898 protein-coding genes, 7 tRNA genes and 11 pseudogenes (2 of these 916 only partly in view) are annotated in these 901932 nt (G+C 69.6%); 585 read left to right on the top strand and 331 right to left on the bottom strand.

Annotated features, from left to right (window positions below):
* A protein-coding gene (locus ACFQVD_RS28990; protein ID WP_343980922.1) for a hypothetical protein crosses the window boundary here: on the bottom strand, window positions 1-410 show its 5' portion. 67 nt of this gene lie to the left of the window's left edge; only the first 410 of its 477 coding nucleotides appear in the window; its start codon is at window positions 408-410; its stop codon lies beyond the left edge, outside the window.
* A gap of 257 nt (window positions 411-667) precedes the next feature.
* On the opposite strand from ACFQVD_RS28990, the gene proC reads away from it, so the two are divergent.
* The 9 genes from proC (at window position 668) to ACFQVD_RS28945 (ending at window position 9295) form a co-directional block, all read left to right on the top strand.
* Window positions 668-1462 carry a pyrroline-5-carboxylate reductase gene (gene proC / locus ACFQVD_RS28985; protein ID WP_343980926.1) on the top strand — a complete coding sequence of 265 codons (795 nt, stop codon included), beginning with the start codon at window positions 668-670 and terminating at the stop codon, window positions 1460-1462.
* Between the two features lie 74 nt (window positions 1463-1536).
* The gene (locus tag ACFQVD_RS28980; RefSeq protein ID WP_343980929.1) at window positions 1537-2775 is read left to right on the top strand and encodes an MFS transporter; all 1239 of its coding nucleotides are present in this window, start codon (window positions 1537-1539) and stop codon (window positions 2773-2775) included.
* A 244-nt stretch (window positions 2776-3019) separates the two neighbouring features.
* A complete protein-coding gene (locus ACFQVD_RS28975; protein WP_343980932.1) occupies window positions 3020-4183 on the top strand; it encodes an acetoin utilization protein AcuC in 1164 nt (387 codons plus the stop codon).
* Window positions 4184-4325: 142 nt separating this feature from the next.
* Entirely contained in the window at window positions 4326-5165 is an 840-nt protein-coding gene (locus ACFQVD_RS28970; protein ID WP_343980934.1) for a phosphatase, read from the top strand.
* Window positions 5166-5487: 322 nt separating this feature from the next.
* Window positions 5488-5691: a helix-turn-helix domain-containing protein gene (locus tag ACFQVD_RS28965; protein WP_012887307.1), complete on the top strand. Its 204-nt coding sequence runs from the start codon at window positions 5488-5490 to the stop codon at window positions 5689-5691.
* 302 nt (window positions 5692-5993) lie between these two features.
* Complete coding sequence (locus tag ACFQVD_RS28960) at window positions 5994-6092, top strand: 30S ribosomal protein bS22 (protein ID WP_018654693.1); 99 nt, start codon at window positions 5994-5996, stop codon at window positions 6090-6092.
* A gap of 23 nt (window positions 6093-6115) precedes the next feature.
* On the top strand, window positions 6116-7141 hold the full coding sequence (locus ACFQVD_RS28955; RefSeq protein ID WP_343980956.1) for an NAD-dependent epimerase/dehydratase family protein: 1026 nt from the start codon (window positions 6116-6118) through the stop codon (window positions 7139-7141).
* Window positions 7138-8109: a lysophospholipid acyltransferase family protein gene (locus ACFQVD_RS28950; RefSeq protein WP_343980959.1), complete on the top strand. Its 972-nt coding sequence runs from the start codon at window positions 7138-7140 to the stop codon at window positions 8107-8109. The genes ACFQVD_RS28955 and ACFQVD_RS28950 overlap by 4 nt, the downstream gene beginning before the upstream one ends.
* A gap of 160 nt (window positions 8110-8269) precedes the next feature.
* Complete coding sequence (locus tag ACFQVD_RS28945; RefSeq protein WP_343980962.1) at window positions 8270-9295, top strand: alpha/beta fold hydrolase; 1026 nt, start codon at window positions 8270-8272, stop codon at window positions 9293-9295.
* 48 nt (window positions 9296-9343) lie between these two features.
* On the opposite strand, the gene ACFQVD_RS28940 is transcribed toward ACFQVD_RS28945, so the two are convergent.
* From ACFQVD_RS28940 to ACFQVD_RS28930, 3 genes are all read right to left on the bottom strand, one after another.
* The gene (locus ACFQVD_RS28940) at window positions 9344-10228 is read right to left on the bottom strand and encodes an HAD family hydrolase (RefSeq protein WP_343980964.1); all 885 of its coding nucleotides are present in this window, start codon (window positions 10226-10228) and stop codon (window positions 9344-9346) included.
* 96 nt (window positions 10229-10324) lie between these two features.
* Window positions 10325-10912: a DUF5667 domain-containing protein gene (locus ACFQVD_RS28935; protein ID WP_343980967.1), complete on the bottom strand. Its 588-nt coding sequence runs from the start codon at window positions 10910-10912 to the stop codon at window positions 10325-10327.
* Window positions 10913-11185: 273 nt separating this feature from the next.
* The gene (locus ACFQVD_RS28930; RefSeq protein WP_343980970.1) at window positions 11186-11830 is read right to left on the bottom strand and encodes a sigma-70 family RNA polymerase sigma factor; all 645 of its coding nucleotides are present in this window, start codon (window positions 11828-11830) and stop codon (window positions 11186-11188) included.
* Window positions 11831-12253: 423 nt separating this feature from the next.
* On the opposite strand from ACFQVD_RS28930, the gene ACFQVD_RS28925 reads away from it, so the two are divergent.
* Window positions 12254-13855, top strand: a complete 1602-nt coding sequence (locus ACFQVD_RS28925; RefSeq protein WP_386368702.1) for a putative quinol monooxygenase — start codon at window positions 12254-12256, stop codon at window positions 13853-13855.
* A gap of 50 nt (window positions 13856-13905) precedes the next feature.
* Here ACFQVD_RS28925 and ACFQVD_RS28920 read toward each other — a convergent pair whose 3' ends face one another.
* Complete coding sequence (locus ACFQVD_RS28920) at window positions 13906-14154, bottom strand: glutaredoxin family protein (RefSeq protein WP_343980976.1); 249 nt, start codon at window positions 14152-14154, stop codon at window positions 13906-13908.
* A 296-nt stretch (window positions 14155-14450) separates the two neighbouring features.
* Between ACFQVD_RS28920 and ACFQVD_RS28915 the strand changes: the two genes are divergently transcribed.
* The 6 genes from ACFQVD_RS28915 (at window position 14451) to ACFQVD_RS28890 (ending at window position 21215) form a co-directional block, all read left to right on the top strand.
* Window positions 14451-15158 (top strand): redox-sensing transcriptional repressor Rex, encoded by a 708-nt coding sequence (locus tag ACFQVD_RS28915; protein ID WP_343980979.1) that lies wholly within the window; start codon window positions 14451-14453, stop codon window positions 15156-15158.
* Between the two features lie 121 nt (window positions 15159-15279).
* Window positions 15280-16620, top strand: coding sequence for a glutamyl-tRNA reductase (locus ACFQVD_RS28910; protein WP_343980983.1), 1341 nt, complete (start codon window positions 15280-15282; stop codon window positions 16618-16620).
* A 5-nt stretch (window positions 16621-16625) separates the two neighbouring features.
* Complete coding sequence (gene hemC / locus ACFQVD_RS28905; RefSeq protein WP_386274388.1) at window positions 16626-17537, top strand: hydroxymethylbilane synthase; 912 nt, start codon at window positions 16626-16628, stop codon at window positions 17535-17537.
* Entirely contained in the window at window positions 17534-19114 is a 1581-nt protein-coding gene (locus tag ACFQVD_RS28900; RefSeq protein WP_343980989.1) for a bifunctional uroporphyrinogen-III C-methyltransferase/uroporphyrinogen-III synthase, read from the top strand. The genes hemC and ACFQVD_RS28900 overlap by 4 nt, the downstream gene beginning before the upstream one ends.
* Before the next feature lie 280 nt (window positions 19115-19394).
* Window positions 19395-20381 (top strand): porphobilinogen synthase, encoded by a 987-nt coding sequence (gene hemB, locus ACFQVD_RS28895; RefSeq protein WP_343980993.1) that lies wholly within the window; start codon window positions 19395-19397, stop codon window positions 20379-20381.
* Between the two features lie 192 nt (window positions 20382-20573).
* The gene (locus ACFQVD_RS28890) at window positions 20574-21215 is read left to right on the top strand and encodes a bifunctional DNA primase/polymerase (protein ID WP_343980997.1); all 642 of its coding nucleotides are present in this window, start codon (window positions 20574-20576) and stop codon (window positions 21213-21215) included.
* A 24-nt stretch (window positions 21216-21239) separates the two neighbouring features.
* Here ACFQVD_RS28890 and ACFQVD_RS28885 read toward each other — a convergent pair whose 3' ends face one another.
* The 3 genes from ACFQVD_RS28885 to ACFQVD_RS28875 all read right to left on the bottom strand — a co-directional run bounded on the left by ACFQVD_RS28885 (window position 21240) and on the right by ACFQVD_RS28875 (window position 25245).
* On the bottom strand, window positions 21240-21881 hold the full coding sequence (locus tag ACFQVD_RS28885; RefSeq protein ID WP_343981000.1) for a response regulator transcription factor: 642 nt from the start codon (window positions 21879-21881) through the stop codon (window positions 21240-21242).
* Window positions 21878-23869, bottom strand: a complete 1992-nt coding sequence (locus tag ACFQVD_RS28880) for a sensor histidine kinase (protein WP_343981003.1) — start codon at window positions 23867-23869, stop codon at window positions 21878-21880. Before ACFQVD_RS28880 ends, ACFQVD_RS28885 begins: the two co-directional genes overlap by 4 nt.
* Before the next feature lie 149 nt (window positions 23870-24018).
* Window positions 24019-25245 (bottom strand): sensor histidine kinase, encoded by a 1227-nt coding sequence (locus ACFQVD_RS28875; RefSeq protein WP_343981006.1) that lies wholly within the window; start codon window positions 25243-25245, stop codon window positions 24019-24021.
* Window positions 25246-25405: 160 nt separating this feature from the next.
* Here ACFQVD_RS28875 and hemL point away from each other — a divergent pair, with 160 nt between their 5' ends.
* Complete coding sequence (hemL, locus tag ACFQVD_RS28870) at window positions 25406-26704, top strand: glutamate-1-semialdehyde 2,1-aminomutase (protein ID WP_343981009.1); 1299 nt, start codon at window positions 25406-25408, stop codon at window positions 26702-26704.
* Here hemL and ACFQVD_RS28865 read toward each other — a convergent pair.
* The 3 genes from ACFQVD_RS28865 to ACFQVD_RS28855 all read right to left on the bottom strand — a co-directional run bounded on the left by ACFQVD_RS28865 (window position 26701) and on the right by ACFQVD_RS28855 (window position 28910).
* Window positions 26701-27306, bottom strand: coding sequence for a Uma2 family endonuclease (locus ACFQVD_RS28865; RefSeq protein WP_386272558.1), 606 nt, complete (start codon window positions 27304-27306; stop codon window positions 26701-26703). The genes hemL and ACFQVD_RS28865 overlap by 4 nt on opposite strands.
* Window positions 27307-28078: 772 nt before the next feature.
* Window positions 28079-28738 carry an ATP-binding protein gene (locus tag ACFQVD_RS28860; RefSeq protein ID WP_343981015.1) on the bottom strand — a complete coding sequence of 220 codons (660 nt, stop codon included), beginning with the start codon at window positions 28736-28738 and terminating at the stop codon, window positions 28079-28081.
* A complete protein-coding gene (locus tag ACFQVD_RS28855; RefSeq protein WP_343981019.1) occupies window positions 28623-28910 on the bottom strand; it encodes a hypothetical protein in 288 nt (95 codons plus the stop codon). Before ACFQVD_RS28855 ends, ACFQVD_RS28860 begins: the two co-directional genes overlap by 116 nt.
* 90 nt (window positions 28911-29000) lie before the next feature.
* On the opposite strand from ACFQVD_RS28855, the gene ACFQVD_RS28850 reads away from it, so the two are divergent.
* The 5 genes and pseudogenes from ACFQVD_RS28850 to ACFQVD_RS28830 all read left to right on the top strand — a co-directional run.
* Window positions 29001-29960, top strand: coding sequence for a helix-turn-helix domain-containing protein (locus ACFQVD_RS28850; RefSeq protein WP_343981022.1), 960 nt, complete (start codon window positions 29001-29003; stop codon window positions 29958-29960).
* A gap of 33 nt (window positions 29961-29993) precedes the next feature.
* Window positions 29994-30206, top strand: a complete 213-nt coding sequence (locus ACFQVD_RS28845; RefSeq protein ID WP_386272554.1) for a DUF397 domain-containing protein — start codon at window positions 29994-29996, stop codon at window positions 30204-30206.
* Between the two features lie 52 nt (window positions 30207-30258).
* Window positions 30259-30462, top strand: a complete 204-nt coding sequence (locus tag ACFQVD_RS28840; protein WP_343981026.1) for a DUF397 domain-containing protein — start codon at window positions 30259-30261, stop codon at window positions 30460-30462.
* Between the two features lie 290 nt (window positions 30463-30752).
* A complete protein-coding gene (locus ACFQVD_RS28835; protein ID WP_343981030.1) occupies window positions 30753-32822 on the top strand; it encodes a sensor histidine kinase in 2070 nt (689 codons plus the stop codon).
* A gap of 240 nt (window positions 32823-33062) precedes the next feature.
* Window positions 33063-33326 (top strand): annotated as a pseudogene (locus ACFQVD_RS28830) (hypothetical protein); the annotation flags it as partial.
* Between the two features lie 20 nt (window positions 33327-33346).
* On the opposite strand, the gene ACFQVD_RS28825 reads toward ACFQVD_RS28830, so the two are convergent.
* A complete protein-coding gene (locus ACFQVD_RS28825; protein ID WP_343981033.1) occupies window positions 33347-34360 on the bottom strand; it encodes an EamA family transporter in 1014 nt (337 codons plus the stop codon).
* 74 nt (window positions 34361-34434) lie between these two features.
* On the opposite strand from ACFQVD_RS28825, the gene ACFQVD_RS28820 reads away from it, so the two are divergent.
* A complete protein-coding gene (locus ACFQVD_RS28820) occupies window positions 34435-35406 on the top strand; it encodes a LysR family transcriptional regulator (protein ID WP_343981036.1) in 972 nt (323 codons plus the stop codon).
* Window positions 35407-35531: 125 nt separating this feature from the next.
* Here the strand turns inward: ACFQVD_RS28820 and ACFQVD_RS28815 are convergent, their stop codons facing one another.
* Window positions 35532-36398: a DMT family transporter gene (locus tag ACFQVD_RS28815; protein WP_343981039.1), complete on the bottom strand. Its 867-nt coding sequence runs from the start codon at window positions 36396-36398 to the stop codon at window positions 35532-35534.
* A gap of 135 nt (window positions 36399-36533) precedes the next feature.
* On the opposite strand from ACFQVD_RS28815, the gene ACFQVD_RS28810 reads away from it, so the two are divergent.
* The 5 genes from ACFQVD_RS28810 to ccsA are packed head-to-tail and all read left to right on the top strand — an operon-like array spanning window position 36534 to window position 41155.
* Complete coding sequence (locus ACFQVD_RS28810) at window positions 36534-37172, top strand: histidine phosphatase family protein (protein ID WP_343981041.1); 639 nt, start codon at window positions 36534-36536, stop codon at window positions 37170-37172.
* A 56-nt stretch (window positions 37173-37228) separates the two neighbouring features.
* Window positions 37229-37798, top strand: coding sequence for a TlpA family protein disulfide reductase (locus tag ACFQVD_RS28805; RefSeq protein ID WP_343981044.1), 570 nt, complete (start codon window positions 37229-37231; stop codon window positions 37796-37798).
* Window positions 37799-37810: 12 nt separating this feature from the next.
* Window positions 37811-38545: a cytochrome c biogenesis CcdA family protein gene (locus tag ACFQVD_RS28800; RefSeq protein WP_343981048.1), complete on the top strand. Its 735-nt coding sequence runs from the start codon at window positions 37811-37813 to the stop codon at window positions 38543-38545.
* Window positions 38545-40194, top strand: coding sequence for a cytochrome c biogenesis protein ResB (resB, locus tag ACFQVD_RS28795; protein ID WP_343981052.1), 1650 nt, complete (start codon window positions 38545-38547; stop codon window positions 40192-40194). The genes ACFQVD_RS28800 and resB overlap by 1 nt, the downstream gene beginning before the upstream one ends.
* Window positions 40184-41155 (top strand): cytochrome c biogenesis protein CcsA, encoded by a 972-nt coding sequence (gene ccsA / locus ACFQVD_RS28790; RefSeq protein WP_343981056.1) that lies wholly within the window; start codon window positions 40184-40186, stop codon window positions 41153-41155. The genes resB and ccsA overlap by 11 nt, the downstream gene beginning before the upstream one ends.
* 59 nt (window positions 41156-41214) lie before the next feature.
* Here ccsA and ACFQVD_RS28785 read toward each other — a convergent pair whose 3' ends face one another.
* Entirely contained in the window at window positions 41215-41514 is a 300-nt protein-coding gene (locus tag ACFQVD_RS28785) for a PLDc N-terminal domain-containing protein (RefSeq protein ID WP_343981059.1), read from the bottom strand.
* Between the two features lie 224 nt (window positions 41515-41738).
* Between ACFQVD_RS28785 and ACFQVD_RS28780 the strand changes: the two genes are divergently transcribed.
* Together ACFQVD_RS28780 and ACFQVD_RS28775 are read left to right on the top strand one after the other, a co-directional pair.
* Window positions 41739-42476, top strand: a complete 738-nt coding sequence (locus ACFQVD_RS28780; RefSeq protein ID WP_343981063.1) for a hypothetical protein — start codon at window positions 41739-41741, stop codon at window positions 42474-42476.
* Between the two features lie 10 nt (window positions 42477-42486).
* Complete coding sequence (locus tag ACFQVD_RS28775; RefSeq protein ID WP_343981066.1) at window positions 42487-42726, top strand: hypothetical protein; 240 nt, start codon at window positions 42487-42489, stop codon at window positions 42724-42726.
* Between the two features lie 122 nt (window positions 42727-42848).
* On the opposite strand, the gene ACFQVD_RS28770 is transcribed toward ACFQVD_RS28775, so the two are convergent.
* Entirely contained in the window at window positions 42849-43088 is a 240-nt protein-coding gene (locus ACFQVD_RS28770; RefSeq protein ID WP_012887349.1) for a BldC family transcriptional regulator, read from the bottom strand.
* Window positions 43089-43353: 265 nt separating this feature from the next.
* Between ACFQVD_RS28770 and ACFQVD_RS28765 the strand changes: the two genes are divergently transcribed.
* Window positions 43354-43551, top strand: coding sequence for a DUF4229 domain-containing protein (locus ACFQVD_RS28765; RefSeq protein ID WP_343981075.1), 198 nt, complete (start codon window positions 43354-43356; stop codon window positions 43549-43551).
* Here the strand turns inward: ACFQVD_RS28765 and ACFQVD_RS28760 are convergent.
* Complete coding sequence (locus ACFQVD_RS28760) at window positions 43535-44800, bottom strand: delta-60 repeat domain-containing protein (RefSeq protein WP_343981078.1); 1266 nt, start codon at window positions 44798-44800, stop codon at window positions 43535-43537. The two genes, ACFQVD_RS28765 and ACFQVD_RS28760, sit on opposite strands and share 17 nt — an antisense overlap.
* 78 nt (window positions 44801-44878) lie before the next feature.
* On the opposite strand from ACFQVD_RS28760, the gene ACFQVD_RS28755 reads away from it, so the two are divergent.
* The 19 genes from ACFQVD_RS28755 (at window position 44879) to ACFQVD_RS28665 (ending at window position 64299) form a co-directional block, all read left to right on the top strand.
* Window positions 44879-45604, top strand: coding sequence for a demethylmenaquinone methyltransferase (locus ACFQVD_RS28755; RefSeq protein ID WP_343981081.1), 726 nt, complete (start codon window positions 44879-44881; stop codon window positions 45602-45604).
* A 150-nt stretch (window positions 45605-45754) separates the two neighbouring features.
* Window positions 45755-47032, top strand: coding sequence for a geranylgeranyl reductase family protein (locus tag ACFQVD_RS28750; protein ID WP_343981084.1), 1278 nt, complete (start codon window positions 45755-45757; stop codon window positions 47030-47032).
* Complete coding sequence (locus tag ACFQVD_RS28745) at window positions 47029-47151, top strand: hypothetical protein (RefSeq protein WP_343981087.1); 123 nt, start codon at window positions 47029-47031, stop codon at window positions 47149-47151. Before ACFQVD_RS28750 ends, ACFQVD_RS28745 begins: the two co-directional genes overlap by 4 nt.
* Window positions 47152-47153: 2 nt before the next feature.
* A complete protein-coding gene (locus ACFQVD_RS28740) occupies window positions 47154-47513 on the top strand; it encodes an NADH-quinone oxidoreductase subunit A (RefSeq protein ID WP_343981091.1) in 360 nt (119 codons plus the stop codon).
* Between the two features lie 2 nt (window positions 47514-47515).
* Window positions 47516-48067 (top strand): NuoB/complex I 20 kDa subunit family protein, encoded by a 552-nt coding sequence (locus ACFQVD_RS28735; protein WP_030916695.1) that lies wholly within the window; start codon window positions 47516-47518, stop codon window positions 48065-48067.
* Window positions 48068-48129: 62 nt separating this feature from the next.
* Window positions 48130-48807, top strand: a complete 678-nt coding sequence (locus ACFQVD_RS28730) for an NADH-quinone oxidoreductase subunit C (protein WP_030916692.1) — start codon at window positions 48130-48132, stop codon at window positions 48805-48807.
* A 65-nt stretch (window positions 48808-48872) separates the two neighbouring features.
* Window positions 48873-50129 (top strand): NADH-quinone oxidoreductase subunit D, encoded by a 1257-nt coding sequence (locus tag ACFQVD_RS28725; RefSeq protein ID WP_343981182.1) that lies wholly within the window; start codon window positions 48873-48875, stop codon window positions 50127-50129.
* Window positions 50126-50854 carry an NADH-quinone oxidoreductase subunit NuoE gene (gene nuoE / locus ACFQVD_RS28720; protein WP_343981096.1) on the top strand — a complete coding sequence of 243 codons (729 nt, stop codon included), beginning with the start codon at window positions 50126-50128 and terminating at the stop codon, window positions 50852-50854. The genes ACFQVD_RS28725 and nuoE overlap by 4 nt, the downstream gene beginning before the upstream one ends.
* A gap of 67 nt (window positions 50855-50921) precedes the next feature.
* Window positions 50922-52208 (top strand): NADH-quinone oxidoreductase subunit NuoF, encoded by a 1287-nt coding sequence (gene nuoF / locus ACFQVD_RS28715; RefSeq protein WP_343981099.1) that lies wholly within the window; start codon window positions 50922-50924, stop codon window positions 52206-52208.
* A gap of 67 nt (window positions 52209-52275) precedes the next feature.
* Window positions 52276-54759, top strand: coding sequence for an NADH-quinone oxidoreductase subunit G (locus ACFQVD_RS28710; protein WP_343981101.1), 2484 nt, complete (start codon window positions 52276-52278; stop codon window positions 54757-54759).
* Complete coding sequence (nuoH, locus tag ACFQVD_RS28705; RefSeq protein WP_343981104.1) at window positions 54759-56108, top strand: NADH-quinone oxidoreductase subunit NuoH; 1350 nt, start codon at window positions 54759-54761, stop codon at window positions 56106-56108. Before ACFQVD_RS28710 ends, nuoH (ACFQVD_RS28705) begins: the two co-directional genes overlap by 1 nt.
* Window positions 56095-56610, top strand: coding sequence for an NADH-quinone oxidoreductase subunit NuoI (gene nuoI, locus ACFQVD_RS28700; RefSeq protein ID WP_343981107.1), 516 nt, complete (start codon window positions 56095-56097; stop codon window positions 56608-56610). Before nuoH (ACFQVD_RS28705) ends, nuoI begins: the two co-directional genes overlap by 14 nt.
* Window positions 56603-57439 (top strand): NADH-quinone oxidoreductase subunit J, encoded by an 837-nt coding sequence (locus tag ACFQVD_RS28695; protein WP_343981110.1) that lies wholly within the window; start codon window positions 56603-56605, stop codon window positions 57437-57439. Before nuoI ends, ACFQVD_RS28695 begins: the two co-directional genes overlap by 8 nt.
* Complete coding sequence (gene nuoK, locus ACFQVD_RS28690; protein ID WP_030916671.1) at window positions 57436-57732, top strand: NADH-quinone oxidoreductase subunit NuoK; 297 nt, start codon at window positions 57436-57438, stop codon at window positions 57730-57732. The genes ACFQVD_RS28695 and nuoK (ACFQVD_RS28690) overlap by 4 nt, the downstream gene beginning before the upstream one ends.
* Before the next feature lie 66 nt (window positions 57733-57798).
* A complete protein-coding gene (gene nuoL, locus ACFQVD_RS28685) occupies window positions 57799-59661 on the top strand; it encodes an NADH-quinone oxidoreductase subunit L (RefSeq protein WP_343981185.1) in 1863 nt (620 codons plus the stop codon).
* On the top strand, window positions 59661-61190 hold the full coding sequence (locus ACFQVD_RS28680; RefSeq protein ID WP_343981116.1) for an NADH-quinone oxidoreductase subunit M: 1530 nt from the start codon (window positions 59661-59663) through the stop codon (window positions 61188-61190). Before nuoL ends, ACFQVD_RS28680 begins: the two co-directional genes overlap by 1 nt.
* On the top strand, window positions 61187-62737 hold the full coding sequence (gene nuoN, locus ACFQVD_RS28675; RefSeq protein ID WP_343981118.1) for an NADH-quinone oxidoreductase subunit NuoN: 1551 nt from the start codon (window positions 61187-61189) through the stop codon (window positions 62735-62737). The genes ACFQVD_RS28680 and nuoN overlap by 4 nt, the downstream gene beginning before the upstream one ends.
* Window positions 62738-62751: 14 nt before the next feature.
* Window positions 62752-63747, top strand: coding sequence for a polyprenyl synthetase family protein (locus ACFQVD_RS28670; protein WP_343981122.1), 996 nt, complete (start codon window positions 62752-62754; stop codon window positions 63745-63747).
* A gap of 150 nt (window positions 63748-63897) precedes the next feature.
* A complete protein-coding gene (locus tag ACFQVD_RS28665; protein ID WP_343981125.1) occupies window positions 63898-64299 on the top strand; it encodes a MarR family winged helix-turn-helix transcriptional regulator in 402 nt (133 codons plus the stop codon).
* Window positions 64300-64303: 4 nt separating this feature from the next.
* On the opposite strand, the gene rarD is transcribed toward ACFQVD_RS28665, so the two are convergent.
* Window positions 64304-65224, bottom strand: a complete 921-nt coding sequence (rarD, locus tag ACFQVD_RS28660) for an EamA family transporter RarD (protein WP_343981128.1) — start codon at window positions 65222-65224, stop codon at window positions 64304-64306.
* Window positions 65225-65360: 136 nt separating this feature from the next.
* On the opposite strand from rarD, the gene msrA reads away from it, so the two are divergent.
* Together msrA and ACFQVD_RS28650 are read left to right on the top strand one after the other, a co-directional pair.
* Complete coding sequence (msrA, locus tag ACFQVD_RS28655; RefSeq protein ID WP_343981131.1) at window positions 65361-66050, top strand: peptide-methionine (S)-S-oxide reductase MsrA; 690 nt, start codon at window positions 65361-65363, stop codon at window positions 66048-66050.
* Between the two features lie 361 nt (window positions 66051-66411).
* Complete coding sequence (locus ACFQVD_RS28650; RefSeq protein ID WP_343981134.1) at window positions 66412-67233, top strand: Fic family protein; 822 nt, start codon at window positions 66412-66414, stop codon at window positions 67231-67233.
* A 326-nt stretch (window positions 67234-67559) separates the two neighbouring features.
* Here the strand turns inward: ACFQVD_RS28650 and ACFQVD_RS28645 are convergent, their stop codons facing one another.
* Entirely contained in the window at window positions 67560-67865 is a 306-nt protein-coding gene (locus ACFQVD_RS28645; RefSeq protein ID WP_343981137.1) for a hypothetical protein, read from the bottom strand.
* A gap of 839 nt (window positions 67866-68704) precedes the next feature.
* On the opposite strand from ACFQVD_RS28645, the gene ACFQVD_RS28640 reads away from it, so the two are divergent.
* Together ACFQVD_RS28640 and ACFQVD_RS28635 are read left to right on the top strand one after the other, a co-directional pair.
* Window positions 68705-69175, top strand: a complete 471-nt coding sequence (locus tag ACFQVD_RS28640; RefSeq protein ID WP_343981140.1) for a hypothetical protein — start codon at window positions 68705-68707, stop codon at window positions 69173-69175.
* Window positions 69172-69528, top strand: coding sequence for a hypothetical protein (locus ACFQVD_RS28635; protein WP_343981143.1), 357 nt, complete (start codon window positions 69172-69174; stop codon window positions 69526-69528). The genes ACFQVD_RS28640 and ACFQVD_RS28635 overlap by 4 nt, the downstream gene beginning before the upstream one ends.
* Before the next feature lie 204 nt (window positions 69529-69732).
* On the opposite strand, the gene ACFQVD_RS28630 is transcribed toward ACFQVD_RS28635, so the two are convergent.
* On the bottom strand, window positions 69733-71508 hold the full coding sequence (locus ACFQVD_RS28630; protein WP_343981146.1) for a sensor histidine kinase: 1776 nt from the start codon (window positions 71506-71508) through the stop codon (window positions 69733-69735).
* The gene (locus ACFQVD_RS28625; RefSeq protein WP_343981149.1) at window positions 71505-72191 is read right to left on the bottom strand and encodes a response regulator transcription factor; all 687 of its coding nucleotides are present in this window, start codon (window positions 72189-72191) and stop codon (window positions 71505-71507) included. The genes ACFQVD_RS28630 and ACFQVD_RS28625 overlap by 4 nt, the downstream gene beginning before the upstream one ends.
* Before the next feature lie 90 nt (window positions 72192-72281).
* Between ACFQVD_RS28625 and ACFQVD_RS28620 the strand changes: the two genes are divergently transcribed.
* Both ACFQVD_RS28620 and ACFQVD_RS28615 read left to right on the top strand, forming a co-directional pair.
* Window positions 72282-73013: a L,D-transpeptidase gene (locus ACFQVD_RS28620; RefSeq protein WP_343981152.1), complete on the top strand. Its 732-nt coding sequence runs from the start codon at window positions 72282-72284 to the stop codon at window positions 73011-73013.
* Window positions 73014-73043: 30 nt separating this feature from the next.
* Window positions 73044-73250, top strand: coding sequence for a hypothetical protein (locus tag ACFQVD_RS28615; RefSeq protein ID WP_343981155.1), 207 nt, complete (start codon window positions 73044-73046; stop codon window positions 73248-73250).
* 309 nt (window positions 73251-73559) lie between these two features.
* On the opposite strand, the gene ACFQVD_RS28610 is transcribed toward ACFQVD_RS28615, so the two are convergent.
* Window positions 73560-73748, bottom strand: a complete 189-nt coding sequence (locus ACFQVD_RS28610; RefSeq protein WP_343981158.1) for a hypothetical protein — start codon at window positions 73746-73748, stop codon at window positions 73560-73562.
* Between the two features lie 25 nt (window positions 73749-73773).
* Here ACFQVD_RS28610 and ACFQVD_RS28605 point away from each other — a divergent pair, with 25 nt between their 5' ends.
* The 5 genes from ACFQVD_RS28605 (at window position 73774) to ACFQVD_RS28585 (ending at window position 77384) form a co-directional block, all read left to right on the top strand.
* Window positions 73774-74316, top strand: coding sequence for a CGNR zinc finger domain-containing protein (locus tag ACFQVD_RS28605; RefSeq protein WP_343981160.1), 543 nt, complete (start codon window positions 73774-73776; stop codon window positions 74314-74316).
* 482 nt (window positions 74317-74798) lie between these two features.
* On the top strand, window positions 74799-75338 hold the full coding sequence (locus ACFQVD_RS28600) for an RNA polymerase sigma factor (RefSeq protein WP_343981163.1): 540 nt from the start codon (window positions 74799-74801) through the stop codon (window positions 75336-75338).
* Window positions 75335-76261, top strand: coding sequence for an AzlD domain-containing protein (locus ACFQVD_RS28595; protein WP_343981166.1), 927 nt, complete (start codon window positions 75335-75337; stop codon window positions 76259-76261). Before ACFQVD_RS28600 ends, ACFQVD_RS28595 begins: the two co-directional genes overlap by 4 nt.
* A 488-nt stretch (window positions 76262-76749) precedes the next feature.
* On the top strand, window positions 76750-76953 hold the full coding sequence (locus ACFQVD_RS28590; RefSeq protein ID WP_386272530.1) for a hypothetical protein: 204 nt from the start codon (window positions 76750-76752) through the stop codon (window positions 76951-76953).
* A 56-nt stretch (window positions 76954-77009) separates the two neighbouring features.
* Complete coding sequence (locus tag ACFQVD_RS28585) at window positions 77010-77384, top strand: YciI family protein (protein WP_364150475.1); 375 nt, start codon at window positions 77010-77012, stop codon at window positions 77382-77384.
* Here ACFQVD_RS28585 and ACFQVD_RS28580 read toward each other — a convergent pair.
* Complete coding sequence (locus ACFQVD_RS28580) at window positions 77309-78187, bottom strand: MerR family transcriptional regulator (protein ID WP_386272528.1); 879 nt, start codon at window positions 78185-78187, stop codon at window positions 77309-77311. The two genes, ACFQVD_RS28585 and ACFQVD_RS28580, sit on opposite strands and share 76 nt — an antisense overlap.
* Window positions 78188-78249: 62 nt before the next feature.
* Here ACFQVD_RS28580 and ACFQVD_RS28575 point away from each other — a divergent pair, with 62 nt between their 5' ends.
* Both ACFQVD_RS28575 and ACFQVD_RS28570 read left to right on the top strand, forming a co-directional pair.
* On the top strand, window positions 78250-78912 hold the full coding sequence (locus tag ACFQVD_RS28575) for a hypothetical protein (RefSeq protein WP_343982845.1): 663 nt from the start codon (window positions 78250-78252) through the stop codon (window positions 78910-78912).
* A gap of 64 nt (window positions 78913-78976) precedes the next feature.
* Window positions 78977-79084: pseudogene (locus ACFQVD_RS28570) on the top strand (transposase); the annotation flags it as partial.
* 246 nt (window positions 79085-79330) lie between these two features.
* On the opposite strand, the gene istB reads toward ACFQVD_RS28570, so the two are convergent.
* The 4 genes from istB to ACFQVD_RS28550 form a co-directional block, all read right to left on the bottom strand.
* Window positions 79331-80110, bottom strand: a complete 780-nt coding sequence (istB, locus tag ACFQVD_RS28565; protein ID WP_364159275.1) for an IS21-like element helper ATPase IstB — start codon at window positions 80108-80110, stop codon at window positions 79331-79333.
* Entirely contained in the window at window positions 80107-81636 is a 1530-nt protein-coding gene (gene istA, locus ACFQVD_RS28560; RefSeq protein ID WP_386274280.1) for an IS21 family transposase, read from the bottom strand. Before istA ends, istB begins: the two co-directional genes overlap by 4 nt.
* Before the next feature lie 306 nt (window positions 81637-81942).
* Window positions 81943-82440: an SRPBCC family protein gene (locus ACFQVD_RS28555; RefSeq protein ID WP_343983796.1), complete on the bottom strand. Its 498-nt coding sequence runs from the start codon at window positions 82438-82440 to the stop codon at window positions 81943-81945.
* Window positions 82437-82799, bottom strand: a complete 363-nt coding sequence (locus tag ACFQVD_RS28550; RefSeq protein WP_364150484.1) for a metalloregulator ArsR/SmtB family transcription factor — start codon at window positions 82797-82799, stop codon at window positions 82437-82439. The genes ACFQVD_RS28555 and ACFQVD_RS28550 overlap by 4 nt, the downstream gene beginning before the upstream one ends.
* Window positions 82800-83230: 431 nt before the next feature.
* Between ACFQVD_RS28550 and ACFQVD_RS28545 the strand changes: the two genes are divergently transcribed.
* From ACFQVD_RS28545 to ACFQVD_RS28535, 3 genes are all read left to right on the top strand, one after another.
* Entirely contained in the window at window positions 83231-84436 is a 1206-nt protein-coding gene (locus tag ACFQVD_RS28545; protein WP_343982411.1) for an NAD(P)/FAD-dependent oxidoreductase, read from the top strand.
* On the top strand, window positions 84433-85353 hold the full coding sequence (locus tag ACFQVD_RS28540) for an RNA polymerase sigma-70 factor (RefSeq protein WP_343982408.1): 921 nt from the start codon (window positions 84433-84435) through the stop codon (window positions 85351-85353). The genes ACFQVD_RS28545 and ACFQVD_RS28540 overlap by 4 nt, the downstream gene beginning before the upstream one ends.
* Window positions 85354-85558: 205 nt before the next feature.
* Complete coding sequence (locus ACFQVD_RS28535) at window positions 85559-86230, top strand: hypothetical protein (RefSeq protein WP_343982405.1); 672 nt, start codon at window positions 85559-85561, stop codon at window positions 86228-86230.
* An 83-nt stretch (window positions 86231-86313) separates the two neighbouring features.
* Here ACFQVD_RS28535 and ACFQVD_RS28530 read toward each other — a convergent pair whose 3' ends face one another.
* Window positions 86314-87180, bottom strand: a complete 867-nt coding sequence (locus ACFQVD_RS28530) for an alpha/beta fold hydrolase (RefSeq protein ID WP_343982402.1) — start codon at window positions 87178-87180, stop codon at window positions 86314-86316.
* An 87-nt stretch (window positions 87181-87267) separates the two neighbouring features.
* On the opposite strand from ACFQVD_RS28530, the gene ACFQVD_RS28525 reads away from it, so the two are divergent.
* Both ACFQVD_RS28525 and ACFQVD_RS28520 read left to right on the top strand, forming a co-directional pair.
* On the top strand, window positions 87268-87729 hold the full coding sequence (locus ACFQVD_RS28525; RefSeq protein ID WP_343982399.1) for a MarR family winged helix-turn-helix transcriptional regulator: 462 nt from the start codon (window positions 87268-87270) through the stop codon (window positions 87727-87729).
* A gap of 151 nt (window positions 87730-87880) precedes the next feature.
* Complete coding sequence (locus tag ACFQVD_RS28520; RefSeq protein ID WP_343982396.1) at window positions 87881-88366, top strand: hypothetical protein; 486 nt, start codon at window positions 87881-87883, stop codon at window positions 88364-88366.
* Window positions 88367-88535: 169 nt separating this feature from the next.
* On the opposite strand, the gene ACFQVD_RS28515 is transcribed toward ACFQVD_RS28520, so the two are convergent.
* Entirely contained in the window at window positions 88536-89519 is a 984-nt protein-coding gene (locus tag ACFQVD_RS28515; RefSeq protein WP_343982394.1) for an NAD(P)-dependent alcohol dehydrogenase, read from the bottom strand.
* A gap of 147 nt (window positions 89520-89666) precedes the next feature.
* On the opposite strand from ACFQVD_RS28515, the gene ACFQVD_RS28510 reads away from it, so the two are divergent.
* Window positions 89667-90428, top strand: a complete 762-nt coding sequence (locus tag ACFQVD_RS28510; protein ID WP_343982391.1) for a DUF2306 domain-containing protein — start codon at window positions 89667-89669, stop codon at window positions 90426-90428.
* An 82-nt stretch (window positions 90429-90510) separates the two neighbouring features.
* On the opposite strand, the gene ACFQVD_RS28505 is transcribed toward ACFQVD_RS28510, so the two are convergent.
* Both ACFQVD_RS28505 and ACFQVD_RS28500 read right to left on the bottom strand, forming a co-directional pair.
* Complete coding sequence (locus ACFQVD_RS28505; RefSeq protein WP_343982388.1) at window positions 90511-91167, bottom strand: response regulator transcription factor; 657 nt, start codon at window positions 91165-91167, stop codon at window positions 90511-90513.
* The gene (locus tag ACFQVD_RS28500; RefSeq protein ID WP_343982385.1) at window positions 91164-92210 is read right to left on the bottom strand and encodes a sensor histidine kinase; all 1047 of its coding nucleotides are present in this window, start codon (window positions 92208-92210) and stop codon (window positions 91164-91166) included. The genes ACFQVD_RS28505 and ACFQVD_RS28500 overlap by 4 nt, the downstream gene beginning before the upstream one ends.
* A gap of 345 nt (window positions 92211-92555) precedes the next feature.
* Here ACFQVD_RS28500 and ACFQVD_RS28495 point away from each other — a divergent pair, with 345 nt between their 5' ends.
* The 5 genes from ACFQVD_RS28495 to ACFQVD_RS28475 all read left to right on the top strand — a co-directional run bounded on the left by ACFQVD_RS28495 (window position 92556) and on the right by ACFQVD_RS28475 (window position 99600).
* On the top strand, window positions 92556-93248 hold the full coding sequence (locus tag ACFQVD_RS28495; RefSeq protein ID WP_386272516.1) for a DUF998 domain-containing protein: 693 nt from the start codon (window positions 92556-92558) through the stop codon (window positions 93246-93248).
* 56 nt (window positions 93249-93304) lie between these two features.
* Window positions 93305-93679, top strand: a complete 375-nt coding sequence (locus ACFQVD_RS28490; protein ID WP_364150475.1) for a YciI family protein — start codon at window positions 93305-93307, stop codon at window positions 93677-93679.
* 226 nt (window positions 93680-93905) lie between these two features.
* Window positions 93906-95273, top strand: coding sequence for a PAS domain-containing protein (locus ACFQVD_RS28485; RefSeq protein ID WP_343978693.1), 1368 nt, complete (start codon window positions 93906-93908; stop codon window positions 95271-95273).
* 54 nt (window positions 95274-95327) lie between these two features.
* A complete protein-coding gene (locus tag ACFQVD_RS28480) occupies window positions 95328-98384 on the top strand; it encodes a BTAD domain-containing putative transcriptional regulator (protein ID WP_343978690.1) in 3057 nt (1018 codons plus the stop codon).
* Window positions 98385-98436: 52 nt separating this feature from the next.
* Window positions 98437-99600 (top strand): FAD-dependent monooxygenase, encoded by a 1164-nt coding sequence (locus tag ACFQVD_RS28475; protein ID WP_343978686.1) that lies wholly within the window; start codon window positions 98437-98439, stop codon window positions 99598-99600.
* On the opposite strand, the gene ACFQVD_RS28470 is transcribed toward ACFQVD_RS28475, so the two are convergent.
* Both ACFQVD_RS28470 and ACFQVD_RS28465 read right to left on the bottom strand, forming a co-directional pair.
* On the bottom strand, window positions 99569-100270 hold the full coding sequence (locus ACFQVD_RS28470) for a VC0807 family protein (protein ID WP_343978683.1): 702 nt from the start codon (window positions 100268-100270) through the stop codon (window positions 99569-99571). The genes ACFQVD_RS28475 and ACFQVD_RS28470 overlap by 32 nt on opposite strands.
* A complete protein-coding gene (locus ACFQVD_RS28465; protein ID WP_343978680.1) occupies window positions 100267-100890 on the bottom strand; it encodes a TetR/AcrR family transcriptional regulator in 624 nt (207 codons plus the stop codon). Before ACFQVD_RS28465 ends, ACFQVD_RS28470 begins: the two co-directional genes overlap by 4 nt.
* A 143-nt stretch (window positions 100891-101033) precedes the next feature.
* On the opposite strand from ACFQVD_RS28465, the gene ACFQVD_RS28460 reads away from it, so the two are divergent.
* On the top strand, window positions 101034-102311 hold the full coding sequence (locus ACFQVD_RS28460; RefSeq protein ID WP_386368697.1) for an RNA polymerase sigma factor: 1278 nt from the start codon (window positions 101034-101036) through the stop codon (window positions 102309-102311).
* Window positions 102312-102321: 10 nt separating this feature from the next.
* Here ACFQVD_RS28460 and ACFQVD_RS28455 read toward each other — a convergent pair whose 3' ends face one another.
* Complete coding sequence (locus tag ACFQVD_RS28455) at window positions 102322-103203, bottom strand: NmrA/HSCARG family protein (protein WP_343978677.1); 882 nt, start codon at window positions 103201-103203, stop codon at window positions 102322-102324.
* Between the two features lie 86 nt (window positions 103204-103289).
* Between ACFQVD_RS28455 and ACFQVD_RS28450 the strand changes: the two genes are divergently transcribed.
* Entirely contained in the window at window positions 103290-103871 is a 582-nt protein-coding gene (locus tag ACFQVD_RS28450) for a TetR/AcrR family transcriptional regulator (RefSeq protein ID WP_343978674.1), read from the top strand.
* Between the two features lie 49 nt (window positions 103872-103920).
* Here the strand turns inward: ACFQVD_RS28450 and ACFQVD_RS28445 are convergent, their stop codons facing one another.
* From ACFQVD_RS28445 to ACFQVD_RS28415, 7 genes are all read right to left on the bottom strand, one after another.
* Window positions 103921-105261, bottom strand: a complete 1341-nt coding sequence (locus ACFQVD_RS28445; protein WP_343978671.1) for a cytochrome P450 — start codon at window positions 105259-105261, stop codon at window positions 103921-103923.
* Entirely contained in the window at window positions 105258-105866 is a 609-nt protein-coding gene (locus ACFQVD_RS28440) for a GTP-binding protein (protein WP_386272506.1), read from the bottom strand. Before ACFQVD_RS28440 ends, ACFQVD_RS28445 begins: the two co-directional genes overlap by 4 nt.
* On the bottom strand, window positions 105847-106203 hold the full coding sequence (locus ACFQVD_RS28435; RefSeq protein WP_343978665.1) for a DUF742 domain-containing protein: 357 nt from the start codon (window positions 106201-106203) through the stop codon (window positions 105847-105849). The genes ACFQVD_RS28440 and ACFQVD_RS28435 overlap by 20 nt, the downstream gene beginning before the upstream one ends.
* Window positions 106200-106634: a roadblock/LC7 domain-containing protein gene (locus tag ACFQVD_RS28430; RefSeq protein ID WP_343978662.1), complete on the bottom strand. Its 435-nt coding sequence runs from the start codon at window positions 106632-106634 to the stop codon at window positions 106200-106202. Before ACFQVD_RS28430 ends, ACFQVD_RS28435 begins: the two co-directional genes overlap by 4 nt.
* Before the next feature lie 96 nt (window positions 106635-106730).
* Window positions 106731-108332 (bottom strand): sensor histidine kinase, encoded by a 1602-nt coding sequence (locus tag ACFQVD_RS28425; protein ID WP_343978659.1) that lies wholly within the window; start codon window positions 108330-108332, stop codon window positions 106731-106733.
* Window positions 108333-108812: 480 nt separating this feature from the next.
* Window positions 108813-111311 (bottom strand): discoidin domain-containing protein, encoded by a 2499-nt coding sequence (locus ACFQVD_RS28420; protein ID WP_343978656.1) that lies wholly within the window; start codon window positions 111309-111311, stop codon window positions 108813-108815.
* 251 nt (window positions 111312-111562) lie between these two features.
* On the bottom strand, window positions 111563-112963 hold the full coding sequence (locus tag ACFQVD_RS28415; RefSeq protein ID WP_343978653.1) for an FAD-binding oxidoreductase: 1401 nt from the start codon (window positions 112961-112963) through the stop codon (window positions 111563-111565).
* Window positions 112964-113181: 218 nt separating this feature from the next.
* Here ACFQVD_RS28415 and ACFQVD_RS28410 point away from each other — a divergent pair, with 218 nt between their 5' ends.
* Entirely contained in the window at window positions 113182-113673 is a 492-nt protein-coding gene (locus ACFQVD_RS28410; protein ID WP_343978650.1) for a GNAT family N-acetyltransferase, read from the top strand.
* Window positions 113673-117227 carry a BTAD domain-containing putative transcriptional regulator gene (locus tag ACFQVD_RS28405; RefSeq protein ID WP_343978646.1) on the top strand — a complete coding sequence of 1185 codons (3555 nt, stop codon included), beginning with the start codon at window positions 113673-113675 and terminating at the stop codon, window positions 117225-117227. The genes ACFQVD_RS28410 and ACFQVD_RS28405 overlap by 1 nt, the downstream gene beginning before the upstream one ends.
* A gap of 128 nt (window positions 117228-117355) precedes the next feature.
* Here ACFQVD_RS28405 and ACFQVD_RS28400 read toward each other — a convergent pair whose 3' ends face one another.
* Entirely contained in the window at window positions 117356-117664 is a 309-nt protein-coding gene (locus tag ACFQVD_RS28400) for a hypothetical protein (protein ID WP_343978643.1), read from the bottom strand.
* A 125-nt stretch (window positions 117665-117789) separates the two neighbouring features.
* On the opposite strand from ACFQVD_RS28400, the gene ACFQVD_RS28395 reads away from it, so the two are divergent.
* The gene (locus tag ACFQVD_RS28395) at window positions 117790-118281 is read left to right on the top strand and encodes a GNAT family N-acetyltransferase (protein WP_343978640.1); all 492 of its coding nucleotides are present in this window, start codon (window positions 117790-117792) and stop codon (window positions 118279-118281) included.
* Between the two features lie 39 nt (window positions 118282-118320).
* Here the strand turns inward: ACFQVD_RS28395 and ACFQVD_RS28390 are convergent, their stop codons facing one another.
* From ACFQVD_RS28390 to ACFQVD_RS28380, 3 genes are all read right to left on the bottom strand, one after another.
* Window positions 118321-118677, bottom strand: a complete 357-nt coding sequence (locus ACFQVD_RS28390) for a DUF742 domain-containing protein (protein ID WP_343978637.1) — start codon at window positions 118675-118677, stop codon at window positions 118321-118323.
* The gene (locus ACFQVD_RS28385) at window positions 118677-120575 is read right to left on the bottom strand and encodes a sensor histidine kinase (protein ID WP_343978634.1); all 1899 of its coding nucleotides are present in this window, start codon (window positions 120573-120575) and stop codon (window positions 118677-118679) included. The genes ACFQVD_RS28390 and ACFQVD_RS28385 overlap by 1 nt, the downstream gene beginning before the upstream one ends.
* A 578-nt stretch (window positions 120576-121153) precedes the next feature.
* Window positions 121154-121606, bottom strand: a complete 453-nt coding sequence (locus ACFQVD_RS28380; RefSeq protein WP_343978631.1) for a barstar family protein — start codon at window positions 121604-121606, stop codon at window positions 121154-121156.
* Between the two features lie 118 nt (window positions 121607-121724).
* On the opposite strand from ACFQVD_RS28380, the gene ACFQVD_RS28375 reads away from it, so the two are divergent.
* From ACFQVD_RS28375 to ACFQVD_RS28295, 17 genes are all read left to right on the top strand, one after another.
* Window positions 121725-122597: a DMT family transporter gene (locus ACFQVD_RS28375; protein ID WP_343978628.1), complete on the top strand. Its 873-nt coding sequence runs from the start codon at window positions 121725-121727 to the stop codon at window positions 122595-122597.
* Window positions 122594-123217 (top strand): GntR family transcriptional regulator, encoded by a 624-nt coding sequence (locus tag ACFQVD_RS28370; RefSeq protein ID WP_343978625.1) that lies wholly within the window; start codon window positions 122594-122596, stop codon window positions 123215-123217. Before ACFQVD_RS28375 ends, ACFQVD_RS28370 begins: the two co-directional genes overlap by 4 nt.
* 58 nt (window positions 123218-123275) lie before the next feature.
* Complete coding sequence (locus ACFQVD_RS28365; protein WP_343978622.1) at window positions 123276-123626, top strand: hypothetical protein; 351 nt, start codon at window positions 123276-123278, stop codon at window positions 123624-123626.
* Between the two features lie 168 nt (window positions 123627-123794).
* The gene (locus ACFQVD_RS28360) at window positions 123795-125321 is read left to right on the top strand and encodes a sugar transferase (RefSeq protein ID WP_386272494.1); all 1527 of its coding nucleotides are present in this window, start codon (window positions 123795-123797) and stop codon (window positions 125319-125321) included.
* Entirely contained in the window at window positions 125321-126388 is a 1068-nt protein-coding gene (locus tag ACFQVD_RS28355; protein WP_343978616.1) for a glucose-1-phosphate thymidylyltransferase, read from the top strand. The genes ACFQVD_RS28360 and ACFQVD_RS28355 overlap by 1 nt, the downstream gene beginning before the upstream one ends.
* Entirely contained in the window at window positions 126385-127620 is a 1236-nt protein-coding gene (locus tag ACFQVD_RS28350; RefSeq protein WP_343978613.1) for a class I SAM-dependent methyltransferase, read from the top strand. The genes ACFQVD_RS28355 and ACFQVD_RS28350 overlap by 4 nt, the downstream gene beginning before the upstream one ends.
* Window positions 127617-128414, top strand: coding sequence for a sugar phosphate nucleotidyltransferase (locus ACFQVD_RS28345; RefSeq protein ID WP_343978610.1), 798 nt, complete (start codon window positions 127617-127619; stop codon window positions 128412-128414). Before ACFQVD_RS28350 ends, ACFQVD_RS28345 begins: the two co-directional genes overlap by 4 nt.
* Window positions 128411-129061 carry a PIG-L deacetylase family protein gene (locus ACFQVD_RS28340; RefSeq protein WP_343978607.1) on the top strand — a complete coding sequence of 217 codons (651 nt, stop codon included), beginning with the start codon at window positions 128411-128413 and terminating at the stop codon, window positions 129059-129061. The genes ACFQVD_RS28345 and ACFQVD_RS28340 overlap by 4 nt, the downstream gene beginning before the upstream one ends.
* A 5-nt stretch (window positions 129062-129066) precedes the next feature.
* Complete coding sequence (locus ACFQVD_RS28335) at window positions 129067-130116, top strand: NAD-dependent epimerase/dehydratase family protein (protein WP_343978604.1); 1050 nt, start codon at window positions 129067-129069, stop codon at window positions 130114-130116.
* A complete protein-coding gene (locus tag ACFQVD_RS28330; RefSeq protein WP_343978601.1) occupies window positions 130106-131395 on the top strand; it encodes a DUF4910 domain-containing protein in 1290 nt (429 codons plus the stop codon). The genes ACFQVD_RS28335 and ACFQVD_RS28330 overlap by 11 nt, the downstream gene beginning before the upstream one ends.
* Window positions 131392-132414: a hypothetical protein gene (locus tag ACFQVD_RS28325; protein WP_343978598.1), complete on the top strand. Its 1023-nt coding sequence runs from the start codon at window positions 131392-131394 to the stop codon at window positions 132412-132414. The genes ACFQVD_RS28330 and ACFQVD_RS28325 overlap by 4 nt, the downstream gene beginning before the upstream one ends.
* A 34-nt stretch (window positions 132415-132448) precedes the next feature.
* Window positions 132449-133954, top strand: a complete 1506-nt coding sequence (locus ACFQVD_RS28320) for a lipopolysaccharide biosynthesis protein (RefSeq protein ID WP_343978595.1) — start codon at window positions 132449-132451, stop codon at window positions 133952-133954.
* Between the two features lie 28 nt (window positions 133955-133982).
* The gene (locus tag ACFQVD_RS28315) at window positions 133983-134894 is read left to right on the top strand and encodes a glycosyltransferase family 2 protein (RefSeq protein WP_343978592.1); all 912 of its coding nucleotides are present in this window, start codon (window positions 133983-133985) and stop codon (window positions 134892-134894) included.
* A 19-nt stretch (window positions 134895-134913) separates the two neighbouring features.
* Window positions 134914-135810 carry a hypothetical protein gene (locus ACFQVD_RS28310; RefSeq protein ID WP_343978589.1) on the top strand — a complete coding sequence of 299 codons (897 nt, stop codon included), beginning with the start codon at window positions 134914-134916 and terminating at the stop codon, window positions 135808-135810.
* 115 nt (window positions 135811-135925) lie between these two features.
* Window positions 135926-136735 (top strand): hypothetical protein, encoded by an 810-nt coding sequence (locus tag ACFQVD_RS28305; protein WP_343978586.1) that lies wholly within the window; start codon window positions 135926-135928, stop codon window positions 136733-136735.
* 98 nt (window positions 136736-136833) lie between these two features.
* On the top strand, window positions 136834-137547 hold the full coding sequence (locus ACFQVD_RS28300; protein ID WP_343978583.1) for a hypothetical protein: 714 nt from the start codon (window positions 136834-136836) through the stop codon (window positions 137545-137547).
* On the top strand, window positions 137544-138950 hold the full coding sequence (locus tag ACFQVD_RS28295; protein ID WP_343978580.1) for an O-antigen ligase family protein: 1407 nt from the start codon (window positions 137544-137546) through the stop codon (window positions 138948-138950). The genes ACFQVD_RS28300 and ACFQVD_RS28295 overlap by 4 nt, the downstream gene beginning before the upstream one ends.
* Here the strand turns inward: ACFQVD_RS28295 and ACFQVD_RS28290 are convergent.
* Window positions 138889-139437 carry a dTDP-4-dehydrorhamnose 3,5-epimerase family protein gene (locus tag ACFQVD_RS28290; protein WP_343978577.1) on the bottom strand — a complete coding sequence of 183 codons (549 nt, stop codon included), beginning with the start codon at window positions 139435-139437 and terminating at the stop codon, window positions 138889-138891. The two genes, ACFQVD_RS28295 and ACFQVD_RS28290, sit on opposite strands and share 62 nt — an antisense overlap.
* Window positions 139438-139530: 93 nt before the next feature.
* Between ACFQVD_RS28290 and ACFQVD_RS28285 the strand changes: the two genes are divergently transcribed.
* The 3 genes from ACFQVD_RS28285 to ACFQVD_RS28275 are packed head-to-tail and all read left to right on the top strand — an operon-like array spanning window position 139531 to window position 144132.
* The gene (locus ACFQVD_RS28285) at window positions 139531-140367 is read left to right on the top strand and encodes a WecB/TagA/CpsF family glycosyltransferase (protein ID WP_343978574.1); all 837 of its coding nucleotides are present in this window, start codon (window positions 139531-139533) and stop codon (window positions 140365-140367) included.
* Between the two features lie 11 nt (window positions 140368-140378).
* Window positions 140379-142688, top strand: a complete 2310-nt coding sequence (locus ACFQVD_RS28280) for a glycosyltransferase (protein WP_343978571.1) — start codon at window positions 140379-140381, stop codon at window positions 142686-142688.
* Window positions 142689-142701: 13 nt separating this feature from the next.
* Entirely contained in the window at window positions 142702-144132 is a 1431-nt protein-coding gene (locus ACFQVD_RS28275) for a hypothetical protein (RefSeq protein WP_343978568.1), read from the top strand.
* Here ACFQVD_RS28275 and ACFQVD_RS28270 read toward each other — a convergent pair.
* Window positions 144129-144968 (bottom strand): ATP-binding protein, encoded by an 840-nt coding sequence (locus tag ACFQVD_RS28270; protein ID WP_343978565.1) that lies wholly within the window; start codon window positions 144966-144968, stop codon window positions 144129-144131. The two genes, ACFQVD_RS28275 and ACFQVD_RS28270, sit on opposite strands and share 4 nt — an antisense overlap.
* Window positions 144969-145845: 877 nt before the next feature.
* Between ACFQVD_RS28270 and ACFQVD_RS28265 the strand changes: the two genes are divergently transcribed.
* On the top strand, window positions 145846-146667 hold the full coding sequence (locus ACFQVD_RS28265) for a helix-turn-helix domain-containing protein (protein WP_343983808.1): 822 nt from the start codon (window positions 145846-145848) through the stop codon (window positions 146665-146667).
* Complete coding sequence (locus tag ACFQVD_RS28260) at window positions 146658-146870, top strand: DUF397 domain-containing protein (RefSeq protein WP_364150574.1); 213 nt, start codon at window positions 146658-146660, stop codon at window positions 146868-146870. Before ACFQVD_RS28265 ends, ACFQVD_RS28260 begins: the two co-directional genes overlap by 10 nt.
* 63 nt (window positions 146871-146933) lie before the next feature.
* On the opposite strand, the gene ACFQVD_RS28255 is transcribed toward ACFQVD_RS28260, so the two are convergent.
* Together ACFQVD_RS28255 and ACFQVD_RS28250 are read right to left on the bottom strand one after the other, a co-directional pair.
* A complete protein-coding gene (locus tag ACFQVD_RS28255; protein WP_343983814.1) occupies window positions 146934-147272 on the bottom strand; it encodes an XRE family transcriptional regulator in 339 nt (112 codons plus the stop codon).
* Entirely contained in the window at window positions 147269-147628 is a 360-nt protein-coding gene (locus tag ACFQVD_RS28250; protein ID WP_343983811.1) for a type II toxin-antitoxin system RelE/ParE family toxin, read from the bottom strand. Before ACFQVD_RS28250 ends, ACFQVD_RS28255 begins: the two co-directional genes overlap by 4 nt.
* A 132-nt stretch (window positions 147629-147760) precedes the next feature.
* Between ACFQVD_RS28250 and ACFQVD_RS28245 the strand changes: the two genes are divergently transcribed.
* The gene (locus ACFQVD_RS28245; RefSeq protein ID WP_386272480.1) at window positions 147761-148063 is read left to right on the top strand and encodes a DUF397 domain-containing protein; all 303 of its coding nucleotides are present in this window, start codon (window positions 147761-147763) and stop codon (window positions 148061-148063) included.
* Window positions 148064-148241: 178 nt separating this feature from the next.
* On the opposite strand, the gene ACFQVD_RS28240 is transcribed toward ACFQVD_RS28245, so the two are convergent.
* Both ACFQVD_RS28240 and ACFQVD_RS28235 read right to left on the bottom strand, forming a co-directional pair.
* Window positions 148242-148985 carry an MBL fold metallo-hydrolase gene (locus tag ACFQVD_RS28240; protein WP_343965028.1) on the bottom strand — a complete coding sequence of 248 codons (744 nt, stop codon included), beginning with the start codon at window positions 148983-148985 and terminating at the stop codon, window positions 148242-148244.
* 304 nt (window positions 148986-149289) lie between these two features.
* Window positions 149290-149916, bottom strand: coding sequence for a TetR/AcrR family transcriptional regulator (locus ACFQVD_RS28235; RefSeq protein ID WP_343965026.1), 627 nt, complete (start codon window positions 149914-149916; stop codon window positions 149290-149292).
* A 111-nt stretch (window positions 149917-150027) separates the two neighbouring features.
* On the opposite strand from ACFQVD_RS28235, the gene ACFQVD_RS28230 reads away from it, so the two are divergent.
* Together ACFQVD_RS28230 and ACFQVD_RS28225 are read left to right on the top strand one after the other, a co-directional pair.
* Window positions 150028-150681 carry a hypothetical protein gene (locus tag ACFQVD_RS28230; RefSeq protein WP_343965024.1) on the top strand — a complete coding sequence of 218 codons (654 nt, stop codon included), beginning with the start codon at window positions 150028-150030 and terminating at the stop codon, window positions 150679-150681.
* 26 nt (window positions 150682-150707) lie between these two features.
* Complete coding sequence (locus ACFQVD_RS28225; protein WP_343965022.1) at window positions 150708-151637, top strand: CPBP family intramembrane glutamic endopeptidase; 930 nt, start codon at window positions 150708-150710, stop codon at window positions 151635-151637.
* A gap of 24 nt (window positions 151638-151661) precedes the next feature.
* Here ACFQVD_RS28225 and ACFQVD_RS28220 read toward each other — a convergent pair whose 3' ends face one another.
* Window positions 151662-152177 carry a hypothetical protein gene (locus tag ACFQVD_RS28220; RefSeq protein ID WP_343965020.1) on the bottom strand — a complete coding sequence of 172 codons (516 nt, stop codon included), beginning with the start codon at window positions 152175-152177 and terminating at the stop codon, window positions 151662-151664.
* Window positions 152178-152481: 304 nt separating this feature from the next.
* On the opposite strand from ACFQVD_RS28220, the gene ACFQVD_RS28215 reads away from it, so the two are divergent.
* The 3 genes from ACFQVD_RS28215 to ACFQVD_RS28205 are packed head-to-tail and all read left to right on the top strand — an operon-like array spanning window position 152482 to window position 153266.
* Window positions 152482-152904, top strand: coding sequence for a hypothetical protein (locus ACFQVD_RS28215; RefSeq protein ID WP_343965018.1), 423 nt, complete (start codon window positions 152482-152484; stop codon window positions 152902-152904).
* Between the two features lie 6 nt (window positions 152905-152910).
* Window positions 152911-153123: a hypothetical protein gene (locus tag ACFQVD_RS28210; protein WP_343965016.1), complete on the top strand. Its 213-nt coding sequence runs from the start codon at window positions 152911-152913 to the stop codon at window positions 153121-153123.
* Window positions 153120-153266: a hypothetical protein gene (locus ACFQVD_RS28205; protein WP_343965014.1), complete on the top strand. Its 147-nt coding sequence runs from the start codon at window positions 153120-153122 to the stop codon at window positions 153264-153266. The genes ACFQVD_RS28210 and ACFQVD_RS28205 overlap by 4 nt, the downstream gene beginning before the upstream one ends.
* Here the strand turns inward: ACFQVD_RS28205 and ACFQVD_RS28200 are convergent.
* Together ACFQVD_RS28200 and ACFQVD_RS28195 are read right to left on the bottom strand one after the other, a co-directional pair.
* Window positions 153251-154018, bottom strand: coding sequence for an SDR family NAD(P)-dependent oxidoreductase (locus ACFQVD_RS28200; RefSeq protein WP_343965012.1), 768 nt, complete (start codon window positions 154016-154018; stop codon window positions 153251-153253). The genes ACFQVD_RS28205 and ACFQVD_RS28200 overlap by 16 nt on opposite strands.
* A gap of 182 nt (window positions 154019-154200) precedes the next feature.
* Window positions 154201-155223, bottom strand: a complete 1023-nt coding sequence (locus ACFQVD_RS28195) for a zinc-dependent alcohol dehydrogenase family protein (RefSeq protein WP_343965010.1) — start codon at window positions 155221-155223, stop codon at window positions 154201-154203.
* Between the two features lie 242 nt (window positions 155224-155465).
* On the opposite strand from ACFQVD_RS28195, the gene ACFQVD_RS28190 reads away from it, so the two are divergent.
* Both ACFQVD_RS28190 and ACFQVD_RS28185 read left to right on the top strand, forming a co-directional pair.
* The gene (locus ACFQVD_RS28190) at window positions 155466-156374 is read left to right on the top strand and encodes a helix-turn-helix transcriptional regulator (protein WP_343965008.1); all 909 of its coding nucleotides are present in this window, start codon (window positions 155466-155468) and stop codon (window positions 156372-156374) included.
* 212 nt (window positions 156375-156586) lie between these two features.
* The gene (locus tag ACFQVD_RS28185) at window positions 156587-157234 is read left to right on the top strand and encodes a DNA alkylation repair protein (protein WP_386274386.1); all 648 of its coding nucleotides are present in this window, start codon (window positions 156587-156589) and stop codon (window positions 157232-157234) included.
* 116 nt (window positions 157235-157350) lie between these two features.
* Here the strand turns inward: ACFQVD_RS28185 and ACFQVD_RS28180 are convergent, their stop codons facing one another.
* From ACFQVD_RS28180 to ACFQVD_RS28165, 4 genes are all read right to left on the bottom strand, one after another.
* On the bottom strand, window positions 157351-158289 hold the full coding sequence (locus tag ACFQVD_RS28180) for an NAD-dependent epimerase/dehydratase family protein (protein ID WP_343965004.1): 939 nt from the start codon (window positions 158287-158289) through the stop codon (window positions 157351-157353).
* A gap of 149 nt (window positions 158290-158438) precedes the next feature.
* A complete protein-coding gene (locus tag ACFQVD_RS28175; RefSeq protein WP_343965002.1) occupies window positions 158439-159485 on the bottom strand; it encodes a 2-oxoacid:ferredoxin oxidoreductase subunit beta in 1047 nt (348 codons plus the stop codon).
* Between the two features lie 10 nt (window positions 159486-159495).
* Window positions 159496-161349 carry a 2-oxoacid:acceptor oxidoreductase subunit alpha gene (locus tag ACFQVD_RS28170; protein WP_343965000.1) on the bottom strand — a complete coding sequence of 618 codons (1854 nt, stop codon included), beginning with the start codon at window positions 161347-161349 and terminating at the stop codon, window positions 159496-159498.
* Window positions 161350-161725: 376 nt separating this feature from the next.
* Window positions 161726-163201 (bottom strand): polysaccharide deacetylase family protein, encoded by a 1476-nt coding sequence (locus tag ACFQVD_RS28165; protein ID WP_343964998.1) that lies wholly within the window; start codon window positions 163199-163201, stop codon window positions 161726-161728.
* Between the two features lie 168 nt (window positions 163202-163369).
* Here ACFQVD_RS28165 and ACFQVD_RS28160 point away from each other — a divergent pair, with 168 nt between their 5' ends.
* From ACFQVD_RS28160 to ACFQVD_RS28140, 5 genes are all read left to right on the top strand, one after another.
* Window positions 163370-163741 carry an NADH-quinone oxidoreductase subunit A gene (locus ACFQVD_RS28160; protein WP_343964996.1) on the top strand — a complete coding sequence of 124 codons (372 nt, stop codon included), beginning with the start codon at window positions 163370-163372 and terminating at the stop codon, window positions 163739-163741.
* Between the two features lie 43 nt (window positions 163742-163784).
* Window positions 163785-164282, top strand: a complete 498-nt coding sequence (locus tag ACFQVD_RS28155; RefSeq protein WP_425580374.1) for an NADH-quinone oxidoreductase subunit B — start codon at window positions 163785-163787, stop codon at window positions 164280-164282.
* Window positions 164275-164817: an NADH-quinone oxidoreductase subunit C gene (locus tag ACFQVD_RS28150; RefSeq protein ID WP_343964993.1), complete on the top strand. Its 543-nt coding sequence runs from the start codon at window positions 164275-164277 to the stop codon at window positions 164815-164817. Before ACFQVD_RS28155 ends, ACFQVD_RS28150 begins: the two co-directional genes overlap by 8 nt.
* Window positions 164818-164868: 51 nt before the next feature.
* Complete coding sequence (gene nuoH / locus ACFQVD_RS28145; protein ID WP_343964991.1) at window positions 164869-165825, top strand: NADH-quinone oxidoreductase subunit NuoH; 957 nt, start codon at window positions 164869-164871, stop codon at window positions 165823-165825.
* A 125-nt stretch (window positions 165826-165950) separates the two neighbouring features.
* A complete protein-coding gene (locus ACFQVD_RS28140; RefSeq protein ID WP_343964989.1) occupies window positions 165951-166919 on the top strand; it encodes a hypothetical protein in 969 nt (322 codons plus the stop codon).
* A gap of 69 nt (window positions 166920-166988) precedes the next feature.
* Here the strand turns inward: ACFQVD_RS28140 and ACFQVD_RS28135 are convergent, their stop codons facing one another.
* Window positions 166989-168389: a serine/threonine-protein kinase gene (locus ACFQVD_RS28135; protein WP_343964987.1), complete on the bottom strand. Its 1401-nt coding sequence runs from the start codon at window positions 168387-168389 to the stop codon at window positions 166989-166991.
* Window positions 168390-168633: 244 nt separating this feature from the next.
* Between ACFQVD_RS28135 and ACFQVD_RS28130 the strand changes: the two genes are divergently transcribed.
* From ACFQVD_RS28130 to htpX, 7 genes and pseudogenes are all read left to right on the top strand, one after another.
* Window positions 168634-169380, top strand: coding sequence for a NuoI/complex I 23 kDa subunit family protein (locus tag ACFQVD_RS28130; protein ID WP_343964985.1), 747 nt, complete (start codon window positions 168634-168636; stop codon window positions 169378-169380).
* The gene (locus ACFQVD_RS28125; RefSeq protein WP_343964983.1) at window positions 169377-169913 is read left to right on the top strand and encodes an NADH-quinone oxidoreductase subunit J family protein; all 537 of its coding nucleotides are present in this window, start codon (window positions 169377-169379) and stop codon (window positions 169911-169913) included. The genes ACFQVD_RS28130 and ACFQVD_RS28125 overlap by 4 nt, the downstream gene beginning before the upstream one ends.
* Window positions 169914-169915: 2 nt before the next feature.
* A pseudogene (gene nuoK, locus ACFQVD_RS28120) lies at window positions 169916-170218 on the top strand (NADH-quinone oxidoreductase subunit NuoK); the annotation flags it as partial.
* 266 nt (window positions 170219-170484) lie between these two features.
* Complete coding sequence (locus ACFQVD_RS28115; protein WP_343964981.1) at window positions 170485-172398, top strand: NADH-quinone oxidoreductase subunit 5 family protein; 1914 nt, start codon at window positions 170485-170487, stop codon at window positions 172396-172398.
* Between the two features lie 162 nt (window positions 172399-172560).
* Window positions 172561-174276, top strand: coding sequence for a complex I subunit 4 family protein (locus ACFQVD_RS28110; RefSeq protein WP_343964979.1), 1716 nt, complete (start codon window positions 172561-172563; stop codon window positions 174274-174276).
* Window positions 174273-175907, top strand: a complete 1635-nt coding sequence (locus tag ACFQVD_RS28105; protein ID WP_343964977.1) for an NADH-quinone oxidoreductase subunit N — start codon at window positions 174273-174275, stop codon at window positions 175905-175907. The genes ACFQVD_RS28110 and ACFQVD_RS28105 overlap by 4 nt, the downstream gene beginning before the upstream one ends.
* 73 nt (window positions 175908-175980) lie before the next feature.
* Window positions 175981-176832, top strand: coding sequence for a zinc metalloprotease HtpX (htpX, locus tag ACFQVD_RS28100; protein ID WP_343964975.1), 852 nt, complete (start codon window positions 175981-175983; stop codon window positions 176830-176832).
* Window positions 176833-176851: 19 nt separating this feature from the next.
* Here the strand turns inward: htpX and ACFQVD_RS28095 are convergent, their stop codons facing one another.
* From ACFQVD_RS28095 to ACFQVD_RS28080, 4 genes are all read right to left on the bottom strand, one after another.
* Complete coding sequence (locus ACFQVD_RS28095; RefSeq protein WP_343964973.1) at window positions 176852-177730, bottom strand: hypothetical protein; 879 nt, start codon at window positions 177728-177730, stop codon at window positions 176852-176854.
* Between the two features lie 178 nt (window positions 177731-177908).
* On the bottom strand, window positions 177909-178484 hold the full coding sequence (locus tag ACFQVD_RS28090) for a pyridoxamine 5'-phosphate oxidase family protein (RefSeq protein ID WP_343964970.1): 576 nt from the start codon (window positions 178482-178484) through the stop codon (window positions 177909-177911).
* Between the two features lie 21 nt (window positions 178485-178505).
* Window positions 178506-179495 carry a hypothetical protein gene (locus ACFQVD_RS28085; protein WP_343964968.1) on the bottom strand — a complete coding sequence of 330 codons (990 nt, stop codon included), beginning with the start codon at window positions 179493-179495 and terminating at the stop codon, window positions 178506-178508.
* Window positions 179496-179590: 95 nt separating this feature from the next.
* A complete protein-coding gene (locus tag ACFQVD_RS28080) occupies window positions 179591-179983 on the bottom strand; it encodes a TetR family transcriptional regulator C-terminal domain-containing protein (protein ID WP_386272466.1) in 393 nt (130 codons plus the stop codon).
* Here ACFQVD_RS28080 and ACFQVD_RS28075 point away from each other — a divergent pair.
* On the top strand, window positions 179960-180133 hold the full coding sequence (locus ACFQVD_RS28075; RefSeq protein ID WP_386272463.1) for a hypothetical protein: 174 nt from the start codon (window positions 179960-179962) through the stop codon (window positions 180131-180133). The genes ACFQVD_RS28080 and ACFQVD_RS28075 overlap by 24 nt on opposite strands.
* A 369-nt stretch (window positions 180134-180502) precedes the next feature.
* Here ACFQVD_RS28075 and ACFQVD_RS28070 read toward each other — a convergent pair whose 3' ends face one another.
* Entirely contained in the window at window positions 180503-180997 is a 495-nt protein-coding gene (locus tag ACFQVD_RS28070; protein ID WP_030925087.1) for a YajQ family cyclic di-GMP-binding protein, read from the bottom strand.
* Window positions 180998-181469: 472 nt separating this feature from the next.
* Here ACFQVD_RS28070 and ACFQVD_RS28065 point away from each other — a divergent pair.
* Both ACFQVD_RS28065 and ACFQVD_RS28060 read left to right on the top strand, forming a co-directional pair.
* Window positions 181470-181551: transfer RNA gene (locus ACFQVD_RS28065), tRNA-Tyr, on the top strand.
* A 224-nt stretch (window positions 181552-181775) separates the two neighbouring features.
* Window positions 181776-182075 (top strand): DUF4291 family protein, encoded by a 300-nt coding sequence (locus tag ACFQVD_RS28060; RefSeq protein WP_343964963.1) that lies wholly within the window; start codon window positions 181776-181778, stop codon window positions 182073-182075.
* Here the strand turns inward: ACFQVD_RS28060 and ACFQVD_RS28055 are convergent.
* Entirely contained in the window at window positions 182000-182509 is a 510-nt protein-coding gene (locus ACFQVD_RS28055; protein ID WP_343964961.1) for a transposase, read from the bottom strand. The two genes, ACFQVD_RS28060 and ACFQVD_RS28055, sit on opposite strands and share 76 nt — an antisense overlap.
* Window positions 182510-182772: 263 nt before the next feature.
* A pseudogene (locus tag ACFQVD_RS28050) lies at window positions 182773-183000 on the bottom strand (helix-turn-helix domain-containing protein); the annotation flags it as partial.
* Window positions 183001-183233: 233 nt separating this feature from the next.
* On the opposite strand from ACFQVD_RS28050, the gene ACFQVD_RS28045 reads away from it, so the two are divergent.
* The 4 genes from ACFQVD_RS28045 to ACFQVD_RS28030 all read left to right on the top strand — a co-directional run bounded on the left by ACFQVD_RS28045 (window position 183234) and on the right by ACFQVD_RS28030 (window position 186043).
* Entirely contained in the window at window positions 183234-184010 is a 777-nt protein-coding gene (locus ACFQVD_RS28045) for a class I SAM-dependent methyltransferase (protein WP_179824066.1), read from the top strand.
* The gene (locus tag ACFQVD_RS28040) at window positions 183925-184443 is read left to right on the top strand and encodes a DUF4291 family protein (RefSeq protein ID WP_343964958.1); all 519 of its coding nucleotides are present in this window, start codon (window positions 183925-183927) and stop codon (window positions 184441-184443) included. Before ACFQVD_RS28045 ends, ACFQVD_RS28040 begins: the two co-directional genes overlap by 86 nt.
* A gap of 133 nt (window positions 184444-184576) precedes the next feature.
* A complete protein-coding gene (locus ACFQVD_RS28035; protein ID WP_343964955.1) occupies window positions 184577-185137 on the top strand; it encodes a DUF6461 domain-containing protein in 561 nt (186 codons plus the stop codon).
* Between the two features lie 390 nt (window positions 185138-185527).
* Window positions 185528-186043 (top strand): hypothetical protein, encoded by a 516-nt coding sequence (locus ACFQVD_RS28030; RefSeq protein ID WP_343964953.1) that lies wholly within the window; start codon window positions 185528-185530, stop codon window positions 186041-186043.
* 285 nt (window positions 186044-186328) lie between these two features.
* On the opposite strand, the gene ACFQVD_RS28025 is transcribed toward ACFQVD_RS28030, so the two are convergent.
* Both ACFQVD_RS28025 and ACFQVD_RS28020 read right to left on the bottom strand, forming a co-directional pair.
* Window positions 186329-186892, bottom strand: a complete 564-nt coding sequence (locus ACFQVD_RS28025) for a GNAT family N-acetyltransferase (protein ID WP_343964951.1) — start codon at window positions 186890-186892, stop codon at window positions 186329-186331.
* A 457-nt stretch (window positions 186893-187349) separates the two neighbouring features.
* A complete protein-coding gene (locus ACFQVD_RS28020) occupies window positions 187350-187835 on the bottom strand; it encodes a DUF6609 family protein (protein WP_343964949.1) in 486 nt (161 codons plus the stop codon).
* A gap of 402 nt (window positions 187836-188237) precedes the next feature.
* Here ACFQVD_RS28020 and ACFQVD_RS28015 point away from each other — a divergent pair, with 402 nt between their 5' ends.
* The 6 genes from ACFQVD_RS28015 (at window position 188238) to ACFQVD_RS27990 (ending at window position 193913) form a co-directional block, all read left to right on the top strand.
* Window positions 188238-188891: a response regulator transcription factor gene (locus tag ACFQVD_RS28015; RefSeq protein WP_343964947.1), complete on the top strand. Its 654-nt coding sequence runs from the start codon at window positions 188238-188240 to the stop codon at window positions 188889-188891.
* A gap of 143 nt (window positions 188892-189034) precedes the next feature.
* Complete coding sequence (locus ACFQVD_RS28010) at window positions 189035-190345, top strand: sensor histidine kinase (RefSeq protein WP_343964945.1); 1311 nt, start codon at window positions 189035-189037, stop codon at window positions 190343-190345.
* 136 nt (window positions 190346-190481) lie between these two features.
* A complete protein-coding gene (locus ACFQVD_RS28005) occupies window positions 190482-190889 on the top strand; it encodes a hypothetical protein (protein ID WP_343964943.1) in 408 nt (135 codons plus the stop codon).
* A gap of 34 nt (window positions 190890-190923) precedes the next feature.
* The gene (locus tag ACFQVD_RS28000; RefSeq protein ID WP_343964941.1) at window positions 190924-191865 is read left to right on the top strand and encodes an ATP-binding cassette domain-containing protein; all 942 of its coding nucleotides are present in this window, start codon (window positions 190924-190926) and stop codon (window positions 191863-191865) included.
* Window positions 191862-193475: an ABC transporter permease gene (locus ACFQVD_RS27995; protein ID WP_343964939.1), complete on the top strand. Its 1614-nt coding sequence runs from the start codon at window positions 191862-191864 to the stop codon at window positions 193473-193475. Before ACFQVD_RS28000 ends, ACFQVD_RS27995 begins: the two co-directional genes overlap by 4 nt.
* A 102-nt stretch (window positions 193476-193577) precedes the next feature.
* Window positions 193578-193913 (top strand): hypothetical protein, encoded by a 336-nt coding sequence (locus ACFQVD_RS27990; protein WP_343964937.1) that lies wholly within the window; start codon window positions 193578-193580, stop codon window positions 193911-193913.
* Between the two features lie 216 nt (window positions 193914-194129).
* On the opposite strand, the gene ACFQVD_RS27985 is transcribed toward ACFQVD_RS27990, so the two are convergent.
* The 3 genes from ACFQVD_RS27985 to ACFQVD_RS27975 all read right to left on the bottom strand — a co-directional run bounded on the left by ACFQVD_RS27985 (window position 194130) and on the right by ACFQVD_RS27975 (window position 196847).
* Window positions 194130-194330, bottom strand: coding sequence for a ferredoxin (locus tag ACFQVD_RS27985; RefSeq protein ID WP_343964935.1), 201 nt, complete (start codon window positions 194328-194330; stop codon window positions 194130-194132).
* A 73-nt stretch (window positions 194331-194403) separates the two neighbouring features.
* On the bottom strand, window positions 194404-195618 hold the full coding sequence (locus tag ACFQVD_RS27980) for a cytochrome P450 (protein WP_343964933.1): 1215 nt from the start codon (window positions 195616-195618) through the stop codon (window positions 194404-194406).
* A gap of 53 nt (window positions 195619-195671) precedes the next feature.
* Window positions 195672-196847: an NAD(P)/FAD-dependent oxidoreductase gene (locus tag ACFQVD_RS27975; RefSeq protein ID WP_343964931.1), complete on the bottom strand. Its 1176-nt coding sequence runs from the start codon at window positions 196845-196847 to the stop codon at window positions 195672-195674.
* Between the two features lie 166 nt (window positions 196848-197013).
* Between ACFQVD_RS27975 and ACFQVD_RS27970 the strand changes: the two genes are divergently transcribed.
* A complete protein-coding gene (locus tag ACFQVD_RS27970; protein WP_343964929.1) occupies window positions 197014-197565 on the top strand; it encodes a helix-turn-helix domain-containing protein in 552 nt (183 codons plus the stop codon).
* A gap of 395 nt (window positions 197566-197960) precedes the next feature.
* Here the strand turns inward: ACFQVD_RS27970 and ACFQVD_RS27965 are convergent, their stop codons facing one another.
* Window positions 197961-199394 (bottom strand): Ig-like domain-containing protein, encoded by a 1434-nt coding sequence (locus ACFQVD_RS27965; RefSeq protein ID WP_343964927.1) that lies wholly within the window; start codon window positions 199392-199394, stop codon window positions 197961-197963.
* Between the two features lie 448 nt (window positions 199395-199842).
* Between ACFQVD_RS27965 and ACFQVD_RS27960 the strand changes: the two genes are divergently transcribed.
* Together ACFQVD_RS27960 and ACFQVD_RS27955 are read left to right on the top strand one after the other, a co-directional pair.
* Window positions 199843-200958 (top strand): WD40/YVTN/BNR-like repeat-containing protein, encoded by a 1116-nt coding sequence (locus ACFQVD_RS27960; protein WP_386272446.1) that lies wholly within the window; start codon window positions 199843-199845, stop codon window positions 200956-200958.
* Window positions 200959-200966: 8 nt separating this feature from the next.
* The gene (locus tag ACFQVD_RS27955; RefSeq protein WP_343964923.1) at window positions 200967-201251 is read left to right on the top strand and encodes a MoaD/ThiS family protein; all 285 of its coding nucleotides are present in this window, start codon (window positions 200967-200969) and stop codon (window positions 201249-201251) included.
* A gap of 93 nt (window positions 201252-201344) precedes the next feature.
* Here the strand turns inward: ACFQVD_RS27955 and ACFQVD_RS27950 are convergent, their stop codons facing one another.
* The 4 genes from ACFQVD_RS27950 to ACFQVD_RS27935 all read right to left on the bottom strand — a co-directional run bounded on the left by ACFQVD_RS27950 (window position 201345) and on the right by ACFQVD_RS27935 (window position 204399).
* Window positions 201345-201884 (bottom strand): hypothetical protein, encoded by a 540-nt coding sequence (locus tag ACFQVD_RS27950; protein ID WP_343964921.1) that lies wholly within the window; start codon window positions 201882-201884, stop codon window positions 201345-201347.
* Window positions 201881-202585 carry a hypothetical protein gene (locus ACFQVD_RS27945; protein ID WP_343964919.1) on the bottom strand — a complete coding sequence of 235 codons (705 nt, stop codon included), beginning with the start codon at window positions 202583-202585 and terminating at the stop codon, window positions 201881-201883. Before ACFQVD_RS27945 ends, ACFQVD_RS27950 begins: the two co-directional genes overlap by 4 nt.
* A 117-nt stretch (window positions 202586-202702) precedes the next feature.
* Complete coding sequence (locus tag ACFQVD_RS27940) at window positions 202703-203551, bottom strand: hypothetical protein (RefSeq protein ID WP_343964917.1); 849 nt, start codon at window positions 203549-203551, stop codon at window positions 202703-202705.
* Between the two features lie 68 nt (window positions 203552-203619).
* On the bottom strand, window positions 203620-204399 hold the full coding sequence (locus ACFQVD_RS27935) for a GntR family transcriptional regulator (protein ID WP_343964915.1): 780 nt from the start codon (window positions 204397-204399) through the stop codon (window positions 203620-203622).
* A gap of 777 nt (window positions 204400-205176) precedes the next feature.
* On the opposite strand from ACFQVD_RS27935, the gene ACFQVD_RS27930 reads away from it, so the two are divergent.
* Together ACFQVD_RS27930 and ACFQVD_RS27925 are read left to right on the top strand one after the other, a co-directional pair.
* Entirely contained in the window at window positions 205177-205428 is a 252-nt protein-coding gene (locus ACFQVD_RS27930; RefSeq protein WP_343964913.1) for a hypothetical protein, read from the top strand.
* Window positions 205425-205745 carry a hypothetical protein gene (locus tag ACFQVD_RS27925; RefSeq protein WP_343964911.1) on the top strand — a complete coding sequence of 107 codons (321 nt, stop codon included), beginning with the start codon at window positions 205425-205427 and terminating at the stop codon, window positions 205743-205745. Before ACFQVD_RS27930 ends, ACFQVD_RS27925 begins: the two co-directional genes overlap by 4 nt.
* 51 nt (window positions 205746-205796) lie before the next feature.
* Here the strand turns inward: ACFQVD_RS27925 and ACFQVD_RS27920 are convergent, their stop codons facing one another.
* The 11 genes from ACFQVD_RS27920 to ACFQVD_RS27870 all read right to left on the bottom strand — a co-directional run bounded on the left by ACFQVD_RS27920 (window position 205797) and on the right by ACFQVD_RS27870 (window position 217376).
* Window positions 205797-206234, bottom strand: a complete 438-nt coding sequence (locus tag ACFQVD_RS27920) for a hypothetical protein (protein ID WP_343964909.1) — start codon at window positions 206232-206234, stop codon at window positions 205797-205799.
* A 10-nt stretch (window positions 206235-206244) separates the two neighbouring features.
* Window positions 206245-207327, bottom strand: a complete 1083-nt coding sequence (locus ACFQVD_RS27915) for a DUF6745 domain-containing protein (RefSeq protein ID WP_343964907.1) — start codon at window positions 207325-207327, stop codon at window positions 206245-206247.
* Between the two features lie 231 nt (window positions 207328-207558).
* Window positions 207559-207810, bottom strand: a complete 252-nt coding sequence (locus tag ACFQVD_RS27910; RefSeq protein WP_343964905.1) for a hypothetical protein — start codon at window positions 207808-207810, stop codon at window positions 207559-207561.
* Between the two features lie 46 nt (window positions 207811-207856).
* A complete protein-coding gene (locus ACFQVD_RS27905; protein ID WP_343964903.1) occupies window positions 207857-208279 on the bottom strand; it encodes a YchJ family protein in 423 nt (140 codons plus the stop codon).
* A gap of 97 nt (window positions 208280-208376) precedes the next feature.
* A complete protein-coding gene (locus ACFQVD_RS27900) occupies window positions 208377-208961 on the bottom strand; it encodes an HPP family protein (RefSeq protein WP_343964901.1) in 585 nt (194 codons plus the stop codon).
* Between the two features lie 103 nt (window positions 208962-209064).
* Window positions 209065-209799, bottom strand: coding sequence for a respiratory nitrate reductase subunit gamma (narI, locus tag ACFQVD_RS27895; RefSeq protein WP_343964899.1), 735 nt, complete (start codon window positions 209797-209799; stop codon window positions 209065-209067).
* Between the two features lie 48 nt (window positions 209800-209847).
* Window positions 209848-210528: a nitrate reductase molybdenum cofactor assembly chaperone gene (narJ, locus tag ACFQVD_RS27890; RefSeq protein WP_343964897.1), complete on the bottom strand. Its 681-nt coding sequence runs from the start codon at window positions 210526-210528 to the stop codon at window positions 209848-209850.
* On the bottom strand, window positions 210525-212309 hold the full coding sequence (gene narH / locus ACFQVD_RS27885; RefSeq protein ID WP_343964895.1) for a nitrate reductase subunit beta: 1785 nt from the start codon (window positions 212307-212309) through the stop codon (window positions 210525-210527). The genes narJ and narH overlap by 4 nt, the downstream gene beginning before the upstream one ends.
* Entirely contained in the window at window positions 212309-216025 is a 3717-nt protein-coding gene (locus ACFQVD_RS27880) for a nitrate reductase subunit alpha (RefSeq protein ID WP_343964893.1), read from the bottom strand. The genes narH and ACFQVD_RS27880 overlap by 1 nt, the downstream gene beginning before the upstream one ends.
* 531 nt (window positions 216026-216556) lie before the next feature.
* Window positions 216557-216805: a hypothetical protein gene (locus ACFQVD_RS27875; RefSeq protein WP_343964891.1), complete on the bottom strand. Its 249-nt coding sequence runs from the start codon at window positions 216803-216805 to the stop codon at window positions 216557-216559.
* Between the two features lie 256 nt (window positions 216806-217061).
* Window positions 217062-217376, bottom strand: coding sequence for a hypothetical protein (locus ACFQVD_RS27870; protein WP_343964889.1), 315 nt, complete (start codon window positions 217374-217376; stop codon window positions 217062-217064).
* A gap of 55 nt (window positions 217377-217431) precedes the next feature.
* Between ACFQVD_RS27870 and ACFQVD_RS27865 the strand changes: the two genes are divergently transcribed.
* Entirely contained in the window at window positions 217432-220740 is a 3309-nt protein-coding gene (locus ACFQVD_RS27865; protein ID WP_386368690.1) for a BTAD domain-containing putative transcriptional regulator, read from the top strand.
* 105 nt (window positions 220741-220845) lie between these two features.
* Here the strand turns inward: ACFQVD_RS27865 and ACFQVD_RS27860 are convergent, their stop codons facing one another.
* Window positions 220846-221487 carry a hemerythrin domain-containing protein gene (locus tag ACFQVD_RS27860; protein ID WP_343964885.1) on the bottom strand — a complete coding sequence of 214 codons (642 nt, stop codon included), beginning with the start codon at window positions 221485-221487 and terminating at the stop codon, window positions 220846-220848.
* A gap of 324 nt (window positions 221488-221811) precedes the next feature.
* Here ACFQVD_RS27860 and ACFQVD_RS27855 point away from each other — a divergent pair.
* The 8 genes from ACFQVD_RS27855 to ACFQVD_RS27820 all read left to right on the top strand — a co-directional run bounded on the left by ACFQVD_RS27855 (window position 221812) and on the right by ACFQVD_RS27820 (window position 227135).
* Window positions 221812-221884 (top strand) — tRNA-Thr (locus ACFQVD_RS27855).
* 201 nt (window positions 221885-222085) lie between these two features.
* Window positions 222086-222159 (top strand) — tRNA-Met (locus tag ACFQVD_RS27850).
* An 80-nt stretch (window positions 222160-222239) separates the two neighbouring features.
* A complete protein-coding gene (gene rpmG / locus ACFQVD_RS27845) occupies window positions 222240-222404 on the top strand; it encodes a 50S ribosomal protein L33 (protein WP_030921771.1) in 165 nt (54 codons plus the stop codon).
* A gap of 271 nt (window positions 222405-222675) precedes the next feature.
* Window positions 222676-223122, top strand: coding sequence for a MaoC family dehydratase N-terminal domain-containing protein (locus tag ACFQVD_RS27840; RefSeq protein ID WP_343964870.1), 447 nt, complete (start codon window positions 222676-222678; stop codon window positions 223120-223122).
* Window position 223123: 1 nt separating this feature from the next.
* Window positions 223124-223552, top strand: a complete 429-nt coding sequence (locus ACFQVD_RS27835) for a MaoC family dehydratase (RefSeq protein WP_343964868.1) — start codon at window positions 223124-223126, stop codon at window positions 223550-223552.
* A gap of 223 nt (window positions 223553-223775) precedes the next feature.
* Window positions 223776-225053, top strand: coding sequence for a glycosyltransferase (locus tag ACFQVD_RS27830; RefSeq protein ID WP_343964866.1), 1278 nt, complete (start codon window positions 223776-223778; stop codon window positions 225051-225053).
* A 36-nt stretch (window positions 225054-225089) separates the two neighbouring features.
* The gene (locus ACFQVD_RS27825; protein ID WP_343964864.1) at window positions 225090-226142 is read left to right on the top strand and encodes a UDP-N-acetylmuramate dehydrogenase; all 1053 of its coding nucleotides are present in this window, start codon (window positions 225090-225092) and stop codon (window positions 226140-226142) included.
* Window positions 226143-226565: 423 nt separating this feature from the next.
* Window positions 226566-227135, top strand: coding sequence for a TMEM165/GDT1 family protein (locus ACFQVD_RS27820; RefSeq protein WP_343964862.1), 570 nt, complete (start codon window positions 226566-226568; stop codon window positions 227133-227135).
* A gap of 30 nt (window positions 227136-227165) precedes the next feature.
* On the opposite strand, the gene ACFQVD_RS27815 is transcribed toward ACFQVD_RS27820, so the two are convergent.
* The gene (locus tag ACFQVD_RS27815; RefSeq protein ID WP_343964860.1) at window positions 227166-227402 is read right to left on the bottom strand and encodes a glutaredoxin family protein; all 237 of its coding nucleotides are present in this window, start codon (window positions 227400-227402) and stop codon (window positions 227166-227168) included.
* Between the two features lie 127 nt (window positions 227403-227529).
* On the opposite strand from ACFQVD_RS27815, the gene ACFQVD_RS27810 reads away from it, so the two are divergent.
* The 5 genes from ACFQVD_RS27810 to ACFQVD_RS27790 are packed head-to-tail and all read left to right on the top strand — an operon-like array spanning window position 227530 to window position 234753.
* Complete coding sequence (locus ACFQVD_RS27810; protein WP_343964858.1) at window positions 227530-229170, top strand: ABC transporter substrate-binding protein; 1641 nt, start codon at window positions 227530-227532, stop codon at window positions 229168-229170.
* Window positions 229167-231134 (top strand): S9 family peptidase, encoded by a 1968-nt coding sequence (locus ACFQVD_RS27805; RefSeq protein WP_343964856.1) that lies wholly within the window; start codon window positions 229167-229169, stop codon window positions 231132-231134. Before ACFQVD_RS27810 ends, ACFQVD_RS27805 begins: the two co-directional genes overlap by 4 nt.
* Window positions 231134-232096 carry an ABC transporter permease gene (locus ACFQVD_RS27800; RefSeq protein WP_343964854.1) on the top strand — a complete coding sequence of 321 codons (963 nt, stop codon included), beginning with the start codon at window positions 231134-231136 and terminating at the stop codon, window positions 232094-232096. Before ACFQVD_RS27805 ends, ACFQVD_RS27800 begins: the two co-directional genes overlap by 1 nt.
* Window positions 232097-232124: 28 nt before the next feature.
* Complete coding sequence (locus ACFQVD_RS27795) at window positions 232125-232964, top strand: ABC transporter permease (protein WP_343964852.1); 840 nt, start codon at window positions 232125-232127, stop codon at window positions 232962-232964.
* Between the two features lies 1 nt (window position 232965).
* Window positions 232966-234753 carry an ABC transporter ATP-binding protein gene (locus ACFQVD_RS27790; protein WP_343964850.1) on the top strand — a complete coding sequence of 596 codons (1788 nt, stop codon included), beginning with the start codon at window positions 232966-232968 and terminating at the stop codon, window positions 234751-234753.
* A gap of 19 nt (window positions 234754-234772) precedes the next feature.
* Here ACFQVD_RS27790 and ACFQVD_RS27785 read toward each other — a convergent pair whose 3' ends face one another.
* From ACFQVD_RS27785 to ACFQVD_RS27775, 3 genes are all read right to left on the bottom strand, one after another.
* Window positions 234773-235372 (bottom strand): helix-turn-helix domain-containing protein, encoded by a 600-nt coding sequence (locus tag ACFQVD_RS27785; protein WP_343964848.1) that lies wholly within the window; start codon window positions 235370-235372, stop codon window positions 234773-234775.
* A 46-nt stretch (window positions 235373-235418) separates the two neighbouring features.
* Entirely contained in the window at window positions 235419-238289 is a 2871-nt protein-coding gene (locus ACFQVD_RS27780; protein WP_343964846.1) for a helix-turn-helix transcriptional regulator, read from the bottom strand.
* 113 nt (window positions 238290-238402) lie between these two features.
* Window positions 238403-238564 (bottom strand): hypothetical protein, encoded by a 162-nt coding sequence (locus tag ACFQVD_RS27775; protein WP_343964844.1) that lies wholly within the window; start codon window positions 238562-238564, stop codon window positions 238403-238405.
* Window positions 238565-238861: 297 nt separating this feature from the next.
* On the opposite strand from ACFQVD_RS27775, the gene deoC reads away from it, so the two are divergent.
* From deoC to ACFQVD_RS27755, 4 genes are read left to right on the top strand one after another with little or no spacing between them, the layout of a single operon-like run.
* Window positions 238862-239800: a deoxyribose-phosphate aldolase gene (gene deoC, locus ACFQVD_RS27770; RefSeq protein ID WP_343964842.1), complete on the top strand. Its 939-nt coding sequence runs from the start codon at window positions 238862-238864 to the stop codon at window positions 239798-239800.
* 9 nt (window positions 239801-239809) lie between these two features.
* Window positions 239810-241237, top strand: coding sequence for an aldehyde dehydrogenase family protein (locus tag ACFQVD_RS27765; protein WP_343964840.1), 1428 nt, complete (start codon window positions 239810-239812; stop codon window positions 241235-241237).
* Window positions 241230-241427, top strand: coding sequence for a hypothetical protein (locus ACFQVD_RS27760; RefSeq protein WP_343964838.1), 198 nt, complete (start codon window positions 241230-241232; stop codon window positions 241425-241427). The genes ACFQVD_RS27765 and ACFQVD_RS27760 overlap by 8 nt, the downstream gene beginning before the upstream one ends.
* Complete coding sequence (locus ACFQVD_RS27755; protein WP_386272429.1) at window positions 241420-242376, top strand: aldehyde dehydrogenase family protein; 957 nt, start codon at window positions 241420-241422, stop codon at window positions 242374-242376. Before ACFQVD_RS27760 ends, ACFQVD_RS27755 begins: the two co-directional genes overlap by 8 nt.
* Before the next feature lie 62 nt (window positions 242377-242438).
* Here ACFQVD_RS27755 and ACFQVD_RS27750 read toward each other — a convergent pair whose 3' ends face one another.
* From ACFQVD_RS27750 to ACFQVD_RS27700, 11 genes are all read right to left on the bottom strand, one after another.
* Window positions 242439-243845: an amidase gene (locus ACFQVD_RS27750; RefSeq protein WP_343964836.1), complete on the bottom strand. Its 1407-nt coding sequence runs from the start codon at window positions 243843-243845 to the stop codon at window positions 242439-242441.
* A gap of 47 nt (window positions 243846-243892) precedes the next feature.
* The gene (locus ACFQVD_RS27745) at window positions 243893-244105 is read right to left on the bottom strand and encodes a hypothetical protein (protein WP_343964834.1); all 213 of its coding nucleotides are present in this window, start codon (window positions 244103-244105) and stop codon (window positions 243893-243895) included.
* Window positions 244098-244949: an SPFH domain-containing protein gene (locus tag ACFQVD_RS27740; RefSeq protein WP_343964832.1), complete on the bottom strand. Its 852-nt coding sequence runs from the start codon at window positions 244947-244949 to the stop codon at window positions 244098-244100. The genes ACFQVD_RS27745 and ACFQVD_RS27740 overlap by 8 nt, the downstream gene beginning before the upstream one ends.
* A gap of 225 nt (window positions 244950-245174) precedes the next feature.
* Window positions 245175-247760 (bottom strand): ATP-dependent helicase HrpB, encoded by a 2586-nt coding sequence (gene hrpB / locus ACFQVD_RS27735; protein WP_343964830.1) that lies wholly within the window; start codon window positions 247758-247760, stop codon window positions 245175-245177.
* 164 nt (window positions 247761-247924) lie between these two features.
* Window positions 247925-248365 carry a hypothetical protein gene (locus ACFQVD_RS27730; protein ID WP_343964828.1) on the bottom strand — a complete coding sequence of 147 codons (441 nt, stop codon included), beginning with the start codon at window positions 248363-248365 and terminating at the stop codon, window positions 247925-247927.
* Window positions 248366-248390: 25 nt separating this feature from the next.
* A complete protein-coding gene (locus ACFQVD_RS27725) occupies window positions 248391-249602 on the bottom strand; it encodes an FAD binding domain-containing protein (RefSeq protein WP_343964826.1) in 1212 nt (403 codons plus the stop codon).
* A complete protein-coding gene (locus ACFQVD_RS27720; protein WP_343964824.1) occupies window positions 249595-250611 on the bottom strand; it encodes an amidohydrolase family protein in 1017 nt (338 codons plus the stop codon). Before ACFQVD_RS27720 ends, ACFQVD_RS27725 begins: the two co-directional genes overlap by 8 nt.
* Window positions 250608-251345, bottom strand: a complete 738-nt coding sequence (locus ACFQVD_RS27715) for an ABC transporter ATP-binding protein (RefSeq protein ID WP_343964823.1) — start codon at window positions 251343-251345, stop codon at window positions 250608-250610. Before ACFQVD_RS27715 ends, ACFQVD_RS27720 begins: the two co-directional genes overlap by 4 nt.
* 29 nt (window positions 251346-251374) lie before the next feature.
* Entirely contained in the window at window positions 251375-252202 is an 828-nt protein-coding gene (locus ACFQVD_RS27710; protein ID WP_343964821.1) for an ABC transporter permease, read from the bottom strand.
* Window positions 252199-253053 carry an ABC transporter permease gene (locus ACFQVD_RS27705; protein WP_343964819.1) on the bottom strand — a complete coding sequence of 285 codons (855 nt, stop codon included), beginning with the start codon at window positions 253051-253053 and terminating at the stop codon, window positions 252199-252201. Before ACFQVD_RS27705 ends, ACFQVD_RS27710 begins: the two co-directional genes overlap by 4 nt.
* Window positions 253050-254045 (bottom strand): ABC transporter substrate-binding protein, encoded by a 996-nt coding sequence (locus ACFQVD_RS27700; RefSeq protein ID WP_343964817.1) that lies wholly within the window; start codon window positions 254043-254045, stop codon window positions 253050-253052. Before ACFQVD_RS27700 ends, ACFQVD_RS27705 begins: the two co-directional genes overlap by 4 nt.
* Window positions 254046-254252: 207 nt before the next feature.
* Here ACFQVD_RS27700 and ACFQVD_RS27695 point away from each other — a divergent pair, with 207 nt between their 5' ends.
* Window positions 254253-256088 carry a helix-turn-helix domain-containing protein gene (locus ACFQVD_RS27695; RefSeq protein ID WP_343964815.1) on the top strand — a complete coding sequence of 612 codons (1836 nt, stop codon included), beginning with the start codon at window positions 254253-254255 and terminating at the stop codon, window positions 256086-256088.
* A gap of 95 nt (window positions 256089-256183) precedes the next feature.
* Here ACFQVD_RS27695 and ACFQVD_RS27690 read toward each other — a convergent pair whose 3' ends face one another.
* Entirely contained in the window at window positions 256184-257014 is an 831-nt protein-coding gene (locus ACFQVD_RS27690) for an undecaprenyl-diphosphate phosphatase (protein ID WP_343964813.1), read from the bottom strand.
* Between the two features lie 327 nt (window positions 257015-257341).
* Here ACFQVD_RS27690 and ACFQVD_RS27685 point away from each other — a divergent pair, with 327 nt between their 5' ends.
* The 3 genes from ACFQVD_RS27685 to ACFQVD_RS27675 are packed head-to-tail and all read left to right on the top strand — an operon-like array spanning window position 257342 to window position 272669.
* Entirely contained in the window at window positions 257342-260836 is a 3495-nt protein-coding gene (locus ACFQVD_RS27685; protein WP_343964812.1) for an amino acid adenylation domain-containing protein, read from the top strand.
* On the top strand, window positions 260833-272481 hold the full coding sequence (locus ACFQVD_RS27680) for a non-ribosomal peptide synthetase/type I polyketide synthase (RefSeq protein ID WP_343964810.1): 11649 nt from the start codon (window positions 260833-260835) through the stop codon (window positions 272479-272481). Before ACFQVD_RS27685 ends, ACFQVD_RS27680 begins: the two co-directional genes overlap by 4 nt.
* Window positions 272478-272669, top strand: a complete 192-nt coding sequence (locus ACFQVD_RS27675) for an MbtH family protein (RefSeq protein ID WP_343964808.1) — start codon at window positions 272478-272480, stop codon at window positions 272667-272669. The genes ACFQVD_RS27680 and ACFQVD_RS27675 overlap by 4 nt, the downstream gene beginning before the upstream one ends.
* Before the next feature lie 139 nt (window positions 272670-272808).
* Here ACFQVD_RS27675 and ACFQVD_RS27670 read toward each other — a convergent pair whose 3' ends face one another.
* Together ACFQVD_RS27670 and ACFQVD_RS27665 are read right to left on the bottom strand one after the other, a co-directional pair.
* Window positions 272809-274308, bottom strand: a complete 1500-nt coding sequence (locus ACFQVD_RS27670; RefSeq protein ID WP_343964806.1) for a M28 family peptidase — start codon at window positions 274306-274308, stop codon at window positions 272809-272811.
* A gap of 98 nt (window positions 274309-274406) precedes the next feature.
* Window positions 274407-275963, bottom strand: coding sequence for a M28 family peptidase (locus tag ACFQVD_RS27665; protein ID WP_343964804.1), 1557 nt, complete (start codon window positions 275961-275963; stop codon window positions 274407-274409).
* 216 nt (window positions 275964-276179) lie between these two features.
* On the opposite strand from ACFQVD_RS27665, the gene ACFQVD_RS27660 reads away from it, so the two are divergent.
* Both ACFQVD_RS27660 and lipB read left to right on the top strand, forming a co-directional pair.
* Complete coding sequence (locus ACFQVD_RS27660) at window positions 276180-276365, top strand: PspC domain-containing protein (protein ID WP_343964802.1); 186 nt, start codon at window positions 276180-276182, stop codon at window positions 276363-276365.
* 15 nt (window positions 276366-276380) lie between these two features.
* Window positions 276381-277019 (top strand): lipoyl(octanoyl) transferase LipB, encoded by a 639-nt coding sequence (gene lipB / locus ACFQVD_RS27655; RefSeq protein ID WP_343964800.1) that lies wholly within the window; start codon window positions 276381-276383, stop codon window positions 277017-277019.
* A gap of 52 nt (window positions 277020-277071) precedes the next feature.
* Here lipB and ACFQVD_RS27650 read toward each other — a convergent pair whose 3' ends face one another.
* A complete protein-coding gene (locus ACFQVD_RS27650) occupies window positions 277072-278631 on the bottom strand; it encodes an amino acid permease (protein ID WP_343964798.1) in 1560 nt (519 codons plus the stop codon).
* Window positions 278632-278640: 9 nt separating this feature from the next.
* A complete protein-coding gene (locus ACFQVD_RS27645; protein ID WP_343964796.1) occupies window positions 278641-279579 on the bottom strand; it encodes a phosphotransferase in 939 nt (312 codons plus the stop codon).
* Between the two features lie 105 nt (window positions 279580-279684).
* On the opposite strand from ACFQVD_RS27645, the gene ACFQVD_RS27640 reads away from it, so the two are divergent.
* The 3 genes from ACFQVD_RS27640 to ACFQVD_RS27630 all read left to right on the top strand — a co-directional run bounded on the left by ACFQVD_RS27640 (window position 279685) and on the right by ACFQVD_RS27630 (window position 285950).
* Complete coding sequence (locus tag ACFQVD_RS27640) at window positions 279685-282219, top strand: GcvT family protein (RefSeq protein WP_343965030.1); 2535 nt, start codon at window positions 279685-279687, stop codon at window positions 282217-282219.
* A 307-nt stretch (window positions 282220-282526) separates the two neighbouring features.
* Complete coding sequence (locus tag ACFQVD_RS27635) at window positions 282527-283528, top strand: hypothetical protein (protein ID WP_343964794.1); 1002 nt, start codon at window positions 282527-282529, stop codon at window positions 283526-283528.
* Between the two features lie 196 nt (window positions 283529-283724).
* Window positions 283725-285950: a heavy metal translocating P-type ATPase gene (locus tag ACFQVD_RS27630; RefSeq protein WP_343964792.1), complete on the top strand. Its 2226-nt coding sequence runs from the start codon at window positions 283725-283727 to the stop codon at window positions 285948-285950.
* Between the two features lie 4 nt (window positions 285951-285954).
* On the opposite strand, the gene ACFQVD_RS27625 is transcribed toward ACFQVD_RS27630, so the two are convergent.
* The 4 genes from ACFQVD_RS27625 to ACFQVD_RS27610 all read right to left on the bottom strand — a co-directional run bounded on the left by ACFQVD_RS27625 (window position 285955) and on the right by ACFQVD_RS27610 (window position 288403).
* A complete protein-coding gene (locus ACFQVD_RS27625; RefSeq protein WP_343964791.1) occupies window positions 285955-286608 on the bottom strand; it encodes a hypothetical protein in 654 nt (217 codons plus the stop codon).
* A gap of 51 nt (window positions 286609-286659) precedes the next feature.
* The gene (locus tag ACFQVD_RS27620; protein WP_343964790.1) at window positions 286660-287364 is read right to left on the bottom strand and encodes a hypothetical protein; all 705 of its coding nucleotides are present in this window, start codon (window positions 287362-287364) and stop codon (window positions 286660-286662) included.
* Between the two features lie 187 nt (window positions 287365-287551).
* A complete protein-coding gene (locus tag ACFQVD_RS27615) occupies window positions 287552-288073 on the bottom strand; it encodes an STAS domain-containing protein (protein ID WP_343964789.1) in 522 nt (173 codons plus the stop codon).
* Window positions 288074-288163: 90 nt separating this feature from the next.
* A complete protein-coding gene (locus ACFQVD_RS27610) occupies window positions 288164-288403 on the bottom strand; it encodes an HGxxPAAW family protein (RefSeq protein WP_343964788.1) in 240 nt (79 codons plus the stop codon).
* 133 nt (window positions 288404-288536) lie between these two features.
* On the opposite strand from ACFQVD_RS27610, the gene ACFQVD_RS27605 reads away from it, so the two are divergent.
* Window positions 288537-289019, top strand: coding sequence for a MarR family winged helix-turn-helix transcriptional regulator (locus tag ACFQVD_RS27605; protein WP_343964786.1), 483 nt, complete (start codon window positions 288537-288539; stop codon window positions 289017-289019).
* A gap of 31 nt (window positions 289020-289050) precedes the next feature.
* On the opposite strand, the gene ACFQVD_RS27600 is transcribed toward ACFQVD_RS27605, so the two are convergent.
* A complete protein-coding gene (locus tag ACFQVD_RS27600; protein WP_343964784.1) occupies window positions 289051-289335 on the bottom strand; it encodes a YiaA/YiaB family inner membrane protein in 285 nt (94 codons plus the stop codon).
* A gap of 158 nt (window positions 289336-289493) precedes the next feature.
* Between ACFQVD_RS27600 and ACFQVD_RS27595 the strand changes: the two genes are divergently transcribed.
* From ACFQVD_RS27595 to ACFQVD_RS27585, 3 genes are all read left to right on the top strand, one after another.
* Entirely contained in the window at window positions 289494-290051 is a 558-nt protein-coding gene (locus ACFQVD_RS27595; protein WP_343964782.1) for an MFS transporter, read from the top strand.
* Window positions 290052-290147: 96 nt separating this feature from the next.
* Window positions 290148-290798 (top strand): copper chaperone PCu(A)C, encoded by a 651-nt coding sequence (locus ACFQVD_RS27590; RefSeq protein ID WP_343964780.1) that lies wholly within the window; start codon window positions 290148-290150, stop codon window positions 290796-290798.
* Between the two features lie 21 nt (window positions 290799-290819).
* Window positions 290820-292040 carry a Dyp-type peroxidase gene (locus tag ACFQVD_RS27585; RefSeq protein ID WP_343964778.1) on the top strand — a complete coding sequence of 407 codons (1221 nt, stop codon included), beginning with the start codon at window positions 290820-290822 and terminating at the stop codon, window positions 292038-292040.
* Window positions 292041-292062: 22 nt separating this feature from the next.
* Here the strand turns inward: ACFQVD_RS27585 and ACFQVD_RS27580 are convergent, their stop codons facing one another.
* A complete protein-coding gene (locus ACFQVD_RS27580) occupies window positions 292063-294600 on the bottom strand; it encodes an ATP-binding protein (protein WP_343964776.1) in 2538 nt (845 codons plus the stop codon).
* Between the two features lie 172 nt (window positions 294601-294772).
* On the opposite strand from ACFQVD_RS27580, the gene ACFQVD_RS27575 reads away from it, so the two are divergent.
* Together ACFQVD_RS27575 and ACFQVD_RS27570 are read left to right on the top strand one after the other, a co-directional pair.
* Window positions 294773-295192, top strand: coding sequence for a rhodanese-like domain-containing protein (locus ACFQVD_RS27575; RefSeq protein ID WP_343964774.1), 420 nt, complete (start codon window positions 294773-294775; stop codon window positions 295190-295192).
* A 213-nt stretch (window positions 295193-295405) separates the two neighbouring features.
* Window positions 295406-296179, top strand: coding sequence for an SDR family NAD(P)-dependent oxidoreductase (locus tag ACFQVD_RS27570; RefSeq protein WP_343964772.1), 774 nt, complete (start codon window positions 295406-295408; stop codon window positions 296177-296179).
* Here the strand turns inward: ACFQVD_RS27570 and hpnH are convergent.
* From hpnH to ACFQVD_RS27530, 8 genes are all read right to left on the bottom strand, one after another.
* Window positions 296145-297149, bottom strand: coding sequence for an adenosyl-hopene transferase HpnH (hpnH, locus tag ACFQVD_RS27565; RefSeq protein ID WP_343964770.1), 1005 nt, complete (start codon window positions 297147-297149; stop codon window positions 296145-296147). The genes ACFQVD_RS27570 and hpnH overlap by 35 nt on opposite strands.
* The gene (locus tag ACFQVD_RS27560) at window positions 297052-297774 is read right to left on the bottom strand and encodes a phosphorylase family protein (RefSeq protein WP_386272412.1); all 723 of its coding nucleotides are present in this window, start codon (window positions 297772-297774) and stop codon (window positions 297052-297054) included. The genes hpnH and ACFQVD_RS27560 overlap by 98 nt, the downstream gene beginning before the upstream one ends.
* The gene (shc, locus tag ACFQVD_RS27555; protein WP_343970165.1) at window positions 297771-299672 is read right to left on the bottom strand and encodes a squalene--hopene cyclase; all 1902 of its coding nucleotides are present in this window, start codon (window positions 299670-299672) and stop codon (window positions 297771-297773) included. The genes ACFQVD_RS27560 and shc overlap by 4 nt, the downstream gene beginning before the upstream one ends.
* A 1-nt stretch (window position 299673) precedes the next feature.
* Window positions 299674-300687 carry a polyprenyl synthetase family protein gene (locus tag ACFQVD_RS27550; RefSeq protein ID WP_343970162.1) on the bottom strand — a complete coding sequence of 338 codons (1014 nt, stop codon included), beginning with the start codon at window positions 300685-300687 and terminating at the stop codon, window positions 299674-299676.
* Window positions 300684-302009, bottom strand: a complete 1326-nt coding sequence (gene hpnE / locus ACFQVD_RS27545) for a hydroxysqualene dehydroxylase HpnE (RefSeq protein WP_343970158.1) — start codon at window positions 302007-302009, stop codon at window positions 300684-300686. Before hpnE ends, ACFQVD_RS27550 begins: the two co-directional genes overlap by 4 nt.
* On the bottom strand, window positions 302006-302899 hold the full coding sequence (locus tag ACFQVD_RS27540; RefSeq protein ID WP_343970155.1) for a squalene/phytoene synthase family protein: 894 nt from the start codon (window positions 302897-302899) through the stop codon (window positions 302006-302008). Before ACFQVD_RS27540 ends, hpnE begins: the two co-directional genes overlap by 4 nt.
* Window positions 302886-303713, bottom strand: coding sequence for a squalene synthase HpnC (gene hpnC, locus ACFQVD_RS27535; RefSeq protein ID WP_343970152.1), 828 nt, complete (start codon window positions 303711-303713; stop codon window positions 302886-302888). The genes ACFQVD_RS27540 and hpnC overlap by 14 nt, the downstream gene beginning before the upstream one ends.
* Before the next feature lie 200 nt (window positions 303714-303913).
* Window positions 303914-304699, bottom strand: coding sequence for a polysaccharide deacetylase family protein (locus ACFQVD_RS27530; RefSeq protein WP_343970150.1), 786 nt, complete (start codon window positions 304697-304699; stop codon window positions 303914-303916).
* A 29-nt stretch (window positions 304700-304728) separates the two neighbouring features.
* Between ACFQVD_RS27530 and ACFQVD_RS27525 the strand changes: the two are divergent.
* Window positions 304729-305205 (top strand): annotated as a pseudogene (locus ACFQVD_RS27525) (MGDG synthase family glycosyltransferase); the annotation flags it as partial.
* 41 nt (window positions 305206-305246) lie between these two features.
* Here the strand turns inward: ACFQVD_RS27525 and ACFQVD_RS27520 are convergent.
* Window positions 305247-305594, bottom strand: a complete 348-nt coding sequence (locus tag ACFQVD_RS27520) for a hypothetical protein (protein WP_343970147.1) — start codon at window positions 305592-305594, stop codon at window positions 305247-305249.
* A 208-nt stretch (window positions 305595-305802) separates the two neighbouring features.
* The gene (locus ACFQVD_RS27515) at window positions 305803-306642 is read right to left on the bottom strand and encodes a DMT family transporter (protein ID WP_343970144.1); all 840 of its coding nucleotides are present in this window, start codon (window positions 306640-306642) and stop codon (window positions 305803-305805) included.
* Between the two features lie 491 nt (window positions 306643-307133).
* On the opposite strand from ACFQVD_RS27515, the gene ACFQVD_RS27510 reads away from it, so the two are divergent.
* On the top strand, window positions 307134-307481 hold the full coding sequence (locus ACFQVD_RS27510; protein ID WP_343970141.1) for a pyrophosphatase: 348 nt from the start codon (window positions 307134-307136) through the stop codon (window positions 307479-307481).
* On the opposite strand, the gene ACFQVD_RS27505 is transcribed toward ACFQVD_RS27510, so the two are convergent.
* Window positions 307459-307608, bottom strand: a complete 150-nt coding sequence (locus ACFQVD_RS27505; RefSeq protein ID WP_343970138.1) for a hypothetical protein — start codon at window positions 307606-307608, stop codon at window positions 307459-307461. The two genes, ACFQVD_RS27510 and ACFQVD_RS27505, sit on opposite strands and share 23 nt — an antisense overlap.
* Before the next feature lie 373 nt (window positions 307609-307981).
* Here ACFQVD_RS27505 and ACFQVD_RS27500 point away from each other — a divergent pair, with 373 nt between their 5' ends.
* Both ACFQVD_RS27500 and ACFQVD_RS27495 read left to right on the top strand, forming a co-directional pair.
* A complete protein-coding gene (locus ACFQVD_RS27500) occupies window positions 307982-309088 on the top strand; it encodes a hypothetical protein (RefSeq protein WP_343970135.1) in 1107 nt (368 codons plus the stop codon).
* Between the two features lie 199 nt (window positions 309089-309287).
* Window positions 309288-309653 carry an iron chaperone gene (locus ACFQVD_RS27495; protein WP_343970133.1) on the top strand — a complete coding sequence of 122 codons (366 nt, stop codon included), beginning with the start codon at window positions 309288-309290 and terminating at the stop codon, window positions 309651-309653.
* Window positions 309654-309656: 3 nt separating this feature from the next.
* Here ACFQVD_RS27495 and ACFQVD_RS27490 read toward each other — a convergent pair whose 3' ends face one another.
* Together ACFQVD_RS27490 and ACFQVD_RS27485 are read right to left on the bottom strand one after the other, a co-directional pair.
* Entirely contained in the window at window positions 309657-311075 is a 1419-nt protein-coding gene (locus tag ACFQVD_RS27490; RefSeq protein ID WP_343970131.1) for a pyridoxal phosphate-dependent decarboxylase family protein, read from the bottom strand.
* Window positions 311068-311670: a helix-turn-helix domain-containing protein gene (locus tag ACFQVD_RS27485; RefSeq protein WP_343970128.1), complete on the bottom strand. Its 603-nt coding sequence runs from the start codon at window positions 311668-311670 to the stop codon at window positions 311068-311070. The genes ACFQVD_RS27490 and ACFQVD_RS27485 overlap by 8 nt, the downstream gene beginning before the upstream one ends.
* Window positions 311671-312129: 459 nt before the next feature.
* On the opposite strand from ACFQVD_RS27485, the gene ACFQVD_RS27480 reads away from it, so the two are divergent.
* Complete coding sequence (locus ACFQVD_RS27480) at window positions 312130-312651, top strand: phospholipase (RefSeq protein ID WP_343970125.1); 522 nt, start codon at window positions 312130-312132, stop codon at window positions 312649-312651.
* 455 nt (window positions 312652-313106) lie between these two features.
* On the opposite strand, the gene ACFQVD_RS27475 is transcribed toward ACFQVD_RS27480, so the two are convergent.
* Window positions 313107-313631 carry a hypothetical protein gene (locus ACFQVD_RS27475; protein ID WP_343970122.1) on the bottom strand — a complete coding sequence of 175 codons (525 nt, stop codon included), beginning with the start codon at window positions 313629-313631 and terminating at the stop codon, window positions 313107-313109.
* Window positions 313632-313851: 220 nt separating this feature from the next.
* Here ACFQVD_RS27475 and ACFQVD_RS27470 point away from each other — a divergent pair, with 220 nt between their 5' ends.
* Window positions 313852-314877 carry a MaoC family dehydratase gene (locus ACFQVD_RS27470; protein WP_343970117.1) on the top strand — a complete coding sequence of 342 codons (1026 nt, stop codon included), beginning with the start codon at window positions 313852-313854 and terminating at the stop codon, window positions 314875-314877.
* Between the two features lie 293 nt (window positions 314878-315170).
* Window positions 315171-315881, top strand: a complete 711-nt coding sequence (locus ACFQVD_RS27465) for a GntR family transcriptional regulator (RefSeq protein WP_343970114.1) — start codon at window positions 315171-315173, stop codon at window positions 315879-315881.
* A 100-nt stretch (window positions 315882-315981) separates the two neighbouring features.
* Here ACFQVD_RS27465 and ACFQVD_RS27460 read toward each other — a convergent pair whose 3' ends face one another.
* Complete coding sequence (locus ACFQVD_RS27460) at window positions 315982-316932, bottom strand: alpha/beta hydrolase family protein (protein ID WP_343970111.1); 951 nt, start codon at window positions 316930-316932, stop codon at window positions 315982-315984.
* A gap of 159 nt (window positions 316933-317091) precedes the next feature.
* Here ACFQVD_RS27460 and ACFQVD_RS27455 point away from each other — a divergent pair, with 159 nt between their 5' ends.
* The 4 genes from ACFQVD_RS27455 (at window position 317092) to ACFQVD_RS27440 (ending at window position 321559) form a co-directional block, all read left to right on the top strand.
* Window positions 317092-317688 (top strand): TetR/AcrR family transcriptional regulator, encoded by a 597-nt coding sequence (locus ACFQVD_RS27455; RefSeq protein WP_343970108.1) that lies wholly within the window; start codon window positions 317092-317094, stop codon window positions 317686-317688.
* A 240-nt stretch (window positions 317689-317928) separates the two neighbouring features.
* Window positions 317929-319107, top strand: a complete 1179-nt coding sequence (locus ACFQVD_RS27450) for a CaiB/BaiF CoA transferase family protein (protein ID WP_343970104.1) — start codon at window positions 317929-317931, stop codon at window positions 319105-319107.
* A gap of 46 nt (window positions 319108-319153) precedes the next feature.
* Window positions 319154-320314, top strand: coding sequence for an acyl-CoA dehydrogenase family protein (locus ACFQVD_RS27445; RefSeq protein ID WP_343970101.1), 1161 nt, complete (start codon window positions 319154-319156; stop codon window positions 320312-320314).
* Window positions 320315-320410: 96 nt separating this feature from the next.
* Window positions 320411-321559, top strand: coding sequence for an acetyl-CoA C-acetyltransferase (locus ACFQVD_RS27440; protein ID WP_343970098.1), 1149 nt, complete (start codon window positions 320411-320413; stop codon window positions 321557-321559).
* A 44-nt stretch (window positions 321560-321603) separates the two neighbouring features.
* Here the strand turns inward: ACFQVD_RS27440 and ACFQVD_RS27435 are convergent, their stop codons facing one another.
* Window positions 321604-322845 (bottom strand): RNA-guided endonuclease InsQ/TnpB family protein, encoded by a 1242-nt coding sequence (locus ACFQVD_RS27435; protein WP_343970095.1) that lies wholly within the window; start codon window positions 322843-322845, stop codon window positions 321604-321606.
* Between the two features lie 31 nt (window positions 322846-322876).
* Here ACFQVD_RS27435 and ACFQVD_RS27430 point away from each other — a divergent pair, with 31 nt between their 5' ends.
* Window positions 322877-323062 (top strand): hypothetical protein, encoded by a 186-nt coding sequence (locus tag ACFQVD_RS27430; protein WP_343970092.1) that lies wholly within the window; start codon window positions 322877-322879, stop codon window positions 323060-323062.
* A gap of 223 nt (window positions 323063-323285) precedes the next feature.
* Here ACFQVD_RS27430 and ACFQVD_RS27425 read toward each other — a convergent pair whose 3' ends face one another.
* The 9 genes from ACFQVD_RS27425 to ACFQVD_RS27385 all read right to left on the bottom strand — a co-directional run bounded on the left by ACFQVD_RS27425 (window position 323286) and on the right by ACFQVD_RS27385 (window position 330667).
* Window positions 323286-323981, bottom strand: coding sequence for an ABC transporter ATP-binding protein (locus ACFQVD_RS27425; RefSeq protein WP_343970089.1), 696 nt, complete (start codon window positions 323979-323981; stop codon window positions 323286-323288).
* Window positions 323968-324765, bottom strand: a complete 798-nt coding sequence (locus ACFQVD_RS27420) for an ABC transporter ATP-binding protein (protein ID WP_343970086.1) — start codon at window positions 324763-324765, stop codon at window positions 323968-323970. The genes ACFQVD_RS27425 and ACFQVD_RS27420 overlap by 14 nt, the downstream gene beginning before the upstream one ends.
* On the bottom strand, window positions 324762-325670 hold the full coding sequence (locus ACFQVD_RS27415; RefSeq protein ID WP_343970083.1) for a branched-chain amino acid ABC transporter permease: 909 nt from the start codon (window positions 325668-325670) through the stop codon (window positions 324762-324764). Before ACFQVD_RS27415 ends, ACFQVD_RS27420 begins: the two co-directional genes overlap by 4 nt.
* Window positions 325663-326535 carry a branched-chain amino acid ABC transporter permease gene (locus ACFQVD_RS27410; RefSeq protein ID WP_343970080.1) on the bottom strand — a complete coding sequence of 291 codons (873 nt, stop codon included), beginning with the start codon at window positions 326533-326535 and terminating at the stop codon, window positions 325663-325665. The genes ACFQVD_RS27415 and ACFQVD_RS27410 overlap by 8 nt, the downstream gene beginning before the upstream one ends.
* A gap of 192 nt (window positions 326536-326727) precedes the next feature.
* Entirely contained in the window at window positions 326728-327246 is a 519-nt protein-coding gene (locus ACFQVD_RS27405) for a VOC family protein (RefSeq protein WP_343970077.1), read from the bottom strand.
* 112 nt (window positions 327247-327358) lie between these two features.
* Window positions 327359-328543 carry an ABC transporter substrate-binding protein gene (locus tag ACFQVD_RS27400; protein WP_343970074.1) on the bottom strand — a complete coding sequence of 395 codons (1185 nt, stop codon included), beginning with the start codon at window positions 328541-328543 and terminating at the stop codon, window positions 327359-327361.
* Between the two features lie 170 nt (window positions 328544-328713).
* Window positions 328714-329703, bottom strand: a complete 990-nt coding sequence (locus tag ACFQVD_RS27395; RefSeq protein WP_343970071.1) for an aldo/keto reductase — start codon at window positions 329701-329703, stop codon at window positions 328714-328716.
* 41 nt (window positions 329704-329744) lie between these two features.
* On the bottom strand, window positions 329745-330200 hold the full coding sequence (locus ACFQVD_RS27390) for a MaoC family dehydratase (RefSeq protein ID WP_343970068.1): 456 nt from the start codon (window positions 330198-330200) through the stop codon (window positions 329745-329747).
* On the bottom strand, window positions 330197-330667 hold the full coding sequence (locus tag ACFQVD_RS27385; RefSeq protein ID WP_343970065.1) for an FAS1-like dehydratase domain-containing protein: 471 nt from the start codon (window positions 330665-330667) through the stop codon (window positions 330197-330199). Before ACFQVD_RS27385 ends, ACFQVD_RS27390 begins: the two co-directional genes overlap by 4 nt.
* A 154-nt stretch (window positions 330668-330821) precedes the next feature.
* Here ACFQVD_RS27385 and ACFQVD_RS27380 point away from each other — a divergent pair, with 154 nt between their 5' ends.
* Window positions 330822-331766, top strand: coding sequence for an LLM class flavin-dependent oxidoreductase (locus ACFQVD_RS27380; RefSeq protein WP_343970062.1), 945 nt, complete (start codon window positions 330822-330824; stop codon window positions 331764-331766).
* A gap of 29 nt (window positions 331767-331795) precedes the next feature.
* Here the strand turns inward: ACFQVD_RS27380 and ACFQVD_RS27375 are convergent, their stop codons facing one another.
* Complete coding sequence (locus ACFQVD_RS27375) at window positions 331796-332248, bottom strand: PPOX class F420-dependent oxidoreductase (protein WP_343970059.1); 453 nt, start codon at window positions 332246-332248, stop codon at window positions 331796-331798.
* A 142-nt stretch (window positions 332249-332390) separates the two neighbouring features.
* Between ACFQVD_RS27375 and ACFQVD_RS27370 the strand changes: the two genes are divergently transcribed.
* Genes ACFQVD_RS27370 through ACFQVD_RS27360 form a run of 3 tightly spaced genes read left to right on the top strand, consistent with a single transcriptional unit; the run spans window position 332391 to window position 335105 of the window.
* Window positions 332391-333332: an alpha/beta hydrolase gene (locus tag ACFQVD_RS27370; protein WP_343970056.1), complete on the top strand. Its 942-nt coding sequence runs from the start codon at window positions 332391-332393 to the stop codon at window positions 333330-333332.
* Window positions 333329-334117 carry an SDR family NAD(P)-dependent oxidoreductase gene (locus ACFQVD_RS27365; protein WP_364146707.1) on the top strand — a complete coding sequence of 263 codons (789 nt, stop codon included), beginning with the start codon at window positions 333329-333331 and terminating at the stop codon, window positions 334115-334117. Before ACFQVD_RS27370 ends, ACFQVD_RS27365 begins: the two co-directional genes overlap by 4 nt.
* Before the next feature lie 49 nt (window positions 334118-334166).
* The gene (locus tag ACFQVD_RS27360; RefSeq protein WP_343976025.1) at window positions 334167-335105 is read left to right on the top strand and encodes an NAD-dependent epimerase/dehydratase family protein; all 939 of its coding nucleotides are present in this window, start codon (window positions 334167-334169) and stop codon (window positions 335103-335105) included.
* 71 nt (window positions 335106-335176) lie between these two features.
* On the opposite strand, the gene ACFQVD_RS27355 is transcribed toward ACFQVD_RS27360, so the two are convergent.
* Genes ACFQVD_RS27355 through ACFQVD_RS27345 form a run of 3 tightly spaced genes read right to left on the bottom strand, consistent with a single transcriptional unit; the run spans window position 335177 to window position 339297 of the window.
* Window positions 335177-337135 (bottom strand): AMP-binding protein, encoded by a 1959-nt coding sequence (locus ACFQVD_RS27355; protein WP_343976029.1) that lies wholly within the window; start codon window positions 337133-337135, stop codon window positions 335177-335179.
* On the bottom strand, window positions 337132-338109 hold the full coding sequence (locus ACFQVD_RS27350) for a cyclase family protein (RefSeq protein ID WP_343976032.1): 978 nt from the start codon (window positions 338107-338109) through the stop codon (window positions 337132-337134). Before ACFQVD_RS27350 ends, ACFQVD_RS27355 begins: the two co-directional genes overlap by 4 nt.
* Window positions 338110-338163: 54 nt before the next feature.
* Window positions 338164-339297 (bottom strand): alpha/beta hydrolase family protein, encoded by a 1134-nt coding sequence (locus tag ACFQVD_RS27345; RefSeq protein WP_343976035.1) that lies wholly within the window; start codon window positions 339295-339297, stop codon window positions 338164-338166.
* 376 nt (window positions 339298-339673) lie between these two features.
* On the opposite strand from ACFQVD_RS27345, the gene ACFQVD_RS27340 reads away from it, so the two are divergent.
* Window positions 339674-342670: a BTAD domain-containing putative transcriptional regulator gene (locus ACFQVD_RS27340; protein WP_343976038.1), complete on the top strand. Its 2997-nt coding sequence runs from the start codon at window positions 339674-339676 to the stop codon at window positions 342668-342670.
* Window positions 342671-342818: 148 nt separating this feature from the next.
* Here ACFQVD_RS27340 and ACFQVD_RS27335 read toward each other — a convergent pair whose 3' ends face one another.
* From ACFQVD_RS27335 to ACFQVD_RS27320, 4 genes are all read right to left on the bottom strand, one after another.
* Window positions 342819-343967 (bottom strand): amidohydrolase family protein, encoded by a 1149-nt coding sequence (locus tag ACFQVD_RS27335; protein ID WP_343976041.1) that lies wholly within the window; start codon window positions 343965-343967, stop codon window positions 342819-342821.
* Window positions 343968-344091: 124 nt separating this feature from the next.
* Window positions 344092-345273, bottom strand: a complete 1182-nt coding sequence (locus ACFQVD_RS27330) for an alpha/beta hydrolase family protein (protein ID WP_343976044.1) — start codon at window positions 345271-345273, stop codon at window positions 344092-344094.
* A gap of 39 nt (window positions 345274-345312) precedes the next feature.
* Window positions 345313-345792, bottom strand: coding sequence for a flavin reductase family protein (locus ACFQVD_RS27325; protein ID WP_343976047.1), 480 nt, complete (start codon window positions 345790-345792; stop codon window positions 345313-345315).
* Complete coding sequence (locus tag ACFQVD_RS27320; RefSeq protein ID WP_364146714.1) at window positions 345789-346940, bottom strand: acyl-CoA dehydrogenase family protein; 1152 nt, start codon at window positions 346938-346940, stop codon at window positions 345789-345791. The genes ACFQVD_RS27325 and ACFQVD_RS27320 overlap by 4 nt, the downstream gene beginning before the upstream one ends.
* Before the next feature lie 159 nt (window positions 346941-347099).
* Between ACFQVD_RS27320 and ACFQVD_RS27315 the strand changes: the two genes are divergently transcribed.
* Genes ACFQVD_RS27315 through ACFQVD_RS27295 form a run of 5 tightly spaced genes read left to right on the top strand, consistent with a single transcriptional unit; the run spans window position 347100 to window position 352451 of the window.
* A complete protein-coding gene (locus tag ACFQVD_RS27315; protein WP_343976056.1) occupies window positions 347100-347993 on the top strand; it encodes an SDR family NAD(P)-dependent oxidoreductase in 894 nt (297 codons plus the stop codon).
* 1 nt (window position 347994) lies between these two features.
* The gene (locus ACFQVD_RS27310; RefSeq protein WP_343976059.1) at window positions 347995-349584 is read left to right on the top strand and encodes a class I adenylate-forming enzyme family protein; all 1590 of its coding nucleotides are present in this window, start codon (window positions 347995-347997) and stop codon (window positions 349582-349584) included.
* A complete protein-coding gene (locus ACFQVD_RS27305) occupies window positions 349581-350813 on the top strand; it encodes an acyl-CoA dehydrogenase family protein (protein WP_343976062.1) in 1233 nt (410 codons plus the stop codon). Before ACFQVD_RS27310 ends, ACFQVD_RS27305 begins: the two co-directional genes overlap by 4 nt.
* Before the next feature lie 34 nt (window positions 350814-350847).
* Window positions 350848-352017 (top strand): acetyl-CoA acetyltransferase, encoded by a 1170-nt coding sequence (locus ACFQVD_RS27300; RefSeq protein ID WP_343976065.1) that lies wholly within the window; start codon window positions 350848-350850, stop codon window positions 352015-352017.
* A complete protein-coding gene (locus ACFQVD_RS27295) occupies window positions 352014-352451 on the top strand; it encodes a Zn-ribbon domain-containing OB-fold protein (protein WP_343976069.1) in 438 nt (145 codons plus the stop codon). Before ACFQVD_RS27300 ends, ACFQVD_RS27295 begins: the two co-directional genes overlap by 4 nt.
* Before the next feature lie 90 nt (window positions 352452-352541).
* Here the strand turns inward: ACFQVD_RS27295 and ACFQVD_RS27290 are convergent, their stop codons facing one another.
* Both ACFQVD_RS27290 and ACFQVD_RS27285 read right to left on the bottom strand, forming a co-directional pair.
* Complete coding sequence (locus ACFQVD_RS27290) at window positions 352542-353726, bottom strand: alpha/beta hydrolase family protein (protein ID WP_343976072.1); 1185 nt, start codon at window positions 353724-353726, stop codon at window positions 352542-352544.
* Between the two features lie 224 nt (window positions 353727-353950).
* Complete coding sequence (locus ACFQVD_RS27285; protein WP_343976075.1) at window positions 353951-355195, bottom strand: LLM class flavin-dependent oxidoreductase; 1245 nt, start codon at window positions 355193-355195, stop codon at window positions 353951-353953.
* Window positions 355196-355361: 166 nt separating this feature from the next.
* Here ACFQVD_RS27285 and ACFQVD_RS27280 point away from each other — a divergent pair, with 166 nt between their 5' ends.
* From ACFQVD_RS27280 to ACFQVD_RS27260, 5 genes are all read left to right on the top strand, one after another.
* Window positions 355362-356384, top strand: coding sequence for a fumarylacetoacetate hydrolase family protein (locus ACFQVD_RS27280; protein WP_343976078.1), 1023 nt, complete (start codon window positions 355362-355364; stop codon window positions 356382-356384).
* Window positions 356384-358111, top strand: coding sequence for a CocE/NonD family hydrolase (locus tag ACFQVD_RS27275; RefSeq protein ID WP_386272384.1), 1728 nt, complete (start codon window positions 356384-356386; stop codon window positions 358109-358111). The genes ACFQVD_RS27280 and ACFQVD_RS27275 overlap by 1 nt, the downstream gene beginning before the upstream one ends.
* A gap of 201 nt (window positions 358112-358312) precedes the next feature.
* A complete protein-coding gene (locus ACFQVD_RS27270) occupies window positions 358313-358939 on the top strand; it encodes a carboxymuconolactone decarboxylase family protein (RefSeq protein ID WP_343976084.1) in 627 nt (208 codons plus the stop codon).
* A complete protein-coding gene (locus ACFQVD_RS27265) occupies window positions 358936-359718 on the top strand; it encodes an enoyl-CoA hydratase/isomerase family protein (RefSeq protein WP_343976087.1) in 783 nt (260 codons plus the stop codon). Before ACFQVD_RS27270 ends, ACFQVD_RS27265 begins: the two co-directional genes overlap by 4 nt.
* Entirely contained in the window at window positions 359715-359945 is a 231-nt protein-coding gene (locus tag ACFQVD_RS27260; RefSeq protein ID WP_343976090.1) for a hypothetical protein, read from the top strand. Before ACFQVD_RS27265 ends, ACFQVD_RS27260 begins: the two co-directional genes overlap by 4 nt.
* Before the next feature lie 64 nt (window positions 359946-360009).
* Here ACFQVD_RS27260 and ACFQVD_RS27255 read toward each other — a convergent pair whose 3' ends face one another.
* The 3 genes from ACFQVD_RS27255 to ACFQVD_RS27245 all read right to left on the bottom strand — a co-directional run bounded on the left by ACFQVD_RS27255 (window position 360010) and on the right by ACFQVD_RS27245 (window position 363210).
* Complete coding sequence (locus tag ACFQVD_RS27255) at window positions 360010-360915, bottom strand: SDR family NAD(P)-dependent oxidoreductase (protein ID WP_343976093.1); 906 nt, start codon at window positions 360913-360915, stop codon at window positions 360010-360012.
* A 445-nt stretch (window positions 360916-361360) separates the two neighbouring features.
* Window positions 361361-362644: an MFS transporter gene (locus tag ACFQVD_RS27250; RefSeq protein ID WP_343976096.1), complete on the bottom strand. Its 1284-nt coding sequence runs from the start codon at window positions 362642-362644 to the stop codon at window positions 361361-361363.
* A complete protein-coding gene (locus ACFQVD_RS27245) occupies window positions 362641-363210 on the bottom strand; it encodes a winged helix-turn-helix domain-containing protein (RefSeq protein WP_343976099.1) in 570 nt (189 codons plus the stop codon). The genes ACFQVD_RS27250 and ACFQVD_RS27245 overlap by 4 nt, the downstream gene beginning before the upstream one ends.
* A 186-nt stretch (window positions 363211-363396) precedes the next feature.
* On the opposite strand from ACFQVD_RS27245, the gene ACFQVD_RS27240 reads away from it, so the two are divergent.
* The 3 genes from ACFQVD_RS27240 to ACFQVD_RS27230 all read left to right on the top strand — a co-directional run bounded on the left by ACFQVD_RS27240 (window position 363397) and on the right by ACFQVD_RS27230 (window position 365282).
* Window positions 363397-363591 (top strand): hypothetical protein, encoded by a 195-nt coding sequence (locus tag ACFQVD_RS27240; RefSeq protein ID WP_343976103.1) that lies wholly within the window; start codon window positions 363397-363399, stop codon window positions 363589-363591.
* A gap of 132 nt (window positions 363592-363723) precedes the next feature.
* The gene (locus ACFQVD_RS27235) at window positions 363724-364752 is read left to right on the top strand and encodes a hypothetical protein (protein WP_343976106.1); all 1029 of its coding nucleotides are present in this window, start codon (window positions 363724-363726) and stop codon (window positions 364750-364752) included.
* 227 nt (window positions 364753-364979) lie between these two features.
* Window positions 364980-365282, top strand: a complete 303-nt coding sequence (locus ACFQVD_RS27230) for a hypothetical protein (RefSeq protein WP_343976109.1) — start codon at window positions 364980-364982, stop codon at window positions 365280-365282.
* Between the two features lie 250 nt (window positions 365283-365532).
* Here ACFQVD_RS27230 and ACFQVD_RS27225 read toward each other — a convergent pair whose 3' ends face one another.
* The gene (locus tag ACFQVD_RS27225) at window positions 365533-366078 is read right to left on the bottom strand and encodes a hypothetical protein (RefSeq protein ID WP_386272378.1); all 546 of its coding nucleotides are present in this window, start codon (window positions 366076-366078) and stop codon (window positions 365533-365535) included.
* A gap of 133 nt (window positions 366079-366211) precedes the next feature.
* Window positions 366212-367051, bottom strand: coding sequence for a class I SAM-dependent methyltransferase (locus ACFQVD_RS27220; RefSeq protein ID WP_343976116.1), 840 nt, complete (start codon window positions 367049-367051; stop codon window positions 366212-366214).
* Between the two features lie 151 nt (window positions 367052-367202).
* Here ACFQVD_RS27220 and ACFQVD_RS27215 point away from each other — a divergent pair, with 151 nt between their 5' ends.
* Both ACFQVD_RS27215 and ACFQVD_RS27210 read left to right on the top strand, forming a co-directional pair.
* Window positions 367203-367880: a winged helix-turn-helix transcriptional regulator gene (locus ACFQVD_RS27215; protein ID WP_343976119.1), complete on the top strand. Its 678-nt coding sequence runs from the start codon at window positions 367203-367205 to the stop codon at window positions 367878-367880.
* A 375-nt stretch (window positions 367881-368255) separates the two neighbouring features.
* Window positions 368256-368582 (top strand): hypothetical protein, encoded by a 327-nt coding sequence (locus tag ACFQVD_RS27210; RefSeq protein WP_343976122.1) that lies wholly within the window; start codon window positions 368256-368258, stop codon window positions 368580-368582.
* Window positions 368583-368710: 128 nt separating this feature from the next.
* Here ACFQVD_RS27210 and ACFQVD_RS27205 read toward each other — a convergent pair whose 3' ends face one another.
* Both ACFQVD_RS27205 and ACFQVD_RS27200 read right to left on the bottom strand, forming a co-directional pair.
* Window positions 368711-370036 (bottom strand): ABC transporter permease, encoded by a 1326-nt coding sequence (locus tag ACFQVD_RS27205; RefSeq protein WP_343976125.1) that lies wholly within the window; start codon window positions 370034-370036, stop codon window positions 368711-368713.
* On the bottom strand, window positions 370033-370821 hold the full coding sequence (locus tag ACFQVD_RS27200) for an ABC transporter ATP-binding protein (RefSeq protein ID WP_343976128.1): 789 nt from the start codon (window positions 370819-370821) through the stop codon (window positions 370033-370035). The genes ACFQVD_RS27205 and ACFQVD_RS27200 overlap by 4 nt, the downstream gene beginning before the upstream one ends.
* Window positions 370822-370889: 68 nt before the next feature.
* On the opposite strand from ACFQVD_RS27200, the gene ACFQVD_RS27195 reads away from it, so the two are divergent.
* Window positions 370890-371471: a TetR/AcrR family transcriptional regulator gene (locus ACFQVD_RS27195; RefSeq protein WP_343976131.1), complete on the top strand. Its 582-nt coding sequence runs from the start codon at window positions 370890-370892 to the stop codon at window positions 371469-371471.
* Window positions 371472-371948: 477 nt separating this feature from the next.
* On the opposite strand, the gene ACFQVD_RS27190 is transcribed toward ACFQVD_RS27195, so the two are convergent.
* Entirely contained in the window at window positions 371949-372545 is a 597-nt protein-coding gene (locus ACFQVD_RS27190; RefSeq protein ID WP_343976134.1) for a hypothetical protein, read from the bottom strand.
* A gap of 289 nt (window positions 372546-372834) precedes the next feature.
* Here ACFQVD_RS27190 and ACFQVD_RS27185 point away from each other — a divergent pair, with 289 nt between their 5' ends.
* The 8 genes and pseudogenes from ACFQVD_RS27185 (at window position 372835) to ACFQVD_RS27150 (ending at window position 381318) form a co-directional block, all read left to right on the top strand.
* Window positions 372835-373278: a hypothetical protein gene (locus ACFQVD_RS27185; protein WP_343976138.1), complete on the top strand. Its 444-nt coding sequence runs from the start codon at window positions 372835-372837 to the stop codon at window positions 373276-373278.
* A complete protein-coding gene (locus ACFQVD_RS27180) occupies window positions 373275-373631 on the top strand; it encodes a helix-turn-helix domain-containing protein (protein WP_386272371.1) in 357 nt (118 codons plus the stop codon). The genes ACFQVD_RS27185 and ACFQVD_RS27180 overlap by 4 nt, the downstream gene beginning before the upstream one ends.
* Before the next feature lie 453 nt (window positions 373632-374084).
* Window positions 374085-374429 (top strand): type II toxin-antitoxin system RelE/ParE family toxin, encoded by a 345-nt coding sequence (locus ACFQVD_RS27175; protein ID WP_343976144.1) that lies wholly within the window; start codon window positions 374085-374087, stop codon window positions 374427-374429.
* Window positions 374430-374434: 5 nt separating this feature from the next.
* Window positions 374435-374734, top strand: a complete 300-nt coding sequence (locus tag ACFQVD_RS27170; protein ID WP_343976147.1) for a helix-turn-helix domain-containing protein — start codon at window positions 374435-374437, stop codon at window positions 374732-374734.
* Window positions 374735-375321: 587 nt separating this feature from the next.
* A complete protein-coding gene (locus ACFQVD_RS27165) occupies window positions 375322-375627 on the top strand; it encodes a hypothetical protein (protein WP_343976150.1) in 306 nt (101 codons plus the stop codon).
* Window positions 375628-375987: 360 nt separating this feature from the next.
* A pseudogene (locus ACFQVD_RS27160) lies at window positions 375988-376875 on the top strand (IS481 family transposase); the annotation flags it as partial.
* 1121 nt (window positions 376876-377996) lie between these two features.
* Window positions 377997-379802, top strand: coding sequence for an IS481 family transposase (locus tag ACFQVD_RS27155; RefSeq protein WP_343982206.1), 1806 nt, complete (start codon window positions 377997-377999; stop codon window positions 379800-379802).
* Between the two features lie 118 nt (window positions 379803-379920).
* Window positions 379921-381318, top strand: a complete 1398-nt coding sequence (locus tag ACFQVD_RS27150; RefSeq protein WP_343981644.1) for a hypothetical protein — start codon at window positions 379921-379923, stop codon at window positions 381316-381318.
* Window positions 381319-381323: 5 nt separating this feature from the next.
* Here the strand turns inward: ACFQVD_RS27150 and ACFQVD_RS27145 are convergent, their stop codons facing one another.
* Window positions 381324-382616 carry a hypothetical protein gene (locus ACFQVD_RS27145; RefSeq protein WP_343981647.1) on the bottom strand — a complete coding sequence of 431 codons (1293 nt, stop codon included), beginning with the start codon at window positions 382614-382616 and terminating at the stop codon, window positions 381324-381326.
* 346 nt (window positions 382617-382962) lie between these two features.
* Between ACFQVD_RS27145 and ACFQVD_RS27140 the strand changes: the two genes are divergently transcribed.
* On the top strand, window positions 382963-383253 hold the full coding sequence (locus ACFQVD_RS27140) for a hypothetical protein (protein WP_343981650.1): 291 nt from the start codon (window positions 382963-382965) through the stop codon (window positions 383251-383253).
* A gap of 264 nt (window positions 383254-383517) precedes the next feature.
* Entirely contained in the window at window positions 383518-384249 is a 732-nt protein-coding gene (locus tag ACFQVD_RS27135) for a GntR family transcriptional regulator (protein ID WP_343981653.1), read from the top strand.
* A gap of 43 nt (window positions 384250-384292) precedes the next feature.
* On the opposite strand, the gene ACFQVD_RS27130 is transcribed toward ACFQVD_RS27135, so the two are convergent.
* Window positions 384293-384694 carry a hypothetical protein gene (locus tag ACFQVD_RS27130; RefSeq protein WP_343981656.1) on the bottom strand — a complete coding sequence of 134 codons (402 nt, stop codon included), beginning with the start codon at window positions 384692-384694 and terminating at the stop codon, window positions 384293-384295.
* A 200-nt stretch (window positions 384695-384894) separates the two neighbouring features.
* On the opposite strand from ACFQVD_RS27130, the gene ACFQVD_RS27125 reads away from it, so the two are divergent.
* The 7 genes from ACFQVD_RS27125 (at window position 384895) to ACFQVD_RS27095 (ending at window position 390451) form a co-directional block, all read left to right on the top strand.
* Window positions 384895-385335, top strand: a complete 441-nt coding sequence (locus tag ACFQVD_RS27125; protein WP_343981659.1) for a plasmid replication, integration and excision activator — start codon at window positions 384895-384897, stop codon at window positions 385333-385335.
* The gene (locus ACFQVD_RS27120; protein WP_343981662.1) at window positions 385335-385613 is read left to right on the top strand and encodes a hypothetical protein; all 279 of its coding nucleotides are present in this window, start codon (window positions 385335-385337) and stop codon (window positions 385611-385613) included. The genes ACFQVD_RS27125 and ACFQVD_RS27120 overlap by 1 nt, the downstream gene beginning before the upstream one ends.
* 81 nt (window positions 385614-385694) lie before the next feature.
* Window positions 385695-387134 (top strand): FtsK/SpoIIIE domain-containing protein, encoded by a 1440-nt coding sequence (locus ACFQVD_RS27115; protein WP_343981664.1) that lies wholly within the window; start codon window positions 385695-385697, stop codon window positions 387132-387134.
* The gene (locus ACFQVD_RS27110) at window positions 387134-387328 is read left to right on the top strand and encodes a hypothetical protein (protein WP_343981667.1); all 195 of its coding nucleotides are present in this window, start codon (window positions 387134-387136) and stop codon (window positions 387326-387328) included. Before ACFQVD_RS27115 ends, ACFQVD_RS27110 begins: the two co-directional genes overlap by 1 nt.
* Window positions 387325-389028 (top strand): replication initiator, encoded by a 1704-nt coding sequence (locus ACFQVD_RS27105; RefSeq protein WP_343981669.1) that lies wholly within the window; start codon window positions 387325-387327, stop codon window positions 389026-389028. The genes ACFQVD_RS27110 and ACFQVD_RS27105 overlap by 4 nt, the downstream gene beginning before the upstream one ends.
* Window positions 389025-389279 carry an excisionase family DNA-binding protein gene (locus ACFQVD_RS27100; protein ID WP_343981672.1) on the top strand — a complete coding sequence of 85 codons (255 nt, stop codon included), beginning with the start codon at window positions 389025-389027 and terminating at the stop codon, window positions 389277-389279. Before ACFQVD_RS27105 ends, ACFQVD_RS27100 begins: the two co-directional genes overlap by 4 nt.
* Window positions 389279-390451 carry a tyrosine-type recombinase/integrase gene (locus ACFQVD_RS27095; protein WP_343981675.1) on the top strand — a complete coding sequence of 391 codons (1173 nt, stop codon included), beginning with the start codon at window positions 389279-389281 and terminating at the stop codon, window positions 390449-390451. The genes ACFQVD_RS27100 and ACFQVD_RS27095 overlap by 1 nt, the downstream gene beginning before the upstream one ends.
* Before the next feature lie 80 nt (window positions 390452-390531).
* On the opposite strand, the gene ACFQVD_RS27090 is transcribed toward ACFQVD_RS27095, so the two are convergent.
* Window positions 390532-390605 (bottom strand) — tRNA-Gly (locus ACFQVD_RS27090).
* 119 nt (window positions 390606-390724) lie between these two features.
* Here ACFQVD_RS27090 and dcd point away from each other — a divergent pair.
* The 3 genes from dcd to ACFQVD_RS27075 all read left to right on the top strand — a co-directional run bounded on the left by dcd (window position 390725) and on the right by ACFQVD_RS27075 (window position 393467).
* Window positions 390725-391300: a dCTP deaminase gene (gene dcd, locus ACFQVD_RS27085; protein WP_030924559.1), complete on the top strand. Its 576-nt coding sequence runs from the start codon at window positions 390725-390727 to the stop codon at window positions 391298-391300.
* Window positions 391301-391844: 544 nt separating this feature from the next.
* Window positions 391845-392462, top strand: a complete 618-nt coding sequence (locus ACFQVD_RS27080) for a DUF47 domain-containing protein (protein WP_030924556.1) — start codon at window positions 391845-391847, stop codon at window positions 392460-392462.
* The gene (locus ACFQVD_RS27075) at window positions 392463-393467 is read left to right on the top strand and encodes an inorganic phosphate transporter (protein ID WP_343981679.1); all 1005 of its coding nucleotides are present in this window, start codon (window positions 392463-392465) and stop codon (window positions 393465-393467) included.
* A gap of 52 nt (window positions 393468-393519) precedes the next feature.
* On the opposite strand, the gene mshD is transcribed toward ACFQVD_RS27075, so the two are convergent.
* On the bottom strand, window positions 393520-394452 hold the full coding sequence (gene mshD / locus ACFQVD_RS27070) for a mycothiol synthase (RefSeq protein WP_343981682.1): 933 nt from the start codon (window positions 394450-394452) through the stop codon (window positions 393520-393522).
* A 131-nt stretch (window positions 394453-394583) separates the two neighbouring features.
* Here mshD and ACFQVD_RS27065 point away from each other — a divergent pair, with 131 nt between their 5' ends.
* Window positions 394584-396380, top strand: coding sequence for a bifunctional metallophosphatase/5'-nucleotidase (locus ACFQVD_RS27065; RefSeq protein WP_343981685.1), 1797 nt, complete (start codon window positions 394584-394586; stop codon window positions 396378-396380).
* 183 nt (window positions 396381-396563) lie between these two features.
* On the opposite strand, the gene ACFQVD_RS27060 is transcribed toward ACFQVD_RS27065, so the two are convergent.
* Window positions 396564-397277, bottom strand: coding sequence for a response regulator transcription factor (locus ACFQVD_RS27060; RefSeq protein WP_343981688.1), 714 nt, complete (start codon window positions 397275-397277; stop codon window positions 396564-396566).
* Between the two features lie 206 nt (window positions 397278-397483).
* Here ACFQVD_RS27060 and ACFQVD_RS27055 point away from each other — a divergent pair, with 206 nt between their 5' ends.
* The 9 genes from ACFQVD_RS27055 to ACFQVD_RS27015 all read left to right on the top strand — a co-directional run bounded on the left by ACFQVD_RS27055 (window position 397484) and on the right by ACFQVD_RS27015 (window position 402257).
* Window positions 397484-397735: a MoaD/ThiS family protein gene (locus tag ACFQVD_RS27055; protein ID WP_343981691.1), complete on the top strand. Its 252-nt coding sequence runs from the start codon at window positions 397484-397486 to the stop codon at window positions 397733-397735.
* 96 nt (window positions 397736-397831) lie between these two features.
* A complete protein-coding gene (locus ACFQVD_RS27050; RefSeq protein ID WP_343981694.1) occupies window positions 397832-398512 on the top strand; it encodes an LmeA family phospholipid-binding protein in 681 nt (226 codons plus the stop codon).
* A gap of 48 nt (window positions 398513-398560) precedes the next feature.
* Window positions 398561-399073, top strand: coding sequence for a sigma-70 family RNA polymerase sigma factor (locus ACFQVD_RS27045; RefSeq protein WP_030924537.1), 513 nt, complete (start codon window positions 398561-398563; stop codon window positions 399071-399073).
* Window positions 399070-399888, top strand: a complete 819-nt coding sequence (locus ACFQVD_RS27040) for an anti-sigma factor family protein (protein WP_343981697.1) — start codon at window positions 399070-399072, stop codon at window positions 399886-399888. The genes ACFQVD_RS27045 and ACFQVD_RS27040 overlap by 4 nt, the downstream gene beginning before the upstream one ends.
* Window positions 399889-400052: 164 nt before the next feature.
* The gene (locus ACFQVD_RS27035; RefSeq protein ID WP_343981700.1) at window positions 400053-400466 is read left to right on the top strand and encodes a TlpA family protein disulfide reductase; all 414 of its coding nucleotides are present in this window, start codon (window positions 400053-400055) and stop codon (window positions 400464-400466) included.
* 64 nt (window positions 400467-400530) lie between these two features.
* On the top strand, window positions 400531-400644 hold the full coding sequence (locus ACFQVD_RS27030; protein WP_364220308.1) for a putative leader peptide: 114 nt from the start codon (window positions 400531-400533) through the stop codon (window positions 400642-400644).
* Between the two features lie 63 nt (window positions 400645-400707).
* Window positions 400708-401106, top strand: a complete 399-nt coding sequence (locus ACFQVD_RS27025; protein WP_343981704.1) for a DUF4395 domain-containing protein — start codon at window positions 400708-400710, stop codon at window positions 401104-401106.
* Between the two features lie 15 nt (window positions 401107-401121).
* A complete protein-coding gene (locus ACFQVD_RS27020) occupies window positions 401122-401961 on the top strand; it encodes a sulfurtransferase (RefSeq protein WP_343981707.1) in 840 nt (279 codons plus the stop codon).
* Window positions 401904-402257: a DUF1416 domain-containing protein gene (locus ACFQVD_RS27015; protein WP_386272357.1), complete on the top strand. Its 354-nt coding sequence runs from the start codon at window positions 401904-401906 to the stop codon at window positions 402255-402257. Before ACFQVD_RS27020 ends, ACFQVD_RS27015 begins: the two co-directional genes overlap by 58 nt.
* 86 nt (window positions 402258-402343) lie before the next feature.
* Here the strand turns inward: ACFQVD_RS27015 and ACFQVD_RS27010 are convergent, their stop codons facing one another.
* The gene (locus ACFQVD_RS27010) at window positions 402344-403372 is read right to left on the bottom strand and encodes a DsbA family protein (RefSeq protein WP_343981714.1); all 1029 of its coding nucleotides are present in this window, start codon (window positions 403370-403372) and stop codon (window positions 402344-402346) included.
* 60 nt (window positions 403373-403432) lie between these two features.
* On the opposite strand from ACFQVD_RS27010, the gene ACFQVD_RS27005 reads away from it, so the two are divergent.
* The 5 genes from ACFQVD_RS27005 (at window position 403433) to ACFQVD_RS26985 (ending at window position 411656) form a co-directional block, all read left to right on the top strand.
* Window positions 403433-403984, top strand: coding sequence for a TetR/AcrR family transcriptional regulator (locus tag ACFQVD_RS27005; RefSeq protein WP_343981717.1), 552 nt, complete (start codon window positions 403433-403435; stop codon window positions 403982-403984).
* Window positions 403985-404209: 225 nt separating this feature from the next.
* Window positions 404210-406159: a hypothetical protein gene (locus tag ACFQVD_RS27000; RefSeq protein ID WP_343981719.1), complete on the top strand. Its 1950-nt coding sequence runs from the start codon at window positions 404210-404212 to the stop codon at window positions 406157-406159.
* Window positions 406160-406436: 277 nt separating this feature from the next.
* Window positions 406437-409409 carry an ATP-binding protein gene (locus tag ACFQVD_RS26995; protein WP_343981722.1) on the top strand — a complete coding sequence of 991 codons (2973 nt, stop codon included), beginning with the start codon at window positions 406437-406439 and terminating at the stop codon, window positions 409407-409409.
* Window positions 409410-409663: 254 nt separating this feature from the next.
* Window positions 409664-410950: a MurT ligase domain-containing protein gene (locus tag ACFQVD_RS26990; RefSeq protein WP_343981725.1), complete on the top strand. Its 1287-nt coding sequence runs from the start codon at window positions 409664-409666 to the stop codon at window positions 410948-410950.
* Window positions 410940-411656 carry a type 1 glutamine amidotransferase gene (locus ACFQVD_RS26985; RefSeq protein WP_343981728.1) on the top strand — a complete coding sequence of 239 codons (717 nt, stop codon included), beginning with the start codon at window positions 410940-410942 and terminating at the stop codon, window positions 411654-411656. The genes ACFQVD_RS26990 and ACFQVD_RS26985 overlap by 11 nt, the downstream gene beginning before the upstream one ends.
* Window positions 411657-411703: 47 nt before the next feature.
* On the opposite strand, the gene ACFQVD_RS26980 is transcribed toward ACFQVD_RS26985, so the two are convergent.
* Window positions 411704-412066 (bottom strand): DsrE family protein, encoded by a 363-nt coding sequence (locus ACFQVD_RS26980; protein ID WP_343981731.1) that lies wholly within the window; start codon window positions 412064-412066, stop codon window positions 411704-411706.
* Between the two features lie 371 nt (window positions 412067-412437).
* On the opposite strand from ACFQVD_RS26980, the gene ACFQVD_RS26975 reads away from it, so the two are divergent.
* The 4 genes from ACFQVD_RS26975 (at window position 412438) to ACFQVD_RS26960 (ending at window position 415419) form a co-directional block, all read left to right on the top strand.
* A complete protein-coding gene (locus ACFQVD_RS26975; RefSeq protein WP_343981735.1) occupies window positions 412438-413094 on the top strand; it encodes a LysE family translocator in 657 nt (218 codons plus the stop codon).
* Window positions 413095-413176: 82 nt separating this feature from the next.
* Window positions 413177-413686, top strand: a complete 510-nt coding sequence (locus tag ACFQVD_RS26970) for an FABP family protein (RefSeq protein WP_343981739.1) — start codon at window positions 413177-413179, stop codon at window positions 413684-413686.
* Window positions 413687-413773: 87 nt separating this feature from the next.
* Window positions 413774-414079, top strand: coding sequence for a DUF2470 domain-containing protein (locus ACFQVD_RS26965; RefSeq protein ID WP_343981742.1), 306 nt, complete (start codon window positions 413774-413776; stop codon window positions 414077-414079).
* Between the two features lie 401 nt (window positions 414080-414480).
* A complete protein-coding gene (locus tag ACFQVD_RS26960) occupies window positions 414481-415419 on the top strand; it encodes an NAD(P)-dependent oxidoreductase (RefSeq protein WP_343981745.1) in 939 nt (312 codons plus the stop codon).
* A gap of 473 nt (window positions 415420-415892) precedes the next feature.
* On the opposite strand, the gene ACFQVD_RS26955 is transcribed toward ACFQVD_RS26960, so the two are convergent.
* Both ACFQVD_RS26955 and ACFQVD_RS26950 read right to left on the bottom strand, forming a co-directional pair.
* Complete coding sequence (locus ACFQVD_RS26955; RefSeq protein WP_343981747.1) at window positions 415893-417302, bottom strand: tyrosine-type recombinase/integrase; 1410 nt, start codon at window positions 417300-417302, stop codon at window positions 415893-415895.
* 9 nt (window positions 417303-417311) lie between these two features.
* Window positions 417312-417683 (bottom strand): hypothetical protein, encoded by a 372-nt coding sequence (locus tag ACFQVD_RS26950; RefSeq protein ID WP_343981750.1) that lies wholly within the window; start codon window positions 417681-417683, stop codon window positions 417312-417314.
* 799 nt (window positions 417684-418482) lie between these two features.
* Between ACFQVD_RS26950 and ACFQVD_RS26945 the strand changes: the two genes are divergently transcribed.
* From ACFQVD_RS26945 to ACFQVD_RS26875, 15 genes are all read left to right on the top strand, one after another.
* Window positions 418483-418926, top strand: a complete 444-nt coding sequence (locus ACFQVD_RS26945) for a helix-turn-helix domain-containing protein (protein ID WP_343981753.1) — start codon at window positions 418483-418485, stop codon at window positions 418924-418926.
* On the top strand, window positions 418923-419054 hold the full coding sequence (locus ACFQVD_RS26940) for a hypothetical protein (RefSeq protein WP_343981756.1): 132 nt from the start codon (window positions 418923-418925) through the stop codon (window positions 419052-419054). Before ACFQVD_RS26945 ends, ACFQVD_RS26940 begins: the two co-directional genes overlap by 4 nt.
* Window positions 419055-419143: 89 nt before the next feature.
* Complete coding sequence (locus ACFQVD_RS26935; protein ID WP_343981759.1) at window positions 419144-419308, top strand: hypothetical protein; 165 nt, start codon at window positions 419144-419146, stop codon at window positions 419306-419308.
* A complete protein-coding gene (locus ACFQVD_RS26930) occupies window positions 419305-419730 on the top strand; it encodes a DUF6197 family protein (protein ID WP_343981762.1) in 426 nt (141 codons plus the stop codon). Before ACFQVD_RS26935 ends, ACFQVD_RS26930 begins: the two co-directional genes overlap by 4 nt.
* Entirely contained in the window at window positions 419723-420517 is a 795-nt protein-coding gene (locus ACFQVD_RS26925; protein WP_343981765.1) for a hypothetical protein, read from the top strand. The genes ACFQVD_RS26930 and ACFQVD_RS26925 overlap by 8 nt, the downstream gene beginning before the upstream one ends.
* The gene (locus ACFQVD_RS26920) at window positions 420514-420741 is read left to right on the top strand and encodes a BldC family transcriptional regulator (RefSeq protein ID WP_343981768.1); all 228 of its coding nucleotides are present in this window, start codon (window positions 420514-420516) and stop codon (window positions 420739-420741) included. The genes ACFQVD_RS26925 and ACFQVD_RS26920 overlap by 4 nt, the downstream gene beginning before the upstream one ends.
* Window positions 420741-421157, top strand: a complete 417-nt coding sequence (locus tag ACFQVD_RS26915; RefSeq protein ID WP_343981771.1) for a helix-turn-helix domain-containing protein — start codon at window positions 420741-420743, stop codon at window positions 421155-421157. Before ACFQVD_RS26920 ends, ACFQVD_RS26915 begins: the two co-directional genes overlap by 1 nt.
* Window positions 421154-421303: a hypothetical protein gene (locus tag ACFQVD_RS26910; RefSeq protein WP_343981774.1), complete on the top strand. Its 150-nt coding sequence runs from the start codon at window positions 421154-421156 to the stop codon at window positions 421301-421303. Before ACFQVD_RS26915 ends, ACFQVD_RS26910 begins: the two co-directional genes overlap by 4 nt.
* Window positions 421303-422070: a Rad52/Rad22 family DNA repair protein gene (locus tag ACFQVD_RS26905; RefSeq protein ID WP_343981777.1), complete on the top strand. Its 768-nt coding sequence runs from the start codon at window positions 421303-421305 to the stop codon at window positions 422068-422070. The genes ACFQVD_RS26910 and ACFQVD_RS26905 overlap by 1 nt, the downstream gene beginning before the upstream one ends.
* Complete coding sequence (locus ACFQVD_RS26900) at window positions 422067-422411, top strand: hypothetical protein (protein ID WP_343981780.1); 345 nt, start codon at window positions 422067-422069, stop codon at window positions 422409-422411. Before ACFQVD_RS26905 ends, ACFQVD_RS26900 begins: the two co-directional genes overlap by 4 nt.
* Window positions 422408-422905 (top strand): hypothetical protein, encoded by a 498-nt coding sequence (locus ACFQVD_RS26895; RefSeq protein WP_343981783.1) that lies wholly within the window; start codon window positions 422408-422410, stop codon window positions 422903-422905. The genes ACFQVD_RS26900 and ACFQVD_RS26895 overlap by 4 nt, the downstream gene beginning before the upstream one ends.
* Before the next feature lie 70 nt (window positions 422906-422975).
* Complete coding sequence (locus tag ACFQVD_RS26890; RefSeq protein WP_343981786.1) at window positions 422976-423116, top strand: hypothetical protein; 141 nt, start codon at window positions 422976-422978, stop codon at window positions 423114-423116.
* 196 nt (window positions 423117-423312) lie between these two features.
* Window positions 423313-423441 (top strand): hypothetical protein, encoded by a 129-nt coding sequence (locus ACFQVD_RS26885; protein ID WP_343981788.1) that lies wholly within the window; start codon window positions 423313-423315, stop codon window positions 423439-423441.
* 17 nt (window positions 423442-423458) lie between these two features.
* Window positions 423459-423815: a hypothetical protein gene (locus ACFQVD_RS26880; protein ID WP_343981791.1), complete on the top strand. Its 357-nt coding sequence runs from the start codon at window positions 423459-423461 to the stop codon at window positions 423813-423815.
* A 74-nt stretch (window positions 423816-423889) separates the two neighbouring features.
* Window positions 423890-424309, top strand: a complete 420-nt coding sequence (locus ACFQVD_RS26875) for a DUF6205 family protein (RefSeq protein ID WP_343981794.1) — start codon at window positions 423890-423892, stop codon at window positions 424307-424309.
* Between the two features lie 105 nt (window positions 424310-424414).
* Here the strand turns inward: ACFQVD_RS26875 and ACFQVD_RS26870 are convergent, their stop codons facing one another.
* Window positions 424415-424708, bottom strand: a complete 294-nt coding sequence (locus tag ACFQVD_RS26870; protein WP_343981797.1) for a helix-turn-helix domain-containing protein — start codon at window positions 424706-424708, stop codon at window positions 424415-424417.
* Between the two features lie 171 nt (window positions 424709-424879).
* Between ACFQVD_RS26870 and ACFQVD_RS26865 the strand changes: the two genes are divergently transcribed.
* The 25 genes and pseudogenes from ACFQVD_RS26865 to ACFQVD_RS26745 all read left to right on the top strand — a co-directional run bounded on the left by ACFQVD_RS26865 (window position 424880) and on the right by ACFQVD_RS26745 (window position 436709).
* Complete coding sequence (locus ACFQVD_RS26865) at window positions 424880-425122, top strand: helix-turn-helix transcriptional regulator (RefSeq protein WP_343981800.1); 243 nt, start codon at window positions 424880-424882, stop codon at window positions 425120-425122.
* A complete protein-coding gene (locus tag ACFQVD_RS26860; RefSeq protein WP_343981803.1) occupies window positions 425119-425928 on the top strand; it encodes a hypothetical protein in 810 nt (269 codons plus the stop codon). Before ACFQVD_RS26865 ends, ACFQVD_RS26860 begins: the two co-directional genes overlap by 4 nt.
* Window positions 425925-426293 carry a DUF6915 family protein gene (locus ACFQVD_RS26855; protein WP_343981806.1) on the top strand — a complete coding sequence of 123 codons (369 nt, stop codon included), beginning with the start codon at window positions 425925-425927 and terminating at the stop codon, window positions 426291-426293. The genes ACFQVD_RS26860 and ACFQVD_RS26855 overlap by 4 nt, the downstream gene beginning before the upstream one ends.
* On the top strand, window positions 426290-426817 hold the full coding sequence (locus tag ACFQVD_RS26850; protein WP_343981809.1) for a hypothetical protein: 528 nt from the start codon (window positions 426290-426292) through the stop codon (window positions 426815-426817). Before ACFQVD_RS26855 ends, ACFQVD_RS26850 begins: the two co-directional genes overlap by 4 nt.
* A gap of 47 nt (window positions 426818-426864) precedes the next feature.
* Window positions 426865-427110, top strand: coding sequence for a hypothetical protein (locus ACFQVD_RS26845; protein ID WP_343981813.1), 246 nt, complete (start codon window positions 426865-426867; stop codon window positions 427108-427110).
* Window positions 427111-427132: 22 nt separating this feature from the next.
* Window positions 427133-427450, top strand: a complete 318-nt coding sequence (locus ACFQVD_RS26840) for a hypothetical protein (protein ID WP_343981817.1) — start codon at window positions 427133-427135, stop codon at window positions 427448-427450.
* On the top strand, window positions 427447-428007 hold the full coding sequence (locus tag ACFQVD_RS26835; protein ID WP_343981820.1) for a hypothetical protein: 561 nt from the start codon (window positions 427447-427449) through the stop codon (window positions 428005-428007). Before ACFQVD_RS26840 ends, ACFQVD_RS26835 begins: the two co-directional genes overlap by 4 nt.
* Entirely contained in the window at window positions 428004-428399 is a 396-nt protein-coding gene (locus ACFQVD_RS26830) for a hypothetical protein (protein WP_343981824.1), read from the top strand. The genes ACFQVD_RS26835 and ACFQVD_RS26830 overlap by 4 nt, the downstream gene beginning before the upstream one ends.
* Before the next feature lie 86 nt (window positions 428400-428485).
* Window positions 428486-428992, top strand: coding sequence for a hypothetical protein (locus tag ACFQVD_RS26825; RefSeq protein WP_343981828.1), 507 nt, complete (start codon window positions 428486-428488; stop codon window positions 428990-428992).
* Window positions 428989-429159 carry a hypothetical protein gene (locus ACFQVD_RS26820; RefSeq protein WP_343981830.1) on the top strand — a complete coding sequence of 57 codons (171 nt, stop codon included), beginning with the start codon at window positions 428989-428991 and terminating at the stop codon, window positions 429157-429159. The genes ACFQVD_RS26825 and ACFQVD_RS26820 overlap by 4 nt, the downstream gene beginning before the upstream one ends.
* Window positions 429156-429866 carry a hypothetical protein gene (locus ACFQVD_RS26815; RefSeq protein ID WP_343981832.1) on the top strand — a complete coding sequence of 237 codons (711 nt, stop codon included), beginning with the start codon at window positions 429156-429158 and terminating at the stop codon, window positions 429864-429866. The genes ACFQVD_RS26820 and ACFQVD_RS26815 overlap by 4 nt, the downstream gene beginning before the upstream one ends.
* The gene (locus ACFQVD_RS26810) at window positions 429859-430014 is read left to right on the top strand and encodes a hypothetical protein (RefSeq protein WP_343981835.1); all 156 of its coding nucleotides are present in this window, start codon (window positions 429859-429861) and stop codon (window positions 430012-430014) included. Before ACFQVD_RS26815 ends, ACFQVD_RS26810 begins: the two co-directional genes overlap by 8 nt.
* Entirely contained in the window at window positions 430007-430498 is a 492-nt protein-coding gene (locus ACFQVD_RS26805) for a hypothetical protein (protein WP_343981838.1), read from the top strand. The genes ACFQVD_RS26810 and ACFQVD_RS26805 overlap by 8 nt, the downstream gene beginning before the upstream one ends.
* Complete coding sequence (locus ACFQVD_RS26800; protein WP_343981841.1) at window positions 430495-430866, top strand: hypothetical protein; 372 nt, start codon at window positions 430495-430497, stop codon at window positions 430864-430866. Before ACFQVD_RS26805 ends, ACFQVD_RS26800 begins: the two co-directional genes overlap by 4 nt.
* A complete protein-coding gene (locus ACFQVD_RS26795; protein WP_343981844.1) occupies window positions 430863-431027 on the top strand; it encodes a hypothetical protein in 165 nt (54 codons plus the stop codon). The genes ACFQVD_RS26800 and ACFQVD_RS26795 overlap by 4 nt, the downstream gene beginning before the upstream one ends.
* A 47-nt stretch (window positions 431028-431074) precedes the next feature.
* Window positions 431075-431488: pseudogene (locus ACFQVD_RS26790) on the top strand (DNA cytosine methyltransferase); the annotation flags it as partial.
* Window positions 431487-432266: a hypothetical protein gene (locus ACFQVD_RS26785; protein WP_343981847.1), complete on the top strand. Its 780-nt coding sequence runs from the start codon at window positions 431487-431489 to the stop codon at window positions 432264-432266. The pseudogene ACFQVD_RS26790 and the gene ACFQVD_RS26785, both read left to right, overlap by 2 nt.
* Window positions 432263-432448 (top strand): hypothetical protein, encoded by a 186-nt coding sequence (locus tag ACFQVD_RS26780; RefSeq protein WP_343981850.1) that lies wholly within the window; start codon window positions 432263-432265, stop codon window positions 432446-432448. The genes ACFQVD_RS26785 and ACFQVD_RS26780 overlap by 4 nt, the downstream gene beginning before the upstream one ends.
* Before the next feature lie 71 nt (window positions 432449-432519).
* A complete protein-coding gene (locus ACFQVD_RS26775; protein WP_343981853.1) occupies window positions 432520-433092 on the top strand; it encodes a hypothetical protein in 573 nt (190 codons plus the stop codon).
* Window positions 433089-433421 carry a hypothetical protein gene (locus ACFQVD_RS26770; protein ID WP_343981856.1) on the top strand — a complete coding sequence of 111 codons (333 nt, stop codon included), beginning with the start codon at window positions 433089-433091 and terminating at the stop codon, window positions 433419-433421. The genes ACFQVD_RS26775 and ACFQVD_RS26770 overlap by 4 nt, the downstream gene beginning before the upstream one ends.
* Window positions 433422-433539: 118 nt before the next feature.
* The gene (locus tag ACFQVD_RS26765) at window positions 433540-434655 is read left to right on the top strand and encodes a hypothetical protein (RefSeq protein ID WP_343981859.1); all 1116 of its coding nucleotides are present in this window, start codon (window positions 433540-433542) and stop codon (window positions 434653-434655) included.
* 28 nt (window positions 434656-434683) lie between these two features.
* Window positions 434684-434956 (top strand): hypothetical protein, encoded by a 273-nt coding sequence (locus tag ACFQVD_RS26760; protein WP_343981862.1) that lies wholly within the window; start codon window positions 434684-434686, stop codon window positions 434954-434956.
* 189 nt (window positions 434957-435145) lie between these two features.
* Entirely contained in the window at window positions 435146-435472 is a 327-nt protein-coding gene (locus tag ACFQVD_RS26755; RefSeq protein WP_343981865.1) for a WhiB family transcriptional regulator, read from the top strand.
* Window positions 435469-436299 carry a hypothetical protein gene (locus ACFQVD_RS26750; protein WP_343981868.1) on the top strand — a complete coding sequence of 277 codons (831 nt, stop codon included), beginning with the start codon at window positions 435469-435471 and terminating at the stop codon, window positions 436297-436299. The genes ACFQVD_RS26755 and ACFQVD_RS26750 overlap by 4 nt, the downstream gene beginning before the upstream one ends.
* Complete coding sequence (locus ACFQVD_RS26745; protein ID WP_343981871.1) at window positions 436296-436709, top strand: WhiB family transcriptional regulator; 414 nt, start codon at window positions 436296-436298, stop codon at window positions 436707-436709. Before ACFQVD_RS26750 ends, ACFQVD_RS26745 begins: the two co-directional genes overlap by 4 nt.
* Window positions 436710-436714: 5 nt before the next feature.
* On the opposite strand, the gene ACFQVD_RS26740 is transcribed toward ACFQVD_RS26745, so the two are convergent.
* Window positions 436715-436969, bottom strand: coding sequence for a hypothetical protein (locus ACFQVD_RS26740; protein WP_343981874.1), 255 nt, complete (start codon window positions 436967-436969; stop codon window positions 436715-436717).
* A 168-nt stretch (window positions 436970-437137) separates the two neighbouring features.
* Here ACFQVD_RS26740 and ACFQVD_RS26735 point away from each other — a divergent pair, with 168 nt between their 5' ends.
* From ACFQVD_RS26735 to ACFQVD_RS26670, 14 genes are all read left to right on the top strand, one after another.
* Complete coding sequence (locus ACFQVD_RS26735) at window positions 437138-438301, top strand: hypothetical protein (protein ID WP_343981878.1); 1164 nt, start codon at window positions 437138-437140, stop codon at window positions 438299-438301.
* Window positions 438298-438900 (top strand): zinc finger domain-containing protein, encoded by a 603-nt coding sequence (locus ACFQVD_RS26730; RefSeq protein ID WP_343981881.1) that lies wholly within the window; start codon window positions 438298-438300, stop codon window positions 438898-438900. The genes ACFQVD_RS26735 and ACFQVD_RS26730 overlap by 4 nt, the downstream gene beginning before the upstream one ends.
* A complete protein-coding gene (locus ACFQVD_RS26725) occupies window positions 438897-439157 on the top strand; it encodes a hypothetical protein (RefSeq protein ID WP_343981884.1) in 261 nt (86 codons plus the stop codon). The genes ACFQVD_RS26730 and ACFQVD_RS26725 overlap by 4 nt, the downstream gene beginning before the upstream one ends.
* On the top strand, window positions 439154-439486 hold the full coding sequence (locus ACFQVD_RS26720) for a hypothetical protein (protein WP_343981887.1): 333 nt from the start codon (window positions 439154-439156) through the stop codon (window positions 439484-439486). Before ACFQVD_RS26725 ends, ACFQVD_RS26720 begins: the two co-directional genes overlap by 4 nt.
* 199 nt (window positions 439487-439685) lie before the next feature.
* Window positions 439686-440522 carry a DNA adenine methylase gene (locus ACFQVD_RS26715; RefSeq protein ID WP_343981890.1) on the top strand — a complete coding sequence of 279 codons (837 nt, stop codon included), beginning with the start codon at window positions 439686-439688 and terminating at the stop codon, window positions 440520-440522.
* Window positions 440519-440824, top strand: a complete 306-nt coding sequence (locus tag ACFQVD_RS26710; protein WP_343981892.1) for a hypothetical protein — start codon at window positions 440519-440521, stop codon at window positions 440822-440824. Before ACFQVD_RS26715 ends, ACFQVD_RS26710 begins: the two co-directional genes overlap by 4 nt.
* Window positions 440821-441366: a hypothetical protein gene (locus tag ACFQVD_RS26705; protein WP_343981894.1), complete on the top strand. Its 546-nt coding sequence runs from the start codon at window positions 440821-440823 to the stop codon at window positions 441364-441366. Before ACFQVD_RS26710 ends, ACFQVD_RS26705 begins: the two co-directional genes overlap by 4 nt.
* Window positions 441363-441656, top strand: a complete 294-nt coding sequence (locus ACFQVD_RS26700) for a hypothetical protein (RefSeq protein WP_343981898.1) — start codon at window positions 441363-441365, stop codon at window positions 441654-441656. The genes ACFQVD_RS26705 and ACFQVD_RS26700 overlap by 4 nt, the downstream gene beginning before the upstream one ends.
* A gap of 127 nt (window positions 441657-441783) precedes the next feature.
* Window positions 441784-442116, top strand: a complete 333-nt coding sequence (locus ACFQVD_RS26695) for a hypothetical protein (RefSeq protein WP_343981901.1) — start codon at window positions 441784-441786, stop codon at window positions 442114-442116.
* 61 nt (window positions 442117-442177) lie between these two features.
* Window positions 442178-442399, top strand: coding sequence for a hypothetical protein (locus ACFQVD_RS26690; RefSeq protein WP_343981904.1), 222 nt, complete (start codon window positions 442178-442180; stop codon window positions 442397-442399).
* Window positions 442396-442806, top strand: coding sequence for a hypothetical protein (locus tag ACFQVD_RS26685; protein ID WP_343981907.1), 411 nt, complete (start codon window positions 442396-442398; stop codon window positions 442804-442806). Before ACFQVD_RS26690 ends, ACFQVD_RS26685 begins: the two co-directional genes overlap by 4 nt.
* Before the next feature lie 156 nt (window positions 442807-442962).
* A complete protein-coding gene (locus ACFQVD_RS26680; protein WP_343981910.1) occupies window positions 442963-443247 on the top strand; it encodes a hypothetical protein in 285 nt (94 codons plus the stop codon).
* A gap of 148 nt (window positions 443248-443395) precedes the next feature.
* On the top strand, window positions 443396-443671 hold the full coding sequence (locus tag ACFQVD_RS26675) for a hypothetical protein (RefSeq protein WP_343981913.1): 276 nt from the start codon (window positions 443396-443398) through the stop codon (window positions 443669-443671).
* On the top strand, window positions 443668-443889 hold the full coding sequence (locus tag ACFQVD_RS26670; protein ID WP_343981916.1) for a DUF6011 domain-containing protein: 222 nt from the start codon (window positions 443668-443670) through the stop codon (window positions 443887-443889). The genes ACFQVD_RS26675 and ACFQVD_RS26670 overlap by 4 nt, the downstream gene beginning before the upstream one ends.
* A gap of 4 nt (window positions 443890-443893) precedes the next feature.
* Here the strand turns inward: ACFQVD_RS26670 and ACFQVD_RS26665 are convergent, their stop codons facing one another.
* Window positions 443894-444151, bottom strand: coding sequence for a hypothetical protein (locus tag ACFQVD_RS26665; protein WP_343981919.1), 258 nt, complete (start codon window positions 444149-444151; stop codon window positions 443894-443896).
* Between the two features lie 104 nt (window positions 444152-444255).
* On the opposite strand from ACFQVD_RS26665, the gene ACFQVD_RS26660 reads away from it, so the two are divergent.
* The 11 genes from ACFQVD_RS26660 to ACFQVD_RS26610 all read left to right on the top strand — a co-directional run bounded on the left by ACFQVD_RS26660 (window position 444256) and on the right by ACFQVD_RS26610 (window position 448818).
* Window positions 444256-444696, top strand: coding sequence for a hypothetical protein (locus ACFQVD_RS26660; protein WP_343981923.1), 441 nt, complete (start codon window positions 444256-444258; stop codon window positions 444694-444696).
* 87 nt (window positions 444697-444783) lie between these two features.
* Complete coding sequence (locus ACFQVD_RS26655; protein ID WP_343981926.1) at window positions 444784-444996, top strand: hypothetical protein; 213 nt, start codon at window positions 444784-444786, stop codon at window positions 444994-444996.
* Between the two features lie 38 nt (window positions 444997-445034).
* Window positions 445035-445265 (top strand): hypothetical protein, encoded by a 231-nt coding sequence (locus ACFQVD_RS26650; RefSeq protein ID WP_343981930.1) that lies wholly within the window; start codon window positions 445035-445037, stop codon window positions 445263-445265.
* Window positions 445266-445344: 79 nt separating this feature from the next.
* Window positions 445345-445554 (top strand): hypothetical protein, encoded by a 210-nt coding sequence (locus ACFQVD_RS26645; RefSeq protein ID WP_343981933.1) that lies wholly within the window; start codon window positions 445345-445347, stop codon window positions 445552-445554.
* Between the two features lie 207 nt (window positions 445555-445761).
* Window positions 445762-446241 carry a hypothetical protein gene (locus ACFQVD_RS26640; RefSeq protein WP_343981937.1) on the top strand — a complete coding sequence of 160 codons (480 nt, stop codon included), beginning with the start codon at window positions 445762-445764 and terminating at the stop codon, window positions 446239-446241.
* A 205-nt stretch (window positions 446242-446446) separates the two neighbouring features.
* Window positions 446447-447025, top strand: a complete 579-nt coding sequence (locus ACFQVD_RS26635) for a DUF262 domain-containing protein (protein WP_343981940.1) — start codon at window positions 446447-446449, stop codon at window positions 447023-447025.
* A gap of 72 nt (window positions 447026-447097) precedes the next feature.
* Entirely contained in the window at window positions 447098-447544 is a 447-nt protein-coding gene (locus ACFQVD_RS26630) for a hypothetical protein (protein ID WP_343981944.1), read from the top strand.
* Entirely contained in the window at window positions 447541-447813 is a 273-nt protein-coding gene (locus tag ACFQVD_RS26625; protein WP_343981947.1) for a hypothetical protein, read from the top strand. Before ACFQVD_RS26630 ends, ACFQVD_RS26625 begins: the two co-directional genes overlap by 4 nt.
* Window positions 447810-447989 carry a hypothetical protein gene (locus ACFQVD_RS26620; protein ID WP_343981950.1) on the top strand — a complete coding sequence of 60 codons (180 nt, stop codon included), beginning with the start codon at window positions 447810-447812 and terminating at the stop codon, window positions 447987-447989. The genes ACFQVD_RS26625 and ACFQVD_RS26620 overlap by 4 nt, the downstream gene beginning before the upstream one ends.
* Window positions 447986-448399, top strand: a complete 414-nt coding sequence (locus ACFQVD_RS26615) for a helix-turn-helix domain-containing protein (protein WP_343981953.1) — start codon at window positions 447986-447988, stop codon at window positions 448397-448399. The genes ACFQVD_RS26620 and ACFQVD_RS26615 overlap by 4 nt, the downstream gene beginning before the upstream one ends.
* Window positions 448396-448818, top strand: a complete 423-nt coding sequence (locus tag ACFQVD_RS26610) for a phosphatase domain-containing protein (RefSeq protein ID WP_343981956.1) — start codon at window positions 448396-448398, stop codon at window positions 448816-448818. The genes ACFQVD_RS26615 and ACFQVD_RS26610 overlap by 4 nt, the downstream gene beginning before the upstream one ends.
* A 174-nt stretch (window positions 448819-448992) precedes the next feature.
* On the opposite strand, the gene ACFQVD_RS26605 is transcribed toward ACFQVD_RS26610, so the two are convergent.
* Window positions 448993-451107: a hypothetical protein gene (locus tag ACFQVD_RS26605; protein ID WP_343981959.1), complete on the bottom strand. Its 2115-nt coding sequence runs from the start codon at window positions 451105-451107 to the stop codon at window positions 448993-448995.
* A 222-nt stretch (window positions 451108-451329) separates the two neighbouring features.
* Between ACFQVD_RS26605 and ACFQVD_RS26600 the strand changes: the two genes are divergently transcribed.
* The 50 genes from ACFQVD_RS26600 to ACFQVD_RS26355 all read left to right on the top strand — a co-directional run bounded on the left by ACFQVD_RS26600 (window position 451330) and on the right by ACFQVD_RS26355 (window position 484295).
* Window positions 451330-452241: a hypothetical protein gene (locus tag ACFQVD_RS26600; protein WP_343981962.1), complete on the top strand. Its 912-nt coding sequence runs from the start codon at window positions 451330-451332 to the stop codon at window positions 452239-452241.
* Between the two features lie 32 nt (window positions 452242-452273).
* A complete protein-coding gene (locus ACFQVD_RS26595) occupies window positions 452274-452435 on the top strand; it encodes a hypothetical protein (RefSeq protein ID WP_343981965.1) in 162 nt (53 codons plus the stop codon).
* A gap of 125 nt (window positions 452436-452560) precedes the next feature.
* A complete protein-coding gene (locus ACFQVD_RS26590; RefSeq protein ID WP_343981968.1) occupies window positions 452561-452827 on the top strand; it encodes a hypothetical protein in 267 nt (88 codons plus the stop codon).
* Window positions 452828-453110: 283 nt separating this feature from the next.
* The gene (locus tag ACFQVD_RS26585; protein WP_343981971.1) at window positions 453111-453584 is read left to right on the top strand and encodes a hypothetical protein; all 474 of its coding nucleotides are present in this window, start codon (window positions 453111-453113) and stop codon (window positions 453582-453584) included.
* The gene (locus tag ACFQVD_RS26580) at window positions 453584-453856 is read left to right on the top strand and encodes a hypothetical protein (RefSeq protein WP_343981974.1); all 273 of its coding nucleotides are present in this window, start codon (window positions 453584-453586) and stop codon (window positions 453854-453856) included. The genes ACFQVD_RS26585 and ACFQVD_RS26580 overlap by 1 nt, the downstream gene beginning before the upstream one ends.
* Window positions 453853-454074 carry a hypothetical protein gene (locus tag ACFQVD_RS26575; RefSeq protein WP_343981976.1) on the top strand — a complete coding sequence of 74 codons (222 nt, stop codon included), beginning with the start codon at window positions 453853-453855 and terminating at the stop codon, window positions 454072-454074. The genes ACFQVD_RS26580 and ACFQVD_RS26575 overlap by 4 nt, the downstream gene beginning before the upstream one ends.
* Complete coding sequence (locus ACFQVD_RS26570) at window positions 454074-454277, top strand: hypothetical protein (protein ID WP_343981979.1); 204 nt, start codon at window positions 454074-454076, stop codon at window positions 454275-454277. Before ACFQVD_RS26575 ends, ACFQVD_RS26570 begins: the two co-directional genes overlap by 1 nt.
* 86 nt (window positions 454278-454363) lie before the next feature.
* A complete protein-coding gene (locus ACFQVD_RS26565) occupies window positions 454364-454537 on the top strand; it encodes a hypothetical protein (RefSeq protein WP_343981982.1) in 174 nt (57 codons plus the stop codon).
* A gap of 356 nt (window positions 454538-454893) precedes the next feature.
* Window positions 454894-455058 (top strand): hypothetical protein, encoded by a 165-nt coding sequence (locus tag ACFQVD_RS26560; RefSeq protein ID WP_343981986.1) that lies wholly within the window; start codon window positions 454894-454896, stop codon window positions 455056-455058.
* A 65-nt stretch (window positions 455059-455123) separates the two neighbouring features.
* On the top strand, window positions 455124-455747 hold the full coding sequence (locus ACFQVD_RS26555) for a hypothetical protein (RefSeq protein WP_343981989.1): 624 nt from the start codon (window positions 455124-455126) through the stop codon (window positions 455745-455747).
* Between the two features lie 100 nt (window positions 455748-455847).
* Window positions 455848-456357 (top strand): hypothetical protein, encoded by a 510-nt coding sequence (locus tag ACFQVD_RS26550; RefSeq protein WP_343981992.1) that lies wholly within the window; start codon window positions 455848-455850, stop codon window positions 456355-456357.
* Between the two features lie 14 nt (window positions 456358-456371).
* Window positions 456372-458603 carry a hypothetical protein gene (locus ACFQVD_RS26545; RefSeq protein ID WP_343981995.1) on the top strand — a complete coding sequence of 744 codons (2232 nt, stop codon included), beginning with the start codon at window positions 456372-456374 and terminating at the stop codon, window positions 458601-458603.
* A 9-nt stretch (window positions 458604-458612) separates the two neighbouring features.
* Window positions 458613-458948, top strand: a complete 336-nt coding sequence (locus ACFQVD_RS26540; RefSeq protein WP_343981998.1) for a hypothetical protein — start codon at window positions 458613-458615, stop codon at window positions 458946-458948.
* A gap of 479 nt (window positions 458949-459427) precedes the next feature.
* On the top strand, window positions 459428-459580 hold the full coding sequence (locus ACFQVD_RS26535) for a hypothetical protein (RefSeq protein ID WP_343982001.1): 153 nt from the start codon (window positions 459428-459430) through the stop codon (window positions 459578-459580).
* 299 nt (window positions 459581-459879) lie between these two features.
* A complete protein-coding gene (locus ACFQVD_RS26530; protein WP_449343693.1) occupies window positions 459880-460335 on the top strand; it encodes a phage terminase small subunit in 456 nt (151 codons plus the stop codon).
* A 90-nt stretch (window positions 460336-460425) separates the two neighbouring features.
* On the top strand, window positions 460426-461994 hold the full coding sequence (locus ACFQVD_RS26525) for a hypothetical protein (protein WP_343982007.1): 1569 nt from the start codon (window positions 460426-460428) through the stop codon (window positions 461992-461994).
* A gap of 5 nt (window positions 461995-461999) precedes the next feature.
* A complete protein-coding gene (locus ACFQVD_RS26520) occupies window positions 462000-463529 on the top strand; it encodes a phage portal protein (protein WP_343982010.1) in 1530 nt (509 codons plus the stop codon).
* Window positions 463530-463532: 3 nt separating this feature from the next.
* On the top strand, window positions 463533-464483 hold the full coding sequence (locus ACFQVD_RS26515) for a hypothetical protein (RefSeq protein ID WP_343982013.1): 951 nt from the start codon (window positions 463533-463535) through the stop codon (window positions 464481-464483).
* A 95-nt stretch (window positions 464484-464578) separates the two neighbouring features.
* Window positions 464579-465388 (top strand): hypothetical protein, encoded by an 810-nt coding sequence (locus ACFQVD_RS26510; protein WP_343982016.1) that lies wholly within the window; start codon window positions 464579-464581, stop codon window positions 465386-465388.
* Between the two features lie 19 nt (window positions 465389-465407).
* A complete protein-coding gene (locus ACFQVD_RS26505; protein ID WP_343982019.1) occupies window positions 465408-466259 on the top strand; it encodes a phage major capsid protein in 852 nt (283 codons plus the stop codon).
* A 46-nt stretch (window positions 466260-466305) separates the two neighbouring features.
* Complete coding sequence (locus tag ACFQVD_RS26500) at window positions 466306-466674, top strand: hypothetical protein (RefSeq protein ID WP_343982021.1); 369 nt, start codon at window positions 466306-466308, stop codon at window positions 466672-466674.
* 74 nt (window positions 466675-466748) lie between these two features.
* Entirely contained in the window at window positions 466749-466961 is a 213-nt protein-coding gene (locus ACFQVD_RS26495) for a hypothetical protein (RefSeq protein ID WP_343982024.1), read from the top strand.
* Between the two features lie 250 nt (window positions 466962-467211).
* Window positions 467212-467556 carry a hypothetical protein gene (locus ACFQVD_RS26490; RefSeq protein ID WP_343982027.1) on the top strand — a complete coding sequence of 115 codons (345 nt, stop codon included), beginning with the start codon at window positions 467212-467214 and terminating at the stop codon, window positions 467554-467556.
* Entirely contained in the window at window positions 467553-467945 is a 393-nt protein-coding gene (locus ACFQVD_RS26485; protein ID WP_343982031.1) for a DUF6093 family protein, read from the top strand. The genes ACFQVD_RS26490 and ACFQVD_RS26485 overlap by 4 nt, the downstream gene beginning before the upstream one ends.
* Window positions 467946-467948: 3 nt before the next feature.
* Entirely contained in the window at window positions 467949-468329 is a 381-nt protein-coding gene (locus ACFQVD_RS26480; protein WP_343982035.1) for a hypothetical protein, read from the top strand.
* Window positions 468330-468352: 23 nt separating this feature from the next.
* The gene (locus tag ACFQVD_RS26475; protein WP_343982038.1) at window positions 468353-468736 is read left to right on the top strand and encodes a hypothetical protein; all 384 of its coding nucleotides are present in this window, start codon (window positions 468353-468355) and stop codon (window positions 468734-468736) included.
* A 62-nt stretch (window positions 468737-468798) separates the two neighbouring features.
* On the top strand, window positions 468799-469125 hold the full coding sequence (locus tag ACFQVD_RS26470; protein WP_343982041.1) for a hypothetical protein: 327 nt from the start codon (window positions 468799-468801) through the stop codon (window positions 469123-469125).
* 8 nt (window positions 469126-469133) lie between these two features.
* Window positions 469134-469361 carry a hypothetical protein gene (locus ACFQVD_RS26465; protein WP_343982045.1) on the top strand — a complete coding sequence of 76 codons (228 nt, stop codon included), beginning with the start codon at window positions 469134-469136 and terminating at the stop codon, window positions 469359-469361.
* Between the two features lie 4 nt (window positions 469362-469365).
* Window positions 469366-469857, top strand: coding sequence for a phage tail tube protein (locus ACFQVD_RS26460; protein WP_343982048.1), 492 nt, complete (start codon window positions 469366-469368; stop codon window positions 469855-469857).
* A complete protein-coding gene (locus ACFQVD_RS26455) occupies window positions 469857-470408 on the top strand; it encodes a hypothetical protein (protein WP_343982051.1) in 552 nt (183 codons plus the stop codon). Before ACFQVD_RS26460 ends, ACFQVD_RS26455 begins: the two co-directional genes overlap by 1 nt.
* A 53-nt stretch (window positions 470409-470461) precedes the next feature.
* Window positions 470462-470773, top strand: coding sequence for a hypothetical protein (locus ACFQVD_RS26450; RefSeq protein WP_343982054.1), 312 nt, complete (start codon window positions 470462-470464; stop codon window positions 470771-470773).
* A 468-nt stretch (window positions 470774-471241) separates the two neighbouring features.
* Window positions 471242-475135 (top strand): hypothetical protein, encoded by a 3894-nt coding sequence (locus tag ACFQVD_RS26445; RefSeq protein ID WP_343982057.1) that lies wholly within the window; start codon window positions 471242-471244, stop codon window positions 475133-475135.
* Window positions 475136-475180: 45 nt separating this feature from the next.
* Complete coding sequence (locus ACFQVD_RS26440; protein WP_343982059.1) at window positions 475181-475432, top strand: hypothetical protein; 252 nt, start codon at window positions 475181-475183, stop codon at window positions 475430-475432.
* A gap of 9 nt (window positions 475433-475441) precedes the next feature.
* Window positions 475442-475915, top strand: a complete 474-nt coding sequence (locus tag ACFQVD_RS26435; protein ID WP_343982063.1) for a hypothetical protein — start codon at window positions 475442-475444, stop codon at window positions 475913-475915.
* A 67-nt stretch (window positions 475916-475982) separates the two neighbouring features.
* Window positions 475983-476477 (top strand): hypothetical protein, encoded by a 495-nt coding sequence (locus tag ACFQVD_RS26430; protein ID WP_343982066.1) that lies wholly within the window; start codon window positions 475983-475985, stop codon window positions 476475-476477.
* On the top strand, window positions 476478-477164 hold the full coding sequence (locus tag ACFQVD_RS26425) for a hypothetical protein (protein WP_343982069.1): 687 nt from the start codon (window positions 476478-476480) through the stop codon (window positions 477162-477164). It abuts the gene before it with no gap.
* 11 nt (window positions 477165-477175) lie between these two features.
* Entirely contained in the window at window positions 477176-478249 is a 1074-nt protein-coding gene (locus ACFQVD_RS26420) for a phage distal tail protein (RefSeq protein ID WP_343982072.1), read from the top strand.
* A 151-nt stretch (window positions 478250-478400) separates the two neighbouring features.
* Window positions 478401-480074, top strand: coding sequence for a hypothetical protein (locus ACFQVD_RS26415; protein ID WP_343982075.1), 1674 nt, complete (start codon window positions 478401-478403; stop codon window positions 480072-480074).
* Window positions 480071-480487, top strand: coding sequence for a hypothetical protein (locus ACFQVD_RS26410; RefSeq protein ID WP_343982079.1), 417 nt, complete (start codon window positions 480071-480073; stop codon window positions 480485-480487). The genes ACFQVD_RS26415 and ACFQVD_RS26410 overlap by 4 nt, the downstream gene beginning before the upstream one ends.
* Window positions 480488-480603: 116 nt before the next feature.
* Window positions 480604-480963 carry a hypothetical protein gene (locus tag ACFQVD_RS26405; RefSeq protein WP_343982082.1) on the top strand — a complete coding sequence of 120 codons (360 nt, stop codon included), beginning with the start codon at window positions 480604-480606 and terminating at the stop codon, window positions 480961-480963.
* Window positions 480963-481172, top strand: a complete 210-nt coding sequence (locus tag ACFQVD_RS26400) for a DUF7620 family protein (RefSeq protein WP_343982085.1) — start codon at window positions 480963-480965, stop codon at window positions 481170-481172. The genes ACFQVD_RS26405 and ACFQVD_RS26400 overlap by 1 nt, the downstream gene beginning before the upstream one ends.
* A complete protein-coding gene (locus ACFQVD_RS26395; RefSeq protein WP_343982086.1) occupies window positions 481165-481485 on the top strand; it encodes a putative phage holin in 321 nt (106 codons plus the stop codon). Before ACFQVD_RS26400 ends, ACFQVD_RS26395 begins: the two co-directional genes overlap by 8 nt.
* A complete protein-coding gene (locus ACFQVD_RS26390; RefSeq protein ID WP_343982089.1) occupies window positions 481482-481631 on the top strand; it encodes a hypothetical protein in 150 nt (49 codons plus the stop codon). The genes ACFQVD_RS26395 and ACFQVD_RS26390 overlap by 4 nt, the downstream gene beginning before the upstream one ends.
* Entirely contained in the window at window positions 481628-482362 is a 735-nt protein-coding gene (locus tag ACFQVD_RS26385; RefSeq protein WP_343982093.1) for a CHAP domain-containing protein, read from the top strand. Before ACFQVD_RS26390 ends, ACFQVD_RS26385 begins: the two co-directional genes overlap by 4 nt.
* A 253-nt stretch (window positions 482363-482615) precedes the next feature.
* Window positions 482616-482984, top strand: a complete 369-nt coding sequence (locus tag ACFQVD_RS26380) for a hypothetical protein (protein ID WP_343982096.1) — start codon at window positions 482616-482618, stop codon at window positions 482982-482984.
* 126 nt (window positions 482985-483110) lie between these two features.
* A complete protein-coding gene (locus ACFQVD_RS26375) occupies window positions 483111-483296 on the top strand; it encodes a hypothetical protein (protein WP_343982100.1) in 186 nt (61 codons plus the stop codon).
* A 188-nt stretch (window positions 483297-483484) separates the two neighbouring features.
* Window positions 483485-483558 (top strand) — tRNA-Met (locus ACFQVD_RS26370).
* Between the two features lie 203 nt (window positions 483559-483761).
* The gene (locus tag ACFQVD_RS26365) at window positions 483762-483914 is read left to right on the top strand and encodes a hypothetical protein (protein ID WP_343982103.1); all 153 of its coding nucleotides are present in this window, start codon (window positions 483762-483764) and stop codon (window positions 483912-483914) included.
* Between the two features lie 40 nt (window positions 483915-483954).
* Window positions 483955-484173, top strand: a complete 219-nt coding sequence (locus ACFQVD_RS26360) for a hypothetical protein (protein ID WP_343982106.1) — start codon at window positions 483955-483957, stop codon at window positions 484171-484173.
* Window positions 484173-484295 carry a hypothetical protein gene (locus tag ACFQVD_RS26355; protein ID WP_343982109.1) on the top strand — a complete coding sequence of 41 codons (123 nt, stop codon included), beginning with the start codon at window positions 484173-484175 and terminating at the stop codon, window positions 484293-484295. Before ACFQVD_RS26360 ends, ACFQVD_RS26355 begins: the two co-directional genes overlap by 1 nt.
* A 196-nt stretch (window positions 484296-484491) precedes the next feature.
* Here the strand turns inward: ACFQVD_RS26355 and ACFQVD_RS26350 are convergent, their stop codons facing one another.
* The 3 genes from ACFQVD_RS26350 to ACFQVD_RS26340 are packed head-to-tail and all read right to left on the bottom strand — an operon-like array spanning window position 484492 to window position 485296.
* Window positions 484492-484755: a hypothetical protein gene (locus ACFQVD_RS26350; RefSeq protein ID WP_343982111.1), complete on the bottom strand. Its 264-nt coding sequence runs from the start codon at window positions 484753-484755 to the stop codon at window positions 484492-484494.
* Entirely contained in the window at window positions 484752-484898 is a 147-nt protein-coding gene (locus ACFQVD_RS26345) for a hypothetical protein (RefSeq protein ID WP_343982114.1), read from the bottom strand. Before ACFQVD_RS26345 ends, ACFQVD_RS26350 begins: the two co-directional genes overlap by 4 nt.
* Window positions 484895-485296: a hypothetical protein gene (locus ACFQVD_RS26340; RefSeq protein WP_343982118.1), complete on the bottom strand. Its 402-nt coding sequence runs from the start codon at window positions 485294-485296 to the stop codon at window positions 484895-484897. The genes ACFQVD_RS26345 and ACFQVD_RS26340 overlap by 4 nt, the downstream gene beginning before the upstream one ends.
* Window positions 485297-485526: 230 nt before the next feature.
* Between ACFQVD_RS26340 and ACFQVD_RS26335 the strand changes: the two genes are divergently transcribed.
* Window positions 485527-486162 carry a hypothetical protein gene (locus tag ACFQVD_RS26335; RefSeq protein ID WP_343982121.1) on the top strand — a complete coding sequence of 212 codons (636 nt, stop codon included), beginning with the start codon at window positions 485527-485529 and terminating at the stop codon, window positions 486160-486162.
* 64 nt (window positions 486163-486226) lie between these two features.
* On the opposite strand, the gene ACFQVD_RS26330 is transcribed toward ACFQVD_RS26335, so the two are convergent.
* The 5 genes from ACFQVD_RS26330 to tgmA all read right to left on the bottom strand — a co-directional run bounded on the left by ACFQVD_RS26330 (window position 486227) and on the right by tgmA (window position 489600).
* The gene (locus tag ACFQVD_RS26330) at window positions 486227-486529 is read right to left on the bottom strand and encodes a hypothetical protein (protein ID WP_343982124.1); all 303 of its coding nucleotides are present in this window, start codon (window positions 486527-486529) and stop codon (window positions 486227-486229) included.
* Window positions 486526-486843 (bottom strand): hypothetical protein, encoded by a 318-nt coding sequence (locus tag ACFQVD_RS26325; RefSeq protein ID WP_343982128.1) that lies wholly within the window; start codon window positions 486841-486843, stop codon window positions 486526-486528. The genes ACFQVD_RS26330 and ACFQVD_RS26325 overlap by 4 nt, the downstream gene beginning before the upstream one ends.
* Before the next feature lie 376 nt (window positions 486844-487219).
* A complete protein-coding gene (tgmC, locus tag ACFQVD_RS26320) occupies window positions 487220-488350 on the bottom strand; it encodes an ATP-grasp peptide maturase system methyltransferase (RefSeq protein ID WP_343982130.1) in 1131 nt (376 codons plus the stop codon).
* Between the two features lie 2 nt (window positions 488351-488352).
* The gene (gene tgmB, locus ACFQVD_RS26315; RefSeq protein ID WP_343982133.1) at window positions 488353-489327 is read right to left on the bottom strand and encodes an ATP-grasp ribosomal peptide maturase; all 975 of its coding nucleotides are present in this window, start codon (window positions 489325-489327) and stop codon (window positions 488353-488355) included.
* A 6-nt stretch (window positions 489328-489333) separates the two neighbouring features.
* Window positions 489334-489600, bottom strand: coding sequence for a putative ATP-grasp-modified RiPP (gene tgmA, locus ACFQVD_RS26310; protein ID WP_343982136.1), 267 nt, complete (start codon window positions 489598-489600; stop codon window positions 489334-489336).
* A 121-nt stretch (window positions 489601-489721) separates the two neighbouring features.
* On the opposite strand from tgmA, the gene ACFQVD_RS26305 reads away from it, so the two are divergent.
* Window positions 489722-491062, top strand: a complete 1341-nt coding sequence (locus ACFQVD_RS26305; RefSeq protein WP_343982139.1) for a hypothetical protein — start codon at window positions 489722-489724, stop codon at window positions 491060-491062.
* A 132-nt stretch (window positions 491063-491194) separates the two neighbouring features.
* Here the strand turns inward: ACFQVD_RS26305 and ACFQVD_RS26300 are convergent, their stop codons facing one another.
* The 14 genes from ACFQVD_RS26300 to ACFQVD_RS26235 form a co-directional block, all read right to left on the bottom strand.
* Window positions 491195-492328 carry a helix-turn-helix domain-containing protein gene (locus tag ACFQVD_RS26300; RefSeq protein WP_343982143.1) on the bottom strand — a complete coding sequence of 378 codons (1134 nt, stop codon included), beginning with the start codon at window positions 492326-492328 and terminating at the stop codon, window positions 491195-491197.
* Window positions 492325-492969: a hypothetical protein gene (locus ACFQVD_RS26295; protein ID WP_343982146.1), complete on the bottom strand. Its 645-nt coding sequence runs from the start codon at window positions 492967-492969 to the stop codon at window positions 492325-492327. The genes ACFQVD_RS26300 and ACFQVD_RS26295 overlap by 4 nt, the downstream gene beginning before the upstream one ends.
* 306 nt (window positions 492970-493275) lie before the next feature.
* Complete coding sequence (locus ACFQVD_RS26290) at window positions 493276-493752, bottom strand: lamin tail domain-containing protein (RefSeq protein ID WP_343982149.1); 477 nt, start codon at window positions 493750-493752, stop codon at window positions 493276-493278.
* Between the two features lie 145 nt (window positions 493753-493897).
* The gene (locus tag ACFQVD_RS26285) at window positions 493898-494197 is read right to left on the bottom strand and encodes an HU family DNA-binding protein (RefSeq protein ID WP_343982152.1); all 300 of its coding nucleotides are present in this window, start codon (window positions 494195-494197) and stop codon (window positions 493898-493900) included.
* Between the two features lie 152 nt (window positions 494198-494349).
* Entirely contained in the window at window positions 494350-495339 is a 990-nt protein-coding gene (locus ACFQVD_RS26280) for a tyrosine-type recombinase/integrase (protein WP_343982155.1), read from the bottom strand.
* Window positions 495340-495538: 199 nt separating this feature from the next.
* Window positions 495539-497647: a hypothetical protein gene (locus tag ACFQVD_RS26275; protein WP_343982158.1), complete on the bottom strand. Its 2109-nt coding sequence runs from the start codon at window positions 497645-497647 to the stop codon at window positions 495539-495541.
* Between the two features lie 28 nt (window positions 497648-497675).
* Window positions 497676-499127, bottom strand: coding sequence for a hypothetical protein (locus tag ACFQVD_RS26270; protein ID WP_343982161.1), 1452 nt, complete (start codon window positions 499125-499127; stop codon window positions 497676-497678).
* Window positions 499124-500461, bottom strand: a complete 1338-nt coding sequence (locus tag ACFQVD_RS26265; protein WP_343982164.1) for a DUF2637 domain-containing protein — start codon at window positions 500459-500461, stop codon at window positions 499124-499126. The genes ACFQVD_RS26270 and ACFQVD_RS26265 overlap by 4 nt, the downstream gene beginning before the upstream one ends.
* The gene (locus tag ACFQVD_RS26260) at window positions 500458-500679 is read right to left on the bottom strand and encodes a hypothetical protein (protein ID WP_343982167.1); all 222 of its coding nucleotides are present in this window, start codon (window positions 500677-500679) and stop codon (window positions 500458-500460) included. Before ACFQVD_RS26260 ends, ACFQVD_RS26265 begins: the two co-directional genes overlap by 4 nt.
* On the bottom strand, window positions 500679-500879 hold the full coding sequence (locus ACFQVD_RS26255; RefSeq protein WP_343982170.1) for a hypothetical protein: 201 nt from the start codon (window positions 500877-500879) through the stop codon (window positions 500679-500681). Before ACFQVD_RS26255 ends, ACFQVD_RS26260 begins: the two co-directional genes overlap by 1 nt.
* Before the next feature lie 80 nt (window positions 500880-500959).
* Window positions 500960-501292: a hypothetical protein gene (locus ACFQVD_RS26250; protein WP_343982173.1), complete on the bottom strand. Its 333-nt coding sequence runs from the start codon at window positions 501290-501292 to the stop codon at window positions 500960-500962.
* Window positions 501289-501516 carry a hypothetical protein gene (locus ACFQVD_RS26245; RefSeq protein ID WP_343982175.1) on the bottom strand — a complete coding sequence of 76 codons (228 nt, stop codon included), beginning with the start codon at window positions 501514-501516 and terminating at the stop codon, window positions 501289-501291. Before ACFQVD_RS26245 ends, ACFQVD_RS26250 begins: the two co-directional genes overlap by 4 nt.
* 211 nt (window positions 501517-501727) lie before the next feature.
* Entirely contained in the window at window positions 501728-501919 is a 192-nt protein-coding gene (locus tag ACFQVD_RS26240) for a hypothetical protein (protein WP_343982178.1), read from the bottom strand.
* Window positions 501916-502146, bottom strand: a complete 231-nt coding sequence (locus tag ACFQVD_RS26235) for a hypothetical protein (RefSeq protein WP_343982181.1) — start codon at window positions 502144-502146, stop codon at window positions 501916-501918. The genes ACFQVD_RS26240 and ACFQVD_RS26235 overlap by 4 nt, the downstream gene beginning before the upstream one ends.
* A gap of 191 nt (window positions 502147-502337) precedes the next feature.
* Between ACFQVD_RS26235 and ACFQVD_RS26230 the strand changes: the two genes are divergently transcribed.
* Window positions 502338-502592, top strand: a complete 255-nt coding sequence (locus ACFQVD_RS26230) for a winged helix-turn-helix domain-containing protein (protein ID WP_386368679.1) — start codon at window positions 502338-502340, stop codon at window positions 502590-502592.
* A gap of 5 nt (window positions 502593-502597) precedes the next feature.
* On the opposite strand, the gene ACFQVD_RS26225 is transcribed toward ACFQVD_RS26230, so the two are convergent.
* Window positions 502598-502849 carry a hypothetical protein gene (locus tag ACFQVD_RS26225; protein ID WP_343982186.1) on the bottom strand — a complete coding sequence of 84 codons (252 nt, stop codon included), beginning with the start codon at window positions 502847-502849 and terminating at the stop codon, window positions 502598-502600.
* A gap of 151 nt (window positions 502850-503000) precedes the next feature.
* On the opposite strand from ACFQVD_RS26225, the gene ACFQVD_RS26220 reads away from it, so the two are divergent.
* From ACFQVD_RS26220 to ACFQVD_RS26210, 3 genes are all read left to right on the top strand, one after another.
* On the top strand, window positions 503001-503849 hold the full coding sequence (locus ACFQVD_RS26220; RefSeq protein ID WP_343982189.1) for a helix-turn-helix domain-containing protein: 849 nt from the start codon (window positions 503001-503003) through the stop codon (window positions 503847-503849).
* A 10-nt stretch (window positions 503850-503859) separates the two neighbouring features.
* Complete coding sequence (locus ACFQVD_RS26215) at window positions 503860-504072, top strand: DUF397 domain-containing protein (RefSeq protein ID WP_343982192.1); 213 nt, start codon at window positions 503860-503862, stop codon at window positions 504070-504072.
* A 760-nt stretch (window positions 504073-504832) separates the two neighbouring features.
* Window positions 504833-505246: a Fur family transcriptional regulator gene (locus tag ACFQVD_RS26210; RefSeq protein WP_343982195.1), complete on the top strand. Its 414-nt coding sequence runs from the start codon at window positions 504833-504835 to the stop codon at window positions 505244-505246.
* 26 nt (window positions 505247-505272) lie between these two features.
* Here the strand turns inward: ACFQVD_RS26210 and ACFQVD_RS26205 are convergent, their stop codons facing one another.
* Together ACFQVD_RS26205 and ACFQVD_RS26200 are read right to left on the bottom strand one after the other, a co-directional pair.
* Window positions 505273-508212 (bottom strand): poly(A) polymerase, encoded by a 2940-nt coding sequence (locus tag ACFQVD_RS26205; protein WP_343982198.1) that lies wholly within the window; start codon window positions 508210-508212, stop codon window positions 505273-505275.
* 2 nt (window positions 508213-508214) lie between these two features.
* Window positions 508215-510047 (bottom strand): RNA ligase family protein, encoded by a 1833-nt coding sequence (locus tag ACFQVD_RS26200; RefSeq protein WP_364146816.1) that lies wholly within the window; start codon window positions 510045-510047, stop codon window positions 508215-508217.
* A 309-nt stretch (window positions 510048-510356) separates the two neighbouring features.
* Here ACFQVD_RS26200 and ygfZ point away from each other — a divergent pair, with 309 nt between their 5' ends.
* Window positions 510357-511340 (top strand): CAF17-like 4Fe-4S cluster assembly/insertion protein YgfZ, encoded by a 984-nt coding sequence (gene ygfZ / locus ACFQVD_RS26195; RefSeq protein ID WP_343968547.1) that lies wholly within the window; start codon window positions 510357-510359, stop codon window positions 511338-511340.
* 89 nt (window positions 511341-511429) lie between these two features.
* Here the strand turns inward: ygfZ and dtd are convergent, their stop codons facing one another.
* Window positions 511430-511855, bottom strand: coding sequence for a D-aminoacyl-tRNA deacylase (gene dtd / locus ACFQVD_RS26190; RefSeq protein ID WP_343968545.1), 426 nt, complete (start codon window positions 511853-511855; stop codon window positions 511430-511432).
* A gap of 58 nt (window positions 511856-511913) precedes the next feature.
* Here dtd and ACFQVD_RS26185 point away from each other — a divergent pair, with 58 nt between their 5' ends.
* Window positions 511914-512855 (top strand): asparaginase, encoded by a 942-nt coding sequence (locus tag ACFQVD_RS26185; RefSeq protein ID WP_343968543.1) that lies wholly within the window; start codon window positions 511914-511916, stop codon window positions 512853-512855.
* 38 nt (window positions 512856-512893) lie between these two features.
* Here ACFQVD_RS26185 and ACFQVD_RS26180 read toward each other — a convergent pair whose 3' ends face one another.
* Window positions 512894-514561 (bottom strand): DUF2207 domain-containing protein, encoded by a 1668-nt coding sequence (locus tag ACFQVD_RS26180; RefSeq protein ID WP_343968541.1) that lies wholly within the window; start codon window positions 514559-514561, stop codon window positions 512894-512896.
* A 134-nt stretch (window positions 514562-514695) separates the two neighbouring features.
* On the opposite strand from ACFQVD_RS26180, the gene ACFQVD_RS26175 reads away from it, so the two are divergent.
* From ACFQVD_RS26175 to ACFQVD_RS26160, 4 genes are all read left to right on the top strand, one after another.
* Window positions 514696-515724 carry a neutral zinc metallopeptidase gene (locus tag ACFQVD_RS26175; RefSeq protein ID WP_343968539.1) on the top strand — a complete coding sequence of 343 codons (1029 nt, stop codon included), beginning with the start codon at window positions 514696-514698 and terminating at the stop codon, window positions 515722-515724.
* A 239-nt stretch (window positions 515725-515963) separates the two neighbouring features.
* The gene (locus ACFQVD_RS26170) at window positions 515964-516602 is read left to right on the top strand and encodes an SGNH/GDSL hydrolase family protein (protein WP_343968537.1); all 639 of its coding nucleotides are present in this window, start codon (window positions 515964-515966) and stop codon (window positions 516600-516602) included.
* Window positions 516603-516943: 341 nt separating this feature from the next.
* A complete protein-coding gene (locus ACFQVD_RS26165; RefSeq protein WP_343968535.1) occupies window positions 516944-517270 on the top strand; it encodes a hypothetical protein in 327 nt (108 codons plus the stop codon).
* 554 nt (window positions 517271-517824) lie between these two features.
* Window positions 517825-519237, top strand: a complete 1413-nt coding sequence (locus ACFQVD_RS26160) for a pentapeptide repeat-containing protein (RefSeq protein ID WP_343968533.1) — start codon at window positions 517825-517827, stop codon at window positions 519235-519237.
* A gap of 152 nt (window positions 519238-519389) precedes the next feature.
* On the opposite strand, the gene ACFQVD_RS26155 is transcribed toward ACFQVD_RS26160, so the two are convergent.
* The 16 genes from ACFQVD_RS26155 to ACFQVD_RS26080 form a co-directional block, all read right to left on the bottom strand.
* Window positions 519390-521030: an endo-1,4-beta-xylanase gene (locus tag ACFQVD_RS26155; protein ID WP_343968531.1), complete on the bottom strand. Its 1641-nt coding sequence runs from the start codon at window positions 521028-521030 to the stop codon at window positions 519390-519392.
* A gap of 263 nt (window positions 521031-521293) precedes the next feature.
* A complete protein-coding gene (locus tag ACFQVD_RS26150; protein ID WP_343968529.1) occupies window positions 521294-522856 on the bottom strand; it encodes a cellulase family glycosylhydrolase in 1563 nt (520 codons plus the stop codon).
* Window positions 522857-522972: 116 nt separating this feature from the next.
* Window positions 522973-525537: a glycoside hydrolase family 9 protein gene (locus ACFQVD_RS26145; protein ID WP_386274381.1), complete on the bottom strand. Its 2565-nt coding sequence runs from the start codon at window positions 525535-525537 to the stop codon at window positions 522973-522975.
* A 120-nt stretch (window positions 525538-525657) separates the two neighbouring features.
* On the bottom strand, window positions 525658-528597 hold the full coding sequence (locus ACFQVD_RS26140; protein ID WP_343968525.1) for a glycoside hydrolase family 48 protein: 2940 nt from the start codon (window positions 528595-528597) through the stop codon (window positions 525658-525660).
* A gap of 404 nt (window positions 528598-529001) precedes the next feature.
* The gene (locus ACFQVD_RS26135; RefSeq protein WP_343968523.1) at window positions 529002-530570 is read right to left on the bottom strand and encodes a cellulase family glycosylhydrolase; all 1569 of its coding nucleotides are present in this window, start codon (window positions 530568-530570) and stop codon (window positions 529002-529004) included.
* Window positions 530571-530859: 289 nt separating this feature from the next.
* Window positions 530860-531039 carry a hypothetical protein gene (locus ACFQVD_RS26130; RefSeq protein WP_343968521.1) on the bottom strand — a complete coding sequence of 60 codons (180 nt, stop codon included), beginning with the start codon at window positions 531037-531039 and terminating at the stop codon, window positions 530860-530862.
* Window positions 531040-531385: 346 nt separating this feature from the next.
* On the bottom strand, window positions 531386-532771 hold the full coding sequence (locus ACFQVD_RS26125; RefSeq protein WP_343968519.1) for a serine/threonine-protein kinase: 1386 nt from the start codon (window positions 532769-532771) through the stop codon (window positions 531386-531388).
* Window positions 532758-533762: a LacI family DNA-binding transcriptional regulator gene (locus ACFQVD_RS26120; RefSeq protein ID WP_343968517.1), complete on the bottom strand. Its 1005-nt coding sequence runs from the start codon at window positions 533760-533762 to the stop codon at window positions 532758-532760. Before ACFQVD_RS26120 ends, ACFQVD_RS26125 begins: the two co-directional genes overlap by 14 nt.
* Before the next feature lie 105 nt (window positions 533763-533867).
* A complete protein-coding gene (locus ACFQVD_RS26115) occupies window positions 533868-534422 on the bottom strand; it encodes a GNAT family N-acetyltransferase (protein WP_343968515.1) in 555 nt (184 codons plus the stop codon).
* A 79-nt stretch (window positions 534423-534501) separates the two neighbouring features.
* Window positions 534502-534828 (bottom strand): DUF2516 family protein, encoded by a 327-nt coding sequence (locus ACFQVD_RS26110; RefSeq protein WP_030924443.1) that lies wholly within the window; start codon window positions 534826-534828, stop codon window positions 534502-534504.
* Between the two features lie 229 nt (window positions 534829-535057).
* On the bottom strand, window positions 535058-535477 hold the full coding sequence (locus ACFQVD_RS26105; protein WP_343968514.1) for a hypothetical protein: 420 nt from the start codon (window positions 535475-535477) through the stop codon (window positions 535058-535060).
* A 3-nt stretch (window positions 535478-535480) separates the two neighbouring features.
* On the bottom strand, window positions 535481-536008 hold the full coding sequence (locus ACFQVD_RS26100; RefSeq protein ID WP_343968512.1) for a helix-turn-helix domain-containing protein: 528 nt from the start codon (window positions 536006-536008) through the stop codon (window positions 535481-535483).
* A gap of 107 nt (window positions 536009-536115) precedes the next feature.
* Entirely contained in the window at window positions 536116-537051 is a 936-nt protein-coding gene (locus ACFQVD_RS26095) for a M56 family metallopeptidase (protein WP_343968510.1), read from the bottom strand.
* A complete protein-coding gene (locus ACFQVD_RS26090; RefSeq protein WP_084195977.1) occupies window positions 537052-537420 on the bottom strand; it encodes a BlaI/MecI/CopY family transcriptional regulator in 369 nt (122 codons plus the stop codon).
* Between the two features lie 118 nt (window positions 537421-537538).
* The gene (locus ACFQVD_RS26085; RefSeq protein ID WP_343968506.1) at window positions 537539-538330 is read right to left on the bottom strand and encodes a class I SAM-dependent methyltransferase; all 792 of its coding nucleotides are present in this window, start codon (window positions 538328-538330) and stop codon (window positions 537539-537541) included.
* A 3-nt stretch (window positions 538331-538333) separates the two neighbouring features.
* On the bottom strand, window positions 538334-539071 hold the full coding sequence (locus ACFQVD_RS26080) for an SDR family oxidoreductase (protein ID WP_343968504.1): 738 nt from the start codon (window positions 539069-539071) through the stop codon (window positions 538334-538336).
* A 98-nt stretch (window positions 539072-539169) separates the two neighbouring features.
* Between ACFQVD_RS26080 and mshA the strand changes: the two genes are divergently transcribed.
* From mshA to ACFQVD_RS26065, 3 genes are read left to right on the top strand one after another with little or no spacing between them, the layout of a single operon-like run.
* Window positions 539170-540453: a D-inositol-3-phosphate glycosyltransferase gene (gene mshA / locus ACFQVD_RS26075; RefSeq protein ID WP_343968502.1), complete on the top strand. Its 1284-nt coding sequence runs from the start codon at window positions 539170-539172 to the stop codon at window positions 540451-540453.
* Window positions 540454-540475: 22 nt separating this feature from the next.
* Window positions 540476-540955 (top strand): type III secretion system chaperone family protein, encoded by a 480-nt coding sequence (locus ACFQVD_RS26070; RefSeq protein WP_343968500.1) that lies wholly within the window; start codon window positions 540476-540478, stop codon window positions 540953-540955.
* Between the two features lie 34 nt (window positions 540956-540989).
* Window positions 540990-541733: a phosphoglyceromutase gene (locus tag ACFQVD_RS26065; RefSeq protein ID WP_343968498.1), complete on the top strand. Its 744-nt coding sequence runs from the start codon at window positions 540990-540992 to the stop codon at window positions 541731-541733.
* 89 nt (window positions 541734-541822) lie between these two features.
* Here ACFQVD_RS26065 and phoU read toward each other — a convergent pair whose 3' ends face one another.
* Window positions 541823-542482 (bottom strand): phosphate signaling complex protein PhoU, encoded by a 660-nt coding sequence (gene phoU / locus ACFQVD_RS26060; protein ID WP_343968496.1) that lies wholly within the window; start codon window positions 542480-542482, stop codon window positions 541823-541825.
* A gap of 158 nt (window positions 542483-542640) precedes the next feature.
* On the opposite strand from phoU, the gene ACFQVD_RS26055 reads away from it, so the two are divergent.
* Together ACFQVD_RS26055 and ACFQVD_RS26050 are read left to right on the top strand one after the other, a co-directional pair.
* Complete coding sequence (locus ACFQVD_RS26055) at window positions 542641-543825, top strand: sensor histidine kinase (RefSeq protein ID WP_343968565.1); 1185 nt, start codon at window positions 542641-542643, stop codon at window positions 543823-543825.
* Complete coding sequence (locus ACFQVD_RS26050) at window positions 543822-544511, top strand: response regulator transcription factor (protein ID WP_343968494.1); 690 nt, start codon at window positions 543822-543824, stop codon at window positions 544509-544511. The genes ACFQVD_RS26055 and ACFQVD_RS26050 overlap by 4 nt, the downstream gene beginning before the upstream one ends.
* Before the next feature lie 169 nt (window positions 544512-544680).
* Here ACFQVD_RS26050 and ACFQVD_RS26045 read toward each other — a convergent pair whose 3' ends face one another.
* Window positions 544681-545256 carry a copper chaperone PCu(A)C gene (locus ACFQVD_RS26045; protein ID WP_343968492.1) on the bottom strand — a complete coding sequence of 192 codons (576 nt, stop codon included), beginning with the start codon at window positions 545254-545256 and terminating at the stop codon, window positions 544681-544683.
* A gap of 261 nt (window positions 545257-545517) precedes the next feature.
* Here ACFQVD_RS26045 and ACFQVD_RS26040 point away from each other — a divergent pair, with 261 nt between their 5' ends.
* The 4 genes from ACFQVD_RS26040 (at window position 545518) to ACFQVD_RS26025 (ending at window position 547289) form a co-directional block, all read left to right on the top strand.
* Window positions 545518-546000: a CarD family transcriptional regulator gene (locus ACFQVD_RS26040; protein WP_030924410.1), complete on the top strand. Its 483-nt coding sequence runs from the start codon at window positions 545518-545520 to the stop codon at window positions 545998-546000.
* Between the two features lie 17 nt (window positions 546001-546017).
* On the top strand, window positions 546018-546476 hold the full coding sequence (ispF, locus tag ACFQVD_RS26035; RefSeq protein ID WP_343968487.1) for a 2-C-methyl-D-erythritol 2,4-cyclodiphosphate synthase: 459 nt from the start codon (window positions 546018-546020) through the stop codon (window positions 546474-546476).
* Between the two features lie 187 nt (window positions 546477-546663).
* Complete coding sequence (locus ACFQVD_RS26030; RefSeq protein ID WP_343968485.1) at window positions 546664-546930, top strand: GlsB/YeaQ/YmgE family stress response membrane protein; 267 nt, start codon at window positions 546664-546666, stop codon at window positions 546928-546930.
* Between the two features lie 92 nt (window positions 546931-547022).
* Complete coding sequence (locus tag ACFQVD_RS26025) at window positions 547023-547289, top strand: GlsB/YeaQ/YmgE family stress response membrane protein (RefSeq protein ID WP_343968483.1); 267 nt, start codon at window positions 547023-547025, stop codon at window positions 547287-547289.
* Between the two features lie 11 nt (window positions 547290-547300).
* Here ACFQVD_RS26025 and ACFQVD_RS26020 read toward each other — a convergent pair whose 3' ends face one another.
* Both ACFQVD_RS26020 and ACFQVD_RS26015 read right to left on the bottom strand, forming a co-directional pair.
* Window positions 547301-548512 (bottom strand): fumarylacetoacetate hydrolase family protein, encoded by a 1212-nt coding sequence (locus ACFQVD_RS26020; RefSeq protein ID WP_343968481.1) that lies wholly within the window; start codon window positions 548510-548512, stop codon window positions 547301-547303.
* A gap of 61 nt (window positions 548513-548573) precedes the next feature.
* Window positions 548574-549875, bottom strand: coding sequence for a DUF2637 domain-containing protein (locus tag ACFQVD_RS26015; RefSeq protein ID WP_343968479.1), 1302 nt, complete (start codon window positions 549873-549875; stop codon window positions 548574-548576).
* Window positions 549876-550068: 193 nt separating this feature from the next.
* On the opposite strand from ACFQVD_RS26015, the gene cysS reads away from it, so the two are divergent.
* The 4 genes from cysS to ACFQVD_RS25995 all read left to right on the top strand — a co-directional run bounded on the left by cysS (window position 550069) and on the right by ACFQVD_RS25995 (window position 553162).
* The gene (gene cysS, locus ACFQVD_RS26010) at window positions 550069-551466 is read left to right on the top strand and encodes a cysteine--tRNA ligase (protein WP_343968477.1); all 1398 of its coding nucleotides are present in this window, start codon (window positions 550069-550071) and stop codon (window positions 551464-551466) included.
* A gap of 23 nt (window positions 551467-551489) precedes the next feature.
* Entirely contained in the window at window positions 551490-552458 is a 969-nt protein-coding gene (rlmB, locus tag ACFQVD_RS26005) for a 23S rRNA (guanosine(2251)-2'-O)-methyltransferase RlmB (protein ID WP_343968475.1), read from the top strand.
* Between the two features lie 72 nt (window positions 552459-552530).
* A tRNA-Thr gene (locus ACFQVD_RS26000) sits at window positions 552531-552603 on the top strand.
* 139 nt (window positions 552604-552742) lie between these two features.
* The gene (locus ACFQVD_RS25995; RefSeq protein ID WP_364146857.1) at window positions 552743-553162 is read left to right on the top strand and encodes an NUDIX hydrolase; all 420 of its coding nucleotides are present in this window, start codon (window positions 552743-552745) and stop codon (window positions 553160-553162) included.
* A gap of 170 nt (window positions 553163-553332) precedes the next feature.
* On the opposite strand, the gene ACFQVD_RS25990 is transcribed toward ACFQVD_RS25995, so the two are convergent.
* Complete coding sequence (locus ACFQVD_RS25990; protein ID WP_343968473.1) at window positions 553333-553719, bottom strand: hypothetical protein; 387 nt, start codon at window positions 553717-553719, stop codon at window positions 553333-553335.
* A 426-nt stretch (window positions 553720-554145) separates the two neighbouring features.
* Here ACFQVD_RS25990 and ACFQVD_RS25985 point away from each other — a divergent pair, with 426 nt between their 5' ends.
* The 11 genes from ACFQVD_RS25985 to ACFQVD_RS25935 all read left to right on the top strand — a co-directional run bounded on the left by ACFQVD_RS25985 (window position 554146) and on the right by ACFQVD_RS25935 (window position 564853).
* A complete protein-coding gene (locus ACFQVD_RS25985) occupies window positions 554146-554646 on the top strand; it encodes a hypothetical protein (RefSeq protein ID WP_343968471.1) in 501 nt (166 codons plus the stop codon).
* Between the two features lie 759 nt (window positions 554647-555405).
* Complete coding sequence (locus tag ACFQVD_RS25980) at window positions 555406-556329, top strand: hypothetical protein (protein WP_343968469.1); 924 nt, start codon at window positions 555406-555408, stop codon at window positions 556327-556329.
* Between the two features lie 205 nt (window positions 556330-556534).
* Window positions 556535-558442: a glycosyltransferase family 2 protein gene (locus tag ACFQVD_RS25975; protein ID WP_343968467.1), complete on the top strand. Its 1908-nt coding sequence runs from the start codon at window positions 556535-556537 to the stop codon at window positions 558440-558442.
* A 133-nt stretch (window positions 558443-558575) separates the two neighbouring features.
* Window positions 558576-559625, top strand: coding sequence for an energy-coupling factor ABC transporter permease (locus ACFQVD_RS25970; protein WP_343968465.1), 1050 nt, complete (start codon window positions 558576-558578; stop codon window positions 559623-559625).
* 47 nt (window positions 559626-559672) lie between these two features.
* Window positions 559673-560389, top strand: coding sequence for a cobalt ECF transporter T component CbiQ (gene cbiQ, locus ACFQVD_RS25965; RefSeq protein ID WP_343968462.1), 717 nt, complete (start codon window positions 559673-559675; stop codon window positions 560387-560389).
* Window positions 560386-561123 carry an energy-coupling factor ABC transporter ATP-binding protein gene (locus tag ACFQVD_RS25960; RefSeq protein ID WP_343968460.1) on the top strand — a complete coding sequence of 246 codons (738 nt, stop codon included), beginning with the start codon at window positions 560386-560388 and terminating at the stop codon, window positions 561121-561123. Before cbiQ ends, ACFQVD_RS25960 begins: the two co-directional genes overlap by 4 nt.
* Before the next feature lie 103 nt (window positions 561124-561226).
* Window positions 561227-561565, top strand: a complete 339-nt coding sequence (locus ACFQVD_RS25955) for an STAS domain-containing protein (RefSeq protein ID WP_343968458.1) — start codon at window positions 561227-561229, stop codon at window positions 561563-561565.
* A 124-nt stretch (window positions 561566-561689) separates the two neighbouring features.
* Complete coding sequence (locus ACFQVD_RS25950) at window positions 561690-562463, top strand: SDR family oxidoreductase (RefSeq protein ID WP_343968456.1); 774 nt, start codon at window positions 561690-561692, stop codon at window positions 562461-562463.
* Window positions 562464-562472: 9 nt separating this feature from the next.
* Complete coding sequence (locus ACFQVD_RS25945; protein WP_343968453.1) at window positions 562473-563237, top strand: crotonase/enoyl-CoA hydratase family protein; 765 nt, start codon at window positions 562473-562475, stop codon at window positions 563235-563237.
* Window positions 563238-563392: 155 nt separating this feature from the next.
* Window positions 563393-564049, top strand: coding sequence for a rhomboid family intramembrane serine protease (locus ACFQVD_RS25940; protein WP_343968451.1), 657 nt, complete (start codon window positions 563393-563395; stop codon window positions 564047-564049).
* Window positions 564050-564445: 396 nt separating this feature from the next.
* A complete protein-coding gene (locus ACFQVD_RS25935) occupies window positions 564446-564853 on the top strand; it encodes a BlaI/MecI/CopY family transcriptional regulator (protein ID WP_343968449.1) in 408 nt (135 codons plus the stop codon).
* Window positions 564854-564933: 80 nt separating this feature from the next.
* On the opposite strand, the gene serC is transcribed toward ACFQVD_RS25935, so the two are convergent.
* Window positions 564934-566043 carry a phosphoserine transaminase gene (serC, locus tag ACFQVD_RS25930; RefSeq protein WP_343968447.1) on the bottom strand — a complete coding sequence of 370 codons (1110 nt, stop codon included), beginning with the start codon at window positions 566041-566043 and terminating at the stop codon, window positions 564934-564936.
* A 222-nt stretch (window positions 566044-566265) separates the two neighbouring features.
* The gene (locus ACFQVD_RS25925; RefSeq protein ID WP_343968445.1) at window positions 566266-567372 is read right to left on the bottom strand and encodes a citrate synthase 2; all 1107 of its coding nucleotides are present in this window, start codon (window positions 567370-567372) and stop codon (window positions 566266-566268) included.
* 169 nt (window positions 567373-567541) lie between these two features.
* On the opposite strand from ACFQVD_RS25925, the gene pdxH reads away from it, so the two are divergent.
* The 5 genes from pdxH to ACFQVD_RS25900 all read left to right on the top strand — a co-directional run bounded on the left by pdxH (window position 567542) and on the right by ACFQVD_RS25900 (window position 573540).
* Window positions 567542-568195: a pyridoxamine 5'-phosphate oxidase gene (gene pdxH / locus ACFQVD_RS25920; RefSeq protein WP_343968443.1), complete on the top strand. Its 654-nt coding sequence runs from the start codon at window positions 567542-567544 to the stop codon at window positions 568193-568195.
* 55 nt (window positions 568196-568250) lie between these two features.
* On the top strand, window positions 568251-569498 hold the full coding sequence (locus tag ACFQVD_RS25915; RefSeq protein WP_343968440.1) for an MFS transporter: 1248 nt from the start codon (window positions 568251-568253) through the stop codon (window positions 569496-569498).
* Between the two features lie 159 nt (window positions 569499-569657).
* Window positions 569658-570362 carry a metal-dependent transcriptional regulator gene (locus ACFQVD_RS25910; protein WP_343968437.1) on the top strand — a complete coding sequence of 235 codons (705 nt, stop codon included), beginning with the start codon at window positions 569658-569660 and terminating at the stop codon, window positions 570360-570362.
* 117 nt (window positions 570363-570479) lie between these two features.
* Window positions 570480-572705 (top strand): ATP-binding SpoIIE family protein phosphatase, encoded by a 2226-nt coding sequence (locus ACFQVD_RS25905; protein WP_343968435.1) that lies wholly within the window; start codon window positions 570480-570482, stop codon window positions 572703-572705.
* Between the two features lie 52 nt (window positions 572706-572757).
* Window positions 572758-573540, top strand: coding sequence for an alpha/beta fold hydrolase (locus ACFQVD_RS25900; protein WP_343968433.1), 783 nt, complete (start codon window positions 572758-572760; stop codon window positions 573538-573540).
* On the opposite strand, the gene ACFQVD_RS25895 is transcribed toward ACFQVD_RS25900, so the two are convergent.
* Window positions 573537-573698 carry a hypothetical protein gene (locus ACFQVD_RS25895; protein ID WP_343968431.1) on the bottom strand — a complete coding sequence of 54 codons (162 nt, stop codon included), beginning with the start codon at window positions 573696-573698 and terminating at the stop codon, window positions 573537-573539. The genes ACFQVD_RS25900 and ACFQVD_RS25895 overlap by 4 nt on opposite strands.
* Window positions 573699-573799: 101 nt before the next feature.
* Between ACFQVD_RS25895 and ACFQVD_RS25890 the strand changes: the two genes are divergently transcribed.
* Window positions 573800-574324 (top strand): hypothetical protein, encoded by a 525-nt coding sequence (locus ACFQVD_RS25890; protein ID WP_343968429.1) that lies wholly within the window; start codon window positions 573800-573802, stop codon window positions 574322-574324.
* Between the two features lie 83 nt (window positions 574325-574407).
* On the opposite strand, the gene ACFQVD_RS25885 is transcribed toward ACFQVD_RS25890, so the two are convergent.
* Window positions 574408-575553 (bottom strand): acyl-CoA dehydrogenase family protein, encoded by a 1146-nt coding sequence (locus ACFQVD_RS25885; protein WP_343968427.1) that lies wholly within the window; start codon window positions 575551-575553, stop codon window positions 574408-574410.
* Window positions 575554-575794: 241 nt separating this feature from the next.
* Between ACFQVD_RS25885 and ACFQVD_RS25880 the strand changes: the two genes are divergently transcribed.
* The 3 genes from ACFQVD_RS25880 (at window position 575795) to ACFQVD_RS25870 (ending at window position 580658) form a co-directional block, all read left to right on the top strand.
* Window positions 575795-577234: a hypothetical protein gene (locus ACFQVD_RS25880; protein ID WP_343968425.1), complete on the top strand. Its 1440-nt coding sequence runs from the start codon at window positions 575795-575797 to the stop codon at window positions 577232-577234.
* Between the two features lie 12 nt (window positions 577235-577246).
* The gene (locus ACFQVD_RS25875; protein ID WP_343968423.1) at window positions 577247-578095 is read left to right on the top strand and encodes a class F sortase; all 849 of its coding nucleotides are present in this window, start codon (window positions 577247-577249) and stop codon (window positions 578093-578095) included.
* A gap of 1339 nt (window positions 578096-579434) precedes the next feature.
* Window positions 579435-580658 (top strand): glycerophosphodiester phosphodiesterase family protein, encoded by a 1224-nt coding sequence (locus tag ACFQVD_RS25870; protein WP_343968421.1) that lies wholly within the window; start codon window positions 579435-579437, stop codon window positions 580656-580658.
* Window positions 580659-580721: 63 nt separating this feature from the next.
* Here the strand turns inward: ACFQVD_RS25870 and ACFQVD_RS25865 are convergent, their stop codons facing one another.
* The 7 genes from ACFQVD_RS25865 to ACFQVD_RS25835 form a co-directional block, all read right to left on the bottom strand.
* On the bottom strand, window positions 580722-581888 hold the full coding sequence (locus ACFQVD_RS25865; RefSeq protein ID WP_343968419.1) for a PQQ-dependent sugar dehydrogenase: 1167 nt from the start codon (window positions 581886-581888) through the stop codon (window positions 580722-580724).
* A gap of 153 nt (window positions 581889-582041) precedes the next feature.
* Window positions 582042-584144, bottom strand: coding sequence for a xanthine dehydrogenase family protein molybdopterin-binding subunit (locus tag ACFQVD_RS25860; protein ID WP_343968416.1), 2103 nt, complete (start codon window positions 584142-584144; stop codon window positions 582042-582044).
* Window positions 584141-585151, bottom strand: a complete 1011-nt coding sequence (locus ACFQVD_RS25855) for an FAD binding domain-containing protein (protein WP_343968412.1) — start codon at window positions 585149-585151, stop codon at window positions 584141-584143. The genes ACFQVD_RS25860 and ACFQVD_RS25855 overlap by 4 nt, the downstream gene beginning before the upstream one ends.
* On the bottom strand, window positions 585148-585708 hold the full coding sequence (locus tag ACFQVD_RS25850) for a 2Fe-2S iron-sulfur cluster-binding protein (RefSeq protein ID WP_343968409.1): 561 nt from the start codon (window positions 585706-585708) through the stop codon (window positions 585148-585150). Before ACFQVD_RS25850 ends, ACFQVD_RS25855 begins: the two co-directional genes overlap by 4 nt.
* Before the next feature lie 142 nt (window positions 585709-585850).
* Window positions 585851-586933, bottom strand: a complete 1083-nt coding sequence (locus ACFQVD_RS25845; protein ID WP_343968406.1) for an ABC transporter permease — start codon at window positions 586931-586933, stop codon at window positions 585851-585853.
* Window positions 586934-586959: 26 nt separating this feature from the next.
* The gene (locus tag ACFQVD_RS25840; protein WP_343968404.1) at window positions 586960-588525 is read right to left on the bottom strand and encodes a sugar ABC transporter ATP-binding protein; all 1566 of its coding nucleotides are present in this window, start codon (window positions 588523-588525) and stop codon (window positions 586960-586962) included.
* Window positions 588522-589190, bottom strand: a complete 669-nt coding sequence (locus ACFQVD_RS25835; RefSeq protein ID WP_343968402.1) for a DUF2291 family protein — start codon at window positions 589188-589190, stop codon at window positions 588522-588524. Before ACFQVD_RS25835 ends, ACFQVD_RS25840 begins: the two co-directional genes overlap by 4 nt.
* Before the next feature lie 365 nt (window positions 589191-589555).
* On the opposite strand from ACFQVD_RS25835, the gene ACFQVD_RS25830 reads away from it, so the two are divergent.
* The 3 genes from ACFQVD_RS25830 to ACFQVD_RS25820 all read left to right on the top strand — a co-directional run bounded on the left by ACFQVD_RS25830 (window position 589556) and on the right by ACFQVD_RS25820 (window position 592661).
* The gene (locus ACFQVD_RS25830; protein WP_343968400.1) at window positions 589556-590479 is read left to right on the top strand and encodes a hypothetical protein; all 924 of its coding nucleotides are present in this window, start codon (window positions 589556-589558) and stop codon (window positions 590477-590479) included.
* A 13-nt stretch (window positions 590480-590492) separates the two neighbouring features.
* On the top strand, window positions 590493-591341 hold the full coding sequence (locus ACFQVD_RS25825; protein WP_343968398.1) for a class F sortase: 849 nt from the start codon (window positions 590493-590495) through the stop codon (window positions 591339-591341).
* A gap of 174 nt (window positions 591342-591515) precedes the next feature.
* Window positions 591516-592661, top strand: coding sequence for an acetyl-CoA C-acetyltransferase (locus tag ACFQVD_RS25820; RefSeq protein ID WP_343968395.1), 1146 nt, complete (start codon window positions 591516-591518; stop codon window positions 592659-592661).
* Window positions 592662-592743: 82 nt separating this feature from the next.
* Here the strand turns inward: ACFQVD_RS25820 and ACFQVD_RS25815 are convergent, their stop codons facing one another.
* Both ACFQVD_RS25815 and ACFQVD_RS25810 read right to left on the bottom strand, forming a co-directional pair.
* Window positions 592744-592923: a hypothetical protein gene (locus ACFQVD_RS25815; RefSeq protein WP_343968392.1), complete on the bottom strand. Its 180-nt coding sequence runs from the start codon at window positions 592921-592923 to the stop codon at window positions 592744-592746.
* Between the two features lie 282 nt (window positions 592924-593205).
* Window positions 593206-593916, bottom strand: a complete 711-nt coding sequence (locus ACFQVD_RS25810) for a class I SAM-dependent methyltransferase (protein WP_343968390.1) — start codon at window positions 593914-593916, stop codon at window positions 593206-593208.
* 383 nt (window positions 593917-594299) lie between these two features.
* Between ACFQVD_RS25810 and ACFQVD_RS25805 the strand changes: the two genes are divergently transcribed.
* The 3 genes from ACFQVD_RS25805 to ACFQVD_RS25795 are packed head-to-tail and all read left to right on the top strand — an operon-like array spanning window position 594300 to window position 597711.
* Window positions 594300-596336, top strand: coding sequence for an ATP-binding protein (locus ACFQVD_RS25805; protein ID WP_364146900.1), 2037 nt, complete (start codon window positions 594300-594302; stop codon window positions 596334-596336).
* 42 nt (window positions 596337-596378) lie between these two features.
* Window positions 596379-596951, top strand: coding sequence for an RNA polymerase sigma factor (locus tag ACFQVD_RS25800; protein ID WP_343968386.1), 573 nt, complete (start codon window positions 596379-596381; stop codon window positions 596949-596951).
* Window positions 596938-597711, top strand: a complete 774-nt coding sequence (locus ACFQVD_RS25795) for a hypothetical protein (protein WP_343968384.1) — start codon at window positions 596938-596940, stop codon at window positions 597709-597711. Before ACFQVD_RS25800 ends, ACFQVD_RS25795 begins: the two co-directional genes overlap by 14 nt.
* On the opposite strand, the gene ACFQVD_RS25790 is transcribed toward ACFQVD_RS25795, so the two are convergent.
* The gene (locus ACFQVD_RS25790; RefSeq protein ID WP_343968382.1) at window positions 597700-598719 is read right to left on the bottom strand and encodes an adenosine deaminase; all 1020 of its coding nucleotides are present in this window, start codon (window positions 598717-598719) and stop codon (window positions 597700-597702) included. The genes ACFQVD_RS25795 and ACFQVD_RS25790 overlap by 12 nt on opposite strands.
* Window positions 598720-598984: 265 nt before the next feature.
* Between ACFQVD_RS25790 and ACFQVD_RS25785 the strand changes: the two genes are divergently transcribed.
* Both ACFQVD_RS25785 and ACFQVD_RS25780 read left to right on the top strand, forming a co-directional pair.
* Window positions 598985-601090 carry an ATP-binding protein gene (locus ACFQVD_RS25785; protein WP_343968379.1) on the top strand — a complete coding sequence of 702 codons (2106 nt, stop codon included), beginning with the start codon at window positions 598985-598987 and terminating at the stop codon, window positions 601088-601090.
* On the top strand, window positions 601090-603129 hold the full coding sequence (locus ACFQVD_RS25780) for an ATP-binding protein (protein ID WP_343968377.1): 2040 nt from the start codon (window positions 601090-601092) through the stop codon (window positions 603127-603129). The genes ACFQVD_RS25785 and ACFQVD_RS25780 overlap by 1 nt, the downstream gene beginning before the upstream one ends.
* 98 nt (window positions 603130-603227) lie before the next feature.
* Here ACFQVD_RS25780 and ACFQVD_RS25775 read toward each other — a convergent pair whose 3' ends face one another.
* Window positions 603228-604433: a pyridoxal phosphate-dependent aminotransferase gene (locus tag ACFQVD_RS25775; protein ID WP_343968375.1), complete on the bottom strand. Its 1206-nt coding sequence runs from the start codon at window positions 604431-604433 to the stop codon at window positions 603228-603230.
* 246 nt (window positions 604434-604679) lie between these two features.
* On the opposite strand from ACFQVD_RS25775, the gene ACFQVD_RS25770 reads away from it, so the two are divergent.
* From ACFQVD_RS25770 to truA, 50 genes and pseudogenes are all read left to right on the top strand, one after another.
* A tRNA-Trp gene (locus ACFQVD_RS25770) sits at window positions 604680-604752 on the top strand.
* Window positions 604753-604827: 75 nt separating this feature from the next.
* Window positions 604828-605076 (top strand): preprotein translocase subunit SecE, encoded by a 249-nt coding sequence (gene secE, locus ACFQVD_RS25765; protein ID WP_329089906.1) that lies wholly within the window; start codon window positions 604828-604830, stop codon window positions 605074-605076.
* A 72-nt stretch (window positions 605077-605148) separates the two neighbouring features.
* Entirely contained in the window at window positions 605149-605937 is a 789-nt protein-coding gene (gene nusG / locus ACFQVD_RS25760) for a transcription termination/antitermination protein NusG (RefSeq protein ID WP_343968371.1), read from the top strand.
* A gap of 162 nt (window positions 605938-606099) precedes the next feature.
* A complete protein-coding gene (gene rplK / locus ACFQVD_RS25755; protein ID WP_343968369.1) occupies window positions 606100-606531 on the top strand; it encodes a 50S ribosomal protein L11 in 432 nt (143 codons plus the stop codon).
* A gap of 176 nt (window positions 606532-606707) precedes the next feature.
* Window positions 606708-607421, top strand: coding sequence for a 50S ribosomal protein L1 (rplA, locus tag ACFQVD_RS25750; protein WP_030923988.1), 714 nt, complete (start codon window positions 606708-606710; stop codon window positions 607419-607421).
* A 143-nt stretch (window positions 607422-607564) separates the two neighbouring features.
* Entirely contained in the window at window positions 607565-608395 is an 831-nt protein-coding gene (locus tag ACFQVD_RS25745; RefSeq protein ID WP_343968366.1) for an LppX_LprAFG lipoprotein, read from the top strand.
* Between the two features lie 320 nt (window positions 608396-608715).
* Window positions 608716-609240 (top strand): 50S ribosomal protein L10, encoded by a 525-nt coding sequence (gene rplJ, locus ACFQVD_RS25740; protein WP_343968364.1) that lies wholly within the window; start codon window positions 608716-608718, stop codon window positions 609238-609240.
* A gap of 81 nt (window positions 609241-609321) precedes the next feature.
* Window positions 609322-609711 carry a 50S ribosomal protein L7/L12 gene (gene rplL, locus ACFQVD_RS25735; protein ID WP_030923997.1) on the top strand — a complete coding sequence of 130 codons (390 nt, stop codon included), beginning with the start codon at window positions 609322-609324 and terminating at the stop codon, window positions 609709-609711.
* A 232-nt stretch (window positions 609712-609943) separates the two neighbouring features.
* Window positions 609944-610945, top strand: a complete 1002-nt coding sequence (locus ACFQVD_RS25730; RefSeq protein WP_343968359.1) for an ABC transporter ATP-binding protein — start codon at window positions 609944-609946, stop codon at window positions 610943-610945.
* Between the two features lie 202 nt (window positions 610946-611147).
* Window positions 611148-611666, top strand: a complete 519-nt coding sequence (locus ACFQVD_RS25725; RefSeq protein ID WP_343968357.1) for a hypothetical protein — start codon at window positions 611148-611150, stop codon at window positions 611664-611666.
* Window positions 611663-612187 carry a hypothetical protein gene (locus ACFQVD_RS25720; protein WP_343968355.1) on the top strand — a complete coding sequence of 175 codons (525 nt, stop codon included), beginning with the start codon at window positions 611663-611665 and terminating at the stop codon, window positions 612185-612187. Before ACFQVD_RS25725 ends, ACFQVD_RS25720 begins: the two co-directional genes overlap by 4 nt.
* A gap of 443 nt (window positions 612188-612630) precedes the next feature.
* Entirely contained in the window at window positions 612631-616098 is a 3468-nt protein-coding gene (rpoB, locus tag ACFQVD_RS25715) for a DNA-directed RNA polymerase subunit beta (RefSeq protein WP_343968353.1), read from the top strand.
* Between the two features lie 26 nt (window positions 616099-616124).
* On the top strand, window positions 616125-620012 hold the full coding sequence (locus ACFQVD_RS25710; RefSeq protein ID WP_343968351.1) for a DNA-directed RNA polymerase subunit beta': 3888 nt from the start codon (window positions 616125-616127) through the stop codon (window positions 620010-620012).
* Between the two features lie 541 nt (window positions 620013-620553).
* A complete protein-coding gene (rpsL, locus tag ACFQVD_RS25705; protein ID WP_012887826.1) occupies window positions 620554-620925 on the top strand; it encodes a 30S ribosomal protein S12 in 372 nt (123 codons plus the stop codon).
* A 2-nt stretch (window positions 620926-620927) separates the two neighbouring features.
* Window positions 620928-621398, top strand: a complete 471-nt coding sequence (rpsG, locus tag ACFQVD_RS25700; RefSeq protein WP_012887827.1) for a 30S ribosomal protein S7 — start codon at window positions 620928-620930, stop codon at window positions 621396-621398.
* An 87-nt stretch (window positions 621399-621485) separates the two neighbouring features.
* A complete protein-coding gene (gene fusA, locus ACFQVD_RS25695) occupies window positions 621486-623534 on the top strand; it encodes an elongation factor G (protein WP_386274379.1) in 2049 nt (682 codons plus the stop codon).
* A gap of 158 nt (window positions 623535-623692) precedes the next feature.
* Window positions 623693-624886, top strand: a complete 1194-nt coding sequence (gene tuf, locus ACFQVD_RS25690; protein WP_343968342.1) for an elongation factor Tu — start codon at window positions 623693-623695, stop codon at window positions 624884-624886.
* A gap of 334 nt (window positions 624887-625220) precedes the next feature.
* Entirely contained in the window at window positions 625221-625529 is a 309-nt protein-coding gene (gene rpsJ, locus ACFQVD_RS25685) for a 30S ribosomal protein S10 (protein WP_030912931.1), read from the top strand.
* Window positions 625530-625543: 14 nt separating this feature from the next.
* On the top strand, window positions 625544-626197 hold the full coding sequence (gene rplC / locus ACFQVD_RS25680; RefSeq protein WP_343968340.1) for a 50S ribosomal protein L3: 654 nt from the start codon (window positions 625544-625546) through the stop codon (window positions 626195-626197).
* Window positions 626194-626841: a 50S ribosomal protein L4 gene (gene rplD / locus ACFQVD_RS25675; protein ID WP_343968338.1), complete on the top strand. Its 648-nt coding sequence runs from the start codon at window positions 626194-626196 to the stop codon at window positions 626839-626841. The genes rplC and rplD overlap by 4 nt, the downstream gene beginning before the upstream one ends.
* Complete coding sequence (rplW, locus tag ACFQVD_RS25670; RefSeq protein WP_030912923.1) at window positions 626841-627143, top strand: 50S ribosomal protein L23; 303 nt, start codon at window positions 626841-626843, stop codon at window positions 627141-627143. The genes rplD and rplW overlap by 1 nt, the downstream gene beginning before the upstream one ends.
* A gap of 90 nt (window positions 627144-627233) precedes the next feature.
* Window positions 627234-628069 (top strand): annotated as a pseudogene (gene rplB / locus ACFQVD_RS25665) (50S ribosomal protein L2).
* Window positions 628070-628080: 11 nt separating this feature from the next.
* On the top strand, window positions 628081-628359 hold the full coding sequence (gene rpsS / locus ACFQVD_RS25660; RefSeq protein WP_012887835.1) for a 30S ribosomal protein S19: 279 nt from the start codon (window positions 628081-628083) through the stop codon (window positions 628357-628359).
* A gap of 85 nt (window positions 628360-628444) precedes the next feature.
* The gene (gene rplV, locus ACFQVD_RS25655) at window positions 628445-628798 is read left to right on the top strand and encodes a 50S ribosomal protein L22 (RefSeq protein WP_030912916.1); all 354 of its coding nucleotides are present in this window, start codon (window positions 628445-628447) and stop codon (window positions 628796-628798) included.
* A complete protein-coding gene (gene rpsC / locus ACFQVD_RS25650) occupies window positions 628798-629655 on the top strand; it encodes a 30S ribosomal protein S3 (protein WP_326635525.1) in 858 nt (285 codons plus the stop codon). Before rplV ends, rpsC begins: the two co-directional genes overlap by 1 nt.
* Before the next feature lie 2 nt (window positions 629656-629657).
* A complete protein-coding gene (gene rplP / locus ACFQVD_RS25645; RefSeq protein WP_030912912.1) occupies window positions 629658-630077 on the top strand; it encodes a 50S ribosomal protein L16 in 420 nt (139 codons plus the stop codon).
* Window positions 630077-630313, top strand: coding sequence for a 50S ribosomal protein L29 (rpmC, locus tag ACFQVD_RS25640; RefSeq protein WP_030912909.1), 237 nt, complete (start codon window positions 630077-630079; stop codon window positions 630311-630313). The genes rplP and rpmC overlap by 1 nt, the downstream gene beginning before the upstream one ends.
* Window positions 630306-630587 carry a 30S ribosomal protein S17 gene (rpsQ, locus tag ACFQVD_RS25635; RefSeq protein WP_030912907.1) on the top strand — a complete coding sequence of 94 codons (282 nt, stop codon included), beginning with the start codon at window positions 630306-630308 and terminating at the stop codon, window positions 630585-630587. The genes rpmC and rpsQ overlap by 8 nt, the downstream gene beginning before the upstream one ends.
* A gap of 181 nt (window positions 630588-630768) precedes the next feature.
* On the top strand, window positions 630769-631137 hold the full coding sequence (rplN, locus tag ACFQVD_RS25630) for a 50S ribosomal protein L14 (RefSeq protein ID WP_012887841.1): 369 nt from the start codon (window positions 630769-630771) through the stop codon (window positions 631135-631137).
* An 8-nt stretch (window positions 631138-631145) separates the two neighbouring features.
* A complete protein-coding gene (gene rplX / locus ACFQVD_RS25625; RefSeq protein WP_063766231.1) occupies window positions 631146-631442 on the top strand; it encodes a 50S ribosomal protein L24 in 297 nt (98 codons plus the stop codon).
* A complete protein-coding gene (rplE, locus tag ACFQVD_RS25620) occupies window positions 631442-632011 on the top strand; it encodes a 50S ribosomal protein L5 (RefSeq protein ID WP_030912902.1) in 570 nt (189 codons plus the stop codon). Before rplX ends, rplE begins: the two co-directional genes overlap by 1 nt.
* A gap of 2 nt (window positions 632012-632013) precedes the next feature.
* Complete coding sequence (locus ACFQVD_RS25615) at window positions 632014-632199, top strand: type Z 30S ribosomal protein S14 (RefSeq protein ID WP_012887844.1); 186 nt, start codon at window positions 632014-632016, stop codon at window positions 632197-632199.
* Window positions 632200-632345: 146 nt separating this feature from the next.
* Window positions 632346-632744: a 30S ribosomal protein S8 gene (rpsH, locus tag ACFQVD_RS25610; RefSeq protein ID WP_343968325.1), complete on the top strand. Its 399-nt coding sequence runs from the start codon at window positions 632346-632348 to the stop codon at window positions 632742-632744.
* A gap of 17 nt (window positions 632745-632761) precedes the next feature.
* On the top strand, window positions 632762-633304 hold the full coding sequence (gene rplF / locus ACFQVD_RS25605) for a 50S ribosomal protein L6 (protein WP_343968323.1): 543 nt from the start codon (window positions 632762-632764) through the stop codon (window positions 633302-633304).
* 2 nt (window positions 633305-633306) lie between these two features.
* On the top strand, window positions 633307-633690 hold the full coding sequence (gene rplR, locus ACFQVD_RS25600; protein ID WP_030912897.1) for a 50S ribosomal protein L18: 384 nt from the start codon (window positions 633307-633309) through the stop codon (window positions 633688-633690).
* A 61-nt stretch (window positions 633691-633751) separates the two neighbouring features.
* Window positions 633752-634384, top strand: coding sequence for a 30S ribosomal protein S5 (gene rpsE, locus ACFQVD_RS25595; protein ID WP_030912894.1), 633 nt, complete (start codon window positions 633752-633754; stop codon window positions 634382-634384).
* Between the two features lie 3 nt (window positions 634385-634387).
* Window positions 634388-634570, top strand: a complete 183-nt coding sequence (gene rpmD / locus ACFQVD_RS25590) for a 50S ribosomal protein L30 (protein ID WP_030912892.1) — start codon at window positions 634388-634390, stop codon at window positions 634568-634570.
* 2 nt (window positions 634571-634572) lie between these two features.
* Window positions 634573-635028, top strand: coding sequence for a 50S ribosomal protein L15 (gene rplO / locus ACFQVD_RS25585; RefSeq protein WP_343968319.1), 456 nt, complete (start codon window positions 634573-634575; stop codon window positions 635026-635028).
* Between the two features lie 179 nt (window positions 635029-635207).
* On the top strand, window positions 635208-636527 hold the full coding sequence (secY, locus tag ACFQVD_RS25580; protein ID WP_343968316.1) for a preprotein translocase subunit SecY: 1320 nt from the start codon (window positions 635208-635210) through the stop codon (window positions 636525-636527).
* Window positions 636527-637177, top strand: coding sequence for an adenylate kinase (locus ACFQVD_RS25575; RefSeq protein ID WP_343968314.1), 651 nt, complete (start codon window positions 636527-636529; stop codon window positions 637175-637177). Before secY ends, ACFQVD_RS25575 begins: the two co-directional genes overlap by 1 nt.
* A gap of 123 nt (window positions 637178-637300) precedes the next feature.
* Entirely contained in the window at window positions 637301-638119 is an 819-nt protein-coding gene (gene map, locus ACFQVD_RS25570) for a type I methionyl aminopeptidase (protein WP_343968312.1), read from the top strand.
* Window positions 638120-638169: 50 nt separating this feature from the next.
* Window positions 638170-638607, top strand: a complete 438-nt coding sequence (locus ACFQVD_RS25565; protein WP_343968310.1) for a DUF1707 SHOCT-like domain-containing protein — start codon at window positions 638170-638172, stop codon at window positions 638605-638607.
* A 405-nt stretch (window positions 638608-639012) separates the two neighbouring features.
* Complete coding sequence (infA, locus tag ACFQVD_RS25560) at window positions 639013-639234, top strand: translation initiation factor IF-1 (protein ID WP_012887858.1); 222 nt, start codon at window positions 639013-639015, stop codon at window positions 639232-639234.
* 23 nt (window positions 639235-639257) lie between these two features.
* A complete protein-coding gene (gene rpmJ, locus ACFQVD_RS25555; RefSeq protein WP_003956441.1) occupies window positions 639258-639371 on the top strand; it encodes a 50S ribosomal protein L36 in 114 nt (37 codons plus the stop codon).
* Window positions 639372-639581: 210 nt separating this feature from the next.
* Window positions 639582-639962: a 30S ribosomal protein S13 gene (rpsM, locus tag ACFQVD_RS25550; RefSeq protein WP_012887859.1), complete on the top strand. Its 381-nt coding sequence runs from the start codon at window positions 639582-639584 to the stop codon at window positions 639960-639962.
* Between the two features lie 45 nt (window positions 639963-640007).
* Window positions 640008-640412 carry a 30S ribosomal protein S11 gene (rpsK, locus tag ACFQVD_RS25545; RefSeq protein WP_012887860.1) on the top strand — a complete coding sequence of 135 codons (405 nt, stop codon included), beginning with the start codon at window positions 640008-640010 and terminating at the stop codon, window positions 640410-640412.
* 19 nt (window positions 640413-640431) lie between these two features.
* On the top strand, window positions 640432-641058 hold the full coding sequence (gene rpsD / locus ACFQVD_RS25540) for a 30S ribosomal protein S4 (protein ID WP_030912875.1): 627 nt from the start codon (window positions 640432-640434) through the stop codon (window positions 641056-641058).
* A gap of 99 nt (window positions 641059-641157) precedes the next feature.
* Window positions 641158-642174, top strand: a complete 1017-nt coding sequence (locus ACFQVD_RS25535; protein ID WP_030912872.1) for a DNA-directed RNA polymerase subunit alpha — start codon at window positions 641158-641160, stop codon at window positions 642172-642174.
* Between the two features lie 89 nt (window positions 642175-642263).
* Entirely contained in the window at window positions 642264-642794 is a 531-nt protein-coding gene (gene rplQ / locus ACFQVD_RS25530; RefSeq protein WP_343968302.1) for a 50S ribosomal protein L17, read from the top strand.
* Between the two features lie 88 nt (window positions 642795-642882).
* Window positions 642883-643761 (top strand): tRNA pseudouridine(38-40) synthase TruA, encoded by an 879-nt coding sequence (truA, locus tag ACFQVD_RS25525; protein WP_343968300.1) that lies wholly within the window; start codon window positions 642883-642885, stop codon window positions 643759-643761.
* Here truA and ACFQVD_RS25520 read toward each other — a convergent pair.
* The 3 genes from ACFQVD_RS25520 to ACFQVD_RS25510 form a co-directional block, all read right to left on the bottom strand.
* Entirely contained in the window at window positions 643751-645457 is a 1707-nt protein-coding gene (locus ACFQVD_RS25520) for a hypothetical protein (protein ID WP_343968298.1), read from the bottom strand. The two genes, truA and ACFQVD_RS25520, sit on opposite strands and share 11 nt — an antisense overlap.
* 95 nt (window positions 645458-645552) lie before the next feature.
* Window positions 645553-646479, bottom strand: coding sequence for a hypothetical protein (locus tag ACFQVD_RS25515; RefSeq protein WP_343968296.1), 927 nt, complete (start codon window positions 646477-646479; stop codon window positions 645553-645555).
* 35 nt (window positions 646480-646514) lie between these two features.
* On the bottom strand, window positions 646515-647219 hold the full coding sequence (locus ACFQVD_RS25510; RefSeq protein WP_343968294.1) for a CAP domain-containing protein: 705 nt from the start codon (window positions 647217-647219) through the stop codon (window positions 646515-646517).
* 483 nt (window positions 647220-647702) lie between these two features.
* Between ACFQVD_RS25510 and rplM the strand changes: the two genes are divergently transcribed.
* The 5 genes from rplM (at window position 647703) to ACFQVD_RS25485 (ending at window position 657979) form a co-directional block, all read left to right on the top strand.
* Entirely contained in the window at window positions 647703-648146 is a 444-nt protein-coding gene (gene rplM, locus ACFQVD_RS25505; RefSeq protein WP_343968292.1) for a 50S ribosomal protein L13, read from the top strand.
* Between the two features lie 69 nt (window positions 648147-648215).
* Complete coding sequence (gene rpsI, locus ACFQVD_RS25500; RefSeq protein WP_030912863.1) at window positions 648216-648737, top strand: 30S ribosomal protein S9; 522 nt, start codon at window positions 648216-648218, stop codon at window positions 648735-648737.
* Between the two features lies 1 nt (window position 648738).
* Window positions 648739-650094, top strand: a complete 1356-nt coding sequence (gene glmM / locus ACFQVD_RS25495; protein ID WP_343968289.1) for a phosphoglucosamine mutase — start codon at window positions 648739-648741, stop codon at window positions 650092-650094.
* A gap of 417 nt (window positions 650095-650511) precedes the next feature.
* Window positions 650512-657243 carry a DUF7927 domain-containing protein gene (locus ACFQVD_RS25490; RefSeq protein ID WP_343968287.1) on the top strand — a complete coding sequence of 2244 codons (6732 nt, stop codon included), beginning with the start codon at window positions 650512-650514 and terminating at the stop codon, window positions 657241-657243.
* Between the two features lie 82 nt (window positions 657244-657325).
* Window positions 657326-657979, top strand: a complete 654-nt coding sequence (locus tag ACFQVD_RS25485) for a hypothetical protein (RefSeq protein ID WP_343968285.1) — start codon at window positions 657326-657328, stop codon at window positions 657977-657979.
* A 64-nt stretch (window positions 657980-658043) separates the two neighbouring features.
* Here ACFQVD_RS25485 and ACFQVD_RS25480 read toward each other — a convergent pair whose 3' ends face one another.
* The 7 genes from ACFQVD_RS25480 to coaA all read right to left on the bottom strand — a co-directional run bounded on the left by ACFQVD_RS25480 (window position 658044) and on the right by coaA (window position 664119).
* On the bottom strand, window positions 658044-658760 hold the full coding sequence (locus tag ACFQVD_RS25480; protein ID WP_343968282.1) for an ABC transporter permease: 717 nt from the start codon (window positions 658758-658760) through the stop codon (window positions 658044-658046).
* Between the two features lie 2 nt (window positions 658761-658762).
* Window positions 658763-659677: an ABC transporter ATP-binding protein gene (locus ACFQVD_RS25475; RefSeq protein WP_343968279.1), complete on the bottom strand. Its 915-nt coding sequence runs from the start codon at window positions 659675-659677 to the stop codon at window positions 658763-658765.
* Entirely contained in the window at window positions 659674-660552 is an 879-nt protein-coding gene (locus ACFQVD_RS25470) for an ABC transporter permease (protein WP_343968277.1), read from the bottom strand. Before ACFQVD_RS25470 ends, ACFQVD_RS25475 begins: the two co-directional genes overlap by 4 nt.
* Entirely contained in the window at window positions 660545-661450 is a 906-nt protein-coding gene (locus ACFQVD_RS25465) for an ABC transporter ATP-binding protein (RefSeq protein ID WP_343968275.1), read from the bottom strand. The genes ACFQVD_RS25470 and ACFQVD_RS25465 overlap by 8 nt, the downstream gene beginning before the upstream one ends.
* 74 nt (window positions 661451-661524) lie before the next feature.
* Window positions 661525-662475, bottom strand: coding sequence for a DUF389 domain-containing protein (locus ACFQVD_RS25460; protein ID WP_343968273.1), 951 nt, complete (start codon window positions 662473-662475; stop codon window positions 661525-661527).
* Window positions 662476-662521: 46 nt separating this feature from the next.
* Window positions 662522-663049, bottom strand: coding sequence for a DinB family protein (locus ACFQVD_RS25455; protein WP_343968271.1), 528 nt, complete (start codon window positions 663047-663049; stop codon window positions 662522-662524).
* 134 nt (window positions 663050-663183) lie between these two features.
* Window positions 663184-664119, bottom strand: coding sequence for a type I pantothenate kinase (coaA, locus tag ACFQVD_RS25450; protein WP_343968269.1), 936 nt, complete (start codon window positions 664117-664119; stop codon window positions 663184-663186).
* Between the two features lie 122 nt (window positions 664120-664241).
* Here coaA and glmS point away from each other — a divergent pair, with 122 nt between their 5' ends.
* From glmS to tsaD, 12 genes are all read left to right on the top strand, one after another.
* Window positions 664242-666083, top strand: a complete 1842-nt coding sequence (glmS, locus tag ACFQVD_RS25445; protein ID WP_386368670.1) for a glutamine--fructose-6-phosphate transaminase (isomerizing) — start codon at window positions 664242-664244, stop codon at window positions 666081-666083.
* A 178-nt stretch (window positions 666084-666261) separates the two neighbouring features.
* Window positions 666262-667677 carry a PhoX family protein gene (locus tag ACFQVD_RS25440; RefSeq protein ID WP_343968264.1) on the top strand — a complete coding sequence of 472 codons (1416 nt, stop codon included), beginning with the start codon at window positions 666262-666264 and terminating at the stop codon, window positions 667675-667677.
* A 129-nt stretch (window positions 667678-667806) separates the two neighbouring features.
* Complete coding sequence (locus ACFQVD_RS25435) at window positions 667807-668157, top strand: holo-ACP synthase (RefSeq protein ID WP_030912838.1); 351 nt, start codon at window positions 667807-667809, stop codon at window positions 668155-668157.
* Between the two features lie 10 nt (window positions 668158-668167).
* Window positions 668168-669763 carry an NAD(P)H-hydrate dehydratase gene (locus tag ACFQVD_RS25430; protein WP_343968260.1) on the top strand — a complete coding sequence of 532 codons (1596 nt, stop codon included), beginning with the start codon at window positions 668168-668170 and terminating at the stop codon, window positions 669761-669763.
* Window positions 669760-670887 carry an alanine racemase gene (gene alr / locus ACFQVD_RS25425; RefSeq protein ID WP_343968257.1) on the top strand — a complete coding sequence of 376 codons (1128 nt, stop codon included), beginning with the start codon at window positions 669760-669762 and terminating at the stop codon, window positions 670885-670887. Before ACFQVD_RS25430 ends, alr begins: the two co-directional genes overlap by 4 nt.
* Window positions 670888-670907: 20 nt before the next feature.
* Window positions 670908-671984 carry an alpha/beta fold hydrolase gene (locus ACFQVD_RS25420; protein ID WP_343968255.1) on the top strand — a complete coding sequence of 359 codons (1077 nt, stop codon included), beginning with the start codon at window positions 670908-670910 and terminating at the stop codon, window positions 671982-671984.
* Window positions 671981-672478: a tRNA (adenosine(37)-N6)-threonylcarbamoyltransferase complex ATPase subunit type 1 TsaE gene (gene tsaE / locus ACFQVD_RS25415; protein ID WP_343968253.1), complete on the top strand. Its 498-nt coding sequence runs from the start codon at window positions 671981-671983 to the stop codon at window positions 672476-672478. The genes ACFQVD_RS25420 and tsaE overlap by 4 nt, the downstream gene beginning before the upstream one ends.
* A 169-nt stretch (window positions 672479-672647) precedes the next feature.
* Complete coding sequence (locus ACFQVD_RS25410; RefSeq protein WP_343968250.1) at window positions 672648-673325, top strand: hypothetical protein; 678 nt, start codon at window positions 672648-672650, stop codon at window positions 673323-673325.
* A 6-nt stretch (window positions 673326-673331) separates the two neighbouring features.
* Window positions 673332-673886 (top strand): class F sortase, encoded by a 555-nt coding sequence (locus tag ACFQVD_RS25405; protein ID WP_343968248.1) that lies wholly within the window; start codon window positions 673332-673334, stop codon window positions 673884-673886.
* Between the two features lie 116 nt (window positions 673887-674002).
* Entirely contained in the window at window positions 674003-674686 is a 684-nt protein-coding gene (gene tsaB / locus ACFQVD_RS25400) for a tRNA (adenosine(37)-N6)-threonylcarbamoyltransferase complex dimerization subunit type 1 TsaB (protein ID WP_343968246.1), read from the top strand.
* Entirely contained in the window at window positions 674683-675135 is a 453-nt protein-coding gene (gene rimI, locus ACFQVD_RS25395; protein WP_343968243.1) for a ribosomal protein S18-alanine N-acetyltransferase, read from the top strand. Before tsaB ends, rimI begins: the two co-directional genes overlap by 4 nt.
* Complete coding sequence (gene tsaD / locus ACFQVD_RS25390) at window positions 675128-676159, top strand: tRNA (adenosine(37)-N6)-threonylcarbamoyltransferase complex transferase subunit TsaD (RefSeq protein ID WP_343968241.1); 1032 nt, start codon at window positions 675128-675130, stop codon at window positions 676157-676159. The genes rimI and tsaD overlap by 8 nt, the downstream gene beginning before the upstream one ends.
* 106 nt (window positions 676160-676265) lie before the next feature.
* Here tsaD and ACFQVD_RS25385 read toward each other — a convergent pair whose 3' ends face one another.
* Window positions 676266-677324: an alkene reductase gene (locus tag ACFQVD_RS25385; protein WP_343968238.1), complete on the bottom strand. Its 1059-nt coding sequence runs from the start codon at window positions 677322-677324 to the stop codon at window positions 676266-676268.
* Between the two features lie 107 nt (window positions 677325-677431).
* Here ACFQVD_RS25385 and ACFQVD_RS25380 point away from each other — a divergent pair, with 107 nt between their 5' ends.
* Entirely contained in the window at window positions 677432-677959 is a 528-nt protein-coding gene (locus ACFQVD_RS25380; protein WP_343968235.1) for a MarR family winged helix-turn-helix transcriptional regulator, read from the top strand.
* 51 nt (window positions 677960-678010) lie between these two features.
* On the opposite strand, the gene ACFQVD_RS25375 is transcribed toward ACFQVD_RS25380, so the two are convergent.
* Both ACFQVD_RS25375 and ACFQVD_RS25370 read right to left on the bottom strand, forming a co-directional pair.
* A complete protein-coding gene (locus ACFQVD_RS25375; RefSeq protein ID WP_343968233.1) occupies window positions 678011-679270 on the bottom strand; it encodes a hypothetical protein in 1260 nt (419 codons plus the stop codon).
* Window positions 679271-679462: 192 nt separating this feature from the next.
* Entirely contained in the window at window positions 679463-680629 is a 1167-nt protein-coding gene (locus ACFQVD_RS25370; protein ID WP_364146961.1) for a class I SAM-dependent methyltransferase, read from the bottom strand.
* A gap of 242 nt (window positions 680630-680871) precedes the next feature.
* Between ACFQVD_RS25370 and groES the strand changes: the two genes are divergently transcribed.
* The 4 genes from groES to ACFQVD_RS25350 all read left to right on the top strand — a co-directional run bounded on the left by groES (window position 680872) and on the right by ACFQVD_RS25350 (window position 684094).
* Window positions 680872-681183, top strand: coding sequence for a co-chaperone GroES (groES, locus tag ACFQVD_RS25365; protein ID WP_030912806.1), 312 nt, complete (start codon window positions 680872-680874; stop codon window positions 681181-681183).
* Window positions 681184-681273: 90 nt separating this feature from the next.
* Complete coding sequence (gene groL, locus ACFQVD_RS25360) at window positions 681274-682896, top strand: chaperonin GroEL (protein WP_343968231.1); 1623 nt, start codon at window positions 681274-681276, stop codon at window positions 682894-682896.
* 273 nt (window positions 682897-683169) lie between these two features.
* On the top strand, window positions 683170-683808 hold the full coding sequence (locus ACFQVD_RS25355) for a sigma-70 family RNA polymerase sigma factor (RefSeq protein ID WP_343968229.1): 639 nt from the start codon (window positions 683170-683172) through the stop codon (window positions 683806-683808).
* A gap of 142 nt (window positions 683809-683950) precedes the next feature.
* A complete protein-coding gene (locus tag ACFQVD_RS25350) occupies window positions 683951-684094 on the top strand; it encodes a hypothetical protein (protein ID WP_343968227.1) in 144 nt (47 codons plus the stop codon).
* Between the two features lie 55 nt (window positions 684095-684149).
* Here the strand turns inward: ACFQVD_RS25350 and ACFQVD_RS25345 are convergent, their stop codons facing one another.
* On the bottom strand, window positions 684150-684527 hold the full coding sequence (locus tag ACFQVD_RS25345; protein ID WP_030912798.1) for a DUF5319 family protein: 378 nt from the start codon (window positions 684525-684527) through the stop codon (window positions 684150-684152).
* A gap of 292 nt (window positions 684528-684819) precedes the next feature.
* On the opposite strand from ACFQVD_RS25345, the gene guaB reads away from it, so the two are divergent.
* On the top strand, window positions 684820-686301 hold the full coding sequence (gene guaB, locus ACFQVD_RS25340) for an IMP dehydrogenase (protein WP_343968223.1): 1482 nt from the start codon (window positions 684820-684822) through the stop codon (window positions 686299-686301).
* 72 nt (window positions 686302-686373) lie between these two features.
* Complete coding sequence (locus ACFQVD_RS25335; protein WP_343968221.1) at window positions 686374-687492, top strand: GuaB3 family IMP dehydrogenase-related protein; 1119 nt, start codon at window positions 686374-686376, stop codon at window positions 687490-687492.
* A gap of 72 nt (window positions 687493-687564) precedes the next feature.
* Here the strand turns inward: ACFQVD_RS25335 and nagA are convergent, their stop codons facing one another.
* Window positions 687565-688701, bottom strand: coding sequence for an N-acetylglucosamine-6-phosphate deacetylase (nagA, locus tag ACFQVD_RS25330; protein WP_343968220.1), 1137 nt, complete (start codon window positions 688699-688701; stop codon window positions 687565-687567).
* Between the two features lie 291 nt (window positions 688702-688992).
* Here nagA and abc-f point away from each other — a divergent pair, with 291 nt between their 5' ends.
* Window positions 688993-690627, top strand: coding sequence for a ribosomal protection-like ABC-F family protein (abc-f, locus tag ACFQVD_RS25325; RefSeq protein ID WP_343968218.1), 1635 nt, complete (start codon window positions 688993-688995; stop codon window positions 690625-690627).
* A 200-nt stretch (window positions 690628-690827) separates the two neighbouring features.
* On the opposite strand, the gene ACFQVD_RS25320 is transcribed toward abc-f, so the two are convergent.
* Entirely contained in the window at window positions 690828-692435 is a 1608-nt protein-coding gene (locus ACFQVD_RS25320) for a hypothetical protein (RefSeq protein ID WP_343968215.1), read from the bottom strand.
* 496 nt (window positions 692436-692931) lie between these two features.
* Between ACFQVD_RS25320 and ACFQVD_RS25315 the strand changes: the two genes are divergently transcribed.
* The 3 genes from ACFQVD_RS25315 to ACFQVD_RS25305 all read left to right on the top strand — a co-directional run bounded on the left by ACFQVD_RS25315 (window position 692932) and on the right by ACFQVD_RS25305 (window position 697142).
* Window positions 692932-694383, top strand: coding sequence for a DUF2079 domain-containing protein (locus tag ACFQVD_RS25315; protein ID WP_343968212.1), 1452 nt, complete (start codon window positions 692932-692934; stop codon window positions 694381-694383).
* Between the two features lie 211 nt (window positions 694384-694594).
* Entirely contained in the window at window positions 694595-696079 is a 1485-nt protein-coding gene (locus tag ACFQVD_RS25310) for an MFS transporter (RefSeq protein ID WP_343968210.1), read from the top strand.
* A gap of 184 nt (window positions 696080-696263) precedes the next feature.
* Window positions 696264-697142 carry a DMT family transporter gene (locus ACFQVD_RS25305; RefSeq protein ID WP_343968208.1) on the top strand — a complete coding sequence of 293 codons (879 nt, stop codon included), beginning with the start codon at window positions 696264-696266 and terminating at the stop codon, window positions 697140-697142.
* Window positions 697143-697290: 148 nt separating this feature from the next.
* On the opposite strand, the gene ACFQVD_RS25300 is transcribed toward ACFQVD_RS25305, so the two are convergent.
* From ACFQVD_RS25300 to ACFQVD_RS25280, 5 genes are all read right to left on the bottom strand, one after another.
* Complete coding sequence (locus ACFQVD_RS25300; RefSeq protein ID WP_343968206.1) at window positions 697291-698157, bottom strand: ABC transporter ATP-binding protein; 867 nt, start codon at window positions 698155-698157, stop codon at window positions 697291-697293.
* Between the two features lies 1 nt (window position 698158).
* On the bottom strand, window positions 698159-698989 hold the full coding sequence (locus ACFQVD_RS25295) for a hypothetical protein (protein ID WP_343968204.1): 831 nt from the start codon (window positions 698987-698989) through the stop codon (window positions 698159-698161).
* Window positions 698986-699687, bottom strand: a complete 702-nt coding sequence (locus ACFQVD_RS25290) for a hypothetical protein (protein ID WP_343968202.1) — start codon at window positions 699685-699687, stop codon at window positions 698986-698988. Before ACFQVD_RS25290 ends, ACFQVD_RS25295 begins: the two co-directional genes overlap by 4 nt.
* A 69-nt stretch (window positions 699688-699756) precedes the next feature.
* Complete coding sequence (locus tag ACFQVD_RS25285) at window positions 699757-700602, bottom strand: hypothetical protein (RefSeq protein WP_343968200.1); 846 nt, start codon at window positions 700600-700602, stop codon at window positions 699757-699759.
* Entirely contained in the window at window positions 700586-701176 is a 591-nt protein-coding gene (locus tag ACFQVD_RS25280; RefSeq protein ID WP_343968198.1) for an RNA polymerase sigma factor, read from the bottom strand. Before ACFQVD_RS25280 ends, ACFQVD_RS25285 begins: the two co-directional genes overlap by 17 nt.
* A gap of 182 nt (window positions 701177-701358) precedes the next feature.
* Here ACFQVD_RS25280 and ACFQVD_RS25275 point away from each other — a divergent pair, with 182 nt between their 5' ends.
* The 3 genes and pseudogenes from ACFQVD_RS25275 to ACFQVD_RS44855 form a co-directional block, all read left to right on the top strand.
* Window positions 701359-703110, top strand: coding sequence for a glycerol-3-phosphate dehydrogenase/oxidase (locus ACFQVD_RS25275; protein WP_343968196.1), 1752 nt, complete (start codon window positions 701359-701361; stop codon window positions 703108-703110).
* Window positions 703111-703421: 311 nt separating this feature from the next.
* Window positions 703422-703847: a hypothetical protein gene (locus ACFQVD_RS25270; protein ID WP_343968194.1), complete on the top strand. Its 426-nt coding sequence runs from the start codon at window positions 703422-703424 to the stop codon at window positions 703845-703847.
* A gap of 130 nt (window positions 703848-703977) precedes the next feature.
* Window positions 703978-704219: pseudogene (locus tag ACFQVD_RS44855) on the top strand (IS982 family transposase); the annotation flags it as partial.
* Between the two features lie 20 nt (window positions 704220-704239).
* Here ACFQVD_RS44855 and ACFQVD_RS25265 read toward each other — a convergent pair.
* A complete protein-coding gene (locus ACFQVD_RS25265) occupies window positions 704240-707146 on the bottom strand; it encodes a M36 family metallopeptidase (protein ID WP_343968192.1) in 2907 nt (968 codons plus the stop codon).
* Between the two features lie 210 nt (window positions 707147-707356).
* Window positions 707357-709390 (bottom strand): beta-propeller domain-containing protein, encoded by a 2034-nt coding sequence (locus ACFQVD_RS25260; RefSeq protein WP_343968190.1) that lies wholly within the window; start codon window positions 709388-709390, stop codon window positions 707357-707359.
* Window positions 709391-709479: 89 nt separating this feature from the next.
* On the opposite strand from ACFQVD_RS25260, the gene ACFQVD_RS25255 reads away from it, so the two are divergent.
* On the top strand, window positions 709480-711045 hold the full coding sequence (locus tag ACFQVD_RS25255; RefSeq protein ID WP_343968187.1) for a succinic semialdehyde dehydrogenase: 1566 nt from the start codon (window positions 709480-709482) through the stop codon (window positions 711043-711045).
* A gap of 143 nt (window positions 711046-711188) precedes the next feature.
* On the top strand, window positions 711189-712880 hold the full coding sequence (locus ACFQVD_RS25250) for a GMC family oxidoreductase (protein WP_343968185.1): 1692 nt from the start codon (window positions 711189-711191) through the stop codon (window positions 712878-712880).
* A 51-nt stretch (window positions 712881-712931) separates the two neighbouring features.
* Here ACFQVD_RS25250 and ACFQVD_RS25245 read toward each other — a convergent pair whose 3' ends face one another.
* A complete protein-coding gene (locus ACFQVD_RS25245; RefSeq protein ID WP_343968183.1) occupies window positions 712932-713468 on the bottom strand; it encodes a hypothetical protein in 537 nt (178 codons plus the stop codon).
* Between the two features lie 396 nt (window positions 713469-713864).
* On the opposite strand from ACFQVD_RS25245, the gene ACFQVD_RS25240 reads away from it, so the two are divergent.
* Together ACFQVD_RS25240 and ACFQVD_RS25235 are read left to right on the top strand one after the other, a co-directional pair.
* Window positions 713865-715262 (top strand): pyridoxal phosphate-dependent decarboxylase family protein, encoded by a 1398-nt coding sequence (locus tag ACFQVD_RS25240; protein WP_343968555.1) that lies wholly within the window; start codon window positions 713865-713867, stop codon window positions 715260-715262.
* 187 nt (window positions 715263-715449) lie between these two features.
* Window positions 715450-716997, top strand: a complete 1548-nt coding sequence (locus ACFQVD_RS25235) for a DUF885 family protein (RefSeq protein WP_343968181.1) — start codon at window positions 715450-715452, stop codon at window positions 716995-716997.
* A gap of 172 nt (window positions 716998-717169) precedes the next feature.
* Here ACFQVD_RS25235 and ACFQVD_RS25230 read toward each other — a convergent pair whose 3' ends face one another.
* A complete protein-coding gene (locus tag ACFQVD_RS25230) occupies window positions 717170-717916 on the bottom strand; it encodes an SDR family NAD(P)-dependent oxidoreductase (RefSeq protein ID WP_343968178.1) in 747 nt (248 codons plus the stop codon).
* 146 nt (window positions 717917-718062) lie between these two features.
* Here ACFQVD_RS25230 and ACFQVD_RS25225 point away from each other — a divergent pair, with 146 nt between their 5' ends.
* The 3 genes from ACFQVD_RS25225 (at window position 718063) to ACFQVD_RS25215 (ending at window position 721914) form a co-directional block, all read left to right on the top strand.
* Window positions 718063-718896, top strand: coding sequence for an SDR family NAD(P)-dependent oxidoreductase (locus ACFQVD_RS25225; RefSeq protein ID WP_343968176.1), 834 nt, complete (start codon window positions 718063-718065; stop codon window positions 718894-718896).
* Window positions 718897-718932: 36 nt separating this feature from the next.
* Window positions 718933-720504 carry a glutamine-hydrolyzing GMP synthase gene (gene guaA, locus ACFQVD_RS25220; protein ID WP_386274376.1) on the top strand — a complete coding sequence of 524 codons (1572 nt, stop codon included), beginning with the start codon at window positions 718933-718935 and terminating at the stop codon, window positions 720502-720504.
* A gap of 69 nt (window positions 720505-720573) precedes the next feature.
* The gene (locus ACFQVD_RS25215; protein WP_343968173.1) at window positions 720574-721914 is read left to right on the top strand and encodes an acyltransferase family protein; all 1341 of its coding nucleotides are present in this window, start codon (window positions 720574-720576) and stop codon (window positions 721912-721914) included.
* On the opposite strand, the gene ACFQVD_RS25210 is transcribed toward ACFQVD_RS25215, so the two are convergent.
* Window positions 721818-722654, bottom strand: coding sequence for a polysaccharide deacetylase family protein (locus ACFQVD_RS25210; RefSeq protein WP_386272198.1), 837 nt, complete (start codon window positions 722652-722654; stop codon window positions 721818-721820). The genes ACFQVD_RS25215 and ACFQVD_RS25210 overlap by 97 nt on opposite strands.
* A 163-nt stretch (window positions 722655-722817) precedes the next feature.
* On the opposite strand from ACFQVD_RS25210, the gene ACFQVD_RS25205 reads away from it, so the two are divergent.
* The gene (locus tag ACFQVD_RS25205) at window positions 722818-724458 is read left to right on the top strand and encodes a hypothetical protein (protein WP_386272196.1); all 1641 of its coding nucleotides are present in this window, start codon (window positions 722818-722820) and stop codon (window positions 724456-724458) included.
* On the opposite strand, the gene ACFQVD_RS25200 is transcribed toward ACFQVD_RS25205, so the two are convergent.
* From ACFQVD_RS25200 to ACFQVD_RS25190, 3 genes are all read right to left on the bottom strand, one after another.
* Window positions 724398-725525: a glycosyltransferase gene (locus tag ACFQVD_RS25200; RefSeq protein WP_343968164.1), complete on the bottom strand. Its 1128-nt coding sequence runs from the start codon at window positions 725523-725525 to the stop codon at window positions 724398-724400. The two genes, ACFQVD_RS25205 and ACFQVD_RS25200, sit on opposite strands and share 61 nt — an antisense overlap.
* Window positions 725522-728374 carry a CDP-glycerol:glycerophosphate glycerophosphotransferase gene (locus tag ACFQVD_RS25195; protein WP_343968162.1) on the bottom strand — a complete coding sequence of 951 codons (2853 nt, stop codon included), beginning with the start codon at window positions 728372-728374 and terminating at the stop codon, window positions 725522-725524. Before ACFQVD_RS25195 ends, ACFQVD_RS25200 begins: the two co-directional genes overlap by 4 nt.
* A gap of 138 nt (window positions 728375-728512) precedes the next feature.
* The gene (locus ACFQVD_RS25190; RefSeq protein ID WP_343968159.1) at window positions 728513-729991 is read right to left on the bottom strand and encodes an NAD(P)/FAD-dependent oxidoreductase; all 1479 of its coding nucleotides are present in this window, start codon (window positions 729989-729991) and stop codon (window positions 728513-728515) included.
* Window positions 729992-730417: 426 nt separating this feature from the next.
* Between ACFQVD_RS25190 and ACFQVD_RS25185 the strand changes: the two genes are divergently transcribed.
* From ACFQVD_RS25185 to ACFQVD_RS25170, 4 genes are all read left to right on the top strand, one after another.
* On the top strand, window positions 730418-733828 hold the full coding sequence (locus ACFQVD_RS25185; RefSeq protein ID WP_343968157.1) for a bifunctional glycosyltransferase/CDP-glycerol:glycerophosphate glycerophosphotransferase: 3411 nt from the start codon (window positions 730418-730420) through the stop codon (window positions 733826-733828).
* Window positions 733829-734032: 204 nt separating this feature from the next.
* Window positions 734033-734974 (top strand): CDP-alcohol phosphatidyltransferase family protein, encoded by a 942-nt coding sequence (locus ACFQVD_RS25180; RefSeq protein WP_343968155.1) that lies wholly within the window; start codon window positions 734033-734035, stop codon window positions 734972-734974.
* 25 nt (window positions 734975-734999) lie between these two features.
* Window positions 735000-736010: a sulfotransferase family protein gene (locus tag ACFQVD_RS25175; RefSeq protein WP_364147012.1), complete on the top strand. Its 1011-nt coding sequence runs from the start codon at window positions 735000-735002 to the stop codon at window positions 736008-736010.
* A gap of 1 nt (window position 736011) precedes the next feature.
* Window positions 736012-737055: a sulfotransferase family protein gene (locus ACFQVD_RS25170; protein WP_343968151.1), complete on the top strand. Its 1044-nt coding sequence runs from the start codon at window positions 736012-736014 to the stop codon at window positions 737053-737055.
* Here ACFQVD_RS25170 and ACFQVD_RS25165 read toward each other — a convergent pair.
* The 6 genes from ACFQVD_RS25165 to ACFQVD_RS25140 all read right to left on the bottom strand — a co-directional run bounded on the left by ACFQVD_RS25165 (window position 737045) and on the right by ACFQVD_RS25140 (window position 743689).
* On the bottom strand, window positions 737045-738202 hold the full coding sequence (locus tag ACFQVD_RS25165) for a glycosyltransferase (RefSeq protein ID WP_343968150.1): 1158 nt from the start codon (window positions 738200-738202) through the stop codon (window positions 737045-737047). The genes ACFQVD_RS25170 and ACFQVD_RS25165 overlap by 11 nt on opposite strands.
* Window positions 738199-741006, bottom strand: coding sequence for a bifunctional glycosyltransferase/CDP-glycerol:glycerophosphate glycerophosphotransferase (locus ACFQVD_RS25160; protein ID WP_343968148.1), 2808 nt, complete (start codon window positions 741004-741006; stop codon window positions 738199-738201). The genes ACFQVD_RS25165 and ACFQVD_RS25160 overlap by 4 nt, the downstream gene beginning before the upstream one ends.
* Window positions 741007-741270: 264 nt before the next feature.
* Window positions 741271-741732, bottom strand: a complete 462-nt coding sequence (gene aroQ / locus ACFQVD_RS25155) for a type II 3-dehydroquinate dehydratase (RefSeq protein ID WP_343968146.1) — start codon at window positions 741730-741732, stop codon at window positions 741271-741273.
* Between the two features lie 109 nt (window positions 741733-741841).
* A complete protein-coding gene (locus ACFQVD_RS25150) occupies window positions 741842-742594 on the bottom strand; it encodes a hypothetical protein (protein ID WP_343968144.1) in 753 nt (250 codons plus the stop codon).
* Entirely contained in the window at window positions 742591-742956 is a 366-nt protein-coding gene (locus tag ACFQVD_RS25145; RefSeq protein WP_343968142.1) for a PadR family transcriptional regulator, read from the bottom strand. The genes ACFQVD_RS25150 and ACFQVD_RS25145 overlap by 4 nt, the downstream gene beginning before the upstream one ends.
* A 13-nt stretch (window positions 742957-742969) precedes the next feature.
* Window positions 742970-743689 carry a CPBP family intramembrane glutamic endopeptidase gene (locus tag ACFQVD_RS25140; protein WP_343968140.1) on the bottom strand — a complete coding sequence of 240 codons (720 nt, stop codon included), beginning with the start codon at window positions 743687-743689 and terminating at the stop codon, window positions 742970-742972.
* A gap of 317 nt (window positions 743690-744006) precedes the next feature.
* Here ACFQVD_RS25140 and ACFQVD_RS25135 point away from each other — a divergent pair, with 317 nt between their 5' ends.
* Window positions 744007-746460: an FdhF/YdeP family oxidoreductase gene (locus tag ACFQVD_RS25135; protein WP_343968138.1), complete on the top strand. Its 2454-nt coding sequence runs from the start codon at window positions 744007-744009 to the stop codon at window positions 746458-746460.
* Window positions 746461-746562: 102 nt separating this feature from the next.
* Here ACFQVD_RS25135 and ACFQVD_RS25130 read toward each other — a convergent pair whose 3' ends face one another.
* Together ACFQVD_RS25130 and ACFQVD_RS25125 are read right to left on the bottom strand one after the other, a co-directional pair.
* Complete coding sequence (locus ACFQVD_RS25130) at window positions 746563-746763, bottom strand: DUF397 domain-containing protein (RefSeq protein WP_343968136.1); 201 nt, start codon at window positions 746761-746763, stop codon at window positions 746563-746565.
* Between the two features lie 16 nt (window positions 746764-746779).
* Window positions 746780-747580 carry a helix-turn-helix domain-containing protein gene (locus ACFQVD_RS25125; protein ID WP_343968134.1) on the bottom strand — a complete coding sequence of 267 codons (801 nt, stop codon included), beginning with the start codon at window positions 747578-747580 and terminating at the stop codon, window positions 746780-746782.
* A gap of 308 nt (window positions 747581-747888) precedes the next feature.
* Between ACFQVD_RS25125 and ACFQVD_RS25120 the strand changes: the two genes are divergently transcribed.
* From ACFQVD_RS25120 to ACFQVD_RS25110, 3 genes are all read left to right on the top strand, one after another.
* The gene (locus ACFQVD_RS25120; protein ID WP_343968131.1) at window positions 747889-748149 is read left to right on the top strand and encodes a hypothetical protein; all 261 of its coding nucleotides are present in this window, start codon (window positions 747889-747891) and stop codon (window positions 748147-748149) included.
* The gene (locus ACFQVD_RS25115) at window positions 748146-748556 is read left to right on the top strand and encodes an ATP-binding protein (protein ID WP_343968129.1); all 411 of its coding nucleotides are present in this window, start codon (window positions 748146-748148) and stop codon (window positions 748554-748556) included. The genes ACFQVD_RS25120 and ACFQVD_RS25115 overlap by 4 nt, the downstream gene beginning before the upstream one ends.
* A gap of 96 nt (window positions 748557-748652) precedes the next feature.
* Window positions 748653-748862 carry a DUF397 domain-containing protein gene (locus ACFQVD_RS25110; RefSeq protein ID WP_343968126.1) on the top strand — a complete coding sequence of 70 codons (210 nt, stop codon included), beginning with the start codon at window positions 748653-748655 and terminating at the stop codon, window positions 748860-748862.
* A 106-nt stretch (window positions 748863-748968) separates the two neighbouring features.
* Here the strand turns inward: ACFQVD_RS25110 and ACFQVD_RS25105 are convergent, their stop codons facing one another.
* Window positions 748969-749304, bottom strand: a complete 336-nt coding sequence (locus ACFQVD_RS25105) for a helix-turn-helix domain-containing protein (RefSeq protein WP_343968124.1) — start codon at window positions 749302-749304, stop codon at window positions 748969-748971.
* Window positions 749301-749672, bottom strand: a complete 372-nt coding sequence (locus ACFQVD_RS25100; protein WP_343968122.1) for a type II toxin-antitoxin system RelE/ParE family toxin — start codon at window positions 749670-749672, stop codon at window positions 749301-749303. The genes ACFQVD_RS25105 and ACFQVD_RS25100 overlap by 4 nt, the downstream gene beginning before the upstream one ends.
* A 223-nt stretch (window positions 749673-749895) precedes the next feature.
* Between ACFQVD_RS25100 and ACFQVD_RS25095 the strand changes: the two genes are divergently transcribed.
* Together ACFQVD_RS25095 and ACFQVD_RS25090 are read left to right on the top strand one after the other, a co-directional pair.
* A complete protein-coding gene (locus ACFQVD_RS25095) occupies window positions 749896-750435 on the top strand; it encodes an RNA polymerase sigma factor (protein WP_343968120.1) in 540 nt (179 codons plus the stop codon).
* Window positions 750432-751535 carry a hypothetical protein gene (locus ACFQVD_RS25090; RefSeq protein WP_343968118.1) on the top strand — a complete coding sequence of 368 codons (1104 nt, stop codon included), beginning with the start codon at window positions 750432-750434 and terminating at the stop codon, window positions 751533-751535. The genes ACFQVD_RS25095 and ACFQVD_RS25090 overlap by 4 nt, the downstream gene beginning before the upstream one ends.
* On the opposite strand, the gene ACFQVD_RS25085 is transcribed toward ACFQVD_RS25090, so the two are convergent.
* The 10 genes from ACFQVD_RS25085 to ACFQVD_RS25040 all read right to left on the bottom strand — a co-directional run bounded on the left by ACFQVD_RS25085 (window position 751529) and on the right by ACFQVD_RS25040 (window position 760217).
* Window positions 751529-752386, bottom strand: a complete 858-nt coding sequence (locus ACFQVD_RS25085) for an SRPBCC family protein (RefSeq protein WP_343968116.1) — start codon at window positions 752384-752386, stop codon at window positions 751529-751531. The genes ACFQVD_RS25090 and ACFQVD_RS25085 overlap by 7 nt on opposite strands.
* Before the next feature lie 424 nt (window positions 752387-752810).
* On the bottom strand, window positions 752811-753680 hold the full coding sequence (locus tag ACFQVD_RS25080; RefSeq protein ID WP_343968114.1) for an FAD binding domain-containing protein: 870 nt from the start codon (window positions 753678-753680) through the stop codon (window positions 752811-752813).
* Window positions 753677-756052: a xanthine dehydrogenase family protein molybdopterin-binding subunit gene (locus ACFQVD_RS25075; RefSeq protein WP_343968112.1), complete on the bottom strand. Its 2376-nt coding sequence runs from the start codon at window positions 756050-756052 to the stop codon at window positions 753677-753679. Before ACFQVD_RS25075 ends, ACFQVD_RS25080 begins: the two co-directional genes overlap by 4 nt.
* Window positions 756049-756558: a (2Fe-2S)-binding protein gene (locus ACFQVD_RS25070; protein WP_343968110.1), complete on the bottom strand. Its 510-nt coding sequence runs from the start codon at window positions 756556-756558 to the stop codon at window positions 756049-756051. The genes ACFQVD_RS25075 and ACFQVD_RS25070 overlap by 4 nt, the downstream gene beginning before the upstream one ends.
* 93 nt (window positions 756559-756651) lie before the next feature.
* On the bottom strand, window positions 756652-757074 hold the full coding sequence (locus ACFQVD_RS25065; RefSeq protein ID WP_343968108.1) for a nuclear transport factor 2 family protein: 423 nt from the start codon (window positions 757072-757074) through the stop codon (window positions 756652-756654).
* Between the two features lie 155 nt (window positions 757075-757229).
* Window positions 757230-758132, bottom strand: a complete 903-nt coding sequence (locus tag ACFQVD_RS25060) for a pyridoxamine 5'-phosphate oxidase family protein (protein WP_343968106.1) — start codon at window positions 758130-758132, stop codon at window positions 757230-757232.
* A gap of 6 nt (window positions 758133-758138) precedes the next feature.
* Window positions 758139-758582: a VOC family protein gene (locus ACFQVD_RS25055; RefSeq protein ID WP_343968104.1), complete on the bottom strand. Its 444-nt coding sequence runs from the start codon at window positions 758580-758582 to the stop codon at window positions 758139-758141.
* Window positions 758583-758812: 230 nt separating this feature from the next.
* Window positions 758813-759388, bottom strand: coding sequence for a CGNR zinc finger domain-containing protein (locus tag ACFQVD_RS25050; protein WP_343968102.1), 576 nt, complete (start codon window positions 759386-759388; stop codon window positions 758813-758815).
* Window positions 759389-759439: 51 nt separating this feature from the next.
* Window positions 759440-759658: a hypothetical protein gene (locus tag ACFQVD_RS25045; protein ID WP_343968100.1), complete on the bottom strand. Its 219-nt coding sequence runs from the start codon at window positions 759656-759658 to the stop codon at window positions 759440-759442.
* The gene (locus ACFQVD_RS25040) at window positions 759648-760217 is read right to left on the bottom strand and encodes a LiaF domain-containing protein (protein WP_386368665.1); all 570 of its coding nucleotides are present in this window, start codon (window positions 760215-760217) and stop codon (window positions 759648-759650) included. The genes ACFQVD_RS25045 and ACFQVD_RS25040 overlap by 11 nt, the downstream gene beginning before the upstream one ends.
* Before the next feature lie 329 nt (window positions 760218-760546).
* Here ACFQVD_RS25040 and ACFQVD_RS25035 point away from each other — a divergent pair, with 329 nt between their 5' ends.
* Window positions 760547-760816, top strand: a complete 270-nt coding sequence (locus tag ACFQVD_RS25035) for a hypothetical protein (protein ID WP_386368663.1) — start codon at window positions 760547-760549, stop codon at window positions 760814-760816.
* An 87-nt stretch (window positions 760817-760903) separates the two neighbouring features.
* Window positions 760904-761062, top strand: coding sequence for a hypothetical protein (locus ACFQVD_RS25030; protein ID WP_386368661.1), 159 nt, complete (start codon window positions 760904-760906; stop codon window positions 761060-761062).
* Window positions 761063-761091: 29 nt separating this feature from the next.
* Here ACFQVD_RS25030 and ACFQVD_RS25025 read toward each other — a convergent pair.
* Window positions 761092-761313: pseudogene (locus ACFQVD_RS25025) on the bottom strand (PspC domain-containing protein); the annotation flags it as partial.
* Between the two features lie 142 nt (window positions 761314-761455).
* Here ACFQVD_RS25025 and ACFQVD_RS25020 point away from each other — a divergent pair.
* The 5 genes from ACFQVD_RS25020 to ACFQVD_RS25000 all read left to right on the top strand — a co-directional run bounded on the left by ACFQVD_RS25020 (window position 761456) and on the right by ACFQVD_RS25000 (window position 766242).
* Window positions 761456-762670 carry an ATP-binding protein gene (locus ACFQVD_RS25020; RefSeq protein WP_343968094.1) on the top strand — a complete coding sequence of 405 codons (1215 nt, stop codon included), beginning with the start codon at window positions 761456-761458 and terminating at the stop codon, window positions 762668-762670.
* 100 nt (window positions 762671-762770) lie between these two features.
* On the top strand, window positions 762771-763409 hold the full coding sequence (locus ACFQVD_RS25015; RefSeq protein ID WP_030912624.1) for a response regulator: 639 nt from the start codon (window positions 762771-762773) through the stop codon (window positions 763407-763409).
* Between the two features lie 47 nt (window positions 763410-763456).
* A complete protein-coding gene (locus tag ACFQVD_RS25010; protein WP_343968091.1) occupies window positions 763457-764926 on the top strand; it encodes a glutamate--cysteine ligase in 1470 nt (489 codons plus the stop codon).
* Window positions 764927-765085: 159 nt separating this feature from the next.
* Window positions 765086-765364, top strand: coding sequence for a WhiB family transcriptional regulator (locus tag ACFQVD_RS25005; RefSeq protein WP_343968089.1), 279 nt, complete (start codon window positions 765086-765088; stop codon window positions 765362-765364).
* Between the two features lie 98 nt (window positions 765365-765462).
* On the top strand, window positions 765463-766242 hold the full coding sequence (locus tag ACFQVD_RS25000) for a CPBP family intramembrane glutamic endopeptidase (protein ID WP_343968087.1): 780 nt from the start codon (window positions 765463-765465) through the stop codon (window positions 766240-766242).
* Between the two features lie 41 nt (window positions 766243-766283).
* Here the strand turns inward: ACFQVD_RS25000 and ACFQVD_RS24995 are convergent, their stop codons facing one another.
* On the bottom strand, window positions 766284-767045 hold the full coding sequence (locus tag ACFQVD_RS24995) for an ABC transporter permease (protein ID WP_343968084.1): 762 nt from the start codon (window positions 767043-767045) through the stop codon (window positions 766284-766286).
* A 32-nt stretch (window positions 767046-767077) separates the two neighbouring features.
* Window positions 767078-767797, bottom strand: a complete 720-nt coding sequence (locus ACFQVD_RS24990) for a PIG-L deacetylase family protein (protein WP_343968081.1) — start codon at window positions 767795-767797, stop codon at window positions 767078-767080.
* 125 nt (window positions 767798-767922) lie between these two features.
* Between ACFQVD_RS24990 and pcrA the strand changes: the two genes are divergently transcribed.
* The gene (gene pcrA, locus ACFQVD_RS24985; RefSeq protein WP_343968551.1) at window positions 767923-770178 is read left to right on the top strand and encodes a DNA helicase PcrA; all 2256 of its coding nucleotides are present in this window, start codon (window positions 767923-767925) and stop codon (window positions 770176-770178) included.
* Window positions 770179-770255: 77 nt separating this feature from the next.
* Here the strand turns inward: pcrA and ACFQVD_RS24980 are convergent, their stop codons facing one another.
* From ACFQVD_RS24980 to ACFQVD_RS24970, 3 genes are all read right to left on the bottom strand, one after another.
* Window positions 770256-771164, bottom strand: a complete 909-nt coding sequence (locus ACFQVD_RS24980; protein ID WP_343968077.1) for a hypothetical protein — start codon at window positions 771162-771164, stop codon at window positions 770256-770258.
* Window positions 771165-771367: 203 nt separating this feature from the next.
* Window positions 771368-772258, bottom strand: coding sequence for a hypothetical protein (locus ACFQVD_RS24975; protein WP_343968075.1), 891 nt, complete (start codon window positions 772256-772258; stop codon window positions 771368-771370).
* A 213-nt stretch (window positions 772259-772471) separates the two neighbouring features.
* On the bottom strand, window positions 772472-773359 hold the full coding sequence (locus ACFQVD_RS24970; RefSeq protein ID WP_364147046.1) for a hypothetical protein: 888 nt from the start codon (window positions 773357-773359) through the stop codon (window positions 772472-772474).
* Between the two features lie 221 nt (window positions 773360-773580).
* Here ACFQVD_RS24970 and ACFQVD_RS24965 point away from each other — a divergent pair, with 221 nt between their 5' ends.
* The 4 genes from ACFQVD_RS24965 to ACFQVD_RS24950 all read left to right on the top strand — a co-directional run bounded on the left by ACFQVD_RS24965 (window position 773581) and on the right by ACFQVD_RS24950 (window position 778305).
* Window positions 773581-773988, top strand: coding sequence for a cobalamin B12-binding domain-containing protein (locus ACFQVD_RS24965; protein ID WP_343968069.1), 408 nt, complete (start codon window positions 773581-773583; stop codon window positions 773986-773988).
* Between the two features lie 263 nt (window positions 773989-774251).
* On the top strand, window positions 774252-775433 hold the full coding sequence (sucC, locus tag ACFQVD_RS24960; RefSeq protein ID WP_343968067.1) for an ADP-forming succinate--CoA ligase subunit beta: 1182 nt from the start codon (window positions 774252-774254) through the stop codon (window positions 775431-775433).
* Window positions 775433-776308: a succinate--CoA ligase subunit alpha gene (sucD, locus tag ACFQVD_RS24955; protein WP_343968065.1), complete on the top strand. Its 876-nt coding sequence runs from the start codon at window positions 775433-775435 to the stop codon at window positions 776306-776308. Before sucC ends, sucD begins: the two co-directional genes overlap by 1 nt.
* Window positions 776309-776643: 335 nt before the next feature.
* Window positions 776644-778305 (top strand): cell division protein PerM, encoded by a 1662-nt coding sequence (locus ACFQVD_RS24950; RefSeq protein WP_343968063.1) that lies wholly within the window; start codon window positions 776644-776646, stop codon window positions 778303-778305.
* Window positions 778306-778366: 61 nt separating this feature from the next.
* Here the strand turns inward: ACFQVD_RS24950 and ACFQVD_RS24945 are convergent, their stop codons facing one another.
* Entirely contained in the window at window positions 778367-778777 is a 411-nt protein-coding gene (locus tag ACFQVD_RS24945; protein WP_343968061.1) for a hypothetical protein, read from the bottom strand.
* Between the two features lie 79 nt (window positions 778778-778856).
* Between ACFQVD_RS24945 and purN the strand changes: the two genes are divergently transcribed.
* From purN to ACFQVD_RS24925, 4 genes are all read left to right on the top strand, one after another.
* On the top strand, window positions 778857-779477 hold the full coding sequence (gene purN / locus ACFQVD_RS24940) for a phosphoribosylglycinamide formyltransferase (RefSeq protein WP_343968059.1): 621 nt from the start codon (window positions 778857-778859) through the stop codon (window positions 779475-779477).
* Between the two features lie 45 nt (window positions 779478-779522).
* Window positions 779523-781067, top strand: a complete 1545-nt coding sequence (gene purH, locus ACFQVD_RS24935) for a bifunctional phosphoribosylaminoimidazolecarboxamide formyltransferase/IMP cyclohydrolase (RefSeq protein WP_343968057.1) — start codon at window positions 779523-779525, stop codon at window positions 781065-781067.
* Between the two features lie 152 nt (window positions 781068-781219).
* Window positions 781220-781402: a hypothetical protein gene (locus ACFQVD_RS24930; RefSeq protein ID WP_030912572.1), complete on the top strand. Its 183-nt coding sequence runs from the start codon at window positions 781220-781222 to the stop codon at window positions 781400-781402.
* 13 nt (window positions 781403-781415) lie between these two features.
* The gene (locus ACFQVD_RS24925) at window positions 781416-782276 is read left to right on the top strand and encodes a bifunctional methylenetetrahydrofolate dehydrogenase/methenyltetrahydrofolate cyclohydrolase (RefSeq protein ID WP_343968054.1); all 861 of its coding nucleotides are present in this window, start codon (window positions 781416-781418) and stop codon (window positions 782274-782276) included.
* Between the two features lie 213 nt (window positions 782277-782489).
* Here the strand turns inward: ACFQVD_RS24925 and ACFQVD_RS24920 are convergent, their stop codons facing one another.
* A complete protein-coding gene (locus tag ACFQVD_RS24920) occupies window positions 782490-783143 on the bottom strand; it encodes an FHA domain-containing protein (protein WP_343968052.1) in 654 nt (217 codons plus the stop codon).
* Window positions 783144-783324: 181 nt separating this feature from the next.
* Here ACFQVD_RS24920 and ACFQVD_RS24915 point away from each other — a divergent pair, with 181 nt between their 5' ends.
* The 3 genes from ACFQVD_RS24915 (at window position 783325) to ACFQVD_RS24905 (ending at window position 786099) form a co-directional block, all read left to right on the top strand.
* A complete protein-coding gene (locus ACFQVD_RS24915) occupies window positions 783325-784446 on the top strand; it encodes a citrate/2-methylcitrate synthase (RefSeq protein ID WP_030912561.1) in 1122 nt (373 codons plus the stop codon).
* Window positions 784447-784480: 34 nt separating this feature from the next.
* Window positions 784481-784771: a DUF3017 domain-containing protein gene (locus ACFQVD_RS24910; RefSeq protein WP_343968048.1), complete on the top strand. Its 291-nt coding sequence runs from the start codon at window positions 784481-784483 to the stop codon at window positions 784769-784771.
* Window positions 784772-784884: 113 nt separating this feature from the next.
* Window positions 784885-786099, top strand: a complete 1215-nt coding sequence (locus ACFQVD_RS24905) for an NADP-dependent isocitrate dehydrogenase (protein WP_343968045.1) — start codon at window positions 784885-784887, stop codon at window positions 786097-786099.
* Window positions 786100-786311: 212 nt separating this feature from the next.
* Here the strand turns inward: ACFQVD_RS24905 and ACFQVD_RS24900 are convergent, their stop codons facing one another.
* Window positions 786312-787871: a hypothetical protein gene (locus ACFQVD_RS24900; RefSeq protein ID WP_343968043.1), complete on the bottom strand. Its 1560-nt coding sequence runs from the start codon at window positions 787869-787871 to the stop codon at window positions 786312-786314.
* Window positions 787872-788115: 244 nt separating this feature from the next.
* Here ACFQVD_RS24900 and ACFQVD_RS24895 point away from each other — a divergent pair, with 244 nt between their 5' ends.
* The 3 genes from ACFQVD_RS24895 (at window position 788116) to ACFQVD_RS24885 (ending at window position 792533) form a co-directional block, all read left to right on the top strand.
* A complete protein-coding gene (locus ACFQVD_RS24895; RefSeq protein WP_343968041.1) occupies window positions 788116-790404 on the top strand; it encodes a bifunctional serine/threonine-protein kinase/glutamate ABC transporter substrate-binding protein in 2289 nt (762 codons plus the stop codon).
* 158 nt (window positions 790405-790562) lie between these two features.
* Complete coding sequence (locus tag ACFQVD_RS24890; protein WP_343968038.1) at window positions 790563-791540, top strand: malate dehydrogenase; 978 nt, start codon at window positions 790563-790565, stop codon at window positions 791538-791540.
* A 153-nt stretch (window positions 791541-791693) separates the two neighbouring features.
* Window positions 791694-792533, top strand: coding sequence for a hypothetical protein (locus ACFQVD_RS24885; RefSeq protein ID WP_343968035.1), 840 nt, complete (start codon window positions 791694-791696; stop codon window positions 792531-792533).
* Between the two features lie 29 nt (window positions 792534-792562).
* On the opposite strand, the gene galE is transcribed toward ACFQVD_RS24885, so the two are convergent.
* Entirely contained in the window at window positions 792563-793522 is a 960-nt protein-coding gene (galE, locus tag ACFQVD_RS24880) for a UDP-glucose 4-epimerase GalE (RefSeq protein WP_343968033.1), read from the bottom strand.
* Between the two features lie 121 nt (window positions 793523-793643).
* Here galE and ACFQVD_RS24875 point away from each other — a divergent pair, with 121 nt between their 5' ends.
* The 5 genes from ACFQVD_RS24875 to ACFQVD_RS24855 all read left to right on the top strand — a co-directional run bounded on the left by ACFQVD_RS24875 (window position 793644) and on the right by ACFQVD_RS24855 (window position 798586).
* Complete coding sequence (locus tag ACFQVD_RS24875; protein ID WP_343968030.1) at window positions 793644-794957, top strand: hemolysin family protein; 1314 nt, start codon at window positions 793644-793646, stop codon at window positions 794955-794957.
* A 14-nt stretch (window positions 794958-794971) separates the two neighbouring features.
* Window positions 794972-795976 (top strand): tryptophan--tRNA ligase, encoded by a 1005-nt coding sequence (trpS, locus tag ACFQVD_RS24870; RefSeq protein ID WP_343968028.1) that lies wholly within the window; start codon window positions 794972-794974, stop codon window positions 795974-795976.
* 86 nt (window positions 795977-796062) lie between these two features.
* Complete coding sequence (locus ACFQVD_RS24865; RefSeq protein ID WP_343968026.1) at window positions 796063-796983, top strand: YihY/virulence factor BrkB family protein; 921 nt, start codon at window positions 796063-796065, stop codon at window positions 796981-796983.
* Between the two features lie 75 nt (window positions 796984-797058).
* The gene (locus tag ACFQVD_RS24860; RefSeq protein WP_343968024.1) at window positions 797059-797412 is read left to right on the top strand and encodes a PadR family transcriptional regulator; all 354 of its coding nucleotides are present in this window, start codon (window positions 797059-797061) and stop codon (window positions 797410-797412) included.
* A 124-nt stretch (window positions 797413-797536) separates the two neighbouring features.
* Complete coding sequence (locus tag ACFQVD_RS24855) at window positions 797537-798586, top strand: hypothetical protein (RefSeq protein WP_343968022.1); 1050 nt, start codon at window positions 797537-797539, stop codon at window positions 798584-798586.
* 27 nt (window positions 798587-798613) lie between these two features.
* Here the strand turns inward: ACFQVD_RS24855 and ACFQVD_RS24850 are convergent, their stop codons facing one another.
* Window positions 798614-799831, bottom strand: a complete 1218-nt coding sequence (locus ACFQVD_RS24850) for a D-alanyl-D-alanine carboxypeptidase family protein (protein ID WP_343968019.1) — start codon at window positions 799829-799831, stop codon at window positions 798614-798616.
* An 87-nt stretch (window positions 799832-799918) separates the two neighbouring features.
* On the opposite strand from ACFQVD_RS24850, the gene ACFQVD_RS24845 reads away from it, so the two are divergent.
* Window positions 799919-800137, top strand: a complete 219-nt coding sequence (locus tag ACFQVD_RS24845; protein ID WP_030912524.1) for an SCO4848 family membrane protein — start codon at window positions 799919-799921, stop codon at window positions 800135-800137.
* Here ACFQVD_RS24845 and ACFQVD_RS24840 read toward each other — a convergent pair.
* Complete coding sequence (locus tag ACFQVD_RS24840; protein ID WP_343968015.1) at window positions 800096-801490, bottom strand: peptide ligase PGM1-related protein; 1395 nt, start codon at window positions 801488-801490, stop codon at window positions 800096-800098. The genes ACFQVD_RS24845 and ACFQVD_RS24840 overlap by 42 nt on opposite strands.
* 534 nt (window positions 801491-802024) lie before the next feature.
* Between ACFQVD_RS24840 and ACFQVD_RS24835 the strand changes: the two genes are divergently transcribed.
* Window positions 802025-803275: a M20 family metallopeptidase gene (locus ACFQVD_RS24835; RefSeq protein ID WP_343968013.1), complete on the top strand. Its 1251-nt coding sequence runs from the start codon at window positions 802025-802027 to the stop codon at window positions 803273-803275.
* A 203-nt stretch (window positions 803276-803478) separates the two neighbouring features.
* Here ACFQVD_RS24835 and ACFQVD_RS24830 read toward each other — a convergent pair whose 3' ends face one another.
* Window positions 803479-803796, bottom strand: coding sequence for a hypothetical protein (locus ACFQVD_RS24830; RefSeq protein ID WP_343968011.1), 318 nt, complete (start codon window positions 803794-803796; stop codon window positions 803479-803481).
* Between the two features lie 1064 nt (window positions 803797-804860).
* On the opposite strand from ACFQVD_RS24830, the gene ACFQVD_RS24825 reads away from it, so the two are divergent.
* From ACFQVD_RS24825 to ACFQVD_RS24800, 6 genes are all read left to right on the top strand, one after another.
* Complete coding sequence (locus tag ACFQVD_RS24825; RefSeq protein WP_343968009.1) at window positions 804861-805928, top strand: BMP family lipoprotein; 1068 nt, start codon at window positions 804861-804863, stop codon at window positions 805926-805928.
* Window positions 805929-806053: 125 nt separating this feature from the next.
* Window positions 806054-807604 (top strand): ABC transporter ATP-binding protein, encoded by a 1551-nt coding sequence (locus ACFQVD_RS24820; RefSeq protein ID WP_343968007.1) that lies wholly within the window; start codon window positions 806054-806056, stop codon window positions 807602-807604.
* Window positions 807601-808740, top strand: coding sequence for an ABC transporter permease (locus ACFQVD_RS24815; protein WP_343968005.1), 1140 nt, complete (start codon window positions 807601-807603; stop codon window positions 808738-808740). Before ACFQVD_RS24820 ends, ACFQVD_RS24815 begins: the two co-directional genes overlap by 4 nt.
* Window positions 808737-810026, top strand: a complete 1290-nt coding sequence (locus tag ACFQVD_RS24810; RefSeq protein ID WP_343968003.1) for an ABC transporter permease — start codon at window positions 808737-808739, stop codon at window positions 810024-810026. Before ACFQVD_RS24815 ends, ACFQVD_RS24810 begins: the two co-directional genes overlap by 4 nt.
* Window positions 810026-810424: a cytidine deaminase gene (locus ACFQVD_RS24805; protein WP_343968001.1), complete on the top strand. Its 399-nt coding sequence runs from the start codon at window positions 810026-810028 to the stop codon at window positions 810422-810424. The genes ACFQVD_RS24810 and ACFQVD_RS24805 overlap by 1 nt, the downstream gene beginning before the upstream one ends.
* A gap of 2 nt (window positions 810425-810426) precedes the next feature.
* Window positions 810427-811707: a thymidine phosphorylase gene (locus ACFQVD_RS24800; RefSeq protein ID WP_343967999.1), complete on the top strand. Its 1281-nt coding sequence runs from the start codon at window positions 810427-810429 to the stop codon at window positions 811705-811707.
* Between the two features lie 159 nt (window positions 811708-811866).
* On the opposite strand, the gene ACFQVD_RS24795 is transcribed toward ACFQVD_RS24800, so the two are convergent.
* Entirely contained in the window at window positions 811867-812316 is a 450-nt protein-coding gene (locus ACFQVD_RS24795) for a carboxymuconolactone decarboxylase family protein (protein WP_343967997.1), read from the bottom strand.
* A gap of 81 nt (window positions 812317-812397) precedes the next feature.
* On the opposite strand from ACFQVD_RS24795, the gene ACFQVD_RS24790 reads away from it, so the two are divergent.
* The 6 genes from ACFQVD_RS24790 to ACFQVD_RS24765 all read left to right on the top strand — a co-directional run bounded on the left by ACFQVD_RS24790 (window position 812398) and on the right by ACFQVD_RS24765 (window position 816857).
* Window positions 812398-813303, top strand: a complete 906-nt coding sequence (locus tag ACFQVD_RS24790; protein ID WP_343967995.1) for a sigma-70 family RNA polymerase sigma factor — start codon at window positions 812398-812400, stop codon at window positions 813301-813303.
* A 315-nt stretch (window positions 813304-813618) separates the two neighbouring features.
* Window positions 813619-814215 carry an AMIN-like domain-containing (lipo)protein gene (locus ACFQVD_RS24785; protein ID WP_343967993.1) on the top strand — a complete coding sequence of 199 codons (597 nt, stop codon included), beginning with the start codon at window positions 813619-813621 and terminating at the stop codon, window positions 814213-814215.
* A 35-nt stretch (window positions 814216-814250) separates the two neighbouring features.
* On the top strand, window positions 814251-814604 hold the full coding sequence (locus tag ACFQVD_RS24780; RefSeq protein WP_343967991.1) for a cupin domain-containing protein: 354 nt from the start codon (window positions 814251-814253) through the stop codon (window positions 814602-814604).
* 135 nt (window positions 814605-814739) lie between these two features.
* Window positions 814740-815819: an adenosine deaminase gene (locus ACFQVD_RS24775; protein ID WP_343967989.1), complete on the top strand. Its 1080-nt coding sequence runs from the start codon at window positions 814740-814742 to the stop codon at window positions 815817-815819.
* Between the two features lie 32 nt (window positions 815820-815851).
* Window positions 815852-816487 carry a hypothetical protein gene (locus ACFQVD_RS24770; RefSeq protein ID WP_343967986.1) on the top strand — a complete coding sequence of 212 codons (636 nt, stop codon included), beginning with the start codon at window positions 815852-815854 and terminating at the stop codon, window positions 816485-816487.
* Between the two features lie 91 nt (window positions 816488-816578).
* Complete coding sequence (locus ACFQVD_RS24765) at window positions 816579-816857, top strand: hypothetical protein (protein WP_343967984.1); 279 nt, start codon at window positions 816579-816581, stop codon at window positions 816855-816857.
* 30 nt (window positions 816858-816887) lie between these two features.
* Here ACFQVD_RS24765 and ACFQVD_RS24760 read toward each other — a convergent pair whose 3' ends face one another.
* The 4 genes from ACFQVD_RS24760 to ACFQVD_RS24745 form a co-directional block, all read right to left on the bottom strand.
* Window positions 816888-818543 (bottom strand): phospho-sugar mutase, encoded by a 1656-nt coding sequence (locus ACFQVD_RS24760; protein ID WP_343967982.1) that lies wholly within the window; start codon window positions 818541-818543, stop codon window positions 816888-816890.
* Between the two features lie 228 nt (window positions 818544-818771).
* A complete protein-coding gene (locus ACFQVD_RS24755) occupies window positions 818772-819575 on the bottom strand; it encodes a purine-nucleoside phosphorylase (protein WP_343967980.1) in 804 nt (267 codons plus the stop codon).
* A 217-nt stretch (window positions 819576-819792) separates the two neighbouring features.
* Window positions 819793-821589 (bottom strand): hypothetical protein, encoded by a 1797-nt coding sequence (locus ACFQVD_RS24750; RefSeq protein WP_343967978.1) that lies wholly within the window; start codon window positions 821587-821589, stop codon window positions 819793-819795.
* 261 nt (window positions 821590-821850) lie between these two features.
* Window positions 821851-822132 (bottom strand): AbfB domain-containing protein, encoded by a 282-nt coding sequence (locus tag ACFQVD_RS24745; RefSeq protein ID WP_343967977.1) that lies wholly within the window; start codon window positions 822130-822132, stop codon window positions 821851-821853.
* Between the two features lie 80 nt (window positions 822133-822212).
* Between ACFQVD_RS24745 and ccmA the strand changes: the two genes are divergently transcribed.
* The gene (gene ccmA, locus ACFQVD_RS24740; protein WP_343967975.1) at window positions 822213-822839 is read left to right on the top strand and encodes a heme ABC exporter ATP-binding protein CcmA; all 627 of its coding nucleotides are present in this window, start codon (window positions 822213-822215) and stop codon (window positions 822837-822839) included.
* Window positions 822836-824383 carry a DUF6297 family protein gene (locus ACFQVD_RS24735; RefSeq protein WP_364147080.1) on the top strand — a complete coding sequence of 516 codons (1548 nt, stop codon included), beginning with the start codon at window positions 822836-822838 and terminating at the stop codon, window positions 824381-824383. Before ccmA ends, ACFQVD_RS24735 begins: the two co-directional genes overlap by 4 nt.
* Window positions 824384-824475: 92 nt before the next feature.
* Here ACFQVD_RS24735 and ACFQVD_RS24730 read toward each other — a convergent pair whose 3' ends face one another.
* Window positions 824476-824928 carry a gamma-glutamylcyclotransferase gene (locus ACFQVD_RS24730; protein ID WP_343975228.1) on the bottom strand — a complete coding sequence of 151 codons (453 nt, stop codon included), beginning with the start codon at window positions 824926-824928 and terminating at the stop codon, window positions 824476-824478.
* A gap of 153 nt (window positions 824929-825081) precedes the next feature.
* On the opposite strand from ACFQVD_RS24730, the gene ACFQVD_RS24725 reads away from it, so the two are divergent.
* On the top strand, window positions 825082-826476 hold the full coding sequence (locus ACFQVD_RS24725) for an NAD(P)H-quinone dehydrogenase (RefSeq protein WP_343975231.1): 1395 nt from the start codon (window positions 825082-825084) through the stop codon (window positions 826474-826476).
* Window positions 826477-826530: 54 nt separating this feature from the next.
* Entirely contained in the window at window positions 826531-827790 is a 1260-nt protein-coding gene (locus ACFQVD_RS24720) for a hypothetical protein (protein ID WP_343975235.1), read from the top strand.
* Between the two features lie 58 nt (window positions 827791-827848).
* Here ACFQVD_RS24720 and ACFQVD_RS24715 read toward each other — a convergent pair whose 3' ends face one another.
* The 3 genes from ACFQVD_RS24715 to ACFQVD_RS24705 form a co-directional block, all read right to left on the bottom strand.
* Window positions 827849-829123 (bottom strand): ATP-binding protein, encoded by a 1275-nt coding sequence (locus tag ACFQVD_RS24715; protein ID WP_343975238.1) that lies wholly within the window; start codon window positions 829121-829123, stop codon window positions 827849-827851.
* 138 nt (window positions 829124-829261) lie between these two features.
* Window positions 829262-830461, bottom strand: a complete 1200-nt coding sequence (locus ACFQVD_RS24710; protein WP_343975242.1) for a pentapeptide repeat-containing protein — start codon at window positions 830459-830461, stop codon at window positions 829262-829264.
* Window positions 830462-830594: 133 nt separating this feature from the next.
* Complete coding sequence (locus tag ACFQVD_RS24705) at window positions 830595-830987, bottom strand: VOC family protein (RefSeq protein WP_343975245.1); 393 nt, start codon at window positions 830985-830987, stop codon at window positions 830595-830597.
* 280 nt (window positions 830988-831267) lie between these two features.
* Between ACFQVD_RS24705 and ACFQVD_RS24700 the strand changes: the two genes are divergently transcribed.
* Window positions 831268-831855, top strand: coding sequence for a histidine phosphatase family protein (locus ACFQVD_RS24700; protein WP_343975248.1), 588 nt, complete (start codon window positions 831268-831270; stop codon window positions 831853-831855).
* 89 nt (window positions 831856-831944) lie between these two features.
* On the opposite strand, the gene ACFQVD_RS24695 is transcribed toward ACFQVD_RS24700, so the two are convergent.
* The 3 genes from ACFQVD_RS24695 to ACFQVD_RS24685 are packed head-to-tail and all read right to left on the bottom strand — an operon-like array spanning window position 831945 to window position 835272.
* Window positions 831945-833525, bottom strand: coding sequence for a pyruvate, phosphate dikinase (locus ACFQVD_RS24695; RefSeq protein WP_343975251.1), 1581 nt, complete (start codon window positions 833523-833525; stop codon window positions 831945-831947).
* Entirely contained in the window at window positions 833522-834154 is a 633-nt protein-coding gene (locus ACFQVD_RS24690; RefSeq protein ID WP_343975254.1) for a transcriptional regulator, read from the bottom strand. Before ACFQVD_RS24690 ends, ACFQVD_RS24695 begins: the two co-directional genes overlap by 4 nt.
* Window positions 834151-835272 (bottom strand): TetR/AcrR family transcriptional regulator, encoded by a 1122-nt coding sequence (locus tag ACFQVD_RS24685; protein ID WP_343975256.1) that lies wholly within the window; start codon window positions 835270-835272, stop codon window positions 834151-834153. The genes ACFQVD_RS24690 and ACFQVD_RS24685 overlap by 4 nt, the downstream gene beginning before the upstream one ends.
* 100 nt (window positions 835273-835372) lie before the next feature.
* Here ACFQVD_RS24685 and ACFQVD_RS24680 point away from each other — a divergent pair, with 100 nt between their 5' ends.
* Window positions 835373-836341, top strand: coding sequence for an ATP-binding cassette domain-containing protein (locus tag ACFQVD_RS24680; protein ID WP_343975258.1), 969 nt, complete (start codon window positions 835373-835375; stop codon window positions 836339-836341).
* Window positions 836341-837216, top strand: coding sequence for an ABC transporter permease (locus ACFQVD_RS24675; protein WP_343975261.1), 876 nt, complete (start codon window positions 836341-836343; stop codon window positions 837214-837216). The genes ACFQVD_RS24680 and ACFQVD_RS24675 overlap by 1 nt, the downstream gene beginning before the upstream one ends.
* 210 nt (window positions 837217-837426) lie before the next feature.
* On the opposite strand, the gene ACFQVD_RS24670 is transcribed toward ACFQVD_RS24675, so the two are convergent.
* Window positions 837427-839763: a M9 family metallopeptidase gene (locus tag ACFQVD_RS24670; RefSeq protein WP_343975264.1), complete on the bottom strand. Its 2337-nt coding sequence runs from the start codon at window positions 839761-839763 to the stop codon at window positions 837427-837429.
* Between the two features lie 219 nt (window positions 839764-839982).
* On the opposite strand from ACFQVD_RS24670, the gene ACFQVD_RS24665 reads away from it, so the two are divergent.
* Window positions 839983-840936, top strand: coding sequence for a LysR family transcriptional regulator (locus ACFQVD_RS24665; protein ID WP_343975267.1), 954 nt, complete (start codon window positions 839983-839985; stop codon window positions 840934-840936).
* A gap of 297 nt (window positions 840937-841233) precedes the next feature.
* Window positions 841234-841749 carry a GNAT family N-acetyltransferase gene (locus tag ACFQVD_RS24660; protein ID WP_343975270.1) on the top strand — a complete coding sequence of 172 codons (516 nt, stop codon included), beginning with the start codon at window positions 841234-841236 and terminating at the stop codon, window positions 841747-841749.
* Between the two features lie 119 nt (window positions 841750-841868).
* Here the strand turns inward: ACFQVD_RS24660 and ACFQVD_RS24655 are convergent, their stop codons facing one another.
* The 4 genes from ACFQVD_RS24655 to ACFQVD_RS24640 are packed head-to-tail and all read right to left on the bottom strand — an operon-like array spanning window position 841869 to window position 846781.
* Window positions 841869-843521: a class I adenylate-forming enzyme family protein gene (locus ACFQVD_RS24655; protein ID WP_343975273.1), complete on the bottom strand. Its 1653-nt coding sequence runs from the start codon at window positions 843519-843521 to the stop codon at window positions 841869-841871.
* Entirely contained in the window at window positions 843518-844489 is a 972-nt protein-coding gene (locus tag ACFQVD_RS24650) for a phosphotriesterase family protein (RefSeq protein ID WP_343975276.1), read from the bottom strand. Before ACFQVD_RS24650 ends, ACFQVD_RS24655 begins: the two co-directional genes overlap by 4 nt.
* Before the next feature lie 19 nt (window positions 844490-844508).
* Entirely contained in the window at window positions 844509-845993 is a 1485-nt protein-coding gene (locus ACFQVD_RS24645; protein ID WP_343975279.1) for an aldehyde dehydrogenase family protein, read from the bottom strand.
* A 20-nt stretch (window positions 845994-846013) separates the two neighbouring features.
* The gene (locus tag ACFQVD_RS24640) at window positions 846014-846781 is read right to left on the bottom strand and encodes an alpha/beta fold hydrolase (RefSeq protein WP_343975281.1); all 768 of its coding nucleotides are present in this window, start codon (window positions 846779-846781) and stop codon (window positions 846014-846016) included.
* A 151-nt stretch (window positions 846782-846932) separates the two neighbouring features.
* Here ACFQVD_RS24640 and ACFQVD_RS24635 point away from each other — a divergent pair, with 151 nt between their 5' ends.
* Both ACFQVD_RS24635 and ACFQVD_RS24630 read left to right on the top strand, forming a co-directional pair.
* Complete coding sequence (locus ACFQVD_RS24635; protein WP_343975283.1) at window positions 846933-848663, top strand: acetolactate synthase catalytic subunit; 1731 nt, start codon at window positions 846933-846935, stop codon at window positions 848661-848663.
* Between the two features lie 17 nt (window positions 848664-848680).
* Entirely contained in the window at window positions 848681-849460 is a 780-nt protein-coding gene (locus tag ACFQVD_RS24630) for an IclR family transcriptional regulator (protein ID WP_343975285.1), read from the top strand.
* 140 nt (window positions 849461-849600) lie between these two features.
* On the opposite strand, the gene ACFQVD_RS24625 is transcribed toward ACFQVD_RS24630, so the two are convergent.
* Window positions 849601-851022: a helix-turn-helix domain-containing protein gene (locus ACFQVD_RS24625; RefSeq protein WP_343975288.1), complete on the bottom strand. Its 1422-nt coding sequence runs from the start codon at window positions 851020-851022 to the stop codon at window positions 849601-849603.
* Window positions 851023-851215: 193 nt separating this feature from the next.
* On the opposite strand from ACFQVD_RS24625, the gene ACFQVD_RS24620 reads away from it, so the two are divergent.
* Both ACFQVD_RS24620 and ACFQVD_RS24615 read left to right on the top strand, forming a co-directional pair.
* Complete coding sequence (locus ACFQVD_RS24620) at window positions 851216-851689, top strand: glycine-rich domain-containing protein (protein WP_343975291.1); 474 nt, start codon at window positions 851216-851218, stop codon at window positions 851687-851689.
* On the top strand, window positions 851658-852539 hold the full coding sequence (locus ACFQVD_RS24615; RefSeq protein ID WP_343975294.1) for a phosphotransferase family protein: 882 nt from the start codon (window positions 851658-851660) through the stop codon (window positions 852537-852539). The genes ACFQVD_RS24620 and ACFQVD_RS24615 overlap by 32 nt, the downstream gene beginning before the upstream one ends.
* 277 nt (window positions 852540-852816) lie before the next feature.
* On the opposite strand, the gene ACFQVD_RS24610 is transcribed toward ACFQVD_RS24615, so the two are convergent.
* Window positions 852817-853857: a helix-turn-helix transcriptional regulator gene (locus ACFQVD_RS24610; protein ID WP_343975298.1), complete on the bottom strand. Its 1041-nt coding sequence runs from the start codon at window positions 853855-853857 to the stop codon at window positions 852817-852819.
* A gap of 123 nt (window positions 853858-853980) precedes the next feature.
* Here ACFQVD_RS24610 and ACFQVD_RS24605 point away from each other — a divergent pair, with 123 nt between their 5' ends.
* Complete coding sequence (locus tag ACFQVD_RS24605; protein WP_343975301.1) at window positions 853981-855114, top strand: epoxide hydrolase family protein; 1134 nt, start codon at window positions 853981-853983, stop codon at window positions 855112-855114.
* 55 nt (window positions 855115-855169) lie between these two features.
* Here ACFQVD_RS24605 and ACFQVD_RS24600 read toward each other — a convergent pair whose 3' ends face one another.
* Window positions 855170-855730 (bottom strand): DUF1697 domain-containing protein, encoded by a 561-nt coding sequence (locus ACFQVD_RS24600; protein WP_343975304.1) that lies wholly within the window; start codon window positions 855728-855730, stop codon window positions 855170-855172.
* A gap of 72 nt (window positions 855731-855802) precedes the next feature.
* On the opposite strand from ACFQVD_RS24600, the gene ACFQVD_RS24595 reads away from it, so the two are divergent.
* Entirely contained in the window at window positions 855803-856546 is a 744-nt protein-coding gene (locus tag ACFQVD_RS24595) for a type II toxin-antitoxin system Phd/YefM family antitoxin (RefSeq protein WP_343975307.1), read from the top strand.
* On the opposite strand, the gene ACFQVD_RS24590 is transcribed toward ACFQVD_RS24595, so the two are convergent.
* Window positions 856516-857124 carry a TetR/AcrR family transcriptional regulator gene (locus ACFQVD_RS24590; protein WP_343975310.1) on the bottom strand — a complete coding sequence of 203 codons (609 nt, stop codon included), beginning with the start codon at window positions 857122-857124 and terminating at the stop codon, window positions 856516-856518. The two genes, ACFQVD_RS24595 and ACFQVD_RS24590, sit on opposite strands and share 31 nt — an antisense overlap.
* Before the next feature lie 46 nt (window positions 857125-857170).
* On the opposite strand from ACFQVD_RS24590, the gene ACFQVD_RS24585 reads away from it, so the two are divergent.
* On the top strand, window positions 857171-858427 hold the full coding sequence (locus ACFQVD_RS24585) for a glycosyltransferase (protein ID WP_343975313.1): 1257 nt from the start codon (window positions 857171-857173) through the stop codon (window positions 858425-858427).
* 263 nt (window positions 858428-858690) lie between these two features.
* Here the strand turns inward: ACFQVD_RS24585 and ACFQVD_RS24580 are convergent, their stop codons facing one another.
* From ACFQVD_RS24580 to ACFQVD_RS24565, 4 genes and pseudogenes are all read right to left on the bottom strand, one after another.
* Window positions 858691-859836, bottom strand: coding sequence for a hypothetical protein (locus tag ACFQVD_RS24580; protein WP_343975316.1), 1146 nt, complete (start codon window positions 859834-859836; stop codon window positions 858691-858693).
* On the bottom strand, window positions 859833-860348 hold the full coding sequence (locus ACFQVD_RS24575; protein ID WP_343975319.1) for a SigE family RNA polymerase sigma factor: 516 nt from the start codon (window positions 860346-860348) through the stop codon (window positions 859833-859835). Before ACFQVD_RS24575 ends, ACFQVD_RS24580 begins: the two co-directional genes overlap by 4 nt.
* 54 nt (window positions 860349-860402) lie before the next feature.
* Window positions 860403-860801 carry a hypothetical protein gene (locus tag ACFQVD_RS24570; RefSeq protein WP_343975322.1) on the bottom strand — a complete coding sequence of 133 codons (399 nt, stop codon included), beginning with the start codon at window positions 860799-860801 and terminating at the stop codon, window positions 860403-860405.
* Window positions 860802-860984, bottom strand: a pseudogene (locus ACFQVD_RS24565) (integrase core domain-containing protein); the annotation flags it as partial.
* Window positions 860985-861144: 160 nt separating this feature from the next.
* On the opposite strand from ACFQVD_RS24565, the gene ACFQVD_RS24560 reads away from it, so the two are divergent.
* Window positions 861145-861483 (top strand): hypothetical protein, encoded by a 339-nt coding sequence (locus ACFQVD_RS24560; protein ID WP_343975325.1) that lies wholly within the window; start codon window positions 861145-861147, stop codon window positions 861481-861483.
* A 134-nt stretch (window positions 861484-861617) separates the two neighbouring features.
* Window positions 861618-862004 carry a hypothetical protein gene (locus tag ACFQVD_RS24555; protein WP_343975328.1) on the top strand — a complete coding sequence of 129 codons (387 nt, stop codon included), beginning with the start codon at window positions 861618-861620 and terminating at the stop codon, window positions 862002-862004.
* 8 nt (window positions 862005-862012) lie between these two features.
* Here ACFQVD_RS24555 and ACFQVD_RS24550 read toward each other — a convergent pair whose 3' ends face one another.
* A complete protein-coding gene (locus tag ACFQVD_RS24550) occupies window positions 862013-864067 on the bottom strand; it encodes a beta-galactosidase (protein WP_343975331.1) in 2055 nt (684 codons plus the stop codon).
* 255 nt (window positions 864068-864322) lie between these two features.
* Between ACFQVD_RS24550 and ACFQVD_RS24545 the strand changes: the two genes are divergently transcribed.
* The 9 genes from ACFQVD_RS24545 to ACFQVD_RS24505 all read left to right on the top strand — a co-directional run bounded on the left by ACFQVD_RS24545 (window position 864323) and on the right by ACFQVD_RS24505 (window position 875450).
* Complete coding sequence (locus tag ACFQVD_RS24545) at window positions 864323-866611, top strand: TIM-barrel domain-containing protein (protein ID WP_343975334.1); 2289 nt, start codon at window positions 864323-864325, stop codon at window positions 866609-866611.
* Window positions 866612-866620: 9 nt separating this feature from the next.
* Complete coding sequence (locus tag ACFQVD_RS24540; protein WP_343975337.1) at window positions 866621-867925, top strand: ABC transporter substrate-binding protein; 1305 nt, start codon at window positions 866621-866623, stop codon at window positions 867923-867925.
* Between the two features lie 81 nt (window positions 867926-868006).
* On the top strand, window positions 868007-868885 hold the full coding sequence (locus tag ACFQVD_RS24535; RefSeq protein ID WP_343975340.1) for a carbohydrate ABC transporter permease: 879 nt from the start codon (window positions 868007-868009) through the stop codon (window positions 868883-868885).
* Window positions 868882-869697, top strand: coding sequence for a carbohydrate ABC transporter permease (locus ACFQVD_RS24530; RefSeq protein ID WP_343975343.1), 816 nt, complete (start codon window positions 868882-868884; stop codon window positions 869695-869697). Before ACFQVD_RS24535 ends, ACFQVD_RS24530 begins: the two co-directional genes overlap by 4 nt.
* An 82-nt stretch (window positions 869698-869779) precedes the next feature.
* Window positions 869780-872719, top strand: a complete 2940-nt coding sequence (locus tag ACFQVD_RS24525) for a glycoside hydrolase family 3 protein (RefSeq protein WP_343975346.1) — start codon at window positions 869780-869782, stop codon at window positions 872717-872719.
* Window positions 872720-872881: 162 nt separating this feature from the next.
* Window positions 872882-873748, top strand: a complete 867-nt coding sequence (locus ACFQVD_RS24520) for an aldo/keto reductase (protein WP_343975349.1) — start codon at window positions 872882-872884, stop codon at window positions 873746-873748.
* Between the two features lie 102 nt (window positions 873749-873850).
* The gene (locus tag ACFQVD_RS24515; RefSeq protein ID WP_343975352.1) at window positions 873851-874330 is read left to right on the top strand and encodes a TIGR00725 family protein; all 480 of its coding nucleotides are present in this window, start codon (window positions 873851-873853) and stop codon (window positions 874328-874330) included.
* 247 nt (window positions 874331-874577) lie between these two features.
* On the top strand, window positions 874578-875033 hold the full coding sequence (locus ACFQVD_RS24510) for an Hsp20/alpha crystallin family protein (protein ID WP_030907703.1): 456 nt from the start codon (window positions 874578-874580) through the stop codon (window positions 875031-875033).
* 105 nt (window positions 875034-875138) lie between these two features.
* Window positions 875139-875450 carry a helix-turn-helix domain-containing protein gene (locus ACFQVD_RS24505; protein WP_343975358.1) on the top strand — a complete coding sequence of 104 codons (312 nt, stop codon included), beginning with the start codon at window positions 875139-875141 and terminating at the stop codon, window positions 875448-875450.
* Between the two features lie 81 nt (window positions 875451-875531).
* Here ACFQVD_RS24505 and ACFQVD_RS24500 read toward each other — a convergent pair whose 3' ends face one another.
* The 4 genes from ACFQVD_RS24500 to ACFQVD_RS24485 form a co-directional block, all read right to left on the bottom strand.
* On the bottom strand, window positions 875532-876128 hold the full coding sequence (locus ACFQVD_RS24500) for a S26 family signal peptidase (RefSeq protein ID WP_343975361.1): 597 nt from the start codon (window positions 876126-876128) through the stop codon (window positions 875532-875534).
* Window positions 876125-877966: an ABC transporter ATP-binding protein gene (locus tag ACFQVD_RS24495; protein WP_343975364.1), complete on the bottom strand. Its 1842-nt coding sequence runs from the start codon at window positions 877964-877966 to the stop codon at window positions 876125-876127. The genes ACFQVD_RS24500 and ACFQVD_RS24495 overlap by 4 nt, the downstream gene beginning before the upstream one ends.
* Window positions 877963-878499, bottom strand: a complete 537-nt coding sequence (locus ACFQVD_RS24490; protein WP_343975367.1) for a TlpA disulfide reductase family protein — start codon at window positions 878497-878499, stop codon at window positions 877963-877965. The genes ACFQVD_RS24495 and ACFQVD_RS24490 overlap by 4 nt, the downstream gene beginning before the upstream one ends.
* Before the next feature lie 70 nt (window positions 878500-878569).
* On the bottom strand, window positions 878570-878746 hold the full coding sequence (locus ACFQVD_RS24485; RefSeq protein WP_343975370.1) for a hypothetical protein: 177 nt from the start codon (window positions 878744-878746) through the stop codon (window positions 878570-878572).
* A gap of 134 nt (window positions 878747-878880) precedes the next feature.
* Here ACFQVD_RS24485 and ACFQVD_RS24480 point away from each other — a divergent pair, with 134 nt between their 5' ends.
* Window positions 878881-881895 carry an AfsR/SARP family transcriptional regulator gene (locus ACFQVD_RS24480; protein ID WP_343975373.1) on the top strand — a complete coding sequence of 1005 codons (3015 nt, stop codon included), beginning with the start codon at window positions 878881-878883 and terminating at the stop codon, window positions 881893-881895.
* A gap of 830 nt (window positions 881896-882725) precedes the next feature.
* Entirely contained in the window at window positions 882726-883808 is a 1083-nt protein-coding gene (locus tag ACFQVD_RS24475; protein ID WP_343975376.1) for a GRAS family protein, read from the top strand.
* Between the two features lie 57 nt (window positions 883809-883865).
* Here the strand turns inward: ACFQVD_RS24475 and ACFQVD_RS24470 are convergent, their stop codons facing one another.
* Genes ACFQVD_RS24470 through ACFQVD_RS24460 form a run of 3 tightly spaced genes read right to left on the bottom strand, consistent with a single transcriptional unit; the run spans window position 883866 to window position 887471 of the window.
* A complete protein-coding gene (locus ACFQVD_RS24470) occupies window positions 883866-884765 on the bottom strand; it encodes a carbohydrate ABC transporter permease (protein ID WP_343975379.1) in 900 nt (299 codons plus the stop codon).
* Window positions 884762-885784, bottom strand: coding sequence for an ABC transporter permease (locus ACFQVD_RS24465; RefSeq protein ID WP_343975382.1), 1023 nt, complete (start codon window positions 885782-885784; stop codon window positions 884762-884764). The genes ACFQVD_RS24470 and ACFQVD_RS24465 overlap by 4 nt, the downstream gene beginning before the upstream one ends.
* On the bottom strand, window positions 885777-887471 hold the full coding sequence (locus ACFQVD_RS24460; protein ID WP_343975385.1) for an extracellular solute-binding protein: 1695 nt from the start codon (window positions 887469-887471) through the stop codon (window positions 885777-885779). The genes ACFQVD_RS24465 and ACFQVD_RS24460 overlap by 8 nt, the downstream gene beginning before the upstream one ends.
* 213 nt (window positions 887472-887684) lie before the next feature.
* On the opposite strand from ACFQVD_RS24460, the gene ACFQVD_RS24455 reads away from it, so the two are divergent.
* The 3 genes from ACFQVD_RS24455 (at window position 887685) to ACFQVD_RS24445 (ending at window position 892833) form a co-directional block, all read left to right on the top strand.
* On the top strand, window positions 887685-888890 hold the full coding sequence (locus ACFQVD_RS24455) for an ROK family transcriptional regulator (protein WP_343975388.1): 1206 nt from the start codon (window positions 887685-887687) through the stop codon (window positions 888888-888890).
* Between the two features lie 170 nt (window positions 888891-889060).
* The gene (locus tag ACFQVD_RS24450; RefSeq protein ID WP_343975391.1) at window positions 889061-891832 is read left to right on the top strand and encodes a glycoside hydrolase family 3 C-terminal domain-containing protein; all 2772 of its coding nucleotides are present in this window, start codon (window positions 889061-889063) and stop codon (window positions 891830-891832) included.
* Window positions 891829-892833 carry a LacI family DNA-binding transcriptional regulator gene (locus ACFQVD_RS24445; RefSeq protein WP_343975394.1) on the top strand — a complete coding sequence of 335 codons (1005 nt, stop codon included), beginning with the start codon at window positions 891829-891831 and terminating at the stop codon, window positions 892831-892833. The genes ACFQVD_RS24450 and ACFQVD_RS24445 overlap by 4 nt, the downstream gene beginning before the upstream one ends.
* Before the next feature lie 128 nt (window positions 892834-892961).
* On the opposite strand, the gene ACFQVD_RS24440 is transcribed toward ACFQVD_RS24445, so the two are convergent.
* The 3 genes from ACFQVD_RS24440 to ACFQVD_RS24430 form a co-directional block, all read right to left on the bottom strand.
* Complete coding sequence (locus ACFQVD_RS24440; RefSeq protein WP_343975397.1) at window positions 892962-894326, bottom strand: hypothetical protein; 1365 nt, start codon at window positions 894324-894326, stop codon at window positions 892962-892964.
* Between the two features lie 280 nt (window positions 894327-894606).
* Window positions 894607-896361: an acetyl/propionyl/methylcrotonyl-CoA carboxylase subunit alpha gene (locus ACFQVD_RS24435; protein ID WP_343975400.1), complete on the bottom strand. Its 1755-nt coding sequence runs from the start codon at window positions 896359-896361 to the stop codon at window positions 894607-894609.
* 90 nt (window positions 896362-896451) lie between these two features.
* Window positions 896452-897174, bottom strand: coding sequence for an SDR family NAD(P)-dependent oxidoreductase (locus ACFQVD_RS24430; RefSeq protein WP_343975403.1), 723 nt, complete (start codon window positions 897172-897174; stop codon window positions 896452-896454).
* A gap of 173 nt (window positions 897175-897347) precedes the next feature.
* Between ACFQVD_RS24430 and ACFQVD_RS24425 the strand changes: the two genes are divergently transcribed.
* A complete protein-coding gene (locus tag ACFQVD_RS24425) occupies window positions 897348-897620 on the top strand; it encodes a WXG100 family type VII secretion target (protein WP_030907662.1) in 273 nt (90 codons plus the stop codon).
* 47 nt (window positions 897621-897667) lie between these two features.
* Here the strand turns inward: ACFQVD_RS24425 and ACFQVD_RS24420 are convergent, their stop codons facing one another.
* A protein-coding gene (locus ACFQVD_RS24420) for an FtsK/SpoIIIE domain-containing protein (protein ID WP_386272123.1) crosses the window boundary here: on the bottom strand, window positions 897668-901932 show its 3' portion. It continues 307 nt past the right edge of the window; the window shows 4265 of its 4572 coding nt (coding positions 308-4572); its start codon lies off the right edge, out of view — the gene reads right to left on this strand; the stop codon is at window positions 897668-897670.

Below are 901932 nucleotides of genomic sequence, written 5' to 3'. Positions count from 1 at the left end.
TGGATGGCGATCTCGATGCAGGCGACGTTCTGGGCCTTGCTGCTCGGGCCCTCCCAGAGGGTGACGGTCACCCGCTTGGCGGTCTCTCGTACGGTGACCCGGTCGAGCACGTTGCACGGCTCCACCCCGGACCACCAGGTGATCCGCAGGCTCCGGCCGTCCTTCGACGGAGTCGCCTTCAGCCACCTGACCTTGCGGGGATTCTCGGTGTGGCCCTCTGGTCTCGTCGGTCTGGGGCCGCCGCCGGTGGGCTCGTCCCGGGGGGCCACGGTGTGGCTCGCCGGCTCCGAGGGGCCGCCGGGAAGGGCGGTGCTCCGGCTCACCGGCTGCGAGGGTGCGGTGGCGCTGGGTTCGGTGCCGCAGCCCAGGGCCAACAGGAGGCTTCCGGCCAGGATGGGGGTCACGATCATACGCATACCCCTAAGACGGATCCGGGCCCTGGGAGGTTCAGGACACCCTGATGTCGCGCCGTACCTCGGCCGTGACCGCCGAAAACGTGACGAGGTCATTGTGGGCGGGCGGTGCGGTCGGCCCGTGGTGCACGGCGGTTCATGTCGATGGCGTACGTCCACATACATCGCCACTACCCGGCGCCGCTGGATGATTTCCCGGGAAGGGGGGCCGATAGGCTGCGGGGAGTTTCGATACCCGATTTCGAGGTGCTCACATGATCGCGATTCTTGGAACCGGCAAGATGGGGGAGGCCCTGCTGTCCGGGCTGCTCAGAGCCGGGTTCAAGCCGGGCGACGTGATGGCGACGGCACGACGTGCCGAGCGGGGCGAGGCCCTCACGAAGCAGTACGGCATACGGGTGGTGTCCAACGCCGAGGCCGCCAAGAGCGCCGACACGATCATCCTCGCGGTCAAGCCGCAGGACATGGGGTCCCTGCTCGCCGAGATCGCGGCGCACCTGCCGGCCGACCGGCTGGTCATCTCGGCGGCGGCGGGGATCACGACCTCGTTCGTCGAGTCGCGGCTCGGCGCCGAGATCCCGGTGGTCCGGGTCATGTCCAACACGCCGGTGCTGGTCGACGAGGCGATGAGCGTGATCTCGGCGGGAGCGCACGCCTCCGAGGAGCACCTCAGGCGCGCCGAGGACCTGTTCAGCCCGGTCGGCAAGGTGCTGCGCATCCCCGAGGCGCAGCAGGACGCGGCCACGGCCCTGTCGGGCAGCGGTCCCGCCTACTTCTTCTATCTCGTCGAGGCCATGGTCGACGCCGGAATCCTGCTCGGCATGCCCCGTGCCGCCGCCCTCGACATGGTCACCCAGTCGATCGTCGGCGCGGCGATCATGCTCCGTGACTCGGGCGAGCACCCGGTGATACTGCGCGAGGCGGTCACCTCGCCGGGGGGCACCACCATCGCCGCCATCGCCGAACTGGAGCGGCACAGCGTCCGAGCCGCCTTCCTGGCCGCCATCGAGGCCGCCAGGGACAGGGGACGCCAACTCGCCGAGGGCTGACCTAGCCCCTTTGTTAGGAAATTTTCCTATATAAGGCATCATTTCCTGCGGAACTCCGGGGAAGTGAGGCGATCGTGGGGCAGGCCGTATCGGCTGATGATCGGCGGGAGCCTGGCGGGGCCTCCGTCTGGACGCGGAGCTTCCTGCTCTTCTTCACCGCCAGATCGATCTCCATGCTCGGCGCGTCGATGGTCCCGTTCGCGACGGCGGTGGGGGTGGGCGGGCTCGGTTACGGTCCCACCGGGGTGGGGCTGGCGCTGGCCGCCTGGATGGCGCCCTTCGCGGTGCTGATCCTGTTCGGCGGGGTGTTCGCCGACAGGTTCACGCCGCGCCGCATGATGATCGGCGCCGACACGGTCCGGATGGTGACCCAGGGGATCAGCGCGGCGCTCTTCATCTCCGGCAGGCCGGACCTCTGGCAGATCCTCGTCATCTCCGCGATCAACGGTGTCGCCGCCGCGATGTACCAGCCGGGGGTCTCCAGTACGGTCCCGCGGGTGGCGAGGGACGTGCAGAGGGCCAACGCCACCCTGCGCGTCTCCGAGTCGATCATGATGTTGGCCGGACCGGGGGTCGCCGGTGCCATCGTCGGCTTCCGGGGGGTCGGCGTCGTCTTCGCGATCGAGGCCGTGGGGTTCGCCGTCAGCGCGGTCTGCCTGCTCCTCCTGCGCCTGCCCGCGGTCGCCCTCCCGACCGTGGCGCGGTCGATCTGGCGCGACCTGCGCGGCGGCTGGCGGGAGTTCCGGTCCAGGACCTGGATGTGGTCGGTGATCCTGGTCTGGGCGGTCTTCGGCGTCACCCTGTTCGGCCCGATGCTCCCGCTCGGTTCGGTGCTGATCACCGAGCGGTTCGGCGAGACCGCCTACGGCCTGGTCATGTCCGCCTCGGGCGCGGGCACGGTCGTCGGTGGCCTGATCGCCATGCGGGTCCGCCCGGGGCGGCCGTTGATGGCGGGTGCGATCGGTCTGTTCGGCTTCGCCCTGGAGCCGCTCTCCATCGCTCTGGCGTCGCCGCCGGGGATCCTCATGGCCGCGCATGTGATCGGCGGCGCGGGATGGGCGTTCTGGTCGGTCATGTGGGCCACCAGCGTCCAGACCCAGGTGCCCGCGGAGGCGCTCAACCGGGTCACCGCCTACGAGGTCGCCGGCTCGACCCTCTTCATTCCGATCGGACAGGTGCTCGCCGGTCCGGTGGCCGGGGTGACGGGTGCGCCGCAGTTGCTGACCGTGTCCTCGATCGTGGCGGTCGCCGGGTGCGTCTCGCTTCTCCTGGTTCCCGCTGTCCGGGGACTGCGCCGGGTGCATCCCACCTGACCACGCCGTCCCCGCCTCCGGCCAGGTGGGAGGGTGCTCGGGGCGGTGTTCCGGGCAGCGGTGTCGTGTCCCGGCCTCCGGGACTGTTAATAGCAATAAATTAGGATATTTCGCTCAGATGAAAACCGTCCCGTCCTCCAAGACGCGTGCGTAAACCGCATTCCGTACACGTGCGGTAACGTCGAGCCGGGAGTAGGAAGATCGGGCCGTGGCGCGCGGCGTCGCGACCAGACAGGGAGTGCGCATGAGCCGGTCCGTGCGGGTTGTCTGGGACGATGCGCTCATCTCCTACGATTTCGGCCCGGAGCACCCGCTCGCGCCCGTGCGGGTCGAGCTGACCATGGCGCTGGCCAGGGAACTGGGCGTGCTGGACCTGGTGGAGATGAGCGGATGCGCGCCCGCCACCGACGACGAGCTGGCACTCGTTCACAAGCGTGACTACATCGAGGCCGTCAAACGGGTCTCGGCCACCGGGCGACGCGACCTGGCCTGCGGGCTCGGCACCGTGGACAATCCCGCCTTCGTCGGGGTCCACGAGGCGTCCGCGCTGATCACCGGGGCCAGCCTGGCCGCGGCCCGCGCGGTGTGGACCGGCGAGGTCGAGCACGCGGTCAACGTCGCGGGTGGCCTGCACCACGCGATGCCCGCCCTGGCGAGTGGGTTCTGCGTCTACAACGACCCGGGTGTGGCGATCGCGTGGCTGCTGGCCCAGGGCGCGTCCAGGGTCGCCTACGTGGACGTGGACGTGCACCACGGCGACGGCGTGCAGGCGATGTTCTACGACGATCCCAGGGTTCTCACCATCAGCCTGCACGAGAGCCCTCGCACGCTCTTCCCAGGCACGGGCTTCCCCAATGAGAGCGGCGCGGAGGGCACCGCGGTCAACGTGGCGCTACCCGCCGGATGCGGCGACGGCGACTGGCTTCGGGCCTTCCACGCGGTGGTCCCGCCGCTGCTGCGGGAGTTCGCCCCCGAGATCCTGGTCACCCAGCACGGCTGCGACAGTCACGCCCTCGACCCGCTGGCCAACCTGATGCTCAGCCTGGACGGCCAGCGCGCGGCGTACGCGGCGCTGCACGAACTGGCCCACGAGACCGCGGGCGGGCGATGGGTCGTGACCGGTGGCGGAGGGTACGAGCTGGTGCAGGTCGTACCCCGGGCGTGGACCCATCTGATCGCGGAGGTGGCGGGCCACCCGCTCGACCCGAGGACCGCCACTCCCGAGGCATGGCGCACGTTCGTCAAGGAACGGACCAACCAGTCGGCACCCCTGACGCTGACCGATGGTCGGAATCCGGAATTTCGTGATTTCTCCGCAGGTTATGACCCAGCAGATCCGGTCGATCGGGCCATCATGGCGACAAGGAAAGCCGTCTTCCCCTTCCACGGCCTGGACCCCCTCCCGTAAGCACGAGGCCGTTGGCGACCCCCCGAGGGTGCGCCGACGAATGGATCCGAAGGCCACAAGGGACGAGACAAGTGATCCGCCTTGAGGGACTACCCGTGAGGCCGCGCCGGGGACTGGACTGAGGAACGAAGGAGCGAAGCGGATGAGTGACGAGGGAAGGAGCCGGGTAAGAGCGGCCGAGCCGCGACGCGAAGCGTCGCCGATGACTCGTGCCGAGCTTCGTGAGCACCTGGTCCGGACTCGGATCGCCGGTGATGTGGCGACCAGCCGGGAGAACAACCTGGACCACTACCGGTCGCTGGCCAACCGTGACCCGCACTACATGTTCGGGCTGACCGTGGACGGCGCCTGGTCCTATCGGGACGTGCTGGAGTTGATGGCCAAGTCCGCCGGGGTGGTGGCCGATCCGCTGCACCGGGAGGGCCAGGACACCATCGACCCCGACCGTACGATCGAGGCGGTCGAGAAGATGGGCGACGCGATCGCGGGAGTGCTCGGCAGGGAGAATCCGAGGATCCTGATCGCCACCGGGCACCCCACCGGCCTGCTCACCGTTCACCTGGCCCTGGCCCGGATGCTCAGGGCGCGCGGGGCGACCCTGATGAGCCCGGCCGAGGGTTGGTCGTACTGGGGCAGCGGGTTCGGCCGCAGGCGCAAGGTCCGTTATCTGGACGACGTCGCGATGCTCGACGACAAGGGCGCCTTCGTGCACACCCACGACCCCGCCCCGATGCGGGCCATGATCGCCGAGCTTGGCGCGGACCGTCCCGATCTGGTGATCGCCGACCACGGCTGGGCCGGAGCGGCGGGCGAGGCGGGCATCCTCACCGTCGGATTCGCCGACAGCAACGACCCCGCGCTCTTCGTCGGGGAGGCCGAGGGCAAGATCGCGGTGACCGTCCCGCTCGATGACAACGTGCTACCGAGGTATTACGAGCCGCTGACACACCACCTGGTCGAGAGGGTCGCGCGAGCCCTCTGAGACGGGGGATGCGCAAATCGGGCCGTCCCTATACAGGTATTTCGCGCCTGCATTCCATGGAGCTCGCCGACCGTTTGCCAACTTTTTGATGATTGTGGGCGACTCTAATAGGAGACAGTTGGTCCGTTCCAAGATCGAAGATAGGGGCACGGTCCGGCTGCTGGCCAGCGATTTTGTCGGTTTCACTGACGTGAGGCTCAGAGGGCTGAGAAAATAGGGGGTTTGCGTGCCCGGCCTCTCGACTTACGCTGACGGCAGTACACGTGCGTGAGCAATGGCACCAGTGGGGATAACCCGGATACACGTGCGGAAGAGGCGTCCGATGGGTGCAGGCGAAAGACCTCTCAGCGAGGTGAAGTTCCTGACGGTGGCAGAAGTGGCCACTGTCATGAGGGTGTCCAAGATGACTGTGTACCGACTCGTGCATTCGGGCGAGCTGCCGGCCATCCGGGTCGGTCGATCCTTCCGGGTGCCTGAGCAGGCGGTGCACGATTATCTCAGGGATGCCTACATCGAGGCAGGTTGAGACAGGGGGCTCGGCGCGCCGAGCCGAACGGCCGGTGGAGGCATCCGGCCGTGAGGTGGGCGAGGCGCGCTGACGGCTCGTGACTCTGTCCCTTCCGGTCGTGTCGGAGCACGATTTCCGGTGCGACCTGTGTGTGACAGGTCTCCGTCTCGTCGGGGTAGCGACGTGTGCGCCACGTCGTGAGTTGATGTGCCCGGGGTCCCCCCAGGGGCGATCCACCGTGGATCGCCGGTAGTCTGTTGTGCCGGTGTGCTATCGCACGCCGGTTTGACATTCTCGGCTACCAGCTACCTGGGGGTCCCGTGGGCTCTGTGATCAAGAAGCGCCGTAAGCGCATGGCGAAGAAGAAGCACCGCAAGCTTCTGAAGAAGACCCGCATCCAGCGGCGTAACAAGAAGTAACAGCGCGGATCTGCGAGGCGCCGATGACCCACACCGTGCTTGTCACCGGGGTCTCGCGCCACATCGGCGCCCGAGTGGCGAGCGTTCTCGCGGATGACCCGGACATCGACCGGGTCATCGGAGTGGATACGGTGCCGCCGCCCTCGCTCTCACGTGATGGCGGCGTACCTCTCGGCCGGACGGAGTTCGTCCGCGTCGATCTGCGCAGCCCCGACATCGCGCAGGTGATCGCGGCCGCCGACATCGACACCGTCGTTCACATGAGCCTGGTGAGCGCTCCTCCCCGGAGCGGTGGCCGGGCACTCATGAAGGAGCACAACGTCATCGGCACCATGCAGTTGCTCGGTGCCTGTCAGCGGTCCGCGACGGTCCGCCGTGTCGTCGTGCGCTCCACCACCGCCGTCTACGGTTCCTCCCCGCACGACCCCGCCGTCTTCACCGAGAACGCCGATCCGGCCGAGCCGCCGAGCCACGGCTATGCCAAGGACGCCTCCGAGGTGGAGGGCTATGTCCGGGGCTTCGCCAGGCGGCGCCGCGACGTGGTCGTGTCGACGCTCAGGTTCGCCAACTTCATGGGTCCCGGCGTCGACTCCCCACTGACGCGCTACTTCACCCAGCCCGTCCTGCCGACCGTGCTCGGGTTCGACCCCCGGTTACAGTTCGTTCACGAGGACGACGCGGTCGAGGTGCTGCGGCGGATGGCGATGGACGACCACCCCGGCACGTTCAACGTGGCCGGGGACGGTGTGCTGCTCCTGTCGCAGTGCGCGCGCCGGGTGGGCCTGCTCTCGCTCCCGATGCCCTCTCCCGTCTTCGGTCTCATCGGCGACCTCGCCCGAGGCGCGGGACTGGTCGACTTCTCTCCCGAGCAACTCCGTCTGATGTGTCACGGCCGTGTGGTCGACACCACCCTGCTGTCCGAGGCTCTCGGCTGGAAGCCGAAGTTCTCCACCGCCACCGCCTTCGCGGATTTCGTCCGCGCGCGCGAGCCGGCCGGTGGCCTTCCGGCCGCCATGATGGACATGCTGTCCCGGGCGGTGACGGAGTGACCGAGACGGCGGGGGAGGGCGGGGAGGCCGAGGTGATCCCCATCACCCGCGCCCGCACCTTTGGCGAGCCCGTCTCCTCAGAGACGCCGGACGAGTCTTTCCCCGGGCCGCCGGCGGGCGGAGGCGACGATCAGAGGCTGGCCGAACTGCTCGCCTTCCTGCGGCGCCGGGTGACCGGAGAGTACGAGGTCGACGAGTTCGGCTTCGATCCCGAGCTCACCGACAGGGTGCTGCTGGAGCTGGTCCGTCCGCTGTACCGCCACTGGTTCCGCACCGAGACCGTCGGTCTGCGCAATGTGCCCGACGACTCCGGCGCCCTGGTCGTGGCCAATCATTCGGGCACCCTCCCGCTTGACGGGCTCATGTTGCAGGTGGCCCTGCACGACGAACATCCCGCGCGCCGCGCGCTCCGCCTGCTGGGGGCCGACCTGGTCTACCGGCTCCCGGTGCTCGGCCACCTGTCCCGCAAGACCGGCCACACCCTCGCCTGCCGCGAGGACGCCGACCGGCTGCTCCGCAAGGGTGAACTCGTCGGTGTCTTTCCCGAGGGGTTCAAGGGGGTCGGCAAGCCGTTCTCCGATCGCTACCGGTTGCAGCGCTTCGGGCGGGGCGGTTTCGTCGCCTCCGCCATCCGCGCGGGCGTGCCGATCGTTCCCTGCGCCATCGTGGGCGCCGAGGAGATCTATCCCAAGATCGGTGACCTGCGTTTCCTGGCCAGGGCGTTCGGTCTTCCCTACCTGCCGGTCACGCCGCTGTTCCCCTGGTTCGGGCTCCTCGGGCTGGTCCCGCTCCCCTCCAAGTGGATGATCAGCTTCGGTGAGCCGATTCGTACCGACGAGTTCGACCCGGCCGACGCCGATGATCCGATGCTGGTCTTCAACCTCACGGACCAGGTCAGGGAGACCATCCAGCAGCAGCTGGACGAGCTCCGGCTCCACCGCGGACACGCGTTCCCGCCCTTCTTCTGAGGCTCTCCGGCATCTCGCCGATCCGTATGGAGACCTGTCGTGCCAGCGCGCGCCCGGCGGACAGACGGGGGCGGTTTTTATTAGTCACGACGTCTAACAACGGGTGCTTTCTGTCGGTATGGTGTGCTCAACATCGGTCTTCCGGATCAAGGGAGTGATCATGGGCGCAGGCCGGAGCGCGACAGGGGCCGCCATCGCCGGACTGGCCGTGGGGGCGGCGCTGGGAGTCGCCGCGCGGCGGCGCAGGGCGTACGCGGGCACGGCGCTCGGCGGGCACCGCGGTCGGCCGGTCACCGTCACCACCGGCGACGGCGTGCGGCTCGCGGTCGACATCGAGGAGGCCGGGGCGCCCGAGCCGGCCGTGATCTTCATACACGGCTGGGTGATGAACAGGCACTGCTGGCACTTCCAGCGCGAGGCGCTCGCCGGCAGGGCCACCCTGGTCTTCTACGACCAGCGCGGGCACGGCGCCTCCTCGGCAGGTGCCCTCGACGCCTGCACCGTCGACCAGCTCGGTGACGACCTCGCCGCGGTGATCGAGGCCACCGTGCCCGAGGGGTCGCCGGTGGTCCTCGTAGGCCACTCCATGGGCGGTATGACGGTCATGGCGTTCGCCGGGCGGCATCCGGAGACGTTCGCCGCCAGGGTGGCGGGAGTGGCTCTGCTGAGCACGTCGTCCGGGCAGCTGAACGGCAGCACGTTCGGGCTCCCCGGGCCGATCGGGCGGCTCGCCCCGCGCGTCACGCCCCTCATGTTCGAACACATGCTGGCCAGAGGGGCGCTCATCGACCGCAGCATGGCCCTCAAATCTCGCACCAACCTGCCGGTGACCCGGTACGTCGCCTTCGGGCCCCGCGCCCCGCGCGAGCATGTGCGCTTCGTCAGCGACATGGCCTCGGCCACCCCGACGGAGATCATGGTCGGTTTCTTCCGTGACTTCCTCATCCACGACAAACTGGCCGCGCTGGCCGCGTTCGGCGGGGTTGAGACGCTTGTCATGGTCGGGGACCATGACCGTCTCACTCCACCGGCGCACAGCAGGCGCATCGCCGAGGCTCTGCCGGGCGCCAGACTGGTCGTGTTCCCCGAGGCCGGCCACATGATCGGCCTGGAACGCCCGGAGGCCGTCAACCGGGAACTGTCCGCACTGCTGGACCGGGTCACGGCCGCCGGTACGACAGGCTGACCGGAGCCGCACCAGGCCGTCCGGCGGGCGCCGGAGCGGTGGGGTGGGTCAGCCGCCGGAACGGTAGTGGCGGCGCAGGGCGATGGCGGCGGCGATGCTCCCCGCGAGGGCCCCGGCGCCCGCCGCGATGGGCAGGCCGATCAAGGTCGCCTTACGCCCCGTGCGGAAGTCCTTTATCTCCCAGCCGTTCTCCCTGGCGAAGTCGCGCAACTCGGCGTCGGGGTTGATCGCGGTGGCGTGGCCGACCAGGGAGAGCAGCGGCAGATCGTTCGCCGAGTCGCTGTAGGCGGAGCAGCGGGTCAGGTCGAGCCCCTCCCTGCGGGCCAGAGCCCTGACGGCCTCCGCCTTGGCCGGGCCGTGGAGCAGGTCGCCGACCAGGCGGCCGGTGTAGACGCCGTTCTCGGTCTCGGCGACCGTGCCGAGGGCACCGGTCAGGCCGAGGCGCTGGGCGATCACGCGGGCCAGCTCCACCGGGGTCGCGGTGACCAGCCAGACTCGCTGGCCGGCGTCGAGGTGTGCCTGCGCGATGGCGCGGGTGCCCGCCCAGATGCGGTCGGCCATCACCTCGTCGTAGATCTCCTCACCGAGCCGGATGATCTCCTCGACCTTGCTGCCCGCCACGAACGCCAGCGCGGTCTCCCTGGCCTCTGCGATGTGGACCGGGTTCTCGTCGCCGCGGACCCGGAAGACCGCCTGGCCGAGCGCGAACCTGATCAGGTCCTTGCTGGTGAACAGGCCCCGGGAGGCGAGGCCCCGGGCGAAGTGGTAGATGGACGCGCCGCGCATCATGGTGTTGTCGACGTCGAAGAAGGCGGCGGCCACCGGGTCGGGTTCGGCCATCGGCATCGCCACGGCGGCCGCGGCCGCGACCTCCCCGGCCGCCTGCTCCCCGACCGTCGCCGTTTCGCCCCGTCGTCGTAGTAGCCGCCTCATAGCACCTCAGCTTAACCGGGACACGGGAGGAGATCGGTGTTAGTCAAATGCGACGTCTCGGTGTCATACGACATGGCGCGACCCGGACGGAACAGGCTAATCGGGTGGAGCCAGGCCGTCGATGTAGTTGAGGTAGACGTGGGCCTTGAGCTGATCCTCGGCGTCCATCTTGGGGATCATTCCGCTGATCTGGGTGCGCTGTTTCTGGACGAAGCGCCTGAGCTCCCTGGCGTTCGCGGCGTCACGGCGCCGGACCTGCCGCAGAGAGGTCACCGCGGAGCGGGTGGTGTCCTCCATCGCCTGGAGGGTCTCCCCGATCATGTCCTCGTGCTCGCCGGAGCCCAGGAGTTCCTCGACCTCGCGGGCGCGGGTCTCCGCGTAGCCGAAGGAGCGGTCGGCCCGCTCGGCCTCGTCGGTGCTCAGGTGGAACAGCGTCCTCTCGGCGGCGCGCTTGAGCGGGTAGAAGGTGTCACCGGGCATCGACCGGTAGGTCCATATACCGGAGGCGACCATCGCGGCCACCAGGGCGACGCTCAGCAGTTGCGTGAACAGCCCGGTACGAGGTCTGCGCCGGGAGTGGCGCGGGCCGGTCGGCGGCCGCTCCGACAGGTCCTCTCCGGGAGGGGTCTGGGTGAGCTGCTCGCGGAGCCTGGCGTGGAACTCGGGACGGGGGGTGGCCGCCATGCGGTTACCGAGGCGCGACACACGGTTTTGGATGTGAGCCTGCGATCTCCGTGAGATTCCGGGCAGCCACTTCCCCATGAACGCTCCCTGCCGCCCCCAGCTCATGATCCATCGGTGTCACTTGCCTAACGACGACTCCGCACGCCAGGTTACGCGCCGCACCGGCATCGGCATGGTGAACAATCCTCCGCTGCCCGGCCGGACGCGTGATTCTCCCCGCGGGCTCCTCCTGGTGGGGCCTCCCGGGGCGGGGTAAGGGGGGCGGAGGCGGCGTCAGCCCAGGTCCGAGGGGAGCGCGCGGGCCAGGGAGCGGATCGCGCGGAACTGCAGCGCCTTGATCGCGCCGCTCTTCTTGCCCATGATGAGCGCGGTCTCCGCCAGCGACATGCCGTGCAGGAAGCGCAGCACCACGCACTCCTGCTGCTCGGGGCCCAGGTCGCGAACGGCGCTGAGCACCCGGTCGCTGATCATCGAGATGACGACGGCGTTCTCCGGGATGTGCGGGCCGTCGAGCGGGATGTCGATCACCTCGGCCGTTGTGACCTCAAGACGGTACCTGCCGGACTTGAAGTGATCGGTGATCAGGTTCCTCGCGATGGTCACGAGCCAGGCCCCGAAATCACGCCCTTGCCACGTGAAGTCAGTGATCCGGCGGAGTGCGCGGAGAAAGGTCTCGCTCGTGAGATCCTCGGCCAGCGGGTGTGAGCCGACCCGGAAATAGACATAGCGGTAGACCAGGGTGAGGTAGCGATCATAGAGCGTGCCAAAAGCATCCGTGTCTCCGGTTTTGGCACGCAAAACGAGCCTCCGGAGTTCGTCGGAGGCGTCCTCACGCAGAGTGAGGTCATTGCTGCGGACGGGCTGGGCCATCCCGACGGTCGTGGGGAGGTGCCCGGCGAGCGGCCACGTTTCAGGCATCCGGTATCCCTGAGGGGAAGGGGGTACGGCGTGCCTGATCACTCTAGGAAACCAAGCGGTAATTCCACAATCCACTTCGAAGCGCCGTGACTGGGGGTAATCGCCAGATACGGTGTGGGGTCGGTTGTTTCGTGCCGACTCCGGTAGCCGACCGAGGGTTCGGCTACCGGTTAGGGGGTAATGTCCGGCAGCATTGGAGACACCATGGAAGTCCTCGTCGCTGTCATCGCCTTCGCCGGTGCATTGCTCGCCGTCATCGCCACCGGTGCTCTCATCAGCCGCCTTCGCAGTGAACCCAAGGGCTGGCTGATCGCCTGGAGCATCACGACGGCGTCTCTCTCCGTTTCACTCGGAGTAATCGCCATCGGCTACTTAACCGGGTTCGGGGCAGGAACATTTCGTGTTTATCAACTGACCGGATCCATGCTGGCGCCCCTGTGGCTGGCCGTCGGAGCCATCCAGTTGCTGGCCCGTAAGGGCACTGCCAGGTTCGCCTCATGGCTCCTGGGGATCGCACTCACCGTCATCGCGACGGTGATCCTGGCGGTCGACCCGGTCCTGCAGGACAAGGACTTCGCCAAGGTCCTCCCGCTGGGTGGTCACCACTGGGACCTGCCGTCGAAATACCTGCTGCTCGTCGTCCACGTGATCGTCGCGATCGTGCTGCTGGCCGGGCTGCTGCTCGCGGTCGTGCGCTGGCGCGGCGGCGACGACTACGACGCCGACAACATGCACGCGCTCCTGGTGCTCGGCCCCACCGGTCTCGCCCTGGTGGGAGCCGTCAGTTTCGCGGTGCCCGGAATGTTCACCGCGCTGCTGCTCTTCGTCACCGCCGCCGCCGTCTGGTACGCCATGCTCCGCCCGCTCGCGCCCTACGAGGACGACGACGAGGAGGCCGCGGACGACGACTGGGAGAACCGCCTCCCGACACTCCGGCCCCCCGAGTACCAGCCCCGCGACGTGCAGGTCGCCGGACGCAGGATGTCCCAGGAGGCCCCTGGCGGCCGGGCCCTGGCCGAGGAGCCCCCCCGCCGTTCCGGACTCGGCGACCTCGTCGCCGAGTACCGTGCGGGCGACCGGGACGTCGACTACGCGGCGCGCATGGGGCAGCAGCCTCCGCCGAGCGACGACAAGTTCGGCGGACCCGCCACCGGGATGTTCATGGCGGGTGAGTACGGCATGCCCTCCCCCGACCAGCCGTTCGGCGGCGACCCCGGCAGACGGGGTGGCGCCCCCGGGGGGCAGCCGCCGGTCACCGGTCAATTCGGCATGCCGTCCGGGGGGCCGGCCGGCATGCCGTCCGGGGGGCCGGCGACCGGCGAGTACGACATCCCGGCCCACGAGTTCGGCAGGCACGGGGCCTCCGGTCCCGGCAGGCAGTCCGGTCCGGGCACCGGTGAGTTCGGCCGGCCCGGGGGGCCAGGGGGGGCTGCCGGGCCCGCCACCGGTGAGTTCGGCAGGCCGGGCAGTCTCCAGCCCATGCCCGCCGACCAGGCGTTCGGCGGCGCGCCCTCCCCGGGCATGGACCAGGGGAGAGGCGGTTTTCACGGCTATGACCAGGCGTTCGGCGCCGCCCTCCCGAGCGGTGCCAGGTACCCGGACAGCCCGGGTGGCCCGGGTGGCCCGGGTGGCCCGGGTGGCCCGGGTGGCCCGGGTGGCCCGGGCGACCTGCCGGGCGGCTCAGGCCGTCCCTCGCCGAACATCTTCGGCATGCTGACCGTCTTCACCCTCCTCGACGGCACCGGCGAGAGGTTCGACCGGCTCGCCGAGGAGACCGTCGAGGCGGTACGCCGATCCGAGCCGGACACGCTCATCTACGCCTGTCACTCGGTGAAGTCGGCGCCGCTCCAGCGCATCGTCTACGAGATCTACCGTGACGAGGTCGCCTACAGCGACCATCAACGCCAGCCGCACACGGAGCGCTTCGTCACCGAACGCCAGCCGATGGTGCTCGCCACCAACGTCATCGAACTCACCATGAACGCCGCGAAGGTGATGCCGCTCCCGACGGCCTTCAGGCCGTGAACGCGGCGCGCGGACGGTGATCGTCCGCGCGCCGGGTCGGGTGGGACGTGTCAGGCGCCGAGGGCGGCGCGGAGGCGGTTCTCGTCGACGCGCCAGAAGTCGTGCTGCACGCCGTCGACGAGGGTGACCGGGATCATCTCCCAGTACCGTTCCTGATCCTCCGCTGAGGCCGTGATGTCGCGTTCCTCCCATGGGACGCCGAGTTCGGCGGCGACCCGTTCGATCACCGCCCGCGCGTCGTCGCACAGGTGGCAACCGGGCTTGCCGAGCAGGGTGATGCGATGGTCTCGGGGTGACATGACCGCCACGGTAGCCGAGTCAGGGCGCACGCCGGACTGCCCGCCGGACTGCCCGCCGGACTGCGCGGCGGGCGGTGGGCAGGCCGGTGACGGCCGCCGGGGGAGCTGCCGGAGGCGCAGGTCAGGGCCCTGATGAGGGGGTCGGACCACGAACCGGCGGAGGGGGTGGCCAAGATTGTGAACACTCACTTTGTGCACCGGTTCACAAAAGGACTAACCTGAATGACAGTGGCCTCACCTCGTCATCCGTCGCGTCCGGGCCGCGCCGGTCGCCTGTCCCCCTGGAGCTCCGGCACGTGATCCGCCGTCTGTCCCAAGCCCGCGAACGCGGCATACCCGAGGCGACCGTCGCCCGGCTGCCGCTCTATCTGCGAGCGCTGAACGGCATGGCCGAGCGTGGCCTGGCGACCGTGAGCTCGGAGGACCTGGCCGTCGCGGCCGGCGTCAACTCCGCCAAGCTTCGCAAGGACCTCTCCCACCTCGGGTCGTACGGCACCCGAGGGGTCGGCTACGACGTCGAATATCTGATCTACCAGATCTCCCGTGAGCTGGGCCTCACCCAGGACTGGGCCGTTGCCATCGTCGGAGTGGGTAACCTCGGTCGTGCGCTCGCCAACTACGGCGGGTTCGTCTCCCGAGGATTCAGGGTCGCGGCGCTGCTCGACGCGGACCCCGAAGTGGTGGGCGACCACATCGCGGGATTGAATGTGGAGCACATCGACGAGCTGGAAGCCGTGATACGACGGCGAGGAGTGTCGATCGTGGTGCTTGCGACACCGGCCCTGGCGGCTCAGCAGGTGGCCGACCGGGTCGTTGCCGCGGGGGTCACCAGCATTCTGAACTTTGCCCCCGTTGTACTTTCTGTTCCAGAAGGTGTTGACATCCGTAAGGTCGACCTATCGATTGAACTACAGATCCTTGCGTTCCACGAGCAACGTAAGACGGATCGGATGACTGGAGGGCCCGCGATGGCCGAGGAGTGGCCCGAGGCGGTGGACTTGTGAGGAAGCACCACGCACGAACTGACGGGCACCCACTCTTCAGGCACTCCCGGGCGACCACGATGAGCACGATCACTACGACGGGGGCGGACCGCGCCCTCCCGGGGAAGGCGGTGGAGGGTCGATGAGTGTTCTCGTCGTCGGCCTGAGCCACCGTACGGCCCCGGTGGCCCTGCTGGAACGGGTCTCCGTCTCCGGCGACTCGCTGGTGAAGCTGCTCCAGGACGTCCACCGGGATGCCCACGTCGTCGAGGCCATGATCGTCTCGACCTGCAACCGGGTCGAGGTCTACGTCGAGGTCGACCGGTTCCACGCCGCGGTGACGTCGATCTCCTGGCTGCTCAGCACCCATTCCGGCGTCTCCATGGACGAGCTGGCCGCCCACCTCTACGTGCACTACGAGGATCGCGCGATCGAGCACCTGTTCTCGGTCGGCTCGGGTCTTGACTCGATGGTCCTGGGTGAGGGGCAGATCCTCGGCCAGGTGCGTTCGGCGCTCAGGCTGGCCCAGCAGCAGGGCACGCTCGGCCCGACGCTCAACGAGCTCGTCCAGCAGGCACTCCGGGTGGGCAAGCGCTCGCACACCGAGACCGGCATCGACCGGGCCGGTGCCTCCCTCGTCGGGGTCGGGCTCACGCTCGCCGAGCGGGCCCTCGGCCCTCTTGAGGGGATGCGGGCCCTGGTGGTCGGCGCGGGATCGATGAGCGCCCTGTCGGCCGCGACCCTGCAGCGGGCGGGCCTCACCGACATCGTGGTGGTCAACCGGACCCACGAGCGCGCGGTACGGCTGGCGCAGACGGTCGGCGGCCGGGCCGCCGAGTTCGACGACCTGGAGAGGGAGCTGGCGAGGGCCGACCTGGTCATCTCCTGCACCGGCGCCACCGACGTGGTCATCACCGCCGACATGGTGACTCCCCACCGGATGTTCATACTGGACCTGGCCCTGCCGCACGACGTCGACCTCGCCGTACGGCGGCTGCCCGGCGTGACGCTGGTCGACCTGGAGTCCATGCAGGAGAGCGGGGCCGACGCGAGCACCGACGACGGCGGCCGGGCCGAGGCCGTCAGCTCCGTGCGCGGCATCGTCGCCGAGGAGGTCGCCGCCTACCTGTCGGCCGAGCGCGCCGCGCGCGTCACGCCGACCGTGGTGGCGCTGCGGAGCAAGGCGGCGCAGGTGGTCGAGACGGAGCTGGAGCGGTTCGCCGCGCGGCTTCCCGAACTCGACGGGCGCGTCAGGGCCGAGGTCACCCAGACCGTCAGGCGGGTGGTCGACAAGCTACTTCACGAGCCCACAGTGCGTGTCAAGCAGCTGGCGGAGTCTCCGGCGGGCGATCATTATGCGGAAGCACTCCGCGAGCTGTTCAATCTTGACCCGAAGGTGCCCGAAGCGGTGCGGCGTATCGAGACGATCGATGTCGAGCAGGGTAGGAACACCGAGCCGAGCAAGAAGGAGGCAGGCTTGTGAGCAGCATTTCTCCTCCGCTCCGGCTGGGAACGAGGCGGAGCGTCATGGCGACCACGCAGTCGGGCCTGGTCGCCGACCGCCTCACCGAGCTGACCGGAAGGGCCGTCGAGCTCGTCGGCGTCGTCACCTTCGGTGACGTGACCAAGGGCGACCTCACGCAGCTCGGCGGTACGGGCGTCTTCGTCAGCGCGCTCCGTGACGAGCTGATCGAGGGCTCGATCGACTTCGCGGTGCACTCGCTGAAGGACCTGCCCACCACGCCCGACCCGCGCGTGGTCATCGCGGCGATCCCGCCGCGCGACGACCCCAGGGACGCCCTGGTGGGCGTCGCCAAGCTGGCCGACCTGCCGTCCGGAGCGAAGATCGGCACGGGCTCCCCGCGCAGGATCGCCCAGCTCCGGATGATCCGTCCTGATCTCGACTACGTTCCCATCCGGGGCAACGCCGACACTCGGATCGGCAAGGTGACCTCGGGCGAGCTGCAGGGGGTCGTGCTCGCCGCCGCCGGGCTCGGCAGGCTGGGGCGCGAGGCCGAGATCTCCCAGATCTTCGAGGTCGAGGAGATACTCCCCGCCCCCGGTCAGGGAGCGCTGGCCGTGGAGTGCCGCTCCGACAGAGCCGACATGATCGAGCTGCTGAGCGTGCTCGACGACGCGCGCACCCGCGCCGAGGTCACCGCCGAGCGCGCGGTGCTCAACGCGCTGGAGGCGGGGTGTGCCGCCCCGCTGGGCACGTACGCGGCCGAGCACGGGCACGATCTGGTTTTGACCGCCGCTGCCGTCGCCGTCGACGGCAGGCGGGCGGTGCGCAAGTCCGCCGCCGGGAGCTCTTCTGCGCCCATGGATCTCGGTCGCGACCTCGCGGCCGAGATGATCGCCGAAGGGGCCGGCACGTTGATAGGGGAGCAAGCACATTGAGCTCCGGAAGTACCACCTTCGAGCATCCGTCCGGGTTCGTCGCCTTTGTCGGTGCAGGGCCCGGCGATGAGGGGTTGCTCACGCTACGCGGTGCCGATCTGCTCTCCAGAGCGGACATCGTCATCCTCGATCAGGAGGCGTACGGCTCGTTGCTACGTCACTGCCGCGAGGGCGTTGAGATCATCGGCGCGGCAGAGGAGGGCGCCGTCTCGCTGAAGGCCGTCAAGGCAGCCAAGGGCGGCAGCTGCGTCGTGCGGCTGTGCGCGGGCGACCCGATGTTCTTCTCCTCGATCACCGAGGAGGTCGCGGCCTGCGCCAAGGCGGAGGTGGACTTCGAGATCGTGCCCGGTGTACCCCCGGCCACGGCGGTGCTCACCTATGCCGGGATCCCGGCCGCGGTGTCGGTGCCCGAGTTCCGGGTGGTGGACGCGACCCAGATCAAGGACTGGGCCGCCTACGCCGCGGGAGCGGGCACTCTGGTGATCTACAACGGCGTCGCCGAGGCCGTTCCGATCGGCAAGGCGCTGATCGCGGCGGGCCGTCCCGACTCGACGCCGGTGGCGATCAGCAGCGCCGGAACCACGACCGAGCAGCACACCGTGGTGACCACGCTGGGCCGGATCGGGCCCGATCTCAAGCACGCCGGGATGGTCGAGCCCGCGCTGATCGTGATCGGGGAGGCCGTCGGCATGCGCGACCGGCTGTCCTGGTTCGAGACCAAGCCGCTGTTCGGCTGGCGGGTGCTGGTGCCCAGGACCAAGGAGCAGTCGGCCGGCCTGGTCGACCAACTGCGTTCGTACGGCGCGGTGCCCGAGGAGGTCCCCACGATCTCCGTCGAGCCGCCGCGCACCCCGCAGCAGATGGATCGGGCGATCAAGGGCCTGGTCACGGGACGCTACGAATGGGTGGCCTTCACCAGCGCGAACGCGGTCAAGGCGGTGCGCGAGAAGTTCGAGGAGTACGGCCTGGACGCCCGCGCGTTCGCCGGGCTCAAGGTCGCGGCCGTGGGTGAGAGCACCGCGCGGGCCCTGGTGGAGTTCGGCGTCAGGCCCGATCTGATGCCGTCCGGCGAGCAGTCTTCGGAGGGCCTGCTGGTCGAGTGGCCGCCGTACGACTCGATGCTCGACCCGATCAACCGGGTGCTGCTGCCGCGTGCCGACATCGCGACCGAGACGCTGGTGGCCGGGCTGATCGAGCTCGGCTGGGAGTGCGACGACGTGACGGCCTACCGGACCGTCCGCGCGGCGCCGCCGCCCGCCCCCACCCGCGAGGCGATCAAGGGCGGTGGGTTCGACGCGGTGCTGTTCACCTCGTCGAGCACCGTCCGCAACCTGGTCGGCATCGCGGGCAAACCGCACAACGTCACGGTCATCGCCGTGATCGGTCCGCAGACCGCCAAGACCGCGGAGGAATTCGGGCTCAGGGTCGACGTCATGGCCGACAAACCTTCGACTTCCGCTCTCGCGGCGGCGCTGGCGGAGTACGGTGCCAAGCAGCGGCAGGCCGCGGTCATGGCGGGGGACGTCCCCCGCAGGCCCTCGCAGACCCGGAGAGGGGCCCGGCGCCGCGCCAAGTAACCTTGAACAAGGCGGCTGCGCACGCGAAAAGGGCGGGTAGGCCGTGCTCGACGGTCCCGCGCGAGCGCGCCGGGCCGTGATCGGCGGCGCCCCGGCAGGCGGTGCGTCGCCACAGGTGGTGGGCGTGGCGACCGGAGTGCCGCGGCACGCGGTGCGTGATGTGCGGTGCCGGGCGGCGCGCCATGAGACAGCGGCGCGTCGCGGTGAGCGGTGGGCCGGCACACACATCGAGCTTCTCCGGCCCGCAGTCCCTCACCGGCCGGGAGGAGGGGGAGACACCATGACGGCCCAGTTCCCTGTCGCACGCCCGCGAAGGCTCCGCCGCACGGCACCGATGCGCCGGATGGTGTCCGGCACCCGGCTGCACCCGGCGGAACTGGTGCTGCCGATGTTCGTGAAGGAGGACATCGACCGGCCGAACCCGATCGGCTCGATGCCCGGGGTGTTCCAGCACACCCGCGACTCGCTGCGCAAGGCCGCCCACGAGGCGGCCGAGGCAGGGGTGGGCGGGCTGATCCTGTTCGGTATCCCCGCGGTGAAGGACGGCAGGGGGTCGGCGGCCGACGACCCGGAGGGGATCGTCCAGCGGGCCGTCGCCGATCTGGTCTCCGACGTGGGTGACACGATGGTCGTGATGACCGACACCTGCCTGGACGAGTTCACCGACCACGGCCACTGCGGCATCCTGACCGCTGAGGGGGAGGTCGACAACGACGCCACCCTGGAGCGCTACGCGGCCGCGGCGGTGGCCCAGGCGCGGGCCGGATCGCAGGTGATCGCACCGAGCGGCATGATGGACGGCCAGGTGGCGGCGATCAGGGCGGCCCTGGACGGCGACGGCTTCGAGCAGGTCCCGATCCTCGCGTACTCGGCCAAGTACGCCTCGGCGTTCTACGGCCCGTTCCGCGAGGCGGCCGAGTGCGCTCCGCAGTTCGGCGACCGCAACGCCTACCAGCAGGACGCGGCGGGACCGGTCGGGGAGGCGCTGCGCGAGGTGCGGCTGGACCTCGACGAGGGCGCCGACGCCGTCATGGTCAAGCCGGCCCTGGCCTACCTCGACATCCTGCGTCAGGTGCGCGACACCGTGGACGTGCCGGTGGCGGCGTACCAGGTCAGCGGCGAGTACGCCATGGTCGAGGCCGCCGCCGCGAACGGCTGGATCGACCGGGATCGAGTGATCATGGAGTCGCTGGTCGCGATCCGCAGGGCGGGGGCCGACATGGTCCTCACCTACTGGGCGACCGAGGTCGCCGCGAAGCTGAGATGAGATCGGCGGCACGTACCGAGAACTGGAGGTTCGTCGCTTGCTGGAGATACGTGTGCGTTAGAGTGCGATAACCGGTGCGGATGTGTCCCAGGTGGCGTAGACCCTGGGGGGTTTGACGTTCCCACTGACCAGAGTGTGGACAGGTCGTCGCATCCGGGTGGCACGCGGGATGCGCGGACGACGGAGGACACAATGGTCGGGGTACCGATGGTTCGTCGAAACAGACGACATGGCCATCCGAAGCAGATGATCAGTTCTGTGCTGGAGTACGCCGCGCTGGGCTGGGCGAGCTGTCTGGGCGCGCGGCCGCTGAGAGGCGGTTCGCGCTCCTGCTCCTGTGACCGCGTCGGTTGTCCCGACCCGGGAAGCCACCCTCTCTCGGTGGCCTGGCAGATGCAGGCCACCACCGACCCCACCCTGCTGACCAACTGGTGGCGGTACGAACCCGAGGCGAATGTGATTCTCCCCACGGGGCGGGTGTTCGACGTGTTCGACGTACCGCTCGCCGCGGGGCGCACCGCCCTCGCGAACATGGACTCCGCCGGAGCAGCCCAGGGCCCGGTCGCCGTCAACGGCGACCGGGCCCTGTTCTATGTGGCCACTCGTAACGTCTCCGACGACGAGGACGAGTGGTGGTCCTGCGCCCTCGACTTCGGCCCGTCCACCATCGACGAGATGCCCGGCCTGCGCTGGCACTGCCGCGACAGCTACGTCCTCGCCCCGCCCTCGCTCCTGCCCAGTGGCGGGCACTGCTCGTGGCTGCGTCCGCCGGACGGCCGCCCGTTGCCCGATCCGCTCCGCGTCCTGGAGTTCCTCGCCGACGTCTGCGAGTGACTCCGGTACGGAGAGGCCGACCGGTCAGGGAGAGCCCCCCAGGCCAGCCTCGCGGGCGCGGACGATCGCCTGGGCGCGGTCGGCCACCTGGAGCTTCATGAAGATGTTGGAGACGTGGTTGCGCACGGTCTTGCCGGACAGGGAGAGGATCCCGGCGATCTCGCCGTTGCCCCTGCCCTGGGCGACCAGCCCGAGCACCTCCCGTTCCCGCTCGGTGAGCTCGGGGAAGGCGGTGCGTGACGGATCGGGCATGCCGGTGAAGTAGGCCAGGACGCGGCGGGCGATCTCGGGCCCGTAGATGGCCTCGCCGGCGGCGACGGCGTTCACGGCGCGGGCGATCTCCTCGGCGCCGGCCTCCTTGAGCAGGTAGCCGCGGGCCCCGGCGCGCATCGCGGCGAACACCGAGTCGTCGTCGCGGAACATGGTCAGCACCAGCACCCCGATCCGCGGGCTGGTCCTGATGATCGTCCTGGTCGCCTCGATGCCGTTGCCGCCGGGCATCTGCAGGTCCATCACGACCACGTCGGGCTGGAGCTCGGCGGCCAGCGCCACGGCCTCCTGGCCGTCGGCGGCCTCCCCGACGACCTCGATGTCCATGACCCCCAGCAGGCCGCGAAGACCCTGCCGGAAGACCGGGTGGTCGTCCACGATCAGTACTGTGATCACTTGGCCTCCTCCACCGGCAATCTGGCGATCACCTCCGTGCCGCCGTCCGGCCTGCGACCGATCACACATGAGCCTCCCACCTCCGCCGCCCGCTCGCGCATCGAGGTCAATCCCACGCCCGCGACCGGGTTCTCGGGCAGGCCGATCCCGTCGTCGGCGATCTCCACGCGCAGCTCGCCCGGCAGGCGGCGCAGCCGGATGAGGACGGTGGTCGCGCCGGCGTGGCGGCGGGCGTTGGTGAGCGCCTCCTGGGCGATGCGGTAGGCGGCGACCTCGACGGCGGCGGGCAGGTCGTCCAGCGGGCCGTCCACGGTCACCGCGGTCTCTCCGGCCGCTGCCCGCAGCGCGCCCTCCAGGCCCAGGTCGTCCAGCGCGGGCGGGCGCAGGCCGTACACCAGCTCGCGGACCGACGCGATCGTCGCGATCATCTCCTCGCGGATCCGGACCAGCAGCTTCTCGACGGCCCGGGGGTCGGTGTCGAGCCTTCTCCGTGCCTCGTCGAGGGCGAACGTGACGCTGGTCAGCGCCGGGCCGAGCCCGTCGTGCAGCTCCCTGCCCAGCCTGCGGCGCTCCTCGTCGCGGGTGGACCGGATGCGTTCCCGGGAGCGGTGCAGGTCGGCGGTGAGCCGTACGGCGTGCGCCAGCTCGGCGAGGTGCCTGGCGAGCACCTCCATCGGCTCGCGGCCCGGCCGGACCCCCGACACCATCAGGGTTCCGACCCAGTCCGCGTGCCAGAACAGCGGCGTCTCCGTCGCTCCCGGCCGAAGCTCCCCGTCGGTGAACACACGCGTCGCGCCCCGCCCCGTGCGGACCTCGACGCCGACCCCGCCGGCTCCCACCGCCCCGCGGATCAGGGCCACAGCCTCGCCGAGGGCCGCCGCCGGGTCCTGCGCTCCCTGCCCGGTACGACCGAGCAGGCCGACGACCCGGTAGGGGTCGCGCTCGACGGCGAAGACCCGGTCCACCAACCGCTGCAGGCGTAGCCGCGCAGGGTGGAAGAGAGCGCCCACGGCCAGCGCGGAGATCAGCCCGATGCCCTGGCCCAGGTCGCTGGCCAGGGCGCCGGCCAGCCAGATCAGCCCGAAGTAGACGCCTCCGGTGACCGCGACGAGGGAGCCGTAGACCAGCGCCCGGTTGAGCACGACGTCGATGCCGTAAAGGCGGTAGCGCAGCACCGACGCGATGATCGACAGGGGCACTCCGGCCATGAAGAGGGTCTCCATGGCCATCAGCAACCAGGAGCCGGTCGCCACCCGGAGGATCCAGAAGAGCAGGAGCACCGCCAGCGCGCCGACGTACCAGGCGATCTGGCGCCGGAGCTCGGTGTCGCCCGCCCGGTAGCGGAAGATCAGCGAGAGCACGCCGAGCGCGGTGAGCGCCATCATCGGGGCGCCGATGTACGACTCCACGATCGGAGAGATCTCACGCAGCGCCTCGACGCCGAAGGGGTTCGCGATCGGGACCTGGAGCTCGAATTCCGGATCCGGGGCCAGTCCCAGGAACAGCGAGTGCCCGACCATGAGGACCAGGTTGGCGTAAAGGACCGGCCGCCAGCGCCGGGAGGGCAGCCGGCCGTCGGGAAAGAGCAGCGGCAGCAGCGAGATGAACACCGGAACGTGCCACAGCCACAGCCACAGCGCCAGCCACCCGAGGTAGGGGGTGATCCCTCCGGGGTCGGTGAGGTAGAACCAGTGGGTGGCGCTGTAGACCAGGTAGTAGACGCCGCCGACCACCCCGCTGGTCCAGAGCAGCCAGGGGACGAGCAGCCGGGGCCGACGCGTGATGAGGAACGCGCCGGCGGCAGGGAACAGGAAGACCGTCGGATCCAGGGTGATGAAGTCCTCGCGCCAGGTCGAGGCGCTCAGCTCGACCAACCGGACCGCCAGGAGGTTGCAGACCGGTGCCAGCACCGCGCCGGTCCAGACGAGAACGGCCAACGCCGCCCGCCGCCGGTTCCCCGTGGCGGCTTCGTCCGCCGGTGAGGTCATGGGGTCTTCGTTCCTGGGGAAGATCGTTCTGGCTCTGTTCCCGGGGGCGGTCACGGGGGCTGCGGTTACGGGGTCTGCGGTCGCGGGGGAGGTCATGCCGACTCCGTTGTCCGTGAATGAGGTCGTGAGGTCTTCGCCGGTGAAGGAGATCACGGTGCTTCCGTTCCGATGGGTAGCCGGGCGACGACCTCGGTGCCGCCGCCCGGACGCGGCCCGATCGTGCACGAGCCGCCCGTCTCCGCCGCCCGCTCGCGCATGGAGAGCAGGCCCACGCCACCGCGGACCTTTTCCGGCAGGCCGATCCCGTCGTCGGCGATCGAGAGTCGCAACTCGCCGCCCGCCGCCGCGGCGTTCGCCCGTACCACTTCGGCCCGTACCAGGGTGGTGGTGGCCTGGGCGTGTCGGCGGACGTTGGTGAGCGCCTCCTGGGCGATCCGGTAGGCCGCCACCTCCACCGCCGGGGGTACGTTGTTCAGCGGACCGGCCAGTGCGATGTCCACCCGCGGTCCCGGCGCGTCGGCCAGCGAGCGTAGCGAGCCGGCCAGGCCGAGGTCCTTCAGCGCCGGCGGGCGCAGACCGTACACCAGGTCCCTGACGTCGATGATCGCGGTGCCCATCTGGTCGCGCACGCGGATCAGCAGCCCCTCCACGGCCTCGGGGTCCCGTTCCAGCCGGATCCTGGCCTCGTCCACGGTCATCGCCAGGCTGGCCAGCGTCGGTCCCAGCCCGTCGTGCAGGTCGCGGCGGAGCCTGCGTCGTTCCTCCTCCCGGGTGGTGAGGATGTGCTCCCTGGACCGCCGGAGGTCCGCGGTGAGCCGTACCGCGTGTGCCAGCTCGGCCAGCTGCTGGGTCAGCGCGTTCAGCAGGTCCGGGGAGGGGGCGGGACCGCTGCTGAGCAGTCGTCCGACCGGTTCCCCGTGCCAGACCAGCGGAGTCTCGACCGGCCGTTCTCCCAGTTCGCCGTCGGTGACGGTGCTCCCGTGGACCTCGACGGCCACGCCGTCGGCGCGCAGCGCCTGGCGGACCAGCACCACGGCGGTGGCCAGCCCCTCGGCTGGGTCGACGGCCTCCTGCAGGGTGCGGCTCAGCCGGTCGGCCACCCGGTAGGGGTCGTGTTCGACGCGGAGCAGCCGGTCCACGGCACGCTGCAGGCGCAGCCGTACCGGGCGGAAGATCGCGCCCACGGTCAGTGCCGCGACGAGCCCGGCCACCGGGTCCTCGCCGCCGGACAGCGTGCCGGTCAGCCAGGTCAGGCCGGAGTAGATCCCGCCGGTGACCAGCGCCAGCGCGCCGTAGACCAGGACGCCGTTGAGCACGGCGTGGACGCCGGATGGCCGGGCAGCGGGGGGCTGTGCGGGGGGCGTCGTGACTGCCATGTGGGCAGGATCTCCCACATGATGTCCCGTTGTCCCGGGGCGAATGTCCCGTTCTGGAATGAATTTTCTGGGTCTCATGGGCCCTGTCTCCAGGGGAGAGGCGGACGTGCGGGCGGCCTTTCTGCGGGGAGCGCCGCGGGCGCTGACTACCCTGGTGGGCGTGAGCCGTACTGAGAACTCCGAGGACCTGTTCGCCCGCGCACGTGAGATCGTCCCGGGAGGTGTCAACTCCCCGGTCCGCGCCTTCGGAGCCGTCGGCGGCACGCCGCGCTTCATGGCTTCGGGTCAGGGGCCCTACATCACCGACGTGGACGGCAACCGTTACGTCGACCTGGTCTGCTCGTGGGGGCCGATGATCCTCGGTCACCGGCATCCCGCCGTGATCGAGGCCCTCCAGGAGGCGCTGCACGACGGCACCTCGTTCGGTACGGCGACGGCCGGCGAGGTCGAGCTCGCCGAGGAGATCGTCGCCCGGGTCGACCCGGTGGAGAAGATCCGCCTGGTCAGCTCCGGCACCGAGGCCACCATGTCCGCGGTACGGCTGGCGCGCGGTTTCACCGGCCGATCCAAGATCATTAAGTTCGCCGGTTGCTACCACGGCCATGTCGACGCCCTGCTCGCCTCGGCCGGTTCCGGACTGGTGACCTTCGGCCTGCCCGACACCCCCGGCGTGACCGGCGCCTCGGCCGCCGACACCGTGGTGCTGCCCTACAACTCGATCGAGGCGGTCACCGAGGCGTTCCAGGCGTTCGGCGCCGAGATCGCGTGTGTGATCACCGAGGCGTGCCCGGCCAACATGGGCGTCGTCCCGCCGCTGGACGGGTTCAACGCCAGGCTGCGGGAGCTGTGCACCGCGCACGGCGCCCTGCTGATCATCGACGAGGTGCTCACCGGCTTCCGGGTCTCGGAGGCGGGCTGGTACGGGCTCGATCCGGTCGACGCCGACCTGATGACCTTCGGCAAGGTCATGGGCGGTGGCCTGCCCGCCGCCGCGTTCGGCGGTCGCGCCGACGTGATGGCCCATCTCGCTCCCGAGGGGCCGGTCTACCAGGCGGGCACCCTGTCCGGAAACCCGCTGGCCTGCGCCGCCGGTCTGGCCACCCTGCGTGCCTGTGACGAGGGCGTCTACGACCGGGTGGACGCCGCGGCCCTGGTCATCGGCCGTGCCGCCGCCGACGCGCTGGCCGCCGCCGGGGTGCCGCACCGCCTGCAGCGTGCCGGGAGCCTGTTCTCCGTCTTCTTCACGGACGAGCGGGTGGTCGACTTCGACACCGCCCAGGGGCAGAACACCGCCGCCTATCGGGCGTTCTTCCATTCGATGCTTGATCAGGGTGTTTACCTGCCGCCGTCGGCGTACGAGGCGTGGTTCCTGTCCGCGGCCCACGACGACGAGGCGCTCTCCCGGATCGCCGAGGCCCTTCCCGCCGCGGCCAAGGCCGCGGCTTCCGTTTCCGGTTAGCGAGGGAGTCTGTCCAGGTCGATATCGATGGAGAAGGGGACCGGGACCGTCAACCTGCCGTGGTGGATGCCGGTGAGGCCGTAGGCACCGGTGGCGGGGTCGAGCTCGTAGACGTAGACGACGGGACTGCCGTTGTTGTTCTCGACCCGCCAGAAGTGTGCGATCCCGGCTTCGGCGTAACGGAACGGTTTGGTCTTGCGGTCGCGGTCCTCGGACTCAGGCGAAACCACCTCGACGATGAGGTGGACCTCGGCGGGAGTGTAGAACGTCCGCTCGTCGTCATCGGCGGCTGTCGTCTCGACGATCGAGATATCAGGACAGGGGCGCATCCGGTGTCCGAGCTTGACGTCCATCTGATCAACCACTGACAGGTTCTCTGGGGCTTGGCTGTCGAGCGCTTCGCTGAGGCGGCGGATCATTCGCTGGTGAAAGCGCTTCTGGGGGGACATGAAGACGAGAGCTCCATCGATCAGTTCGACGTGCTTGAAGAAGTCGGGTTCGCCGTTCGGCCCCTCTGCCGGGAGGTGATCGAGATCGTCGGCGGTCCATCCCCATGGGGGCGGAGACGGCCAGTAGTCAAGTGCGCTACTCACGTCGGTCACCGTAACATCGTCTCCATCACGTGGTGTGTTCATTCAGATCATCTCCGTTACCCTCAATTCATTCTCTCTCGCTTCTGCCGTCAAAGGCAGGGGGTGTGCCCCGCTCCTGTCAAGGCGGGCGTGTTTTCCCGGTGAACATGTTGTTCGGCGGGTCCCATGCTGCCCGACGGCGATACGAACGGCTGGTTTGGTGCGTGGGCCGACGCGGGTTCGGACGTGTTCGCGCTCCGGTGGGTGGGTGCTCCGGGCGGCCGTCGTTGGTGGCGGGTCTGGGGATTCGGGCCTCCGGCCCGGCGGGCGCGGTGGTTGCGGATTCTTATAAGCCGCCCGGAGCACCCACCCACCTCCGCGCACCCCTTGTCCCGCCGTACGCCCTGCGGGCCGTAGTCGCTTCCTTGCGGGCCGCCCATTGGGCCCTTGGACGCTGAAGCAATCCCTACAGGGGTCGTTCTGGGGCCGTCGCCGTAGCTGAAGCAGTGGTGCGGGAAGGAGCGCAGGGGGCTCGCCGTATTTCGTCAGGCCCGTCGTGACCTGTCGACCGTTGGTCGGCTTGCTGCGGTTTGTCGTTGCCGGTCATGGCTTGGCTCGGGGGCGAGTGTGATCGTCTGGTAGGGCGCATCGCGGCTCGGGCCGCCACCGCAACCGGAGGGTGCCTCGCTCCGCTCCTCTAGCGTGGTCCAGCCGGACGGGCACACCGCGACTCGGACCGTCACCGTGACCGGAGGGAGGGGTACGCCTCGTGCGAGGACTTCGGTCAGGTGGGCCAGGTGGGTCAGTTGGCGAGGGGGCCGGGTCTGTCAGGTTCGTCGGTTCTGTTGGCTCCGTTGGCTCGGTCGGTTCTGTTGGTCTCGTTGGCCGGGAGGTGGAACCAGACGGCGGTGCCCGCTTCGGGGTCGTGGTGGGTGCCCCAGGCGGTGGCCATGGCCTCGACCAGGAGCAGGCCGCGTCCGCCGTCGCTGTCGAAGTCGGTCGCGCGGACGAAGGGCAGGCTGGTCGCCGAGCCGTCGTCGATCACCTCGGCGTGGATCATGCCGCCGCCCAGGCCCAGGCAGACCGTGATCGATCCTGCTGTCGTCCGCCCGGAGTCGGAGTGGACGACGGAGTTCGTCACGACCTCGCTGAGCAGCAACACCACGGTATCGAGGGCGGAGTCGCCGATTCTCCCGGTGAGCAGGTCTCGTGCCCAGGCACGGACCGTCGCGACCGAGCAGGCCAGGCCCGCGAACTCGGCGTGACCCAGCGGGTGTGCAGTACGGCCCAGCGTCCCGTGCTCGCTCGCCGGCGTTCGTAGCGGCAGGTGGCCTGCGGGTACGCGTTCATGCGATCGCCGCCGAGACGATGACGTCGGCGGCGTTGTCGGCCCCTGCCCAGACCCCTTCGCCCGGCCGCCATACCCTGGCCCACCAGGGCCGCCAGACGAACACCCACCCACAGGCGCGACGGATGACGGTGATCCGGACCCGAGTCTCGCCCCCGGACATGATCTCCAGCACCGGCTGCCCCACCTGGGGGAGCATCAGCGCGGTGCCCACTCCCAGGCCCCGCAGGTCCCAGCCCAGCCGCACCAGGTGAATGAACTGCTCTTGCGGATCACGTTCCTTCACAGCTAGCCCTTCTGTTGCCATTTTGACTGGCGTGTCACTACTTTTCGACACCTGATGCCTACTCAGAGTAACCAGTCGTACGCTCAGAGCATGCACGAGCAAGTGCTTTCGCGCAATCGCGTTCACGCGAAATCTTTAAGTCGGTTGTGTGTGCAAGCCCTGGCGGGCTTTGCCAAGCTAAGAGACCCAACGAGAGAGGTGCCGATGGCCATCAGTCCCACTGCTCGGCGTCGCCGACTCGGGATCGAGCTACGGCGCCTGCGAGAAGCCGCCAGTCTCAACGGGACCGACGTGGCCGCCGCTCTGGGCTGGTCTGGCACCAAGGTCTCCCGGATCGAAACCGGACGGGTGAGCGTCCATCACGGCGATGTCAGCGACCTGCTCGACCATTACAAGGTCACTGACGACACACTTCGACAAGAGCTGATCACGCTGGCACGCGAGTCCCGGCAGAAAGGCTGGTGGCACCGCCACCGCGACACCCTGAAGACCGGGTTCGACTCCTACATCGGCCTCGAAGCCGACGCGGCGATGATTCGTACCTACGAGGCGCAGGTTATCCCCGGCCTCCTGCAGACCGAGGCATACGCCCAAGCGGTAATAGAGGCAACGGAGATGAAGTCCGTTGCACCCCAGGTCGAGAAGAAGGTCGAAGTCCGCCTTGCGCGCCAGCAACTCCTGACCCGTGACGTCCCGATCCACTTGCATGTGGTACTTGATCAGGCGACATTGGTACGAGAAGTGGGCGGTGCGGAGACGATGAGCGAACAGTTTGGCTTTCTGCTTCAACGAAGCAGACTGCCAAACATCACCATCCAGGTGTTGCCCTTCGAGAGAGGAGCTCACTCGGCCATGGACGGTCCGTTCATCATCCTGGATTTTCCCAATCCAGCAGACCCGGCTCTTGTCTACATCGAACAGGCTGTCAGTGGTCTGGTCCTCGAAGAGGCTGAAGAAATCGGGGAGTACATCCAGATGTTCGACAGTCTGACCGCTCAAGCGCTCGCCGCTGAGGAGTCGGCTGCCCTCATCTCCTCCATGATTACTTGACGGCATCGTGCTTGCCGAGAAAGGAGACGTGGGATGGCCATGAACGCGGATTCTCCCCGTGTCGTATGGCGCAAGAGCAGTCGCAGCACTAATGGCGGTAACTGTGTCGAGGTAGCCCACACGGACGACCGCTACCTCGTTCGCGACTCCAAAAACCCTGATGGCGCCACACTTGTCTTCTCACCAGGTGACTGGGCTGCCTTCTTGGGCCGTATCAAGGCTGGAGATTTCGACACGCGTCCCTGATCACGTGACGGGACGGAAAAGGTTTCCTGGAGGTGAGGGATGCAGGTTCCCCATGACTGATTTGGCGAGCGCTGTGTGGCGCAAGAGCAGCCTGAGCGGCAGCGGCAACAACTGCGTCGAGGTGGCCCACATGGATAACCACCACCTCATCCGAGACTCCAAGAATCCCGATGGCGCCACACTCTCCTTCTCCCCGAGCGACTGGACCGCCTTCCTCGGCCGTGTCAAGGCTGGGGACTTCGACACGCGTTTCTGATCATGTGCGGGTCGGAGAGGGGCGCCTGGAGGGGGTTCCGGTAGCAGCCGCGGAAAATCCCACGTATGCAGGTCTGACCTGCATGGACAGGGCTTGGCCCGCGTGTTTCCCGAGGAGTCTTCACAGGTCGTGGGCACCATCGTTGGATTCACGGCCATTACCCGGACGTCCCGCAGCCGGGTTCCCAGTTGGTAACCCTTTCGCCACAATGGTGGTGAATCGCATCTTTTATGCCGTTTCGCAGGCACGCTAAGGTCAAGCAGAAACGGGAGCCGGAAAGCAGGGGCGGGATGGCGTGGGCAGCCCGGGCGGTCGCCGTCGTCCTGGCTGTGCTGTCTCCGGCGCTCGTGGGCGCGGCCATGCTGATCTTCGCGGGACTTCCGGAGGAGTGGCTGCCGCCGGTGACGATCACGCCGCTGACGGCGGCGGGGGTGACCTTTCCCGTGGTCAGCGCGTTCCTCATCGCGCATCGGCCCCGGCTCAAGCTGGCATGGCTGATGTGCGCGGGCGGGCTCGGCGGTGCCGTCTACGACTTCTGCCAGGCGATGATGCTGGCGTCCGCGGCACGCGGGGATCTCGCGCTGGCGGGGCTTCTGAGGTTCCCGGCGCAGGTGGGCTGGGCAGTGTGCGGGCTCGTGCTGGAGATGCTGCTGCCGCTGTACTCCCCGGACGGCAGGTTGCCCTCGCCGCGCTGGCGAGCGGTGGTGCTGCTGGGTGTGGTGTCCATCGGTGCCGAGACCGCGCGCCAGTTCGTGCGGCCGGATCCGCCGCTTGAGGGCTACCTGTTCCCCGTCGTCATCCACAACCCGCTGCAGATCCCCGCTCTGGCGCCGTACCACTCGGCGATAGGGGTGCTGACCTGGGCGGGGATCTTGGTGACGCTGCCGTTGGCGGCGCTGTCCCTGCTGCTGCGTCTTCGCCGGGCAGACCCGGTGGGCAGGCGGCAGATCGGCTGGCCGCTGTTGGCGTTCGCCGGGTACATCGTGTTCATGCTCGTGGGCATCGTCGTGCCGGAGCTGTACTGGCTGTCGACCCTGTGGGCGATGCTCGTCCCCGTCGCGATGGTGTTCTCGGTGATGCGCTACCGGCTGTACGGCATCGACACCGTCATCAGCCGGACCTTCGTCGCCGCGGGGCTGCTGGCCGTGGTCGGCGGGGTCTACTTCGGTGTGGCCGCGCTGTCGAGCCTGATGGTGTCCGGGTACGACCAGATCGCCGGGCTCGCCGCCGCCCTGTTCACGGGCGCGTTCTTTCAGCCGTTGCGCCGGATGCTGCAACGTGCCGTCGACCGCCTGCTCTACGGTCCGGTCGGCGACCCACGCGTGCTCGCCGAGCGGCTGGTCCAGGAGATGCGCCGGGGAGATCCGGCGCAAGCGCTGGCGTCGGTGATCGGGGTGCTGCGCGAGGGCCTGGCGGTACAGGGGGTCACGGTGGAGGTGACCGGCGGCGAGCCGGGGGACCAGGTCAGCGTGGCAAGCATGGTCAGCGGGCAGGTCGGCGACTCCCCGCGCGAGGTACCACTGGTCTGGCACGGCGAGCAGGTGGGGCGGCTGCTGGTCGGCCCGCCCACCCCGCGCCGCTTCCCCGCCGCACACGACGAGCGGGTGCTGGAGACGTTGGTCCCGTACGCGGCCGACGTGGCGCACGCGCTGCGGATGGCGGCCGACCTGCAGGGCTCCCGGGAGCGCATCCTGACCGCCCGGGAGGAGGAGCGTCGGCGGCTGCGCCGCGACCTGCACGACGGCCTGGGTCAGACGCTCAGCAGGATGGCCATGACCATCAACATGGCCCGCTTCAGCCTGAAGACCTCCCCGGAGGCGGCGGACGAGCTGCTGCGCGAGTTGCGCTCCGGCATGGACGCGGTCACGGGCGACATCCGGCAGATCGTCTACGGCCTGCGCCCGCCCGCCTTGGACGATCTGGGCCTGGCCGCCGCCGTACAGGCGCTGGCCGGGCCGGCCGACCCCGAAGGCCCCGCCACGGAGGTGAGCGCCGAGGGCGACCTGGCCGGCCTGCCCGCCGCCGTCGAGGTGGCCGTCTACCGGATCGCGCAGGAGGCGCTGACCAACGTCCGGCGACACGCGCGTGCCACTCGCGTCCGTGTCGAGCTGCGTCGCGAGCCCGAGGCGCTGCGCCTGCTGATCGCCGACGACGGCGTGGGCCTGTCGCCGGGGCGCCGCTCGGGCGTCGGCCTGGCCTCCATGCGCGAGCGCACCGCGGAGCTGGGCGGACTCTGCCTCATCAACGGCGAGCCTGGGGAGGGCACCACAGTGGAGGTGATGTTCCCCGTTCCCGCGACCGACGCGTCGCCGGCACGGCAACACCGGACGGCTTCTGTCGGCAGGCGGTCGGCCCCCTGAGTCCGGAGATCACGAAGATCGCGGGAGTTCCCCACGTGGCGAACCCGAGAACCGCCGTTCTTAAGGACCTGCCCATCTCCCGTCCAGGCGCGGCGTCCCAATGATCTACAAGTCGTTCTCCACTGTCGGCCTCTAGCCTCATCCGCGGTCCTGCTGAGCCGGAGCGACTCGGCGTGGTGCAAGCACTCGAACGGGACTGCGACGGCGGCCCTTGAACGAGATGAGGAGGCGGTGGTGGACATGAGCATCGTGCCGTTGTTTGGAATCGTGCCGTTGTTCGGAATCGTGCTCGGAGCGGTGTTCGTCGGGGCCGGCATCCGGGTGATGATTGTCGATCACCGGCTGCGGCGGCACGGGGTGCGGGTGCCGGGCGTCGTCGTGGGACTGCGCAGGTCCAGAGGCGGCAACCGCCTGTACTATCCCACGCTGCGGTTCCAGACGGTGCAGGGCTACGTGGTGGAGGCCGCGTCGGATCTGGGCTCCAACCCGCCGCAGGTCCGTCCGGGCCAGCAGGTCATGGTGGTCTACGACCCTGAGCGCCCCCAGCGCGCCCGCCTGGACGGGGTGAGCGGCGGCGTGCTCCTCGGCGTGCTGTTCATGACCGTCGGGGCGGTCATCCTGGTGCTCTCCCTGGTCTTCGCGGTCGGCTTCGGGGTCATCTTCTGGTCGTGAGGGCGGGGGCGGACTCGCGCGGCGGTCGTACGGGACCGGGTGCTCGCGTAGAGGACGCCGGAGATGATCAGGGCGGCGGCGGCGAGTTTGAGGCCGGAGACGGGCTCGCCGGTGAACAGGGCGGCCGAGGACATGCCGAAGACCGGGACGAGCAGGGCGGAGGGCGCGACCACCGAGGCGTCGTAGCGCTGGAGCAGGAAGCCCCAGATGCCGAAACCGCCGAGGGTGGAGATCAGCGCCACGTAGAGCACGGACAGGCTTCCCTCCACCGAGAACTCCAGCCGGGGAACCCCCTCCACCAGCAGGGACAGACCCAGCATGGGCAGGGCCGCGACCGCGCTGATCCAGACCATGAAGCGGAACGAGTTGGGCGGCGCTGCGCTCCTGACCGTGATGTTGCCCACGCTCCAGAAGAACGCCGAGCCGACGACCAGCAGGAACGCGCCGAAGGGGCCGCCGGCGCCCAGGTCGGCGGCGATCAGCACCAGCCCGGCGAGCGCGACGGCCATACCGGTGATCCGCCGCGCGGTGAGCCGCTCCCCCAGCAGGACGACGGCCAGGACGGCGGTGAAGACCGCTTGAACCTGGACGACGAGCGAGGTCAGTCCGGCGGGCATGCCCGCCCGCATACCGATCAGCAGCAGGGTGTACTGGCCGATGCCGAGTGTGGCGCCGGTGAGGAGCACCTTCCGCCAGGGCACCCCGGGGCCGCCGACGAACAGCAACGCGGGGAAGGCGGCCAGGATGAAGCGCAGCGCCACGTAGAACAGCGGCGGAAAGTGCCGGAGCCCGACCTCCATGACGACGAAGTTGAAGCCCCAGAGAGCGGTGAGGCCGACGGCGAGGAGGAAGTGCCGGGTATGCATGCATTCATCCTCGTTTTCGACGATATTTCAGCACAAGCGAGAATTTCTGATCCCTGTCGTTTAGTGTTGCTTACATGTTGGATCTCAACCGGCTCAAGGCACTGCACGCGGTCTCCGTCTACGGATCGGTGGGCGCGGCGGCCGAGGCGCTCATGGTCACCCCCTCCGCGGTCTCCCAGCAGCTCGCCAAGCTGGAGCGGGAGACCGGCGCGACCCTGCTGGAGCGCAACGGGCGCGGGGTGCGGCTGACCGACGCGGCGGGGCTGCTCGCCGACCACGCCGGACGCATCCTCGCGCTGGTCGAGACGGCGGAGGCCGACTTCGAGGCACTGCGCGGGCAGGTCGTGGGGCGGCTGGGCATCGGCGCCTTCCCCACGGCGGCCAGGGGACTGATGCCGGCCGCGCTGGCCCTGCTGCGCACCCGCCACCCCGACCTGCGGCTCCAGCTCATGGAACGCGAGCCCTCGCGGCAGATCCGCGAGGTGGCCAGGGGCGAACTCGACCTCGCGGTGATCCAGGACTGGATGAACCGCCCACTGGCCATCTCCGAAGGGCTGTCCCGGGCGACGCTCTTCGACGACATCGCCGACGCGATCCTGCCCGCGGCCCACCCCCTGGCGGGCCGTGCCGAGATCGAGCTGGCCGAGCTGTCCGGGGAGCAGTGGATCAGTTCCTCGCCGGGCACCGTCTGCCACGACTGGCTGGTCTACACGCTGCGCTCGGCCGAGCTGGAGCCGGACATCACCTGCATGGCGGATGAGTACCCCACCCAGATGGCCCTCGTCTCGGCCGGGCAGGGATGCGCGATCATTCCCCGGCTGGGCCGCGACTTCGTCCCCTCCGGGGTGCGGGTCGTCCCGATCAGGTCGCGCCCGACCCGCAGGCTCTACGCGCTCTGGCGCAGTGACGCCGCCCGCCGCCCGGCGATCCGCGCCGCGGTCGAGGCGCTGAAGGCCGTCTCCGCCGATTTCCACATCCCCATCTCCGAGTCCGCCGGATCGGTGCCGTCCACCGTCCTGGCCGGGGGCGTTCGCCCGGTCGAGTGAGGAGGCGCGGCCACCGTGCCAGGTGCGCTCTCCCGTGAGGCCGGGCGCCGCCTCGCGAGGACGGCGACGTGCCGTCCGGGCGACCGCGGCGGGCAGCGGATCGATGGACGTCCGGAGCGCGGGGCTCAGCTGAGAGCGATCGTCACCACACCGCCGACGATGACGCCTGCGGCCAGCAGCCGCCTGGTCAGGTCGCCCTCGGCCAGCAGCCTGCCGCCGAGCAGCACCGCGACGAGCACGCTGACCTCCCGTACCGGGGCCACCGCGCTGATCGGCGAGAAGGCGAACGCGGTCAGCGCCAGCAGGTAGGAGAGCGGCATCAGCACCGCCGCGCCCAGCACCCGCGTCCGGTGCTCGCGCCAGACGGGCAGGACCAGGCCCCGGCGGTGGCCGCCGAGCACCGGTGCGGTCAGTACGAGGGTGCGGCCGAGGTCGCCGAAGTAGTTGAGCAGGATCGGCGCGACCGCGAAGGCGCTCACCACCTGCTTGTCCCAGACGGTGTACGCCGCGATGAACACTCCGGTGGCCAGCCCGAACCCGATGCCGCTCAGATCCTGGCGGCTGGGCCTGCGAGCCATGCTGAGCAGGAAGACGCCCACCCCGATCAGGCCGATCCCCGCGATGCCCGCCAGGCCGGGTCGCTCGCCCAGGAACAGGACGGCGACCAGGCTGGCCAGCAGCGGTCCGGTGCCTCGGGCGATCGGGTAGACCATCGACAGGTCGCCGTGCCGGTAGCCACGCTGGAGGAACATGAAGTAGCCCAGGTGCAGCGTGGTGCTCGCGGTGATCACCCCGAGGTCGGCCCAGGAGAGGCCGGTGCCGCCGAGGAGGAGATAGCCGAGCGCGACCGGGGTCCAGACCGCCGCGGACGCGGCGGCCACCATCCAGACGAAGACGACGCCGTCGGTGTCGGCCGCCTGCTTGCTCAGCAGGTTCCAGCAGGCGTGGGCGACGGCCGAGGTGAGGATGAGGGCGAGGGCGAACAGGCTCACGGGGGACCTTTCCGGACCGCCGGACCGCGGAACCTTGGCCACAAACGCCCCAGACCCTACTCGCCTTCGCCACGCGCTCCCAGTGGTCCACCTGATCGGCTACGGGCCCGTAGCTGTGGGTAGGCTGGCGGAACCATGGCTGAGACCACCGTCGTTCACCTCCTGCGCCACGGTGAGGTGCACAATCCCGCTAACGTCCTGTACGGCAGACTTCCCGACTACCACCTCTCCGAGAACGGCGTCCAGATGGCCGAGACGGTGGCCAAGGCGGTCGCCGGCCGCGACGTCGTCGCGCTGTTCTCCTCGCCGCTGGAGCGCGCCCAGGAGACCGCCGCCCCGCTCGCCGCGACCTTCCACCTGGACGTCACGCTCGACGAGCGGCTGATCGAGGCCGAGAACATCTTCGAGGGCCTCTCCGTCGGCGGAGGCGACGGCGTCTTCCGCAACCCGCGTTTCTACCGCTACCTGTGGAACCCGCTCCGTCCCTCCTGGGGAGAGCGCTACAGCCACCTGGTCAACCGGATGAGCGGCGCGATCAACGCCGCTCGCAGGGCGGCGCGCGGCCATGAGGCGATCATGGTGAGCCACCAGCTCCCGATCTGGATCATCCGGCTCGCCGCCGAGGGCAGGCGCCTGCCGCACGACCCGCGCCGCAGGCAGTGCGCTCTGGCCAGCCTCACCAGCTTCGCCTTCGAGGGGGACCGGCTGATCAGCGTGGGATACAGCGAGCCCGCGGCGGCGCTCGTCAAACGCCCCACTGTGCCGGGCGCCTGACACCGCCGGTACAGTGATTGCTCTACCGGTTGTAGTACAGGGAGCCTCCGTCACCCATGCGCGCACAATCCTTCGCCGCCGTCGCGCTGCTCGTCGCCGTGGCCGGATGCGCCGGAAACCAGGGGGCGCAGCCGCAGACCGGCGACACCCGCTTCATCGCGGGCGATGGCAAGATCACCCTGTTCCAGGCCGCCGACCGCAAGGTCGCGCCGCCGGTCGAGGGGGAGACCCTCGACGGGGGCACCGCGACGCTCGCCGCGCACAAGGGCAAGGTCGTGGTGCTCAACTTCTGGGCCTCCTGGTGCGCGCCCTGCCGGGCCGAGGCGCCGGTGCTCAAGGACATCTCCGCCAAGACGAAGGCGGACGGCGTGGAGTTCCTCGGCATCGACTTCAAGGACCGTAAGGCCGACGCGCTCGCCTTCGAGCGGAGCCACAAGTCCGGCTACCCGAGCATCTTCGACCAGCCGGGCAAGGTCGCGCTCTCCTTCCAGGGCACGGTCCCGCCCGCGGCCATCCCCTCCACGCTGATCATCGACCGCCAGGGCAGGATCGCCGCCAGGGCACTCGGTGCGGTCAAGTACAACGACCTCCTCGACGCCGTGACCAAGATCGGTAATGAGAGATGAGCTGGGCCCGCGATGAGTGCTGACCTCGTGAGCACCGTCGCGAGCGGTTCGCTGGCGCTGGCGCTGCCGATAGCGGTCGCGGCCGGACTGGTGTCGTTCCTGTCGCCGTGCGTGCTGCCGCTCGTGCCCGGCTACCTGTCGTACGTGACCGGCATGAGCGCCGATCCCAGGCGGGGGCGCATGGTCGCGGGCATCGTGCTGTTCGTCCTCGGGTTCGCCGTCGTGTTCGTTGCCGGAGGGGCGCTCTTCGGCGGGCTCGGCGCGATGCTGTTCGGCAACGCGGGGATCATCACGCGGGTGCTGGGCGCTCTCACGATCGTGCTCGGCCTGGCCTTCATGGGAGTCATCCCCGGCCTGCAGCGTGACTTCCGCATCCACCGGCTTCCGGCCGCGGGCCTGGCGGGGGCGCCCCTGCTCGGCCTGGTGTTCGGCCTGGGCTGGACCCCCTGCATCGGCCCCACCCTCGGGGTCGTGCTCACCCTCGGCCTGAACGAGGGCAGCGCCGGTCGCGGTGCGATACTCGCCTTCGCGTACGCACTCGGCCTCGGCCTGCCGTTCGTGGTGGCCGGGCTGGCGTACAGCAGGGCCCTGAAGACCTTCAAGGCGGTACGCCGCCACTCACAGCTGATCACGCGGGCGGGCGGCGTCATGCTGGTCGTCGTCGGCGTCCTGCTCGTCACCGGGCTCTGGGAGCAGCTCGTCGCGACGATCCAGGGCTGGGTCGGCGGATTCGAGCCGGTGATCTGATGGGGCACATCGACCCTGGGGCGGGAGAGCGAGCGGTGGCCGAGCCGCAGACGAAGACGGTGGCCGCGAGCGGTCCCGAGGCAGGCGGGAAGAACGAGGAACGGCGGCCCCTGGGAATCGGGTTCGCGGGCTGGGCGCGCTGGTTCTGGCGGACGCTCACCTCGATGCGGACCGCGCTGATCCTGTTGTTCCTGTTCGCCCTGGCGTCCATTCCCGGCTCGATCTGGCCGCAGCGCGGCGTCTCGGACGCCAAGGTCTTCCAGTACTTCGAGGACAGCCCCCGGCTCGCCGAGTGGCTGGACAGGTTCTGGCTGTTCGACGTGTTCAGGGCGCCCTGGTTCGCCGCGATCTACCTTCTGCTCTTCCTGTCCCTGATCGGCTGCGTGCTTCCCCGGACCATGACCCACCTGCGCGAGGCGCGCAGGAAGCCGCCCGCGGCGCCGCGCAACCTGGGCAGGCTGCCGCAGCACGCCTCCTTCGAGGCTCCGCTGACCGTCGAGGAGGCCGCCGCCAGGCTGCGCGCCAAGCGGTTCCGGGTGACCACGGGACCCGGCTGGGTCGCCGCGGAGAAGGGCTACCTGCGTGAGACCGGCAACCTGCTGTTCCACGTGGCACTGCTCGGCCTGCTGCTCGCGGTCGGGATCGGCACGCTCTACGGCTACCGGGGCAACGTGCTGGTCGTGGAGGGCGAGGGGTTCGCCAACACGGTCGCGGCCTACGACCGCTACATGCCGGGGCCGCAGGTGAACGCCGAGTCGCTGGAGCCGTTCTCCTTCACGGTCGAGGACTTCCAGGCGAGCTACATCGCGAAGGGCGAGAAGACCGGGCAGCCCCTCGACTTCGAGGCCAGGCTCAAGGTCGAGGACGCCCCCGGCGCCCCCGTGCGCGACTACGTCCTCAAGGTCAACGAGCCGCTGAACGTCAACGGCACGCAGAGCTACCTGATCGACCACGGGTACGCGCCGACCTTCAGGATCGTCGACGGCAAGGGGCAGGTCGCCTTCGACGGGCCGGTGCCCTGCCTGGTCGTCCAGCCCGCCAACTTCACCTCCGAGTGCGTGATCAAGGTCCCGGACGCGCAGCCGGAGCAGCTCGGCATCCTGATCGGTTTCCTGCCGACGACGGTCCCGGTGGGCTCGGAGTGGGTGTCGGTCTTCCCCGGCGCCGCCAACCCCACGGCCCAGGTCTACGGTGCCTTCGCCGGTGACCTGGGCCTGAAGGACGGCCGGCCGCAGTCGGTCTACGAGCTCGACCCCGACAGCCTGAAGAAGATGAAGCCGCTGGTCATGAAGGCGGACCCGCTGGCGGTCAACGAGAAGCTCGCGCTCCCGGACGGTATGGGCTCCATCGAGTTCACCGGCGTCAGGGAGTGGATCGCCCTGCAGATCACCCACGATCCCGGCCGGATGCCGGCGTTCGTCGCCTCGGTCCTCGCCGTGGCCGGCCTGGTGCTGACCCTGACCGTCCGCCGCCGCAGGGTGTGGGTACGGGTCCACGGCGAGGCCGGTCAGCCCGAGGGCGAGAGCCGGCGGGTCGAGGTGGGCGGCCTCACACGTACCGAGGGTGGAGATTTCGGCGAGGAGTTCACCGAGATCGTCTCCGCTTTGAACCCAGGAATCCCCAACCCAGGAGTTAAGGATGCCCGTTGAGGTCGATGCCGGCCTCGCCACCCTGAGCGATCAGCTCATCTTGGCGACGGTGCTGCTATACGTCTTCGCAATGATCGCCTATGCCTGTGACCTGGCCTTCAGTCGGTCGGCGGAGGTGAAGGCGCGTACCGAGGCGCAGCCCGTCCTCGCCACCGTCGGGGCCGGCACCGGCGCGTCACAGGACACACCGGAATCCGCCCCCGCGAAGGATGAGGCTCCGGCCGAAGCGCCCCCGACCTGGGTGATGTGGGTGGGGCGGGTGGCCGTCGGACTGGGCTGGCTCGGCTGGCTCGCCAACTTCGCCTCCCTGGTCACCCGTGGCCTGGCGGTGAACCGGTGGCCGTGGGGCAACATGTACGAGTTCGTGGTCGCGATGTGCCTGGCGGTGGTGGGCACGTTCCTGTTCATGCAGCTCCGCTACCGGGTCCGTTTCCTGGGCGCGTTCGTCACGCTGGCCGCCGCGCTGGGACTCGGTTTCGCCGTACGGTACCTGCACGTCCAGGCCGGTCCCGTGGTGCCGGCGCTGAACTCGTACTGGCTCGTGATCCACGTGTCGGCGGCGATCGTCGCCAGCGGGCTGTTCTTCGTGGCCGCCGTCTCGGGCATCCTCTACCTGGTCAGGAAGGACACTGCGGTCCGCCTGCCGTCCCGGCAGGACCTGGAGCGGGTCGCGCACCGGGCCATCGTGATCGGCTTCCCGATCTGGACCTTCGCCGTCATCGCCGGGGCGCTCTGGGCGGACAAGGCCTGGGGCCGCTACTGGGGCTGGGACCCCAAGGAGGTCTGGGCGTTCATCACCTGGATCGTCTACGCCGCCTACCTGCACGCCAGGGCCACCGCGGGCTGGAAGGGCAAGGCCGCCATGATCGTGCAGCTCGTCGCCTGCGCCTGCCTGCTGTTCAACCTGGTCGGGGTGAACATCTTCCTCGGGGGCCTGCACTCCTACGCCGAGGTTCCCTGAGTCCGGCGCCGAGCCCACGCTGACCGGCCGCATCGGCCGGTCGGTCGTCGCCCGTCCGGTCAGTCCTCGTCCCGCAGGCGGCGGTCGAGGTCCTTGAGGAAGTCGGGGTCGTCGTCGGGACCCTTCGGGGCCTCGGGGCGCTGTGGCATGTCCTCCGCCAGGAGCGAGCGGGGCGCCCTGGGGCCGTACGGCCGGCCGAGCAGCAGCCAGAAGAGCCCTCCGACGGGCAGCAGCAGCACCACGATGAGCACCCAGAGGAGCTTGGGCAGATTTCTGGACTCCTCGTCCGGCGTGGTGATGACGTCGAACAGGCAGTAGAGCCAGAAGGCGGATATCGCCAGACCGACAAGCAGGGGCATGCCCGAACTGTAAGCCATTGTGAGACCCGTTGCTGTCAGCCCTCCGTTACGGATGACTGGCGAGGGCCCACCCGGTTAACGTGGAACCCGTTGACACTTCCCCAGGGGGTGCGATGGCACAGTCGGGCGACAAGGGCCGTCATCGACGGCGGTGGTGGCAGCGGGGTTCGGCCGCGCGTACGGAGAGTGCTGTCAGAGAAGCTCCGCGTGATGTCTCCCGCGAGGTGTCCCGCGAAGCGGAGCGCCGGGTCGGGGCGGTCACGGCCCCGGTGGTCGACCGCCCGCAGTACACCTGGAAGGACTTCGAGCTCGACGACGAGCGTCCCAGGGCACAGCCCAACTCCCCGGACACCCCGGATCTGGGTGACGGCCTGCGCCACTGCGGGCGCCTGGAGCGCATTCTGCACCGTCAGTGGGATTCGCGGTGGGAGATCCCGCCCCCGGAGGTCGTACGGGCGGTGGAGAGCCTGGCCAGGCTGCCCGACCTGCTGAAGGACAAGCTGGCCGACGGTCTCGACGGCATCTACGTCGGCGCGGGCGGGGTGCCCGACCTGGACGACATGGGGTACCTGCGCGGTGCGCCGCTGCCCTCGGGCCGGGCGACCTGGGACGTCTGCGCGGGAGCGTACGGCGACCGCAAGATCGTGGTGGGAGATCGCCCCTCGCCCACCCCCGACGTGATGATGCACGAGGTCGGGCACGCCCTGGACGATGTGGACGCCCCCAACGGCGACTGGGTCTCCGACTGCCCGGAGTTCGCCGCCCTCTACGCCCAGTGCGTTCCCGTACTGGCCTCGGGGTTCCATCTCCAGCCGGGCGACCTGGGCCGCAAGGAGTTCTTCGCCGACGCCTTCGCCGCGATCGTCTCCCGGCAGCGCCCCGCGCTGGTCGACATGCTGGGCGGCGACACGCGAATGGCGCTCAACGTCATGTTGTTCTTCAACCGGCGCTACGGAATCTAGGTGATCTGGGATGTACGTCGTCAGGCTCGCTGACGGTACTCTGCGCGTTCCGCAGACCCTGGCCGGCGATGACGGGCGTCTGATCGGCAACGCCTATGTCGAGGTGTCCCCCGGGGATCCCGACTACGACCGCTGGCTGGCCGAGTCGTTGACCGAGGAGGAGTGGGCCGAGCGGCGGCGGCGCTGGTCGGCGGAGAACGACGACCTGGAGCGGGAGTTCCTGGCTTTCAAGGCCGAGCAGGAGACCTAGGCCGATTCGGGTACGGGTGTGGTCACCGTCCGGGTCGTGTGACACTTCACACGACTCCACGGTGACCCTGCGGCTTCCGGGTAAGGCGCGCAGGATCACCGATGGTGTGACGTCCTAAGTCGTCAGACGCGCGGGGACTCGCCTGCAGGCCGTTCGGCCGTCAAGACGTCCTCTCCACGCAGAAGGGCGTGCACTTCCGACTCGCGGAAACGCCGGTGCCCTCCGGGGGTACGGATGCTGCTGATGCGGCCTGCCGCGGCCCAGCGTGTAACCGTCTTTGGGTCGACCCGGAAGAGGGCGGCAACCTCTCCAGGCGTCAGCAGACGCTCGCTGCTACTCTCCACAATCTCTCCCCCTCGCATCCCGCTTCCTGCCAGCGGGCGGACAGGTAACCAGTGTGCCGAGCGAAGCCTGATTTATCCGTGGTTTTCAACAAAGATCACGGGTTGTTATCTACTGCCTGCCCGATTGTTATATGATAGAGCCTCTTTGGGACTCTCGTGGGTGTTTCTTTACGAAACTGGTCTGTTGTGAACACTAGCAGCGCTCGCAGTCAATGCGAAGAGTGCTCCCGTGACCACCACGGTCATGCTTGGACGATGAGCGGAGTGACGTAGCCTCGACGTTGTGCATCCCGTCATCGTTTACACCGCGTCCCGGGTCGGTCTACTCGCCGTGAGCCTGGGAGTGCTCTATATCCTCGGCCTGCGTCAGCCCCTGATCCTGCTCGTCACCGCGTTCCTGGTCAGTGGTGTGGCCAGTTACGTCCTGCTCTCAAAGCAGCGGGACGCGGTAAGCGAGCGAATCACTAAGAATCAGGAGTGATCGGCGAGGGGAACATACCGACTCGGGCATGGTACTCGTGACCAAGCCGGGTTGTGTCACTACCAACGAGTAATCCGCCGGGATGCGCCAGGAATGCCTTGACTCCGATTCCGCGATCCCGGGTGGGGTTCCATGTTAGGGCCTTGCCGGTGCGGGGATGGATCGCTCCGATTCCCGGACGCGCCACCGCTCCGGGTCCCGCCGAGTCGTGGCCGGACGGGTTGTCCAGCCAACGCTGGTGCCCGCCGACGTAGACCGCCGCCCCCGTCGCCGCCACCGCGTACAACGAGTCGCCCCCGGTGTGGTTCACCCAGGTCGGTCGCACCTCGCCGCGGGCGCGGGTCTCGAAGCGCGCGGCGGTGTCGCACATCCTGTCCGGCCCCCCGGGGCCGCCGGTCGTGACGACGGCGAGATAGCTCCCGTCGGGGGCGAAGTCCAGGCCCCGCACGTAGCCGGGAAAATCGGCCATGCACCTGCCCCGGTAGGCGCCGGTCCGCCAGGGCGCGACCTTGGCCGGTGACGTGGCGACGTCGATCAGGCCGAGTTGCGGGCGCGACAGGCCGTCGAGGGTGGCGAAGTCGCCGCCGACCGCCAGCCTGCCGTGGCTCAGGGAGAGCGCGTGGACCCTGGTCCTGCCACCCCTGGGCTCGTCCGGCCTGATCGCGAAGGTCGGGTCGACCGAGCCGGTGACGGCGTCCAGCCTGGCCAGTGCGGTGAGGGCGACGGGACCGATACGGGTGAAGTCGCCGCCGACGTAGAGGTGGCGGCCCAGCCTGGCCAGGCTGGTGACCGTTCCGCCGCGGACCTGGGCGCCGAAGTGGGCGACCGGGGATCCGTCGGACAGCCGGAGCAGGGCCAGGCCCCGCGTCCGCGTCCCGCCGGTCGTGGTGAACCGGCCGCCCGCGTAGACGGTGCCGCGCACCCCCGCCGCCAGGGCCTGGACCGGGCGGTCGAGGCGTGGTGCGAAGCCGGGCAGCACCCGCCCGGTGGCCAGGTCGTAGGCGAAGAGGTTGTCGCGCGACAGCACCCTCGTGCTCCGGGCCTCGCGTACCTCGCTGAACGAGCCTCCGACCACCACCGTGCCGCCCACCAGCGCGATGGCGTTGACGATCCCGTCGAGCACGTGGGGAGTGGTGTTCACCGGATCGGTCAGGACGACCCTGCTGTGCTCCGTGGTGCCGGCGGCGGCGGTCCCGGGGAGCGTCAGGATCAGGGCCGCGGCCAGCGGGTAAGCGGTTCTGGCAAACATTCGACAATTTTTAGCATGCTCTGGGTAGTCGAATAACTACTTTCCGTGGATTGTCAGGCCGGGCCTAGGCTTGATGGCATGACGCGCGCTTCTCTGGACAAGCAGCCGCATGAGGTCGCCGCGATGTTCGATCGCACGGCCCGGCGGTACGACCTTGTCAACGACGTTATCTCTCTGGGCCAGGTCCGGCTGTGGCGTAAGGCGGCCGCCGCGGCCGTCGACGCGGGCCCCGGCGAACTGGTCCTCGACCTCGGCGCGGGCACCGGCACGTCCACCGACACGTTCACCTCGCTGGGTGCCCGCGCGATCGCCTCCGACTTCTCGCTCGGCATGCTGGGCACCGGGGTCAGGCGCAGGGGCGGCTCGGGCGTCTCCGGCGGGGGAGTGCGGGGTGTCAGCTTCATCGCGGGCGACGCGCTGCGGCTGCCCTTCGCCGACGGCGTGTTCGACGCGGTGACGATCTCCACGGCGTTGCGCAACGTGCAGGACACCGGCCAGGCGCTGCGCGAGATGTACCGGGTGGCCAAGCCGGGCGGGCGCCTGGTGATCCTGGAGTTCTCGCACCCGACGCCGAGGTCCTTCGACCTCGTATACTCGCAGTACCTGATGAAGCTGATGCCGCAGGCAGCCAGGCTCTTCGGTTCCAACGACGACTCCTACGAGTACCTGGCGGAGTCGATCAGGGCCTGGCCGGACCAGGCGGGGCTGGCGAGGATCATTCAGGAAGCGGGCTGGGAACGGGTCGCCTGGCGCAATCTCACGCTGGGCATCGTGGCCCTCCACCGCGGATATAAGCCCGCATAGAAGATTGGCAGGCGATAGCAGTACCCACCTGACACTTTCCCCCGCAAAGGCGTTAGACTTCGGGCCGACAAGTTTGTGAAGACCTTCACAAAGGACGAAAGGCCCCTTACCCCGAGGCCCCCTAAGACCTTGTAGGACAGGACAGGTCCCGTGACCGTGCCAGCCGCCATACAGCGGAATGTCGCTGAGGCTGACGCCGACGTCATCGTCGTCGGCGCCGGGCCCGCCGGTTCGACAACCGCTTTTCATCTCGCGCAGGCCGGACTTGACGTCCTGCTGCTTGAGAAGACCACCTTCCCCCGCGAGAAAGTCTGCGGCGACGGGCTGACGCCCCGAGCGGTCAAGCAACTCATCGCCATGGGGATCGACATCGACGCCCCCGGCTGGGTCCGCAACAAGGGCCTGCGCGTGGTCGGCGGCGGAATGCGCTTCGAGCTCGACTGGCCCGAGCTGGCGAGTTACCCCGACTTCGGGCTGGTCCGGACCCGCCAGGACTTCGACGAGATCCTGGCCAGCAACGCGGTCAGGGCGGGCGTCCGCCTGCTGCAGGGGGTCAACGTCACGGCCCCGGTCCTGGACGAGCGCAGCGGGCACATCGTCGGCGTCCTCGCCAGGCAGAACGGCGAGGAGGTCACCTACCGTTCCCGGCTGGTGGTCGCCGCCGACGGCAACTCCACCCGGATCTCCCTGGCCATGGGGCTGCACAAGCGCGAGGACCGCCCGATGGGCGTCGCGGTGCGGACGTACTTCGAGAGCCCCCGCCATGACGACGACTATCTGGAGACCTGGCTGGAGCTGTGGGACGGCGACACCCTGTTGCCCGGCTACGGCTGGATCTTCGGCGTCGGCGACGGCACGTCCAATGTGGGCCTCGGGCTGCTGAACACCAGCGAGTCCTTCAAGGGCATGGACTACCGCGACCTGCTCAAGCGCTGGGTGAAGGGCATGCCCGCCGAGTGGGGCTACGTCGAGGAGAACATGACGGGCCCGATCAGGGGCGCCGCGCTGCCGATGGCCTTCAACCGCCAGCCGCACTACACCCGGGGTCTGGTGCTGGTGGGCGACGCCGGAGGGATGATCAACCCGTTCAACGGCGAGGGCATCGCGTACGCGATGGAGAGCGGCCACGTCGCGGCCGAGATGATCGTCCAGGCACTGGGCAGGGTCACCCCCGCCCAGCGGGAACGTGTGCTGCGGGCCTACCCTCAGACGCTGAAGGACGCCTATGGTGGCTACTTCACCCTTGGCCGGGGCTTCGTCGAGCTCATCGGGCACCGCGGTGTGATGAACTTCGCCACGCGTCACGCGCTGCCGCACCCCCGCCTGATGAGGTTCGCGCTCAAACTCCTTGCTAATCTCACCGACCGGCGGGGTGACGCGTCGGATCGCATCATCAACGCCCTGTCGAAGGTGGCGCCACCGGCATGAGCTCAACGAACGCCGAACAGCTGGAACCCGGGGCGATGATCGCCCTGCCTAGACTTTCGAAATACACCAACATGCAGAGCTACGCGCCGGCGCGCGTGGAGATGGGAGAGGAGGCGTAGCGATGGAGCTGTACGCACCCATCCTGGTGCTCGCCGTTCTCGCGGCGGGATTTGCGGTCTTCTCGGTGACGATCGCCCCCTTCACCGGTCCCAAGCGCTGGAACCGCGCGAAACTCGACGCCTACGAATGCGGTATCGAGCCGACGCCCCAGCCCGTGGGCGGGGGGCGCTTCCCGCTGAAGTACATGGTCACCGCGATGCTGTTCATCGTGTTCGACATCGAGATCATCTTCCTCTATCCGTGGGCTGTCGCGTTCGACCAGCTCGGGATGTTCGGACTGGTCGAGATGGTGCTGTTCATCGTCACCGTGCTCGTGGCCTACACGTACGTGTGGCGCCGCAAGGGTCTGGACTGGGACTAGATATGGGACTTGAAGAGAAACTTCCAAGCGGGTTCATGCTCAGCACGGTCGAGCAGGTCGCCGGCTGGGCGCGTAAGAACTCCGTCTGGCCGGCCACCTTCGGTCTTGCCTGTTGCGCCATCGAGCTGATGTCCACCGGTGGTCCCAAGCACGACCTGGCGCGCTTCGGCATGGAGCGCGCTTCGGCGTCTCCGCGCCAGGCCGACCTGATGATCGTGGCGGGCCGGCTGTCGCAGAAGATGGCCCCGGTGCTGCGCCAGATCTACGACCAGATGGCCGAGCCCAAGTGGGTCATCGCCATGGGCGTCTGCGCCTCCAGCGGCGGCATGTTCAACAACTACGCGATCGTGCAGGGCGTCGACCACGTCGTCCCCGTCGACATCTACCTGCCCGGTTGCCCGCCGAGGCCCGAGATGCTCATCGACGCGATCGTCAAACTACACGACAAGATCCAGAACACGAAGTTCGGCGCGCACCGCGCCAAGCAGATCGACGAACTCGAACTGCAGGCACTGCGGACGTTGCCGCTGATCGACCAGGGAACCGCCAAATGAGCAGCGGTGAAAGCGGATTCACAGCGGCCCGCGCGGCGAACGAGGAGCGGTAGGCGACCGACATGAGCACTGAAAACCTCCCGGAGGTCCCGGAGGAGCCCATCGCCCGCCTGGGCATGTTCGGCACCTCGGGTACCGGAGACACCTCGGGCTACGGCCGCCTCGTGGTGCGGCGCAAGCCCGAGCTCTCCACCCCCCGCCCGTACGGCGGTTACTTCGACACCGTCGCCGACGAGCTGGAGCGCGCCCTCGGCGGCGACTTCGCCGACGCCGTCGAGCGCGTGGTCGTCGACCGTGGCGAGCTGACCTTCCACGTCAGGCGCGAGCGGCTGCTCGACGTCGTCAGGGCCCTGCGCGACGACGCCGCGCTGCGCTTCGAGCTCTCGCTCGGCGTCTCCGGCGTGCACTACCCACACCTGGCGGGCCAGGAACTGCACGCGGTGATCCACCTGTGCTCGATCACGCACAACCGCCGCCTGCGCGTCGAGGTCTCCTGCCCCGACGACGACCGCCACATTCCCTCCACGGTCTCTGTCTACCCGACGCACGACTGGCACGAGCGCGAGACCTGGGACTTCTTCGGCATCGTCTTCGACGGACACCCGGCGCTGACCCGCATCATGATGCCCGACGACTGGGACGGCCACCCCCAGCGCAAGGACTACCCGCTCGGCGGCATCCCGGTCGAGTACCGAGGCGCCGAGATTCCCGCGCCGGACCAGAGGAGGTCTTACACGTGAGCACCTTTGACGACGAGGCCACCGAGGGCACGGTCTACACCGTCTCCGGCAACGACTGGTCGGAACTGCTCGAGACCCTCACCGGCCAGCAGGACGAGCAGCTCGTCATCAACATGGGTCCCCAGCACCCGTCCACGCACGGCGTGCTCCGCCTGGTGCTGAACCTGGACGGCGAGACGGTCACCGAGGCCCGCACGGTCATCGGCTACCTGCACACCGGCATCGAGAAGAACCTCGAATTCCGGACGTGGACCCAGGGGACGACGTTCGTCACCCGGATGGACTACCTGGCGCCGATCTTCAACGAGACCGCCTACTGCATGGGCGTCGAGAAGCTGCTCGGCATCACCGACCAGATCCCCGAGCGGGCCCAGGCCATCCGCGTGATGATGATGGAGCTCACCCGGATCTCCTCGCACATGGTGGCCATCGGCACCTTCGGCATGGAGCTGGGCGCGACCACGCCGTTCCTCTTCGGGTCCCGCGAGCGCGAGATGGTGCTCGACGTGATGGAGTACATCACCGGCCTGCGGATGAACATGGCCTACGTCCGGCCCGGCGGTGTCTCCGTCGACCTGCCGGCCGGCGCCGTCGACAAGGTCGGCGAGCTGCTCAAGGTCATGCCGGGGCGCATCAAGGACATGCGCAAGATGCTCGACGCGAACCCGGTCTACCTGGCCCGCACCAAGGACATCGCCTACCTCGACCTCACCGGCTGCATGGCGCTGGGCGTCACCGGTCCGATGCTGCGGGCCGCGGGCCTGCCGTGGGACCTGCGCAAGTCGCAGCCCTACTGCGGCTACGAGACCTACGAGTTCGACGTCCCGACCGAGAAGAGCGCCGACGTCTACGGCCGCTACCTGGTACGGGTGGCCGAGATGGAGGAGTCGCTCAAGATCATTGAGCAGGCTCTGGACCGCCTCTCCGGGCCGCTCAAGGGCGGCCGGGTGATGGTCGACGACAAGAAGATCGGCTGGCCCGCGCAGCTCGCGCTCGGCCCCGACGGCCTGGGCAACTCGCCCGACCACATCGCGCACATCATGAGCGGCTCCATGGAGGCGCTGATCCACCACTTCAAGCTGGTGACCGAGGGCTTCAGGGTCCCGGCGGGGCAGGCGTACGCCTCGGTCGAGTCGCCCCGCGGCGAGCTCGGCGCCCACGTGGTCAGCGACGGTGGCACCCGCCCGTACCGCGTACACTTCCGCGATCCGTCCTTCACGAACCTGCAGGCCATGCCCGCGACGTGCGAGGGCGGCATGGTCGCCGACGTCATCTCGGCGGTGGCCTCGATCGACCCGGTGATGGGGGGGGTCGACCGATGAGCGCGCCCGACGAGAGAGCGGTCCCGGTGAACGCGCCGAGCGACGAGGAGGTGAGCGCGACCATGAACAAGGGGTACGCGCCGGAAGTGCGCGAGCGCCTGGAGCGCGACGCCAAGGAGATCATCGGCCGCTACCCCAGGCCGCGGTCGGCGCTGCTTCCCCTGCTGCACCTGGTGCAGTCCGAGGACGGCTACGTCTCCGACGACGGCCACGAGTTCTGCGCCGAGATGCTCGGGCTGAGCAAGGCCGAGGTCGTGGGCGTCTCCACTTTCTACACGATGTACAAGCGCAGGCCGATGGGCCAGTACCACGTGGGCGTGTGCATCAACACGCTCTGCGCGGTCATGGGCGGCGACCAGATCTGGGACGAGCTCTCCGAGCACGTCGGCGTCGGTCACGACGAGGCGACCCCGGACGGGAAGATCTCGCTGGAGCGGCTGGAGTGCAACGCCGCCTGCGACTTCGCCCCGGTGATGATGGTCAACTGGGAGTTCTTCGACAACCAGACCCCGGACTCGGCCAAGCAGCTCGTCGACGACCTCAGAGACGGCAAGGAGCCCTCGCCGACCCGCGGCCCGAAGAAGCTCTGCACGTTCAAGGAGGCCTCGCGGGTGCTCTCGGGCCTGCCCGACGGCCTGGCCGGTGACGGCCCCTCGGCGGCGGGTCCCTCCCTGGAGGGCCTGAAGATCGCTAAGGCCAACGGATGGAAGGCTCCCGAGGCGTGAACGGGCAAGCAGGCAGGTACGAAGCGGCCTCGTCACGGAGCGACGGGCTGCCAGGCGAGGAGACGAAGTGACCACTCTCACCCCGGTTCTCACCGCGAACTGGGACCAGCCGAACTCCTTCACGCTGGAGGGCTACGGCGACTACTCGGCGGCCAAGAAGGCGCTGGGCATGGACCCCGACGCGGTCATCCAGGTCGTCAAGGACTCCGGGCTGCGCGGCCGAGGCGGCGCGGGCTTCCCCACCGGCATGAAGTGGGGCTTCATCCCCCAAGGGGACGGCAAGCCGCACTACCTGGTGGTCAACGCCGACGAGTCCGAGCCCGGCACGTGCAAGGACATTCCGACGATGATGGCCAACCCGCACGCGCTGGTCGAGGGCGTCATCATCACCGCGTACGCGATCCGGGCCAACCACGCCTTCATCTACGTGCGCGGCGAGGTGCTGCACGTCATCCGCCGCCTGCAGGCGGCGGTGGCCGAGGCATACGCCAAGGGCTACCTCGGCACCGACCTGTTCGGCACCGGCTTCGACCTGGAGCTCGTCGTGCACAGCGGGGCGGGCGCCTACATCTGTGGCGAGGAGACGGCGCTGCTCGACTCGCTGGAGGGTCATCGCGGCCAACCTCGGCTCAAGCCCCCCTTCCCCGCCGTGGCGGGTCTCTACGCCTCGCCCACCGTGGTCAACAACGTCGAGTCGGTCGCGAGTGTTCCCTCGATCATCGCCAACGGCGCCGAGTGGTTCGCCGGGATGGGCACCGAGAAGTCCAAGGGCTTCGGCATCTTCTCGCTGAGCGGCCACGTGACCCGGCCCGGCCAGTACGAGGCCCCGCTCGGCATCACGCTGCGCGAGCTGCTGGAGATGTCCGGCGGCATCAGGGAGGGCCACCGGCTCAAGTTCTGGACCCCGGGCGGGTCGAGCACCCCGATCTTCACGGACGAGCACCTGGACGTCCCGCTGGACTTCGAGTCCGTGGGCGCCAAGGGCTCGATGCTCGGCACCCGGGCCCTGCAGATCTTCGACGAGACCACCTGCGTGGTGCGCGCCGTGCTCCGCTGGACCGAGTTCTACGCGCACGAGTCCTGCGGCAAGTGCACTCCCTGCCGGGAGGGCACCTACTGGCTCAAGCAGGTGCTCAAGCGGCTGGAGAAGGGCCAGGGCACCGAAGAGGACCTGACCACGATCACCGACATCGCCGACAACATCCTGGGCCGCTCCTTCTGCGCCCTGGGTGACGGTGCCACCAGCCCCATCCACTCGTCGGTGAAGCACTTCCGCGACGAATACCTCAAGCACTTCGAGATCGGCGGCTGCCCGTTCGATCACGCCCCGTCCACGGTGTGGGGGGCGAAGTGAGCGCGCGCGGGAAGGCCACCGGCAAGCACAGCACCGTCTCGGTCGCCAGGCCGACGGAGGAGACGCCATGACCGTCGAAGCCACCACCCCGGCGCAGGCGCCGGTGAACCTGGTCACCGTCACCATCGACGGCTTCCAGGTGAGTGTCCCGAAGGGCACGCTGATCATCCGGGCGGCCGAGCTGCTCGGCATCCAGATCCCCCGGTTCTGCGACCACCCGCTGCTGGACCCGGCCGCCAACTGCCGCCAGTGCCTGGTGGACATCCCCGACGCGGGCAACGGCCGGGGGTTCCCCAAGCCGCAGCCCTCCTGCGCGATCGAGGTCGCCGAGGGCATGGTCGTCCAGACCCAGCTCACCTCGCCGGTCGCGGAGAAGGCACAGCGCGGCGTCATGGAGCTGCTGCTCCTGAACCACCCGCTGGACTGCCCGGTCTGCGACAAGGGCGGCGAGTGCCCGCTGCAGAACCAGGCCATGTCCAACGGCCAGGGCGAGAGCCGCTTCGTGGAGAAGAAGCGGACCTTCGAGAAGCCGGTCGCGCTCTCCTCGGAGGTGCTGCTCGACCGCGAGCGCTGCGTCCAGTGCGCGCGCTGCATCCGCTTCTCCGACGAGATCGCCGGCGACCCGCTCATCGACTTCTTCGAGCGCGGGGCCAAGGAGCAGGTCGGAGCCGCGGACGGCCGCCCGTTCGAGTCCTACTTCTCCGGCAACACGGTGCAGATCTGCCCGGTGGGCGCGCTGACCGGTGCCGCCTACCGCTTCCAGGCCCGCCCGTTCGACCTGGTCTCCACGCCCAGCGCCTGTGAGCACTGCGCCAGCGGCTGCTCGCTGCGCGCCGACCACCGGCGCGGAAAGATCACCCGCCGCCTGGCCGGGGACGACCCCGAGGTCAACGAGGAGTGGAACTGCGACAAGGGTCGCTGGGCCTTCACCTACGCGACCCAGCCCGACCGGCTGAAGACCCCCCTCGTCCGTGACGAGGAGGGTCGCCTGGTGCCGGCCTCCTGGCCGGAGGCGCTCGCCGCCGCCGCCAAGGGCCTGTCCGCGGCGCGCGGGCGCGCGGGCGTGCTCGTCGGCGGTCGCGTCACCGTCGAGGAGGCGTACGCCTACTCGAAGTTCGCCCGGATCGCGCTCGGCACGAACGACATCGACTTCCGCGCCAGGCCGCACTCCGAGGAGGAGGCGCGCTTCCTGGCGCACGCCGTCGCGGGCAAGGGCATCGAGGTCCGCTACGCCGATCTGGAGAAGGCTCCGGCGGTGCTGCTGGCGGGCTTCGAGCCCGACGAGGAGTCGCCGATCGTCTTCCTGCGCCTGCGCAAGGCATGGCGCAAGAAGGGGCTGAAGGTCTTCTCCGTCGCGCCGTTCGCCGGCCCCGGGCTGGCCAAGATGGGCGGCACCCTGATCCCGGCGGTGCCGGGCACCGAGACCGACGTCCTGGACGACCTGGCCGCCGTCGACGTGACGGCCGCCGAGGCGATCAGGCAGCCGGGAGCGATCATCCTGGCCGGTGAGCGCCTCGCCACCGTGCCCGGTGCGCTGTCGGCACTGCTGCGGCTCGCCGACGCAAGCGGCGCCCGCCTGGCCTGGATCCCGCGCCGCGCCGGTGAGCGCGGGGCCGTCGAGGCCGGGGCGCTGCCGAACCTGCTGCCCGTCGGCCGCCCGGTCACCGACAAGACCGCCCGCGCCGAGGTGGCCAGGGCCTGGGACGTCACCTCGCTGCCCGAGGGCGAGGGCCGCGACACCACCGCCATGCTGGCGGCGGCGCTCGACGGACAGCTCGACGCCCTCGTCGTCGCGGGTGTCGACCCCTACGACCTGGCCGCGCCGCAGGCGGCCCTGGTGGCCCTGGAGAACACCCCGTTCATCGTGAGCCTGGAGCAGCGCGCCAGCGCGGTCACCGACCGCGCCGACGTGGTGCTCCCCGTCGCCGCGGTGGCCGAGAAGTCGGGCACCTTCGTCGACTGGGAGGGGCGCGGACGCTCCTTCGAGGAGGCGCTCGGGGTTCCGGGGGTCATGAGTGACCTGCGGGTCGTCTCCGCGATCGCCGACGCCATGGACGTGCACCTCGGCCTGCCCGACCCCGCCGCCGCCCGCCGCGAGATCGGCTCGATCGGCGCGTGGCGCGGCCCCAGGGCCGCGGCCCCCCGGGTGAGCGGCTCGCTCGCCGCCAGGCCGCGGGCCGGGGAGGCGGTCCTGGCCAGCTGGCACCTGCTGCTCGACGACGGCCGCCTGCAGGCGGGCGAGCCGTACCTGGCGGGTACCGCCCGCCCCGGGGTGGCGCTGGTGTCCGAGGCCACCGCCGCCGAATGCGGCCTGGTCGACGGCGGCGAGGTGGTCGTCGGCACCGGGCACGGTTCATTGAGCCTGCCGGTGCGGATCGCCGACCTGCCCGACCGGGTGGTGTGGCTGCCGGCCAACTCCGAAGGTCGCTCGGTCACCCGTGACCTGCACGCCGTCGCCGGTGATGTGGTCAGGGTCGGCGCGGTGGACAGCGCCGAGAGCACCACGGCCGGCGAGGTAAGCGCCGCCGGCGAAGCCAACGAGGAGCGGTAATGAATGCCCGGACTCTTCTAGCGGTCGATCCGACCCTTGCCGACTTCGGCAAGGACCCGCTCTGGATCAGCATCATCAAGGCCGTCGTCATCTTCATCGTCCTGATGCTGGGCGTGCTGTTCGGCGTGTGGTTCGAGCGCAAGCTCATCTCCCGCATGCAGAACCGGTACGGCCCCAACCGGGCGGGCAAGTTCGGGCTGCTCCAGTCGGTGGCCGACGGGCTGAAGATGGGGCTCAAGGAAGACCTGATGCCCCGGACCGTCGACAAGGCGATCTACTTCATCGCCCCGGTCGTCCTGGCGGTACCGGCCTTCCTGGCCTTCTCCGTCATCCCGATGGGCCCGATGGTCTCGATGTTCGGCGTCCAGACGCCGCTGCAGCTCACCGACCTCCCGGTCGCGGTGCTGCTGGTGCTGGCGATGGCCTCGATCGGCGTGTACGGCATCGTGCTGGCGGGCTGGGGCTCGCGCTCCCCGTACTCGATCCTCGGCGGCCTGCGGGCCAGCGCCCAGGTGGTCTCGTACGAGATCGCGATGGGCCTGTCGTTCGTGGGCGTGTTCCTGTTCGCGGGGACGCTCTCCACCTCGGAGATCGTCGCGGCGCAGGCCGGCGGCGGGGTGTTCACGCTGGGCGGCCTGGAGATCCCGATGCCGTCCTGGTACATGATCCTGCTGATCCCGTCCTTCCTGATCTACATCGTCACGATGCTGGGCGAGACCAACCGGGTCCCCTTCGACCTGCCCGAGGGCGAGGGCGAGCTGGTCGGCGGCTTCCAGACCGAGTACTCCAACTCGCTGAAGTTCGCGGTCATCATGCTCGCCGAGTACGTCAACGTCTTCGTGGTCTCCGCGGTGTCCATCACCCTGTTCATGGGCGGCTGGCGTGCCCCGTGGCCGATCTCCATGTGGGACGGCGCGAACACCGGCTGGTGGCCGCTGCTCTGGTTCTTCGCCAAGATGGTGCTGGTCTTCGGCTTCTTCGTCTGGTGCCGCGCCTCGCTGCCGCGCGTCAGGTACGACCAGCTCATGGCCCTCGGCTGGAAGATCCTCATCCCGATCAACCTGGCCTGGATCCTGCTCGTGGCCACCGTCAGGGCCCTGCAGATCGACAACGTCAACCGGTCGCTCGTGCTCATCCTGGCCGCGCTCGTGATGATCGGCTGCCTCGGGATCTGGTGGCGCTTCGACAGCGTGCTGCAGAAGCGCAAGGAGGCCAAGGCCGCACTGGTCGAAGCCGAGTTCGAGCAACTCCAAGCCGAGCCGACCGCGGGTGGCTTCCCTGTGCCGCCGCTCGACCTGCCGCACTACCACGGGGTAGAGCGCAAGGAGGTTCCCAGTGGGAGCAACTGATTGGCTGAATCCCATCAAGGGATTCGGCGTGACCTTCCACACGATGTTCAAGAAGGTCGAGACGGTCAACTACCCCGAGGAGAAGCGGCCCACGGCGCCGCGCTTCCACGGCCGGCACCAGCTCAACCGCTGGCCCGACGGCCTGGAGAAGTGCGTCGGCTGTGAGCTGTGCGCCTGGGCCTGTCCGGCCGACGCGATCTTCGTCGAGGGGGCCGACAACACCGACGAGGCGCGGTTCTCACCCGGTGAGCGCTACGGGCGCACCTACCAGATCAACTATCTGCGGTGCATCCTGTGCGGCCTGTGCATCGAAGCCTGCCCGACACGGGCGCTGACGATGACCAACGAGTACGAGCTCGCCGACAGCAGCCGTGAGAGCCTGATCTACACCAAGGAAATGCTGCTCGCGCCGCTCGGCCCCGGCATGGAGGTCCCGCCGCACCCCATGCGTCTCGGCGAGACCGAAGAGGACTACTACCGGCTGGGACGCAACAATGGGTGAGACCATCACGTTCTGGATCCTGGCGGTCGTCTCGGTGTCGGCCGCCCTCGGGCTCGTCTTCAGCCGCAAGGCCGTCTACTCGGCTCTGATGCTGGGCGTCGTCATGCTCTCCCTGGCCGTGCTCTACGCGGTACAGGACGCCCCCTTCCTCGCCGCGGTGCAGATCATCGTCTACACCGGCGCGGTCATGATGCTCTTCCTGTTCGTCCTGATGCTGGTCGGCGTCGACTCCGCCGACTCGCTGGTCGAGACGATCAAGGGGCAGCGCGTCTGGGCGGCGATCGCGGGCCTGGGCTTCGCCTTCCTGCTCGCCCTGGGGGTCGGCAACGCCACCTTCGCCGCGCCCACCGGCCTCACCGAGGCCACCAAGGCCGCGGGCGGCAACGTGCCCTCCCTGGCACAGCTGATCTTCACGCGGTACGTCTTCGCCTTCGAGGTCACCTCGGCGCTGCTGATCACCGCCGCGCTCGGCGCGATGGTGCTGGCGCACCGCGAGCGCATCCGGCCCAAGGCCACCCAGCGTGACCTGGCCCGCGCCCGGTTCAACGGCCCGCAGCCCTCGCCGCTGCCGGGACCCGGCACCTACGCGCTGCACAACGCGATCGACATGCCGGCCCTGCTGCCCGACGGCACGGTCGCCGACAAGTCCATCAACCGGGTGCTCGCCAGGCACGAGATGGAGGGCGGTTTCGCGCCGACCGACCCGGTGAAGGCGGCGCTCATCAAGCAGGTCCTGGAGAGGGACGCGGCACAGGCCCGCGATTCCGACTCAGGCGACGAGCCCGTCCAGGCGGAGGACGCGGCGCCCCGGCAGGAGGACGGCAAGTGACCACTCACTACCTGGTGCTCTCCGCGCTGCTGTTCGCGATCGGCGCCATCGGCGTGCTGGTACGGCGCAACGCGATCGTGGTGTTCATGTGCGTGGAGCTCATGCTCAACGCCTGCAACCTCGCGTTCGTCACCTTCGCCAGGCAGCAGGGCAACCTGGACGGCCAGATCATCGCGTTCTTCGTGATGGTGGTGGCCGCGGCCGAGGTCGTGATCGGCCTCGCCATCATCGTGATGATCTTCCGAACCCGCAGGTCCGCGTCGGTGGACGACGCGAACCTGCTGAAGTACTAAGAGGTGGCCGTGGAACCCGCTGAGATCATCCAGCATTCCGGGGGTGTGATCGGAGTCTCCTGGCTCATGGTCGCGCTCCCGCTGCTCGGTGCCGCGATCCTGCTGCTGTTCGGGCGCCGTACCGACCGCTGGGGTCACCTCCTCGGTGTCGTGATGTCCCTGGGCGCGTTCGCGGTGGCGGTCGCCGCCTTCGTCCAGCTGCTCGGTCTGCCCGAGGCTCAGCGCCGCCAGGGGGTCAGGCTCTACGAGTTCATCCCCGGCCTCGCCGACATGGGGCTGCTGATCGACCCGCTGTCGATCAGCTTCGCCCTGCTGATCACCGGTGTGGGATCGCTGATCCACATCTACTCGATCGGCTACATGTCGCACGACCCGGGCCGGCGCAGGTTCTTCGCGTACCTGAACCTGTTCGTCGCCGCGATGCTGCTGCTGGTGCTGGCCGACAACTACGTCGTGCTGTTCGTCGGCTGGGAGGGTGTGGGCCTCGCCTCGTACCTGCTGATCGGCTTCTGGCAGTTCAAGCCCACGGCGGCGGCCGCGGCCAAGAAGGCGTTCATCGTCAACCGCGTCGGCGACTTCGGCCTGCTGATCGCGATCTTCACGATCTGGACGACGTTCGGCTCGGTCGCCTTCAACGAGCTCACCGGGGGCGCCGTCAACGGGGCGATCTCCTCCGGCGCCGCCTCCCAGGGCACGATCACCGCGGTCGGCCTGCTGCTGCTCCTCGGCGCCTGCGGCAAGTCGGCCCAGCTGCCGCTGCAGTCGTGGCTGCTGGACGCGATGGAGGGCCCGACCCCGGTCTCGGCCCTCATCCACGCCGCGACCATGGTCACCGCGGGTGTCTACCTGGTCGTCCGCTCCGGCGCGTTCTTCGAGGCCGCCCCGACCGCGCAGCTCGTCGTGACGATCGTCGGTGTGGCCACGCTGCTCGCCGGTGCGATCATCGGTTGCGCCAAGGACGACATCAAGAAGGGCCTGGCCGGCTCGACGATGTCGCAGATCGGCTACATGATGCTCGGCGCGGGCCTCGGCCCGGTGGGCTACGCCTTCGCCATCGCGCACCTGATCGCGCACGGCTTCTTCAAGGCGAACATGTTCCTCGGCGCGGGCTCGGTCATGCACGCCATGAACGACGAGGTCGACATGCGCAAGTACGGCGGGTTGTTCTCGGTGATGAAGGTCACCGCGGCCACCTTCATGATCGGCTACCTGGCGATCATCGGGTTCCCGCTGCTGTCCGGTTACTTCACCAAGGACGGCATCATCGAGACGGCCATGGAGCACAACCAGATCCTCGGCTGGCTCGCGGTCGTCGGCGCCGGCATCACCGGCTTCTACATGTCGCGGATGGTCTTCATGACCTTCTTCGGCAAGCGGCGCTGGGCCGACGACGCGCACCCGCACGAGTCGCCCTCCGTGATGACCGTGCCGCTGATCCTGCTGTCGATCGGTTCGGTCTTCCTGGGCGCCTTCCTGATCCTGGACAACCGGCTCATGAGGTTCCTCGCCCCGGCGGTCGGCCTGCCCGAGCACCTGCCCGGATTCCACCCCTTCAGCGTCCCCGGCCTGACCACGCTCGCGCTGGTCGCCGTCGGCGTCGTCTACGCCTGGTTCCGCTACGGTGCCGCCGAGGTGCCCCGGGTCGCCCCGCGCGGCTCGTTCCTCACCACCTTCGCCCGCCGTGACCTGTACGGCGACGCGCTGAACGAGGCGCTGCTCATGCGCCCCGGCCAGTGGCTGGCCCGGTTCGCGGTGTTCTTCGACAACCGCGGCATCGACGGCCTGGTCAACGGCCTGGCGGCGGGGATCGGCGGGACCTCCGGGCGGCTGCGCCGCGTCCAGACCGGCTACGTGCGGTCCTACGCGTTGTCCATCCTCTTCGGTGCCGCCGTGGTCGTTGGCGCGCTGCTCTACGTAGGGAACATGTGATGCCCTGGCTCTCGACCCTGATTGCCGTGCCCGTCCTGGGCGCGGTGGGTGTCTCCCTTGTCAAGAGTGACAAGCTCGCGAAGCAGCTGGCGCTGGCGGTCTCACTGGTCGTGCTGGCGCTCACCGGCGCCCTCGCGTACCTGTTCGAACCGGCCTCCGAGGCGCGCTTCCAGTTCGCCGAGGTCTACGAGTGGATCCCGAGGTTCGGCGTCCACTACGGCGTCGGCGTGGACGGCATCGCCCTGGTGCTGATCGCGCTGTCGGCGGTGCTCGTGCCGATCGTGATCCTCGCCTCCTGGCACGACGCCGACGGAACCGGGGCCGCGGCCCCGCCCAAGCGCTCGGTGAAGACCTACTTCGCGCTGCTGCTGGTGCTGGAAGCGATGATGATCGGCGTCTTCGCGGCGACCGACGTCTTCCTCTTCTACGTCTTCTTCGAAGCCATGCTCATCCCGATGTACTTCATGATCGGGTCGTACGGCGGAGCCCAGCGGTCCTACGCGGCCGTGAAGTTCCTGCTCTACTCGCTCTTCGGCGGCCTGCTCATGCTGGTCGCGGTGATCGCGCTCTACGTGATCGCCGACAAGGGCACCTTCATGTTCCCCGAGCTGATCGGCGTCATCCAGGACCCGACCACGCAGAAGTGGCTCTTCGCGGGCTTCTTCATCGCGTTCGCGGTCAAGGCGCCGCTCTGGCCGTTCCACACCTGGCTGCCCGACGCCGCCGCGCAGGCCCCGGCCGGCGCCGCGGTGCTGCTGGTGGGCGTGCTGGACAAGGTCGGCACGTACGGCATGCTCCGCTTCTGCCTGGAGCTCTTCCCGGACGCGTCGAAGTTCTTCACCCCGCTGGTGATCGTGCTGGCGGTGGTGGGCATCGTCTACGGCGCGATCGTGGCCATCGGCCAGACCGACATGAAGCGCCTGATCGCCTACACCTCGATCTCGCACTTCGGCTTCATCGCGCTGGGCGTCTTCGCGATGACCAGGGACGCGGGCGCGGGCGCCACCCTCTACATGGTCAACCACGGCTTCTCTACCGGCGCGCTCTTCCTGGTCGCCGGCTTCCTGATCTACCGCCGGGGTTCCAGCCAGATCGCCGACTACGGAGGCGTGCAGAAGGTCGCCCCGCTGCTGGCCGGCACCTTCCTGATCGCCGGCCTGTCCGGGCTCTCCCTGCCGGGACTGTCCACCTTCGTCAGCGAGTTCATGGTCCTGATCGGCACCTTCGAGCGCTACCCGGTCGCGGCGATCATCGCGACGAGCGGCGTCGTCCTGGCGGCCGTCTACATCCTGTGGATGTACCAGCGCACGATGACCGGCCCCTCGAAGGAGTCGGCCCACGTCATGCCCGACCTCAACTGGCGTGAGATCTGGGTGATGGGCCCGCTGATCGCGGTGATCATCGCCATGGGCTTCTTCCCCAAGCCGGTGCTTGACGTGATCAATCCCGCGGTCGACAAGACGATCTCCAGCGTCCACATCGAACCGTTCACGCCCGCCGTGGCAGAGAAGAAGGGGGCCGGCCAGTGAACGGCACCATCCAAGCCCCGACAATCGAGTACGCGCTACTCTCGCCGATGCTGCTGGTGTTCGGCGCGGCGATCATCGGGGTGCTGGTCGAGGCGTTCGCGCCCCGCTACCTGCGCAAGTCGATCCAGATGCCGCTCACGCTGCTCGCCCTGCTCGGCGGGTTCGTCATGACCGTCCTGTCCGGCGTCAACGGCCTGCCGGACGCCCCGGCGGCCATGGGCGCGGTCGCGGTGGACGGGCCCGCCCTGTTCATCTGGGGCATCATCCTCGTCCTGGCGCTGGTCAGCACGCTTCTGATCAACGACGAGGACCAGTTCGTCGCGCAGGCGGCGGCGGTGCCGGGAAGCCCGGACGAGGAGGAGGCGATCCTCAGCGGATACGCCCAGACCGAGGTGTACCCGCTGCTGCTGTTCTCGGTCGGTGGCATGCTGCTCTTCGCCTCCGCCAATGACCTGCTGGCCATGTTCGTCGGCCTTGAGGTCATGTCCCTGCCGCTGTACCTGCTCTGTGGCCTGGCCCGCCACCGCCGCCTGCTCTCGCAGGAGGCCTCGGTCAAGTACTTCCTGCTCGGCGCGTTCTCCTCGGCCTTCTTCCTGTACGGCACGGCCATGGTCTACGGCTACGCCGGATCGGTGGACCTGAAGGCCATCAGTGCCGCGCTCACCGGGGCAGGCGGCCAGGAGACGCTGCTGCTGCTCGGCTTCGCGCTGCTCGGCGTCGGCCTGCTCTTCAAGGTCGGCGCCGCGCCGTTCCAGGCGTGGAAGCCCGACGTCTACCAGGGCGCGCCCACCGCGGTCACCGCGCTGATGGCCTCCACGGTGCTCGTGGCGGCCTTCGGCGCGGTGCTGAGGGTCTTCTGGGTCGCCCTGGGCGGCCTGGAGTGGGACTGGAAGCCGGTCATGTGGGGCATCGCGATCCTGACGATGATCGTCGGTGCGATCCTGGCCATCACCCAGACCGAGATCAAGCGGATGCTCGCCTACTCCTCGATCGCGCACGCGGGCTTCCTGCTCACCGGCGTCGTCGCGATCGGCGCCGCCGAGCAGAACAAGCAGGCCCTGTCGGCCATCCTGTTCTACCTGGCCGCGTACGGCTTCACCACGGTCGGCGCCTTCGCGGTCGTCACCATGGTCCGCGACGCGGGAGGCGAGGCCGGACATCTGTCCCGCTGGGCCGGTCTGGGCAAGCGTTCCCCCGCTCTCGCGGGTATTTTCGCTTTCTTCCTGCTGGCCTTCGCCGGCATCCCGCTCACGAGCGGCTTCTTCGGCAAGTACGCCGTTTTCTCGGCCGCGGTCGCCGGCGACGCTCTGCCGCTGGTCATCGTGGGTGTGGTCAGCTCGGCGATCGCCGCGTTCTTCTACGTCCGGGTGATCGTGCTGATGTTCTTCAACGAGCCCGCCGTCGACGGGCCGTCCATCGCGACGCCCACGGTGGGCACCTCGGCTGTGGTCGCCCTCGCGGCAGCGGCTACGGTAGTGCTGGGGGTTTTCCCGCAGCCGGTGCTCGATCTCGCGGATCAGGCTGCGTCCGCGCTGTTCATTCGCTAGAGGAGTAACGGTTCATGGCTGCGCCACCGGTTGTTGATCTTCCGTTCGTCGACGAACGGTTGGCGCAGGACCTCGCTACCGGCCTGGCCGAGGTCGAGAAACTGCTCCGTTCCTCGGTGGAGAGTGAGGACGCCTTCGTCACGGAGGCGTCCAAGCACCTCATCGAGGCGGGCGGCAAGAGGTTCCGGGCCATGCTGGTCCTGCTCGCCGCCCAGTTCGGCTCACCCGCGGCGGCGGGAGTGGTGCCGGGGGCCGTGGTGATCGAGCTGACCCACCTGGCGACGCTCTACCACGACGACGTGATGGACGAGGCCCCGGTCCGCCGGGGTTCTCCGTCGGCCAACGCCCGCTGGGACAACACCGTGGCCATCCTGACCGGCGACTACCTGTTCGCCCAGGCCTCGGAGATCCTCGCCGACCTCGGCTCCGACGTCATCAGGATCCAGGCGCAGACGTTCTCCCGGCTGGTCCGCGGCCAGATCCGCGAGACCATCGGCCCCCGCTCCGGCGAGGACCCGGTGGCCCACTACATCGGGGTGCTGGCCGACAAGACCGGTTCGCTGATCGCCACCTCCGGCCGGTTCGGCGCCATGCTCAGCGGCGCCACACCCGAGGTGGTCGAGCGGCTGACCCGGGCCTGCGAGGCGATCGGGGTCGCCTGGCAGCTCGGCGACGACCTGCTGGACGTCGCCTCGGAGACGGCCGAGTCGGGCAAGACGCCGGGCACCGACCTGCGCGAGGGCATCCGGACCCTGCCCGTGCTCTACGTCCTGGCGTCGGACAACCCCGAGAGCGCCCGGCTGCGCGAGTTGCTGGCCGGTCCGGTGGCCGAGGAGGACATCGAGGAGGCCCTGCGTCTGCTCCGCGCCGACCCCGCCATGGGACATGCCCGCGCCGAGCTGCTCGACTGGGCCGACCGTGCCCGCGAGGACCTCGCGGGCCTTCCCGACATCCCGGCCCGCGCCGCCTACCTGGCCCTCTGCGACTACGTCGTCGAGCGCTCCGGCTGACCGCCGGTCCAGGATCGGACCCAGCCCGGCTCGGCGACAGCGCCGAGCCGGGTTTTTCGTGTTTCTTCCACGATGTTACTTGTAGGGCAAAGCAAATAATGTATGTGCATGTAGACTCCTGCCGGACAGCACACTCCAGGAGGAATCACCATGTCGTGGGACCATTTCGCCCTCTTGCACGCACGCGTGGAGGCGGAGTTGACCAAGGCACTCCAGCGCGGTCACGGCCTTGGGCTGTCGGAGTACCGCGCACTGATCCAGCTCGCCGCCGTCTCCGGCGGCTGCATGCGTATGCAGGAGCTGGCCGAGGCGGTGGGGCTCAACCAGAGCTCGGTGACCCGCCTCGTCGCCCGCCTCGAAGAGGCCGGGATGACCCGGCGCGACCTCTGCTCGGACGACCGCCGCGGCGTCTACTCGGTGATCACCGAAGAGGGGCGCGTCCGCCTGGCCGATGCCACGCCCACCTACGAGCGCTCCCTGGCCTCCGCGCTGGAGCAGGCGGGCGTCGACCCGCTCTTCACCCCTCTGGTCCTCGCCGTACGCGGCTCCTGAGGCTTTATGAGGCGTTCTGTACGGCTACCCGCTTGGACACCGCACGGCGGGCCTGGGTGGCCGTCCTGAGGCTGTCCCAGGTGAAGACCGACAGCGCCAGCCAGATGATGACGAACCCCACCCAGCGGCTGGGCGGCATGACCTCGTGCACGATGAACACCCCGCACAGGAACTGCAGGATCGGGGCGATGTACTGCAGCAGGCCGATCGTGGTGAGCGGCACCCTGATCGCGGCGGCGGTGAAGCAGAGCATCGGGACGGCGGTGACCACACCCGCTCCGGCCAGCAGGAGCGTGTGGCCCGCGCCCCAGTTGCCGAACGTGCTCGTCCCCTGCTGCCCCAGGTAGGTCAGGTAGCCCAGCGCGGGCAGCAGCAGCACCAGTGTCTCGACCGTCATGCTCTCCGCCGCACCCACCCCGGCGGTCTTCTTGACCAGCCCGTAGGTGCCGAAACTGGCGGCCAGCGCCAGCGCGATCCACGGCGGCCGCCCGTAGTCGATGGCCAGGATGACCACGGCCACCGCCCCCAGCCCCACCGCGGCCCACTGCCACGGCCGCAGCCGCTCCTTCAGCAGCAGGACGCCGAAGAGCACGCTGATCAGGGGGGTGATGAAGTAGCCGAACGAGCTCTCGACCACGTGCCCGGTGTTGACGGCGTAGATGTAGACGCCCCAGTTGAGCGTGACGAGCACCGCGGCCAGGACGAGAAGGCCGATCTTTCTCGGGGTGCGCAGGAGCTCGCGGAACCAGGACCAGTGGCGCCGTACCGCCAGGATGGCGACGACGGCGACCAGGGACCAGGCGATGCGGTGGGCGAGGATCTCCAGGGCGCCGGAGGGCTTCAGGAGCGGCCAGTAGAGCGGGAACAGGCCCCACATGGCGTAGGCGGCGATGCCGTAGAGAACTCCGCGGCGCGTTTCAGGCATGACCCCTATCTTTGCTCCTTACTGGATTTAACACAATTTAGCTGTACTTTTCGATCAGTTAAGAAACTCTTTCGGGAACACGGGGGAGTCGCCCTCGGTTGCTTCCTGGTGAGAACGTGTCAGGAGGAGGTTCGCAATGGGCTGGCTGTTCGGCAAGGACAAGACTTCCATGGTGTCCCCGGAGAACGCGCTCCCGGGCCGCGCCACCTGGATGGCGGTGCCAGGGCGTCATGAGGTTCTCGACGCCCCGCTGGCTCCGCCGTACCCCGAGGGGAGTGAGATCGCGGACTTCGGCCTCGGTTGCTTCTGGGGGGCCGAGCGCATTTTCTGGCAGACCCCGGGTGTGGTCTCCACCTCGGTCGGCTACGGGGGCGGCTACACCCCGAACCCGACCTACGAGGAGGTCTGCACCGGCCAGACCGGTCACACCGAGCTCGTCCGCGTCGTCTTCGACCCGGCCCGGGTGTCCTACGAGGAACTGCTGCGCGTCTTCTGGGAGTCGCACAACCCCACCCAGGGCATGCGGCAGGGCAACGACGTCGGCACACAGTACCGCTCGGCGATCCACTTCCACTCGCCCGAGCAGGAGAAGGCCGCCCTGGCTTCGCGTGACGCCTACCAGAAGGTTCTCACCGACTCCGGCTACGGTGCCATCACCACCGAGATCGCCCCCGCCGGCGACTACTACTTCGCCGAGGGATATCACCAGCAATATCTCTACAAAAACCCCGGCGGCTACTGCGGCATCGGTGGCACCAACGTCAAACTAGGTGACCCGTCCGGATGGGGCGCCTGCCAGACGGGCCTGGTCCCGACCGAGGAGTAGCGCCGACTTCACCGGCACGGCTTGCACCCGGCTTCTGGGGTGAGCCGTGCCCCCTGTGTGTGGGGGGCCTCGGGTCGGCGAGCAAGTTGTTCGGTTCTATTTTTTTGGCCGAAGCGAACAAGTCGACTTGATTTTGTTCGGTGTAGTTACATCGGCTCAGCCGAACAAAATCATGGGGGCGTCGGTGTCAGGACCGGGCCGGCCGTCCAGGGCGACTGTTTATCAGCGCCTTGACGAGGCCGTTCGAGAACTCCGTGACCGTTTGGGTGGACTACCTTCGCCTGACGAGGCGGAGGACATCTGGTCCGACATCTGGCACCAGGAGGCTCACAACAGCACTGCGATCGAGGGCAACACACTCGTGCTGCAGGAGGTGGAGAGGCTCCTTGAGGAGGGGCGCGCGGTAGGCGCGAAGCCGCTCAAGGACTACATGGAGGTGAGGGGATACGGCGACGCTGCGAAGTGGGTGTACGGGCAGGCGCTGGAGCCAGGAGGCTGGCAAAACGGAGATCTCATAACGCTTCAGGAGGTTCGTCAGATACACCACACCGCCATGTCGCTGGTGTGGGCTGTAGATCCCCATCCACATGCCTCCCCAGCTGAAAGCCCGGGGAACTTCAGGCAGCACGAGATCACGAAGTTCCCGGGAGGCATGAAGCCGCCGCCATGGCCGGAAGTCGACCCCCAGATGCGGGACTGGGTAAGGGGTGTCGATGACCTTCGCGGCGAGTCCGAGGAACCCCTCCCCGAACGCTTGGCCCACGTTCATAACCGGTTCGAACAAATACGCCCGTTCCTCGACGGTAACGGACGGACGGGCCGCTTGGTGCTCAACTTGATGCTTTGCAGAATCGGGTACCCGTCGGCGATCATCTACAAGCGCGACCGCGACAAGTACCTTCAGGCAATGCGCCGAGCCGGCAATGACGAGTTCGGCCCGCTGGGTGAACTCATCGCACGCAGCGTGACGACGAATCTGTACCGCTTCGTCATGCCAGCGGTGGCCGGCCCGGTCAAGCTTGTTCCTCTACCTGCCCTCGCGACGCGCGACGTCACCGAAAACGCCCTCCGGGTGGCTGCCGCACGGGGACGACTGCGTGCGGTCAAGGGCGACGACGGTATGTGGCGTAGCAGCAAGAAGTGGGTGAGCGACTACCTCAAGTCGAGGCACCGCAGGTCATGATGTGTCTGCCGTGGATGAAAGGTGTCTGAGCAAGAGCACATCGACAGCCTCGTGTCCACCTCAATGGCTACTGCGGCGTCGGAGGTACCGATGTCAAGCTAGGTGACCCGTCCGAGTGGCCCGCCTGCCAGGCGGGCCTGGTTCCGACCGAGGAGTGGTTTCGGCAGATCTCGGTGTACGGCTCGCGCTCGACTCCTAGGCGTGGGCCGTCCTGCTGTTTGGCCATGATCGGCTGATCGCCTGTCGTGCCGGCTCTGCATGAGCCTGCGGAGGCTGGGCTCCCCGATGGCGGGCACCCCGGCGGGGGCCGATCTGCTGAACCTTGATCAGTCGACGCACATCGCCTCGTGGGTGGCCTGGAAGACCCATGTTCCGCCCCCCGGAGAAGCATAGGTCAGCAAGATGTAATAGACCCCAGGGGTGCAGTCGTGGCCGACCGCGAGGACGGCCTGCCGGGCCCGTTCTTGGGCCGCCGCCACCCCGGCCGCGTAGGTGTTACCCGCCCCCACGGCAACGGCGCTGCGGGGAGTGTCATAGCCGTCGGCGTGCGCGGCCACGGGCGCGGTGGCCAGGCCGACCGCCACCACCGCTGAGACGAGGCCGAGCCGGCGGAGCCAAGTGACTTTTTGCATGCTTCTCCTTGTGGGGGACGGGCATGTGATCGATCAATATCGATTTAACGCAGATCGATATAGCGCGGTATTTACCGATTGGCCACAAGAATCTGGCGGTCTTGTCCTCATGATGGAGGAAATGGCTAATACTGCAGCCGCCATTTGCGGGGTGAGCTGGGACAATGTGCCCCACTCTGATCGATCTCATGACGGGAACGTGGCGCAATGAGGGTGCCGTTTATGATCATGTATGTGTGAAAATTACAAGACCGGGAGCGGCTGCTGCCCTCATCGTGTAGGCAGCGCGGGTGGGCGGTGGCGACGGTGCGGATGACCGCGGCGGCGTGCCTTCACTCTCGAACTGTTGGAGGCGCTCTCCGGCGCCGCGGAACTGGATGTCGATGTCACCACGCAGGAAGTCATCGCGGGCTGGCGGGCGACCGCAAGGCGGGGAGCCGATCAGGTGATCCCTTGTTCCGGGCCGCGGCAGCCTCCCGAACCCTGGTGGTCACCGCGACATCGGGAGCACCAACGTCAAGCTGGGTGACCCGTCCGAGTGGGCCGCCTGCCAGACGGGCCTGGTCCCGACCGAGGAGTAGCGCCGGCTTCACCGGTACGGCTCGCGCCCGGCTTCCGGGGTGAGCCGTAGTCGTGAGCCGTGTCCGTCCGCGGGGCTTCGCCATTGCTCCTTCATCGAGCTGGGAACTGATTCAGGGCTTCTGTGCGATTCATGGCGGCCGTTTTTGTGCTGAGAGTCGTTTGGCCGCTCGATCTGGCCTGCTTACTACCAGGCGATCGTGTGAGGCTCCTTCCCTGGTTCGCCAACTTCAGAATGTGTTCTGACTTACGATGGCAGGGTGAGCACCAGCAACGCCGACGCCGTCACCTTCTCGGACCTGTCGAGAAACCCCCGAGCCGTCGCCGAACGCGCCGCACGCCTCGGTCGGGTACGTGTCACCCACCGCGATGCCCCGGACTTCTACCTGACCGCCGCCGACCGTGAGGATCAGCGCGGGCAGACACTGGCCACGGCATCCCGTCTGTTCCTAGCCCTCATCAAGCACGATCCGACCGCCCGCACGCTGGTCATCGCCATGCCCGAGGTCTTCCCCTGGGTCCGCCACCTCACCTCCGCCGAACTGCGTGCCTTCACGCTCGAACTGGTGGAGGCGCTCTCCGACGCCGCGGAACTTGATGTCGATGTCACCACGCAGGAGGTCATCGCGGGCTGGCGGGCGACCGCTCGGATCAAGGCCGACCCAGCGCACTACGCCCAGGCCCGCAAGGCCACAGGTGGCGACTTCGGACCGGTAGAGGTCTCAGCGTGAGTCCGAAGCGTGGTGACCGGGTCACGGTCCCGCCTTCGGATGACGAATGGGATATCCGGTTCGGTACCGGTGATGCGGTCAAGGGCTGGGAGGAGTTGTGCCGTCACGCCCTGGGCAACACACGCCGATGTTTCGAGGCACTGCGAGCCGATCCACGCTCACGGGCAGATCATGAGCGTCAACATCGCCTACGCGGCGATCTCGCGACTCATCGTCATAACGGCCAGAACCTGGAACAATGGGAATTTGAGGTCACCAGCGGCGGACGCGTCCGCTATGCCATTGATGACGCCACTCGCACTGTCTGGGTCGTCTACGCCTCACCTCGTCACCCGAAAGACACCGACGGCTGAAACCGGAGGCGGGAACCCGACCAGGTGCTCTCTCATCCAGACCACGGCAGCCTCCTGAACCTCGACGGCCACCGCGGTATCGATGGCACCGGGGTCGTGTGCTCGGTGGGTCTGACGTTCGGTGAGGCGTGGACCTGCGCCGATGGTCAGATCCTGACCCTTGATCGCTCAGGTGTTCGCTTCCGGTGTCCTTCTCGGGCCTCGCTACGACGGAAGGCGCAGGGTGAACGTCGTGCGGACGCCTGGCACGCTGGTGGCCGTGGCTGTGCCGCCGTGCGCCTCGGCCAGGTTGCGCACGATGGCGAGCCCGAGCCCGCTGCCCCCGGTCCGCCGGTTGCGGGACTTCTCAGCCCGCCAGAACCTGTCGAAGACGTGGGGGAGGTGCTCGGCCCGGATTCCGACCCCCGTGTCGGTCACCTCGATGACGACCCGCTCGCCATCCTGGCGGGCGTCCAGCGTGATGTGCCCGCCGCGTGGCGTGTAGCGCAGGGAGTTGGTGACCAGGTTGCCGACGGCCTGGCGGAGCCGTACCGGATCCGCGGTCAGCGAGGGGTCGTCGATGATGGCGGTGGTCAGTGTGAGCCCCGCGGCTTCGGCCCGGCCTCGGTGAGCGGTGGCCACCTGGTCGAGAAGGTCGCCGAGGTGAACGGGTTCGACGTGCAGACGGAGTTTGCCCGCGTCGGCGAGGGCGAGCTCCTGAAGGTCGTCGACGATGTGCTGCAACAGCAGGATCTCCTCGACCAGCGAGGCGATCAGCGCCGGGTCCAGCTCGGCGACGCCGTCCTGGGCCGCCTCCAGCCACCCCCTGAGGTTGCTCAACGGGGTCCGCAACTCGTGGGAGACGTCGCTGACCATGGCCTTGCGCTGCTCCTCCATGCGCTGAAGGTGTTCCGACATCTCGTTGAACGCCGTGGCGAGCTCGCTGATCTCGCCGGTCGTCCTGACCGTGACGCGGGCGGAGCCGTCCCCGTCACGCATCCGTCGCGCGGCGTGGGTGAGCGCGTTGACAGGCCTGACCAGGCGCCGGGCCGCCATGACGCTCACGCCCACGGTCAGCACGAGCACGAGGAGGGCTGCGCCGGCGATCGAGGGGAGCGGGATGCGCTGGCCGGTGGCCTCGGCGGGGGAGCCGATGTACAGGTAGGCCGCGGGGGCGACGTAGGGATCGAGTTGCTCCTTGCGGGCGGTGACGACGCAGGACGAGATCGTCTGATCGGGTTCCGCGCCAGGAGGCTGCTTCTTTCTGGAGACCCAGGCGAAGTCGAGGCCGACCGAGCCCCGTTCCGTGCTCTTGCCCTTGAGGCACCTGCCGACCAGGAGGTTGAGCTGTTTCAACGCGGCCTTCTCGGTGCGCGTCGGCGTGCTGAAGGTGGTGGCGTCGCAGACGTCCATCACCATGGGGGCCTCGCGCGGCACCGGGTGCGGCTCCTGGTCGGCTTCCTTGCCGGTCGTCGTCACGACGGGCCGGCCGGTGTTCGAGACGGTCATCTGTACGGCCTGCCCGGTACGGCCGGCGCAGGTGGCATAGGTGCCGGCGGCCTTGACCAGCCGGGCGCGATCGGAGGCGGACAACAGGAAAGGACCCACCGCGCGTGGATCGATCCGGTCCCTGGCCGCCCCGGGCACCAGGGTCACGTCCACGGCCAGCGGGTCGACGACGGCCGACACCCTGGCGGGCAGTGGGGTCCCGGCGGTCGCCGAGTCCGCGATGAGGGTGCCCTTCTCGGTGGTCAGCGCGATGCGACGGCTGTGACGGGCGGCGAGATCGCGCACGGTGACGGCGACGCCCGACCAGTCCGGATGGCGGGAGGCGTAGCCGAGCAGGTTGTTGTTGATCTGAGCGTCGCTGGCCAGCGTCTGACCCTGCTCGCGCTGGATGGCGCCGGAGGTGCTGCTGGCGGCCAGCCACGCCGTCGCGGTGATCGAGCAGACCGCCACGACAGCCGAACTCGTGAGCAGCCTGACGAACAGCGACCTCATGCGTGGGTCAGTTTGTAGCCGACGCCGTACACGGTCAACAGCCGGACCGGGCGGCGCGGATCAAGCTCGATCTTCTTGCGCAGATTCATCACGTGCACGTCGACCGTGCGTTCGGTGATGAACCTGTCGAAGCCGTGGACGCGCTCCAGCAGCTGCTTCCTGGTGAACACCCGCTCCGGTTCGGCGGCCAGCGTCTCGATGATCCGGAACTCCGCGAGCGTACACTCCACCGGCGTGCCCGCCACGGTGACGGTGTGCCTGACCGGGTCCACGACGAGATCGCCCGCCTGGAACAGCCGCCGATCGGCGTCCTGGGACTTGCCGGTACGGCGCAGCAGCGTCCGCACCCGGGCCATCAGCTCACGGGGGCTGTACGGCTTGGCCACGTAGTCGTCGGCGCCGAGGCCGAGCCCCAGCAGCAGGTCATCCTCGGTGGACTTGGCGGTCAGCATCAGGATCGGCAGGTCGGACTCGGCACGCAGCACCCGGCAGACGTCCAGCCCGTCGACCTTCGGCATCATCACGTCGAGCACCACGAGGCCGGGATCCGCCCGTCGGGCCTCGTCGATCGCGGAACGCCCGTCGTGCACGACGAGGACCTCATGGCCCTCCCGCTCCAGATACCGCCTGAGCAGTTCGGCCTGCTTGGGATCGTCCTCGGCGACCAGTACGTACGCGCACATGACCTGAGGCTATGCGCATGCCAGGGGCGCATATGGGATCTGCATGACAACCAAACAGGTTTCACACATTCTGTCGCCAGGCTGCGGCGGGTGAGAACCAACCTGCTCCGTACGGCTGCCGCGGCGACGCTCGTCCTCCTGCTGACCGGCTGTGCGGCCGGCGCGCGCGGTGCCGTACGGCCTGAGCCTCCAAGCAGTGGCGCGCGGTCGGAGCCGGCGAGCAGCGTCGGATCGAAGATCGCGAGCGTCAAGGGGTCCCGGATCACGGTCTACCGGAACAAGGAGGGGGTGGCCCAGCGGACGATCACCAGCCCCAACGACTACGGCGCGACGCGGGTCTTCCTGGTGGACCGTGACGAGGGTGAGTGGCTCCGGGTGCTGCTGCCGATCCGGCCGAACGGCAGCAAGGGCTGGATCAAGGCCACCGACGTGAAACTCGCGGAGACCTCCCACCGGGTGGAGATCGATCGCGGGGCGTTCAGGTTCACGGTCTACGACGGCGACCGGGCCGTCAGGACGGGCAAGGTCGCGACGGGCGAAGCGGGGACGCCGACGCCTCCAGGCCGCTATTTCTTCACCGAGCTGGTGAAACCCGTCGATGACGGTGGGGCCTACGGCGCCTACGCCTTCGGGCTGAGCGGCTTCTCGCCCGTGCTGAAGAGCTTCGCCGGAGGCCCGGGCCAGCTGGCGGTCCACGGGACGGACAAGCCGTCCGCCATCGGCACACGGGCCAGCCACGGCTGCGTCCGGGTCGGCAACGACGACATCAGGTGGATGGCGAAGAACCTGGCGATCGGCACTCCGGTCGTCATCAAGGGCTGAGGCCCGACCCGAATGAACAGGGGAATCCATATGAAGATCAAAGCAACGCTCATCGGCTTCAGCGCGGCGCTGGCTCTGGCCGCGAGCCTCACCGGCTTTTCGGGTACGGCGGCGGCCAATCCCAAGGAGCCGTCCCCTTCGCCCTCCTCGGGGCCGGCCGATCTCCGACCCACGGTCGAGGAGCCGAGGCCGATCCCGAAGGAGGCCGTCGTCGTCAAGCCGGCCTACACCGGCTGATCATGGAGCGTCGCCGCAGTTTCCGGGGCCTGCGGCGACGCATCTCGGCGCCTGCGGGCTCATGGCGGTCCTCTCCTGCCCACGGTCGCGTCAGCGACCAGGCCATCTCTGCGTACCCGGCCGCGGTTCTCCGGCCGGTCCGAGCACGTACGGCCCACGCGCCCCGTGGGGCCGACAGAAGCCACCAAGGAGACGCCGCGCGGACACATCTGTGAGGAGTCACACCGGCAGCGCTGGAAGTGGCCCGCACCCGCCACGCATCGCTCCTACTGCCGGGGGTCCGCGGCCAGGTCGAAAAGAATGCGCCGGTCAGCGGCGCGCCCGGTCGGACGGTGCGCTCCGCCGGGCGCTCCACGCCACCACCGCCGCGGCGGGCGGGTCAAGGGCCCCGCACAGCACCCGCCAGGTGCCGCAGCGGCAGGTCTGGTAGCGCACCAGCCCTTCGCTGGTGTGGTGGCGGGAGCGGGTGTGCCAGTCATGTCCGTCGTGGTCGTTCATGGGTCCAGCGTGCTGTAATGGCATTGTGCATCTCAACCCTTACGGAGCGGACGCGGTCCTCCTGATGGCGGACCTGACCAACTTCCCGCCCGCGTCCCTCGACGACCTGGTGAAACGGTGCGCGGATGCCGGCCTCGCCATCGACCGCCCCCCAGAGGAGGCGGACCTGGCCGCCGCGCTCGACCTGGCCGAGCAGTGGTGCGAGATCGTCGACACCCGCGACGAGCGCGCACGGGTCGCGCTGCTCAACGACCTGCTGGCCACCTCAGCGGCGTATCCCCGCGTCACCGACCACGCCGGAACCGGCTGGCACCTGCACTATCGCGACGCGGGCATGTCGCTCGGCGGCGTGCTGCGCGCGCTGGTCGCGGTGGGCACCGCCCTGCATCTGACGGGGCGCGGCATGTCGCGGCTGGCGCGCTGCGCGCGCGACGGCTGCGGGCTGGTTTACGCGGATGTCTCGCGGAGCGGCCGGCAACGCTACTGCTCGCCGCGCTGTGCCAACCGGGACGCGGTACGGCGGCACCGGGCCCGGCACGCTCCTCCTTCTCCGGTGAATCGACAGTGAACCTCTGCTGGCGGCCACCGACTACCGGGGCCTCAGTGGCACCGGGGTCTCGTGCCCGGTCGGCCTGACCTCCGGCGAGGCGTAGAACTGCGGATTTAGCCAGATCCTGGCCCCTGATCGCCCGGTGTCGATCTTGGACCAGAGCTGTTTTCGGCGACAAGTATCACTACGGGGTCAAGGACGGTCCGATCCGCGGCCCGCCGCGCGTTGGGCGGTCGCCGGCCGCGCTGCGGCTCTTCGGCCGATCGCGGCCGGCGCCGCCCATGCGCTTGACCATCGTGACGGATAGCCAGACAAGTGAAGCGTGCTCCAAACCGGCTACGAGCTGTACACGCAGACCTCCCCGGAGCCATGCGCGGAGGTGGCTAAGACCTCTCTCACAGTAGGGCGTTTGGTCATCGATGGGTGATACCTGACGGCTGCGCGACATCTACCAGGTAGATGACACAACACGCACCGGAACGGTGGAGGGGAGGCGGCGTGTGAGTGATGAAGAAAGCTTCACCCGCATGTTTCAGGACCATTACGAGTCGGTTCTGAGGTACGCCTGGCGGCGGGTTGGTCCTGTGGACGCTCCAGACATAACCGCCGAGACGTTCAAGATTGCCTGGGAGAAGTACAAGCGACTCCCCCGAGAACAACCGCTGCCCTGGCTGTATGCGACCGCCCGGAATCTCACGCTGAATCTGATCAGACGAGACAACCGGCGAGACGCACTCGCCAGTCCATTGGGTGAGGGCCCGAAATACCACGGTGCCGAAGCAGATCACGCCAGCACGGTCGTCGCCCGCCAAACGGCGCTGGCCGCGCTGAACAGCCTGAGCGAAGACGATCGGGAACTGGTGCTCTTGATGTCTTGGGAAGGACTCGACCTCCGCGGGGCTGCGAAGGTGGTGGGCTGCTCCCGGCCTACAGCCGCTATGCGGCTGCATCGCGTACGCAAACGGCTGCGGCGCTTGCTCGGAGAAGAACCACAATCCGTCGCCACTCGCCAGCCTTCCTGTCAAGGGAATGCCGTATGACCAATACTCTCAAGCAGTTGATGACCACGCTCCAGACGCATGACCCCGCCAGTCATGTCCGAGCGGACCCCCTGGTGCTATCCGCCACCCTCCAGAGCGTTATCGCTGACACGGCACGGGAACCCCGAAAGACCAAGCCACGCTGGTCCTGGCAGAGGTGGCTCACCCTCATTCCCGTCACGGCCCTCCTGGTGGGAGCAGCGGTCATCATGCCGATCATCATGCATCCCAACGAAATCGGTCCTATGACTCTGGGGCCGGCCAAAGCGTTGGCGTTCACCAGGAACGGTGACTACATCGACGTCAGGATCGTGGACCCGGACGCCGATCCCGAGCGATACCGGCAGGACTTCGCGGCGCATGGCCTGAACGTCGAATTGAAGACGGAACCCGCGTCACCCAGCCTCGTCGGCGCGATGATCTCCGTCTCGTCTCCCCAAAGGACGGTGGTGTTCCACAGCGACGGATTCGAAATCAAGGATGGAAATAGAAGCCCCAGAATCAAGAAAATCGAAGGGACCGACTGCGGCAAGATTTGGTGTCTGGCCGGGGTGAGTATTCCTGTCGGTCTGCGTAGCCCTTTCGAGGTCACCTTCGGGCGGGCCGCTCGGCTTGGTGAACGGTATGAGATCACGGGGGATCCGACCGCTCGTGGCGAGATCTTGGAAGGAATGAAGCTGGCGAACAAGACGGTAGGTGAAGTCAGGATCATGCTTCAGCGGCGGCATGCCACCGTCTCGCACTACTACAAGGCTCCTCCTGAGCCCTCCCCTCGTGACGGTTCAGGCTTGGATGTGACCGAGCACCCCCTCCAGGCGGAAGACGTTCCCGACACCTGGTATGTACACGAGGCATTGGGCGGCCATGAAAAGAACGCGGTAAGGCTCATCGTCGCGCCCCAGCCCACCGCCAATCCGCACTGAGCGGCCTTCACACCTACATGGCTGCGCCCTCAACAGTCCACAGAGGGCACAGCCGCGCTTATAGAAGCGCTCCAGCAGTAAGCCTGAAGTGCGGATGCTCAGCCTGGCTGAATCGGATCGAGGCCCAGTTCACCGCGCTGCGCTGTTTCACCCTGGACGGCACCGACCGTGCCGGTCACAAAGAACAGGGCAGCATGATCCGCCGCTACATCATCTGGTGTAACCACCATGCCGACGACCGGCGCCTACGCGCCGTCGTCGACAGGGCAAACGTTGCCTGATGCGGCACTAGGTGGCCTCTTCCTCAGGTTGGTTAAAGGACACATGTCTTGCAGATCCGGCCATGGCGAAGCGCCGGGCAGCGGCGCTAAAAGATCTTGAAAAAGATTTGGGCGGGCTGTCGAATCGGGGTGGTCTCGTTCGAAGCGTAGTCAGAAGGCCGAGAGGAACACCCGAGAGCCGGCCTCGAACTGGTGAGGAGAACGGTCATGACCCAGCAGGCGATGAGGGCCGCACACCCGGTGACCTGTCTCATCGGCGGGTTGTTCCTCGCGGCCTTCGCCGCCGTCGCGACCGGTGCGGGTGCCCCGTGGGCCAACCTGGTCTTCGTCTCCGGGGTCGTGATCATCTGGGCCTGGCTCTCGGCCCTGTGCCTGCACCTGTACCGGCACGCCGCCCCCCGGCACGCCTGAGCACACCCGGCCTCCGCACCACACCGTCAAGAAAACAAGATCGAAGGAGACGTCCGATGCGATACATGATCATTCTCAAGGTCACCAGCCAGCCCGCCACCCCGCCGCCGGCGGAGTTGATGGAGGCCATCGCCAAGCTCGGCGGGGAGGCCACCGCGGCCGGGGCGTTGCTCGACACCGCCGGGCTGGCCCCGAGCGCGCAGGGCGCGCGGGTCGCGATCACCGGGGACAGGCTGAGCGTCACCGACGGCCCGTTCGCCGAGGCGAAGGAGCTGATCAGCTACGCGCTCTACCAGGTCCGCTCGAAGGAGGAGGCCGTCGAGTGGACCTCCCGCTTCTTGAAGATCCACCGGGATCACTGGGCGGGGTGGGAGGGTGAGGCCGACGTGCTGCGCGTCTTCGGTCCCGAGGACTTCGCCGCCCCCGCCTGATCTGATCGCCTCGTGTACGGCTCCCGGCCAGGGTTCCTGGCCGGGAGCGGTATCGGCTGTGGTGGCGACGGCAGCGGACGCCCTGTGACGTGAGCTTCCCCCCGCAGGACGGACACTTCAAGGACGACGGCGTGGGCGCCGTCGGCGTCGAGGAGGTGTTCTTCCACGGTAGGGCCGGTGATGGCCAGGTGGTGGCGGTGCAACCAGCCGAACAGGTCCTGCCCGGCGCGGACCACGTCTGTGGAAGGCGGAACGACGGCTCGCACGACGGCGCGAGCGGGCAGGGTGAGTCGCTCGCCGTCGCGATCGGTGGTCACCGCCGCCGTGAACCCGCCGGTCGGCTGCCCGCGCAGCCAGGTCAGCAGGGTCGCCGGCGGTGCCGGGCACACGGCGGCGAGCTCGGATGGATGATCGAGACGCAGGCGGCGTACGCGTAGGCGGCGCGATGAGATCGCGGTCTGCTGAGGCAGGATCGACATCGGCGTGGCGAGGTGGTCCTCGGCATGAGCCGCAGTGGCGGCCAAAGCGGCGATGTCACGCTTGATGCCCGCCACGATCTCGGTCAGGGCCTGTCGCAGCTGTGCCTCGGGAGCGTCCAGCAGATCGGCGATCTGGCGCAGCGGCAGGCCGAGGCGTTGCAGGCCGCGGATGCGTTCCAGCCGTGCCAGCTCGGCCACGCCGTACCGGCGATAGCCGGTGGAGCCGTCTACCGCGGCAGGAGGCAGCAGTCCGATCTTGTCGTAATGGCGCAGGGTCCGTTCGGATACGCCGACCATACGCGCCAGTTGCCCGATTCGCCACACCCCGGCTCCTCTCCCCGACATGTTGACTTTGTCCCTGCGGCAAGGTCCTACCGTCACCGTCCATGACCGATTCGAACCCTCGGATCCGGCTTGTCGGTGTCCTGCTGTTGACCTCGTTGGTGGCCATGATCGCCGGTGCGGCCATCGTGGTGCCATCGGGGTTGACCCTGAATTCAGCCGACCCCGATGCTGTGCTGGCCGCGGTGGGTGAGCGGTTCGGGCTGCATCTGACCGAGCTGGCCTTCGACGTGCTGGGCTGGCTGGCGCTGACCGCGGCCGGGCTCGTGATGTCCGCTCGCTCCGCCCAGGCACCCGGACCGCACCTGGTGACGCTGGCCGGCGGACTGCTGGCCGCCGCCGGACTGGCAGGCCTGCTTCATGACGCCGGGAACCTGGCGCTGACCCAGCTGGCCGCCGACCCCGCCGCCCCGGCGGTCGCCACCGTGGCCTGGGCGGTGCTGCTCACCGCCAAGTGGGCGGTCAACCTGGCCGGGCTGCTGTGGGTCGCCGCCACCGCCGCCGCAGCGGTCGGCGTCCCGATGCCGACCGGGCTCCGCATCGCCGGTGCGGTCGCCGCGATCTCGGGTTCGGCCGCGGTCGCGCTTCCGTGGACGACCGGGACCGATGGGCCGACGGTGGCGCTGGAACAGCTCGGGTACGCCCTCCACCTGCCGATCATGATCTGGTACGGGGCGCTGGGCTGGCGGTACCTGCGTAACGGGTGACCGGCGCCCGTGAACCTGTACGTCCTTCGTGCTCGGCACGAACAGTTGATCAGGGGACCGCCACCTGCGGGGCGGGCATGTGTGGTCGCCGTCGTACTTCGCCGTCTCCTGCGGCGGCGCACCCCTGTCGATCATCAAGGAGTACATCGAAGAGCAGAGACGCCCGGGCTGAGCCGCTCGGCGGCCTACCGGTCACCCACACCGCTCGGCCTTGGCGGCCCTGCCGTGCTGTCGTTTCCTCCCGGGCGTGAACGCCCAAGGTTCCACGCCAGATCACGCTGAAAATCGCAGCCCCTGCTAGCGGACACGCCGTTCTCCAGTTGAGCGGCCAGATTTCTCCTGGCTGATGGCCATCAAAATTCCTGGCGTGGCCACTGGGAATCCCGGTGGGTGGCCAGGTCGATCTCCGGGTGGGCGGTCAGGTCAGCGGGATCACTCCACGCCCGGACAGAGCCTCGGCCAGGCGATGGGAGTCGCCGCTGGTCTCCACCAGGTGGGCGTGGTGCATCAGCCGGTCGACGGTCGCGGTGGCGAGCGTCTTGGGCATGATGGTGTCGAAACCCGACGGGTGGATGTTGCTGGTGACCACGACCGAGCGGCGCTCGTAGGCGGCATCGATAACGCGGTAGAACGCCTCGGAGGTCTCGTGGCCGACCGGCAGCAACCCGATATCATCGATAACGATGACGTCGCTGCGGCAGATGCGGCCGATGGCGCGCGAGACCGATCCGTCGATCTTGGCCCGGCCGACCGTGGCACTGAGAGACTCCAGAGTGAACCAGGCCACCCGCAGGTCTTTTTCGATCGCCAGATGCGACAGTGCCTCAGCGAAGTGGGACTTGCCGGTGCCGGACGGTCCGGCGATCACCAGGTTCTCCGCGCGGCTGACCCATTCCAGCGTCATCAGCGCGTTCTGGGTGGCCTCGTTGATCGTGGAGCCCTCGCGCCGCCAGGAGGAAAAGGTCTTGCCGGAGGGAAAGCCCGCGCTCTTGCGCCGGTTGCGGCGGGTCGCCTGGTCGCGGCCGACGACCTCCTCATTGAGCAGGACGCGCACGACTTCGGCTGGGTCCCAGCGTTGCGCGCGGGCGGTCGCCAGCACCTCGGGCGCCGCTTTGCGGGCGTAAGGAAAACGCATCCGGCGAAACAGGGCCTCCAACTCGGCCGGGACCGGTGGGGCCGCAGGAAGGGTGACACTCACGAGTGATCTCCTTTGACGCTGTTGGTGTTACTGAAGGCAGCCCAGGAAGCGGTGCCGGGCTGGACCGAGTGAGCCTCGTCGACACGGGTGTTTTCACCGGCGTGCTCATGCAACGCGAGGTGGTCGCAGATGGAGGCCAGATCGGCTTCGGCGAACCGGCCGTTGATCGCGGCCAGGCCGAGCGCCTCATCCACCCGGGCCGCGCCCAGCAGACTGGCCAGCTCGACCGCGCGGGCCATTTTGGTGCGGATCCGCACCACTCCGGTGGCGGCGGCCTCGATCAGCCACGCCTGCGCACCCGGCCCGATCGCCAGGAACGCTTCTTCGGCCTTGGTCCGCGGGCGAGGCCGGGGCGCTTTGGGGCCGTTGCCGCCCTCGTGCTCGGGATAGTGGGCATCGACGATCCGCGGCCGGCCCGGAACCGACAGCCGATGCCGCCACAGTTCCCTCAGACCGTGCTGACCGTGCTGCTCATCGGTGCCGGAGCGGCCGACGATGACCAACTCGTCGCCGTGGACGCGGCACCAGACCGTCTGTCCCTCGTGGCCGGGCGGCACCGAGTAGCGCACATCGCCCCAGCGGACGGTCCGGTCGTCGCAGACCAGGCGCTCGGCGCCGAGCGCGAGCACGTAGGGATCGGCGGGCAGCACGTGCAGGCGAGCGCGTTCCTCGGCCAGCATCTCGATCGGCGGCCGGTGTGTCTCGCGATGGCGGCGGCCGTTGATGTGCTCACTCCAGGCAGCACACGCGGTCTCCAACTCGGTGAAACTCCCATAGGCGGCGCGGAGGTTGGCGTGGGTGGGCACCAGGTCCGCCTTGGCGATCTTCACCGTTGCCTCCACCCCGCCCTTGGACTCGGGATCGAACGGCTCGCAGGTAGTCACCACGCACCCGTAATGCCGCCCCAGCTCGACGATCTGCGGGTGGCGCACCGCGATGCGGGCGATGTGCTCGATCGTGACCGTCTTGGGGTTGTCGGTCAGCAGATACGTCGGCGCCCCGCCCAGCCGCCGCAGCGCCGCGTCCAGGCACGACGTCAACGTGGCCAGCGTCTGATCCCAGGCGGGGATCACCACCCGAAACCGCGACCAGGCCAGCCAGGCACAAAACAGCTGCGTGCGGCGCTCACCGATCCGCGGGCCCTCGCCCCAGTCCCACTGCAGCCACATCCCCGGCTCAGGCACCCAGGGCCGGTAGACGCGCCGCCGTCCGGCCTTCCAGGCCGCCTTGATCTCGGCGACCGCCCGCCGCGTGGTCCGCTCGGACCCGGCGAATCCCATCGCGACCAGGTCTTTGTGCACCACGTCCGCGCGGATCTTCCCTTTCGACCGGTCGACCTTCTCCTCGATCTTCGCCAGGAACGCGTCGATCGCCTTAGGTCGCGGCGCCGGCTGGTGCGGGTTGCCGCCCGCCGCGCGGATCGCGATATACCGGCGCACCGTCTTGGGGTCACACCCCGCCAGTTGCGCCGCCGACCAGGCGCACCCGGTCAGGTCGTAAGCCTCGTAAATCTCCATCAGCTCCATGCCAGACTTCGTCACGGGCCCCCTCCGCGGGTCTGGGGTGCAAGGTCTCGACAACCCGCAACCCAAGCCCCCGCGGAGGGGAACCCAAGCTGTGACACACGGACAAGATCAGGAGATCGGCCTGGCCATTGACCAAGACTTTTGGTGGCCGCCCACCAGGAACCGGTGTCCGTCAGCCGCGACTTTTCTGTCCGCCGATCAAGAGTTCCACGTGACCGCTCTCAAGCCCCGCCCGTTCGTATCGCCCCGGTGTGGGGAGGCACGCGGGTCCAGGCCCTCGACGGCACGCTCGGGCACCGTCGAGTGTCAGCTTGTGGACAACTCGTCGAAGTAGCCTTTCATCGAAGGGTGGTAGTCGGTGAAGTCGGGCCCGGGGGAGCCTTCGCGTGCAGCCACGAGCATGTCCAGGTAGTACTCCCAGCCGGGACCGATCTCTCCGATGCCCTCTTCGCTGACGAGATGGTGCACGAGCCGTAATTCCGTCGAACCATCCGTTTCCAACAGCGACAGCTCCAACCGCCAGGTCCCGGACTCATCAGTCGTCGACAGGGCCAGTCGTCGCGGTGGGTCGCATGCGTCGATCCGCATTTCGCACCACGGCGTCTGCTCTTCGAACGCCATCTGCACCTTGATTGTCCGGCCGGGGGCCGCCTCGCCCTCCCACGGCCCGAACCAGAGGGCCGTCCGGTCTGATTCGGTGATGCTGGCCCACACATCCTTGGCGGGTGCGCGGAACGTGCGACTGAGGACCAGGTCGCTTCCGGTGCCGGTGCGAAACAGCCGACCGGTAGGTGTGGGACTCATGCGGTGTTCCTCTTTCCCGGGTCTGCCGTGTCGCGCTCCCGGCGCTCACGGCGGGTTCGATAGACCTCTGTCTCGAGTGCGTCGAGGCGACGTTCCCAACCGGAGGGGCGGGTGAACAGGGCGAGCCATTCGGCGAGTTCGCTCAACCGCTCGGCGTCAAGCACGTAGAACCGCCGTCGGCCGACAAGTTCGTCATGAATCAGCCCGCTCTCTCGGAGGACGCGAAGATGCCGGCTCACCGCAGGTCTGCTGATCGTGAAGCGTCCGGCGATCTCTCCTGCGGTGAGGCGTTCGTTCCGCAGCATCAGCAGGATCTCCCGCCGTACGGGATCCGCGATCGCGCCCGCCACCTCGTCCACCGGTAAAGCGTAACCTGTTGGTTACGCTTTGGGCGATACCCGCTTCACCTGTCTTCCGGGAGGCGCGCGACCCTGCCCAGGGCGACGACGTCGGCACGCGGTGTACTTCCACTCGTCCGAGCAGGAGAAGGCCGCTCCGACCTCGCGTGACACCACCAGAAGGTCCTCACCGACTCGGGCTACGGCACCATCACCACCGAGATCGCCCCGTCGGCGACCACTTCCACGCGAAGCGGTGTCACCAGCAGACCTCTACAAGAACCCCGGCGGCTACTGCGGCACCGACGTCAAGCCGGGTGACCCGAAGGAGGTGTTTGATCCCGCAGTGCCACCGGCCAGGCGACTGTGTCGCGCGTCACACCGATCGCATGTCACGGATCGGTGGGTGGCTTGTATCCCGTGGTTGTCCGCACCAAGCGAAAGGCGCAACGATGACCACACGGCGTGAAACCGGTATGGCGGCCCCGCACCGCGTTCTGATCCTGGGGGCGGGGTACGCGGGCATGGCCGCGGCGATCCAGCTCGCGGCTCGGACCAAGGGGCGCGAAGACGTGCGGGTGACCCTGGTGAATCCGCAGGAGCGGTTCACCGAGCGGTTGCGGCTGCACACCGTGGCGACCGGGCAGCAGGTCGCCGAGATGAACATCCCAAAGCTGCTGGAGGGCACGGGGGCGCGGTTCGTGCGCGGCTGGGTGACGGCGATGGATGCGAACGCGAGGATCGTGCGGATCGACGACGACCGGGTGCTGCACTACGACACGCTGGTGTACGGGCTGGGCGGCGTGGCCGACACGACGACGGTGCGGGGCGTGGAGGAGCACGCGTACACCCTCGACAGTGCCCAGGACGCCGAGGTGCTGGCCGAGCGGCTGGCTCGGCTCGGCCGCGGTACGGTCGTGGTCGGCGGCAGCGGGTTGACCGGCGTCGAGTCGGCCGCGGAGATCGCTGAGCGGCACCCCGGGCTGAACGTCGTGCTGCTGGGCCGGCAGGAACCCGGCGCGGCCATGGGCCCCAGGCCGAAGGCGTATCTGCGGGCCACGCTCACGCGCCTGGGTGTCCAGGTGCGTAGCGGGATCGAGGTGGTGGGGGTACGGCCCGACTCGATCGAACTGGCGGGCGGGGAGAGCGTCGCCGCCGATGTCGTCCTGTGGACGAGCGGTACGCGGGTGTCGCCGCTGGCGGCCGCCGCCGGTCTGACCGTCGACGAGCGCGGCCGCGTCGTCACCGACGCGGCGCTACGGTCGGTGTCGCACCCGGACGTCTACGCCGTGGGCGACGCGGCCGCGATCCGCCAGGGCTACGGCGTCATGCACGGCACCTGCCAGGGCGGCATGCCGACCGGTGTGCACGCCGCGGTGTCGATCGTCCGCGCGCTGGACGGCAAGCGGCCCAAGCCGTTCCGCTTCGGCTACTACCACACGCCGGTGAGCCTGGGACGGCACGACGCGGTCGTCCAGTTCACCCACCCCGACGACAGCCCCCGACGGGTGTATCTGACCGGCCGCATAGCGGCACGGTATAAGGAGACGGTGACCGCTTCGCCCTGGCCGACCTACGGCCGTATGAAGAGGCTGCCGACCTCAGGCGCGTTCTGGCCCCGTGGCGGCCGGTTCACCCGCGTCCGGGGTGTGCGGTGACCCACACGCCCCCGGATCACGACCAGCAGGTGTTCAACCGGCATCGCAACCTGCTGTTCTCGGTGGCCTATCGCGTCCTCGGCACCGTGGCCGACGCCGAGGACGCGGTTCAGGACGCCTGGATCAAATGGTCGGCCGACGACCGTTCGCAGGTGGCCGACCCCAAGGCCTATCTGGCGCGGATCGTGTCGAATCTGGCTCTGCGGCGGCTGCGCTCGGCCCGGTACCAGCGTGAGACCTATGTGGGACCGTGGCTGCCGGAGCCCATTCTCACCAGCGGCGACACCGCCGACGACATCACGAACGCCGAGTCGGTGTCGACGGCGATGTTGGTGGTGCTGGAAACCTTGAGCCCGCTTGAGCGCGCGGTGTTCGTGCTGAAGGAGGTCTTCGACTTCAGTCATGCCGAGATCGCGCAGGCGGTGGAGCGTTCCGAGGCGGCGGTGCGCCAGGCCGCGCACCGTGCTCGCGAGCACGTACGGGCCCGGCGGCCGCGCTTCACCGCCGACCGGTCGCGGCAGCGCGACGTCACGGAGCGGTTCCTCGCCGCCGCGACCGGGGGCGACATCAACACCCTCATGGAACTGCTGTCCCCGGACATCACGCTGTGGACCGACGGGGGAGGCAAGGTCCGTCAGGCTCTGCGTCCGGTCGTGGGCGCCCAGACGGTGGCCGCCTGGTTCGCGGCCGTCGGCAAGGTCACGTACCAGGGCGTCGAGCCCGCCGACATGAACGCCGAACTGGTCGAGATCAATGGCGGGCCGGGCATGGTGTTCAGCGGTCCGGGGCGTGTCATCGCCACTGTGACCTTCGACTTCGATGCCGACGGTCGCATCACCACCATCCACAACATCGCCAACCCGGACAAACTCCAAGCCATCGCCGAGGGGATCATCCGCGACGTCGGCACGCTCTGAGATCTGCCCGGGTCCGCCCCGACAGCCGATCGATGGGAGTCGAACTGTGAAACTCAGAACGCGCAGTTGCTTTGAGCGGATCGGTGTCGGGCTTGCGAATGCCCGCGGTTTCCGAGAAATCGAGGGGGCCATGTATCCATCGTTGTTCTCCGCGGGTACGTAACGTATGTTCCGGCTGTATGCCGTCGATGGTCAGGGAGAAGTCGTGTCCGAACTTGTGGCTCCCCAGCTCGTCGTCAACAGCCGGATGATCTACTTTGGCTGGGTGCCGGCCGATCCCGAGGCCGTCGCGGCCCTGGTGCCCGATGGTCTGGAGCCCATGGCCAACCGCCAGGTCTTCATGAATCAGTACGTCGTCGACCGGCCTGAGCAGACTTCGGGCTTCGGCGCGTACTCGCTCACCTACATCGGGCCGGACCTGGAGGACGCCTACGCCCCCGACGGTGTGACCCCCGGCCGGTGGTGGACGCACTACTTCAACTCCAGCGTGGTGGTGCGCGAGTACGCGGCCGCCCGAGGTGTGCCCGCCACCGCGGGCCGTACCACGATCGAGGTCAGCGGCGGGGAACTGGTCGCGACGACCGAGTCGGACGGTGTGCCGGTGATCCGCACGACCGCGCGGGTCGGTGACACCGGTACGGCGGTCAACCGTGGCCAGTTGCGCTACATCACGGAGGTCGGCGGACAGAGGCTCAGCGGGATCTATCCGTTCGTGGCGGAACCGGTCGACCCGTTCGAGATCGTGTCACTGGAGTTTCTGGAGCCGAGCCACCCCGTCTACGCTCTCCGCCCCGCCGAGCCGCTGCAGATCGTGTGGGGTTTCTACTCGCCCCGCTCGTCGTTCGCCTATCCCGGTGGGGAGTCGGCAATGGTCTGACGCCTGTCACCGGGTGAAAGGCGGATCGGTGGACGCCGCCTCGGGCGGCAGGGGGAGTGCTCCTCGCGCACGGACCTTCGGTCTCACGTCGCCGTCCTGTCGAGAAAGCCGACGACGCGGGCGTTGAGGTGGGAGGCCTGGTGCCATGGCATCGCGTGGTGGGAGAGGTCCGGCAGCACCGCGGTCTCCGCGTTCGGCAGGAGGCGTGTGGCGGCGGACGCGATGCGGTGAGGGGGATGGGCCTTGCCGCGCCCGGCGAGGAGCACAAGGGTCGGCGTGGTGAGTGTGCGCAGTAGTCCGGGTTCGGGCCGCTTCCCGGTCACGATCTTCGTGTCCGTGAACTCCGCGGCCAGGCCGTACAGCCGCGGCCAGGCGGGGTCGGTTTCCGCGCCGTCGGTCTCCCACGCCAGGAAGGCCCGCGCCCGCGAGGCCGTCGGCCGGATGAGGGACGGCAGCGCGCGTGCCAGGTATCCCACCCGGAATCCTCCGAAGCACTGCGTCGGATCGAGGAGAACGAGCCGCCGGACCCGCTGGGGCGCGTGGAGGCCGTAGGTCAGGGCGACCCACCCGCCGTAGGAGTGCCCGCACACGGCGGCGCTTCCGACCCCGAGCCCGTCGAGCACCCCGTCCAGCCAGCCGAGCAGGTCGGGGACGCTGCGAGGAGGCCGCTCGCCCCGGGCGCTCCGTCCCGGCTCGCCGATGCGGTCCACGGCGTACACCCGGTGCCGGCGTGCGAACTCGGCGACGTTGGCGAACCACATCGCCGCGGTGGTGCCACCGCCGTGCAACAGGATCAGCGGCGGGCCGTCCGCGGGCCCGCACGCGTTCACCCGCGTCGTTCCGTATGCCGACGGCAGGTCGATCGGCTCGACCTGGACCGGCCAACGCTCCAGGACCGCGTCATAGGCGGCGAGGAAGGCCGCGTTCGCGCCGTGGCCGTCATCGGACATGCCTCACCTCAACAGGTAACTCGCCAAGCAAGAGTCTCGCTGAGCGAGATATTGCCATAATATGGCAGCGGCGACGAACGGAGGAAGGTGGCGGACGACGTGAACGAGCAGGACGCCGGGATGCGAGTGGTGCACCTGCTGCGCGCCATCACCATGGAGCTCGACCGGGTCGGGGAGAGATTCGCCGCCCGGCACGCCCTCCACCCGACCGATGTGCGTGCGCTCATCTGTCTCCTGGATGCCGCTCGCACGGGCGCGCCCGCCACCCCGGGGGTGCTGGGGGCGCATCTCGGCCTCAACTCCGCGGGTACCACGGCGGTGATCGACCGTCTGGAAAGACTCGGTCACGTGCGCCGGGAACGCGACACCCGAGACCGTCGGCGTGTGCTGTTGAAAGTGGATGAGAGCGCGGTCGCGCTCGGCTGGAGCTTTTTCGGCCCGCTCATCAACGAGGTGGTCGCCGTCATGAGCCGGTTCGACGCCGCCGACCAGGCGACCGTCGAGCGCTTTCTCAGCGGCGTGCACGAGGCTGTCACCGGCCGGGAGTAGCACCTGCGGCATCCCTTCGGGGGCACTTCGAAGTAGCCGACGGCGTCAAGCCGGGCGGCCCACGCCGGGAGCCCGCCGGGGGCAGGACGACCTACGGGTGGTCTCACGGCTGTTCGGGGCACTTCGTCGAGTGGGCGCCTAGGGTGGCGTCGTGACGGAGACAGCGGCCACGGGCTACGACTGTCTGTCGTCCTGCCTGGTTCCGGAGAGCGGGCTGCGGACATTCCTGCTGGACTGTTTCGGGATCGCCGAGTCTGAGTTGTTTGTGAGCCATGACGACCGGATCGCCGAGCGGTCGCGGGACATCCCGCAGGACGTGGTGTTCTCCGTGTTCTGCAGGTACCGGCAGGTCTTCGGCCACTTCGCGATGGGCTTTGACGTCGGCGTCGAGGGCCGGCCGACCGAGCGGGTCGGCCGCCGGGAGTTCGCCGAGCGATTCGCCGCCCACTTCGATACGTACGTGCTGTACGGCGACACCGAACCACCGGGACTGTGGACGGTGATCCTCGCGGACGGCACCCGCCTTCGCGTCGCGATGGACGAGGAAGACGACCGGTATGTGCTCCACGCGGCCACGGCGCCGGTGCCGGGCCTGCCCGAGGTCCGCGTGGACGAGGGCCTGTGGCGGCTCCGATGAGCCTTCGCCGGTCGGCGCTCGGATCCGCCGTACCGGCCCGGTCGAACAGAATCACCGGAGCGTCGAAGAAGTGACCGGACGCGGAGACCCCCTGGGTGGTCAAGGGGTCCTCCACGGGCGGGACATCGGCCCGGCCGGGCGTCGTGCGCCTGGCGGATCCGGTGGTGCCTCAAACCGTGACGACGACCTTTCCCGGGGCGTGTCCCTCCTCCAGATATCCGATGGCCGCCGGGATCTCCTCGAACGGGTATTGCCGGTCGATGACCGGGGTGATCTTTTCGTCCTCGATGAGCTCGGTCAGCGTCATCAGGTTCTGCTTGTTCTCCGTGCATCGGGTCGCGTCCGTGAGGGCCATCCTCTGGGACACGAACGGCGACATCGCGAGCACCGAGAACACGTGACCGAGGGGTTGCAGCCATCGACCGGCCTGCCCACCGACGACGACGTGGGTTCCCCGCGGGGGCAGCACCCGCCGGCACGCCCATGCCGAGCGGCTTCCCGCGATGTCCAGCAGGAGGTCGTGGTGCCCTCCACTCCGGGTGAAGTCCTCCTTGGTGTAGTCGATGACCTCTTTCGCGCCGATCGATCGGACCAGGTCGACGTTACGCGTGCTGCAGACGCCGGTGACCTCCGCGCCGAACGCTCGCGCGATCTGCACGGCGAACGTGCCCACTCCTCCCGACGCCCCGTTGACGAGGACCTTCTGCCCCGGCTGGATTCGTCCGTCGTCGCGCAGGCCCAGCAGGGCGGTGTTGGCCGCCATCGGTACCGCCGCCGCCTGCTCGAACGACAGGTTCTTCGGCTTCGGCGCCAGCTCGGATTCCCGGACGCACACGTACTCGGCGAAGCCGCCCTGTTCGAGCACCGCGAACACCTCGTCGCCAGGGCGGAACCCCGTCACGTCCTTGCCGACCGCCTCGACCTGCCCGGCCATGTCGGCGCCCAGGATTTCGAGCTTCGGGCTGCGCGCTCCGAGGCCGCCCATCAGACGCGCGATGTACGGCTCGCCTCTCATGTTGTGCCAGTCGTACGGGTTGACGGAGGTGGCCCGCACCCGGACCAGCACCTCGTCGTCGCGGGGGACGGGCTTGTCGACGTCGGTGAGGTCCAGGACGTCAGGTGAGCCGTATGCCCGCAGAACGAACGCCTTCATGGTTTCTCCTCTCGTTGAGGAGCAATGTAGAAGTCCTGCGGGAAGGGCTCATCGGCCGAAAGTACGCCTGTTTGGGGGAAGATCGGCTGGTTCGAATCGGGCCGTTCTGGCGATGAGCCGCCTCGCCTCGATCGTCATGATCGGGGCATGACCGACGAGCGCACGACGAGACATCTCCCGCTCCCGGGGACGCCGCGAAGCGGCCGCCCGGCAGACGGCCGGAACGGCGCGGGGACCTCCCCCGCAACCTCCGCCACGAGGGCGGGGTGGCTCCTGCCCACCGCGCTGATCCTGCTCAGCGCCGTTCCCATGGCCGCGGGCGCCGTGCGCCTCGACGAGTTGGCGGGTGGTGCGGCGATCACGCCGGAGAACGCGCGGTTCTTCGCGGCCCCCGTGCCCGTGGTGGCGCATATCGTGTGCGTCAGCCTGTACAGCGTTCTGGGGGCCTTCCAGTTCGCCCCGGGTTTCCGCCGGCGGAGGCCCGGCTGGCACCGCGCCGCCGGGCGGCTGCTGATCCCGTGCGGACTCGTCGCAGCGGCCACCGGCCTGTGGATGACCCTGTTCTATCCCCGCCCCGCCGGCGACGGCGATCTCCTCGCCGGCTTCCGGCTCGTGTTCGGTACGGCCATGATCATGGCCATTCTCCTCGGCCTCGCCGCGATCCGACGGCGGGACATCGCCCGGCACCGCGAATGGATGATCCGCGGTTACGCGATCGGGCAGGGGGCGGGCACGCAGGCGCTGACCCATCTGCCGTGGTTCCTGATCGCCGGCACCCCCGGAGAGCTTCCCAGGGCCCTGCTGGTGGGCGCCGGGTGGGTGATAAACCTCGCGGTGGCCGAGTGGTTCATCCGTAGGCGGCCGCTCAGTTCGCCCCGCACTTTCGCGAGCGGTTTCGCGGGCCGGTGACGGGGGACTCCGTGGAGACGGCAGGCGGGCCCCGATCCGCCACCGTCGCCGGTCACGGCGCGGGAGCCCCGGATCTCGCCGATCAGTTCCTGATCCGGTTGGTCTCGTAGGCCCACATGGCGATCTCGACGCGGTTGCGGGCGCCCAGCTTGGCCAGCAGGCTGGCGATGTGGGACTTCACCGTGCTGAGGGAGATGTGCAGCTCGTCGGCGATCTCGCTGTTGGTCCGTCCACGTGCCACGGTGGCCAGGATCTGTTCCTCCCGGGCCGTGAGCGCCTCGATGGGGCGCACCGGCGGCGTGGCGGGCACGGTGCGGGCGAAGGTTCCCAGCAGTCGTGCGGTGACGCTCGGGGCGATGAGCGCGTCGCCGTTCGCGGCGGCGTGGACGGCCTGGGAGAGCAGGTCGGCTCCGGCGTTCTTGAGCAGAAAACCCCGGGCACCGGCTCGCAGCGCGGCGTAGACGTACTCGTCGAGGTCGAAAGTGGTGATGACGACGACGGCGAGGGGGTCCTTGATGCCCGGCCCGGCGAGGGAGCGGGTGGCTTCGATGCCGTCGAGGCCGGGCATGCGGATGTCGAACAGGCACACGTCAGGGCGTAGGCGCCGCGCGAGCTGGACGGCCCGCCACCCGTCGGCGGCTTCGCCGACGACCTCGATGTCCGGCTGGGCGTCGAGGATCATGGTGAGCCCGGTGCGGACGATCTCCTGGTCGTCGGCGACGAGCACCCGGATGCTCATGTCACCGCTCCGGTTCGGGGCAGTACGGCGGTCACGGTCCAGCCTCGATCCGGGGCGGGGCCGGCTTCGCAGGTGCCGCCCAGCAGGTCGGCACGTTCGATCATGCCGATGAGCCCGTATCCCGGTGACCCGGCCGAACGTACCAGGCCGCCGTCGCCGTCGTCACTCACCCGCAGGCGCACCGATGTGTCGTCGGCGGCGACGCGAACCTCGATACGGGTGGCGTGACGGGCGTGCCGTCGAGCGTTGGTGACCGACTCCTGGGCGATGCGGTAGATCGCAGCCTCGATCGACAGGGGAAGCTCACCGATGTCGTCGGAGATCTCCACCTCGACGGACGGGCCGGAGCGGCCCGGGCTCGCGAGCTGTCCGAGGTCGGTGATGCGACGGACGGGAGCCGACTCCGCGGGCTGGTCCCGGCGCAGCAGGCGGACCATGGCGCGCATCTCGTCGAGGGCCTGTGCCGCCTCGGCCTCGATCACGTGGAGCGCCTCGGTCGCGGAGTTCGGCCGCGACGCCGAGGTGGCGATGCCCGCCTGTGCCCGGATCGCCATCGCCGAGATGTGATGGGCGACGGTGTCGTGCAGGTCGCGGGCCAGCCGTTCGCGTTCGAGCAGCTTGATCTGGTCGAGCTCGCGCATTCTCGCCCCGGCACGGTAGCGGAGCGCCCCGCCCAGGGCGATGGCCGAGAACGTGACGGCGAACGCGCCGCCCGCGTCGCCGAGGGTGAGGCGGCCGGAGAGCAGCGAGAGGGAGACCACGACCATCGTGATCGCCAAACCGATCGCGGCCTCGCGTCCCGAACCCCACCGGAACAACGAGTACAGCAAGACCAGCACGTACACCATCGTGTACGCGTCCAGGGGGTCGCCGTTCGTCAGCAGCGGGGCCAGGCTCGTGACGGCGAAGGCGATCACGACCATCAGCAGCGGGTTGGTCCGGCGCCACAACAGCGTGGGCGTCAGCCCGACGGTGACGGTCACCGAGACGGCCCGCCACGGAAGATCGGGCCGCAGGACTCCTTCGAGCACCGCGGCCGCCATGAGTACTCCCACGAGTGCCCAGTCCCGCCAAGCCCGCGGCGGCGGGTTGGGAGGTCGGGGCTCGTCCCATACGGAGCGAAGAAGGGCGAGCACATGAACATGGTACGGAAGTCCACGCTGCTCGGGGCGGCCCAAAGTACGGGAGGTGCATTTCACCGTCGCGCGGCCCCGGCAGGTGGGAGCGCGTGTGGCGGCGCGGCCGTACCGCGCGCCGTACAGTGGTGCTAAAAGATCTTGAAAAAGATCTGAGCGGGCTGTCGAATCGGGGCGGTCCCGTTCGAAGCGTGGTCAGAGGGCCGAGAGGAACACCCGAGAGCCGGCCCGTGACTCGTGAGGAGAACGGCCATGACCCAGCAGACGATGAGGGCCGCGCACCCGGTGACCTGCGACCCGCGTACCGGTGTCACCAGGTCGCTGCTGGGCTACGGGATCATCGCCGGGCCGCTGTACGTCGGGGTGTCCCTGACCCAGGCGCTGACCCGGGAGGGGTTCGACCTCTCCCGCCACGCATGGAGCCTGCTGGCCAACGGCGGCCTCGGCTGGATCCAGATCACCGACTTCGTCGTCACCGGGCTGATGGTCATCGCCTGCGCGGTCGGCCTGGGCCGGGCCCTGGCCGGTGGGCGCGGCGCGACCTGGGCTCCCCGGCTCGTCGGAACGTACGGGGTGAGCCTGATCGGCGCGGGAATCTTCCGGGCGGATCCGGCGATGGGCTTCCCGGTGGGGACGCCGGAGGGGCCCGGGGAGGTGAGCCTGTCCGGGATGCTCCACTTCGCCTGCGGCGCAGTAGGTTTCCTGTGTGTGATCGTGACCTGTTTCGTCATCGGCCGCAGGTTCGCCGCCGCGGGCCGTACCGGGTGGGCGCTTTACTCCCGGCTCACCGGCGGGTTGTTCCTCGCGGCCTTCGCCGCCATCGCGACCGGTGCGGGTGCCCCGTGGGCCAACCTGGTCTTCGTCTCCGGGGTCGTGATCATCTGGGCCTGGCTCTCGGCCCTGTGCCTGCACCTGTACCGGCACGCCGCCCCCCGGCACGCCTGAGCACACCCGGCCTCCGCACCACACCGTCAAGAAAACAAGATCGAAGGAGACGTCCGATGCGATACATGATCATTCTCAAGGTCACCAGCCAGCCCGCCACCCCGCCGCCGGCGGAGTTGATGGAGGCCATCGCCAAGCTCGGCGGGGAGGCCACCGCGGCCGGGGCGTTGCTCGACACCGCCGGGCTGGCCCCGAGCGCGCAGGGCGCGCGGGTCGCGATCACCGGGGACAGGCTGAGCGTCACCGACGGCCCGTTCGCCGAGGCGAAGGAGCTGATCAGCTACGCGCTCTACCAGGTCCGCTCGAAGGAGGAGGCCGTCGAGTGGACCTCCCGCTTCTTGAAGATCCACCGGGATCACTGGGCGGGGTGGGAGGGTGAGGCCGACGTGCTGCGCGTCTTCGGTCCCGAGGACTTCGCCGCCCCCGCCTGATCTCACCACCGTGCGCGAACCCCCGGCCGGAAACCCCGGCCGGGGGTTCGCGCGTCCGGGCACGTACTCACGGGCCGGACGCGTACACCGGGAGTCGTTCGCGGGGTCGCCGGTACCGGCGGCGGGCGAGGTCAGGCGTCCCCCGGAAAGGAGCGCACGGCCGTGACCTCCACTCGGGGTCGTGGGGTCCGGCTGATACCGTCTCCCAGGATCGGAGAGGCGGACGATGAGTTTTGGTGAGTTGACCGTGCCCAGCGGACTGGAGCAGGTCATCGGTCCGGAGGAGCTCTTCTTCTCCACGACGGACCGGCGCGGGTTGATCCGCAGCGGGAACTCCGTCTTTGTCCGGACCTCCCGGTTCTCCCTGGACGAACTCACCGGAGCGTCGCACAGCATCGTACGCCACCCCGACATGCCGGCCGGGATCTTCCAGCTGCTGTGGGACCGCATGCTCGCCGGGCGTCCGGCGGGGGCCTACGTGCGGAACCTGGCCAAGGACGGCAGTCACTACTGGGTTTTCGCCACCATGACGCCCTCGGCAGAGGGTTTCCTGTCGGTTCGGATGGCACCGCGGGCCGGACTGTTCGAGGAGGTCAAGCGCATATACAAGTATGTCGCCGACGTCGAACTCGAAGCGGCCGAGCACGACCGGATGAACCGGCGTGACGTGGCGCTGGCCGGCAGGGAGCAGATCGAGCGGCTGCTGGGAGAGCTCGGGTTCGGCTCGCACGACGACTTCCTCACCGAGGCGCTGACCGCCGAGGTGGCGGCGCGCGGCCGGTTGGCCTCCGCGACCTATGCCCGGCCCCGGGCACAGGGGCCGATCGCGGAGGTGCTGGCCGGGGTCGGAACGCTGGAGACGCTACTGACCGGCCTGGTGGAGCGGCTGGAGGGTTACCGGGTGTTCAGCGACCGGCTCATCCGGTCGTCCAACCAGGTGCTCGACGTCGCCCGCCGGCTCGACGAGGTGGTCGCCAGAGCCCAGGTCGCCTCCGAGACGGTCGCCGACACCGTACCGGTGCTGAGCAACGTCGCCCGGGTGATGGTCACACCGACGGGCACCGCGATGGTCACCCTGGAGCGGCTGGTGCCCAGGCTCGCCGCGCTGCGCTCGTGCGTCACGGACCTGCGCTTCCGGATCGTGCTGGCGAGCCTGCACAACGACATGGTCGCCGCGTTCGCCGCCGAGGTCGCGGACGGTCTCGCGCCGCCCACCTCGCTGAGCGAGGTGCCCCAGCTCTGCGACGCCGTGCAGGAGAGCGTGCTGGAGATGTCGGCCAGGGCACAGCAGGTGAACCGGACACTGCGCGAGATCGTCGCCGAGATCGCCGAGGCGGGCGAGCGGCTCACGGAGTTTCGCTGGTTCCTTGGGAAGTGGCGGATGCTCGTCCTGCGTCACCGGGTCGAGAACGCACTCGGTGACCTGGTGCGGCCGATCGACGACGAGTTCACCGCGATCTGGGACGGCCTGGACATGCTGCACGCGCTGGGCAGGGAGTTCGAGTCCTCGGCCGTGCCGTTCGATGTCCGGGCGCTGGAGGCGCAGGTGGCCCGGATCAGGGTCGCGGCCACCGAGTACCGCGACGCGTGCTGAGCCGGGTCCGGGCTGATCCTCGGGAAGTAGGACGCATGGGCCACAATCGGTCTCGTGCAGTTCGGAATCCTGGGGCCGTTGGAGGTGCGGACGGAGGAGGGGGAACCCGTCTCCGTCGGCGGCCCCCGGTCGCGTGCGCTGCTGGTGCTGCTCCTGCTCGACGTGGGCCGGCCGGTCAGCGTGGACCGGTTGATAGACGGGCAGTACGGTGACGATCCTCCGGTCGGTGCGGCCAACGCGATCCAGGCCCAGGTGTCCCGGCTCCGCCGCGGTCTGCCGCCCGGTCTGATCACCTTTCACCGGGCCGGATACCGGCTCGCGGTCGACCCCGAGGACATCGACGCGTACCGGTTCGAGCGGCTCGCGCGTGAGGGGCACAGGCTGCTGACAGCGGGCCGGCATGAGCATGCCGCGAAGGTGCTCAAAGCAGGACTGGCACTGTGGCGAGGGCCCGCACCGGCCGGCATGCCGCAGGCGGCCCGGCTGGAAGAGCTACGGCTGGCGGCGCGGGAGGAGCTGGTCGAGGCCGAGCTGGCGCTCCCGGAGGGCACCTCGATAGCCGAGTTGCGGCAGCTGGCGGCCGAGAACCCGTTGCGCGAGCGGCTGTGGGGCCAGCTCATGCGGGCGCTGCACGCCTCCGGGCAGCAGGCCGCGGCGCTGGCCGTCTTCGACGAGGTCAGGCGGCTGCTGGCGGACGAACTCGGCGCCGACCCGTCGCCGGAACTGGCGGCGCTTCACCTGGCGATCCTGCGCGGCGCGGAGCGGCCCGGGCAGACGGTACGGCACCGGCTGCCCGCGCAGCTCACCGGTTTCGTGGGCCGCGAGGCCGAACTGGACCGGATCGACTCGCTGCGGGACTCCCGCCTGATCACCCTGACCGGTACCGGCGGTACCGGCAAGACGAGGCTGGCCATCGAGGCGGTCCGCCGCCGGACGCGGGACGTGTGCTTCGTCGACCTGTCCCCGCTCGACGACGGAGATCAGATCCCCCTGGTGGTGCTCGGCGCGCTCGGTCTGCGCGAGGCGGGTCTGCGGCCGCCGATGCCGGGCCGGTTCGACCCCGCGGGCAGGCTCGTGGCGGCCTTGGCAGACCAGGAGCTCCTGCTCGTCCTGGACAACTGCGAGCACGTGATCGCCCCGGCCGCGGCGCTCGTCCGGCGGCTGCTCGACGCCTGCCCGGGGCTGGCCGTGCTGGCCACCAGCCGCGAGCCGCTCGGGCTCACCGGCGAGGTGCTCGTCCCGCTCTCGCCGCTGGCCGTACCGCCCCCCGGCACGGACCTGGACGACGCACTCGGCTATCCCTCGGTGCGGCTGTTCATGGAGCGAGCCGCCGCGGTACGTCCCGGCTCCGCCATGAGAGCCGAGGTCTCCGAGATCTGCGGCATGCTGGACGGGCTGCCGCTGGCCATCGAGCTGGCGGCGGCGAGGCTGAGGTCGTTCACCATCGAGGAGATCGTCGCGCGCCTGAAGGAGTACGGCCGGTTCACGCTGCTGTCACGCGGTGATCGCACCGCGGCGGCACGGCATCGGACACTGCACGCGGTGGTGGACTGGAGCTGGAGCCTGCTCAGCCCCGAGGAGCAGGCGCTGGCCGCGCGGTTCTCGGTGTTCTCCGGCGGCTCGTCCCTGGAGGCCGTCGAACGGGTCTGCGGATCCGGCGAGGTGCTGGCCGACCTGGTGGACAAGTCACTCATCGAGGCAGACGACGGCCGTTACCGGATGCTCGACACGATCCGCCTGTTCTGTGCGGAGCGGCTGGTCGAGGCGGGGGAGCGGGAGCGGGTGCGTGCCGAGCACGCCGCCTACTTCCTGGAGCTGGCACAGCGCGCCGACCCGTGGTTGCGCCGGGCCGAGCAGCTCGAATGGCTGGCCCTGCTCTCCGCCGAGCAGAGCAACCTGCGGGCCGCGCTGGGCCGTGCCGTATCGGATGATCCTGAGACGGCGCTGCGGCTGATCGCGGCCCTGGCGGCGTACCAGTGGCTGAGCGGGCGGCGGGAGCAGGCGGTCTCGCCGGCGCTCCGGCTGCTCGAACGGTTCGGCACCGAGCCGCCCGAAGGGCTGGAGGAGGAGTACGTCCTGTGCGTGTTGCAGGCCGTACCGCATGTCCTGCCGGCGCAGTGGGCGCGGGCCGAGGAGGTCATACGGTCGCTGGACCGGGAGCTGCGCCACCCCTTCACGTCCGTGCTGTGGGGCATGGTCGCGGGGCCACCGGCTCCCGGATCCGGCCTGATGCGGGAGCGGCTGCTCGGCTCCGACCCGTGGAACCGAGCCGTGGCCATGCTCGGGGCGTCCCTGGTGCACCTGCTTGACGGCCACGTGGCCGAGGCCGAGAGAGAGCTGGAGTCGACGCTGGCGAGCTTCCGTTCCGTGGGCGAGCGCTGGGGGATGGCGCAGGGGCTCGACTGGCTGGGAGTGATCGCCGGCTGGCGGGGGGACTGGGCGCGGGCCAGGCGGCTGTGGGGGGAGGCCCTGGACCTGCACGAACAGCTCGGCGCTGTGGACGAGATGGTGGACGTGCTCTGCCGGAGGGCCGACGGGCTGCTGCGCGAGGGCGATGTGCTCGCGGCTCGCGCCGACCTGCGGCGCGCCACCGAGCTGGCGCGCCGGACGAGCGCGTCGCACCGATCGTCGCCGATCGAGCTGGGCCGGGGCGAACTCGCCCGGCGGTGTCACGATCACACACGGGCGCGCGAGCACTACGCGGCGGCGCTGGACGCCGCCGGCGCGGGCGGCTACGCCACCGAGAGCATCGCGCCGCTGGTGCTCACCGCGCTGGGACGGCTGGCCGAGGCGGAGGGCGACCGCGCGGAGGCCCGACGCCGGCACGGCGAGGCGCTCGCGCTGGCGCGCACGTCACCGGCGGTGACGACGGATCTCGCCCAGGTCACCGAGGGGTACGCGGGGCTTGCCCTGTTCGAAGGCGCGGCGGAGCGGGCCGCGTTCCTGCTCGGGGTGGGGGTGGCGTTGCGCGGTGCGGCCGTCACCGGCGACCCTGACGTCGCGCGGGTCGCCGCGGGCGCCACCGAGCTCATCGGCGCGGAGGCCTTCGCCGCGGAGTTCGCCAGGGGCGCCGCGCTGAGCCGGGACGATGCGCTGACGGCCATCTCCTGACCGTCAGCCGGCTGTCACCGGTCTGTCAGCGCTCCCGGCGAGGCTCGGAGGCATGAGAAACAGCAACGTCCTGATCTCCGGTGCCGGTATCGGCGGTCCCGCTCTCGCCTACTGGCTCAACCGCTACGGCCACACCGTGACCGTGGTCGAGAAGGCCCCCGCCCTGCGCCTTGGAGGCCAGGCGGTCGACTTCAAGGGCGAGACCCACCTGTCGGTGCTGGAGCGGATGGGCATCCTGGAAGACGTACGGCGGTCGCAGACCGGCGGGACCGACCAGGAGATCGTTGACGCGAACGGCCGCAGGCTGGCGGTGATGCCCGGCGAGTTCAGCGGTGGCGAACTGGAGATCCCGCGCGGGGAGTTGTCCCGGCTGCTGTACGACAGGACGCTCGCCGCCGGGTGCCGGTACGTCTTCGGCGACTCCGTCACCTCGCTCATCGAGACCGAGAGCGGCGTCCACGTCACGTTCGAGCACGGCGCTCCGCGGACCTTCGACCTGGTGGTGGGCGCGGACGGCATCCACTCGGGCGTTCGCCGGCTGGCCTTCGGCCCCGAGTCCGACCATGTTCGCTTCCTGGGCCACTACTACGCCCTGGCCGACCTGCCGCGGCGCTTCGGGAAGACCGCGAAAATGTACAACGAGCCCGGCAGGATGGTCGCCGTCGGGGGACCCGGAGCCGATGTCTTCTTCGCCTTCGCCTCGCCGCGGCTGGACTACGACCGCTACGACGCGGAGGCGATGAAGCGGATCGTGATCGACGCCTACGCCGGGATGGGCTGGCAGACCCCCGCGATCCTCGACGCGGTACGGCAGGCGGACGGCTTCTACCTCGACTCGATCAGCCAGGTCCGGATGGAGCGCTACGCCAAGGGCCGCGTCGTGCTGCTCGGTGACGCCGCCTACGGCAACACGCTGGGCGGTTTCGGCACCGGCCTGGCCATGGTCGGCGCGTACGTGCTGGCCGGAGAGCTCGCGGCGGCGGACGGGGACCATCGGGTCGCCTTCCGGCGCTATGAGGAGGGGTTCCGCGGCTACGCCAGAATCGCCAGGAACGGCAACGCCGGCCCCTTCCTCGCCCCCGGCACCCCGGGCCGGATCCGGATGCGCAACTGGATTTTTCGCTACGGATTCCTGCTGAAGCCGATGCTGTGGCTGACCGACAGGTTCGCGACCAACATAACCCTCAAGGACTACCCGTCGACGGTGCGCCGCTGATCCGGCGCGGGTCAGGTAGGTCGAGCGGCGCGTACATCGCGCTCCGCCTGTCGAAGAGTCCCACCGTGACGAAGTAGACGTTGGTGATCACCATGAGCGTGATCGACGTGCCGGCGTACAGCGCGGTGCCGAGTGCGGGGACGGCGTCGACCGGCAACGTGTAGGCCATGACCACGCGCGCCGCGGAGTCGAGGAGGGTGCCGGCGCCCCACAGGACGGTCGTGACCCGCCAGGCCCTGCGGAAGCGGGGGAGCCGTTCCCACAGTACGTCCCACGACTCGCCGGTGCCGCGGACCGGGAACCTGTGCTCCAGCAGCGGCCGGCTGAACAGGAAGGTGAGTGGCGTCCCGACCCGCAGGCCGGCCAGGAACCAGAGCCCGACGGCGGCCGTCAGCCACCCTTCCCTGGCGAGCAGGAACCGCTCGCTGCCGCTGATCAGCGACGCCCCGACACCCAGCAGCATCATGGCCGTCAGGAAAACGGAGAGCCCGTCGACCCTGCGTTCCCTGACCAGCAGGTAGGTGCCCATGGCCGCGGGCACCACGGCCGTGACGAGCAGGGACAGGTAGACGCTCACCCCGGCCGCGCGCAGCAGATAGTACAGGACGGCCGGTACGAGCAGGTCGACCAGCAGGCGCAGCAGCGTGCGCCGCCCGCTCGGAGCGCTCACGACCCGCTCCTGGTCGCCAGGTCGAACAGCGTCACCAGCTCCTCGGCGCAGGCGGCGAGGTCGAGATCGGGTCTGGCCTCCAGCAGGAACGGCAGGCCGTCCAGGGCGCGCTGCACGGTCGCCGCCATGACGAAGGTGTCGAAGTCACGGAACTCGCCGCCGCGCTGCCCGTCGCGCAGGATGCGCTGGAGGTGGCCGAGGACCTCGTTCTCGTCGTAGGAACGGCTCGCTCCACCCTCGTCGCGGAAGTTGAGGAAGATCTCCATCATCGCCCGCATCCGTGCGCGGTTGTCCGCGATGTAGGCGACCAGCGCGGTGATGTAGGTGCGCAGCGCGTCACGGGCACAGGTCACGCCGGCCATCCGCCCGGCCATGAATTGCCCGATGTGGTGGTAGAAATCGGCGACGGCCGCGCTCATCAGCTCGTCCTTGCCGGCGAAGTGGTACGAGATCAGGCGGGTGCTGCTCAGGCCCGCCCGTTCGGCGATCCGGGCGAAGGACGTCTGGCCGTAGCCGAGCTCGGCGATCGTTTCGATGGTCGCCGCGATGATCTGGGCGCGCCTGGCCGCGCCGGTGAAGGAGCGTTCGGCGGGCGTTCCCTCGCCCTGGCTTACTTGCATGAGTAAAAAATACGTCACACGAGTAATTCAGGCAAGCGTGCCGGGCCCGGTAAGGCCTGCTGTCCCGTCCGATCCGTGTGCGTCCGCGCCATGTCCGGAGCCCTCGGGAGACAGGGGTGGGAGGTGTCGTGGGTGCGGGCGAGATGGTTGGATCGGGAGACATGATGGTCGGTGAGTCTCATCGGGTGGTCGAGGCGGTCTGGCGGATCGAGTCCACACGGGTGATCGCGGGGCTTGCCCGGATGGTGCGCGATGTCGGCCTGGCCGAGGAACTCGCGCAGGACGCACTGGTCCTCGCGCTTGAGCAGTGGCCGAAATCCGGTGTACCGGATAATCCCGGAGCCTGGCTCATGCTGACCGCCAAGCACCGGGCGATCGACCTGCTCCGCCGCAGGACCCGCTACGAGCACAAGCTCGAAGAGGTCGGCCGGGACGTGGAGATCCGTCAGGAGGCGGCCGAGGCCGAGTTGGACGACGCCCTCGACGACCACATCGGTGACGACGTGCTGCGCCTGCTCTTCACCGCCTGCCATCCGGTGCTGTCCACCGAGGGGCGTCTGGCGCTCACCCTGCGCCTGCTCGGCGGCCTCACCACCGAGGAGATCGCGCGGGCCTTCCTGGTGCCGGAACCGACGGTCGGGCAGCGGATCTTCCGGGCCAAGCGCACCCTCGCCGAGAAGCGGGTGCGCATCGAGATGCCGGCCCCGGCCGAGCTGGGCGAGCGCCTCGCATCGGTGCTGGAGGTCGTCTATCTCATCTTCAACGAGGGCTACTCGGCGACCGCCGGTGACGACTGGATGCGTCCCTCACTCTGCGAGGAGGCGCTGCGCCTGGGCCGGATCCTGGCGGGTCTGATGCCGCGGGAGGCCGAGGCGCACGGCCTTGTCGCCCTGATGGAGATCCAGGCGTCGCGCCTCCGGGCCAGGACGGGGCCGGACGGCGAGCCGGTCCTGCTTCCCGACCAGGACCGGAGGCTGTGGGACCGGCTGCTGATCCGCCGGGGGCTGGAGGCGCTCGAACGTGCCGAGGCGCTCGGCACGCTCGGTCCCTACGGCCTGCAGGCCGCGATCGCCGCCTGCCACGCCCGCGCGCGGTCCACCGACGACACCGACTGGGAACGGATGGCCGCCCTCTACCGGGTGCTCGCCCACCTCACCCCCTCACCCGTGGTGGAGTTGAACCGCGCGGTCGCGGTGAGCAGGGCGTACGGCCCGGCGCGGGGCCTGGAGATCGTGGACGGGCTGGCGGCGGAGCGCGCGCTGAGGGGCTATCCGCAACTGCCCGCCGTACGGGGTGATCTGCTCGCGAGACTGGGCCGCCTCGACGAGGCGCGCGAGGAGTTCGAAAGGGCCGCCGAACTCACCCGCAACGAGCGCGAGCGGACCCTCTTCCTGAGCCGGGCGGCCGCCACCCGCGGGTGAGCGAACAATGTCAGGGGCGGTCCGGGACCTCGAACCTGCTCCTGCCCTCCCGCTCCAGCCAGGCGGCGAAGTCCATGAGGTCGGGATGCAGCGCGCGCAGGGCGGGGATGTCGGCCCGCCAGCCGCCGAAGGACTCGGCCCGGGTCACGTCGTCGACGTTCACGCCGGTTTCCCTGAGCCTCTCGGGGGAGACGGGCTCGGTGGAGAGCGGGCGCCCGACGGCCTCCTCGATGGCGGTGACCAGCTGCTGCCGGGTCAGCTCGTCACCGGCGAGCTCGATGGCCTTGCCCAGGTAGCCGCCGGGGTCGGCGAAGGCGAGTCCGGCGAAGGCCCCGATGTCGGTCACGGCGATGAGCTGGATCGTGGAGTGCGGCGGAATGATCCTGATCAGCGGGGTCTCGCCGAACACCCCGAACGGTCCCGAGGTGTGGTTCTCCATGAACATCACCGGACGCAGGATCGTGTACGGCAGGCCGAGCGTGCGGATGTGCTGCTCGATCTCCCATTTGGTGTCCCAGTGGCTGATGCCGGTGTCCCGGTCCACGCCGCCGACCGAGGTGTAGACGAGGTGTTCGACCCCGGCCGCGAGTGCCGCCTCGGCCACGTTCACCCCGCACCGCACCTCGTCGTCGAAGTGCGGAGGCGCGGCCGTCGGTTGGACGCTGAAGACGCCGTGGACGCCCTCGGCCGCCGCGTCCAGCGACGCCCGGTCGCGCATGTCGCCCTTGACGAGCTCGGCACCCGCCCCGGCGAGTGCCTGCGCGGCCTCGGCCGACGGGTCCCTGACCAGGGCCCTGACCTGCCAGCCGTCGGCCAGCAGTCGTCTCGCCGTGGCACCGCCTTGCTTGCCGGTGGCTCCGGTGACCAGGACGACCTTCTCTGAATGGGGCATGTCTCTCCCATGGCTAGAATGTGGAGCACTGCTCCGATATTAAGCGGAGCAGTGCTCCTTTTGTCAATGCCTGGAGAGCACATCGCATGGCCGAGGTGATGCGCGCCGACGCGCGCCGCAATTACGAGCAGTTGCTGGCCGTAGCCAGGGAGGCCTTCGCCGAGCACGGGACCGACGCCTCACTCCGGGACGTCGCCCGCCGGGCGGGCGTCGGCATCGGCACCCTCTACCGGCACTTCCCCACTCGGGAGGCCCTGCTCGAAGCCCTCATGAGCAGTGGCTTCGACGCCCTCCAGAGCAGGGCGGAAGAGTTGCTGGCCGCGTCCTCGCCCCGTGACGCGCTGCTCGTCTGGCTGCGCGAGCTGGCCGTCGGCTCGACCACCTACCAGGGTCTTCCGGCATCGGTCATGGCCGCGCTGCGGGAGGAGGGTTCCGAACTGCACGCCTCCTGTCACGCGATGCGCGCCTCCGGGGGCCGGCTTCTCGCGCGGGCCCAGGAGTCCGGTGCGGTCCGCGCCGACCTCGTCATCGGCGAACTCCTCGCCCTGGTGGCGGGCATCGCCTGGGCGAGCGAGCAGTCGACCGGCCACGACCTGATCGAGCGTCTGCTCTCCCTGTCCGCCACAGGCTTCGCCGCGGACCGGTCGCCGGGCTCCGCTCCGGCCTGACCGGGGGCGTCCGTGCGCGGACGATCGAGTCTTCGGGGCAGGGAGGGGCCTACCTGGGGGCGTCCCAGGTGTTCGACGGGCTCTGGCCGGTCGGCACGGTCGGGCTGAACCGTACGGGCAGGGCCTCCAGGCTGCGAACCCACAGCGAAGGGCGCCACCGTAGCGCGTCCGGTTTCACGGTGAGATAGACGTCGGGCAACCGGTCGAGGAGGACCTCCACGGCCGTCTTGGCGATGATCCCGCCGAGCTCGGGCGCGGGGAAGGGACAACCGTACTCGCCGTGGCCGAAGGACAGATGCGCCCGGTTGGCGCCGGAGCCGGCATGGGCGGCCGGTTGCACCTGCGGATCGGCGTTGGCCGCGGCGACACCGAGCACCAGCATGTCGCCCCGGCGGATGCGCCGCCCGGCCAGCTCGCAGTCCTGCACGGCCCAGCGGGAGGGCATGTTCGGCGCGGGCGGGTCCTTCCACAGCACATCGTTCAGTGCCTCGCCGACGCTGCTGCGGCCGCCCTGCAGGCTCATCGAGAAGTGGTCGTCCACCAGCATCAGCCGCAGGGTGCTGCCGATCCAGTTGGAGCAGTTGTCATGGGAGGAGATCAACACCATGATCAGATCCAGGACGATCTCCTCGTCGGTGAGCCGCGCGGAGTGTGCCAGCATGTGCGAGGTGAGGTCGTGGCCCGGCAGGGCGCGCTTGTCGGCGATGAGCCGGCTCACCTTGTCCAGAATCCGGGGAAGCGCCGTGGGGGCCTCCTCGCTCCCGCTCAGCACGTGGTTGACGTCCTCGACCAGCTCCGGCAGGTCGGTCTCCGCCAGCCCGAACAGCCGGGTGATGACCTGAGCCGGAATCCGGTCGGCGTACTGGGAGATCAGATCGGTCTGGCCGTCCCCGGAGAACTCGTCGATCGCGCGGTCGGCGACCTGCTCGCAGATCAGGGCCAGCTCGGTGCGGTCGACGCTGTCCAGCGCGTCGCTGATGGGGCCGATCCGCCGCTGGTGCTCGGCCCCCTCGGCGTACATCACGGACGGCTGCCATGTCACGTACGGGCGCGTCGGCCAGTCAGGGGGGAGGTGGTCCTGCAGGTTCCAGCGCCTGGGGTCGCGGCTGAACAACTGCGGCTGGCTGGTGACATGGTGCAGCTCGCGATAACCGATCACGTACCAGACGGGCATGCCGTCGAGGAGAACGGGGACGACGGGTCCGTGCTTGCGGCGCATCTCCTGGAACAGCGCGGTCGGGTCGTCGCCGATCAGTGACGCGTGCAGCCGTACGGCATCGGCGTGGTCGGGGTATCCCTCCAGCGGCTCCCGTCCCCGCTCGGGATGCTGCGATGTGGGCGAGGCGGCCGACGGGTCTGTGGAGTCGGGCAGGGGAGGGGAGTTCGTCACGGCATGCTCTCTCGGGCGGGCGACTGGTCGTAGGTGCGGGTGAGGTGCTCGATGAGCGTGATCAGCACGTGCTTGGACGAGGACCGCTCCCGCGCGTCGCAGTCGATGAGCGGGACCTCGGGCGACAGCGCCAGCGCCTCGCGTACCGAATCCAGGGTGGGCCCGTCGGTGAAGCGGTTGACCGCGACGACGAACGGGGTCCGGTGGTGCTCCAGCCGGTCGATGGAGTACCAGGAATCCTCCAGGCGGCGGGCGTCCACCAGCACGACCGCGCCCAGGCTGCCGGCGAACAACTGGTCCCACACGAACCAGAACCGCTGCTGACCGGGCGCGCCGAACAGGTAGAGCACCTTGCTCTCGTTCAGCGTGATCCGGCCGAAGTCGAAGGCCACCGTGGTGGTCGACTTGGTCCGTACCTGGCTGGCGTCGTCGATGCCCACGCTCGCCTGGGTCATGACCTCCTCGGTGCTCAGCGGGCGGATCTCGCTCACCGAGCCGACCATGGTCGTCTTTCCCGCCCCGAATCCGCCGACGATCACGATTTTCAGGGCGTCCGCGGCGGTCGTGCGCAACGGCGTCCTCTGGTCAGAGGTTGTGGAGTGCAACGAGCACCTGCCTCAGGATTTCGGGATCCGGTCGTTCGGCCTGTGCGGCGATCGACGGATGACGGACGGTGATACGACCGGTGTCCAGCAGGTCGCGCAGCAGGATCTTCACCACGCTGACCGGCAGCCGCAGCTCCGCCGAGATCTCCACCACCGCCGTCGGCCGCTGGGCCATCCGCAGGATCCTGATGTGCTCGGACTGCATACCGGGGGTGGGGGCGCACTCGCTGACGATGAGGGAGACGGAGTCGAAGGTTTTCTCGTCGGCGCTGGTGCGCCCCCCGGTGACCGTGTAGAGCCGGTCCGGGTCTTCTCGGTCGATGGCTCGCCGTGTCATCCGCGGTCGTCGCTGTTCTCCGTTTGCCGCGGTGCCGCGGTGAGGTAAACCCCGATCTGCTCCACCAGTTCGTTCATGTTGTGCGCGATGAGCCCCACCTCGCCGTCCTCCTCGGCCACCACGGCCAGGTGGGCGCCGTCCCCGGCCGGCACGATGAGCAGCAGTCCGCCGGCGAACTCCACCATCGCCTGCCCCGCTCCGATGCCGTCCCCGAACTCGGCGGAGGCGCTCAGCGAGAGGCTCTGGATCCCGGCGGCCAGGGCGGAGAGCTGGTCGGCCCCGTCCCGGCCGAGGCCGGCGGTGAAGCACATCTTCAGGCCGTCCCTGGTCAGCACCAGCACATGCCTGACCCCGGGGGTCTTCTCCTTGAGGTTCTCCAGTAGCCAGTCGAAGTCACGATCGGTGGTGTGCGAAGCGTCGGTTGTGCTCATAAACGACGGGGTGTCCCTTCGGCGCGGACGCGGGAGGGACGGCCCCTGCCTCCTCATCTGTGAATCCAAAGATGTCCGGTGGTCGGCGGACGCGTGTCAGGAGTCGCCCGGGGCCGGGGAGGGGGAACGCCCACGGCCGCCGGCCTGGCGGAACGCGGCGAACCTCGCCGCCGAGTCACGCCCCTCGCGCGCGGGCTTGGCCGGCGATGTCTGCCGCGCCCTGGTCGCCTCGGCCAGCGTCTGCCCCCGGCGCCGCCTGGGCAGCAGATCCTCGGACTCGTCGGCCGGCCCCTCCTGCGCGGGTACGGCCGGTGTCGGTACGGCGGCCTGCAAGGGGCGGCGGACCGACGACTCGACGACGGGCGGCACGGTGGCCGACAGGGGCTGCGTGATCAGCAGGCGCGGGATCAGCATCACGACCCCCATGCCGCCACGGGCGGACGGCCGGAAGCTGACCGCCAGGCCGTACTTGTCGACCAGGCGTCCCACGACCGCCAGGCCCAGCCGGGTACCGGACAGCGTCCGCAGGTCGAGCGGCTCGGATACGAGCCTGGTGGCGTGCTGCCGCTCGCGCGGGCGCATCCCCAGACCGCTGTCCTCGACCGTGATCACGACGCCGGCGTCCTCCTCGTCCACGTACACGTGGACCTCGGTGCCGTGCGCCGAGAACGTGGCGGCGTTGTCCATCACCTCGGCCAGCGCGTGCATCACGCCCTCGGCCGCGTACCCCGCGACGGCGACGGTGCTGCTGGAGTGCAGCCGGATGCGCTGGTAGGCGCCGATGCGGCCCATCGCGCCGCGCAGGACGCTCTCCATGACGATCGGCCGGGTCCATCGCCGCCCGGAACGGCCGCCGCTCAGCAGTGCGACGTTGTCCGCCAGCCGGCTCATCTGGGAGATGCGGTGGTCCAGGTCCAGCAGGTCGGCGAAGATCTCCTCGTGCTCGCCGTACTGCTCCTCCAGCTCGCGCAGCCGGGCGAGCAGGCTGGTGGCCTGTGCCTGCACCCGGGCCGCGGCCCCGGCGCACGCCGCCATCACGGCGGTGCCCCTGCGCTCGCTCTCGGAGAGCTGCCGCGCCGTCTCGCTCAGCAGGTCGCGCAGTGGGCCGTGTTCCGGCTGGTCTGTCTCGGCCAGTGCGGCGCTCACCGACATCCGGTTCGTCTGGATCCGCCGGACCAGATCCGGCAGCGTGTCGTCGGTCAGCCGGGAGATCTCGCCCTCGGTCGCCTCACGGTACGCCCGGGCGGTGGCGAGCTCGCGTTCGATCAGCTCAAGCTCGTGCCCGGCCGCGTCGAGCAGCCGGCGCAGCGGGCCGTCCGAGGGCTGCGGCAGCTGGGAGAGCGCGTCGGCGGCCGAGACGCCGCCGCGCACCCGGTGTCCCAGCGAGGGCAGCGACTCCTCGGCCATTCGCAGCACTTCCCGCTCCAGCCAGGTGAACCGCGCGCCGGCCCACTCGGCCTGCTCACGCAGCCGGCGACCGGTGCCGGCGTAGTGGACGATGGCCGCGGCGGCGCCGGACAGCAGTACGGCCGAGATCCCGCCGACGAGCGCCATCAGCTCTCTGGCCTCGTAGGGGGCGGCGGACACCGCCCACAACCACAGGCAGGCCATAATGATCATGGTGCCGAGAGAGGCGATGACCGCCAGTTCCCTCGGTGAAAGCCTGCTCCGGGTTCGGTGCGGTACATCTACTGACATCGGCGTCCTTGGGGGGTGGCGGCAAGGCGTGACAAGGCCGCGTTGAACTTGCTGTTCCCCCTGCGATATCGGTCAACCGGGTGGTGCCGCTTCACGGCAGAGCGCGAACAGGCACACACCGTAGCACCACGCCTACGGCTAAGAACAGACAGTCACTCTCGAACCACGCATTTCCTGTCTAATCAACCGTGAGTCAATGTATTCGTCGATTAATACTCTCTATTCGGACATTTGCTTATATAGGGTCATGATTTTCCGCGGGGTCGGCGGGATGCGGTCTCGTCGGCCCGGGGATTCGGGGCACGTGTCCGTGCCCGGAGAACGGCGGATCTCGATCGGTGGCCGGGGACCGTACGACACGAGGCCGTGGGTCTCCCCGTGACAGCGGAGACCCACGGCGTGGGGGTGAAGCGCCTGATCAGCGAGGAGAGCGCGTTGACCACCGCTGATCAGGCGGGCTCAGAGTGCCTCAGGGGCGCCTCAGGGGTAGGAGACGAGCTTGGAGGGGATCGTGTCCGTGCCGAAGGCCGGGCCGCCGGTGCCGTTGATCACATGGTTGATCCGCCCGTTGCCGCCGAGGGAGACGGTGAGCAGGCTGTGGAACTTGACTCCAGGCTTCACCGGGGTCTCGAACGCGTTCTCCACCTGGATCGTCGGGTCGACGTTGAAGTAGACGTAGCTGCCGAGTCCCCAGCCCTCGTGGGTGTCGACCGCGGGGCCGACCTTGTAGGCCGCCCAGCCCTTGGTGCCGCCGTTCATGTAGGCCGCCTGGTTCGGCGGGTCGTACGCCTTCTCGTTCTGGAAGAAGATCGTCCGGCCGCGCTCGCCGTACCACTCGACGTCGTACCTGCGGTAGTGCTCGACGAACAGGCCGGTCGCCAGGACGTCGTCGCCGTTGACGATCAGGCCGGTCTCGGCGGTGTTGACGTTCCAGCCGATGCCGTCGCCGTGGTCACCGCGCCACAGCCAGGTGTGGTCGATGATCACGTCGTCGCTGTTGACGACCACGCTGGTGGTGGCGTTGCCGGCGAAGGCGCCGCCGATCCGGACGAACACGTCCTGCAGCGTGGTCGGGTTGGCGGCGTGGTCGGCGCTCGACCCCTGCGGGCCGACCTCGATGAGCACGTCGGACTTCTGCGGGCCCGCGTCGACCAGGAAACCGGCGAGCCGCACGCCGTCCACGTCGGCGACCTTGACCGCGGTGGCGCCGCCGCCGGGGATGATCGTGGCCAGGCCGAGACCCAGGACCACGGTGTTCGCCCTGGTCACGTTGATCGGCTGGTCGATGTGGTAGATGCCGGGGGTGAGCAGCAGGTGCAGGCCCTGGCTGAGCGCGGCGTTGATGGTCGCGGCCGTGTCGCCGGGTTTGGCGACGTAGAACTGGGCGAGCGGGATCGAGCTTCCCGGGGTGGCGCCGTTCGCCCAGCTCACACCGCGCGCGCCGGTCCGCTTGGCCGGGACGAACACCCGGTACTCGTTGCCGGAGAGGTAGAGGTACGGCTTCTCACGGCTGATCGGGGTGTTGTCCAGCGTGGTGTAGGACTTGTCGGTGAAGGCGGTGGCGGGAGCGCCCTGCACCCCGGAGAAGACCATGTTCCACACGCCGTTGACCCAGCCGCCGACGGAACTGTCCCGGGTGTACCACTGCTGCTGCGAGTACGGGCCGACGGCGCCGTCGATCTTGCTGTCGGCGATGTAGCCGCCGCTGGCCCAGCCGTAGCCGGTGGGGGCCAGGTTGAGCGCGCCCTTGATGTGCATGCGGCGGAACGGCGCGGCCTGGGAGACGGCCCACTGGTTGGTGCCGCCGGGCGGCTGGACCGACAGGTTCTCCGTCGAGCGCCAGAAGTTCTGGGTCGCGTTGCCGCCGAACCAGCCCGCGTCGACGGTCACGCCGTTGACGGTGACGTCGTCGGGGGACTGCCCCAGACCCATGATCGAGGTGTAGAAGCCGACCTTGGCGTTCACGTGGTAGGTGCCCGGCTTGAACAGGAAGGCGTGGCGCCCGGTGCCGAACTGGGCCGACTCCTGCTGCTGGAAGACGGTGTCGAGCCGGCTCTGGATGTCGGCACTGGACATGGACGGGTCGAAGACGTGAACGTTCGGTCCCAGGTCCCCGCCGCCGGGGATCACCGGACCGTCGGACGTGGTGCGCACGGCGAACTCCCACAGTGAGTATCCGTAGCCGGTGGCTCGGGTGGTGCCGTGCATCCGGACGTACCGGGCGGAGCCGCTCACCTCGTGCGACTGAACGCCGCCGGTGGCGCCCGTGACGGACTTCAGGTCGGTCCAGGTGGTGCCGTTGGTCGACCCCTGGAGCTTGAAAGCGCTCGCGTACGCGGCCTCCCACCTCAGGTCGATCCCGCAGACGGTCCGGGTCGAGCCCAGGTCCACCTGGATCCACTGCGGGTCGCCGGCCGCGCTGGACCAGCGGGTCCCGTTGTCGCCGTCGAAGGCGGCGCTCGCGGGGGTCCCGCCGTTCTCGGTGGACGACGCGGTCGAGGGTCTGTTCAACGCGGCGTTGCCGGTCCCGCACTGGCCCGCGGGGCCCGAGTCCCCACCGAAGACCTGGAACTCCCACAGTGAGTATCCGTAGCCGGTGGCTCGCGTGACGCCCTGCATCCGGACGTACCGGCCGCTGCCGGTGACGTCCCAGGTGTCGATTCCGCCGTCACCGCCGGTGACGGTCTTCAGATCCGTCCAGGTGCTCCCGTTCTCGGATGACTGGATCTTGTATCCGCTGCCGTACGCGGCCTCCCAGTTCAGCACGACCCTGCTGATGCCGAACGAGGCGCCCAGGTCGACCTGGATCCACTGGGAGTCGCCGGCCGCGCTGGACCAGCGGGTGCCGGTGTCGCCGTCGACCGCGGCGGCCGGCGGGGTGCCGCCGTTCTCGGTCGAGGAGGCCGTCGCGACCTTGCCCTGCGACAACAACGTGTCGGCGAATGCCGGGCTCGACGGTACTGCGAGCAGAGCCGCCACGACTGCCGTGGCAGTCCATAAGGCGGCAGGACGGAACAGACCTCTCATGCTTGTCTCCACAGTGGATCCGGGGGGTGGAAGGTCCGACAGCAGATGAGGCGCGACTACGGCACTGTAAATCAACGCCTTATTTCTATACTTAATTTAATTTGTCGGAAACATGAGGTCAATAGGTCCCGTGCCACGGACGAGCTCCGCCCCCGCCGCGAGACACCGGCAGGCCCCCCCGGCCTGCCGGTGGATCTGGGGGCTCAGACGCGGGGCACGACGTGGCCGAAGCGGAACACCCGGGCCGGGTCGTAGTGGTCCTTGAGAGCGATGAGCCTGCGCAGTGTCGGCTCCGGCCAGGCGCGGGCCAGGTCTTCGGGGGCGAGCATCGCCCCGTGGAAGTTGAGCTGCGTCCCGCCGGTCAGCCAGGGAGTCAGGGAGCCGAGCACGGCACCGCCCACGGCCGGGACGACCGTGTCGAGCAGTTCGGGAACGGGGGCGCCGATCACCATCACGCCGAAGGCGGCGTCCCGCCCGCCCACGGCGTTCGGCCGGCGCGGCTCGCGGCCCAGCGCCCCGCCCAGCTGGCGCAGCTCCACGATGGCCAGCGGCACGTCGACCGTCGGGCCGGCCGCCGCCAGGAGCGCCTCCACGGTCTCCGCGCCGAGCTCGCGCAGCAGGGCGCCGCGCTCCCAGCTCGGCATGGGATGCACCGGGTCCTGGTGCACGGAGTCGATCGCGCCGAACGGCATCTGCGCGATCTCGCCGAAGATCGGCTCGGCGACGGCCCGCATCGGGGCGAGGAGTGCCTCCGCCTTGTGGGCGTCGCCGAGATGGGCGAAGCGCAGGTGGGTCACGAAGCGGCCACGCAGCTGCGGGGGGAGTTCGGGCACCGGGGGCAGGCGCAGCATCGCCACCGAGGTGGTCGTGGCCTCCGGCAGCGTGTCGACCCAGGTCCGGTAGGCGTGCAGGACGGCGGGGGTGTCCTCGGCGCTGAAGTAGAGGCCGCCCCCGTACAGGGTCGACACCGGGAACAGGTCGATGACCATGGAGGTGACCACGCCGAAGCTGCCCTTGCCGCCACGCAGTCCCCAGAACAGGTCGGGCTCGGTGTCCGGGTCCGTCACCCGGACCAGGCCGTCCGCGGTCACCACGGTGATCTCCCGTACGTGGTCGGCGGCGAAGCCGAAGGCCCGCGAGATCGGGCCGATGCCACCGCCCAGCGTGTAGCCCACCGCCCCGACGCCCGTGGACGAGCCGCTCAGGGGGGCCAGGCCGTACGGGGTCGTCTGCGCGATGACGTCCGCCCAGCGGCAGCCCGCGCTGACCCGCGCGGTGCGGCCGGAGGGGTCGACGGTGACCTCGCGCATCCTGGAGGTGTTGATCAGCAGCGCCCCGTCGGAGGCCTGGACGGCGCCGTGCCCGGTGGCCTGCACGGCGACGGGAAGGGAGTGGTGGACCGCGAAGCGGACCGCCGCCATGACGTCCGCGGTGCGGGTGGCGCCCACCACGACGGCCGGGTGGTGCCGGACCGCGGTGTTGAAACCCGCGGTCTCCTCCTCGTAGCCGTCCTGACCAGGAGCGAGGACAGGGCCGGCGACCTGGCCTCGCAGGACTTCCAGCTCTCCGCCGAGATGCTCGGCCGTGGAAAAGGCGGTACTCATGAGGGTTCTCCCGATGGTGTGAGACGACTCGCGGCGTGGGGCGAAGTCGCGGGGCCTCGACCGGCCCGGTCCTCCAGTTGTCGCAGCCGGCACTTGGAGACGACTGGGTTGTTACTGGGGTCCGGCGGCCACCGCGACCGGAGTGGTGGCCGCCGGACCCGGCCGAGGACCTAGAGGTCTCCTAGTCGTTTCCTAGACGGCGGTGGAACGCTGTGCGCATGTCGTCGTCACTGGAGTCCCAGCCCTCCAGCACCCTGCTGTTGCGGGAGGTCCTGGCATACGCGGGTGCGACGGGTCCCGATCTGCTCGACGAGGCCCTGGAGGAGGCCCTGTCCGAGGTGTCGGCCGCTCGCTGCCGGGTGTACGTGCTGGTCGATCTGGCGCGGCCGGTGGACGATCCGCCGGTGGCCGGTGCCCTCGTCGAGGTGGGACAGCCCGACCGTGACGCCCGCCTGCGGGCCCTGGTCGTCGCCCTGCCACACCGGGGACGGGGTCTCGGCCGGCGGCTGCTCGGTGACCTGCTGACGGAGATGCGCGCGGACGGCGTCCAACTGGTGCGCTACCGGGTGGCGGCGGCGGATCCGGGAACGTTCTCCCTCCTCGGCTCCTCCGGTTTCGTCGCCGCCGACAGAACCCCCATCGCGACCTGCCGATACGATGGACCCGCGATCGAGGCATTGGCGGTCGCGTGGCTCGTGCGGGAGTTGTGATGCTCGCGAACGGTGGCGAGGTACCGGATACCGCCCAGGCCGCGGCGTGTCTGGATTTCCGCATCCTCGGACCGGTGGAGGTGGCCGACGGCACCGGTGCGCTCCTCGACCTGGGATCCCGCAAACAGCGGGCCGTGCTGACGCTCCTGGTGCTCAACGCGCCCCATGTCGCACCCCTCGACCAGATGATCGACCGGCTCTGGGCCGACGAGCCGCCGTCCAGCGCGACAGGAACGCTCCAGGCGTACATCTCCCAGCTCCGCAGGATCCTCGAACCGCTGCGCAGCCCTCGGTCCCCCGCTCGCGTCCTGCGGACCCGGGAGCCTGGGTACCTGCTGGACATCTCGCCCGATCAGGTGGATGCCAACCGCTTCATCCGGGCCGTCGAGGAGGCACAGGCCGCTCTGGCCGACGGGCGGGCGTGGGAGGCCGAGCGGTCCCTGGACGCGGCACTCGGCACCTGGCGGGGCGAGCCGCTCGCCGACTTCTCCGACCGCTCCTTCGTGGGGCCTATCGTGGCCCGCCTCACCGAGGTGCGCCTGTCGGCACTGTCCACGCGGGCCGAGGCGTGGCTGCTGCTCGGCAGGTTCAGTGAGGCGGCCGTCGAGGCCGGGCATCTGCTCGATCTCGATCCCTACCGGGAGGGGTCCTGGGCGCTGCTCATGCGCGCCCTGTACCGCGACCGCAGGCAGGCCGAGGCACTGGCCGCCTACCAGCGCTGCCGTACCCTCCTCGGTGACGAACTCGGGCTCGATCCCAGCCTCGAACTGCGCCGTCTCGAACAGGCCATCCTCGACCAGGACGAGTCTCTCGAAGGCTCCTGGCCGTCGATCGCGCGAGGGGAGGAGATCTCGCCCGCGCGCGGGGACGGATCGTCCCGCGGGGAAGACGTCGTGGCCCCCCGGACGGCAGGGGAGTGGCGGGCCTCCGCCCCGCGCGGGCGCAGGCTCGTGGGCAGGGAGCCTCAGCTGCGCCGGATCCGGGAGCGGTTGCGGGACACGGCCCGTGGCGCGGGAGGTGTGCTGCTGGTCAGCGGCGAGTCCGGGGTCGGCAAGACCCGTCTCGCGGAGGCCGCGGCCGAGATCGCCGGGGAACTGGGGGTCACCCCGGTGTGGAGCCGGTGCGTCGAAGGGCGTGGCGCGCCCGTGTTCTGGCCGTGGATCCAGGTGCTGACCGCCCTCGAAGAAGAGGCGGAGGCCGGTGCCGGAGGGCTTGGGGCCGTGACCCGGGAGGCGGAGGGGGTCGAGAACGTGATCCGCCGGTTGACGGGCGCGGACGGGGCCTCGGGCGCGGACGATCCCGACACCGCGCGCTTCCTGCTGTACGACGCGGTGGCCAGGGCGCTGTCACGGCGGGCGGGCGTGGCACCGGTGCTCATCCTCATGGAGGACGTCCACTGGGCGGACGCCGCGTCCCTGAAGCTGCTGACCTTCCTCGGCGGCGACCTGCACCGGGTGCCGTTGCTCGTGCTGGCGACCCTGCGCCCCGAGGCCGCCGAGACCGCCGAGGCGTGGCCGGCGCTGACGGACGCGCTCGGCGACCTGACCCGGCAGCGCGGTACCGAGCGGATGAGCGTCACCGCGTTCACGTGGGAGCAGGTCGCCGACTACCTGGACGACGCGGGCCCTGACGATCTGGGCCGGGTAGGTCGTGCGGACATCGGCCCCGACCCGGCCCTGGTCAGCGCGCTGCACGACCGTACCGGCGGTAACCCCTTCTTCCTCGGTGAGGTGCTCCGCCTGCTGGACAGCGTCTCGCCGCTGGACCAGGTCGCCGCCGCGGACGTCACCTCCCTCTCCGTCCCCGAGGGGGTGCGCGACGTCATCACCCGGCGGGTCTCGCGGTTGCCCGAGGACTCCCAGACGCTCCTGCGGGCCGCCGCGGTGATCGGCAGGGACGTCGACGCGGACGTGCTGGAAGCCGCCACCGGGATCGGCGGCGCCCGGATGATGATGCTGCTCGAACCCGCGGTGGCGACCGGCCTGCTCACCGAGGTGGCCGGGGGCTGGGACTATCGCTTCTCGCACGCGCTCGTCCGCGAGGCTCTCTACACGGGATTGAGCCGACTGCAGCGGGCGCAGATCCACGGGCGAGTGGGTGAGGCGGTCGAGAATCTTCACCCGGGAAACCTGGAGCCGCGACTGCCCGTGCTCGCCCACCACTTCGGCATGGCGGCCAGGATCGGTCACTCGGCCAAGGCGACGTCGTACGCCGTCAGGGCGGCGGTACAGGCGGCGGCCCGCCTCGCCTACGACGAGGCGGTCATGTTCTGGGAGCAGGCGCTCGCGGCGCTCGACCCGCAGTCCGCGGATCCGGCGTTCAGCCGCGGCGCCCTGCTCATCGAGCTGGGACGGGCGCGCAGGGTGGTCGGCGACGTGATCACGGCGCACACCGCCCTGGACGAGGCCGTGACCCTCGCCATCCGTAAGGGCGACGACGCGGCGGTGATCGAGGCGGCGACGGTCTTCGGCGGGGTGACGCTGTGGAACTGGCGCGCCTACGGCGTGGTGGACAGGCGCATGATCGACGTGCTGGAGGACCAGCTGAACCGGCTGCCGCCCGGGCGGGAGGCGGTCAGGGCCGAGCTGCTGGGAACCCTCGGAGTGGAGCTCTACTACAGCGAACGGCGGTGGGAGGGCGCGAGGCTCGCGGCCGAGGCGGTCGCGCTCGCCCGGCGGGCCGGTGACCACCGCCTGCTCGCGCGCACGCTCAACAACTTCATCATCGCCTCCTGGACCCCGGAGTACGAGGAGGAGCGCTACCGGGCGGCGGAGGAGATCCTGTCCCTCCCCGACCTGCCCCGGGCCGCCGAGATCATCGCCCGCCTGCACCGGATGCCGACCTTCCTGCGCGAGGGAAGGCTGGCCGACTACGACGCCGAGCTGGCCCGCTGCCTGCGCCTGACCGGCGAGGTGCGGATGCCGGAGCTCGAGACGCAGGTGACCTACGCCGCGACCGGGCGGGCGATGCTCGACGGCCGCTGGGAGGAGGTGGAGAGGCTTGCCGCGACCGGCGCCGAGAGCTACCGGCGCATCAGCCTCTGGGGCCCGGAGTACATCCATCTCCTCTGCGCCTTCTTCTCGTCCTGGGCACAGGGCCGACACGGGGTGCTCGTACCGGAACTGCTCGAGGCCGCCGAGGACGACTCCAACAGCCTGCTGCGTCCCGCCGCCGTACTGGCCGTGATCGAGGCGGGGGACGAGGCGCTCGCCCACCGTCTGATCGACCGGTGGGGCGTCGCCGTCGAGCGTGACTGGGCGTGGCAGTTCGTCACCTGGCAGTGGGGTCTCGTCGCGGCCAGGATCGGCCGCCCCGATCCGTACGGGCTGCTGGAGGAACTGGAACCCATCGCCGAACAGCTGGTGACGTTGGGAACGGGATGCATCTCCTGGGGGACGATCCACGGTGTGGTCGCCCAGCTGCTCCACAGGGTCGGTCGCGTCGAGGAGGCACTGGCGCACGCCGAGCGAGCGCGGGAGACCCACCACCGCCTCGGGCTGTGGCACCTGGAACACCGCAGTGCCGCGCTGGCCAGGGAGATCCGTGAAAGCTGATCCCGCCGGCCGGAGCCCACGTATCGGCCGGGGGTGCGGTCATCCTCGCCGTGACCGCGCCTGCCGGCGGAGCGGTCCGCCCGGGCCGTACCGGTGCGGGGGGCGCCTCTCGGGCTCGCCCGCCGTGTTCAGCCGTTCGGGTTCCGTCTGGCGGGAGTCCGTTGGTCCGCCTCGTCGGCCAGTTGGTACTCCACGATGGCGCACCAGTGGTGCCAGCGCGCCAGATCGAGGTGCTGCTCCACGTCGCCCACGCCCGCGTCGGCCATGAGCTGGTGACCGCGGGCAGCCGACTCGTGCGCGTTGACCAGGGCGTGGTGGCCGTGATTGGCGAGTGATTCGCTGACCGCCAGATTCACGGCTATCTCTCCCATTGTCCTGGGCCGGCCGTCGCCGAAGCCCTTCCCGGTGAGGTCGCGGCTCTCCGAATCGTCACTCATAGCTGCTGAGTGCCCAGCAGATCTCGGATCTATCTGGGACCCGCGCTCCGATGTGGACGATTTCCGGACGTCAGAGCGGTGGGCGGCGCGTTGCGCGGGACGGTCTCGGGGCTACCCTGCACGGCATGATTGAAGTGGAGTTGCGTGGATGGCGACCCGACGACATGTGGGTCGTGCTCGACGCGTTCAGCTCCCCGGACATGGCCGAGCAGGCGGCCCGGCCCATCGACACGGCCCAGGCGGCGCTGGAGTGGATGGGGGTCTGGGGCTTCCGTGACGACGCGCGGGCGTTCGCCGTGGTGTCCAACGGCGAGGTCGTGGGGAACGTCGCCGTGAGCAACATCGACGCGCACGAGACCGGCTGGGTGTCCTACTGGACGATCCCGCGTGCCAGGGGACGGGGTGTGGCCGTGGCCGCCGCCGGCAAGATGGCCGAGTGGGCGTTCAGGGAACGGGGGCTGTTCCGCCTGGAGCTGGCGCACCGGGTCAGCAACGTGGCCTCCTGCACGGTGGCCACCAGGGCCGGATTCCGCTCCGAGGGAATCGAGCGGGCCAAGCTGAGTTACGCGGGCGTCCGCCACGACGTGGAGCGGCACGCCCGCCTGGCCACGGACTGAGCGGCGCGGTCTCGCCCACGGGCGAAACGCCCGCCGGGCTCAGAGGGCCTTGAGCCCGGCGAGGAGGTCGCGGAGCAGGTTCTCGCGGGGGATCGCGGAGGGCGCCGCGGGGAGCCGTACGGTGATCAGGTCGTGGTCGCGCAGGTCGCCGAGGAGCACCCGGAGCACTCCGACGGCCATGCCGGTCTCCCCGGCCAGTTCGGCGACGGAGATCGGCGCGCGGCAGGCGTTCAGGATCGACATGTGCTCGGGCGGCAGGTCCCGGCGTGGGGCCCGGACCGCCACCACCACGGCCATCAGGTCGAAATGAGCGCCCGCGGCCCTGGTCCTGCCGCGGGTCATCGTGTAGGGACGGACGATCGGACCGGCCTCCCGGTCGAGCCAGCGCTCGGTCATCAGCCGCCCTCCGGCCCGGTGCGCTGCCGTTCGTCGCGGAACGCGGCGAGCACGCCGCTCGGTACGGCTCCCCTGCTCTCCGGGGTGGTCTCCGCGACAGGGGCGCCGGAGGCGGCCCGTTCGGCGGGTACGGTCTGGCGCACCCGTTTGGGGAGGCCGTTGCCGGAGGGAAGCCTTTCGACCTCGACCGAGTAGGTGAACCGGGGATCGAGCGGTTCGACCACCAGCTCGCTCGGGAGCAGCACGATCGCCGTGGTGCCGCCGAAGGGGGAGGGCCGCAGGGAGACGCGGATGCCGTGCCGGACGGCGAGCTGCGCGACGACGAACAGGCCGAGCCGGTCGCTGTCGGCCAGGTCGAACTCCGGCGGGTCGGCCAGCCGCGCGTTGAGCCGGGCCATCTCCTCGGCGGGGATGCCGAGCCCCCGGTCCTCGACCTCGATGGCGTAGCCCCTGGCGACCGTCTCGCCGTGCACGCGTACCGAGGTGTGCGGGGGAGAGAACATGGCGGCGTTCTCGACCAGTTCGGCGACCAGGTGGATCACGTCGGTGACGACCGCGCCGATCACGGACGGGCCGTGCGGAACGCTGATCGTCACGCGCGGATAGTCCTCGACCTCCTCGACCGCGGCGCGGACCACGTCGTAGATCGTGACCGGTGTCCGCCATCCCCGTCCGGGGACGGCGCCGGACAGGATGATCAGGCCCTCGGAGTGGCGGCGCATCCGGGTGGTCAGGTGGTCCAGGCTGAACAGATCCTCAAGGGTCTCCGGATCGCGGGCCCGCCCTTCCATGGTCTCCAGCATGGCCAGCTGCCGGTGCAGCAGGGACTGGCTGCGCCTGGCCAGGTTCACGAAGACCTTGTTGACGCCCTTGCGCATCTCGGCCTGACCGACGGCGGCCTCGACGGCGGTCCGTTGCACGGTGGAGAACGCCTCGCCGACCCTGGCGACCTCGGTGGTGCTGCCGACGTTGATCTCGGGTGCCTCCGAGCAGACGTCCTCGCCCCGGCGGAGCCGCCGGACCACGTCGGGCAGCCGCCTGTCGGCCAGGTCGAGGGCCGCCTGCTGGAGGTCGATGAGCTCGCCGCCCAGCCGCCGGCCGAACCGTACCGAGACGAAGACGGACAGCCCGACCGCGGCCAGGCCCAGCCCGCCGGCGAGGCCGATCTGGATCAGGATGCCCCTGGCGAGCGGCATGGACCGCTCGCTGATGCGTTCGCTGACCTTTCCGGCGCGGCTGTCGAAGTCGTCGGAGAGCCGGGTGGCGACCTCGGCCCAGGCGGGGTCCGGAACCGCCGACGTGGCGACGGCGTTCTCGATCCTCTCGAACGAGGAGTAGTCGGGGGAGTCGTGCAGGGCGGTGTAGAGGGCCTGGAACTCGGCGTCGAACTGGTCGAAGCCCAGGGAGTAGAGGAGCCTGCGGCCGGTGACCAGTTCGCTGAACCTGGCACGTTCCGAGGGGCTCATGGCCCCCTCGACCACGGCTCCGGCTATCAGGGCGGCCTGCCGGCTGAGGATCTCACGGCTCCGCCCGACCATGACGACGGCCCGCGCCTGGTCGGTCAGCTCGATGTCGGTGGATATCCGCACCTTCTCGTAGACGTCGAAGGCGGCCTCGATGATCCCGGTGTAGGCGTCGAGCGTCTGCAGCCGGGTGTCGGTGCGGGTGTCGACGCCGCTGCGGATCTCGGTGAGCCGGTCCATGGCGCGAAGGAGCCGGTTCAGCCGCTCCCAGGTGCCCGGGACGAGGTCGGAACGGGCCGCGGTGATCAGCCGCTCCAGCTCGGCTCGCGCGTCGTTCGTGCGGACGCGCTGCGCGTCCAGTTCCGCACGCGAGACGTCGACGTCTCCCAGGACGGACAGCGACAGCAGCCGTTCGTGCTGGAGCGCGGTGGTCACTTTTCTGGCGGGTTGGACCGCGTACACGTAGCCGTCGCGGATCTTGAGGAGTTCCTGGCCGTTCTGGACCGTCAGGCTGGCAGCAAACGCCCAAATGACTACAAGGGATACAATTGGTACCAAAAGTAAGGTAAAAATTTTCACCCTGATTGAGTGTTTTCGGCCAGCCATAATACCTCGCACTATTGAGATGCGTGGTTAACAGTCGCCAAACATAGCAATGAGGGTCACTTGGTGCTAGATGTGCATGTGGGTTACGTTGCGATGATTTATCGTGCTGTATCGGTTTGGAACCTTCCATACCTCAGGTGCGTCTCTTCAGGTAGGAGGGAACCTTCGATGCAAACGATTGCGGAGCTCGTCAAAGCCGAGGCCGAGCGGGCGGGACGGTCGGCGCGGGCCCACGGCGGCACGCTGGCGGTGCAGTTGGTCCGTTTCGGCCCGCGGTTGGTGACGGCCGAGGTCGACGAGGGCGCCGCGTGCGTCGAGTTCCGGATCGTCGACGAGACGCTGGACTGGCGCTGCAGCTGTCCCGAGGGCCGTGGCGGTGCCTTCTGCGCGCACTGCGTGGCGACGGCTCAGTCGGTCAGCACGAGAACGGACAGGAAGGACTCTCCGGGCGTGTCATCGGCGACCGCCTCGGTGAGGACGGTCCGGATGGCGTCATAGGTCTGGCGGTCCTCGCTCCGCAGCGTCGACGGCTCCGACCAGAGCAGCAGGTGCTCGCCCGGCGGCAGCCACGACAGGTCGGTCAGCACGTCGTAAAGCGAGTCGAGGGTGTGCCCGAAACGGTCGGGCAGGTCGAGAGCCTCGGCGATCGCGTCCATCGCCTCGGCCGAAGTGGTGATCTTCACGCCGTTCAGCGGATGCGGCGTCGCGGTGCCGAGCATGGACTCGACCTCCTCCGCCGACCCCTGGCGGAACGTTCCCCTGGACAACGCGATCATCTCCGTCCGTGGTCGGCGGAGGGCGTGTGACGACTCACCGTCGACCGTGCCCTGAGCTGCTGTTTCGTACTGCTTATCGGACATCTCACCTCGCCGAACTACCCGCGCGCGCGCTCTGGAAAACGAGACGGCGGTGTGTCCTCCCGGCCGCCCGCCGGAGCGGCGTTGTATGGTTGTCAGACAATATGCTTACAATCGTCCCGTGAAACTCGCCGTGATCGGAGCCGCCGTGCTCTGGGGGACCGCGGGAACCGCGGGCCTGCTCGTCGCCGGGGTCGATCCCGTCTCCATGGCCGCCGCCCGCCTGGTGATCGGTGGCCTGGTCCTCGCGGCCGTCACCGGCCCCGCGCGGCTCCTGGGTCTCCCCCGAGGCCCGCTCGCGGCCGCCGCGGTGGCCGTGGCGGCGTACCAGCTGTGCTTCTTCGCCGCGGTCAGCAGGACCGGAGTGGCCGTCGGCACGGTGGTCGCCATCGGCAGCGGCCCCGTCTTCACCGGGCTGCTGTCCTGGCTGCTCGACCGCGTGCGGCCCAGCCGCCGCTGGGCGGTGGCGACCGCGGCGGCGATCGCCGGCTGCGCCGTACTCACCGGAGGGGGAGGCGAGGTGCGGGCCGATGGGGTCCTGTTCGCGCTGCTCGGCGGCCTGCTGTACGCCTTCTACGCGGTCACCGCCGCGCGGACGATCGGCGCGGGGGCGCCCTCCGACGCGGTGATGGGGCTGATGTTCGGTGGGGCGGCGGTCGTCATGGTGCCCGTCCTGCTGTGGACCGGCACCGGCTGGCTCGCCGAGCCGCGCGGCCTGCTCACCGCCCTCTACCTGGGCTGTGCCACCACCGCGCTGGCCTACCTGCTGTACGGAAGGGGGCTGCGCACCACCCCGGTCGCGACCGCCGCCACCCTCGCGCTGGCCGAGCCCGCGGTGGCGACGCTGCTCGGTGTCGTCGTGCTCGGCGAGCGGCTCGGGCCCGCCTCGGTCGCCGGCCTGCTGCTGCTCGGCGCCAGCCTGGTCGCGGTCTCCCTGCCCGAGCGCGTCTCGCCCGCCGGCCGGGGCGGAAGGGCAATAGGGTCGTCGGCGTGACCCTCCCGCTCCATCCCGTCTCCGCCGTCGGCGCGCTCGCCGACGCCCTGCGCCGGCGGGTGCTGTCCGGCGAGATCGACCCGGGCACCACGCTGCCCGAACAGGAGCTCTCGGCCCTGTACGGGGTGGCCCGCCCGACGGTCCGCGAGGCGCTCGCCGTGCTCGTGCACGAGGGGCTGCTCAGGCGCGAGCGGCACCGCAGCGCCCAGGTGGCCGAGGTGACCGTGGCCGACCTGGACGACCTGATGTTCGTCCGGCGCCCGCTTGAGGAACTGACGGCCACCGCGCTGGCCGGCCGGCGGGTCGGGGAGGCGGACGCGGCACTGGCGCGAATGGCCGCGCTGCCCGCGGACGCCCCCTGGGCGGACATGGTGGCCGAGCACATGGCGCTGCACCAGGCGCTGGTCGTCGCGGTGGGCAGCCCCCGGCTGGAGCGGCTCTACGGCATGCTGGCCGTCGAGACCAGGCTCGGCCTGGTGCGGCTGCGCGCCGTCTACTCCGACCGGCACGTGCTGGTCGCCGAGCACCGGAACCTGCTCGACGCGATCGCCGGCGGTCCCGCGGAGGCCGCCAGGGAGGCGGTCGCCGCGCATCTCGATCACGGCTGGGGCGGTCATTAGGCACTGACTTGCACGGCTCTATTGCACGCGGAGCCCCGGAGTGGTCACAATCGCGCCCATGCACGGCAACTCAGTGCCGGACTCCTACGTATATGTCACCGAAGAAGGCGTGACCCGTCACTACGAGGACGGCAGCGTTGACGCCCTCGCGTGGGAGGACGTCGTCGAGGTGCGGGTAGTGGGCGATACGGACTCGGACATCCTGTACATCCTTCTTGATCGAGAGGGCCAGGGGTGCGTGGTGCCCAGGTCGGCGACCGACGCGACCTTCCTCGCCCGTCTCCGGTATCTCCCGGATTTCGATCTCGATCGGCTCGGTGCGGCGGTGGAGGCCGCGCACGACGATTACGTCGTCGTATGGCGCAGTCCGGAACCACCTTCTGCTCTTCCGGATTTTGAATACGACTAATTTCATATTATTGACAAATATAAGCGGTCAAAGGAACACGTTTGATCCGCTCCGTCAAGATGTCATCTCCTTGTACTTCGGCCAATAGTGGACAGTGGCCGGTATTCCCCCACCCAATGGTGATCACTAGGATTTCCATGGGTATCCACGCTCCTGATGCATTAGGGAATGCTGTCAACTATTGAAATGAGATGCGTGGCACCTTATCCGGACGAGTCGGGGCATCTTGGGTGGGGTGGTATGAGAGTGGGAACTGAGGAGCTCGTCATCGGGCTCCTTAAGAGTCCAGCGCGCACTTCTCCGAGTATCTGGACACGCCCTTATGTCCGTATTCTCCTGGCCGGAGATGTCGCGTGTTCGATAATCGCCTGCGGGGCCGTTCTCGGAATCCGAATCTGGTTTGGTGCTTTCATCCCCGGCACGGAGGCGCTGCTCGGACTGGGGCTCGCCCTGGTGTGGCCGCTGGCCCTGGCCGCGGGGGGCGCCTACCGCAAGCGCACCTACGGCGAGGGAACGGATGAGTTCCGGACGGTTTTCAACGGCGCCGCGGGGCTGACGGCCACCGTCGCGATCGGGGCCTACGTCACCCAGACGCCGATCGCCCGCAGCTTCGTCATGGCGATGTTCCCGCTGGCCTTCATCCTCAACGCCGTCTTCCGCCACCGGATGCGCAAGCGGCTCCACCGCAGGCGCGCCCGCGGTGACCACATGCGCCAGGTGGTCGCCGTCGGCCACCGGGAGTCGGTGCTCGACCTGGTGATACAGCTGCGCGGGCAGCCGCACCACGGCATGCTCGTCGTCGCCGCGTGCCTGCCCGCGGGCCCCGACATGGTCGAGGTCGACGGAATCCCGGTCCTCGGCGGCTTCTCCGACGTCGCCGCGGTGGTGGCCGAGGTCAACGCCGACGCCGTCGCCGTACTGGCCTGCCCGGAGTTGGACGGCGCGGCGCTGCGCAGGCTCGCCTGGGGCCTGGAGGACGCCCGTACCGACCTGTTCGTGGCACCCGCGCTGATGGACGTGGCCGGCCCGCGCATCAGCATCAGCCCGGTCGCGGGCATGCCGCTCCTGCATGTCGAACACCCCGACTTCCGCGGCGCCAGGAGGCTGGCGAAGAGCCTGTTCGACCGGTTGGGGGCGGGGCTGGCCCTCCTGGCGCTGGGTGTGCCCATGCTGGTGATCGCCGCGCTGATCCGCGCGACGAGTCCGGGACCCGCGCTCTTCCGTCAGGTCAGGGTGGGCAAGGGCGGTGTGGAGTTCCAGGTGCTGAAGTTCCGCACGATGGTCGTCGACGCGGAGCGACTCAAGATCGACTTGGTGTGCGAGAACGAGTTCGACGGTGTCTTGTTCAAAATTAGGAACGATCCAAGGATCACCCGGGTGGGCGCCTTCCTGCGCCGGTACTCCATCGACGAGCTGCCACAGCTGCTCAACGTGCTGCGCGGCGAGATGTCCCTCGTCGGCCCACGGCCGCCGTTGCCCGACGAGGTCAGGCAGTACGGCGCCGACGTGCGCCGCCGCCTGGTCGTCCACCCCGGCATGACCGGCCTGTGGCAGGTCAGCGGGCGCTCGGATCTGACCTGGGAGGAGTCGGTCCGGCTGGACCTCCGCTACGTGGAGAACTGGTCGCTCTTCCTGGACCTGCAGATCCTCTGGAAGACCTGGAGCGCCGTGGTCGGCGGAGAAGGGGCCTACTAGTGAAAGCACTCGTGCTCGCCGGAGGGGCGGGCACCCGGCTGCGGCCGATCACCCACACCTCGGCCAAACAGCTCGTGCCGGTCGCCAACAAGCCCGTGCTCTTCTACGGCCTTGAGGCCATCGCCGCGGCGGGCATCCGCGAGATCGGGATCGTGGTGGGCGACACGCACGCCGAGATCGAGGCGGCCGTCGGCGACGGCCGCGAGCTCGGCCTGGAGGTGACCTACATCCGCCAGCGGGCGCCGCTGGGCCTGGCCCACGCGGTGCTCATTGCCCGCGACTACCTCGGTGACGACGACTTCGTCATGTACCTCGGCGACAACTTCATCGTCGGCGGCATCAACGGGGTCGTCGAGGGTTTCGCCCGCGAGCGGCCCGCCGCCCACATCATGCTCACCAGGGTCGGCGACCCCCGGCAGTTCGGGGTCGCCGAGCTCGACGAGGCGGGCCGGGTGATCGGGCTTGAGGAGAAGCCGCCGGTGCCCAAGAGCGACCTCGCGCTGGTCGGCGTCTACCTGTTCAGCGCCGCGATCCACGAGGCGGTGGCCGAGCTCAAACCCTCCGGGCGGGGCGAACTGGAGATCACCGACGCCATCCACTGGCTGATCGCCGACGGCCGGCCGGTCGCCTCCACGGTCATCTCCGGCTACTGGAAGGACACCGGGAACGTCACGGACATGCTGGAGGTCAACCGGCTGGTGCTGGAGTCCCTGGAGCCCCGGGTGGACGGCCTGGTCGACGGCGCCAGCCAGCTGATCGGCCGGGTGGTCGTCGAGGCCGGCGCCGAGATCGAGAGGTCCCGCATCGTCGGGCCGGCGATCATCGGCTCCGGAGCCCGGATCCGCGACAGCTACATCGGCCCCTTCACCTCGATCGCGGCAGGCTGCGCGATCAGCGGCAGCGAGATCGAGTACTCGATCGTCCTGCCCAGGTCCTCGATCGCCGGAGTCTCGCGGATCGAGGCGTCCCTCATCGGCCACGACGTCGAGGTCACCCCCGCCCCCAACACCCCCAGAGCCCACCGCCTCGTGCTGGGCGATCACAGCAAGGTGCAGATCAGCTCATGACAACCTGCAGGTTGTGCGGCTCGACGAGCCTCGCCAGCGTCGTCGACCTCGGGGCGACCCCGCCCTGCGAACGATTCCTCACCGAACGGCAGCTGGCGGAGCCGGAGGTCACCTACCCGCTGCACCTGCGGGTCTGCACCGGCTGCTGGCTGGCGCAGATCCCGCCGATGATCACACCCGAGGAGACCTTCACCGAGTACGCCTACTTCTCCTCGTACTCGACGTCGTGGGTGGAGCACGCGCGGGAGTTCGTGAGCGGGGCGGTCGACCGGCTCGGGCTGGGAGGTGACTCGTTCGTGGTCGAGGTGGCCAGCAACGACGGGTACCTGCTGCGGCACGTCGTCGAGCGGGGCATCCGGTGCCTGGGCGTCGAGCCTTCCGAGAACGTCGGCCGGGCGGCCAGGGACGCCGGGGTGCCGACGCACACGGCCTTCCTCGACGAGCGGACCGGCGCCTCGGTGCGCGCGGAGCACGGGCCGGCCGACCTGGTGGTGGCCAACAACGTCTACGCCCACATCCCGGACGTCATCGGGTTCACCCGGGGACTGCGCGCCCTGGTGGCCGACGACGGCTGGGTCTCCATCGAGGTCCAGCACCTGCTCACCCTGATGGAGCACAACCAGTACGACACGATCTATCACGAGCACTTCCAGTACTACACGGTCGCCTCCGCGCGGAGCGCCCTGGCGAGCGGCGGCCTCCGCCTGGTGGACGTCGAGTCGCTGCCCACGCACGGCGGCTCGATCCGCCTGTGGGCCCGGCCGGCGGAGATCGCGGGCGAGCCGGGCGAGCGGGTGGCCGCGCTGCTCGCCGCGGAGAAGGCCGCGGGTCTGCACGAGCTGTCGGGGTACACCGAGTTCGGCGAGCGGGTGGCGCGGGTGCGCAGGGACCTGCTGACCTTCCTCCTCGACGCCGCCCGCCAGGGCCGGACCGTCGCCGGCTACGGGGCGCCCGGCAAGGGCAACACCCTGCTCAACCACTGCGGGATCCGGCCCGACCTGCTTCCCTTCACCGTCGACCGCAATCCGTACAAGCACGGCAGGTTCACCCCCGGCACCCGCGTACCGATCCTGCCGCCCGAGCGGCTCGCCGAGGAGCGGCCCGACTACGTGCTGGTCCTGCCGTGGAACCTCCGTGAGGAACTCGTCGAGCAGCTGTCCTTCGTACACGCCTGGGGAGGCCGGCTGGTCTTCCCCATCCCCAACCTGGAGATCGTCGAGGTGAACCCGTGAAGGTCGTCCTCTTCTGCGGCGGATACGGCACCAGGATGCGCACCGGCACCCCCGGCGACGTGCCCAAGCCCATGCAGCTCGTGGGGCCTCGGCCGCTCATCTGGCATGTGATGCGCTACTACGCGCACTTCGGGCACACCGAGTTCATCCTCTGCCTCGGCTACGGCGCGCACCACATCAAGGACTTCTTCCTGAACTACCAGGAGACGACCTCCAACGACTTCGTGCTGCGCGGCGGCAGGGTCGAGTTGCTGTCCACCGACATCTCCGACTGGTCGATCTCGTTCGTGCAGACCGGGATCACCTCCCCGATCGGTGAGCGGCTGCGCCGGGTCCGCGACCACCTGGACGGCGAGGAGATGTTCCTGGCCAACTACGCGGACGTGCTCACCGACGCGCCGCTGCCGGAGATCGTCGAGCGCTTCACCCTCTCGGGCGCGGGCGCGTCGATGATGGTGGTGCCGCCCTCGGACACCTTCCACTGCATCGAGCTGGGCGAGCGCGGCACGGTCGGCGGGATCACCCCGGTCAGCGAGATGCCGCTCTGGGTCAACGGCGGATACTTCGTGCTCCGCCAGGAGATCTTCGACCACATCCCGGCCGGTGGTGACCTGGTCGCGGACGGCTGTGCCGAGCTGGCCAAGCGCGGCAGGCTGCTGGCCTACCCGCACCGCGGCTACTGGCGGCCGACGGACACGGTCAAGGAGCGGGTCGCCCTCGACGAGGCGTACTCGCGCGGTGACCGGCCCTGGGCGCTCTGGGAGCGCGAGCACCTGGCGGTGCCGACCACGTGATCCGCTTCAGACCGGCCCGGGCGGGCCGGATCGCGCTGCTCGCCGCGCACTGCGACGACCTCGCCATCGGGGCGGGCGGCAGCCTGCTGACCCTCTGCGCCGCGCGTCCCGGCATCCGGGTGGACGCCCTGGTGCTCTCCGGCGGCGGGACCGAGCGCCAGGACGAGGAGCACGCGGCGCTGACCGCCTTCTGCCCGGGCGCCGACCTGCGGCTCACCGTGCTCGAACTGCCCGACGGGCGGCTGCCCGCGCGCTGGGAGGAGGCCAAGGCGGCGGTGGAGGAGCTGCGCGCGCGCACCGACCCCGAGCTGCTGTTCGCGCCGCACCCCGCCGACGCCCACCAGGACCACCGGACGCTGGCCGAGCTGGTGCCCACGGCCTTCCGCGACCACCAGGTGCTCGGCTACGAGATCGCCAAATGGGACGGCGACCTCGGGCGCCCCTCGGTCTACCAGCCGCTCGCGCCCGAGGTGGCCGAGGCGAAGGTGAGCCTGCTCCAGCGCCACTACCCCTCGCAGCGCCACCGCCCCTGGTACGACCGCGAGGCGTTCCTCGGGCTGGCCCGCGTCCGCGGGATCGAATGCCACGCCCGCTACGCCGAGGCGTTCCACGTCAACAAGCTGACCCTTGACCTGTCTGGAGGTTGAACCGGATGCGCGTGCTGCTGACCGGGTACCAGGGCTACCTGGGGAGTGTGATGGCCCCGGTGCTCGTCGCCGCGGGCCACGAGGTGACCGGGCTCGACTCCGGGCTCTTCGCCGGATGCCTGCTGGGTCCCGCGCCCGGCGACCCGCCGGGACACGCGGTCGACCTGCGGGACGTCACCCCCGGTCTGCTGGCGGGGGTGGACGCGGTGGTGCACCTCGCCGCGCTCTCCAACGACCCGCTGGGCGCGCTGGCGCCCGAGCTGACCTACGACATCAACCACCGCGCCGCGGTGCGCCTGGCGAGGCTGGCCCGGGACGCGGGCGTGCGCCGGTTCCTGTACGCCTCCACCTGCTCGGTCTACGGCGCCTCAGGCGATGACCTGGTCGACGAGGACGCGCCGCTGCGCCCGGTGACCCCCTACGCGGACTCCAAGGTCAGGGTCGAGAGCGACCTGTTCGAGCTGGCCGACCGGGACTTCAGCCCGGTGTTCCTGCGCAACGCCACCGCCTTCGGGTTCTCGCCCAGGTTGCGCGCGGACATCGTGCTGAACAACCTCGCCGGGCACGCGCTGCTGTCCGGGGAGGTCAGGGTGCTGTCCGACGGCACCCCGTGGCGCCCGCTGGTGCACGCCGCCGACATCGCGAACGCCTTCGCCATGGCGCTGGCCGCCCCGCGCGACGCCGTCCACGCCAGGGCGTTCAACGTCGGCACCGAGGAGAACAACCTGACGGTGGCCCAGATCGCCGCCGAGGTCGCCGAGGCGGTGCCGGAGGCCCGGGTCGTGATCACCGGGGAGACCGGGGCCGATCCGCGCTCCTACCGGGTCGACTTCTCCCGTGTCCGCGACGCGCTCCCCGGCTACCAGGCGCTGTGGACGATCAAGGCGGGCGCGCTCCAGCTGGTCGAGGCGTACCGGCGGTTCGGCCTGACGGCGGACGACTTCCAGCGCCGTTTCACCAGGCTGGCCTGGCTGTCCGCCCGCCGCGAGGCGGGCACCGTCGACGGCGCGCTGCGCCCGCGCGAGGTGGCGGGGGCGGTGGACGGTGACCGATGACGGCGAGGGGCGCGGGATGCACGCCCTGGTGGAGCGGCTCTACCCGCTCTGCCGGAGCATCACCGGCGACGGCGTGCGCCGCACCCTGGAGATCGTCGCGGAGTCCATCGGCCTGCGGGTCCACGAGGTGCCGACCGGGACCCAGGTCCTGGACTGGACGGTGCCCAGGGAGTGGAACATCCGTGACGCCTACGTCAAGGACGCCTCCGGTGCCAGGGTCGTCGACTTCGCCGCGTCGAACCTGCACGTGGTCGGCTACAGCGTCCCGGTGTCGGCCACCATGACCTTGGACGAGCTCCGGCCCCACCTGCACACGCTGCCCGAGCAGCCGGGGCTGATCCCGTACCGGACCGGCTACTACGCGGAGACGTGGGGCTTCTGCCTGGCCCACGACACCCTCGCGGGCCTGGCCGACGGGCGGTACGAGGTCATGATCGACTCCACGCTCGCCGACGGTCACCTGACCTACGGCGAGCACGTGGTGCCGGGCAGGGTCGACGAGGAGGTGCTCGTCTCCTGCCACGTGTGCCATCCGTCGCTGGCCAACGACAACCTGGCGGGCATCGCGGTGGCGGTCGGGCTCGCGCGGCGGCTGGCCGAGGCCGACCCGTGGTACACCTACCGCTTCCTGTTCGCTCCCGGCACCATCGGCGCGATCACCTGGCTGGCGCGCAACCGGGAACGTGCCGGGCGGATCAGGCACGGCCTGGTGCTGGCCTGCGCGGGGGATCGCGGCCCGCTGACCTACAAGCGCAGCAGGCGGGGAGACGCCGAGATCGACCGCGCCGTGCGGCACGTCCTGCGGACCTCGGGGCGTGACCACGCGGTCGTCGACTTCTCCCCCTACGGCTACGACGAGCGGCAGTTCTGCTCGCCGGGCTTCGACCTGCCCGTCGGCTCGCTCACCAGGACCCCCTACGCGGGCTACCCGGAATATCACACCTCCGCCGACAATCCGGACTTCGTCTCCCCGGAGGCGATGGCCGACACCCTGCGGACCTGCTGGGAGGTGACCCGGGTGCTTGACGACAACCGCTCCTACCTCAACCTCAGCCCCCACGGAGAGCCGCAGCTGGGCAGGCGCGGCCTGTACGGGGCACTGGGCGGGCGCAGCGACACGCAGCAGGCCCAGATGGCGATGTTGTGGGTGCTGAACCTCTCCGACGGGGAGCACAGCCTCCTGGACGTCGCGGAACGATCCGATCTGCCCTTCGCCGCGGTGGCCGACGCGGCACGGGCGCTGTGCGGCGCGGGACTGCTCAAGGAGTGCGGGAAATGACACTGCAACGGGCCGGCACGGGTCCTGGAGCGCTCAACCTCCGGGTCGGCGAGACGGTGGAGGTGCTCGGCGAGGCCGAGATCATGGCCACCCTGGACGAGCGGGGAGAGCTGGACGCGCTGCCCTTCATGCCGGAGATGCTGGCCTTCTGCGGGCGGCGGCTCACCGTGCACAAGGTGGCGCACAAGCTCTGCGACACGATCGGCAGCAGCGGCATGCGGCGGATGGAGCGGGCGGTCCACCTGACCGGGGCCCGCTGCGACGGGCAGGCGCACGGCGGCTGCCAGACGGCCTGCCAGTTCTACTGGAAGGAGTCCTGGCTCAAGCGGGTGGATCCGGACTCCCCCCGCACCCCGGTCACCGAGCACGACCTCGCCGCGGGCCGGCCCCTGCTGCCGATCCTGCAGGCCGCGACCAGGAAGGAGCCGGGACCGGGCGGGGAGGAGCGCTTCTCCTGCCAGGCGACCGAGCTGCTCCGCGCCGCGCCCACCTGCCTGCCGTTCAAGGACGTCGGGCAGTACGTCGCCGACGTGCGGACGGGGAACGTGGGCGTGCTGTGGATGCTGCGCTCGTTCCTCGTCGGGCTGTTCAACCGCTTCCAGCAGGCCAGCAGGCGCCTCCTGCCCAGATGGCTGTGGATCAGGGGCGGGCTGCGCTGGGGGTTCGTCAGGGGCAAGGCCGGGCCCACCACTCCGACGCGGACCCTGGACCTGCGTCCTGGGGAGCTGGTCCGGGTCAGGTCCAAGGAGGAGATCCTCCAGACGCTCAACGACGACCTGCTCAACCGCGGCATGGGGTTCGAGGAGGAGATGTCGCGCTACTGCGGGCACGTCGCGCGGGTGAGCGCCCGCGTCGAGCGGTGCCTGGACGAGAAGACCGGCCGGATGCTGCAGATGAAGAACCCCTGCATCGTCCTGGAGGGCGTCATCTGCGCGGGCGCGTACAACGTCAGCTGCCCGCGCGAGTTCGTGCCGTTCTGGCGGGAGATCTGGCTCGAACGCGTCGAGGAGCCCAGCTGAGCCGATCACCCCACGAGACAGGCGGAAGGCACGGATGAACCAGCGACAGGGCGGGGACGCCGGCGCGGACGAGGCGACCGACGTGACCGGGGAGCAGGTCGGGACGATCGGCAGGAAGGCCGGCCGCGGCTTGCGCTGGAGCCTGCTGGGCAACCTCGGGACCAAGGTGACGACCTTCGTCATGGGGCTGGTGCTCGCCCGGCTGCTGGTGCCGGAGGACTTCGGCCTCTACGCCATCGCGCTCGCCGCGACCACCTTCGTCATGCACGTCAACGACGTCGGCATCATCGCCGCCACCGTGCAGTGGCGGGGCAGGGTCGAGGAGATGGCGCCGACGGCGACGGTCATGGCCCTGGCGTTCAGCACCGGGATATACGGGATCTTCTGGGTGGTGGCCCCGTACTTCGCGGAGCTGGCGGGCAGCGCGGAGGCCACCCCGGTGGTCCGGCTGCTCACCGCGATCATCCTCATCGACGGTGTCACCGCGGTGCGGGCCGGCTCGCTGATGCGCGGGTTCGGGCACGACAGGCTGACCAAGGCCAACATCGCGGGCTCGCTGGTCAACGCGGCGGTGGCCGTCACGCTCGCCGCGAACGGCGCCGGGGCCTACAGCTTCGCCTGCGGGCAGGTCGCGGCCAACGCGGTCACCGGCGCGCTGGTGCTCGCCTGGGCGGGATTGCCGTTCCGCCTCGGTTTCGACCGGGAGGTCGCGGCCAGGCTGCTGCGGTTCGGCGCGCCGCTGGCCCTGGGCCTCGGCATCGAGGCGGTGCTGATGAACGCCGACTACGTCATCGTCGGCGCCGTGCTCGGCCCCGCCGCGCTCGGCTTCTACCTGCTGGCCTTCAACGTCTCCAGCTGGGTGCCCAGCGTGATCGGGACCGCCCTGCGCTACGTCACGGTGCCCAGCTTCTCCAGGCTGGCCGAGCAGCGGCCCGAGTCGCTCTCACTGGGGGTGCAGCGCTCGGTGCCGCTGCTGGTCGCGTTCGTGCTCCCGGTCGCCGTCGTGACCGCCACGCTGGCGCCGGAGATCGTGGCGTTCCTCTACGGCGAGAAATGGGCACCGGCCGCCGGGGTCCTGGCGCTGCTCGCGGTCCTGCTGGTGGTCCGGATGCTCACCTCCCTCGCCTTCGACATCCTCACCTCGGCGGGTGCGACCAGGGCCACCGTGTGGATGAACCTCGGCTGGGCCGTGGCGCTGGTGCCCGCGCTGTGGGCGGGCACGCACTGGTACGGCATCCGCGGCGCGGCGATCGGTCACGCGCTGGCCGGCCTCCTGGTCGCCCTGCCGATGGCGGTGCTGATGCTGAGCCGCGCGGGAGTGCGCCTGGCACCCGTGCTTCCGGCCCTGGTCCGCCCGCTGCTGGGCGCCGTGCTCGCGGCGGCCGTGACCGTGACGCTCGCCGGGATGACCGGCGGCCCCCCGCTCGTCCGGCTCTGCGTGGCCGGCGGTGGGGGACTGCTCGCCTACGTCCTGCTCGCCGTACCCGCGGCGCGGCTCAGAGAACTCGGCGCGCGGGCCGTTCCCGCCCGTGCCCGCTGAACCACCACCGAGAGAAAGAGAGGACCGGATGCCGAACTCCGACACGCTGGTGTCCATCGTGCTTCCCGTGCGCGACGGCGCCGGGCGGATCGAGGGCGCGGTCCGCTCGGTCCTCGGCCAGGACCACGAACGCCTCCAACTGGTGATCTCCGACAACGCGTCCACGGACGGCACCGAGGAGATCTGCCGCGACCTGGCCGCGACCGACGGCCGGATCGTCTACCGCAGGCATCCGGAGAACGTGGGCCTGTTCGACAACTTCGTCCGTACCGTCGAGCTGGTCGAGGGCGAGTTCTTCCGCTGGGTCGGCGACGACGACCGGCTGGAGCCCGCCTGCGTCTCCCGTTCCCTGAGGGCCTTCGCCGAGGACGACCGGCTCGTCCTGGTCACCACGCAGGTCGCCTACACCGGGCCCGACGGGACGGTCGCGACCGCACCCCTGGAGGGCTCGGAGCTGGCCTCGGACGACCCGGTCGAGCGGTTCACCGGGATGCTGCGGCTGCTCAACGAGAGCCACCTGCTCATCGACCCGCTGTACGGCCTGTTGCGGCGCGAGCCGCTGGCGCGAATCCCCCGGCGGAACATGCTCCGCGAGGACGAGGTGTTCGCGGCGAAGCTGGCGCTGGCCGGACCGTGGGGGCACGTTCCCGAGGTCCTCGCCCACCGCAACTGGAAACACGACACCCTGTCCGCGATCGCCCGCCGCCTCGACGTGCCGCCCTGGAAGGCCCGCTGCTCCACCCTCCTGCAGTGCGGGGAGCTGCTGGGCTGGCTGCGGGGGGCCGGCCTCACCGGCGAGCAGCACCGTCGCGCCCGCGCGGCGGTCCTCGGCATGTACGTGCGCCGCCAGCGGCTCACCGCGGCCCGCCGGGGCCGCAGGCTCGCCCTGATCGCCTCGGGACTGGTCCCCGGCATCCGCTCCGGCGACCCGCTCCGGTGACCCGCAGAAAGGAATTTCAATGACCACCGTCTTCTCCAACAGCGTGGTGGACGACGACACCCGCAGAGAACTGCTCTACCGGGGACAGGTCTTCGTCTACTCGGCGACGCCCGCCTCCACCCTGCTGGCGGCCTTCGCGCGGGAGATGACCGCCGAGGCGTTCGGCGGGCGCGACCCGGAGACCGCACAGTTCGACATGCCGGTCGAGGAGTTCGCCGACCTGCTGGCCCGGCTCAAGCCGCGGTTCATCCACCACCCCCGGTGCAAGGAACTGCTGCCCGCGGTTCTCGAGGAGCTGGGCTGCGACCTGGACCGGACCTACTTCGACGTGCCCCGGCTGCGCACCTCCACCTCCCACGACTACCTCACCTCCGGGATCTCCTACGCCTTCCACCCCCATCGGGACTGCTGGTACTCGGCCCCCTTCAACCAGCTCAACTGGTGGATCCCCGTCTACGAGGTGGTCCCGGAGAACGTGATGGCCTTCCATCCCCAGTACTTCGGCAACCCGGTGCGCAACGGCAGCGCGCGCTACGACTACGCCGAGTGGAACAGGACGAGCCGGCTCACCGCCGCCCGGCACGTGCGCGGCGACACCAGGGAGCAGCCCAGGCCGGAGGAGAACGTCGTGCTCGACCCGCAGGTGCGGGTGGTGCCCGAACCGGGGGGCGTCATGGTGTTCTCCGGCGCCCAGCTGCACTCCACGGTGCCCAACACCTCGGGCAGGACCCGCTTCAGCATCGACTTCCGCACCGTGCACATCGACGACGTGCGTGCCCGTCGCGGCGCGCGCAACGTGGACGCGGCGTGCACCGGCACCACCCTGCGCGACTTCGTGCGCTGCGCCGACCTCGACCCGATGCCGGAGGAACTGGCGCTGGCGTACGAGGCGGAGGCACTGGCCAGGGTCGGGTGAGCGGCGGCCTCCCGGCCACCGACACACCGCAGTAGTGACAAGGAGTTCGTGTGCCGCGACCGATACGCATCGTGTCCCGGGCGTCCGGCGCGCTCGGGAGAGCGGGGAAGACGTAGTGGAGTTCTGGAGGACCGTGCTCGACCTCGCCCGCAGGAAGCGGGTCGGGCTTCCACTGGTCGGCCTGGCGCTGCTCGGCGCCGCGGCCGTCTTCTTCCTGGTGCCCCCGCGTTACCTGGCGAGCACCTCCATGGTGCTGACCACACCCCCCGCGGGAGGGACGACGGAGCCGGACAAGCCACCGGGGCGGAGCAACCCGCTGCTGCAGTTCAGCGACGGCCTCCGGACCACGGCGGGCATCCTCATCCTGTCCATGAACACCGAGGCGGTCGCGGCGGAGCTGGGCGTCGTGAAGGACGGCCCCGTCGAACTGACGATCAACGACGGGCGGACCAACCCCGGCATGCTGGGCATCCTCATGAACGGCCCGTTCGTGTACGTGGAGGTGCGGAGCGACTCCGCCGAGCTCTCCCGTGCCGTCATGGCCAGGACCCAGTCCCGCCTGCGGGCCGAGCTGGTCCGCAGGCAGGAGACGCTCGGCGCCCCCGTCTCCACCTTCATCGGGCTCGTCGAGGTGGTGCCGCCCGCATATCCCGTGATGGACCGGAGCGGCACCTGGAAGGCCATGGGCGGGACGGCGTTCCTCGTCGTCGTCCTCGGCCTCGGCGCCGCGTACGCCGTGGAGCGCCGCAGGGTGTTCCGGGACTCCTCCGGCGGCGAACGGCCGGAGGGGCCGCCCCCGGCCACGGTGGAGATCCCGGACGGAGCGGACCGCGACGACCGCGACGACCGGGGTGACCGGAGCGAGCGCGAGGAGGAGCCCGAGAGCGGCGAGGGGTGCGAGGGGCGGGAGGAGCAGACGGTGTGAGAAGCGGACGAGGCAAGCGGTAGAGGACCTGGTCACCGGCCGGGGAACCGTGCGGTTCTCCGGTCAGGCGGCCTACATCCGGCCAGGAAGGGAGAGGCGTGGACTTCTGGGGGACAGTGCTCATCGTGTTGCGGCGCTGGTACGTCGCCCTGCCGGCGTTCCTGCTCTCCATCGGTGCCGCGGCGGGCGTCTACTCGTCGATTCCGACGCTCTACGTCTCGAACGCGGTGCTCGTGCTGACCATCCCGCCCACCGGCGGAAGCCTGCCGAGCGATCCCGGTCGCCCCAACGGGCTGACCAACCCCCTGCTGAACTTCGACTGGGGCCTGAGCATGTCCGCCTCGATCCTCGTCCAGGTGATCAGCGCGCCGGAGACCGTGGAGTCGCTCGGCGTGCGGCCCGAGGGCGACACCACCTTCACGGTCACCAACGGCAGCACCAACCCGGAGTCGCTGGACGGCGGGCCCTTCGTGTACATCGAGGGCACGAGCAGGTCGCCGTCCGAGGCCCGGGACATCGTGACGCGGGTCAGGGACCGGGCGAGGATCGAGCTGGCCGTTCGCCAGCGGCAGTTGAACGCGCCCCCGGCGACCTACATCACGATGAACGAGATGGTGCCGCCGACGGAGCCGCAGCCCCAGCGCACCGGGAAGACCCGGGGGGCCGCCGCGGCCCTGCTTCTCGGAGTGCTCGCCGGCCTCGCCGCGGTGTTCTCCCTGGAGAGCTTCCTCGACGCCCGGAAACGGAGGGGCCGGGTGCCCCCGGCACCGGCGTCCGGGCTGCCCGCCGAGCCCTCCCTGCTGCGGCGTTGAGAGCCCCCGTGGTCCCCGCCTCCCTTGACCGTCCCGGTCTGCGCAGCGCCGACGGGGCGACCCTGGCCGCCGCGTTCGTCGTGGTCCTGATGCTGGTTCCCGCGCGGCTGGTCTTCCGCGGCGTGCCCTTCTCGCTCACCCCGGCCGACGCGGTCGGCCTCTTCGCCGCGCTCTGGTGGTTCTGCGCGCACCTCACCACCACGCTCGGCGCGGCCAAGGGCCCCAACCCCGTGCGCACCGCGCTGTTCGCGTACGCGGTCGCGATGCTGGTCACCTACGGGTACGCCGGTGCCGGGTACCTGCCGCCCGACGAGCTCAACATGGCCGACCACGGCATCGTCCTCGTCGTGGCGACGGTGGGCATCGGGCTCGGGGCGTGCGACGGCATCCGGGGCCGGGAGCGGCTCGACTTCGTGCTGAAGTGCCTCGTGGTCTGTGGCGCGGCCGTCGGGGTGATCGCGGCGCTCCAGTTCGTGCTCGAATTCGACCTGACCAAATATCTGGCCCTTCCCGGCTTCCGATTCACCGCGGAACTGCCCGCGATCCTCGAACGGAACACCCTGCGCCGGGTCGCGGGTACCACGGGGCACCCCATCGAGCTCGGGGTCGTCTGCGCGATGATCACACCTGTCGCGCTGCACTACGCGTTCGGCGCCCGCGACCGGGGCGAGCCCTCCCTGCGCTGGTGGATCTGTTCCGCGCTGATCGGCGCCGGGCTGATGTTCTCCGTGTCGCGGTCGGCGGTCCTCGGGATAGCCGTCGTCGGCGCGGTGCTCCTCGCGGGCTGGCCCGCGCGCAGGCGGCTGTGGGCGGCACTGGGCGGCGCCGGGTTCCTGGTGGTGATGAAGGTGGCCGTGCCCGGCCTGCTCAGCGTGTTCCTCGGGCTGTTCACCAGCCTGTCCAGCGATTCGAGCATCCAGTACCGGACCCACGACTACGCGGTGGCGGTCACCGAGATCGGGAACCACCCCTGGGTCGGCAGGGGGCTGGGCACCTGGTACGCGCCGAAGCACCTGATCTTCGACAACCAGTACATCCTGTCGCTGGTGGAGACCGGGATCATCGGCCTGGTCACCTTTTCCGGGATCTTCCTGACCGGCCTCTGGGCGGCACTGCGCGTCCGCCGCCTCAGCGCCGACCCCGCCGTGCGGGACCTGGGGCTCGCCCTGGCCGCCTGCCTGGTCGTCCCCCTGGTCGGGGCGGCCACGTTCGACCTGCGCTCGTTCGCGACCGTGACCGGCCTGTCGTTCCTGGTCATCGGAGCCGCGGGCGCGCTGCTGCGCGGCACCCGGCAGCCCGGGAAAGCCGTCGAGAAACCCGTCGAGAAACCCGGTGAGGAGGTCAGTCGACCAGCCGCGCGCGCAGGTCCGCCCAGGAACCCGCGGCCAGATCACGCTCGCTGATCGCGGTGACCGGCATCGGCCACTGGATGCCGAGATCGGGGTCGTCATAACGGACCGAGAGGTCCTCGGCGGGGTCGTGCTCCCGGTCGATCCGGTAGCAGACGTCCGCCTGATCGGTCAGTGCCTGATAGCCGTGCAACAAGCCAGGAGGAACGTAGAGATGGACGAACATCTCATCGTCGAGCACCACCGACATCTGGTGGCCGAAGGTCGCCGAGCCCGGCCGGGCGTCGACGAGCACGTCGTACACGGCGCCTCGGGCGCACCTGACGAGCTTGGCCTCCCCCCGTCCGCCCCTGCCGTGCAGCGCCCGGACCGTTCCCAGACGGGACCGCGACTGGCTGTCCTGGACGAACTCGGCGGGCCGCAGCCCGTGGGCGGCGGCGAGTGCGGCGTCGAAGGTACGGGTGAACAGCCCGCGGTCGTCCCTGTGCTGAGCCGGGACGAACAACAGGACACCGTCGATCTCGCCTCGTTCGACTCTCATACCCCTACTTTCCCAATTTCACGGGCTTCCGGCCATCCCAAAGGTGAAAACGATGTTGATCGGAACGGGCCACCGGACTCCGGGGTGGGCCCGGTGACACCGGAGGAGACCCGGGGCCAGAACGGTTCGGCCAAGCCCAAGGGCGTCGGCGGGGCGGGGTTCACGCGTATCAGGGTCGGCGCGGTCGAGGTCATGGCGGTCAGCGAGGCCGAACTGCTCGACCACGTGGCGGCGGAATGGCGGCGGGGACGCGGCGGCGCGATCGTCACCGCGAACGTCGACATCGTCCGCGCCGCCACGCGCGATCCCGACCTGGCCGACCTGGTCGCCCGCTCGGAGATCGTGGTCGCCGACGGCATGCCGGTGGTCTGGGCCGCGGGGCTCGCCGGACCGGCCCTGCCCTGCCGGGTCACCGGGGCCGCGCTCGTGCACTCCCTGGCCGGGCGCGCCGCCCGCGAGAACCGCTCGGTCTACCTGCTCGGCGGGGAGCCGGGCGTGCCGGAGGCCGCGGCCCGCGCCCTCGCCGGACGCTGCCCCGGACTGCGGGTGGCGGGCACCTGCTCGCCGCCCTTCGGGTTCGACTCCTCGCCGGAGGGGGTGCGTGAGGTGGTCGCCGGGGTGGTCGCCGCCGCACCGGACCTCGTCCTCGCCGGACTGGGCTTCCCTAGGCAGGAGAGGGTCATCGCCGCCCTCCGCGCCGAGCTGCCCGGCGCCTGGTACCTCGGCTGCGGAGCCGGCATCCCGATGGCGGCCGGGCGGTTCCGCCGCGCCCCGGGGCCGGTCCAGCGGGTGGGCGCCGAGTGGCTGTACCGGCTCGCCCTGGAACCGCGCCGGCTGGCCCGCCGCTACCTGCGGGACGACGCGCCGTTCGCGGTCGCCCTCCTCGCCGGCGCGCTGCGCACCCGCCTGACGTCGAGGCACCGCGGATGAACGGCTCCGACATGGCTGTTCAGGCCCGGCCCCGGCTCACCGTGGTGATCGTCACGTATTTCAGCGGTCAGGTCATCGAGGGGTGCCTGCGCTCACTCGGGGCGGCGCTGGCCGGCGCCGGTCCGGCACGGGTCGTGGTGGTGGACAACGCCTCGGCGGACGACACCGTCGAGCGGGTACGCGAGGCCGCGCCGGCGGCCGAGGTGATCCAGACCGGGCGCAACGCCGGCTTCGCCGCCGGGGTGAACGCGGGCATCGCCGCCGCGGCCGGCTGTGACGTGCTGGTGCTGAACCCGGACATCCGGCTCGCACCCGGTTCGGTGCTCCTGCTCAGGCAGGCGCTCGCCGTGCCGGGGACCGGGATCGCCGCCCCCCGGCTCACCGCCGAGACGGGCGAGCTCCACCTCTCCCTGCGCAGGCGGCCCACCGTGCCGAGGGCGCTGGGTGAGGCGCTGCTCGGCGGCCGGCGGGCCGGGCGGATCCCCCCGCTCGGCGAACTGGTCGTGGAGCCGGCCGCCTACCGCAGGCCGCACACCGTCGACTGGGTGACCGGCGCGGCCTGGCTGGTCTCCCGGGCCTGCCTGGACGCCCTGGGCCCCCTCGACGAGCGCTACTTCCTCTACTCGGAGGAGACCGAGTACATGCTCAGGGCCGGGGAGGCGGGGTTCGCGGTCCGGTACGAGCCCCGGGCCGTGGCCGTGCATCTCGGTGGCGAGCAGTCCACCTCAAGCCGGCTGTGGGCGCTGTCGGCGGCCAACCGGGTCCGGATGCACCGCGAGCGGTACGGTCGCCCGCGCGGGCGGCTGATGCGGCTGGCCGTCGGGCTCAACGAACTGGTCCGCGCGGTGGCCAGGGGCGGCGAGGGCGGGAGAAGGCATCGGGCCGCCCTGCGCGGGCTGGTCGCGATGCGCGAGTGGCCGCCCAGGCCCGGCGAGGAGGCGGACTCCCCGGTCCGTGAGCCGGCACCCTCGTCCCCTGAGCAGGTCTCCTTCGCCCACGGGAAGGTCCTGCCCACCCAGGAGAGGACCTCCCCCGCTCAGGAGCGGGCTCTTCCTGGCCGGACGGAGGCCTTTCCCGCTCGGGAGGCGGGCTCACCCGGCTACGTCTGCTTCTCGGCGCAGGACTGGTGGTACCACAACCGGGCGCACTCGGACTTCCAGCTCATGCGCTCGATCGCCGCCCACCGGAAGGTCCTCGTGGTCAACAGCATCGGGATGCGGATGCCGACGCCGGGCAGGTCCACGCAGGTGCTGCGGCGCGTCGGGCGCAAGCTGCGCAGCGTCGCGATGCTGGTCAGGAGGCCGCTGCGTGAGCTGCCCGGCTTCTACGTGATGTCCCCGCTGCCGCTGCCCTTCTACGGGTCACCGCTGGTCAGGCGGGTGAACGCGCTGCTGGTCCGGGCACAGGTGCTGGCCGTCTCGCGGGCACTGGGGCTGCACCGGCCTGTGATCATGGTGACCATCCCCACGGCGTGGGACGTGGTGCGCCCGATGCGCAGGCAGGCGCTGGTGTTCAACCGCTCCGACCGGCACTCGTCGTTCCCCGAGTCCGACCGGCCGACCATCGAGGCGATGGAACGCGGCCTGCTGGAGCGTTCCGACCACGTGGTCTACGTCAGCACCGCGCTGATGGACGAGGAGCGCCGGCTGACCGGCGACCGCGCGTACTTCCTCGACCACGGGGTGGACACCGACCACTTCCGGCGGCGTCCGGAGAGCGAGCAGCCCGCCGACATTCGCGCGATTCCCGGACCGAGAGTGGGCTTCTTCGGCGCGCTCGACGACTATCTGGTGGATTTCCACCTTCTGGAACGGATGGCCAGGGAACTGCCCGACGTGTCGCTGGTTCTGATCGGTGACGCTACGGTCCCGATGGAACGGCTCACCCGGCATCCGAATGTGCACTGGCTCGGATTCAGGCCGTACGAAAGCATTCCCGGCTACGGCTCCGGATTCGATGTCGCGATCATGCCGTGGCTTGACAATCCATGGATAAAGCATTCGAACCCCATCAAACTCAAGGAATACCTCGCGCTAGGCCTGCCGGTGGTCAGCACCGATTTCCAGGAACTCGTGAACTATGCCGATCGAGTGAGAATCGCCGCGAGCGGTGACCTTTTCCTGGACGCTGTCCGTGCGACATTGCGTGAGGGGGGCCTGCGGCCGGCCGACGACCTGCGGGGGTCCGTGCTCGGTGCGTCCTGGTCGTCGCGTGCGGCACAACTGATGGCGCTCGCCGAGCCGTCATCGGGTCCGCGCTCGTCGGGCCCGCGCTCGTCGGGCCCGCGCTCGTCGGGCCCGCGCTCGTCGGGTCCGCGCTGAGGAGGACGGGGTCATGGGGGCTGGAAGGCACGGACGGATGAGGGGCCGCCGGTCCGGGCGGTCGCTGCCGGTGCTGGCCGGGGTGGGGGCCGCCTCGGTGACGATGGCGATGCTCGGGTTCTGTTCGGTCGACGCGCCCGCCGACCAGGCCGGACGCCCGCTCGCGGACACCTCGACCGGTGCCCCGGCACGTGGCGACGCGCCGCGGGGGAGGGCACCGGGGGGCACCGCCCGGGCCGCCGGTCACGCGTGGCCTGTGACGGCCGCGCGGGTGCCGTGGGAGGGCGGTCCCGCCTACTACGGGCGGTTTGCCGCGCCCACCGCGGCGGGCTGGACGAAGCCGTCGTTCTTCCCGGTCGGCGTCTGGTTCGAGTCTGTGATCAGCCAGGCCGACGTGAACCGGGACAGGGCCGCCGGGATCAACACGTACGTGGAGCTGACCGAGACCAGCGACATGGCACTGGTGCGGAAGAACGGGATGTCGGCGCTGACGAACGTCCCGCTGCCCGGCTACGGCAGCGAGACGGTGGGCTGGCTGCTCGACGACGAGGTCGACATGTGGGCGAAGGCGGGGGACGCGGGGTGGACCGGCAACCATCCCGGCGAGGGCCCCCTGTGCGTCCCGGAAGATCAGGGGTGCGGTTTCACGGTGCTGCGCGCCCAGCAGGACCGGCTCCCGAAGGGCGACGGAAGGCTGCACTACGCCAACTACGGCAAGGGCGTGATGATGTGGGAGAAGGACGCGGACGCCGCCGCGTTCGTCAACCGCTTCACCGACGCCGTCTCGGCCGACGTCTACTGGTACACCAGCGCGAGCGCCTGTCTGGACGGGCAGAACTTCCTGGCACTGCCGGTCGCCAGGTGCCGCAGGGCCGCCAACTACGGCGCCGTCATCGACCGCCAGCGCGAGCTGGACGCGCTGGACGGCCGCCGCCAGCCGATCTACGGTTTCGTCGAGGTCGGCTGGCCGGCCGAGAACGACACCCGGGCGATCCGGCCGGAGCAGGTGACGGGCGCGGTGATGAACTCGCTGATCCACGAGGCCCGGGGCATCGTCTACTTCAACCACAACTTCGGTGGCCCCTGCCACTCCCAGCACGTGCTGCGCGAGGGGTGCGGCAAGGCGGTCAGGCCCGCGGTGGCCGAGATCAACCGGCGGATCAGGAAGCTCGCCCCGGTGTTGAACACCCAGTCGTACGCGCACCGCTTCGGCCCCGGCCTGGACACCATGCTCAAATACCACCGGGGCTCGTACTACGTCTTCGCGATGCCCGGTGGGAAGGCGGCGCCGGGCAGGCGCACGTTCACGCTGCCGCGCGGGACGCGGGCCACCCGCGCCGAGGTCCTCTTCGAGAACCGGACGCTCCGCGTCGACGGCAAGGGCCGCTTCACCGACTCCTTCGCCGCCGAACACTCCCACCACATCTACCGGATCACGCCTTAGCGTCCTGCGCCTGAAACTCGTCGTGAGTCGTGAGAGGGAAGACGCCAGCGGGCCCAGACGGTTTTGCCGGGGTGGTCGGGGTGGGGGGTGACGCCGATGTCGTGGGCGAGGGCCTTGACGATGGTCAGGCCGCGGCCGTGCAGGGACTCGGCGTCGAGAGCGAGGTGGCAGGGCCGTCCGGGGCCTTTGTCGGTGACCTGGATCTGGAACTTGTCCGCGTTCGCCCACAGGGAGAGCCTGACCACCGGCTCGCCGTGGACGATCGCGTTGGCGAGCAGCTCTCCGGCCACCAGGACGGCGTCGTCGACGAGGTGGTGCAGCGCCCAGGCGGTGAGGGTCTCGCGCACCATGGCGCGGGCCTTGCCGACGATCGGCAGGTCGTGCGGCAGATCCCAGCAGACGGTGCGCGGGTCGTCCATGGGGCGCTGGTCGGCGGACGTCTGCGAGGCGTCGGGGAACTGCGGGTCGTACGGAGTGTGAGGGTGCTCCAAGGACTGAGGGTGGTTCAGGGCCTGCGGATGTTGTGGGGTATCCGGGGTCTCGGGCATGGGCCCTCCTTGGGGTGGCGGTGTGGTGTCTTCGGCCTCGCGCATCAGGGCGCGTAGCCCGTCGACGGTGCGGGCCTGCACGATCAGGGGGGTGGGGGCGGGCCGGCCGGCGACGGCGTGGAAGTGCCGGGTGCCGGGGCCGTACCAGACGGTCCAGGCGGGCTCGATCTGGTCGAGTCGCTCGGCGGCGGCGCGTTCGGCCGGGTCCCAGGGCCGGGGGGCGACCTGCGTGGTGGCCGTTCCTCGCCGGTGCCGTCCGCTCTGCCTGGGCCGGGGGTCGCTGTTCATGCCGTCGCTGCCGGTACGGGGTGTGCCTGCCGGAGGGGGTACGGGTGCTCGGCGGCCGTCCACGCCGGTACGGCACGGCGGCCGTGGTCACGGCCTGCTCCGGCCGCCGGTGCCGACCGGGGGAGACCTCCGGAGAACGCGCGGGGAAAGCGGCGGGGACCGTGGGGCCGGGGATCGCGCGGATGGGCGTCGTGACCGGTGGGCGGCCGGAGAGGTTGAGGCGGCGGCGGATGGTCATCCGGGCGTGCACCTGGGCGGGGGTGGGCTGCTCCCAGTGGTGGTGGGCGCGGTGCGGGAGGCTGGCGGCCTCGTGCGCGTACGGCGGGTGACCGCACCAGCGACACCCGAGCGGCATCGGCGGCCGGTCCGCGTGCCAACGCACCCGGATCGGCCTGGGGTTTCCTCTAGGGTTGTGCATCGGGTCGGACCTCCGCTGTCCGGTCGAGGGGCTTGTCATGGCGTGCCGTGCCATGGCAAGCCCCGCCTTGTTTGTGGGTTAAGGGCGATGTGCCAGGGGGGCGCCCGCCTTGCGGGAGGTGACGTCCGCCCCTTCCAGAGGACTTACTCAGTGGTGACAGGTGCGTATCCGGTAGAGGCATGAAGTGCGGCCAGGAGTGCGTTTTCCAATGAATCGATGGACATTTCCACCCCTCTTATCCGGACATACCTGGTGATTTTTTCGACGACTTTGGGCGACTGCCCTCCATGCGCCTGAGAGGGCCGCTCCGATGGTTTTTTCGCTCTCCCGGGTCACTTCACAGGATGCCTCGGGATGACTACTTTGGGTATTGAAAGTTCCAGCACATTGCTGCACAGCTTGTATTGAAGCTGTGTTCTTGTGCTGACGGAGTAGCCTTCCCCGTCGGACGGAGCTGAAATGTCAGCAACCCCCACTTCTGGCCCGTTCACGAGGCCATTGGCTGTTTTCGGTGCCGAGCTACGCAGGCGCCGAAGGATGGCCGGCCTGTCGCAGGATCGGCTAGCAGAAATCACCCAATTCAGTCAAAGCCTGATCGGTTTCATCGAAAGGGGTGAGCGCACCCCAAGCCGCAACTTCGCTCAACGCTGCGACGATGCCCTGGAAGCAAACGGGGAACTTGTCGGTCTGTGGGAGCAGGTCACCCGAGGGGCGAGCCCTCGGTGGTTCCGGGGATGGCTTGATGTTGAACCGGTAGCGCACACGCTGCATACTTGGCAGCCGCTTGTTGTGCCGGGCCTTCTCCAGACTGAGGCTTATGCGCGAGCGGTTATTCGCGGTGAGCCAGGCATATCCGACGAGCAGGTAGAAAAGGCCGTCGCGGCTCGTATGGAGAGACAGAAGATCTTGTCTCGATCTGCGCCGCCAATGCTCTGGGTTATTCTCGACGAGGGAGTCTTGCAGCGCCCGATCGGCGGCAAAGAGGTTATGCGACACCAACTCCATCATCTTCTGGAGATGCTTGATCGACCTCGGGTCGGTATTCAGATCGTGCCTTTGGCGCTTGGGTCGACCACGGGGACCTCGGGTGGCTTCGTGATCGCACAGCTTCCGGAAAACCCGGATATGGTATATGCCGAGTCTGTAGCTCACGGGCACGTGACAAATCGGCCGGAAGACGTCGGGGCCATCCGTGCCCGATACGACACCATCCGAGCTGAGGCAAACCCTCAGTATGTCTCGATCGAGTTGATCAGAGAGGCAGAGAAGCTGTGGATTTGAGTGATGAGTTGAGGGGCGCGGCCTGGCGTAAGGCCACCAAGAGTGCGTCAAACCAGGGTGATTGCCTGGAGGTTGCTCCGTTGTCGGGTGGTCGGGTGGGCCTGCGGGACACGGAGGCTCCCGAGCGGGCGCCGTTCGTGGTGAGTGCGAGTGTCTGGGACGCCTTCATCGACGGCGCCAAGAAGGGCGAGTTCGACTTCTGACTCCGCTCCCGGAGACAAGGAAGCCCTCGACCAGGTGGCCGAGGGCTTCTGGCGTCGTACGGGCTATGCCACGGTGTATTCGACGTCACCGAAGTCGGCCACGACGCGCAGCCGTCCGCCGAGAGCCTCGACGTAGGAGCGCAGGGTCGCCACTTCAACACGATCGACCTCCCCGTGTTCGATAGCCGAGACTCTCGGCCCGGAGACCCCCATGGTGGTGGCGACGTCGCGTTGAGTCAGATCCTGCTCACGCCTGATCTCCGCGAGCTTGTGCGCCCTGACCTCGGCGGCGAGCTGCTCCATCGCGGCGGACTTCTCACCATCCGACTGCACGGGCAGTCCCGCAGCCTGGCGTCGCTCCCGCGCCCGCTGCTTCACCTCGTCCCAGTTGACCGCGCTCATTCGTACTCCCTGCTGGCCAGCTCCGCTATGTGCTCGGCGTACCGTTTCTCCGCCATCGGTATGTTCGTGTCATACCAATGGTCCCAGTTGCCGGCCTTGTCGCCCGCAACCAGAAGCACCGCCCGGCGAACCGGGTCGAATGCGAACAGAATGCGGATCTCACTTCCTTTCGACGAACCAGGTCGCAACTCTTTCAGATGGTGGTTGTCGGCTCCCTTGATGCGATCCACCAGTGGTCGGCCAAGTGTTGGCCCGGTCTGCGCCAGCATGTCTATGGCGTTTTCGACCTGCTCGGCGCTGTCCCAGTCGTCCTGGCATAACCGGTCGTACCAGTCGGCGACCTCGGCAACCAGCACGACCTGCCATCCAGCTCCATCCATAGCTTAACCCTGGCGTTAAGTCAGCAGCAAGGGGGCACTTTTCTGATCAGAGGAGCAACTCGTCTGCTCTACTTCTACCAACTCGTCCGTTAGTGGCCGCTTGCGGGTATGGGCCGTCCAGAAGACGGGAAAGCCGTCCACACCAGATACAGCGCTCCGGAGCGGGGCCATCGAGTTGATCAGAAAGGCAGAGAAGCTGTGGATTTGAGTGATGAGTTGAGGGGCGCGGCCTGGCGTAAGGCCACCAAGAGTGCGTCAAACCAGGGTGATTGCCTGGAGGTTGCTCCGTTGTCGGGTGGTCGGGTGGGCCTGCGGGACACGGAGGCTCCCGAGCGGGCGCCGTTCGTGGTGAGTGCGAGTGTCTGGGACGCCTTCATCGACGGCGCCAAGAAGGGCGAGTTCGACTTCTGACTCCGCTCCCGGAGACAAGGAAGCCCTCGACCAGGTGGCCGAGGGCTTCTGACGTCGTACGGGCTATGCCACGGTGTATTCGACGTCACCGAAGTCGGCCACCACGCGCAACCGTCCACCGAGAGCCTCGATGTAGGGGAGAACCACGCGAGGCGTTCGAAGCCCGAGGAGACCTTGCTCAGGAAAGATCGATGACGAGATCGGGAGTGGCGATGCCGATCTCGCCTTCGTATCCGGCCTCGGCGGCGGCTCGCGCGGCTGTGGCGTCCGTACCCGGCTGCAGGTGAGTCAGCAACAGGTGTCGGACGTCGGCTTCCCTGGCCTGTCGGCCTGCCTGGCGGGCGCTCGACAGGTTGCGCCGCGAACCCTCAGGGACCCGGTCCGCATAGGTGGCCTCGGCCAGAAACAGGTCGGCGCCGCGTGCCAACTCCACCACCTCGGGGCTCGGGCCGGTGTCGCCGGTGTACGCGAGCACCCGCTCGCCCGCCGTCAGCCGTACGCCGGCATTGGGCACCGAGTGCGGCAGCAGGCGGGTCTGCGCATGGAACGGGCCGATGTCGATCCGGTCGCCGGCGGTGAACTCGCGCAGGACATGGGCGTCGGTCAGCATTCCCGGGCGGTCCAGCGCGAGCACCGCGTCCAGGGCGCCGGGCAGTGAGTACACCGGCAGGGGAGCCGGCGGATCGTCACGGAACGCACGTGCCCGCAACAGCGGGTTCAGATCGGCGCAGTGATCGGGATGTCCGTGGCTGACGAACACCGCGTCGACCTGATCAGCGGTGACCCGTTCCAGTAGCCGCGGCACTGTCGCGTACCCGGGGTCGACGAGCAGCCTGAACCCGTCGTGCTCCACGAGATAACCGCTGCAGGCCTGGCCCGCTCCCGGCCACGCACCGCATCCGCCAAGGATTGTCAGCAGCATCCACGAACCCTAACGGCCGGTTCGCCGACCGTGGCGCGTCCGTGAGTGCAGACGAGGAACTCCGGTCGTGTACGGATCGGACCGACCGGAGGCGAGCAGTGGGTGCGTCTTCTGATGGCGCGCGAGCGTGCGCTCCAGCCGCTGTGCCGAGACAGGCGACCCGAGTTCGACGACGAGCGAGAACTGCACTGGGTTGCGACAGAGGTCGATAACGCGTTCGAACGCCCCTGACAGGCGCACGACCGGGCGTGCTTGAAAGTCGCGCATGCGTCCTCGGTGTCGTTGTGTCGATGGGGCGGGCGCGTCAGCGCTCAGACTGCTCGGCCCCGATGCGGCCGCTTGTGACGGCGTCGGCGGCCATGCGGAGCGTGTCGGTCTCGAACGTGAGCCGTAAGGCGTCGGCGGGGAGCGCGCGCTCGATGAGGAGGCCGTTGAGGACGGATGCCAAGAACCGTGCGCGTCGCTCGACGTCGTTCGCCGGAACCGCGCCTTCGTCGGCGAGGACGGTCAGCCAGCGCTCGATGCGGTGCAGTCCCAGTCGCTCCAGCGAACGGTACGTGGCGACCTGGTCATCCGTCGGGTCGGACGCGATGTACGTCTCGTGGATCGCGCGCCAATGCTCGCGTGCCCGATCTCCGGTACCGACCTGCGAGAGCAGTTGTCGCAGGCACGCGACGAGGCGTTCTACCGGTGCTCGTTCGGTGTCGAGGATGGGATCGTCGGGGATGTCGATGTCGTAGATGCCGGCGACGACGGTGTCGATGAGCTCCCGTTGCGTCGGGAAGAAGTGGCGAAGCGAACCCATGCTGACGCCTGCTCGCGCAGCGACTCCCCGGACGCTCAGCCGAGCACCCGGGTCCTCTCCGAGCATGGTCGCCGCGGCGATCAGGATCCTGTCGCGGGTGTCTCGTTTCGTTGGACGGTCGTGCATCGTCGGAACCTCCTACCCCCATTTTTAGCACAGTGTGCTAGCTTCAATGAAGTAGCACAGCGTACTAGTGATGCTGTGGGTGAAGACAGACCGAAGACAGGAGGTTCTCGGGTGGCGTTCGGAGGATGGCGCAACCGTCGCGCAGCACGGCGCGTGCGCCCTGGCAACGGCGAGCCGCTGCCGCGCTTCCGCTGGTGGCAGCTGCTGAGCAGGTCTGTGCGCACGCTGACGCTTCGCGCACCGGACGGCACCGTGTCCACCTATGCGGTCGACGTCCGTCAGATGGGTGATCGCGACGACGGCGCGGTACGCGCGCGGCTCTACCGCGACGGCGCACTCGTTTCGCTCTCGACAACGCCGGCTCGCTTCCCCGTGCCGGGCGGTCACATCGAGGTCGTCGTCGGCACCTACGGCTTACGACGCTGCCACTACGTGCGGGTCGATGGTACTGAGGCGCAGTTGACGCCTCATCCCGCTTCCGCCGAGGGGCGACGCGCTCACCTGCATCGGACGCACCCGGGGCTGAGCCGCCTCGTCGGCGTCGTCTCGACACTGCTCGTGCTCGTCGGGATCTGCGTGGCCATGCCACAACTCGTCGAGACCATCTCGCACATTCCGCCCGTTGCGGATGCACTCGGGACATTCGATCTCCCTGTGCACGTCCCGGTCGAGGCGAACCTCGCCGCCGTCATCGCAGCGGTCGCGGGCAGCACCGAGCGCGCACTGCGACTGCGTTCGAACTGGCTCGACTCTCTCGCGAGCTGACCGTGAGGACCATGAGGAAGGACGCCATGACGAACACCACCGAGGGTTGGCTCCTCCGAGCCGACAAGCCCGAGCACTCGCCTCGCGTGCCTGCCGGCGTCGAATACCACCGCGTCTACGCGGGCGACAAGCGCCGGATCCCGCGCGGCATCCTCACGATCGTGCTGCTGTTCGCCGGGCTCATCGGCTTCGCGCAGCTGTTTTTGATCGGCGCCGCCGTCGTCGACGCGCAGCTCCTCGGCCGTACGGGCTTCACCCCGCTGCAACAGGCCGCCGGCGCGCTCTCGCTCGCCGTGCTCATCCCCTACAGCATGCTGCTGCAGCGCCTGCTCTACGGCGTGCCCGCAGGTTCGCTGCACTCCGTTTCGGGACGCTTCCGCTACGGCGTCCTCGGCCGCTCGCTGCTCGCCTTCGGGCCCCTGCTCCTCCTCGTCGTCTCCGTCGGGTTCCTCGTGCCCGGCGAGGCGGTCCCTTGGACGATCGCCGATCTCGTCGCGTTCATCGTCATCAGCACGCTGCTCAGCCCGCTGGCGGCGGCCGGCGAGGAGTACGGACTGCGGGGCCTGATGTTCCGCGTCGTCGGCGGCTGGACCCGAGGCGCCCGCTCCGGGGCGATCCTCGGCATCATCGTCACGACCGTGCTGTTCTCGCTCTTCCACGGCACGCTCGATCCCTACCTGCTCACCTCGTATCTCGTGCTGTTCTCGGCGCTGGCGATCGTCACCTGGCGCACCGGCGGGCTTGAGGTCGCCGTCGTGCTGCACGCCGTCTACAACGCCACGGCGTTCGTCCTCGCCACGACACTCCATCTCGACCTCGGCGGAGCCCTCAGCAGTCGTGGCGAGACGGTCGGTTCGGTCGGGAACCTGGTGCCCGGCGCCGGGCTTGTCGTCATCACCGCGATCATCTGGTGGATGACCCGGAAGTCGGGTCCCGCACGCACGCCTTCAGCGTGACACGAGCCGACGCGAGCCGAACGCTCAGTCCACCCACTCGTAGCCCGAGTAGAGGGTGCCGCCGAACCAGAGGAAACGGCCGGCGCTGTCGACGTAGCGGTAGCTCTGCGCTTCGGCCTTCGTCTGGCGCCAGCCGGGACCGCAGGGGGTGTAGGTCAGGCCGACGCTGGGTCCGGTAAGGCCGAACTGGTCTCTGCCCGTCGTGCCCTCCACCCAGCTCGCGGCCGCGCACACCTCCCACGCGGCGCGGGACGCGTTCCACTTCTGCACCTCCAACCGAACCCTGGCCCGCGCGCCATGCACGGTGGTGCAGTCTCCCGCGAGCGCGTAGGCGCGGGCCCACGCCTGGTTGCCGGACAACGTGCCGGGGACGCGGTGGTCGATGCCCGCGGTGGCCCGGGCGCAGAAGGAGGCTCCCCGCTCCACCGTGACCTGGTGCTGTTGGGTGTACGCCTGCGCCGGCTGTGGCATCGCCACGGTCAGCAGCAGTGCGGAGATCGCGGACAGGGGGCCAAGGAGCAGGGCGCTTCGTCTCGGCACGGCGTCTCCCATGGGGCGTCATCCGGTCAGCGGCCACGGATCCGGTGTGGCATCGCCGGCGCGGTGCGACGTGGCCGCTGGGGAGTGCCGGTGAGGAAGGGCCGTGGTGCTTCCAGGAGGGGGACTCCACGGCTGGATCCGCAGTGGTCTTCGGCCCGGAGACACCTGTCCCGGGCCTGCCGTCACCTTCCAGACTGCGTTGTGGCCCGTTGGTCGCGGGACCCCGCAACTGTGTGCCGAACGGCCCAGAAATACCCCCATTTGAGGGCTTGTCTGATGACAGCTGGGCGCTCATTGTCAAGCGATGGAGTCAGCCCTGCGTAGCGCGTCGGCCCGGCACACGTTCGAGCGGATTCGGCGGTTGACGCGGACGGGCATCGCCGACGGCGAGTTCCTGGCCGACCTCTCGCGCCTGCTGCGCGAGATCGTTCCTTTCGACGCCTCGTTCTGGACGGGGGCCGATCCGGTGACCATGCTCGCCACCTCGCCCTCGCGTCTGGAGAACCTGGGTTCCGGTGAATACTGTGACCGCTACTGGGAGAACGAGTTCTTCGTCGAGGATGTCAACCACTTTCACACGCTGGCCGGTCTGCCGACGACGGCCGCGTCCCTGTATCGCGTCACGGGCGGGCGTCCGGCGCGGAGCTCCCGTTACCACAACGTGAACCTCGTGCAGGGACTCGGCGACGAGCTACGGTGCGTTTTCCGGGCCGGAGGCGACGTCTGAGGTTACATGTGCCTGTGGCGAGCCGCCGGCGCGCAGCCGTTCGACACCCTGTCTCGTGCCGAGCCGGCAGCGCGCACCGGCCTGGGCGACCAGACCGTACGCCGCTGGCTGTCGATCATGCGAGAGGAGGGCGTCGTCGAACTGGTGGGAAGCTCGCCTAGGAGCAGGGACGCGCGATACCGGCGGGTCCGGCAGGGCTCCCTGTTCTCGCCTTCGTGAAGGAGCGCACCCATGGAAGTCACGACCACATCGACTTCCTGGGCCGCCATGCCTTCACCCGAGCCGATGTCGCCGGCGGCCTGTGCGCCTTCCACGACAGTGCGCAGTCCCCGATGCTGCGTTTTGGTCAGCGGGCGACGTAGCCGCCGTCGACAGGCAGGGCGACGCCGACGACGAAGCTCGCTCCCGGGCTGCACAGCCACAGCACGGCCTGGGCGATCTCGTCGGCGGTGCCGAGCCGGTTGATGGGCTGGTCGGCCTCGGCCTCGGCCTGGTCGAGCTCGCCCTTGGCGATCATGTCGGTGACCATGGGGGTGTCGATGGTGCCGGGGCAGACGGCGTTGATCCGGATGCCGCGCGGTGCGTATTCGAGGGCGGCGCTGGTGGTCAGCCCGATGACCCCGTGCTTGGAGGCGTGGTAGGAGGCTCGGCCGGGAAGGCCGACGAGGCCGCCGAGGGAGGAACAGTTGACGATGGCCCCGCTGCCCTGGGCGCGCATGTGCCGCAGCTCGTGCTTCATGGAGGCCCAGACCCCGCGCAGGTTGATGGCGTTGACCCGGTCGAAGACCTCGACGGCCTCGTCGGCGGCGTCGCTGGGCGGGATCTGGATGCCGGCGTTGTTATAGGCCATGTCCAGGCGGCCGAAGATGGCGACAGTACGGTCGACCGCGGCGGCGACCTGGTCCTCGTCGGTGACGTCGCAGGTGACGGCGAGCACGCGGTGGCCCTCGTCGACGAGTTCCCTCGCCGCGACGGCGAGGGCCGGTTCGTCGATGTCGGTGAGGGCGACGGCCGCTCCGGACTCGGCGAAGGCGCGGGCGGTGGCCAGGCCCATCCCGGAACCGGCTCCGGTGACGAAGGCGACCTGGCCGCTGAAGTCGTAGGTGGGATTCATGAGGATCTTCCTATGGCGTGGGTGCGGTATACGGCTGGTCAGACGGTTCGGCCGCCGTCGACGACCAGGGCGTGGCCGATGGTGAAGGCAGCCGGTCGCGAGCACAACCACCGGCCGCACCGGTGACCGGTGCGGACCGGTCTTCGAAAAGCTCGTGTCGTGCCGGGAGTCGTCGGCGTCCCTCAGGGGGTGAGGAGGGCCTTGATGGCGCGGCGCTCGTCCATGGCCTGGTAGCCCTCGGCCGCCCGGTCCAGCGGCAGGGTGAGGTCGAAGACCTTGCCCGGGTCGATCTCGCGACTGACGATCAGGTCGATCAGCTCCGGCAGGTACTGGCGCACCGGCGCAGGCCCGCCGTGCAGGTGGACGAGGGAGAAGAACAGCTCATCGCCGGGCAGCGAGACGTCGTGGGAGACGCCGACGAACCCCATGTGACCGCCCGGGCGGGTGGAGCGGATGGCCTGCGTCATCGACTCCTGGGTGCCGACCGCCTCGACGACGCTGTGGGCGCCCAGCCCGCCGGTCAGTTCCTTGATCCGGGCCACGCCCTCGTCGCCACGCTCGGTGACGAGGTCGGTGGCGCCGAACTCCAGGGCGAGTTGCCGGCGCGGTTCGTGGCGGCTCATCGTGATGATCCGCTCGGCGCCGAGCTGCTTGGCGGCCAGTACCGCGCACAGGCCGACGGCTCCGTCGCCGACGACAGCGACGGTCTTGCCCGGCCCGGCCTGGGCGGCCACGGCGCCGAACCAGCCGGTGCCCAGCACGTCGGAGGCGGCCAGCAGACTCGGGACCAGGTCGGCGTCTGGAAGGCCGGGAGTGGCCACCAGGGTGCCGTCGGCGAGTGGGATGCGCGCGTACTCGGCCTGGGTGCCGAGGGTGCCCATCAGCACCCGGTGGATGCAGGCGCTCTGGTAGCCCGACCGGCAGATCTCGCAGGTGTTGTCGGAGGCCCAGAAGGAGCCGACCACGAACTGGCCAGGCTTGAGGGTGGTGACCTGGCTGCCCACCTCCTCGACGACGCCGACGTACTCATGCCCCATCGGGGCCGGCCGGTCGAGCTTCTCGATGCCGCGGTAGGGCCACAGGTCGGAGCCGCAGACGCAGGCGGCCGACACGCGGATGATCGCGTCAGTGGGTTCGATGATCTTCGGGTCCGGACGGTCCTCGACACGGACGTCACCCGGGGCGTGCAGAACTACACCACGCATATGGAACTCCTTTGGAAATGTCAGCGGGAACCCGGCGGCCGCCTCCCCAAGCCGCCCGTTTCCGGAAACGGTCTTGATCATTTGTGACCGAGGAGAAGATGACCTCCCGTACGGCCTTCCTTTGCCCGGCGGGCCAGGCGCTCACCAGGAAACCCGCTCCTGCGCGCGGGCGGGAGGTCGTGCCTATCGGGGGGACAACCTCGACCCCCTTCGCCGACCGGCCGCTCCCTACAGTGGAGAAGGTGGACAACCGCAACGAGATCCGCGACTTCCTCGCCAGCCGCCGCGCCAAGATCACCCCGCAGCAGGCCGGGCTGGCGCCCGGCGTACGCCGCCGGGTGCCAGGGCTGCGCCGCGAGGAGGTCGCGGTCCTGGCCGGGGTGAGCACCGACTGGTACACCCGCCTGGAGAAGGGGCACATCGGCGGCGTGTCCGAGGACGTCCTGAACGCCGTCGCCCGGGCGCTGCAGCTCGACCACGCCGAACGAGCCCACCTGTTCGACCTGGCACGCGCCGCGGGCACCCGCCCCCGGCCCCGGCGGCTCGCGCAGAAGGTCCGTCCCGGGCTGCAGCGGATGCTCGACGCGATGACCGACGCCCCGGCCATCATCCGTAACGGCCGCATGGACCTGCTGGCCGCCAACCGCCTGGGTCGCGCCATGTACTGGCCCGCTTTCCAGCAGCACTCCGGCACGGACCAGCCGCCGAACATCGCGCGCTTCCAGTTCCTCGACCCGGCCGGAGCCGGCTTCTACCCTCAGTGGGACACCGCCGCCGACATCACGGTCGCCCTGCTACGCACCGAGGCCGGGCGTGATCCATACAACAGCGACCTCACCCGGCTGATCGGCGAGCTGTCGACCCGCAGCGACGACTTCCGCACCCGCTGGGCCAGACACGACGTCCGCCTGCACCACGCCGGCACCAAGACCTTCCACCACCCGGCCGTTGGTGACCTCACCCTCGACTACGAGTCCATGGACCTGCACGCCGACCCGGGCCTCAATCTGACCGCCTACACCGCCGCCCCGGACACCCCCTCGCACGACGCCCTGCGTCTGCTCGCCAGCTGGGCCGCCACCCTCGATGCCGGCAGCGATGGTGACACCGCATCCTGCCTCCCACACGAGAGTCACCGCCAGGAGCAGTAGACCAGGACCTTGGGGAATCAGCCGGCGCCTCAGCAGGGCGAGCGCCCGCGAGGCCGGCGATCGGGCATCTGCCGACGTAGAACCGCAATCGCGCCATGGAAACCACCTTCGTTGTCGGTGGCTGCGGCCGATTGGAGCGTACGACAGGGGGCCGGCTTCCGTCGTAGGCTGAATCTCGCCCGTGACGGAGGGAGGCTGCGGTGGCCGAGACGATGCCGGCCGAGGTGCTGGCCGAGCTGGCCGAGCTTGAGGACCCGAGGATACGCGAGGTGAACGAGAAACACGGTGACGATCACGGTGTGAACCTCGGCAAGCTGCGCGCGATCGCGAAGCGGCTGAAGACGCAGCAGGAACTCGCGTGCCGGCTCTGGGAGACGGACGACAGCGCGGCGAGACTGCTGGCCATCCTGATCTGCCGCCCGAAGGCGTTCGAGCGCGACGAGTTGGACGTCATGCTGCGCGAGGCACGCACACCGAAGGTGCACGACTGGCTGGTGAACTACGTGGTGAAGAAGAACCCGCACGCCGAAGAGCTGCGCCTGGCCTGGTCGGCCGATCCGGACCCGGTGGTCGCGAGTGCCGGCTGGGCGCTGACCGTCGAACGCGTGGCGAAGAAGCCCGAGGGTCTCGACCTCGCGGGAATGCTCGACGTCATCGAGGCGGAGATGAAGGACGCCCCCGATCGCCTACAGTGGGCGATGAACCACTGCCTGGCTCAGATCGGGATCGAGCACGCCGAGCACCGCGTCCGGGCGATCGACATCGGCGAGCGCCTGGAGGTGCTCAAGGACTACCCGACCTCCCCGGGCTGCACGTCTCCGTTCGCGCCCATCTGGATCACCGAGATGGTGCGCCGATAGCCACGACAAGCCGGTGACTCCTTTGGCGAGCCGGCAATCCGTCTCCGCTCGAAGTCGACCACCACGCGCAGCCGCCCACCGAGAGTCTCGACCCAGGAGCGCGAAGGCGCCATCGTTCAGCGGCCTTCACGGGTGAACCACTCGACGGTTCGGCGCAGCCCCTCCTCAAGGCCGACGGTGGGCCGCCAGCCGAGGATCTCGGCGGCGGGGGCCGGGTCGGCGATCCTGGCGCTGTCCAGCGCCCTGTCGGTGAGCGCGCCGTAGCGGGGGCGGGTCCGGCCGCCGACGATCTCGGAGAGCAGTTCCACGGTGTCGCGGATCGAGGTGCCCGTCCCGGTGCCGATGTCGAAGGCGCGTCCGGCCGCGTCCGGGGTCTGGCCCGCCGCGAGGAAGGCGTCGACCACGTCGTCGACGTACACCCAGTCGAGTTCGCGGGTACCGCTGCCCAGTTCGGGCTCCTGACCGCGCAGCAGGGACAGCGCCACGTAGGGGACCAGCTTGCGGGTGTCCTGGTGGCCGGGCCCGTAGACCATGCCGATCCGCAGATTGCTGACCTGGACGCCCCACAGGTGGTGGAACATCCGCGCGTAGCCGTCGGCGGCCCACTTGGACACCGCGTACGGCGAGGACGGCGCCCTGTCGCCCTCCTCGGGCCGTGGCTCCTCCAGCGAGCCCGCCAGCACCACCCGGGTTCCCGGGGCGCCGGTGACCGCGGTCAGCAGGTTGACCACGCCGGTGAGGTTGCTGTGCAGCATCGGCAGCACGAGCTTCGGATCCCTGGCCCCGGCGACCTCGCTGGCCAGGTGGAACACGACCTCCGGGCGGACGGAGTCGACGAGCTTCCGCACCGCGCCCTCGTCGGCGACGTCGGCGACGTGCCAGGTCTCGCCGTCCGTGCTCTCCCTGACCCGACGGCCGACCGCGTGCACCCGCGCGCCGCACCCGCCCAGGCGTCGCACCAGGTGTGCCCCGATGAAGCCACCGGCTCCCGTCACCAGCACCCGTCTCCCGCGCCAGTGGTTCTCTGCTCCGTGTACGGGGGCCGGGCTTCGCATGTGAGCTCTCCCTGTTCGAGCGAGGTTCTCGGGGAAGGACCGGATAATTCATACCTCGTGACATCGGATATCGGCAGGCAATGCCGGGAATCCGGGGAAAAGCGATGAGGCCCGCTCCGAAGAGCGGGCCTCGTCACGTGGTGCGGGTGTCAGCCGATGCGCCAGGTGTCTCCACCGAGCAGCAGGTCGTTCAGGTCGCCGGGACCCCGCGCCTCGACGGCCTCCTGGAGTTGCTCGGCCATGAGCTCGTCGTAGGAGGGGCGTTCGACGCTGCGGAAGACGCCGATCGGGACGTGCTCGAAGGCGGGCTCGTCCAGCCGGGAGAGCGCGAAGGCCAGCGAGGGGTCGACGCGGTGGGCGTCGTGCACGAGGATCTCGTCCTCGCTCACCGACGACCTCGGGACGACCTCGATGCCGCCGTCGGCCGCCCGGCGCACCGCCTTGGAAGCCGAGGCGATGGGCTGTCCGTGCTCCAGGCGGAGCGTGATGTCGTCACGCCGCTCCGGGTCCTTCAACTGCTCGAAGGCGTTGTCGTTGAAGATGTTGCAGTTCTGGTAGATCTCGACCAGCGAGGTGCCCCGGTGCTCGGCGGCCTCGCGCAGCACCGACTGCAGGTGCTTGCGGTCGGAGTCGATGGTCCTGGCCACGAAGGAGGCCTCGGCGCCGATGGCCAGCGAGATCGGGTTGAACGGCTTGTCCAGCGAGCCCATCGGGGTGGACTTCGTGATCTTGCCGACCTCGGAGGTCGGGGAGTACTGGCCCTTGGTGAGACCGTAGATCCTGTTGTTGAACAGCAGGATGTTCAGGTTGACGTTGCGGCGCAGCGCGTGGATGAGGTGGTTGCCGCCGATGGACAGCGAGTCGCCGTCACCGGTGATCACCCAGACCGACAGGTCGGGACGCGAGGCGGCCAGGCCGGTCGCGATCGCCGGGGCGCGGCCGTGGATCGAGTGGAACCCGTAGGTGTCCATGTAGTACGGGAACCGCGAGGAACAGCCGATGCCCGAGACGAACACCATGTTCTCGCGCTTGAGGCCGAGCTCGGGCACGAACGACTGGACCGCGGCCAGGATGGCGTAGTCACCGCACCCGGGGCACCAGCGGACCTCCTGGTCGGTCTTGAAGTCCTTCATGCCGAGCTTGACCTCGGACTTCGGGACCAGCGAGAGCCCCCCGCCGGTTCCGGGGACGGACAATTCGGTACCACTACTCACTGTCGATCACGTCCTGGATCACGCCGGCAAGTTCTTCGGCCTTGAACGGAAGTCCACGCACTCGGTTGTAGCTGATGATGTCGACCAGGAAGCGGGCACGGAGCAGCAGCGCGAGCTGGCCGAGGTTGATCTCCGGCAGGAGCACCCTGTCGTACCCGCGCAGGACCTCGCCGGTGTTGGCGGGCAGCGGGTTGACGTGCCGCAGGTGGGCCTGGGCGACCTTGCCGCCGGCCTTCCTGATGCGCCGCACGGCCGCCGCGATCGGCCCGTAGGTGGAGCCCCAGCCGAGCACCAGCACGCGGGCGTCGCCGTCGGGGTCGTCCACCTCGAGCGCCGGGATGTCGTGGGCGATCCCGTCGATCTTGGCCTGGCGGATCCTGACCATCCGGTCGTGGTTGTCGGGATCGTAGGAGATGTTCCCGGTGCCCTCGGCCTTCTCGATGCCGCCGATCCGGTGCTCCAGGCCGGCGGTGCCGGGAATCGCCCAGGGGCGGGCGAGGGTCTCGGGGTCGCGCTTGAACGGCAGGAAGGTCGTGCCGTCCTCGGCGTTCGGCCCGGAGGCGAACTCGGTGGAGATGTCGGGCAGGTCGGCGGCGTCGGGCACCTTCCACGGCTCGGAGCCGTTGGCGAGGTAGCCGTCGGAGAGCAGCATGACCGGGGTGCGGTACTTCACCGCGATCCTGGCCGCCTCCACCGCCGCGTCGAAGCAGTCGGAGGGGGTCGAGGGGGCGATGATCGGCAGCGGCGACTCGCCGTTGCGGCCGTACATGGCCATCAGCAGGTCGGTCTGCTCGGTCTTGGTGGGCATGCCGGTGCTGGGACCCGCGCGCTGCACGTCGACCACGATGAGCGGCAGCTCGGTGGTCACCGCGAGGCCGACGGTCTCGGCCTTCAGTGCGACACCGGGCCCGGAGGTCGTCGTGATGCCCAGCGCACCGCCGAAGGAGGCGCCGAGCGCCGCGCCGACGCCCGCGATCTCGTCCTCGGCCTGGAAGGTGCGGATGCCGAACCGCTTGTGCTTGGAGAGCTCGTGCAGGATGTCGCTGGCCGGGGTGATCGGGTAGGACCCGAGGAAGAGCGGCAGCTTCGACTGCACCGAGGCGGCGATCAGGCCGTAGGCGAGCGCCTGGTTGCCGGAGATGTTGCGGTACACGCCGGGGGCCAGCTTGGCCGGCTTGACCTCGTAGGAGACCGAGAAGGACTCGGTGGTCTCGCCGTAGTTCCAGCCCGCCTGGAAGGCGGCGATGTTGGCCTTGGCGATGTCGGGCTTCTTGGCGAACTTGGTCTCCAGGAACTGGATCGTCGCCTCGGTGGGCCGGTGGTAGAGCCAGCTCAGCAGCCCGAGGGCGAACATGTTCTTGGACCGTTCGGCGTCCTTCTTGGACAGCGAGAAGCCTTCGAGGGCCTTGACGGTCAGCGAGGTCAGCGGCACCGAGTGGACCCGCCACGCGGCGAGCGAGTCGTCTTCGAGCGGGCTGGCGGCGTAGCCCACCTTCTGCAGGTTGCGCTTGGTGAACTCGTCGGTGTTGGCGATGATGTCGGCGCCGCGCGGCAGGTCCGAGAGGTTCGCCTTCAGCGCGGCGGGGTTCATCGCGACCAGGACGTTGGGCGCGTCACCCGGGGTGAGGATGTCGTGATCGGCGAAGTGGAGCTGGAAACTCGACACGCCGGGCAGGGTGCCTGCGGGGGCGCGGATCTCAGCGGGGAAGTTGGGGAGTGTCGACAGGTCGTTGCCGAACTCAGCCGTCCCGGCGGTGAAGCGGTCACCGGTCAGCTGCATGCCGTCGCCGGAGTCACCGGCAAAACGGATGATCACGCGTTCGAGTTGCTGAACCTGCTTGGTCACAGCTCAGTCCTCCTCGACGCGACAGGGCGCCGTTGCTCGTGGCACATTCTTTTTTCCATGCTAGATCCTCGGGGGTCACGCGTAGTCTTTTCGCGTTCCACTCGGCGGAGGAGAGCGACCCGTGTCGCGCATCCTCTGCGGCCGCTGAGTCGAAACCTGGGGCGCGGATGTCGCGTTCGCGGCCGGATCACGGCCTATATGGAGGTCACGATCGCGGACGGCCGTCCCGACACAGCCCCGCCGCGAGCCGGCACAGGTCGACGTGCAGGCGGGCGAAGAGGACAGTTGAGGTCACGCTGCCCAACTATATGTCCCACCGCGGACGCGCTCTCATCGCCTCAGGCTATGGCCCCATAGCTCCAGGTTATGACATCGGCTACCGGTCCGGCTCCGCCGAAACGCCCCCGGATTCGTAGATCCGGCCGGGCAGCATCTCATCCGAGCCGTACAGCTCGGGGACGGTGACAAAGGTATAGCCCGCCGCGGAGAGCCGGCGCAGGATCTCGGGGGCCGCGTCGACCGTCGCGCGGTGGGAGTCGTGCAGGAGAACGATCGCTCCGGGCTCGGTCCGGGCGACGGTCCGGTCGGCGATCGCCTGCGGGTCGGCGTCCTGCCGGTCCTCGCTGTCCACGTTCCAGTGCACCACGGCCATGTTCAGACGGCCCGCGATGGCGGCCACCTGGATGTCGCTGTCGCCGTACGGCGCGCGCATCAGGGTGGGGGCCTGGCCGATGGTCTGGGCGATCGTGTGCTGCGCGCGGGTGAGCTGGTCGGCGATCCTGCTGGAGGGCAGCATGGTGAGGACGCGGTGGGACCAGGTGTGGTTGGCCACCAGGTGTCCCTCGTCGCGCATCCGCCTGAGCAGGTCGGGCCGTGCGGAGGCGTTGGAACCGAGGCTGAAGAAGGTCGCCCTGGCCCCGTGGGCGCGGAGGATGTCGAGTAGCCGCGAGGTCTCGGGGCCCGGCCCGTCGTCGTAGGTCAGCGCCACGCACCTGAGCTTCGCGCAGTCCACGCTGCCCGCCTGGGCGCTGCGCGCCGGAGGCTTGTCGGTGCTCGCGGCCTCGATCTCCTCCCGCGACGTGGGGACCGGGACCTTCTTCGCCCGCACGGCCGCGCGCTGTGCCCGCAGCCCGACCTCCGACAGCAGCGGCGCCGCGGTCGCGGACGGTACGGCGACCGCCACCCGGCCGGCGACCCCCAGCCCCACCTGCTCGTCGTCGAACTCCACGACGAGGTCGCCGCGCGGGTTGAAAACGAGGGAGTCGAACATCTCCCGGTCCGGCCTGAGCGCGTTCGGGGTCACCAGCGGTCCTCGCAGCGCCAGTTCGCTCCTGACGATCCCGGCCAGCGCGACCAGCGCGGGACGGCCGGTGAGCAGGTCGGCGGAGTCGAGGGCGCGCCGCTTCGTCCGGTCGTACCAGACGGTGGTGCGCGACTCGTTCCAGCCCGACTCCATGGAGCGGCCGATGCGCAGCCGTACTCCCAGGACCTCGGGGGACGCGGCGGCGAGTTGCCAGTCCACGTTGAACTCGGGCTTGGGCAGGGCGTCGGCGGGGCCGCCGCGCCGGGTGAACCTGTCGAGTTCCCCGCTCACGGTCCGGTGCAGCCTCTCGGTGAGGCGGGGGGCGTCGGCGACGGCCGGATAGACGGCGTGCACGTGCTGGTTTCCCGTCTCTCCGGAGAACAGGGTCCGGGTGTTCAGGCCCTGGACCACGGAGGGGTCCACATAATCGATCAATGTGGGCTCCGAGGGCACGGTGGCCTTCGCGGAAGAGGGGGTGGTGGTTGCGCCGCAACCGGCGATCGTCACGGCCATCCAGGCGATTCCTCCGATGAATCGCAGGTTAGGCATGAAGTAACCCTAGGTGCGGTAATAGTGCATTTACCCGGATTTGAGGTTAAGTGCACGGAGGCTTTAGCGGTGGGCTTCGCCGCATGACGGGAAGGGCGGATACTGCTATAGGTAGGGCGTACGGCAGATCCGGTGAGGCCGTGCGGCAGGCCCCGAAGAGGAGAGGCCATGAGCGGATATTTCGGCTCTTATGTGGTGGTCCTCGCGCTGTTCGCGATCGGCCTGCTGATCGTCGTCGTGGCGCTGCTCGGCAACCGGGCGCTCCGGCCCAGCCGCCCCACCGCCGAGAAGCTGCTCAGCTACGAGTGCGGCGTCGACCCGGTCGGCGAGGGCTGGGCCCAGTCCCAGATCCGCTACTACGTGTTCACCTACCTGTATGTGATCTTCGCGGTCGACGCGGTCTTCCTCTTCCCCTGGGCGACGATCTTCGCTGAGCCGGGCTTCGGGACGACCACCCTGGCCGAGATGTTCGTCTTCCTCGGCTTCATCGCGCTCGGCATCCTGTACGCCTGGCGCAAGCGCGTGCTCACCTGGACCTGAACCGGGCGAGCACGGGCACCGACCCTGAAGGAGAATGCGTGCCATGGCAGATCTCCCGATGCCCACGGTGGGCCCGGCGACCCGGCTCGCCCCCAAACCCATGCGCTTCATCCTCAACTGGGGGCGTCGCTACTCGCTGTGGGTGTTCAACTTCGGCCTGGCCTGCTGCGCCATCGAGTTCATCGCGACCACGATGAGCAGGCACGACTTCATCAGGTTCGGGGTCATCCCGTTCGCCAACGGCCCCCGGCAGGCGGACCTGATGATCGTCTCGGGCACGGTGACCGACAAGATGGCCCCCGCGGTCAAGCGGCTCTACGAGCAGATGCCCGATCCCAAGTACGTGATCTCCTTCGGTGCCTGCGCCAACTCCGGCGGTCCGTACTGGGACTCCTACTGTGTGACCAAGGGCGTCGACCAGATCATCCCGGTGGACGTCTACGTCCCCGGCTGCCCTCCCCGCCCCGAGGCGCTGCTCCACGGCATCATGATGCTCCAGGAGAAGATCGCCGCCGAGAACCTGGGTGATCGCTATGCCTGACCTGCACCCCTTCACCCACGGCGAGGACGCCCGGGTGTCGGAGTCCTTCGGCTACCGGACCGTCGACGTGGACGCCGACGGCTGGATCGCCCTGCTGGAGTCCGCCAGATCCCAGGGGTACGAGTTCTTCGACTGGCTGACCGCGGTGGACGAGCCGCCGGAGGCCCTGGCGGTCGTCGCACACCTGTTCGCCCCCGCCTCCCACGCCCACCTGCTGCTGCGCACCAGGGTGGCCCGCGAGGACCCCCGGCTGCCCAGCGCGGTCGGCGTGTTCCGCGGAGCCGACTGGCACGAGCGCGAGACCTTCGAGATGTTCGGCGTCGTCTTCGAGGGCCACCCGAACCTCGTCCCGCTGCTGCTTCCCGAGGGCTTCGAGGGGTTCCCGCTGCGCAAGGACTTCGTGCTGGCCGCCAGGGTCGCCAAGGCATGGCCGGGAGCCAAGGAACCCGGCGAGTCCGACCACGGCTCGCCGAGCCGCCGCAAGACGCTCCCGCCGGGGGTGCCCGCCGACTGGGGGCGCGAGCGTGGCGGCTGAGACATCACGGCGACCCGGCAGGCTTCTCCCCCCGAAGGACCGGAGGTAGGCATGATCGCCGAGGTGCTCGACGTCGCGGTCCGGCTGGTCGTGATCGTCGCGGCCTTCCTGGTACTGCCGCTGGTCGCCGGGCAGATGGAGCACAAGGTCATGGCGCACATGCAGGCGCGCCTCGGCCCCATGTACGCCGGCGGCTTCCACGGCTGGGCACAGCTGATCGCCGACGGGGTCAAGTTCATGCAGAAGGAGCAGGTGATCCCGGCCGCCGCCGACCGCAGGGTCTTCACCCTGGCCCCCGGCGTGGCGCTGATCCCCTATCTCCTGGTGATGGTCGTCATCCCGGTCGGGCCGGGGCTGGTCGGGGTCGACCTGGACGCCGGACTGTTCTTCGTCCTCGCCGTGATGGGGGTCGGCGTGCTCGGCTCGATCATGGCCGGCTGGTCGTCGGGCAACAAGTACTCGGTCCTGGGCGGAGTGCGCTCGGCGGCCCAGCTCATGTCGTACGAGCTGCCGCTGGTCCTCGCGGCCTCCAGCGTCGCGATGGCGGCGGGCACGCTCTCCCTGCCGGGCATCGTGGCGGCCTGGCAGTGGTGGTGGCTGCCCTGGCAGGCGATCGGCGGCGTGGTCTTCTTCGTCGCGGGACTCGCCGAGCTCCGGCGCCCGCCGTTCGACATGCCGATCGCCGACTCCGAGCTCATCATGGGCCCGATGACCGAGTACACGGGCATCAGGTTCGCCCTGTTCATGCTGGCCGAGTACGCGGGGATCATCGTGGTCTCCGCACTGACCAGCGTGCTGTTCCTGGGCGGCTGGCACGGCCCCCTCCTGCCGGGGCCGGTGTGGATGCTCATCAAGGTCTTCCTGCTGGTCTTCGTGGTCATCTGGCTCCGGGTGAGCTATCCCAGGCTCCGTGAAGATCAGCTGCAGAGGCTCGCCTGGGCCGGTCTGGTGCCGCTGGCGCTGGTCCAGCTCGCGCTGACGGGGGTCGTCAGGGTCGTCGCCGGGTAACCTCGCACCGCGCGCCCGCACCGGTTTCCCGCTCGGCCCACCGTACGGATGATCTGACGTTCGAAGCGCTCACCCTGGGCAGGGAGTAGTGCACCCTGCGACATCACTTGCCAAGGACGGAACGGATGACCCTCGCGCTTGCCGTGGAAAACGACGAACTGGTCGTCGAGGTGCCGGAACACTCACCGGTGCGGCTGCCACTCGCCGGTGAGAGCCGGGCGAGCAGGCTGCTGATCTTCGGCTACCCCGGCAGGGGCAGGACGAGATACGGCCTGGCGGTGCTCGACGAGTCCGGCCTGGTCATGCTGGAGGCTCCGGGGTCCCGGTCGAGGAAGGCGGTGGAGGCGTTCGCCGCGGGCAGCGGGCTGGAGTTCGAGTTCCGGGCGTTCGACACCCCGCAGCAGGCCAGGGTCGCGCTGGCCCGCAGGTCGCCGAGGTGGCGCGCGGTGACCTGGCGCAGGGCGCCCGCGCCCCTGCCGCGCCTGCGGGTGCCCGGTGCGAGAAGCCTCAGGCCACCGCTGGGCTCGCCGAAGGTGTGGTGGCGCGAGCAGTTGCTGTACGTGCTCATGTGGGCGGTGCTCGCCTACGGGGCGGCGTTCGTGGCGCTGGTGCTCCTCAATCTGACCAGCATCCGCGCCGACGTCACCCGGGGGGACGCCGCTCAGGGCGACGTCACCTGGGGAATGGAGCCGCTCGGGGTCGCCGCCCTGGTGCTGGCCGGGCTGACGGTCGTCGGGGCCGTCGTGGTGGTCGGGATCGGCCGCCGCAGGTCCCGTCACCAGACCGCCCAGGGACGTGTGCTCAGGCGCGAGGGCCAGCCGCACTGCCGCCTGGTGGTCGTCCACGATCGCCTGCTGCTGGAGACCGCGCGCAGGACCCGCGAGCTGGACGCCTCCGAGCTGCTGCTCTACTCGGCGGAGTCCGGCGTGACCGGCCTGCTGGTGGGCGGAGGGCTGTTCCACCTGCCGGGGCGTTGGAACGCGGAGGACGTCGAGCGCTTCGCCGCGGGCAACGGTCTTGGGTTCCAGGCTCGCTCGCTGACCCACGAGGAGTACCTGGACCTGACGGCGGGGGCGAAGGACGCGGTTCCCTGAGGCGCCGGACCTTCGCCCGGACCCTCCCGGAGAGGTGGTCGTTGACGGCGGGATCCCCGTGGGGGATTCTTACTGCACGATCCGCAGCATGATGTCGGAGGCCGTGGGCCGGTTGCGGGGCTGCTTGTCCAGGCAGGCCGCGGCCAGCGGGCGCAGTGACCGGGGCAGGGCCGTCAGGTCCGGCTGGTGGTTGATCACCCGGTTCAGGATCGCCGGGATGGTGTCCTCGCCGAAGGCCACCCGGCCGGAGGCGGCGAAGATCATTGTCGAGGCCCAGCTGAACACGTCGGTCTCCGGGCCGACCGCCTCGCCCGCGAGCTGCTCGGGCGACATGTAGGCGGGGGTGCCCATGATGTTGCCCGATGTCGCGGTGACCTGGTCGAGGGCCCGGGCGATGCCGAAGTCGATCACGCGGGGTCCGTCGGCGCCGATCAGCACGTTGGCCGGTTTGAAATCCCGGTGCACCACGCCGGCCCGGTGGATCGCGGCCAGCGCGCCCGCCGTGGCCAGGGCCAGCCGGGTCAGCCCGTCCTCGTCGCGCGGCCCCTTGTCGCGGACCAGCTGCTCCAGGGAGACGCCCTCCACGTACTCGCTGACCACGTACGCCTGGTCCTCGTTGATGTTCACGTCCAGCACCCGGGCCGTGGAGAACGTCGCCACCTTGCGCGTCGCCTCCACCTCCCGCAGGAATCGCTCCCTGACCATTTGATTGCCGTTGAAGTGCTCGTGCAGCACCTTGATCGCGACTTTCTGCCCCTGCGGGGTGAGCGCGAGGTGGACCGTTCCCTGCCCGCCCTTCCCCAGGCTGCCGATCAGGCGGTAGGGCCCCAGCCAGCCCTGGGGGGCCGGGGTGTGCTGAGGGCTTTGGGGGTGCTGTCCCTGTGCGGCATGGGTGGGCGGGCCCTGCGTGAACCGACCCTGCGTGAACTGGCCCTGTGTGAGCTGGCTCTGCACGTACTGGGGCGGTCGGTCGTCACGCTGATGATGCTGCGCCTGCTGGTATCCGTCGTGCTGCGCGGGCACCGGGCGCCGCTGCGGCGGGTGCTGGACCGAGGCCACCGTGGGGCCGGTCTGGTAGGGCGGGCGGGCGTACTCCGGTGGCGGTCCCGGGCGGAACTCCTGGAGCGGCCGCTGCCGGAACACCTCCCCCCTGAGGATCAACGCGTGGCCCAGTCCGCCGAGCCAGCTGCCGAACAGGCCGATCAACCCGATGGTGTCCAGCCAGACCGGGATGAGATCGGAGCTCCCGTAGATTCCAGCGGAGATCACGAAGGTGCCGATGCCGAGGGCGTAGAGGGTGGCGGCGAGGGCCAGCAGCGGGCTCCGCAGCCGGCGCGCGGCGTGTCCGATGACGAACGGCGTGCCTACGCCGCAGGTCAACAGGGGGACCAGCGCCCACACCACGCTCCACGCGGTGTTGGATCGTGCCGGTGGTCGCGGCTGCCAGGCCGGTCCGTACTGGTGGGACATGTGCCGAACAATACGATTTTTTCAGGATCTCCGCAGTCCCTTCTCCGTCGACCTGGCGGTTGGGGGCTGATTATCGAACACACAGTCTGTGGATAACTTCTGTGGATAACGTGAGTTCCCCTGCCGTGGCGGTCCGGAGGGCCTACCGCATTCCCGAGCGCCCCACTGTGCGTCATGATGTTGAGTTGTGGCACGGATACCAGGAGTGGGGTTGGTGAAGGGACTCTCCGTCACCCTTCGCCACATGCTGAGCAGATCGGTGACTCAGCAGTACCCCGAAGTCCGGCCGGATCTGCCCCCGAGGAGCAGGGGGGTGATCGCGCTGGTCGAGGAGAACTGCACGGTGTGCATGCTCTGCGCCCGCGAGTGCCCCGACTGGTGCATCTACATCGACTCCCACAAGGAGACCCTCCCCGCCCCCGAGGGGGGCCGCCCCCGCGCCCGCAACATGCTCGACCGGTTCGCGATCGACTTCTCCCTCTGCATGTACTGCGGGATCTGCATCGAGGTCTGCCCGTTCGACGCGCTGTTCTGGTCTCCGGAGTTCGAGTACGCCGAGGGTGACATCCGCAACCTCCTTCACGAGAAGGAGAGGCTGGCCGCCTGGGCCCAGACCGTTCCGCCGCCCCCGGCCCACGAGCCGGGCGCCGAGCCGCCGAAGGAACTGGCGGCCACCTCCCGCCCGGTCCGCCCCCGTCCCGCGCCGGCCCCCAAGGCTCCCACGCCGGAGACTCCGGGAGTCCCCGAGGAGCCACCCGCGCGGCGGGTTCCGCCACCCGGCAGGCCGCCCAGGACAGGCCCCTCGGCGGGACACGCGAGCGTCCGGGCCATCCGGCCGCCGGGTGCGCTCCCGAAGAAGGACACCCCGTCCACAGGCGAGTCGTCCGCCGGGAAGTTATCCACAGGTGGGGATGACGTTCCTCCGAAGGCGGCACCGCCGGAGCAGACTTCTGCCACGGATCCGAGTGGAGAGCCCGAGGAGGAGACGTGACCGAGGCGCCGTCCTATCTGTCGCCGACCGGGCAGGAGATCGTCTTCCTCCTGCTGGGCGCGGTGGCCGTCGGGTCGGCGCTGCTTACCGTGACCACCAGACAACTCGTCCATGCCGCCCTGTGGCTGGTGGTCTGCTTCGGCGCGCTGGCCGGGTGCTACCTGGTCCTCACCGCCGAGTTCGTCGCCTGGGTCCAGGTGCTGATCTACGTCGGCGCGATCGTCGTCCTGCTGCTGTTCGGCATCATGCTCACCCGCGCTCCGATCGGCAGGAGCGCCGACCTCGACAGTTCGAACCGGCCGGCCGCCGTGATCGTGGCGATCGCCACCGCGGCCGTGCTGGTCACCGTCGTCGTCGACGGCTTCCGGATGGCCTACGTCCCGCTTGAACCCGGCGGCGGTTCGGCCGGGGAACTCGGCGCCGCCATCTTCCGCAACTGGGTGCTCCCGTTCGAAGTGCTCTCGGTCCTGCTGCTGGCGGCGCTGATCGGCGCCATCGTCCTGTCCCGCACCGACATCCGCGGGAGGGAGTGAAGGTGCACGTCGTCTACCCCCTGGTCGTCTCGGCACTGCTCTTCTCCATCGGCGTGTACGGCGTGCTCGCCCGGCGCAACACGATCCTGGTGCTGATGTCCGTCGAGCTCATGCTCAACGCCGTCAACCTCAACCTGGTCGTCTTCGACGTCTGGTTGCGCGACCGACTGCACAGCGGGCAGGTGCTCACCCTGTTCGTCATCGTGATCGCCGCCGCCGAGGTCGGTCTCGGTCTCGCGATCGTTCTCGCGCTCTACCGCAACCGCCAGACCATCGACCTCGACCGCCTCCGTTCCCTGTCCGAGCCCACCGACCCCGGGGCCACGAACCCCGGACCGGTCGACCCCGGACCCGATGGCAGCCGGCCCACCGGCCCCGGATCCGCCGATCCCGCCGGGGCGGCACTCCCCGGCGAGGCCGGTGCCCACCCCCCACCTCGGACCCAGCACCCGGAGCAGACCCCGGCCGAGATCCGAAACCTGCCCCGGGGCCCCGCCCGGGCCGCGACCCGCACGCGGCGATCCCGGTTTCCCGCCGGATCCGAGACAGACGCCAGGCCGGGTGACGCGTCATGATCACTGTCGCCTCGCTGGTCATCCTGCTGCCCTTCCTCGCCGCGGCCACCGGGCTTCTCGGCTCCCGCCTCCCCCGGGGGCTTCGCGGCGCGACGTCCCGCAACCCCGGCACGGACCTCAACGCCGGCGCCGACCGCCGGGCCGCCTGGATCGCCGTGCTGCCCACCGCGATCTCCACCGTCCTGGCGATCTGGCTGGCCTACGCCACCTGGGCGGCCACCGGCCAGGGCGCGGCCGACGGCGGCACCGCGACGTTCACCGTCATCGAGACGGGGTCGGTGCCGATCTCGGTCGGGTTGCTCGTCGACGGCCTCGCCGCGTCGATCGCGGTGCTGGTCACCGTGGTCGCGCTGGCCGTGCAGGTCTACTCCATCGGCTACCTGCGCGGTGACCGACGCTACCCGTCCTACAGCTCCTTCATCAGCCTGTTCACCAGCGCCATGCTGCTGGTCGTCTACGCGGCGGACCTCCTGGTCCTCTACGTGGGCTGGGAGATCATGGGCCTGTGCTCGTACCTGCTGGTCGGGCACTGGTGGGAGGAGCGGGCCAACTCGCGAGCGGCGATCAAGGCGTTCCTCGTCACCCGGATCGGCGACGTCGGCTTCCTGTTCGGCATCTTCGTCCTCGGGACGGCGGCCGGCAGCTTCAGGATCGCCGACGTCATCGCCGGGGTCCCCGAGATGTCGTCCGGCACCCTCATCGCCGCCACCATGCTGCTGCTGGCCGGGGTCGCGGGCAAGAGCGCCCAGGTGCCGCTGCACGTCTGGCTCCCCGACGCGATGGCAGGACCGACACCGATCAGCGCCCTCATCCACGCGGCCACCATGGTCGCCGCCGGGATCTTCGTCGTCGCCCGGCTCTATCCCGCCTTCCTCGGCGCCCGGCCCACCCTGGACGTGCTCGCGGTCCTGGCCGCCCTCGGCATGCTCGGCGCGGCCCTCGCCGCCCTGGCCCAGGACGACCTCAAACGCGTCCTCGCCTACTCCACGATCAGCCAGCTCGCCTACATGGCGGGTGCCCTGGCCGCAGGCTCACGGGACGCCGCGATCTTCCACCTGATCACCCACGGGGCTTTCAAGGCACTGCTCTTCCTCTGCGCCGGAGCGGTGATCCACGCGGTCGGCTCCAACCTGATGAGCACGATGGGAGGTCTCCGCAGGGGGCTTCCGGTCACCTTCGCCGCGATGACGATCGGCTTCGCCGCCCTGATGGGCCTGCCTCCGGCCAGTGGCTTCTTCAGCAAGGACGAGATGCTGACGGGCATCGAGCACTCCCTGTCCGCGGGCCCGCTGACCGACGCCGCGGCCCTCCTGCTCTACGGCTGCGCCCTCGCCACGATCGCGGTGACCGGCGCCTACGCCACCCGCGCGTGGCTGCGCACCTTCTTCGGGCAGCGCGCCTCGCGGCCCGAGCCCGCGGCGGGCGAGGCCCACGCCGCCGTACCTGCAGTACATGAGGTGCCGGCCAGCATGCACTGGCCCATCGTCGTGCTGGCCGTTCCGGCCCTGCTCCTCGGCTTCGCCCGCATCGGCGACGTCCACTGGGGCACCGCCGCCCTCAGCCTCACGGTGGCACTGCTGGGCGCGGGGGCGGTCTACGCGGTGTGGCGCTCCGCGCCCCAGACCGACCCGGCCCGCCTGCTCGGCCCCTTCCGCGTCCCCTGCGAGCGGGCCTTCTACGTCGACTCCGTCTACACCGGGCTCCTCGTCCGGCCCGTGCTGCTCCTCGCGCGCCTCGTCGTCCGCACGGACAACCGCGTGGTGGACGGCACGGTACGCGGCTCGGGCCGGACGACCCTGAGACTGGCGGGGCTGGTCCGCCTGGTGCAGAACGGCAACGCCCAGCTCTACGTCACCGGCCTGCTGGCGGGCGTCCTCCTGATCGCGGCCGGGGCGGTGATCTTCGGGTGAGCTCTCTGTCCCCCCGGGGCGGCGTGGACGCCGCCGTGCCGCTCTCCACCCGTCTGGCGGTGACGCGCCGTTGACCTCTCCCCGGCGACCGAACTCAGTGCCGAACCTGGAAGCGAACCCAGAGCCGAATCCGGGGCCGAATTCCTGTGAGGTGGCCGCGCCATGAGCTGGCTCCTGATCGCACTTCTCGGCGTGCCGCTCGCCGGAGCAGGCGTGCTGCTCGTGCCGTCCGGGGCGGATACGGCGGCAAGGGAGCGGCTGCTCAGGGTGCACGGGCCGGCCGTCTCCGGGGTCACCTTCGCACTGTCGGTGGTGCTGGCCGCCGCGTTCGACCACGGTGACGCCGCCCGCGTGCAGTTCGTGACCGACCTGGCCTGGATCCCCGGCCTGGACCTTAGGTTCCACCTCGGCGTGGACGGGATCTCACTGCCGCTGGTCGTGCTGACCACGCTGCTGACCTTTCTCTGCTTCGTCTACCTGTGCCGGGGCCGCGCCGACGGCCCCGGGCAGTTACTGAGCCCCGGACGCGGCGGTGACCGGCCACGGGCACTGGTGTTCACGCTGCTCGTCCTCGAAGTGGGCATGATCGGCACGTTCCTCGCGCTCGACCTGCTGCTGTTCTTCGTGTTCTTCGAGGTCGTCCTCATCCCGATGTACTTCGTGATCGCCCTCTGGGGAGGACGTGCCCGCCGGGCGGCGGCGATCAAGTTCATCCTCTACACCCTGCTGGGCTCGGTGGTCCTGCTGCTCGGCCTACTGATCATCTGGTCGCAGACCGGCACTCTGGACATGACCGCTCTGGCCCAGGCGCGGGGGACGGGCATGTCCCGCTCGGTGCAGATCATCGCCTTCCTGGCCGTCGGCATCGGTCTCGCGGTCAAAACCCCGATGTGGCCGCTGCACACCTGGCTGCCCGACGCCCACACCGAGGCGCCCACCGTCGGCTCGGTGCTCCTGGCGGGGGTGCTGCTCAAGATGGGCACCTACGGTTTCGCCAGAATCGCGATCCCGGTCCTGCCCGACGGGGCCGCCGCCGTGGCCCCCTGGCTCGGAGCCTTCGCGGTGGTCGGCATCATCTACGGCTCGTTGGCCTGCCTCGCCCAGCGCGACCTCAAAAGGATGATCGCCTACTCCTCGGTCGGTCACATGGGTTTCGTGCTCCTCGGGTTCGCCACGCTGACCCCCGTCGGGATCAACGGCGCGCTGTTCGGCAACATCGCCCACGGCCTGATCACCGCCCTGCTGTTCTTCGTCGCGGGGGCGATCAAGGAGCGCTACGGCACCTCGGACATGCCCGCCCTCGGTGGCGGCATGCTGACCCGCCTTCCCCACCTCGGTTCCCTGCTCACCTTCGCCTGTGTCGCCTCACTCGGGTTGCCGGGGCTGGCGGGTTTCTGGGGTGAGATGCTGGCCCTCCTCGGCGCCTTCGAACCGGCCACGGGCCTGTCCGGCTCCCTCTACCTGGTCTTCATGGCCCTCGGAGGTCTCGGCACCGTGCTGACCGCCGCCTACTTCCTGCTCATGCTCTCCCGCGTCACCCACGGCCGGAGTACCGAGACCGTCCACGTCCCGCTCCTCGCCGCGGCCACCCCGGACGCTCTCCCCTCCACGGGCCCGACCGGATCCGAGGACGACGCCCTCGGATCCAGGGCGGGCGGGGCGGAGGACCTCCCCGCGGCCGCGACGGCCGCGGCCGGCGGAGGCACGCACCCGCCGGGAGCGGCGAGCGCGGGCAGGCCGCGGATGCCCGACGTCATGGGCCACGAACTGGCCGCCTGGGTGCCGCTGATCGCGCTGATCCTGCTGTTCGGGCTCTGGCCCAAGGCGCTCCTCCTGCTCACCGATCCGGTGGTCCGAACCCTGGTGGGGGCACCGTGATCCAGTCGATCGACTACTACGCGGTCGCGCCGCCGCTGATCCTCGCCCTCACCGCCGGGCTGGTGCTGCTCCTGGACGCCTTCCTGCCCCGCAGGCCGTACGTCCGGCCGGCGCTCGGCGCGGTCACCCTGGCAGGGGTGATCGGTGCCCTGGCGGTGGTGGTCTCGCAGGCACTGCGCACCGGAGACCCGCTGAGGACCTTCTGCGTGCCGGAAGGACTGCTCGGCTCCCCCCACGCGGTGATCGGCGCCATCGCCCCCCTGAGCACCGAACAGACGGCGACCCCGGCCGCCGCGGCGCCGTGCTCGTTCGTGGTCGACGACTTCACCCTGGTCTTCGCGGGACTCGCACTGGCGGCCGGAATCGTCGTGGTGCTGCTCTCGGCGGCAGAGCTCGCCTTCGGGGACATCCCCGTCGGAGAGTGGTACTTCCTGCTGCTCTGCACGCTGGCGGGTGCCGTCGCGCTGCCCGCCTCCCGTGACCTGATCATGCTGGTGGTCGCCCTGGAGCTCGTCTCGCTGCCGGTGTTCGCGCTCACCGCGCTCAGACGCTACGACGGCCGGAGCTCCGAGGCCGCGGTCAAGCTCTTCCTGGTCTCCGTGGTCTCCACGGCGGTGATGCTCTTCGGGGTCTCCCTGCTGTACGGGACGACCGGGACCGTCTACCTCGACCGGATCGCCCAGGCTCTGCAGCAGCGCGTTTTCGGGGCGCCAGGACTGAGACTCGTCCTGGACGGTGCCGACACCGCCTACAGTTCCTCGCTGGAGATCGGCTACGACCTGCCCGCCGTGGTCACCGTGGCGATGGTGCTGGTCCTCGCCGGGTTCGCCTTCAAGATCGCGGCGGTGCCGTTCCACGCGTGGGCGGGCGATGTCTACCAGGGCGCGCCCATTCCCGTCGCGGCCCTGCTCTCCGTCATCTCCAAGGCGGCCGGGTTCGCCGGACTGATCCTCATCCTGCTCGTCGCCCTGGGCGGCCAGGGCGCCGTCTGGGTTCCGCTGATCACGATCATCGCCGCGCTCACCATGACCGTGGGCAACCTCCTGGCCATGCGCCAGCGCCATGCCGTGCGGCTGCTCGCCTGGTCGTCCGTCGCCCAGTCGGGCTACATCCTCGCTCCCCTCGGCACCGGGCGCGGCGAGGCGGTGAACGCTTCGATCGCCTACCTGGTCTTCTACGCGGCGATGAACCTCGGGGCGTTCGCCGTGGTCGCACTGGTGTCGAGGCGTTCCGGCAGGGGGGAGTTGGACGACTACCGGGGCCTGGCGTTCCGGAACCCGGCGGCCGGGCCAGCACTGGCCTTCTTCCTGATCTGCCTGGCGGGCCTGCCCCCGGGGCTGGCCGGGCTCTTCGCCAAGATCGTGGTGTTCCGGGAGCTCCTCGGCGGTGACGGCGGCTGGCTGGCCGTGGTGATGGCGATCAACACGGTCGCGGGCCTCTACTACTACATCGGCTGGGTGGTGCGGATCTTCACCCCGGCCGCCGAGGGCACGGAAACGGCCGGCCACGCCGCCGGTTGGCTGCCCGCCGGTGTGGCGATCGCGGTGGCCGGAATCGTCGCGGTCGTGTTCTCGGTCGCCCCCCAACTGGTCCTCGACCTCGTCCCCGGAGCACTCATCGCCGTGGGCTGAAACACCTGGGAACGTTTGTCCTGGCTGGAAACGTTGTCACAGGTGAATCGGCATCAACCGAAAGGGGGGTGTAGTGCACCACAACGGTCTGCGTACCGCGGTCCTTCTCGGCGCACTGTCCGCGGTGATCATCGCGGTGGGGGCGTGGTTCGGAGGCGGCGCAGGCGTGCAGATCGCGGTTCTGGTCGCGCTGGTGACCAACGGTGCCGCCTATTTCTTCTCCGACCGCATCGCGCTGTCGGCCATGCGCGCCCGGCCGGTGAGTGAGGTCGAGCAGCCGCTGCTCTACCGGATCGTGCGTGAGCTCTCCACAGAGGCACGCCAGCCCATGCCCCGGCTCTACGTCTCGCCGACCATGCAGCCCAACGCCTTCGCGACGGGACGCAACCCTCGTAACGCCGCCGTCTGCGTCACCTACGGGATCACCCAGATACTCGACGAGCGCGAGCTGCGCGGTGTCATCGGGCACGAGCTCTCCCACGTCTACAACCGCGACATCCTGATCTCCTCGGTGGCCGGAGCGCTCGCCACCATGATCACCTATCTGGGCTACGTCGGGCTGTTCTTCGGCGGCGGGGACGACGACGAGGGGCCCGGATTCATCGGCGCACTCCTCATGATCGTGCTGGGCCCGGTCGCGGCCGGGATGATCCAGATGGCCATCTCCCGCTCCCGCGAGTACCAGGCGGACGAGTCGGGCGCTCGGCTGACCGGCGATCCGCTGGCGCTCGCCTCGGCACTGAGAAAGATCGAGATGGGCACCCGCCATCTGCCCCTCCCGGAGAACAGCCGGATCGCCTCCGCCTCCCACCTGATGATCGCCAACCCCTTCCGCGGCGCGGGGATCGGCCGGATGTTCTCCACCCACCCGCCCACCGCCGAGCGCGTCGCCCGCCTGGAGCGCATGGCCGGGTACCGCCGCTGACCCCGCCGGATGAGGCGGGTCAGGGCGTCAGACCGGTGATGATCGGGTTGTGGACGGAGCCGGGCACGGCGAAGCCGCCGATCCGCTCCGTCCGGCCCGACTCCGGGGCGACCCGATACCAGTCGTAGCGAGTGCCTCCCCCTCTCCTCAACCTGCGCGGGGTGACCGTCTGCAGGTCGAGGAGGCCCTTGCCGTTCCAGCGCAGCCTGGTGGAGGTGCTGCCCCGGGGTACCGGGATGGGACCGCGCCTCAGCGCGCTGCCCGCGGACACGTCCCACAGGCCGACCCCCGCGTCACGCGCCGTGAAGTGGGCCACGGTCTTCCCGTCGGGACCGAGCGCGCCTCCCACCGGGACGCGTCCCCACTCGGCGAAGGGCGACATCGAGTAGATCCCCGCCTGGAACGAGTCATCCACCACCAGCACGAACCTCGCGTCGGGACTGAAGCTCCACGGCCGCAGCCCCGGCGGCACCGGAACACTCTCACCGCTGTACGTGTCCAGGATCCGGTGCCCCCACCGGATGCCCAGCACCACGTACCGCCCGCCGGGAGAGAGCTCGATCCGCGCCGCGCGCATGGCGCTCGACCACTTCACGCCGGGCACCGCGCGTATCTCGCCGGTCGCCATCTCCCGTATCACCAGCGCCCCGTCGCCGCGCTGGAAATAGGTGACATATCTGCCGTTGGGCGACAGAGCCAGCGGAGCCCGTTGCCTGTCCCGGGAGAACACCCGGGCGTCGGTGAGGCTGACCACCCTGCCGCCGCGTACCCAGAGCTTCCACGGAGCACAGACGCACCCGTCGAGCCCCGCGTACCGGACCGGAGACCTCGCGCCCCCGGCCCGGGCGGGGACGCCCGTCCCCATGACCACGACGACCACGACGACGCAAACACTCAAGCGGCGGAACAACCCCACTGAGGACCCCCCGAGTCTTCCGGACATTCGGGGGGCGTCCGTTACGTACCGGCTACTGTACGCCTCGGTCAAGGCTGACCAGCGGTGCCGTCGTGGGTGTCATCCGACCTCGGAGAAAGGCCGGAAACCTCATCGGAACAGGGCGAAAGGATCGGCGCTGTCAGGAGTGCTGGGTGACCGGGTCGGTCTCCTCGGAGGAGAGGCCGGGGATGCCGTCGATGCTCTCGCGGTTCTTCTTCGCCCGGTAGGCGCGCCGCTCCTGGACATCCTTGCGGCCCGCCCACTCGTCCAGCAGCGTCCGGTCACTGTCGAAGGACATGAACGGCACGGAGAAGCCGCAGGAGTCGGCGATGCGGTCGCAGTCGACGACGATGATCGATCGCACACCCGGGTGCGGGCCGAAGTTCTTGATCAGTGTGGCGAAGTCGGGACTCTCCGGTACGACGACCCGGCCGGTGCCGTACAGGCGAAGAATGTTGGGAGGGCCGGAGAAGGCGCAGAACATCACTGTGATCCGGCCGTTCTGGCGGAGGTGGGAGATGGTCTCCACCCCGCTGCCGTCCAGGTCCAGGTAGGCGACGGTGGTGTCGTCGAGAACGGCGAAGGTGTCGGCGTATCCCTTGGGGGACATGTTGACGTGACCGCCCTGCTCGGGAGCCGTCGCCACGAAATAGACCGGCTGCGCTCTGATGAACTCGCGCAGCCGGTCATTGATCTTGTCGTGAATTTTCCCCATGAAAGCGAAGATAGTTCGCCGTCACTCGCCGGGCAGCCACCAGACCCACACATTCTTCCTGAGCCTGAAGGAGTCCAGCTTGCGAGTGCTCCCGGTCTCGGCGTTCAGCGTCCGCTTCACGGCGGAGTCCAACTCGCCCTCCTGGTCGCTGCGGCTGGTCCAGAGGGTGAGCGAGCCGGCCGCGTCCCAGGAGAGACGCTGTGCGGTCTCGTCCTTGGGCATGCCGATTCCGATCGCCTCGGAGACGGTGTCAGCGGACAGGTCATAGGTACGCAGGCGGGGCCTGCTCGACTCGCTGGAGATGACCAGGGCCACGGTGTTCCCGTCGTCGGCCAGTGCGACAGGCGCGTTGTTGGACACGATCTGCGGGATGACCTGGCTCGCCGTCCTGTTGCCCTCGGCGTCGAAGACCGTGAACTCGGTGATGTTGTCCTCGGTGAACCGGGAGGTGAGCAGGTATTTCCCGCTGGGGCTGAAACCCATCAGGCTGTTCTTCGGCGGCAGCTTGGCCGTCTCGCCGGTCTTCAGGTTGACGACCAGGGTCGGCAGCCTGTTCGCGGTGTCGTAGTAGTCGACCACGATGGCCGAGCCGTCAGGAGAGAGCGTCGTGTCCACGTCGCTCTGGCCGATCCCCTTGGGCAGGCTCGCGGTACCGCCCGGCAGCGGGCGGACCTTTCCGCTGCTCACTTCACGGACGACGAGTTCGCCGCCCTTGAAGTAGTTCACGAAGCGGCCGTCGTTGCTGACGGAGATCGAGTTGCTGGTGGTCCTGTCCACCTTGCCATCTGCGGACCTGGGGTGGACCTGCGCGCCGGGCAGCTTGACGGTCCTCCCACTGCGCAGGGTCAGCATCCACGAACCGCAGGGGACGCTGCCGTCTCCCCGGGGGCAGCTCTTCAGCCAGGCGTACCTGGCCGGGTTGTCCGGCGTCGCCGCTGCCGGAGTGGCGATCATGCCAGTGGCCGCAACGGCGGCGACTGCGAGTACGGCGAATCCGCGTGAGGGTCTCATCGGTGTTTCCTTCCGTCCCCCTGATAGATGGGGATCCGGCGGGAAAAGTTGCGTGCGGAAGGGTGGACCTGGGCCGGTTCTCGGCCACTGGCATTTCAGGTAACCCGGACCGGGCCTCGCTGCGGAGTCGTCAGGGAACCTCTTCCGGCCGGGTGGCCAGGGCGCGCAGCCGGGCACGGATCCCGGTGCGCGAACGGTCGTACGCCAAGGTGTCGTCGAGCAGCAGCGCGGCCGAGTTCGAATGTCGGCTGGGCCGGGTCGACCTCCGCGTCGAGCCGGCCGAGTTGCTGGGCGTCCCGGACGGTCTGCTCGTACAGGCGCAGCCGGTCGCGGCGTGCCCGGGCCAGCAGATCGGGGATCCGGCCAGGCCGCGCGTCGAACTCCGCACCCGCCTCATGAACATCGCCTCGGCCATCCCCCAGCTTGAGGCGCTCAGGCCCACACCGCTGAGGTTGAACGAGCGGGTGAGCGCGGTCTCCGCCAGGCACGGCGCGCTGGTCGTCGACATGTGGAGCCACCCCGCCTGCGCCGACATCTCGACGTACAGCTCAGACATGATCCATGCTTCGATGCGAGGCCACACCCTGCTCGCCGCGGAGACCATCAGACGCCTGGGCCGTCAGCTCGCCTCGGCCTGAAGGTCTCCGGTCTCGTCCTCGCTGGAACCCGCTGAGCATGGGGCGAGCTTGGCGGCGCGTTTTCGGAAGCAGGAAATCGTTCTGAAGGGTGCGTGCCAGAGCGGGCTCCAGTGCCGTCCATCGCTGGAACCGTCGCGGGCACCCGCTGAGCATGGTCGAGCGACGGTGCGTTTTCGGAGCAGGAAGTCGTTCTGTCGCGATGGACCATCCGATACCGGTGGCTCTGGGCCACTCAAGCCTCGTGATCGCTTTGAACACGTCCGGAGGAGAGTGGCCCGAAGCGCCTGTCGTCGACTCCACTCCCGGCAGCGTGCGTCCGAGAGTGGAGGGCGGTAACCGTGCGAGTCACAGTTCCGCCCGGCCCTCGGTCTACCGGTAGTTGGTGAACTGGAGGGCGACCTCCAGGTCCTTGCCCTTGAGAAGGGCGATGACCTCCTGCAGTTCGTCCCTCTTCTTGGAACTCACCCGCAGCTCATCACCCTGGATCTGGGCCTTGACCCCCTTGGGCCCCTCATCCCGGATGATCTTCGAGATCTTCTTGGCCTGTTCCTGGTCGATGCCCTCCTTGAGGGTGATCAGAAGGCGGTACTCCTTGCCGGACAGCTTGGGCTCGTCCGCGTCAAGAATCTTGAGCGACAGGCCGCGCTTGATCAGCTTGTCCTTGAACACGTCGAGGACCGCGTTGGCGCGCTCCTCGCTGTTGGCCCTGATCTCGACGGCCTTCTGGCCACCCGACCAGGCGATCGTCGCGCCGGTACCCTTGAAGTCGAACCGGTGCCCGACCTCCTTGACCGTCTGGTTCAGCGCGTTGTCGGCCTCCTGATGATCGATCTTGCTAACGATGTCGAACGATGAATCCGCCAAAGCCCAATCCCCTTTGAACTGCTGGAACTATCACTCACTGCCCGGCTTCCGAACATCACGGCCCACGAACCGCGGCGGCGTCCGCGAGCCGGTTCGGTAGACGCGTACGTAACGGATCAGCCTAGCCAGCATCTCCTGTCAATGCTGGGGCGGCAGTGTGTCCCGCCTCGCCCTCAGCGTGTCGTCCAACCCCGCCATCCCGCTCCGTCATCCCACCCCACGGCCGGCTCTCCCTCGGGTCACCCCCGGCCCACCCGCCTCACCCGCCCGGTGCCCGCAGCCGAACCCCCTAGCACGCCCGTATCGCGGTGTCCCTCCTGTCTCTCCCTCCCCGCTCAAGACCGCCGCGAGCGACAACACCCGCCCCAAAAGTCCCAGTGCGCCCATCTATCGGGGGGTGCCTTCCGCGGATGTCACGTCCCCCCTGGAAGTCCGCTATTCTTTTCCTGTCGCCGCGGTACGCGGAGGACGCGGCAGGTTGCCCGAGTGGTCAAAGGGAGCGGTCTGTAAAACCGTCGGCTCAGCCTACGCAGGTTCAAGTCCTGCACCTGCCACACAGGATTTTCCCAGCTCAGAGCCCCGCGAGGGGCTCTTTTGCTTTTCCGGGCCATGCAGCCGTATGCCGCTCTGAGTGGCCCTGTGTCGGTGCTTGAGGCCGTTTTCCCAGGTCGCGCTGGGCTCTCAGAGCGGTTCAGAGGTGAGAGCTAGCCAGTGAAGCCGAAGGAGACGGCTTCTATATCAATGGATCTTCTCAGCAGCCGGCCTCATCGTGTTCCCCATGGAAGAACCAAAGCGCAGGATCCGGGCGGTCTACACCGCATCCACGGTCACCGTCTACCAGGCCTACACTCCAGAGATCGGCCTCCCCGCCGCTCGTTACGGCCGCTTCCCCACCGCCTGGAAGCGAGACCGGATGACGTGGGTCAAACCATCATTCCTGTGGATGATGTACCGATGCGGCTGGGGCACCAAGGAGGGGCAGGAGACCGTCCTAGTGCCGCATCAAGCAACGTTTGCCCTGTTGACGACGGCGCGTAGACGTCGGTCGTCGGCGTGGTGGTTTCGCCAGATGATGTAGCGGCGGATCATGCTGCCTTGTTCTTTGTGGTCGGCGTGGTCGGTGCCGTCGAGGGTGAAGTAGCGCAGGGCGGTGAACTGGGCTTCGATCCGGTTGAGCCAGGAGGAGTTCGTCGGGGTGTAGGCGATCTCGACGTTGTTCGCTGCGGCCCAGGTGCCGACGCGCTGGCATTTCTTCGTGGTCAGGTGCGGGGAGAAGTTGTCGCAGACGATCGCGATCCGCACTGTTGGCGGGTAGAGGGTGCGGAGGTAGCGGCAGAACTCCAGGAACTGGGTGCGCCGCTTGACCGGCTTGATGTGTCCGTAGAGCTTGTCCTTGGCCAGGTCGAGGGCTGCGAATAGATGCCGCACTCCGCCGTAGCGGTTGTAGGTCGCCCGCCGGCGCCGACGCGGTCGCGGGCAGGGTCCTTCTGCTTGCCGCCGCGCTCGGCCCACTGCCGGCCCGGGTGGGGCATCAGATTGAGCGGGCCGAACTCATCCATACAGAAGACGACGTCGGGCTCACCGTCCTCGGGTATGACCTCACCATCGACGATCGCGTAGAGGTGTTCGACGCGGGCCTTCTTGGCTGCGTAGTCCGGATCGCGGGAGGTCTTCCAGGTCTTCAGGCGTTGAAACGAGACGCCTTCCTGGAGGAGCAGGATGCGCAGGCCCTCGTGGCTGATGTCGTCGACCACCCCCTCGGCGACCAGGAAGTCCGCCAGCTTGGTCAGGCTCCAGGTCGAGAACGGCAGGTCGTGCTCGGTCGGCTTCGACTTGGCGATCTTCTTGATCTCGCGCCGCTCGGGCAGCGTGAACGTTCTGGGCCGGCCGCCGGAGTACTTCGGATACAGAGACTCGAAGCCGTCGGTGTTGAAGTTGTGGATCACGTCCCGGACCCGGTCGTCGCTGGTGAACGAGACCTCGGCGATCCGCGCCGCTGGCATGCCCTGAGCGGACAGCAGCACCATCTGGGCCCGCCGCCAGGTCACCACCGACCCGGTGCCCCTGCGGATGATCCGCAGCAGCCGTTCTCCCTCAGCGTCATCAATCTCACGCAAACGCACCGGTGCGGCCATGCCCGCATACTCGCGGGTTTCCCGGACGGCGTTATAGCAGTATGCCCACAAGATACTGAACAGAGCACTCTTATCTGCCTGAAGCGTCACCGAAGGAACACATGGACACCGGCTTCGACAACACCGCCTGGCGCTACGGACCGCTGGCAACCCTGTTCTACGAACTCGACAAGCCGATCGGCACCTCGTTCGGAGACGTCGAGTTCTACGCCGACCGCCTGCGGAACGTGTCCGGCCCCATCCTGGAACCCGCCGTGGGCACCGGCCGAATCCTGATCCCCCTGCTCGAACAGGGACTGACCGTGCGCGGCTACGACACCTCGGTCTCCATGCTGGAACAGTGCCGCGTCAACTGTGCCCAGCGAGGTGTGAAGGCCGATGTCTTCGAGGGCGACATGACCACGCACCACGACCCCGGCGCCTTCGAAGCGATCGTGATCCCCACCGGGTCCTTCGCCCTGCTTCCCGACCGTGAAAGCGCGCAGACCGCACTCACCGTCATGCACGAAAACCTGGCTCCAGCAGGCCGGCTGATCGTCGACATCGAACCGCCGTCCGCGGGCACAGCCCCCGACAACGGACCGGTCCCCCACCAGTGGAGTGGCAGCGATCTCGTCACCCTCACCACCTGGCGCACGCACGTGGACCCGGTGGCCCAGCGCACTACCCGCTGGCTTCGCTACGAAGCCTGGAAGGACGGCACCCTGACACGCACCGAGCTCCAGATTTTCTCCCTGCTGTGGTTCGGGCTGGCCGAGTTCACAGCCATGCTGCACCAGGCGGGCTTCGCAAATGTCAGCGTCCACGGCGGCTACCGAGCAGGTACCGCACCAACAGCCGCAGACGACGTGTGGACCTTCGAGGCCACCCGTACATAGCGCGCCTGCCCTCACCGGCAAGCCGCCCGGGCGAACGTTGCTTGATGCGGCACTAGCCATCGAGATCATCCGCGAGGGGTTCGAGTGGGCCCTGCGCCACTCGTGCTTGTCGCACTATGAGCGCGGGCTTCATCTCGACCAGGCTACCTGGAAGCGGCAGCTGAAGCATGCGCCGGCCCGAGTGCAGTGGGACCCCGAACGCGATCTTCGCCTACAGCCGCTGACCTACCGCTCACTGCAGCTCGGCCTCTCGGGTGAGGGCGCGCGCCGGTACGTAGACGAGTGGATAATCGCCATCACCGACGTGACTCCGCTTGCTCGCGAGATCCACACACTCATGCGCAACGACGAGTCGGATACCGCAGTACGTCTCTTGCCCGAGGAGCGTCCTTACCCCGCCGGGGACGATCTTCTGGCTCACCTACGTCCGTAATCCGCGCATGACTCCTGGACAGGTTCCAGCCGCATCACGGTGTACTGCGCGGCCAGCACAATGGACCACAAGCGGATTTGTCGGCCCTCTCTGCCATGATCACCGCGATACGGCTTCCGTGGAAGGCACAGGGATGAGCAGCGCGACGGCAGCGACCTACGAATGGCTCTACCGGGAATTCACCGATGACGCTGATGAGACCTGGCTCTATGCCACTTTCGTACAGGGCTTGTCCCCTCAGGAGGCACTGCGGCGGATCGGCGTTGCTCCCGGTCCTCTGGACTCTGGATTCGGCGTCGCGGCCTATGCGGCTCGTGGGGGAACCGTCCTGATCGAGTGCGGCTGGGCGGGAGTCATCTACGACATGGCCGGTCCGCTGTCTGTGGGCGCATCCGCAGCCGCAGTTCTTGCGACCATCAAGAATGAGGACTTCGCCTACTGTGTCGATGGTCAGTTGGTCACCACCTTCGATCTGTGCTCCTACTCCCTCCGGGAGGGATCTGATCCTGACCGGCTCCAGGCCGATGTTGAGGACCTCGGCCTGAACGACGGCGACCCGCTCGAATTTCCCGATGATCCCATCTCACGGGCTCTCGCCCTTGCCGAACGCGCCACGGGTGTTCACCTGTCTGCCGCCCGTTACGCCAGCCCTGCCCTGAGCGGGCCCACCGACCACCTTGAGCCCTACCGGTGAAGACCCGCGCGGATGAAGACCCGGAACATATGCGGAATGCCCTCGATGCATCTGGCCGGAGAATCCAGCAAACCACCAGGTCAGAGCGCCGAGCACCCCGCAAGAAGCCCTCCGCTTTTGATCAGGATCAGGGGATCAACGGTCCGGGGCCTCACTCCTCGGCTCTCGCCTACCAGATGCCGGGTTGCGATACGGGGACGTTCTACGACCCAGGTAGCGGGTCGGTTCGTGGTGGGGGGGAGGCGGACGAGAAGATCAGTTCGGACGAGGCATGCACGGTATGCCATATCGACTCCAGGCTGCTCTTCCGCGGATGCGTTGACATCCTCCAGCCGGCCCATTGGCCGGGAAGTCGACCGTGTTTCGTATGGCCAGGACAGGAGCACTCGCATGGGCGTTTTCTATGAGTACTACCGAGCTGCGGATCGTGAGACGGCAGTCGTCCAGCCGGAACATCCCCGTGTGATCGCTGACCCTTCTCGCGGAACTCCCGAGTTCGACGTCGTGGAGACCAAGTGGATCGACCCTCACGTGATCCTGGGGCAGCTTGTGGCGTTCATCGGCGATGTCGACTTCTCCGTGGGTCTGGTCGATACGGTGGCCTTGTACCCGCCACCGGAGGGCGCCCCGCAAAGTGACGAGGAGTGGGATGCCCTGCCGGAAGACTCCCCCTACCTGGACGGTCCGGGTATCGCCGAGTTGCCGGTGAACGCGCGCGACATCCTCGCCGGCGCGGATGACTCACACCTGCCGGCGGTGGCGGAACGCTGGGCGAAGATTGAGGAGTTCTCGCACTTCACCTCGGTTGACGTGGGGTACATGCTGTCTCTGGTCGAGGAGCTTGTCGGACTGGCCCGCCGGGCGAAGAAGGACGATCAGATGCTCTACTGCTGGATGTGCGTATGATCGATACCGCCTGAGCGCGATTGAATCGTCGCGGGTTCGGTGGGGACTTTGATGTCTTGAGAAGATCGACATGCCGGATTGTGCCGTCGGGCGGTTCGCATGGTCGCCGAGGTGCGGCCGGATTACCCCACCGAATGGGCCACGATCAATGCCGTCGCGACCAAGCTCGGCATCGGCGCCGCCGAGACGTCGCGAACCTGGGTCCGCCAGGCGCAGATCGACGAGGGCGGCCGGCCAGGCCGCACCTCAGATGAACGGGCTCGCGGAATCCGCGCCCAAAAGAACTCACACGTGACGCGTCGTCATCTCGGAGGCATCGAAATCGGCGCGGGTTATCTCGTGGACCGCGACAGGTCGACCATGCGCAGGTACGACGGTTTCGAGCCCAAACCGCATACCGATCTTGTCCATGACTCGCTTGGAGCGAAGGTTGTCGACATGCCGGATGCTGACCACGCGATCGAGACCGCAGTCGATGAGCCCGAATCGCAGCAGCGCCCCGGCGGCCTCCGTGGCGTAGCCGACCCCCCAGTGTCGGCGACTCAGACGCCACCCGATCTCCACCGCCGGAAGGATCTCGGGAAGGAAGGTCGGCACCGTCAGCGCCACCCACCCGGCGAACTGCCCGGTCTCCCGCACGACCACGGAGAGCATGCCGAAGCCGCGTTCCTCCCATTCTCGTTGCGCACGGGCGATTCCAGCCGCGGTCCGGTCGCGATCCAATGGCGACACTGACCCATCGCCTATGTAACGCATGACCTCCGGGTCGGCATTCATCGCGGCGAGCGGATCGATATCGTCCTCGTTCGAGCCACGCAGGAGAAGCCGCTCAGTCGTCAGCGAAACCACCGGCCGATTCTCTCAGGTCGTCCGGTGGAAGGTGAGACCCTCCAGCGATTCCGCCTCCGGCGGGGGCGCTCCGGCTACGGGATGATCGCTGTTCGGGCCTGAGGTCCGCAGGTGGCCGGAAGCGGCCGCATGTCACCACTCCACCGATATGCGTGCAATGATCTTGAAGGGGTTTTCCTGGGTCGTTCCGGGCTTTCCGGGCGGTACGCGAACGGAAGGCGACCCAGGAAACGCCCAAGGGTCCCGGATGGCTTCCGGGACCCTTTTAGTACGGTGAAACACCTCGGCCGACCGGCGCGTCACCGAGGCGGAACAGCGTCTACCAGACGATCGAGCGGGACCGGGGATCCGGCACCCGGGTCGGACGGGAAGACGATGTCCCGCCCGGCCGGTACGCGCGTCGGCTCCAGGTCATGTGATCCCTGTCATGGCCGGGATCCCGTACCCGCGGGTGACGTCAGCCGAAGGTCAGGGCCGGGTAGGCGAAGAGCATCACGGCGCCGAAGCCGAGCTTGAGCACCGCGTCGACGACTCCGAACACGGGGGTGGGCACCTCGCGCGCCAGCCGCAGTCCGACGAACGCGTTGATCGCCGTCAGGACGCCCAGGATCGTGATCAGCGGGCCGTGGGCGAGACCCATCGGCAGGAAGTGCAGGCCGACGACGAAAAGGATGCTGAGGATCAGCGTCCGCTCGTCCGCGTCCTTGTTCTTCGTGAGGACCAGGTAGATCAGGCCCGCCTCGATGACGAAGGAGCCGACGAGCCCGGCGATGTGCGCGAACGACGGGCTGCCGAGGCTCGGAAGCAGCGCGCTGAGGCCGCTCGCGGTGAATCCCGTGATGAAACCGCCGATGAGGAACTGGATCCAGTACTTGTTGAACGCCCAGCTTCCCAGGAAGCCCAGGCCGACGAAGACGAGGAAGAGGCCGCCTCCGCGGATCAACGGATATGGATGATCTGCGACGGATACCACAATTGGCAGCATGCGGGCTCTAACCTTCCCCAAAGGTAAAGATCCGGCATTATCGCAGAACGGTGATCAATGCTGGGGCCGTCGGCCTGACGTTCACCTGCGAGATCCGCCGGTCGTACGGCGCGGGCCGGAGTCACTTGGGCTGTCCGGCGGGGGACTTCGACCACGGCCCCGGCCGACGCGGACAGCCGCATATCCCAGGCCAACCTTGCGATCGCGCTGCTCGACGAGTTCGACGCCCCGAAGCGTCACCGTACGCACCAGGGCGTCAGGGAGGGCTGACAGGGAGGGCCGGACAGGCCACGGCTCGCGCGTGTCCCGTCGCCCCGTACGGCGGCGTGGTGAGAGGCGGAGGGCTGGGAGGATGAGCGGATGACCATACGTGTTCTGATCGCCGACGACCAGGAGATGGTGCGGCGCGGCCTGCGCCGCATCCTGGAGAGCCAGCCGGACATGGCGGTCGTCTGCGAGGCCGCCGACGGGGTGACCGCGGTCGAGATGGCCCGGAGGTTCCAGCCGGACGTGGCGCTGGTCGACATCCGCATGCCGAGAATGGACGGGTTGGAGGTGACCAGGCTGCTCGCCGGTCCCGACGTGGCCACCCCGGTCCGTGTCGTCGTCGTGACGACCTTCGACCTCGACGAGTACGTCTATCCGGCACTGCGCCACGGCGCGTCCGGGTTCCTGCTCAAACGGTCGGGTCCCGCCCTCCTGATCGAGGCGGTCCGGGCCGCTGTGGCGGGGGACAGCCTGATCAGCCCGTCCGTGACGGTGCGACTGCTGAAGCACGTCACCGGATCAGGACCGGGGCAGGAGCCGCTGCCCGAGCCGCTGACCGAGCGGGAGATCGAGATCGCCGGTCAGGTGGCCGAGGGCAAGACCAACGCCGACATCGCCGCCGAGCTGTTCATCTCGCCGGGCACCGTCAAGACCCATGTGGCGAGCGTCCAGCGCAAACTCGGCGTGCGGAACCGGGTCGGCATCGCCGTACGAGCCTGGGAGATGGGCTACGCCCGTCCCCGATGACAGAGCCTGGACGCGGGGATCCTGTCACCTTCCGTGAGACGAGTCGAAGATCGTCTGACATGCGATACGGGATGGCCGGGTCCCCAGTCGGGACGTGAATATCAAGACAATGCCGGCCCGTGGCGCTGCGTACGCTCACCTTCATGACTCGCAGCCGGATCCGCTTCCTCCTATGCGCCATGGTCGTCGTGATGGTGCCGGTTCCGGCCGTACTCGCGCCTCCGAGCGCGCTCGTCGTCGCCTGCTCGGCCACGCTGGCCACGGCCGCCGCACTGTCGCGCTGGCCGTACCGGGGGATCACGCTCGCCAGGGCGGCGGGCTTGGTCACGCTGGTCTCCTTCGCCGTCGCCTTCGTCTACCAGGGGCGGCACCAGTTCGTCGGGCTCTGGCTTCCCGTCGAGATGTGCGCGCTGCTGCTCCTCCTCGGGAGGGTGGTACGGCGGCTGCCGGGATGGCAGGCGGCGGTGATCGGGGCATCCCTGGGCGTCGCGATCACGTTCGAACTGCCCCTGCGCCTCACGCTGCGCATGCCCGACCCGACCGCGGAGACGTCGGTCCTCGTCTGTTTCATGTCCTTCTTCCCCGTGGCGGTGGTGGCCGGTATCGCGCTGTACCTCAGGTCTCTGGACGACCGGCGGGTGCGCGCGGTGGCACGGGCACGCCGGGCCCAGCGGCTCGACGTGGCCCGGGACCTGCACGACTTCGTCGCCCACGAGGTCACCGGCATCGTGCTGGAGGCTCAGGCGGCGCAACTCGCCGACCAGGATCCGGAGGGGGCGCGGGCCCTCGCCGTACGCGTCGAGGAGGCCGGGCTGCGGGCGCTCGCGTCGATGGACCACATGGTGAGCGCGCTGCGCGACCCGGACGAGCGAGCCGCGGCGGAGCCGCCCCCGACCAGGATGTACGGTCTGGCGGACCTGCCCGACCTGGTCGGCCGGTTCTCCGCGACGGGAGGGATCCCGGCCGAACTCCAGCGGGCCGAAGAGCCGGCCGATGATCGGAGCGCCGCTCCGGATGGTGACCCGAACGGCGAACGGCCGGAGAACCCGGCCGGAACGCTGCCGCGAGAGATCGAAGGCACCGCCTACGCCGTGGTGCTGGAGGCGCTGACCAACGTACGGAGACACGCGCCCTCGGCGACCCGGGTGCTCGTCTCGACCGTCCGTACCGCCGATCCCGCGCTGGAGGTGTCCGTCGTCGACGACGGCGTGGCCGGTGCGGGCGTCCTCGCGGTCTGGAGGGCAGGGGCGGGCGGCGATCGGCGCGACCGCCCGCAGGCGTTGACGGGGAAAGACCGGCCTGGCGGGGGTACCGGCCTGATCAGCCTGGCCGAGCGGGTCGAGGCGCTCGGAGGCACGCTCACCACCGGCCGCCATGGGAAGGGATGGCAGGTCAGAGCGGTTCTGCCGGTACCGGACGCCCGGACGGGAACGGGCCCTGCCGTGACGCTGTAGGTCCGAAACGCGTGCCGCGCCTCCGGCGGCACGGGCGCGGGAAGGCGCCGGATATCTGCCGAACGGCAGATGTCACCGAGCGCCGGGAGGCCGGATCCTGCTCGGGATGCCCAATCCCCACGCATCGGAGGATCTGATGATTACGCGCAAGACGATGACGTGTGCCCTGGTGGCGTTCGTGGCCGCGGCGGCCCTCACCGGCTGCGCGGACGCCTCGAACGCGACGCCGCACCAGACGACCTTCCCGTTCAGCGGCGGGACGCTGGACGTGCGTGCGCACGAAACCCCGACGGACCTGGTCGCGGCGGACAGGAAGGACATCAAGGTCACCCTCTGGTTCGACGTCAAGGGCACCAATCCGTCGTCGAGCTGGTCCCTGGACGGGAAGACGCTCAACCTGCGGGCCGACTGCTCCGGGTGGGCCGACTGCTCGGCCCGGTTCAGGGTCGAGGTGCCACGCGAGGTCAAGGTCCTGCGCGACGGCCGCAAGACGGACCTGCGCGGTACGCACTCGGCCGGCGCGCCTTCCACCGGCGCGAAATGACCCCGAACCACACCGACGAAACGGAACAAAACCGGTGAACGGCACATCACATCACGCGGCGGCGACGAGAACACCGGTGCTCGAACTGGTGGATGTCTCCAAGGTCTACAGGGGAGGTAAACGGGCCGTGGACGGCATCTCCATGCGTCTCGGCGCGGGACTGCTCGGTCTCCTCGGCCCCAACGGGGCGGGGAAGTCGTCGCTGATGCGGGTCGCCGCGACGGTCACCCGCCCGACTCGCGGAAAGGTCCTTTTCGAGGGGGCGGACGTGGTGTCCCGGCCGGACGCGCTCCGCGCGGCTCTCGGTTATCTGCCGCAGGACTTCGGCGTCTATCCCCACCTGACGGCCAGGGAGTTCCTCTCCTACCTGGCCGCCGTCAAGGGGTTGTCGGCCCGCTCGGCGCGGGCGCGCATCGGCGAACTGCTCGAACTGGTCAACCTCACCGAGGCCGGTCGGCGGCCCCTGGGCGGGTACTCCGGCGGCATGTTGCGCCGGGTCGGGATCGCCCAGGCCCTGCTGGGCGATCCCCGGGTGCTGATCGTGGACGAGCCGACGGCCGGGCTCGACCCGGAGGAGCGGGTACGGTTCCGCACCATGCTCAGCGACCTGGCGGCGGACCGGGTGGTGCTGCTGTCGACGCACATCGTCTCCGACATCGAGTCCGTGGCGTCCGACATCGCGATCGTGGCCCGGGGGCGGCTGCTGCGACGCGGCAGCCCGGAGGAGCTCCTGAGGGAGGTGGACGGCCAGGTGTGGGAGACGGTCGCCGGGCCGTCCGACGCCGCCGCCATGCGGGAGCGGTACGTGATCAGCCGCATGATCCGTACGGCGGGCGGGACGCGCCTCCGGTTCCTGTCGCCCACGCCGCCGGGAGGCGACGCCGTACAGGTGACGCCCGACCTGGAGGACGTGTATCTCGCCGTCGTCAACGGTCCCGCCGTGAGGAGCACAGGTGGACGGGCGGTGACCCGGTGACCGCCCGGGCGCCGATCGCGCTCGCCGTCGCCGACTTCCGGGAGCGGGTACGGCGTCCCGCGTACGCGGTCACCCTGCTGGCGGCGGTCGGCCTCGCCTGCCTGGCCGTGCCGGACGCGGGCTCCCACTGGGTGATCATGGATGTCGGGGGCTACCGAGGCGCCTACACCAGCGCATGGATCGGAACGGTCACCGCCCTCGCCGGCGCGTTGTGGCTCACGATGGGCGGGTTCTACGTCGTACGCGACGCGATCGCCCGCGACGAGCGCACCCGGGTGGGGCACATTCTCGCCGCCTCGCCGCTCCGCACGTCGACATATCTGATCGGGAAATTCCTCAGCAACTTCCTGGTGCTCGCCTCGATGGCGGGCGTGCTCGCGGTGGCGGCGCCGCTGATGCAGTTCGCGCGGGGCGAGTCCGGCGCGTTCGATCCGATCGCGCTGCTGCTTCCCTTCGCGCTGATCACGCTGCCCCCGCTGGTGCTGACGGCCGCGGCGGCGGTGCTGTTCGAGACCGTGCCGCTGCTGCGGGGCGGCGTGGGGAACGTCGTCTGGTTCGTCGTCTCGATGGTTCTGCTGCTGGGAGGACAGACGCGGAACGCTCCTCTCGGGGGCATCGGGGTGCGCCAGGCGGCCGAGTCGATGCGCGCCGCCCTGGTCGAGCAGGGGATCGACGTCGGCGACCGGGAGTTCAGCCTCGGCCTGACGTCCGTGGCCGAGCCGTTGCGCACCTTCCAATGGGACGGCTTCACCCCCGACGCGGCCTTCCTCGGTGGCCGGCTGGTCCTTCTCACGCTGGGGATCGCCGTGGCGCTGCTGCCCGCGCTCTGGTTCGGCAGGTTCGATCCCGCGCGCGGTCCCGCCGCAGTGCTGTCCAAGCCGGGCAAGGCCCGGGAGGGGGCTCAGCACGAGATCCTCGGAGACCTCCCGGGCGACGTCCGGGGAGAGCCCGGCACGGGCGGATCTATCAGCCGTCCCGGGGTCCCGGTGACGATGACGGCACCGGTACGTGGCCGGGCCTTCTGGCGGCTCCTCGCCGGTGAGCTGCGCGTCCTCCTTCGGGGCGTCTCGTCGTGGTGGTGGCTGGTGGTCGCGGCCGTGACCGTGGCCGGCTTCGCCACTCCGGAGCCCACGACGCTGCTCCCTCTCGCCTGGGTATGGCCGGTGCTGGTCTGGTCCCGCCTGGGCACCCAACGAGTCGAACATGGCCTGGAGGGGCTGCTAGGCGCCTACCCGACGATGCGGCGCGGGCTTCTGGCGGAGTGGGCGGCCGGGGTGACGCTCACCGTCGTGACCGGGATCGCGCCCGCGGTGCGGATGGCGGCCACGGCCGACTGGGCCGGGGCGGCTGCCTGGGCGGGGGGTGCGCTCCTGGTTCCCGCGCTCGCGCTGGCTCTCGGCGTGGCCTGCCGTACCCACCGGGTCTTCCAGGTCGTCTACCTCGGCCTGTGGTACCTGGCCGTCAACGGCGTCGCGGTGCTGGACTACATGGGAGTGGTCAGGTCGGGAGGGCTTCCGGCCGGGCCGTCGCCACTGGCCGTGGGCGGCCTCGCCCTGCTCCTGGTGTGCGCCGCCCTGGCGGTCCGTACGGCACGGCACGCCGTGAGGTGATCCGGCATCCCACCTGGTCGCGCGATATGGGTGGAATGTAACGTTAGGTAGCAGTGGGGGTGCGCTATGAATAAGATCATCTGTGTTGCGGCGCTTGCTGCGATGACCACGCTCGCCACCGCCGGCGCCGGACACCCGATGGACGGCGTGGGCAAAGAACAGGTCAGCCGGGAGCAATATCGGATCCTCCTCAACCAGTGCAGGTATGCCGATACCAGCGCCGCCCGGCAGGAGTGCCGCGCGGAGGTCCGGCGGACCTACACCATCGGGGAGAGAAACCCCGGCCTCGACTGCCGGACGTACGTCAGCATCACCGTGTGCGGCGAGCTCAAGCTGAGCAAGAGCCAGAGGCAGTGCGTGCAGGACTCCGTACGGAGCGGCCTCACCTACCGCCGCTCCGAGGTGGAGTGCTACGCGCTGAACGGGGGCGGCAACTGAACCGGCGGCGGACGGTCGCACAGCGGGGTTGCGTCCGGCCGCATGTGCCAGTAGAGATCGGCAGGAACAAAACCCAGCTCAGAGCCTTGGGTCTCGGTCAGGAGTGGTGGAGCGGCTGGACTCGAACCCGGAACCTGCGGATTAGCCTGGTGCTGCGGCCTCTCGTTGTGGCAAGCGGGAAAGCCGCAGCATCGACGTCATGTCCGGAAAGAACGTTCAGGTACTCTCGCTTACCTCGATGGCGGCCGCGGGACAGACGGCGGCGGCCTCACGCACCGTGACGTGCAGGTTCTCGGCCGGTTCCGACTCCAGCAGGATGACGATGCCGTCGTCCTCGCGCTGGTCGAACACCTCTGGTGCGATCAGCACGCACTGGCCCGCGCCGCAGCACTTGGCCTCGTCCACGGTGACTTTCATGCGGAGTTCCTCTCTGGTCGGCCGGGTGTCACCGGCGTTCGTACGCGCGTCGTGTCGGTCCGCGGGGGCCGCGTCACCAGTGCACCGGGACTTCGCGCAGGCCGCCGACCACCAGGCCGTCCACCCGCCGCAGTTCCTCCACCGGGACGGCCAGTCGCAGGGACGGCAGCCTGCGCAGCAGCACCTCGAGTACGACCTGCAGTTCGGTGCGGGCCAGCGACTGGCCCAGGCAGGAGTGCGCGCCGGAGCCGAAGGCCAGATGGGGGTTCGGGCTGCGGCTCAGGTCCATGTCGTCGGCGCCGTCGAAGACGCTCTCGTCGCGGTTGGCCGCGGCCATGCTGCAGATCACCGTGGTGCCGCGCGGCAGCACCGTCCCGTCGACCTCGGTCTCCTCCTTCAGGTAACGGGGCAGGCCGAAGCCGGAGTTGGCGTCGAACCGTAGCGACTCCTCCACCGCCGAACGCACCAGCGACGGGTCGGCCAGCAGCCGTTCCCAGCGGGTGCGGTCGACCAGCAGCATGGAGACCATCTTGCCGATCATGTTCGCGGTGGTCTCGTGCCCGGCCACCAGCAGCGCCATCCCGGTGACCAGCAGTTCGACGTCGGTCAGACCTTGCCCCTCGGCGGCGCTCTCCTTGATCAGCGCGCTGAGCAGGTCGTCGCCCGGCTGTTCCCGCTTGGCGGCGACATGGTCGGACATGTACTGGACGAACTCGGCCTGCGCCGCGTCCGTTTCCGCCTGGCTGTAGCGGGTGAGGTTGAGCAGCGCGTCGGACCAGTGGGCGAAGCGGTCCCGGTCGGTGGCGGGAACTCCGAGCAGGTCGCAGATCACGTACACGGGCAGCGGGAAACCCAGGGACGCCTTGAGGTCGCCGGGCCCGCCGCGCTTGACCATGTCGTCGATGAGCCGCTCGGCGATCTCCGCCATGACGGGCCGCAGCGCGGCCATGCGCTTGGCGGTGAAGTACTTGCCGACCAGGCGCCGCCACCGCTGGTGACCCTCGCCGCTGTCGGGGATGATCTGGGCCATCTCGGTGTTGAACACCCCGCCGGATTCGTTGTCCGACAGCCGGGCCGCGTCGGGTGCGTTCAGCAGGCGGGTGAAGCGCGGGTCGGCCAGCACCTGCTTGACGTCCTCGTAACGGGTCAGCAGCTTCGCCTCGTCACCGCTGGGCAACGTGATCCGCGCGACCGGGCACTGACGGCGCAGCTCGGCCCACTCCGCCGGCGGCTCCAACGCCGCCTCGCTCGGGATGGGATAGCTCAGGACCTGCTCGTTCTGGCTCATTCGACTCCTCCTCGGAAGGGGCGTTCCTGTTGTCGTTGACGGGGTGCGGACGCTCACGGTCGTGCGAGGGTTTCGACCACGCTCTGGCGGTGCACCCGGGCGGCCTTGGCCATGTTCCAGCCGAGTACGCCGGTGACGTGGCCGTCGACGCTGTAGTGGGCGACGAATCGGTTGTCCTCGGGGGCGCCTTCGATCACGTTCACCTGGGCCTCGGGGGTGAGAAAGCCGTGTGCCTGGATCTTGACGTCGTACTGGTCGGTCCAGAAGTAGGGGATGGGAACGTACGGGCGGTCCTCGCCCAGGATGTTGGCCGCCACGATCTGTGCCTGCTCGACGGCGTTGGTGCGGTTCTCCAGCCGCAACCGTCTGCCCAGCCCTTCGTGGTGCCAGGAGGCCATGTCGCCGACGGCGTAGACGTCCGGGGCGGCGCGGCAGCGTGAGTCGCACTCGACGCCGTCACCGATGGCCAGCCCGCTGCCGTCGAGCCAGTCCGTGGCCGGGCGGGATCCGATCGCCACCACGACGGCGTCGGCGGGCAGCGATTCGCCGGAGGCCAGCCGCACCCCGGTGACGCGGCCGTCGGCGCCCGTGAGGGCCTCGGCGGCGACGCCGAGCCGGAGCCGGACGCCGCGCCTGGCGTGCAGCGATGTGAGCGTCGCGCCGACCAGGCCGCCGAGCTGGTCGGCCATGACGGCGCGGCCGAGGCCGGCGAGGGTGACGTCGAGCCCCATACCGCAGGCGGTGGCGGCGATCTCCGCACCCAGCACGCCTTCGCCGATGACGACGAGCCTGTTCACCGCGGTCAGGCTCCGGCGCAGGGCGAGGGCGTCGTCGAGGGTGCGCAGGACGTGCACGCCCGCCAGGTCGTCCTGACCGGGGAGCCGGTGGGAGACCAGGCCGGTGGCCAGAATCACGGTCTGCGCGCGCAGGACGCGGCCGGAGGCGGTTCGGACCTCGCGGGCGGCGGCGTCCAGTCCGGTCGCCGGATCGCCGAGCACGAACTCCGCCTCCAGCTTGGCGAGGTCGTCCCGGGAGCGCAGGTACGCCTTCTCGCTCTCCCAGGTGCCCGCCAGCACCTGCTTCGACAGCGGCGGCCGGTCATAGGGAGGGTGCCGTTCAGCGCCCACGACGGAGAGCTCGCCGCGGTAGCCCTTCCGCCGCAGTGCCTCCGCCACGGCAAGGCCGCCTGCCGAAGCGCCCACGATCAGAACGCTCTCAGCGCCGGTCAAGTGCGGTTCCTTTCGATCGAAGCGGACGGCGGCGGCGACGTGCCGCCGCAACCGGACTGAGTCGTCCGGTTGCTACCGTAGACCCTGTCATCGACGCGTGTCGAGTGGTGTGGAAATCTGGAGTCAACAAACCGGATGATACAGTCCGGTTGCTACGGTAGGTGTCATGTTCAGCGCACGGCGACCCAACAGAGGCCCCAGCGCCGCGGCGGAGAACCGGGCGGCGCTGATCGCGGCGGCCCGCGAGGTGTTCGCCGCCGATGGATACGATGCGCCGCTCACCTCGATCGCACGTGCTGCCGGAGTCGGCCAGGGCAGCCTGTACCGGCACTTCCCCGATCGCGTCAGTCTCGCGCTGGCCGTGTTCGAGGACGGCGTCAGGGAGATCGAGGTGCTCGCCGCGGAGCCCGGCACCACCCTCGACGACATGCTGGCTCTGATGACCGAGCGAGCCATCACCTCGACCGCGTTCATCGACGTGGTCAGCGCCTCGGCCGACGCGCGCCTCACCCATGTGCGCGACCGGGTGTCGGAGTTGCTGGAGGGCCTGCTCTCCGGGGAACGGGAGGCCGGCCGGGTACGCGAGCACGTCACCGCCGATGACCTGGTCACGGCCATCGGCATGATCGCGGCGTTGCTGGCCAAGATACCGGCGGACACCCGGCGTGAGACCGCTGACCGCGCCTGGCTGCTCCTGCGCAAGGGCATCGACGTCTGATCGTCACACGTCGTCGGCGGGATGCGTCGCCGGAACGGATGGCGACCGCCGGCCGCGACGCGCGGTTCGAGCCGCTGACGGGCGTACGATCCGGCGGAGGCGTCACGAGTTGTGACGTACAGCAGCCGATACGGCAGTTGGGGGATTGCCGAAGCCGGGTGCTGTGGCGATCGGGGGATCGCCACAGCACCCGATCTTGTCATCGGTCGCTGTTCGGAGATTCGGCGCGGGGTCGGCCCACGCGACAGGAGACGGACGGCCAGGTCCGGTTTCCGTTGTGCTGGATTGTCATGCCGAAGGTGTTTTTATTGCCGTTCGGCCTCACCCGCCGGCGGCGGGGCTCCTCTCGTGTGTTCGGCTGTCCGCGGATGCCCATGCCGGACGCGCGCCGGTGGTCAGCCGGCCTTTCGCGCGGGACAGGTCGGCGCCTCGAACACCACGCCGTCCAGGAAGTTGCCGGCCGTCGGGGTGCCTCCCGCGGCGGACACCGACTCGAAGGCGAACCGTGTGGTGGTCTGTCCCGGAGGCACGACGTACACCCCGGTGTAGTGGCGCCAGGCGGTGTCGTCATCGGAGATGTCCGGGGAGGAGGCCCCGGTGGGAGTCTGGGCCACGGTCGCGCCGGGTGCGCCGATGAGCACCCGCATCACGTCGGTACCGAGGCGGCCTCGGTGGTACAGCGACCAGGTCATCGGTGTTCCCGGAACGGTGGGCAGGTCCTGGTAGAGCGTGGAGATCTGGTTGGCGTTGAGTTCGGCGAACTGCTGGCCGTCGGCTGCCGGGACCCCGCTCGCGCCGCCCCGCCAGAACTCCAGCTTGTTGTCGGTGGCGGTGGTGTGCCAGCCGACACCCGGGTTGACGGAGGCGTCGGAGATGGACCAGTCGACCGTGGCCACCGGTGGCGTCTCGAAGCTGCCGTTGACCAGGTTGATCGGCGTGTAGTCGCAGATGACGGTGACGGTGACCGTGGCGGTGCTGGTTCCGCAGGCGGTGGTGATGGTGTAGGTGAAGGTGTCGGTGCCGCTGAAGCCCGCGGCGGGTGTGTAGATCACGTTGCTACCGGAGACCGTCGCGGTGCCGTTGCCGGGCTTGGTGACGCTGCTGATCGTCGGTGCGGTCGCGGTGTCGTTGGCCAGGACGGGCACGCTGACGGGTGTGCCCCGGGTGACCGTGGTGGTGGCGGTGTCGTCGGCGGCCCTGGTGGGCGAGATGGACTGCCCGTCGACGATCTGGATCGGGGGGGCGGGTGTGTTGCCGCCGAGCTGGCCCGGAGCGGCGATGACGCTGCTGATCCCGGTCGGCCGGATGGTCATGCTGCCCCCGATGGTGCCTTGCCTGACCCGGAAGGTGATGACCTTCGCAGGTGGGTCGGTCTTGGTGCCCGGCGAGGTGATCGACAGGGTGTTGCCGCTGATGGTGCCGGTCCCCGACTGGCTGACGACATCGGCGCCTGCCAGCAGCGACGACAGGTCCCACGTGGTGGTGTAGCTCCTGACCAGCAGCGGCCACTGGGTCGTGCGGTGCGCCAGCGTGAGGGTGAAGGTGCCACCCGGTGTGATCTGCCCGCCCCACAGGGATGGGGAGGTGTTGACCGAGACCGACCCGCTGCCCAGCCTCATGCCGAACGCGTTCTTCCAGTAGTAGTCCACGGGGTAGGTCGCCTGCCCTGGCCGGATACACGGCGCGGTGGCTCGCGTGACAGCCTGCCGTGCGACGGTGGCGGCGGCATGCGCGTCGGCACTGGCCGCCACCTGCGTTCCCGATGTGGCCAGTAGCGTCAGCAGGGCGCAGGCCAGCGCGGTGAGCGCGGATCCGGATCGTTGTGACATCAACGCTGAACTCCCAGTCTGTCTTAGGGACGTCTTCGTAGATCGACTTCACAACGAAACTACTCTCTGTGTTCGATCTGTCTCGCTAGGTGCTGGATGGTGTGATCCCCGTGTCGCATCCCATGGGCGGCGTGCACGGGGCTCTTTGCCGCCCTTGACGGCAAGGCCGGCCGTGGTGCCCGCAGCGCTGAGGGCAGGCCGCTCTTTCCGGTCGGGGTGATCAGCCGCGGGGCGTGGTCTTGGGCCGGTGAACACGGGAACCTTTACCAGCACGCCGCCGGTCCGTCGCTGCGGCGTGCGGCGATTTTGTCGGGGGGCTGCCGTAGCGTCGTGGCCACGACCGTGGCGGGCACGTCGTGAATCGAGTCGACTCCGAGCCCGGTCGGACGATCCGGAGCGTGGCCGCAGTGCCGACACAGCTCGGCACCAAGGTCTGAAAGGAACGCCGATGAGTGGTGTACGAGTACTGGTTGGCACGCGCAAGGGCGCGTTCATCCTGACGTCGGACGGCAGGCGCGAACGGTGGGACATCAGTGGCCCTCATTTCGGGGGCTGGGAGATCTACCACCTCACGGGATCTCCCGCTGATCCGTCTCGGCTGTACATGTCGCAGTCCGGTGGCTGGTTCGGACAGTTGATCCAGCGTTCCGACGACGGCGGTGCGACGTGGGAACCGGTCGGTAACCGGTTCCAGTACGAGGGTGCCCCCGGCACTCACCAGTGGTACGACGGCACGCCGCATCCATGGGAGTTCGCACGGGTCTGGCATCTCGAACCCTCGCTGACCGATCCGGACACGGTTTACGCCGGGGTCGAAGACGCCGCCCTGTTCCGCTCGGTGGACGGCGGGCAGACCTGGCAGGAACTGCCTGGGCTGCGCAACCATCGCTCAGGGCCTTCCTGGCAACCGGGTGCCGGTGGGATGTGCCTGCACACGATCGTTCCGGATCCGCGCGATCCCGGGCGTATCGTCGTGGCGATCTCGGCGGCGGGTGTGTTCAGAACGGACGACGCAGGCAAGAGCTGGCAGCCGATGAATCGCGGCCTGCAGTCCGGAGGCATCCCTGACCCGGATGCCGAGGTCGGTCACTGCGTCCACCACATCGCGATGCACCGGTCGCGTCCAGAGGTGCTCTTCATGCAGAAACACTGGGACGTCATGCGCAGTGACGACGCCGGTGAGTCGTGGTACGAGATCAGCGGCGACCTGCCCAGCGACTTCGGATTCCCGATCGCCGTCCACGCGCACGAGCCGGACACCGTCTATGTCGTTCCGATCAAGAGCGATTCGGAACATTACCCGCCCGAGGGAAAGCTACGTGTGTACCGCAGCCGGACGGGCGGAAACGAATGGGAGCCGCTCACAAAGGGGTTGCCACAGAGCCACTGCTACGTCAACGTGCTGCGGGACGCGATGGCCGTCGACTCGCTGGATTCGTGCGGCGTGTACTTCGGTACGACCGGCGGGCAGGTGTACGCATCGGCCGATGCCGGCGACAGCTGGGCGCCCATCGCCCGAGACCTTCCGCCCGTGTTGTCGGTCGAAGTCCAGACGCTGCCATGATCCGTGTCGTGCTCCCGGCGCATCTGCGGAACCTCGCACGTGCCGAAAGCGAGGTGAGGATCCACGTTCAGGGGCAGGTCACGCAGCGCTCGGTCCTCGACGCGCTTGAGGCCCGCTATCCGATGTTGCGCGGGACGATCCGCGATCACGTCACGCAGCGGCGTCGACCGTTCGTGAGGTTCTTCGCCTGCGAAGAGGATCTGTCCCACGAACCGCCGGACGCCCCGTTGCCCGAGCCGGTCGCAACGGGGGCCGAACCGTTCATGGTCGTGGGGGCCATGGCGGGCGGGTAGGCGCCGACGCCTGCCGGCCACCATCGCGGGGGCTGGCAGGTAGCCGGTGCGGACGACGAAGCCCAGGCAGGAACGAATCTCTGACCTGGGCTTCTAGGGGGCGAAGAGCCGCAGCAACTCCGCTTGTTCGGGGCGTACGGGAAGTGCCGGGTTGCCGGTGCGCGGGTAGATCTCGGCTGCTGCCCACTGCGCGGCCAGAACACTGGACGCGGTCCCGATCCTGACTCCACGCGCACGCAGTTCGGCGAGTAACCGCCTGGCGTCGAACAGGTACACCGACTCGATACACCAGGGGCGAGTGCCGCCTCGTGACGAAGACGCTCTCGACGCGGGTCCCGTCAGCACGAGATAGAAGTCCAGGGCCGGTCTCTCGGTCACGTCGAGAAGGCCCTCGCGCTTGAGGTACCACTTCACATTGACCGTCTGCCCGCGCAATGGACCGGACGAAAACCGGCCGTCGATCGCGGAGGTCACGGTGGACGGCTCCAGCTCGATTCCGAAGACCTGCGCCGCGATCCAGTCGCCCAGATGGCCGGAGGCCACAGGGCGCTGGATGATCGATGAGATCTTCTCGTCGACAGAGTTACGCTCCCTCAACAGTCGCGCGATCCGTTCCACGTTGACGTCGCTCATGTTGCCCAGCTTTCCAGGGGACTGGATGAGGTGTTTCCGAGATTCCGGACAGATCGGTCAGTAGGTGGCTGATGTCGTTCGGGAGGTAGCTCGCCCACCGGTGCGACGATATGCGTTCCGGCGGCTGTGCATCGCCAAACGGCGATCTCATCTTCCATCTCGGCACGCAGGCCCCGATCGTGCGTCGAGCAGACAGGCCAGGCCCTCCAGATCATCTCCATGATCACTTCTTGGGTGGCGTCGGCGATGCGTGCGAGCCCCGCTCCTGGCCCAAGGCCATTGCCCTGGCAGATGCCTTGGAACTCCACCCAGGCCCCACCCATGCTGTCCCAGTCGGGGACGATCATCCGAAGCGTCCCGGTGATTCCCGTGGTGCGAACATCACGCTCCACGATCTTCAGCTCCTGCTCCAGGGGCACCAGCAGAGTGGGGTCAAGAGCGAAGGTCGGTCCGAAGCCGGTCTCGTCGAGAAGAGCCTTGCCCAGCCGGGGCAGGTCAGTCGCCGTCAGATCGGCGGTGGGGCGTTCAAGGAGCTCGCGTGTGACAGGAAGGGAGGCGCCCCATTCCTCCAGCAGACAGGCGAGCTCGATGAGGGGGCTGGCTTCGAGGCCACCGTCGCGCAACGCCGTGTAGATGCGGTTACTCAACTCGTCGACGATCTGCTCGGCTCGCTCATACTCGGTTTGCCCATAGGAGTCCACGCTGCAGTGTTATCTGCTACATGAGTCCAGGTAAACGGGATTTTCCGCGCGGTAGCGAAGACGTCTGGTGGACCCTGGCGTCATCGACCCTTCCTATCAGCCGGGGCACAATCTCCTTTAGCGAGCATCCTTTTCCGGTAGTACCGGCAGTCCGGTTCCGGAGTCGAGCAGGAGTCGGTTGCCCAGGGGTTTGTTGAGCGTGATGGTGATCCGGGCGGTAAGAAGCATCAGGTTGCAGAGTCGGTCGCTGGTTTCCTCGTCCACGTCGACCACCACCAGGTCTTCGGTCTCGTAGGCGCGGGCGCCGTGGATCTGGTCGCAGCTGCCGTGACCGTACCGGAGAAGCAGGTCCCGGGGCTTCGCCGGGGTGAGGTCGAAGGCCATCACCTCCTCGTGCTCACCTTCTCTTCGGGCCGGGCGCGGGCTGATCTGCGATGGGTGGACCGCCACCCGGCTGAACCTTTCCTTGACGCCCTTCACCGTGAAGTGCCAGGCGGGAACCTGGATCGTCCCCCGGCTGGTGCGCAGCGGCACCTCGCCGAGCTCGGCGCCGGTGACCCTGAGAGGGGTGCAGCCGCCCGGCGGGCACTCCTCGTCGATGAAGTCGGCGGCCTTGCTCCGCTCCGCGTACGCCGTTGCCGCCGTGACCAGCGGAACCGTCAGCGTGGAGCCGTCCGGCCAGCTCATTCGCCTGCTGGGCGGAGTATCCGCGGGCAGTTCGACGTCAAGGGACCATGCGCCGTTGTGCACGCTCAGGGGCACCCAGTCGGGAATCCGTTCTCGCGGCTGGATGTCGAGATCCTCCAGTGGGACGAAGCCTGTCCGCCATGCGCGGTCCTCCTCGGAGTCATGCCAGCGCTCTGCCACTTCACCGGCACGATCCTGGAACTCTCCCGGCGACATGCCGTTATAACCGCATGCGGACAGCAGCAGCGCCAACGAGAGGAACCAGATCGTTTTGCGCAAGACGGCTCCCGAGTCATGAAGAAGAGGAGCCACCGTAGCAGCGAGGGGCTGGTTGGTGATCACCCATCTCAGTCGGGGATGGCGAAGGTGTAGGACCAGACGAAACGGCTTGCCGCGTGTACGCCTCGGGCGTATTCGACGACCTGGCCGTCGGCCGTACGGGTGACGCGACGCAACTCGACGACGGGTTCGCCGGGCGGGAGATCGAGGAGCAGGGTCTCTTCGGCGGTCGGCATCCGGGCGCAGAGATCTTCGGTGATCTCGTGAGGGGCGAGCCCTTTGTCGGCCAGGACCCGGAACCCGCCGCCCTGTCCGGCGATTCCCGGTGAGGGATCGACCAGGGGCGTGCCCTCAACGTCGGCGGAGCGGTAGTAAGAGGTCATCGTGTGGGTGGGGTTGCCTTCGCGGGTCACGACGCGTGCTCGCTCGTACACCGGTGACCCGATCTCGACGCCGAGCGCGGTGGCGACGGGTTCATCGGCGGGGACCAGGGATACCTCCTGCGTCTGGTGTCCCTGCTGCTGAGCGGCCTCGCTCTCCGGGGCCTCGGTGGCGAACGCCCGGACAGTGGTCTGTTCCCAGTGGTGCCGCGCGTATCGCTCAGGGCCAAGCCGCCGGATCGGGTGCGACTCGCGTACGTAGGCGCCAGAGCCGTGCCGGGTGGTCACCAGCCCATCCGTCTTGAGCAGAATCAACGCCTTGCCCGCCGTGGTGCGGGACACCTCGTAGCGCTCGGCGAGATCCCGGACCGAGGGCAGCTTTCCGCCCGGTGGCAGCTGTCCTGACGCGATGTCAGCCCGCAGATCAGCCGCTATACGCCGCGCGGGCGAATCCGAATCTATGTGCACGTACCTCACCATCCCCAAAGTGTCGTAGGCCATTTCCTTGACGGCCAGCCTTGGCGCCCTCTAGCGTCAAGTGTCGTACGACACTCTATGACAGACCCGACCGGTGCTGGAACACCGGACAGGCCATTGATCAGAAAGGTTCTCTGGCCCGTGACCAACCATGCTGCTCCGGTCCTTGAACGGCCGGTGAAGAGCGGCTGCGGGTGCTTTGCCGATGCTCCGCCGATGCCGATGGGGTGCGCCGTCTGTGGCCATCCGCCCTATGACCATGGCTGCGACGACACCGCGCCCGATCATGAGTACGCGCAGCCGTCCGGTGCGCTGATGGCCGTCCGCCTGGAGGTCCGCCGCACCGGAGACCTGCCCCTGCCCTGCTTCGAGCCATCCGTCCCCACGGCCCCGACCGAGGTGCTCACGGCGGTGCCCGGTGAGCAGCCCTTGATCGGAACAGGGACATCGGTGCCCACCCAACACGGCTCCGAGCAGGTCCAGGCCACAGAGCCCGTCGTGCCGGTGCCGTTTCGGCGAGGGCGCTGTCGCCGTCGTCCGGCGCTCTCGCCCAGGTCCGCGCCCACTAGACCGTCCCGGCATCGGCCTACGGCCCGCCCTGGGCGAACGGCCACCTGCGCTTTGCCGCGGGCCGTGCTTACCCGATCTCCGTACCGGTCGCTTGGCCCGTACGGCTTACCCCTCCATGTCCTGCACCGCCCCATGAAGCGGGCCCGTCCACCGCTGCGAACGACCGGACGAGCCCTTGATCGGATGGAGGTCCAATCAGTGGACGATGTTAGAGCCAGTGCCCCCGAACCGGCTATCCCCGGCTGGCGGCTGATTCTCAGCGATGCCGGACGGCTGTGGGCGAGCCGGGAGAAGCCCTTCTCCCTGGCCGCCTTCCACGCCGGAGCCGAACGGACCGTCGATGCCGACAGCCTTGACGCGCTGCGGGCTGAAACCGACCGGCAGGAGAGCATCGCGCGGGAGGCTGTCGAGCAGGCGGCGCAGGAGCAGGCCGAGCAGGTGATCTCATGATCCGGCGCAGGGTCGCCCGTTCTTGTGGACGGCACCGTGACGGCCTGGCCGCCGCCCCCGTGCCGCACTACACCTGGGATCACGAGGCCCGCGCGGAGGCCGCGATGCTGGAGATCACCTGGCCGGGGTGGGCCGTGCTGTACGGCACCGGCAGTCGTCTCTTTCATGCCATCGCGACCTGGCCCACCCCCGAGCCGCTGCTTCTGTGTGACCGCACCGTCGAGGGGTTGAAGGCGCGGATGCGCGAGGCGGAGACGACCGCGCTGCTTCACCGTTGGGCGTTCACCTCCACCTCGGTCGGTATCGGGCACTGCTGAGCGGGCACGGCGGCCCCCGGCCTGGGCCGCCGTGCCTTCGACCCGCGTTGTTCAGTCCGCGACGAGGCGGGCCCGCTGTCCCTCGTGTTCGCGTTGGCGCCGGATGACGTAGCTGCCCGGTGGGCAGCCGGTGGCGCCGTGCTCGGGGTGGAGCAGGTAGGCGACGGCCGAGGTCTCGAAGGCGCCGATCGCCAGACTTTCGGAGTCCGACACGCCGGTCGTCCACCGGCAGGTGCCCGGGTCGGCGACGAGCGTGTGCGGGTTGCCCCCGGCCGCGCCGCGGAGCAGTTCGATCCCTTCGCCGGGTACGTCCATCCAACCGGCATCGGGCCAAAGCCATATGGACGAGGCGATGACGGAGAGCGGGATGACGATGAGGTCGCCCTGGGCCTGGAGGCCGTGGACGACGGGGATGCTCGCCGACCGCTCAAGGTGGTCGAGTACGGCGAGTCCGGTCTGCCGGGAGAGCGAAGCGAGAGTCACGGTCATGGAGATCACCTCAGGTTCGGCGGAGAAGAAGGGAGTACTGCTCGGCGGAGAGCCCGTAGGTCCAGCCGGCGGCGGCGATCGGATCGTCGAGGAAACCGGGCACGGTCAGCCCGTACCGGCGGCGCTGCCCGTCGCGTTCGACGGACCCGTTGACCGTGAGGAGCACCCTGGTCTCCCCGCGCATGTCGTAGAGCCGCAGCTCCGAGCCGGGGTTGCCGGGGTCCGGTGCGGAGGCGACCAGCCGCAGCCCGGCCCGGTCGATGTAGGACGCCCAGCCGATGTGCTCGATCGCGCACCGCCTGACCTCGACGTTGACCTCCCGCTCGATCCGCTGGACGCTCGGATCGGTGATCACCCAGGGGGGCACCCGCGTCCCGTGCCAGGCGTGCACGTCCCACCCGTCGGCGTACCACACCGCGGGGCCGTCCGCGCTGTGCAGCCGTACCTCGCCGTCGTCGCCGCACACCTCCGTGCGCATGGTGACGGGGCGCTCGGTGATGACGCACGCGCCTTCACGAGGCCACCACCAGCCACCTGACCGGGCCACCGCCGCCCACAGGTCCAGTTGCCGGTTCTGTTCGGGGGTGAAGAGCACGCCGGCCGCCCGGCGGAGAGCGTCGTAGTGGGCGACCCAGGAGACGCACTGGGTGTCGTACCAGGTGCTCCGAAAGCGGTGTCGCGAGTCGTGCGCCGCCAGAAGCGGCATGCGGAGTGAACCTTCGGTGGACAGTGCGAGCGGGCTGTGAACCTTCTGGCGGATCAGCTGGTCCATCGCCTGACGGCCCCGTCTGACCTGGGCGTCGAGTGCCAGGCACAGCTGTCTCATCAGCGAGGAGAGCCGTGACGGCAGCGGCCACGCGGCGATGCGGTCGACGGTTTCCGAAGGCCGTGGACGTATCCCAGGCGGGACGGTTGTCAGAGCCGTGACCGGCGAGGAGACCCAGTGGAAACGTGGTGGGGCGAGCCCGATCAGGTGGTAGAGCTCGGAGATGGCGGCCTCTGCGGCCGGACGGTCGGCGGGCAGCGTCGACAACGCCCGGCCCAGCCATTCTTCACGGATCTCGGCGGCTTCCCGCCGCACCAGAACGCTCACCGGATGAGGGTGGCGTCGTCCTTTCTCACGATCATGTCCGGAATGGTGACAGATCGACACGGCGCCTGTCTAGCGCGGATGCTCATGGCATCTCACATGTTCGTCGACCTGTTCCTCAGCGCGCGCACATCGAATGGAAACGGGTTTTACTCGGCGGATCAACGATGCCGTTCTGAGGGCTCGGTGAACAGGACCCCCAGGCGATGGACACTCTTCGGTGAACGGGGACTCCTACGATCCCGGCGTCGGCGCACGTCGTACGGAGGTACGCGCGTGGGCGGAGCTGCGGGAGAGGAGGCGCACTCCTCGGAGAACGAGGCGGACAAGCCCGAAGAGGAACGCCAGCTGGAACAGGAGGGCGGATACGGTCATGGCCTCACCGAGTCGGTGGTTCTCGCCCGCCCACTCGCCGAGCACGGTCGCGGCGATGGTGCCCAGCAGGTAGCCGAGCATCGCCAGTGCCTCGTTGTATCCCGCTCGCATGAGGTGATCATACGGACTTGCGAGATTCTCCCGGGAAGATACCTGGTTACTTACCGACGTCGCCGTCGAGGTAGACCCAGGTGTAGTCGTGGCGGACGAAGCGGCTGTTCTCCTGGAGTTCGCCTGGACGGCCGTGTTCGGTGTAGTGGGCGCGGAACTCGACGGTGCCCGCGGCGGAGAACGGGCCGCCCTCGGTGCCGCCGAGGATCTCCAGGCGCGTCCAGCGCAGCGCGGGGTCGAAGCCGACGCCGGGCGGCCTGGTCGTGGGGTGCCAGCTGCGGAGCAGGTACGCCTCGTCGTGCACGGCGAACGCGCTGAAGCGGGAGCGCATCAGCTGTTCCGCGGTGCTCGCCTTGGTCTCCCCGCGGTGCAGCCGGCCGCAGCAGTCGTCGTAGGCCGAGGGCAGCCCGCAGGGGCAGGTCGCCGGGGTGACGCGGACCGGTCGAGGGCGTGGCGTGCGCGGGGACATGGCTCCATTGTGGCTCAGGCCCGCCGGTCCGCTCGCCCCCGACGCCCCGACGCAGGCGAGGCGGGGCAGCGTGGTGGGGGCCTCGGCAGGCGGTGGGTCAGGTGGTTTCGTTGTTCCTGGGCGGCCGGTGCCACAGCGGGTAGGGGATGCCCGCCATCCGGTTGATCACGAACCCCTGGATGACGATGACCAGCACCGCGAGCATCATGATGCCCAGTTGAGGGGGCGTCCGCAGCAGGCCCAGCGCGACGATCAGGGTGGTGGCGCCGGCCGGCGGGTGCGCGGCGTTGAACACCGGCATCAGCCCGCAGGTCAGGCCGAGCGCGATGGCGGAGGCCAGAATCCGGTTGGGGCCGATGCTCTCCAGGTCGGGCGGGGTGTTCAGCAGCCCGGTGACCGCCAGCGCGAACCAGCCGGCCAGCACGCCGATCAGGTGTCCGATCAGGCTGTTGTGCGGCGAGGCCGAAGCGCTCCGCGGCGTGTAGAAGAGCAGGAACGCCGTGGGACCCAGGGACGGGAAGACGAACGGGGCGTTGGTGGTGTAGGCGATCAACGCCATGAGTCCCAGCGAGATGAAGCTGTTGAGACCGCTGTATATGGCGCGCACCAACCGTTCCGGGTGACGCCGCACCAGTTCGTCGAACTGGAGCGCGGCGATCCCGTGCCGGGGCCGGTCGTTCATCGGATCTCCTGAGACTGGAGAGCCCCGGCGTTCAGGCCGGGGTAGTCGGATAACGTTCCGTTCCCGGTCGCGCCGGGGATGGACGAGGCACGCCGGGAAGTGGTCAGATATCGCTCCGCTCCCAGCCGCGCCGGGGGGCGGTGGTGCCGATGACCTGCGGATCGCGGGCCCGGTAGACGATGTAGGGGCGGAACAGGTACGGCACCGGGGCGGTGAACGAGTGCACCAGCCGGGTGAACGGCAGGATCGCGAACAGCAGCAGCCCGGACACCGCGTGGACGCGGTACTCCACCGGAGTGTTCGCCATCAGCGAGACCTCCGGCTGGAAGACGAACAGGCTGCGCACCCAGGGCGAGACGTCCACCCGGTAGTTGTAGCCGGGTCCGGAGGCGTTGATCAGCGTGGTGGACAACCCGAGCCCCAGCGCGCCGACCAGGAAGATGTACATGATCTTGTCGTTGAGGGTGGTGGCGAGGAAGACCGGGCCGGTGGTGCGGCGCCGCCAGATCAGCAGCATGAGGCCGCCGAAGGTGAGCACCCCGGCGGCTATGCCCAGCCAGAGCGCCATCGTGTGGTAGTCGTTCTCGCCGAAGCCGACGGCGCCCGTCCAGCTCTGCGGGATGAACAGGCCGACGAGATGACCCACCAGCACGACCAGCAGTCCGACATGGAAGATCGGACTGCCGAACCGCAGCAGCCGTGACTCGTACAGTTCCGATGAGCGCGTGGTCCAGCCGAACCTGTCGTAGCGCCACCGCCAGATGAGGCCGGTGACGAGCAGGGCGACGGCCGCGTAGGGCAGCGCCCCCCACAGGAAGATGTCAGCGGGCGAGGGCATCGCGGGCCTCCAGACGCGCCTGCCGGTTCCGGTCTGATGTGTACGGGGTCATCCGGTGCCTCCGGGGTTGCCGATGGAATTCCAGGGGAGGAGGCCGGTGGCGTTCAGGCCGACCGGTTCCGGGCCGGCGTCGAGCGGGCGACCCCCCAGCGCGCGGGCCTCCTCGCGGGTGCGGGGAGAGGGGCCGGGCAGCGTGCCGCACACCGCCTCCAGCAGCAGCGCGTACGGCGTGCCGGCTTCCAGCAGGGCGAACCGCAGCAGCTCCAGGCCGGTCCGGTGCTCCTGGAGCAGCGCCGTCCCGTCCTCGGGTTCCAGGGCCGCGTACTCCAGGACGGCCGGCAGGTAGTCCGGCAGTTCGGTGCCGTCCGGGGGGAGGAGCCCGCGGGCCCGGTAGCGGGACTTGAGCGCGGCCAGTGAGAACCCCCGGCGACGGGTGTCCCCGTCGCTCCACCACGTCAGGTGGAGCGAACGGCGGTTGCGAGTGTCGAAGGTCGCCACATAGTGTTTCTCGGCCCGCAACGGCTCCTCGGCCGCCAGGTGGTCGACGAACCCGGCGACGGCGGCCACCGCCGGATGCGCGCCGCTCTCGGCGAGCGCGGCCCGGATCAGCGGCAGCCGGTCGAAGAGATCCCGGTCGGGATAGTCCAGGCACAATCCGGCGGCCCGGCGTACCACGGCCCGGTCGTTCGCGGACGGTCTCCGTTTCCGGGAGGTCCAGCGCGGTCTCACGGGTTCGGCCCTTTCCGGAAAGGCCGTCGAGTGGTCTCGCCTTCCTGGGGAGGCCGCCCGGTGATCTCGCCGGGACCGGCATCCGGTCCGGGGCCTCCTGCGCCGTCCGCGTTGTCGCCGGACCCGGGAGGGAACATTCCCTCGGGCAGGCCACGGCCGTCCCAGTTGAGCAGGTTGACCCGGCCGCGCAGGCCGGAGGTGTCGGAGGAGCGGTCGGCCGTGCTGCGGTCGCGCAGCATGTGGAAGGTCTCCACGGACAGCGGTGCCGGACGTCCGGACGCCTCGCCGAACGGTCCCGAGGCGGTGCCGCCGCCCATCCCGGGACCGCCCTCGTAGTCCAGGCTGCATCCGGTCAGCGCCGTCTCCTCCAGGGCGCGGACGTCCCCGGCGACGGCGGTCGGGATGACGTAACGATCCTCGTACTTCGACAGGGCCAGCAGCCGGTACATGTCGTCCAGCTGCTCGACGGTGAAGCCGACCGACTCGGCGATCGCCGGGTCGACGGCGTCACCGAGGTTGAGCCGCCGCCGGTGGGCGCGCATCGCGGCCAGCCGCCGCAGGGACAGCTCGACAGGGGCCGGGTCGCCCGCGGTGAACAGTTCGGCGAGATAGGAGACGGGGATGCGCAGCTTCTCGATGGCGCCGAACAGGTTCTCGTGGTCCTCCCCGTCATGCCCGGCGGCGGTGATCGCCTCCACCACGGGGGACAGCGGCGGCACGTACCAGACCATCGGCAGCGTGCGGTACTCCGGATGCAGGGGCAGCGCCACCCCGTACCTGGCGATCAGGTCGTAGACGGGAGAGCGGCGGGCCGCCTCCATCCACTCGTGCGGGATGCCCGCCCGCTCGGCCTCGACGCCGACCCGCGGGTCGTGCGGATCGAGGAAGACGCCGAGCTGCGCCGGGTAGAGATCCTGCTCGCGCGGGGTGGCGGCGGCCTGCGGCACCCGGTCGGCGTCGTAGAGGAGCACGCCGATGTTCCGCAGCCGCCCCACACAGGTCTCCGAGCAGACGGTGGGCAGCCCGACCTCGATCCGCGGGAAGCAGAAGGTGCACTTCTCGGCCTTGCCGGTCTTGTGGTTGAAGTACATCTTCTTGTACGGGCAGCCGGTCACGCACATCCGCCACCCCCGGCAGCGGTCCTGGTCGACCAGCACGATCCCGTCCTCCACCCGCTTGTACAGCGCGCCGGACGGGCAGGACGCCACGCAGGACGGGTTGAGGCAGTGCTCGCAGATCCGCGGCAGGTAGAACATGAACGTCTGCTCGAACTCCAGCCTGACCTTCTCCTGGATCCGGCTGAGGACGACGTCGTCCGCACCGTGCTGCGGCATGCCGCCCAGGTTGTCGTCCCAGTTCGCCGACCAGGCGATGGTGCTCATCGGCTTGCCGCTGAGCAGTGACCTGGGCGCCGCCACCGGGAAGTCGTCGCCGGCCGGCGCCTCGGCGACCGACTGGTAGTCGTACGTCCACGGCTCGTAGTAGTCGCGGATGTTGGGCAGCAGCGGGTTGGCGAAGATGCTCGCCAGCCGGCGCGCCCGGCCCCCGGCCCGGGGGACCAGCCGGCCCCGCCGGGTCAGCTTCCAGCCGCCGCGCCACCGCTCCTGGTCCTCGTAACGGCGCGGGTACCCCTGCCCGGGACGGGTCTCCACGTTGTTGAACCACACGTACTCGACCCCGGGCCTGCTGGTCCAGGTCTGCTTGCAGGTGACCGAGCAGGTGTGGCAGCCGATGCACTTGTCGAGGTTCATCACCATGGCGATCTGCGACATCACCCGCATCAGTACTCGACCTCCTGGGCGCGCCGCCGGAGCACGGTGATCTCGTCCCGCTGGGTGCCGACCGGGCCGAAGTAGTTGGGGAAGAAGGTCAGTTGCCCGTAACCGCCGATGAGGTGGGTGGGTTTGAGCAGTACGCGGGTCAGCGAGTTGTGGATGCCGCCGCGCCGGCCGGTGGCCTCGCTCCTGGGCACCGCGATGACCCGGTCCTGGGCGTGGTGCATGTAGACGGTCCCGGCCGGCATCCGGTGCGAGACGATGGCCCGGGCGACCACGACGCCGTTGCGGTTGACCGCCTCGATCCAGTCGTTGTCGACGACGCCGATGGCCTCGGCGTCCTGCGGGCTGATCCAGATCACCTGGCCGCCCCGGGAGAGCGAGAGCATGATCAGGTTGTCCTGGTACTCCGAGTGGATGGACCACTTGTTGTGCGGGGTGAGATAGCGGACCGTCACCTCCCGGGTCCCATCGGCACCGAGGACGGGCTCGCCGAACAGGCGGTGCATGTTCAGCGGCGGCCGGTAGGTCGGCAGGTTCTCGCCGAGTTCCCGCATCCAGTCGTGGTCGAGGTAGAAGTGCTGGCGCCCGGTGAGGGTGTGCCAGGGTTTGGCGTGCTCGACGTTGATGGTGAAAGGGCTGTAGTGACGGTCGCCGCTCTCGTCACCGGCCCACTCGGGGCTGGTGAGGGTGCGCTGCGGTTGTGCCTGGGTGTCGGCGAACCGGATGCGCCGATCCGCGTCCGCACGACCCAGCCCGGCCAGGCCGCCGCCTGCGGAGCCGACCCGCCGGTCCAGGGTGTGGAAGCCCTGGTCGGCCAGGCGGCCGTTGGTGGAGCCGGACAGCGCGAGTATCGCCTCGCACGCCTTCTCCCCGGTGTCGATCAGCGGCCGTCCGCCGGCCGGGCCGCCGCGCGCGGTTCCGTTCGCGGCGGCGAGCTCGGCGAGCTCGGAGCCCACCTGGTAGACGACGCCCTTGCAGGGCAACCCCTTGGAGTCGGCGAGCGGGCCGAGCGTGCGCATCTGGTCGAAGACCGCAGTGTAGTCCCGCTCGACGATGGTCAGCGCCGGCATCGTCCTACCCGGCACCGGCGTCGAGGAGTCGGCCCGCCAGTCCTGGGCGGCGCCCAGCGGGTTGCCGATGTCGCCGGGCGTGTCGTGGTTGAACGGGGTGGCCACCAGGTCGTACCGGGTTCCCAGGTACCGGACGGCCATCTCGGAGAAGACCCTGGCGATGTCGTTGAAGGTCTCGAAGTCGGTGCGCGCCTGCCAGGGCGGTTCCACGGCGGGGTTGAACGAGTGCACGAACGGGTGCATGTCGGTGGCGTTCAGGTCGTGCTTCTCGTACCAGGTCGCGGCGGGCAGGGTGATGTCCGCCAGCAGGGCCGTGGAGGTCATCCGGAAGTCCAGGGAGAGCAGCAGGTCGAGCTTGCCCTCGGGGGCCGGATCACGCCACCGCACGTCCCGTGGCCGGGTCTCCTCGGGGGCCTCGGTGGCCCGCAGGTTGTCGTGCGTGCCGAGCAGGTGGCGCTGGAAGTACTCGGCGCCTTTGCCGGACGAGCCCAGCAGGTTGGCCCGCCAGGTGAGCAGGATGCGCGGCCAGTTGTCCGGATGGTCGGGGTCGTCGATGGCGAAGCCGAGCCGGCCGGCGGCCAGCTCGGCGGCGATGTGCTCGTTCGGGTCCCGGCCGGAGGCGCGCGCCTCGTCGGCCAGGTCCAGCGGGTTGCGGTCGAAGGTGGGGTAGGTGGGCATCCAGCCGAGCCGGGAGGACTGGGCCAGGACGTCCACCGCGGTCATCCCGGCGAAGCGGCCCGCCCCGAGCGGCGAGGCCAGGGCGTCGGCGCGGAAGTGGTCGTAGCGCCACTGGTCGGTGTGCAGGAAGAAGAACCCGGTGCCGATCATCTGCCGGCTGGGCCGCTGCCAGTCGGCGGCGGTGGCCAGCGTGGTCCAGCCGGTGAGCGGGCGGCACTTCTCCTGGCCGACGTAGTGCGCCCAGCCGCCGCCGTTGCGTCCCACGCAGCCGGTGAGCAGCAGCAGGGTGATGAAGTTGCGGTAGGTGGTCTCCGAATGGAACCAGTGGTTGGTGCCCGCCCCCATGAGGATCATGCAGCGGCCGTCGGTGCGCTCGGCGGTCTGGGCGAACTCCCTGGCGATCCGGATGGCGGCGGCGGCCGGCACCGAGGTGATCGTCTCCTGCCAGGCCGGGGTGCCGGGTGCCGCCGCGTCGTCGTAGCCGGTCGGCCAGTCGCCGGCAAGCCCGTCCCGGCCCACCCCGTAGCGGGCCAGCAGCAGGTCGAAGACGGTGGTGACCAGCGGCCCGCCGGGTGTCACCCGCCCCGCGGGCACGCCGCGCCGCAGTATCGCGCCCGAGCCGTCGGCGGTGTCGAACCGGGGCAGCAGCACCTCGACGCCGGTGGCCTCCGCGTCGCCGTACAGGGTGAGCCGGGGGACCACGTCGCCCAGCCTCAGGTTCCACCGCCCCTCCTCCTGTGACCAGCGGTCGGCGACCGTGCCGTTCGGGATGATCGGGGTGCCGGTGGCGTCGTCCAGCAGCACGGTGCGCCAGGCGGCGTGTTCCAGCGTGGCCGGCTCGCCGCCGAGGTCGGTGGCGCGCAGGAACCGCCCGGGGATGTACGCGCCGTCCCGCTCCTCCAGCGTCACCAGGAACGGCAGGTCGGTGAAGCGGCGGACGTAGTCGACGAAGTACGGCACCTGCCGCTCGACGAACCACTCCCGCAGGATCACGTGCCCCATCGCGGCGGCCAGCGCGCCGTCGGTGCCCGGATGGGGATGGAGCCAGTCGTCGGCGAACTTGGTGTTGTCGGCGAAGTCGGGGGAGACCACCACCACCTTCTGGCCGTTGTAGCGGGCCTCGGCCATCCAGTGCGCGTCCGGTGTCCGGGTGACCGGAACGTTGGAACCCCACATGATCAGATAGGCCGCGTCCCACCAGTCGCCGGACACCGGCACGTCGGTCTGGTCGCCGAACACCTGGGGGGAGGCCACCGGCAGGTCGGCGTACCAGTCGTAGAACGACAGCGCCTGGCCGCCGATCAGTGCCAGGAACCGGGTGCCGATCGCGTGGGAGAGGACCGACTGGCCCGGGATGGGGGTGAACCCGGCGATCCGATCCGGACCGTATCTCTTGATGGTGTAGATGTGGGCGGCGGCGATCATCTCCAGCGCCTCGGACCAGGTGACGCGCACCAGCCCGCCCTTGCCGCGCGCCTGCTGGTAGCGTCGCCGCCGCTCCGGGTCGCCCACCACGTCCGCCCAGGCCAGCAACGGATCCCCGAGCCGCTCCTTGGCCTGGCGGTACATCTCCACGAGCACCCCGCGCGCGTACGGGTATCGCACCCGGGTCGGCGAGTAGGTGTACCAGGAGAACGCCGCCCCCCGAGGGCACCCCCGCGGCTCGTACTCGGGCCGGTCGGGGCCGGCCGTCGGGTAGTCGACCTCCTGCGTCTCCCAGGTGATGATCCCGTTCTTGACGTACACCCGCCAGCTGCACGATCCGGTGCAGTTCACCCCGTGGGTGGACCGCACGATCTTGTCGTGTGACCACCGGTCCCGGTAGAAGGTGTCGGAGTTCCGGCCACCCCGGTAGGAGACATCTCTTAGGTCATCGGAGTAGGTGCCCCGGCTGAAAAACCGCCCCACCCGTAGCAGCGCCTCCGCCGCTCCCTCCGTTGTGGGTTTCCCGGCCGTTCGCTTGTTGACCATGCGATGTATCTACCGGCGGATTTATCGGGCAACCGGCCAGGCCCGCAAACTTTGGGTATTCGCCCCCTTACCTTCGGTGGCGGCCATGTCCGGGCCGCACATGTGGAAAGGCCGGGCCGTCCAGCGGTCACAGCTCCTCGGGCGGGGCCGCCGACATCACCTCGATCGGCTTGTTCGGCGGCTTGCCGCCGGGGCCGGGCGCGGCCTCGGTGAGCTTCCTGTTCGTGTCGTGCGTGAACTCGATATGGGCTTTGGTGTCCTCGACGGGTCGGCGGGGCCTCGTCCTACGGTTGCCCGCTGAACCGCATCGGCATCATGTATTTCATGTTCGGGCGCCGTTCTCGGCGTTCTCCCTCACAGGTAGAAGCAGCCCCGGTCGTTTTCGACATTCTGCCGGACATTCGTACGGAAAAATCCGCTGGAGTTCACCCGGCACACCCGGCGGGCCGCTACGGGACGGGCGTCCGGCGCCGCGGGCGGCGGCACGCGGTCCCGCTCGTCGCGGCGGCCGGAGGTGGGGAGCGGGCGGGACTACAGGCCCATCTCGCGGGTCAGCAGCAGGTGTGCCCGCTCGATGTCGGCGTGGGTGTGGCCGGGGATGCTCCGGTCGAGCTGCTGGAGAAGGTCCATCAGAGCCTGCTTCTGTGCCATGTGCCGGACGGGGATCTGATCAAGGTCCACGTTGATGAGCCAGTCGAACAGCACCACCGCGTCGGCGGTCCTCAGGCTCAGCGCGGTCATGTCCGAGGCTGCCATCCTCAGGCCGGGCGTTCCGCTCATGCGAGCAACCTACCCCCATGCCTATATGCGAAATAACCCGCTTTGTCATCTCAATGTGCCGGACTTACGGCGGGACCGGAACTACCGCCGAGTAGTGATCGAAAACATTCGAAAATCAATAGAAAGGGATATTGTGTGCGCTTTTTGACCGTTAGCTTCATGCGCAGTCAGCAAATGTCCGGATTTGAGCTTGTCCGGCGGCTCCGGCCACCCCGAAGACCCGCCCGGGCGGCGGGAGGAGCCCCGGGGGAGGACCTCACCGCCCGCTGAGCGCCGCCCACAGGGTCTCGAACTCCTCGGAGGTCAAGGAGTTCAGGCCGAAGTCGCCGGGATAGATCGGGCCCTCGGCCAGGAAGCCGTGCTCGTCCTCGATATGGTTCCACGAGTACGTGCGGGCCACGCCGTCCGAGCCCAGCTCGGCGTGGCGCACGGGCCAGTACTCCCCGCCGCTGTCGATGACGGTCTCGAACAGCCACACGTGGCCGTCGCCGTCCACCCCGTGCCAGTACAGGTGCGGCCGGTCGCTCTCGTCGAGCGCCCGGATCGTTTCCTTGCGACGGTCTTGCAGCATTCTGCTCCTAATGTTCACCAAAAGCAGTCCGAGGGCGCTTATCCTGCCCTTTGCTATGTTGCGAGTTCTTGGTCCGCTTCAGGCGGAGATCAACGGCCGTACGGTCGACCTAGGCACCTCCCGGCAGCGGGCCGTGGTGGCCAGGCTCGTCGCGGCGGGTGGGCACGTGGTCTCCACCGATCGTTTCATCGATGACCTGTGGCGCGGGCAACCCCCTCCCAAGGCGCTGGCCGCCCTCCAGGTCTACGTGTCCAACCTGCGACGGGTGCTCGAACCCGGACGGCTGCCGCGCACGCCCGCCACGGTACTGGTAAGTGCCGCACCCGGTTACCGCCTCCGGCTGGAGCCCGAGCGGGTGGACGCCTGGCTGTTCCCCCGCCTGGTCGACGCAGCCGGGGCCGCGCTCGCCGTAGGAGACGGGGCGCGGGCCCTGGAGGCGGTGGACCGGGCACTCGCGCTCTGGCAGGGGCCCGCCTACGCGGAGTTCGCCGACGACGAGTGGGCGGAGCCCGAGGCCGTACGGCTGGACGAGTTGCGACTGGTCGCCGTGGAGCACCGGGCGGAGGCGCTGCTGGTGCTCGGCCGCAACGCCGAGATCGAGCTTGAGCAGCACGTCCGAGCCCATCCGCTCAGGGAGAACGCCGTCCGGCTGCTCGCCCTGGCCTACTACCGGGCCGGTCGGCAGGCCGATGCCCTGGCCACGATCAGGAAGGCCCGCGGGACCCTCGCGGACGAGCTGGGGGTGGACCCCGGTCCCGCGCTGCGCGCGCTGGAAGGCGACATCCTCGCCCACGCCGACTCCTTGAACCGCCCGGCCACGCTCGCGTCCGGTGCCGACAGGGGGGCCACGGAGGAGCCTGGGCGGAACGGGCCCGGACGGGACCTGGACACGCCGGATCCCGCCGCCGTTCCGGTACCCGAACTCGTGGGTCGTACCGAGGAGATGGCGACGCTGCAGGCGATCGCCGACCGGGGCGGGCTGCGCACGGTCTGGCTGGGCGGAGACCCCGGAGCGGGCAAGAGCGCGCTGGCCACGGCCTTCGCCAGGCGGCAGGCGGCACGCGGCTGGCTGACCGCGACCGGGCAGTGCCCGGAGACCGACGGCGGGGCGCCGCCCGCCTGGGCGTGGAGCGAGGTGCTGCGCGCGCTGGCCGCGGACCGGCCGCCCCAGGACGACCTGGCCGCCCGGCTGGCGCCGCTGCTGGACGACGGCGCCCCGCCGGCGGGGCCGTTCCTGCTGGCCCGGGCGGTGGGCGACTACCTGTCCCGGATCGTCGGGCAGGGCACTCGGCTGCTGGTGGTCTTGGAGGACGTGCACCGGGCCGACAGCGAGACGCTCCAGCTCCTGCGCCACCTCGCGACGGGCGTCGCCAAGGCCGACATCATGATCGTCGCGACCTACCGGCCCACCGAGGCCGTCGACCACCTGGGGACGACCTGGGCGGCCCTGGCCGGGCACGACACCCACCGGCTCGACCTGCACGGGCTCGGCGACGAGGACGTGGCGCTGCTGCTGCGTGAGCGCTCGGGCCTGGAGGTGGACGCGGCGACCGCGCGGACCGTGGCCGAGCGCACCGGCGGCAACCCGCTGTTCGTCTGCGAGACCGCGCGGCTGATCACCACGGACGGCACCTCGGCCGCCCGTGCGCTGCCGCCGGGCGTGCGCGACCTGATCAGGCGCAGGATCGCCAGGCTGCCCGCCGCGGCCCAGAGAACCCTGCGGGACGCGGCCATCGTCGGGCGGGACGTCGACGTCGACGTGCTGCTCGCTCTGGACGGCTCCGACGAGGACGCCGTGCTCGAAGCGCTGGAGGCGGGCGTGCTGACCGGGCTGCTGACCGAGCCCGCGCCGGGCCGGGTGCGCTTCGCCCACGTCCTCGTCAGGGAGACGCTGTACGAGGACACGCCGGGACTGCGCCGGGTTCGCCTGCACGGCAGGGTCGTCGGCGCGCTGGAACGGGTCCGGCCGGGAGAGGTCACCGCGCTGGCCCACCACGCGCTCGCCGCGGCCACCACGGTCCCAGCGGAGCGGGTGGTGTCCTATGCCAGGGCGGCGGCCGAGCAGGCGCGCGGTATGCACTCCTACCGGGAGGCCGGGACGTTCTACCGGGGGGCGCTGCACCTCACCGCCGACGACGAGCTCCGGCTCGACCTGCTCTGTTCGCTGGTACAGGTGCAGGCGCACGAGGGCAACGTGCTGGCCGCCAGGGAGAACCGCGAGCGGGCCATAGCCCTCGCGCGACGGCTGGGCGACGGTCTGAACCGGGCGCTGACCGCCTACGACGCCCCGGTGACCTGGTCGATCCAGCCGGACAGGAGCGTGGACCAGCCACTCGTCGACGCGCTGGTGAAGGCGCTGGAGGAGGCCGACGACGAGACCCGCTGCCGGCTGCTGGCCACGCTCGTCTTCGAGTTGGAGGGGCACGACGACGAGCGCTGCCTGGCCTACAGCGCCGAGGCGGTCGTGATCGCCCGGCGGCTGGGCCGCAGCGACCTCCTCGGCCTGGCCCTGAACGCCCGCTACTTCGTGCTGCTGACCCCGGGCCGCCGTGACGAGCTGGAGGTACTGGGCCGGGAGATGGTCGAGCTGGGCGACCGCGACGGGATGCCCGGGTACGCCATGCAGGGGCACCACGCCCTGTCCATGGTCAGTCTGGGCCGCTGCGACCTGGCCGCGGCCAGGCGGCACGCGGACCGGGCCCTGGAGCACTCCACCACCGGCCAGCTCGGGCTGGCGCTGAGCGTGCTGTCCATGCTCGACACCCTGGTCATGCTGGTCAAGGGCGACTTCGAGGGCGCGGAACGGTCCTACCTGGCGATCGGTGAGCGGATGGTGGCCGCGGGCGGGGCAGTCGCCCACATCATCGGCGCCCTGGGCAGGTTCGTGACCCGGCTGGCGGGCGGTCTGCCGCACGACATGACGGAGCTGCTGACGCTGTACTCCTTCGTTCCCGAGGGGCTGGCGGACATCGTCGTCCGGGCGCTGGTCGCCGAGGGCAGGGTGGACGAGGCGCGCGCCTACTGGCGGCCCGACCTGGAGCCCAACCTGGACTACTTCTGGCTCCTCTGGCAGGGACTGCGCGGGGAGAGCGCGATCGCGCTGGGCGACCGGACGGTGGCCGAACGCTGCTACCGGACGCTCCTGCCCTGGGACGGCGAGCTGGCCGGGATGCACTCCGGGTCGATCACGCTGGGTCCGGTCGCCCTGATCCTGGGCGACCTGGCGGCCTTCCTCGGACGCGACGCGAGTGCCCACTACGAGCAGGCGGTGCGGATCGCCGAGCGGGTCGGCTCGCCGCACTGGACACGCAGGGCGACGGAGGCACTCGCGGAAAGCAGGGGCCAGACCCCCTCGGGGGGCTAGAACCGGGTGTAGGCGGCCCGTCGCGGGAGCGGGCGACACCGGGCCCAGCGCCGGATCACGCCGCGCGGGCGGACGCTCCGGGACGGCGTGGCGGTGCGGCCCGGATCAGAGGTCGGCGAGGGGGCCGAAGACGAGCCGCTGACGGCGCCGGTGGCCGCGCCGGAACAGGGAGATCATCAGCATCAGCATGGGGCCGGCGAGCTTGCGCAGCCGGGCCAGCTCGTCGGGCTTGGCGTACTGCTCGATCCTCGGCAGATCGAGCTTGACGTTCCCGCCCTTGCGCACCGCCGTCTCGACCCTCTCCCAGTCGGCGACGGACACGTACTTCTTGATGATCGGGAAGAGCAGCCGCTCCTCCTCGACGATGTGCTCGTCGAGCATGTCGGCCAGCCGGGTGAGGGACTTGGCGAGCGCGGCGGCGTCGCCGGTCGAGGCGAACGCGGCGGCCTGGGCGTTGATCTCGGTCAGCAGCGGGTCGAGGTCGGCGTGGTCGTCACTGAGGTCGCGCAGGTCCACCTCGGCTCCGGCGGACCGTTCGAGGACGGGCCAGAGGACCTCGTCCTCCATCGTGTGGTGATGGTGGATGCCCTGGTTCAGGGTCGTGATGAATTCGGCGATGGCGCGGGCGCGGGCCGGATCGGCCACCTGCCGTCCCTCGGCCAGCTGGGCCGCGAGTTCGGCGAGGCGGCGGGTGTCGGCGCGCATGGCGCGGTGGGTGATCTGAAATCCCAGCAGTTCGGGGGTCATCTCGGGTACTCCTTTAGGCGGTGCGGACGCTTACCCACCACGGTGCGGCAACCCTCTTATGAGCTACTTGGCGGCTACTTGGTAGTCGTCCGACCCCCGACATGGCGGACTTGGCTAGGGTGCGCCTCCGCTGCCGCCGGTGCCCGTCGTGGCGGCCGTCGGGGGCTCCCCGGGCGGAGGCCCGGATCCGGGGTGCGGACGGCGATTCCAGGGGATCCCCGGGGGAGGACGTGTGGTGATCCGGACGGTCCTCGATTGATTTCGCATCCCGCTCCGGAGCCGTGTATGGTTACACCTGTCCGCAAGCGAGAGCGACACGGACAGGCCCCTTTAGCTCAGTCGGCAGAGCGTCTCCATGGTAAGGAGAAGGTCTACGGTTCGATTCCGTAAAGGGGCTCAACAGCCTAAAAGCCCTGACCTTCGGGTTGGGGCTTTCGGCTTGGTCGACCTTTGAGTCGGCCAGAAAACACTCAAGGTTCCCGACGCATGAACGGGCATACTGGGGTAACCCAGAAGAGGTCGCCCTGACCTGCACAAGTACGCAGGCACTCTACGGGTCGGGTATCCTTGCGAGGTCGGTCGATTCCATCGGCCTCAAGGCGGAGTAGCTCAGTCAGGCAGAGCAAACGGCTCATAATCGTTGTGTCGCCGGTTCAAGTCCGGCCTCCGCTACTACCCACCGGGGTCCCCTCCCGCAAGAGGGGCTCTGCCGTGGGTTGTCCACTGTCCCGAACGTAGAAAGGCACTCCCAAGTGGCTGCCACCGACGTTAGGCCGAAGATCACGCTGGCCTGCCAGGAGTGCAAGCACCGCAACTACATCACGCGGAAGAACCGGCGCAACGACCCGGATCGGCTTGAGCTGAAGAAGTACTGCCCGAACTGCAAGACGCACCAGGCGCACCGCGAGACTCGCTAGTCCGCGAAGCCTCCCGCTCCGGTGGGAGATGAGTGTCTGACGGGCACGCACATACTCCACGAAAACCGGCGTCCTCAGGCGGGCGCCGGTTTGTCGTATCCGTACAGCTTTTCCGCTCGGGTGTTGATCGCGGCGGACAGGCGGAGCCGTAGTGGTTTCGGGCTACGGTTTCCTGGTGGCCCCGAGGGCACACCCTGGAATCCTGTGCTGTTACTGTCTGCCCGACCCACCGGTTCCGGCCTCGCCGGCTCGGTATCCGCAAAGGAGCACGATGGCCTTGAACCGTGACTTCATCGGGCGGGCGTCCGCGCCCTCCTCGCCGTACGAGGTCAGCCGGGTGAAGATCAAAGAGTTCGCCGCCGCGATCGGCGACGACAACCCGATCTACCGGGACAGGGCGGCCGCCCAGGCGGCCGGACATCCCGACGTGATCGCCCCGCCGACCTTTCCCATCGTGTTCAGCCTGGCCGGGGGGACGATCCTGGCCGACCCCGAGCTCGGGCTGAACTTCGCCATGGTGGTCCACGGTGAGCAGCGTTTCGAGTACCGGCGGCCGATCCACGCCGGGGACGAGCTGGTCAGCGTCTCCACCGTGACCGACATCCGCAACGTCGGCCGCAATGAGCTGATCACCGTCAGGAGCGAGGTCAGCACCGTCGACGGCGAGCCCGTGTGCACGACCTACAACACCATCGTCGAGCGTGGAGGGGCGGGCTGAGATGGCTGCGACTGTCAAGTACGACGAGGTCGAGACGGGGCAGGAGATCCCGCCCGCCGACTACCCGGTGCGCCGCGCCAACCTGGTGATGTACGCCGGGGCGTCCGGTGACTTCAACCCCATCCACTGGAACGAGCGCTTCGCCAAGACCGTCGGGCTGCCGGACGTCATCGCCCACGGCATGTTCACCATGGCCCAGGGAGGACGGTTCGTCACCGACTGGGCGGGCGATCCGGGCGCGGTCGTCGACTACGGGGTGCGCTTCTCCTCCATGGTCGTCGTACCGGACGACGAACAGGGTGCCGTCATCACCGTGAGCGGGATCATCGAGGAGAAGCTTGAGGACAAGCGCGTGGTGGTCGCCCTGACCGCCAGGGCCAACGACTCCCGGGTCCTGTCCAAGGCCCGCGCGGTGGTCCAGCTGTCCTAAGCCCTGTCCTGCGGATCTTTTGCCTACTGCGGTCGGTCAGGCGGCGCCTCGCCGCGTTGCCGTCGGTCACCGCGGCACGCCGCGGCTCCCTCCTCCGCCTTGCGAGACACCACCTGACCGATCCTCGCCACGGCAAGATCCACAGGACAGGGCTTAGTGGTCGTCGGGCGAGGGCATGCTCGCGGGCCGAATCTTCTCTCGGTCCGTGGGTAGCGTCCCCGGCATGAGCGAAGTACCACCTGACGTGACCAACCTGGCCGAGCGGTGGGCCAGGGCGCGAGCCGGGTACGACCATGCCACGGCCGACGCGCTCCGCGACGAGATCAGAGCCGAGGGCTGGCTCGTCCAGGACACCGCGGTCGGCTTCGAACTCATTCCCGTACCTCCCTTCGAGGTGTGGCCCACGCTCCGTTCCCTGCCCGAGGACGCCTCGGCTGCCGGGAGGCGCGAGGGTTCCGACGCGGGGGCCGGCACGGGTTCCGGTGACCGGCCGGGCACCGTCGCGGACACCGGCACCGAAGACGCGGCCCGGGGGCGGGACGAATCCGCCGATGCCGGACAGGTCGCCGAGGCCGCGGATCCGGGGCGTCACCCCGGGCGGCTCGAACCCCTGGACGCGGAGCGGGTCGCCGAGACCGAGGCGGCACCTCGGCCGAGACCCGAGGGCGCCGAGCTGGTCGGCCGGTCGGACGATCTCCACGGCCATCCCGACCGGATGGTCTCCTCCCAGTTGCTCTGGGACGCCAGCCTGTCGGTCTCCCGGCTCGACGAGACCATCGTCGCCCCCGCCGAGGTCGAGGAGCCGAGGGCGGCGCACTCGACGGTGACCGTCGCGCTGCTGGTCGACGGCCGGCCAGAAGAGCTGCGCGAGTGCGTACGCGCCCTGGTCGCCCGTACGGAGGCCAGGATCCTCGCCCTCGACCTGGGGAACCTGGACGGCGCCGGAGCCGTCCTGCAGGAGTTGGCGCAGGAGTTCCCCCACCGGGTGACGGCATGGCATGTGGCCGAGCTCCCGCACTGGAGGGGCGGCTCCGCCGGGTGGGGGGAGAGCCGTGACAAGTTGCTGCGTCTCGACACCTCCGACGTGCACGTCGTCATGGACACCTCGATGATCCTGGAGGGTGACGCCATCACCCCGCTGGTCAAGGCGCTGGACGACGACGTCACCGCGGCGGGCTGGAAGGGCGTGAATCCTCGCGAGGACGGTCAGGAGTGGCTGGAGGCCGAGCCGGGCGAGGTCCGGGCACTGCTCGGCCACCTGATCGCGGTCAGGCGCGACACGGTGCTCGCCGCGGGCGGCTTCCCCACCGAGGCCCGTTACTACCGCAACGCCGACCTGGAGTTCTCGCTCAGGCTCCCCGGCACCCTGGTCGGCCTGGGCAGGGACCTCCCGGTCCGCCGGGAGCGGCGCCGCGGCCAGGACGAGGTCGACCCCGAATATCGCGACAGGGAGTCGCGGCGGACCTACGACCGGGTGCTGAGCCTGCTGCGCTCCCCGTAGGCTGGTCGCGGATTTCTGCCGGGTGTGGGGAAGCGTATGACGGAGCGGGTGGCAGGGGTACGGCTGGCGCCGTACACGACGCTTGGGCTGGGCGGAGAGGCCAGGGCGTTCGTGGCGGCCGGATCGGCCGAGGAGATCGTCGAGCTGGTGGCCGAGGCCGACCGGGCGGGCGAGCCGGTGCTCGTGCTCGGCGGCGGCAGCAACCTGGTCGTCTCCGACGAGGGGTTCGACGGCCTGGTCGTGCGGGTCGCCTCCCGGGGCGTCGAGATCGACGGGGACCGGGTCACCGCGCAGGCGGGCGAGGACTGGGACGCACTGGTCGAGCGTGTGGTGGCGGAGGGCCGTTCGGGAGTGGAGTGCCTGTCCGGCATCCCCGGGCTGGTCGGATCCACGCCGATCCAGAACGTCGGCGCCTACGGGCAGGACGTCTCACAGACGATCATCGCTGTCCGGGTCTACGACCGCCGGAGCGGCGAGGTGCGGGACCTGACCGCGCGGGAGTGCGGGTTCGCCTACCGGCACAGCGCGTTCAAGGAGGAACTCGGGCGGCACGTGGTGCTCGCGGTCACCTACGAGCTGGCGGCCGACGGGCCGGCCGACGACGCGCTGTCCGGCCCGATCGCCTATCGGGAGCTGGCCCTGCGGCTGGGGGTGGCCCTGGGGGATCGGGTGCCGCTGGCGCGGGCCCGCGCGGCGGTGCTGGAGTTGCGCGCGGGCAAGGGCATGGTCCTGGACGCCGGCGACCCGGACACCCGCAGCGCGGGGTCGTTCTTCACCAACCCGATCCTGACCGGCGGACAGGCCGCCGAGCTGGAGCTGCGGGCGCCGGGGTTCCCTCGCTGGGACATGCCGGACGGGACGGTCAAGGTCCCGGCGGCGTGGTTGATCGAGAACGCCGGGTTCCCGAAGGGATACCGGCGCGGCCCGGCGCGCATCTCCACCAAGCACACCCTTGCAATGACAAATCCAGAGATGTCGGCCTCGACCGAGGAGCTTCTCGATCTCGCCCGCGAGGTCAGGGACGGGGTCTTCGAGAAGTTCGGCGTCACCCTCGTCAACGAGCCCGTGATGGTCGGCACCCGCCTCTGAGCCGGAGGTCCGTCTCCGCCCGGGGCCGGGTGGCCGGTTCGGGAGGCGGGCCCGCCGGCCGAGGGGCCCGGCCACGAGAAGGGGACGCGCATCCTTGCCTGGCCGACCCGTCCGGGGTTCTGACCTGCGGGGACATCGGCCCCCGAGGCGGGGCGGGGGTGCGGGGACGAGCATCTGCCCCCGGCTGCTATGGTCTGATGGAAACACCCGAAGGGGAGTAGTCCCAATCGCGTGATCGACATACTGGCGCCCCAGGGCGCCCGGTCGCGCGGGCCTCGGATCCGGCCGTTCTCACACGGCTCCGGGGCGGACGAGACCTTCGGCCTGGCAGGCAATCATCGATGCCGCCGGGCCGAAGTCGTGCCCGAGACTCCCCGGGTGCCCCCTTCAGCCCGGCCGCACGTGCGGGAAGGGCACCCTCCATTGGAAGCGTTCTGGATCAGCCTTGTTGTGATCTTCGTCGCCGAGTTGGGCGACAAGAGCCAGCTCATGGCCATGACCTTCGCCACCCGGTTCAAGCCGTGGCCGGTACTCGCCGGAATCACCCTGGCCACCGCGGTGGTCCACCTGGTCAGTGTCGGCCTCGGCGGGCTGGCCGGTGACCTCCTCCCCACCACGGCGATCACGATCATCGCCGGTATCGCCTTCCTCGGCTTCGCCCTGTGGACGTTGCGCGGGGACGAGCTGACGGACGAGGAGGCCCAGAAGGCGCAGCGCACCACCCGATCGGCGATCATCGCCGTGACCGTCGCCTTCTTCCTCGCCGAGCTGGGCGACAAGACCATGCTGGCCACCATCACCCTCGCCACCCAGCACGGCTGGTTCGGCACCTGGGTCGGTTCGACCGTCGGCATGGTCGCCGCCGATGCCCTGGCCATCCTGGTCGGGCGGATGCTCGGCAAGCACCTGCCGGAGAAGATCATCAGGTACGGCGCCGCCGCCGCGTTCGCCGTCTTCGGTGTGATCCTGCTGCTCGAACCCCTGCTGGTCTGACCGGGTACCTCGCTCCGGAGCGGCGCCCGGTCAGGCCAGCCGGGCTTCGATCTCCCGCAGGCTGGGATTGACCAGCGCCGATCCGTCGGGGAGGAGCACGGTGGGGATCAGCCAGGAGCCGCCGCCGAGGTCGGTGATGAACTCGATCGCGCCGGGCGTCCGGTCGACGTCCACCTCGACGAAGGGGATCTCCGCGCGGGTGAGCGCGGCCTTCAGCCGGTGGCAGTGACCGCACCACGGAGCGCTGTAGACGGTGAGGGAGGACATGGATTCCCTATTCGAAAGGTGGGTTTGACGTGAACGGCGACCAGTGAATACTCTCGCTTACCAAGTGGATGTTAATGGTAGACACAGCGGCTGAGCGGGCTGGCTGGTCGCACGAAAGTGGGTCCCCGTGGCCGAACTCCCCGACGTCGCCCTCACCCGGCGGTCCCTCCTGAGATCCATCGCCATCGTGAGCGGCCTGGCCGCCGTTCCCGGCCTCGTCGCGGCCTGCGGGTCGCCCGAACCGGCGGCCGGGGGCCCGGCCGGGGCGGCGAAGTCCCTCGACGTCCTCAGGGTCGCGCTGCCCTCCTCCCTCGGCTCGCTCGACGTGAGCAAGGAGGCGGGCATCATGAACTACGTCGTCGCGCTCCTGTGCCAGGAGGCGCTTGTCGGGGTGGGGCGCGACGGCAGCCTCCTGCCGTCGCTCGCCGAGTCCTGGACCAGGAAGGACGCGACGACCTATGTCTATACCATCCGCCAGGGCGTGGCCTTCTCCGACGGGACGCCGCTGACCGCGGACGACGTCGTGGCCAGTCTCGACCTGCACGCGCGGAAGGGCTCCACCTCGGCCTTCGCGTACGCGTACGCCAACGTGAAGAAGATCGACGTAAGCGGGCCGGCCGAGATCACGATCACGCTGAAGCAGCCCGACGCCTCGTTCGCCTGGACGCCTTCGCCGGGCACCCTCATGGTCACGAGCAGGAAGTTCATCGAGGCCTCCGGCGACGGCATCGGCACCCCCGGCGCGAAGATCCTGGGCACGGGCCCGTACCGGGTGACGGAGTTCGCCCCCGACTCGCACGTGACGCTGGAGCGCAACGACGCCTGGTGGGGAGGCAAGGCTCCGTACCGCCAGATTGAAATCGACTTCGTTCCCGAGGAGTCGACCAGGCTCCTCGCCATGCGCGGCGGGTCCGTCGACGTGGCGCTGAACGTGCCCGCCGAGCAGATCGACCAGTGGAAGGGGCTGCCCGGCGTCGAGGTGAAGGCGGCGAGCGACCGTTCCCTCGTCACGCTCGCCTTCAACACCGCGAAGAAGCCGTGGGACGACGTCCACGTTCGCAGGGCGGTCGCCCACGCCGTCGACAGGGAGGGAATCCTGCGCAGCGTACTGCGCGGTCACGGCAGGGTGGCCGACACGCTCACCGACCCCGCCCAGTGGGGCGGCGTGCTCGGTGAGGCAGAGGTGGAGAGCCTGTACGCGAGCATTCCGCAGTACGGGTTCGACCTGGCCAAGGCACGTGCCGAACTGGCCGCCTCCTCGGTGCCCGGCGGCTTCGCCGACGTGCTGACCTACCCGAACAGCGGGCCGCAACTCGGCAGGGCCGCACTGACCCTCGCCGAGAATCTCAAGGGCATCGGCATCACCCTTGAGGTCAAGGAGGTCCCGCTGGAGCAGTGGATCGCCGAGCTCGGCAAGCACGCCTCCGGCATCTACCTGGGCTGGTACTTCGCCACCACGGGCGACCCGGCGGAGTACATCCAGCAGCTCCTGAACGGCGCCGCGACCGGTGTGAACGGCACGAACATCGCCGAGTACGCCAATGCCGAGGTGACCGGGCTGCTCGACGAGGCGAAGACCGGAACCGACGACGCGGCACGCGGCAGGCTCCTGGGGGAGGCGCTGGTCAAGGCCGCGGGCGACGTTCCGTACCAGCCGCTCTGGTGGGGAGAGGCCGCGACGGCGTTCGGCCCCGGCGTGGGGACCGGCGAGTTCGGGCCCTACTTCTTCGTCGGTCCCTGGGCCACCGAGATCACCGCTCGCTCATGATCGCGGCACTGGAGGCGTACGCCGCACTCGCCGGTCTGCGCGTGCCCGACGCGGTGGCGATGGATCCGGAGGGGGCCCGCGTCGCCTGCGTTCTTCCGCTCCCGGACGGCCGCTCCGTCGCACACGTGCTCGACCTGTCCGGAGCCGGGAGCGGGAGCCGAGGACCGGTACCGGTGCCCGTTCCCGTGGCGGGCGCGGGAACCGAACGGCACGCGTTGACGCGGTGGCTGGCGGACGGGAGGCTGCTGCTCGCCGCCGGCGACGGCCCGGACCTTGACCACGTCGAGGTCCGTTCGCCCGGTGATCAAGTCCCCGCCTGGCGGGTCCGGGTGGGAGGGGAGATCGAGGATCTCGTCCCCGGCGGTGACGGCACCGTGCTCGTGCGGTTCGCCGACCCCGGCAGCGAGCGCGACGGCAGCCACCTCGGGCTCCGGGTCCGCGACGAGACCGATCCCTTCGTCCGCACGCCGGGCGACAGGCGCAGGCGGCTCGCGTGGGCACGGGTGGGCGACGGGGAACTGCGGCCGGTGCCGCTGCGCGGCCTGACCGTGTGGGACGCCGACTGGCGGGACGGCGTCGTGCTGGCCGTCACCTCGGCCGACGAGACGCCCGCCGGGTACTACCGGCCCGCCCTCGACCTGATCGATCCCGAGAGCGGCGAATCCCGGACCCTGCTGCGCACATCCTGGCAGCTCAGCCGCCCCCGGCTGGCGCCCGGCGGGCGTACCGCCGTCGTGGTCGAGGGGCTTTCCATCGTCTCCGGGCGGATCATCCGCGTCGACCTCGTCACCGGGGAGGCGACGCCGCTGGCCGCGGTTGACGACGTCACCGATCTGGGCTGGCTGGACGAGGACACCCTGTGGTTCGCCGGGTGGTCGGGTACCGGCACGCACGGCGGCACCCTGACCGCCGACGGCCGCCCTCTGACCCGCTGGACCTCCTGGGGAACCCTGGGCGGGCGCGACGGGCAGCCGTCGCTCTCGGTGGATCGCACCGGTGCGCTCGCCGCCGCCGTCTGGGAGACGGCCGAACGCCCCCCCGAGGTGGCGGTCGCCCAGGTGGCCAAGGGCGACTGGCGCCAGGTCACCGATCTCAACGCGGCGCTGGCGCCGCTCGCCGTGCGACAGGAAGAGGTCTCCTGGACCGGCCAGGACGGCCTCGCCGTTCAGGGGCTCCTGCTGCGTAGGTCGCCGAACTCACCCGCCGTCACCGTCGATCCCGCCGGTCCCACGGGAACCGGCGGGACCGAGGCGGTAGCGTCGCCGCTGGTGGTGATCGTGCATGGAGGGCCGACCTGGCTGTGGTCCAGTGCCTTCGCGCCGGCCGAGTCCGGCGGGCTCGCCGCCGCGCTCGCGCACGCGGGGGCGGCCGTACTGCTGCCGAACCCACGCGGGAGCAGCGGGCGCGGCCAGGAGTACGCGCGCCGGGTCATCGGGAGATTCGGTGAGGACGACCTGGGCGATGTCCTCGCCGGTGTGGACCACCTGGTCGCGGCCGGAGTCGCGGACCCGGAGCGGATGGCGGTCATGGGGCTCAGCTACGGCGGGTACCTGAGCGCGTGGGCGGTGACCCGAACCGGCCGGTTCCGGGCAGCCGTGGTGATGTCCGGGGTGAGCGACTGGCTCAGCTTCGCCACCGCGAGCAACCTCGGCGGCGGCTTCGACCTCCTGTACCACCGAGGGGCCGACCCCGCCACGACCCAGGGCAGGGAGTTTCTCGCCGCACGCTCGCCGGTGTGCCACGCGGCCGGAGTCACCACGCCGACGCTGATCCTGCACGGCGCCGAGGATCGCACCACCCCCGTCGGGCAGGCGGAACAGCTCTATCGTGCCTGGTCGGCGGCCGGTGTCCGGACCCAGTTGGTCGTCTACCCTCGGGAGGGCCACGAACTGACGGAGGAAGCGCACCGCAGGGACGCGGCGGAGCGCGTGGTCGAGTGGCTGACGGGGAACGGGGTGCTCTGATGACGGGGCGTGACCGGGGTCTTCTCCTGCTGCGCAGGCTCGCGGGCACCGCCGTCGTCGTCGCGCTGCTGTCGGCCGGCGTGTTCGGTCTGCTCTACCTCGCCCCCGGTTCGGTCCAGCAGACCCTGCTGGGCACCCGCCCCGCCACCCCGGAGACCATCGCGGCGATCCAGGCCCGCTACCACCTCGACGAGCCGCTGCCGGCGCAGTACCTGCGCTGGCTCGGCGGCGTCCTCCACGGCGATCTCGGGACCTCGGTCAGGACCGGGATGCCGGTCGCCGACATGATCGGCCAGCGGCTGCCGCTCACCCTGGCGCTCGTCGGGTACGGCGCGCTGCTCGCCCTGCTCGTGGGGGTTCCGCTGGGCGTGATCGGGGCGCTGCGGCGGGGCCGGGCCGCCGATCGCCTCGTCGTCACCGCCGGTGTGGTGGGGTTGAGCGCCCCGCCCTTCGCGGTCGGGCTGTTGTTGCTCGTGGTGTTCGCCGCGGGGCTCGGCTGGTTTCCCGTGTACGGGACGGGCGAGGGCCTGGCCGGCCAGGTGTGGCACCTCACGCTGCCCGCGGTCGCGCTGGCCGTCGGCGCCGTGGGCATGTTCGTCCGCTTCAGTAGGGCGGCGCTCATCCGCGAGCTCGACCAGGACTACGTGGTCTTCGCCCGCGCGCGTGGCCTGGGCGGCGCGGCCGTCCTCGGATACGCACTGCGCAACTCGCTGGTCCCCATCCTCACCGCGGCCGGGCTCATCGTGACCGGCATGCTGGCCGGGACCGTGCTGGTCGAGGTGACGTTCGCGCTTCCCGGTCTCGGATCGCTGCTCGTCGACTCGGTCACCTTCAAGGACGTTCCAGCCGTCCAGGCGCTCGGGCTGCTGTTCACCCTGCTCATCGCCGCCGTCAACCTGCTGGTGGACATCGGCTACTCGGTGGCCGATCCCCGAGTCCGGCTCGGCGGGAGGACACGGTGACTAGCCGTATCTCGCGTGAGGGGGCACCGTGAGGGGCCGTTTTCCGGCGGTCGCGCGGCGCCGTCCCCAGGTGGCAGTGGCCGGCGCGCTGGCTGTCCTGTTCGCCGTGACCGCGGCCGCGGTTTTCGCGCCCTGGCTGGTGCCCGGGGCGACCGACCAGGACCTCGTGCTCGGTATCACCGGCCCCGTGCCAGGTCATCCGCTCGGCACCGACGACCTCGGCCGTGACGTGCTGGAACTGCTCGTCGCGGGAGCCCGTACGGCCGTTCCCGGTGCGCTGTGCGTCGCCGCCGGGTCGATGCTGATCGGCAACCTCATCGGGTTGCCCGCCGGATACTTCGGCGGCTGGGCCGACACGCTGGCCATGCGCTGGGCGGACCTGATGTTCTCGCTGCCCGCCCTGCTGGTGGCGATCGTCGTCGCCGGGGTGCTGGGCGGAGGGTACGGTCTGGCGGTCGCCGTGCTCGTCGTGCTGTTCGCTCCCACCGACACGAGGGTGGTGCGCGGAGCCGTGCTCGAACAGCGGCACCGCCCATACGTCGAGGCGGCACTGCTCAAGAACCTCTCCGCGTGGCGGATCATGACGAGGCAGATCTGGCCCAACATCGCCTCCGTCACGCTGGCCAACGGGTTTCTCAACTTCGCCTACGCCCTGGTGTCCCTGGCCTCGCTGTCCTTTCTCGGCCTAGGGGTGCCCGCGGGCTCGCCCGACTGGGGGCGCACCCTGGCGGACAATCGGGCCCAACTGCTCGTCAACCCGTGGGCCGTGGTCGCCCCCGGCCTCGCCATCATCCTCACGGCCGCCGCGCTGAACATCGTCGGTGACTGGCTCCATGAACGCGTCGATCGCCGGGGAAGGGCACGTTGAGATGAAGGAGCCCACGCCCGCGATCCGGGTCGAGGGAATCAGGGTCCGGCAGCCCTCCACCGGGCGGACCCTCCTGTCGGAGGTGTCGTTCGAGGTGGCGGCCGGGGAGTCGGTCGCCATCGTGGGGGAGTCGGGTTCGGGCAAGTCCCTCATGGTCCGCGCGATGCTCGGCCTGCTGCCTCAGGGGCTGGAGGCCACGGGTCAGGTGCGCATCGCGGGCGAGCGGGTGGACGACGACCCGCGTGCCCGACGGCGGCAGCGCGGCGGTGTGGTCTCCCTCCTCATGCAGGACCCGTTCACCCTGCTCAACCCCTTGCGCCGCGCCGGGCGCCAGATCGCCGACGGGTTGCCGAAGGGCGCGGACGCGGCCGTCGAGGTACCGCGGCTGCTGGCGGAGGTGGGCCTGCCGGCGAACGTCGCGGGGCGCTACCCCTTCCAGCTGTCCGGCGGCATGCGCCAGCGGATCGGACTGGCCGCCGCGCTGGCCGGAGGGCCGCGGGTGCTGGTCGCCGACGAGCCGACGACCGCGCTCGACGCCACCACCCAGCGCGAGGTCCTCGCCCTCATCCGGCGTGTCCAGCGGGAACGGGACATGGCGTTCGTCCTCATCACCCACGACCTGCGCCTGGCCTTCTCCACCTGTGACCGGGTCATGGTGATGTACGCGGGACGGGTCATGGAGACCGGCCGTGCGGCGGCCGTACGGCAGGAGCAGTTCCACCCGTACACCAGGGCGCTGCTGGCGGCCGAGCCGCCCGCGGACCGGCGGCTCGCGGTGATCCCCTCGGTGCCGGGGGCCGTTCCCGCGCACGACGCGGCGGCCGGGCGGTGCGGGTTCGCCGACCGGTGCTCGCTGGCCGTGCCGGAGTGCCGCGCGGGAGTGCCGGAGCCACGTCCCGTACGCGTGTCGGGGAGCGTCCGCGAAGGGCGGCTGTCGGCGTGCCTGCGGGCGGCCGAGCTGCCCGCGCCGCCCGTGCCGGAACCGGGGGTCGTCGCCAGGCCGCCGGTCGCGGCCGAACCGGTGCTGGAGGTGCGTGATCTGCGCCGGCGGTTCGCCGGGAGCCCGCACCCGGCGCTGGCGGGTGTGAGCCTGACGGTCGCTCCGGGCGAGGTCGTCGGTGTGGTCGGCGAGTCCGGATCGGGCAAGACCACGCTGGCCCGATGCGTCGCCGGGCTGGAGCGGCCGGACGGGGGCGAGATCCTGCTCGGTGGCGCGAACTGCTCCGACTACGGGCGGATGGGGCGCGCGGCCGTGCGCCAGGCCCGCCGGATCTCACAAATGATCTTCCAGGACCCCTATTCGACGCTCAACCCCGCCCGGACCGTGGGGGCGACCCTGCGGGAGGCGCTGTGGGCCGACGGCCGTCCCGCCGGGCCTGACGACCTCGCCCGGCTCCTGGAGTCGGTCGGCCTGGCCCGCGACATGGCCGGGATGCGGCCGGCCGGACTGTCCGGCGGTGAGCGGCAGCGGGTGGCGATCGCCCGTGCGGTGGCGGGCGAGCCTCGCCTGCTGATCTGCGACGAGCCGGTGTCGGCGCTCGACGTCTCGGTCCAGGCCCAGATACTGGGTCTCCTCGCCGAGCTGCGGGAACGGCTGTCCATGGCGATGCTGTTCATCACCCATGACCTGGCCGTGGTCCGCCAGATGGCCGACCGGCTCTACGTGCTGGAATCGGGCACATGTGTGGAGACCGGCCTCGCCGACCGGGTGCTCGACGCGCCCGAGCATCCCTACACCCGGGCGCTGCTGGCCAGCGTCCCCGACGGCTCCGGCGACTGGCTGGACTGAGAACCGCCCGCGACGGTCCTCAGTCCTCGGAGAACGAGATCAGGGTCAGGACGCGGCAGGCGGCGGATCCGGTGGCGTAGACATGGTCGGACTCGGCGGCGAACCGCACGGCGTCGCCCACGGCGATGGTGACCGACCACTCCTCGGTCTCGACGGTCACCTCGCCGGAGACGACGTAGGCGTGTTCCACCGAGCCGCGGCCGTGGGAGCTCTTGGCGCTGCGGGTGCCCGGCGGAATGTGACCCTCGGCCAGTTCGAAGCGGCGCCGGTCGGGGGCCGCGAACAAGGCGCGGACCGTCGTGTCCCCGGCGGGGAGGACGAGTCCCTCGTCGTGGCGGATCACCTCCGGACCGGTCAGATGGACCCGGGTCAGTTCGCCGAAGGTCAGTTCCAGGGAGGTCGCGAGCCGCGACAGCACCTCGACCGTGGGGTTGGCCACGCCGCGCTCGACCTGGGAGATGAGCGCCTTGCTCACGCCGGTCAGCTCGGCCAGCTCGCGAACGCTGAACCCGCGGGCGAGGCGGGTGCGGCGCAGGTTGGCGGCGATCGCTCCACGCACCCCCGAAGACTCCGGGGGGGCAGGGGTCATGCCGACGGCGATGCCGTTCTCGCGCTGCACGTCTGTCTCCTCTTCCCGGTCCGATCGGTATCCATGATGCAGGAGATCAGCCGATCAGGGCGAGGCGGTGGGCGGCCGCGGTGGCCTCGCCCCGGCTGGAGACGCCCAGCTTGCCGAGGATGTTGGAGACGTGCACGCTCACCGTCTTGGCCGAGATGAACAGCTCGGCGGCGACCTCGCGGTTGGACCGCCCCTGGGCGACCAGCCGGAGCACCTCCAGTTCGCGCGGGGTCAGCAACTGCTCCTCGCTCCCCGTCCGGTCGGTGAGGGAGATCCCCACCCGGCGGGCGAGCGAGGAGATCTCGCCCGCCAGCGGCCGGGCGGAGATCGCCACGGCGATCGGATGGGCGGCGCGCAGCCGGTCGGCGGCACCGTCGCGATCGCCCGCGCCGGCCGCCGCCCGTCCGGCGTGCAGCAGTGACCTCGCCTGCGGGAGAGGGCGGCCCAGCCGTTCCCAGGCCGCGGCCGCGGCGTCGTGGTCGCGGGCGACACCGAGCCGGTAGGCCTCGGAGACGGGGCTGTCCACGGTCATCGTGGCCGCCGCCGCCTCGACGCGGGCGCGCAGTGCCGCCACCCGTTCGGGGGCGAACGCCCCGATCGTCTCGCAGACCCCTCCGAGCAGGTCGAGCATCCGCCAGCCCAGCATGGGCTTGCCCATGATCCGTGTCTCCAGGACGACCCGCTCGGCGACATCCAGCACGGCCGGCGGCTCCCCGTCGAGCAGGTGCAGGCCGATCAGGAGCCGGGAGTTGGCGGTCAGTTCCTGGGTGAACTCCTCCGAGGTGGCGTCGAAGGCGCCCACCTCGTTCAGGACGGACCTGAGCACGTCCGTCTCGCCCCGGGCGACCGCCACGTCGGCGCGGATCCGCCGCAGGTGGTGGCGGGTGCGCAGGATGGGACCCATGCCCAGGGCCTCCTCGGCCAGCTGGGCCGCCTCCTCGAACCTGCCCAGCGCGTCCAGCGCCTCGGCCCGGTTGTTGGCGATGAACGTGCCCTGGACCCGGTAGAGGCCGTACTTCCTGGCCAGCCGCTCCCCTTCGAGCGCCAGCTCGATCGCCTCGGTGGAGCGGCCCATGTTGTTCAGCGCGTCCACGTTGTTGGCGAGGGCGCGCAGCACGATGTCGCCGGAACCGACGCGCTCGCCGATCGCCTGGGCTCTCGTGTTGAGCCGGACCGTGGCGTCGATGCGTCCCGCGAGCGAGTCGCCCAGCGCGAGGTTGAGCAGCAGATCGGCCTCCAGCGGCTCCTCGCCGTGCTCGCGCACGATCCGCACCGCCTCCTCGGTGAGCGCCGTCCCCTCGTCCAACTCGCCGCTGAACATCAGGTACGAACCGAGCTTGGACAGCACCTCGGCGCGGTCCAGCCCCGGCTCGGGGACCAGCCGCTCGGCGTAGCGGAGATCGCCGAGCACTCCCGGCGCCCGCTTGGCCTTCTTGAACTGCGACCCGTGTACGAGCAGGTTCGCCACCCGTGCCGGCTCGGCCCGCTCGTCGAGTTCGTCCAGTGCGGCCTTGACGAACTTGCCGCCCCTGCCGACCTCACCGCACGCGCCGGCGGCCTCCGCGGCGCGCTCCAGGACCGTGGTGTGGTCGACACCGATGCGCTCGGCGGCGTCGGGAACCTTGCTCCACAGCGTGAGCACCCGCTCAAGCAGCTGCATCATCTCGTTGTAGGCGAAGGTCTTCGCGGCCTTGCCCGCAGCCTCCCAGGCGGAGATGAGGGCCCAGAGGTCGTTTCTGGCGGAGTGCCAGTGGTGGGCGATCTCGATGGCGGCCCGGCCGGGCGGGACGAGCGTGCGGTCGCCGCCGATCTCCTCGGCGAAGCGGGCGTGCAGCCGTACGTGCTCACCAGGCAGGAGTTCGTCGTGCACGGCCTCGCGGATCAGCGCGTGCCGGAAGACATAGGCGTGGCCGTCGGTGACCTGCAGCACGTTGGCCGCGATCGCGGTGCGCAGCGCGTCGTCGAGGTCGACGTCGGACAGGCCGCTGACCGCGGCGAGCAGGGCGTGGCCCACCCGGATGCCACCGGCCGCGGCGATGCGCAACACCCGCTGGGTCTCCTCGGGGAGCCGCTCGACGGAGCCGATGATCAGGTCGTGCAGGGAGTCGGGGAAGACGCAGTCGCCGCCGCACTCCATCAGCGCCTCGACGAAGAGCGGGATGCCCTCGCTGCGCTGGAAAACCCTGTTCACCTGGACGAAGTCGGGAGCGGTGCCGAGGATGCCGGCCATCTGGGCCGCCACCTCCGGCAGGGTGAGCCGGGGCAGGTCCATCCGGAGGACCCCGTCCAGTCGGCCGAGCTCGGCCAGCACCGGCCTGAGCGGGTGCTGGCGGTGGAGCTCGTCGGAGCGGTAGGTGAGGATCATCAGCACGGGTGCGGCGCGAAGGTTCCGGCTGAGGAAGGCGATCAGGTCGCGGCTGGAGCTGTCGGCCCAGTGCACGTCCTCGATGAGGAGGATCACCGGCCGCCTTTCGGCGAGCCGTTCCAGCAGGGTGAGAACCTGCTCGAAGAGCCGGGCCCGGGCGGTGTCGCTCTCCGTGTCGCCGCTCGGCTCACCGAACTCGGGCAGTAGCCGGGCCAGGTCGCGTGCCGCTCCCTCGGGGAGCAGCGCCGCGACCTCCTCGGCACCGCACTCGCGGACGAGCTGGCGGATCGCCGCGGTGAACGGCGCGTAGGCGAGGCCCTCGGTCGACAGCTCCACGCAGCCCCCGTTGAGCACGTGGGCGCTGTCGGCCGAGGCCCGTTCCGCGAAACACCCGATCAGCCGTGACTTGCCGACGCCGGCCTCGCCGCCGAGCAGCACCGTCGTCGCCGCGTTCTTCCGCGTCTGTTCGAACGCCTCGGTCAGATCCGCAAGCTCCGCCTCCCGTCCTACGAAGACGGGGCTTACCGCCCGACCGACCATGTCTGCCAGCATGTCACGCCTTACAGGTAGCACTCCTCCTATTTTTCGCTCGGTGAAACCGATCCGCTACGGAGGCAGAGAGGCCCGGCCGGGCGAGGGGAGGCGGCCGGGCTCTCGGGGCGTGGTCATGCTGGAATGATCTTGCCGAGGAGGCTCCTGCGGAGCTTGCCGCCCGGGCGGGCCTTACCGGCCTGCTGGGCCTCGCGGGCGAGGCGGTGGCTGTCGGCCTGCTGGCGGAGCTCGGCGGTCCTCTGGGTGATCAACTGGAGCTGAAGTTCGGGACCCATGGGGTTCCTTCCTGAATGTGGTGCCTTCCTGACACACTCAAGATTCGTCCTAAGGCCCCCGGTCCCACATCGGGAGGATGTCCTATCTCCGGGCCGCCCGGCGCCCCACCCCTACTTAGGCCCCTGCCTAGGCCCTACCTAGAACACACCGGACGACTGCGGGCCGCCTCAGTGGGCGGCCCCGTGCGACGCGGAGAGCCTGGACCCGGCGGATGTTGACGAAAACCGACGGGAGGGCTGTGCAAGGTCCAGTTTGGAACTAATCACACCAGTGGGCATGCTGGGGAGGTGTCAACTATGACTACCTCGCTCGCGGACGTGGCCACGTCCAACGCCACGCTGCGAACCTTCCTGCACGGTCTGCCCGGTGTCGATCGCGTAGGCGCCGACCAGCGCGCCGCGATGCTCGGCACCCGATCCATCAAGACGACCGCCAAGGCCCAGGCCATCGATCTCGCCATCGGCATGGTGGACCTGACGACCCTGGAGGGAGCCGACACCCCGGGTAAGGTCCGCGCGATGTGCGCCAAGGCCCTCCACCCCGACCCGGCCGATCCCTCGGTACCCAGGGTGGCCGCGGTGTGCGTCTACCCCGACCTGGTCGCCGAGGCCGCGACGGCGCTGAAGGGCACCGGCGTCAAGGTGGCCAGCGTCGCGACCGCCTTCCCCAGCGGACGCTCCTCGCTCGACGTCAAGGTCGCCGACACCGTCTTCGCGGTGGCGGCCGGAGCCGACGAGATCGACATGGTCATCGACAGGGGCGCGTTCCTCGCGGGTGACTACGTCAAGGTCTTCGAGGAGATCGTCGCGATCAAGGCCGCCTGCGGCGCCGCTCACCTGAAGGTGATCCTGGAGACCGGCGAGCTGTCCACGTACGACAACGTGCGCCGCGCGTCCTGGCTGGCCATGCTGGCCGGGGGCGACTTCATCAAGACCTCCACCGGAAAGGTGCAGCCCGCCGCGACCCTTCCGGTGACGCTGATCATGCTGGAGGCGGTCCGCGACTTCCTGGCCGTGAGCGGCCGGAAGGTCGGGGTGAAGCCCGCGGGCGGCATCCGGACCACCAAGGACGCGATCAAGATGCTCGTCCTGGTCAACGAGACCGTCGGCGAGGGCTGGCTCAGCCCCGACTGGTTCCGGCTCGGCGCCTCCACACTCCTCAACGACCTGCTGATGCAGCGCCAGAAGATGGCCACCGGCAGGTACGCGGGTCCCGACTACTTCACCCTCGACTAAGGCGTTCACATGTTTGAGTACGCACCGGCGCCCGAGTCGCGTGACGTCGTCGACATCAGGCCGTCCTACGGTCTGTTCATCGACGGTGAGTGGGTCGACTCCCAGGGCGGGGATCTTCACAAGACCGTCAACCCGGCATCCGAGGAGGTCCTGGCGGAGGTCGCCTGGGCGACGGAGGCCGATGTCGATCGGGCGGTCTCGGCCGCCCGCAAGGCGTTCGGCGTCTGGTCGGCGCTGCCCGGCTCGGAAAGGGCCAAGTACCTCTTCAGGATCGCGCGGATCATCCAGGAGCGCTCGCGCGAGCTGGCCGTGCTGGAGTCCCTGGACAACGGCAAGCCCATCCGCGAGTCCCGCGACGTGGACCTGCCCCTGGTGGCGGCCCACTTCTTCTACTACGCGGGCTGGGCGGACAAGCTGGAATACGCCGGGTACGGTGCCGGTCCGCGCCCGCTCGGGGTGGCCGGCCAGGTCATCCCGTGGAACTTCCCGCTACTCATGCTCGCCTGGAAGATCGCCCCTGCCCTGGCCTGCGGTAACACCGTGGTCCTCAAGCCCGCCGAGACCACCCCGCTGACCGCGCTGCTGTTCGCGGAGATCTGCGCGCAGGCCGACCTGCCGCCCGGCGTGGTCAACATCGTGACCGGTGCCGGACAGACCGGCGCCGCCCTGGTCGACCACCCCGGCGTCGACAAGGTGGCCTTCACCGGCTCCACCGAGGTCGGCCGCCGGATCGCCAGGTCGGTCGCGGGCTCCGGCAAGAAGGTCACCCTGGAGCTGGGCGGCAAGGCCGCGAACATCGTGTTCGAGGACGCCGCGCTGGACCAGGCGGTCGAGGGCATCGTCAACGGGATCTTCTTCAACCAGGGCCACGTCTGCTGCGCGGGCTCCCGGCTGCTGGTGCAGGAGTCGATCGAGACGGAACTGCTCGACGCGCTGAAGCGGCGGCTCGGCACGCTCAGGCTGGGCGACCCGCTGGACAAGAACACCGACATCGGCGCGATCAACTCCGCGGCCCAGCTCGCCAAGATCCGCGAGCTGTCGGACCTGGGGGAGGCGGAGGGCGCCGAGCGCTGGTCCCCGGCCTGCTCGCTGCCCGACAAGGGGTTCTGGTTCCCGCCGACCATCTTCACCGGTGTCGCCCAGTCACACCGGATCGCCCGCGAGGAGGTCTTCGGTCCCGTGCTGTCCGTGCTGACCTTCCGCACCCCGGCCGAGGCGGTGGAGAAGGCCAACAACACCCCGTTCGGCCTCTCGGCGGGTGTGTGGACGGAGAAGGGGTCGCGCATCCTGTGGATGGCGAGCAGGCTCCGCGCCGGCGTCGTCTGGGCCAACACCTTCAACCGGTTCGACCCCACCTCGCCGTTCGGCGGCTACAAGGAGTCGGGATACGGGCGAGAGGGCGGACGACACGGGCTGGAGGCGTACCTCGATGTGTGAGCATCAGCGCCTCAGGCGCCGCCGCCGCCGTGCCCAGAGCACCCGGGGTCACGGCTTCGCCCGCGCGGGGCGGCCGGTGCTGCGTGGCTGGTTCGCCCACCGGTGCGGCGTGAGCCGCTGCGGTCAGATCTTCGTGCCGGCCCGGCTGGCGCAGCAGGAGAGCTCGTGGAGAGGGCTGGGAAATGAGTAAGGCGGAGAAGCCGGGCCGGGCGCGGGCGGCCAAACAGGCCACCGAGCAGGCCATCGAGCAGGCCATCGAGCAGGCCCCGGGCCCCGGGGACGGGCGTCGGCCCGCACGGCTCGCCGTGCGCAAGACGTACAAGCTGTACATCGGCGGGGCGTTCCCGCGCTCCGAGAGCGGAAGGTCCTACCCGGTGACCTCCTCCAGCGGCGACTTCCTCGCCAACGCCGCCAAGGCCTCCCGCAAGGACGCCCGCGACGCGGTGACGGCCGCGCGCAAGGCCTTCGGCGGCTGGTCGGGTGCCACCGCGTACAACCGGGGACAGGTTCTCTACCGCGTCGCCGAGATGCTGGAGAGTCGGCGGGCCCAGTTCATCGCCGAGCTGGCCGAGTCCGGGACGAAGAACGCGCGGGAGGTCGTGGACGCGAGCGTCGACCGGCTGGTCTGGTACGCCGGGTGGTCCGACAAGATCGCCGCGGTCGCCGGGTCCGCCAACCCCGTCGCCGGTCCCTACTTCAACATCTCCTCGCCGGAGCCGACCGGCGTGGTCGCGGTGGTCGCCCCCGACAAGCCGCTGCTCGGGCTCGTCTCGGTGATCGCCCCGGTGATCGTCACCGGCAACACCTGCGTGGTGATCGCGAGCGAGCGCGCCCCGCTACCCGCGATCACCCTGGCCGAGGTGCTCGCCACCTCGGACCTGCCCGGTGGGGTGGTCAACATCCTCACCGGCTCCGTCGCCGAGATCGCCCCCCATCTGGCCGCGCACATGGACGTCAACGCCCTCGACCTGGCCGGGGTCACCGACAGGGCGGTGGCGGTCGCGTGCGAGGAGGCGGCGGCGGAGAACCTCAAGCGGGTCCTCCGCCCCGCCGAGACCGACTGGTTCGCGGACCCGGGCACCGGGCGGATGACCGCCTTCCTGGAGACGAAGACGGTCTGGCACCCCACCGGCGTCTGACCCGTACGGGGCCGCCCGCGGGGTCTCTCCCGCGGGCGGGCCCCGTACGGACGGAAAGACGATCAGGCGGGCAGGGCGTGGCGGGTCCAGGGGCGGGCGGCCTCCAGCTGGCCGGCCAGGGCCAGGAGCTGCGCCTCACCCCCCGGGGCGGCGACGAGCTGGACGCCGATCGGCATGCCACTGGAGTGCCGGCCGTACGGGACGGTCATGGCGGGCCAGCCGGCCATGTTCCAGGCCGCGGTGGCGGGCGCGTACGTCAGGTTGGCGCGGGCGTTCGCCAGGAGCCCGCGCCGGCCCCAGCGCTCGGCGGCCGGTGGCAGGGCGGCGAGCGTCGGTGTGACGAGCACGTCGGCGTTGCCGAACCACTGGTCGGCGCCGTACGCGCGCCAGCGGTCACGGCCCGCCGTGCCGTCCGCCCCGAACCTGGCGAGCAGCCGCCCGGCTCTCGCCAGGGACCTGGTGCGCCGTTCGAGACCGCGCGGATCGAGGCCGTCCACGTCGTCCCTGGCGCACGCGAACCAGGTGGCGACAGCGGCCGCGCCGACCCCGAAGGGCATCCGCCGGGGGTGTTCCACCACGGTGTGCCCCGCGGCGCCCAGCACCTCCGCCGCCCCGGTCACCGCCCGCTGGAACTCGGCGTCCACCGAGAGCCCGGAGGGCAGCGGCATCGGGGCGACCGTGATCCGCAGCCTCAGCGGTTCCGACAGGGTCAGCCCGCCCGGGTAGTCGTCGATGGCGCTGTCCACACCGAGTGCCTCGCTCTCGCCGGGCGTCGCCAGCGACATGTCGTCCGCCATCACGGCCAGGGCGAGGGCGAGATCGGCCACGGTGGTGGCCAGCGGGCCGTTCTCCGACATCCCGTACCAGTCGTGCTCGGGCGGCGGGACCACCCCGTGACCCGGCTTGATCGAGACCAGGCCGCAGCAGGCGGCCGGGATGCGCAGCGAGCCCAGCCCGTCGTTGCCGTGGGCCAGCGGGACCATGCCCGCCGCCACGGCGGCCGCGCTCCCGCCCGACGACCCGCCGGGGGTGCGCCCGAGGTCCCACGGGTTACGCGTCACGCCGTACACGCTGTCGGAGAATCCGACCAGGCAGAGCTCCGGCACGTTGGTGATGCCGACGACCACCGCGCCCGCGGCCCTGAGCCTGGCCACCACGGGATGGTCCTCGTCCGCGGGCGCCTCCGGTGTCGCCGCGGAACCGTTGCGGGACGCCTCGCCCCTGATCGGCACATTGTCCTTGATCGCGATCGGCACCCCGGCGAGCGGCAGCCCGGACAGGTCCGCCCGCTCCTGTAGCGCCCGCGCCTCGGCCAGCGCCCGCTCGGCGAGGACCGTGCGGAACGCCCCGACGCGCCCGTCACGCTCGGCGATGGCGTCGAGATGCTCCTCGACGACCATGGGCGCGGTGACCTTCCCCCGTCGCACGGCCTCCGCGATCTCCACTGCGGAACTTCCCACCCACGACATGAACCGAGTGTGGTCCGGCGAGTCCGCCAGGGGAAGCGTTCCACGTCTCAATCAGGTGACTTGTCCGGCTCATCGGTGTCGTTCCGCTCGCTGTCGTTCCGCTCGCCCCGCCGGGGCTCGCGCCCCGCCGCCTTGAGTGCCAGGCGGAGTGCGTACTCCAACTGGGCGTTGACACTTCGCAGGTCGTCGGCCGCCCATTTGGCGATCACCTCGTAGACGGCCGGGTCGAGCCTCAGCAGGATCTTCTTGCGCTCAGCCATAGAGGCTGCCGGCGTTGACCACCGGCTGCGTCGCCTTGTCACCGCAGAGGACGACCAGCAGGTTGGAGACCATCTGCGCCTTGCGCTCCTCGTCGAGTTCCACCACCTCATCCTCCCGCAGCTTGGTCAGTGCGAGCTGAACCATGCCGACCGCGCCGGCGACGATGTGGGTGCGCGCCGCGACCACCTGGGCGGCCTGCTGCCGGACCAGCATCGCCTGGGCGATCTCCGGAGCATAGGCGAGGTGGGTGATCCGCGCCTCCAGCACCTCCACCCCGGCGAGCTGGGTGCGGTCGCTCAGCTCGGTGGTGAGTTCGGCGGCCACCTCGGCGCCGTCGCGCAGGCTGGTACGGCCCTCCTCGTGGGCGTCGTACGGGTGGCTGGTGGCCAGGTGCCTGACGGCGGCCTCGGACTGGATCGCCACGTACTGCTCGTAGTCGTCCACGGAGAACGTCGCCTTGGCGGTGTCGGCGACCTTGTAGACGACGACGGCGGCGATCTCCACGGGGTTGCCGTCGGCGTCGTTCACCTTGAGCTTGGTCGTCTCGAAGTTGCGCACCCGGAGGGTGACGCGCGCCTTGCTGGTGAACGGCAGCACCCACTGGAACCCGGCCTGGTTCACCGTCCCGATGTAGCGGCCGAAGAACTGCACGACCTTCGCCTCGTTCGGATTGATCACCGTGAACCCGGTGGCCATGACCGCCGCGACGATCCCCCACACGATCGCCGCGACGATCAGCCACGTTTCCCCCGCCGTCCACCCGGCCCAGGCCAGGACGGCCCCGAGCGCCAGGAGCCCGATCAGGACGCCGAATCCGCTCACCCGGAAAGCACGTCGTTCCATGTACGCCACCTTTGCTATCGAAGTGATATCACTACGATAGCTCACAAAAGCCGGCCGCGCGCCGGTCGCAGGGTGAGGTCTCCGGCCTTGCCGCCGGGGACCGGGCATGATCGCCCGGCCGGTACGGGAGGTGAGGAGGCGTGCGCCGGGCATGGCTCCCGGGCCGGTGGGGGAGGTGCGCGGAGCCCGGAGCCGGCCCCGTGTCGGCCCCGTGTCGGCGCTGTGTCAGCGTCGCGGGTTGGTGCGGCGGGTGGCGGTGGCCGACATGGGGTCGTCCGGCCAGGGATGCCGGGGATAACGGCCGCGGAGCTCGGCGCGGACCGCGCGGTAGCCCTCGCGCCAGAACGAGGCCAGGTCGGCGGTGACCGCGGCGGGACGGCCCGCGGGGGAGAGCAGGTGGATCACCAGCGGGACCCCCGCGACGCGCGGGGTCTCGGCCCAGCCGAACAGCTCCTGCAGCTTGGCCGCCAGTACCGGCTGCTCGCCCGAGTAGTCGATCCTGATCCGTGACCCGCTCGGCACCTCGACCCGTTCCGGGGCCGTCTCCGCCAGCCGGGCGTTCCACGGGACCAGGCGGTGCAGCGCGGAGACCACGTCGAGGCGCTCCAGGTCGGACCGGCGACGGGCCCGCGACAGCTCGGGCTCCAGCCAGCGGTCGGCCGCCTCGATCAGCGCGTCGTCGTCCGTCGCGGGCCAGGGGTCGCCGAGCGTGCGCCGGCAGAAGGCCAGGCGTTCGCGCAGGGCCACGGCCTCGGGCGTCCAGCGCAGGACCGACAGGCCCTCGGTGCGCAGACCCTCCAGGACGGCGGGCCGTACGTCGGCGTCGCGGAGCGCGCTGTCGGCCAGCTCGATCGCGCCCAGCCGTTCCACCCGGCGGGCCGACACATCGCCACGCCGCTCTCCCGGCGGTACGCGCCAGACGATCTCCTCGGCCGAGCCGTACAGGGGGGCCGCGGCGAGCTTGGCGATCTCCTCGTCGATCACCACCGCCTGCCTGATCCTGGCGGACGCCGCCCCGGCGGGCCGGTCCGCGACCGCGACGGCCAGCCACTCCGCCGTCCCCAGCCGCGACCCGCGCGGCAACTCGGCGGCCGTTCCCGAGGCCATCAGGTACGACCCGCCCCGGCGCCGCGCCACCCGCTCGGGATAGGCCAGCGCCACGACGATCCCGGCCACCGCGTCGTCGTCCCAGACCGTCCTGCCGCCCTGGGCCGGACCGCCACGCCGGGGTGTGACGCCGGCGGGCAGCGGCCGTCCCTGACGCCGGTCGGGGCCGGGGACGGCGCGGGCCAGGCGCCCGGCCTCCTGACGCCACCGGGCGGAGAAGCCGTCCCCGCCCCGGCGCGCGGAGCGCCAGACCGCCACCAGGTCGTCACTCGCGTCCCTGGGCAACTGCTCCGACAGCAGCGCCACGACCTCGGCGACCCGGGACCTCGCGTCGGCCCCGGTGCCGGCCAGGGGATCGGTTCCGGCGTCGATCAGGGCCCGCGCCAGGCGCGGATGGACACCGGCCCCGGCCATCCGCCGTCCCCGCTCGGTCACCCGGCCCACGGTGGGCCCCGGCGTGTCAGGGGAGTCCAGGGCGCCCAGGGCGTGCAGGGTGCGGCGGGCGGCGTCCATCGCGGCGGCCGGGGGCGGGTCGAGCAGGGCCAGGCCGGTGGCGGCGGGGTCGCCCCAGCAGGCGGCCTGGAGGGCGAAGCCGGTCAGGTCGGCGAGTGCGATCTCGGGCCGCGCGTGCTCGGGCAGCCGCTCGTGCTCGGCCCGTGACCAGCAGCGGTAGACCACGCCCGGTGCCTCGCGGCCCGCCCGCCCCGCCCGCTGGGTGGCCGAGGCCCGGGACGCGCGGACCGTGGTGAGCGAGCCGAGGCCGCGGGCGTGGTCGGTACGGGGTTCCCTGGCCAGGCCGGAGTCGACCACCACCCGTACGCCGGGCACGGTCAGGCTCGACTCGGCGACCGAGGTGGCGAGAACCACTCTGCGCCCCTCACCGGGGGAGAGAACCGCGTCCTGGACCCGGGCCGGGGCCTGACCGTGCACCTGGAGGACGTCGACGCCGGGAAGCATCGCGGCCACCCGGCCGATCTCGCCGACGCCCGGCAGGAAGCAGAGCACGTCCCCCTCGTGCTCTGCCAGCGCGCGCCGTACGACGGCTGCGACATGGGCCAGGAACGCCGGGTCCACCCGCGTGCCGTGCGGCGGCGCGACGTTCCCCGAGGGCGGAACCCAGACGGGCGTGACGGGATACGCGGTGCCGGACGCGTGCACGATCGGCGCGGGGTCGCCCGAGCCGAGGAGGCGGGCCCAGGGGGCGGCGTCGGCGGTGGCGGAGGTGGCGACGATCCGCAGGTCGGGGCGGAGCGTGGCGCGGACGTCGAGCAGGAAGGCCAGCGCGGTGTCGGCGTCCAGGTGGCGCTCGTGGCACTCGTCCAGCAGGACCGTGTCCACGCCTTCGAGGTCGGGGTCGCGCTGGAGTCGCTGCAGGAGGACCCCCGTGGTGACGACCTCGACGACCGTCCTCGCACCGGCCCTGCGCTCGCCGCGGACGGAGAACCCGACCTCCGCGCCCACCTCCGACTCCAGCAGCCAGGCCATTCGCCTGGCCGCCGCCCGCACCGCCATCCGTCTCGGCTCGGCGACGATCACCCGCTTCGGCGCCGGGCCGTCGAGGAGCCCGGCCAGCGCGAGCGGGACGAGCGTGGTCTTGCCGGTGCCCGGGGGCGCGGTGAGCACGGCGACGCCCCGCTCACCCAGCGCCGCGAGCAACTCGGGCAGGGCGTGGCGGACGGGCAGGCCGGACCAGTCGGAACGCACCCGTCCAGTGTCCACGAGCCCGCCCCGCCACGGGACGCGCCCTCGGGTGAGCGACACCCCGGGCGCCTGGACCGAGCCTCGCCGGGCATCGGTCCTGAGGTCGACGCAACAGGTAGCCGAGGCCGATCATGACGCTTTGGCGCCGCCTGCGTCCCCGGGGGTCCTCAGCCTGATAGTGGCAGCGGCGAGTTGGCCGAGTCGAGGTGCTCGACAGTGGTGAAGACGAGGACGCCGTCGCCGACGTTCTCGATGTCGTGCAGGAGGAACTCTCCATCGCCGAAGGTGAAGTGTCGGGTCTCGCCGGCGTCGTAGGACACCTCGCGGGTAGTGCCGTCAGCGGTGTGCTGGCGGCTGCGGCCCGCGTTGACGGCGGTCCAGAAGTAGTCGAGGACGTGCCGGTGCGCGTGCCACCGTTCCCCGGGTTCGAGGCGGATCTCCCACACCCGGACGCGGTCGTTCTCGCTGAGTAGCCGCGAGCCGACGTGCGGGTCGTAGGCGTGGGTCTCGAACTCCTCGCGAAGCGCGTCGGACCAACCCGCGAAATCCGTGGCGACGACGGTGCCTACCAAGGGGGCGTCGGTCAGGAATGCCGGCGTGGTGCTCATTGGGGTTTCCTCTCGTACGTCGTGGTCACTGGCCCGGGCCGTAGAGGCCGAATCGCAGGTCAGGATCGCCGGGTACCCAGGTGCAGTCGACCTGCGAGCGGGTGCCCATCTCCTTGACCCGGCGCAGCAGGCGCTGGCCGAGTTCGAGCTGGCCCGGCTCCCATTTCGCCAGAGCGGCGGGGATGGCGCCGTCGGCCTCGCTCAGGGCGTCGTACAGGGCCCAGGCGTTCGCGGCGGCCTTCGCCGTACCGGCCGCGGCGTGCGGGCGCGCGGCGCTGGCCGCGTCGCCGATCAGCGCCACCCGGCCGACGGCCATGCGCTCGACGCCGACGTCGTAGACCGCCTGAAGGTAGGGCTGCTCGGTGCGCCGCACCACCTCGGCCGCGGCGGGCGCCAGCACCGTGCCGGCCACCTCGCGCATCTCCTCGACGAACCGGTCCTGCACCTGGCCCGGGTGCACCGACACCTTGCCGAGGAAGCCGCGCTTGTCGGTCATCATCTCCTCAAGGTCGGCGCCCTCGGCGACGTTGCGGTACCAGACGTAGTTGAGCAGCCGGTTTCCCACCGTCAGCCCGCCCTCGTCCGAGGGGATCGGGTAGATGTTGATGTGGGTGTACGGCGCCACGTTGAAGCTGATCGAGTCGTGCAGGAGCTCGAAGGTCTCGGGCGAGACCTCGGACTCCTGCACGGTGCCGCGCCAGCCGACGTAGCCGGAGTACTCCAGGGCGCTGCCGGGTGAGATCCGGCTGCGGCTCGCGGAGCCGATCCCGTCCGCGAAAACCACGAGATCGGCTCGCTCACGGCGCCCGGAGACGAAACGGACCTCGACGCCGTCGCCGTCCTGGTCGAAGCCGGCGGCGTACTCCCCGAGGTGATACCGCTCGGTGCCGAAATCGGCGAGCAGTGCCCGGTAGAACGTGCCCCAGGACGTGTACCGCCACGGCGTGGGGTCGCGGTGCAGGACCCTGTTGCCGGCGCCGAGGTACTGGACGTACCGGGTCGCGGTGCTGACCTGCTCGGGGTGCTGCTCGCTGCACTCGGCGAACCAGCGCAGCGTGTCGGGCTGCAGCACGATGCCCCCGCCCCGGCCGTCCAGGCTGGTCGGCGTGCGCTCGAAGACGGACACGTCGAAGCCCAGGCGACGCAGCAGCAGCGCGGACGTGAGGCCGCCGATCGAGCCGCCGACGACCAGTGCCCGCCGGCCGGAGTAGGGGGAGTGGCCGTTCGTCTCATACATCGTTGTCGCTCCCGAGTTCGGGCAGGTCGAGGAAGCGGCGGGCGGCGGCCTCCATGGCCTCGGCGCCGATGCCTTCCGAGATCGGCAGGTCCTGTGGACGGTCCACGCCCATGTCGAAGGGGTAGTCGCTGCCGCACAACAGCCGGTCGGGATCCGCCTTGGAGCGCAGCAGCCGCAGCGCGGGTCCGTCGTGGGTGAGCGTGTCGAACCACAGGTCGCGGAAGCCCTCGTGCGGCGTTCGGCCGGTGCCGGCCCCGGCGTCGGCGCGCCGCTCCCAGCCGTGTCGCCACCGGCCCAGGAGCGCGGGCGCGCATCCTCCGCCGTGGACGAAGCAGATGCGCAGTGACGGAAGTGTCTCCGTGACTCCGCCGAGCACACAGGAGGCGACGGCCGTCGCCGTCTCCGTGGGGTTCCCGATCAGGTTGGCGAGGTAGTACGACCTCCACTCGGGCCGTGGCAGCTGCATGGGGTGTACCAGAACGGCCAGGTCCAGCTCGGCGGCGATGCGGGCGATCTCGTGGAGCGGGCCCTCGTCGAAGGAGGTGGCGTCGACCAGCGGGGGAACCGCGACGCCGCGGACGACCGCCGACCCGGCGATCGCCTTCATCTCGGCACGGGCCGCGGTCGGGTCGTGCAGGGAGACCAGGCCCAGTCCGAACAACCGACCTTGGCTGTCGCGGCACAGGCGGGTGAGGGCCTCGTTGAAGTGGCCGACGTATTCGCCCACGCCGGTGTCGGGGACCACGGGGAACGCGAACGGCGGAGCGGACAGTACCCGGGCGCCCAGTCCGGCGCGATCGGTCTCGGCGAGCACCCGGTCGGGGTCGCTCATCGCCGAGGCCGCGATGGACAGGGAGGTGTCGCCGAGGTACAGCTCCTCGCCTCGCGCGTTCAGCGGCGGGACCGGCGAGCCCGGCGGAAGGTCGAACAGTTCCTGGGGCAGCCAGTGGGCGTGGACGTCGATGACGCCCCGCCGCACCGCGGGAGGGCCGGGATCGAAGGTCGTCACGCCGCCGCCTCAAGTGCCTCGAAGCGGGCGAGCACCTCGGCCTGGAGCATGGCGACGGCCGGGTCGGAGGCGCGGCGTGGACGAGGGAGGTCCACCTCGATGGTCTCGTGGATCCGGCCGCCCGGCGCCAGGACGACGATCCGGTCGGAGAGCTGGACCGCTTCGGTGACGTCGTGGGTGACGAACATGACCGTGCGCTGCGACTCAAGCCAGATGCGCTCCAGGTGTTCGCGCAGGGAGCGTGAGGTCATCGCGTCGAGGTGACTGAACGGCTCGTCCATGAGCAGGATGTCCGGCTCGACGGAGAAGGCCCGGGCGATGCCGATGCGTTGCTGCTGACCGCCGGAGAGCTGGGCCGGGTAGCGGTCGCCGAGGTGGCCGAGGCCGACCAGGTCGAGGTAGTGCTGGGCGCGCTGCTCCCAGCCGGAGCGGTCGCGCTGGACGAACTTGAGGTTCTGCGTGACGGTGCGCCAGGGCAGCAGCCGTGGGTCCTGGAACACGTAGCCGATCCTGGCGTCGCGGTCACCGGCGCGTAGGCGGACCGAGCCGCCGCTGAGGCTCTCGATTCCGGAGACGATGTTGAGCAGGGTCGTCTTGCCGCTGCCGGAGGGACCGACGACGGAGACGAAGGTCTCGCCGCTGATGGTGAGGTCGATCCCGTCGAGCACGCGCGTCTGCCTGCCCTGACGGTTCTGGTATTCCTTCACCAGGCCGTCGATTTCGATGGAGGCCATGGGTTTCCTTTCGAGAAGGGACGTGCTGCTCAGGCGGTGCGCCAGCGGGTGACGAAGCGCTCGATCGGGCCGAGGACGATCTGGTCGGCGAGGACCAGGAAGACGATGAAGATGACGACCCAGGCGAGGAAGCCGTCGAGCTGGTTGGCGTCGTACCAGTAGCGGGAGCGCCAGCCGACGCCGGAGGTCGAGCCGAACCACTCGGCGAGGAGCAGGCCGTTCCAGGCGCTCATGATCGCGAAGCGCACCGCCGCGACCGTCGAGCCGGCGACCGCCGGAGCCACGATGTGACGAAGGACGTGGGGCCGGCCGACACCGAACGAGCGGGCCATGAGCACGAGGTCGGGGGGCACGGCCCGGACCGCCTTGGCGATGTTCACGACGACGAAGGGCAGGGCCGAGAGGAAGACCGTCGTGACCGGGGTGAGCCAGCCGAAGCCGAACCACATCGTGGTCAGGAGCGCCCAGATCACCGCCGGGGCGGCGAGCGCGGCCATGGTCAGGTCGGCCAGGGCGTGCTCGGCGAACCGGGACAGACCCATCAGCACGCCCACGGCCGTTCCGACGATGAGCGCCGCGACGAGGCCCAAGGTGAAGCGGTTCATGCTCACGGCCAGGTTGATCGACAGGTGGCCGCCGGTCGCCTCGTCGACCAGCCGGCCGAATGTCTCGCCGATCGAGGGTACGCGGTGTCCGTACTCGGCCGCGAGTTGCCAGACGGCGAGCATGGAGAGCAGCGAGGTGGCGAGCGCGATCACGGAGGACGACGTCGAGCGTCCGCGTCGCGACCACAGGGATGCCGCCCGGTCGGCCGGCAGGGGACGAGATGTCGCCTCCGGCGCGGTTGCGGTGGTCATGTGAGTTCCTTCCTCCAGGCGAACACCCGGGTCTCGACCAGGGCGAGGCCGCGCTCGATCAGCACCATCGCGATGACGAACAACATGGTCCAGGCGAGCATGTCGGCGACCTTGAACTCCTGGTAGGCGCGCCGGATCATGAAGCCGACTCCGTTGTTGGCGCCGAAGACCTCGGTGAGGGCCTCGACCTTCCAGGCCATGGCGAAGGCGTAGCGGACGCCCACGAACACGAAGGCCGTGATGGCGGGCAGGTAGACGTGGCGCACCACGTCGACGGGCCGCCGATCGAAGGCCCGGCACATACGGAGCAGCCCGCCGTCGACGGAACGGACGCCCTCGGCGACGTTGATCGCGATGAACGGGACGGCCACCAGGGCCGACACCACGATCGGCCCGGTGGCGCCCACGCCGAAGATGACCAGCCCGAAGACGGCGTAGGCGAGGCCGGGGACGTTGCCGAGTACGAACAGCGGCATCGAGAAGTAGGTCGACATGAACCGGCTGCGGCCCATGACGAACCCGATCGGCAGACCGACGGCCAGCGCCAGCGCGAAGCCGATCCCGATCTTCACAATGCTCGCGGCGAAGTTGCCGAACGCCTCACCGGACACGACGAAGTCGGCGACGCGTCCGAAGACCCTGAACGGGGTGGGCAGGATGTTGTCATCGATGATCCACGCGACCACGGCCCAGGTGGCGAGTGTCCCCAGCAGGGCGACCAGCGAGACGAGCCACCGCGAGGAGCCTCCGGCTCCGTCGGGCCGTGGGCGCCGGCCGCGGACCCACGCGTTCAGCGAGCTCCGGCCGGGCTGGGTGATGGGCGGTTCGGTGGTGGCGGTCGGCGAAGTCACCGGCTGTCTCCTGCCGTGGGGAGGAATTTCGGGTTCTGCACATCGCCCTCGATGACACCGGTCTCGCGCATGAGGTCGAAGATCTTGCTCTCGTCGTCGGCCCACTGCCTGTCGAAACGGATGTCCTGGACCACCCAGTCGTGTTCGGCCACGTAGCTCTTCATGAACTCCACATAACGGGGGGACTCGACGGCGAAGTGCTGCGGATAGCGCTCGATGATCTCGTCGCGGTGCGCACGCCACTCCTTGAGACCGCGCGACCACAGGTCCAGGAAGGCGTCGACCTCCCGGGAGTGCTCCTCGACCCAGTCCTTGCGGGCGACGAACACGTTGCCCATGGGACCGTCGTGGCCGGGTGCCTCCAGGTCGGCGAACAGTTCGGCGGACGACTTGCCGTCGTACAGCGCGCGGACGCCGCCTTCGCGCAGTTCGCGTGCGGAGAGATCGGGATAGCAGATGCAGGCATCGATCTCGCCGCGGACGAGCAGGTTGGAGAGGTTCTGGATGTCGGCGACGACGATCTTGAAGTCGGAGTTCTCGCCGGCGACGGCGAGCCCGTGCATCTTCTTCACCAGCGCGTGCCACACCAGGGTCCCGGAGACCGAGGTGAACACGCCGAGCCGCCTGCCCTTGAGGTCTGCGAGAGACTTCGCCGGGTCGTCGGCGCGCACCATCAGCCGGCTCCGCTCGGAGTTGTAGCGCCCAATGATCACCGTGTCCTGCTCGGTCTCCGCCTCAAGTCCCGGTACTTCGAAGGACGCCGAGGAGATGATGTCGGCGTGGCCGCCGGCGAAGAGACCGAACTCGTCCCAGGTCGCCGAGGTCTCGATGGAGATGCCGGTCTCCTTCTCGAAGTTCTCGATGATCCCCTCGTCGTGCATGTAGTCCCAGATCGGGTCGGGGGCGAAGGTGAACCGAACGACACCGTCGCGCGCCGCCCGGGAGGAGGCGGGACCGCCCAGACCCGCACCGCAGGCCGTCGAAACGAACATGGCGCCGACCATCAGGAGAGCCGCCAGTGCTCGGGTTCTGCATCTGTTCAACAGCACGGCTTCCCTACTCTGCTGTCGTGGCGCCGTGTGACGGCGGTCACCGGCCAGAACAACCATGCTCCAGCGAAAGCCACCTCCTCAATGTCCCAGTGTTCACACCTATGAGCTTTATAGTGTGAGTTCGAACACGAGGGAGGCGCCTCGATCGTGGGACCGCATCATGACGAACTGCAGCGCTGGCTGGCCGGGATCGCTGACATCGGCGCCGCCGTCAGCCACCAGGAGCCACTCGGCGACCTGCTGAACCGGGTGGCCCGGACCGCGTGCTCACTCATGGGCTACGACTTCTGCGGCGTCTTCCTGCCCAATCCTGAGGGCACCGCGCTCGTCATCCGCGGCTACCACGGGCTCTCCCCCGAGTACGTCGACCTGGTCAACGCCGAACGCCCGATCCTGCTCGGCGTCGGACGGGAGGGCGAGGCACCCACCAGCCGGGCGTTCCGCACCGGCGACATCGTTGCCCTGGAGAACATCGGCCTCGAACCACGGTTCGGCCCATGGGGCGGCGTCGCCCAGGAGCAGGGCTACCGGGCACTGGTGTCCGTGCCGCTGCGCCGCGCCGGCACGGTCGTCGGCACCTTGAACTGCTACCGCCGGCAGCCCCACCACTTCGACGGCGCCGAACGCGAGCTCGTCGGCACCCTCGCGACCCAGGTCGCCATCGCACTGGTGACCGCCCAACTGCAGGCCCGGGAGCGGGCGACCATCGGCGAACTGCGCGAGCTCAACAGCTCCCTCTCCAAGCAGCACGCCATGCTTCGCCGAGCGGAGGAGATCCACGTCGAGCTCACCGCGATCGCCCTGCGCGGCGAGGGAATCGGCGGCGTCGTCACCGCGCTCGCGGATCTGCTCGGCTTCGACGTTCTCGCCGACGACGCCCACGGATCGATGCTGGCACGTAGCGACGGCCGACCGCTTGAGACCGACGCGCCGCCACCGACATCTCTGGACCTCACCGACGGGGCGTTGGTGGAAACGGTGCTGGAGGGCGAGACCTTCGTCGTATCGGCGGTTCTGCTCGACGGCGAGGTCGTGGGACGGATCTGGGTCCGTCGGCCGCTGGCCTCCTTCACCGGACTCGATGTCCGCGCCACCGAGCACGCATCGGTCGTCGCGGCCCTCGAACTGCTCCGGGAGCGCACCGCCGCGGACGTCGAGGGACGCCTGCGCGGCTCCCTGGTCGCCGACCTGCTCTCCGACGAGTCCCTCGACGTCGCCGCCGTCATCGAACGGGCACGCCGCATGGGCCACGACCTCACCGGTCCGCACACCCTCAGCGCCATCGCGGTACGCGAGACCGACAGCGCCGCCGGACTCCCGGCCGCTGAGCGCGCGCTCGCGACCACCACCCGCTTCCTCGCGGGTGTGGACCCGCTTCCGCTCGCCGCCGCGCACCGGGGCTTGGTCGTCGTACTCTGGCCCGCCCAGATCACATGGCGAGACGGCACGACGGATACGCCGCGCGGGGCGACCGAGCGGCTGGCCGGCGCACTCACCAAAGCCCGCTCGGTGAAACAGGTGACCGCCGCCGTGGCGGCTCCGACGCCGACCCTGCCGGGGCTCCGGACCGCCTTTCGGACGGCGCGCGGGGCACTGGAGCTGGCCGCCGAGTCGTCGGACCCGGTCGTCCTCCATCTCGCCGAGCTGACCGTGGACAACCTGCTGCTCCAGGTCGGCGACACCGACGGGCTACGCCAGTTCGCCCGGCGGGTGCTCGGGCCGGTGCTCGACTACGACCGCGAGCGCTCGACCCACCTGGTGACCACCCTGCACGTCCTCTTGGAGAACGACATGGACAGGAGGGCGGCGGCCAAGGCGCTGCACATTCACCCGAACACCGTGCTCCAGCGTATGCGCCGAATCGAGGACCTGACCGCTCTGAAGCTCTCACGTCCGCGCGACCTTCTGGAGATCACGACCTCGTTGGCGGTCGCTCGAATCGCCGGCCTGCGAGAGCCGCGCCTTGGCGGGGCCGGGAGGTGACCTGCCCGAGGTGGCGGTGTGGGGCTGTGCGCCGGTCGCGCCGGAGCCTGCCCGGGGTCACAGTGGCGGGACCGCGCCGGATTCACCCCGGCCGCCTAGGCCGACGGGTCAAGGACCCCGGTGCTCACCAGGGCGATGATGAGGACGCCGAGGGCGATCCGGTAGATCACGAAGCCGGTGAAGCGGTGGGTGCTGATGTACTTCAGGAACCACGAGACCGCCAGGTAGCCCACGACGAAGGAGATCACGGTGGCCAGGATCGTCGGGCCCCAGTCGGGCGCCGGGCCTTCGCCGATCTTCGACAGCTCCAGGAAGCCGGCGCCGAGCACGGCCGGGATGGCCAGCAGGAAGGAGTACTTCGCGGCCTCCTCCCTGCGGTAGTCCAGCAGCAGCCCGGCGCTGATCGTGCCGCCGGAGCGTGACACGCCGGGAATCAGCGCGAGGGACTGGGCGAAGCCGTAGACCAGGGCGTGGGTGAAGCTGAGGTGCCGCTCCAGGGTGAGCCTGTTGCGGGCGGTGCGGTCGGCGAACCACAGGATGAGACCGAAGACGATCAGGGTCGTGCCGATCAGGCGCAGGTCGCGGAAGACGCTCTCGATGGAGTCCTTGAAGAGCAGGCCGAGCACCACGATCGGAATGGTTCCCACGATGACGTACCAGCCCATCCGGGCGGAGTGGTGGCCGCGCAGGTCGGGTGTCCACAGGGAACGCGTCCAGGTGGAGATGATCTCCCAGATCTCCTTGCGGAAATAGATCACCACCGCGGCCTCGGTGCCGAGCTGGATGACCGCGGTGAACGCGGCCCCGGGGTCCTCCCAGCCGAAGAACGCCGAGGCGACCCGGATGTGGGCGCTGGAGGAGATCGGCAGAAACTCCGTCAGTCCCTGGATCAGTCCGAGTACCACCGCTTCGAACCAGCTGATCACTTGAGCACCTTCCGTACCAGCACGTGCGTAGCGTACGCGAGGCTAGCGCAGGGACGGGCCGGCTGTGACCCGGTCCGCAGGCTGAGATGTGCCATCGGCCGCGAACCGGCCGGGCCCGCCGCCGGAGGGGACGGCATGGTGACCGCGGAGTGTCGGAGCGGTCACCTGGACATTTTGGGCAGCCCCAAAACCTAGTACCACTTAAGCCGTTGCCAAGTTGGACGCAAGAGGGGTTCACATACTCCGACCTAAGGAGTTCGCCTAACGAAACGGCGTCATATGGCAGCGCAATCCCCCCTGACCGTCCTGCATCTGTTTCAGGAGCGCGTGCGAGCCGCACCCCAGGCGATCGCGCTGATCACGTCGGACGGCGTTCTCACCTACCAGGCGCTGGACGCCCTGTCGACTCGGTTGGCGAAGCGGATCGCCGGGTTCGGGGCGGCCCCGGAGTCTCTCGTCGGGGTTCTCGCGGATCGCTCCGTACTCCTCGTCGCGGCCCAGCTCGCCGTGTTGAAGACGGGCTCCGCCTTCGTGCCGCTCGATCCGTCGGCTCCGGCCGAGCGCCTCCACACCATGTTGGACGACGCCCGGGTCGTCGCCGTGGTGACCAACTCGAACTGGTCGGCGCGGCTGACGCACCCCGACGCTCCTCCCTTGATCCTCGTCGAGGACCTCGAAAGCGAGGACCTCGAAAGCGAGGAAACGGAAGGCGGGGTCCTCGCAGGCGGGGAGACCACTCGGTCACACCTCGACAGGCTTGTCTACACCATTTACACGTCCGGCTCGACCGGGCGCCCGAAGGGGGTCCTGGTACCACACGGCGGGCTGGTCAACGTGGTGCGATGGCACCACGAGGAGTTCGGCATCACGGCGGAGGACCGGAGCGCGCTCATCGCCGGCCCTGCCTTCGACGGAAGCGTCTTTTGGATCTGGACCTACCTGACGGTGGGGGCGAGTATCGCGGTACCGGACGCCGACACCCTGGGTTCCCTCACCTCTCTGCGTGACTGGGTCGTGGCACAGGAGATCACCGCCTGTTTCTTCCCCACGCCCGTCGTCGAAGCTCTCATCGATCTCGACTGGCCGCCTGCGACGAAGCTCCGGATCATGTTCACCGGCGCGGACCGCCTCACCCGTCACCCGCCTCCGGGGCTTCCCTTCCGCCTGGTGAACGGCTACGGCCCCACGGAATGCTCGGTCATGGCCACCGTCGCCGAGATACCCGCCCACGCTGAGCACACCGGCGCGCCTTCGATCGGCAAGGCCATCGGCAACGTGGACGTCTACCTGCTCGACGAGCACCTCGAACCGGTGCCGTCCGGCGAGGCCGGCGAGATCTACATCGGCGGAGCCGGAGTGGCCAGAGGCTACCTGGGGCGACCCGAGCTGACGGCCGAGGTCTTCATCCCGGACCCGTTCGGTGGATCGGCGGGCGCGCGACTCTACAAGACGGGTGACTTCGCCAGGACCAGGCCCGATGGCCGGCTTGATTTCATCGGTCGCGCCGACCACCAGGTGAAACTCCGGGGTTACCGGATCGAGCTCGGCGAGATCGAGGTGGTGCTCGGCCGGCACCCCCACGTGCGGTCCGCCACGGTGCTCCTCCAGCAGGACCAGCTCGTCGCCTATGTCGTCATGAGCGGTGGGACGGTTGAGGAGTTGCGGGCGTTTCTCGGTGCCAAGCTCCCCGAGTACATGGTTCCCGCGCGCTTCGTCCCGCTCGCGGAGATGCCGCTCACCCTCAACGGGAAGGTCGATCTCCGCGCGCTGCCCTCGGTCCAGGTCGCCGACACGGTCCGTGACTCGACGTCACCCCGGACGCCCACCGAAGCGGCCGTCGCCGAGGTGTGGCGGCGCGTCTTCGACCTGGAGCGGGTCGGCGTCCACGACGACTTCTTCGCACTGGGAGGTCACTCGCTCACCGCGATGCGGATGGCCGTGCAACTGGAGGACGTCCTGCGCAGGCCGGTCCAGTCGAGGATCTTCTTCGAGCATCCCACCGTCGCGGCCGTCGCCAGAGAGATCGACGGCGGAGTGCAGGAAGCGTCGCGGCCTCTCGTCCTCGGCTCGGTGAGCGAGTGGTCGCCGCTCTCGCCCGCACAGCAGCGGCTGTGGTTCATCGACCGCCTGGTTCCCGGCAGCGCTCTCTACAACGTGCCGACCTCTTACACGATCGACGGCGACCTGGACGCCGCCGCGCTCGAACGCGCGGTGAACGAGATCGTCAGGCGGCACGAACCCCTGCGCACCCGCTATGACGAGCGGTCGGGCCTGCCCGTCCAGCACGTGGACACCTGGCGGCCCGTTCCCTTCGTCACCGCCGACCTGCGCGGGCTCCCGGGCGAGCGGCGGGCCGAACTCGTCGACGCCGACGCCCGGGCCCCCTTCGACCTCCGTACCGGCTCGCTGCTGCGGGGGCTGCTGCTGCGGCTCGCCGACGACCGGCACGAGCTCCTGCTGACCGTGCACCACATCGCGTTCGACGGCTGGTCGGCGAGCGTCCTCCTCACCGAGCTGGGCGAACTGTACGAGGCGATCGTCACCGGGCGTCCCCCGGCACTGCCCACACTCACCGCCCGCTACGCCGACCTCACCGCCTGGTCGTCGGAGCGGCTGCAGAGCGTTGCCGAGGAACAGCTGGTGTTCTGGGGCGGACGTCTGGCGCGACTGCCCGATTCCCTGGAACTGCCCTACGACCGCCCTCGTTCCCCGGCCAGGAGCCACCGCGGCGCGAAGCTTCGCCGTCCGCTGCCCGCCGGGCTCGTCCCCACCCTGGAGTCGGTGGGCGTGCAGGCGCGGGCCAGCCTGTTCATGGTGATGTTCGCCGCCTTCCAGGTGCTGCTCCGCCGCTACACGGGCCGGCAGGACATCGTGGTGGGGGTGCCCGTCGCGGGACGTGACCACCCGGAGGCGGAACGGCTGGTCGGCTTCTTCACGAACACGCTTCCCCTCAGGGTCGACCTGCCGGGGGACCCCTTGTTCGCCGACCTGCTCCGCGAGGTGCGGCGGACGGCTCTCGACGCGTCGGCCAACGCCGACGTCCCCTTCGAGCGGATCGTCGAGAGCCTCGGCCTCGGCGGGGGAGCCGCCCACAACCCGCTCGTCCAGGTCCTGTTCGTGATGCAGCAGGAGGTGCCCGCCGCGCACGCCGCCGGAATCCGCGTCGCGATGAACGGGGAGATCGACAACGGCTGCGCCAAGTTCGACCTGCTGACATCCGTCGACTTCCCGCCGGACGGTCCCGTGCTGACCGTCGAGTACAGCACCGACCTGTTCGACGCCGAGACGATGGAGCTGTTCCTCGCGCACTACGAGGAGGTGTTGCGAGGGGTGGCCGAAAACCCGCTCCGCCGGATCTCCGAGCTTCCGCCGGCGGCGGGGACCGAGCAGCTGCGCGGCCCCCGTGCGGAGCCCGCCGACGCCCGCCCGCACACGGCGGTCGAGTTCGAGGGCGCCCACCCCGCACCCGTACCGGGGAGCGAGGTGTTCGTCGCCCCGGCGACGGCACTGGAGAAGGTCATCGCCATGAGCTGGGGCGAGATCCTCGGGGCGGAGGAGGTGGGGCTCCACGACGACTTCTTCACCCTGGGCGGTCACTCCCTCCTCGCCACGCGCGCGGCCTCGGCCCTTCGGGAGGCGCTGGACGTCGACGTCCCGTTGAAGGTCCTGTTCGAGGGACCCACCGTCGCCGCGCTGGCGAGGACGCTGCTCGACGAGCACGGCCCCGGCCTGGAGGAGGCGGCCGAGCTGTTCCTGGTGGTCGCCACCTCCTCCGACAGCGACATGGAAGTACTTCTGCGAGAGATCGGAAAAACCGGGTGAACAGTGATCAGTTGTCGCCGCGCCGGCGCGAGCTGCTGGAGGCGCTGAGGAGGGAACGGCGGCTACCGGCCCGCTCCGGCGGCATCCCCCGGCGCGAGCCGTCGGAGCGGGCGCCGATGTCGTTCTCCCAGCAACGGCTCTGGTACCTGGACCGGATGCTGCCGGGCACGAGCCTGTACCTGGTGCCCGTCGCCTACCGGCTTCAGGGACCGCTCGACCACGAGGCGCTGGTCAAGGCGCTGAACGAGCTGGTCGCCCGGCACGAGAGCCTGCGGACGACCTTCGCCATGGACGGTGCCGAGCCGGTGCAGCTCATCGCGGCGGACCTGCGCCTGGACCTGCCCGTCATCGACTGCGACGGCGAGGACGAGCTGTGGTCGCGGCTGGCGGCGCTGGCCGCGGAGCCGATGGACCTGGGCCGCGGGCCGCTGCTGCGCGGGCGGCTGCTGCGGCGCGGCCCCGAGGAGCACGTCCTGCTGCTGACCTTCCACCACGCCGTCGCCGACGACTGGTCGCTTGAGGTGTTCAACCGCGAGCTGGGCGAGCTGTACACGGCTCATCGCGCCGGTCGGCCGGTGGAACTGCCTGAGCCGGCCATCCAGTACCCGGACTTCGCGGTCTGGCAGCGGGAGTGGTCGGCGGGCCCCGAGTACGACGCCCAGCTCTCCCACTGGCGGCGGGCCCTCGAAGGCGCCCCCCAGGTGCTGGAGCTCCTCCCCGACCGGCCGCGCCCGCCGGCGCAGTCGTTCGAGGGCAGGTCGCTGCCGTTCCGCGTCGAAGGGCCGGCGGAGGAGTTCCACGCTTTCTGCCGAGGCCTGGGCGCCACCCCGGCCATGGTGCTGCTGGCCGCCTTCCAGATCCTGCTGGCCCGCTACACCGGGCACACCGACATCGTCGTCGGCACCCCGATCGCCAACCGCGACCGCGCGGAGCTGGAAGGTCTCATCGGGTTCCTCACCAACACCGTGGTGATCCGTACGGACGTCTCGGGGAACCCCTCCTTCGCGGCGGTCGTGGCGCGCGTGCGCGAGGCGATGCTGGACGCGCACGCCAACCAGGGCCTGCCCTTCGAGAAGCTGGTCGAGGCGCTGCGCCCGGAACGTCACCTCAGCCGCAGCCCGCTCTTCCAGATGATGTTCATCTACCAGCAGGGAGCCGAGTCCCGGCCGGACCTGGACGAGCTGACCGTCACCCCCGTCCAGCTGCCCTGCGAGACGTCGAAGTTCGATCTGACACTCGCCGTACGGGACGGCGAGGACGGCATCGAGGGGTCCGTCGAGTACAGCACCGACCTGTTCGACGAGGTCTCGATCCGCGGTCTCAGCCGTCACTTCGGCACACTCCTGGCCGCCGCCGTGGCCGACGCGACGACGCCGGTCTGGGAACTGCCGATCCTGTCGCCCGTGGAACGCGAGCGGATTCTCCTCGGGTGGAACCAGACCGACCAGCCGATCGGTGAGAACCTCGTCCACCGGATGTTCACCCTGCGCGCCCGGTCCGTCCCGGACGCCGTGGCCGTCGTGGACGAAGGCGGGGAGCTGACCTACCGGGAGCTCGACGCCGCTTCCGACGAGTGGGCGCGGGCTCTCCAGGCGCTGGGGGTCGGCCGCGGCGGCCTGGTCGGGATCTGCCTGGAGCGCTCCGTCGAGTTCGCCGTCGCCTTCCTCGCCGTGCTCAAGGCGGGCGGGGCGTACGTACCGCTGGACCCCGCACAGCCGAGGGACCGGCTGGCCTTCGTGCTCGACGACACGCAGGCGGCTCTGCTGCTGACCTCGGGGCGGCTCGCCGACCGGTTCGCCGACTCGTCGGCCCGGGTGGTCGAGGTGGAGACGCTCGACGGCTCCGAGGCGCCCCCGTTGCGGGAGAGCGGGACCGGCCACGACGACCTGGCCTACGTCATCTACACCTCCGGCTCGACCGGGCGGCCCAAGGGCGTGATGGTCACACATCGCGGCATCGCCAACTACGCGGCCTGGGCCCGCGACGAGTACGCCCCCGTCGGCGGCGCGCCGGTCCACTCCTCCGTCGGGTTCGACCTGACCGTCACGAGCCTGCTGGTGCCGCTGCTCGCCGGTGGCACGGTGCACCTGCTGCCCGAGGACGCGGGGGCCGAGGGGCTCGGCGAGGCGCTCCTGGCCGGGCGGGCGCCGTACGGCCTCACGAAGATCACCCCTGCTCACCTGGAGGTCGTGGCACACCAGCTCCCGCCGCACGAGGCCGCAGGGAGGACCAGGAGTTTCGTGATCGGCGGGGAGAGCCTGCTCGCCGAGAACATCGCGTTCTGGCGCCGGCACGCTCCGGACACCCGCCTGATCAACGAGTACGGTCCGACGGAGACCACGGTCGGATGCGCCACCTACGAGGTCTCCGAGCGGTCGCCGGTCACCGGGGCGGTCCCGATCGGCCGTCCCATCGCCAACACCAGGCTGTACGTCCTCGACCCCCTGCTGAACCCGGTCCCCGTCGGGGTGGCCGGTGAACTCCACGTCGGTGGGGCGGGCGTCGCCCGCGGCTACCTGAACCGCCCGGGGCTGACCGCCGAGCGGTTCCTGCCCGACCCGTTCTCGACGTCGGGCGGCGAGCGCATGTACCGGACGGGAGACATCGTCCGCTACCGCGCCGACGGCAACCTGGAATACCTTGGCCGGCAGGACACCCAGGTGAAGCTGCGCGGGTTCCGCGTCGAGCTGGGTGAGATCGAGGCCGTGATGACGCGGCTGCCCGCCGTCGCCGACGTGGCGGTGGCGCTCAGGGAGGACACCCCCGGCGACAGACGCCTGGTCGCCTATGTCGTGAAGTCCGGCGACGGCGACGGCGGCGGTGACCAAGGCGGTGTCGGCGCGCTGCGCGAGGCGCTCAGAGCCGAACTGCCCGACTACATGGTCCCCTCCGCGTTCGTCGTCCTGGACGCGTTGCCGCTGACGGCGAACGGCAAGGTCGACAGGGCCGCGCTGCCCGCCCCGTCCTCCGGGCCGGTCCCCGAGCCCGCGCGCGACAACGATGTGGAGGGGGACGTGGAGGGGATCGTCGCGGGCGTGTGGAGGACGCTGCTCGGCCGGGACGACGTCGGGGCGCACGACAACTTCTTCGAGGTCGGCGGCCACTCACTGCTGCTGCTCGCCGTACACGGGAAGCTGGTGGAGCTGTTCGGCGACCGGCTCACCGTCACCGACCTTTTCCGCCACCCCACGATCCGCTCGCTGGCCGGCTTCCTCGTCGCCGGGGAACCCGCCAAGGCCACCGTGGCGGTGAAGGCCACCGCGCCCTCCGGCGGCGCCATCGCCGTCGTCGGGATGGCCTGCCGTTTCCCCGGCGCCCGTACGCCGGAGGAGTTCTGGAGGAACATCGACGGCGGGGTGGAGGCCGTCCGGCCCTTCTCCGACGAGGAGATCCTCTCCGACGGCGGCGACCCCGCCCTGCTCGGCGACCCCGCCTACGTCAAGGCCGGCACCGTACTCGCCGACATCGACCGGTTCGACGCGGGGTTCTTCGACCTCACCCCCCGCGAGGCGGAGATCCTCGACCCGCAGCACCGCCTGTTCCTGGAATGCTCCTGGGAGGCGCTGGAGTACGCGGGGTACGACCCGCACCGGTACTCCGGGCAGATCGGGGTGTTCGCCGGCTCGGGCAGGAGCACCTACCTGACCGACAATCTCCTCCACGCCCCCGAGGTCGTCCGCGCGGTCGGTGAGTACCAGCTGATGCTCAGCACCGACAAGGACTTCCTGCCCACCCGTGTCTCCTACAAGTTCAACCTGCGCGGTCCGAGCATCAGCGTGAACACGGCCTGCTCGACCTCGCTGGTGGCGATCCACCTCGCGGGAACGAGCCTGCTGTCGGGCGAGTGCGACATCGCGCTGGCCGGCGGGGCGAGGGTCGACGCGGCGCAGCGCCGCGGTTACCTCTACCAGGTGGGCGGCATCGAGTCCCCGGACGGCCACTGCCGTCCGTTCGACGTGGACGCGCAGGGCACGTTCGGCTCCAGCGGCGTCGGAGTGGTGGCGCTCAAGCGGCTTGAGGACGCGATCGCCGACGGCGACGTCATCCACGCGGTCATCCGCGGCTCCGCGGTGAACAACGACGGCGCGCGCAAGGTGGGCTATGTCGCCCCCGCCGTCGACGGGCAGGCGGAGGTGATCGAGCGGGCGCTGGCCGTGGCCGGCGTCTCCCCGGGCACGATCGACTACATCGAGACGCACGGCACGGCGACGCCGCTCGGCGACCCGATCGAGGTCGCCGCCCTGGCCCAGGTCTACGGGCGCGAGGAGACCTCGCGGCCCTGCGCCCTCGGCTCGGTGAAGTCCAACATCGGCCACACCGACGCGGCCGCCGGCGTCGCGGGACTGATCAAGACGGTCATGGCGCTCAAGGACGGCACGCTGCCCGCGAGCCTCAACTTCAGCGCGCCCAACCCCAGGATCGACTTCGACGGCACGCGCTTCTACGTCAACACCGAATCGCGTGCCTGGCCCACCGGTGACGGCCCCCGCCGGGCCGCGGTCAGCTCGTTCGGAATGGGCGGCACGAACGCCCACGTCATCCTTGAGGAGGCGCCGCGGGTCCCGCCCAGGGACACCGCCGACGACCCGGAGCTTCTCATCCTGTCCGCCAGGACGCCCTCCGCTCTGGACGCGGTGACCGAGCGGCTCGGCGACCACCTGCGCGACCACCCCGAGGTGAGCCTCGCGAGCGCGGCCACGACGCTGCGGCTGGGACGGCGCGAGCTGGACCACCGGCGGACGCTGGTCTCCGCCGACCGCAAGGCCGCCGTCGAGATCCTGACCGCGAAGGACCCGCAGCGGCTCCGTTCGGGAACGGCCCGGCGGACGCGTGGCGTGGCGTTCGTCTTCCCGGGGCAGGGGTCCCAGTACCCGGCCATGGGCGCGGATCTGTACCGGCGGGAGGGCGTGTTCCGCGCGACCGTCGACCTCTGCTCGGAGTTCCTGCGTCCGCACCTCGGCCTGGACCTGCGCGACGTCCTCTACGCCGGCGACGGCTCGACGCTGCAGCAGACCTGGCTGACCCAGCCCGCCCTGTTCGTCACCGAGTACGCCCTCGCCCGCCACCTGATGGAGTGGGGGGTGCGGCCCGCGGCCATGGCGGGCCACAGCATCGGTGAGTACGTCGCCGCCTGCCTGGCCGGGGTCTTCTCCGTCGAGGACGCGCTGAGACTGGTCAGCGCCAGAGGCCGCCTGGTCCAGGACCTGCCCTCGGGGGCCATGCTCGCCGTGCCCCTGCCCGAGACGGAGGTGCGCTGGCTGCTGGACGAGGAGTTGTCGCTGGCCGCGGTCAACGGGCCCGCGCTCTGCGTGGTGGCGGGCCCGCACTCGGCCGTCGCCGCGGTCGAGGAGCGGCTGTCGCGGCGCGGCGTCACCTGCCGGCAGCTGCGGACCTCCCACGCGTTCCACTCCTCGATGCTGGACCCCGTCCTGGACGCCTTCGCCGCCGAGGTGGGCCGGGTGTCCCTCCAGCCGCCCCGGCTCCCCTACCTGTCGAACGTCACCGGATCGTGGGTCACCGCCGAGGAGGCGACCGACCCGGCCTTCTGGGCACGGCACCTGCGGGAGACCGTGCGGTTCGGCGACTGCGCCCGGATCCTCCTGGATGAGGGCCACGCCGTCGCGGAGGTGGGACCCGGCCGTACGCTCGCCACGTTCCTGCGGAACCGGGACGGCGGCCGGCCGGACCGGCGGGAGGAGGACGGGCCGGAGACCCCGGCGAACGCCGTCGTCACGCTGATGCGGCACCCGGCCGACGACACGGACGACCTCGCCCACGTGCTGGACGGGGTGGGCCGGCTCTGGCTCGCCGGCGTGCCGGTCGACTGGGCCCGCCTTCCAGAGGGCGGGCCGCGAGTGCCCCTGCCCACCTACCCGTTCGAGCGGAAAAGGCACTGGGTCCAGGGGCGGGGAACGCCCGCCCAGCCGGCGGAGGAGGCCGTCGACGGCCTCTCTCCTGGCTCCCCCCTCTCCTCGCCGGAACCCGCGCCCGGTGACGCGATGCGGGCACGCATCGCCGCGGTGTGGGAGGAACTCTTCGGCATCACCCCCATCGGGGACCACGACGACTTCTTCGAGCTGGGCGGTCACTCGCTGCTGGCCACCCAGCTCGTGGCCAGACTCCGCTCGGTCCTCGGGGTGGAGATCCCGATCGAGGCCGTGTTCGAGCACCCCACCGTGGCCCGTCTGGCCGCGTCGCTCCTGGAGTCCGGGATCGTCACCGAGGAGCGTCCCGAATCCGTCACCAAGGAACCTCCGGGGAAACCGGACGACGGGGAGCATCCCGAGTCCGTCACCAAGGAACCTCCGGGCGAGGTCACGGAGGAACCGCCGGGGAAACCGGACGGCGGCCCCCTGCCGCTCTCCTTCGCGCAGCGGCGCATCTGGTTCATGGACCAGATGTACCCCGACCAGCGCGCGTACACGATCGCCGTGCCGCTGGAGCTGGAGGGCGAGCTGGACGAGCGCGCTCTGCAGGCCGCCGTACAGGAGATCGTCCACCGGCACGAGGCGCTTCGTACGACCTTCCCGGTGTCCGGCGGGGAACCGGTCCAGCTGGTCGCCGCGCCCGGCCCGGTCGAGCTGCCGGTGATCGAGGTTCCCGATATGACGGCCGCCGAACAGGTCGCGTCCGAGCTGGCGAGGACCCGGTTCGACCTGGCGGAGGGGCCCGTGTTCCTGGCCGCCCTGCTACGGTTGGGACCGACGCACCACGTCCTGTCCCTGAACATGCACCACATCGTCTCCGACGGGTGGTCGATGGGGATCATGGCCAGGGAGCTGGGCGTCCTCTACAACGCGTTCGCCGCGAACCGTGAATCGCCGCTGGGCGACCTGCCCCTGAGCTACGGTGACTACACGCGGTGGCAGCGCGAACGGGTGGAAGAGGTCCTGGAGCCCGAGCTGGCCTACTGGACGCGGCAGCTGGCGGACGCGCCGCCGGCCCTGGAACTGCCGACGGACAAACCCCGGCCGCCACTGCAGACCTTCGACGGCGCGGTCTCCACCCGGCTGCTTCCCCTGGATCTGGCGGACCGGCTGCGCGGGCTCAGCAGGGAGCGCGGGCTGACCCTCTACATGACGCTGCTCGGCGCGTTGCAGACACTCCTGTACCGCTACACCGGGCAGTCCGACATCTGTGTCGGTTCGCCGGTGGCCGGGCGTACCCGATCCGAGCATGAGGAACTGATCGGGTGTTTCCTGAACACACTCGTACTGCGTACCCGGCTCGACGGCCAGATGTCGTTCGACGACCTCCTTCCCCAGGTCCGCGAGACGGCCCTGAACGCGTACGCGCGCCAGGACGTCCCGTTCGAGCGGCTGGTCGACGCGCTCAACCTGCCCAGGGACCCCAGCAGGAACCCCCTCTTCCAGGTCATGTTCAACCTGATGAACCTGCCCTCGGACGAGGTGCTGATGGACGGGCTGCAGGTCCGCAGGCCGGATGTCAACGCGAACGCCTCCCAGGTCGACCTGGGGCTCTACGTCTACGAGGTGGACGGCGGGCTCGACTGCCAACTGAAGTACAACACGGACCTCTTCGAGGAGCGCACCGTCGAGCGCATGCTCGGACACTTCGAGACCCTGTTGGAGGCGTTCGTCGCGGATCCCTCGATCCGGCTCGCCGACGTCGAGTTCCTGACCCCCGCCGAGCGCCGTGAACAGCTCGTCGAGTGGAATATCTCGGCGGATGACCAGGTACCCGCCTGCCGTATCCACGAACTGGTCGAGCGGCAGGCGGATCGCACCCCCGAGGCGATCGCGGTCACCTTCGACGGGTTCTCGCTGACCTACCGCCAGCTCGACCGGCGGGCGAACCGGCTGGCCCACCGTCTCCGCTCGCTCGGCGTCGGTCCCGACGTGCTGGTGGGGGTGGCCGTCGAACGCTCGCAGACGATGATGGTGGCACTGCTGGCGGTGCTCAAGGCCGGTGGGGCGTATGTACCGCTCGACCCGATGTACCCGCGCGACCGCCGGACGTACATGCTGGAGAACTCCGGGGCCGCTGTCCTGATCACCCAGGAGGGGATCCTGGACGACTACGAGGGGTACGGCGGGCAGACGGTCCTGCTGGACGCCGACATCGAGCAGGAGAGCGCCGACAGACCCGAGGTGCCGACTCCCGCCTCAAGCCTCGCCTACATCATCTACACCTCGGGATCGACCGGCCGCCCCAAGGGCGTGGCCGTCCCGCACTCGGCGGCCGTCAACCTCCTGCACTCCGTGGGGCGCGCGCCGGGGATGAAACCGTCGGACACGCTCGTGGCCGTGGCGAGCTTCGCCTTCGACATCTCGGTCCTGGACATGTTCCTTCCCCTCTCCGTCGGAGCCCGGGTGGTGATCGCGACCCGCGACCAGGCGTATGACGCGACGAGGCTGGCCGCTCTGATGGCCGCGGAGAACGCGACGTTCCTGCAGGTCACGCCCGCCACCTGGCACCTGCTGGTGTCGTCGGGGTGGCAGGGTATACCTGGGCTCAAGGCCGTGACAGGAGGGGATGCGCTGCCCGCCGCGCTGGCCGCCGACCTGCTCGACCGAACCGGCGAGCTGTGGAACATGTACGGCCCGACGGAAACGACGATCTACTCGACCGGGGCGCGGGTCCATAAGGACGGCGGCCCCATCACGATTGGCCCCCCGATCGCGAACACCCAGGTCTACGTGCTCGACCCCGCGATGCGGATCCTTCCCGTCGGCGCCGTCGGCGAGATTCACATCGGCGGCCTGGGGGTGGCCCGGGGCTATCTCGGACAGCCCGACGTCACCGCCGACCGGTTCGTTCCCGATCCCTACGGGCCCGTTCCGGGGGCGCGGCTCTACCGCAGCGGGGACCTCGGCCGGTTCCGGCCGGATGGCACCGTCGAGTTCGTCGGGCGCAATGACGCGCAGGTGAAGGTGCGCGGCTTCCGCATCGAACTGGGCGAGATCGAAACCCAACTGCTGGCGCACCCCACGGTGCGCGACGCGGTGGTGGTCGTCCGCGAGGAGGACGGCGCCAAGGAGATCGTCGCCTATCTGCGGCCGCACCCCGGCCAGGACCCGGTCGATGCCGGTGAGTGGCGGACTTACCTGCGCAGGAACCTGCCCGACTACATGGTGCCCACGGCATTCGTGACGATGGAGGACTTTCCGCTCACCCCGAACGGCAAGGTGAACCGGCAGGCCCTGCCCGCTCCCGACCGTACCCGCTCCTTCGACGAGAGCGGCTACGTCGCGCCGAGGACCCCGCTGGAGATGACTCTGGCCACGCAGTGGGCGGAGGTACTGGGCGTGGAACGTCTCGGGATCGACGACAACTTCTTCGACCTGGGCGGCGACTCGTTCAAAGCCGTGCGTGCCGTCAGTGGGAACAGCCTTTCCGCCGGTGTGCTGGACCTTTTCAACAACCCGACCGTCCGCTCGTTCGCTGAGCACGCCGGAGAGCGGAGCGCGCCGGAGAGCGGAGGGCGGAGCAGGAGACTTTTCCACGAGCTGACGCCACCCCGTCCCAAGGGGGACTCCCCCTTGACGATCGTCTGCCTGCCGTTCGCCGGCGCGGGTGCCATCATCTACCGGTCGCTCGCCGCCGCCGCCCCCTCCAACGTCTCCCTGTACGCGCTGGAGCCTCCAGGTCACGATGTCAACCGGCCAGACGAACCACTGCTCCCGATGGACGAGCTCCTGAACCGCTGCGTCGAGGAGATCAAGGAGCGGATCACCGGCCCGCTCGTCCTCTACGGGCACTGCATGGGGGGCGCGATGACCGTCGCGCTGGCCGAGCGGCTGGAGTCCGAGGGGATCGACTTCGCCCGGCTCTTCATCGGCGGCCATTTCCCGGCGCCCCGCCTGCCGGGAAGGCTGGCCGACCTGTTTAACAGGATCTTGCCGGCGGAACGTCGTATCTCCAAGCGCGCCCAGCTGGACTTCCTGCGTGCCATGGGATTCTTCACCGATGCCCTCACCGATGAGGAACAGGCGTTCCTGATGCGGGTGTTCTTCAGGGACGTCGAGAACGGTGAGGACTACTACACCGCCCGGTACCGGGACGGAACGGCACGCAAGCTCGCGGCGCCGATCGTCTCCGTGATCGGAACCGCCGACCGGGCCACCGAGCTGTACCAGGAACGGTTCAAGGAGTGGGAGGAGTTCTCGGACTCGGTGTCCCTGGAGCTCATCGAGGGGGCGGGTCACTACTTCCAGAAACACCAGGCAGCCGAGCTCATGGACATCATCACCTCCTATCATGGGCGGCCCGACGGCCGGAGCGGGAACGAACAGGCCCGGGATGATCACACGGAGAACGGCCGGGCCCGGGAGGAGCGGGCCGGAACACCGCCGGCGCGGACCTCACAGCCGAGCCTGCGGACGTTCTCCCTCGTCGCGGCAGGGCAGCTCGTCTCGGTCGTCGGCACGGGACTCACCACGTTCGCCATGGGTCTGTGGGTCTACCAGCGGTCCGGGTCGATCTCGCTGTTCGCGCTCACCGCGGTCCTGGCCCTCATACCCGCCGTGGTGCTGGCACCGATCGCCGGAACGCTGGCGGACCGCTGGGACCGGCGAAAGATCATGATCTTCGCCGACACCTTCGCCGCCTCGGGGACCCTCGGCCTCGGCACCCTCTTCATACTCGGCCATCTCGAACTCTGGCACATCTTCGTCGCCGTCACCATCGGCGCCTGTGCCAACGCGTTCCAGCAACCTGCCTACCTGGCCGCCGTCACCCAGCTCGTGCCCAAGCGGTACTACGGGAGGGCGAACGGCATCACCCAGCTCGGCAGCGCCGTCGGCACGACCCTGGCTCCCCTGCTGGGGGGCGCGCTCGCGGCCGTCATCGGGTTGCCGGGCATCCTTCTCATCGACCTGGCCACGTTCCTGATCGCCGTCACGATCACTCTCAGCGTCCGTTTCCCCGACACGCTCTTCCTCAAGAAGGAGGAGCCGTTCGGCAAGGAGCTCCTCGGCGGCTGGCGTTACATCTCACGGCGGCACGGCCTCGTGGCCATCATCGGCTTCACCGCCGTGCTGAACTTCATGATGGGGATGGTCGAGTTGCTGGCGACCCCCCTCGCGCTGTCACTGGGTGACCCCGCGGTGCTCGGCATGATCCTTGCCGCGAGCGGTGTGGGGCTGCTGGTGGGCAGCGCTCTCATGAGCGTGACAGGCGGCCTGCCCCGCCGTACCACGGGCATCATCGGGAGCTTCGTCCTGATCGGCCTGTCGATGGCCGTGATGGGGCTCTGGCCGCACCCGGTCTTCCCGGCTCTCGGCCTGTTCGGCATGGGCCTGGCCACCGCCGGGGTCAACACGCACTGGCTCTCCATCGTCCAGGCCAAGGTCGGGCTCGAACTCCAGGGCCGTGTGATCGCGACCACCCTGATGTTCAGCTGGATGATGGTGCCCGCCGGATTCCTGTCGGCGGCGCCGCTCGTGGAACACGTCTTCGAGCCGCTCGCGGCGGACCCGGGGCGAGGCATCGGATATCTCATGATCACCGCAGGTGTCTGCACGATGCTGCTCGGTCTCGCCGCCTACCGCTACCGGCCGGTCCGCCTTCTCGAAGACGACCTGCCGGACGTCATCCCCGACGCGAAGATCATCACCGACAAGGACGTACTCCAGGAGCTGGCCGACCGCCGGCTCACCGCAGAAGAGAGGGCCACCCGATGACCGCCGACCTCTACACCGTCGTGGTGAACCACGAGGAGCAGTACTCCATCTGGGCCGCCGGCCGGGCGATCCCCAACGGCTGGCGCGAGGTGGGGAAGACCGGTTCCAAGGAGGACTGCCTGGCCTACATCCAGACCGAGTGGACCGACATGCGCCCGCTGAGCCTCCGCGGCGAACTCGGCGGATGAGCACCCGTCGCGCGCGGGCACGTCCCCGCGGCGGGTGAACGGTGCGGGGCTGATTTGAAGGGGCGGCCGACCGGCCGCGAACAGTGAGGCTGGGCGGGGTCTGTGACCGCCCAGCCTCACCCGTTTCGGCCTGGATCTACTAGCGGGTCACCTTGACGTCGTCGATGCCGGCCTCGACCAGGGAGGCGCCCGAGGCGTCACCGGCCTCGACGAGGATCCGGACGCTCTGCCCGGCGAAGGCGGAGATGTCGACGTTGGCCGTGCCCCAGGCGCCGTTGCGGTTGGCGGCCGCGCCGAGCTGCTGGAACACCTGGGTGGTGGTGGAGCCGACGACCTTCACCCGCAGGAAGTCGGCGGTGGAGGAGTTGGAACCGTGCGCGAGGTACCAGGAGAACGCCAGCTTGAGCGTTCCCGACGGCAGGGTGACGGCGGGTGACTGGATGCTGGTGACTCCTCCGTCGATGTCGTAGTCGCCCGCCGCGGTGCCCGCGAGCCTGCCGGTGACCAGGTCGTTGGTGCCGCTGACCGTGGTGCCGAGCTGCTTGGCGCCGCTGGAGGTGGTGGCCTGCGGGACGCCGCGCTCCCACTGGCCCGAGGTGGCGGTGTCGGTGCCCGAGGGGTTGGTCGTCCAGCCGGTCGAGGTCTCGAAGGTGTCCTGCCAGAGGACCGTCGGCGGCGTGGCGGTGGCGGTGGTCCACACCGCGTAGGCGATGGCGTCGGCGTTGCGGTTCAGCGCGGTGTCACTGATGTTGGTCGTGGTGTCGCAGGCCCGGTGATAGCAGGGATCGAACGCCTGGCCCGACGTACCACCCCAGAGCGTGGCCTGGGCGCTGGTCTTGATGCCCTCGGCGCCGGTGAAGGTGCCTCCGGCCGGGATGCCGACGGCGATGAACGGACCGTAGTCGGAGCGGCCGTCGAAGTCGGTGCCCCGGGTCGCCACGCCGATCGAGGTGAAGTACGCCTGGAGCGTCGCCTCCAGCTGCGCCGAGCCCGCCGGGCCGGGGCCCGAGCCGACGCCGTCGGAGTTGTCGCCGTCGTAGATGAAGTAGCCGGCGTTGGGCGAGCCGACCATGTCGAAGTTGTAGTAGCCCTTGACCTTGGCCCGCTCGGTGGCCGAGAGGCTGTTCACGTAGGCCTGCGAGCCGCGCAGACCCAGCTCTTCCGCACCCCACCAGGCGAAGCGCAGGTGCTTGGTGGGAGCCAGCGACTGGCGGGAGACCTCCAGGGCGGTCTCCAGGATGGCGGCGCTGCCCGAGCCGTTGTCGTTGATGCCGGGGCCCGCGGTCACGCTGTCGAGGTGGGCGCCGACCATGAGGATGTCGTTCGGGTCGCCTCCGGGCCAGTCGGCGATGACGTTGTAGCCGGTCGCGCCGCCGTAGGTGAACGACTGCAGGGTGGTGGTGAACCCCGCGCCGTCCAGCAGGCCCTTGACGTAGTTGGCCGACGCCAGGTAGCCGGGGCGGCCGTGGGCGCGGTTGCCGCCGTTGGCGGTGGCGATGGACTGGAGTTGGGTGAGGTGTGCCTTCACGGCGGTCAGCGAGATGTCCGGTGGAACGGCGGCCGACGCCGATGGTGCGGTGAACGCCAGGGGGATGGCCAGGATCGCCGCCATGCCCATGGTCCACAGACTGCGCATCATGCTCCTCGGGTTTGAGGGTGTGGGGGTCCCCCGAGCGGCGCGCACCCGTGGTGAGTGCGCGCCGTACAGCGTGGTGGTGCGCTTTGCTGGATTTGCGGTTAGCGGGCCGCGCCCTCGGGAGCCGTCGCGGCCTGCGCCGCGGTCCTGGCGAGCGTCGCGGCGTTGCGGTCGGGGATGCCCGTCAGGTCATAGGCGAAGAACGCGGTGGCGTAGCCGATGGCCTTGGCGTTGCGGTCGAGCGCGGTGGCGTCGATGTTGCCGATGCCGTCGCAGGCGGCGTGGTAGCAGGGGTCGTAGGCGGCACCGGCGGTCCCGCCGAACTTGGCGGCCTGCTCGGCGGTCTTGATGCCCTCGGCGCCGCTGAAGATGCCTCCGGCCGGGATGCCGTTGGCGATGAACGCGCCGTAGTCGGAGCGGCCGGTGAAGTCGGTGCCCTCGAAGGGCAGGCCGCGCTTGCCGTAGAACCTCTCCAGGCGCTTCTCGATCTCGGCCGACCCCGCCGGACCGGCCGGGGCGCCCTCGCCGTCGGAGTCGTCACCGTCGTACAGGAAGGCGCCGCCGTTCGGTGAGGCGATCATGTCGAAGTTCAGGTAGAGCCTGATCTTGTCGCGCTCGGCCTGGGACAGGCCCTCGACGTACTGCTCGGAGCCGAGCAGGCCCAGCTCCTCGGCGCCCCACCAGGCGAAGCGGAGCTTGTACTTGGTCGGCACCTTGGCCAGCTTCAGCGCGGTCTCCAGGACGGCGGCGCTGCCCGAGCCGTTGTCGTTGATGCCGGGGCCCTCGGGCACGCTGTCCAGGTGCGCGCCGACCGCCACGATCTCGCCGGACTTGCCCCAGCGGGAGTCGGCGATCAGGTTCTTGGTACGGCCGACCGTGGTCTCGGCGTCCACCTTCAGGCGGACCGTGGTGTTCGGGCTGGCGGCCAGGTCCAGGCCGACGGCCGTGCTCGCCATCACGATGGGGAAGCCGAAGCGCCACTCGATGATGTCGAAGAGGAGCGGGTCGGTACGGCCGGGCTGGCCCTCGTTGAAGAAGATCACACCGGACGCGCCGGCCGCCTTGGCGTTGGTGGCCTTGTTGATGAACGGGCAGGTGCCGCGCTGGAGCAGAGCGATCCGGCCGGGGACGAACCCGGCGAAGTCAGCGGCCTCGCACCCCGCGGTCGAGGTGTTCGGGCTCGGCGGCGGCGGAATGATCGCGTCGACGACCTGGACCTGGGCGGTGACGTCGCCGCCGCTGGAGGAGATCACCGTCACGAAGTCGGCGGGGTTGGCGTAGGTCTTCGCCACCGGAGCCGTCTGCTGCAGGATGGAGGGGCTGGACTCCTGCCAGTCGAGCGGGAACTCGACGTCGGTCGTGGAGGTCTTGTATCCGGCCTTGTGCAGCTTGTCCTGCACGTAGGCCAGGGAGGCGTCGTAGCCGGACGTGCCCGCCGCCCGGTTGCCGCCGTTGGCGGTCGCGATCTGCTGGAACCTGTCCAGGTGTTTCTTGACGTTGCTGCCCTTGATCTGTGTCGCGAACGCGTTGGCGAGGACGTCCGGGACGCTGGGGGCCGTGATGGTCGCGCTCGCCGGTGCGGTGAAGGCGAGGGGGAGGGCGATGGCCGTGACCAGGGTGGCGGTCCGGACCATGCCGCGTCGTAACCTCAGGCGCATAACGCTCCTAGGGGTGGAACGGAGGGGGATTCCCTATTACGTACATGGCGGAACGTACCGTTATCAATCGCGTTCGCCTAGATGCGCTGACGCCGAGTTGCGAGAAAAGTTATCAAGTCCGACCCTGTCAGGGTTTTCTCAGGGTCGCCTCGGGAACGTGGCGGTTCCGGTCGTTCGTTTGACTGGACGAGGAACACCGATTCGGGGAGAGGCACCGTGTACCGTTCGAGAAATCACAAGATAATCGCCGGAGTCTGCGGCGGGATCGCGGACAGTCTCAACCTGCCGCCCACCCTCGTCCGGGTGCTGTGGCTGCTGCTCTCGCTCATCCCGGGACCGCTCTGGGTCGTCTACGTGCTCATGTGGATCTTCATCCCCAAGGCGCCGGAGGCCCGTTACTGAAAATAAGCTGGGGGTATGAGGCAACGCCCCCTGGCTCTGGTCCAGGACGACCTGGTCGACTACGAGAAGGCGATGGAGCGGATGACCGACCTGGTCGGTCAGCGGCAGCGCGACGAGCGCCCCGACACGCTCTGGTTGCTCAGCCACCCGCAGGTGTACACCGCGGGCAGGCGAACCCTTGAGCAGCACCTGCCGGATCCGGCTCACGGCATCCCGGTCGTGAGCACGGGTCGCGGCGGCCAGCTCACCTACCACGGCCCCGGCCAATTGGTCGGGTACCTGATCGTCAAGCTCGGCGAGGGCGAGGGGATCGTCGACTACGTCCGGGAGGTCGAGCTGAGGCTCGTCACGGCGCTCGGCGCGCTGGGAGTCGCGGCCGAGCGCCGCGACACCCCGCCGGGCTCGGAGTTGCTGACCGGCGTGTGGACCGTCGAGACGGGACGCAAGATCGTCTCGATCGGCATGCGGCAGAGCCGGGGCGTCACCAGCCACGGGTTCGCCCTCAATGTCGACGGCGACCTGACCCCGTGGGGCTGGGCGGTGGCCTGCGGGATGCCCGAGGTCGACATGACCTCGATGCGCCGGGAGGCCCCCGCCGCCGCGGCCATGGAGCAGGTCCGGGCCGCGGTGGCGGAGGCGTTCGAGGCGAGCTGACCGGTCCTCAGGTGGTGACCGGCGCGGGTCTCGGGAGGCCGACCCGAGTCGGTCAGCCGATCGGCTCCTTGCCGACCGGGTCGGCCGGACCGGCCGGGTCGAGCTCGTCGATCGTGCGGCGCGGGCCGGTGAACCAGTGCCTGGCCGACAGCACCCACCACAGGCCCACGCCCAGCACCATCACGCCGACCACGATCGGCGCGTAGTTCACCGCGGCCGGTGTGAAGTCGTCACTGAACGGCACGGCCGCCGGGACCAGCGGCATGACGAAGTAGATCGAGACGATGACGATCTCGACGATGGCGATCCAGCACATGACCCGGTACTTCGATCCCAGCGTCCAGGGACCCGGCTCGAACCGGTCGCCCATCCGCAGCCGGAGCCAGATCGGGATCGCGAAGGCGATGTAGAGGCCGATGACCGCCACCGAGACGACCGCGTAGAAGGCCAGCGGCAACCCGCCGGGGGCCTCGTACAGCGCGGGCAGGGTGAGGACCAGCGCGGCCGCGCAGCCGAAGATGATCGCGTTGACCGGGGTCCGGTTGCCGTCCACCTTCGACCACAGGCGCCAGCCGGGGACGGCGCCGTCGCGGGAGAACGCGTAGGTCATCCGGGACATCGAGGTCACGCAGCTCATCCCGCAGAAGAACTGGCCGATGGTGGAGATCGTGAAGATCGCCGTGGCCAGGTTGCCGGGGAGCGCGCTGTCGAAGATGGCGCCGACGAAGCCGCCCGCCTCGTTGACCGCGTTCACGTCGGTGGCCGCGAACAGGAAGGCCAGCAGCAGGATCCAGCCGCCGATCGCCGAGTAGAAGATCGACTGCCACAGTCCTTTGGCAGCGGCGGTGGAGGCGCCCTGGGTCTCCTCGGACACGTGCGCGCACGCGTCGAACCCGGTGATCGTGTACTGGGTCAGCAGGAATCCGAGGGGCAGCACGTAGAACCAGTAGGACGAGTCGGAGAAGCCGGAGTTGTTGATCGTCTCGGTGAAGACGAACGACATCGACTGGTGCGAGTCGGGGCCGAAGATCAGGATCAGCACGACCACCGCCGCGCCGAACACGTGCCACCACACCGAGACGTTCTGCAGCAGCGAGATCAGCCGGTGGCTGAAGATGTTGATCAGCGCGTGCAGCACCAGGACGATCGCGAACAGGATGAACGCGTTGGTCAGGGTGGGGTTCCAGCCGGGGAGGAACCGGTTGAGGGTGATGTTCAGGAAGGTCGCGCAGCCGTAGTCGACCGAGGCCGTCACGGCGATCAGGCCGATGAGGTTGAACCAGCCGGTGAACCAGCCGTGGATGGGCTTGCCCATCTTCGCGGCCCACCAGTAGATGCCGCCGGCGGTCGGGTAGGCCGACACCAGCTCTGACATGCAGAGCCCGATGATCAGGATGAAGATCGAGATCAGCGGCCACCCCCATGAGATCGCGATGGGGCCGCCGTTGTTCCAGGCCTGGCCGAACGTGGTGAAGCAGCCGGCCAGGATGGAGATGATCGAGAAGGAGATGGCGAAGTTCGAGAAACCGCTCCAGGTTCTGGAGAGCTCCTGTTTGTAACCGAGTTCGGCGAGCCGTCTCGCGTCCTCGTCGACCGACGTTGGCTTGGTCACGCAAGCCTCCTAGCGTGGTGGTGCGGGGGGTGGAAATCCGGTGCTCGCGCCCCGGACGTCATCGACGAGCCGTCCGAACCCCGGGTCGTCCAGGTCTCGTACGGCCTGTGAGAACTTGTCGGCCGCCTCGGCCTCGTAGTCGAAGTCGGCGGCGGCGGCCTGCTCCTTCAGCAGCCCGTGGTGCACGGCGAACCAGAGCGACCAGGTCAGGTTGGACATGATCAGGTTGAGCCGGACCCTGGAGGTGAGCCGCCGGTCGTCGGTGCCGAAGTAGGCGCGGGCCAGCCGGGTGGTCAGGTCCGGGTCGTAGTCCGCCTCGGCGGCGATGTCGCCCAGTTCGAAGGCGGGGTCGTTGTTCCCGGAGAGCTGGTAGTCGACGATCCTGACCTCGGTGCCGCAGCGGATGAAGTTCCCCGGCAGCAGGTCGTTGTGGCACGGCACCTTGGGCAGCGGGTCGGCGGCCAGCGCCCGTTCGATCTCCGCCGCCGTGGCGAGACGGTCCTGGTAGCCGTCGGGTGTGTCCAGTTCGTGGGTACGGCAGAGGGTGAGGAACTCGTCGAGCTTGCGGAAGATGGAGAAGTCGTTGACGAACCGGGGCCCGGCGTGCAGCCGGCGGCAGGCCGCCGCGATGGGGCCGGGAAGTGTCCGCACGGTGTGCGCGTCCAGGGTGACGCCGTCGAGGTACTCCAGCACCAGCGCGCCGGGCAGCCGGTGCAGCACCCTGGGGCCGACCCCCGCGTCCGCCGCGTGGACGGTGTTGGCGATCTCCTCGTCGAGCGGTATGCCCAGGCCGGCGGCCGACACCCGGGGATCGAGCACCCGCAGCAGCCAGCGCTGTCCGTCGGCGGCGTCGAGCCTGGCGATCCGATGGCTGAGCCCGCCCTTGATCGGCGTCTCGGTCACGGGCTGTCCGGCCCATTTACGGACGTCCCCTAGAGGATCTGGCATGCCGCTCTCCTTTGGCCTACCTTCAGACCATTGATCCGATTCTGCGGACGAGGTGTTACAGAGGGGTTGCGGACTTTGAAACTTCCCAGCTCTGCACGGGCCGTCGTGATCGGTGGCGGGGTGGCCGGGTGCAGCGTGGCCTATCATCTGGCAAGGCTCGGCTGGACCGAGGTGATACTCGTGGAGCGACACGAACTCACCGAGGGGACCACCTGGCATTCGGCCGGGTTCGTGGGCCAGCTCCGCTCCACGGTCACCCAGACCAAGATGATTATGTATTCGGCCGGTCTCTATCCCGAGCTGGCCCGGCTCACCGGCCTGGACCCGGGGTGGCACGGGGTCGGCGGTCTCCGCCTGGCGACCACACCCGAGCGGGTGGAGGAGTCCCTGCGCCTGGCCGGGGCCGGGGAGACCTACGGGCTGGGTCTTGAGGTGCTCTCCGGCGCCGAGGCGAAGGAGAGGTTCCCGCTGCTGTACGCCGACGACGTGCGGGCCGCGCTCTGGCTGCCCGGGGACGGCTGGCTGGATCCGGCGCTGCTGGCCAGGGCGCTGGCGGCCGGGGCGCGGAAGCTGGGCGTGCGGATCCTCACCGGGACTCGCGTGGTGGGGCTCGACGTGGCGGGCGGGGCGATCACCGGCGTACGGCTCGCTTCGGGCACCGAGGGGGCCGAGGATTTCGAGGAGTGGCCGGTCCGGGCGGAGACCGTGGTCGTCGCGGCGGGTGCGGCCAGCGGGTGGGTCGGGCGGCTGGCCGGGGTGGACATTCCGGTTGTGCCGATCAAACACCAATATGTGGTCACCGAGCCTTTCGGGGTTCCTTCCTCCATGCCCACGGTGCGGGATCCGGACAACATTGTCTATTTCCGGGAAGAAAATGGCGGCATTCTGGTCGGTGGGTATATCCGAAACCCGGAAATCTGGTCCACTGCTGCCCCGCTTGAGGAGCCTCGGACTGTCTTTCCTCCTGATATGCCGAAATTTCAGGAATCGTGGGATTCGGCGGTACGACGGGTCCCCGCCCTGGCCGCCACCAGGATCACGAAGGTCGTCCACGGCCCCGAGGCGTTCACCCCCGACGGGGAGTTCCTTCTCGGTGAGACCTCGGTCCGCGGGCTGTGGACGGCGGCGGGCTTCTGCGTCCACGGCTTGGCCGCGGCCGGCGGCGTGGGCAAGGTCATGGCCGAGTGGATCGTGGACGGCTCGCCCGAGTACGACGTGTTCGGCATGGATCTGCGACGCTTCGGGGCCCACGCCCGTTCCGCGGCGTGGAGCCGCGCCAAGGCCCTGGACTCCTACTCGAAGTACTACGACATCGTCTACCCAGGCGAGGAGCGGACCGCCGCCCGGCCGCTCCGCCGCTCTCCCGCCTGGGTCCGGCACGCGGAGCTCGGGGCGGTGTTCGGCGAGAAGGCCGGCTGGGAGCGGGTGAACTGGTTCGAGTCCAACGCCCGCCCGGCCGCGGAGCCCGGCCTGGGCCATCGCCCGGACGGTCTGGAAGACCGGGGTCTTCGAAGGGGCGGTGGGGACGGCCGGGGAGTCCGCCCGGCCGGGTGGGCCGGCCGGATCTGGTCGCCGGCCGTCCGCGAGGAGTGCCTGGCCACCCGGGACGCCGCGGGCCTGTTCGACCAGACCTCGTTCGCCAAGCTGGAGGTGGCGGGGGCGGGAGCACTGGAAGGGCTGCAGCGGGCGTGCGCCGGGCAGCTCGACAGGCCGGTGGGCTCGATCGTCTACACCCAGCTCCTCAACGCGCGCGGTGGCGTCGAGGCCGACCTGACCGTCACCCGCCTGGCCGACGACCGCTTCCGGTTGGTCACCGGCACCGCCTTCGGCGTCCACGACGCCGCCTGGCTCCGCGGCCAGGGAGTCGACGTCCGTGACGTCACCTCGGCCCACGCCTGCTACTGCCTGTGGGGCCCGCGAGCGCTCGACATCCTCGGTTCCGTCTGCGGCGACGACCTGACCTTCGGCTACCTGAGGGCCAGGGAGATCAGTGTCGGAGGAGTCCCGGTGCTGGCCCAGCGGGTGACGTTCGTGGGCGAGTTCGGCTGGGAGCTGTACTGCCCCTCGGAGTACGGCCTGACGCTCTGGGACACGCTCATCGCGGCGGGGACGCCGTACGGCATGCGCCCGGCCGGGTACCGCGCGATCGACTCGATGCGCCTGGAGAAGGGCTACCGCGTCTGGGGCCTGGACATCACCCCGGAGACCACCCCGTACGAGGCGGGCCTGGGCTTCGCGGTCGCCGGGGACAAGGACTTCCTCGGTCGCGCCGCCCTGGACGCCGCCCACCGCTCCGCCGACGACCGTCGCACGTCGGCCGTGCCGGCCGCGAGTCCGAAGGCCCCGGTGCCCGCGCGGAGCCTGTTCTGCCTGGTCCTGGACGACCCGCGTCAGGTCTGTCTCGGTGGCGAGCCGGTCCGTTCCGGCGGTCTGCCCGCCTCGCGGGTGACCAGCGGCGGGTACGGCCACCGCGTCGACCGCTCGATCGCCTACGCCTACCTGCCCAGGGGCACCGCCCCGGGTGACCGCGTCGAGGTCGGCGTGACCGGCACCTGGGTGGGCGCCGCCGTCGCCGCCGAACCCCTCTACGACCCCTCCTCCGAACGCGTCCGTCGCCTGCCGCCGAGCTCCTCCGTGTGACCAGGGCTCCTCGTCACCTCGACCGCCCGTGCCCCGCCCACGTGCGGGAGGATGCCCGGGGTCCCTTCCCGCCGTCCTCGCCGGCCCACCGGTCGGCGAGGTGTGTTCCACCTCTCAGGTAGTCCTCCATACGCCTGAACGGAGAGCGGGGCGATTTTCGGTGAAGCCCGTCACCGGCCTGCCCGTCGGCGCCCCTAGGCTCCGGAGGTCGGCGCCAGATATACCCCTGGGGGGTTGCCGGAAAGGGGGTCTGTGTGGCACTGTGGCGGAGTCGATATATACCCCCTTCGGGTATTGAGGAGGAGTGATGAACGGCGCGATCAAGGTGGGCGCGTACGTGGTCGGGCTGGCGGTGGTGTTCGGCGGCGCGCTGGGGGTCGGCCGGGTGGTCGGGCCCGTTGGAGGCGCGGTGGCCGAGGCCGCTCGCGACGCGGGCCACAGTGCCGAGCCGGGCGCCGAGCATGCCACCGGGGCGGGCGCGGGGCATGACGAGGGGCACGACGAGGAGGCGGGGGCGGCGCGGGCGCCGGCCGTTCCCGGCGGGCTCCAGGTCTCCCAGGGGGGATACACGCTCCTGCCGGAGACCGACGAGGTCAAGGTGGGCAAGCGGACCGACTTCCGCTTCTCGGTGATCGGCCCCGACGGCCATCCGGTCACCGGGTTCACCACCCAGCACGACAAGAAGCTGCACCTCATCGTGGTCCGCCGAGACCTGACCGGCTTCCGGCACCTGCACCCCACCCAGAAGGGCGGGGTCTGGTCGGTCCCGCTGGAGCTTCCCGCCGCCGGGGAGTACCGGGCGTTCGCCGACTTCGCCCCGGAGGGGGCGGAGGCCATGACGCTCGGCATGGACCTGTCGGTGGCGGGTGACTACCGGCCCGAGCCGCCGGCCGTCCCGGCGGAGACCGCGAAGGTGGGCGACTACACCGTCACCCTTGCCGGAGACCTCGTGCCCGGCCGCACCAGCATGCTCACGCTCTCGATCGCCAAGGACGGGAAACCGGTCACCGACCTGGAGCCCTACCTGGCCGCCTACGGCCACCTGGTCGCGCTCCGTGACGGCGACCTGGCCTACCTGCACGTGCACCCGGACGGCGCGCCCGATGACGGGCGCACCGCGCCCGGCCCGGACATCACCTTCTACGCCGAGGTGCCGAGTGCCGGGACCTACGGGCTCTACCTGGACTTCAAGCACGCCGGCACGGTGCGCACCGCCGTCTTCACCGCCGCCACCGGCCCGGATCCCGAGGCCGGTGGGGCCACGGCGCCGACCGGGGACGGTCACGGCCCCCACGAGCACGGACGGTAGCCGTGAAATACCCCGAGGGGGTTATGTGTTCCCATGGTGAGAGGGCGGGGCATGTTCGCCCGTACCCATGGCGGGGACGACCCCCCGAACGGACCGGCGCCCAGATCATGACGGGGCGCTTCGACGAGGCGCACGGCCGGGTACCGGTATCGGCCCCCGGCCGAGTACGACGACAGACGAGGCACAAGGAGAGGACATGACGTCCATGACCACCGGCAGGCCGCCCGCCGGCGGCGAGATCGAGCTCGCCATCGGTGGCATGACCTGCGCCTCCTGCGCGGCACGCATCGAGCGCAAGCTCAACAAGCTGGACGGCGTGACCGCGACCGTCAACTACGCCACCGAGAAGGCCAAGGTCGCCTACCCCGGTGACGTCACCCCCGAGGACCTGGTCGCGGAGGTCGAGAAGGCCGGATACACCGCCGAGCTGCCCGCCCCGCCGTCCCCGGAGGGGACGGAGGAGCCGGTCGAGCCGGACACGCTCACGCCGCTCAGGCAGCGACTGATCATCTCCATCGTGCTGTCGGCGCCGGTCGTCGCGATGGCGATGATCCCGGCGCTGCAGTTCGACAACTGGCAGTGGCTCTCCCTGGCCCTGGCGGGACCCGTCGTGGTCTACGGCGGCTGGCCCTTCCACCGGGCGGCCTGGACCAACCTGCGGCACGGCGCCGCGACCATGGACACGCTGGTCTCGATGGGCACGATCGCCGCGTTCGTCTGGTCCCTGTGGGCCCTGTTCTTCGGTACGGCCGGGATGCCGGGCATGCGGCACGGCTTCGAGTTCACCCTCTCCGGGGGTGACGGCTCGGGGAACATCTACTTCGAGGCCGCCGCCGGAGTGATCACCTTCATCCTCGCGGGCCGCTACTTCGAGGCCCGTTCCAAGCGCCGGGCCGGTGCCGCGCTCCGCGCGCTGCTGTCGATGGGCGCCAAGGAGGTCACGCTGGCCTCCGGGGAACTCGTTCCCATCGACGGTCTCAAGGTGGGAGACCTCTTCCTGGTACGGCCGGGGGAGAAGATCGCGACCGATGGCGTGGTCGTGGAGGGTTCCTCGGCCGTGGACGCCTCCATGCTGACCGGTGAGTCGGTTCCCGTCGAGGTGCGACCGGGTGACACGGTGGTCGGCGCCACCGTGAACGCCGGAGGACGGCTCGTGGTCAGGGCCACCCGGGTCGGCTCGGACACCCAGCTCGCCCAGATGGCCAGGCTGGTGGAGGACGCGCAGAACGGCAAGGCCGCCGTACAGCGGCTGGCCGACCGGATCTCCGCGGTGTTCGTGCCGATCGTGATCGTCCTGTCCGTGGTCACCCTGGGCTTCTGGCTCGGCACCGGTTCCGGCGCCACCGCGGCCTTCACGGCCGCCGTGGCGGTACTCATCATCGCCTGCCCCTGCGCCCTGGGCCTCGCCACGCCGACCGCGCTGATGGTCGGCACCGGCCGCGGCGCCCAGCTGGGCATCCTGATCAAGGGGCCCGAGGCGCTGGAGTCGACCCACGGCATCGACACCGTCGTCCTGGACAAGACCGGCACCGTGACGTCGGGCACGATGACCCTCAAGGACGTCTTCACCGCGGAGGGGGAGGAGCGCGACGAGGTGCTCCGGCTGGCCGGGGCGCTGGAGGCGGCCTCCGAGCACCCCATCGCCCGCGCCGTCGCCCGCGCCGCGAACTCCACCGCCAAGGTCGAGGACTTCGCGAACGTCGAGGGCCTGGGCGTCCAGGGTGTCGTCGACGGGCACGCCGTCCTCGTCGGGCGCCCCCAACTGCTCGCCGAATGGTCGCAGCACCTGCCGTCCGGCCTTTCCGAGGAGCTGGACCGGGCATGGGCGCGCGGGGAGACCGCCGTCGCGGTCGGCTGGGACGGCAAGGCCCGCGCGGTGCTCACCGTGGCCGACGTGATCAAGCCCACCTCGGCCGAGGCGATCACCGAGCTGCGCGCGCTCGGCCTGCGCCCGATCCTGCTGACCGGCGACAACGAGACGGTGGCCCGTACGGTCGCCGAGGCCGCGGGTATCGACGACGTCATCGCCGAAGTGCTGCCCGCGGACAAGGTGGAGGTCGTCAAGCGTCTCCAGACCGAGGGCCGTACCGTGGCCATGATCGGCGACGGGGTCAACGACGCCGCCGCGCTCGCCCAGGCCGACCTCGGCATGGCGATGGGCACCGGCACCGACGTCGCGATCGAGGCCTCCGACCTCACCCTGGTCCGCGGCGACCTGCGGGTGGCCGCGGACGCGATCCGACTGTCCCGCCGCACGCTGCGGACCATCAAGGGCAACCTGTTCTGGGCCTTCGCCTACAACGTGGCCGCCATCCCGCTGGCCGCGTCCGGGCTGCTCACCCCGATGATCGCCGGAGGCGCGATGGCGCTCTCCTCGGTCTTCGTGGTCAGCAACAGCCTCCGGCTGCGCCGCTTCAGGTGACCGGTCACCGTACCGGCGCCGCCAGGTCGGCGGAGGGTGCGGGTTCGACGTCGGGGCTCGGCGCGGGGTCTCCCGCGCCGAGCCCGTCGCGTTCCGACAGCCGGAGGATCCTGCCGACCGTCGCCGAGTCCGCGACGTAGATGTGCGGTACGTCGACGAAGATCCTCATCGACCCGCAGCCCACCATGAGGCCGTCCGCCACCTCGCTCTGGACACCGCGCAGTGGCACGTAGTTCAGGTAGCTGGTGAACGCGTTCTGGGACCGGAAGGCGGCGGTCATGGCCAGCCGCCCGGCACGGAGCCTGAAGGCGAGGCTGGTCAGGCAGGGCACCGCGTCGGGTTGCTCGCCGGGAACGGTCAGCGAGATCCAACCGCTCTTGGTGTACGGCTTGGCGCGGAGCACGTCAGCGATCCAGCCGAGCTGGTCGACACCGAGCAACTGGCGGAGCCGCCCTCCGTAGCTGTACTTGAAGGGCGGCACGATCGACCGCTCGCTGAACTTGCTGGCGTACAGCGGAATCTTCCCCGCGTCGCCGTAGCACCTCAGGACCGGGTCTTCCCAGTCCAGACCGGTGATCTCGAACAGTACCGCCGGTGCCTCGATGATCGGGCCGCGGTCGTCCAGGGCGGGCCGGCCGTTGTTCGTCACGTGTCGCATCAGCCAGATCCACGTCTCCCCACAAGACGCGAATCTGAGGAGGTCGGGCATTCAGGTCTCCACATTGGGGAAATGGAAGGGATTGTGTGGGAGTCGGCGTTGCCGGGAAACGTTGGCGCGGACGTAGTAGACGAAGTAGTGGATCATTGCGAGCAGCCCGATGATCACCAGGAGCAGGGCCGTGGTGGGCACGGCTCCGATCATCCCGAGCACGCCGGCCGCGATGTAGGAGCTGTTGACCAGGGCCAGCATCATCACGTTGATCCCCGGCCAGGCCAGCGGCGCGTACGTCTCCGGATAGCGGGGGTCCACCGGCAGGTTGGGAGTCCAGCCGAGGGCCGAGAACTGGTCCTTGAGGTGGACGACGTAGAGCAGACGGAAATTGTTGAGCGCCCGCGCGGTCCGCATGTGCGCGTTCACCGCCTCGATCAGCCGCAGGAAGGGCAGCACGCTGAGCAGCCCGAACGCGGCGACCGTCGCGAACAGGTACCAGGGCACGCTCTGCCATGAGACCAGCATGTTCGGGCTGATCACTTTCGCGCCGGTCAGTGCGATCGCGGCGGCGAACGGGGCGGAGAGCAGGCTCATGGAGAGCCTGGTCATCTTGATGCGCTCGTCCTTGGCGGCCAGGTAGACCTGGTACGTCCCGGTGAAGTCCACGGACACGAGGGCAAGGAATTCCCTGGGTGCCACCGGCAGCCCGTCCAGGGTCTCGGGCAGTGCTTCCGCGGTCGCCCGCGGTGACGTCTTCCGCATCGGGACCCCACTTTCGACGAAGAGTGGATTTTCCCGTAGGAAGATATTGACTCACTTGTCAGGCTAATGAGGGTGTTTTGACGACATATATCTCAGGACTTCTGCGGGCAGGCCACCCGCGGGGCGCGGTCGGCCGTTCACGGCGGCCTGCCGGAGACCGGCACCGTCGCGCGCCCGCAGGTGTCCTTCAGCCTTCCACCGTCCCGGCCTCCCCGAGTGGCAGTGCCTCTCCGAGTGGCAGTGCCTTTCCGAGTGGCAGCGCTCCCTCGACTGGCAGTGCCTCCTCCACGGAGGCGGCCATCGTGAAGTAGCTCAGCAGTCCGGCGGTGGCGAGCATGTGACGCAGTGTCCGGCTCGCCCCGGTCACCACCAGGTGGATTCCTTTCTCCTGGCTCTGGCGCAGGATCCTCAGCAGTTCCGCGAGCCCGGTGGAGTCGCAAAAGGTGAGCCCGGCCAGATCGAGGATGAGCAGGGGGGCGGCCTCGGCACGCGTACCCGGGAGCAGTGGCGACGGGGAGGGGGGACTCTCCGGGAGGAGCGACGGGGGAAAGAGCGGAGAGTCGTCGGTGCTCGTGTTCCAGAACCGGTCGATCTCCCTCCGGAAGACCGGTGCGTAGACGTAGTCGAGTTCGCCGATCGCCCGGACCACGATGGCGCCCTCGTGCGCGCCGGTCGAGACGAAGAGCGCGTTCACACCTTCGGGTGGCATGGAAAGACTCCTTAGGCCCGCAGTTCACAGGGCGGGCGTTCCCTCCGTCTTACCAGGTATGTACGGTCGGTGCCCCAGCGGAGGGTCGAATCACTGGATACGTATGATTTTTTCCATCCCGTCAGATATGCGACGAGGTGGGTACGGGGCCATCCGGAGTGCGATCTTTGTCGTGAGCGGCCGGACGACGTCGGCGGCCACCATCGCCAGCCCGGAGATCGCGAAACCGGTCATGCAGACGATCGAACCGGTCCAGCCTGCCACGGTGTGCCCCATGTCGTGCTCTTCGTGGATCTCCGCCAGCTCCGCGAAGTCTTCTCTTATCCCCATGCGCTCCCCCTCCATCCGGATCGCCGCCTTCCGCGGGCCCCGGTGAGGTCTCGGACGGCGGGCGGCTAAGTTGGATCTGCTCGCACCGTTTATCTCACGAGCTAAATTTCTTAGATGGTAAGGAGAGTTCGCGATGGAAGGCAAGTCCAGCCCCGGGGCCTCGCCGCTGGATGTCCTGAGCCGGATGGACCAGCTGATCGCGTTGAGCATGGTCGGGCAGCACGCGCTCGCCGAGCGCCTCGGCATCAACGTCACGGACCTGACGTGTCTCGGTTTCATCCTCGGTGCGAAAGGGGAGGCGCTCACCGCGGGGCGTCTCGCCGAACTGGCGGGTCTCACCACCGGGGCCGTCACCGGGGTGGTCAACCGCCTGGAGGGCGCGGGTTACGCCCGGCGCGTCCCCGACCCCCACGACCGCCGCCGCATCCGGATCGTCCCCGAGGGGGACCCGGCGGCCCGCGTCGCGGTGGCGTACGAACCCACCTACCGGCGGCTCATCGAGCTCTTCGAGAGTTACGGCCCGGACGAGCTGGCCACCATCTCCGACTGGTTCACCCGCGCCGCCGACGCCATGCGGATCTCGCTGGCCGAGATCCGCGAGTCTCCGGCGCCCTGAGTCCGCGCCCGGCTCCGTGGCCGGGAGGGCGTCAGTCGTTCTTGAAGGGGTCGTGCTCGGCCAGCAGCTTGTCCAGCCTGGCCTGGTCGACGCGGCTGACGACCGCGGCCTCCTCGGTACGGTCCCGGACGCACTTGGCGAGAGTGAACGTCGACGTCACCACGTAGAGCAGCCCGATGCCCATGAAGGACCGGACCCAGGCGGTCACGGGCAGGTAGGCGATACCGATCACCATGGCCGCCACCGACAGCCCGAACGAGATGACGGCCTGCAGGTAGAAGGCGGCGGTCGTGGTGCTCTTCACCGGTCGTGTCATGTTCCCATCGTCGAGACGATCCGCCTTTCGAGGCATGAGCGCGGCTACTCAGTTACCGGTGAGTACATCAGTGTGGTGACCTGCCCGGGATTCTGCGCGTCCGCTCCGCCAAGGGCGGTCCGTGGACCTCCACGGGGGCATGGGATGATTGCCGGACCATGCTCGCGACCTGGCCTTTCCGCATCGCCCGCGCCGCCGCTTTCGCCGCGGTCTGCCTGGGCCTGAGCGTGATGGCGCACGTCCTCGCGGGAGGCTCGGTCTCCGCGCCGAGCGCGGCCGCCGCCCTGGCCCTCGCCTTCGGCGCGGCCCTCGCCACCTCGGGGCGCGAGCGCACACTGGCGGTGATCCTGCCGCTGCTGGCGGGCGTGCAGGCCGGGGTGCACGTGCTGTTCTCCCTCGCGCACACCGCGTCCCCGGTCGAGGTCGGCGGGCATGTCCACGCGGGGCTGCTGCCCGGACTGGGCATGCTGGTGGCGCACGGGTGGGCCGTCGGACTGACCGCGCTCTGGCTGGCGCGCGGCGAGGCGGCGCTGTGGGCGCTGCTGCGACGACTCGGTGCGCGGTTCGGCCGCGTGCTCATCGTGCCGGTGACCCCGGCGTACGTGGCCTTCCTCACCCCGTCCGCGAGCGAGCCCGGCCCTCTCCGCTCCGCCGTGCTGCGCCACGTTCTCAGCCGGCGCGGCCCTCCCCGGACCGTCACCGCGACCTCCGGCTGACCGCGCGGGTCACCCGGGGGTGTCGCCCGTTCCCGAGCCCGCACGCGCGGGCCTGCGCCGATGCGGCCTTCCTGCCGCCCGGCGAACCGAACCAGCGTGACAGTTCCGGGCTGCCTGTCCGGCATGGCCATCGAGCGGCGTCCGGCCGCGGCCTGTCGGCTGCCCGGCCAGAAGAGAGGCATCACCATGTCCGTTCGTCGTATCACCCCTGCCGGAATCCTGGTCGCGGCCGTGGTGGCCCTGGCCGGGTGCGGCTCCCAGAGCACCGTCGCCCCGGCGGCGGCCCCCGCCACCCCCGCTCCCACCGCCCCCGCGTTGACGATCACCGACCCGTGGGTGAAGACCGCCAAGAAGGGGATGAGCGCCGCCTTCGGCACCCTGGTCAACAACACCGACGCCGAGGTGACGGTCGTCTCCGCCGCCTCGTCGCTGTCGCCGAAGGTCGAGTTGCACGAGGTCGTGGAATCCGCGGGAAAGATGGTCATGCGACCCAAGGAGGGCGGGATCGTGATCCCCGCGCGGGGCACGCATCAGCTCCAGCCGGGCGGCGACCACATCATGCTGATGGGCGTCACCGAAGCGGTGAGGCCCGGCGCTGAGATCCCCTTCACCCTCACCCTCAAGGACGGCGGGACCCTGGAGTTCACCGCGGTCGGCAAGGACTTCGCCGGAGGCCAGGAGAACTACCAGCCCGGCACGGACCCCAAGGGGCACGAGGGCATGGACATGGGCGAGAGCCACGGCTGACCGAAAAGCGGAGTAGAACTCATGTCAGACCCCCGAATCAGCCGTAGGGGACTGCTCGCGGGGGGCGCCGTCACCGCGGCCGGCGCCCTCGCCGCCTGCGCTCCCGACCAGGCCGTTCCGGCGGCCGCCCCCCGGCCCGCTCGGGCCGTCCCCGTCCCCGTCTCCGGCGGTTCCGCGGTGGAACCCTTCGACGGGGCCCACCAGGCGGGCATCGCGACCATGCCACAGGCGTACGGGGTGTTCGTCGGCCTTGACCTGTTGCCGGGCACCGACCGCGAGGCGCTGGGGCGGATGATGCGGCTGCTCACCGACGACGCCAGGCGGCTGACCCAGGGCAGGCCCGCCCTGGCCGACACCGAGCCCGAACTGGCCCTGCTGCCCGCCAGGCTGACCGTGACCTTCGGATTCGGCCCCGGTCTCTTCGCGGCGGCGGGACTGGCCGACCGCAGGCCGAAGACCGTGGCGCCGCTGCCCGCCTTCACCATCGACAGACTCAGGAAGGAGTGGAGCGGCGGGGACCTGCTGCTGCAGATCTGCGCCGACGACGCCCTCACCCTCGCCCACGCCCTGCGCATGGTCGTCAAGGACGCCCGTTCCTTCGCCAGGGTGCGCTGGATTCAGCGGGGCTTCCGGCGTGCCGCCGGCACCCACGCCGCGGAGCAGACCCAGCGCAACGTCATGGGCCAGCTCGACGGGACCGTCAACCTCTCACCCGGCACCCCCGAGTTCGACCGGGCCGTGTGGGTGCGCGAGGGACCGTCCTGGCTGCGCGGCGGCACCACGCTGGTGCTGCGGCGCATCCGGGCGGAGATGGAGACCTGGGACGCCGTCGACCGGGTCGCCAAGGAGTTCACCGTGGGCCGCCGCCTGGACAACGGCGCCCCGCTCACCGGGCGCGACGAGCACGACGAGGCCGACTTCACCAAGCTCAACGCGATCGGCTTCCCGGTCATCTCCGAGCAGGCTCACATCCGCCGGGCCCACGTCGCCGATCCGGGAATGCGGATCCTGCGCCGGGTCTACAACTACGACGAGGGGCTCACCCCGGACGGGCGCGCCGACTCCGGGCTGCTGTTCGCCTCCTACCAGGCCGACATCGCCCGGCAGTTCATCCCCGTCCAGCGCAGGCTGGACGAGGCCGATCTGCTCAACGAGTGGACGACCCCGATCGGCTCGGCGGTCTTCGCCATCCCGCCGGGCTGCTCCCCAGGCGGCTGGATCGGAGACACCCTCCTCACCTGAGGGGACCCCGCCCCTGCCGGCCTTACGGATGACCTTCCCGCGGAAAGGACGATCGTTCGGAGAGCAGGCCGGTGAGGGGCGTCCGGTGCCCGGTGGCCAGGGCGGAGGCGAAGGCCGCGGGCCCGAGCCGGTCGAGCAGTGCCGCTCGCAGGGCGGGGACGAGGTCCTCGCCCCGCGCGGGATCGAGGCGTTCGGCGGCGCCGAGCAGGACCGCGGCGCGGACGAGGTGACCGGTCGCGTGCTCGGATCCGGCGAGCAGGAGCAGGTCGCTCAGCAAGCGGCGCGGGTCACCAAGGCCGACGGCGAGCCCGGCGCCCTCGGCGAGGAGGTGCCGTGCCCGCTCGTGGTCACCGCGGAGGGCCGCGGCCCGGCCGAGCCCGAACAGGCAGCGGGCCGTGCAGCGAAGATCGCCGATACGGCGGACCTCGGCGAGTACGCCGCCGAACCGGGTCGCGGCCATCGCGTGGTCCCCCCGGTGCTGGTCGAAGCAGGCCAGAAAGACCTCGGCGTGCAGCCGCTCGTGGTCGTTGCCGACGGCGTCGGCCAGCCGCCTCGCCTCGTCCAGCCAGCCCGCCACGTCATCGAGCCGGATCCGGCCCTCGACCGCGCGGATGGCCATCTGGTTGAGGCAGTTGGCGCGTTTGACATGGTCGTGGAGCCGGCCGAACAGCTCGGCGGCGTGGGCCAGCCGGGTCAGGGAGGTCGAGGTGTCCGGGGTGGCCGTGCCCAGGCCGGACAGCGCCAGGGCGCGGTGCCAGTCGTCGCCCAGCCGCTCGAAACGCGACGCCGCCTGCTCCAGGTGCTCGATCGCGGACGCGCGGTGCTCGCCGTACATCATCGCCCAGCCGAGGGCGAGAAGGGCGAGAGCCCGGTCCTCCTCGGTGCCGTGCTCGGCGCGCTCACGCGCCTGCTCGGCGAAGGCCCGCGCCCGCCCGGTGTCCTGGTAGGCCAGCAGGAAGGAGCAGGTGACCGCGGCCCGGATGTCCAGGACGCCCCCCGGCGGGGGCCGTTCGAGCAGCCTGTCCAGCCAGCCGAACAGTTCGCCGCGCGCGCCGAGGACCTCCCACCCCGTACCGACTCCGGCGAGGAACTCCCAGGCGGGTGCCGTCTCCCGCTGTTCGAGGGCCCAGCGCATCCCGGCCCGCACGTCCGCCCAGCGGCGGTCGAACCAGCGCAGCGCGGCGGCCTGATCCCGCCCTCGCAGGTCGGGCAGGGCGGCCACGCCGTGGCGTAGATGGTGCAGGGCGTGCTGCTCACGTGCCGTGCCGGTGGCGCCACGCGCCAGCAGTCGCCGGTGCGCGAACTGGCGGACGCTGTCGAGCAGGCGGTATTCGGTGGTCTGGTCCCGGCGGCGGCGGGAGAGCAGGGACCGGTCGAGCAGGCGCGGGAAGAGCCGGACGAGGTCGGCGGAGTCCAGCGGCGGATAGGCGAGAATCCGCGTCGCGGTGTCGTAGTCGAACTCGCCGGGAAACACCGAACATCGTTCGAACAGCAGCCGTTCGTCGTCGCCCAGCAGCTCGTAACTCCACCTCAGGGCCTCCTCCAGGGTGCGGTGCCGGCTCGGGACGCCGTGCGGCCCACCGGTCAGCAGCGCGAACCGGTTGTCCAGGCGCTCCAGCAGCTCGGCCGGTGAGAAGACCCGGATTCGCGCCGCCGCGAGCTCGATGGCCAGCGGCAGCCCGTCCAGCCGGCGGCAGATCATCGCGACGTGCCTGGCATTGCCGGAGGTGACCTCGAAACCGGGAGAGACCGCGGCCGCGCGGTCGGCGAACAGCAGTCCGGAGGCCGCACCCAGCACGGCCGCCGGATCGTCGAGTTCCCCGGGAAGCGGCAGGGGCGGAATCTCGTAGACGACCTCTCCCGCCACCCCCAGCGGTCCGTGGCTGGTGGCCAGCACGCGCAGCCGGTCCGTGGTGGTCAACAGGTCGGCGAGGAGTGCCGCCGCGGTGGCGGACACGTGTTCGCAGTTGTCCACCACGAGCCAGTGCCCGCCCTCGGCGAGCGCACCGCGTATCAGGGCGCGCAGCCGCCGCCCGTCCCCGGTGACGCCGAGGGCGTCCGCGAACGCCCGCTCCACGGGGTCGCCGAGGATGTCGGCGAAGGCCCGCTCCCCAGGATCGGCGGGGGGTACGGACGCGAGGTCGACCAGGACGGCGGGCGGCAGGGTGGTCGCCGAGTGGGCCAGGTGCAGCGCCAGCCGGGTCTTGCCGGTGCCGGCGGGACCGGTCAACGTCAGCAGCCGGTGGGTGCCGGCCAGCCGCAGGAGGTCCTCGGTCTCCTGGATCCGTCCCACGAACGACGACAGCGGTCTGGGCAGCCTGCCACCGGGGTCCCGGCGGGCCCGTAGCCGTGCCGCCGCGTCGATCAGGGCCAGGCGGTTAGACCCGCCGAGCTTGCGCAGCAGGGACGACACGTGGCTCTCCACCGTCCGTTCCGACACCCGCAGGCCGGCGGCGATCTCCCGATTGGGCAGGCGATCCCCCACCAGCCAGAAGACCTCGAGTTCCCGCCGGGTCACTCCGGCCGCCCGCAGTGGATCGGGGAAGGTGTCGGATCTCATGAGGCGAGTATCCTCGCCGGCCGCCCGGACGGTCCCCGGCGAATCCGCCACGAGCCGTCTCCGCGCCGCCCTCGGTACGGAGCACGGACGCTTTTTCCGTACCGGGCACGGATGCGCGGCGCGCGGGCCCGCTGTCGAATGAGGGAACGCTCGAAGAAAGGCGGAGACGACGATGAGCACTTCCAGCCGGCACCTGGTGGCGAACGCCAGAGACCGGATCCGCAACATGTCGGTGGCGGAGGTCGCCGAGGCACTCGAAACCGGTGCGGTGACGCTGGTCGATCTCCGGGAGCCCGACGAGGTCCAGCGCGAGGGCGCCATCCCGGACGCGGTTCAGGCACCTCGCGGGATGCTGGAGTTCTGGGCGGACCCGGCCGGCCCGTACCACCGGGCCGAGTTCGACCCCCTGGTGCGGACCATCCTCTACTGCGCCTCAGGCGGCCGGTCCGCGCTCGCCGCGCAGACCCTGCAGGAACTCGGGTACACCGACGTGTCGCATCTCGACGGTGGCCTGGCGGCGTGGAAGGACCAGGGCCGCCCGGTGACCTTCCAGACACCGCCCTCGCCGCCCGGCGACCGGGAGGACCCGTGACCGGTCCCAGGTGAACGCGGGGCCGACGTCCCTTCGCGTGTCGTCGCACACTCACACCGGCCCTCGAACATGACCGGACGATGCCCTCCCCGTGAAGCGGGACGTCGGCCGGGTCTCCGCGACATCTCCGGGAGGGAGGGGCATCATGGGAGACCCCGCCGGAAACGACGCGGAGCCCGCAGGGCCCCCGACATCCTCACCGGAGGGATCGAGATGAGACTCGCGGACGCTCGTGTGCTGATCACCGGTGCGTCGTCCGGCATAGGGGCCGCGACCGCGCGGGCGATGGCCGCCACGGGGGCCCGCCTCGTCCTGTCGGGGCGCGACCGGGACAGGCTCGCGGCCGTCGCCTCGGAGACCGGCGGCCGGGCGCTCGTCGGCGACCTCACGACGGACCTCGCGGACCTCGCCGAGCGCGCGGGACCGGTCGACGTGCTGGTCGGCAACGCCGGGTGCGGGTGGGCAGGGCCGTTCCCGGCGATGCCGGACGGTACCGTCGAGCGCCTGGTCGCGGGGAACCTGACCGCTCCCATCCTGCTGACCCGCCTCCTGCTGCCCGCGATGATCGAGCGCGGCCGAGGACACCTCGTCTTCGTGGCCTCGATCGCCGGGGCGATCGGGGTGCGGGACGAGGCGGTGTACGCCGCCACCAAGGCGGGCCTCCTCGGCTTCGCCGAGAGCCTGCGGTACGAGTCGCGCGGGATCGGCGTGTCCGTCGTGCTGCCCGGCGTGGTGGAGACCCCGTTCTTCGAGCGGCGCGGCGCCCCCTACACGCGGCGATGGCCCGTGCCGATCCCCGCGGAACGGGTCGCCCAGGCGATCGTGTCCGCCGTCGAGGACGGCAGGCCCGAGTCGTACGTGCCGGGCTGGCTGCGGCTGCCGGCCATGCTGAAGGGCGCGGCGCCCGGCCCCTTCCGCGCCCTCGCCGGGATGTTCGGCGGGCAGCCGGAGCTCAGCCGCCGCGCAGAGCCCGGATCGACTCCCTGACCGAGGTGAGCGTGGCGAAGACGGCGGTCGGCTCGTATCCGCAGTGGGCCATGCAGTTGGCGCACCGGTCGTCGCGCCCCCGGCCGTAGGCGTCCCAGTCGGTCTCGGTGACCAGCTCCCGATAGGTGGCCGCGTAGCCGTCGGACATGAGGTAGCAGGGGCGCTGCCAGCCGAAGAGCGAGTACGAGGGGATGGCCCACGCCGTGCACGGGAAGTCGATCCTCCCTTCGAGGAAGTCGAGGAAGAGCGGGGTGTGGTTGAACCTCCACCGCCGCCGGTTCCCGCCGGCGAACGCCTTGCGGAACAGCTCCCGGGTCTCCCGCACGCCGAGGAAGTGCTCCTGGTCGGGCGCCTTCTCGTACGCGTACCCGGGAGAGATCATCATCTCGTCGACGCGAAGATCGTCGTTGAGGTAGTTGAGCACGTCGACGACCGTCTGAGGGCTGTCGGTGTTGAAGAACGTCGTGTTCGTGGTGACCCGGAAACCACGGCGCCGGCATTCCCGGACCGCGGCGACGGCCTCGTCGAACACGCCCTCCTTGCACACCGACTCGTCGTGGCGCTCGCGCATGCCGTCCAGGTGGATCGTCCACGCGAAGTATCGCGAGGGCTCGAACTGGTCGATCTTCTTGGGGATCAGCAGCGCGTTGGTGCACAGGAACACGTACTTCCTCCTGGCGACCAGTTCCCGGACCAGCTCCCCTATCTGCGGGTGCATGAGCGGTTCCCCGCCCGCGATCGAGACCATGGGTGCGCCGCACTCCTCGATGGCGGCCAGGGCCTGCTCGACCGGCATGCGCTGTTTCAGCACGTCGGCGGGGTGCTGGATCTTTCCGCAGCCCGCACAGTGCAGGTTGCAGGCGAACAGAGGCTCAAGTTCCACCAGAAGGGGGAACTTCGCCCGCCCGCGCAGCTTCTGGCGAAGGATGTAGCCGCCGATGCGAAGACTCTGGCGGATCGGTGTCGGCATCTGGGTTGCATCTCCTCGGGTAATGGAACGGGACGGACTCCTCGGGGAGAGAGGGGGAGATCGCGGCGGCCCAGCGGGCCAGGACCGGGCCGAGCCGGCGCAGCACGCGGTACGCCACGGCGCCGCCGCGTATCGTGGCCGGGCGCAACAGCGCGGCACCGGCGATGTCGGCGACGACGCGCAGCGCGGCGAACGGCAGGCCGGGCACCGCGCCCGCCAGCGGCCCGGTCTCCATGTCGACGGCCGCGGCCCCCTCGGCGGCGAGCCTGCGGCGTTCGGCCCCCGTCACGATGTGATCGGAGGTGACCAGCGGTCCGGTCCGCGCGGACAGGCCGGCCCGGGCCAGCTCCTCGGCCAGCGGCCACGCCGAGGGACAGGGCACCGCCCGGCCCGCGAAGCGGATCTCGCTCGCCACCAGCACGTCTCCCGGGCGCAGGCCCTCGTCGAGCGCCCCGCAGAAACCGGTCACCGCCAGCGCGCCCGCCGGCGGGAGCCGCGCCGCCGCGCTCGCGGCGCGGCGCGGGCCCATTCCGGTCCGGATCACCCGCACCTCCTCGGCCGGCAGGCCGCTCCGTACGGCCCGCGCCTCGACGGCCAGGGCGGTGCAGATCAGCAGGCCGGTCACCCGGCGTCCACGGTGACCGCCTCGTCCCTCAGCGCGGGCCTGGGACGCGAGGGCACCTCTTGGGAGCGCACGTAACGGCCCAGCGCGCTGATCGGGAAGACGAGCCGGTAGAGGTGGTAGTTGATGTAGAAGGCGCCGGGAAAGCCGGTCCCGGTGAAGTACGGCTCGTCCCAGCCGCCGTCCGGGCGCTGGTGGCCGACCAGCCACTCCACGCCGCGCTCCACCGCCGGTGACCGCTCCCCGGCGGCGAGCAGCGCCATCAGGGCCCATGCCGTCTGCGAGGGAGTGGAGTGGCCGCGCCCGATCCAGCGGGGATCGGTGTAGGAGCGCAGGTCCTCCCCCCAGCCGCCGTCGTCGTTCTGGTGCCTCTCCAGCCAGGCGACGGCACGCCTTATGCACGGCTTGCCGGGCCGTACGCCGGCCGCGATGAGCGCGGGGAGCACGGCGCCGGTGCCGTAGACGTGGTTGGCCCCCCAGCGGCCGAACCACGACCCGTCCGCCTCCTGTGCCTTCAGCAGCCAGACGACGGCGCGTCGCAGGACGGGGGAGTCCGGCCGCTCCTGCGCCAGCGCCTCGACGACGTGGGCGGTGACGTCGGCGGACGGCGGGTCGATGACCGCGCCGAAATCGCAGAACGGCAGCTTCTTGCACATCTCGCGGGTGTTGTCGGCGTCGAAGGCCCCGAAACCGCCGTCGCGGGACGCCATGCCCGTGATCCAGCGCACCCCGCGGTCGACGGCCGGCCTGGCGTCCGGGTGACGCACCCGGCGCAGGGCGAGAATCGCCTCCGCCGTGTCGTCGATGTCCGGGTAGCCGTCGTTGTCGAACTCGAAGGCCCAGCCGCCGGGTGCCAGCGAAGGGCGCCGTACGGACCAGTCGCCCCGGCTCCGGATCTCCTCGGTGAGCACCCAGCCGGAGGAGGCGAGGAGGGCGGGATGGTCGGCGGGCAGGCCCGCGTCGAGAAGGCCGTTGATCGCGAGCACCGTGTCCCACACGGGGGACTGGCAGGCCTCCAGCCTGCGTCCCTTCTCGTCCCGGATGGTGAACCTGTCGAATCCCTCGATGCCCTTCCGCATCACCGGATGGTCGAGAGGGTAGCCGTGCAGGCTCAGCGCGATCAGCGAGTACACCCACGGCGGCTGGATGCCGCCCCAGGACCCGTCCGCCTCCTGCCTGGCCACGATCCACCCGGCGGCCCGCCTCAGCGCGGCCCGCCGCAGGCCGGGGACGGGATGTCGCTGGTAGCGGTGCAGGACGCGGTCGAGCGCGGTGAACGGCCCGTGGGGGTGCGGCGGCACGGGGCGTCCGGTACGCAGTTCGGCCAGGTCGAACGGGAGCGGCCGGACCGGGCGGTGCGCGCTCACGATGGTGAGCGGGACGATCGTCTGCCTGGCCCAGCAGGCCCAGTCGTAGACGTTGAGCGGGAACCAGCGCGGCAGGAACATCATCTCGGGGGGCAGCACCGGGAGGTCCTCCCATCGCCACTGCCCGAACAGCGCCAGCCAGATCCGGGTGAACACCCGGCTGGCCTCGATCCCACCGGATTCCCGTACGAACCGGGCCGCGGCTCGCAGGTGAGGGGCGTCGGTCCGGTCACCGGCGAGCCGTAGCGCGGCGTACGCCTCGATCGTGGTGGACAGGTCGCCGGGACCGCCGTGGAAGTTGGCCCAGGTCCCGTCGTCGCGCTGCTCGGAGCGGATCCAACGGGCCGCCTGGGCGGTGTCCTGCTCGGTGCGGATACCGAGGAACTCCCTGAGCAGCAGGTCCTCGGCGTCCATGGTCACGTTCGTCTGCAGTTCGCCCTTCCACCACCCCTCGGGCGACTGGAGGCCGAGCAGGTGGTCGCATGCCGCGTCGAGGGTGAGTTCGGCGGAAGTGGAAGCGGCGACGGCGGTCATGTCAGTGGCCCCTGGATGTGAGGAAGCGGACGATGTCCAGGAATTCGGCGCGGACGTCCGGGGGCATGTCCGCGCCGGCGAGATGGTGTTCGGCGGCGTCGAGCCGGTGCTTGGCCTCGGTCTCGGCCCATGCCCGGCCGCCGGCCTCCTCGACGAGCCGGGCGGCGTCGCGCAGGTCGGATTCGGACAGCGGCAGGGGATCGGCCAGCAGGCGGGCGAGCCGCTCACCGGCCGGTGTGTCGCTGGTGAGCGCGGCGACGATCGGCAGCGACTTCTTGCGGGCGCGCAGGTCGGAAAGGACCGGTTTGCCGGTCGTCTCGGGGCTGCCCCAGATGCCCAGCAGGTCGTCGACGAGCTGGAAGGCCAGGCCGGCCTCGGTTCCGAAGGCCGTCAGGGCGGCGACCAGCGGAGCGGGGCCGTTCACCACGGTCGCACCGATCGAGCAGGCACAGGCCAGCAGGGAGCCGGTCTTCTGCGTGGACATCCGCCGGCACTCCGCCAGGCTCACCTCCGCGAGCTGTTCGAACTCCAGGTCGAGCGCCTGGCCGGCGATCAGCTCCCGGGTGGCGACGGCCAGGTGCCGGGCGGCCCGCAGGCCGGGGAGGCCGCCCTCCTCAAGCAGCAGCTCCCCCGCGAGCGAGAGCAGGGCGTCGCCGGCGAGGATGGCCGCGGAACAGCCGAAGACGGTCCACGCCGCCGGCCGGTGCCGCCGCATCCGGTCGCCGTCCATGATGTCGTCGTGCAGCAGCGAGAACGCGTGCACGAGTTCCACCGCGGCGGCGACCGGCAGGCCCTGCTCCTGGCCTCCCCCCGCGGCTCTCGCCGACAGGATGGCCAGCGCCGGGCGTAGCGCCTTGCCGCCGGAGGCGGCGGGCAGGCCCGCCGGATCGGCCCAGCCGAGGTGGTAGGCGGCGACGCGCGAGGTCAGTGGGTCGAGCCTGGCCACGGCGTCCCGGAGTACGGGCTCCACGAGCCCGCGGGCGGCCGCGACCGAGGGCGGGATGACCGCCGTCACCGGGGACGTTCCCTCTTCAGATGACGCCTGACCAGGCAGGTCGCGTTGAGTCCGCTACGCACGGCAGCCTCCATCGTGTCGGGCCAGCCCGTGTCGGTCCACGCGCCGGCGAGAAACAGTCCGGGCCACCGGGTGGCGGCCTCGGGGCGGAGCGCGCCACTGCCTGGGCACTGGCGGAAGGTGGCGCGACGTTCCCTCGTGACGAAGAAATCGATGATCCGTGCCTGCCGCGCTCCTGGGAAGATCTGCTCAAGCGCGGGTACGAACGTGGCGCGCACCCGCGCGGTGGGTGTGTCGATCCACTGGTCCGCCGCGGAGACCGAGACCGCGAGGTACTGGCCTTCGCGCAGCCCCGCGGCGCCGGTCTTGTCGAACACCCACTGCACGGGCGAGTCCACGACCGCCGCGAACGGCACCCGGGTGACCCGCCGGTCGTAGACGACGTGCACGTTGACGATCGGGCTCGCGTCCAGGCCGCGCCAGCGCTCCCTGCCGGGAGCGGCCTGTTCGGGGACCAGGGCCGCGGCCTGCTCGTGCGCCGTGGCGACGATGACGGCGGACGCCTCGACCCGGCCGCCGTCCACGACCACGGAGTCCCGCTCGATGGCGGTGACCTTCGCCGACAGGTGTACGGCACCGCCGCGCCGTTCGATGGCGGTCCGTGCCGCGTCGCCGTGCAGCTCGCCGAGGGGCACGGTGGGAACGCCGATGTCGGCGGCTCCCGCCCGGCCGAGCAGCGCGGTCTTGAAGACCATCGCCGCGGGCCCCAGGGCCGCGCCCTCGACCCCGACGTTCAGGGCCGCCATCGCGAACAGCTCCCAGAGGGCGTGCCGCGCGCGCTCGCGCTGCCCGTGGGCGGTCAGCCAGCTCCCGAGATCGGTCAGGTCCAGCGCGGGGTCGGCCGGGTCGAGCCGGCGAAGGGCGAGTGAGACCCGCATCGCGCGCAGCCGGTCGGCGGGCTTGAGCAGCCGGTATCCGGCCAGCGCCGGCAGCAGGTGGAACGGGCCGGGCAGCACCCCGCGTCGGAGGCGCCCGCACCGCCCCGCGGGGGTGAGCACCCGTACGTCGAACCGGTCCTGCAGGCGTACGCGTCCGGCGACGCCGAGCCGGTCGAGCAGGCCGCGATAGGCCGTGCAGCAGCGGAGGAACACGTGCTGGCCGTTGTCGACGCTCAGCCCGTTCCTGACGAAGGAGTGGGTGGCGCCGCCCAGCCTCGGCCGGGCCTCGTACAGGGTCACGCGGTGACCGGCCTCCCCGAGCGCGACGGCGGCGGCGATGCCCGCCAGCCCGCCGCCGACGATCGCGACCGGAGCGCCGCTCATCGGGCGGCCCCCGCCAGGGCGCGCGCCGCCACCATCGCCTTCTGCCACGGAGGCAGTGACAGCCGCGAGGCCAGTGCCGCGGCGGGATCCGCGGCGATGCGGCCGAGCAGGCACCGGTAGATGCCGGCCATCGCCGCGGTGCACGCCGCGCTGCGCACGTCGAGTGCGGTCAGCAGGCGCATGCCGTCGTCGAACCAGTCGCGCGCCCGGTCGGCCTCGAACCGCATCAGCGCGGCGAGCCGGTCGGGAGGGTCGGTGAACCTGCCGGAGGAGTCGATGTTCAGGGTGCAGCCGAATCGCCTGAGGTCCTCGGCGGGGAGGTAGGTCCGCCCGGCCAGCCGGTCCTCGCGCACGTCCCGCAGGATGTTCGTGATCTGCAGGGCCACTCCCAACGCGTCCGCCAGGTGCGCCACCCCCGCCGCGTCCCCGCCGCCCCCGCCGTCCCCGCCGTCTTCGGTGCCCGCGGTGCCGAAGACGCCGAGGGAGAGCCGCCCGATCGACCCGGCGACGCATCGGCAGTAGGAGAGCAGTTCGTCGAAGTGTTCGTAGGTCTCCCCGAGTACGTCCGCGGCGCACCCGTCGATCAGCTCCTCGAACGCCGACAGCGGCAGCGGGTAGCGGAGGACGGTGTCGTGCAGCGCGACCAGCACCGGGTCCTCGGGGTCGGGCCGTGCCGTGCCGAGTGCGGCGCGCGCGGCGGCCAGGTCGGTCAGGCGCTGCCCGTCGGGGCCGTTTCCGTCGGCGATGTCGTCGATCCGGCGGGCGAACGCGTAGACCGCGCTGAGCGCGCGGCGCTTGGGAGTCGGCAGCAGCCGGAGACCGTAGGAGAAGTTCCGGGCCTTCCCACGGACGATCTGTTCGCAGTGCCGGTAGGCGTCAACGGTGTCCACGGTCGTACCCCCTGCTCGTGAGGATCCGCAGCCAGGCCGTCAGGAAGCGCGCGCCGCGCGGGCGTACCGCGCGTCCGAGAACGTCGTGGTCGGCCCGGGACAGTGCCGCGGTGGTGGCCCGGCCGCCCGCGATGTAGCCCGCGATGGCGAGGCGGGCGAACCCCGTCGCCGATCGGGCGAGCCGGTCCCCCTCGTCGAGCAGCCGGTCGGCCCGCCGAGCCTGGAGCGCGACGACATCGCGCAGCCGCGCCGAGGCGGTGGCCGCGGCGAGATCGTCCTCGTCGCAGCCGAACCGGCGCAGATCCTCGCCCGGCAGGTAGACGCGGCCTCGGGCGTAGTCCTCCCCGACGTCCTGGCAGTGCTCGATGATCTGCAGCGCCGTGCACACGCGGTCGGACAGGGCCAGGCGGGAGGGGGTGACCATGTCGAACACGTGCAGCACGATGTGCCCGACGGGGTTGGCGGACAGCTCGCAGTAGGAGAGCAGGTCGTCGAAGGTGTCGTACCGGCTGACCGTCTGGTCGCGCCGGTTGGCCTCGATCAACCGGTGAAAGGGCTCGGCCGGGACGGAGCAGGTCTCGACGGTGCCCGCGAGCGCGCGGATGACCGGCAGGCGGGGAGGCCGGCCGGCGTACAGGCGGGCGAGGTCGTCGTCGACGGTGTCGAGCAGCCGGAGCGGATCCCCGGCCTGCGGCTCGTCCCCGATGTCGTCGACGGTCCGTGCGAAGCCGTACACCGCGAGGAGGTGGCGGCGGTGGGTACGCGGCAGTACACATGAGGCGACCGGGAAGTTCTCCCGGCGCGCTTTGAGCATGACGTTCCGCGTATCGGCTCCCCTCCAATTCATAAATTGAGGTTGTCCCCGGCGGGCTGTTATAAACGCGGATGAACGATCTGCTGGTTTTTATCGGTGAGAGCTGGGAAAATATTTAGTATCGCGTTATATCTCTGTCTTTGGAGAAATGATGATTCTTTTGCCGGGGGGTGGGTTGGATCGGGCCCGGGTAAAAGCCGTCACAAAAAGTGGTGCGGCTTTTGCGGTGTGCTTTTTCGAGGAGCTGTGATCTCACGAACGCCATGAAGGGCCGCGCGGTCGCCGGAGACGCCGTGGTCCCGGAGCGGTCCGATCCGCAGACCCGTGGAGCGGCAGCGGTTCACCAGTTCGGGCAGGGCGCCGAGTCCCGACCGCCAGGAGCCGGGGGCCGAGGTGTGGTCGGAGTCGTGCAGCAGGAGTGTCGCCCCGCCCCGCAGGCCGGATGCCAGGGTGGCCAGCACCGAGGCCGGGCTCGCCGAGCGTGTCCAGTCCCTGCCCCACGCGGTCCACAGGACGGGACGCAGTCCCCGCAGACGGGCGGCGAGCAGTGTCTCGGCGCTGAGGACGCCGTAGGGCGGCCGGTACCAGGTGGGGTCGACGCCGGTGACGGCGGCGACCAGATCGGCCGCCCGGTGCGTCTCGGCCGCCATCCGGCCGGGACGGGTCGCCAGGGCGTTCTCGTGCGACCAGCCGTGCACCGCGATCTCGTGGCCCTCCGCGACGATGCGGCGGCCCAGCGCGGGGTGACGTTCGAGCATCTCGCCGAGGACGAAGAAGGTGGCCAGGCACCCGAGCCGTTCCAGCTCCGCGAGGAAACGCGGGGTGGATCGCGGGTCGGGCCCGTCGTCGAAGGTCAGTGCGACATGGTCGGCGAGGCCCACCCCGGCGAGGCCGGGCAGCAGCCGGCGCACGGAGGGCAGCCAGGTCGCCGCGGGCCCCGCGTGCAGAATGGCCAGACCGGTGAGGGTCAACGCGGCACGGTTCACCGTGTCAAGTCTGTGTCACGGGAGCCGTGATGCCAACGCGACGCACTGTGCTGATCGTCAGTGCCGGTATGGGAGCCGGGCACGACGCGGTCGCGGTGGAGCTGGCCAGGCGGCTCGCCGCCGAGGGCGTCGAAGCGGAGATCGTCGATGTCCTGAGGCTGCTGCCGTTCCGGCTGGGAGTGGCGCTGCGCGGTTGGTACGGCTGGATGATGCGCTCCGCGCCCTGGCTGTACGCGCTGATCTACCGGGTCTTCTTCGTGTCGGACCGGGCGCCGCCGACCTCGCCGCTGACGGTGATGGCCGCGGCACGGCTGCGCGGGCTCATCCGCCGCCGGATGCCGGCCGAGGTCGTCTCGACCTTCCACCTGGCCGCGCAGGCGGTCGGTCACCTGAGGCTACGCGGCCGCCTGCCGGTCCCCAGCACCGTCCTGCTGACCGACTTCGCGGCGCATCGGCTCTGGTTGCACCCGGGCAACGACCGGTACCTGTGCTCGGATCAGGCGACCGCTCGCGCCGTTCACGCCGCGACCGGCCGCCCGGCGTTCTGTCACGCTCCCCTGGTACGCCCGGAGTTCCGGCGGTCAGGGGGCGACGTGACGCCGGTGCGTTCCCGGATCGGTGCCCGCGCCGGGGAGCGGCTGGTCCTCGTCTCGGCCGGCGCGTGGGGGGTGGGCGGAGTCGAGGAGACGGCCCGCGTTCTGGCGCGCTCGGGGCGGTACCTGCCCGTCGTCCTCTGCGGGCACAACCGCGGGCTGCGCCACCTGCTGCGGCACACCGGTGTCGCCCTCGGCTGGTGCGACGACATGCCGGACCTGATGGCCGCCGCGTACGCGCTGGTGGACAACGCGGCGGGCCTGACCTGCCGGGAGGCGATGGCCGCCGGGGTGCCGGTCATCTCCTACCGGCCGATTCCCGGCCACGGCAGGGACGGCGCGCTGGCCATGGCGCGGGCCGGGCTGAGCGTGTACGCGGGTGACGCCGGGGAACTGCTCGCCGCGCTGGACCGCCTCGGATGCGGGGCGGAACGGACGCGGCGGATCGCCAGAGGGGCAGCCCTGTTCGACGCCGTGCCCGCGGAGTCCTGCCTCATCTCCGCGAGGCCCTTACCCGACGAGCGGCGACCGGCTCAGCCGGACACTGCCGTAGAAGATCAACGCTACCCCGATGAGTTCCGGGACGACCCACCAGCCGAGCCGGATGTCCTCACCGAACAGCGCGACGCCGTACGCGATGCTGATCGCGGGGTCGGCGATGTTGAGCGTCGGCTGCACGACCACCAGGGACGCGCTGCTCAGCGCGCTCTGCAGGACGAAGACGCTGAACAGGCCGGCCGCGATCATGGCGTACAGCGACCAGCTGGTCAGCACGCCGAGGCTCTCCGCGGCGAAGGTCTCGGTGTTCTCCTTGATCAGTGCGGCGGTGAAGGCGAATCCCAGCGCGGACGTGATCCCGAGCAGGGCACCCCGGTGCGGGCCGGTGCGGGTCTTCGCCACCGCGATCAGAGCGGCGGCGGCGCCGACCGTGACGACCAGGGTGATCACCCAGACGTCCATGGTCGGGGACCGGGTTCCGTCCTGCCCGGGGTCGGCGGAGACGAGGAAGAGCGCCAGCCCGACGGTCAGGATGCCGATGGCCAGCCAGGAGCTCCGGTCCAGGTGGACGTGCAGGATGAGCGAGACGAGGATCATCGTGAAGGGCAGCTCGGTGACGAGAATGGGCTGCACGAGGGCGAGGGCGCCGAAGTTCAGCGCTGCCGCCTGCAGCAGGAAGCCCCCGATGAGCGCGGCCATGCCGCCCAGCCATGAGGGTTGCCGGATCAGGTAGCCGATCAGCGCCAGTTTGAACACCCGGCTCTGCGGTGCGGTTCGCGCCGCCTGCCGCTGCAGTACCGACGAGAGGGCGTTGCAGGCGGCGGTGAGCACGGCCAGGATCGCCGCGATCATCGGCGCACGGCTTTCCGGCTCCCGATGGTGTGCCGTCCGGCAATGGGGATCATCGAGCGCGTCACCTTTTCCGCGATGTCATGGTGCCTCGGCGCCGTTCCGGCGACAGGGACGTGGGCGGGCTATGGCGTGTCGACCGGCAGGACGCATCCCGTGACGACGGCGTGTCCGCGGGACATGAATCCCTCCTCGACCTCGGTTTTCAGGGCCTGAGGGGAAGAACGCCCCCTGTCACGGGCTGATCACGTGATGCGGGCGATGTCACCTTAATTCAGCGGCGGAGGACCGGGCGGGAAATACCGTGCGCCACGCGGGCGGCGGTCCGCCACGAAGAATTCTCCGGGGCTCTGGCGGGATAATGGTGTTGAGGTTTCTACGGTATTTAGATGATATTTGTGGATTTGCGGGATGGTGGGGGTCGCCTTCCTGGAAAGCCGATGGCCCGGGTCCGCCGGAAAGCGGTTGTCGGACCCGCTCCCTACACTCGCGGCATGGATCTGAGGCGGCTCACGGACGAGGTCGAAGCGGTGTCGAGCACCTATGCCCGCAGGAACGGGATCACCCGGGACGACACCTGGTTCCTGCTGAAGCTCCAGGAGGAGGTGGGCGAGCTGACGCAGGCGTTCCTGATGCGTTCCGGCCAGGCCAGGGACAAGGGGCACTCCGCCGACGAACTGGAGCTGGGCTTCCGGTCCGAGCTCGCGGACGTTCTGGCACAGCTCCTGGTCATGGCACGGCATCACGGGGTCGACCTGGAGGCGGAGGTCGAGCGGAAGTGGATGCCCTGGCACCCCGACCGGCTTCCCGACGAGGGGGTCAGGAGTCGCGGAGCAGTTTGATCAGCAAGACGATGATCAGAGTGGCGACGGCCACGGCGGCGAAGAGAACGCCGAAGGCGACGACACCGATCACTATGAGCTCCCATGTTTCGGGGAGAAAAGGGGTGCTTCCCGCGTAGGTCGGCACGGCGGCTCCTGGTCGGCCGGGGGGCTGTTGTCACCGGGCGAAAAACCGGTCCGGTATGAGAAGGGTCTCAGCTTCGGGCCCGGTTCGGCGGCCGGCCTGCCGCCTGTGCTGTCGGTCGAAATCGGTGCGGGTGGCACACCGGCCGCCGGTCATGTGGCCGGCCGTCGGCACGCGGAGGTCCTTCGGGTGTCCGCCGGAGACGTAACCCGCACGTCCCGAGTGTCCCGCCACCCGTGACGGAGATGGGCCGCCCCTGCGGCGTGAGCTACCTGTCAGCATAAGTCCGTTTCTTCTAAAGAAACAGAGTTTCAATGGAAGAGACAAGTCGTCATGCTGTACCTGTCGACGTGCCCACCCCCCCCGTGGAGACTCAATGTTCTCAGTGCTCTTCCTCGTCGTAGCGTTGGCCCAGCTTCTCCTGCTGACCGGGTTCCTACGACAACTGTCCGCGCGACGCCGGCCGGCCGACCTGATCCCGGCGGGCCTGACGGTGGTGCTCGCCTACGAGAACCTGGTGATCGGCATAGGCGGCTGGGTCGGCGAGGGCGCGCTGCTGAGCGGGCTGAACCTGCCGAGGTTCTTCGGGCACGCCCTGCTCACCCCGATGCTGCTGCTGTGGGGACTGGCGTTGCTCCGCCGCTTCTCCACGGGCTGGGCGATGCGGAGGGGCACCGTCGTCACGGTCTGCGCGACGGTGCTGTTGCTGATCGTCTACGACGCGTCCTTTGACGTCTTCGGGGTCGTCCTGGAACCCGAGCGGTGGGCGGACACCCTGCGCTACGTCAACGTCGGGGCGCCGGACGGCCCCCCGCTGGCGGCGATCCTGACCGGTCTCGGACTGCTGGTCGCCGGCGGTCAGATGCTGGTCGAGACGCGGTCCAACCGGCTGCTGATCGCCGCCATGGTGATGGCGAGCGTGGCCGGGCTCGCCGGTTACCTGCCCATCCTGGGCAACGTCGGCGAGCTGGTGCTGATGGCGGGTGTTCTCTCGGCGATGCGGCAGGAACGCTCCACGACCCGCATGTCCATGGGCGACGTGTCGCGCTGGGCACGCCGGATGGGCTGGATCACCTGGCCGCTCTTCGTGATCGGAGGCGTCATCACGTACGTGCCGATGTTCGGTGAGCTGGATCCGGCCTCCGGCCTGCCGGTGAGCCCCGAGCAGTACACCCTCGGCAGCACCACGCAGGGAATCTGGCTGGTCCTGCTGACGGTGCACGCGCACTTCAGCATCCTGGTCTACGGCCTGGGCCGCCGAGGCGGCGCGTTGCGCAGGTTCCACGTCTGGTTCGGCCACGCCAACCTGTTCCTGACCTTCGGCGGCCAGATGTTCTTCATCTTCCCGCAGACCGCGTCCATCGGGTCGGCGGCGACCCAGCTGGTGCTCGTCACCATCTCCGTCCATGTGCTGCTGGGTGCCTACTTCGCCCTCCGGCGGAGCCGTCCGCGCAAGGGGCGCGTGCTCGCGTCGGCCGCCTAGGGGGGCGGTACCGCGAGACCTCCGGCCGGTCGCGTGCGGCCGCCCCCAGGCCGCGCCGCAGCGCGGGCCGGTGACCTGGACCGACGGCCTGGTCCTCAGGCCGGACTCCATGCACGTCACCGCGGGGGCGGACGACCGATCCCACCCGCGACGAGATCGCGGGTGGCCCGGCCCGCTCGGCTTCTCGTACGCTCCGCGCATGGTTCGGAGCAACGCGGAAAGCGTGGACGGTTACCTCAGCGAGGTCCCCGACGAGCACAGGGAGGCCCTGACCGGCCTGCGTGAGCTGTGCCGTACGGAACTGAAGGGTTTCGTGGAGGTCATGGCGTACGGGATGCCCGCCTACCAGCGGGACGGCAATGTTGAGATCGCCTTCGCGAGCCAGCGGCGGCACATCTCCCTCTACCTCATGCGCGACGACATCCGCACGGCCTTCGAGGAGCGTCTGGCCGGGCAGGACATGGGCAAGGGCTGCCTGCGCTTCCGCGGGCCGGAGAGAATCGACCTCGATCTCGTACGGGAGCTGCTGGCGGCCACCTCGGCCGGGCCGGGTGAGAGCCGCTGATCCTCACGCGGTGAGTTCCTTCGCGGCGGCACGGATCTCGTCCAGCAGGACCACGAGATCGTCCTCGGTGGTGGCCGGGTGGAGGACGCAGGCGCGCAGTGCCGCCGTACCGGAAAGCCGGGTGCCGGTCAGGAAGGCGCGTCCGCGGCGTTGGACGGCGGCCGGGAGGGCCTGGTTCAGAGCCTCGACCTCGCCGGGGGCCATCGCCGCGGGCCGGTGGCGGAAGGCGGTGATCGAGGTGGCGACCGGGGCGAGCAGGTCGAAGTCGCCGGAGGCCTCCACCATGGCCGCGAGCGTGCGCGCGAGCCGGGTGGTGCGCCGGACCAGCCGGGCGATCCCGTCGCGCCCGAGGTGCGCGATCGTGGCCCACACCCGCAACGCGCGAAAGGAGCGGGTCTGCTCGGGGCCGTACTCGGAGAACCAGCCCAGCTCGTCGGCGTCGTCGTCGCGCAGGTAGGGCGGCACGAGACTGAAGGTGTCGCGCGGCCCGGCCGGGTCGCGGAAGAGGACGCAGCCACAGTCGACGGGGACACCGAGCCACTTGTGCGGGTCAAGGGCGAGGGAGTCCGCCAGCCCCAGTCCCGCATAGCCGGAGTCGGCCTCTTCGGCGAGGACGCCGAGGGCGCCGTAGGCGCCGTCGACGTGGAACCACAGGTCATGCTCGCGCGCGACCTCGGCGATGTCCGCCAGCGGGTCGACGGCACCGGTGTTCACCGTTCCCGCGCTGGCCGTGACGAAGAACGGCCGTACTCCCGCGTCCACGTCCGCGGCGATCAGACGGCGCAGCGCGTCGGTGTCCATCCGGAAGGCCCCGTCGACCGGGACGGTGCGGAGGTACCGGCTGCCCAGGCCGAGAAGTTCGGCCGCCTTGCGCAGGCAGCTGTGCGCCTCGGCCGACAGGTACATCGCCAGCGGGCGATGCCGGTAGAGGCCACTCTCGCGGACGTCCCACCCCTCGCGGCGGCCTGCCCGCTGCCGGGCCGTGGCCAGCGCGACAATGGTGGCCATGGAGGCGCCACTGGTCAGCAGCCCGGCGCCCGGAGGGTGTGGGTAACCCACCAGCTCCGCCAGCCACCGTACGGCGGTGCGCTCCAGCAGGACGCCCGCGTGATCGCCTCCGGCGCAGCTCGGGTTCAGGGCGGCGGCCAGGGGGGCGACCAGGACGCCGGCGGGCGACGGCGGGGAATTGACCCAGCCGAAGAACCGCGGGTGCCCGTTGCCCATCGGGTAGGGCAACACGTGGTCGCGTATGTCGTGGAGCAGGCTCTCCAGGGGGCGGCCCGTAGCGGGAAGGGGCCGGTGGGAGAGCCATGAACGGTCCGCGTCGGGCACCGGTCGCCACACGGGTCCGCCGGGTACCGCGGCCAGGTGGTCGGCGACCAGGTCGGCGGCCGACCGACCGGCTCGGCGGAGGTCATCCACCGTTTCCGCCGGCCTGCCGGCCCAGCTCCATGGCCAGGTAGTACACGCACACGTCATCCGCTCCGTTGGCGAAGGCGTGCCGGCGATCGCCGGGAAAGTAGGCGGAGTCCCCGGCGTTCAGGAGGTAGGGCGTGTCGTCGACGGTCAGGCGGAGACAGCCGGATTCCACGGCCACGTACTCGCGCGAGCCCGGCGGGTGCGGCGAGAACTCCCCGGCGTCGACATCCGGTTCCAGGGTGGTGCGCATCAGTTCGAACTCCACACCCGGCAGCACGGGGGAGAGGATACGCCGCTCCCAGCCGGAGGGGTCGCGCACCAGCCGCTGCCGGTCATGCGGCAGGATCACCACCTCGGCACCGGAGGGTTCGTCCAGCAGCCGGGCGATCGAGGTGCCCAGAGCGGTCGCCAAACGGTCCAGGACCAGCACCGTCGGTGTCTTCGCGCCCCGCTCCACCGCGGACACCATGCTCCGGCTCACCCCGCTCAGCTCGGCCAGCCGCTCCAGGGCCAGGCCGCGTGCCCGGCGCTCGGCGCGGAGTCTGACTCCCAGCTCGGCCATCGACAGGCCGCTGGACAGGACGGTGCCATTACTCATGTTTCCACTATAGCGACATATATCCTCTCTATAGAGGAATGGTCTCTGTCGCCCGCCAGGGGCGCAGGGGTGAGGAGAGGGCCGTGCGAACCGGGCCGGCGTCAGGTCGCCCATCGGCGCGGAGCCGTCGCCGGCCGGTCGGTCGGCGCGTGGCCCGGCTTCGCGCCGACCGGTGCCCGGGAGGCGTCGGCGGCCGTGACGGCCGTCCGCCCCGGTGCCGAGTCTCGGTGATCCGGGGAAGCGGGTCATCGGCCACTCCCGGGCCGCCGCGCTCATGATTCGGTCTTTCGAAACGAGCCATTACATGATGTTGTAATCCCTGTAAAGAGCGATGGTTTACGAACACCCAAGCCGATCTTGACGAAGATCCGTTCCGGCATATCGGGTTATTTCGTTTCATTGTTAGGCGGTGGCAGAAACCTGCCATGAGAGGCATCCCCCAGACAAAGGCAGAGCCCCATGGTCAAACGAGCCCTCGCAGCCGTCGCCCTCTCCCTCGTCACATTACTTGGATTAACACTGCCCGCCTACGCGGTGACACTGGAGCAGAAGCTCGCCGCGCTTTCCGGGTTCAGCCAGCCCACGGCGTCCAGCGCCGTCAGTTGGCGCTCCGCGTGGCAGAACCAGGCGGGCTGGGCGGACTACGCCTTCGACTGGTCGACCGACCTCTGCTCAAGCAGCCCCGACCAGCCGCTCGGCTTCGACTTCAGAATGCCGTGCCGACGTCACGACTTCGGCTACCGCAACTACAAGGCGGTGAGCCAGTTCCCGGCGAACAAGGCACGCATCGACGACTCGTTCTACTTCGATATGAAGCAGGTTTGCGCGGGATATTCCAGCATTCCCAGAAACACCTGCAACGGCCTCGCCTGGACCTACTACCAGGCGGTCAGGGAATTCGGCACCCTCAACGTCACCGAGGCGCAGATCGAACGAATCCGCCAGGCCGCCGAACAGGCCGCTCAGCCCGCCGAGATGTGACCCGCCCCCGCGGGATCAGCCCCACCCGCCGACCTTCGCCGGGCCGGTATCGCGGAGTCCGGCCGCACGGTTGACGGCGGCCGGCCCGAATTCCAACGTTCGCGCCGGCCGGGCTCGATCGAAGGAGGCACGAGAGCACCTGGACGCGGGCGGCGACCTCGGCATCGGCCAGGTCGCCGCCGGTCCGGCGCGGCACCGGCGCGGCACCGCGCGCACGGTCGATCACGGCGGTGATGGCGGCCGGCCTTCCCCGGTGCGCTCCCGGTAGTGGTGATCAACGCGACCGTGAACCGCGAACCGGACCTGGCGGGCGTGCCCGACCGGCCGCGCCCGCTGCCGGCCGCCTGCCTGGCCGAAGATCCCGCCGCCCGGTCCTTGACCGGGGCAGATGTCGCCCAGGCGATCGCGGCGCTCTGCTTCCCCCTCTCCGACTGCCGGGATCTTCGCCAGTGCCCTCAGGAGGAACGCGCGGTGACGGCGGCCACCCAGCGGTGCGCCTCGCCGGCGGAGCGCAGATGGACGACGGTGATCTGCGAGTGCCGGGCGATACGCTCCAGGCCGGCCCGCTGCTTCCGCTCGTACTGCGACCACGCCCAGCGCATCGGATGCTCCGGATCCAGCCAGTCTCGGAAGCTCTCCCGGTTGCCGTTCCACAGCTCCCGGCGCGTCGTCGCGCGGGCGATCGAGCGCCGTATGACTCGCTGCATCACCGTACGGCGTGGCAGGTCGAGCCAGACGACGGTGTCGGCCCGCTCCCACAGCAGGTCGTCCAGCACCGAATGGTACTGATCCTCCGTCACCCAGCACCGCCCGGAGGAGAAGGCGTCCACGTCGGATTCGAATTCCGGCCGTTTGACCCAGCCTGGTCCGTGATGGAGCGCGTCCAGCTCGTAGTGGGGGAGTTCGAGCCGCAGCGCCAACGTCCTGGCCATCGTGGTCTTCCCGGAGCCGGAGATGCCCGCGATCAGCACTCTGTACACCGGATCATTAAACCCGCTTCGCGGAAGAGCGCACACCGGGGACGAAGCGAGGAGCGGCCACCACCAGGCGGGCGGGAGGGTGATCCCCGAGGGCATCGTGGATGATGCCGAACCGGTGGCCGGCCCGCCCGGCCCGCGAACAAACGATGGGGATATTTGTTGATAAATGTTGATATATGTGTAGTATCTGGCCCTAGGCTGCGGCATGGAGGAGGCCCCGATGAACCCCACGGAGACCCTGATCGACGGTCCCTACTTCGAGGACCTGCATCACGGCCTGCGGTTCGAGGACGTGCCCGCCCTCACCCTCACCGAGGGCCTGGCCGCGGCCCACCAGGCGATCGTCGGCGGGCGGCTGCCGCTGGTCGTGGACCACACGCTGGCGGGGCGGGTGGTCGGCGAGGGCGCCGTCCTGGCCGCCCCCAACCTGGTCTGGGACGTCGCGATCGGCCAGTCCACGATCGTCACCCACGCGGTGAAGGCGAACCTCTTCTACCGCGGCGTGGTCTTCCGCCGCGCCCCCCTGATCGGCGACACCCTGCGCACGGTGACCGAGGTCGTCGGCCTGCGGCAGAACTCCCGCCGCCCCGGTCGCCCCGCCACCGGCCTGGCCGCGCTGCGGATCGGCACCCGCGACCAGCACGACCGTCCGGTCCTGGACTTCTGGCGCTGCGCCATGATCCCGCTGCGCGACCAGGAGGCCGAGACCGGGCACGCCGACGATCTGTCCGCCGTCGGCACGGCTCCCACCACGGCCGAGCTGTCGCAGGTCGCCGCGGGCTGGGACCTGGGCGCCTACCGGGCTCGGGTGCGCGGGCGGCGGCTCGGAGACCTGGCTCCGGGGCAGGTGTTCCGGGTGGCGGGGGGCGACGTCGTCTCGTCGGCGCCCGAGCTGGCCCGGCTCACGCTCAACTCGGCCCGGGTGCACCACGACGCCTCGGCGGGGGCCGCGGGCCGGCTGGTCTACGGCGGCCACACCGTCGGGATCGCCCTGCACCAGGCGGTGCGGGCACTGCCGGAGACGGTGACCGTGGCCGGCTGGCACGGCTGCGACCACCTCGGCCCGGTGGCGGAGGGCGACACGCTGACCAGCGTCATCGAGGTGGAGCGGACCGAGCGGCTGGCGGACGGCGGCCTGGTCCACCTGAGGTCCCGGGTGCACGCGCACCGGCCCGGCCTGCCGCCCGTGGACGTCCTCGACTGGCGCTTCGTGGCCGTGTTCGCCGGTGGCGGCGCGACGGGGTGACGGGGCGATGGCTGCTTCCTCATCGGGGAGGTTCGGGCGGGGGGCGGGCTGTGGACCCGCCGGACCGGCATGGTCCCACGATAGCCATATTTCATATATTCTCTAGTGATCCTCTCTGGATTCTAGAACGTAAAATCCGGAAGGTTGCCTGCTGAACTGCGAATATCACCTTCTCAAGATTCTATTTTCCACTGCCTCGCCGGTCCGAGTGTCGCGGCCCCCGGTATCCACCTAGGATCGTCGGCGCAGATGGGACGCCGGGAGAAGCCCCGATCGAGGCGAGAGGTCGTGCGATGAGCGGCAGGATGACCGAGGCCACCGGGACGGCCCGAACCCCCGAGGCGGAGCGCCCCCAGCTCAGCGACGCCGCCGCCGCGTACATCCGCAGCATGATCATGTCGGGCCGGTGGCGCCCGGGCGACTCGGTCCGGCCGGAGGTGGTGGGCCAGGCGCTGGGCATCTCCGCGACGCCGGCCCGTGAGGCGCTGCACGTGCTCCGGGTGGAGGGCTTCCTGCAGCTGCTGCCCCGGCGCGGCTTCCAGGTCGCGCCGCTGACCGGCCAGGACGTCCGCGACCTGTTCGAGGCGCACGCGCTGATCTCGGGCGAGCTGGCGGCCCGCGCCGCCGTCCGGGTGACGCCGGAGGACCTGGCCGAGTTGGAGGCGCTGCACCACGAGCTGCTGGCCGCGGCGCACCGCAAGGACCTGGCTCTGCTGGAGGAGAAGAACCACGCCTTCCACCGGCACATCAACCTGGTGGCGGATGCCCGCAAGATCACCTGGGTGCTCGGCCTGACCGGCCGGTACATTCCCACCCGCTTCTACTCCGCGATCGAGGGCTGGCCCGAGGCCACCCTGCACGACCACACCGGGATCCTGGCCGGGCTGCGGGCCGGGGACGCGGAGGCCGCGCGCAGGGCGATGCACGATCACATCGCGAACTCCGGCGACCTGCTGGCCAGGCAGTTCGACCGGCAGGCCGCGGACGACGAGTCCTCTTCCTGACCCAGGTCCCGGGCGAGGCCGCGGCCGGGCCACGGCGGAGCCGCCGATCCGGCTCGTCGTCGAGGGCGACCGTCCCGTGCCGCCGGTCCGCCACGGAGGCCTACCTGGATTCGACCCGTCCGAGCGGGCCGGGTCCGGCCGTCAGCGTGTCACACGCCGCCTGCCAGGCGGAATCCCCGGGATAGAGCTCGCTGCGAAGGTAGGCCCAGGTGAGCCACTGGACCGCGGAGACCCGCTCGGGGTTCTCGTCCGTGGTCTCGGCGACGTCGTATCCGGAGATCCCGCCGAGCCCGTGCTCCGCGTCGAACAGGGTGAGCAGGGACTTGGGGCTCGGGGAGAGGAAGTACGGGTCGGTGTGCCACTCCGCGCCCCGAACCGTCAGGTGGGCGGAGGTGTCCTTGTCGCCGGCGACCACGAGCGTGGGCGTCGTCATCCCGGAGAAGTCCGTGGTCGAGAAGAAGGAGTAGTTCTCGGCCGTGAACGCGGTGAGGGCGTCGCCCCCTCTGCCGGGCGCGGCAAGCAGCACCCCCGCCTTGATCCGGGGTTCGGCCAGGTTCACCTCCGTTCCGTCGTGCGGATCGGTGAGCCGGGCGCCCAGCAGCAGGCTCGCGGTGTGCCCACCCATCGAGTGCCCCGCCACCGCGACCCTGCTCGGGTCCAGGCGCCCGAGGAGCTGTGGGACCGCGGCCTCGATCGCGTCGAGCCGGTCGAGGATGTGCTTCATGTCCTCGGCCCGCGAGCGCCAGTACAGCGGCGCCTCGGGGTGGTCGGGATCCAGGCTCAGCGTCCTTGAGCTCAGATGGGTGGGCTGGATCACGACGAAGCCGTGCGCCGCCCAGAAGCCGGCCAGTGGGGCGTAGCCGTTCAGCGAGGAGAGGTGGTTCGAGTAGCCCTGACCGTGCGAGAGGAGGATGACCGGCAGGTCGCTCCCGGTCACGGGCGCGGAGACCCGCACCTCCAGGTCCACGGCGCGGCCGGGGGCCGGCAGCACCACCGGACTGACCGAGAGGACGGGAGTGGGCGAGCCGGCTGTGTACGTCGATTCACTCATGATGTGTGTTCCCATTCGATGGCCTCGCCGGTCTCGTTCGGCCGGTGGGCGAGGCGGACGGGAGCGTCCCGGTTCGGCTACGCTCTAAACGGATCGTCGTTCCGGAACAATACGGAACCGTGTTCCGCTTTGTCAAAGGCCATCCGGAAGGAGAGCGTGGTGTCGACTGCAGGCCGGTCAGGGGAGGTGCCGCCCCGAAGCAGGCGGGCCGACGCGCTGCGCAACCAGCAGACGCTGCTCGCCGCCGCCGCCGCGGTGTTCGTCACCTCCGGCGTCGACGCGCCGATCCGTGAGATCGCGACCAGGGCCGGCGTCGGGATCGGGACGATCTACCGCCACTTCCCGACCCGGGCGGATCTCGTCGTCGCCGTCTACCGCCACCAGGTCGAGGCCTGCGCCGAGGCCGGCCCGACCCTGCTGGCCAACGCCGACTCTCCGTTCGCGGCACTCCGCGACTGGGTCGACCTCTTCGTCGACTTCCTGGTCACGAAGCACGGACTCGCCAACGCGCTGCAATCGGACAGCGGCGGCTTCGACGCGCTGCACGCCTACTTCCTCGACCGCCTGGTGCCCGTCTGCGCCCGGTTGCTCGACGCCGCGGTCGACGCCGGCGAGATCGGGCCCGGTACGCAGGCCTACGAACTGATGCGCGGCATCGGTAACCTCTGCGCCGGACGTGACGGCGACCCCCGCTATGACCCCCGCCGGCTGGTCGAGCTGCTCCTTCGGGGACTACGGCGACCGCGGCCGTCCTGACATCGACGGTGAGCCCGAACGCGGCGAGGGACCGCCCGGGCGGCGGAGCGAGTGCGCGAGGCCGTCAACAGGGCGAGCGCCGCCCGATGTGGCGGCAGACTCCATAGGATATTTTCTCTCCGCCCGTCACTCTCGGGTCATAAATTGCCTGCTCAGCAGGCATGCAGATATAAATCTCGATCGCCTCTAGCGCTCTAAGGTAAAACTCTATATTTTATACGAACCAACCGAGGGGGAGTCGTGCTGCCACTGACCGGGATCACCGTCGTGACGCTGGAACACGCGGTCGCCGCGCCGTTCGCGACCCGCCAGCTCGCCGACCTCGGCGCCCGCGTGATCAAGATCGAGCGGCCCGGCTCCGGTGACTTCGCCCGCCGCTACGACGAGTCGGTGCACGGCCAGTCCAGCTACTTCGTCTGGCTGAACCGCTCGAAGGAGTCGGTCACCCTGGACGTGAAGTCCCCGCACGGCCGGGAGATCCTGCACGAGCTGGTGGACCGGGCCGACGTGCTCGTCCAGAACCTCGGCCCCGGTGCCGCCGACCGGCTCGGGCTGGCCGCCGCCGCCGTCCGGGAGCGGGACCCGCGCAAGATCGTGCTCGGCATCACCGGCTGGGGCGGCGACGGCCCGTGGGCCGGGCGCAAGGCGTACGACCTGCTGGTCCAGTGCGAGACCGGGCTGGTGTCGCTGACCGGGTCGGCGGACGAGCCCGCCCGGGTCGGCGTCTCGGTGGCCGACATCGCCGCCGGGATGTACGGCTTCAGCGCGGTGCTGACGGCCCTGTACCGGCGGCAGGTCACCGGGCTGGGGGCCACGCTGGAGGTGTCGCTGTTCGAGGCGCTGGCCGAGTGGATGGGGCAGCCGGCCAACTACACCGCGGGCAGCGGGCGCCAGCAGCCGCGCGCGGGCGCCAGGCACGCCACCATCGCCCCGTACGGGCCGTTCACCGCCCGGGACGGGCGGACCGTGCTGCTCTCGATCCAGAACGAGGCCGAGTGGACCCGGTTCTGCGCGGTGTTCCTCAAGGACCCCGAGCTGGCGGCCGACCCGCGCTTCGCCACCAACACACTGCGGGTGGCCGATCGGGACGCGCTGGAGGCCATCGTCGACGCGCGCTTCGCCGAGCTGGACGGCGCCGACGCCGCCGAGCTGCTCGACCAGGCCGGGGTCGCCAACGCCGGGGTCAACACGGTGGCCGACTTCCTGGACCACCCGGTGCTGCGCGAGCGCGGCCGGTGGCGGGACGTCGGCACACCCGGCGGCCCCGTCCGGGCGCTGCTGCCGCCGATCTCCCTGGACGGGGTCGAGCCGCGAATGGACCCGGTGCCCGAGCTGGGCCGGCACACGGCCGACGTGCTGGCCGAGCTGGGCCGCTCGCCGGAGGAGATCGCCGACCTCTCGGCCCGGTCCGTCATCTGACCCCCACCCCTACCCAGCCAGGCCGCACCAGAGTGAGGACCCGCCCATGACGCTGAACCCCGAGGAGACGGCCATGGTCGAGGCCGTCCGCGACTTCGTCGACCGCGAGGTGCGCCCGGTCGCGCGCGACCTGGAGCACGCCAACACCTACCCGGCCGACCTGATCGACCAGATGAAGCGGATGGGCGTCTACGGCCTGGCCATCCCCGAACCGTACGGGGACGTGCGGGTGTCGACGCCCTGCTACGCCCTGATCACCGAGGAGCTGGCGCGCGGCTGGATGAGCCTGGCCGGGGCGATGGGCGGGCACACCGTGGTGGCCAAGCTCATCCTCACCTACGGCACCCCGGAGCAGAAGGAGCGGTACCTGCCCCGGATGGCGACCGGCGAGCTGCGCGCCACGATGGCGCTCACCGAGCCCGGCGGCGGCTCGGACCTGCAGGGCATGCGCACCGTCGCCCGGCGCGAGGCCGACGGCGACGGGTACGTGGTCGACGGCACCAAGACCTGGATCAGCAACGCCCGGACATCCGGGCTGATCGCGCTGCTGTGCAAGACCGACCCCGAGGCGGTGCCCCGGCACCGCGGCATCTCCGTCCTGCTGGTCGAGAAGGTGCCGGGGGTCACGGTGACCACCGACCTGCCCAAGCTCGGCTACAAGGGCGTGGAGAGCTGCGAGGTGGTCTTCGAGGGCGCCCGGGTGCCGGCGGACGCGGTGCTCGGTGGGCGGGAGGGCGCCGGGTTCGCCCAGATGATGCGCGGCCTGGAGATCGGCCGGATCCAGGTCGCGGCGCGGGCGACCGGCGTGGCCAGGGCCGCGTTCGACGACGCGCTCGCGTACGCGCGGCAGCGCGAGACGTTCGGCCGGCCGATCTGGCAGCATCAGTCCGTCGGCAACCACCTGGCCGACATGGCCGCGAAGCTGACCGCCGCCCGGCAGCTGCTGCTGCACGCCGCCGAGCGGTACGACTCGGGCGCGCGCAGCGACCTGGAGGCGGGGATGGCCAAGCTGTTCTGCTCGGAGGCGGCGATGGAGATCGCGCTCAACGCGATCCGGGTGCACGGCGGGTACGGCTACTCCACCGAGTTCGACGTCGAGCGGTACTTCCGGGACGCCCCGCTGATGATCGTGGGCGAGGGCACCAACGAGATCCAGCGCAACGTGATCGCCCGCCAGCTCGTCGAACGCGGCGGCCTCGCCTACTGAGGGCGCGTACCGGCAGGAACGGGACAGGGGCCGGGTAACGCCGCCCCTGTCCGGCGGTGCACGGCCGGTTAACGCCCCGTCCGTACGGTCGGCGGCATGGCTGAAGCATTCATCATCGACGCCGTCCGCACTCCGGTGAGCAGGCGCGGCGGGCCGCTGAGCACGATCCACCCGGCCGACCTGGGCGCGCACGCCATCCGCGCGCTGATCGAGCGGGCCGGGGTGGACCCCGGGCTGGTCGACGACGTGGTGTTCGGCAACGTGGACTCGGTCGGCCCGCAGTCCTTCGACGTCGCCCGCACCTGCTGGCTGGCGGCCGGCTTCCCGGCCCACGTGCCGGGGGTCACCATCGACCGGCAGTGCGGCTCGGCGCAGCAGGCCGTGCACTTCGCCGCCCAGGCCGTGATGAGCGGCACGATGGACATGGTCGTGGCCGGCGGCGTGCAGAACATGAGCATGGTGCCGCTGATGTCGGCGGCCGACTCCGGCAAAGCGCTCGGTTTCGAGGACCCGTTCTCCACCTCGGAGGGGTGGACGAGCCGGTTCGGGAAGGGGGAGGTGAGCCAGTTCCGGGGCGCCGAGATGATGGCGACGCACTGGGACATCTCACGCGACGAAATGGAGCGGTTCGCGGTCGAGTCGCACACCCGGGCCCTGCGCGCGAACGCCGAGAGGCTGTTCGAGCCGGAGATCGCGCCGCTGGGCGGCCTGACCGCCGACAACGGCCCGCGTGAGCCCGACTGGGACAAGATCAGGTCGCTGCCGACCCTGCTGCCCGACGGCCGGATCACCGCCGCCTGCGCCAGCCAGATCAGCGACGGCTCGGCCGCCCTGCTGATCGCCGGGGAGCGCGCGGTGAAGCACCTGGGGCTGACGCCGCGGGCGCGCGTCCACCACATGACCGTGATGGGCGACGACCCGCTGATGATGCTCTCGGCGCCGATCCCGGCGACCAGGCGGGCACTGGAGCGGACCGGACTGACCCCTGACGACATCGACACCGTGGAGATCAACGAGGCCTTCGCGCCGGTGGTGCTGGCCTGGCTGAAGGAGACCGGGTTCGACCCGGCCAAGGTCAACCCGAACGGCGGGGCGATCGCGCTCGGTCACCCGCTCGGCGCGACCGGCGCGCGGCTGATGACGACGATGCTCAACCAGCTGGAGCGGACCGGCGGCCGGTACGGGCTGCAGACGATGTGCGAGGGCGGCGGCCAGGCGAACGTCACCATCATCGAGCGGCTTTGACGCGCTCCCCGGCCCGAAGGGCCGGGGATTCAGCCCGTGCCGCGTCATGCGGCACCTCTGTGGCTTCCTGCTTCATCGGCGTCGGCCACCGCGAGCGGTGGTCTTACGTCACCTCCACAGGCGTTTAACGTCTCCGCCTCCCGCCGCCTCCCGGCGGCGGGTTTCCGTCCAGCGGCGACGGTTCGACGGCCTTCGGCCAGGATGTTGCGTGCGGCGTTGACGTCACGGTCATGGACCGCGCCGCAGGGACAAGCCCATTCCCGCACGTTCAGCGGCAGGGCGGTGGCCACAGTCTCGCACTGTGAGCACCGCTTGGAGGAGGGGAACCACCGGTCGATCTTGGCGAAGGTCCGCCCGTACCGGGCGGCCTTGTACTCCAGCATCCCGACGAAGGCCGACCAGCCCGCGTCATGGACGCTCTTGGCCAGCCGGGTGCGGGCCAGGCCCTTCACCGACAGGTCCTCCACGTAGACGGCTTGGTTGTCACCGATCAACTGGGTGGAGAGCTTGTGGGCGAAGTCCCGGCGCGCATCGGCCACCCGGGCGTGCGCACGGGCGACCTTGACGACGGCCTTGCTGCGGTTGTTCGACCCCTTCACCGTGCGGCCGAGGGCTTTCTGCGCCTTGCGGAGCTTCTTCGCCGCCCGGCGCAGGAATCGAGGGTTGTCGATCTTCCGGCCGTCCGACAGCACCGCGAAATGAGTGAGCCCCAGGTCGACGCCAACCTCGTCGGCGACCTCGGGCAGCGGCTCCTCAGTGGTCTCGACCGCGAACGAGGCGAAGTACCGCCCGGCCGCGTCCTTGATCACCGTCACCGACGAGGGCTCTGAGGGCAGCGAGCGCGACCAGCGCACCACCACCTCCCCGATCTTCGGCAGGCGCAACCTCCCACTCGCCGTGACCTTGAACGCGGCGTTGCGGGTGAAGCGGATCGCCTGACGGTTGTCCTTGCGCGACCGGAACCGGGGCGGGCCGACCTTCGGCCCCTGGCGCTTACCGGTGATCGAGGCGAAGAAGTTGCGGTAGGCGGTGTTCAGGTCGGCCAAAGCCTGCTGCAACACCACCGCCGACACCTCGCTCAGCCAGGCGCGCTCCGGTGTCGCCTTCGCGACGGTCAGACGCTTGGACAACTCCGCGTCGCAGACGTAGGCCAGGCCCGCCCGGTGGGCGTCTTGGCGGGCGCGCAGCCCATCGTTGAACACCACCCGCGCGCACCCGAACGCCCGCGCCAGCGCCTGGCGCTGAGCGGCGTCCGGGTAGAGCCGGTACCGGTAACGAAGCTGCACGGCACCGATGGTTCCATGACGGAACGCGTGAATGTTCGAGAACTCCGTGACCAGTTGGGGCCCCGGATCGACGTCGCCCCCTTTCACCGGCGAACCCACCATCGTGGAGCGGCACGGAGAACCCCGCACCGTCCTGGTGTCCTACACCTGGTGGGCCGAGCGGCATGACCAGGCAGGTCAGGGCACGCACTTCGGTAGCGCCCGGGGGACGAGCTGACCCGGAGAGTACAGGTCGGAGGGGAGGTACGAAGCGAAGCGGCCGGGTCGGCGGATAATCCGCCGACCCGGCCGCCTCCCTTGGGGTACGGGGCGCGTCCTCGCGTGTTTCCGCGGTCCGGGCCGGGGGAGCCGGATCACGGGAAAGGGCGCCGCCCTCGTACATCCCGGCGATCCGGGCCGGGGGAGCCGGATCACCGGGACGCCGGTAAGAGGGGAAGCCCTCAGGCCAGGTAGGTCTCCAGCAGGCTGTTCTCGTCCATGTCCGCGCTGCGGCCGGACGCCACGATGTCCCCGACCACCATCACGTACGCCCGGTCGGCGACCTCCAGCGCCAGGCCCACGTTCTGCTCCGCCACCAGCACCGCGGTGCCGGTGGCGACCACGCGGTGCAGCGCGTCCAGCACGTCGCCCACGATGCGCGGGGCCAGCCCCATCGACGGCTCGTCGATCATGAGCAGTCGCGGGCGGGCCATCAGCCCGCGCGCGATCGCCAGCATCTGCTGCTCGCCGCCGGACAGCACGCCGCCGAGCGAGTCGATCCGCCGCCCCAGCACCGGGAACAGCTCGATCATCTCGTCCATCCGGTCGCCGACCTCGGAGCCGGGCAGCCGGTTGCCGCCCATCAGCAGGTTGTCCCTCACGGTGAGGGGGGACAGGATCGCCCGGCCCTCGGGCACGTGGCTGACGCCCAGCCGGGCGACCCGGTAGGCGGCGGTGCGCCCGGTCGCCCGGCCGTCGATCGTCACGGTCCCGGCCGCCGGCCGCACCAGACCGGAGATCGTGCGCAGCAGGGTCGTCTTGCCCGCGCCGTTCGGCCCGACCAGGGCCACGGCCTCGCCCGCACCGACCTCCAGGCTCACCCCGTGCAGCGCCTCGACGGCGCCGTAGCGGGTGACCAGGGAATCAACGACCAGCATCGGGTGCCTCCACGGTGTCCGCTGTGCGACGCTCCTTGGTGCCGAGGTAGGCCGTCTTGACCCGCTCGTCCTGCCACACCTGGTGCGGGCCGGCCTCGGTGAGCACGCTGCCCCAGTCCAGGACGACGACCCGGTGGCAGACCTCGGTGACCAGCCGCACGTTGTGGTCGACCAGCAGCACGGTCACGCCCTCGGCGTTGATCATCTGGATGAGCCGGCCGATGTCGTCGGACTCGGCCCGGTTCATCCCGGCGGTCGGCTCGTCGAGCAGCAGCAGCCGCGGCTCGGTGGCCATCGCCCGGGCGATCTCGACCCGCCGCCGCATGCCGTAGGAGAGCTCGGCCACGTCCACGTCGGTCACCGAGGTGAGGCCGACCCGGTCGATCAGCCGCCGCGCCACCTCGTGCTGCTCGGCCTCCTCGCGCCTGCGCACCCGGCCGAGCTGCCAGCGGCGGCCCTTGAAGGACAGGTGCCGGCCGATCAGCACGTTCTCCAGCACGGTGCTCTCGTCGAAGAGCTTCAGGTTCTGGTACGTGCGGGCGACGCCCGCGGCGGCCAGCCGGTGCGGGCGCAGATCGGCGACGTCGGACCCGGCCAGGGTGATCCGGCCGGCGGTGGGCTGCAGGTAGCCGCTGATCAGGTTGACCACCGTGGTCTTGCCCGCGCCGTTGGGGCCGATCAGGCCGCAGATGGTGCCCTCCCGTACGGAGAACGAGACGTCGTTCACGGCCTTCATCCCGCCGAAGTGCTTGCTGACTCCGGACAGTTCCAGCATCGCGGTCATCGGCTCGCCACCTTCTCGGCAGGGTCTTGGACGTCGGGTGCGGGCCGGTCCTGTCTGCCGCGCAGGCGGCGCCGCAGACCCCGGTAGAGCGAGCGGTCGGACAGGCCGTTCGGCGCGACCAGCAGGATCACGACGAGCAGCACGCCGTAGATCACGTCTTCCCAGTTGGAGCCCGCGAAGTGCAGCGAGTCGCGCAGGACCGTGAGCCCCCAGGTGACCAGGATCGGCCCGGCCCAGTGTCCGTTGCCGCCCACCAGCACGTAGGTGAACACGATGACCAGGGTGGCGAAGCCGTACTGGTCGGGGCTGATCACCGTGGTGCGGTGCGCCTCCAGGGCGCCGGCGCACCCGGCGATGGCGGCGGCCGCGGTGAAGCTCATGAACCGGACCCGGAACACGTTGACGCCCATGCCCTCGGCGGTGCGCTCGTCCAGCCGCACCGCCTTGGCGGCCCGGCCGAAGTGGGAGCGGTGGCTGAGCTCCAGCAGTACGAACGCCACCAGCAGCGTGACGACCAGGTGCTCGGTCCTGACCTCGATCGGGATGCCGGCGATGCCGTTCGGGCCGTTGGTGTAGTCGCTGATCCGGATCAGCACCACGATGGCCTGGGCGAGGGCCAGGCTGCCCAGCGCCATGTAGATGCCGCGCAGCCGCAGCACGGGCGGGGCGAACAGCGCGCCGATCGCGCCCGCCAGCACCGTGGCGGCGAGCAGGCCGATCGCGAACGGCAGCTCGGACTTGGTCGCGATCAGGGCTGCGGTGTAGCCGCCGACCGCGGCGAACCCCATCGGGGCCAGCGACATGATGCCGACCCGGAACGTGACGTGCACGCTGATCACGAGCAGGGTCAGGATGAGCGCGGTGTCCAGCCGGAACAGCTGGAGCGGTTCGAGCCACTCAAACACGGGCGGCCTCCTTCTTGCCGAAGAACCCGGACGGCCGCGCGACCAGCACCGCGAGGATGACGGCGAACGCGATGATCTCCCGGAACACACTGGAGACGTAGGTGGTGGCGTAGACCTCGATCACGCCGAGGACGAGGCCGCCGATGATCGCGCCCTTCACCGAGCCCATGCCGCCGAGGATGATCACTGCGAAGGCGATCAGCAGCAGCCCGTCGCCGGACGAGTACGACACCTGCGCCGCCGACGCGGCGACGAAGATGCCCGCCACGGCGGCCAGCGCGCCGGCCACGAAGAAGCAGATCGAGAACACGAGCTGGCTGTTCACGCCGAGCAGCTCGGCGGTCTCCCGGTTGTAGGCCACCGCGCGGACGGCCCGGCCGGACTTGGTCCGGTTCAGCCAGTACCCGAGGCCCGCCATCGCCACCACGGCGATCACCAGCATGACCACCTGGAGCCGGGGCACGTTCTGGCCGGCGAACTCGAAGGCGCCGACCGGGAAGCCCTGGCGGGGGAACGCCTCGGTCTGCGCGTCGGTGTAGGTGCGCAGCACCGTGGTGAGCACCAGCGAGACGCCGATCGTCGCGACCACGAAGGAGAACTCCGGGGCCTTGCGGCCGCGCAGTGGCGCGAGGACGACCAGGTCGATCAGCACCGACAGCGCACCGGCCGTCACCATGCCCACCAGGATCGCGACCGGCACCGGGACGCCCAGGCGCAGCGCGGCCAGGGCGGCGAAGCTGCCCCAGGTCAGGATCTGCGCATGGGCGAAGTTGAGGAGGTTGAGGACACCCCAGACCAGGGTGACGCCCACGCCCAACAGAGCGTACGTACTCCCCAAGGCCAAACCGTTAATGGTCTGCTGCACACCATCCTCCGCTTCCTCTCGTAGCCCCGGGCCGGGCTGTCCGCGGTGTGACGAGATCGGGGCCAGCGTTGCGTTTCCTCGTTAACACCGGCGTTACCTGCGTCGGAGAGCCCCACCGGGGACGGCCGCGGCCGTTATCGGTGCCCCTTGCCGGTGGTTCCGGGGCGGCTGCTTTCGGGGCGGCGCCGCCGGTCATCCGCGCCCGTTCTCGACCGGGTGCGCCTGGGGCGCCGAGAGCGCCGAGAGCTCTGAGAACTCCATCAGGTTCAGCAGCGTCCCGTCCGGGTCGAGGATGGTGACCACGCGCCGCCGGCGGCCCGGCATGGGGACGAGCGTGACCGGGCCGCCGACCACGGGGATGCCGTGCTCGGCGATCCAGGCCATCGCGGTGTCCATGTCCCCGACCCGCAGCCCCAGGCGGGCCAGCCCGGCGTCCTTGGCCGTGCGCGGCGCCGGGGCGCCGCCGTCGTCGGTGAAGTGCAGCAGGTCCAGGTAGGTGTCGGTGTCCTGGGAGCTCCAGCTGAGCAGGGCCGCCCTGCAGCGGACCGGGCCGGTGACGTCCAGGATCGCCCGGAAGTCGTCTCCGGCGTCGAACTCGAACGGCTGCCCGAGGATCCGGGCGCCGAGCAGGCGGGTGTAGAAGTCGAGCGACCGGTCGAAGTCGCTGCAGACCACGTTGGCGTGGACGAGGTGGTCGATGGTGAGGGTCATCGCGGGGTCTCCTCTGGGGCGGACGGCGGGGGACCCGCCAACGGAGCCGCCCCGGCGCGCCGTGGTGCGGCGTGCCGGGGCGGCGGGTCGGTCGGGGCCGGAGGTTCGCGGGTCAGCGCTTGCAGCCGGGGGCCGTCTGGGCGTCGAACAGGGTGATCTTGCTGTCCACGATCTGGAGCTTGGTGCCCTTGACGTCGGCGGCCCGGTTCTGGGTGAAGCCGATCTTGCCGAACGGGGTGTCGACGCCGTTCAGGGCCGCCAGCGCGTCCCGGACGGCCTTCTTGTCGTTGCTGCCGGCGTTCTTGAAGGCGTGCGCCATCGACCACAGCGACGCGTAGCCCGCCGCCTCGAAGACGGTGGCGGAGCGCTGCGCGCCGTTCTGCCGCCAGTAGTCCAGGAAGTGGGTGTTGTTGCCCTCGCTGCTCTGGCCGTTCCAGGCCGTCACGTACACGAAGCACTGCATGGCCTTGCCGGACTGCTCCATGGTGGCGTCGCTGACATCCGGCGCCATGAACACCGGCTTGTCGAAGCCGATCTCGTCGAGCTGCAGGTAGATCGTGCTCATCATGCCGGGCAGCGGCATGGTGACCAGCACGTCGGGGTTCAGCTGCTTGAGCTTGGTCAGCTGGGCCCGCACGTCGGTGTCGGTGCCGACGAAGGTCTCCACGCCCAGGGTCTGGATGCCGGCGCCCTCCAGTGCCTGCTGGCGTTTGCCGATGACGTTCTTGGCCGCCTCGGAGTCGCTCTGGTACAGGTACGCCGCGGACTTGAGACCGCTGAACGCGGTGGCGAACTCCTTGTCGGCCTGGGGCATCACGTTGGCCATGTCGGGATAGAGGCGGAACATGTAGTCGCCGACCTCGGTGACGCCGCCCGAGGAGAGTCCGACCGCCACGGTCGGGATGCCGTTCTGCTGGAGCTGCGGCCCGGCGGCCAGGAACGACGGGGTGAGGGTGAAGCCCACGACCGCGTCGACCTGGTCCGAGGCGAGCTTGAGCACCGCCTGCACGGCCTCCTGCTTGTCCGCCTTGGTGTCGATCTCCACCAGCTCGATCTTCGAGCCGCCCAGGAAGCCGGTGTCGTTGATCTCCTTGGCCGCCAGCCGCACGCCGTCGCGCTCGCTGGTCCCCACACCGGCGATGCCCGCGGCGCCGCTGACGTCCAGCGGGACACCGATCTTGACAGTGGCGGGCAGGCCGCCGGACTGCGCGCTGCCTCCATCGTCGCCGCCGGAGCCGCACGCCGTCGCCAGCAGGGCCACTCCCAGAACAACTGTTCCGAGTCTGCTCTTTCGCATTTGAACCTCTCATGTCGCCGGCTCCGCAGCGGGGAGCCACCTGGAACGTGACGGCGAAGCGCCGGCAGGACCAGATACTGCGAAGGTCTCGTTAACGTGCGCGTTACGTTGGGGGGTGGAGTCGCGGGGTCACAGACGGCAACGGTCGAATCAGGGCAGCCCCTGCCGATTCACCGGCCCAGCAGGTTCTCGGTGGGCCGGTCGGCGGCCGACAGGATTTCCGCCACCCGGGCGAGCACCTCGTCGTCGAGCTCCACCGCCAGGCCGCTCAGCCCGTCCGCCACCTCGGCCGCGTTGCGGCAGCCGAACAGCGCGACGTCCGAGTACGGCTCCCGCACGGTCAGGGCCAGCGTGAACGCGGCCAGCGAGAGGCCCAGCGAGCCGGCCAGCTCCCGCAGCCGTCCGGCGATCGCCACGTTGGCGGCGAAGGCGTCGCCGGCGAAGAACACGTTGCCCGACGTCCCGGAGCGGCCCTCGCGCCGGCTGCGGCCGCGCCAGTCGTCCGGCTCGAACTCGTGGTCCGGGCGGAAGTCCTCCGACAGCAGCCCGTGCACGTACGAGCCGTAGGTGACGCGCAGCCCGCCGCGCGCCCCGGCGTCCGACAGCTCGGTCAGGTAGCGATGGTCGAGCAGGCTGAAGCTGTACTCGACCGCGGACGGGATGCCGGTGGCCAGCGCCCGCCGGCTCGCCTCGGCGCCGAAGTTGCAGAAGCCGACGTCGCGGACCAGGCCCTCGTCCTTGAGCCGCTGCAGGTTCTCCATCTGCCGCTCGGGGGTGAGCGCCGGGTCGAACTGGTGCAGCAGGTACACGTCGACGTGGTCGGTGCGCAGCCGGGTCAGCGACTCGTCCATGAACCGGCGCAGCGCGTCGTAGGAGGAGTCGCAGACCAGGGTCAGCAGGTTCGTCGGGTCGCTGTAGCGCACGCCCCCCTTGGTGCACAGCCGGACCTCGTCGCGCCGCCCCTCCAGCACCTCGCCGACGATCGCCTCAGAGCGGCCCGAGCCGTAGAAGTGCGCGGTGTCGAAGAACCGCACCCCGGCGCGGTACGCGGCGTCGACGGCGTCCCGGGCGGACTCCTCGTCCACCGCGCCGTACCCCTGCGCGATCATCGTGCCGCTTCCGAAGCCGACGCGGCCGATCAGCTCGTTCCCATCCGGCATGGCGGTTCCCTCTCCTTCGCCCGCGCGCGGGGCGGCGGTCGTCACTTGTCCTCGGCGCCGGCGCCACCGGCGGCGGGCGTGCGCACTACGGCGGTGCCCGTCATCACGACCGCGCCGTGCCGGTCGGTCACGGTCAGCGCGACCGCGGCCGTCCCGGCGGAGCCGTCCACCGACTCGACCTCGGCCCGCGCGGTCAGCGTCGCGCCCGGGAACACCGGGGTGCGGAACCGCGCCTCGTACCGGAGCGGCGACTCGGGGCCGAACCACTCGGTGATCACCCGGCCGGCCATCCCCATCGTGAGCATGCCGTGCGCGAACACCGACGGGTAACCGGCGGCCTCCACCGCGAACCGCTCGTCGGTGTGCACCGGGTTGAAGTCGCCCGACGCGCCCGCGTACTGGACGATCCGGGTCCGGGTCAGGTCCCGGACCAGCACCAGCTCCCTACTCTGGCCGACCGCGACGGCCGTCGCCGCGGCGGGGGAGACGGCGGTCATCCGCCCGCTCCGACCGGGCGGGCGGTCTGCACCATCACCATGGTCGAGGTGACGACCGGCTCGCCGTCCTGGTCGCGGTACTCGGTGATCCGCTCGGTGAAGGTGAGCACACCGCCGCGGCGGCCCTCCTTGGTCCAGGTGCGGCCGGGGCGGTCCACCGCGCTCAGCACGTCGCCCTCGCGCACCGGCCGGTGGTACTCGAACCGCTGCTCGGCGTGCAGGCCGACGCCGGCCGGGTCCGGGCCGCCGGTCCCCGACGGCGTGCTCCCCGACCCGACCCACGGCTCGCCCGGCTTCGGGCGGACCGCGCTGTCCGGGTCGTAGTGCTCGGCCGCCCAGGCGAAGGTCGGCGGGGCGACCGCCGGAGCGCCGGTCAACGCGCCGTGGTAGGCGGGGTCGAGGTCGCCTATGGCCCGCGCGAACATCATGATGTGGCCCCCCTCGACCGGGAACCGCTCGACTGCCATGCCTGTCCCTCCTGCTCGGTGATCGTGATCTTCGCGTGCCGCCGTTCACCCCGGGGTTACGGACGAGGTTCGTAACGTCACGGGTAACGCGCGCACGGGCACGCTGGCCGCCACCGTTTCGCGACGGCGAGACGCCGTCGCCGAGGAGGCACGAGTGTCCGCCGTTGCACGACCGCGGATCGGGCTCAACCTGCCGCTGCGCTTCGCCGCCGGCACCGCCCCGAAGGAGATCGCGGCCTGGCTGCGCGAGGCCGACGCCTCGCCGGTCGACGCGTTGTGGACCCTGGACCAGCTCGTCGGCCGGCTGCCGACGCCGGAGCCGGTCGGCATGCTCGGCTTCGCCGCGGCGCACACCTCCCGGGTGCGGCTGGGGGTCGCGGTGCTGGTCGCCACGGGGCGCAACCCGATCACCGCGGCCAAGGAGCTGGCCGGTCTCGACCGGCTCGGTGGCGGCGGCCGGCTGGTCGTCGGGGTCGGCAGCGGCGACCGTCGGCTGTTCTCCTCGCTGCGGCTGGGCGACTGGGGTCCCGGGGCGGTGCTGGACGAGTTCCTCACCGCGGTGCGCCGGCTCTGGACCGAGGACGAGGTCGACCACGACGGCCCGATCTGGCCCTTCAGCGGGGTCGGGATCAGTCCGCGCCCGATCGCGCCGCCCCCGCTCTGGGTCGGCGGCGGGTCCGTCCCGGCGCTGCGCCGGGCGGTGCGGCTCGGGTCGGGCTGGGTCGCCGCCGGACGGCAGCCCACCGCGCGGTTCGCCGAACTGGCCGCCCGGTTGGACGAGGTCCTCGCCCAGGAGGGGCGCGCCCGGGACACGCTGGCCGTGGCCAAGCGGGTGTACCTGCTGGTCGAGCCGCGGCGCTCCCGGGCCGAGCAGGCGGTCGACGCCTGGTTCTCCGCCTTCTACGGAAGCCCCGAGTACGGCCGGGAGGCCACCGTCTACGGGGACGCCGAGTCCTGCGCCGAGCAGCTGGCCGAGCTGGTCCGGCACGGCGTCACCGACCTGATCCTGCACCCGCTGGACGAGTCGGACCGGCACGGGGCCGCCGTGCTCGGCGAGTTGCTGCCCGCCCTCGCGACGGCCCCGGACCCGGCCGGCTGAGCGGACCGGTCGGCGGCGCCGCGGTGGTCCTAGCGGCGCTTCACCGTCCGGGCGAAGTCCCAGCTCGCCCAGTGCTCGGCGCGGACCACGATGCCGACCCGCAGGCCCGACAGTGCCATCTTCCGGTAGTCGGGCCTGTTGGCGTCGGTGTAGTTGCGCGAGATGATCGCCTCGCCGATGCGCAGCATGGACTCGTCGTCCTCGAAGAGTTCCACCCGGCCGGACACGGTCAGGCCCTTCAGCTCCGAGTAGTCGTCGCCGGACTCCACCAGGCAGGTGATCCGGGGGTCGTGCCGCAGGTTGCGCGCCTTCACCGAGCTCCGCTGGGTCCACATCACGAGGTCACGGCCGATCAGGCCGAACCACATCGTGGCCAGGTGCGGCGAGCCGTCGGGGTTCAGCGTGGCCAGGTGCAGGCTCTTGCGCGTCAGCAGGTAGTCGTACAGTTCGTCCGCCTCGATCGGCAGCGGTCCCTTGCCCATGCAGGGCTCCTTTCTCCCGTGCCCACTACACCGGGCCGGGAGCACCCGGCCGCACCCGCGCACCGCGTAACGCGGCGGGTAATGGGGGGTCGCGTTACGTGGCGCCGAGTACCGGAACCATCCGAACGGGGGTCCTGCCACGATGATCGTGTCGGCAGACGGCGGCATTCAGCTCAACCTCTCCGGCGGTCCTGAGGTCGACGCCGAGATCGTGTACTTCCAGAGCGACGGCCTGCGGCTGCGCGGCGTTCTGGTGACGCCGCGGGAGCGGGCCGGGGCGGTACCGGCCCTGGTCGCGAGCCACGGCTGGAGCGGCGCGGTGAACTTCCGCGTGCTGCCGTTCGCCGGGCGGCTGGCCCAGCGCGGGTACGCCGTCCTCGCCGTCGACCACCGCGGTTTCGGTGGCAGCGAGGGCGTCCGGCTGCGCTGCGACCCGGACGAGCAGGTGCGCGATGTCTCCAACGCCGCGACCTACCTGACCGGGCGGCCGGAGGTCGACGGCTCGGCGCTGGGCGTGATGGGCGCCAGCTTCGGCGGGGCGATCGCGGTCGCCGCCGCGGCCGCCGACGAGCGGCTGAAGGCGTGCCTCTCGCTGGTCCCGCTCGCCGACGGGCGGCGCTGGCTGGAGGAGCTGCACGGGGCGGGCTGGCCCGCCCTGCTGGCGCGGCTGGAGCGCGACGACGCGGAGCGGGCGCGCACCGGGTCCGGGGAGCGGGTGCCGCTGTCGGTGCTGATGCCGCTGCCGCCGAGCCCGGCCCTCGACGCCGAGGCCGCGTTCATCCGGTCGGTTTACCCCGCGGGGTACCCGCTGGAGAACGGCCGGCTGGCGCTGGACTTCTCCCCGGAGAACCTCGCGGCCGCCATCGCGCCGCGCGCGCTGTGCCTGGTCACCCCGGTCGACGACACGGTGATCCCGGCCGACCACTCCCGGGCCGTGTACGCGCGGGCCGGCGAGCCGAAGGAGCTGCACCTGCCGCCGGAGGGCGGCCACGGCGGGCCGATGGGGTCGCTGGTGGACACCACCGCCGAGATCGCCGGGGCCTTCCTGGACAAGCACCTGCGCCCGTCCGGCGGGGCGTCGTGACCGGCATCATGACCGGCGCCGTGAGCGGGCGGCTGGACGGCCGCACGGCCGTGGTCACCGGCGGCGGCTCGGGCATCGGCCGCGCCACGGTCGAGCGCTTCGTCGCCGAGGGCGCCTCGGTGCTGCTCGCCGACCTCGCCGAGGCGGCCGCCGCCGTCGCCGCCGAGATCGACCCCTCCGGGGAGCGGGTGGTGTTCCAGCGCACCGACGTCGGCAGCGCCGAGCAGGTGGAGGCCGCGTTCGCGGCGGCCGTGGACCGCTTCGGCCGGTGCGACATCGCGGTGAACAACGCCGGCGTCATCGCCGGCGGCCCGATCCACGCCGACGGCGCGGACGAGGACTTCGAGCGGCTGTGGCAGATCTGCGTGGCCGGGGTCTGGTACGGCTGCCGCGCGGCCCTTTCGCACATGCGGCCGCGCGGCGGCGGCGTCATCCTGAACACGGCGTCGTCGGCGGCGCTGTGGCCCACCCCCGGCGCCCCGGCGTACGGGCTGGCCAAGGCCGCCGTGGTGCACCTGACCCGCTCGCTCGCCCTCGCGTACGGGCCGGACGGGGTGCGGGTCAACGCGGTCGTGCCCGGTCCGGCCAGGACCGCGATCTTCGCGGCGGCGGGCACGGCCGACGACGGCCTGGAGGCCCGGTACGCGGCCAAGACGGCGCTCGGCCGGATGATCGACCCGGAGGAGGTCGCGGCGGCCTTCGCCTACCTGGCCTCGGACGACGCCCGCTCGGTCACCGGCGCCGCGCTCCAGGTCGACGCCGGGTACCGGCCGAGCACCGCGTGACGCCCCCACCCCGCACTTCCGTAACGCCTTGAGAGTCAGGAGTATCACGATGACCTATCTGGTCACCGGCGCGACCGGGTTCATCGGCTCGTACGTCGTCGACCGGCTGCTGCGCGACGGCCACCCGGTCGTCGCGCTCGACCGGCGGCCCGAGTGGGCGGCCGAGCCGTCCGGCGATCCGGCCGCGCTCACCTTCGTCGAGGGGGACGTCACCGACTTCGCGCTGGTCGCCGACCTGGTCAGCGCGTACCGGGTGGACCGGGTCATCCACCTGGCCGCCGAGCTGCACGACCGGTCCGCGGCGCAGCGCGGGCAGTGCATCCAGTCGAACGTCGTCGGTACCTACAACGTGCTGGAGGCGGCCCGGCTGCTCGGCGTGGAGCGCACGGTGCTGGCGAGCAGCGCGGCCCTGTTCGACCCGGCCGAGTACGGCGCCGGGGAGCCGATCACCGAGGACGCCCGGATCCACGCCGGTGACGTGTACGAGGGCAGCAAGGTCTTCGGCGAGACCATGGGCGAGTACTACCGGAGCTCGCTGGGCGTGCTGAACACCTCGATCCGGATCGGCCTGGCCTACGGCGCCGCCTGCCTGATCGGCACCGCCCGCCGGCTGGTCGACGAGCTGGTCACCAAGCCGCTGGCCGGCGAGACGGGGCGGCCCGCGTTCCGCTCCGGGTCGATGATGAACATGGTGTACATCCACGACACGGCCGACGCGTTCGTCCGGGCGAGCCAGGGCCCCGAGCCGCGGCACGCCGCGTACCACGTGCGCGGCGACTACCGCAGCGTCGGGGACATGGCGGAGATCGCGCGCCGGTTGATCCCGGGCGCCCGGATCGAGCCCGTGGACGCCGACCACCGCTGGCCGATGAACTTCGACGACTCGTACTTCCGGCGGGACTACGGGTACGAGATGCGCTGGCCGCTGGAGGAGGCCCTGGCCGAGATCGTGGCCGAGAAGCGCGCCCTCCATGTCCCGGCGGGCTGATGGTTCGGTATGTCCTGACCACGGACGAAGGCGCCCTGAGCGAGCTCGCTCAGGGCGCCTTCGTCCGTGGGTCACGCGGTATTCGCCTGCCGCGGCAGCGAGGCCAGCGGCTCCGGGCTCTCCAGCGCGGTCACGTCGCCCGGGTCCGCCCCGATGTACACCGCCCGCGCCACCCGTCGCAGCACCTTCCCGTTGCGTGTCTTCGGCAGCGCCGGCACCGCGTGCACCGCCTTGGGCCGGGTCGCCTTGCCCTCCCGGGCCACCACCGATGCCTCCAGCCGGGGCAGCACCTCGGCCGGGTCGGCGCCGTCGGCGAGCACGACGAAGCAGACCAGCGCCTCGCCCTTGAGCTCGTCCGGGACGCCGACCGCCGCCGCCTCGATCACCTCCGGGTCGTCGACCAGCAGCGACTCGATCTCGGCCGGGCCGACCCGCTTGCCGGCCAGCATGATCGTGTCGTCGGACCGGCCCAGCAGGAACCAGTGCCCGTCGGCGTCCACGTAGGCGAAGTCGCCCTGCTGCCAGTTGCCCGGGTACCGGCTCCAGTACGTCTGCAGGTACCGCTCCGGGCCGTCCCACAACCCCTTGGTGATGCCCGGCCACGGACCCCGCACGACCAGCTCGCCCACCGCGCCCCGGATCGAGCGGCCGTCGGGGTCGAACACGTCGGCGGCCATGCCCAGGGTGGGGCCGGAGAACCCGGCGGGCTTGATCGGCCGGTGCACCGAGCCGCTCACGATGGACGCGCCGCACTCGGTGCCGCCGCTCATGTTGACGATCGGCAGCCGCCCCTTGCCCACGTGGCGGAAGCACCACCACCACGGCTCCAGGTTCCACGGCTCGCCGGTGCTGCAGATCGCCCGCAGGTCGGGCAGTTCGTGCGCGTCGGGCCACCGGTCGCCCAGGCCCGCCAGGATCCGGACCAGGGTGGGGGAGACCCCCAGCACCGTCACCCGGTGCCGCTCGACCAGCGACCACAGCCGGTCGGGTGTGGGGTGGTCGGCGGTGCCCTCGTACAGTACGGCGGTGGCGCCGTTGGAGAGGGCGGCGGTCACCGTGTAGACGCCCATCACCCAGCCCATGTCGGTGAGCCACAGCAGCCGGTCGCCGGAGTCCAGGCCGTACCCGTGCCGGGCCTCCTGCGCGAACTTGAACGGCAGGCCGGAGTGGGTGTGCAGGCAGCCCTTGGGCCGGCCGGTGCTGCCGGAGGAGTACAGCAGGATGCACGGGGTCTCGGCGTCCAGGACCGGGGTCTCGGTGACGGGCTCGGCCGCGGCCAGCGCCTCGTCCCACCACTCGTCGCGGCCCGCCGTCATCGGGGCGTCCCGGCCCAGCCGCCGCAGCACCAGCACGTTGCGCAGCCCCGGGAGGTCCTCGGCGGCCTCGTCGAAGGTCTCCTTCATCGGGACGAGCCTGCCGCGGCGCTCGAAACCGTCCGCGGTGACCATCAGCCGGGCGCCGGAGTCCAGCAGCCGCTCGCGCACCGGGGTGGGCCCGAAGCCGCTGAAGAACGGCGCCACGACGGCGCCGATCTTGGCGGCGGCCAGCACGACCACCACGGCCTCGGGCACCATCGGCAGGTACAGCGCGACCACGTCGCCCATGCCGACGCCGCGCGCGGCGAACGCGCCCGCGGCCCGGTCGATCTGCTCCTTCAGCTCGCCGTAGGTGACGGTGCGGACCGAGCCGTCGTCGCCCTCCCAGACGACCGCCTCGTCGTCGCCGCGGCCCTCCTCGACCCACCGGTCCACCGCGTAGTCGGCCCAGTTGAGCCCGCCGCCCTTGAAGAAGTGCGGGAACTGCGGGCCGTCCGACAGGTCGAGCACCTTGTCGTACGGCCGCAGCCAGCGCAGCACGTCGTCGGCGGCCGCGCCCCAGAACCACTCGGGGTCGGCGGCGGCGCGGGCGGCCACCTCCTCGAAGGTGGCGATTCCGTGCCGGGCCGCCATCCGTCCCAGCGGGGTGCCGGGGAAGTCGGCGGGGTCCGGTTCCCAGGCGACCGGCAGCCGGTTGAGCTCGTCGACGTTCATTTGATCGCCATCGGGTTCAGCGGCGAGCCGACCGCCTTGGTGAACGGCAGCGGTCCGGCGGCGAACATGAACTCGTACACGCCGTCGCCGGCGCAGTCCTCGGCCAGCTTCTCCAGGTCGAAGATCTCGCCGATCAGCAGGCCGGCGCTGACCAGCAGCACGATGTGCACCGGCTGGAAGATCTCCTCCAGCTCGTTCGGCCGCACCTCCATGCCCCAGGTGTCGGTCGCGACCCCGGCGATCTCGTTCCCGCAGATCCAGTGCGCCGAGTCCAGGGTGAGCCCGGGGGCGTCGCCCGCGGCGTACCCGCCCCAGGCGCCCTGCTCCCGGCACATGGCCATGTGGCCGGTCCGGACCAGCACGAAGTCGCCGCGACCGACGGTGACGCCCTGGGACTCGGCGCACGCGGCCAGTTCGGCGCTGTCGATGCCCTGCCCCGGCTCCAGCCAGGGCACGCCGCGGTGGCGGGGGATGTCCAGCAGTACGCCGCGCCCGACGACCTTCTCGGTCATCAGGTGGATCGCGTTCTTCTCGGCCCCGGTGCTGGAGACGTGTTCCTGCCCGTAGCCGTTGTACATCTTGCCGTCGTAGAACACGTGCGACAGTGCGTCCCACTGGGTACCGGACTGCAGCGGCATGTAGATCGCGTCGTCGGCGTACCGCAGCCGGGCCATGTGGTCCTGGGCGCCGATGGCCGCGTCGCCGCCGTCCTGCAGCATGAAGTGCAGCGGGTTGACCCGCCCGCCCCAGCCGTTCTGCGGGCCGTTGCCGTCGTAGGGCAGCGCGCAGGAGATGACCTTGCCCTGCCGGACCAGCCCCGCCGCGGCGACGATCATCTCCGGCTCGATGTGGTTGAGCGTGCCGAGCTGGTCGTCCGGGCCCCACCTGCCCCAGTTCCGGTATCGGTCGCACAGCGCGTGCACGTCGTCGAGCGTCACCTTGCGGACTGGCGCCCCGTCGGTGTCAGTGCTCATGCCGATGTCTCCTCATCCTCACGAAATCCTGTCGAACTCGTGGACGGCAGCGGGTCAGCCCCGCTCGGGCAGGGTGCCGAAGCGCCGGCCGAACCAGTCGGCGATCAGCTGGCGGGCCGGGTCGGGCTCGTCGGTCTGGCAGTGCTCGGCGCCGCCCTCGGCGACCGTGAAGATCCGCAGCGTCTTGTCCGCCGAGCCGGCCGCCTCGAAGGCCTTGTGCGCGTCCTCGACCGCGACCTGGCGGTCGTTCTCGCCGTGCACGATCAGCAGCGGCTGGGTGAGCTTGGGCAGCACGTCCACCAGCGTCCACTGCCTGACCCGCTCCAGGCCGGCCTCCATGGTGTCGGTGCCCATCACCCAGGGCAGCTGGAACCACGGCACGGACACGGTCTTGGACCGGGTCGCCCAGCGCTTCTCCCAGGTGGCGCCCCAGTCCCAGATGCCGCCCCAGGCGGCGCACGCCTTGATCCGCGGCTCGAACGCGGCCGACCGCGGCGCGTAGTAGCCGCCGAGGCTGATGCCCATCACGCCGATCCGGCTCGCGTCCACGTCGGCGCGGGTCTCCAGGTAGTCGATCACGGCGCCGGTCGGCACCTCGTAGTCGGGACGCGAGGGCACGCCGCGCAGCCGCAGCGGTTCGCCCACGCCGGGGCTGTCCATCACCAGGCAGCTGATGCCCCTTCGGACGAACTCCTCCTCGACGAAGCCGTAGAGGATCTCCTTGGTGACGTCGAAGCCGCCGTAGAAGATCACGACCGGGGCGGGCTCGGCGGTCCGGGCCGGGATGAGGTACCCGGGCAGGACGCCGTCGGGCGAGTCCACCTCGATCCGCTCCACGTTCAGCGGTGCCAGCTCGATCGCCTTCTCGAAGGCGTCCAGCGAGGCCCGGTAGCTCGCGCTCTTCTCCGGGCCCGGCGGGATCTGCCGCTCGCCGCTGGCGTGGTACACCGAGGCGCGCAGGTAGCGGAGACCGGCACTGCGGCGCAGCCCGGTGGCCAGGTCCTCGGCGGCCTGGGCCTCCTGCTGCTCGGCCATCCCGGCCCACGCCTTGCCCCAGGCCTCGCCGTCGGGCTCGCCCTCGCGCAGCGGCGACAGCCAGCGGTTCATCTCGCCGAGCGAGCCGCCCGCCATCAGGGCCAGATTGAAGGCCGACGACCACATGTAGTTGTCCGGGAAGTAGTAGAACACCGAGGGCTCCGTTCGCGTGCGGGAAGGGTACGGGGGGCTCCGCGGCCACCTCACCCCACCCGGCGTTACCCCTGCCGTTATGGGCCCGGGGCCGGATCGGGGGCCGCCGCGGCGACGGCCCGGGTGATGGCCGGGGTGACGCCCGGCGGCGCAGTATCGGCGGGCGGGGCCGCCCGGAGCCAGGGACGATCCTCCCTGTCGGTTACTTATGTAGCAATGATCAATAAAGCCCCCAATGTGACGAAAAAGACATTAAAAGCGGCAATAGTCTTGACATAAGTATTGCCATAGCACTTGATTGAAGCGCGGCTTCGCCGGACCGGGGGTGTTTCGGTGGAGTCGCTGTGACGCTACGTTCTGGTGAACTGAGGCTGGCATGATCTTGAGTCACAAAGTCCAACCCCCTGGACTGCCGCGCGGGACGATCACCAGGGACCGGCTGGACGAGCAGTTCGCCGCCCTCCTCGAATCCCACGAAACGATCGTGATCTTCGCCGCGGCCGGATCCGGCAAGACCGTGCAGACCCGGATGTTCGCCACGCGGTTCGGCTGGCCGCTGGCCTGGCTGACGCTCGACGCCGGCGACCGCAGCCCGTCCCGGCTGATGGTCTACCTGGCCGAGGCACTGTCCGGCCTGGATCCCGAGGCGCCCCGGACGGTGGAGACCGCCCTGGCGGAAGGCTTCCCGGCGACCGAGGTGGCCGCGATGCTCGCCGAGAGCGTCGCCGACGCGTCCCTGCTGCTCGTCCTGGACGACTGCGAGTGGCTGGTGGACGCGGACGAGACGCTCGCCGTGCTCGGCGTCTTCCTGGACTACCTGCCGCCGGGCGTCCGGACGGTCATCCTGAGCCGCGAGGACCTGAGCGGCCCGATCGGCCGGATGATGATGCAGGGCCGGATCGCCCGGATGAGCGGCGAGGACCTGGCCCTCAACATGGACGAGGCCCGCACGCTGCTCGCCGCGCACGGCCAGGACGGGCGGGACCCGGCGCCGCTGATGGAGGCCACCAAGGGCTGGATCGCCGCCGTCGCCTTCGACATCGTCCCCGGGCTCCAGTCCGAGAACGGGCCGGACGCGCTGGCCGGCTTCGTCTCCCGGGAGATCCTGGCCCGCCTCCCCGAGGAGGAGCAGGACTTCCTGCTGCGCACCTCGATCCCGGCCATCGTCACCGCGCGGGCCGCGGTCGCCCTCTGCGGCGAGAAGGGCTACCGGCTGTGGCAGTCGCTCGGCTCGCGGCACCTGCCGGCGACCAAGGCCGACCGCGCGCTGGTCTACCACCCCCGATTCCGCCAGTACCTGCGCGAGCAGCTGCAGGCGCGGCTGCCCGGCGAGCTGCCCGGCCTGCAGAGCCGGTACGCCCGGCTCCTGGAGGAGATCGGGATGCACGAGGACGCGGTCGAGACCTACCTGGAGGCGGGGGAGCTGGAGAAGGCCGCCGACGTGGCCGAGCGCGCCGTCGCCGCGCTGTCCGCCCGCGCCGACTGGCTGGTCCTGCTGCGCTGGCTGGAGGCGTTCGGCAACCAGGTGGTCGAGTCCCGCCCGGTCCTGCTCGGCGCTCTGCTGCGCGCGCTGTACGGAGTGCGGCGCATCCCCGAGGCGCAGGCGCTGATCGGCCGGCTGCACCAGGAGGGCGTGCTCGGCGACGTGGCCAAGTCCGACCCCGGCGCGGTCGCGTTCGTCGGGTACGCCATGCAGTGGCGCCCGGCCGAGGCGCTGGAGCTGATCCGCAACTACGAGGGCGACTTCCGGGCCGAGGCGGTCCGCTACGAACTGGAGGCGGTGGCGGGCCGCGAGCCGGTCGCCTCCCCACCCGGCCGGGACTGGGTGGACAGCGAGCGCGTGTACTCCTGGGGCCTGCTGGTGCAGGGGCGGCTGGACCAGCTGTTGCGGATGCTGCCCGACGAGGACGACTGGCCGCCGCGCTCGTTCTTCCGCACCCCGCACCCGCTGCTCGCCCTGGTCTGGCGCGGCGAGCTGGCCCTGGCCCGCGAGCTGCTGGACGAGGTCCCCGAGGCGATCAAGTTCGGCGCGCACACCGACCTGTGGTTCTTCCACGAGGCGTGGCTGCTGTGGGCCGAGGGGCAGACCGAGAAGGCGCTGTGGGCCGCCGAGTCGGCGGTCGAGCACAGCCGCAGGACCCGGTTCGGCTGGGAGCCCTGCTTCGAGGTCGTGGTCGGCGTCCTGCAGCTCACCCTGGGCCGGGTGGACGACGCCCGGATGACCCTGGCCGACGCGATCAGCCGCTCGGCCGCGAGCGGCAACCGCTGCTACGCCGAGTGGGGCCAGACCTTCCAGGGCCTGGCCTACCTGCGGATCGACCGGCCCGAGGACGCCGCGCGGGTGCTGCGCACCGCGACCGAGGCGATGCGGGCGGCCGGCCGCACCCTGATGCTGCCCTTCGCCGCCACCTACCTGGCCGAGGCAGAGGCCCGGCTGGGCCACGCCGAGGCGGCGTCGGCCGCGGTCGAGCTCGCCTACGAGACCGCGAACGCGATCGGCTGCCTGTTCATCCTGAAGAACGCGCTGAACGACGTGCCCGGGGTGCTGCGCCGCCAGATCGAGAACGACGTCGGCGGCACCCGCTGGCGTCAGCTGGTCGGCCACCAGCCGCCGGAGGCGCGCAAGCGCCAGCCGGCCGTGGCCTCCGAGCGGGTGATCGTCATCGACGTGCACACGCACGGCCCGGTACTCGACCTGATCGTGGACGGCGTGCCGCGCTGCTCGCGCCGGACCAAGGTGCTGGAGCTGGCCGCCTACCTCACGCTGCACCCCGAGGGGGTGGAGCGGCACCGGCTGCAGGAGCGGCTGTTCCCCGACGCCGACCCGCGCCGCGGCGGCAACTACTTCCGCCAGGTGGTGCACAAGCTGCGGCAGGCGACCGGGGTGAACCTGGCCCGGACCTCGCAGAGCCACGTCCGCTGGGCCGACGGCCTGTACGTGGACAGCACCGACCTGCGCTTCGAGCGGATGATCAAGGAAGCGTACGGGCTGCGCGGCGCGGAGCGGCTGGAGCGGATCGAGTCGACGCTGGAGCTGGTCGAGGGGCCCTATCTGCCCGAGAGCGAGCTGGAGTGGGCCGAGGAGCGCCGGCACGAGCTGGAGGTGATGATCGTCAACGCGGCGGTCGACGCCGCCGAGGTGGCGCTGTCGCTCGGTCATCTGGAGCGTGCCAGGCAGGCGGCCTCGTTCGCGATCAACCGGGATCCGTTCTGCGAGTCCGCCTACTGCGTGCGGATGCAGGTGGAGGGGGCGCTGGGCGCGCCGCACGCCGTGCTGGCCGAGTTCCAGCGGCTGACCAAGGCCCTGGCCGAGCTCGGCGTGGGGCCGACGCCGACGACCCGGCAACTGGTCAGCGAGCTGCGCGGGATCTGACCTCCGCCGCCTCCGCCCTCCGGACACGCCCCTCCGGACACATCATTGGAACGTGCCATCGGAACGCGCCGCCCCGACTCGTCCGCGGGTGCCGCGAACGCGGTCCGGCGGCGGTCGTGACGACCGCCGCCGGATCCGGGTGCGCCCGTCAGGCCTTGACGAGCCGGGGCACCGACAGGCCGAACAGGTCGATCGCGTTGTCGTGGGTGATCGCGGAGATCACCGACTCGTCGATGCCCTGGAAGTCGTGCGCGACCTGCTCCTGGGAGTAGGGGAAGTTGCCCTCGGTGTGCGGGTAGTCCCCGGCCCACATCAGCCGCTTCTCGTCCAGCATGGGCAGGGTGAGGATGCCGGGCCGGTCGTCCTCGAAGGTGGCCCAGAAGTTGCGGTTGAAGTAGTCGCTGGGCTTCATCGCCAGCTCGGGGATCGTCCAGCGGTGGTGGTCGGTGAACAGGTGGTCCATGGTGTTGAGCTGGAAGGCGATCCAGCCGATGCCGCCCTCGACCAGGATGAACCGCAGGTTCGGGTGGCGCTCGGGGACCGCGCCGTAGACCAGCTGCATGAACACCCAGCCCAGGCTGATCTTGTTGCCGACGGCGGTGGTCCAGAACACGCCCGGGGTGGTCTTGTCGTTGAACATGGCCACCTGGCCGGCGGCCTGGTGGAACCCGACGGGCAGCCCGATCTCCTCCAGGACCGCCCACAGCGGCTCCCAGTGGTCGTCGCCCCAGGCCATGCCGGGGACCGCCTGCGGAAGCAGGAAGGTCTTGGCGCCGCGCTCGGCCCAGCGCCTGGCCTCCTCGATCGCGGGCTCGATCGGGCCCGGGCCGACCGGGAGCGCGACCGCGCCGATCAGCCGGTCGGGGTTGTAGGAGCAGAACTCCTCGAACAGCCAGTCGTTGTACGCGCGCACGCAGGCGACCTTGAGCTCGAAGTCGGGGATGCTGTGCACGATCAGCCAGCCCGGGTAGACGACCTCGGCCAGGATGCCCTGGCTGTCCTGGTCCTCCAGCCGGGCGGCCGGGTCGTACGCACCGGGCCGCTGGTCCTCGAAGCGGTAGCCGGTGGGCTTGGTGATCACACTGTTGATCTTCGTGTTGATCATGGCGCCCTCGGTGCCGACCGGCTTGGGCGACATCCCGGTGTTGGGCACGACGAAGAAGTCGCCCTTGTCGGTGGACTGGACCTGGGGGGCCTGGTGCTGGAAGCGCTGCGGCAGCCGCTTGAGCCAGAGGTCCTTCGGCTCCACGACGTGGGAGTCGACCGAGATGAGCGGGCGGGGCTTACCAGTGGTCATCGCAATCTCCAGATGGGTCGTGCCGGGCACGGCGGCCGTGGTGGATCGTGGGTGGAGCGACCGCCTTCCGGCGGGAGCACGCTAGGCCGCCCGCCGTTAAGCCGGTCGTTATCTGAACCGGTCGTTATCCGGCGGAGGCGCCGAGCCGGTCGGCCAGCCAGGCGTTGATCTCGGGCACCGCGATCGACAGGTTGTCCATGTGGCAGTGCTGCGCGGCCCCCTCCTCGTTGGTGAAGATCCGCAGCGTCTTGTCCGCCGATCCGCAGGCCTCGTACAGCAGGTGGGCGTCGGACACCGGCACCTGCTGGTCGTCCTCGCCGTGCACCAGCAGGAACGGGCAGTCCATCCGGGGCACCACGTCGGCCAGCCGGAAACCCTCCAGCAGCCGCAGCGCCTCGGTGTTGGAGGAGGTCCCGGTGGACCAGACCAGGTGCTCGCCGGGGACCGGCAGCTGCTTGGCGTACGCGGCCTCGATCCGCTCGCGCCAGATCCGGTGGTAGTCCCAGATCGCGCCCCAGGCGACGCAGGCCTTGAACCGGGGCTCCATGCTGGCGCAGCGCGAGGCGTAGTAGCCGCCCAGGCTCAGCGCCATCACGCCGATCCGGTCGGCGTCCACGTCCGAGCGGCCCTCCAGCCAGTCGATCGCGGCGCTGCCGGCCGCCTCGTAGTCGTGCCGCAGCGGAACGCCGCGGAAGCGGACGGCCTCGCCGACACCGGGGCTGTCCAGCGACAGCACCGAGACGCCGCGGGCGATCAGGTCCTCGGCGCCGAGGAACCAGTTGTGCTCCTTGTTGCCGTCGAACCCGCTCATGAACAGCACCGCGGGCCGCCGGTCATCGGGCGAGGAGGCGGCGGAGATGAAGATCGCGGGCAGCGCGGTGTCCTCGTACGGGATCTCCACGTGCTCGATCCGGTACCGGTCGTCCAGCTCGGCGGCGCGCCGGAAGCAGTCCGTCATCGCCCGGTAGGAGGCCAGCGCCTCCGCGTCCTTGGGGAAACGGAACCGCTCGGCGGCGAAGTAGTAGCTGGTGGCCCGGCGGTAGTGCGCCAGGGCGGCGCGGCGGTCGCCCCGCGCCTCGGCCTTCTCGGCGAGGCCCCGGACGTGGTCGCCCATGGCGCCCCACTCGCGGAACCAGCGCTCGTCGTCGCCCACGTGGCCGGCCAGCCGCCGGCAGACCCGGTCGATCTCGCCGACCTCGGCGCCGCCGGTCGGCACCACGGCGAGCACCAGCATCACGTTGTACGCCCACCGGTAGTCCTCCGGGAACCAGGCGCACCACTCGGCGTTGCGGATCGCGGCTACCACTTGTCACTCCTTCGTCATGTCGACCAGTCGGGATCTTGCTCAGAACAGTCGGTAGGCGCTGCGGTAGAAGAGCAGCGGCGCCGCCTCGGCGTCGGCGGCGAGCTCCAGCACCCGGCCGAGCACCAGGGTGTGGTCGCCGGCCTCGTAGGTGTCGACGATCGTGCACTCCACGTGCGCGTGCACGTCGCCCAGCACGGGGGCGCCGGTCGTCCCGGAGGTGTGCGGCACGCCCGCGAACCGGTCGCCCCGGCGGGCGAACTGCCGGGCCAGCTCCTCCTGGTCGGCCGACAGCACGTTGGCGCAGAAGTGCCCGGCGGCCTGGATCGCCGGCCAGGTGGTCGAGGTGTGCGCCGCGCAGAACAGCACCAGCGGCGGGTCCAGCGACACCGAGACGAACGAGTTGACCGCCATCCCCACCGGGCCGTCCGTCCCGGAGGCGGTCACCACGACCACCCCGGTGGCGAAGCAGGCCATCACGCCGCGCAGGTCGTCGCCCGCGATGACCGGCTGCGCGCTCACAGTCCCACCCCGTCGGCGTACCGGGCCCGGTGGTGGTCGGGGTCGCCGAACAGCAGCGCCGAGGACGCCGCCCGCTTGAAGTACAGGTGCGCCGGATGCTCCCAGGTGAACCCGATGCCCCCGTGTACGTGGATGTTCTCGCCCGCCACCATGGTGTAGGCCTCCGAGCAGTAGGACTTGGCCAGGCCGGCGACCACCGGGAGCTCCGGCAGGTCCTCCCCGGCCGTGTACATCGCGTAGTGCGCCGCCGACCGGGCCGACTCGACCGCCATCAGCATGTCCGCGCACTTGTGCTTGATCGCCTGGAACGAGCCGATCAGCCGTCCGAACTGGCTGCGCACCTTGGCGTACTCGACCGACATCTCCAGGCAGCGCTGGGCGCCGCCGACCTGCTCGGCGGCCAGGCCGACCGCCGCCAGGTCCAGCAGGCGCTCCAGCACGGGGCCCGCGGCGCCCTCCGCGCCGACCAGCCGCGCCGGGGTCCGGTCGAACTCCAGCACCGCCTGCCGGCGCGTCCGGTCCATCGTCGGCAGCTGCGTCCGGGTCAGCCGGGCGGCCTCTCCGAAGACCGCGAACAGCGAGAGCCCGGCGCCGGTCCTGGCGAAGACCAGCAGCAGGTCGGCCACATGCCCGTCCAGCACGAACGACTTGGTCCCGGACAGCCGCCAGACGCCGTCCTCGGGTGACGCCCGCAGCGCGACGTCGCCGGGCCGCCAGGACCCGGACGGCTCGGTGATCGCCACCGAGGCGACCGTGTCACCGGCGGCGATCCCGGGCAGGAAGTCCTGCTGCGCCTGCTCGTCGCCGGACAGGAGCAGGGCGTTGGCGGCGAGCACCACGGTGGCGAAGAACGGCCCGCCCAGCAGGGCCCGGCCCGTCTCCTCCAGTACCACGCCCAGTTCGAGAAAGGACGCCCCCGAGCCGCCGAACCGCTCGGGGATCGCGATCCCCTGCAGACCGAGCTGCTCGGCCATCTGTCGCCACACCTGCGGGTCGTAACCCGACTCGGTGTCCATCAGGCGGCGTACCTGCGACTCCGGGGAGACCCGCTCCACGAACGACCGCACGCTGTCCCGGAACTCCTCGTGCTCCTCGGCGAGGCCGGTGAACGCCGCGGTCGCGTCGGCCAGTTGTTGAAGTCCGCTCATGGCCAGGACGTTAGAAGGGGCGTGTGCACCCGGCATGAGCGGCCGGAGCCGTAACGCCCGCAGTAACTCCCCTTGAGCGATCGTTCGTGTCGATGCCGATTATCGAGCTGATGCCGCGCCGCCGCCGGTGCGGGGCCGCCGCCAAAGGAGGAAGTCACCGTGGATCTTAGCTTCGACGGTCGGGTCGCCGTGGTCACCGGAGCGGGCGGGGGGCTCGGCCGGGCCCACGCCCTCGAACTGGGACGCCGCGGCGCGAAGGTCGTCGTCAACGACATGGGCACGTCCCTGTCCGGTGACGGCGTCGAGAGCGGCCGGGCGGCGATCGTGGTCAAGGAGATCGAGGCGCTCGGCGGCACCGCGGTGGCCGACGTCAACTCCGTCGCCACCACCGAGGGCGGCGAGGCCCTGATCCGGACCGCGGTCTCCGCGTTCGGCCGGGTGGACGTCGTGGTGAACAACGCGGGCATCCTGCGCGACAAGACCTTCCAGAACACCGGCCCCGACGACGTGGACCCGGTGCTGGACGTGCATCTGAAGGGCGCCTTCAACGTCACCCGCCCGGCCTGGCGGATCTTCCGTGAACAGGGCTTCGGGCGGGTCGTGGTGACCTCGTCCTCGGCCGGCTTCTTCGGCAACTTCGGCCAGGCCTCGTACGCCTCGGCCAAGATGGGGCTGGTCGGGCTGATCAAGGTGCTGGCCATCGAGGGCCGCAAGTACGACATCAGGGCGAACGCGGTCGGCCCGGTGGCGCTCACCCGGATGACCGAGGGCTTCGAGAACCCGCTCGCCGACCGGCTGGACCCCGCGCTGGTCTCGTCCGTGGTCGCGTACCTGTGCCACGACTCGTGCGAGCTGTCCGGCGAGGTGCTCAGCGCGGGCGCCGGGCGGGTGGCCCGGGTGTTCGTCGGCATGACCCGCGGTTATGTCAACGGCTCCCTCAGCGCCGAGGACGTCCGCGACCACCTGGCCGAGGTCTTCGACGACACCGGCTACCAGGTGCCGGGCAACAGTCTGGCCGAGATGGAGCTCCTCGCCGAGATGCTGGGGAAGTGAGATGGCCGCGCAGCACCTCCGCCCGGCCCCGCTGACCGGGCAGCGCCTGTCGGGGATCCGGATCGGGGAGTGGATCGACATGGCCGCGCGGCGCTCCCCGAACCGGGAGTGCTTCGTCACCGCCGACGGCTCGCGCACCTTCGCAGAGGTCCGCGACCGGGTGGACCGGCTGGCCCGCGGCATGCAGGAGACGGGCCTGCGGCAGGGCGACCGGGTCGCGATCCTGGACACCGACTCGCCGGAGTACGTGGAGATCCTGCTCGCCCTGTTCAAGCTCGGCGCGGTGGCGGTGCCGCTGAACTACCGGCTGTCGCCCGCCGAGATCACGACCCTGCTGCGCACCGCCGAGGCGTCCTGGATCTTCGTCGGCGACCGGTACGCGCCGGACGTGCTGCGGGCCCGGCCGGAGCTGCCGCACCTGGCGCACGTGGTCGGCTGCGGTACGGCCTCCGAGGGGACCGTCCCGCTGGAGGAGGTCCTCGCGTTCGGCGCGGCCGGCGCCCCGGTGCCGGCGGCGGTCGAGGACGAGGACGTGATCGCGCTCGCCTTCACCAGCGGCACGACCGGCCTGCCCAAGGGCGTCATGCAGTCGCACCGCATGTGGAAGACCATGGTCTCCAACGCGGTCCTGGAGTACCGCTTCCTGCGGGACGAGTTCCGCTACTCGGCCTCCCCGCTGTACCACGTCGCTGGGCTCGGCCTGGTGCTCAACGCGATCCACCGCGGCTCGACGTCGCTGATCATCCCGCAGTGGGACCCGGCGGAGCTGCTGAGGTGGTGCCGCAAGGGCCTCACCGACGTGTTCCTGGTGCCGACCATGATCAGTGCGCTGCTGCGGCAGCCGGACGTGGACCCGGCCGACTTCGCCACGCTGCGCTCGGTCTTCTACGGTGCCGCGCCGATGTCGCCCGACCTGCTGACCCGGGCGATGGCGGTGATGGACTGCGACTTCTACAACGGCTTCGGCGCCGGCACCGAGGCGGGCATGCAGAGCGTGCTGACCCCCGAGGACCACCTGCGCGCGCTGAACGGGCACCCGCACCTGCTGAAGTCGGTGGGGCGCCCCGGCTACAACATCGACCTGCAGATCTGGGACGCCGACGACCGGGAGGTGCCGACCGGCGAGGTCGGCCAGATCGTCACCCGCAGCGACATGGTGATGAGCGGCTACCACGGCCAGCCGGAGAAGACCGCCCAGGTGGTGGTGAACGGCTGGTTCAAGGGCGGCGACCTCGGCCACCTCGACGAGGAGGGCTACCTGTACCTGGCCGGCCGCAGGGACGACATGATCATCCGTGGCGGCGAGAACGTCTACCCGATCGAGATCGAGACGGTCCTGTCCGCCTTCCCCGGCGTGGTCGAGTGCGCCGTCGTCGGCGTCCCGGACCCGCACTGGGGCCAGACCGTGCGGGCCCACGTCGTACTCGCCGGGGCGGCCGCCGCCGAGACCACGCCCGAGGACATCCGCGGGTTCTGCCGGGACCGCCTCGCGAAGTACAAGGTGCCCGACGAGATCCGAATCCACACCGGCACCCTGCCCAAGAACGCCAGTGGCAAGGTGCTCCACCGTCTGCTGCGGGAGCAAGCGTGAGTGACCAGACCGAACACCCCCCGACCGGCGAGGCCGCGTTCCGGGACGCCGTCCGGGCGTTCCTCGACGCGCACGCCAAGCCGCTCCCCGAGGCACAGGAGGGCTGGGGTGTCGGCTCGGACGAGCTGAGCTCCGGCGCCGAGCCGACCCGCGAGGAGGAACTGCGGATGGTGGAGGCCGCGACGGCCTTCCGCCGCGAGCTCTTCGACGCCGGGTTCGGCTGGCTCACCGGCCCGGCCGAGTACGGCGGCGGCGGCCGGGACGCGCGCTTCCAGGAACTGTTCGACGAGGTGGCCGCCGACTACGAGCTGCCCTCGGAGGCCTGCTTCGTCGTCGGCCACCACATCGTCGCGCCGACCCTGCTCGCCTGGGGCACCCCGGAGGTCAAGGAGAGGTACCTCCGCGCGCTGTACCGGGCCGACCTGCTCGCCTGCCAGCTCTTCTCCGAGCCCGAGGCCGGCTCGGACCTGGCCGGGGTCCGCAGCCGCGGGGTCCGCGACGGCGACGGCTGGCGGGTGAGCGGGCAGAAGGTGTGGACCTCCGGCGCCCACTACAGCGACATCGGCGAGATGCTGGTCCGCACCGACCCGGAGGCCTCCAAACACGGCGGCCTGACCATGCTGATGATCGACATGCACGACCCCGGCGTCGAGGTCCGTCCGCTGCGCCAGATGACCGGCGGCGAGGCGTTCAACGAGGTGTTCGTGGACGACGTGTTCGTCCCCGACAGCCACGTGCTCGGCAGGCCCGGCGACGGCTGGAAGGTGGCCATGACCACGCTCGGCAACGAGCGGGCGTCCATGGGCTACCGGACCTCCCCGCCCGCCTCCGACCCGGTCGAGCGGCTGCTCGGCCTGATCAGGCACTTCGGCCTCGACGGCGACACCGGCATCCGGGCGGAGTTCGCCCGGATCGCGATCCGGCGCGACATCATCCGGTGGACCGCCGCGCGGGCCGCCGCCCGCGCCGCCGGGGGCGAGCCCGGGGCCGAGGCCTCGATCATCAAGCTGATGGACTCGGAGAACGTGCGCGCCATCGGCGCGCTCGCCGGCCGTGTCCTCGGAGCCCGCATGACCGCCGACACCGGCGAGTGGGGCACCTACGTCTGGGCCGAACTCGCGCTGAGCGCGCCGTCCCTGCGCCTCGCCGGCGGCACCGACGAGATCATGCGCAACATCATGGCCGAGCGCATCCTCGGCCTCCCCCGCGAGCCCGCTCCCAACCGCTGACCGCAGCCCACCCTCACGAGGAGAGACCACACCCATGGTTGACCGCACGCCAGTCGTCGCCGGGATCGGCCTGAGCGACTACCCCAAGGCCCCGCATCTCGACGCGGTCGGGCACCACGTACTCGCCGTGCAGCGGGCGCTCGCCGACTGCGGCCTCGCCAAGAGCGAGATCGACGGGTTCATGTGCGCCCAGGGAGACTTCGCGCAGCCCGACAACGCCGGCACCATGGCCGAGATCCTGGGCATCAACCCACGGTACTTCGACGGCACCGCCGTCGGCGGCTCCAGTTTCGAGCTGCACGTCCAGCACGCGGCGGCCGCGATCCGGGCCGGCCTGTGCGACAACGTGCTGATCGTCTACGGCTCCGACCTGTACACCAAGTCGGGCACCAACCCCGGCTTCGGCGCCAAGAGGCCGGGCGAGGCGGTCCCGGGCGTCCTGCAGTTCGAGGCGCCCTGGGGCAACTCGCTGATCGGCGCCTACGCCATGGCCGCGCAGCGGCACATGCACGAGTACGGCACCACCTCCGAGCAGCTGGCCGCGATCGCGGTGGCCTGCCGCACGCACGCCGCGCTCAACCCGAACGCGCAGTACCGCAAGCCGATGACGGTCGAGGACGTGGTCAACTCCCGTATGATCGCCGACCCGCTGCACCTGCTGGACTGCTGCGTGGTCTCCGACGGCGGCGGCGCGGTGATCGTCACCACCGCCGAGCGGGCCCGCGACCTGCGCCAGCCGCCGGTGTACGTGCTGGGCGCCGCGTCGGCGCAGACGCACTGGAACATCAGCCAGATGCCCGACTACACCCGCACCGCCGCCGAGCGCAGCGGGAAGGAGGCCTTCGCCCAGGCGGGCCTCACCCCCGACGACGTCGACACGGTGCAGCTCTACGACAGCTTCACCATCACCGCGCTGCTCATGCTGGAGGACCTCGGGTTCTGCAAGAAGGGCGAGGGCGGCCCGTTCGCGGCCTCCGGCGCCCTGCAGCTCGGCGGCGCCCTGCCGCTGAACACCGACGGCGGCGCGCTCAGCTCCTGCCACCCCGGCATGCGCGGCATCTTCCTGCTCATCGAGGCCACCCGGCAGCTGCGCGGCCAGGGCGGTGCGGCGCAGGTCGAGGGCGCCGAGGTCGCCCTGGCGTGCGGCTCCGGCGGCTGGCTGTCGGCGATGGGCACCGTGATCCTCGGAAAGGACAAGGCATGACGAACGCCACCACACCCACTGACGCACCCCCGATGGAGGGCCGCCCGGTACCGCTGCTGGACGCCTCCACCCGGCCGTACTGGGAGGCCACGCTGCGCGGCGAGCTGCTGGTGCAGGAGTGTCCCGAGTGCCGCCACCGGCAGTTCTACCCCCGGCAGATCTGCGTCGAGTGCGGCGCCGTACCCGGCTGGCTGACCACCGCGGGCAGGGGCGTCGTGCACACCTTCTCGGTGGTGCGGCAGAACGGGGCGTTCCCGTTCAGCCAGTGGACCCCGTACGCGGTCGCCGTGGTCGAGCTCGACGAGGGGCCGCGGATCATGGGCAACGTGATCGGCTGCGAGGTGGACGAGGTCCGGATCGGGATGCGGGTCGAGGTCGACTTCGTCCCGCTGAACGATGAGGCGTCCCTGCCGTTCTGGCGCCCCGCCGCCTGACCCGGACCGGGCCGGCGCAGACCGAGAAGCACCCCGCGGCCTCAGGGCCGCGGGGTGCTTCGGTGTCGGTCGGCGCTTTGGAGCCGGGGGTCAGACCGCGCGCGGCGAGGGCGCCGGCAGGTGCGCCTCCACCGGCATCCGCAGCGACAGCCACTCTGCGATCAGCTGCAGGGCCGGGCCCGGGTCGTCGGTCTGCATGTGCTCGGTGCCGCCCTCCCCGGCGGTGAACACGCGCAGCGTCCTGTCCTCCGATCCGGCCGCCTCGAAGGCGCGGTGCGCGTCGGCGACCGGGATCTCCCGGTCGTCCTCCCCGTGCACGATCAGCAGGGGCTGGGTCACCCGCGGCCACACGTCGGCCAGCGTCCACTCCTCCAGCCGTTCCAGGGCCTGCTCCACGGTCGGCGTGCCGAGCACCCAGGGCAGGAACCACGACGCCGGCTCGTACCCGGAGCGGCCGTCCCAGCGCCGTCTCCAGACCGCGCCGCAGTCCCAGCTGCCGGCCCACGAGACGCAGGCCGAGACCCGCGGCTCGAACGCCGCCGCGCGGGCCGCGTAGTACCCGCCGAAGCTGATGCCGAGCACGGCCACGTGCCGGGCGTCCACGTCACGCCGGGTCTCCAGGTAGTCGATGATCGCCGCGGTGGGCACCTCGTAGTCCGGGCGCGAGGGCACGCCGCGCAGCCGGATCAGCTCCCCGGTGCCGGGGGTGTCGACGACCAGGCAGGTGACGCCCCGGCGGGCGAACGCGGTGCCCACCACGGCGTACACCAGCTCCTTGGTCAGGTCCAGACCGCCGTAGACGATGACCACCGGCCGCGGGTCGGTGGCGTCCGGCGCGATCAGGTAGCCGGGCATCATGCCGTCGGGGGAGTCGATGTGGATGCGCTCCAGCGGCAGGGACGCGCACTCCACCGCGTTCCCGAACGCCTGCAGGGCCGCGGCGTAGCTCTCCGACTTCGCCGGCCCCAGCGGGATCTGCCGCTGCCCGCTCGCGTGGTACACCGAGGCGCGCAGGTAGCGCGCCCCCGCCGTCAGCGGGTACCCGGCCTTCAGGTCCAGGGCGGCGAGCTCCTCCTGCCGGTGCGCCATCCCCGCCCAGGCCGCGGCCCAGGCCTCCAGCCTCGCCGGCGGCGGGTCCGCCGCGGAGGGGTCCGCCGCGGGCAGGTCGCGGAGCGGGCCCAGCCAGCGCTCCATGTCGCCGAGCGAGCCACCGGCCATCAGGGCCAGGTTCACCGTTGACGACCAGGCGCGGTCGCCTGGGAAGAACTCGAACACGACGACTCCTCGCGGGACGGCGAGACGGGCGGCGGACGCGCACGCGTGCGAGCGTGCCCTCGTCCGTTGGCATCTGCGGTCATCTGGGACTGGTACTTGCGGCTCATATTGATACCGCCGCCGCATTACAGGTGGCGTTACCCGGTGCGCCCGCCGTTGTCGGACGGCGGGCGCACCGGGCCGCCGCCCCGGGTCGAGGGCGGCGGCCGTACGCGGGCGCCGGGTCAGGTCGTGGCCCACTGCGCCAGCGGACGCTCCTGGGGACCGGCCATGCCGCCGATCTCCGGGTAGACCTTGGTGGCCATCAGCTCCATCTCGCGGATCACGTCGTCGGCCGGCTGCTGCGCCCAGTGCCAGATCAGCACCGAGTACTCGTAGGGGACCCGCTCCCACTCCGCCGCGAACTGGGCTCGCGCCTGGTCGACGGTGCCGCCCAGGAACAGGCCGGAGTCCTTGACGGCCTGCACCACGTCGTCGCCCATCGCCATCTTCTTCTTGAAGAACTTCGAGTAGAAGTGCTCGAAGATGTCGGCGTCGTAGTCCAGCAGGGCCTTGTCGAACGCCGCGGGGGAGTCGGTGATGTGCGGCCACCGCACCGGGGCCTGGTTGGCGCCCAACGGCAGCGGATGGCCGACCGCGGCCGCCTCCTCGGCGTACACCCGGGCGAACTCCTCGGTGCGGGAGGCGGGCGAGAAGCTGGTCAGCACGAAGCCGTTGCGCGCGCAGTAGCGGACCGACTCCTCCGAGCTGGAGGACGCCACGAACACCGGCGGATGCGGCCGCTGGTACGGCGCCGGAGTGACGGAGATCTTCCGGATCACCCCGTCCCCGTCGACCTCGTCCGTCGCGCCCATCAGCGACGCGGTGTCGGCGGCCGGGTAGCCGGTGATGCCGGTGTCGTAGGGGAACGGCACCTGGACCCTGGAGCCGTTGAAGTCGAAGGAGTCCCGGGTCCAGGCCTTGAGCATCAGCTCGACCTGCTCCTCGAAGATCCCGCGATTGGCCTTGTCTGCCGCGCCGCCGTCCGACAGCGTGGCCTGGGTGCCCAGATGCTGGCCGAGCACGTCGGTCCAGCGCGACTGGTAGCCGCGGCTGACCCCGGCCCAGAAGCGGCCCTGGAGCATGTGGTCGAGCATGGCGCACTCCTCGGCCACCCGGATGGCGTCCTGGGTGCCCAGCACATAGCCGTTGGTGCCGATGTTGATCCGGCTGGTGTGCGCGCCCAGCCAGGCGTTGACCACTCCCGGGGACGGGGAGATCTCGTACCCCTCGGAGTGGAAATGGTGCTCGATACCGGCGATGCCCCAGTACCCCAGGTCCTCGGCGGCCTTGGCGATCCTCGCCCAGTCCCGCATGACCTTCTGGAACTCGTCGCGGTCGCGCCCGAGCGGTCGCCGGGCCGCGCGGCCGGCGGCCCCGCCCTCGACCGGGATGACCGGGTACAGCTGCACGATCGCCTTGACGCCCACTGTCTCACTCCTCAGCAGTCACAGACCGAATTCACTGCCGATATCGAACGGGGCGGCCAGTTACCGGGCCGTTCCCCGTGATCCGTAACGACGGAGTAACGGCTCCCGCAATAAACCGCACTTCATAACAGAACGGCCATTCGGTCGCGATCGACGGAGGGTTCCCATGAGGATTTGCCGCTTCACACCGCATGGCTGGCCGGACGCCGAGGTGCGGACGGGAGCCGCGGTCGGAGCGCTCGACGCGCCGGTCGTCGTCGACCTCGCCGCGCTCCTCGCCTCGGAGATCCTCGCCGACGGCGGAGAGGCCGGCCGCGCCGCCGACCTCGCCCGCGCGGTCTTCCCCGGGAGCACCGTCGCCCTGCTGGGGTCGGGCGGGCGCGCCGAAAGTGAGGCGCGGCGGCTGCTCGACGCGCTGGGCGACGCCGAGGCCGCGCTGGAGCGGTCCGGTCCGCTCGGCGCGCACGCCTACCGGCGCGACGCGGTCCGCCTGCTGGCCCCGGTCGACCGGCCGCCGACCGTGCGCGACTTCTTCGCCTTCGAGGACCACATGGTCAACGCCCTGCGCAACCTGGGCCGCGAGGTCCCGCAGGAGTGGTACGAGGCCCCGTCGCACTACGTGACGCGCAGCGCCTCGGTGTTCGGCCCCGACGAGCCGGGCCAGTGGCCCGCCTACACCGAGAAGCTCGACTACGAGCTGGAGTTCGCGATCGTGATCGGCCGCCGCGGCCGGGACATCCCGCCCGAGCGGGCCTGGGAGCACATCGCCGGGCTCACCATCTTCAACGACCTGTCCTGCCGCGACGTGCAGGGCCGCGAGATGGGCACCCGGGTCGGCCCGGCCAAGACCAAGGGCTTCGACCGCGGCTGCGCCACCGGGCCGTACCTGGTCACCGCCGACGAGATCCCCCGGCCGTTCGGCGCCGGGATGCGGGCCTTCGTCAACGGCGAGCTGTGGTCGGAGGGCTCCGCCGCGACGATCCACTGGTCGATCGAGCAGATCGTCGCGCACGCGTCGGCCGGGGAGACCCTGCTGCCGGGCGACCTGCTCGGCTCCGGCACGGTCGGCACCGGCGCCGGGATCGAGATCGACCGCTGGATCAAGCCGGGCGACGTGGTCCGGCTGGAGATCGACGGGCTCGGCGCGCTGGCGACCCGCGTGGTGCGGGCCGCCGCGGGCGAGGACTGATGCGGCCCCCGGTCCTGCGCGAGCGGGACGTGCGGATCCCGCTGCCGGACGGCGTGGTGCTGCGCGCCGACGTCTACCGCGACCCGGCTCCCGGCCGGCGGCCGGTGCTGCTCCAGTACACCGCCTACGACAAGGCGAACTGGGCCTCGGTCTACGGTGTGATCAACCCCGAGCGCGCGGTGGACCACGGGTTCGCCGTCGTGGTGGTGGACGCGCGCGGTCGGTTCCGCTCCGGCGGCGACGAGCCGTTCCGCCCGTTCGAGGGCTCCGGCGCGGACGCCGCCGCCTGCGTGGAGTGGGCCGCCGCGCAGCCGTGGTCCGACGGCAAGGTCGGCATGTACGGGGCGTCGAACAACGGCGTCCCGCAGTGGCAGGCGCTGCGGCACCGGCCGCCCGGGTTGCGCACGATCGTGCCGCACTTCACCGCGTCCGAGTTCGACGGCGGCTGGGTCTGGCGCGGCGGCGCGTTCCAGCTCGGCTTCAACCTCTGGTGGAGCCTGGCCAACCTCGCCCCCGACCAGCTCGGCCGCGCCGTCGCCCGCGACGGCGCGGACGTCCACCGGACGGCCTCCGGCGCCCTGGCGCGCGCCCTGCGTGACCCGGACGCCGCCTTCCGCGCCCTCCCGCTCCCGGACGTGCCCGCCCTGGACGGGGTCGCCCCGCACTACCGGGAGTGGCTCGCCCACCCGCCCGGCGACCCGTACTGGGACCGGCTCAGCGCCCGCGAGGCGCTGGCCGGGACCGACGTCCCCGTGCTGCACGTGGCCGGCTGGTACAACGTGCACCTGGACGGCAACCTCGCCGCGTACCAGGCGATCAAGGACGCGGGCGGGCCGGCCGCCGAGGCGCAGCGCCTGGTCATCGGCCCGTGGACCCAGTGGGCGCCCGCGCTGTTCGGCGACTCCTGCGGCCCGGAGCGGCGGTTCCCGGTCGGGATGGACCTGGAGGGGATCCAGCTCGCCTGGTTCGGGCGGCACCTGGCCGACGGTCCGGAACCCGACCTGCCGCCGGTGCGGGTGTTCGTGATGGGCGCCGACGAGTGGCGCGACGAGCAGGAGTGGCCGCCCGCCCGCGCCCGCCCCACGAAGTGGTACCTGCGCGGCGGCGGAACGGCCAACTCCCGGCACGGGGACGGCCGGCTGAGCACCGAGCCGCCGCGCGGCGGCGAACCGTACGACGCCTTCCGGTACGACCCGCGCCACCCGGTGCCCACCCGCGGCGGCGCCGTCTACCTGCCCAACCCGGCAGCCAACTCCGGCCCGATGGACCAGAGCGCGGTCGAGGACCGCGACGACGTCCTGGTCTACAGCGGCGACCCGCTGACCGAGCCGGTCGAGGTGATCGGCCCGGTGCACGCCGTGCTGCACCTGCGCACCACCGCCCCGGCCACCGATGTGACCGCCAAGCTGGTGGACGTCCACCCCGACGGCCGGGCGTACCTGCTCTGCGACGGCATCCGGCGGATCACCGCGGCGGAGGTCGCGGCCGCGGGGGACGGGCCGATCCGGGTCGAGGTGGACCTGATCGCCACCGGGAACGTGTTCCTGCCCGGGCACCGGATCCGGCTGGAGGTCTCCAGCGGCTCGTTCCCCAAGTACGACCGGCACCCCAACACCGCGGACGGCACGGCGTCCTCGCCGGAGGACCTGCGGGTCGCGCTACAGACGGTCCTGCACGACGCCGAGCACCCCTCGGCGCTCGTGCTCCCCGTGACTCCCGCCCGGTAACGGCGGGGATAACGGCACCCGGGGTGAGGTCAGGGCACCGCAGCATCCCGAATCCTGGCAAACCGACGCCCTGCTCGCCGGGGTGCTCATCTTCGCCGTCACGGGCGTGCTGCTCGTGAAGCTCTTCGAATGGCTCGAACAGCGTGCCGCGCCGTGGAAGGCGGGCCGCCCGTGATCCACGCCTGTCAGAAAGGGGCGGCCATGCCGACCGACGAACCCCAGGGCCTGATTCCGATGCTCCCGGTGGAGGAGGCCGCGCGGATCGCGGTCGAGGTGGGGATGCGCGAGGAGATGTCGCGGATCCACTTCTACCGCCTGCTGATGAACTCCCCGCAGTCCGCCCGGGTGGAGAACGAGATCAACGACCGGATCCTGTGGGAGGGGCGGCTGACCGTCCGCCCGGAGGCCACCCGGCTGCGCGAACTCGCGATCATGCGGGTGGCCTGGGCCACCGGCTCCGAGTACCTGTGGGCCCACCACTACGCGCCGACGGTCGACGTCGACCTGCCCGGCAAGCGCCCCGCCGACGTGCTCGCCGTCCGCGAGGGCGCGGACCACCCGGGGTTCGGGCCCGCCGAGCGCGCCGTGATGCGCGCGGTGGACGAGATGGTGCGCGACGACCGGATCTCCCCGGAGACCCTGGACGACCTGAGGTCGGAGCTGGCGAACGACGGCGAGGTGGTCGAGATCTGCTACGTGATCGCGATCTGGCGCGCCCTCACCACCCTGATGGCCACCTTCGAGGTGCCGCTGGAGCCGGGCTACCGGGCCTGGGCACCCGACGGCCGCCGCCCGGAGAACCACAAGGCGGGGGCGCCGGGCCGGTGAGCAGCTTCGAGGAGTACCGCGACCGGTTCGCCGACGTCGCGATGGAGCGGCACGACGGCATCCTGCAGGTCTCGCTGCACACCGACGGCGGGTCGCTGAAGTGGAGCGAGCGGGCGCACCGCGAGCTGCCCGAGGCGTTCCGGCAGATCGCCACAGACCCGGACAACCGGGTGGTCATCCTGACCGGCACCGGCCCCGACTTCCTGACCGAGATGGCGTTCGAGCGGCGCAACACCACCCCGCTGGGCTGGGACCGGATCGCGCACGAGGGGCGGAACCTGCTCTTCGACCTGCTCGACATCGAGGTCCCGGTGATCGCCGCGGTGAACGGCCCGGCCACCGAGCACGCCGAGCTGGCGCTGCTCTCCGACATCGTGCTCGCCTCCGAGACGGCCGCCTTCGCCGACCACCAGCACGTGGTCGCCGGGGTGGTGCCGGGCGACGGCGTGCACATCGTCTGGCCCTGGCTGCTCGGGATGAACCGGGCCCGGCACTTCCTGCTCACCGGCCGGACCATCGGCGCCCGCGAGGCGCTGGAGCTCGGCCTGGTCGCCGAGGTGCTGCCGCCGGAGCGGCTGCTGGAGCGCGCCTGGGAGCTCGCCCGGCAGCTCGCCGGCAACACCACCCTCACCCTGCGCTACACCCGCGCCTGCCTGACCATGCTGATCCGGCGAGAGCTGCGATTCGGCCTGGCGCACGGGCTCGCCCTGGAGTCGCTGGCCGCGGTCGACGCCCGTTCCTTCCCGCCCTCGCCCCCGCCGGCTCCAGGGCGGCCGTGACCGAGAGGAAGACCTCATGTTCCGGTACCCGCGCCGCCGCCCCGCCAGGGACCCCGCTGCTGGAGATCGACGGGCTGTCGGTCGGCTACGAGCGGGCCGGCGAGTACACGCCGGTCCTGGAAGGCGTCGGCCTCACCGCGCGGGACGGCGAGTGGAAGCTGATCGAGGACGAGGTCCGCAGTTCCCTGATCCCCGGCACCGCCGGCGCCGACCGGCATGGCGCCTGACTCCCCCTGCCCGCCCCTGCCGGTCTGCCCGGCGGGGGCGGGCACGTCGGGCCGGGACGCCCGCTCAGCCCGGCCCCTCGCCGGACCCCTCGGTGAACAGGGCCCCGATCGGGGCGGGCTCGTACCGGCTGCCGTCCCCGGCGAACAACCCGTCCCGGAACCGTGCGGCGGACTCCGCCGACCAGTCCGCCGGTTGCCGGGCCGTGCGCACCGGCGACCAGGTGCGCATCCGCCGCACGGTGTCCCCGGCGACGACGAGGACCTGCCCGGTGATGTCCTCGCCCGCCGGGCCGGCCAGCCAGGCCACCACGGTCGCGATTCGCTCGGCGGGCAGCGTGCCGTCGGGCAGCCCGCCGAACGCCGCCTCGCTCATCGGGGTCCGCGCCCGCGGCGCGATCGCGTTGACGCACACCCCGTACCGGCCCAGCTCGGCCGCCATGGTCAGGGTCAGCGAGGCCAGACCGGCCTTGGCCGCCGCGTAGTTGCCCTGTCCCGCGTTGCCGTACAGGCCCGACTCGCTGCTCGTGTTCACGATCCGGCGCCCGCCCCCCGGTCGCGCCCGCCAGTACCGGGCCAGCGCCCGGCACAGCCGGAAGGGCGCGGTCAGGTTGACCGCGAGCACCGCGTCCCAGTCCTCGTCGTCCAGATTGAAGACCATCCGGTCCCGGACGATCCCGGCGTTGTTCACCAGCACCGACACCGGCACCCCGAACCCCTCGGCCGCGTCCAGCACGTCCTCGGCCGCGCCCTTCTCGGCGAGGTCCCCCCGCCAGGCCACGGCGGTGCCGCCCGCGTCCCGGATCTCCTCGGCCAGCGGCCCGCTGTCCGCCAGGTCCGCGCACAGCACCGCCGCCCCGCGCCGCGCCAGCAGCCGAGCCTCGGCCGCCCCGATGCCCTGCGCGGCCCCGGTGACGATGCAGGCCCGCCCGCTCAGGTCGAGCCCGCCGCGGATACCGGATGAAGCCGTCATGCCACTCTCCATGCCTTGGAAATCGAACTCCGCCGAGCCCCCGCGGAAAACTCCGCCAGGACGAACGGAAAGTCTTTCCAGATTGTAAATGAATTCAAGCCTCGATATCAATGCGTATCGGATATTATTTATCGGTCGGCGAGATATGTCCGCCGGGCCGCCATCGGCTGTTTTCTTTTTGAAACGGCGAAATATGGAATTGAATCCAGGTGCGGTGCCTGCGGCTGAGGAATTGTCGAAAATTGCCGTGACAGTGACATGCGGTGAAGGCGTTGCCGCTATTGCTGTACGGCAACATCTGAGAACGGTTCGGCTGCGCTGCTGTCGAGCACGCGGCCGGCCCGGCTGCCGACTGGACGATGCCCCAATGCCGGCAGGCGGTCCGGAAGCGGGCGGCGGTTATTCGCCGCCGCGGCCGGGGTGGAAGATCACTCCGTCTCGGCCGTCAGTGCTCGGTGGGCGGCTCCATGCGTCCTGACGGCAGATCCCGCAGCCGGCGCAGGGGCGAGGCCAGCAGGATCAGCCCGCTGAGGGCGAAGATGCTCAGCATGATCCACAGTGCGGCCCTGACGCTGAACGCGACGGCCAGCGTTCCTGCCAGCAGGGCGCCCAGCGGCATCGCGCCGAAGTTGACCACCTGGCTGCTGGTGCTCACCCTTCCCATGAGTGTCGTGGGTACGTAGCCCTGGGTGAAACCCGAGAAGATCACGTTACCCGCGACGACACCGGCGATGATCACGATGCTGGCGACGACGAACGGCACCAGCATCACCCCTTGATCGGCGCACGCGATGAACAGGCCGGCCGGGGGCAGCGCGGCCTTGCCGATCAGGAAGGCACGGGCACTGCCCAGACGCGCCGCCAGCGGCCGCGCCGCGAAGGCGCCGATGACGCCTCCCAGGCTGGTCACGGCGATCAGCGCACCGGTCGTCGCCGCGCTCAGCCCGACGTCGTCAACCAGGAAGACGACCAGAAGGGACGTGTAGCCGGTCAACGCCAGGTTGGCGACGCACCCGTAGAGCATGTTGCCGCGCAGCAGCGGGTCGGCCACGACCGTCCGCAGTCCCTCCCGGATCTCGCTGCGCAGCCGTCGCCGTGGGCCCCTCTCGACGACCTCCCGGTGCCCGATGCCCTGGAGGCAGAGGGCGGAGACGGCGAAACTCGCGGCGTCCACCAGGAGCCCGCCGACAGCCGAGAACAACTGTGCAACCAACCCGGCCACGCCCGGTCCTGCCAGGTTGGCCACCTGCTCGCTGCCCTGCAGCTTGGCGTTGGCCTCCAGCAGGTCCTCGCCCTGGACCAGGGAGGGCAGGTACGCGCGGTAGGCGGTCGCGAAGAACACCTTGGCCGTGCCCGCGACCAGGGCGACCACGACGAGTTGGGCGGTGGTCAGCATGCCGAGGGCGGCCGTGACCGGCACGCTGAGAAAAGCGGCCATCGACACGTAGTCGGCCACCAGCATCACCGTGCGCCGTGGGAGCCGGTCCACCCAGGCACCCGCGGGCAAGCCGATGACCAGCCACGGCAGCCACGTGGCCGCCGCGAGCACACTGACCGCGAACGCCGAGGTGTGCAATGTGGTCACCGCGACCAGCGGGAGGGCGACGCTGGTGACCGAGCTGCCCAGGCTGCTGGCGCTCTCGCCGATCCAGAGCAGCCGGAAGTCACGCCCGCGGAGCAGGCCGAACCGGGGCGGCCGGGCGACGGGGGTGGCAGTGGCCGGGGTCATAGCTGCGCCGGCACCGCCCGGGCGAAGGCGAACACGGTCTCGCGGTCTCTGCCGTCGTCGGGCAGGTCGCGTTCGGCCCATCGGTTCATCACCGCGGCGATCTCGGCGGCGAACTCGGCCAGCTCGTCGTCGGTCACGTGGAGCCAGGTCTCGCTGGAGAAGGGACCGTGCGGCCAGCGTTCCTGAATGGACTGCGGCTGGTCCGCCCAGCGGCGGACGTGGCCGGTCTGCCGCTCCAGGTTCATCGATTCGAGGGCCCGGGCGATCACCTCGCCGGCGGCGTCGTGGGTGAAGTCGTTGGATGACCAGCACAGCGTCTGCGAGGTGCGGCGCCACCATCGCTCGCGCCTGTCCTGAGCCAGCTCCGGTGCCTCCTCGATGAGGCCGGCCCCGGCCAGCGCGCGCAGGTGATGGCTGATGTTGCCCACCGCTTCCCCGGTGCGCTGGGACAACGCGCTCGCGGTGGCAGGTCCGTTCACTTTCAGCAGGTCGAGTAAGCGGCGGCGCAGGGGGTGTGCCATGGCGGCAAGCACCCGCGAGTCGGTGATCGACGAATGATCAGGCATGGCGGGCACTCTATATAAACAAGAATCATTGTGCAATGACTCTTGTGGATCTTCCGTGCCTTTCCGCCTGCCGGTAGTCCCGCGGCACAGGGCGCGTCAGCGCCCGCGGGGGATGTGGCGGTCCCGGGCCGATTCCAAGGCTCACGGCCGTGACCAACGTCTGGTCCCGGTTCTTGCTCGCCCCTCGTGGCCCTGCTCGCCTGGGCGTCCCCGGCGGCCGCGCACGGCGGAGTCGCCGGGACCGACGTGCGTTTCGCGCAGACGGTCGCCGGCGTGGAGCTCGCCGTCGTGATGCGGGCGAGCATCCGGATGCCTGTGCCCCCGCAGGCGGACGTGGTCGTGCCCGCCCCTCCCCGGCCAGGGCGGGGGGCGGGCGAGTGACCGTGAGACACGGCGCCGCGAACCCGCGTCTGATGATCGAAGTTGTCGAATCGGTGGACCGGAGGCTTCGATGAACCCGTGTCCCCTCCGCTCTCCATACGCGCACGCCGACCTTGGCCGGCCATTCACAAGATGATGATCATCTCGATGGTCATGATCCTCGGCCCGCTCGCGCTGACCGGCTGCACCCGATCGGCCGAGCCACCGTCGCTGCCACCCGATGGCGTCTACGACCACGACGCGGCGGGTGAGAACTCGCGGGCCGACCCCGTCCCGGCCGGCGGTACGGCCGGGTCCGTCACTCGGCCGTTGGCGGCGGCCGGCTGGTTCTGTGCGCAGGTCCGGGCCAATACGGACGGCCGTGCCCTGTGGTGCCGGATCGGTCACCGTGACCAGGCGGACACGGTTCACCCGCAGGTGGCGCAGTTCCTGCTCGACCATGACGACCGGCTCGCCTGGGCGTGGTTCCCGCCCGCCGGGCAGTCGGCGGAAGACGATCAGGTCGCCGCTGCTGCGGCACCGGCACTGGCCGCGATCTGGTCCGGCGCCGGTGATCGGGTGCGGCAGGAGATCAACGACTTCGATCGTGACCTCCGGGGCCGGATGGCGCAGCGGAGCGACGAGATCCCCCGGACCGTATGGCGGGACACGCACGCGGATTACCGCTATTCCGTGATCGACGGGCTGGTCGTCACCGCCCGGGAAAGCTCCGTGCGACGCTGGCCGTTCGGCGCCGAGCACTACGCGACCATGATGAGTTCGGCCGTGGCTGATCTTCGGGCCGGTGGTTACGACTGCGCCTACCCGCCCCAGCAGAGCTGCAATCGCCCCCAGTCGAACGGCTACTTCCGTGTCTCCCTCCGCGGTGATCAGATCGTCTCGGCTTGGTTCGGCATCGGCAGCCGGATCGAGTCGGGGCGGCAACGGCAGCCGCTCAGCCAGGAGTTCCCACGCGGCCTCACCTTTCTCACCGAGGCGGTTCGCCGCCCGGTCACCGAGCGCATCGAACAGTCCCGACGGTCCGGCACCGGCTTCGCCGGCATTGTGGCGGGAACGGTCGTGATCATCGACGCGCGCCAGAGCACTGTCGGCGGAGACAGTTTCGCGGCGTATCTCGACATCCAGATCGGCGCACCGCTGGCCGCGACCCTGCCCGTCTGATCACGGATCACCACGGAGACGTCGGTCTGGGATCTTGACGGGGACGGTGGTTTCCGGCTTCCTTCTCCCGGAGGACCGGGTGGCGATCTACACCGCCCTCGATGAGAACGGCGTGGAGTCTGAGCCTCCAGATCGCCGAATACGTAGGCACAGGCTTCGGCGTGCAGCCATCGATCGTATGGGACAGTCGGAGGCACTGTTATCTATACGCTTTCGAAGCGGGAGCCATGGCGGCGGAGTTTCAGCTCGGCGATTACATCCTGGTGCAGGACGGCAGGACCCTTGAGATCTTTCACCGGGGTCTGTCCGAGAGCAGTCGTTACCACGTGGCGTTTCTTGGGGTGGACGTCCAGCCGTACAGCGATGGGTTCAAGGTTCGGCTCGGTGCCAGGCGGGGCGACGACCAGGTCACAGGGGGGACGAGACTGAAGATGAACCAGGAGGAGTTCGCACGGTTCCGTGATTTCATCGCCTTGGCCATCGCGGCACGCGACCTGGTGAACCCTCTGAACGAGTCCACCTCGCCCTGAACGATAAGGGCTTCGATCGGCTCCGAGTTCGGAAGGGCCGGCCCCACTCAGCGCCGGAGGTGATCGCGCTGGAGCACACGCGGATGCGGCCGGGCACGGTGGCCGAGGCACTGGCCCGACCGGTGCCTCGGCCGCGCCGTGGTCCCGGGCCGTCCTCCAGTTGGAGATCAACGATGAGTACCGGCCTTCCTTGCGCGTACCGCAGTAATCCGATGCATTCACCTGCTCGCCGAACATCACGAATTAAAGATCAGCAGTCCGCGTCAGGTTCATCCCAGAACGGCGGGACGAATGCGCCGTTGCGACACGCCACAACCTTCCCATCGCGGACGCTGAGCAGTTCCGGCTCATTGTCCTCATACCAGCGCTGGTAGCCGAAAAAGGACTCGTTCTTGTGGAGCCGGGCGGCCAACCAGCCGATCCGCTCGGCCACCTCGGCATGCCCGTCGGGGTGGACCTCCCAACGGCAGGTCAGCGCCCAGCGTTCGTCGGCGTGGTCATCCGCGCGCACCAGGATCGAGCAGCCGGCGCCGGGAATCTTCGAGGCCGCGTACGGCGACCCGTCCTCCCACGCCGGCTGCGGAAACTCCTTGATCACCCAGTCGCCGTTCTCATCCTGCACCGGCTCCTGCTCGTCGGGCAGCAGATCGAGGACCTCATTGACGACGATCGTCTCCTCGGTGATGTGCTCGGGCCGCGAGCCGAGGCCCAAGTGCCAGCGCAACTCGGCGAGTTCGGTCTCGGGCAGGTCGCCACGCAGGTCCATCGCGACCATGAGTTCGTGAATGTCGGCCACGGCCGTACCGTATCGAGGCGTGCCGACATCGGGCCGCCATGGCGGACCAGTGAGGATCTTCACCCGGCTTCCCGCAGCTGCAGCACGAGGATTGCCGTCGACGCAACCGGGCTTCCGCCGACGATTCTCGTCGTCAGTCGTGCTTGCGCGCTGTGAGGAGAAGGTATTCCCATTCCATCACCGTTTTCTCCGCACCGTGTAGATGGGCGCGGGCCAGTTCGGTGAGGGCCTGGTCCAGCGCGGCGACCCGGTCGGGGTCCCCGGCTATCCCTCGGTAGGCGGCGACGGTCGGGCCGTAGTTGGCCTTGAAGTAGTCAAGGAACGCGCCGGGGTGAGCGAACCGGTCGATCGTGACCGTCTGCCGGCGCGCTTCGACGTCGGTGACCGCGTCCCCGAGCAGTGCACGGACGTGACCCTCGCTGCCCCATAGCGGAGGGGGTTGCGCGCCGGGCGGAGGTGGGGGCACATACGGTTTCATCGTCGCGAACATCTGACCGATGAACCCCTCCGGCGTCCAGCTGAGCAGTCCGATCGTGCCGCCCGGACGGCAGACCCGGATCAGCTCGTTGGCGCCGGCCTGGTGGTTGGGAACGAACATGACCCCGACACAGGACAGGACCGTGTCGAACTCGCCGTCGGCGTACGGCAGGGCCTCCGCGTCGGCCTGCCGCCACTCGACCTCTGCGCCGCGCCGCGTGGCCAAGGTCCGCCCGGCCTCCAGCAGTTCCGGGGTCAGGTCGCCGGCCACCACGCTCGCCCCGGCCAGCGCGGCGGGAATGGCGGCATTCCCGGACCCGGCGGCCACGTCCAACACCCTGTCTCCGCGTCCCACCCCGCAGGCCTCGACCAGGATCGCGCCCAGATCGGGGATGATCTCGGCGGCGACCGCGGGGTAGTCACCCAGCGCCCACATGTCGCGATGCTTGGCCTTCAGGGCACGGTCGGCTTCTAGCGGGTCGCTCTGGACGGTCATCGTACTGCTCCCTCATCGTGATCTGCGGTGGACTGGAATCGACGGTAAGGAAGGACGAATTCGCTATCCAGTACACGATCTGTACCGGCATCCGGCCGAGTCCCGATCGGGGTGGCTGGCATTCGTGGCGGCTGAATCTAGACTGCGGGACATGGGCTCCTCGTACCACCAGTTCTGTCCCGTAGCCAAGGCCGTTGAACTGCTCGACGAACGCTGGACCCTGCTCGTCATCCGGGAACTGGTGTGCGGGACCGAGCGTTTCAACGAGCTGCGTCGCGGCCTGCCACGCATGTCCCCCACGCTGCTGTCCCGACGGCTGCACCAGCTCACACATGCCGGCATCGTGGAGAGGCACGTCAAGGACAACGATGTGCGATACGTCCTGACCCAGGCCGGCCACGAGCTGCGACCGGTGGTCGAGGCACTCGCAGCCTGGGGCATTCGCTGGATCGGAGAGCTGGGCGACGAGGACCTGGACCCGAAGCTGCTGCTGTGGGATATGCACCGCAACGTCGACCGGACCGCCGTTCCGGACGGGCGGACGGTCATCGAGTTCCAGTTCCCGGACGTGCCACCCAACAGTCGCCGTTGGTGGCTCGTGATCACATCTGACGAGGTCGACGTCTGCGACACAGACCCTGGCCACGCCGTGACCGTGACGGTGACCGCCGGTGTGCGCAGCATGGTCGAGGTCTGGCGCGGCAACCTGAGCTGGTCGGATGCGCTGCGCCTGCACGCGGTCGAGGTGCAGGGCCCCGAAGCGCTACGCCGTGCCGTGCCCCGATGGTTCACACTCCCCGAATGGGCCTCCGTACCCCGGCCTGCCTAGCACGCGGACGTCCGCCCTGTCAGGCCGCTTTCCTGTCGTCGGGCTTCTGCCGCGAGAGCCCTCGTCAGGGTCACATCATCGGCCCGTCCGCGGCGACCAAATCAGGCCGGACTTCGTGGGAGAGAAAGGCGCACAACTCCGGTGCGGCGACTTCACGAAGGTCTGGGCGAAAGCACTCAAGGGTGCCGGGCTTCCGTGGATCTGTTGACGACGCAACACCCTGGCGGCGATGACCGGTGCCTCGCTCAAGAAACCGATGGCGCGGATGGGCCGCTCCAGCACCAAGGCGGCGACGATCCGTCCCTTGGCGGGGCCGAGACCAACTGATCCGGCATGCGATCAAGCTTGATCCCTGCGGATGGCGAGCATGGAACGGTGTCGATGGCACGTGAAAGCCGATCTCAGGTCGACGGCTGGGCGAAGTCCTCGATGGACGCGGTCTGCAAGATCAGGCATGCTGGTTTCCCCTGTACGGAGGATCAGATGGCGATCGGGTTCACCGAGATTCTGCTCTTGCTGGTGATATGGGCCGTTCCGGCGGTGCTGGTGTTCTTCTTTCTCTACTGGGCGATCCGCCTGGCGATCAGACATGAGAAGCGGCGGGTGCCGAGTCCCCAAGAGATCCTGACTCAGGAGCGACGGGAACGTATGGCAGCGGAGCGTGCCGATCACTATCGCACCAGGCTGCGCCGGCCCGAATGAGCAAGCGCCCGAAGGCCTCTTGACCCAGAGAGTTACTTCAGATCCGAGGCGTGCGGCCGGTGGGTGGCAGGTTGGGGGCGGGGGAGGACGCCGGTGCGCAGCGGCGTCCTCCCTTGCCTGCCGTGACCTCACGCCGTGCGGATGGCGCGCCTTCCGACGAGAGACGTGACGCCGAGGGTGACGCCGATCCCGATCACGATGGTGACCGCGTAGGGCAGGGGGGCCGCTGCCTGTAGGGGATTGCCGGTTTTGACGATGGCGAAGGGCAGGACGGTGACGAACGCTCCTATGCTTCCGGCGATGGTGCTGATGGCGGTGGCCGCACCGATCTCGCGTACGAGCATTCGCTGTGTTTGGGCACCGGTCGAGCCGATGAGGGACATGACCGCGAACTCCGCGCGGCGTTGGGTGATGGAGGCGACGAGATTGTTGGTGAGGGCGATGGCCATGAATGCCGCGATCAGGGCGACGACGAAGTAGTTGATCGAGGCGAGGACCTGAGCTGTGCTGTTCGCCGTGCCGACGCTGTTCTCGATGCCTTGCATGCTGAGCGTGCCTGCGGCGACGCTGACGAAGAGGGTCAGGAAGGTCACGGTCGGTCGTACCCGGTCCGGGGCCGCGGAGAGGTTGATCGCGGCCAGGTGGGAGGGAGCGGTGGTGTGTGCTGGGCGGAAGGCATTGAGCGTGGTGTTCGCCGCGGCGACGAGTTCCGGAGCGAGGAGGCACATGCCGACGGCGACGAGTACGCAGCCGGGCCCGGTCATCGCGGTGGTGAGCACGTCGGTCGGGTCCATGGCGAGTACCGCGGCCGATGAGGCCAAGCCGGCGGCGATCATGATTGCCGCGGTGATTCGGCGCCGCCGTCCCGGATGCCGTCCCGTGCGACGGCGTGGGGGCGGAGGCGCATCGGCTACAGGGCTGCGGTGAGCCAGGGAGCGGCTGCCTATCCAGGCGGCGAGTACGCTCGTGGCCAGCACGATGAGCACGCCGAGGATCGGGAGGAGCAAGCCGGGCGCGAAGACCGAGGCCGCGTCGGTGAGCCCGGCGGAATGGATGCTCTGTGTGACGATCCAGCCGACGATGTAGCCGGTGGCCAGGCCCGGGAGCGCCGTGATGGCCGAGATGGCCGCTGTCTCGATGGCGAGCATCTGCTGCACTTGTCGGGGGCTCGCGCCGATGAGACGGATGCCCGCGATCTCCCCGGCGCGGCCGGTGAGAGCGACGCTGATCGTCGAGACCATGGCGAACAGGACGATCGCGACCGCCCAGCCGCCCATGATGAGCGGGAACTGCACCAGGAACGCGCGGTCGGCGGCGACCGTACTCTCGGCCAGCCCGGTGCCGAGCAGGCTCATCATGCCCGTCACCAGGATGGTGCCGACGAGCGTGACCAGGCCGGTGGCGATCGCGGCGGCGCGGTGATGCGCGAAAGAGCGCATGGCGATCTTGATCATCGGTTCGCCGCCGTATCGTGGGCGGCCTGTTCCGCCGATTCGACCAGGACGGCCATTCTGCCGGCGACCTGCTGCGCGGTGGGGTGAGGGAGGTGATCGACGATCCGGCCGTCGGCGAGGAAGAGGACGGCGTCGGAATAGGAGGCGGCGACCGGATCGTGGGTGACCATGATGATCGTTTGACCGTGGTCCGCGAGTTCACGCATCAATCGCAGGACTTCCCTGGCGCTGCGAATGTCGAGGGCGCCTGTGGGCTCATCGGCGAAGACGATGTCGGGGTCGGTGATCAATGCTCGCGCGACGGCGACGCGTTGCTTCTGGCCGCCTGATAGCTGATGAGGGCGGTGGCTGCCCCGGTTGCCGAGCCCCACGCGGGTGAGCAGTTCGGTTGTGCGCGCGGGTTCGGTCTTCCGGGAGTCCAGGCGCAGGGGGAGCTCGACGTTGTCGATGGTCGAGAGCGCGGGCAGGAGGTTGAACGACTGGAAGACGAATCCGACGCGGCGTCGGCGCAACTGCGCGAGCTGTGTCTGATCGAGCCCGCGAAGGTCTTGCCCGTCGAGTTCGACGGAGCCTGACGTCGGATTCTGTAGCCCGGCGGCGCAGTGCAGGAGGGTGGTCTTGCCGGACCCCGACGGTCCCATGATCGCTAAGAAGGACGACCGGGCGACATCGAGGTCGATGTTGCGCAGGGCATGGATGGGTCCGGCCTCTCCTGGATATTCGCAGCGGAGAGCGCGGATGCGCAGTACGGGTGGCGTGGGCATGGCAGTGGCATACCGGGTCATGACACCTCTCTAAAAGAGCGTTTTAAACGATCGTTTCATACGAATGTTTATTTGATACGGTAGAGCATATGAGTGCCAAGGACAAGCTGTTGCTGGCGGCGCGTGACTGTCTGCTGACCAAGGGGTACGCGCACACGACCGTGCGGGACCTGGTCGCGGCGTCGGGGGCGAACCAGGCGTCGATCAACTACCACTTCGGGTCCAAGGAGCAGCTGCTCACATTGGCCCTGCGCGATCTCAACACGGAGTGGGGTGAGCTGCTGTTCGCGGTGCTCGAGGAACCCGACGACGTCGCCGACGGGACGCGGTCCGGGCTCGGCGATCAGGAAGGCCTGTGGGGTCGGATCATCGACTCGATCCAGGCCAACCGGTCGCTGTGGTTCGTCAACTTCGAATCTGTCGCGTCCGTACGACAGGACGATGAGATCCGGGGGATGATCGTCGGCGGTCAGGAGCTTGCCAGGGCCTCGCTGGCGCGGGCGTTCGCCGGCCTCGGGCCGGATAGCGATCCGGGCGAGGTCCACGCGATCGGATCACACTACCTCGCCCTGCTCGTCGGGCTTGCCTCGCAATGGCTCACCGACCCTGAACGTGCGCCGACGGCAGAGCAGTTCGTCGCCGCCGACTTCAGCTCCGGCCATCGCCGCTGACGCTATCTCTTCGCAAGTGCGACCGCATCGCCATCGGGCCTGGAGGCAGTCGCAAGCGTTTATGCGCCGGTGAGCGCGGGAAACGATCGTTCCTCTCCCGGGAAGCGATCTTCCTCGCCTCTCCTCCGCTCCAGGCCGGGTGCGTTCGTGAACGCCTCCCATGGAGCCGTCGACCACGCTGGTCCCGCCTGCGACGACCTGGCAGGACCGATCCGCCGGTAACAGGAGGTCTTCGCCGCACGCTGCGAACCGATCGAGTGGAGGCGCAAGGGAAACATAAACCGCATTACTGACGATCAAAGGTGGACGTTACCCGAAGGGTATCTATCACTGCAGGTCAGCGGCATGATCGCGCGTCACGCCGAGCTTTCATTCTCAGTAGCAGCTCTGATCTTGCCCGTTCAAATCAGTTCCACTTTGACCAACGGGCGCGGCCGGTCTCTCCTGAACGGGGCTGGATTGCAACTGGAACTGCAACTAGGAACCGGCTGTCACGGGCAGGCTGATCTCGGTGATGCGCGCGGTCCCGATAGGGGTTCGGATCTCGTGCATGGTGATCACATCGCCTGGCTTGAGGTGCTGCCAGTGTTCGAAGGTCAGGGGAAGCAATCTCACCGACCCGCACGCACCCGGCTCCAGCGGATCACGACCTTCGACCCAGAGTCGGGCGATGCCGAGCAAGGGTTCATCCTCGGGCGTGCGAAGGCCGATGTCCCACACGGGCCGGAGCACTCCGCGGAGAGGTATGGGGCTCATGCGGCCTCCGTCCTCGGCGCTCGTGAGGCAGAGGTCGGCGCGAACGGCACCGTTGCGGGCCTCACCACATCGCCATTCGCACCAGTCGGCGTCCTCCTGAAGCCACATCAGGCGAGCGGCATCGGCCAGCAGGTTCCAGAACTCGGGCAACTGAGGATGCGCGTCGCCGAGCTCTTCGAGAAGGAGGAGGGCCGTCTCCCATTCGTCATGTTCCAGGTACTCCAGCACGTCGGCCACGCTGATGCCGGCTTCCTCGGTCCGGACGTCGACGGGACAGAGCCGGGCAGCTTTCAGAAGCGGGGAATCCTGGAGGTCCACGGAGCCCTTTTCATCCTCTCAGCCGGACAGCTCGGAAGCGGGTGATGTGGAGTTGTTTGGACCGGGCAGGATCGCCCGACGACCTGCCCGGCGGCGACCTGAATGCTCACCTCTACCGGTTCACTCGCTCTGAGCTGCGACTTCAGGATGAAAAGGTTCCACGATCTGATTGTGCCTGGCCGCGGCGGTAATCCTCAGCTCAGGCACCTCATGATCCGCGAATCCCTGAACGGCTGGTGACATGTGAAATCTCGCTTGCCGGGATCCGCGAGGCGGGAGACACTGCGGCATGCGTCCCTACGAGCAGGTCGATGAGCTCCGTCAGGCCGTCGACGAGTTGGGCGTCCGCATCTACACGGCGTTGCGCGACGGTGGTCTCGACGCCGAACCCCTCGTCGAGCCGGCCTGCCTGACGGAGGAGTGGGGCGCGTCCACTCCCATCACGCGGGAGCTCCTCGAACGCCCCGTCACCGAGTTGACGGCCGCCGACCGAGCCCGGCTGGGCGAGGCCCTTCTCGACGGGATCGGCTTCATGCCGAGCTTCGCTCTGGAACCGGGCCTGCTGGTGTCGCTGGAGGAGGCGCTCAACAAGGTGATCGTGGTCCTGACGGTTTTCCGCAAGACACAGGATGGGACGCAGGCCGCCGACGTCGACCGAGCGATCGCTGCTAAGAAGCGGTGTGAGGTAGAGCACGACCTAACCACCACGCACGTGTTCGAGAGGAGCGCATGATGGGTCACAGCCGTTGGGAGACCTACAAGGCGAAGCGTCTGCGCGAGATGGAGGCGGATGCGCAGTCCCACTCCGAGTACGAGCAGGCGGGCCGTGACCTGGAGCTTGGAGACCAGTTGCGTGAAATCCGTAAGCGCCGAGGCTTGTCTCAGAAGGTCGTAGCGGAGCGCTCCGGGATGTCCCAGCCCGCCCTGTCTCGCATCGAGGGCGGTGGTGGCATTCCGGATATAGCGACACTGCTGCGCCTTGGTGCGGCAATGGGGGTTCGGTTCCGCGTCGAGCTCGTCGTCGACGACGACACCACTGAAATCGAGCCCCTAACGGTGCATCACCGACAGCTCACGAACGCATAAGTCGCAGGCGCAACTTCGAGGCTCAGGCCGTAGGCTTCCGCGGTAGCGGTCTTCAGCCGTTAGAGGCCCGCTCGGGAGTCGCCAGCGCCAGGGGAACGAGGAAGGGCCCAGCTCTAGATCACATTCTTGAGCCGGGCCTTCGGGCGTGGAGCGGGTGACGGGAATCGAACCCGCGCTGTCAGCTTGGGAATCATCTACTGACCTTGCCGCCTTGAGCTGGGAGGACAGGGGTGCAGGTCAAGGCAGTCGAGTGACCGTGAGTCCCCGTGAGTGACCGCGGTTCCCCGCCTGTTCTGGCACGGATCTGGCACGTGATCAACGTTGCACGGGAAGCCGGACGACTGCCCTCGGGGCGGAGTGTGCTGGGGAGCCTCCCGCTGCGGACCTTTCTCGACAGGAAGAACAGGAGCGTTTCCAGGACGTGATACTTGCCGTCGCTATAACGTCCGTGTTATGAATTGGGGAGAGGTGGAACTGGAGCCAGAGGTCGATGAGTGGTTCGACACGCTTGATCAGGAGGGGCAGGAGACGGCGGCGTTCTATGTCGACCTGCTGGCCGAGCGTGGTGTCCTGCTGGATGAGCCCTACACTCGTCAGCTCCGCGGCAAGTTACGTGAGCTGCGTTTCCACCTCGACCGGGAGGCGGTACGGATCACCTACTGGATCGCACCGGGCCGGCGGATCATCATGCTGACGGTGTTCCGCAAGCAGCGGATGCGCGAGTCCGCTGAGATCGAGCGGGCGTGGCGGGCCATGCAGCGGTGTATTGCCGAGGCTCACACGGCGGATGAGGAGTGAGTGGTATGGGTGAGCGCAAGAGCTGGGGTGCCAAGCGGGCTGAGATCATGAGCCGTCCGGGGGCCGGAGCGGCGTACGAGGCCGCCAGGATCCGGTTCGAGTTGGGCGAGGCGGTACGGCTGCGTCGTGAGCAGCTCGGCCTGACCCAGAGTGAGCTGGCCGAGCGCGCGGGGTTGAAGCAACCTGCAGTGGCGCGGTTCGAGGCAGGCGGGACGATGCCGACCATCCCGATGCTGGAGCGGCTCGCGGAGGCTTTGGAGATGCGGCTGAGCGTTCAGTTCCAACCCCTGCGTGAGGCGAGCTGATCTTCCGAGGTATTTCCGGAGTCGCAGATCACCGAAGTGGGAACAGCCGAGCCGAACGACGCTGAAAACAGGGCCTAAATCGGGAATCATCCCTGAGCTGGGCCTTCAGACTTGGAGCGGGTGACGGGAATCGAACCCGCGCTGTCAGCTTGGGAAGTCTCTATCACGATTGGTCGCTGACCTGGGAAGACGCTGACCTGCGGGGGAGCGGAGTGAGTTACCGTGATTCCCCGTGAGTCCCCCTTGATCACTCTCCTGACGGGCACGCAACGGGCACGCGAAGGCATGGGAGCGTCTGCACCTTCGCCGCCCTGATGTCCGGTGGGCCGGGGTTGAGGAACGAAACTCCGGACCGTCGATCGCCCCCAGCCCTGCACGGAGATCAGCCACCGCCAGGCGATCGTAAGGGCGGTAGTCCAACGGGCCGGGTCTGGAGCTCCTCTTCCTGACGTGCGATCATCGGCTCATGACGTTGATCAGAAAGGGCCATGCCGCGTAGGCGCCCTTCGGAGGTTCGCGCACGAGGATCGGTGTGCGCAACCCACAGAGCTTCGATCCATCAGGTTCCCGGCCTCGGGCGCCGGCCCATGGCGGCGGTGATCGCGCTGGAGCACACGCGGATGCGGCCGGGCACGGTGGCCGAGGCACTGCTGGCCTGGACACAGGCGGTCGTTCCCGGCAGCGTCGCCCGGATCGGCCCCGGCTGCATATGTCCTGAGTGCTGCGGAGACGCACCACGCCAGCGGCTCGAACAGGCGCTCATCGCCTTGCCGCGCTGGGCCAAGCCGTACCTGTACGGCTTGATCCTTCCTATCGACAGGCGGTTTCTCGCCCGAACGTCGCCGAACCCGCATGCCTCGCCCGAGTGGCCGTGGTGGCAGCAGCGGCTTTGACCGTCGAGGACGGTCAGCTAGTAGGCGGCGGTGCGGCCCCGGTGCGGCGGCGAATGGTTGGGTACGGCGGCTGGGCGGTGCGGTGGGCGGCCCGTGGTCCCGCCGCCGGCCGAGACCGGCGCCCACGCCGCACGCTCGGGCGGCGTTCGGGCGGCGGGCCGTGCAGCGGCGCGCCGCGCCGCCGCCTTGATGCCTATGAGAACAATTCGGCAACGACCCGTGTGACCTACTTGTCGTGTCCCGGGACATGCTTGACACGTCAGTCCCAGGACATGGTTGACGGGTGCCGTTTTCGGCGATTCTGTCGTGCGTCGTCTGCGGGTGTCGCATGTCAGGAGGCCGGGATTGGCCCTGGTCGATTTGTCTGTTGTGGAGCAGCGTTACCGCGCGGTGCTGGCCGTGCTGGCGGGCGCGAGGGTGAGTGAGGTCGCCGCTGGGGTCGGGGTGTCGCGGCAGACGCTGCATACCTGGTTGAACCGGTATCGGGCCTCGGGCCTGGCGGGTCTGGCTGACCGCTCGCGGCGTCCGGTCTCTTCACCGTCGCAGATGAGCGGGCAGGTGGAGGTGCTGGTGTGTGAGCTGCGGCGCGAGCATCCGCGGTGGGGTCCGGTCCGGTTGGCCTATGAGGCCGAAAAGCGAGGTGCGCGGCCGGCGCCGTCGCGGATGGGGGTGTATCGGGCACTGGTGCGCCATGGCCTGATCCAGCCCAAGAGCCGGCGCAAACGCCGGGATGAGTATGTGCGCTGGGAGCGCGAGGCGCCGATGCAGCTGTGGCAGATGGACATCGTTGGCGGCGTTTTCCTGGCCGATGGCCGGGAGGCGAAGGTGGTCACCGGGATCGATGACCATTCGCGGTATTGCGTGATCGCGAAGGTGGTGGCCCGGCCGACCGGGCGGGCGGTGTGCCTGGCGTTCGCCGCCGCGATGCAGGCTTTCGGGGTGCCGGAGGAGGTGCTGACCGATAACGGCAAGCAGTTCACCGACCGGTTCGGCAAGGGCGGGGAGGTGTTGTTCGATCGGATCTGCCGAGACAACGGCATCGTGCATCGGCTGACCGAGCCCAGGTCGCCGACGACCACGGGCAAGGTCGAGCGCTTTCATCAGAGCCTGCGCCGCGAGCTGCTCGATGACGCGGTGCCGTTCGCCGACCTGGCCGCGGCGCAGGTGGCGGTGGATGCCTGGGTGGTCGAATACAACACGGTCCGCCCTCATCAGGGGTTGGCGATGGCTCATCCGGCGGATCGGTTCGCGGCCCGATCCGGGCCGGGTGAGGAACTGCTGGGGTTGCGGCTGCCGGCGACGCTGGGGGTGGCAGGTCCTCAGCCCCTCGTCGGTGAGAGCGCATCTGCTGCGACATCGGTGGTGGTGGCCGATGGGGAGGGCTTCGCCCAGCATCAGCAGGAGGTGATCTGCGCTGAGCCGGAAGGGGGGCGGTGGTCGGGTGGGCCGGTGGAGTTCGACCGAGTGGTGCCGGCCAGCGGGAACATGTTCGTGGCCGGTCGGCAGGTGTGGCTGGGCCCGGATCGTGCTGGGGTCACGGTGACGTTCTGGGCCGATGTCGAGGTGATCCATCTGCTGGTGGCCGGGGTGCGGATCAAGAGCTTGCGGTCGCATCTGTCGTTGGCCGATGTGGCCAGGCTGGCCGCTCGGGGAGGGCGTGCGGCCGGGCCGGCGCCGTTGCCGTCGGCTGAGGCGGGCAGCGCGGTGGAGGTGGATCGGATCGTTGGCAAAGCGGGCACGGTGAGCCTGGCCGGGCGGGTGGTGCTGGCGGCGGAGATTCTCAACGGCCGGCGGGTGAGTGTGCGGATCGAGGAGCACACGTTGATGTTCTTTGATCCGGTCACCCGCGAGTTGTTGCGTGCTCGGCCCAACCCGCTCAGCGGGGAGCAGGTGCGTCGTCTGCGTGATGCTCGCCCTGCCGGGCCGCCGCCGCGCCCGTCGGTGGAGCCGGTGAGGGTGCAGCGGGTGGCCAGCAACAGCGGCGTCATCATGGTGGTCGGTCAGAAGGTCGCCCTGGGTCGTGTTCATGCCCGCGCGATCGTCACCGTGTATGTCAGCGACACCACGTTGACGATCGAGTTGCCTGATGACACCCGGGTGGTGCGCCGGACCACCACTCAACCCGTCCGCAGTATCAAGGCGGCCCGGCCCCGCAAGGCCGGTCATGTTTCCTAGAGCACACGTCAAGCATGTGGTGGGATCAACGCGTCAAGTATCAATCGGGACTAGACACCCGTGTGACCTACTGTCCTGTCTCGCTTGATGGTTGACACTCTGGCCTCGCTTGATGCTTGACACCTTGATCGTCTTCTGTGCCTGCTCGTGGCGTTGTCTGCGCTTCGGGGGAGGCCGGGATGGCATTGGTGGAGTTGAGTGTCGTGGAACAGCGCTATCACGCGGTGATCGAGGTGTTGTCGGGGGCGAAGGTCACCGATGTCGCCGAACGGTATGGGATCTCACGTCAGTCGGTGCATACCTGGGTGCGCCGCTATCGAGACGGCGGGCTGGGCGCTTTGGCCGATCGGTCGCACCGGGTGCGCGCACATCCGATGCAGACGCCGGCCGCGATCGAGGCGATGATCTGTGAGTTGCGCCGGGCGCATCCGCGGTGGGGGCCACGCACTTTGGGCTGGGAGCTGGCCCGGCGCGGGGTGGAGCCGGTGCCCTCGCGGGCGAGTATCTACCGGGCGCTGGTGCGCAACGCTTTGATCGATCCGATGGCGCGCAAGCGTAAACGCGGTGACTACGTGCGCTGGGAGCGGCCCGGGCCGATGCAGTTGTGGCAGATGGACATCATGGGCGGGGTGTTCCTGGCCGACGGTGGTGAGTGCAAGCTGATCACCGGGGTGGATGACCACTCGCGGTTCTGTGTGATCGCCTCGGTGGTGGCCCGGCCCACCGGGCGGCAGGTGTGTGCGGCGTTCGCCGCGGCGATGCGCGCTTTTGGGGTGCCGCTGGAGGTGTTGACCGACAACGGCAAGCAGTTCACCGGCCGGTTCGGCGGGCCGAAGGCCGGTGAGGTGCTGTTCGAGCGCATCTGCCGGGAAAACGGCATCCGGCTGCTGCATACCCGGCCGCGCACCCCGACCACCACCGGGAAGATCGAACGTTTCCATCAGACGGTGCGCCGGGAACTGCTCGACGACGCAGTGCCGTTCGCCTCGATAGGCGCGGCCCAGGAGGCGGTGGACGCCTTCGCCGAGCACTACAACACCGCCCGCCCGCATCAGGCGTTGGAGATGGCCTTTCCCGCCGACCGTTTCTTCGCCGACCACGTCGCCCTTCAGCAGAGGCGGATGCAGGAGGAGTTGCCGCTGCGGCTACCGGCCGGTTTGAGCGTGGTGGAGCCGTCGGCCTCGTCGATGACCCCGACCGCGCCGTCGCCGCAGGTCGTCACCGACGAGGAGGTGCCGGTGACCGAGCCGATGCAGGTTTCGGCCATCGAGGTTGAGCGGGTGGTGCCGGACTCGGGCAACCTGTCGGTCGGCGGCCAGCAGGTCTGGCTCGGCCCTGACCGCGCCGGATTGTCGATCACGTTGTGGATCAGTACCGCGCATCTGCACGTGTTCACCACCACCGGCGGCCGGCTCAAGACGGTGGCCTCCCGGCTGACGGTCAAGGACCTGGCCGCCCTGGTCGCCTCCGGGGATGCGCGCCCGGCCGCCTCCGCCCCGGTTCCCGACACCCAACAGCACCGTGCGGCCGTCGAGGTCGACCGGCTGGTCAGCTCGATCGGCATCGTCAGCCTGGCCAGCCACGCGTTGTGCATCGGCGCTCACCTGGCCGGTCAGCGTGTCACGTTGCGTCTGGATGGCATCACCGCCCAGGTCATGGACGGCGAACGCCTGCTGCTGCGCACCGTGCGTTGCCCGCTGCCGATCACCGCGTGCGGGCGTCTGCGCGGCGCTCGCCGGGCTGGTCCGCCGCCGACCACGCCCACCGGGCCGGTCACCGTTCAGCGCACGGTCTCCATTCGCGGCACCATCATGGTCGTCGGTCAGAAGGTCCAGGTCGGCCGGGTGCACGCCCGCAAGATTTTGGACGTGACCGTCGATGACACCCACATCACCATCCATGCCGACGGCGAGCCGATTCGTGTCGTTTCGCGAACCACCACCCAGGAGGTCACCCGGATCAAGTCCAGAGCGCATACTAAACAGCGAAAGACCAGCTAGGAGTGTCAAGCATCATCCGATGCCATTGCGTCAAGCATCAAGCGAGTCACGACACCCGTGTGACCTACTTTCATGGCATGAATACTAGGCGGAGAGGTAGAAGCGATAGGAGAAATTCATGGGCGATAGTTCATCCCAGCCGCCCTTAGGGCCGATTGACAGTCTAAACGAGGTTGACGACTTCGATTCTGCAGACGAGCCTCACGTCTTTTCTGGCGACGAAACCGGGCCAGCAAGAGCTGTTCTTTCTGATGTTGAGCGTAAGGTAATTTCTCGTGCAGAAGAAAGAGGGATTCGCTTCGAGGGGGCTTCTGTAAAAGATTTGATTTTTCGCAGATCGGGAGATATGCATGGGGATAGGGAGATACCGCGGAGCTGTATTTCCATACTCGATTCACAACTGGCTTGGAGGACGGTCGATCACTCCAGTTATGAAGGATATCTGGTTCCGGACTTAGGATTCGCTGAGCTTTGTGTCCGCTTCATGCGTGGTCCTCAATCGTTCTTGATGAGGCGAGTGACTCGCCTGGCTATCGACTCAGATGAAGGGTGCCCTCATTCTGGAAGCGACACGCCATTGCCTGCAATGGAGGTGAGGTCCGAAGCTGAAAGCTCTCTGAATTCTCGGGTTCATCTTTATGATTCAAGCGCAGCTTGTTGTATCGAGATATCAAACGTGTCACCGCTAGCCGCACTCTGCCATACCCGGCGTCCAGTTGGTTCTCTAGGTCTGGGAACGATCAAGTTCGATTTTCGTGAGGCTATGGATAGCGGGAAGCTAACGAAGGCTGTAGAAGCATTGTTGCAATCTCTCCTTTATGAGCTTGACGTTCGCAATGGAGTGGTTGTCAATCCAGCGCGGCGAGAGCCTTCTTATGGAAGTGAGCTTAGAGCAAGAAGGCGGGTCCCCGGGATAGCGAAAATTCGCTTTCCTAAAACAGGGTTACGACATGAAGTCGCGGCACTTTTTAATTTCGCGAGTTCGGCTGGCGAAAACCGGCCACTCGCCTTTCTTTCATACTATCAGACGCTAGAATACTTCGTCCCATCGGCCGTTCGTCGAGAGTCGCTCCGGCGCTTACGTAAAGAACTAAGAGACCCTCTATTTGACAATTCTAATAATGAGGCGCTTATGCGTCTGTTGCGCGTTGCTGAGGGTTCGACTGGCGCCAAAGAGTCGGAGCAATTCCGCATTTTGATACGGGAGTGTGTCAGGCGTGAGCGAGTAGTGGAATTCTTGGAGACGGGGGAATGGGGTGACTATTTCACGAAGCGCGGCCCCATCTCCGGCGTGGAACCGCTTAATGTTCAGAATTCGAGTAAAGACATTCTTGAGCAAGTCGCGGATAGGATCTATAAAATTCGAAATCGAATCGTGCACGCCAAAGATGATCCCAAATACGTAGACGCACCTGTGCTGTTACCGCAGAGCGATGAAGCGGATGCTCTTGTACCTGACGTGCGGCTAATTAGGCTGCTAGCCATTGAAATCGTTATCGACGGTCAAGATCAATAGAAGGCTTACTCAAGGAGGTCGGGTCGGTGAAACATAAGAGCGTTCCGGGCTGTTAAATAGCGGTCATGGAATTCTTGGGCTAAGGCTTCGCGGCGGTAGCGTTGGCGTAGGACGCGGTCCAGGTCTCCGGCTCGGTTAACGAGATCGGTGAGGGAGCGGCGGTCGATGTCGAAGGCGGCCATGCCTTGCTCTACTGCGGCGTCAAGTTCTCCACGTCGGGCGTGGACGATGCCGAGGTCGATGTGGGCGTCGGCGACCCGCATAGGGGCGTTGGAGGTGCCGTCCGGGCGGGTGTGCATCTGGATCGTCTCAAGGGCGTGTTCTTCGGCGCGGTCGTTGTCTTCGAGCCAGGTGTAGGCGGTGGCGGCGTAGAAGATCCACTTGGCGTGGTCGAACACGAAGTGGTGATCCGGGTTTCCGGGCAGCGGGAGTTTGGCAAGAGCGTCGGCTCCACGGGTGAGGGCCTTGTCCGCCTCGCGGCGGTCGCCGATTCGGGCCAGTCCGCGGGCCTCTTGCAGGGTGAGTTGGACTTGGGCGCTGGATTGGCCGGCGGCGGCCTGGCCCATGCGGGCGGCGATGACGACGTCTTCGTAGCGGCCTTCGACCAGGGCGAACCATGCGGACATCTCGTAGGCCCAGCCCATGAGTTCGCCGTGTCCAACCTGGCGGCCCATCTCGTAGGCGGCGCGGCGGGCGGTCTCGGCCTCCTCGCGCTCTCCCAGGTCGTAGTGAACACACCCGAGCAAGGCCGTCAGCCATCCTGTGATGACGAGGAGTTCGCGGTGCTGGGCGAGGGTGATTCGTCCGCCGAGTAGGCCGTTGACCTGAGCGAGACGCTTTTGGGTCCGGTCGCGCAACGTGGCGGCCGAAACGACGGGGTAGGCGCGGCAGAGTAGATCGACGGCCTCGGCGAGTGCTTCAAGGGTGCCGGTTCCGACGTCGGACGCCTGGAGCTGCTGGGCGAGTTCCATGGTGCCGTACAGGTCGGCCTCGGCTCGCAACGCGTCCATGGGAATGATGCTGGTGGCTTCAATGAGCTGGCCGGCCCCGCGTCTGTTCGGCCGAAATCCCAGGTCTTCGGGTTGAAGTCCGGTCAACTGGGTGATGGCGATCCGGTACGGAGAATGAGGCCACCTGACCTCTCCGGCCTCCCAGCGCCGGATGCGCTCCTCATCGCACGCCAGTGACTCCTTGATGCCGATCGGCGTCGCGTTGATCCGGTCGGCCAATTCGGCGCGTGTCAGGCGGTGCTCATTGCGCCACGCTCGGAGCTGGACGTTAGGGATGTTGTCGGGCATCTAGGGCCTTCCTCCCGGCTGGGGGCTCAAGAGGGGGAATTCAGGGGGGCCGTTTGGGGGTCCTGTCATTCTCGGTTTGCCGGTGGACTTGCCATCAAGCAACACGGTACGTCAGCCCGCCTTCCGCCGCAGGGAGTGCGGATCAATCCGAGGAGATGGCGACGGTGACCCGGCCAGAGGAGACCAGCGAGACACGCCCCTGCCCCGCGTGCCGGGGACGTGGAACCAAGCTGCGCAGCTCGCGCCGTGCCCTTCTCGTCGGCGAGAGCAGCGGTGATCAAGAGACGCAGGGAGAACAGGAATGTCTCGACTGCCTCGCAACCGGCCGGGTCGAAAGGAACGTGAGATGAATCCGATCATGCAGGCTGCTGCGGATCACCTCCAGCAGGAACACCAGCAGGACGAGGCCCTTGCCCTCACCCTCCTGCGAGATGAGTTGCTCCGGCTCGGTGTCCGCGCTGAGCTACGCGACAACGACAGTGCGCTGATGGTGCACCGTCCGCGGGTGGGCCTGCCGGTGTGGGTGTTCGTCGGCTACGGCGGCGCTTACTACTCCTGGCAGTCGGCCGAGAGGCGCCACCCGATCAACGACGTGACGGGCGCGGCCAAGGTTCTGGCCGACTACGCCGGTCGATAGGCGGGCGCGACGGGGCGGTGTCCTCCAGTACGGAGGGTGCTGGAGAGCGTTACCGCTGCTCCGTCGCGCTCTTCAACATCCCGGCAGGCAGTAGAGCGGCGCGCGGCCCACCCCATGCAGCCGCAGCGTCCTTCTTCCCTCTCTCTGCCTGCCGGGATCTTCTTTGCCCTTGTTCCCTTTGTCTGCCGGTGACGTGACAGGCGAGGGAAAGCCAGGTTACGCTCTGACTTGGTAAAACAACCTGTCGGGTGATGGACGGTCGTAATGTCACTAGAGTCCGTGCCTCCGAAGTACGCCCAGCTTGTGCAGGCACTTCAACGGCGTATCGAGTCGGGGGACTATCCTCCGGGCTCACTCCTGCCCAGTGAGAACCAGCTCATCAACGAGTTCGGTGTCTCCCGGCCCACCGTGGTCGCGGCATTGCGCGTGCTACGTGAACAGGGCTGGATCGATTCCCAGCAGGGCAAGGGACGCTTCGTACGCGGCCGTCCGGCGATGACCTCGATGGAACAGCCTCGCCCCGGTCAGGCGTACCTGACCAGTCCTGAGAGTGCCTCCGATGGCGAGGTGCTGGAAGCAGCGGCGCTGGCCGTGCCCAACCGGGTCGCCGTCCTGCTGGGCATCACCCCGAAGAGTAAGGCGTTCCTGCGGCGTCGCCTGGTCAGCCGGGCCGGCGAACCGACCGAGATCGTCTCGGTGTGGTTGCCGCTGGAGCTCTCCGAGGGCACCGACCTGACCAGTGCTGCCCCACTGCCCGAAGGGCTTCGCGAGCATCTCCAGTCGCGCAAGGGGGTGCGCTTCGACCACATCGTGGAACAGATCGTCGCGCGCATGCCCACCACCGAGGAGGTCAAGCGGCTCGGCATGCCGAAGAACGTCCCGCTGCTGTGCGTCTACGCGGCAGTACGTGATGCGACCGGTCATGCCCTCGTCGTAGCGGAAGTGCTTCTTCCGGCCGACCGGCATGAGTTGGAGGACGCCTACCCGATCGCGTAGGAAGTCCTTGACCTCCATGTGCGGGTCAGCGATGCGTTGTTCGCTAGGCGCAGCGCCAATCTCCGTCCCAGTCATGGGAGTCGTACGCCTCGACGATGACTCGGCGGCCACCGGCGGGCCCCTCATCTTCGAAGTACAGGGAGATCACTGCTTTTCCCTCGGCTCCCGCGATCGACGCATTGTCGTAGTGGCGGTGGATCTCCTGCGGCGTCAGCGCTGTTTGGAGCGTGATTCTGACGCGATAGTCACAGTAATCCCCGCTCCCGCCGCTCAGATTCTTTCCAAAGATCACATCGCGATCCATCGGGAAGACGTCTCGGCTTCGTGGCGGAAGAGGGTAGTCAAGGACGCGCTTGTAGAAAGCTTCGAGACGGGCGTTGTCCCGCCAGATTGGCATCATGATCAAGGCGAACGCCAGGGCAATCGGTGTAAATATGACTGCCAAGAGGACCCACGTACTTCGTCTCACAAGATCGAACCATAAGGCTGGCGGCATGTAGGCCGATGAAAAATCGGGATCTTATGCACCAACTGTCTCGTCTCGCTTCTGGGCCCGCTTAGGTACTTGACCTACCAAGCGGGCTCTCTTATTCTCGAATCACTTGATAGGTTAAGTGCCTGTCAGTTGATAAGAGGAGTGCCATCATGGCCCTGCAAGGACCCATCCCTGTCACCTTCGCCCAGGTCTTCCCGCACGGCTGCTACGTCGTCGGAGAGGTCGAGGCGGTCAAGGACTTCGACGCCTCCACCAACGGCCGCTTCGTCCAGTCCCGCGACAAGTCCACTGGAGAACTGGTGTGGCAGGTCGCGGTCATGGACGCCGACCCGACCGTCAAGCCCGGACAGAAGACCGTGGCCGTCAAGATCCTCGCCCCGCTCCAGCCCGTTCCGCCGGCCCCCATGCCGGGCCTGCCCTTCACCCCGGTCGAGTTCGACCACGTCACCGCCACCCCGTACGTCAACGGCGCCGGACGCCTCGCCTACTCCATCAAGGTCCGCGAGATGCGCGCCCCGCGCACCGGTCCCGTCGCCTCCGCTCCCGCACCCGCCAAGCACACCTCCACCGCTGGAAAGGACGTCGCCTGATGACGCGTCGCAGGACTCACCGCATCAGCACCATCACTCTCAACACCGGCCGTGGCGCCCGCGCCACCAACCACCCCTACCCGGCCCGGACTCCGGTTCTGGCGCTCGACTTCGGCGCCGTCTCGCTCCTGGTCACCACCTCGGCCGGCGACCTCGTGACGGCCTCCGACGTCGAGTTCGCCCGCCAGCTCGCCCACGAGGCCGACCAGTTCGCCCGCTCGGTCGAGAGCAAGTTCACCACCCCGGCCAACGAGCCCGACCAGGGCAAAGCGGCCTGACACGTAAGCGGGGCCGCTGGAACTGGCATTCCGGCGGCCCCTCGTCTCCCCAGACAGCGAATCAAGAGAGGGCTCAAGCCTATGTTCAAAAAACTGCCCGGTGACGAGGCGCAACACCTCGTCACCACGACCCCCGACACGGCTGTGGTGTTCCGCCCGGCCGTCCTCAAAACCCCCGCCATCGTCACCATCGTCATCTTCACCTGGCGACTGCTGGCCGGTGCCGTACGGCTGCTGTGGCGCTACCCGATCGCCTCACTCGTCGCGGTCACTCCCTCCGCGCTGAGCTGGCTGTACGGCTGGCAGTGGGGCATCGCGCTTCTCGTCCTGGTGCCCTTCACTCTCACCGCGTGGCGGCTGGTCGATCGGGCCTCGTTCCTGCGCCTGGTGGGCTGGCGGCTGCTGGCCTGGTGGCGTCGGGTATGGATTTATCGGCGGCACTGGCAGCCGGTGATGATCGTCTCCGGTCTCGGCCGTCACCTGCGGGGCCGTGACTATCTGCCCCGCCTCGTCCGGGTCACCTGCAACTCGTGGGCGGACCTGGTCATGGTGAAGATGCTCGCCGGGCAGTCGGTCAAGGACTGGTCCGACCGCATCGAGAACCTGGCCCATGGCTTCGGCGCCACCTCGTGCCGGGTGACCATCGCCCGGTCGGGCCGGCTGCTGCTGGCCTTCCCCCGGCGCGACCCGCTGGCCGTCCCCTTACCCGCGCTACCGATTCCCGCCGTGGCGTCGGTGGGGCCGGTCGAGATCGGCAAGCAGGAGGACGGTACCCCGTGGCGGCTCAAGGTTCACGGCACTCACGTCCTGGTCGCCGGAGCCACCGGGGCGGGCAAGGGCTCGATCATCTGGTCCACCATCCGGGGCCTGCTGCCTGCCGTCCGTGCGGGCCTGGTGCAGATCTGGGCGTTGGATCCCAAGCTCATGGAACTGTCCTTCGGCCGTGACCTGTTCGACCGCTACGCCGCCGATCCGGCCGAGTGCGCCGATCTCTTGGAAAAGGCCGTGGAGATCATGCAGGAGCGTGCGGGCCGGTTCGCGGGAGTCCAGCGCAACCATGTCCCTACCGTCGATGACCCGTTCGTCCTGGTCGTGGTCGACGAGGTGGCCTTCCTGACCGCCTATCAGTCCGACAAGGGTCTCAAGCTCCGCATTTCGGCCGCGCTGGCCACCTTGACCACGCAGGGCCGTGCGGTGGGGGTCGGTGTCCTGGCCGCCTTGCAGGACCCACGCAAGGACGTGCTGAGCATCCGCAACCTGTTCCCCGACAAGATCGCGCTGCGGCTGGACGAGTCCGAACAGGTGGACATGGTCCTCGGTGACGGCGCTCGGGATCGGGGCGCGCTGGCCGACCTGATCTCACCTCAGCCGGACCTCGGCGCGGGCATCGCCTACACCCGCTTGGAGACCTCACCCGAACCGATGCGTGCCCGTGTCGGCTACGTCTCCGATGCCGATATCCGCGACATGGTCGCCGTGTTCACCGCTGACACGCTGCCGCTGACGGTCGAGGGGGCCTGATGAGAGTCATCCTGCACGGCACCCCGGCCGAGATCGAGGGCTTGCCCTTCCGGCGGCTGCGGACGTTCAACGGCTCCGATCTCGCCGAAGTGACGGTGATCGTCGATCTCGACACTGCGAGGCTCCGCAAACACCCCTACAGCGATGTCTGCCAGATCTTCGCTGACGTGGTCAGCCGAGAGGAGGCCATGTGACCGATACCCCCATCCCCTCGCCGAATGGCGCCGACCGCACCTTGCCCCGCCTCGTCCGTGACACCCTGCCCCTCGCCCTGGACGTCGCCATCGAGGTCGCCAAGAACAACGGTGTGTGCATCCGGCCGATCGAACTGCGGCGTCTCGACACCCACACCGGCATGACCGAGTCGTTCAACATCCCCTGCGGCGCGACGCAGGAAGCCAAGTGTCCGCCGTGTGCCAACCGCAACCGCCAGCTCCGCCGGGCGCAGTGCCGGGAAGGCTGGCACCTCGACCACGAACCGGTCGCTGAACGCAACCCCTCCACCGAAGACCAGCGGTGGCTGATCGAGTTCCGGGCCGACGTGCAGGCCAAGCGGGACGAGGCCGAGAGGGACGGGGACGACACCCTCGACTGGGATGAGGCTATCGCGGGCATTGACGCCGAGATCAACGCCGCTGGGATGCGGGGCAACATCCTGGGCGGTCGGTCGACTCCCAAGCGCTCACGCTCGACGAGGCGGCGCCAGGACGCCCCGGATCTGCCCAAGCGGGCCAAGCAGGACACGACCCTCGGGCGGACCTTCATCGCCTCTGACGGCAAGGTCTACCGGCCGTCCCTGTTCGTCACGCTGACCCTTCCCTCTTACGGACGCGTTCGCAACGGCGTCCCGGTCAACCCGAGCACGTATGACTACGCGGCGGCAGCTCGCGATGCGTTGCACTTCTCCAAGCTCGTCGACCGGTTCGTGCAGAACCTTCGCCGGGTGGCGGGCTATGACGTGCAGTACTTCGCCTCTGTCGAACCACAGAAGCGGCTCGCTCCTCATCTGCACATGGCGATCCGCGGGACCATGCCGCGTGCGGAGGTCAAGGCGATCGCCGCCGCGACCTACCACCAAGTGTGGTGGCCGTCCGTCGACGAAGTTCGCTTCACCGGTGACCATCTGCCGGTCTGGAGTGAGCGGGCCGAACGGGCTGAGCCCTACCCGGACGGGCAGGCCGGCGACTACCTCGACCCGGCCACCGGGGAACTGCTGCCCACCTGGGACGAGGCGCTCGACCAGCTCGGCACCGACGAGACGGCCGAACCACTGCACGTGATCCGCTTCGGTACTCAGGTCGATGTTCAGGGCGTGCTCGCCGGATCGCCGGACGCTGACCAGTGCATCGGCTACCTGTCGAAGTACCTGACCAAGAGCCTCGGCGACCCCCTCGACCCTGAGGACCCGGACAACCACGCCCGCCGTGACCACGCGACCCGGATGGTCGAGGCTCTCCGCTACGAACCGTGCTCGCCGACCTGCCCGAACTGGCTGCGCTACGGCGTACAGCCCAAGGGCGCCAAGGCGGGCATGCTGCCAGGCCGGTGCAAGGGCAAGGCGCACAAGGCCGAACACCTCGGCTACGCGGGCCGGCGGGTCCTGGTCTCGCGCAAGTGGTCGAACAAGACCCTGCGCGAGCACAAGCAGGACCGGCGGGCCTGGGTGCTCGACATGCTCGGCCTTCCTGACGAGACGGTGACCGACCCACACCGCTACGTCTGGCGGCCGGTCTCCTCCAAAGACCCCAACCGCACTCCGCTGGCCAAACGGCTGCTGCGCGAGGTCGCCAACCGCCAGCGCACCCGCGCACGACTGATCGAACTTCAGGCCAGAGCGGACGGCCTCCCTGTTCCAGATCTTTCGGCAACTCCGGGACTGGAGGTGGCGGCATGACCAGGAAGACCAAGCAAGAGCCCAACTCGCTCCTCCCGGAACTCGCACAGGGCCGGTTGCTCACCGTCGAAGAGGCGGCCGAGCGGCTGAACACCTCGGTCCGCTTCCCCCGTCGCCTGATCGAGGAACGACGGATCGCCTTCATTCACGTCGGACGCAACGTCCGCATCCCCGAAGCGGCCCTTGAGGCGTTCATCGCTGCCGGGCTGGTCGAACCGATCACCATCACACGACGTAGGAGGGCCGCGTAATGGCCAAGGCTGAGGAAGGGCCTCGATACTCCGCCAAGGGCAAGCCGACCAAGAGGCGCTTCGGGCGCGTTCGGCAACTGCCCTCCGGTCGGTTCCAAGCTCGCTACCGGGGACCGGATGACATCGATCGGGCGGCCCCGGAGACCTTCGCGACCAAGCGCGACGCCGAGGTCTGGCTGACCAAGAAAGAGGCCGAGATCCTCGCGGAGGACTGGAGCAATCCGGATCTCGGCAAGGTGGCCTTCAAGGAGTACGGCTCCGACTGGGTGAACGAGCGTCCCGGCCTGCGACCCAAGACGGTCCAGCTCTATGAGGGCCTGCTCCGCCTGCACCTGGTCCCGACGTTCGGCAACCTGGCCGTGAGTGAGATCAAGGCGGCTCACGTGCGCAAGTGGCGCAAGACGCTCCTGGACGGGGGAGTCGGGCCGGTCACCGTCGCCAAGGCGTACCGGTTGCTCAAGGCGATCATGAACACGGCGGCGGAGGACAAGATGATCAAGTCCAACCCGTGCCAGATCAAGAGCGGCGGTAAGGAAGAGTCGCCCGAGCGCCCGACGCTCACCATGGAACAGGTCTTCACGCTGGCCGGTGCGATCGAACCGCGTTTCCGGGCACTGGTGCTCCTGGCGACGTTCGGCAGTCTGCGGTGGGGTGAGCTGGCGGCGCTCCGGCGCAAGAACCTCAACCTGGATGCCCGGACGGTTCGGGTCATGGCCTCCACCACCGAACTCAAGGACGGATCGGTAACCGTCAGCCTTCCCAAGTCCGCGGCCGGTACGCGGACGGTCGCTCTTCCCGAGGTGGTGGTCTCGGAGCTTCGCGCGCACCTCGCCACGTACACCGACGAGCATGACGAGGCGTTCGTCTTCCTCGGTGTGAAGGGCGCGATGCTGCGTCGGCCGGCCTTCAGCCGGATCTGGGCCAGGGCTCTGAAGGAAGCGAACCTTTCCGGCGTCCACTTCCACGACCTTCGCCATACGGGCAACACGTTCGCCTCGCAGTCGGGTGCGACGCTGCGGGAGCTGATGAACCGGATGGGGCACTCGACCACGCGGGCCGCGCTGATCTATCTGCACACCGAGAACGGGCGGGATCAGATGATCGCCGACGGCATGGGAAAGCTCGCCGAAGCGGCCCTCAAGAAAGAAGATCCACCGAGATCGGGCACGTAACGGGCACGGAAGATCGAAAAGGCTCGGAAAACAACTAAGGCCCCGGTCCGGATTCACATCCTGGCCTGGGCCTTCAGTCTTGGAGCGGGTGACGGGAATCGAACCCGCGCTGTCAGCTTGGGAAGCTGATGTTCTGCCATTGAACTACACCCGCAGCGGTGTGCCGCCCCACCACTGTAGCGGAAGTTGGGAGGCTCTCGTCCACTGTGGAAAGCGGGATCGTGGGTTGTACCGGCGCTCCCGGGAGGGGGCGGCGTTGGTAGGTTGCCTCACGTGCTGCTTTCCGATCGTGACATCGTTGCCGAGATCGAGACGGGGAGGGTGAGGATCGATCCCTTCCAGCCGGAGATGATCCAGCCGTCCAGTGTCGACGTACGCCTGGACCGCTACTTCAGGGTCTTCGAGAACCACCGGTACCCGCACATCGATCCGGCGGTCGAGCAGCCCGATCTGACGCGGATGGTGGAGCCGGAGAAGGACGAGCCGTTCATCCTGCACCCGGGGGAGTTCGTGCTGGCGAGCACGTACGAGGTCGTCACGCTGCCGGACGACATCGCCTCGCGGCTGGAGGGGAAGAGTTCGCTGGGCAGGCTCGGCCTGCTGACCCACTCCACGGCCGGGTTCATCGACCCGGGCTTCAGCGGGCACGTCACACTTGAGCTCTCCAACGTCGCCACGTTGCCGATCAAGCTCTGGCCCGGGATGAAGATCGGCCAGCTCTGCATGTTCAGGCTCAGCTCGCCGGCCGAGTATCCCTACGGTTCGGAGAAGTACGGATCCCGCTACCAGGGGCAGCGGGGGCCGACGCCGAGCCGTTCGTACCTCAACTTCCACCGGACGCCGATCTGAGGCCCGGGATCAGGTCCCGGAGACGGATTCTCCGCTCAAGGTGAACTAACGGTGAATTCAAAGTGAACTTTCACGCCGGAGTGGGCTGTCGTGGCGGGGTGAACCCCCTTGAGGAAGGGGGCGCCCGGGGACTCCGAGGGGCGGGAGGCCGTAGCAAGGGGGGCTGCTGTGAGCAGCCAAAACGCGGTTCAGCGGGCGACCGTGATGGAAATCACCCTGATTCCTCGCGGAGGCCCGCGGACCCTGGCGACCTTGGTGAACCGTGCGGGAAGTGCCCCGGAAGCGGGGGTTTCCGAGGGGAGTACGGGGAAGGTGCCGGATGGCGTTCAGGGGTGGATAAGTCCCATACTTGGCCTGTCTTCGTCATACTGTGGCCGAAAACCAGCAAAACGGTCATCGGAAAGATGCCCTCAAGGCTGCCTCAAGCTGTGTGTCGCCGGGTAGCGACATCGGGAAGAGTGCATGTCTAGCGGGTGAAGTTCGTATTTCCGCTGGTAACCCGTACCCTTCTCTGCGGACCATCCCCGCACATCTGGAGAACGACGTGCGCCTCCGTCTCACACCAAGTGAGGACAGCTACTACGACTTGTTCGCGGACTCGGCGAACAACCTCGTCACAGCGTCCCGTCTGCTGGTAGAGATCATCAGTGACGGATCGGACAGGGAAGCTCTGGCCGAGAAGATGCGCGCATGTGAGCACGCCGGCGACGAGCGTACTCACGCGATCATGAACCGGCTCAACGAGAGCTTCATCACCCCCTTCGACCGCGAGGACATCTACCGTCTCGCCTCGAACCTCGACGACGTGATGGACTACATGGAGGCGGCCGCCGACCTCATCGTCCTCTACCAGATCGATCACCTTCCCAAAGAGGTGGTCCGGCAGGTCGAGGTGCTGGAACGTGCTGCCGAGCTGACCGCCGAGGCGATGCCGCGGCTGCGCTCGATGAAGAACCTCAACGAGTACTGGATCGAGATCAACCGGCTTGAGAACCAGGCCGACCAGGTCTACCGCCGCCTTCTCGCCAAGCTCTTCGGCGGGGAGTACGACGCGTTGACCGTCCTCAAGATGAAGGAGGTCATCGATCAGCTCGAGATGGCCGCCGACGCCTTCGAGCACGTGGCCAACACGATCGAGTCGATCGCGGTCAAGGAAAGCTAAGTGGATCTCACGCTCGCACTCGTCATCGGCGTGGTGGTCGTAGCGTTGGTGTTCGACTACACCAACGGCTTCCACGACGCCGCGAACGCGATCGCGACCTCCGTCTCAACGCGCGCACTGACGCCGAGGGCCGCGCTCTTCATGGCCGCGGCCATGAACTTCCTGGGAGCGCACCTCGGTACGCAGGTGGCCGCGACCGTCGGCAAAGGCATCATCGACGCTCCACAGGGAAGCCACGGCCTCGTCATCGTCGGCTCGGGTCTGGTCGGCGCGATCACCTGGAACCTCGTCACCTGGTACTTCGGCCTCCCCTCCTCAAGCAGTCACGCGCTGATCGGCGGCCTGGTCGGCGCCGCGCTCGCCTCGGCGAGCAACGTCCACTGGGACGGGGTGGTGGAGAAGGTCGTCATCCCGATGATCCTGTCTCCGGTGATCGGCTTCACCCTCGCCGGGCTCATCATGATCGGCATTCTGTGGGGGTTCCGGCGCTCCCAGCCGTCGAAGACCAACCGGGGCTTCCGGCACGCGCAGACCATCTCCGCGGCGGCGATGGCGCTGGGCCACGGCCTCCAGGACGCGCAGAAGACCATGGGCGTCATCTTCCTGGCCCTCGTGGTCGGCGGCTACCAGCATGACGGGGATCCGATCCCGCAGTGGGTCATCCTCGCCGCCGCCACGGCCATCTCGCTCGGCACGTACGCGGGAGGCTGGCGGATCATGCGGACGCTCGGACGCCGGATCATCGCGCTCGACCCCCCGCAGGGGTTCGCCGCGGAGGCGGCCGCCGCGACGGTGCTCTACACCGCGGCCATCGGCTTCGGTGCCCCCATCTCGACCACCCACACGATCACCAGCGCGATCATGGGCGTCGGCGCCACCAAGCGTCTCTCCGCCGTGCGCTGGGGCGTCGCGGGCAACATCGTGACCGCCTGGGTTCTCACGATCCCGGCCGCCGCGTTCGTCGCCGCGCTGTCCTACTTCGCGCTGCACTGGATGATCGAGTAGTACTCCAGGTGGACCAGATCCCTCGGGGGGGACCTGGTCCACCTCAGGTTCGTCAGGCGGTGTCCTTCCGGTACATCACGTCGACGTCCCACCGGGTGAAGCCCAGTCCCTGGTACAGGCGGATCGCCGCCGAGTTGCTCTCGTCGACGTACAGCATCACGTGGGTCAGGCCTCGCGAGCGCAGGTGGGCCAGGCCCGCCAGGGTCAGCGACCTGCCCAGGCCGCCGCCCTGCTCGGCGGGGTCGACGCCGACGACGTAGACCTCGCCGATCGGCTCGTGCGCGTGGTCGCCGTCGCCGTGCACCTTGGTCCAGTGGAAGCCCACCAGCCGGTCGCGGCCCTCGGGGCCGCCGGGCCGTACGGCGAGGAAGAACCCGGCCGGGTCGAACCAGGGCTCCCGCTCGCGCAGCCTGAGGTCGTCAAGCGTCCACGCGCCCTGCTCCGGGTGGTCGGCGAAGGCCTTGGCGTTGAGGGCGAGCCAGGCCTCCTGGTCCGAGGTGCCGGGCTCGAAGGTGCGGAGCCGTACGCCTTCGGGGAGGTCGAAGGCACCGATGTCGGCGGAGAGCGGGCGGCGCATCTGCCACAGCGACCTCGCCCTTTCGAACCCCTCCGACAGGGCGAGGGCGTCGGCCGCCGGGTGTCCGCCGTGCGCCCACAGACGCAGGCGCCCGCCGGCGCGGTCGAGCACGGCCCGCAGCAGCCGCCGTCCGTATCCCCGCCCGCGGAACGCCGGGTGGACGACCAACTCCCCGCTGGGCCCCTCGACGGGGTCTGTCGGGTCCAGGTGGGCGTAGCCCGCGAGGTCGTCCCCGGCGTACAGGAGCACGGCTCCGGCCCGCTCGTCGCCGCCGTAGCGCAGGTGCAGCATGACATGTTCGTTGAGTGGCCGGACCCCGTCGGCCTTCGTGGCCGCATCCACCACCGTGAGGACCTCGGACACCTCTTGTTCGCCGAGTGCTCCCCGGTGTTCAACACGCGCGTTCATGTTCTGGACTCTAGGCGGGGGCACGTCTCGTGAGAGCACCGGGGACTGGCAAAAGCCGCCAGCTACCGGTCGGGTTAATCGTTATCTCTCGGACATTCCTTGCACAGATAGTCCCCTTAGTGTCGTGGACCATGATGTCTCGTTCCTTCCTGCGGCTGGCCATGGCGTGCGTGCTCGCCGGGGCCGGTGTCACGCTTGCGACGGGGCCGGCCGAGGCGGGCAACAAGCCCGCCAAGACGGTGCCGGTCCGCCTGCTCTCCCTCAACGACTTCCACGGCAACCTCGAACCGCCGACCGGCTCCTCCGGCCGCATGGTCGACGAGACCGGCGCCACGGTCGAAGCGGGTGGTGCCGTCTACGTGGCCACCCACCTCAAGCAGCTGTCCGACAAGAACACGCTGAAGGTCGCCCAGGGCGACCTGATCGGCGCGACCCCCCTGATCTCCGCGGCCTACCACGACGAGCCGTCGGTGGAGTTCCTCGGCAAGGTCGGCGTCACCGCCTCCGCCGTGGGCAACCACGAGTTCGACGAGGGGTACGCCGAGCTCAAGCGGATCATGAACGGTGGCTGCCACCCGGTGGACGGCTGCTCGCCCGCGGGCAGGTGGAAGGGCGCGGGCTACAGCTACCTCGGCGCCAACGTCGTCTTCAAGCGGCCGGCGCAGGGCGCGGAGAAGCAGGCGCTGGACGCCCTGGGCGGGACGAACACCGCCTCGCTGCGCGCCCTGCTCAAGGACTACGGCATCCCGGCCCTGCCCCCGGTCGCGATCCGCTGGATGAACGGTGTGCCGATCGGCTTCATCGGCCTGGTCACCGGTAGTACCCCGAGCATCGTCACCTCCGAGGGCATCAAGGACCTCGACTTCATCGACGAGGTGAAGGCCGCGAACGTCGCCTCCAAGCTCCTCAAGATCGTTGGTGTCAAGGCCCAGGTCGTGCTCGTCCACGAGGGTGACCAGGTGACCGCGGGCCAGTCGCCCGACAGCTGCAGCGCCCAGCCGGGCGCGGGCAACCGGATCGCCACGCAGGTCGACGCCGAGGTCGACATGATCCTCAGCGGCCACTCCCACCAGGCCTACCTGTGCACGGTGACCGACCCCAAGGGCGCCGGGCGGCTCTACAGCCAGGGCGGTTCCTTCGGCCGGGTCATCACCAAGGTCGACTTCCAGGTGGACGTCAAGACCCGCGACGTCGTGCGCTCCTCGGTGGTGGCCGACAACCAGGTCGTGACCAGGACCGTCACCCCCGACCCGGAGATCAGCGCGTTCGTCCAGACGTGGAAGGACCGGGTCGCGCCGGTGGCCAACCGGCCGATCGGCAAGATCACCGCGGACATCACCAACGCCGCGTCCGCGTCCGGCGAGTCCTCCCTGGGCAACCTGATCGCCGACGGCCAGCTCGCCGCGACCAGGACCGGCGGCAACGCCCAGATCGCCCTGATGAACCCGGGCGGCGTGCGGGCCGGCCTCACCTACGCGGGCTCACCCGCCGGTGAGGGCGACGGGGTGGTGACGTACGGCGAGGCGTTCACGGTCCAGCCGTTCAACAACCTCATGCAGGTGGTCACGCTCACCGGTGCGCAGCTCAAGACCGTTCTGGAGCAGCAGTTCACCGGCGGCCCCAACGCCCAGGCGTTCACCAAGATCCTGCAGCCCTCGTCGAACTTCACCTACACCTACAGCACGAGCGCGCCGTGGGGTTCGAAGATCTCCGCGATGAAGATCGACGGCGTCGACGTGACGGACACCCAGACGATCAGGGTCGCCGCCAACAACTTCCTCGTCGGCGGCGGTGACGCGTTCGCCGCCTTCACCGGCGGCACCGACCTGTGGAGCGGCCCGCTCGACATCGACGCCTTCGCCGCCCACTTCGCGGCGAACCCGTTGATCACGCCCCCGGTTCCCAACCACATCACGGTCGCTCCGTAACAGGGGCGAAAGGCACGACGCGCGCGTCAGACCTGCCGGACGACTCCGGTGGGTCTGGCGTGACGCCGGGAGCCCGTGCCCACGGGTCGCGCGGACCCCTGTACGGCCGCGGACGCGCGGACTCACCGGTCGGCGGCCGACCTGACAGGCCGGTGCCGATCGCGGCGGGAGGGTCCGCCTGCCCTACTGGCGGGCGGGCTCGCGCTCCTCGGCGGCCTCGTTGCCGCGCTCGGGGACGAACCGGTAGCCGACGTTGCGGACCGTTCCGATCAGTGCCTCGTACTCGGCGCCGAGCTTGGCGCGGAGCCGCCGGACGTGGACGTCCACGGTACGGGTGCCGCCGAAGTAGTCGTATCCCCAGACCTCCTGGAGGAGCTGGGCGCGGGTGAAGACCCGGCCCGGGTGCTGCGCCAGGTATTTCAGGAGCTCGAACTCCTTGAAGGTCAGATCCAGCGCGCGGCCGCGGAGCCGGGCGGTGTAGGTGGCCTCGTCGATCGACAGGTCACCGTTGCGGATCTCGTCCGGCACCTCCTCGGCGGCGGCCAGATTGAGCCTGCCCACGGCCATCCGTAGCCGCGCCTCGACCTCGGCGGGACCGGCGCTGTCGAGGAGGACGTCGTCGGCACCCCACTCCGCGGTCAGCCCGGCGAGACCGCCCTCGGTGACGATTACCATCAGAGGGCAGGAAACGCCCGTGGTGCGGAGCAGCCTGCACAGGCTCTTGGCCTGGACGAGCTCGCGGCGCGCGTCCACCAGGATCGCGTCGGCGGGCGGGGCGTCGAGCAGGGCGGACGCCTCCGCGGGCACGACACGTACCGAGTGCAACAGCAGCCCCAGCGCCGGGAGCACCTCAGTCGAGGGCTCAAGGGCGTTGGTGAGCAGTAGGAGATTGCTCACAATGCCTCCTTCCCGCGTCATGTCGGCGATAGCCGTACAAACACGTAAGGACCCGGGGGCTACGTTGCCCAGGTCCCGTAGTACGTGAGGATAACCCACGAGGAGTAAGCGTCCAGCGAAGGTCCACCTGGTGAACACCGGTTCTCCGAGTGGATTCGCCGTAATGGCATGGTAACCCTGTGTGTGTTCGAGGAGTTGGTTCACAGGTGGCGACGGGCACTGTCAGATATTGGGCCGCGGCCAAGGACGCGGCGGGCATCGCGGAGGAGCCTTTCGAGGCCGAGACCCTTGCCGAGCTGATGACGAAAATCACACCGGGTCGTGAAGAGCTGGCTCGTGTGCTGAGGCGGTCGTCGTTCCTGGTCAACGGGGACCCGGTGGGCAGGCGGGCGCACGAGGCGATAGTCCTGGCCGAGGGGGCGACGGTGGAGGTGCTCCCGCCCTTCGCGGGAGGTTGATCGGGTGCTGTCGCCGGCACGGAGTTTCGTACAGGATGACAGGGGGAGAGCACGCGAATGGGCACCCCTCGGGCCGGAGAACGAACAGGGAGTCGGATGCGCAAGCTGATCGCTTTTCTGGTCCTGCTGCTCGTTCTCGTCGCGATCCTGGACAGGGTCGCCGTCGCCGGGGTCCAGCGTGAGATCGCCACGCAGGCGACGGCCAAGTACGACCTGGAGTCCCCGCCCGAGGTCACCATCGAGGGCATCCCCTTCCTGACCCAGGCGGTCGCCGGGCGCTACGAGGAGGTCAAGGTCGCCGCGGGCGCGATGACCGTCTCGGGTGTCGCGCTGTCGAGCGTCGACTTCACCCTCTACGGGGTCACCGCGCCGCTCGCGGATCTGGTGCTCCGCCCCCAGCAGGTCGACATGCGCGCCGAGCGCGTGGTGGGATCGGTGGTCGTCCCGCTGAAGACGCTCAGCCGGCGGGCGCCCCGCGGGATCAAGGTCGGTGTCGCGGGCGACGCGCTCAACGTCAGCGGGGAGATCACCGTGCTGGGGCAGAAGGTGCCGGTGAAGGCGGCGCTGAAGGTCGAGATCGTCGAGGGCGGCCTGAAACTCGTCCCCGAGAAGGTGACCCTGGGCGGCGGCATCCCCGTGCCCGATCCCGAGCGGTTCATCAACTTCCGGATCCCGATCGGAAAGCTGCCGTACGACGTCAAGCTGACCGACATCAAGGTCACGCCCGAGGGCCTGCGCATCTCGGGTGAGGCCTCCGACGTGCCTCTGCGGGGCTGAACGTGCCCCGTGTCTGAACCGGATCGTCCCGCCGTACGTCGTGGGGATGTGAGTCAAGCCGGAACCGCCGACGAGCAGCTCGTCAGAGCGCTCTTCGACGAGCACGGCGGGCCACTCTACGGTTACGCGCTGCGGCTGACGGGCGACTCGGGGAGAGCGGAGGATGTCGTGCAGGAGACGCTGTTGCGGGCCTGGCGCCATCCGAACGCGTTCGCCGGCCGCTCCATCCGCGCGTGGCTGTTCACCGTGGCCCGCAATCTCGTCGTCGACCAGCATCGGGCCCGGAAGGCACGCCCGCCGGAGACGGGCGACGAGGCGCTCGCCGTGGTGCCCGCCGATGACGAGCTGGAGCGGGCGGTGGAGTCGTGGGCGGTCGCCGAGGCGCTGGCCGCACTGCGGCCCGAGCACCGCGAGGTGTTGGCCGAGGTCTACTACCAGGGGAAATCCGTCGCGGAGGCGGCCGCGTCGCTCGGCATCCCCGCCGGAACGGTCAAGTCGCGCACGTATTACGCGCTTCGGGCGCTCAAGCTGGCGCTGGAGGAGCGGGGGCTCGCGCCATGATGACCTGTGACGAAGTACGGATGTCGCTCGGGGTCTACCTGCTCGGAGCCCTGGAGCCGGACGAGCGCGTGCTCGTCGAGGCCCATCTCGCCGAGTGCGCGGAGTGCGCGGCGGAGCTCGCCGAGCTGAGCGGGGTGGCGACGTTCCTCGGCAGGGTGTCCGAGGACGACGTGGCGCAGGTGGCGAGCCCGCCCACGGCGGTGCTGGAGCGGCTGCTCAGCGCCAGGGTCAAGCGGCGTCGCATCACCCGGCTGATGCTCGGCCTGGCGGCCTCGGTCCTGGTGGTCGGGCTCGGCGGCGGGACCTTCTGGGCCGTCGTCCAGTCCCCGGAGGACGTCACGACGGTCGCGGGGCCCGCCGCGCCCGAGTCGTCGGCGGCGGACCGGAGCGCCCAGGAGCAGGGCGTTCAGGAACATGCCGAGCCCTTCTCGGCCTCGGCCTCTGCGCCCAACGCCAAGGCCGCTCCCACCCACCCCAGCGCCGACTCGCAGCTCCTGCTCGCCCCGAACGACCTGCGGGTCACGGGGAAGGACGAGGACGGCACGGTCCGCGCGGTGGTGACCGCCTCCGCGGGGCAGGGGGCGACCACGGTCAAGGTCGTGCTCACCGGTGTGGCCAAGGGCACGCGCTGCCGGCTGGACGTGATCGGGGACGGCGGTGTCAGGGAGACGGCGGGCAACTGGACCGTCAACCGGGCCGCCTATGACGAGTCGGGCGCCTTCACGGGCACCACGACGATCCCGCCGGAGCGCATCACGTCGTTCGAGATCTCCACCGCCGAGGGACGGGTGCTGCTCACGGTCGACGCCCGCTGAGCCTGTCCGGCGCCGCCGGGGGCCGGGCGGCGGGCGCGGGCGGTCCGTGCGGGAGCGCTCCGGGCGAGGGGCGTTCCGGCGGGGCGCGGAAACGGCGCCGGATACGTGAGCGGCGCGGGAACGGCCCGGGAATGGCTCGGGGCGCCCGCCTGTTGTCGTGTTCCGTGACCGGATTGACGGTGGTGGTCGTCACCCTCGCCTTCGCCACGCTCGTGGGCGTGGCGGTACGGCGGCGGAACGGGGTGGCGCGAGAGGTGAGGGGCGAGGTGGAGCGGCTCACGTCCGGCGACATCCACGCGGAGCTGGGGGAGCGGGCCACGCTGGTGCAGTTCTCCAGTTCCTTCTGCCAGCCGTGCCGGGCGACCCGGCGGATCCTCGACGAGGTGGCGGGGATGGTGCCCGGCGTCGCGCACGTGGAGATCGACGCGGAGTCCCATCTCGACCTGGTCCGGTCGCTGAACATTCTGCGCACCCCCACCGTCCTCGTCCTCGACCCGTCAGGGCGGGTGGTGCGGCGAGCCTCCGGCCAGCCCAGGAAGGCCGATGTCATCGGCGCTCTCGGTCTGGTGATCGAGTGATGAACGGGGCACCCTATCGTTCCTCGAACGATCACGTCTCAGAAATTGGACAGGGATGTGACAGATGGCGGGACACCGGGGTACTGTCGTGGGCATGAACTCCACGACAGAGCTGCTCACAAAGCGGCGCGCGGTTGATTTCTGCCGCGTGACCACCGCGCTCTGTCGTATTTCCTAAAGGGCGATCTCAAGCGGCCGCCGAGCCGCACCGATCTGCACGACCCTTCAGGAGCATCAAGCGATGCAAGCTGATCCCCGAGCTCTCCGTTTCACCGCGGCCGTCACGACAGTCGTGCTCGCGCTCGTCCTCGTGACGGGCAGCGCGTGGCTGTTGGCCGCACAGGCCGTGGTGTTCGCACTGGGCGTTCTCGGCCTCTCGCCGTACGGGATGGTTTTCAAAGGGATAGTGAAAAGCCCTCCGAAGGAGCTGGAGGACGCCGGCCCGCCGCGCTTCGCGCAGGGAGTCGGACTCGCCTTCGCCCTGGTGGGCCTGGTCGGATACGTCGCACAGATCACGCCGCTGGCCCTCGGGGCCACCGCGGCGGCACTTTTCGCCGGATTTCTCAACGCCGCCTTCGGCTTCTGTCTCGGCTGCGAGATGTTTTTGATCATTCGCCGCCTACTACCCGCCGCACGATGATCCTGGAGGATCAAAATGAGCCGCTCCGCCGTCCTGGTCGACGCTGACTGGGTCGAGGCCAATCTCGACACTCCCGGTGTCGTTCTCGTTGAAGTGGACGAGGATGCCAGCGCATACGACAAGGGCCACATCCGTGGCGCCGTGAAGGTCGACTGGAAGCAGGACCTGCAGGACCCGGTCCGCCGTGACTTCGTCGACCGCGAGGGCTTCGAGGCGCTGCTGTCCGCCCGGGGCATCGCGAACGACGACACCGTGGTCCTCTACGGTGGCAACAACAACTGGTTCGCCGCCTACGCGTACTGGTACTTCAAGCTGTACGGCCACGAGAACGTCAAGCTCCTCGACGGTGGCCGCAAGAAGTGGGAGCTTGACTCCCGCGAGCTGGTCAAGGACGTTCCCAGCCGTTCCGCCACCACCTACAAGGCCACGGAGCAGGACCTGTCCATCCGTGCCTTCCGCGACGAGGTCGTCGCCGCGATCGGCAAGCTCAACCTGGTCGACGTGCGCTCGCCCGACGAGTTCACCGGCAAGCTGCTCGCGCCCGCCCACCTCCCGCAGGAGGCGGCGCAGCGTGGTGGCCACGTGCCCACCGCGCGCAACATCCCGTGGTCGAAGACCGCCAACGACGACGGGACCTTCAAGTCCGACGAAGACCTCAAGGCCCTCTACGAGGGCGCCGGTGTCGACTTCGCCAAGGACACCATCGCCTACTGCCGCATCGGGGAGCGCTCGGCCCACTCGTGGTTCGTGCTGCACGAGATCCTCGACCAGGCCAGCGTCAAGAACTACGACGGTTCATGGACCGAGTACGGCTCGCTCATCGGCGTGCCGATCGAACTGGGAGAGGCTCGATAATGACTCAGGGTTGCGCTGCTCCGGAACAGACGGTTGCCCTTCCGGCCGGGATCGATCTTGCGAGCCAGGCCGTCATCCAGGGCGTGGTCACGGGCGCGGGCACGGCCTACGCCCGTCTGCTCGACCACTCCGGTGAGTTCACCGGCGAGGTCGTGGTGTCCGAGGAGGGAATCTTCCGCTTCTTCGCCGCCCCCGGTGACTGGACCGTCCGCATCATCGCGGGCGGCGGTGTCACCAAGGACATTCCGGCCCAGGCCCGCCTGGGTGAGGTCACCCAGCTCGCCGTGTCCGTCTGACCCTCGGGTCCGACGCACGCCGAGCCGGCTCGACAAGAGGGACCGGCACTCCCCCAGGGGAGTGCCGGTCTTTCTGTTAAGGCAGGTCAGCCGGCCAGCCGGTGCTCGACGCGGCGGAGGGTGTCGAGGTATTCGGGCTCGGGGGACATGGCCGCGGCCAGCCGCAGGTGTGGCAGGGCCTCGGGGTGGCGGTTGGCGCGTTCGAGGGTCCTGCCCAGCAGGAACCGGGCGTAGTGGTCACCGGGAGTGCGCTCCAGCAGCGATTCCAGCGTCTCGCTCGCCCGGCCGAGCTGGGCCGAACCGAAGTAGGCGCGGGCCGCCAGCAGGCGGACGGCGGGATCATCGCCGTGCTCGGCCATCAGCGGCTCCAGGGTCCGCAGGGCACCGAGGGGGTCTCTGACATCCAGCAGGGTCTCGGCCTGGCGTAGCCACCTGACCTCGTCGGGGAGTTCCCGCCGGGGGGCGGCGTGCCGCACCAGGTCGGCGAGGACCTCGGGCGGTTGCGCGCCCGCGACCGCCGTGTCACCCACCACGAAGGTCGGCGAGGTGGCGATGCCGGCGGCCTTGCCGCGCAGCAGTTCGGAGCGGACCTCCGCCGCCCCGTCGCCGCGCTCCAGCGCCTCGGTCATGCCCCCGAGTCCGGCCTCGGCGGCGAGCGCCGCCAGCGTGTCGCGGTCTCCGATGTCGGAGCCCTCGATGAAGTGGGCACGCAGGATCCGCTCCACGACCGCGCCCTGGAGCGCCGCGCCGCCGCGGCCGTAGGCGAGGGCGATGACCCGGTGGGCGTCGAAGGTGTTCGCCCGCCACACGGCTCCCCAGCGCCGCCCGCCGTCGCCGGCGTGCTCGCCGATCCGCTCCGCGGCGGCGACACGTGAGACCCGGGCTCGGTTCTCGGCCGGGGACAGGACGGGGTGGCAGGCCCGCAGGGCCCCCTCGGCGACCGGGTCGCGAAGGGCGTCCCGCAGCGGCTCGGACCGCGCCGGAGCCATCGGGTCGATGAGGTACGGACGCCAGACGATCTCCACGTCCTCGCCGAGGTCGGCCTGCTCCAGACGTCGCTTGCCGATGTAGGCCCACGCGCAGACCATGTCGGCCCAGACTTCGATGCGCTTCATGGCCGCCATAACAAACGACAGGCGTCGTTTATTCGACAGGTGTCGTTTAGAGTCGACGGTGTGCCCGGAGACGATCCCAGAATTCGCAGAACCCGCGCCCTGCTGCGCTCCGCCGCCCTGGAGCTGGCCGCCGCACGGGATCCCGACTCGGTCACCGTCGCCGAGATCGCCCAGCTGGCCGGGGTGAACCGGGCCACGGTCTACGTTCACTACCGTGACCGCGACGATCTCGTGCTCGACGCCATGGAGGCCGCGATCAAGGAACTGGCCGCCGAGGCCGCGCGGTGTCCCTACCGGGAGCCGGGGCCGGTGCCGGCGCCGCTGGTCGCGCTGTTCGAGCACGTCGGTGAGCGAGCCCCGCTCTACCGGCGGATGCTCGGGCCCTCGGGCAGCGCCCGCTTCTGCGCGCGGCTGCGCGAGGCGTTGGCCGCGGAGCTGAGCGGTCCCTTCGCGGCGGGCTCCCGGCCCCCCGGGCACGACGAGGTGCCACCGGAGATCCATGCCCACCATGTGGCGGGCGCGCTGGTCGGGCTCTTCACGTACTGGCTGGGAGAGCGGCCGCCCCGCCCGGCCGAGGAGATCGCGGCGATGGCGTGGAACCTGATCCGCTGATCCGGACCCCGGTGGCCGGGAGCGGACGACACCGGTCCCTCGGGGAGGGAGCACGGGGGCGACGACGGTGATCGACGACGTCCGTCCCACCCGGCCCGTCGATCCCTCAAGTGGTGGTAAAGCCGGGGAAAATACAGCGGATTGCCGGGAACGCTGCCCGAATATGATGTCGAACTCTTACGCTGTCTCAGAGGCTTCCGATGAGCCCGATGGCGGAGGGGTTCCGTGGCGGACGTGCATCCCGAGCATGCGCAACTCCAGGCGGACCGGATCTACCTGGGCTGGCAGTATGCGCTGTTGCACCCGGATCCAGGTCCGGCTCCCAAGCGACCCTCGCCGGTGGAGAGTCCCGCGGAGCCCGTCGACCCCGAGTGGGTGCGCAGGGAGCGCCTCAACGAGGACCTGCTGAACCGGCCGGTCAAGATCGTCCGTGCTTTCATGGCCGCACTCGCCACGCTGATCCTCGTCCTCGGCCTCACCGAGATGCTGAGCTGGTCGTTCGCCGCCGTCGGGGTGATCGCCGCCGGTGGCATCGCGGTGTTCTGCAGCTACGCCGTCCACCAGGGCGACCGGGCGGTCCGCCACCGCATCAGGGAGCGGGAGGTGGCCGGTGACCGGCTACGGGAGGAGCGGGACAGGGAGCTCTTCGCCGCCCAGGAGGAGCACGCCGCACGCTACCGGGAGTGGGCCGAGAAGAAGGAGCGCCACGACCGCCAGCTGACCTGGTACGCGGTGGCCGTGCCCGACGAGATCGACCGGATCGACGTGGCCGGCGGCACGCTGCCCGGCTGGTCGGCGCTGATCACCCTGCTCGGCGCGACCCGCCTCTACAGCGGTGGCCACCTGACCGTGCTCGACCTGTCCGAGGGGGCGATCGCCAAGGACCTGATCGAGCTGGCGCGCAGGGGCGGTGACGACCCGCTGGTCTGGGTGCTGCCGGTCGACCTCGCCAAGCTCGACCTGGGGGCCACGCTGGCCCCCGAGGCGTTCGCCGACGTCCTCGCCCACGTCGTGAGCGTCAGCGAGGAGCACCGCACGACCAGGGACCTGTCGTTCGACAACGCGATCCTGGAGCGGGTGCTGGAAGTCCTCGGTGAGAGTGCCACGATCAACCAGGTCACCGCCGCGCTGCGGGCCCTGGCCCAGGTCGGCGACCCCCGGGAGGACCTGCGGTGCGGACTGATCACCGCCACCCAGCTGGAGCGGATCGGCACGCTTTTCGGCCGCGGCGTCAGCGACCGCGTGGTGATCGAGCGGGCCTGGGCGCTGGAGTCGCAGCTGCGCAAGCTGGAGACCCTCGGCTCGGAGGCGGTGCGCCTGCCGCCCGCCCGCCTGCGGGTCGTGTCGATGGACCGCCAGGCGGGCGTGTTCGGCAACCGTGTCCTCGGCACGTACGTGGCCACCGCGCTGACCCACATCCTGCGCCAGTCGCCCGCCTCCGAGCGGCCCTGGTATCACACGATCATCGTCGCGGGCGCGGACAAGCTCCGCGGTGACGTGCTGGACCGGCTCATGGACGCCTGCGAGACCTCCAGGACCGGGCTGGTGCTCACCTATCGCTCGCTGACCCCGACCGTGCGGGAACGGCTCGGGCGCGGGCACGCGGCGGTCGCGTTCATGCGGCTCGGCAACGCCGAGGACGCCCGGATCGCCAGCGAGCATGTCGGCACCGAGCACCGCCTGGAGCTCGCCCAGCTCACCGAGACGATCAGTGCCGCCGGGGCCGGCATGGACGGCGGCTACATCTCCACGGTCGGCCAGGCGGAGGAGGGTGACGACGAGCGCGACGTGAGCCGCGCGGACCTCAAGGAGGACATCACCTTCTCCACCGAGTGGGGCCGTCGCGCGACCAAGGCGATGGGGGAGACGGAGCGGGTGTTGCACCGTTCCCGGGAGTTCCTCGTCGAGCCTCACCAGCTCCAGCAGCTCCCCACCACCTCGGTGATCGTCACCGACGCCACCGCCCAGGGGCGCAGGGTCCGTCTCGCCGATGCCAATCCGGCCATACTGACCTTCCCCAAGACGACGCTGGGCGAGTTCGACGAGATCAAGGAAGCCGTGCTGGAGCGCGTACAGGAGAGTAAGGCCGAGCCACGCGAGCCGAGCCCGTTCGAGGACGCACCGCCCAACCTCGGCCCGCCCCCGGCGAGGCTCGACTGGCGCCGCCGCCAATGAGATCCGGGCCCGCGCCGCCGACGAGTCGGCGGGCGGGGATTCGGCCGGTGGGGATCCGGGTAGCGATGATCCCGTCGGGGACGGTATCGCCGGGCATGCCAACGGGGCGTCCGTATGTCGTAATGGGATGGTCAATGTGGAGGTGCGAGCCCCGAGTCAGGTTCGACCGTGGTTACGGGGGTGACCTACCCCCGATTACGCGTCGGCCGGTATGGCGGAGTGATCCGTGAAGCGTCAACCCTCCGGCCTGGAGCCGGGTCCCCCGGGTGGAGACCAAATGCAGCCAAGTGTGTCCCGTCCGCCCAACGCCCTGACCGGTCCCTGGTACAGAATCCAGGCGATCACAGCGCCCTCGCGCAGTTCCTCCGCCGAGTGGGACTTCGTCACGGTCCTGCCCGCCGTGCTCTCCACGGCCCAGCGCAACCGGCCCTTCGTGGTCGGCTGGCTCTCCCGGGGATCCGGCGCCCCGCTGGAGCTGATCACCAACGCGGGGCCGCTGACTCCGCCGCGCCCGCCCCGCAGGGCCGCCACCGAGGTCGAGCACGCCCCCGGGGGCCCCGAGCCGCTGCTCTTTCCCAGCGGCGCCCGTGGCGTCCGGATCGGCGACGAGTGGCTCCGCGACCTGTCCGACCTGGTGTGGACCGTCTGCCCCGGCCGGCAGGCCCCGCCGCTCGGCGGCCGTCGCGAGCCGGACGCCGACGAGATCAGGCGGCCCACGCTTTTCGAGTCGACGCTGGTCACGCTCATGTCCCGGCCGTTCGCCTGGCTGGTGGTGGCCGAGCAGACCGACCTGCTGGACGCCGAGGTCGCGCACCTGCGCACCCAGCTCAACGTGTTGCGGCAGTACGGCGACGCCTCCGAACGCTCCCGCTACGACGCGGAGCGGGCCGAGCGGCGCATGCAGGAACTGGACGCCTTCCGCGAGGCGGGGCTGTGGAACGTCCGATTGCTGGCCGGGGCCGCCGGCCCCGAGGAACTGCGCCAGATCGCCCCGGTGCTCGTCGGCTCCGCCGAGATGAGCCACCACCCCTACCGCCTGCGCAGCGCGCTGTCCGGTCCCGTACACGGTTTCGCCGAGGCGCTGGCGGTGACCCTGCAGGATCCGGCGGACGGTGCCGCCGCCCCGTTCGCGGCCACCGCCGGGGCGCTCGCCGCTCTCGCCGGGCTGCCGCACCGGGAGGTGCCCGGGGTACGGGTGCTCGACGCAGGCTTCTTCGACGTGACCAGCGAGGCCGACAGCGCGCCCGGCGCGTCGGCCGTCGAGCTCGGGGCCATCCTCGACGGCCAGGACAGGCCGGTCGGCTCGTTCAGGGTCCCGCTGGCCACTCTCAACCGGCACGCGTTCGTCACCGGCGCCACCGGCTCCGGCAAGTCCCAGACCGTCAGGCACCTGCTGGAGGCGCTCACCGGCGCCGGCGTCCCGTGGCTGGCCATCGAGCCGGCGAAGTCCGAGTACGCCTCGATGGGCGGCCGGATCGAGCACCTCGCCCCGGTGACCGTGATCAACCCGTCCGCCCCGGAGAGCGTGCCGTTCAGTGTGAACCCGCTCGCTCCCGAACCCGGCTATCCGGTCCAGGCCCACATCGACATGGTCCGGGCGCTGTTCATGGCGGCCTTCGACGCCGAGGAGCCGTTCCCGCAGATCATGTCGCTCGCCCTGCAGCGGGTGTACGAGGCCAACGGGTGGGACGTGGTCACCGGCTGGGCCGCTCCCGGCGCCGCCGTGCGGCCCGCCGTGCCGACCCTCGAACAGCTGCAGCGGCACGCGATGGAGGTGATCAAGGAGATCGGCTACGGGCGGGAGGTCCAGGCCGATGTGGAGGGCTTCATCTCGCTGCGGTTGCGGTCGCTCCGGGTCGGCTCCGCCGGCCGGTTCTTCGAGGGCGGGCACCCCGCCGACATCGGCGACCTGCTCCAGCGCAACGTGGTGCTCGCGATCGAGGACGTCGCCAACGACGAGGACAAGGCGTTCCTGATGGGCACGCTGATCATCCGGATCGTGGAGCACCTGCGGATGCGGGCCAGGAAGGAGCGGAGCAGCGGGCTGAAGCACGTCATCGTGATCGAGGAGGCGCACCGGCTGCTCCGCGACCGGGGCGCGGGGCGGGCCAGCACGCACGCCGTCGAGCTCCTGGCGGGCATGCTCGCCGAGATCCGCGCGTACGGCGAGGGCATCGTGGTCGCCGAGCAGATTCCTACGAAACTGGTCTCCGACGTCGTGAAGAACACCGCGCTGAAGGTCATCCACAGGCTCCCCGCCGAGGACGACCGCCGGTTGGTCGGGGCGGCGACGAACCTGAGCGAGGAACAGTCCCGGCAGGTCGTCTCGCTCCCGCCCGGCGTCGCCGCGGTCTTCGCCGACGGCATGGACCGGCCGCTCCGCATCCAGGTGCCGCTGGGCGAGGACCGTGAGCGCCCGGTCCCCGGCCACACGCCGCCCATCTGCGGCCGCCGCTCGGCGGCGTGCGGGCAGGAGTGCCGCAACGGCCGGGCGTGCACGCTGGTCGAGCTGCGCGAGGCGGACCTGCTCGCCGAGGCGCCCGAGTGGGCCTGGCTGCGGATCTGGACGGACACGCTGGTGCTGGCGTTCTGTACCAACAGGCCGGCGCCCGGGGTGCCCCGGGCGCTGGCCGACCTCTGGGCGGAGCTCCCGGCACGACGGCGCGAATGCCTGCTGGCCACCACCGCCGAACGGTGCGTGGGCCGCCGCGCGTGGTCGCTGCGCACCGTCCACGACCCGGCCACGCTGACCGAGCAGGTCGCCGCGATCGCGACCAGGCTGCTCGGTCCCGACCGCGACCCCGGCGAGCGTCCCGGGCCCGCCTGGGTCATTCCGCAGGTCAGGTGGCTGCACGAGGTGGACCGGCTCTTCCCGCACGGTCAGCCCGCGCCCAACCCGCGCGGCTCCGCGCCGGTCATGGAGTACGCCCTGTTCAACCGTCCCGCGGGCGGCCCCGAGCTGCTCGGCCACCGGGCCAAGGCGCTCCGCCACCACCCGCTCTCCATGGAGGTGGACCGCAACCGGGAACTGGCCTGGCGGGTGATCCTCGGCGACGACGAGCGCGAGAGTGTGGAGCGCGACATCCTCACGGTCACCATCGGCATCGACCCGGCCGAGCGGCTCCGGCACGTGGCCCAGACGATGGGGGCGGGCTGGCTGGAGAGCGTGCTGTCCTGGCCGCACCGGTTCGTGCTGCCGTTCGACGCCGATTCGCAGGAACCCGTCGAACTCGTCTTCGCCGAGCAGTGAGATGTGGCCGGGGGACATCCGGCCACATTTCCCGCTGTGGAGCCTGGGGAGTTCGTTCCCGCCGTATGGTGAGAACGGTCTGGTCTGCGGCCTTCACCCCGCACCGGCCGGGGCGTGTGACGTGCCGCCCGGGGGTTGGGGTGCCGAAGCCCGGCTAAGATCTGCGGCATGAACGATTCGGCGATTCCGGCTCCGCGGCCGGGCCGGCAGGCCGCCGGGTCGTCCCGCGAACGGTCGCCACGCGAGGAGACGGCATGACTCAGCTTCCGCTGCGGGCGCAGCTCGCCACCGCTCTCGGCCGGACGGCCGCGACCCTGTCCCGGGTCACCGGACGCGGAGACGGGTCGGTGATCGGAGGCCGGGTCAGCATGCTCCTGGAGCCCGACCTGCTGCGCAAGCTGGCACGTGACCGCAAGCTCGCGCTGGTGAGCGCGACCAACGGCAAGACCACGACGACCCGCCTGATCACCTCCGCACTGTCGGATCTCGGCGACGTCGCCACCAACGCCTTCGGCGCCAACATGCCCGCCGGGCACGTCTCGGCGCTGTCGTCGGCCAAGCACGCCCCGTACGGGGTGCTTGAGGTCGACGAGAAGTACCTGCCCGAGGTGATCGACACCACCGGCGCCGGGGTCATCTGCCTGATGAACCTCAGCCGGGACCAGATGGACCGGGCGGGCGAGATTTGGCTGCTCGCCCAGAAGTGGCGGCGGGCGCTGGCCGGCAAGAACACCCATGTGATCGCCAATGCCGACGACCCGCTGGTGACCTGGGGCGCCTCCACCGCGGCCTCGGTCACCTGGGTGTCGGCCGGGCAGCCGTGGAAGGAGGACTCCTGGTGCTGCCCCGAGTGCGGCGGCCCCCTCGACCGCAAGGGCATGGAGTACGTTCCGCCGGGCAGCCTCGGCTCCGGTGCCTCCTCGCAGGCCGGGGAGAACGACTGGGCCTGCCGCGAGTGCACCTTCCGGCGGCCTGAGCCGTCCTGGGTGCTCGACGACGACGCGGTGATCGACCCGCGCGGACAGCGCTGGGTGCTGGACATCCAGCTCCCCGGGCGGGCCAACCGGGCCAACGCGGCGATAGCGCTGGCCACCGCCGAGGCGTTCGGGCTGCCGGTCGAACGGGCACTGCCCCGGCTGCGCGAGGTCAGGTCGGTCGCCGGCCGTTACACCACCGTGGAGCGCGGCGGACGGCACGCCCGGTTGCTGCTGGCCAAGAACCCGGCCGGCTGGCTGGAGGCCTTCGACGTGCTCGACTCCTCGCTGCCGGTGATCCTCTCGGTCAACGCCCAGGGCCCCGACGGCCGCGACACCTCATGGCTGTGGGATGTCGACTACCGCGTGCTGCGCGGCCGGCCGGTCTTCGTGACCGGCGAGCGGCGGCTCGACCTCGCGCTCCGGCTGGATGTGGCGGACGTGCCGTTCCAACTGGCCGGATCGTTCGAGCAGGCGCTCGGCGCGCAACCGCCGGGCAAGGTCGACGTGATCGCCAATTACACCGCCTTCCAGCAGATTCGATCGGAGTTCGGTCGTGCAGTCTGACAGCGCTCTACGCCTTGTCTGGATCTATCCGGACCTGTTGAGCACGTACGGCGACCAGGGCAACGTCCTGGTCCTGGAGCAGCGCGCCCGGCGCCGCGGCATCCCGGTCGAGACCGTGCACGTGCGCTCGGCCGACCCGGTCCCGGAGAGCGGTGACATCTACCTGATCGGCGGCGGCGAGGACCGGCCGCAGATCCTGGCCTCCGAGCGGCTTCGGCGTGACGGCGGCCTGCACCGGGCCATCCAGCGGGGCGCGGCCCTGCTGGCCGTGTGCGCGGGCTACCAGATCATGGGCACCACCTTCGGCGGCGAGGAGGGGCAGCCGGTCGACGGCATCGGCCTGATCGACATCTCCAGTGGCCGCGGCGCGGGCCGGGCCGTCGGCGAACTGGCCGGGGAGGCGGACCCGGCGCTCGGCATCCCGACGCTGACCGGCTTCGAGAACCACATGGGCGTCACCCGGCTCGGACCCGGTGTCCGGCCACTGGCGCATACGGCGGTCGGCACGGGTAACGGCGACGGCACCGAGGGCTGCTACATCGGCAAGATCGTCGGCACCTACCTGCACGGTCCGGCGCTCGCCCGTAACCCCGGCCTCGCCGACCTGCTGCTCACCTGGGCGGTGGGTGCCCAGTTGCCGCCGATCGACGACTCCTGGTTCGAGCGCCTCCGCGAGGAGCGCCTGGCCGCGGTGCTACCCGGCTGACGCCGGAAACCGGCCGTCCGGCATTGCCGGGCGGCCGGAGGACGCGTTCAGTAGACGAGAGCCTGGACGCCTTCGCCCAGGACCTCCTCGACGAACGTGGGGGCGCCCGCGATGCGAATGCCCTGGATCACGTCGTCGACCGTTATGTCGCGCCGAGCCGCGCACTGGGTGCACAGCGTCACCCTGCCGCCGGCGAGCACCGCGTCGAGCAGGTCGCCGAGCTGGACGGCGTGCGGGAGGCTGAACTCCTTCGCCCGTCCGGGGAGGGCGAACCACGAGGACTCGCCGGTCAGCCAGAGCGAGACGGGGACTCCGCTCGCCAACGCCGCCGCGGCCACCGTGAACGCCTGGTTGCAGCGCTCGGGTGAGTCTTCGCCGGCGGTAACCTTGATCACCAGTGATCGTGCCATGCCCGAAGCCTATGCGGGTCCGCCTCGCGGGCGCGAACCATATCAGGGCGGCTCCGGGCCGTGTTTCCCGGATTTCTCGCCCACTCGTCGCACTGCCACCGGTCGGCGCGGCACGCCGCCGCTCCCTTCGCCGTCCTGCCGGTGCCGTGACCGGGAACGATCAATGGGTTCGGGGGAGCCGTGGACATCCTGATCGGCACCAGGATGTGCGGAAGCCACGGTGGATCGTGCGCCGTCGGAGCGGCCGATCGCTCTCACCCGTGGCCTGACGGCTCCCGGTCCAGTGATCGTTTCGGTCGCGGCGGCGCGCAGCCGCCGCGTTCCGCGAAACCCGTTGAACGGACGGCAGGCGAACGACCACGATGACCCTCATGGACCTCGTATCCTCCCTGCCCGCCTTCGTGCTGGCCGTGGTGCTGATCTCCGCCTCGCCCGGCCCGGCGATGGCGCTGATCCTGCGCCGTGCGGCCCTGCGCGGCTTCTCCGGCGCGGTGCCCACGGTGCTGGGCCTGGAGGCCGGCCTGTATCTGTGGGCGTTGCTCGCCGCCGCCGGGCTCGCCGCCCTGGTGGCCGCCTCCGAGGTGGCCTTCCTCGTCCTGCGCGTGGTGGGCGCGGGCTTCCTGCTGTACCTCGGGATCAGGGCCTGGCGCTCAGCGTGGCGCGGGCGGGGAACGAGCGGGGCGGACGAGGAGGTCGCGGTCGCGGACCCGGCGCCCGGGGCGGCGCTGACCTGGTGGAAGGCGTTCGGCGAGGGATCGGTGGTGATGCTGGCCAACCCGAAGGCCGCCGCCTTCATGATCGCGCTCTATCCACAGTTCGTACCGGCCGGCCGGCCGCTGTTCGCCACGACCGCGCTGCTCGCCGTGCTCCAGGTGGTCATCGAGACCCTCCTGTATCTGGCGCTGGCGGCCGTGGTCGGGCGGGCCGGCACGTGGTTCCGCCGCCCGGTGGTCCGGCGTCGGCTGGACGCGGTCAGCGGCACGGTCCTTGTCACCCTCGGCCTGCGGGTGGCCGTCGAGAGCCGTTGACGCGCCCGCGCCGGAGCCGGGCGAGCGTCCGACCGGCCCTCGCCACGGCGAGTGTCGCGCGACAGGGCCTAGGCTCGGACCCATGGACGTTCCCGAACTGCATCCCGATCTTGAGCCGATCGCCTTCCTCGTGGGCGTGTGGGAAGGCGCCGGAGTCGGGGGATATCCGACGATCGAGAGTTTCAACTTCGGCCAGGAAATCGTCTTCGGCCACAACGGCAAGCCGTTCCTGACCTACAGCAGCCGCACCTGGCTGCTCGACGAGGCGGGCGAGAAGGTCCGTCCGCTGGGCGTCGAGACCGGTTTCTGGCGCCAGCTCCCCGGGCGCCAGCTGGAGGTGTGCCTGTCACATCCCACGGGCATCGTGGAGGTCTACGTCGGCGAGGTGGTCTTTCACAAGATCGAACTGCACACCGACGTGGTGGCCCGCACCGCCACCGCCAAGGAGTACACCGGAGGCCACCGCCTCTACGGCCTGGTCAACGGCAACCTGATGTGGGCGTACGACATGGCTGCCATGGGGCAGCCGCTCCAGTCCCACATCTCGGCCGAGCTCAAGCGGGTCGGTGACTTCGCTCCCGACGCCGGGTGAATCCCCGAAGGCGAGCCGGGCGCCCGATGAGCGCTCCTGCCCGTACCCGGGGGTGGCGGAGGCGGGGCGCTGACTAGGCTCTGGGAAATGAGCACTCCCTTCCCTCCCGAAGCGGTCGAGGCCATCAAGCGCCACATGAACGACGACCACGCTGACGACGCGCTACTGATCTGCAGGGGCCTCGGCGGGCAGCCCGAGGCCACCGGCGCGACGACGACCGGTGTCGACGCCGAGGCGATCGAGTTCGCCGCCGTGGTCGGCGGACGTGAGATTCCGGTCCGGGTTCCGTGGAGCACCACACTGACCGAACGCGCGCAGGTCCGTACGGAGGTCGTCCGCCTCTATCGGGACGCCTGCGCGGCCCTTGGCGTCCCCGCCCGCGGCGAGCACTGACCGGGAGTCACCTCGGTCCGGGACCCCGTCGGCCGACGCCGGGCGCGGCGATGGTGCGGATCGGCGGCGGACCGGTCACCCGAGCCGATCCCGGTCGCGGACCTTCGCTTTCCACTGCCTCGGGGCACCGCCCGGAGACGCCGGTCGGGAGCCGGGGCCGGTGATTACGGCGTCGGCCGGGGGTTTTATTCGGATGACCTTATTCGCGGGATTTTCCTGGTCTTTCTCGCCCTGAATGGATTTTCACCCGGAACTTCCAGCTGGAGGAGCTTGCAAAGGGGCGAGTCCGAAAACAGGAGAGGCTGATGGGGCGTTGGTGACAGTCGGGTCAATGTCAGGACTGATCGCAGTATTCGTGGAAAGCTCCCAGATGCTGAAATTTCCTGAAATAAGGAGGCGCGGTGAAACCGCGAGCCCTTGTGCTGGCGCCGATGCGAGGTCCGGAGTGGGACCGTCTGAGAAAGCTGATCGACGTCCACTACGACCCGGCTGAGCACAGTCCGCACCAGGCCGCCGATCTCGCCCGGCAGCTCGTGGACACCGGGGCGCGCATCCTCATCACCGAGTCCGACGAGGTCGCGGGCCCGGTGCTGGATCTTCCCCTGCTCGTGGTGGGCTGTGCCCGCGGCGACGCGGGGAACGTGGACCTCGGCACGGCCACCGACAGGGGGATTCCCGTGGTCTGCGCCCCGGGGCGCGACGCCGACGCGGTGGCCGAGCTCACCCTCGCCCTGATCCTCGCGGTGACCCGCCGGGTGGCGGTCGGCGACCGGGAGATCCGCCGCCATGGCACGGTCTCCTACCGGCGGCACCGCGCGTGGGAGCTCGCGGGCCGGACCGTCGGCCTGATCGGCTACGGGGCGGTCGGCCACGCGGTGGCCTGGCGGATGAGGGGGCTGGGCATGCGCGTCATGGTCTACGACCCCGAGGCGGCGGAGAACCGGTACGGTCTCGACGTCCTGCTGGCCCAGGCCGACGTCGTCTCGGTACACGCCCACGCGTCCGCGGGACCGCTGATCGGCGCTGTGGAGTTCGCCGCGATGAGGGCCGGTGCGATCTTCGTCAACACCTCCGACGCGGCCCTGCACGACATGGACGCCCTCGTCGGAGCGTTGAGGGCGGGCCATCTGGGCGGCGCGGCCCTCGACAGGTTCGCCGGGGACTGGCTCGACCCGTCCCACCCGCTCGCCGACATGGACAACGTGGTGCTCACCCCGCACCTGGGCTCGGGGACCTACGACACCGAGATCAACCACACCCGGATGATCTGCGAGGACATCGTCAGGATCCTGGGCGGGGAAAGCCCGCTGCACTGCGCCAACCCCGGCTTTCGGCGGTGACCTCAGGCCCCTTCGCCCCGGGGGTGTCACGGTCCCGGGTTCGTGCGCCGCGGCCTGACGGGGGGCGTACGAGAAAAGGCGCGTCCCTGCCCGGGGGAGGGACTGGAAAGAAGAGTGCCGGAAGGGGAAACCCCGGGCCACTTCCTCCTGGCTGAGCAGGAGGGCCGGTGGACCAAAGGCGGGATTGCCCGCCCCCGGCGGCCCGGGGTTCCGGTGATTGTCGTGGATTCGCCGAACGTCGCCAGACGCCCGGACAGAGTCCGGTCGCGGCGTCCTAGCGGACAGCCACCTCGCTAGCCCAACTATGATCAACCATTGTTCGGACCACCTCCTTTCGGCGTGCCCCGAGACTACAAACCCTGCCCTGCCAGAGCAAATGTTTTTCCGCCGCACCCGGCGCCGCCCACCCCTCAGCCCCGCCCGCACCTCCGAGCAGGGCCGATGGGAACAGGATGGGAACACCGCGTAAACGATCACGCTTCCTGCGCCTCCGACGACGGCCCCTGCACGAGCGTCAGCACCCGCTCCGCCGCGTCGTCGTGAACCGCCTGACGCACATGCGTGTACAGGTCATGAGTGATCCGCGTGTTCGCATGCCCCAGCTGCACCGAGACGACCTTGATATCCAACCCAGCCTCCAAACCCAGCGTCGCCGCGGTGTGCCGCCCATCGTGCAGCCGGATCACCGGCAGCCCCGCAGCGCGCGCCATCGCCTTGAACCCCTCGGTCACCCGCTCCGGAGACACCGGCCGACCATCCGGCCTGGCATGAATCAGATCATGGTCGGTGTACGCCGCCCCTGCAGCGAATCTCTGCCGCCGCTGCTCCGCACGCCATTCCACAAGCATCCGCGTCGTCTCCTCATCCAGCGACACGGTGCGCTTGCCGGCCTGAGACTTCGGGGTGTCGATGATGATGCGATCGCCGAGCTGGAGCACGGTCTGCACGATGCGCAGGCGCCCCGCCTCAGGGTCAAAGTCGCACCAGCGGCTCCCGCACGCCTCGCCGCGGCGCAGGCCGCGCAGGAGCGCGATGCGGTAGAGCAGGGCGAGCGGGTCGTCGCTAGAAGCTGCGAAGAGGAGGAAGTGCCGAACCTGCTCGGGCGACCACACCTTGGCGGGGGTGCGTTCGGCCGGCGGCAGCTCCACGCCGAGGCACGGGTTGAACTCCACCATGCGCCTGGTGACGGCCCAGTTGTAGGCGCTGCGTAGCGTCTGCAGGATGTGGTGTTGAGTCCGCAGGCCAACAACTTTGCTGCGCTTGCGCACATCCCCAGCCAGGTAGGGGGCGCGGGCCTCTTCCTTGGCTGCGATGATCTCGCTGTTCCACTCCTCGATCGTGTCGAACAGGCTGTCGACGTGCGCTGCACGGAGACGACTGCGGGGGATGTCGCCGAGCTGAGGGATCAGGTAGTGGTCCAGGCGTTGGCGCCAGGATCGCCGTGAGGACTCCTTCTTGGCGCGTTTGCCGCTGTACCAGTCTTCTAGCAGTTCGGCGACGGTGCCCTCAGAGGCGGCGAGTTCGACGCCCATCCGCAGCTTGCGGCGCACGGTTTCGACATCGGGGAAGTCTTGGCCACGCTTGGTGTCGAAGATGAGGTCGCCGATGCGGCGGCGCATCAACTCGTCGTCGCGGGCGAGTTTGACCAGGTCGGCGACATGGTCGAATGCCTTTTCTGCTGCGGCTTGTGTGGGGTAGCCGAACCGCTTGAGCTGGCGGTTGAGTCGGGCGGTGGTGTCGAGGCGTGTGGTGAAGCCGGTCGTGCCGTGTCGCCGTTTGGACAGGTCTGGGCACTTTGAGTCGAGGGGTTTGCCTGTGTTGGGGTCTTTGCAGCCGCATCGTTTGGAGTACGACGCTTTTAGGACGCGTTGGCTGGTGGACACAGGCCGCTCCTAGTGGTGGATGTGGGGGGTCATCACTGTTGAATGAGCTGCGAGTTCATCCGCGACGGACTGTGGCATCAGTGATGGGTGCACATAAACGTCAGTTTGAAACGGGCCGATTTCCAGGTGTGTCATCTCGTTGCCCGGAATGTCGCGTTCCAGGAAGTAGCGAACGCAGTAAGGGCGGTTGGGTTCCAGGAGGGAGGTCAGGCGCGGGATGGCCTGGCCTCCCTTGTGTTCGAGCTCCTGTAGAACCTCGGGGTCTACCTTCAGGTTTCGGTTGACCAAGAAGAAGAATCGGCCGCCCTGAAAGAAGCTGCTGACGTGGCCGTTAATGAGGCGACTGGGGTCAGCAAGGCGGATGGCGAGGTGCGCAGACATTAGGACGTCATTGGCCTCTCTGTGCATCTTGTTGACTGAGAGGCCGATTCTTGCTCTTTTGGCTCAAGATTTGTTGTCCGAAACCCAGAACATGTGTACGGGTAAGCGGATTGTGGCCAGCCCGTTACAAAACTGTCATTCCTTCATATGGCGAGCCAGATCTTCTGCTAGACGCACAAATCGAGCCCGCTCCTCCGGCGTAAGCCCTTCAGGTACAGTCACTGCCACCCACGACCTTTCACCTGTAACTATCTCCGCGACATCCACGCCCAGCCACTGCTTCGCGGACAACTCGGCAAGCTGCTGCACAGGGACACCCATCCCGGCAGCGAGCGCCCGCAGTCTCCACATCTCGGGCGCCCGAGGCAGGCGTCCATGTTCGAGCTCGCCAATCCAGTTGTGCAGCAGGCCCCGATCGCTCTGCGGGTCGATGCACTTGTCGGCGAACTCGCGGAGGCTTAACCCGGCCTCGTCACGGCATGCCCTGACTAGGCGGCTGAGGGGGTTGGTGCTGCCGGGAGTCCTACCACTCTGCGGCGGCGTCATCGCGCTCCTTCTCCTTCCCTCCTTGACTGACTGTCTGGGAGATCAGACAACAGTGTTCGGTCAAGTTGTACGGCATGAGAGCCGAGACAACTAGATGGGGGCAGTAAATCAGGGCGGGACGGTTAGCGTCCCGGTCTCCCCGCAGGTGAGTTCTGGTCACCTCTGGACAGGTCCCGCCGATAACCGATACTGTCTTAATATTCATACAACGGAACGATGAAGGGGGCGGAGCTCCGTGGTAGGGCGAACCCAGATGCGCCCCCGCAACTGTGAGCGGCTGAGCGAGGCCATATGGGAGGCCGGGCTCGACACGGTGCGTCTGGGGCGGCAGGTCGGCGTCAGCAGGCAGTATCTGGCCATGCTGATTGCCGGCAGCCGGGGGTGTACGCGCTCCACTGCTGCGGCCATCGCGAAGGCTATTGGCCTACCTGTGGCCACTCTTTTCGTCGACATGTCGTATGAATATTCAGACAATGAAACGGAGGTCGATGTGACCGTAATCACCGAGGAGGATCCATACCTCCTCTTCGAAGAGGTGTGCGAGCTCACCCGCACCGCGCCGAGCACCATGCGGAACATGCGCACTGCCGGCGACGGTCCGCCTTTCTTCAAGCACGGCCGCTGGCTGAAGTGCCGCAAGTCCAAGGTCATCGAGTGGATGGAGGCGCAGGAAAAGGCCCAGCAGGCGGACAAGTGAGCGCCCCGTTGAGTCCCCGCGAGATGCAGGAGCACGGCGCCGCGTACTTGGTCATCGGCGTGTTCGCCCGCTGCGAGGACCTGCGCCGGCTGGACCGTGAGGCCGACCGAGAGCCCTTCACCTCCTGACCTTGTGCGGGCCTGGCCGTGCCATCGACCAGACCCGCTGAATCCCCGCTCAGAGATCAACCAGAGATCAACTAGAGGAGCAGAGACTCATGGCCAACAGTAAGCCCCCCACGGACATCGCGGCGGACGCCGCCGCATGGCAGAAGGTGAAGGCCCGCTTCCCCGGGACGACGCGTGAGGTGCTCGACCGGATCGAGCTCGGTGCGCGCGTGGTTAGCGCGCTGGATGACACGCTGGACGGCGGCCACCCGTGACCGCCCCCGCCGTTGAGCGGCTCACCGCGGCTGGAGCGCTGACGCTCGCCGCTGACCTGATCTTTCGCCGTGGCCTGTGCCGAGAGGACTACGAAGACGCGGACGGCTGCCTGTGCCCCGCTGGCGCGGTTGCGCTCGTTCTGGGCGCCGAGGACGCGGGGGAGTGGTCGAAGCCCGGCGAGTGGTTCGTGGAGTCCGGCGCCTACGACATCGGGTTCGCAGCCCTGTACGCGCTGGTCGATGGCATCGGCCGCTGGGACATGGCCCGTCCTGCTGATGGCCCGTGGGACGGGGAGTCGCTCGCGAACCACGTCGCGTTCTGGCTGGTCGATGTCCGCCCGTCCGTGGAGCAGGTCATCCACCAGATGCGGGCTGCTGCCCTCTCCCTTCCTGAGCAGACCGAGGAGACCGCGCATGTCTGAGGTGATGACGCAGGTGCCCGACGTGGCGCGACTGTTCGCGGAGCGGGCTCTCGACGCTTGCGCCTCCTACTGGGAGCGCGGCGCCACCGAGATGTGGCTCGGGCAGCCCTTGTTCCGGATCGCGGGCACCACGCATGACCAGCTCGTCCCGGACGGGGTCTCGAACCCCTACTGGGAGGTGATCCGTCAGATGCCCTCGACGGACGAGCGGCGCTGGCAGGGCGTCACCCCCTACGGGTACGAGCCGAACCTTGGGATCGGCCGCAACGGCGTGGTGTCCACGTACTCGTGGTCGATCCCCAGCCCCGGCGACATCGCGTGGATCACAGATGTCCTTGCCGGGCGGGGCGTGGTCGAGGTCGGCGCGGGCTCCGGCTACTGGGCGTGGCAACTCGCCCAGGCTGGAACGGACGTCGTCGCGTACGAGCCGAACGAGGTGGCGGACAACAAGTTCGTCGACGTCATCGAGCCGTATCACCCGCTGCTGCGAGGCGACGCCTCCGCCGCCGGGAAGCACCCCGACCGGGCACTGTTCATGTCCTGGCCGAACTACGCCGAGCCGTGGGCCACGCACGCCTTGACCGCCTACCAGGGCGACCTGCTCATCTACGTCGGCGAGACCCACGGTGGTTGCTGCGGCGATGACGACTTCTTCGACCTGCTCGACGCTGAGTGGGACGAGATCGGCGACAGCCCGCACCATCGCACGTGGTGGGGCATCAACTGCCGTCTGATCGCTTACCGCCGGAAGCAGTCCGCTGCTGTGCAGGGCGGTGAGGGTGCATGAGCGCCGCTGACCACCGTAAGGCCGACCGGTTCGCGGCGGCTTCCGACCTGATGACGCCTGGCGAGGTCGCCGCAGCGTTTCGGGTGGATCCGAAGACTGTGACCCGGTGGGCGCAGGCGGGACGGATCGAGTCGATCCGTACCCCGGGTGGTCACCGCCGGTTCCGGCGCGAGGTCGTGGAGGCGCTGCTGCGTGGCGACTCCCCGCAGGGCGGTGAGGCGTAGTGGGTGCTCCCGCTGTCCTTCCCACCTCGGTCGTCTGGCCGCAAGGCGTGACGCATCTCAGGTCCGGTCAGGTCGCCACCCTGCTCAGGGTGAGCCCTCGCCGGGTGGCCCGCTGGCAGACACTCGGACTGCTCACCGCGTCCGCGCTGACCGAGGGCGGGCATCGCCGCTTCACCCGCGAGGACGTTGAAGCGTTCCTCCGTGAAGCGACGCTCGCCGCTCGCCTCGGCTCAGGGGACATCGTGTCCTGCCCCGGCTGGAACAACGGCCGCCCTGTCCGGGTACTGCGCGTCACCCCGACCGAGTGGGACGGCCTGTACATCCGCTGGCAGGACGTCGCCGTCCGAGCCCACGCCATGGACATCAAGGCCGGCCGTACCCGGCTCGTGCGCCGCCTCCACCAGGGGGCCGCGTGAACCACGACGAAGACGTCATGAGCGCCTACCTCGCCGCTGAGCCAGGGGAGGCATGGCCGACCTGGACCCCATGGACCGGGCGAGACCACCCCGAAGACCGGGACGACCAAGCCGACTACGAACCCAGAGAGGACGAACAGCACTGATGGGCTTCACCAGAGCACAGGTCGATCAGCTGCTTCGGCCGATCAACTCCAAACGCGTCCTGCAGGACGGCAAGGGCAAGAGCCACGTCTCGCAGCAGGACGTGGCCGCCCACCTGATCCGCATCTTCGGGTTCGGCAACTGGGACACCGAACTCCTCTCACTGGAGCTGATCTTCGAGACCGAGCGGACCGACCCCAACACTGACAAACCACTGGGCAAGTGGGATGTCTGCTACAAGGCCACGATGCGCCTGACCGTTAAGGACGAGGACGGGCGCGAGGTCTGCCACTACGAGGACGGCGCAACCGCTACAGCGGAGAACCAGAAGCGCGGTGCCGCCCATGACTTGGCGCTGAAGTCCGCTATCTCCCTGGCGAAGAAGCGATGCGCCATTGAACTCGGCGACCAGTTCGGTCTGTCGCTGTACAACAAGGGGCAGCAGGCCGCCCTTGTAAGGGGCACGCTCGTCCGGCCCGGGGCTGACGTCATCGAGAACGACATTCAGGAAGGCATCGACCAGCAGGTTGACCTCGGCAACGACGAGGGCGGCGACGCCGGCGAAGAGGGCGACGGCCTGCCGCGCAATAAGGACGGTTCGATCTCCCGGTCGCGGGTGACGGATGAGCAGCTTGCTGCGGTGGGTGCGATGACCAAGGGAGAGAAGTCCGCCCACAACAAGCTTGTCAAGGACACCATCTCCAACCCGAAGACCGCTGATCGCGGGCCTGTAACTGAGGACCTGTGGGTCAAGGGCGGTTCCTCATGACCGAGATGCTCACGATCATCAAGCAGCTCGGTCAGCTGTCGCGGGACCTCGATAAGGCCATCACCAAGATGGCCGACCTGGAGTTCATCGCAGTTGAGGCCGAAGGCGACTTCAAGGTGGCCTACGCGGGAGCGTTCCGCGACGCGGCCGGATCGGTCGAGGACCGCAAGCAGGTCGCGATCACCCAGACCGATCACCTGTGGCGGATCTGGGGCAAGGCTGCCGCCGCGGTGCGCCTACAGAAGGAGCACATCCGTGCACTCCACGCGCGCATCGACGTAGGCCGAACGATCCAGTCCACGGCGCGGGCCGAGATGCAACTGGCAGGAGGGCAGCTGTGAAGCGCGGCGAGCCACTCCAGCGGAAGACCAGGCTGACAGCGAAGAAGCCCATGGCCCGTGGCAAGGGGCTGCAGTCGGGCAGGGCCACGCTCAAACAGGCAGCAGCGAAGCCGAAGCGGGTTCGTCGCACCGGCCCGCCGCCCACGGTCATGGCCTTGCTCGCCGCGAGGTCGGGCGGCTGGTGTGAGCTCGGCATTGTGTGCCTCGGCGCCGCCGCAGCCACGGACCCGTCGCATCGGATCGCGAAGGGCATGGGCGGGACGAAGGACCCGAGGTCGAACACCGCGGCCAACAATCTGCACGCGTGCCGTTCCTGCCATGACGTGGTCGAGCGTGACCCGGCTGCGGCGTACGCCAACGGGTGGAAGATCCGCCGCGGCCTCGCCGACCCCACCGACGTCCCCGTCCGCCACTGGGTGCACGGCTGGGTGCGCCTGGACGTGGCCGGCGGCTGGTCGCCCGCTCTGGAGTACGCCCCCGAGGGGGAGTCGTGACGGGGCTGCCCGGTGCCGAAGTCGTCGCCTGCCCGACCGCGGCCGGCGCCCCGTGTGGCTGCTGTCCGTCATGCCTTGCCTTGCAGGTCGCGGACCCGAGGTATGGGTCTCCGTCGGACCTGGACGTGAGCGCGTGAGTGTCGCCCTGGCCGCCGCGGTGGTGCTGATCGCCCTGCTGATCCTCCTCGGCCTGCTGTCCCTCCTGCTGTGACCCCGTGTTGGCCCTGCACTCCTCGGGGGCGTGCAGGGCCGACACCACCCACCCACCTACCCCCTGAAAGAGGGTTGTTCGTGAACCGCAAGACAGAGACCGCCGCAGGCGGCTTCTTCGCTGCGCTGGTGACGCTCGCGATCATCGGCACTTTCGTCTGGGTTGTCGTCGTGCTCGTCGCGGGCGGGTGATCGCGGTGGTCCCGTTCCCTGTGTTCCTGGAGCCCGGCGAGGAGCCCCTGGCTCAGCCCAACGAGGTGGAAGAGCCCGACGCCCTGTTCCGCCTCGACACCCCTGACACCACCCAAGCCACCCCGCACCTCTAACCCCCTGGAGATACGTGATGACCGAGTACGAGCGCGACTGGCACCAGGAAGACAAGGACGACCGGGCGCAGGGGCTCGACTGCGAGCCGGAGCCGCCGGAGCGCGACGAGGAGGGGCCCCTCGACCGGGAGGAGCTCGACGAGGCCATCGGGTGCATCGATGACGGTCGGGTCAGGTCCGCTATCAGGCGGGCGTTCGCTGAGCTGGAGGACTGGCGCGGGCGAACCCACCGCTACGAGTACACCACCACCGAAGGTGACGCCGCCCCGACCTGGAGCGGCGACCGCCACCCGCGCGAGAAGCCCGGATACACGCCGTGGGTCCGCACCGTCTCCACCTCGGACTGGCGCCGCTATGAGGCTCCGCCGTTCTAGCCCGCTCTTCGGTCCCGCCCTTCGAGGGGCAGGGCGGGACCACCCCCTCAACTGATCATCGAAAGGAGTCCGGCATGGGCTACCACAGCGACCTGTCCGGAGAGATCACCTTCAACCCGCCGATCCCGTGGGGCGAACTCCAGGACAGCGAGTTCATCTCGCCCGGCGGCAATGCCGAGTGGCGGCGCCTCGTCTGGCTGCGCATGGTCGAGGAGACCGTAGAGACCAGCGAGGGCACGCTGACCCGCAAGCAGGCCGTTGCGATCCGCCCGTCAGACGCCGGGGAACTGCGGGCGGGGCCTCTCGTCTCCCAGTTGCAGGAGATCGTCACCAAGCACGGCGAGGGCCGCACTTTCGACGGCCACATCCTCGTCCTCGGCGAGTGCTCCCCGGACATCTGGCGAGTGCAGGTCGAGGACGGCAAAGCGGTCGAGGTGCGTCCCCGCATCGTGTGGCCGGACGGCGTCGAAGTGAACTTCAACGACCACATCTGATCTTCCGGTCCCGCTCTTCACGGAGAGCGGGACCACCCCAGACGGCCTGCTGTACGGGAGCCAGCAGACCAACCACGACACGCAACGAGAGAAGGAGGAGAGGTGTCAGTCAGGAATGCGGCGGCGGACTTCGGCGAGCAACACGTCGGTGTCGATCTCGGCGAGGTTGACCGGCGCCTCTGTGATCTTCACCTCTTCCTCGCTGAGGAACCCGGCGTACTTGAACGCTTCCAAGGTGGGGCGGCCATAGGCGCGAGCGAAGGCGGCTGCGCTGTCTGGCCGTGGGCCTTTTTCGCGCCATCGGGCGATGCTCGATTGGCCGATGCCGGTTTTGTCGGCGATGGCCTGTTGGGTCGCCGAGCCGGTGATGCGCTGCACGTAGTCCCACCAGTCGTTCACGCGGGCCACTTTATGCGCGACCGGGTTACCCGTCCACGCATGTCAGGGCGTTGCTGGCTGGTTTTCGAGGTGACATTGCCGTTGCGCTCAATGCACACGTGCATTATGGTGAAGCTGCAAGCGGGTTACCCGCTCTTGCATACAGGACTTGACCAGCAGAAAGGAGCCCCAGTGAGCGCCCCGCTCCGAATCCGTCACGCCAAACTCGCCAAATACCGCGAGCAGACCGGACTCACCACAGAGCAGCGCCTCGCCGACGCCATGGGAGTGAACCAGGGGACCGTCAACCGGATCCTCCGTGGCCGCAAGATCCCGAGCGCCAAGTTCATCTGCGCTCTGGTCCGCGCCTTCGACGGCGCGACCTTCGACGAACTGTGGGAGATCACCATCAACACCGAGCAGGCGGCCAAGTGAACGAGTTGGCCCTGACCGAAAGCCCCGCGCTGCGGGCACAGTACGCCGATCACGTCGAGGTCCTCGACAAGGTGAAGGCGCTGACGTTCTTCCCTGACGGCATCCACGTGGACGGCCCCGGCGTCGCCGCCTACTACGAGGTGCCCGTCGAGACGATCAAGAAGGTCGCGCAGCGCAACCGAAAAGAACTCGAAGAGCACGGCATGCGTGTCCTGCGCGGCAAGGAGTACCGGGAGTTCGCCAAGGTCAACACTGTGATCACGGAGGGCGGGGACATTCTGTCCCTGGCCCCCTCGCAGAACACGGTCACGACCTTTACCCGCCGCACGATCCTCAACATCGGCCAGATGCTCACCGGGTCGGAGATCTCGAAAGCGGTGCGGAAGCGCCTCCTTGATCTGGAGGAGGAGGCGCGGCAGCGCGCCCTGGCACTGCTTCGGGTCTCGCCGGAACCTGTCGCCGCGCTGCTCGCTTCTGAGCCGTTCACGCCGAAGACGTTCCCGCTCGCCGAAGTCGTGGTGCTGATCAAGCAGAGGTTCGGTGTCCGGATCTCCGTTGCCGACCTTAAGGAGAAGCTCCGTCAGGCCGGTGCGGTGCGGCAGGACGACCGCCCCATGAGGAAGTACGAGGCGCTGTTCTGGCACACGGGCGAGTCCGGCAAGGCGTACGAGGTGTTCGGCCACCAGATCGAGGCCGTTTACCGCCTGTACGAGTCCACGAAGCTCCGCCTGGAACTGGCCGCTCAGCGCGCCCTTCCGCTTGACCCGCCCGGCTGGCCGGAGCTTCCCCTCGGTGAGGCGTCGTGAACAGCTGGTACCACGCCCAATCGGCGGCGAGGAAGTGGGGCGGGGAGCCGGAACTCTACCTCCCCATAGAGGAGCTGATCGACTCGTCGAAGCAGATCATCGGCGACGTCCGGCACCGCTCCCTGTACCACCACACGGCCGGGGTCTACCTGTGCCAGCGGATCTTCGGCGACACCATCACGGTCGGCCGCAAGAAGATCCCCGTCCGGCTGATCGCGGAGCGCCACATCATCGAGGGCCTCGGCTGGCTCCCCTCCCCGGCGGACTACCTCAACGGCATGCCCATCGCCACGTGGATGGGCGGCAAGCAGACCAAGACCGTTTCTCTTTCCACTCTCGCTCTCACCCCCGGAGACCAGTCATGACCAGCACCAACAGCTTCCTCGGCATCCCGGTCGAGGGCGACATCGTTCGCCGTGACCCGAAGAAGAAGCAGCGCCCCCTGGAGGAGTTCTCTCCGATCTTGCAGGCGGTCCTGAACGACCCGTCGATCGTGGAGTTCGGGTGGACCCAGTACACGCCGCACTTCAACGATGGCGACCCGTGCGAGTTCGGAGTGGGGTACCCCTGGTTCCGCACTGTCGAGAACGTCGCCGACGCCCCGGCTGATGAGGATGGCGAGTACGACGACGAGGACACCTGGCAGATGGAGCTGAGCTCAAACGAGACGCTCGGCACCCGCCCCCGGACGTGGGACAGCGAGAGCCGCGACTACAGGTACGACGACTACACCGGTCCCGACGTGGCCCGCTATGACCGCTGCCTCGCGCTGCACAGGGCGATGGACAGCGAGGAGTTCGACGAGGTCCTTCTCGCTGCATTCGGAGACCACGCGCAGGTCACGGTCAAGAAGGACGGGATCAAGGTCGACTTCTACGACCACGAGTGACCCTCCGCCTTCCCCCTTCCTCTTCCTCCTGAACGGAGACCACCCCCATGTCTGAGAAGACGATGCCCGCCCTGACCATCACCACCGAGGTCGCCTCCCACGTCCTGTGGCGTCACGACGAGGGCGACGCCAAGCCGTCCGACTTCATCCAGACCTTGATCGGCATGGTCGCCGGCGGGGGCCGCGACGAACTGCTGCACCTGGTGAACGCCTACGCCGATGCCATGGACATCGCGGAGACCGGGGACGGCATCGCGTTCCTCAAGGTCATCACCGGCGCCCCCACCTCCTGACCCCCTGAAAGGACCAACCCCCATGTCTGAGACCACTGGTGTTGAGCGGGAGCCGCTCTCCACCACCATCCCGCCCGGCGTCACCGAGGTCACCCGGTGGCTGGTGTCGGCCTACTGCGCCCCGCTCGCGATGCGAGACACCCGGGAGGAGGCGCGCGAGCTCGTCGAGGAGACGGAGCGCCAGCAGTACGAGGGCGACGTCGACTTCGCCTGGCACCCGCAGGACGCCACCGTGGACGACAGCCCGGAAGAGCTGTACGCGACGGTGTCCGGCGACGAGATGACCACCGAGTACACCGTCGCCCCGCTCGTGATCCGCATCGGCGGGGGTGCCGAGTGAGCGGCAACCTCCCCGACGAGAGCTACGCGGCGCACCTCGCCAACCTAGGCGCTCTCGCCCGAAAGCTGCACGACTCCGTTCACGTCGTCCGAGTCGAGATGCAGACCATCGACGAGAACCTGGCCAATCTCAACCGGGTGGGCAGTGGCGACGACGCTGACTTCCCGTTCGACGACTGCCGAGACGTTTACGCTGCTCTCGCGGACGCCCGGCGCCGGATCCGTGAGGTCGAGCGGATCGTGAAGGCGTACCGCCGAGACCTGGCCGATGTCGAGTCGGAGGCTCCGGGGCAGGTAGAGCCCGCACCCGCCGCCCCGGTCCGCCTCACCGAACTGGCCGAGAAGGTCGCGGCCGGCGACGTCGTCCTCGTCTCCTACCCGGACTGGAACGACGGAGAACCGGTGCAGCTGCACCTGCTCTCCGTCTACGGCGATGACGTCCCTGAGGGGTGTGTAGGGGTCCGGTACTCCTTCGTGAGCGGCGGCGGCAACGACTGGTACGAGACCGATGTTGTCTCCGCTGCGGCTCTCGTCACCCCCTGCGGCGGTGCCGAGTGAGCGCCGCCGACGAGCTGCGCGCCGCAGCCGAGGCGCTGACCGGGGACGTCCCGGTCTACGCGCCCGGCACAGCCCGCATCGTGGGCAACCCTGCCGAGAACGAGCTGATCATCAGCGTGTGCGACCAGCACGATGAGTCGGCGCCCGCGACGAGGTTCGACGCCTTCGGCCACTGCCGGAACTGCGTGTTCGTCCGCCTCCACGCTGGCGAGTCCCGGTTCGCCCGGCAACTCGCGGCTCTGATCAACGCGCGGAAGCCTCTCGCCGCCTGGCTGGAAGAGATCGCCGACGAGGCCGACCGGCACGCAGCCCAAGGCATGGGCAACAGCGTCGACGAGGTCGCGTGCGGTCACCCGCTCACCCTCGCCCGGCAGATCAACGCCTCGACCTGACAGTGCAGCCCGGATCTCCCCGTTTCCGCCGAGGAGATCCGGGCCGCCCCCCAATCCAACCACCCCCCGAACGAAAGAAGATCCCCATGAAGTCCCGCCCCGCCACCGACCAGCTCGTCCACCCCACCACCCCCGCTGTGACGTTCGCGACGGACGCCGCCGCCCAGTCCGTGACCGCCCCCATCAAAGAGCGCTACGACCAGGCAGCCGCGTTCGCCTACGCCGAGTGGGCGCAGGCCGACCGGTGTGACGCCGACATGAACGGGTGGCGGCAGGAGATCGCCGAGTCCGAGCGGCGGATCGCTGAGGAGAAGCAGCGCGTCGCCGAGCGGGAGCAGTGGATCCAGCGCCGCACTTTGGACCGCCAGCAGCACCTCACGCACGCCCAGCAGGCTGTGGACGTGGCGAACCCGAACGCGATTCTGCTGGGGGTGTCGGGCGTCGAGGTGCCTCAGGTGATTCGCCCTCTCCCGTCGCTGGACCTGGTCACGCAGCCGGTCACGGACCCTTCCCCGACCGGTGTGCAGGCAGCGGACCCTCTGGAGCGGTTCAACGCCGCTCACGCCGAGATCGGTCAGGACGGCACCCGGTGAGCCGCCTGGAGGCGTTCCTGGCCGCGCTGCTGACGGTGGTGCTGCCCGCCCCGAAGGGCCGACGCCACCGTCCCCCCGTCAAGGCCAGCACGCCGGCCGCTGTCTTGGACACCGCCCCCATCCCCGCCCTCACACGTAACCCGTACCCGCAGGAGAACAACCGATGAGCACCCAACCCGACCTCCTTGACGCCCTACAGGCCCGTCTCGGTGAGCACGCTGCCGCCCTGGCTGTTGACGTGTTCGCCGCGTGGGCCACCGGCACCGCCACCGAGATCGCCGCAGGCGGCTGCTCCTGCCCCGAGGACCACGACGCGCATGCCGCCCACTTCGGCCACGTCGCGATGGTGCTGCGCAACGTCTACGACGCCAAGCCCCTCACCGAGGGCGACGAGACGCTGATCGTCCTGCCCCGCCCGGCGTACGAGCCGTACGGCCTTGACCTTGAAGGCGGTGCTTTCGGGGACGACGACACCGAGGGCTGGCAGGTGGTTCCCTACTCCAGCGCCCGCCGGTGGCCCTGCACGCTCAACGAGGCGGACAGCATCCTCTTCCGAGGGGCGCCGGGGCACATCTCGTTCGCGGAGGCTCGTCGTTTCGGCGTCGCCCTGATCATGGTCTCCGACCTGGCTGAGGCTCGGATGGGTGGCGAGGTGGTGAGCCGCCCTCTTGGCTCCCCGACGCTTCTGGCGGGGAGCGCCTACGTCAACACCGACGACGGCTATCCGCGGCTGACGTGCTCCGAGTGCGGCGCCTCGATCTATTACATCCGTGGAGGCGATGACTTCGCTGACCTGAACGCGAAGGTCGCCGAGCACACCTGCCCTCCCGCTGCTTCCCTGTCCGACACCGGAGAGGCGGACACCCGTGGCTGACCGTCGTCTCCGCATCGGCCGCCTGTCGATCTACGTGGAGCCGCGTGACATCTGGGTCGGCGTCTACGTCGCCCCCGCCGCCATCTACGTCTGCCCGCTGCCCCTGCTGGTCGTGAAGTGGGACAGGAAGGAGGTCCGCCGTGGCTGAGACCCCTGGCCTTGACGCCCTCGACGCCGGGTTCCGCGCCGAGCTCGGCCCCCCGGTTGAGGAGCTCAACGCCCTCAACATCCCGCCGGAGCGGTTGCCGGTCAAGGACCTGCTGTGGGCGGCTACGTGGCTGCAGGGTGAGGTGAAGCGGCTCCGCTGCACGGACCCCGTCGAGTGCGGGCACGAAGCAGCTCTCGGACAGGCGCAGGCCGAGGTAGGGCGCCTCACCGCCGCCCTGGCCGAGTCCCGCCGTGACACTCACTGCGCCCGCACGGACTACGCCCTCGCCCGAGCACGAACAGACAAGGCCGAGACCGAGCGGGACAAGCTCGGAGTCGAGCTGGCCACCGCCAAGGCCGTCATGTACAGGGCGCTCAAAGAGGTCGAGCACGAGGAAGTGCTCTACCTCATCCGCCGCTACCTGGATGTCTACCCCGGCACCACAACCGCCTTCCCCACCACCACAGGGGAGGGGGAAGCGTGACCCTCAAGCCGTACTGGCCGCTGATCCTCACCATCCAAGCCGCCCTCGTGCTCCTGGTTGGCCTCGCAGGCGGGGCGTGGATCGCGGTCGTCGCCGTCGTCCTCATCTCCGCCGTCTGCGTGGTCGCCGGCCTGTTCCTCGGCATGGAGGCCGGCCGATCCCGGGCGGCATCGGACCTGACCCGCGCCCACAGGGAGACGGAAACGGCGCGGGCCGAACGCGATGCCCAGCAGGCCACGAACGCCGACCTGCTGGCAGCCCGAGACCGGGCGCTCCGCCAGTCGGAGATGTCTGCTCAGCTCGCGGAAAGCCACCTCGCCCGCGCCCGCCAGGCCGAAGCGCTTCTGCCCGCGGAGCAGCGCCGGTGAGCTGGATTCTCGGTGCCTTGGTGTTGGCGGGCGGCTACCTGGCCGCCTGCCTCTCCCCGGACGACCCGCTCGGCGAAGCCCTCGCCAACGTGCTCCACGCAGAGGTCGACGACGTGGAGCCCACCATCACCTGCACCCCGCCATCAGAGGAGAAGAAGTGACCGAGCCTCGTATCGGCTCCGTCTGCACTGGCTACGGCGGCCTCGACATGGCCGTCATGGAGGTCTTCGGCGGGTCCATGGCCTGGCACTGCCAGTACGAGCCGCCCGACAAGAACGGCCGCGAGGACCGCCACCAATACGCCGCCCGCATCCTCGCCCACCACTGGCCCGACGTGCCCAACCACGGCGACCTCACCAAGGTCGACTGGGCCCGGGTCGAGCCCGTTGACATCCTCACCGCAGGCTTCCCCTGCACCGACCTCAGCTACGCCGGCCTCGGCGCTGGCATCAAGGAAGGAACCCGCAGTGGCCTCTGGCTCACCATCGCCCGAGCCATCGGTGCGCTACGACCTGACCTCGTCGTCCTGGAAAACGTGCGGGCCATCGTTAATCGGCGACCTGGACTTGACGTCGTCCTCGCTGATCTTGCCCGCCTCGGGTTCGATGCGGAATGGCTGTGTGTTCCAGCGTCCGCTGTCGGAGGCACCCACGAGCGGTACCGGTGGTTCTGTCTCGCCCGGCCTGCCGACGCCCCGCGCCCGGGACTCGAAGGGCCGCGGCTACCAGGACGGTCTGCCAGCGGTGGTGGAGCTGTTGCCGACGCCGACGACCAGCGAGGGCACCGGGGCGGGACACGCGGCTCAGGGCGGGATGAACCTGCGCCACACGATCTCGCTGCTGCCCACGCCGAGGGCATCGGAGCAGGAGAACCGGCAGACCAGGCGCTCCCCGTCGCAGAAGGCGGGCACGCACGGGCTGTGCCTGGCCGCCGAGGTGGCGGAGCTGCGTCCGACGCCTCGGGCGACGGACGGAACCCACGGAGGGCCGAACCAGCGGGGATCCTCCGGGGACCTGATGCTGCCCTCGGCGGTTCAGCAGTTCCTGCCGACACCGACCGCGACGCGATACGGCAGCAACCAGTCCCCGAGCCCAGGGGCTGCTGTGAGGCCGTCGCTGGACTCGATCGAGAAGCTCCTGCCGACCCCGCGCGTCTCGGCGACCAGGACGAGCCGCGGGACGATGCTGAAGCACAGCTCATCGCCGAGCCTGGAGCAGGCGATCGAGCTGACCTCGGGCATCGTGCCGAGGGAACTGACCAGCCTGGAGGAAGCGCCGGGGTCGTGGCATGGGGTGCATACGAGCCCGCCATCCGACGCTGGGAGCACATCCTCGGACGACCTGCCCCTCGGCCAACTGACGATCGAGGACGCCTTGCGCCAGCCTTCGTCGAATGGATGATGGGCCTCCCCGAAGGCCACGTCACCGACGTCCCCGCGCCCGACATGACCCCGGCCGGGCTCCGCAACGCCCGCCTGAAGGCACTGGGGAACGGCGTTGTCCGCCAGCAGGCCGTGTATGCGTTGCGCCTGCTGCTCGACCGCATCGCTTCGTCACCCGCCGCAGCCACCCTCACTGCTTGACCGTCTACCTCCCGGGGCGGCACCCCACCCGTGCCGCCCCGCCCTCCCTGGCCGAAAGGAGCAACCCCCCGATGGGCACCAACCCCCCCGACGCCACCCCGGCTCGTGTCCGTGCAGTCGCCGCATCACGTATCGGCACGACCCTGACGGACTACGACCAACACCTCACCGCCGGGGAGAAGTGGTGCACCGACTGCAAGGAGTGGCACTCTCATGCGGCCTTCGCCAAGGACGCATCCCGTTCAGACGGCCTACAGGTGAAATGCCGGGAAGCCGCCAAGAAACGCCCCCGCAAGCACCGGATCATCACCTGCACCTGCTGCAAACGAGAGATTCCTGCACGCACCAACGAATGGTGCGCCGCCTGCTTCATTCGCTGGGATCAAGCAGGACGCCCAGCCGCTGGGCCGCCCCTGCCACGACCCATTGACGAAGTGAACGCTGACCGCCAGGCCGCGCTCGCCCGAGGCAGACAAACCCAACTCGCCATGGCGGCCGGCCGCATGGAGGACTTCGAGTTCCTGCTGTCCACCGGCGAAACCAACCGTAGCGCCCTCGCCCGCCGCCTCGGCGTCCAACCATCCACCGTTGAGCTGTACAAGACGCAGCTCCGCCGCGATCAGCGAAAGCAGGTACCGGCATGACACCCGAGCAGACCGCCCCGGACACCACCGACCCCCTCGTCCCCGCCGAACTGCTGCGTACCGCGACCAACGCCGGCCGCGACCGCCAGGCCGCCATGCACTTCGCCCGGATGGTCGAGCACCTCGGCCGTGCGCTGGCCGCGCTGGAAACCGGGCGGTGGGACTCCGCCCGCGACCACCTCTTCTTGGTGAGGGAGTCGTCTGCGATCTGTGACGCCTCTCTCAACTCTGGCCAGCCCGACCCGAAGGACTTCTTGACCCAGGTTCGCGCCCAGGTGCCGTCGGAGTGGGCGGAAGCCATCCGCGCGGTGCTCGGGGAGGGGGCGTGATGCCTTTCCGTCCGTACTGCTGCTCTCTCGCTGAGTGGGAGGGCAACGCTGCCGAGCACTCCCGTACGTGCCCTGAGCGGCCCGTAGCGGAAACCGTCCGCGATGGGTCGGTGACGTCGTGACGAACCGTGTCGATGACTCCACCTTCGCTCGCCCGCTGGTCAAAGCGCTGCGTGATCATGTCGATGCGGTCGCCGCCTCTATGGCCGGCAACGGGCCGATGCATGGCCAACACGGTCGCCTGGAAGCGGTCCGCCCGGCCGCGGTCGCCTGGGTGTACTACTCCGTGCTGGTGGCGTGGGCCGAAGACCACCAGCTCGTGAACCCGTTCCTGCGAAACGTCACCCCGAAGCTCCGCTCCGCCGTCCTCGACCGGCCCGGTGGTGCGCTCGGCTGGCTGTCCGCGGCGATCAACTCTCTCGCCGCCCACCCGGCCACTCGGTGCCTGCTGGACCCCCGCTACTCCCAGTTGCGGGAGCATACGCCGTCCGACGAGGCGTGCCGGGACCTGATCGAGTGGTGGAGCGGAGACGCGCCCAGCCTCGCCTACCAAGTCTCGGCTGGGCCGACATCGATCTCTGGGTGGCTGCCCGGCGACCTACTTCAAGCGCTGTCTACCGAGCGGGTCAAGACGTTCGCGTTCGCCCAAACCCCGTGGTGGATCGCGGACGGCATCCTCGACCTCACCCTCGTCCCCGCCGCCGGCGAATTCCGCGATGAGCCGCTGCTGCGCACGATCGACCCGACGTGCGGCACCGGGCACATGCTGATCCGCACGATCGACTACCTGTGGGAGTGGTACACCACCGGGGCGCTCGCCTGCCGCCAGATGAAGATGCCGGGCGTGTCCGGCGGCCCCGTCCTGGAGCCGGTCGAGGCGATCCGCCGCATCATCTCTGGTGTCGACGGCTGCGAGATCGACCCGCTCACCGCCGCGGTCGCCCGGCTGCGGGTCGTGGTCGCGGTCGGCGACCTGATGCACCGCTCCGAGCTGCTGCCGACGCTGCGCCTCGACACGATCCCGCCCTTCCGCCCGCGGATTGTCGTCGGGGATTCCCTCCTCGCGGGCGTGGCTACGGAGCAGGTGTACGGCCAGGTCCACCCGGCCCTGGCCGACATTCAAAACCTCGGCGTCCCCGCGGAGGAGCCCGCACCCGCCTCTGTCTCGCCGCGGCCTCACACGGTGGTCACGGCGGCACAGCTCGACTTGTTCGGAGAGGTCGTCCATGCCTGAGACCACGCTGAAGCCCCTGAGAGGTTCTGTGAGGCTCAAAGCCCTGGTGGCTGAGGCGTACGCCTCCCATGAAGCCCACACCCGCGCCACCTTCGCCCAGGACGCGGCCCGCACGTTGAGGGCGATGCGGCCCGCAGCACACGACGAGACCACCCGGGCGGCAGCCGCAGCACTCGACTCTGCCGCCCGGGTGGTGCTGATGCTCGCCGGCCTGAACCCCGCAGGACCCCGGACGACTCCGGATGCTGCCGGACGCTGCCGGATGGGCCCGGACGCTCCCGTGGAGGCGGGTCGTGACTAGTTGGAACATCTCCCCTCTCAGCCTGCAGATCGGCACATGCACCACATGCGGCAAGAAGTCATACGAGACCCGCAGCGCCGCGAAACGAGCTGGCCGTGCCCTGCACCCGGATGCGTGCATGCGCGCCTACCAGTGCGGCGTCTTCTGGCATTTGACGAGTTCTCCCCGCAGGCAGCAGGGAGGCGGCTGGTGAGCGCGAAAGCAGGAGTGCACCGCGGCGCTCGCCGTACCCCGCACCACGACGTGGATTGGAAGCGAAACGGCGCCTGCCGCGACGACGACTTCTCCACGTTCTTCGGGCCCGAAGGAGAACGCCCGACAGCCCGGCAGGCACGGGAGGACGCAGCCAAAGAGATCTGCGGTCTGTGCCCGGTCGTTGAGGCTTGCTTGGCGTACGCGATGAAGCACGACGAGAAGGCCGGCGTTTGGGGCGGGCTGGGCGAGGACGAACGCAAAGACGAGCGGCGCCGGCGGATGCGCCGGGCCGCAGCGCATGCGGCGGGGGAGACGTCGTGAAATACGAGCATGGGACGTCAGCCGGCTACACCCTGGGTGGGTGCCGCTGCGGGCTCTGCAGGCAAGCGCATGGCGACTACAAGAACCACCGGACTCGTCAGATCGCCTACGGGCGCTGGCAGCCCCTGGTTGACGCGCAACCCGTTCGTGAGCACGTTCAGCTTCTCGGCGAGTTCGGTCTCGGTTGGAAGCGCATCGCGGGGCTGGCAGACGTCCCAGAGTTCACTGTGGGGCGCTTGCTGTACGGGGCGCCCCTCGAAAGGCGTGCGCCGAGCAAGCGAATCAAGACGCAGACCGCGGAGAAGCTCCTCGCGCTTCGCCCGAACCTGGACATCCTGCCCGACACGGCGACGATCAGCAGTGCTGGGACGCAACGCAGGATTCAGGCACTGTCGGTGGTTGGCTGGTCGATTCCGCAGCAGGCTCGCCTACTGGGCAGAAAGCCTTCGAACTACGCGTCGATCCTCGCCCGGCCGAAGGTGACGGCTGCGACTGCCCGAGATGTCCGAGCGTTGTGCGAGGAGTTGTGGAACACCGCACCGCCGGAGACGACGCCTGCCGAACGCATGTCGGCGTCCAAAGCCCGCGCTGCTGCCCGCCGTAACAACTGGGTGCCCCTCGCGACGTGGGATGAAGACCTGATCGAGTTGCCGCCGCGGTGGCTGAAGATCGAGCTTCGCCGACAGGCTGAGCGGATGACCCATGAAGAGGCGAGCCGCTGCTACACCGCCCACCGTAAGCATGGCGACGTGTCCCCTCTGGTGGTCGCCGGGTCTCTGGAGTACAAGCGCCGCCAGCACCGGCGGGAACGGGCGGCGCAGTCGTGATCGTCGACTGGGGTCAAGCAGGCCCGTGCCGCGAAGGCGACCCGGATGACTGGTTCGTCGACAACCAGACCAACGAGTGGGCGTGGGAGCTGTGCCGGGGTTGCCCGATCCTGCGCCCGTGCGGCGAGTACGCGCTGCTGTTGGACGTGCAGGGCGTGTGGGGCGGTCTGACCGTGCGGCGCCGCCGCGCTATCCAACGCCGCCGCGGCATCACCCCTACACCGGTCGGAGAGACCATCTCCATCTCACGGCCGGCACCCCGATCCCTCGCTTTGTGGGCTGCGTCCGAGCAGCTTCTCCAGGACGGGGTGCGGCTCCCGGAGGTCGCAGAGCAGCTCGGCGTGAAGCTGGGGCTGCTGAAGGCCGCACGGAAACGAGCCCGCCGACACCTCGCGGAGGTGACTCCGTGAACCCCTCAATCAGAAGCAGGCGAGTCGGGAGCGGCTTTAAGTCCGTCGGCAATGTCTGCAGCCTCTTGGAGGCGCCGGACATACTCGCGGTCCCAGCCGAAGTGCCGGGCGATAGCGACCTGCTTGGTGCCTGTCTCGCGGGCTTGGCGGATGGCGCGGCCGAAGTTGAGGCGCGCGGCGCTGACGATCTCAGCGGCCTGCTTCTCGGCGCGCTCGATCTCAGCGAAGGCGGTGTCGAGGGGGGCCATGGGATCGGTCACCTCCTGATTGTGACATGGGGGGCGGCATCCTCACGATAAAGCCAACTTAACATGATGCCGACCAAACTAACGGCCAACTCCAGAGTTGGCTATCATGGAGTCCGAAGACGGACCCCGCTTTCCCCGTCCTCGTAAGCGCACTACCAGCACCAAGGAGAAACCGTCCAGGTGAGCGACAAGACGCCTCGGGTCACCGCCGAATCCGCCGAGCAGGCGGTCGGAGAGCGACCCGCGGGCCTGGACCACGAGCTGATCGATTGGGCGTGGGCTCAGCCGATCACGAACAACCCGGGAGCGCGGATCGTGCTGATGTGCATGGCCCGCCGGGTGGATGACGCGTGGGAGTGCACGGCCAGTCAGGAGGAGGTGGCGGTGGACGCGATGATGTCCAGCCGTTCCGTTCGCCGTCACATGGAGCAGTTGGAGGTGGGCGGGTTCATTCAGCGGCGGAAGCGGTTCGACGAGAAGGGGCGTCGGCTTCCGGATCGGTGCCGTCTGAACCCGGGCGGATCCCTACCGGCCAATCTGTCCGGCGGTGATCTGGAACCAGCGGCCAATATGGCCGGTAGGCAGGTCAGTCCAGCGGCCAATATGGCCGATAGGGAGTCTGACCACCGGCCAGGTTGGCCGCTGGCGAACCGGGACGAAACGGGTACGGCCAGTTCGGAACCACCGGCCAATCTGGCCAGTGGCCAATTTGACCTGTGGCCAGATTGGCCGGTGGTGGATGCCCCTGAAACGGACATCCCCAGGTCGGAACCAGTGGCCAATTTGACCAGTGGCCAGATTGGCCGCGCTATAAGTAGTTCTCCTACGGAGAACTACGAGAACAAAACCCCTTCTTCTTCTCCGAAGCGTTCGAAGTCCAAGCCGCCTGCCGATGCTCCGCCGCGGGAAGACGTTGAACAGCTTTGCGCCCGACTCCTTCAGTGGTTGATCAAGAAGAACTACCGCCAGCGCCCACAGTCGGTCCCTGACGGATGGCGTGACGCGGCGCGCAAGCTCCTCGACCTCGACGAGATCCCACTGCAAGAGGCGCTCGACGTCCTCGACTGGTCGCAGAAGGACCTCTTCTGGCGGAACAACGTCCACTCGATGGTGAAGTTCCGCGACAAGTACGGCGACCTCGAAATGAAGTCCCGTGGCCAGCGCGCCAGCTCCCAAGACGGCGCCGAGAACAGCGCCCAGATCCACCAGCTTCGCCCGACCGGCACGACCGGCACGGCGCTGAGCCGCTCCACCACCGACGATCGCGTGGCCCAGGCGCAGGCACTCAAGGCCGAGTTCGCCACCCAGTCCCCCCCGACCATCCGAGGAGAGATAGTCCGATGACCGATGACGAGATCATTGACGTGCTCACTACGGCCGCTCTCTACGACCGGCGCAAAGTTGGCAAGACCGACGTCATCGCCTGGCGCGAAGTCATTGGTGACCTGGACTTCCCGGACGCGCGGGATGCCGTGATCGGTCACTACACCGACAGCACGGACTGGCTGATGCCCGCCCATGTCCGGGTCCGGGTGAAGGCGATCCGGACCCGTCGGCTGGAGCGAAGCCCGTTGCCCGCGCCGAACCCTGAGATCGGGGCCCGCGACTACCAGGCCGAGTTTCAGCGTGAGCTCAATCGCACCGCTGGCGGATGGAAGCTGCCGCGGGCCATCACCTCGGGTGGCGGGGCCGAGCCGACCGACGAGTACCTGAAGGCCCGCGGCGATGACCCGCACCGGAAGTTGCGGGTGGCCGCGATGGTCGCCCAGTGCCCGCACTGCAAGGCCATGCCGGGCGACCGGTGCGTCAACGCGGGCAACAAGCCGCTGTCCACCGCGCCTGCCCATGACGCCCGCCTCGTCGCCGCCGGGCTGGCTCAGTGGGTCGAGATCCGCGGGCACCGCACCGCCGAGCTGCTCGCTGCGGAGGCGAGGACCGCATGACCGACATCGATCCTCTCGCCAAGGTCGCCTACGAGCGGGGCTACCATCCGATCGCGTTTGCCGAGATGAAAGTCAAAGTCCTCATCGACGCGCACTCCAACGTCATCACCGGGCGGGCCGTCAACCCCGACGCGTTCCCCGACTTCCCGGTCGAGCTGACGTCGTCGGCTCTCGCGAGCCGCATCGTTGGCGAGCTCCTGGACGCGGGCTGGACCGCCCCGGGTGAGCTGCTGAACCTCAGCGAGCGCCCGTCATGACCAACCCCCCCAACCTCGATGAGGACACCCGTAAGGCCGTCGCCGCCCTTGCCAGCAGGGTCCGGAACCGCGACGCGGCCGAAGGCGACCGCGAGGCGCCGGAGCTGTTCGCGAACGAGTTCGTCCAGGCTCTCCGCGGCCAGGGGTGGCGGCCGACCGCTGCTCGGCCGGCGCTGCGGTGGTCGAGTCCGCGGAGTCGCGGCGCGGATCCGTCCCGGCATGCGGAGGCTTTGGCTGAGGCTCGGGCCCGGTGCGCTGACGGGGCGGCGAAGCTCAAGGCTTCGGAGGTCGCCACCGTGGACGCCCTGTTCGGCGAGGTCGACCAGTGACCGCCCGCCCGACGGACGAGCTGTGGGAGCGGATGCGCCGTTTGGAGGCGGAGCGGATGCGCCCTGACCGGCCTGAGGTGGTTCGTCCTCCGGTGTGGCGGGCGGACCTGAGGAAGGTCATCGGGGTGCTGGCGGAGTTGCTGTCTCGTCCCGGACCGGCGGACCCGACCACACAAGATCACGAAGCTGAGGAGAGAGCATGACCCGCCTCGCGCCGCCCGTGCCGTACTACGGGTCGAAGCAGACGATCGGCCCGAAGATCGCCGGGCTGTTGCCCGCCCACGAGCACTACGTCGAGCCCTACGCCGGGAGCCTCGCCGTCCTCCTCGCCAAGCGCCCCAGCCGCATGGAGACCGTCAACGACCTCGACGGCGACCTCATGCACTTCTGGAAGATGCTCCGCGACGACGCGCTCGAACTCGAACGGGTCTGCGCCCTCACCCCGCACAGCCGCGCCGAGTACGAGGCCGCCCGGGACGCCGACCTGACCGCCGTGAGCGACCTGGAGCGCGCCCGCCTCGTCTGGGTCCGCCTCACCCAGGGCCGAGCCGGAACCCTCCGCAACACCGGGTGGCGCCACTTCCAGAACCCATCCAACGCAGGGTTCGGTATGCCCGGCTACCTCGCGGGCTACGTCTCCCGCCTCCACCCCGTCGCCGACCGCCTCGCCTCCGTGTCGCTGGAGTGCCGTCCCGCTCTCGACCTCATCGCCGCGTACGGCCGCCACCCCGGCGTCCTGCTCTACGTCGACCCGCCGTACCTCGGCAGCACACGCGAGCGGAACTACCGACACGAGATGCGCAGCGAGGTCGAGCACGCCGCACTCGCCACCGCACTCCACGGCTGCAAGGCGGCCGTCGTCCTCTCCGGCTACCACTCCGACCTGTACGACGACCTCTACGCAGGCTGGCACCGGGTCGAGTTGGGCGCCCACACCGGCCAGTCCGACGTCGGATCTCGCTCCCGAACCGAGGTCCTGTGGTCCAACCAGCCGTTCAACGTCGCCCCTTCACTGTTTGACGAGGTGGTCGCATGATCCGCCCCATCCGCGCCCTGGTCCGCAACCGCTTGGACTGGCGCCGAGCCCGCCGCGACTACCGGGCACTCTGCCAGGAAGGCCGCCCCGCACACCTGGTCTTCTCCGTCGCCATCCACCCCGACGACGACGAGTGGAGCGGCCTGAACGGCATCACCGGCCTCAAGGCCACCGTGCCACTCACCCCGCGCGGCAAGCGGTACATGGCCGGCGTCATCCGCGACATCGAAAAGACATGCATCCGGGCGGTCCTGGACGCCACGAAGCAGGCCCCCGCCCTGAACCCCGAGGAGAACCTGTGACCGCCGACGAATGGAACGAGACTTGCCCGGTCGGTACGCCGGTCCTGGCGTGGCCAGGCGCCCGCGAAGTCGAGCCGATGGTGACCCGCACCCGGACGCCGGCGTGGACGCTCGGCTGTGGCGACCCTGTGGTGTCCGTCGAGGGGTGGGCGGGCGGCATCTACCTCACCCACATCGAGGTCGTTCCCGGCTTGTGTCGGGCGGTGAGCGAGCACGGGGACGTGTGCGTCAACCCCGAGGACCACCGCGGCTTGTGCCGGTCTGGGGTGGGGCGCAAGCACGTGTCCTCGCCTGGACAGGCAGGCAAGCCGTGGTTCTGGTACCGCGACGCCGCCGCCTCTACGCCTGGAGGAGACCTGATGCCCATGAGCGACGTGCGGTCGGTCGTCTTCGACCCCGCGGTGCCCGATGACGTCGTTGAGCGGCTGATCGACCGGCTGGCTGCCCGACGCGCTGGCCGCACCCCCGACGTCGTGCCCGAGGACGACAAGCCGTGGCTGGCCCGCCACGTCGTCGACGCCCCCGAAGGAGATCCCCGATGAGCGCACGCCACCTCGCGGATGTGCTGCCCGAGCCCGCTGACGGCTCTGTCCTGGTCGTCCACGTAGGTGACACCTACGCGGTGATCGAGCGGGACGACGCTACGGCCGCCGAGTGCACCGAGCACCCGGACGAGCGCTGGTTCGACGCCAGCGACCCGGACGCCGACCCGGTGACGTGGCGGGCGGCACTGGACTACGCGGACGAGGTGCTCCCGCTGGGAACTGCTCTCGCCTCTCTCGCCTCAGATGCCCCTTCCGTCGCCTCAGAGCACACGGAGAGCGCCGTGTAGGGCTGGCGGGTCCACGGCTTAGGGGTGGGCTTGTCCGGGCTTCTACGGCCTTTTGAGACGCACACCAGTTCGTAGGTTGGTGCTCCAACCGAAAACAAGATCGACAAGCAGCTACGAAAGGACCCCGATGACCGACCTCCGAGACCGGATCGTCGCCGCGATCCACGACAGCGAGGACTCCTGCTCCCGCTGTAAGTCCTGCGACCGCCAGCACAACGCCGTCATGGCCGTCATCACCCCTGAGCTGGAGCGAGCCGCCTTCGCCGCCCGTAACTGCGCCCGCAACACCGACCTGCTCTCCGAGCTCATCCGCGCCGTCCTGCTCATCGCCCACAAGCACGGACCGGTGTCCGCGGTTCGGGTGCTGGGCGAGCGCGCCGCTGACTTCGACGGGCTGCTCGACGGCCTCGATTTGCCCGCTGCCAATCCGCCGGCTCCTGCCCAGCCCGCCTCCGCCTGACCACCCCTCTCCGCCCCGCCCTGCGTGTCTGGGCGGGGCCCCCGAAAGGACAAGACCACCGATGGCTGTCTACTCCACCCGCACCGTGACAACCACCCGCCGCGAATGGTTCGTCCCGGTCAACACCAACCACAGCGAGTTCCTCAAGGCGTACAACGCGGCGATCACCGCCTACCGGGAGATGCGCGGCTTGGCGCCCGACGACGGACTGTTCGACACCGACCTGTGGGTCACCTCAGACGGCGAGGAGATCACCATCTTCTTCACGGTGGAGGACAAGTGATCCGCTACTTCCAGACCCGCCCCGTCGAGGTCTCCGCTATCCAGTGGACGGGCAACAACCTCTCCGAGTTGCATGATCTCGCCGGGGACTGCTTCCGCTACACCCCGTCGGACGCCGAGGGCGTCGCCTGGGTCCGCACCTCAGCACAGGTATGGGAGAGCCTCAGCACAGACAGGTGGGTCGTCCTGGACGACACCGGAGCCTTACGGGTGTACACGCCTGCCGAGTTCGCGGCCCTGCACGAGGAGACCAGCTCAGCCGCCCGCGACGCCGCCGAGACACTGCGCCGGTTCCGAACCTTCTTGGACGAGGACTTCCGGTTCTGGTGCTCCCCGAACGCGGTCGCCGCCCAGTACGCGACGCAGCTGCTGCGGATCCTCGACCAGGGCGGGAGCAACGGCCGATGACCGCCCTCTCGCGCCGCGTCCGAGCCCTGTGGAGACGCCTGACCCGACGGTGGAGGCCCGACACCACGCCCATCTTCGGCCCGGTCACCCCGCCGCCTGACGTCCTACGCGCCATGTCCACCCCACCCGACGAGGAGAAGCCCGATGCCTGAGCCCATGACCGTGTACATCGCCGAAGCGATTTGGTTCAGCGAGAACCCCGTGGACGGGCGTAACCGTATCGGCGTCTTCGGCAGCCTCGAAGCAGCGCTGAACCACCTCCGCACCCACGACACCTACGGCGGTGACCTCGTGGCCACGGAGGATGTCGAGGGCACCGCTCTCGGCACCGACGACGCGCGCACGTGGGAAGTGCATGAGCGCGACGAGGAGCCCAGCGAAGAGGGCTACCTGTGGATCACCGAAGAGCGAGTGATCTTCGAGGAGAAGCCCGATGCCTGAGACCCCGCAGCCCGCCGAGCCTTGCCCGTGCATCTGTCACATGGGGCCACGGCCACGCGGCGTCCTCCACTCCCGAGCCTGCTGCCCAAGCTGGAACGGCAACCTCGACGGCCCCGCTGGAGACTCTCTTCCGCACATCGAAGCCCGAGTGCGACGAGACGAGCGGGAGCGCATCGCCGCCGTCCGAGACGAGGAGATGACGGCGCTACGCCGCCAGCGCGACACAGCAGAGGCAGGCATCGCCCACCTAGAGAAGCGGATCGTTTACCTGGAAGGTCGCGCCGAGAAGGCCGAAGCCGCTCTCGCCCGTGCCCGCACCCTGGCCGGGGCCATGCTCCACGAGGCGTACTGCGCCGGCCACCCCGACGCTGGGCGGTGGAGAGCCGAGTACGCCGCTCTCGACTCCCCGGAGACGCCGCGGTGACCCTGTTCGCCGAGGAGGGCACGCCCCGCCCTGTCAAGTGCGGGGCGTGCCCTCGGATGCTCACAGATCCGGTGTCGATCGCCCGAGGGTTCGGGCCGTGCTGCGCGAAGAACCTCGGCCTCCTGCCGGAGCAGCGCCGCCGAGGCTCGTCGGGTCGGGTCCGGGCCGGCGGATCCGTCGAGGGGCAGGAAGACCTCCTCGCCGAGGAGACGACGTGACGGGCTACTCGGCGGAGGGTTCTGGGTCCTTGCCCTTCTTGAACGCCGGGATGCCGTGCTCGTCTCGGATGCGCCGGATGTATGGCCCCTTGAACGGGCCGTCGTCCTCGACTTGGGCCGGTCGAACGCCGCCGCGTAGGGCTTCGACGATCGCAGCAGTGACCTCCTTGCGGGCGTCTTCGTGGGCTTTCTCGGTTCGGTGGTACTTGCGGGTGGCCGTTCGTAGCGCCTCGCGTAGCCGCTCTCTTTCCGTGTCGCTCATGCGCTTTACGGTAGCGCAAAACCGTTGCGCTACGCCAGAGATAGCGCTACAGTGAAGCGCAGAACGAAAGCGCAAACGAGAGACGTCGAACTAGGGAGAACGAAATGACCGCCAGCGCCGCCCCCACCACCGGCCCCGTCGAGATCATCGCCGAGATCGCCCGCCTCTCCGCTCTCCTGCCCGCCGCCATCACCGAGGGCAACCAGGACGGCACCTGGGACGGCGACGTCGCCGCTCTCCTCGGCCACTTCGCCGCCGCGCAGCACGACCAGGCCGCCGCCCTCAACGAGATCGCCGACATGGAGATGGAAGACGAGGACTGGGACACCGTCGTCTACGAGACCGTCCGCTCCGCCGCCGCGCTCGGCGCGACCGCCTTCAACCTGACCGCCGCGCAGGGTGCCGCTCAGAGCGTGCAGGACTCCATCGCCGCCGCGATCGAGACCGCCCGCGTCTCCCGCTTCTCGCACATCTTCACCGAGACCCGCCCCTCCAACGTCTTCGCCAAACTCGCCAAGCTCGACGGCGCTCTCACCACTCGCTGACGCGGCGGAGGGGGCTCCTTCGGGAGCCCCCTCCGCTCCGCCAGACCAACCGCCCTTCGACCCGCCTCGAACGAACTGGAGACCCCGATGAACACCGCCGCCACCCGCACCGTCCCCGCCGAGCACACCCGCCCCGACGTCGGCCCTCAGATCGTCAACGTCTACCGAGACGGCGTCTTCGTCCGCCAGCTCCGCCACCGGGGCACCGTGGAGCAGGCGCGAGCCGCCGCCGCCCTGCAGACCATGCACGACACGCACCCGGAGTTCACCGCCACCGTGGCTCGCCTGCGCGGCGAGTAGACGACCTCCAACCCTCACCGATCTTGAACGGAAACGACATGACTGCTTCGACACAGATGCACAAGACGATCTCGGCCCACGCACTGCGTGACGGCAACCTGCTGCACGTGGGCGGCACCAACTACGTGCTCGTGGCCAAGGCGGAGCCGACCGAGGACGGCCAGATCGCGGTAACGATCTACAACGGCGACACGCCCCAGGAGCGGCCGTTCAAGTCCTACGAACCGCAGGCCAAGGTGCAGCTGTCCACGCGCGGCCCCGTCGTCTGACGCGGTTGGTCTGTCTGCCGCTCCACCCCCTGGAGCGGCTCGCAGACCGCCCGACCACCGCTGAGCGCAGGAGAAACCGATGGACAAGCCCAACCCCGACGAGCCCCTCACCGTCACCTACACCACCCCCGAGGGGAAGAAGCGGCGCCCGGTGACGCGCGAGCAGATGGAGAACGGCCAGTTCGGGCGGCTCCTCAACCGCATGGCCGACAAGGAGAAGGCGTGGGACATCGCCGTCCTGACCGCCGACGGCGAGGACATCGCCGAAACGCTGACCTGCTTCACCTAGCCCGCCGCTGGCCCGGGGGAAACCCTCCGGGCCACACTCTCTGAGAGGTACGCCATGACCGCGTGCGCCCTGTGTGGCACCACCCCGCAGCCCGCCGACGTTCCGCCCGTCCCTGCCTGGAAGTGCTCCCAGGGGTGCCCGCACCCTCCGACGGGCGAGCAGACCACCACCTGACCCGCCCTACCCCCACGATCAGCAGGAGAGACCATGAAGATGCGCCTCATCGTCACTGGCGAGTACGACGTCACCGACGACCCCGCCGAGCGCCAGCGGATCTACGGCGCCACCGACCCCTTCGAGTGCGCCAAGGTCGACGCTGAGAACTCGGCGGAAGATCTGCTCGCACTCGCGGACCGGATCATCAGCCGCGATGTCCACCCGGCGCTGTCCGCCGAGAACGGGGAGAGTGACCCCGCCAAGCTCAGCGACGACGACCTGATCTTCGCCATGGGCATCCACGACGACGACTGCCCGTGCGCCTACTGCGCAGAGTGGCAGAGGCGTCGCGCGATCCGGGACGACGAGCGCCGCAAGGTCGCCGAGGAGATCCGCTCAATTGCCGCGCCCAACACGGGAGTCGTTGCTTCCGACCTGCGGGAGTTCATCGCGCGGCTTGGCAGCTTTTCGGGCATTGACGATGTCCTGCGCGCGATCGCCGCTGAGATCGACACCCCCGCCGCTTCCTGACCCTCGGCTCTCTCCTCCGGCGCTTCTGGCCGGACAGCCTCAGACGCAGGAGAGAGCGCTCAGACCGCTTTTCCGATCTTGCTTGGAGCCCCCATGCGCTTCCCCCGCAGCCCTCGCCAGTTCGCCCACGCGTTCGCGGCCGGCCTTGTCGTGCTGGCGCTCGTCGCCACCCTCACCATCCGCCCCTAACTCCCGAGGACGCATCGTGACTCACCAGACCGCTGGACTGATCGAGCACATGAGCCTGAACATGACCGCCCGCACCGCCGACGGGCTGATCCAAATGGCCAAGTCGGGCGACCTCGCCTGGGAAGGGCCGCACGTCCCCTACCAGCGCGGCGCGGTCTGGACCTGCGACCAGCAGATCCAGCTCATCGCCAGCGCCTTGTCCGGCACGCCGATCCCGGCCATCATCCTCAACCGCCGCGACTGGGACGCCTGCGGCCCCGATGACCCGTACTACGTCGTGATCGACGGCCAGCAGCGGCTACGCGCCTTCGCCGCCTGGTACGACGGCACACTCGCTGTCCCCGCCTCCTGGTGGCCAGCCAACTGGGTCGAGCAGACCCGCGACACCGATGACGGCCCTTACGTCACGTTCAACGATCTGACCGTGGTCGGCCGACGCTTTTTCAGTAGCCGCGCCATCATCTCCGTGGCCGAGGCCAGCGTATGCGGCATACGAGCCGAGGCCGAGGTGTACCTGCGGGTCAACGGCTACGGCACCGCCCAGACCGATGAGGACATGGCGAACGCCGCTCGCGTGGCCGCCGACCCTGCCTGACGTTGTCGTTGTCGGCCCGCCTCCTACGGGCCGACACGCCACACTGGACCCACCGCATCGAAAGGAGCCGGCTTGTCCATCTACGCCACCTGGCTGTCGATCGACGACGAGAGCCACATCATCGGCGAATGCGCCCAGTACGCGAGGGCCACCGCTGAGGAGGCGCGTGCCGCTGGCGGTTACGCCGTCTCAGGCGACCGGTACTGGCTCCGGGATCGCAGCGTCGCCTGCTCGTGCGGGCAGCAGGCACCCATCATCTACGAGGGGTCCCACATCAACCCGTCCGCTGAGGATCCTCGCGGCGGCGCCGTGCTGTTCTGTGCCATCCCGAACCACTGCCACCCATCCGTTCGTGGCACCGACACCGACGACGGCCCGTCCGTGAACTACGGGCGCCTGGCGGTCTACCAGGACGACGGGGAGAGCTGCACACTCGTCCTCGACCGCAAACAGATCGCCCAGCTACGGGACACGCTGACCGAGTGGCTCGACAGCCGAGACCCCGAGGAGGCCCTGTGAGCGCAGAGGAAGCCGACGAGCGGGTCACCCGCTTCATCCTCAAGACCTACCGGGAGGAAGGCTACAACGACCACCTGACGACCTGCCCAGACCTGACAGCGCAGAACCCCGAGGGCTACAACAGCCAGTACGGGTGCGACACCGGCTGCGAGTACGTCCGCTTCGAGGCCACCATGACCTGCCCCCATGGGGAGAGCGATGACTTCGAGTGGGGCGATTTCGACGACCTGGCCAGCATCCTCAAGCAACTCGACGAGGAGACCCTGTGAACTGGTTCCACCGCCACCGCATGCAACCCGTGGACGTCAGACACGGCACGTACACCATCGGCGGCGGCCAGGCCACCCTGGTCTTGCGCCGATGCCACTGCAGTAAACACGACACCGAGACCATCACAGGCCACTGGCCAGCCGAACGATTCCTGACCTCCGAGGAGAGCCGTTGACCAATCACAAGGGGCCCGCCGCAGCGTTCACTCAGCGCATCGACCAGGAACGCAGGCTCAAGGGTTGGAACATCGGCGAACTCGCCGCCCGGTCGGGTGTGGGACGTAACACCATCACGCGCATGCCGGAAACCATCCGCCTACCCCGTGCCTCCACCGTGACCGCCCTTGCGAATGCGGTCGGCCTAGACCTCCACGAGGCTTTCAAACTCGCGGGATACGACGGCATACCCAACCCGACGCCGCAGCAGCTAGCCGAACAGCAGAGCCGCTCAACCATGGCGGACGCCCTCCGTGCCCGTCTTCCTGGCTTGGACGACGCCACCCTCGCCCGCGTGGCATTAGCCATGGCCGACGTCATGCAAGGCGTCGCAAGCGAACTGTTCGAGACTTGCGAGGAGGACCGTTGAGCAAGGCTCTGTGGATCGTCGACCTCGACGGCACCCTAGCCCTCCGAGGAGACCGCAACCCCTACGACTGGGCACGGGTAGGGGAGGACGCCCCAAACCCGCCCGTCGTCGCTGTCGTTCAAGCACTCATCCTCGCCGGCCACCCAGTGGCGTACGTGTCCGGACGCAAGGAGCAATGCCGGTACCAGACCGAGGTGTGGCTGTGCGCCAACGTCGGCTACTGGGACGACACCGAGGGCCTGTGGATGCGCGCCGACTGGGACGACCGCCCCGACGTGCAGGTGAAACACGACATTTACACCGAGCACTTCGCCCACCGGGAGGTTGCCGGAGTGGTCGACGACCGCGCGGCCGTGGTCCGCATGTGGCGCGAAGAGCTGGGCCTGACCGTCCTACAAGTCGCCGAGGGCAACTACTGACAGGCGGCGGATGACCGGTCGCGAGGAAGGCCCGGGAGCTAGATCTGTCAGCAAGAGGAGAAGGAAGCTCTCGAATGGCCTCACGACCGGAATGCGAGGAAAGCGGGAAGGCTAGATACTTTTCCAAAAAAGGTGAGAAGGAAGCCCTTCCATGGCCTCGCGATCTCCACCGTATCAGGCGGGGATCAGCTCATGCAGCGTCCCAGGCGTGTACACCCGCGCCCCCTCCGGCAGATCAGCCGGCGCCTGCAAGCCGATGTAGGTGATGTGCTCACCCTGCGAGCCCTTCTTCGCCAGCAGGTCAGCCAGGTACCGGACCCGCAGGTGGTCACGTTCGACGATCGAGCGCACCAGCAACGAGGACGTGACACGGTTACCTTCCACCTGGTTGAAGCCGGGATGCCCCTTCAGGTAGAGGTGCAACCACTTCGCCCGCCAAGCTCCGTCATCACCGCGCAGGAACACAAGCGGCAGCGCGACCCGGCCCGCGCCACGCAGGTCGGACTTCATCCGCACCGTACGCGGCTCGAACGGGCGGCCCTCCTGCTCGGCGTCGCGGCTCATGAAGCCGAAGAACGCCTCGGCCGCTTCGTCGAACGCCTCACCGCTGTAGATGTTGACCTGCGGGATGATGATCGACCGGGTCGCCTGCGCGAGACGGATGTTGACGAACTCGGACGCACCGTCACTGGCGTCAGTGAGGTCGCCGGAATACTCGGCGAAACCGTTGCGGTAGCTCGTCCACGAGATGTGCTCAGGGTTGCCGTAGGAGGCGTCCAGCATCAGCGCCGACAGGTCGTAGTCGGTGCGCCGCTCGGCCTGCCGCCAGTAGACGAAGAACCGCAGCAGCTCCCCGTCCACCGCCGACAACGAGCCACGCGGCAACATGCCCAGCCCGGGTGCGACAGCCTTGCCGGACAGCGGCAGGGCGACGTCGAGCACCTCAGGATCGACGATCAACTGACCGAGGTCGGGAAGCCGTCGGACGATCTCCTCGTCCAGGATGGCCGCCGCCCGCGACACGATGTCCTCCTCAATCGGGGAACGGGCATCAGCCGTCGCCCATGCCCGGCCGTGCCGGTTGGCGAAGACACGCCCAGCGGCCGGCGCGAGCCGGTTCTGCAGGTGCTCACGCAACCCCAGCAGCACCCGGCCCGAGGCGCCCACCGCGGCCTTCTCGGCGGCATCCAGCACAGCCGAGGCCGACGTGCCGGTTCGCAGCAGGTGGTCGAGGCGGCGCAGCAGCGCGCCAGGCGCCTTCCCCAGCAGCTCGACCGCGTCACCGGTACGCCCCTCCGACAGGGCCGCCTCGACGCGGCTGTCGAAGCTGCGCGCGGGGCGGACACCGCGGGCGACCTCGAAGACCTGGGCGGCGCGCGGAAGGTGCGGGTACTCGTGCGGGTGTAGCCGCTCGCCGAGCCGCTTCCACTGCTCCCGGTAGCGGGGCACGTCGCCGAGCTTGGCCGGTGTCGCGACCGCGTCCAGCGCCTGCAGAAGAGCGCGACGCTCGGCCCGGCGGAACGAGCGAAAACGCGTCGGCTCGGCCAGCGTGACGTCACCGTCGGAGCATCCGCAGGCGAGACGGAGCACGTCGGTCACCGTGTCCACGAGCAGCGGGCGGCCCGCTGCCAGGCGCACCTCGTTGACGATGGCGCGGTTCTCGCGCACCGGGATACGCTCCGGCTCATCGGCGCAGAACGCGGCCAGCGTCCGCAGCGCCGCCAGGTCCTCGGCGGACAGCGGCACTTCCGAGCCCGCCAGCGAGAAGTACAGCTCGCGCGCCTCCGACTCCAGGCCTCCGCCCAGCTTTAGTACGGTCACCCGGTCCCCGGCCAGCGGGATCAGTTCGGCGTGCGCGGCCAGCAGGTCAGCGTAGCTGTGCTGGTAGCTGCCGTAGCCGGGCAACGCGAGCAAGTTGAACACCGGGAACTGCTGGACGCGCGTGGCGGCGACCGGGTCGAGCAGCGCTTCCCGCAGGAGACCGACCCAGAACTCCATGGTGTCGGGCACGTTCTTCGGGAAGTCGACGAAGTACGCGTTGTGCTGGACGTGGTCGCCGGCGAGGCGGCGGACGGAGGCCAGGACTCGTACGCCGAGATCGACGACGGTCTCCCCGGGCAACTCGGCCAGGCGTGCGAGCAGGGCCGCCGAACATTTGAAGCCGACGCTCAGTAGCGCGGCGTCGAGCTGGCGTGCAGCTACCTCTCCCCAACCGGGGGTAGAGCCCGCGGGGGCGTCGATGGGGACTCGAAGCCGCCTGGCGATGATGAGGCTTTCCAGAGTGTCCACGGGTGCACCTTATAGCCGAGACGCACCGACGCTCTGCGGGTTTTCCGGGCACGCGCGATATCGATTAAAGGGAACATTTCAATCAAGCATCTTTGGAATGATCTCTGGTGGCTGGACGCTGAAACGCGAAAGGCGGCCCCCGCGCCCACGGAGACCGCCCAACACTGTCGCCACAACAGACCCGCGTGTCTCCCGTAAGCGTACGACCTCGGGGAGAGCACGATGCCTTACTGGATTCACTCCGCGCCTGACGATCTCGACGACCTCGGCGATGGCCTGCGGGAGTGCGCCCGTGCCGAGAGGTGTTCCGACGCCCGCCTGGAGACCGTGAACGGCAAGACAGTTCGCCGCGGAGCATCCACTCCCCGCGCCTACTGCGACTCCTGCCGGTCCATCATCGAACGGGCGATCCGCGAGCTCCCCACCTACTGGGGGCGCGTCCACGCCACTCTCGGGCAGCGTGGCCAGTCCGCCGGCCCGAAGGTGAGCATCTCCAAGTCCGCACCCATCCCGCTGTCTCTGGCCGCGGACGAGCTGCTGCGCGACATGGCCTCGGTGATGGTGTCGTGGTGGGAGCGCGTCGCCGCAGTCGCCCGGCTGAAAGCCCCGGACACGGAGGCATCGCAGAGGCTCGTCTCCTATGACACCGTCCGAGCTGCTTGCTCAGTGCTCGCCGCCCATGTCGACGCCCTGCTCGCTCTGGAGCCGCAGCCCATGATGCGGTCGCTGTCCCTGCGGGCCGCCGCAGACCTGCCCGCCGGCACCACCGGCCTGGTGCACCGGTCCGCGGAGTACGCCGACGTCCTCTTCGACCTCGACGGCGCCGGCGCTGGCCTCGAAGTGCTCCAGTTGCATTACCGGTGCCGGCGGCAGGTGGGGGAGACCGACGTCCCGGCACGGCACCTGCCGACGCCCTGCCAGGCCCCGTGCGGGTACAAGCAGTTGTTCGAGGCCCTCAACGGGGACGGAGAGTTCGACGGCGCCCGCTGCCGCCAGTGCGGAACCGCCTACACAGCGCAGGAGTACCGGGACCTGGTCGCGACCACCGGGGACATGATCCGCCGGGCCGGTGTCCGCCGGCGCAGCCTCGCCGTGCCGGGCTACCTCGACGACACCGAGGCTCGGCGGGCCTGAAGCGTCGGCGGCGGAGGGGAGAATGGTCCATCGTGGTCACCTCCCCTCCCTGCCTTGGTGATGTCGCCGACGTCATGCCGCGCGCTGACGGCGGCTTCTACGTTGTCCCGTTCGTTCTGCCGATTGACGTGCCGAAAGAGGCTCTGGGGCTGACCGTCGCGGAATGGCTCGCGGTCGCCGCGCCCACCGGCTGATTTTTCGGCGTGCCGCTATTTGCCTAACTGGCCATGTTTTGCGACACTTCCATTCGAAGATTGACCTTGCCAGCCCTCGAACGCCCCAGGCGCCGAGGGTTTTTTGCTGCCCGGGAGGTGATCCCGTGCACGCAGACGAAGAGCGCCCCGACCCGATCCCCCTGCAGAAAGCCGCGGAGGAACTCAGCCGGGAGTGGTCGACGCTCCGGGATTGGCCGGCGCGGTACAAGGCGCGGAAGGTCGGCAAGGTCGGCCGGGTTGTGTTCTACGACTTCTGGGATCTGTCGACGATCGACGCGATGAAAAACCTGGGGTTGAGGATTTTGCCGACTCCGGAAGAGCGCGATGAGTGGCGGCGGGCACGTAAGACTCCCCGCGCAGCCGCAGCCTAGACACCCCTAGATTTCCCGATCGGCGCCTCTCTGGCGAGGGCGCCGGCTCCGTGCGCGCTTCCCCGCTGTGCACGTCGAGCCTTCGGGGGCTGGTCCTTGCGCGAGGGTGCCAGCCCCCACCAATGACGCGCACCCTGGCCTGGCGGGTGGGGTGTGCCGCGCGACGCCGGTTGTGGAGTCCCCCGACGTACACGATCGCCGCGCACCGTGGCCCGACCGCTCGGCTGGGGGGTTAGAGCGGCCGGGCCACACAACCCCCCGAACCCCCCATGGAGAAGCAACGATGAAGGTCTATCTAGCCACCAGCGGTACGTACTCCAGCTACCGAGTACACGGCGTGTACGCCCGCCGAGAGGACGCCGAAGCGTACGAACTCGGCGACAACGTCGATGAGTACGAGCTGCTGGAGAGCACACAAGAGGTCCGGCCCTGGCACAGGCTGTTCTGGTATCCGGACAACCCTGAGGGCGAATACGAACGCGAGGGCTTCTTCATGGGCCCCTACAAGACTCGTAACCCCGACGAGATGATGCCTGACCGTCTGGACTATGACGGCCGCTGGGAGCGGGTCGAACACCACTGGAAGGGCGGGTACGGCGATCGCGGCTCCGGCGTGTTGGAGGTCCAAGGGTGGGACATTGAGCGCGTTCGGAAGGTGTTCGGGGAACTCCGAGCAGAGTGGCTGAACTGCAAGGCGCTCGGCATGGTGTGGGACCCGAGCAAGGCGGAGTGGACGCCCGGCGAGGTGGATGCCTGATGCGTATCCAGATCCTTCCCCTGCCCTCAGTCGTTGTCGGTGAGGTCGTCGAGGAGCCGTTCGCTCTCGTCATCGACCGGGCCGAGGACGACATCCCCAAGGAGCTGCTGGGCGAGTTCGCCCGGCAGTGCGGTGCGAAGACGTTCGTCATCGTCCCTCAGACGGTAGAGATCGTAGACCGGTACGCAGAGTCCGCCAAGGATGCGGCGGATATGGCGGTCGAAAGTCTTCGGACGCTGACCGAAGGCTGGCCTCGTTTGGACCCCTCATGAGGTGGTTTCGCCGTCACCGGGGAAGCCGAGCAGAAGACCTCGCCGCCGACAAGATCCGCGACCTCCGTGACATCCAAGGCTGGAAAGGCACCTGGAACTCCTCCGACTACATGCGGGGCCTCTACAACGGGCTGGAGTTGGCGCTGTCCGTCCTCGAAGGGGAGCGCGCTCCCCAGTTCAAGGATGCTCCTGCCGCACAGGGCGAGGAGAAGGGCTGATGGCCATCCACGCCGATTCCGTAGAGGAAGCGTTGCGCACCATCACGCTTCCACCCGGCCCCGCGCTCCTGTACGTCACCGAGGGCGACAACCCTACGATCACCATCCTCGATCGGGCCGACCTCGACTTGATGCGGCATCGGGACCGAGCTATCTGCCGGGCGCTCCTGGCGTACGTCGTCGAAGGCATGGACACGCCGTGAACGTCCTCCGCCGTGCTTGGCGTGTCCTCGTAGACCCGCTCGCCAGCGGCGCAGCCTCTGCCCGTCTAGCGGGTTGGCTACGCAAGATGGCCGACCGCCTCGACGAGCGTGGAGCGCCGAAGTTCACTGGCTTCTCGTTCACCTTCGAGACCGGCGAAGGCGTCCGCTTCCGGCATGACGGCAAGGGCTGCCCGGTCGCCTATCTCGGCGAGGCTCACTATGAGCGCGCCCACGCTGAGGCGGACTCTGGCACCCCATGATCTTCGGTCCGGCCGTACAGGTCCACGTCTGCTCTGGCCGGACCGAGCACTACTCCGGGCGGGCGGTTTCGGCCAACCTCATTCGAGTCGCGGCCTTGCTGGGCCGCCCGCCCGGCACCACCCCCGGCCCCCAGGGAGCCCCGCGTGTCCGTGAGAAGCCGCTCGCCTCACACTGTTGATCTCCGCCAGCGTGCCCGTGAGTGGATCGAAGGGTTCCACCAAGCCACCAAAGAGGACCAAGTCAACTGCGTCGCCTTGCTGCTGTGTGCTGCTGACGACGCGTACGACTGTGCTGCGGAGGGACACAAGCGGAGGCTCACGGAATCCGTCGCCGTCGGCGCCCAAGACGTGGGCTGATGGGCTTCCCGACCGTTTGGGAGATCGCAGGCGAGGCGCCCCTCGACGCGCACGAGGCCCGATGCTCCTACGTTCAGACGAGCGGCGGACTCCTGTGTGACTGCCCCGTCCTGACTCGGCATCCGCAGTACCTCGCCGACTACGGCGACGAGACCTCGATCTGACCTGATCACCACCTGAAGGGCCGTCCATCCGGGCGGCCCTTTTCTCATGCCTGTAGGAGGCACCTGTGGCCGTCGAAGCCGCCACCCTCACCGAGACGGCCACCATCACCAAGGTCGTCGAACTGTCCACCCCCAAATGGGACGCCCAGCGCACCCTGCTCGACGCCGCCCGCGAGCACGACCTCGCCGTCTGGGTAGGCCGAGCCACCGTCGACAAGTACCACGGAGACTTCACCGGCGCCCAGATCGACCAGGGTCTCGCTGGAGCCCCGTACGAGCGGGTGCTCGGCACCCCGCAGCTCCTCATGTACGGTGGCGCGTCCGCTCTGTGGCACCGCCTGATCGGCGGCACAACCGTGACCGCGTTCGACAACACCAACGCCTACATCGGGGTGGGCGACAGCACCACTGCGGCAGCGGCCACACAAACCGACCTGTCAGCGGCCAGCAACAAGCTGCGCAAGGCGATGGACTCGACGTACCCCCAGCACACCGACGCCACCACCTCCGGCGGCGCCTCGATCGTGTTCCGCTCCACGTTCGGCACCTCGGACGCGAACTTCGTGTGGAACGAGTGGGCCATCTTCAACGCCTCCACCAGCGGCCGGATGCTGAACCGCAAGGTTGAGTCACTCGGTACCAAAACGAGCGGGTCATGGACGCTCTCGCTGACACTTTCACTCGCATGAGGTGTCTTTGTTACAAGATTTAAGGGTGGCTTCACAGTACCCCCAACCCCTCTGATCCCTCTCGACCTGCCCGCCATTCTTCTTCGATTGGAGGCAGGTGATGGCTACCGTCTGGCAATACTTCGCCCCCGAAGAGGCCCAGTTCGCCGCGTCGGGATTCCCCGCGTTCAAGGTGTTCGCCGGCACGAACTTTCCCGTGTCCGGGCTCGCTTACGATGGGGCCGGCACCACAGCGGAGCGGGCGTTTTGGAAGTTCGAGCCCACCAACTACGGGTCGGGCAACCCCACCTGTGACGTCATCTGGTACGCCGACACCGGCACCAGCAACGCCGTCGTGTGGGAGGCGGCGCTCGCCGCGATCACCCCGGACACCGACACCCAGGATGTGGAGACCAAGGCTTTCGCTACGGCCACGACCGTGACGGACACCCACCTCGGTACGACCGGGCAACGCCTCCACAAGGCGACGATCACCATCAGCAACCTTGATTCGATCGCCGCCGGCGACGAGGTGTGGCTGCGCATCTCCCGCCTGCCGGGTAACGCCGCCGACACGATGACCGCGGATGCGATCCTCACCTCGGTGCGGCTCAGCTACAGCGACACCTGACCGGGGGCTGACCTGTGGCGCTCCGCTTTTCAGCTGACGGTCAAGACCGTACCCGCGCGATCTCTCCAGGCGCCCTGACGCAGTGGTCAGTATCCTGCTGGTTCAAGATCAGCACCGACCGTAACACCTACAGCACCGCCTGGTGTTTCGACGACGAGGACCCCGGCCCAGACAACGGCCATGGAGGCTACCTCGGCACCGACACAGACGGCACCACCCTGGACTTCGTGCAGTACCGGGTGTCGGGCGGCACAGGCCCCAACATCAGCAAAGGCTCCATCCCGCTGACGGTCGGCGTCTGGTACTACATCGGGCTGTCCATCTCCGACGCCAACGGCATCCTGGTCGCCCGCGCCGCCACCGCCACCTCGCCCACCATCACCACCTGGTCAGACGGCATCGCCGCCGGCATCACCCCCACGATCATGCGCTTAGGTGAGAGCATCTACGGCGGCGAGTGGCCCAACGGCTGCATCTCAGCCGTCAAGTGGTGGACAGCTGCTCTCACCCAGGCAGAGCTAGAGACAGAGGGGTACAGCACCACCCCCACCCGCACCGCTGACCTACGCGCCTGGTACCCGCTCACCCAGGTCGAGAACGTCGACTACTCCGGCAACGGGCAAACCTTGTCCGGGTCTGGTGGTGCGACCGAAGACGGGCCCCCGATCGCGTGGCGGCAAGGCCGACACCGTACCCGCTATACGCTCTCCGCTGCTCCGGTGGATACCGCAGCCACCGACACAGCCGCCCTGACAGACACCGCCGCCCTCACCGCCGCCCTCACCGCCACGGACACGGCGACGCTGGCCGAGCAGGCGTCTTACGCGGCTGCTCTGCCCGGCACGGACTCAACCCTTCTGAGCGAGAGCGCGGCCACCACCGCAACAGTGGCCGCCACGGACTCCGCGACGCTGGCCGAAACCAGCCGCCTCAGCTTGGCCAGTACCGACACCGGCACCCTCACCGACACCGCAACCCTGACGGCTACGACCTCGGGCAGCGACTCGGCGACCATCACCACCACCGCGACGTTGACCGCCGCGGCTCCCCACGCTGATTCGGCGACCCTCACCGACACCAGCACGGTGTCCGGCACCCTTGCTGCGGCTGATGCTGCTGCTCTGGGCGAGAGCATCACCCTGTCCTCCGCAGTGACCATCTTCGACACCGGGACGCTGTCGGAGACGTCCACGCTCGCCCAGGACGCCGTAGACGCCGCCGCCCTGGCCGACGCCTCCGCTTTGACGGCCGACGCCACTGGAGCCGACTCAGCGACTCTCACCGAGGTTGCTGCCCTCACCCTGGCAGCCTCAGACACCGCTACCCTCACCGACGACACCAGCATCGCCGTGGGCGTCTCAACGACCGACACGACGACCCTCACGGACCTCTCCGACCTTGCCGCGACCCTCACCAGCACCGACACCGCAGCCCTCACTGAGTCCGCAACCCTGGAGGGGTCCGAAAACCCAGCCGGCGCCGACACCGCAACCCTCGCCGAGGCAACAAGCCTCACCGCGGACACCACCACAGTGGACGCCGCTACTGTGGCCGACACCACAGACCTGGCCGCCGCCCAAACTGGCTCCGACACCGCCATCTTGGCCGAGACGTCCGACGTTGAACAGTTCCTCGGCGCCACCACCGGCGACCAAGCCACCCTGACCGAACACGCCGGCACCGAGGCGACTACCGCCACCGCGGACTCCGCAACGGCGGGCGAGGCCGCATCCCTCACCACCACCGCAACCACCACGGACTCAGCCACCTTGGCCGAGACCGCGGACGTCACCATCGCCGACGTCCTACTGGACACAACCGACGACACGACGTTCACCGACACCACGGACCTGACCGTCCTCGTTGAGCTCGCCGACACAGCGCAACTCACCGACACCTGTGCTCTCACCACCAGCCAGGACGCCACCGACACCGCAACCCTGACCGAGGCTGCGCTTCTGACCATCGCCGGCATCCCGGTCGACGCCTCCGACGCAGCAGCCCTCGACGAGCAAGCGGTTCTTCTGGCCGCGGTGTCTCTCACCGACCAGGCGCTCGCCGCATTCCTGGCCGCACTCACCGCCACCGCGGGCGGAGCAGACACAGCGACGCTCACCGAAACCGCGCACGTGAACACGGGAGAGCCGCCACCTGATCTTGCTGCTCTGGGCGGATCCCTCGTTTCAACCGCTGCTCTGGGCGGATATCGAATCGACGCCGCAGGGCTCGGCGGACGACTCACGTAGGAGGTGGCTGTGTCGGACGCAATCAATGTCACGCTGACCGAAGATGACGACGGCTTGGCCACCTTCGTCATCACCTCAGACGGAGCCCCGCTCGGACTGGGAGCCGCAACGGTGTTCGCGATCGTGAAGCCCACCCAGCACGTCGAAGACGACGCACTGTCCGCCCACAGGTTGGAGCAGGGCGACGGCGTCACGATCGTCGACGCCGCGGCGGGCACGGTCCGCCTGGACTTCCCTCAGGTGGTGATGGAGTCGCCGAGCACCTGGTTCTACAAGATCCGCGTCACCGCTGGCGGCAAGACTCGCACCGCCATCTGGGGGTGGCTCACCATCTCGGACGCCTGATGAGCCCACGCAAGGCAATGACGGTCTGCTCCCAGGCAGGGTGCCCAAATCTGTGCTCCGGTGGCCGCTGTGACGACCACAAGCGCGAGGCCGAGCAGCGCAGGGGATCCGCCTACAGCCGCGGCTACGGCGGCCGAGTATGGCGAGGCGCACGAACCACTGTCCTGACTCGTGACCCGCACTGCGTGTGCACAGACCCCAAGCACGACCACGGCGAGCCGTGCGGTGAGCCGAGCAAGATCTCTGACCACTGGCCCGATGAGCGCAAGGATCTCGTGGCCGCCGGCGTTCCGGACCCTGACGCACCACACCGCATGCGGGGCGTATGCAAGGGCTGCCACGACCGCAAGACCGGAACCAGCGCCCCGGGCGGATGGGCCGCAAATTGATCACACTCGGTGATATTCCCCGCTGCAAGTCTCGCGATCGCCGGGCCTGATACCTACCGTACGTAATCAGTGCAGGAAACGGAGATCCACATGGACACCCACGACCTGTTCCTTCTCCTCGCCCTCATCAGCTTCGGAGCCGCTGTCGTTGTCGCCGTGATTCAGAAGTCATGGGTTGCCGCGCTGTTCTGTGCTGGTGTGTTCTGCCTCGTCCTCGCAAACACTGGCCTCATCACGCCCTAGCCTCACGATGAGCAGCCAATGGTCCTCATCCGCTACTCCTGTGCGAGATCTCGATCCGTTGGGCCATCTCGACACGCGCGAAATTCGGACATATTGCCAAATCGGACATTCTCGCATTTGTGCAGGTCGCGGGCTTGCGGCGTTTCCGCAGGTCAGAGGGGGTGGGGATATGCCCCCTATGTCCGATTCTTAGAGGACCGTGGGGGAGGGCGATTTTGATCTGTACGCTTCCCTCGACTTTTTGATCTTGCAGTTCTCCACCTTCGTGGTGCGCGCAAGGCGCATCGCCCCGCAATGGGATGAGGTGTTCCTCCATGGCTCCACCACCTAAGCCCGCAGGTATGCGGCAGCGCCGGAACAGGGTCTCGACCAACGCAAAGCTGGTCGCGGATCCGAAGCTGAAGGCGCCTGAACTTCCCGACCGGTCGTGGCATTCAATGACTGTCGCCTGGTGGGAAGACGTATGGTCCTCTCCAATGGCGCCAGAGTACGACGACTCTGACCGGCACGGCCTGTTCCTGATGGCTGTTCTGATCGACGAGTTCTGGCTGTCGCCATCGAAGGAGCTTGCCGCGGAGATTCGACTTCAGCGGCAGGCGTTCGGTCTCTCCCCGATCGATCGCCGGCGCCTTCAGTGGGAGATCGAGCGCGGCGACGAGGCGAACGAGCGGACGAAGAAGCGGCGGGCCAAGCCTGCGGCGAAGGTCGCTGACGGCGAGCCCGCCGACCCGAGGTCGATCCTGCACGTGGTGTAGCGCGTGGCTCTCCTGATCGTCCCCCCGACTGATCCTGAGCCGTGGCCTACTCTCGGACCGCAGGTTTGTGACCTCCTCGAAGAGCGATGTGTGCACGGTCCTGGCGATCTGCGGGGCAAGGACTACAAGCTCGACGACGAGAAGCGGGCGCTGATTTACCGCTGGTACGAGGTCTACCCGAAGGGGCATCCCCGGGAAGGGAAGCGTCGCTTCAAGCGGGCGGGTCTATCGGTTCGTAAGGGCACTGCGAAGACGGAGCTCGCTGCCGCGGTTGCGTTCGCCGAGCTCCACCCTGAGGGGCCGGTCCGCTGTGACGGGTTTCGTAAAGAGGGCGGAGTGTGGATACCGGTCGGCCGGCCGGTGACTGACCCATATATCCCGATGGTTGCCTACACCGAGGAACAGACTGAGGACCTGGCGTACGCCGCGCTCCTGGTGATGGTCGCCGAGGGTGAGGACGCCGACCTGTTTGACGCCGGTTTGGAGCGCATCATGCGCATCGGCGGCGACGGCAAAGCAGTTGCTCTGGCCGCGGCTCCCGACTCCCGAGATGGCGCCCGGACGACGTTTCAGCACTTCGACGAGACTCACCGGTTCACACTGCGGCGTCTGAAGGAAGCGCATCAGACGATGCTGGCCAACATCCCGAAGCGGATGATGGCTGACCCGTGGTCGTTGGAGACGACAACGACGTACACGCCGGGCGAGGGCTCGGTGGCCGAGGGGACGCACGAGTACGCGGAATTGGTGGAACAGGGCAAGGCCAAGGACAAGACCTTGTTCTTCTTTCACCGCGAGGCCGCACCGAAAATCGATGAGGACCTCGACGACTTCGACCAGGCCGCAGATGCGGTGATCGAAGCATCAGGCCCGTCGATCGCGACTTGGCCGGACTTCGAAGGCCAGGTCGAAGCCATCGTCTCGTTGCGCAACCAGCCCGACACCGATAAGGCGTACTGGGAGCGGGTGTGGCTGAACCGGCGCGTCCAAGCCGGCAAACAGGCGTTTGACGTCAAGCGGTGGGAGAGTCTGGCCCGACCAGATTTCATGGTCCCCAAGGGTTCGCTCATCACGATCGGCTTCGACGGCAGCCAGTTCCACGACGCGACCGCGTTGATCGCTACGGGTGTGGAGTCAGGTCATCAGTGGCCGCTTGGCATCTGGGAGTGCCCGTCTGAGGAAGAAAACTGGGAGTGCCCCGAGAACGAGGTCGATGACGTCCTGAAGCAGGCGTTCAACGAGTACGAGGTATGGCGCATGTACGCCGACCCCCCGTACTGGGACGGCATGGTCAACCGGTGGCGCGGCCGGTGGGGCGAGAAACGCGTCATCGAGTGGTGGACTCACCGCCCCTTGCAGATGGCCTACTCGTTGCGTGCGTACGGCGGAGCGATGACCTCGGGCGAGCTTTCACACAGTGGTGATGAGACGTTCGCCAAGCACATCGGTAACTCGCGTCGTCATGCGCTGAAGCAGAAGGACGACAAGGGGAAGCCGCTGTGGACGATCCGCAAGGAACGCGCTGATTCACCATTCAAGATCGACGCAGCTATGGCGGGCGACCTGTCTTGGGAAGCCCGCTGCGATGCAATCTCGGCAGGCGCTACCCGCTCCACATCATCTGAGCTGTACACGGCGTCATCGACTAGACGGAGGTGACGCCCGTGGCTGAGCCGCAGATGGACGATGAGGTGCGCGACGCAGTCAAGATTCTTAACCGGTTGGCGGATGAGCTGCGGCTACGGGAGACAGACACTCGTCGCCGCTTGGACTACTACCGGGGCGTTCACAAGCTCTGTTACGCCAGCCCGGAGTTTCGGGACTACTTCGCTGACCGGTTCGCCGGCTTCAGCGACAACTGGTGTGCTCCGGTCGCTGCGGCTCCTGCCGAAAGAATGAACGTCCTCGGGATCCGACTGGACGCCGATGAGACGAAACCGGATGAGGAGTTGTCGCGGGCGTGGCGTGCCGCGGACTGCGAGCGGGGTTCGTCGGAGGCGTTCGTCGTCACGTTGGCGGCGGCTCGTTCGTACTGTTTGGTGTGGGCCGATCCGACCGATGATCAGGCCCCGAGGGTGACGTGGGAGCGCCCGGATCAGGCGATCGTCGGCTACGACACGGACACGGGGGCTCGGTCGGCGGCGCTGAAGCTGTGGTCGGACGACACGACGGAGTACGCGACCCTGTACACGCCGGACTGGGTGTGGAAGTTCTCCCGCCCCCGGTATGCACGTACCGGGTACAGCGTGTCTGGCTTGTATGTGCCTGGGGATGGGCCGGTGCGTCGCGCCAGCCCGGAGGGGTGGCAGCCGCGGCAGGGCGACCGGGATGACACGTGGCCGATTCCGAACCCCATGGGCGTGGTGCCGATGGTGGAGTTACGCAACCAGACGTTGCTGGACGACAATCCGATCAGCGACATCGACGGTGTGATCGCCATGCAGGACGCGATCAACCTGACCTGGGCCTACTTGATGAACAGCCTGGATTTCGCGTCGCTACCGCAGCGCGTCGTCATGGGCGCCGACGTCCCCAAGATCCCGGTCCTCAACTCGGACGGCGTCAAGGTCGGCGAACGCCCCATCGAGCTGGACACCCTGGTCAAGGAACGCATCCTGTGGCTGACCGGAGACGCGAAAATCGGCAACTGGCCGGCCGCGGACCTCGGCGCTTACTCGAACGTGATCGAGCGGGCGATCGAGCACCTCGCCGCTCAGACGAGGACGCCGCCGCATTACCTGATCGGCAAGGTCGCCAACCTGTCGGCCGAGGCGCTCACCGCCGCGGAGACCGGTTTGGTGTCCAAGACGGGCGAGCGGATCGTCTACGTCAACGGCGGCGTCCGTGAGATCCACTCGCTGATGGCTAACGTCATGGGCGACGACGGGAAGGCCAAGGCTGCCAGGTCCGGGACGGTCATGTGGGGCGACGTGCAGTTCAGGGCGCTCGCGCAGAAGGTCGACGCGCTCATGAAGCTCAAATCCATGGGCTTCCCGCTGGAGTGGATCGCCGAGCAGTACGGGCTGGAGCCGCCCGAGGTCGCACGCGTTCTGCGGATGCGTGAGGCGGAGATGGAGATGGACCCGATGGCTCTGCTAGTGAACGGCAAGTCGCAGATCCCGGCCAGCCCGCCGACAGTTCAGCCTGACGAGGATCCGTTTGCTGTGTCGCCGGATGCTGTCCCCGCGGTGTAGCCGGTGGCCACGATCGAGCAGGTCGGCCACGACTACCACCGCAGACAGGAACAGATCTCCATGGCAGCGGTCAGGTCTGCTGTGCAGCAGTGGGATCGACTCGCCCCAGACAGTCTCACGGAATCATGGCTGTCTGGTATCGGCAGACTGGTCCTCGCGCTTGTCGCGGGAGCTCAGCTCGCTGCGGCAGAAGAGGCCAACCCGTACTTGGAGGAGTTGGCTGCCGCCCAAGGTGTCGCGTTGGGCGATTCGGCCTTGGTGGTCGCTGATGCTCTCGCGGGTATCGCTTCTGATGGGCGGTCGTTGGAGTCGCTGCTGTACATGCCCATCGTTTTCACTAAGCGATGGATCGGCGAGGGGCGGAGCGTCCCGGAAGCGTTGAGGCACGGCCGCCAGTTCATGGCGTTGCTGGCTTCCACGCAGGTCGCTGATGCTGGGCGTGCCGCTACGACTGTAGGGATCACTGGGAACCGGCGGTTCACGACGTATGTGCGGATGCTGAGCCTGCCGTCATGCTCGCGCTGCATCATCCTGTCGGGGCGGCAGTACTCCTGGTCAGAGGGGTTCGCCCGCCATCCGCGGTGTGACTGCTGGCATGCCGCGATCGTCCACGACGGCACCGGCCCGCTGCCGGGGGCATCACCTCGGCGCATTTTCGACGGCATGACCGAGCAGCAGCAGGACAAGGCGTTCGGTAAGGCTGGTGCGGAGGCGATCAGGCTCGGCTCCGACCTCGGGCAGGTCGTCAACGCCCGCCGCGGTATGCAGGTCGCGGGGGAGCGGCTGGTCACTACGGAGGGTACGTCTCGCCGCGGGTTCGCTGGCCGCCGCATGGGCGCCACAACGGGGCGCCGTTTCGCGATTCGCCCCATGCCTGAGCAGATCTTGCAGGACGCCGCCGGCGACCGCGATGAGGCCGTGAGGCTCCTTCGCCGCTTCGGCTACCTGACCTGACACCACTCGACCGGACCCGCCAGTAGGCAGGCCCGGTCTTTCGCATGCCCTCGCGCAACGCGCGGGCTCCACCTTCCGCAATGGGAGATCACCACATGACGCTCGCTGACGAGCTGCCCATCCACCCGCGCACCGGCCTTCAGGCGCTCGGGCTGCTCCGCAACGGACAGCCCATCTGGCCCGTGTTTGGCGCCGCCGAAGATGCTGACGACGTGGTCATAGAGGATGCGCCCGCGAATGACATCGACGACAAGGCCGATAACTCCGCCACCTCTGATGATGTGCAGCAGAGCGACCAACCTGATGATGAGCCGCTCCGCGAGGCGGGCACGAAGGCTCTGCAGGCGGAGAAGGACCGGCGCCGTGAGGCGGATCGACTGCGTCGCACTGCGGCCAGGGAGCGGGATGAGGCGCTTGCTGAACTCGCCCGGCTGAGGAAAGTGGCCGAAGGTGCGGCCCCCGGCGCAGACGGTGACGCCGAGGTCAAGGCGCCGGATCTGGACGCCATTCGCGCGGAGGCCAAGGCGGAACTGAAGGCGGAGGTCCTGAAGGACCGCGTCTCCGACAAGATCGAAGTTCTTGCTGCGAAGCGATTCCAGGACGCGGGCGATGCTGTCACGTACCTGATGCGCTCCGGCGAGATCGCTGACTTCCTCGACGGCGACAAGATCGACGCCGAGGCAATCAAGGAAGCTCTCGACGAGCTTCTGGAGAAGAAGCCCTACCTGGCTGTGGCTGCGCAAGGCGGCAAGCGGTTCCAGGGCTCAGGGGACGGCGGTGCCCGCAAGGGGCCCCAGAAGCCAGCCCAGCTTACCGAGGCCGACCTCAAACGGATGTCGCCCGAAGCCATTGTCCAGGCGCAGAAGGAAGGCCGTTTCGACGACCTTCTCGGCGCTTCCAGTTAACCCAGAAAAGGAGTGAAACGTGGCGATCACCCGTTTCCGCCCCGAAATCTGGAGCGCTAACCTGCTGGTTGCGCTCCGCAAGGCCCTCGTCTACGCGGGCCCCAGCATCGTCAATCGCGACTACGAGGGAGAGATTCAGGAGGCTGGCGACACCGTCCGGATCACCTCGATCTCGGACCCGACCATCGGCACCTACGTGCCCAATAGCACCACGATCACCCCCGAAGAGCTGACCGACGCCCAGCGGACGCTGCTCATCGACCAGGCGAAGTACTTCGCGTTCAAGGTCGACGACGTCGATGCCCGCCAGGCCAAGGGCAACGTCATCCCCGAGGCGATCTCCCGCGCCGCCTACAAGCTCGCTGACGTCGTTGACCAGTACGTGGCCAGCCTGTACACCGGCGTCGTGTCGGCCAACGCGCTCGGCACTGTCGCCGTCACCGCGACCACGCCGACCGACGCCTACGACAAGGTTCTGGTGCCGCTCAAGGTGAAGCTCGATGAGGCGAACGTCCCCAACGAAGGTCGCTACGCCGTCATCCCGCCGTGGTTCCACGGCCGCCTCCTGCTGGACGGCAGGTTCATCAAGCTCAACGAGTCCGGCACCCAGGACGGTCTGCGCAACGGCATGGTCGGCCGCGCCGCGGGCTTCGACATCCTCGTGTCGAACAACGCGATCAACGTGACCGGCGACGACTACATCGTGCAGGCCGGTTCGCCGATGGCGATCTCCTTCGCGGAGCAGATCAACAAGACCGAGGCATACCGCCCCGAGGGCGGATTCAGCGACGCTGTCAAGGGTCTGGCGCTGTACGGCGCGAAGCTGGTTCGCCCGGACTGTATCGCCACTGCCGCCGCCTCGCAGACCTGATCAGGCACCTAATCCCTTCTGAGATCACGAGAAAGAGAGCCTGATTATGGCTAGGACGGTAGTCCCCTATTCCAGCCTCGTCGCCAACAGCAACCTCGCCCAGCCCGCAGGTACCACGATCGACCAGAGCAACGGCATGTACATCGCCGCGGCCCGGCCAGAGCTGACCATCCTGCGGGTCGCCAACACCAACGGCACCGACCGGGTCGTCACCATCAAGGCTGGCGACAGCCCGCCCGCGCTCGCCGCAGGCCAGGGCGACCTGGCGGTTACCGTCGCCGCGACGTCGGGGGTGCAGTTCATTGGCCCGTTCGAGTCCGGCCGGTTCCTGCAGTCCGACGGCACCATCGAGATCGACTTCGCGGCGTCGTTCGCGGGCACCATCACCGCGTTCAGGGTTCCGCGGGGTACCTGATGGCAGACGGAACCGGTTTCTTTCGCGGCGCTGGCGGATCCGTCTGGGAGATGGATCTCCCGTTGGGAGAGAGCATGCAGGAGCAGCTCACGAAGGGCTACCTGGCTCGGGTCAACGAGGATGGTAGCCCTTTCACTGAGGAGCCGGAGGTTGAACAACCTCCGGCGCCCAACGCATCCAAGGGCACCTGGGTGGGTTACGCCCACCGCGTGCACGGCGCGTCCATCGATGACGCTGAGGCGATGACGAAGACCGACCTCGTCGAGCGGTACGGCGCCAAGGCTTGAGGAGGTCACTGTGGCCTCTCTCGCGACGCTGCCCGACGCTGTACGACTCGGCTACAGCCTGCCTGCCGGCGAGGAGGAGGCTCTCCTTGCCCGTGCTTCGGCGCGGATCCGGCGGGCTGCCGGGCAGCAGATCTCATCCATGACGTCCACCGTCCGGGTGCGGGTGGAAGACGGCACAGCGATCCTGCCAGGGCCGCCCATCACCGCGGTTACCGCTATCACACGCCTTAGCGAGGATGGCGGAGGCCCGGTGACGGGCTGGTGGTGGGACGGGCGTGAACGCGTCCACAACATCACGACCTGGCCGACCCGCCAGTGCCGGCCAGCCGATGTGAACGCCACCTACACCCACGGGCTGGCCACCATCCCAGACGAGCTCCTAGAACTGGTGTGCTCCGTCGCCGTACGGCTCGGCGCTACAGCGGACGCCACAGGCATGGAGGCGGGGATCCGGTCGGAGTCGATCGATGACTACTCCGTCACCTACGCCAGTGACGCTCTCACCACGGCGTCGAACCTGCTGCCTGGCGAGGAAAGCGCACTGCGGCAGATCCTTGGCGCTCCGCCGTCCGCGTACGTGGTGAGGCCCCGATGAGCGTGTCCGGGGTCCTCGCCCGAGGGCGAGCCGCAGCCCTGCAACTCATGCGGGACACCTGCACGGTGGAGCGTAAAGACGGCGCCCCGGTCCTGGACGAGGCGACCGGTGAACTCGTCCAGGCGTGGGAAACCATCTACACGGGAGCGTGCCGGGTCAAACCCCGCTCCTCCCGTGAGGCCGAGTGGGGCGAACACGAAGTCGCCTTGCATCAGTACACAGCCGTTCTCCCGTGGGACGCCTCCCCGGAGATCCACCGCGAGGACCGGCTGACCGTCACCGCCAGCGACGACGTGTGGCTGATCGACAGGCCGCTCGAAGTCATCGCCATCGCCCTGTCCGGTACATCCACCGCTCGGCGGATCCTCGTCGAGGACAAGGAGGGGTGAGCGGTGGACATCGACGGCAGTGAACTCCTGGCCCTCGTCGGCTACTTCGAGGACGCAAAGCGCGAGGTAGCGGAGAAAACGCACTCACTGACCAAACAGCATGCCCAAGAGTTGCGGGACGAATGGCGGGAGAACGCGAAACTCACCGCTCGCCGCCATGGCCAGCACTATCCGAAGGCGATCACTGCTGAGCAGATCCCGCGAGCGGACATGATCGAGTGGGAGGTCGGCCCCGAAACCCGGCGCAAGCAGGGCGACATGGGCCCCGGGTTCGAGTACGGATCCCGTAACCAGCCGCCGCATCTCGATGGTGCTCGCGCAGCCATTAAGCGCGAGCCTCTGTTCCTGAAGGGCTTGGACGACATCGTCCGGGGGCTGCTGTGACCCCGTTGCCGTCTCGGCCTCTCGTGGACGCGCTGCTGACGTTCGTACAGGCCGGGGTCCCGGCAACGTGCGACATCTACTGGGCCGAGGCTGATGCGGGAGCTACTCCGCCGTTCGCGGTCTTCTACCCGGACAGCGGCATGAAGTCGAGTTTCCACCGGACCCTCGTCAACGACGGCCCGAACGAGCTCCGCTACCAAGTCACTTCGGTCGGCGAATCACCGGATCAAGCTGCGTGGGTGGCTGACAAGGTCGCCGCCGCCCTGCTCGGGGCGACACCGACCGTGGTCGGCCGCCGGGTGTGGCCCGCCGTCGAGGAGGGCTCACAGCCCGTCCGTAGGGATGACGAGTCAACCGGCTTGTTCATCGCCACAGCCCAGTACCTGACGAGGTCCGACCCCGCCTGACTTTCCCTGCCTGATCCAGCCCGCTACCGTGCGGGCTTTTTTCGTTCCCGAAAGGAGCCCGTGTGGCTACCTACTCCGCGCAGGCGATCACGACCGATGGTCTGGTCGCCACGGTGCGTAACGCCGCGTCCGGCGACAAGATCACGCCCGACAACAACGTCATCATCCGCGTCACCAACGCCTCCGGCTCTGATGTTGACCTGACCATCTCCGCCTACGGCACCACCCGCTACGGCGGCGCCAACCAGGCCAAGGTCATCACGATCGCCACCGCTACGACGCGCGTGATCCCGCTGTCCTTCCCCGAGTACATCAACCCGGCAGACAACCTGATCTCCCTCGCATGGGAGACCACGCCCTCCGTCACCTACACCGTCGAGCGGATCTAGGGGCGCCCATGGGCCAGCACCTGATCCGCGACGAGTACGGCAACGAGTTCCCCGTCGACTCCACCGCTCTCGCCTTCTGGGAGCACCGCGAGGGCTACACGATCGTCGGCCCCATCCCAGAACCCGGCGCCGAGTCCGCCCCAGAGCGGCCCGCCGAGCCTCAGCCGGACCCATCCGGCACCCCCAAGACCAGCAGCAAGGCGGCCTCCCGGCCCGCCCCCAAGGTAGAGGAGTAGGGCCGTGGCCAAGAGGCTTACCGATGGCAACACCAAGGCGACGTTCGTGCCGGCTATCGCCTCGATCACCGCACCGTCTGCGGCTACGGAGCTGACGGCGGCCGGCATCGTCGCGCTGGAGAACACCGTCACTGACGACGGCCTAGACATCAGCTTCGACGAGGGCACCGTCGAGGGCAACGTCCTCGCCTCCACCCAGGACTTCGAGAGCCCCGGCCGGTCGAAGGCGCAGATCGAGCTCACCTACTACAGGGACAGCTCGGGAGCCTCGGACCGCATGTGGAGTGTGATGACCCGCGGCACCGCCGGCTACCTCGTGGTTCGCCGTGGTGTTGCCGCGGCGACACCATATGCCTCCGGCCAGAAGGTCGAGGTGTATGAGGTGACATGCGGTGAACGTAAGCCGCTGGCGCCCGAAAGGGAGAGCTACGAGAAGGTGCAGCTGAAGCTGTACGCGTCCGGCACCTACTCCATCGAGTCCACGGTGGCGGCCTGATGGCGGCCAAGACGTCCGCGATCGCGGACATCATCGGCCAGGTCAAGCGGCCCGAGAAGACCGTGCCGATCTGCCTCGCCGGGGACATGCAGGCCGAGTTCGAGGACCTGGAGCGCGACCTGGCGATCGCTCGGGACAAGCCCGCAGAGGGCACACTGGCGGGCGGGTCCAACCCGATCGCTACGACGATCGCCCAGAAGATCGTGGAGCTGCGTGAGCGGATGCGTGAGCACACCACCGTGTTCAGGTTCCGCGGCCTGCCCCGCCGAGCTTGGTCTGACCTGGTGGCTGAATGTCCGCCGGCGGAGGGCGCGGAGGAAAGCGGGGCAGACGTCGATTGGGAGACGTTCGCCGTGGCGCTGGTCGCCACGTGCGCGGTCGAGCCGCAGATGAGCGTGGATGAGGCTGGGCAGCTCGCCGAGGTCCTCACCCAGGCGCAGTGGGACAGTTTGTTCACCGCGGCCTACAGCGTGAACAAGCGGGACGTGGACGTCCCTTTCTCCTACGCCGCCTCCGCAGTGCTCCAGAGCTCCAAGAAGAACTCCAGGTAGCGCACGAGTGGGGCGTCCCACGCTCTGAGGTGCTCGGCCGTCAAGCGGTCGCCGTGACAGAGCGCGAGTACGACGACGATGGGCGGCTCGTGCGCACGGTCACCACGTGGGAGCCCCGCTGGCTGGAAGAGGACATGGCGTGGGCGAAAGCGTACCTGCGGTGGAAAGTCGGCCAATGTCCCGGCTGTCGCCTGCAACTGAGCGAGACCACAGCGATGCAAGACGGAGCCCCAGTCCACCAGTACACGGTGGCCGACCCATTCCGGTGCTACGCGTGTGATGCCCGAATCAAAGCGCAGGACGAGCATGCCAAGAAGGGCAGCGTGCGGGAGCAGGCGCTGCTGTGGCAGATCGAACAGGTCTAGTCCGACGTTGTGATCTTTGGGCGTTGGTTGTTGACGACGCCAGCGCTGACGAGCGCGACTGCTCCTCCTCCGAGGAGGATAAACGCTGGGATCTTGAGGATGCCCCGCAGGTCCCTGCACGTCGACTGGGCATCGCTTGATCGGCCGAACATCGAATCGGTCAGATCCGACACGAACGCGTTATCGCTTTCTACGAACGCCGACCCGCAGTTAGCGCCTTGTGATGTGACAGGGATGAACCCGGCGAATGCGCCAGCGCCGATGAGCGCAGCCGCAATGACAGACAAAGCCTTAGGGGACATGGGGATCCCTTCCCGTGGATGGCCCCGATCCATTCGTGATGATGCCACGCCCTATTGGGGTGGATGTGCCGAACGACTCGATTCGCAATCTGATGGGCGGTGAGTCGTGGCTGACAGGTCCGTTAGCGTCTCCCTTCGCGCCCGAGTGTCCGGTTTTGTCGCCGGGATGGGGCAGGCGCAGAAGGAGACCACGAACCTCGGCCGGAAGATGGTCGAGACGGGGGCGTCTGCGGACCGGATGCGTCAACGCCTCGAAGCAGCCACCCGGGCACTGCCGAAGATTGAGATCGACGCGGACTCCACCCCGGCGGAGGTCAAATTCGCTGAACTTCGACGCCAGTTGGAGTCTCTCGCCGACAAGAAGATCGGCGTCGACATCGACGACGCCGCGGCCAGGGCAGAGCTCGCGCAGATCGAGCGAGAACTGGAGCAGCTTCAGCGCAACGAAGTCAACATCAACGTCAAGGCTGACATCGGCGCCGCACTGGCTGAGCTACGGGCGGTCGATGGGGCGATCTCCAAGGTCAATGGTCGCGATGCCAGGGTTTCTGTAGACGCGAATGTGGGGGGCGCCCTGGCGGGCATCGCCATGGTGGGCGCGGCTCTGGCTTCTCTACCTGCGGTGACGTCGATCGGCGTCGGGGTGACCGCCCTCGGTAGTTCGTTCGCCGCGGCAGGTCTGGGAGCGGCTTCGTTCGCTGCGGTCGCGGTTCCGAGCTTCGGCAGGGTCAGTGAAGCTCTGAAAGCGTCGGAGAGTGCGGCGGCCGGGGCGGGGGCGGCTACCGGCGGGGCAGGCAAATCAGCGGCTCAGGCGGCCGGTGAGGTTCTGCAACTGGAGCAGGCCGAGAAGCGACTGAGGGATGCGCAGGCGGATGCGAAGCAGGCTCAGGAGGATCTGACCAGGGCGCGAGAGGATGGCCGACGCGCACTGGAAGATATGAATTTCAGCCTTGACCGGTCGGTGTTGTCTCAGAAGGATGCCGCTCTCGCCGTACGAGAAGCAGCGAAGCGGCTGGCCGAGGTCAATGCTGATCCGAAGGCCGACCAACTGGACCGAGAGCGCGCCGAGCTGTCCTACCAGCAGGCCCTGCAAAGGTCGGAAGAGCAGCAGGTCAAAACGGCGCGGGCGATCAAGGACACCGCCGCGGCGAACAAGGCCGGAGTGAAGGGCACCGACGAGTACCGGCAGGCCCAAGAGAACGTCGTCGCGGCCCAGGACAAGGTCAGCCAGGCGGAAGCCCAACTCAAGCAGTTGAGGTTGCAGCAGGCCACGGCGATGTCCTCGGCAGGCGGATCCGCCGGCGGACTCAAGGACGCGTTCGCTGACCTGTCCAAGCAGGAGAAGATCCTCGCGAAGGACATGAAGGCGTTCGGCGATGAGTACCTGAAGTGGCAGCGCGGTCTACAGCCCGATGTGCTGCCCGCGATCTCTCAGGGGCTCGATGTGATGGGCGTCGGCTTGAAGCTCATCGGCCCGGGCGCGGCCGGGGCAGGTCGAGCACTGACCGGGCTCGGCAAGGAAGCCGAGACGGCGCTTCGAGGAAAATTCTGGCAGGACTTTTTCAACGACGTCAACAAGGAGATCCCTGGCGCCATCACCTCGCTGGGGCACATCGGCGGCAACGTCTTCAAGGGCTTCGCTGGCGTCATCCAAGCGCTTCTCCCATACGGCAAGGACCTGCTCGGCAATGTCGAGAACCTGTCTGAGGGGTTCGCCAAGTGGGGGACCGGCCTCGGCTCGGATTCGAACTTCCGGCAGTTCATGGCCGAGGTGAAGGCGAACGGGCCGCAGATCTGGGAGACCCTCAAGAACGTCGCCGAGACCGGCGGCAACATCGTCGAGGCCTTGGCCCCGTTCGGTGTCGGTGCTCTCGGCGGGCTGTCGCTGCTGGCCAAGCTCACGGCAGACATGTCCCCGGAGCACATTCGGGGGATCGCCCTGGCCGTGGCCGCGGTGTATGTCGCGGTGAACACCGGTAAGGGCATCAACGCTGCGGTCGAAGGTCTGGGCCGTCTGCGTGACCGGATGAACGACGTCGGCAACGCCGCTGGATCCGGCAAGTCCGGCATCGGAGGAAAGCTGTCCGGTCTGGCGGGCATGCTCGGCGCAGGCGGACCTTGGGGTTTGGCGGTCGGCGCGGGCGCCTTGGTGCTGGGCGAGTTCGCTCTGGCCAACCAGGAGGCCGCTGGCAAGGTGCGTGATCTGGCGACTGCTCTTGGTGAGTCGCAGGGCGCCATGTCTGCCGCGTTCAAGGAGAAGATCGGCGCTGAGCTGATTGACAACGGCGCCGTTGAGGCGGCCCGGAAGCTCGGAATTAACCTGGAGACCCTCCGGTCGGCGGCCTTGGGCAACAAGGGGGCAATCGCTGAGGTCAACGCCAAACTGAACGAGCACAAGATCAACCTTGAGGGTGCCAACGCCAAGGCAGGCGCGTTCGCCTACGGGCAGAAGGGGCTGACCTCGGACGCGTTCGCGGTGCGGTCAGCGCTGGACGGCACTAACACCACGATCGCCGAAGCCAGACGGCAATACGCGGAAACGACCTTGGTGAACGCGGGGCTCAAGGACTCCTACGCGGAAACCAAGCGGGCCATCGACGCGGCCGGCGGGTCGATGGACATCACGAAGGGTAAGACCGGGGCTCAGCGTGAAGCTGCGGAGTTGGCTCGTCAGAAGTTCGCCGAACTGGCTCAGAAGGTCGGGGAAACGTCGAGCGCTCAGGGCATCCTGACGGGCAAGACGGATGACGCACGCAAGGCGTTCGAGGAGCAGATCCCGAAGCTGTTCGAGCTCGCGGGCAAGAACAAGGAAGCCCGCGAGGAGGTCTACAAGCTGGCGCAGAACTTCGGGATCAGCCGGACAGAGGCGGACAAGGCCGCAACGAAGATCGACGATGTCAAGTCTGCTGCGGACAAGCTGAAAGACAAGAAGATCACGATCGATGCGGACACGAAACCCGCTGAAAACGCGGTGTATACGCTGGCGAAGAAGCTGCTCGGGATCAAGCTGGAACTGCCTGTGGGGATCAGGGCGCCGGCAACGCCGAAGGCCTATGGCGGCATCTCGCATGCTGACGGACGACAGTACATGGCGGCCGGTGGTATCCGCTCGGTGGGGTCGTCCCCGTCAGCGATGATCGCGAAGTCTCCGGCGTTGATCTCAGGCAGGCAAGGTCCTGACGTGGTCTTTGGTGAGGCGGGCTGGGAGGCATACATTCCGTTGTCTCCCGGTAAGCGTGGCCGCGGCTTGGAGATCCTCGGCGAGGCCGCGTCTGCGATGGGCATGGCTGTGGTGCCGCAGCAGACCGCGGTCAATACCGCGGGCGGGTCCATGGCCGGCGGAGGCGGTGTCCCGCTCCCGGCTGGTGGGGCGATGGTGACCGTGACTGGCATCGGTGCGCTGAAGTCCTCTTTGGACACCACAGCCATGGGCCTGACCACAGGTCTTGGTGCAGCCACGTCCACCCTGGACGCCGCTCTCGGCGACGCCGGCACGCTCACCTCATCCCTGACCGGGGTGGGGGAGGTAGCCGGGCATCTCGCCGGTGAGGTAGCCGGGTGGGGTGAGGTCATCGCCGTGCAGGTGCCTCCGCTCACCGATGCGGTGGCCCAGCTCGGTACCGCCATCTCAGCGGCGGCAGCTGCCGCTGGTGACTCCAAGAGCGGCGCGGGATCCAAAGGCGATGAACGATCCCCCCGAGGGGGAAGCAACGCCAAGGGCAACGTGGGCTCCAAGGGGGATGAGCGGTCTCCTCGGGACACGGCGAAGGCTGCGGAGCCGAAGAAGATCACGATCCTCGGTGCGACGCGCGGCACAGTCGGTGTGGCATTGACCGGCGGCGCGACGAACTGGTCAACAACATCGAGGCCGGTCACTGGTGCGGTCACGTCTGGGAACTCCAGCGGACCAAGCAGCGCGAGCGGCTCTACGTCCACACCAAGCGGATCAGCTACCTCACCTGGCGGTGACGTGCACATTTACGGGCTGACTGTCCGCTCCGAGGCCGATATTCCGAAGGTGACCGCTCAGATTTCGATGCGGCGCCGCAGCCGAGGCTGAAACCGCCTCCCATCATCAATCAACCAGGTAGGAGGCGGTTTCGCCATGCCACACAACCCAGCAACCGATGGCTCGTTCGGGGCGTGGATGCGCGGCGGGGCGCCGCTCGGCCAGGGCCGCACCCTCGACGTCATCACCGACGAGCAGACCTGGGTCACCCGCGACCAGGTCACCGAGGAGCGGCACGAGGACGGGTCGCGGACCCAACAGGTCCGCGGCCAGCTCGGCCACGTCATCACCCGGGAGACCACCCCAGACGGGCGTGAACGTCAACACGTCCGCATCAACCTGCCCTAGGAGGTACTCGTGGCGCTCCAGGACGGCTGGTTCAGCGACACCTTCGTCAAAGCCATGTCCGACGACATCGCGTTGGACTTGTCTGACACCACGCCGGGCGCTTTCAAAGCGGCCCTGTTTACCGGCTCGGTGGCGGGCGGGACGATCAACTTCGACCAGACCAACCCCGCCTACAACTCCAGCCCGTTCAACGCGGGCGAGTCGAACGGGCCGGGTTACACAGGGGGCGGCCAGGACCTCACGGTGTTGTCGTGGGCGACCTTGACCGGCACTGAGAACAAGGTCGCATGGAAGGTGAGCGACCTGTTGTGGTCGTCTACGACCATTACCGCCTCTGGGCTGCTCATCTACGCCCCAGGGCTCAGCAACCGGGCGGTGCTGTTTCGCTACTTCGGCGACGAGTTCCCCACCAACGACGGCGACTTCGAGATCACGTGGCCGACTAGCGGCGCTTACCTGCAGAAACTCCGCGCCGCCGCCTGACGCCCCTTCCGCCCGCTTTCCTTGCCTCGCCGCCGCGCGGGGCTTTTTTCATGCATCGGGAGTACCTGTGACGTTGTACTTCGCCGCGAACGGTGCGCGGCCCACCACTGCTGCGCTGACCCCGGTCACGACCGGCACGAGCCTCAAGACTCTCCTGCAGATCGCCACACCCTCCACCCGGATGATCCGGATCGTCGAGTGGGGCATCAGCTTTTCCGGGTTCGCCGCCGCGGCGCCGATCAGGTGCGAGCTCATCGACGTCGATGTGGCCGCCACGGTCACAGCGCACGTCGCCGCCGGGGTGCAGCCATACAACGACCCGAACGCGCCCGCGTCCCTGATGACGTTGGGCACCTCAGCCACCGGGTACACCGCGACCGCTGAAGGCACCATCACCGCGAGCCGGTACGGCGACGTGCAGCAGATCTCCCCAGCCGGGTCCTACATGCGTCAATGGCCGCTCGGGCGGGAGTTCGTCGTGGGCGTGTCCCGCTTCCTGAGGGTGCGTGTCCATGCCCCGGCTGCGGTCGATGCGGTGACCTACCTGGTTTGGGAGGAGTAGGTGGCCGGCGCCGCCAACACGTTCGAAGGCGGCACCAACACCACGGCGATCTCTACCGGCAACTCCGGCGGCACCTCCGGAAATGCGTTTTCCCTCGCCGAGAATGTCACCTTCTCCACCACTCGCGCCGCACACGGGCTGCTGTCTGCGCGGATGCCCGCCGAAAGCGGCCCCACCAGAGCCAGCCTCGGCTATGACCTGTCCGGCAACGGCACCCGGTGGATGCGCGGCTACTTCTACTCCGCCTCCTGGGCGTCCGACCCGACCTTGATGCTTCTCTTCACCGCTGATTTCTACTCCTTTGAGGTGCAGCTGACCGCGACCCAGGCCCGGGTCAATGTCTACAACGGGACCAGCACCGCGACCACCGCGACTATCTCGGCGGCCCCGGCTGTCAACCAGTGGATCCGGGTGGAGTTGCAGGCCAACAACACCACGGGCGCCGCGGAGCTACGCCTCTACAACACCGCGGACAGCAGCACCGCCACCGGTACCGCTACCGGGACGCGCACCATCCCAGCGTCAGCGTGGGGCGGGGCGACGTGGACGAACATCGGCGCCGCTGAGACGTATGCCGACGATGTCGGCTGGTCCGACGAGGGCTGGCTCGGCCCAGCGGTTTCTGCCGCGTCACTGCGGCCGATCATCGGCGCCTCTGTCGCTGTCCACCGCGCAGCATCCTGGTAAGGGGGTGAGCCGTGGCCCGCCTCGGCCGCAGTGTCCCGATACGGCCGCGCCTCATCCGCCGTCTGCCGTCGATCCGCGTCAGCTTCACCCTGGCCCCGTTCGAGGCCGAAGCTGAGTTTCCGGCCCTGACGGTCTCGACGCCGTCTGCACGAGTACGTCTGCCCCCGTTCGAGGCCGAAGCGGAATTTCCGGCCTTGGCGGTCACGAATGGGCAGCGTCTCCCCCTGGCCCCGTTCGAGGCCGAAGCGGAATTCCCGCCGCTGACGGTCACAACACCGGTACGTCCCGGCGACTCCATCACCTTGCCTGGCCAAGTCGAATGGAACTACACCCTGTGGGGGCCAGGCACCAACTTTCGGGTGCTGACACCGGTTGAGGGCTGGCGGTCGATGCCGCAGGTAGACAACCTCAACGTGCCTCGCCCATCAAGGCACGGCGCTTGGGCCGCCCGGAAACTCGTCCAGCAGCGGCTCGTGACGATCCGCCTGCAACTCGATTCCGCGTCCACCCCTGAGCAGGTCGATGATCTGCTGGCCCAGTTGGACGCGGTCACCGGTATCGCCGAGGACGAGACGGCGCTGCCGCTCGTCATCAGAGCCTACGGGGCGCCGCAACTCGCATTCGGGCAGATCATCGACCGAGACGTGCAGTTGGACGGCGACTACAACGCCGGTTTACCTGGGGTGTCGATCCTCGTCGCCTGCGATGATCCGCGCCGCTACAACCCCGACCGGACCGGCGTGTCCATCCCCGCGGGCGACACCGTGCAAGCCATCAACGCGGGCAATACCGCGACCCACCCGGTGGTGCGGATGCCGGGGCCGATCACAGACCCGGTACTGGTCAACGCGGCCACCGGGCGGACGATCGCATTCGCCGCCACCGTCGCTGACGGCAAACAGCTGGTGATCAACACCGATAAGGGCACCGCGACCGTGGACGGCGACAGTGTCATGTCCACCCTCACCGGATCCTCGGCACCTGTCGCGGACTGGGTCCTTGCCCCCGGCGCGAACCCCATCACCTACACCGCCGCCTCTGGTAACGCCTCGCTGACCTTGCTGTACCGGGACGCGTGGATCTGAGCAGCTCACCGACCAGTACAGGGGGTGGGGTGTGGTTGCGTCTTTTCGCTCAGCTTCTGGAGTTGTCGCCAGCGCCGGCTTCTTTGACGTGCCTTGCCCGCCCGGCGTGCAACCGGGCGACACGTTATACGCGGTCGAGACATTCCGCTCGGTGGACCCCGCCACGTCAATCAACGGTTTCCGGTTCGTCACAGAGGTAGGCACAGGCCGGTTCATCACCCGTGTGTGGCGCCGCGTTGCCGCCGCGGGCGAACCCGATAGCTACCTGGGCTCGCAGCCGTCAGGCGCCGAGGGCGGCACGGTCATCGTCGTCGCGGTGAGCGGAGCCCACCGGACACTGCCGCTGGTCTACGCGACCACGGACGACAGCGACGAAGGGGTGACGCCGCCAGTGGCGCCGTCAACGGCGTCGTCATTGGAAATCCGTGTCGCATCAGGCGACATTTCCGGCCCCACGACCTGGTCCGCCCCGCCCGGGTACACGATGAGGGCGCAGGCGTCCAGCGGGGTGATCGTCTCCACGGGGGTCGCGACCCGGCAGGTCAACTCCTCCGCCTCGTCAGGCGCGCAGACGTTCGGATTCAACCGTCCGCTGCTGGCCTGGCACGGCATCACCTTGTCGGTGCCATCAGCGGAGGTTGCTCCGCCGGTTGAGCCGCCGCCGCCGTTCACTCCCGGCGTCGGCAGCGCTCTCTACAGGTACGTGTTCTCTCGGCTGATGGACGGCGCCTACCTGGGCGACCTTGACCTGGAAAACGTCACCTTCGACAAAAGGATCTTGCAGCCAGGAACCTTCAGCGCGACGATCCCGATCCCGAGCCGCGAGGTCGGCGACCAGGTAGCGGAAATCATCCCCCGCGGCGAAACCGTCCTAGACCGGGGCCCTGGTGTCATCACCTGCCAGGTGTACCGGGCAGGAGAACCATGGGGCGAGTACTGGATCACCGCGGCCACCATCTCCCGCAGCGGACGAGACACCCCATCCATCCAGTTACGCGGCAGCACCCTGGACGCGTACCTGCTGCACGTCGAACTCCAGGAGGAACTCGGCCCGTTCGAGGGCCTCGACCAGATCGACATCGCCCGCGAGCTGCTGTACCACGCGCAAGGGCAGCCGTACGCCGACCTGGGCTTGGTCCTGCAAGGCGGCACGTCCGGCACTGTGAGAGACCGCACCTACACCGCAGACGAGGCGACATACGGGCAACGGCTCACCGAACTGGCGCAAGTCGAGGGCGGCTTCGAATGGGCGATCAACATTGTGGCCGGCCCGTACGGGTTGGAACGCCACTGGGTGTGGGGGATGCCGCTCGGCACCCAGTCCCCAGCCCCGCACCTGTTCAGCGACGGCCCCTACAGCGGCGAGATCCTGTCATGGGGCGAAGAGATCGACGCCCTACGGGGCGCTACCCGGTGGCGGGCCCGCGGCGACCGCATCAGCACTGATGCGTCCACCGCCTCCACACCGCTGATCTCCACCTCGGCCGAGGCGCTCGCCCACCTGGCCGCCGGCTGGCCTCGCATCGACAAAACCGTCACTCACTCCACCGTCACCGAGATGACCACCCTGGAGGGTTACGCCTCCTATTGGGCGGCCACCGCCCCGGGCGCGTTGCGGGTGGACTCAGTGACCGTCGCCCTCGGTGAGAAACCGTCGATCACTATGAACTCTCTAGGCGACGCCGCCCGCCTGCACTACGACAACGAATGGCATCTACCGCACTGGCGAACCCGCCGCATCATCGGCATCGGTATCACCCCGACCTCGAAAGCGGCCGGCAAGGAAGTGGCCCAGCTCATCCTCGAAGGACAGGAGGCGCCGTGACGCTGACGAAATTCCCATCCGACGACGAGGGGGACTTCACTGGCCTCCGCAATGCCGTCGACGAGCTCCAGGCGCTGCTACGAGCCCGCGCCCCGCTCACGGAGGCGTCCCGGGGGTGGATCCTGCGAGCCATGCCCGCCCCGGACACCGGCGAGCTCGGCCCGGACGACGTGTGGATCCACGCCCGCAGTGGCCAACTATGGGCATCCTCGCAGTCCGGTGACGTCCCGCTGGTGCAGGTGCCGCAGGCTGCACCAGTAGCGATCGCCGCGAACATGGCATCAGGGCAGATCGGCGGAGCCCCTACTCAGACGCAGTACAACAACCTGCAGTCCGATGCTGTGGAGATCCGGGCCCAGCTCAACGCTCTGATCAACAGTTTGAGGGCTGCGGGCATCCTCCTCACTTTCTGATCGTGTCGCCCGCAGTATCCCCGCGGGCGGCGCTTACCCATATATCGGCTCCCCTCCGCCGATCAGCAGCTACAAGAGAGGCGGATACCGCATTGGAGTGGGCACAGATCCCCGTCATGCAACTGGGAGCATTCGGTGTCCTGCTTGGCGTCCTATGGTTCGTCGGGTGGCTGGTCTTCAAAGGTCACCTCGTGCCCAACACGCTCGTGCCCCGGTCCACCTTGGATGACCTGAGGGCGGACCGTGACCAGCGCATCAAAGAGATCGAGGCCGACAGGGATGCTCGCGTGGCGGAGGCCAATGAGGATGCCGGCGAGTGGCGGACCCTCTACGTCGGCGAGTGCGAGGCGCACAACCTCACTCGTAAGGCGCACTCCGAAGAGGTGCGGGCGGCGCTGCTGGCTAGTACGGAGGGCGCGCAGGTGGCGGCGGCGCTGCTGGCTGAGATCAAGGCCCGCCAGATCGAGGCAGGCTGATGACCCCACACGAAGAGGATCTGCCCGGCATCAACGAGGCGAGACAAGCAGCGGAAGAGTCCTGGCGGAGGGCCGAGGAGGAGTTCGCGCAGGCGCATGCGCGGGCCAAATGGACGCGTTCGCTGGCTGCTCGGCTGCGCCGGTTGCGGGAGGAGAACGGCTTCGGTGAGTTCCTCGAAGACGCGTTCGGGGGTGGCGGCCGTGCTTGACGAATCCGCGTACCTGATCGGCACCGGGCTAGTGCTGGTGTCAGCTGCTTTGGCGGTGGCTTGCGTGGCGGCTCAGATGCTGCTGGCCCGTTGGTGGGAGACGCCGGCGGGGCGGCATGTGATGGCGTTTCAGGGTGTGCTGGCCGTTTGCCTCAGCTTGTGGGCGCTACGGCTTGCCATCCCGGACGGGGAGTGGTTCGTCGTCTTGCGGCTGGTCGCTTTCAGCGGGGTGCCGGTCGTGTTGGCGTGGAGGTTGGCGATCATCCTGCGCACGTGGCGGACCAAACATCGTGAGCGAAAGGAGCAGCGGTGACCGAGAAAACCGAGGCTGAGCTCGTCGCCGAGCGTGTCGATACCCGCGAGTGGGGTCCGACTGAGTCCGACGAGGAGGCGGTGCTCGCCTCCCTGTACGGGGAGCCCGACAAGGACGGCATCTACCGGGGCGGTGATGAGGAGTGACCGCGGCGAAGATGCTCGCCGCTGCCCGCAAGTCCCTCGGCATGGTGGGCCGGCCAAACGGTGTCACGCGGGACTACTCCAGCCGCCATGGCATCGTGTTCTTGCTGGCGCCGTGGTGTCAGCAGGCGGTCACCAAGTGGGCGCGTGACTCCGGTAACGCTGGCCCGGTGCTGCCTGCTGGAGATCGCGCCTTCACGGTGTGGCATGCGCAGGACGGGGACAGGCTGGGGCTCTGGTATGCGGGTACCGTCGCGAACATCCTCAAGTACGCGGAGCCGGGCGCGATCGTGTTCTTCGACTGGGGCGGGTCGGATGAGATCCGGCACATTGACCATGTCGGGATCATCGAGCGAGTCCTGCCCGATGGGCGGGTGCAGACGATCGAGGCCAACACTGGCAACGCCTGCAAGCGGCGGGTCCGCTCCGCCTCGGTGATCGCGGGGTTTTGGAACCCGCGCTACGCCAAGAAGGTCGAGAGGGATCCTACGGAGGTCATGGTGGGCAAGCTGCCGCTGGTCAAGCCTGGCGCGAAGGGCAACCACGTCAAGACGATCTTCTTCTTGTTGAAGGCGCGCGGCTACGCCAAGGACCTGGACGAGAAGGTCTATGACCCGACCGTGTACTCGCCGCAGGTCGTCGCTGAGGTCAAGCGGCTTCAGGGCGACAAGGGCCTCACGAAGGACGGCGAGGTCGGCCCCGGCGAGACGTGGCCGGCGCTGCTCGGCGTGTGAGCCGTGGACATCATCCACGCCTTGGTGTGGCCGTACCTCGCCCGCGTAGCTGCGCTGTGGCCTGACCCGCCGGAGCCTGGCGAGGACGACGGGCCGATCCCTGGACTTGTAGACGAGAGCAACTGAGGCGCTGAGCCACTTCTCAGTGGAGCCGCCATCCTGCCCCGTGCCGTACGGTCGGGGCTTTTTTGCTGCCCGGATCCGGGCACCCGACTTCCCGCCGCGATGGCGGGCGACCCCCAAGGAGGGGCCAATGAGCAACACGAACAATGAGCTGACCGGCGAACCGGCACTGATCGCTTCGTTGGTCGCTTCCGGCGTGCAGCTCGCCGCCGCGTTCATCCTGCCGTGGACGGACGCTCAGGTCGCGGTCGTCAACGCCGTGGTGCTCGCCGCTGCTGGAGTGTGGGTTGCGTTCACCACGAAGAGTACGGATAACGGCGGCAGCATCAAGGCGGCGATCCTCGGCTTCGTCCAGTCCGGGCTGTCACTCGCGGTCACGTTCGGGTGGGAAGCCACACCGGAGCAGACCGTGGGCATCATGACGTTCGTTGGTCTGCTGGTCGCGGTGTTCATCCGGCAGACCAGCAAGCCGAAGAGCGCGTACGACCTCGCGGTTTAGGGGGTGAGGCGGGTGCGCTTCTGGAGGCTCCTGCGCAACCTCGCGTCGGCCTTTGAAGACATCCAAGAGCGGCTGTCCCGCATCGAGCAGGGGCAGTCTCGTCTACACCGAAAGGTAGGAATCATCATGGCTAAGCAGGATGAGATCAACGCCCTGGTCGAGCGTCTGGGCACCGTGACGGACGGTCTCCGCTCCGACATCGAGGCCATCAAGGCGGAGCACCCGGAGGTGGACCTGTCCGCCCTGGAGGCTCGGGTGGCCGGGCTGGAGGGGCTGGACGCCGAGTATCCGGCGGCGCCGCCGCAGGAGTAGCCTGACGGCTCCGCGTTGAGCGGGGTTTTGCTCCTCGTCGTCCTCCGGGACTGGCGGGGAGAACTCGGCGATAAGAGGTGGAGGCCACCTCTTCCCTCTGGGATAGTTGAGATGGGTTCGGCCACAGCGAGAAGCCCCGCGAGTCTTCGAGACTGGTCGGCAAGCGTAAGCCGTAGTCGAACCCACAAGGCGGGATGGAGCAGCTCGGTAGCTTGCTGGGCTCATAACCCAGAGGTCGCAGGTTCAAATCCTGCTCCCGCTACGCCTCGGTGTTGATCATCCGGACCGTGGTCTGGGCACGTGACTGTCTGTGGGCTCGGGCAGACCAGAACCGGCAGATCCTTAGGGCCGCTCTCCTGTAGTGCCGTCACGGGCCAACGGAGAGCGGCCCTTCGTCTACCTGCGAAAACGTCGCCCCAACTCCAAGTACTTGGAGATGTTGGGAGCAGACTGGGAGTTGACGCGATGGACTTCGAGTACACGGTGAGCCCGCAGCCGGGCTGCGGCCGACACTGGCTCTGGGAAGGCGGCATGGTCTTCTTCGACACCGCCCGAGGCGGCGACATCCTGGACTGGAGCGACATGGCGAGTGGCAGGTTCAGCGGCGCGGACTGTTAGGTCCGCGCCAGAAGGTCTGGCGGGGCCGAAAGGTCACCGCATGTCCCGCACCGACAACACGATGCCCGCCCGGATTCAGCGTGAGGACCGCCCCGAGTGGACGCACTGGCTGTCCTTCGGCGGCTCCTACGCGGGGATCGGTAAGGCCACCCGGTACGAGGAGAAGCGTGCCCGCCAGAGGGTACGGCTCACGCTCGCACGCCTTGAGGAGCCGGAGCCCACACGGCATCGAGGCAACATGAAGTGGATGTGGTGGTGATGGCCGACGACCGAGAAGAGCGGGCCGTCGCCGAATGGCTCGACCTAGCGTGGGCCATCGAGGAACTGGTCGACGCTCGTGACCGTGCCCGCCTGTGGCTGATCAAGCAGGGAGAGGCGTGATCCGCTGGGTGTGGGTGAGTCTCCCGTACGCGACGCTCGCTCTCGCTGTCCGAGACGGGCGGGTCGTGGATGCTGCTCCGATCGCGAGGTGGAGCATCGGCAAGGATGAGCGGCAGGTTGCGGATTTCTACCGGCGCAAAGGCGCGGAGTTCCGTCCGCTGCCATAATGCTTGCCGGGTCTCGGCGGTGCGGCCAGCTAAGCCGAGGCTCTCCTGTTCGCCCCCTCGTCTCCGGACGAGGGGGCGTTCGTCGTTTCGCCGGGCTTCCTTCGCCTTTTGCCCGCGTAGTGGATCACGAGCGGCCAGAGGCGAAGCGTGAAGCACGGCCGAAAGTCGCCCCGCTTGGACCTGACCAAGAGGAGCGGGTCCTTCAAGGGGAAGGCGAAGTACACCTCGAACCGCTGATAGTCGATGACAGCCGGAACGCCGTTGATCACCTCGTAGGTCCGGTCCCAGATCACGGGCGCCTCCCGTACCTGCGAGTCAGCCGCTCGAACTGGCGTCGGTTGGCTCTCGCGTTCAACGAGAGCACCACGGCGTACCCGGCAAGAGTCGCCACCAGTACGCCGACGTTCACCAGTGCCCAGAAAGCGTCATCGCTCATTCGACCCACACCCCCGGGCATTCCTCTTCGTACCGGTCCGGGGCGCAGTGCTGGCAGAACACGGTCCCGCACACCTCGCAGCGCGGCCCGTTGTGCCCACCGGAGTCGGTCTCGACGTCATGGGCGAAGTTGTCGATGCTTCCATTTGGAAGGCGCTTGAACTGGTGCTTCACAGGGGTCGCGATCTCGGGCGGCCACTCCTGCGAAGCGATCCACGGGAGCAGTGCGCGGATCTCCGCCTGATTGGGAGCGGGTAGGTCTTCCCAGTCGAGAAGGTCGTTCCACGCGTCCGCGACCGCCTCGGGGTAGTCGCTGCTCTCAGGTATCGATCCTCGTGCTTGGGCAAGCTGCTGAGCTCTGATGTCCGGGCGTTCGGCTGACTCGGTGGGCTCGGGCATGGGCTGCTCCTCCGGTGGGGGTCTGCCTCCAACTGTACGATCCACGCAGAATAGGGCGGATCCTCTGTACAGTACGGCCAGTGATTCAGTCGTATATCGCACAAAATGTTCAGATCCTGACATAAGCGAATGGCGACAACAAATGCCCATTCGAGCGGTCCAATCCGTGTATCTCTGCCACGCTGGTGCCGCCGCGCCACGGCTTCCCCTTCCTCCCCTCTGGAGTAACCATGCGTCTCCGTACGCCTGCTGCGATCCTTGCCACCGCCGTGCTCGCGGTCGGCCTGTCCACCGTCACCACCGCCTCCGCCGCACAGACGGCCCCCGGCGACGTGGTGTATTCCTGTGTCAACAAGAAGACCCGCTACGTCCGCATCGTCAACGCCAGCGCGAAGTGCCGGACCACCGAGGAGCCCCTGTCGTGGGGTGGCCAGGGCCAGCAGGGCATCGCCACCGCTGGCCCGCAGGGACCCGCCGGGCGCGACGGCAAGAACGGCACGGACGGCAAGGACGGCGCCCCGGGCCCGGCCGGACCCCGCGGCTACACCGGCAAGACCGGCCCGCAGGGACCCGCCGGTAAGGCTGGCGCTCCGGGAGAGGCGGGCAAGCCCGGCGCCCCTGGCAAGGACGGAGCGGACGGCAAGGATGGCGTCGACGGCAAGGACGGGCAGGACGCTTCGGAGCTCAAGTACCTCACCCTGGACCTCAAGGCGCTCGGCATCCCCGGCGGCAAGACCTACACCTGCGGCGACGTCGACCCCGACCCGGCCGTCTTCAAGATCGGGAACTGTAAGCAGGGTGGTGCCCCGGTGACCTCGCCGAGCATGGCCGGGACGCCCACGCCGAGCACGACGCCTGCCCCGTAGGGCACACACGAGAGCGCCGCCACTTCCCAGCAGGGGAGTGGCGGCGCTCTTTCGTGTTGTACGGCTACTGCTCGGGTAGCGCTCGGCCGCGCTCCACGAGCTGTTGGGCGCGCGAGCGGGACATGCCGAGGGCCTCGCCGATCTGCCCGTAGGACATGCCGCCAGGCGACGACATGACCGCCACTGTCCGGTAGCGCTCTTGGGCGATCCGGCCCACGAGCGCCTCGTACAAGACCAGGTCCTTAGTCAGGAGGGTGTAGCGGATGAGCGGGTCGGGCTCCTCCAGGGCGTCGCTGATCGCGGTGTCGAGGAGCGCCTCGACGTCGGCGGGATCGGCTTCGTAGCCCTGGGTGGTGGTGTCGGTCATGCGCTCTCCTCGATGCTGTAGGGCAGCAGGGTGCCGTCCACGTCCTCCATGAGGGTCAGGACGGCATCGGCGATCAGAGGCTCTCCGTCTCCGCCGACCGTCTCCAGGAGGCGGCCCTCGACGCGGTAGACGGGGCGGTCGCACAGCAGCATCTCTACGGTGGCGGCGGACTCCTCGTTGGGGAGGATGAGGCTGAGCTCGTCCCAGTCGTTGAGGATGGCCTTGTAGACCGAGACGCCTGCCTCGTAGGTGTCGGCGTCGTCGTTGTAGGAGCGGCCCTCGGGGCAGTCGCCGAACCTCACGTAGATCTGCATAGCCATCACTATGCATCGCGGGGAGGGGTTTGCATAGAGAGGGGTATGCAAAAGTGGGAGTCCCAGGCTCGGCGGGGCACTTCACCCCCTTCGCGGCACCCCTCGTAGGATCTCTCCGGCACCACGCACCCCGGGGGAGAACATGGCCGACTACGACTTTCCCGCCGACCTGCTCGACGCGCAGCGCGCCCTTGACGCTGTGATGCGCGAATGCGAAGAACTCGCGAACGCGCTGCCCTCCTGGAGAGCCGTACACGCTGGCGAAGCCGAACCGGACCCAGACGGCGAAGAACGCGCTGGAGAAGGCAGCCCGATCCTGAACATGAGAGCGCCCCGCCGGTCTTCGGACGGCGGGGCGCTCTCATCATGTCTGGGGTCAGGCAGGCAGGTCCCAGGACGGGCCGTCCGGCTCACCCAGCCACACGTACTGGCGATCCTCGGTGACGGTGAGCCCGAACGCTGACTGGTGCGGAGACCCAGCCTCCTGCCAGACCAGGATGGCGTCCTCAACCGCGTCCCACAGCCGCAACGGGCCGTGCTGGTGCACCGTCCAGCCGCCGCCCGGGTTCGGCCTGGTGTCGGCCCTCGACCCGGTGCCGACATCCAGCAGGATTGTCATGTCGCCGACAGTGGCCCGCTGAGCGGCCGGCGCGGCGAGCTGGGCAACCCACAAGGCCGCCTCCTCGTCGAGGATCGCCGGGTCGATCCTGGACTCTCGGGCGTCTCCGATACCCGTCTTGACCGGCGGACGGGGCGGAGGCATGTGGGAGCGGGCACGCATGAAGTACAGGTCATCGGACAGAAATCGCCCACTGGCTGAGCCGTCCTCGGTGACCTGAAGATGCGCGAACGCGACCCCGCCCATCCACCCCCACATAGGGGTGGTGATGGTTCCTCCGGCGCTTACCTGGTCCATCCAAGCTGGCGGGATGGTCCGCACCGAGCAGGTACCGATCAGCCGGTCGTACGGGGTGTTGCCCGGATACCCGTGCAGGCCGTCCCCTACCACCAGCGTGGGCGCGTATCCGGCGGCGGCGATGGCCTTGCGGGCTCGCTCGGCCACGGCGGGGTCGTACTCGACGGAAGTCACCGAGGCGTCGCCGAGCCGCTGGCACATCAGCGAGGTCGAGTAGCCCGTGCCGGTGCCGATCTCCAGCACCCTGTCGCCGTCGCTGATCTGTGCGGCCTCCAGCATCCGCACGACCAGGCTCGGGGTGGTGGATGACGAGCTGGGCGAACCTGTCACCGCGCCGGCCGCGTCCTCGGCCAGGACCCCGTCGACCTGGGTCACCCAGGTTTCGTCGGTGTACACCAGGGCGAGCCAGTCGTCCTCGCTCATGTCGGCGCGGTGGACGGCGGCCCACAGGTCCCCGCGGTCCGGGTTACGCAACAGGACGGCGGCTCCGATGAACAGCTCGCGCGGCACCTGCTCCAGCGCGGTACGCCAGCCCGCGGATCCCACGGTGTCCGCCAGCGCCTGGCGGTATTTCGCGGCGGTGTCGCTCACGATCACCATCCCTCCAAGATCAGGTCAGCGAAGGCGTGTGCCATCGCGTCGGCATCAGGTAACCAGGCCCACTGGCCGTTGGGGTTGCATTCGACGAAGGTCCACGTTTCGGGTCGCCCGCCGGTGGCGTTGAGGGCGAAGTCGAAACAGCCGAACATCAGCCCAAACTGGTCGAGGTAGGCGTGCAGCGCTCTCCTGATCGGCTCGGGCGTCGCGATCGGCTCATGGGTGAGCTGCTCCCATTCGCCGCTACGCCAGTCGAGCGCCCCGTCAGGGGAGGTGATCCGGTAGGCGAACACCTGCTGCCCGATCACGGTCACCCGGGCGTCCGCGGTCTTGGGAATCTCCTGCTGGAACAGGTGCGCGGTCACCGACACCGACTCATCCAGTTCCTCCGGGGTGACCTGCTGCGTCCAGATCGCCGACCGGCTGCCATCAGGACCCGGGGGGACGCCACGGAAGGACTTGTAGATGATCGGGCCGTGCTCGGTGAACGCCCGCGCCTGCTCCACGTCGTTGGTGACCAGGGTGCAGGGGATGGCCAGCCCGAGTTGGGTGGCTGTTTGGAGTTGGGCGGGCTTGTAGTCGGCGCGGCGGATCGCTGCAGGGTGGTTGACGTATACCGCGCCGGACAGGCTGTGCAGGATGCCGCCGAGCCCATGCTGAGCCTCGACGGCGGCGAACTGTTGTTCCACAGCGGGCAGGTGGGCGAATCGCGAGAGGTAGGAGGTGGGGCGGCGGTAGTACACCGCCCCGACCTCTTCCAGCGCGATGTCACGGCTCGGTGTGAGGAGCCGCCCAGCCCACCCCTTGCGGTCATCGCCGATGGTGGCGTGGAATGTCAGCTTGGTGCCGAGGTCGGCCGGGTCGAACCGGCAGACCTGGACCTGGCGGGCGTTCAACGCTTCGATGACCAGGTTGGCGGTGACGTCTTCTGCCGCGGTGATGACCAGCACGGTTCGGGGTGTGGGCTGCATCGGCTGTTAGTCGCTGTTGGAGTCGTCGGCGACGTTCGAGCTGCCGCTTGAGCCGTCCGAGCCGCCGCCCCTGGACGTGGTGACGGTGACCTTGTTGCCCATGTCGACGATGACGCCGGAGCCGTCGCGGAAGGTGGTGATCTGGGTGGCCGGGTCGAGGGTGACGTGGTCGTACAGCGCCTCACTCTCCGGGAGGGGGTCGGTTTTCCGGCTCAGGCCCCAGGGGATCAGGGGGCGGAGGGGGGTGACGGGCCGGTCGAGGATGACGGTCATGGGGTCCTCTAATCGGTTGGAGCCCTAACCCTGCGTTAAGGGCTGCTACTCCTTGACGTTCCTCTGGTTGCGGTCCATCGTCGAGATCCCAGCGATGTGAACCGATGTGAATGGTCTCCGCATGGCCCCCAAACGAGCGCATCCGATCGCCAACACGGCCTTGGCCGCAGCGATTGACCAGGCAGGATGGACCCACGCCGCGACCGCGCAGCACATCAACGCCGTCGCCGCGGAGAACGGCGCCAGGCTGTACTACGACCGATCGACGGTCGGCCACTGGCTGACCGGGACAGTCCCCCGCCCGGAGGGTATAAGCGCTGCGGTGGAGGCATTCCGCCGCGCACTCCGCCGGCCGGACCTGACCACCGCGGATCTCGGCTGGCCTGGCGTTGCCTCGTCGACCGGTGCGGCGGATGATCCGTGGCAGGGGGACGTGGTCGCCCGGCTCAGGGTTCTCGGGGAGGACGACATGCTCGATCGCCGAACCATGCTGACCGCTGGAGCCTTCTCGTTGGCGGGACTCGCCGCCCCTCCACCAGTCGGCCCGGCCCGCGCCTCAGCGCGTCGAGGCGGCGCCGGGGACGTGGAGCGCATCCGCGCCATGACCCGCCACATGGGCGACCTCGACGACCTGTACGGCGGCGGACACGCCCGGCGAGCAGCCGCCGCCTACCTCGTGCATGACGTCGCCCCGCTACTGCACGGCACCGCAGGCAGAGCCCGCCCGGACCTGTTTCGCGCCGCGGCGGAGCTGACGTACCTCGCGGCGTACATGGCGATGGACGCCGGCGTCCAAGGGCTCGCGCTGCGCTACTACGTGCAGACGGTAAGGCTCGCGGACGAGGCGGGGGACCGGGTGCTGCGCGCCACGTCGCTGCGGTCCATGGCGGTGCAGGCGCGCGAGCTCGGCCACAACCGGGAGGCGCTCGCCTTGGCGGATGCCGCGGCATCTGCTCTCGGCGGCCGAGCCCCAGGCCGGACGGTGGCGTGGGTGACCGGGATGCAGGCCGAAGCGCATGCCGGGGTGGCGGACCGGTGGGATGCGCTGGCCCTGCTCCGCCAGACAGAGGCGCAGCTGGAGCGCGTCGACTCGATGCCGGACTCTGAGCTGGTCGGCAACTACCGGCGCGAGTCCCTGGAGCACCAGACAGGGCTCGCTCTCACCGCGCTCGGCGACCATGCCGCCGCGGCGACGCACTACGCGGCCTCCATGCAGACCCGCAGGCCGGCAGAGCGGCGTACCCGCGCCGTGGTTGGTCTGAGGTGCGCTGGGGCGCACCTACAGGCCGGGGATGCCGAGCGGGCCGCCGCCGCCGTGCTGGGGTTGCGCCAGGACCTGGAGGGGGTCGTATCCGCGCGGGTCCGCGGAGAGCTGCGGCAGCTACGTCAGGGATGGCAGGGGTGCCGATCTGACGCGCACGTCGCGGAGGCTGACGCATTGGCCGCGAGTCTGCTGCGCTGAGGCCCCGCCTCCCCCTCGCGGAGCCGGGGCCACCTCTCAGACGCCCCGCACGTCCCACGGGTTACACGCCATAACAGGACGGCATAGACAGCAGAAAGCCCCCGCCAGGCGGGGGCTTGGCTGCGTTCGAGATCAGGCGCGTGCTCTGAACTGCATCAGCACGCCGGGAGGTGAAGCATCTGCCGAAGGAGCTGAAGCCGGTTTTTGTATCTGCCGCGACGGTGTGTCCGCGTAACGACCGACCATCCGGTTCAGTTCAGTGACATATAAGGGGAAATCCTCACCCAACCGCCGGGTGTCAACTGGATCCCCATACAGCAGTTCCATCATCTTCCGCAAGGCTCTTGGCCGCTCTGGCTCTCGGGCGTCTGCCCCCGGCTCCTGTTTCCGCCAACCGCGGGCCCCCAGCTGCACTTGCAGGCTGGTCTTCTGCTTCTGGTCAATCGCGCCCACCTCGAACGCGCGGAAGATCAACGATGCGATCGACATTCCCCATTTCAGTTTCAGTGGGGCAAGACGGCTCAACGTCACCGTCTTGGAGAACTCCTCCTTGGCATCCTCGCGAGGGAACAGGAACTCGCCGGCGAACTGGTCGGCTTCCTTCTCTAGCGCGTTCAGATCACCGCCTGGAGCTCGATGCATGACCAAATGCCCCAGCTCATGACTGGAGGTGAAACGGATCCGATCCCAGGATGATCCTTCGCCGATCGAAACCAGCGGAAGGTCCAGTTCTGCGCCGTCCCATGTGCTGAACGCATCCAGCTTGCCGTCGACCCACGTTTCCAAGGCGATCACGATGACCCCGGCGCGCTCCAGGGCGTGCAGCACGCGGGGCACCGGCCCATGGGGAGGTAGCCCCAGAGCTGAGCGGGTGAGTTGCGCAGTCTCCTCGATGTCGTCCATGCCGCGTAGATCCGGGACTCGTAGCGACGGTGCCTGAATTTGACTCAGCATGTGGCGGGCGATCTCGCGGGTGATCTCGGCCTCGCGCCGCACCCGCCGCAGCACGCCCGCAGGCAGCGATTTGCGGGCCCGGAACTGCATGGACCCTTCGGCCAGATCGTCGACCGGAGGCCGCTGCAGGAAGGCGACTGGCACCTTGAGTGTCTGTGCCAGGCGTTCAAGGTGCTCGTCGCCGATGTCCACCGATGAGGTGAGTTCGATCTGAGCGATCCGGCCTTGAGTGAGCCCGGCGCCCTGTGCGGTTCCGGTTTGCGTCAGGCCACGTAGTTCGCGGGCTTGCCGAACCCGTGCGCCGTAGATCACGACGATTCGCCGCCTTCTTCTTTGACGTCTTGCTTGAGCAGGACGTATTCGTCCAGGTCTTGAGCTGCTGCGATGTCCACTACACCAGCATCGACGCCGACCATGTCAAGGGACTCGGCGGGGTGAGGAATGGGTACAGCCCAGTGCACGGTCGTGTGCTTGCTCTTCTCACCGGATGCCTTCGGGTAGACGAGTTCCATCTCCACACCCTTGGCGGTGATCTCCCATAAGAGCAGGAGGGTCAGGCTCTTTAACTCGATGGGGAAGAGGGGCTGGGTGTACTCGCGGGCGCGTTTGCGTGAGGAGGCGCCGGGGGCCCTGCCGTCCTTGGAACGCAGGCAGCGGATGCGGACAGAGTGGTACTTCAGGGAGAGTCCGTTGCGGTTACCGGCCCTGATCTCTACGGTGTCTTTCTCGTCGCCGTCGCAGGCAAGGACGCCGCGGAAGGTGAGTTCGTCGACGAGGTAGAAGCGGAAGAAGTCGGCGAAGGCTTGCCTCTGGCGCTTCCGCGTGGCGACGGAGCCGTCGAGTTGCTCGGCGGTGCGGGTCGCTGCGGCTTCAACGGCTTCTCGGAAGCCGGGGAAGGCGGCGATGAACTGATGGGCCGCCGTTTCGGGGTCCAGCCATCCCTGTATGATCATGGCTAATAATATTAGCCATGATCATACTTTTCGGCTAGCCGGTCGAGAGAATTTTCGAAAGATTATTTCGCGATCCGAGTCCGGAGAGGGGCAAGGCCACTCCGCATGATCGCCGCCGCATCCTCCTCACTCCCACCCGCAGCGAGCGTCAACCGGGCCCGGGCGGCATCGGCGTCGAGACGGGCCAGTGCGGCGATCGCGGCGCAGGATCCATGCCGCCCATGCTCGCGGGCCAGGCTGATCGTTCGCAGGCAGACACGACGAAGCCCCGCCCCAGGGGCAGGGCGGGGCCTTCAGGCCGTGCGGCTACCGGCAGTCGACCCACTCGACCCGGGAGCTGTTGTACGAGCAAGAGTCGACGAGCTTGCCCGTCGGGTTGTGCACGTACCCGGTGTCCGAGGTCTGGTTCCAGATGTAGGCGAATGTTCCTCCGGCCCGCCCCCAGTAGCGGGTGGTGGCGGTGTCCCTGCCCTTGCCGGTCCGTACGGTGACCGTCTTTCCCGCTCCGAGGGTGAACGCGCCGAACCGGTAGACGTGATCCGGTCGGTTCGTCTTGTCGCGAAGTGTCCAACCCCGGAGGTTGATCGCCCGCCTGGTGGTGTTCTTGAGCTGCGCCCACTCGCCATTCAGGCTGGCATTTGCTCCGTTGTCCGGCGAACCCGGCGAGTTGTAGTAGATCTTCACGATCTGGATCGCGGGCAGCGCCGCGGCCTGCGCTGGCGCGACAGGGGCGAGGGCCACGGCCAACGCGACAGCGGACAGGGGCAGGGGGAGAGAGCGCACCGGTAGATCCTTCAGTGGTTGAGAGACAGGGCGGTATTGAGACGGTTGGCCTGGGCGCCGGGTTGGCTGGTGAACGGGGTTCTGTTGGCACCCCAGACGCGACGACGCCCCCACCCCGAAGGGCAGGGGCGCCAGCCGTACAGGGTCAAGCCGCTGCGGCCCGCTTGCCGCCCGCGTTGACGAGCTCCTTGAACTCCGAGCCCGGCTTGAACTTCGGCCCCCACGACTCGGCGACGTGGATCTCGGCACCCGTCGCAGGGTTGCGGGCGGTACGGGCCGGCTTGTGCACCATCTCAAAAGCACCGAACCCTGGGAGGCTGACCTTGTCGCCGGACGCGATGGCGGTCTGGACGGTGGACAGGATCGCGGCGAGAACCTCGCCCGCGATCTTGTTGGTGACGTCAGCCTCAGCGGCGGCCTTCTCGACGAGTTCCTTCTTGTTCATGGATCCTCTTCCGTGAATGGTATTAACAGATGTTTGTATGCGAGTCCTGTGAATATCGCATATCGAGTGTGAGCATTTCAGTCGAACAAGGTTGGGTGGCCCTCGGCTGCAAGATCGCTGCCGCACCCGCATAATCCTCGTTATGAGTGGGTTCACCACAAGACCTTCGCAACTTTCACCGAAGGGTCGCTTTCGAGCCGCTTCGGCGCGTGAAGGTAAATCTCAGTCGTAGCTGTCGACTCGTGACCAAGGGCGTCTTGGATCTCACGAACGGACGAACCTCGCTCCTCGGCCAAAGTGGCGAAGGTGTGCCGCAGCGTGTGCGGGGTGACCCTCTCCGGCTTAAACAGCCCAGCTTGGATTGCGATCCGTCGAACGAGGCTCGCAACATCACGAGCAGACAACGCCTTACCCGACGCGGTCACGAAAAGCGGCCCTGGAGCGTCGCCGCGCTCCACGAGATACGCGTCCACAACATCGGCTGCTTCCGCCGGCAACTGCCGGGTGCGGATCTTGCCGCCCTTGCCGACGATCCGCACCGTCCGCATGCCCCGCTCGTAACCAAGCGACCCCAACTCCAGCGCGACCACCTCAGCCACCCGCGGACCGACCGAAAGCAACAGCCCGATGATCGCCGCCGTCCGCAACCGACGCGGCCCGTGATCGTTCATCGCGGCCCGAATCAACGCCGCGGCTTCGGTCTCCGTCAGCCCGACGGTCTTCGACTCCTTGCGGTTAATCTCAGGCCGGTTCGCGCCGGCGAACTCGTTCACCCTGATCGCCCGCCGCCGAACGAGGTAGGTGTACCAAGACGACACCGCGGCGAGCTTGCGGGCAGCCGACCGGGCGGACAGGCCGCGAACCTGGAGCGAGCGGGCGTACACGTCGCCGTGGCCCACATCCACCGTCAGAGGGTCGAGGTCGAACTGGTTGCAGAACGCCAGCCACTCCCGAAGGTCGCGCCCGTAGGCGGCGCCGGTGTGCGGCGACCTCTGCCGGCTCAGCCACGCCCACACCAGCTCCTGAACCGACGGCTGCAGGATCGCCATCTCCCCGCGGAGCTCGCGTTTCCACAACGGCTCCTGCTTCTGCGCGGAGGGTGCGAGCACGGAGTCGACGATCTGGCCGACGAGGACCGTCATGCGTTCTCCTTCGGTTCGTGTGGGGGTGAGGGCGTGGGGGTCTGGTGGCCCTCAAGCCTCTTGAGAGGGGGGTATCTGGGGGACCCTCACACCCCCACGCCGCCGCGTATTCGCAGCTCGGAGGGGTGTGAGGGTGTCACAGGTCACGTGTGGGGGTGTGGGACCCTCACGTGGGGGTGCCACGTGAGGGGCGTGAGGGTCACGCCGCCGGCCAATCAGCGACCTCGGGCGGCACCTGGAGCTCGCCGCGGCGGATCGCCTCGGCCGCATCCTGGAGGTGCTGGCGTTCGTAGCCGCGGAGCCGCTCACCGCCTCGTTCGAACGGGTTCGGCAGCGTCCGCACACCCAGTGCGCCCAGCAGGTCGGCGAGCTCGGCCTGCTCCAGGCGTAGCGCGCGAGCCAGCGCCACGGAGTGAATGCGCCGGTCCTCGCCGATCACGTCCAGCGCCTGGATGAGGAGCTCGGGAACTGGCGCCGCGTCGTGCACCTGTTCGGCGGTCAGCGTCTCGCCCTGCCCGGTGCCTAGGTCGTAGTCTCCGGCGAACACCGGCCCGGCCGCGGCGGCGGCGGCGATCTCGGACGGGTCCGGCCAGGACGCTGCCCCACCGCGCAGGACCGTCAACTGCGGGCCGCCCGCCCGGGCGGGCGGAGTGGGCTGCTCAGCGGGCGCGGGGGGCTGTGGCGCGCGGGGCCGCTGCGTGGGCAACGCCACCTGCGCCTTACCACTGAACGTCTCGCGCATCCGCTGCAACCGGTCCCGGTAGAAGTCCCCGCCGACCGCGATACCGGCCGCGTCCAAGTCCGGCCGGTTGTTGGCGATCGTCACCGCGGCGCGGGCGATGTCCCCGTGCCGGAGGTTGCCGCCCTTGAACGGGCGGACCGTCGAACCGGGGACGCGGTAGAAGCCCGTGCCAGGGCCGGCCAACTCGTCGGGGTCAGCTCCCTTGTTCCAGCCGAACAGGTAGGCGAGCTCGGCTTCGTCGTCGCAGTACATGCCGATCTTCACCTTCGACTGCTTGACCACATCAGGCGACACCATGTCCTGCACGGCGCGTAGCGCGCTGATGATGGTGTTGAACCCGGCGTCGCGGCCGATGCGCAGCAACTCCTCGATGTTGTCGCGGATCTCGTTCTTGATCGGGTCGCGGCTGGTGGTCGACATGAGCTCGCCGCCCTCGTCGACGAGCAGCTGGTAGGACGGCAGGTCAGCCGACAAGGGCAGCAACGACAGGTTGTGCTGGACTTTCAGGTGCCGGTACGACGTTTTGCGGTCGATGGCCATTTCGACCAGGATCCGTGTCATCTCCAGCGCCTCGTCGAGGTCCGCGGCAACCCAGTCGATCGCCGGCCGGGCGGTTTCGCCTTCGAGCCACGGGTGCAGCCACGGTTGGGCCAGGCTGCCGCCGTTGACGTCGATGACGGCGGTCAGGCCGTTGAAGCAGCGGGCGCTCTCCCAGATGAGGCCATGCAGCAGGGTCGTCTTCCCTGACCCTTTCTGGCCGATCAGGATGACTGACTCCTCCCGCAGCGGCACCGTCATGGGGCTGGAGTCGCGGTGCTCACCCAGCCACGCCGGGTCGTGGATATCGCGGGCCGACAGGTCTCCGTGCCAGTCGACGTCTTCGGTGAGCCGGTTGACCGTCATCACGTGCATGACGAACGATCCGCGGTGTGGGCCCTTGGCCACCTCGACGCCGCACCCATCAGGCAGGCGGGCGGCGGCGGCGAGCTGGTCGGAGGCGCCGGCGAGGATCTGGCGGGTGGTGCCGTCCAACGGCAGCAGCCCGGTCAGCGTGTAGCCGGCCTTGCTGTCCCAGGTGCGCACGTCGGTGATCTCCACCCGTACTCGGGTGACGGCGAGGATGCGCTGCTCCCAGTCGGCGGCGACCTGCGCGACCCGCCGCGGCACGACCGCCGCCCGCACCGTTCGGCCTGCGCCGGTGGCGGGTTCCTTGATGCGGAACCAGGGGGCCAGGACGCCGGCGGCCAGGGCTCCCAATCCGAGCGCGTAGAACGCGCCTGACGTCCACGGTGTGGTCGCCGCGGTGTAGGTCAGCCAGGATCCGGCGCTCAGCGCGCAGCACAGCCGGTACAGCAGCGTCGGCGTGTGCGCGCCCCGGTCGAGGCTGTGCAGGATTGACCCGACCGCTGATACCGCGGTGCCTGCGGCGGGCAGCCACGCGTCGATATCGACGGCGTGGGCGGCGGCGCCGAGCGCGGCCAGGGCGAGGAACCCGTTGACCGCGCCTCCGATCGGCCCATGGGTCAGCGACCAGTCCGCGGGCGGCTTGGTCTTCGTCGCGACCATGGTCCTCCGTTCATACAGGTTGAGCTGGTCAGACATTCCAGAAGTGCTCGCCGGCGCGCGGCGTTTCCCGGCGCCTGATGTCGTCGGCGTGGATCTTCCGGAAGCCGTTGGAGATCTGCTGGGCCATGGCGGAGGTTCGGGCGATGGAGGCGTAGAACTCGCCCATCATCTGCGTCACCCTGGTGTCGATCGGGTAGGCGGCGCCGAGGTTGGTGGTGTAGGTGCGCAGCGCCATGGCGACGTTTTCGGGGACCTGGTGGAGGTGGTCGAGGTCGCGCGACACAGCCCACATGTCCTGGGGCAGGTAGCGGGAGACCGAGCCGATCATGTCGGCGGACACGGCGATCAGCGGGGAGCCATTGGACATGAGGAAGTTCCTCCTTGGAGAGGGCCGGTGAGGGGCGCGCATCGGGAAGGTGCGGATGGGGGGCGGCTGCTCGGAAGCATCCGGTGTGGGCTGGGGAGCGGGTTGAGAAGCGGGCTGCTCGGGGGTGACAGGGTGGGGCTTGAGTAGGCCGAAGCGCTCGACCAACCCGCGGATGCGCCGCCACGCCGCGCTGACGTGAGGATGCGCTCGGCCGCCCACCTCGCTGGTGAGGTCACGGTCCAGCCGGCGCAGGGTCTGCCAGAGGCTGCGGATGCGTTGCGGCCGGGCGGCTCGGCAGGCGCGGCTTAGACGGCCTCCGGCGCGCTGGTCCAGCGACCGGGCTGCTTGGGCGATGCGTTTGCCTGCCCGGCTGGCCAGGTAGCCGGTGCGCTCGTCGAGCAGCCGGGACGCGGTGCGGGCGCGGGCCAGGCGGGGGGAGGCGTAGGCGCGGGTCGCCCGCCCGGCCTGGGCAAGGCGCTGCCCGGCGGCGTGGCTCGCCCGGCGGGCTGCTCGTAGCGGGGCCGTAGCAGCATGAGCGGCGGTCTGCGCCGGGGTGCGCACTCTGGCCCCGCGCGTCGAGGTCTGGCCGGCGGGGAACGTCATCCGCTTCCTCGCCTGGCTGCTGAGGGAACCGGTCAGCGACGGGGTACGGGCAGCGCGGCGACCGCCCGCCGTAGAGCGGTCCGCCGCCGAGCCGCTCGGCCGGCCGGGGGCGGAGAACATCGCCCGGCGACCAGACCTCGACGTGCCGAACAGGTCCTTGCCGCTGGTGCGGTTGGCCGAGGTCGAGCTCGTCGACCGGTCGCGCCTCTTGCGCGGGTGTGCCTGCCTCCACCGGTAGTAGCCGTACCCGCCCGCTCCGGCTGCCGCGGTGGCGCCTCCGGCGACGAGGCCGAGGACGCCGACCGTCTGGTACAGGCCGACGCCGCCCAGTGTGAGGACGGAGGCGGCGCCGACGGCGAGCTGCCCGGCCGGGGTACCGGCCTCACCCGGCACTCGGGCGGGCTGCTCGGGCTGCGCGGCGGGGGCAGACTGCGCGACCGGCTGCCACAGGTCAGGCTCCGGCTCCAAGACGGCCACCTCGGGTGACTCGACCGGCTGCTCGGTGGTCACCGCGGGCTCCCGTTCACCTTCGCGGTGGCTCGCGTTGTTCCCCTGCTGGACGACTCAGCGAGAACCCGCCGGGAAACGGCAGGGGAAACAGGAGGACCTTCATCAGGGAAGGTCCAACCCTTCGCAGAGAGTTCCTCTTTCGTTTCCCGAACGCGGTCGTAACCCCAGCTCTTGGAGAACCCGAACTCATCGCCAACGGCGAGCGCGGTGGGAACGACCTTGCGACGCCTGATGGACTCCCTGACGAAGTCGCGGGCGTGGTCATTGTCCTGCTCAGAGGGCTTCTTTGTTTCCTTCGGCGTTCCCGCTTCCGTTCCCGTTTCGTGCCCTTCAGTGGCCGGTTCCGGGGACCACTGGCCTGGGCCGAGTGGCGGAATGAGCGGGGTGAAGCGGGCTATGAACCGAGCGATGTTCTGCCGCGCTTCGGTTCCCTTCGGGTCCTCTCCGTCGAGGTCGTGGTAGACCGCCGCTAGGTGGGTCAGGGTCAGCTTCAGCGCGTCCGACTGCACCCCGATCAGTGCCCGCTCGGCGTCCCGGATCGTGTCCGCCGCGTTCCCCGCCGCGTTCCTCGCCCGGACAACCGCCAACGCCGCCTCCGGGGACTGCACGCCCTCGGCGACGCCGTACTTGAACGCCTCCCAGGTCTCGGATCGCAGGCTCGGGATGATCCACCGCAGCTTGCCGAACTTCGGTGCCCGCGCTTCCAACAGCCCTTGCTCGCGCAGTTGCTCGCGGTGCTTCCACGCCGAGTAGATCTGCCACAGCACCGGCGACAGGACCGAAGCCCCGCCGAACACGACGGCTAGGTCATCGGTGGAGGGGTGGCCTTGGTTGTGGCTGTAGTTGATCCAGCCGACCACGGCGCCGATCGCGTAGGAGAAGATCCTCAGCCCCCACGCGGAGTCGCCCTTGACGAGCTTGTCGTGGGCGTAGAAGCCGATGTTGATGGCCAGGGATTCGGTGGCCAGTGCGATCGGTACCGCGGCCCACCACTCCCAGTCGAGGCCGAGGTGCAGGGCGAGGACTTGGCCGACGACGGCGAGGACGTTGACCGCGACGTTCGCGCCGGCCAGCACCACAGCGCGGCTGACGCGGCTGCGGAAGTGGCGCCGCTTGGTCTTGCGCTTCTCGGTTTCCTGCTCGGCCAGGCGGCCTTGCTCGGCGGTGAGCTGGGCGCGGACCTTGAGCTTCTCCTGCTCAGCTTCGAGGTGCTCCAGGTCGCGCTGGTCGCGGGCGCGCTGTGCTTCGATGCTGGCGCGGGCGGCCAGCTGCTCGGCGGCGGCCTTGTCCGCGGCGCGCTCAGCACGGCTCCGCAGCAGGCGCCGGGGCATCATGCGCCCACCTCCGACTCCGAGGAGGGCAGGACGTTGGGCTCGGCGGAGAAGAACACGATGTTGGCGCCCTCGAACCCTTCGGGGGCCTTCTGGAATGCCCAGTTCAGCAGCCCCTTGCGGGTGTTGCCCGGGTTCGCCTTGACGATCCGGTTGATCGTGGCGTAGTTCCCGCCGTCCTCCGCGGACTGGGCGAGCGTCAGGATGACGTGGAACTCCATCACCGGCCGCCCTTCCGCACCTGCTGCTGGTAGATGTCGCGGCAGGAGGCGCCGGGGATGCTGTCGGGCCAGCCGGAGGGCTGCTCCCCGCTCGGACGCTGGGCGGCGGGCCGGAGGGTGCGGCTGTGCAGGAGAGGGAGACTGGCCGGGTCCGGACTCGCGGGTGACGCGGGGGTAGTCGTGGCGTTACGGTCGTTCATCGTTCGGGCTCCAGGTTGAGTGGGGCTCGGGCCTTGTAGAAGCCCCGCTGGCGTTGGCGCGCTGGCGGGGTCTTCTGCGTTCAGGGGGTGGTCGGGGGGTTCCGGAGTTTGTCGAGGAGCCGCTGCACTTTCCGGTCCGCTCGCCGGGGGAGGCCGAGCGGGTCACGGTCGGCACGCCACACGAGGCGTCCCGCAGGCAGTTGGCGGCGCCAGCGGCGGGTGACCCAGGCGCCGTCGGGAAGCCGGTAGACGACGACGGCGTCAGTGGCGTTGCCGAATACCTGTTGCAGGGCTCGTGTCCGGCGGGCTTGGGCTCGGGCCGCGGCGGGGCTGTCGAGGTTGGGGGTCACGGTGGGGTGTCGGTCGGGTCCGGGTGTCCACCGGACCCCGTGCTCGATCTCTGGGGCGTTCATCGCTGCTCTCCCGGCCGGGCTGGCGGCGCCGGGGTGACGGGCCGGTGATCGGAGGGGCGGCAGTGCAGCGACAGATTCCCGTAGAGGCGTGTGGCATCCGGGATGGAGACGCACAGTCCTGCGGCGTTCGTGAGCAGCAGTTCGATGCTGGGGTGGCCGTGCACGAACCACAGATGCTGGATCTTCTGTGAGGCGACAATGTCGCCAGGCCGGAAGACGGTCACGCGCTCTCCTCGGGTGGGTGGGTAGTGGAGGGTTCCCGCCCCTGATCGGGGAAGACGGGGGCGGGAACCCCAGCCCCGGCGTGTGCCGGGGGCGTGTGGGTGGCCTCGCGCCCCTCCGCGCGAGACCACCGCCCTCCCAGGGGCAGGCGCGCTGCCCTTGGAGGGGTTGTGCACCGGCCGCCACCACCCTCTGGCAAGGGCGGCCGGTAGATCAGGAAGGCGGGGTGTGCGGGCCGTAGGCGACGCCCATAGACACGTTCCGCTTGCACTGTCCCGGGCCGAGATCGCCTTCCCGGGTGCCCCAGAAGTAGCCGATGTACAGGGACCACATCCGCTCCAGCGGCAACCCGCACTTCTGGCAGACGAAGGGGCGGAAGTGCGGTCCGGGAGGGGGTGCTGTCACAACGGGCCTGCCCTCGCTGCCCGCTCCTGCTGCTCGGTCAGGAGCTCGTCCAGGGCGTCGGAGTTGCTGGCGTCCACCATGCGGTTGCACCTAGCGCGGCCCTGCGCCTCGGTGACCGGTGTGCGGCGGGTGGCGTACCAGTGGCCGCGGTCGCTGCGCCAGATCCGCCAGTCGGGGAACTTCGCGGCGAGCCGGTCGAGGGCGGTTACCTCGGTGTCGGCGGTCATGAGGTCACCGCCGAGAGGAGGGGCGGCCCCCACTGGGTGTCGCGCGCGGTAGGGCGCGAGTGGGGGCCGCCGGCCTTGGGGTGCGACAGTGGCATGTCACACATCGGTCCATGGTGGTCCATGACAGTCCACAGACTGTCATGGCCTTCCCTGACAAGGCATGGAAGACAGTGACGGTCTACCTTCGCTTCATGATCCACTTCGTGTTCGCCGACTACGAGACTCGCTGGGAGCAGATGTACGGCGAACTTGTGAGGCGCATACGGGGCGGCGTTTACAAAGAACGCCACCCGATCCCCAGCCTGGTGCACCTGGTGCAAGAGTTCGAGGTCTCGCGAGGCACCGCGCTGAAGGTCACCACGCGCCTGGCCGATGAGGGCTACGTGCGCGCAATCCCGGGCCGAGGCACCTATGTGCTGCCCCGGGATGGGTGGCCGGAAGAGTAGACGCATCACGACGTGACCATCAATGGCGAGGTGACGAGCTCGATCCGCTTGCACTTCTGCTTGAGCAACTCGGAGCGGAGATCGCCCGGGGTGTCTCCATCTACGGTGGCTGAGCAGCCCCCCAGGACCTGCTGGTGGGTGACGTGGCTGTCCCATGCCCACCAACGGCCCTTGTCGGAACGGAAGACGTTCCAGCCGGGGAAGTCTGCTTCGATTCCTTTGACCACCTGGGCCAAGTCCTGAGCAGGCGTCATCATTGCCTCACTCCCGGTAGCGGGTGTTGGCTGCAATACTCCTAGCTGCGCCACCAAGTTGCAAGTGATAACTTCATATCTACAGCTTCATATAGACGGAATCGCCGGGTTTCTGTTCGAAGCGGAAGTTCCGTGCGCGGTGAGAAGAGGTGTCATGACGACGTACAGCCCCACCATTCAGAGGTTCGTCCTGGCCGCTGAGCTCAAGCGCCTGCGGGAAGCCGCAGGCATGGACTCAACCAAGGTCGCCAAGCAGCAAGGGTGGGATCCTTCGAAGGTCTCCCGGCTGGAAAACGCCAAGTCCAAGCGCCCCGCCTTGCGTGACGTCTCCGATCTGCTCACCATGTACGGCGTCACCGACGACCGCGAACGCGAGGCGATCCTGGCGCTCGCCCGCGCATCTCGCGAGCGCGGCTGGTGGACCGCCTACGCCGACGTCTTCAAGGGGCTGCTCCCAGACCTGGAAGCGGGCGCGACGCAGATACAGGGCATCGAGACGGTGCTCGTCCCCGGCCTGCTCCAGACGCCCGCCTACGCAGAAGCGGTGTTCCGTGCCGGCCGCGTGCTCGACGACGAAGGCGTACGGCGTCACGTCGAAGGACGCATGGCCCGCCAGAAGATCCTCTGGCGCGACAGCCCGCCTGTCTTGTGGGCAGTCATCGACGAAGCCGCCTTGAGGAAGCTGGTCGGCGGCCCCGAGGTGATGCGCGAGCAGCTGCGCCACCTCGTCGAGGTAGCGCGTCGGCCCGCGGTTAACATCCAGGTGTTCCCTGACAAGGCGGGCGCGCACGCTGCGATGGTTGCGCCGTTTACGATCTTCAATTTCGCCACGGAGCAGTACCCATCTCTCGTATACATGGAGACGCCCACGAACCCTGTGTACCAAGACGACCGAGAGGAGGTCGAGCATTACGACGTCATCTACAGGCAGGTAGTAGCCGAAGCGCTGCCTGTTGAGGAGTCTGTGAGATATATGGCCGAACTGGCCGATCAACTCAAGTAGGGCGAGGATCATGAAATCAACCCACGAAAACCCCGTCATTGAGGGGGCGTTCGTCAAGAGCACCCTCAGCGACAACTCCGGCAACTGCGTTGAGGTCGCCCCCACCCGGGGCGGCGGGCGCGCGGTCCGCGACAGCAAGGACCCCAGCGGACCCGTCCTGTACTTCACGCCTAGCGAGTGGAGCGCATTCCTAGGAGGCGTGAAGCTGGGCGAGTTCAGCTGATACGCCCCCTTCGCAGAGCGAGCCCCCGGCCATCCCGCCGGGGGCTCGCTTTTTGATCAACCCTCAGGGGGATCAATCAACCCACGTGAATCGTAGATCGGTTCGCACGCTGAGGGCTAGGAGCATCTGGGGGCGCACTGAGACTCGTGGCGAGGGGCGCGGAGAAAGGGCTCCCGATGGGAACAAGATGGGAACACAAGGCCCGTAGACAGCCAGATATGTCCAGATATTTCCGGGGTGCGAGTAAACCGAATGACCTGCGACAAGGAGGATAACCCCAGGTCCGACCCTGCCCTTTAGCGGACAGCCACCTCGCTAGCCCAACTATGATCAACCATTGTTCGGACCACCTCCTTTCGGCGTGCCTGTACGTTATGAAATCTCACGCCGCCGAGGCAAACGAATATTCTCCGTCCCGCCGAGCTGAGGCTCCGGCCCCAAAGCCGATCCCCTGACCAGGCCCGACACGGCCTGGTGGGAGCGGGGGGCGGGCAAGCGAGAACTGGTCGGTGAAGCGCTCGGCTCGCCGGCACCGGGAGACCTGACCGATCGCGCGCGGTTCTGGGACGGGCTGCGGGGGTTGCGGGAATCCTTCGACCAGTCGATGACGGAGCGGGTGGAGAAGGCCGCGCGGCGGCTCCAGGACCTGGACCAGCCTCTCGGAAGCCGAAACGGTGTCCCGGCCTCCGGGGCCGTCCGGCGTACCTGTCCCGTGGCGGAGGGCGTTCACCGGCATGACGACTGCTCTTAGACTCTGGACATGACCGAGACGTCGTGGCATGAGGAACTGCGGGCCCGTGGTTACCGGGTCACTCCGCAACGCCAGCTGGTGCTTGAGGCGGTCAAGGCCTGCGAGCACGCCACCCCGGAGGAGATCTGCAACCGGGTGCGGGAGACCGCTCGCGGAGTGAACATCTCGACCGTCTACCGGACCCTTGAGCTCCTTGAGGAGCTCGGCATGGTCACCCACTCCCATCTCGGGCACGGTGCCCCCACCTACCACCTGACCTCCGAGGCCGATCACGTGCACCTGGTCTGCCGCGGCTGCGGGGAGATCAGCGAGGTCAGTCCGGACCTGGTGGAGAGCTTCGTCGGCAACCTCGACCAGAAGCTCGGGTTCGTCACCGACGTGCACCACCTGACGGTCTTCGGCCGCTGCCGGAACTGCCGCTAGCGGCGGGAACCCGGATCGGGGTGTGATCAGCGGAGCGTCGGCACCTCGCCGCCCGCCACCCACTCGACGTCGACTCCGCGCAGGCCCGCCGCCCACGGAGCGGTCGTCTCGGCCAGCGTGGCCGCGTCCGGCGGCGTGCGGCCGAGCCCGATCGCGAACCGGGCCGTTCCCGGCCCGGCCTCGAACGGCCTGGGCCAGGCGTGCGCGTCCCGTACCCCCGCGCGTTCCAGGGAGGTGAGCAGCGCACGCACCCGGCCCCGGACGCGGCCCAGTGTCACGGCGAACCTCTCGGCCCGCTCGTCCCTCACGGTCACCACCGCCCACGCGGCGTGCCGCCGGTGCGACGGCGGCGCCGACAGCAACTCCTCCCGGGGGCTCCGGCCGGTCCGCGCCGCCTCCTCCACGATCTCCCAGGCGGTGTAGAGCTCCTGTGCCAGCAGATCCCGCCCGCCGGCGCCGACCTGTTCACTGCACAGGCGGACGGGGGGCGTGGGGGTCGTGACCGACACGGCCGCGCCGGACCCTCCGCCCGGCGGCCCGCCCGGTGCCTCCGGCCACAGGCCGACCGGCCGGCGCCAGTCCCACGCGGCCCAGGTACCGAAGAAGTGCCGGAGCAGGTCGCCGGGAGGAAGATCCCCGGATTCGCACACCGTCCGCGCCGCGAGGATGGTCCAGGCCAGGCCCGGCAACCCGCCGAACGGGGCCGAGTCCAGCCCGCGCGCCCTCGCCCATGCCTTCACCTCCCGGGCCAGCCCGGCGAAGGCGGCGCGGTTCGCGCCGACCGCGGCGAGCACGGCGTCGGCGTCGCTGACCGCGCTCAACGCGATCGCCGAGGCCTCGTCCAGCTCCGTACGGCGCGACACCGCCTCGGCGGGGAGGACGCCCGTCACCGCCACGACGGCCAGATCGACGTCCAGTCCGTCGATCCGCAACCGGAGGCCGGGCACCCTGGCGCCGGTCACCCTCCGCAGCCCGGTCGCCTCCGGCAGTGCCGCCCGCACCCGTGCCTCGACGCCCGCGGGGGCGACCGCCGCGGGCAGCGCCACCACCAGGTCCAGGTCCGCGTCGGCCAGGGCGCAGTCCAGGCGTCGCGACCCGGTGACGTGCACGACCCCCTCGGCCAACGAGACCCGCAGCCGCGCCACGACCTCCCGCGTCACGGCGTCGCCGTGACGCTCCCGTATCTTGGAGCCGTCCTGCGCGCGGGGGCTGTCCTTCCCCGACCCCGGGGCGTCCCCGGGGGTGCGCGCCGGGGCCGGCGGGGCGTCGGGCGCGGGTGTCTCACGGTCGAGCCAGCGCACCTCGCCCGTTCCGAGAGCGACGGTCGCCCGGGGCCGCATGGGCTCCGCACCCCGGCGTGACAGCAGGACCAGCTCGCCGACCCGCACCGACCCGCCGCCCAGCCGTGCCGCGCAGTCGGCGACGAGCCGTTCGGGATCCCGGACCCTTCCCAGGGTCAGGTGCGGGGTGTAGCCCTCCGAGCGGCCCCGGCAGCGGGGGAATCCGCGCTCCAGCGCGCCGCGCAGCGCGGCCCACGGTTCGGCTCCGCCCGCGGCCGGGTCGAGCCAGACCGTGGAGCCGTCACGGTGGGAGAAGGCGTGCACGCCCTCCAACCGGGCGGTGAACGGGGGGATCGCGGCCGCGGCGGCGGCCAGGAGAGGGGCCGCCTCCTCGAAGTCGGCCTCCGGTACGAAACCGAACATCACCGTGACGTGCGGTGGCCACCTGTGGATCTGCGGATCGTGCTTCCGGCGGATCTCCTGGATCGCCGGCCAGAGTTCCCGCGGCGGGATCCAGGCCAGCGCGGTCCGTGCCGTCGGGCGCGCGTCGAGGACGCCGGAGACGCCGAGGGCATCGTGCTCGCCGATGGCGACGTCGGCGGCGACGGCGTAGTGGTCCGACGCGAACAGGCCGTCCGGTGTCGGAACGTCACCCCGTACGGCCGCGGTCGTGACGCGCAGGTCGTGACCGCGCAGCAGGACGCGGTCGAGCCGGGAGGCGCGGCCGGAGAGCGAGGAGAGGGCCGCCAGCGGATTGACCCGCGGATCGAAGGTGGCGGTCGCGTCATCGGGGCCGTGGACCTCGGTCCAGGCGTCTCGCAGGCCCAGCACCTCGGCGGGCCGGCCCCCGCCGTCGTTGAGATCGCCCAGCAGGATCACATCCCCGTCCACACCGAGCAGCGCCTCGGCGAGCCGGGCGAGTTCGGCCTCGCGCCGGGCGGGGCCGTCGTCGGTGTGGTCGCTGGTCAGATGCGTGGCGGCCACCACGACCGGCCCGGCGGCGGACTCCACCGTGACGGCCACGACGGCCTTGTGCGGGCCGAGGACGTGCAGGCCCACCTCTCGAACGGGCAGGCGGGTCAGCAGGAGGAGGCCGGCCTCGTCGACGTCCTGGCCGGCCGGGTCGGTGCTCAGCGTGTAACCGGAGCGGATCCACGGGGTCCGCAGCAGCATGCCGAGCAGCTCCGCCTCGACCTCCTGCAGCGCGATGACGTCCGCGTCGGCCCGCCCCAGCTCCTCCAGCAGCAGCGGCCGGCGCCGCGCGGTGTCCAGCCGGTCGCTGTCGTAGCGATCCCACAGGGTGTTCCAGGTCAGCACGCGCAGGTGCGCCGTCGTGGGCGCGGCCCCGGCCGGCACGGGGGGCGCGGGACGCCAGCCCGCGACCGGATCCCACCCGAACGGCGTCCTGGCCGCGAAGAACGGCGCCCGGAGCCTGCGCGGATCCCGTACCCGGCCGGCCTGCGACGAGTCGATGCGGTCCAGGCCCGCCGACCGGTCCCAGACCCTCTCGCCGTCGGCCTCGACGAACAGGATCCGGTGCCACGGGATGTCGCCTCCCGGCACGAACGCGGGCAGTGGCACGCGCTTGGGCGAGGCCCCGCGCACCCTGATGCCCAGGACGAACCGCGCCGGGTCGAACCGCGGATCCCAGTGGATCCGGTGGAAGATCTCCTCACTCGTACGCATGATCATTCCTCATCGCCGTCGAGGGCTCCGGCGACGTCGAGGACGTTCCCCTCCGGCCCGATGTACCAGGTGCGGTGTGCCTCTCCCGGATAGGGCGGGGAGAAGCGGTGAAGCTGGGCGGAGAGCACCTCCGGCGGCACCGGGTGCGCCCTGCCCACGTTACGCCGGGCCAGCACGTCGCCGGGGACCAGCATGACCGCCTGCGTCGTCAGCGCGTCGCGCCCGCGGGCCACGGTGCGCACCAGGGAGCGCTGGTGCCGGTTCAGGGCCGTGGCGTCCCACACGACGGTTCCGCCGCCGGCCAGGAGCGCGTCGAGCCGGTGCAGACCCTCGCGGAGGATCGCCGGGTTGGCCCGCTGGTCGGACCGGGACCCCCGGGCCTGGCGCAGGTCGTCGAGCGCGACGACGGCCCCGGCGCCCGGGAGGCCGCGGGCGAACGTGCTCTTCCCGCTGCCCGACGGGCCGACCATCACGACGAGCCGGGGAAACCGGCCGGACCGCCAGCGCCCGCTCACCGCCAGGCCCCCCTCGGCCGTGGTGATCCGGCCCAGCGCGTAGGACTCCCGCGTCTCGGCCCAGCACCGGTCCGCCACGTCGGGATCGCACCCGCCGAGCGCCTGACGCAGGCCCAGGCGCAGCGGCTCCAGCGGCGCCTCGCCGAGCAGCCCGGCCTCGTCGGCGTGGAGCTCGGACCAGCCGACCTGCTCGCGCGCCTCGGCGGCCTCATCGTCGGCGCGCCCGGTCAGGGGCGCGGCGGCGACCGCGTGCAGGACCCCAAGATCCGCCGCGGCCGTCAGCCGTACCAGACCTGTCCTGCGCTCCTCGTCGGGGAAGGGGCGGTGCAGGCGGGTGCTCAGCTCGGCCAGGTCGGCGACCCGCCGGGCCAGGGGCATGCCGAGGGGGGCCACCAGGGCGGACGCCAGCCAGGCCCGGCGCGTGCCGTGGAACAGGGTGGCCAGGACGCCCGCCAGCCGGGCGTCCCCCGTCCGGCCGAGCAGGTCGAGCCTGGCGGAGACGTCGGCCACGGCCGCCTCGACGGGCTCGGCGGCCGCCGGAATCACGGGCCCCGCCGGGGCACCGGTCGCCGTGGCCGACCGTCGTGCCGCTTCCGGGGAGCCCGCCCCAGGTCCCGCCGGGTCACCGGCGCTCATCCCCGTCGCCGCGATGAGCGCCGGCACGTCCGGATCGGCCCCCGAGCGCACCTCCCACAGTGCGGCGGCCGGTCCCAGGCCGTTCTCGACGACAGGCGCGAGCATCCAGTGCCCGGTCGTCCGGACATGTCGTGGACGCACCCATTTGGCGATGCGGTGGGCGAATGCCTCCCGGTGGAATCCGGCGGTCGTTCGTACGACGTACCCTTCCCGCCGCGCCGTGTCCAGGCGCAGGGCCCGTAGCGCCCGCTCGTCGAAGGTGCCGCGCCACAGCACCGGCGGAACCGGGATCCCCAGCCGCCGGGTCAGGCGCACCGTGCTGTCCCAGTCGAGGCAGTGGTCACCGTCCCAGACGGAGAAGGCGTAGAACCAGCTCTCCAGGTCCCGGTACTCGATCGAGTGCCGGGCGTAGAGGTTCTCACCGCATATCCGTCGGCCCGGTGGGAGGAACCGGGCGATCCTGCCATGCAGGGCCTTGACCCACGCGCGGGACGGATGGTGCGCCGAGTCCAGCGAACGGGCGTGCACCCCGTCGGAGTACACGGTGGTGTTCTCCCCGTCGAGCTTCTCGGTGACGACGACCTCCCGGCCGGCCAGCCCCGACAGGCCGTCGGCGTGTACGTCGTCCGAGGCGGCCCCGGGAGACCAGGGCAGGTGAGGGGTGCGGGGATAGTGCACTCGCATGATCCGCTCCCGATGACGACGCCGCGTTCCGGCGACTGTACGGGGAGGGGGAGGAGCGGATCCACAGGATAACCGCGTGGCCCGGCCTGGCCCGCGCCCGGATCGTGCCGGTCGGCATGAGTCGGCCTCACCGCCGGGGTAGGCGCGCCCGTTGATCCTCCGGAGGCGCTTCGCCCCTGGGCCGCCCCGATCCGCGGGCGTTCCTGAATCCCGCGGCCCCCGGATTCCGTGGACGCCTCCGGAATTCCGCCCCGGGGCGGTGGCGGAGCCGCCACCGCCCCGCTCGGTGCGGCCTCGTAGGCTGTGTACATGCGAAGCCCTCTGCTGGACACCCCCGGCGCGGTCGCGGCCGAGGCCCCCGACGCCGATGTCGCCGGACACTACGGCGACCCGTTCGCCGAGCAGCGCGCGCTGCTCGCCGGAGAGGCGATGGTCGACCGGAGCAACCGCGAGGTCGTCCGGATCTCCGGGCCCGACCGTCTGAGCTGGCTCAACAGCCTCAGCTCACAGAAACTCGACGACCTGAAACCCGGTCGGCCCACCGAGACGCTGCTGCTGGACGCCCAGGGCAGGGTGGAGCACCACCTCGTCCTCGTCGACGACGGCGCGGCCGTCTGGGCGCATGTCGAGCCGGGCACCGGTGCGGAGCTGGCCGGGTTCCTCGACAAGATGCGGTTCATGCTGAGGGTCGAGGTCACCGACGTGACGGATCGCTACGCCGTGGTCTCCGTGCTGGGGGAGACGCCGCCCGATCTGCCCGAGGGGGCCGTCGTGGTGGGGCGTGACATCCTGCTCCCGCGCGCGGAACTGGCGCGGGGGCTCGGGCTGAGGCTCGCCGGGCTCTGGGCGTACGAGGCGCTGCGGATCGAGGAGCACCGTCCCCGGCTGGGTTTCGAGACCGACCACAAGACGATCCCGCACGAGGTGGGCTGGATCGGCACGGCCCTGCACCTCAGCAAGGGCTGCTACAAGGGACAGGAGACCGTGGCCCGCGTCCACAACCTGGGCCACCCTCCGCGCCGCCTGGTCTTCCTGCACCTGGACGGCAGCGTCGACACCCTGCCGAAGCACGGTGCCCCCGTGACGTACGACGGCGCTGAGGTCGGCTCCGTCGGCAGCGCCGCGCGCCACCACGAGCTGGGCCCGATCGCGCTGGCCGTGGTCAAGCGGACGGTGCCGGTGGACGCCACCCTGGAGGCCGGCGGGGTGGCCGCGTCCCAGGAGGTCATCGTGCCGCCGGACGCCGGGCGCAACGTCCAGATCGACCCTGCCCTGCGCCGCCGCATCCGCTGACGGCACGGCGTCATCGGCTCACCGGGGCCCGGGCGGTCTTCCCGGGCGCCGGCTTCCGGTCTCGCCGGGGAGTCCGGCCGGCCCCGGGGTCAGACGTCCAGGACCAGGGTGATCGGGCCGTCGTTGGTCAACCCGACCTTCATGTCGGCGCCGAAGACCCCGGTCTCCACGTGGGCGCCCAGCCCGCGCAGCTCCGCGCAGACCGTCTCGACCAGCGGCTCGGCGACCGGGCCCGGCGCGGCGGCCTGCCAGGTGGGGCGGCGCCCCTTGCGGGTGTCGCCGTACAGGGTGAACTGGCTGACCACCAGCAGGGGCGCGCCGATGTCGGAGCAGGACTTCTCACCGGAGAGGATCCGCAGGCCCCAGAGCTTGGCGGCGAGCCTGGCCGCCTGTTCGGGGGTGTCGGTATGGGTCACGCCGACCAGGACCAGCAGTCCCGGCTCGTCGATCGCTCCGACCGTCACGCCGTCCACCACCACTGACGCGGAACTCACCCGCTGCACGACCGCACGCATGCCTCCCATCATCCCGTGCCTCCCGACCTCCCTAGACTCTGGGCGAAAGGAGACAAAGGTGTCTGCTGAGTCATTGTTCGTCGAGGTCGTCCGCTCGGGGTTCGTGGAGTCCACCCATCGGGCGCGGATGCTCGCCGTCGCCGCCGACGGCTCCCTGGTGAGGGTGCACGGGGTGGTGGACGCGCCGGCCTCGCCGCGCTCGTCGATGAAGCCCCTGCAGGCGCTCGCCATGGTCCGCGCCGGGCTCCCCCTGGAGGGGGAGCTGCTCGCGCTGGCGTGCGCGAGCCACGCGGGTGAACCGTTCCACGTGGACGGGGTACGCGAGATCCTGGCCGGGGCCGGGCTGGACGAGAGCGCGCTGGGCTGCCCGGAGGACCTGCCCGAGCACGTCGCCTCCCGGGAGGAGGTGCTGCGCTCCGGAGGAAGCCGGGCCAGGGTCTACATGAACTGCTCGGGCAAGCACGCGGCGATGCTCGCCACCTGCGTGGTCAACGGCTGGCCGGTGGAGACCTACCTCGACCAGACCCATCCGCTGCAGCGGGCGATCCGCGCCACGGTCGAGGAGTTGACCGGCGAGCGTGTCGCGGCCGGCGGGGTGGACGGCTGCGGCGCCCCGCTGTTCTTCGTCTCGATGCTGGGTGTGACCCGGGCGTTCCGCGCACTGGTCCTGGCCGAGCCGGGCACCCCGGAGCGCCGGATCGCGGACGACTTCCGGGCCCACCCCGAATGGACGTCGGGCACCACCCGCCCCGAGGCCCGGCTGATGCGGGCGATTCCCGGGTTGATGGTCAAGATCGGCGCGGAGGCGTTCGACGCCTTCGCCTTCGACGACGGGCGTTCCGGGACCGTCAAGATCGAGGATGGTGGCCAGCGTGCCCGGGTTCCGGTCACCGTCGCGGCCCTGCGGGCGCTCGGCTTCGAGGGCCCCGAGCTCGACGAGCTGGCCACCGGGGTGCTGCTCGGCGGCGGGCGCCCGGTCGGGGAGATCCGCGTGCGGTAGTGCCCCGCGCGGCTCTCCCCGGCACCCCGCCGGCGAGGTCACAGGGAGCGGAACTGGCGGGTGGTGGAGATCGCGCCGGAGGTGGTCATGGTGAAGGTCCGCATCGAGTCGGCGAACCTGGACAGGTCCCACTCGGCCGGGCCGTGGTACCAGTACAGGTTGTCGGCCTGCCGGCCGTCGCCGGTGACCGAGGAGACCACGCGGGCCCAGCGGTCGACGCTGTCGAAGATCACGGCGTAGGGCAGGTAGCGGGAGAACAGCTCCACCCGCTGGGCCGCCGGCACGTCGTCGGAGATGTCGCCGCCGGACAGGTACTCCCTGAACCCCAGGGTGTGGGCGAGGGCTCCCGCGCCCTTGGCGGTCTTGGCCGGCATGTACTGGCCGCCCACCGCCAGGGCGGCACCGGCGATGATCAGGGCCAGGCCGAGCAGTCCGTACGTGGTGAGCCAGGCCAGCGCGAAGGTGGTGAGGACGCCGAGCACGGTGAGGAGCACGCCGAGGGTCGTCCAGCGGGTGCGGACGGTGTCGGGGCGGCGGGCGAACCAGCCCTGCCTGACCACGTCGCGGTAGAGCGCCTCGCGGACCTTGCCGAGCTTGGCGCCGAACGATCCCTGGAGTTCGGAGAGCAGCACCGTGTCGCGGCCGTCGAAGATGGCGTCGTAGAGCTCCAGTTCGTAGGCCATCAGCGCGGAGACCGGGGCGGTGGGCAGCCGTACGAGCCTCCAGTCGGGTGTCTCGTACGTCTGCCGGGGCTGCTCGTCGATCCTGAGGTAGCCCCGGACGGCCAGGTCGACGATCGTGGCGGTCACGTCGATCACGTCGGCCTGCTCGTCCATGAGGGTGCCGATCTGACCGGGGCGGACGCCGTCCGGCGGGGCGAAGTGGCCGTTCTCGACACCGTTGAGCGTCCCCGACTCGTGGCCGACCACGCGGGCGTCCCGGCCTCGCGTCCAGTAGAGGAGGGCGAGGCCGCCGAGCATCAGGAGGAGCAGGGCGGCCAGCGCGCCGCCGGTCACGGTGTTGAGGGTGAAGGCATTGGACAGCTCGAAGCGGCGCGCCAGGACCGGCGCGCCCTTGGTGGCGGTGGCGGGGTAGCCGATGACCACGGTGAGCACCTCGCCGGCGCCCAGGCCCTGCTGCCCGAACTCGGCGGCGACACCGGTGTGGTCCATGGACGCCTCGGTGCAGGCGATCGCCGAGGTCAGGGGGCCGGCGAAGCACGACAGGTGCTGCACCGCGGCCGGGCCGCTCACGGTGACCCTGGCCTGCTCGACCGGAACGGACCAGCCGCCCACGGCGTACCAGCGCAGTTCCTGGGCGTCGGCGAGCGGAGTGATGCTGCCCCTGACGTCGTACTCCAGGACGGCGCTGCCCATGCCCTTCAGGGTGATGGTGCCGCCGGTCAGGGTGGCGTCCCCCTTCAGGTCGGTGACCTGGTAGAGCCGGTCGCTGCGACTGTCGTAGCGGGTCCGGTCGACCAGGTCGCGCGACGGCGCGTCGCCTTCGAAGGTGACCTCTTCCTTGACATGAAGCACCCCGTCCTGCCGGAGCTCCATCCGCACCGTCGTACTCGTCACCTTGCCGTCCTGCGCGGCCTGGGGGGACGCGGAAACGGTCGCGAGGGCAGGGGAGGCGCCGACCAGCAGCGCGAGGATGGCCGTCGCGGCCAGGCTTCCGGCTGCTCGGTGCGAGAAAGATGCCGCCATGGGTCGGGAGCCTATCGAGAAGCACCGGGCCATGATGATCGGCCCCATCTCCATTTCTTCACACCCGTAAACCCATATGTGTATGTATCCGCTAGATTGCCGCCCGGAGATCCACTCTTTGGAGAGGCGGTCGCATGCGCCCACGGAGGTCGAACCCACTGGCCTTTGGCTTCCTGGGCATTCTCGCCCTGGTGTTCGCCGGGGTCGTGGTGATCGCGGGCCTGGCCGGTGGCGAGGAGGCCGAGAGTCCGGCCGGTCCCGGGACCGGCCCGGTGGCGACCGGGAAGGCCGTTCCCACGCAGACCGGCGAGGTCGAGATCACCCCGCCGGCCTTCACCCCGCCGCGGGAGCTGAACCTCGGCTCGCTGGGCGACACCCAGATCGTGCCGGCCGCCGCGGAGCGGAGCACGGCCGTCGACCTCCGCCACATGCGCCGTTCCGACACCGCGGCTCGGCTCAAGCGCAACCCGCTGTACGGCACCGGCCTGATGCGCCCCACCTCCTGCCGCGCTCCTCGGCCCTCGACCCGGCCCGGCGACATGCTCGCCTACCTCAACGCCGTCACCGGCTGCCTGGACCGGGCGTGGAGCGCGAAGTTCTCCCAGGCCGGAGCGGTCTTCCAGGAGCCGAGCAAGGTCTACTGGTCCCGTGCGGGGCGCGGGCCCTGCGGGGTCTATCCCAACCCCGACGCCTCCGCCTACTACTGCCCGGCCAACCGGGGCATGTACATCGGCCTGAGCCATGTGATCCAGCAGAGCGGTCAGGTCGACCCCGCCCGGAACCACGTGCCCTACCTGACCGTGCTCGCCCATGAGTACGCCCATCACGTGCAGTCCATGGCGGGCATCGGCGGGGCCTGGTGGTGGGAGGTCTCCACCAGGTCCAGGGAGGCGCAGGACGCGCACTCCCGTCGCCACGAGCTTCAGGCGCAGTGTCTCGCCGGGGCCTTCGTCAGAACCGTGCGGGTCCCGCTGGGCGTCACCGGCGCCCGCTGGCAGCAGGTGCTGCGGGCGGAGTACGGACGCGGCGACGACCAGAACGGCGCCCCCCGGCGCGACCACGGCACCGGCGAGCACTACGCCGCCTGGCTCCACCAGGGCTGGAAGTACGCCCGGATCGGCTACTGCAACACCTGGGTCGTTCCTCCCTCCCAGGTCGGCTGACCCGCTCCCGCCGAACGGGCAGGAGGCTTCCGGACCTGTGATGCCGCCGGGTCCGGCTTTTCCGCTTTCCGAGTCCGGCCACCGGCGGACATCTACAATCATGTCGGCAGTCCGACGTCCCCCGAGGTGGCATGCGCACGCCCGCACGTAGACGACCGTGGGCGTTCGCGGTCGCGTTTGTCGTAGCGATTTCCTGTCTTATTTCGGGATGTGTCCCTGAGGGCGGTACGGCCGTACCGGTGACGCTGGGTGCCGAACTCCCCGCCTCGGCCACTCCGTCACCCCCGAGCCGGGCACCGCTCGTCATGATCATCGGTGACAGTTTCACGGTCGGGTCGGGGCCGGTACGGGGATGGGACGGCTACGCGGCGCAGGTCGCCCGGCAGCTGGGCTGGCAGCTGATCACCGCGGGCGCCGCGGGAACGGGCTTCGTCAATCAGGGCAGGGTGGGCCGGACCTTCCAGCAGTCCTTCGTCAAGGAGCTCTCCTGGCGTCCGGAGCCCGACCTGCTGATCATCTCCGGCGGGCGTAACGACCGCCGGGTCGGGGCCGCCAGGATCGAGGGAGCGGCGGTCCGCCTGCTGGAGCTGGTCAGGCGGCGGTGGCCGCACACCAGGATCGTGCTGGTCGGCCCGATCTGGATGACGAGGGCTCCCCGGTGGGCCTACCGGGTGAGGGAGGCCGTCTCGACCGCGGCCGACCGGCTGGAGGTGCCCTTCCTCGACCCGTTCGAACCGCTCGGCCCGCACGGCCGGGGCTGGGGCAGGGGGGCGGTGCTGCCCGACGGGGTCCACCCCACCCTCGTGGGCCATCTGCGCCTCTCCCGCTGGATGGTCACCAGGCTGCACGAGTACGGCATCGAGCCCCGTCCTCTCTGACCCGTAGCGCCCTCCGCCCTGGCCGACGGTACGAGAAGCGGTCCGTCCGTTCCCGGCCGCGGGACCGGGATTCGCGGGTTCGGTGGCCCACCTGGTCCTCGTGGATTGCGGCCCCTCGGGGTGCATAAAGGACATTCCATCCCAAAGCGACTCATAATAGTTTAATGTCCGCCATAACTAGACAACAATAGCGTAAAAGCCTTGAATCGTTGTTTGTAGGCAGACATGGCAGGAAACTATGACAATCAGTGATGGTGCATATCTGGCCATCTCGGGAGATTTTCGGCTGATCTAGGAAATGCCGGAAATTAGGGTAACTGAACCTTTCGAGGGGAAACAAAATGCCCAAGTCCAAGAGTGTTATCGCAGGGCTCGCGATCAGTGCGGCGCTGACCGGTGGGGCTGTCGGTATGGGTGCGGCGACCACCGCCACGAGCGCCGGCGCGGCGACCACCGCGGTCACCGCCGCCGCCTTCCCGACCTGGGGCGGTGGCTGCGGGCGCGGCTGCGGCTGCGGCGGCGGCTGTGGCGGCTGGGGACGAGGCTGGGGCCGGCACGGCCACAGCCGCGTCAGGGTGATCATCAACAACCACAACAACAACGTCAACCGTCTGAACAACAGGAGCGGTGGTTCCGGCCTCCGCGGCTTCGACGACGACGATGACTAGATCTTCCGGTCGTCCAGCCGTGGTCGCGCTCTGATCGGGGCGCGATGCGGGCCGAGGTGTCCGGGACGCCCAGGACATCCGGGATGTGAGTCCACTCGCGGCCGGATCCGTGATTTCGCGCGGCTCCGGAAGCGTTGCCAAGGGATGGGATCCCGTATTCACCGGGACCGTGTTTTTCCACAGAGAAACGCCGCCCCGAACTGAGGGCGCGGAAATCCGGGAGAGATCTCTTCGGGATCCTGACTCTCAATACAGTGCGAGTTGTTGTTTCTCACAGGATTACCGGCGGCGGCGCCGTGGTCTTCGAACCGCGGTGCCGCCGCCTCGCGCTGTCCGCCCTCCCGCCGTCTTCGTTCCCCGGCCGACGGCTCAGGTGGGGAGCTCGCCCACACGCCCCTTTCGCGTCCTGATCGGGCCCGGTCAGGGGGGCGCAGTGGCTTTCAAGCGCTTTCCAACCGGGTTTCTCCAGGATCGTCTTCCGGGGTGGTGGTGAAAGGGCGGCCGCCGTGTCCGGATGACCGGGAACAGCCGGCCCGGGTGTGAGTGGAGGAAGAATGAAGACCGAGCGTCGTGTGCTCACCCGGGAGGAGCTCGAAAGGGCCGCCAGGAAGAATGCCCGGCTCGAAGATGTCGCCGCGACCGGCCTTGATCTCACGGGTGCCCGTCTGTCCCGTCTCGCGGGGGACTTCATGGACCTCTCGCGGGCGAACCTGTCCGGGGCCGACCTCTTGAGGGCTCATTTCATGGACTGCGACTTCGTCGCCGTCCGGTGTGACCGGGCGGACTTCGGCGGGGCCACGTTCTTTCAGTGTGATTTCGGGGATTCCAGCGGCGAGGGTGCCGACTTCGGCGACGCGCACGCCTCGATCACCTGGTGGGACCGGGCGAACCTTCCCCGCGCGGACTTCTCGGCGGCGTCCATCGCGCACTCTCGCTTCGCGGCGGCCGGGCTTGAGGACGCCACGTTCGACCGGGCCCACGGCGAGGAGGTGGACTTCCACGACGCCCGGCTCTCCCGTGCGTCGTTCAGGAACGCCAGGTTGCCGGACGCGGACTTTCGCGGGGCCGACCTGCGGGAGGCGGATTTCGTCTTCGCGGACCTGACGGGTTCCGATTTCACCGGCGCGGTTCTGGAGGGAGCGAAATTCGGCGGCGCCACGATCGATCGAGCGCGCTTCGACGGAGACCCGCCCGCCACCGAACCGAGGCCGCTCGTCGCCGACCATCTGACCGTCCTGGAGTGCCTGCGTGAAGGAGACGGACAGCGAGCCGTCGAGCTCTACCGCAGCCGTCCCGGAAGCTGGGTCACCTCCGCTCTCCACCATTGCGAACATCTGGACAGGGCCGCGACCGAGGTGCTTGTCCGGCATCTGCTCGGAGAGGACTCCTTGCTCGTGCTGCACAGAACCTGCCGTAACGCGGCGTACCTCATCCAGCAGGGTGTGGTGCTCGACATCGTCGGGCCGCTGTCCGCGCTGCTGGGCGGCGGTACCGCCGTGCACGCACCCGGGCCCGGAGAGGCCCGGTTCACCATGAACCCCGGCCTGGAGGCGGCGTTCGCACTCGGCTCCCTGATGTGCCGTCCGGACACCGGATCACCCGCCGAGACGTCGCTGCGCGCGGGCCTCGACGGCAAGGCGGTCGTGGTGGAGCGGTGTGCCGCCGGGTTGACACTGGGGCTCGCGTTGGAAGAGCGGTGGACCGAGATCGAGGAGCTGCTCTCGTCCGGCAGGCGGCGCGTTCAGCAAGGCGTCCTGCGGGGCCTCGAACGGCGTATCGAGGCCGCGAGGGAAAGGTCGTGGAAGCGTCGACCGTGGGGAGACGTGTATCCGGTCTTCGCGATCTTTGACGAGTTGCACAGGCATCCCGACGCCAAACTGGCCAAGTTCGCTCAGGTACGTGGACGGTCCATCCAGTCCATGCGCAGGTCGCTCACCGGTACACCCGTGAACCAGGCAGGTGTCTGAGTCGCCGGGCGGGGAGCGGCGACGGGGCCTCCGGCCGGGCGGGGACGGTGTCTCCACCGCGGCCGGAGGTCCCTTCTGGTCGGGTACGGCTAGGGGATGGTGGGAGGTGTGACCGTGCGGGGTGGTGACATATGTGTCGCACCCGTGGTGAGTTAGGAGATGGTGGGGGTGGGCGGGGTGCCGTTCCCGTTCCAGCTGCCGATGAAGCCGAAGGTGGTGGATCCGCCGGCGGGGATGGAGCCGTTCCAGGCGGCGTTGGTGAAGGTGAAGGCCGGGGGAGCGGCGGACAGGGTGGAGCTCCAGGACTGGGTGATGTTCACACCGGAGGGATAGGTGAGAACGGTCTTCCAGCCGGTGACGGCGGCGGGACAGCTCACGGTGACCTCGCCCTGGAAGCCGCCCTGCCAGGAGTTGACCGTCTTGTAGGTGGAGGTGCAGGGGCCGCCGGGCTGCCCGGCGAGGGTGGTGAAGGTCACCGCCGCGGAGGCGGCCGAGGTGTTCCCCGCCGCGTCACGGGCGACGACGGTGACGCTGTAGGCGGTCTGCGGGCTGAGGCCGGTCAGCGTGACGGAGTTGGTGGTCGACGAGCCGAGCCTGGTGGTGCCCTGGTAGACGTCGTAGCCGGTGACGGCGCGGTTGTCGGTGGAGGCGGTCCAGTTGAGGGTCGCTCCCGAGGAGGTGACGGCCGAGGCGGTCGGGGTGCCCGGCCTGGTCGGGGCCTCGGTGTCCGGGGTGGTGGTGCCACCGGCCAGCGCGTCGTGCACCGCCGTGTAGGCGGGCTTCTTGGCGTAGTTCGCGTCGTAGATCAGGGCCGCGCCCTCGCTGGGGAAGGTGTCGGGCACCCAGGAGTACTTGTCGGTGAAGCCCCAGAGCGTGATGCCCGCGCACTGGGTCACCGCCAGGCAGGCGTTGACGACGTCGCGGTAGTAGGTGGCCTGCTGGGCGTCCTTGGCCGCGTCGCGGGGCATCTGGATCCGGATGTCGATCTCGGTGAACCTGACCTGGACGCCGAGGTCGGCGAAGCGCTGGAGGTTCTGCTGGACCTGGCCGGGGAAGCCGTACTGGGTGGCCAGGTGCCCTTGGAATCCGACGCAGTCGACCGGAACGTTCTGCGCCCGCAGCGTCCGCACCAGGTTGTACATCGCGGTGCTCTTGGCGTTGACGCCCTCGACGTTGTAGTCGTTGATGCAGAGCCTGGCGTCGGGGTCGGCGGCCCGGGCGGCCCGGAAGGCATCGGCGATGTAGGTGTCGCCGAGCTTCTGGTACCAGAACGAGTTACGCATGTTGCCGTTGTCGTCGAAGACCTCGTTCACGACGTCCCAGGAGACCACCGTGGGGTTGGCGGCGTAGCGGCCGACGACCTTGGCGATGTGGTTCTGTATCGCGGAGCGCATGTCGGTGGCGCTGAGATTCTGCACCCAGTTCGGCGTCTGGTTGTGCCAGACCAGCGTGTGCCCGTGCACCTGCTGGTTGTTCTGCGTGGCGAAGTCGACGACGGCGTCCGCCCCGGTCCAGTTGAACTGGTTCTGGCTGGGTTCGGTGGTATCCCACTTCATGACGTTCTCGGCGGTGATCTGGTTGAACTCGGTCGCCGCGATGTTGCGGTAGGAGGTCTCGTTCGCCAGCGGGGAGGTGGCGACCGCGGCGCCGATGAACTTGCCGCGTGCGGCGGCGTGTTCGCGCAGGGAGGCGGAGGCGTGGGCCGGGGTGGCGGGCAGGATGGCGACGGCTGCCGTGACGAGCGGGAGCAGGGCGATCGCCCCTGCCGAGATCGCTTTGCGGAGGCTGGACATGGGGGGTCCTCTCTGAGGGTGATGGAAGATCCGGCCTAGTGATTAGAAAATTTGCGATAAACTGCCGAAACTTTCGGAAGCGGGCCGGGGGAAGGGGGCACGGCAGGTGAGCCGTGCCCCCTTGCCCGGCCGCACCGAGTCCTCGCGCGGGAGGGGTCCTCGCGCGGGAGAACTCCGGGTGAGTGGGGCCTGTGGGTGAGCTAGGGGATGGTGGGAGGTGTGACCGTGCGGGGTGGTGACGTATGTGTCGCACCCGTGGTGAGTTAGGAGATGGTGGGGGTGGGCGGGGTGCCGTTCCCGTTCCAGCTGCCGATGAAGCCGAAGGTGGTGGATCCGCCGGCGGGGATGGAGCCGTTCCAGGCGGCGTTGGTGAAGGTGAAGGCCGGGGGAGCGGCGGACAGGGTGGAGCTCCAGGACTGGGTGATGTTCACACCGGAGGGATAGGTGAGAACGGTCTTCCAGCCGGTGACGGCGGCGGTGCACTTGACGGTGACCTCGCCCTGGAAGCCGCCCTGCCAGGAGTTGACCGTCTTGTAGGTGGAGGTGCAGCCGCTCGGCGGGGCCGAGGTGGTGGTGAAGGTGACGGTGCTGGAAGCGGGGGAGGTGTTGCCGGCCGCGTCCCTGGCCACCACGTGGACGGTGTAGGAGGTCTGCGCGCTGAGCCCGGTCAGGGTGATCGAGTTCGTCGCCGAGGAACCGAGCTTGGTGGTGCCCTGGTAGACGTCGTAGCCGGTGACGGCGCGGTTGTCGGTGGAGGCGGTCCAGGTCAGCGTGGCGCCACTCCCGGTGATCGCGGAGGCGGTGGGCGTGCCCGGCTTGGTCGGCGCCTCGGTGTCGGGGGTGGTGCTCCCACCGTAGATCTTGGCCTCGACGGAGGTCTGCGCGATGCCGTTCGCGCCGTTGAAGAGCCGCTGGCCCCAGCTGGTGAGGCTGGCTGCGTTGAAGTTGGTCACCTGGTCGAGGTACTCGACGCCGCCGCCGTTGCCGCTCCACGACCAGCCGAGGTAGCCGATGCCCCTGGCCTGGGCCTGGGCCATGATCGTGTCCTCGTCGGGGTTGCCGTCCGAGTGGTCGAAACCGAACTCGCCGACGACCAGGGGCAGCCCGGCGGTCTGGAAGCTCTGCATGTAGTCGGTGACCTCGGCGGCCGTGTCGAACACGCCGTACATGTGGATGGAGAACACGGTGTTGCGCTGCGAGTCGGCGGCGAAGACGGTGGCCGCGTTGTCGCGCATGGTGAAGCTCCAGTCCTGGCCCCAGTTGGGCGCGTCGACCATGATCAGGTGCTGGAAGCCGTTGCTCCGCAGCCGGGAGATCGCGGACGAGGTGGCCTGGGTCCAGCCGGGGGTGGTCGCGTTGTTGCCGATGGGCTCGTTGCCGATGTTGAGGACCACGTAGTCCTCCTGGCCGACGATCGCGCTCTTGACGCTGATCCAGTAGTCCACGGCCTGGTCGAGGGTGTAGGCGCCGCTCTGCTCGCCGTACCCGGTGGTGTCGTGGTTCTCCAGTACGCAGATGAGCTTGTTCTGCTTGCAGAGCGAGACCACGTTCGTCACGTCGGAGACGCCGTTGGCGGTCCACCGGCCGCCGCTGAGCACCACCCGGACCGTGTTCGCGCCGAGCGACTTGATACCCGCGAACGAGGCGGTCTGGGACGGGTACCAGGTGTGCGCGTGGCTGGTGCCCCGCATGACGAACGTGTTGCCGTTCGACTCAACGATCTTCGTGCCGCTCACCCGGAGGCCGACGGCGGCGTGGGCGGGTGGGATCGAGACGAAGAACGAGAGAAGGAGCGCCGCGAGCAGCGCCAGGCTTCTGAAACGCATGACCTACCTCGGTTGGGGAGTGCCCGGCCGGGCGGAGGGGTCGTCGCGCCCGGCCGGGGCAGGGGGGCGCCGGCCGAGTGGCCCGGGGCGCCTGGACATTGGAGGGACGGGAGGTGTCAGCTCGCGGTACAGGTCACCGGAGTAGGAACGCCGTTGACGCCGCTCTGGCTCGCGGTGAAGCCGAAGGACGCCGACGCGTTCGGGGCGAGGCCGCCGTTCCAGGCCACGTTCCTGACCGACACGTCCGCCCCGGTCTGGGTGAGCGTGCCGTTCCAGAGCTGGCTGATCGTCTGGCCGTTGGGGAACTTCCAGGTCACGGTCCAGCCGGTGATCGCCGAGGCGCCCTCGTTCTTGACGGTGACCTCACCCTGGAAGGCACCCTGCCAGCTGTTGCCCACCGTGTAGGTGGCGGTGCAGCCGCCCGCCGGGGCCTGGGTGGTGGTGAACGCGGTGCTCTCGGACGCCTCGGAGGAGTTGCCCGCCGCGTCCCTGGCCACCACGGACACGGTGTACGCCGTCGCCGGGGTCAGGCCGGTGAGGGTGTACGAGGCGGCCGCGGAGGTGGCGACCTTCGTCGTGCCCCGGTAGACGTCGTAGCCGCTGACGCCGACGTTGTCCGTCGACGCGGTCCAGGTCAGCGTGGCGCCGCTGCCGGTGATCGCGGAGACGGCGGGCTTGCCGGGCCGGGACGGGGCGACGAGGTCCTCCTGCGGCGGCGGCTCGTCACCGGGGGGAGTGCCCCAGATCTTCGTGGTGCCGGAGTAGAGCGTCATGTTCTGCACCCGGACCGGGGTCGCGCCGGGGGTGGTGGCGACGCCCACGTACGACCAGTCGTTGGACGGGTCCCACGTGCCGGTGCTCGCGAGGCGGAACTGCACCTCGCGCCGGTGCTGTGACTGGCCGGCGGGAGAGATGGAGGTGCCGGAGCAGTCGATGGTGACGTAGTAGGTCTTACCGGACAGCAAGGTCGGCCCGGTCGGAGCCTTGCACTGGTTGTAGGCCGACGACACGGTGACCTGGTTCGCGGTCGTGGTGCCGTCGAGGGTGAAGTAGTAGCGGAACGAGCCATTGGTCAGCGGGCGCGCGGGCCAGGCCGACTGGTTCCTGACGATGGCCTTGATCTCGGTGAACGTCGAGCCCGAGGCGTTCACCCCGGCCTCGATGAAGATCTCCGGCCCGTCCGGGGTCTCGGCGACCGGGAAGTTCGCGGCGGGGGCCCCGCCGTACTCCCGGTAGAGCCGGGCCAGGGCGCTGGTGAAGCCGGCGTTGTAGTCGGTGGCGACCTCGTTCATCACGTAGTCGTCGCGCTTGTCGGTGTAGGCGTCGTTGGGGTCGGGCGGGCCGCCGACGAGGGCGCCGTACAGGGTGTGCCGGGTCTCGACCGGGTTGGTCATCTGGTCGGTCCACGAGCCGTGCGCGGTGCGGTGGTGCGGGTTCTTCGGCGGGTTCGCGCCGAACCCGATCACGTACGAGGAGTTGCGCGGGTTGTCGCCGAGCGCGTAGTTGATCTGCCTGACCGCGAAGTCGTGATACCTCGCCTTACGCGTCGCGTCGGAGATCGAGTCCGAATGGACCAGGGCCGCGAACGAGGTGTTGGCCGCGTAGCGCAGCGATCCCCACCGGTCGAGCACCGCCTGGCCGCCCGGTGAGTACTTCACCCGCTGGCCGTCGACCCCGACGGTCCAGTAGTCGAGCCAGCGGTTGGCGTCGTCGAGGTACTTCTGCTTGCCGGTCAGCTTGCTCAGCAGCACGTAGGCGCCGTACGACTTGTCGTCCCAGGCGATCGTCCACTTGTAGGACTTCGTGGTGGACTGCGGCTCGGTGCCGAGGTTGTCGTAGTACGACTCCGCCTTGGCCAGGTAGGAGGCGTCCTGGGTGGCCCGGTGCAGCCAGATCGCACCCCAGACCAGCTCGTCGTTGTAGCCGCTCCACGACTGGTAGTAGCCCGACGCGTCGGTGATGCAGTCGCTGTACTTCTTCCGCACGGTGTCGGCGAAAATGTAGAGCTGCTTGGCGTGCGTCACCAGCGTGTCAGCATAAGTCGGATTTGTTGGGCGGAAAACGATGGAGGACGCCGCCATCGCCGCCGCCGTCTCCCCGGCCAGGTCCGCTCCGCCGCAGGAGGCGTCGATCCTGTAAGCGGGCCGCTCCATCTGCATCGCCTCGGCGGGACCCCACCAGGCGTGGTCCTTGCCGCCGTTGCCGACCTGCCCGTACAGCACGTTCGCCGACGGGTGGGCCTTGATGAAGTAGTCGTTGACGAACTTGAGGTTGTTCAGCAGGTGGGTGAGCTGCCCTGAGGAGACGTACGCGTCGCGGTACTCCACCGCGCCCCAGGCCAGCATCGTCGCGCTGGCCGCCATCGGCAGGCCGAACTTGACGTGGTCGCCCGCGTCGTACCAGCCGCCTGTCAGGTCGAGCCCGACGTCCTGGCCGTCGGTGAGCCCGGAGTCGCCGCGCCAGCTGACGCGGTTCCAGCTCGGCAGCTTCCCCGACTGCTGGGCCTCGTAGAACCAGATGGACTTCTGCAGTGCCTCGCCGTAGGCGAAGGCGGGCGCCGCCGCCTGGGCGGCGGCCGGCACCGGCACCGCCGCCAGTGCCAGCAGCGCGAGCGCCGCCAGGGTCTTCTTCATTGGGGATCGCCTCTCGGAGGTGGTGCTCGGGGCGTGACAGCAGGTCAGGGGTGCCGTCACGCCCCGAGGTCTCGGGGGAGGTGGATCCCGGTCCCCGGTCCGGCTCAGACGAGAGCCGGACCGGGGACCGGGGTCAAGGCCGGAATCGGGATCGGGGAAGGTGCCGGATCAGGGGAAGAGCCGGCCGTACTCGGCCAGGGCGACGGCGACGTCCACCTGCGCCCAGAACCGGTGGTAGTTGAAGGACGGGGCGGGCCCGGTGCCCTTCAGGAAGGCGTCCACCTTCGGCCAGTCCGGGTCGTTCTTGTAGAAGGACCGGATGGACAGGAAGGTCGAGCTGGAGTTGATCACGTCGCCGTTGGGCATCTTGCCGCTCCAGCCCGCGGGGACGTAGACCGGGTCGTTGAGGCGGCTGTAGTCGGCCTTGGTCTCGGGGACCGAGACACCCTTGGCGTCCTGGTTGTTCTTCCACATGCCGTCGAGCAGACCCTTGGCGACGTTCTTGGCGGTGGCGTTGCCGGACTTGGCCGCGTAGTACATCAGCACCTTGGCGTAGGAGCCCGCCACGCCCACGTCCGTCGTGTAGTCCCTGATGCTCACGTGCAGCCCGCTGTTGCTGCCGGGGTTGTTCGCGTTCCAGGTGTCGGGCTGGCCGGTCCACACCAGCGTCGAGGGGATCTGGTAGGTCCCGTCGGCGTTGACGGTGGTGTTGTCGGTGGCCCACTTGACCCACTTGTCGAGGATCAGCTTGGCGTCGGCGTTGCCGGTCGCGTAGTAGAGCTCCGCGACCCGCTCCATCGTCCACGCCTGGAAGCCGAACCACTGGTTGGACGGCGGGTCGTGGTAGACCGGCTGCCAGTCGTAGGCCATGCCGTAGAAGGTGGGCAGTGTCGACGGCGGGGCCGCGTAGTGACCCTGCCAGCTGTTGGTGGCGCCACCGGCGATCGCGCCCTCGCTCGACTGGAGCCAGCGGTAGAACTCAAGCTGCCGCTTGGCGCTGATGGTCCAGTCCGCGACGGCGGTCGTGCCCTTGGGCTTGAGCACGTCCACGCTGGACAGCGCCCAGGCGGCCATCGGGTTCTGGTAACCGGAGTGGTTGTGGCTGGAGCCGATCCGCCAGGCCCAGCCGGCGGAGCTGTCGTTGGCGCCGCCCCAGGCGTAGTACCAGCTCAGCAGGTAGGAGGCACTGTCCTTGCCGGTGCCCGCCGGACACCCGGTGCTGGTGCAGCCCTGCTTCTTGAAGTACTTGTCGTACATCGCGTAGCGCAGGTAGTCGCCCATCTTCGCGGCCTTGGCGACCGTGGCCGAGACCTGCGACGCCTTGTTCTGCTCGGTGGCCCAGGTGTGCGCCCAGTAGGCCACCTGGACGGCGCGGGCGTCGGCGTCGGGGGCGTTGGTGTACTTCCACTGCTTGGCGTAGCTGCTGTCCCCGGTGAACAGGTCCAGGAAGCCGTTCGGACCGCCGTGCTTGAAGGTGTCGCAGGACGGCTGCGGGATGGTCTCGAAGACCGACTCCTCGGGACCGCGCTGGTAGGTGTTGATGTACGCGGGCCTGGTGGTGCCGTCCCCGCAGCGGCCGAAGCCGTAGGTGTTGTCCACGTCCAGCAGCCAGTGCATGCCGTAGACGTCGCTGGTGTTGTAGGCGGTCTTCAGCTCGCCTGCGATCGGGTCGACGCCGACGCTCACGCTGTTGTCCAGCTTGGACGGGTACTGCTTGATGTCGTCCCACTCGCCGGCGTACGTGGCGGGCTTGGACGGGTTGTAGAAGGAGTTGGTCGGCTGGTCGGCGGTGGCCGGGATGATGTACTTCTCCATCGAGGCCCAGGCCGCGTTGAACCTGGTCCAGTCGCCGCTCACCTTGCCGTAGGCCGCCTCCAGCCACAGGTAGTAGCTGTAGGCCTCGGAGGTGGTCTCGTGCCCGTGGTCCGGGGCCTCGACCATGAAGGTCTCGACCGAGTGATAGGGCACACCCTCCGGGGAGAAGTAGCCGTTCGCCGGGTCCTTGAGCTTGTTGTACATCGCGATGAAGCGCTTGACGTACTCGTTGTCGCCGCCGGTGACGTCGTTGTCCACCTCGGTGGCGGTCACCTTGGCCGAGGTGTGGCCGGAGGCGGTCGAGGTGAACTCCGCGCTGCCGGAGGTCTGGTCGGCGTCCTCGGCGGCCGCGATCCGCACCGTCTGGGCCGTGTTCCAGTTGGCGGTGGTGAAGGTCAGCGACGCGCCGGAGGAGACGGTCAGGTCGGTGTCACCGCTCGTCCTGGCGGTCGTCACGGTGACGTTCGAGGTCGGGGCCTTGGAGAGCTTGACCGAGAAGTCGGCGGTGCCGCCCTCCGGGACGGCGATGGTGGACGGGGTGGCGAGCACCGCGGCGGCGGAGTCGGCGGTGACGGTGATCCCCACCGGGGTGGAGGTGGTGACCGCCCCCGCGTTGTCGGTCGCCCTCGCGGTGAGCGAGTAGCTTCCGGCGGCGACGTTCGTCCAGTTGAAGGCGTACGGCGCGGTGGTGTCGGTGCTCAGCACCGTGCTGCCGTTGAGGAACTCGACCTTGGAGACGGTGCCGTCGCTGTCGGCCGCGTCGGCGGTGATCGGGACCGTCGCGGGTGCGGCGAAGGTGGCCCCGGCCGCCGGAGCGGTGATCTTCACCGTGGGCGGCTGGTTGACGGGGGTGGTCCCGCCGCAGGCCACGCCGTTGACCGTGAAGGAGGTCGGCTTGGGGTTGGTACCGGACCAGCTGCCGTTGAAGCCGATGCTGGTCGAGGCGCCGGTGGCCAGATTGCCGTTCCAGTCCAGGTTCTTGGCGGTGACGGCCTGGCCGCTCTGCGCCCAGGTGGCGCTCCAGCCCTGGGTGACCTTCTGGGTGGTCGTCGGGAAGTTGAACCCGAGGGTCCAGCCGGTCAGCGGGTCACCGAGGTTCTTGACGGTCACGCTCGCGGTGAAGCCGCCCTGCCAGTCGTTGGTCGTGTAGGTCACGTCGCAGGCGACTGCGGCGAGCGCGGGCGAGGCTGCCAGCGCGGTGGTCGTCCCGGCCGCCAGGCTGAGCAGCGCCAGCGCGGCGACTCGTCTCCGGAAGCGTGGGAGCGCTCCCGCTTTGATGGGATATCGATGCATGAAGTGGGCCTCCGGGGGTGAGATCAGCACGAATTTGCTGGTAGTGGCCTCGCGCAGGATCAAGCAAGGGAGAGAGGGGGTGGGAGCGCTCCCATAAGGGATTCTGGGGACAGTCCCGGGGATGTCAATGGCATGTGTCCTCGGTTACGTCGATGTTTCACGGGTCATGCCGCCTGGCTGCTACGATCCGCGCCACTTTTTTCGCAGATCGTGAAAGTTTCAGGCTTCCCGATCTTGAGGGTCGAGCGCTTGCTTGCGAGGTCGGATCCGGCCCCCGGGGCCGCCGGACACCGGGCGCGTGCCGGATCCGTTTCGGGACCCGGGAGATGCCACGCGAGGGCGTGCCGCGCGGCGGCACGCCCTCGACGGTGCCGACGGGCGGGCACCCGTCGGGAAGATGTCGATCAGGAACAGCTGATGTTGGACGGGCCGGGGGTGGAGGGCCCGGTGGCGGTGAACCCGACGACGACGGACTGGCCCGCCCCGAGGCTGGCCGCGTAGCTCGGGGCCTTCGCGGTGAAGGTGGTCCCGCTCTGGGTGACCGTGGCGTTCCAGCCGCTGCCGAGCGTCACCCCGGACGGCATGGTCCAGCTCGCCGACCAGTTGTTCCAGGTCGACGTCCCGGTGTTCTTCACGGTCAGCTCCGCCTGGAAGCCGCCCGACCAGGAGTTCGTGATCGCGTACGTCGTTCCGCAGGTGGTGGCCGTGGCCGTGGGCGTGGGCGTGGGTGTGGAGGTGCCGCCGCCGACCGGCGGAATCAGGTACGGCTGAAGAATGTCTTGCTTGTCTTGGTTAATTGAGATCCAGTCGTCCTTGGCGATGCCGCCGGTGTCACCGGAGTTGGGATTCCACGACCAGTAGGTGAAGGACATTCCGTTCACCCCGGTGCCGGTGTATTTCATTAATTCCTGGAGCCAGACCTTGTCCACGGCCGCCTGGAGCGTGGTGCCGAACTCGCCCATCATTATCGGGGCGATGTTCTGCTTGTAGAGATAGCCCCAGTACCTGTCCCAGATCGCGGGCATGTTCGCCGGATAGTTCGGCGCGTCGAACCACGCCTGGTGATAGACCGAGGTGGCGTATTCGTGGGGCGAGTAGACCAGCCGGTTCGCCACGTTCAGCCGCACGGGGAATTCCCCGGCCTTGGACAGGTTGCCGCCCCACCAGCCGCAGTCCTCGTCGTTGCTCGGGTCGTTGTCCCAGACGTTCGACAGGCCACCGCTCGGGCAGCTCACCCCCTCGACGAAGATCAGCCAGTTGGGGTTGACCGACAGCACCGCGTTGCCCGCCCGCTCGGCGGCCAGTCGCCAGTCGCGCGCGGTGTCGCCGCACCCCCAGCATGCCCCGGTGGCCGCCGGATTGGTGCCCTCGGCATGCGGTTCGTTGTGCAGGTCGGCGCCGATGACCGTGGTGTTGCCCGCGTACCGCTGGGCGAGGGCCTTCCAGTCGTTGATCCAGATGCTCTCCGGCGTCGAGGCGACGTACCACAGGGCGGACTGCCCGGCGGCGGTCGGCCGGTGCCGGTCGAGGATGATCCGCATCCCCTTGCTTCCCGCGTAGGCGATGACCTTGTCGAGGATCTGCAGCGGGGTGTTGCCGACCAGATCGGGGTTGACGAAGTCGTTGATGCCGCTGGCGACCGCGCCGGGCTTGAGCGCGTCGTTGGAGAAGGGCACGCGCAGGGTGTTGTAGCCCAGCGAGGCCATCTTGTCGATCTGGCCCTTCCACGGGTTGCTCGACCACAGCCCATGGAAGGTCTTGTTGTCGGTCTCCATGCCGAACCAGTTGATACCGGTCAGCCGGACCGTCGCACCGGTGCTGTCGACGATCTTGTTACCGGAGGTGCGCAGGTAGCCGGTACCGGTTCCGCCCGCGGCACCCGCGGGGGAGGAGCCGAGCGCGACCGCCAGCGCCGAGGTGACCACGAGCGCCGCGAGCGCCGCCGGCCACCTGCGTACACGCAGGACTTTCATCAAGAGCCCTTCGGGGACGGGATCTGTACGCGGGGAGAATGCCCCGCGATCGAAAGGTGCGGCCGGTCGCGCTCGTCATGGTTCGGCGCCCGCCCCGCTCCCGTCAACCACCGGCAGGACCGTTCCCGTCCCCCGCGGCGCCCGCACCCCGCTCTAGCTCGCCCTGTACGACTGCCGCCCCGCCGGTCGCCCCCTGAAAGTTTCACCCGCCGCGCCATCCGACGACCTGTGCACCGGTCGTCCGGCGGTTACCCCGCCCCGCCGCCGATCGGTCCTCCACCGGCTCCGGTCAGCAGTGGCAGTCCATCGCCACGGCCGTCCGGTCACGATGCCGATCGAGCAGGGAGCGCAGCGCGTCCTGCCAGTCCCGCTCCGGCATGTCGCCGTGATCGAACCACCGGCCGTCCGGTGTGATGACCGCGTACGGGAACCGGAGGATGTCGGGGACGAGTTCCGAAACGGGGCGCACGTTGTCCTCAGCCCGTACCTGCGCCGGTACTCGTCCGGCCGGAGATCGTGGTGTTGCTCCTTGCCCCGGATTATGCCGTCATAACGGCCTCCGACCGTGAAGCCGTCGCATTTGACATTCGGAAGTTCGAGCCCCGTTTCCTCGTCGAGGAAATCAACACCCCAGAACGTTTTCATCAGCTGCTCGGCCCGCGCGATCGGGTCCGGGTCCGCCTTGTCGACAAGAACAAGGGCAAGAAAGTGCGACATGTTTATTTACCATATAGAACGCGATGGTTTCCCGATGTCAGCCTCCGCGGCTGGGACCTGAGCCCCCTCCAACGAGCGAATCCGAGGGGGCTCGGCGCCTATCCGGTCAGGGCGACCGACACGAGCAGGAGCTGGGCCTCCAGCGCGCGGCGGAAATCGTCGGGCAGGGAGCCCTCCCGGTTCCGGTCGGCGATCTTTCCCCAGATCGAGGTGAGGTCGCCGGAGTCCCGGACACTGTTGGCCAGCACCTGCCGCAGGTCCAGGGCCACGTCAGGGCGGATCCTGCCCTCGTCCTCCCCCTTCGCCAGCAGGGCGTTGAAGCTCCGCAGGCTCTGGTTGAGGTTCGGGACGGAGGAGCGGACGGCCTCCGTCCAGGGCGTCTGCTCCGCCTTCTGCCCGCCCCCCTTGCCGATGGCGGGAGCGGAAGGAGAGGAGCTGGGGCTCGGCGTCGCGCCCGGTTCGGGGAACGTGGTGGCGAGGTCGAGGGCGGCGGACGGGAGCGTTCCGCGCCCCTGGGGGTCGGCCACCTGGCCGTCGGGGTGACCGGTGAGCTGGCTCCACGCCAGGCCTCCCACCAGCAGTGCCGTCGCCGTCGCGGTGACCATGCTCCAGCGTGTCAGGGTGCCGCCTCCGGTCGAACGGGGCGGCGTCAGGGCTTCTGCCAGGCCGTCGGCCACCTCCTGGGCCTTCGGCCGGAGCTCGGGCCGATGTGACAGGCAGACCTGGCAGAGTGCGCTGATCTGTACCGGCATCCCCGGCACGTCCGCGGTCGGTGGGGGCCCCTCCCGCCGGACGTTCTCGATCTCCTCCCAGGTGCGTTCCGGATACGGGGGGTTGCCGGTGAGCATCTCGAACAGCAGCACGCCCAGCGCGTAGACGTCGCTCGCCGGGTCCGCGACGGTGCCGGTCAGCCGCTCGGGCGCCACGTAGGGAGGCGTGCCGTAGTCGGAGGCCCGGTCGTCGCCGTCCTCTCCGATGAACGCCGCGATGCCGAAGTCGAGCAACTTGGCGCCGGTGGAGGTCAGCAGCACGTTGTCGGCGGTGACGTCCCGGTGGACGATCCCCCGCTCGTGGGCGGCGGCCAGCACGGTGGCCAGCCTGGCGGCGATCAGCGCCGCCTCCGCCCAGGGCAGCGGGCCCTCGATGATCCGGTCGGAGAGCGGCCGCCCCTCCAGCAGTCGCATCACCACGTAGGCGGCCAGCCGGCCGTGCGAGGTCACGGTCTCCCCGTAGTCGTAGACCTCGATCGCGTCGGGATGGATGAGGCGCGCGGTGGCGCGCGCCTCCCTGCGGATGAGCTCGCGCTCCCCGTGGTCGACGCCGAGCTCGCCGTCCAGCAGCTTGACCGCGACCATCCGCTGCAGCGACTGGTCGAAGGCACGCCAGATGACGCTCATGCCGCCCCAGGCGATCCGCTCCAGCAGCAGGTACCTGCGGGTGAGCACGTCTCCCGCACGGAGTCCGACGGGGTCAGGCGGACTCACGGACCACCAGCTCAGTGGGGAGTACGGGGTTGTCACGGGATGCGCCCGCCGAGCCCATCGAGAGCAGCAGCAGCCTGGTGGCCAGCGCCGCGAACTCCTCCACCGGCTGACGGACCGTGGTGAGCGTGGGGGAGGTCCGCCGGGCCGCGGGGGCGTCGTCGAAGCCGATGACCGCCACGTCCTCAGGCACCCGGCGGCCGGCCCGGCGCAGGGTCTGCAACGCGGCCGCGGCCATCACGTCGGAGGCCGCGAAGACCGCGTCGACGTGCGGCATCCGGCGTAACAGCCACTGCATGCCGTGCACCCCCGACGCGTGGCTGAAGTCGCCGTACGCGACCGGCACGCCGGTCATCCCGGCCAGGGCGAGAGTCTGCAGGAATCCGTCGAGCCGGTCGCGGGCGGCCGGCAGGGCGGGCGGCCCCGCGATGACGCCGATGGACCGCCGGCCACCGAGCAGCAGGTGCTCCGCCGCCTGCCTGCCGCCGTCGCGGTTGTCCATGTCGACATGGGGGAGGTCGATGCCGTCCGGGGGACGGCCCGCGCTGCGTACCGGGATGCCCGAGGCGGCCAGGGTCACCACGAGCGGGTGCCTGTCGCGCGCGCCGATCAGCAGCACGCCGTCGATGCCTCCGGCGACGAGCGGGGGCGTGGCGATGGTGGAGGTGGCCGCGGTGGCGGTCATCACGGCCAGCGGAACGCCGTGCCCGGTGAGGACCTCCTCCGCAGCGGTGATCATTCTTGCGTAGAACGGCTCGGTGAACAGCCGGTGCGCGGGTTCGCAGACCACTACGGCCACGACCTGGTCGGATCGGCGGCCGGAGCCGCCACGGGGAGCGCGATGCCTGACGTAACCGAGACGCGAGATTGCGTCATGCACCTGCCTACGAGTCGATGTGCTGACTCTGACTGAACCGGTGAGTACCCGGGACGCGGTGGCGGGGGAGACCCCTGCCTCTGCTGCGACCTGGGCAAGTGTGGGTAGATCCGTCATAACTTCCTCCACACCAAGATTCCGCACAGGTGGGAGCGCTCCCAGTGAACCTAGCATTGTTTCGGAAGTGTCAAAAGATGTTTCCGAAAAATCACCATATGTATGTCAAATTTCCCTGACAACCCAGTCAGAGGCAAGTATCGCCATGATTACGGAGTCGTACCATTCACCGTTCATGCGCAGTGCGTCACGGCACACCCCCTCCTGGGTGAAGCCGATCTTGCGGTAGACGTGGGCGGCCCGCTCGTTGAACGCGTAGACCTCCAGGCTCACCCGGTGCAGCGGCGTGGAGGTGAAGGCGTGGTCCAGGGTCAGCCGGATCGCCTCGGTGCCGTACCCCCTGCCGTAGGCGCGCGGGCCGATCAGCGCGATGCGCAGATTGCAGGAGAGGTTGTCCGCGTCGAGCTGGTTGAGCACGATCTCGCCTACGTAGGCGTCGTCCTCGGCGGTGCAGATCGCCAGATCCAGCCGGTCGTCGTGGTCACCCCGCGAGCCGTACCAGCTCTTGAGCGACTGGAACTCCGGCTTGCCGTGCGAGCCGGTCAGCCGGACGGTCTCGGGGTCGTTGACCAGCTCCCAGAGACCGTCCACATGCTCGGGACCGACGGGCCGGAGCGTCACGTGCTCTCCGGAGAGCGTGGGTTTGTGCGCGAACATCATTCGGTGTGTCTATCGGCCGAAACCCCGCAGGGCAACCGGATCGCCGGAGGCGCCGGGCCTCAGCCGAAGGGAGAGGGCCTCACCAGGGGCCGTACGGCCCCTGGTTGCCGCCCTTGCCGATCTCCCGCACGGCGGGGCGCACGTCGGCGAGGTAGATGCCCGAGGCGATGACGGAGGCGATCGTGAAGATGCTCAGCGTGTTGAGATAGCCCACCGCGGCGGCGAAGCCGAACAGTGCCGCCAGCCCCAGGATGACCAACCACAGGTTCTTGCTCTGCTTGCCGGTGACCGCGAACGCCCGTGCGGGAGTCTTCACCGCGTGGATGAGCGCCCAGCCCGACAGTGCGAACACCCCGACGGCCAGGATCCAGAAGACCAGGTCCAGGGCACCGTGGATTTGGATCATCGTCTCTCCAGAACGCTCGCCTCACCGGTTTCCCTCAGCCTAATGCCGAAAGTCCCCTTCGCGGCGTCATCGGCCTTCACCTGCCCGCTCCGGTCGAACACGCGGGGGAACCCCGCCGGCCGGGGAGCGGCCCTAGAACGCCGCAGGACCCGCCCCGGCGGTGCCGGAACGGGTCCTGGAGCCGGTGTCCTGCCCGGCCGCGACCTCGCGTGACGAGCCCTCGACGGGCTCAGGCCTTGGAGGTGCCGGACTTCGAGGTGCGGGTGCCCCTCTTCGGGGTCGTGGGCCGGGCGGCCTCGGAGAGCTCCTCCAGTTCCAGGGCGGCATCGCCGCTCGTCTTGGAGACGACCTTGCGGCCGCGGTTGGCGAACTCCTCGTAGAGCTCGGTGGCCCTGCCCGCGAACTGGTCGGCGTAGTCGCGTGCCTTCACAGGGAAGTCCTTGGCGTAGCCCTCGGCCTTGCCGGCGAGCTCCCTGGCCTTCTCCGGGAGGTCCTTCGCGGCCTCGCGGATCTCCTCGCGGCGGCTCTGCAGCTTCTGGATCCGCTCAGGAAGCTCCATGAGCTTCTCGACGGCGAAGTCGCCGGCCCCGGCGACGGCGTAGAACGGCTTGGATTCGGCGAGCTTCTTGACTTCGGTGGTGATGGGCATGGGTTAACCTTCCTTGGTTTCCTTTGTGATGTGGCCGTTGCTCGGGGGCGCCGCGTAGGGTTTCAACGCGGTGAGATATTCCCCGGGCAGCGGTACCTCGTCGTCAGGCGAGGAGCCCGCGTCACCCTGCCGGGGCTCCGGTGCGGGATGCGCTTTCTGGGAGGTCTGCGCGTCCTCGCCCGGAGCCTCAGCCCGGTTCTCCTTGCGAAACGACTCATAGATGTCGATCAGCACCTGGCGCTGGCGCTCGGTGATGAGGTGGTCGGCTCTGATCGCGGTCAGCACGTCGCTGTCCGGCTCGCGCTCCTCGATGAGACCGGCCTGGACATAGAGCGCCTGCGACGAGATGTGCAGGCCCTTGGCGATCTGGTTCAGTATCTCGGCGCTGGGCTTGCGCAGCCCGCGCTCGATCTGGCTCAGGTAGGGGTTGGAGACCCCCGCCGCCGCGGCGAGCTGACGCAGGGAGATCTTCGCGTGCGTGCGCTGCTCGCGGATGTACTCACCGATCGAGCCGACCTTGGGTAGTGCCATGCCTTGAGTCTGCCCCACCATGCTTGCAATTGCAAACGCCATGGCTAACACTTGCAAGCGTTTTGGGGTGAAGTTGTATCAGGACCGGCCGGTACGCCGAGGTGAGGTCAGTGCGGGATCAGCCAGAGCAGCGGGGCCGAGGTCGTCAGGGTGACGGAGAAGGCGACGATGGCGTAGCGGACCCCGAGCGGCAGGATCGGCCCCGGCGTCACCAGGCGCTCGACCCTGGCCATCACGGCGGCGGACGAGGAGGTCGCGGCGCCCAGCGCGCCGCGCGGCGCGGGGACGGCGCCCGCCGTGCCGAAGCGCAGCAGGGCGGTCGCCAGGCGGCGCGGGGAGCAGTAGCGGCGGGCGACGTCGTCGGCGGCCATCTCCACCAGCAGGCCGACCTCGCTCTGCGCGTCCTTGACCACGCGTGACCAGGGCAGGGCCCTGCGCAGCGCGGCGAAGGGCAGCAGCACCAGGTCGTGTCGTTCGCGCACATGGGCGGTCTCGTGGGCGAGCACCGCGGTCAGCTCGTCGGCGGAGAGCAGCTTCAGCGCGCCCTCGCTGACCACCACCTGGGAGCGGAGGCCGGGCACGCAGTAGGCGGTGGCGCCCGGGTGGTCGAGCACCCGTACGCCGGGGACCACCGGGTCCTCCCTGGCGATCAGGGCGAGCAGGGTGCGGTGCCGCTGCCGGGCCCGGAACGTCTGCAGGCCCGCGGCGAGGAGCACCATGATCAGCACGGCGAGCGCCGTCAGTCCGGCGATGAGCGCGACGATCCTCGGCAGGTCGTACGGCAGGGGCGCCCCCTGGCCGGCTTCGCCGCCGCCGAACGCGGAGGCGGCGAAGCCGGCCAGGCCGTGCAGCACACCCCGGCCATAGGGCTCCAGCGCGTAGCCGAGCAGAGCGCCCGTCCCGGCCAGCCCCCAGGTGACCCCAAGCGCCTGCCACAGCACGATGGCCACGTGCGGAGCGCGGTAGGTCCACCGCGCCCTGGTGAGCCGCCAGGCGCCGACCGCGCAGGCCAGGGCGAGCGTCGCCAGGGCTGCCGCGGTCATCTACTCGTCCTCCAGCTCCTCTTCAAGGCCGGTCAGGGCCCTGCGCAGGATGTCGGCTTCGGTACCGGTGACGGCCTGGGCGAACCGGGTGAGGGCCGCCGACCGGTCACCGGTCAGATCCAGTGCCTCCAGCATAAGCTCCGCGACGTAGGCGTCGCGGCTCTCCGCGGGTGCGTACCGCCACGCGCGCCCGTCGCGGGTGCGGACCAGGAAGCCTTTGCGGGTGAGCCGGTCGAGCACGGTCATCACGGTGGTCGGCGCCAGGTCGCGGTCGGATATCAGGCGTCCGACCTCCCGTGCCGTCACGGGGGATGATTGTGCCCAGATGATGTCCATGATGCTGCGTTCAAGCTCGCCGAGACCCTTCACACCGTCAAGACTAACCCCCGCACCACGAGGGGTAGTACTACGGGTTGTCGAGTGATGCGTTTCACGGCGTGGCCACTCGCCTCGCGCTCTCGCTCGGGGCGCGGCGGAGTCCGGCCGGTCATCTCGGGGCGACCGCGGCCCAGGGGAGGGTGATCTCGCCGAGCCGCCAGCGCGATCGGCCGCCGAGCGGGGGGCGCCCGGCCAGCGGCCAGGTCCCGGAGAGTGTCTCCGCGGAGGCGATCCAGCGCTGGCGGGAACCATAGGAGCCGAAGGGCGCGTTGACCGCCCAGGCGTGGTCGAAGTCACGCAGGAAGGCATGGACGGGCTCACCGGGGACGTTGCGGTGGATGAGCGTCTTGGGCAGCCGGTCGGCCAGGTCCGAGGGGCGCTCGAAGGAGTCGAAGCGGGCCGAGAGGGTCAGTGTCCGGGGACCCGAGCGGTCGAGCCCGACCCAGACCGCGCGGTGGCCCACCTCCGAGCAGGTACCCTCGACGATCACCCCGTCCGGCGCGAGCCGCTCGCGGAGCATCGCCCAGTACTCCCACGCCTGCGCCTCGCCGTACTGCCGCAGCACGTTGAACGCCCTGACCAGCAGGGGCGGCCGGTCCACCGGCAACTCGAAGCCGCCAAGCGCGAAGGACAGCCCCGGACGCTCGTGGGGTCTGGCCGCCGCGACCCTGGCCGGGTCGATCTCGACGCCGACGACCTCGACCGAGGGGCAGATCCGGCGCAGCCGCAGGAACATCTCCAGGGTCGTGGTGTGCGAGGCCCCGTAGCCGAGGTCGACCACCAGCGGGCGGTCGGCGGCGCGCAGCAGGCGGCCGTGCGCGGCGACGATCCACCGGTCGGCCCGCCGCAGGCGGTTGTGACCGGTGGTCCCCCTGGTGATCTCCCCTATCGGCTTGGACATGGTTCAGACGCGGTGGAGTTTGTGCTGGGCGGCCTGGGCCCGGGGGCGCATGACGAGGCGGTCGATGTTCACGTGGGCCGGTCGGGTCACGCACCAGGCGATGGCGTCGGCCACGTCCTGGGCGGTGAGCGGGTCGGGCACGCCCCGGTAGACCTCGTCGGCGGCGGCGGAGTCGCCGCGGAAGCGGTTCAGCGAGAACTCCTCGGTGTGGACCAGCCCGGGGGCGATCTCGACGATCCTGACCGGCAGGCCGACCAGCTCCAGCCTGAGCACCTCGGTCATCGAGGTCTGCGCGTGCTTGGCCGCGTTGTAGCCGCCGCCGCCCTCGTACGAGACGAGCCCGGCCACCGAGGTCAGCATCAGCAGCACGCCGTCGCCGGACTCGATCAGCCGGGGCAGCAGTGCCTGGGTGACGCGGAGCGTGCCGAGCACGTTGACGTCGTACATCCGCTGCCAGTCCGCGACATTCCCGCTCGCCACTGGTTCCAGGCCGATCGCGCCACCGGCGTTGTTGATCAGCACGTCACAGCGGTCGAGCGAGGAGGCCAGCTCGTCCACCGACTCCTGCGACGTCACGTCCAGGGTGACCGCGCGGATGCCGGGCACCTCGGCGGCCAGCGCCTCCAGTCTCTCCCGGCGCCGTGCCGCGGCCACCACGTCGAAGCCCTCCGCGGCCAGCCTGCGGGCCGTCGCCTCGCCGATCCCACTGCTGGCCCCTGTCACCACAGCTGTCCTCTTCATGACCCTCCATCCTGCCAGGAGCACCCCGCGCGGACCCTTCTGAGGTGATGTGTCGGGAATGTTGCGGATTATCAGATGGTTTAGCCCACTCGGAGGTGGTGTCGGTGAGGCGACGGCGGGTCAACCGAGTCGCGACGATCAGCATGCACACGTCCCCCCTGGACCAGCCGGGAACCGGGGACGCGGGCGGTATGAACGTCTATATCGTCGAGGTGGCCAAGCGCCTGGCCGAACTCGGGGTGGAGGTGGAGATCTTCACCCGGCAGACATCCCGGGACCTGCCACCGGTCGCGGAGATCGTTCCGGGCGTCTCGGTCCGCCACGTCACCGCCGGACCGTACGAGGAGCTCGACAAGGGCGACCTGCCAGGCCAGCTCTGCGCCTTCCTGTCGGGCGTGCTGCGCGCCGAGGCCATGTACGAGCCGGGCCGCTACGACGTCATCCACTCCCACTACTGGCTCTCCGGCCAGGTGGGCTGGCTGGCCAAGGAGCGCTGGGGCCTGCCGCTGGTGCACACCATGCACACCATGGCCAAGGTGAAGAACCTCCTGCTGGCCGAGGACGACAAGCCCGAGCCGACGGCCCGGGTACTGGGCGAGCAGCAGGTCGTGGACGTCGCCGACCGCCTGGTGGCCAACACCCCCGCCGAGGCCAGTGATCTCGTCGAGCTGTACGGGGCGGCCCCCGCCCGGGTCGAGGTGGTCAACCCCGGCGTGAGCCTCAGGGTCTTCCAGCCCGCCTCCAAAGGCGCGGCCCGGCACCGGCTCGGGCTGCCGCAGGACGCCCACGTGCTGCTCTTCGTGGGCCGCGTGCAGCCGCTGAAGGCCCCGGACGTGCTGCTGCGCGCCGCGGCCAGGATGCTCCTCGAAGATCCCTCGCTCAGGTCGAGACTGGTCGTCGTCTGCGTCGGCGGCCCCAGCGGCAACGGCCTGGCCAGGCCCTCGTACCTCACCGACGTGGCCGCCTCACTGGGGATCTCCGACGTGGTCAGGATCGTTCCACCGGCGCCCCAGCACGAACTGGCCGACTGGTACCGCGCGGCCGATGTGACGGTCGTCCCCTCGCACAACGAGTCGTTCGGCCTGGTGGCCCTGGAGTCCCAGGCATGCGGCACCCCCGTCGCCGCCGCGTCCGTGGGCGGGCTGCGCACCGCCGTGCGCGACGGCGTCTCCGGGGTGCTCGTCGAGGGGCACGACCCCCACGACTGGGCGCGGGTGCTCGGCCGGTTCGTGTACGCCCCCGCCTGGCGGGAGGCGCTGTCCGCGGCCGCGGTGGCCCACGCGGCGGCCTTCGGCTGGTCGGCCACCGCGGCCAGGCTGGCGGACGTCTACGCCGGGGCGATGGCGAACCTGCACCGGGTCCCCATCGCGGTCAGCTCGTGAGACCCGCTCGTAGGCTGGGCCCATGCGCGAAGTGATCGAGGCGGCGCTGAAGAGCGCGGACGTCTCCTACGAGCAGCCCAGGCCGGGGGCCTTCCTGGTGAAGCTCCCCGGCCAGCACAAGCTCGCCACCATGACCTGGCTGATCGTCGGAGACCAGGCCCTGCACGTGGAGGCGTTCTTCTGCCGTCAGCCGGACGAGAACCACGCCGAGTTCTACCGCTGGCTGCTCACCAAGAACGGCTCCATGTACGGGGTGCGCTTCGCCCTCGACCCGATCGGTGACGTCTACCTCGTGGGCCGGGTCCCGTTGGGGGCGGTCACCGAGGAGGAGATCGACCGCCTTCTCGGGTGCGTGCTCACCTACTCCGACGAGGGGTTCGACCGTGCCCTGGAGCTGGGTTTCGCCACCTCGATCCGGCGCGAGTGGGAGTGGCGCGCCAAGCGCGGAGAGTCGCTCGCCAACCTCCGGGCATTCGCCCGCTTCGCCGATCCCGACCGCTGAGGGGCACCGGAGGACGCCCACTAAGCTTGTCGGTATGTCGACTTTGGTGCTGCTCCGGCACGGTGAGAGTGAATGGAACGCCAAGGGTCTGTTCACCGGATGGGTGGACGCGGGACTCTCGGCCAAGGGCGAGGAGGAGGCACGGCGCGGCGGAAGGCTGCTTCTCGACGCCGGGGTGCGACCCGACGTGGTGCACACCTCGCTGCTGACCAGGGCGATCCAGACGGCCAACCTCGCGCTGGGCGCCGCCGACCTGCTCTGGCTGCCGGTCTCCCGGTCCTGGCGGCTCAACGAGCGCCACTACGGCGCCCTGCAGGGCAAGGACAAGGCGCAGACGCGGGCCGAGTTCGGAGACGAGCAGTTCATGCTCTGGCGCCGCTCCTACGACGTCCCGCCGCCCGTACTCGCCGACGACGACGAGTTCTCCCAGTCCGGCGACCCCCGCTACGCGCTGCTGCCGAGCGAGCTGCTGCCCAGGACCGAGTGCCTCAAGGACGTCGTCGAGCGCATGCTGCCCTACTGGTACGACCAGATCGTGCCCGACCTCGCGGCCGGTAGGAGCGTGCTGGTCGTCGCGCACGGCAACTCGCTCCGGGCGCTGGTCAAGCACCTGGACGGGATCGGCGACGACGAGATCGCCGGGCTCAACATCCCCACCGGCATCCCGCTCCAGTACGAGCTGGACGCGGACTTCCGCCCCGTCACCCGGGGCGGCCGGTACCTCGACCCCGCCGCCGCCGAGGCCGCCATCGAGGCGGTGGCCAACCAGGGCAAGTAGTCCCGGCCTCATCCGCAGGAATGCCAGGAGGGCCCGCCGGATCCGGCGGGCCCTCCTGGCATTCCGAGGGACCGAGGGGAGATCGGGAGTCAGAGGGCGCCGGTGTCCTGCGGCCTGGAGCCCGTCACCAGATAGACCACGTCGTGCGCGACACGGACCGCGTGGTCGGCATAGCGCTCGTAGTAGCGGCCGATCAGCGTCACGTCGATGGCCGGCTCGACGCCGTACTTCCAGTCGGGGGCCATCAGGACCTTGAACAGCCTGCGGTGCAGCCGGTCCATCGCGTCGTCGTCGGCCTCCAACTCCAGGGCGGACTCCACGTCGCGCGAGGCGATGCAGCTGCCGGTCTTGGTGATGAGGCGCTCGGCGATCTGGCCCATCTCCAGGATGGTGGCACGGATCTCCGGCGGGATCGCGGAGTCGGGATGGCGCAGCCTGGCGACCTTGGCCACATGCTCGGCGAGGTCGCCCATCCGCTCCAGGTCGGTGCCCATCCGCAGCGCCGCGATGATCATTCTGAGATCCACGGCCACCGGCTGCTGCCTGGCCATCAGGTCGAAGATCGTGGCCTCGATCTCCGCGAAGATCCGGTCGACCTCCTCGTCCTGGGAGATGACGTTCTCGGCGAGATGAAGGTCCGCGTCCAGGAGGGCTGTGGTGGCCCGCGATATCGCCGACCTCACGAGCCGGGTCATCTCGACCAGCCGTTCGGTGAGGGCGTCGAGGTCTTCGTGATAGGCGTCGCGCATGGAACTCACCGTACGAGGGGGTCGGTGAACGAACCTCGACCGCAAAGTGAACTTTGCGGGAAAGGCCGCTGTCACCGCCCCCGGGCCGTCCCCAACACGGAAACCCCCACCTACCATCGAAAACGTGAAGCCTACGGGAGGACCACGTGAGTGAGCTGATGGCGAGCCTGGCCGCGCTGGCCGGCTTCGTCGTGGGAGCGCTGGCCGTGATGGTCGTCCGCCAGCAGAGCCACGGACGGCGGGACAGGATGACACCGGTGGACGGTGTCGAGCCCGGCGCGCTCCCGAACGGGGTCGCCTCGGTGCTGGCCGTGCTGCCGTCCTCGGCGGTCGTGCTCGACAAGGAGGACCGGGTGCTGCGCGCCAGTTCGGCGGCGCGCGCGTTCGGCCTGGTCAAGGGAGAGCACCTGATGGCGGCCGAGCTGCTCGCGCTGGCCAGGAAGGTGCGCAGGGACGGCGAGATCCGCGAGAGCGAGATCGAGGTGGCCGGCCACAAGTTCGGCCAGGAGTCGACCAACTTCGCGGTGCGGGTCGCCCCGCTCGGCTCCTACGGCCAGGTGCTGGTCCTCGCCGAGGACCAGACCGAGCACCGCCGCGTCGAGGCGGTCCGCCGCGACTTCGTGGCCAACGTGAGCCACGAGCTCAAGACGCCGGTGGGCGCGATGTCGCTACTGGCCGAGACCATCCAGGACGCCGCCGACGACCCCGAGGCGGTCACCCGCTTCGCCGGGCGTATGCAGCACGAGGCGGCCCGGCTCACCTACCTCGTCCAGGACCTGATCACCCTCTCCCGGATCCAGGGCGCCGAGCCCATCCCGACTCCGGGTCCGGTGCTGATCGACGAGGCGGTGCACGAGGCCGTCGACCGCTGTAACACCACCGCGGCGGCCAAGGACATCACCCTGGTCTGCGGCGGCGTCGAGGGCCTGCGGATATGGGGCGACGACGAGCTTCTCGTCACCGCCCTGCGCAACCTCATCGACAACGCGGTCGCCTACAGCCCCGAGCACACCCGGGTCGTGGTCAGTGCCCGCGGCGCGGGCCCCAACACCGAATACGTCGAGATCAGCGTGAGCGACCAGGGCATCGGCATCCCCGAGAGCGCCCAGGAACGAATTTTCGAGCGGTTCTTCCGCGTCGACGCGGCCCGCTCGCGCGCGACCGGTGGCACGGGCCTCGGCCTGGCCATCGTCAAGCACGTGGCCGCCGCCCACAACGGGGCGGTCACGGTGTGGAGCAAGGAAGGCTCCGGCTCCACCTTCACCCTCCGCCTGCCCGCCTTCGGCGGCATGGCGGTGGCAGTACCAGCTACCACCACGATCCCCCTGGAGGCCGCGCAGTGACCCGCGTGCTTGTCGTCGAGGACGAAGAGTCGTTCTCCGACGCTCTGTCATACATGCTGCGCAAGGAGGGCTTCGAGGTGGCCGTGGCCACCACAGGGCCGGAGGCGCTGGAGACCTTCGACCGGAACGGCGCCGACCTGGTGCTGCTCGATCTGATGCTCCCCGGCCTGCCGGGAACGGAGGTCTGCCGCTCGCTCCGCCAGCGCTCCAACGTGCCCGTCATCATGCTCACCGCCAAGGACAGCGAGATCGACAAGGTGGTCGGGCTGGAGCTCGGCGCCGACGACTACGTCACCAAGCCCTTCTCCTCCAGGGAGCTGGTGGCCCGCATCCGCGCGGTGCTGCGCCGCCAGGGCGATGTGGAGGAGCTGGAGTCGGCGGTGCTGGCCGCCGGTCCGGTCCGGATGGACGTGGACCGCCACATCGTCGCCGTGCGGGGCGAGCCGGTGCAGCTGCCCCTGAAGGAGTTCGAGCTGCTGGAGGTGCTGCTGCGCAACGCCGGCCGGGTGCTCACCCGGGGCCAGCTCATCGACCGGGTCTGGGGCGCCGACTACGTGGGCGACACCAAGACGCTGGACGTGCACGTCAAGCGGCTGCGGGCCAAGGTCGAGTCCGACCCGTCCAACCCTCGCTGCATCCTCACGGTCCGGGGCCTGGGCTACAAGTTCGACCCCGCGGAGGCCTGAGCCTTCGCACGCGCCTCCGGAGGGTCCGAGAGGTCGTACGGCGTGCCCGCGGGCGTGTCCGGAGGCGGACCCCCTGGGGGGGCCGGACCGTGTCCGATGTGACCGGCTCCCGGGGTTCGGATCTCCCGGGAGCCGTGGCCTCCCGTCGCGGTGAGGCCACCGGGGGCGGTCAGTGCCCGTGCCCGCCCTCGGTGGAGGCGGAGGGGGTGGGGGTCGGCGTGGGAGCCGCGGAGGCGCCGGGAACCTGCGGGTAGGCGGTGAACTCGCGGCTGCGGGTGATGACCGGGACGGTGATCTGCACGACCCCGGCGTTGGCGAACTGCAGCTGCACCGGGATGGACTCGCCGCCCCTGAGCGGCTTCTTCAGCCCCTCGATCAGGATCGTGGGTGTCGGCTTGCCGATGCTCACCCGCTGGTTCTGGGGGAGCGGTACAGGCGCGCTCACCTTCGCCGTGCCGAGGGCCGGGTCGACGCCGAGACCGACGAGCTGGTCGGGGGCGTTGGTGTTGACCAGGGACAGGTAGAGCGGCGTGGCCGTCCCGACCGGTAGCGTCCCGCCGGAGTCGGGGCCGAGGAAGAACGCCTGGGAGATGTCGATGCCCTTGGTCTTGACCGACAGGGCCTCGGTCGGAGCGTAGGGCTTGTTGGTGATCGCGTCGGATCCGGCGCCACAGCCGGTCAGAGTCAGGGCGGCTGCGAGGAACGCGGCGGCGGCGATCGCCCGGTGACGGCTGTTGCGGGTCACGGTGCGAGTTCTCCTTGTCACACATGAGGTAGGGCAAGGTCAACCCTATCGGCGACGTTTACCGGCTTCCGCCTCGCCCCGCCTGATCATTCGGAGGCGGGGAACGCAGGTCATAAGTGCTTTTTGCCCCCTTGATTCACACACTTGAGCACTTGTCAAGTCATAAGACGCGGCTTTGACCTGCAGTTATGGTGATTTCACTGTTCCGGGAGGCTGTGGATACGTGGTACTCTTGAGTACAGCGGAAGGGGTACTTGTCACATGACTTTCCAGGTCGGCGACACTGTCGTCTACCCCCACCATGGGGCTGCTCGGATCGAGGCGATCACGACCCGGACCATCAAAGGTGAGGAAAGGACCTACCTGGTTCTTAAGGTCGACAAGGGCGACCTTACCGTCCAGGTGCCGGCTGACAACGCCGAACTCGTGGGTGTTCGCGACGTAGTCGGACAAGAGGGTCTTGAGCGCGTTTTCGACGTGCTTCGAATGCCTCACACCGAAGAGCCCACGAACTGGTCCCGCCGCTACAAGGCGAACCTTGAGAAGTTGGCGTCCGGTGATGTCAACAAGGTCGCCGAGGTCGTTCGCGACCTGTGGCGACGAGACAGGGAACGCGGGCTTTCCGCGGGAGAGAAGCGAATGCTGGCCAAGGCCAGGCAGATCCTCGTCAGCGAGCTCGCGCTCGCGGAAAAGACCAACGAGGACAAGGCAGAGGCCCTACTGGACGAGGTTCTCAACTCCTGAACAGGACATTTCCACGGGTGGGCGTCGGAGTCGACGTCCACCCGTTCGCTTCTGGTCGCGAGCTCCATCTCGCCGGCCTGCACTGGCCCGGGGAGACCGGCCTGGCCGGGCACTCCGACGGCGACGCCGCGGCTCACGCGGCCTGTGACGCCCTGCTGTCGGCAGCCGGTCTCGGCGACCTCGGAGGCCTGTTCGGCACGTCCGATCCTCGCTGGGCCGGTGCCTCCGGTGCCGCCCTGCTGGAGGAGACCGCTCGCCAGGTGCGAGCCGCAGGCTTCGAGATCGGCAACGTGGCCGTCCAGGTGATCGGTAACCGGCCCAAGATGGCACCCCGCCGCGTCGAGGCCGAGAAGGCCCTCGGAGCGGCCGTGGGCGCCCCCGTGAGCGTCAGCGCCACCACGACCGACGGGCTGGGCCTCACCGGCCGGGGTGAGGGCGTCGCGGCCATCGCGACCGCGATCGTGGTGAACCTCTAGCGGTCGCCGGGCGTCTTCTCATGCGGAACGTCGAAACGTTCCGGCGGGCGGCGCGGAATGCCCGTCGATCCATATCGAGGCGGTGGCCCGTTTCCTGGCGCGGTACGGGCCACCCCTTTTTGGGATGATCTATGAATGCGCTGGGTAACTCCCTGATGACTGTGTCTCGTGACAGGGGGAGCCGGACATGATCGGATCGATTATCTCCGCAATCATCATCGGCGCCATCATCGGCGCGTTGGCACGCCTCATCCTTCCGGGGCGCCAGAACCTGAGCATCGGCCTGACGCTTATCGTCGGCATCGTCGCGGCCCTTATCGGCACCGCCATCGCCGCGTCGGTCGGTCTGACCAACACGCGGGGGATCAATTGGTGGGAGCACCTCATCCAACTCGCGGTCGCCGTGATCGGAGTGCTCCTCGTCGTTCAGATGCAGGCGAGGAAGTCGCACTGACCGAATTTTTGCCGTCCACAGGAATATCCATGACACGGGGGGTAGCCACCTCCCTGTGAGAGTGAAGGTCTCACCCTCACTGGGAGGTTGAAATGACTATTGAGTCCATTCTTGGAGCAATCGTCATCGGCGCTGTCATCGGTGTCATCGGTTGTCTGCTGCTTCCCGGTAGGCAGGCGATCGGATTGATCCTGACCATCGTCGTCGGCATTGTCGCGGCGCTCATCGGCACCGCCATCGCCCAGGTTCTCGGCGTCGCCACCACGGACGGGATCGACTGGATCGAACTCGTCATGCAGGTGGCCCTGGCCGTCGTCGGTGTCGGCCTGGTCGCCGGTCTCAAGCGCTCCAGGGTCTGACGAGCAAGCCTCTAGCGGACAGCGGGGCGGACCACCCCGGTGACCTCGCCGAGGCTCAGCTGGCCCCCCTCCGGGCCGGAGGTGCTCGCGGTGACGCGCACGATGTCGCCGTCCTCCAGGAAGACCCGTTCGGTTCCGTCCGGCATACCGAGCGGGTCTCGGCCGTTCCAGGTCAGTTCGAGCAGCGTGCCGAACTGGCTTCTGGCCGATCCTGACACCGGCCCGGAGGTGAGCAGATCGCCGGTCCGCAGCGGGGCGCCGCTCACACCTGTGTGAGCGAATAGCTGCGGACCGGTCCAATACTGGGTGGCGAACGGCGGTTCCGACAGGAGCCGGCCGTTCAACTCGACCCGCAGGGTGAGGTTCAGGCCCCACTGCCGCCTGGCCAGTAGATAGGGCGGCGGAGGCGGGTCCTGGGCGGGCGGCACCACCCGGGCCGACTCCAGCGCCGTGAGCGGGACCACCCACGGAGAGATCGAGGTGGCGAACCGTCCCAGAAACGGCCCGAGCGGTGTGCTCTCCCAGGCGATGATGTCCTGGGCCCGCCAGCCGTTGACCACCACCACTCCGAAGACGTGGTCCTCGAACGCCTGGGTTCCCAGCGTGTGCGGCGGGGTCGAGGGGACGCCGACCACGTAGCCGATCTCAGCGGAGAGATCCAGCTGAGTGGACGGCCCGAATACCGGGTCGGCTCCTCCCAGGCCCCGGAGCTGACCCGACGGGCGCACGACCGGAGTGCCGGAGACCACCACGCTCGACGCCCTGCCGTACTGCCCGATGGGCATCCGCGGCCAGTTGCGCGGCAGTGGGTCGCCGGGCGGCCGGAACATCCGGCCCAGGTTCGTCTCGTGCTCGATGGACGACTGGAAACGGATCAGGTCCGCCACGTGGAACGGCAGGTGCATCAGCACCTCGACCATCGGGACGAGCGCGGGCATCACCGCCGGGCGGCATGACGGCTCGGTGAGCAGATGGATCAACCGCTCCCTGACCTCCTGCCAGATTCGCGGCCCCGCGGACAGGAACGCGTTGAGGGTGCCGGAGGCGAACCAGTGCGAGCCCTTCAGCACCCCGGTCTCCGCCAGCAGGCCCAGATCCAGTACCTGGTCGCTGATCGCCACGCCGACACGGGGGAACTCGCCGCGGCGCGAGAAGACCCCGAAGGGCAGGTTCCGCACCGGGAAGCCGCTGTCATCGGAGGCCTTCACCCAGCACTTCGTCACGCCGGCTTCGTTCCCCGGATCCGGTCAGGTGGTCATGCGGGCGGGGTCAAGCTTTCGCCCCTCACTCGCCGGGCGGGACGGGTGTGCTGCGCATCCGCCCGGAGGGAGGAGCCGCGCCGCCGTCTTCCCGGCGTGCCTGGGCCTCCTCCCCGGCCTCGGCGGCCTCGGCACCGTGCGCGGGGTCGGGCGAGCCGCCCGCTCTCCTGCCCGTGGCATCCGCCTTCGCCGTCCCGCCGGGCGTGACGTTCGCCGCCCGGCCCTGCACGGCGAGGATCGGCTGGGTGTCGGCGTCGCGCTCGCTCACCTCCTCCGTGTCGCGCCGAGCCGTGCCGGGTGGGTCGGCCTCGGCCGTATCGGCTTCACCGGTCCGGGCCTCCCGCTCCGGGGGGAGGCCGGCGCCGGTGTCCCAGGTCTCCACCCGCTCGCTGACCCTGCCCTCGTCTCCCTGCTCCTCCTCGGTCGTCCGCGGGCCGGGACGGGGCGGGTGGACGAGCAGATCGCCCTGGCGGGGCCGGACCAGGTCACCCCAGCGCATCGGCTTTCCCTGCCGGGGGGCCGCGGCCTTCCGCGGCGGGGGACCCTGCGGGACGTCGGTGACCTCGGGGGTCTCCGGAGCCGCGGTGGGACCGACCACAGGCTCACCCGTCGGGAGGTCGTGGTACGGGACCGTCTCCAGCGGAGGGGCGGCGTGCGGATCGAGCATGATCTCGGCCGCGGGGTGGTGCACCAGTTGTCCGGGGTGGCCGGGCCCCTGCCGGCGCTCCTCGCGGTCCGGCGCGCCCGGGTACTCCGCGGGCGGCCGGCCCGCCTCGGGGAACGGCACGATGTCGTGCTCGGAGGCGATCCGACCGGCCAGGGTCGCGTCGGTCGCGGTACGCCTGGCGGCGGCGTGCCTGATCAGCAGGAGCCAGAGCCAGAGGGCCAGGATCAGCATCACCCAGGGGGCGACGGCGACCACGACGGCCGCCCGTTGCTCGTCCACCGCCATCCGCATGGCGGTGGCCACCTCGGCGGCGGCCGCGCCGGCGAACAGCAGCGTCAGGACCACCCCCGCCTGCAGCCGTACCGGCCACCGGCCGCCCCTCAGCAGCAGCACGCCGATCATCGCGACGACGAGCAGCGCGTCGAAGGCGGCGGGATAGAGATACGCGAGACCGGCGGGCGCCCTGCCCGCCAGGGCGAGGGCGCGCAGGTCCTCGAAGGAGAGCACGCAGGCCGCGGCGGTGAGGGCGGCCACGCCGACTCCGGCGACGGCGATCCCGGTACGGCGCAGGGCGAGGACTGTCCTGCTCGGTTCTGCGGTGGTCAGGGGCGGTGACGGGCGGGAGAGCGAGTCTGCCGCCGCGGGGGATTTGGCGTCCATGGCTCTTCGAGCCTACAGAATCGACACCCGGCATGATCGTCCGTATCGCTTCCGGGTATGTCTTCCACCCGGTGCTCTTTCACGGACCGGCTGGGGGACATTCGCTACTAATGGTCAGAAAATCCTCTAGTGGGTGTCTTCAACGTCCCGCAACCTGGCTTGTGAGGGGAGGTGAGGCATTAGCCTTGCCCTCGTGAGCCTGCAGCTATACGACACCAGCGTACGCACCGTCCGCGAATTCGTCCCGGTCGAACCCGGCCGGGCCTCGATCTACCTGTGTGGTGCCACCGTGCAGGCTCCCCCGCACATCGGGCACATCCGCTCGGGCGTCAACTTCGACGTGCTCCGTCGCTGGATGATCAGGTCGGGCTACGAGGTGACCTTCTGCCGCAACGTCACCGACATCGATGACAAGATCATCAGAGTCGCGGCTGCGGAGAACGTACCGTGGTTCGCCGTCGCCGAGCGTAACCAGAGGGCCTTCACCTGGGCCTACGAGGTGCTGGGCTGCCTGCCTCCGACCGTCGAGCCACGGGCCACCGGCCATGTGCCCGAGATGATCGAGCTGATGGACCGGCTGATCGCCGCCGGCCACGCCTATGCCTCCGGTGGCGACGTCTACTTCGACGTCATGTCCTACGCCGACCGGTACGGGTCGCTCTCCAACCAGAAGCTTCAGAACATGCGGGCCGCGGGTGACACCGAGAGCGACTCCTGCAAGCGCGACCCGCGTGACTTCGCGCTCTGGAAGGGCGAGAAGCCCGGCGAGCCGACCTGGCCGACCCCGTGGGGCCGAGGCCGCCCCGGCTGGCACCTGGAGTGCTCGGCCATGGCGACGAAGTATCTCGGCTCGACCTTCGACATCCACGGTGGTGGCGTCGACCTGATCTTCCCGCACCACGAGAACGAGCTGACCCAGTCCCAGGCGGCCGGCGACGGCTTCGCCCGCTACTGGATGCACAACGGCATGCTCAAGATCGGCGCGGAGAAGATGAGCAAGTCGCTCGGTAACTCCCTGCTGATCCCCGAGGTCACCAAGAAGGTCCGCCCGGTCGAGCTCCGCTACTACCTGGCGGCCCCGCACTACCGTTCCTCGATCGAATACTCCGAGGAGGCGCTCTTCGAGGCCGCCACGGCCTACCAGCGCATCGAGGGCTTCGTCACCCGCGCGGCCGAGGTCATCCATGACGTCGACGCGCACGCGCCGCTCCCGGTGGCCTTCTCCGAGGCTCTCGACGACGACCTGGGCACTCCCCAGGCGCTCGCCGTGGTGCACGAGGTGGTCCGCGAGGGCAACGTCGCGCTGGCCCAGGGCAACAAGGAGCAGGTCGCCAGGCTGCTCGCCGAGACGCAGAACATGCTCGACGTCCTCGGCCTCGACCCGCGCTCGGAGCAGTGGCGCTCCACGGGCGGCGAGACCGGCATGCGGGCGACCGTCGACGCGCTGGTCGCCGTCGCCCTGGAGCAGCGGCAGGCGGCGCGGGCACGCAGGGACTTCGCGGCGGCCGACGGCATCCGTGACCAGCTTTCCCGCGCCGGGATCCATGTCGAGGACACCCCCCAGGGCCCTCGCTGGGAACTCTCGCGGTAAAACCAGGCCGTACGCTATAGACCATGGCTGGTGGGGGTAAAGGGTCCGGGCGACCCGCGAAGAAGAAGAGTCCGACCAAGGGCACCGGCGGCAACGTCCGCCGAGGCCTGGAGGGCAGGGGGGCCACCCCGCCGGCGCACATGCGGCACTGGCACAAGGACAAGGCACGCGCCGAGCGGATCGAGCGCGAGGAGAAGACCGGCAGGTCCGCCTCCCCGCGCACCTCGGCTCGTCCGAGACGGAGCGACGACGCGCCCGAGCACATCGGCGGGCGCAACCCCGTGGTCGAGGCGCTGCGGGCCGGAGTCCCGGCCAGCACGCTCTACGTGGCCCTGCGCATCGACAACGACGACCGCGTCAAGGAGGCGGTCCGCATCGCCGCCGACCGTGGCATCGCGATGCTGGAGGTCGGGCGGGAGAAGCTGGACCGACTCACCGAGGGGGGGATCCACCAGGGCATCGCCCTGCAGATCCCGGCGTACGACTACGCCCACCCCGACGATCTCGTCCGCATCGCCCAGGACGCCGCGGAGGTGCCGCTGATCGTCGCCCTCGACGGTGTCACCGACCCTCGCAACCTGGGGGCCATCGCCCGCTCGGCCACCGCCTTCGGCGCCCACGGCCTGGTCGTCCCCTCCCGCCGTTCGGCCGGGGTCACCGGCGGTGCCTGGAAGACCTCGGCGGGCACGCTGGCCACCCTGACGGTCGCCCGCGCCGCCAACCTCACCGCCACCCTGCGGGAGTACCGTGAGGCGGGCCTGTTCGTGATCGGCCTGGACGGCGAGGGCAAGGTCGACATCGGCGAGGCCAACCTCCTCGACGGCCCGCTGGTCGTCGTCGTGGGCTCGGAGGGCAAGGGCCTGTCCCGCCTGGTCCGCGAATCCTGCGACCTGGTCGTCCGCATCCCGATGCAGGCCGCGGCCGAGTCCCTCAACGCGGGCGTCGCCGCCGGTATCGCCCTTTACGAGGTCGCCCGCAAGCGTCGTTCCTAACGGTTCGCACTCGTCGCGGCATACCTCGGTGACGTGTGAGGCGCGAGCCGACTACAATCGTCTGGCGACCATGCCGACGTAGCTCAATCGGCAGAGCGACAGTCTTGTAAACTGTAGGTCAGGGGTTCGATTCCCCTCGTCGGCTCGCAGCGAAGGGCCAGGTCACCGGTATCCGGTGACCTGGCCCTTTGGTCTTTCGTGCACACGTGTACCGCAGTCCGCGAACAGCGATCGGCGGCCTTGGAGGACATCCGGTGGATCACCACACGGGGCACTTCGTCAGTGTGGCAGGCGTGATCATCGATGGTCAGGGCCGCGCGCTCCTCACCCAGCGTCGAGACAACGAGCACTGGGAAGCGCCCGGCGGAGTCCTGGAACGCGACGAGGACATCACCACCGGCCTCCTCCGAGAGATCCATGAGGAGACCGGCCTGCACGTCGAGCCCGTCACCCTGACCGGCGTCTACAAGAACATGACACGCGGCATCGTCGCCCTGGTCTTCCGCTGCAAGGTCATTGGCGGCCAGCTCACCGAGACCGACGAAACCCGCGCTTTCCGCTGGGTCACCACGGACGAGGTCTCATCACTCGCATCCGAGGCATTCGCCATCCGCGTCCTCGACGCCATGCACCCCGACCAACCGCCGGCCATCCGCCACCACGACGGCATTCATCTACTCGGGTCATCAAAGCTTCACGGGTGACTTGCCGAATTGTTCGGGTTATCAAGGCGGTGGCGCGGCGCGCCGCCTCGCGGCCCTACGCTCGCTCGGCGGCCGGGCGTGCGGCCTGGAGGTCGGTCCCGGCCGCTGGCAGCTCGGGCCGCGAGGCCAGATAGGACAGCAGTTCATGGCGTAGGCCATCGGGCAACGTCTCAACCGTGATGCTCAGACCACTCGGCCACCGTCTGCATCGACGCCAACAGCCTTTGGGCGATCTGTGTCTTTGTCGCACGGTCCAGGTTCTCTGGAAGCGCGTAGAAAGAGGCCGGCAGGACGTCCAGCAGCGAGAAAACCTGCTGACCCTCTCGCAGAGCGAGCAACAGCATGCAGCGCCAATGCGGTGAGTGCTCCGGCCGGTGGTTCAAGCTGTGAACCAGGGCCGGCCACAAGTAGTGAGTGGCCTCTGGATCGGCATACTCGGCCAACCACCCGCCTCCGTGTTGGCGGCTAAGCCCGCACACCGTCGCCTCTTCGTCCAGGTGAATGAGCTGGGTTGTGTTGACAGCCTTAACGGTGCGCGGGATCTCCGAGGGTGCCATGGCGTAAGTATCCATAGGCCAGGTCCAAAGGGGATGCCTCCGGCGGGGGCGCTTCGGCTCCGGGATGATTGCCAGGAGCAAGAACCGGGTTCGTAAGTGGTTGGGGGCCGGATTTTCCCGTCGCCGTCGTCCCTGGGCAAGCCGAGCAGACCGGGGCCAGGGCGCTCCCCGGAGGGTGGGACGACGGCGACGGGAAGATTCGGCGGGGGAGGTGTGTGCGTCCGCACGGGGTTCTCAGGCCGTGCCCGTTGCGTGCCCGTCAGGAGGGTCACCAAGGGGGAGTCACGGGGACTCGCAGGTAAGGCGAGACCGCCTCTGACCTGGAACGCAGCAGGTCAGAGGGGCGCTTACCGAGATCTTCCAACCTGGCTGCCGGGGGATACGGTGACGACACTTCACCGAGGCAGCTGTGACACGATGCTTCCTGTGCATGGCTGGCCGTACGATGCAGGACAGTTGATTCCGTCTCCGCGGTTGGTCGCTGCCTGGTATGAACTGGAAATCTTGCCTACCGATTGTGTCCCCATGTGGGCCGCTCATTGGCTCGTCCAGGACATGGATGGTGAGACGTTGCGCATTCTCGCGGGGCTTGACGGACGTGATCCGCACGAGGTGCGCGATGTGCTGGTCGAGGCTCTCGCGGATACGGACACCGCGATACCTTCCAGGTCCGACGCTGTGAAAACTGTTTATGCCGACATGGCGCGGTTGTGCCTCGCAGGCGACGGTGGTGACCATTGGCTGGTCTCGGTGATCGAACGACTCATGATCACTTGGAATTATCCCGATGAGATGCTCACACCACCACTTGGCGCTCTATACGGGCTGGATGACGAATGGGGAGCGGGCTGGGGACGCACTGAACCGCAGTTGATCGCCGTCGTCCGAGCCGCTTGCGCCGAGCAGATAGCCCTCGTCGAACCTTGACCAGGAGGGCCCCTAGTTGCAATCCAACGTCGTTCACTCCCGTTCCAGATGGACCACCAAGCCGCGTTGACTCAGGTTGAACTGATCGGAACGGGCAAGATCAGAGCTGCTAATGCGGTTTGGGTTGAGCGTCATGCCGTGCCCGTTGCGTGCCCGTTGCGTGCCCGTCAGGAGGGTGAACAAGGGGAAATCACGGAGACTCACGGACACAGCGAGACCACCCTTGACCTGGAACGCGGCAGATCAGAGGGTTGCGTGCTGAGATCTTGTGAACTGTAGGTCAGGAGTTCGATTCTCCTCGTCGGCTCGCAGGTGAAAGGCCAGGTCGACCGATCTCCGGTGACCTGGCCTTTCACGGCTCAGGCGAAATTCGTGGTCTTCCTGCCCTCGCGTGCCCGAATGGCCGCCTGCTCGCGCCTTCTCGAACGCCCGTCCTGGAGCCTGGGTGATGGCCTTGTCGCAAAAAGAACACGCGTGACGCATGCGCCTGGGGGTTCTGGCCTGGTGGATGAGCGGGGCGTCCGGGCGGCGACACGTCCTGCCGGAAACTTGCGCCTTCTGTGTCGACGCTACTACTGTAAGTAAAAAAGATCTTGAATGTCTCCGTGTGCCGGCTGGAGTCGGGCCGGCGCCTATGGGGCCGGAGCGTGCCTGCCGGTGGAGCTTTCGGGCAGGCTGTGACCGTCGAGGCTGACTGGGGGTTGCGCGGTGGCTGGGCGGCTTCGGCAGGTGATCATTGCGCTTCTGGCGGCAGGAGGCGTGACAGCGGCGGTTGGGTCGGGGGCTTTCGGGGCACCGGACGCGGTCCCGGAGTCGGACTTCTCGCTGACGGTGAGTCCGCCACGACTGGTCGTCGCCCCGGAGGAGATCGACGAGCCTCAGTCGTTCCAGGTGGCCAACAGGGGACGGGCGCCCGTCGACGTGGTCGTCGACAGGGTGGGCTTCGCCATGGACGAGTCCGGGAAGGTGCTCTTCGAGCGTGACGCACCCCGCTCGGCCGCCGACTGGCTCAAGGTCAGGCCGGCGAGCTTCCGTCTCGCCCCCGGTGCGGAGCGGGGCGTCACCGTACTGATCGACCCCCCGCCGGAGCCCGAGCACGGCGAGCACCAGGTGGCCCTGCTCTTCGTGGCCCCGGCAGAGGCCGGTGGGGGCAACATCAAGCTGAACCGGGCGATCGGAACACCGATCTACATCACGGTTCCGGGGCCGATCGACACGTCCGTGCGCGTTGGTGACCTGCGCACCTCCGGGGCCTTCTCGACGGGCGGCCCCGTCGACTTCACCGCCACCGTCGACAATCTCGGGACCGTTCACCGCGACTTCCTCGGCCCCCGCGCGCTGAAGGTGGAGGTTAACGGGTACGAGGTGCCGTTTCCCGACTTCACCCTGCTCAGGGGAGACAGCAGGGACGTCGCCGTCAGATGGGCGGATCCGCCGTTCATGTGCCTCTGCCGCGCGACGGTGTCGGTCTCCGGGAGCGGCGGGACATCCCGGCGAAGCGCGACCTTCGTCATCCTCCCCCTGCGCCTCTTCGGGGCGCTGATCGTGGTGGCGCTCGCGCTGTACGTCATCGCCTGGCTGCCGCGCCGCCGTCGGGTTCAGGCGCTCGGGGCGGACCGGGCCCCGGGCGGGCGTGCCGACCGTGATCGAGACGACCTCGACCGGACCGGGAGCGAGGTTTGAGGGTGCGGTGCGTCTCCGGTGTCACGGGCCGGTCGGGCGGCGGGTTTCCTGTCGATGGTGGGCGAACCAATGGTTTCTCTCCGAATTCAGCCTTCGCCGGGAGTAGGTCGGGGAGGCAACCCTGTGGATTTGCTCCGCACGGGCGGCCCTTCATCACATACTGAGACGCTAGATAAGCGGAAAGTAACCGACGAGGGGCGCGGCGGTGGCGGTAACGACTCTTCAGCGAGTCCGCACGGGGCGGGACGGCTGCGATATCACCAGGGAGGAGGCGATCCGGTCCGACGTCGACGTCACCGTGATCGTCCCCCTGCACAACTGTCGGCCCTATCTCGACAGGTGCCTGACCTCGCTGCTGATCCAGCGGGTCGCCCTGGAGGTGGTGGTCGTCGACGACGGTTCCACCGACGGCGGTGCCGCGCTGCTCGACCTGTACGCCTCCTGTCACCGCGGGGTGATCCGCGTCGTCCGGCAGGAGGCGTCCGGCGGCGCGGGGCGCCCGCGCAACGTCGGCCTCTCCCACGCGCGCGGCAGGTACGTCTTCTTCTGCGACGCGGACGACTACCTCGGCCCCCAGGCGCTGGAGCGGATGCTCGCGATGGCCGACCGCAACGGCTCGGACATCGTGCTCGGGAAGATCGTCGGTCATGACCGCAAGGTGCCGATCTCGATGTTCAGGGAGAACGCCGAGCGGGTGCCGCTCGGTGACAGCGCGGTCTACAACAGCCTGAGCTGCTTCAAGCTGTTCCGCAGGGAGATGCTGGAGCGGCACGCCATCCGCTTCGACGAGACGCTTCTGGTCGGCGAGGACGTCGTCTTCACCACCCACGCCTACTGCCACGCGAACGTGATCTCGGTGGTCGCCGACTACGACTGCTACCACCTGGTCGCCCGGCCCGACGGCACCAGCATCATGCAGCGGCAGGGGAGCCGCGACCCGGTGTCCTGGCTGCGGATGATCAGGCGGCCGATCGAGTTGATGCTCGCTCACGTACGGCCGGGAGACCTTCGCGACCACCTCCTGCGGCGGCACTTCCGGATGGACGCCTTCGGCAACCTCGGCAGGCCCTTCCTGGACGCGGGGGAGGTCGAGCGCAAGGAGATCGCCGCCGAGGTGGCCGACATGTGCGAGCGGTGGCTGACCGACGGGGTCCGCGACCGGCTCCCCGCGATCGACCGGAGCAGGATCGCCGCGCTGGAGGACATCGACCGCCTGGTGCGGCTGGCGCACATCGAGTCGGCCTCGGTCCGCAGGGAGCTCACCGCGCTCCGCTGGGAGCGGGAGGGAAGGCTGGCGATCTCCGGCAAGGTGGCACTGAGCACGCTGGAGCGGTACGACCGCCCGGAGATCGTCGGCGGCGACCTCGCCCTGGTGCTGCGACGCCGGCACGCGGGCACCGGCCCCTGCGACGAGGTCGTGGTCCCGGCGACGGGCGACTGCGCGGAGTTCACCGGGGTCGTCGACGTCACCGCCCTGTCCTCCGGCATCTGGGACGTTCACGTGGCCGTCGCCTTCGAGGGTGTTCCCCGGCTCGCACGTCTGGGCTTCGACCGGGACGGACTGACCGCGCTTCCGGTGCCGCCCGCGCCGCGAGTGGTCGGCGACGTCGTCGCCCTGCCGTACTTCACCCGCCCCTACGGCAACCTCAGTCTTGACATCGGCGGCCACGTGGTCGCGGTGCCGGGCAGCGCGAGGCTGGTGCGCGCCCGCTGGGCGGCGGGACACCGGCTGGTGCTGCACGGTGAGGTCACCGTGGGCACCGCCGTTCCGGCGGCGGACGCGGTGCGTTACCTGGTCTGGCGGGAGCGTGAGTCGAGCCGGGAGCGGCGTGAGCCGGTCACGGTCGGAGAGGACGGCACGTTCACGGCCTGGCAGGCGATGGGCCGGCTGGGGCCCGGTACCTGGGACGCCTACCTGGAGATGGACCTGGGCGGGCCTCCCGCGCGCTTCAGGATCGAGGCGGTGCCCGAGATGATCGAGCAGCCGCGTACCTGGTGGCGCGGCGCGACCCGGTGGAGCGTCAGGCCCTACGCCACGGCGGGCAAGGGGCGGCTCAGTACCGTGGTCCGTACCCTCGGTCCCCGGACCTTCGTCAGACGCATCGTGTGTTGACGGCACCCGGGACCGCCGCGAGCCCGGTGGCATGCGGAAGTCACCAGACCTTCGTCGGGCGTTAATGCCAGTATCTTGCAACTACAAGCCCATGGCCTAAAGTGGAGTCAAATCCGCACTTCGGAGGCTTGTCGTGCACGTACCCGATGGCTTTTTCAACGCGGCGGTGTCGTTGTCGGCGGGGGTGGTCGCGGCTGCGGGCGTGGCCGTCTGCCTGCGCGGTGCCCGCCGTGAACTCGACGACCGCACCGCCCCCATGGCGGGCCTGGTCGCCGCCTTCGTGTTCGCCGTCCAGATGCTCAACTTCCCGGTCGCCGCGGGCACGAGCGGCCACCTCCTTGGCGGTGCGCTCGCCGCGATACTCGTCGGCCCGTACACGGCGGTGTTGTGCGTGGCGGTGGTCCTCCTGGTACAGGGGTTCTTCTTCGCCGACGGCGGCTTGACCGCGCTGGGCGTCAACATCACGCTGATGGGCGTCGTCGCCGTACTGGTCGGATGGGGCGTCTTCCGCCTGATCACCCGGAGCGTGCGGGGCCGGGGAGCCGTGGTGGCGGCCTCGTTCGTCGCGGCGCTGGTCTCGGTGCCCGCCACGGCGCTGGCTTTCACCCTGCTGTTCTGGATCGGCGGCACCGCGCCCATCGAGATCGGCACGGTCGCCGCGGCCATGGGCGGCGTGCACCTGCTCATCGGCATCGGGGAGGGCCTGATCACCGCGGTCACCGTCAGCACCGTCCTGGCGATCCGGCCCGACCTGGTGTACGGCGCCAGGGAACTCGCCGCGCCGCTGGTCCTGCGCGGCGCGAGCGGTGACGTGACCGTCACCTCGGAGTCTCCGGCGCCCTCGGCGCCGGTCGCCGCGCGCCGTCCCGGCTGGTTCCTGCCCGCCGGTATCGCGGTGGCGGCGCTGTTGGCGGGCGTGGTCAGCTTCTACGCCTCCTCCTCGCCCGACGGTCTGGAGCGCGTCGCCGAGGACAAGGGTTTCAGCGGGCAGGCGACCGACCACTCGCTGGATGAGCAGCCGCTCGCCGACTACGGGGACGTGGGCGGCATCCCGGTGGGGGTGGCCGGTCTGATCGGCGTCGGGGTGACCCTCGCCGTCGGCGGCGGGCTGTTCTTCACGGTGCGCCGCCGTGACGAGGGCTCCGGGCGCGGCGAGGACAGCGACAGGAAGGTCTCCGTCTAGTGGGGGCGGGGCACCACCATCGGCTTCACCGGCCGGGCGACACGCTCGTGCACCGGCTGCCCCCCCAGTGCAAGCTGGTGGCGGTGGCCGGGTTCGCCCTGGTGGTGGTCGCGACCCCGCGCGAGTGGTTCTGGGCCTTCGGCCTGTACGCCGTGCTCCTGGCCGCCGTCGCGGCGGCCGCACGCGTCCCGGCGGGATTCCTGCTGCGGCGGATGGTGGTCGAGGTGCCGTTCGTGCTGTTCGCGCTGGCCATTCCGTTCATCGGGTTCGGCGAGCGGGTGACGTTCATGGGACTCTCGCTCAGCGTCGCCGGTCTGTGGGCCGCCTGGAACATCCTGGCCAAGGCGACCCTGGGCGTGGTCGCGAGCGTGCTGCTCGCGGCCACCACCGAGCCGCGGCTGATACTGCTGGGCGCCCAGCGTCTGAGGCTGCCGCCGATGCTGGTGCAGATCGCCATGTTCATGCTCCGCTACCTGGACGTGATCCTGGGGGAGATGCGCCGGATGCGGGTGGCACGGGAGTCACGCGGGTTCGTGGCCAGGGACGTGCGGCACATCCCGGTGATCGCCAGATCGGCGGGGGCGCTGTTCATCCGCTCCTACGAGCGGGGTGAGCGGGTGCACCTGGCCATGCTCAGCCGGGGCTACACCGGCTCGATGCCGGTCATCCAGGACCTGTCCGTCGCGTCGCGGCAGTGGCTCGTCGCCGGTATGTTGCCAGGTGCGGCGCTTGCCGTGCTGCTCGGGAGCTGGGGGATCGCATGACCGCGCCGCCTTCGTTGGAGGTGAGCCGTCTGGCGTACGCGTACCCGGACGGTACGCAGGCGCTGTTCGGCGTGGACTTCCGCGTGGAGCGCGGTGAGCGGGTCGCGCTGCTCGGGCCGAACGGTGCGGGCAAGACCACGCTGGTGATGCACCTCAACGGCATCCTGACCGCCGGCCACGGCACGGTGGCCGTGGCGGGGCTGCCGGTCGGGAAGGGATCGCTCAAGGAGATCCGCAGGCGGGTCGGGCTGGTCTTCCAGGACCCCGACGACCAGCTCTTCATGCCGAGCGTCCGCGAGGACGTGGCCTTCGGCCCGGCCAATCTGGGCATCACGGGCGAGGAGCTGGAGCACCGGGTCAAGGACGCGCTGGAGCGCGTGGGCATGCTGGAGACGATCGACCGGCCACCGCACCACCTGTCCTTCGGCCAGCGCCGCCGGGTCGCGGTGGCGACGGTGCTGGCCATGGAGCCGGAGATCCTGGTGCTCGACGAGCCGTCGTCCAACCTGGACCCGGCCTCCAGGCGAGAGCTCGCCGAGATCCTCAGGGGCCTCGACGTGACGGTCCTGATGGTCACCCACGACCTGCCCTACGCGCTGGAGCTGTGCGAGCGCTCGCTCATTCTCTCCGGGGGCGTCATCGCCGCGGACGGGCCGACCCGTAGGATCCTCGCCGATGCCGACCTGCTCGCCGCCCATCGGCTCGAACTGCCCTACGGTTTCGCGGCCTCGTGACTCCGGAGCCCCCAGGCTGCGATTCCCTGTGAAGAATCGCGCACGACCTCGTGTGCTGCGGCGGCGAAGTAAAGTGGGTCTGCCCTGGGCGCGAGGAGGACTGATGAAGCTACGGCTGGCTCGCCGCGCGGTCGGCGACGCCGTGGTGGTGGCTGTCGAGGGCGAACTCGACCTGTTCACCGCTCCCTTCCTGCGAGACGAGGTCCGTGACGCGATCAAGCTGGACGGTTCGCGACTGGTTCTCGACCTCACCGACCTGTCCTTCATGGACTCCAGCGGGTTGTCGGTGCTGATCGAGGCGTGGCGGCTGGCCACGAGCGGTGGCGGCGGGGTCTGCCTGGCCGCCCCCCAGGCGCCGGTGGCCCGGATCCTCCGTACGACGGGGCTCGACCGGCGGATCAAGGTCTATCCCGACGTGAGCACCGCCGTCGGAGAGATCTAGGCTCCATCCGGCGTGCCGTGCCGTGGCGGGGTGCCGTCCGACCGGCCGGGGCGAGCACCGGCATCGGAGAGATTTAACCCACCCCGAGTAGAACTTCATTCGGTCCGCGGGTTAAAGTCCGCTCATGGACTTGAACGGAGCAGCAGCAATCATCTCGGGCGGTGCCAGCGGCCTCGGCGAGGCCACGGCCCGCGACCTCGCCGCGCACGGTGCCACCGTCGTCATCGCCGACCTCAACGAGGAGCGCGGCAAGCCCCTTGCCGACGAGCTCGGCGGCGTCTTCGTCAAGACCGACGTGTCGGACGAGGCGCAGGTGCAGGCGGCCGTGGACGCGGCCGTGGCGACCGGCAAGCCGCTGCGTGTCGTGGTGAACAGCGCGGGCATCGGCTGGGCCAGCCGGACCGTGGGTCGCGACGGCTCGCCCCATGACCTGGCCTCCTACCGCAAGGTCATCGAGGTCAACCTGATCGGCACCTTCAACCTCATGCGCATCGGTGCCGCGGCGATCGCGAAGACGGAGCCGGTCGACGCGGACGGCCAGCGCGGAGTGGTGATCAACACCGCCTCGGTGGCGGCGTTGGAGGGGCAGACCGGCCAGGTCGCCTACTCGGCGTCCAAGGGTGGCATCGTCGGCATGACCCTCCCGGCCGCGCGCGACCTCGGCGCCATCGGCGTGCGTGTCAACACCATCTGCCCGGGCATCATCGACACCCCGATCTACGGCTTCTCGCCCAACGCCGATGAGTTCAAGGCCAAGCTCGTGGCCCCGGTGGTCTTCCCCAAGCGCATGGGACTGGCCTCGGAGTTCGCGCACCTGGTCCGCTCGCTGATCGAGAACGACTACATGAACGCCGAGACGATCCGTTTCGACGGCGGCATCCGCTTCCAGCCCAAGTAGGAGTCATCGGTGTCTGACGAGGTTCTGGTCGAAGTGAACGACGGCGTAGCCGTCATCACGATCAACCGGCCCAAGGCCAGGAACGCCATCAACGGCACGGTCGCCAGGGGCGTCGCCGCCGCGCTGGACGAGTTGGAGGAGCGCAAGGACGTTGCCGCCTACGTCCTTACCGGCGCCGGTGGCACGTTCTGCTCGGGTATGGACCTGAAAGGTTTCCTGAGCGGAGACTTCCCGGTCGTGGAGGGCAGGGGATTCGGCGGGGTGGCCGAGACGCCGCCGAAGAAGCCGCTCATCGCCGCCGTCGAGGGTTACGCCCTGGCCGGAGGCTGCGAGCTGGCGCTGGCCTGCGACATCATCATCGCCTCCGAGGAGGCCAAGTTCGGGCTGCCCGAACCCAAGCGGGGTCTGGTCGCGGGGGCGGGGGGCGTGATGCGGCTGCCGCGCCGCATTCCGTACCACATCGCCATGGAGATCGCCTTGACCGGCGACCACTTCCCGGCCTCCCGGTTGTACGAGGTCGGCCTGGTCAACCACATCACCCCGGTTGGGGAGGCGCTGGCCAAGGCCGTCGAGCTCGCCAGGAGGATCGCGGCCAACGCCCCGATGGCGCTCGCCGCGACCAAGCGTGTGATCGTCGAGTCCGCGGACTGGAGCCTCGACGAGATGTTCAAGAAGCAGGGCGAGATCATCAACCCGGTGTTCGGTTCCAAGGACGCCATGGAGGGCGCGGCGGCCTTCGCCGAGAAGCGCGCCCCCCAGTGGAAGGGTGAGTAGGCCCCTTTCGGATTCCGGAGGGGATTCGCGGGCCGGGTGTGATCGATGGATCACACCCGGCGCGTTCATGGCCGGGAGTGCGTACGGTAAAGGTGTGGGCAGGTGCGGCGGGGGCACTTGACATCCACGACGCCGCTCCAAGGCCAGGAGAGTGAATGAACGACTACGCGACCGGGATGACCCCCACCGGCCGATCCTCCGGCGACCTCCTGAAGCGAAGGGCGGGAAACCTGGCGGCGGGTGCGCTGGGCGCCGCGATCATCAACGTCCTCCTGGTCGGCGTCATGTGGGTGGTCGAGATCGTCGACTACGTGCTGCCCGGTGAGGGGGCGCTCGACGTCTACGGAATCCAGTCCTGGGTCCCGGAGAGTCTGGGCGGCATCCTCCTCGCCCCCTTCCTGCACGGCGGCTTCGGCCACCTGATGGCCAACTCGTTGCCCCTGCTGATTCTCGGCTTCCTCGCCGCGCTGCGGGGGATCGGCCGCTTCCTGGCCGCCAGTCTGATCATCGTCCTGGTCAGCGGCCTGGGCATCTGGTTCGTCAACGAGCCGAGGGTCCTCACGGTCGGTGCCAGCGGCCTGGTCTTCGGTTACTTCGGCTTCGTCGTCGCCCGGGGCCTGTTCGACCGCCGCGCCCTCGACATCGTGATCGGCATCGGCGTGGCGATCACCTATTACTCGATCATCTGGGGGGTGCTCCCCGGAGAGCAGGGCATCTCCTGGCAGGGGCACCTGTTCGGCCTGATCGGTGGCGTCATCGCGGCCTGGGTGCTGCGCCGCAAGCGCCGGCGGGATGTCTCTCCCGCCTACTGAGTCTCCGAACTCCCTCGCCCCGGTCGCCGTCCCTTCTGCCCGTCGAGGTCCCGCCGTACGTCATTCTTCGCGCCGTGGGTTTGTGAGCATCCGGCTGGCTCTTGGAGTTTCGTCCAGGGATAGGCGCTGTGCGGGGCTGTAAGGGCCACGTAGGGCCTTTGTAGCGCTACGGGAATATTCGGGGGTCGGATGAGTGGTGTGCGCGCTCCAGGGGCGAATAGCGGCGATCTGGAGCGCGGCCGGTTAAGAGGGTCGACATTCATCAGCTATGGCCGCATCGATGGATTTAAGTAACAATATGACCAAATTTCATGTGTGACCCTGCCTGGCTGCGTGCCCGTACATGTTCTCCAGGGCCATCCGCTGCCGGGCGCGACCCTCGAAAGGTGGCCGCGGGTGAACCTGGGATCCCTGGAACGCGCGATCATGGACGTGCTGTGGGGCTGCAAGCAACCACTGCTGGTCCGCCAGGTGCAGGACATGCTGAACCAGGACGCGGAACGGAGCCTGGCCTACACCACGGTGCAGACCGTCGCCGAGCGTCTCGTCAGAAAGGGCCTGCTGGAGAGGGCACCCGTGCGCAACGCCTTCCGCTACACCGCCAGCCGCTCCCGGGACGAGCACGTGGCGGGGTTGATGCTCGCGGCCCTGGCGGGCAGCCCGGACCGGGCCCCCGTGCTCTCGCGGTTCGCGGAGGGAGTGGATCCGGACGACGCCCTGCGCCTGCTACACGAACTGGCCCGGCGCGCGGGGGAGCAGGCGTTCACTCCGGGCACGGGCGGGCCTTCGAGCGCCCTGCCCTAGCCGCGCGGGGACGGAGGTCTCACCGGACGAATCCCGGCGGTGCCCGCCGCCATCGGGCTCGGCACCGCCGGGGAGCGGGACTACAGGCGCTCGACCACGTAGTCGACGCAGGTGGTCAGGGCCTCGATGTCGTCGGGGTCGATGGCCGGGAACATCGCGACGCGCAACTGGTTACGACCGAGCTTGCGGTAGGGCTCGGTGTCGACGATGCCGTTGGCGCGCAGGACCTTGGCGATCGCGGAGGCGTCGATCTCATCGGAGAAGTCGATCGTGCCGACCACGTTGGAGCGGAACTCCGGACCCGCGAACGGGGTGGTGTAGGAGGTCTTCTCCGCCCAGGTGTAGAGGCGCCGGGCCGACTCGGCGGTGCGAGCGGTCGTCCAGGCCAGGCCGCCGTTGCCGTTCATCCACTCGATCTGCTCGGCGAGCAGGAAGAGCGTGGCGACCGCAGGGGTGTTGTACGTCTGGTCCTTGGAGGAGTTGTCGATGGCCACCGGCAGGCTGAAGAAGTCGGGGACGTAGCGCCCGCTCGACGCGATCTCGTCGACCCTGGCCAGCGCGGCCGGGGACATCAGGGCGATCCAGAGGCCGCCGTCGGAGGCGAAGCTCTTCTGCGGGGCGAAGTAGTAGACGTCGAACTCGCTCGCCTCGACCGGCAGGCCGCCGGCGCCGGAGGTGGCGTCGACGAGCACGAGCGAGCCCTCCTCGCCCACCCGCCTGATCGGCATCGCGACGCCGGTCGAGGTCTCGTTGTGGGTGAGCGCGTAGACGTCGACGCCCTCCTCCAGCCTGGCCTCGGGGTGGCTGCCGACCTCCGACTTGATCACGGTCGGGTCGCCCAGCCACGGGGCCTTGGCCGCCACGGAGGCGAACTTGGAGGAGAACTCGCCGAAGTTCAGGTGCTGTGACCTGTCGCGGATCAGCCCGAAAGCGGCGATGTCCCAGAACGCGGTGGTGCCGCCGTTGCCCAGGACGACCTCGTACCCCTCCGGGAGGGAGAACAGCTCGGACAGTCCCGCGCGGACGCGCCCGACGAGCGACTTCACCGGCTTCTGACGGTGAGAGGTGCCCAGGAGGCTGGAACCGGAGGCGGCGAGAGCAGAGAGCTGCTCGGGGCGCACCTTCGAGGGCCCGCAGCCGAAACGGCCGTCGGCGGGCTTGATGTCAGAGGGAATCACGATGTCAGCCACATGACCAGCCTACTGAGCCCGCGGATCGATCCAGGACGAGGTCCGGATTCTGAGACGAGACGTGGGATGGTTTTGGGCCGGGCGAGGTGATCGCGGGGACGGGAAACCGGGTGGCGGCCGGTGGGAGAGCAGGGCGCGAGGGGCTTCGAAGAGCCGGGAACGGCAACGGCTGTCGCGTGAGACGTCCACGCGACAGCCGTACAGGACGGGAGTTCGGCAGGGTCAGAAGGAGCCGACGGCCTCGGCGGCGCCGGGGACGTCGTGGACCGAGCGCTGAGGGGGACCTACGTAGTCGGCGCTGGGGCGGACAAGCCTGCCCGTGCGCTTCTGCTCCAGGATGTGCGCGGCCCAGCCCGCGGTGCGGGCGCAGGTGAACATGGAGGTGAACATGGATGACGGAACCTGGGCGAAGTCCAGGATGACCGCCGCCCAGTACTCGACGTTGGTGGCGAGCACCCGGTCGGGCTTGCGGGCGTGCAACTCCTCCAGCGCGGCCTTCTCCAGCGCCGCGGCGACCTCGTAACGCGGTGCGTCGAGTTCCTTGGCGGTGCGGCGGAGCACCCGTGCCCGGGGGTCCTCGGCACGGTAGACGCGATGACCGAAGCCCATGAGACGCTGGCCCTTGTCGAGCTCCGACTGCACGTACTTCTTGGCGTCGCCGACCTGCTCGACACCCTCGATCATGTGCAGCACGCGCGCGGGCGCACCGCCGTGGAGCGGGCCGGACATGGCGCCGACCGCACCGCTCAGCGCCGCGGCGACATCGGCTCCGGTGGAGGCGATGACCCGGGCGGTGAAGGTGGAGGCGTTCATGCCGTGCTCGGCGGCGGACGTCCAGTAGGCGTCGATGGCCTTGACGTGCCTGGGGTCGGGGTCGCCCTGCCAGCGGATCATGAACCGCTCGACGATGCTCTGGCCCTTGTCGACCTCGCTCTGGGGGACCATCGGCTTCCCGAGGCCGCGCGAGGACTGGGCGACGAAGCTCAGGGCCGTGACGCTGGCCTGCGCCAGGTTGGCGCGGGCCTCCTTGTCGTCGATGTCGAGCAGCGGCTTGAAACCGTACGCGGGGGCCAGCATGGCCAGTGCGCTCTGCACGTCGACGCGGATGTCACCGGAGTGGACAGGAATGGGGTAGGGCTCGGCCGGGGACAGACCCGGCTGGAACTCGTTGTCGACGAGCAGGCCCCACACGTTCCCGAAGGAGACGCGACCGACCAGCTCTTCGATGTCAACGCCCCGATAGCGGAGGGCGCCCCCTTCTTTGTCCGGTTCCGCGATCTCAGTCTCGAAAGCTACTACGCCTTCGAGCCCGGGTTTGAAGTCGGACATTTTCGGCCGCCTCCCTTTCTTGAAGTCAAAGCCTTGATGTCGAGATACCGGCGGGTCATATTCAACCCCCTGGGCCGGGGCAGCCTGCCGCCGGACCCTCCAAAGCGGGATCGCCGCAGGTGGGGGGCGCTGAGCGGACTTCCGGCTCGGCACGGGAGAATACCTTCCCGTGGATGCCGCATCGCGACCGCCCTCGATGGCGGGACTTCGTCGCACGTACCAGGGGCTGCCTCTCCTCGAGGAGGACCTCGCACCCGACCCCGTGTCGCAGTTCGCCGCCTGGTTCGGTGACGCCGTGGACGCCGGGCTTCCCGAGCCGAACGCGACGGTGCTGGCGACCGCCTCGGCGGGTGGCCGGCCGACGGCCAGGACCGTACTTCTCAAGGGTTACGACGAGAACGGGTTCGTCTTCTACACCAACTACGAGTCGCGCAAGGGGCGTGACATGGCGGAGAACCCGAGGGCCGCCCTGCTGTTCCCCTGGCACTCCATCCGCCGCCAGGTACGGGTGGAGGGGGCGGTGGTACGGCTGTCGCGCGAGGAGTCGGCCGCCTACTTCAGGTCCCGGCCCTACGGGTCGCAGATCGGCGCCTGGGCGTCGCGGCAGTCCGCGGTCGTGCGCTCCAGGGACGAGTTGGACGCCCGCTACGAGGAGCTGTCGGAGCGTTGGCCGGAGGATCCGCCGATCCCGGACTTCTGGGGTGGACTGCGCGTGGTGCCGGCCGAGGTGGAGTTCTGGCAGGGCCGCACAGACCGTATGCATGACCGCCTCCGTTACCGGCGTTCCGGCACCGGTTGGATCATCGAACGCCTGGCTCCATGACACCCTGCCCCTCTTTGCTGATATATCCACATATGTCCGGTAGAGAGGGAGTGGTGTGGGGTTCGGAAATTTCGTCCGCAGGCACGCGGCCGACACACGCCCGCTCGTCATCCCCGCCTACCGGCGACTCTGGGCCGGTCAGGGTGTGTCGTTCATCGGCTTCCAGCTCACCTCGGTGGCCGTCAGCGCCCAGATCTACGACATCACGGAGTCGTCCTTCTGGGTCGGCATGCTCGGCCCCGCCAACCTGATCCCCCTGGTCGTCTTCGGGCTCTGGGGCGGTGCGATCGCCGATGCCGTCGACCGGCGCAGGCTCCTCATCATCGGCGCGCTGATCGCCTGGTCGGGGACGCTCGCCCTCCTGGTCCAGGCGGTCCTCGGGTCGACGAGCGTCGGGCTGTTGCTGGCCACCGTGGCCCTGCACGCCACAGGTTTCGCCATCACGGGCCCGACCAGGGGGGCCATCATCCCCAGGCTGGTCCCGGCCGACCTGATCCCGGCGGCCAACACCCTCAACTTCCTGGTGAGCGGCCTCGGCACCGTCATCGGGCCGTTGATCGGCGGGGTCGTGCTCGCCCAGAGCGGTTTCGCCGCCGCCTACCTGATCGACGCGCTGCTGTTCGGCGCGGGCTTCTACGCCGCGGTGAGACTGCCGAGACTCGAACCGGTCGGCGAGGTGACGCGCCCAGGACTGCGGTCGGTCGTGGACGGCCTGCGTTACGTCTGCGGGCACCCGGTGGTGCTGATGTCGTTCGTCGTCGATCTCATCGCCATGGCGTTCGCACTGCCCAGGGCGCTGTTCCCGGAGGTCGTGGCCGAGAGGTTCGGCGGGTCGCTGGTCGCCTTCGGCTGGCTGTCGGCCAGCATCGCCATCGGCTCGGTGCTCGGCGGGGTGCTGTCGGGCTGGGTGGGACGGGTCCGGCGTCAGGGAATGGCGCTGACGTACGTGATCGCCGCCTGGGGGCTCACCGTCGCCGCGGCCGGACTCGCGGACCAGTTGTGGCTGATGGTCGCGCTGCTCGCGTTCGGCGGGGCCGCCGACCTGGTCTCCGCGGTGTGGCGGCAGACGATCCTGCAGACCCACGCGCCAGACGACATGCGCGGGAGGATGCAGGGTGTCTTCATGGTGGTGGTCGCGGGAGGCCCCAGACTGGGAGACCTCCGGGCCGGGGCCACCGCCTCGTGGTTCGGGGCCACCGGGGCCTGGGTGGGCGGTGGGATCGCCTGCGCGGTGGCCGTGGTCGCGGTGGGGCTGGCCATCCCGGCCTTCAGAAAATATCAACCGGTGGCGAGTAGTGTTTGAGCAGCTAGGGAAGGATTCGGCGGCCCCCGGTGTTGCTGTCCTTTGCCATCACGAGCCGTTCTCCCAATAGGGTCGTGTCTTCGAACTTCCAAGGTCCCGCGCCGCCCTCCCGGGAACACCGCGCGATGGACGTAGCATCGAGAGAGGACGGGAGGAACCTTGACCGCACACGGCTTGATCGACACCACGGAGATGTACCTTCGTACGATCTTCGAGCTGGAGGAGGAGGGCATCGTCCCCCTCCGCGCGCGCATCGCGGAGCGGCTCCAGCAGAGTGGTCCCACAGTCAGCCAGACGGTCGCCAGGATGGAGCGCGACGGTCTGGTTCGCGTCGAGGGCGACCGGCACCTGACCATGACAGAGCTGGGGCGCACTCTCGCGACCCGCGTCATGCGCAAGCACCGTCTCGCCGAGTGCCTGCTCACTCAGGTCATCGGCCTGCCCTGGGAGGACGTGCACATCGAGGCGTGCCGCTGGGAGCACGTCATGTCCGAATCGGTGGAGGCGAGGCTGGTCAGCCTGCTCAACAACCCCACCGAGGACCCGCACGGCAATCCGATCCCCGGCCTGGAGGAACTCGGCGTCTCGGGCCTTCCCGACGGGCGGTCGGAGTCGCTGCCGTCGATGGCCGCGATGGCCGGACCCAGAGATATACCCGTTGTCGTGCGGCGAATTAGTGAACAAGTGCAAAGCGATCCGGCTGTGATGCTTAAACTCAAGCAAGTTGGGATACAACCCGGACGCGAGGTAACGCTCGCGGTGAGCGACGACGGTGTGCGGGTGACAGGTGACGACGAGGCGGACAACTTTCTTGCGGATCTCCCGCGAGAGATTGCCGCGCACGTTTTCGTCTCCACACGCTGACCGAGGCCCCTTAGCTCGGTTGGATCCCGTTCGGGAGTCCCTCCGCTCCCAGGCCGAGACTGCAGGAGCAACCGTGGTTCGCTTTGCACACACCCGCCCACGAGGGGCGGTCACCGGATGAAGCGGTGGGGGGATGTTTCCCAAGATGCCGCTGATCACCTTACGGCTGGTTCCGTCCTAGATCATGCTGAGATGGCGGTGGTGGTCACCGACAGGTTCAGCAACCTGCTCTACTGGAACCCTTTCGCGGAAAGGCTTTTCGGGCGCCCGGGCACGTCGGGGCCGCGTGATCAGTCCCTCTCCCTGGGCATCATGGAGAAGGACCACCCGCTGGCCGTCGAGCTCTCCAAGCACGTCCTCAAGGGCGGTGTCTGGGAGGGCACGTTCGACGTCAGGCGCGGCGACGGGACGATCATCTACGTACGGGCCCAGGCCGTGCCGCTGCGCCATCCCTCGGGGGCGGTGACGGGCATCGTCATCACCGCCCGTGAGGCGATGCGCAGCAACGAGCGGGAGAAGGACCGCTTCGGCCTGCTGGAGCGGATCGGCGAGCGTCTCGCCGGATCGCTCTACGTCGAGGAGACGCTCAAGCGCGTCGCCGAGATGCTCGTCCCGCAGTTCGCCGACCACTGCTTCATCGAACTGATGGAGGAGGGGCGGCTGACCCGCAGGGTCTCCACACACGTCCAGGGGTGGAGCCCGCCGCCCAACACCTGGGCACCGATCGGGGCGGAGATCCGCTATCCGGCGGGACACTACGCCGACATCGCGCTGCGCCGCCAGGAGACGATCCTGGTCGAGGACTTCTCCCAGACCAACTACCCCAGCCCCGGCGAGGCCAACACCCGCCTGGCCGCCGAGATCGGCATGACCTCGGCCATCGTGGCGCCGCTCTGCGTGCGAGGCGAGACCCTCGGGCTGATGTACCTGGGACTGTCCAACCTGACCGACCGGCGTAGCCCGCACTACGACGCCTTCGACCGTGACTTCGTGGGGGCGATCGCCACCAGGGTCGCCCTCGCCGTCGACAACGCGTTGCTGTTCGAGGAGGAACGGCACACGGCGGAGTCCTTCCAGAAGCACCTTCTTCCCCGCGCGCTGCCGCAGCTCGACGGGCTGGAGATCGCGGTCCGCTACTTTCCCGCCGCCCCCCTGGCCAGCCACGGACAGGGCATCCAGACCCAGGTCGGCGGCGACTGGTACGACGTCATCCCGCTCTCGGCGGGCCGGGTCGGCATCGTCATCGGCGACGTCGAGGGCCGGGGCGCCAAGGCCGCGGCGGTCATGGGACAGCTGCGGGCGGCGCTGCGAGCCTTCGCCCAGGACGACAAACCACCGGCGGAGATCCTCGCCAGGCTCGACGAGTGGACGCGCATCATCGCCACCCCCGAGCAGGACGAGAGCGGCGCCGACATCAGCGTCCCGCCCATCGTCACCTGCCAGTATCTGGTGTACGACGCCTGGTCGCGGCAGCTGTCGTTCGCCAACGCCGGCCACGCCCCCCCGCTGCTGCTCATCGGCGACACCTGTACCGAACTCGACATCCGCGAGGTCGGCCAGCCGCTGGGAGTCCGGGCCAAGGGCATGCACGCGGACCTGGTCTACAAGGAGGAGACGCGGACACTGCCCCCCGGGGCCGCGCTGCTCCTCTACACCGACGGGCTCGTCGACCGTCGGCCCATCCGTGACACGGGCGGCAGGCCGCCCAACGTCGAGGAGACGCTGGGGCAGCTCTGCGAGAGGCTCATCGAGATCAGCGACACCTCCGTCGAGCGCATCGCCGACGCCGCCACCGTCGCGGTGCCCGGCGAGATCGACGATGACATGGCCATTCTCGTGCTCAGGTCCGCCTCCGAGGACCTGGCCGTCGAGGAGCGCACCTTCCCGGCCCAGCCGATCATGGTCGGTGAGGCGCGCCGGATGGCCTCGGAGGCGTTCGTCGGCTGGAACGTCCCCGAGGAGCGCGCCGAGCTCGCCTGCCTGCTGGTCTCCGAGGTCGTCACCAACGTCGTGCTGCACGCCGCCAGCGCCAGCGTCCCGCGCAGGGAGCTGACAATGGACGGTCCTCCGCTGTCGTTCGACGAGTCCTGGGACATTCCCGGCTTCGAAGACGAGATCATCAACGAGAAGGAGTTCACCCTCCGGCTGCGCCGGGGCGGAGAGTCCGTCTGGGTCGAGGTCTTCGACCAGGACCTCCGGCTGCCGCGCATCCGCAGCGCGGGGGAGAACGACGAGGGCGGGCGGGGTCTCTATCTCGTCGACCAGCTCGCCAAGCGCTGGGGCTCCCGCCCCACCAAGGAAGGAAAGGCCGTCTGGTTCGAGATCCCCACCAGGTCGCGCTGAACGATACATGGCAGAGCTGGAACAACTATCCGATCGGTGGTTGACTCGGGACATGGAGCTGGCGTTCGAACGGCGTGGGACGGGCTCGCCCCTGGTCCTGCTACACGGCATCGGGCATCACTGGCAGGCATGGTTGCCGGTGCTCGACCGGCTTGCCGCCGAGCGAGACGTGATCGCCGTCGACTTTCCCGGCTTCGGCGTCTCACCGCCGCTGCCGTCCGGCACGCCGTACACGGCGGAGAGCCTGGCGGACGCGATCGAGTCCTTCTTCGGGCGGCTCGGCCTGCGTGAACCGCATGTGGCGGGAAACTCCCTGGGCGGTTACGTCGCCCTCGAACTGGCCGCGCGCGCCGCGGTCCGCTCGGCCACCGCGCTCTCTCCCGCCGGTTTCTGGAACCGTAGCGAGCTCGCGTACGCGCGCGCCGTCCTGCGGTTCAACAGGGCAGGCGCACGTTCTCTTTCCCCCGAACGGGCACTGGCCCACGCGGAGGACCCGCTGATCCGCGGCCTCTCCCTGAGTCTCCTGGTCGCGCACCCCGCCAGGCTGTCCCCTGAGGCGCAACTCGCCGCTCTCCAGGCGCTCAAGGACGCCTCGGGGTTCGACGAGACGCTCGCCTCGTTCGCGGGACTGATGCCTCCCGCACCGCCGAAGGTGCCGGTCACGATCGCCTGGGGCGAGCACGACAGGCTGCTTTTGCGCCGGCAGGCGGTAAGGGCCGCCAAATGGTCGGGGCAGCGGGTGAAACTGCTCAAGGGGTGCGGGCATGTGCCGATGACCGACGATCCCGAGCTGGTCGCGAGGGTGCTGCTGGAGGGGTCGGCCCAGGACGGCTAGCGGAACGACTGTCCCCAGACGGCCAGCATCGCGATGACGAACACCACCATGACACCGGCGTACGCGACAGGGCCGAGCCGGAAGGCGCGCCGTACCCGGTTCAGGCCCCAGGCGAACAGGAACGCCAGGAAGATCAGCAGGATCAGCCCGCTGTCCATCGTCACCCCCTCGGGGAAGTCTCCGTTGACCAGTATGCGTCGACGGAGCCGCTTCCGTGGCGGGTAACCGCGATCCGGAACCCGTGAGATCGTTACATTTCGTGAACAGGACATCGAAGGTAACGCGTGCCCTGCTGATGGCAGCCCTGGCCGTAGGTCTCTCCGCTTGTTCGGGCTCGGGTGGCACGTCCGGCGCGTCGGTGACCGCGACCGTCACCGTGACCGCCTCCGCCACTCCGTCTCCCGAGGTCTCCGAGGTTCCGTCGCCCTCCTCCTCCGCCTCGCCGACGGCGCTTCCCGAGCCGCCTCCCGAGCCGTTGTTGTCGTCGTCGCCGAGCGTGCCCGGAAGCCGAGGCGTCGACGACACGGTACGGGGGCAGATCGCCCTGCGGGGAGCGGGCACGATCACGGTGACTTCCACGAGTGACCAGGGAGTGAAAGCCCTCCTGTCGCCCTACACGGTCGTGCTCGACGCACAAGGTCTGATCTGCACGGAGGGGAAGGCCCCGCACAGCTGCTCCGTGGAGCAGTTGCGGAAGGCTCTCGGCAAGGGTGACGTCCTCCTCGCCAAAGTGACGATCAAGGACGGGTTGGCCGTCCAGATCCAGGAGATCACCAAGGGGTGACGGCACCGGCCGGCTGATCACGGGAGAACCTGCGCCCTGCCGTCACGAGGGCGGCGGTTCTCCCGTGTGGAGGCCGGGCCGGGTCAGAAGCCGAAGGAGCGGCCGATGATCTCTTTCATGATCTCTGTGGTGCCGCCGTAGATGGTCTGGACGCGGCTGTCGATCCAGGCCTTGGCCACGGGGTACTCCATCATGTAGCCGTAGCCGCCGTGCAGCTGCAGGCAGCGGTCGATGACCTTGGTCTGCAGCTCCGTGGTCCACCATTTCGCCTTGGCGGCGTCCACCGCGGTGAGTTCCCCGGCGTTGAGCGCCCGGATGCACTTGTCCACGTAGTGGCGGGCGATCTCCACCTCGGTGTCCAGCTCCGCCAGGACGAACCTGGTGTTCTGGAAGCTGCCGATGTTGCGGCCGAAGGCCGTGCGGCTCTTGCAGTACTCGATGGTCGCCCGCAGGACCGTCTCCGCCGCCGCCACCGCCATCACCGCGATCGACAGGCGCTCCTGCGGCAGGTTGGCCATGAGCTGGAAGAAGCCCTGCCCCTCCTGTGGGCCCAGCAGGTTGGCCGCGGGGACCCGGACGTTGTCGAAGAACAGCTCCGCCGTGTCCTGGGCGTGCATGCCGATCTTCTCCAGGTTGCGGCCCCGGGTGAAGCCCTCCATGCCCCGTTCGACGACCAGCAGCGAGATCCCCCGGGCGCCCGCCTCCGGGTCGGTCTTCGTGACCGCGACGACCAGGTCGGAGTTGATGCCGTTGGTGATGAAGGTCTTCTGGCCGTTGACCACGTAGTGGTCGCCCTCGCGCACGGCGGTCGTCCTGATGCCCTGCAGGTCGCTGCCCGCGCCGGGCTCGCTCATCGCGACCGCCGTGATGAGCTCGCCGCCGGCGAACCCGGGCAGCCAGCGCGCCTTCTGCTCGTCGTTGGCGAGGTCCACGAAGTACGGCGCCATGACGTCGTTGTGCAGCGAGAACCCCAGACCGGACGCGCCCGTCGAGATGACCTCCTCGGAGATCACGGCGTTGTAGCGGAAGTCGGTGATCCCCGCCCCGCCGAACTCCTCGGGTACCCCGAAGCCGAACATGCCGACCTCTCCGGCCTTCTTCCACACCTCGCGGGGGACGATGCCGTCCTTCTCCCACTGGGCATGATGGGGCGTCACCTCGCGGGCCAGGAACTCACGTACTGTCTCTCGGAAGAGCCGGTGCTCCTCTTCGAAGAGGTCTCGCTGCATTGTGTGCCTCCTAGGGATCCGTGACACAGAATACGATTCTGTTACTTTGGGGTACACCCGGCCGGGGATCGCAAGTATGGCTTGCGGTGGTTTGTGGGTTTACATCCAGATCACAAGTGCGCCACGGTCTCCGTACATACCCGATATCTCGCTGCGCCGAAGAGGGTGTAAACCGTACGATCTACCCTCGGTGTGCTATGGCCATGCCCGTTGACGGCGGCCTTTGTGATCGGAGTATGTAGTGGTTCGGTGGCGATCTGGGCTCCGTAGATCTCTCGCGGTTTCGGCCCTGTGCCTTGCCGGTGGCGCGCTGGTCGCGCTGCCCTCCGAAGCGGCCGATGCAGGCATCGCCGAACTCGTGGTCGACTACGCGTGCACCGGAGGGGTCGCGCTGAACGGCAGCACGGTCAATCTCCGGACGAAGGTGTCGATCCCCACGACGCTCACGGTCGGCGAGCCGCTCAACATCGGCTGGAAGCTCGGCTACAAGCAGGACCCGACCCGGTTCGGCTCACCCGACTTCTTCGCCCCCGGCGCCAAGGTCCTGGTCACCGGGAACGCCCAGCTCTCCGGCAGCTGGGTCGGCGTCCTGCAGCCGAAGGGAAGCCTGGACCAGCCCAACCAGCTTCAGCCGGGCAGCATTCTGCGGCTTCCCGAGGGGATCTCCGATTCCGCCCACACCGACAGGGCCGGGACGCTCAAGGTCAGCCCCAGGAAGTTGTTCGTGGACTTCATACCGCCGGCCGGCGAGGTCATGGTCAACGACGACGACCCCCGGGTGAGCTACCATGCGGCGGCCGATTGGGCGTACCTGGGCAGCGAGCCTCTGAGTATCGGCGACTACGGCCGCGACCTCCACCGTACGGACAAGGTGAACTCCTGGGCCTCCTTCACGTTCACCGGCACCGGGATCGAGTATGTCGCCCGGCGCAGCAACGAAGCAGGGAAGGTCGGGTTCAGGATCGACGGCCAGGACGCCACACCGTCCTTCGTTGACGCCTCGAAGAATCCCGACGGCACGCCGACGAACGCCGCCCACGAGGGTGGGCTCACGCTGTGGAGGTTCAACGGCCTCAAGTACGGCGAGCACACCATCGAGGTCAAGAACCTGGAGGACGGCAAGTGGGCGCAGCTCGACGCCTTCCGGGTGATCACTAGGGAACTGCAGCACCCGCCGAACGAGTACCGGGCCACGTGCTCGCTCGTCAGCGCGCCGGTCTCGGTGGACGTCACGATCTCCGAGGCGGGCGGGTCGCAGTCGCCCGACCCGACGGGCACGGGGACCGGGTCGCCGAGCCCCACGGTCAGCCCCACTGTCAGCCCCACGGTCACGCCGACGAATCCGACCGCCACCCCCAGCAACACCCACACCGGCACGCCGACCCCCACCCACACCGGCACGACGACCCCTCCGGTGACCGGGGTCAACAGCACGAGCACCTCGACGCCCAAGCCGACCCTGACCGTGACCGCCACCGTCACCCCCACCCGGCCCACGCCGACCGCGCCACAGGTGATCATCACGCCCAGCGGTGGGGCCCAGACCGGTGAGGCGCCGCAGGGGAGCTCCGGCCTGGGGCTGCTCGGTGCTGGAACGGCGATGGTGACAGGTAGCGCACTGGGCGGTGTGGCCTTGATGAGGCGGCGGGCGGCACACGCGCGCGGCCAGCGGGACAGCTGAAGGAGGCGCCGGATGTACCAAGGACCTGTGCAGGGCGGTCCCGGCCCCTATCCCGGCGGCGGCCCGGCCAAGCCCAAGGGGAACATGCTGATGGCCGGGCTCCTCGTGGCCGGGTCGCTCGGCGGGGTGGCCGCGATCATGGCGGGGCTGCTCGCGTACCTCTCACCGGCGCCGGAGGATCCGGGCTACGGGCTGTCCGAGCCGCAGGCGGCGGTCAGCACCCTTCAGGAACAGCCGGGCGCGCAGCCGGGCACCGGGGAGCAGGTCGCCGAGCAGCCCGCGGGGGTGTTGCCGTCAGCGGTGGGACCGGGCGGGCTGGACGTCCCGCTGACGGCCGCCGCGCCCACGGCGCCGCCACCGCTGCCGGTGGTCCAGCCTCCGGCGCCGTTGAAGAGCGACGGCGTGAAGCCCCGGCGGCTGGCCATCCCGAAGATCGGTGTGCTGGCCCCGCTGATGGCGCTCGGTGTCGACGCCAAGCGGGAGATCCAGACTCCGCCGCTGAGCAAGCCCAACCAGGCGGGTTGGTACAAGTACGGTCCTACTCCCGGGCAGCAGGGACCTTCGGTGGTTCTCGGGCACGTGAACACCCGGAACGGGGCCGCCGTCTTCAGCAGGCTGAAGGAGATCAAGCGCGGAGACAAGATCAAGGTCTCCCGGACGGACGGGACCGTCGCGGAGTTCACGGTCGACGGTGTGGAGCAGGTCAGCAAGGCGGCCTTCCCGTCGAAGCGGGTCTACGGCAACACCGGTGAGGCGACCCTGCGCCTGATCACCTGTGGCGGTGTCTACAACAGGAAGACCGGTCACTACACCGACAACATCATCGTCTACGCGACCCTGTCGAAGACCCGTCGCACCTGACCGCCGGGCCCGGCCGCCGTACTCGCCGAATCGGCGGGGCGCGGCCGCTCCGGCGACCGCCTCCGATCGTTAGCCTCCCCGCCAATCCGGGTAGGGAGTCGTTTGTACGAAGTGGCCCCCCGAATGATCAGAAGGCGGGGGTGTGCCCAGGTGAGCATCGTGCGGGCCGGTGTCGTGGCCGTACTCATAGGGGTGGCCGCTCTCGGCGCCGCCCAGCATTCGAAGCCGTCGCACGAGCGCTCCACGAGTTGGGGCGCGCACAAGTCCGCGAGCTCGGGGGGCAAGCACGCCGGAGGATGGACGATCAAGCGGCTGCGTTCGGGGAACGGGCACACGGCCACGCGCTCCGAGTCGAGCATCGAACGTGGAGGGAACTGGGGGTTCGGGCGACCGAGGCGTTCGGATGCCGGACGGCACAGGGCGCGGGAGTTCGGGCGGCGGGGCCATGAGGCGAGGCGTCACGGGGGTCGCTGGTTCGGGTGGCGGGGCCGGGGCGGCGAGCGCGGTGGGGGGCGGGGGTTCGGGCGGTCAGATGATTCGGATTCCGGGCGATATGGGGACTACGGGGTTGGCCGGCTGGATTCAGATGCCGAGCGCGGTGAGGGTTGGGGATTCGGGCGCTCGGGGGATTTGAGGCCCGAGCGGTATGAGGACCGGGGGTTCGGGCGGCGGGGCCCGGAGGCCGGGTACGGAGACCGGGGGGTCGGGCGGCGGGGTTTCGAGGCGGGACGATACGGTGACCGCGGGTTCGGGCGGCGCGGTTCGGATGCACGGCGACACAGGGATCGCTGGTACGGGCGGCATGGGCGGGTGAGGCACGGCGGGCACCACCGGCACGGTCAGCGGCCGGGCCGGGCGGGTTGGTAGCTGCCTGGCCTGCCGTTTGAAACCGGGGCGGCAACCCGTGGTGCGCGGCCGGCCCGCCGCCCGGGATCGGCAAGGGGCCTGAGCCGGTACGGGGTCCGAGGCCGACGCGGTGGGCGGTCACGCGCTGAATCGACACGCCGGCGGTGACGTCCCAGGAGGCGTCGAGACGCGGACCGGGCAGTCGGCCACTTCTTCTTTCTCCGTCGAACAACGGACCTGCGGGGTCGCGTCACAGCGGGCACCGCCACTCGCGCACGTCCAGTGGAGGCCGTCGTAGCCCGGTTGTGGCGATGATGTCGGCTGCCGCGATATCGGCGCGGCCGCTGGGGGACATTTCAGTTTATTTCCGGAGACGGTCGTGCAACATGCTCCCGAGTGGATCGCTTCTGATCGTTAATCACCTGTCCGGTCCGGGTATAGGGGTTTATGCGAATGTGTCCCCCCTCTGACCCAGAGTGAGGGGTGTACGCAGGTGAGCAAGGCGCGGGCCGGTGTGCTGGCCGTACTCATAGGAATGGCCGCGATCTGCGCCCTCCATCACGAGGAATCGACGGGTACGCGATCCGCGAGTCTCACCGAGCAGTCCGGTGACTCGGTGTCCAAACGGCTCACGGGTTCCACGGTCGAACGGCCCGTGCACTTCACGGCCGAGCACCAGGCGAGCCCGGAGGTCGGGCGACTCGGACGCCGCGGGGGCGAGCCGATCATCATCGCGCACCGCGGGGCCAGTGCCTTCAGGCCCGAGCACACGCTTCTCGCCTACACGGTCGCCATCTCGATGGGCGCCGACTACATCGAGCCCGATCTCGTCTCGACCAAGGACCACGTGCTGGTCGCCCGGCACGAGAACGAGCTCTCGGCGACCACCGACGTCGCGAGGCATCCGGAGTTCGCCGACCGCAGGACTTCCAAGACCATAAACGGCATCCGGCACACGGGCTGGTTCACCGAGGACTTCACCCTCGCGGAGCTGCGCACCCTCCGTGCCAGGGAACGCTTCCCCACGCAGCGTCGAGGCAACACCGCCTACGACGGGATGGAGAGAATCCCGACACTCGATGAGATAGTCCAGCTCGCGCAGAATCACGGCGTGGGCGTCTACGCCGAGACCAAGTTCCCCACCTACTTCGCCTCGATCGGGCTGCCGCTGGAGGAACCGCTGCTGGAGACCTTCCGGAAGTACGGCTGGGACGACGAGCGGGACCCGGTCTTCATCCAGTCCTTCGAGACCGGGAACCTCAAGCGGTTGCACCCCCTCACCCGGCTCCGGCTCATCCAGTTCATCGGAGCGAACGGCGCCCCGTACGACCATGTGCGGGCCGGCGATCCGACCACCTACGACGACATGGTCACTCCGGAGGGCCTACGGGAGATCGCCAAGTACGCCGACGGCATCGGCGTGGTCACGAAGCGGATCGGCCCCCGTGATCCCGGCGGTTTCGAGAGCAGGCCGGTGTCACCCGCCGCGCTCGTCAGGAACGCCCAGCGAGAAGGGCTCCTGGTACACGCCACGACGGTTCGCAAGCTCGCCGTGCGGCTCCGGGCGGACCTCAGGGGCGACAGCTCGGGCGGCCGCGCCGACGAGGAGGTGCGGAAGTGGCTGAGGCGTCTGTACCGGCTCAACCTGGACGGGGTGATCGCCGACGACCCCGGCATGGCGCGTGCCGTACGGGACCGGTTCCGTACCGAGGGCTGACCGCGCCCGCCGGCCCTGTGCCGCCCTGTGCCGACGCTGCGCCGGCCGCGGCCGAGGGGCACGTCACCCCGTCCCGGCCCTGGCCGGGTAGCGCAGGATCCGGTCGTCGCCCTCGCGCACCTCACCGCGCCCGTCGGTGTTGGACGTGGTCAGCCAGAGCGCCCCGTCCGGTGCCACGGCGACCGTGCGCAGGCGGCCGTACCGGCCGACCAGTTCGGCCCGGGGTTCGCCGGTTCTCCCGTCGCGCAGGGGCACCGTCCACAACCGCTCCCCGCGTAGCGCCGCCACGTACAGCGTGTTCCCGGCGATGGCGGCACCGGAGGGAGACGCCTCGCTCGTGGGCCACGTCACCAGCGGGTTGGTGAACTCACCGCCGCGCGTGTCGCCCTTGCCCTCCACCTCCGGCCAGCCGTAGTTGCGGCCGGGCTCGATCAGGTTGACCTCGTCCAGCGCGCTCTGCCCGAACTCGGTGGCGAAAAGGCGCCCCTGTTCATCCCAGGCCAGTCCCTGGACGTTGCGATGGCCGAGGCTGTAGACCGGCGAGCCCGGCGTCGGGTTGCCGGGGGCGGGCCTGCCCTCCGGTGTCAGCCGGAGGATCTTCCCGTTCGGCAGGCGTGGATCCTGCGACGAGTTCCGCTGCCCCGCGTCTCCGGTGCCGGCGTACAGCATGCCGTCCGGTCCGAACGCGATGCGGCCGCCGTTGTGGAAGGAGGCCTTGGCGATGCCGTCGAACAGCACCTCGGGTGTGGCGTCGCCGAGGCGGAAACGCACGATCCGGTTGTCGGAGGAGGTGGTGAGGTAGGCGTACACGTAACGGTCCCTGGCATAGCCGGGTGACACGGCCAGCCCGAGCAGGCCGCCCTCACCGCTCGCGACCACGCCGGGCACCCGGTAGACCTCGCGTGGCCGCCCGCCGCGCCCCGGGACCTGGAGCACCCGGCCGCTGTCGCGCTCGGAGACGAGCGCGTCGCCGTCCGGCAGGAACGCCAGACCCCAGGGCACCTGGATGTCGCGGGCCACCTCCTTCCCGGCCTGGAGGTCCGGCGCCCCGTCCGGCACCCTGCTCGGAGCCGGGCCGGGGGTGCCGCTCATGCTCCCCGAGGTCGCCGGCGCCGCGCTCGGGGGAGCCACCCCCTTGGCGGCCGGGTCATCGGCGCAGCCGGCCGACATCGCCATCAGCATGGCCACCAGGCCGGCGGTCGGCACGATCCGGCTCGCGGTCTTCCTCATGGTCACCTCTTCTGCGGCCGAGCGCGCCGGCGACGGGTGGTCCTGGGGCGGTCAGTCCCGGTCTACTCGACCACTCTGCCCCATGCTCACGGTAAATCCCGCCCGACCCCACCTGTCGCGGTGATCTTCCCGGGTTCGGCGGGGAAGATCCCGTCAGCCGGTGTGCATGGCGGCCCGCACCCGATCGAGGGTGATCGGCAGGTCGCGCTGCCGGGAGCCGGTGGCGTGGAAGACGGCATTGGCGATCGCGGCGGCGGTGCCGACGATCCCCACCTCGCCGATGCCCTTGACACCGACAGGATTGAGCCGGTCGTCATGCTCGTCGATCCAGTGCGCCTCGATCCCGCGGACGTCGGCGTTCGACGCGATGTGGTAGGTGGCCAGGTCGTGGTTGGTGAAGTCACCGAAGCGGGGGTCCAGCTGCAGGGACTCGTGCAGGGCCATGGAGATCCCCATCGTCATGCCGCCGAGGAACTGCGAGCGCGCCGTCCCGGCGTTGACGATCCGGCCGGCCGCGAAGACCCCGAGCAGCCGCTCGATACGGACCTGCCCGCTGTCGACGTCGACCTTGACCTCGGCGAACTGCGCTCCGAACGAGTGGCGGGAGAACCGCTCCTGGGCGGCGAGGTCCTCGGTGGTGTCCGCCCGCGCCTGCAGTCCTTCGGGGGGGATCACTCCGGCCCGTTCGTCGAGCTCCCTGACCAGTGCCCGGCACGCCTTGCTCACCGCCCAGCTCCACGAGGCGGTGCCCATGGACCCGCCGGCGAACGGCGCGGGTCCGAAGACGCTGCGGCCCACCAGGACGGTGATCCGGTCCATCGGCACCCCGAGCTCGTCGGCCGCGACCTGGGCCAGCGCGGTGCGAGCCCCGGTCCCGATGTCGGCCGCGGCGATCTCGACCACGAACCTGCCCGTCGGCTCGGCGCGGACGGTCGCGGTGGACGCCATGGTGAGAACCGGGTAGGTCGAGGACGCGACGCCGGTGCCGACGAGCCACCGGCCCTGTCTGCGGAGGCCCGGCGCGGGGTCGCGTCCGGCCCAGCCGAAGCGCGCCGCCCCCTCCCGCAGGCAGGCGATCAGGTTGCGGCTGCTGAACGGGAGGCCCGATTCGGGGTCCAGTGCGGGCTCGTTGACGACTCGCAGCTCGACGGGGTCCATCCCGAGGGCGTACGCCAGCTCGTCCATCGCCGATTCGAGCGCGAACATCCCCGGAGCCTCGCCGGGCGCGCGCATCCACGACGGGGTCGGCACGTCCAGCTGTAGCAACCGGTGGGCGGTATGGCTGTTGGGCGTCGCGTACATCATGCGGCTGGCCGCGACCGTCTGCTCGGTGTACTCGACGCGCTTCGAGCTCTGCTGGAGCGCGTCGTGCCACACCGCGGTCAGCCGGCCGTCCAGCTCGGCCCCCAGACGCACCCGTTGCACGGTGGGCGTCCGGTAGCTGACGAGCGGGAACATCTGCTGCCTGGTCATCGCCACCTTGACCGGCCGCCCGACGGCGCGGGCGGCCAGCGCCGCCAGCACGGTCGGCGGGCGCGGTACCGCCTTCGACCCGAAACCGCCGCCGGTGTGGTCGGCGACGATGCTCACCGCGCCGTCGGCGAGGCCGAACAGCGCGGCGATCGCGGTCGCCGACATCCAGGGCGCCTGGTCGGCGTTGTAGAGGGTCAGGGTCTCGCCCTCCCAGAACGCGATCGTGGCGTGCGGTTCCATCGGGCTGGCATGCTCTGCCGGGGTCGTGTAGGTGGCGTCGACGCCGGCCGGTGCCGCGGTCAGGGCGCTCTCGGCGTCGCCCCAGTGGACGGTCCCGGGGAAACCCGCGTTGGCCTTCCGGGGTGAGAAGATCCGCGGGTTGTCCGGGCTCAGCACGACGTCGTGTTCCTGCTCGTCGTAGTCCACCCGTACCGCCGACGCCGCCTCGCGGGCGCCTTCCAGGGTGCTCGCGACCACGGCCGCGACGATCTGCCCGCGGTAGGCGACGTCGGCCGACTGCAGGACGGCCAGCTCGGCGTCGTCGGCGGGGCGCAGCCGGGAGACGTTGCCGCTGTTCAGTACGGCGATCACCCCCGGCAGGGCCAGCGCGGCGCCGCCGTGGACGGCGCGCACCCGGCCGCGGGCGATGGTGGCCTGCACGGGCCAGACATAGACGGCGTTCGGCACCGGGTACTCGTAGGCGTAGCGGGCCGCGCCGGTGACCTTCTCGCGCCCGTCGATCCTGGTCGGTGCCCTGCCCACCACCTTGTCCAGCGTGGTCATCGCCGTTCCTCCGCCACGAGGTCCGCCATGAGATCGCGTACGCTCGCCGCGATCAGATCGGCGGCGAGCCCGATCTTGAACTCGTTCCCCGGCAGGGGGCGTGCCGACGCGAACTCCGCCTCCGCCGCCGCCAGCAGCAGTTCCCTGTTCGGCCGGTGACCGGCCAGCATCCGCTCGGCCTGGTGTGCCCGCCACGGCTGCGGGGCCACGCCGCCCAGTGCCAGCCGGATCTCCCGCAGCGACCCGCCGCCCTCCGTCGTGACCAGGGCCGCGACCGAGACCACCGCGAACGCGTAGGACCAGCGGTCGCGGACCTTGCGGTACCGCATGGCCGCGCCGTCCGGCGGCGGCGGCAGTTCGACACCGGTGATCAGGTCGCCCGGCTCCAGTACCGTCTCGCGATCGGGGGTGTCGCCGGGCAGCAGGTAGAGGTCGTGGAGCGGCACCGCCCGCTCTTCTCCGCCCGCGAGCCTGAGGTGCACCACGGCGTCGAGAGCGGCCATCGCCACCGCCATGTCGGACGGGTGGGTGGCCACGCAGCTGCCGGAGGTGCCGATCACCCCCAGGTCGCGGTGACCGCCGCCGATCGCGGAACAGCCCGCGCCCGGGTCACGCTTGTTGCACGGCTTGGTGACGTCCTGGAAGTACGGGCAGCGCGTGCGCTGCAGCAGGTTTCCGCCGGTGGTGGCCATCGACCTGAGCTGTCCGGAGGCTCCGGACAGCACGGCCCGGGTGAGCATCGGGAAGCGTTCCCTGATGCCCCGGTCGCCGGCCAGGTCGCTGTTGCGCACCGTCGCGCCGATGAGCACGCTTCCGTCGGCCCGGTGTTCGATCCGGTCGTACGGCAGCCGGGTGACGTCCACCAGCTTCGCCGGCCGGGCCACACCGAGTTTCATCAGGTCCACCAGATTGGTTCCGCCGGCCAGGAACATCGCGTCGGTGCCGTCCACCACGGCGGTGGCGGCGGCACCGGGGTCGGCGGCGCGCTCGTAGGCGAAAGGTCTCACCGTCCGCCTCCGGGACCCGCCCCGGCGACTTCGAGGACCGCCTCGACGACCCCGGCGTACGCCCCGCAGCGGCAGAGGTTGCCGCTCATCCGTTCGCGGACCTCTTCGGCGTCCAGCGCGGCGCGGGAGGCGACACCGGCCGCGACGTCCTCGGTGACATGGCTGGGCCAGCCCGCGTCCGCCTCGGCGAGCGCGCCGATCGCCGAGCAGATCTGGCCCGGTGTGCAGTAGCCGCACTGGAAGCCCTCGTGGTCGAGGAACGCCTGCTGAACGGGGTGCAGGTCGTTCGCGCGAACCAGGTCGGCGACCCCCTCGATGGTGATGATCTCCTGCTCGGTGGCGGTGACCGCGAGCGTCAGGCAGCTGTTCACCCGCCGGCCGTCCAGCAGGACCGTGCACGTCCCGCACTGCCCGTGGTCGCACCCTTTCTTCGCCCCGGTCAGGCCGAGATGCTCCCGCAACGCGTCCAGCAGGGTCACCCGGTTGTCCAGGGAGACGGAGTGGTCGGCACCGTTGATGCGCAGCGTGACATCGCTGCTGAACGCTTCGACTGCCATGCCGTTTATCCTGCCAATTGCCCAATGAGAGTTGGATCACCTATTAATCTGAAAATCCAAAAGAAGCGGCAACCGTACCGTCGTGAACATCACCGGCGGATCGGGGAGACGCCGGGATGGGCGGGTGTCGGGAGGCGGCCCGTCAGTCCGGTCGCCCGTCGGAGGCCAGCGCCGAGAGCGCGGACCTGTGCCGCTGGAGCCGCCGCCGCCCCTGGTCCAGCATCACCACAAAGATGATCAGGGCTCCCTTGATGAGGATCTGCCAGAACAGCGACACGTCCAGGATCATCAGGCCGTTGACGAGGAGAGCGACGACGAGGACTCCGACGAGGGTGCCCCGTACGGTGCCGCGGCCCCCGTTCAGCGTGGCGCCGCCGAGGATGACCGCGGCGATCGCGTTGAGCTCGAACGTCTCACCGGCCTGAGGCGTCGCCACGGTCAGCTCCGAGGCGATGAGGAGGCCCGCGAGCGCGGCACAGGCGCCGGAGATCACGTAGACGACCGTCTTGACGCGGTTGACCGGGACCCCCGAGAGCTCCGCGGCCCGCTCGTTGCCGCCCGCGGCGTACAACCACCGGCCGAACGGTGTCCTGGTGAGCGCCAGCATGACGGCGACGGCCAGGGCGACCATGATCCAGATCGAGATCGGGATGCCGAGTGGGCGTGCGTCGCCGAGGAGGCCGAAGCCGGTGTTGCCGAGTTGGGGGCTGCCGTCCAGGTCGGTGTAGGTCGAGCCGCCGGAGATCAGCATCGCGAGTCCCCGCGCCACGTACAGCATGCCGAACGTCGCGATGAACGGCGCCACCTCGAACCGGGTGACGAGGACGCCGTTCACCAGGCCGACGAGCATGCCGACCGCGACGCAGAGCACGACCACGCCCCACACGGGCGGGTAGGCGATCATGTCGACGAACCTGAGATCGAGACCTGCGAGCAACTCACCGGCGACGACCCCGGAGAGCCCGATGACCGAGCCGACGGACAGGTCGATGCCGCCCCTGAGGATGACCAGCAGCATGCCGAGCGCGACCACCCCGTTGACCGCGATCTGCTCGGCCGCCCTGATGAGGTTCGGCACCGTGAGGAACGAATCCGTCAGCATGCCGAAGAGCACGATCAGGACCGCCAGCGCGATGAGCGCCCGGAACTCGAACAGGCCGTTCAGCAGGGACAGGCGGCGCGCCCGGGCCGCGATCCTCTCCGGCGGAGGGCGGTCAGGCGGCACCGGTGCCGGGGTCGTCTCCTGAGGCGTCAATTCGCACCGCCCTCGGCATGGCCGATGGTGGCGCCGTCCAGCACGCTCATCAGTTCCTCCCGGGTTGTCGCACCACGCCGGAAGTCACCGGTGACGACCCCGCGGGTGAGCACCAGCAGCCGGTCGGGGACGCGCAGGGCCTCCTCGACGTCCGACGTGGTGAAGAGGACGGCCAGGCCGTGTCGTGCTCGTGCCGCCAGCAGTTGGAAGATGTCGGCCTTGGCGTCGGTGTCGACGCCGCGCGAGGGCTCGTCTACCAGCAGTACCAGGGGATCGGTCAGCAGCGCCCGGCCGATGACCACCTTCTGCTGGTCGCCGCCGCTCAACGATTCGACGGGCGTTCCGGCGTCGTCCGTCCTGAGAGTGATGCCGGAGATCATCCGATCGACGGCGTCCAGTTCGCGCTTCCGGGAGACGAACAGCCGCCGGACGAACCTGTCCAGTCCGGCCAGGGAGAGGTTCTCCCCGAGCGACATCGTCTGGACGAGGCCGTCGCGCCGGCGGTCCCGGGGGACCAGGACCAGGCCCCGGCCGACGCGGTCGCGGATGCTCGCGTTCTCCAACGGGATGCCCGAGAGCAGGACGTCACCCGACTGCGAGGGGATCCGGCCGGCGAGTGCCTCCAGTAGTTCGGTCAGGCCCGAGTCCATCAGGCCGTAGATCCCCACGATCTCGCCCTCCCTGACGGTCAGGGAGAGGTCGTCGATCGCGAGGTGGCCGGGGTTGGCCGGGTCGGCCACCGAGAGGCCGCGCAGGGTCAGCAGCTCCTCGCGCGGCGGCGGCTCTTTCTCGGCGAGCGGGATGTGGTGCGGGGACAGGGAGTCCGGGGCGCGGCCGGCCATCTGCTCCATGATCCGCCGGATGTCGAGGGCCTTGGCGTTCGACGCGGCGACCAGCCGCCCGTCACGCAGTATGGCGACGTCATCGGCGATCCTCAGCGCCCTGTCCGGTCGGTGGGAGGCGTAGGCGACGGCGACCCCGCTCGCGGTCAGCCCTCCGATGACCCGGAACAGGGCCTCGATCTCCGGGGAGGTGAGCATCGAGGTGGGCTCGTCCATGAGCAGCACCCGGGCCTCCTGGATGAGCGCCCGCGCGATCTCGACGATCTGCTGCCGGGCCGGGCTCAGGTCACCGACCAGCCGATCGGGATCGAGATCCTCCCCCAGGCTGTGGAGGGTCGCCGCACTGGTGGCCCGCTGGGCGGAGCGGTCGATCACCCAGGGGCCCCCGCAGATCTCGCGGGCCAGGAAGAGGTTGTCCTGGATGCTCAGGTTGGGACAGAGGCTGGGCTTCTGGGGGATGACAGAGATGCCCCGGTCGACGGCGTCGCGGGGCGACAGGAACCGGACGGGTTTCCCGTCGAGCTCGACATGGCCGGTGGTGGGCCGCTCGACCCCGGAGAGGATCTTCAGCAGGGTCGACGTGCCGGCTCCGTTCTTGCCGAACAGCGCGGTCACCCGACCGGCGGCGATGTCGAGGTCGACACCCCTGAGCGCGTGCGTGCCCCCGTACACCTTGGTGACGGCGCGGGCACTCAGCACCCTGGTCGCCGCCGTCTTCACGAAACCTTCTTGATCGAGACCGGGGTGATGGTCACGACGGAGGGGGTGAGGAAGCCGAAGGCTCCGACGAAGGAGATCTTCTTGCCGTTCAGCCGTGCCGGGTCCAGGTTCTTGAGCAGCCTCCCCCACAGCTGGTTGTTCAGCGCGGTGGCGGCGGCGGCGTACTCCGCCTGGTCGCGGAACCGCCTGGATCCGATGCCGGCCGTGTCCCGCAGCGCCGTGCCGTTGACGGCGGGACCTACCTGCAACGAGACCCGGGTGCCCGGTGGCAGGTCCGGCACGGTCACGGGCATCAGCCCGGACTTCGCCACTCCGGCCCTGCCGGTGCCCCTGACCGCGAAATTGTAGGGGCCGTTGCCCTGCCGGATGCCGTAGCGCCTGTTGGCCGCCCCCTGGTCGGTGGTCATGGCCTTCACCAGCTCGGGCAGCGGGACGGCCTTCCTCCTGATCGCGGGCACGACCTCGCTCTCGTACGTCCGTGCCCCGAACGCGGCCGGGTCGAACCGGTTGTCCGACGCGGCGACCGACCCCGCGGAGCGGTAATGGGTGCTGAGCCCGATGGCGACCAGGAGGACCGCCGCCAGGGCGACGGCCACCCATCTCGCCGGGATCCGTCGGCGGGGTGCCTGCCCACCGTGCGCGTGCACCGCAGCTGGCGTGCTCATCACAAACCTCCAGCGTGGGAGGATGTCAAGACCCGTATACCCGCTCGCGCGGTTTCCACCGAACCCTCCCTGAACGGGAACCGGCCGAGCTGCGTAAGCCCCGTGTGCTGTCCCGTGGGTGTCCGGATCCGCGCGGTGTCCGATCACTCACCGTGAGCGTCGCATGCCACATCCCGTCTGTTGTTCGAAACTTCACCGATGTACGGTGTCGTTTGCTGTGGGATAGATGGGAATTTGTGTCCGTTTCGCCGACTTGCTCGCGCACCCTGGTCTCTGTTCGTAGGATCTATGCCGAACCTTGACCAAGGCATGTAAGCCTCAAAGCCGGTGCGAGCCGGTCGATGGATCTGGAATGGGGAGAGACTGTGCTGAAGTCCAAGACGCGGCGGCGCGTCGCGGTCAAGACAGCCGCGATCGCCGCGGTGGGCGCGGGCGTTCTTTTCGGCGCGGTCCCTGCGGTCGCCTCCATGTACGCCGACCCCAACCCGGTCAGCTACGCCTGCACGCTCGGCGGCGTGACGTCACCGTCGGCGACGTACACCTTCCAGATGGACCTCAGCGGTCCGACGGCGGCGGCGACCAACGCGCCCCTGGTGGCGACCTGGAAGATCGCCCAGCCCACCACGGTGCCCACCCTCACCCCGACCGCGTCCGTCCCGGCGGGCGCGCGTGTCGTCATCGACGCGGAGGTGCAGATCGACGCCAGCCCCTCGCCGGTCCTGGCGCTTCCCTCCGAACTCCGCTCGCTCGCGGCCACCGCCGCTCCTCCGTCCGCCGGGCAGCCGGTCACCGCACCTCCCCTGCTCGTCACGGTGACCCCCAGCGCGACCGGCGTGGTGGCCTTCCAGCCGGGCCCGTTCACCCTGTACCTGGACCCCGGTACCGGGACCGGAAACGAGGCCGAGCTGCTCGACTGCGGTGTTCCGCTCAACTCGGCCGAGGCCGCCGCCGCCGCGCTGCGGGTGACCGTGGTGACGGGTTCCCCGAGCACGAGTACGAGCACGAGTCCCAGCCCGAGCACGAGCACGAGTCCGAGTCCGAGCCCGAGCACGAGTACGACCGCCACTCCCAAGCCGACGGTCACCGTCACCCGGACCAAGACCTCCGAGCCGGAAAAGCCCTCCTCCGACGGGCAGATCGACGAGACCCCCAACGGAGGGGCCGCCACGGGTGGCGGCGGGGACGCGGGCCCCGACGCCCGGATGATCATGCTCAGTGGTGTGCTGATGGTGGCGTTCGCCGGGATCGGCGGCATGGTGCTGCGACGTCGCACCGCGGGCCGAGGCTGATCGGGGTGGCCGGATGAGCACCCCTCCGCCGGGCGGTCAACACCCCGGGCACGTGCCCCACTACCGGCCGGTCCCGGTCCCGCCGCAGTACCCGCACCCGTTCCAGCAGCAGCACGGCCCGCCCTACGAGGAGTGGCCGCGAGGCGGGCAGCTCGACGGGCATCTGGACGGTGGGCGGGTGATGCGGTCGGTGCTCATCCTGGCCGGGATCGCCGGGGTGGTCACGGTGCTGGTGGGCATGCTCTACGTACTGGCCGCACCGGAGGAGTACGGCATGGGTGAGCGCACCACGCTGCCACCCAGAAATCAGGCCGCGGCGGCGCCGGTGAACCCGTACTTCCAGGCGCCCCCGACCGTGCCGCCGCCCCAGCCCAGCCTGCCGGCGGCCCCGGCCATGCAGCCCTCCAGCCCGGTCCGCCTGGTCATCCCGCGGCTCGGCGTCAACGCGCCGGTCAGATCCGTCGGGCTCGACGGCAAGGGCGCGATCGAGGTGCCGCCGGTCGGCAACCCGAACCTGGTCGGCTGGTACCGCTCGGGACCCACGCCCGGCGAGGCCGGTCCCGCGATCATGCTCGGGCACAAGGACACGCGCTCGGGAAGCGCGGTCTTCAGCCGCCTCGACGAGATCCGCAACGGCGACGTCATCGAGGTGCACAGAAAGGACGGCGTCATCGCCGTCTACACCGTCGGCGGGCTGGAGCAGGCGGACAAGTCGGTGTTCCCGACGCAGCGGGTGTACGGCGAGTCGCCGAACCCGCAACTGCACCTGATCACCTGTGGCGGCACCTATGACCGCACGACCGGTCATTACACGGACAACGTCATCGCCTACGCGACCATGACGAGCACCAGGATGGCCTGAGCGGCACCGCCCAGGTCAGCGCGGAGCTCCTGATATTTCGTAAAAAGGCGGGGGTGTCCTGTCGGGGGAGAGGGCACCCCCGGGTAGGGCGTGGACAAAAGTTCTGTTGTAACCTCCTACTGACCGAATGATGCTCGGTTTCGCAGGCAGCTCGGTTCACACGCAGGAGGCACTGTGGCAGAGGCGTACATCGTCGGGGCGGTCCGCACCCCGGTCGGCAAGAAGAAGGGCGGTCTGTCCACCGTCCACCCCACCGATCTGGCCGCGCACACCCTCGGAGCGCTCATCGAGCGTACGGGTGTCGACCCGTCGGCGGTCGAAGACGTGATCATGGGCTGTGTCATGCAGTTCGGCCCGCAGAGCATGGACATCGCGCGCAACGCGTGGCTGTCCGCAGGTCTCCCGGAGAGCGTCGCCGGTGTGACCATCGACCGCCAGTGCGGCTCCTCCCAGCAGTCGATCCACTTCGCGGCCCAGGGCGTGCTCTCCGGCACCCAGGACCTCGTCGTGGCCGCCGGGGTGGAGTCCATGAGCATCGTGCCCATGGGGTCGAGTATCAGCGCGGCGCTGGAGAAGGGCATGCCCTTCCCCTTCGGTGAAAAGTGGGTCGAGCGGTACGGCAAGCAGGAGATCTCCCAGTTCCGCGGCGCGGAGCTGATGTGCGAGAAGTGGAACCTCAAGCGCGAGCAGTTGGAGCAGTTCGCGTACGAGAGCCACCAGCGGGCGGCCAAGGCCGTCGCGAACGGCTACTTCAAGGACCAGATCGCCCCACTCAACGGTGTCGAGGACGACGAGGGCCCGCGCCCGGACACCACGCTGGAGAAGATGGCGTCGCTCAAGACACTGCGGGACGGCGGGCAGATCACGGCGGCCACCTCCTCGCAGATCTCCGACGGCTCCGGAGCGATCCTGATCGCCTCCGAGCAGGCGGTCCGTGACCACAACCTGACCCCCAGGGCGCGCATCGTCACCCTGGCGCTCACCGGCGACGACCCGGTCTACATGCTGACCGCACCGATCCCGGCGACGCAGAAGGCGCTGAAGAGGGCGGGTTTGTCCATCGAGGACATCGACGTCACCGAGATCAACGAGGCGTTCGCCCCGGTCCCGCTGGCCTGGATCAACGACCTCGGCGCCGACCCGGCCAAGGTCAACCCGAACGGCGGCGCGATCGCCCTGGGCCACCCGCTGGGCGGCACCGGCGCGATCCTGATGACCAAGCTCCTGCACGAGCTTGAGCGGACCGGCGGCCGGTACGGGCTGCAGACGATGTGCGAGGGCGGCGGCCAGGCCAACGTCACGATCATCGAGCGGCTGTGACGCCGGTGCCCGCGGCCTCGAACCGCGAGGCACCGTGAGAGATGGGAAAGCCCCGGTCGGCGGACCGGGGCTTTTCCGTGGGTCAGCGACCGCCCTTGCCGGGAATCCGGCGCGGCTGCCGGGTGGGCCTCATCGGTGCGGGCGGCATCGGCATCCGCCGGGGCGTCGCGGGCACGACGTGCTCGGGCAGCGGGGTGTGGGTCTCGGTGCTCTTGGCGGACTTGGATTTGCCGGTGCGCTTGCGGGCGGCATGAATTCGCATATGGACTCCTTGAGGAAAGTGACGACGCGGCGAGATCCCGGGTCGGACGACTCAGCTGCCGCGTCAGACGAACGGGGCTGAAACGCTGAGTGCGGGCGGATCAGCGAAGGCTGATCGACGCCGGCTCTTAGGAGTTGATCCACATGTGAACGACCCTACGACGCCCCTGTCGAGGCGTGCAACCGATTTGTTCGCGCCCCGGCCGCCATCCGGCCGCCCCCGGCCGTCACGCCGCTCCGGGCATCGCGATGGCCGTGGGGGAGGGGATGGCGTGGGCGGAGATCACTTCGGCACGCGGGCGACGCAGAAGACTGTCTGTCCGAACGGCGGGCGGACGAAGCGCTCGATGAGGCGGGTGAGGGGTACCACGGTGCGGTCGTAGATCTTGACCAGCCGGGGGTCGGGGTAGCCGACACCGCCGCGGCGGACCGCGGCCCACCAGGCGATGCCGCCCAGGAAGTTGATCGGCTTGAGCACGTCGATGTCCAGGCCCGCACGGGAGACCGTGCTGCGCAGGGTGGCCGGGGTGTAGCGGGTGACGTGGCCGACCTTGCGGTCGAAGTCCCCGTAAAGCTGCATGTAGCCCGGGACCCAGATGACGATCCGGCCGCCGGGGAGGGTGACCTTGGCGAGCGACCGCAGGGCCTCGACGTCCTCCTCGATGTGCTCCAGGACGTTCATCATCACGACGGTGTCGACCTTCTCGCCGATGGGGATCTCGGTCGGCAGGCCGAACTGGAGCACGTCGATGTCGTCGCGGCCCTCGAAGCGCTTCTGGAGCTGCTCCACGCAGTAGGGGTCGAAGTCGCTGACCACCAGCCGGTCGAGGCGGGGCAGGAACTGCTCGGCGAAGTGGCCAAGCCCGGAACCGATCTCCAGCATGGACCGGCCCACGTGTGGGGCGACCATGTCGAGCTCGTACTGCCGGTAATTCCTGGCCTCGTCCCCACCAAGGTGGTTCTCCAGGGCCTCGTCACCGGCCGCGGGTTGCACTACGCGGTCATACCCAGACATGCGGTTCCGTCCAGCTCGGTTAGGAAAGGCCGCGGCGACAGGCCGCGGCCAGGGACAGCCAGAGTCTAATGGCGCTTCCCTCGGGACGGCCCCTCAAACGATCCACGGGCGGTGCCCCCCGGGAGCCGCTCCTGAGGGGATCGGCCTCCGTATGAGCTCGCCCCCCGATTACCGGCTCCACCGAATCAGTTATAAAGCACCTGCATTTCCGCGTTTCACGCCGTACGGGGGAAGTTCGACCTCGATACGGCGGTGAGATTTGCACCGGGGGACAAGGAAACCCCCCTGGGGAATCGCCGGTCGGCCGGTCCGTGATTTGAGAGGAGTGCTATTCCCGGTAAGTGGAGAAGGAGCGCGAACCGATGGAACAGGCCCAATGGTGGCGGGGGAACCTGCCCGCGGAGACGGATGGCTTCATCGGCCGGGAAGGCGAGGTGCGGCGGCTGCTGAAGCTGCTGGCCGACACACCGCTGACCACGGTCACCGGTGTCGGCGGCATCGGCAAGTCACGGATCGCGATCAGGGCCGCACGCCGGCGGCACGAGCACCACCCGGACGGCACCTGGCTGGTGGAGCTGTCCGGCGAGCGCGACGGCGACCTGCTCGCCCACACGGTCGCGGCGGTCCTCGGCATCCCCGAGCGGTCCGCGCGGACAGCGGACGAGACGCTCGTCGAGTTCCTCGCGGGCAGGAGGCTCCTGCTGCTCCTCGACAACTGCGAGCACCTCCTGCCCGCCTGCCGCGACCTCGTCGCCCAGATCCTGGCGGCGGCGCCGGGGGTGCGGATCATCGCGACCTCCCGCCGGCCGCTCGGGCTGCCGCAGGAGGCGCTGCTGCCCGTCGGGCCCTTCGACGCGCCGTGGCCGCAGGAGGAGGGGATGGCGGGGGACGACGCGCTCCGCCTCCTCCTAGACCGGGCCGCCGCCGTGGCGCCCGGCCTGGAGGCGACCGAGACCGGCCTGGCGGCCGCGGCCAGGATCTGCCGGCGGCTGGACGGCGTCCCGCTCGCCGTCGAACTGGCCGCCGGATGGCTGGGGGACATGCCGGTGGAGCGGCTCGCCGACCACCTGGAGAGCCGGTTCGAGTCCCAGCCCGACAGCCGGGCACCGGTGCCTCGCCACCGGACCGTACGGGCCGCGATCAGGTGGAGCCACGAGCTCTGCGGACCAGGGGAACGCCTGCTCTGGGCCAGGCTCTCGGTCTTCGCGGGAAACTTCGACGCGGCCGACGCCGAGCGGGTGTGCGGCGACGAGCACCTGGGTGACGTACCGGACCTGCTGGAAAGCCTGGCGAGAAGGTTCCTCCTGGTCCGGGTTCCCGGCGGCTACCGTCAGCCGGTCACGGTCAGGGAGTACGGCAGGGAGCGGCTGGCCCTGCTCGGGGACGAGGCCAGGCTGGTGCGGCGGCATCGCCACCACTACCTCGACCTGGCGCGCAGGGCCGAGACCGGCTGGTACGGCCCAGGGCAGGAGGAGTGGGCCGCCCGCCTCGCCTTCGCCATGACCGACCTGCGTCTCGCCCTCGACCCCGCCTCCCCGGTCTCCGTCGAGCTCGCCGGCACGCTCTGGATCCTCTGGTTCTGCCTGGGCCGATCGAACGAGGGCCGCCACCACATGGCACGCGTACTCGAATCGGCCTCCGTCACCGACCCGCACCTGCCCAGACTCCTGTGGGCCGACGGCTGCGTGGCCATCGCCAGGGGTGAGCTGGAGAGGGGGCGCCGCAGGGCCGAGGCGGCGCTGTCCGCGGCCCTCGACTGGGGCGACTACGCGGCGGCCGGGCACGCCCAGCTCCGGCTGGCCGGCCGTGCCCTGTGCGCCGGCGCCCTCGACGAGGTCGAGCCGTGCGTCGAGCGCGTGCGCGAGTACTTCCGCAGGGCGGAGGCCGACACGGTCGGCGAACCCCTCGCCCTGGTGACCATGGCGATGGCGGTCACCTGGCGCGGCGAGTTCGACAGGGCCGTCTCGGTGCTCAAGGAGGTGCAGCGGCTCTGTGACGCGCACGGCGAGCGCTGGGCCCGCGCCTGCGGCGACTACGTCCTGTCCATCGCCCAGCTGGGGCTCGGCAGGGTGAGCGAGGCGGCGGAGGCCGCCCGGCAGTCGCTCGACGTCAAGTGGCGCCTGCGCGACGCCACCGGCGTGGCACTGGCCGTCGACCAGCTCGCGGTGATCGCCGCGGTCGAGGGCGACGGCCGCCGCACGGCCAGGCTCCAGGGGGCGGTGGTACGGCTGTGGGCCACCTTCGGGTTGCGGGGCCTCGGCCAGGCGGGCATGTCCGAGCCGAGAACCGTCGCCGAGCGGACGGCCAGGCAACTGCTCGGTGACGAGACCTACGACGCGATCTTCGCCGAGGGGTACGAGACCGACCCGGACGCGGCGGTCGCCTACGCCCTCCACTGAGCGCACTCGCCCGAGGGGGTTTCGCGACACGGCACGCATGCGGTGGAATCTCTCAGACATCCGCGAAGGAGCCCCCCGACGGACGACGACGAGGCGATCGCCCGATCGCTGGCAGGCGACCTGGACGCCTACGAGGTCCTGGTCGCCCGCTACAGCGTGCTCGCGCACCGCACCGCGGCCATGCTCGGGGCCGCCGACGAGGCCGAGGACGTGGTCCAGGAGGCGTTCGTCAAGGCGTACCGCAACCTGGCGTCCTTCCGCCGGGACGCGCCGTTCCGCCCCTGGTTGCTGCGGATCGTGGCGAACGAGACGCACAACCTGACCCGCTCCCGGGGCCGCAGGGACAGGCTGGCCGCGCGGCTCACCGAGGCCGTCCCGCCGGTGGGTGAGGCCCCGGAGGAGGCGGCCGTCACCACCGACCGGCGGGCGCGGCTCCTCGACGCGGTGCGTACGCTGCCCGAGCGGGAACGCGAGACCGTCGTCTGTCGGTATCTCCTTCAGCTGTCGGAGGCCGAGACCGCCCAGGTGCTCGGTCTTCCCGTCGGCACCGTCAAGTCACGGACCTCCCGTGGCCTGGCCCGTCTGCGCGAGGAGGTGGCGCGTGACCTCATCTGACGACCTCGAGGCCAGGCTCCGCGACCTCGGCGAGTTCCTCGACGTCCCCTCCCCACCCCCCGCCGAGGTCGCGCGGGCCGTACGGGCCCGCCTGGAAGAGCCCGTCCCCGAGGCGCCCGCGGTCACGGGTGGCCGGGGAGCGCTCCGGCGGGGGTGGGGGGCGCTGCGGGTCGGCGGGCGGGCGCGGAGGCGGGCGGTGGTCGCCGCCGTCGCGATCCTCGTCGCGCTGTTCCTGGGGGCGACGCCCGTGGGAAGAGCGGCGGTGGTGGAGATCCTGCGCTTCGCGGGCGTCGAGCTCAGGATCGGTGACCCCGGGCCCCTGCCGTCCTGGGCGCCCCGGCCGCTGCCGGGCGAGCGGCGGGTCACCCTGGAGCAGGCCGGACGGCAGGTGGCGTTCCCGATCGCCGTCCCCGCCGCGCTCGGCGAGCCCGCCGAGGTCAGGGTGAGCGACGGCGGCCGGGTGGTCTCGCTGCTCTGGCCCGGCCTCAGGCTGGACGAGTACGACGGTGGCCTCCTGCCCGTCTACCGGAAGGAGCTGGGGCCGCCCTGGCCGCAGGAGACCCGCGTGGGTGACGCGCAGGCACAGTGGATCCCGGCCCATCACGGCCTGACCTACCTGCCCCGGGGCGGCGGTGAGGCCGAGGCCCGCCCCCGCGCGGCCGGGCCCACCCTCATCTGGCGGCGAGGGCAGGTCGGCCTGCGCCTTGAGGGACCCGGGGACATCGGCCGCGCCCTGGAGATCGCCCGCTCAGTCCGCTGAGGCCAGCCAGTCGTCGATCCCCTGGAGGAGCTTCTTGCGCACCGTCTCCGGTGCCGCCGACGCCCGTATCGACTGGCGGGCCAGCTCGGCCAGTTCCGGATCGGAGAAGCCGTACACCTGCCTGGCGAGCTCGTACTGGGGCAGCAGCCTGGCACCGAACAGCAGCGGGTCGTCGGCGCCCAGCGCGATCGGCACCCCCGCCTCGAACAGGCGCCGCAGCGGTACGTCCTCGGCCCGCTCGGCCACCCCGAGACCGACGTTGGAGGTCGGGCAGACCTCGCAGGTGATCCCCCGGGCGGCGAGGCGTTCCATGAGCTGTGGCGACTCGGCCGCCCTCACCCCGTGCCCGACCCGGTCGGCGTCCAGCACGTCGACGCACTCGGCCACGCTGGCGGCGCCCAGCAGCTCCCCGCCGTGCGGCACGGCCAGCAGGCCCGCCCGCTTGGCCAGCCGGAAGGCCCCGTCGAAGTCACGGGCCCGGCCGCGCCGCTCGTCGTTGGAGAGCCCGAACCCGATCACGCCCTGGTCCATGTAGTGCGTGGCGAGGCGGGCGAGGGTCTTGGCGTCGAGGGGGTGGCGGGTGCGGTTGGCGGCCACCACGACCGCGATTCCTATTCCCGCGTGGTCGGCGGCCCTGCGCGTCGCGTCGAGCATCAGCTCCATGGCCGAGGTGAGCCCGCCGAACCTCGACGCGTACCCGGACGGGTCGATCTGGATCTCCAGCCAGGCCGATCCCTCGGCCGCCTCGTCCTCGGCCGCCTCGCGCAGCAGCCGGTAGACGTCGCTCTCCCGCTGCAGGACGGAGCGCGCGATGTCGTACAGCCGCTGGAACCGGAACCAGCCCCGCTCGTCGGTGGCGCGCAGCCGAGGTGGCCAGTCCTCCTCAAGCGCGTCGGGAAGGTGCAGGCCGTGTTCGCGGGCCAGCTCGACAAGGGTCGAGTGCCGCATGGAGCCGGTGAGGTGCAGGTGCAGGTGTGCCTTGGGCAGTTCGCTGAGGGGACGTGGCATTTCAATAGAGTGCCGTACCTCCGGTACTCCCCGGTGTTCTTTGGTCCCGACCTGACGGTCCGCTCGCGCGCTGCGGAGGCGAAAGGGGACCTGTATGGCAGAAGGCGACGAGGAGGTTATTTCGGGGCGGGTGTGGCCGGTTTTCGGAAGTGCCCGTCCTTGCCGCATCCCCCGTTATATCTAGGAAATCTAGGAAACGGGCTTTCAGCGGACCATGTCTCCGTGCGACGGTGGACGCACACGTTGTCAGGACGCTGGGGCTGCCATGAAAGCGGACGTCTTCGTCGGCAGGGAGACCGAACTCGCCGACGTCTCCGCACTGCTCGAAAGGGTGCGGCACGTCACGCTGACCGGTCCGGCCGGAGCCGGCAAGACCTGCGTCGCCCGGCGGCTGGCCCGCACCCTCGAACCCCGGTTCCCGGACGGCGTCCACATCGTGGAGCTTTCGGAGGCGCCCGGCGACCTCGACTCCCTGGCCGAGACGTTCGCCGACGCGATCGGCGTCCGCCGGAGGCCGGGCGTTCCCGCACTGCGGGCACTGGTCGACGAGCTCGTCACGCGCCGGACCCTGCTCGTCCTCGACACCTGCGACCGCGTCGTCGGCGTCACGGGCATCCTGGTCGGCCTGCTGCTGCGCTCGGTCGAGGGACTACGTGTCCTGGCCACCAGCAGGCAGCGGCTGGGCCTGCCCGGCGAGCACCTCTACCCGATCGGCGGTCTGCCCGACGCCGACGCCGTCAGCCTGATCGGCACCCTCACCGGCGGCCTGCTCGGCGGCCCCGACGCGGCCGAGCTCTGCGGGCGCCTCGACAACCTGCCGCTGGCGATCCGGCTCGCCGTGGCCGGAGGAGGCCCCGGGATCCTCGACGGGCTCGTCACCCTCGACGGCCGCCCGCTCTCCACGGCCGGGCTCGCCGCCTTCGACGGCCGCATGGCCTCGCCCGACGAGCTCGCCGCGGCCTTCGAGAGCCGTACGGACCCCTCGGCCGGTCGTGGAACCCACGGCGAAGGGCACGACGCGGAACCGCACCGGCTCCCCTCCGCTCCGCGGCGGCACAGCTCCATGCGCGTCGCCCTCGGCTGGAGCCACGAACTCTGCACCCCACCGGAACGCCTGCTGTGGGCACGGGCCTCGGTTTTCGCCGGCACCTTCGACATCGAGGCCGCCGAGGAGGTCTGCGCCGGCGGCGTCCTCGCCGCCAAGGACATCCTCGACGGCCTGCTGGGTCTGCTCGACAAGTCCGTGCTGGTCCGCGAGGAGGGCGAGAACGGGGTCCGCTACCGCCTGCTCAACACGGTCCGCGAGTTCGGCCTGGTCTGGCTCGACCGGCTCGGCGAGACCGAGGAGATCCAGCGCCGCCACCGTGACCACTTCCTCGCCCTGTCCGCCCGCGCCGAGATGAGCTGGCAGGGCCGCCAGCTCGAGTGGTACCGCAGGCTGGTCCTCGAATGCGGCAACATGCGCGGTGCCATCGAATACTGCTACTCCCGGCCGCAGGAGTACCGCCGCGGTCTCGACCTGGTCGGCAACCTGTGGTTCCTGTGGGCGTGCTGCGGCATGCAGGCACCCGGCGACGACCTCCTCCAGCGCGGCCTCGACCTCGACCGCACGGTCAGTCCCGAGCGGGTCAAGGCGCTCTGGGTGCACGCGTGGGTCTCGATCCAGCGCGGCGACCTCGAACGCGCCGAGCGGATCCTCACCGAGTGCGCGGCCGAGGACGCCAACGGCTACGCCACGGCCTACGTCAGCCAGTTCCAGGCCCACCTGGCCGTCGTCAGGGGCGACGTGGGCGAGGCCCTGCGGCTCATCAAGCACGCCCGGGTGCGCCACCGCTCCACCGGCAACGTCTTCCCCGGCTTCCTGCCCACCTACACGGTGGTCGCCACCGCCATGATGCTCGCCGGCCACCACGACCAGGCCGTGTCCATCCTGCGGGAGGGACGTGAGCTCTGCGAGTCCTGCGGCGACTACTGGACCCTCATCCGCCTCGACCTCCTCCTGGGCCAGGCCAAGCACCTCCTCGGCAACACCGCGTCCGCCGCGGAGTCCGCCCGTGACTCCCTGCGCGGCGGCCGCCTGTTCGGCGACACCATCTCGCTGATGGAGGCGCTGGAGGTGTTCGTCGTGATCGCCGAATCATCCGCCGACGACATCTTCGCCGCCACCATGTTCGGGGCCTCCCGCGCCGCCTGGAAGGACGCCGGGGTCCCGCCCAGCCGCTCACCCATGATCGCGAGCCTGATCCGTACGTCCGAGCTGAGGCTGCGCGGGCGTCTGGGCAGGGCGGAGTTCGACCGGCTGGAGGAGCGAGGAGGTTCGATCAGCCTGCGCGACGCCGTGGAACACGCGATCCGGGGGGATCTTTCTTGATGCCGCGCGGCAACCTGCCGGTCGCGATGAACAGTTTCTTCGGACGCGCCGCCGAGCTTGACGAGATCACGAAACTCCTCACCGGAACGCGCCTGCTCACCCTGCACGGCGCCGGGGGCGTCGGCAAGACACGTCTCGCCCTCCAGGCGGCGCGGAGCGTCCGCGACGACTACCCCGACGGCGTCTGGGTGGCCGAACTCTCCTCGGAGACGGACGGCGACCTGCTCGCCGGCCACGTCGCCGGGATGTTCGGCCTGCGCGCGCGGGCCGGACGCCCGGCACTCGCGTCCCTCGTCGAGTTCCTCGCCGACCGGCGGCTCCTGCTCGTCCTGGACACCTGCGAGCACCTCGTCGATCCCTGTGCCGCCATGGTCACGGCCATCCTGACCGGCGCGCCCGACGTCCGGATCATCGTGACCAGCCGCCAGGAGCTCTGCCTGCCGTACGAGGTCGTGATGGGCGTCGACCCCTTTCCCGTCCCCCCGCCCGAGGCCGCCGACCTCGCGGGGTACGACGTGATGAGCCTCTTCCTGGACCGGGCGACGGCCGTCGCCCCAGGGCTGCGCACGGACGAGCGGGCCATGATGGCCGTCGCCAGGCTCTGCCGGAGGCTCGACGGCGTCCCGCTCGCCATCGAGCTGGCGGCCAGTCACGCGCGGGGCCTGTCGGCGATCCAGCTCGCCGACCAGCTCGAAGACCGCTTCAGGCTGCCGGCCGACGGCGAGAGGGTCCTCGTACGCCACCACACGCTGCGCACCGCGGCCGGCTGGAGTCACGAGCTCTGCACGCCCGCCGAACGCCTGCTCTGGGCCCGCCTGTCGGTCTTCGCGGGCACCTTCGACGAGGAGTCGGCGCGCGGCGTCTGCGCGGACGAGTGCCTGCCCGACGTGGCGGGCGTGCTCGCCGTGCTCGTGGCCAAGTCGGTCGTCGCCCGGGTGGGCGATCGCTACCGCCTGCTCGACACCATCAGGGACTACGGGCGCGACTGGCTCGACGAGCTGGGCGAGGGCGCCCTGATGCGCCGCCGCCACCGTGATCACTACCTGGCCGCCGCCCACCGCATGGACGCCCAGTGGTGCGGCCCCCGCCAGCTCGAATGGGCGCGCTGGGCGCGCGGGGAGCTGTCCAACATCCGCGCGGCACTCGACCGCTGCCTCGCGGACGGCGACCACCGCGCCGCTCTGGAGCTGGCCGGAGCCCTGTGGGTTCTCTGGTGTCACCTGGGCCTCGTCCGCGAGGGCCGCCACTACCTCGACCGCGCGCTGGCCGCCGTACCGGCCCCGGACCGAGCCAGGTCAAGACCGCTCTGGGTCGCCGCCCACCTCGCGCTCCTCGCGGGCGACATACCTCTGGCGCGCGAGCGGGCCACGGAGAGCGCCGAGAGCGCCCGGCGCCACGGCGACGGCGAGACCGAGGCCCACGCCCACCTCCGCCTCGCCGGGGCCTGCCTGCTCGTCGGCGACCTGGAGGGCGCGCGGGGGTACGCGCTGCGCGGAGCCGCCGGGTTACGGCAGGCCGAGCCCACCTCGTCGGGCCTGTTCTCCGTTCCCCTCCTCCTGGCCATGGCCGCCACCTTCGACGGCGACTTCGACAAGGCGGTGGAGATCCTGCGCGAGACGCGCCGGCACTGCGAGGCGCGTGGAGAGCTCTCCCAGCGAGCTCTGAGCGACTACATCCGCTCTCTGGCCCTTCTGGGCCGGGGGGAGGCCGCCGAGGCCTCAGCGGCGGCCAAGGCGGCGCTGGAGGTCAGCTGGGGGCTGCGAGACGCGGTCGGCGGTGTGCTCGCCATCGACCAGCTCGCCCGGATCGCCGCGGCCGTGGGTGACGGCTTCCGCGCCGCCTGGCTCCTCGGCGCCGCGCAGCGCATCTGGAGCGGTTTCGGGCTGCCCGGCCTCGGGGCCGACACCATGACCGGGCTCCGCGAGGCCGCCGCTGCCCGCGCCGAGGGTCTGATCGGAGAGACCGCCTACGCGCGGGCCCTCGCCGAGGGGGCGGCCTCCCACTTCGAGTCCGCGGTGACCTACGCCCTGCGCGACTGAACCGGACTCGTCCGGCGCGTACCGAGGCCGTCCGCCGCCACCCCGCCGGTCGGAGCCCGACCGGGCGGGGAGGGGGGCGGCCGGCCCTGGAGAGGCGCTCAGCGGGCCTGGCCGAGGAACTTGACGATGCGGCCCACGCCTTCGACCAGGTCGTCGTCGCCGAGCGCGTAGGACAGGCGGAAGTAGCCCGGGGTGCCGAACGCCTCCCCGGGGACGACGGCCACCTCGGCCTCCTCCAGGACGAGCTCGGCCAGCTCGGCGGAGGTCGCCGGGCGGCGGCCGCCGAAGTCCTTGCCCAGCAGCTCCTTGACCGACGGGTAGGCGTAGAAGGCGCCCTTCGGTTCGGGGCAGAACACGCCCGGGATCTCGTTGAGCATCCGGACCATGGTCTGGCGGCGGCGGTCGAAGGCCTCGCGCATCCGGGCCACGGCCGACAGGTCGCCGCCGACGGCGGCCAGCGCGGCGATCTGGGCGACGTTGGAGACGTTGGAGGTGGCGTGCGACTGCAGGTTGGTCGCGGCCTTGACGACGTCCTTGGGGCCGATCATCCAGCCCACCCGCCAGCCGGTCATCGCGTAGGTCTTGGCGACGCCGTTGAGGATCACCACCTTGTCGCCCAGCTCGGGGGCCACCGTGGCGATGCTCGCGAACGTCGCGTCGCCGTAGGTCAGGTGCTCGTAGATCTCGTCCGTGACGACCCACAGGTCGTGCTCGGCGGCCCAGCGGCCGATCTGGGTGACCTGCTCGGGGGAGTACACCGCGCCGGTCGGGTTGGACGGGGAGACGAACAGCAGGACCTTGGTCCGGTCGGTGCGCGCCGCCTCCAGCTGCTCCACGCTCGCCAGGTAGCCGGTCGTCTCGTCGGTCACCACGTCGACCTGGACGCCGCCGGCCAGCTTGATCGCCTCGGGGTAGGTGGTCCAGTAGGGGGCGACGACCAGAACCTCGTCGCCCGGGTCGAGCAGCGTGGCGAACGCCTCGTAGACGGCCTGCTTGCCGCCGTTGGTGACCAGGACCTGGGCCGCGTCGACCTGGTAGCCGGAGTCGCGGAGCGTCTTGTCGGCGATGGCCTGCTTCAGCTCGGGAAGGCCGCCGGCCGGCGTGTACTTGTGGAACCTGGGGTTCCGGCACGCCTCGACGGCCGCCTCGACGATGTAGTCCGGAGTGGCGAAGTCCGGCTCGCCGGCGCCGAAGCCGATGACCGGGCGGCCTGCCGCCTTCATCGCCTTGGCCTTGGCGTCCACGGCCAGCGTGGCGGACTCTGAGATCGCGGAGATGCGTGTTGAGATGCGGGGACGGGTCATACCTCCATGGTTACAGACCTGTGCCGCTGTTCCCGCCGGGTATCCACCATCCGGACGGGCCGCTCCGGCAGGCCCGAGCGGCCCGGGAGAGATTCGCCGAGCTGGGCGATCGCCCGCCGGTTCGACGAAGTGGGCAATCACCCGTAGACTCCGGCATGTTCTTTCCGCCGCATGCGTGAACCGGCGGTCAAGACCGTGAGCCGCGGACAAACTTCGGTCCAACCGATGTATGGTGGTTCATGTCTTAGGGCACTAGCGCAATTGGTAGCGCACCGGTCTCCAAAACCGGCGGTTGGGGGTTCGAGTCCCTCGTGCCCTGCGAGGAGCGGTCCGCGCATCTGGCGTCTAGCGCGCCGCTGATATGCGTTGGACTCGATGGATTCAGGTGAGGACTGTGGCGATCGACACGCGCGGCGAAACCGCAGACAAGCCGAGCGGTGAGAAGAAGACGAAGCGCACTTCTCCCGCCCTTTTCTATCGGCAGGTTGTCGCCGAGCTGCGTAAGGTCATCTGGCCCACGCGCAAAGACCTCATTTCGTACACCATCATCGTCCTGGTCTTCGTTCTGATCATGGTCGGGATCGTGTCGGCTTTGGACGCGCTGTTCACCGAGGGCGTGCTGAGAATCTTCGGCGGAGCCTGAGCCGCGGTCTCCGGCGGGCGGGCCGCCCTGCGGACGAGTCCATCAGCCATCGACGAAAAGAGAAAGAGCACCGTGTCCGAGTCTGCACAGTCGGCCGGCGAGCCCCGCGAAGAGCGCGAGGACGAGCTGGAGAAGGCCGTAGACGTCACCGAGGATTCGCCTGGCGAGTTCGACGGGCAGGATGTCGACGCCGAAACCGACGCCGACGCCGAAAACGAGGCCGAGCAGGCCCCGGCCGGCGCCGTCGACGAAGACGGTGACGTCCTTCCCGACGTCGACCCGGTCGAGGAGTTCAAGCGGCACCTGCGGGGTCTGTTCGGCGAGTGGTACGTCATCCACTCCTACGCCGGTTACGAGAACCGCGTGAAGTCCAACATCGAGACCCGCACGCAGTCCCTCAACATGGAGGACTACATCTTCCAGGTCGAGGTGCCCACCCACCACGTGACCGAGATCAAGAGCGGCAAGCGCCAGCTGGTCAAGGAGCGGGTGCTGCCCGGCTACGTGCTGGTCCGGATGGAGCTCACCGACGAGTCCTGGTCTGCGGTGCGTAACACGCCCGGCGTGACCGGCTTCGTCGGCCTCTCCAACAAGCCGAGCCCGCTGAGCCTCGAAGAGGTCGCCAAGCTGCTCGCGCCCGAGCCGTCGGAAGAGGTCAAGAAGTCGACCGCGAAGGCCTCCGCCGCGACCGTCGACTTCGAGGTCGGTGAGTCCGTCACCGTCATGGACGGCCCGTTCGCCACGCTGCCCGCCACGGTCAGCGAGATCAGCGCCGAGTCGCAGAAGCTCAAGGTGCTCGTGTCGATCTTCGGCCGCGAGACCCCGGTCGAGCTCTCGTTCAACCAGGTCTCGAAGATCTAGGCCGGTCGCGTAGACTTCGTCAGTCTGCCCCGCGGTCGCGGGGATGTTCCGTCCACCGTGCCGGCCAAGCTGCGGTCGCCGTCGTGGGCCCAGCGGTGGTGGGCCCCGCGGTCGCGGGGACTGTAGGAACACCGTTCAGAGAAGAAGGACCCGGAGAGAAGCATGCCTCCTAAGAAGAAGCTCGCCGCGCTGGTCAAGGTTCAGCTCCCCGCTGGCCAGGCCACGCCCGCGCCGCCGGTCGGTACCGCCCTCGGTCCGCACGGCGTCAACATCATGGACTTCGTGAAGCAGTACAACGCTGCCACCGAGGCCCAGCGCGGCAACATCATCCCCGTTGAGATCACCATCTACGAGGACCGCACCTTCACCTTCGTCACGAAGACGCCTCCGGCGCCTGAGCTGATCAAGAAGGCCGCCGGTGTCGCGAAGGGTTCGGCCGTCCCGCAGAAGGACAAGGTCGGCAAGCTCACCAAGGAGCAGCTGCGCCAGATCGCCGAGACCAAGATGCAGGACCTCAACGCCAACGACATCGAGGCGGCCGAGAAGATCATCGCCGGCACCGCCCGGTCGATGGGCATCACGATCGCCGACTAGCGACACCCGCCGTACGGACCCGGCGGCGACCTCGCGGCGTGAAGCGCGTCCGCGAGATCGAGCAGGGGACGGCGGCGAACGCGATCTCGATCGCGTCAGACCACCAAACGTCGAAGTAAGTGGAGGGGCCGGCGCAGGCCCACACCACGGACACTCGGATTCACAGGAGTGAGCAAGTGAAGCGCAGCAAGGGATTCCGCGCCGCAGCGGCGCAGGTCGACCGCGACACCCTGTACAGCCCGGCCCAGGCGGCCAAGCTGGCCAAGGAGACCAACGTCGCCAAGTTCGACGCCACCGTCGAGGTGGCCCTGCGGCTGGGCGTCGACCCCCGCAAGGCCGACCAGATGGTCCGCGGCACCGTCAACCTCCCGCACGGCACCGGCAAGACCGCCCGGGTCCTGGTCTTCGCGACCGGTGACCGTGCCGAGGAGGCGCGCGCCGCGGGTGCCGACATCGTCGGTGCCGACGAGCTGATCGACGAGGTCGCCAAGGGCCGCCTCGACTTCGACGCCGTCGTCGCCACCCCGGACCTCATGGGCAAGGTCGGCCGCCTGGGCCGCGTGCTCGGCCCCCGTGGCCTGATGCCGAACCCCAAGACCGGCACCGTGACCCCGGCCGTCGGCAAGGCCGTCACCGACATCAAGGGCGGCAAGATCGAGTTCCGTGTCGACCGGCACGCGAACCTGCACTTCATCATCGGCAAGGTGTCCTTCGGCGAGCGTCAGCTCATCGAGAACTACGCCGCCGCCCTCGAAGAGGTGATCCGTCTCAAGCCGTCCGCGGCCAAGGGACGCTACGTCAAGAAGGTCGTCTTCTCCACGTCCATGGGCCCCGGCATCCAGGTCGACCCCAACCAGACGCGGGCGCTGACCGCCGAACTCGACGCCTGATACCAGACGTCTTTCGCAGCGGGCCTCAACCGAATGGCCATTCGGTTGAGGCCCTTCTTCGTTCTTCCGAAGGACGCGCTCGGCTTTCCCGACGCGTACTGTCGTAGTCAGGATCATCGGGGGAACGAAAGGATGAAGACGAAATGCGCCGATTGGCTCCGGCAGTGGCACTGGGAGCGGCCGCGCTCGTCGCGGTCGCGGGATGCGGTGCGCAGGGCACCGGCTCCCTCGGAAACGTCAAACTGGCCGCGGCCGACGCGGTGCAGCAGAGCGCGCAGAAGGCCGAGGAGGTCACCTCCTACTCCGCGGACCTGGTTCTCGACGCGAGCAGCCGAGAGAAGGGCGCGAGCAAGATCCAGGGCAGCATGCTCTACCAGAGCAGGCCCCAGCTGGCGACGGACATCAAGCTCGACACGCTCACCTTCGGCGGCCAGAACGTGCCCGGCGGGGCGCGGGCCATTCTGTCGGGTGAGACGGTCTATGTGAAGTCCGAGCTTCTCAGCAGGTTCGCCGGCGCCACCAAGCCGTGGGTCAAGATGCCGCTCAGCGAGCTCGACGCCGAGGGGCAGGCCGGGGTCAGGCGGTTCATGGACCAGGCCCAGCAGTTCGACCTGGCCGGCACCGTCAAGCTGCTGACCGCCTCGAAGGACGTCAAGGCGGTCGGCACCGAAACGGTCGGCGGGGTCGACACCACCCACTACAGCGGCACCTTCCCGGTGGCCGAGGCCGCACAGCTGCTCGACCCGGCCAAGCGCGAGAAGCTCCAGGAGGAGTTCTCGCGGGTCAAGGACGTGAAGTTCGACCTCTGGGCCGATGCGCAGAGCCTGCCCCGCAAGGTCACGCTCGGCGGCTCCGAGCAGGATATGACGTTCAGCCTGACGGCGTTCTTCAAGGGCTTCAACGAGCCCGTCGAGATCACCGCGCCGCCCGCCGACCAGGTGGGCGACCTGCCCGAGCACCGCGGCGGAAACTGAGGTTCTCCCGGGATTCGCGCCCCCCGCCCGCACGGGCGGGGGGCGCGGGCCTTTTCCCGCCGGCGGGGGCGGGATCGGCTTCCAGGACCGATTTGGCATTCGTGGACGGCAGGGCGTACGCTGTCAACGCCGAAGACCGCCGGTCGTCGTCAGGCCGCATGGCCTGATGACCTAAGGAGCCACGTCAGTGGACGGCCCGCGTAGGTGTGATGTGAGTTTTCATCTGGATTAACCTCCTTATGTGAGCCCCGTGCGCCTGCGCCGGGGCTTGTCTGTTTTTCATGGGCCCTTACCCCGGCGGCACATCTGGAAGGAGGCCCATGGCGAAGGCAGAAAAGGCAACGGCTGTCGCTGAGCTGAAGAGCAGCTTCGACGGCTCCAATGCTGCCGTTCTGACCGAATACCGCGGTCTCACCGTCGCCCAGCTCAAGCAGCTGCGCGTTTCTCTCGGTGAGAATGCGAAGTTCGCCGTGGTGAAGAACACGCTGACCAAGATCGCGGCCACCGAGGCCGGGTTCAACCAGCTCAACGACCTGCTCGCGGGTCCGTCGGCGATCGCGTTCGTCAACGGCGACGTGGTCGAGGCTGCCAAGAGTCTGCGTGACTTCGCCAAGGCCAATCCCCTCCTGGTCATCAAGGGCGGTGTCGTCGACGGCAAGTCGATGACGCCGGACGAGATCACCAAGCTTGCCGACCTCGAGTCGCGTGAGGTTCTCCTCGCGAAGCTGGCCGGTGCCATGAAGGCGAAGCAGGGCCACGCGGCCGCCGTCTTCAACGCGCTGCCCACCAACATGGCTCAGCTGGCCGAGGCACTGCGCGCCAAGCGCGAAGGCGCCGGCGAGTAGGTCCGCGCAGGCGGTCACAGGGGATTAACGCAACCGCGGTCCCAACTTTCCCAGTAGTCAGATCCGTATGGAGGAACCATCATGGCGAAGCTCAGCACCGACGAGCTGCTCGACGCTTTCAAGGAGATGACTCTCCTTGAGCTGTCCGACTTCGTGAAGCTCTTCGAGGAGACCTTCGACGTCAAGGCCGCCGCTCCGGTCGCCGTCGCCGCCGCTGCCGCCCCCGGTGCGGCCGCTGCCGAAGAGGTCGAGGAGCAGGACGAGTTCGACGTCGTCCTCGAGGCCGCCGGCGACAAGAAGATCCAGGTCATCAAGGAGATCCGCGCCCTGACGAGCCTGGGCCTCAAGGAGGCCAAGGACCTCGTTGACGGCGCTCCCAAGTCCGTCTTCGACGGCAAGGTCAACAAGGAGCAGGCCGAGAAGGCCAAGGCCGCCCTTGAGGGTGCCGGCGCGACGGTCACCGTCAAGTAGTTCGTCTTACCGGAAAGAGCGGGTCCACCTGGTGCCGGTGGCCCGCTCTTTTTGTGTTCGCCCTGTTGGACGCGATGTCTTATAACCGCGGCATAACGATCAGCGGAAGCTATTGGACCCTCTTCCAATTCGGGCGATCGCGGCTACGGTTGATGCAGTCGCAGGTTCTGTCGGCGAGGTCTCCGGCACGCCGCGGGACGGGCACGTCCCGCGGGCTCCTGAAGGGCGGCACGTGGGCGTCGAAGTCGTGGTAGAGGGTCTGACCAAGTCCTTCGGGAGGCAGGTCATCTGGGAGGACGTCACGCTGACGCTTCCCGCCGGCGAGATCTCCGTGCTGCTCGGCCCGTCCGGCACGGGCAAGTCCGTTTTCCTGAAGACCCTGGTGGGCCTGCTGAGGCCCGAACGCGGCCACATCTGGATCGACGGGCACGACCTCGCCAACTGCAGTGAGAACAAGCTCTACGAGCTCAGACGGCTGTTCGGCGTGCTGTTCCAGGACGGGGCGCTGTTCGGCTCGCTCAACCTCTACGACAACGTCGCCTTCCCGCTGCGCGAGCACACCAGGAAGAGCGAGACCGAGATCCGCCGCATCGTGATGGAGAAGATGGAGCTCGCCGGGCTGGCCGGCGCCGAAGGCAAGCTTCCCGGCGAGATCTCCGGTGGCATGCGCAAGCGCGCGGGCCTGGCCAGGGCACTGGTCCTCGACCCCGAGATCATCCTGTTCGACGAGCCCGACTCGGGCCTCGACCCGGTTCGCACGGCCTACATCAACCAGCTGATCGTGGATCTCAACGCGGAGACCGAGGCGACCTTCCTCATCGTCACCCACGACATCAACACCGCCCGTACGGTGCCCGACGACATCGGCCTGCTGTTCCGGCGTGAGCTGATCATGTTCGGGCCGAGGGAGATGCTGCTCTCCAGCGACGAGCCGGTGGTCCGGCAGTTCCTCAACGCCCGCAGGCACGGCCCGATCGGCATGACCGAGGAGAAGGACGTCTCCGAGCTGGAGGCCGAGGCCCAGATGGGGCACGATCCCGGCGGGCTGCCGCCGATCCCGCCGCAGCTGATGCCGAGCGAGAGCCGGATCCGCCGCACGCAGCGCCCGCCGGGTTCGTGGCTGGCCGCCAACGGGGTCATCCCGCCGCCCAACTCGTTCGTGGACGAGAGGGGCCGGAACTGGCTGGAGGAGTATCCCCGGCTGGTCACGGCGCACGTCCACGGCGCACGTTGACCGCGGGCGGGTAGCGGGCGTCCCGCCGTTCACCGCACGGAGCGAAACGCTGGGCGAAACGGCCCGAAGCAGGTGAGCAAAGGCTGGTATGCGGATCTGCGCGGCGGGTTATGATCCGGCGATCGGGGAGCATGCCGTCCCGGTGCGGGAAAGCCGCGCTCACCGGCTCGCGTTCCGCGGACCGTGCGATGGGAGAGAACGCATGGCAGTGCACGCCGCTCGCCCTCGCCGCCCCCGTCGCACGCCCAGGGGTGCGGCACCGGTGCTCGGAGTGCTGATCGCGATGCTGCTCGTCGCCGCGTTCTGGATCGGCACCGACCTGCGCGACGCCCAGGCGGCGGCGGACGACAGACAGGCGGCGACGCGGGCGGCGGGAGCGCACGCGGTGCATCTGCTCTCCGTCGGATACCGGAGCGTCGACGCCGACATCAAGCGAATCCTCGACGGCTCCACGGGTGAGGCCAGAGCCGAGTACGTCAGAACCGCCGCGGAGCGCCGGGAGAGCACGATCAAGGACAAGATCCTCCGTGCGGGCGCGCTGCGCGCCCTGGGGCTGGTCTCGCTGGCGGGGGACACGGCCCAGGTGATGGTGGTGGGCGACGAGGTGATCCGGTGGGACGGGAGTAAGAACGCTCCACGGGAACAGTTCCACCGGTGGAACATGGAAGTGACCAGGGTCGGGGGAGCCTGGCTCGTGTCCAAGGCGGAGCTGGTGCCGTGACGCGCGTCTCCCGGTTGGCGGTCGGACTCATGGCCGTTGTGGCGCTCGCGCTCGCGGCGGTGGTCTGGATCATGTTCACAGATCTCAGCAGGCTGCGCGCGGACGAGAGGGCGGGACGGGAGGCGCTCGCCGCGGCCCGGTCGGTCGCCTCCGACATGCTCTCCTATGACTATCGTACGATCGAACAGGATTTCGCACGGGCGGGCGGCTACACGACCGGGGCGCTCAGCCTGCATTACAGGCAGCTGACCAGGGGGATGGCCGCGCAGGCCAGGGAGCAGAAAGCCGTGCAGCAGGCGACGGTGATCGGGGCGGGCGTGGAGTCGGTGGAGTCCGGCGACTCCGGCCGGGTCCAGGTGCTGCTGTTCATGAACATGAGCACCGTGAAGACCCCGCAGGGGGAGAAGGAACCGCGCCGCCAGGTCAGCCAGAACCGGGCCAGGTTCATCATGGTCAAGAAGGACTCTCGCTGGTTCGTCGCCGAGCTCTCCACACTGCTCGGAGACCCTCCGTCGCCATGATCGGCGCGTCGCTTCATTCAATTGTTAGTAAAGCCTTGGTTTGGGATGGGTCCGAGGTTGGGTACACCTGCCACGGCAGCGTCGATCGTCAGTCGAACCACAGGCTGACGATCGAACCGCCGGGTGACTCAGCGTCAGCCGCACCAGGTCGGACATCGTGTTGGATCCTGGGGTGTGCGCAGGTCACCCGGTGGGAAAACTCCCAGGGTCTCGGCTATTTCCCGGCCGAAATGTCAGCTCCCGGGCTTGACGTTTCGGCTCTGACGGGCGATGCTGCGACCAACGTGGAGCTTGCAGTGAGACTGAGGTGGACAGGTGTGTGCCGTTCGGCTACACTGCCCCTTTGCGCTGCCCTTTGACGACCCGCTTCTTTTGGTGCTCTGATGCATGGTCGTCTGGCGTGCGTGTAGTCAGTCCGCCGCGAGCCCTCGGAAGGACATCTGTTGGCAGCCTCGCGCAACGCCTTCGCCGTACCCGCCGGTCCCCGTCGTGTGTCTTTCGCACGAATCCAGGAGCCGCTCGAAGTTCCTGATCTTCTCGCTCTTCAGACCGAGTCCTTCGACTGGTTGCTCGGCAACGAGAAGTGGAAGGGGCGGGTCGAGGCGGCTCGCCAGGCCGGGCGCAAGGACGTTCCGGCCCAGTCGGGCCTCGAAGAGATCTTTGAGGAGATCAGTCCCATCGAGGACTTCTCCGGGACCATGTCCCTGTCGTTCCGGGACCACCGGTTCGAGCCGCCCAAGTACTCAGTCGATGAGTGCAAAGACAAGGACATGACCTACTCCGCCCCGATGTTCGTCACGGCGGAGTTCATCAATAACACCACTGGTGAGATCAAGAGCCAGACCGTGTTCATGGGCGACTTCCCGCTCATGACCGGCAAGGGCACATTCATCATCAACGGCACCGAGCGTGTCGTGGTCTCCCAGCTGGTCCGGTCCCCGGGTGTCTACTTCGACCGCAGCGTCGACAAGACCTCGGACAAGGACCTCTACGGATGCAAGGTCATCCCGTCTCGGGGTGCCTGGCTGGAATTCGAGATCGACAAGCGCGACAGCGTCGGTGTGCGCATCGACCGCAAGCGCAAGCAGGCCGTGACCGTGCTGCTCAAGGCGCTGGGCTGGACCAGCGAGCAGATCCTGGAGCGGTTCGGGCAGTACGAGTCCATGCGGGCGACCCTGGAGAAGGACCACACGGCCGGCCAGGACGACGCGCTGCTGGACATCTACCGCAAGCTGCGCCCGGGCGAGCCGCCGACCAAGGAGTCGGCGCAGACGCTGCTGGAGAACCTCTACTTCAACTCCAAGCGCTACGACCTGGCCAAGGTCGGCCGTTACAAGATCAACAAGAAGCTCGGGGTCGACAGCGAGATCACCCAGGGCACGCTCACCGAGGACGACATCGTCGCCACCATCGAGTACATCGTCCGGCTGCACGCCGGCGAGGTGTCGATGCCCGGCGCCAACGGTGAGATCGTCGTCGAGACCGACGACATCGACCACTTCGGCAACCGCCGTCTTCGCACGGTGGGCGAGCTCATCCAGAACCAGGTCCGCCTGGGCCTGGCCCGCATGGAGCGTGTCGTCCGCGAGCGGATGACGACCCAGGACGTCGAGGCGATCACGCCGCAGACCCTGATCAACATCCGCCCGGTGGTGGCCTCGATCAAGGAGTTCTTCGGCACCTCCCAGCTGTCGCAGTTCATGGACCAGACCAACCCGCTCGCCGGCCTGACGCACAAGCGTCGTCTGTCCGCGCTGGGCCCCGGTGGTCTCTCCCGTGAGCGGGCCGGCTTCGAGGTCCGCGACGTGCACCCGTCCCACTACGGCCGGATGTGCCCGATCGAGACGCCGGAAGGCCCGAACATCGGTCTGATCGGCTCGCTGGCCTCCTTCGGCCGGGTCAACTCCTTCGGGTTCGTCGAGACCCCGTACCGCAAGGTCGTCGACGGCCGGGTCACCGACCAGGTCGAGTACCTGACCGCGGACGAGGAGGACCGGTACGTCATCGCCCAGGCGAACACGCCGATCGGTCCTGACGGAACGTTCCTTGAGCCGAGGGTGCTCGTCCGCAGGAAGGGCGGGGAGTTCGAGTCCCTGCGCGCCAACGAGGTCGACTACATGGACGTCTCGGCACGCCAGATGGTGTCGGTGGCGACCGCGATGATCCCGTTCCTGGAGCACGACGACGCCAACCGCGCGCTCATGGGCTCCAACATGCAGCGCCAGTCGGTGCCGCTGCTCAAGAGCGAGGCGCCGCTGGTGGGCACCGGCATGGAGTACCGTGCCGCGACCGACGCCGGTGACGTCATCACCGCCGAGAAGGCGGGCGTGGTCGAGGAGGTCTCCGCCGACTACGTCACGGTGATGAACGACGACGGCACCCGTACCACCTACCGTGTCGCCAAGTTCAAGCGCTCCAACCAGGGCACCTGCTTCAACCAGAAGCCGATCGTCGCCGAAGGCGACCGGATCGAGGTCAACCAGGTCGTCGCCGACGGTCCCTGCACCGACGACGGTGAGATGGCCCTGGGCAAGAACCTCCTGGTGGCGTTCATGCCGTGGGAGGGCCACAACTACGAGGACGCGATCATCCTCTCCCAGCGCCTGGTGCAGGACGACGTCCTGTCCTCGATCCACATCGAGGAGCACGAGGTCGACGCCCGCGACACCAAGCTGGGCCCCGAGGAGATCACCCGGGACATCCCGAACGTCTCCGAGGAGGTCCTGGCCGACCTCGACGAGCGCGGCATCATCCGCATCGGCGCCGAGGTCGTGCCCGGCGACATCCTCGTCGGCAAGGTCACCCCCAAGGGAGAGACCGAGCTGACCCCCGAGGAGCGGCTGCTGCGCGCGATCTTCGGTGAGAAGGCCCGCGAGGTCCGTGACACCTCGCTGAAGGTGCCGCACGGTGAGCAGGGCAAGGTCATCGGGGTGCGGGTGTTCAGCCGCGAGGAGGGCGACGAGCTCCCGCCGGGGGTCAACGAGCTGGTCCGCGTCTACGTGGCCCAGAAGCGTAAGATCACCGACGGTGACAAGCTGGCCGGCCGCCACGGCAACAAGGGTGTCATCTCCAAGATCCTTCCGGTGGAGGACATGCCGTTCCTGGAGGACGGCACGGCGGTCGACATCATCCTCAACCCGCTGGGCGTGCCCGGCCGGATGAACGTCGGCCAGGTCCTGGAGACCCATCTGGGGTGGATCGCGGCCAGAGGCTGGGACATCTCCGGTGTCCAGGAGGCCTGGGCCGAGCGGCTGCGCGACAAGGGTTTCGCGGAGGTCGACCCGCGCACCAACATGGCCACGCCGGTGTTCGACGGCGCCAACGAGGAGGAGATCGTCGGCCTGCTCGACAACACCCTGGTCAACCGGGACGGCGGGCGCATGGTCGGCGCGAACGGCAAGGCCCGGCTGTTCGACGGCCGCTCCGGCGAACCGTTCCCGCACCCGATCTCGGTCGGCTACATCTACATCCTGAAGCTGCTCCACCTGGTCGACGACAAGATCCACGCCCGCTCGACCGGCCCGTACTCGATGATCACCCAGCAGCCGCTCGGTGGTAAGGCCCAGTTCGGTGGCCAGCGCTTCGGTGAGATGGAGGTCTGGGCACTGGAGGCCTACGGCGCCGCCTACGCCCTGCAGGAGCTGCTGACCATCAAGTCCGACGACGTTCTGGGCCGGGTGAAGGTCTACGAGGCGATCGTCAAGGGCGAGAACATCCCCGAGCCGGGCATCCCGGAGTCCTTCAAGGTGCTCATCAAGGAAATGCAGTCGCTGTGCCTGAACGTCGAGGTGCTCTCCAGCGACGGCATGTCCATCGAGATGCGCGACACCGACGAAGACGTCTTCCGCGCCGCGGAAGAACTCGGCATCGACCTGTCCCGGCGTGAGCCGAGCAGCGTCGAAGAGGTCTGATCTAGAAGCTGAGGAGGGGATTACAAGTGCTCGACGTCAACTTCTTCGACGAGCTTCGGATCGGCCTCGCGACCGCCGACGACATCCGCCAGTGGTCGCACGGCGAGGTGAAGAAGCCCGAAACCATCAACTACCGGACGCTCAAGCCCGAGAAGGACGGACTCTTCTGCGAGAAGATCTTCGGTCCGACCCGCGACTGGGAGTGCTACTGCGGTAAGTACAAGCGCGTCCGCTTCAAGGGCATCATCTGTGAGCGCTGTGGCGTCGAGGTGACCCGCGCCAAGGTGCGTCGTGAGCGGATGGGCCACATCGAGCTGGCCGCGCCCGTCACGCACATCTGGTACTTCAAGGGTGTCCCGTCCCGTCTGGGATACCTGCTCGACCTGGCCCCGAAGGACCTCGAGAAGGTCATCTACTTCGCGGCCTACATGATCACGCATGTCGACAAGGAAATGCGCGAGCGTGACCTGCCGTCGCTGGAGGCGAAGATCTCCGTCGAGCGGCAGCACGTCGAGCAGCGCCGTGACGCCGACATCGAGGCTCGCCAGCGCAAGCTGGAGACCGACCTGGCCGAGCTTGAGGCCGCCGGCGCCAAGGGCGACCAGCGCCGCAAGGTACGTGAGGGCGCCGAGCGCGAGATGCGGCAGCTGCGTGACCGGGCCCAGCGCGAGCTGGACCGGCTGGACGAGGTCTGGAGCCGCTTCAAGAACCTCAAGGTCCAGGACCTTGAGGGCGACGAGCTGCTCTACCGCGAGATGCGCGACCGCTTCGGCCGTTACTTCCGCGGCGGCATGGGCGCCCAGGCCATCCAGGAGCGCCTGACCAACTTCGACCTCGCCCTTGAGGCCGAGAACCTGCGCGAGACGATCCGCAGCGGCAAGGGCCAGAAGAAGGCCCGCGCGCTCAAGCGTCTCAAGGTCGTGTCGGCGTTCCTGAACACCCGCAACTCGCCCAACGGGATGGTCCTTGACTGCATCCCGGTCATTCCGCCGGACCTGCGCCCCATGGTGCAGCTCGACGGTGGCCGGTTCGCCACCTCGGACCTGAACGACCTGTACCGTCGCGTGATCAACCGGAACAACCGCCTCAAGCGGCTTCTCGACCTCGGTGCCCCCGAGATCATCGTGAACAACGAGAAGCGGATGCTCCAGGAGGCCGTCGACGCGCTGTTCGACAACGGCCGCCGCGGCCGCCCGGTCACCGGCCCTGGCAACCGCCCCCTGAAGTCCCTCAGCGACATGCTGAAGGGCAAGCAGGGCCGGTTCCGCCAGAACCTGCTGGGCAAGCGAGTCGACTACTCCGGCCGTTCGGTCATCGTCGTCGGCCCGCAGCTGAAGCTGCACCAGTGCGGTCTGCCCAAGCAGATGGCGCTGGAGCTCTTCAAGCCGTTCGTGATGAAGCGCCTGGTCGACCTGAACCACGCGCAGAACATCAAGTCGGCCAAGCGGATGGTCGAGCGTGCCCGCCCGGTCGTGTGGGACGTCCTCGAAGAGGTCATCACCGAGCACCCCGTGCTGCTCAACCGCGCGCCGACCCTGCACCGCCTGGGCATCCAGGCCTTCGAGCCGCAGCTGGTCGAGGGCAAGGCCATCCAGATCCACCCGCTCGTCTGCACCGCGTTCAACGCGGACTTCGACGGCGACCAGATGGCCGTGCACCTGCCGCTGTCCGCCGAGGCGCAGGCCGAGGCCCGCATCCTGATGCTGTCGACGAACAACATCCTGAAGCCGGCCGACGGCAAGCCCGTGACCATGCCCACCCAGGACATGATCATCGGCCTCTACTCGTTGACCACGATCAAGGACGAGGACGAGAACGGCGTCGGCCAGGGACGGGTCTTCGGCTCGGTGTCGGAGGCGCTGATGGCCTTCGACCGCCGGGAGCTCGACATCCAGTCGCCGATCCAGATCCGGATGCGGGGGGACGTCCCGCCGCCCCGCGGCTGGGCGGGCCCCGACGGCTGGGAGGCCGGTGACAGCTACCGCCTGGAGACCACTCTGGGCCGGTGCCTGTTCAACCAGACCCTGCCGGCGAACTACCCGTACGTGAACTCGCAGGTCGGCAAGAAGCAGCTGTCGGTCATCGTCAACGAGCTCGCCGAGAAGTACCCCAAGGTCGAGGTCGCGGCCGCGCTCGACGCCCTCAAGGACGCCGGTTTCTACTGGGCGACCAGGGCCGGTGTGACGATCTCCATCGAGGACGTCATCGCGCCGCCGAACAAGTCCGAGATCATGGAGACGTACGAGCGCCGGGCCGACAAGGTCCAGCGCGAGTACGAGCGTGGTCTGATCACGGACGAGGAGCGTCGTCAGGAGCTCATCGAGATCTGGACGCACGCGACCAGTGACGTGACCGACGACATGCAGAAGGCGTTCCCGAAGACCAACCCGGTCTGGATGATGGTTCAGTCGGGCGCCCGAGGAAACCTGATGCAGGTCCGGCAGATCTCCGGCATCCGTGGTCTGGTGTCCAACACCAAGGGCGAGACGATCCCGCGCCCGATCAAGGCCTCGTTCCGCGAGGGCCTGTCGGTGCTGGAGTACTTCATCTCCACCCACGGCCAGCGGAAGGGTCTGGCGGACACCGCGCTGCGGACCGCCGACTCGGGGTACCTGACCCGTCGTCTGGTGGACGTCGCGCAGGACGTCATCGTCCGCGAGATCGACTGCGGCACCGACCGCGCCGTCCCGCTGCACGTCGCCGACCGCGACTCTCAGGGCAACCTGGTCAAGGCGGAGAACGCCGAGAGCAACGTGCACGGCCGCATCCTCGCCGAGGACGTGGAGGTGGACGGCAAGATCATCGTGCCGGTGGGCGTCGACATCAACGACATCCACGTCACCGCCCTGGTCGAGGCCGGAGTGGAGACCGTCAGGACCCGTAGCGCTCTCGTCTGCGAGGCCAAGATCGGTGTCTGCGCCACCTGCTACGGCCGCTCGCTCGCGACCGGCAAGCTCGTGGACGTCGGCGAGGCGGTCGGCATCATCGCCGCCCAGTCGATCGGCGAGCCCGGCACCCAGCTGACGATGCGGACCTTCCACACCGGTGGTGTGGCGGGCGCCGACATCACCCACGGTCTGCCCCGTGTCCAGGAGCTTTTCGAGGCGCGCGTCCCCAAGGGCGTCGCCCCGATCAGCGAGGCCGAGGGCCGGGTCCGCGTCGACGAGACCGACAAGACCCGGAAGATCGTGATCGTCCCGGACGACGGTTCCGAGGAGGTCGCCTACCCGGTGTCGATGCGTTCGCGCATGCTGGTCTCCGACGGGCAGCGGGTCAAGGTCGGCCAGCAGCTGATCGCCGGTGCCGTCAACCCCAACGAGGTGCTGCGCATCCTCGGCCCCCGGGCCGTGCAGCTGCACCTCGTGGCGGAGGTCCAGCAGGTCTACCGCTCGCAGGGTGTGTCGATCCACGACAAGCACATCGAGATCATCGTGCGGCAGATGCTCAAGCGCGTGAACGTGCTGGAGTCCGGCGACGCCGACATGCTGCCCGGCGAGCTCGTCGAGCGGCCGCGCTTCGAGCGGATCAACCGCGAGTGCGTGGCGGAGGGCGGCACGCCGGCCTCCGGGCGTCCGGTGCTGATGGGTATCACCAAGGCCTCGCTCGCCACCGAGTCCTGGCTGTCCGCGGCGTCCTTCCAGGAGACGACCCGAGTGCTCACCGACGCGGCGATCCACGCCAAGTCGGACTCGCTGCTCGGCCTCAAGGAGAACGTCATCATCGGAAAGCTCATCCCGGCCGGTACCGGCATGCCGCAGTACCGCAACATCCGGGTCGAGCCCACCGAGGAGGCCAAGGCCGCGATGTACACGGTCGGCGGCTATGACGGCTCCGCGGCGGACTACACCTTCGGTTCGGGCTCCGGTGAGGCCGTTCCGCTGGAGGAGTACGACTTCGGTCAGTACAACCGCTAAGTGATCGCAGACGGCGCCCGGTCCCCGGCAGGGGGCCGGGCGCCGTTGCCTTTCCACCGTGTTCACGTCCGTGACGGGTGGGTGTGGTCCTTTCTTGACCGGAATGTTGCGGCGAAAGCCGTACGTTAATGAAGAGAACGGCCGGAGAAGTGCTCTGCGACGGGTAAACTCGACGTGGACCCGAAAGCGGTCGGTCGGAAACCGGTCGTGGGAGTCATGACACGAATGCGGGCGCCCGGAGCGGTGCCCTACGGGTGCGGCCGTTTTGACGTGTTGCGCTCGGCTGGGTAGTCTTGCCCTTCGTGCTCATGTCTTCATGGGCCCTCATGCGTGTGCGTCGGACAGGTTCCCGCTGGGAATCGACAGGGGCGCCGCATGGCCTCCTCCACCGGACCGGCCTTGACCGGGTTGTGGCGTGACAAGTGCGCGACACGCCCGACCGCGTGGGTCGGAGGGGATGAAAGAACCGCAGGTCATGACACCGGCAGCACCTGCAAAATGCACGACATTCGATTAACCGGCTAGCACGAACGGAGACGCGGTGCCCACGATTCAGCAGCTGGTCCGCAAGGGCCGCCAGGACAAGGTCACCAAGACCAAGACCCCGGCGCTCAAGGCCAGCCCTCAGCGACGCGGCACCTGCATGCGCGTTTACACCACGACCCCCAAGAAGCCGAACTCCGCCCTCCGCAAGGTCGCGCGTGTCCGGCTCACCAACGGTATCGAGGTCACGGCCTACATCCCCGGTGTCGGTCACAACCTCCAGGAGCACTCCATCGTGCTCGTCCGCGGTGGTCGTGTGAAGGACCTGCCGGGTGTTCGCTACAAGATCATCCGTGGTTCGCTCGACACCCAGGGTGTCCGTAACCGCAAGCAGGCCCGTAGCCGTTACGGCGCGAAGAAGGAGAAGTAAGAATGCCTCGCAAGGGTTCTCCTGGCCGTCGTCAGCTCATGGCTGACCCGGTTCACAACTCGCCCCTGGTCACCGCGCTTATCAACAAGGTGCTCCTGGACGGCAAGCGGTCCATCGCTCAGTCCATCGTGTACGGCGCCCTCGAAGGTGCCAAGGAGAAGACCGGCAACGACCCGGTCGTCACCCTGAAGCGCGCGCTGGACAACGTCAAGCCCACCCTTGAGGTCCGCAGCCGCCGTGTCGGTGGCGCGACCTACCAGGTCCCGGTCGAGGTGCGCGCCGCGCGCAGCACCACTCTGGCCCTGCGCTGGCTGGTGCAGTACTCCCGGGCCCGCCGCGAGAAGACCATGACCGAGCGCCTCATGAACGAACTGCTCGATGCCAGCAACGGCCTCGGCGCAAGCGTCAAGAAGCGTGAGGACACCCACAAGATGGCCGAGTCCAACAAGGCCTTCGCCCACTACCGCTGGTAACAGCGGCTTCGACGAGACGACGAGGACGCGAGAGAAGTGGCCACCACGACCGCTCTTGACCTGGCCAAGGTCCGCAACATCGGGATCATGGCCCACATCGACGCGGGCAAGACCACGACGACTGAGCGCATCCTGTTCTACACCGGTATCAACTACAAGATCGGTGAGGTCCACGAGGGCGCAGCCACGATGGACTGGATGGAGCAGGAGCAGGAGCGTGGTATTACCATCACCTCCGCTGCTACGACCTGCGAGTGGCTTGGCCACACGATCAACATCATCGACACGCCGGGTCACGTGGACTTCACGATCGAGGTGGAGCGCTCGCTCCGCGTCCTCGACGGTGCCGTCGCCGTGTTCGACGGCGTTGCGGGCGTCGAGCCCCAGTCCGAAACGGTGTGGCGTCAGGCCGACCGTTACGAAGTTCCCAGGATCTGCTTCGTCAACAAGCTGGACCGGGTCGGCGCGGAGTTCCACCGCTGCGTCGACATGATGATCAGCCGCCTGAACGCGACCCCCGCGGTTCTTCAGCTTCCCTGGGGCGTCGAGGCCGACTTCAAGGGCGTCATCGACCTGGTCAAGATGAAGGGTCTGCTCTGGAGCGCCGAGGCGGCCAAGGGCGAGATGTACGAGACCGTCGACATCCCGGCCGAGCACGCCGAGGCCGCTCGCGAGTGGCGTGACAAGCTGGTCGAGACGGTCGCCGAGAACGACGACGAGCTGATGGAGCTCTTCCTGGAGGGCGTCGAGCCCACCGAGGAGCAGCTGGTCGCGGCCATCCGCCGCGCGACGCTGAGCAGCGCCATCAACCCGGTCCTGACCGGCACCGCGTTCAAGAACAAGGGCATTCAGCCCCTGCTCGACGCGATCGTCGCCTACCTTCCCGCCCCGACCGACATCCCGGCCTTCAAGGGCCACGCGGTCGGCAAGGAAGACGAGATCATCGAGCGCCACGCGGATGTGAACGAGCCGTTCTCCGCGCTGGCATTCAAGATCATGAGCGACCAGCACCTGGGCCGTCTCACCTACATCCGCATCTACTCGGGCACGCTCGAGACCGGCACCGCCGTGATCAACGCGGTGAAGGGCCGTAAGGAGCGGATCGGCAAGATCTACCAGATGCACGCCAACAAGCGCGAGGAGCGCGGGTCGGCCGTCGCCGGTCAGATCGTCGCCGTCATGGGCCTGAAGGACACCACCACCGGTGACACCCTGGCCGACCCGGCTCACCCCGTGGTCCTGGAGTCGATGAACTTCCCGGCGCCGGTCATCAGCGTCGCCATCGAGCCCAAGACCAAGGGCGACCAGGAGAAGCTGGGCACCGCGATCCAGCGTCTGGCCGAGGAGGACCCGTCCTTCCAGGTCCGTCGTGACGAGGAGACCGGGCAGACGGTCATCTGGGGTATGGGCGAGCTCCACCTGGAGATCCTCGTCGACCGGATGCGCCGCGAGTTCAAGGTCGAGGCCAACATCGGCCGGCCTCAGGTGGCCTACCGGGAGACCATCCGCCGCAAGGTGGAGAAGGTCGACTACGTCCACAAGAAGCAGACCGGTGGTTCCGGCCAGTTCGCCAAGGTCATCATCGACATTGAGCCGCTGGGCGAGGGCAACGACGGTTACGAGTTCGAGAACAAGGTCTCCGGTGGCCGCATCCCGAGGGAGTACATCCCCTCGGTCGACGCGGGCGCCCAGGAGGCGGCCGAGTTCGGTGTTCTCGCCGGCTACCCCATGGTCGGGGTCAAGGTCACCCTGCAGGACGGTGCCTACCACGAGGTGGACTCGTCCGAAATGGCCTTCAAGATCGCCGGCTCGATGGCCTTCAAGGAGGCCGCGCGCAAGGCGGACGCCGTAATCCTGGAGCCGATGATGGCCGTCGAGGTCACCACGCCCGAGGACTACATGGGTGACGTCATCGGTGACCTCAACGGTCGTCGCGGACAGATCCAGGCGATGGACGAGCGCTCCGGCGCCCGGATCGTCAAGGCGCTCGTGCCGCTCTCTGAGATGTTCGGCTACGTGGGAGACCTCCGTAGCAAGACGCAGGGACGCGCGAGCTACAGCATGCAGTTCGACTCCTACGCGGAAGTGCCCGCGCACATCGCCAAGGAGATCGTCGCGAAGGTGCGGGGCGAGTAGCCCAGCACTCACTTTGGTACGGGTGGCGGGGAGACTCGCCGCCCGCTGCCGGGGGTGCGGGGCGAGAGCTTTCTCGCGGGCCGGTTCCGACAGGGGCCGGTCTCCCCGAACCCGAATATGAAGACGCAAGTCACGTCAGAATCTCTAAGGAGAGAGCAGTGGCCAAGGCCAAGTTCGAGCGGACCAAGCCGCACGTAAACATCGGCACCATTGGGCACATCGACCACGGCAAGACCACTCTGACCGCGGCGATCACCAAGGTGCTCCACGAGCGTTTCCCGAACCTCAACGAGGCGACCCCGTTCGACAAGATCGACAAGGCGCCCGAGGAGAAGGCTCGTGGTATCACGATCTCCATCGCGCACGTCGAGTACCAGACGGAGAAGCGCCACTACGCCCACGTGGACTGCCCCGGTCACGCCGACTACGTGAAGAACATGATCACCGGTGCGGCTCAGATGGACGGTGCGATCCTCGTGGTCGCCGCCACCGACGGCCCGATGCCGCAGACGAAGGAGCACGTCCTCCTGGCCCGCCAGGTCGGCGTCCCCTACATCGTCGTGGCCCTCAACAAGTCCGACATGGTGGACGACGAGGAGATCCTGGAGCTCGTCGAGCTTGAGGTCCGCGAGCTCCTCTCGGCTCAGGAGTTCCCCGGCGACGACCTGCCGGTCGTCCGCGTCTCGGCGCTGAAGGCGCTTGAGGGCGACGCCAAGTGGGGCGACTCGATCATCGAGCTCATGACCGCGGTGGACGAGAACGTCCCCGAGCCGGTCCGTGAGACCGACAAGCCGTTCCTGATGCCGGTCGAGGACGTCTTCTCGATCACCGGTCGCGGCACGGTCGTCACCGGCCGTATCGAGCGCGGTATCGTCAAGGTCAGCGAGACCGTCGACATCATCGGCATCAAGGAGACCAAGACCACCACCACGGTCACCGGTGTCGAGATGTTCCGCAAGCTCCTCGACGAGGGCCAGGCGGGTGACAACGTCGGTCTGCTCCTGCGCGGCATCAAGCGCGAGGACGTCGAGCGCGGCCAGTGCATCATCAAGCCGGGCACGACCACCCCGCACACCGAGTTCGAGGCCCAGGTCTACATCCTGAGCAAGGACGAGGGCGGCCGCCACACGCCGTTCTTCAACAACTACCGCCCGCAGTTCTACTTCCGTACGACTGACGTGACCGGCGTGGTGAACCTCCCCGAGGGCACCGAGATGGTCATGCCGGGCGACAACACCGAGATGAGCGTCGCGCTCATCCAGCCCATCGCGATGGAGGACGGTCTCAAGTTCGCCATCCGTGAGGGTGGCCGCACCGTCGGTGCGGGTCGAGTGACCAAGATCATCAAGTAGTACGATCGCGGAGTGGCGGTCGGCCCTCGACGAAAGGGCCGGCCGCTTCCCCACGAGGGGCCCGCGCCGCAGGGCGCGGACCCCGGCAGGACCCCACGAACCGTGATCTCGCAGTTGGTTCGGCCGAACGATGACCGAAGTAACTGCCAGATCACGGAAGAAAGCGCGGACTCACAGCGTCTGCTACGTGGGGCATGCGCGGAGAACGTCGCCCCAGGGCGAAGTGGGCTCCGCGCAACATGGAGGGGACGTCCGAGACGGACCCGGCCATGACACAGCGGCAACAGGCCGCACGTAACTTTTTCAGACGACAGTGAAGGACACCGAGGCCATTATGGCGGGACAGAAGATCCGCATTCGGCTCAAGGCCTATGACCACGAGGTCATCGACGTCTCGGCCAAGAAGATCGTCGAGACGGTGACAAGGACTGGCGCCAAGGTCGCGGGCCCGGTGCCGCTGCCGACCGAGAAGAACGTGTACTGCGTCATCCGCTCGCCGCACAAGTACAAGGACAGTCGCGAGCACTTTGAGATGCGCACGCACAAGCGGCTGATTGACATCATCGACCCGACGCCGAAGACGGTCGACTCGCTCATGCGACTCGACCTTCCCGCCGGCGTTGACATCTCGATCAAGCTCTGAGGGAACGCACTGACATGGCTAAGCAGATCAAGGGCGTCCTGGGCAAGAAGCTCGGCATGACCCAGGTCTTCGACGCGGACAACCGGATGGTCCCGGTGACCGTCGTCGAGGCCGGTCCGTGCGTCGTGACCCGCGTCCGCACCGCTGAGAAGGACGGCTACACCGCCATCCAGCTGGGCTTCGGACAGGTCGACCCGCGGAAGGTCAACAAGCCGCTCGGCGACTACCTGCGCAAGCACGACATCACCCCGCGCCGTTACTTCGCGGAGATCCGCACTGACGACGTGAGCGAGTACACCCTGGGCCAGGAGCTCTCGGCCGACACCTTCGAGGCCGGCCAGTACGTCGACGTGACGGGCAAGAGCAAGGGCAAGGGCTACGCGGGTGTCATGAAGCGGCACGGCTTCAAGGGCCTGGGCGCTTCGCACGGTACGCAGCGCAAGCACCGCTCGCCGGGTTCCATCGGTGGTTGCGCCACCCCGGGCCGCGTCTTCAAGGGCGTGCGCATGGCCGGCCGGATGGGCAACGCCCGCACGACCATCCAGAGCCTCAAGGTCCACGCCGTGGACGCCGAGAAGGGCCTCATCCTGATCAAGGGTGCGATCCCCGGCGCCAACGGCAGCCTGGTCCTGGTCCGCACCGCCGCCAAGAAGGGGGCTGCCAAGTGAGCACCATTGACGTCCTCGACGTGAGCGGCGACAAGGCCGGGACCGTCGACCTGCCGGAGGACATCTTCGGCACGAAGGTCAACATCCCGCTGATCCACCAGGTCGTCGTGGCCCAGCTCGCCGCTCGCCGGCAGGGCACCCACAAGGCCAAGACCCGTGGTGAGGTCAGTGGCGGCGGCAAGAAGCCGTACCGCCAGAAGGGCACCGGCCGCGCCCGCCAGGGTTCGACCCGCGCTCCGCAGTTCACCGGCGGTGGCACCGTCCACGGTCCGGTTCCGCGGGACTACTCGCAGAAGACTCCCAAGAAGATGAAGGCCGCCGCCCTGCGCGGGGCCCTGTCCGACAGGGCGACCGGGGGCCGCGTTCACGTGGTCAGCGGTCTGGTCGCGGGGGAGACCCCGAAGACCAAGGCGGCTCTCGAGTCGCTTCGCAGGATCACCAAGGCCCGTAGCGTCCTGGTCGTCGTGGACGAGGGTGACGAGCTCAGCTGGCTGAGCCTGCGTAACGCTCCCGAGGTCCACCTGCTGGACGCCGGGCAGCTCAACACCTACGACGTGCTCTGCTACGACGACGTCGTTTTCACTCAGGCGGCGTACGACCAGGTCGTCGCGCGTCTGAGCAAGAGCGGGAAGGAAGACGCCTGATGGAGAAGATCGCCGACCCGCGCGACATCATCATCAAGCCGGTTGTCTCCGAGAAGAGCTACGGCCTGATCGACGAGCACAACAAGTACACGTTCCTGGTGCGGAAGACGGCCAACAAGACGCAGGTCAAGATCGCTGTTGAGAAGATCTTCGGCGTCAAGGTGGCCAGCGTCAACACCATCAACCGCCAGGGCAAGCGTAAGCGGACCAGGTTCGGTTACGGCCAGCGTCCGGCTACCAAGCGAGCGATCGTCAGCCTGGTCGAAGGCGACCGGATTGACATCTTCGGCCAGATCGGCTGACGCGCTCGCTCAGTAAGTACAGGGAGAAGCCCCTCACCGCCAGGTGAGGGGCGTTCGACCGGATTAACCGACGAAGGATGAACGAAAAAGATGGGCATCCGTAAACTCAAGCCGACGACCCCGGGTCGCCGCGGCGCCAGCGTCTCGGACTTTGCCGAGATCACGCGCAGCACGCCCGAGAAGTCGCTGCTTGCACCCCTGCACAGCAAGGGTGGCCGTAACGTCCACGGCCGTGTCACCACCCGTCACCAGGGTGGTGGCCACAAGCGCGCCTACCGGATCATCGATTTCCGGCGTCACGACAAGGACGGGATTCCGGCCAAGGTCGCTCACATCGAGTACGACCCGAACCGCACCTCCCGTATCGCGCTGCTGCACTACGCCGACGGGGAGAAGCGCTACATCCTCTGCCCGACCGGCCTCAAGCAGGGCGACAAGATCGAGACGGCCCCACGGCCGACATCAAGCCGGGCAACTGCCTCCCGCTGCGCAACATCCCGACCGGTACCTTCATCCACGCGGTGGAGCTCCGTCCGGGCGGTGGCGCCAAGCTGGGCCGGTCCGCCGGCGCGCAGATTCAGCTCCTCGCCAAGGAGGGCCAGTACGCCACGCTGCGTATGCCCTCCGGTGAGATGCGCCAGGTCGACGTTCGCTGCCGGGCCTCCATCGGCCAGGTCGGCAACGCCGAGCAGGCCAACATCAACTGGGGTAAGGCCGGACGTATGCGGTGGAAGGGCAAGCGCCCCACCGTCCGCGGTGTCGCGATGAACCCGGTCGACCACCCGCACGGTGGTGGTGAGGGTAAGACCTCCGGCGGTCGTCACCCCGTCAACCCCAAGGGCAAGCCCGAGGGTCGTACTCGTGCGGCGAACAAGGCCAGCGACCGGCTGATCATCCGCCGTCGTACCAAGCGGAAGAAGCGGTAGGAGCAGCCAAAATGCCACGTAGCCTCAAGAAGGGTCCCTTCGTGGACGACCACCTTCAGAAGAAGGTGGATGTCCAGAACGAGAAGGGCACCAAAAACGTCATCAAGACGTGGTCGCGGCGCTCCATGATCGTGCCCGACATGCTCGGTCACACGATCGCCGTTCACGACGGCCGCAAGCACGTCCCGGTGTTCGTCACCGAGTCGATGATCGGTCACAAGCTGGGCGAGTTCGCGCCGACGCGGACCTTCCGCAGCCACGTCAAGGAAGACCGCCGCAGCCGGCGATAAGCGCCTTAGGGAGAGGAAGTCGAGCCGGGAACAAACGGCACGACGGACTCGCCCGATACGAAGCAGAAGGTAAGAGGAGTAAGCGATGGAAGCCAGGGCTCAGGCGCGGTTCGCGCGCCACACGCCCATGAAGGCCCGCCGCGTGGTGGACCTCATTCGCGGGCTGCCCGCTTCGGAGGCGCAGGCCGTGCTGCAGTTCGCTCCCCAGTCGGCGAGCGAGACCGTGTACAAGGTGCTGTCGAGCGCCATTGCCAACGCGGAGCACAACTTCAAGCTCGACCGTGACACGCTCTTCGTGAGCCGTGCCTGGGTCGACGAGGGCCCGACGCTGAAGCGGTTTCGTCCCCGTGCTCAGGGTCGTGCCTATCGGATCAACAAGCGGACCAGCCACATCACCGTGATCGTGGAGTCCCGCGAGCCGAAGGGGAGGACCCGCTAGTGGGTCAGAAGGTTAACCCGCACGGGTTCCGCCTCGGCATCACGACCGACTTCAAGAGCCGGTGGTATGCCGACAAGCTCTACAAGTCGTACGTTGCCGAGGATGTGGCGATCCGCCGCATGCTCAAGAAGGGCATGGAGCGGGCCGGCATCTCCAAGGTGGAGATCGAGCGGACCACCGACCGGGTTCAGGTCGACATTCACACCGCCCGTCCGGGCATCGTCATCGGCCGCCGCGGCGCCGAGGCGGACCGGATCCGCGGTGACCTCGAGAAGCTGACCAAGAAGCAGGTCCAGCTGAACATCCTTGAGGTCAAGAACCCTGAGATCGACGCTCAGCTCGTCGCCCAGGGGGTGGCCGAGCAGCTGTCCAGCCGTGTCTCGTTCCGCCGCGCCATGCGCAAGGCGATGCAGTCGGCGATGAAGAGCGGCGCCAAGGGCATCCGGGTGCAGTGCTCCGGTCGTCTCGGCGGCGCGGAGATGTCCCGTTCGGAGTTCTACCGCGAGGGCCGCGTGCCCCTGCACACCCTCCGCGCGGACATCGACTACGGCCTGTACGAGGCCCGTACCACCTTCGGCCGCATCGGCGTGAAGGTGTGGATCTACAAGGGTGAGGCTCCGACCAGCCGCGCCGAGCGCGAGGCGGCCGCCGCCGGTGCTCGTGCGGGCCAGCGTCGTGACCGCGACGACCGTCGCGGCCCCGGTGCCGGTGGCGGCGACCGTCCCCGTCGTGGCGCCGGTGGCGCCCGTCGTGGTGCCGGCGCCGGCCGTGGCGACCGCGCCCCCAGGACCGAGGCGGCCTCCCAGGCCGCCCCCGAGACCGGCCCGGCTGCGCAGCCGGGTGCTGAAGGGAGCTGACCATGCTGATCCCGCGCAGGGTCAAGCACCGTAAGCAGCACCGGCCCGACCGTCACGGCGCCGCCAAGGGCGGCACCAGGGTCGTGTTCGGCGAGTTCGGCATTCAGGCGATTGAGCACTCCTACGTGACCAACCGCCAGATCGAGTCGGCTCGTATCGCGATGACCCGTCACATCAAGCGTGGTGGAAAGGTCTGGATCAACATCTATCCGGACCGTCCTCTCACCAAGAAGCCCGCCGAGACCCGCATGGGTTCCGGTAAGGGCTCGCCGGAGTGGTGGATCGCCAACGTCAAGCCCGGTCGCATCATGTTCGAGCTGTCGGGCGTCGCCGAGCCGGTGGCTCGCGAAGCCCTGCGTCGTGCGATGCACAAGCTGCCGATGAAGTGCCGGTTCGTCAAGCGTGAAGTGGGTGAGGCGTGATGGCTAAGGGCCTGACCGCCGGTGAGCTGCGGGTGGAAGACCAGGACACTCTGGTCACGAAGCTGAAGGAAGCCAAGGAGGAGCTGTTCAACCTCCGCTTCCAGGCTGCGACCGGCCAGTTGGAGAGCCACGGGCGGCTGCGTGCCGTTCGCCGCGAGATCGCCCGTATCTACACGGTGATGCGCGAGCGGGAGCTCGGAATCGTCACGGTAGAGAAGGAGTCGATTGATGGCTGAGGCCACGGAAACCACGACCGAGACGCGGAACTACCGCAAGACCCGTGAGGGTCTGGTCGTCAGCGACAAGATGGACAAGACTGTCGTGGTCGCTGTCGAGGACCGCGTCAAGCACCCCCTGTACGGCAAGGTCATCCGCAGGACGACCAAGTACAAGGCGCACGACGAGGCCAACAGCTGTGGTGTCGGCGACCGCGTTCTCCTGATGGAGACCCGGCCGCTCTCCGCCAGCAAGCGCTGGCGGGTCATCGAGATCCTCGAGAAGGCCAAGTAAGACAACGCGCCTCGTGGGGGGTGACACCGTCACCCCCCATGACGGCGTCCAAGGGGGCGAAGCGATCTTCGCCCCGCCTGCGTCGGCGGTCCGCCAAGGACTGTCGCCGGGGGACAAAGACCCAGCAGGTTCCGCAAGGCTCACCCACGGGTGAGAACCAGCGAGACAAACAGGAGTACAAGTGATCCAGCAGGAGTCGCGGCTCAAGGTCGCCGACAACACCGGTGCGAAGGAAGTCCTTTGCATCCGTGTGCTCGGTGGCTCGGGCCGGCGCTACGCGGGAATCGGCGACATCATCGTCGCCACTGTCAAGGACGCCATTCCCGGCGGCACCGTGAAGAAGGGCGATGTGGTCAAGGCCGTCATCGTCCGCACTGTCAAGGAGCGCCGCCGGCCCGACGGCTCCTACATCCGCTTCGACGAGAACGCCGCCGTCATCATCAAGGACAGCGGTGACCCCAGGGGCACCCGCATCTTCGGTCCCGTCGGACGTGAGCTGCGTGACAAGAAGTTCATGCGGATCATCTCGCTCGCGCCGGAGGTGTTGTAATGCCGAAGCTGCATGTGAAGAAGGGTGACCTCGTACTGGTCATCGCCGGCAAGGACAAGGGTGCCAAGGGCCGCGTGATCGCCGCCCACCCGCGCGACGAGCGCGTGGTGGTCGAGGGCGTCAACATGGTCAAGAAGCACTCCAAGGAGACCAACCAGGGTCCGCGTGGCGCCAAGACCGGCGGCGTGCAGACCATGGAGGCTCCCATCCACGTGAGCAACGTCAAGAAGCTCAAGGATGACGACAAGCCCGCCAAGAAGGAGTCGGCCAAGGCTGCTTCCGAGGAGACGGGTGAGGACAACTGATGACCGCGAACACTGAAGAGCGGACCCTCCCGCGCCTCAAGCAGCGCTACCGCGAAGAGATCATCGCGAAGCTGAACGAGCAGTTCGGGTTCGAGAACATCATGCTGGTGCCCACCATCACCAAGATCAAGGTGAACATGGGCGTCGGCGAGGCCGCGCGTGACTCGAAGCTCATCGAAGGCGCCGTCCGCGACCTCACCGTGATCACCGGCCAGAAGCCGGCGGTCGTCCGCGCCCGCAAGTCCATCGCCCAGTTCAAGCTGCGCGAGGGCATGCCGATCGGCGCGCACGTCACGCTCCGTGGCGACCGGATGTGGGAGTTCCTCGACCGGCTGCTCTCGCTGGCGCTGCCCCGTATCCGTGACTTCCGCGGCCTGTCGCCCAAGCAGTTCGACGGCAACGGGAACTACACCTTCGGTCTCACCGAGCAGGTCATGTTCCACGAGATCGACCAGGACAAGGTCGACCGTCAGCGTGGTATGGACATCACGGTCGTGACCACCGCTAAGACCGACGACCAGGGCCGGGCGCTGCTGAAGCACCTCGGCTTCCCCTTCAAGGAGGCCTGATCATGGCGAAGACGTCGCTCAAGGTCAAGGCTGCTCGCAAGGCCAAGTTCGAGGTCCGGGCGTACACTCGGTGCTCGCGCTGTGGTCGTCCCCGCGCCGTCTACCGGAAGTTCGGCCTGTGCCGCATCTGCTTCCGTGAGATGGCGCACCGGGGCGAGCTGCCCGGCATCACCAAGTCGAGCTGGTAGCCGTCCGCGCGGTCCCGTGACCATCACGGGACCGCGCGGGGCACCGGCCACACATAGAAGTTCGTATTCACCGGGCGCTGACTACAAGCGCCCATGACCGCACCGAAGGTCCCTTGTGGAAACCGCGGTGAGGAAGGCCACCGGCCATGACGATGACCGACCCGATCGCAGACATGCTGACGCGTCTGCGAAACGCGAACTCGGCTTACCACGACAGCGTGGCGATGCCGTACTCGAAGATCAAGGCGCACATCGCCGAGATCCTCCAGCAGGAGGGTTACATCCAGTCCTGGAGCGTCGAAGACGCCAAGGTCGGAAAGAACCTCGTGGTGGAGCTGAAGTTCGGGCCGAGCCGTGAGCGGTCGCTCGCGGGCCTGCGACGGGTTTCCAAGCCCGGCCTGCGGGTCTATGCAAAGAAGGACAACCTGCCCCGAGTCCTGGGCGGACTGGGCGTCGCGATCATCTCGACGTCCGGCGGTCTCATGACGGACAAGCAGGCCGGCAAGCGTGGAGTGGGCGGGGAAGTCCTCGCCTTCGTTTGGTAGAGGGGAGAACGAACAGCATGTCAAGAATCGGACGGCTGCCCATCCCCGTACCGAACGGAGTGGACGTCGCCATCGACGGCCGGGACGTCACGGTCAAGGGCCCCAAGGGCACGCTTTCGCTTACGGTCGCGGAACCCATCGCGATCGCCAAGGGTGAGGACGGAAACCTCTCCGTCACCCGCCCCAACGACGAGAACAAGGTCCGTGCGCTGCACGGCCTGTCCCGCACCCTGGTCGCCAACATGGTGACCGGTGTGACCCAGGGCTACTCGAAGTCCCTGGAGATCGTGGGCGTCGGTTACCGCGTGCAGGCCAAGAGCCCGACTCAGCTTGAGTTCGCTCTCGGCTTCAGCCACCCGGTGATCGTCAACGCCCCCGAGGGTGTCACCTTCCGCGTCGAGAAGCCGACGCTGTTCCACGTGGACGGCATCGACAAGCAGAAGGTCGGCGAGATCGCCGCGAACATCCGCAAGCTGCGCAAGCCCGACCCGTACAAGGGCAAGGGTGTGCGCTACCAGGGTGAAGTTATCCGCCGCAAGGTCGGAAAGGCTGGTAAGTAGGCATGGCTGGCAAGACTGCGTTCGGCAAGCACACGGCCGCCCGCGCCGTCTCGCGGGCCCGCCGCCACGGCCGAGTCCGCAAGAAGGTTGTCGGTACGGCCACGCGTCCGCGTCTGGTCGTCAACCGCTCCACGAGGCACCTCTTCGTGCAGATCGTCGACGACGCCCAGGGCCACACGCTGGTGAGCGCCTCCACCATGGACGCCTCCCTGCGCTCGGCCGAGGGCGCCAAGACCGACAAGGCCAAGCAGGTCGGCGAGCTTCTCGCTCAGCGGGCCAAGGCAGCCGGGATCACCGCGGTCGTGTTCGACCGGGGTGGCAACCGCTACGCGGGCCGCATCGCGGCTCTCGCGGACAGCGCCCGCGAAGGTGGACTGGAGTTCTGATGACTCCTTTCACCAGTGCGCAACCGATGGCCCGTCTTACGAATGAGAAGAGGAACCACTAATGGCTGGAGCTCCGCGTCGCGGTGGCGCCGCCGGTGGCGAGCGGCGTGACGGTCGTCGTGACGACCGCCGCGGTGGCAACGCTGACAAGGGCGTCTCGTACATCGAGCGCGTTGTGAAGATCAACCGAGTGGCCAAGGTCGTGAAGGGTGGTCGTCGCTTCAGCTTCACCGCCCTCGTCATCGTCGGTGACGGCAACGGCATGGTCGGTGTCGGCTACGGCAAGGCCAAGGAAGTGCCCGCGGCGATCGCCAAGGGTGTCGAAGAGGCCAAGAAGCACTTCTTCAAGGTGCCCCGTATCCAGGGCACCATCCCGCACATCGTGCAGGGCGAAGAGGCCGCCGGCGTCGTCTTCCTGCGTCCGGCGTCGCCCGGTACCGGCGTCATCGCCGGTGGCCCGGTGCGCGCCGTGCTGGAGTGCGCGGGCATCCACGACGTGCTGTCCAAGTCGCTCGGCTCGGACAACCCGATCAACATCGTGCACGCCACCGTGGCCGCTCTGAAGGGCCTCAGCCGCCCCGAGGAGATCGCGGCCCGCCGTGGCCTGCCGATCGAGGACGTCGCCCCCAAGGCGATGCTCAAGGCTCGCGCCGAGGGTCTCGCGGAGGCCGCGGCGGCGAAGGCGGTGAGCTAGCCCATGGCACGCCTGAAGATTACCCAGGTCCGCTCGAAGATCGGTGGCAAGCAGAAGCAGCGTGACTCGCTGCGCTCGCTCGGTCTTAAGCGAATCGGCGACGTCGTCGTCAAGGAGGACCGCCCGGAGATCCGCGGCATGGTCTCCGTGGTGACGCACCTCGTCACCGTGGAAGAGGTCGACTAGACATGGCAGAGAACACTCCGCTCCGCATCCACCACCTGCGTCCGGCCCCCGGCGCCAACAAGTCGAAGGTCCGCAAGGGCCGCGGCGAGGCGTCCAAGGGCAAGACCGCGGGTCGCGGTACCAAGGGTACGAGGGCCAGGAACACTGTCCCGCTCGGCTTCGAGGGTGGTCAGGTTCCGCTGCAGCGGCGCCTGCCCAAGTTCAAGGGCTTCTCCAACGCCCTGTTCAAGACGACCTACCAGGTCGTCAACCTTGACAGGCTCGGCGAGCTGTTCCCCGACGGTGGCGACGTCACCGTGGAGACGCTGGTCGCCAAGGGCGCGGTTCGCAAGAACCAGCTCGTCAAGGTTCTGGGAACCGGTGACATCTCCGTGGCGTTGAACGTGGAGGCGCACGCCTTCTCCGCCAGTGCCAAGGAGAAGATCGCTGCCGCCGGAGGCTCCGTCTCCGAGCTGTAGGTGTCATCATCACGCGGCGCGGGGGCTCGTAATGGGCCCCCGCGCCCGTAGTGCGTTAGAGTTCGCTGGACAGTGGGCCTCGACTCATTTCCTTGGGCTCATTGACTGGATATGGCAAAGATGGAACACCCCCGCACCATCGCTGACCGACCTCGCCTTTCAGGCGCGCAGGAGGGACCGTGCTGACCGCATTTACCCGAGCGTTCCGTACGCCGGACCTGCGTAAGAAGCTGCTCTTCACTTTGGGCATCATTGCGCTGTTCCGACTTGGGTCGGTCCTGCCGACTCCGGGTGTGCATACCGAGAACATCAGCCGTTGTCTCACCCAGGCGCAGGCGGGGGACGCGGGCAACATCTACGGAATGGTGCAGCTGTTCAGCGGCGGCGCCCTCCTGAAACTTTCAGTGTTCGCCCTCGGCATCATGCCGTACATCACCGCGAGCATCATTCTTCAGCTGCTCGTCGTGGTCATTCCGCGCCTGGAGGCCCTCAAGAAGGAGGGGCAGGCCGGGCAGACCAAGATCACGCAGTACACGCGGTACCTGACGGTCGGGCTTGCCGTCCTGCAGTCGACCGCCTTCGTGGCCCTGGCCCGCGGCGGCCAGCTGTTCCCGCAGTGCCGTGAAGAGATCCTCCTCGACAAGGACAACGTCTTCGCCATCGTCACGATGGTGCTGACCATGACCGCCGGCACCGCCGTCGTCATGTGGCTGGGCGAGCTCGTCACCGACCGGGGCATCGGCAACGGCATGTCCATCCTGATCTTCACTCAGGTCATCGCCGTCTTCCCGTCCGAGCTGCTGAACATCGCCAGGCAGAAGGGCGGCTTCGTCTTCGCCGTGGTCATCGTCGTCGGTATCGCGATGATCGCCCTGGTCGTGATGGTCGAGCAGGCCCAGCGCCGGATCCCGGTGCAGTACGCCAAGCGCATGGTCGGCCGCCGGATGTACGGCGGGACGTCGACCTACATCCCGCTGAAGGTCAACCAGGCCGGCATCATCCCGGTCATCTTCGCCTCCTCGCTGCTCTACCTTCCGCAGCTGATCACGACGCTCTTCACGAACAGCCAGGAAGAGCCGAACAAGATCATCCAGTGGATCTCGCAGGAGTTCGGCGGCGGAGGGACCACCCCGACGTACATGATCACTTTCTTCCTGCTTATTGTGTTCTTCACGTACTTCTACGTGTCGATTACCTTCAACCCCGTTGAAGTCGCTGACAACATGAAGAAGTACGGTGGTTTCATCCCGGGCATCCGCCCGGGGCGCCCGACGGCTGAGTACTTGAACTATGTGCTCACGCGACTCACCGCTCCTGGCGCGCTGTATCTGGGCCTGATCTCCATGGTGCCGATCGTCGCGCTGGCGCTCGTCGGTGCGAGTCAGAACTTCCCGTTCGGAGGGACGAGCATTCTGATCATGGTTGGTGTCGGCCTTGACACCGTGAAGCAGATCGAAAGCCAGCTGCAGCAGCGCAACTATGAAGGCTTCCTGAAATAGTGCGCCTCGTCCTGGTCGGGCCCCCCGGAGCGGGTAAGGGGACACAGGCCCAGTTCATTGCGTCGCACCTGTCGATCCCGAAGATTTCGACAGGTGACATCTTCCGTGCCAACGTCTCGGGTGGCACGGAGCTCGGCAAGCTTGCCAAGGAATACATGGACCGCGGTGACCTCGTGCCTGACGAGGTCACCATCGCGATGGTCCGTGACCGCCTCGCTGAGAAGGACGCGCAGGACGGTTTCCTGCTCGACGGCTTCCCCAGGAACGTGCCCCAGGCCGAGATCCTGAAGAAGATCCTCGCCGAGTTCGGATCCGGTCTGGACATCGTTCTGGAGCTCGTGGTCGACGACGAGGAGGTCGTCCGCAGGCTCGCCGGGCGCCGTACCTGTAGCCAGTGCGGCCGGATCTGGCATGTCGACTTCGACGACAAGAAGGACGACATCTGCGACGCCTGTGACGGTCGGCTGTACCAGCGCGACGACGACAAGGAGGAGACCGTCAGGCACCGCCTGGAGGTCTACCAGGAGCAGACCGCCCCCCTGGTCTCCTTCTACGCGGACGAGGGCATCCTTGTCGGAGTCGATGCCACCGGTCCGGTGGAAGAGATCACTCAGCGCGCTATGGAGGCCCTGAGCCCCTTCGTCGGCTAGCGAAGCGATGTTCACCTCGCACGCCACCCATGGCTCCCCATGGGTGGCGTGCTGTCATTTAGGGCAGAATCTGGGGAATTGGGCTCCCGGACCGCCCGTTGAACCACCCCAGGGGGTGCGCACGTGTTCAAGAAGAACAAGCACGGAATCCAGATGAAGACGCCCGAACAGCTGGAGAAGATGCGGGCGGCGGGCCTGGTGGTCGGTCGTACCCTGCAGTTGCTGCGGGAGAGCGTCCAGCCGGGCATGACGCCCCTGGACCTCGACGCGATCGCGGAGAAGGCCATCAGGGGCGAGGGGGCGATCCCCTCCTTCAAGGGCTACCAGGGCTTCCCGGCGACCATCTGCGCGTCGGTCAACCACGAGGTGGTCCACGGCATCCCGAGTGACCGCAGGGCGCTGCGGGAGGGCGACGTCATCTCGATCGACTGCGGCGCCATCCTGGACGGCTGGCACGGCGACTCGGCCATCACGGTCGGTGTCGGTGAGGTGGACCCCAAGCTGACCGAGCTGATGAGGGTCACCGAGGAGGCCATGTGGCGGGGCATCGCCGCGCTCACCGTGGGTCGCCACCTGTCCGACATCGGCCACGAGGTGGAGAAGTACGTGCGCTCCCAGGGGCGCTACGGCATCCCGCAGGAGTACGGCGGGCACGGCATCGGCACCGAGATGCACATGGATCCGTGGGTGGCCAACCACGGCAAACCGGGTCGTGGTCTGCGTTTCGAGCCGGGTATGTGCTTCGCCGTCGAGCCCATGGTCAACCTGGGGACGGACCGGACCAAGGTGCTGGCCGACGACTGGACCGTGGTCACGATCGACGGTAAGGCCTCGGCACACTTCGAGCACAGCGTCGCCGTGACACATAATGGACCTTGGGTACTGACCGCCCTTGACGGGGGTAAAGAGCGGCTTGCCAACCTGTTGGGAGACGCGGGCTAGATCGGGCTCGCCGGCGAGCGGATGTGGTTGATATGGCGTCTGGTCCGGATATGCGAGCTTCCGATGGGGACCGCGACAAGGTCGCCTCGGTCCTGCGGGAGCACTACGCGCAGGGCCGTCTGACCACCGAGGAGTTCGATGAACGCCTCGAACAGCTCTACAGCAGCAAGACGTACGGCGAGCTCGCCGTCCTCACCTCCGACCTTCCCGACGTCGACCTGCGCCGGCTTCCAGAGACCCCCTCCCGGGCCCCTGAGCGCGTCAAGGGGGACAAGCAGGACAAGGCGCAGAACAAGGGTCTGGCGGCCGCCTGGGCCGCCTGGGCGACGGCCAGCGGCGTCAACTGGATGATCTGGCTCATCATCGGAGTGACCGGCGGCTTCGACTTCCCCTATCCGTGGCCGCTCTGGGTCATGGGTCCGTGGGGTGTGGTGTTGCTGGTGACGACCGTCCTCGCCGGACTGGGCGGGGACAAGAAGTCCACCTGAGCGGCGGGTCGTCCGGGGCCGCCCGGCCGCGAGCCGCCGCAGGACGTCGGGCGGACTCCCCGGACGGCCTCGATAGGGGCGGTCGCCCGAGGGGATCCGGTCTAACCGGGCCGGAGGAATGCTGGTCTGACCAGGCTGGACATGCCACAATGAGGCCACGGGCATTCGCGTGTCGAGCCGTGCCGTCCATCCCTGAAGGGATCTGCGGTATCCTTTGTAGCGGTTGTGTCAAGGTGCCGGCCGTGTGTTTCGCATTTCCTCGCCCGGTGCCGTACACTCCTTCTTCGGTTCACTATGACCAATGCGCGTCGGCGGTTTCGCAACCGCCGCTCTCATCGAAGCGCTGGGTCGCGGCTGCTTAGTGTTCCGAAGCCTCAGACGACCGATCAGTGAAACGCGAGGGACATGGCCAAGAAAGACGGCGCCATCGAGATCGAGGGCACTGTGGTTGAGTCGCTCCCGAACGCGATGTTCAGGGTGCAACTCGATAACGGCCATAAGGTCCTGGCCCACATCAGCGGGCGGATGCGGATGCACTACATCCGGATCCTTCCTGACGACAGGGTTGTCGTCGAACTGAGCCCCTACGACCTCAGTCGTGGGCGGATCGTCTACCGATACAAGTAAGCGTCTGAGGGACGAATAGGACTATGAAGGTCAAGCCGAGCGTCAAGAAGATCTGTGACAAGTGCAAGGTGATTCGCCGGCACGGTCGCGTCATGGTGATCTGCGACAACCTGCGCCACAAGCAGCGTCAGGGCTAGTCGTTCCAACAGGCCTCACGAGAGTCCGCTCCTAAGAGGCGGGCTCGACCCATGTGGGGCTTCCAAGGTAATCGCGTTTCACACCTGCGCAGGCGGCTCGCGCCGTACCCCGCAGGAGACCCCCGGTCGGAGGCCGGGGCCCTCACCCCGGGCATGGGGAGGGGAAGTGAGGCGTAGGACCTCCGCCACAACGAAGGAGAATGCCCGACCATGGCTCGCCTGGTTGGCGTCGACCTCCCCCGCGACAAGCGGCTGGAGATCGCTCTCACCTACATTTTCGGGATCGGCCGCACGCGCGCGCTCGAAACCCTCAAGGCCACCGGTGTGAACGGCGACCTCCGCGTTCACCAGCTCACGGACGAGGAACTCGTCCCGCTGCGCGACTACATCGAGGCGAACTACAAGATCGAGGGTGACCTCCGTCGCGAAGTTCAGGCCGACATCCGTCGCAAGATCGAGATTCAGTGCTACCAGGGCATCCGGCACCGCCGTGGCCTTCCCGTGCACGGTCAGCGCACGCAGACCAACGCACGCACCCGTAAGGGCAAGAAGAAGACCGTGGCCGGCAAGAAGAAGCCCGGTAAGAAGTAGTCCGCGTAGCCGCAGGACCGAAGACCTCAGGAGTGAAGGCAAAGAATGCCTCCTAAGAGCCGCCAGGGTGCACCGAAGAAGGTGCGCCGCAAGGAAAAGAAGAACGTCGCTCACGGGCACGCCCACATCAAGAGCACGTTCAACAACACGATCGTTTCGATCACCGACCCGAGTGGGAACGTGATCTCCTGGGCCAGCGCCGGCCACGTCGGGTTCAAGGGCTCTCGCAAGTCCACCCCGTTCGCCGCGCAGATGGCCGCGGAGAACGCCGCCCGCCGCGCCATGGAGCACGGCATGCGCAAGGTCGACGTCTTCGTCAAGGGCCCCGGCTCCGGTCGTGAGACCGCGATCCGCTCGCTGCAGGCGACGGGTCTTGAGGTCGGGTCCATCCAGGACGTCACCCCCGTGCCGCACAACGGCTGCCGTCCGCCCAAGCGCCGTCGCGTCTGAGCCCAGGAGAAGATAGAAAATGGCTCGTTACACGGGTGCGGACTGCAAGCTCTGCCGCAGGGAGAAGACCAAGCTCTTCCTCAAGGGCAAGAAGTGCGAGTCCGCGAAGTGCCCCATCGAGATCCGTCCTTACCCGCCGGGTGAGCACGGCCGCGGCCGTCCCAAGGAGTCCGAGTACCAGCTCCAGCTCCGCGAGAAGCAGAAGACCCGCCGCATCTACGGCGTCCTCGAGAAGCAGTTCCACAACTACTACGAGGAAGCCAACCGCAAGACCGGCAAGACCGGCGAGAACCTCCTCCAGATCCTGGAGAGCCGTCTCGACAACGTGGTCTACCGCGCCGGTTTCGCCGAGTCGCGCGACGCCGCCCGCCAGCAGGTCCGTCACGGCCACATCCTGGTGAACGGCAAGAAGGTCGACATCCCGTCGTACCGCGTGCGCGAGCACGACATCGTCGAGGTCCGCGAGAAGTCGCGCAACCTCCTGCCCTACGAGGTGGCCCGCGCCACCGCCGGTGACAAGACGTACCCGGCGTGGCTCGGTGTCGTCCCGGACGCGCTGCGCGTCCTGGTCCACCAGCTCCCGGTCCGTCAGCAGATCGACACCCAGGTCCAGGAGCAGTTGATCGTCGAGCTCTACTCCAAGTAGCGGCTCCTCAGGTGCCGTGCGGCGATTCGCCGCACGGCACCTATGCTGTTGTTCGAGCGGCGTCAAATAGCGGGCGCCGCCATGCAAGGGAGATTCCACATGCTGATCGCTCAGCGTCCCTCCCTCCTCGAGGAGTCAATCGAGGAGACCCGGTCCAAGTTCATCATCGAGCCGCTGGAGCCGGGCTTCGGTTACACCATCGGCAACTCGCTGCGGCGCACGCTGCTGTCGTCCATCCCGGGCGCGGCGGTCACCAGCATCCGCATCGAAGGCGTGCTGCACGAGTTCACCACCGTGCCGGGCGTCAAGGAGGATGTCACCGACATCATCCTGAACCTCAAGGACCTGGTCGTCTCCTCCGAGCACGACGAGCCGGTGGTGATGTACCTGCGCAAGCAGGGCCCCGGTGACGTCACGGCCGCCGACATCGCGCCCCCGGCCGGTGTCGAGGTGCACAACCCCGAGCTGCGCATCGCCACCCTGAACGGCAAGGCGAAGCTGGAGATGGAGCTGACCGTCGAGCGCGGTCGCGGTTACGTCTCCGCCGCGCAGAACAAGCAGCCGGGCCAGGAGATCGGTCGCATCCCGATCGACTCCATCTACTCCCCGGTGCTCAAGGTCACCTACAAGGTCGAGGCGACCCGTGTCGAGCAGCGCACCGACTTCGACCGTCTGATCCTGGACGTCGAGACCAAGCCGTGCATGAAGCCCCGCGACGCGGTGGCCTCCGCGGGCAAGACCCTCGTCGAGCTGTTCGGCCTCGCCCGCGAGCTGAACGTCGAGGCCGAGGGCATCGACATCGGCCCGTCGCCGACGGACGCGGCCCTGGCCGCCGACCTGGCGCTGCCGATCGAGGAGCTGAACCTCACGGTCCGCTCCTACAACTGCCTCAAGCGCGAGGGCATCCACACCGTGGGTGAGCTCGTGGCGCGCAGCGAGCAGGACCTCCTCGACATAAGGAATTTCGGTGCGAAGTCCATCGAAGAGGTCAAGCAGAAGCTGCACGAGATGACGCTCGCGCTCAAGGACTCCCCGCCCGGGTTCGACCCGAGCGCGGTGGCCGGCGGCGGCTACGACGACGACGACAGCGCCTACGTCGAGACCGAGCAGTACTGATTTTTCGATAACGGGGATCGTGAGCGACTCCCCGGCCCGACCCCGGTACCTTGTACGGCCGGGGCGGGTTTACTCCCAAGGAGAACGTTATGCCTAGGCCCACCAAGGGTGCCCGTCTCGGCGGCAGCCCGGCCCACGAGCGGCTGATCCTGGCGAACCTCGCCACCCAGCTGTTCCAGCACGGCCGGATCAAGACCACCGAGGCCAAGGCGAAGCGTCTGCGGCCGCTGGCGGAGAAGCTGATCACCAAGGCGAAGAAGGGCGACATGCACAACCGTCGCCAGGTGCTGACGGTCGTCAGGGACAAGGGTGTCGTCCACCACCTCTTCACCGAGATCGCCTCGACCTTCGCCGAGCGTCCCGGTGGCTACACCCGGATCACCAAGGTCGGCCTCCGTAAGGGCGACGCCGCCCCCATGGCCGTGATCGAGCTGGTGTCCGAGCCGCTGAACACGGTCCGCGTCGGCCAGACCCAGGCCGCCAAGGCCGCCCCGGCCCCCAAGGCCGAGGAGCCGAAGGCCGAGGAGGCCGAGAGCGCCGAGGAGCCGAAGGCCGAGGAGACCGCCGAGGCGACCGAGGCTCCCGCCGAGGAGACCGAGGCCAAGAAGGACAACGCCTGATCTTTCAGGCCCAGTGAACGGGCCCGGCACTCCCGCACCGGGATGCCGGGCTCTTTCCGTTCTCCGAGAGTCTTTCGAGAGGAACATCGTGGTGCGGCTGAGGCTGGATCTCGCCTATGACGGTACCGATTTCTCCGGCTGGGCCAAGCAGCCGGGACGGCGCACGGTCCAGGGGGAGATCGAGGAGGCGCTCGGCAGGATCCTCCGGCTCCCCGAGCCTCCGGCGCTGACCGTGGCGGGGCGGACCGACGCGGGTGTGCACGCCCGTGGCCAGGTGGCCCATGTCGACCTGGACGCCGACGCGCTCGGCGCGCTGGACAGCCGCAACCGCCGCGTGGTGCCCGCGCGGGAGCCCGGATCGGTGGAGGAGCTCGACGAGAGGCTCGCTGCCACGCGCAGGAGGCTGGCCGGAGTTCTCCCCCCGGATGTACGGGTACATCGCGTCACGGTGGCTCCTGAAGGCTTTGACGCGAGGTTCTCGGCGCTGTCAAGGCGGTACGCCTACCGGATCTCCGACGCCCCCGGCGGGGTCGACCCGCTCCGCCGCCGCGAGATCGTCTGGTACAACCGGCCCCTGGACGTGGACAGGCTCAACGCGGCCGCCGCGGGTCTCCTCGGTGAGCACGACTTCGCCGCGTTCTGCAAGAGGCGTGAGGGCGCGACCACGATCCGGCGGCTGCAGCGGCTCGACTGGGTCCGCGAGGACGGGCTCATCGTGGCGACGGTCGTGGCCGACGCCTTCTGCCACTCCATGGTCCGGGCGCTCGTCGGGTCGCTGTTGCCCGTCGGTGAGGGCAGGCTCGCGGTCGGGTGGCCGGAAGGGGTGCTGTCGCGGGCCGTACGGGACTCGGGGGTGCACGTCGCGCCCGCGCACGGGCTCTGCCTTGAGGAGGTGCGCTACCCCGGCGTCGAGGAGCTCGCCAGGCGGGCCGCGGAGACCCGCCGGGTGCGGACGCTCAGTTCGTGACGCGGCGTTCCACGACCTTCGCGGTCTGGTCGCGGAAGGCACCGCTGATCTTGCCCAGAGCCTTCTCCTTGGCCGTCGGTGTGTGGCCGTCGCTGTAGGTGGCGTAGCTGAACACGATGTAGCGGCCCCACACCATCCCGGCCGCGTAGCCGCCCGCGATGTGCACCCGCTCACCTCCGGTGCCGGCGGCCGAGGGCAGGCCGCGGAACCAGAGGTTGCGCTCCAGGTCCTTGGCCCGGTCGGCGGCGACCGCGGACTCGCGGGTGGGAAGCACGGCGATCCCGGTGGTCACGGCGTACCTGCGCTTGCTGTCCACATACGTGGCCCGCAGCACCCGGCGGCATTCCTGGCTGCGCAGGGTGCCGGCGAACTTGCCGGTCGCGGCCTTCTGGCACTGCTCGGTGAGGTTGGTCTTGACCCGGGTGAACGTCGTCCCCGCCACGGACACCTTCTTGACGAAGGCGTCGGCCACGCTCATCTTGCCCGGGTCGGTCTTCTCGGAGTTGAGCATCGTGGTGTTGATCGGCTCGGGCTCACTGGTGATGTCCAGTTTGTCGGTGGGGTCGATCTTTCCCGGACCGAGGATCGGATCCGCCGCGTTCGCCGCCTGCTTGGCGTTGAACGACTGGTAGGCGAAGAAGGCCCCGATGCCGATGCCGACCACCACGACCGCGACCACGGCCGCGAGCAGTGTCGTGCCGGCCCTGCCGCGGGTAGGCGGCGGGGGGGCGGGCGGCGGCTCGGGGGTGAACGCGGAGAGCGGGGTGAACGGCCCGCGCGTCGCCGCCGGGTCGCTCGGGGATGCCGGCGGCTCGCTCGCGGATGAGGACGTCACCGGCGGGGGAGGGAAGGCGGGGAGCGGGAACGACGGGGTGACCGCCGGGACGCCGCTGGGCGGGGTCACCTGCTCCGCGGGGGTGAAGAGCGGCGCGGGCGGGCCGGAGGCGGCCGGCTGGGGAGGTGTCCGGACGGGAGCGGTCTGCTCGGTGTCCGGCAGGGGCGCCTGCGAGATCGGCTCCGGCTCGATCGCCACGGGGTGCGCGACGGGGTGCGTGACGGGTGCGGGCATGGGGGGCCGAGCCGCCGGTACGGGCCGGTCGTTGTCCCCCAGGACGTCCTGGGGGTCGTTCCGGGGACCGGTCTGGGAGGGGATGGGAGCCTGGGGCGGCGGGTCCTGGTGGGGTGAGGCGGCGCGGACGTCGACCGTCTTCTCGCTCTCGCCACCCTCCTGGAAGACCGCGTCCGGCGGCCAGACGGCGACGTCGCCGGGCTCTCCCGGGCGGGCGACGGTCTCCTCCTGGTCGGTCCACACCGGCTCGCCGGTCGCGGCGGGCCAGGGAGCCTCCTGCCCGGACGAGGGCCAGACCTGCATGCCCGCGGCGGCGGCGGTGAAGGCCGGAGGCGGGTGCCAGGGCGGTGCTCCCGGCACGATGGGCGCGGTGGACAGTGGTGGGCCGTCCTCCGGCTGGGCGTACCAGTCGTAGGGAGCTCCGTCGTCACCGGGGACCGTCCACGGCTGAGCCGCACCCGGATCCGCCTCCGGCCACGGAGAAGGACTGCCGGGCTGCTCATCACCTGAGAGATCGGTCCGCGGCACGTGCGGCGAGGGCTGGCCGAAACTCGGCGGCGGCGTCGCCGGTGTCGCCGAACCCTCGGCTTCATGTCGGTGCTCGGACCCGGATTCCTGGCCACGCATACGCGGCAGCCTAGCGACAGAAGAGAGATCGTCATGCGGGTATGGCCGTATCGTCTGCCGGATTCATGCCTGAAAGCGGCAGTATGGCCCCATGATCAGGGCCGTTTGCCGGTCAACGAACGCGACTCCAGCGCGGGGGTGACGGTCGCGTCCGCCGCTCCGAAGGCCGCCTGGTTCAGTTGCTTGACCTCGTTCTTCTTCGGCAGGTGCCCGTCTTTGTACTGGAACCAGACCATTACCGCGTAGTGCCCATGGCGCCACTCGCCGACGAAAGCCTCGCCGGTTCCGAGAAGTTTGGTGACCTTATCCTTACCTGGAAGCGGTTTGATGTACTCTTCCCGCTCCTTGCCCGAACTGGCCGAGACGACCTTGGCGGCCCCCGCGGACGTCTTGAGGTTGGCGACTCCCACGGTTCCGATGATCTTTCCGGAGGCGTCGCGGAAGCTGGCACGCAGGAGCTGGGTGCACTTGGCGGCGGTGAGGGCCTTCTGGAGCCCGGCTCCCACCACGGCCTCGCCGCACTTCTTGTCCGTCCTGCGGGTGGTCATCAGGTAGCTCTTCCCGCCGATCCGTACCTTCCTGTGCTTGAACACCTCGTTCAGAGTGAGGGCGTACGGGTCGGTGGCGCGGGAGGAGGCGAGGCCGAACTTGCCGTTCGCGATGTTGGCGGGTGGCACGAGGGGGGCCTTGGCCGAGGGGGACGCCGCCCCGGGCACCGGGGCGGGGTCGGAGTTGGCCAGCATGGCCAGGCCGACGCCCCCGGCGATCAGCGCGACGAGCGCGCCGAGCGCGATGAAGATCGGGCGACGCGAGCGGGGGCCGTCGTCGTACGGACTCCACATCTCCTGCCGTGGTCGCTCCTGCGGAGGGGAGGCCTGGGCGGGCGGCGCCTGCGGCGCCCGTGGGGGCTCGGCGGCACGGTTGTGCGGCGAGGCGTCGAACCAGTGCTGGTCCTGTGCGGGCGGCGATGCGTCAGGCCGGTTGTAAGGCTGGCGGCGCGGCGGCTCCACGGGAAAACCCATGCGCCGAGCGTAGCCCGGTATCAGGGCCGGTTGGCTCAGGAGTATCCGAAGTCCTGGGTCCACCACGGCCCGTCGGGCCCCTGGACGGCTCCGACGCCGGTGGCGGTGAGCTCGCAGTTGAGGATGTTGCGCCGGTGGCCGCTGGTCTCCATCCAGTTCCGCACCGCCTCGTCGGGAGAGGTGTAGCCGCGCCCGATGTTCTCCGCGCCGCCGTCACGGTAGCCGGTGGCGTCCATTCGCTCCCACGGCGACGTGCCGTCGGGCGAGGTGTGGGAGAGGCTGCCGGCGGACGCCATCCCGGCCGAGTGCCTCCTGGCGGACAGGACCAGCCTCCGGTCGATACGGAGCGGCCCGCACCCGGCCCGCCTGCGCTCGATGTTGATGAGCCTGACGACCTCGCGTTCCATCGCGCCGAGGGCGGAGGTGGTGGCGTCGTCACCGTTGCCGTTGAGCAGGTAGCGAGAGGGGCCGTCGTCGCCGGATTCGCCCAGCTTCGTGTCGGTGCCGTGGGTGGGGCGCAGACGCCGGTCCGCCGGGACGGTCGGGAGGGCGGAGGGACGGGCGACCCGGGTGAGTGGAGCCCGCTCCACCTGCCCCGCCAGGGCGCCGTTGCTGGGTGTGGGTCTGATCGACCCGGGGTTGTTCAGGTAGATCTGCTCGGCGGCCTCCTCGTCACGGCTGCCCCGGCCGATGATGAAGCCGACCAGCAGGACCGTCATCAGGCACACGAACACCCCCATACGACGCAGGCGCGCTCGCTGGGTATGCCCGGGGTGAGGAAGCTGCCACATACCGCTATCAAAGATAGAGATGTTTGCGGTGAGGAAAAAGAGAAAGGTGAGAACGTGTTGGAACCGTCACGGATCCACGCTCCTCGCGCGGCCCCGGTGCCGGGCTTCCCCGTACCCCGGCCCTACCTGCCCGGCCGCTGCCGATCGCGCGTCGGCGCGTGGCGGTTCCCGGGCACTGCCGGGTCCCAGGTAGAATGCCAGGGGCACCGCCGGAGAGTCATGTCTTTTTGACTCGTGCTCATCCGCGCCGGTACTCTGCTAGTTCGTTGTGTGCGAATTGGTCTCCTCTGCAGACCGATACGCGGCGCGTCCGGCGTCATCTCCTCTGTTCTGGAGACGGAAGGTCCGGGCTGTCGTGTGCCCGCACCTACCGACCCATGTTGCTGTCATCTCCGACAGCGCCGAAGACGCGACCAAAGAAGGCATACGACCGTGCGCACGTACACACCCAAGCCTGCCGAAGTCGAGCGTCAGTGGCACATCATCGACGCCACCGACATCGTGCTTGGCCGGCTGGCCAGCCACGTCGCGATCCTGCTTCGCGGTAAGCACAAGCCGACCTTCGCCAACCACGTCGACACCGGTGACTTCGTCATCGTCATCAACGCCGACAAGATCGCGCTGACCGGCAACAAGCTTGAGCAGAAGAAGGCTTACCGCCACTCGGGCTACCCGGGCGGTCTGCGTTCCATGACCTACGGCGAGCTCATGGACAAGCGTCCTGACCGCGCCGTCGAGAAGGCCGTGAAGGGCATGCTGCCCAAGAACGCTCTCGGCCGGAAGATGATCAAGAAGCTCAAGGTCTACTCCGGTTCCGAGCACCCGCACCAGGCGCAGCAGCCGGTGCCCTTCGAGCTCACCCAGATCGCCCAGTAGTCGCTAGCTGCTTGTCGCCAGCAGCGTTGGCCGACGGCCGACGCCGAGTAGGAAAGTTAGAGGAGAACCGTGGCTGAGCCCACCGGTGTCGAGACGCCCATCGAGGGCGATCAGGAAGCGTACTCCGCGGAGGAGTTCCCCTCCGAGTACACCTCCGAGTCCACTGTCAGCGGCGACGTCGCCGTCCGTAAGCCCATCACCACCGGCAACTCGTACGGCACTGGGCGCCGCAAGGAGTCCGTCGCCCGCGTGCGCATCGTGCCGGGCACCGGCAAGTGGACGATCAACGGTCGTACGCTTGAGAACTATTTCCCGAACAAGGTCCACCAGCAGATCGTCAACGAGCCCTTCGTGGTTCTTGGCGCCGAGGACCAGTTCGACGTCATCGCCCGCATCAACGGTGGCGGCGTCACCGGCCAGGCCGGTGCCCTGCGCATGGGTCTCTCCCGCGCGCTGACCGCCCTGGACGTCGAGGTCAACCGCCCGCCGCTGAAGAAGGCAGGCTTCCTGACCCGTGACGCCCGCGCCACCGAGCGCAAGAAGTACGGTCTCAAGAAGGCCCGCAAGGCTCCGCAGTACAGCAAGCGTTAAGTTGGGGCGCCTTTTCGGCACCGACGGGGTACGTGGGGTCGCGGGACGCGACCTCACGGCCGAGCTCGCCATGGACCTGTCCGTGGCCGCGGCTCATGTCCTCGGCGATGCCGGGGCGTTCAGCGCCAGCGTGGGGCGGCGAGGCCGCCCCGTCGCCGTCGTGGGCCGGGACCCCCGGGCTTCAGGAGAATTCCTGGAGGCCGCGGTGGTCGCCGGCCTTGCGTCGTCTGGCGTGGACGTTCTCCGGCTCGGCGTGCTGCCCACCCCGGCGGTCGCTTACCTGACCACGGCTCTCAGAGCCGACATGGGCGTGATGATCTCCGCCTCCCACAACCCCGCCCCGGACAACGGGATCAAGTTCCTCGCCCGTGGCGGCTACAAGCTGCCGGACGCGGTGGAGATCGAGATCGAGCAGCGGCTCGGCGAGAAGTGGGAGCGCCCTGTCGGTGCCTCGGTCGGCCGCGTGCGCGAGGCGTACGGCGAGGCCGACCGTTACGTGTCCCACGTGCTGTCCACGGTGGACTGCCGTCTCGACGGCCTCAACGTGGTCCTCGACTGCGCCCACGGCGCCGCCCACATGGTGGCTCCCGAGGCGCTGCTGCGGGCCGGGGCCACGGTGGAGACGATCGGGGCGCGCCCCGACGGCCTCAACATCAACGCCGGGGTCGGCTCCACCCACCTGGAGAAGCTCCAGCAGATCGTCGTCTCCCGCGACGCGGACGTGGGCATCGCCTACGACGGCGACGCGGACCGTTGCCTGGCCGTCTCGCACACCGGCGAGATCGTCGACGGTGACCAGATCATGGCGGTGCTGGCCATGGCCATGCATGCCGAGGGGAAGCTGGTCGGCGACACCGTGGTGGCCACGGTCATGTCCAACCTGGGTTTCAAGCTCGCGCTCAAGAGCGCGGGGATCGACGTGGTGGAGACCGCCGTGGGCGACCGCTACGTCCTGGAGGCGATGAGGGCGGGCGGTTACAACCTGGGTGGCGAGCAGTCCGGCCATGTCCTCATGCTCGACCACGCCACCACCGGGGACGGCCTGCTGACCTCACTGCACCTGCTGGCGGTCATGGCGCGGGCGAAGAAGCCGCTGGCGGAGCTGGCCTCGGTGATGACCCGCCTGCCGCAGGTCCTGGTCAACGTGAAAGACGTCGACCGGGCCAAGGCCTCGGCTCCGGAGCTGGAGACCGCGGTCGCCGCCGCGGAGTCGGAGCTGGGGGAGACCGGCCGGGTGCTGATCCGGCCGAGCGGCACCGAGCCGATGATCCGCGTCATGGTCGAGGCCGCCTCGGCGGAGCAGGCCGAGCAACTGGCGGGCCGGCTGGCCGAGGTCGTCCGTACGGCCTGCGTCTGAATCACCTGAATCACCTGAATCACCAGAGCACGGCCCGCACTCCGAGTGCGGGCCGTGCTCTGACGTTTCCCGGCCCTCAGCGCTGCGACGATGAGCGATCGCGCATGTGACGTCCTTTCCACCCCTCTTGTCCGGCGCCACGCCACACTTCGCATTGATTGACACTCTAAATAGTTGATCAGACACTTTCAGTGTTTGTGGAGGGATTCCCCTTCCCGGCACGGTTCATCGTGTCGAACGGCTCCGAGCCCGGCGGTCGGCTGATCGCCTCAATGGCCACGATGCCCGTACGGCGGAAGACCGCCGGCATCACGATCGATCGAAGGGGTGTCGCGCCGTGTCCTTGTTTCTCGCTGTTCCCGGCGCCGCCCCCATGACCGGCCCCGCGATCCGCTTCGCGGATCTCCGGTGGTCACGATGAACGGCATCCCGTGCCCGGCGAGGGGAGCGGGCCGATCCACGGTCATGGCGAAGGGCGTGCTGCCGCGATGCGGGCGGACCCTCTCCGGACTTCTCGTGCTGAGCATGGCCGCCGGTGCGCTGAGCGCCCCGGCCACCACGGCCGCGTCGGCGGCCGGCACCGTCGTGTTCAACCAGCCCTTCCACAACAACACGGCCAACGGCACCGGTGCCGTGGTGCTGCCCTCGCTGCCGAGCGGGTCGAGCGGGTCGAACTACGCCTGCCTGACCGCCTCCGGCAACAGCGGCACCGGCGTCCTGCAGAGCTGCAGCGGGAACACCGACAGTCAGGGCTCGGGCAAACTGCGCCTGACGAACGCGACGACCACCAAGACGGGTGGTCTCTTCGGCGCGGTCAGCGTGCCCGCCTCGCAGGGGCTCGACGTGACGTTCAACACCTACCAGTACGGCGGGGGCGGGGCCGACGGCATCACCTTCGTGCTGGCGGCGGTCGACCCGGCGAACCCGAAGTCGCCGGCCAACATCGGTCAGTCGGGCGGCGCTCTCGGCTACTCCGGGACCGGCTCCATCGTCGGCCTGGCGTACGGGTATCTCGGCATCGGCCTCGACGTGTACGGAAATTTCAGCAGCAGCACCTACCAGGGAAGCGGCTGCGCGAACCTGCCGGGCACGGGGGTTCGGGTGCCCGGCCAGGTCGTCATCCGCGGACCGGGCAACGGCACCGTCGGATACTGCGCGCTCAACACCACGGCCGCCTCGACGAGTGCCACCCCGCTGGCGCTGCGGGCGACCAGCCGTACCGCCGTTCCTGTGCAGATCGGTATCAACCCCACCGCGGTGTCGTTGACCACCGCCGCCGGACTGGTGGTCCCGCCCAGCAGTTACGTGGTGGTGGTCACCCTGGTGGGCGGTACGAACAAGACCCTGACCGGCAGTCTTCCGACGGTGCCCACCGGCCTGTATCCGGCGGGCTGGCTGAACGCCAACGGGACTCCCCGGCAACTGGCCTTCGGCTGGGTGGCCTCCACCGGAAGCGTGACCGACTTCCACGAGGTCGACGCGGCCACGGTGACCACGGTCAGCTCGGTCCCCCAGCTGACCGTCGCGCAGACCGGCTACAGCGCCACGACGCCGGCGCCGGGCACCCCCGTGACCTACAGTGTCGTCTCCGGCGTCAGCGCGGACGGCATCGCGGAATCCTCGCCGATCTCGATGACCCAGACCATGCCGGCCGGGGTGGTGCCCACCGGTGCCTACGGAACGGGATGGGTCTGCGCGGCGCCGGTCGGGCAGTCCGTCACCTGCACCAACGGCAACGTCCCGTTCGCGGCCGGAGCGACGTTACCGCCGATCACGGTGACGGGCGTCGTCACCGGGACCGGTGTCACCCAGGCCCTGATCCAGACCGCGACCGTGGTCACCGCCTCGTCGATCGACGCCAACCCCGCCTACTCGACGACGACGACCCAGGGAACGCCGCCGTCGGCGCCCAGCGGCGTCAGCCTGAGTTCGACGACGGGCTCGATCTCCGGCGGCTCCTCGAACATCGTGAGCGGGACGAACATCTCCAACGCGACGGCCATCATGATCGGTACCGCCGCCGAGCAGGCGGCCGGCACCGCCGTCGTCCTGCTGCCCTGCGCCTCGGGGGCCACCACCGGGTGTTTCACCGCCAATGCCAACGGCACGTTGACCATTCCCGCCATGCCGGCCCGAGCCGCCAGCGCGTCGGTGTCGGTCACCGTGGTCACCCTGGGACTCGCCGCGTCCGCCACCTACGTCTACGCCGCCTCCCCGGCCGCGCCCGCCGCCCCCACCGCCACGGCGGGGGTGAGCAGCGCCACGGTGACCTGGACGGCGCCGAACAACAACGGCGGCGCCATCACCGGTTACCTGGTGACCCCGTACAAGAACGGGGTGGCCCAGACCCCGGTGGCCTATGACGCCTCGACCACCACCCGGACGCTGAGCGGGCTGACCACCGCTGTGCCGTACACCTTCACGGTGACCGCCACGAACGCCTTCGGCACCGGGACGGCCAGTCCGGCGTCCGGCGCGGTCACCCCGTACGCCGTTCCCGGCAGGCCGGCCATCACCTCGGCCACCGCCGGAACCTCCTCGGTGAGCCTCACCTGGACGGCGCCGGCGACGAACGGCAGTGACATCACCGGCTACCTCGTCACGCCCTACATCGGTGGCGTCGCGCAGCCCTCCCAGACGTTCAACGGCAATGCGACCACCCAGGCCGTCACCGGTCTGACACCGGGGACCTCGTACCGGTTCACCGTAGCGGCGGTGAACGCGGCGGGCTCCGGCACGCCGTCCGACTCGTCGGCCACCGTCGTCCCCAACTCCGCTCCCGCGTTCACCTTCGCCGCGCCGCCTGCCGGCGAGGTGAACGTCTCCTACAGTGTCCCGCTGACCGTGAGCGGGGGTACCGCGCCGTACACCTGGTCGGTCAGCGCGGGCGGCCTGCCGCCCGGTCTCACCCTGAACGCCTTCACCGGCGTGCTGTCGGGCACCCCGACGGCGGGAGGCGCCTACTCCTTCTCCGTCAAAACGCTCGACGCCCTGAACCAGGGCGACACCAGGACGGTGAGCCTGACGATCGCGGCGCTGCCGGCGTTCACCTTCCCAGCGCCACCGGCAGGGCAGGTCGGAGTCTCCTACAGCGTCCCGCTCACCGTCAGCGGAGGGGTCACGCCCTACACTTGGTCGGTCAGCGCGGGCAGCCTGCCCCCTGGGCTCACCCTGAACGCCTCCACCGGCGTGCTGTCGGGCACCCCGACCACGACGGGCAGCTCCCCCGTCACCTTCCGGGTGGTCGACGCTGCCGGCCTGGCCGCCACCCAGTCCGCGACGCTGGTCATGGTGGCCGGGCCGCTGGTCATGGTCAAGACGGCCAATGCCTCCTCGGTGGTGCCCGGTGACACGCTCACCTACACGATCACCGTGAACAACACCGGGTCGAGCGCCTTCAACGGGGCGACACTGACCGACCCGCTGGCGGGTGTTCTCGACGACGCGACCTACAACGGTGACGCGTCCGCGAACATCGGCTCGGTCTCGGTGACCGGTCAGAGCCTGACCTGGACCGGCAACGTGCCGGCCGGGGCGACGGTGACCATCGGCTACTCGGTCACCGTGAGCAACCCGGGCACCGGTAACAAGGTGCTGGCCAACGCGGTGACCTCGTCGACCGTCGGCAGCACCTGCCCGAGTGGTGGTGGCGACCCCCGGTGCTCCGCCACCGTCACCGTGTCCGGCCTGTCCATCGCCAAGGTCGCCAGCGTCGCGACGACGACCCCCGGCGGGACGATCGGCTACACCGTCACGGTGACGAACAACGGTCAGACCCCGTACACCGGCGCGACGTTCGTCGACTCGATGGCCGGCCTGCTCGACGACGCCGTCTACAACGCGGACGCGACCGCCTCCGGTGGCAGCGTGTCGTACACCGGCCCCAACCTGACCTGGACCGGGAACCTCGCTCCCGGCGCGAGCGCGAACATCACCTACTCGGCCACGGTGCGAAACCCCGACGGCGGGGACCGGACCGTATCCAACACGATCACCTCCGGTACCCCCGGCAGCACCTGCCCGGCCGGCAACCGCGCCGCGCCGTGCACCGCCACCGTCACGGTCCTGGTTCCGGGCCTCACGATCAGCAGCGGCGCGGACGTGGCCACCACCACGCCGGGCTCGGTCGTGAACTACACGTTGACGGCCGCCAACACCGGGCAGACCCCGTACGCCGGGACCGGTTTCACCGCCTCCCTGGCGGGTGTGCTGGACGACGCGACGGTCAACGGCAGCCTCTCAGCGACGTCGGGCACCGTCGTCGACAATCTGGACGGCACCTTCACCTGGACGGGCAATCTGGCCATCGGCGCGAGCGTCACCATCACGGGCTCGGTCACCGTGAACGATCCCGACACCGGCGACAGGCTTCTGCGGACCGCCGTCACCTCCGCCGCGCCGGGTAACAACTGCCCGGCCGGCAACCAGGCCCCCGGGTGCTTCAGCACCGTCACGGTCCTGATCCCCGGCCTGACGATCGTCAAGTCGGCCGGCACGTCGATTACGACTCCCGGCTCGGTCGTGAACTACACGGTCGCGGTCACCAACACCGGGCAGACCGCCTACACCGGCGCGACGTTCGCCGACGCGCTGGGCGGGGTGCTCGACGACGCGACCTACAACGCGGACGCCGCCGCGACCAGCGGCTCGGTCGGCTTCGCCGGCTCCGCGCTGACCTGGACCGGCAACCTGGCGGTCGGCGCGAGCGCCACGATCACCTACTCGGTCACCGTCGACGACCCCGACACCGGGAACAGGACGCTGACCGGCACCCTCACCTCGGCCACCGCCGGTAGCAACTGCCCCGCGGGCGGCGGTGACCCCCGGTGCGCCGGCAGCGTGACGGTTCTCGTCCCGCGGCTGACGATCAACACCGGGGCGGGCGTGGCCACGACGACCCCGGGAGGCGTCGTGAACTACACCACCACGCTGGCCAACACCGGGCAGACCCCGTACACGGGCATCAGCGCCGTGTTCGACGTCTCGGCCGCGTTCGACGACGTGACCTACGGCGGCGACCTCACGGCCAGTTCCGGCAGCGTCGGCATCTCCCCTGGAGGGTCGATCACATGGTCCGGGGACATCGCGATCGGTGCGACGGTCACCATCACCGGCTCGGTCACGGTGAACGATCCCGACACCGGCGACAGGATCCTGAGAGGCGCCGTCACGTCCGCCGCTCCCGGCAGCACCTGCCCGGTCGTCGGCGCGTCGGCGCCCGGGTGCTTCACCCTGGTCACCGTCCTGGTCCCGGCGTTGACGATCACGAACACCGCCGACACCCGGACGACCACGCCGGGCGGCACGGTCACCTATACGACGACGGTGACCAACACCGGGCAGAGCCCCTACAGCGGTGCCCAGGTCACCGGCCAACTGGCCCAGGTGTTCAACGACGCCGTCTACAACGGCGACGCGACCGCGACGACCGGCACCGTGGCCTTCGCCGGGTCCGACCTGACCTGGACCGGTGACCTGGCGATCGGGGCGAGCGCGACCGTCACCTACTCGGTCACCGTGCGAAACCCCGACCGCGGCGACAAGGTGATGACCAACACCGCGGTGTCGTCCGCCCCGGGCAGCACCTGCCCGGCGGGGAGCGCCGGCACGGGGTGCGTCTCGGTGGTGACGGTCCTGGTGCCGAGGCTGACCATCGCGGCGAGCGCGGACACCGGTACGACGACGCCAGGGGCCACCGTCGGCTACACGGTCACCGTCACCAACTCCGGGGAGACCCCGTACACCGGGGCCGCCGTCACCGACCTGCTGACCGGGGTGCTGGACGACGCGACCTACAACGCGGACGCCGGTGCCACGACGGGTACGGTCACCCTCGCCGGGTCCGACCTGGGCTGGACCGGTGACCTGGCGGTCGGCACGAGTGCCACGATCACCTACTCGGTCACCGTGAACGATCCCGGCACCGGAGACGCTCTGCTCTCCAGCACCGCCGTCTCGCCCACCACGGGGAGCAACTGCCCGACAGGGGGCACCGATTCGCGCTGCACCGTCGTGGTGGCGGTGGCGCGGCTGGTCATCTCGCAGGGTTACGTCGGGAGCAGTGCCACACCGGGTTCGACGATCCGGCTCAACGCCACCTTCACCAACACCGGGAAGGTCCCCTACACGGGGATCAGCGTCTCCAGTCCGACCACCGGCACCGTCGACGACGCCGTCCCCAACGGTGACCAGACCGCGAGCTCCGGGACGCTGGTCCTCGGCGCCACGGCCATCACCTGGACCGGCAACATTCCCGTCGGGGGCACCGTCACGGTCACCGGCACCGTCATCTCCGCCGCCGCCGGAACGACATGTCCCGCGGTGGGAGGCGATCCTCGCTGCACCACGACCGTCGCGGTCCTGACTCCCGGTCTCACCATCACCAAGACCGCTGACAACAGCGGTGCCGTGGCGGTGAAGGCCACCGTCCAGTACACGATCACGGTCACGAACACCGGTGAGACCCCGTACGCCGCTGCCGTGGTCACCGACTCGCTGGCCGGGGTGCTCGACGACGCCGTCTACAACAACGACGCGAGCGCCTCCAGCGGCACCGTCAGCTATGCCGGCGGGGTCCTCGGCTGGACCGGGGCGCTGCCGATGGAGGCGAGCGCGGTCATCACCTTCACCGTCGTCACCGATGAGGAGGTCACGGGTGACGGAACCCTCGACAACCGGGTCACCTCGGCGACGACGGGTGGCAACTGCCCGGTCGGGGGCACCGACCCGCGGTGCTCGGTCGTGATCACCCTGATCCCCACCAGCATCACCCTCACCGACCTGACCGGCAGTTTCGTCTTGGCAGGCACTCCGGATTCGACGGTCAGGAGCAACGGAGCCGTGACCATGACCGTCATCACGAACAGCTTCGACGGCTACAGCGTCACCGTGCAGGCGGATTCGGCCGAGCTCACCTCGGACCGGCCCGGCAACGACGCCACCATCCCGATCGGGAACCTGCGCGTGCGCGAGAGCGGCACGTCGGCCTTCCAGGACGTCTCGGCCACCACCCCGGTGCTCGTCCACCGGCAGGACGGCCCGTCCGCTCCCGGCGGGGACGCCATCGGCAATGACTTCGAGGGTTACATCCCCTTTGTTCCGGTCGGCGGCTATTCGGCGACGCTCACCTATGTCGCGACGGCCAGTTGACGCGCAGACGCCCCGCCGGGAACCCGGCGGGGCGCACCAGGCATCCCTCACCCGACACCCGAACAATGTGAAGGAGCAAGCCATGGCAGTGATCACACGGTGTGCCGCCGCTCTCTGCGGGCTCGGCGCGGTCCTGGTCGTCACCCTTGCCACGCCCTCGGCGGCGTTCACCCGCAAACCGCATCCCGACGGCAAGGAGGGCAAGGCGGCCGTCATGGCCGCCCCCAGGCTGAGCATCGGCACCGACAACGGCCAGACCACCGCCGAGGAGGGGGACCGGTTCACCTACACCGTCACCGTCGACAACATCGGCGCGGACAGGGCGCGTGGACTCAGGATCACCCAGAGCCTGCCGACCGGCCTGCACTTCGTCTCGGCCGACGGCCAGGGCAGGGCCGAGGCGGGCCAGGTGCTCTGGACCGCCGATGTGCCGGCGGGTGAGAAGGTCGTCTTCCACACCGTCGCCGAGGTGCGAGACACCCCCCAGGACCTGCTCCGCCTGGCCACCGTCGCCTGTGCGAGCGTCAGGACGGACGACAGGCCCCTGGTCTGCGCCACCCACTCCGACCGGTTGCCGGCCGGTGCGGCCGCCGAGGCGGCCGCCCACGAGGCGGCCGGCCCCGTGACGAGCCGCCTGTGGTACGCGGGCGCGGGCGCCGGCCTGCTGGCCCTGGCCGTGCTCCTGGCCTTCCGCCGAACCGGACTCCGCCGTCAACCGGGGCGGTCGTCCTCGTAACGATCGCGCCCGGCCTCATGGACCCGCGTACCTGTGCACCCCCGGCCGTGGGGGTGCACAGGGCCTACTCGTCGCCGGTGAGGGAGAAGCCGCGGAGGCGCTGGCCCGACCAGACCACCGCGCCGACGGTGATGATCAGCAGGGCCGGTACGGCGAAGCCGAGGGTGATCTCGGTGGAGAAGAACGGCGAGGAGGACACCTGGTCGGCGATGGACTGGGCCCACTGCTGGATGGAGAACCTCCGGGCGCCGGGGACGAAGTTGCCCACCACGCCCTCCCAGACGAGCGCGTAGACGATGCCGATGGTGACCGCGTGCCGGGTCAGCACGCCCAGCAGCATGAACACCGCCGCGTACGCGATCCCGCCCACCAGGGCGCCGAGGGCGAAGCCGTAGGCGATCCCGGATTCGAGGTTGACCAGCAGGTAGGCCGCGACAAAGGTCGGTACGGCGGCGAACAGCGCGAGCATCGAGGCGGCGACCGCGAACTTGGTCTGCGCGATCACCGGGCGGGAGATCGGCTTGGCCAGCAGGTGGATGATCGTGCCGTCGTCGATCTCGGGGGCGATCACCCCGGTCCCGGCGATCAGACCGAGCAGCGGCAGCATGGTGCCGATGGCGAAGGTCCGCATGAGCGTGACCGCGGTCCGCTCGTCGGCGGCGCCGATGAGGTTCAGCAGGGCCGCCATGGCGACCAGCACCAGGGGCAGCATGATCAGCAGCCAGATCCGGCGGCGGCCGAGGAGGGCCCGGTAGGAGATTCCGGCGATGACACCGTTCATGATCAGCTGCTCCTGTTGATCAGGTAGGAGAAGACGCTCTCCAGGTCCTCGTCGGCGGGGGAGACCTGCCAGACGCGTACGTCCGCGTCCCTGGCGACCCTGGGCAGCAGACGGGTGAAGCGCCGGAAGTCGACCGCCTGCACCTCCAGGCCTGCCGCGGTCAGCGAGACCGCGCCCGAGGAGGCGTCGGCGATCAGCGCGGACGCCAGGCGGCGGTCGTCGCTGGAGCGGACCCTGAACAGGTGCGGGCGGTCGGTCATCCGGCGGCGGATCTCACGGAAGTCCCCGGAGGCGGCGTGCCGGCCCGCGACCAGCACCTCGATGTGCTGGGCGACGCGTTCCACCTCCTCCAGGATGTGCGAGCTGAACAGGATGGTCTTGCCCGCCGCGCCCATGGCGCCGACCAGGTCCATCAGGTGCAGGCGCTGGCGGGGGTCCATGCCGTTGAACGGCTCGTCGAGCAGCAGGACCTGGGGGTCGTGCACCAGGGCGGCGGCCACCTTGACACGCTGGCGCATGCCCTTGGAGTACGTCTCGATCCTGCGGTCCTTGGCGCTCTCCATCTCCACCAGGGCGAGCGCCTTGCCGGCGGCGTCCTCGGGGTCGGGCAGGCGGTGCAGCCTCGCGCTGGACAGCACGAACTGCCAGCCGGTGAGGAAGCCGTAGACGGCCTCGCGCTCGGGGACCAGGCCGATGGAGCGGTAGATCTGGTGGTTGCGCCAGATCCGGTCGCCGTCCAGAGTGACGGTGCCGCCCGAGGGCGCCAGGAACCCGGCCATCATGTGCAGCAGCGTGGACTTGCCCGCGCCGTTCGGGCCGAGCAGCCCGGTGACGCCGGGGCCGACGGTCATGGTGATGTCGTTGACGGCGACCACGTTGCCGTACCAGCGGGAGACCTGTGCCAGTTCGATCCTCATCGGGAGGCCGCCTTCCGGTAGCGCGCGATCAGGGCCGTCACGGACAGGCCGATCAGCACGATCATGATCACTCCGGCGACCAGGCTGCCCGCGCCCGAGGGGTAGATGACGTTCGAGGCGGGGGTCGCCCCGAAGATTCCGACGTGCACGGCGGCGTCCACCAGGAAGAACGGGTTGATCAGCCAGGCCCACGCGGCGGCGGCGTCGTTGCCCATCGACTCCAGCACCCCGAACAGCACGGTGGAGACGGCGGAGGCGAGCAGGTAGAGGGCGATGACCGAGGCCACGCCCAGACCGCGTCTGGGGGTGAACGAGGCGATGGCGATGCCGAGGCAGGCCAGCAGCAGCGCGTAGCCGGCCGCGCCGGCCATGCCGGTGAGGTATTCGACGGTGTGCGTGTCGCCCGGCAGGTCGATGACCACCTCGCCGATGAACAGCACGGTGAGCGGCACCGCCAGCAGCAGGAACATAGCCGCGGTCATCGCCGCCAGCTTCGCCCCGACGTAGTCCCAGAGCGTCACCGGGCGCGACAGGTAGAGCGGTAGCACCCGGAAGCGCAGGTCGGGGGCGACGGCGTACGGCGACTGTGCGGCCAGGAAGATCGCGAGGACGGCCTGCATGATCACCGCGTACTCGGTGTAGCGCATCCCCTCCTGCTTGATCAGCGCCATGACCGCGATGGACACGACGGCGGGCAGGAGCATGACGCCCACCAGCATGAAGGGAATGATCTTGGAGCGGGCGGTGCGGCCGAGCCCGAAGATCCCGCGCAGGCTGTGCACGGCCAGCGCGGCGGTGGCGTGGCCCCGGCCGAGCCGCGCCCCGTCGTAGTGGCGGTATCCGATGTCGTGGATGACACCCGTGGGTTCAGACATTGGCCGGCTCCCTGAAGACGTCCTCGATGCGCTGGCGCCCCTGCTCCAGGCGGACGAGGCAGAGGTCGAGTTCGCAGACGGCGTCGCGGAGGACGTCGAAGGTCTCCGGTGCGCGGACGTGGACGAGCAGCATCCTGCCGTGCGGGGTCACGGTCTCGCCCAACTCGGTCAGCCGGGCCGCGAGCGCGTCCTGGCCCTCCTCCACCTCGACGGTCACGCTCTGGGTCTGCTGGGTGAACTCCCCGATGGCCGAGGAGCGCAGCAGCTTGCCGCCGTCGATCACGATGACGTGGTCGCAGACCCGCTCAAGCTCGCCCAGCAGGTGGGAGGTGACCAGCACGCTGATGCCGAACTCCGAGCCGATCCTGCGGATCAGCGCGAGCATCTCGTCACGGCCCTGCGGGTCGAGGCCGTTGGTGGGCTCGTCCAGCAGGACCAGGCGCGGGTCGTGCACCAGGGCCTGGGCCAGCTTGACCCGCTGCTTCATGCCGGTGGAGTAGCCGCCCATCGCGCGGTAGCGCTCCTCGTAGAGCCCGACGTGGCGCAGCACGTCGGCGGCGCGCTCGCGGGCCGCGGTGCGCGGCAGGCCGGACATCTGAGCCATGTGCACGGTGAACTCGGTGGCGGACAGATCGGGCGGCAGGCAGTCGTGCTCGGGCATGTAGCCCACGATCCGGCGGATCTCCGCGCCCCTGGTCGCGGCGTCCATGCCCAGTACCTGGGCGCGGCCGGCGCTGGGTTCGAGCAGGCCGAGCAGGATCTTGATCAGCGTGGACTTGCCCGCGCCGTTGGCGCCGACCAGACCGGTCACGCCGGGGCCGACGGTGACGGTGAGCTGGTCGAGCGCCGTCACCCGGGGGAAACGTCTGGTCAGTCCCTCGGTCGCGAGGATAGTCATACCGGGACACTATCCGCCGCCGCGGGCGGGCACCTCAGTCATACGAAGGAGACCCTCTCGTCCAAAAGGGCGGTTCACCGCCTGCCGGGGGGTGCCGGAAGCCGCATGCCGAACCGGGACCAGTAGGCCCTCTGTACGAGGAGCGTCAGCACCCCGGAGATGATCATTCCGGCGACGTTCACCCCGAGCTGGACGGCCGACGCGCCCATGTCACCCCAGCGCGACAGCGCGGCGGCGACCGCGAAGTAGCCCGCGGCCGGGACCGTGGTGACCGAGATGAAGACGCCGACCAGCGCCGAGGACTTGCCGGCGGTCACCGAGAGCACCCCGGCGGCCCCGGCGAGCAGCGCCACGATGAACGACCACCTGTCGGGCTTGACGATGAACTCGATCTCCTCGTGCCCGGTCCGCAGCGAGCCGCTGTCGATCCAGCCCAGCCACCGCCAGGCCAGCGCGCAGGCGAAGGTGATCACGAGGGCGGCGGCGAAGCCCACGGCCAGGGTACGGAGCGCGCGGCCGATCAGCAGCCGGTCGGCACGGATCAGGCCGAAGCAGATGGCCGCGATCGCACCGAACTCCGGCCCCAGCACCATCGCGCCGACGATGAGGATCGGCGAGTTGACGATCACCCCGATCGCCGCGATCTGCGTGGCGATCATCAGGAACGCGAGGAAGGCCCAGGTGAGCCGGGAGTCGTCGCCGACCCGCTGGGCGAACTCCGCCCAGACCACCGCGTCGTCCCCGTCGCCGGGCGCCTCCTCCTGGGCGCGCTCGGACACCTCCGAGATCGACAGGTCGACCTCCTCGGCCGCGATCGACCCCTCGGAGTGCAGGCCGAGCCGCTGCAGGTGCTCGATCACCTCGTTGGCGGCCTCGCGGGCGACGTCGAACTGGACGAGGTCCCCGGCGGGGGAGCGCGCGGCACCGGGAAGCACCACGATGTTGACCACGCCGACGCAGGTTTCGAGCACCTCCAACACCCCGTCCGACAGTTCCGGCGGGCTGATCACGCGCAGATGCAACACGGGCCAACCCTAGGACCTGTGGGCGGTTCGCTGAACCCCGGAGAATTCACCCGGCGGACGCGGCGCGGAGCAGGCGGAACTGGCCGATCTCGGCGACGTTCTTCATCAGCTCGGAGTTGACCCAGGCGGTCATGTGGGCGACGGTCAGCTCGGGGCTGTCCGGCCAGGGAAAGGGGGCGGTGGTGTCCAGGTCGGCGTCGGTGAGCCGATCCAGCACCGCCAGCCACTCCACCCGAAGGCCGCGTAGCCAGTCGACGGTGGCCCGCCCGTCGCCCGGCCACCCGATCTCCTCCCGGTCACGTGGCGCTCGCCCCCGCGCGTGGTCGATGGTCACCGTCCACCACCAGCCGAGGTGCCAGGTGACCCACCCGAGGGTGGGGACCGGAACGGGGTCGGGTTCGACGTCCTCCCAGTCCGGCACCCACGTCCCGTCGACGCCCGGGCGCACCGTCCAGCAGTGCGGCGCGGGCTCCCAGAGGAAGTCCTCCGGCCGCAGCCGCTCCAGATGGAGTTCGAACAGCGACCAGGTCAGATCGAACTGCCAGCGGAGCAGTTCGGCACGGGAAACAGGCATCGGCCGACCTTGTCACACCGCCGGTCCGTTCAGGAAGCCGTTTTCCGGCCGCCGGGAAACGGCCGGATCCACCGGCGCGCTGTCGACGAGGGCCGGGGCGGCCGCTGATCCTGGGAGGCGGAAGGGGAGGAAGGTCAGATGCGGCGGAGACGGACCCGGCTGACCGAGTGGTCGGCGCTCTTGTGCAGGACCAGGTCGGCGCGGCCCCTGGTGGGGGCGATGTTCTCCAGGAGGTTGCGCTCGTTGATGTCGCGCCAGATGCCCTCGGCGAACTCGGTCGCCTGCTCCTCGGACAGCTCGGCGAGGTGCCTGAAGTAGGACTTCGGGTCCTCGAAGGCGGTCTGCCGCAGCTTGTGGAAGCGGTCCACGTACCAGTCGCGGATGTGCTCGACCTTGGCGTCCACGTAGATGGAGAAGTCGAAGTAGTCGTTGATCGCCAGCGCGGTGGGCGGGGCGGGCTGCAGCACGTTGAGACCCTCGACGATGAGGATGTCGGGCCGGCGGATGGTCTGGGTCGCACCGGGCACGATGTCGTACTCCAGGTGGCTGTAGATCGGGGCGGTCACCTCGGGCAGGCCCGCCTTGACGTCGGCGACGAACCTGACCAGGGCCCGCCGGTCGTAGCTCTCCGGGAAACCCTTCCTGTGCATGATGTTCCTGGCGGTGAGGACCTCGTTCGGGAACAGGAAGCTGTCCGTGGTGATCAGGTCCACCCGGGGGTGCTCCGGCCAGCGGGCCAGCAGGGTGTGCAGCAGCCTGGCGGTGGTCGACTTGCCGACCGCGACGCTGCCGGCGATGCCCAGGACGTACGGGGCCGTCCGCCGCTCGCCGCCGAGAAAGGTGTTGAGTGCCGCGCTGCGCTGCCTGACTCCGGTGAAGTGCAGGTTGAGCAGCCGGGTGAGCGGCAGGTAGATGTCGGTGACCTCGGTCAGGTCGATCGGGTCGTCGACGCCGCGCAGCTCCTCCAGCTCGCTCTCGGTGAGCGTCAGGGGGGTGTTCTTCCGCAGGTCGCTCCACTGAGCCCGGCTCAGCTGCACGTACGGTGTCGCGGTGTCCAAACCGTTGGCCATGTTCAGCAAGCCTACTGATCGCCTCCGCGTACGATCCTGCCGGGTGCCGGGCGGGATTCTTGGGGTGTCTGGGGGGTTCTCCATAGACAAGGTGGCCGATCTCTCAGGGAAGGGGGTAGGTCATGTGCGGCATAGTGGGATATACGGGACAGCGGCAGGCGATCGAGGTCGCCGTCGAGGGACTGGGCCGGCTGGAGTACCGGGGGTACGACTCGGCGGGAATCGCACTGGTCGGACCCGGCGGCCTGGTCGTGGAGAAACGGGCGGGGAAACTGGCCAACCTGCGCTCGGCGCTGCTCTCGCGGCCCGCGCCGCCGTCGACGGTCGGGATCGGGCACACCAGATGGGCCACCCACGGGGCGCCCACCGACCGCAACGCCCACCCGCACGCCGACTGTCACGGGCGGATCGCGGTCATCCACAACGGGATCATCGAGAACTTCGCCGTGCTCAGGAGCGAGCTGGAGGACAAGGGCCACCGGATCGTCTCCGAGACCGACACGGAGGTGGTGGCGCACCTGCTGGAGGAGTTCGCCGCAGGTGGCCTGGCGGAGGCGATGCGCCGGGTCTGCCTGAGGCTGGAGGGGGCGTTCACGCTGCTCGCGGTCTCGGTGGACGAGCCCGAGGTGGTGGTGGGGGCGCGGCGCAACTCGCCGCTGGTGGTCGGCAGGGGAGACGGGGAGAACTTCCTCGGCTCGGACGTGGCGGCCTTCATCGCCTACACGCGCGAGGCGGTGGAGCTGGGGCAGGACCAGGTGGTCGAGCTGCGTCCCTCGAAGATCACGGTCTTCGACTTCCAGGGGGCTCCGGCCGAGACGCGTGACTATCACATCGGCTGGGACGCCTCGGCCGCCGAGAAGGACGGCTACGACCACTTCATGCTCAAGGAGATCGCCGAGCAGCCCAGGGCCGTCGCCGACACGCTGCTCGGCAGGGTCGGCCAGGACGGCCTGCTGGTGCTGGACGAGATGCGCCTGTCCGACCAGGAGCTACGCGACATCGACAAGATCATCCTGGTGGCCTGCGGGACCTCGTACCACGCCGGGCTCATCGCGAAGTACGCCATCGAGCACTGGGCTCAGCTGCCCTGCGAGGTCGAGGTGGCCAGCGAGTTCCGCTACCGCGACCCGATCCTCACCCGGGACACGCTGGTCGTCGTGATCAGCCAGTCGGGCGAGACGATGGACACGCTCATGGCGGTACGGCACGCGCGCGGGCAGCGCTCCCGGGTGCTGGCGGTCTGCAACGTGAACGGCTCCACGATCTCCCGCGAGTCCGACGCCGTCCTCTACACGCACGCGGGCCCGGAGGTCGCGGTGGCCTCCACCAAGGCTTTCCTCACTCAGCTGGTGGCCTGTTACCTGGTGGCGCTCTACCTCGCGCAGGTCCGGGGCACGAAGTTCGGCGACGAGATCACTCAGATCGTCGACCGGCTGGCGGAGATGCCGTCGAAGGTGAGCGAGGTCCTCTCGACGGTCGAACCGGTCCGCGCGTTGGCCAGATCGCTGGCCGACGAGCGGTGCGTGCTCTTCCTCGGGCGGCACGTGGGCTTTCCGGTCGCGCTGGAAGGAGCGCTGAAACTCAAGGAGCTGGCCTACATGCACGCCGAGGGCTTCGCCGCGGGGGAGCTCAAGCACGGCCCGATCGCGCTGATCGACAAGGGGCTCCCGGTCGTGGTCGTCGTCCCCTCGCTGGCCGGCCAGCGGGTGATCCACGACAAGATCGTGTCCAACATCCAGGAGATCAGGGCCAGGGGCGCCAGAACCCTCGTCATCGCCGAGGAGGGCGACGACGTGGTCGAACGGTACGCCGACACGCTGATCCACATTCCGGCCGTGCCGACCCTGCTCCAGCCGCTGGTGGCCACGGTGCCGCTCCAGGTCTTCGCCTGCGAGCTGGCCACCGCCAAGGGGCACGACGTCGACCAACCCCGCAACCTCGCCAAGTCGGTCACGGTGGAGTGAACCCCGGACAGGGGTTGTCCACAACCTGTGGACAACCCCTATGGATTACCGAGGGGCAGAAGTGGGAATAGGAGCTGCCCGCCTTCTTGCATGATTAATTGTCGATATATGCCATATAGCGGACTACTGACCGCGGATTAACGTGACGTGAATCCACCGGACCTCAGGGAGTCGCAAGATGGATCGTCGTCGTTTCCTCGCCGGTAGCAGCGCGCTGGCCGCGGCAGGGGTGGCCGGGCCGTTCGCCGGTGTCGCGCGGGCGGGGGTGAACGGGGAGACCCGCCCCGGAGGCGGGTACGGGCCGCTGAAGCCGGTCGCCGACGAGCGGGACGGCGCGATCCGGCTTCACCTGCCCGACGGCTTCCGCTACGCCTCCTTCAGCGTCGCCGGGGACAGGTTCGGCGACGGCTCCACCGTCCCCTCCAGGCACGACGGCATGGCCGCGTTCCGCGGGCCCGGGAACACCGCGATCCTCGTCCGCAACCACGAGGTCAACGGCCCGGTCGGCGCGTTCGGCGACCCGGCCATGGCCTACGACCCGGCGGCGGGCGGCGGCACCTCCACGCTCAGGGTCACCCGTTACGGCAAGGTGATCTCCGCGGCCCCCAGCCTGACCGGCACCCAGATGAACTGCTCGGGCGGCCCGATGCCCTGGGGCGCCTGGGTGACCTGCGAGGAGACGGTCAACGGGCCGGACGTGGGCAACGACTTCACCGGCCAGGACAACGGCAAGCTCACCCAGAAGCACGGCTACATCTTCGAGGTCCCGATCGACGGCAGGGCCTCGGGGCCGATCAGGAGCGCCGGGCGGTTCGCCCACGAGTCGGCCGCGTTCGACTCGTTCACCGGCGCCGTCTACCTCACCGAGGACAACTTCGCGTTCGCCTCCGGGTTCTACCGCTACCTGCCTCCGAAGAACCCGCTCCGGGCCGGTCGCATCCTCGACGGCGGCAGACTGCAGATGCTGGCCGTGCGGGGCGCGCCGGGCAAGGACCTCTCGCTCGGCCAGCCCAGGGGAGCCGCCTACCAGACCACCTGGGTGGACATCGACGACCCCGACCCCACCTTCATCGGCACCCCGGTCAACGACCTCGCGGTCCAGGCGGTCGGCAACCAGGGCAGGGCCAAGGGTGCGGCGATCTTCTCCCGGCTGGAAGGGGCGATCAACCACCACGGCACGATCTACTTCACCTCCACCCAGGGCGGCGCGACCGCGTCCGGCGACACCCCGCCCAGCGGCTTCGGCAAGGGGCGCGGCCAGGTGTGGGCGTACGAGACGTGGAGCGGGAGGCTCAGGCTCGTCTACGAGTCGCCGGGCTCGGTCACCCTCGACCTGCCGGACAACGTCACCGCCAGCCCCCGGGGCACGCTGGTCCTGTGCGAGGACGGCGCGGGCGACAACTACCTGCGCGGTCTCACCAGCCGTGGCGAGATCTTCGACTTCTCCCGGCTGGCCCCCGTCGCCGGGGACTCGGGTGCCGAGTTCGCCGGCTCGACCTTCGGTCCCGGCGGGCACACCCTCTACGTCAACGTCCAGTCGTCGGCGGGGATGAGCTTCGCCATCTGGGGGCCCTGGCAGCGCGGCGGCTTCTGACCTCCCCGCCGGCCCCCGCCGGCCTGCGTGACCCGCTCCGGGGCCGGCCGTACGACGTCCGTGACGACAGGCGGCCGGGGCGGGCGGCCGGGGTGGGTGGCCGGCGAAGATCGTCGGTAACCTGGGGAAATGATCGTTGGGATCGGCGTCGACGTCGTGGACGTGGCCAGGTTCGAGGCGACCCTGGTGCGGACGCCCGCGCTGCGGGGGCGCCTGTTCACCGCCGCCGAGAGCGCGCTGGCGACGGAGTCGCTGGCCGCCAGGTTCGCGGCCAAGGAGGCCGTCGCCAAGGCGTTGGGCGCGCCCCCAGGGCTGCGGCATCTGGACGCCGAGGTGCTCACCGGCGAGCACGGGCGGCCCGAACTGCGGGTGACCGGCAAGGTGGCGGACGTCGCCCTGGCCCTGGGCGTGGTCAGGTGGCACGTCTCCCTGACGCACGACGGGGGTGTCGCCATCGCCTATGTGATCGCCGAGGGATAAATTCGGTGGAATGCGAACCGCGTACACATCCGACCAGATCAGGGCGGCCGAGGCGGCGCTGATGGCGACCCTGCCCGAGGGCACCCTGATGGAGAGGGCGGCCACCGGGCTCGCGGTGGTCTGCGCCAGGATGCTCGGCGGCGTGTACGGCTCCCGCGTCGTACTGCTCGTCGGCGGCGGCGACAACGGCGGCGACACCCTGTACGCCGGGGCACGCCTGGCGGCCAGGGGGGCCGGGGTCGACGCGATCATCGCCGGGAGGCGTGTCCACGAGGCGGGACTTGCGGCCCTGCGCCGCGCGGGCGGCCGGGTGACCGGTCTGCCCGGCGGCGAAGCCGCCACCTCCGCGACCACCCCGAACGGCCGGCCGGTGGCGGGAAGCCTCCCGGGAGCGCCCGGGGACGGTGTGACGGATGACGACGCGGTGGTGGGCGGGACGGTCCGCGACCTGATCGGCGCGGCGGACCTGATCGTGGACGGGATGCTCGGGATCGGCGGGACCGGGGCGCTCAGGGAGCCGTACGCGACCCTGGCCCGGCTCGCGGGTGACGCGCCCGGCGAGGTCGTCGCGGTGGATCTGCCGAGTGGGGTGGACGCGAGCAGCGGCCAGGTGGAGGGCGCGGCGGTCCGCGCGGACGCCACGGTCACGTTCGGAGCGTGGAAGATTGGGCTGCTGGTGGATCCCGGCGCCGGACACGCGGGCCGGACGGAACTCGTCGACATCGGTCTCGGCCCTCACCTGCCGGAACCCGACGCGGTCGCGCTGACGGACGCCGACGTGGTCGCCCTGCTGCCCAGACCCGGTGCCTCCTCCGACAAGTACCGCCGGGGCGTCGTCGGGATCGCGGCGGGCAGCGAGCACTACACCGGCGCGGCGGTGCTGGCGGTGGGCGGGGCACTGCGGGCCGGGGTGGGGATGGTCCGCTACGCGGGGAGCGCCGAGCCGGTGGCCCAGGTGCGGGCCCACTGGCCCGAGGCGGTGATCACCACGCTCGCCCCCGGCGAGGGCGTCGAGGAGGTGGGCCGGGTGCAGGCGTGGGTGCTCGGTCCCGGGCTCGGCACCGGCGACGAGGCGCGCGCCATCGCCCGCTCGGTGCTGGCCGAGGACGTCCCCGTGCTCGTCGACGCCGACGCGCTGACCCTGGTGGCCCAGGAGCGGTCACTGCTCCGCCGGGACGCGCCCGTCCTGATCACCCCGCACGCCGGCGAGCTCTCCCGCCTGACGGGGGTGCCGAGGGAGCTGATCGAGGCACGGAGCCTGGAGAACGTCCGGCGGGCGGCGGCCGAGCTGGAGGTGACCGTACTGCTCAAGGGCTCGACCACGCTGGTCGCGCGGGAGGGGCGGCCGGTCAGGATCAACCCCACCGGAAGTCCCTGGCTCGCGACCGGCGGCACCGGCGACGTGCTGGCCGGCGTGGCGGGCGCGCTGCTGGCCGCGGGGCTGAGCGGTTACGACGCGGCCTCCTGCGCCGCCTACCTGCACGGAATCGCCGGTCGGCGCGGTCCTCTCGCCGCCTCCGACGTCGCCGAGGCCCTGCCGGAGACGGTGCGGTCGTTGGTCAACGGGCTCAGGCAGGGCCGCTCACCTGCCAAACTGGACCGATGAGCTTCCCGATGACTCCCGCCGAGGCACGGGTGGACCTCTCGGCGATCCGCGAGAATCTGGCGCTGCTCGGGAGCCACGCTCCCGGCGCCGAGATGATGGCGGTGGTCAAGGCCGACGCCTACGGGCACGGGCTGGTCCCCGCCGCGCGCGGCTGCCTTTCCGGCGGGGCCGGGCGACTGGGCACCGCCTACGTCCGTGAGGCCCTCCAGCTGCGGGCCGCCGGGATCACCGCGCCGATCCTTTCGTGGATCCTCCCGCCGGGCGAGCCTCTGCAGCAGGCGGTCGAGCACGACATCGAGTTGTCGGCGGGCTCGGCCGCGGTGGTCGACGCGATCGCCGACGCCGCGGCCCTGGCCGGCCGGACGGCCAGGGTGCATCTGAAGGCCGACACCGGCATGTCACGTGGCGGTGCGACGCCGGACGAGTGGCCCGACCTGCTCGACCGGGCGCTGCGGCGGCGGGCCGAGGGGACCGTCGAGATCGTCGGGCTCTGGTCCCACTTCGCCTGCGCGGACATCCCGGGAGATCCGTCCATCGTGGCCCAGCTGATGGCGTTCGACGAGGCGCTGGCCGTCGCGGAGAAGGCGGGTGCCGGAGGTTCCCACGTCATCAGGCACATCGCCAACTCGGCGGCCACCCTGACGCTGCCGCAGGCGCGCTACGACATGGTCCGGCCCGGGATCGCGACCTTCGGGCTGAGCCCCGTGCCCGAGCTCGGCGACTTCGGGCTGCGTCCGGTGATGACGCTCGTGGCGCGGGTCGCGCTGGTCAAGCGGGTGCCCGCCGGGTCGGGTGTGTCGTACGGCCACCTGTATGTCACGGATCGGGAGACCACGCTTGGTCTCGTCCCGCTCGGGTACGCGGACGGGATCTCGCGGCGCGCCACCAACCTGGCGGAGGTGCTGGCGGGTGCCCGCAGGCGGCGGATCGCCGGTCGGGTCTGCATGGACCAGTTCATGATCGACGTAGGGGACGACCGGCTGACCGAGGGCGACGAGGTGATCCTGTTCGGTGACGGATCGCGGGGCGAGCCGACCGCACAGGAATGGGCGGATTCCCTCGGCACGATCACGCATGAGATCGTGACCGGGATCGGTTCGCGGGTCCCACGCGTTTACCGGTGAAAGGAAGCTCAGGGGGGCGCATGAGTATTACCGCACGGCGCAAGGTCGGTATCGCGAGCGCGATCGTCGGTGTCGCGTCCGCGGGAGTGGCCGCCGGGGCCCTCGCCAAGCGGTACGCCGTCGGCCGCATCAGACTCCGTCCCGACCCGGAGGCGAGCGAGCCGCTCGGCGAGCTTCGGGGGCGTCCCACCACGGTCACCACCTCCGACGGCGTACCGCTGTACGCCGAGGTGGACGGCCTCCAGGACGCCCCGCTGACCGTGGTGTTCTGCCACGGCTACACGCTCAACCTCGACTCCTGGCACTACCAGCGGCGTGATCTGGGCGAGGCCCACCGCCTGGTCCTGTGGGACCAGCGCTCCCACGGGCGCTCGCCGCGCATCCCGACGGAGGACTGCTCGATCGACCGGCTCGGCGACGACCTCGCCGAGATCGTCGAGGCGCTGGTGCCGGGTCCGTGCGTGCTCGTCGGCCACTCCATGGGCGGTATGACGATCATGGCGCTCGCCGACCGGCACCCCGAGCTGTTCGGCGACAAGATCAAGGGTGTCGCGCTGATCTCCACCTCCCCCGGCAAGCTCGGCGAGATCTCCCTCGGCCTGCCCGCGCTGCTGTCCAAGGCGGTGCACAAGGTCACGCCGGGCACGGTGTCGATCCTGAGGCGCGGTGGCGCGCTGGTCGACAAGAGCCGCCAGGTCGGCAATGACGTGGCCTTCCTGGCCCTGCGCCACCTGGGCTTCGGCGATTCCCAGAACGTCAGTCCCACGGTCGTCGACTTCGTCGAGTCGATGATCCGTTCCACCCCTTTCGAAGTGATCGCCGAGTTCTACCCGGCGCTGATGTCGCATGACAAGCTGAGCGCGCTGGGTGTGCTGGACGAGGTGCCCACCTCCATCATGGTCGGCGACAAGGACTGGCTCACCCCCGTCGAGCACAGCAAGGCGATGGCGGCGGCGCTGCCGAGCGCCCGGTTCACCGAGATCCCGGAGAGCTCGCACCTGGTCCAGTTGGAGCGGCCGGCGCTCGTCAACAACGCGCTGCACGAGCTGCTCAAGCGGGCGATCGCCGACACCGACGCGGGCGACGAGAACCGATGAGCCCGGACACGGGTAGGAGTGGTGACGGGAGTGACGCACCGGTGAGAGTCGTGGCGACCGCCGAGGAGATGCGGGAACTGGGCCGGAGGCTGGCCGGGCTGTTGCGGCCGGGGGACCTGGCGGTGCTGTCGGGCCCGCTCGGCGCGGGCAAGACGACCCTGGTGCAGGGCATCGCCGAGGGGCTCAAGGTACGTGGGCCGATCACCTCGCCGACCTTCGTCATCGCCCGGGTGCACCCCTCGCTCTCCGGCGGTCCGGCGCTGGTCCACGTCGACGCCTACCGCCTCGGCGGGGACCTGGAGGTCGACGACCTCGACCTGGACGCCTCGCTGGAGGAGTCGGTGACCGTGGTCGAGTGGGGCGAGGGCCTGGTGGAGGGGCTCGCCGAGGACCGGCTGGAGATCCTCATCGGCAGGGGCGCGTCCGGCGAGCCGGGTGAGGAACGGACCGTGACCCTCCGCGGGATCGGACCCCGCTGGGAAGGTGTCATCTGATTTCCCCACGGGGGCCGGGAAATCCTGACAGGCTGGTACCCCGCCCCATTGGTCTAGATCGTCGGGCGCGTTGATCGACTCTGGCGGGTTTGCCCATGTTTAATGGGGAACAGGTGGGACATCGTGCCGGGCGAGGGTCGTCGGCCGGAGGGCGAAGTGGAGTTCGACGGTGCCAAGCGTCAAGCGTGTCGCGGTTGCGGGAGCCATCGTCCTTTTCGGGATGGCCGGGCTGGTCGGGTGTTCGGCGGAGGCCAACTCGGGCAGCCCGACGAGTACACCCACCTCCGCCCCACCTGATTCCGGCATCAGCCGGCAGGACATCGAGGTCCAGCTCCAACCGGCCCGCGCCAAGGCCGGGCAGAAGGTATGGGTCCTGGCGAACTGCCCGATCCCGCAGGGCGGCCCCGAGCACCGCGGCACCGCGTCTTCCCGGATCTTCCGCACCCCGGTGACCCTCGACCCGATCCTCGCGACGCCCACGCCGGCCCCGGCGAGCACCGCCAGCCCGACGCCGCGCCCGTGGGTCCGCGGTCAGGCCACCGTCGCCGACGGCGTGGCCGCCGGTGTCTACGAGGTCAACGCCAGGTGCGAGGGGACCAACGACACGGGCAAGACCAACCTCAGGATCGTGGCCGACACCGAGCCGAGCTCCAGCCCGACGTCCAAGCCCACCTCCAAGCCGACCAGGACGATCATCAGCACCGAGGCGCCGGGCACGGGCGGCGGCGGCACCGCGGCGGGAGGCCCCGCCGACTCGGGCGGGCCGATCGGCACGACGGGCGTCCTGCTCGCCCTCGCCCTGGCGGGCGGCATCGGCATCGCGGTCGTGCGTCGCCGCCGCTCATAGTCCCCGATGGCCGATTCCACCCGCTGGTCCAGGATCGTCCTGGCCGGAGTCGTCACCGGCGCCGTCATGGTCGCGCTCAACAGCAGGGGCGGCGGCGAGGAGAAGCCGCCGGCCCGGGCCTCGGTCGTGCCCAGCCGCATCGACATCCCGTCCCTGGGCATCAAGGCGCCCCTGATGAAGCTCGGCGTGCAGGACGGCCGGATCGAACTGCCGCCGTACGAGAAGCCGGACAGCGCGGGCTGGGTCAAGGACAGCGCGGTCCCCGGGGACGAGGGTTCCGCGGTGATCCTCGGGCACGTGGACACCAAGACCGCGCCCGCCGTCTTCTACAGGCTCAAGGAGATGCGGGAGGGACAGGTCATCAAGGTGGTGCGCAGCGACGGCAAGGTCGCCCAGTACCGGGTGGACACGATCGAGCAGATCAGCAAGAGCCGGTTCCCCGCCGACAAGGTCTACCTTGAGGACGGCCTGCGGCTCATCACCTGCGGCGGGACCTTCGACTGGGACAACCACGAGTACCGCGACAACCTCATCGTCTACGCCACCCTGGTCAAGACCTGAGCCCACCCGCCCGAGGCCCGTGCGGGGAGTGGCGGGCGGGCTCCCGCCCGCGTTCCCCCGCGCCCCACCGGGGTGGCGCTCCTGAGCCCTCCCCGGAAGGACTAGGCTAACTGTTCGTGCTGGTCCTGGCCTTTGACACCGCAACCCCCGCCGTCACAGCAGCGCTGCACGACGGTGCGAGGGTCCTCGCCGAGTCGACGACGGTAGACGCGCGCCGCCACGGCGAGCTGCTCGTACCCACGATCGAGACGGTCCTGAGCGAGGCCGGAGCCTCGCTCCGCGACGTCACCGCGGTCGTCGCGGGCTCCGGCCCCGGCCCCTACACCGGGCTCCGGGTCGGCCTGATGACCGCCCAGGCCCTCGCGACGTCACTGGGCGTCCCGGCGTACGGCGTGTGCACGCTCGACGCGCTCGCCTACGGCAGCGGGCTGACCGAGCCGTTCCTGGTGGCCACCGACGCCCGGCGCAAGGAGGTGTTCTGGGGGCACTACCAGGAGATGCGCACCCGGCTGTCCGGCCCCGCGGTGGACCGCCCCCAGGACCTGCCGGGGGAGCTCCCGCTGGTCGGCGCGGGCGCGCGGATGTACGCCGAGGTCGTCGGGGCCTCCCGGCTGCTGGACGCGCCGGAGTATCCCCACGCGGGCGCGCTGGCGGCGCTGGCCGCCGAGCAGCTCGGCGAGCCGGACGTCGACACGGTCGTCGAGAGCGGCACCCACCCCGTGCTCGGCCTGCCCCACCCGATCTACCTGCGCCGTCCCGACGCCCGGGTGCCCTCGGCGCCCAAGAAGGTCTCCGCATGACGACGGCGCTCCGTCAGATGACCTTCGACGACCTGCCCGCGGTCATGGAGATCGAGCGCAGGACCTTTCCCGCCGACGCCTGGAGCGAGGGCATGCTCCGCGGCGAACTGGACGACCAGCCGAGGACCAGGCACTACGTGGTGGCCCTGGCCGAGGAGGCGATCGTCGGCTACGCGGGCCTCGCCGCGGCGGGGGACCAGGCCGACGTGCAGACCATCGCGGTCCTGGCCGAGTGGCGCCGGAGCGGCATCGGCGGCGCCCTGCTGACCGAGTTGCTGACCGAGGCCGAGCGCAGGGGCGCGGTCTCGGTCTTCCTTGAGGTGCGCGCCGACAACCCGGGCGCGCAGGCGGTCTACGACAGGTTCGGGTTCGAGCGGATCGGCATGCGCCTCCGCTACTACGAGGACGGCACCGACGCGATCATGATGAGAAAGGATCTCCATGCGTGACGAACCGGTGGTCCTGGGCATCGAGACCTCCTGTGACGAGACGGGGGTGGGAATCGTCCGGGGGCACACCATGCTGGCCAACGCCATCGCCTCCAGCGTCGAGCAGCACGCCCGTTTCGGCGGGGTGGTGCCCGAGGTCGCCTCCAGGGCGCACCTGGAGGCGATGGCCCCGACCGTCGAGCGGGCACTGGAACGGGCGGGCCTGCGCCTCGCGGACATCGACGCGATCGCGGTCACCGCCGGGCCGGGGCTGTCCGGTGCGCTGCTCGTCGGCGTCGCCGCCGCCAAGGCGTACTCGCTGGGTCTGGGCGTCCCGCTGTACGGCGTCAACCACCTGGCGGCCCACGTCGCGGTGGATCAGCTGGAGCACGGAGCCCTGCCCAAGCCGTGTATCGCCATGCTGGTCTCCGGTGGGCACTCGTCCCTGCTGCTGGTGCCCGACGTGGCGAGGGAGGTCGTCTCGCTGGGGTCCACCGTGGACGACGCCGCCGGCGAGGCGTTCGACAAGGTGGCCAGGGTGCTCGGCCTGCCCTTCCCCGGCGGGCCGCACATCGACAGGGTGGCCCGCGACGGCTCCGGCGCGGCCATCGCGTTCCCGCGCGGCAAGTACGACGACGGGACGCTCGACTTCTCCTTCTCCGGCCTGAAGACCGCCGTGGCCCGGTGGGTGGAGGCCAGGGAGAAGACGGGCGAGTCGATCCACGTGCCCGACGTGGCGGCGTCCTTCCAGGAGGCCGTCGTCGACGTGCTGACCCGCAAGGCCCTGCGGGCGTGTGCCGAGTACGGCGTCGGTGACCTGCTGATCGGTGGCGGGGTGGCGGCCAACTCCCGGCTGAGGGCGATGGCGCAGGAGCGCTGCGAGGCGGCCGGGGTCCGGCTCCGGGTCCCCAGTCCCGGGCTGTGCACGGACAACGGTGCCATGGTGGCGGCGCTGGGCTCCGATCTGGTGGCGGCAGGTGTCGAGCCGTCTCCGCTGGACATCCCCGCCGACTCCTCGCTGCCCGTCACCACGGTTCACGTGTGACGGGCTCACGGCTGTCGAGGTGCCCTTCGAGGCGCTGTCCCGGGCCGCCGCGCCCCCGTGGGCGGCGGCTGTACGGGGGGCCCTTCGAGGCGCTGTCGCACCGCTCCTACGCGGAGTGCAGAGCCAGCACCGGGTAGTCGGTGTAGCCGCGGTGGTCGCCGCCGAAGGCCGAGCTGAAATCGGCCTGGTTGAGCTCGGCGCCGAGACGGAGGCGGACCGGCAGGTCGGGATTGGCCAGGAACGACGCGCCCAGCGAGACCAGGTCGGCGCCTCGCTCCAGGGAGTGCGAGACCCTGGCGGCCGGGTCGCCTATCGACGCGTCGTTGACGATGAGGGCGTTCGGCCAGGACTTGCGGATCTCCAGGCCGAGGTCGTCCGAACCGTCCACCTTCAGGTGCAGGTAGGCCAGGTCGAGATCGGCGAGCTCGGAGACCAGCGCCGGGTAGACCTCGTGCCGGTCCTCCTCGACCAGGTCACCCGCCCCGTTGCCGGGCGAGAGCCGGATGCCGACCCGGGACGGGCCGATCCGGTCGGCGGCCGCCCGCGCGGTCTCCACGGCGAAGCGGATCCTGTTGTCCACCGAGCCGCCGAAGCGGTCCTCGCGCAGGTTGGCGTTCTGCGACAGGAACTGATGGATGAGATAGCCGTTGGCGCCGTGCAGTTCGACCCCGTCGAAGCCCGCGTCCATGGCGCGGGCGGCGGCGTCCGCGAAGTCCTGGATGGTCGTCTCCGCCTCGGCGGTGGTCAGCTCCCGGGGGGTGGGGTGGTCCTGCAGGCCGCTGGGCGTGAAGATCTGCCCCGCAGGTCGTACGGCGGACGGCCCGACGGGCAGCGCGCCGGTGTTGTCGGGATGGCCGATCCGGCCGGAGTGCATGATCTGGGCGAAGATCCTGCCGCCCGCCGCGTGGACGGCGTCGGTGACCTCCCGCCATCCCGCCACCTGTTCGTCGGTGTGCAGTCCCGGGGTGTCCATGTACCCCTTTCCGGCCTGGCTGGGTTGCACCCCCTCGGTGATGATCAGGCCCGCGGAGGCTCGCTGGGCGTAGTAGAGGGCGGTCAGCGACGAGGGGATCCCGTCGAGGTAGGACCGCGAGCGGGTCATGGGTGCCATGACCAGGCGGTTAGGCAACTGGAGGCCGGCCAGCGTGAACGGTGAGAACGGCATGACGATCCCTTTCTTGGCTGGCCAACTTGGCTAGCCAATAAGCAGTTCTACAACTTGGTCGGCCAACATGCAAGCGATAGTCTCGGAGAGGACGGAAGGACCTGAACATGGCGGAGCCGCTGTTCGACGAGAGGTGCGAAGCGACCAGGGAGTGCGGTGAGTACGACGCCGACCTCAACTGCCTGATGGCCTACGCCGCCCGGGGGCACCGGGTCCTGCTCGCCAGCCTCCTCGGGGAGATCGATCTCTACCCCGGCCAGGAGCGCGTGCTGGGCGCCCTGTGGGACAACGGCCCCCAGTCGCAGAACGCGCTGGCGAAGATCGTCGGCATCGACGTGTCCACCATGACCAAGACCCTGCAGCGCCTGGAGCGCAGCGGCTTCGTCAGCCGCAGGCCCGACCCGGCCAACCGGCGGATCAGCATCGTCGAGATCACCCCCAGGGGGCACACGCTCCGCCCCGAGGTGGACCGGGTCCTCGCCGAGATGCACCGCCGGATGACCCGAGGGCTGACGGAGGAGCAGACGAAGGAGCTGACCTCCCTGCTCGGCGTGGTCAGGGGCAACCTGTGCCGCGAGGCGGGTGTGCGGGACCCGGCCGGGGACCAGGCCCTCGACGCCGCTCGGACCGGCTGACGGCACCCGTACCGGATCGGCGAGGAGCGGATCCTGGCCGGGGCGCTCCGGTCAGTCCCTGGTGGGGCGGAGCAGTGCCTCGGCCAGGGCCAGCATGGTCTCCTCCAGGGCGCCCAGCCGGCGGGTGAGGTCCGCGTGCGCGGGCTCCACGGTCTCGTTCAGGGCGTCGGAGAGCTGGTCGCGGTCGGGCTGGGCGCGGAGCATCTCGGCCAGCGGTGTCAGCGCGGCCTCGGCCCGGATGACGCGCTCGTCCAGGGAGTCGAAGCGCTCGCGCTGCTCGTCGGTCTGGGCGCCGATGAGCGCGCTGACGCCGGTACCGACGCCGAGGACGGAGGGCAGCGCCTCAAGGCGCTCGTCCAGGCTCTCCAGACGCTCGCCGGACTTCTCCGCGCGGCCGTCCAGGGTGGACAGGCGGGAGTCGATGACGTCCATCCGGCCGGTGAGGCGGCCCTCGATGTCGTCGAGACGCTCGTCGAGGGTGTCGAAACGGCCGCCTGCCGCCATGCGATGGCCGGTCAGCCGGTCGACGCGGCTCTCCACGGCGGCGGCGCGCTCGTCGATCCTGGGCACCACCAGATCGACCCCGGCCCCCACCCGCTCGACCCTGCCGTTGACCTGTTCGACGGCGGCGAGCACCCGGTCGGCGGCCGTGCCGACCGCCTGCTGGACGCTCGCGGACAGGCTGAGCATCCCCGCCTCGATGCGCCCGGCACGCTGGGAGAGGTCGGCCAGCGCCCTGTCCAGGCGGCCGAACCGGTGCGCCGCGATGCCCATGTCGGCCTGGAGCCGGCCGAGGTGCTCGGCCAGCTGCCGCACCTGCTCGTCGATGCCCTGGGTGCCGTCGGAGATCGCCCGGAGGCGGGTGAGCGCCTCGTCCACGCTCTCGCCCACGGTGCCCAGATCGGTCCACAGGCTCGGCAGCTCGCCGAGGGGGGTGACCCGGTCGCGGACGGCGTCGACCCGCCTGCCGAAGGACTCGACCCGCTCGCCGACGGCGTCGACGTGGTCGCGGACCGCCTCGACGTGCTGGGCCAGGCCCTCGGCCCAGGAGGGCGGGCGGGCGGCGATGTCGTCCAGGCGCCCGTTGACGGATTCGAGCGTGCCGTTCAGCCCGCCGATCTCACGCTCCCTGACCTCGCGCAGCAGCCACTCCATGCCCTCCAGGCGCTGCCGGATCTCGTCGAGCACGGCGCCCTGGGTCCGCTGCTCGTAGACGTGGTCCTGAGCCGCCCGGGCGAGGAGCTCGCGCATCCGGTCGGAGATGGCGGTCTGACTGCCCGTCTGGAGCAGGGTGTGGTCAGAGTGATCCACCGAGAGCTCCTTCGCTCGCCGACGCTCAGCCGCGCGGTTGGATTGGGTCGGTTCTGCCGATGAACGGGATGAAATCGGAGGCGAGAGAGAACTCCCGCCCGGCAACCTTAGCCTCTGGATCAAGGTTTTCCGGGGGCGAGATTAAAAGACAGGAATTGTCTGTTTGCTGGAATAATCAACCATTTTGGCTGGTCAGCTGGGGCTGCATATGAAAGCAAATGGCCTGTCACCTATTCGGGTGAGAATGACCGTCGCGGATTCGCTCCCGGGCAGCCGGAGATCTTTCCTGAGACGGTCGACGTCCACCGCGGAGCCACGTTTCTTGATCGTCACATTGCCGGCCCCGCGCTCGCGGAGCGCCGCCCGCAGCCGCTTGAGCGAGAACGGCAGCGTCTCGTGGACCTCGTACCGTGACGCCCACGGCGTCGGCGCCGCGACGTCGCCGGTGATGTAGGCGATCTGCGGGTCGAGCAGGCGCCCGCCGACCGACGCGGCGATCTCGGCGACCAGGTGGGCGCGGATCGCCGCGCCGTCAGGCTCGTAGATGTACCGGCCCGCCGGGCCGGTACCGGGGTCGCCGAGGGTGGGGTCGGGCGTCATCGTGACGCCCGACGGCAGGATCGTGGCCCTGCGCGCCGTCTCGCCCGCCAGCGTGCCGCACCAGATCACGGCCTCCTTGACGTCGCCCCGGTAGGAGACCCACTCGGCCTCCGCGCCGGCGGGGACGAACTCGTAGGGGATCCCGGGGGCGACCTTCAGGCAGGCGGCCCCGGCCCTGGCCACCATCTCCAGTACGGCGGGCCAGGCGGGCGAGTAGGCCATCGGGTCGAAGGTCCTGCCCCGCGCCGTACGGCGCGCGGGGTCGGCGAACAGGACGTCGAAGGCGGCCGGGTCCAGGGCGGAGGCGTCGGCGGCGCGGACCGAGACCCGGTCGCCGAAGCCCAGGGCGTCGGCGTTGGCCGCCGCGATCGCGGCGGTGAGCGGATCGGCGTCGACCGCCTCGACGACGCATCCGGCCCTGGCCAGGGCGAGGAGGTCTCCGCCGATACCGCAGCAGACGTCGGCGACCCGGGAACCCGCGGGGACGCGCCGCGCCCGGTGGTCGGCCACCTCGCGGCGGGTGGCCTGCTCCAGGCCGGGCCGGGTGAAGTACATGAGATCGGCGTCGGCGCCGAACTTCTCCCTCGCGCGCAGCCGGAGTTCGGCCTGGGTGAGCGCCGCCGAGGTCAGGTCCGCGTCGTAGATCTTTCTTAACCTTGTCACCGCCGCCACCGGGTCGTCGCCGATGGTCTCGGCCGCCGCGCCCAGCGCCTCCTGGCCGCGCGGGGTCAGGAGTTCGCGGAATGCGTCGAGATTCACACCACCCGACGCTACCGCCTCCACCGTGGGGCTTCGCGAAGGGCTTCCACCTGGTTTGACGTTCGCCCGAAGCGCAGACGGGCGCTCCGTGTTGACTGTCAAGCCCTCCTTGCATACTGTTCCGTATTGGCACTCTCCCGGTGAGAGTGCCAAATACATGCGACGAGGCAGGTCTGACACCCGCGACGGCAGACCGCTGGTCGCCTCTTCTAGATCATTCAAATCTGAAGGGGAGGTCCGACGTGACGACCGCCACCAAGGTTCCCGTTAAGCCGCTTGGCGACCGCATTGTGGTCCAGCCGCTTGAGGCCGAGCAGACCACCGCTTCCGGTCTGGTCATCCCGGACACCGCCAAGGAGAAGCCGCAGGAGGGCAAGGTCCTCGCGGTGGGTCCGGGCAACTGGGACGACGAGGGCGAGAAGCGGATTCCGCTCGACGTCAAGGAGGGCGACGTGGTCCTCTACAGCAAGTACGGCGGCACCGAGGTGAAGTACAACGGCGAGGAGTACCTCGTGCTCTCCGCCCGTGACGTGCTCGCCATCATCGAGAAGTAGTTCTCGCTTCACAAAGATGACGTATCGAGCCCCGGGTCGCGAGAGCGCCCGGGGCTTTGATGCGCCGACGTACTTATAGAGAGGACTGTCATGCCGAAGATCCTGTCGTTCGAGGAGGACGCACGCCGAGCTCTCGAGCGCGGCGTGAACGCTCTCGCGGACGCGGTCAAGGTGACGCTGGGCCCGCGTGGCCGCAATGTCGTCATCGACAAGAAGTTCGGTGCGCCGACCATCACCAACGACGGTGTCACCATCGCCCGCGAGGTCGAGCTGGAGGCGCCGTACGAGAACCTTGGCGCGCAGCTGGCCAAGGAAGTGGCGACCAAGACCAACGACGTCGCCGGTGACGGCACCACCACCGCGACCGTCCTGGCCCAGGCCATGGTCCGCGAGGGCCTGCGCAACGTGGCCGCCGGAGCCCAGCCGCTCTCCCTCAAGCGCGGCATCGACGTCGCGGCCAAGACCGTCAGCGACAGGCTGATCGAGTCGGCGCGCCCGGTCGAGGACAAGAAGGAGATCGCGAATGTGGCGACGATCTCCGCGCAGGACGCCAAGATCGGTGAGCTGATCGCCGAGGCGTTCGACAAGGTGGGCAAGGACGGTGTCATCACCGTCGAAGAGTCCAACAGCATGGGCCTGGAGCTCGAGTTCACCGAGGGCCTCCAGTTCGACAAGGGCTACCTGTCGCCCTACATGGTGACCGACCAGGAGCGCATGGAGGCGGTCCTGGAGGACCCCTACATCCTGATCACCCAGAACAAGATCTCCTCTGTCGCCGACTTCCTGCCGCTGCTGGAGAAGATCGCGCAGACGAAGAAGGCCCTGCTGGTCATCGCCGAGGACGTCGAGGGCGAGGCCCTCGCGGTGCTCGTCACGAACAAGATCCGTGGCACCTTCACCTCCGTCGCCGTCAAGGCGCCGGGCTTCGGTGACCGCCGCAAGGCCATGCTGCAGGACATCGCCATCCTCACCGGTGGTCAGGTGGTCAGCGAGGAGATCGGCCTCAAGCTGGAGCACGTCGGCCTGGAGGTGCTGGGCACCGCCCGGCGCGTCGTCATCACCAAGGACTCCACCACCGTCGTCGACGGTGCCGGCGAGGCCTCGGCGATCGCCGACCGGGTCAAGGAGATCAAGCTCGCCATCGAGCAGTCCGACTCCGACTGGGACCGCGAGAAGCTCCAGGAGCGTCTCGCCAAGCTCTCCGGCGGCGTCTGCGTGCTGAAGGTCGGCGCGGCCACCGAGGTGGAGCTGAAGGAGAAGAAGCACCGCCTGGAGGACGCCATCTCGGCGACCCGCGCGGCGATCGAGGAGGGCATCGTCTCCGGCGGTGGCTCCGCGCTCGTGCACGTCTCCAAGGTCCTCGACGACCTGGGCCTGACCGGCGACGAGGCGACCGGTGTCGCCATCGTCCGCAAGGCGCTCGTCGAGCCGGCCCGCTGGATCGCGGAGAACGCCGGCCTCGAGGGCTACGTCGTGACCTCCAAGGTCTCCGACCTGCCCGTCGGCCACGGCCTCAACGCCGCCAGCGGCGAGTACGGCGACCTGATCGCCCAGGGTGTCATCGACCCGGTCAAGGTCACCCGCTCGGCCGTCCAGAACGCGGCCTCCATCGCCGGCATGCTGCTGACGACCGAGGCGCTCGTGGTGGACAAGCCCGAGGAGGAGGCTCCGGCCGCCGCCGGTCAGGGCCACGGCCACGGCCACGGTCACTGATCTCACCGGTTCCGAACGGCTCGCGTCTCTCCGGAGGCGCGAGCCGTTCGCGTTTTGCGGTAAACCAAATGTGCCCGCGGCGCGTCATGGCGCGTCACCGGTAAGCGCAAACGCGGTTCCTCCGAATAGTCGATGTATTTGGCAATCGAATGAAATATTCGTACATACCGTAGCCGCTGTAGTCACTGTATGATTACGCACCGTTATCTCCGCCTCAATGTGACCAATCCGTAGCCGTTTGCTATGACGACAGGCACTATCAGGGCGGGCATCATGCCTAACGTGACCGAGGGATGCGTCGCCGACGCCAAAAATGGGGTGAGGCTTGCGACGAGGTCCGAAGGGGTCGTCCATAGAGACGATCTCAAGGATCTGACGAGCCTCGCCGTTCAGGGGGATCGCACCGCGATCGAATCTCTGATCGCGCAACTGCGGCCGATGGTCGTCCGTTATTGCCGTGGTCGTCTGGGCCGGGTCTCCGGTCAGTATCACATCGCGGACGACGTGGCCCAGGAAGTATGTATCGCGGTGCTGTCCGCGCTGCCCCGTTACCGTGACATGGGGCGTCCGTTCGCGTCCTTCGTCTTCGGCATCGCGTCGCACAAGGTGGCCGACGCGCTGCGCAGCTCCGTACGGTCCGCCGTGCCCACCCAGGACCTTCCTGACGGGCCCGACGAGGGGCCGGGGCCGGAGGAGACCGTGGTGCGCTACATCGAGGCCGAGCACGCACGCCGGCTGTTGTCCAGGCTGCCGGACAACCAGCGCGAGCTCCTCATGCTCCGAGTGGTGTCGGGCCTTTCCGCCGAGGAGACCGGTAATGTACTCGGTATGTCACCAGGTGCGGTCCGGGTCGCCCAGCACAGGGCGCTGGCCCGGCTACGAGCGATGGCGGAGCTGGAGTCGATAGCTTGACCGCCGAGCCGTCGAGCAGGGGCCACGCGCGAAAGCCCGAACCGCGGGACGGGGCTCGCGACGACCCGGAGCGAGAACGATCATGACAACGGTTCACCCGCGACGTCCGGCTCGAAGGTATGGGCCGGACGAGGATCCGGCCGTGGCCGAGACCGACGCCCTCGTGGAGGCGCTCTCGGGCAGGACGCCCGTCTCCACGTCGGACACCGCGATCGCCCTGCTGGCCGCCTTGATCGACGACGTGGATCAGCGGTGTTCCTCGGTGTCGATCACGCCGTCCGGCTGACCTCGGGCGTGTTCGCGGCGCGCGGTGGGCGGGCCGGGGCGACCGGCGACGCGGGTCAGTGGTGTTCTTCGGTGTCGATCACGCCGTCCACGTAGCCCCGGGCGTACTCCCAGCTCACATAGTCGGTGGGGTTGGGCTGGTAGGCGGGCTCGTGCACCTGGGGCTGGCCGTTTTCGATCATCTGGCGCAGGTTGCCGCGCAGCAACTCCCAGTCGAAGTAGTGCTGCTCCCCGCATTCGGGGCAGTCGAGCACCAGACCGAGCACCCCCTGGGGCTCCAGCAGTGAGCGGAAAACCTCCACGTCGGCGAGGTCGGTCATGGCCTCGTCGCGCTCGTCCGTGGTCAGCGGCTCGGGATCGTCGGGATCGCCCAGCGCCGCCGCCGGGTCGTCGGGGTCATCCGCGAACGGGTCGCGAGGGACATCGTCGAGCACGATCCCACCTTATGGCCTGGATGTGACAGACAGGCCCCGAACCGGTACGAGTATGACGGTCCGGGGCGGTACGGGCAGGCGACCGCTGTGGCCGGGAGGTCCTGGACGCGGGAACTTGAAGATCTCCGACCCGTACTGGAAACCCGGCTACTTCCAGTATGCGACTTCTGCGGGAGATCCGGGCCTCCGGCTTTTCCCCCGGGTCCACCAGGTTTGGCGCCAGACTCTAAACTGTGACCCGGGGGTCGGCGCCTTTCCCCTTCATGAGAGCGCCGCGGCAGGAGGGTTGCAGATGGCCAAGTTCACCGATCGGGGGCTCACGTTCGACGACGTGCTGCTGGTGCCCGCGTATTCGGACCTGCAACCCGGGGAGGCCGAGACCACCACGCGGCTGTCGCGGGGCATCACCCTGCGGATCCCGCTGATCTCCGCGGCGATGGACACGGTGACCGAGGCCCGCATGGCGGTGGCGATGGCGCGCCAGGGCGGCATCGGCATCCTGCACCGCAACCTGTCGATCGAGGACCAGGCCCAGCAGGCCGACCTCGTCAAGCGCTCCGAGGCCGGGATGGTCACCAACCCGATCACCTGCTCCCCCGACGAGACGCTCGCCGACGTCGAGCGCCTCTGCGCCACCTACCGGATCTCCGGCGTGCCGGTGACCGACGCGAGCGGCGTGCTCGTCGGCATCGTCACCAACCGTGACATGCGCTTCGAGAGCGACCACAGCCGTCCGGTGCGCGAGGTCATGACCCCGATGCCGCTGGTCACCGCGCCGGTCGGGGTCTCCACCGACGACGCGTTCGACCTGCTCAGGAAGAACAAGATCGAGAAGCTCCCGCTGGTCGACGCCGGGGGGCGGCTGCGCGGGCTGATCACCGTCAAGGACTTCACCAAGAGCGAGAAGTACCCGCTCTCGACCAAGGACGCCAACGGCCGGCTCGTCGTGGGGGCGGCCGTCGGCGTCGGCGGTGACGCGGACAAGCGGGCGAGCGCGCTGATCGAGGCCGGGGTCGACGTGATCGTGGTGGACGTCGCGCACGGCCACTCCAAGGGCCTCGCCGACATGATCGCCAAGATCAAGGCCAACAGCAGGGTCGACGTGATCGGCGGCAACATCGCCACCCGCGGGGGTGCCCAGATGCTGGTCGACGCCGGGGTCGACGCGGTCAAGGTCGGTGTCGGGCCCGGCTCCATCTGCACCACCCGGGTGGTCGCCGGCGTCGGCGCCCCGCAGGTGACGGCCATCCACGAGGCGTCCCTCGCCGCCGGCCCCGCGGGGGTTCCGGTGATCGGCGACGGCGGCCTGCAGTATTCGGGCGACATCGTCAAGGCCATCGCGGCCGGGGCCGACTCGGTCATGCTCGGATCGCTCCTGGCGGGCTGCGAGGAGTCCCCGGGCGAACTGATCTTCATTAACGGCAAGCAGTTCAAGTCGTACCGGGGGATGGGCTCGCTCGGTGCGGTCCGCAACCGTGAGCGCGGCGGCGCCTCGTTCAGCAAGGACCGCTACGCCCAGGCCGATGTCGGCGCCGAGGACAAGTTCATCCCCGAGGGCATCGAGGGACAGGTCCCCTACCGTGGCCCGGTCGCCGCGGTGGCCCACCAGCTCGTCGGCGGCCTGCGCCAGGGCATGTGGTACTCCGGATGCCGCACGATCCCCGAGATGCACGTACGGTGCGAGCTGATGCCGATCACGTCGGCGGGCCTCAAGGAGAGCCACCCGCACGACATCCAGATGACGGTCGAGGCACCCAACTACCACGGTCGCTAGAGCGGCGCGCAGCGCGCACGCGTGAAAGCGTGGCGTGCGCCACGCACGCCACGGAACGGAAAAGACAGACATATGACTCAGGTGGAGATCGGCCGCGGCAAGAACGGCCGTCGTGCCTACGCGCTCGACGATATCGGCATCGTTCCGTCCCGTCGTACCCGCGACCCGGAGGAGGTCTCGATCGCCTGGCAGATCGACGCCTACCGCTTCGAGCTGCCCGTCGTGGTGAGCCCGATGGACAGCGTGGTCTCGCCGAAGACCGCCATCGAGGTCGGCAGGCTCGGCGGTCTCGCCGTGCTCGACCTCGAAGGGCTGTGGACCCGGTACGAGGACCCGATGCCGCTGCTGCAGGAGGTGGCCGAGCTCAAGGGAGAGCCCGCCACGAAGCGGCTGCAGGAGATCTACAACGCGCCGATCAAGGAAGAGCTGATCGGCCGCCGCATCGAGGAGATCCGCGCGGCCGGGGTGGCCACGGCGGTCCGGCTCTCCCCGCAGCGCACGGTCCAGTACCACAAGGCGGTCATCGACGCGGGCGTGGACATCTTCGTGATCCGCGGTACCACGGTCTCCGCCGAGCACGTCTCGGGCAGGGCCGAGCCGCTCAACCTCAAGCAGTTCATCTACGAGCTCGACGTCCCCGTGGTCGTCGGGGGGTGCGCCACCTACACCGCGGCGCTCCACCTGATGCGGACCGGCGCGGCCGGGGTGCTCGTCGGCTTCGGCGGCGGCGCCTCGCACACCACCCGCACGGTGCTGGGCGTGGCGGTGCCGATGGCCACCGCGATCTCCGACGTGGCCGCCGCCCGCCGTGACTACATGGACGAGTCCGGTGGCCGTTACGTCCACGTCATCGCCGACGGCGGCATGGGCACCTCCGGCGACATCGCCAAGGCGATCGCGGTGGGCGCGGACGCGGTCATGGTCGGCTCGCCGCTGGCGAGGGCCGCCGAGGCCCCCGGCCGGGGCTTCCACTGGGGGTCGGAGGCGCAGCACCCCGAGCTGCCCCGGGGCAAGCGGGTCGAGTTCGGCACGATCGGCACGCTGGAGCAGATCCTGCACGGACCCTCCTCGGTGGCCGACGGCTCGATGAACCTGATGGGCGCGCTCAGGCGCACGATGGCCACCGCCGGCTACTCCGACCTCAAGGAGTTCCAGCGGGTCGAGGTGGTCGTCGCCCCGCAGGCCGGCTGAGCTCTCGCGCGAATGCCCGGCCGACCGGCCGGGCATTCGCCGTTTCGCACGCGCCGCCGGGCAGTGATCGGTTCAGCGAGGTTCGACGATCCAGGAGCCCCTGCGCATCACGCCGGAGACCTCCAGCTCCTCGGTGAGCACCACCAGGTCGGCCTGCTTGCCGACCGAGACGGACCCCAGGCGGTCGGCGAGGCCGAGCACCCTGGCGGGGGTCAGAGAGGCGATCTCGGACGCCTCGGACAGTGACAGGCCCACCTCGTGCACGGCCCGCCGGAACGCGACGTCCATGGTCAGGGTGCTGCCGGCGATGGAGCCGCCCTCGGCCAGCCGGGCCACCCCGTCCACCACGTTCACCTTCATCGGGCCGAGCCCGTAGACGCCGTCGCCCATGCCCGCCGCCGCCATCGCGTCGGTGATCAGCGCGGTCCTGCCGGGACCGGCGACCTCGAAGGCCAGGCGCGTCATGGCCGGGTGCAGGTGCACGCCGTCGTTGATCAGCTCGACCGTGACGCGCTCGTCCTGGAGCAGCGCGGCGATCGGCCCCGGGTCGCGGTGGTGCAGCGGCGGCATCGCGTTGTAGAGGTGGGTCGCGACGCTGCCGCCCGCCTCGATCCCGGCGATCGTCTGGGTGTAGGTGGCGTCGCTGTGGCCGAGGGCGGCGATCACGCCGCTCGCCGCCGCCTCCCGTACGGTGTCCAGCGCGCCGGGCAGTTCGGCGGCGATGGTGACCATCCGCACCTGGCCGCGCCCGGCCTTGATCAGTCCGGCGAGCTCCTGGGGCGAGGGCTCGCGGAGCAGCGCCGGGTTGTGCGCGCCGCACCGGGCCGTGGAGATGTAGGGGCCCTCAAGGTGGATCCCGGCCAGCAGGCCGTCCTCGCACAGGTCGGCGAGGGCGGCGGCGGCCCTGGCCAGGTCGTCCAGGGAGGCGGTGACCAGGCTGGCCATCAGCGTGGTGGTGCCGTGCCGGGCGTGCAACTCGACGGCCCGGCTCGCCTGCTCCGGATCGCCGGTGGGAAAGGAACCGCCCGCCCCGCCGTGGTTGTGGATGTCGACGAAGCCGGGCACGACGTACCGTTCGCCGAGGGCGAGCCCGGACCCCGGCGCGGAACCCTGGCCCACGTGGGTGATGCGGCCGTCTTCGATGGTGAGCCAGCCCCCGTGGACACCTTCGGGGGTCACGATGCGTGCGTCAGCGAGTGTGATGCTCATGGTCCCCATCCTCTCGGGTTCCCGGAAGAAGCCGCTCCCGACGCGACCGTGGGGTGCCGCCGGTCTGATTCATCGACGATGAGAGAGAGGCCCTCCGCTGATAAGGTAGTCGGTCAGTAACGGCGGAACGGAACATGACATGGCAGGCGAAGAAGACATCTCCGGGTGATACCGGCCCCCATCGCCATCGGTGACGCGCGCATCGCGGGACCGCCGATCGGTGATGTCTTCGTGTCCTGATCATTTCGCCGGGCGGGTCTCACCGCGCCGGCCGAACGCGGAAGCGATTTGATGTCCGACGCCCTGATCGTGGTTTCCAACCTGTCCTTTTCCTGGCCCGACGACACCCCGGTGTTCGAGGACCTCTCGTTCACCGTCCCCGCCGGACACACCGGCCTGGTCGCGCCCAACGGCGCCGGCAAGAGCACGCTGCTCAGGCTGATCGCCGGTGAGCTCCGCCCGACCGCCAGCTCGGTCACGGTACGGGGGGTGCCGGGCTATCTACCCCAGACGCTGCCCCTGGTCGGCGACCTGACCGTGGCCGAGGTCCTGGAGATCGCCCCGGTGATCAGCGCGCTGGACGCCATCGAGTCCGGGGACGCGAGCGAGGAGCACTTCACCACGGTCGGCGACGACTGGGACATCGAGGAGCGCACCCGTGCCCAGCTGGACCGGCTCGGCCTCGGGGACGTCTCCCTCGCCCGGCACCTGCGCACCCTCAGCGGTGGCCAGGTCGTCTCCCTCGGCCTGGCGGCGCAGTTGCTGAAGCGGCCCGACGTGCTGCTGCTCGACGAGCCGACCAACAACCTCGACCTCGACGCGCGCAGGCGGCTCTACGACGTGCTCGCCGACTGGAACGGCTGCCTGCTGCTGGTCAGCCACGACCGGGCGCTGCTCGACCGGATGGACCGCATCGCCGAGCTCGACCGGGGCGAGATCCGCTCCTACGGCGGGAACTTCACCTCCTACGAGGAGGCCGTGCGCGCCGCGCGGGAGGTCGCCGAGAAGAACATCCGCACCGCCGAGCAGGAGGTCAGGCGGGAGAAGCGGGAGATGCAGCAGGCCCGCGAGCGGGCCGCGCGCCGGGCCGGCAACGCCGCCCGCACCCTCAAGGACGCCGGTCTGCCGAAGATCGTCTCCGGCAGGATGAAGCGGAACGCCCAGGAGTCGGCGGGGAAGGCGGACGAGACGCACGCCGCGCGGGTCAGCGGGGCCAGGGCCCGGCTCGACGAGGCGAGCCGCGCCCTGCGCGACGAGCAGAGGATCTCGCTGGAGCTGCCCGGGACCAACGTCCCGGCCGGCCGTACGGTCTTCCTCGGCGAGCGGATGAGGGTCGGTCACGGTGAGCGGGCCCTCTTCGCCGGGCAGGGCGTCGACCTGACGATCCGGGGGCCCGAGCGGATCGCGCTGACCGGCCCCAACGGCGCCGGAAAGTCCACCCTGCTGCGGATGATCAACGGTGAACTGGAGTCGGAGGGGGGCGGGACCAGGCGGGCCGACGGCCGGGTCGCCTACCTGTCCCAGCGACTGGACCTGCTGGACCTGGACCGCAGTGTGGCGGAGAACCTGGCCGCGTTCGCGCCGGGGCTGCCGGAGGCGGAGCGGATGAACCTGCTCGCCCGCTTCCTGTTCCGGGGCCCCCGCGTTCACCTCCCGGTCGGGGTGCTGTCCGGCGGTGAGCGGCTGCGCGCCACCCTGGCCTGCGTCCTGTACGCCGAACCGGCGCCCCGGCTGCTGCTGCTGGACGAGCCGACCAACAACCTCGACCTGGTCAGCGTCGCCCAGCTGGAAGGTGCCCTGCGCTCCTACGAGGGCGCCTTCGTGGTGGTCAGCCACGACGAGCGGTTCCTCGCCGAGATCGGCGTGAACCGCTGGCTACGGCTGGCCGAGGGCCGCCTCCTCGAAACGAGCGCCCCTGACGCGTGAGGTGACCTTGACTGCCTGGTCGCCGCCGGTCGGTTATCCGGTGCCTGGCAGGCAGGTCGCGGGGATCGACAACGAATCGGGCAACGGAGTCCTTCGGGGTGGGCCGCCAGGGGGCCGGTGACTCGGGGCGTCCGAGGAACTCGCGGGCGAGTTCCTCGGGAAGGTCGTCCTCATGCTCCGTGCCGGGCGCCCGGTCACGGTTACCGGGAGGATCCTCCGTTCGGCCAGCGGACGCGGGTGTGGGCCAGGCCGTTGTCCTGGCGGGCCCGCTCGCGGCGGTCGCCGGTGACGCAGACCTGGTCGCCGATGAAGGCCTCGCGCCAGACGTAGCCGGACACGCAGGTGCGCGGGCCGTAGGGGCCGTCGGTCCACCTGCTCGCCGCGGCGGCGTTGTCCTCCAGGACCTGCAGGCGGGTTTCCATGGTCACGCAGACGTAGTCGCTCGCGTCGGCCTGGCGCCAGACGTAGTCGTCGGCGCAGGCGTTCGGTCCCCATACGTTGCGGACGGGGTTGGTCCGGGAGGGAGCGGCCTGGTTGTCGGCGATGATCTGCTGTTCGGTCTCGGGGGTGATGCAGACCTTGTCGGTGGGGGTGATCAGCCGCCAGCGCCGGGTGGACAGGCAGCCTCCTGTTTCGTAGTCCACCCACCTGGGCGCGTCCTCGTTGTCGACCCGCGCCTGCTCGCGGGCGGCGGGCGTCACGCACACCTTGTCACCGGCCACGGCCTCGCGGTGGTCGTAGCCCTCCAGGCACTTGGTGGTGGCGTCGGTGCTGACGGTGACGGTCGCGGAGTCCGAGCCGACCGAGTCGACGGTCACGGTAACGCCGTAGGCGTCGATCGCCTGCATCGGCTCTTTGTCGCTCATCTTCTTGGTCAGGTATGGCCTGCCGCCGATGTAGTTGTGGATGAGCACGGTGTCGCCGGGGATGCCGGCACTCTGCCCGGTCTTCTTGCGGAACTCCACCGTGTAGTACTGCGACGGGTCCGAGTCGTGGGGAACGCGGACCAGCAGCGTTCCCGGCAGGTCGGGCCGCTCCAGGGGGGCGAGCTTGACGGTCCGGGTGGTCACCCCGTCCTTGGCCAGGGTGACCACCCGGTCGCCGGGCAGCCAGCCGAGTTCGTCCAGGTGCGGGCCGCTGAGCCCGACCGTGCCGCGGCCGAACCGCGCCGAGGGGGCGGCGTGGACGTTCGGGTTGCTCAGCGCGTCCCACTGGTCGTCGTACTGTCCCGGAGCGGTCCAGACGGGCCACGACGGGCTACGCCAGAGCGTCGACCTGGGATAGGACAGGCCAGATCGGTTCAGTACGTGTGCGGTGACCGTGGCGAGGTCCCACAGCGGCGGGTCCAGCACGACCGGCGCGGTGGTCTCGTCCAGCGGGACCTTGGCGTCGAGTCCGACGGAGGCGTTGACCATCACGGCCAGGCGGTGGCCGGCGGGCACGCCGTATCCGCCGATGCCCGCCGCGTTCGTGCAGCTCTTGACCCTCGCCTCGGGGCTCTGTGCCTTCCACTGTTCGGCGGTGACGGACATCGGGAACCAGCCCTTCACGACCGAGCCGGCCATCGAGGCCCGGCCGCGTGACTGCTCGGCGACGAAGTCGGCGAGCCCGCCCTTGCCCAGGCCCTCGGTGGTGAACAGGTCCTCGAAGTGCTGCGGATTCTTGGGCTCTTCGAAATGGTCGGCGAACTTGCACAGCAGTACCGACCAGGGGGTCTGTCCCTGGATGGGGGTGGCGAGCGCGGGTTGGGCCGGAAGCCAGGTCAGGGCCACCGCCGAGGCCAGAACGGCCAGGGATGCTCTTTTCAAGCGCACGGGTTCTCCTCTGCGGGGCGGCAGACGACCCGAGAGTCCAGATCGGTCTTGCGGGCCCCTTTGATCTTGCTGGGACGGACGAGTGCCCGCCGTTGAGCCCAGGGGGTGCGGCTGGGACTAACCGGGAGATTAGGCAACGCCTTCATCCCGCGTCGTCCGCCGTGGGACTGATCGACGCTCCGCCGCGCAGTTGATCCCCGCCTCCCGCGAATCGACCGGACGGTGTTCCCGTACGGGGTGGGAGTGTGCCGCCGTACCCGGGGCCTCAGGCCCCGGGTCACCCTTTGGCGCCCATCACCGGCGAGCCGGGAGAGCGACGGGGCGGGCGGGGTTTTTGTGAAAGTAAAATGTGGCAGTTTCCAGCTAATGTCCATGATGCTAGTTTTTGATCGCTTTGGTATCCGGCGCGCTGGAGACGAGACAGGTGGGCTTGCAGCCAGACACGGCCGAGTGGGCGAGCCTCCGGTCGGCGGTCCCTGCGGTGCTCCGGATGGTGGCACGGAGACGGCACGTGGTCGCCCTGACCGCGCTGGTCCTCTCGGCCACCGGGGTCTACTGCCTGCTGGGGCTGGTCAGGTACGACCTGTTCCGGGCGACCAGCATGGACCTGACGCTGTTCGACCAGGCGGTGCGGGGCTTCGCCTCCTTCGATGCCCCGACCAGTCCGGTACGCGGCGTCAACCTCGGTCTGGGCATGGACTTCGTGCAGCTGGGCGAGCACTTCTCGCCGATCCTGGCGGTGCTGGCCCCGCTGTACTGGCTGCATGACGGCCCCGAGACGCTGATCGTGGCCCAGGCGGCGCTGTTCGCGCTGGCCATACCGCCGCTGTGGCTGTTCACCCGGCGGACGCTCGGCACCCGCCCCGCCTACCTGGTCGCCGTCGCCTACGCGGTGTCCTGGCCGATCGCGAGGGCGGTGAACTTCGACTTCCACGAGGCCGCGTTCGCCCCGCTGCTCACCGCCGTCATGATCGAGCGCTTCAGCGCCGGCAGACACGGCCACACCGCGCTGGCGGCGGCGGCCCTGCTGCTGGTCAAGGAGGACATGGGGCTGATGCTCGTCGGGTTCGGCGGGTACGTCCTGCTTCAGGTGCGACGCCGGCACGGGACCTTGCACGGGGTCGTGTACGGGGTCATGTACATGGGGGTCGGTCTGGCGTACACCGGTCTCGTCCTCGCCGTCCTCATCCCGTCCGTGGGCGGCGACTCCACCATGTACTGGGCGTACGGCCATCTCGGTGGCGACATGTCCGCGGTGGCCGTGCACGCCCTCAGCGACCCGCTGGGCGTCCTCGGCAGCCTCTTCAGCCCGCAGGTCAAGCTCGACACGCTGGCCTTCCTGCTGTGGCCGACCCTGCTGGCCTGCCTGTTCTCCCCGCTGACGCTGTTCGCCCTCCCCCAGTTGCTGGAACGCATGCTCTCGGACCGCGCGCAGTGGTGGGTGACCGACTTCCACCACAGCGCCATCACGGTGGCCGTCCTGTTCTGCGCGGGAGTCGACGGAGCCGCCCGGGTGATCCGCTGGGCCCGAGATCGCGAACCCGGCCTGAGTGAGCGCGGCGCGTCGCTGCTCTGGGCGGCCGCCGTCTGTGCCGTCGCGCTCACCCTCGTCCCGCGATTCCCCCTCGACCAGCTCATCAGGCCCTCCTTCTACGAGAAACAGCCCGATGTGGTCGCGGCCGAGCAGGCGGTCGCGGCCGTACCCTCCGGCGTGGTCGTCGCGGCCGTCAACCACGTGGGCCCCCACCTGTCCGCCCGCACCACTGTCCTGCTGTGGGAGGACAGACCCCCCGTCGCCCCCTGGATCGTCGCCGACACCGCCCGTGTCGCCTACCCCTGGATCTCACTCGACCGCCAGCGCCAGCACGTCGACGAACTGAGGAGCCAGGGCTACCAGGTCGTCTACGACCGCGAGGGCTACGTGGTCCTGCACCGCGCCTGATCTTCTGGACCACGTCCGCCGGGGCAGGCGTCCTGGATGCGCCGACCATGGGCGTCGGTGACGGCGACACGGCCCAATGATCTTTCAACGTGTGTGGCGTGAGTCGACCAGGATGCGCATCCGCCGGAGGCCCCCGTGTCCCGGCAGTGTCCCCACCGCGTCGGCCCCAGGTCCACTTCGGGGCATAAAGGCAGTGGGGGAGATGAGATCTATGTCCGCGGATCCGGGGGGAAGGCGGCACATCGGGGGCGGCGGCTTGGTGCGTGCCGTGGTCGACTGGGCCGCGCGGCGGATGACGGCCGTGGTGGGAGGCCCCGCGCGATTCCAGATCATTGTCCTGCTGGCCTGCGTTCTCGGACTTGTCGCCGCGGACCAGGCGGCCCTCGGGGCGGTGGGGGTGGAGGTCAAACAGAGCCTGGGCATCACGAACACCGAACTCGGGTCCCTGTCCGCGGTGTCGTCGGGGGCCGGTGCCCTGGCCGTCCTGCCCGTCGGTGTGCTGACCGACCGGGTGCGGCGGGTGCGGATCCTGGTCGTGAGCATCGCCGTGTGGAGTCTGGCCATGCTGGTCAGCGGTCTGGCCGATTCGTTCTTGTGGCTCCTGCTCTCCCGGCTGGCGCTCGGAGCCGTGACGGCCGCGGCCGGGCCGACGATCGCCTCGCTCGTCGGTGATTTCTTCCCGGCCGCCGAACGGGGCCGGATCTACGGTTTCATCCTGAGCGGCGAGATGCTCGGTGCCGGATCCGGGCTGCTGGTAGGCGGTAATCTCGGGTATTTCCTGTCGTGGCGTTCCACCTTCTGGTTCCTCGGACTGCTCGGGATCGTCCTGATGTTCGTCATCGTTCGAAAACTGCCCGAGCCCGAACGCGGCGGCCAGAGCCGGCTGCTCGCCGGAACGCCCGGCCCGGCCTCCGGGCCGGGCGACGCGGCGCGTTCCGCGGTGCGGGATCTCGGGATCGAACCCGATCCGGCGTTGGTGCTCCACCGTGACCCGGTACGGATGTCGATGTGGCAGGCGGCGCGGTACGTGCTGCGGATCCGGACGAATGTCGTCTTGATCATCGCCTCGGCGGTTGGATACTTCTTTTTCGCCGGTCTGCGGATCTTCGGTGTCGTCTTCGTCCACCAGCAGTACGGCCTCAGCCAGGCCGCGGTGACGGGTCTGGTGCCGCTCGTCGGGTTCGGTGCCCTGCTGGGGGTGCTCTGTGGCGGGCGGATCGCCGACTGGTTCACCCGCCGCGGGCGTGTCAGCGCCCGCCTGGTGGTCCCCGCGGTCGCGTACCTGACCGGTGCGGCCTTCTGCCTCCCGGGCCTGCTCACCACGTCGATGGCGATCGCACTGCCGTTCCTCTTCGTCTCGGCCGGCTCGTTGTCGGCGGCCAACCCCCCGTTGGACGCCGCCCGCCTCGACGTCGTCCACTTCCGCCTTTGGGGGCGCGCGGAGAGCATCCGCACATTCCTTCGCACGGGTGCGGAGACCGCCGCTCCGGTGACCTTCGGCTTCCTGGCCGACGTCCTCGACCCGGGCGGGACGAGGAGCGCGCAGGGCTTGCAGTACACCTTCCTGATCATGCTGGTGCCGCTGATCGCGAACGCGATCGTTCTCCTGTACGGCCGGCGTACATATCCCCGCGACGTCGCGACGGCGACCGCCTCCGAACGAATGACGGACACGGGGCGTGGAGCTCAGGCATGAGTGAAAGTCCGGCAGGTCGGATACGGTGCCGGAGTTCGGGGAAAGGCTTGGTCGGGGGTCCGTTCAGCACCAGCCTGCCGGGCCGGACCACTCACGTAGTGGGCACTGGTGGTCAGGATGTGGGGAACGCCTGCACCGCCCGGTGTCCTTCTGCCGGACCGGACATCGAAACAGGTCACCGCTTGTGGTCATCGTGATCTCGCTGGGTGCGGCGTGCCTTCTCGGCCTCGGTTTCGTCGCACAGCAGCATGCGGCGTACCGCCAGCCCCTGGAGGACATGCTGCGCCTGCGCCTGCTGCTGCACCTCATCCGCACACCGTTGTGGCTGGGCGGGATCGGGCTGATGCTCTGCGGCCAGATCCTCGGCGCTCTCGCGCTGCGGGAGGCGGACGTGGCGAAGGTGACGCCGCTACTGGCGATGAACCTGCTGTTCGCGCTGACCGCGGCCCATGTCGTCTACCAGGAGCCGTTCGGACGCACGTTGCAGCTGGGGGCGGTGCTGGTGAGCGGAGGAGTGGCGCTGTTCCTGTACGGCGGCCGGCCCCATGGCGGGGCTCTGCCTGGATCGGGTTCCATGCGGTGGCTGGCGGTGCTCTCGGTGGTCGTGGTGGCGGGTGTGCTGGTCCTGGTCGGCCGGCGGCGTTCCCTGCAGGTCAGGGCGATGTTGCTGGCGGCGGCCGCCGGGGTGCTGTACGGGCTGCAGGACGTGCTGACGCGCAGTTCCCTGCTCACCCTGGACAGCGGGCTGAACCTGGCCGGTACCTGGCAGCCGTACCTGCTGCCCTGCGTCGCCGTGGTGGGGTTGCTGCTCAACCAGAGCGCGTTCGACGCCGCCCCGCTCCGGATCTCGTTGCCGGCCACCACGGCCGCCGAGCCGATCACCGGGATCGTGCTGGGCGTGGCGATCTTCTCCGAGCGGCTGCGGGTCACTCCGGAGGCGCTCGCGGCGGAGGTGGCCGGCTTGATCGCGATGGTGACCGGCATCATCATCCTCGGCCGGTCCCGGTTTCTGGCCAAACCGACGCGGAATGCTCTTCGGCGCCAGGATGAAGAGCGGCAGTGATCCGCTCGCGACGACCGGCGATGCTCCGGCCCCGGTCCCACCGAAGGGGCGGCTCCTCGCGGCCGGACGGGTGTCGCGCGAGGAGCTCCTCGACAGCTGCGTAAGCCGCTTCCTGCGCGACCGGCTCCGCCGGCCGCGGTCCACGCTGTCAGCGGCCGGTTTCCATCAGAGCCAGGTAGCCGTCCTCCAGGGTCGGTTCGGCCGGGCGGGCGTGGGGGGCGGGGGCGGTGGGGGCGATGAGGCGGTAGCGCATTCCGGTGCCCTCGGGGACGGCGGCCACGACCCTGCCGTACGAGGGGGCGGGGCCGGGGGTGGTCAGGGTCCACACCCGGTGGTCGGCCTGGGAGACCAGTTCGCCGACGTCCCCGGTGAAGGCGAGGCGCCCCTTGGTGAGCACCGCGAGGAGACGGCAGGTCTGGGCCACGTCCTCGACGATGTGCGTGCTGAGCAGGACCGTGCGCTCCCCGGCGAGCTGGGAGAGCAGGGTGCGGAACCGGATCCGCTCCTCGGGGTCCAGGCCGGTGGTCGGCTCGTCCACGATGAGCAGCCGGGGGTCGGCGAGCAGCGCCTGGGCGATGCCGGCCCGGCGCAGCATGCCACCGGAGAAGCCCTTGAGCCTGCGGTCGGCGTCCTGGGTGAGGGAGACCACCTCCAGCAGCTCGCCGATCCGGCGCCGCCGGGCGGGGCGGGAGTCGATCCCCTTGAGCAGGGCGATGTAGTCCAGGAACTGCCGCGCGGTCAGGTCGGGGTAGACCCCCAGGTCCTGGGGGAGGTAGCCGAGCGTCCGCTGGACGGCGAGGCGTCCGTCGGCGGTGGCGATGTCATGGCCGCCGACGCGGACCGTCCCCGAGGTGGGCTTGAGCAGCCCGGCCAGGATGCGCATGAGCGTGGTCTTGCCCGCTCCGTTGGAGCCGAGCAGACCGTACATACCGGTCGGCACGTCAAGGTCGAGCCCGTTGAGGGCGTGCACGCCGCCCTTGTAGGTCTTGGTCAGGCGGGAGATCTCGATGCGCATGTCAGGACTCCGTCCGGGTGGTGTGGAGACGGGCGAGGGAGAGGACGGAAAGCGCGAGCACCAGCATCACGCCGATCCACAGGAAGGCGGTGGACTCGGTGGCCACGGGCCGCAGGAAGTTCAGCGAGGCGTCGGACCAGGGGCCGTAGACGTCGCCCTCAGGCGGCAGAACGGTGTTCGGGGGCAGCTTTGGAAGGTGGTAGCCGAGAAGGCCGTAGGCCACGTACTGGCTGTTGGGTGAGAGGATGCTGTGGGACACCGTCGGCATCATGCTGGGGGGAATGAGGCTCCCCCAGAACCAGTAGGCGACGAACAGCACCTGGAACAGCATCGGCGGCATCAGCAGCGGACCGGCCAGGGCGAGCGCCCCCACGAAGAGCAGCCCGGGGACGATGGCCACCACGAAGACCGCCACCGCCCAGCCCAGCGCGGAGGGCTCGCCCTCGGCGATCGCGTAGGCCACGGCCCGGCCGAAGTAGGCGAGCGCGAGCGGCGTGACGGTGGCCGCGCACGTGCCGAGGTACTTGCCGACCAGCCGAGCGGTGTGACCGGTCGGGGTCGTGTCCAGGATCCCGGCGACGCCGAGCCGCCGGTCGCGGACGAGCCGGTCGGCGAGCAGGCACCCGTAGACGATGGGCAGCAGGGACATGAGCAGGGTGGCCGACGCGACCATGGCCGTGTTCGGGAGGGTTCCCTGGCCGCCGCCCAGGTCCAGCGTCACGTACGTCGAGCCGAAGCCGGCGACGGTCACCGCGAGGGTCAGCCCGTAGACGATCCACAGCATGGGCCGGCGGATCTGCATGCGGAACTCGTAGCGGAAGGTCGCGATCATTCGACCTCACCCCCGAGAATCCGCTCGGCGTCGCCGAGCAGCGGCCAGGCCGCGGCGGCGAGCAGTGGAGCGGTCGCCAGCAGGGTCAGCCGGTTGGGCAGCCAGTCGCCGGGCACCGTCCCGTGCGTGGTGGCGAACATGTGGAGCAGGCGGAGCATCAGGTCCTCCTGGAAGAGGTGTGCGAGCATCTGTTCGAACAACCAGATGAACGAGACGATCGCGGTGGCGGCGGCGGCGCTGCGGAGCGCGGCCGCGAGGAGCAGTCCCAGGGCCGCCAGCCAGAGTGTCGGGGAGAGCCAGGCGAGCTGACCGGCCAGGCCGTGGGACGCGACGGGCAGCAGGTCCCACCAGCCGGTGACGACCAGGAGCAGCGAGGCGACCAGGGCGCAGCACGACGCCCATCCGATCGTCGCCGCCAGGCGGCGCAGCAGGGTCGATCGGTACCTCACGGGCAGGGTGAGCTGCAGTTCCACCGCGCGGTCCCGGCCGATCAGCGAGGCGGCGGCGATACCGGCCAGGAGCGGGACGCCCGTTTCCAGCATCGTCATGAGGAACCACGCCGTGTTCCCCTCCCGGGAACCGAGCCGGGTGCCGAAGAGCGCGAGGAGCAGTATGAGCAGGAGGAGGGCCGGCGGGGCCAGCAGGGCCGTTGGACCGGCCCTTCGCGTCTCGTGCGACCAGAGTTCGAGGGGTCTCATGATCGGTGAGTTGCGAGGGTACGCCGAATCGGTTCAACCGATCTCCGTCGGGAGTGCAGAGACGGCAGGTCATGGCCGGCGGGTCGTGCGGGCACGATGGATCGGTTCACCCGTTCCCACCGCGATCACGGCGGCGAGGAGGAGGGCCAGGGCGAGTCCGACCATGGCCGGGCTGGTCGTCCAGAGATCCCGGAGGCCGTCCGGTACGGGCAGATCGGTGGTGGTCAGCGCGTAGAGGGTCCACACCGCCAGCCCGACGCCCATCGCGCCGCCGGGGTTCCAGCACACCGACAGCAGCAGGCTGAGCGCCGCGAGCATCGCCATGGGGCCCAGCCAGGTGCTGACCAGCGGCACCAGCCCAAAGGGAGCGGAGTCCAGCGAGAACAGTGCCAGAGCCGCCGATGCGAGCAGTGCCAGAGCCAGGTCGTAGCCGAACACCAGTGTCAGCCGGGCCAGCAGGATGACGCGCGGCGACATCGGCGTGGCGGCGACCAGCTCGAAGGCGTCGTCGTGCTCGGGGCCGTACGACGCGGCGACACCGGCCATGGCGATCAGCGGAGCGGCGAGGGCGAGCACGAACTCCCCGGAACTGCCCTTGGCCATGACGAAGCCGACGCTGATCGCCATGACCAGCGCGGAGGCAAGCCAGATCGCCGGATGCAGCAGCCTGGCCTCCATCGCCAGCAACGCCCACGCCCGATACGGCCTCGGGGTGGCCGGGGTCGCCGCCAGGTCGCCGAGCCCGGACCTCATCAGGACGGTACGCACGATCTCGGGGCCGGGCGGAGCCGGGATGCCCTCGCGGATCCCCCGGAGTTCGGGCCAGTCGTGGAGTTCCGGTGGTTCGGGTCGCCCGGAGATCCCCGGAGCCTCGGATCGGCCGTGGGTCTCCGGTGGTTCAGGATGTCCGGTCATCGACGTACCCCCTCAGGGTCGCTCGGGCGTGGTGCAGGCGGCTTTTCACCGTGCCGACCGGGATTTCCAGTACTTCGGCGATCTCCCGGTGGCTCAGGTCGTCGAGGAAGGCGAGTACGACCACCTCGCGTTGGGCCGGCGGCAGCCGGGCCAACGCCGCCCGCACCCGATCGTCGCCCACGGCCAGTTCCTCGGGGCCCGGTAGGGGATCGACCCCCTCGGACGGTTCGGCCGTGAGGGGAGGCGGGGTGCCGCGCAGCCGGTTGTGCGCCTGCCTGCGCGCCACCCCGAACAGCCAGGTGCTGACGCTGGAGCGATTCTGGTAGGTGCCCGCCGAGCGCCACACGGCCAGCAGCGTGTCCTGGAGGATCTCCTCGGCCGTGCCCCGATCCCCGGCGAGCCGGTAGATGAAGGCGAACAGCGGCCTGGCGTATCGCTCGTACAGCTCGGTCAGCGCGCCCGCGTCGCCGTCGGCCACCCTGGCCAGCACGCGGGTGTCGTCCTCCCGCGCGCGGGCACGTCGGCGCGCGGCGCCGAACCAGCGCAGTGCCATTCTCTCGGTTCCCCCGTCCACGCCAGGTGGGTAGCGCCGGCCCCCGGTCGGGGTTCAATCGATCTTCGGGAACGGTTTTCCCGCTGTACATGGGGATATGGCGTGAATCTCGCCCGCTGCTTCCTACTCGTCAGTAATGGTGCCTAGGGTAGATGGGTAGATACATCGCGTAAGGCGACAAGTCGCACCCCAGGGGGTTGCAAATGACGGCGCGAATGGGCACCGCACGGCTCGGTCCTGCCGAGCGGTCCGCCGCACTGGCGCAGATGAGCGCCGAGGAACTCGATGTGGTGGTGATCGGAGGCGGAGTCGTCGGAGCGGGGGTCGCGCTGGACGCGGCGACCCGGGGGTTGTCGGTCGGGCTGCTGGAGGCGCGCGACTTCGCCTCGGGCACCTCCTCCAGATCCTCCAAGCTCATCCACGGGGGGTTGCGCTACCTGGAACAGCTCAACTTCGAGCTGGTCAGGGAGGCGCTCCAGGAGCGGGCCCTGCTGCTGCAGCGGATCGCCCCGCACCTGGTGCGGCCGGTGCCCTTCCTGTTCCCGCTCAAGCACATGGGCTGGGAGCGGCCCTATGTCGGCGCGGGCCTGGTGCTGTACGACACGATGGGCTTCTCCACCGGCCTCACCCGGGGCGTGCCCGGCCATCGGCACCTGTCGCGTACCAGGGCGCTGCGGCTCGCGCCCGCGCTGCGGAAGTCGGCGTTCTCCGGCGCGGTGCAGTACTGGGACGCCCAGGTCGACGATGCCCGCTACGTGATGACCATGCTGCGGACCGCGTCCACGTACGGGGCCAACGTCGCCTCGCGGGCGCAGGTGGTGGGCTTCCTCCGCGAGGGGGAGCGGGTCACCGGCGTCCGGGTGCGCGATCTGGAGAGCGGCGGTGAGCTGGACGTGCGGGCCCGCCAGGTGGTCAACGCCACCGGCGTGTGGACCGACGACATCCAGGAGCTGGTCGGCGGGCGCGGGCAGATCCACGTGCGCGCCTCCAAGGGCATCCACCTGGTGGTGCCGCGCGACCGGATCCACTCGCTCACCGGGATCATCCTGCGCACCGAGAAGTCGGTGCTGTTCGTCATCCCCTGGGGCCGTCACTGGATCGTCGGCACCACCGACACCGCGTGGGAGCTGGACCGGGCGCATCCGGCGGCGTCGCGGTCGGACATCGACTACATCCTCGACCACGTGAACGAGGTGCTCTCGGTCCCGCTCACCCACGAGGACGTCGAGGGTGTCTACGCGGGGCTGCGCCCGCTGCTGTCGGGGGAGTCCGAGGAGACCTCCAAGCTCTCCCGCGAGCACGTGGTGGCCCACCCGGTCCCGGGGCTGGTGATGGTGGCCGGAGGAAAATACACGACATATCGTGTTATGGCGAAGGATGCGGTCGACGCGGTGGCGCACGGCCTGGACCAGCGGGTCCCGTCCTCCTGCACCGACCGCGTCCCGCTGGCCGGGGCCGAGGGCTACCAGGCGCTGTGGAACTCCCGGCAGCGGCTGGCCCACTCCTCCGGGCTGCACGTGGCCAGGATCGAGCACCTGCTCCAGCGGTACGGCTCGATGATCGACGAGGTGCTGGAGCTGATCGAGCGGGACCCGTCGCTGGCCAAACCGCTGACCGGAGCGGACGACTACCTCCGGGCGGAGGTGGTCTACGCGGCCACCCACGAGGGGGCCAGGCATGTGAACGACGTGCTGACCCGGCGCACGCACATCTCGATCGAAACCTTCCACCGCGGCGTGGCCGTGGTCGAGGAGGCCGCCCAACTGCTCGCCGGGCCGCTGGGCTGGGACGCCGAGCAGATCAAGCGCGAGGTGGAGTACTACACCAAGCGCGTCGAGTCGGAGCGCCTCTCCCAGGAGCAGGACACCGACCAGGAGGCCGACGCCATCCGCCTCGGCGCCCCGGAGATCGTCCCGGTGGCCGGACCGGACGTCCAGCCGGTCCAACCGATCTAAGCCGGTGTGACCGTCCGGAGCGCGCCTCAAGACCGGACACCGGCCCGCGGACCGCGCGGTCACGCAAACGTGCCGTTTCTCGGCGGACCTCCGCGCGGGTGGTCGGCCTTCACGGCCGGCCAACACGGTTCCGGCGACGCTCACCGTGGCCGTCGCGGTCACCGCCGGACCACGTCCGGCCGTGATCCACGTCACACTCCGGCCGGGCTAGAACCTATGGCGGCCCCGTCGGCTACTCACCGAGTAGATCCCGAAACGACAAGGGATCACCAGGGCCATACGGGCCGGGAAGACTTGGCGAAGGAGCCACCGTGAACAAGAAAATGATCGCCGTGATCGTCGGGGCGAGCTTGACGGTCGGGGTTTTCGGACTGGGCGCCGGCAGCGCGTTCGCCAGCGACAAGGTCGGCGTGACCGGCAAGATCGTAGCCGAGGCGGCGCCGAAGCCGCCGAAGGGTGCCAGGGCGGTCGTCCAGGTCAGCCCCAACCCCACCGCCAAGCGAGGAGAGGAGCTGACGATCACCGGCCACTGCGGCGGGGGTAAGGGGCTCAAGGCCGTGGTCAGCGGCGCGTATGGCGGCGTACCGTCGCTGGAGAACATCCGTATCATCGACGACAACCCGAAGAAGTTCGTGGCCAAGGCGACCCTCTCCCACAAGATCGGCAACGGTGTCGGCCCCGTCTTCGTCGACTGCGGCGGCGAGGCCGGCGTGACCCTCCTGGTCACCCACGTCTGATCCGATCCTTCCCGCGAGGGTCTGTGAGTAGGGGACGAACCATGAGTTCGTTGGGGTCGTCGCGGCCTGGATAGCCCCAGGACCTGGGCTTGTCCGCCGGCGCTCCGGCTTCTTCGGGGGTGATCCGTCGCGGCCCGCCCGCGAGGACGAACCTTCGCGGGCGGGCCGCAGTCGTTCACACCGCTGCGTCAGGTCGAGTCGGTCGATCAGACCTTGAAGGGCCGACTCGACCTGGAACGCCACAGTGGTCGTAATCCTGGGAGAGTGATCATCCGCATCCCGCAGTGTTTTCTCGCGCTGACCGCCGCTTCGTGGCACGACCACACCAGCGGCCAGGTCGCGCCGCGCTCACGGACCGCCTACGATCACTGATTCCCCTTGGACTCGATCACTTAGCGGGTGAAGGCCTGGAACTCGGCGGCGCGCAGCTGGTCCCTGGCGGGGCTGGCGGTGCCGCAGTCGGTGGCGGAGTTGGGGTCGGCGTCCTGCTCGCCGGCGTAGAGCGGGTTGCCGGTGCACTGGGTGGAGACGGCCCGCAGGGTCAGGTGGGTCGCGGTGGTCGTCGGGATCTTGAAGGACTTGATCAGCAGGTCGGCGCCCCGGGGGCGCGGCAGACGGGTCTGGAAGGCGTCGGCGGGACTGGTGTAGACGACCGAGAAGGACGCGGGCGAGGCGCAGTCCTTCTTCGTGGCGTCGCAGGCCAGGACCTCGAAGGCGCGCAGGGCGCTGAAGCGGTTCTGGCCGCCGGGGTCGGCCGGGTCGTTGACGCTGGGCCGGAGCATGGCGCTGACCTGCACCCGGCGGACCTTCGACGGGGCGGTCCCGGCCAGGTCCACGGTGACGGATCTGCCGCTGACCGGCCCGGTGAGCGAGGCCCAGTTCGTCGCCTCGGTCTCGTCGATCAGCTTGCCGTGGTTGACGCCGTCACCCGTCGCGGTGGCGCCGAGCGCCGCCGAGGCGACGTTCTTCGCCAGCGGCAGCGGCAGCGGCAGCTTCACGCCGGGCAGCACCGCGAACTTCACCCGGGTGTGCCCGAACCCGTTGCCCGCGACCACGAAGTCGTAGACCCCCGGGGTCATCTCGACGGTGTCGCCGAGCTCGGTCGCCGGGTCGGTGTCGGCCACCGGCACGACGCGGCCCTCGTAGTCGCCGACGTACAGCCGAAGCGCCGCCTCCTTGGCCTCAAGCAACGGCTTGAGCTGGAGCTTCCCGTTCTTCCCCGCGGGGTCGACGAAGCTCGGCGTCGGATCGGGGTCGTTCGGCCCGGTGCTCGCCGCACCCTGGCCGAGGCCGTGCTCGGCGAACGCCCGCCACATGATCGCCTGGTTGGCGCCGCCGAACCGGATGGCGTCGGCCGCGAGCAGCGCGTCGCGGTGGTCGACGTAGCTGACCGCGCCGGAGGCCATCAGCAGCAGCGCGTCGAAGGAGACCTGCGCCCAGCGGCGGTTACCGGGACACTGGTCGAGCGGGGTCTGGCCGTCGGCGCACGCCTTCTGCTTGGCCGGGGTGCCCTCGCCGTACTTCTTCAGGAACGCCTTGCGCACGTCGTACTGGGTCGCCGACCAGATCTCGCCGTCGGCGTGCACCTGCTGGCCGACGAGGTCGTAGGCGATGTCGCTGTAGTTCAGCGGCGAGGTGGCCATGTCGTAGTTGCGGATGCCCGCCTTCTTGTCGCCGGTGACATAGCCGCCGGTGACGGAAGGGGTGTCGCCCGCGGGGCGGAAACCGTACTCGGCGAGGTACTCCATCGCGAACAGGTCGGAGGTGCTCTCGTTCATGGCCCCGGCCTGGGCGCCGCTCCACCCGGCGTTCGGGCCGGCGATCATGCGGCCGGAGATCGCGTGGGTGTACTCGTGCCCGATCACCGACATGTCGTAGTCGCCGTCCACGCAGGGGGCGTAGAACGAGCCCGCGATCGGCTGCCACAGGTACATGTTGGTGATGGGGGCGATCCCGTCGGGACCGGTGATCTGGTTGGCGTTGTCGCGCACGCTGAGCACCCGGGCGCCCGCCTGCGCGTTGCCCTGCTCGGGGTCGCCACCGAGACCGCCGCGCCCGCCGTTGTCGTTCTGCATGTTCCAGGCGGTCTCGGTGAACCCGAGCCGGTAGGACCAGTCGTGCATGCGGTTGTGCATGACGTGCAGGTTGGTCATGGCGGCTTCGAGGTCGGCCTCGCCGGGCTCGTCCAGTGCCGCCGGGTCACACTTGGCGGTGTACCACCTGTTGGTCCACGGATAGGCGTACTGGCGGCTCGGCGTGGCCACGTTGCTCCGGGTGCCCACCGAGAACGCGTCGCCGCTGGCGCGGTTCTCCACGGTCTTGGCGGCGTTGCCGACGCTGGTGTTCGTCGAGGCGTCCGTGGCGTGGGTCAGGTCCCAGGCCTTGCCGGTGGCCGGGTCGGCCCCGACCAGGTCGCAACCGGGGCCCGCGGCGGGGCACCAGGTCTTACGGGTGTCGGTGGAGGAGTAGTCGCCCGGCGGGTTGGCGGGGAACGCCTTCCAGGTGGGGTCGTCGGGCGCGCCGTGGTGGTCCACCAGGTTCTCGCGGGTCAGGATCTCGCCGCTGACCGCGTCGACGTGGGTGGTGTAAGCGGCCGGTTCACCGTCGCCGCCGCCGATCAGGACGACCTGGAACGCGTTGTGCGTCCCGTCGGGGGCGGGCACCGCCGTGGCGGTGGCCTTCTTGACGGTGGCCGTGGCCAGGTCGATCCCGCCGTCCCTGGCCGCGATCTCCAGCGCCTGCCGCTCGGTGAGTCTGGCGGCGGGCGGGGCCTCGGAGGAGCGGGAGAGCGTCGAGGTGACGTGCAGGACCTTGCCGTCCTTCACGCCGACCACGACCTGCCCGTCCACGCCCGCGGGCAGGTCGCCGAACCTCTGCCTGAGCAGTACGGCGTGCCCGTCCCCTATCGGGTTGACGGCGATCTTCTCCAGCGCGTCCACCGCCTCGCCGGAGAGGCCGAAGAGGTTCTCGTTCGCTTTGAGATAGGCCCGCGCGGCCTGTTCGGGGTCGCTGCCGAGGCCCTCGGCCAGGGGAGTGGAGCCGGTGACGACGGCGGGGGTGCCGAGGGCGTTCCACCGGATCGTCGCGGTGCTCGCCGCCGATCTGGAGAGCGAGGCCGGGGGCGCGACGCTGCCGCGCCGGTTGTCCAGGTCGGGCTTGGCGCCCTGTTCGGCCTGGAAGTCGTGGGCCTTGGGGGGCTGGGCGCCGGGTTCGCTCTGCGCGATTCCCGGCAGGGGAAGGGCGAGCGCCGCCGTCGCGGCGGCGATGACGGTGATGCGTAACCAGGGTCTGGTCGACACCGATCCTCCTGCGGAGAGATGGCCGTCGTTGGCCATGCCACACGCGGATCACGTGTGTTGCGCAAGAGGTAACACTTATTCAAGTGTCATAACAAGATCTTGTAAAGGCTGATATGTCGGTGTAATAGGAGGTTCTGTGGAGCGCCCGAGTGCGGTGACGGGCGCGCCCCCGGCGGCGGGACGGGGGCGCGGGACGAGGGTTCGGAAGGCTCAGGAGAAGGAGATCCAGGCCTGGTCGGCCAGGTCCTTCAGGTCGCTGACCTTGAGGCCGAGGTCGGAGACCGTCCACAGGCTGTCGCCGATCACGACCGAGCGGCGGATGCCCGGGTCGTAGGGGGCGAGGCGGGTGTCGTTCACCGGCTTGGGCTTGGGGTGGACGATCGTGCCGGTCCTGGTGACGGCGGAATCACCGATGTCGAGGACCAGGGCGACCCCGTTGGTCTGCTCGGTGCCCGTCCAGGAGTTCAGCGGGAGGACCGCCGTCCCGGTCTTGGCCCAGTACAGGAAGGCGTGCGGGTCCCACTCCGCCTCGGAGCCCGAGTCCTTCTGGAACATCTGCGACAGGCGGCGCGGGTTGGCCGGATCGCTGACGTCGAACAGGGAGACCTGGGTGCCGAGCGTGCGGCCCTTCTCACTGGCCTCCTGGCCCACGCCGATCAGCCGCCCGTCACCCGCCGGGTGCAGGTAGGCCGAGTAGCCGGTGATCTTCAACTCGCCGGTCTTCCTCGGCGCCGCCGGATCGCGCAGGTCGAGCGTGTAGAGCGGGTCCACCTGCTTGAACGTCACCACGTAGCCGACGGGGCCGATGAAGCGGACCGAGTAGATCCGCTCGCCCAGCCCCAGATCGCCGACCCTGCCCCTCTCGGCCAGGGTGCCGGAGTCGAGCACGTAGACGGCGCTGGAGCTGTTCTGCCCGGCGGTCGAGGTGGTGGCGACCCGCAGGTGCCCCTCGTGCTCGGACAGGGAGTACTGGTTGAGCAGCCTGCCCGGCACCTTGCCCGAGGCGACGTAGCGGGGCGCTCCGGCCGCGGTGATGTCGAACCGGTGGACCTCGGTCTCCTCCGCGGGCTCCTTCGGCGTCGTCGCCGGCGAGGGGGTGTCGCTCGGTGTGGGGGCCGGTTCCGGGAGCAGGGTCGGAGCGGGGTCGAGGCCCGAGGCGGCGGCCGGGGTCGCGGCGACCGTGGGAGTGGTGGCCGGGGCCTCCTCGACGATCACCGGGTCGACCGCCCTGGGCCACCACCACTGCGGGTTGCTGGTCACGTACAGGCTGGAGCCCGTCCCGTAGACGGTGTCGCCGTCGGCGGCCACGCTGATCGGGGCCGTCTCGGCGAGCGCCTGCGACAGGTCGAGGGTGTGTACGGTCAGCATCGACGTCCCGGTGTACTCCGCCGGGTGGCTGACCCGCTCGCAGTCGACGGTGCGGTCCGAGGTCACGCCGGTCGCGGACGTCAGCTCGTACTTCGGCAGCCACGCCTCGATCGGTGCCGCCGCGACGACCTCGGTGTTCCGCCGGGTGCGCTCGTTGTCCGACAGATCGGGCCCGAGGTCGGGGAAGTCGATCCGCGGCTGGCTGCGGACCACGATCCGCACCGTCGAGCCGACCATCCTGGCGTCCACGTGGGAGCCGTCCGGGGTGAGCGAGCCGATCACCTTCGGCTCCCCGGACAGGTCGACGAGGACGTAGCGCGGTCCCGGGCTCGGCGCGCGCTTGGCCACCGCGCCGTACGGGATGATCCCGCCGCCGGAGAAGAGCACCAGCGCCCTGTCCCCGCCGACCAGCAGGTCGGCCGGGGCCCACGCCTGCTCGGCGTCCACCAGCTTGAGCGTGCCGGTGACCTTCCTGGTCGCGGTGTCCACCACCCTCAGCACGCCGCGGTTGACGGTGATCACCCGGTCGCCGTCGGTCTTCACCAGGTCGGGCTCGTCGACCCCGGCCTCGTGCGTGTTCGTGGTGGAGTGCTCGGGCGGCGCCGCGCCGCCGACCTTGGCTGCGGCGTCCGACCGCGCCTCCGCGTACAGGATCGGCGGGCCGCCGAGGCCCCACGGGCCGACGTTCTTCGCCGTCGCCGCGCGCAGCCCGGCCAGCATGTCGTCGCAGCCGCTGTAGGAGACCAGCCTGATGTTCCCCAGCGTGACCGGTGCCGCGGGTCCGGCGCCGCTCCTCGTCTCCGTAGAACTGCACGCCGTGGCGAGCAGGGCCGCGGCGAGGGTGACCGCGCCGGCTGTACGAATCGATGTCCTCATGCCACTACGACGGATCCGAAAGGGGTGTGGTTCAACACTTCGCTACCGGTGAGTAGCCACGGCCCGCCTCCCGCGATTACCCTGCGAACATGGCCGTTCCCCCTGAAATGACACGGGCCCTCGACCCCCGCATGATCGAACGTGTCGTACCGTACGTGACCTCCGCCGGCAAGACGCAGGAGATCACGGCACCGTTCACCGGCGACGTGCTCGCCGAGGTGCCCGTTTCCACAGCCGACGACGTCCGCGCCGCGCACGCCGCGGCGCGGGAGGCGCAGCGGGCGTGGGCGGCGCTGCCCGTGAGGGAGCGGGCCGAGCCCTTCCTCCGCCTGCACAACGCCATCCTCGACCGCCGCGAGGAGATCCTCGACGTGGTCCAGTGGGAGACCGGCAAGGCGCGCAGGCACGCCTTCGAGGAGGTGCTCGACGTCGCGGGCTGCACCCTCTACTACGCGCGGCGGGCCCCCGGCCTGCTGGAGACCAGATCGCGGGCCGGGATACTGCCCGTCGCCACCAGGACCGCCGAGGCGCACCGGCCCCGGGGAACGGTGGCCCTGATCTCGCCGTGGAACTACCCGCTCTCGCTCGGTGTCACCGACGCCGTACCCGCGCTGCTCGCGGGGAACGCGGTGGTCCACAAGCCCGACACCCAGACCGCGCTGTCCACGCTGTGGACCATCGATCTGCTGGTCTCCCTCGGGATGCCCCGCGAGATCTGGCAGGTCGTCCTCGGCGAACCCGACGAGGTGAGCGATCCGCTGCTCGACGGCGCCGACTACGTCGCGTTCACCGGCTCCACCCGGGCCGGCCGGAAGATCGCCGAGGAGGCCGCCAGGCGACTGATCGGCTGCTCGCTGGAGCTCGGCGGCAAGAACCCGATGCTGGTACTCGACGACGCCGACCTCGACATCGCGACCCAGGGCGCGCTGCGCGCCTGCTTCACCAACGCGGGGCAGCTCTGCCTGTCCATCGAGCGGCTCTACGTCCACGACTCGGTGTACGACGCCTTCGTGGAGAAGTTCGTCCGGCAGGTCAGGAACATGCGGCTCGGCGCGGGACTCGACTGGAACGTGCAGATGGGCTCACTCTCCTCGCAGCGGCAGCTGGAGGCGGTCGGCGCCCAGGTGGACGACGCCGTCGCGAAGGGCGCCAGGGTGCTGGCCGGCGGGAAGGCCCGTCCCGACCTCGGCCCGCTGTTCTACGAGCCCACCGTCCTGACCGACGTCGACGAGAGCATGGAGCTCTGCCGCGCCGAGACCTTCGGCCCGGTGGTCGCGGTCTACCGCTTCGGCGACGACGACGAGGCGGTCGAGAAGGCGAACGACACCTCCTACGGGCTCAACGCCTCCATCTGGACCCGCGACCTGTCGCGCGGGCGCGCACTGGCCTCCCGGATCAAGGCGGGCACCGTCAACATCAACGAGGGGTACGCCTCGGCCTACGCCTCCTACGACGCGCCCATGGGCGGGATGAAGTCCTCGGGGCTCGGCCGCCGGCACGGCGCCGAAGGGCTGCTGAGGTACACCGAGGCGCAGACCGTCTCCAGCCAGGCGCCCTGGCTGGGTTTCGAGCCGATCCTCGGCATGGCGTACGAGAAGTACGCCGACACCCTCGCGGGCGCGCTCAGGGTCATGAAGGCGCTCCACCTGAAGTGAGGCACCCGGGGGAGTCGGAAGCGCATCCGAACCACTCCGGCCAGGCCCACGAGGCCGCGACGGCGAACGTCCGTCACGGCGCCGCCCCGAGGTCACCTGAGCCGCCGGAAACCGCCGAAGGTCGTTACTCGAAAGGAGTCGTCGTGTTCGACTACGACGTGCTGGTGATCGGCTCCGGCTTCGGCGGGAGCGTCTCAGCGCTGCGGCTGACCGAGAAGGGCTACCGGGTCGCCGTGCTGGAGGCGGGGCGCCGCTTCGACGAGGGCACGTTCCCCAAGACCTCCTGGCGGGCCCGCGACTTCCTGTGGGCGCCGGGGCTGGGCATGAAGGGCATCCAACGCATCCACCTGCTCCGCGGCCAGAAGGGCACCGGCGTCATGGTCCTGGCGGGCGCCGGGGTCGGCGGGGGATCACTGGTCTACGCCAACACCCTCTACGAGCCGCCGGAGGTGTTCTTCCAGGATGCCCAGTGGTCGGGCATCACCGACTGGAAGGCCGAGCTCGCCCCCTACTACGACCAGGCCAGGCGCATGCTGGGCGTGGTGATCAATCCGACGGTCACCAGGGCCGACGAGGTGATGCGCACCGTCGCCGAGCGGATGGGCGTGGGCGACACCTTCCACCTGGCCCCGGTCGGCGTCTTCTTCGGCCCTCCGGGCGTCGAGGTGGACGACCCCTACTTCGGCGGTGCGGGGCCGCGCCGCAGGGGCTGCACCGAGTGCGGCGAGTGCATGACGGGCTGCCGCCACGGGGCCAAGAACATGCTGATCAAGAACTACCTCTACCTCGCCGAGCGGGCCGGGGCCGAGGTCCTCCCCGAGACCACGGTCACCTCGGTCGTGCCGGTGGACGGCGGCTACCGGATCGAGACGCACCGGACCGGCGCCCCCTGGCGCCGCCGCGTGTTCACCGCCGAGCAGGTGATCTTCGCGGCGGGGACGTACGGCACCCAGCGCCTGCTGCACCGGCTCAAGGCAGCGGGGACCCTGCCCCGCCTCTCCGACCGGCTGGGCACCCTCACCAGGACCAACTCCGAGGCGCTGCTCGGGTTCGAACGCCCGTCGGCCAAGGGGGAGAAGCTCAACAGGGGACTGGCGATCACCTCCTCGATCCACCCTGACGCGTACACGCACATCGAGCCGGTCCGCTACGGCGACGGTTCCAACGCGATGGGCCTGCTCCGCACCCTGCTCATCGACGGCGGCGGAGCGCCGCGCTGGCTCAAGTTCCTCGGCGAGGCCCTGCGCAGGCCCCACCTGGTGCCGAGGCTGTTCAACCACCGCCGCTGGTCGGAGCGCACGATCATCGCGCTGGTCATGCAGGCCAAGGACAACTCGATCACCCTGTCCATGCGCAGGGGACTCCTCGGCCGCAGGCTCCGCTCAGGGCGGGGCCACGGCGAGCCCAACCCCACCTGGCTGCCCGCCGGTCACGAGTTCGTCCGGCACGCGGCCGAGGAGGTCGGCGGCATGCCGGGCGGCACCTGGCTCGACCTGTTCGACATCCCGGCCACCGCGCACTTCCTGGGCGGCTGCGCCATCGGCGCCGGGCCCCAGACCGGGGTGATCGACCCCTACCACCGCGTCCACGGCTATCCGGGCCTGCACGTCGTCGACGGCTCCGCGATCTCCGCCAATCTCGGCGTCAACCCCTCCCTCACCATCACCGCCCAGGCCGAGCGCGCGATGGCCTTCTGGCCCAACCGGGGAGAGACCGACCCGCGCCCCGCCCAGGGTTCCCCGTACGCCCGCCTGACCCCCGTCGCCCCCGCCAACCCCGCCGTCCCCGCCACCGCCCCCGGCGCCCTCCGCCTCCCCATCGTCGGCATCACCTGAGCGGCACTTCGTCCATGGCACGTGAGGTGAGTCGACGATCAAGGACTGACATCAGGCCATCGCGTGACAGAGGCGCTCGCGGTCTTTTGCCGGAAGCCGCCGTTGGAGGCGCCGGGCGCGGATGAGCGAATCCGCGATCTCGCACACCTCGGCGAGTTCCACCTCCATGGGCGAGACCTCGGCAAGACGGTTCTTGTGAAGCCAGGTCGCCACCTCCGCCCACGACCAGAGGCTCACGCGGGGGCGCCGCACCTTCGGCTCGGGAAAGCCTCCCGGCCCGCGGCGGCCGACGGCCCAATGGTCGGCTGTGGCGAAGCTCCGGCCGGTGCGGTCGGCGATCTCGGCGAGCGTCACGAGGTCCTCGCTTACTCCGGTCACCTCGATCCCCACCGAGCGCCCCTGGGTGATCGCGGACGCGATCGCCTCCACCGCCCCGGTCGCCTCACGATCAAACGAGGCGATGCCGGGTCCGCCCGTGGCCGGGTCGAGTGACACCGTGGCGTCGTCCCAGCCGGCCTCGTACAGCGCGTCGATCACCGTTTCGCCGCTCGGGGCCGTGAAGTGAAGTTCGAAACTGTAGACGGTCACGGGACTCACGCTCCCTCTGATAGTTCGTTCTCAAACCCGTGCGGGCACTGGTCGACGAGACGCCGCAGCCGCCTGGCGTGTGCCTCCGGGGAGCGCGGTGTCGACCAGATGGACGAGGGAGGCCTGCATCCCTGATGCCCACCGGGACATGAAGCGCGCCCCCATGCATGACCTCCAGCCTGCGGCGATCATGTAATCGATCGCCGCTCGTATCTCCTTGCTGGGATGCCGATCCATGCGGAGATGATGATACCTGACGTAGAGTTAATTCTACAGAACAGATAAGTTGATCGGGTGGAAGGCCGCTTCGTAGCTGAGGGCCGTCTCGTTGGTCCGATCTACCGCTTTTGGGCTCATTTGGTGGGGTGTCGTGGATTCGACCAGGATTTCTATGTGATGTGGAATTTTGAGGAGTTCGTCCGCGCGGCCGGGGTGACCGTCGATGAGCTGGCCGCCTACGTGGCGGAGAGCCAGGCGGGGGCGGTGCCGGTCATCCGGCGCAGGCCCCCGGGCGAGCTGGCCGAGCGGCTCGGGCTGGCCCGGTGGATCCGCGAGGGCGGAATGACCGCGGAGGCGTACCGGGAGTTCCTGCGCGGCTACCTCGCCGAGGGCACCCGGATGCACCACCCCGCCTACCTGGGACATCAGATCGCCGCGCCCGACTTCCCCGCCGCGCTCGGCGACTTCGTGCACGGCGCGGCCAACAACCCGATGGCGGTCTACGAGATGGGCGCCTCGGCGGCGACCGTCGAGTTCGAGGTGCTGCGCTGGATGCTGGACACGGTCGGGTTCGGCGAGGCGGGCGGCGGGGTCCTCACCCACGGGGGCTCGCTGGCCAACCTGACCGCGCTGCTGGCCGCACGGGCGGCGGCCGCCCCCGGCGCGTGGACCGACGGCGTCCCCGGTGACCTCGCCCTGCTCGCCCCCGCCTCGGCGCACTACTCGCTCAGCCGCGCGGCCGCGATCCTCGGGCTGGGGGAGCGCGCGGTCATGCCGCTGGACGTGGACGGGCTCGGCAGGGTCGACGTCGCCCGCCTGCCGGATGCCCTGGAACGGGTACGCGAGGCCGGGCGGCGGCCGATGGCCCTGGTGGCGAACGCCTGCGCGACCGGGACCGGGCTCTACGACGACCTGCGCGGGATCGGCGAGTTCTGCGCCGCCGCCGATGTCTGGTTCCACGTGGACGGCGCCCACGGCGCCTCGGCGCTGCTGGCCGCCGAGCACCGCCACCTGCTCGACGGGATCGAACTCGCCGACTCGCTGATCTGGGACGCGCACAAGATGCTGCGCACCTCCAGCCTGGCCGCCGCGGTGCTGACCCGGCGCGAGGGCGACCTGGACGCGGCCTTCCAGCAGCGGGCCAGCTACCTGTTCTACGGGGAGCAGGGCTTCGACCTCATCGGCAGGACCGTGGAGTGCAGCAAGGCCGAGCTGGGCCTGAAGATCTTCCTCAACCTGGCCTGGCGGGGCGAGCGCGGCCTGGGCGAGCACGTCGCGCGGCGGTACGCCACCGCGCACCGTTTCTGGGAACTGGCCCGCGAGCGGCCGGGCTTCGAGTGCCCGTACGAGCCGGAGAGCAACATCGTCTGCTTCAGGTACGGCACCGGCGACCCGGTGGACGTCCGCGAGCGCCTGATGGCGGACGGCGCCTTCCAGCTGACCTCGGCGGAGATCGGCGGGGCCCGCCACCTGCGGGTGACCGTCATGGCCCCGGCCACGGACGACAAGACGCTGGAGGCGCTGCTCGACCGGATCGCCGAGCTGGGGAATCCTCGAATCCAGGAGGGCCGGTGAACCGGTGAATTCCGGAAAGAAGCGCTGAATCGGGCCTGGCCCCCGGATCCGGGGTCGAGGTCGTTCTGCGGGCTTGCCATGGGGTTTCGGGGCCTGTCCTGGTAGCCGGGGTGAGGTCGCCTCGCGGGCTGATCGTGGGCTGTCGTGCCAGGTCCCTCGGAGCCCGTACTGATATAGCGTCGCGACCATGACCGAACTCGACGGGCGCCTGCGGGCGGTATGCGATCTCAATGTGTCCGGTGTCCGGGAAATGGCCGGGCGGCACGAGTACGACGGCCTGATCCAGGACCTGTCGCCGGCGGGGGTGCGCGCCGGGCTGGCCGCGCTGGGTCAGGGGCCGCTGCCCGAGGACCCCTATGACGCGGCGCACCTGCAGATCTTCGAGCAGGCCGCGCGGGTGCAGTTCGCCGAGCTGGAGCTGCACCGGCGCAGCCCCATGGAGCACGTGGGCAACCTGGACCTGGCCACCTACGACCGCGAGTACGCTCCCGAGGCCGAGCGGAACGCCGCCAAGCAGGCCCACCTCGCCCGCTGGCCGGAGGCGGTGGACAACGCGATCGCCTCGCTCGACCTGCTCAGCGCCCCCGTCGCGACCGCGCTGCTCGGCGCGGTACGCGGCCTGGCCGCCGGGGTGCCCCGCGACGCGAAGGAGAGTGTGCGCGAGGCGGCGTTCCGGGCGCACGCCCGGCTGGTGGAGCACGTCGAGAAGGCCGCGCGCTCCGGCGACCCGGACGCCTCGCTCGGTGCCGAGGGGCTCGCCCGGCTGATGAGCGCCGCCGAGGGTCTCCCGGTCGACCTGGGACGGCTCGCCGAACGCTCCGACGCCGAGCGCGACCGGCTGATGGATCGGCTGACGGAGTCCTGTGCCGCGCTGGGGTTCGCCGACCGCAAGCCGCTGGAGGTCGCGCGCGAGCTGGTCAGGCAGCACCCCGGTCCCGAGGGCGTGATCGAGGCGGCCACGATCGGCACCGAGCGCGCGATCGACTTCACCCGGGAGAGGGACCTGGTGCCCTACCACGACGGGGAGTGCCTGGTCGGCATCGCGCCCGAGTCGCGCCGGTGGGGTATGGCCATGATGAGCTGGTCGGCGCCCGGCGAGCCCGACGGCCCCTCGTGGTACCACGTCACCCCGCCCGACCTCTCGTGGCCGCCGGGCGATGTCGAGGAGTGGCTGGAGGTCTTCAGCGAGACCACGCTGCCCGCGATCAACGTGCACGAGGTCGCCCCCGGACACTTCTCACACGGCCGGGCGCTCCGCCACGCCCCTTCCGACGTGCGGCGGACGCTGATGTCGCTCTCCTTCGCCGAGGGCTGGGCGCACTACGCGGAGGAGCTCTGCGTCGAGGAGGGCTTCGCGCCGGAGGATCCGCGCTTCGAGATCGGTGTGTGGTTGGAGGCCCTGATCAGGGTGACCCGGCTGGCCTGCGCGATCGGCGTGCACTCCGGTGCGATGACCGTCGAGGAGGGCGCCCGCCGCTTCGCCGCCGACACCCACATCGTCGGCCCGGCTGCGCTCTCCGAGGCGGCTCGGGCCACCTTCGACCCCACCTACGGCCGCTACACCTGGGGCAAGCTGGAGATCCTCGACCTCCGGGACCGCGCCAGGACCGCCTGGGGTTCGGACTTCGGCCTCAAACGCTTCCACACCGCGATGTTCGACCTCGGCTCCCCACCCCTGGGCCTCCTCGACCACGCCCTTCAGCCCCGCCCCGGTGACCGTCGGCCAGCACCGTGACCTCGGTGCCAGGCCGGAGCGTGCCTTCCTCCATTGCCGCGCTCCGGTGAGGTCGAGCGGCCTCCCGGGCACGCCCGTACCGGGACGGCCCGCCGGGAGATCGACGACCGATCGCCCAGGCCGCCGCTCCCGCCGGGCCGAACGGCGTACCGAAGCGCGCTAACCGGCGGGATCAGCGGTCGACGGCCGTGGCGCCGCCGTCGACGACCAGGTGGGTGCCGGTGATGAAGGACGCCTCGTCGCTCAGCAGGAACCGTACGGCCGCGGCGACCTCCCCGGGGCGGCCGAGGCGGTGGAAGAGGGACTTGCGTTCGAAGGACTCCATGAAGCTCTGGTCGCCGCCGGTGGCTTTGACCAGCATGGGGGTGTCGATGTAGCCGGGGCAGACGGCGTTGATCCGGATCGGCGCCAGCTCGTGGGCCATCGAGCGGGTCAGGCCGAGCATGCCCGCCTTGGAAGAGCAGTAGGCCGGGATGAACGCCTGCCCGACCAGGCCCTCGACCGAGGAGATGCCGACGACCGCGGAGCCCTCGTGCCTGCGCAGGTCCGGAAGCAGGGCCTTGACCAGCAGGGCGTGGGCGCGCAGGTTGACGTTGAGCACCGCGTCCCAGGCCGCCTCGGTCAGCTCGCCGACGCCCAGGGGGGCCGCGATCCCGGCCGCGTGCACGAGGCCGCCGATCGCCCCCAGGGCGTCGCGGCTGGTGGCGACCGCGGCGGGAAAGGACGAGGCGTCGGTGACGTCGACGGTGACGGCGATCGCCGGGGCGCCGTTCATGGCGACGAAGGAGGCGGTCTCCTTGGCACCCGTCTCGTCGAGATCCCAGATCGCGACCGGGCGCCCGGCCTCGGCGAGCGCGAGCGCACAGGCCCTGCCGATCCCTGACGCTCCGCCGGTGACGACGACTCCGGTACCTGCCATGGCCTGCCTCCTCGACTGGTGGTGAGCCACACGTTAGCTTTGTGGCCAAGCGGCCGCTAGGTATGGTGCGGCCGGGGACGGCGCGATACGTGAACCGTCAGTTAGAGGTAACACGATGCGGGAACCGTCAGGGTGGAGGAAACGCCATGCGTGAACTGTCAGACAAGATCGCGGTCGTCACCGGGGCGGGCAGCGGGATCGGCCGGGCGCTCGCACTGGGCCTGGCGGCGGAGGGGATGGCCCTCATGCTCGCCGACGTCGACCCGGGCCCTCTCGCGGAGACCGCCTCGCTGGTGGAGGGGGTCAAGGTGCTCACCGAGATCACCGACGTCTCCGATCCGGCGGCCGTGCAGCACCTCGCCGACCGGACCTTCGGCGAGCTGGGCGCGGTCCACGTGCTGTGCAACAACGCGGGGGTCTTCCAGGGCGGCCAGATGTGGACCAGGGAGCCCGAGGACTTCGCCTGGCTGCTCGGGGTGAACCTCTGGGGTGTGCTCCACGGGATCCGGGCCTTCGTCCCCCGTATGATCGCCCAGGACACCGAGGGCCACATCCTCAACACCGTCTCGGTCTCGGGGCTGTTCGCCGCGCCGTTCTCCGGCGCCTACTCGGTCTCGAAGTACGCCGCGTTCGCCGCCTCGCAGTCCCTCGCCCAGGACCTCGCGATGGCCGGCTCCAAGCTCCGGGTGACCGCGCTCTGCCCGGGCGGGGTACGGACCGGCATCAACCGCTCGGAACGGGTCAGGCCGGAGAATCTCACGGTCGCCGGGCCTACCGAGGACGAGGTGGCCTCCGCTGAGATCATCGACGGTCTGGTGGAACGGGGCATCGACCCCGAACAGGTGGCGCTCGCCGCGGTGGCGGCCATCCGCCAGGAGCGTTTCCTGGTCTTCACCCATTCCGGCTACGCGGCCGGCCTGCGCGAGCAGACCGAGGCCCTGCTCGCGGGAGCGCTGCCCCCGTTTCCCGTCTACGAGTAGCACGCCGACGGGCGCCGATAGACTGGGACCACCGCTCTGTTCCTTTTGGGGGTCTTGGTGTCTGAGTTCGACACGGTCCTGGTCGTCGATTTCGGCGCGCAGTACGCGCAGCTGATCGCGCGAAGGGTACGTGAATGCCACGTCTACTCCGAGATCGTCCCGTCGACGATGCCGGTGGAGGAGATGATGGCCAAGAAGCCCAAGGCCATCATCCTGTCCGGTGGCCCCTCGTCGGTGTACGCCGAGGGTGCCCCGGCCGCCCCCGAGGGCCTGTTCGGCACCGGCGTGCCGACCTTCGGCATCTGCTACGGCTTCCAGGTCATGGCCCAGGAGTTGGGCGGGGAGGTGGCCAGGACCGGCACCGCCGAGTACGGCGGCACCCACCTGGAGGTGGGCGAGCACGGCGTGCTCTTCGCGGGGCTGCCCGCGAAGCAGTCGGTCTGGATGTCCCACGGGGACAGCGTCTCGGCCGCCCCCGAGGGTTTCACGGTCACCGCCGCGACCGCCGAGACGCCCGTCGCCGCCTTCGAGAACCCCGAGCTGGGCCTGTACGGTGTCCAGTTCCACCCCGAGGTCCTGCACTCCGAGCACGGCCAGGCGGTGCTGAAGCACTTCCTGGCCGCCGCGGGCTGCCGCCCCTCCTGGACGATGCTCAACATCGTCGAGGACGCGGTCGAGGCGATCCGCGCCCAGATCGGCCCCGAGGGCCGCGCCATCTGCGGGCTTTCCGGCGGCGTCGACTCCGCGGTGGCCGCCGCCATGGTCCAGCGGGCTATCGGTGACCGTCTGACCTGCGTCTTCGTCGACCACGGGCTGCTGCGCAAGGGCGAGGCCGAGCAGGTCGAGCGCGACTTCGTGGCCGTCACCGGGGTCAAGCTCCGGGTGGCCGACGCCCAGGAGCGCTTCCTGAAGGCACTGGAAGGGGTGACCGACCCCGAGGAGAAGCGCAAGATCATCGGCCGCGAGTTCATCAGGGTCTTCGAGGACGAGCAGCGCGCCATCATCGCCGACGGCCCCGTCGACTTCCTCGTCCAGGGCACGCTCTACCCCGACGTGGTCGAGTCGGGCGGCGGCACCGGCACCGCCAACATCAAGTCCCACCACAATGTCGGAGGTCTCCCCGACGATCTCCAGTTCTCGCTGGTGGAGCCGCTCCGCGCGCTGTTCAAGGACGAGGTCCGCCGGGCCGGCGAGGAGCTGGGCCTGCCCGCCTCCATGGTCTGGCGCCAGCCGTTCCCCGGTCCGGGGCTGGGCATCCGCATCGTCGGCGCGGTCAGCCGGGAGCGCCTGGAGATCCTCCGCGAGGCGGACGCCATCGCCCGCGAGGAGCTCTCCCGCGCCGGGCTGGACCGGGAGATCTGGCAGTGCCCGGTCGTGCTGCTCGCCGACGTCCGCTCGGTGGGCGTCCAGGGCGACGGCCGCACCTACGGCCACCCGATCGTGCTGCGCCCGGTCTCCAGCGAGGACGCCATGACCGCCGACTGGTCCCGCGTCCCCTACGACGTGCTCGCCCGCATCTCCACCCGCATCACCAACGAGGTCCGCGAGGTCAACAGGGTGGTGCTGGACGTGACCAGCAAGCCCCCGGGCACCATCGAGTGGGAGTAGGCGCCCGGCGGGGGACGGCTGCCGCCGATGGCGGGGTTTCCCGGGGTGCCGAGGGGTAGGTTGGTGCGGGTGTCCTCCCCACTGATCGGCGCGAGCTCCGCCAGGACCCCCGTTCCCCGTCTGGCGTGGCTCGACGCGCTGCGTGGGATCGGCGCGGTCGCCGTGTTGCTGGAGCACATGCTGCCCTGGTTCATGCCCGCCCTGCGGCCGTACTGGTTCAACCTCGGGATGTACGGCGTCCTGGTGTTCTTCCTGGTCAGCGGGTACATCATCCCGGTTTCGCTGGAGCGGCGGGGTGATGTGCGGGCCTTCTGGATCAGCCGCGTGTTCCGGCTCTACCCGATCTACCTGCTGGTCGCGGTGGGCGTCCTGGTCATGGCGATCTGGATGCCCGTCCGCGAGCAGGTGCCCAGGGACCTGGCCTCGGTGTCCGCGCACGCCACGATGCTGCTGGACGTGGTGCACCTGGGCGGCCTGGCCGACACCATGTGGACGCTCTCGTACGAGATGGTCTTCTACCTGATCGTCACCGCGCTGTTCGTCGGCGGGGTGCACCGCGCGAGCGGTGCCTTCGCCATCGGCTTCGGGGCGGTCGCGGTCGTGGCGGGGCTGGTGCTGACGGCGCCGCCGATGAAGGGCTACTGGCCCGCGTACGTGTCCGGCGTGCTGTTCTTCGCGGGCCTGGCCTGCCTGATCGGCGGGCGGTTCACGAAGATCGCCGCGTATGTCCTCGGGGCGATGGCCGTGGTGCTGCTGATCTTCTCCGGTTTCGTGCCGTGGCTGGGGGCGGCGATTCTCGCGGTGATGTTCGCCGGAACCGCGATCCGTCGCTGGGAGCACGGAGAGGGGGCCCTCTGGCCGGTGGCGGTCGCGACGGTGCTCGTGGCGCTGGCCCCGGTCTGGTCGGAGCAGGCCGGCTGGTGGTGGGTGCAGCCGGGGCCGTGGTTCGTCACCATGGCGCTGGCCGGGGTGTCGTTCGCGGGCGCGATGGCCCTGCGCGGGCGCCGGCTGCCCAGGTTCCTCGTCTGGCTGGGGCTGGTCAGCTACTCGGTCTACCTGCTGCATCACCCGCTGCTGCGGATCGCGCACATCGTTGTCGGGGACGTGCGGGAGGCCGGGCCGGTGCTGCAGCTCTCCCTGTCCGCGGCGTTCGTGCTGGTGGTGCTCGGCCTGAGCCTGCTCACCTACCGCTACGTGGAGCTTCCCATGCAGGAGCTGGGCAGGCGGCTGGCTCGGCGGCGGTCCGCGGACGAGATCGCCGAGAGGACGCCCTCAGCCGAGATGGCCAGGAGGGCGTCCTCGGGTGGGGCGGCTCAGCTGCCGTCCTCGGGCGACTCCGCGAAGTCGTCCGGGTCGCCGGTGGGCGACTCGGAGGTCAGGTCCTCGTCCTTCTCGGAGCCGACGGGGTAGACCTCTCCGGCCTTCGTGGTCTTGGCGCCGCGCAGCGAGGAGACCGCCACCATGTGGTAGCCCTGCTTCTGCAGCGCGGTCAGCAGCTTCGGCATCACCTTGACCGTCTGCTCGACCCAGTCGTGCATGAGGATGACCCCGTCACGCTTGGCGTTCTTGAGCACCTCGTCGTAGATGGCCTTCTCGTTCCTGGTCGCCCAGTCGCGGGAGCCGCCGTTCCACAGCACGATCGGCATGCCCATCTCGGCGGCGATCGCCGCGACCCGCTGGTCGAACTCGCCGTAGGGCGGCCGGATCGTCGTCGGGTACTTCCCGGTGGACTTCTTGACGATGTCCTGGGTCTTGGTCAGCTCCTCGCGGATCTTGTCCTCGGACAGCTCCCGCAGGTGCGGGTGGCTGTAGCTGTGGTTGCCGATGTCGTGGCCCTCGGCGACCATCCGCTTGGCGAACGCGGGGCGGGACTTCACGTACTGACCCTCAAGGAAGAACGTCGCCTTGGAGTTGTACTTCTTGAAGGTGTCGAGCAGCTTGTCGGCGTACTTGCCGGGGCCGTCGTCGAAGGTCAGCGCGATGCACTTGACCTTCGCGCAGTCCACCGGCACGGGCTTGGGTGCGGGCTTGGCCTTGCTCGCAGCCTTGGCCGTCGGTTTGGGCTGTTCCGCGCTCCACGCGGCGGTCGGGGTAGCGATCATGGCCAGCGCACAGGATGTGGCCAGCAACATTCGGACAGGAGACTTCATGAGGGGATCTCCGGGTCAAATCGACGTCGGTCGAATGGGCATCCTATCGAGGTGCCTGATGGCTCCTGGGGCTGAAGCGTCACAATGTCCTGTGAAAGCCCATATGCTCCGGTGATCGCGGCACCCCGCGCACCCTCCAGCAAACTTGCTGTTTCCCCAGGTCATGACTGTGTATAGCGGCGTGGGCGCGTCCCGCCGCCGCCCGATGATGGGCAACGGCCCCCTGCCGGAAAACGCTGGGGAGAGCATGACGATCGCCACGGTGGAGCCGCCCTCGGCCGAGAGGAGGCGGGGCGGTGTCCGCGACACCCGCGACCGGCGGTTCACCCTCGCCTGTTACGCGACCGGCCAGCTCGTGCTGCTCGGCTGGTGGCTCGCCCTCCATCCCGGGTTGATGAGCCCGGACTCCGTCACCTACGTCGCGCACGTCACGACGGGTCCCTGGGTGGCCGGCCAGTCGGTCGCCTACGACGCCCTGCTCGGCCTCTCGCTGCAGGTGACCGGCGACCTGTCCCCGGTCACCCTCGCGCAGACGGCGGCGATGGCCGCCGCGCTGGCCCACCTCGCGGGCGCGCTCAGGTCGCTGGGCGTGCGCGGGCGCGGGCTGCTCGCGGCGCTGGGATGCGCGGTGCTGTCACCGCCGCTCGGCGCCTTCACGGTGACGATGTGGAAGGACGTGCCGTTCACGGTGTGCGCGGTGCTGGCCGCGGGCACCGCCGTGCGGCTCGCGACCGGGCCGGCCGCTGTGCGGCTCGCGACCGGGGCGCGGGACACGCTCAGGAACAGAGTGCTCAAGGGCGGGTGGACCTGGGATCCGCGGCTGGCCGCCCTCGGTGCCGAACTCGCCGGGCTGGGGTTGTTCAGGAACAACGGCTTCCTCGTCGCGCTGATCGCCGCGATCCTGCTGCTCCCACTGCTGCCCGCGGCCCGCCGCCCGCTGGCGGCGGTGGCCGCGGCGGCGGTGGCGACGCCGCTGCTGTTGCTGGGCGCCGGCTACCCGGCGATGGGCATCGCGCCGCCGTCCCGCTCGTTCGCCTACCAGACGGTGTTCGGCGATCTCGCCGTGGCGTACGGGGAGCGCCCCCGGCTCTTCGACCGCGAGCAGCGGACGCTCCTCGCCACGATCGCCCCGCTGCGCGCCTGGCGGCGGGGGGCGACCTGCCAGACCATGGCGCGCGTCTTCTTCGACCCCGCCTTCAGCCACTCGCGGGCCGAGCAGCGGATCTCCGAGGTGCTGGAACTCTGGCGCGGGCTGCTGGTCCGCGCGCCCGGTGTGCTGCTGAGCGCCCGGGTCTGCCGCGCCGCGCTCGCCTGGCAGGTCGGTTCGACCTCGGGCGAGCCCGGCGGCGAGCTCTATCGCTTCTCGCTGCGCGATCCCCGGCTCCCCGACGGCTGGGAGGGCACCCCGGCGGCCTCGGCGATGCGGCAGCGGCCGTTCTCCGCCGGTCTGCGGGCCGCCGGGCTGTCCGCGCTGGACGCGAGCACGGTCAGGCAGCTTGAGTGGCTGCTCTGGCGGGCGCCCTTCTGGTGCTACCTCGGCTACGCGGCGGCCGCGCTCGCCTGGCGGCGGACCGGGAGCGGGGCGGCGCTCGCGGGGGCGGCCGTGGTCGCGGGACAGCAGCTCGGCGTGATCCTCACCAACACCGCGCCGGACTTCCGGTTCATGGTGGCGCCGATCTTCGTCGGTGTCCTGTTCGTGCCGCTCCTGCTGCGGGAGGCGCGGGAGATGTGGACACCGCCGCGTCAGCGGTCGATCTCGTCGAACAGCGCCTCCCAGCGGTCCAGGACGCGGGGCAGCCGGTAGGCCCTCATCCGTTCCCTGCCCCTGGCCCCCATCCGCCCGCGCAACTCGGCGTCGGACATGAGGCGCTCCAGGGCGGCGGCGAAGCTCCCCGCGTTCCCGGGTTCGGCCAGCACGCCGTTGTCGCCGTCCGCGACCAGCGTCCTGACCCCCGCCGAGGCGTCGCAGGCCACGGCGGGCAGCCCGCAGGCCGCGCCCTCGGCGAGGACCAGCCCCCACCCCTCGAAGTCGCTGCTCAGGGTGACGATGGAGGCGTCGAGGTACTCGGCCTCGACGTTCTCGACCTGCCCGCGGAAGACGATCCGGTCGCCGAGGCCGGTCTCGGCGGCCTGCGCCTCCAGTGCCGCCCTGAGCGGCCCGTCGCCGATGATGTGCAGCTCCCACGGTTCGGCGACGGCGGGAGCCGCGGCGGCGAAGGCGTCGATCAGCAGGTCGATCCGCTTCACCCTGACCAGCCGTCCCGCCGAGACGATCCGCGGGTTGCGCAGCGCGGCGGCCTTCTCGGGAAAGACACCGACCGGGTTCAGCATGGTCCCGCAGTTGGCGAGCCGGTGGTTGGTGAAGGACGCGGCGTAGTCGTCGCAGAGGAAGAGCGCCTTGTCGAGGTGCGCGTAGTACTTCTTGATCAACCGAAGGTTCGGGGAGTCCACGGCCTCGGCGTACGACTGGTGGTACTGGCCGACCTTGGCGATGTGCGGCATGGGCAGGTCGGCGATCCAGTGAGCGGCCCAGGGCGAGGCGATGACCAGGTAGCCGCGGTCGATCCGGTCGGTCAGCCGGAGCAGCCGCTGCCTGGCGGTGGCGATCTCCTCCGGGGTCCGCCGCGCCTTCGCCCTGCGCCACGGGAGCGAGCGGGGGGCGGCCTCGGGGGCGGGCGTGTCGTACAGCGTGGCGTGCCGGTAGAGGGGGTCGGCGAAGTAGGTGTGCGGCTGCCTGGAGGGGTTGATGCTGACCAACCTCACCCGGTGCCCGCGGGTGGCGAGGCCCTGGGCCAGGGTGTGGATGACCCGCTGGGACCCGCCCATCGAGTCGCCGTCGGTGCTGAGGAAGATGACGTTTCGCGCTCTCATCGCACGACCTCCGGGAAGAAGGCGTCCACGACCTTGCCGCTCGCCTGCCCGTCGTCGAGGCCGCACCAGCGGTCGCGGAACTCCGCGTAGCGTCGCCCGTACCGCTCGGTGATCTCACCGAGCTCCTCCAGCGCGGCGGCGAGTTCGCCCGGGTCGCGCAGCAGCGGCCCGGGGGCGACCTCGGCCAGGTCGAAGCAGACCCCCCGCTGGGCGGCGGCGTAGCGTTCGTGGTCGTCGACGTAGTAGAGGATCGGCCGGCCGAGGCAGGCATAGTCGAACATGATCGAGGAGTAGTCCGTCACCAGCACGTCGGAGGCCAGCATCAGGTCGTTGACCTCGGGATACGCCGAGGCGTCCCGGGCCAGCCAGCCGAGCGGGTCGGGCACCGTGAAGCGGTCGTAGGGGTGGGCGCGGACCAGGATCACCCAGTCCGGGCGGAGCGTGGCGGCGAGGGCCGGCAGGTCGATCCGGAGTGACTCGCCGCTGAAACGCCCGTTGTCGCGGTAGGTAGGTGCGTAGAGGACCACCCGCTTTCCGGCCGGGACCTCGAAGAACTCCCTGACCCGCCGCGCCCGCTCGCGCTGCGCCGGTTCGGCGTGCCGCACCAGCACGTCGGTACGCGGGTAGCCGGCGTGCAACAGCTCGCCCTTGAAGCCGCTGGCCTCGGCGAAGTCCCGGCGGAAGTCGCGGCCCGGGGTGAGCAGCATGTCCCAGCGCGCCACCGCCTCGGCGTACTTCCTGGCCAGGGCGGGCTGCGTCCGGTGGCGGGGCTCGTCCAGCCCCATCTTCTTGAACACTTGGCCGTGCCAGGTCTGCAGGTATCGGGTGCCCTTGCGCTTGCGGTAGCAGTAGGGGAGGTTGTGGCTGTCCACCCAGTAGCCGGCGCGCGCCAGGGTCCAGGCGTAGCGGAAGGTGTCGCGCCGGACGAGGTCGACGTCCTCGGGAAAGCGCTCGGGGACGCCCGCGTGGGACCAGACCGCGCGCAGGCCGCCCGCGCGCCGCTGCAGCTCCTCGTAGACGTAGCGCGGGTTGCCGGTGTAGCCGCTCCCCTCGGCGGACTCGAAGAGCACCAGACGGCGGTTGACCGGCACCGTCGCGCTGACCAGCCGGTAGAAGCGACCCAGGTTGCGGGGGGTGGCCAGGTTGGACAGCAGGTGTTGGCAGAGCTCCGCCATGCTCGGCAGGCGTCGCGCGGGCACATGGCCGAGCCTGCGCGCCACGAGCCGGAACGGGAGGTCGGCGGACGCCTCCAGGACCAGGCGGCCCGTGCCCACCGTGCCCACGGAGGTGAACGACAGGCTGGGGGGCGCCAGCAGGGGCCTGGTGTTGCGGCGCTCACCCTCGTGGAGCGAGATCGTGACCGCCTGCGGCCTGACGGCGTTGTCCGGCCAGTCCAGCTCGGGCAGGGAGATCGACACCGTCGCCTCCAGGATGCCCGTCCCCTCGGGGATCTGGGTGCCCTCCGCCTCCTCCGGGTCCCAGTGTCCTTCCAGCCCCCGACGCTCCCGCGCTCCCCGGGGCGGCTCGGTCACGACGGGTGCCGGCTCGAAGGGGATCGCGGCGATCGTCTTCTTCCTGCCGCCGATGTGCAGCCAGGCGGTCAGCGAGCGGCCGTCGAGCACCCGGCCGGGGTCGTAGGTCCGCAGGCGCAACCGGACCTCGTCCCTCGACGCCTTCAGGTCGACGAGCTCGTGCCGGAGCAGCGCGCCGGCCAGCGGTTGCTCCGCCAGGTGCAGCTCGGTGACGTCCAGCTCGCTCCTGCCCTGCTCGCTCAGCGGGGGCGTCGCCCCCCAGAACACCCGCCCGCCTTCCGCGGTGACCGCCCGGGGCGGCACCGAGTGCCTGGCCCCCAGCTCGACGGCGGCGAGCGCCGCCTCGGCGCCGCGCCGCTCGCGGACGAGCTGGAGGCAGACCCGCTCGGCCCTGCTCAGCCGCTTGATCGCCGCGGGTTCGAGCGTGTCCACGTACGGGATGACGAGGTCGGCGAACTCGGCGATCCACGCCGGGTCGCGCTGGGGCAGGTCGCCCAGGTAGAGGCGGAGGTCGTGGGAGAGGAAGCGGAAGTCCTTGTCCTCCTTGAGATCGAGGGAGTGGGTGGCGGTCAGCACGCGGTCGCTCAGCACGGCGGCCGTGACGCGCTGGCGCACGTTCTCCAGCTCGTGCCGCCGCGACGAGATCGACCTGGTCGCGGGCGTGGCGGCGAGCAGCCAGCGGTAGACGGGCCACGGGACGACGGCGAACAGCTTGCTGCGGCAGAACAGCTCCGTCGACCAGACGATGTCCTCGTGGTGGATGTCCTCGTGGAACCGGATGCCGGTGCCGTCCAGGAAGGTCCGCCGGTACAGCTTGTTGGTGGCCAGGCAGTTGAAGAGGAGTTCGGGTTCGGCGCGGATGTCGTCCACGATCCGGCGCTCCGCGAACAGCCGGGGGTACCAGAGGGTGACGGCGCCACTCGCCTCGTCGACGCGTTCCACGGTGCCCATGACGAAGTCGGCGCCGGTCGCCTCCGCCTCCAGCAGCAGGCTCTTGCAGGCGTGCCTGGGCAGCTCGTCGTCACTGTCGAGGAACATCAGGAAGGGCGCGCGGGCGACGTCCATGCCCGCGTTGCGGGGGGCGCCGCAACCGCCGCTGTTGGCGGGCAGCCGCACGTAGCGGACCCGGCCGTCCTCCTCGGCGAGCGCCTTGGCCACCGCGGGGGTGTCGTCGCCCGAGCAGTCGTCCACGACGATCACTTCGAGGTTCTTGAGCGTCTGGTCGAGTACGGAGCGTACCGCCCGGGGTAACCGGGGCGCGTCGTTGTAGGTGATGACGATCACGCTGACGTCCGGGACCGTGTAACGCTGTGTCATGATGCGCAACTCCAGGGCGGCTGGGAGGAGAGCCTTGACCCGCAACGGCCGGCAGCGGCCGGGTAAGGCGTCATGGGATTGCCGGTTTCGGTGTTCCGCCGGTGTCTGTCGGCGTCCGTCGATGACGGGGGTGTCAGGTCAGTGGGTCGCAGGGCCGAGGAGGACGGGGGCGTCGCGGCCGGTGCCCCTCGTGGTCCGGTGGCCCGCGCGCTCCTCGTGGTACTCCGCGTCGACGTTGACCTCCCAGACGTCGTGCCTGGCGCCGTCGACGAGGTTCTCCACGGTCAGCATCGCGGTGAGCATGGAGTGGTCCTGGTTGTTGTACCGGTGCATGCCGTTGCGGCCGACCGGGTGGATTCGCGGCCACTCCACGTCGAGGTACTTCCTGAGCACCTCCACGTTGTGGACGTAGCCGGCGTCGTAGACCGGGTAGGCCTTCGGCATCCGCACCACGTAGCCCCGCTGGACCTCACCGGGGGTGACCAGGCCCAGGTGTTCCAGCTCCCGGGTGCCGAACGCGACGAGGTCGTCGTCGGGCATCCGCCACAGGTCGTCGCCCTCGTTGACGAAGTACTCCAGACCGAGGCAGGTCCGTCCGGCCCGCACCAGGTACGGCGACCAGGAGCCGTAGTTCTGCACCCGGCCGAGCCGTACCTCGGGGGAGTGGATGTAGATCCAGTTGTCGGGAAAGGAGAACCGTTCGGGGACGACCAGCGCGACGGTGAGGAAGTCGCGGTACCTCAGCCCCGCGGCCGCCTCGGCGACGATGTCCGGCACGTCGGGCCCGAGCGCGTGGATCAGGGCGCTGAGCGGCATCGAGGAGATGAGGTTGTCGCAGTACACCTCGCGGACGGTGCCCTCGCCCCCGCCCGTGCGGACGGTGAGGGCCAGCCGGCCCCGGTGGCGGCGGACGCGTTCGACCCGGGTGCCGAGGCGCACCGTGGAACCCCGCTCGCGGACCCGGTCGGCGCAGGCCTCCCACATCATGCCCGGCCCCAGCTTGGGGTAGCGGAACTCCTCGATGAGGCTGGTGACCTCCTTGCTGTTCCTGCCGGGCAGCAGCGCGCCGGCGATCGCCCTGCCCAGGGAGAGGTTCCTGATCCGCTGCGCGGCCCAGTCGGCCTGGATGCTCTCCGCGGGAACGCCCCACACCTTCTCGGTGTAGGTCTTGAAGAAGATCCCGTAGAGACGGCTGCCGAATCTGGCCGTGACCCAGCCCTCGAAGGTGGACTGGTCCGCGGGCGGCCTGATCCGGGCCCAGGCGTAGGAGCCGACACATCGCGCGGATTCGAGGACACCGAGATTGCGCAGGGCGTTGGAGGCCCTGAGCGGGTAGTCGTAGAAACGGCCCCCGTAGTGGATGCGGCTCATCCTCGGGCGGAGCAGGAAGTCCTCCGCATCGAGGATCTCGTTCCAGAAGTCCGTCACCCGCGACACCTTCGTGAAGAAGCGGTGTCCGCCGATGTCGAAGCGCCAGCCGTCGCGTTCCTCGGTCCTGCTGATCCCGCCGACCACCCGGTCGGCTTCGAAGACCTCGCAGGGGTGTCCTCGCCGGGCCAGCTCGTAGGCCGCGGTGAGCCCGGCGGGCCCCGCTCCCACGACGACTGTTGAGTCCATGCGCTTCCCCCCGCGAATGCCGTTTCCTGCGATCTCGCCCGTCTCGGTCACCCGATCGTGTCGGACGGTCCGGGGGGACCGAAGGGTCATTACGACTTACTAGGACGTGTGCATTCCCAGCCTTGACCAGGGCATGGTGAAGGCGTTGCCGCACCGCGGGCCGGAGGCGGGGGCCGGCCGGGTGCGAGGAATGGTCAAGTCTCGGTCTGCTCAGTCCATCGCGGTCATATTTTGGGCACGCCCCATCGGCCGCGAAGCCATGCTGCTGACGTGACGTCCACCTCGCGCGCATGGCCGCCGGGCCCCGCCACGCGCCCGGGACGTCTTCCACGATGAGTGGATCTTCACCTGCGTGGCGTGTCCGGTGTTCGCGCGGACGGACCGGACTGTGAGCTTTCGACTACCGGAGGACCGATCGTGGCCCCAGTGAGCATCATCGTGCCCATCTACGACGTGGAACCGTACCTTGAGGCGTGCCTGGAGTCGTTGGTCGCGCAGACCTGGGGTGACATCGAGGTCGTCATGGTGGACGACGGCTCTCCCGACTCCAGCGCGGAGATCGCCGAGGCGTTCGCCGCGCGCGACGCGCGGTTCCGGCTGATCCGGCAGGAGAACGCGGGCCTGGGCACCGCGCGCAACACCGGCGTGAGACACGCCACCGGCGAGTTCCTCGCCTTTGTCGACAGCGACGACATGCTCCCGCTGACGGCGATCGAGACGATGGTGTGCAGCCTTCAGGAGAGCGGTTCCGATCTCGCCACCGGCAACGTGCTGCGTTTCAGCGGGCAGGGGGTGCGCCAGTCGGCGATGCACAAGACGATCTTCGCCAACTCCGCCCGGCGAACCCACGTGACCCGTGACGAGATCCTGCTCAAGGACCGGCTGGTCACGAACAAGCTCTGGCGCCGCTCCTTCTGGGACGAGCACGGGCTGAGCTTCCCCCAGGGGGTGCTCTGGGAGGACATCGCGGTCTCCCTGCCCGCGCACTTCCTGGCCGGGGCGGTGGACGTGCTCTCCACCCCGGTCTACCTGTGGCGGGAGCGGGAGGGGGAGAGCGTCTCGATCACCCAGAACCGGGGGCACGTCAAGGGCATCGAGGACCGGTTCGCCGCGGTCAACTCCGTGCGCCGCTTCCTGATCGACACCGGCAGGGCCGAGCACCTGCCCGCGTGGGACCGGATGGTCCTCGACAGCGACCTGCCGAACTTCCTGCAGGTGCTCGACCAGGCGGGCGAGGAGTCCCAGCAGCGCTTCCTCGACCTGGCCTGCGCCTACCTCGACCAGGCGGGGCCGAAGGTCCTCTCGCGCGTCCCCGCGCAGCGCCGGGCGAAGTGGGCTCTGGTACGGGAACGCCGGATGGACGACCTGGTCCAGCTGCTGGAGTGGGACCGGACGGTCAAGCCTACGGTCCGGGTCGGCGGTGGGGGCATCCGCGGGTACCACCTCAACAGCCCGGTATCCGTCGAGCGGTCCGCCACCCGGATGCGCGAGGAGCTCGACCTGCGGCAGCGGGTGGACAGCCTGGACTGGAAGGACGACAGGCTGGTCGTCGAGGGCCGGGTCTCGCTGCGCTACCTGCGTCCCCGCCGGCGGATCCAGCAGCACGTCTTCGCCTGGCTGGTTCCAGAGGGGACCGGGCGCAGGATCCGGCTCCCGGTCACGGCCAAACGGGGTCTGTCGCTGGTGGACACGGGCCCGCGCAGGCGCAAGGACTGGTGCGGGTTCCGGCTGGCCGTCGACCCGGCCGGGCTTCCCGCCGGCTCGTCCTGGCGTGTCGACCTGTGCGTGTTCTCCCGGGGCCTGCTGCGGAGAGGCAGGCTGGCCCAGCCGAGCCCGGCCGCGCGGCGGCTGGAGCTCACCGAGGACCCCTCGGGGAGCGTGGCGTGGACGGAGTGGACGCCGGCCGAGGAGTTCAGGCTCAGGGTGGAGCGGCCCGGCGGCCGGGTCACCGGTCACCGGGTGGCCGAGGGCAGGCTGCGGGTCACCGGCCGGTGCGGCGACGACCTCGGCGCCGCACCGGTGCTGCGGCTGACCCGGCCGCAGGGCGGCCGTGACCGGCGCTACCCGATGGCCATCTCGGACGGCGCCTTCGAAGCGGTGATCGACCTCGACGAGGTGCTGTCCGATCGCTGGCCCGGTCTGGACCCGGCGAGCCTGGAGATGAGCGCGCTCAATCCCGGGGCCGAATGGCACTTCGAGATCGTCTCGGAACAGGGCGACGCCCGGCCGCTGGTCGTCGAGCGTGACGTGGAGCGCGGCCTGCACCGGCTCCGCGGCCGGGACGTGGTGCTCGACAGGTCGCGGACGGGCGGGCTGGTGCTGCGCGAGCAGCGGCCGACGTTCTACGTGGAGCGGGTGGAGTGGACCGAGCGGGGGCACCTGGCGCTGAGTGGGGCCGCGATGCGCCCCATCGACGGCCAGGCGTGGCTGGTCCTCACCTCGCGCAACCGGTTCAACGAGCGGCTCTTCCCGATCGTCGGCGGCAGCGCCACGGTGACGCCCGAGGGAACCGCCACACTCGGCGGATGGCTACCGCTGCCGGCGGGCACGCACGGTTTCGCGATCCGTACCGACGCGGGCGACATGCGGGTGGAGTTCCGGCTGTCCGCGCCGCTGGAGCACGTCTCCGCCACCCGTACGTTCACCTTCGACACCGACCTGACCTCCGAGGCCGTCTTCACGGTGAGTGACGACCTGCGCGCCTCGGGCCGGCCGAAGCAGCAGCGACTGCTGCGCGAGGACTTCTATCCGGCCAAGTGCCAGGAGGCGCTGCGGCCCGCCGTCCTCTTCGACAGCTACGACGGCAGGCAGTTCTCCGACAGCCCGAAGGCGATCTACGAGGAGCTGGTGCGCCGGGGCGCCGACCTGGAGTTCATGTGGGTGGTCAGGGACGGGCAGGTGGAGCTGCCCGAGGGGGTGGCGCCGATCCGGCGGTACGGGCGGGAGTTCTACGACGCGCTGGCCCGCTGCCGGTACGTCGTCACCAACAGCCACCTGCCCTCCTGGTTCGAGCGCAGGCCGGACCAGACGGTGCTGCAGACCTGGCGCGGCACCCCGCTGAAGCGGGTCGGCTTCGACATCGAGAAGGTGCTGTTCGCCAGGCCCGACCATCACGAGCGACTGGCCAGGACCGTCGCCAGGTGGAGCCATCTGATCTCGCCGAGCCCCTGGTGCACCTCGGTCCTGGACAGCGCCCTGCGCTTCGAGGGGGAGATCCTGGAGATCGGCTCTCCCCGCGCCGATCTGCTCCGCCGCGACGGAGCCGCGGAGATCCGGGAGCGGCTCGGCCTGCCCGAGGGCAGGAAGGTGATCCTGTACGCCCCGACGTGGCGCGACGACAAGTTCTACAGCAGGGGGCGCTACCGGCTGGACCTGCGCCTGGACCTGCAGCGGATGTCCGAGGAGCTCGGTGACGACCATGTGCTCATGATCCGCAAGCACCCGAGCGTCACCGACCGGGTGCCCCGGGCCGGCAGGGACTTCGTCCTCGATGTCTCGATATATCCGGATATCCAGGAGCTTTACCTGGTCGCGGACATGCTGATCACGGACTACTCGTCGGCGATGTTCGACTTCGCGGTGACCGGGAAGCCGATGCTGTTCTACACCTACGACCTGGAGCGCTACCGCGACGAGGTGCGCGGCTTCAACTTCGACTTCGAGGCCGAGGCCCCGGGCCCGCTGCTGCGCACGACCGAGGAGGTGGTGGAAGCCGTGCGGGACGTCGACGAGGTGCGTACCAAGTACCTGAGGCTGTACGACGCCTTCACCGCCAGGTTCTGCCCGCTGGAGGACGGCGGCGCGGCGGCGCGGGCGGTGGACCGGATCTTCCGGTAGCCGCGCCCGCCCCACGAGAACGGCGGGCCCGGAGCGAAGGCGACCTGTGGCTCCGGAGAAAGGCCGGGGAACCCCTCCCCGGCCTTTCGTGTCTTCAAAGCAGCCGATCACTGTGGCGCGGGCCGGTCAAGAAGTGGCATGGAGATCTTCTAGTAGTTACAGAGTGTAGATGGCAGGAGACGTGGCGTGGCCATGCTGGGATGCATGAGGGCCTATTCGTTGGACGACGTCCACGCGACCCGGAAACGAAAAGACTCCTGGTGGACCGTTTTCCTGGTTGATCCGGTGGCGTGCAGGCTCACCCTGCTCGTCGCCAACCATACGTCCATCACCCCCAACGGGCTCACTCGCTTCTCCCTGATTCTCGGGATGTGCTCGGCGATCTGCTTCGCGGCCGGACGGCTGGTGCCGGGGGCACTGCTGTTCTACCTGAGCTTCATGGTCGACTGCATGGACGGGAAGATCGCCCGGCTCAAGGGGACGGGCACCGCGTTCGGACTCTGGCTCGACTACGTGGGCGACCGGATCAGGGTGGTCTGCTGCGCCGCGGGGCTGGCGTCCGGACAGTACGCGGTGACGGGGGAGGTCGCCTACATCCTGCTCGGTGCGGGGGTGGCGGTGCTCGACCTGTTCCGTTACGTGAACGCGCCGCAGATGAAGCGCGTGCGCGAGGTGGTCAAGGAGAACCGGCTCGGCCGCCTGGCGGCCGTCGAGTCCGTGACGGCTCCGGGACACGCCAGGCCCGCGGAGGCCGTGCTGGCCGCCGGACATGCCGGGCACGTCAGGCCCGTCGAGGTCGTCATGCCCCGCGAGGCCATCACACCCCGCGAGCCGATGCGGATCGTCCCCTTCGAGGAACGGAGGCCGAGGCCACGGGGCGGCAAACGGTCGAGGCTGCCCCGCAGGTTCGGCCGCCTGCTGGCCCGTCGCCGGGTGCGGAGCCATCTGATCAGCGGCATCGAGTTCCACGCCGCGGTGTTCGTGGTCGCCCCGCTGGTGGGGAGGGTCGCCCTGGTGCCCCTCGCGGTCGCCTCCGGGGCGTTGCTTCTGCTGAACGAGGTCTTCCTGATCTATCGAATGTGGCTCTTCTCCCGGGTGGTGCCCGCCGCGCCGCTGGTGGAGAAGGTGCCGCGCGTATCTGTTTGACCAAGCTTTACGGGGGTTCGTTGTCATGCAGTCCGACCGCCCGATCTTCGTGATCGGTTGTCCACGTTCAGGCACCACCATGTTGCAGCTGATGCTGCACTCGCATCCACGTATCGCGGTGCCTCCGGAGACACGGTTCGTGGTGCCCGGCTACTACCGCAGGTTCTCCTTCGGGGACCTGCGCGAGGAACGGAACCGGCGCAGGGTCGGCCGGTGGATCGTGAGCGACAAGGACACCAAGTTCAAGGAGCTCAAGCTCGACGGGGACAAGCTGATCGACGACATCGTCGCGGGGCCGCCGACGCTGGGCTCGGCGATGGGCATCACCTTCCGCTCGTACGCCGAGCAGTACGGCAAGAGCCGCTGGGGTGACAAGCGGCCCAGCTACTACCACCACGTGGACCTGTTGACCAGGCTCTTCCCGGACGCCCAGTTCGTGCACCTGATCAGGGACGGCCGCGACTGCGTGGCGTCGCTGAAGGAGATGCCCTGGTACACCAAGGACGTCTTCCACGCGGTGGTCAACTGGAGCGAGGCGATCGACTACGGCCGCCACCACGCCAGGAAGCTCCCCGCCGACAGCTACTACGAGCTGCGCTACGAGGACCTGACCGCCTACCCGGAGACCGAGCTGAGCAAGCTCTGCGAGTTCCTCGGCGAGGACTACGACCCGGCGATGTCCGAGCCGTACCACGTCGCCAGGGTGGCGATCCCGCAGCACAAGGTCTGGCACAGCAACACGCACGGCGATGTCACCACCGCCAGGGCGGGTTCGTGGAAGGCCAGGCTGGAGCCCTGGGAGATCTCGGTCTGCGAGACGGTCCTGGCCGAGCGGCTGACCGCCAACGGCTACGAGCTGAGCGGCGCGCCCAAGGCGGGCAAGCCTCACATTCAGGCGTGCGAGAAGGCCGCCGCCAAACGACGCTGGGCGCGCAGGCGCAAGGAGTTCCGCGACCGGGTCAAGCGGTTCCGCGAGCCGGGCCCGGTGGCCGCGAGGCTCACCAGCCGGCAGCTCGGCGAGCTGGCGAAGGTCTGACGTGAAGCCCGACCGCCCGATCTTCATCCTGGGCTGTCCCCGCTCGGGGACCACGATGCTGCAGCTGATGCTGCACGCCCACCCGCGCGTCGCCATCCCGCCGGAGACCCGGTTCATGGTCTCCGCCTACCAGCGACGGCTCCAGTTCGGCGACCTCAACGACGCGGAGCACCGGCGCGAGCTGGCCGAGTGGGTGGTCGACCGGCACCAGACGCGTTTCCACGAGCTGAACCTGGGCCGCGACGAGGTGCTCGGGCAGATCGTCGACGGGCCGCCTACGCTCGGCTCCGCGCTGGGCATCGTGCTGCGCGCCTACGCGACCAGGCACGGCAAGCCGCGCTGGGGTGACAAGCGGCCCTCGTACTTCCAGTACACCGACGTGCTGCTCCGGCTCTTTCCCGACGCCCAGTTCGTGCACCTGGTCAGGGACGGCCGCGACTGCGTGGCGTCGCTGAAGGAGATGCCCTGGTACAACGGGAGCGTCTACAGCGCGGTCTCCGCCTGGGCCGAGGCGATCGACTTCGCCAGGCACGGCGCGCCGAGGCTTCCCGAGGGCAGCTACCACGAGCTGCGCTACGAGGACCTGACCGCAGAGCCGGAGGCTCACCTGCGCAGGCTGTGCGAGTTCCTCGGCGAGGACTTCCACCCGGCCATGTGCGACCCGGCCGCGGTGGCCGGCATCGCCGTGCCCACCAGGAAGACCTGGCACGCGCGCACCTACGGCGAGGTGACCACCGCGCGGACCGGTTCCTGGCGCGAGCGGCTCGACCCCGGCGAGGTCTCGCTCTGCGAGAGCGTGCTCGGCGACCGCCTGGAGACCTACGGGTACGAGCTCAGCGGGGCACCGAGGGTCGAGACCTCCCGGCTGGTCTGCTACGAGCGGACCGCGGCCAAGCGGAAGCTGGCCCGGGTCAAGCGGATCACCTTCGACCGGCTGATGCGGCTCCGCGAGCCGAACCCGCTGGGGGCGCGGCTCACCTCCGCCCAGATCGTGCTGGCGGGAGTGCCGATGCCGCGCAACGAGCCGGTGGCGGTCACCGGGTGACCTGCTCGAACAGGGCCTCCCACCGATCCAGCACGCGATCGGGCCGGAACGCCTCGACGTGAGCGCGGGCGGCGGCCCCCAGCCGCCGCCGCTCCTCGGCCGAGGCCATCAGCTCGGCCAGCGCGGCGGCGAGCGCGGTCACGTCGGCCGGGGGCACCAGCACCCCGGTCTCCCCGTCCAGTACGAGTGACCTGAGCCCGCCCGACACGTCGAACGCCACCGAGGGCACCCCGTAGGACGCCGCCTCACCGACCACCAGCGGCAGCCCCTCGTGCTCGCTGGCCAGCGCCAGCACCGACCCGCCCAGATACTCCTCGCCCATCAGGGGCGCGGGCACCGTGCCACGGAAGACCACCCGGTCGCTCACCTCGCAGTCCGCGGCGTGCGAGGTGAGCCGCTGCCGCTCGGTCCCCTCGCCGATCAGGTGCAGCTCCCAGCCCTCGCCCGCCTCGCGACGGGTCTTCGCGAGGTCCGCCCGCAACTCGGGCTCGCCGGGGACGGAACGGCCACAGGCCTGGGCGAAGGCCGAGATCAGCCGGTCGAACCGCTTCACGCCCTCCAGCCTGCCGATCCCGAGCACCCGGCGGGCGGTCAGCCCGGCGGTCCCCGACGGCCAGGCGGGCAGCGGGTTCGGGATGGACCAGGTGTTGGGCAGCAGCGCGTGCTCGGCGAAGAGCCACGCGTCCCGCTCGCTGAGGAAGACCGCCTTCTCCAGGGTGCCGTAGTGGTCGCGGACCGAGTCGAGGTGCCAGGAGCCCCGCGCGTGCTCGTACGACCCGTGGTACTGCCCGATCGGCAGCAGCCGCTCGGGCAGCAGGGCCCTGATCCGGGCGACCACACTGGGCGAGGAGAGCACGGCGAACCCCGGCCCCACCTCGCGCAGCAGCCTGTCGAGCTCCCGGTGCTCGCGGCGCCGGCCCAGCGGTGACAGCGTGCTCACCGGTGTGCGGTGGATCACATGGCTGGTGTAACGCGGCCGCTCCACGTAGCGGAACGGGCTCCTGGCGCGGTGCAGTCCGATCACGTGCACCTCGCGGCCCCGTTCGGCCAGGCCCTGAGCCACGGTGTGGGTGACCCGCTGGACGCCGCCCAGGGTGTCGGCGTCCACGCAGGCGAACACGACCGCCTCCGCGCGCCCGCCGCTCACCCCGACCACCTGGGCGGCTGGATCGGCCGCCGCAGCCCCGGCAGATGTCCCAGCCCGGCCGGAGCGCGCCACTCCCGGGGAGCCTGCGTGGGGATCCGGACCGAGGGGGGCTCGAAGAAGGCGTCCACCACCTTCGCCGAGGCGTGACCCTTCTCCTCCGCGCACCACAGCCTGCGGAACGCGATGTACCTGGCGGCGAAGGAGACGGTCACGCCGTCGAGGTCGCGCAGCGCCTCGATCAGCTCCTCGGTGGTGGTCAGACAGGGGCCGGGGGCGATCGCGGGCAGGTCGTGGTAGACCCCGCGTTCCACCCTGCGGTACTCGTCCCAGTCGTCGATCAGGAACAGCATCGGCCGCCCGGTGATCGCGTAGTCGCACATCAGCGACGAGTAGTCGGTCAGCAGCGCGTCCGAGAGCAGTATCAGGTCGTTGACCTCGGGGTACGACCCGGCCTCGCGGACGAAGTGGCGCAGCTGCTCGGGCACCTCGAACCGCTCGACCGGGTGGGTGCGCAGGACCACCGTCCAGTCGCCGGCCAGGGCCTCGGCCATCGCGGACAGGTCGGCCCTGACCGACTCGCCGGACCCCTTGGCCCGGTCGCGGTAGGTGGGTGCGTACAGCAGCACCCTGGACCAGTGCGGGATCTCCAGCCGCTCCCTCGCCCGCCTGGCCGCATCCCGGTCACCGTGCACCAGCACGTCGCAGCGGGGCGAGCCGTGGCGCAGCAGTCGTCCCCGGTAGCCGTTGGAGGGCACGAACACCCGCTCGAACTCGGCGCTGGGCGAGACCAGCGCGTCCCAGCGCTCCACCGCGGCCCGCCAGGTCGCCCTCGGCCCGTCGAAGTCGGCGCGCAGGTCAGGCGAGTCGAAGCCGACCGACTTGATGCCCTGGCCGTGCCAGGTCTGCAGGTAGCGGGTGCGCGGCGGCTTGGGATAGGCCAGCGGCATGCCGTGGCTGTCGACCCAGTAGCCCGCCCTGGCCATGGTCCAGATGTGCCGCCAGCTCATCCGCCGTACCAGCCTGGCGTCGGGAGGAAAGCCGTGCGCGGTCCCGGTCGCCGACCAGACCATCCGCAACGGCGTGCCCCGCCGCCTGAGCTCCTCGTAGATGTAGCGCGGGTTCCCGGTGTACCCGGCGCCGACGTCGGACTCGAACAGGGCCAGATCCCGGCGGGGCGGCAGTACGGAGATCAGCCCCTTGTAGACGCGGAGCTTCACCTCGGGGCCGTCCATCCTGCGCAGCAGCCTGCGGCCGGCCCGCCCCACCCGGGCCAGTCGCCTGAGCGCTCCCCGGCGGCGCCAGCGCAACCGCAGGAACGCGGCGACCCCCTCCGCGCCGACGGTGACCTCGTGCCACGGGACGACGACGACGAACGGCGGGCTGGACGAATCGACCAGCAGCTGGTCGGAGGTGACCCTCCCGTCGGGGTTGACGATCTCGACCACCGGCTCGTGGCGCCCGTCGAAGCCCAGGCGGCCGGGGCTGAGCGCGGCGAGGTCGACCGTCGCCTCGCTCAGCAGACCGCCGTCGTCCTGCTCGCGTGGCGCGAGCCGTACCCGGTGCTTCCCGATGCGCAGGAACGCGGTCCAGCCGGGGGTGGCGGCGAGCACCCCGAAAGGGTCGTACGTCCTGATCACCACCCTGATCACGGTGCCCTGGCCGGTGACGACCGCCTCGTGGCGCAACCTGGAGGCGCTGTAGGGCAGCTCGGCCATCCGGAGCGAGGTGATCTCCCGCATCTCGTCGGGGACCGTTCCCCAGTAGGTGCGCCCCCCTTCGCGCAGGGCGACGCGCGGCGGTGCCTTCGGGCCGTTCAGCGAAGCGGCGGCCAGCAGGAGCTCGTCAGGCCGACCGGCGAGGATGAAACTACAGCAGACCCGGATGAGCGGGTCGATCGTCTCGAACACCGCCGGGTCGAGTTCGGACAGGTAGGGGCGGACCACCGAGATGAACTCCTCGACCCACGCGAGGTCCCGCATGGGCAGCGGGTTGAGGTAGACCCGCAGGTCCTGGCGGAGGAACCGGCGCTGCCGCTCGTGCACCAGGTCACCGAGGCCGTTGTCACGCAGGATGTCGTCGCTCAGCCGGGCCGCCCTGATCCTGGAGCGGACGTTGGACATGTCGGTCAGGCTCAGCGAGATCGACAGCCGCGCGTCGCTCTCCGCCGAGGCCCGGTGCCAGAGGTAGACCACCCACGGGACCACGGCGAACCGTCGCGCCGCGCAGTACAGGGCGGTGCTGAAGACGTGGTCCTCGTAGTGCATGTCCTCGGGGAACGGCAACCGCCGCAGCAACTCGGCCCGGTAGAGCTTGTTGGTGCTGAAGGAGTCGAGGAACATCTCCGGCTCCTCGGCGATCCCCTCGACGGTCCGGCGTCTGGCGAACAGGGCCGGGTAGTAGCGCGCGGTCTTCCCGCTCTTCTCGTACAGCCGGGCGATCTGCCCGGTGACGAAGTCGGCGCCGGTCCGCTCGATCTCCAGCAGCATGCTCTTGCAGGCGTGCCGGGTCAGCTCGTCGTCGCTGTCCAGGAACATCACGTACGGCGCCCGCGCCGCCGCCACGCCCCGGTTCCGCGGGGTCCCGCAGCCCCCGCTGTTGACCTCCCCGCGCAGGTAGCGGACCCGCGCGTCCTTGCGCTGTAGTTCCCGGGCGACCTGCTCCGTCTCGTCGGTGCTCGCGTCGTCGGCGATGATCACCTCGACGTTGCGCAGCGACTGCCGGAGCACCGACCGCACGGCCCTGGGCAGCCGCGCGGCATCGTTGTAGGTGATCACCACAACGCTGCACTCCGGGACGTTAATCACACCTCGTGCTATCCCCGAGAAGAAGTGAGTAGTTGTCCTACTTGTCCACTGATAGCACTCTTTTTGATGCCCTATGGGACGGGCGGTCCAGGTCCGGCGCGGTTTGGACCGCCGAGTGCCGCCCGAACCGTGACAGCCGGGACCGTTGGAGGGGCGACCGTCTCATCGCCCGGTTGCGTCACAGTCCTCCCCGGAGGGTCTTGGCCCGGCACGATCTTCTAAAGCCGCCCGGCCTCCACCTGCCAGGCCCGATACAGCGGTCGGCTATGTCAGGGACATTCTGTGCAGGGCGTCGATGGCGAGGCGGTAGCCGTCCGTGCCGAGGCCGACGATGGTGCCGCGCGCGACGGGGGAGATGTAGGAGTGGTGGCGGAAGGACTCGCGGCGGTGCACGTTGGAGATGTGCACCTCGACGACCGGTAGCTCGGTGCCCTCGATGGCGTCGTGCAGGGCGATCGAGGTGTGGGTGTAGGCCCCGGGGTTGAAGACCGCGCCGATGACCTCACCGGCCTTGACGCGCGCCCCGGCCTCGTGGATCCAGTCGATCAGCCGGCCCTCGTGGTTGGACTGATGGAAGATCAGGTCCAGGCCGAGCCGGGTGGCCTCCTCGCGGCACAGTTCCTCGACGTCCGGCAGCGTCATGGTGCCGTAGACCTCGGGTCTGCGGGTGCCGAGCAGGTTCAGGTTCGGGCCGTTGAGCACGTATACGCCGGTCACGGGGATCATTCTCGCCCATCCGCGGGACCGGCGGTGCCAGGCCGCGGCCCGCTCCTGTGACGCGGCGGACCCATGGAACCTGGAGCGGGTGCCGTATCTGACCGGCGTTCGCCGGTATTCAGCGATTCCTGTTGCGCCGTCGGGCGGCCAGCCACAGTACGGCCATCACGGCCAGCACACCCATCATCATTCCGGTGAGCAGACCCAGGACGGTGTCGAGGCTGCCGTCGAGCTCCGTCCCGGCGACCCGGAACACTGACACCAGGGCCACCGCCGTCAGCGCCAGCAGGCCGGCGATCAGAGCGTAGAACCTCGGACTGAGGAAGATGTTGCGCCCCGGCGTTCGCGGCGGCGCGGTCAGCTCCGCGGCGGGCCCCAGGCTGGCGGCCTTGGGTCGTTTGAAGTACTCGAAGCACACCCACCTGCCGCACGGCTCCCAGCCGTCGGGGGCGAGCAGGTCGAGCACGCTCCGGCGCCGGCCGGGCGAGACCAGCTCTCTCCGGTACTCCCACTGCTGGGGGTGCTCGGGGTCTCGGGTGCTGACGAACAGACCCTTCGTATCGATCCCGTCGACCTCCCAGCCCTGGGCGCCGTACTCGTTGAGCATCCTGACGTCGTGGAACAGGTCGGCGGTCCAGCACCAGGTACGGGCGTCCGCGGCGGGCGGGGCCGAGGTGACGGCCAGTTCGCGGGCCAGCTCGGCCGCCGGGCCGAACTCCTCCTCGGGGTCGCCGCTGCTGCTCTCGGCGAGGTAGCCGGCGAGGTCGTCCAGCATGGCCCCGACCCGGTCGGCGGGCATGCCCGCCTCGGCCAGGATCACGGCGAGCTCGTCGAAGTAGTCACCGGTGGTCTCGTCGACGTGGCTGTTCATCGAAGCCCCCCTTCGGGTGCGCTCGTCTCGGTGCGGCCCTTGGCCAGTACGGCGCGTACCGACTCGTCGAAGTTCAGCCAGAGTCCGCTCTGCTCGGCGAGTGTCCGCCTGCCCTGGTCGGTGAGCCGGTAGTAGCGGCGGCCGGGTCCGCGTTCGGTCACCCGGAACTCGGCGGTGACCAGCCCCGCCTCCTCCAGCCGGTTGAGCACCGGATAGAGGGTGCCGCCCTTGATCTGGCCGAGGCCGGACTCGGCGAGGTCCTTGGCGATCTCGTAGCCGTAGTTCTCGCCGGCCGTCAGGCTGGCGAGGACCAGCAGGTCGAGCACACCCTTGAGCCAGCTCGCGCGTCGGTCGCTCGTCATGTAGCGATCCTATCTAGCCTGGGTTCCCGACTAGCTCACGTCGCGGCTGCGGGGTGAACAGCAGGCCGCGAAGGTCGATCAGTGCGTGCAGCAGGATCGGCATGAGCAGGCTGCCGGTCCTCAGGTAGAGCACGGTCAGGCCGAAGCCGGCCAGGGTGACCATGAACATGCCGCGCCGGCCCTGGTAGAGATGGCCGGCGGCGAACACCGCCAACGCGCAGCAGGCCGCGACCTCCTTGCTCAGGCCGAGCGCGCCGGTGCCGACCGCGATGAGCAGACCTCGGTAGACGATCTCCTCGGTGATACCGGCGGTCACCGACAGGCCCGCGGCGTACCAGCGCTCGACCGCGGTACGCGGCAGCAGGTGGGTGACGGCCTGCTGGCCGGGGAGGGATTTGCCCTTGGCGGCCAGCCTTCTGAAGACGAGCACGCCGGCCGCGGCGGCGACCAGGAAGCCAACGATCATGCCGAGGGCCTCGTCCGGTGACTCCTTGATCACCAGGCCGATGTCCGTGAAATCGAGGTCCGGCTCCACGGCGACGATGAGCAGCGCCACGGCGGCCAGCGTCCACAACTCGGCGCTCCAGAACGTGACCATCCGGCGATAGGCCGTGGGGTCCTGGTCGCGAGTGCGGGCCAGCTTGTCGTAGGTGTGCCTGCCGAGCAATGGGCCGGCGACGGTCAGGTAGCCGACGAGGACGACTGCCAGGACGAGCGCCAAGGGGGATGACACGGGAAGCCTCCGTAGGTGTTCTGCTACCTAGACCGTAGAGCAAGCTAGTTAGGGATGCAATCTAGCTTGCGGAGAAGATGCTCGAAGACGTGGCGTGGATCGGAAGGACTCCGGCAGTCGGCTGTAGTGCGTCCCCGAGGCCATCCGGGCCCGGATTCGGCATCGCCTCGATCGCCAGGCTCCTGGGGCCGGCGCCCGTACCGGGACCGCGCTGAGGGGTCCTCGGTGGGGGCCTCGATGGCCCAAGCTTGGGCAAGGGCGGGAGGTTGTTTGGGGCTGCGGTGGGGACGAGGGCGGTAGACCGGGAATATCACGGCATGTGCACGCATGTCGGGCTCGACTGCGCCACCCCGGGGGGACCGCTCATGGCCGACGACATCCTTGCCTCAGGAGAGAACTTCGGACAGGGGATGCCGGGGGTTCCGGCGCGGGGGCGCGGACCCAACACCGGAGAGCCCTTCTCCAGGCGTGACTACCGGCACCCGGCGGCGGGCTGGGGCGCGGCGCTCAGCGTCGGGAAGATGCTGGCCAAGACACGGGAGCCGGTCGAGGGGACCCGGGCGATCTTCCGGATGAACCATGAGGGCTACGGTTTCGACTGCCCGGGATGCGCGTGGCCGGACGACAGGAAGGGCCTGCGTCTGGACATCTGCGAGAACGGCATCAAGCACGTCACCTGGGAGATGACCCCCAAGCGCGTCGGGCGCCGATTCTTCGACGAGCACACCGTCACCGAGCTGTCCGGCTGGAGCGACTTCGCGCTGGAGGACCAGGGCAGGCTGACCGAGCCGATGGTCTACGACCCGGAATCCGACAGGTACCGGCCGATCTCCTGGCCGGACGCGTTCGAGCTGGTCGGCTCGACGCTCAGGAGACTGAGCAGCCCGGACCAGGCGTCGTTCTACACCTCCGGGCGGCTGAGCAACGAGGCCACGTTCCTCTACCAGCTCTGGGCCCGCGAGTTCGGCACCAACAACCTGCCGGACTGCTCGAACATGTGCCACGAGGCCAGTGGCCGGGCGCTGACCGCCGCGCTGGGCACCGGCAAGGGGACCGTCGACCTGGACGACTGGGGCAAGACCGACGCGCTGTTCCTCCTCGGCTCCAACGCGGCCTCCAACGCGCCGCGCATGCTGACCTGGCTGGTCGACGCGTACCAGCGCGGTGCCCAGATCGTGCACATCAACCCGCTCGTCGAGGCCGCGGCCGGGGAGACGATCGTGCCGCACGAGTTCCTCGCGATGGGCACCTTCCACGCCACCAGGACCGGAACGCTCAACGTGCAGCCGAGGATCGGCGGCGACCTGGCGCTGCTGCGCGGGGTCGCGAAGGCCGTGTTCGAGGCGGCGGAGACCGACCCGAAGGCGATCGACCAGGGGTTCGTCGACAACTACACGCGCGGTTTCGAGGACTACCGGCGGGTGTGCGCCGAGGCCACCTGGGCGGAGCTGGAACTCCAGTCAGGCGTGGGCGAGGTGCGGATCCGCGAGCTCGCCGACGTCTACCTGCGTTCCAGGCGCACCATCATCAGCTGGTGTCTGGGCATCACCCAGCAGGAACACGGCGTCGACACCGTGCGAGAGATCGTCAACCTGCTGCTGCTCCGGGGCAACGTGGGTCGCGAGGGCGCCGGTCCGTGCCCCATCCGCGGGCACAGCAACGTCCAGGGCAACCGCACCTGCGGGGTCAACTCCCACCCGACCGAGCGGTTCCTCTCCCGGCTGGCCGAGGTGTGCGGCATCGACCCGCCGAGGGAATGGGGCCTGGAGACCGTCGGCACCATCGAGGCGATGCACCGGGGCGACGTCAAGGTGTTCGTGAGCATGGGCGGCAACTTCGCGCTGGCCACGCCCGACACCCCGGGCACCTTCCGGGCGCTGCGCAACTGCGAGCTGACCGTGCAGGTCAGCACCAAGCTCAACCGCAGCCACCTGGTGCACGGCGAGAAGGCGCTGATCCTGCCCTGCCTCGGCCGTACCGAGAAGGACTGGCAGCGCCGCAGGCTGCAGGGGGTCACGGTCGAGGACTCGATGAGCATGGTGCACATGTCGATCGGCATGCGGAACCCGGCCTCCCGGCAGCTGCTCTCCGAACCGGCGATCATCGCCGGCATGGCGAGGGCGACCCTGCCGGACAGCGCCACGCCCTGGCAGGAGTACGTCGACGACTACGACCGCATCCGCGACACCATGGCCCAGGTCCTCGACGGCTTCGAGGACTTCAACCGCCGGGTCCGGATGCCGCTGGGCTTCCGGATCCACCAGCCCGCCCGTGATCTGGTCTTCCTCACCGAGTCCGGGCGCGCCGAGTTCTCCACGGCTCCGATCCCGAACGTCATTCCGGAGGCGGGCCGCCTGACGCTGGGCACGGTGCGCTCCCACGACCAGTGGAACACCACCGTCTACTCCGACGACGACCGCTACCGGGGCGTCAGGAACCTGCGCACCCTGGTCCTGATGAACCGCGACGACATGCGCGAGCGGGGCCTGGCCGACACCGACCTCGTCGACATCACCAGCATCGCCAGGGACGGCAGCAGGCGCAGCGTCTACGGCTACCGGGCCTTCGCGTACGACGTCCCGCGCGGCAGCGCGATCGGGTACATGCCCGAGCTGAACGTGCTCTGCGCGCTCACCGACTTCAGCCCGCAGAGCGGGCAGCCGCTGGCCAAACACCTCGTCGTCGAGATCACCCCGGCGGCCGGCCACATGGTGAATGAGACCCGACACGAGGCGGAACGCCCGATCAGCCACGGTGTGGGCGGGCAGTGAAAGGTTCTGACGTGTGAGCCCGTGACAGGGAAGTGCCGGGCCTGCGGACATCCGATCGAGAGACTACGGGCCTGGCTGAGCATCCTCATAGGCAGACGGCTTTTAGAGCTGTCCGGTTTTCACGGCCCCAAGGAAGGCCGCGAACACGGCGTTCTCGAACACGAGGGCCGGGCCATTGGGGTTCTTGCTGTCGCGTACGGCGACGTCCCTGCCCAGGAGGGCAACCTGTACGCACTGGCCGCTTGAGCCGCTGAGGCTGCTGGTGTGCCATTCGGCATGGGAAAGATCGGGCTCCTCGCCCACCCTGTGTTTCCTCTCGTCACGTATCCGCGAGGATGCGAGTGATGAGATTACGGCTCTCGTCCGGGCTGCTCGCCATGGTCCGGAGCTTCTCGAACACTCGCCTGTACCGCGTCACGTCGCTCTCGCTCTCCAGGAACAAGTCTCTTACGCTCGCCTCAATGTAGACAACATCATGAGCATCCTCGGCGAACTGGAGAATGACGAACGAACCCTGCATTCCCGGGTGCACACCGGCTGCGAAAGGGATCACCTGCAACGTCACATGGGGCTGCTCGCTCTCATCGAGCAGTCGCTGCAACTGCTCGCGCATTATCTCGGGGCTGCCGACACGGCGACGCAGCGCCGCCTCATCGATGATCGCCTCAATGGTCAGTGGCGAATCTCGTTCGGTCTGGCGAGCCATGCGGGCCGCCACCCGGGTCTCGATCTCCTCTGTCGGCAGTTCGAGTGCGCCTCCGGGAATCGCCGCGCGGGCATACGCCGTGGTCTGAAGCAGTCCGGGAACAAACGAGGACTGGTAGTCCAGAACCGCTCTGGCCTCCTGCTCGAACCCTATGTAGGTGGCGTACTGATCGGGCAGGGATTCCGAGGGAGCATGCAGCCAACTCTCCTCTCCCGCCAGCTTGAGGATTCCGATCAGGTCGTCCCGATGTCGTTCCGGCACGCCGTACACGTCGAGCAACGCTCGTAGTGTTCTTACCTGCGGTTTCGCCTGCGCCGTCTCGATTCGGTACAGGGTGGCACGGTTGATCTCAGTAGCCTCTGCCACCTGCTCACGGGATAGACCCGAACGCTCCCTGAGCTGTCGCAGCTCCATCGCCAGCCGTCGTAGGCGAGTAGTAGGAGCCTGCCGCCGTTGGATCATGTGGCACAGGGTAGCGGAATCATCACGGTCGATGTGAACACAACGTGTTGCGTTCGCTACGTCTCGTGTGCATCATGTTGTTTGTAAAACCTGTCGCATCCCTCAGCGCAGGCAGCCAAGTCGATGGCGGTGGTTAGGGAGGTCGGGCTTCTGGCTGCCCGGACTTCAGGCGAGGCGGTCACGAGAACAGAAGATCGAATATCTCGCCGACTCCACCCGCTCGGATGTCGTATCGCTGATGAAGGGCAGGATCGATGACGGTGTCGTCTTCGCATGAGCAGTACCTTCACCTGGTGCGGTTGGCGTGGGGTCTCCGCCGGCTGGAGGTGGGGGTCAGGATCGAACTTCCGGCCTCCGAGGAGCCGTACGTGGCGGTGCGGCGCGAGTCGGGGCCGCTTCGGGTGCTCGCCGTGCTCCGGGGTAAGAAGTGGATCTTCGCCTGGGGGCGGGGCCGCTACCAGTGGATCGCGGCCTTCGACGAGGACGCGGTGCGGCGCATCCACGAGATGGTGGCGCGGTGACGGCCGGGCTGCTGGGCACGATCACATTGCCGGGGGCGGAGTGCTCGGTGCCGGTGGCGCGTCACTGCGTCGGCGCGGTGCTGGCGGCGGCGGGGTGCGCCTTGGTGGACGATGTGCTGCTGGTGGTCACCGAACTGGTTGGGAACGCGATCAGGCACACCGCCTCGGGCGGTTGCGGCGGCACCCTGACCCTGCACGTCCTCGACGCCGGACAGCAGCTGATCCACATCGAGGTGGTCGACTCCGGCGCGGCGACGTTCCCCGAGCCGCGCGAGCCGGACCCGGAGAGCTTCGGCGGGCGCGGCCTCTGGCTGGTCGATCAGTGCTCGGCCAGGTGGGGAGTACGCGAAGTCGACGGCGGCCGCCGCGCGGTCTGGGCACTGCTGCCCTCCACAGGTGACCGGTAATGCGTTCCGAACGCCCGATGACCCTGGAACCGCGCTTACTTTCCGCGAGAGGATTGAAGACATGGCCGACGAACTGTGACGGCAGGAGAGAGCAGCGTGTCCCGATCAGATCTGTCCAATGCCACCTGGCGCAAGAGCAGCCTCAGCGGTAGTGACCACAACTGTGTGGAAGTCGCCTTCCTGAACGGTGGCGCTGTCGCCGTCCGTAACTCCAACCATCCCGATGCCGGAACCGCCATGTTCACCCCTGCCGAGTGGGCGGCCTTCATCGGCGGCGTCAAGAACCACGAGTTCGACTCTTACTGAAGAGGCTCAGGCAACGTCCTGCGCCACTACCGACCCGCTGCTGCCTGACTCACGGGCCTAGACACTCACCGGGTCCGCCGCTCTGGGGGTGGCTGTGGTGAACTGGCTATGCGGCATGAGTGTCGGTGCCGCGCAGGATGTAGAGATCATCGCCGAACACCGCCGAGATCTGGATCTGTCCGCCGAGTGCCTGTACGTAGCGGGCGATCGTCTCGACGGTGGACACCTCGCCACGCTCGATCTGTGAGACCCGGCTTTTGGTCACGCCCATGCGGTCGGCCACGTCCGTCTGGGACAGCCCCAGTGTCTTCCGCCGCTCGGCCAGCCGATAAGCGTCGATGTAGGCCTGACTGCGTCGCCTCACCTCGGTCACGGCTTCCTCGCCACCGGAGCTCGCGACGATGTCCGTGCGGATGTCGCTCCATTTGGGAAAGTTCGTCATCGGTCCTTCTCCTCTGCCTCTCGCTCTTTCAGATACTCCTCGTACAGCTCTTCCGCGCGGGGGATGGTTCTGCGGTACCAGCCCGACCAGTCGCCGGACTTGTCGCCGCCGAGCAGCAGGATGGCCGAACGCCATGGATCGAACACGAACAAGATCCGGATCTCGGAGCGCCCGGCCGAGCCGGGACGGAGCTCCTTCAGGTTATGGATCCGCGACCCTTCGAGCTTGTCGACAAGCGGGCGCCCCAACCCGGGGCCGGCCTCCGCAAGCCTGTCGATGGCGTCGACGACCTGGAGTCGAGAGCGCTCGTCCAGGGCTCGGATCCAGGCGTGGATCTCGTTGGTGACGCGGATCTCCCACTCCTGCATGCTCAGGAGTGTAGCAAATCCTTTACCCCAGCGGCATGTGGTGCTTAACTCGCTTCGCGACCTGCCCTATGCGATGGGTTCGCCCTGAACGTTCACCGGGTCCGTAGCGCAGCTCGGAGGTTCCGGCCGCTTCCGCTGAAAGGGCGACGAGAAATAAGGGAAGGGTGGGGTGGCCGCCGGGCAAGAAGGGGTGTCCTGTCCTTCCGGCAAGGGAGTCCCTTGCATGATCGCTGTTTCTGAGGTGGCCTCGGTGGTCGATCGGGAGCGGTTCGCCGCCGTCTTCGACGCCCACTACGAGGAGATCCGCCGCTACATCGGGCGGCGGCTCGACCTGGACATCGCCGAGGACCTGGCCGCCGAGACCTTCCTGATCGCCTTCCGCCGACGCGACCGGTTCGACGCCGCCAGGGGCACGGTCCGGCCCTGGCTGTACGGCATCGCCACCAACCTGATCGGCCGCCATCGCCGGGCCGAGATCCGCCGCTACCGGGCGCTGGCCAGGACCGGGCCGCCTCCCGACGACGACGGCCATGATCAGCGGGTCGCCGACCGGGTCACGGCGGGGGTGACGGTCGGCCGGTTGTCAGGGGCGCTGGCCCGGCTGTCCAGGGGAGAGCGGGACGTGGTGCTGCTCGTCGCGTACGGCGGGCTGACCTACGAGGAGGTCGCCGAGGCGCTCGGGGTCGCCTACGGCACGGTGGCCTCCCGGCTCAGCCGGGCCAGGACCAAACTGCGCGACTCGCTGGGAGTGGAGGTCTGTTGAACGAGTTCCAGTTCATCGACGATGTGATGCCGGATGTCCCGCTCGCCGATCCGGTGCGGGCCGCCGAGACCAGGGCCAGGGCGCTGAACGGCACGAGGCTCTCACGACGACGGCTCGTGGGACGGTCCCGTGGCCGTTTCGGATGGGCGGTCGCGGCCGTCGCCACGGCAACGGTGGTCGCGTCCGTCATGATCGTGCCCCGCCTGGGGACGGACGCCGCGCCCCGGGCGGGGGGGCCGGAGAAGGTGCTGGAGGCGGTGGCCGACCGGGCGGCGGCGAGACCGGAGCCCGTCGAGAGCCTGTACTGGCGGGCGACCACCGAGTTCTTCCTACGGGTGCGGGTCAACGGCTACATCGTCGACGATTGGGGTCGGCAGACGCTCTGGTACAGCCCTGCTCTGCCTACGGTGCGCGAATGGACCAGGCTCGGTACGGTGCCGTCCACGAAAGAGGACCGTGTCGCCTGGGAGCGCGCCGGTTCACCGGAGCTCTGCGCGCTGAGCGAAGGCTGCGGTGACGACCAGCTGCCACCGTTCGACCGGACCCTCGTCATGCCGGACCCGCCGAATCGGTCCGCACGCCCCCTGCAGGCTTTTGGCGTGGCGCTGGACCTGAAGGAGATCAGGGAGTTGCCGAAGAATCCGGTAGATCTCAAAGCGAGACTCCTCACGTACTGGCCCGCCTACAGCAGGACACTGCCGAAGGGGGCGGCCGAGAAGGCGGATGACTGGCTCTGGTCGGTTGGAACGTCCCTGCTGTGGGACGCGCCGATCTCTCCGGGCACGGGCGCGGCCGTCTACCGGATGCTGGCGGGTCTGCCCGATGCCCGGATCATCGGCACGGCTCAGGGGCCCCACGGTCGTGCGGCGATCGCGCTGGCACGCACGTCCTCCTTCGAAGGCACGGAGAGCCGGATCCTGATCGACCCCTCCACCGGTGACCCGCTCGGCCTTCGCAAGATGCTGGTGACGGCCAGGGACGGCATGCCGTCGGGCACCGTGACGACGACGATCACCGTTCAGAAGTCCGGTTGGACCGATATATCGCCGCGTGTACCCAAGGGCTGCACGTTGGAGGAGGCAAAGAGGTGTGTTTACTGACGGTTTCGGCGTAGGGCGCGGGTGATCAGCCAGGTGATCAGGGTGGCGGCCGCCAGGGCGGCGACCAGTGGGGCGATGCGTTTGAGCAGCGGCAGGCCCGCCACCTCCAGGAGGTTCATGGCCTCCTCGTCGGGGCTGAGCGAGGTGCGTGAGGTGCCCGCCGGGTGGCTCTGGCGGGACCCGGACTTCTCGTCCACGACGAGGCCGGGCGGTGTCGGCACCGCGCTGAGATGCCGTCCGGACCCGCTCAGCTCCTCCGGTCCGGCGGGGGTCGCGGGGCCGGGGCCGAAGGCCGCCGAGACCACCGGAACCTCGTCGTCCGGGCCAGGCTGGGAGGGAGCACTCCAGCCGCCCAGGCCCGGCGTCTCGGAAGGCGTCTCGGCGGCGGTCTCCACGCCCGGGCTCTCGCCCAGCAGCAGGGAGAGGTTGGCCGCGAACCTGTCGATCAGCTTCTCACCGACCTCGGACATCACGCCCCGGCCGAACTGGGCCGGGCGGCCGGTCACGTTGAAGGAGGTGTCGACGGTGACCCTGGTGTGCCGCCCCTCGGGGTGCAGGCGCGCGACGACCGTGGCACCGGCGGTGCCCGAGCCCCTGGCCTCCTTGCCGGCGGCCTTGACGGTCATGGAGTGGGTGCCTGCGTCCACCTTCTCGAAGGAGGCCCGGCCCTGGTAGGTCACCGTGATCGGCCCGACCTTGACCTTCATCCTGCCGGTGAAGGAGTCGTCCTCGACCTTGTCCACGGTGGCACCGGGCAGGCAGGGGCCGACCCGCTGGACGTCGAGCAGCACCGGCCACGCCTGCTCGATCGGCACGGGGACCGTGAACTCGTGCTCGAACCGCATCGCCATCGATCCGCTCCTTGCCGGTCGGTCGCTGTTGCGACATTACGACTACACGGGGGCGTATTACCAGTATGCCGCCACGGGGCCGGTTGACCGCCACACGTCGGTACGTGTCGGCCGGCGTCCGTTCCCCCTGCCCCTCCGGGCGGGGATGATGCCTCCGCCCTCACGGGAGGCGCTTCTCGCGCTCCGGGCGGCACGAAAGTCGTTTTCAGCGTGGAGACCTCGGGCTTCGGCTCCGGGGAGGAAACGCGGCACGGGGCCGCGCGGGCGGGCGGTTACCGGTGAAGCAGGAAACCCACCCGGTGAGGGTTGGAATCCTCCGGCTTCAGCCTCGGGGAGGAAGTCAAGGTTAAGACGCTCGCGAGCCCGTCGGGGCGGCGGCTACAGGGTGGGAACGCCCCGGGCTCTCACCCTGTAGCCGCGGGACTCAGCCGCTCGCGGCCCTGACCGCCCTGCGGGTCAGCACCCGGGCCAGATGGCGGCGGTAGTCGGGTCTGGCGTGCAGGTCCGCCGGAGGCGAGGTGCCGTCGTCGGCCTCGGCGCACGCCTCCCCGACGGGGTCGGTGCCGCCGGAGGCGGCGGGCGCGAGGTCCACCCCGCGCAGCGCCGTCTCCACCGCACTCGCCCGCACCGGGGTGGGGCCCATGTTGGTCAGCGCGATCCTGGCCTCCTCGACGGTCCCGTTGCTCCGCCGTACGGCCGCCGCGACGCCGACGATCGCCCACGCCTGCGCCGTCCGGTGGAACTTCTCGTAGTGGAAACCCCACCCGGGGCCGAGCACCGGCACCCGGGCGCCGATCAGCACCTCATCGGGTTCGAGCGCGGGCTCCAGGTAGTCGACGAAGAAGTCCGCGGCGGGGATCTCCCGCTCGCCGTCGGCGGAGCGGACGACGAAGACGCAGTCGAGCGCCAGGGCCACGGCCGGCAGGTCCCCCGCCGGGTCGGCGTGGGCCATGGAGCCGCCGAACGTGCCACGGTGCCGTACCGCGGGGTCGGCCACCGTGGCCGTGGCCAGCGCGAGCAGCGGGACGCGCTCCTTGATCACGGCTGAGCGCAGCACCTCGTCGTGGGTGGTGAGCGCGCCGACGAACACGTGGTCGCCACGGTCTTCGATGCCGCGCAGTCCGGGCAGGCGCCCGAGGTCCACCAGCGCCGACGGGTAGGCCAGCCGCAGCCGCAGCAGCGGCAGCAGCGACTGGCCACCGGCCAGCACCTTGACGTCGTCGCCGGAGGCGAGCACCTGGCATGCCTCCTCCACCGAGGAGGGCCTGACGTAGTCGAAGGACGCGGGGATCATCGGTCTCCTCCTTCGGTGACGGCCCGCCAGATCCGTTCCGGGGTGCAGGGCATCCGCACGTCGTTCACCCCGTACGGGCGCAGCGCGTCGACGATCGCGTTGACCACGGCGGGGGTGGAGGCGATCGTCCCGGCCTCGCCGACGCCCTTGACGCCCAGCGGGTTGGTCGTCGCCGGGGTCTCGGTACGGTCGGTGACGAAGTCCGGCAGGTCGGCCGCCGAAGGGATGAGGTAGTCGGCCATCGTGGTGGTGAGCAGGTTGCCCTCGGTGTCGTAGACCGCCTCCTCGAACAGCGCCTGGGCGACGCCCTGGGCGATGCCGCCGTGCACCTGACCCTCGACGATCAGCGGGTTCACCACCGAGCCCACGTCGTCGACCGCCACGTAGCGCCGGATCTTCGAGGCGCCGGTCTCGGTGTCCACCTCGATCGCGCACAGGTGGGTGCCGTGCGGGAAGGAGAAGTTGTCCGGGTCGAAGGTCGCGTCGGCGTCCAGCGAGGGTTCGAAGCCGTCGGGCAGGTCGTGCGCGGCGAAGGTGGCCAGCGCCAGCTCCTGGATGGTCCTGCCCGCCTCGGTGCCCCGGACCTTGAACGTCCCGTCGGTGAACTCGATGTCCTCGGCGTCGGCCTCCAGCATGTGCGCGGCGAGTTCCCTGGCCCGGTCCTTCACCTTCTCGCAGGCGGCCAGCACGGCGACGCCGCCCACCACCAGGGAGCGGGAGCCGTAGGTGTCCATGCCCTTGTGCGAGACGGACGTGTCGCCGTGCAGCACCGAGACGTCCTCGAACGGCACGCCCAGCGCGTCGGCGACGATCTGGCTCCAGGCCGTCTCGTGTCCCTGGCCGTGTGGGGTGGAGCCGGTGACGACCTCGACCTTGCCGGTGGGCAGCATCCTGACCGAGGCGTGCTCCCAGCCGCCCGCGCCGTAGCTGAGGCTGCCGAGCACCCGCGAGGGCGCCAGCCCGCACATCTCGGTGAACGTCGAGACGCCGATGCCGAGCTGGACCGGGTCGCGCCGGTCGCGCCGGTCCGCCTGCTCGGCCCTGAGCTTGTCGTAGCCGAGCAGGGCCAGGGCCCGCTCGGTCGCCGCCTCGTAGTTGCCCGAGTCGTAGGTCAGCCCGCAGATCGTGGTGTACGGGAACTCCTCGTGGGTGATCCAGTTGCGGCGCCGCAGTTCGATCGGGTCCATGCCCAGCTCGTGGGCGAGCTCGTCCATGGCCCGCTCGATCGCGAACGTCGCCTCCGGACGGCCCGCGCCCCGGTAGGCGTCGGTCGGCATCTTGGTGGTGAAGACGCCGGTGCAGTTGAAGTCGTAGGCGTCCATCTTGTAGATGCCGTTGTACATGAACGCGCCGAGCAGCGGCACGCCCGGCGTGACCAGCATCAGGTAGGCGCCCATGTCGGCGAGCAGGTCCACCTTGACGCCCCGCACCCGCCCGTCCCGGTCGGCGGCGACGGAGATCCGCTGGAGCTGGTCGCGGCCGTGGTGCACCGTCAGGTTGCCCTCGGAGCGGGACTCGGTCCACTTCACCGGCCTGCCCAGCCTGCGGGTCAGCAGTAGCGCGAGCACCTCCTCGGCGGTGACCTGGAGCTTGGAACCGAAGCCGCCGCCCACGTCGGGGGCGACCACCCGCAGCTTGTGCTCGGGGATGCCCGTGGTCAGCGCGAGCATGACGCGCAGGACGTGCGGGATCTGGGTGGCGGAGTAGAGCGTGAAGGCGTCGCCGTCGGTGGTGGCCACCACCGCGCGGGGCTCCATGGCGCTCGGGATGAGCCGCTGCTGCACGTAGGTGCGTTCGATCACCACGGGGGCGTCGCGGAACGCCTCCTCGATGTCACCTCCGGCGAACTTCCAGGTGAACGCCTGGTTCCCGGCCTCGTGGACCTTGGGGCTCCCCTCGGCGAGCGCCTCGGTCATGTCGAGCACCGCTTCCAGCGGCTCGTAGTCGATCTCGATCGCCTCCAGCGCGTCGGCCGCCCGGTAGCGGTCGGTGGCGACCACGCAGGCCACCGCCTCGCCGACGTAGCGGACCTCGTCCACCGCCATGGGCGGGTGGTCGGGGATGACGACGTCCTCGCTGACCGGCCAGGCACAGGGCAGGCTGCCCTGCTCGTCGGCGAAGTCGCGCCCGCTGTAGACGGCGACCACGCCTGGCCGGCCGCTCGCGGCAGAGGTGTCGACGCGGGTGATCCTGGCGTGGGCCATCGGGCTGCGCAGGAAGGCCACGTACATCATGCCGGGGAGCTGGATGTTGTCGGTCCAGGTGGTCCTGCCGGTGACCAGCCGGGCGTCCTCCTTGCGCCTGCGCGCCTTCCCGACCTCGTGGGCGGACGGGTCCTTCAGCCGGTCGCTCTCGATGAGCTGCTCGGTCATGGCGCCGGCACCTCCTGCGCGGACGACTCCGACGCGCTCCGCCGGGACATCTCCGCCGCGCCGCGCCGCACCGCCCTGACGATGTTGCAGTACCCCGTGCACCGGCACAGGTTGCCTTCCAATCCCTCGCGGACCGCCTCCTCCGACGGGTCGGGATCGTCCCTGAGCAGGTCGATCGCCGCCATGATCATGCCGGGGGTGCAGTACCCGCACTGCAGGGCGTGCTCCTCGTGAAAGGCCCGTTGCATGGGATGCCACTCGCCCCCCTGCGCCAGGCCCTCGATCGTGACGACATCGCTCCCGTCGGCCTGCACGGCGAGCACGGAACAACTCTTCGCGCTCCGGCCGTCGAGCATCACGGTGCAGGCGCCGCAGTTGCCGGTGTCGCAGCCGATGGGCGTGCCGGTCCTGCCGAGCCGATCTCGTAGCAGATGGACGAGGAGGAGGCGCGGCTCCACCTCCTCCTCGTATGCGATTCCATCGACGTTGACGGTTATTCGGGGCATACGTCCTCCAAGAGCAACCACAGGGGTATAGGAGAAGTGAGAACCGATAATTGAGAACTTACGCCCCAGTTCTTCCCGGTCAACCCCCTGGCCTCACGCCAACGGCAGTTCCCTCGGCTCGCGGCCACCGAGGATACGGCGGTCCGCTTCGTCGATTCTGAGATCGTTGATACTCGCCTCGCGGCGCCGCATCAGCCCGTCGTCGGCGAACTCCCACAGCTCGTTTCCGTAGCTGCGCCACCACTGGCCGTCCGCGTCGTGCCACTCGTACTGGAACCGTACGGCGATGCGGTCGCCGCCGAACGTCCACAGCTCCTTGCGGAGCCGGTAGTCCTGCTCCTTGGCCCACTTGCGGCTCAGGAACTCCCTGATCTCCGCGCGCCCGGTGAGGAACTCGTCCCGGTTGCGCCAGACCGAGTCGGGCGTGTAGGCGAGCGAGACCCGCTCGGGGTCGCGCGTGTTCCACGCGTCCTCGGCGGCCTGGACCTTGGCCCTGGCCGTCTCCTCGGTGAACATCACACTTCCTCCATGGATTTCGCGGCCTCCTCGACCGCGTCGATCGGCGGGTTCGGCGACGTATGTCAACCGATCATCGTCCAGGTGGGACGGCTCGGGCGTGACGAACACGCCGCCCGGTCCACGATGACCCCGACCGATCCCGACCGATCTCGTCAAGGGGTTCCCCGCGTCCCGCCCGCGACGCGCGTCGGCGGGTTGTGGCGGGAGTAGTCCCCGAGTCGCCAGCGGAGCGGGCTGGCTCCCCGGACCCGGACGATCCGGTCCACCTCGAACCCGACCAGCCGCTGTGCCCCCGGGACGTCGCCCGGATCCCAGTCGACGCGGGCCCGCCCGGTCAGGTACAGCGCGTCGCCGTTCTCCCAGTCGAGGAAGAGCAGGCCGCAGTGTTCGTCCAGTTCCAGGTTGCCGAGCGTCATGTACATCGAGTTGCCGACGTAGTCCGGCCAGACCAGCCGTCGCTCGTCCACCACCCGGACGAACCCCGGGTTGCCGCCCCGGTGCGACAGGTCGGCGCCGAGGCCGGGGGCCGAGGTGGCGACGAAGAACGTGTCGGCGCCCTCGATCCACGCCCGGTCGCCGTCGCCGAACACCGTCGTCGAGGAGGAGCCGGTGGCCGGCCCGGTGACCTCCGCGACGACCTCCCGCGTCTGGATGTACTTGGGACAGTTGGCGTACGCCTGCTCGGTGTGGACGACCAGCCGCCCGCCGTCCCGCCGGACCGTGCCGTTGACCCGCATCCTGCGTCTGGTCAGGGGCTCGATCGCGAGCATCCCGATCTCGCCCTCGTCCAGTCCGGCCAGCGGATCGTGCTCGCCCGGCAGCGCGTCGATCACCACGGTCCGCTCGTCCGTGACTTTGGCGAACCCCTCGGGTCCGGTCAGCACCGTCGCCCACGGGAGCCCGTCCCGCCCCGCGGCTCCGATCAGCAGCATCCGCTGCCGCCTGAGGAACTCGGCCGCCACCGCCGGGATCTCCGGACGGGTCCTGGCCGAGCCCAGTGCCACCGCGCGGACCCCGGTCCTGCGCTGTACCGCGATCTCTCCCCCGTGTTCCATGGTCGTTTAGAAGAAGCCGCAGGTGGGGGCGCCGGTGGTCGGTGCGGGGCGCTCGTCGGCGCCGCTGGGTGCGAAGATCTCCAGCCGGATGCCGTCCGGGTCCTCGAAGAACACGCCCCCCGAGGACGCCCCCTCGCCGTGCGGGACCACGCCGTCGTGGTGGAGCGTGGCCCCGAGTTCCCTGATCACGTTCTCGGCCCGGCGGACCGCCTCGATGTCCGGCACCTGGAAGGACAGGTGGTGCAGGCCCGGCAGCCCGGTGGCGAAGCTGCCCTCGCTCTGCTGCCAGAGGGTGAGCACCAGCTTCCCGTCGAGACCGAGGAAGGCGTAGCGCCGGTCCGGCTGGTCCGACTCGCCGAAGATCTCGAAGCCGAAGACCTTCAGGTAGAAGTCCTTGGACCTGTCGAGGTCGGACACGTTGAGGCCGACGTGGTCGGTCTGGAAGGTCATCTGATCTCTCCTCCGCGTTTCCTAACGGCTTGATCCGTTAGATCCACTGCCTGCAATCTAACGCAAAATCGACATTTGTCACGTTAGAAAGCTATGGCGTAAATCACCCTTGAAGGGGGGTCGGATGAGGGGAGAGCCCGCCGAATGGACGCGCGACAGGTGGGAGCGCGGAACCACCGAGGGCGACATCGCCCGGCGTACCGGCCGAGACGATCAGGCGCCGGGGTGGGTCAGCCGTCCCGGTGCTGGCGGTAGTGGCGGGCGGCTCGGGCCCGGTTGCCGCAGCCGAGCGAGCACCACTCCTGCCGGGGGTGCTCCTTGAGGAAATAGAGCACGCAGCGGGGGGCGGGGCAGACCCGGATCTGCTCGCGCCGGGGGCCGGCCAGCAACTCGATCGCCGACGTCGCGAGGGTGGCCCGGATCCGTTCGGACTCGGTGGCCGCGACGCCCGGGACCGTCCGCGCCCGGGGCGCCTGTCCCGCGGGCCACTCCAGCCGCGGGGCCGAAGGCACGGCCAGTGCCGCGGCGTTGACCAGGTCGAGCGACTCGGCGAAGTCCGGGAGCCGGTGCGCGTCCGCGTCACTCGCGGCGCCCGGTGCCACGGCCCTGGCGAAGAGCGCCCGTACGGCCTGCCGCAGCTCGACCACTTCGCTCCGCAGCTCCTCGGAGGCGGTGAAGTCCGGGTCGACTCCCAGCTCGGCGGCGTGCTCCCGGCCCCACGCGGTCATGCCCTGCACGTCGGAGAGCAGGTCTGTCAGACCGGTCCGCGTCGCGCGAACGGTGCTGACGAACTCCAGAGCCGACATGCTTCGAGCCTAATGCCCGGTATGACCTGTTGCTGTGGCGCCCGGGCGGCCCTAGCTCCGGGTGACCTTGGCCAGGATGGCGACCAGGCCCGCGAGGCCCAGGCCGCTGACCAGGACCGTGAGCATGACCAGCGGCTGGACGGCCGGTCTGCTGATGAAGACGACCCCGACCGCGATGAACAGCATGCCGCTGAGCAGCGCCATCCAGTCGGTGCGGTGTACGCGCCGGGAGGCGGGCCGCTGTTCGGGCCGGTCGCGCTCAGGCAGCACGGCGTACCTCCACATCCCCGATGTCGGCCCTGACGTTCAGCACGATGGTCGCCACGTCGCCCTTGGGGGGCACCTCGGGCTCCAGGATTCTGTCGTGCCGGATGTCGGCACCCCCCTCCACCGTGTGGTCGATCTTGACGTCGCCGAACTTGGTATGGCCCCGCACCTCGATCCTGGCGGTCGGCGGCAGGATCACGCTGATCTCGCCGACCGAGACCGAGACGTCCACGACGGTCCGCGAACCCGGCGGCAGGGCCAGCTCGCTCAGGTCCAGCACTCCCTCGCCCATCCCCACCGAGTAGCTGCGGGCCATCTCGGACAGGGTGGTGGGCTGCCATTGATAGTTGCCGAACTTCTTCGGCATGCCGCCCAGCATGGGGCCCGCTACCAGGGCGATCGACAGGATGGTGCCGGTCGCGACCAGTCCGGCTCCCCGGCCGAACCAGGCGGCGACCAGCAGGCCGGCGCCGATGACGACGAGCGCCGCGCCGCCCGCGACCGTCATGTTGGCCGGTCCTGAAGCGGACTGGATCGCCACGATGATCCCTCCAACGATCATGGCCAGGAAGATGGTGACGCCCCCGACGAACGATCTGGGCCGCCGCGGCCTGGGCGGCGCTGTCACCGCCGCGCCGTACCCGGACGGCTGGTAAGGGGCGTAGGGCGAGTACGGGGAGTACGGTTGCTGCCGCTTCCGGGGGTCCAGCGGCTGGTAGGGGCCGTACGGCGAGAAAGGCGCGCCGGAGGAGTCGAACGACGGCCTGGCGGGGCGGTAGGGCTCCGCTGGGATGTCTCCGCGGGGCGGGGCGGGGCGGAGAGGTGTCTCCGGGGCGGGCCCGGCGAAGGTCTCGGAGATGGGGCCGGGGGTGGGGCCGGGGGTGGGGGGGCGTGTCCGGGGCGGGCTCGGTGCGGGTCTCCGAGGCGGGGGCCGGGGGCGGCCGCTCCGCCGTGGACCACGGTCCGGCCCCCGTCTCAGCCCTCGTCCCCCCGGAGCTGGGCGCGTACCGCTCCGTGGCCGTCTCGCCGCCCGGGCGGGCGGCGTACGTCGCGGGGCTCGGGGCCGGGGGCGCGGCGGCGCGGGCGGCCGGATCCTGCTCCCCGACGGGACGCCGGCCGTCGGCGGTGCCCGGCCCGTGGGCGAACGGGTTCGGCCACTGATCGGCGGGGTACGACGCCCGGCGCCTGCGCAGCCGGTCGGGCAGCGATCTGGCGACGGCCAGCAGGTCCACCCCGCGGGAGTGCGCGGTGAGCAGGACGATGGCGAACACCGTGCCGACCACGACCGTCGCGGTGCCGACGCCGTCCGAGGAGATGTTGACGATGAGCCCGAGGGCGAACAGGCCGGCCAGCAGGGTCAGGACCGTCTCGCTGTCGAAGTCGCGCCGGCTCCACTGCTCCACGTAGCCGGGGCCGCCGTTGGTCTCACGCATCAGCAGGAACGCCGCGACGTAGAGCATGATGCCGATCCCCGAGCCGAGCACCAGCACCGCGAAACCCACTCGCAACAGCACCGGGTCGACCCCGGCGTACCGCCCCAGGCCCGCGCAGACGCCGGTCAGCATGCGGCCCTCGTCGCTGCGCCGCAGAGCGCGATCCTCCGAGGGGGAGCCGGGCGGCGAGCCGGACGTGGTGCTCGCCGGATCGGTATCGTTCATGTACTTATCGTGGCCTTTCCTCGGCCCGTGCCGCATCCGGGACACCCCTGAGTCGTCCCGGAGGGGAAACGCCGCTCTCAGGGTCGCTTCAGGGGAACGCCTGATGCGCCGACATGGTGGTTCGTGTGACGATGCTGACGATATGGCTGACCGAACGACAATTCATGACACGGCACCCGTGACCTCCGAAGACGCGCCTTTACCTCGGCTGATGAGGCCGGCGGAGGGGCGGCTGGTGGCCGGGGTGGCCCAGGGGGCCGCCGCCCAGCTACGGCTCGACCCGGTCGTGCTGCGGCTGGCCTTCGTGCTGCTCACCGTCCTGGACGGGTTCGGAGCCGTGGCGTACGCAGCCCTGTGGATGTTCACCCCGAGCGAGCCGTACGAGGGCAGGGAACCCGCCAGGGACTGGAGCCAGCTCGCCGCGTACACCGCGATCGGGCTGGCGCTGCTGGCCTTGGGCCTGCTCACCGGAACCTCGGGGGCCGGGATCGGGGCCTGGCCGATCGCGGTGGGCGGCATCGGCTCGCTGATCCTGTGGCAGCAGGCGGATCCGGACCGACGGCAGCGCTGGATGACCACCACCGTCGGACAGGTCCGCCAGAACCGGGTCCGCACCGTCGCCGGGCTGGTGCTCGTCATGGTCGGCGCGATCGGCTTCCTGGTGGCCAACGACGAGCTGGTCGAGGCCCGGTCCGGCATCATGTTCACGCTGGTGGTCGTGGGCGGTGTCGCGCTGATCGCGGCCCCCTGGCTGGCGGCCCTGTGGAAGGAACTGCAGCGCGAGCGCCGCGAGCGCATCCGGCAGGAGGAGCGCGCCGAGGTGGCCGCCCACGTCCACGACTCGGTGCTGCACACGCTGACCCTCATCCAGCGCAACGCCTCCGACTCGCGCGAGGTGATGAGGCTCGCCCGCTCCCAGGAGCGGGAGCTGCGCAACTGGCTCTACCAGCCCCAGCAGGACGCCGACGCGTCGGTGGCCGCGGCCGTGCGGCGGGTGGCGGCCGAGGAGGAGGACGCGCACGGGGTGCCGATCGAGGTCGTCTGCGTGGGCGACTGCCCGCTGACCCCCGAGCTGTCCGCGATGGTGCAGGCCGCGAGGCAGGCCATGGTCAACGCCGCGAAGTACTCCGGGTCCGAGGTCATCTCCGTCTACGCCGAGGCGGAGCCGGAGGAGGTCACCATCTTCGTCAGGGATCGAGGGGTCGGGTTCGACATGGAGGACGTGCCCGAGGATCGTATGGGTATCCGCCAGTCGATTATCGGCAGGATGGAGCGCCACGGGGGCGGCGCCCGGGTGCGGACCGAGCCCGGCGAGGGTACGGAAGTGATGTTGACCATGAAGCTGGAGAAGGCGTGAGTAGCGAGCGAGCCACGACAGAGCGAGCCACGACAGAGCGGGCCGTCGGCCGGGCCGCGCGGTGCGACGGCGGACGGACGCGACCGGTGGGAGAGGCCCGATGAGCACGGTGAAGGTCCTGATCGTCGACGACCACCGGCTGTTCCGCTCCGGTGTCCGGGCCGAGCTGGGCGACTCCATCGAGGTGATCGGGGAGGCCGAGGACGTGGAGTCCGCGGTCAGGGCGATCGCCGAACTGGGGCCCGACGTGGTCCTCCTCGACGTGCACATGCCCGGTGGCGGTGGCCAGGAGGTACTGCGCCGGGTCCTCGGCGCCGGCTCCACGGTCCGCTTCCTCGCCCTGTCGGTCTCCGACGCCGCCGAGGACGTCATCGGCGTGATCCGGGGCGGTGCCCGGGGCTATGTGACCAAGAACATCAGCGGGCGCGAGCTCACCGACGCCATCCGCAGGGTGGCCGACGGGGACGCGGTCTTCTCCCCGAGGCTGGCCGGGTTCGTGCTGGACGCGTTCGCCTCCAGCGAGGCCCCGCCGATCGACCCCGAGCTCGACTCGCTGACCCAGCGCGAGCGCGAGGTGCTGCGGTTGATCGCCAGGGGGTACGCCTACAAGGAGATCGCCAAGGAGCTGTTCATCTCGGTGAAGACCGTGGAGACCCATGTCTCGTCGGTGCTGCGCAAGCTCCAGCTCTCCAACCGTCACGAGCTCTCCCGCTGGGCCACGGCGCGACGCCTGGTCTGACCGGTCAATCCTGTACGAGCAGTGACTTATGTGCGACTCTGCGAAGTATGGGACGCGACGTACCTGCGATGGTGTTCAGTCGCGAGGACCGGCGGCGCTACCGGGACAAGGTCCGCCGGTGCCTTGACGTCCTCGCGCAGATGCTCCACGAGTCCAGGTTCGAGTTCGACCGGCCCAGGGCCGGGCTGGAGATCGAACTGAACCTCGTGGACGACCGTGGCGAGGCCGCCATGAAGAACGCCGAGGTGCTGGAGGCCATCGCCCAACCCGACTGGGCCACCGAGCTCGGCCAGTTCAACGTGGAGATCAACGTCCTGCCCGAGTCCCTGGAGCAGGAGGGCGCGGTCCGGCTGGAGAAGGTGATCAGGGATCGCCTCAACCACGCCGAGGCACGGGCCCGTACCGTCGGCGGGCACATGATGATGGTCGGCATCCTGCCCACGCTGCGGGAGAGCGACGTCCACGAGGGCACCCTGTCGGCCAACCCCCGCTACAAACTGCTCAACGAGCAGATCTTCGCGGCCAGGGGCGAGGACATGCACCTGTCGATCGAGGGGGAGGAGCGCCTGGAGACCTACGCCGACAGCATCACCCCCGAGGCCGCCTGCACGAGCCTTCAGCTCCATCTCCAGGTCAGCCCGGAGACGTTCGCCGCCAACTGGAACGCCGCCCAGGCCGTCGCGGGCCCGCAGGTGGCCGTGGCGGCCAACTCGCCGTTCCTGTTCGGCCGCAGGCTCTGGCAGGAGACCAGGATCCCGCTGTTCGAGCAGGCCACCGACACCCGCCCGGTGGAGCTGCAGGTACAGGGGGTGCGGCCCAGGGTGTGGTTCGGCGAGCGGTGGATCACCTCGGTCTTCGATCTCTTCGAGGAGAACGCCCGCTACTTCCCCGCACTGCTGCCCCTGTGCGACGAGGCCGACCCGCGCGAGGAGCTGACGCGCGGGATCACTCCCCAGCTCGGCGAGCTGACCCTGCACAACGGCACCGTCTACCGGTGGAACCGGCCGGTCTACGCGGTGGTGGACGGCATTCCGCACCTGCGGGTGGAGAACCGGGTGCTGCCCGCGGGCCCCTCGGTGGCCGACATCGTCGCCAACGCGGTGTTCTACTACGGGCTGATGGGCGTCCTCCCCTACGCCGAACGCCCGGTGTGGACGCGCATGTCGTTCGCCACGGCCAGGGACAACCTGCACGCCGCCGCCCGGCACGGCCTGGACGCCAGGCTTTTTTGGCCGGGACTCGGCGAGGTGACCGCCTCGGAGCTGATCCTGCGCCGCCTGCTGCCACTCGCCCACGAGGGGCTCGACCTGTGGGGCGTGGCCCCCGCCGTCAGGGACCGGCTGCTGGGGATCGTCGAGCGGCGCTGCCTGACGGGCAGGACCGGGGCGAGCTGGCAGATCGACGCGGTGAACGCGCTCGGCGACCTCGAAAGACACGAGGCGCTGCGCCGGATGACCCTGCGCTACATGGCGAACATGCACACCAACGAGCCGGTCCACGGCTGGCCGACCCTCTGACCGCACCGCTTCCCAGGGGGCGGCGAGCCCGGACCTCGGCGGAAAAGGAGACCGTTCTCCCCGGTCCATCGAGATGAGTACGCGTGAATCCGCCGAGAGGTTGATGTCCCGACGCCGCGATCCACCTAGTCTGAGGGCGAGCCACCAGGGGGTGATGACATGCGGGCAATGGTCGAGGAGATCGGCTGGGCCGCGCGAGGTGCCTGCCGCACCAGCGATCCCGAGCTGTTCTTTCCGCTGACCCAGTCGGCCGAGCAGGAGGCGCGGGCGAAGGCGGTCTGCAAGCGGTGCCCGGTCCTCAAGGAGTGCCGGGCGTACGCGGTCCGGGCGGCCGAGCCCGAGGGGATCTGGGGCGGCCTGACCGTGAAGGAACGCCGCGGCCTGCGCTTCCCGGTCGGCTGGCGCCAGGCCGCCACGGATCCGGCCTCGGTCGCGTAGCCTCGAACCGGATTCGAACGGGATCTCCGCGGGCTCGGGCGGAAGGACGCCGCCTCGGCACGCGGGGGTGTGGAACCGAGGTCCGAGGGGGCGCAGGGGTGGAGCGGGAGCCGACGCGGGACACCGGTGCCGGGCTTCCCCCGGGGGTGTCGGCGGGGGCGGTGGCGGTGCTGGTGGGGGCCAACGTGCTCAACAACCGCCTGGCGCCGAGGCTGGCACCGCTGACCTCGGCCGCGGCCACCGGCGCGCTGCTCGTGCTGGCCCGCCGCGCCGGGATCTCCTGGTCCGAGCTGGGGTTCCACCGGCGTTCGCGGGGCCTGCGGATCGGTGGCGCGCTCGCCGCCGCCGTGGCGGGGGCCTACGCCGCGGGCGTGGCGGTCCCGGCCACCCGTCGCTTCTTCCGCGACGAGCGCGCCCTGTCGCTCTCCCGCGCCCGCGCGCTGGAGGAGGCGCTGATCCAGGTGCCGGTCGGCACCGTACTGCTGGAGGAGGTCGGCTTCCGCGGGGTGGTGCACGCCATCGTGGCCCGTTCCCACGGCCACGGTGCGGCGACCGCCGTCTCCTCGATCCTTTTCGGCCTCTGGCACGTCCTCCCCGCCGTGGACATGGCGGCCGCCAACCCCGCCCTGAGCCGGCTGGCCTCCGGGGAGGCTCCCGGCCGTGGCTCCGGCGCGCGCGGCCGGCGGCCGGCGCGCGTCGTGGCCGGTTCCGTGGTCGCGACGGGCCTGGCCGGGGCGCTCTTCACCGAGCTGCACAGGCGGGGCGGCCTGGCCGCGCCCGCGATGTTCCACGTCGCGACCAACTCCCTGGGCTACCTGTTCGCCCGCCTGGCCCCGCCGGACCCGGCGTCCCGGGAGGTTCCCGCCCCGAACCGCTGACCCACCCTCACCTCCTCCGCCCGCCCGGTCGCCGGGACGGCTCACGGGTGCGCGCCGGACGGCGGCCGGTGGGTGCCGAAGCGGCCGCGGGCGGCGAGTTCGATCGTGACGACCACGGCCACCGCCTCCGCGGCCAGCAGCGCGACCAGCACGACGAGCTGTACCACTCCGGCCTGGAGCGGTTCGGCCCCGCCCAGCAGCATCCCGACGAAGGCACCGGGCAGCGTGACCAGGCCCACGGTCCTCGTCTGGTCCAGCGCGGGCACCAGGGCCTGCGCCGCGGGCGGCCGGCAGATCTCCAGCGCCGCGTCCCGGTCCGAGAAGCCCAGGGCGAGCGCCGCCTCCACCTCGCCCCGCCGGTGGGCGAGCTCGTCCAGGGCCCGCCGTCCCGCGAGCGCCGTGGCCGTCAGGCACCCGCCGAGCAGGATGCCCGCGATCGGGATCAGCGTGATGCCCTGCGGCGGGACGATGCCGCCGCCGAACAGCAGCGCCAGCACCGGCAGGGCCCCGGCCGCGATGGGCACCGCGGCCCACCAGGCGGCGCGGCCCGAGGTGATCCTGCGTCCCGCGGTCAGGCTCGCCACCCCGTACATGACCAGCACGAAGAGCGCCACCGCGGACGCCCGCTGGACCGCCCACACGATGACCAGCGAGACCGCGACGAGCTGGACGGCGGCGCGCAGGCAGGCCGTGAGCATCCCGGACGCGTGCCCGAGACGGCCGGACCAGGCGACGGCGGCGGCCCCGACGGCCAGCAGGACGATGACGGCGGCGGTGGCGAACGACAGGTCGACGGTGTTCAAGGGGCGCGGGGTCCCGGTGGCCTCGGGCGAGGTCAGGCGGTGGGGACCCGCTGGAAGGACTCGACGTAGCGGCCCTCGCCGAAGCCCGCCTCGACGGCCCGCTGGGAGAAGCGGTCCCGCAGGAAGCCCTCGAAGTCCTCCAGGTGGCCGACCTGGCTGACGTGGGCACGCAGCGCGGCCAGTTTGCGGTCGAAGGTGTCGGTGATGTCCACGTGGTGGTCGGTCGCCGGGCCGCCGTTCAACCAGACCTCGCGGACGGTCCACGCCTCAAGGCCCTCGTCGAGCAGCAGCGAGGGGAAGGCGTAGGGATTGCGCGCGTCGGGGTAGACGGCGTCGAGGGCGCAGCCGCCGACCGCGCGGTGGTCGGGGTGGCTGGGGGCGATGAACCGGTGGTTGCGCTCGGGGCTGTGGGTGATCACCAGGTCGGGCTTGACCTGGCGGATGACCCGGGTGATGTCACGCCGCAACTCCAGGCTCTGCACCACGGTCCCGTCGTGGTAGCCGAGGTAGCGCACATCGGTCACACCGACGGCCTTGGCGGCGCCTGACTGCTCGGCGCGGCGGAGCTCGGCCATGCCGCCGTTGTCCAGCTCGCGATCGAAGCCGCCCGCGTCGCCGTCGGTGACCACGCAGTACGTCACCTCGACGCCCCGCTCGGTGAACAGCGCGATCGAGCCCGCGGCGGCGAAGTCGACGTCGTCGGGGTGCGCGGTGACCGCGAGTACGCGGCTGATCTCGTCTTCGGACAGCATGGGGACGCCCTTCCGTCTTTTCCGCGTACGTTCGATCGTGACAACCGCGGCGGGGTCCGCCCACATTCCTTTACCACCGTTGGACCCGGTTGTCGGCCGGTCGTTCTAACCTAGGGGACGTGTCGATCCCAGCCTCCTCTCTGACCCACCCGTTGCTCGACGGGCTCAACCCTCAGCAGCGCGAGGCCGTCGTGCACCACGGCAGCCCCCTGCTCATCGTCGCGGGAGCGGGTTCCGGCAAGACCCGGGTGCTGACCCACCGCATCGCCTATCTGCTGGGCGAGCGGGGTGTGCAGCCGCAGGAGATCCTGGCGATCACCTTCACCAACAAGGCCGCGCGGGAGATGAAGGACCGGGTCGACAGGCTCATCGGCCCGCGTTCGGCGGCGATGTGGGTGATGACCTTCCACAGCGCCTGCGTGCGGATCCTGCGCCGCGAGGCCAAGCGCCTGGGCTTCCCCTCGGGCTTCTCCATCTACGACCAGGCCGACTCGCAACGCCTGATGGCGATGGTCTGCCGCGAGATGGACCTCGATCCCAAGCGTTACCCGCCGAGGTCCTTCTCCGCCCAGGTCAGCAACTTCAAGAACGAGCTGATCGACTACGAGACGGCGGCCGCCCAGGCCTCCACCCACCTGGAGCGCAAACTCGCCGAGGCGTACCGCAACTACCAGCAGAAGCTCACCGAGGCCGGAGCGATGGACTTCGACGACCTCATCATGCTGACGGTGACGCTGTTCCAGATCTTCCCCGAGGTGGCCGAGCACTACCGGCTCCGCTGGCGCCACATCATGGTCGACGAGTACCAGGACACCAACCACGCGCAGTACACCCTGATCCGCGAGCTCGCGGGCCGTCCCGAGCTGCGCACCGCCGACGGAGACCTGGTCAGGGAGGGGCATGTCGCTCCGGCCGAGCTGTGCGTGGTGGGCGACGCCGACCAGTCGATCTACGCCTTCCGCGGTGCGACGATCCGCAACATCCTGGAGTTCGAACGCGACTACCCGGAGGCCAGGACGATCCTGCTGGAGCAGAACTACCGCTCCACCCAGACGATCCTGTCCGCCGCCAACGCGGTGATCTCGCGCAACGAGAGCCGTAAACCCAAGAACCTCTGGTCCGACCAGGGGGCCGGGGCGAAGATCATCGGCTATGTCGCCGACAACGAGCACGACGAGGCGATGTTCGTCGCCCAGGAGGTCGACAGGCTCACCGACCACGAGGACGTGGTGCCCGGCCAGGTCGCCGTGTTCTACCGGACCAACGCCGCCTCCCGGGTGTTCGAGGAGATCTTCATCAGGACCGGCCTGCCGTACAAGGTGGTGGGCGGGGTGCGCTTCTACGAGCGCAAGGAGGTCCGCGACCTGCTGGCCTACCTGCGCTTCCTGTCCAACCCGAACGACGTGGTGTCGCTGCGCCGCATCCTCAACGTGCCCAAGCGCGGCATCGGCGAGCGGGCCGAGGCGATGGTCGAGGCGTTCGCGGGCAGGGAGCGGATCCCCTACTGGGAGGCGCTCCGCCGGGCGGACGACGCGCCGGGCATGGCCACCCGTTCGCTCAAGGCCATCGCCGAGTTCGTCGCCCTGATGGACGAGCTGATGGTGAAGGCCGACGACCTGTCGCCCTCACAGCTGGCCCAGGAGGTGCTGGCGAGCACCGGATACCGTCTGGAGCTCACCGCCTCCAACGACCCGCAGGACGAGAGCCGCCTGGAGAACCTGGACGAGATGATCTCGGTCGCCTCCGAGTTCGAGGAGGCCAACCCCGAGGGCACGCTGGTGGAGTTCCTGGAGCAGATCTCCCTGGTCGCCGATGCCGACCAGATCCCGGCGGCCGACGGGGGCCAGGGGGTGGTGACGCTGATGACGCTGCACACCGCCAAGGGACTTGAGTTCCCGGTGGTGTTCCTCACCGGAATGGAGGACGGGGTCTTCCCGCACATGCGCTCGCTCGGCGAGCCGAAGGAGCTGGAGGAGGAGCGCCGCCTGGCCTACGTCGGCATCACCCGTGCCGAGCAGCGCCTCTACGTCTCCCGGGCCGCCGTCCGCAGCTCCTGGGGTTCGCCCGCGTTCAATCCGGCCTCCCGGTTCGTCGCGGAGATCCCGGCCGATCTGGTCGAGTGGCGCGGCAACCCGGAGAAGAGCGCCTGGAGCGCCGCCACCCGCCGCGACTCCCGCCCCGCCCCGGTCAGGAAGTCCGAGGGCAGGCAGATCCCCAACCTGGCCCCCGGCGACCGGGTCACCCACGACAAGTTCGGCCTGGGCACCGTGGTGTCCGTGGACGGCGTCGCGGAGAAGACCAAGGCCAAGATCGATTTCGGCGGCGGAGTGGGGGAGAAGGTCCTGCTGCTGGCGTACGCGAAACAACTGGAGAAACTCTGAGGTCTCCGGGGCCGGTTCCACCGGTTCCGGGCTCGCGGTAAGGGCCGCCGTGCCCTTACCGCGTTCCGATCCCCGGATCAGTTCGTGAGGAGCTCCCTGATGGGGTCCTCGGGCTGGTCGGCGCCGACGGTGAGCTCGTCGAAGTCGGCCACCTGGCCGGCGGGCGGCGCCTTGACGGTGACCTTGGTGCCCCAGCCGGTGTAGCGGGTGTCGTTGACGTAGGTCAGCTCGGTGCTGTTGAGGCCCCGGGTGGACTCGGTGTACGACGACACGACCCGGCGGACCAGCTGGTCGGAGCCGATGTAGATCTTCCAGGTCACCGGGAGGGTGGCGGACCTGCCGGTGGGCTTCGCGCCCAGCATCGCGCGTACCGAGGGGGAGACCTTGAAGAGCTCGCCCAGCGTGATCGTGCCCGAGTGGACGGTGGTCCGGGTGCCGTCCCAGGTCCCGCCGGGGCGTCTGGCGCCGGTGTGGGCCAGGGTCGCCTTCAGCGTTCCCGGCTCGACGGTGCTGATGATCTGCTGGACGGCGCTGACCAGTGAAAGGGAGTCGCCGCGGCCCCGCAGCCACTTCTTACCCTCGGGCATGGAGTCGGCGAAGATGCCGCCCGAGGTGTAGGAGACGCCCTTCAGCGAGATCGTCCGCGACGGGGTGAACAGGCCCTTGAGCTCGCCGTCCTGGGTGGGCAGGTTGAACTTGGTGGTCAGATCCGAGGCGACCAGACCCGACCTGCCGAACTCCAGCACGCCGTTGCGCCTGGTGAAGATCGCCCGCTGCTTCTTGCCCGCACCGACGATCTTCGTGTTCTCGGTGAGCTTCACGCCCCGGTGGGTTCTGAACTGGCGCTTCAGTGCCGAGACCGGGTCGGACTTCGCGGCCTGAGCGGTCTTCGCGGTCTGGGCGCTCGCCGGGGCGGCGGTCACCAGCGCGGGAACCATCAGGGCCGCCACGGTGGCGCCGGTCAGGGCGGCGATCGTTCGCCTCATAGGGGTCCTCCCGTAGGTGTCCTCGCGTCGTCGCGGAGGGGGAAGAAGATTCTTCCCTATATGCCGAAATATCGGATCAAGAATCGCCGGGCCCTGTGCGGCGGAGGGGAACCGGCGTCCGGTGGGTGAAACGCGGTCGTGCCCGGCAGGTGAAGCCTGCCGGGCACGACCGTCCGGCGCCGGGTGTGATCAGCGAGGAAGGATCACTTGACGGTCAGCAGGGGGATGGGCGTGTCGGCCTCGAAGCCCGCCTGCAGTTCCTTCACCGTGGCGACCTGGTCGGCCGGCGGGGCGTCGATCGTGACTTTCGAGCCCCAGTTGGTGTAGCGGGTGTCGACGGTCCAGGTCGGCCCACTCGAGAACTCCGAGTACGAGGTCGCCAGTCTCGCGGGGAGCCGGTCGGCGTTCAGGTACAGCTTCCACTTGATCGTGGTCTTGGCCCGTTCGCCGGAGAGCTTCTCCCCATCCTGTGACGCGCGGAACCACGGCGAGACCTTCTGCAGCTCACCGAAAGTGATCTTCCCGGCGTAGGCGGCCGGCTTCTTGACCGTGGCGTGCGCGAGGAGGGTCTTGAGGGTCGCGGGCTCGGCGGCGTTGATGACCTGGCCCATCGAGCCGGTCACGCCGAGCGTGTCCCCCGGGTACCCGAGCCAGGGCTTGTCCTGCGGCAGGAACTGACCAAAGGCCCCGCCTGAGAGGTACGCCTTTTTCTCGACCCGGACGACTCGTTCGGGCTCGGCCAGTCCGGCGAGCAGCTTGCTGAACTTCTTCTGCTCCTCGGTTTCCTCGGTGCCGTCTTCTCCGGTGCTGAATGCGAAGGTGTCCTCATCGAAACGCAGCTGGGTGGTGTGGTCCGACGCGCTGATCCCGGAGGTGCCGAACTGCAATTCACCCCTACGGTGGCCGGCAATCGCGTTCTTGGAGCCGTCCTGCCTCTTCAAGGTGTCGATGTAGGTGACGCCAAGGCCGTTTTTGAGCTGACCCTTCAGTGCGGTGATCGGATCGGCGGCCTGTGCGTGCGCGGTCGATGCCAGCGCCGGAACGCCGAGTACGGCCGTTACGGCGCACGCCAGTCCGGCGATGTGTCGCTTCAAAGGAAAATCCTCCTGACTGCCCCCTCCGCCCCGTCGGGGAGGGGATGACACACTCTCGCTGTGCAAGATCACGAAAGGGTAGCGCAGTTGGCGGATTACCTTGAATTAAACGTGCATATTTCGTGCAGAGACATCTCCCCGAGCGCCGGGCGGGTCGGCGCGGATATTTTGCTTCCGGCCAATCGCGGACCGTCGGATTTGTTTTTTCGCGATTCAGCCGATCGGCAGGACCGCCGGCTCGGGGAAGTCGGCGCCGACCCGGCCGGCGTCGGCGGTGTCCTCGGGAGGCGGCGGAACGAGGGTGACGGACGAGCCCCAGCCGGTGTAGCGGGTGTCCACGACCGTGGTCGTGTACTTGCCGGGACCGCCGCTGAGCGGCTGCCGCCAGGTGGTGCTCAGCCTGCGGACCAGGTTCGAGCGGTCCAGCCAGAGCCTGAAGCCGACCGGGACCCTGGCGCTCCTGCCCTTGGGCGGCCCGGCCAGCCTGTCGCGGAGCGAGGGGGAGGCCTTGTAGAGCGTGCGCAGCGTCACGGCGCCCTGCAGGAACGTGCCCGAACGCGACTTCTTGCGTACGGCGGTGTGGGACAGCAGCGTGCCCAGGGTGGCGGGTTCGAAGATGTTGACGATCTGCGGCAGGGCGGCGGTCTGCTTGATGTTCGCCGGGCCGATCAGCCCGAGCCAGGTCTTCCCCTCGGGCAGCCACGTCTCGTAGCCGGGCCCGGAGAGGTACGCCTCGTTCGGGAAACAGATCACCCGGGTCGAGCCGAGCCGCTGGCCGAGCTGCCACTCCAGCTCCTTCACGACCCCTCTGCCCAACTCGGTCCGTCCGACGGTGTCCGTGCCGTACACCCCGGCCTCGTCGAACTCCACCCGGCCCTTGCGCCAGATGGTGACCACCGCCTTGCCGCCCCGATAGACGCGCCCGACGTCGGAGATCCGCAGCCCCGTGTGCTCGCCGAACTGCTGCCTCAGCCTCGTCACCGGAGACGGCGGCGGTGCCGCTTCCGCGACCCCGGCACTCGCCGTTCCCGCCTCCGCCGCCGACATGGGCAGCACCGAACCGGCCAGTACGACCGCGAGCAGAGTGACCCACCGTCTCATCGGATTCCTCCCCAGGAGTCAAGATCCGCCAAGCTAGCCAACCCCCGGCCCGCGGGCTATGGCGCGCACCAACAACTCGCGCCCACGGATTGCGCGAGTTTGAGCCGTACGACAGGCGGGACCGCTCGCCGAGGGAGCGAAATGCGGAATGACGGGAAGGCTCCGGCTTACCCTGTGGACAGCTCCCACGTCGCGAGGAGAGCGCGGAGGAGGAGATCTGGATGGACGCCGTGCCGAGGATCCGCGTCGTCATCGCCAAGCCGGGGCTGGACGGCCATGACAGAGGGGTGAAGATCGTGGCGAGGGCGCTTCGGGACGCCGGGATGGAGGTCGTCTACACGGGCCTGCACCAGACTCCGGAGCAGGTGGTGCGCACCGCGATCCAGGAGGACGCCGCGGCGATCGGGCTGTCCATCCTGTCCGGCGCGCACATGACGCTCTTCGCCAGGGTGCTGGAGCTGCTGAGGGAGAACGACGCGAGCGACATCGTGGTGTTCGGCGGCGGGATCATCCCCGAGGCCGACATACCCGCGCTCCAGGAGATGGGCGTCGCGCGGATCTTCACTCCGGGCGCCACCACCCAGGAGATCGTCGGCTGGGTGCGGAGCGCGATCCCCTCGCCCGTCTGACGAGATCCGACGAGTTCCGACAAGGTTCGGGACGCCCCGCGCCCCCTCTCGCCGGTGGCTCTTTCCACGGACGGCCAGGCCACACCGGTCCGGTGACGGCGACGCGAACAACATTCGGGACGCGCGATCTGGGACCCGGTTACCTGGCCATGCCATGAGGCGGGCTACGCTTCATTGGCGCAAAACCGCCGCGCTCCCCCTTCGATCGTGGAGCCGGCCCACTCAGATCTATACACCAGCCGGACAAGCAAGGACGGACCCTCGTGGACCTGTTCGAACATCAGGCGAAGGAGCTCTTCGCGGAGTACGGCATCCCGGTGCCGCGCGGTATCGTCGCGCACACCGTGGAGGAGGCACGGGCGGCAGCCGAGCAGCTGACCGGCCGTGTCGTCGTCAAGGCCCAGGTCAAGACCGGTGGCCGCGGCAAGGCCGGTGGCGTGAAGGTGGCGGACGACGCCGCCGACGCCGCAAGCAAGGCCACCGACATCCTCGGCATGGACATCAAGGGCCACACGGTCCACAAGGTCCTGGTCGAGGAGGCCAGCGCGATCGCGGAGGAGTACTACTTCTCCTTCCTGCTCGACCGCGCGAACCGCACGTTCCTCGCCATCTGCTCCGCCGCGGGCGGCATGGAGATCGAAGAGGTCGCGCACACCAACCCCGAGAAGGTGGCGCAGGTTCCGATCTCCCCCCTGGACGGCGTCGACCGGGCCAAGGCCCGCGAGATCGCCCAGGCCGGCGGCCTGCCGGAGGCGTCGCTCGACGGCGCCGCCGACCTCATCGAGAAGCTCTGGTGCGCCTTCGTCGACGAGGACGCCTCGCTCGTCGAGGTCAACCCGATGATCCTGTCCGCGGACGGTCAGGTGAAGGCCCTCGACGGCAAGGTCACCCTCGACGACAACGCCTCCTTCCGCCAGCAGGACCACGCGGCGCTTGAGGACAAGGCAGCCGAGGACCCGCTGGAGGCCGCGGCCAAGGCCAAGGACCTCAACTACGTCAAGCTCGACGGCTCCGTCGGCATCATCGGCAACGGTGCGGGTCTGGTCATGTCGACCCTGGACGTCGTCGCCTACGCCGGCGAGGCCTTCCCCGGCCGGCCCAAGCCCGCCAACTTCCTCGACATCGGCGGCGGCGCCTCGGCCGAGGTGATGGCGGCCGGCCTGGAGATCATCATCTCCGACCCCGCGGTGAAGTCGATCTTCGTCAACGTCTTCGGCGGCATCACCGCCTGTGACGCGGTCGCCAACGGCATCGTCTCGGCCTTCCAGCTGCTGGAGTCCCGCGGCGAGGCCGTGAGCCGCCCGCTGGTCGTCCGGCTGGACGGCAACAACGCCGAACTCGGGCGTCAGATTCTCTCCGACGCCAAGTTGTCCGGCGTCGAACTGGTGGACACCATGGACGATGCGGCCAAGCGCGCCGCCGAACTCGCCGCGGTAGGTGCGTAATGGCCATCTGGCTGACCGAGAACAGCAAGATCATCGTTCAGGGCATGACCGGCGGTGAGGGCACCAAGCACACCCGCCGCATGCTCGCCTCCGGTGCCGCCGTCGTCGGCGGTGTCAACGCCCGCAAGGCCGGCACCGTCCACGAGGGCCTGCCCGTCTTCGGCACCGTCGCCGAGGCCATGAAGGAGACCGGCGCCGACGTGTCGGTCGTCTTCGTGCCCCCGGCGTTCACCAAGGACGCCGTCAAGGAGGCCATCGACGCCGAGATCCCGCTCTGCGTGGTCATCACCGAGGGTGTCCCGATCCACGACACCACCGAGTTCTGGGCCTACGCGGTCGCCAAGGGCGGCAAGACCCGCATCATCGGGCCGAACTGCCCCGGCATCGCCTCGCCCGGCGCCTCCAACGCGGGCATCATCCCGGCCGACATCACCAGCGCCGGTCGCATCGGCCTGGTCTCGAAGTCGGGCACGCTGACCTACCAGCTCATGTACGAGCTGCGTGACATCGGCTTCTCCAGCGCGGTGGGCATCGGCGGCGACCCGGTCATCGGCACCACGCACATCGACGCGCTGCAGGCATTCCAGGACGACCCGGGCACCGACGCGATCGTGATGATCGGCGAGATCGGCGGCGACGCCGAGGAGCGCGCGGCCGCCTACATCGAGCAGCACGTCACCAAGCCGGTCGTCGCCTACGTGGCGGGCTTCACCGCTCCCGAGGGCAAGACCATGGGTCACGCGGGCGCGATCGTGTCCGGCTCGGCCGGTACCGCCCAGGCCAAGAAGGACGCTCTGGAGAAGGTCGGCGTCCGCGTCGGCAAGACCCCGAGCGAGACCGCCCGCCTGATGCGCGAGGTCGTCCAGTCCCTCTAGCGGGGCTCCGGGACGCGGGTCCCGGATGAGCGAACGCGGCACGGTGCCGCGCGATCCGGCGGCGCCCCCGTCGCCTCGCGCGGGTTCCGCCGCACCGAGTACGACCGAGGGCGCCCGGCATCCCGCCGGGCGCCCTTCGCCGTCCCGGACGTCACCGATGTCCGGTCTCCCGTACCGGTGACCGCCGGGATGGCGCGGGGAGGACCGTGCGCGGCGCGCGGGGTGTCCCGGACCGGCCTCGCCGGGATACCACAGGCCGCTTCTGTCACGCCGTCCGCGACACGCGGGGCGCGGAAGTCTCTTCCGCACCGAAGATCCTGAGACCATCGACTACTGTGACGGCCCTCTTCGATCAGCTCCGGACGGCTCCCCGAAACGTCCTCAGCCGTATCCCCCTGCCCGGCCTCACGGGTGACGACGACGACGTCCGCCGGCCGCTTCCCGTCTCCGGGATGCTCGCGGCCGCCTGGACGCTCGGCGTGGGGCTGGCGGTGCTCACCACGCTCACCCTGGTCGGCTGGATCGCCGCACCGCGCGGCGCGCTCGGGTCCGGTCTGCCCGCGGTGTTCCGTACCGCCTCGCAGCTCTGGCTGGCCGCGCACCACGCGGGCTTCGCGATCCCCGGCGGCTCGGTGGGCCTGCTCCCGCTCGGACTGACGGTCCTGCCCGCCTTCCTGCTGTACCGCGCCGGGATGTGGATGGCCAGGGACGCGGACCTGCGGCTCCGGCTGCCCGCCCGGCTGCCCAAGAACACCCCCAAGGAGGTGTCCAACGCCCGCCGCAGGGCACAGCTGATCCTGATCGCCCAGGCGGGCATCTCGCTGGCGGCGCCGTACGCGCTGCTGGCCGGGATCATCGCGCTGGTCGCCAGAAACGAGATCACCCAGCCCTTCCTCGGCGAGGTGCTGGTCAGCCACCTGGTGCTGGCCTTCATCGCGGGCTCCGTGGCCGTCGCCAGGACGATCGGGCCCTGGCGATCGATGCTGCGCCTGCTGCCCGAGCGACTGCGCTCGGTGGTGGTCGGCACGTCCGCCGCACTGATGATCATGCTTGTGGCGGGCGCCGTCATGGTGCTCGGGGCCGTCGCGGTCAACTTCGGGCAGGTCGGGGAGCTGTCCGGGATCCTTTCCCCGGGGTTCGTCGGCGGACTGCTGCTCCTGCTGATCCAGGGGCTCTACCTGCTCAACGCCGTCATCTGGGGCATGGCCTACATCGCGGGCCCCGGTTTCGCGGTCGGCACCGGCACGCTGGTCGCGCCGACGGGCGTGCAACTGGGCACGGTGCCGAGCCTGCCGATCCTGGGCGCGCTGCCGGAGGCGGGCCCGACCCCCGCCTGGGTGATGGTCGTGATCGCGGTGCCTTTCCTGGCCGGCGCGGTGGCGGGCGTCCTGGTCGTCCGGATCTCGCCCTCCCCTTCGTACGAGGGAGCACCGCTGTGGGGGTTCGCCTGCGGGCTGGCGACCGGGGCGGTGGCGGGTCTGCTGGCGGCGCTCTCCGGTGGCCCGCTCGGTGGCGCGAGGCTGTCCGCGGTGGGACCGGGGGGGTGGGAGGTGATGCTCTCGGTGACGCTGGAGGTGGGGGTCGCGGCGGGGATCGCCGCCGGGCTGGCCAACTGGTGGCTGATCTTCCGAGGGCACAACGCGGCGGTCACCAAGGCGGCGGCCAGGGTCGGCACGGCCACCGCGCCGGTCCGCAAGGCCGGAGTCAAGATCGCCAAGGCTGCCGGCTCGGTGGCCAGCAAGGTCGGTTTCGCGGAGTCGGAGGAGCTCCGCAAGCTCCCCGGTCACTGGCTGGACGCCACGGAGTGCGACACCCAGCCGATCCCGGTCATCAGGGACGACTGGGAGGACGAGCACGCCTCGGCCGCCGCGGAGAGCCCGCCGAAGGCCCACCGCCCCGAGCCGCCGCGCCCGCCCCGGCGTGACATCGTCGACGAGACCGACGACAAGGGCGGCCATGTGATCTACGTCGACCCCTACGCCTGGGACCGCGACTGAGCGCCGTCGCGGATCACGCGCCCGGCCGCCTCGTCCCGGACGTCTCGCTCAGGCGGCCCGCTCAGGGAGGGAAGGGAAACTGCAGCTGGCCGGGCTGGACGAAGGGCATCTTCTTCTCCATGGCCCGCTCAAGCCGCTCCACGCACTCGTTCTGCGCCGAGACGGTGCCCGCTCCCTTGCCGCACTCGGTGTAGGCGGCCAGTTCGTCGCCGAAGTAGAACTGCATCGCGGTCACCCCGGTCGACACCAGCAGCGCCCCGGCGGAGAGCACGATGCCCGCCACGGCGGTGCCGACGGGTTTGGGGATGGAACGCAGCGCGGGGATCGCACGGATTGAGGTGACAAGAGCGAAAATCGCCATGACGACTCCCGCGAGGGGGAGCACCAACGTCATCACCACCGCGGTGACCGCGAGCCACAGGGCCCTTCGACCGGCGCTCTCGGTGGGCCGTACCTGGACCGGCAGTGTCACCTGACCTCCTTGCATCGTTCGTGCGGACAGGCCGATACCCTTGCAGCGGCGTGAGTCCCCGTCCGAATGGAGTGCGTCGGTGTCATCCCAGGCCGTTCGGCTTGTGGTCCTCGTGTCCGGTTCTGGAACCAACCTACAGGCCCTTCTGGACGCTGTGGCAGACGAGACCTACGGCGCCAGCGTGGTGGCCGTGGGCGCCGATCGCGACGGTGTCGAGGGGCTGGCCCGCGCGCGGCGCGCGGGGGTGCCGACCTTCGTGGAGCGGGTGGCCGACCACCCCACCCGGGAGGACTGGGATCGGGCACTCGCCGCCCACATCGCGGCGTACCGGCCGGACCTCGTGGTCTGCGCGGGGTTCATGAGGATTCTCGGCAAGCCGACACTGGAGGCCTTCCCGGTCCTCAACACCCATCCCGCGCTGCTGCCCTCCTTCCCGGGCGCGCACGGTGTGCGCGACGCGCTCTCGTACGGCGTGCGCGTCACCGGCTGCACCGTGATGCTCGCCGACGCGGGCGTCGACACCGGGCCGATCATCGCCCAGGAGGCCGTGCCCGTGCTGGACGACGACGACGAGGCGGCACTGCACGAGCGCATCAAGTCCGTCGAGCGTCATCTGCTCGTCGACACCGTCGGCCGGATGGCCCGCGAGGGCTGGACCGTCACCGGCAGGACTGTTCGATTCGGACGACCCGGTGGATGAGCCGGGCGCCCCGGAGAAACCGGAACCAACCAGGAGGAGCACGAAGTGACCCGCATCGCCATCCGGCGCGCGTTGATCGCGGTGTATGACAAGAGCGGGCTGGAGGAGTTGGCCCGTGGCCTCGACGCCGCGGGGGTGGAGATCGTCTCCACCGGGGGCACCGCCGCGAGGATCACCTCTTTCGGCGTCCCCGTCACTCCCGTCGAGTCGCTGACCGGTTTCCCCGAGTGCCTCGACGGCCGGGTCAAGACGCTGCACCCGCGCGTGCACGCCGGCCTGCTGGCCGACGGCGGCAACCCCTCCCACGTCAAGCAGCTCGAAGAGCTGGAGATCGAGCCGTTCGAGCTGGTGGTGGTCAACCTCTACCCGTTCCAGGAGACCGTGGCCTCCGGTGCCTCCGACGCCGAGTGCGTGGAGCAGATCGACATCGGCGGCCCCGCGATGATCCGGGCCGGGGCCAAGAACCACGGCACCGCCGCGGTCGTGGTCGACCCGGCCTCCTACGGTGACGTGCTCGCCGCGGTCGCCGCGGGCGGCTTCACCCTCACCGAGCGCCGCCGTCTGGCCGCCGCCGCGTACGCGCACACCGCCGCCTACGACACCGCGGTGGCCACCTGGTTCGCGGACGTCTACGCGGCCGAGGACGGCGTGTGGCCGGGTTACCTGGGCGCGGCCTGGGAGCTCAAGTCGCCGCTGCGCTACGGCGAGAACCCGCACCAGGGCGCGGCCCTGTACTCCAGCCGGAAAGCCGGCCTGGCGGACGCCGAGCAGCTGCACGGCAAGGAGATGTCCTACAACAACTACCTGGACGCCGACGCCGCCTGGCGGGCGGCGTGGGACTTCGACGGGCCCGCCGTGGCGATCATCAAGCACCAGAACCCGTGCGGCGTCGCGGTCGGCGCCGACGTCGCCGAGGCGCACCGCAAGGCACACGCCTGCGACCCCGTCTCGGCGTACGGCGGCGTGATCGCGGTCAACGCGGAGGTGACCGAGGAGCTGGCCCGCCAGATCGCCGAGGTGTTCACCGAGGTCGTGGTGGCCCCCTCCTACACGGCCGAGGCGCTGGCGCAGCTCACCGGGAAGAAGAACATCCGGCTGCTGGCCTGCCCGCGGGGGCCGTCCAACCCGCTGGAGTTCCGCCGGATCGACGGCGGCCTGCTGGTGCAGAACGCCGACCGGGTCGACGCCCCGGGCGACGACCCGTCCACCTGGGAACTGAAGGCGGGGCCCGCCGCCTCCGACGAGGTCCTCGCGGACCTGGCCTTCGCCTGGAGGGCGTGCCGCTCGGTGAAGTCCAACGCGATCCTGCTGGCCGCGGACGGTGCGAGCGTGGGCGTCGGCATGGGCCAGGTCAACCGGGTCGACTCGGCACGGCTCGCGGTCTCCCGGGCGGGCGAGCGCGTCCAGGGGGCCGTGGCGGCCTCCGACGCGTTCTTCCCCTTCGCCGACGGCCTGCAGATCCTCATCGACGCGGGAGTGAAGGCGGTCGTGGAGCCGGGCGGCTCGATCAGGGACGAGGAGGTCGTCGCCGCGGCCGAGGCGGCGGGAGTGACCCTCTACTTCACCGGCACCCGTCACTTCTTCCACTGATCTCCGCTCCCGGGCACGGCTGCCGCACCTGTGCGGCAGCCGTGCCCGGGAGATAAGAGAGTGGCCAATTAGACAGAATTACTTGGGCGAAAAAGGTTTGGCCTGCGGTTAGTCTGAAGCATCCCTTTTCGTTCCTGCCGCGGAGACCCCTCATGCCACTGCTCGACCATGCCCTGCACGCCTTCGTGATCATGCAGGGCTTCTGGGGCAGCCCACTGATGATGATCATCATCGCGCTCGGCGCGGCCTATCTCGGCGGGCGGGTCGTGGAGTGGATCCCCTTCACCCGCAGGATCATCGAGCGGAGGGAAGCGGAGCGCGGTTCGTCCTCGTGAGAGGCTTAGCGGTATGAGTGCGCGGATTCTCGACGGCAAGGCCACAGCGGCAAAGATCAAGGCAGACCTCGCGGCGCGGGTGGCCGCGCTGAAGGAGCAGGGCATCGTCCCCGGGCTCGGCACGGTTCTGGTGGGAGAGGACCCGGGCAGCCAGATCTACGTGGCGGGCAAGCACCGCGACTGCGCGGAGGTCGGCATCTCCTCCCTCCGCAGGGACCTGCCGGAGAACGCCGGCCAGGCCGAGGTCGAGGCGGTCGTCGACGAGCTCAACGCCTCCGAGGAGTGCACCGGCTACATCGTCCAGCTCCCGCTGCCCCGTCACCTCGACACGCAGGCGCTGATCGAGCGGATGGACCCGGCGAAGGACGCCGACGGCCTCCACCCGGCCAATCTGGGCCGTCTGGTCCACATGGTCGACGCACCGCTGCCCTGCACGCCGTACGGCATCGTCGTGCTCCTGCAGGAGTACGGGGTGCCGCTCAAGGGGGCGGAGGTCGTCGTGGTCGGCCGCGGTATCACCGTGGGCCGCTCGCTCGGCCTGTTGCTGACCCGCCGCTCGGAGAACGCCACGGTCACCCTCTGCCACACCGGCACCCAGGACCTCGCGGCCCACACCAGGCGCGCCGACATCGTCGTCGCCGCGGCCGGGGTGCCGCATCTGATCACCGCGGACATGGTGAAGCCGGGCGCCGCCGTGCTGGACGTCGGAGTCTCCCGGGTCGACGGGAAGATCGCCGGTGACGTCGCCCCCGGCGTCGAGGAGGTCGCGGGCTTCCTCACCCCCAACCCCGGCGGTGTGGGCCCGATGACCCGGGCCATGCTGCTCACCAACGTGGTCGAGGCCGCGGAGAGGCGCGCCCGCGAGCGGGGCTGACCCCGCGGGCGGGCGATCTCACAGGCCGGCCTCGCAGGGCCGATCTCACGAGGCCGATCTCACGAGGTCGGCCTCGCGGGACAGGCCCCACCGAGCAGGCCTGCCTGAGCAGGCCCCACCGAGAGCACCTCACCGGGCAGGCCGATCTCCCCGGGTGGCCGGTCCCGGGGTGGGACCGGTTACCGGGTGGCGCCGGTCTGCCGGGCGGCCCGGCTACGACGCCCTGCGGTTCGCGGCGGTGGCCGCGGTCTGGGACTCCGGAGCACCGGTCGCGCGCTGCGAGGGCACCACGGGGGTGGGCCTCACCAGCCCCAGGGCGACGACCTCGTTCGCCAGCCTGGTGCGCCGGTTGGTCCCCTCGGGGATCCGGAACTTCTGGTAGAGACGCAGGAGGTGCTGCTTGACGGCCGCCTCCGTCACCACCAGGTCGTCGGCGATCTCCCTGGCCGTGGCCGGTGCGACGAACGCCTCGTCCGACAGCGCCGGACGGCAGAGCGACGTCAGGACGTCCACCTCCCGCCTGGTCAGCTCCGGTGCCGCGGCGCGGCGGAGCTCGACCTCCGGGGCGAAGTCCTCGCGAGGCACTCCGCCGATCCTGCCTCGTGCCGCGCCGAAGGACACCACGTCACCGTCGTCAAGCACCCTCCGGGCGATCGGCCGGCCGTTGACCCGAGTGCCGTTGCGGGACAGGCCCAGATCAACGACATACAGGTAGGGTCCGCGCCGGACGAATTCCGCGTGCAGCCGGGACACACTCGGATCGGTCAGCCGGATGTCCACTCCACGGCCACGTCCGATCGTTGTGATCTCGGGGCGCAACGGGACCACCTCGCCGGTGTCCTCGATGCGTATGAACGGCCCCTCCACGGCAGTTCCTCCCCAGGTAGCCCGCCGTAACTATTCCTACAGCTCCGGCTTACCCAAACGAGGTGATGGGGAATCGCCTTTGCCAGAAGGAGAATCATTCCTGAAATTGGCCTGGACCTCTCGGGAGGGTTTCCGCTGCTCACAGGTAGACTTTGGGCACAGATAAGCGGAGGAAACACTCATGGCGGACAAGCCCACCAAAGGTCTCGCCGATGTCGTAGCCGCGTCCACAGCGCTCAGCGACATCGACGGTCAGGCCGGTCGCCTCTTCTATCGTGGCTACGACATCCACGATCTGGCCGGCCGCACCACCTTCGAAGAGACCGCGCACCTGCTGCAGTACGGCACGCTTCCCACCCGGGAACAGCTCTCGGCGTACGGGGAGGAGCTGGTTCGAGGGCGTACGCTCGGCACGCTCGTCGAGGCCAACATCTCGGAGATCGCGGAGAGACAGGCCCCGATGGAGGCGCTGCGCACGCTGGTCTCGCTGGCCGGAGGCGATGATCCGGACAAGGACTCCAACGCCCCCGAGGCGAACCTGCGCAAGGCCGCCAGGCTGACCGCGCAGCAGCCGCTCCTCGTCGCCCGCTACCACGCGGCCAGGACCGGTGCGGTCATCCCCGCCCCGGACCCCTCCCTGAGCGTGGCGGCGAACTTCCTCCTCCAGATCACCGGCCGTACCCCCGGTGAGCGCGAGGTCGAGATCTTCGACACCTGCCTGGTCCTGCACGCCGACCACACGATGAACGCCTCCACGTTCGCCGCCCGGGTCTGCGCCGCGACCCTGTCCGACATGCACTCGGCCATCGTGGCGGCCATCGGCACCCTCAAGGGCCCCCTGCACGGCGGCGCCAACGAGCAGGTCATGCGCACCCTGGAGTCGCTCGACGCGGGCGCCGTCGCCCAGTCGGTACGCGACAGGCTCGCCGCGGGCGAGAAGATCATGGGCTTCGGGCACCGGGTCTACAAGACCGAGGACCCGCGCGCCACGCACCTGCGCCAGATGTCGCGGGAACTCGGCGAGGCGTCCGGTGACGACACGTACTACCGGATGTCGAAGGAGATGGAGGAGGTCGTCTTCGAGACCAAGGGCCTCTATCCGAACGTCGACTTCTACGCGGCGACGGTCTACCACTACCTCGGCATCCCGACGGACCTGTTCACCCCGGTCTTCTCGGTCAGCCGCATGTCAGGATGGACCGCACACGTCATCGAGCAGCACGCCGACAACCGGCTGATCCGCCCGGACAGCGAGTACATCGGCGAGCGGGACCAGAAGTGGAAGCCGATCGCCGAGCGATGAGTCGGAATCAGAGGCGAGAGCGGAGGGTGGGTCGATGAACGCGCGAGCGGTGAACGCGAGCGAGGAACGTTGGGGACCGTATCCGCTGGTGGTGGCCGGTGCGGCCACCGCGATGGTCTTCGCGGTGCTGCTGGACATGCCCGAGTGGGGCGGTTTCGCCCTCGGTGCCGTCATGACGCTGGGGGCACTGGCCCGGCTGGCCGGGGGTGGGCGGCTCGCCGTACGCCGCAAGGCCACGGACGCCCTCACCCTCGCCGTTCTCGGAATCGCCCTGATGGCGGGCGGGCTGATCCTCGAATTCCCGGCTCTCATGCCGATGCGATAGGTCGGAGGAGCGGGTACGCCGCAGGGCGGTCGACCCGGTCCGATAGCCTCAACGGCCAGTGAGCCTCAAAAAGGACTGTCTGGCCAATTTAGTTCAGAAGGGGAACCACACGCATGCCCAAGATCAAGGTAGAGGGCCCCGTCGTCGAGCTTGACGGCGACGAGATGACCCGGATCATCTGGCAGTTCATCAAGGACCAGCTGATCCTTCCCTACCTCGACGTCGACCTGAAGTACTACGACCTCGGGATCGAGCACCGCGACGCCACCGACGACCAGGTGACGATCGACGCCGCCAACGCGATCAAGCAGTACGGAGTCGGCGTCAAGTGCGCCACGATCACTCCTGACGAGGCTCGGGTCGAGGAGTTCGGCCTCAAGAAGATGTGGAAGTCCCCGAACGGGACCATCCGTAACATCCTCGGCGGAGTCATCTTCCGCGAGCCGATCATCATGTCCAACGTGCCGAGGCTCGTCCCCGGCTGGACCAAGCCGATCATCATCGGCCGTCACGCGTTCGGCGACCAGTACCGCGCCACCGACCTGAAGATCCCCGGCGAGGGCACCCTGACCCTCACCTACACGCCCAAGGACGGCTCGGAGCCGATCGAGCTCGACGTCTACGACTTCCCCGGCCCCGGCATCGCGATGGCGATGTACAACCTGGACGACTCGATCCGCGACTTCGCCCGCGCCTCCATGCGCTACGGCCTGTCGCGCGGCTACCCGGTCTACCTCTCCACGAAGAACACGATCCTGAAGGCCTACGACGGCCGGTTCAAGGACATCTTCGCAGAGGTCTTCGAGACCGAGTTCAAGGCCGACTTCGAGGCTGCGGGCATCACCTACGAGCACCGCCTGATCGACGACATGGTCGCGGCGGCGCTCAAGTGGGAGGGCGGCTACGTCTGGGCGGCCAAGAACTACGACGGCGACGTCCAGTCCGACACCGTCGCCCAGGGCTTCGGCTCCCTCGGCCTGATGACCTCGGTCCTGCTCACCCCCGACGGCCGGACCGTCGAGGCCGAGGCCGCCCACGGCACGGTGACCCGTCACTACCGTGAGCACCAGAAGGGCAACCCCACCTCCACGAACCCGATCGCCTCGATCTTCGCGTGGACCCGGGGCCTCCAGCACCGCGGCAAGCTCGACAACACCCCCGCGGTGATCGACTTCGCGGACAAGCTGGAGCAGGTCTGCGTCGAGACCGTCGAAGGCGGCCAGATGACCAAGGACCTCGCCCTGCTGGTCGGTGGCGACGCCAAGTGGCTGACCACCCAGGACTTCCTGGCGGCGCTGGACGAGAACCTGAAGAAGAAGATGGTCTGACCGGCGTCAGGCCGACCCCCGACCGCGAGGAAAGGGCCGCCCCCACGGCGGCCCTTTCCCTGTCGCAGGGGGTCACGAGGCCGCCCCGTCTCCAGGACGGGGCGGCCTTTTCCGTATTTTCCCACTTGTCGCGGGGCCGCCGTGTCCCGCCCCCACGGCGGCCCCTTTCCCGTTGCCGCAGGGGTCACGAGGCTGCCGCTCGTCGTACGGGATCAGGAGGTCACCGCGGCCCCCAGCACGATCGGGGCATCGGCGGGGAGGCCGGGCAGGGGGCGCGCCCGTCCGGTGACGGCGTCCACCCGGAAGAGGCCGAGGGGTTCGCCGCCGTCCCCGGCGCTCATCCTGACGACCACCTCGCGGGTGTCCAGCCAGCTCACCACCTCGGCGGTGGCGGGCCGCTCCGTCTCGGGGAGCGAGAGCCGCCTGAAGACCCGCCGCGACTCGGCGTCGATGACATGGAGGCTGTGGGGGTCCTCGCCCTTCCCCGCGACGATCGCGGCGGAGTACCTGCCGCTGGGAGAGTCGGCCCAGGTGTCGTACCTCTTGCCGAGCCAGGCGGCGGCCTTCTCGGTCGGAGGCAGCTGCTCCGCGGGCACGGACGTCAGGTCACCGGTCGTGAAGTCGGTTCGCAGCCGCCGCTCGCCGAGCGTGACCGTGAAGTGGCGGCCGTTGGCGGAGACGCTCACCAGCGTGCCGTTCTCGGTGTCGGCGGAGGCGAGAACCGGCGACAGGTAGCGCTTCACCCCGCTGCCGAGGTCGTGGGCGACATAGCGGCGCTCCGCCGCGCTGAGGTAGGCGATGCGGCGCCCGTCGTGGCTGATGGCGGGAACCAGTCGGTGGTGCTTTCCGCCGTCGCCGCGCGCGAGGCGCTGAGCGGCGTCGGGGACGCTCAGCGTCGACTCGCAGGGATCCGCGCCCTCGCACGCGGGGAGGCCGGGAGTGGAGCTCTCAGAGCCGCCGGAGACCAGTTTCAGGGTCCAGCCCGCGCAGGTCACGTCGCCGGCCCGCGCCGGGGACGTGCCGTCCGCCTGGACGCCCTGGCCGGGACAGCGTCCCGGGATCGCGTAGCGGATCACCGAGGAGGTCCGTGGCGCCTGCCACGGTGCCGGGGTGGCGCTCGGCGCGGGGCTGGAGACCGCCCGTACCGGCTCCTGGGCCTGTGCGGCGTGCGGCCGGTTCCGTTCGCCCAGCGCCGAGTTCCACACCTCCGCGCGCTGGAGCATGACGAAGGCGGCGATCAGGCCGACCGGTACCAGCGCCGCCGCCACGGTGAGGAGGACTCCCCGGTTGCGGCGCCGCCTGAGCGTGCGCATGGACCGGGCGCTGAGGTCGGGGACGGACGCCTCGCCCGCCGCGGTGGACATCCTCTTGACGAGGCGGGCCCTGTCGCCCTTGGTGAGGGTGTCGACCGCCTCGGTGATCTCGGCCTGCACGGTCTCCTCAGGCATCCCGAGGGCGGCGGCCATCTCGGCGTGGCTCCTGCCGTCGTGCAGGCAGGCGACGGCGAGGAGGCGTTGCCGGGGAGGCAGCCGCACCAGAGCCGTCGGCCCGGCGGCGCTCGGCCGTGCCAGGAAGCGGCGGTAGAGCGCGATCTGGGCATGTGTGGTGGGGTTCTCCCACACCGGTGGCGGCCAGGAGAGGGCGACCGTCTGGAAGGAGCGCAGGGCGAGGCGGATGGCCTGCTCGTGGCTGCCGGTGAGAAGAAGGGCGGTGCCGACGAGGGAACGCTGATCGCGCTGGACGAACTCGCGATAACCGATATATCGGCGCATGGAAGTTTTTTGCTCCGGCTTGCCTGAGGGACGTACAACGGTAGCGATCTAAGCGGCTGGAGCGCCAGATTGGGGTGAATGTCGGAGATTGGGGGGTGAATGTGTCTGGCATCTCACCATGACGGGGGCTACGGACATGGCCACGTTGCAGGAAAACTGAGGTCACGTCGGGATAACAAAGGGAGGGTATGGGTCATGGCGCCGTAAAGTTTGCCACGTCGGAGATTACGAGACCGTGGGGACGATGATGTCGGAGATCGCGCCACTGGAAGCGGGAGAGCCGCGCCAGCTCGGGCCGTTCCGCGTCGTCGGGAAGATCGGCGAAGGCGGGCAGGGCATCGTCTACCTCGGAATCAACGCCGCGGGAGAGCGGGCGGCGATCAAGCTGCTGCACGTGAAGTTCTCCGGTGACGCCACCGCCAGGTCCAGGTTCGCCAGGGAGGCGCGGGCGGCCCAGCGGGTCGCGTCCTTCTGCACGGCGGGAGTCCTGGACGCCGACCTCGAAGGCGACACCCCCTACATCGCGAGCGAGTACATCGAGGGCAGGTCGCTGCGCGAGGTGGTGGAGACCGACGGCCCCCTGCGGGGCGCCGCGCTGCAGCGGCTGGCGATCGGCACCGCCACCGCGCTCACCGCGATCCACCACGCCGCGATCGTGCACCGCGATTTCAAGCCGGACAACGTGCTCATCGCCGCCGACGGCCCGAGGGTCGTCGACTTCGGCATCGCCCGCATCCTCGACTCCACCGGCACGATCACCAGCCGGGCCATCGGCACGCCCGCCTACATGGCGCCCGAGCAGATCTCCGGCTCCGACGTCGGGCCGCACACCGACGTCTTCGCCTGGGGGGCGACCGTCGCGTTCGCCGCGACCGGCGAGACGATCTTCGAAGGGAGGTCGATCGCCGTGGTGCTCAACCGCATCCTCAACCACGAGGTCGACCTCGGCTCGCTGCCGCAGCCGCTGCGCGGTGTGGTCGCCTCGGCGCTGGCCAAGTCACCCGCCGACCGGCCCTCGGCGGACCAGATCCTGCTTCGGATGCTCGGCCACCCCGAGACGGTGAACGCCTCGCCCGCGATCCTCACCCAGGGCGCCAAGGTCGCCGCCCCCGACGAGCTCCGCTCCCGGGTCCGGAACCGCGGCGAGTCCCAGGCCGGTGATCAGGGCCGCGACCGGTCCCGGCCCCGCGCCCCGGGCCAGGGCCCCGACGACGACGCGACCAGTCTCATGCGCACCCCGACCCACCGGACGAACGCCCCGGGTGAGCCGGTCCTTCCGTCCACCGGGTTCCGGATGGGAGACCCCGCCCAGGCCCCGCCCTCCCACCCCGGTCGGGAGGGCGCCGGTACGGAGGGGCAGGGAGGCCGGGCCGGACGGCCGGATCAGGGCGAACGCCGTGAGACCCCCGGCCGGGGCGACCTCCCGTCCTCGCACGGTCCCGCGGAGAACCCGGCCCACCCCGACCGCCACCCTCCGGAGCGCCGTTCGCCGGGCTACCGGGAGTACCCGTCCTCTTCCGGCTACCGGGAGTACCCCTCGTCTCCCGGATACGGCGACAACGTGGCCTCCCCGGAACAGCCGGGGCAGGTGCCGCCGCCCAGCTGGCAGGTGTCCACGACCCGGGTCGGCGGGCCGGCGGCGCCGCGGCGCCCGCGTGGGAGGCGCTGGATCGCCGTCGGGGTGGCCGTGCTGCTGCTCGCGGGGGCGGCGCTCGCCGCGGTCCGCTGGTGGCCGGGGGCCGTCTCCCAGGGCGGGCCGGAGCCGGCCGAGACCGGCCGCCCCTCGTACACCTCGGTGGTCGACAAGGCCGCCAAGACGGGCAGGCTCACCATCGGGGTGCGCGACTTCCTGCCCGGCATCGCGCTGAACAACGGCGGGAAGTGGGGCGGCTTCGAGATCGACCTGGCCCTTGAGATCGCCGAGGCGCTGGGGGTGCCGGAGAGCGGCGTCACCTTCAGGTCCACCGCCCGCGCGGAGCGGCCGAAGCTGCTGGCGGACGGTGACATCGACCTGGTCCTGGCGACCTACTCGATCAACGACACCGACGACGTCACCTTCGCGGGACCCTATTACCTCGCCCATGTCGACGCCCTCGTCAAGGACGGCTCGCCGATCGTGACCGTGAAGGGCCTGGAGGGCAGCCGGATGTGCCAGCCGGCCGCCAGCGTCTCCGTGGCGGTGATCCAGGACGTGGTCGAGCGGCTCACCCTGGTCCCCGCCCAGACCTACTCCGAGTGCGTCGACAAGCTGCGGGCCGGTGAGATCGACGCGATTCCCGGCGACGACCTGCTGCTGGCCGGTTTCGGCAACCGGGAGACCATCCGCTACAAGCTGCTCGGCCTCAAGCTCACCGACGAGCGTTACGCGGTGGCCCTCAAGAAGGGCGACAGGCGCACCTGCGAGGCCGTCAGGGGGGCGATCGCCGCCCTCTACAAGGACGGCACGGTCCGCAGGCTGCTCGACAAGCACTTCTCCAGGGTCAAGTTCCCCGGACGGGAGAACGCCCGCCCCGCCATGGCCACCTGCGCCTAGGGTTTCGGCGGGGAGACTCGAAGACCATCCGCCGGCGCCGCCATGCCCGTCGGGGCGCCCGCCGCGCGGAAGCCGGATGGGGCACTCGCCGGATGGTCGTCCAGCGCGGACGGGTAACATCCGAGCGTCACAATTCATCCTTCGAGTGGGGGAAGGTCATGGCCCAGACTCCCGTAAAGGTCACCGTCACCGGCGCCGCCGGTCAGATCGGCTACGCGCTGCTTTTCCGCATCGCCTCGGGCCAGCTGCTGGGCGCCGACGTCCCGGTCAAGCTGAGCCTCCTGGAGATCCCGCAGGCGGTCAAGGCCGCCGAGGGCACCGCGATGGAGCTCGACGACTGCGCGTTCCCGCTGCTGAGCGGCATCGAGGTCACCGATGACGCGAACGCGGCGTTCGACGGCACCAGCGTCGCCCTCCTGGTCGGCGCCCGCCCCCGGACCAAGGGCATGGAGCGCGGAGACCTCCTCCAGGCCAACGGCGGCATCTTCGGCCCGCAGGGCAAGGCGATCAACGACAACGCGGCGGACGACATCCGCGTGCTGGTGGTCGGCAACCCGGCCAACACCAACGCGCTCATCGCCCAGCAGCACGCCCCGGACGTCCCGGCCGAGCGCTTCACCGCGATGACCCGCCTCGACCACAACCGCGCGCTCTCCCAGCTCGCCGCCAAGCTCCAGGTCCCGGTCGGCGAGATCAAGAAGATGACCATCTGGGGCAACCACTCCGCCACCCAGTACCCCGACCTCTTCCACGCCGAGGTCGGTGGCAAGATCGCCGCCGAGCTGGTCGACGAGGCCTGGCTGCGCGACACCTTCATCCCCACCGTGGCCAAGCGCGGTGCCGCGATCATCGAGGCCCGCGGCGCGTCCTCGGCCGCCTCCGCCGCCAACGCGGCGATCGACCACGTCTTCGACTGGGTCAACGGCGCCGAGTGGACCTCGGCCGCGATCCCCTCCGACGGCTCGTACGGCGTGCCCGAGGGGCTCATCTCCTCCTTCCCGGTCGTCTCGCGCGACGGCAAGTGGGAGATCGTCCAGGGCCTGGAGATCGACGCCTTCTCCCGCGAGCGGATCGACGCCACGGTGCGCGAGCTTGAGGAGGAGCGTTCCGCGGTGCGTGAGCTCGGTCTCATCTGAGCCGACGTTCGAACGGGGCCCCGGCATGCCGGGGCCCTTTCGCGTCCCAGGTCACCGGAGCGCGCCAGGCTTCCCGGCCGCGCGGACGGCGAACGGAAAAGGCGGCGTGTCGATCATCGCGGAGTGGTGTGTCCCGGCGTTCAATGATCACCTATGGTCGGGGGATCGCTGTTCAGGGAGCACGTCGCGGTACGGGTCGTCGCAGGGGTGATCTGTCTCGTGCTCGCGACGGTACCCCGGGCGGCGTCGGCCTCGCCCGACGACGAGGGATGGGGCGGCGCCGACCTGTCGGTGCGGCTGACCGTCTCCCCGAAGCGCGCGCAACCGGGACAGCCGCTGACCTACCGCGCCGAGGTGCGCAACGCCGGTCCCGGAGACGCGGTGCTGCCGCTGCTCACGGTCCGGCTGCCCGACGGGGTGGAGGTGATCGGGGTCAACGTCGCCGAGTGCCTCCCCGGTGCCACCACCGGTGAGGTGGTCTGCGCCGCGACGAAGGACGTCCCCGCCGGGCAGACCGGTGGGGTGACGATCAACGGGGTGGTCAGGCCCGGCGCGCGGGGCCCGCTGACGGCGAGCGCGTCGCTCTCCTCCGAGGTCGTGGACGACGACGAGACGAACAACCACTCCCGGACGCTGACCGAGGTGGACGACGGTACGGACCTCGCGGTCAGGCTCTCGCGCGGGGCGCGCGCGGGCCGTCTGGTCACCGTGTCCGCGGTGGTGCGCAACCGCGGGCCGCGGCGGGTCCACGACGCCGGGGTCTTCTTCGACACCGGCGGCGCGCGCCTCATGTCGGCGAGAGGCGCGCGGTGCGACCCCCAGCCCGCCTACGTCGGCTGCAGGCTGCGTACGGTCGGCGCGGGCAGGAGGGTGAGTTTCATGCTCGCCTTCGTGGCCCGCGGGCACGCGCCGCGGGCCGAGGCGACCGTCTACTCCCTGCGGCTGGGTGACCGCCGTCCGGCCAACAACACGGCCCGCTTCAGTCTGAGGTAGGCGTGGCCCTCCGATGTGGCGGGAGGCGGTCAGCCGTTCAGGGCGGCCCAGGCGTCGGCGACGACGTCACGGAGCGACGGGTGCTCCGGCTTCCAGCCGAGTTCGCGCCGGACCTTCTCGGAGGAGGCCACCAGCACGGCCGGGTCACCGGCACGGCGCTCGCGCACGACCGCGGGGATCTCGTGGCCGGTCACCTCGCGGCAGACCGACAGCACCTCGGAGACCGAGAAGCCGGTCCCGCTACCCAGGTTGTAGATCTTGTGCTCGCCCGGCGAGCAGGCGTCCAGCGCCAGCAGGTGGGCCCTGGCGAGGTCGGCCAGGTGGATGTAGTCGCGCACGCATGTGCCGTCGGGAGTCGGGTAGTCCGTGCCGAACAGGCTGACGGACTCGCGTCCGCCGAGCGGGACGGCGAGGATGTTAGGGATCAGGTGGGTTTCCGTGGTGTGACGCTCGCGGTAGACGTTGCCGTCCCCGGCGGTGTAGGCGCCGCCCACGTTGAAGTAGCGCAGGCTCACCGCGGCCAGGCCGTACAGTCCGGCGAACGCGCTCAGGGCGGTGTCGACCGCGAGCTTGGACGCGCCGTAGGGGTTGGTGGGCCGGGTCGGGTCGGTCTCCAGGATCGGGGAGCGCTCCGGCTCGCCGTACGTCGCGGCGGTGGAGGAGAAGACGATCCTGCCCACCCCGGCGCCCCGCATGGCGTCGAGCAGGGCCAGGGTGCCGCCGAGGTTGTGCGCCCAGTACAGGCCGGGCCGCTCCACGGACTCGCCGACCAGGGACTTCGCCGCGAAGTGCAGCACGCCGTCGATGCCGTCGAGCACCCCGGCGGCCTCGGTGATCGACCCCTCGACGAAGCGGGCGCCCGGTGGCACCGCGTCGGCGTGGCCGGTGGAGAGGTCGTCCAGCACGGTGACCTCGTGGCCCGCCTCGACGAGTTGTGCCGCCACGGCGCTGCCTATGTATCCGGCGCCTCCGGTGACGAGCAGCTTCACGGAGCCTCCTGTTTGATGTTGTTTGTACTTGTTTGTTTTTGTAACTCTACGCCAGCATATGCTGGCACATCAAATATCGGCCACCGCCGGAACGGGCGACCGCCATGACGGAGACGATCTCGTGAACAGCGTCCTGGCGAACATCGCCCTGGTCATGCTCTTCGTACTGATCGGAGGCTTCTTCGCCGCGGCCGAGATGGCCATGGTCTCCCTCAGGGAGAGCCAGGTCAGGCGGCTCGGCACCCGGGGGCGCAGGGGGGCCAGGGCCGCCAGGCTCGCCCGGGACCCCAACCGCTTCCTGTCCGCGGTGCAGATCGGCGTCACCGTGGCGACCATGCTCTCGGCCGCCCTGGGAGCCGACACCCTGGCCAGGGACCTCATCCCGGTGGTGACGGGCTGGGGGGTGCCGGAGGCCGTGGCGAACCCGCTCGCCCTGGTACTGGTGACGCTGGTGATCTCGTACACCTCGCTGGTCCTCGGCGAGCTCGCGCCGAAAAGGATCGCCAGGCAGCGCGCCGAGGGGATCTCGCTGCTGGTCGCGCCGTTCCTCGACAGGATGGCCGCGCTCTCGCGGCCGATCATCTGGGCGCTGTCCAAGTCCACCGACGGCGTGGTGAGGCTGCTCGGCGGCGACCCGGGCACCGACCGCGAGGAGATCTCCACGGAGGAACTGCGCGAGATGGTGGTGGGCCACCAGGAGCTCACCGACGACGAGCGCCACCTGATCGGCGAGGTCTTCGCGGCGGGCAAGCGGCAGCTCCGCGAGGTGATGCTGCCGCGCACCGAGGTGGAGTTCATGGCCGCCGACACGCGGCTGGCCGAGGCGGCGATCCTGGCCGCGGCCATGCCGCACTCCCGCTTCCCCGTCTACCGCGACTCCTACGATGACATCGTGGGCTTCGTTCACATCCGTGACCTGCTCGACCCGGTGCTGACCGGCTCCATCGAGCCGATCAGCGAGCTGGTGCCGATCCGCCCGGTCAAGCTGGTCCCCACCAGCAAGCGGGTGATGGCCACGCTGTCGGAGATGCGCAGGGAGGGACACCACCTGGCGATCGTGGTCGACGAGTACGGCGGCACCGCGGGCATCGTCACCCTGGAGGACCTGGTCGAGGAGCTGATCGGCGACATCCGCGACGAGCACGACGTGGCGGACGAGCACGTCGCGCTGCCCGCGGGGGAGGTCGAGCTCGACGGGCTGGCCAATCTCGACGAGGTGGCGGCCGAGAGCGGGATCCGCCTGGCCGACGGCCCGTACGAGACCCTCGGCGGGTTCGTCATGTCGAGACTCGGCCACCTGCCCGCGCTCGGGGAGCGGGTGGAGATCCCCGGATTCGAGTTGAAGGTCACCGACATGGACGGCCGCAGGGTCGCCAGGGTCAGGATCAAGCGGAGTACTTCGCGGACCGAGGCACCGACCACTCCCGACAGCTGACAGAATTGGTGGCTATGGCCAGCCCTCGCGTCCTGTCGGGAATCCAGCCCACCGCCGACTCCTTCCACCTGGGAAACTACCTCGGCGCGGTGCGGCAGTACGTCGCGATGCAGGAGGGCTACGACGCCTTCTACTGCGTCGTCGACCTGCACGCGATCACGGTGGACTACCGGCCGGAAGAGCTGCGCAGGCGCTCCAGGGTCGCCGCCGCCCAGCTCTTCGCCGCCGGTCTCGACCCTGAGCGGTCCACGGTCTTCGTGCAGAGCCACGTCCGCGAGCACACCGAGCTGGCCTGGGTGCTGATCTGCCTCACCGGCATGGGCGAGGCGGGGCGGATGACCCAGTTCAAGGACAAGTCGGCCAAGCACGGCGAGAGCTCGGCCAGCGTGGGCCTGTTCACCTACCCGGTCCTGCAGGCCGCCGACATCCTGCTCTACCAGGCCAACAAGGTTCCGGTCGGCGCCGACCAGAAGCAGCACCTGGAGCTCACCCGCGACCTCGCGCAGCGCTTCAACCACCGCTTCGGCGAGACCTTCACGGTGCCCGAGCCGCACATCGTCAAGGGGGTCGAGAAGATCACCGACCTCCAGGAGCCGACGGCGAAGATGTCAAAGTCCTCCTCCTCGCCCGCCGGCATCCTCGACCTGCTGGAGCAGCCGGGGCCGCTCCGCAAGAAGGTCATGCGCGCGGTCACCGACACCGGTTCCGAGGTCCTCGCCGACGACGACAACAAGCCGGGCATCACCAACCTGCTGCGCATCCAGTCCGCGCTGAGCGGGACTCCCATCGGTGAGCTGGAGGCCCGCTACGTCGGGCAGGGGTACGGCACCTTCAAGAAGGACGTCGCCGAGCTCGTGGTCGACACCTTCACCCCGATCCGCGAGCGGACCGAGAAGCTGCTCGCCGACGAGACCGAGCTCGACAGGATGCTCGCCGTCGGGGCCGCGCGGGCCCGTGCGGTGGCCGCCGAGACCATGGCCAAGGTCCGCGACCGGGTGGGCTTCCTGCCCACCCCGTGACCCTCCGGGTACGCACGGCTGCTTTTTCACCGCCGTCCACGATCGGGACGGCGGTGACTGGGTAGAGGGCGCACGTGGCGAGTGTGATGGAACGTGTGCAAGCGGGTCGTGAACGGTTCAGAGCGGTGCTGGGCGCGGCCCGGATCAGGTGGCCCTGGTTCGACCATCTGGTCAGGACCTTCCAGCGATACCAGATCCAGTCCGGAGACCGGCTCGCGGGAGCGGTCAGCTACTTCGCCTTCCTGTCGTTCTTCCCGATCATCGCGCTGGCCTTCGCGGTGTTCGGCTACTTCCTGTCCATCAGGCCCGACGCCACCGCGACCCTGCGACAGGCGATCAACCAGTACCTGCCGGGTCTCGCCGACAAGCTGCCGATCCAGGAGATCGCCGGCTCGCGGGCGAGCGCGGGTGTCATCGGCCTGATCGGGTTGCTCTACGCCGGGCTCGGCGCGATCGACGCCCTGCGTGGCGCGCTGCGCGAGATCTCCATGACGACCGAGCCGCCGCTCAACTTCTTCCTGGCCAAGCTCAGGGACCTGTCGGCGCTCATCCTCGTCGGCACCACCATGGTCGCCTCGGTGCTGGTCGGCGGTTTCGCCACCCAGGCCAGCGGGACCGTGGCCGAATGGCTGGGGTTGTCGGAGTCGGCGGTCGGCAGGGGCACGATCTGGCTGGTCGGCGTGACCGTCAGCGTGCTCGCCGACGTGGTCGTCTTCCTGATCATCCTGCGCTGGCTGGGGCGCTCCAGGCAGCCGTTCCGGGTGCTGCTGCGCGGCGCGCTGTTCGGCGCGGTCGGCTTCGCCCTGCTCAAGCAGCTCGCGGCGCTGCTCCTGGGGCACACCCTGAACAATCCCATCTACGGGGCGTTCGCCGTGGTGGTCGGCCTGCTGGTGTGGATCAACCTCTCGGCCCGGGTCATCATGTACGCCGCCGCCTGGACCGCGACGGCCTCCCTCGGCCCCCCGCCCTATCCCACTCCGGTTCCCGCCAACGCCATCCCCACCTGACGGCCGGCCACCGTCCGGGTGCCGCCCTTGGTTCGCTCTACCTAATATCATGCTTCCCGATATATGCTGCGAGGCATGACTCCAAGGGCGATGACGGAGCCGGCCTTCCTCATCCTCACCGCGCTGGTCGATGCGCCGTGTCACGGCTACGGCATCGTGCGGGAGGTCGAGCAACTGTCCGGCGGGCGGGTCCGGCTCAAGGTCGGCACGCTGTACGGGGTGCTCGACCGGCTGGCGGGCGACGGGCTGGTGGCTCTCGACCGCGAGGAGGTCCAGCAGGGGCGGCTGCGCCGTTACTACCGGCTCACCGACGCGGGGTCGCGGACGCTGGAGGCCGAGGCCGTCCGGCTCGCGGACAACGCCAGGACCGCGGTCGACCGCCTCCGTGCCAGGCACGGACGTCCGTCCGCCGCGGGCGGGCCGGCGTAAGGCCGAGTGCGTTCCGGGTGCGCCTGATGAACTCGCGAGAACTAGCGAGAGGACGATTTCATCGATGAACGAGCAGAGCGATGCGCCGGCTGCCCCCGGGGCGGATCGAGGGCCTGGTGCGCCGGTGAGTTTGCTGGAGGAGCGCTACCGCTACTGGCTGCGCCTGCTGCCCGCCTCCTACCGCGCCGAGCGCGAGGAGGAGATGGTCGCCGTCTTCCTGGAGGGGTCGCCGGACGCCTCCGACGCGGACGGGCCCCGGCCCCGCTGGTCGGAGATCGCCAGCGTGGTCGCGCTGGCGGTCCGGGTCCGTCTCGGCGGTGCGGGCGCGGCGCCGAGATACCTCTCGTGGGGCGAGACGGTCCGCCTGGTGGCTCTGCTGGGGCTGCTCTTCCAGGCCTTCCTCGCGGTCCTGGACGTCGTGGCCGCCTTGAACACGTACGGGGTGATCGGTACCGTCCACCCCTCGCTCGCCCAGGCGGCAGGACCCCTCGGGTCGTTCGAGCGGCTCGCGAACGTTCTGAGGAGCCTGGCCGGAGCCGTCTGGATCGCGCCCTTCGCCGCACTCGTCCTCGGCCATGTGCGCACGGCCAAGGCGCTGGCACTCCTCGCCTTCGTGCCGGAACTCCACGTCTTGACGAGTTCGGTGGGGGTCACGTTCGAGGCACTGGCCGGGCTGCTGAGTCCGGTGGTCGTGCTGTCGGCTCTGTGGACCGGCTTTCACCGTGACGCCCGGCCGGCCCGCCGCCCCCTGTGGCTGCTCGTCCCTCCCCTCGCCGCCGGTATCGCGGTCAGTGCGCTGTTCCGGCTGGTGGCGTCCCCGGACCTGCCCGCCTGGTGGTGGCCGTGGCTCGACCTCCTCGGTCTGGCGAGCACGCTGATCCTGGGCGCGGGCGTCGGCTACGTGTGCGTGCACATTCGTTCTCCCGCCCGGCGCACGCCCTCGTGGCCACTGGCCCTGGCGATCCTGGCGGTGCCGGTGCTCTGCGCCCGCCTCGCCAGGCTTGAGCACGGCTTCGACGCCGCCGACGAGGTGAGCCGGACCATCATGCTCAGTACGCTCGGCCAGACGGCGGCGCTCCTGCTGGTCGCCCTGGTGCTCGCGGTCCTGGGATTCAGGGCCCTGCCCGCCGCCAGGGGGCCGTCGCCAGAGCCTCCCCGGACGGCGTATCCGTGACCCTGGTCGTGTGCCGCGGAACGCGCCTCAGCGGAAGCGCCTGCGCAGGCCGTACACCAGCCAGACCAGGCCGCCGAGCAGGCCCGCGCCGAGGACGTAGTAGCCGATCGGGACGCCCTCGTCGGCGGGTCTGGCGGCCGCGGCGGGGTTCCGTCCGGAGCCAGGTGTGGGGACTGCGGGAGGCGCCGAGGCGGTCGGTGGAGCGGGCAGCGGGGTGGGCTCGGGGATCGGGTCGACCAGCTGTCCGACCGGGGTGGCCCTGCCGCGGTTGGCGAAGCCCCAGTCGAGCAGGTCGGCGACCTCCTCCCAGAAGTAGCCGTCGTGGCGCATGATCGACACGATGATCGTGTGACCGTTGCGCTTGGCCGCGCCGACGAAGCTGCCCAGGGCCTTGGAGGTCCAGCCGTTCTTGACGCCGATCATGCCCTTGTAGCGCCAGAGCAGCTTGTTGTGGTTGCCGATCTCGTAGTAGCCCTTGGGCGCCGGGAACTTGTCAGTCTTTGTGCTGATATATCGCCGAAAATCGGCGTTGGCCAGGCCGGCACGGGCGATCAGTGCCAGGTCGTACGCCGAACTGCTCTGGCCGGGCTTGTCCAGCCCGCTGGGGGTCTTGGCCACCGTGTCGAAAGCCTGCAGACGCTTGGCCTCGGCGTTCATGTCCGCCAGGGTCGCGGCCAGGCCGCCGTTGGCCTCGGCCAGCGCCATCGCGCAGTCGTTGCCCGAGACCAGCATCAGCGCCTTGAACAGGTCGTCGACGGTGTAGAGGGGCTTGGTGACCAGGCCGACCGCGCTGCCCTCCTCGTTCACGGCGCGGGCACTCGGCCTGATCTTCCGCTTCTTGTCCAGCTTCGGGATCAGGGTGAGCGCGGTCAGCGCCTTCAGCGTGCTCGCGGGCAGGTAGCGCCCGTGGGCGTCCTTGGCCGCCAGCACCGCGCCGGTCTCGGCGTCGGCGATCACGTACGCCTTCGCGGCGGTCTTCGGCGGGGCCTTCACACCCGGGGGGACGATGAGGCCCCGCTCGCCGAGCCGGGAGCCGCCGACCGGCTCCCTCTCGCCCCGCGCGTGCGGGCCCAGCGAACCGGTGCCCGACGGCCACCCCCCGAGGTCGTTCAGGAGATCCGCGCCACGCGGACCGGCCGGCGAACCGATCGTGGACACGCCGGCGGTCCTGGCCTGAGCGGGTGCGCCGAGAAAGGTGGTCGCCGCGAGCAGCACCCCGACGGGCGCGAGATGTTTGATCCCCATGATGATCTCAGGGTAGCTTCGTGCCGGTTCGCATAGAGTTAGAGGTGCCCTGACCAGGTACGGGCCACTCGGCGGGATACTGACATCATGCAAATATCACGAAAGATCGCCGCTTTTCTGATCGGCCTTGCCGCTTTCATGATCTTCGAATGGATCAACCTTGGCTTCAACCTCGCGGACGGCCACCCGACGGCCTTCTACGTGGTCCACGGAATCCTGATCGCCGTCAACATCGTGCTCGCGATCGTGCTCGGCGTGATCGGCCTACGCGGTTGGTCGCAGCGTGAGCAGGGTTCTTCGGTGTAGCTCGGCGGCCTCCTCGGCGGAGTCGCCGATGCTGGTGAAGCCCAGCTTGCCGAACTCCGTGACCGCACCCAGCAGGTGCAGCACGTTCCCGGTGCGGCTCTCGCGGTCGAAGCCGAGACCCGCGTCGTGGACCAGCTTGACGACCTCCCCGGGGGTGCGGCCCTTCAGCGTGGGGGAGGCGCAGTTGTCGGTCGCCACGTAGTACTTCGGCCGCCCGTCGCGCATCAGCGTGCCGGTGCCGGGATCGTACGACGCGCCGGTGGTCAGGATCGCGGCACCGAGCGGGTGGGTGGTGCCGCCGATGCGCAGGTTGATCTCACACAGCAGCGTCCGGTAGCCGCCGTCGGTCTTGACGGCGAAGAAGTCGACGCCGAACAGTCCCACCACGCCGCGCTCCGCCAGGACCCCGGCGATCCGCTCGGTGTACGCGCCCAGCTCGGCGCGGTACTCCCGCCGGGCGGGGAAGCTGCAGCCCTGGTAGACATCTCCGTTGGGGCCGCCGAGGACCTGCTCGTGGGTGGCGACCACGTCGTAGCCGCCGCCGGGGGTGATCCTGGCCAGCGCGCTGGGGGAGCGCAGCGGCCGGTCCTCGATGAACTCCTCGATCACCGCCCCCCGCTCGGCGATCTTCTCGGCGAACGTCGTCCAGTTCTCGTCGGAGGCGGAGAAGCTCGTGGGGCAGGAGACGAGCGGCCGGTCGTCCTTGGTCACGATGGCGTTGCCGAGTCCCGAGTAGCTGTTGTTGAGCTTGACCATCAGCTTGGTCGTGGGGCTCATCGCACGGGCGGTGTGCTCCACCTCGGTCAGCGAGCGCAGGTCGCCGAAGCCCCTGACCGTCGGCACCCCGGCCTCGTCGCCGATCGCGCGTCCACCGCTCTTGGACCCCAGGTGGGCCAGGGCGGTGGCCGGGCCGTACACCGGCAGGGAGAACAGCTCGGCGAGGCGTTCCTCGTACTCGCTCACCACGAACGGCACCATCCAGGCGCCGCCGTCCTCGCGGGTCTTCCGGCGGTTCCCGAGCGCGGCGCGGACCCGCTCGATCACATCCGGGCGGCGCAGCAGCGCCTCGCTGAGCGGGTGCGTGTCGGGATCATCCAAACTGATCATTTGCAGGCGGGTGCGGGCCTCGTCCGGATCGTCGAGGAAGCTCAGGTAGTAGTCCACGACCGCGTCGTTCACCGGCATCGAGGTGAGGTAGACGACCTCGACCTTCGGCTCTCTCAGGGTGAGGAGCAGGAAGAGTAGTCGTTCCTCGTAGCAGAGGGCTCCGGTGATCCTGCGCAGTTCATCCTGGGGAAGCGACAACGAGGGAAGGACCACCAGCATGCCCTCGTCCGGTTCAAATATGCTCAAACGCGACTGCCTCTCCCCGAATGGGATGTTAGCGATCATGTGAGGAGTGAAACATGCATTCATCCCATTTGCATCACTCCGCCGGGTTCGATGACCGGCACCCTGAGGTCAGGTAAATTGCCAGGTCGGCGATGTTTGGAAGTGGCTCGGGGCTGTCATCCTCCGGCCGGGCCGTCACCCCACATGACTACCGTCCCGTAGTCAATACGAGTCATCTCGTCTGGTTCTCTCGGGGGAGAAGGTGTACGAGTGAGGTATGGGGTGGCAAAACATTTGGCGTGGATGTCGGCGAGTTGCTCGCGGGGCGAGATAAAGTCGTTGTCATCGCCAATGCGACGGCTGCCCCCGACCACAGGCTCGCAGCTCCCGCGTCGGCGTCGACCAGCCCGTGCTGACACGGCCCGTGAGACCCACTCCGGCCCGTCGGTGCGGCGATCACTTTTTTCGAGGCTGCCTCATGGTTTTCGAGATCCTGGGCAGTGGCACGGTGCGTCGAGGATGAAGGATTGCCGGCGCGGAATAGGACGGTGAACAATGCGGGGGCGTAATTTGCGGGGAGAACTCGACACGTTCCTCGCCGGTCGCGAGCAGGAATTGATCAACTTCCGTCGAGACCTGCACATGCATCCCGAGCTCGCGTTCGCCGAATATCGCACGACGCAGCGCGTCGCCGAGCGCCTGACCGCCGCGGGGCTGGTCCCCTCGGTGCTGCCGCGCGGCACCGGCCTGCTCTGTGACGTCGGCAGCGGCGACGGTCCCACCGTGGCGTTGCGGGCCGACATCGACGCGCTGCCGGTGCCGGACGAGAAGGACGTCCCCTACAGCTCGACGGTCCCCGGCGTGTGCCACGCCTGCGGCCACGACGTGCACACCGCGGTCCTGCTCGGCACCTCGCTCTTCCTCGCCCAGCAGGCCGAGGCCGGCCTGCTGCCCGGCAGGGTCCGGTTGATCTTCCAGCCCGCCGAGGAGCTTCCCGGCGGTGCGCTCGAGGTCATGGCCTCCGGCGGCATCAGTGGTGTCGACCGCATCTTCGGCCTGCACTGTGACCCCCGGCTGGACGTCGGCAGGGTCGGCCTCAAAGCCGGTCCCATCACCTCGGCCTGCGACAAGGTGACGATCCGGGTGAGCGGTCCCGGCGGGCACACCGCCAGGCCGCACCTCACCGCCGACCTCGTCTTCGCGCTCGCCAAGATCCTCACCGAGCTGCCCGCCGCGCTCTCCCGCCGGATCGACCCCCGCTCCTCGCTCAGCCTGGTCTGGGGCCGGGTGGAGGCGGGCTCGGTGGCCAACGCCATCCCGGACGACGGCGTCGCCGAGGGCACCGTGCGCTGCCTGGACGAGGCGGCCTGGCACGCGGCCCCCGACATGATCAAGTCGCTGCTGGAGTCGGTCGCGGGCGCGTACGGCGTCGAGGCCGAGATGGAGTACACGCGCGGCGTGCCGCCGGTGGTCAACGACAAGATCAGTGTGCAGATGCTGGCCGAGGCCGCGGAGGGCGTGCTCGGTGAGGGCTCCTCCGGGCCGACGGAGCAGAGCCTGGGGGGTGAGGACTTCGGCTGGTACCTGGAGTCCATCCCCGGCGCGTTCGCCAGGCTCGGTACCCGCGAGCCGGGGACGGCGCACCTGGCGGACATCCACCAGGGCACCTTCGACGTGGACGAGAGTGCCATCGGCATCGGGGTGCGGTTCCTCGCGGCGACCGCGCTGACCGCACTCTGGGAGGGGCAGCGCCCCCTCACTGGCGAACCTTTTGTGGAAACTGAACCAGGACAGATGACTCGCTGAGAGTCTACTCAGACTCTGGGTACTGGATGTTTCCGAGGCCGTGGGGAGGAAAATCCCCACGGCCTCGGCTGTCATGAGGTTTATCTTCAGGCGTCGCCAGAGCCGGATCGCGTCACTCGCTTTTCGTGAGATGAGGATAAGCAGCTACATGAAGTGGCTGTAGACGCGACGGGCAAGAAGGGTTTCCGGTACGAATTTATTCCTCAGAATACTTGAATGCTGGCGGTGGTGATATTGCAGTTGTAGTCGCTCGCCCATACTCTGGAGATGTCGCCAAGTTGGCCCCGGACCTTGGTTATGGTTGGGCCGTAGATGGTGATGTTGTATGGGTACCGTGGTGAAGCGCAGTTAGCTTTCACTCGGTAGGAGCCGTAGCCTTCATCGCAGTATGCCGAGGCTGTTTCAGTATTGTAGTAGGAATTGCAGTCCCAGACTTCTGCTTGAGCACTCGGGGCGATGGCGGCACTTGCCGCAAAGAATACCCCTACGCCGACTAGAGTTGCCAGGGCTGACTTGACCATCTTTTCCCTATACCTGAACGCTGGCCGAGGTGATGTTGCAGTTGTAGCCAACCGCCGACACACTGGAGACGGGACCGGGCTGGTCGTTTCGGAGCTTGGTTACGGTCGGGCCGTAGATGGTGATGTTGTATGGGTACCGTGGCGAAGCGCAGTTAGCTTTCACTCGGTAGGAGCCGTAACCTCCATCACAGTATGCTGAAGCAGCGTCGGCGCTATAGCTGGAACCGCAGTCCCAAACTTCCGCTTGAGCACCCGGGGCCATGGCAATACTTGCCATTAGAAGCATTCCCGTTCCAGTCAGGCTAATGACGGCCGATTTGATTCGCTCCATGCTTGTCTTCCTTTCGGGGGCGCATGCCCGCATGCGGAAAATCCGTTAGGCGGAAGGGGGTAACGGTTGCCTGGCGATCAACCTCCTCTATGTAAAGATAGATTATCTTCATTGTCAATGACTGAATGACTGTAACGTGGCGTGTCTTTTCATGTGCACTATGAAGTATGCAAGAACTTGAGTCGTGACGGTGTGTGTCCGGCCTGATCCCAGGGGTGGCTATGCCTATGGTCATGGGGCCGTTTTTGTCGATGTTCTGGAAACGTGGAGACGCCCCGATTTTTCCGCTTCCCCGTACTTGTTGTTGGGTAAACCTTAACTTGGGTCCTATTTAGGAAAGCGCGAAGCTGTTTCGTGCAAGGACTGGTCTTCCGGTGAAGGTTTGGCCGCTTTGGCTTGTGCGACGTTCCGCGCCGAGATCTCATTGACTCCACACAGAGGATCTGGTATAGGGGCCGAGTGGAGGGGTGGCCATGGGATTGGCCTATCCATCGGAGAGGAGGCTCGGCCGGAAGAGGCCAAGAGCCCAGCCTTAGGAGTATTGATCCTTAGGGAAAGCTTCGGGCATGAAGTTTCCTCTGGTCACAGTCTCGCTTGATGTCGGTAACAGGCAGGTTGCGGACTTGTGTGACGGTTTGGAGTGCTCTGCCCGACCAACTACATTCCGTGCAGGGTTGCCGTGCGTTCCTTCGCGCGTGCACAAGTTACGGCGAAGAGGGACGGAGGAGTCACCTTGCTCCGCAGTCAGTTCGGCAAGATGACGATGGTCACCGCGGCGGGTGCCATGCTCATGGCAGCGGCCGCCTGTGGTGGCGGTACGGAAACGACGGCGAGCCCGGCGGCCAGCTCCGCAGCGAGCAGCGAGGCACCCCAGGCGTCTGGGCTGAAGGTCGGCCTGGCCTACGACGTCGGCGGTCGCGGGGACAAGTCCTTCAACGACTCCGCCTACGCCGGTCTGGAGCGCGCGCAGAAGGAACTCGGCGCCGAGATCAAGGACCTCAGCCCGGCGGCCGACGGTTCCAACCGCGGCGAACTGCTCCGCCAGCTGGCCGAGGCGGGCTACAACCCGATCGTCGGTGTCGGCTTCGCCTACGGCGAGGACATCCAGAAGACCGCCGCCGAGTTCCCCGACGTCCAGTTCGCGGTGGTCGACTCGGCCTCCAACGGGCCGAACGTGACCGGTCTGCTCTTCGCCGAGGAGCAGGGCTCCTACCTCGCGGGCGTGGCGGCCGCCGAGAAGAGCAAGTCGAACCATCTCGGGTTCGTCGGCGGCGTCGAGAACGACCTGATCAAGAAGTTCCAGGCCGGGTTCGAGGCCGGCGCCAAGTCGGTCAAGTCGGACATCAAGCTTGATATCAAGTACCTGACCCCGGACGGCGACTTCAGCGGCTTCAAGGCCCCGGACAAGGGCAAGATCGCCGCGGAGAAGATGTACCAGGACGGCGCAGACATCGTCTACCATGCCTCCGGTGACTCCGGCCTGGGCGTCTTCCAGGCGGCTGCCGCCGCGGGCAAGCAGGCCATCGGCGTCGACTCAGACCAGTACGAGACGGTCAAGGAGGCCGACCTCAAGAAGGTCATCATGACCTCGATGCTCAAGCGGGTCGACGTCGGCGTGTTCGAGTTCATCAAGGCGTTCCAGGGTGGCGCCAAGGGCGGCACCAACGCCGTCTACGACCTGAAGGTCGACGGCGTCGGCCTGTCCACCTCCGGTGGCTTCATCGACGACGTCGCCGCCAAGGTCGACGAGGCCAAGAAGAAGATCGTCGACGGTTCGATCACTGTTCCCTCGAAGCCGTAAGCCTGTTCCCCGTACCCCCTCGAAAAAGGGGGCGGGGAACGACTTCCGAGAGCCCGGGGTCACCCCCCGGGCTTCTCCCTGTCTCATCACGATCCGCGAGCCGGTTGGCTCCTCAGGAGAACGCATTGTCGACGAGCTCGGACACCCCGGCCGTGACGCCCCCCGCGGTGAAGCTGGAGGGCATCACCAAGCGCTTTCCCGGCGTCGTCGCCAACCATGACATCCGGATCGTCATCGAGGCCGGTTCCGTGCATGCCATCGTGGGCGAGAACGGCGCGGGCAAGTCCACCCTGATGAAGATCCTGTACGGCATGCAGCGGCCCGACGAGGGCAAGATCTACGTCAACGGCGAGGAGGTCACCTTCCGCACCCCCGGCGACGCGATCGCGGCCGGGATCGGAATGGTGCACCAGCACTTCATGCTCGCCGACAACCTGACGGTGCTGGAGAACATCATCCTCGGCGCCGAGCCCGCGAAGGCCGGAGTCCTGGATGTGAAGGGCGCGCGCAAGCGCATCGTCCAGCTCGCGGGAGATCACGGCCTGCGGGTCGACCCCGACCGGATGGTCGAGGAACTCGGCGTCGGTGACCGGCAGCGGGTGGAGATCCTCAAGGTCCTGTACCGGGGCGCGCGCGTCCTCATCCTCGACGAGCCGACGGCCGTCCTCGTCCCCCAGGAGGTCGAGGAGCTCTTCGCCAACCTGCGCGAGCTCAAGGCCGACGGCCTCACGGTCATCTTCATCTCGCACAAACTCGACGAGGTGCTGAGCATCGCCGACGCCATCACGGTGATCCGGCGCGGCACCACCGTCGCCAGCGTCGATCCCGGTTCCACGACGGCCAGGCAGCTCGCCGAGCTGATGGTCGGCAGCGAGCTGCCCACCCCGGAGACCAGGGACTCCACGGTCACCGACCGCGTCGTCCTCGACGTGCGTGACGCGACCCTCCAGGGAACGGGTGCCAAACCACTCCTTTCCGATGTCAGCTTCACGGTCCACGCCGGTGAGGTCCTGGGCATCGCCGGGGTCGAGGGCAACGGCCAGTCCGAGCTGATCGAGGCCATCATGGGCCTGCGGACGCTCGACGGCGGGCGGATCCTCCTCGCTGAGGAGGACATCACCGCCTGGTCCACGCTCCGCCGCCGCGAGTCGGGCATCGGCTACATCCCGGAGGACCGGCACCGCCAGGGGCTGTTGCTCGAGGCGTCCCTGTGGGAGAACCGGGTGCTCGGCCACCAGACCATGAAGCCCGCCCGCAAGGGGATCTGGGTGAACCGCGCGGCGTCGCGCAAGGACACCGAGCGCATCGTGCGCGAGTACGACGTCCGTACCCCGAGCATCGACACCCTCGCCCTGGCGCTCTCCGGCGGCAACCAGCAGAAGCTGATCGTCGGACGTGAGATGAGCGGCGACCCGAAGTTCCTCATCGCCGCCCATCCGACCCGGGGAGTGGACGTCGGCGCCCAGGCCGCCATCTGGGACCACCTGCGCGCCGCTCGCGCGGGCGGTCTCGCGGTGTTGCTGATCTCGGCCGACCTCGACGAGCTGATCGGCCTGTCGGACACCCTCCACGTCATCTACGGCGGGCGCATGGTGGCCCGCCTCGACCCAGGCCAGGTCACCCCCGAAAAACTCGGCGGATACATGACCGGTGCCATCGCGGAGGAGAGGTCATGATGCCCGCGAGGCTGCAACGCACGCTGCTGACCGTGGCGGGTGCGGTGGTGGCGGTACTGCTCGCCATGGGGATCTCGAGCATCGCGATCCTGGCCGCCGGAGCCAGCCCGGTCACCGCACTGGGGGCGATGTTCGACTTCGGCGACACCCAGCCGCAGGTGGTCAACGCCATCACCTTCATCGTCAACCGCGCCGTCCCGCTGTTCATCGCGGGCCTCGCGGTCGCCATCGGCTTCCGGATGAACCTCTTCAACATCGGTGTCGAGGGGCAGTACCGGATCGCGGCGATCGTCGCCGCCTTCGTGGGGTCGCAGTTCGTGCTCCCAGGGCCGATCCAGATCACCCTGATCATCGTGGTCGCGATGCTGGTGGGCGGCCTCTACGCGTTCATCCCCGCCGTACTCAAGGTGACGAGGGGCGTGAACGAGGTGATCTCCACGATCATGCTCAACTACATCGCGGTCAACCTCGCCGCCTTCCTGGTCCGGGGCCCGTTCGCGGGGGAGCGCACGGAGGGGAAGCTGACGACGTCCACCCCCGAGCTGCCGGAATCGGCGTGGTTCCCCAACCTGAACGTCCTGTTCGAGATGTTCGGCCTGCCCGCCCCGCGCGGCGGCCTGTGGGGTTTCCTCATGGTGGCGATCCTGCTCGGCGTGATCATCTGGCTGGTCCTCGAACGCACCCGGTTCGGCTTCGAGGTCAAGGCCAGCGGTCTGAACCCGCCGGCCGCTCTCGCCTCCGGCGTCGACGCCAAGCGCATGGTGATTTCCGCGATGGTCCTCTCCGGCGCGATCGCCGGCCTGATCGGCCTGCCGGAGATCCTCGGCCGTACCCACGCCTACGGCTCGAACTTCACCGCCGGCCTCGGCTTCCTCGGTATCGCGGTCGCGCTGCTGGGCAGGAACAAGCCCGTCGGCATCGCGGTGGCCGCGCTGCTCTTCGGCTTCCTCGACCGTGCGGCCGCGCCCCTGCAGTTCGCCGACATCCCGCCGTCCGTCGTCGCCATCATCCAGGGCTCGATCGTGCTGATGGTCGTGATCGCCAACGAGGTCACCAGCCGGATGTCGATACGCCAGGAGGAACGGCGGGCCGCCCGTCAACTCGGTACCACTCAGCGAGCAGAGGTGGCCGCATGACCACGTCCGTGGCATCCTCGGAAGCCCGTCGCGTACGCCGCTACCACCTGGCGCTCGTCGGGGTGGCGGCGCTCATCCTGCTGCTCTCCCTGGCGCGGGTCATCGCGGGCGCGCCCGAGCTCACGTCCTCGGGAACCTTCTCGGCGGCCCTGCTGCTCGCCGTCCCCATCGGGCTGGCCGGTCTCGGCGGGCTGTGGGCCGAGCGCGCGGGCATCGTCAACATCGGCCTCGAAGGCATGATGGTGCTCGGCACCTGGTTCGCCGGATGGGCCGGTTACCAGTGGGGGGCCACCGCGGCGCTGCTCGCCGGCCTGGCCGGCGGTGCGATCGGCGGCCTGATCCACGCGATCGCGACCGTGTCGTTCGGCGTCGACCACATCATCAGCGGTGTGGCGATCAACCTCCTCGGCCCCGGCGTCACCCGCTTCCTGTCCGAGGTGCTGTACGCGCAGGGCACGGCCGCGGGCGAGAAGGGCGCGGGCATCACCTCCTCGCCCACGCTCTCCTCCGAGGCGCCGAGTGTCAGCCTGCCGATCCTGTCCGACGGTCCCGATCTGCTCGGGAAGCTGGAGAACACGCACTGGTTCCTGCTCTCCGACGTCGCCGGGATCCTGCGCGGCCTCACCCACGACGTGAACGTCCTGGTCATCCTGGCGGTGGCGCTGATCCCGCTGACGTTCTTCGTGCTGTGGCGCACCTCCTTCGGGCTCCGGCTGCGCTCCTGTGGCGAGAACCCGTGGGCGGCGGAGTCACTGGGCGTCAACGTCTACCTGACCAAGTACCTCGCGACGGTCATCTCCGGCGCGCTGGCCGGCCTCGGCGGCGTGTTCCTGGTCTTCGTGACCACCAAGTACGTCGAGGGGCAGACCGCGGGCCGGGGGTTCATCGGGCTGGCGGCGATGATCTTCGGTAACTGGCGGCCCGGCGGCCTCGCCGCCGGAGCCTCCCTGTTCGGCTACGCCGACGGCCTCCAGCTCCGCAGCTCCCAGGCGGTCACCGGCCTGCTGCTCTTCGGCGCCCTGCTGCTGCTGATCTACACCGGCCGCGAGGTCCGCAGGCGCCTGGCCGCGGGAGAGCCCGGGGTCAGGCAGTACACGGCTGCGGTGGCGGCCTTGCTCGCCGCCGTGTTGCTGATCTGGCTCTGGATGACCGTCGATAAGCTGCCCAACGAGTTCGTCTTCATCACACCGCACGTACTGACGCTGCTGGTGCTCTCCGCGGCCTCGCAGAGCCTGCGCGCACCCCAGGCGGACGGGGTGCGCTACCGCCGGGGGGAACAGCACTGATGGTGGCAATCGATTGGGCGGCTCTCAAGGCCGAGGCCGTGCGGGCCATGGGGCATGCCTACGCCCCCTACTCGAAGTTCCCGGTCGGCGCCGCCGCCTTGGTGGACGACGGGCGGATCGTGTCCGGCTGCAACGTCGAGAACGCCTCCTACGGCATCGGGCTGTGCGCCGAGTGCGGGCTGGTCTCCGCGCTCCAGGCCACCGGTGGTGGCCGCCTGGTCGCGTTCACCTGCGTCGACGGGCACGAGGAACTGCTCATGCCGTGCGGCAGGTGCCGCCAGCTGCTGTACGAGTTCGGCGGTCCCGAGCTGCTGCTGGAGACCGTCGACGGCCCGAAGCCGATGTCGGAGATCCTGCCGTACGCCTTCGGGCCCGAGAACCTGAGCCGGGGGGCCTGAGCATGGACGCGGTCAACGTCATCGTCACCAAGCGGGACGGCGGCGAGCTGTCGGCCGAGCAGATCGACTGGGTGATCGACGCCTACACCAAGGGCGTCGTCGCCGACGAGCAGATGTCCGCGCTCGCGATGGCGATCCTGCTCAACGGCATGAACCGGCGGGAGATCGCCGAGTGGACCCAGGCCATGATCCGTTCCGGGGCGCGGATGGACTGGTCGGCGCTGCCGGGCGCCACCACGGACAAGCACTCCACCGGCGGCGTCGGTGACAAGATCACGCTGCCGCTGGCGCCGCTGGTCGCCGCGTGCGGCGGTTACGTTCCCCAGCTGTCCGGCCGGGGGCTCGGCCACACCGGCGGCACCCTGGACAAGCTGGAGTCCATCCCCGGCTGGCAGGCGTCCCTGTCCAACGAGGGGATGCTCGACGTGCTCGGCAAGGCCGGCGCGGTCATCTGCGCGGCGGGCGACGGGCTCGCCCCGGCCGACAAGAAGCTGTACGCGCTCCGCGACGTCACCGGCACGGTCGAGTCGATCCCGCTGATCGCCTCCTCGATCATGTCGAAGAAGATCGCCGAGGGCACCGGCGCGCTGGTGCTGGACGTCAAGGTCGGCTCCGGGGCCTTCATGAAGACCCCCGGGCGGGCCCGCGAGCTGGCCGAGACCATGGTCGCGCTGGGCACCGACGCCGGAGTCAATACGGTCGCGCTGCTGACCGCCATGGACCGGCCGCTGGGCCTGGCCGTGGGCAACGCGCTGGAGGTCACCGAGTCGGTCGAGGTGCTCGCCGGCGGCGGCCCCGCCGACGTGGTCGAGCTGACCGTACGGCTGGCGCGGGAGATGCTCCAGGCGGCGGGCCTGTCCGGTGGCAAGGACCCGGAGCGGGCCCTCGTGGACGGCTCGGCGATGGACGCCTGGCGCCGGATGATCTCCGCCCAGGGCGGCGACCCGGACGCTCCGCTGCCCGTGGCCGCCGAGACCATGGAGATCACCGCGCCCGCGTCCGGCGTGCTGTCCAGGCTCGACGCGTACGGCGTGGGCCTGGCGGCCTGGCGGCTCGGCGCGGGCCGGGAGCGCAAGGAGGACCCGGTGTCGTTCGGCGCGGGCATCGTGCTGCACGCCAAGCCGGGCGACCCCGTCCGCGAGGGGCAGCCGCTGATGACGCTGCACGCGGACGAGGCCTTCCGCTTCGAGCGGGCGCTCGCCGCGCTGGAGGGCGCCTACACCGTAGGGGAGAGCGCCGAGGCGGACCTGCTCCCGCTGGTGATCGACCGCATCACGGCCTGACCCGGCGGGAGCGGGCCACCGCACGGCCCAGGGCGGATCCGTACGGCCGGTGCCGAGACCTCCCGGAAGAAGGCCGGCGGTTTCGACCCAGGGCCCGCGCGGGCTTCGGATCCACAAGGTGGCTCCGCGTATCGGGAGGTGCATGACGCCCCGACCGGTTCACCAGGTCTTGCCGGCCTGCTCAAGGATTGTGCGGTTGATCCGGTTGAAGAAGTTGGTCAGTGCGATCTCCAGGTTGATCGCGGACAGTTGCTTCTCGTCGAAATGGGCGGTGGCGGCCTCCCAGATCTCGTCGGTCACGCCCGGCGCGCCGTCCTGGATCCGGGTGGCGGCCTCGGTCAGCGCGAGCGCGGCCCGCTCCGCCTCGGTAAAGAACGGCGTCTCGCGCCAGGCGACCACGTTGTGCAGCCGTTCGTCGGTCTCACCGTGCTTCCTGGCCGCCGTGACCCCGGCGAAGACGCATGGGCTGCAGCCGTTGATCTGGCTGGCCCGCAGATGGACCAGCCCGAGCAGGCGCGGGTCGACGCCACCGGCGTGAATCGCCGTGTAGAGGTGCTTGATCGCCGTCATCACGTCGGCGTTCGCCGAGCTCTTCATCCGTGCTTCCATCGTTATTGCTCCTATCGGTTACCTGAGCCCGTCCGGGTCCGTCATCACCTATGACGGAGCAGATCCGAGGAAGGTAACAACATGTCCGACACCAGCCCGACGGACCCGGTGGGCGAGGCGTTCGAGGCCCAGCGCGACCGACTGCGCGCGGTCGCCTACCGCATGCTCGGATCGCACGCCGACGCCGAGGACGTGGTCCAGGAGGCCTGGCTGCGGCTCTCCCGCCAGGACACGGCGACGATCGACAACCTCGCGGGCTGGCTGACCACGGTGGTCGGCCGGATCAGCCTGGATGTCCTGCGGTCGCGCCGGGCCCACCCTGAGGCGTCCTACGATGACCGGTCGGCCGAACTTGTCGTGATGGTCGACGACAGCCCCGCGCCGGAGGACGACGCGGCGCTCGCCGACTCGGTCGGGCTGGCGCTCCTGGTCGTCCTGGAGTCGCTCCGGCCGAGCGAGCGGCTGGCGTTCGTGCTCCACGACTTGTTCGCGGTGCCGTTCGACGAGATCGGCCAGATCCTCGGCAGGTCCGCCGACGCCACCAAGATGCTCGCCAGCCGCGCGCGCAGGAAGGTGCGGGCGACCGAGCGGCCGATGGCCGCTGGACGGGGGCGGCGCGAGGTGATCCAGGCCTTCCTGGCGGCGGCTCGCCGCGGCGACTTCGAGGGGTTGCTGCGCGTGCTCGACCCGGAGGTGAGGCTGACCGTCGACACCCCCGACGGTGTGGTCGTCATCCTCGGCGCCACCAAGGTCGCCACCGGCGCAACCGCGCGAGCCGCCGCCGGCGCAGCCGCGCGAGGGCGAGCGGTGCTCGTGAACGGCCTTCCCGGGTTCGTCTCCTGGCGCGAGGATGGAACTCCGCTCTCGGTCATGGCGTTCACCGTCGTCGACGGCCGGATCGCCGCCATCGCGACCGTGATCGACCCGGCCAGGCTCGCGTCGATGGACCTGCCGGACATGACAGGGGGCGGTTCACCCGCCGGGTGAACCGGCGGTCCTTTCGCCGAACATCATGGCGCCGGAAAGCGCGGGACCCGCCACGGTCCTCCCGGGAGTGCCGTTCGCCGAGCGCACGAGGGCCTCACCGCCGGCAGGTGGTGAGGCCCTCGTGATGTGTGCCGCGGCGCCGGTCTCGACGACCCTCCGGACCGGGCCGGGCGGCGAATCGCCGCGGGTCCGGTCGTGATCGCGGTGCTTGACTCGTCCTTCGACAGGCTGTCACGATCGGGCCAGGGCCCAGGTGCACGGCGGAGGGTGAACCTCTCCGGAGAGCCGGGCATCTAACGGGGCAGGAGGCTCATCATGAACCGCACCCTCGTTTCTCTCGCGTTCGTTCCGCTCTTCCTGCTGGCCGGCTGTGGCCAGGACCCGCAGACCGCGCCGTCGTCATCGTCGCCCCCGTCCTCGGGCGCTCCGGCGACCACGGGCCCCGCCGCCACGCCCTCCGCCGCGCCGGCCGGGCTGCGGCCCCCGACGAGCACCAAGGAGATCGAGGTCGAGCGCACCACCGTCGCCTCGCCGACCGTCACCGGGGCCAGGTTCGGCCGGCACCAGGGGTTCGACCGGGTGGTGATCGACCTGAACGGAGACGTGCCCGGCTACACGGCGCGCTGGGTGCCCGAGCTCGTCCAGGACGGCTCCGGCGATCGGATCGACGTCAAGGGCGGGGCCTACCTCCAGCTGACGATGAGCCCCGCCATCGCGCACACCGAGGCGGGCAAGCCGAGCTGGACGGGCGGGCCGATCTTCCAGGCACAGCTCGGCAACGTGCAGAGCGTGGTCAAGACGGGGGACTTCGAGGGAGTGGTGAGCGTGGGCATCGTCCTCGACCACAGAGCGCCGTTCCGGGTGCTGGAGCAGAAGAGCCCCAACCGGCTGGTCGTTGACGTCGCGCACTGAGCGGCGCACCCCGTGACCAGTGACAGACTGGTCTGATGGTACGCAAAATCGACAGCGCGACGCGGATTCCCGTTCCGGGCGGCAAGACGATCGACGAGTACGTCGGCCGGGTCAACAGCGGCGACGACCGGATCTCGATCGCACGGATGGCCGCCCCGGCGGGCTGGGAGGAGCCCGCCCAGACCCCTGAGTTCGCCGAGTACACCCTGGTGCTCAACGGCACGGTAATCGTGGAGCACGACGGGGGCGTCACCGAGGTCGGCGCGGGACAGGTGTTCACCTGCGAGCCGGGGGAGCGGATCCGCTACCGCTCGGGGCCGGACGGCGCCGAGTACGTCGCCGTCTGCCTGCCCGCCTTCTCCCCCGAGACCGCCAACCGCGACGACTAGCCGCCCCGCACGACGTCGACCAGGTCCGCGGCACCGGGGCGGACCGGTCGTGAACACGTCACCCGAGACACGTGGGACCGTCACGCACTCCGTCCCCGTGACTAAAGTCGAGGTCTCCCCGCTGGAAGGATGTAGATGAGTCAGCCACCCACTTTTGAGCAGATCCGCCTGGCTCCGAAGGTGTTGCTCCACGACCACCTCGACGGGGGGCTCCGGCCGGAGAGCATCATCGAGCTGGCCCGCGAGTCGGGCTACGACAGGTTGCCGGCGACCGACGCCGACAGCCTGCGCGCCTGGTTCAGGGAGGCCGCCGACTCCGGTTCGCTGGTGCGCTACCTGGAGACCTTCGACCACACGGTCGGCGTCATGCAGACGCGCGAGTCGCTGGTCAGGGTCGCCGCCGAGTGCGCCGAGGACCTGGCCGACGACGGCATCGTCTACGCCGAGGTGCGCTACGCGCCCGAGCAGCACACCTCCAGGGGGCTGAGCCTCGAAGAGGTCATCGAGGCGGTCCAGGAGGGCTTCAGGGCCGGTTCCGAGGGGCGGGGCATCCGGGTGGGCACCCTGCTCACCGCGATGCGTCACCAGGCCAGGTCCATGGAGATCGCCGAGCTGGCGGTCCGTTACCGCGACGCCGGGGTGGTCGGGTTCGACATCGCCGGAGCGGAGGCGGGCTACCCTCCCACCCGTCACCTCGACGCCTTCGAATACCTCCAGCGGGAGAACGCCCACTTCACCATCCACGCCGGGGAGGCCTTCGGCCTGCCGTCGATCTGGCAGGCGATCCAGTGGTGCGGCGCGGACCGGCTCGGTCACGGCGTCCGGATCATCGACGACATCTCCGTCTCCGACGACGGGGAGCCCAAGCTGGGCCGCCTGGCGGCCTACGTCAGGGACAAGCGCATCCCGCTGGAGATGTGCCCGACGTCCAACCTGCAGACCGGTGCGGCGGCCTCCATCGCCGAGCACCCGATCGGCCTGCTGCGCCGCCTGAACTTCCGGGTGACCGTCAACACCGACAACCGGTTGATGAGCGGTACGAGCCTCTCCGAGGAGTTCGCCAAGCTGTCGGAGGCGTTCGGTTACGACTGGGACGACATGCTGTGGTTCACGGTCAACGCCATGAAGTCCGCGTTCCTGCCGTTCGACGAGCGGCTGGCGCTCATCAACGGCGTCATCAAGCCCGGTTTCGCGCGCCTCAAGTGGCAGGCGTGACCGGGTTCGTACGAGTGAAGTGAGCTTTTTCCATGAAGCAGGTGTTCCGCTCCAACTTCGCGATGATCGTCGGCTGGCTCTGGATGGTGTTCGCCGCGGCCAACGCGGTGGATCTGGTCGTCCGCTACAACGGTCGTCTCTCGATGGTCGCCGCGGCGGTGCTGGGGGTGCTGACCGCGCTGGTCTTCGTCACCTGCCTGCGTCCGATGATCGTCATGTCCGAGGAGGGGGTGCTGGTCCGCAACCCGCTGCGGAACGCGTTCGTGCCCTGGAGCGGAGTGGACGAGGTCACGGTCTCGCACTCGATCACGATCGCCTCCGGCGACCAGAAGGTCCGCTGCTGGGTGCCGCAGACCTCGGCTCGTGAGCGGGCGGCGGCGGTCCGCAGGGGAAAGCCCGCGCCGGGGCGGGGCCGCTTCAGGACCGAGCCGGTCCGCTCGAAGGCCGAGCAGGCCGCCGCCGAGGCGATGGCGGGCAAGACCCACGCCGACTGGGTGGCCGAACAGATCACCGAACGCGCCGAGGCCGCCAGGCGTACGGCTTCGTTGACCCCCTCAGAGGAGGGGACCGGCGCCGCGTCCGGTGGGTTCACGACGGCCTGGGCGCCGAGCGCCCTGGTCGCCCTGGTGCTCGCGTTCGCTCTCGTGGTCGCCGCCTTCGTCGTCTGACGGTTCCGCCCACGGCCGGTGCGGGCCGCCTCACCGAGCGGCCCGAGGCCGCCGGAGGGGCGGCCGTTCCGGGCCCGCCCCGATCCCGCGCGTGGTGCTCTCCGTGCTCATCGGGGCCGCGCTCGGCGTCGCCGGGGCCGCCGTGCAGGGCGTCTTCCGTGAGCGGGCGGTGGCGGTCGTCCTGCACGATCTCAACCTCGCAGCCGCCTACGCCGACCGGGTGCTGGTCATGTCCGGCGGGCGGCTCGTCGCCGACGGCCCCCCGGACCGGGTCCTGGCCTCGGAGACCTTCAGCGAGGTGTACGGCTGCGACATCGACGTCCACCGGAACGGCACCGCGTTGCCGGTCGCCCCCCGCCGCGCCGTCTGACCCCGGTCCCCGGCCTGCCGCGTCCGGTGGTCACCGTCCCGCGGTCAGGCCGAGAGCGTCGGCCAGGCCCGACTTCAGCGCGTCGAGGTCCCGCGCGGCCCGCTCCCGTGCCTCGGACACCTCACCGGTGACCGGGACCACGACCTCCAAATAGCACTTGAGCTTGGGTTCGGTACCCGAGGGGCGGACGACGACGCGGGCGCCGCCGGACAGGCGGTAGCGCAGGCCGTCGGTGGGCGGGAGGCCGGCGGAGCCCTCGATCAGGTCGTCGGCGGACTCGACATCGCGGTCCCCGAGTCTCGCCGGCGGGGCGGTGCGCAGGCGGGTCATGGCGCCGGTGATCAGGGACAGGTCGTCCACCCGGACCGAGAGCTGGGACGTGGCGTGCAGGCCGTAACGGCGAGCCTGGTCGTCGAGGAGGTCGAGCAGGGTACGGCCGTCGAGTTTGGCCTGGGCGGCCAGCCCGGCGACGGTCAGCGCCGCGCCGATACCGTCCTTGTCGTGGACGGGCAGGCCCTTGTCGGAGCCGACGCTGTACCCCAGGGCCTCCTCGTAGCCGAAGACCAGCCCGTCTCCGGCCTTCATGATCCATTTGAAACCGGTCAGGGTCTCGGCGTAGCGCACCCCGTACTCCGCGGCGATCCTGCCGAGCAGGGACGACGAGACGATGGTGGTCGCCACCAGGCGACCCTCGCCGGAGGTCTGCCCGATCACGTGCTCGCCCAGCAGGGCGCCCACCTCGTCGCCGGTCAGCATCCGGTACCCCCCGCCGGGCAGCGGTACCCCCACCGCGCAGCGGTCCGCGTCGGGGTCGTTGGCCAGGATCAGGTCGGCGCCGATCCGCTCCGCCAGCTCCAGCGCGAGATCCATCGCGCCGGGCTCCTCCGGGTTGGGGAAGGCGACGGTGGGGAAGTCGGGGTCGGGAGCGGCCTGGGCCTCGACGACGGCCGGGGCGTCGAACCCGGCGGCGGCGAAGGCCCTGGCCAGGGTGTCGCCGCCGACGCCGTGCAGCGGGGTGTACGCCACCCGCAGCCCGCGGGCGGTGCCGATCGGGAGCGCGGTCACCGCCTCCAGGTAGGCGGTCACCACGCCGTCGTCCAGCGCGGTCCACGCGGGGTCGTCCGGGGAGCCGAGGGGCAGCTCGGAGACCGGCCCGACCGCGTCGATGGCGGCGGAGATCTCCGCGTCGATCGGCGGCACGATCTGGGAGCCGTCGCCCCAGTAGACCTTGTAGCCGTTGTCGCGGGGCGGGTTGTGGCTCGCGGTGACCATCACGCCCGCGTCGGCGCCGAGGTGGCGGACCGCGAAGGCCAGCACGGGCGTGGGCAGCGGTGCGGGGAGGACCGAGGCGCGCAGCCCGGCCCCGGTGAGCACGGCCGCGGTGTCACGGGCGAAGACGTCGGACTTGTGCCGGGCGTCGTAGCCGATCACGACGTGCCTGCCCGGACCGAGGACGCGGGCCAGACCGGCGGCGGCGCGCATGACCGTGACCCGGTTCATCCGGTTGGGGCCGGCGCCCAGCTCGCCGCGGAGCCCGGCGGTGCCGAACTCCAGCTTCGCGCCGAACCGCTCGCGCAGCGCGTCGCCGTCGCCGCGTTCCAGCAGCTCGGTCAGCTCCGCGCGCGTGTCGGGGTCGGGGTCCTGGGCCAGCCAGGAACGGGCGAGCCCCGCGAGATCGCTGCTCATCGTCACCTCTCGGGCCTGGGCCCGTCGCCGTTGAGTCCTTGAAACCGTTGAGTCCTTGAAACCAGGATGGTGCTCGAAAGCCGGGTGTCTCATCGAAGGAAACCAGCCCTCACGCGTGGCCGGTTCCTGCGCGGTGTGCTCCTGGGTGATGCGCTTCCACAGCATGTGATCCCCCACCGCGTGGTCTCACGCCGTGTGGTCTCACACCGTGTGGTCCCGGTCGTAGGGCTACAGCTTGCCGACGACCCTGGCCAGCAGGCCGCCCATCCGGGTGGCGGTGGCGCGGCCGACCTCCAGCACCTCCTCGTGGTTGAGCGGCTCGCCCACCAGGCCGGCGCCCGGGTTCGTGACCAGGGAGACGCCGAGCACCTCGGCACCGCCCTCGCGGGCCGCGATCGCCTCGAGCACCGTGGACATGCCCACCATGTCGCCGCCCAGGACGCGGCACATCCGGACCTCTGCCGGGGTCTCGTACGTCGGGCCGCGGAAGGCCACGTAGACGCCTTCGGCGAGCGAGGGGTCGGCCTCGCGGGCCAGCTCGCGCAGGCGCGGGGTGTAGACGTCGGTGAGGTCGACGAAGGTGGCGCCGGTGATCGGGTTGGCACCGGTCAGGTTGATGTGGTCACTGATCAGCACCGCCTCGCCGACCTCCTGGGTCTCGGGACGCAGGCCCCCGGCGGCGTTGGTCAGCACGACCGTGCCCACCCCGGCCCTGATCGCGGTCCGCACCCCGTGCACGACCGGTTCCACCCCGCGGCCCTCGTAGAGGTGGGTGCGGCCGAGGAAGATCAGCACGTTCTTGCCGGACTCGGTCCGCACGGCGCGGATCCGGCCCGCGTGGCCCGCCACGGCGGGCGGCGCGAAGCCGGGCAGGTCGGTCACCGGGATCTCGGCGACCGTCTCGCCGATCGCGTCGGCGGCCGGGACCCAGCCCGAACCCATCACCAGCGCGACGTCGAAGGAGTCCACGCCGACGGCGCCTCTCAGTACGTCCGCGGCGTCCGTGGCGAGTGCATAGGGATCATTGCTCACCTCACCGAGCGTACCGGTCGGCGGTGCTGTTCCGTCCGCTCCGTACCGCTTCCTGGGCGCCTGTCCATGATCGTCCTGACAGGTGTGTTCCGCTCCTCGCGCCGTCCCACGTCGGCGGGCCATGGGAACACGGAACAGGCCCTGCCGTGCCCCGTGCCCCGTACGACCGCCCCGGGCGCGGGGGACGGTTCCGGCCCGGGGACAGGTGCTCGTCCGCTCAGCCGGCCCTGGTGTAGAGCATGAACTGCCGCGCGAACCCCTCGTCGTCCTCCGCGCTGGTGGCGAGCACCCGCTTCACCGTGCCCTTGAAGTCGATCAACACGGCTTCGTGGCCCGAGCCCTGTTCGCGCCAGGCCACGATGTGCTGGTCGTCGTACCAGCCGATGATCCGATCGGTCTCGAAAGGGATCCGGACTTTCGGTTTCCCGCCGTCGCCGGTGGTGGACCAGACGCAGACCTCCTGGGCCTCCGCACAGTATGTGATCATCAGCGTGCCGGACGGGCTGGTGTTCTCCCCCTCGACCCAGATCGGGGTGCCCACGTCCGGCAGGGTCTGCAGTACGCGGCCCCGCAGGTCGTAGAAGCGGACCTGCCTGGTTTCCTTGGCGATCGCCCAGGTGCCGACCGCCTGGCTGTCGGCCCGCCAGAAGTAGGGCCATTCCCCTACGTCCTTGTCCTTCACCCGGACGACCGACGCCTTCTTCGTGGCGATGTCGATGATCGTGTAACCGCGGATGCGCGGCACGGCCTCGCCCTCGACCGCCTCGTACAGGGTGATCAGGCCCTTGGTGCCGTCCGGCGACCAGCGCGGGTAGAGCCCGTAGAGCGGCGCCTTCGCGGTCTTCACATCGCTGACCTCCCCGGTCCTGTGGTCGACGATCGAGACGATCTCGTAGTTGTCCGTGCTGTAGGCGCGAGCCGTGGCGAGAGCGTGGGTACCCGAGGGGTTCAACGTGTAGTGGCCGTACTCGTCGTTCTTGACGAACTCGTGGGTTCCGGCCCCGCGGATGTGGAGGCGGTACTCGTCTCCCGCCCCCAGGGTGTAGGAGGTCAGCCTGATCGGGTCCTCGTCACTCTCGTGGATCGTGATGGAGCTGCCCGGGAGCCTGATCTGCCGGTCCTTGGAGGGGGCCGGGGCGGTGGTCTCGGTGACCGCCCACAGGCCGTCGCCCGATCCGGGGACGGCTCCGGCGAGGACCGCCAGCGTGATCGCCACCGTGACAAGCGTGAGCACGAGTCCGGCGCCGGCCGCGGCCCAGACACGGCGCACGCGCCTTCTCCCGTCGGAGTACGGCTTCACCCCCTGACCCGCGGCCCCGTACGGCGGCGGGTGCCCGCCCCGGTCGTTTCGGGGTGGGAGGAGAAAGCCGTTGAGGTCCAGGGCGGTGCCGCCCGCCTCCTCGGCGATCAGCAGGGCCGCCAGCTCACCTGTCGCGAGGATGTCCGGTGTGAGCGCGGCCGGGTCCTCGACCTCTATCGAGTACTCGATGCCGCCGCTGTACCGGATGAAAAGCACACTGATCGGGCTCGTCTCGCTTCTGAACGAGATGGTCTCATCATCGATCCACTCGTGGAACCGCAGGCCCGGAAGCACCTCTGCCAGGACTTCCACCAGCCGCGGGGTGGGTATCTCGGAGCCCCCGACCACTGAGGAAAGGGCCTCGCCGGGCCTGGGCGGCGGATGCGCGCATCCGTTGAGTCGCCGGGCCAGCCCTTCGACCACGTCCCAGGGGAGGCAGGACCGCCCGCCGATGTCACGCCAGGTCTCCTCCAGTACGTAGGCCGTCCGCCACCCCGTCGGCAGGTCCGCCCGAGCGGCGAGGGACGGGGTGAGGTCGATCGGGCCGCGCAGCCGCATCTTCCGCGTCACCCGGACCCCCTTGCGGTCCTCGTACGCGATCGGGCTGCACAACCGCACGGTCTCCAGCAACAGCGCCGGATCGGGCTGATAGCCGAGCAGCAGCGCCCGCCCGGCGCGTAGCCGCCTTGCCCACAAGAAATCGGCGACACCCATCTGGAAGACCCCCGGTGACCTCGGTAGTGGCTGCCATGATCGGGTGTCCGGCTTGTCGCTCACTTGTAGCCGGATTGCGTCCCAGGGTGACCGCGACAGGGAGGGCGAACGAGGTGTGCCGGAGAGGCTCGGTCAGAGGGCATCCGAGATCGCGCGGGCCAGGCCGTGCTTCCTTGCCAGGTCGGGTACGGTGAGGCCCTCGATCGCGACCACCCGGTCATCGCGGACGAGCTTCGAGGGCCTTTGCCCGATCCCTCGCGCTCAGGCCCAGGGGGCGACGACGGTGAAGGAGCTGTCGGCGCGGAAGGTGTCCGAGTTCTGGTAGAGGTCCACCCGCAGCTCGTAGTTGTAGTGCCGGATGTAGCGGCCCGGGTAGTTGTACGACTCCAGCGACACCGAACCGGAGGCCGAGCCGGGTTTGGCACAGAAGGTGGCGTCCTGCCGGAAAGTCGTAGAGCCGTCGTTCGCGTCCAGGCGGATGCGGAAGTCCCAGTGCCGCAGGTAACGGCCGTCGGCTCCGGTGTCGTGCAGCGGGTCGCTCATCCGTGTCGCCGGGTCGGTGTCTCGCTCCCGGAGACCTCCGTGCCGCCGGGGAGGCGGTGGTCGTGAACTAGGGTCGAACGGTGGCTGAATCGATCATCGTGGTCCGTGACGTGCGAGTGGAGTTGAGCGGTACTCCGATCCTGCGGGGCGTCGACCTCACGGTCGCCCGAGGCGACATCGTCGCCGTGGTCGGGGTGAACGGTGTGGGCAAGTCGACGTTGCTGCGCTGCCTCGCGGGTATCCAGCCGCCGGGGTCCGGCGAGGTCAGCGTCTTCGATCGGCCGCCGGCGGATGATTCGGACTTCTGGCGCGATGTCATCCTCGTCGGCGACGAACCGGCGTGGTACCCGGGGCTGACCGTGCGCGAACATCTGGAACTGATGCACGCCGTACACCGCTCGTCCCGCCTGGAGGTCGGGACGATCCTGGAGGTCTTCGGCCTGGCGGGGCGACGGGACATGGCGCCGCCGACGCTCTCGACCGGCCAGCGACAGCGGCTGTCGCTGGCGATGGCCCTGCTCCGGCCGAGCCGGCTGCTCCTGCTGGACGAGCCGGAGCGCGGGCTCGACGCGACGTTCAGGAGGCGGCTGGCGACCATGCTGACCGAATACGCGGCGGCCGGTGGCGCCGTGGTGATGGCGACCCACGACCTCGACTTCGCCCGGGCCACCCACGCACGCCAGATCACGCTGGAGGCCGCCGCGTGAACGAGGTCCAGGCCGTGCGGGCCCTCGTCCGGTCGGGTGGCCGGGCACCGATGAGCTGGTCGGACCGGTACGTCGCCCTGTTCGGGCTCGCGATGGCGGTGGCGGTGCTGGCCCAGCCCATCGCCTCCGTACTCGCGACCATGGCCGGGCAGGCGGATCCGTCGAGGCTCGGGGCAGGGGTGGCGCTGATCGCACTGGCCTACGCGGGCCTCCTCTCGCTCGCCCGCACGCTCGGCCCCGTCGCGCTGCCGGCCGCCGACGCCGCCTGGCTGCTGCTCTCCCCGCTCCCGCGCCGCGCCGTGCTGGCACGGAGCGCGGTGATCCTGCTGGCGATCTCCTCGCTGGTCGGCGCGGGATTGGGCCTGGCCCTGCTCGGCGTACTCGGCGCGCCGGATCAGTTCACGCCGCGGCTGGTCACCGCGGTGCTACTGGGAGTCTCGGCGGCGGTCGGCGGGATGGCGGCGGCCGTGCTGGCGCAGTCGTCCCAGCACTGGGACTCGTGGCTGCAGGGAGCGCTCGTCGTCCTCGTGGTCGTGGCCGCGCTCGCGACGGTGCTGGGCAGCGGTCCGGGGCGGCACCTGCTGGTCGCCGTCGCCGACGCGCCGGTCTCGCTGGGCGCGGCCTCGACGGCGCTCTGCGGCGCCGTGACCGCCGTTCTGGTACGGCGGGCGTGGGCGGCACTCGGCCGCGTCCACGCGCGTACCGTCCTGGCCGCGTCCACCCGCGCCGGCCGGGTGGCCGCCGCGACGACGGTCCTGGAATTCGGGGCCCTGACCTGGATCGCCGAGGACGGTCACTGGCGCAGCCGCACCCTGCGCTCCCGTCCGTGGCCGGCGCCGCTGTCGTGGCCGGCGCCCCGGCTCCTGCGGCCCCTGTCCGCCCCGCCGGCCCTGGCCTGGCAGGACTGGCGCAGGCTGGGGCGCCGCCCAGGCCGGCTGGCCGCCCTGCTCGCGGCGACCGCGCTGCCCGCTCTGGCCGCCCGGGCCGCAGGCGGTCTCTCCCCGGTCGTGGTGATCCTGGTGGCCGGCGGAGCGCTGACCGCCGCGGCGGCGTGCACCACGGGTGCGCGCCGCGACGGGGAGGACCCGAGTCTGGCACGGCTCTTCGGCGTGGGCGTCCGTGCGGCGCTCACCGCACGGGCGCTGCTGCCGATGCTGCTGAGCGGTGCCTGGCTCACCCTCGCCCTGGCCGGGCTGACCGCGGCGGGTGCCCTGCCCGCCGGCCCGTGGTGGCTGTTCGGCCCGCTGGCCGCGCCAGCCCTGGCCGCCGGAGCCCTGCGGATGGCCCGGCGGGGTTTCGTCGATCACTCGATGCCGGTCATCGACACTCCGATGGGCTCCGTACCCATGGGCCCGCTCGTCTGGGCGATGACCGGCGTGGACATCGCCGCGCTCGGCTGCGCCCCCGCGCTGCTGGCGCCGGCCGTCGGGCCGTCCGCCCTCGGCGCCCTGGTGGCCGCGCAGGCGCTGTCCGGGGCGGCCGTGCTGACCGCGTTCCTGCTTCGCGCGAGGAGAGCCGCCGCGGGCAGGGCCCACCTCGGGTGAGAGCGCGGTCCGGTGCCGCCTCTCCCGGGTCCCGCGACGCTTTCGGGCATGCCGCATCGCCACAGGCCCGATGTCGGGCGGTGACGCCGGGCCTAGCCTCCGAGGGAGGTGCAGGGGCGGCCGCGCAGTTCCTTGACGTAGTCGTCGGGGGCACCCGCGCGCTCGGCCGCCTCGGCCAGGATGCCGAGGTAGCGGGCCGAGGGCAGCCCGCCCTCGTAGCCGTCGAGCACGTAGAACCAGGCCAGGACCTCGCCCTCCATGGTCTGCACCCGGAGTTTGACCTTGTGGTAGAGGCCGCGCGCCGCGCCCTCCCACTGGTCGAGGGAGCTCTCGTCCCATTCGGGCACGTCGTAGAGGACCACGAAGACCTGCTCGGCGGCGTCCTCGACGATGGAGGCGAGGGCGCCCTCCCAGCCGAGGTCGTTCCCGCCGAAGGTCAGGCGCCAGCCCTGGAGCCAGCCCGTCCCCTTGATCGGGGAGTGCGGGGCCCGCTGGGCCATCTGCTTCGGGTCCATGTTGCTGCCGTAGGCGGCGTAGACAGGCACGTTGGCCAACACTAATCGAAGATCCGCGAGACACTCACCCAGCCTCGAAGCCACGCCGATGTCTCGTGGAATTACGACGATTTTGGGGGACTTTCGTGCTTTGAGAGGGATGTCGAGCGATGGCCGGTCGCGCCATACGGGAGAATGGGGTACGTGACGAGGATAGTGATCATTGGCGGCGGACCCGGTGGATACGAGGCCGCGCTGGTCGCCGCCCAGTTAGGGGCCCAGGTCACCGTCGTCGAACAGGACGGCCCCGGCGGCGCCTGCGTGCTCACCGACTGCGTGCCCTCCAAGACGCTGATCGCCACCTCCGTACGCAAGCAGGCGCTTCTCGACGCCAGCATGCTCGGGGTGCACTTCACCGGCGGTCCCGACGGCGACGTCGGCGGCGTCATCGCCGACATGCCGCTGGTCAACAGGCGCGTCAAGGAGCTCGCCAAGGCGCAGTCCGCCGACATCGCCGCGCGACTGGCCGCAGAGGGCGTCGAGGTGATCAAGGCACCGGGACGGCTGGTCGACCCGCAGGTGGTCAGGGCCGGAGACAGGACGATCCGCGCCGACGTCGTCATCGTGGCGACCGGGGCCACCCCGCGCATCCTGACCGGCGCCGAGCCCGACGGCGAACGCATCCTCACCTGGCGGCAGCTGTACGACCTGGAGGAGCTGCCCGAGCACCTCATCGTGGTCGGCTCCGGCGTCACCGGCGCCGAGTTCGCGGGCGCCTACCGCTCGCTGGGCTCGGAGGTCACGCTCGTCTCCTCTCGCGACCGGATGATGCCCAACGAGGACGCCGACGCCGCCGAGGTCCTCGAAGAGGTCTACCGCCGCCGCGGCATGAACGTCATGGGCCGCTCCCGCGCGGAGTCCGTCAAGCGCACCGAGGACGGCGTGGTCGTCACGCTGGAGGACGGCAGGACCGCCGAGGGCAGCCACTGCCTGATGACCGTCGGCATGGTCCCCAACACCGCCGGGATCGGCCTGGAGGAGGCCGGGGTCACCCTCGACCGGGGCGGTTTCATCCAGGTCGACAAGGTCTCCCGCACCTCCGCCCCCGGCGTCTACGCGGCCGGGGACTGCACCGGGGTCCTGATGCTCGCCTCGGTCGCCGCCATGCAGGGCCGGATCGCCGTCTGGCACGCCCTCGGCGAGGCCGTGCAGCCGCTCCGCCTGGCCACCGTGGCCTCCGCCATCTTCACCGACCCCGAGATCGCCGCGGTGGGCGTCGCCGAGCGGGCGATCGAGGCGGGCGAGATCGAGGCCAACATCGTCAAGCTGCCGCTGGCCACCAACGCCCGCGCCAAGATGCAGGGTTTCAACGACGGCTTCGTGAAGCTGTTCTGCCGCCCGCACACCGGCATCGTCCTCGGCGGCGTGGTGGTCGCCCCCCGCGCCTCGGAGCTGATCCTGGCGGTCTCGGTGGCCGTGCAGCAGCGCCTGACCGTCGACCAGGTCGCGCACACCTTCGCGGTCTACCCCTCCCTGTCCGGCTCCGTCACCGAGGCCGCCCGCCGCCTCATGCAGCCCATGACCCCCAGCGGCATCTGACCCGGCCGCCCCAGGCTCACCCGGCTTCGCCCGTCCCCGGACTAAGATCAGCGGATGTCCAAGCCGTGGTCGACGACGCGTCGGGTGCTGCGCTGGACACGTCGGCTGGTCGCCGTCGTGGTCGGTGTCTGCGCGCTGGTGGGGGCGGTGCGGCTGGTCGTGCCCGCCACCGCGGGGACGGCCGGTGAACCGGCCGGGGTCCGGCGGCAGCTGACGTTCCTGCGTGCCGCGCTGGACGGCGGGGCCGGTGACGAGGCACAGCGGCTGTTCCCCGAGGGGTACTTCTTCCTGCACGTGCTGTACGGCCTGAGCTGGGCCGAGATCGGGATACGCGAACCGGCCGGCGAGCGGTCGGCGGCACTGCGGGAGGCGCGGTGGGCGCTGGAGCGGCTGGACTCGCCGTCCGGCCGCGAACCGTTCAGCCAGGACCTCACCCCCTCGTACGGCGTCTTCTACCGGGGCTGGAGCAACTGGCTGCGCGGTCAGGTGCTCAGCCTGCAACCGGCCGGGCGGCGCGATCCGGGCGAGCTGCGCCGGTTCGCCGACGACTCCGCCGCGCTCGGCGCGGCGTTCGACGCCTCGGCGTCGCCGTACCTGACGGCCTACCCCGGTCAGGCGTGGCCGGTCGACTCGACCGTGGCGATGGCGTCGCTGCGGCTGCACGACACGCTGCTGCCGGCCCGGTTCGCCGGGACCGCCGAGCGGTGGCTGCGGGAGGTACGCCGACGGCTCGATCCGCGTACCGGGCTGCTCCCGCACCGGGCCGACCCCGACACCGGAGAGGTCGCCGAGGTGGCCAGGGGGACCTCGCAGAGCGTCATCCACCGTTTCCTCGTCGACATCGACCCGGTCTTCGCCGCCGAGCAGTACCTGCGCTTCCGTGACGCCTACGTCGTCTCGCCGCTCGGCCTCGGACCCGCGGTACGGGAGTACCCCGAAGGGCTGGACGGTCCGGCCGACGTCGACTCGGGGCCGCTCCCGCTCGGGGTGAGCCTGTCGGCCACCGCGGTCACCCTCGGCGCCGCCCAGGTCCACGGCGACGCGCCGCTCGCCGAGGCGCTGGCCGGCTACGGCGAGCTGGCCGGCCTGCCGCTCGACACTCCCTGGACCAAGCGGTACGCCTTCGGCCTGCTCCCGATCGGCGACGCCTTCCTGGCCTGGTCGAAGACCGCCAGGCCCTGGGTGACACCCACCCCGTCCCCGCCACCGGCGAGCATCTCGTGGTGGTGGCGGATACCGCTACTGTCGCTGCTGGCCGTCCTCGGCGTCGCACCGTGGCTGCCCGCCCTGCTACGCCGCCGCCGCACCCGCTGATCTGAAACTCGTAGTCGAGCTGGTCGATCTGTCCCCCGTCTCCTGGCGCGATGAACGATCAGCAGTTGTTCCCCGACCCCGCACACCAGAGGGCAGCGATGGGAAGTGCCCGCAGCCGATCCCCGAAGGGGAGGGTCTCCTGTCCCGCGTAGAGGACGAATCCCGCTACCCAGCGGTCGCCGAGCTTGTTAGCCAGGTGCTGGAGTCCTTTGAAGTCATCAGCGCGCACAGTCTCGGCGGCTTTGACCTCGATACCGACCACTTCCCCTGACGCGCGCTCCAGGATGCCGTCCACCTCGACGCCATCGCGATCTCGGTAGTGGTAGAGCCGCACAGGCTCTTCGGACCAGGTGAGCTGGCGGGCCAGTTCGCTCAGCACGAAGTTCTCCATGAGGGGACCGACGGGGGCGGTCACATCGCTGATCCGGGCCGGGGTGAGGCCGGCGAGGTGAGCTCCGAGTCCCGAGTCGATCATCAGGAGTTTGGGCGTCGCGATGGCGCGTGTGGTTGCGTTGGAAGACCATGCCGGAATCCGCCTGACCAGGTACACGAGGTCAAGGAGGTCCAGATACCGTTTCACCGTGGTCCGAGGCAGGCCGAGATCGCGGCTGATGTTGTCGATCACGGCCAGGCCGCCCATCCGCCCGGCGAGGATGTTGAGCAGACGCCGCATGTCGGCCGGGTGCTCGATGTCCGACACCTGCTTCACGTCCCGGTTGATCAGATCGGTGACGTACGAGTCAAAGAAACGTGCCCTCCGCCGATGGGTTGAGCGATGAACGGCTTCCGGATAGCCCCCTCGCATTGCTCTGTCCAGATAGTCGGCTCGCCGAAGACGAGGTCGCGGAGTCTCGATACCAACGCCGTTTCGGAACACCGCGTCGACGAAACCATCTGGCTGCCATTCGATCTCTCCTTGTGACAACGGCCACAATTCGATGGTCTCGGATCGGCCGGGGAGGGCGTCTGGAAGATCTTTGATCCCCAGTAGGCGCGCGGAACCGGTGAGAAGGAAGCGTCCAGGGCGAGGATCGGAATCAACTTCACGTTTGATGGAGAGAAGCAGGTCGGGTACGCGCTGGACCTCGTCGATGAGCATGAGTCCGTCGTGGTGGACGATCCCATCGGGATCCTCCCGGGCGGCGGCGCGCACGGCTGCCTGGTCTAGGAAGAGCTCCCGCGAACCTGGGGTCTTGCGCGCGATCTCCTGGGCCAGGGTGCTCTTCCCCGTCTGCCGAGCACCATTGATCACCACCACCCGGGTGTCGGTAAGCGCCTCGCACGCCATCTCGTGCGCGCGCCGGGGAAAGAGCGCCAGGTCATCGATGTCCATAGGGTGCAGCGTACGGCGTCCGCGGCTTCGTGGTGGTGGATCTGCCGAGGATTTCGTGGTGGGTCTGCCGAGGGATGTGTGGTGGATCTGCCGAAGGTTAAGTGGTGGATCTGCCGAGCGGAGTTTCGCTGATGGGCGTCAGCGGACGCGGGAGCGGAGGCGGGCGAGGGCCGCTCTGCCGTCCTGGACGGCTCGGGCCACGAAGTGCAGTTCCTCCTCGCGGCGGGCGATCGACAGGGCCTGCTTGGCGGCCTCGTAGGCGTCGAGCGCGTGCCGCCAGTCATGGTCGGCGGTCATGCCGCCGCGCCCGCTGACCTGGAACTCGTAGTCGAGCTGGTCGATCTCCTCGCCCAGCCGGGTGATGTCCTCCTCCGCGCCGCGCCGCACCACGGCGAACCGCGCGGCGCGCCGGGTCCGTTGCTGGGCGCTGACGCCCCAGGCCACCACGGTCAGTGCCAGGCCCACCGCGCTGAGCACGACCATGACGAGCCCCACGGACGGACCGACGCTTCGCGCGGGTTCCGCCTGTGAGATGTCCTCCTCCTTCTCCGCGTCCTCGGTCCGGGAGGTGGGCGACGAGGTCGGCAGCGGGACGGTCAGGCCCGTGGGGGTGCCCTTGGCGCCGGTGAGATCGACGTCGTCGGCCTGGATGAAGGACGCCCCCTGGACCAGCGCGCCGGTGAAGTCGGCGCCGTCCAGCTCCGCCTGGGTGAACTCGGCCTCGCTCACGTCGGCGTACTTGAACGTCGCGTTGCGCAGGTTCGACTGGCTCAGTTTCGCCTCGCGGAGCTTGGCCCGGGTGAAGTCGGCCTTGCGGGCCTTGAGCTGACCGGGGGTGCTCTCGTCGAGGTCGGCGTCGATCAGCTTGGCGGCGGTGAAGTTGACCTGGGTCAGCTCGGCCCTGGTCAGCTTCGCCCCGGTCAGATTCGCGTACGGGAACTCCGCCTGCCCGGCCTCCGCGTCGACCAGGATCGCGTTCCGCAGGTCGGCGTGGTCGGCGTGCATCTGGCCCAGCTCGGCCTCGGTCAGGTCGGCACCCCGCAGGTCGGCGTACTTCAGCCTGGCCTGGGTGAGATTGGCCTGCTTGAGCGAGGCGTCGCGCAGGATCGCTCCGGTGAGGTCCTTCTGGATGAGTTCCACACCGTTCAGCTTCGCCCCGGTCAGGTTGGCGCAGCGCAGGTCGGCGGGGAGCTGGGCACCTCCGGTGAAGTCCCTTCCCCGCAGATTGGCACCCTGACCGGGCCTGCACGGCCCGGTCGAGGCCTGGGCGGGTGAGATCACCGTCCCCGACAGCGCGAAGACCGCGACAGCGAGGGCCAGGGGGATGGGACGACGCACGGGGAAGCCTCCTTCACAGCGGCCCCGATCGTGTCAGTGGATCATTGCATTCCGCTAGATGCCTGGTTGCACCTTTCATGGCAGATGTTCGCGCCGGGACCTGCTTTCGTGGCGTGACGGCCGGTGTCCGCGTTCAGGCCGGCCCGAGCAGGTCCCATCGGTTGCCGGCGATGTCGAGGAAGACGGCGATCCGCCCGTAGGGCTCGGTGCGCGGCGCGGTCACGAACTCCACGCCGGCCGCCGTCATCCGCGCGTGGGCGGCGTCGAAGTCGTCCACCCGCAGGAAGAGCCCCACCCGCCCGGCGAACTGCTCCCCGACGACGGCGGCCTGGTGTTCCCCGTCCGCGCGGGCGAGCAGGATGCCGGTCTCACCTCCCGGCGGCCGGACCATGACCCACCGCTTCGGGCGGCCGTCGTTCGTCAACGACGGCGAGTCCTCGACCAGCTCGAAGCCCAGGGCACCGGTGAAGAACTCGATGGCCCGGTCGTAGTCCTCCACGACGATCGCCACCAGATCGATCCGCATCTTCATGATCGTAAGTCTTGCCGATGATCCGGGTGGTCCTCTCGCGGCCGCCGTGCCGAGAGCCGAGGTGGACGCGACTCCCAGGCGCCCTCTCCGGCGGTCTCCTGTATTTCCCGCTATTCGAATGTTGTTATCATTTGGATTTTGTGAGTATTCTAACCTGGGTCGAGGGGGGAACAGCGATGGTTCGGCTGACCTGGGGTGCTCGAAGTCTCCGGGCGAGCCCGCGCCGGGTGGCGGGGATGAGCGTCGGCTCCTGCCATGCGATATGGATCTGACGATGGCGACTCGACACCTGTACGTGATACGGCACGGCGCGGCGGACCCGTTCGGTGAGTTGACCGATGTCGGGCAGCGGCAGTCGGAACTGGTCGGGGAGCGCCTGGCCCACCTTCCGGTCGACGCCGTGTGGCATTCGCCCCTTCCCCGGGCGGTGCGGTCCGCCCGGATCGTCGGTGAGCACCTGCCGGGCGTCGCCGTGCGGGAAGCGGCCGAGTTGATCGACCACGTGCCGCACGTGCCGGACGAGATGCCCCCCGCCTGGGCGGGGTTCTTCGACGGGTACGACGCCGCGGAAGCCGCCGCGGGCGCGGCCCTCGCGGACGCGCTGATCGACAGGTTCGCGCGCCCCGCCGAAACCGAGACCCACGAGGTCCTGGTCACCCACGCCTATCCGGTGGCCTGGCTGGTGCGGCACGCCCTCGATGCGCCACCGGCGCGGTGGCTGGGGCTGAACTGCGGAAACACGGCGCTGACGGCGATCGAGTATCGCGACGGCGTGGCGCCGACGGTGCTGTTGTACAACGACATGGGCCACCTCCCGCCCGACCTGCGCTGGACCGGGTTCGGGCCCGGTACCCGGCCATGAGCGGCGCCGCTGGGCGCTCACCGGCACGGGGTGAGCGCCCGCTTTCGTGGCTGCCCCGACATCGCCCCGCTGTGCGAGGCCGCCGCGGTCTAGTCGTGACGGAGTACGGCGTGGGCGGCGTCGAGGCGCCGGGCCTCGTCGCGTTCGGAGCGGTCGCCCGATACGTCGTCGGCCCATTCGAGGAGGCGACGCAGGTGGACGTCGGCCGTGGTCGTGACGGTGCGGGGGCTGCCGAGGGCGACCTCGCCACCGGTCCCGTCGATGGTGACGAGGGTGCCCTCACCGAGGGTGCGCCCGCCGGCTCGCACCGAGGCGCCGGCGACGTCGACGGTGAGGTCGCCGATCCCCACGACGGCGGGTTTCCCCATCGCTCGCGCGACGACCGCGGCGTGGCTGGCCGGCCCGCCCCGGGCGGTGACGATTCCGGCGGCGACCGCCAGGCCGCGCATGTCGTGCGGGGAGGTCTCCGGCCGCACCAGGATGACCGGGCCGTCCGCGGCCATGCGCACCGCTCCGTCGGAGGTGGTCGCCACCCTGCCGACCGCGACACCGGGGCAGGCGCCGATTCCCCGGGCCAGGATGTCGGCGGTCGCCGCTATCCGGGGAGTGCGGACGTGCGGGAGATGCCGCGGTGAGATCCTGAGCAGCGCTTCGTGACGTCCGATCACACGCTCGTCGGCGAGGTCGGTCGCGACGCGGACGGCGGCACCCCCGACGAACCGGCCAGGCCGGACCTGCAGAATCCACAGCTCCCCGGCCTGGAAGGTGAACTCGACGTAGCACGCGTCGCGGTAGTGCCCCTCGACCCGGCTCAGGGCGTCGAGGAGGCCGGTCCACACCGCCGGTTCCCGGTCGGCGAGTTCGCGCAGGGGCCGGGTCAGCGATCTGCCGGAGACGACGTCCTCACCCTGGTGTCCGAACAGGACCTCGCCGAACGGGACGTTCTCCCCGGTGTTGGGGTCGCGGCTGAACGCGACCCCGGTGCCGCTGTGGTCATCGCGGTTCCCGAACACCATCGTCTGTACGATCGCGGCCGTGCCGAGATCGTGCGGGATGTCATGCAGTTCGCGGTAGGTCCGGGCGCGCGGTGTGTCCCATGACGAGAACACGGCCTTGACCGCCAGCTCCAGCTGCCGGGTCGCGTCGTCCGGAATCGGCCGGCCACATCGTCGCCGGATGAGGTCCTCGACCGCTTCGATCCGTGCCTCCTCGTCGCCGGTCCCCCGGCTTACCTCCAGGTCGGTGATCGCGGAGGCGAAGCCGGACAGGAACCGCAGCCGTGAGTTCAGCGCGAACCGCGAGTCGCCCGTCTCGGCCGCCAAAGCGGCCGTGGCTCCGGTCGTGAGGCCGAGGTTGAGGATCGTGTTCATCATGCCGGGCATCGACACGCCGGCCCCGGAGCGAACGGACACCGCCAACGGCGCCTGTGATCCCCCGAAGCGGCGCCCGGTGGCGGCTTCGAGGTCGGCGACGGCCGCCGCGAGCTCGTCGTCGAGTCCGTCGGGAAGACGCCCGTCACGCAGGAACGCGCGACATGCCTCCGTGGTGACGACGAACCCGGCGGGCACCCGCAACCCGAGACGGAGGAGGACCAGGAGGCCGTGTGCCTTGCCGCCCAGCGTCTCCGTCGTCTCCTCGACCCGCGTGGAGAGCGGGCGAACCCATCTCATACCCATCGGGGGATCCCGAGTGTGGCGAGCAGGTCCTCGTGAAGTTCGGCCCACACGGCGTGGTACGACGCGGTGCTGTCGGCCACGTACTCCAACGCGCCGGAGGTGGCGCGATCGAGGGCTTCGACGAGGCGGGTTCGGTAGCGGCCGAATCGAGGCAACGCCGCGGACAGCTCGGCACCGACGACGGCGGCACGCTGGTCGAACTCGGCGAATCGGGCGAGGACCCGAGCGTCGTAGGAGGGGTCGCCGTGGTCGTTGGCGGTCATGACACCGTCGACGGATCGGAGTTGCCATGCCGTGCAGAGGTCGAGCAGTTCCGGGTTGAGCACCAGAAAGTCGTCGAACGCCGCTGCCACGGCGGCGCGAGCACCGGCCGACTCCAATTCGGCGGTGATCCGTTCGGCGTCCACGACACGGCCGGTGTCCGTCAGACTCCACCCGCCGAAGTCGCCGGCCATATGCGTGACGAGACCGGCGACCGCGAGATCGATCAGCTCGGACTCGACGTCGGATTCACCGAGACCCGTGGCCCTGGCCAGGCGGGCGAGGCCGGCGGCGCCGCCGCAGCGCAGGGCGTGCAGTACCAGCAGGCCGGTGTCGGTCGCGGGAGGCTGGGATCGGGTCATGACCTGGCGCTCCGCGGCCGCGTGCCGTTGGGGGCGTCGGCGGTCGACGCCGCGTACGCGGCGCCTCGCCCGTGGGCTCGGGCGACGATCGCGCCGCCCCGGACGCGTACGGCGGACTCCGTCTCGTCGTCGAGGTCCGTCAGGCCGATCGCCGCCGCGGCCAGGGCCTCGTCATCGAGGACCAGGCGGACGCGCCGCCAGGCCTCGGGGGCGAACACCCGCCGCAGGCAGCCGATGAGGTCGGTGACCCTGAGCCGTACCAGGCGGCCCGTCTCGGCGGCGTCACTCGTGACGACGACCACCGTCACCTGCTCGCCGGGCCGGGCGGAACGGACGGCTTCCTCGGCGGCGGCGAGACGACCGACCCCCAGCACCGTGATCAGACCGTCGGCGCCGAGGTCGGCCCGCTCCCCGCTGATCCGATCCGCGAGTCCGGTGGGCGGATCCCACGCGTCCCCACACGGTCGTGCCGGAGCGACATAGGGCAGATACGGCGGCGTCCAGGTGTCGGCGAGATCGATCCCGGACAGGTGCTCACAGGCGCGCGCCAGGTCGAAAGGGTCACCGAATCCCGGTGCGCTCTCAGCCAGGTGGCCCGAACCGTCCAGCAGCGTCAGCACCAGCTCGGCCAGCCGTACCCGCCGCGCCGGCGTCGCCTGGGTCGGTTCGCACGATTCCAGCGGGATGGCGAGCAGCAACGCCTCCAGCCGGACGAGCTGCGCCAGCACCGTGCGCGCGTGCTCGTCATCGAGGACGCCGGCCAGCGAGCGCAGGTGCAGCCGCCCTCCCGAAGCCGTGTCGTCGACCAGGGGCAGCCGTTCGAGCCAGGTCCGGGCGAACACGCCCAGCACCTCGGCCGACGACCTCGGCGACATCGGCGACATCGGCGGTGGCTCACCCGCGGGGGCGTTCTCCACCATGTCGATCAGCACCGCCAGGTACAGCGCGCGCTTGCTCGGGAAGTTCGAGTACACCGCCCCGCGGGTCAGCTCGGCCCGCTCGGCGATCCGATCGACCTTGGCCAAGGCGTAGCCGTGTTCGGTGAACTCCTCCCTCGCCGCCGCCAGCACGGACGTCCGGGTGCGCTCCTGCTGCTGCACCCGAGTCAGTCGAACCATCGCAGTTCCTTTCCCTGGATCGCCGGCATTAGGATACTCTCAAAATTCAGATGTTGAGAACATCTGAACTGCGAAGCGATCGAGACGAAGGATGATGACGGTGAGCGATCATGGATTCGAGACCGAAGGGCTGGCCAAGAGATTCGGCAAGGTCACCGCGCTCGACGGGGTCGGTCTGGCCGTCCCGCGCGGGCAGGTGCTCGGCCTGCTGGGGCCCAACGGCGCCGGCAAGACCACCGTGATCCGCATCCTCGCGACCCTGCTGCGTCCCGACAGCGGACGCGCGTCCGTGGCCGGGTTCGACGTGGCACGCCGGCCGGGACAGGTACGCCGGCGGATCGCGCTGTCGGGCCAGCACACCAGCGTGGACGAGGAGCTGACCGGGCTGGCGAACCTGGTCATGATCGGCCGGCTCCTCGACCTGCCCCGGCCGCAGGCTCTCCGGCGTGCCGCGGACCTGCTGGCCCGTTTCGGCCTGGAGGACGCGGCGAAGAGACCGGTGGCCGGCTACTCCGGTGGCATGCGCCGCCGCCTCGACCTGGCCGCGAGCATGGTCGGACACCCCGAGGTGGTCTTCCTCGACGAGCCCTCGGTGGGCCTGGATCCCGGCAAACGTGACGAGCTATGGCAGATGATCCGCGGTCTGAGCGCCGACGGCGTCACCGTCCTGCTGACCACCCAGTACCTCGAAGAGGCCGACGCCCTCGCCGATGCCATCACCGTCATCGACCGGGGACGGGTCATCGCCTCCGGCACTCCCGCGGAGCTGAAACGAGAGGTCGGCGGGCACACCATCGCCGTGCGGCCGAACGACCCCGCCGACACCGACGCGACCGTCGGCATCCTGGCCGATGTCACCGGCCGGACCCCGGAACGCTCCACCCGCCACGAGCTGGTCGTGCCCGTCGCCGGGGACGAGGACTTCTTCGAGATCACCGCCCGGCTGCGCGAACACCGCATCGGCGTCTCCGAACTGTCGCTGCGCCTGCCCAGCCTCGACGAGGTCTTCCTCGCCCTGACCGGAACACCTACCACCACCGCCGCCGACGAACCGACGAAGGCCGCCTGATGGCCGCCACCGAACAACCGCGTGCCGGAGCACCTACCACCACCGCCGACGACACCGACGAGGGCCGCCTGATGACCGCCACCGCGACTGCCGAAGAACAACCGCGTACCCGGCCGCTCGCCTGGCTCCGGCACAGCCTCGTACTCGCCCGCCGCAGCCTCGCCAAGACCACCCGCAACCCCGGCCCGATCATCAACGGGGTCGTCACACCCGCCCTGTTCATGGTGCTCTTCCTCTACCTCTTCGGCGGATCGGTGGCCGGCTCCACCGCCGACTATCTCCGGTACCTCTTCCCCGGCATCCTCGTCATGGGCGCCGGCCTCGCCGGGATGGTCTCGACCGGCACCAGCATCAACCTCGACCTCAAGAACGGCGTCACCGACCGGTTCCGCAGCCTGCCCATCGGCCGCCTGGCACCCCTGCTCGGCTCCGTGCTGGCCGACATCGTCCGCTACCTGCTCGCCGTCGCCATCCTCTTCGCCATCGGCGCGCTCCTCGGCTTCCGCGTCCACGGCGGCCTCGCGGCAGCCCTCGCCGCCGCCGGCCTGGCCATCGCCTTCGGCTTCTGCCTCAGCTGGGTCACCGTGTTCGTCGGCGTACTGGCCAGGAACGCCGACACCGTCCTCGCGATCAGCTTCATCGGCTTCCTGCCGTTGCAGCTCGGCACCAGCCTCGCCGCTCCCGTCGAGACCCTGCCCGGCTGGCTGCGAACCTGGGCCGAGATCAACCCCGTCACCCACGTCATGGACGCCTGCCGCGCCCTGCTCAACGGCACCCCGGCCGGCGACACCGTCACCACCACGCTCATCTGGTGCGCGGCCCTCTTCGTGGTGTTCTGCCCCCTGGCCATCCGCGCCTACAGCCGCCAGCAATGACCAGAAGGACCGGTACCTCCTGCCAGGCTGGGGCGTGCCCGAGGTCAACGCCCTTGTGGACGTGGTGCGCTCCGGGCTGTCCACGCCGGTCGCCGGGGCTGTGGTGGATGAGGGCGATCTGATCCGCGGGTGGCCACGCCGAGGGCCGGGAGCGGGCGTGAGGCCCGGTCCCGGCATGGATGATCAGCGGTTACGAGGCGACGGTGAGCGTCAGTACTCGACCTGCACCGAGGTCCCGGAGAACGCGGTGGTGGCGTACAGGCTGATGTAGTGGTAGCCGGCCGCCGGGTTGGTCACCGTCAGGGTCTCGCTGTTGCCGGAGTCGGCCGACCGCTGCGTGTACGCCGACCGAGTGGCCCACGTGCTGGAGCTGTAGTAGAGGTCGGCGTTCCCGGTGCCGTCAGACGACGTGATGACGATCCTGGTGGTGCCGGCCGGGAGGTACAGGTAGAAGTAGGCGTGGTCACCGGCGGTCGCGGACACGTTGCCGCGCCGGCAGTTCTTGCCCAGCTCCCTGGTGTCGGACGAGGTGCACTCGGGCAGGGTGCCGCCGCCGCCCGAGCAGGAGCCGGACGCGCAGGCGGTGAGCCAGTTCGACCAGTCGCTGTCGTAGCGGGTACCGATGGTGCTGGTCAGGAAGGTGCGGGCGCCGCTCCAGTTGCCCGTCCGGTAGTTGCCGAGGACGGTGGTGACGTCAGCCGGGCGCTTCTCGAACATGTATCGCACGGCCAGGTAACCCCAGCGGTAGACGCGGGTCGTATCGTGCGAGTAGTCGGTGTCGAACAGCGTCCTGAGCGTGTACGTCTTCTTGGCCGCCTCGGTGATCGCCGCGTCGTAGGTCACGTTCCGGTAGGAGTACGACACGTACTCGGCGAAGCCCTCGATCCACCAGATGGTCGGGGTGGTGATGCCGGCGGTGAAGTCGCCGTACATGTTGAAACGGCCGTCGAGGTAGTGGGTGTACTCGTGGTTGAGGTTCCAGATCTCGAACGCGGGCCGCAGCCACTCCGCCTCGTAGGCGATGAAGCGTGGCTGGTTACCGGCCGCGGCCGGGTCGCCCTCCAGGTACATGCCGCCGTTGTTGGTGTCGATGCCGAACATCGTCCCGGCGTAGTTCTGGTAGTCGGTGCTGGAGTGGAAGACGACGACCTCGATGGTGGTGTTGTTGTCGTTCGCCACCGGGCGGTTGCCGTCGTTCACCAGGTTGTGGAAGTACGCGTCCTGGCTCTTGAGGCTGTCACAGGCGGTGGTGAGCTGCGCGGAGGTCAGGGCCTGCGCACGGATCGTGATGCTGGGGCCGCAGGTGTACCGGATCGGCAGAACGGCGGCCGCGAGCCGCGCCTGCAGGTCGCAGGTGTCGTAGTAGGAGCAGTTGGCCTTGTCGTAGTAGTCGGTCATCTCAGCGACGCCGACCCACATGGGCGCGGTCGTGCCGGAGATGTCGCCGCGATCGAGCAGGGCCTTGGCCAGCGGACGCACCTTCGACCGCAGAGCGGTCTCCTGAAGGAAGCGGGCCATCTCCCGGCCGGAGTTCGAAACCAGGTGGCTCTGGTCGGTGCCGAGCAGGTTCCAGTTGTCGCCGGCGAAGCCGTACAGCGTGTCGATCACGCTGGGGTCCGCCTGGACGGCGGTCACGAACGCCGGGAGCTGGTGGCCGCGGAAGAGCACCGTGTAGACGTTGTTGACCGCGTTCAGCATCCACCAGCTCGTGTTGTAGGAGCTGTTGTAGCCGTTGAGCAGCCGCTTCACCACGTAGAGGTAGCGGTCGTTCTCCTCGGCGCTGTCGATCAGCGTGACCGCCTCGGCCAGCACCTCGCCGTTGGCGTCGCTCACCGTCGAGGACTTGGGGTTGCCGAAGAAGGCGTCCAGGCCCGCCTCGATCGCGGTCTTGAGCGACGGGCCGTACGTGCCCACGGTGGACGCGTTGTACCAGTGCACGTAGTAGCCGGCGCGCAGGTAGAGCACGAGCTGGGCGGTGCCGGTGGAGTTGTCACCGGGGTAGTACGACCCGTTGTCACGCAGGCCGTACGCGACGCTGCTCATCTGCGCCTCGCGGAAGGCGTAGTAGGCGTCGCTGCCGGTGAGGCCGAACAGGGTGTTGACGCAGTCGGTCGTGGCGGACTTGATCTGCTGGACCAGGGCGCTTCCGGTCCGGCTGGTGAAGTCGCTCACGTTGCACGCGGCCGCCGCCCGCACCGTGGCGGCGGACTTCGCCTTCTCCTTCATGGACGGGCGCGGGTGCGCCGGGGCGGGCTCGGGCCGATCGTAGTCATGGCGCAGCCGCTCGTTGGAGGAGGGCATCGGCGCCCGTTCGCTGACCGGGAGCGGAGAACGCCGGACGTGGTCGGCGCCGTCGGTCGCGAGCAGCGCCGGCTCGGGGGGCGGCGTCCTACCAGCGGATGCCGTCACGACGGACTTGGCGATGGGGTCGGTGGCGGCCGATGCGACCGCCGGCTGTAGGGCGAGCCCCAGGCCGAGGGCCGGGACGAGGACGAGCGCGGCCAGTGACGATTTTCTGAGCGTACGCAGGGGCGGGGTGATTCCCACGAGCAACCTCCGGGGGGTGAGGGAACGAGCGTGAGGTTGGATGTGACGGGGGAGGCCGCGGCGGCCGGAACGGCCAGGGCGCGGCGGGGGCTCCGCCGGCTCCTGGCGGACCGGCGGGCCACGTGGCTCAGGGATTTCCGAGAGCGAAGTGGTGTTGCCGTCCGTAGTTTGGTGACGAAACCAGACCAGCGGTCATAAAAGCACGCATAATTCTGGGTTATGGATCTCGATATCCGTCATCTCCGTATGATCTGCGCGATAGCGGAGTCGGGCAGCCTGACCAGGGCGGCGGCCCAGGTGGGGCTTTCCCAGCCGGCCATGACGAACCTGCTGCGCCGGATAGAGACCTTCGTCGGGGGCGAGCTCTTCGTCCGCAGCCGCTCCGGGGTGGAGCCGACACCGCTTGGCAACCAGGTCATCGCCCGCGCCCGGATCGTCCTGTCCGAGGTCGACGCGCTCTTCGGCGACCTGCATGGGCCGTCGGAGGACCGATCCCTGCGGCTGGGCTCGGTCCACGTCGGTTGCGTGGGCAGCATCGTCAACCGGGTCGGCGACGCCCTGCCCGGGCGCGAGATCTCACTGCGGATCGAGCCCTCCACGGCGCTGCTGGCGGAGGCGCTCACGCACGGGCGGCTCGACGCGGCGCTGCTCGGCGTCATAGAGGGCTTCGAGATCACACTGGCGCCGCCGGTCACCAGCCGGGCGCTGGTATACCGGTATCCGATATTCGTCGCCCTGTCGGCGAGGCACCCGCTCGCGGGAAACGAGGAGATCCGGCTGGCCGACCTCAGGGACGAGGCGTGGATCAGCCCTCCGGGAGCCGACGACGGCTCCCTCGCCGCGCTGCGGGCCTCGTGCCGGGCGGCCGGCTTCGAACCCAGGTTACGATTCGAGGCTCCGAGCGGCGCCGGCCGCCCCTTGGTGGCGGACGGGCACGGCGTGCGGCTGGTCGACCCCTGCTGGACCGCGGCGCCGGGCACCGCCGTACGACCGCTCATGGGAGAGCCGCAGGTGGCACGGCTGCTCGTCGCGTGGCACAGGGACCGCCTGGGCGATGCGACCGCCGGGGCGCTCTATCGCGGCCTCGCCGCGGCGTTCGTCGACCATGTGCACGACAATCCGCTCTTCGGACGCTGGTGGGAGGCACACCCCGAGGTGCATCCGCTGCTGTGAGGCCGCTCGCCCGGGGACGCGGAGCGCCTCGACGTCGATAATCGTGGCGTGCGACGAGTTCTACGGGGGCGGGGACAGGCCCGGTAGGCGGCGTCGGTCAGGCGGGTGAGGATACCGAAACCGGTTTGCCCGTACGGCGGCAGGACGCTAGCCTCGCGGCGGCGAGGGACGCCTGATCACTTCGTGACGAGGGAGGTTGATGAATATGGCCGCCGGCAGTCGTCTTCAGCGTGCCCTTGTCCGGTCCGCGCGAGCCTAGAGCGCCGACCGGGTCGTTCGAACGACCAGGAGTCTCTCTTGTTCTCTTTCTTCTCGATGATCGATGCCGACCTGATCACTGACCGTCTCGCCCTGCGGCCGTGGGCCCCCGGCGAGGTCGCCGCCGCCCTGGAGGGTGCTCGGCCGGTGCACTGGGCCGAGGACTTCCCCGCCGAGGGCGATCACGTCGTCGTCGGCCTGTTCGCCGAGCACCCCGCGTGGTTGGGCCAGTACGGTCACCGTCAGATCATCGAACGCGACAGCGGTCTGGTGGTCGGATCGATCGGCCTGTTCTGGCCGCCCAGCGACGGCGTCCTGGAGATCGGGTACGGCATCGTGCCCTCCCGGCAGGGACGCGGTTACGCCCCCGAGGCCACACGCGCCCTGACCGAGTACGCCTTCACCGCACCGGGCGTCCGCACGGTCTACGCCAATGTGGAACTGCCGAACCCGTCCTCGATCCGGGTCCTGGAAAAGGCCGGGTTCCAGCAGGCGGGCACCGATCCCGAGCGGAACACAGTCCGGTACCGCGCCACACCACCGGCCCGGCGATAACCGCCTCGCGGGATCGGCAGCGGCATCTCGTTGCCGATCCCGCTCACCTCCGGCGACTCCCCGGCACGGCGTGAACCTGACGATTCACCGCCCGGGTGTATCCAGTACTCTCCCTGTGGTCACTCGGAAGATGTTCGGCTTCCACCGGTCGAGCCCATGGCGAGATCCGCGAGGTACCTCTCCCGAAGCGCCACCTTCTGGATCTTCCCGGACGCGGTCTGCGGCAGCTCGCTCCGGAAGTGCCAGCTGCGCGGAACCTTGTACGAGGCCAGCCGGTCGCGGCAGAAGGCGTCGAGTTCGCCCTCGGTGAGTCGTGCCCCGTCGGCCGCCACCACGAATGCGGCACAGGTTTCGCCCCATTCGGCATCCGGCAGTCCGATCACCGTCACCAGGCTGATTCCGGGGTGGGTGTAGAGGACGTCCTCGATCTCGCGCGGGAAGATGTTCTCGCCGCCACGGATGATCATGTCCTTGAGCCGGCCCTGGATTCTGACGAACCCCGACGCGTCCATGGCCCCCAGGTCGCCGGTGTGCAGCCAGCCGTCGGCGTCGATGGCCTCGGCGGTCGCCGCGGCGTTGTCGAAGTACTCGGTCATCACGCAGATGCCGCGGGTGCATATCTCACCGAGTTCGCCGATCCCGGCCACCTCACCTGAGCTCGGGCTGATGATTTTGACCTCGGTTCCGGGCAGCGGCCGCCCCACGGTGGCCAGCGTCTCCGCATCCTGATCCCCGCCGGCGGTGTGCGTGATGTACGGCGACGCCTCTGTCTGGCCGTACCCGATGCCGACCTCGACCCCGAGCTCACGCTGGGCGCGCAGGACCAGATCGAGCGGTACGGGTGCGCCCCCGAGCGTGGTCGACCGCCAGCTCGACACATCGCGCGGCCGGTCCGCCTGCCGTTCAAGCATGCGGATCAACATGGTCGGCACGCTCAGCATGATGGTTCCCCGCTCGGCTTCGAACAGGTCCAGCATGAGGTCGGCGTCGAACCCGGCGGGAATCACGTGGCAGCCGCCGGTCTGCAGGGCGCCGAGCGTCACCAGCCCGCAGCCTGCGGTGTGGAACAGGGGCATCGGGTTGACCCACACATCGTTCGGATGCGCGCCTGCGACGGTCGCGTACCGTCGCCCGTTGGCGACGAGCCCACGGTGACTGAGCAGCGCTCCCTTCGGTCGCCCGGTGGTCCCCGAGGTGTACTGGATCTGAGCGGGATCCCTCGGCGCGACATGCGGCAGGCCGTCGCGCGCGCCGCTCTCCGCGGCCCGGAATTCGTCCCAGTCCCCGAGGGAGATCACCTCACGCACCTGAGTGCCGTCCCGCACGGCGTCGGCCATCGGCAGCAGTTCGGTCGATCGATACCGCGGCTGTACGACGATGCCCGATGCGCGGGACTGCTCCAGCACATACGACAGTTCCGCCTGCCGGAAGGCGGGATTCACCGTGACCAGGGTCAATCCCGCGAGCGCGGCACCGAATTCGAGTTGAATCCACTCCGGACCGTTTCCGGCCCACACCGCCAGGCGCTCACCGGGACTGAACCGCCGAAGCAGAGCCCGGGCGACGCGGATGGAGTCCTCCAGCAGTTCCTCGAAGGTCCAACGCCGCGCATGCTCTCCCACGACACCCTCGACGAGTGCCGTTCGACCTCCCCACCGTGAGGCGGCACGGATCAGGGCGTCCCCGATGGTGCTGTCCACGTGGTCGGGGTCGGGATCCGCGTGCCAGAGGGCGGCGGACAGGGCCGGGCGGCGGCCCTTCGCCGCGGTCATGCCCCCGCCCCCTCGAAGTAGCGACGCGGGTTGTCCACGAGAATGGTCTCGATGGTGCGGTCGGCGACACCCGCCTCGAGCAATGCGGGAATGACCTCGGTGGATATGAGGCGGTAGTTCCATTTCTCCCCCAATCGGGGGCGTTCCTCCGCCGAGACGAAGTCTATGAAGCAGGACGCATCATGCGAAACGACGATGCTCTCCGCGTAGCCCCGGCGCACGAGGCCCACGAGGGTGTCGATCCGCTGCTGGAGCGGCAGGAACGCGTCGAGTCCGAAACGGTCGAGGCCCAGCATCGAACCGGCATCCGCCAGCCGGCAGAGATAATCCAGATCGGTGCTGTCGCCCGCATGGCCGATCACCACCCGGCTCAGATCGACGCCCTCTTCCGCGAGAACCCGCTGCGCGACCAGTCCGGACTCGGATCCGACGTGCGTGTGCACGGTGATCGGAGCCCCGGTCTCGACACCGGCCTGCGCGACCGCCCTCATCGTGCGCTCCACGCCGGGTGTGAGCCCTTGAGCGTCGATGGCGCACTTGAGGAATGCGGCGCGTACGCCGGTGTCGCCGATCCCCTTCGTCAGGTCCTTGATGAACAGTTCGGTCAGCGGTTCCTCGATGTCGATGAGCAGGCCGGGACCGCGGCTGGAGAACTGGTGCGGAAGGTCGTTGAAGGTGTAGAGCCCGGTCGCGACGACGATGTTCAGGTTCGTTCGCGCGGCGATGCGTTTGATACGCGGGATGTACCGGCCGAGCCCCAGAACCGTGGGGTCCATGATGGTGTCGATGCCGAGAGACTTGAGCTCGTTCAGGTCGCGGACCGCCTGCTCGACCTTCTGGTCCTCGTCCCAGTCGTCCTGGTAGTTCTGCCGGTACTCCTCACCGAGCACGAAGACGTGTTCATGGACGAGCGTCCGGCCGAGCTCACTGGAATCGACGGGGCCGGCGACTGTCTGTATGTCGGTCATGCTTGTCCGTCCTCGGATTTCACAGTGCCACGACGACGGACTTGGTTTCGAGGTACTGCTCCAGCACGGCGTCGCCCTTCTCCCTGCCCCAGCCGCTCTGCTTGTATCCGCCGAAAGGCAGTTCGGAGCCGAAGACGTGATAGGTGTTGACGTGCACGGTTCCGGCCTTCAGCCGTTTGGCCAGCCGGTGCGCCTTCGACAGGTCGCGCGTCCACACCCCGGCCGCGAGGCCGTAGACGGTGTCATTGGCCTGAGCGGCCAGATCGTCGATATCGCTGAACGGCAAGGCCGTGACGACCGGACCGAAGATCTCCTCCCGGACGATCGGATGGTCCCGGTCGGGCCGCGCGATCACACTGGGCTGCACGTAGTATCCGTCGCGGTCCAGCGCACCGCCCCCGACCAGTGTCCGGCCCCCGGACTCCTTGCTCAGATCGAGATATCGGCCGACCCGTTCGAAGTGCTCCGCCGACACCAGGGGGCCCATGTCGGTATCCGGATCGAGGCCGTAGCCCACCCTGATGCCGCGCGCACGCTCGGCGAGACCTTCGACGACCTGGTCGAACCGGGACTCGTGCACGTAGAGACGGCTGCCGGCGGAGCACACCTCACCTTGGTTGTAGAAGATCGCCAGCGCGGCTCCCGCGATCGCGGCATCGACGTCCGCGTCGTCGAGGACGATGTTCGGCGACTTGCCGCCCAGCTCCAGTGAGACGCGCTTGAGATTGCCGGCCGCGGCGCGCACGATGCTGCGGCCGACCTCGGTCGAACCGGTGAAAGCGATCTTGTCGACGCCTTCGTGCGCGGCCAGATGAGCTCCGGCTCGTTCCCCGAATCCCGGCACGATGTTGACCACGCCCGGCGGGACGCCGGCCTCAAGGAGGAGTTCACCGATCCGCAGGGCGGTCAGCGGCGTCTGCTCGGCGGGCTTCAGCACGACGGTATTGCCGGTGGCCAGTGCGGGGGCGAGCTTCCACGCGGCCATGAGGATCGGAACGTTCCAGGGGATGATCTGTCCGGTGACGCCCAGCGGTTCGCGGGTCGTGTAGGCGTGGAACTCCTGGCCCGGCATGTAGGGCACCGACGGCGTGATAGTCGCCCCGGTGATCCGCCGTGCCGCGCCGGCCATGTACCAGAACATGTCCGCGGCGAGCGGGATCTCGACGGTGAGCGCCGCGCCGACCGGCTTTCCGCTGTCGAGTGATTCCAGTTCCGCGAGTTCCTCGGCGTGCTCGGCGATCAGGTCGCCGATGCGGTGCACGATGCGGCCCCGCTCGCTGGGCGACATGACCGACCATGGACCTTCCGTGGCGCGACGGGCCGCGGCCACCGCGCGATCGACGTCCCGTTCCGATGCCTCCGCCACCGTGCTGAGCACTTTGCCGGTGCCCGGATCGATCGTCTCGAATGTCTTGCCGTCGAGGGCATCGACGAACTCGCCGTCGATGAACAGCCGGTGCGACCGGGCAAGGAAGTCCACCGCGAGCCTGGGGGGAGTGGTCATGTCGCCTTCTCCGTTCCGAACTAGACGAGAAACTCGAGGATGCGCGGGATGACGGCGTCCGGGTCCTCGAGGCAGGGACTGTGACCCGCGGTCTTGATGCGCCAGAGTTCGGCGTTCGGAATCGCCTCGAACATCTCGTCCGACCAGGCCGGCGGGCGGGCCTGGTCCTGGGTCCCGGAGATGATGAGTGTCCGCGCGGTGATCAGGGGCAACAGGGCAAGCGCGCTCTCCCGCTGGACGACGCCCCGTGCGGCATGAGCGAGCCTGGGGGAGAGCTCGCCGAGACGCTTGGTCCACGTCTCGTGAATGTCCGAGCGGGCCGGGTCGTTGAGAACGGTCGCCGCGAACAGGATGCCCTTGACGAAGTCGACGATCTCCGGGGTGAATCCCTCCCGCTCGAACCTGTCGACGAGCGCCCCGAACAGGTCGACGTTCTCGCCGGTCTCGGCCCTCGCCGACGAGCCCATCAGCACCAGCCTGCCGACCAGATCGGGCCGGCGAGCCGCTATGCGGACCGCGACGTCGCCGCCCATCGACTGCCCGACGATCGACACAGAGGTGAGACCGAGCCGGTCTACCAGGGCGAGCACGTCGTCGGTGCACTGATCCATGGTCACGGTCGCATCGACTTCGTTCAGGCGGCCGGCCTGCCCGGGGAACTCCGGCGCGATGAACCGGAAGCGCCCGGATCCGGCGGCGACAAGGCCGTCGAAGGCGCGCGGGTCGAGGAACAGCGAGTGCAGGCAGAGCACCGGGCTCAGCTGCGACTCACCAGTGTCGATGGTCATGGGGACTCCAGATCTTTTGTGACGAGAGGCCGAGGCGCTCACCGCCCGACGATATGAGCCACGTCACAGGCATGTCAATATCTGAACCTCGCTTCAAATAATGAAATATTCACTATTTGACATAAGATTCATAGTTTGAAACCGTGCGGACATGACCACTGTTTCCGACGTCATCGCAGGTGCACTGGCCCGTCACGGGGTCGAGGCGATCCTGGGCCAAAGCAATCCGACCGAGTTGATGCTCGCCGCCGAGCGCATCGGAATCCGCCAGATCCTGTACCGGACGGAGAACGCGGGCGGCGCGATGGCCGACGGGTTCGCTCGGATCTCCGGCCGGATCGGGGTGGTGGCGGCCCAGAACGGCCCTGCCGCCGCCCTGCTCGTCGCCCCGATGGCAGAAGCCCTCAAAGCGTCGATACCGATGCTCGTGCTGGTGCAGGAGGTGCCCTCGGGCAATCGCGACCGCAACGCGTTCCAGGAGCTGGACCACTTCGCGCTGTTCGCGAGCGTCTCGAAGTGGACGCGGCGCATCGATGATCCCGCGCGCGTGGAGGACACGATCGACCAGGCGTTCACCATGGCGAACAGCGGACGACCCGGGCCGGTCGTCCTGCTCGTCCCCCGGGACGTCCTCGGAAAGCCCGCTGTGCCAGGGCGATTCGCGCGCACCGCGGACCTTGGGGCCTTCCCGCTCGACCGCCCCCGGCCGGACGCCGCCGCGGTGTCGCGGGCGGCGCGGCTCATCGCCACGGCGCGGTCTCCCCTGGTCGTCGCGGGCGGCGGAGTGCACGGTTCGGGTGCGGTGGCCGAACTGGCCGCGCTGCAGGAGATCGCCCACCTACCTGTGGTCACCACGAACATGGGCAAGGGCGCCGTGGACGAATCGGGTCCGCTGTCACTGGGGGTCGCCGCCAATGTCACCGGCGAGCGCGGACCCGCGCACTTTCACCTCCCCCTGATCGCCGGAGCCGATGTCGTCCTGCTGGTCGGTACCCGGACGAACGAGAACGGTACCGAGGGCTGGACGCTGACATCCCCCGACGCCACCTATGTCCACATCGATGTCGACCCGATCGAGGTGGGACGAAACTATGAGTCCGTACGCCTGCTCGGCGATGCCCGGGCCGCGCTCGGGGACCTCACGGCCGCCCTGGCGGCGACCGATCTCACCCTCCGCGTCGCCCGGTCGGAAGAGCTCAGGGCCACCATCGCCGCCGGCCGCCGGAGGCACTTCGAGGCCGTCACCCCGTTGCTGGAGTCCGGTGAGACCCCCATCGCCCCGGAACGCCTTTTCGCCGAGCTCGGCCGGCTCCTGGACCCCGACGACATCGTGGTCGCCGACGCCAGTTACTCCTCGTTCTGGATCGCCGGCTACCTCCTGGCGAAGCGGCCCGGCCAGCGCTTCCTCATGCCACGAGGTCTGGCCGGCCTCGGCTGGGGACTGCCCCTGGCCCTGGGAGCGAAAATCGCCGCGCCTGGGCGGCGTGTCGTCGCGGTCGTCGGCGACGGTGGCTTCGCACACGTCTGGTCCGAGCTGGAAACCGCGGTACGAGAGCGCCTTCCGGTGACCGTCGTGGTGCTCAACAACTCGGTCCTGGGAGCCCAGCGGCATGCCGAGAACGCCGTGTTCGGCGAAACGACCACCGGTGTGGAGTTCGATCCCGTGGACCACGCCGCCATCGCGACCGCCGTGGGAGCCGCGGGGATCGTGGTCGACCACCCGGACGCCATCGCCCCCGCGTTGCGGAAAGCGCTGGACTCCGGCCACACCACGGTCATCGACGTGATCGTCGACCCCGACGCCTATCCGCCCGTCCGGGCGTTCGACGCGTTCACCGACCGGCTCAACGCCCCGCTGCATCGGGCCGCGCCCGCCTCGTAACCTGATAATTTCAGATAGTGAACAGCGCTTCGGTCAAGCCCGCCCAGCAGACTCTGCAGACAGTCGAGCGAGCGCTGAGCTTTCTCGAGTACGTGGCCGCCGCCGAACCGGCGCCGACGGTGCAACAGGTCTCCGCCGGCCTCGGCCTGAACATCACGACCTGCTACCACCTGATGCGGACCCTGCTCGCGCGTGGCTACCTGGAGCGCCGAGCCGACGCCACACTCCGGCTCGGAGCCAGCGTGGGCGCCCTGTTCCGGACCTACCAGCTCGGTTTCAACACCAACGACAAGCTCGCGAGCATCGTTGGCGAACTCGCCGACACGACCGCCGAAACCTCGTTCCTGTCGACTCTCGACGACAGGAACGTGATCTTGAAAGTTCTGGTCGAAGGGTCACAACCGCTGCGTGTCAGCGGGCTCTACGTCGGCCTCACGGGCAACGAGCCACACCGCGCGTCGGGCAAGGCCGTACTCGCCCACGCCGACGCCACGCTGCGGGACGAGATCATCGCGCGCAACCTGACCGGTATGACCCCGGCCGCCCAGCGGCGATTTCGAGCGGCTCTGCTGCGGGAACTCGAGGAGATCCGGACAAGGGGGTGGGCCGTCGACATCGACTCCAGCCCCGGCATCACGACGATCGGTTCCCCGTTCTTCAAACACGAGGGCTCCATAGCCGGTGCCGTCGGCATCGTCGCACCGACGTCGCGATTCGGCGAAGCACAGGACAAGCTGGTCGGCACGGTGCTCGACGCGGCGAACAAGGCAACGGCAGTCCTCGGTCTCGCGCCATGAGTCGGCACGCCGCATACCTGTGTGTGGCCAGGACGGTCCAGTGACAGGAGGGGAATGATCGCTGCAGTGCGGTGTCCGTCCTACGCGGAGGGACCTCAGCCGGTTGTGGACCGCCGTATCGAGCGCTGAGTCGGACCCCTTCAGACGGTGCTACGGCCGTGGATGTCGATCAGCGGGGGCAGTATCCGCACCCGTTCATGAAGGTCTCGCACCGTGGCGATGTTCGTGTCGCCCAGCGTGGCCACGACCCGCTGAAGCCGCTCCCGGGCAGTGGAGCGTAGCCGCTCCGCTGGAATCCGCTCCAGCACGTCAAGAGTCCGCGCCGCAGCGTCCCCCGGATGTGGCAGCGCCTCCGCTTGAGCGAGGACCAACGTCGCCGCAGCCCAGCCCGGGGTGTGCGGCACGCACCCAGCGGCCGATGCCTCAGCCCGGTCGGCGGCCCGGTCCGCGCGCCCCAGGGCAAGCCATGCTTCCGCCTCATGCAAGTCCAGCTCGGCGGCGTCGAACCCGAACCGGCCCGGCTCCCCACCGGCAGAGTCCGCGGCGAGGATGCTGGTCGCCTCCCCCAGGGCGTGTTCAGCGTCTGCGGCCTGACCTGTCTGGGCCAGTGAGGGCAGCACCGCCCAGCCGAGCAGTTGGGCACGTACCAGCGGTGACGGAGCCCGCCCGGCACCGGCGTGAGCGTAGGCGAGAGCAGCGGGTAGATCTTGGCGATGCCGGGAGACCATGCTCTGCGCTCCGAGCGTCCACGCCGCCAGCCGGGCATCCCCTGTGCGGTCGCCGAGCGATCCGGCGACCGCCAGGTGGGTGCGAGCTCCACTGTGATCGCCCAGGTGGAAGGCGAGGTTGCCGAGGAGCGCGGACAGCCATCCGGCCGCGCGGCGTAGCTCTGTCCCGGTCACCTCGTCAGCAGGGGTGGCCAGCGCGTCGCCCAGCAGGCCGCGGGCGGCATGCACCTCGTTGAAGAGAGGTACGGGGGCGTGGCGGGAGTAGGTGAGCGCGTAGTACTCGACAGCCGCCTCGGCGAGCTCCGCCACCGCTGGGTTGCCGTGCGGGGCATCCAGCAGGGCAAGGCGAAGTGACTCTCGGATGGCGGGCAGTCCACTGGCTGTGCTCATCAGTTCTACTCCTGGCGGCAGGACCGGCGCCCACTCGGGATGGGTCTCGTACGGCTGACCGTATTCCCGCTCGCCCCGTCCACACACGCACCGTGGCCGCAAGCCGAGCTGATCCGGGTGCGTCCCGTAGGCGCGGGCGAGCATCATGGCGTACTCCTGGCCCGGCCGGTCAGGGCCGTGTTCGAAGCGGCACAGCATCGCCTCTGACAGGGCTGGTGGGTGTAGTCCGTCAGCGAGGTACAGGGCTGCGACCTGGGCGACGACTTGGGCGCGTGACCAGCCGAGAGCCAGCCGCCAGGCCTCCAGCGGGGTCAGCTCCTGACAGGTGTTGCGCAGGGCGGTAACGATCTGCTCGGTCGGGAAGCCCTCCCGTTGCCCACGGATGCGGATGCTGGCCGCTTCGCGTTGGATCTGTGCACGTCTGGACCTGGTGATCTGCCCCATGGGGGTGCACCTCCGTACGTCACGCACGCCGGTCGATGCACCGTAACCGACTGGGCACTTACCGTGCAGGCCATGTGTGTAATTGACGCCTCACTCTCAATGGCCGGCGGGTAGTCCAGCAATGACAGCCCCCACCTGCGGCGGCGACCGTGGAAGCGTAAGCCAACCGGCACCACCGACAGGAGGACCCACCATGACCGTCATCCTCGACCGGCCCGCCACCACCCTCCGCACTCTCATCAGCCACGACCTATTCGACCGGCTGACCGCGCGGATCGCCGTCGACCACCCCGCTCACGCCCACCAGGCCGACATCATCATGGAGCAGGCGCTCGCGTTCCTCGCCGCTTGCGCCGCCAACCCCGGTGCCGGCCTCGGGCCGTCCGAGCAGGTCGACCTCGGCTGGCACACGTTCCTGATGTACACCCGCGAGTACCGGGACTTCTGCGCGAGGGTTGCCGGCCGGTTCATCCACCACACCCCCGACGACATCTCCAGCGAAACCGGGGCCGGGGGCAGCCTCGCGGTTACGATGGCCGCGATGGAGGCCGCCGGCTACCGGGTGGACCCGGTGGTATGGCCGGCCTCCGCCGAATGCAGCAGCGGCAGGTGCAACCAGTGTTATGCGGGGTGCAGTGACAGTCCGAAGCAGAAGGCAGTGGGCTGACCTGCCCGATCCCGCTCGCGCGGCGATCGAGGAGCAGACCGGTTCGGTCGCCCACATCCGATCGGCCGAGGCCGGTCTGACCTCTGGAATCGCTGCACACGTCACCACCACTGAGGGGGCCGTCTTCTTCGCGAAGGCGGCCCCCTCCGCCGCACCCATCGCTCCTCACTACGTACGGGAGCGCGCCGCCAACCAGGCGCTCCCCACGGGTATCCCAGCACCCCGCATGGTGTGGGCCGATGACGTCGCTGACTGGCACCTACTCGTCTTCGAGCACGCGCCCGGCCGAGAGGCGAACCTGGCTCCCGGCTCGCCGCACCTTCCCTTCGTGGTGGACGCGGTGCACAGCATCGGCATACCTTGCCCCTGGCCTGGGGCGCCCTCAGTGACAGTCAAGGTCTCCGCGCTGCTACGCGCGGCCGAAGACGTGCTGGCCGACCCATGGCCCGAGGTCGCCTACTACGAACCGCTCGTCAAAGCCCTGGACCTGGACGACCTGACAGGGACCATGTTGCTGCATGCGGACTTACACGCGGGCAATCTCCTGGTCGACGATGATCGGTGTCTGGTCGTCGATTGGTCCATGGCCTGTCAGGGGGCCGCGTGGGTGGACGTCGCCTTGCTCGTTCCACGGCTGATCGATGCCGGTCACACGCCTGCCGGGGCTGAGCGGGTTGCTGCCCAGGTGCCTGCGTGGGGTTCGGCTCCGGTGGATGCGGTGACCGCACTGGCTGCGGCTCGCGCCCTGTTCGCCGTTCGCCTGGCCGAGGTCGGTCCGGCTCATCTGCGGGCGAAGCGTGCGAGGACCGCTGCGGCTTGCCGGGCATGGGTGGAGTACCGCACCTGCTGATCCACGCGCGACGTCGTGGATCAGCCGATCTTCGAACCCGCTTCGAACGGCAGGGCGCCGAATCGGCGATCTGGTTCCCATCCGCGGCGCGGGCGAGCATCATGGCGTACTCCTGGCCCGGCCGGTCAGGGCCGTGTTCGAAGCGGCACGGCATCGCCTCCGACAGGGCTGGTGGATGTAGTCGGAGCTGGGGAACGAAACCGGGATCGGAGACGTTTTCCACATCCGCTGCCGATCTTGCTCTGGCATGGGTCCGAAGGATGGCAGTGGTCGGCCGTCAGGTCGGTGGCACGCTGACGCCTCCGCCTGAATCGGTGCTGACATCCCGATCGTCTGCCAGTAGGCGGTCGACTTCGCCGGGACCCCCGGCGGCGCGGATGGCGCGGGCGCCCGCCGCACGCAGGTACGCCAGCAGTTCGGGCGGCTCGTGCACCTGGAACTCGCAGCCGAGCAGGAGCAGCCGGGCGGCCAGCCACTCCAGGGTGTCGGCGCGCCCGTGCAGAAGGCAGCTGTGCTCGTCGATCGGCTGGACGTCGCCCGGGGCGGTGCCGAGCCGTCGCACCACCTGGTCGGCCGGAAGGTGCAGGGTCGCCAGCATCTCGTAGGTGGGTGCCGACGAGTACAGCTTGTCGACGACGAAGGCGGCCGCGTCCTGTTCTGGCGGCTCGCGGGGCGGGACCCGCACGCCGGTCGGCCGCGGATCACCGATTCGGTCGACGCGGAAGGTCCGCCAGTCATCGCGATCGTTGTCGTAGGCCAGCAGGTACCAGCGGCGCCCGGCCGCCACCAGGCGGTACGGCTCGACCAGGCGTCCGGTCTCGCTCCCGTCACCCGCCTGATAGGCGAACCGCAGGCGTTCGCGGTTGGCGACCGCGCCGGCGAGCACCGTCAGGTGCTGCGGATCGACACTCGGCCCGTTCCCGGTCAGCATCGACACCAGGGCCGCGGCCAGCGTGGCGACCCGGTACCGCAGCCGGGACGGCAGCACCTGCTCCAGCTTGGCCAGGGCCCGCACGGACGCCTCTTCCATGCCGTCCACCGGAGTCCCGGCCGCCATGCGCAGGCCGACCGCGATGGCCACCGCCTCCTCGTCGTCCAGCAGCAACGGTGGCATGGCCTTACCGGCGGCGAGCCGGTAGCCGCCCACCGCCCCCATCGCCGCCCGCACCGGATAACCCAGCTCGCGCAGGCGGTCGACATCCCGGCGGATCGTCCGGGGGCTGACCCCCAGGCGCTCGGCCAGCTCGCTGCCGGGCCATTCGCGCGGGGTCTGCAGCAGGGACAGCAGTTTGAGCAGTCGTGCGGGCGTGTCGCTCATGGGATCCATCATGCCCGGCCATATAGGTCAGGAACTGACCCAGATGGTTCCTACTCTCGACCATGACGCCGCGACGTACCACCCGGGCCTGCCCGGGGCGTCGCGCACCCACTGAGGAGAGTCATGAGCACCGAGGTCCGTCCCTTCCGCATCGATATCCCCCAGGCAGATCTGGACGAGCTGCGCGACCGGCTGGCCCGCACCCGGTGGCCCCGGGAACTTCCCGGCGAGGAGTGGAGCCGGGGCGTCCCCACCGACTACCTCAAGGATCTGGCCGAATACTGGTGCGGCGAGTACGACTGGCGCCGGCACGAGGCACGACTGAACGAGTTTCCGCAGTTCATGACCGAGATCGACGGCCAGGACATCCATTTCCTGCACGTGCGTTCCGCCGAGCCCGACGCCCTGCCGATCATCCTCACCCACGGCTGGCCGAACTCGTTCGTGGAGTTCATCGACCTCATCGGCCCCCTCGCCGATCCCCGCGTGCACGGCGGCGACCCGTCCCAGGCGTTCCACGTCGTCGTGCCGTCGATACCCGGTTTCGGGTTCTCCGCGCCGCCGCGCGAGACCGGCTGGAACGCCACGCGCGTCGCGCGGATCTGGGCGGAGCTGATGCGCCGCCTCGGATACGACCGCTACGGCACCCAGGGCGGGGACTTCGGCGCGTACGTCGCCCCGGAGGTCGCCAAGGTCGCCCCGGAGCACGTGGTCGGCGTCTATGTCATCAGCGGGCTCGGCTTCCCCACCGAAGACGACGTTCCCGAGATGACCGACGACGAGCGGGCGGCCTACGCGCGGCTCCAGCAGCAGGACTGGATGAACGGCGTGGACCATCATGGGCTGCTGCGTGCGGCGCCCCAGACCTTCGCCTACGGATGGCACGACTCTCCGGTCGCCGCGCTGGCCTGGATGACGCAGAAGTTCAAGGAGTTCACCGTCGCCGCGAAACCGCCGGAGCAGGTGATCGATCGCGACCTGATCCTCACCAACGTGAGCCTCTACTGGCTCACCGGGACGCTGGGAACCTCCTCCTGGCCCTACTACGAAAGCACGGGCTTCGGCTGGCCGGAGGGGCAGACGGCGGCGCCGACCGGCGTGTACAACGGACCGCCTGGAATCCGCCGGTTCGCCGAACGACACAACACCGTCGTGCACTGGCCGGAAGACAATCCAGGCGGCCACCACTTCGTCGCCATGGAGCGGCCCGATCACGTCGCCGCCGACATCCGCGACTTCTTCGGCAAGGTCCGCTGACCTTCCCCGGTGACGCGGCCCCGGCACCGGCCCTTCGGGGTCGGTGAAGCGGCGGTCAGGCGGGCTGGGCCCGGGTCAGCTCCACCAGTTTGACGACGGTGTTCCAGTTGCGGCTGGTGGCGATGACACCTTTGGTATGCGCGGGTTTCGCCAGGGCTTCTGCGAGCTTGGAGCGGCCCAGGCCGTCCGGAGCGTAGAGGTAGAGCGCACGGTCGCCGAGCCGGAACTCTTCGGGAAGGTACCTCGCCGCGTCGAGGGACGCGAAACGCGACGCGGTGACCGGCTCGGAGAAGTACGTGACGTGCAGTTGCCTGCCTTCAAGCGAGGCCGCAGGAAACGGGCAGGTGTCGGCCACCGCCTTCAGATACGCGTGATCACGCACCAGGACATCGACGCCGAAGCCGAAGTGCTCCTCGATGGCCTGCTCCAGCTGCGCTGCGAGCGCCTTCTCGTCGCCCAGAGCACTGGTGAAGACAGCATTGCCGCTCTGCAGATAAGTGCGTGCGTCGCCGTGGCCGAGCTCGGTGAGCAGCGTTCGCAATTCGGCCATCGGGACCTTCTTGTGGCCGCTCACGTTGATGCCCCGGAGGAGCGCCGCGTACGCCTTCGTTGCCATCCCCGTATCTTACGGTGGTCAAAGGTCGGCGTTACCTGGAACACATCTGTCCTTCCAGGTCAGAGTTGGTGAGTGAGCACTTCTGAGCCCGACCGCTCCCACCAGATCTCCCAGCGCGACCTGCGCAACCGGTCAGCGGAGATCATGGATGGACTGGAACGCGGAGAGCGGTACGCCGTCACACGCAACGGTCACCACATCGGCGATCTGGTTCCCATCCGTCGTCGGCGCCGGGCCGTCTCGCGGGCCGAGTTCGCCGCCGTGTCCCGCGGCATGCCGCTCCTGGACGACCGGAAGTACCGCCAGGACAATGGGTCGAGCACCTGCACCGGGGTCATGCTCGACAACAAGTCGCCTGAGGCGGCCGACGCACTGCGTGGCCTGTCCCTGATGGCAGGTGTCACCGTTGCCTCCCTTGACGGGCCAGAGGAGAGCATCGCCCTGGCCGACATGGTCGGCAGGACCGGTCTGGACATCTGGGACGCTCAGGCCGCCACCGAAGCCCTCGCCCGGATCGGCGCGATCCTCAACCCGCGACGCCTCCTGGTGGGAGGAACCGCGACGCCACATCGAGGAGCACCTGCAAGTGATCGAGATCTTCGACGACATGTAGTCCGATCGGAGGCATCCATGCCGGAAACCGAAGAACCGTCGGACGCCGGCGTGATGGGCCCTGATCGTCCGGCCGTCCCGCTCATAGACGTGGCGCAAGTGCCGGCAGGCCTTCGAGCTGAACGTGGAGAACGGCTACAGCTTGGACCGGCCGAGGATTCCCGCCACGGCCATCACCCCGCGCGGAGCCGCGCCAGGTGGTAGTCGAGCAACGCCGCGACCTCCTCGGGTGTGTAGTGCCCGACCAGGGTGGCGTTCACAATGCCCTGCGCGAAGGCGTACAGGATGCTCGCCTCCTTGCCGGCATCCAGGTGGGCGGCGAGCTGCCCGGCGGTCTGGGCGGCCCTGATCTGCTCGGCGAGGAAGGACAGCAGGTGCGAATATCCAATCCGCATCGCGGCCGCCTGGTTCTCGGACACCACCGAGCTCGCCTGGAACGCCTGCCCGATGCGGTTCAGGTAGCTGCGCTCCTCGTCCAGTGGCAGCAGCTCCAGTACGGTCGTCCGTAACATGTCGAGCGGTGTGGACTGGTGCGCGGCCACAGCCGCCACCCGCTCCCCGATCCAGATTCCGATGCGCTCCAGCGCCAGCAGCAGCATCTGGTCCTTCGTCGTGACGTAGTGCTGCACCGCCCCCATGGACATTCCGGCCTCGGCGGCGACCTCCCTCAGGCTGACGCTCCCCATGCCCTTGTCATGGATGACGCGGTGCACGGCCTCGGCGATGTGCCGCCGCCGGGCGTCGTGGTCGACGATCTTCGGCATATCCCGCCACTTTCTCATGCGAGTGCATTACAAAAGCCATCGTTCCCGTTTACCATGCGACTGTATGACAAACGGAGACGGCGAGGGGGTCAGGATGCGGGTTCTGATCATCGGAGTCGGCACGCGCGGGGACGTGGCGCCGTACACGGGGCTGGGGGTGCGGCTACGCGAGGCCGGGCATGAGGTGACGATCGCCGCGCACAAGCCGTACGCGGAGCTGGTGACCGACGCGGGCCTGGAGTATCTGCCACTTCCCGGAGACCCGCTCACCGCGCTGACCGGCCGCTTCTCCATCAGCGCGTTCAGGGAATACAGCGAGCAGCTTATGGGCGGCCTGACCCAGATTGCCGAGCAGGATGCCGACCTGCTCCTGCTGGGCGTGGCGGGTGCGCTGGGCTATCACGTCGCCGAGGCTATGGGCGTGCCGAGCATGGGGGTGCACCTGCAGCCGATCGACCCCACGGGGGACTTTCCACCGGTCATGAGCCTGTTCCAGCGGTCGCTCGGGCGGTGGGGGAACCGCAGGGCGGCCCGGCTCGCGTTCGAGTTGCCCGCCGCCGGCCCGATGCTCGCCGGGTTGAGCACGAAGATGCGGGCCCGGCTGGAGCTGCCCCCGATGACCCCGCGCGCCCTCTACCGGCGCCGGGAGAGCACGCGCTGGCCGGTCTTCCACGGGGTCAGCCCGCTGGTGGTGCCGCGCCCGGCCGACTGGCGGCCGGGGCTGGAGGTCACCGGCTACTGGTGGCCGCACCGGCCGCGGGGCTGGCAGCCGGATCCGGTGCTGCGCGACTTCCTGACGTCGGGGCCCACACCGGTCTTCGTCGGCTTCGGCAGCCTGGCGGGCGCGCGGGCCGAGCAGTACACGGAGCTGGCCGTGCACGCGCTGCGGCGGGCCGGGTTGCGTGGCGTGTTGCAGACCGGCCTGCGGGGACACATCTCGGACGATGTGCTGGCGGTCGGCGACGTGCCGCACGACTGGTTGTTCCCCCGGTTGGCCGCCGTCGCCCACCACTGCGGCAGTGGCACTACCGGGAGCGGGGTGCGGGCGGGGGTGCCCGCCGTGGCCGTGCCGGTCATGTACGACCAGCCGTTCTGGGCGTCCAGGCTGATGGCACTCGGCGTGGCTCCGGCCGCGATCCCGTTTCGCCGCCTGACGCCCGCACGGCTGGCCGCCGCGCTCACCACAGCGGTCACCGACCCGGCCTACCGGCAGCGAGCCCAGGCCCTCTCGGTCCGGGTCTCGGCAGAGGACGGCGCGGCGCCCGTCGTCGAGGCGGTGAATCAGCTCCGGGCCCACGGGCCCGGCCGCCGACCAGGATGACAGGCCGGACCAGAGGCGCGCCCCGGCCAGCAGGTGTGCGCGGGTCGGCCCAGCGCAGCGACGGCGAGGCGAACACACCCCCGATCGTCAGGGCCCGCATCAGGTGCTCCGGGCAGGTGCCGATCAGCCGATCGTACGGTGCGTGCTTCGAGTGGCCATGCAGCCCATCACCCACCACCAGCGGTGGTTCGCCAGAGGTCGAGTTCTGCCTAGGTCAGTGGTGGTGGATGACCGGGGCCGTCACCCGGACCCCTCGATGTGGTTCAGCCGATCAGTCCCGGTAGGACACCGGTGATTTCGGAGTCGAATGTTCGCAGCTGTCTGGTCTTGCCGGTGTGGACGTTCACCGAGTACAGCGTCGGCGTGCCCGAGCCGGGGAGTGCGGGTACGGCGAGCAGGGTCACCTCGGTGTGGCTCACCCAGCCGCCCAGGTGGGAGGGGCTCAGCTCTTCAGGGATGCCCTGGGGCGTCACCTCGGGGTTCTCGCGACCGCTGACGGCATCGATCGTGACGATCGTCCGTGGGCGCTTGGGCGTCGGCTTGGCGTCGCGGCCCCGGGGCGAGCCGATTCTGGCCAGGGTGCGCCCGTCCGGGCCGAGGGCGCTGAAGCTGTAGGTGAAGTCCTTGACGGTGACCGGTTCGTTGCCCAGGACCCGGATCCGGGTGGTGCTGTCGTACGGCCTCACCAGCGTGACCGGGCTGCCGCCGTCGCCGACGCTCACCGGGAACCAGTCGCCGTTCAACGCGCTCGTCTCACCTCCCGCGATGTCGATCAGGACGCTGTACGGCCTGGGTCTGCCGCCGAAGTTCGTGTAGATCAGGTGCAGGCCGTCGGGAGACAGGCGTAGGAAGTTCTCACCGTCGAGGTCGTCCTTGGAGATCGTGAGCGGCGCCTTCCAGATTCGGCCGCTTCGCAGGTCGCGTACCTCGATGGTCTGCTGTTTCTCGCTGTAGTAGGCGATCCGCCGGCCGTTCTGGGTGATCGCCACCGGACCGAGCAGGACCTCCTTGCCCACGTTTCTGAGGCCCAGGGCGGCGGTGAGCTCGTAGGTCACTCCGGAGGTGGTGACCACCCGCCACCGGCCGCCGGCACAGTTCGTATCGTCGATCGTGGGAGGCGGGCAGAGGTGGGTGTAGGCGCGGGCCAGCGGTCCGACGCCCTTCTTCGGCAACGCGGGGACGACCTCGGGGACGGGCGTCAGTACGATGGGTCCTTCGCCGCGTAGGCCGCCGTTGACCACGGTGACCACGGTGACCACGCCGCCCGTCAGCATCGCCACGGCGGTGGCCACGACCAGCGCCAGGGTGATGGCACGCCTGTGCCTGGCGCCCTTGAGGGCACGCTCGGCCAGGTCGATCTGGGGGGCTTCGTCGGCGATCCGGTGTAGTTCGTCGCGGAGCAGGTTCATCGGTGCACCTCCGTCGGCACGTCGGCGAGCAGGTCGGCCAGTTCGGGGGCCAGGACGCGCAGGCGCGACAGAGCGTGGTGGGTCTGGCTCTTGACCGTGCCGAGCGAGCAGCCCATGAGCCGGGCGGTCTCGTGTTCGGTGCGGTCCTCGAAGAAACGCAGCACGAGTACTGCCCGCTGGCGCGGGGTCAGCCTGCCGAGTGCCTGACGCAGGGCCAGGCGGCGTACGGTCGACTCGTCGTGCGACCGGCCGTGTTCGGGCAGTGTGGCGCTCGGCAGTTCAACGGCTCTCCGTCTGCGCCATGACAGGTGCTGATTGATCAGCGCCTTGCGGGCGTAAGCCTCGACGTTGCCGTTTCCGGCGATCCTGGGCCAGCGGGAGGCGACCCTGGTGAGGACCGTCTGTAACAGGTCTTCGGCGAGGTGGGCGTCTCCAGTGAGCAGGTATGCGGTCCGCATCAGCGACTGCTGGCGGGCGTACACGAACTCCTGGAACCCCTCATAGCGGTCCATGCGATTAAACAACTCCGCCGAGGGGGCGAAGGTTGGAAGCGAACGCCGAAAAGTTCAGCGATCCACGGCGGCGTAGCTGCTGATCGAGCGTTCTGCCAGGTGGAGACGCATCTGCTTGCCAGGCGGCATGGCGCCGCTGCTCGCCTTTCCCTGGACGCCGGTCAGGTGGGCGGCGTAGTCGGTGCGGATGGCTGCGAGATCCCGTTCGGCGACCTCTGGCCGGAACCCGGTGACCATCCCGCCGTCGTGGAACCACGCGAGGGTGCAGGTACGGGGGCTGTTGTCGGTGCCGCAGTCGGTGTTCCATGTCGTCACCTGGGTTGGCGGCGGCGGGCAGGGCGGACGGCCGCGGAACCGCTCGGGGTGGGCCAGGAAGGCCGCGTTCAGGGTGGCGACCCGCTGGGCGTGGATCTTGACCACGGAGCCGTCGTGCACGGACGCCGGGGTGTGCATTCCGATACCGGAATGACGATGCTCGTTATTGCAATACTGGAAAAACCGGTCGCAAAAGACGCCTGCGTCTTCGATGGACCCGAACGTTCCAGAAAAAGCTGGACAGTACTTAAGTGTCTTGAACCGCGCTTCCGAGTACGGGTTGTCGTTGGACACACACGGCCGTGAACGGGACCGATCGATCCCCGGCAGCGCGAGTCTGTGACGTCGGTGGGCGGCGTCACACTCCGGAGTCGGCAGGTGTTGTTTCTCGCACCCTTGAAGCCTCCAGGTTCCCGAAAATCCGAATCGTCCTGATGATCTTTCTGACAGATAGTCATTCGGCAGACCGAAAGGAAACTCGATGACCTCATCACGGACCGCGACGAAGCGCAGGAAGCTGTTCCGGACGGCAATGGCCGCGGTGTTCGCCGGAGCCCTGCTCGTGTCCCCGCTGGCCGGAGCTTCCGCAGCGTCGACGTCGGACGATGTTCAGATCATGGGCTGCGGCGCCTACGAGGGGGCGATCAAGAAGGACGGCATCTACTGGTACGCGAAGGTCTACAACGCCTGCGGTCAGGCGAAAAAGATGCGCGCTGTGGCCGATCTGTGGCCTGACGGCCCCTGCGAGTGGGTTGGCGCATACAGCCGCGCACAGCTCTATGCCGGCGTGCAGGCACCGAGCGGCGTCGCCGACTGCTGATCCCCGCCTCGCGTCCCACAGAGCGCGCCGCCCACCTGTCACGTTGGTGGGCGGCGCCCTTTGCTCGTGCGGGAGGCAGAAAGCCGCAGCCGGTACAGGAAGGTGCCCCGGTTCAAGGCCGATCCTCCGAGCCGATGTCCCAGACGTGGAGGGCGAGCCGGCTCTCCTTCACGACCTCACCGAGCCGCATGTCGGGCCTGGCGACCGTCTTCGTCGTCGCGCCCAGCACCGGGGACGAACGGCTGAGGCGGATCACCGCCGCCGGTTCCGGCTTCGTCTACGCCGCTTCGACTGGGTCCTTGGAGGAGATTCCGGCCTACCGGGCCCCCTTCAAGGCGGCGGCGCAGGTGCTGGCCACGACCGATCTGGCGTCGTGCTGGAAGCGGCACCACATCGACGGCCGACCGCGAATCGAACGGCTCCCCGTCACGGCTGAGGGGAGCCGCTCAGGCCAGGACGTCGCCAAGGCCGCCGCCGACCGACCGCGGATGATCTGGGAGAACGGCTGCATCGCCGGGTGATCCCGGGGTTAGGGCTTCGAGGCATCGTGCAGTCGTACGGCGAAACCACCGGGAGGTAGACGCAGGCCGTCCACCTCGTGTTCCTCGTCGCCGTGGTTGATGGCGAAGAGCCAGTCGCCGCGTTGGACGAGTTCCACGGGGGTGGGGGACAGGCCCAGCAGGCGGGCGTAGGCGGCGTCGGTCAGGCGGGTGGAGATGTAGAGGGCCGTGCCGGAGCCGTACGGGTGGCGGGTGATGGCGGGTCGGCCGGAGAGCGGGGTGCCGGAGGCATGCGGGCCGGTGTAGACGGCCAGGGCCTCGGCACCCTCCAGGTGTACGTGCTCGCTCCAGAAGGTGCAGGTCTCCGCTTGGTCGGAGGCGAAGGTGTCGGCTCCGGGGCGGGACCGCGTGGGGGTTTCGGCCTGGTCGGGGATGCGCGCCGAGGTTCTGGCCTCGGTGGGTACGGGGGCGGCCGGGTGCGGGCCGGATCCGTTCGGCGGCGGGGTGGAGAGGGTGAGGGCGATGTCCGGGGGGAGTGGGTGGAACTCCTCGACCCTGATGCCCAGGAGGTCGCGGAGGGCGCCGGGGTAGCCGCCGAGGCGGACGCGGGCGTGCTCGTCGGCGACGCCGCTGAGGTAGGAGACCACCAGGGTGCCGCCGCCCGCGACGTAGCGGCGCAGGTTCTCGGCGTCGGCGTCACAGATGAGGTAGAGGCTCGGGACGAGGACGAGCGGGTACGCCGACAGGTCGGCGGAGGGGTGCACGAGGTCGGCGGTGACGCCGTGCCGGTAGAGCACCCGGTGCGCCTGGCGTACCGCCTCGGTGTGGTTCAGCTCGGTGGAGGGCAGGCCGGGGGCCTGGAGCGCCCAGTTCGCCTCGACGTCCCAGAGGATCGCGGCCCCGGCCTCGACGGGGGCCGCGCAGGCGTCCTGCAGCGTGGGCAGCAGCGCGCCCAGGTCGCAGATCTCGCGGAAGATCCGCGAGTCCGGTCCGGCGTGCGGCACCATGCCCGCGTGCCAGAGTTCGGCGCCGCCCCGGGAGGCCCGCCACTGGAAGAACATCGCTCCCCGCGACCCCCGCGCGATGTGCGACAGGCTCAGCCGGGTGATCTCGCCGGGCCGCTTGGCGAGCATCCGGGGGCCGGTGTAGGTGACCACCGCCTGCTCCATCAGCAGCCAGGGTTTCCCCGAGGCCCAGCCGCGGGCCAGGTCGGCGGCGAAGGCGGTCTCGGCCGGTGGATCGGCGGACGGGTAGTGGTCGATCGCCACCAGGTCGACCTCCGCGGCCCAGTGCCGCTGGTTCACCGGGACCCAGTCGCCGAGCACGAAGTTCGTGGTGACCGGGACGTCCGGGGTGAGTTCGCGCAGCACCGCCTTCTGCTCGCGGAAGTGGTCGAGCATCGCGTCGGAGACGAACCGCCGGAAGTCCAGGACCTGGGCGGGGTTGGGCAGGTACTGGGTGGCACGGGGCGGGGTGATCTGCTCCCAGGCGGAGTAGTGCTGGCTCCAGAACGAGGTGGTCCAGGCGTCGTTCAGCGCCCCCAGGGTGCCGTGCCGCGACCGTAGCCAGACCCTGAACGCATCGGCGGCGTGGTCGCAGTGGCAGACGGTGCCGTACTCGTTGTGCACGTGCCACATGGCGAGCGCCGGGTGGTCGCGGTAGCGCTCGGCGAGCGTACCGGCGATTCCGACGGAGGCGGCGCGGTAGGCGGGGGAGTGCACGCAGTAGGTGTCGCGGCTGCCGTGGGTGAGCCGGGTGCCGTCGGGGGTGACGGTGCGGGCGTCGGGATGGGCGAGGCCGAACCATGGGGGCGGGGAGGCGGTCGGGGTGGCCAGGTCGACCCCGATTCCGCCCTCGTGCAGCAGGTCGAGGACGCGGTCGAGCCAGCCGAAGTCGTAGGCGCCCGGTGTGGGCTCCAGTCGCGCCCAGGAGAACACCCCGAGGCTGACCAGGTTGACCCCGGCCCGCCGCATCAGTTCGACGTCCTCCTTCCAGACCTCCTCCGGCCACTGCTCGGGGTTGTAGTCCCCGCCGTAACACAGCCCGCCGAACCCTCGGGGCCAGTCCACCGGCAGCTCCCTCATTTGGATGGAATCTAAACTAATTATCCACAGGTGGGGGGCCTGGCTCAAGCCGCGTGTCCTTCTGCCGAGCTGCTGCGGGTCGAGTCCGTCTCACGCTCGATCCTCGCGAGCCGCGCGCCTCCGTGGGCTGCCGGCGGGGCGTGTCCGTTCCTGGGGCGGCCCTCCCGGCCGGTGCCGGGCAGGTGAGGGCATTGACGTTTGTTGGTTTGGACGCAAAACTAATTCCGCAACAGGTAGCCGAGCGCTGGAGTTCCCATGCCTTACCGTCCACCCCTGGTGGCGCACGAGTACTTCGTCGCCGATCCGCCGGAGCTGCCCGTCCGGTCGCACGGCGAGGAGGGCCTGTCGGCGCTGATCTCGGCGGAACCGGTCGCCTCGGACGCGGCCGGGGTGATCCTGAAGGCGGTGACCTCCGCCGAGGAGACGCTGCTGGTCCAGGTGAGCGTGGCGGGCGAGGGCGTGATCCGGGTCCGGCTCGGCCAGGACGCGGACGCGCGGACCCGGTCGGCCGCCGCGATCTCCATGGTCACGCCGGGCGAGTTCGCCGGGGCGCGGGTGGAGAGCGGGGACGGCACGATCCTGCTGGACGCGGGCTCACTGCGCGCGGAGATCACCCTGGCGCCCTGGCACCTGAGGTTCACCGACGCGAGCGGGGCGCCGCTGCTGGAGCAGGACCGGGGGCACACCGACATCAGCGGCCGGTTGCGCACGCTGCCGTTCGGCCGCTCCAGTTCGAACGGTGCGGTGGTCGGCTACCACGAGAGCTTCGCCGCCCCCGCCGACGAGGCGTTCAGCGGGTTCGGCGAGTCGTTCACCCGGCTCGACAAACGCGGCCAGCGGCCGGTCATGTGGAACTTCGACGCGTTCGGCGCCGAGTCGCAGCGGGCGTACAAGAACGTTCCGTTCTACCTGTCCAGCAGGGGCTACGGCGTGCTGGTGGACAGCGGGACGCCGGTGGAGTTCGACGTCTGCCAGACCACGCACAGCTGCGTGCAGATCGTGGTCCCGGACGACCTGATCGACTACTACGTGATCGCCGGGCCCACCCCGTCCGAGGTGCTCGGCCGGTTCGACCTGCTGACCTGCGCGCCGCTGCTCCCGCCGAAGTGGGCGTTCGGCACCTGGATCTCCTCGGGGTTCTTCGTCGACACCCAGGAGCGGGTGATGGCCAGGGCGCGGCGGATCCGCGAGCGCGGCATCCCGTGCGACGTGCTCCACCTGGACACCTACTGGCAGACCGACGGGCACTGGTCCGACCTGCGCTGGGACGCGGGCGGCTTCCCCGACCCCAACGGCATGCTGGCCGAGCTGAAGGAGATGGGGTTCAAGGTCTGCCTGTGGATGAACCCGTACATCTCCCATCTCAGCCCTGTCTTCCCGGAAGCGGCCGAGAACGGATATTTCCTGAAAAAGCCTGATGGTGAGGTCTATGTGGCCGACTGCTGGCACGGCTCCTACCCGGCCTGCGGCATCGTCGACTTCACCAACCCGGCCGCCACCGAGTGGTTCCAGGGACTGCTCCGCCCGCTGCTCGAACAGGGCGTCCAGGTCTTCAAGACCGACTTCGCCGAGGGGGTGCCGCGCGACGCGGTCGCGGCCAACGGCATGTCGGGCACCGACCTGCACAACGTCTACACGCTGCTCTTCAACGACGCGGTCTCCGAGGTGACCCGCGAGATCGCCGGGCACGGCATGGTCTGGGCGCGCTCGTCGTTCCTCGGCGGGCAGCGGCACTCGGCGCAGTGGAGCGGCGACACCTACACCGGCTACCCGGCGATGGGCAGCACGCTCCGTGGCGGGCTGGCACACGGCCTGTCCGGCATCCCGTTCTGGAGCCACGACGCGGGCGGGTTCACCGGCCGCCCCACCGACGACCTGTACGTCAGGTGGACCCAGTTCGGCGCGTTCTCCCCGCTGCTGCGCCTGCACGGCACCACCAGCCGGGAGCCGTGGGAGTTCCCCGAGGTGGAGGCGGAGGCGGTCGAGGCGCTGAGGCTGCGCTACCGGCTGATGCCGTACATCTACACGGCCGCCGTCGAGGCCGCCGCGACCGGGGCGCCGATGATGCGGGCGCTCTGCGTCGACTATCCCGACGACCCGGTGGCCTGGCAGGCGGACCTGGAGTACCTGCTCGGCCGTGACCTGCTGGTGGCGCCGATGACCTCGCCCGAGCAGGTCAGGAAGGTCTACCTGCCGGCCGGGCGGTGGGTGGACCACTGGACCGGCGAGGTGCTGGACGGCGGCAGGTACGTCACGGTCGCCACGCCGCTGGACCGCATCCCGCTGTTCGTCAGGTACGGCGCGATCATTCCCGTCCTCGCCGAGCCCGGTGTCGCCGTCGGGGACGGGCCGTTCGGGGAGATCACCCTGGTCGCCTACGGCGTGGGCGAGAGCAGCACCACGATCTCCGACCACGACGGGGACACCACGATCACCGCGCTTCCCGAGGGCGAGGGCCTGCGGGTGACCGTCTCGGGGAGCGCGCGGATCGCGGGGGTCGAGCTGGTGGGGGCCGGCGTCCCGATCGTCATCACCACCATCTAGGAGAAGACCATGTTCAACCTGAGAGTCGGTGTCGCCACGGTGGCGGCGCTCGCGGCGCTCGCCGCCTGCGGCGGCACCGAGCAGGCGGCGGACAAGCCCGCCGCGGACGGCCCCCGCGTCCTGAAGCTCTGGCACTACGAGGGCGCCGACAGCGCGATGGGCAAGGCGTGGGCCGAGGCCGTCAAGCAGTTCGAGGCCACCCACCCGAACGTGACGGTGAAGTTCGAGGAGAAGGCGTTCGAGCAGATCCGCCAGTCCGCGGGCATGATCCTCAACTCGGACGAGGCCCCCGACGTCATGGAGTACAACAAGGGCAACGCCACGGCGGGGCTGCTCTCCAAGCAGGGACTGCTCACCGACCTCACCCCCGAGGTGACCAAGCGGGGCTGGGACAAGCTGCTCAGCCCCTCGATCCAGACCACCGCCAGGTACGACGAGCGCGGCGTGATGGGCGCGGGCAAGTGGTACGGCGTCCCGAACTACGCCGAGTACGTGATGGTCTACTACAACAAGGACGCCTTCAAGAAGGCGGGCGTCGAGGTGCCCACCACCTACGAGGAGTTCACCGCCGCCCTCGACACGTTCGTCAAGGCGGGGACCACCCCCATCGCGGTCGGCGGCGCCGAGTACCCCGCGCAGCAGATCTTCTACCAGCTCGCGCTGAGCAAGGCGCAGCGCTCCTGGGTGGACGCCTTCCAGCTCTACAAGGGCAAGGTCGACTTCAAGGGGCCGGAGTTCAGGTACGCGGCCGACACCTTCGCGGACTGGGTCAAGAAGGGCTACATCGAGGCGGACTCCGCCGCCATCAAGGCCGAGGACATGGGCGTCTCCTTCATCGGCGGCAAGTACCCGATCCTGGTCTCCGGCAGCTGGTGGTACGGCCGCCTCGTCAGCGACGTCAAGGACTTCGAGTGGGGCTCGTTCCTCTGGCCGGGCAACACGATGAGCGCCGGGTCGAGCGGCAACGTCTGGGTCGTCCCGGAGAACGCCAAGAACAAGGACCTCGCCTACGACTTCATCGACATCACCATGAAGAAGGACATCCAGAACCTGCTCGGCAACTCCGGCGGCATCCCGGTGGCCGCCGACACGGCCGCGATCACCGATGAGAAGAGCAAGGAGCTGATCGAGAACTTCAACACGCTCTCGGCCTCCGACGGGCTGGCCTTCTACCCCGACTGGCCGGCGCCCGGCTACTACGACGTGCTGGTGGCGGGCGTGCAGAACCTCATCAACGGCACCAAGACCCCCGACGCGGTGCTGGACGAGATCGCCGCTCCGTACCAGGAGAATCTCGCCGACATCGGCAACTGACCCCACGATCCGTGCCGTGCCGCCGTGGGAGCCGAGCGGCACGGCACACCCCCCGTACAGCACAGAGAAAGGAGACCTCCGATGCCGAGGTCTCGTGACCGCGGGTACCTGGTGTTCCTGCTGCCGAGCGCCGTGCTCTTCACCGCGGTCATCGTCGTGCCGTTCCTGATGAACGTCGGCATCGGCTTCACCCGCTGGCAGGGGATCGGCGACCCGAGGTGGATCGGGCTGGAGAACTACACCCGGCTCCTCGCCGACGAGCGGTTCTGGTCCTCCTTCCGCAACAACGTCGCGCTCATCGTGGCGATGGCGATCGTCCCGACGCTCATCGGGCTCGTCCTGGCCGCCACGCTCTTCGACTACGTGGGCAAGAAGGTCGGCCCCCGCGCGGCCGGCGTGCTGCGGGCCGCGTACTACCTGCCGCAGGTGCTGCCGGTCGCGGTGGCCGGGATCGTCTGGGGCTGGATCATGCATCCCAGGTTCGGGGCGCTCAACGAGTTGCTCGGGCTGCTGGGGATGGAGCCGAGGAACTGGCTGGGGGACCCGGACTGGGCGCTGCCGAGCGTCATGGTGATCATGGTCTGGTTCCAGATCGGCTACCCGGTGGTGATCTTCATGTCCGGGCTGCAGCGGGTCGACCCCGCGCTGTACGAGGCCGCCGAGATGGACGGCGCCTCGTGGTGGCGGCGGTTCTGGCACATCACCATCCCGCAGATCCGGCCGGAGATCTACGTGGTCCTGCTGACCTGCACGATCGCCGCGCTCAAGGTCTTTGGGCCGATCTTCGTACTGACCAGGGGCGGCCCCGGCGGTGCCACGCTCGTGCCCTCCTACTTCAGCTACCAGAACTTCTTCGAGAAGGCCAACGTCGGCTACGGGGCGGCGATCGCCACCGTGCTCACCCTGGTGATCATCGCGGTGACGGTCTTCTTCCTGCGGGTTCAGGACAGGGAATCATGATCCGGAAGTACTCGGTCCTGGTCTCGCTGGTCGTGCTGGCCGTCGTGATGCTGGTGCCGTTCGTGATCGTCACGCTCAACGCGGTCAAGTCACCGGCCGACTACTCCTCGGGCGGGCCGCTGAGCCTGCCGAGCGAGCTGTACCTCGACGGGATCGTCGACTTCTGGAACCGGGTCGACTTCGGCGGCAAGCTCTGGAACAGCCTGCTGATCAGCGGCTCGGTGGCCGTGCTCGCGACGGTCCTGTCGGTGCTCAACGCCTACGCGCTCGGCATCGGCAGGGTGCGCGGGCGGGTGTGGATCCTGGTCGTCTTCCTGGTGGCCAACACGCTGCCGCAGGAGGCGCTGGTCTACCCGCTGTACTACCTGGCCAAGCAGGTCGGCCTCTACGACACCAGGCTCGGGGTGATCATCATCTTCACGGTGATCCAGAGCGCCTTCGGGACCTACCTGCTCTCCTCGGTGCTCGGCCGCTTCCCGCACGAGATCCTGGAGGCGGCGGCCCTGGACGGGGCGGGCAAGTGGCGGGCCCTGTGGCGGATCGTCGTGCCGATCAGCAAGCCCACACTGAGCGTGCTGCTCGTCTTCTTCTTCATCTGGACCTGGAACGAGTTCTTCCTGCCCCTGGTCTTCCTCATCTCCAACGAGAACCAGACGGTTCCGGTCGCCCTCGGGGTGCTGCAGGGGGACAAGATGATGGACGCCACGATGTCCAGCGCCTCGGCGCTGCTCGGCATCCTGCCCGCGGTCGTCTTCTTCCTCATCTTCCAGCGGACCCTGACCCGCGGCGTGACCGTGGGCGCCGTCAAGTGAGCCGCCGGACGCCGTACGCCGCTCGGGGGCGGACGGCGTCCCAGACCCGCAGTTCTTCGACTCCCCCTGACCTGGAGGCGAGATGTCCTTATCGACCAAGGCGGCGACCAGGGCGGTCGCGGCCGTGGCCGCGACCGCCCTGACCCTGGGGCTGTGCGCGGCCCCGGCCCGCGCGGCCTACGACTACCCCTTCCGTGATCCCGCGCTCCCGCTGAACCAGCGCGTCGACGACCTGCTCGGCCGCCTCACCCAGGCCGAGAAGATCTCCTGGCTCCACCAGTACCAGCCCGCGGTGGACCGCCTGGGCATCGGGCTGTTCAAGACCGGCACCGAGGCGCTGCACGGCGTCGCCTGGTCCACCGACATCGACAACGGCGGCGGCGTGGTGACCGCCGAGGGGACCGTGTTCCCGCAGGCCGTCGGCCTGGCCAGCACCTGGAATCCCGACCTGATCAAGAAGGTCGGCGCCGCCGTCGGCGACGAGGCCAGGGGGTATCACGCGGAGAACCCCCGGCTGTGGGGCCTGCAGCTCTGGGCACCGGTGGTCAACCTGCTCCGCGACCCTCGCTGGGGCCGCAACGAGGAGGGCTACTCCGAGGACCCGCTGCTCACCGGCGCGATCTCCACCGCGTACGGCTCGGGCATCCAGGGCGACGACCCGGACCACCTGCGGGCGGCCCCGGTGCTCAAGCACTTCCTGGCCAACAACAACGAGGTCCGCCGCGACACGACCTCCGCCGGCCTGCGCCCGCGCGTCCTCAACGAGTACGACGTCCCGGCGTTCAGAACCGCGCTGCGGGCGGGCGCGGCCACCGGCGTGATGACCGCCTACAACCTGGTCAACGGGCGGCCCGCCACGGTCACCGACCTCAACTCCACGGTCAGGACCTGGACCGACAGGCCGCTGTTCAACGTCTCCGACGCCGGCGGGCCCAACAACCTCACCGGCTCCCAGGGCTACTTCGCCACCCAGGCCGAGGCCGCCGCCGCCATGCTCAAGGCGGGGGTGGAGAGCTTCACGGTGAACGACACCAACGCCGCCCCGACGGTGGCCGCGGTCAACGAGGCGCTCTCGCGCGGCCTGCTGACCCAGGCCGACATCGACACCGCGGTACGCAACATCCTCGGCGTCCGGTTCCGGCTCGGCGAGTTCGATCCGGACGGCGGGCCGTACGGGAAGATCACCAAGGACGTGGTCGACAGCCCCGCGCACCGCGCGCTGGCCCGGCGGACCGCGGCCGAGGCGGCGGTGCTGCTGAAGAACTCCGGGAAGACCCTGCCGCTCAGCCCCGCCAAGAAGGTCGCGGTGGTCGGCCCGCTGGCCGACACCCTCTACACCGACTGGTACTCCGGCAGGCTGCCCTACAGGGTCACCCCGCTGGAGGGGATCCGGGCGCGGTCCGCCGCCGCCGTCACCAGCGAGGGCGTCGACCGGATCGCGCTGAGGTCCGGCGGCAGGTACCTCACCGCGGGCACCGGGGCGGGCGCCGACCTGAGGCTCTCGGCGACCACCGCGGGCGCGACCGAGCAGTTCGACGTCTTCGACTGGGGCCAGGGGATCGTCACCCTGCGCAGCGTCGCCAACGGAAAGTACGTCAGCCGGGCGAACTGGTCCACCCTGGTCAACAACCAGGAACAGCCCACCGGCTGGTTCGTCCAGGAGCAGTTCAAGCTGGAGGCGCAGGCCGACGGCACGACGCTGCTGCGCTACGCCGGCTACGAGACCGCCTACGACTGGTTCGGCCCGAACAAGTACGTCAAGGCCGCGGCCGACGGCACGCTCGGCCTGACCGTCGCCGAGGACGCCACCCGCTTCGAGAAGGAGACCGTGCGCAGCGGGATCGCCGAGGCGGTCGCGGCGGCGAAGGGTGCCGACGCGGCGGTGGTCGTGGTCGGCAGCATGCCGTTCATCAACGGCCGGGAGGACCACGACCGGACCGACCTCGGCCTCGCCGAGGGGCAGCGGGCGCTGGTGGAGGCGGTGCACGCCGCCAACCCGAACACCGTGGTCGTGCTGGAGAACAGCTACCCGACCACGATCGACCGGCTGCAGGAGAAGGTCCCGGCGATCCTGTGGACCACGCACGCCGGAGCCGAGACCGGCAACGCGCTGGCCGACCTGCTGTACGGCGACGCCAACCCGGCCGGCCGGCTCACCCAGACCTGGCCCAAGGAGGGTGCCGCCCTGCCGGACATCCTCGACTACGACATCGTCAAGACCGGCGCGACCTACCTGTACTCCAAGGCCAGGCCGCTGTACGCCTTCGGCCACGGTCTGAGCTACACCACGTTCGGCTACCAGGGCCTCAGGACCACCGCGAAGAGCGGCGGGTACGAGGTGAGCGTCAAGGTGACCAACACCGGGTCGCGCGCGGGCGACGAGGTGGTCCAGCTCTACACCCACCAGCACGCCTCCCGGGTGGAGCAGCCGGTCAAGCAGCTGCGCGGCTTCCAGCGGGTGAGCCTGGCCCCCGGCGAGTCGAAGACGGTGAGGTTCTCGCTCAAGACCGCGGACCTGGCCCTGTGGGACGTGACCAGGGGGCGTTTCGCGGTGGAGCCGTCCACCCACGACGTCCTGGTCGGCTCGTCGTCGGACCGGATCCACCAGCGGGCCACCCTCCAGGTGGCCGGCGAGCGGATCCCCGCCCGTGACCTGACCACCGCCACCCGGGCCGCCGACTTCGACGACTACGCGGGGGTCGAGCTGGTCGACGAGACCAAGGTCCGCGGTGACGCGGTCGGCGCCTCGGCGGGCGAGTGGATCGCGTTCAAGGACGCGGACTTCCGGGCCGGGGTCACCGGCGTGCGGCTCGGGGTCGCGGCGAGTGCCGCCTCCTCGGTCGAGATCCGGCTCGGCTCCCCGACCGGCAGGCTCGCCGGAACCGTTCCGGTGACCGCCACCGGCGGGATCTACTCCTGGGCCACCGCAGGTGCCCCCGTCACCGGCGTACGGGGTAGGCAGGACGTCTACCTGGTCTTCAGGGGCGCCCTGCGGGTGAAGGACGTGGCCTTCACCCGCTGATCCGGCTCCGGCCACGGCCACGGCCCGCTCCTTCCCGGGGGCGGGCCGTACGTGGTTGAAAGCGGTTTTCCGGGTACGGGCGCTGAACAGGGAAGCATCGGCCCAGGCGCTGCGTTGTGGCCGTTTCGAACCGTGATTTCGATCAATCCTGAGGAGTACACCATGACGAGTACGGAACGTCCCGCCGAGGCGTCGGGCCAGTTCGCCATCGGGGGCGACCTCACGGTCAACCGCCTGGGGTACGGGGCGATGCAGCTCACCGGGAAGGGAGTGTGGGGGGAGCCGAGCGACCCCGAGGAGGCGGTCCGCGTGCTGCGCCGCGCCGTCGAGCTGGGGGTCAACTTCATCGACACCGCCGACTCCTACGGCCCGTTCGTCTCCGAGCTGCTGATCAAGAAGGCGCTGCACCCCTACCCCGAGGACCTGGTCATCGCGACCAAGGCGGGGCTCACCCGCTCCGGCCCCGACGACTGGCGCCCGGTCGGCCGCCCCGAGTACCTGCGCCAGCAGGCCGAGCTGAGCCTGCGCCACCTCGGCGTGGAGCGGATCGACCTGTTCCAGCTGCACCGCATCGACGCGAAGGTGCCCCTCGCCGACCAGGTCGGGGAGCTCGCCCTGCTGCAGCAGGAGGGCAAGATCCGGCACATCGGCCTCAGCGAGGTCAGCGTCGAGCAGGTCGAGGCGGCGGGTGAGTTCGCGCGGATCGTCTCGGTGCAGAACCTCTACAACCTCGCGCACCGCGACGCCGAGCCGCTGCTGGAGTACTCCGAGGCCAACGGCATCGGCTTCATCCCGTGGTTCCCGCTCGCCACCGGCAAGCTGGCCGAGGAGGGCGGCCCGCTCGCCGAGGCGGCCAGGGCACACGGCGCCACCCCGTCGCAGCTCGCCCTGGCCTGGCTGCTGAAGCGCTCCCCGGTGATGCTTCCCATCCCCGGCACCTCGAAGGTCGCCCACCTGGAGGACAACGTCGCCGCCGCCGGCGTCCAGTTGACCGACGACGAGTTCGCGGCCCTGTCCAAGGGGGCCTGAGAGACGGATGCCGCCGGCGCTCCTGGCGGCGACCGTCCTCGTACGTCGTGAAGCCGGGGCGCGACCGGGCCGGTGGTCGCCGCCCGGTGGAAAGGTCTCATCGTGACGATCCAGGTGGCCGTCTGCGGTCCGCGTGACTGCACCGGCGAGGACGAGTCCAACGCCCGTGAGATCGGCCGGCTGCTGGCGGAGCGCGGCGCGGTGGTGATCTGCGGCGGTTACACCGGAGTCATGGCCGCCGTGGCGTCCGGCGCCCGCTCGGCGGGCGGGATGGTGGTCGGCATCCTGTCCCGAGCGGACCGGGAGCACGCCGGCCCGGACCTTTCCATCGTGATCCCGACCGGCGTCGGGGAGGCGCGAAACAACATCATCGTCAACTCGGGTGACGCGGTGATCGTCGTCGGCGGATCGTGGGGCACCCTGTCGGAACTGGCGCTCGCGATGCGCCACGGCCGGATCCCCGTGGTCCAGCTCGGCGGCTGGCGGCTGCTCGACCGTGCGGGGCGTCCGGTCGCCGGTGTCAGGTACGTCTCGTCCCCGCGGGAGGCGCTGGCGGCCACCGGGTTCTGGCCCGACCACTGACTCCTCCGGACCGTTGCCCGGCCGTGCGGCATGCCCGGTGTGCTTTCGCCGCGGCCACCGGCGGCGGGCTGCCACGCTGTGGCCGTCAGGGATGACCGGCCGGTTTCCCGGCGCCCCGAGGGAGGGGACCGAGAATTTTCGCGAGGGTACTTGCGCATCGGCCTGTCGGTAACCTATAACTTCATTAAGAGCTTTTCGAGAAGGCAGGCTTGAAGGTACCTGCCTGTTCACATGGAGGTGGTTACCGATGCTGCTGACGTCGATCGACCCGTTCATCCAGGAGTTCGACCGGCAGTTCGACCGGATCACGCGCCAGGCGTTCGGATCGAGTGATGGCGCCGCGCGCGGGGCCATGCCGCTGGACGGCGTCCGCCGCAAGGACGACGTCCTGCTGAAGTTCGACCTTCCGGGCATCGACCCCGACTCCATCGAGGTGACCGTCGACCGTGGAGTGCTCTCGGTAAGCGCCGGCCGCGAGGAGGAGTACGGGCAGGACGACCGCCTGTTCGTCCGCGAGCGCCCGATGGGCACCTTCACCCGCCGCGTCTACCTGTCCGAGCACCTCGACAGCGACAAGATCGACGCCGCCTACTCCAACGGTGTCCTGGCGGTGCGTATCCCGGTCATCGAGCGGGCCAGGCCCCGCAAGGTCGAGATCCAGAAGGCCGAGCACACCTCGGACCAGAAATCGATCAAGGCCTGAGGGGGCAGGGTCTGACCGTCGGATCTCCATGGGGTGGGCGCCGGGTTCCGGTGCCCACCCTGCGCGTTTCACACACCTGTCGTCCCCCACAGGAAAGGAGCGGTGATGGTCAGGTTGCCCTTCGACGACGAGCACGCCCCGCTGTACTCCGTCGGCCAGGTCGCCGACATGCTCAATGTGGAGCAGGCGTTCCTGCGCCGGCTCGACGAGCACGACGTGGTCCGCCCCGCCCGTTCCAGCGGCGGCCAGCGACGCTACACCCGCCACGAGATCGGCGACCTCCAGGACGCCATCCAGCTCATCGGCGAGGGCATGACCCTCGCCGCGGTACGCCGGATCTTCGTCCTGCAGCAGCAGGTCAACGACCTGCGGGAGGAGTTGGCCAGGGAGCGCGCCGCCCGCCGGGAGGACCGGTGACCCGGCCGGGCGGGACCGCTCGGCCCCCGACCGTCCTCGATCGCGGGGAACGAGGTGGCGCGGCCGGGGGTTCCCGAGCGCTCAGTCCGGTTCGTAGCCCCTGTCAGTACGAAAGGACGAGATCGGCCGCGGGTGCGGCCGACGGCGGTGGAGACCGTCAGCGGGATGGCCGGTAGGCCCGGCAGGGGGAGCCGGGTCGTTCTCGCTCCCCGGCCTTCGCGTTCCGCGGGGTCGCCGAACCAGGGGATCGGCGTCCCGATGGGCGCCCAGGCGGCGGGACACCACACCGAGCAGCCGCCCCCCGGAGAAGTAACCGAACCTCCGAGAGTCGAGGCTGGCGGCCGGGTTGTCGCCCAGCAGCACCAGGCAGCCCGCCGGGACCCGTGCGCCGGGGGCGGCCCGTGCGGCCGCCGCCACCTCCTCGGGCACCGGGTCGCCGGGCACGGCGGCCGCGCGCTTGACGATCCACTGTCCGGGGGGTACCGGATCCGTCATCACCACGACCTGCCCCGGACGGACCGCCGCCAGGGACGCCCGGCGGATCAGGAGTCGCTCGCCCTCCCGGTAGGTGGGCTCCATGCTCACCCCGTGCACCGTCACCACGAGGAAGCGCCGCCGGATCCAGAGCAGGCCCGCCAGGACCACCGTGGCGAGGACGCCCAGGAGCGGCCCGGTCACGGCTCCGCCCCGGTGGCGGCGACCTCGTCCCGGTAACCGTCCGCCTGGAGACGGAACAGCCGCGCGTACGGGCCGTCCGCCCGGTACAGCTCGTGGTGGTCGCCCCGCTCGGCGATCCGCCCGTCCTCCAGCACCACGATCAGGTCCGCGTCGCGAACCGCGCCGAGCCGGTGCGAGATGAGCAGGCTGGTCCGGCCCGCCCGTAGCAGCCGCAGCCGGTGGTGGATCTCGTGTTCGGCCTGGGCGTCCAGCCCGGCGCTCGGCTCGTCGAGGATCATCATGTCGCAGTCGTCCCGGAGCAGCGCCCGGGCCAGTGCCAGGCGCTGCCACTGTCCGCCGGACAGGACCACCCCGGTGACCGGGTCGTCCCTGTCCGTCTCCATGAAGAAGGTGCGGCTCAGCATGGTGTCGTACCCGTGCGGCAGCCGCCGCACGATGTCGTCGACACCCGCCCGCTCCGCGGCGGCCACGATCCGCTCCCGGTCCTCGATCGCGGTCAGGTCGCCGAGCCCGATGTTCTCCGCGGCGGTGAAGTCGTAGGACATGTAGTCCTGGAAGACCACTCCCAGCCGTTTCCTGAGATCGACGGCGGGCACGTCCCGCAGATCGATCCCGCCCCAGTGAATCGAGCCGGACGTCGGCTCGTAGAAACGGCACAGGAGCTTCACCAGCGTGCTCTTCCCCGCCCCGTTCAGGCCGACCAGAGCCACGGTCGACCCGTGCGGGATGGTCAGGTCCACCCCGCGCAGGATCCACGGATGGTCCTCGCTGTAACGGAACCAGACATCGCGCAGCTCGATGTCGCCGGCCCGGGGAAGGCGCCGGGGCCGGGCCGGCGGCGGCAGGTCGGGCCCCAGCCGCTCGACGGCCAGGTAGTGGCCGAACATCAGCAGCTCCTGGTGGGTGTAGGCCGCCTGCTCGGCCAGGGAGGTCAGCGACGTCTGCACGGAGGCCACCGCCACCACGAACATGGAGATGTCCCCCGCGGTGCCCGACCCGTTCAGCGCCGCACCGATCGCCATGACCAGCCCGGCCCCCGCCGTGCCCGCGCTCACCAGGCTCAGCGCCGCCTGGATGATCAGCTCGCGGCGGTCCAGCCGCCGGTGCTGCCCGTTCGCGCGCAGCCGCTCGGCCCGCATCCGCCCGCGGAGGAAGTCGCCGAGCCCGAAGAGCCGGATCTCCTTGGCCGCCTGCACGTCGCCGAGCAACCGGCCGTAGAAGATCTCCCTGCGTTCGACGGGGCTGATGTTCCACATCAGCCGGGCACGGCGGCGGCTGAGGGAGATCTCCGCGATCAGCGTGGGCACGGCGGCGCCGAGCACGGCCACGGTGATGATCGGGCTGATCACCGCGAGCGAGGCGACGAAGCCGAGCACCGTGATCACGCTCTGGGCGATGCCGAACGTGCCCTCGACGATCTGGCCCGGCGTGTGCCGGGCGGCCTGCTCGGCCAGGCGCAACCGGTCCAGGAAGGCGGGGTCCTCGAACCGCGACAGCCCGGTGAAGCCGTTCACCGTCGTGTACAGCCGGTCCTGGGTGCGGAGCGCGATGGAGCGGCCCAGCTCCGCCCGCAGGTAACGGCGCGCGTGCGGCATCGCGAGCGTCAACGCCCCGACGGAGACCAGGACGATCGCCGCGGTCATGACGCGGTCGTTCTCGCCGGTCAGCCCGTCCAGCACGACCTTGGTCAGCCAGGCGGTCGCGACCGGTGCGGCCGCGGTGGCCACGGTGAGCGCCGTGTACCCCAGCAGCAGCCAGGGCGCCGCCTGCCACCCCAGGCGCAGCGCGGCGCCGAGTTCCCCCAGCCGCGACCGCAGGCCCTCTCCCCGTGCCGTCATGCCGTGATCGGCTTCGGCAGCGCCGAGAGGTCGAATCCCGCCGCGGTGATGACGCTCTCGCCGTCCAGGACGCAGAACGTGGGAAAGGCGCTCACCCCGAAGGCGGCGGCCACCGGCCCTCCGTGCGCCTCCACGACCACCCGGGAGACCCGGGCCAGCGCGACCCGCATCTCCTCGGAGTCGTCGGCTCCGGCGATCACCGCGAGCACCTGGTCCCGGCCGCCGGGCAGCGCCGCGGCGTACGCGGTGAACTTCGGCAGGTTCTCCGTGCACGGTCCGCAGCCGGGTGAGAAGAAGCCGACGAGGGTGCCCGGTTCGAGCGCGCGGCGGGACACCGCCTCGCCGTCGGTGCTCAGCGCGTCGAAGTGCCCGACCGCCGATCCGGCCTCGGGCAGGCGCGCGCCGCCCGCCCCGGGCCGGTCGGCCAGCACGCGGGCGTGTTCCTTCAGTCGCCGGACCACCGCGAGCAGCAGCATGAGGTTCAGCCCGCAGAGCACGCCCAGCACGACGACGGCGGCGATCAGATAGGGCATCGTGTTCGTTCCTCTCCACAGGTGGCCCGCCGGCCGGCGGGAGTACCGGCCGGCGGGAGCGAAATCCGGGCTAGGGCCGGTAGACGCAGCTGCCGCAGATGGTCACGCCGTCGTCGGGGTAGTAGCAGCAGTACCTGGAGTGCCGGGCGCCACACTGCTCGTAGTAGCAGGACGCGGCGTCCGCGTGCCCGGCGGGGACCAGCCGGCTCAGCAGCCGGTCGGCCAGGGCGCTGATCGATCGCACCATAGCTCTTCCTCTCTGTGCGTTCCGGAAACGCAGATCCGATCTTTGGTGGTCGTTGGAATCATTGGCCTCCGCCGTAGAAGTGCCGTAGAAATGGCGTAGAGATTCTGTTCAGGCCGCGGCTGAGTGGAGATCGGTTGACATCGACGAGGTTCCGCTGCCTAGGGCCTCTGGAGGTGTGGGACGGCGACCGCTGGGTGTCACCCGGCGGAAGCAAGGTTCGCGGCGTGCTGGCCGCGCTGCTCGTACGGGCCGGGCAGAACGTGTCGGTGGACCACCTGGTCCACGAGCTGTGGGGGGACGCGCCCCCCGCTTCGTGCCGGACGTTGGTGCGCGGCTACGTCATGTCGTTGCGGCGGCTGCTGGACGACCGCGGGGCCGAGGTCGTCCAGTCCCGCCACGGTGGTTACCGGCTGAACGTCGGGCGCGACGCCGTCGACGCGACCTGTTTCGAGGATCTCTGCGACGAGGGGGTCCGGTTGCGCGCGCGGGGCGACTCGGACGGGGCCTCCCCGCTGCTGCGCCGGGCGCTCTCGCTCTGGCGCGGACCGGTGCTGGCGGATGTGCCGGTGACGCCCTCGACGGCCGCCTACGCCGGCGGGCTCGACGAGCGCAGGCTGGCGGCGCTCGTCTGGCGGATGGAGGACGACCTCGAACGGGGACGGCCGGAGGAGCTCGTGCAGGAGCTCATGGGCCTGGTGGCGGAGCACCCGTACCGGGAGGACCTCGCCGTCCTGCTCGTCCGGGCCCTGCACCTGGCGGGAAGGCGCCCGGAGGCGCTCAAGTTCTTCGCCGACCACCGGCGGCTGCTGCGAGAGGACCTCGGCGTCGATCCCGGACCCGAGCTGTGCGGGGTGCACCAGCAGGTCCTGCTCGACGAGCGCCGCCCGGTGTGGCAGGGGCGGATCCCGGCGCAGACCCCGCCCTGCCTGCCCGACTTCACCGGCCGGGAGAAGGAGATCGAGCACTGGACGGCGGTACTGACCGCGGACGACAGCCGGGCGCTCCGCACGATCGCGATCTCCGGCCGCGCGGGGGTGGGGAAGACCACGCTGGCCGTCCAGCTGGCGCACCGGCTCAGGAGGAACTACCCCGACGGCCAGCTGTACGCCGACTTCACCGGCCAGACCACATCCGGCGCGGTGCTGGGGCAGTTCCTGCGTGCCCTCGGGGTGCCGGGACCCGCCGTCCCCGAACCGCTCACCGAGCGGATCCAGCTCTACCGCAGCCTGCTCGCGGACCGGCGGGTCCTGGTGCTCGCCGACAACGCCGAGGTCGAGGCGCAGGTCAGAGCGGTCCAGCCGGGGGCGGCCGGCTGCGCGGTGCTGGTGACCAGCCGCAAGCGGCTGCTCGGCCTGGAGTCCGCCTACTTCGCGGATCTCGACGTGCTGGAGCCCGGTGCGGCCCTCGACCTGTTCGCCAGGATCGTGACGGCCGGACGGGTCCGGGAGGAGCCCGGCGCCGCGCTGGAGATCGTCGGGCTGTGTGGTCAGCTGCCGCTGGCCGTGCGGATCGCCGGGGCGCGCGCGGCGACGCGACCGGGATGGCGGCTGTCCGCCGTCGCGGAGGAACTCCGTGACGAGACGTCGCGGCTGGACCGGCTGCGGGCCGGTGACCTCGATGTGCGGGCCGCCATCGGCACCTCCTACGCGGGCCTGGACCGGGAGCAGCGCCGGCTGTTCCGGCTGCTCGGGCTGCTCGACGTCCCTGATTTCCCGGCCTGGACCGCCGCCGCGCTGACCGGTGCGCCGGAGCGGGTCGCGGATGACCGGCTACTCTCCCTGGTGGACGCGCGCCTCGTCGACGAGATCGGCCCCGACCTCGGGGGACGGCCGCGGTTCCGGCTGCACGACCTGATCCGGATCTTCGCCCGGCACCGCGCGGAGCGGGAGGACGACGCGGACACCCGGGAGGCGGCCCTGTCCCGGGTGTTCGGCGGGTGGCTGCTGCTCGCCGAGAGGGCCGACGAACTGCTTCCCGCGCGTACCGTGGCGGCGTTGCGTCCCGCCGCGCCCCGCTGGCGTCCCGCCGCGGCCGAGAGCGCGGTGAGCGACCCGTTCGCCTGGTTCGAGGTGGAACGGCAGGTGCTCGCCGCCCTGGTGCGGCAGTCGGCCGCGACGGGGGAGACGGGGTACGCGTGGGGGCTGGCCGCCGCCGCCCAGACCTTCTACGAGCTGCGCGACGCGTCCGAGGGGATCCGCACGCATCGGCTGGCGCTGGCCGCCTGCCGGGCGGCCGGCGACCGCCTGGGCGAGGCGGTCATCTTGCGCAACCTGGCCGATCTGCACTCCGGTAAGTCCGGAGCGGTGCTTGACGACAAGATCGAGTGGGCTGACGCGTCCCTCCGGATCTTCCGCGAGCTCGGCGAGCCGCGCGGCGTGGCGGACGCGCTGTACCTCTGCGGCGACGCGCACCGGTTGCGGGGGGACTACGAGCGGGCCCTGTCCCGGCTCCAGGAGAGCGTCGAGATCGCCCGGAGCTGCGGCTACCCGCTCGGTGAGCTCCATGTGCTGCAGCAGTTCAGCAGCATCGACAGCGAGCGGGGACGCTACGACGAGGCGCTCGGCCATGCCCGGCAGGCCATGGTGATCGTCGAAGAACTGGCCAGCCCGCGTGACGAGTGCGTGGTGCGCGCCCTGCTCGGCATGATCTGCAAGCGGCTCGGCCGGTTCGACGAGGGGGCCGAACAGCTCCGCCAGGCCGTGGAGGTGGCCCGCTCCTTCGCCGACCCCCTGATGGAGGCGCAGATGCTCGCCCATCTCGGGCAGCTCTACGCCGACCGAGGCCACCCCGACGCCCGCCGGACGCTGGAGCGGGCGCTGGCCGCCAGCTCCGCCTGCCACTACGAGCACGGCCAGGCGGTCGCGCTGCACGGGCTCGGCCTGCTGGAGAGCGAGGAGGGACGGCACGGGCAGAGCGTCACCCGCCTGCTCGCCGCCGCGGATCTGTGGGAGCGGCTGCAGAACGCCTACGGCAGGGCGCGCACCCTCGGGGCGCTCGGCGAGGTCTACGCGCGGGGCGGCGACCTCGCCGCCGCCCGCCGCACCCTGGCGGAGGCCCGCCGGGAGTACCGGCAGTTGGACAACGAGGCCGAGGCCGCCCGCCTGGACGCGCTGTCGCGGTCGCTCGGGGATCCGTCGGACGGCCGGTGAGCCCACCGGTACACCGCGCCGTCATCCGTTGACGGCGCCGGTGATCACTCCCTTGGTGAAGTGGCGTTGGACGGGGGCTCCCGCGCTGCGATCGCCAGGGACGGTCCACCTCGGCGTGCGCTCGATCCGCGTCGTACTGGAAACCGTGGACGAGGTCAGCCGCGGGCGCGGTTGAGACCGCCAGCGGGATGGCCAGCAGACCCAGCAGGGTGAGCTGGGTCGTTCTCGCTTCCAGGCCTCCGCATTCCGCGGGGTCCACACCGAACCAGGGGACCAGCGTCCCGATGGGCGGGCCACAGTTATCGATCCCGTTTCCCATGGGGACGAGCATGGTCCGAGCCGCTTGTGGGCGGGTTGGGGCCGGCTGGGGCGACGAACAGGTCGCCTGGTCGACGGTCCCGCCGAGACCCGAGCGTCGCTTGGTGTGCTCCGTCGGAGCGCTAAGCCGATGCCAAAGTGCGCACAAGTCGATGCCAAGAGCGCTGTCCAACTATGCCCTTGACGAGGAGAAAACCAGCGGGAAGGCGTTTTCCCAGCTCAGGGCTCTTCTCGTGGGGGCCGGCGTCATTCTTTCACGAAAAAGTCACCGGGAGAAACGAGAGGCAGCACGTACGGATCGGTGCGCAGCGGTCCCATTCGAAACCGAGATTCACTCCGACCATGAACTCAAATGGGCGCCCGAGCCGTCAGACGACCGGCTTTACCGGCCGTGCCCCGCCCCTCGAACGTGCCAGGCATCGCGGCCCGGCCCCTTCCGGAGTGCGGCGGACAGGACACTCGCGGCCCATGCCACCGGGCAGCCGTCACGCACAGAAGCGAAGAGGACCAACGTGAGTGTTCATGCATTCGACATGCTGTGCCGCGCCGTGGAGGAAACGGACGCGGGCCGCACCGACATCGCCCGGCGCTGGCTGGACAAGCTACGCGGCCTGATCACCCCCGAGAAGGTGGGCGACGACTTCCTCTACCTGCTCTACCACGACGCCTTGGCCCGCCGGCTCGGCACTCACCAGGATGAGCGGGACAATCTGTATCTGTGCCGTTTCGAGCGGCCGCAAATCGAGTTGTTCGACCTGGTGGCCGAACACCTGCCGGTGGTGACTCTGGCCGGTCGGATCGGCGGCGCGCTGCTCGCCGGCCACCTCGCCGGGCGGGAGACGGCCACCCTGCTGTCGGTGGGCATCGGCTCGGGAGGCCAGGAGGCGGCGGTGCTCGCCGCGCTCGCGAGCCGCGGCCAGGCACCCGGGCGGTTGACGGTGATCGGGGTGGACCCCGCGGTGGGCAGCCTCCACCAGGCCGAACGGTCCATCCGCGACACCGGTGTCCCGCTGGACTTCCATCAGGTGCCCCGCTTCGCCGAGCAGATGACCGACGAGGACTGGGACCTGGTGCGCCGGGCACCACGCCCGCTGGTCATGAACGCCGCGTTCGCGCTGCACCACCTGCGGGACAGCGCGTCCGGCGCCGACGAGCGGAACACGTTCCTGGCGAAACTGCGCGATGCGGAGCCGGACGGCGTAGTGCTGTGCGAGCCGGACTCCGATCACCATCGGGTGGCACTGCCCGAGCGGTTCCACAACTCGTGGCGGCACTTCCACGCCGTCTTCCGGCTGATAGACGCGCTGGACGTCTCGGCCGACGACCGTAACGCGATGAAGCTGTTCTTCCGGCGAGAGGTGGCCGACATCGTCGGCACGGCGGACGACGAGGAACGCTACGAACGTCACGAGCGGGCCGAGACATGGCTCGCGCGACTGCGCGAGGCCGGGTTCCGGCCGATGGCCGCGCCCGCGGAGTCGGTGTCGGAGCCGATCCCTCCCGCTTTCGTCCGCCGGGATCCGGACAGCGTCCGCATCGGATTCGACGGCGAGTCGCTCCTGGCCGTCATCCACGCGGTGCCCGCGCACGGGTAGGCGACGGCCGACCGGCACGGGCCGGCAGGTCCGTGCCGGTCGCGGGCGACTCGCGGCCTATCCCTTGATGGCGCCGATGATGACCCCCTTGGTGAAGTGGCGCTGGACGAACGGGTAGACGAAGAGCACCGGCAGCAGGGCGATGACGACGATGGCCATCTGGATGGCCAGGCTCGGCGGCAGGCTCTGGCCGGGAAGGGTGCCGACACCGCTCTGGCCGACGATCAGGGACTGGCCCTGGAGGACGTACTGCCGCAGCACCACCTGCAGTGGCCACTTGGCGTTGTCGTTGAGGTAGAGGACGGCGTTGAAGAACGAGTTCCAGTAGCCGACCGCGTAGAACAGGCCGATGACCGCCGTGACGCCCTTGGACATGGGCAGCACGATGGTGCGCAGGATGCGGAACTCGTTCGCGCCGTCGATGCGGGCGCTGTCGGTCACCTCGTCCGGGATGTTCATGAAGAACGCCCGCATCACCACCAGGTTGAACGCGGTGACCGCGCCGGGCAGGATCAGCGACCAGTACGTGTCGATCAGTCCCAGCGAGCTGACCAGCAGGTAGTTGGGGATCATCCCGGGGCCGAACAGGAAGGTCAGCAGCACCAGGAAGAGCATCGGCCGGTGCAGCAGCGAGCCGGGCCGGGACAGCCCGTAGGCGGCCAGCACGGTGACGGTCAGGCTGATCGCGGTGCCGACCAGGGTCACGCCGAGGCTGACCAGGACCGACCGGGTCACCACGCCGCCTGCGAACAGCTCCTGGTACGCGGCGAAGGAGAGCCCGCTCGGCACGGTGACCAGGCCACCCGCCTCGGTCACCGCCTCCTGGGTGGACAGGCTGGTCAGCACGACCATGTAGATCGGGAACAGTACGCCCACCGTGATGAGCGTCAGCAGGAGTCCCTTGAGGAGCGCGCCGACGCGGCTGGGCCGCTCGGCCCAGGGGGGAAGAGTCGTCATGATCGTTTGTAGATTCCCTGCTCGCCGAATCGATGGGCGACCCTGTTGGCGATCAGGATCAGCACCAGCCCCACCAGGCCCTTCACCAGACCGGCCGCGGCGCCGTAGCTCCACTCGCCGGTGAGCAGCGTGCGCCAGTACACGAAGGTGTCCAGCACCTCGGCGGCGTCCCTGCCGACCGCGTCGCGCTGCAGGAAGAACTGCTCGAAGCCGACGTTCAGCGCCTCGCCGAGGCGCAGGATCAGCAGCAGCACGATGACCGGGCGCAGGCCGGGCAGGGTGATGTGCCAGAGCCGCCGCCAGCGGCTCGCGCCGTCGACGGCGGCGGCCTCGTAGAGGTTCTGGTTGATGGCCGCCAGCGCGGCCAGGAAGATGATCGTCCCCCAGCCGGCGTCCTTCCAGACCGTCTCGGCGGTCACCAGCACGATGAACGTGTCCGGATTCGTCATGAGATCGAAGCCGCTGTAGCCGTGGTCGCGCAGCGTCTGCGAGAGCAGGCCCGCGCCGCCGAACATCTGCTGGAACAGCGTGACCACCAGCACCCACGAGAAGAAGTGCGGCATGTAGACGATGCCCTGGATGAACAGGCGCAGCCGGGGCCGCACCACGCTGTCCAGCAGCACGGCCAGCAGGATCGGCACCGGGAAGTAGAAGACCAGCTGGAACGCGGTGATCGTCAGGGTGTTGAGCGTCGCGTCCCAGAAGCTCTCGTCGAACATCAGCCACTGGAAGTTGGCGAACCCCACCCACGGGCTGTCGGCGATGCCCACGTACGGCGAGTAGTCCTGGAACGCGATCACGTTGCCGAGCAGCGGGACATAGTGGAACACGATGAGCAGCCCGATCGCGGGCAGTGCCATCAGCAGCAGCTGCCAGTCACGTTTCAGTCGCGATCCGAAGGGTTGCGGGCGCGCCCGGCTTGTCGTGGAGCCCCTCTTGCGGACATCCTTGGAGGTGCCGGTGCCGGCGGGTGAGGTCAGGTCACCCGCCGGCCCGGTCTTCGCGTGGTCGCTAAGCACGGCCGTTGTCCCGCAGGACCTTCAGGTAGAAGTCGCGGGCCTCGTCCCCGCCGTCCCGCCGCCACTCCGCGGCGATCTGCTTGGCGTCGCTCACCGGGCGACGGCCGCGCATGATGTCGGTGAACTTGTCCTCGGTGGGAACCTGCAGCCCGGAGAACTTCGACGGCCGCTGGATCCTGATCCCGTCGAACGGGCCCTTCTCGATGTGGGGGAAGGTCGCGTTCTGCCATTCCACGTTGAGCTTGACCGCGTCGGGGTAGGGCCAGTCCACATACAGCGGGCGCCCGCCGAGGAAGCCGTAGGTGTAGGCGACCTCCTTGCGGCCGAGGTCGTTCGTCTCCGGGATGCCGTTCGCGCCCCGGGTGAAGTGCTTGCCCTCCACGCCGAAGTTGGCGAGCTCGTACTCCTTGGTCCCGAACGGCGCCGCGCACCAGTTGAGGATGGCGAGGATCTCCTCCACCTGCTCCTTGGGCAGCCCCTTCTTGACGAAGGTGAAGATGCCCGCCGCGGTGCCGTGGTACATCAGCGGCGTGCCGCCGTCGTGGGCGAAGACCGGGAAGACGCCCAGGCTGAAGTCGGGGTTCTTGCCCCGGTGCTGCTGCAGCAGCTCCTTCCAGCCGCCCAGCCCGTCGCGGTAGACGAGGATCTGCCCGGCCCCCATCAGCTCTTTCTCGTTGGCGCCCTTGCTGCCGACCACGCTCGGGTGGACCAGCTCCTCCTTGAAGACCTTCCGCATGAACTCCAGCATCAGCTCGAACTCGGGGGTCTCGTACTTGTGGACGAGCTTGCCGCCCTCGTACCGCCAGTCCTGCGGGATCCTGAAGGTCGGCCACATCGTCTCGTGGATGCTGCCGAACGCCCAGCGCTTGGCCTTGGGGTCGGTGATCTCCTTGCCGAGTTGGAACAGCTCGTCGGCGGTCTTGGGGTTGGTGTTCCAGCCGTTCTTGTCGAACAGGTCCTTGCGGTAGAGCAGCGCGAAGGGGTACGGCTCGGTCGGGAACGGCACCGCCATGAGCTTGTTGTTCCAGACCGACCACTGCCAGGCGGCGGTCGGCAGGTTGGCCAGCAGCGGGTAGGGCGCGACCTTGTCACCCTGCAGGTAGGGGGTGAGGTCCTCGAACGCCTTGTCGACGGCGGTGTTGAAGTCCGCCATCTTGTCGATCTCCCAGCTCGGGATGACCATGATCTCCGGGATGTCCCCCGCGGCGAGCCTGGCGATCGCCTTGTCGCCGTAGACGTTACCGTCGGTGATCTGGAACTCCACGGTGGCGCCGATGTCGGCGTTGACCGCCTGGAAGTAGGAGTTGCTCGCCAGGCCGGGCGGCGGTGGGCCCCAGAGCGGGGTCATGGCCTTGTAGGTGCCGCCCTTGCCGGCCTTCTGGGTGAGCGCCGCGGTGGGGGCGGCCGGGTAGGAGGTGAAGCCGCCGCTGACGTCGGGGACCCCGGGCAGCGTGGAGACCGTGCCCGGAAGGTCGGGCTTGACACCGGGGAAGGCGGTGTAGGTGGGGGTGAGGGACGTCAGCTTGTCCGCCGCGGCGGCCGTGGCGCCTCCGCTGCCCGGCCGGGGGCCACTGGGCGCGGAACACGCGGCCAGCAGGCCGCCGCCGGCGACCGCGGCCGCGCTGAGCCCCACCAGGCCGAGGAAGCCTCGACGGCTGGTCATCGCGCCCTGGGGAAGATCTTTCACGGGGCGCTCCCTTCATTGGTTCGAGACGGATCGGGGGGTGTCGTGGAGCATGGCTCCGGGGTAGAATTAGTTCGTCTTTCGACCAAACAAATTAGTCGAGGGTGACCGTCGCCACAAGGGACCGCCGATCGCGGGCCGCCGGGGGGCGGTCACAGATTGGTGAACGATGGGGCATGATGGGGCCAGCCTGGCCGAGCGGGAGCGGGACTCACCTTGATCACATCTACGACTGACCCGCGTCCGGCCGACTTCGCCGACGTGCGGGCCACCAACCTGGCCGTGGTGCTGAGGTTCGTGCGCGAGCACGCGCCGTGCTCGCGGGCCGACATCGCGGCGTCCACCGGGTTGAACAAGGCGACCGTGTCGAGCCTGGTCGCCGACCTGATCGACCGCCGCCTGGTCAGGGAGACCGGCCTGACGGAGAACCGCGTCGGCCGCCCGGCCACGATGCTGGTGCTCGACGGCTCGCCGTACGCGGCGATCGGCATCGAGATCAACGTCGACTACGTCACCGCGGTCGCGGTGGACCTGTCGGGGGAGCGGCTGCTCTCCTGGCGGAGGTCCTTTCCCGGCGCCGCGGGCACGGTGGGGCAGGCGATGGCCACCGTCGCCGGGATCGTCCGCCGGGTGGTGAGCCGGATGACCAAACAGGAGCGCCAGGTCCTGGGGCTGACCGTGGGCGTACCCGGACTGATCGGCACCGACGGCACGGTGCGCATCGCGCCCAACCTCGGCTGGCGCGACGCCGACCTCTGCGGCGACCTCACCAAGGCGCTGCGCGACCCGGGTTTCCCGGTCCAGGTCGACAACGACGCCAACCTGGCGGCCCTGGCCGAGCACCGCTTCGGCCCGCATGCCGGGACGGCCAACCTGGTCTACCTCACCGGCGAGATCGGGGTCGGGGCCGGGATCATCCTCGACGGCCGGCTGCGCAGGGGAGGCCAGGGCTACGGCGGCGAGATCGGCCACATCCAGCTCGACCCGCTCGGCGCCGAGTGCCGGTGCGGGCGCCTGGGCTGCCTGGAGGCCGTCGCCGGGATCGGCGCCGTGCTGGAACACGCCACGATCTCGCCCGCCGAGGTCGAGCTCGAACTCGACGAGGTGGTACGGCTGGCCCGCGGGGGCGACCCGGGCACGCTCGGGGTCCTCGACACCGTGGGCCGCAACCTCGGCAAGGGCGTGGCGGTGCTGGCCAACCTGCTCAACCCCGAGGTGGTCATCCTGGGCGGTTACTACGTACCGCTCGCGCCGTGGCTGCTGCCCGCGGTGGAGACCGAGACGCGGGGGCGTACGATCGCGCCGGACGCCGGGGGCTGCCGGGTCGTCGCCTCCACGCTCGGTTATGGCGCGGCGGCGCTGGGTGGTGCCGCCCGAGTGCTCGACTCGGTGGATTCGGGCCGTTTGCCGCGAATCTCTTGACCTGGGCCGCACGGGAGTGCACCCTTCAGGGAAGCTCCGCTCGAAACACGCGCGTAACGCACGGGTGACGACCGGAGTTTTCCCGGACCGATTATCGAAGCGCTTCGACAGAGGCGTTCTTCCAGGACAGAAATCGAAGCGCTTCGACGCTCTCAAAGGGATGGTCCCCGATGAACGAACCGTTCCGTGACCCGGAACTCCCCCTCGCACAGCGGATCGCGGACCTGCGGAGCAGGCTCACGCTGGAGGAGAAGGTCGGGCTGCTGCACCAGTACCAGCAGCCGGTGGAGCGGCTCGGGGTCGGTCCCTTCCGCACCGGCACCGAGGCGCTGCACGGCCTGGCCTGGCTCGGTCCCGCGACGGTGTTCCCCCAGGCGATCGGACTGGCCAGCACCTGGGATCCGGACCTGGTGCGGCGGGTCGGCGAGGCCACCAGCGACGAGGTGCTGGCCTTCCACCACAAGGACCCGGCGGGGGCCGGGCTCAACGTCTGGGCGCCGGTGGTCAACCCGCTGCGCGACCCCCGCTGGGGTCGCAACGAGGAGGGCTACTCCGAGGACCCGTGGCTGACCGGTGTGATGGCGACGGCGTACGCCTCCGGCCTTCGTGGGAGCGATCCCACGGTGCTGAAGACCGCCCCCACCCTCAAGCACTTCCTCGGCTACAACAACGAGACCGACCGCTGCGTCACCTCCAGCAACCTGCCGCCCCGGGTGCTGCGCGAGTACGAGCTCCCGGCCTACCGGTCCGCGCTGGCCGACGGCGCCGCGGTCGCCGTGATGCCCTCCTACAACCTGGTCAACGGCCGCCCGGCCCACCTCAGCCCGCTGATCGGCGAGGTGCTGCGAGCCTGGGCGCCCGACGACCTCCTCGTGGTCAGCGACGCCTACGCGCCCGCCAACCTCACCGGCCTGCAGGCCTACTACGACGACCTTCCCGAGGCCTACGCGCACGCGATCAGGGCGGGGCTCGACAGTTTCACCCAGGACGACGAGCGGAGCGAGGCCACCCTCGGGCACATCCACGCCGCGCTGGAGCGCGGCCTGCTCACCGAGGCCGACATCGACCTCGCGGTACGGCACACGCTCTCCATCCGCTTCCGGCTGGGCGAGTTCGACCCCGCCACCCCGTACGACGACATCACCGAGGCGGTGGTCAACTGCCCCGAGCACCAGGAACTGGCCCGCGAGGCCGCCCGGCGCTCGATCGTGCTGCTGCGCAACGACGGGATCCTGCCGCTGACCTCGGTGCGCAGGATCGCGGTCATCGGCCAGCTCGGCGACACCCTCATGGAGGACTGGTACTCGGGGACGCTCCCCTACGCGGTCACCGCCCGCGCCGGGCTCGCCGAGCGCTGCGAGACCGTCTTCTGCGAGGCGGTGGACCGGATCACGATCTCGGTGGACGGCGGCCACGTCGTCGCCGACCTCGACGGCGGGCCGCTCGGCGTCGGCGCCGAGCCCGGCCTGTTCGACCTGTTCGACTGGGGCGGCGGCTGCTACGCCCTGCGGGCCGTGGCGACCGGGCGCCACCTGTCGGTCGGCGACGACGGCGTGCTGGTCAACGACCAGCCGGGACCCAACGGCTGGGAGGTGCGCCAGACCTTCCGCACCGAGGAGCGCCCGCGCGGCACGCTGGCGCTCAGGCACATCTCCACGGGCCGCTACGTCGCGCTGGACGGCGAGGTCTTCCGCCTGGTCGACGATGCCGACGCCGCCGCCTGGCTCACCGTGGAGCGGGTGGCCGGCGGCGCCGAGGCCGCCGCCGCGCTCGCCGCGACCGCGGACGTGGCCGTGGTGGTCGTCGGGGACCATCCGCTGGTCAACGGCAGGGAGACCGAGGACCGCCTGGACCTGGCGCTGCCCGCCGCGCAGCAGGCGGTGGTCGAGGCGGTGCGCGCGGCCAACCCGAGGACCGTCATGGTGATCAGCAGTGGCTACCCGGTGACCTGGGACGGCGACGACCCGCCCGCGGTGCTGTGGTCCTCGCACGGCGGCCAGGAGTACGGGCACGCACTGGCCGAGGTGCTGTTCGGCGACGCCGACCCCGAGGGGCGGCTCACCCAGACCTGGTACGACTCCGCGTGCGAGCTTCCCGACCTGCTCGACTACGACATCATCGCCACCGACGCGACCTACCAGTACTTCCGGGGCACCCCGCTCTACCCCTTCGGCCACGGCCTCAGCTACACCACCTTCGACTACACCGACCTGGCCGTCTCGGTGCGGGACGGCCGGCTCAGCGCCTCGGCCACCGTCACCAACACCGGTGCCCGAGCCGGGGTGGAGGTCGTCCAGATCTACACCCGTCAGCGGAACTCCCGGGTCAAGCAGGCGCTGCGCCGCCTGCGGGGCTTCGTCAAGGTACGGCTCGCCCCCGGCGAGAGCACCCGGGTCGACTGGGACCTCGACGTTCGGGAACTGGCCTTCTGGGACGTCACCGGGGGCCGGTTCGTCGTCGAGGACGCGTCCCACAAGATCATGATCGGAGGCTCCGCGCGCGACATCCGGCTCTGCGCCTCCTTCCACGTCGACGGCGAGCGCATCCCGCCGCGCGACGCCTTCGCGGGCCCGATCGCCGCGGTGGACCACGACGAGTACGACTCGGTGGCGTTCGTGGACGCGGCCAGGATCTCCGGCGACGCCGTGCGGTCCACCGCCGAGGGGGCGTGGATCGTGTTCCGCTCGGTCGACCTGGGGGAGGGGGCCGCCTCCTGCTCGGTCAGCGCCACCAGCGCCGAGGGCGGTGTGATCACCCTGCGCCTGGACGACCCCCTCTACGGCCCCGTGATCGGCGACCTCCCCGTCCCCCGCGCCGGCCGCCATGACCTCACCGAGGTGCGCGCCGGGCTTGCGGAGCAGGGGGGAGTCCACGATCTTTATGTGGTGTTCGAGAACATCGGGATCACCGTGGCCGCCCTGAGCTTCTGCGAGACCGCATGAGTGAGCGGGCGGTGACCATCAGCGAGGTCGCCAGGCACGCGGGAGTGGCGGTCAGCACCGTGTCGTACGTGCTCAGCGGGAAGCGGGCGATCTCGGCCGACACCCGGCGCAGGGTGCTCGACAGCGTGCGGGTCCTCGGATACCACCCCAATGCCGGGGCGAGGGCGCTGGCCAGCAAGCGGGCCAACGTCATCGCGCTGGTGCTGCCCCTGCGGGTGGGGATGCACGTCCCGGTGCTGATGCAGTTCGCCACCTCGGTGGTCACCGCCGCGCGGCAGTACGACCACGACGTGCTGCTGCTGACCGCCGACGAGGGGTCGGACGGGTTGCGCAGGGCGGCGGCGAGCGCGCTGGTCGACGGGCTGGTCCTGATGGACGTGGAGCTGCACGACAGCCGGGTGCCGCTGCTCAAGGATCTCGCCGAGCCCAGCGTGCTGATCGGTTTCCCCGCCGACTCGGCCGGGCTGACCTGCGTCGACCTCGACTTCGCGAGGGCGGGTGCGCTCTGCGTGGAGCACCTGGCCGAGCGCGGGCACACCGAGGTCGCGCTGCTCGGCGCGCCCTCGGTCGTCTACGACCGGGGCACCGGTTTCGCCCGCCGCACCCGGGAGGGCTTCACGGCGGCCGTGGCCGACACCGGCCTGAAGGGGGTGGCCCTGTCCTGTGAGGAGAACTTCGACCAGGTGTCCACCGTGATCGCCGAGCTTCTGGACACCAGGCCGGGCCTGTCCGGGCTGGTCGTGCACAACGAGGCCGCGGTCAACCACGTGCTGGGAGCGCTGCGCCAGCACGGCAGGCGGGTGCCCGACGACGTCGCCGTAGTGGCGATCTGCCCGGACGACATCGCGGAACGCTCCAGTCCGCCGCTGACCTCGGTGCTGATCCCGGCCGAGGAGGTGGGCCGCCAGGCGGTCCGGCTGCTCATGGACAAGCTCGAGGGCCACGCCGTCCCCGAGGACACCCTGCTCCAGCCGCGGCTCACCGTGCGCGACAGCACCTGAGGGCCTCTGTACGGCGGGATGACATCATTCGGAGCCCGGCGACGGGCTCCGATGACACCGAAGGGCGCGCTCCCCCGAAGGGGAAGCGCGCCCGGCGTCGTTCTACTCGTCGTCCTGCCGCGGTGGGGCTACCAGTCGCCCCCGCCGAAGTCTCCGCCGCCGAAGTCGCCTCCGCCGCCGAAGTCCCCCCAGCCTCCGCCGCCGAAGTCGCCGCCACCGCCGAAGTCGGTGCCGCTGTCGGCGACCCCCTGCTCGTAGCCGGCTCCGTAGCTACCGTAGCCGCCGCCGAATCCGCCGCTCAGCATGCTGCCCATCATGGTGCCGACGAGCATGCCGGTCATGACATCGCCGAAGCCGCCGTAGTAGCCGTAGGCGTAGGGCTGGTAGGCCGGTCCCGCGTCGTAGTACGGGCGGCGCTGGCCGTTGACCATGACCTCGCGGGTCTGCGGCTCGAAGCCGCGCTCGACGGCCTCCGCGTCGGCCGCGCAGGCGGGCACGTCGCGCAGCGCGCCGCCGGGCGGGGCCCAGCGCACGTCGCGGACGGAGGGCCCGTGCTGCGGGTTGAAGAAGCACGGGGAGCGCCGCTCGGGCAGCGGCTGGTTGTTCACGCGCGCCTTCACGCAGGCGAGGGCGTAGCGGCCCTCCTCCAGCGCGGTGGTCACGCCGCGGAGCTCGTCGGGGCGGTTGACCGCCGCGAGCTCCACCTTGGCCCGCTCGTAGGAGTCCAGGGCGCGCTGCCAGTCCTGCAGGTGGTCGGCGCCGTTGCCGAGCAGCTTGACGTCGGTGTCGAGGTCGGTGATCTCCTCGCCGAACTTGGTGACGTCCTCGTCCACGGTCTGCTTGACCGCGGCCAGCTCGGCGGCCTCACGGATCTCGCGCTCCTTCTTCTTCTTGCGGGAGTAGAAGAAGATGCCCGCGCCACCGGCCGCGGCCAGCACCAGGATGCCGACCAGCACGCCCGCACTGGAGCCGCTGCTGGAGGAGCTGGAGCTGGAGGAGCCGGCGGGGGCACCGCCGCCGATCCCCGCGTCGTCCGCCAGCTTGGTGAAGTTGATCACGCTGTCGGTCGGGCTGTTGGCCTTGGCCCGCCCGAGCAGCTCGTCGACGTCGACGCCCTTGATGTTCGTGACGCCGAACGGGGTCCTGCCGCTCATCACCAGGACCGTCGACTTGGGGCCGACGCTCTTCAGGAGCGAGCTCAGCAGGGTCCTCGCCTGGGACTGGCTGGTGATCGAGTTCTCGGGGAGCAACGCCACGTAGACGGAGGAAGTCTTTTCCGCCGCGTCGCGCATGGCGTTGACGGCGTTGGCGGGCAGGTTCGCCGCGGGATCGGCGTAGAAGCGGTCCCCGTCCTTCAGCTCCGAGGCGATCGCACTGGGGTCTGGCGCCGCGGCGTGGGCCGCCGGGGCGAGCATGAAAACGGCCAGCAGCCCGGCGAACAGTGCCATGAGCATGGCACCGAAACGGCCTGGCGCGGTTCTAATCGTGGTCACGGCAGAAAGCCTCCTTCGTCCTGAAGACGAATGAGTGGACGTCAGAGTTCCTACATCCCGACCGTATCCTTTTCCGAACCGGGTCAGGCGTCTACCGGGGCATCCGTGTGTGATCGTCGCGCCACGGCCCGCGTGGACCCGCGCACCCGAAAGCTCGGGCGAGCGTGGCCGGGGCCTTCGGGGGCACCCCCGGGAGCCTGGCCCCGGCGCGATGTCCGTGGATCTCCACCGGATCCCCGGGCGCCGGTGAACGTGGGCGTACACCGCGCCGGGCGGGAACTCAGACGTCCTTGATCTCGCAGATCGTGGCACCCGAGGTGACGGTCTGGCCGACCTGTGCCGCCAGTCCGGTGATGGTGCCGGCCTTGTGCGCGGCGAGCGGCTGCTCCATCTTCATCGCCTCCAGCACGACGATCGTGTCACCGGCCGCGACGGTGTCGCCGTCGGCGGCGACGACCTTGACGATCGTGCCCTGCATCGGGCTGACCAGCGAATCGCCGCTCGCGGCCTTCTTGGCCACCCCGCCGCCGCCGCGGCGCGGTGCCTTCGACGCCGCGCCGCCCGAGCCGGGATTCCCGGCGGCGAACCCCGCGGGGAGCACCACCTCCAGCCGCTTGCCGGCCACCTCGACGGTGATCCGCTGCCGCTCGCCCGGCTCCTCGGCCTCGCCGTGCTCTCCCGCGTGCGGCGCGATCGTGTTGTCGAACTCGGTCTCGATCCACCGGGTGTGCACCGAGAAGGGCGCGCCGGTGAACGCGGGATCGGACACCACGGCACGGTGGAAGGGCAGCACGGTCGGCATGCCGTCGATCTCGAACTCGGCCAGCGCCCGGCGCGAGCGCTCCAGGGCCTGCCTCCTGTCGGCTCCGGTCACGATCAGCTTGGCGACCAGGGAGTCGAAGGACTGCGGGACGGTCATGCCGGTCTCGTAGCCGGAGTCCAGGCGCACCCCGGGACCGGAGGGGGCGCTCATCCGCGTGATCGTGCCGGGGGCGGGCAGGAAGCCGCGCCCGGCGTCCTCGGCGTTGATCCGGAACTCGATCGAGTGGCCGCGCAGCACGGGGTCGCCGTAGCCCAGCTCCTCGCCGTCGGCGACGCGGAACATCTCGCGTACCAGGTCGACGCCGGCGACCTCCTCGGTCACCGGGTGCTCGACCTGCAGCCGGGTGTTGACCTCCAGGAAGGAGATCGTGCCGTCCTGGCCCACCAGGAACTCGCAGGTACCGGCCCCGACGTAGCCCGCCTCGCGCAGGATCGCCTTGGAACTGGTGTAGAGCAGGTCGAGCTGCTCGGGGGTCAGGAAGGGGGCGGGCGCCTCCTCGACCAGTTTCTGGTGGCGGCGCTGCAGCGAGCAGTCACGGGTGGACACCACGACCACGTTGCCGTGGGTGTCGGCCAGGCACTGGGTCTCCACGTGCCGGGGACGGTCCAGGTAGCGCTCGACGAAGCACTCGCCCCTGCCGAACGCGGTGACCGCCTCGCGGACCGCGCTGTCGTACAGCTCGGGGATCTCCTCCGCGGTGCGCGCCACCTTCAGCCCGCGCCCGCCGCCTCCGTAGGCGGCCTTGATCGCGATCGGCAGGCCGTGCTCGGCGGCGAAGGCGACGACCTCCTCGCTCCCGGAGACCGGATCCTTGGTGCCGGCCACGAGCGGCGCGCCGACCTTCTGCGCGATGTGGCGGGCCTGCACCTTGTCGCCGAGCGCGATGATCGCGGCCGGCGGCGGGCCGATCCAGGTCAGGCCGGCGTCGATGACCGCCTGGGCGAAGTCGGCGTTCTCGGCCAGGAAGCCGTAGCCGGGGTGTACGGCGTCCGCCCCGGTCTCCGCGGCGACCCGCAGCAGCTTGGTGATGTCGAGATAGGTCTCCGCGGGCGTCTGGCCACCAAGGGCGTGCGCCTCGTCCGCGACCCGGACATGGAGTGCGTCCAGGTCCTGGTCGGAGTAGACGGCGACACTGGCCAACCCGGAGTCCTTGCACGCGCGGGCGATTCGAACCGCGATCTCACCACGGTTGGCGATCAAGACCTTATGCACCGACGTCGTTCCCTTCAGACGTGCGAACAGGGGGCTGGCGGGCCTCCAACGGAGTGTAAGCGGCGCCTGATGGCGGAGCGGAGGGGGGTCCTACCTGCCCAGGTACGCGCCGCCGTTGACGTGCAGGACCTGCCCGGTCACGTGGCGCGCCTCGGCGGAGGCGACGAACCGCACGGTCTCGGCGACGTCGTCCGGGGTCCCGGCCCTGCCGTTCCTGGTGCCCTCGACCCTGCGGCGCACCCCCTCCTCGGTGAGACGGCCCCGGAAGAACTCGGTGTCCACGATCAGGCCGGGGGAGACCACGTTGGCGGTGACGCCCCGCGGCCCCAGCTCGGCGGCCAGGTCGGCGGTCCACGCCTCCACGGCCGCCTTGGCCGCGCCGTACGAGCCGGAACCGGTGCCCCTGGCCGCGATGGAACCGATCGTGATGATCCGGCCGCCCTCGGCGAGGCGCGGGATGAGCGCGCTGGTGACCAGTACGGCCGACATCAGGTTGGCGTTGAGGTTGGCCCACCAGCCCTCCGCCACGTCCATCAGGTCGTCGCCGGACGGCACGCGGTCCAGGTTGGTGTTCCCGCCCGCGTTGTTGACCAGCACGTCCACCCGCGCGGGCAGCCGCTCCAGCGCCTCGCCCACCGCCACGGGGTTGGCCGCGTTGAACGCCACGTACGAGACGCCCAGCCGGTCGGCCGCCTCCTTGAGCACCTGCTCGCGCCGCCCGGTGACGGTCACCCGGTCGCCCTGCGCGGCGAACGCCGCCGCGATGGCGTAGCCGATTCCGGTGCCTCCGCCCGTCACCACAATCTCACGCACTGCCCATATCTCCTTGAATCACTAAAAATCAAGACAATGAAGAACGTTAGTCTCTCAGCGGTGAAGGGAACGTCCATAGCCGCTCGGTATATCCCGGATACCCCTGTGATCCGTACGCCTATCGTGATTTCGTTTGGTGACCAACCCCCGACACCGATCCGAAGGAGACTGGCATGAGCCAGAACTTGCTCGGCGGCAACCCCGCGGAAATGCAGCAGATGGCCACCCAGTTCACCCAGCAGGCCGACCAGGTCAGAGCGACCGTGGCCGCTCTTGACAGGGAGGCGGCGAAGGTCGGAACCGCCTGGACGGGGCCCGGCGCCCAGCGTTTCAGCGAGGCCTGGCAGAACTATCGCGCCGCTTTCCAGCGCATGTCCGAGGAGCTCGGCGAGGCTTCTCGGGTGATCAACACCTACCGCGGCAATATCGAGTCCGCCACGCGATAGGAAACGGCCCGCCGAAATGCCCCGGTTCTTGAAGGACCGGGGCATTCTCATGTGACGGCCGCCTGGATGGGGGTCACCGAGCCCAGGGTCACCAGCAGGCCGCGCCCCGGGGGGCCGCCGACCGCGCCGCGGGGCAGCCGGACCGTGAACAGATCGCCGTCGGCGGGGCTCTGGACCGAGAGCAGCAGGCCGGTGCGCCCCTTGCGGGTCTCGGCCGCGAAACCTCGGTAGGCGGTGGTCAGGTCGCCCGTGGTACCACCGATGATCATGCCGTGCTCGCCGTCCCTGCCGCTCCGGAGCACCTGTTCGAGCGCGGTGCCCAGGGGAGAGTCCGGGGAGATCAGCTCGGCGTCGTCGACGATCACGACATAACGGTCCTGCCCCGCGACGGCCTCGTGCAGGTCACCGTTCGCGTCCAGCACGGCCAGCACGCCGGGGGTGTCCACCAGCGTGCACAGCGGGCTGCGCCGGGGAGTCACCAGGACCGTGGGGGTGCCCTGGGAGAGCAGGGAGTGGGTGGCGGTCAGCAGTGCCGTGGACCTGCCGGACCTGGGCGGCCCCGCGACGACCGCGCCGGGGCCGTGGGCCAGCAGGTCGACGCCGAGCGGGGCCAGCGAGTCGCCCCCGGCGCCGAACAGCGCCCACAGCGGCGACGGCGGCCGGAAGGAGGGCACCAGATCCAGGACCTGCGCCGCGGTGACGCGCATCGGCAGCGCGTCCACCCGCAGCGGCGGGTCGGCGGTGATCTCCGGCGCCGACCGGGCCAGCGCCTGGAGCGCGGCGACCTGCGCCGGTCCCGAGGGGTCGTCGCAGAGCAGCGCTATCTGGCTCTCGGTCGTGCCGTACTCGCCGGTGGACAGTGCGCGGCCCGGCGCGAGGGTCGTGGGCAGGTCCTTGACCGGCAACCCGGCCAGGCCGTAGTCGGACGGGTCGGCCAGCCGCAGGATCAGCCGGTCGTCGAAGACCGTGGAGATCTGCCCGAGCAGCACGGACCTGTCACCGGTCACCACGGCCCGCAGCCCGACCGCGGGTCCCTCCCGCAGCAGCTGCATCAGCGAATCGATCAGCCGCCCGTAGTCGTAGCCCTCGAACGCGGCGACGAATCCCTCCCACCGGTCGAGCATCAGGACCAGCCACGGCAGCCGGGGGCCGTCCGTGCCGGCGCGCAGCTCGGCCAGCGAGGCGTACCCGGCCTCGGCGAGGAGTTGCTGGCGCCGCCCCACCTCCGCGCGGAGCCTGGCCAGCAGCCGCTCCACCCGGTCGAGCTGGTCGCGCGTCACCACGGCGCCGCAGTGCGGCATCGCCATCAGGGGCAGCAGCGCCCCCGAGCCGCAGTCGATCGCGTGCACGTGCACGTCGTCGGGGGAGGTCCGGCCGGCGATCGCCCCCGCGAGCGTGCGCAGCGCCGTGGACCGCCCGCTCCGCGAGGCGCCCGCGATGAGCAGGTGCCCCCCGCCCGCGAGGTCGAGCGCCAGTGCCCGCCGGTCCTGCGCCCAGGGCATGTCGGTGACCCCGAAGGCCAGCGGCGGCACCTCCTCGGCCCCCGCCCGGTAGGGCAGGCCGGTGGACGGTGTGGAGAGGCCGGGGACGACCGTGAGCTCGGGGAGCGGTTCGAGCCAGGGGCTCGGCTGCTCCGCGACTCCGGCGACGCGGGCCGCCTCGACGAGGGCGTCGGCGAGTACGGACAGGTCGGTGACGTGGCCTCCCTCGGCCCCCGCGCGCGCCGGCCTGGGGCGGCCCAGAGCCTGCCAGCCCACCTCCGTCACCCGCACCCTGGCCTCGCCGCCCGAGACACCGGGGCTCCGTCCGCCGATCCGCGCGGTCTGCACCGCCGTCGCCGCGCCCGCGCCCGACTTCACATAGCACCGGCCGGGAGCGGACTTGGGGATGTACGAGGCGTCCGGGCGGTCGATGACGTCGGCGGACTCGGTGGCCTCGGTGACCCGCAGCGCGATCCGCAGGGACGTGTTGGCCTGGATGTCGGCGGTCACCACACCGCCGGGGCGCTGGGTGGCGAGAATGAGGTGGATGCCGAGCGAGCGCCCCCGCCTGGCGATGTCGACCAGCCCGGTCATGAAGTCGGGCAGCTCGCTGACCATGGCCGCGAACTCGTCGATGACCAGCACCAGCCGGGGCAGCGGGGCCGGAGGCTCGGCGCGCCCGCGCAGCGGCCTGACCGGCGCGCCGCTCCCGGCGACGAGCAGGTCCCGGGAGGCACGGGCCGTGCGGGCGTCGCGCAGCTCGTGGTAGTCCTCGATGTCCTTCGCTCCCACGGCCAGCAGCAGGCGCTCACGGCGGCGGATCTCGGCGGCCAGGGAGGCCAGGGCCCGCTGGGTCAGGTGGCCGTCGAGGTCGCTGACCATGCCCACCGTGTGCGGCAGCCGCACGCACTCCTTGAACGCGGCGCCGCCCTTGTAGTCGATCAGCACGAACGTCATCTCGTCCGGCCTGTTGGCCACCGCCAGCGAGCAGATCAGGGTCTGCAGCAGCTCCGACTTGCCCGCGCCGGTGGTGCCCGCGATGAGCGCGTGCGGTCCGTCCCTGCGCAGGTCGACCGAGAACGGCCCCTCGGGGCCCACCCCCACCACGGCCTCGGTCGCCCGGCCCCAGCGCTCGGCCAGGGCCGCACCGGAGACCGACGGCAGCTCCAGCAGGTCGAGCAGCCGCGCGGAGCCCGGCAGGGCGAGGCCGGCGTCGTCGCGGCTGACGTCGCGGATCGGCGCCAGCGAGCGGGCCAGCCGGTCGCACCAGGCGGCCGTCACCTGGTCGGCCAGGATCTCGCCGAGGTCGTCCAGGCCACCGCCGCGCAGCCGCACGGTGCCGTCGGTCTCCATGGCGGCGACGGTGGCGCACTCCTCGGGCAGCAGCCGCTGGTCGCCGTCCACCGCCAGGGTGTAGACACCCGCGCGGGGTCCCTGGCGCAGCACCTGGGGCATGCCCGGCAGCGCGCGCAGCACCTGCGCGCCGTCGAGCACCACCAGCACGTCGTAGGGGCGTTCGTCGTAGACGGGGGCGGCGTACGGCTGTTCGGACCCGCCGCCCCCGCCCAGGTCGCCCCAGCCGGCCGGTACGCGGCCGAGCCTGGCCGAGGATCCCGCGGCGGCGTCGTCGCCGAGGCGCTCGTCGATCAGCGCGGCCAGCTCGCTCACCCTGCGGGCCGCGGCCTCGGGGTCGGCGCCGACCAGGGCCACGCAGTCCTGGCCGCCGCGCGGGGCGCAGTGCGGCAGCCACCGTACCCAGCTCCACCGCTCCTCGCTGTCGCCGTGCGCGGAGAGCACGACGATCGCCAGGTCGCGCGGGCTGTGCAGGGCGGCGGCCTGGCCGACCAGCCAGCGCGCCAGCCCGGCCGTCGTCTCCCTGGGTCCGGTCAGACCGGCGACGCCCAGGCGGCGCATGGCGAGCGCCACCGGCACCGCCTGGCAGGTGGGCGGGGCGGGCATCGGGGTGTCGGCCGGCGCGGAGCGCTCGGGGGTGAACTCCAGGTCGGCGGCCAGGTCGGCGAGGCCGACCCGGAGCCGCAGCGCGTCGGGGTCGTGGTCACGCCGCTCCCAGAGCCGCCGCCGGGGGCCCGTCACGGTGAGCAGCACCTCGGCGGGGTCGGGCGCGGCGGCGCGGCGGGCGGTCTCGTCGTCGGCGCGGGCGCGCTCCACGGTCGCCTCGAAGACCTTCAGCCGCTCCCGGTACTCCTTGAGTTGCCGGCGGTACTGCTTGCGGCCGTGCCGCCGGTCGCTCCACCACTGGCCGATCATGATCAGCGGTGTCATCAGCGCGAACAGCAGGAAGTACCAGGTCTGCAGTGCCCAGGCCATGCCGAGTCCCAGCGCCGCGGGCAGGAAGGCGGTCAGCAGCTGCAGCCGCATGGTCTCGGCCCGCCTGGGCTCGGCCGGCACCTCGAAACGCCGCGCGCCGCCCGGCGGGCGGAACCTGGGCGGCCGGTTGTAGGCCAGGCCGCCGTCCGGCTGTGCGTCCAGGTGCGCGTCGGGCGGCTCCACCGCCTTGAGGGTCAGCACGCTGCCGCCGCAGCTCAGCAGGGCGTGCTCGGGCCAGGGCAGCGGACCTTCCAGCCGCTCGCGGTCGAGCAGGGCCCCGGCCCCGGGGTTCCCCGGCTCCCCCGGCTCCCCCGGCTCCACGGTGATGGCGTCCGGGGTGAGCCGCACCACGGCGGCCAGCGCGGGCAGCCGGGGGTCGGACACGGCCACCGAGCAGGCGGGGTCGGAGCCGATGGTGTGCACGCCCAGGCTGAGGCGGTGCACCGACCCGGCGGCGGGCCCGCCGATCACCCGGATCTCCACGATCCCGCCGGGCTCCTCGG

Origin of the sequence: Streptosporangium amethystogenes subsp. fukuiense, from assembly GCF_042665875.1 — a bacterium.
Classification (GTDB): Bacteria; Actinomycetota; Actinomycetes; order Streptosporangiales; family Streptosporangiaceae; genus Streptosporangium; species Streptosporangium fukuiense.
The sequence above is the reverse complement of the archived record's forward strand: the minus strand, read 5'-3'. Positions and strand labels throughout refer to the sequence as shown.

Bases quoted from the DNA above. Each gene is read 5' to 3' on its own strand.
- proC (WP_343980926.1), top strand. From the start codon at position 668: ATGATCGCGATTCTTGGAACCGGCAAGATGGGGGAGGCCCTGCTGTCC.
- ACFQVD_RS28975 (WP_343980932.1), top strand. From the start codon at position 3,020: ATGAGCCGGTCCGTGCGGGTTGTCTGGGACGATGCGCTCATCTCCTAC.
- ACFQVD_RS28970 (WP_343980934.1), top strand. From the start codon at position 4,326: ATGAGTGACGAGGGAAGGAGCCGGGTAAGAGCGGCCGAGCCGCGACGC.
- ACFQVD_RS28965 (WP_012887307.1), top strand. From the start codon at position 5,488: ATGGGTGCAGGCGAAAGACCTCTCAGCGAGGTGAAGTTCCTGACGGTG.
- ACFQVD_RS28955 (WP_343980956.1), top strand. From the start codon at position 6,116: ATGACCCACACCGTGCTTGTCACCGGGGTCTCGCGCCACATCGGCGCC.
- ACFQVD_RS28945 (WP_343980962.1), top strand. From the start codon at position 8,270: ATGGGCGCAGGCCGGAGCGCGACAGGGGCCGCCATCGCCGGACTGGCC.
- ACFQVD_RS28940 (WP_343980964.1), bottom strand. From the start codon at position 10,228: ATGAGGCGGCTACTACGACGACGGGGCGAAACGGCGACGGTCGGGGAG.
- ACFQVD_RS28935 (WP_343980967.1), bottom strand. From the start codon at position 10,912: ATGGCGGCCACCCCCCGTCCCGAGTTCCACGCCAGGCTCCGCGAGCAG.
- ACFQVD_RS28930 (WP_343980970.1), bottom strand. From the start codon at position 11,830: ATGCCTGAAACGTGGCCGCTCGCCGGGCACCTCCCCACGACCGTCGGG.
- ACFQVD_RS28925 (WP_386368702.1), top strand. From the start codon at position 12,254: ATGCTGGCGCCCCTGTGGCTGGCCGTCGGAGCCATCCAGTTGCTGGCC.
- ACFQVD_RS28920 (WP_343980976.1), bottom strand. From the start codon at position 14,154: ATGTCACCCCGAGACCATCGCATCACCCTGCTCGGCAAGCCCGGTTGC.
- ACFQVD_RS28910 (WP_343980983.1), top strand. From the start codon at position 15,280: ATGAGTGTTCTCGTCGTCGGCCTGAGCCACCGTACGGCCCCGGTGGCC.
- hemB (WP_343980993.1), top strand. From the start codon at position 19,395: ATGACGGCCCAGTTCCCTGTCGCACGCCCGCGAAGGCTCCGCCGCACG.
- ACFQVD_RS28890 (WP_343980997.1), top strand. From the start codon at position 20,574: ATGGTCGGGGTACCGATGGTTCGTCGAAACAGACGACATGGCCATCCG.
- ACFQVD_RS28880 (WP_343981003.1), bottom strand. From the start codon at position 23,869: ATGACCTCACCGGCGGACGAAGCCGCCACGGGGAACCGGCGGCGGGCG.
- ACFQVD_RS28875 (WP_343981006.1), bottom strand. From the start codon at position 25,245: ATGGCAGTCACGACGCCCCCCGCACAGCCCCCCGCTGCCCGGCCATCC.
- ACFQVD_RS28850 (WP_343981022.1), top strand. From the start codon at position 29,001: ATGCACGAGCAAGTGCTTTCGCGCAATCGCGTTCACGCGAAATCTTTA.
- ACFQVD_RS28845 (WP_386272554.1), top strand. From the start codon at position 29,994: ATGGCCATGAACGCGGATTCTCCCCGTGTCGTATGGCGCAAGAGCAGT.
- ACFQVD_RS28840 (WP_343981026.1), top strand. From the start codon at position 30,259: ATGACTGATTTGGCGAGCGCTGTGTGGCGCAAGAGCAGCCTGAGCGGC.
- ACFQVD_RS28835 (WP_343981030.1), top strand. From the start codon at position 30,753: ATGGCGTGGGCAGCCCGGGCGGTCGCCGTCGTCCTGGCTGTGCTGTCT.
- ACFQVD_RS28825 (WP_343981033.1), bottom strand. From the start codon at position 34,360: ATGCATACCCGGCACTTCCTCCTCGCCGTCGGCCTCACCGCTCTCTGG.
- ACFQVD_RS28820 (WP_343981036.1), top strand. From the start codon at position 34,435: ATGTTGGATCTCAACCGGCTCAAGGCACTGCACGCGGTCTCCGTCTAC.
- ACFQVD_RS28810 (WP_343981041.1), top strand. From the start codon at position 36,534: ATGGCTGAGACCACCGTCGTTCACCTCCTGCGCCACGGTGAGGTGCAC.
- ACFQVD_RS28805 (WP_343981044.1), top strand. From the start codon at position 37,229: ATGCGCGCACAATCCTTCGCCGCCGTCGCGCTGCTCGTCGCCGTGGCC.
- ACFQVD_RS28800 (WP_343981048.1), top strand. From the start codon at position 37,811: ATGAGTGCTGACCTCGTGAGCACCGTCGCGAGCGGTTCGCTGGCGCTG.
- resB (WP_343981052.1), top strand. From the start codon at position 38,545: ATGGGGCACATCGACCCTGGGGCGGGAGAGCGAGCGGTGGCCGAGCCG.
- ccsA (WP_343981056.1), top strand. From the start codon at position 40,184: ATGCCCGTTGAGGTCGATGCCGGCCTCGCCACCCTGAGCGATCAGCTC.
- ACFQVD_RS28785 (WP_343981059.1), bottom strand. From the start codon at position 41,514: ATGCCCCTGCTTGTCGGTCTGGCGATATCCGCCTTCTGGCTCTACTGC.
- ACFQVD_RS28775 (WP_343981066.1), top strand. From the start codon at position 42,487: ATGTACGTCGTCAGGCTCGCTGACGGTACTCTGCGCGTTCCGCAGACC.
- ACFQVD_RS28770 (WP_012887349.1), bottom strand. From the start codon at position 43,088: ATGCGAGGGGGAGAGATTGTGGAGAGTAGCAGCGAGCGTCTGCTGACG.
- ACFQVD_RS28760 (WP_343981078.1), bottom strand. From the start codon at position 44,800: ATGTTTGCCAGAACCGCTTACCCGCTGGCCGCGGCCCTGATCCTGACG.
- ACFQVD_RS28755 (WP_343981081.1), top strand. From the start codon at position 44,879: ATGACGCGCGCTTCTCTGGACAAGCAGCCGCATGAGGTCGCCGCGATG.
- ACFQVD_RS28745 (WP_343981087.1), top strand. From the start codon at position 47,029: ATGAGCTCAACGAACGCCGAACAGCTGGAACCCGGGGCGATGATCGCC.
- ACFQVD_RS28740 (WP_343981091.1), top strand. From the start codon at position 47,154: ATGGAGCTGTACGCACCCATCCTGGTGCTCGCCGTTCTCGCGGCGGGA.
- ACFQVD_RS28735 (WP_030916695.1), top strand. From the start codon at position 47,516: ATGGGACTTGAAGAGAAACTTCCAAGCGGGTTCATGCTCAGCACGGTC.
- ACFQVD_RS28730 (WP_030916692.1), top strand. From the start codon at position 48,130: ATGAGCACTGAAAACCTCCCGGAGGTCCCGGAGGAGCCCATCGCCCGC.
- nuoE (WP_343981096.1), top strand. From the start codon at position 50,126: ATGAGCGCGCCCGACGAGAGAGCGGTCCCGGTGAACGCGCCGAGCGAC.
- ACFQVD_RS28710 (WP_343981101.1), top strand. From the start codon at position 52,276: ATGACCGTCGAAGCCACCACCCCGGCGCAGGCGCCGGTGAACCTGGTC.
- nuoH (WP_343981104.1), top strand. From the start codon at position 54,759: ATGAATGCCCGGACTCTTCTAGCGGTCGATCCGACCCTTGCCGACTTC.
- ACFQVD_RS28695 (WP_343981110.1), top strand. From the start codon at position 56,603: ATGGGTGAGACCATCACGTTCTGGATCCTGGCGGTCGTCTCGGTGTCG.
- nuoL (WP_343981185.1), top strand. From the start codon at position 57,799: ATGGTCGCGCTCCCGCTGCTCGGTGCCGCGATCCTGCTGCTGTTCGGG.
- ACFQVD_RS28680 (WP_343981116.1), top strand. From the start codon at position 59,661: ATGCCCTGGCTCTCGACCCTGATTGCCGTGCCCGTCCTGGGCGCGGTG.
- ACFQVD_RS28670 (WP_343981122.1), top strand. From the start codon at position 62,752: ATGGCTGCGCCACCGGTTGTTGATCTTCCGTTCGTCGACGAACGGTTG.
- ACFQVD_RS28665 (WP_343981125.1), top strand. From the start codon at position 63,898: ATGTCGTGGGACCATTTCGCCCTCTTGCACGCACGCGTGGAGGCGGAG.
- rarD (WP_343981128.1), bottom strand. From the start codon at position 65,224: ATGCCTGAAACGCGCCGCGGAGTTCTCTACGGCATCGCCGCCTACGCC.
- msrA (WP_343981131.1), top strand. From the start codon at position 65,361: ATGGGCTGGCTGTTCGGCAAGGACAAGACTTCCATGGTGTCCCCGGAG.
- ACFQVD_RS28645 (WP_343981137.1), bottom strand. From the start codon at position 67,865: ATGCAAAAAGTCACTTGGCTCCGCCGGCTCGGCCTCGTCTCAGCGGTG.
- ACFQVD_RS28630 (WP_343981146.1), bottom strand. From the start codon at position 71,508: ATGAGGTCGCTGTTCGTCAGGCTGCTCACGAGTTCGGCTGTCGTGGCG.
- ACFQVD_RS28625 (WP_343981149.1), bottom strand. From the start codon at position 72,191: ATGTGCGCGTACGTACTGGTCGCCGAGGACGATCCCAAGCAGGCCGAA.
- ACFQVD_RS28615 (WP_343981155.1), top strand. From the start codon at position 73,044: ATGAAGATCAAAGCAACGCTCATCGGCTTCAGCGCGGCGCTGGCTCTG.
- ACFQVD_RS28610 (WP_343981158.1), bottom strand. From the start codon at position 73,748: ATGAACGACCACGACGGACATGACTGGCACACCCGCTCCCGCCACCAC.
- ACFQVD_RS28595 (WP_343981166.1), top strand. From the start codon at position 75,335: ATGACCAATACTCTCAAGCAGTTGATGACCACGCTCCAGACGCATGAC.
- ACFQVD_RS28590 (WP_386272530.1), top strand. From the start codon at position 76,750: ATGACCCAGCAGGCGATGAGGGCCGCACACCCGGTGACCTGTCTCATC.
- ACFQVD_RS28585 (WP_364150475.1), top strand. From the start codon at position 77,010: ATGCGATACATGATCATTCTCAAGGTCACCAGCCAGCCCGCCACCCCG.
- ACFQVD_RS28575 (WP_343982845.1), top strand. From the start codon at position 78,250: ATGACCGATTCGAACCCTCGGATCCGGCTTGTCGGTGTCCTGCTGTTG.
- istA (WP_386274280.1), bottom strand. From the start codon at position 81,636: ATGGAGCTGATGGAGATTTACGAGGCTTACGACCTGACCGGGTGCGCC.
- ACFQVD_RS28555 (WP_343983796.1), bottom strand. From the start codon at position 82,440: ATGAGTCCCACACCTACCGGTCGGCTGTTTCGCACCGGCACCGGAAGC.
- ACFQVD_RS28545 (WP_343982411.1), top strand. From the start codon at position 83,231: ATGACCACACGGCGTGAAACCGGTATGGCGGCCCCGCACCGCGTTCTG.
- ACFQVD_RS28530 (WP_343982402.1), bottom strand. From the start codon at position 87,180: ATGTCCGATGACGGCCACGGCGCGAACGCGGCCTTCCTCGCCGCCTAT.
- ACFQVD_RS28515 (WP_343982394.1), bottom strand. From the start codon at position 89,519: ATGAAGGCGTTCGTTCTGCGGGCATACGGCTCACCTGACGTCCTGGAC.
- ACFQVD_RS28510 (WP_343982391.1), top strand. From the start codon at position 89,667: ATGACCGACGAGCGCACGACGAGACATCTCCCGCTCCCGGGGACGCCG.
- ACFQVD_RS28505 (WP_343982388.1), bottom strand. From the start codon at position 91,167: ATGAGCATCCGGGTGCTCGTCGCCGACGACCAGGAGATCGTCCGCACC.
- ACFQVD_RS28500 (WP_343982385.1), bottom strand. From the start codon at position 92,210: ATGGCGGCCGCGGTGCTCGAAGGAGTCCTGCGGCCCGATCTTCCGTGG.
- ACFQVD_RS28495 (WP_386272516.1), top strand. From the start codon at position 92,556: ATGACCCAGCAGACGATGAGGGCCGCGCACCCGGTGACCTGCGACCCG.
- ACFQVD_RS28490 (WP_364150475.1), top strand. From the start codon at position 93,305: ATGCGATACATGATCATTCTCAAGGTCACCAGCCAGCCCGCCACCCCG.
- ACFQVD_RS28485 (WP_343978693.1), top strand. From the start codon at position 93,906: ATGAGTTTTGGTGAGTTGACCGTGCCCAGCGGACTGGAGCAGGTCATC.
- ACFQVD_RS28475 (WP_343978686.1), top strand. From the start codon at position 98,437: ATGAGAAACAGCAACGTCCTGATCTCCGGTGCCGGTATCGGCGGTCCC.
- ACFQVD_RS28465 (WP_343978680.1), bottom strand. From the start codon at position 100,890: ATGCAAGTAAGCCAGGGCGAGGGAACGCCCGCCGAACGCTCCTTCACC.
- ACFQVD_RS28460 (WP_386368697.1), top strand. From the start codon at position 101,034: ATGGTTGGATCGGGAGACATGATGGTCGGTGAGTCTCATCGGGTGGTC.
- ACFQVD_RS28455 (WP_343978677.1), bottom strand. From the start codon at position 103,203: ATGCCCCATTCAGAGAAGGTCGTCCTGGTCACCGGAGCCACCGGCAAG.
- ACFQVD_RS28450 (WP_343978674.1), top strand. From the start codon at position 103,290: ATGGCCGAGGTGATGCGCGCCGACGCGCGCCGCAATTACGAGCAGTTG.
- ACFQVD_RS28435 (WP_343978665.1), bottom strand. From the start codon at position 106,203: ATGACACGGCGAGCCATCGACCGAGAAGACCCGGACCGGCTCTACACG.
- ACFQVD_RS28430 (WP_343978662.1), bottom strand. From the start codon at position 106,634: ATGAGCACAACCGACGCTTCGCACACCACCGATCGTGACTTCGACTGG.
- ACFQVD_RS28425 (WP_343978659.1), bottom strand. From the start codon at position 108,332: ATGTCAGTAGATGTACCGCACCGAACCCGGAGCAGGCTTTCACCGAGG.
- ACFQVD_RS28415 (WP_343978653.1), bottom strand. From the start codon at position 112,963: ATGAGTACCGCCTTTTCCACGGCCGAGCATCTCGGCGGAGAGCTGGAA.
- ACFQVD_RS28410 (WP_343978650.1), top strand. From the start codon at position 113,182: ATGTCGTCGTCACTGGAGTCCCAGCCCTCCAGCACCCTGCTGTTGCGG.
- ACFQVD_RS28405 (WP_343978646.1), top strand. From the start codon at position 113,673: ATGCTCGCGAACGGTGGCGAGGTACCGGATACCGCCCAGGCCGCGGCG.
- ACFQVD_RS28400 (WP_343978643.1), bottom strand. From the start codon at position 117,664: ATGAGTGACGATTCGGAGAGCCGCGACCTCACCGGGAAGGGCTTCGGC.
- ACFQVD_RS28395 (WP_343978640.1), top strand. From the start codon at position 117,790: ATGATTGAAGTGGAGTTGCGTGGATGGCGACCCGACGACATGTGGGTC.
- ACFQVD_RS28390 (WP_343978637.1), bottom strand. From the start codon at position 118,677: ATGACCGAGCGCTGGCTCGACCGGGAGGCCGGTCCGATCGTCCGTCCC.
- ACFQVD_RS28380 (WP_343978631.1), bottom strand. From the start codon at position 121,606: ATGTCCGATAAGCAGTACGAAACAGCAGCTCAGGGCACGGTCGACGGT.
- ACFQVD_RS28365 (WP_343978622.1), top strand. From the start codon at position 123,276: ATGCACGGCAACTCAGTGCCGGACTCCTACGTATATGTCACCGAAGAA.
- ACFQVD_RS28360 (WP_386272494.1), top strand. From the start codon at position 123,795: ATGCTGTCAACTATTGAAATGAGATGCGTGGCACCTTATCCGGACGAG.
- ACFQVD_RS28350 (WP_343978613.1), top strand. From the start codon at position 126,385: ATGACAACCTGCAGGTTGTGCGGCTCGACGAGCCTCGCCAGCGTCGTC.
- ACFQVD_RS28335 (WP_343978604.1), top strand. From the start codon at position 129,067: ATGCGCGTGCTGCTGACCGGGTACCAGGGCTACCTGGGGAGTGTGATG.
- ACFQVD_RS28325 (WP_343978598.1), top strand. From the start codon at position 131,392: ATGACACTGCAACGGGCCGGCACGGGTCCTGGAGCGCTCAACCTCCGG.
- ACFQVD_RS28320 (WP_343978595.1), top strand. From the start codon at position 132,449: ATGAACCAGCGACAGGGCGGGGACGCCGGCGCGGACGAGGCGACCGAC.
- ACFQVD_RS28315 (WP_343978592.1), top strand. From the start codon at position 133,983: ATGCCGAACTCCGACACGCTGGTGTCCATCGTGCTTCCCGTGCGCGAC.
- ACFQVD_RS28310 (WP_343978589.1), top strand. From the start codon at position 134,914: ATGACCACCGTCTTCTCCAACAGCGTGGTGGACGACGACACCCGCAGA.
- ACFQVD_RS28290 (WP_343978577.1), bottom strand. From the start codon at position 139,437: ATGAGAGTCGAACGAGGCGAGATCGACGGTGTCCTGTTGTTCGTCCCG.
- ACFQVD_RS28280 (WP_343978571.1), top strand. From the start codon at position 140,379: ATGGCTGTTCAGGCCCGGCCCCGGCTCACCGTGGTGATCGTCACGTAT.
- ACFQVD_RS28275 (WP_343978568.1), top strand. From the start codon at position 142,702: ATGGGGGCTGGAAGGCACGGACGGATGAGGGGCCGCCGGTCCGGGCGG.
- ACFQVD_RS28270 (WP_343978565.1), bottom strand. From the start codon at position 144,968: ATGAACAGCGACCCCCGGCCCAGGCAGAGCGGACGGCACCGGCGAGGA.
- ACFQVD_RS28265 (WP_343983808.1), top strand. From the start codon at position 145,846: ATGTCAGCAACCCCCACTTCTGGCCCGTTCACGAGGCCATTGGCTGTT.
- ACFQVD_RS28255 (WP_343983814.1), bottom strand. From the start codon at position 147,272: ATGAGCGCGGTCAACTGGGACGAGGTGAAGCAGCGGGCGCGGGAGCGA.
- ACFQVD_RS28245 (WP_386272480.1), top strand. From the start codon at position 147,761: ATGGGCCGTCCAGAAGACGGGAAAGCCGTCCACACCAGATACAGCGCT.
- ACFQVD_RS28240 (WP_343965028.1), bottom strand. From the start codon at position 148,985: ATGCTGCTGACAATCCTTGGCGGATGCGGTGCGTGGCCGGGAGCGGGC.
- ACFQVD_RS28235 (WP_343965026.1), bottom strand. From the start codon at position 149,916: ATGCACGACCGTCCAACGAAACGAGACACCCGCGACAGGATCCTGATC.
- ACFQVD_RS28225 (WP_343965022.1), top strand. From the start codon at position 150,708: ATGACGAACACCACCGAGGGTTGGCTCCTCCGAGCCGACAAGCCCGAG.
- ACFQVD_RS28215 (WP_343965018.1), top strand. From the start codon at position 152,482: ATGGAGTCAGCCCTGCGTAGCGCGTCGGCCCGGCACACGTTCGAGCGG.
- ACFQVD_RS28210 (WP_343965016.1), top strand. From the start codon at position 152,911: ATGTGCCTGTGGCGAGCCGCCGGCGCGCAGCCGTTCGACACCCTGTCT.
- ACFQVD_RS28200 (WP_343965012.1), bottom strand. From the start codon at position 154,018: ATGAATCCCACCTACGACTTCAGCGGCCAGGTCGCCTTCGTCACCGGA.
- ACFQVD_RS28195 (WP_343965010.1), bottom strand. From the start codon at position 155,223: ATGCGTGGTGTAGTTCTGCACGCCCCGGGTGACGTCCGTGTCGAGGAC.
- ACFQVD_RS28185 (WP_386274386.1), top strand. From the start codon at position 156,587: ATGCCGGCCGAGGTGCTGGCCGAGCTGGCCGAGCTTGAGGACCCGAGG.
- ACFQVD_RS28180 (WP_343965004.1), bottom strand. From the start codon at position 158,289: ATGCGAAGCCCGGCCCCCGTACACGGAGCAGAGAACCACTGGCGCGGG.
- ACFQVD_RS28165 (WP_343964998.1), bottom strand. From the start codon at position 163,201: ATGCCTAACCTGCGATTCATCGGAGGAATCGCCTGGATGGCCGTGACG.
- ACFQVD_RS28160 (WP_343964996.1), top strand. From the start codon at position 163,370: ATGAGCGGATATTTCGGCTCTTATGTGGTGGTCCTCGCGCTGTTCGCG.
- ACFQVD_RS28155 (WP_425580374.1), top strand. From the start codon at position 163,785: ATGGCAGATCTCCCGATGCCCACGGTGGGCCCGGCGACCCGGCTCGCC.
- ACFQVD_RS28150 (WP_343964993.1), top strand. From the start codon at position 164,275: ATGCCTGACCTGCACCCCTTCACCCACGGCGAGGACGCCCGGGTGTCG.
- nuoH (WP_343964991.1), top strand. From the start codon at position 164,869: ATGATCGCCGAGGTGCTCGACGTCGCGGTCCGGCTGGTCGTGATCGTC.
- ACFQVD_RS28140 (WP_343964989.1), top strand. From the start codon at position 165,951: ATGACCCTCGCGCTTGCCGTGGAAAACGACGAACTGGTCGTCGAGGTG.
- ACFQVD_RS28135 (WP_343964987.1), bottom strand. From the start codon at position 168,389: ATGTCCCACCAGTACGGACCGGCCTGGCAGCCGCGACCACCGGCACGA.
- ACFQVD_RS28130 (WP_343964985.1), top strand. From the start codon at position 168,634: ATGCTGAGCAGATCGGTGACTCAGCAGTACCCCGAAGTCCGGCCGGAT.
- ACFQVD_RS28115 (WP_343964981.1), top strand. From the start codon at position 170,485: ATGATCACTGTCGCCTCGCTGGTCATCCTGCTGCCCTTCCTCGCCGCG.
- ACFQVD_RS28110 (WP_343964979.1), top strand. From the start codon at position 172,561: ATGAGCTGGCTCCTGATCGCACTTCTCGGCGTGCCGCTCGCCGGAGCA.
- ACFQVD_RS28090 (WP_343964970.1), bottom strand. From the start codon at position 178,484: ATGGGGAAAATTCACGACAAGATCAATGACCGGCTGCGCGAGTTCATC.
- ACFQVD_RS28085 (WP_343964968.1), bottom strand. From the start codon at position 179,495: ATGAGACCCTCACGCGGATTCGCCGTACTCGCAGTCGCCGCCGTTGCG.
- ACFQVD_RS28060 (WP_343964963.1), top strand. From the start codon at position 181,776: ATGGAAGAACCAAAGCGCAGGATCCGGGCGGTCTACACCGCATCCACG.
- ACFQVD_RS28045 (WP_179824066.1), top strand. From the start codon at position 183,234: ATGGACACCGGCTTCGACAACACCGCCTGGCGCTACGGACCGCTGGCA.
- ACFQVD_RS28040 (WP_343964958.1), top strand. From the start codon at position 183,925: ATGTCAGCGTCCACGGCGGCTACCGAGCAGGTACCGCACCAACAGCCG.
- ACFQVD_RS28035 (WP_343964955.1), top strand. From the start codon at position 184,577: ATGAGCAGCGCGACGGCAGCGACCTACGAATGGCTCTACCGGGAATTC.
- ACFQVD_RS28030 (WP_343964953.1), top strand. From the start codon at position 185,528: ATGGGCGTTTTCTATGAGTACTACCGAGCTGCGGATCGTGAGACGGCA.
- ACFQVD_RS28015 (WP_343964947.1), top strand. From the start codon at position 188,238: ATGACCATACGTGTTCTGATCGCCGACGACCAGGAGATGGTGCGGCGC.
- ACFQVD_RS28010 (WP_343964945.1), top strand. From the start codon at position 189,035: ATGACTCGCAGCCGGATCCGCTTCCTCCTATGCGCCATGGTCGTCGTG.
- ACFQVD_RS28005 (WP_343964943.1), top strand. From the start codon at position 190,482: ATGATTACGCGCAAGACGATGACGTGTGCCCTGGTGGCGTTCGTGGCC.
- ACFQVD_RS27990 (WP_343964937.1), top strand. From the start codon at position 193,578: ATGACCACGCTCGCCACCGCCGGCGCCGGACACCCGATGGACGGCGTG.
- ACFQVD_RS27985 (WP_343964935.1), bottom strand. From the start codon at position 194,330: ATGAAAGTCACCGTGGACGAGGCCAAGTGCTGCGGCGCGGGCCAGTGC.
- ACFQVD_RS27980 (WP_343964933.1), bottom strand. From the start codon at position 195,618: ATGAGCCAGAACGAGCAGGTCCTGAGCTATCCCATCCCGAGCGAGGCG.
- ACFQVD_RS27970 (WP_343964929.1), top strand. From the start codon at position 197,014: ATGTTCAGCGCACGGCGACCCAACAGAGGCCCCAGCGCCGCGGCGGAG.
- ACFQVD_RS27965 (WP_343964927.1), bottom strand. From the start codon at position 199,394: ATGTCACAACGATCCGGATCCGCGCTCACCGCGCTGGCCTGCGCCCTG.
- ACFQVD_RS27960 (WP_386272446.1), top strand. From the start codon at position 199,843: ATGAGTGGTGTACGAGTACTGGTTGGCACGCGCAAGGGCGCGTTCATC.
- ACFQVD_RS27950 (WP_343964921.1), bottom strand. From the start codon at position 201,884: ATGAGCGACGTCAACGTGGAACGGATCGCGCGACTGTTGAGGGAGCGT.
- ACFQVD_RS27925 (WP_343964911.1), top strand. From the start codon at position 205,425: ATGATCCGGCGCAGGGTCGCCCGTTCTTGTGGACGGCACCGTGACGGC.
- ACFQVD_RS27920 (WP_343964909.1), bottom strand. From the start codon at position 206,234: ATGACCGTGACTCTCGCTTCGCTCTCCCGGCAGACCGGACTCGCCGTA.
- ACFQVD_RS27910 (WP_343964905.1), bottom strand. From the start codon at position 207,810: ATGCGAGCGGGATACAACGAGGCACTGGCGATGCTCGGCTACCTGCTG.
- ACFQVD_RS27905 (WP_343964903.1), bottom strand. From the start codon at position 208,279: ATGTCCCCGCGCACGCCACGCCCTCGACCGGTCCGCGTCACCCCGGCG.
- ACFQVD_RS27900 (WP_343964901.1), bottom strand. From the start codon at position 208,961: ATGAACGACCGGCCCCGGCACGGGATCGCCGCGCTCCAGTTCGACGAA.
- narI (WP_343964899.1), bottom strand. From the start codon at position 209,799: ATGCCCTCGCCCGCTGACATCTTCCTGTGGGGGGCGCTGCCCTACGCG.
- narH (WP_343964895.1), bottom strand. From the start codon at position 212,309: ATGCGGGTGATGTCGCAGATCGCCATGGTGATGAACCTCGACAAGTGC.
- ACFQVD_RS27880 (WP_343964893.1), bottom strand. From the start codon at position 216,025: ATGGTCAACAAGCGAACGGCCGGGAAACCCACAACGGAGGGAGCGGCG.
- ACFQVD_RS27875 (WP_343964891.1), bottom strand. From the start codon at position 216,805: ATGAGCGGAACGCCCGGCCTGAGGATGGCAGCCTCGGACATGACCGCG.
- ACFQVD_RS27870 (WP_343964889.1), bottom strand. From the start codon at position 217,376: ATGCTGCAAGACCGTCGCAAGGAAACGATCCGGGCGCTCGACGAGAGC.
- ACFQVD_RS27865 (WP_386368690.1), top strand. From the start codon at position 217,432: ATGTTGCGAGTTCTTGGTCCGCTTCAGGCGGAGATCAACGGCCGTACG.
- ACFQVD_RS27860 (WP_343964885.1), bottom strand. From the start codon at position 221,487: ATGACCCCCGAACTGCTGGGATTTCAGATCACCCACCGCGCCATGCGC.
- ACFQVD_RS27840 (WP_343964870.1), top strand. From the start codon at position 222,676: ATGGCCTTGAACCGTGACTTCATCGGGCGGGCGTCCGCGCCCTCCTCG.
- ACFQVD_RS27835 (WP_343964868.1), top strand. From the start codon at position 223,124: ATGGCTGCGACTGTCAAGTACGACGAGGTCGAGACGGGGCAGGAGATC.
- ACFQVD_RS27830 (WP_343964866.1), top strand. From the start codon at position 223,776: ATGAGCGAAGTACCACCTGACGTGACCAACCTGGCCGAGCGGTGGGCC.
- ACFQVD_RS27825 (WP_343964864.1), top strand. From the start codon at position 225,090: ATGACGGAGCGGGTGGCAGGGGTACGGCTGGCGCCGTACACGACGCTT.
- ACFQVD_RS27815 (WP_343964860.1), bottom strand. From the start codon at position 227,402: ATGTCCTCCCTCACCGTCTACAGCGCTCCGTGGTGCGGTCACTGCCAC.
- ACFQVD_RS27805 (WP_343964856.1), top strand. From the start codon at position 229,167: ATGATCGCGGCACTGGAGGCGTACGCCGCACTCGCCGGTCTGCGCGTG.
- ACFQVD_RS27800 (WP_343964854.1), top strand. From the start codon at position 231,134: ATGACGGGGCGTGACCGGGGTCTTCTCCTGCTGCGCAGGCTCGCGGGC.
- ACFQVD_RS27790 (WP_343964850.1), top strand. From the start codon at position 232,966: ATGAAGGAGCCCACGCCCGCGATCCGGGTCGAGGGAATCAGGGTCCGG.
- ACFQVD_RS27780 (WP_343964846.1), bottom strand. From the start codon at position 238,289: ATGCTGGCAGACATGGTCGGTCGGGCGGTAAGCCCCGTCTTCGTAGGA.
- ACFQVD_RS27775 (WP_343964844.1), bottom strand. From the start codon at position 238,564: ATGGGTCCCGAACTTCAGCTCCAGTTGATCACCCAGAGGACCGCCGAG.
- deoC (WP_343964842.1), top strand. From the start codon at position 238,862: ATGACTACCTCGCTCGCGGACGTGGCCACGTCCAACGCCACGCTGCGA.
- ACFQVD_RS27765 (WP_343964840.1), top strand. From the start codon at position 239,810: ATGTTTGAGTACGCACCGGCGCCCGAGTCGCGTGACGTCGTCGACATC.
- ACFQVD_RS27760 (WP_343964838.1), top strand. From the start codon at position 241,230: ATGTGTGAGCATCAGCGCCTCAGGCGCCGCCGCCGCCGTGCCCAGAGC.
- ACFQVD_RS27755 (WP_386272429.1), top strand. From the start codon at position 241,420: ATGAGTAAGGCGGAGAAGCCGGGCCGGGCGCGGGCGGCCAAACAGGCC.
- ACFQVD_RS27750 (WP_343964836.1), bottom strand. From the start codon at position 243,845: ATGTCGTGGGTGGGAAGTTCCGCAGTGGAGATCGCGGAGGCCGTGCGA.
- ACFQVD_RS27745 (WP_343964834.1), bottom strand. From the start codon at position 244,105: ATGGCTGAGCGCAAGAAGATCCTGCTGAGGCTCGACCCGGCCGTCTAC.
- ACFQVD_RS27740 (WP_343964832.1), bottom strand. From the start codon at position 244,949: ATGGAACGACGTGCTTTCCGGGTGAGCGGATTCGGCGTCCTGATCGGG.
- ACFQVD_RS27730 (WP_343964828.1), bottom strand. From the start codon at position 248,365: ATGAGCACCACGCCGGCATTCCTGACCGACGCCCCCTTGGTAGGCACC.
- ACFQVD_RS27725 (WP_343964826.1), bottom strand. From the start codon at position 249,602: ATGTATGAGACGAACGGCCACTCCCCCTACTCCGGCCGGCGGGCACTG.
- ACFQVD_RS27715 (WP_343964823.1), bottom strand. From the start codon at position 251,345: ATGGCCTCCATCGAAATCGACGGCCTGGTGAAGGAATACCAGAACCGT.
- ACFQVD_RS27710 (WP_343964821.1), bottom strand. From the start codon at position 252,202: ATGACCACCGCAACCGCGCCGGAGGCGACATCTCGTCCCCTGCCGGCC.
- ACFQVD_RS27700 (WP_343964817.1), bottom strand. From the start codon at position 254,045: ATGTTCGTTTCGACGGCCTGCGGTGCGGGTCTGGGCGGTCCCGCCTCC.
- ACFQVD_RS27675 (WP_343964808.1), top strand. From the start codon at position 272,478: ATGACCGCCGACCTCTACACCGTCGTGGTGAACCACGAGGAGCAGTAC.
- ACFQVD_RS27670 (WP_343964806.1), bottom strand. From the start codon at position 274,308: ATGATGCGCAGTCTGTGGACCATGGGCATGGCGGCGATCCTGGCCATC.
- ACFQVD_RS27665 (WP_343964804.1), bottom strand. From the start codon at position 275,963: ATGCGCCTGAGGTTACGACGCGGCATGGTCCGGACCGCCACCCTGGTC.
- lipB (WP_343964800.1), top strand. From the start codon at position 276,381: ATGAGGCAACGCCCCCTGGCTCTGGTCCAGGACGACCTGGTCGACTAC.
- ACFQVD_RS27645 (WP_343964796.1), bottom strand. From the start codon at position 279,579: ATGCCAGATCCTCTAGGGGACGTCCGTAAATGGGCCGGACAGCCCGTG.
- ACFQVD_RS27635 (WP_343964794.1), top strand. From the start codon at position 282,527: ATGAACGGCGCGATCAAGGTGGGCGCGTACGTGGTCGGGCTGGCGGTG.
- ACFQVD_RS27630 (WP_343964792.1), top strand. From the start codon at position 283,725: ATGACGTCCATGACCACCGGCAGGCCGCCCGCCGGCGGCGAGATCGAG.
- ACFQVD_RS27625 (WP_343964791.1), bottom strand. From the start codon at position 286,608: ATGCGACACGTGACGAACAACGGCCGGCCCGCCCTGGACGACCGCGGC.
- ACFQVD_RS27620 (WP_343964790.1), bottom strand. From the start codon at position 287,364: ATGCGGAAGACGTCACCGCGGGCGACCGCGGAAGCACTGCCCGAGACC.
- ACFQVD_RS27615 (WP_343964789.1), bottom strand. From the start codon at position 288,073: ATGCCACCCGAAGGTGTGAACGCGCTCTTCGTCTCGACCGGCGCGCAC.
- ACFQVD_RS27610 (WP_343964788.1), bottom strand. From the start codon at position 288,403: ATGGGGATAAGAGAAGACTTCGCGGAGCTGGCGGAGATCCACGAAGAG.
- ACFQVD_RS27605 (WP_343964786.1), top strand. From the start codon at position 288,537: ATGGAAGGCAAGTCCAGCCCCGGGGCCTCGCCGCTGGATGTCCTGAGC.
- ACFQVD_RS27600 (WP_343964784.1), bottom strand. From the start codon at position 289,335: ATGACACGACCGGTGAAGAGCACCACGACCGCCGCCTTCTACCTGCAG.
- ACFQVD_RS27595 (WP_343964782.1), top strand. From the start codon at position 289,494: ATGCTCGCGACCTGGCCTTTCCGCATCGCCCGCGCCGCCGCTTTCGCC.
- ACFQVD_RS27585 (WP_343964778.1), top strand. From the start codon at position 290,820: ATGTCAGACCCCCGAATCAGCCGTAGGGGACTGCTCGCGGGGGGCGCC.
- ACFQVD_RS27580 (WP_343964776.1), bottom strand. From the start codon at position 294,600: ATGAGATCCGACACCTTCCCCGATCCACTGCGGGCGGCCGGAGTGACC.
- ACFQVD_RS27575 (WP_343964774.1), top strand. From the start codon at position 294,773: ATGAGCACTTCCAGCCGGCACCTGGTGGCGAACGCCAGAGACCGGATC.
- ACFQVD_RS27570 (WP_343964772.1), top strand. From the start codon at position 295,406: ATGAGACTCGCGGACGCTCGTGTGCTGATCACCGGTGCGTCGTCCGGC.
- hpnH (WP_343964770.1), bottom strand. From the start codon at position 297,149: ATGCCGACACCGATCCGCCAGAGTCTTCGCATCGGCGGCTACATCCTT.
- shc (WP_343970165.1), bottom strand. From the start codon at position 299,672: ATGACCGCCGTCGCCGCTTCCACTTCCGCCGAACTCACCCTCGACGCG.
- hpnE (WP_343970158.1), bottom strand. From the start codon at position 302,009: ATGAGCGGCGCTCCGGTCGCGATCGTCGGCGGCGGGCTGGCGGGCATC.
- hpnC (WP_343970152.1), bottom strand. From the start codon at position 303,713: ATGCTCAAAGCGCGCCGGGAGAACTTCCCGGTCGCCTCATGTGTACTG.
- ACFQVD_RS27520 (WP_343970147.1), bottom strand. From the start codon at position 305,594: ATGACCGGCACCCCGGCGGCCATCGCCTCCCGGCAGGTCAGGCCCGCC.
- ACFQVD_RS27515 (WP_343970144.1), bottom strand. From the start codon at position 306,642: ATGATCGCGGCGATCCTGGCCGTGCTCACCGCCGCCTGCAACGCCCTC.
- ACFQVD_RS27510 (WP_343970141.1), top strand. From the start codon at position 307,134: ATGGATCTGAGGCGGCTCACGGACGAGGTCGAAGCGGTGTCGAGCACC.
- ACFQVD_RS27500 (WP_343970135.1), top strand. From the start codon at position 307,982: ATGTTCTCAGTGCTCTTCCTCGTCGTAGCGTTGGCCCAGCTTCTCCTG.
- ACFQVD_RS27495 (WP_343970133.1), top strand. From the start codon at position 309,288: ATGGTTCGGAGCAACGCGGAAAGCGTGGACGGTTACCTCAGCGAGGTC.
- ACFQVD_RS27485 (WP_343970128.1), bottom strand. From the start codon at position 311,670: ATGAGTAATGGCACCGTCCTGTCCAGCGGCCTGTCGATGGCCGAGCTG.
- ACFQVD_RS27480 (WP_343970125.1), top strand. From the start codon at position 312,130: ATGGTCAAACGAGCCCTCGCAGCCGTCGCCCTCTCCCTCGTCACATTA.
- ACFQVD_RS27470 (WP_343970117.1), top strand. From the start codon at position 313,852: ATGAACCCCACGGAGACCCTGATCGACGGTCCCTACTTCGAGGACCTG.
- ACFQVD_RS27465 (WP_343970114.1), top strand. From the start codon at position 315,171: ATGAGCGGCAGGATGACCGAGGCCACCGGGACGGCCCGAACCCCCGAG.
- ACFQVD_RS27460 (WP_343970111.1), bottom strand. From the start codon at position 316,932: ATGAGTGAATCGACGTACACAGCCGGCTCGCCCACTCCCGTCCTCTCG.
- ACFQVD_RS27445 (WP_343970101.1), top strand. From the start codon at position 319,154: ATGACGCTGAACCCCGAGGAGACGGCCATGGTCGAGGCCGTCCGCGAC.
- ACFQVD_RS27440 (WP_343970098.1), top strand. From the start codon at position 320,411: ATGGCTGAAGCATTCATCATCGACGCCGTCCGCACTCCGGTGAGCAGG.
- ACFQVD_RS27430 (WP_343970092.1), top strand. From the start codon at position 322,877: ATGTTCGAGAACTCCGTGACCAGTTGGGGCCCCGGATCGACGTCGCCC.
- ACFQVD_RS27425 (WP_343970089.1), bottom strand. From the start codon at position 323,981: ATGCTGGTCGTTGATTCCCTGGTCACCCGCTACGGCGCCGTCGAGGCG.
- ACFQVD_RS27420 (WP_343970086.1), bottom strand. From the start codon at position 324,765: ATGACCGCGATGCTGGAACTGTCCGGAGTCAGCAAGCACTTCGGCGGG.
- ACFQVD_RS27405 (WP_343970077.1), bottom strand. From the start codon at position 327,246: ATGACCCTCACCATCGACCACCTCGTCCACGCCAACGTGGTCTGCAGC.
- ACFQVD_RS27400 (WP_343970074.1), bottom strand. From the start codon at position 328,543: ATGCGAAAGAGCAGACTCGGAACAGTTGTTCTGGGAGTGGCCCTGCTG.
- ACFQVD_RS27395 (WP_343970071.1), bottom strand. From the start codon at position 329,703: ATGCCGGATGGGAACGAGCTGATCGGCCGCGTCGGCTTCGGAAGCGGC.
- ACFQVD_RS27390 (WP_343970068.1), bottom strand. From the start codon at position 330,200: ATGACCGCCGTCTCCCCCGCCGCGGCGACGGCCGTCGCGGTCGGCCAG.
- ACFQVD_RS27385 (WP_343970065.1), bottom strand. From the start codon at position 330,667: ATGGCAGTCGAGCGGTTCCCGGTCGAGGGGGGCCACATCATGATGTTC.
- ACFQVD_RS27375 (WP_343970059.1), bottom strand. From the start codon at position 332,248: ATGGGCAAGGGACCGCTGCCGATCGAGGCGGACGAACTGTACGACTAC.
- ACFQVD_RS27370 (WP_343970056.1), top strand. From the start codon at position 332,391: ATGATCGTGTCGGCAGACGGCGGCATTCAGCTCAACCTCTCCGGCGGT.
- ACFQVD_RS27360 (WP_343976025.1), top strand. From the start codon at position 334,167: ATGACCTATCTGGTCACCGGCGCGACCGGGTTCATCGGCTCGTACGTC.
- ACFQVD_RS27355 (WP_343976029.1), bottom strand. From the start codon at position 337,135: ATGAACGTCGACGAGCTCAACCGGCTGCCGGTCGCCTGGGAACCGGAC.
- ACFQVD_RS27350 (WP_343976032.1), bottom strand. From the start codon at position 338,109: ATGAGCACTGACACCGACGGGGCGCCAGTCCGCAAGGTGACGCTCGAC.
- ACFQVD_RS27340 (WP_343976038.1), top strand. From the start codon at position 339,674: ATGATCTTGAGTCACAAAGTCCAACCCCCTGGACTGCCGCGCGGGACG.
- ACFQVD_RS27335 (WP_343976041.1), bottom strand. From the start codon at position 343,967: ATGACCACTGGTAAGCCCCGCCCGCTCATCTCGGTCGACTCCCACGTC.
- ACFQVD_RS27320 (WP_364146714.1), bottom strand. From the start codon at position 346,940: ATGAGCGGACTTCAACAACTGGCCGACGCGACCGCGGCGTTCACCGGC.
- ACFQVD_RS27310 (WP_343976059.1), top strand. From the start codon at position 347,995: ATGGCCGCGCAGCACCTCCGCCCGGCCCCGCTGACCGGGCAGCGCCTG.
- ACFQVD_RS27300 (WP_343976065.1), top strand. From the start codon at position 350,848: ATGGTTGACCGCACGCCAGTCGTCGCCGGGATCGGCCTGAGCGACTAC.
- ACFQVD_RS27295 (WP_343976069.1), top strand. From the start codon at position 352,014: ATGACGAACGCCACCACACCCACTGACGCACCCCCGATGGAGGGCCGC.
- ACFQVD_RS27280 (WP_343976078.1), top strand. From the start codon at position 355,362: ATGAGGATTTGCCGCTTCACACCGCATGGCTGGCCGGACGCCGAGGTG.
- ACFQVD_RS27275 (WP_386272384.1), top strand. From the start codon at position 356,384: ATGCGGCCCCCGGTCCTGCGCGAGCGGGACGTGCGGATCCCGCTGCCG.
- ACFQVD_RS27270 (WP_343976084.1), top strand. From the start codon at position 358,313: ATGCCGACCGACGAACCCCAGGGCCTGATTCCGATGCTCCCGGTGGAG.
- ACFQVD_RS27255 (WP_343976093.1), bottom strand. From the start codon at position 360,915: ATGACGGCTTCATCCGGTATCCGCGGCGGGCTCGACCTGAGCGGGCGG.
- ACFQVD_RS27250 (WP_343976096.1), bottom strand. From the start codon at position 362,644: ATGACCCCGGCCACTGCCACCCCCGTCGCCCGGCCGCCCCGGTTCGGC.
- ACFQVD_RS27245 (WP_343976099.1), bottom strand. From the start codon at position 363,210: ATGCCTGATCATTCGTCGATCACCGACTCGCGGGTGCTTGCCGCCATG.
- ACFQVD_RS27235 (WP_343976106.1), top strand. From the start codon at position 363,724: ATGATGATCATCTCGATGGTCATGATCCTCGGCCCGCTCGCGCTGACC.
- ACFQVD_RS27230 (WP_343976109.1), top strand. From the start codon at position 364,980: ATGGCGGCGGAGTTTCAGCTCGGCGATTACATCCTGGTGCAGGACGGC.
- ACFQVD_RS27220 (WP_343976116.1), bottom strand. From the start codon at position 367,051: ATGACCGTCCAGAGCGACCCGCTAGAAGCCGACCGTGCCCTGAAGGCC.
- ACFQVD_RS27215 (WP_343976119.1), top strand. From the start codon at position 367,203: ATGGGCTCCTCGTACCACCAGTTCTGTCCCGTAGCCAAGGCCGTTGAA.
- ACFQVD_RS27205 (WP_343976125.1), bottom strand. From the start codon at position 370,036: ATGATCAAGATCGCCATGCGCTCTTTCGCGCATCACCGCGCCGCCGCG.
- ACFQVD_RS27200 (WP_343976128.1), bottom strand. From the start codon at position 370,821: ATGACCCGGTATGCCACTGCCATGCCCACGCCACCCGTACTGCGCATC.
- ACFQVD_RS27195 (WP_343976131.1), top strand. From the start codon at position 370,890: ATGAGTGCCAAGGACAAGCTGTTGCTGGCGGCGCGTGACTGTCTGCTG.
- ACFQVD_RS27185 (WP_343976138.1), top strand. From the start codon at position 372,835: ATGCGTCCCTACGAGCAGGTCGATGAGCTCCGTCAGGCCGTCGACGAG.
- ACFQVD_RS27180 (WP_386272371.1), top strand. From the start codon at position 373,275: ATGATGGGTCACAGCCGTTGGGAGACCTACAAGGCGAAGCGTCTGCGC.
- ACFQVD_RS27175 (WP_343976144.1), top strand. From the start codon at position 374,085: ATGAATTGGGGAGAGGTGGAACTGGAGCCAGAGGTCGATGAGTGGTTC.
- ACFQVD_RS27170 (WP_343976147.1), top strand. From the start codon at position 374,435: ATGGGTGAGCGCAAGAGCTGGGGTGCCAAGCGGGCTGAGATCATGAGC.
- ACFQVD_RS27165 (WP_343976150.1), top strand. From the start codon at position 375,322: ATGGCGGCGGTGATCGCGCTGGAGCACACGCGGATGCGGCCGGGCACG.
- ACFQVD_RS27150 (WP_343981644.1), top strand. From the start codon at position 379,921: ATGGGCGATAGTTCATCCCAGCCGCCCTTAGGGCCGATTGACAGTCTA.
- ACFQVD_RS27145 (WP_343981647.1), bottom strand. From the start codon at position 382,616: ATGCCCGACAACATCCCTAACGTCCAGCTCCGAGCGTGGCGCAATGAG.
- ACFQVD_RS27140 (WP_343981650.1), top strand. From the start codon at position 382,963: ATGAATCCGATCATGCAGGCTGCTGCGGATCACCTCCAGCAGGAACAC.
- ACFQVD_RS27135 (WP_343981653.1), top strand. From the start codon at position 383,518: ATGTCACTAGAGTCCGTGCCTCCGAAGTACGCCCAGCTTGTGCAGGCA.
- ACFQVD_RS27125 (WP_343981659.1), top strand. From the start codon at position 384,895: ATGGCCCTGCAAGGACCCATCCCTGTCACCTTCGCCCAGGTCTTCCCG.
- ACFQVD_RS27120 (WP_343981662.1), top strand. From the start codon at position 385,335: ATGACGCGTCGCAGGACTCACCGCATCAGCACCATCACTCTCAACACC.
- ACFQVD_RS27115 (WP_343981664.1), top strand. From the start codon at position 385,695: ATGTTCAAAAAACTGCCCGGTGACGAGGCGCAACACCTCGTCACCACG.
- ACFQVD_RS27110 (WP_343981667.1), top strand. From the start codon at position 387,134: ATGAGAGTCATCCTGCACGGCACCCCGGCCGAGATCGAGGGCTTGCCC.
- ACFQVD_RS27100 (WP_343981672.1), top strand. From the start codon at position 389,025: ATGACCAGGAAGACCAAGCAAGAGCCCAACTCGCTCCTCCCGGAACTC.
- ACFQVD_RS27095 (WP_343981675.1), top strand. From the start codon at position 389,279: ATGGCCAAGGCTGAGGAAGGGCCTCGATACTCCGCCAAGGGCAAGCCG.
- mshD (WP_343981682.1), bottom strand. From the start codon at position 394,452: ATGAACGCGCGTGTTGAACACCGGGGAGCACTCGGCGAACAAGAGGTG.
- ACFQVD_RS27065 (WP_343981685.1), top strand. From the start codon at position 394,584: ATGATGTCTCGTTCCTTCCTGCGGCTGGCCATGGCGTGCGTGCTCGCC.
- ACFQVD_RS27050 (WP_343981694.1), top strand. From the start codon at position 397,832: ATGCGCAAGCTGATCGCTTTTCTGGTCCTGCTGCTCGTTCTCGTCGCG.
- ACFQVD_RS27040 (WP_343981697.1), top strand. From the start codon at position 399,070: ATGATGACCTGTGACGAAGTACGGATGTCGCTCGGGGTCTACCTGCTC.
- ACFQVD_RS27030 (WP_364220308.1), top strand. From the start codon at position 400,531: ATGGCGGGACACCGGGGTACTGTCGTGGGCATGAACTCCACGACAGAG.
- ACFQVD_RS27025 (WP_343981704.1), top strand. From the start codon at position 400,708: ATGCAAGCTGATCCCCGAGCTCTCCGTTTCACCGCGGCCGTCACGACA.
- ACFQVD_RS27020 (WP_343981707.1), top strand. From the start codon at position 401,122: ATGAGCCGCTCCGCCGTCCTGGTCGACGCTGACTGGGTCGAGGCCAAT.
- ACFQVD_RS27015 (WP_386272357.1), top strand. From the start codon at position 401,904: ATGGACCGAGTACGGCTCGCTCATCGGCGTGCCGATCGAACTGGGAGA.
- ACFQVD_RS27010 (WP_343981714.1), bottom strand. From the start codon at position 403,372: ATGAAGCGCATCGAAGTCTGGGCCGACATGGTCTGCGCGTGGGCCTAC.
- ACFQVD_RS26995 (WP_343981722.1), top strand. From the start codon at position 406,437: ATGCAGCCAAGTGTGTCCCGTCCGCCCAACGCCCTGACCGGTCCCTGG.
- ACFQVD_RS26990 (WP_343981725.1), top strand. From the start codon at position 409,664: ATGACTCAGCTTCCGCTGCGGGCGCAGCTCGCCACCGCTCTCGGCCGG.
- ACFQVD_RS26980 (WP_343981731.1), bottom strand. From the start codon at position 412,066: ATGGCACGATCACTGGTGATCAAGGTTACCGCCGGCGAAGACTCACCC.
- ACFQVD_RS26975 (WP_343981735.1), top strand. From the start codon at position 412,438: ATGGACCTCGTATCCTCCCTGCCCGCCTTCGTGCTGGCCGTGGTGCTG.
- ACFQVD_RS26970 (WP_343981739.1), top strand. From the start codon at position 413,177: ATGGACGTTCCCGAACTGCATCCCGATCTTGAGCCGATCGCCTTCCTC.
- ACFQVD_RS26965 (WP_343981742.1), top strand. From the start codon at position 413,774: ATGAGCACTCCCTTCCCTCCCGAAGCGGTCGAGGCCATCAAGCGCCAC.
- ACFQVD_RS26950 (WP_343981750.1), bottom strand. From the start codon at position 417,683: ATGTCTGCGCACCTCGCCATCCGCCTTGCTGACCCCAGTCGCCTCATT.
- ACFQVD_RS26945 (WP_343981753.1), top strand. From the start codon at position 418,483: ATGCGCCCCCGCAACTGTGAGCGGCTGAGCGAGGCCATATGGGAGGCC.
- ACFQVD_RS26935 (WP_343981759.1), top strand. From the start codon at position 419,144: ATGGCCAACAGTAAGCCCCCCACGGACATCGCGGCGGACGCCGCCGCA.
- ACFQVD_RS26925 (WP_343981765.1), top strand. From the start codon at position 419,723: ATGTCTGAGGTGATGACGCAGGTGCCCGACGTGGCGCGACTGTTCGCG.
- ACFQVD_RS26920 (WP_343981768.1), top strand. From the start codon at position 420,514: ATGAGCGCCGCTGACCACCGTAAGGCCGACCGGTTCGCGGCGGCTTCC.
- ACFQVD_RS26905 (WP_343981777.1), top strand. From the start codon at position 421,303: ATGGGCTTCACCAGAGCACAGGTCGATCAGCTGCTTCGGCCGATCAAC.
- ACFQVD_RS26900 (WP_343981780.1), top strand. From the start codon at position 422,067: ATGACCGAGATGCTCACGATCATCAAGCAGCTCGGTCAGCTGTCGCGG.
- ACFQVD_RS26890 (WP_343981786.1), top strand. From the start codon at position 422,976: ATGCCTTGCCTTGCAGGTCGCGGACCCGAGGTATGGGTCTCCGTCGGA.
- ACFQVD_RS26880 (WP_343981791.1), top strand. From the start codon at position 423,459: ATGACCGAGTACGAGCGCGACTGGCACCAGGAAGACAAGGACGACCGG.
- ACFQVD_RS26875 (WP_343981794.1), top strand. From the start codon at position 423,890: ATGGGCTACCACAGCGACCTGTCCGGAGAGATCACCTTCAACCCGCCG.
- ACFQVD_RS26850 (WP_343981809.1), top strand. From the start codon at position 426,290: ATGACCAGCACCAACAGCTTCCTCGGCATCCCGGTCGAGGGCGACATC.
- ACFQVD_RS26845 (WP_343981813.1), top strand. From the start codon at position 426,865: ATGTCTGAGAAGACGATGCCCGCCCTGACCATCACCACCGAGGTCGCC.
- ACFQVD_RS26840 (WP_343981817.1), top strand. From the start codon at position 427,133: ATGTCTGAGACCACTGGTGTTGAGCGGGAGCCGCTCTCCACCACCATC.
- ACFQVD_RS26825 (WP_343981828.1), top strand. From the start codon at position 428,486: ATGAAGTCCCGCCCCGCCACCGACCAGCTCGTCCACCCCACCACCCCC.
- ACFQVD_RS26815 (WP_343981832.1), top strand. From the start codon at position 429,156: ATGAGCACCCAACCCGACCTCCTTGACGCCCTACAGGCCCGTCTCGGT.
- ACFQVD_RS26780 (WP_343981850.1), top strand. From the start codon at position 432,263: ATGATGGGCCTCCCCGAAGGCCACGTCACCGACGTCCCCGCGCCCGAC.
- ACFQVD_RS26775 (WP_343981853.1), top strand. From the start codon at position 432,520: ATGGGCACCAACCCCCCCGACGCCACCCCGGCTCGTGTCCGTGCAGTC.
- ACFQVD_RS26770 (WP_343981856.1), top strand. From the start codon at position 433,089: ATGACACCCGAGCAGACCGCCCCGGACACCACCGACCCCCTCGTCCCC.
- ACFQVD_RS26730 (WP_343981881.1), top strand. From the start codon at position 438,298: ATGACCGATGACGAGATCATTGACGTGCTCACTACGGCCGCTCTCTAC.
- ACFQVD_RS26725 (WP_343981884.1), top strand. From the start codon at position 438,897: ATGACCGACATCGATCCTCTCGCCAAGGTCGCCTACGAGCGGGGCTAC.
- ACFQVD_RS26720 (WP_343981887.1), top strand. From the start codon at position 439,154: ATGACCAACCCCCCCAACCTCGATGAGGACACCCGTAAGGCCGTCGCC.
- ACFQVD_RS26715 (WP_343981890.1), top strand. From the start codon at position 439,686: ATGACCCGCCTCGCGCCGCCCGTGCCGTACTACGGGTCGAAGCAGACG.
- ACFQVD_RS26710 (WP_343981892.1), top strand. From the start codon at position 440,519: ATGATCCGCCCCATCCGCGCCCTGGTCCGCAACCGCTTGGACTGGCGC.
- ACFQVD_RS26700 (WP_343981898.1), top strand. From the start codon at position 441,363: ATGAGCGCACGCCACCTCGCGGATGTGCTGCCCGAGCCCGCTGACGGC.
- ACFQVD_RS26695 (WP_343981901.1), top strand. From the start codon at position 441,784: ATGACCGACCTCCGAGACCGGATCGTCGCCGCGATCCACGACAGCGAG.
- ACFQVD_RS26690 (WP_343981904.1), top strand. From the start codon at position 442,178: ATGGCTGTCTACTCCACCCGCACCGTGACAACCACCCGCCGCGAATGG.
- ACFQVD_RS26680 (WP_343981910.1), top strand. From the start codon at position 442,963: ATGACCGTGTACATCGCCGAAGCGATTTGGTTCAGCGAGAACCCCGTG.
- ACFQVD_RS26665 (WP_343981919.1), bottom strand. From the start codon at position 444,151: ATGAGCGACACGGAAAGAGAGCGGCTACGCGAGGCGCTACGAACGGCC.
- ACFQVD_RS26660 (WP_343981923.1), top strand. From the start codon at position 444,256: ATGACCGCCAGCGCCGCCCCCACCACCGGCCCCGTCGAGATCATCGCC.
- ACFQVD_RS26655 (WP_343981926.1), top strand. From the start codon at position 444,784: ATGAACACCGCCGCCACCCGCACCGTCCCCGCCGAGCACACCCGCCCC.
- ACFQVD_RS26650 (WP_343981930.1), top strand. From the start codon at position 445,035: ATGACTGCTTCGACACAGATGCACAAGACGATCTCGGCCCACGCACTG.
- ACFQVD_RS26645 (WP_343981933.1), top strand. From the start codon at position 445,345: ATGGACAAGCCCAACCCCGACGAGCCCCTCACCGTCACCTACACCACC.
- ACFQVD_RS26640 (WP_343981937.1), top strand. From the start codon at position 445,762: ATGAAGATGCGCCTCATCGTCACTGGCGAGTACGACGTCACCGACGAC.
- ACFQVD_RS26600 (WP_343981962.1), top strand. From the start codon at position 451,330: ATGCCTTACTGGATTCACTCCGCGCCTGACGATCTCGACGACCTCGGC.
- ACFQVD_RS26585 (WP_343981971.1), top strand. From the start codon at position 453,111: ATGAAGGTCTATCTAGCCACCAGCGGTACGTACTCCAGCTACCGAGTA.
- ACFQVD_RS26580 (WP_343981974.1), top strand. From the start codon at position 453,584: ATGCGTATCCAGATCCTTCCCCTGCCCTCAGTCGTTGTCGGTGAGGTC.
- ACFQVD_RS26575 (WP_343981976.1), top strand. From the start codon at position 453,853: ATGAGGTGGTTTCGCCGTCACCGGGGAAGCCGAGCAGAAGACCTCGCC.
- ACFQVD_RS26570 (WP_343981979.1), top strand. From the start codon at position 454,074: ATGGCCATCCACGCCGATTCCGTAGAGGAAGCGTTGCGCACCATCACG.
- ACFQVD_RS26565 (WP_343981982.1), top strand. From the start codon at position 454,364: ATGGCCGACCGCCTCGACGAGCGTGGAGCGCCGAAGTTCACTGGCTTC.
- ACFQVD_RS26560 (WP_343981986.1), top strand. From the start codon at position 454,894: ATGGGCTTCCCGACCGTTTGGGAGATCGCAGGCGAGGCGCCCCTCGAC.
- ACFQVD_RS26550 (WP_343981992.1), top strand. From the start codon at position 455,848: ATGGCTACCGTCTGGCAATACTTCGCCCCCGAAGAGGCCCAGTTCGCC.
- ACFQVD_RS26535 (WP_343982001.1), top strand. From the start codon at position 459,428: ATGGACACCCACGACCTGTTCCTTCTCCTCGCCCTCATCAGCTTCGGA.
- ACFQVD_RS26530 (WP_449343693.1), top strand. From the start codon at position 459,880: ATGAGGTGTTCCTCCATGGCTCCACCACCTAAGCCCGCAGGTATGCGG.
- ACFQVD_RS26510 (WP_343982016.1), top strand. From the start codon at position 464,579: ATGACGCTCGCTGACGAGCTGCCCATCCACCCGCGCACCGGCCTTCAG.
- ACFQVD_RS26500 (WP_343982021.1), top strand. From the start codon at position 466,306: ATGGCTAGGACGGTAGTCCCCTATTCCAGCCTCGTCGCCAACAGCAAC.
- ACFQVD_RS26495 (WP_343982024.1), top strand. From the start codon at position 466,749: ATGCAGGAGCAGCTCACGAAGGGCTACCTGGCTCGGGTCAACGAGGAT.
- ACFQVD_RS26485 (WP_343982031.1), top strand. From the start codon at position 467,553: ATGAGCGTGTCCGGGGTCCTCGCCCGAGGGCGAGCCGCAGCCCTGCAA.
- ACFQVD_RS26465 (WP_343982045.1), top strand. From the start codon at position 469,134: ATGGGCCAGCACCTGATCCGCGACGAGTACGGCAACGAGTTCCCCGTC.
- ACFQVD_RS26455 (WP_343982051.1), top strand. From the start codon at position 469,857: ATGGCGGCCAAGACGTCCGCGATCGCGGACATCATCGGCCAGGTCAAG.
- ACFQVD_RS26445 (WP_343982057.1), top strand. From the start codon at position 471,242: ATGGGGCAGGCGCAGAAGGAGACCACGAACCTCGGCCGGAAGATGGTC.
- ACFQVD_RS26440 (WP_343982059.1), top strand. From the start codon at position 475,181: ATGCCACACAACCCAGCAACCGATGGCTCGTTCGGGGCGTGGATGCGC.
- ACFQVD_RS26405 (WP_343982082.1), top strand. From the start codon at position 480,604: ATGCAACTGGGAGCATTCGGTGTCCTGCTTGGCGTCCTATGGTTCGTC.
- ACFQVD_RS26400 (WP_343982085.1), top strand. From the start codon at position 480,963: ATGACCCCACACGAAGAGGATCTGCCCGGCATCAACGAGGCGAGACAA.
- ACFQVD_RS26380 (WP_343982096.1), top strand. From the start codon at position 482,616: ATGAGCAACACGAACAATGAGCTGACCGGCGAACCGGCACTGATCGCT.
- ACFQVD_RS26375 (WP_343982100.1), top strand. From the start codon at position 483,111: ATGGCTAAGCAGGATGAGATCAACGCCCTGGTCGAGCGTCTGGGCACC.
- ACFQVD_RS26365 (WP_343982103.1), top strand. From the start codon at position 483,762: ATGGACTTCGAGTACACGGTGAGCCCGCAGCCGGGCTGCGGCCGACAC.
- ACFQVD_RS26360 (WP_343982106.1), top strand. From the start codon at position 483,955: ATGTCCCGCACCGACAACACGATGCCCGCCCGGATTCAGCGTGAGGAC.
- ACFQVD_RS26355 (WP_343982109.1), top strand. From the start codon at position 484,173: ATGGCCGACGACCGAGAAGAGCGGGCCGTCGCCGAATGGCTCGACCTA.
- ACFQVD_RS26345 (WP_343982114.1), bottom strand. From the start codon at position 484,898: ATGAGCGATGACGCTTTCTGGGCACTGGTGAACGTCGGCGTACTGGTG.
- ACFQVD_RS26340 (WP_343982118.1), bottom strand. From the start codon at position 485,296: ATGCCCGAGCCCACCGAGTCAGCCGAACGCCCGGACATCAGAGCTCAG.
- ACFQVD_RS26335 (WP_343982121.1), top strand. From the start codon at position 485,527: ATGCGTCTCCGTACGCCTGCTGCGATCCTTGCCACCGCCGTGCTCGCG.
- ACFQVD_RS26330 (WP_343982124.1), bottom strand. From the start codon at position 486,529: ATGACCGACACCACCACCCAGGGCTACGAAGCCGATCCCGCCGACGTC.
- ACFQVD_RS26325 (WP_343982128.1), bottom strand. From the start codon at position 486,843: ATGCAGATCTACGTGAGGTTCGGCGACTGCCCCGAGGGCCGCTCCTAC.
- tgmB (WP_343982133.1), bottom strand. From the start codon at position 489,327: ATGCAGCCCACACCCCGAACCGTGCTGGTCATCACCGCGGCAGAAGAC.
- tgmA (WP_343982136.1), bottom strand. From the start codon at position 489,600: ATGACCGTCATCCTCGACCGGCCCGTCACCCCCCTCCGCCCCCTGATC.
- ACFQVD_RS26305 (WP_343982139.1), top strand. From the start codon at position 489,722: ATGGCCCCCAAACGAGCGCATCCGATCGCCAACACGGCCTTGGCCGCA.
- ACFQVD_RS26295 (WP_343982146.1), bottom strand. From the start codon at position 492,969: ATGATCATACAGGGATGGCTGGACCCCGAAACGGCGGCCCATCAGTTC.
- ACFQVD_RS26285 (WP_343982152.1), bottom strand. From the start codon at position 494,197: ATGAACAAGAAGGAACTCGTCGAGAAGGCCGCCGCTGAGGCTGACGTC.
- ACFQVD_RS26280 (WP_343982155.1), bottom strand. From the start codon at position 495,339: ATGACGGTCCTCGTCGGCCAGATCGTCGACTCCGTGCTCGCACCCTCC.
- ACFQVD_RS26275 (WP_343982158.1), bottom strand. From the start codon at position 497,647: ATGGTCGCGACGAAGACCAAGCCGCCCGCGGACTGGTCGCTGACCCAT.
- ACFQVD_RS26265 (WP_343982164.1), bottom strand. From the start codon at position 500,461: ATGATGCCCCGGCGCCTGCTGCGGAGCCGTGCTGAGCGCGCCGCGGAC.
- ACFQVD_RS26260 (WP_343982167.1), bottom strand. From the start codon at position 500,679: ATGGAGTTCCACGTCATCCTGACGCTCGCCCAGTCCGCGGAGGACGGC.
- ACFQVD_RS26255 (WP_343982170.1), bottom strand. From the start codon at position 500,879: ATGAACGACCGTAACGCCACGACTACCCCCGCGTCACCCGCGAGTCCG.
- ACFQVD_RS26250 (WP_343982173.1), bottom strand. From the start codon at position 501,292: ATGAACGCCCCAGAGATCGAGCACGGGGTCCGGTGGACACCCGGACCC.
- ACFQVD_RS26235 (WP_343982181.1), bottom strand. From the start codon at position 502,146: ATGACCGCCGACACCGAGGTAACCGCCCTCGACCGGCTCGCCGCGAAG.
- ACFQVD_RS26230 (WP_386368679.1), top strand. From the start codon at position 502,338: ATGATCCACTTCGTGTTCGCCGACTACGAGACTCGCTGGGAGCAGATG.
- ACFQVD_RS26225 (WP_343982186.1), bottom strand. From the start codon at position 502,849: ATGATGACGCCTGCTCAGGACTTGGCCCAGGTGGTCAAAGGAATCGAA.
- ACFQVD_RS26220 (WP_343982189.1), top strand. From the start codon at position 503,001: ATGACGACGTACAGCCCCACCATTCAGAGGTTCGTCCTGGCCGCTGAG.
- ACFQVD_RS26215 (WP_343982192.1), top strand. From the start codon at position 503,860: ATGAAATCAACCCACGAAAACCCCGTCATTGAGGGGGCGTTCGTCAAG.
- ACFQVD_RS26210 (WP_343982195.1), top strand. From the start codon at position 504,833: ATGACCGAGACGTCGTGGCATGAGGAACTGCGGGCCCGTGGTTACCGG.
- ACFQVD_RS26205 (WP_343982198.1), bottom strand. From the start codon at position 508,212: ATGCGTACGAGTGAGGAGATCTTCCACCGGATCCACTGGGATCCGCGG.
- ACFQVD_RS26200 (WP_364146816.1), bottom strand. From the start codon at position 510,047: ATGCGAGTGCACTATCCCCGCACCCCTCACCTGCCCTGGTCTCCCGGG.
- ygfZ (WP_343968547.1), top strand. From the start codon at position 510,357: ATGCGAAGCCCTCTGCTGGACACCCCCGGCGCGGTCGCGGCCGAGGCC.
- dtd (WP_343968545.1), bottom strand. From the start codon at position 511,855: ATGCGTGCGGTCGTGCAGCGGGTGAGTTCCGCGTCAGTGGTGGTGGAC.
- ACFQVD_RS26180 (WP_343968541.1), bottom strand. From the start codon at position 514,561: ATGGCGGCATCTTTCTCGCACCGAGCAGCCGGAAGCCTGGCCGCGACG.
- ACFQVD_RS26175 (WP_343968539.1), top strand. From the start codon at position 514,696: ATGCGCCCACGGAGGTCGAACCCACTGGCCTTTGGCTTCCTGGGCATT.
- ACFQVD_RS26165 (WP_343968535.1), top strand. From the start codon at position 516,944: ATGCCCAAGTCCAAGAGTGTTATCGCAGGGCTCGCGATCAGTGCGGCG.
- ACFQVD_RS26160 (WP_343968533.1), top strand. From the start codon at position 517,825: ATGAAGACCGAGCGTCGTGTGCTCACCCGGGAGGAGCTCGAAAGGGCC.
- ACFQVD_RS26155 (WP_343968531.1), bottom strand. From the start codon at position 521,030: ATGTCCAGCCTCCGCAAAGCGATCTCGGCAGGGGCGATCGCCCTGCTC.
- ACFQVD_RS26150 (WP_343968529.1), bottom strand. From the start codon at position 522,856: ATGCGTTTCAGAAGCCTGGCGCTGCTCGCGGCGCTCCTTCTCTCGTTC.
- ACFQVD_RS26140 (WP_343968525.1), bottom strand. From the start codon at position 528,597: ATGCATCGATATCCCATCAAAGCGGGAGCGCTCCCACGCTTCCGGAGA.
- ACFQVD_RS26135 (WP_343968523.1), bottom strand. From the start codon at position 530,570: ATGAAAGTCCTGCGTGTACGCAGGTGGCCGGCGGCGCTCGCGGCGCTC.
- ACFQVD_RS26120 (WP_343968517.1), bottom strand. From the start codon at position 533,762: ATGACGGATCTACCCACACTTGCCCAGGTCGCAGCAGAGGCAGGGGTC.
- ACFQVD_RS26115 (WP_343968515.1), bottom strand. From the start codon at position 534,422: ATGATGTTCGCGCACAAACCCACGCTCTCCGGAGAGCACGTGACGCTC.
- ACFQVD_RS26110 (WP_030924443.1), bottom strand. From the start codon at position 534,828: ATGATCCAAATCCACGGTGCCCTGGACCTGGTCTTCTGGATCCTGGCC.
- ACFQVD_RS26105 (WP_343968514.1), bottom strand. From the start codon at position 535,477: ATGCCCATCACCACCGAAGTCAAGAAGCTCGCCGAATCCAAGCCGTTC.
- ACFQVD_RS26100 (WP_343968512.1), bottom strand. From the start codon at position 536,008: ATGGCACTACCCAAGGTCGGCTCGATCGGTGAGTACATCCGCGAGCAG.
- ACFQVD_RS26095 (WP_343968510.1), bottom strand. From the start codon at position 537,051: ATGACCGCGGCAGCCCTGGCGACGCTCGCCCTGGCCTGCGCGGTCGGC.
- ACFQVD_RS26085 (WP_343968506.1), bottom strand. From the start codon at position 538,330: ATGTCCAAGCCGATAGGGGAGATCACCAGGGGGACCACCGGTCACAAC.
- ACFQVD_RS26080 (WP_343968504.1), bottom strand. From the start codon at position 539,071: ATGAAGAGGACAGCTGTGGTGACAGGGGCCAGCAGTGGGATCGGCGAG.
- ACFQVD_RS26070 (WP_343968500.1), top strand. From the start codon at position 540,476: ATGCGCGAAGTGATCGAGGCGGCGCTGAAGAGCGCGGACGTCTCCTAC.
- ACFQVD_RS26065 (WP_343968498.1), top strand. From the start codon at position 540,990: ATGTCGACTTTGGTGCTGCTCCGGCACGGTGAGAGTGAATGGAACGCC.
- phoU (WP_343968496.1), bottom strand. From the start codon at position 542,482: ATGCGCGACGCCTATCACGAAGACCTCGACGCCCTCACCGAACGGCTG.
- ACFQVD_RS26055 (WP_343968565.1), top strand. From the start codon at position 542,641: ATGGCGAGCCTGGCCGCGCTGGCCGGCTTCGTCGTGGGAGCGCTGGCC.
- ACFQVD_RS26040 (WP_030924410.1), top strand. From the start codon at position 545,518: ATGACTTTCCAGGTCGGCGACACTGTCGTCTACCCCCACCATGGGGCT.
- ACFQVD_RS26030 (WP_343968485.1), top strand. From the start codon at position 546,664: ATGATCGGATCGATTATCTCCGCAATCATCATCGGCGCCATCATCGGC.
- ACFQVD_RS26025 (WP_343968483.1), top strand. From the start codon at position 547,023: ATGACTATTGAGTCCATTCTTGGAGCAATCGTCATCGGCGCTGTCATC.
- ACFQVD_RS26015 (WP_343968479.1), bottom strand. From the start codon at position 549,875: ATGGACGCCAAATCCCCCGCGGCGGCAGACTCGCTCTCCCGCCCGTCA.
- rlmB (WP_343968475.1), top strand. From the start codon at position 551,490: ATGGCTGGTGGGGGTAAAGGGTCCGGGCGACCCGCGAAGAAGAAGAGT.
- ACFQVD_RS25990 (WP_343968473.1), bottom strand. From the start codon at position 553,719: ATGGCACCCTCGGAGATCCCGCGCACCGTTAAGGCTGTCAACACAACC.
- ACFQVD_RS25960 (WP_343968460.1), top strand. From the start codon at position 560,386: ATGACCGCGCCGCCTTCGTTGGAGGTGAGCCGTCTGGCGTACGCGTAC.
- ACFQVD_RS25955 (WP_343968458.1), top strand. From the start codon at position 561,227: ATGAAGCTACGGCTGGCTCGCCGCGCGGTCGGCGACGCCGTGGTGGTG.
- ACFQVD_RS25950 (WP_343968456.1), top strand. From the start codon at position 561,690: ATGGACTTGAACGGAGCAGCAGCAATCATCTCGGGCGGTGCCAGCGGC.
- ACFQVD_RS25940 (WP_343968451.1), top strand. From the start codon at position 563,393: ATGAACGACTACGCGACCGGGATGACCCCCACCGGCCGATCCTCCGGC.
- ACFQVD_RS25925 (WP_343968445.1), bottom strand. From the start codon at position 567,372: ATGTCCGACTTCAAACCCGGGCTCGAAGGCGTAGTAGCTTTCGAGACT.
- ACFQVD_RS25905 (WP_343968435.1), top strand. From the start codon at position 570,480: ATGAAGCGGTGGGGGGATGTTTCCCAAGATGCCGCTGATCACCTTACG.
- ACFQVD_RS25900 (WP_343968433.1), top strand. From the start codon at position 572,758: ATGGAGCTGGCGTTCGAACGGCGTGGGACGGGCTCGCCCCTGGTCCTG.
- ACFQVD_RS25895 (WP_343968431.1), bottom strand. From the start codon at position 573,698: ATGGACAGCGGGCTGATCCTGCTGATCTTCCTGGCGTTCCTGTTCGCC.
- ACFQVD_RS25885 (WP_343968427.1), bottom strand. From the start codon at position 575,553: ATGCAGCGAGACCTCTTCGAAGAGGAGCACCGGCTCTTCCGAGAGACA.
- ACFQVD_RS25875 (WP_343968423.1), top strand. From the start codon at position 577,247: ATGTACCAAGGACCTGTGCAGGGCGGTCCCGGCCCCTATCCCGGCGGC.
- ACFQVD_RS25865 (WP_343968419.1), bottom strand. From the start codon at position 581,888: ATGAGGAAGACCGCGAGCCGGATCGTGCCGACCGCCGGCCTGGTGGCC.
- ACFQVD_RS25860 (WP_343968416.1), bottom strand. From the start codon at position 584,144: ATGACCACGCTGGACAAGGTGGTGGGCAGGGCACCGACCAGGATCGAC.
- ACFQVD_RS25850 (WP_343968409.1), bottom strand. From the start codon at position 585,708: ATGGCAGTCGAAGCGTTCAGCAGCGATGTCACGCTGCGCATCAACGGT.
- ACFQVD_RS25835 (WP_343968402.1), bottom strand. From the start codon at position 589,190: ATGAGCACGCCAGCTGCGGTGCACGCGCACGGTGGGCAGGCACCCCGC.
- ACFQVD_RS25825 (WP_343968398.1), top strand. From the start codon at position 590,493: ATGAGCACCCCTCCGCCGGGCGGTCAACACCCCGGGCACGTGCCCCAC.
- ACFQVD_RS25815 (WP_343968392.1), bottom strand. From the start codon at position 592,923: ATGCGAATTCATGCCGCCCGCAAGCGCACCGGCAAATCCAAGTCCGCC.
- ACFQVD_RS25805 (WP_364146900.1), top strand. From the start codon at position 594,300: ATGGAACAGGCCCAATGGTGGCGGGGGAACCTGCCCGCGGAGACGGAT.
- ACFQVD_RS25790 (WP_343968382.1), bottom strand. From the start codon at position 598,719: ATGCCACGTCCCCTCAGCGAACTGCCCAAGGCACACCTGCACCTGCAC.
- ACFQVD_RS25785 (WP_343968379.1), top strand. From the start codon at position 598,985: ATGAAAGCGGACGTCTTCGTCGGCAGGGAGACCGAACTCGCCGACGTC.
- ACFQVD_RS25780 (WP_343968377.1), top strand. From the start codon at position 601,090: ATGCCGCGCGGCAACCTGCCGGTCGCGATGAACAGTTTCTTCGGACGC.
- ACFQVD_RS25775 (WP_343968375.1), bottom strand. From the start codon at position 604,433: ATGACCCGTCCCCGCATCTCAACACGCATCTCCGCGATCTCAGAGTCC.
- rplK (WP_343968369.1), top strand. From the start codon at position 606,100: ATGCCTCCTAAGAAGAAGCTCGCCGCGCTGGTCAAGGTTCAGCTCCCC.
- ACFQVD_RS25745 (WP_343968366.1), top strand. From the start codon at position 607,565: ATGCGCCGATTGGCTCCGGCAGTGGCACTGGGAGCGGCCGCGCTCGTC.
- rplJ (WP_343968364.1), top strand. From the start codon at position 608,716: ATGGCGAAGGCAGAAAAGGCAACGGCTGTCGCTGAGCTGAAGAGCAGC.
- rplL (WP_030923997.1), top strand. From the start codon at position 609,322: ATGGCGAAGCTCAGCACCGACGAGCTGCTCGACGCTTTCAAGGAGATG.
- ACFQVD_RS25725 (WP_343968357.1), top strand. From the start codon at position 611,148: ATGGCAGTGCACGCCGCTCGCCCTCGCCGCCCCCGTCGCACGCCCAGG.
- rpsG (WP_012887827.1), top strand. From the start codon at position 620,928: ATGCCTCGCAAGGGTTCTCCTGGCCGTCGTCAGCTCATGGCTGACCCG.
- fusA (WP_386274379.1), top strand. From the start codon at position 621,486: ATGGCCCACATCGACGCGGGCAAGACCACGACGACTGAGCGCATCCTG.
- rpsJ (WP_030912931.1), top strand. From the start codon at position 625,221: ATGGCGGGACAGAAGATCCGCATTCGGCTCAAGGCCTATGACCACGAG.
- rplC (WP_343968340.1), top strand. From the start codon at position 625,544: ATGGCTAAGCAGATCAAGGGCGTCCTGGGCAAGAAGCTCGGCATGACC.
- rplW (WP_030912923.1), top strand. From the start codon at position 626,841: ATGGAGAAGATCGCCGACCCGCGCGACATCATCATCAAGCCGGTTGTC.
- rpsS (WP_012887835.1), top strand. From the start codon at position 628,081: ATGCCACGTAGCCTCAAGAAGGGTCCCTTCGTGGACGACCACCTTCAG.
- rplV (WP_030912916.1), top strand. From the start codon at position 628,445: ATGGAAGCCAGGGCTCAGGCGCGGTTCGCGCGCCACACGCCCATGAAG.
- rplP (WP_030912912.1), top strand. From the start codon at position 629,658: ATGCTGATCCCGCGCAGGGTCAAGCACCGTAAGCAGCACCGGCCCGAC.
- rpmC (WP_030912909.1), top strand. From the start codon at position 630,077: ATGGCTAAGGGCCTGACCGCCGGTGAGCTGCGGGTGGAAGACCAGGAC.
- rpsQ (WP_030912907.1), top strand. From the start codon at position 630,306: ATGGCTGAGGCCACGGAAACCACGACCGAGACGCGGAACTACCGCAAG.
- rplE (WP_030912902.1), top strand. From the start codon at position 631,442: ATGACCGCGAACACTGAAGAGCGGACCCTCCCGCGCCTCAAGCAGCGC.
- ACFQVD_RS25615 (WP_012887844.1), top strand. From the start codon at position 632,014: ATGGCGAAGACGTCGCTCAAGGTCAAGGCTGCTCGCAAGGCCAAGTTC.
- rpsH (WP_343968325.1), top strand. From the start codon at position 632,346: ATGACGATGACCGACCCGATCGCAGACATGCTGACGCGTCTGCGAAAC.
- rplF (WP_343968323.1), top strand. From the start codon at position 632,762: ATGTCAAGAATCGGACGGCTGCCCATCCCCGTACCGAACGGAGTGGAC.
- rplR (WP_030912897.1), top strand. From the start codon at position 633,307: ATGGCTGGCAAGACTGCGTTCGGCAAGCACACGGCCGCCCGCGCCGTC.
- rpsE (WP_030912894.1), top strand. From the start codon at position 633,752: ATGGCTGGAGCTCCGCGTCGCGGTGGCGCCGCCGGTGGCGAGCGGCGT.
- rpmD (WP_030912892.1), top strand. From the start codon at position 634,388: ATGGCACGCCTGAAGATTACCCAGGTCCGCTCGAAGATCGGTGGCAAG.
- rplO (WP_343968319.1), top strand. From the start codon at position 634,573: ATGGCAGAGAACACTCCGCTCCGCATCCACCACCTGCGTCCGGCCCCC.
- ACFQVD_RS25565 (WP_343968310.1), top strand. From the start codon at position 638,170: ATGCGAGCTTCCGATGGGGACCGCGACAAGGTCGCCTCGGTCCTGCGG.
- infA (WP_012887858.1), top strand. From the start codon at position 639,013: ATGGCCAAGAAAGACGGCGCCATCGAGATCGAGGGCACTGTGGTTGAG.
- rpmJ (WP_003956441.1), top strand. From the start codon at position 639,258: ATGAAGGTCAAGCCGAGCGTCAAGAAGATCTGTGACAAGTGCAAGGTG.
- rpsM (WP_012887859.1), top strand. From the start codon at position 639,582: ATGGCTCGCCTGGTTGGCGTCGACCTCCCCCGCGACAAGCGGCTGGAG.
- rpsK (WP_012887860.1), top strand. From the start codon at position 640,008: ATGCCTCCTAAGAGCCGCCAGGGTGCACCGAAGAAGGTGCGCCGCAAG.
- rpsD (WP_030912875.1), top strand. From the start codon at position 640,432: ATGGCTCGTTACACGGGTGCGGACTGCAAGCTCTGCCGCAGGGAGAAG.
- ACFQVD_RS25535 (WP_030912872.1), top strand. From the start codon at position 641,158: ATGCTGATCGCTCAGCGTCCCTCCCTCCTCGAGGAGTCAATCGAGGAG.
- rplQ (WP_343968302.1), top strand. From the start codon at position 642,264: ATGCCTAGGCCCACCAAGGGTGCCCGTCTCGGCGGCAGCCCGGCCCAC.
- ACFQVD_RS25520 (WP_343968298.1), bottom strand. From the start codon at position 645,457: ATGCGTGGCCAGGAATCCGGGTCCGAGCACCGACATGAAGCCGAGGGT.
- ACFQVD_RS25515 (WP_343968296.1), bottom strand. From the start codon at position 646,479: ATGGGTTTTCCCGTGGAGCCGCCGCGCCGCCAGCCTTACAACCGGCCT.
- ACFQVD_RS25510 (WP_343968294.1), bottom strand. From the start codon at position 647,219: ATGGGGGTGTTCGTGTGCCTGATGACGGTCCTGCTGGTCGGCTTCATC.
- ACFQVD_RS25490 (WP_343968287.1), top strand. From the start codon at position 650,512: ATGAACGGCATCCCGTGCCCGGCGAGGGGAGCGGGCCGATCCACGGTC.
- ACFQVD_RS25485 (WP_343968285.1), top strand. From the start codon at position 657,326: ATGGCAGTGATCACACGGTGTGCCGCCGCTCTCTGCGGGCTCGGCGCG.
- ACFQVD_RS25480 (WP_343968282.1), bottom strand. From the start codon at position 658,760: ATGAACGGTGTCATCGCCGGAATCTCCTACCGGGCCCTCCTCGGCCGC.
- ACFQVD_RS25475 (WP_343968279.1), bottom strand. From the start codon at position 659,677: ATGAGGATCGAACTGGCACAGGTCTCCCGCTGGTACGGCAACGTGGTC.
- ACFQVD_RS25470 (WP_343968277.1), bottom strand. From the start codon at position 660,552: ATGTCTGAACCCACGGGTGTCATCCACGACATCGGATACCGCCACTAC.
- ACFQVD_RS25465 (WP_343968275.1), bottom strand. From the start codon at position 661,450: ATGACTATCCTCGCGACCGAGGGACTGACCAGACGTTTCCCCCGGGTG.
- ACFQVD_RS25455 (WP_343968271.1), bottom strand. From the start codon at position 663,049: ATGCCTGTTTCCCGTGCCGAACTGCTCCGCTGGCAGTTCGATCTGACC.
- coaA (WP_343968269.1), bottom strand. From the start codon at position 664,119: ATGGCCAACGGTTTGGACACCGCGACACCGTACGTGCAGCTGAGCCGG.
- glmS (WP_386368670.1), top strand. From the start codon at position 664,242: ATGTGCGGCATAGTGGGATATACGGGACAGCGGCAGGCGATCGAGGTC.
- ACFQVD_RS25440 (WP_343968264.1), top strand. From the start codon at position 666,262: ATGGATCGTCGTCGTTTCCTCGCCGGTAGCAGCGCGCTGGCCGCGGCA.
- ACFQVD_RS25435 (WP_030912838.1), top strand. From the start codon at position 667,807: ATGATCGTTGGGATCGGCGTCGACGTCGTGGACGTGGCCAGGTTCGAG.
- ACFQVD_RS25430 (WP_343968260.1), top strand. From the start codon at position 668,168: ATGCGAACCGCGTACACATCCGACCAGATCAGGGCGGCCGAGGCGGCG.
- alr (WP_343968257.1), top strand. From the start codon at position 669,760: ATGAGCTTCCCGATGACTCCCGCCGAGGCACGGGTGGACCTCTCGGCG.
- ACFQVD_RS25420 (WP_343968255.1), top strand. From the start codon at position 670,908: ATGAGTATTACCGCACGGCGCAAGGTCGGTATCGCGAGCGCGATCGTC.
- tsaE (WP_343968253.1), top strand. From the start codon at position 671,981: ATGAGCCCGGACACGGGTAGGAGTGGTGACGGGAGTGACGCACCGGTG.
- ACFQVD_RS25405 (WP_343968248.1), top strand. From the start codon at position 673,332: ATGGCCGATTCCACCCGCTGGTCCAGGATCGTCCTGGCCGGAGTCGTC.
- rimI (WP_343968243.1), top strand. From the start codon at position 674,683: ATGACGACGGCGCTCCGTCAGATGACCTTCGACGACCTGCCCGCGGTC.
- tsaD (WP_343968241.1), top strand. From the start codon at position 675,128: ATGCGTGACGAACCGGTGGTCCTGGGCATCGAGACCTCCTGTGACGAG.
- ACFQVD_RS25385 (WP_343968238.1), bottom strand. From the start codon at position 677,324: ATGCCGTTCTCACCGTTCACGCTGGCCGGCCTCCAGTTGCCTAACCGC.
- ACFQVD_RS25380 (WP_343968235.1), top strand. From the start codon at position 677,432: ATGGCGGAGCCGCTGTTCGACGAGAGGTGCGAAGCGACCAGGGAGTGC.
- groL (WP_343968231.1), top strand. From the start codon at position 681,274: ATGCCGAAGATCCTGTCGTTCGAGGAGGACGCACGCCGAGCTCTCGAG.
- ACFQVD_RS25355 (WP_343968229.1), top strand. From the start codon at position 683,170: ATGCCTAACGTGACCGAGGGATGCGTCGCCGACGCCAAAAATGGGGTG.
- guaB (WP_343968223.1), top strand. From the start codon at position 684,820: ATGGCCAAGTTCACCGATCGGGGGCTCACGTTCGACGACGTGCTGCTG.
- ACFQVD_RS25335 (WP_343968221.1), top strand. From the start codon at position 686,374: ATGACTCAGGTGGAGATCGGCCGCGGCAAGAACGGCCGTCGTGCCTAC.
- nagA (WP_343968220.1), bottom strand. From the start codon at position 688,701: ATGAGCATCACACTCGCTGACGCACGCATCGTGACCCCCGAAGGTGTC.
- abc-f (WP_343968218.1), top strand. From the start codon at position 688,993: ATGTCCGACGCCCTGATCGTGGTTTCCAACCTGTCCTTTTCCTGGCCC.
- ACFQVD_RS25315 (WP_343968212.1), top strand. From the start codon at position 692,932: ATGGTGGCACGGAGACGGCACGTGGTCGCCCTGACCGCGCTGGTCCTC.
- ACFQVD_RS25310 (WP_343968210.1), top strand. From the start codon at position 694,595: ATGTCCGCGGATCCGGGGGGAAGGCGGCACATCGGGGGCGGCGGCTTG.
- ACFQVD_RS25300 (WP_343968206.1), bottom strand. From the start codon at position 698,157: ATGCGCATCGAGATCTCCCGCCTGACCAAGACCTACAAGGGCGGCGTG.
- ACFQVD_RS25295 (WP_343968204.1), bottom strand. From the start codon at position 698,989: ATGATCGCGACCTTCCGCTACGAGTTCCGCATGCAGATCCGCCGGCCC.
- ACFQVD_RS25290 (WP_343968202.1), bottom strand. From the start codon at position 699,687: ATGAGACCCCTCGAACTCTGGTCGCACGAGACGCGAAGGGCCGGTCCA.
- ACFQVD_RS25285 (WP_343968200.1), bottom strand. From the start codon at position 700,602: ATGACCGGACATCCTGAACCACCGGAGACCCACGGCCGATCCGAGGCT.
- ACFQVD_RS25275 (WP_343968196.1), top strand. From the start codon at position 701,359: ATGACGGCGCGAATGGGCACCGCACGGCTCGGTCCTGCCGAGCGGTCC.
- ACFQVD_RS25260 (WP_343968190.1), bottom strand. From the start codon at position 709,390: ATGAGGACATCGATTCGTACAGCCGGCGCGGTCACCCTCGCCGCGGCC.
- ACFQVD_RS25255 (WP_343968187.1), top strand. From the start codon at position 709,480: ATGGCCGTTCCCCCTGAAATGACACGGGCCCTCGACCCCCGCATGATC.
- ACFQVD_RS25240 (WP_343968555.1), top strand. From the start codon at position 713,865: ATGTGGAATTTTGAGGAGTTCGTCCGCGCGGCCGGGGTGACCGTCGAT.
- ACFQVD_RS25235 (WP_343968181.1), top strand. From the start codon at position 715,450: ATGACCGAACTCGACGGGCGCCTGCGGGCGGTATGCGATCTCAATGTG.
- ACFQVD_RS25230 (WP_343968178.1), bottom strand. From the start codon at position 717,916: ATGGCAGGTACCGGAGTCGTCGTCACCGGCGGAGCGTCAGGGATCGGC.
- ACFQVD_RS25225 (WP_343968176.1), top strand. From the start codon at position 718,063: ATGCGTGAACTGTCAGACAAGATCGCGGTCGTCACCGGGGCGGGCAGC.
- ACFQVD_RS25210 (WP_386272198.1), bottom strand. From the start codon at position 722,654: ATGAAGTCTCCTGTCCGAATGTTGCTGGCCACATCCTGTGCGCTGGCC.
- ACFQVD_RS25205 (WP_386272196.1), top strand. From the start codon at position 722,818: ATGACTGTGTATAGCGGCGTGGGCGCGTCCCGCCGCCGCCCGATGATG.
- ACFQVD_RS25200 (WP_343968164.1), bottom strand. From the start codon at position 725,525: ATGAGAGCGCGAAACGTCATCTTCCTCAGCACCGACGGCGACTCGATG.
- ACFQVD_RS25195 (WP_343968162.1), bottom strand. From the start codon at position 728,374: ATGACACAGCGTTACACGGTCCCGGACGTCAGCGTGATCGTCATCACC.
- ACFQVD_RS25190 (WP_343968159.1), bottom strand. From the start codon at position 729,991: ATGGACTCAACAGTCGTCGTGGGAGCGGGGCCCGCCGGGCTCACCGCG.
- ACFQVD_RS25180 (WP_343968155.1), top strand. From the start codon at position 734,033: ATGAGGGCCTATTCGTTGGACGACGTCCACGCGACCCGGAAACGAAAA.
- ACFQVD_RS25175 (WP_364147012.1), top strand. From the start codon at position 735,000: ATGCAGTCCGACCGCCCGATCTTCGTGATCGGTTGTCCACGTTCAGGC.
- aroQ (WP_343968146.1), bottom strand. From the start codon at position 741,732: ATGATCCCCGTGACCGGCGTATACGTGCTCAACGGCCCGAACCTGAAC.
- ACFQVD_RS25150 (WP_343968144.1), bottom strand. From the start codon at position 742,594: ATGAACAGCCACGTCGACGAGACCACCGGTGACTACTTCGACGAGCTC.
- ACFQVD_RS25145 (WP_343968142.1), bottom strand. From the start codon at position 742,956: ATGACGAGCGACCGACGCGCGAGCTGGCTCAAGGGTGTGCTCGACCTG.
- ACFQVD_RS25135 (WP_343968138.1), top strand. From the start codon at position 744,007: ATGTGCACGCATGTCGGGCTCGACTGCGCCACCCCGGGGGGACCGCTC.
- ACFQVD_RS25125 (WP_343968134.1), bottom strand. From the start codon at position 747,580: ATGGAGCTGCGACAGCTCAGGGAGCGTTCGGGTCTATCCCGTGAGCAG.
- ACFQVD_RS25105 (WP_343968124.1), bottom strand. From the start codon at position 749,304: ATGACGAACTTTCCCAAATGGAGCGACATCCGCACGGACATCGTCGCG.
- ACFQVD_RS25100 (WP_343968122.1), bottom strand. From the start codon at position 749,672: ATGCAGGAGTGGGAGATCCGCGTCACCAACGAGATCCACGCCTGGATC.
- ACFQVD_RS25095 (WP_343968120.1), top strand. From the start codon at position 749,896: ATGATCGCTGTTTCTGAGGTGGCCTCGGTGGTCGATCGGGAGCGGTTC.
- ACFQVD_RS25085 (WP_343968116.1), bottom strand. From the start codon at position 752,386: ATGGCGATGCGGTTCGAGCACGAGTTCACGGTCCCCGTGCCGATCGAG.
- ACFQVD_RS25080 (WP_343968114.1), bottom strand. From the start codon at position 753,680: ATGATCCCCGCGTCCTTCGACTACGTCAGGCCCTCCTCGGTGGAGGAG.
- ACFQVD_RS25075 (WP_343968112.1), bottom strand. From the start codon at position 756,052: ATGACCGAGCAGCTCATCGAGAGCGACCGGCTGAAGGACCCGTCCGCC.
- ACFQVD_RS25070 (WP_343968110.1), bottom strand. From the start codon at position 756,558: ATGCCCCGAATAACCGTCAACGTCGATGGAATCGCATACGAGGAGGAG.
- ACFQVD_RS25065 (WP_343968108.1), bottom strand. From the start codon at position 757,074: ATGTTCACCGAGGAGACGGCCAGGGCCAAGGTCCAGGCCGCCGAGGAC.
- ACFQVD_RS25060 (WP_343968106.1), bottom strand. From the start codon at position 758,132: ATGGAACACGGGGGAGAGATCGCGGTACAGCGCAGGACCGGGGTCCGC.
- ACFQVD_RS25055 (WP_343968104.1), bottom strand. From the start codon at position 758,582: ATGACCTTCCAGACCGACCACGTCGGCCTCAACGTGTCCGACCTCGAC.
- ACFQVD_RS25050 (WP_343968102.1), bottom strand. From the start codon at position 759,388: ATGTCGGCTCTGGAGTTCGTCAGCACCGTTCGCGCGACGCGGACCGGT.
- ACFQVD_RS25040 (WP_386368665.1), bottom strand. From the start codon at position 760,217: ATGATCGTTGGAGGGATCATCGTGGCGATCCAGTCCGCTTCAGGACCG.
- ACFQVD_RS25020 (WP_343968094.1), top strand. From the start codon at position 761,456: ATGGCTGACCGAACGACAATTCATGACACGGCACCCGTGACCTCCGAA.
- ACFQVD_RS25015 (WP_030912624.1), top strand. From the start codon at position 762,771: ATGAGCACGGTGAAGGTCCTGATCGTCGACGACCACCGGCTGTTCCGC.
- ACFQVD_RS25010 (WP_343968091.1), top strand. From the start codon at position 763,457: ATGGGACGCGACGTACCTGCGATGGTGTTCAGTCGCGAGGACCGGCGG.
- ACFQVD_RS25005 (WP_343968089.1), top strand. From the start codon at position 765,086: ATGCGGGCAATGGTCGAGGAGATCGGCTGGGCCGCGCGAGGTGCCTGC.
- ACFQVD_RS24990 (WP_343968081.1), bottom strand. From the start codon at position 767,797: ATGCTGTCCGAAGACGAGATCAGCCGCGTACTCGCGGTCACCGCGCAC.
- ACFQVD_RS24980 (WP_343968077.1), bottom strand. From the start codon at position 771,164: ATGAGGCGAACGATCGCCGCCCTGACCGGCGCCACCGTGGCGGCCCTG.
- ACFQVD_RS24970 (WP_364147046.1), bottom strand. From the start codon at position 773,359: ATGAGACGGTGGGTCACTCTGCTCGCGGTCGTACTGGCCGGTTCGGTG.
- ACFQVD_RS24965 (WP_343968069.1), top strand. From the start codon at position 773,581: ATGGACGCCGTGCCGAGGATCCGCGTCGTCATCGCCAAGCCGGGGCTG.
- sucD (WP_343968065.1), top strand. From the start codon at position 775,433: ATGGCCATCTGGCTGACCGAGAACAGCAAGATCATCGTTCAGGGCATG.
- ACFQVD_RS24930 (WP_030912572.1), top strand. From the start codon at position 781,220: ATGCCACTGCTCGACCATGCCCTGCACGCCTTCGTGATCATGCAGGGC.
- ACFQVD_RS24925 (WP_343968054.1), top strand. From the start codon at position 781,416: ATGAGTGCGCGGATTCTCGACGGCAAGGCCACAGCGGCAAAGATCAAG.
- ACFQVD_RS24915 (WP_030912561.1), top strand. From the start codon at position 783,325: ATGGCGGACAAGCCCACCAAAGGTCTCGCCGATGTCGTAGCCGCGTCC.
- ACFQVD_RS24910 (WP_343968048.1), top strand. From the start codon at position 784,481: ATGAACGCGCGAGCGGTGAACGCGAGCGAGGAACGTTGGGGACCGTAT.
- ACFQVD_RS24905 (WP_343968045.1), top strand. From the start codon at position 784,885: ATGCCCAAGATCAAGGTAGAGGGCCCCGTCGTCGAGCTTGACGGCGAC.
- ACFQVD_RS24900 (WP_343968043.1), bottom strand. From the start codon at position 787,871: ATGCGCCGATATATCGGTTATCGCGAGTTCGTCCAGCGCGATCAGCGT.
- ACFQVD_RS24895 (WP_343968041.1), top strand. From the start codon at position 788,116: ATGATGTCGGAGATCGCGCCACTGGAAGCGGGAGAGCCGCGCCAGCTC.
- ACFQVD_RS24890 (WP_343968038.1), top strand. From the start codon at position 790,563: ATGGCCCAGACTCCCGTAAAGGTCACCGTCACCGGCGCCGCCGGTCAG.
- ACFQVD_RS24885 (WP_343968035.1), top strand. From the start codon at position 791,694: ATGGTCGGGGGATCGCTGTTCAGGGAGCACGTCGCGGTACGGGTCGTC.
- trpS (WP_343968028.1), top strand. From the start codon at position 794,972: ATGGCCAGCCCTCGCGTCCTGTCGGGAATCCAGCCCACCGCCGACTCC.
- ACFQVD_RS24865 (WP_343968026.1), top strand. From the start codon at position 796,063: ATGGAACGTGTGCAAGCGGGTCGTGAACGGTTCAGAGCGGTGCTGGGC.
- ACFQVD_RS24860 (WP_343968024.1), top strand. From the start codon at position 797,059: ATGACTCCAAGGGCGATGACGGAGCCGGCCTTCCTCATCCTCACCGCG.
- ACFQVD_RS24850 (WP_343968019.1), bottom strand. From the start codon at position 799,831: ATGGGGATCAAACATCTCGCGCCCGTCGGGGTGCTGCTCGCGGCGACC.
- ACFQVD_RS24845 (WP_030912524.1), top strand. From the start codon at position 799,919: ATGCAAATATCACGAAAGATCGCCGCTTTTCTGATCGGCCTTGCCGCT.
- ACFQVD_RS24835 (WP_343968013.1), top strand. From the start codon at position 802,025: ATGCGGGGGCGTAATTTGCGGGGAGAACTCGACACGTTCCTCGCCGGT.
- ACFQVD_RS24830 (WP_343968011.1), bottom strand. From the start codon at position 803,796: ATGGTCAAGTCAGCCCTGGCAACTCTAGTCGGCGTAGGGGTATTCTTT.
- ACFQVD_RS24815 (WP_343968005.1), top strand. From the start codon at position 807,601: ATGATGCCCGCGAGGCTGCAACGCACGCTGCTGACCGTGGCGGGTGCG.
- ACFQVD_RS24810 (WP_343968003.1), top strand. From the start codon at position 808,737: ATGACCACGTCCGTGGCATCCTCGGAAGCCCGTCGCGTACGCCGCTAC.
- ACFQVD_RS24805 (WP_343968001.1), top strand. From the start codon at position 810,026: ATGGTGGCAATCGATTGGGCGGCTCTCAAGGCCGAGGCCGTGCGGGCC.
- ACFQVD_RS24800 (WP_343967999.1), top strand. From the start codon at position 810,427: ATGGACGCGGTCAACGTCATCGTCACCAAGCGGGACGGCGGCGAGCTG.
- ACFQVD_RS24795 (WP_343967997.1), bottom strand. From the start codon at position 812,316: ATGGAAGCACGGATGAAGAGCTCGGCGAACGCCGACGTGATGACGGCG.
- ACFQVD_RS24790 (WP_343967995.1), top strand. From the start codon at position 812,398: ATGTCCGACACCAGCCCGACGGACCCGGTGGGCGAGGCGTTCGAGGCC.
- ACFQVD_RS24785 (WP_343967993.1), top strand. From the start codon at position 813,619: ATGAACCGCACCCTCGTTTCTCTCGCGTTCGTTCCGCTCTTCCTGCTG.
- ACFQVD_RS24780 (WP_343967991.1), top strand. From the start codon at position 814,251: ATGGTACGCAAAATCGACAGCGCGACGCGGATTCCCGTTCCGGGCGGC.
- ACFQVD_RS24775 (WP_343967989.1), top strand. From the start codon at position 814,740: ATGAGTCAGCCACCCACTTTTGAGCAGATCCGCCTGGCTCCGAAGGTG.
- ACFQVD_RS24770 (WP_343967986.1), top strand. From the start codon at position 815,852: ATGAAGCAGGTGTTCCGCTCCAACTTCGCGATGATCGTCGGCTGGCTC.
- ACFQVD_RS24760 (WP_343967982.1), bottom strand. From the start codon at position 818,543: ATGAGCAGCGATCTCGCGGGGCTCGCCCGTTCCTGGCTGGCCCAGGAC.
- ACFQVD_RS24750 (WP_343967978.1), bottom strand. From the start codon at position 821,589: ATGGGTGTCGCCGATTTCTTGTGGGCAAGGCGGCTACGCGCCGGGCGG.
- ACFQVD_RS24745 (WP_343967977.1), bottom strand. From the start codon at position 822,132: ATGAGCGACCCGCTGCACGACACCGGAGCCGACGGCCGTTACCTGCGG.
- ACFQVD_RS24720 (WP_343975235.1), top strand. From the start codon at position 826,531: ATGTCCAAGCCGTGGTCGACGACGCGTCGGGTGCTGCGCTGGACACGT.
- ACFQVD_RS24715 (WP_343975238.1), bottom strand. From the start codon at position 829,123: ATGGACATCGATGACCTGGCGCTCTTTCCCCGGCGCGCGCACGAGATG.
- ACFQVD_RS24705 (WP_343975245.1), bottom strand. From the start codon at position 830,987: ATGCGGATCGATCTGGTGGCGATCGTCGTGGAGGACTACGACCGGGCC.
- ACFQVD_RS24700 (WP_343975248.1), top strand. From the start codon at position 831,268: ATGGCGACTCGACACCTGTACGTGATACGGCACGGCGCGGCGGACCCG.
- ACFQVD_RS24695 (WP_343975251.1), bottom strand. From the start codon at position 833,525: ATGAGATGGGTTCGCCCGCTCTCCACGCGGGTCGAGGAGACGACGGAG.
- ACFQVD_RS24690 (WP_343975254.1), bottom strand. From the start codon at position 834,154: ATGACCCGATCCCAGCCTCCCGCGACCGACACCGGCCTGCTGGTACTG.
- ACFQVD_RS24685 (WP_343975256.1), bottom strand. From the start codon at position 835,272: ATGGTTCGACTGACTCGGGTGCAGCAGCAGGAGCGCACCCGGACGTCC.
- ACFQVD_RS24675 (WP_343975261.1), top strand. From the start codon at position 836,341: ATGGCCGCCACCGAACAACCGCGTGCCGGAGCACCTACCACCACCGCC.
- ACFQVD_RS24665 (WP_343975267.1), top strand. From the start codon at position 839,983: ATGGATCTCGATATCCGTCATCTCCGTATGATCTGCGCGATAGCGGAG.
- ACFQVD_RS24655 (WP_343975273.1), bottom strand. From the start codon at position 843,521: ATGACCGCGGCGAAGGGCCGCCGCCCGGCCCTGTCCGCCGCCCTCTGG.
- ACFQVD_RS24650 (WP_343975276.1), bottom strand. From the start codon at position 844,489: ATGACCGACATACAGACAGTCGCCGGCCCCGTCGATTCCAGTGAGCTC.
- ACFQVD_RS24645 (WP_343975279.1), bottom strand. From the start codon at position 845,993: ATGACCACTCCCCCCAGGCTCGCGGTGGACTTCCTTGCCCGGTCGCAC.
- ACFQVD_RS24640 (WP_343975281.1), bottom strand. From the start codon at position 846,781: ATGACCATCGACACTGGTGAGTCGCAGCTGAGCCCGGTGCTCTGCCTG.
- ACFQVD_RS24635 (WP_343975283.1), top strand. From the start codon at position 846,933: ATGACCACTGTTTCCGACGTCATCGCAGGTGCACTGGCCCGTCACGGG.
- ACFQVD_RS24625 (WP_343975288.1), bottom strand. From the start codon at position 851,022: ATGGGGCAGATCACCAGGTCCAGACGTGCACAGATCCAACGCGAAGCG.
- ACFQVD_RS24620 (WP_343975291.1), top strand. From the start codon at position 851,216: ATGACCGTCATCCTCGACCGGCCCGCCACCACCCTCCGCACTCTCATC.
- ACFQVD_RS24610 (WP_343975298.1), bottom strand. From the start codon at position 853,857: ATGAGCGACACGCCCGCACGACTGCTCAAACTGCTGTCCCTGCTGCAG.
- ACFQVD_RS24605 (WP_343975301.1), top strand. From the start codon at position 853,981: ATGAGCACCGAGGTCCGTCCCTTCCGCATCGATATCCCCCAGGCAGAT.
- ACFQVD_RS24600 (WP_343975304.1), bottom strand. From the start codon at position 855,730: ATGGCAACGAAGGCGTACGCGGCGCTCCTCCGGGGCATCAACGTGAGC.
- ACFQVD_RS24590 (WP_343975310.1), bottom strand. From the start codon at position 857,124: ATGAGAAAGTGGCGGGATATGCCGAAGATCGTCGACCACGACGCCCGG.
- ACFQVD_RS24585 (WP_343975313.1), top strand. From the start codon at position 857,171: ATGACAAACGGAGACGGCGAGGGGGTCAGGATGCGGGTTCTGATCATC.
- ACFQVD_RS24580 (WP_343975316.1), bottom strand. From the start codon at position 859,836: ATGAACCTGCTCCGCGACGAACTACACCGGATCGCCGACGAAGCCCCC.
- ACFQVD_RS24575 (WP_343975319.1), bottom strand. From the start codon at position 860,348: ATGGACCGCTATGAGGGGTTCCAGGAGTTCGTGTACGCCCGCCAGCAG.
- ACFQVD_RS24570 (WP_343975322.1), bottom strand. From the start codon at position 860,801: ATGCACACCCCGGCGTCCGTGCACGACGGCTCCGTGGTCAAGATCCAC.
- ACFQVD_RS24560 (WP_343975325.1), top strand. From the start codon at position 861,145: ATGACCTCATCACGGACCGCGACGAAGCGCAGGAAGCTGTTCCGGACG.
- ACFQVD_RS24555 (WP_343975328.1), top strand. From the start codon at position 861,618: ATGTCCCAGACGTGGAGGGCGAGCCGGCTCTCCTTCACGACCTCACCG.
- ACFQVD_RS24550 (WP_343975331.1), bottom strand. From the start codon at position 864,067: ATGAGGGAGCTGCCGGTGGACTGGCCCCGAGGGTTCGGCGGGCTGTGT.
- ACFQVD_RS24545 (WP_343975334.1), top strand. From the start codon at position 864,323: ATGCCTTACCGTCCACCCCTGGTGGCGCACGAGTACTTCGTCGCCGAT.
- ACFQVD_RS24540 (WP_343975337.1), top strand. From the start codon at position 866,621: ATGTTCAACCTGAGAGTCGGTGTCGCCACGGTGGCGGCGCTCGCGGCG.
- ACFQVD_RS24535 (WP_343975340.1), top strand. From the start codon at position 868,007: ATGCCGAGGTCTCGTGACCGCGGGTACCTGGTGTTCCTGCTGCCGAGC.
- ACFQVD_RS24530 (WP_343975343.1), top strand. From the start codon at position 868,882: ATGATCCGGAAGTACTCGGTCCTGGTCTCGCTGGTCGTGCTGGCCGTC.
- ACFQVD_RS24525 (WP_343975346.1), top strand. From the start codon at position 869,780: ATGTCCTTATCGACCAAGGCGGCGACCAGGGCGGTCGCGGCCGTGGCC.
- ACFQVD_RS24520 (WP_343975349.1), top strand. From the start codon at position 872,882: ATGACGAGTACGGAACGTCCCGCCGAGGCGTCGGGCCAGTTCGCCATC.
- ACFQVD_RS24510 (WP_030907703.1), top strand. From the start codon at position 874,578: ATGCTGCTGACGTCGATCGACCCGTTCATCCAGGAGTTCGACCGGCAG.
- ACFQVD_RS24505 (WP_343975358.1), top strand. From the start codon at position 875,139: ATGGTCAGGTTGCCCTTCGACGACGAGCACGCCCCGCTGTACTCCGTC.
- ACFQVD_RS24495 (WP_343975364.1), bottom strand. From the start codon at position 877,966: ATGACGGCACGGGGAGAGGGCCTGCGGTCGCGGCTGGGGGAACTCGGC.
- ACFQVD_RS24490 (WP_343975367.1), bottom strand. From the start codon at position 878,499: ATGCCCTATCTGATCGCCGCCGTCGTCGTGCTGGGCGTGCTCTGCGGG.
- ACFQVD_RS24485 (WP_343975370.1), bottom strand. From the start codon at position 878,746: ATGGTGCGATCGATCAGCGCCCTGGCCGACCGGCTGCTGAGCCGGCTG.
- ACFQVD_RS24470 (WP_343975379.1), bottom strand. From the start codon at position 884,765: ATGACGACTCTTCCCCCCTGGGCCGAGCGGCCCAGCCGCGTCGGCGCG.
- ACFQVD_RS24450 (WP_343975391.1), top strand. From the start codon at position 889,061: ATGAACGAACCGTTCCGTGACCCGGAACTCCCCCTCGCACAGCGGATC.
- ACFQVD_RS24445 (WP_343975394.1), top strand. From the start codon at position 891,829: ATGAGTGAGCGGGCGGTGACCATCAGCGAGGTCGCCAGGCACGCGGGA.
- ACFQVD_RS24425 (WP_030907662.1), top strand. From the start codon at position 897,348: ATGAGCCAGAACTTGCTCGGCGGCAACCCCGCGGAAATGCAGCAGATG.